General features: G+C 55.3%; 858 protein-coding genes, 11 tRNA genes, 2 other RNA genes, 23 pseudogenes, 1 riboswitch and 2 other annotated features (2 of these 897 only partly in view). Of the genes and pseudogenes, 558 read left to right on the top strand and 336 right to left on the bottom strand.

Annotated features, from left to right (window positions below; translation table 11 throughout):
- Nucleotides 1–792 carry the 3' portion of an o-succinylbenzoate synthase gene (gene menC / locus DVA44_RS07070; protein WP_114386057.1) on the top strand. The gene continues 174 nt to the left of window position 1, outside the view, so the window shows 792 of its 966 coding nt (coding positions 175–966); its start codon lies beyond the left edge, outside the window; it ends in the stop codon at nt 790–792.
- Nucleotides 789–2,150 carry an o-succinylbenzoate--CoA ligase gene (menE, locus tag DVA44_RS07075; protein ID WP_114314387.1) on the top strand — a complete coding sequence of 454 codons (1,362 nt, stop codon included), beginning with the start codon at nt 789–791 and terminating at the stop codon, nt 2,148–2,150. The genes menC and menE overlap by 4 nt, the downstream gene beginning before the upstream one ends.
- Here menE and DVA44_RS07080 read toward each other — a convergent pair whose 3' ends face one another.
- The 3 genes from DVA44_RS07080 to DVA44_RS07090 are packed head-to-tail and all read right to left on the bottom strand — an operon-like array spanning nt 2,151 to nt 5,100.
- Entirely contained in the window at nt 2,151–3,665 is a 1,515-nt protein-coding gene (locus DVA44_RS07080; RefSeq protein WP_114314388.1) for a tripartite tricarboxylate transporter permease, read from the bottom strand.
- 11 nt (nt 3,666–3,676) lie between these two features.
- On the bottom strand, nt 3,677–4,108 hold the full coding sequence (locus tag DVA44_RS07085; protein WP_103180436.1) for a tripartite tricarboxylate transporter TctB family protein: 432 nt from the start codon (nt 4,106–4,108) through the stop codon (nt 3,677–3,679).
- Between the two features lie 11 nt (nt 4,109–4,119).
- Nucleotides 4,120–5,100, bottom strand: a complete 981-nt coding sequence (locus DVA44_RS07090) for a tripartite tricarboxylate transporter substrate binding protein (protein ID WP_114314389.1) — start codon at nt 5,098–5,100, stop codon at nt 4,120–4,122.
- A gap of 149 nt (nt 5,101–5,249) precedes the next feature.
- On the opposite strand from DVA44_RS07090, the gene tctD reads away from it, so the two are divergent.
- The 4 genes from tctD (at nt 5,250) to DVA44_RS07110 (ending at nt 9,279) form a co-directional block, all read left to right on the top strand.
- Complete coding sequence (gene tctD / locus DVA44_RS07095) at nt 5,250–5,924, top strand: transcriptional regulator TctD (protein ID WP_103180432.1); 675 nt, start codon at nt 5,250–5,252, stop codon at nt 5,922–5,924.
- Nucleotides 5,911–7,320, top strand: coding sequence for a sensor histidine kinase (locus DVA44_RS07100; protein ID WP_114314390.1), 1,410 nt, complete (start codon nt 5,911–5,913; stop codon nt 7,318–7,320). The genes tctD and DVA44_RS07100 overlap by 14 nt, the downstream gene beginning before the upstream one ends.
- Nucleotides 7,321–7,448: 128 nt before the next feature.
- Entirely contained in the window at nt 7,449–7,988 is a 540-nt protein-coding gene (locus tag DVA44_RS07105) for a YfaZ family outer membrane protein (RefSeq protein ID WP_114386058.1), read from the top strand.
- A gap of 91 nt (nt 7,989–8,079) precedes the next feature.
- Nucleotides 8,080–9,279, top strand: a complete 1,200-nt coding sequence (locus DVA44_RS07110) for a nicotinamide mononucleotide deamidase-related protein YfaY (protein ID WP_114386059.1) — start codon at nt 8,080–8,082, stop codon at nt 9,277–9,279.
- A 32-nt stretch (nt 9,280–9,311) separates the two neighbouring features.
- Here the strand turns inward: DVA44_RS07110 and glpC are convergent, their stop codons facing one another.
- From glpC to glpA, 3 genes are read right to left on the bottom strand one after another with little or no spacing between them, the layout of a single operon-like run.
- Complete coding sequence (gene glpC, locus DVA44_RS07115; protein ID WP_114386060.1) at nt 9,312–10,502, bottom strand: anaerobic glycerol-3-phosphate dehydrogenase subunit GlpC; 1,191 nt, start codon at nt 10,500–10,502, stop codon at nt 9,312–9,314.
- Entirely contained in the window at nt 10,499–11,716 is a 1,218-nt protein-coding gene (glpB, locus tag DVA44_RS07120; RefSeq protein WP_114386061.1) for a glycerol-3-phosphate dehydrogenase subunit GlpB, read from the bottom strand. Before glpB ends, glpC begins: the two co-directional genes overlap by 4 nt.
- Nucleotides 11,706–13,334 carry an anaerobic glycerol-3-phosphate dehydrogenase subunit A gene (gene glpA / locus DVA44_RS07125; RefSeq protein ID WP_114386062.1) on the bottom strand — a complete coding sequence of 543 codons (1,629 nt, stop codon included), beginning with the start codon at nt 13,332–13,334 and terminating at the stop codon, nt 11,706–11,708. Before glpA ends, glpB begins: the two co-directional genes overlap by 11 nt.
- Before the next feature lie 250 nt (nt 13,335–13,584).
- Here glpA and glpT point away from each other — a divergent pair, with 250 nt between their 5' ends.
- Together glpT and glpQ are read left to right on the top strand one after the other, a co-directional pair.
- Nucleotides 13,585–14,937: a glycerol-3-phosphate transporter gene (glpT, locus tag DVA44_RS07130; RefSeq protein WP_103825121.1), complete on the top strand. Its 1,353-nt coding sequence runs from the start codon at nt 13,585–13,587 to the stop codon at nt 14,935–14,937.
- A gap of 11 nt (nt 14,938–14,948) precedes the next feature.
- Nucleotides 14,949–16,004, top strand: coding sequence for a glycerophosphodiester phosphodiesterase (gene glpQ, locus DVA44_RS07135; RefSeq protein ID WP_114386063.1), 1,056 nt, complete (start codon nt 14,949–14,951; stop codon nt 16,002–16,004).
- Between the two features lie 89 nt (nt 16,005–16,093).
- On the opposite strand, the gene yfaE is transcribed toward glpQ, so the two are convergent.
- From yfaE to ubiG, 4 genes are all read right to left on the bottom strand, one after another.
- Nucleotides 16,094–16,348 (bottom strand): class I ribonucleotide reductase maintenance protein YfaE, encoded by a 255-nt coding sequence (gene yfaE, locus DVA44_RS07140; protein WP_103180417.1) that lies wholly within the window; start codon nt 16,346–16,348, stop codon nt 16,094–16,096.
- The gene (nrdB, locus tag DVA44_RS07145) at nt 16,348–17,478 is read right to left on the bottom strand and encodes a class Ia ribonucleoside-diphosphate reductase subunit beta (protein WP_114386064.1); all 1,131 of its coding nucleotides are present in this window, start codon (nt 17,476–17,478) and stop codon (nt 16,348–16,350) included. Before nrdB ends, yfaE begins: the two co-directional genes overlap by 1 nt.
- Nucleotides 17,479–17,559: 81 nt before the next feature.
- On the bottom strand, nt 17,560–19,845 hold the full coding sequence (gene nrdA, locus DVA44_RS07150) for a class 1a ribonucleoside-diphosphate reductase subunit alpha (RefSeq protein ID WP_103825117.1): 2,286 nt from the start codon (nt 19,843–19,845) through the stop codon (nt 17,560–17,562).
- Nucleotides 19,846–20,172: 327 nt separating this feature from the next.
- Complete coding sequence (gene ubiG, locus DVA44_RS07155) at nt 20,173–20,907, bottom strand: bifunctional 2-polyprenyl-6-hydroxyphenol methylase/3-demethylubiquinol 3-O-methyltransferase UbiG (protein WP_103825116.1); 735 nt, start codon at nt 20,905–20,907, stop codon at nt 20,173–20,175.
- Between the two features lie 132 nt (nt 20,908–21,039).
- Here ubiG and gyrA point away from each other — a divergent pair, with 132 nt between their 5' ends.
- Both gyrA and rcsC read left to right on the top strand, forming a co-directional pair.
- On the top strand, nt 21,040–23,676 hold the full coding sequence (gene gyrA / locus DVA44_RS07160) for a DNA topoisomerase (ATP-hydrolyzing) subunit A (RefSeq protein ID WP_103825115.1): 2,637 nt from the start codon (nt 21,040–21,042) through the stop codon (nt 23,674–23,676).
- A 143-nt stretch (nt 23,677–23,819) separates the two neighbouring features.
- Nucleotides 23,820–26,666, top strand: a complete 2,847-nt coding sequence (gene rcsC / locus DVA44_RS07165; protein ID WP_114386065.1) for a two-component system sensor histidine kinase RcsC — start codon at nt 23,820–23,822, stop codon at nt 26,664–26,666.
- 111 nt (nt 26,667–26,777) lie between these two features.
- On the opposite strand, the gene rcsB is transcribed toward rcsC, so the two are convergent.
- Nucleotides 26,778–27,428 (bottom strand): response regulator transcription factor RcsB, encoded by a 651-nt coding sequence (rcsB, locus tag DVA44_RS07170; RefSeq protein ID WP_032612710.1) that lies wholly within the window; start codon nt 27,426–27,428, stop codon nt 26,778–26,780.
- A 16-nt stretch (nt 27,429–27,444) separates the two neighbouring features.
- Complete coding sequence (gene rcsD / locus DVA44_RS07175; RefSeq protein ID WP_114386066.1) at nt 27,445–30,117, bottom strand: phosphotransferase RcsD; 2,673 nt, start codon at nt 30,115–30,117, stop codon at nt 27,445–27,447.
- Nucleotides 30,118–30,856: 739 nt separating this feature from the next.
- Here rcsD and DVA44_RS07180 point away from each other — a divergent pair.
- The 6 genes from DVA44_RS07180 to mgtE all read left to right on the top strand — a co-directional run bounded on the left by DVA44_RS07180 (nt 30,857) and on the right by mgtE (nt 38,237).
- Nucleotides 30,857–31,963: a porin OmpC gene (locus tag DVA44_RS07180; protein ID WP_103825112.1), complete on the top strand. Its 1,107-nt coding sequence runs from the start codon at nt 30,857–30,859 to the stop codon at nt 31,961–31,963.
- A gap of 119 nt (nt 31,964–32,082) precedes the next feature.
- Nucleotides 32,083–33,138 (top strand): FAD:protein FMN transferase ApbE, encoded by a 1,056-nt coding sequence (gene apbE / locus DVA44_RS07185; protein ID WP_103825111.1) that lies wholly within the window; start codon nt 32,083–32,085, stop codon nt 33,136–33,138.
- A 72-nt stretch (nt 33,139–33,210) separates the two neighbouring features.
- Complete coding sequence (gene ada / locus DVA44_RS07190) at nt 33,211–34,275, top strand: bifunctional DNA-binding transcriptional regulator/O6-methylguanine-DNA methyltransferase Ada (protein WP_114386067.1); 1,065 nt, start codon at nt 33,211–33,213, stop codon at nt 34,273–34,275.
- A complete protein-coding gene (alkB, locus tag DVA44_RS07195; protein WP_103825109.1) occupies nt 34,275–34,925 on the top strand; it encodes a DNA oxidative demethylase AlkB in 651 nt (216 codons plus the stop codon). Before ada ends, alkB begins: the two co-directional genes overlap by 1 nt.
- A gap of 76 nt (nt 34,926–35,001) precedes the next feature.
- The gene (locus DVA44_RS07200; protein ID WP_114314404.1) at nt 35,002–36,645 is read left to right on the top strand and encodes a multidrug ABC transporter permease/ATP-binding protein; all 1,644 of its coding nucleotides are present in this window, start codon (nt 35,002–35,004) and stop codon (nt 36,643–36,645) included.
- Nucleotides 36,646–36,800: 155 nt separating this feature from the next.
- Complete coding sequence (gene mgtE, locus DVA44_RS07205) at nt 36,801–38,237, top strand: magnesium transporter (protein ID WP_114386068.1); 1,437 nt, start codon at nt 36,801–36,803, stop codon at nt 38,235–38,237.
- Here the strand turns inward: mgtE and DVA44_RS07210 are convergent.
- The gene (locus DVA44_RS07210) at nt 38,200–39,429 is read right to left on the bottom strand and encodes a SulP family inorganic anion transporter (RefSeq protein WP_246843604.1); all 1,230 of its coding nucleotides are present in this window, start codon (nt 39,427–39,429) and stop codon (nt 38,200–38,202) included. The two genes, mgtE and DVA44_RS07210, sit on opposite strands and share 38 nt — an antisense overlap.
- A 258-nt stretch (nt 39,430–39,687) precedes the next feature.
- Between DVA44_RS07210 and mqo the strand changes: the two genes are divergently transcribed.
- Nucleotides 39,688–41,343: a malate dehydrogenase (quinone) gene (mqo, locus tag DVA44_RS07215; RefSeq protein WP_114386070.1), complete on the top strand. Its 1,656-nt coding sequence runs from the start codon at nt 39,688–39,690 to the stop codon at nt 41,341–41,343.
- 36 nt (nt 41,344–41,379) lie between these two features.
- Here the strand turns inward: mqo and eco are convergent, their stop codons facing one another.
- Nucleotides 41,380–41,871, bottom strand: coding sequence for a serine protease inhibitor ecotin (gene eco, locus DVA44_RS07220; protein WP_114314407.1), 492 nt, complete (start codon nt 41,869–41,871; stop codon nt 41,380–41,382).
- A gap of 195 nt (nt 41,872–42,066) precedes the next feature.
- On the opposite strand from eco, the gene DVA44_RS07225 reads away from it, so the two are divergent.
- The 3 genes from DVA44_RS07225 to DVA44_RS07235 all read left to right on the top strand — a co-directional run bounded on the left by DVA44_RS07225 (nt 42,067) and on the right by DVA44_RS07235 (nt 45,088).
- Nucleotides 42,067–42,327: a DUF2534 family protein gene (locus DVA44_RS07225; protein WP_114314408.1), complete on the top strand. Its 261-nt coding sequence runs from the start codon at nt 42,067–42,069 to the stop codon at nt 42,325–42,327.
- A gap of 81 nt (nt 42,328–42,408) precedes the next feature.
- Nucleotides 42,409–43,593 carry an MFS transporter gene (locus DVA44_RS07230; RefSeq protein WP_114386071.1) on the top strand — a complete coding sequence of 395 codons (1,185 nt, stop codon included), beginning with the start codon at nt 42,409–42,411 and terminating at the stop codon, nt 43,591–43,593.
- A gap of 91 nt (nt 43,594–43,684) precedes the next feature.
- A complete protein-coding gene (locus DVA44_RS07235; protein WP_114386072.1) occupies nt 43,685–45,088 on the top strand; it encodes a DUF1996 domain-containing protein in 1,404 nt (467 codons plus the stop codon).
- A gap of 78 nt (nt 45,089–45,166) precedes the next feature.
- Here DVA44_RS07235 and DVA44_RS07240 read toward each other — a convergent pair whose 3' ends face one another.
- The 8 genes from DVA44_RS07240 to DVA44_RS07275 all read right to left on the bottom strand — a co-directional run bounded on the left by DVA44_RS07240 (nt 45,167) and on the right by DVA44_RS07275 (nt 54,204).
- On the bottom strand, nt 45,167–45,850 hold the full coding sequence (locus DVA44_RS07240; RefSeq protein ID WP_114388379.1) for a fimbria/pilus periplasmic chaperone: 684 nt from the start codon (nt 45,848–45,850) through the stop codon (nt 45,167–45,169).
- A 25-nt stretch (nt 45,851–45,875) separates the two neighbouring features.
- Nucleotides 45,876–47,498 carry a fimbrial protein gene (locus DVA44_RS07245; protein WP_168194461.1) on the bottom strand — a complete coding sequence of 541 codons (1,623 nt, stop codon included), beginning with the start codon at nt 47,496–47,498 and terminating at the stop codon, nt 45,876–45,878.
- Complete coding sequence (locus DVA44_RS07250) at nt 47,491–50,028, bottom strand: CS1-pili formation C-terminal domain-containing protein (RefSeq protein WP_114386073.1); 2,538 nt, start codon at nt 50,026–50,028, stop codon at nt 47,491–47,493. The genes DVA44_RS07245 and DVA44_RS07250 overlap by 8 nt, the downstream gene beginning before the upstream one ends.
- Before the next feature lie 8 nt (nt 50,029–50,036).
- A complete protein-coding gene (locus tag DVA44_RS07255) occupies nt 50,037–50,714 on the bottom strand; it encodes a hypothetical protein (RefSeq protein ID WP_103824987.1) in 678 nt (225 codons plus the stop codon).
- A gap of 76 nt (nt 50,715–50,790) precedes the next feature.
- Nucleotides 50,791–51,372: a common pilus major fimbrillin subunit EcpA gene (locus DVA44_RS07260; RefSeq protein WP_114386074.1), complete on the bottom strand. Its 582-nt coding sequence runs from the start codon at nt 51,370–51,372 to the stop codon at nt 50,791–50,793.
- A gap of 675 nt (nt 51,373–52,047) precedes the next feature.
- Nucleotides 52,048–52,124 (bottom strand) — tRNA-Pro (locus DVA44_RS07265).
- A gap of 72 nt (nt 52,125–52,196) precedes the next feature.
- Nucleotides 52,197–53,957 carry an LPS biosynthesis-modulating metalloenzyme YejM gene (gene yejM / locus DVA44_RS07270; protein WP_114386075.1) on the bottom strand — a complete coding sequence of 587 codons (1,761 nt, stop codon included), beginning with the start codon at nt 53,955–53,957 and terminating at the stop codon, nt 52,197–52,199.
- Between the two features lie 19 nt (nt 53,958–53,976).
- The gene (locus DVA44_RS07275) at nt 53,977–54,204 is read right to left on the bottom strand and encodes a YejL family protein (protein WP_032612681.1); all 228 of its coding nucleotides are present in this window, start codon (nt 54,202–54,204) and stop codon (nt 53,977–53,979) included.
- A gap of 134 nt (nt 54,205–54,338) precedes the next feature.
- On the opposite strand from DVA44_RS07275, the gene yejK reads away from it, so the two are divergent.
- Nucleotides 54,339–55,346, top strand: coding sequence for a nucleoid-associated protein YejK (gene yejK, locus DVA44_RS07280; RefSeq protein WP_114386076.1), 1,008 nt, complete (start codon nt 54,339–54,341; stop codon nt 55,344–55,346).
- Nucleotides 55,347–55,397: 51 nt separating this feature from the next.
- Here yejK and rplY read toward each other — a convergent pair whose 3' ends face one another.
- The gene (rplY, locus tag DVA44_RS07285; RefSeq protein WP_103180382.1) at nt 55,398–55,682 is read right to left on the bottom strand and encodes a 50S ribosomal protein L25; all 285 of its coding nucleotides are present in this window, start codon (nt 55,680–55,682) and stop codon (nt 55,398–55,400) included.
- Nucleotides 55,683–55,807: 125 nt separating this feature from the next.
- Nucleotides 55,808–57,568 (bottom strand): DEAD/DEAH box helicase, encoded by a 1,761-nt coding sequence (locus DVA44_RS07290; RefSeq protein ID WP_114386077.1) that lies wholly within the window; start codon nt 57,566–57,568, stop codon nt 55,808–55,810.
- A gap of 151 nt (nt 57,569–57,719) precedes the next feature.
- On the opposite strand from DVA44_RS07290, the gene rsuA reads away from it, so the two are divergent.
- The 3 genes from rsuA to DVA44_RS07310 all read left to right on the top strand — a co-directional run bounded on the left by rsuA (nt 57,720) and on the right by DVA44_RS07310 (nt 60,316).
- The gene (gene rsuA, locus DVA44_RS07295) at nt 57,720–58,427 is read left to right on the top strand and encodes a 16S rRNA pseudouridine(516) synthase RsuA (RefSeq protein WP_103824993.1); all 708 of its coding nucleotides are present in this window, start codon (nt 57,720–57,722) and stop codon (nt 58,425–58,427) included.
- 15 nt (nt 58,428–58,442) lie between these two features.
- The gene (locus DVA44_RS07300) at nt 58,443–59,639 is read left to right on the top strand and encodes a Bcr/CflA family multidrug efflux MFS transporter (protein WP_103824994.1); all 1,197 of its coding nucleotides are present in this window, start codon (nt 58,443–58,445) and stop codon (nt 59,637–59,639) included.
- A 332-nt stretch (nt 59,640–59,971) separates the two neighbouring features.
- Nucleotides 59,972–60,316, top strand: a complete 345-nt coding sequence (locus DVA44_RS07310) for a YejG family protein (protein WP_103180374.1) — start codon at nt 59,972–59,974, stop codon at nt 60,314–60,316.
- A gap of 3 nt (nt 60,317–60,319) precedes the next feature.
- Here the strand turns inward: DVA44_RS07310 and yejF are convergent, their stop codons facing one another.
- From yejF to DVA44_RS07355, 9 genes are all read right to left on the bottom strand, one after another.
- Nucleotides 60,320–61,909, bottom strand: coding sequence for a microcin C ABC transporter ATP-binding protein YejF (yejF, locus tag DVA44_RS07315; RefSeq protein ID WP_103824995.1), 1,590 nt, complete (start codon nt 61,907–61,909; stop codon nt 60,320–60,322).
- Between the two features lies 1 nt (nt 61,910).
- Complete coding sequence (locus tag DVA44_RS07320; protein ID WP_114386078.1) at nt 61,911–62,936, bottom strand: ABC transporter permease; 1,026 nt, start codon at nt 62,934–62,936, stop codon at nt 61,911–61,913.
- Complete coding sequence (locus tag DVA44_RS07325; RefSeq protein ID WP_103824997.1) at nt 62,936–64,030, bottom strand: microcin C ABC transporter permease YejB; 1,095 nt, start codon at nt 64,028–64,030, stop codon at nt 62,936–62,938. Before DVA44_RS07325 ends, DVA44_RS07320 begins: the two co-directional genes overlap by 1 nt.
- 9 nt (nt 64,031–64,039) lie before the next feature.
- Nucleotides 64,040–65,845: an extracellular solute-binding protein gene (locus DVA44_RS07330; protein ID WP_114386079.1), complete on the bottom strand. Its 1,806-nt coding sequence runs from the start codon at nt 65,843–65,845 to the stop codon at nt 64,040–64,042.
- A gap of 75 nt (nt 65,846–65,920) precedes the next feature.
- Complete coding sequence (locus DVA44_RS07335; protein ID WP_114386080.1) at nt 65,921–67,477, bottom strand: cyclic di-GMP phosphodiesterase; 1,557 nt, start codon at nt 67,475–67,477, stop codon at nt 65,921–65,923.
- A gap of 181 nt (nt 67,478–67,658) precedes the next feature.
- Nucleotides 67,659–68,228, bottom strand: a complete 570-nt coding sequence (gene mepS / locus DVA44_RS07340) for a bifunctional murein DD-endopeptidase/murein LD-carboxypeptidase (protein WP_103180364.1) — start codon at nt 68,226–68,228, stop codon at nt 67,659–67,661.
- 404 nt (nt 68,229–68,632) lie between these two features.
- Nucleotides 68,633–69,358: a phosphatase PAP2 family protein gene (locus DVA44_RS07345; RefSeq protein ID WP_114386081.1), complete on the bottom strand. Its 726-nt coding sequence runs from the start codon at nt 69,356–69,358 to the stop codon at nt 68,633–68,635.
- Nucleotides 69,359–69,391: 33 nt separating this feature from the next.
- Entirely contained in the window at nt 69,392–70,378 is a 987-nt protein-coding gene (locus DVA44_RS07350) for a GTP-binding protein (RefSeq protein ID WP_114386082.1), read from the bottom strand.
- 123 nt (nt 70,379–70,501) lie between these two features.
- Nucleotides 70,502–71,968, bottom strand: coding sequence for a mannitol dehydrogenase family protein (locus tag DVA44_RS07355; protein ID WP_114386083.1), 1,467 nt, complete (start codon nt 71,966–71,968; stop codon nt 70,502–70,504).
- Between the two features lie 205 nt (nt 71,969–72,173).
- On the opposite strand from DVA44_RS07355, the gene uxuA reads away from it, so the two are divergent.
- Nucleotides 72,174–73,364, top strand: a complete 1,191-nt coding sequence (gene uxuA / locus DVA44_RS07360; protein ID WP_114386084.1) for a mannonate dehydratase — start codon at nt 72,174–72,176, stop codon at nt 73,362–73,364.
- 126 nt (nt 73,365–73,490) lie between these two features.
- Here uxuA and yeiP read toward each other — a convergent pair whose 3' ends face one another.
- Nucleotides 73,491–74,063 carry an elongation factor P-like protein YeiP gene (yeiP, locus tag DVA44_RS07365; RefSeq protein WP_103825003.1) on the bottom strand — a complete coding sequence of 191 codons (573 nt, stop codon included), beginning with the start codon at nt 74,061–74,063 and terminating at the stop codon, nt 73,491–73,493.
- A gap of 163 nt (nt 74,064–74,226) precedes the next feature.
- Here yeiP and DVA44_RS07370 point away from each other — a divergent pair, with 163 nt between their 5' ends.
- Entirely contained in the window at nt 74,227–74,481 is a 255-nt protein-coding gene (locus tag DVA44_RS07370; protein ID WP_114386085.1) for a YkgJ family cysteine cluster protein, read from the top strand.
- On the opposite strand, the gene setB is transcribed toward DVA44_RS07370, so the two are convergent.
- Both setB and DVA44_RS25510 read right to left on the bottom strand, forming a co-directional pair.
- A complete protein-coding gene (gene setB / locus DVA44_RS07375; RefSeq protein WP_114386086.1) occupies nt 74,478–75,659 on the bottom strand; it encodes a sugar efflux transporter SetB in 1,182 nt (393 codons plus the stop codon). The genes DVA44_RS07370 and setB overlap by 4 nt on opposite strands.
- Nucleotides 75,660–75,705: 46 nt before the next feature.
- Entirely contained in the window at nt 75,706–75,975 is a 270-nt protein-coding gene (locus DVA44_RS25510; RefSeq protein WP_139157088.1) for a hypothetical protein, read from the bottom strand.
- A 42-nt stretch (nt 75,976–76,017) separates the two neighbouring features.
- On the opposite strand from DVA44_RS25510, the gene fruB reads away from it, so the two are divergent.
- The 6 genes from fruB (at nt 76,018) to DVA44_RS07405 (ending at nt 83,281) form a co-directional block, all read left to right on the top strand.
- Complete coding sequence (fruB, locus tag DVA44_RS07380; RefSeq protein ID WP_114386087.1) at nt 76,018–77,148, top strand: fused PTS fructose transporter subunit IIA/HPr protein; 1,131 nt, start codon at nt 76,018–76,020, stop codon at nt 77,146–77,148.
- Nucleotides 77,148–78,086, top strand: coding sequence for a 1-phosphofructokinase (gene fruK / locus DVA44_RS07385; protein WP_114314427.1), 939 nt, complete (start codon nt 77,148–77,150; stop codon nt 78,084–78,086). Before fruB ends, fruK begins: the two co-directional genes overlap by 1 nt.
- 16 nt (nt 78,087–78,102) lie before the next feature.
- Nucleotides 78,103–79,797, top strand: a complete 1,695-nt coding sequence (gene fruA, locus DVA44_RS07390) for a PTS fructose transporter subunit IIBC (RefSeq protein WP_114314428.1) — start codon at nt 78,103–78,105, stop codon at nt 79,795–79,797.
- Between the two features lie 276 nt (nt 79,798–80,073).
- Nucleotides 80,074–81,009 (top strand): pseudouridine kinase, encoded by a 936-nt coding sequence (locus DVA44_RS07395; RefSeq protein ID WP_114386088.1) that lies wholly within the window; start codon nt 80,074–80,076, stop codon nt 81,007–81,009.
- Nucleotides 81,002–81,937, top strand: coding sequence for a pseudouridine-5'-phosphate glycosidase (locus DVA44_RS07400; RefSeq protein WP_114386089.1), 936 nt, complete (start codon nt 81,002–81,004; stop codon nt 81,935–81,937). Before DVA44_RS07395 ends, DVA44_RS07400 begins: the two co-directional genes overlap by 8 nt.
- Before the next feature lie 90 nt (nt 81,938–82,027).
- Nucleotides 82,028–83,281 (top strand): NupC/NupG family nucleoside CNT transporter, encoded by a 1,254-nt coding sequence (locus DVA44_RS07405; RefSeq protein ID WP_114386090.1) that lies wholly within the window; start codon nt 82,028–82,030, stop codon nt 83,279–83,281.
- Between the two features lie 35 nt (nt 83,282–83,316).
- Here DVA44_RS07405 and DVA44_RS07410 read toward each other — a convergent pair whose 3' ends face one another.
- The 3 genes from DVA44_RS07410 to DVA44_RS07420 all read right to left on the bottom strand — a co-directional run bounded on the left by DVA44_RS07410 (nt 83,317) and on the right by DVA44_RS07420 (nt 86,365).
- Nucleotides 83,317–84,393 (bottom strand): sugar kinase, encoded by a 1,077-nt coding sequence (locus DVA44_RS07410; RefSeq protein ID WP_114388381.1) that lies wholly within the window; start codon nt 84,391–84,393, stop codon nt 83,317–83,319.
- Nucleotides 84,393–85,253: a deoxyribonuclease IV gene (gene nfo / locus DVA44_RS07415; protein WP_114386091.1), complete on the bottom strand. Its 861-nt coding sequence runs from the start codon at nt 85,251–85,253 to the stop codon at nt 84,393–84,395. Before nfo ends, DVA44_RS07410 begins: the two co-directional genes overlap by 1 nt.
- A 65-nt stretch (nt 85,254–85,318) precedes the next feature.
- Nucleotides 85,319–86,365, bottom strand: a complete 1,047-nt coding sequence (locus DVA44_RS07420) for a YeiH family protein (protein ID WP_114386092.1) — start codon at nt 86,363–86,365, stop codon at nt 85,319–85,321.
- A 123-nt stretch (nt 86,366–86,488) separates the two neighbouring features.
- Here DVA44_RS07420 and yieE point away from each other — a divergent pair, with 123 nt between their 5' ends.
- The 3 genes from yieE (at nt 86,489) to cirA (ending at nt 91,270) form a co-directional block, all read left to right on the top strand.
- Nucleotides 86,489–87,358: a DNA-binding transcriptional regulator YeiE gene (gene yieE / locus DVA44_RS07425; RefSeq protein ID WP_103180339.1), complete on the top strand. Its 870-nt coding sequence runs from the start codon at nt 86,489–86,491 to the stop codon at nt 87,356–87,358.
- A gap of 178 nt (nt 87,359–87,536) precedes the next feature.
- Nucleotides 87,537–89,006 (top strand): amino acid permease, encoded by a 1,470-nt coding sequence (locus DVA44_RS07430; RefSeq protein WP_103180338.1) that lies wholly within the window; start codon nt 87,537–87,539, stop codon nt 89,004–89,006.
- Between the two features lie 293 nt (nt 89,007–89,299).
- Nucleotides 89,300–91,270 (top strand): catecholate siderophore receptor CirA, encoded by a 1,971-nt coding sequence (gene cirA, locus DVA44_RS07440; RefSeq protein WP_114386093.1) that lies wholly within the window; start codon nt 89,300–89,302, stop codon nt 91,268–91,270.
- A 122-nt stretch (nt 91,271–91,392) separates the two neighbouring features.
- Here the strand turns inward: cirA and fghA are convergent, their stop codons facing one another.
- A complete protein-coding gene (gene fghA / locus DVA44_RS07445) occupies nt 91,393–92,229 on the bottom strand; it encodes an S-formylglutathione hydrolase (RefSeq protein ID WP_114386094.1) in 837 nt (278 codons plus the stop codon).
- A 140-nt stretch (nt 92,230–92,369) separates the two neighbouring features.
- Between fghA and DVA44_RS07450 the strand changes: the two genes are divergently transcribed.
- The 7 genes from DVA44_RS07450 (at nt 92,370) to mglC (ending at nt 100,550) form a co-directional block, all read left to right on the top strand.
- The gene (locus DVA44_RS07450) at nt 92,370–93,503 is read left to right on the top strand and encodes a YbfB/YjiJ family MFS transporter (protein ID WP_114386095.1); all 1,134 of its coding nucleotides are present in this window, start codon (nt 92,370–92,372) and stop codon (nt 93,501–93,503) included.
- A 117-nt stretch (nt 93,504–93,620) separates the two neighbouring features.
- The gene (gene folE / locus DVA44_RS07455) at nt 93,621–94,289 is read left to right on the top strand and encodes a GTP cyclohydrolase I FolE (RefSeq protein WP_103180331.1); all 669 of its coding nucleotides are present in this window, start codon (nt 93,621–93,623) and stop codon (nt 94,287–94,289) included.
- A 17-nt stretch (nt 94,290–94,306) separates the two neighbouring features.
- Nucleotides 94,307–95,464, top strand: a complete 1,158-nt coding sequence (yeiB, locus tag DVA44_RS07460) for a DUF418 domain-containing protein YeiB (protein ID WP_114386096.1) — start codon at nt 94,307–94,309, stop codon at nt 95,462–95,464.
- A gap of 155 nt (nt 95,465–95,619) precedes the next feature.
- The gene (galS, locus tag DVA44_RS07465) at nt 95,620–96,642 is read left to right on the top strand and encodes an HTH-type transcriptional regulator GalS (RefSeq protein ID WP_114314436.1); all 1,023 of its coding nucleotides are present in this window, start codon (nt 95,620–95,622) and stop codon (nt 96,640–96,642) included.
- Between the two features lie 291 nt (nt 96,643–96,933).
- A complete protein-coding gene (mglB, locus tag DVA44_RS07470; RefSeq protein WP_103825019.1) occupies nt 96,934–97,932 on the top strand; it encodes a galactose/glucose ABC transporter substrate-binding protein MglB in 999 nt (332 codons plus the stop codon).
- Nucleotides 97,933–98,003: 71 nt separating this feature from the next.
- On the top strand, nt 98,004–99,524 hold the full coding sequence (mglA, locus tag DVA44_RS07475; protein ID WP_103825020.1) for a galactose/methyl galactoside ABC transporter ATP-binding protein MglA: 1,521 nt from the start codon (nt 98,004–98,006) through the stop codon (nt 99,522–99,524).
- Between the two features lie 15 nt (nt 99,525–99,539).
- Nucleotides 99,540–100,550 (top strand): galactose/methyl galactoside ABC transporter permease MglC, encoded by a 1,011-nt coding sequence (gene mglC / locus DVA44_RS07480; RefSeq protein ID WP_103180322.1) that lies wholly within the window; start codon nt 99,540–99,542, stop codon nt 100,548–100,550.
- Nucleotides 100,551–100,994: 444 nt separating this feature from the next.
- On the opposite strand, the gene sanA is transcribed toward mglC, so the two are convergent.
- The 4 genes from sanA to DVA44_RS07505 form a co-directional block, all read right to left on the bottom strand.
- A complete protein-coding gene (gene sanA, locus DVA44_RS07490; protein WP_103180320.1) occupies nt 100,995–101,708 on the bottom strand; it encodes an outer membrane permeability protein SanA in 714 nt (237 codons plus the stop codon).
- Nucleotides 101,709–101,836: 128 nt separating this feature from the next.
- Entirely contained in the window at nt 101,837–102,721 is an 885-nt protein-coding gene (cdd, locus tag DVA44_RS07495) for a cytidine deaminase (protein WP_114386098.1), read from the bottom strand.
- A 128-nt stretch (nt 102,722–102,849) separates the two neighbouring features.
- Nucleotides 102,850–103,545 carry a CidB/LrgB family autolysis modulator gene (locus tag DVA44_RS07500; RefSeq protein WP_103825023.1) on the bottom strand — a complete coding sequence of 232 codons (696 nt, stop codon included), beginning with the start codon at nt 103,543–103,545 and terminating at the stop codon, nt 102,850–102,852.
- A complete protein-coding gene (locus tag DVA44_RS07505) occupies nt 103,542–103,940 on the bottom strand; it encodes a CidA/LrgA family protein (RefSeq protein ID WP_114386099.1) in 399 nt (132 codons plus the stop codon). The genes DVA44_RS07500 and DVA44_RS07505 overlap by 4 nt, the downstream gene beginning before the upstream one ends.
- Before the next feature lie 215 nt (nt 103,941–104,155).
- On the opposite strand from DVA44_RS07505, the pseudogene map reads away from it, so the two are divergent.
- From map to DVA44_RS07525, 4 genes and pseudogenes are all read left to right on the top strand, one after another.
- Nucleotides 104,156–104,954, top strand: a pseudogene (gene map, locus DVA44_RS07510) (type I methionyl aminopeptidase).
- A 59-nt stretch (nt 104,955–105,013) separates the two neighbouring features.
- Complete coding sequence (gene dusC, locus DVA44_RS07515; protein ID WP_114386100.1) at nt 105,014–105,946, top strand: tRNA dihydrouridine(16) synthase DusC; 933 nt, start codon at nt 105,014–105,016, stop codon at nt 105,944–105,946.
- A 197-nt stretch (nt 105,947–106,143) separates the two neighbouring features.
- Nucleotides 106,144–107,562: a multidrug resistance outer membrane protein MdtQ gene (mdtQ, locus tag DVA44_RS07520; RefSeq protein ID WP_103825098.1), complete on the top strand. Its 1,419-nt coding sequence runs from the start codon at nt 106,144–106,146 to the stop codon at nt 107,560–107,562.
- Nucleotides 107,563–107,614: 52 nt separating this feature from the next.
- Nucleotides 107,615–108,388 carry an SDR family oxidoreductase gene (locus tag DVA44_RS07525; protein ID WP_114386101.1) on the top strand — a complete coding sequence of 258 codons (774 nt, stop codon included), beginning with the start codon at nt 107,615–107,617 and terminating at the stop codon, nt 108,386–108,388.
- Nucleotides 108,389–108,391: 3 nt separating this feature from the next.
- On the opposite strand, the gene DVA44_RS07530 is transcribed toward DVA44_RS07525, so the two are convergent.
- A complete protein-coding gene (locus tag DVA44_RS07530; RefSeq protein WP_114386102.1) occupies nt 108,392–108,952 on the bottom strand; it encodes a DedA family protein in 561 nt (186 codons plus the stop codon).
- A 24-nt stretch (nt 108,953–108,976) separates the two neighbouring features.
- Entirely contained in the window at nt 108,977–109,243 is a 267-nt protein-coding gene (locus tag DVA44_RS07535) for a hypothetical protein (RefSeq protein ID WP_114386103.1), read from the bottom strand.
- A 150-nt stretch (nt 109,244–109,393) separates the two neighbouring features.
- On the opposite strand from DVA44_RS07535, the gene DVA44_RS07540 reads away from it, so the two are divergent.
- A complete protein-coding gene (locus DVA44_RS07540; protein WP_114386104.1) occupies nt 109,394–109,981 on the top strand; it encodes a Yip1 family protein in 588 nt (195 codons plus the stop codon).
- Between the two features lie 167 nt (nt 109,982–110,148).
- Nucleotides 110,149–111,069, top strand: a complete 921-nt coding sequence (gene pbpG / locus DVA44_RS07545) for a D-alanyl-D-alanine endopeptidase (protein ID WP_103825028.1) — start codon at nt 110,149–110,151, stop codon at nt 111,067–111,069.
- 58 nt (nt 111,070–111,127) lie between these two features.
- Here pbpG and DVA44_RS07550 read toward each other — a convergent pair whose 3' ends face one another.
- Nucleotides 111,128–111,682 (bottom strand): GNAT family N-acetyltransferase, encoded by a 555-nt coding sequence (locus tag DVA44_RS07550; RefSeq protein WP_103825029.1) that lies wholly within the window; start codon nt 111,680–111,682, stop codon nt 111,128–111,130.
- Between the two features lie 103 nt (nt 111,683–111,785).
- Nucleotides 111,786–113,543, bottom strand: coding sequence for a D-lactate dehydrogenase (dld, locus tag DVA44_RS07555; RefSeq protein ID WP_114386105.1), 1,758 nt, complete (start codon nt 113,541–113,543; stop codon nt 111,786–111,788).
- Between the two features lie 189 nt (nt 113,544–113,732).
- Here dld and bglX point away from each other — a divergent pair, with 189 nt between their 5' ends.
- The 8 genes from bglX (at nt 113,733) to DVA44_RS07595 (ending at nt 124,374) form a co-directional block, all read left to right on the top strand.
- Nucleotides 113,733–116,030 (top strand): beta-glucosidase BglX, encoded by a 2,298-nt coding sequence (gene bglX / locus DVA44_RS07560; protein WP_114386106.1) that lies wholly within the window; start codon nt 113,733–113,735, stop codon nt 116,028–116,030.
- A 322-nt stretch (nt 116,031–116,352) separates the two neighbouring features.
- Complete coding sequence (locus DVA44_RS07565; RefSeq protein ID WP_114386107.1) at nt 116,353–117,705, top strand: glycoside hydrolase family 28 protein; 1,353 nt, start codon at nt 116,353–116,355, stop codon at nt 117,703–117,705.
- Complete coding sequence (locus tag DVA44_RS07570) at nt 117,702–119,261, top strand: MFS transporter (protein WP_114386108.1); 1,560 nt, start codon at nt 117,702–117,704, stop codon at nt 119,259–119,261. Before DVA44_RS07565 ends, DVA44_RS07570 begins: the two co-directional genes overlap by 4 nt.
- 50 nt (nt 119,262–119,311) lie before the next feature.
- Nucleotides 119,312–120,547, top strand: coding sequence for an MFS transporter (locus tag DVA44_RS07575; RefSeq protein ID WP_114386109.1), 1,236 nt, complete (start codon nt 119,312–119,314; stop codon nt 120,545–120,547).
- Nucleotides 120,548–120,617: 70 nt separating this feature from the next.
- Nucleotides 120,618–121,535 carry an ABC transporter substrate-binding protein gene (locus DVA44_RS07580; protein ID WP_114386110.1) on the top strand — a complete coding sequence of 306 codons (918 nt, stop codon included), beginning with the start codon at nt 120,618–120,620 and terminating at the stop codon, nt 121,533–121,535.
- Nucleotides 121,536–121,554: 19 nt separating this feature from the next.
- The gene (locus DVA44_RS07585) at nt 121,555–122,712 is read left to right on the top strand and encodes an ABC transporter permease (RefSeq protein ID WP_103825036.1); all 1,158 of its coding nucleotides are present in this window, start codon (nt 121,555–121,557) and stop codon (nt 122,710–122,712) included.
- Nucleotides 122,705–123,640, top strand: a complete 936-nt coding sequence (locus DVA44_RS07590) for an ABC transporter ATP-binding protein (protein ID WP_103180286.1) — start codon at nt 122,705–122,707, stop codon at nt 123,638–123,640. The genes DVA44_RS07585 and DVA44_RS07590 overlap by 8 nt, the downstream gene beginning before the upstream one ends.
- Nucleotides 123,637–124,374, top strand: a complete 738-nt coding sequence (locus tag DVA44_RS07595) for an ABC transporter permease (protein ID WP_103825038.1) — start codon at nt 123,637–123,639, stop codon at nt 124,372–124,374. Before DVA44_RS07590 ends, DVA44_RS07595 begins: the two co-directional genes overlap by 4 nt.
- Here DVA44_RS07595 and DVA44_RS07600 read toward each other — a convergent pair.
- Nucleotides 124,349–124,462 (bottom strand): protein YohO, encoded by a 114-nt coding sequence (locus DVA44_RS07600; RefSeq protein ID WP_072036698.1) that lies wholly within the window; start codon nt 124,460–124,462, stop codon nt 124,349–124,351. The genes DVA44_RS07595 and DVA44_RS07600 overlap by 26 nt on opposite strands.
- Nucleotides 124,463–124,521: 59 nt before the next feature.
- The gene (gene mlrA, locus DVA44_RS07605; RefSeq protein ID WP_114386111.1) at nt 124,522–125,256 is read right to left on the bottom strand and encodes an HTH-type transcriptional regulator MlrA; all 735 of its coding nucleotides are present in this window, start codon (nt 125,254–125,256) and stop codon (nt 124,522–124,524) included.
- Between the two features lie 218 nt (nt 125,257–125,474).
- Here mlrA and DVA44_RS07610 point away from each other — a divergent pair, with 218 nt between their 5' ends.
- Genes DVA44_RS07610 through DVA44_RS07620 form a run of 3 tightly spaced genes read left to right on the top strand, consistent with a single transcriptional unit; the run spans nt 125,475 to nt 128,393 of the window.
- Nucleotides 125,475–127,163 (top strand): sensor histidine kinase, encoded by a 1,689-nt coding sequence (locus DVA44_RS07610; protein ID WP_103825040.1) that lies wholly within the window; start codon nt 125,475–125,477, stop codon nt 127,161–127,163.
- On the top strand, nt 127,157–127,876 hold the full coding sequence (gene btsR / locus DVA44_RS07615; RefSeq protein ID WP_103180279.1) for a two-component system response regulator BtsR: 720 nt from the start codon (nt 127,157–127,159) through the stop codon (nt 127,874–127,876). The genes DVA44_RS07610 and btsR overlap by 7 nt, the downstream gene beginning before the upstream one ends.
- Nucleotides 127,877–127,922: 46 nt before the next feature.
- Nucleotides 127,923–128,393: a DUF1456 family protein gene (locus DVA44_RS07620; RefSeq protein WP_114314452.1), complete on the top strand. Its 471-nt coding sequence runs from the start codon at nt 127,923–127,925 to the stop codon at nt 128,391–128,393.
- Nucleotides 128,394–128,511: 118 nt separating this feature from the next.
- Here DVA44_RS07620 and metG read toward each other — a convergent pair whose 3' ends face one another.
- On the bottom strand, nt 128,512–130,545 hold the full coding sequence (gene metG, locus DVA44_RS07625) for a methionine--tRNA ligase (RefSeq protein ID WP_114386112.1): 2,034 nt from the start codon (nt 130,543–130,545) through the stop codon (nt 128,512–128,514).
- 165 nt (nt 130,546–130,710) lie between these two features.
- Between metG and apbC the strand changes: the two genes are divergently transcribed.
- Entirely contained in the window at nt 130,711–131,820 is a 1,110-nt protein-coding gene (apbC, locus tag DVA44_RS07630) for an iron-sulfur cluster carrier protein ApbC (protein ID WP_114386113.1), read from the top strand.
- An 85-nt stretch (nt 131,821–131,905) separates the two neighbouring features.
- Here the strand turns inward: apbC and DVA44_RS07635 are convergent, their stop codons facing one another.
- The gene (locus tag DVA44_RS07635; RefSeq protein ID WP_114314454.1) at nt 131,906–132,238 is read right to left on the bottom strand and encodes an RcnB family protein; all 333 of its coding nucleotides are present in this window, start codon (nt 132,236–132,238) and stop codon (nt 131,906–131,908) included.
- A 497-nt stretch (nt 132,239–132,735) separates the two neighbouring features.
- Between DVA44_RS07635 and DVA44_RS07640 the strand changes: the two genes are divergently transcribed.
- The 3 genes from DVA44_RS07640 to DVA44_RS07650 are packed head-to-tail and all read left to right on the top strand — an operon-like array spanning nt 132,736 to nt 136,522.
- Complete coding sequence (locus DVA44_RS07640) at nt 132,736–133,875, top strand: polysaccharide export protein (RefSeq protein ID WP_114314455.1); 1,140 nt, start codon at nt 132,736–132,738, stop codon at nt 133,873–133,875.
- The gene (locus DVA44_RS07645; RefSeq protein ID WP_103825045.1) at nt 133,875–134,339 is read left to right on the top strand and encodes a protein tyrosine phosphatase; all 465 of its coding nucleotides are present in this window, start codon (nt 133,875–133,877) and stop codon (nt 134,337–134,339) included. Before DVA44_RS07640 ends, DVA44_RS07645 begins: the two co-directional genes overlap by 1 nt.
- Nucleotides 134,321–136,522 (top strand): polysaccharide biosynthesis tyrosine autokinase, encoded by a 2,202-nt coding sequence (locus DVA44_RS07650; protein WP_114386114.1) that lies wholly within the window; start codon nt 134,321–134,323, stop codon nt 136,520–136,522. The genes DVA44_RS07645 and DVA44_RS07650 overlap by 19 nt, the downstream gene beginning before the upstream one ends.
- A 41-nt stretch (nt 136,523–136,563) precedes the next feature.
- Here DVA44_RS07650 and DVA44_RS07655 read toward each other — a convergent pair whose 3' ends face one another.
- The 3 genes from DVA44_RS07655 to DVA44_RS07665 form a co-directional block, all read right to left on the bottom strand.
- Nucleotides 136,564–138,030, bottom strand: coding sequence for an aspartate aminotransferase family protein (locus tag DVA44_RS07655; RefSeq protein ID WP_114386115.1), 1,467 nt, complete (start codon nt 138,028–138,030; stop codon nt 136,564–136,566).
- Between the two features lie 18 nt (nt 138,031–138,048).
- Nucleotides 138,049–139,431 (bottom strand): diaminobutyrate--2-oxoglutarate transaminase, encoded by a 1,383-nt coding sequence (locus tag DVA44_RS07660; RefSeq protein WP_103825048.1) that lies wholly within the window; start codon nt 139,429–139,431, stop codon nt 138,049–138,051.
- A 242-nt stretch (nt 139,432–139,673) separates the two neighbouring features.
- Nucleotides 139,674–140,135: a hypothetical protein gene (locus tag DVA44_RS07665; RefSeq protein ID WP_114386116.1), complete on the bottom strand. Its 462-nt coding sequence runs from the start codon at nt 140,133–140,135 to the stop codon at nt 139,674–139,676.
- Nucleotides 140,136–140,471: 336 nt separating this feature from the next.
- Nucleotides 140,472–140,568: riboswitch (TPP riboswitch) on the top strand.
- A 35-nt stretch (nt 140,569–140,603) separates the two neighbouring features.
- Here DVA44_RS07665 and thiM point away from each other — a divergent pair.
- The 9 genes from thiM to DVA44_RS07710 all read left to right on the top strand — a co-directional run bounded on the left by thiM (nt 140,604) and on the right by DVA44_RS07710 (nt 150,013).
- Nucleotides 140,604–141,374, top strand: coding sequence for a hydroxyethylthiazole kinase (gene thiM, locus DVA44_RS07670; RefSeq protein WP_114386117.1), 771 nt, complete (start codon nt 140,604–140,606; stop codon nt 141,372–141,374).
- A complete protein-coding gene (gene thiD, locus DVA44_RS07675) occupies nt 141,371–142,171 on the top strand; it encodes a bifunctional hydroxymethylpyrimidine kinase/phosphomethylpyrimidine kinase (protein ID WP_114386118.1) in 801 nt (266 codons plus the stop codon). Before thiM ends, thiD begins: the two co-directional genes overlap by 4 nt.
- 118 nt (nt 142,172–142,289) lie before the next feature.
- Nucleotides 142,290–143,342 carry a class I fructose-bisphosphate aldolase gene (gene fbaB, locus DVA44_RS07680; RefSeq protein ID WP_103180254.1) on the top strand — a complete coding sequence of 351 codons (1,053 nt, stop codon included), beginning with the start codon at nt 142,290–142,292 and terminating at the stop codon, nt 143,340–143,342.
- Nucleotides 143,343–143,651: 309 nt separating this feature from the next.
- Complete coding sequence (locus tag DVA44_RS07685; RefSeq protein WP_103825053.1) at nt 143,652–144,806, top strand: mandelate racemase family protein; 1,155 nt, start codon at nt 143,652–143,654, stop codon at nt 144,804–144,806.
- A gap of 36 nt (nt 144,807–144,842) precedes the next feature.
- Nucleotides 144,843–146,459: an ABC transporter substrate-binding protein gene (locus DVA44_RS07690; protein ID WP_114386119.1), complete on the top strand. Its 1,617-nt coding sequence runs from the start codon at nt 144,843–144,845 to the stop codon at nt 146,457–146,459.
- Complete coding sequence (locus DVA44_RS07695) at nt 146,456–147,493, top strand: ABC transporter permease (protein WP_103180251.1); 1,038 nt, start codon at nt 146,456–146,458, stop codon at nt 147,491–147,493. Before DVA44_RS07690 ends, DVA44_RS07695 begins: the two co-directional genes overlap by 4 nt.
- Nucleotides 147,490–148,395: an ABC transporter permease gene (locus DVA44_RS07700; protein WP_103825056.1), complete on the top strand. Its 906-nt coding sequence runs from the start codon at nt 147,490–147,492 to the stop codon at nt 148,393–148,395. The genes DVA44_RS07695 and DVA44_RS07700 overlap by 4 nt, the downstream gene beginning before the upstream one ends.
- Nucleotides 148,367–149,230, top strand: coding sequence for an ABC transporter ATP-binding protein (locus DVA44_RS07705; RefSeq protein ID WP_114388382.1), 864 nt, complete (start codon nt 148,367–148,369; stop codon nt 149,228–149,230). The genes DVA44_RS07700 and DVA44_RS07705 overlap by 29 nt, the downstream gene beginning before the upstream one ends.
- Before the next feature lie 9 nt (nt 149,231–149,239).
- A complete protein-coding gene (locus tag DVA44_RS07710; protein ID WP_103825057.1) occupies nt 149,240–150,013 on the top strand; it encodes an ABC transporter ATP-binding protein in 774 nt (257 codons plus the stop codon).
- A 93-nt stretch (nt 150,014–150,106) separates the two neighbouring features.
- Here the strand turns inward: DVA44_RS07710 and yegS are convergent, their stop codons facing one another.
- From yegS to DVA44_RS07725, 3 genes are all read right to left on the bottom strand, one after another.
- Nucleotides 150,107–151,006 carry a lipid kinase YegS gene (gene yegS, locus DVA44_RS07715; protein WP_114386120.1) on the bottom strand — a complete coding sequence of 300 codons (900 nt, stop codon included), beginning with the start codon at nt 151,004–151,006 and terminating at the stop codon, nt 150,107–150,109.
- Nucleotides 151,007–151,832: 826 nt separating this feature from the next.
- Nucleotides 151,833–153,194, bottom strand: a complete 1,362-nt coding sequence (gene yegQ, locus DVA44_RS07720) for a tRNA 5-hydroxyuridine modification protein YegQ (RefSeq protein ID WP_114314490.1) — start codon at nt 153,192–153,194, stop codon at nt 151,833–151,835.
- 173 nt (nt 153,195–153,367) lie between these two features.
- Nucleotides 153,368–153,646, bottom strand: coding sequence for a biofilm development regulator YmgB/AriR family protein (locus DVA44_RS07725; protein WP_114386121.1), 279 nt, complete (start codon nt 153,644–153,646; stop codon nt 153,368–153,370).
- A 41-nt stretch (nt 153,647–153,687) separates the two neighbouring features.
- Here DVA44_RS07725 and DVA44_RS25655 point away from each other — a divergent pair, with 41 nt between their 5' ends.
- Entirely contained in the window at nt 153,688–153,882 is a 195-nt protein-coding gene (locus DVA44_RS25655) for a hypothetical protein (RefSeq protein ID WP_168194463.1), read from the top strand.
- Nucleotides 153,883–154,139: 257 nt separating this feature from the next.
- Here the strand turns inward: DVA44_RS25655 and ycgZ (DVA44_RS07735) are convergent, their stop codons facing one another.
- On the bottom strand, nt 154,140–154,379 hold the full coding sequence (ycgZ, locus tag DVA44_RS07735; RefSeq protein ID WP_103825062.1) for a regulatory protein YcgZ: 240 nt from the start codon (nt 154,377–154,379) through the stop codon (nt 154,140–154,142).
- A gap of 304 nt (nt 154,380–154,683) precedes the next feature.
- Between ycgZ (DVA44_RS07735) and DVA44_RS07740 the strand changes: the two genes are divergently transcribed.
- Together DVA44_RS07740 and DVA44_RS07745 are read left to right on the top strand one after the other, a co-directional pair.
- Nucleotides 154,684–155,904, top strand: coding sequence for a diguanylate phosphodiesterase (locus DVA44_RS07740; protein ID WP_114386123.1), 1,221 nt, complete (start codon nt 154,684–154,686; stop codon nt 155,902–155,904).
- A gap of 114 nt (nt 155,905–156,018) precedes the next feature.
- Complete coding sequence (locus tag DVA44_RS07745; protein WP_103825100.1) at nt 156,019–156,762, top strand: MerR family transcriptional regulator; 744 nt, start codon at nt 156,019–156,021, stop codon at nt 156,760–156,762.
- Nucleotides 156,763–156,799: 37 nt separating this feature from the next.
- On the opposite strand, the gene baeR is transcribed toward DVA44_RS07745, so the two are convergent.
- The 7 genes from baeR to yegD all read right to left on the bottom strand — a co-directional run bounded on the left by baeR (nt 156,800) and on the right by yegD (nt 169,320).
- The gene (gene baeR, locus DVA44_RS07750) at nt 156,800–157,525 is read right to left on the bottom strand and encodes a two-component system response regulator BaeR (RefSeq protein WP_114386124.1); all 726 of its coding nucleotides are present in this window, start codon (nt 157,523–157,525) and stop codon (nt 156,800–156,802) included.
- On the bottom strand, nt 157,522–158,925 hold the full coding sequence (baeS, locus tag DVA44_RS07755) for a two-component system sensor histidine kinase BaeS (RefSeq protein ID WP_103825065.1): 1,404 nt from the start codon (nt 158,923–158,925) through the stop codon (nt 157,522–157,524). Before baeS ends, baeR begins: the two co-directional genes overlap by 4 nt.
- Nucleotides 158,922–160,337 (bottom strand): MFS transporter, encoded by a 1,416-nt coding sequence (locus tag DVA44_RS07760; protein ID WP_114386125.1) that lies wholly within the window; start codon nt 160,335–160,337, stop codon nt 158,922–158,924. The genes baeS and DVA44_RS07760 overlap by 4 nt, the downstream gene beginning before the upstream one ends.
- Nucleotides 160,337–163,414, bottom strand: a complete 3,078-nt coding sequence (mdtC, locus tag DVA44_RS07765; RefSeq protein WP_114386126.1) for a multidrug efflux RND transporter permease subunit MdtC — start codon at nt 163,412–163,414, stop codon at nt 160,337–160,339. Before mdtC ends, DVA44_RS07760 begins: the two co-directional genes overlap by 1 nt.
- Nucleotides 163,415–166,540, bottom strand: coding sequence for an MdtB/MuxB family multidrug efflux RND transporter permease subunit (locus DVA44_RS07770; protein ID WP_114386127.1), 3,126 nt, complete (start codon nt 166,538–166,540; stop codon nt 163,415–163,417).
- On the bottom strand, nt 166,540–167,772 hold the full coding sequence (locus tag DVA44_RS07775) for an MdtA/MuxA family multidrug efflux RND transporter periplasmic adaptor subunit (protein WP_114386128.1): 1,233 nt from the start codon (nt 167,770–167,772) through the stop codon (nt 166,540–166,542). The genes DVA44_RS07770 and DVA44_RS07775 overlap by 1 nt, the downstream gene beginning before the upstream one ends.
- A 195-nt stretch (nt 167,773–167,967) precedes the next feature.
- A complete protein-coding gene (yegD, locus tag DVA44_RS07780; protein ID WP_114314498.1) occupies nt 167,968–169,320 on the bottom strand; it encodes a molecular chaperone in 1,353 nt (450 codons plus the stop codon).
- Nucleotides 169,321–169,453: 133 nt separating this feature from the next.
- On the opposite strand from yegD, the gene alkA reads away from it, so the two are divergent.
- Nucleotides 169,454–170,320, top strand: coding sequence for a DNA-3-methyladenine glycosylase 2 (alkA, locus tag DVA44_RS07790; RefSeq protein ID WP_114386129.1), 867 nt, complete (start codon nt 169,454–169,456; stop codon nt 170,318–170,320).
- Here alkA and DVA44_RS07795 read toward each other — a convergent pair.
- The gene (locus DVA44_RS07795; RefSeq protein ID WP_114388383.1) at nt 170,288–173,617 is read right to left on the bottom strand and encodes a diguanylate cyclase; all 3,330 of its coding nucleotides are present in this window, start codon (nt 173,615–173,617) and stop codon (nt 170,288–170,290) included. The two genes, alkA and DVA44_RS07795, sit on opposite strands and share 33 nt — an antisense overlap.
- A 343-nt stretch (nt 173,618–173,960) precedes the next feature.
- On the opposite strand from DVA44_RS07795, the gene udk reads away from it, so the two are divergent.
- From udk to asmA, 3 genes are all read left to right on the top strand, one after another.
- A complete protein-coding gene (gene udk, locus DVA44_RS07800) occupies nt 173,961–174,602 on the top strand; it encodes a uridine kinase (protein ID WP_032612454.1) in 642 nt (213 codons plus the stop codon).
- Nucleotides 174,603–174,691: 89 nt separating this feature from the next.
- Nucleotides 174,692–175,273 (top strand): dCTP deaminase, encoded by a 582-nt coding sequence (dcd, locus tag DVA44_RS07805; RefSeq protein ID WP_103825073.1) that lies wholly within the window; start codon nt 174,692–174,694, stop codon nt 175,271–175,273.
- Nucleotides 175,274–175,300: 27 nt separating this feature from the next.
- Nucleotides 175,301–177,154, top strand: a complete 1,854-nt coding sequence (asmA, locus tag DVA44_RS07810) for an outer membrane assembly protein AsmA (protein ID WP_114386130.1) — start codon at nt 175,301–175,303, stop codon at nt 177,152–177,154.
- A gap of 39 nt (nt 177,155–177,193) precedes the next feature.
- Here asmA and DVA44_RS07815 read toward each other — a convergent pair whose 3' ends face one another.
- Nucleotides 177,194–178,777, bottom strand: coding sequence for a TerC family protein (locus DVA44_RS07815; RefSeq protein ID WP_103180228.1), 1,584 nt, complete (start codon nt 178,775–178,777; stop codon nt 177,194–177,196).
- Nucleotides 178,778–179,468: 691 nt separating this feature from the next.
- On the opposite strand from DVA44_RS07815, the gene DVA44_RS07820 reads away from it, so the two are divergent.
- The 35 genes from DVA44_RS07820 to ugd all read left to right on the top strand — a co-directional run bounded on the left by DVA44_RS07820 (nt 179,469) and on the right by ugd (nt 217,828).
- Nucleotides 179,469–180,605, top strand: a complete 1,137-nt coding sequence (locus DVA44_RS07820; RefSeq protein WP_103825076.1) for a polysaccharide export protein — start codon at nt 179,469–179,471, stop codon at nt 180,603–180,605.
- 5 nt (nt 180,606–180,610) lie between these two features.
- Nucleotides 180,611–181,054 (top strand): low molecular weight protein-tyrosine-phosphatase Wzb, encoded by a 444-nt coding sequence (wzb, locus tag DVA44_RS07825; protein ID WP_103180226.1) that lies wholly within the window; start codon nt 180,611–180,613, stop codon nt 181,052–181,054.
- A gap of 2 nt (nt 181,055–181,056) precedes the next feature.
- Nucleotides 181,057–183,219 carry a tyrosine-protein kinase Wzc gene (wzc, locus tag DVA44_RS07830; RefSeq protein ID WP_114386131.1) on the top strand — a complete coding sequence of 721 codons (2,163 nt, stop codon included), beginning with the start codon at nt 181,057–181,059 and terminating at the stop codon, nt 183,217–183,219.
- Nucleotides 183,220–183,239: 20 nt separating this feature from the next.
- Nucleotides 183,240–184,079, top strand: a complete 840-nt coding sequence (gene wcaA, locus DVA44_RS07835; RefSeq protein ID WP_103825101.1) for a colanic acid biosynthesis glycosyltransferase WcaA — start codon at nt 183,240–183,242, stop codon at nt 184,077–184,079.
- Nucleotides 184,080–184,081: 2 nt separating this feature from the next.
- Nucleotides 184,082–184,570, top strand: a complete 489-nt coding sequence (gene wcaB / locus DVA44_RS07840; protein ID WP_103181109.1) for a colanic acid biosynthesis acetyltransferase WcaB — start codon at nt 184,082–184,084, stop codon at nt 184,568–184,570.
- Nucleotides 184,567–185,784 (top strand): colanic acid biosynthesis glycosyltransferase WcaC, encoded by a 1,218-nt coding sequence (gene wcaC / locus DVA44_RS07845; protein WP_114386132.1) that lies wholly within the window; start codon nt 184,567–184,569, stop codon nt 185,782–185,784. The genes wcaB and wcaC overlap by 4 nt, the downstream gene beginning before the upstream one ends.
- Nucleotides 185,759–186,979 (top strand): colanic acid polymerase WcaD, encoded by a 1,221-nt coding sequence (gene wcaD / locus DVA44_RS07850; RefSeq protein ID WP_114314505.1) that lies wholly within the window; start codon nt 185,759–185,761, stop codon nt 186,977–186,979. The genes wcaC and wcaD overlap by 26 nt, the downstream gene beginning before the upstream one ends.
- 11 nt (nt 186,980–186,990) lie before the next feature.
- Nucleotides 186,991–187,737 carry a colanic acid biosynthesis glycosyltransferase WcaE gene (gene wcaE, locus DVA44_RS07855; RefSeq protein ID WP_114386133.1) on the top strand — a complete coding sequence of 249 codons (747 nt, stop codon included), beginning with the start codon at nt 186,991–186,993 and terminating at the stop codon, nt 187,735–187,737.
- 15 nt (nt 187,738–187,752) lie between these two features.
- Entirely contained in the window at nt 187,753–188,301 is a 549-nt protein-coding gene (gene wcaF, locus DVA44_RS07860) for a colanic acid biosynthesis acetyltransferase WcaF (protein WP_114386134.1), read from the top strand.
- Between the two features lie 27 nt (nt 188,302–188,328).
- Nucleotides 188,329–189,450, top strand: coding sequence for a GDP-mannose 4,6-dehydratase (gene gmd, locus DVA44_RS07865; RefSeq protein WP_103180220.1), 1,122 nt, complete (start codon nt 188,329–188,331; stop codon nt 189,448–189,450).
- Nucleotides 189,451–189,452: 2 nt separating this feature from the next.
- Nucleotides 189,453–190,418 carry a GDP-L-fucose synthase gene (locus DVA44_RS07870; protein WP_114386136.1) on the top strand — a complete coding sequence of 322 codons (966 nt, stop codon included), beginning with the start codon at nt 189,453–189,455 and terminating at the stop codon, nt 190,416–190,418.
- Between the two features lie 2 nt (nt 190,419–190,420).
- Entirely contained in the window at nt 190,421–190,894 is a 474-nt protein-coding gene (locus DVA44_RS07875; protein WP_114386138.1) for a GDP-mannose mannosyl hydrolase, read from the top strand.
- The gene (gene wcaI, locus DVA44_RS07880; RefSeq protein ID WP_114386140.1) at nt 190,891–192,114 is read left to right on the top strand and encodes a colanic acid biosynthesis fucosyltransferase WcaI; all 1,224 of its coding nucleotides are present in this window, start codon (nt 190,891–190,893) and stop codon (nt 192,112–192,114) included. The genes DVA44_RS07875 and wcaI overlap by 4 nt, the downstream gene beginning before the upstream one ends.
- Nucleotides 192,115–192,117: 3 nt before the next feature.
- On the top strand, nt 192,118–193,554 hold the full coding sequence (cpsB, locus tag DVA44_RS07885; protein WP_103180216.1) for a mannose-1-phosphate guanyltransferase: 1,437 nt from the start codon (nt 192,118–192,120) through the stop codon (nt 193,552–193,554).
- Nucleotides 193,555–193,670: 116 nt separating this feature from the next.
- Nucleotides 193,671–195,041: a colanic acid biosynthesis phosphomannomutase CpsG gene (cpsG, locus tag DVA44_RS07890; RefSeq protein WP_114386142.1), complete on the top strand. Its 1,371-nt coding sequence runs from the start codon at nt 193,671–193,673 to the stop codon at nt 195,039–195,041.
- A gap of 49 nt (nt 195,042–195,090) precedes the next feature.
- The gene (wcaJ, locus tag DVA44_RS07895; protein ID WP_114386144.1) at nt 195,091–196,485 is read left to right on the top strand and encodes an undecaprenyl-phosphate glucose phosphotransferase; all 1,395 of its coding nucleotides are present in this window, start codon (nt 195,091–195,093) and stop codon (nt 196,483–196,485) included.
- Between the two features lies 1 nt (nt 196,486).
- Nucleotides 196,487–197,965 carry a colanic acid undecaprenyl disphosphate flippase WzxC gene (gene wzxC / locus DVA44_RS07900; protein ID WP_114386146.1) on the top strand — a complete coding sequence of 493 codons (1,479 nt, stop codon included), beginning with the start codon at nt 196,487–196,489 and terminating at the stop codon, nt 197,963–197,965.
- 49 nt (nt 197,966–198,014) lie between these two features.
- Complete coding sequence (gene wcaK / locus DVA44_RS07905) at nt 198,015–199,295, top strand: colanic acid biosynthesis pyruvyl transferase WcaK (RefSeq protein ID WP_114314513.1); 1,281 nt, start codon at nt 198,015–198,017, stop codon at nt 199,293–199,295.
- Nucleotides 199,292–200,512: a colanic acid biosynthesis glycosyltransferase WcaL gene (gene wcaL / locus DVA44_RS07910; RefSeq protein ID WP_114386148.1), complete on the top strand. Its 1,221-nt coding sequence runs from the start codon at nt 199,292–199,294 to the stop codon at nt 200,510–200,512. The genes wcaK and wcaL overlap by 4 nt, the downstream gene beginning before the upstream one ends.
- Nucleotides 200,513–200,525: 13 nt before the next feature.
- Entirely contained in the window at nt 200,526–201,911 is a 1,386-nt protein-coding gene (wcaM, locus tag DVA44_RS07915) for a colanic acid biosynthesis protein WcaM (protein WP_114386150.1), read from the top strand.
- A 178-nt stretch (nt 201,912–202,089) separates the two neighbouring features.
- The gene (galF, locus tag DVA44_RS07920) at nt 202,090–202,986 is read left to right on the top strand and encodes a GalU regulator GalF (RefSeq protein WP_103826470.1); all 897 of its coding nucleotides are present in this window, start codon (nt 202,090–202,092) and stop codon (nt 202,984–202,986) included.
- A 366-nt stretch (nt 202,987–203,352) separates the two neighbouring features.
- Nucleotides 203,353–204,426: a dTDP-glucose 4,6-dehydratase gene (rfbB, locus tag DVA44_RS07925; protein WP_114388384.1), complete on the top strand. Its 1,074-nt coding sequence runs from the start codon at nt 203,353–203,355 to the stop codon at nt 204,424–204,426.
- A 1-nt stretch (nt 204,427) separates the two neighbouring features.
- On the top strand, nt 204,428–205,303 hold the full coding sequence (gene rfbA / locus DVA44_RS07930; protein ID WP_114314516.1) for a glucose-1-phosphate thymidylyltransferase RfbA: 876 nt from the start codon (nt 204,428–204,430) through the stop codon (nt 205,301–205,303).
- Nucleotides 205,293–205,700 carry an FdtA/QdtA family cupin domain-containing protein gene (locus DVA44_RS07935; RefSeq protein ID WP_114314517.1) on the top strand — a complete coding sequence of 136 codons (408 nt, stop codon included), beginning with the start codon at nt 205,293–205,295 and terminating at the stop codon, nt 205,698–205,700. Before rfbA ends, DVA44_RS07935 begins: the two co-directional genes overlap by 11 nt.
- A complete protein-coding gene (locus DVA44_RS07940; RefSeq protein ID WP_114386152.1) occupies nt 205,687–206,142 on the top strand; it encodes an acyltransferase in 456 nt (151 codons plus the stop codon). The genes DVA44_RS07935 and DVA44_RS07940 overlap by 14 nt, the downstream gene beginning before the upstream one ends.
- 2 nt (nt 206,143–206,144) lie before the next feature.
- Nucleotides 206,145–207,254, top strand: coding sequence for a DegT/DnrJ/EryC1/StrS aminotransferase family protein (locus DVA44_RS07945; RefSeq protein ID WP_114386154.1), 1,110 nt, complete (start codon nt 206,145–206,147; stop codon nt 207,252–207,254).
- On the top strand, nt 207,242–208,525 hold the full coding sequence (locus DVA44_RS07950) for an O-antigen translocase (RefSeq protein WP_114386156.1): 1,284 nt from the start codon (nt 207,242–207,244) through the stop codon (nt 208,523–208,525). The genes DVA44_RS07945 and DVA44_RS07950 overlap by 13 nt, the downstream gene beginning before the upstream one ends.
- On the top strand, nt 208,512–209,498 hold the full coding sequence (locus tag DVA44_RS07955) for a glycosyltransferase family 2 protein (RefSeq protein WP_114386158.1): 987 nt from the start codon (nt 208,512–208,514) through the stop codon (nt 209,496–209,498). The genes DVA44_RS07950 and DVA44_RS07955 overlap by 14 nt, the downstream gene beginning before the upstream one ends.
- Nucleotide 209,499: 1 nt before the next feature.
- Nucleotides 209,500–210,387, top strand: a complete 888-nt coding sequence (locus DVA44_RS07960; RefSeq protein ID WP_114386160.1) for a glycosyltransferase — start codon at nt 209,500–209,502, stop codon at nt 210,385–210,387.
- Nucleotides 210,387–211,544 carry an EpsG family protein gene (locus DVA44_RS07965; RefSeq protein ID WP_114314523.1) on the top strand — a complete coding sequence of 386 codons (1,158 nt, stop codon included), beginning with the start codon at nt 210,387–210,389 and terminating at the stop codon, nt 211,542–211,544. Before DVA44_RS07960 ends, DVA44_RS07965 begins: the two co-directional genes overlap by 1 nt.
- Nucleotides 211,534–212,640: a glycosyltransferase gene (locus DVA44_RS07970; RefSeq protein ID WP_114386162.1), complete on the top strand. Its 1,107-nt coding sequence runs from the start codon at nt 211,534–211,536 to the stop codon at nt 212,638–212,640. Before DVA44_RS07965 ends, DVA44_RS07970 begins: the two co-directional genes overlap by 11 nt.
- Nucleotides 212,637–213,764, top strand: a complete 1,128-nt coding sequence (locus DVA44_RS07975) for a glycosyltransferase family 4 protein (RefSeq protein WP_114386164.1) — start codon at nt 212,637–212,639, stop codon at nt 213,762–213,764. Before DVA44_RS07970 ends, DVA44_RS07975 begins: the two co-directional genes overlap by 4 nt.
- A 97-nt stretch (nt 213,765–213,861) precedes the next feature.
- Nucleotides 213,862–214,881 carry a UDP-glucose 4-epimerase GalE gene (gene galE, locus DVA44_RS07980; protein WP_114386166.1) on the top strand — a complete coding sequence of 340 codons (1,020 nt, stop codon included), beginning with the start codon at nt 213,862–213,864 and terminating at the stop codon, nt 214,879–214,881.
- A gap of 121 nt (nt 214,882–215,002) precedes the next feature.
- On the top strand, nt 215,003–216,409 hold the full coding sequence (gene gndA / locus DVA44_RS07985; RefSeq protein ID WP_114386168.1) for an NADP-dependent phosphogluconate dehydrogenase: 1,407 nt from the start codon (nt 215,003–215,005) through the stop codon (nt 216,407–216,409).
- A 252-nt stretch (nt 216,410–216,661) separates the two neighbouring features.
- Nucleotides 216,662–217,828 carry a UDP-glucose 6-dehydrogenase gene (gene ugd, locus DVA44_RS07990; RefSeq protein WP_103822486.1) on the top strand — a complete coding sequence of 389 codons (1,167 nt, stop codon included), beginning with the start codon at nt 216,662–216,664 and terminating at the stop codon, nt 217,826–217,828.
- A gap of 45 nt (nt 217,829–217,873) precedes the next feature.
- Here the strand turns inward: ugd and DVA44_RS07995 are convergent, their stop codons facing one another.
- Nucleotides 217,874–218,878, bottom strand: coding sequence for an NAD-dependent epimerase (locus DVA44_RS07995; protein WP_114386170.1), 1,005 nt, complete (start codon nt 218,876–218,878; stop codon nt 217,874–217,876).
- A gap of 194 nt (nt 218,879–219,072) precedes the next feature.
- Between DVA44_RS07995 and wzzB the strand changes: the two genes are divergently transcribed.
- The gene (gene wzzB, locus DVA44_RS08000) at nt 219,073–220,053 is read left to right on the top strand and encodes an LPS O-antigen chain length determinant protein WzzB (RefSeq protein ID WP_114386172.1); all 981 of its coding nucleotides are present in this window, start codon (nt 219,073–219,075) and stop codon (nt 220,051–220,053) included.
- 43 nt (nt 220,054–220,096) lie between these two features.
- Here the strand turns inward: wzzB and hisIE are convergent, their stop codons facing one another.
- The 9 genes from hisIE to hisL form a co-directional block, all read right to left on the bottom strand.
- Entirely contained in the window at nt 220,097–220,708 is a 612-nt protein-coding gene (hisIE, locus tag DVA44_RS08005; protein WP_114314530.1) for a bifunctional phosphoribosyl-AMP cyclohydrolase/phosphoribosyl-ATP diphosphatase HisIE, read from the bottom strand.
- Nucleotides 220,702–221,478: an imidazole glycerol phosphate synthase subunit HisF gene (gene hisF / locus DVA44_RS08010; RefSeq protein ID WP_114386174.1), complete on the bottom strand. Its 777-nt coding sequence runs from the start codon at nt 221,476–221,478 to the stop codon at nt 220,702–220,704. Before hisF ends, hisIE begins: the two co-directional genes overlap by 7 nt.
- Nucleotides 221,460–222,197: a 1-(5-phosphoribosyl)-5-[(5-phosphoribosylamino)methylideneamino]imidazole-4-carboxamide isomerase gene (gene hisA, locus DVA44_RS08015; protein WP_114386176.1), complete on the bottom strand. Its 738-nt coding sequence runs from the start codon at nt 222,195–222,197 to the stop codon at nt 221,460–221,462. Before hisA ends, hisF begins: the two co-directional genes overlap by 19 nt.
- Nucleotides 222,197–222,787, bottom strand: coding sequence for an imidazole glycerol phosphate synthase subunit HisH (gene hisH, locus DVA44_RS08020; protein ID WP_103180193.1), 591 nt, complete (start codon nt 222,785–222,787; stop codon nt 222,197–222,199). Before hisH ends, hisA begins: the two co-directional genes overlap by 1 nt.
- A complete protein-coding gene (gene hisB, locus DVA44_RS08025; RefSeq protein ID WP_114314533.1) occupies nt 222,787–223,854 on the bottom strand; it encodes a bifunctional histidinol-phosphatase/imidazoleglycerol-phosphate dehydratase HisB in 1,068 nt (355 codons plus the stop codon). Before hisB ends, hisH begins: the two co-directional genes overlap by 1 nt.
- Nucleotides 223,851–224,912, bottom strand: a complete 1,062-nt coding sequence (gene hisC / locus DVA44_RS08030; RefSeq protein ID WP_114314534.1) for a histidinol-phosphate transaminase — start codon at nt 224,910–224,912, stop codon at nt 223,851–223,853. The genes hisB and hisC overlap by 4 nt, the downstream gene beginning before the upstream one ends.
- Nucleotides 224,909–226,213 carry a histidinol dehydrogenase gene (gene hisD / locus DVA44_RS08035; protein ID WP_114314535.1) on the bottom strand — a complete coding sequence of 435 codons (1,305 nt, stop codon included), beginning with the start codon at nt 226,211–226,213 and terminating at the stop codon, nt 224,909–224,911. The genes hisC and hisD overlap by 4 nt, the downstream gene beginning before the upstream one ends.
- A gap of 5 nt (nt 226,214–226,218) precedes the next feature.
- Nucleotides 226,219–227,118 (bottom strand): ATP phosphoribosyltransferase, encoded by a 900-nt coding sequence (hisG, locus tag DVA44_RS08040; RefSeq protein ID WP_103180189.1) that lies wholly within the window; start codon nt 227,116–227,118, stop codon nt 226,219–226,221.
- A 45-nt stretch (nt 227,119–227,163) separates the two neighbouring features.
- Nucleotides 227,164–227,287, bottom strand: a sequence feature (His leader region).
- Nucleotides 227,263–227,313, bottom strand: a complete 51-nt coding sequence (hisL, locus tag DVA44_RS08045) for a his operon leader peptide (RefSeq protein WP_001364200.1) — start codon at nt 227,311–227,313, stop codon at nt 227,263–227,265. (Overlaps the previous feature by 25 nt.)
- A gap of 174 nt (nt 227,314–227,487) precedes the next feature.
- On the opposite strand from hisL, the gene DVA44_RS08050 reads away from it, so the two are divergent.
- The 4 genes from DVA44_RS08050 (at nt 227,488) to DVA44_RS08065 (ending at nt 230,911) form a co-directional block, all read left to right on the top strand.
- Nucleotides 227,488–228,312, top strand: a complete 825-nt coding sequence (locus DVA44_RS08050; protein ID WP_114386178.1) for an SDR family oxidoreductase — start codon at nt 227,488–227,490, stop codon at nt 228,310–228,312.
- A gap of 40 nt (nt 228,313–228,352) precedes the next feature.
- The gene (locus DVA44_RS08055; RefSeq protein ID WP_114386180.1) at nt 228,353–229,267 is read left to right on the top strand and encodes a LysR family transcriptional regulator; all 915 of its coding nucleotides are present in this window, start codon (nt 228,353–228,355) and stop codon (nt 229,265–229,267) included.
- A 233-nt stretch (nt 229,268–229,500) separates the two neighbouring features.
- Complete coding sequence (yoeI, locus tag DVA44_RS26210) at nt 229,501–229,563, top strand: membrane protein YoeI (RefSeq protein ID WP_138370007.1); 63 nt, start codon at nt 229,501–229,503, stop codon at nt 229,561–229,563.
- The gene (locus DVA44_RS08065) at nt 229,553–230,911 is read left to right on the top strand and encodes an APC family permease (protein ID WP_168194464.1); all 1,359 of its coding nucleotides are present in this window, start codon (nt 229,553–229,555) and stop codon (nt 230,909–230,911) included. The genes yoeI and DVA44_RS08065 overlap by 11 nt, the downstream gene beginning before the upstream one ends.
- Before the next feature lie 87 nt (nt 230,912–230,998).
- On the opposite strand, the gene sbcB is transcribed toward DVA44_RS08065, so the two are convergent.
- Nucleotides 230,999–232,435 carry an exodeoxyribonuclease I gene (gene sbcB, locus DVA44_RS08070; RefSeq protein ID WP_371413845.1) on the bottom strand — a complete coding sequence of 479 codons (1,437 nt, stop codon included), beginning with the start codon at nt 232,433–232,435 and terminating at the stop codon, nt 230,999–231,001.
- Nucleotides 232,436–232,627: 192 nt separating this feature from the next.
- Between sbcB and dacD the strand changes: the two genes are divergently transcribed.
- From dacD to DVA44_RS08090, 4 genes are all read left to right on the top strand, one after another.
- Complete coding sequence (gene dacD, locus DVA44_RS08075) at nt 232,628–233,800, top strand: serine-type D-Ala-D-Ala carboxypeptidase DacD (RefSeq protein WP_114386182.1); 1,173 nt, start codon at nt 232,628–232,630, stop codon at nt 233,798–233,800.
- 121 nt (nt 233,801–233,921) lie between these two features.
- Nucleotides 233,922–234,395, top strand: coding sequence for a DNA gyrase inhibitor SbmC (gene sbmC, locus DVA44_RS08080; protein ID WP_103822474.1), 474 nt, complete (start codon nt 233,922–233,924; stop codon nt 234,393–234,395).
- 102 nt (nt 234,396–234,497) lie between these two features.
- Nucleotides 234,498–235,556: an FUSC family protein gene (locus DVA44_RS08085; protein WP_114386184.1), complete on the top strand. Its 1,059-nt coding sequence runs from the start codon at nt 234,498–234,500 to the stop codon at nt 235,554–235,556.
- A gap of 167 nt (nt 235,557–235,723) precedes the next feature.
- Nucleotides 235,724–236,059: a DUF496 family protein gene (locus DVA44_RS08090; protein ID WP_103180181.1), complete on the top strand. Its 336-nt coding sequence runs from the start codon at nt 235,724–235,726 to the stop codon at nt 236,057–236,059.
- 111 nt (nt 236,060–236,170) lie between these two features.
- Here the strand turns inward: DVA44_RS08090 and DVA44_RS08095 are convergent.
- Nucleotides 236,171–236,246 (bottom strand) — tRNA-Asn (locus DVA44_RS08095).
- Between the two features lie 226 nt (nt 236,247–236,472).
- Here DVA44_RS08095 and DVA44_RS08100 point away from each other — a divergent pair.
- Entirely contained in the window at nt 236,473–237,915 is a 1,443-nt protein-coding gene (locus DVA44_RS08100) for an EmmdR/YeeO family multidrug/toxin efflux MATE transporter (RefSeq protein WP_233210569.1), read from the top strand.
- Between the two features lie 80 nt (nt 237,916–237,995).
- Nucleotides 237,996–238,071 (top strand) — tRNA-Asn (locus tag DVA44_RS08105).
- An 81-nt stretch (nt 238,072–238,152) separates the two neighbouring features.
- Here the strand turns inward: DVA44_RS08105 and DVA44_RS08110 are convergent.
- The 3 genes from DVA44_RS08110 to shiA all read right to left on the bottom strand — a co-directional run bounded on the left by DVA44_RS08110 (nt 238,153) and on the right by shiA (nt 242,797).
- A complete protein-coding gene (locus DVA44_RS08110) occupies nt 238,153–239,940 on the bottom strand; it encodes an aminopeptidase P family protein (protein ID WP_114386186.1) in 1,788 nt (595 codons plus the stop codon).
- An 18-nt stretch (nt 239,941–239,958) separates the two neighbouring features.
- Nucleotides 239,959–241,413, bottom strand: a complete 1,455-nt coding sequence (locus DVA44_RS08115; protein WP_114314543.1) for an AMP nucleosidase — start codon at nt 241,411–241,413, stop codon at nt 239,959–239,961.
- Between the two features lie 73 nt (nt 241,414–241,486).
- Complete coding sequence (gene shiA, locus DVA44_RS08120) at nt 241,487–242,797, bottom strand: shikimate transporter (protein WP_114386188.1); 1,311 nt, start codon at nt 242,795–242,797, stop codon at nt 241,487–241,489.
- Nucleotides 242,798–243,036: 239 nt separating this feature from the next.
- On the opposite strand from shiA, the gene ldtA reads away from it, so the two are divergent.
- Complete coding sequence (gene ldtA, locus DVA44_RS08125; protein WP_114314541.1) at nt 243,037–243,984, top strand: L,D-transpeptidase; 948 nt, start codon at nt 243,037–243,039, stop codon at nt 243,982–243,984.
- 48 nt (nt 243,985–244,032) lie between these two features.
- On the opposite strand, the gene DVA44_RS08130 is transcribed toward ldtA, so the two are convergent.
- Nucleotides 244,033–244,108 (bottom strand) — tRNA-Asn (locus DVA44_RS08130).
- Between the two features lie 319 nt (nt 244,109–244,427).
- Here DVA44_RS08130 and nac point away from each other — a divergent pair.
- Both nac and cbl read left to right on the top strand, forming a co-directional pair.
- Entirely contained in the window at nt 244,428–245,345 is a 918-nt protein-coding gene (gene nac / locus DVA44_RS08135) for a nitrogen assimilation transcriptional regulator NAC (protein ID WP_103180170.1), read from the top strand.
- 96 nt (nt 245,346–245,441) lie between these two features.
- The gene (gene cbl / locus DVA44_RS08140) at nt 245,442–246,392 is read left to right on the top strand and encodes an HTH-type transcriptional regulator Cbl (protein ID WP_114386190.1); all 951 of its coding nucleotides are present in this window, start codon (nt 245,442–245,444) and stop codon (nt 246,390–246,392) included.
- Between the two features lie 85 nt (nt 246,393–246,477).
- Here the strand turns inward: cbl and DVA44_RS08145 are convergent.
- Both DVA44_RS08145 and mtfA read right to left on the bottom strand, forming a co-directional pair.
- Nucleotides 246,478–246,553 (bottom strand) — tRNA-Asn (locus DVA44_RS08145).
- A gap of 100 nt (nt 246,554–246,653) precedes the next feature.
- Nucleotides 246,654–247,451, bottom strand: a complete 798-nt coding sequence (gene mtfA / locus DVA44_RS08150) for a DgsA anti-repressor MtfA (protein ID WP_103822467.1) — start codon at nt 247,449–247,451, stop codon at nt 246,654–246,656.
- 92 nt (nt 247,452–247,543) lie between these two features.
- On the opposite strand from mtfA, the gene DVA44_RS08155 reads away from it, so the two are divergent.
- Nucleotides 247,544–247,633, top strand: a tRNA-Ser gene (locus tag DVA44_RS08155).
- 163 nt (nt 247,634–247,796) lie between these two features.
- Here DVA44_RS08155 and dcuR read toward each other — a convergent pair.
- The 3 genes from dcuR to DVA44_RS08170 form a co-directional block, all read right to left on the bottom strand.
- Nucleotides 247,797–248,522 (bottom strand): two-component system response regulator DcuR, encoded by a 726-nt coding sequence (gene dcuR / locus DVA44_RS08160; protein WP_114386192.1) that lies wholly within the window; start codon nt 248,520–248,522, stop codon nt 247,797–247,799.
- Nucleotides 248,519–250,132, bottom strand: coding sequence for a sensor histidine kinase (locus tag DVA44_RS08165; RefSeq protein ID WP_114386194.1), 1,614 nt, complete (start codon nt 250,130–250,132; stop codon nt 248,519–248,521). The genes dcuR and DVA44_RS08165 overlap by 4 nt, the downstream gene beginning before the upstream one ends.
- Nucleotides 250,133–250,266: 134 nt before the next feature.
- Nucleotides 250,267–251,340, bottom strand: coding sequence for a porin (locus DVA44_RS08170; protein ID WP_114386196.1), 1,074 nt, complete (start codon nt 251,338–251,340; stop codon nt 250,267–250,269).
- Between the two features lie 640 nt (nt 251,341–251,980).
- Between DVA44_RS08170 and drpB the strand changes: the two genes are divergently transcribed.
- The 4 genes from drpB to DVA44_RS08190 are packed head-to-tail and all read left to right on the top strand — an operon-like array spanning nt 251,981 to nt 254,945.
- Nucleotides 251,981–252,253, top strand: a complete 273-nt coding sequence (gene drpB, locus DVA44_RS08175; protein WP_103822463.1) for a cell division protein DrpB — start codon at nt 251,981–251,983, stop codon at nt 252,251–252,253.
- 41 nt (nt 252,254–252,294) lie between these two features.
- Nucleotides 252,295–252,990, top strand: a complete 696-nt coding sequence (locus DVA44_RS08180; RefSeq protein WP_114386198.1) for a phosphohydrolase — start codon at nt 252,295–252,297, stop codon at nt 252,988–252,990.
- 49 nt (nt 252,991–253,039) lie between these two features.
- Entirely contained in the window at nt 253,040–254,473 is a 1,434-nt protein-coding gene (locus tag DVA44_RS08185; RefSeq protein WP_168194465.1) for a DNA cytosine methyltransferase, read from the top strand.
- Nucleotides 254,454–254,945 carry a very short patch repair endonuclease gene (locus DVA44_RS08190; protein WP_114314549.1) on the top strand — a complete coding sequence of 164 codons (492 nt, stop codon included), beginning with the start codon at nt 254,454–254,456 and terminating at the stop codon, nt 254,943–254,945. The genes DVA44_RS08185 and DVA44_RS08190 overlap by 20 nt, the downstream gene beginning before the upstream one ends.
- Here DVA44_RS08190 and yedA read toward each other — a convergent pair.
- On the bottom strand, nt 254,917–255,831 hold the full coding sequence (gene yedA, locus DVA44_RS08195) for a drug/metabolite exporter YedA (protein ID WP_114386200.1): 915 nt from the start codon (nt 255,829–255,831) through the stop codon (nt 254,917–254,919). The genes DVA44_RS08190 and yedA overlap by 29 nt on opposite strands.
- A 177-nt stretch (nt 255,832–256,008) precedes the next feature.
- Here yedA and DVA44_RS08200 point away from each other — a divergent pair, with 177 nt between their 5' ends.
- The 3 genes from DVA44_RS08200 (at nt 256,009) to dgcQ (ending at nt 258,987) form a co-directional block, all read left to right on the top strand.
- Nucleotides 256,009–256,926, top strand: coding sequence for a DUF808 domain-containing protein (locus tag DVA44_RS08200; protein ID WP_103822459.1), 918 nt, complete (start codon nt 256,009–256,011; stop codon nt 256,924–256,926).
- Nucleotides 256,927–257,004: 78 nt separating this feature from the next.
- Nucleotides 257,005–257,187 carry a YodC family protein gene (locus DVA44_RS08205; RefSeq protein ID WP_103822458.1) on the top strand — a complete coding sequence of 61 codons (183 nt, stop codon included), beginning with the start codon at nt 257,005–257,007 and terminating at the stop codon, nt 257,185–257,187.
- A gap of 126 nt (nt 257,188–257,313) precedes the next feature.
- Nucleotides 257,314–258,987, top strand: a complete 1,674-nt coding sequence (dgcQ, locus tag DVA44_RS08210) for a cellulose biosynthesis regulator diguanylate cyclase DgcQ (RefSeq protein ID WP_246843606.1) — start codon at nt 257,314–257,316, stop codon at nt 258,985–258,987.
- Here dgcQ and DVA44_RS08215 read toward each other — a convergent pair.
- Nucleotides 258,969–259,781, bottom strand: a complete 813-nt coding sequence (locus DVA44_RS08215; RefSeq protein WP_114386204.1) for a mannosyl-3-phosphoglycerate phosphatase-related protein — start codon at nt 259,779–259,781, stop codon at nt 258,969–258,971. The two genes, dgcQ and DVA44_RS08215, sit on opposite strands and share 19 nt — an antisense overlap.
- Before the next feature lie 299 nt (nt 259,782–260,080).
- A complete protein-coding gene (yodD, locus tag DVA44_RS08220) occupies nt 260,081–260,308 on the bottom strand; it encodes a YodD family peroxide/acid resistance protein (RefSeq protein ID WP_103822455.1) in 228 nt (75 codons plus the stop codon).
- Between the two features lie 127 nt (nt 260,309–260,435).
- Here yodD and dsrB point away from each other — a divergent pair, with 127 nt between their 5' ends.
- Complete coding sequence (gene dsrB / locus DVA44_RS25870; RefSeq protein ID WP_197080098.1) at nt 260,436–260,624, top strand: protein DsrB; 189 nt, start codon at nt 260,436–260,438, stop codon at nt 260,622–260,624.
- A gap of 92 nt (nt 260,625–260,716) precedes the next feature.
- Here the strand turns inward: dsrB and rcsA are convergent, their stop codons facing one another.
- Complete coding sequence (gene rcsA, locus DVA44_RS08230; RefSeq protein WP_103822454.1) at nt 260,717–261,340, bottom strand: transcriptional regulator RcsA; 624 nt, start codon at nt 261,338–261,340, stop codon at nt 260,717–260,719.
- A gap of 367 nt (nt 261,341–261,707) precedes the next feature.
- Here rcsA and DVA44_RS08235 point away from each other — a divergent pair.
- Nucleotides 261,708–262,405, top strand: a protein-coding gene (locus tag DVA44_RS08235; RefSeq protein WP_094106546.1) for an IS1 family transposase whose coding sequence is annotated in 2 segments (ribosomal slippage) — nt 261,708–261,957 and nt 261,957–262,405 — 699 coding nt in all. Because the reading frame shifts where the segments join, the coding sequence is not laid out codon by codon here.
- Here DVA44_RS08235 and fliR read toward each other — a convergent pair.
- The 13 genes from fliR to fliF form a co-directional block, all read right to left on the bottom strand.
- Nucleotides 262,399–263,196: a flagellar biosynthetic protein FliR gene (fliR, locus tag DVA44_RS08240; RefSeq protein WP_114386205.1), complete on the bottom strand. Its 798-nt coding sequence runs from the start codon at nt 263,194–263,196 to the stop codon at nt 262,399–262,401. The two genes, DVA44_RS08235 and fliR, sit on opposite strands and share 7 nt — an antisense overlap.
- A gap of 2 nt (nt 263,197–263,198) precedes the next feature.
- Nucleotides 263,199–263,468, bottom strand: a complete 270-nt coding sequence (gene fliQ, locus DVA44_RS08245) for a flagellar biosynthesis protein FliQ (protein WP_032612271.1) — start codon at nt 263,466–263,468, stop codon at nt 263,199–263,201.
- Between the two features lie 10 nt (nt 263,469–263,478).
- The gene (fliP, locus tag DVA44_RS08250; RefSeq protein ID WP_103180152.1) at nt 263,479–264,216 is read right to left on the bottom strand and encodes a flagellar type III secretion system pore protein FliP; all 738 of its coding nucleotides are present in this window, start codon (nt 264,214–264,216) and stop codon (nt 263,479–263,481) included.
- On the bottom strand, nt 264,216–264,590 hold the full coding sequence (fliO, locus tag DVA44_RS08255; RefSeq protein ID WP_103180151.1) for a flagellar biosynthetic protein FliO: 375 nt from the start codon (nt 264,588–264,590) through the stop codon (nt 264,216–264,218). Before fliO ends, fliP begins: the two co-directional genes overlap by 1 nt.
- A gap of 2 nt (nt 264,591–264,592) precedes the next feature.
- Nucleotides 264,593–265,006 (bottom strand): flagellar motor switch protein FliN, encoded by a 414-nt coding sequence (gene fliN / locus DVA44_RS08260; RefSeq protein WP_103180150.1) that lies wholly within the window; start codon nt 265,004–265,006, stop codon nt 264,593–264,595.
- Nucleotides 265,003–266,007, bottom strand: coding sequence for a flagellar motor switch protein FliM (gene fliM, locus DVA44_RS08265; protein ID WP_103180149.1), 1,005 nt, complete (start codon nt 266,005–266,007; stop codon nt 265,003–265,005). Before fliM ends, fliN begins: the two co-directional genes overlap by 4 nt.
- A gap of 4 nt (nt 266,008–266,011) precedes the next feature.
- On the bottom strand, nt 266,012–266,479 hold the full coding sequence (gene fliL / locus DVA44_RS08270; RefSeq protein ID WP_103180148.1) for a flagellar basal body-associated protein FliL: 468 nt from the start codon (nt 266,477–266,479) through the stop codon (nt 266,012–266,014).
- Between the two features lie 111 nt (nt 266,480–266,590).
- Nucleotides 266,591–267,790, bottom strand: coding sequence for a flagellar hook length control protein FliK (gene fliK, locus DVA44_RS08275; RefSeq protein WP_114386207.1), 1,200 nt, complete (start codon nt 267,788–267,790; stop codon nt 266,591–266,593).
- Nucleotides 267,787–268,230, bottom strand: coding sequence for a flagellar export protein FliJ (gene fliJ, locus DVA44_RS08280; protein ID WP_114386209.1), 444 nt, complete (start codon nt 268,228–268,230; stop codon nt 267,787–267,789). The genes fliK and fliJ overlap by 4 nt, the downstream gene beginning before the upstream one ends.
- Nucleotides 268,231–268,250: 20 nt before the next feature.
- The gene (fliI, locus tag DVA44_RS08285; RefSeq protein ID WP_103822449.1) at nt 268,251–269,621 is read right to left on the bottom strand and encodes a flagellar protein export ATPase FliI; all 1,371 of its coding nucleotides are present in this window, start codon (nt 269,619–269,621) and stop codon (nt 268,251–268,253) included.
- Nucleotides 269,621–270,328, bottom strand: coding sequence for a flagellar assembly protein FliH (fliH, locus tag DVA44_RS08290; RefSeq protein WP_114386211.1), 708 nt, complete (start codon nt 270,326–270,328; stop codon nt 269,621–269,623). Before fliH ends, fliI begins: the two co-directional genes overlap by 1 nt.
- Complete coding sequence (gene fliG / locus DVA44_RS08295) at nt 270,321–271,316, bottom strand: flagellar motor switch protein FliG (protein ID WP_114386213.1); 996 nt, start codon at nt 271,314–271,316, stop codon at nt 270,321–270,323. The genes fliH and fliG overlap by 8 nt, the downstream gene beginning before the upstream one ends.
- Nucleotides 271,309–272,988, bottom strand: a complete 1,680-nt coding sequence (gene fliF, locus DVA44_RS08300; RefSeq protein ID WP_103822446.1) for a flagellar basal-body MS-ring/collar protein FliF — start codon at nt 272,986–272,988, stop codon at nt 271,309–271,311. The genes fliG and fliF overlap by 8 nt, the downstream gene beginning before the upstream one ends.
- 227 nt (nt 272,989–273,215) lie before the next feature.
- Here fliF and fliE point away from each other — a divergent pair, with 227 nt between their 5' ends.
- Nucleotides 273,216–273,530 (top strand): flagellar hook-basal body complex protein FliE, encoded by a 315-nt coding sequence (fliE, locus tag DVA44_RS08305; protein WP_103822445.1) that lies wholly within the window; start codon nt 273,216–273,218, stop codon nt 273,528–273,530.
- 288 nt (nt 273,531–273,818) lie between these two features.
- Here the strand turns inward: fliE and DVA44_RS25935 are convergent, their stop codons facing one another.
- Nucleotides 273,819–274,094, bottom strand: coding sequence for a hypothetical protein (locus DVA44_RS25935; protein WP_246843607.1), 276 nt, complete (start codon nt 274,092–274,094; stop codon nt 273,819–273,821).
- A 517-nt stretch (nt 274,095–274,611) separates the two neighbouring features.
- Nucleotides 274,612–274,875, bottom strand: coding sequence for an Arm DNA-binding domain-containing protein (locus tag DVA44_RS26215; protein WP_371413863.1), 264 nt, complete (start codon nt 274,873–274,875; stop codon nt 274,612–274,614).
- A gap of 1,258 nt (nt 274,876–276,133) precedes the next feature.
- On the opposite strand from DVA44_RS26215, the gene DVA44_RS08315 reads away from it, so the two are divergent.
- A protein-coding gene (locus DVA44_RS08315; RefSeq protein WP_094106546.1) for an IS1 family transposase occupies nt 276,134–276,831 on the top strand; the annotation gives its coding sequence in 2 pieces (ribosomal slippage) (nt 276,134–276,383 and nt 276,383–276,831; 699 coding nt in all).
- Between the two features lie 351 nt (nt 276,832–277,182).
- Here the strand turns inward: DVA44_RS08315 and DVA44_RS08320 are convergent.
- The 3 genes from DVA44_RS08320 to DVA44_RS08330 are packed head-to-tail and all read right to left on the bottom strand — an operon-like array spanning nt 277,183 to nt 279,919.
- Complete coding sequence (locus DVA44_RS08320; protein ID WP_114386215.1) at nt 277,183–278,643, bottom strand: glucosyltransferase domain-containing protein; 1,461 nt, start codon at nt 278,641–278,643, stop codon at nt 277,183–277,185.
- The gene (locus tag DVA44_RS08325) at nt 278,643–279,560 is read right to left on the bottom strand and encodes a glycosyltransferase family 2 protein (RefSeq protein WP_114386217.1); all 918 of its coding nucleotides are present in this window, start codon (nt 279,558–279,560) and stop codon (nt 278,643–278,645) included. Before DVA44_RS08325 ends, DVA44_RS08320 begins: the two co-directional genes overlap by 1 nt.
- On the bottom strand, nt 279,557–279,919 hold the full coding sequence (locus DVA44_RS08330) for a GtrA family protein (protein WP_114388386.1): 363 nt from the start codon (nt 279,917–279,919) through the stop codon (nt 279,557–279,559). Before DVA44_RS08330 ends, DVA44_RS08325 begins: the two co-directional genes overlap by 4 nt.
- A gap of 810 nt (nt 279,920–280,729) precedes the next feature.
- Between DVA44_RS08330 and yedD the strand changes: the two genes are divergently transcribed.
- Nucleotides 280,730–281,143: a lipoprotein YedD gene (gene yedD / locus DVA44_RS08340; protein ID WP_103822444.1), complete on the top strand. Its 414-nt coding sequence runs from the start codon at nt 280,730–280,732 to the stop codon at nt 281,141–281,143.
- A gap of 50 nt (nt 281,144–281,193) precedes the next feature.
- Here the strand turns inward: yedD and amyA are convergent, their stop codons facing one another.
- From amyA to fliD, 4 genes are all read right to left on the bottom strand, one after another.
- Entirely contained in the window at nt 281,194–282,678 is a 1,485-nt protein-coding gene (gene amyA / locus DVA44_RS08345) for an alpha-amylase (RefSeq protein WP_114386219.1), read from the bottom strand.
- Nucleotides 282,679–282,777: 99 nt separating this feature from the next.
- Nucleotides 282,778–283,143, bottom strand: a complete 366-nt coding sequence (gene fliT / locus DVA44_RS08350; RefSeq protein ID WP_114314563.1) for a flagella biosynthesis regulatory protein FliT — start codon at nt 283,141–283,143, stop codon at nt 282,778–282,780.
- Entirely contained in the window at nt 283,143–283,553 is a 411-nt protein-coding gene (gene fliS, locus DVA44_RS08355) for a flagellar export chaperone FliS (RefSeq protein WP_114386221.1), read from the bottom strand. Before fliS ends, fliT begins: the two co-directional genes overlap by 1 nt.
- A gap of 20 nt (nt 283,554–283,573) precedes the next feature.
- Nucleotides 283,574–284,983 (bottom strand): flagellar filament capping protein FliD, encoded by a 1,410-nt coding sequence (gene fliD / locus DVA44_RS08360; protein ID WP_114386222.1) that lies wholly within the window; start codon nt 284,981–284,983, stop codon nt 283,574–283,576.
- Nucleotides 284,984–285,249: 266 nt separating this feature from the next.
- Between fliD and DVA44_RS25945 the strand changes: the two are divergent.
- A pseudogene (locus tag DVA44_RS25945) lies at nt 285,250–285,324 on the top strand (hypothetical protein); the annotation flags it as partial.
- Nucleotides 285,325–285,342: 18 nt separating this feature from the next.
- Here DVA44_RS25945 and DVA44_RS08370 read toward each other — a convergent pair.
- A pseudogene (locus DVA44_RS08370) lies at nt 285,343–286,489 on the bottom strand (IS3 family transposase).
- Between the two features lie 625 nt (nt 286,490–287,114).
- Between DVA44_RS08370 and DVA44_RS08375 the strand changes: the two are divergent.
- The 8 genes and pseudogenes from DVA44_RS08375 to sdiA form a co-directional block, all read left to right on the top strand.
- Nucleotides 287,115–287,393 (top strand): annotated as a pseudogene (locus DVA44_RS08375) (flagellin); the annotation flags it as partial.
- A 161-nt stretch (nt 287,394–287,554) separates the two neighbouring features.
- Nucleotides 287,555–288,274: an RNA polymerase sigma factor FliA gene (gene fliA / locus DVA44_RS08380; protein WP_039030897.1), complete on the top strand. Its 720-nt coding sequence runs from the start codon at nt 287,555–287,557 to the stop codon at nt 288,272–288,274.
- A gap of 55 nt (nt 288,275–288,329) precedes the next feature.
- A complete protein-coding gene (gene fliZ, locus DVA44_RS08385) occupies nt 288,330–288,881 on the top strand; it encodes a flagella biosynthesis regulatory protein FliZ (RefSeq protein ID WP_103180129.1) in 552 nt (183 codons plus the stop codon).
- Nucleotides 288,882–288,969: 88 nt separating this feature from the next.
- The gene (gene tcyJ / locus DVA44_RS08390; RefSeq protein WP_114314567.1) at nt 288,970–289,770 is read left to right on the top strand and encodes a cystine ABC transporter substrate-binding protein; all 801 of its coding nucleotides are present in this window, start codon (nt 288,970–288,972) and stop codon (nt 289,768–289,770) included.
- Nucleotides 289,771–289,875: 105 nt separating this feature from the next.
- Complete coding sequence (dcyD, locus tag DVA44_RS08395; RefSeq protein ID WP_114386226.1) at nt 289,876–290,862, top strand: D-cysteine desulfhydrase; 987 nt, start codon at nt 289,876–289,878, stop codon at nt 290,860–290,862.
- A gap of 21 nt (nt 290,863–290,883) precedes the next feature.
- Nucleotides 290,884–291,552, top strand: coding sequence for a cystine ABC transporter permease (gene tcyL / locus DVA44_RS08400; protein ID WP_114386228.1), 669 nt, complete (start codon nt 290,884–290,886; stop codon nt 291,550–291,552).
- Entirely contained in the window at nt 291,549–292,301 is a 753-nt protein-coding gene (tcyN, locus tag DVA44_RS08405; RefSeq protein WP_103180125.1) for an L-cystine ABC transporter ATP-binding protein TcyN, read from the top strand. The genes tcyL and tcyN overlap by 4 nt, the downstream gene beginning before the upstream one ends.
- A 219-nt stretch (nt 292,302–292,520) precedes the next feature.
- A complete protein-coding gene (gene sdiA / locus DVA44_RS08410; protein ID WP_114386230.1) occupies nt 292,521–293,243 on the top strand; it encodes a transcriptional regulator SdiA in 723 nt (240 codons plus the stop codon).
- A 66-nt stretch (nt 293,244–293,309) separates the two neighbouring features.
- On the opposite strand, the gene DVA44_RS08415 is transcribed toward sdiA, so the two are convergent.
- Nucleotides 293,310–293,534 carry a DUF2594 family protein gene (locus DVA44_RS08415; RefSeq protein ID WP_103180123.1) on the bottom strand — a complete coding sequence of 75 codons (225 nt, stop codon included), beginning with the start codon at nt 293,532–293,534 and terminating at the stop codon, nt 293,310–293,312.
- 471 nt (nt 293,535–294,005) lie between these two features.
- Here DVA44_RS08415 and uvrY point away from each other — a divergent pair, with 471 nt between their 5' ends.
- From uvrY to DVA44_RS08450, 6 genes are all read left to right on the top strand, one after another.
- Entirely contained in the window at nt 294,006–294,662 is a 657-nt protein-coding gene (uvrY, locus tag DVA44_RS08425) for a UvrY/SirA/GacA family response regulator transcription factor (RefSeq protein WP_103180122.1), read from the top strand.
- Nucleotides 294,659–296,491: an excinuclease ABC subunit UvrC gene (gene uvrC, locus DVA44_RS08430; RefSeq protein WP_114386234.1), complete on the top strand. Its 1,833-nt coding sequence runs from the start codon at nt 294,659–294,661 to the stop codon at nt 296,489–296,491. The genes uvrY and uvrC overlap by 4 nt, the downstream gene beginning before the upstream one ends.
- Nucleotides 296,492–296,547: 56 nt before the next feature.
- Complete coding sequence (pgsA, locus tag DVA44_RS08435) at nt 296,548–297,096, top strand: CDP-diacylglycerol--glycerol-3-phosphate 3-phosphatidyltransferase (RefSeq protein WP_032612063.1); 549 nt, start codon at nt 296,548–296,550, stop codon at nt 297,094–297,096.
- Nucleotides 297,097–297,248: 152 nt separating this feature from the next.
- Nucleotides 297,249–297,324 (top strand) — tRNA-Gly (locus tag DVA44_RS08440).
- 51 nt (nt 297,325–297,375) lie between these two features.
- A tRNA-Cys gene (locus DVA44_RS08445) sits at nt 297,376–297,449 on the top strand.
- A 12-nt stretch (nt 297,450–297,461) separates the two neighbouring features.
- Nucleotides 297,462–297,548: transfer RNA gene (locus DVA44_RS08450), tRNA-Leu, on the top strand.
- Nucleotides 297,549–297,674: 126 nt separating this feature from the next.
- Here DVA44_RS08450 and DVA44_RS08455 read toward each other — a convergent pair.
- The 6 genes from DVA44_RS08455 to DVA44_RS25950 all read right to left on the bottom strand — a co-directional run bounded on the left by DVA44_RS08455 (nt 297,675) and on the right by DVA44_RS25950 (nt 301,770).
- On the bottom strand, nt 297,675–298,685 hold the full coding sequence (locus DVA44_RS08455) for a tyrosine-type recombinase/integrase (protein ID WP_114386236.1): 1,011 nt from the start codon (nt 298,683–298,685) through the stop codon (nt 297,675–297,677).
- Nucleotides 298,685–298,915, bottom strand: a complete 231-nt coding sequence (locus DVA44_RS08460; protein WP_114386238.1) for a DUF4224 domain-containing protein — start codon at nt 298,913–298,915, stop codon at nt 298,685–298,687. The genes DVA44_RS08455 and DVA44_RS08460 overlap by 1 nt, the downstream gene beginning before the upstream one ends.
- Nucleotides 298,916–298,954: 39 nt before the next feature.
- The gene (locus DVA44_RS08465) at nt 298,955–299,788 is read right to left on the bottom strand and encodes a hypothetical protein (protein WP_114386240.1); all 834 of its coding nucleotides are present in this window, start codon (nt 299,786–299,788) and stop codon (nt 298,955–298,957) included.
- Nucleotides 299,789–299,916: 128 nt separating this feature from the next.
- Nucleotides 299,917–300,144, bottom strand: coding sequence for a hypothetical protein (locus DVA44_RS08470; RefSeq protein WP_210405528.1), 228 nt, complete (start codon nt 300,142–300,144; stop codon nt 299,917–299,919).
- On the bottom strand, nt 300,131–301,156 hold the full coding sequence (locus DVA44_RS08475; RefSeq protein WP_180210735.1) for a chromosome partitioning protein ParB: 1,026 nt from the start codon (nt 301,154–301,156) through the stop codon (nt 300,131–300,133). The genes DVA44_RS08470 and DVA44_RS08475 overlap by 14 nt, the downstream gene beginning before the upstream one ends.
- Nucleotides 301,156–301,770, bottom strand: a complete 615-nt coding sequence (locus DVA44_RS25950; RefSeq protein WP_246843608.1) for a hypothetical protein — start codon at nt 301,768–301,770, stop codon at nt 301,156–301,158. Before DVA44_RS25950 ends, DVA44_RS08475 begins: the two co-directional genes overlap by 1 nt.
- Before the next feature lie 743 nt (nt 301,771–302,513).
- On the opposite strand from DVA44_RS25950, the gene DVA44_RS08485 reads away from it, so the two are divergent.
- Nucleotides 302,514–302,831 carry a hypothetical protein gene (locus tag DVA44_RS08485; protein WP_114386244.1) on the top strand — a complete coding sequence of 106 codons (318 nt, stop codon included), beginning with the start codon at nt 302,514–302,516 and terminating at the stop codon, nt 302,829–302,831.
- A 305-nt stretch (nt 302,832–303,136) separates the two neighbouring features.
- On the opposite strand, the gene DVA44_RS08490 is transcribed toward DVA44_RS08485, so the two are convergent.
- Nucleotides 303,137–303,796: a LexA family transcriptional regulator gene (locus DVA44_RS08490; RefSeq protein ID WP_114388387.1), complete on the bottom strand. Its 660-nt coding sequence runs from the start codon at nt 303,794–303,796 to the stop codon at nt 303,137–303,139.
- A gap of 108 nt (nt 303,797–303,904) precedes the next feature.
- On the opposite strand from DVA44_RS08490, the gene DVA44_RS08495 reads away from it, so the two are divergent.
- From DVA44_RS08495 to DVA44_RS08715, 45 genes and pseudogenes are all read left to right on the top strand, one after another.
- Nucleotides 303,905–304,129 (top strand): helix-turn-helix transcriptional regulator, encoded by a 225-nt coding sequence (locus DVA44_RS08495; protein ID WP_114386246.1) that lies wholly within the window; start codon nt 303,905–303,907, stop codon nt 304,127–304,129.
- 25 nt (nt 304,130–304,154) lie between these two features.
- Nucleotides 304,155–304,700 carry a YmfL family putative regulatory protein gene (locus tag DVA44_RS08500; protein WP_114386248.1) on the top strand — a complete coding sequence of 182 codons (546 nt, stop codon included), beginning with the start codon at nt 304,155–304,157 and terminating at the stop codon, nt 304,698–304,700.
- A 194-nt stretch (nt 304,701–304,894) separates the two neighbouring features.
- Entirely contained in the window at nt 304,895–305,107 is a 213-nt protein-coding gene (locus tag DVA44_RS08505) for a DUF4222 domain-containing protein (RefSeq protein WP_114386250.1), read from the top strand.
- Nucleotides 305,064–305,990 (top strand): conserved phage C-terminal domain-containing protein, encoded by a 927-nt coding sequence (locus tag DVA44_RS08510; protein ID WP_114386252.1) that lies wholly within the window; start codon nt 305,064–305,066, stop codon nt 305,988–305,990. The genes DVA44_RS08505 and DVA44_RS08510 overlap by 44 nt, the downstream gene beginning before the upstream one ends.
- Complete coding sequence (locus tag DVA44_RS08515) at nt 305,987–306,451, top strand: PerC family transcriptional regulator (protein ID WP_114386254.1); 465 nt, start codon at nt 305,987–305,989, stop codon at nt 306,449–306,451. Before DVA44_RS08510 ends, DVA44_RS08515 begins: the two co-directional genes overlap by 4 nt.
- Nucleotides 306,448–307,323, top strand: a complete 876-nt coding sequence (locus DVA44_RS08520; RefSeq protein WP_114386256.1) for a phage N-6-adenine-methyltransferase — start codon at nt 306,448–306,450, stop codon at nt 307,321–307,323. The genes DVA44_RS08515 and DVA44_RS08520 overlap by 4 nt, the downstream gene beginning before the upstream one ends.
- On the top strand, nt 307,320–309,188 hold the full coding sequence (locus DVA44_RS08525) for a DNA cytosine methyltransferase (RefSeq protein WP_114386258.1): 1,869 nt from the start codon (nt 307,320–307,322) through the stop codon (nt 309,186–309,188). Before DVA44_RS08520 ends, DVA44_RS08525 begins: the two co-directional genes overlap by 4 nt.
- A complete protein-coding gene (locus DVA44_RS08530) occupies nt 309,185–309,505 on the top strand; it encodes a LexA family transcriptional regulator (RefSeq protein ID WP_246843609.1) in 321 nt (106 codons plus the stop codon). The genes DVA44_RS08525 and DVA44_RS08530 overlap by 4 nt, the downstream gene beginning before the upstream one ends.
- Nucleotides 309,502–309,888, top strand: coding sequence for a RusA family crossover junction endodeoxyribonuclease (locus DVA44_RS08535; protein ID WP_114386260.1), 387 nt, complete (start codon nt 309,502–309,504; stop codon nt 309,886–309,888). The genes DVA44_RS08530 and DVA44_RS08535 overlap by 4 nt, the downstream gene beginning before the upstream one ends.
- Before the next feature lie 15 nt (nt 309,889–309,903).
- Entirely contained in the window at nt 309,904–310,590 is a 687-nt protein-coding gene (locus DVA44_RS08540; RefSeq protein WP_114386262.1) for a phage antirepressor KilAC domain-containing protein, read from the top strand.
- Entirely contained in the window at nt 310,587–311,576 is a 990-nt protein-coding gene (locus tag DVA44_RS08545; protein WP_114386264.1) for a DUF968 domain-containing protein, read from the top strand. Before DVA44_RS08540 ends, DVA44_RS08545 begins: the two co-directional genes overlap by 4 nt.
- A gap of 17 nt (nt 311,577–311,593) precedes the next feature.
- Entirely contained in the window at nt 311,594–312,415 is an 822-nt protein-coding gene (locus DVA44_RS08550) for an antitermination protein (protein ID WP_114386266.1), read from the top strand.
- 667 nt (nt 312,416–313,082) lie between these two features.
- Complete coding sequence (locus DVA44_RS08555) at nt 313,083–313,613, top strand: Panacea domain-containing protein (protein ID WP_210405529.1); 531 nt, start codon at nt 313,083–313,085, stop codon at nt 313,611–313,613.
- Nucleotides 313,610–314,035 (top strand): hypothetical protein, encoded by a 426-nt coding sequence (locus DVA44_RS08560; protein ID WP_114386270.1) that lies wholly within the window; start codon nt 313,610–313,612, stop codon nt 314,033–314,035. The genes DVA44_RS08555 and DVA44_RS08560 overlap by 4 nt, the downstream gene beginning before the upstream one ends.
- A gap of 207 nt (nt 314,036–314,242) precedes the next feature.
- The gene (locus DVA44_RS08565) at nt 314,243–314,473 is read left to right on the top strand and encodes a class II holin family protein (RefSeq protein ID WP_168194466.1); all 231 of its coding nucleotides are present in this window, start codon (nt 314,243–314,245) and stop codon (nt 314,471–314,473) included.
- Between the two features lie 6 nt (nt 314,474–314,479).
- Complete coding sequence (locus DVA44_RS08570; protein ID WP_168194509.1) at nt 314,480–314,977, top strand: lysozyme; 498 nt, start codon at nt 314,480–314,482, stop codon at nt 314,975–314,977.
- Nucleotides 314,967–315,332, top strand: a complete 366-nt coding sequence (locus DVA44_RS08575; protein ID WP_114386276.1) for a hypothetical protein — start codon at nt 314,967–314,969, stop codon at nt 315,330–315,332. The genes DVA44_RS08570 and DVA44_RS08575 overlap by 11 nt, the downstream gene beginning before the upstream one ends.
- A gap of 333 nt (nt 315,333–315,665) precedes the next feature.
- Entirely contained in the window at nt 315,666–316,025 is a 360-nt protein-coding gene (locus DVA44_RS08580) for a hypothetical protein (RefSeq protein ID WP_114386277.1), read from the top strand.
- Nucleotides 316,026–316,169: 144 nt separating this feature from the next.
- Nucleotides 316,170–316,520, top strand: a complete 351-nt coding sequence (locus DVA44_RS08585; RefSeq protein WP_114386279.1) for an HNH endonuclease — start codon at nt 316,170–316,172, stop codon at nt 316,518–316,520.
- Nucleotides 316,517–316,717, top strand: coding sequence for a hypothetical protein (locus DVA44_RS08590; protein ID WP_114386281.1), 201 nt, complete (start codon nt 316,517–316,519; stop codon nt 316,715–316,717). The genes DVA44_RS08585 and DVA44_RS08590 overlap by 4 nt, the downstream gene beginning before the upstream one ends.
- A 161-nt stretch (nt 316,718–316,878) precedes the next feature.
- The gene (locus DVA44_RS08595; protein ID WP_114386283.1) at nt 316,879–317,349 is read left to right on the top strand and encodes a phage terminase small subunit P27 family; all 471 of its coding nucleotides are present in this window, start codon (nt 316,879–316,881) and stop codon (nt 317,347–317,349) included.
- Nucleotides 317,346–319,076 (top strand): terminase large subunit, encoded by a 1,731-nt coding sequence (locus tag DVA44_RS08600; RefSeq protein WP_114386285.1) that lies wholly within the window; start codon nt 317,346–317,348, stop codon nt 319,074–319,076. The genes DVA44_RS08595 and DVA44_RS08600 overlap by 4 nt, the downstream gene beginning before the upstream one ends.
- Nucleotides 319,076–320,380: a phage portal protein gene (locus DVA44_RS08605; protein ID WP_114386287.1), complete on the top strand. Its 1,305-nt coding sequence runs from the start codon at nt 319,076–319,078 to the stop codon at nt 320,378–320,380. Before DVA44_RS08600 ends, DVA44_RS08605 begins: the two co-directional genes overlap by 1 nt.
- An 8-nt stretch (nt 320,381–320,388) precedes the next feature.
- Nucleotides 320,389–321,243, top strand: coding sequence for a head maturation protease, ClpP-related (locus DVA44_RS08610; RefSeq protein ID WP_114386288.1), 855 nt, complete (start codon nt 320,389–320,391; stop codon nt 321,241–321,243).
- A gap of 12 nt (nt 321,244–321,255) precedes the next feature.
- Nucleotides 321,256–322,476 (top strand): phage major capsid protein, encoded by a 1,221-nt coding sequence (locus DVA44_RS08615; protein ID WP_114386289.1) that lies wholly within the window; start codon nt 321,256–321,258, stop codon nt 322,474–322,476.
- 52 nt (nt 322,477–322,528) lie between these two features.
- Complete coding sequence (locus tag DVA44_RS08620) at nt 322,529–322,714, top strand: hypothetical protein (protein ID WP_114386290.1); 186 nt, start codon at nt 322,529–322,531, stop codon at nt 322,712–322,714.
- A gap of 9 nt (nt 322,715–322,723) precedes the next feature.
- A complete protein-coding gene (locus DVA44_RS08625; protein WP_114386291.1) occupies nt 322,724–323,050 on the top strand; it encodes a head-tail connector protein in 327 nt (108 codons plus the stop codon).
- A gap of 70 nt (nt 323,051–323,120) precedes the next feature.
- Nucleotides 323,121–323,300, top strand: a complete 180-nt coding sequence (locus DVA44_RS08630; protein WP_069597504.1) for a hypothetical protein — start codon at nt 323,121–323,123, stop codon at nt 323,298–323,300.
- A 2-nt stretch (nt 323,301–323,302) separates the two neighbouring features.
- On the top strand, nt 323,303–323,635 hold the full coding sequence (locus DVA44_RS08635) for a phage head closure protein (protein WP_114386292.1): 333 nt from the start codon (nt 323,303–323,305) through the stop codon (nt 323,633–323,635).
- Nucleotides 323,628–324,113 carry an HK97-gp10 family putative phage morphogenesis protein gene (locus tag DVA44_RS08640; protein WP_114386294.1) on the top strand — a complete coding sequence of 162 codons (486 nt, stop codon included), beginning with the start codon at nt 323,628–323,630 and terminating at the stop codon, nt 324,111–324,113. Before DVA44_RS08635 ends, DVA44_RS08640 begins: the two co-directional genes overlap by 8 nt.
- Nucleotides 324,110–324,475 carry a DUF3168 domain-containing protein gene (locus DVA44_RS08645; RefSeq protein WP_114386296.1) on the top strand — a complete coding sequence of 122 codons (366 nt, stop codon included), beginning with the start codon at nt 324,110–324,112 and terminating at the stop codon, nt 324,473–324,475. Before DVA44_RS08640 ends, DVA44_RS08645 begins: the two co-directional genes overlap by 4 nt.
- Before the next feature lie 50 nt (nt 324,476–324,525).
- On the top strand, nt 324,526–325,017 hold the full coding sequence (locus tag DVA44_RS08650) for a phage tail tube protein (protein ID WP_114386298.1): 492 nt from the start codon (nt 324,526–324,528) through the stop codon (nt 325,015–325,017).
- Entirely contained in the window at nt 325,017–325,424 is a 408-nt protein-coding gene (locus DVA44_RS08655; RefSeq protein WP_114386300.1) for a phage tail assembly chaperone family protein, TAC, read from the top strand. Before DVA44_RS08650 ends, DVA44_RS08655 begins: the two co-directional genes overlap by 1 nt.
- Nucleotides 325,425–325,507: 83 nt before the next feature.
- Entirely contained in the window at nt 325,508–325,675 is a 168-nt protein-coding gene (locus DVA44_RS25955) for a hypothetical protein (RefSeq protein ID WP_246843610.1), read from the top strand.
- Between the two features lie 17 nt (nt 325,676–325,692).
- The gene (locus DVA44_RS08665; RefSeq protein WP_114386304.1) at nt 325,693–328,122 is read left to right on the top strand and encodes a phage tail tape measure protein; all 2,430 of its coding nucleotides are present in this window, start codon (nt 325,693–325,695) and stop codon (nt 328,120–328,122) included.
- Nucleotides 328,122–328,460 (top strand): phage tail protein, encoded by a 339-nt coding sequence (locus DVA44_RS08670; RefSeq protein WP_114386306.1) that lies wholly within the window; start codon nt 328,122–328,124, stop codon nt 328,458–328,460. Before DVA44_RS08665 ends, DVA44_RS08670 begins: the two co-directional genes overlap by 1 nt.
- The gene (locus DVA44_RS08675; RefSeq protein WP_114386308.1) at nt 328,457–329,212 is read left to right on the top strand and encodes a phage minor tail protein L; all 756 of its coding nucleotides are present in this window, start codon (nt 328,457–328,459) and stop codon (nt 329,210–329,212) included. Before DVA44_RS08670 ends, DVA44_RS08675 begins: the two co-directional genes overlap by 4 nt.
- Nucleotide 329,213: 1 nt before the next feature.
- Nucleotides 329,214–329,924, top strand: coding sequence for a C40 family peptidase (locus tag DVA44_RS08680; protein ID WP_114386310.1), 711 nt, complete (start codon nt 329,214–329,216; stop codon nt 329,922–329,924).
- 29 nt (nt 329,925–329,953) lie between these two features.
- Nucleotides 329,954–330,367, top strand: a complete 414-nt coding sequence (locus DVA44_RS08685; RefSeq protein ID WP_059309125.1) for a hypothetical protein — start codon at nt 329,954–329,956, stop codon at nt 330,365–330,367.
- A 60-nt stretch (nt 330,368–330,427) separates the two neighbouring features.
- The gene (locus tag DVA44_RS08690) at nt 330,428–331,018 is read left to right on the top strand and encodes a tail assembly protein (protein ID WP_059308218.1); all 591 of its coding nucleotides are present in this window, start codon (nt 330,428–330,430) and stop codon (nt 331,016–331,018) included.
- A 53-nt stretch (nt 331,019–331,071) separates the two neighbouring features.
- Nucleotides 331,072–335,301, top strand: a pseudogene (locus DVA44_RS26220) (DUF1983 domain-containing protein); the annotation flags it as partial.
- Between the two features lie 735 nt (nt 335,302–336,036).
- Entirely contained in the window at nt 336,037–338,076 is a 2,040-nt protein-coding gene (locus tag DVA44_RS25970; protein WP_246843611.1) for a pyocin knob domain-containing protein, read from the top strand.
- Nucleotides 338,077–338,160: 84 nt separating this feature from the next.
- Entirely contained in the window at nt 338,161–338,580 is a 420-nt protein-coding gene (locus tag DVA44_RS08705; protein ID WP_114386314.1) for a translesion error-prone DNA polymerase V autoproteolytic subunit, read from the top strand.
- A gap of 1 nt (nt 338,581) precedes the next feature.
- Nucleotides 338,582–339,850 (top strand): Y-family DNA polymerase, encoded by a 1,269-nt coding sequence (locus tag DVA44_RS08710; protein ID WP_114386316.1) that lies wholly within the window; start codon nt 338,582–338,584, stop codon nt 339,848–339,850.
- A gap of 575 nt (nt 339,851–340,425) precedes the next feature.
- Nucleotides 340,426–341,250, top strand: a complete 825-nt coding sequence (locus DVA44_RS08715) for a hypothetical protein (RefSeq protein ID WP_139157089.1) — start codon at nt 340,426–340,428, stop codon at nt 341,248–341,250.
- A 470-nt stretch (nt 341,251–341,720) separates the two neighbouring features.
- Here the strand turns inward: DVA44_RS08715 and DVA44_RS08720 are convergent.
- Nucleotides 341,721–342,461: pseudogene (locus tag DVA44_RS08720) on the bottom strand (hypothetical protein).
- 80 nt (nt 342,462–342,541) lie between these two features.
- On the opposite strand from DVA44_RS08720, the gene DVA44_RS08725 reads away from it, so the two are divergent.
- From DVA44_RS08725 to DVA44_RS08760, 7 genes are all read left to right on the top strand, one after another.
- Entirely contained in the window at nt 342,542–343,744 is a 1,203-nt protein-coding gene (locus tag DVA44_RS08725) for a site-specific integrase (protein ID WP_114388389.1), read from the top strand.
- A 376-nt stretch (nt 343,745–344,120) separates the two neighbouring features.
- A complete protein-coding gene (locus DVA44_RS08735; RefSeq protein WP_246843612.1) occupies nt 344,121–344,492 on the top strand; it encodes a hypothetical protein in 372 nt (123 codons plus the stop codon).
- Between the two features lie 25 nt (nt 344,493–344,517).
- On the top strand, nt 344,518–345,027 hold the full coding sequence (locus DVA44_RS08740) for a hypothetical protein (RefSeq protein ID WP_114386322.1): 510 nt from the start codon (nt 344,518–344,520) through the stop codon (nt 345,025–345,027).
- A 93-nt stretch (nt 345,028–345,120) separates the two neighbouring features.
- Nucleotides 345,121–345,555: a DUF2787 family protein gene (locus DVA44_RS08745; RefSeq protein WP_063160138.1), complete on the top strand. Its 435-nt coding sequence runs from the start codon at nt 345,121–345,123 to the stop codon at nt 345,553–345,555.
- Nucleotides 345,556–345,853: 298 nt separating this feature from the next.
- Nucleotides 345,854–346,087, top strand: coding sequence for a DeoR family transcriptional regulator (locus DVA44_RS26225; protein WP_167350270.1), 234 nt, complete (start codon nt 345,854–345,856; stop codon nt 346,085–346,087).
- Nucleotides 346,088–346,172: 85 nt separating this feature from the next.
- Nucleotides 346,173–346,493: a hypothetical protein gene (locus DVA44_RS08755; protein ID WP_047741669.1), complete on the top strand. Its 321-nt coding sequence runs from the start codon at nt 346,173–346,175 to the stop codon at nt 346,491–346,493.
- A 42-nt stretch (nt 346,494–346,535) separates the two neighbouring features.
- Nucleotides 346,536–346,928 (top strand): hypothetical protein, encoded by a 393-nt coding sequence (locus DVA44_RS08760; RefSeq protein ID WP_139157090.1) that lies wholly within the window; start codon nt 346,536–346,538, stop codon nt 346,926–346,928.
- Nucleotides 346,929–346,977: 49 nt separating this feature from the next.
- Here DVA44_RS08760 and DVA44_RS08765 read toward each other — a convergent pair whose 3' ends face one another.
- The 8 genes from DVA44_RS08765 to DVA44_RS08800 form a co-directional block, all read right to left on the bottom strand.
- Complete coding sequence (locus DVA44_RS08765; RefSeq protein ID WP_246843613.1) at nt 346,978–347,868, bottom strand: GTPase family protein; 891 nt, start codon at nt 347,866–347,868, stop codon at nt 346,978–346,980.
- Entirely contained in the window at nt 347,858–348,265 is a 408-nt protein-coding gene (locus DVA44_RS08770; protein WP_114386324.1) for a hypothetical protein, read from the bottom strand. The genes DVA44_RS08765 and DVA44_RS08770 overlap by 11 nt, the downstream gene beginning before the upstream one ends.
- Complete coding sequence (locus DVA44_RS08775) at nt 348,258–349,184, bottom strand: YafY family protein (protein ID WP_114386327.1); 927 nt, start codon at nt 349,182–349,184, stop codon at nt 348,258–348,260. The genes DVA44_RS08770 and DVA44_RS08775 overlap by 8 nt, the downstream gene beginning before the upstream one ends.
- Nucleotides 349,185–349,447: 263 nt before the next feature.
- A complete protein-coding gene (locus DVA44_RS08780; RefSeq protein ID WP_371413847.1) occupies nt 349,448–352,054 on the bottom strand; it encodes a hypothetical protein in 2,607 nt (868 codons plus the stop codon).
- A gap of 58 nt (nt 352,055–352,112) precedes the next feature.
- Nucleotides 352,113–352,715, bottom strand: coding sequence for a hypothetical protein (locus DVA44_RS08785; protein ID WP_114386329.1), 603 nt, complete (start codon nt 352,713–352,715; stop codon nt 352,113–352,115).
- Between the two features lie 31 nt (nt 352,716–352,746).
- Complete coding sequence (locus DVA44_RS08790; protein WP_114386331.1) at nt 352,747–352,935, bottom strand: AlpA family transcriptional regulator; 189 nt, start codon at nt 352,933–352,935, stop codon at nt 352,747–352,749.
- Between the two features lie 136 nt (nt 352,936–353,071).
- On the bottom strand, nt 353,072–354,193 hold the full coding sequence (locus DVA44_RS08795; protein WP_114386333.1) for a site-specific integrase: 1,122 nt from the start codon (nt 354,191–354,193) through the stop codon (nt 353,072–353,074).
- 147 nt (nt 354,194–354,340) lie between these two features.
- A complete protein-coding gene (locus DVA44_RS08800) occupies nt 354,341–355,468 on the bottom strand; it encodes a hypothetical protein (protein WP_114386335.1) in 1,128 nt (375 codons plus the stop codon).
- 330 nt (nt 355,469–355,798) lie between these two features.
- Between DVA44_RS08800 and DVA44_RS08805 the strand changes: the two genes are divergently transcribed.
- From DVA44_RS08805 to DVA44_RS08840, 8 genes are all read left to right on the top strand, one after another.
- Nucleotides 355,799–357,322: a type I restriction-modification system subunit M gene (locus tag DVA44_RS08805; RefSeq protein ID WP_114386337.1), complete on the top strand. Its 1,524-nt coding sequence runs from the start codon at nt 355,799–355,801 to the stop codon at nt 357,320–357,322.
- Nucleotides 357,312–358,493: a restriction endonuclease subunit S gene (locus DVA44_RS08810; protein WP_114386339.1), complete on the top strand. Its 1,182-nt coding sequence runs from the start codon at nt 357,312–357,314 to the stop codon at nt 358,491–358,493. Before DVA44_RS08805 ends, DVA44_RS08810 begins: the two co-directional genes overlap by 11 nt.
- Nucleotides 358,490–359,173 (top strand): YecA family protein, encoded by a 684-nt coding sequence (locus tag DVA44_RS08815; protein WP_114386341.1) that lies wholly within the window; start codon nt 358,490–358,492, stop codon nt 359,171–359,173. Before DVA44_RS08810 ends, DVA44_RS08815 begins: the two co-directional genes overlap by 4 nt.
- Before the next feature lie 22 nt (nt 359,174–359,195).
- Nucleotides 359,196–360,980 carry a cold shock domain-containing protein gene (locus DVA44_RS08820; RefSeq protein WP_114386343.1) on the top strand — a complete coding sequence of 595 codons (1,785 nt, stop codon included), beginning with the start codon at nt 359,196–359,198 and terminating at the stop codon, nt 360,978–360,980.
- 69 nt (nt 360,981–361,049) lie between these two features.
- The gene (locus tag DVA44_RS08825; RefSeq protein WP_114386345.1) at nt 361,050–364,334 is read left to right on the top strand and encodes a type I restriction endonuclease subunit R; all 3,285 of its coding nucleotides are present in this window, start codon (nt 361,050–361,052) and stop codon (nt 364,332–364,334) included.
- The gene (locus DVA44_RS08830) at nt 364,331–365,086 is read left to right on the top strand and encodes a M48 family metallopeptidase (RefSeq protein WP_114386347.1); all 756 of its coding nucleotides are present in this window, start codon (nt 364,331–364,333) and stop codon (nt 365,084–365,086) included. Before DVA44_RS08825 ends, DVA44_RS08830 begins: the two co-directional genes overlap by 4 nt.
- 138 nt (nt 365,087–365,224) lie before the next feature.
- The gene (locus DVA44_RS08835; protein WP_114386349.1) at nt 365,225–366,982 is read left to right on the top strand and encodes a DUF262 domain-containing protein; all 1,758 of its coding nucleotides are present in this window, start codon (nt 365,225–365,227) and stop codon (nt 366,980–366,982) included.
- The gene (locus tag DVA44_RS08840) at nt 366,975–369,497 is read left to right on the top strand and encodes a DUF262 domain-containing protein (RefSeq protein ID WP_114386351.1); all 2,523 of its coding nucleotides are present in this window, start codon (nt 366,975–366,977) and stop codon (nt 369,495–369,497) included. The genes DVA44_RS08835 and DVA44_RS08840 overlap by 8 nt, the downstream gene beginning before the upstream one ends.
- A gap of 673 nt (nt 369,498–370,170) precedes the next feature.
- Here the strand turns inward: DVA44_RS08840 and DVA44_RS08845 are convergent.
- The 4 genes from DVA44_RS08845 to DVA44_RS08860 form a co-directional block, all read right to left on the bottom strand.
- Nucleotides 370,171–371,136, bottom strand: coding sequence for an ABC transporter permease (locus tag DVA44_RS08845; RefSeq protein ID WP_114386353.1), 966 nt, complete (start codon nt 371,134–371,136; stop codon nt 370,171–370,173).
- Nucleotides 371,133–372,113: an ABC transporter permease gene (locus DVA44_RS08850; RefSeq protein ID WP_103180118.1), complete on the bottom strand. Its 981-nt coding sequence runs from the start codon at nt 372,111–372,113 to the stop codon at nt 371,133–371,135. The genes DVA44_RS08845 and DVA44_RS08850 overlap by 4 nt, the downstream gene beginning before the upstream one ends.
- On the bottom strand, nt 372,106–373,587 hold the full coding sequence (locus DVA44_RS08855) for a sugar ABC transporter ATP-binding protein (protein WP_114386355.1): 1,482 nt from the start codon (nt 373,585–373,587) through the stop codon (nt 372,106–372,108). Before DVA44_RS08855 ends, DVA44_RS08850 begins: the two co-directional genes overlap by 8 nt.
- Nucleotides 373,588–373,659: 72 nt before the next feature.
- The gene (locus DVA44_RS08860; protein ID WP_114386357.1) at nt 373,660–374,643 is read right to left on the bottom strand and encodes an autoinducer 2 ABC transporter substrate-binding protein; all 984 of its coding nucleotides are present in this window, start codon (nt 374,641–374,643) and stop codon (nt 373,660–373,662) included.
- A 530-nt stretch (nt 374,644–375,173) separates the two neighbouring features.
- On the opposite strand from DVA44_RS08860, the gene DVA44_RS08865 reads away from it, so the two are divergent.
- The 4 genes from DVA44_RS08865 (at nt 375,174) to DVA44_RS08880 (ending at nt 378,775) form a co-directional block, all read left to right on the top strand.
- On the top strand, nt 375,174–376,319 hold the full coding sequence (locus DVA44_RS08865) for a transglutaminase-like domain-containing protein (RefSeq protein WP_114386359.1): 1,146 nt from the start codon (nt 375,174–375,176) through the stop codon (nt 376,317–376,319).
- Nucleotides 376,297–376,653, top strand: a complete 357-nt coding sequence (locus DVA44_RS08870; protein WP_114386361.1) for a mercuric transporter MerT family protein — start codon at nt 376,297–376,299, stop codon at nt 376,651–376,653. The genes DVA44_RS08865 and DVA44_RS08870 overlap by 23 nt, the downstream gene beginning before the upstream one ends.
- Complete coding sequence (locus DVA44_RS08875) at nt 376,650–376,931, top strand: heavy-metal-associated domain-containing protein (protein ID WP_103822426.1); 282 nt, start codon at nt 376,650–376,652, stop codon at nt 376,929–376,931. The genes DVA44_RS08870 and DVA44_RS08875 overlap by 4 nt, the downstream gene beginning before the upstream one ends.
- 272 nt (nt 376,932–377,203) lie before the next feature.
- On the top strand, nt 377,204–378,775 hold the full coding sequence (locus tag DVA44_RS08880; protein ID WP_114386363.1) for a sulfatase-like hydrolase/transferase: 1,572 nt from the start codon (nt 377,204–377,206) through the stop codon (nt 378,773–378,775).
- Nucleotides 378,776–378,813: 38 nt separating this feature from the next.
- Here the strand turns inward: DVA44_RS08880 and DVA44_RS08885 are convergent, their stop codons facing one another.
- From DVA44_RS08885 to DVA44_RS08905, 5 genes are all read right to left on the bottom strand, one after another.
- Complete coding sequence (locus tag DVA44_RS08885; RefSeq protein WP_114314580.1) at nt 378,814–379,530, bottom strand: ABC transporter ATP-binding protein; 717 nt, start codon at nt 379,528–379,530, stop codon at nt 378,814–378,816.
- Nucleotides 379,527–380,402, bottom strand: a complete 876-nt coding sequence (locus DVA44_RS08890; RefSeq protein ID WP_114386365.1) for an ATP-binding cassette domain-containing protein — start codon at nt 380,400–380,402, stop codon at nt 379,527–379,529. Before DVA44_RS08890 ends, DVA44_RS08885 begins: the two co-directional genes overlap by 4 nt.
- Nucleotides 380,399–381,700, bottom strand: a complete 1,302-nt coding sequence (gene livM / locus DVA44_RS08895) for a high-affinity branched-chain amino acid ABC transporter permease LivM (RefSeq protein ID WP_210405530.1) — start codon at nt 381,698–381,700, stop codon at nt 380,399–380,401. Before livM ends, DVA44_RS08890 begins: the two co-directional genes overlap by 4 nt.
- A gap of 10 nt (nt 381,701–381,710) precedes the next feature.
- Nucleotides 381,711–382,625 (bottom strand): branched-chain amino acid ABC transporter permease LivH, encoded by a 915-nt coding sequence (locus tag DVA44_RS08900; RefSeq protein ID WP_114317066.1) that lies wholly within the window; start codon nt 382,623–382,625, stop codon nt 381,711–381,713.
- 88 nt (nt 382,626–382,713) lie between these two features.
- Nucleotides 382,714–383,835, bottom strand: a complete 1,122-nt coding sequence (locus DVA44_RS08905; RefSeq protein ID WP_114314582.1) for a branched-chain amino acid ABC transporter substrate-binding protein — start codon at nt 383,833–383,835, stop codon at nt 382,714–382,716.
- 406 nt (nt 383,836–384,241) lie between these two features.
- Here DVA44_RS08905 and DVA44_RS08910 point away from each other — a divergent pair, with 406 nt between their 5' ends.
- The gene (locus DVA44_RS08910; protein ID WP_114314583.1) at nt 384,242–384,910 is read left to right on the top strand and encodes a YecA family protein; all 669 of its coding nucleotides are present in this window, start codon (nt 384,242–384,244) and stop codon (nt 384,908–384,910) included.
- A gap of 82 nt (nt 384,911–384,992) precedes the next feature.
- On the opposite strand, the gene tyrP is transcribed toward DVA44_RS08910, so the two are convergent.
- Entirely contained in the window at nt 384,993–386,204 is a 1,212-nt protein-coding gene (tyrP, locus tag DVA44_RS08915) for a tyrosine transporter TyrP (protein WP_114314584.1), read from the bottom strand.
- Nucleotides 386,205–386,453: 249 nt separating this feature from the next.
- Between tyrP and DVA44_RS08920 the strand changes: the two genes are divergently transcribed.
- Nucleotides 386,454–386,795, top strand: coding sequence for a hypothetical protein (locus DVA44_RS08920; RefSeq protein WP_114314585.1), 342 nt, complete (start codon nt 386,454–386,456; stop codon nt 386,793–386,795).
- A 67-nt stretch (nt 386,796–386,862) separates the two neighbouring features.
- On the top strand, nt 386,863–387,102 hold the full coding sequence (locus DVA44_RS08925; protein ID WP_114314586.1) for a YecH family metal-binding protein: 240 nt from the start codon (nt 386,863–386,865) through the stop codon (nt 387,100–387,102).
- A gap of 33 nt (nt 387,103–387,135) precedes the next feature.
- On the opposite strand, the gene ftnA is transcribed toward DVA44_RS08925, so the two are convergent.
- On the bottom strand, nt 387,136–387,633 hold the full coding sequence (gene ftnA / locus DVA44_RS08930; RefSeq protein ID WP_103822416.1) for a non-heme ferritin: 498 nt from the start codon (nt 387,631–387,633) through the stop codon (nt 387,136–387,138).
- Between the two features lie 206 nt (nt 387,634–387,839).
- On the bottom strand, nt 387,840–388,181 hold the full coding sequence (yecR, locus tag DVA44_RS08935) for a YecR family lipoprotein (RefSeq protein WP_103180106.1): 342 nt from the start codon (nt 388,179–388,181) through the stop codon (nt 387,840–387,842).
- A 292-nt stretch (nt 388,182–388,473) separates the two neighbouring features.
- On the opposite strand from yecR, the gene DVA44_RS08940 reads away from it, so the two are divergent.
- The gene (locus DVA44_RS08940) at nt 388,474–389,112 is read left to right on the top strand and encodes an RpiB/LacA/LacB family sugar-phosphate isomerase (protein WP_103180105.1); all 639 of its coding nucleotides are present in this window, start codon (nt 388,474–388,476) and stop codon (nt 389,110–389,112) included.
- Nucleotides 389,113–389,153: 41 nt separating this feature from the next.
- Here DVA44_RS08940 and DVA44_RS08945 read toward each other — a convergent pair whose 3' ends face one another.
- Complete coding sequence (locus tag DVA44_RS08945) at nt 389,154–390,575, bottom strand: MFS transporter (protein ID WP_114314587.1); 1,422 nt, start codon at nt 390,573–390,575, stop codon at nt 389,154–389,156.
- Between the two features lie 211 nt (nt 390,576–390,786).
- Here DVA44_RS08945 and azuC point away from each other — a divergent pair, with 211 nt between their 5' ends.
- On the top strand, nt 390,787–390,870 hold the full coding sequence (azuC, locus tag DVA44_RS08950; protein WP_098946254.1) for a stress response protein AzuC: 84 nt from the start codon (nt 390,787–390,789) through the stop codon (nt 390,868–390,870).
- Between the two features lie 96 nt (nt 390,871–390,966).
- Entirely contained in the window at nt 390,967–391,218 is a 252-nt protein-coding gene (locus tag DVA44_RS08955) for a DUF2766 family protein (protein ID WP_039030868.1), read from the top strand.
- A 167-nt stretch (nt 391,219–391,385) separates the two neighbouring features.
- Here DVA44_RS08955 and DVA44_RS08960 read toward each other — a convergent pair whose 3' ends face one another.
- Entirely contained in the window at nt 391,386–391,889 is a 504-nt protein-coding gene (locus DVA44_RS08960; protein WP_114317067.1) for a non-heme ferritin-like protein, read from the bottom strand.
- 544 nt (nt 391,890–392,433) lie between these two features.
- Between DVA44_RS08960 and DVA44_RS08965 the strand changes: the two genes are divergently transcribed.
- The 6 genes from DVA44_RS08965 to otsA all read left to right on the top strand — a co-directional run bounded on the left by DVA44_RS08965 (nt 392,434) and on the right by otsA (nt 399,246).
- The gene (locus DVA44_RS08965; protein WP_114386367.1) at nt 392,434–392,991 is read left to right on the top strand and encodes a DJ-1 family glyoxalase III; all 558 of its coding nucleotides are present in this window, start codon (nt 392,434–392,436) and stop codon (nt 392,989–392,991) included.
- A gap of 316 nt (nt 392,992–393,307) precedes the next feature.
- Nucleotides 393,308–394,297 (top strand): arabinose ABC transporter substrate-binding protein AraF, encoded by a 990-nt coding sequence (gene araF / locus DVA44_RS08975; protein WP_103822412.1) that lies wholly within the window; start codon nt 393,308–393,310, stop codon nt 394,295–394,297.
- A 68-nt stretch (nt 394,298–394,365) separates the two neighbouring features.
- Nucleotides 394,366–395,880: an L-arabinose ABC transporter ATP-binding protein AraG gene (gene araG, locus DVA44_RS08980; RefSeq protein ID WP_114386369.1), complete on the top strand. Its 1,515-nt coding sequence runs from the start codon at nt 394,366–394,368 to the stop codon at nt 395,878–395,880.
- Nucleotides 395,881–395,894: 14 nt separating this feature from the next.
- Nucleotides 395,895–396,875 (top strand): arabinose ABC transporter permease AraH, encoded by a 981-nt coding sequence (gene araH, locus DVA44_RS08985; RefSeq protein ID WP_103180100.1) that lies wholly within the window; start codon nt 395,895–395,897, stop codon nt 396,873–396,875.
- Nucleotides 396,876–397,040: 165 nt separating this feature from the next.
- Nucleotides 397,041–397,847 (top strand): trehalose-phosphatase, encoded by an 807-nt coding sequence (gene otsB / locus DVA44_RS08990; protein WP_103180099.1) that lies wholly within the window; start codon nt 397,041–397,043, stop codon nt 397,845–397,847.
- Nucleotides 397,822–399,246, top strand: coding sequence for an alpha,alpha-trehalose-phosphate synthase (otsA, locus tag DVA44_RS08995; protein WP_114386371.1), 1,425 nt, complete (start codon nt 397,822–397,824; stop codon nt 399,244–399,246). Before otsB ends, otsA begins: the two co-directional genes overlap by 26 nt.
- 20 nt (nt 399,247–399,266) lie before the next feature.
- Here the strand turns inward: otsA and uspC are convergent, their stop codons facing one another.
- Nucleotides 399,267–399,695 (bottom strand): universal stress protein UspC, encoded by a 429-nt coding sequence (gene uspC, locus DVA44_RS09000; RefSeq protein ID WP_103822409.1) that lies wholly within the window; start codon nt 399,693–399,695, stop codon nt 399,267–399,269.
- A 792-nt stretch (nt 399,696–400,487) separates the two neighbouring features.
- On the opposite strand from uspC, the gene flhD reads away from it, so the two are divergent.
- From flhD to DVA44_RS09120, 24 genes and pseudogenes are all read left to right on the top strand, one after another.
- Nucleotides 400,488–400,838: a flagellar transcriptional regulator FlhD gene (gene flhD / locus DVA44_RS09005; protein WP_103180096.1), complete on the top strand. Its 351-nt coding sequence runs from the start codon at nt 400,488–400,490 to the stop codon at nt 400,836–400,838.
- 2 nt (nt 400,839–400,840) lie between these two features.
- Complete coding sequence (gene flhC / locus DVA44_RS09010) at nt 400,841–401,419, top strand: flagellar transcriptional regulator FlhC (RefSeq protein WP_103180095.1); 579 nt, start codon at nt 400,841–400,843, stop codon at nt 401,417–401,419.
- A gap of 122 nt (nt 401,420–401,541) precedes the next feature.
- Nucleotides 401,542–402,429 (top strand): flagellar motor stator protein MotA, encoded by an 888-nt coding sequence (gene motA / locus DVA44_RS09015; protein WP_103180094.1) that lies wholly within the window; start codon nt 401,542–401,544, stop codon nt 402,427–402,429.
- A complete protein-coding gene (motB, locus tag DVA44_RS09020) occupies nt 402,426–403,355 on the top strand; it encodes a flagellar motor protein MotB (protein ID WP_103180093.1) in 930 nt (309 codons plus the stop codon). The genes motA and motB overlap by 4 nt, the downstream gene beginning before the upstream one ends.
- Nucleotides 403,356–403,359: 4 nt before the next feature.
- The gene (gene cheA, locus DVA44_RS09025) at nt 403,360–405,387 is read left to right on the top strand and encodes a chemotaxis protein CheA (protein WP_114386373.1); all 2,028 of its coding nucleotides are present in this window, start codon (nt 403,360–403,362) and stop codon (nt 405,385–405,387) included.
- A 21-nt stretch (nt 405,388–405,408) separates the two neighbouring features.
- On the top strand, nt 405,409–405,912 hold the full coding sequence (gene cheW / locus DVA44_RS09030; protein WP_032611989.1) for a chemotaxis protein CheW: 504 nt from the start codon (nt 405,409–405,411) through the stop codon (nt 405,910–405,912).
- A gap of 477 nt (nt 405,913–406,389) precedes the next feature.
- The gene (locus tag DVA44_RS09035) at nt 406,390–406,959 is read left to right on the top strand and encodes a spore coat protein U domain-containing protein (protein ID WP_103822407.1); all 570 of its coding nucleotides are present in this window, start codon (nt 406,390–406,392) and stop codon (nt 406,957–406,959) included.
- A 56-nt stretch (nt 406,960–407,015) separates the two neighbouring features.
- On the top strand, nt 407,016–407,519 hold the full coding sequence (locus tag DVA44_RS09040; protein ID WP_371413864.1) for a spore coat U domain-containing protein: 504 nt from the start codon (nt 407,016–407,018) through the stop codon (nt 407,517–407,519).
- A gap of 16 nt (nt 407,520–407,535) precedes the next feature.
- A complete protein-coding gene (locus tag DVA44_RS09045; protein WP_114386377.1) occupies nt 407,536–408,291 on the top strand; it encodes a molecular chaperone in 756 nt (251 codons plus the stop codon).
- Nucleotides 408,267–410,648 (top strand): annotated as a pseudogene (locus DVA44_RS09050) (fimbria/pilus outer membrane usher protein). Before DVA44_RS09045 ends, DVA44_RS09050 begins: the two are co-directional and overlap by 25 nt.
- Nucleotides 410,645–411,598: a spore coat U domain-containing protein gene (locus DVA44_RS09055; protein ID WP_114386379.1), complete on the top strand. Its 954-nt coding sequence runs from the start codon at nt 410,645–410,647 to the stop codon at nt 411,596–411,598. Before DVA44_RS09050 ends, DVA44_RS09055 begins: the two are co-directional and overlap by 4 nt.
- Nucleotides 411,599–411,681: 83 nt before the next feature.
- The gene (gene tar, locus DVA44_RS09060; RefSeq protein ID WP_114386381.1) at nt 411,682–413,337 is read left to right on the top strand and encodes a methyl-accepting chemotaxis protein II; all 1,656 of its coding nucleotides are present in this window, start codon (nt 411,682–411,684) and stop codon (nt 413,335–413,337) included.
- Between the two features lie 44 nt (nt 413,338–413,381).
- On the top strand, nt 413,382–414,983 hold the full coding sequence (tap, locus tag DVA44_RS09065) for a methyl-accepting chemotaxis protein IV (protein WP_114386383.1): 1,602 nt from the start codon (nt 413,382–413,384) through the stop codon (nt 414,981–414,983).
- Between the two features lie 19 nt (nt 414,984–415,002).
- A complete protein-coding gene (gene cheR, locus DVA44_RS09070) occupies nt 415,003–415,869 on the top strand; it encodes a protein-glutamate O-methyltransferase CheR (RefSeq protein WP_114314596.1) in 867 nt (288 codons plus the stop codon).
- The gene (locus DVA44_RS09075) at nt 415,866–416,915 is read left to right on the top strand and encodes a chemotaxis response regulator protein-glutamate methylesterase (protein ID WP_114314597.1); all 1,050 of its coding nucleotides are present in this window, start codon (nt 415,866–415,868) and stop codon (nt 416,913–416,915) included. The genes cheR and DVA44_RS09075 overlap by 4 nt, the downstream gene beginning before the upstream one ends.
- A gap of 16 nt (nt 416,916–416,931) precedes the next feature.
- Nucleotides 416,932–417,321 carry a chemotaxis response regulator CheY gene (gene cheY, locus DVA44_RS09080; protein ID WP_032611971.1) on the top strand — a complete coding sequence of 130 codons (390 nt, stop codon included), beginning with the start codon at nt 416,932–416,934 and terminating at the stop codon, nt 417,319–417,321.
- Nucleotides 417,322–417,331: 10 nt separating this feature from the next.
- Nucleotides 417,332–417,976 carry a protein phosphatase CheZ gene (gene cheZ, locus DVA44_RS09085; protein ID WP_103822399.1) on the top strand — a complete coding sequence of 215 codons (645 nt, stop codon included), beginning with the start codon at nt 417,332–417,334 and terminating at the stop codon, nt 417,974–417,976.
- A gap of 273 nt (nt 417,977–418,249) precedes the next feature.
- Nucleotides 418,250–419,398: a flagellar biosynthesis protein FlhB gene (flhB, locus tag DVA44_RS09090; protein WP_103822515.1), complete on the top strand. Its 1,149-nt coding sequence runs from the start codon at nt 418,250–418,252 to the stop codon at nt 419,396–419,398.
- Nucleotides 419,391–421,469: a flagellar biosynthesis protein FlhA gene (gene flhA, locus DVA44_RS09095; protein ID WP_114386385.1), complete on the top strand. Its 2,079-nt coding sequence runs from the start codon at nt 419,391–419,393 to the stop codon at nt 421,467–421,469. The genes flhB and flhA overlap by 8 nt, the downstream gene beginning before the upstream one ends.
- Nucleotides 421,469–421,861 carry a flagellar protein FlhE gene (locus DVA44_RS09100; protein ID WP_114386387.1) on the top strand — a complete coding sequence of 131 codons (393 nt, stop codon included), beginning with the start codon at nt 421,469–421,471 and terminating at the stop codon, nt 421,859–421,861. The genes flhA and DVA44_RS09100 overlap by 1 nt, the downstream gene beginning before the upstream one ends.
- A 197-nt stretch (nt 421,862–422,058) precedes the next feature.
- On the top strand, nt 422,059–422,508 hold the full coding sequence (locus DVA44_RS09105) for a hypothetical protein (RefSeq protein ID WP_114386389.1): 450 nt from the start codon (nt 422,059–422,061) through the stop codon (nt 422,506–422,508).
- Nucleotides 422,509–422,550: 42 nt separating this feature from the next.
- Nucleotides 422,551–423,063, top strand: coding sequence for a DUF805 domain-containing protein (locus DVA44_RS09110; RefSeq protein WP_114386391.1), 513 nt, complete (start codon nt 422,551–422,553; stop codon nt 423,061–423,063).
- A 259-nt stretch (nt 423,064–423,322) separates the two neighbouring features.
- Nucleotides 423,323–424,906, top strand: a complete 1,584-nt coding sequence (locus tag DVA44_RS09115; protein WP_114386393.1) for an MFS transporter — start codon at nt 423,323–423,325, stop codon at nt 424,904–424,906.
- Nucleotides 424,907–424,910: 4 nt separating this feature from the next.
- The gene (locus tag DVA44_RS09120; protein WP_114386395.1) at nt 424,911–426,050 is read left to right on the top strand and encodes a glycoside hydrolase family 105 protein; all 1,140 of its coding nucleotides are present in this window, start codon (nt 424,911–424,913) and stop codon (nt 426,048–426,050) included.
- A 142-nt stretch (nt 426,051–426,192) separates the two neighbouring features.
- Here DVA44_RS09120 and argS read toward each other — a convergent pair whose 3' ends face one another.
- Nucleotides 426,193–427,926, bottom strand: coding sequence for an arginine--tRNA ligase (gene argS / locus DVA44_RS09125; RefSeq protein WP_114386397.1), 1,734 nt, complete (start codon nt 427,924–427,926; stop codon nt 426,193–426,195).
- A 174-nt stretch (nt 427,927–428,100) separates the two neighbouring features.
- Here argS and DVA44_RS09130 point away from each other — a divergent pair, with 174 nt between their 5' ends.
- Both DVA44_RS09130 and cutC read left to right on the top strand, forming a co-directional pair.
- Nucleotides 428,101–428,661 carry a VOC family protein gene (locus DVA44_RS09130; protein WP_114317068.1) on the top strand — a complete coding sequence of 187 codons (561 nt, stop codon included), beginning with the start codon at nt 428,101–428,103 and terminating at the stop codon, nt 428,659–428,661.
- Between the two features lie 84 nt (nt 428,662–428,745).
- Nucleotides 428,746–429,489: a copper homeostasis protein CutC gene (cutC, locus tag DVA44_RS09135; protein ID WP_114386399.1), complete on the top strand. Its 744-nt coding sequence runs from the start codon at nt 428,746–428,748 to the stop codon at nt 429,487–429,489.
- A 520-nt stretch (nt 429,490–430,009) separates the two neighbouring features.
- Here cutC and cmoB read toward each other — a convergent pair.
- From cmoB to DVA44_RS09160, 5 genes are read right to left on the bottom strand one after another with little or no spacing between them, the layout of a single operon-like run.
- Nucleotides 430,010–430,981 carry a tRNA 5-methoxyuridine(34)/uridine 5-oxyacetic acid(34) synthase CmoB gene (gene cmoB, locus DVA44_RS09140; protein WP_103822389.1) on the bottom strand — a complete coding sequence of 324 codons (972 nt, stop codon included), beginning with the start codon at nt 430,979–430,981 and terminating at the stop codon, nt 430,010–430,012.
- Nucleotides 430,978–431,718, bottom strand: a complete 741-nt coding sequence (gene cmoA / locus DVA44_RS09145; RefSeq protein WP_103822388.1) for a carboxy-S-adenosyl-L-methionine synthase CmoA — start codon at nt 431,716–431,718, stop codon at nt 430,978–430,980. The genes cmoB and cmoA overlap by 4 nt, the downstream gene beginning before the upstream one ends.
- 40 nt (nt 431,719–431,758) lie before the next feature.
- Nucleotides 431,759–432,154: an MAPEG family protein gene (locus DVA44_RS09150; RefSeq protein WP_114314606.1), complete on the bottom strand. Its 396-nt coding sequence runs from the start codon at nt 432,152–432,154 to the stop codon at nt 431,759–431,761.
- Nucleotides 432,155–432,204: 50 nt separating this feature from the next.
- Entirely contained in the window at nt 432,205–433,023 is an 819-nt protein-coding gene (locus tag DVA44_RS09155) for a DUF72 domain-containing protein (protein WP_114386401.1), read from the bottom strand.
- The gene (locus tag DVA44_RS09160) at nt 433,020–433,586 is read right to left on the bottom strand and encodes a hydrolase (RefSeq protein WP_103822386.1); all 567 of its coding nucleotides are present in this window, start codon (nt 433,584–433,586) and stop codon (nt 433,020–433,022) included. The genes DVA44_RS09155 and DVA44_RS09160 overlap by 4 nt, the downstream gene beginning before the upstream one ends.
- 240 nt (nt 433,587–433,826) lie before the next feature.
- Between DVA44_RS09160 and aspS the strand changes: the two genes are divergently transcribed.
- The 6 genes from aspS (at nt 433,827) to ruvB (ending at nt 439,082) form a co-directional block, all read left to right on the top strand.
- Entirely contained in the window at nt 433,827–435,599 is a 1,773-nt protein-coding gene (gene aspS / locus DVA44_RS09165) for an aspartate--tRNA ligase (protein WP_114386403.1), read from the top strand.
- 1 nt (nt 435,600) lies between these two features.
- Complete coding sequence (gene nudB, locus DVA44_RS09170; RefSeq protein ID WP_103180066.1) at nt 435,601–436,044, top strand: dihydroneopterin triphosphate diphosphatase; 444 nt, start codon at nt 435,601–435,603, stop codon at nt 436,042–436,044.
- A 27-nt stretch (nt 436,045–436,071) separates the two neighbouring features.
- On the top strand, nt 436,072–436,812 hold the full coding sequence (locus tag DVA44_RS09175) for a YebC/PmpR family DNA-binding transcriptional regulator (RefSeq protein WP_103180065.1): 741 nt from the start codon (nt 436,072–436,074) through the stop codon (nt 436,810–436,812).
- A gap of 34 nt (nt 436,813–436,846) precedes the next feature.
- Nucleotides 436,847–437,368, top strand: a complete 522-nt coding sequence (gene ruvC / locus DVA44_RS09180) for a crossover junction endodeoxyribonuclease RuvC (RefSeq protein WP_103180064.1) — start codon at nt 436,847–436,849, stop codon at nt 437,366–437,368.
- Nucleotides 437,369–437,451: 83 nt separating this feature from the next.
- Nucleotides 437,452–438,063, top strand: coding sequence for a Holliday junction branch migration protein RuvA (ruvA, locus tag DVA44_RS09185; protein WP_103180063.1), 612 nt, complete (start codon nt 437,452–437,454; stop codon nt 438,061–438,063).
- 8 nt (nt 438,064–438,071) lie between these two features.
- The gene (gene ruvB, locus DVA44_RS09190; protein WP_103180062.1) at nt 438,072–439,082 is read left to right on the top strand and encodes a Holliday junction branch migration DNA helicase RuvB; all 1,011 of its coding nucleotides are present in this window, start codon (nt 438,072–438,074) and stop codon (nt 439,080–439,082) included.
- A 58-nt stretch (nt 439,083–439,140) separates the two neighbouring features.
- On the opposite strand, the gene znuB is transcribed toward ruvB, so the two are convergent.
- Together znuB and znuC are read right to left on the bottom strand one after the other, a co-directional pair.
- Nucleotides 439,141–439,926: a zinc ABC transporter permease subunit ZnuB gene (znuB, locus tag DVA44_RS09195; RefSeq protein WP_103822383.1), complete on the bottom strand. Its 786-nt coding sequence runs from the start codon at nt 439,924–439,926 to the stop codon at nt 439,141–439,143.
- On the bottom strand, nt 439,923–440,678 hold the full coding sequence (znuC, locus tag DVA44_RS09200; protein ID WP_103822382.1) for a zinc ABC transporter ATP-binding protein ZnuC: 756 nt from the start codon (nt 440,676–440,678) through the stop codon (nt 439,923–439,925). The genes znuB and znuC overlap by 4 nt, the downstream gene beginning before the upstream one ends.
- 77 nt (nt 440,679–440,755) lie before the next feature.
- Here znuC and znuA point away from each other — a divergent pair, with 77 nt between their 5' ends.
- The 3 genes from znuA to lpxM all read left to right on the top strand — a co-directional run bounded on the left by znuA (nt 440,756) and on the right by lpxM (nt 444,126).
- The gene (gene znuA / locus DVA44_RS09205) at nt 440,756–441,700 is read left to right on the top strand and encodes a zinc ABC transporter substrate-binding protein ZnuA (RefSeq protein ID WP_139157123.1); all 945 of its coding nucleotides are present in this window, start codon (nt 440,756–440,758) and stop codon (nt 441,698–441,700) included.
- A gap of 15 nt (nt 441,701–441,715) precedes the next feature.
- Nucleotides 441,716–443,038, top strand: a complete 1,323-nt coding sequence (gene mepM, locus DVA44_RS09210) for a murein DD-endopeptidase MepM (protein WP_114314610.1) — start codon at nt 441,716–441,718, stop codon at nt 443,036–443,038.
- A gap of 116 nt (nt 443,039–443,154) precedes the next feature.
- On the top strand, nt 443,155–444,126 hold the full coding sequence (gene lpxM / locus DVA44_RS09215; protein WP_114386405.1) for a lauroyl-Kdo(2)-lipid IV(A) myristoyltransferase: 972 nt from the start codon (nt 443,155–443,157) through the stop codon (nt 444,124–444,126).
- Nucleotides 444,127–444,237: 111 nt separating this feature from the next.
- Here the strand turns inward: lpxM and pyk are convergent, their stop codons facing one another.
- Nucleotides 444,238–445,680 carry a pyruvate kinase gene (pyk, locus tag DVA44_RS09220; protein ID WP_114314612.1) on the bottom strand — a complete coding sequence of 481 codons (1,443 nt, stop codon included), beginning with the start codon at nt 445,678–445,680 and terminating at the stop codon, nt 444,238–444,240.
- Between the two features lie 123 nt (nt 445,681–445,803).
- Nucleotides 445,804–446,709 (bottom strand): MurR/RpiR family transcriptional regulator, encoded by a 906-nt coding sequence (locus tag DVA44_RS09225; RefSeq protein ID WP_103180056.1) that lies wholly within the window; start codon nt 446,707–446,709, stop codon nt 445,804–445,806.
- Nucleotides 446,710–447,032: 323 nt separating this feature from the next.
- Between DVA44_RS09225 and zwf the strand changes: the two genes are divergently transcribed.
- The 3 genes from zwf (at nt 447,033) to DVA44_RS09240 (ending at nt 451,234) form a co-directional block, all read left to right on the top strand.
- Nucleotides 447,033–448,508 carry a glucose-6-phosphate dehydrogenase gene (zwf, locus tag DVA44_RS09230; protein WP_103180055.1) on the top strand — a complete coding sequence of 492 codons (1,476 nt, stop codon included), beginning with the start codon at nt 447,033–447,035 and terminating at the stop codon, nt 448,506–448,508.
- 234 nt (nt 448,509–448,742) lie between these two features.
- Nucleotides 448,743–450,554, top strand: a complete 1,812-nt coding sequence (edd, locus tag DVA44_RS09235) for a phosphogluconate dehydratase (RefSeq protein WP_114386407.1) — start codon at nt 448,743–448,745, stop codon at nt 450,552–450,554.
- Nucleotides 450,555–450,592: 38 nt separating this feature from the next.
- Entirely contained in the window at nt 450,593–451,234 is a 642-nt protein-coding gene (locus tag DVA44_RS09240) for a bifunctional 4-hydroxy-2-oxoglutarate aldolase/2-dehydro-3-deoxy-phosphogluconate aldolase (protein WP_103822376.1), read from the top strand.
- 105 nt (nt 451,235–451,339) lie between these two features.
- On the opposite strand, the gene purT is transcribed toward DVA44_RS09240, so the two are convergent.
- Nucleotides 451,340–452,518, bottom strand: a complete 1,179-nt coding sequence (gene purT / locus DVA44_RS09245; RefSeq protein WP_114386409.1) for a formate-dependent phosphoribosylglycinamide formyltransferase — start codon at nt 452,516–452,518, stop codon at nt 451,340–451,342.
- Nucleotides 452,519–452,666: 148 nt separating this feature from the next.
- Here purT and yebF point away from each other — a divergent pair, with 148 nt between their 5' ends.
- The 3 genes from yebF (at nt 452,667) to ptrB (ending at nt 455,924) form a co-directional block, all read left to right on the top strand.
- Nucleotides 452,667–453,014 carry a protein YebF gene (gene yebF, locus DVA44_RS09250; protein ID WP_103822374.1) on the top strand — a complete coding sequence of 116 codons (348 nt, stop codon included), beginning with the start codon at nt 452,667–452,669 and terminating at the stop codon, nt 453,012–453,014.
- Nucleotides 453,015–453,101: 87 nt separating this feature from the next.
- Complete coding sequence (locus DVA44_RS09255; RefSeq protein WP_114314615.1) at nt 453,102–453,752, top strand: tellurite resistance TerB family protein; 651 nt, start codon at nt 453,102–453,104, stop codon at nt 453,750–453,752.
- Nucleotides 453,753–453,842: 90 nt separating this feature from the next.
- Nucleotides 453,843–455,924 carry an oligopeptidase B gene (gene ptrB, locus DVA44_RS09260; RefSeq protein WP_114386411.1) on the top strand — a complete coding sequence of 694 codons (2,082 nt, stop codon included), beginning with the start codon at nt 453,843–453,845 and terminating at the stop codon, nt 455,922–455,924.
- Here the strand turns inward: ptrB and exoX are convergent.
- The 3 genes from exoX to DVA44_RS09275 all read right to left on the bottom strand — a co-directional run bounded on the left by exoX (nt 455,906) and on the right by DVA44_RS09275 (nt 457,587).
- Nucleotides 455,906–456,568, bottom strand: a complete 663-nt coding sequence (gene exoX / locus DVA44_RS09265; protein WP_103822371.1) for an exodeoxyribonuclease X — start codon at nt 456,566–456,568, stop codon at nt 455,906–455,908. The two genes, ptrB and exoX, sit on opposite strands and share 19 nt — an antisense overlap.
- Before the next feature lie 24 nt (nt 456,569–456,592).
- On the bottom strand, nt 456,593–457,249 hold the full coding sequence (locus DVA44_RS09270; RefSeq protein WP_114388393.1) for a nitrilase-related carbon-nitrogen hydrolase: 657 nt from the start codon (nt 457,247–457,249) through the stop codon (nt 456,593–456,595).
- 107 nt (nt 457,250–457,356) lie between these two features.
- Nucleotides 457,357–457,587 carry a DNA polymerase III subunit theta gene (locus DVA44_RS09275; RefSeq protein ID WP_103180048.1) on the bottom strand — a complete coding sequence of 77 codons (231 nt, stop codon included), beginning with the start codon at nt 457,585–457,587 and terminating at the stop codon, nt 457,357–457,359.
- A gap of 136 nt (nt 457,588–457,723) precedes the next feature.
- Here DVA44_RS09275 and yobA point away from each other — a divergent pair, with 136 nt between their 5' ends.
- From yobA to DVA44_RS09290, 3 genes are read left to right on the top strand one after another with little or no spacing between them, the layout of a single operon-like run.
- Nucleotides 457,724–458,089: a CopC domain-containing protein YobA gene (gene yobA / locus DVA44_RS09280; protein WP_114314616.1), complete on the top strand. Its 366-nt coding sequence runs from the start codon at nt 457,724–457,726 to the stop codon at nt 458,087–458,089.
- A gap of 1 nt (nt 458,090) precedes the next feature.
- On the top strand, nt 458,091–458,963 hold the full coding sequence (gene copD, locus DVA44_RS09285) for a copper homeostasis membrane protein CopD (protein ID WP_114386413.1): 873 nt from the start codon (nt 458,091–458,093) through the stop codon (nt 458,961–458,963).
- Between the two features lie 14 nt (nt 458,964–458,977).
- Entirely contained in the window at nt 458,978–459,316 is a 339-nt protein-coding gene (locus DVA44_RS09290; protein WP_103822368.1) for a YebY family protein, read from the top strand.
- Nucleotides 459,317–459,715: 399 nt separating this feature from the next.
- Here DVA44_RS09290 and DVA44_RS09295 read toward each other — a convergent pair whose 3' ends face one another.
- Nucleotides 459,716–460,663: a VirK/YbjX family protein gene (locus DVA44_RS09295; protein ID WP_246843615.1), complete on the bottom strand. Its 948-nt coding sequence runs from the start codon at nt 460,661–460,663 to the stop codon at nt 459,716–459,718.
- Nucleotides 460,664–460,840: 177 nt separating this feature from the next.
- On the opposite strand from DVA44_RS09295, the gene pphA reads away from it, so the two are divergent.
- A complete protein-coding gene (pphA, locus tag DVA44_RS09300) occupies nt 460,841–461,485 on the top strand; it encodes a protein-serine/threonine phosphatase (protein WP_114386415.1) in 645 nt (214 codons plus the stop codon).
- On the opposite strand, the gene DVA44_RS09305 is transcribed toward pphA, so the two are convergent.
- The 5 genes from DVA44_RS09305 to yebS form a co-directional block, all read right to left on the bottom strand.
- On the bottom strand, nt 461,486–461,677 hold the full coding sequence (locus DVA44_RS09305) for a YebW family protein (protein ID WP_039030805.1): 192 nt from the start codon (nt 461,675–461,677) through the stop codon (nt 461,486–461,488).
- A 104-nt stretch (nt 461,678–461,781) separates the two neighbouring features.
- The gene (locus tag DVA44_RS09310; protein WP_103181101.1) at nt 461,782–462,021 is read right to left on the bottom strand and encodes a YebV family protein; all 240 of its coding nucleotides are present in this window, start codon (nt 462,019–462,021) and stop codon (nt 461,782–461,784) included.
- Between the two features lie 103 nt (nt 462,022–462,124).
- Complete coding sequence (gene rsmF, locus DVA44_RS09315; RefSeq protein WP_114386417.1) at nt 462,125–463,567, bottom strand: 16S rRNA (cytosine(1407)-C(5))-methyltransferase RsmF; 1,443 nt, start codon at nt 463,565–463,567, stop codon at nt 462,125–462,127.
- Nucleotides 463,568–463,643: 76 nt separating this feature from the next.
- Nucleotides 463,644–466,277: a PqiB family protein gene (locus DVA44_RS09320; RefSeq protein WP_168194468.1), complete on the bottom strand. Its 2,634-nt coding sequence runs from the start codon at nt 466,275–466,277 to the stop codon at nt 463,644–463,646.
- The gene (yebS, locus tag DVA44_RS09325; RefSeq protein ID WP_103822364.1) at nt 466,246–467,529 is read right to left on the bottom strand and encodes a membrane integrity lipid transport subunit YebS; all 1,284 of its coding nucleotides are present in this window, start codon (nt 467,527–467,529) and stop codon (nt 466,246–466,248) included. The genes DVA44_RS09320 and yebS overlap by 32 nt, the downstream gene beginning before the upstream one ends.
- Nucleotides 467,530–467,660: 131 nt before the next feature.
- On the opposite strand from yebS, the gene DVA44_RS09330 reads away from it, so the two are divergent.
- From DVA44_RS09330 to htpX, 4 genes are all read left to right on the top strand, one after another.
- Nucleotides 467,661–468,158, top strand: a complete 498-nt coding sequence (locus tag DVA44_RS09330; protein WP_114314642.1) for a GAF domain-containing protein — start codon at nt 467,661–467,663, stop codon at nt 468,156–468,158.
- 97 nt (nt 468,159–468,255) lie between these two features.
- On the top strand, nt 468,256–468,942 hold the full coding sequence (proQ, locus tag DVA44_RS09335) for an RNA chaperone ProQ (protein ID WP_103822362.1): 687 nt from the start codon (nt 468,256–468,258) through the stop codon (nt 468,940–468,942).
- 19 nt (nt 468,943–468,961) lie between these two features.
- Entirely contained in the window at nt 468,962–471,010 is a 2,049-nt protein-coding gene (prc, locus tag DVA44_RS09340) for a carboxy terminal-processing peptidase (protein WP_114386421.1), read from the top strand.
- Nucleotides 471,011–471,205: 195 nt separating this feature from the next.
- A complete protein-coding gene (htpX, locus tag DVA44_RS09345) occupies nt 471,206–472,087 on the top strand; it encodes a protease HtpX (RefSeq protein ID WP_103180037.1) in 882 nt (293 codons plus the stop codon).
- Between the two features lie 46 nt (nt 472,088–472,133).
- Here the strand turns inward: htpX and DVA44_RS09350 are convergent, their stop codons facing one another.
- Nucleotides 472,134–473,507, bottom strand: a complete 1,374-nt coding sequence (locus DVA44_RS09350; protein ID WP_114314644.1) for an MFS transporter — start codon at nt 473,505–473,507, stop codon at nt 472,134–472,136.
- A gap of 178 nt (nt 473,508–473,685) precedes the next feature.
- Between DVA44_RS09350 and kdgR the strand changes: the two genes are divergently transcribed.
- On the top strand, nt 473,686–474,477 hold the full coding sequence (gene kdgR, locus DVA44_RS09355) for a DNA-binding transcriptional regulator KdgR (protein ID WP_039030796.1): 792 nt from the start codon (nt 473,686–473,688) through the stop codon (nt 474,475–474,477).
- 55 nt (nt 474,478–474,532) lie between these two features.
- On the opposite strand, the gene DVA44_RS09360 is transcribed toward kdgR, so the two are convergent.
- A complete protein-coding gene (locus tag DVA44_RS09360) occupies nt 474,533–474,772 on the bottom strand; it encodes a YobH family protein (protein WP_103822359.1) in 240 nt (79 codons plus the stop codon).
- 158 nt (nt 474,773–474,930) lie between these two features.
- On the opposite strand from DVA44_RS09360, the gene mgrB reads away from it, so the two are divergent.
- From mgrB to rlmA, 7 genes and pseudogenes are all read left to right on the top strand, one after another.
- The gene (mgrB, locus tag DVA44_RS09365) at nt 474,931–475,074 is read left to right on the top strand and encodes a PhoP/PhoQ regulator MgrB (RefSeq protein WP_103180034.1); all 144 of its coding nucleotides are present in this window, start codon (nt 474,931–474,933) and stop codon (nt 475,072–475,074) included.
- Nucleotides 475,075–475,147: 73 nt separating this feature from the next.
- The gene (locus tag DVA44_RS09370) at nt 475,148–475,438 is read left to right on the top strand and encodes a YebO family protein (protein WP_114386423.1); all 291 of its coding nucleotides are present in this window, start codon (nt 475,148–475,150) and stop codon (nt 475,436–475,438) included.
- 19 nt (nt 475,439–475,457) lie between these two features.
- A complete protein-coding gene (locus DVA44_RS09375; protein WP_114386425.1) occupies nt 475,458–476,447 on the top strand; it encodes an MBL fold metallo-hydrolase in 990 nt (329 codons plus the stop codon).
- A gap of 525 nt (nt 476,448–476,972) precedes the next feature.
- A pseudogene (locus tag DVA44_RS09380) lies at nt 476,973–477,117 on the top strand (DUF2627 domain-containing protein).
- Nucleotides 477,118–477,129: 12 nt separating this feature from the next.
- Entirely contained in the window at nt 477,130–477,339 is a 210-nt protein-coding gene (gene cspE / locus DVA44_RS09385; RefSeq protein WP_001062678.1) for a transcription antiterminator/RNA stability regulator CspE, read from the top strand.
- A 219-nt stretch (nt 477,340–477,558) separates the two neighbouring features.
- Nucleotides 477,559–479,277, top strand: a complete 1,719-nt coding sequence (gene ftsI / locus DVA44_RS09390; protein WP_114386427.1) for a peptidoglycan glycosyltransferase FtsI — start codon at nt 477,559–477,561, stop codon at nt 479,275–479,277.
- A gap of 66 nt (nt 479,278–479,343) precedes the next feature.
- Nucleotides 479,344–480,159 (top strand): 23S rRNA (guanine(745)-N(1))-methyltransferase, encoded by an 816-nt coding sequence (rlmA, locus tag DVA44_RS09395; RefSeq protein WP_114386429.1) that lies wholly within the window; start codon nt 479,344–479,346, stop codon nt 480,157–480,159.
- On the opposite strand, the gene mntP is transcribed toward rlmA, so the two are convergent.
- The 5 genes from mntP to manX form a co-directional block, all read right to left on the bottom strand.
- Entirely contained in the window at nt 480,156–480,719 is a 564-nt protein-coding gene (gene mntP / locus DVA44_RS09400) for a manganese efflux pump MntP (RefSeq protein WP_139156373.1), read from the bottom strand. The two genes, rlmA and mntP, sit on opposite strands and share 4 nt — an antisense overlap.
- Nucleotides 480,720–481,106: 387 nt before the next feature.
- On the bottom strand, nt 481,107–481,565 hold the full coding sequence (locus tag DVA44_RS09405; RefSeq protein WP_114314649.1) for a DUF986 family protein: 459 nt from the start codon (nt 481,563–481,565) through the stop codon (nt 481,107–481,109).
- Nucleotides 481,566–481,622: 57 nt separating this feature from the next.
- Nucleotides 481,623–482,474: a PTS mannose transporter subunit IID gene (locus DVA44_RS09410; RefSeq protein WP_114386431.1), complete on the bottom strand. Its 852-nt coding sequence runs from the start codon at nt 482,472–482,474 to the stop codon at nt 481,623–481,625.
- Between the two features lie 12 nt (nt 482,475–482,486).
- A complete protein-coding gene (locus DVA44_RS09415; RefSeq protein ID WP_103180025.1) occupies nt 482,487–483,284 on the bottom strand; it encodes a PTS mannose/fructose/sorbose transporter subunit IIC in 798 nt (265 codons plus the stop codon).
- Between the two features lie 58 nt (nt 483,285–483,342).
- Nucleotides 483,343–484,320 carry a PTS mannose transporter subunit IIAB gene (manX, locus tag DVA44_RS09420; protein ID WP_103822352.1) on the bottom strand — a complete coding sequence of 326 codons (978 nt, stop codon included), beginning with the start codon at nt 484,318–484,320 and terminating at the stop codon, nt 483,343–483,345.
- A 317-nt stretch (nt 484,321–484,637) separates the two neighbouring features.
- Between manX and DVA44_RS26230 the strand changes: the two genes are divergently transcribed.
- Both DVA44_RS26230 and yoaE read left to right on the top strand, forming a co-directional pair.
- On the top strand, nt 484,638–484,796 hold the full coding sequence (locus DVA44_RS26230) for a hypothetical protein (protein WP_371413849.1): 159 nt from the start codon (nt 484,638–484,640) through the stop codon (nt 484,794–484,796).
- Nucleotides 484,784–486,343: a CNNM family cation transport protein YoaE gene (yoaE, locus tag DVA44_RS09430; RefSeq protein ID WP_103180023.1), complete on the top strand. Its 1,560-nt coding sequence runs from the start codon at nt 484,784–484,786 to the stop codon at nt 486,341–486,343. Before DVA44_RS26230 ends, yoaE begins: the two co-directional genes overlap by 13 nt.
- Here yoaE and DVA44_RS09435 read toward each other — a convergent pair whose 3' ends face one another.
- The 4 genes from DVA44_RS09435 to pabB form a co-directional block, all read right to left on the bottom strand.
- Nucleotides 486,344–487,936 (bottom strand): EAL domain-containing protein, encoded by a 1,593-nt coding sequence (locus DVA44_RS09435; protein WP_114388395.1) that lies wholly within the window; start codon nt 487,934–487,936, stop codon nt 486,344–486,346.
- A gap of 164 nt (nt 487,937–488,100) precedes the next feature.
- Complete coding sequence (gene sdaA / locus DVA44_RS09440; protein ID WP_114386433.1) at nt 488,101–489,465, bottom strand: L-serine ammonia-lyase; 1,365 nt, start codon at nt 489,463–489,465, stop codon at nt 488,101–488,103.
- A 183-nt stretch (nt 489,466–489,648) separates the two neighbouring features.
- Nucleotides 489,649–490,227, bottom strand: coding sequence for a CoA pyrophosphatase (locus tag DVA44_RS09445; protein WP_114386435.1), 579 nt, complete (start codon nt 490,225–490,227; stop codon nt 489,649–489,651).
- Between the two features lie 3 nt (nt 490,228–490,230).
- Nucleotides 490,231–491,583: an aminodeoxychorismate synthase component 1 gene (gene pabB, locus DVA44_RS09450; protein WP_114386437.1), complete on the bottom strand. Its 1,353-nt coding sequence runs from the start codon at nt 491,581–491,583 to the stop codon at nt 490,231–490,233.
- 61 nt (nt 491,584–491,644) lie between these two features.
- Here pabB and DVA44_RS09455 point away from each other — a divergent pair, with 61 nt between their 5' ends.
- Nucleotides 491,645–491,827, top strand: a complete 183-nt coding sequence (locus DVA44_RS09455) for a YoaH family protein (protein ID WP_039030781.1) — start codon at nt 491,645–491,647, stop codon at nt 491,825–491,827.
- Between the two features lie 5 nt (nt 491,828–491,832).
- Here DVA44_RS09455 and DVA44_RS09460 read toward each other — a convergent pair whose 3' ends face one another.
- Nucleotides 491,833–492,177 (bottom strand): RidA family protein, encoded by a 345-nt coding sequence (locus DVA44_RS09460; protein ID WP_103180017.1) that lies wholly within the window; start codon nt 492,175–492,177, stop codon nt 491,833–491,835.
- A gap of 126 nt (nt 492,178–492,303) precedes the next feature.
- On the opposite strand from DVA44_RS09460, the gene DVA44_RS09465 reads away from it, so the two are divergent.
- From DVA44_RS09465 to rnd, 5 genes are all read left to right on the top strand, one after another.
- Complete coding sequence (locus tag DVA44_RS09465; RefSeq protein ID WP_114314654.1) at nt 492,304–494,214, top strand: ATP-dependent DNA helicase; 1,911 nt, start codon at nt 492,304–492,306, stop codon at nt 494,212–494,214.
- 66 nt (nt 494,215–494,280) lie between these two features.
- A complete protein-coding gene (gene tsaB / locus DVA44_RS09470) occupies nt 494,281–494,976 on the top strand; it encodes a tRNA (adenosine(37)-N6)-threonylcarbamoyltransferase complex dimerization subunit type 1 TsaB (protein WP_114386439.1) in 696 nt (231 codons plus the stop codon).
- Nucleotides 494,977–495,013: 37 nt separating this feature from the next.
- Complete coding sequence (locus DVA44_RS09475) at nt 495,014–495,601, top strand: Slp family lipoprotein (protein WP_114386441.1); 588 nt, start codon at nt 495,014–495,016, stop codon at nt 495,599–495,601.
- Nucleotides 495,602–495,805: 204 nt separating this feature from the next.
- Nucleotides 495,806–497,491, top strand: coding sequence for a long-chain-fatty-acid--CoA ligase FadD (gene fadD / locus DVA44_RS09480; RefSeq protein WP_139157091.1), 1,686 nt, complete (start codon nt 495,806–495,808; stop codon nt 497,489–497,491).
- Nucleotides 497,492–497,565: 74 nt separating this feature from the next.
- Nucleotides 497,566–498,693 carry a ribonuclease D gene (gene rnd / locus DVA44_RS09485; RefSeq protein ID WP_114317073.1) on the top strand — a complete coding sequence of 376 codons (1,128 nt, stop codon included), beginning with the start codon at nt 497,566–497,568 and terminating at the stop codon, nt 498,691–498,693.
- Nucleotides 498,694–498,791: 98 nt separating this feature from the next.
- Here the strand turns inward: rnd and minE are convergent, their stop codons facing one another.
- Genes minE through minC form a run of 3 tightly spaced genes read right to left on the bottom strand, consistent with a single transcriptional unit; the run spans nt 498,792 to nt 500,593 of the window.
- A complete protein-coding gene (minE, locus tag DVA44_RS09490) occupies nt 498,792–499,061 on the bottom strand; it encodes a cell division topological specificity factor MinE (RefSeq protein WP_103180012.1) in 270 nt (89 codons plus the stop codon).
- Nucleotides 499,062–499,064: 3 nt separating this feature from the next.
- Complete coding sequence (minD, locus tag DVA44_RS09495) at nt 499,065–499,877, bottom strand: septum site-determining protein MinD (protein ID WP_114314658.1); 813 nt, start codon at nt 499,875–499,877, stop codon at nt 499,065–499,067.
- A 23-nt stretch (nt 499,878–499,900) separates the two neighbouring features.
- Nucleotides 499,901–500,593, bottom strand: a complete 693-nt coding sequence (minC, locus tag DVA44_RS09500; RefSeq protein WP_114314659.1) for a septum site-determining protein MinC — start codon at nt 500,591–500,593, stop codon at nt 499,901–499,903.
- Between the two features lie 126 nt (nt 500,594–500,719).
- Between minC and DVA44_RS09505 the strand changes: the two genes are divergently transcribed.
- From DVA44_RS09505 to DVA44_RS09515, 3 genes are all read left to right on the top strand, one after another.
- A complete protein-coding gene (locus DVA44_RS09505) occupies nt 500,720–500,995 on the top strand; it encodes a YcgL domain-containing protein (protein WP_114314660.1) in 276 nt (91 codons plus the stop codon).
- Nucleotides 500,996–501,041: 46 nt separating this feature from the next.
- Complete coding sequence (locus tag DVA44_RS09510; protein ID WP_114386443.1) at nt 501,042–501,701, top strand: fumarylacetoacetate hydrolase family protein; 660 nt, start codon at nt 501,042–501,044, stop codon at nt 501,699–501,701.
- A 93-nt stretch (nt 501,702–501,794) separates the two neighbouring features.
- Nucleotides 501,795–502,235 (top strand): YcgN family cysteine cluster protein, encoded by a 441-nt coding sequence (locus DVA44_RS09515; protein ID WP_114386445.1) that lies wholly within the window; start codon nt 501,795–501,797, stop codon nt 502,233–502,235.
- Nucleotides 502,236–502,336: 101 nt separating this feature from the next.
- Here DVA44_RS09515 and dsbB read toward each other — a convergent pair whose 3' ends face one another.
- Together dsbB and nhaB are read right to left on the bottom strand one after the other, a co-directional pair.
- Nucleotides 502,337–502,867: a disulfide bond formation protein DsbB gene (gene dsbB, locus DVA44_RS09520; RefSeq protein ID WP_114314663.1), complete on the bottom strand. Its 531-nt coding sequence runs from the start codon at nt 502,865–502,867 to the stop codon at nt 502,337–502,339.
- Between the two features lie 141 nt (nt 502,868–503,008).
- The gene (gene nhaB, locus DVA44_RS09525; protein ID WP_114386447.1) at nt 503,009–504,547 is read right to left on the bottom strand and encodes a sodium/proton antiporter NhaB; all 1,539 of its coding nucleotides are present in this window, start codon (nt 504,545–504,547) and stop codon (nt 503,009–503,011) included.
- A 199-nt stretch (nt 504,548–504,746) separates the two neighbouring features.
- Between nhaB and fadR the strand changes: the two genes are divergently transcribed.
- A complete protein-coding gene (gene fadR, locus DVA44_RS09530) occupies nt 504,747–505,466 on the top strand; it encodes a fatty acid metabolism transcriptional regulator FadR (protein ID WP_103822336.1) in 720 nt (239 codons plus the stop codon).
- A gap of 83 nt (nt 505,467–505,549) precedes the next feature.
- Here fadR and DVA44_RS09535 read toward each other — a convergent pair whose 3' ends face one another.
- Nucleotides 505,550–507,082 (bottom strand): SpoVR family protein, encoded by a 1,533-nt coding sequence (locus DVA44_RS09535; protein WP_103180003.1) that lies wholly within the window; start codon nt 507,080–507,082, stop codon nt 505,550–505,552.
- A gap of 323 nt (nt 507,083–507,405) precedes the next feature.
- Between DVA44_RS09535 and DVA44_RS09540 the strand changes: the two genes are divergently transcribed.
- Together DVA44_RS09540 and dadX are read left to right on the top strand one after the other, a co-directional pair.
- Nucleotides 507,406–508,704: a D-amino acid dehydrogenase gene (locus DVA44_RS09540; RefSeq protein ID WP_114314665.1), complete on the top strand. Its 1,299-nt coding sequence runs from the start codon at nt 507,406–507,408 to the stop codon at nt 508,702–508,704.
- A 12-nt stretch (nt 508,705–508,716) separates the two neighbouring features.
- The gene (gene dadX / locus DVA44_RS09545; RefSeq protein WP_103180001.1) at nt 508,717–509,787 is read left to right on the top strand and encodes a catabolic alanine racemase DadX; all 1,071 of its coding nucleotides are present in this window, start codon (nt 508,717–508,719) and stop codon (nt 509,785–509,787) included.
- A gap of 81 nt (nt 509,788–509,868) precedes the next feature.
- Here dadX and DVA44_RS09550 read toward each other — a convergent pair whose 3' ends face one another.
- Both DVA44_RS09550 and ldcA read right to left on the bottom strand, forming a co-directional pair.
- On the bottom strand, nt 509,869–511,602 hold the full coding sequence (locus DVA44_RS09550) for a potassium/proton antiporter (RefSeq protein ID WP_114386449.1): 1,734 nt from the start codon (nt 511,600–511,602) through the stop codon (nt 509,869–509,871).
- 98 nt (nt 511,603–511,700) lie between these two features.
- Nucleotides 511,701–512,615: a muramoyltetrapeptide carboxypeptidase gene (ldcA, locus tag DVA44_RS09555; protein ID WP_114386451.1), complete on the bottom strand. Its 915-nt coding sequence runs from the start codon at nt 512,613–512,615 to the stop codon at nt 511,701–511,703.
- A 113-nt stretch (nt 512,616–512,728) separates the two neighbouring features.
- Here ldcA and emtA point away from each other — a divergent pair, with 113 nt between their 5' ends.
- Nucleotides 512,729–513,340, top strand: a complete 612-nt coding sequence (emtA, locus tag DVA44_RS09560; protein ID WP_103179998.1) for a membrane-bound lytic murein transglycosylase EmtA — start codon at nt 512,729–512,731, stop codon at nt 513,338–513,340.
- 36 nt (nt 513,341–513,376) lie between these two features.
- Here emtA and DVA44_RS09565 read toward each other — a convergent pair whose 3' ends face one another.
- Nucleotides 513,377–514,108: a flagellar brake protein gene (locus DVA44_RS09565; protein WP_114386453.1), complete on the bottom strand. Its 732-nt coding sequence runs from the start codon at nt 514,106–514,108 to the stop codon at nt 513,377–513,379.
- 206 nt (nt 514,109–514,314) lie between these two features.
- On the opposite strand from DVA44_RS09565, the gene DVA44_RS09570 reads away from it, so the two are divergent.
- Nucleotides 514,315–514,569, top strand: coding sequence for a GlsB/YeaQ/YmgE family stress response membrane protein (locus tag DVA44_RS09570; protein WP_103179996.1), 255 nt, complete (start codon nt 514,315–514,317; stop codon nt 514,567–514,569).
- Nucleotides 514,570–515,009: 440 nt separating this feature from the next.
- Here DVA44_RS09570 and DVA44_RS09575 read toward each other — a convergent pair.
- A pseudogene (locus DVA44_RS09575) lies at nt 515,010–516,653 on the bottom strand (alpha,alpha-trehalase); the annotation flags it as partial.
- A gap of 332 nt (nt 516,654–516,985) precedes the next feature.
- On the opposite strand from DVA44_RS09575, the gene DVA44_RS09580 reads away from it, so the two are divergent.
- The 5 genes from DVA44_RS09580 (at nt 516,986) to DVA44_RS09600 (ending at nt 522,343) form a co-directional block, all read left to right on the top strand.
- The gene (locus DVA44_RS09580) at nt 516,986–518,344 is read left to right on the top strand and encodes a glycoside-pentoside-hexuronide (GPH):cation symporter (RefSeq protein WP_114386455.1); all 1,359 of its coding nucleotides are present in this window, start codon (nt 516,986–516,988) and stop codon (nt 518,342–518,344) included.
- A gap of 41 nt (nt 518,345–518,385) precedes the next feature.
- A complete protein-coding gene (locus tag DVA44_RS09585) occupies nt 518,386–519,729 on the top strand; it encodes a carbohydrate porin (protein WP_114386457.1) in 1,344 nt (447 codons plus the stop codon).
- Between the two features lie 89 nt (nt 519,730–519,818).
- A complete protein-coding gene (locus DVA44_RS09590) occupies nt 519,819–520,616 on the top strand; it encodes an OBAP family protein (protein ID WP_114386459.1) in 798 nt (265 codons plus the stop codon).
- Between the two features lie 12 nt (nt 520,617–520,628).
- The gene (locus DVA44_RS09595; RefSeq protein WP_114386461.1) at nt 520,629–521,465 is read left to right on the top strand and encodes an MBL fold metallo-hydrolase; all 837 of its coding nucleotides are present in this window, start codon (nt 520,629–520,631) and stop codon (nt 521,463–521,465) included.
- 128 nt (nt 521,466–521,593) lie between these two features.
- On the top strand, nt 521,594–522,343 hold the full coding sequence (locus DVA44_RS09600) for a phage antirepressor KilAC domain-containing protein (protein ID WP_103822326.1): 750 nt from the start codon (nt 521,594–521,596) through the stop codon (nt 522,341–522,343).
- Between the two features lie 50 nt (nt 522,344–522,393).
- Here DVA44_RS09600 and DVA44_RS09605 read toward each other — a convergent pair.
- From DVA44_RS09605 to hpaX, 3 genes and pseudogenes are all read right to left on the bottom strand, one after another.
- Nucleotides 522,394–522,630 (bottom strand): annotated as a pseudogene (locus DVA44_RS09605) (helix-turn-helix domain-containing protein); the annotation flags it as partial.
- Nucleotides 522,631–522,768: 138 nt separating this feature from the next.
- On the bottom strand, nt 522,769–523,575 hold the full coding sequence (locus tag DVA44_RS09610) for a Zygote formation protein zyg1 (protein ID WP_114386463.1): 807 nt from the start codon (nt 523,573–523,575) through the stop codon (nt 522,769–522,771).
- A 328-nt stretch (nt 523,576–523,903) separates the two neighbouring features.
- Nucleotides 523,904–525,289, bottom strand: a complete 1,386-nt coding sequence (hpaX, locus tag DVA44_RS09615; RefSeq protein WP_103822324.1) for a 4-hydroxyphenylacetate permease — start codon at nt 525,287–525,289, stop codon at nt 523,904–523,906.
- 372 nt (nt 525,290–525,661) lie between these two features.
- Between hpaX and DVA44_RS09620 the strand changes: the two genes are divergently transcribed.
- The 17 genes from DVA44_RS09620 (at nt 525,662) to catA (ending at nt 539,580) form a co-directional block, all read left to right on the top strand.
- On the top strand, nt 525,662–526,126 hold the full coding sequence (locus DVA44_RS09620; protein WP_103822323.1) for a MarR family winged helix-turn-helix transcriptional regulator: 465 nt from the start codon (nt 525,662–525,664) through the stop codon (nt 526,124–526,126).
- A gap of 335 nt (nt 526,127–526,461) precedes the next feature.
- Nucleotides 526,462–527,586: an amidase gene (locus tag DVA44_RS09625; protein WP_114386465.1), complete on the top strand. Its 1,125-nt coding sequence runs from the start codon at nt 526,462–526,464 to the stop codon at nt 527,584–527,586.
- A 102-nt stretch (nt 527,587–527,688) separates the two neighbouring features.
- On the top strand, nt 527,689–528,816 hold the full coding sequence (locus DVA44_RS09630; protein ID WP_114386467.1) for an acyl-CoA dehydrogenase family protein: 1,128 nt from the start codon (nt 527,689–527,691) through the stop codon (nt 528,814–528,816).
- A gap of 21 nt (nt 528,817–528,837) precedes the next feature.
- Nucleotides 528,838–529,194, top strand: coding sequence for an IacB protein (locus tag DVA44_RS09635; RefSeq protein ID WP_103822320.1), 357 nt, complete (start codon nt 528,838–528,840; stop codon nt 529,192–529,194).
- Between the two features lie 11 nt (nt 529,195–529,205).
- Nucleotides 529,206–529,718, top strand: a complete 513-nt coding sequence (locus DVA44_RS09640) for a nuclear transport factor 2 family protein (protein ID WP_114386469.1) — start codon at nt 529,206–529,208, stop codon at nt 529,716–529,718.
- A gap of 28 nt (nt 529,719–529,746) precedes the next feature.
- A complete protein-coding gene (locus DVA44_RS09645) occupies nt 529,747–531,060 on the top strand; it encodes a Rieske 2Fe-2S domain-containing protein (protein ID WP_114386471.1) in 1,314 nt (437 codons plus the stop codon).
- A complete protein-coding gene (locus tag DVA44_RS09650; RefSeq protein ID WP_114388396.1) occupies nt 531,060–531,539 on the top strand; it encodes an aromatic-ring-hydroxylating dioxygenase subunit beta in 480 nt (159 codons plus the stop codon). The genes DVA44_RS09645 and DVA44_RS09650 overlap by 1 nt, the downstream gene beginning before the upstream one ends.
- 10 nt (nt 531,540–531,549) lie before the next feature.
- Complete coding sequence (locus DVA44_RS09655) at nt 531,550–532,290, top strand: SDR family NAD(P)-dependent oxidoreductase (RefSeq protein WP_114386473.1); 741 nt, start codon at nt 531,550–531,552, stop codon at nt 532,288–532,290.
- Nucleotides 532,291–532,299: 9 nt separating this feature from the next.
- Nucleotides 532,300–533,232, top strand: coding sequence for a PDR/VanB family oxidoreductase (locus DVA44_RS09660; RefSeq protein WP_114386475.1), 933 nt, complete (start codon nt 532,300–532,302; stop codon nt 533,230–533,232).
- A gap of 10 nt (nt 533,233–533,242) precedes the next feature.
- Nucleotides 533,243–533,737 carry a flavin reductase gene (locus DVA44_RS09665; protein WP_114386477.1) on the top strand — a complete coding sequence of 165 codons (495 nt, stop codon included), beginning with the start codon at nt 533,243–533,245 and terminating at the stop codon, nt 533,735–533,737.
- Nucleotides 533,738–533,823: 86 nt separating this feature from the next.
- Nucleotides 533,824–535,086, top strand: coding sequence for an MFS transporter (locus tag DVA44_RS09670; protein ID WP_168194511.1), 1,263 nt, complete (start codon nt 533,824–533,826; stop codon nt 535,084–535,086).
- Nucleotides 535,083–535,769 carry a 3-oxoacid CoA-transferase subunit A gene (locus DVA44_RS09675; protein ID WP_114386479.1) on the top strand — a complete coding sequence of 229 codons (687 nt, stop codon included), beginning with the start codon at nt 535,083–535,085 and terminating at the stop codon, nt 535,767–535,769. Before DVA44_RS09670 ends, DVA44_RS09675 begins: the two co-directional genes overlap by 4 nt.
- A gap of 9 nt (nt 535,770–535,778) precedes the next feature.
- Nucleotides 535,779–536,441 (top strand): 3-oxoacid CoA-transferase subunit B, encoded by a 663-nt coding sequence (locus tag DVA44_RS09680; protein WP_114386481.1) that lies wholly within the window; start codon nt 535,779–535,781, stop codon nt 536,439–536,441.
- Nucleotides 536,442–537,209 (top strand): 3-oxoadipate enol-lactonase, encoded by a 768-nt coding sequence (pcaD, locus tag DVA44_RS09685; protein ID WP_114386483.1) that lies wholly within the window; start codon nt 536,442–536,444, stop codon nt 537,207–537,209. It begins immediately after the preceding gene.
- On the top strand, nt 537,206–538,321 hold the full coding sequence (locus DVA44_RS09690) for a muconate/chloromuconate family cycloisomerase (RefSeq protein WP_114314684.1): 1,116 nt from the start codon (nt 537,206–537,208) through the stop codon (nt 538,319–538,321). Before pcaD ends, DVA44_RS09690 begins: the two co-directional genes overlap by 4 nt.
- 12 nt (nt 538,322–538,333) lie before the next feature.
- On the top strand, nt 538,334–538,621 hold the full coding sequence (catC, locus tag DVA44_RS09695) for a muconolactone Delta-isomerase (protein ID WP_103179973.1): 288 nt from the start codon (nt 538,334–538,336) through the stop codon (nt 538,619–538,621).
- Nucleotides 538,622–538,653: 32 nt separating this feature from the next.
- Nucleotides 538,654–539,580: a catechol 1,2-dioxygenase gene (catA, locus tag DVA44_RS09700; RefSeq protein WP_114386485.1), complete on the top strand. Its 927-nt coding sequence runs from the start codon at nt 538,654–538,656 to the stop codon at nt 539,578–539,580.
- 101 nt (nt 539,581–539,681) lie between these two features.
- Here the strand turns inward: catA and DVA44_RS09705 are convergent, their stop codons facing one another.
- On the bottom strand, nt 539,682–540,575 hold the full coding sequence (locus DVA44_RS09705; protein WP_114386487.1) for a LysR family transcriptional regulator: 894 nt from the start codon (nt 540,573–540,575) through the stop codon (nt 539,682–539,684).
- Between the two features lie 91 nt (nt 540,576–540,666).
- Between DVA44_RS09705 and DVA44_RS09710 the strand changes: the two genes are divergently transcribed.
- The 4 genes from DVA44_RS09710 to DVA44_RS09730 all read left to right on the top strand — a co-directional run bounded on the left by DVA44_RS09710 (nt 540,667) and on the right by DVA44_RS09730 (nt 544,373).
- On the top strand, nt 540,667–541,650 hold the full coding sequence (locus DVA44_RS09710) for an aldo/keto reductase (RefSeq protein WP_114314687.1): 984 nt from the start codon (nt 540,667–540,669) through the stop codon (nt 541,648–541,650).
- Nucleotides 541,651–541,711: 61 nt separating this feature from the next.
- The gene (locus DVA44_RS09715; RefSeq protein ID WP_114386489.1) at nt 541,712–542,911 is read left to right on the top strand and encodes an MFS transporter; all 1,200 of its coding nucleotides are present in this window, start codon (nt 541,712–541,714) and stop codon (nt 542,909–542,911) included.
- 402 nt (nt 542,912–543,313) lie between these two features.
- A complete protein-coding gene (locus DVA44_RS09725) occupies nt 543,314–544,048 on the top strand; it encodes an AzlC family ABC transporter permease (RefSeq protein ID WP_114386491.1) in 735 nt (244 codons plus the stop codon).
- A 1-nt stretch (nt 544,049) separates the two neighbouring features.
- Entirely contained in the window at nt 544,050–544,373 is a 324-nt protein-coding gene (locus DVA44_RS09730; protein WP_114386493.1) for an AzlD domain-containing protein, read from the top strand.
- Between the two features lie 60 nt (nt 544,374–544,433).
- Here DVA44_RS09730 and DVA44_RS25520 read toward each other — a convergent pair whose 3' ends face one another.
- The gene (locus tag DVA44_RS25520) at nt 544,434–544,688 is read right to left on the bottom strand and encodes a hypothetical protein (RefSeq protein WP_168194469.1); all 255 of its coding nucleotides are present in this window, start codon (nt 544,686–544,688) and stop codon (nt 544,434–544,436) included.
- 214 nt (nt 544,689–544,902) lie between these two features.
- Nucleotides 544,903–545,088 carry a hypothetical protein gene (locus tag DVA44_RS25975; protein WP_246843618.1) on the bottom strand — a complete coding sequence of 62 codons (186 nt, stop codon included), beginning with the start codon at nt 545,086–545,088 and terminating at the stop codon, nt 544,903–544,905.
- A 362-nt stretch (nt 545,089–545,450) separates the two neighbouring features.
- Here DVA44_RS25975 and DVA44_RS09740 point away from each other — a divergent pair, with 362 nt between their 5' ends.
- Nucleotides 545,451–545,852: an SgcJ/EcaC family oxidoreductase gene (locus DVA44_RS09740; RefSeq protein ID WP_103822301.1), complete on the top strand. Its 402-nt coding sequence runs from the start codon at nt 545,451–545,453 to the stop codon at nt 545,850–545,852.
- A gap of 90 nt (nt 545,853–545,942) precedes the next feature.
- Here the strand turns inward: DVA44_RS09740 and DVA44_RS09745 are convergent, their stop codons facing one another.
- Entirely contained in the window at nt 545,943–548,216 is a 2,274-nt protein-coding gene (locus DVA44_RS09745) for an FdhF/YdeP family oxidoreductase (RefSeq protein ID WP_114386495.1), read from the bottom strand.
- Between the two features lie 296 nt (nt 548,217–548,512).
- On the opposite strand from DVA44_RS09745, the gene DVA44_RS09750 reads away from it, so the two are divergent.
- Nucleotides 548,513–549,898, top strand: coding sequence for a cytosine permease (locus DVA44_RS09750; protein WP_168194512.1), 1,386 nt, complete (start codon nt 548,513–548,515; stop codon nt 549,896–549,898).
- 45 nt (nt 549,899–549,943) lie between these two features.
- Here the strand turns inward: DVA44_RS09750 and DVA44_RS09755 are convergent, their stop codons facing one another.
- Nucleotides 549,944–550,339, bottom strand: a complete 396-nt coding sequence (locus DVA44_RS09755) for a rhodanese-like domain-containing protein (protein WP_114386498.1) — start codon at nt 550,337–550,339, stop codon at nt 549,944–549,946.
- A gap of 108 nt (nt 550,340–550,447) precedes the next feature.
- On the opposite strand from DVA44_RS09755, the gene ftrA reads away from it, so the two are divergent.
- Nucleotides 550,448–551,410, top strand: coding sequence for a transcriptional regulator FtrA (gene ftrA / locus DVA44_RS09760; RefSeq protein WP_114388397.1), 963 nt, complete (start codon nt 550,448–550,450; stop codon nt 551,408–551,410).
- A 119-nt stretch (nt 551,411–551,529) separates the two neighbouring features.
- Here the strand turns inward: ftrA and ychF are convergent, their stop codons facing one another.
- Together ychF and pth are read right to left on the bottom strand one after the other, a co-directional pair.
- Nucleotides 551,530–552,624 carry a redox-regulated ATPase YchF gene (ychF, locus tag DVA44_RS09765; RefSeq protein WP_103822293.1) on the bottom strand — a complete coding sequence of 365 codons (1,095 nt, stop codon included), beginning with the start codon at nt 552,622–552,624 and terminating at the stop codon, nt 551,530–551,532.
- 126 nt (nt 552,625–552,750) lie between these two features.
- Entirely contained in the window at nt 552,751–553,335 is a 585-nt protein-coding gene (gene pth, locus DVA44_RS09770; RefSeq protein ID WP_114386500.1) for an aminoacyl-tRNA hydrolase, read from the bottom strand.
- A gap of 274 nt (nt 553,336–553,609) precedes the next feature.
- On the opposite strand from pth, the gene ychH reads away from it, so the two are divergent.
- Both ychH and DVA44_RS09780 read left to right on the top strand, forming a co-directional pair.
- A complete protein-coding gene (gene ychH / locus DVA44_RS09775) occupies nt 553,610–553,885 on the top strand; it encodes a stress-induced protein YchH (protein ID WP_103179956.1) in 276 nt (91 codons plus the stop codon).
- 116 nt (nt 553,886–554,001) lie between these two features.
- A complete protein-coding gene (locus tag DVA44_RS09780) occupies nt 554,002–555,045 on the top strand; it encodes a MerR family transcriptional regulator (RefSeq protein ID WP_114386501.1) in 1,044 nt (347 codons plus the stop codon).
- Here DVA44_RS09780 and dauA read toward each other — a convergent pair.
- The 4 genes from dauA to lolB form a co-directional block, all read right to left on the bottom strand.
- Complete coding sequence (gene dauA, locus DVA44_RS09785) at nt 555,031–556,707, bottom strand: C4-dicarboxylic acid transporter DauA (RefSeq protein ID WP_168194514.1); 1,677 nt, start codon at nt 556,705–556,707, stop codon at nt 555,031–555,033. The two genes, DVA44_RS09780 and dauA, sit on opposite strands and share 15 nt — an antisense overlap.
- Nucleotides 556,708–556,827: 120 nt before the next feature.
- Entirely contained in the window at nt 556,828–557,775 is a 948-nt protein-coding gene (gene prs / locus DVA44_RS09790; RefSeq protein ID WP_003856663.1) for a ribose-phosphate diphosphokinase, read from the bottom strand.
- 123 nt (nt 557,776–557,898) lie between these two features.
- Entirely contained in the window at nt 557,899–558,768 is an 870-nt protein-coding gene (gene ispE, locus DVA44_RS09795; protein ID WP_114314700.1) for a 4-(cytidine 5'-diphospho)-2-C-methyl-D-erythritol kinase, read from the bottom strand.
- Nucleotides 558,765–559,376: a lipoprotein insertase outer membrane protein LolB gene (gene lolB, locus DVA44_RS09800; RefSeq protein ID WP_114386502.1), complete on the bottom strand. Its 612-nt coding sequence runs from the start codon at nt 559,374–559,376 to the stop codon at nt 558,765–558,767. Before lolB ends, ispE begins: the two co-directional genes overlap by 4 nt.
- Before the next feature lie 268 nt (nt 559,377–559,644).
- Between lolB and hemA the strand changes: the two genes are divergently transcribed.
- The 6 genes from hemA to kdsA are packed head-to-tail and all read left to right on the top strand — an operon-like array spanning nt 559,645 to nt 564,948.
- Nucleotides 559,645–560,901 carry a glutamyl-tRNA reductase gene (gene hemA, locus DVA44_RS09805; RefSeq protein ID WP_114386503.1) on the top strand — a complete coding sequence of 419 codons (1,257 nt, stop codon included), beginning with the start codon at nt 559,645–559,647 and terminating at the stop codon, nt 560,899–560,901.
- A 42-nt stretch (nt 560,902–560,943) separates the two neighbouring features.
- Complete coding sequence (gene prfA, locus DVA44_RS09810; protein ID WP_103822290.1) at nt 560,944–562,026, top strand: peptide chain release factor 1; 1,083 nt, start codon at nt 560,944–560,946, stop codon at nt 562,024–562,026.
- The gene (gene prmC, locus DVA44_RS09815) at nt 562,026–562,859 is read left to right on the top strand and encodes a peptide chain release factor N(5)-glutamine methyltransferase (RefSeq protein WP_114314701.1); all 834 of its coding nucleotides are present in this window, start codon (nt 562,026–562,028) and stop codon (nt 562,857–562,859) included. The genes prfA and prmC overlap by 1 nt, the downstream gene beginning before the upstream one ends.
- Nucleotides 562,852–563,244: an invasion regulator SirB2 gene (sirB2, locus tag DVA44_RS09820; protein WP_103822288.1), complete on the top strand. Its 393-nt coding sequence runs from the start codon at nt 562,852–562,854 to the stop codon at nt 563,242–563,244. Before prmC ends, sirB2 begins: the two co-directional genes overlap by 8 nt.
- Before the next feature lie 3 nt (nt 563,245–563,247).
- A complete protein-coding gene (gene sirB1 / locus DVA44_RS09825; RefSeq protein ID WP_103179948.1) occupies nt 563,248–564,057 on the top strand; it encodes an invasion regulator SirB1 in 810 nt (269 codons plus the stop codon).
- Between the two features lie 36 nt (nt 564,058–564,093).
- Entirely contained in the window at nt 564,094–564,948 is an 855-nt protein-coding gene (gene kdsA / locus DVA44_RS09830; RefSeq protein WP_114386505.1) for a 3-deoxy-8-phosphooctulonate synthase, read from the top strand.
- A gap of 92 nt (nt 564,949–565,040) precedes the next feature.
- On the opposite strand, the gene chaA is transcribed toward kdsA, so the two are convergent.
- Nucleotides 565,041–566,141, bottom strand: a complete 1,101-nt coding sequence (chaA, locus tag DVA44_RS09835; protein ID WP_114386507.1) for a sodium-potassium/proton antiporter ChaA — start codon at nt 566,139–566,141, stop codon at nt 565,041–565,043.
- A 268-nt stretch (nt 566,142–566,409) separates the two neighbouring features.
- On the opposite strand from chaA, the gene chaB reads away from it, so the two are divergent.
- On the top strand, nt 566,410–566,640 hold the full coding sequence (chaB, locus tag DVA44_RS09840; protein ID WP_103179945.1) for a putative cation transport regulator ChaB: 231 nt from the start codon (nt 566,410–566,412) through the stop codon (nt 566,638–566,640).
- Nucleotides 566,641–566,832: 192 nt separating this feature from the next.
- A complete protein-coding gene (locus DVA44_RS09845) occupies nt 566,833–567,528 on the top strand; it encodes a gamma-glutamylcyclotransferase (RefSeq protein ID WP_103179944.1) in 696 nt (231 codons plus the stop codon).
- Nucleotides 567,529–567,568: 40 nt separating this feature from the next.
- Here DVA44_RS09845 and DVA44_RS09850 read toward each other — a convergent pair whose 3' ends face one another.
- The 3 genes from DVA44_RS09850 to ychN form a co-directional block, all read right to left on the bottom strand.
- Nucleotides 567,569–567,811 carry a DUF1883 domain-containing protein gene (locus tag DVA44_RS09850; RefSeq protein WP_103822284.1) on the bottom strand — a complete coding sequence of 81 codons (243 nt, stop codon included), beginning with the start codon at nt 567,809–567,811 and terminating at the stop codon, nt 567,569–567,571.
- Nucleotides 567,812–568,023: 212 nt separating this feature from the next.
- A complete protein-coding gene (locus DVA44_RS09855) occupies nt 568,024–569,808 on the bottom strand; it encodes a methyl-accepting chemotaxis protein (protein ID WP_114386509.1) in 1,785 nt (594 codons plus the stop codon).
- 107 nt (nt 569,809–569,915) lie between these two features.
- Complete coding sequence (gene ychN, locus DVA44_RS09860; protein ID WP_103179941.1) at nt 569,916–570,269, bottom strand: DsrE/F sulfur relay family protein YchN; 354 nt, start codon at nt 570,267–570,269, stop codon at nt 569,916–569,918.
- Nucleotides 570,270–570,342: 73 nt separating this feature from the next.
- Here ychN and nasR point away from each other — a divergent pair, with 73 nt between their 5' ends.
- The 7 genes from nasR (at nt 570,343) to DVA44_RS09900 (ending at nt 582,790) form a co-directional block, all read left to right on the top strand.
- Nucleotides 570,343–571,509: a nitrate regulatory protein NasR gene (gene nasR / locus DVA44_RS09865; RefSeq protein WP_114386511.1), complete on the top strand. Its 1,167-nt coding sequence runs from the start codon at nt 570,343–570,345 to the stop codon at nt 571,507–571,509.
- Nucleotides 571,510–571,737: 228 nt separating this feature from the next.
- Nucleotides 571,738–572,985 carry a CmpA/NrtA family ABC transporter substrate-binding protein gene (locus tag DVA44_RS09875; RefSeq protein ID WP_114386513.1) on the top strand — a complete coding sequence of 416 codons (1,248 nt, stop codon included), beginning with the start codon at nt 571,738–571,740 and terminating at the stop codon, nt 572,983–572,985.
- Nucleotide 572,986: 1 nt separating this feature from the next.
- The gene (gene ntrB, locus DVA44_RS09880) at nt 572,987–573,874 is read left to right on the top strand and encodes a nitrate ABC transporter permease (protein WP_103822279.1); all 888 of its coding nucleotides are present in this window, start codon (nt 572,987–572,989) and stop codon (nt 573,872–573,874) included.
- A gap of 10 nt (nt 573,875–573,884) precedes the next feature.
- Complete coding sequence (locus DVA44_RS09885; protein ID WP_114386515.1) at nt 573,885–574,673, top strand: ABC transporter ATP-binding protein; 789 nt, start codon at nt 573,885–573,887, stop codon at nt 574,671–574,673.
- Between the two features lie 11 nt (nt 574,674–574,684).
- The gene (gene nirB / locus DVA44_RS09890; protein WP_114386517.1) at nt 574,685–578,665 is read left to right on the top strand and encodes a nitrite reductase large subunit NirB; all 3,981 of its coding nucleotides are present in this window, start codon (nt 574,685–574,687) and stop codon (nt 578,663–578,665) included.
- Nucleotides 578,662–581,172 carry a nitrate reductase gene (locus DVA44_RS09895; protein ID WP_114386519.1) on the top strand — a complete coding sequence of 837 codons (2,511 nt, stop codon included), beginning with the start codon at nt 578,662–578,664 and terminating at the stop codon, nt 581,170–581,172. Before nirB ends, DVA44_RS09895 begins: the two co-directional genes overlap by 4 nt.
- Nucleotides 581,173–581,386: 214 nt before the next feature.
- The gene (locus DVA44_RS09900) at nt 581,387–582,790 is read left to right on the top strand and encodes a YchO/YchP family invasin (RefSeq protein WP_114386521.1); all 1,404 of its coding nucleotides are present in this window, start codon (nt 581,387–581,389) and stop codon (nt 582,788–582,790) included.
- Between the two features lie 2 nt (nt 582,791–582,792).
- On the opposite strand, the gene narL is transcribed toward DVA44_RS09900, so the two are convergent.
- A complete protein-coding gene (narL, locus tag DVA44_RS09905; protein WP_103822275.1) occupies nt 582,793–583,443 on the bottom strand; it encodes a two-component system response regulator NarL in 651 nt (216 codons plus the stop codon).
- A complete protein-coding gene (gene narX, locus DVA44_RS09910; protein ID WP_114314711.1) occupies nt 583,436–585,232 on the bottom strand; it encodes a nitrate/nitrite two-component system sensor histidine kinase NarX in 1,797 nt (598 codons plus the stop codon). The genes narL and narX overlap by 8 nt, the downstream gene beginning before the upstream one ends.
- 309 nt (nt 585,233–585,541) lie before the next feature.
- Here narX and DVA44_RS09915 point away from each other — a divergent pair, with 309 nt between their 5' ends.
- The 5 genes from DVA44_RS09915 (at nt 585,542) to narI (ending at nt 593,974) form a co-directional block, all read left to right on the top strand.
- Nucleotides 585,542–586,936, top strand: coding sequence for a NarK family nitrate/nitrite MFS transporter (locus tag DVA44_RS09915; protein ID WP_114386523.1), 1,395 nt, complete (start codon nt 585,542–585,544; stop codon nt 586,934–586,936).
- Nucleotides 586,937–587,314: 378 nt separating this feature from the next.
- The gene (locus DVA44_RS09920) at nt 587,315–591,058 is read left to right on the top strand and encodes a nitrate reductase subunit alpha (RefSeq protein WP_114386525.1); all 3,744 of its coding nucleotides are present in this window, start codon (nt 587,315–587,317) and stop codon (nt 591,056–591,058) included.
- A complete protein-coding gene (gene narH, locus DVA44_RS09925; RefSeq protein ID WP_103179930.1) occupies nt 591,055–592,590 on the top strand; it encodes a nitrate reductase subunit beta in 1,536 nt (511 codons plus the stop codon). The genes DVA44_RS09920 and narH overlap by 4 nt, the downstream gene beginning before the upstream one ends.
- Entirely contained in the window at nt 592,587–593,297 is a 711-nt protein-coding gene (gene narJ / locus DVA44_RS09930) for a nitrate reductase molybdenum cofactor assembly chaperone (protein WP_103179929.1), read from the top strand. Before narH ends, narJ begins: the two co-directional genes overlap by 4 nt.
- The gene (gene narI, locus DVA44_RS09935) at nt 593,297–593,974 is read left to right on the top strand and encodes a respiratory nitrate reductase subunit gamma (RefSeq protein WP_103179928.1); all 678 of its coding nucleotides are present in this window, start codon (nt 593,297–593,299) and stop codon (nt 593,972–593,974) included. Before narJ ends, narI begins: the two co-directional genes overlap by 1 nt.
- On the opposite strand, the gene DVA44_RS09940 is transcribed toward narI, so the two are convergent.
- Nucleotides 593,971–594,867 carry a DMT family transporter gene (locus DVA44_RS09940; protein ID WP_114386527.1) on the bottom strand — a complete coding sequence of 299 codons (897 nt, stop codon included), beginning with the start codon at nt 594,865–594,867 and terminating at the stop codon, nt 593,971–593,973. The two genes, narI and DVA44_RS09940, sit on opposite strands and share 4 nt — an antisense overlap.
- Before the next feature lie 107 nt (nt 594,868–594,974).
- Here DVA44_RS09940 and DVA44_RS09945 point away from each other — a divergent pair, with 107 nt between their 5' ends.
- Nucleotides 594,975–595,418, top strand: a complete 444-nt coding sequence (locus DVA44_RS09945; RefSeq protein WP_114386529.1) for an Lrp/AsnC family transcriptional regulator — start codon at nt 594,975–594,977, stop codon at nt 595,416–595,418.
- Nucleotides 595,419–595,723: 305 nt separating this feature from the next.
- On the opposite strand, the gene DVA44_RS09950 is transcribed toward DVA44_RS09945, so the two are convergent.
- The 6 genes from DVA44_RS09950 to DVA44_RS09975 form a co-directional block, all read right to left on the bottom strand.
- Nucleotides 595,724–595,850, bottom strand: a non-coding RNA gene (locus tag DVA44_RS09950) — RtT sRNA.
- Nucleotides 595,851–595,896: 46 nt separating this feature from the next.
- Nucleotides 595,897–595,980, bottom strand: a tRNA-Tyr gene (locus DVA44_RS09955).
- Between the two features lie 35 nt (nt 595,981–596,015).
- Nucleotides 596,016–596,147: non-coding RNA, RtT sRNA (locus tag DVA44_RS09960), on the bottom strand.
- A gap of 43 nt (nt 596,148–596,190) precedes the next feature.
- Nucleotides 596,191–596,275, bottom strand: a tRNA-Tyr gene (locus DVA44_RS09965).
- Between the two features lie 156 nt (nt 596,276–596,431).
- Nucleotides 596,432–597,274: a formyltetrahydrofolate deformylase gene (gene purU / locus DVA44_RS09970; RefSeq protein ID WP_103179925.1), complete on the bottom strand. Its 843-nt coding sequence runs from the start codon at nt 597,272–597,274 to the stop codon at nt 596,432–596,434.
- 45 nt (nt 597,275–597,319) lie between these two features.
- The gene (locus DVA44_RS09975) at nt 597,320–597,778 is read right to left on the bottom strand and encodes a YchJ family protein (RefSeq protein ID WP_114386531.1); all 459 of its coding nucleotides are present in this window, start codon (nt 597,776–597,778) and stop codon (nt 597,320–597,322) included.
- Between the two features lie 114 nt (nt 597,779–597,892).
- On the opposite strand from DVA44_RS09975, the gene rssA reads away from it, so the two are divergent.
- The 3 genes from rssA (at nt 597,893) to galU (ending at nt 601,008) form a co-directional block, all read left to right on the top strand.
- The gene (gene rssA / locus DVA44_RS09980; protein WP_114386533.1) at nt 597,893–598,792 is read left to right on the top strand and encodes a patatin-like phospholipase RssA; all 900 of its coding nucleotides are present in this window, start codon (nt 597,893–597,895) and stop codon (nt 598,790–598,792) included.
- Nucleotides 598,793–598,884: 92 nt separating this feature from the next.
- The gene (rssB, locus tag DVA44_RS09985; protein ID WP_114386535.1) at nt 598,885–599,898 is read left to right on the top strand and encodes a two-component system response regulator RssB; all 1,014 of its coding nucleotides are present in this window, start codon (nt 598,885–598,887) and stop codon (nt 599,896–599,898) included.
- Between the two features lie 201 nt (nt 599,899–600,099).
- Nucleotides 600,100–601,008 (top strand): UTP--glucose-1-phosphate uridylyltransferase GalU, encoded by a 909-nt coding sequence (galU, locus tag DVA44_RS09990; protein WP_114314719.1) that lies wholly within the window; start codon nt 600,100–600,102, stop codon nt 601,006–601,008.
- 203 nt (nt 601,009–601,211) lie between these two features.
- Here the strand turns inward: galU and hns are convergent, their stop codons facing one another.
- Nucleotides 601,212–601,625: a histone-like nucleoid-structuring protein H-NS gene (gene hns, locus DVA44_RS09995; protein ID WP_039030686.1), complete on the bottom strand. Its 414-nt coding sequence runs from the start codon at nt 601,623–601,625 to the stop codon at nt 601,212–601,214.
- A 548-nt stretch (nt 601,626–602,173) separates the two neighbouring features.
- Between hns and tdk the strand changes: the two genes are divergently transcribed.
- The gene (gene tdk / locus DVA44_RS10000) at nt 602,174–602,788 is read left to right on the top strand and encodes a thymidine kinase (protein ID WP_114386537.1); all 615 of its coding nucleotides are present in this window, start codon (nt 602,174–602,176) and stop codon (nt 602,786–602,788) included.
- Nucleotides 602,789–602,872: 84 nt separating this feature from the next.
- Here tdk and adhE read toward each other — a convergent pair whose 3' ends face one another.
- Nucleotides 602,873–605,551, bottom strand: a complete 2,679-nt coding sequence (adhE, locus tag DVA44_RS10005) for a bifunctional acetaldehyde-CoA/alcohol dehydrogenase (RefSeq protein WP_103822264.1) — start codon at nt 605,549–605,551, stop codon at nt 602,873–602,875.
- A gap of 476 nt (nt 605,552–606,027) precedes the next feature.
- Between adhE and DVA44_RS10010 the strand changes: the two genes are divergently transcribed.
- The 6 genes from DVA44_RS10010 (at nt 606,028) to oppF (ending at nt 613,033) form a co-directional block, all read left to right on the top strand.
- Complete coding sequence (locus DVA44_RS10010) at nt 606,028–606,675, top strand: YchE family NAAT transporter (protein WP_103179918.1); 648 nt, start codon at nt 606,028–606,030, stop codon at nt 606,673–606,675.
- Nucleotides 606,676–607,446: 771 nt separating this feature from the next.
- Nucleotides 607,447–609,078 (top strand): oligopeptide ABC transporter substrate-binding protein OppA, encoded by a 1,632-nt coding sequence (gene oppA / locus DVA44_RS10015; RefSeq protein WP_114314720.1) that lies wholly within the window; start codon nt 607,447–607,449, stop codon nt 609,076–609,078.
- An 85-nt stretch (nt 609,079–609,163) separates the two neighbouring features.
- Nucleotides 609,164–610,084: an oligopeptide ABC transporter permease OppB gene (gene oppB, locus DVA44_RS10020; protein WP_103179916.1), complete on the top strand. Its 921-nt coding sequence runs from the start codon at nt 609,164–609,166 to the stop codon at nt 610,082–610,084.
- Nucleotides 610,085–610,098: 14 nt separating this feature from the next.
- Nucleotides 610,099–611,007: an oligopeptide ABC transporter permease OppC gene (gene oppC / locus DVA44_RS10025; RefSeq protein ID WP_103179915.1), complete on the top strand. Its 909-nt coding sequence runs from the start codon at nt 610,099–610,101 to the stop codon at nt 611,005–611,007.
- A gap of 11 nt (nt 611,008–611,018) precedes the next feature.
- Nucleotides 611,019–612,032 carry an ABC transporter ATP-binding protein gene (locus DVA44_RS10030; RefSeq protein WP_103179914.1) on the top strand — a complete coding sequence of 338 codons (1,014 nt, stop codon included), beginning with the start codon at nt 611,019–611,021 and terminating at the stop codon, nt 612,030–612,032.
- Nucleotides 612,029–613,033: a murein tripeptide/oligopeptide ABC transporter ATP-binding protein OppF gene (oppF, locus tag DVA44_RS10035; RefSeq protein ID WP_103179913.1), complete on the top strand. Its 1,005-nt coding sequence runs from the start codon at nt 612,029–612,031 to the stop codon at nt 613,031–613,033. Before DVA44_RS10030 ends, oppF begins: the two co-directional genes overlap by 4 nt.
- Nucleotides 613,034–613,076: 43 nt before the next feature.
- On the opposite strand, the gene DVA44_RS10040 is transcribed toward oppF, so the two are convergent.
- Both DVA44_RS10040 and cls read right to left on the bottom strand, forming a co-directional pair.
- The gene (locus DVA44_RS10040) at nt 613,077–613,406 is read right to left on the bottom strand and encodes an HI1450 family dsDNA-mimic protein (RefSeq protein WP_032611249.1); all 330 of its coding nucleotides are present in this window, start codon (nt 613,404–613,406) and stop codon (nt 613,077–613,079) included.
- 33 nt (nt 613,407–613,439) lie between these two features.
- On the bottom strand, nt 613,440–614,900 hold the full coding sequence (gene cls / locus DVA44_RS10045; protein ID WP_114386539.1) for a cardiolipin synthase: 1,461 nt from the start codon (nt 614,898–614,900) through the stop codon (nt 613,440–613,442).
- Nucleotides 614,901–615,042: 142 nt separating this feature from the next.
- Here cls and DVA44_RS25525 point away from each other — a divergent pair, with 142 nt between their 5' ends.
- Complete coding sequence (locus DVA44_RS25525; RefSeq protein ID WP_139157093.1) at nt 615,043–615,216, top strand: YciY family protein; 174 nt, start codon at nt 615,043–615,045, stop codon at nt 615,214–615,216.
- A gap of 66 nt (nt 615,217–615,282) precedes the next feature.
- A complete protein-coding gene (leuE, locus tag DVA44_RS10050) occupies nt 615,283–615,918 on the top strand; it encodes a leucine efflux protein LeuE (protein ID WP_103822506.1) in 636 nt (211 codons plus the stop codon).
- A gap of 35 nt (nt 615,919–615,953) precedes the next feature.
- On the opposite strand, the gene DVA44_RS10055 is transcribed toward leuE, so the two are convergent.
- Nucleotides 615,954–616,250 carry a YciI family protein gene (locus DVA44_RS10055; RefSeq protein ID WP_032611245.1) on the bottom strand — a complete coding sequence of 99 codons (297 nt, stop codon included), beginning with the start codon at nt 616,248–616,250 and terminating at the stop codon, nt 615,954–615,956.
- 221 nt (nt 616,251–616,471) lie between these two features.
- Between DVA44_RS10055 and tonB the strand changes: the two genes are divergently transcribed.
- Nucleotides 616,472–617,203 carry a TonB system transport protein TonB gene (gene tonB / locus DVA44_RS10060; protein ID WP_114388398.1) on the top strand — a complete coding sequence of 244 codons (732 nt, stop codon included), beginning with the start codon at nt 616,472–616,474 and terminating at the stop codon, nt 617,201–617,203.
- A 31-nt stretch (nt 617,204–617,234) separates the two neighbouring features.
- On the opposite strand, the gene yciA is transcribed toward tonB, so the two are convergent.
- The 4 genes and pseudogenes from yciA to DVA44_RS10080 all read right to left on the bottom strand — a co-directional run.
- Nucleotides 617,235–617,630 (bottom strand): acyl-CoA thioester hydrolase YciA, encoded by a 396-nt coding sequence (gene yciA, locus DVA44_RS10065; RefSeq protein WP_103179910.1) that lies wholly within the window; start codon nt 617,628–617,630, stop codon nt 617,235–617,237.
- Nucleotides 617,631–617,735: 105 nt separating this feature from the next.
- The gene (locus DVA44_RS10070; protein ID WP_114386541.1) at nt 617,736–618,275 is read right to left on the bottom strand and encodes a septation protein A; all 540 of its coding nucleotides are present in this window, start codon (nt 618,273–618,275) and stop codon (nt 617,736–617,738) included.
- Nucleotides 618,276–618,332: 57 nt separating this feature from the next.
- Nucleotides 618,333–619,076 carry a YciC family protein gene (locus DVA44_RS10075; protein ID WP_103822262.1) on the bottom strand — a complete coding sequence of 248 codons (744 nt, stop codon included), beginning with the start codon at nt 619,074–619,076 and terminating at the stop codon, nt 618,333–618,335.
- A gap of 25 nt (nt 619,077–619,101) precedes the next feature.
- Nucleotides 619,102–619,191, bottom strand: a pseudogene (locus DVA44_RS10080) (YkgJ family cysteine cluster protein); the annotation flags it as partial.
- A gap of 225 nt (nt 619,192–619,416) precedes the next feature.
- Between DVA44_RS10080 and ompW the strand changes: the two are divergent.
- On the top strand, nt 619,417–620,049 hold the full coding sequence (gene ompW / locus DVA44_RS10085) for an outer membrane protein OmpW (RefSeq protein WP_114386543.1): 633 nt from the start codon (nt 619,417–619,419) through the stop codon (nt 620,047–620,049).
- A gap of 46 nt (nt 620,050–620,095) precedes the next feature.
- Here the strand turns inward: ompW and DVA44_RS10090 are convergent, their stop codons facing one another.
- The 7 genes from DVA44_RS10090 to DVA44_RS10115 form a co-directional block, all read right to left on the bottom strand.
- Nucleotides 620,096–621,223, bottom strand: coding sequence for a phage integrase Arm DNA-binding domain-containing protein (locus tag DVA44_RS10090; RefSeq protein WP_114386545.1), 1,128 nt, complete (start codon nt 621,221–621,223; stop codon nt 620,096–620,098).
- Complete coding sequence (locus tag DVA44_RS10095) at nt 621,201–621,449, bottom strand: excisionase (RefSeq protein WP_063160322.1); 249 nt, start codon at nt 621,447–621,449, stop codon at nt 621,201–621,203. Before DVA44_RS10095 ends, DVA44_RS10090 begins: the two co-directional genes overlap by 23 nt.
- Before the next feature lie 52 nt (nt 621,450–621,501).
- Nucleotides 621,502–624,210, bottom strand: a complete 2,709-nt coding sequence (locus DVA44_RS10100; protein ID WP_246843619.1) for an exonuclease — start codon at nt 624,208–624,210, stop codon at nt 621,502–621,504.
- Nucleotides 624,211–624,348: 138 nt separating this feature from the next.
- Entirely contained in the window at nt 624,349–624,690 is a 342-nt protein-coding gene (locus DVA44_RS10105) for an Rrf2 family transcriptional regulator (protein WP_174521484.1), read from the bottom strand.
- A 43-nt stretch (nt 624,691–624,733) separates the two neighbouring features.
- Nucleotides 624,734–624,916, bottom strand: coding sequence for a DUF1482 family protein (locus tag DVA44_RS10110; protein WP_114386547.1), 183 nt, complete (start codon nt 624,914–624,916; stop codon nt 624,734–624,736).
- Complete coding sequence (locus DVA44_RS25530) at nt 624,913–625,107, bottom strand: hypothetical protein (RefSeq protein WP_130588671.1); 195 nt, start codon at nt 625,105–625,107, stop codon at nt 624,913–624,915. Before DVA44_RS25530 ends, DVA44_RS10110 begins: the two co-directional genes overlap by 4 nt.
- 209 nt (nt 625,108–625,316) lie before the next feature.
- Entirely contained in the window at nt 625,317–625,745 is a 429-nt protein-coding gene (locus DVA44_RS10115) for a helix-turn-helix domain-containing protein (RefSeq protein ID WP_114386549.1), read from the bottom strand.
- 89 nt (nt 625,746–625,834) lie between these two features.
- On the opposite strand from DVA44_RS10115, the gene DVA44_RS10120 reads away from it, so the two are divergent.
- The 21 genes and pseudogenes from DVA44_RS10120 (at nt 625,835) to DVA44_RS10220 (ending at nt 637,388) form a co-directional block, all read left to right on the top strand.
- Nucleotides 625,835–626,065, top strand: coding sequence for a YdaS family helix-turn-helix protein (locus tag DVA44_RS10120; RefSeq protein WP_074132863.1), 231 nt, complete (start codon nt 625,835–625,837; stop codon nt 626,063–626,065).
- A 2-nt stretch (nt 626,066–626,067) separates the two neighbouring features.
- Nucleotides 626,068–626,622 carry a toxin YdaT family protein gene (locus DVA44_RS10125; protein ID WP_114386551.1) on the top strand — a complete coding sequence of 185 codons (555 nt, stop codon included), beginning with the start codon at nt 626,068–626,070 and terminating at the stop codon, nt 626,620–626,622.
- A gap of 54 nt (nt 626,623–626,676) precedes the next feature.
- Nucleotides 626,677–627,501, top strand: coding sequence for a DUF1376 domain-containing protein (locus DVA44_RS10130; protein WP_114386553.1), 825 nt, complete (start codon nt 626,677–626,679; stop codon nt 627,499–627,501).
- 2 nt (nt 627,502–627,503) lie between these two features.
- Nucleotides 627,504–628,244 carry an ATP-binding protein gene (locus DVA44_RS10135; RefSeq protein ID WP_114386555.1) on the top strand — a complete coding sequence of 247 codons (741 nt, stop codon included), beginning with the start codon at nt 627,504–627,506 and terminating at the stop codon, nt 628,242–628,244.
- Between the two features lie 18 nt (nt 628,245–628,262).
- A complete protein-coding gene (locus DVA44_RS10140; protein WP_114386557.1) occupies nt 628,263–628,682 on the top strand; it encodes a PerC family transcriptional regulator in 420 nt (139 codons plus the stop codon).
- Nucleotides 628,683–628,685: 3 nt separating this feature from the next.
- Nucleotides 628,686–628,925: pseudogene (locus tag DVA44_RS10145) on the top strand (DUF977 family protein); the annotation flags it as partial.
- A 16-nt stretch (nt 628,926–628,941) separates the two neighbouring features.
- Nucleotides 628,942–629,391: a hypothetical protein gene (locus DVA44_RS10150; RefSeq protein ID WP_114386561.1), complete on the top strand. Its 450-nt coding sequence runs from the start codon at nt 628,942–628,944 to the stop codon at nt 629,389–629,391.
- The gene (locus DVA44_RS10155; protein WP_114386563.1) at nt 629,388–629,732 is read left to right on the top strand and encodes a hypothetical protein; all 345 of its coding nucleotides are present in this window, start codon (nt 629,388–629,390) and stop codon (nt 629,730–629,732) included. The genes DVA44_RS10150 and DVA44_RS10155 overlap by 4 nt, the downstream gene beginning before the upstream one ends.
- Nucleotides 629,725–630,024: a hypothetical protein gene (locus DVA44_RS10160; RefSeq protein WP_114386565.1), complete on the top strand. Its 300-nt coding sequence runs from the start codon at nt 629,725–629,727 to the stop codon at nt 630,022–630,024. Before DVA44_RS10155 ends, DVA44_RS10160 begins: the two co-directional genes overlap by 8 nt.
- A 148-nt stretch (nt 630,025–630,172) precedes the next feature.
- The gene (locus DVA44_RS10165; RefSeq protein ID WP_114386567.1) at nt 630,173–630,691 is read left to right on the top strand and encodes a hypothetical protein; all 519 of its coding nucleotides are present in this window, start codon (nt 630,173–630,175) and stop codon (nt 630,689–630,691) included.
- Between the two features lie 627 nt (nt 630,692–631,318).
- Nucleotides 631,319–631,552, top strand: a complete 234-nt coding sequence (locus DVA44_RS10175; RefSeq protein WP_114386571.1) for a DinI-like family protein — start codon at nt 631,319–631,321, stop codon at nt 631,550–631,552.
- A 37-nt stretch (nt 631,553–631,589) separates the two neighbouring features.
- The gene (locus tag DVA44_RS10180; protein ID WP_114386572.1) at nt 631,590–631,835 is read left to right on the top strand and encodes a hypothetical protein; all 246 of its coding nucleotides are present in this window, start codon (nt 631,590–631,592) and stop codon (nt 631,833–631,835) included.
- A 142-nt stretch (nt 631,836–631,977) separates the two neighbouring features.
- Nucleotides 631,978–632,184: a hypothetical protein gene (locus DVA44_RS10185; RefSeq protein ID WP_114386573.1), complete on the top strand. Its 207-nt coding sequence runs from the start codon at nt 631,978–631,980 to the stop codon at nt 632,182–632,184.
- Nucleotides 632,181–632,663 carry an AsnC family protein gene (locus DVA44_RS25535; RefSeq protein ID WP_139157094.1) on the top strand — a complete coding sequence of 161 codons (483 nt, stop codon included), beginning with the start codon at nt 632,181–632,183 and terminating at the stop codon, nt 632,661–632,663. The genes DVA44_RS10185 and DVA44_RS25535 overlap by 4 nt, the downstream gene beginning before the upstream one ends.
- A complete protein-coding gene (locus DVA44_RS10190) occupies nt 632,654–633,013 on the top strand; it encodes a RusA family crossover junction endodeoxyribonuclease (protein ID WP_114386574.1) in 360 nt (119 codons plus the stop codon). Before DVA44_RS25535 ends, DVA44_RS10190 begins: the two co-directional genes overlap by 10 nt.
- Nucleotides 633,013–634,053: a DUF968 domain-containing protein gene (locus tag DVA44_RS10195; RefSeq protein WP_114386575.1), complete on the top strand. Its 1,041-nt coding sequence runs from the start codon at nt 633,013–633,015 to the stop codon at nt 634,051–634,053. The genes DVA44_RS10190 and DVA44_RS10195 overlap by 1 nt, the downstream gene beginning before the upstream one ends.
- A 13-nt stretch (nt 634,054–634,066) precedes the next feature.
- Nucleotides 634,067–634,681 carry a hypothetical protein gene (locus DVA44_RS10200; RefSeq protein ID WP_114386576.1) on the top strand — a complete coding sequence of 205 codons (615 nt, stop codon included), beginning with the start codon at nt 634,067–634,069 and terminating at the stop codon, nt 634,679–634,681.
- A 283-nt stretch (nt 634,682–634,964) separates the two neighbouring features.
- Nucleotides 634,965–635,300 (top strand): phage holin, lambda family, encoded by a 336-nt coding sequence (locus DVA44_RS10205; RefSeq protein ID WP_114386577.1) that lies wholly within the window; start codon nt 634,965–634,967, stop codon nt 635,298–635,300.
- An 8-nt stretch (nt 635,301–635,308) separates the two neighbouring features.
- Nucleotides 635,309–635,923, top strand: a complete 615-nt coding sequence (locus DVA44_RS10210) for a glycoside hydrolase family 19 protein (protein WP_114386578.1) — start codon at nt 635,309–635,311, stop codon at nt 635,921–635,923.
- The gene (locus DVA44_RS10215; RefSeq protein ID WP_114386579.1) at nt 635,920–636,270 is read left to right on the top strand and encodes a hypothetical protein; all 351 of its coding nucleotides are present in this window, start codon (nt 635,920–635,922) and stop codon (nt 636,268–636,270) included. The genes DVA44_RS10210 and DVA44_RS10215 overlap by 4 nt, the downstream gene beginning before the upstream one ends.
- Before the next feature lie 263 nt (nt 636,271–636,533).
- Entirely contained in the window at nt 636,534–637,388 is an 855-nt protein-coding gene (locus DVA44_RS10220; RefSeq protein ID WP_114386581.1) for a DUF6236 family protein, read from the top strand.
- Between the two features lie 290 nt (nt 637,389–637,678).
- On the opposite strand, the gene DVA44_RS10230 is transcribed toward DVA44_RS10220, so the two are convergent.
- Nucleotides 637,679–638,218: a YfbU family protein gene (locus DVA44_RS10230; protein ID WP_114386585.1), complete on the bottom strand. Its 540-nt coding sequence runs from the start codon at nt 638,216–638,218 to the stop codon at nt 637,679–637,681.
- 151 nt (nt 638,219–638,369) lie between these two features.
- Between DVA44_RS10230 and DVA44_RS10235 the strand changes: the two genes are divergently transcribed.
- The 23 genes and pseudogenes from DVA44_RS10235 to DVA44_RS10345 form a co-directional block, all read left to right on the top strand.
- Entirely contained in the window at nt 638,370–638,720 is a 351-nt protein-coding gene (locus tag DVA44_RS10235) for an HNH endonuclease (RefSeq protein WP_114386587.1), read from the top strand.
- A 130-nt stretch (nt 638,721–638,850) separates the two neighbouring features.
- Complete coding sequence (locus tag DVA44_RS10240; protein WP_139157095.1) at nt 638,851–639,345, top strand: phage terminase small subunit P27 family; 495 nt, start codon at nt 638,851–638,853, stop codon at nt 639,343–639,345.
- On the top strand, nt 639,342–641,075 hold the full coding sequence (locus DVA44_RS10245; protein ID WP_114386591.1) for a terminase large subunit: 1,734 nt from the start codon (nt 639,342–639,344) through the stop codon (nt 641,073–641,075). The genes DVA44_RS10240 and DVA44_RS10245 overlap by 4 nt, the downstream gene beginning before the upstream one ends.
- Nucleotides 641,072–641,233, top strand: a complete 162-nt coding sequence (locus DVA44_RS25665) for a hypothetical protein (RefSeq protein ID WP_165718220.1) — start codon at nt 641,072–641,074, stop codon at nt 641,231–641,233. Before DVA44_RS10245 ends, DVA44_RS25665 begins: the two co-directional genes overlap by 4 nt.
- Nucleotides 641,223–642,449 (top strand): phage portal protein, encoded by a 1,227-nt coding sequence (locus DVA44_RS10250; protein ID WP_114386593.1) that lies wholly within the window; start codon nt 641,223–641,225, stop codon nt 642,447–642,449. Before DVA44_RS25665 ends, DVA44_RS10250 begins: the two co-directional genes overlap by 11 nt.
- Nucleotides 642,442–643,041 carry an HK97 family phage prohead protease gene (locus DVA44_RS10255; RefSeq protein WP_114386596.1) on the top strand — a complete coding sequence of 200 codons (600 nt, stop codon included), beginning with the start codon at nt 642,442–642,444 and terminating at the stop codon, nt 643,039–643,041. Before DVA44_RS10250 ends, DVA44_RS10255 begins: the two co-directional genes overlap by 8 nt.
- Nucleotides 643,042–643,050: 9 nt before the next feature.
- Complete coding sequence (locus tag DVA44_RS10260) at nt 643,051–644,271, top strand: phage major capsid protein (protein ID WP_114386598.1); 1,221 nt, start codon at nt 643,051–643,053, stop codon at nt 644,269–644,271.
- 81 nt (nt 644,272–644,352) lie between these two features.
- Nucleotides 644,353–644,673, top strand: a complete 321-nt coding sequence (locus DVA44_RS10265; RefSeq protein ID WP_114388399.1) for a head-tail connector protein — start codon at nt 644,353–644,355, stop codon at nt 644,671–644,673.
- Nucleotides 644,674–644,681: 8 nt separating this feature from the next.
- Nucleotides 644,682–645,020 carry a phage head closure protein gene (locus DVA44_RS10270; RefSeq protein ID WP_114386600.1) on the top strand — a complete coding sequence of 113 codons (339 nt, stop codon included), beginning with the start codon at nt 644,682–644,684 and terminating at the stop codon, nt 645,018–645,020.
- Nucleotides 645,017–645,463 carry an HK97-gp10 family putative phage morphogenesis protein gene (locus DVA44_RS10275; RefSeq protein ID WP_114386602.1) on the top strand — a complete coding sequence of 149 codons (447 nt, stop codon included), beginning with the start codon at nt 645,017–645,019 and terminating at the stop codon, nt 645,461–645,463. Before DVA44_RS10270 ends, DVA44_RS10275 begins: the two co-directional genes overlap by 4 nt.
- The gene (locus DVA44_RS10280; protein WP_114386604.1) at nt 645,460–645,807 is read left to right on the top strand and encodes a DUF3168 domain-containing protein; all 348 of its coding nucleotides are present in this window, start codon (nt 645,460–645,462) and stop codon (nt 645,805–645,807) included. Before DVA44_RS10275 ends, DVA44_RS10280 begins: the two co-directional genes overlap by 4 nt.
- Nucleotides 645,808–645,864: 57 nt before the next feature.
- Nucleotides 645,865–646,578, top strand: a complete 714-nt coding sequence (locus DVA44_RS10285; RefSeq protein ID WP_114386606.1) for a phage tail tube protein — start codon at nt 645,865–645,867, stop codon at nt 646,576–646,578.
- A gap of 31 nt (nt 646,579–646,609) precedes the next feature.
- On the top strand, nt 646,610–646,975 hold the full coding sequence (locus tag DVA44_RS10290; RefSeq protein ID WP_114386608.1) for a phage tail assembly chaperone: 366 nt from the start codon (nt 646,610–646,612) through the stop codon (nt 646,973–646,975).
- A gap of 11 nt (nt 646,976–646,986) precedes the next feature.
- Complete coding sequence (locus tag DVA44_RS10295) at nt 646,987–647,280, top strand: DUF4035 domain-containing protein (protein WP_210405531.1); 294 nt, start codon at nt 646,987–646,989, stop codon at nt 647,278–647,280.
- A gap of 411 nt (nt 647,281–647,691) precedes the next feature.
- Complete coding sequence (locus tag DVA44_RS10305) at nt 647,692–650,946, top strand: phage tail tape measure protein (protein WP_114386612.1); 3,255 nt, start codon at nt 647,692–647,694, stop codon at nt 650,944–650,946.
- A complete protein-coding gene (locus tag DVA44_RS10310) occupies nt 650,946–651,413 on the top strand; it encodes a hypothetical protein (RefSeq protein WP_114386614.1) in 468 nt (155 codons plus the stop codon). Before DVA44_RS10305 ends, DVA44_RS10310 begins: the two co-directional genes overlap by 1 nt.
- Nucleotides 651,410–651,898 carry a DUF1833 family protein gene (locus DVA44_RS10315; protein ID WP_114386616.1) on the top strand — a complete coding sequence of 163 codons (489 nt, stop codon included), beginning with the start codon at nt 651,410–651,412 and terminating at the stop codon, nt 651,896–651,898. Before DVA44_RS10310 ends, DVA44_RS10315 begins: the two co-directional genes overlap by 4 nt.
- Nucleotides 651,899–651,907: 9 nt before the next feature.
- Nucleotides 651,908–652,288 carry a CHAP domain-containing protein gene (locus DVA44_RS10320; protein WP_114386618.1) on the top strand — a complete coding sequence of 127 codons (381 nt, stop codon included), beginning with the start codon at nt 651,908–651,910 and terminating at the stop codon, nt 652,286–652,288.
- Nucleotides 652,285–655,380, top strand: coding sequence for a host specificity factor TipJ family phage tail protein (locus DVA44_RS10325; RefSeq protein WP_114386620.1), 3,096 nt, complete (start codon nt 652,285–652,287; stop codon nt 655,378–655,380). Before DVA44_RS10320 ends, DVA44_RS10325 begins: the two co-directional genes overlap by 4 nt.
- A 55-nt stretch (nt 655,381–655,435) precedes the next feature.
- Entirely contained in the window at nt 655,436–657,541 is a 2,106-nt protein-coding gene (locus DVA44_RS10330; protein ID WP_114386622.1) for a hypothetical protein, read from the top strand.
- Nucleotides 657,542–657,632: 91 nt separating this feature from the next.
- Nucleotides 657,633–657,872 (top strand): DNA polymerase V, encoded by a 240-nt coding sequence (locus tag DVA44_RS10335; protein ID WP_114386624.1) that lies wholly within the window; start codon nt 657,633–657,635, stop codon nt 657,870–657,872.
- 1 nt (nt 657,873) lies between these two features.
- Entirely contained in the window at nt 657,874–658,194 is a 321-nt protein-coding gene (locus DVA44_RS10340) for a hypothetical protein (protein ID WP_114386626.1), read from the top strand.
- Nucleotides 658,195–658,353: 159 nt separating this feature from the next.
- Nucleotides 658,354–658,476: pseudogene (locus DVA44_RS10345) on the top strand (OmpW family outer membrane protein); the annotation flags it as partial.
- Nucleotides 658,477–658,509: 33 nt separating this feature from the next.
- Here the strand turns inward: DVA44_RS10345 and DVA44_RS10350 are convergent.
- From DVA44_RS10350 to DVA44_RS10385, 8 genes and pseudogenes are all read right to left on the bottom strand, one after another.
- Complete coding sequence (locus DVA44_RS10350; RefSeq protein ID WP_103179906.1) at nt 658,510–658,782, bottom strand: YqjD family protein; 273 nt, start codon at nt 658,780–658,782, stop codon at nt 658,510–658,512.
- A gap of 104 nt (nt 658,783–658,886) precedes the next feature.
- Entirely contained in the window at nt 658,887–659,120 is a 234-nt protein-coding gene (gene yedF / locus DVA44_RS10355) for a sulfurtransferase-like selenium metabolism protein YedF (protein WP_114386628.1), read from the bottom strand.
- A pseudogene (gene yedE / locus DVA44_RS10360) lies at nt 659,117–660,328 on the bottom strand (selenium metabolism membrane protein YedE/FdhT). Before yedE ends, yedF begins: the two are co-directional and overlap by 4 nt.
- Before the next feature lie 158 nt (nt 660,329–660,486).
- A complete protein-coding gene (trpA, locus tag DVA44_RS10365) occupies nt 660,487–661,296 on the bottom strand; it encodes a tryptophan synthase subunit alpha (RefSeq protein ID WP_114386630.1) in 810 nt (269 codons plus the stop codon).
- Complete coding sequence (gene trpB / locus DVA44_RS10370) at nt 661,296–662,489, bottom strand: tryptophan synthase subunit beta (protein WP_103179902.1); 1,194 nt, start codon at nt 662,487–662,489, stop codon at nt 661,296–661,298. The genes trpA and trpB overlap by 1 nt, the downstream gene beginning before the upstream one ends.
- Before the next feature lie 10 nt (nt 662,490–662,499).
- A complete protein-coding gene (trpCF, locus tag DVA44_RS10375) occupies nt 662,500–663,858 on the bottom strand; it encodes a bifunctional indole-3-glycerol-phosphate synthase TrpC/phosphoribosylanthranilate isomerase TrpF (RefSeq protein ID WP_114386632.1) in 1,359 nt (452 codons plus the stop codon).
- 3 nt (nt 663,859–663,861) lie between these two features.
- On the bottom strand, nt 663,862–665,457 hold the full coding sequence (trpD, locus tag DVA44_RS10380; protein ID WP_103179900.1) for a bifunctional anthranilate synthase glutamate amidotransferase component TrpG/anthranilate phosphoribosyltransferase TrpD: 1,596 nt from the start codon (nt 665,455–665,457) through the stop codon (nt 663,862–663,864).
- Complete coding sequence (locus DVA44_RS10385; protein WP_114386634.1) at nt 665,457–667,019, bottom strand: anthranilate synthase component 1; 1,563 nt, start codon at nt 667,017–667,019, stop codon at nt 665,457–665,459. Before DVA44_RS10385 ends, trpD begins: the two co-directional genes overlap by 1 nt.
- Before the next feature lie 24 nt (nt 667,020–667,043).
- Nucleotides 667,044–667,139, bottom strand: a sequence feature (Trp leader region).
- 159 nt (nt 667,140–667,298) lie between these two features.
- Between DVA44_RS10385 and rnm the strand changes: the two genes are divergently transcribed.
- The 4 genes from rnm (at nt 667,299) to rluB (ending at nt 670,632) form a co-directional block, all read left to right on the top strand.
- A complete protein-coding gene (gene rnm / locus DVA44_RS10390) occupies nt 667,299–668,180 on the top strand; it encodes an RNase AM (protein WP_114386636.1) in 882 nt (293 codons plus the stop codon).
- Nucleotides 668,177–668,797 (top strand): L-threonylcarbamoyladenylate synthase, encoded by a 621-nt coding sequence (locus DVA44_RS10395; protein WP_103179897.1) that lies wholly within the window; start codon nt 668,177–668,179, stop codon nt 668,795–668,797. Before rnm ends, DVA44_RS10395 begins: the two co-directional genes overlap by 4 nt.
- A gap of 304 nt (nt 668,798–669,101) precedes the next feature.
- A complete protein-coding gene (locus DVA44_RS10400; RefSeq protein WP_114386638.1) occupies nt 669,102–669,368 on the top strand; it encodes a hypothetical protein in 267 nt (88 codons plus the stop codon).
- Between the two features lie 385 nt (nt 669,369–669,753).
- The gene (rluB, locus tag DVA44_RS10405; protein WP_114386640.1) at nt 669,754–670,632 is read left to right on the top strand and encodes a 23S rRNA pseudouridine(2605) synthase RluB; all 879 of its coding nucleotides are present in this window, start codon (nt 669,754–669,756) and stop codon (nt 670,630–670,632) included.
- Between the two features lie 32 nt (nt 670,633–670,664).
- Here the strand turns inward: rluB and cobO are convergent, their stop codons facing one another.
- The gene (gene cobO, locus DVA44_RS10410; protein WP_114386642.1) at nt 670,665–671,255 is read right to left on the bottom strand and encodes a cob(I)yrinic acid a,c-diamide adenosyltransferase; all 591 of its coding nucleotides are present in this window, start codon (nt 671,253–671,255) and stop codon (nt 670,665–670,667) included.
- Nucleotides 671,252–672,013, bottom strand: a complete 762-nt coding sequence (locus DVA44_RS10415) for a YciK family oxidoreductase (RefSeq protein WP_114386644.1) — start codon at nt 672,011–672,013, stop codon at nt 671,252–671,254. Before DVA44_RS10415 ends, cobO begins: the two co-directional genes overlap by 4 nt.
- 249 nt (nt 672,014–672,262) lie before the next feature.
- Between DVA44_RS10415 and sohB the strand changes: the two genes are divergently transcribed.
- Nucleotides 672,263–673,309, top strand: coding sequence for a protease SohB (gene sohB, locus DVA44_RS10420; protein WP_114386646.1), 1,047 nt, complete (start codon nt 672,263–672,265; stop codon nt 673,307–673,309).
- A gap of 35 nt (nt 673,310–673,344) precedes the next feature.
- On the opposite strand, the gene DVA44_RS10425 is transcribed toward sohB, so the two are convergent.
- Complete coding sequence (locus DVA44_RS10425; RefSeq protein WP_103822247.1) at nt 673,345–673,596, bottom strand: YciN family protein; 252 nt, start codon at nt 673,594–673,596, stop codon at nt 673,345–673,347.
- Between the two features lie 396 nt (nt 673,597–673,992).
- Here DVA44_RS10425 and topA point away from each other — a divergent pair, with 396 nt between their 5' ends.
- From topA to acnA, 5 genes are all read left to right on the top strand, one after another.
- Complete coding sequence (gene topA, locus DVA44_RS10430; RefSeq protein WP_114314733.1) at nt 673,993–676,587, top strand: type I DNA topoisomerase; 2,595 nt, start codon at nt 673,993–673,995, stop codon at nt 676,585–676,587.
- Nucleotides 676,588–676,773: 186 nt separating this feature from the next.
- A complete protein-coding gene (gene cysB, locus DVA44_RS10440; protein WP_032611190.1) occupies nt 676,774–677,748 on the top strand; it encodes an HTH-type transcriptional regulator CysB in 975 nt (324 codons plus the stop codon).
- Nucleotides 677,749–678,082: 334 nt separating this feature from the next.
- Nucleotides 678,083–678,223, top strand: a complete 141-nt coding sequence (locus tag DVA44_RS10445; RefSeq protein ID WP_220436256.1) for a YmiA family putative membrane protein — start codon at nt 678,083–678,085, stop codon at nt 678,221–678,223.
- 298 nt (nt 678,224–678,521) lie between these two features.
- On the top strand, nt 678,522–678,623 hold the full coding sequence (ymiC, locus tag DVA44_RS25980) for a small membrane protein YmiC (RefSeq protein ID WP_231604113.1): 102 nt from the start codon (nt 678,522–678,524) through the stop codon (nt 678,621–678,623).
- 163 nt (nt 678,624–678,786) lie between these two features.
- Nucleotides 678,787–681,462, top strand: a complete 2,676-nt coding sequence (gene acnA / locus DVA44_RS10450; protein ID WP_114386648.1) for an aconitate hydratase AcnA — start codon at nt 678,787–678,789, stop codon at nt 681,460–681,462.
- 39 nt (nt 681,463–681,501) lie between these two features.
- Here the strand turns inward: acnA and ribA are convergent, their stop codons facing one another.
- On the bottom strand, nt 681,502–682,092 hold the full coding sequence (gene ribA / locus DVA44_RS10455) for a GTP cyclohydrolase II (RefSeq protein ID WP_168192025.1): 591 nt from the start codon (nt 682,090–682,092) through the stop codon (nt 681,502–681,504).
- A 197-nt stretch (nt 682,093–682,289) separates the two neighbouring features.
- Between ribA and pgpB the strand changes: the two genes are divergently transcribed.
- The 5 genes from pgpB to yciH all read left to right on the top strand — a co-directional run bounded on the left by pgpB (nt 682,290) and on the right by yciH (nt 685,936).
- Nucleotides 682,290–683,054 (top strand): phosphatidylglycerophosphatase B, encoded by a 765-nt coding sequence (pgpB, locus tag DVA44_RS10460; protein ID WP_114386650.1) that lies wholly within the window; start codon nt 682,290–682,292, stop codon nt 683,052–683,054.
- A 151-nt stretch (nt 683,055–683,205) separates the two neighbouring features.
- Entirely contained in the window at nt 683,206–683,514 is a 309-nt protein-coding gene (locus DVA44_RS10465) for a LapA family protein (protein WP_114386652.1), read from the top strand.
- Between the two features lie 6 nt (nt 683,515–683,520).
- Nucleotides 683,521–684,690, top strand: a complete 1,170-nt coding sequence (gene lapB, locus DVA44_RS10470) for a lipopolysaccharide assembly protein LapB (protein WP_114386654.1) — start codon at nt 683,521–683,523, stop codon at nt 684,688–684,690.
- 182 nt (nt 684,691–684,872) lie between these two features.
- Entirely contained in the window at nt 684,873–685,610 is a 738-nt protein-coding gene (gene pyrF / locus DVA44_RS10475; protein ID WP_114386656.1) for an orotidine-5'-phosphate decarboxylase, read from the top strand.
- Nucleotides 685,610–685,936, top strand: a complete 327-nt coding sequence (gene yciH / locus DVA44_RS10480) for a stress response translation initiation inhibitor YciH (protein ID WP_114386658.1) — start codon at nt 685,610–685,612, stop codon at nt 685,934–685,936. The genes pyrF and yciH overlap by 1 nt, the downstream gene beginning before the upstream one ends.
- 113 nt (nt 685,937–686,049) lie before the next feature.
- Here yciH and osmB read toward each other — a convergent pair whose 3' ends face one another.
- From osmB to DVA44_RS10495, 3 genes are all read right to left on the bottom strand, one after another.
- A complete protein-coding gene (osmB, locus tag DVA44_RS10485; RefSeq protein ID WP_103179879.1) occupies nt 686,050–686,265 on the bottom strand; it encodes an osmotically-inducible lipoprotein OsmB in 216 nt (71 codons plus the stop codon).
- 265 nt (nt 686,266–686,530) lie between these two features.
- A complete protein-coding gene (locus tag DVA44_RS10490; protein ID WP_114386660.1) occupies nt 686,531–687,286 on the bottom strand; it encodes a DNA-binding transcriptional regulator YciT in 756 nt (251 codons plus the stop codon).
- Nucleotides 687,287–687,354: 68 nt separating this feature from the next.
- Nucleotides 687,355–687,537, bottom strand: coding sequence for a hypothetical protein (locus DVA44_RS10495; RefSeq protein WP_103822238.1), 183 nt, complete (start codon nt 687,535–687,537; stop codon nt 687,355–687,357).
- Nucleotides 687,538–687,729: 192 nt separating this feature from the next.
- On the opposite strand from DVA44_RS10495, the gene DVA44_RS10500 reads away from it, so the two are divergent.
- Nucleotides 687,730–688,599 (top strand): crotonase/enoyl-CoA hydratase family protein, encoded by an 870-nt coding sequence (locus DVA44_RS10500; protein ID WP_114386662.1) that lies wholly within the window; start codon nt 687,730–687,732, stop codon nt 688,597–688,599.
- On the opposite strand, the gene pdeR is transcribed toward DVA44_RS10500, so the two are convergent.
- From pdeR to sapA, 9 genes are all read right to left on the bottom strand, one after another.
- Nucleotides 688,596–690,587, bottom strand: coding sequence for a cyclic di-GMP phosphodiesterase (gene pdeR, locus DVA44_RS10505; protein WP_114386664.1), 1,992 nt, complete (start codon nt 690,585–690,587; stop codon nt 688,596–688,598). The two genes, DVA44_RS10500 and pdeR, sit on opposite strands and share 4 nt — an antisense overlap.
- A gap of 320 nt (nt 690,588–690,907) precedes the next feature.
- The gene (locus DVA44_RS10510) at nt 690,908–692,842 is read right to left on the bottom strand and encodes an exoribonuclease II (RefSeq protein WP_114386666.1); all 1,935 of its coding nucleotides are present in this window, start codon (nt 692,840–692,842) and stop codon (nt 690,908–690,910) included.
- A gap of 88 nt (nt 692,843–692,930) precedes the next feature.
- Nucleotides 692,931–693,923: a CMD domain-containing protein gene (locus DVA44_RS10515; protein ID WP_114386668.1), complete on the bottom strand. Its 993-nt coding sequence runs from the start codon at nt 693,921–693,923 to the stop codon at nt 692,931–692,933.
- 159 nt (nt 693,924–694,082) lie between these two features.
- Nucleotides 694,083–694,871: an enoyl-ACP reductase FabI gene (gene fabI, locus DVA44_RS10520; RefSeq protein ID WP_114314744.1), complete on the bottom strand. Its 789-nt coding sequence runs from the start codon at nt 694,869–694,871 to the stop codon at nt 694,083–694,085.
- Between the two features lie 122 nt (nt 694,872–694,993).
- Nucleotides 694,994–695,800 carry a putrescine export ABC transporter ATP-binding protein SapF gene (gene sapF / locus DVA44_RS10525; RefSeq protein ID WP_103179872.1) on the bottom strand — a complete coding sequence of 269 codons (807 nt, stop codon included), beginning with the start codon at nt 695,798–695,800 and terminating at the stop codon, nt 694,994–694,996.
- Nucleotide 695,801: 1 nt separating this feature from the next.
- Nucleotides 695,802–696,794 (bottom strand): putrescine export ABC transporter ATP-binding protein SapD, encoded by a 993-nt coding sequence (gene sapD / locus DVA44_RS10530; RefSeq protein ID WP_114386670.1) that lies wholly within the window; start codon nt 696,792–696,794, stop codon nt 695,802–695,804.
- Entirely contained in the window at nt 696,794–697,684 is an 891-nt protein-coding gene (sapC, locus tag DVA44_RS10535; RefSeq protein WP_103822232.1) for a putrescine export ABC transporter permease SapC, read from the bottom strand. Before sapC ends, sapD begins: the two co-directional genes overlap by 1 nt.
- Nucleotides 697,671–698,636, bottom strand: a complete 966-nt coding sequence (sapB, locus tag DVA44_RS10540; protein ID WP_103822231.1) for a putrescine export ABC transporter permease SapB — start codon at nt 698,634–698,636, stop codon at nt 697,671–697,673. Before sapB ends, sapC begins: the two co-directional genes overlap by 14 nt.
- On the bottom strand, nt 698,633–700,273 hold the full coding sequence (gene sapA, locus DVA44_RS10545; RefSeq protein WP_114314745.1) for an ABC transporter substrate-binding protein SapA: 1,641 nt from the start codon (nt 700,271–700,273) through the stop codon (nt 698,633–698,635). Before sapA ends, sapB begins: the two co-directional genes overlap by 4 nt.
- A 383-nt stretch (nt 700,274–700,656) precedes the next feature.
- On the opposite strand from sapA, the gene DVA44_RS25540 reads away from it, so the two are divergent.
- Both DVA44_RS25540 and DVA44_RS10555 read left to right on the top strand, forming a co-directional pair.
- The gene (locus DVA44_RS25540) at nt 700,657–701,274 is read left to right on the top strand and encodes a hypothetical protein (RefSeq protein ID WP_139157096.1); all 618 of its coding nucleotides are present in this window, start codon (nt 700,657–700,659) and stop codon (nt 701,272–701,274) included.
- Nucleotides 701,267–701,755 carry an NUDIX hydrolase gene (locus DVA44_RS10555; RefSeq protein WP_114386674.1) on the top strand — a complete coding sequence of 163 codons (489 nt, stop codon included), beginning with the start codon at nt 701,267–701,269 and terminating at the stop codon, nt 701,753–701,755. The genes DVA44_RS25540 and DVA44_RS10555 overlap by 8 nt, the downstream gene beginning before the upstream one ends.
- A gap of 88 nt (nt 701,756–701,843) precedes the next feature.
- Here DVA44_RS10555 and pspF read toward each other — a convergent pair whose 3' ends face one another.
- The gene (pspF, locus tag DVA44_RS10560) at nt 701,844–702,821 is read right to left on the bottom strand and encodes a phage shock protein operon transcriptional activator (protein WP_114314748.1); all 978 of its coding nucleotides are present in this window, start codon (nt 702,819–702,821) and stop codon (nt 701,844–701,846) included.
- Nucleotides 702,822–702,988: 167 nt separating this feature from the next.
- On the opposite strand from pspF, the gene pspA reads away from it, so the two are divergent.
- From pspA to tyrR, 7 genes are all read left to right on the top strand, one after another.
- Nucleotides 702,989–703,657 (top strand): phage shock protein PspA, encoded by a 669-nt coding sequence (pspA, locus tag DVA44_RS10565; RefSeq protein ID WP_103822228.1) that lies wholly within the window; start codon nt 702,989–702,991, stop codon nt 703,655–703,657.
- 51 nt (nt 703,658–703,708) lie between these two features.
- Nucleotides 703,709–703,933, top strand: coding sequence for an envelope stress response membrane protein PspB (gene pspB, locus DVA44_RS10570; protein ID WP_103179865.1), 225 nt, complete (start codon nt 703,709–703,711; stop codon nt 703,931–703,933).
- The gene (gene pspC, locus DVA44_RS10575) at nt 703,933–704,289 is read left to right on the top strand and encodes an envelope stress response membrane protein PspC (RefSeq protein WP_114314749.1); all 357 of its coding nucleotides are present in this window, start codon (nt 703,933–703,935) and stop codon (nt 704,287–704,289) included. Before pspB ends, pspC begins: the two co-directional genes overlap by 1 nt.
- A gap of 14 nt (nt 704,290–704,303) precedes the next feature.
- Nucleotides 704,304–704,522, top strand: a complete 219-nt coding sequence (gene pspD, locus DVA44_RS10580; protein ID WP_114314750.1) for a phage shock protein PspD — start codon at nt 704,304–704,306, stop codon at nt 704,520–704,522.
- Between the two features lie 111 nt (nt 704,523–704,633).
- The gene (locus tag DVA44_RS10585; RefSeq protein WP_114314751.1) at nt 704,634–706,031 is read left to right on the top strand and encodes a YcjX family protein; all 1,398 of its coding nucleotides are present in this window, start codon (nt 704,634–704,636) and stop codon (nt 706,029–706,031) included.
- On the top strand, nt 706,028–707,077 hold the full coding sequence (locus DVA44_RS10590) for a YcjF family protein (RefSeq protein WP_114386676.1): 1,050 nt from the start codon (nt 706,028–706,030) through the stop codon (nt 707,075–707,077). The genes DVA44_RS10585 and DVA44_RS10590 overlap by 4 nt, the downstream gene beginning before the upstream one ends.
- Before the next feature lie 128 nt (nt 707,078–707,205).
- Nucleotides 707,206–708,747, top strand: coding sequence for a transcriptional regulator TyrR (gene tyrR, locus DVA44_RS10595; protein WP_114314753.1), 1,542 nt, complete (start codon nt 707,206–707,208; stop codon nt 708,745–708,747).
- A 53-nt stretch (nt 708,748–708,800) separates the two neighbouring features.
- Here the strand turns inward: tyrR and DVA44_RS26235 are convergent, their stop codons facing one another.
- Nucleotides 708,801–708,905 (bottom strand): hypothetical protein, encoded by a 105-nt coding sequence (locus DVA44_RS26235; RefSeq protein WP_371413852.1) that lies wholly within the window; start codon nt 708,903–708,905, stop codon nt 708,801–708,803.
- Nucleotides 708,905–711,538: a nucleoside hydrolase-like domain-containing protein gene (locus DVA44_RS25875; RefSeq protein WP_210405532.1), complete on the bottom strand. Its 2,634-nt coding sequence runs from the start codon at nt 711,536–711,538 to the stop codon at nt 708,905–708,907. The genes DVA44_RS26235 and DVA44_RS25875 overlap by 1 nt, the downstream gene beginning before the upstream one ends.
- A 211-nt stretch (nt 711,539–711,749) precedes the next feature.
- Between DVA44_RS25875 and DVA44_RS10610 the strand changes: the two genes are divergently transcribed.
- Nucleotides 711,750–712,955 carry a DNA-binding transcriptional regulator gene (locus DVA44_RS10610; RefSeq protein WP_210405533.1) on the top strand — a complete coding sequence of 402 codons (1,206 nt, stop codon included), beginning with the start codon at nt 711,750–711,752 and terminating at the stop codon, nt 712,953–712,955.
- Nucleotides 712,956–712,994: 39 nt separating this feature from the next.
- Here DVA44_RS10610 and tpx read toward each other — a convergent pair whose 3' ends face one another.
- Nucleotides 712,995–713,501 (bottom strand): thiol peroxidase, encoded by a 507-nt coding sequence (tpx, locus tag DVA44_RS10615; RefSeq protein ID WP_103179860.1) that lies wholly within the window; start codon nt 713,499–713,501, stop codon nt 712,995–712,997.
- Between the two features lie 105 nt (nt 713,502–713,606).
- On the opposite strand from tpx, the gene ycjG reads away from it, so the two are divergent.
- A complete protein-coding gene (gene ycjG / locus DVA44_RS10620; protein WP_114386678.1) occupies nt 713,607–714,572 on the top strand; it encodes an L-Ala-D/L-Glu epimerase in 966 nt (321 codons plus the stop codon).
- Here the strand turns inward: ycjG and mpaA are convergent.
- Nucleotides 714,563–715,276 carry a murein tripeptide amidase MpaA gene (mpaA, locus tag DVA44_RS10625; RefSeq protein ID WP_114386680.1) on the bottom strand — a complete coding sequence of 238 codons (714 nt, stop codon included), beginning with the start codon at nt 715,274–715,276 and terminating at the stop codon, nt 714,563–714,565. The genes ycjG and mpaA overlap by 10 nt on opposite strands.
- 183 nt (nt 715,277–715,459) lie before the next feature.
- Between mpaA and DVA44_RS10630 the strand changes: the two genes are divergently transcribed.
- The 22 genes from DVA44_RS10630 to DVA44_RS10735 all read left to right on the top strand — a co-directional run bounded on the left by DVA44_RS10630 (nt 715,460) and on the right by DVA44_RS10735 (nt 744,301).
- Nucleotides 715,460–717,076 (top strand): ABC transporter substrate-binding protein, encoded by a 1,617-nt coding sequence (locus DVA44_RS10630; RefSeq protein ID WP_114386682.1) that lies wholly within the window; start codon nt 715,460–715,462, stop codon nt 717,074–717,076.
- Nucleotides 717,077–717,543: 467 nt separating this feature from the next.
- Nucleotides 717,544–718,035 (top strand): type VI secretion system contractile sheath small subunit, encoded by a 492-nt coding sequence (tssB, locus tag DVA44_RS10635; RefSeq protein WP_114386684.1) that lies wholly within the window; start codon nt 717,544–717,546, stop codon nt 718,033–718,035.
- Nucleotides 718,036–718,077: 42 nt separating this feature from the next.
- Nucleotides 718,078–719,613, top strand: coding sequence for a type VI secretion system contractile sheath large subunit (gene tssC / locus DVA44_RS10640; protein ID WP_114388402.1), 1,536 nt, complete (start codon nt 718,078–718,080; stop codon nt 719,611–719,613).
- Between the two features lie 13 nt (nt 719,614–719,626).
- Nucleotides 719,627–720,967: a type VI secretion system baseplate subunit TssK gene (gene tssK / locus DVA44_RS10645; protein ID WP_114386686.1), complete on the top strand. Its 1,341-nt coding sequence runs from the start codon at nt 719,627–719,629 to the stop codon at nt 720,965–720,967.
- Entirely contained in the window at nt 720,964–721,617 is a 654-nt protein-coding gene (tssL, locus tag DVA44_RS10650) for a type VI secretion system protein TssL, short form (protein ID WP_114386688.1), read from the top strand. Before tssK ends, tssL begins: the two co-directional genes overlap by 4 nt.
- Nucleotides 721,618–721,620: 3 nt before the next feature.
- The gene (locus DVA44_RS10655) at nt 721,621–723,345 is read left to right on the top strand and encodes an OmpA family protein (protein ID WP_114386689.1); all 1,725 of its coding nucleotides are present in this window, start codon (nt 721,621–721,623) and stop codon (nt 723,343–723,345) included.
- A gap of 5 nt (nt 723,346–723,350) precedes the next feature.
- A complete protein-coding gene (hcp, locus tag DVA44_RS10660; RefSeq protein WP_114386690.1) occupies nt 723,351–723,842 on the top strand; it encodes a type VI secretion system effector Hcp in 492 nt (163 codons plus the stop codon).
- A gap of 168 nt (nt 723,843–724,010) precedes the next feature.
- On the top strand, nt 724,011–726,650 hold the full coding sequence (tssH, locus tag DVA44_RS10665; RefSeq protein WP_114386691.1) for a type VI secretion system ATPase TssH: 2,640 nt from the start codon (nt 724,011–724,013) through the stop codon (nt 726,648–726,650).
- Nucleotides 726,650–727,210, top strand: coding sequence for a type IV secretion protein Rhs (locus DVA44_RS10670; protein WP_114314762.1), 561 nt, complete (start codon nt 726,650–726,652; stop codon nt 727,208–727,210). The genes tssH and DVA44_RS10670 overlap by 1 nt, the downstream gene beginning before the upstream one ends.
- Nucleotides 727,204–727,728: a putative T6SS immunity periplasmic lipoprotein gene (locus tag DVA44_RS25880; RefSeq protein ID WP_210405534.1), complete on the top strand. Its 525-nt coding sequence runs from the start codon at nt 727,204–727,206 to the stop codon at nt 727,726–727,728. Before DVA44_RS10670 ends, DVA44_RS25880 begins: the two co-directional genes overlap by 7 nt.
- Nucleotides 727,729–727,746: 18 nt before the next feature.
- Complete coding sequence (locus DVA44_RS10680) at nt 727,747–730,269, top strand: type VI secretion system Vgr family protein (protein WP_114386693.1); 2,523 nt, start codon at nt 727,747–727,749, stop codon at nt 730,267–730,269.
- 20 nt (nt 730,270–730,289) lie between these two features.
- Complete coding sequence (locus DVA44_RS10685) at nt 730,290–731,930, top strand: ATPase (protein WP_168194470.1); 1,641 nt, start codon at nt 730,290–730,292, stop codon at nt 731,928–731,930.
- 33 nt (nt 731,931–731,963) lie between these two features.
- A protein-coding gene (locus DVA44_RS10690; protein ID WP_094106546.1) for an IS1 family transposase occupies nt 731,964–732,661 on the top strand; the annotation gives its coding sequence in 2 pieces (ribosomal slippage) (nt 731,964–732,213 and nt 732,213–732,661; 699 coding nt in all).
- Nucleotides 732,662–732,766: 105 nt separating this feature from the next.
- Complete coding sequence (locus DVA44_RS25545; protein ID WP_139157097.1) at nt 732,767–733,621, top strand: hypothetical protein; 855 nt, start codon at nt 732,767–732,769, stop codon at nt 733,619–733,621.
- 60 nt (nt 733,622–733,681) lie between these two features.
- Nucleotides 733,682–737,059: an ImcF-related family protein gene (locus DVA44_RS10700; protein ID WP_371413865.1), complete on the top strand. Its 3,378-nt coding sequence runs from the start codon at nt 733,682–733,684 to the stop codon at nt 737,057–737,059.
- The gene (gene tssA, locus DVA44_RS10705) at nt 737,059–738,636 is read left to right on the top strand and encodes a type VI secretion system protein TssA (protein ID WP_114314770.1); all 1,578 of its coding nucleotides are present in this window, start codon (nt 737,059–737,061) and stop codon (nt 738,634–738,636) included. The genes DVA44_RS10700 and tssA overlap by 1 nt, the downstream gene beginning before the upstream one ends.
- 24 nt (nt 738,637–738,660) lie before the next feature.
- Nucleotides 738,661–740,424, top strand: a complete 1,764-nt coding sequence (gene tssF, locus DVA44_RS10710) for a type VI secretion system baseplate subunit TssF (protein WP_114386701.1) — start codon at nt 738,661–738,663, stop codon at nt 740,422–740,424.
- Nucleotides 740,421–741,479, top strand: a complete 1,059-nt coding sequence (gene tssG / locus DVA44_RS10715) for a type VI secretion system baseplate subunit TssG (RefSeq protein WP_371413866.1) — start codon at nt 740,421–740,423, stop codon at nt 741,477–741,479. Before tssF ends, tssG begins: the two co-directional genes overlap by 4 nt.
- The gene (tssJ, locus tag DVA44_RS10720) at nt 741,460–741,996 is read left to right on the top strand and encodes a type VI secretion system lipoprotein TssJ (protein ID WP_114317078.1); all 537 of its coding nucleotides are present in this window, start codon (nt 741,460–741,462) and stop codon (nt 741,994–741,996) included. The genes tssG and tssJ overlap by 20 nt, the downstream gene beginning before the upstream one ends.
- 1 nt (nt 741,997) lies before the next feature.
- Nucleotides 741,998–742,441 carry a type VI secretion system baseplate subunit TssE gene (gene tssE / locus DVA44_RS10725; RefSeq protein WP_114386703.1) on the top strand — a complete coding sequence of 148 codons (444 nt, stop codon included), beginning with the start codon at nt 741,998–742,000 and terminating at the stop codon, nt 742,439–742,441.
- Nucleotides 742,442–742,463: 22 nt separating this feature from the next.
- Nucleotides 742,464–743,777, top strand: a complete 1,314-nt coding sequence (locus tag DVA44_RS10730) for a VasL domain-containing protein (RefSeq protein ID WP_114386705.1) — start codon at nt 742,464–742,466, stop codon at nt 743,775–743,777.
- A gap of 149 nt (nt 743,778–743,926) precedes the next feature.
- On the top strand, nt 743,927–744,301 hold the full coding sequence (locus DVA44_RS10735) for a hypothetical protein (protein ID WP_371413853.1): 375 nt from the start codon (nt 743,927–743,929) through the stop codon (nt 744,299–744,301).
- Between the two features lie 34 nt (nt 744,302–744,335).
- Here DVA44_RS10735 and DVA44_RS10740 read toward each other — a convergent pair whose 3' ends face one another.
- Nucleotides 744,336–744,902 carry a DJ-1/PfpI family protein gene (locus DVA44_RS10740; RefSeq protein ID WP_114317080.1) on the bottom strand — a complete coding sequence of 189 codons (567 nt, stop codon included), beginning with the start codon at nt 744,900–744,902 and terminating at the stop codon, nt 744,336–744,338.
- A gap of 53 nt (nt 744,903–744,955) precedes the next feature.
- Entirely contained in the window at nt 744,956–746,188 is a 1,233-nt protein-coding gene (locus tag DVA44_RS10745) for a sensor domain-containing diguanylate cyclase (RefSeq protein ID WP_114386710.1), read from the bottom strand.
- A gap of 533 nt (nt 746,189–746,721) precedes the next feature.
- Here DVA44_RS10745 and DVA44_RS10750 point away from each other — a divergent pair.
- The 4 genes from DVA44_RS10750 to dbpA all read left to right on the top strand — a co-directional run bounded on the left by DVA44_RS10750 (nt 746,722) and on the right by dbpA (nt 750,850).
- Nucleotides 746,722–747,849, top strand: a complete 1,128-nt coding sequence (locus DVA44_RS10750) for a methyl-accepting chemotaxis protein (RefSeq protein ID WP_168194473.1) — start codon at nt 746,722–746,724, stop codon at nt 747,847–747,849.
- A 156-nt stretch (nt 747,850–748,005) separates the two neighbouring features.
- Nucleotides 748,006–748,989: a zinc transporter ZntB gene (zntB, locus tag DVA44_RS10755; protein WP_103822182.1), complete on the top strand. Its 984-nt coding sequence runs from the start codon at nt 748,006–748,008 to the stop codon at nt 748,987–748,989.
- A 282-nt stretch (nt 748,990–749,271) separates the two neighbouring features.
- Entirely contained in the window at nt 749,272–749,448 is a 177-nt protein-coding gene (locus tag DVA44_RS26180; protein ID WP_269776161.1) for a hypothetical protein, read from the top strand.
- A 28-nt stretch (nt 749,449–749,476) separates the two neighbouring features.
- On the top strand, nt 749,477–750,850 hold the full coding sequence (gene dbpA / locus DVA44_RS10770; protein ID WP_114386716.1) for an ATP-dependent RNA helicase DbpA: 1,374 nt from the start codon (nt 749,477–749,479) through the stop codon (nt 750,848–750,850).
- 43 nt (nt 750,851–750,893) lie between these two features.
- Here the strand turns inward: dbpA and ttcA are convergent, their stop codons facing one another.
- The gene (gene ttcA, locus DVA44_RS10775) at nt 750,894–751,829 is read right to left on the bottom strand and encodes a tRNA 2-thiocytidine(32) synthetase TtcA (protein WP_114386718.1); all 936 of its coding nucleotides are present in this window, start codon (nt 751,827–751,829) and stop codon (nt 750,894–750,896) included.
- A gap of 247 nt (nt 751,830–752,076) precedes the next feature.
- Here ttcA and DVA44_RS25985 point away from each other — a divergent pair, with 247 nt between their 5' ends.
- The 3 genes from DVA44_RS25985 to DVA44_RS10790 all read left to right on the top strand — a co-directional run bounded on the left by DVA44_RS25985 (nt 752,077) and on the right by DVA44_RS10790 (nt 753,404).
- The gene (locus tag DVA44_RS25985; RefSeq protein ID WP_225759512.1) at nt 752,077–752,154 is read left to right on the top strand and encodes a hypothetical protein; all 78 of its coding nucleotides are present in this window, start codon (nt 752,077–752,079) and stop codon (nt 752,152–752,154) included.
- Nucleotides 752,155–752,392: 238 nt separating this feature from the next.
- Nucleotides 752,393–752,899 carry a hypothetical protein gene (locus DVA44_RS10785; protein ID WP_103822178.1) on the top strand — a complete coding sequence of 169 codons (507 nt, stop codon included), beginning with the start codon at nt 752,393–752,395 and terminating at the stop codon, nt 752,897–752,899.
- Between the two features lie 82 nt (nt 752,900–752,981).
- Nucleotides 752,982–753,404 carry a GFA family protein gene (locus tag DVA44_RS10790; protein ID WP_114386722.1) on the top strand — a complete coding sequence of 141 codons (423 nt, stop codon included), beginning with the start codon at nt 752,982–752,984 and terminating at the stop codon, nt 753,402–753,404.
- A 183-nt stretch (nt 753,405–753,587) separates the two neighbouring features.
- Here DVA44_RS10790 and ompC read toward each other — a convergent pair whose 3' ends face one another.
- A complete protein-coding gene (ompC, locus tag DVA44_RS10795) occupies nt 753,588–754,703 on the bottom strand; it encodes a porin OmpC (RefSeq protein ID WP_114386724.1) in 1,116 nt (371 codons plus the stop codon).
- 400 nt (nt 754,704–755,103) lie between these two features.
- Nucleotides 755,104–758,628, bottom strand: coding sequence for a pyruvate:ferredoxin (flavodoxin) oxidoreductase (nifJ, locus tag DVA44_RS10800; protein ID WP_114386726.1), 3,525 nt, complete (start codon nt 758,626–758,628; stop codon nt 755,104–755,106).
- A 267-nt stretch (nt 758,629–758,895) separates the two neighbouring features.
- Between nifJ and DVA44_RS10805 the strand changes: the two genes are divergently transcribed.
- Nucleotides 758,896–759,162 (top strand): DUF333 domain-containing protein, encoded by a 267-nt coding sequence (locus DVA44_RS10805; RefSeq protein ID WP_103179824.1) that lies wholly within the window; start codon nt 758,896–758,898, stop codon nt 759,160–759,162.
- Here DVA44_RS10805 and hslJ read toward each other — a convergent pair whose 3' ends face one another.
- Both hslJ and DVA44_RS10815 read right to left on the bottom strand, forming a co-directional pair.
- Nucleotides 759,163–759,576 (bottom strand): heat shock protein HslJ, encoded by a 414-nt coding sequence (gene hslJ / locus DVA44_RS10810; RefSeq protein ID WP_114314784.1) that lies wholly within the window; start codon nt 759,574–759,576, stop codon nt 759,163–759,165.
- A gap of 519 nt (nt 759,577–760,095) precedes the next feature.
- On the bottom strand, nt 760,096–761,085 hold the full coding sequence (locus tag DVA44_RS10815; RefSeq protein WP_114386728.1) for a 2-hydroxyacid dehydrogenase: 990 nt from the start codon (nt 761,083–761,085) through the stop codon (nt 760,096–760,098).
- A 209-nt stretch (nt 761,086–761,294) separates the two neighbouring features.
- Between DVA44_RS10815 and DVA44_RS10820 the strand changes: the two genes are divergently transcribed.
- The 3 genes from DVA44_RS10820 to DVA44_RS10830 are packed head-to-tail and all read left to right on the top strand — an operon-like array spanning nt 761,295 to nt 764,450.
- Nucleotides 761,295–763,934 (top strand): YdbH family protein, encoded by a 2,640-nt coding sequence (locus DVA44_RS10820; RefSeq protein ID WP_114386730.1) that lies wholly within the window; start codon nt 761,295–761,297, stop codon nt 763,932–763,934.
- Nucleotides 763,931–764,122: a YnbE family lipoprotein gene (locus tag DVA44_RS10825; protein ID WP_039028506.1), complete on the top strand. Its 192-nt coding sequence runs from the start codon at nt 763,931–763,933 to the stop codon at nt 764,120–764,122. The genes DVA44_RS10820 and DVA44_RS10825 overlap by 4 nt, the downstream gene beginning before the upstream one ends.
- Nucleotides 764,123–764,129: 7 nt before the next feature.
- A complete protein-coding gene (locus tag DVA44_RS10830; protein ID WP_114314787.1) occupies nt 764,130–764,450 on the top strand; it encodes a YdbL family protein in 321 nt (106 codons plus the stop codon).
- On the opposite strand, the gene feaR is transcribed toward DVA44_RS10830, so the two are convergent.
- Nucleotides 764,451–765,359 carry a transcriptional regulator FeaR gene (feaR, locus tag DVA44_RS10835; RefSeq protein ID WP_103822170.1) on the bottom strand — a complete coding sequence of 303 codons (909 nt, stop codon included), beginning with the start codon at nt 765,357–765,359 and terminating at the stop codon, nt 764,451–764,453.
- A 236-nt stretch (nt 765,360–765,595) separates the two neighbouring features.
- On the opposite strand from feaR, the gene DVA44_RS10840 reads away from it, so the two are divergent.
- Nucleotides 765,596–767,095, top strand: a complete 1,500-nt coding sequence (locus tag DVA44_RS10840; RefSeq protein ID WP_114386732.1) for an aldehyde dehydrogenase family protein — start codon at nt 765,596–765,598, stop codon at nt 767,093–767,095.
- A 173-nt stretch (nt 767,096–767,268) separates the two neighbouring features.
- Here DVA44_RS10840 and DVA44_RS10845 read toward each other — a convergent pair whose 3' ends face one another.
- The 4 genes from DVA44_RS10845 to paaZ form a co-directional block, all read right to left on the bottom strand.
- On the bottom strand, nt 767,269–768,318 hold the full coding sequence (locus DVA44_RS10845) for a GGDEF domain-containing protein (RefSeq protein ID WP_114386734.1): 1,050 nt from the start codon (nt 768,316–768,318) through the stop codon (nt 767,269–767,271).
- Between the two features lie 40 nt (nt 768,319–768,358).
- Nucleotides 768,359–770,335, bottom strand: a complete 1,977-nt coding sequence (locus DVA44_RS10850; protein WP_114386736.1) for an alkyl/aryl-sulfatase — start codon at nt 770,333–770,335, stop codon at nt 768,359–768,361.
- 243 nt (nt 770,336–770,578) lie between these two features.
- Nucleotides 770,579–772,846: a primary-amine oxidase gene (gene tynA / locus DVA44_RS10855; protein WP_114386738.1), complete on the bottom strand. Its 2,268-nt coding sequence runs from the start codon at nt 772,844–772,846 to the stop codon at nt 770,579–770,581.
- Between the two features lie 176 nt (nt 772,847–773,022).
- Complete coding sequence (gene paaZ / locus DVA44_RS10860) at nt 773,023–775,068, bottom strand: phenylacetic acid degradation bifunctional protein PaaZ (RefSeq protein WP_114386740.1); 2,046 nt, start codon at nt 775,066–775,068, stop codon at nt 773,023–773,025.
- A gap of 282 nt (nt 775,069–775,350) precedes the next feature.
- Here paaZ and paaA point away from each other — a divergent pair, with 282 nt between their 5' ends.
- The 13 genes from paaA (at nt 775,351) to paaY (ending at nt 786,539) form a co-directional block, all read left to right on the top strand.
- On the top strand, nt 775,351–776,280 hold the full coding sequence (gene paaA, locus DVA44_RS10865) for a 1,2-phenylacetyl-CoA epoxidase subunit PaaA (protein ID WP_114386742.1): 930 nt from the start codon (nt 775,351–775,353) through the stop codon (nt 776,278–776,280).
- An 11-nt stretch (nt 776,281–776,291) separates the two neighbouring features.
- On the top strand, nt 776,292–776,579 hold the full coding sequence (gene paaB / locus DVA44_RS10870) for a 1,2-phenylacetyl-CoA epoxidase subunit PaaB (RefSeq protein WP_103179812.1): 288 nt from the start codon (nt 776,292–776,294) through the stop codon (nt 776,577–776,579).
- Nucleotides 776,580–776,587: 8 nt separating this feature from the next.
- On the top strand, nt 776,588–777,334 hold the full coding sequence (gene paaC, locus DVA44_RS10875) for a 1,2-phenylacetyl-CoA epoxidase subunit PaaC (protein WP_114386744.1): 747 nt from the start codon (nt 776,588–776,590) through the stop codon (nt 777,332–777,334).
- Nucleotides 777,335–777,348: 14 nt separating this feature from the next.
- Nucleotides 777,349–777,846 carry a 1,2-phenylacetyl-CoA epoxidase subunit PaaD gene (gene paaD / locus DVA44_RS10880; RefSeq protein ID WP_114386746.1) on the top strand — a complete coding sequence of 166 codons (498 nt, stop codon included), beginning with the start codon at nt 777,349–777,351 and terminating at the stop codon, nt 777,844–777,846.
- A gap of 7 nt (nt 777,847–777,853) precedes the next feature.
- On the top strand, nt 777,854–778,924 hold the full coding sequence (gene paaE / locus DVA44_RS10885) for a 1,2-phenylacetyl-CoA epoxidase subunit PaaE (RefSeq protein WP_114386748.1): 1,071 nt from the start codon (nt 777,854–777,856) through the stop codon (nt 778,922–778,924).
- Entirely contained in the window at nt 778,921–779,688 is a 768-nt protein-coding gene (gene paaF / locus DVA44_RS10890) for a 2,3-dehydroadipyl-CoA hydratase PaaF (protein ID WP_114386750.1), read from the top strand. The genes paaE and paaF overlap by 4 nt, the downstream gene beginning before the upstream one ends.
- A 2-nt stretch (nt 779,689–779,690) precedes the next feature.
- A complete protein-coding gene (gene paaG, locus DVA44_RS10895; RefSeq protein ID WP_114386752.1) occupies nt 779,691–780,476 on the top strand; it encodes a 2-(1,2-epoxy-1,2-dihydrophenyl)acetyl-CoA isomerase PaaG in 786 nt (261 codons plus the stop codon).
- A 1-nt stretch (nt 780,477) separates the two neighbouring features.
- Nucleotides 780,478–781,902, top strand: coding sequence for a 3-hydroxyacyl-CoA dehydrogenase PaaH (gene paaH / locus DVA44_RS10900; RefSeq protein WP_114386754.1), 1,425 nt, complete (start codon nt 780,478–780,480; stop codon nt 781,900–781,902).
- A complete protein-coding gene (paaI, locus tag DVA44_RS10905) occupies nt 781,892–782,314 on the top strand; it encodes a hydroxyphenylacetyl-CoA thioesterase PaaI (protein WP_114386756.1) in 423 nt (140 codons plus the stop codon). Before paaH ends, paaI begins: the two co-directional genes overlap by 11 nt.
- A complete protein-coding gene (pcaF, locus tag DVA44_RS10910) occupies nt 782,314–783,519 on the top strand; it encodes a 3-oxoadipyl-CoA thiolase (protein WP_114386758.1) in 1,206 nt (401 codons plus the stop codon). Before paaI ends, pcaF begins: the two co-directional genes overlap by 1 nt.
- A 39-nt stretch (nt 783,520–783,558) precedes the next feature.
- Nucleotides 783,559–784,911, top strand: coding sequence for a phenylacetate--CoA ligase PaaK (gene paaK / locus DVA44_RS10915; RefSeq protein ID WP_114386760.1), 1,353 nt, complete (start codon nt 783,559–783,561; stop codon nt 784,909–784,911).
- Nucleotides 784,912–784,996: 85 nt separating this feature from the next.
- The gene (gene paaX, locus DVA44_RS10920) at nt 784,997–785,932 is read left to right on the top strand and encodes a phenylacetic acid degradation operon negative regulatory protein PaaX (RefSeq protein WP_103179802.1); all 936 of its coding nucleotides are present in this window, start codon (nt 784,997–784,999) and stop codon (nt 785,930–785,932) included.
- A 10-nt stretch (nt 785,933–785,942) separates the two neighbouring features.
- Entirely contained in the window at nt 785,943–786,539 is a 597-nt protein-coding gene (paaY, locus tag DVA44_RS10925; RefSeq protein ID WP_103822156.1) for a phenylacetic acid degradation protein PaaY, read from the top strand.
- A 161-nt stretch (nt 786,540–786,700) separates the two neighbouring features.
- On the opposite strand, the gene nadS is transcribed toward paaY, so the two are convergent.
- From nadS to DVA44_RS10970, 9 genes and pseudogenes are all read right to left on the bottom strand, one after another.
- Nucleotides 786,701–786,985: a NadS family protein gene (gene nadS, locus DVA44_RS10930; RefSeq protein WP_114386762.1), complete on the bottom strand. Its 285-nt coding sequence runs from the start codon at nt 786,983–786,985 to the stop codon at nt 786,701–786,703.
- Nucleotide 786,986: 1 nt separating this feature from the next.
- Nucleotides 786,987–787,319: a type II toxin-antitoxin system RelE/ParE family toxin gene (locus tag DVA44_RS10935; RefSeq protein ID WP_114386764.1), complete on the bottom strand. Its 333-nt coding sequence runs from the start codon at nt 787,317–787,319 to the stop codon at nt 786,987–786,989.
- 240 nt (nt 787,320–787,559) lie between these two features.
- Entirely contained in the window at nt 787,560–789,758 is a 2,199-nt protein-coding gene (locus DVA44_RS10940; protein WP_114386766.1) for a sugar-binding domain-containing protein, read from the bottom strand.
- Nucleotides 789,748–792,420 (bottom strand): annotated as a pseudogene (locus DVA44_RS10945) (response regulator). The gene DVA44_RS10940 and the pseudogene DVA44_RS10945 overlap by 11 nt, the downstream one beginning before the upstream one ends.
- 2 nt (nt 792,421–792,422) lie before the next feature.
- Nucleotides 792,423–792,857, bottom strand: coding sequence for a globin (locus tag DVA44_RS10950; protein WP_103179796.1), 435 nt, complete (start codon nt 792,855–792,857; stop codon nt 792,423–792,425).
- Entirely contained in the window at nt 792,854–794,248 is a 1,395-nt protein-coding gene (locus DVA44_RS10955; RefSeq protein WP_114386768.1) for a DUF3131 domain-containing protein, read from the bottom strand. Before DVA44_RS10955 ends, DVA44_RS10950 begins: the two co-directional genes overlap by 4 nt.
- The gene (locus DVA44_RS10960; protein WP_114386770.1) at nt 794,233–795,780 is read right to left on the bottom strand and encodes a DUF3131 domain-containing protein; all 1,548 of its coding nucleotides are present in this window, start codon (nt 795,778–795,780) and stop codon (nt 794,233–794,235) included. The genes DVA44_RS10955 and DVA44_RS10960 overlap by 16 nt, the downstream gene beginning before the upstream one ends.
- Nucleotides 795,777–797,108 carry a DUF3131 domain-containing protein gene (locus DVA44_RS10965; protein ID WP_114314810.1) on the bottom strand — a complete coding sequence of 444 codons (1,332 nt, stop codon included), beginning with the start codon at nt 797,106–797,108 and terminating at the stop codon, nt 795,777–795,779. The genes DVA44_RS10960 and DVA44_RS10965 overlap by 4 nt, the downstream gene beginning before the upstream one ends.
- Nucleotides 797,105–798,919: a glycosyltransferase gene (locus DVA44_RS10970; RefSeq protein ID WP_103822148.1), complete on the bottom strand. Its 1,815-nt coding sequence runs from the start codon at nt 798,917–798,919 to the stop codon at nt 797,105–797,107. Before DVA44_RS10970 ends, DVA44_RS10965 begins: the two co-directional genes overlap by 4 nt.
- A gap of 284 nt (nt 798,920–799,203) precedes the next feature.
- Here DVA44_RS10970 and opgC point away from each other — a divergent pair, with 284 nt between their 5' ends.
- From opgC to DVA44_RS10995, 5 genes are all read left to right on the top strand, one after another.
- The gene (opgC, locus tag DVA44_RS10975; RefSeq protein ID WP_114386772.1) at nt 799,204–800,421 is read left to right on the top strand and encodes an OpgC domain-containing protein; all 1,218 of its coding nucleotides are present in this window, start codon (nt 799,204–799,206) and stop codon (nt 800,419–800,421) included.
- 10 nt (nt 800,422–800,431) lie between these two features.
- Nucleotides 800,432–801,331, top strand: coding sequence for a hypothetical protein (locus DVA44_RS10980; protein ID WP_114386774.1), 900 nt, complete (start codon nt 800,432–800,434; stop codon nt 801,329–801,331).
- Nucleotides 801,332–801,400: 69 nt separating this feature from the next.
- Nucleotides 801,401–802,546 carry a PP2C family protein-serine/threonine phosphatase gene (locus DVA44_RS10985; RefSeq protein WP_246843632.1) on the top strand — a complete coding sequence of 382 codons (1,146 nt, stop codon included), beginning with the start codon at nt 801,401–801,403 and terminating at the stop codon, nt 802,544–802,546.
- Nucleotides 802,543–802,881: an STAS domain-containing protein gene (locus DVA44_RS10990; RefSeq protein ID WP_114386776.1), complete on the top strand. Its 339-nt coding sequence runs from the start codon at nt 802,543–802,545 to the stop codon at nt 802,879–802,881. The genes DVA44_RS10985 and DVA44_RS10990 overlap by 4 nt, the downstream gene beginning before the upstream one ends.
- 1 nt (nt 802,882) lies before the next feature.
- Nucleotides 802,883–803,299 (top strand): ATP-binding protein, encoded by a 417-nt coding sequence (locus DVA44_RS10995; protein ID WP_114386778.1) that lies wholly within the window; start codon nt 802,883–802,885, stop codon nt 803,297–803,299.
- A 45-nt stretch (nt 803,300–803,344) separates the two neighbouring features.
- Here the strand turns inward: DVA44_RS10995 and DVA44_RS11000 are convergent, their stop codons facing one another.
- Both DVA44_RS11000 and DVA44_RS11005 read right to left on the bottom strand, forming a co-directional pair.
- Nucleotides 803,345–803,899 carry a GNAT family N-acetyltransferase gene (locus DVA44_RS11000; RefSeq protein ID WP_114386780.1) on the bottom strand — a complete coding sequence of 185 codons (555 nt, stop codon included), beginning with the start codon at nt 803,897–803,899 and terminating at the stop codon, nt 803,345–803,347.
- Nucleotides 803,896–804,459: a helix-turn-helix transcriptional regulator gene (locus DVA44_RS11005; protein WP_114386782.1), complete on the bottom strand. Its 564-nt coding sequence runs from the start codon at nt 804,457–804,459 to the stop codon at nt 803,896–803,898. Before DVA44_RS11005 ends, DVA44_RS11000 begins: the two co-directional genes overlap by 4 nt.
- A gap of 240 nt (nt 804,460–804,699) precedes the next feature.
- Here DVA44_RS11005 and DVA44_RS11010 point away from each other — a divergent pair, with 240 nt between their 5' ends.
- Nucleotides 804,700–805,953, top strand: coding sequence for an MFS transporter (locus tag DVA44_RS11010; protein WP_114386784.1), 1,254 nt, complete (start codon nt 804,700–804,702; stop codon nt 805,951–805,953).
- Nucleotides 805,954–806,009: 56 nt separating this feature from the next.
- Here the strand turns inward: DVA44_RS11010 and azoR are convergent, their stop codons facing one another.
- Nucleotides 806,010–806,615 carry an FMN-dependent NADH-azoreductase gene (gene azoR, locus DVA44_RS11015; protein WP_114386786.1) on the bottom strand — a complete coding sequence of 202 codons (606 nt, stop codon included), beginning with the start codon at nt 806,613–806,615 and terminating at the stop codon, nt 806,010–806,012.
- A gap of 202 nt (nt 806,616–806,817) precedes the next feature.
- Here azoR and hrpA point away from each other — a divergent pair, with 202 nt between their 5' ends.
- Nucleotides 806,818–810,720, top strand: a complete 3,903-nt coding sequence (gene hrpA, locus DVA44_RS11020) for an ATP-dependent RNA helicase HrpA (RefSeq protein ID WP_114386788.1) — start codon at nt 806,818–806,820, stop codon at nt 810,718–810,720.
- Nucleotides 810,721–811,121: 401 nt separating this feature from the next.
- Here the strand turns inward: hrpA and DVA44_RS11030 are convergent, their stop codons facing one another.
- The 5 genes from DVA44_RS11030 to DVA44_RS11050 form a co-directional block, all read right to left on the bottom strand.
- Nucleotides 811,122–811,781, bottom strand: coding sequence for an O-methyltransferase (locus DVA44_RS11030; RefSeq protein WP_114386790.1), 660 nt, complete (start codon nt 811,779–811,781; stop codon nt 811,122–811,124).
- A 95-nt stretch (nt 811,782–811,876) separates the two neighbouring features.
- Nucleotides 811,877–813,256, bottom strand: coding sequence for an efflux transporter outer membrane subunit (locus tag DVA44_RS11035; RefSeq protein ID WP_114386792.1), 1,380 nt, complete (start codon nt 813,254–813,256; stop codon nt 811,877–811,879).
- Nucleotides 813,253–814,332 carry an HlyD family secretion protein gene (locus DVA44_RS11040; RefSeq protein WP_114386794.1) on the bottom strand — a complete coding sequence of 360 codons (1,080 nt, stop codon included), beginning with the start codon at nt 814,330–814,332 and terminating at the stop codon, nt 813,253–813,255. The genes DVA44_RS11035 and DVA44_RS11040 overlap by 4 nt, the downstream gene beginning before the upstream one ends.
- 43 nt (nt 814,333–814,375) lie before the next feature.
- Nucleotides 814,376–816,028, bottom strand: coding sequence for an MFS transporter (locus DVA44_RS11045; RefSeq protein WP_168194474.1), 1,653 nt, complete (start codon nt 816,026–816,028; stop codon nt 814,376–814,378).
- A 152-nt stretch (nt 816,029–816,180) separates the two neighbouring features.
- The gene (locus DVA44_RS11050) at nt 816,181–817,503 is read right to left on the bottom strand and encodes an MFS transporter (RefSeq protein WP_103179779.1); all 1,323 of its coding nucleotides are present in this window, start codon (nt 817,501–817,503) and stop codon (nt 816,181–816,183) included.
- 388 nt (nt 817,504–817,891) lie between these two features.
- Here DVA44_RS11050 and DVA44_RS11055 point away from each other — a divergent pair, with 388 nt between their 5' ends.
- Together DVA44_RS11055 and aldA are read left to right on the top strand one after the other, a co-directional pair.
- A complete protein-coding gene (locus tag DVA44_RS11055) occupies nt 817,892–818,695 on the top strand; it encodes a YdcF family protein (protein ID WP_114386796.1) in 804 nt (267 codons plus the stop codon).
- Nucleotides 818,696–818,892: 197 nt separating this feature from the next.
- Complete coding sequence (gene aldA, locus DVA44_RS11060; protein WP_114386798.1) at nt 818,893–820,332, top strand: aldehyde dehydrogenase; 1,440 nt, start codon at nt 818,893–818,895, stop codon at nt 820,330–820,332.
- A gap of 103 nt (nt 820,333–820,435) precedes the next feature.
- Here the strand turns inward: aldA and DVA44_RS11065 are convergent, their stop codons facing one another.
- Both DVA44_RS11065 and gap read right to left on the bottom strand, forming a co-directional pair.
- Complete coding sequence (locus DVA44_RS11065; RefSeq protein ID WP_114386800.1) at nt 820,436–821,362, bottom strand: alpha/beta hydrolase; 927 nt, start codon at nt 821,360–821,362, stop codon at nt 820,436–820,438.
- A gap of 103 nt (nt 821,363–821,465) precedes the next feature.
- Entirely contained in the window at nt 821,466–822,467 is a 1,002-nt protein-coding gene (gene gap / locus DVA44_RS11070) for a type I glyceraldehyde-3-phosphate dehydrogenase (RefSeq protein ID WP_114386801.1), read from the bottom strand.
- A 184-nt stretch (nt 822,468–822,651) separates the two neighbouring features.
- On the opposite strand from gap, the gene cybB reads away from it, so the two are divergent.
- Nucleotides 822,652–823,179 carry a cytochrome b561 gene (gene cybB, locus DVA44_RS11075; RefSeq protein ID WP_114386802.1) on the top strand — a complete coding sequence of 176 codons (528 nt, stop codon included), beginning with the start codon at nt 822,652–822,654 and terminating at the stop codon, nt 823,177–823,179.
- A gap of 9 nt (nt 823,180–823,188) precedes the next feature.
- Nucleotides 823,189–824,460, top strand: coding sequence for an MFS transporter (locus DVA44_RS11080; RefSeq protein ID WP_246843620.1), 1,272 nt, complete (start codon nt 823,189–823,191; stop codon nt 824,458–824,460).
- 67 nt (nt 824,461–824,527) lie between these two features.
- On the opposite strand, the gene DVA44_RS11085 is transcribed toward DVA44_RS11080, so the two are convergent.
- Nucleotides 824,528–824,746: a hypothetical protein gene (locus DVA44_RS11085; protein WP_103822130.1), complete on the bottom strand. Its 219-nt coding sequence runs from the start codon at nt 824,744–824,746 to the stop codon at nt 824,528–824,530.
- Between the two features lie 121 nt (nt 824,747–824,867).
- Nucleotides 824,868–825,050 (bottom strand): general stress protein, encoded by a 183-nt coding sequence (locus DVA44_RS11090; RefSeq protein ID WP_114386804.1) that lies wholly within the window; start codon nt 825,048–825,050, stop codon nt 824,868–824,870.
- Between the two features lie 311 nt (nt 825,051–825,361).
- Here DVA44_RS11090 and DVA44_RS25990 point away from each other — a divergent pair.
- The 3 genes and pseudogenes from DVA44_RS25990 to DVA44_RS11100 all read left to right on the top strand — a co-directional run.
- Nucleotides 825,362–825,596 (top strand): annotated as a pseudogene (locus tag DVA44_RS25990) (EamA/RhaT family transporter); the annotation flags it as partial.
- An 18-nt stretch (nt 825,597–825,614) separates the two neighbouring features.
- Nucleotides 825,615–826,499 carry a dihydrodipicolinate synthase family protein gene (locus DVA44_RS11095; RefSeq protein WP_114386806.1) on the top strand — a complete coding sequence of 295 codons (885 nt, stop codon included), beginning with the start codon at nt 825,615–825,617 and terminating at the stop codon, nt 826,497–826,499.
- A 161-nt stretch (nt 826,500–826,660) separates the two neighbouring features.
- A pseudogene (locus tag DVA44_RS11100) lies at nt 826,661–826,966 on the top strand (mechanosensitive ion channel protein MscS); the annotation flags it as partial.
- On the opposite strand, the gene DVA44_RS26240 reads toward DVA44_RS11100, so the two are convergent.
- Nucleotides 826,914–827,153, bottom strand: coding sequence for an SDR family NAD(P)-dependent oxidoreductase (locus DVA44_RS26240; RefSeq protein ID WP_114386808.1), 240 nt, complete (start codon nt 827,151–827,153; stop codon nt 826,914–826,916). The pseudogene DVA44_RS11100 and the gene DVA44_RS26240 overlap by 53 nt on opposite strands.
- 163 nt (nt 827,154–827,316) lie before the next feature.
- Here DVA44_RS26240 and DVA44_RS11110 point away from each other — a divergent pair, with 163 nt between their 5' ends.
- The 3 genes from DVA44_RS11110 to DVA44_RS11120 all read left to right on the top strand — a co-directional run bounded on the left by DVA44_RS11110 (nt 827,317) and on the right by DVA44_RS11120 (nt 829,466).
- Nucleotides 827,317–827,853 carry a LysR family transcriptional regulator gene (locus DVA44_RS11110; RefSeq protein WP_114386810.1) on the top strand — a complete coding sequence of 179 codons (537 nt, stop codon included), beginning with the start codon at nt 827,317–827,319 and terminating at the stop codon, nt 827,851–827,853.
- A gap of 44 nt (nt 827,854–827,897) precedes the next feature.
- Nucleotides 827,898–829,045 (top strand): IS3 family transposase gene (locus tag DVA44_RS11115; RefSeq protein WP_114386812.1). Its coding sequence is split into 2 segments (ribosomal slippage): nt 827,898–828,135 and nt 828,135–829,045, totalling 1,149 coding nucleotides; the frame shifts between segments, so codons are not numbered across the junction.
- Nucleotides 829,046–829,052: 7 nt separating this feature from the next.
- Nucleotides 829,053–829,466 (top strand): LysR substrate-binding domain-containing protein, encoded by a 414-nt coding sequence (locus DVA44_RS11120; protein WP_210405535.1) that lies wholly within the window; start codon nt 829,053–829,055, stop codon nt 829,464–829,466.
- Between the two features lie 361 nt (nt 829,467–829,827).
- On the opposite strand, the gene DVA44_RS11125 is transcribed toward DVA44_RS11120, so the two are convergent.
- The gene (locus DVA44_RS11125) at nt 829,828–830,886 is read right to left on the bottom strand and encodes a nitronate monooxygenase family protein (protein WP_114386816.1); all 1,059 of its coding nucleotides are present in this window, start codon (nt 830,884–830,886) and stop codon (nt 829,828–829,830) included.
- Nucleotides 830,887–830,979: 93 nt separating this feature from the next.
- Here DVA44_RS11125 and DVA44_RS11130 point away from each other — a divergent pair, with 93 nt between their 5' ends.
- Nucleotides 830,980–831,867 (top strand): LysR family transcriptional regulator, encoded by an 888-nt coding sequence (locus DVA44_RS11130; RefSeq protein WP_114386818.1) that lies wholly within the window; start codon nt 830,980–830,982, stop codon nt 831,865–831,867.
- A 456-nt stretch (nt 831,868–832,323) separates the two neighbouring features.
- Here DVA44_RS11130 and DVA44_RS11140 read toward each other — a convergent pair whose 3' ends face one another.
- Nucleotides 832,324–833,517, bottom strand: a complete 1,194-nt coding sequence (locus tag DVA44_RS11140; protein WP_168194515.1) for a YbfB/YjiJ family MFS transporter — start codon at nt 833,515–833,517, stop codon at nt 832,324–832,326.
- 71 nt (nt 833,518–833,588) lie between these two features.
- Nucleotides 833,589–833,753 carry a hypothetical protein gene (locus DVA44_RS25675; protein ID WP_168194475.1) on the bottom strand — a complete coding sequence of 55 codons (165 nt, stop codon included), beginning with the start codon at nt 833,751–833,753 and terminating at the stop codon, nt 833,589–833,591.
- Nucleotides 833,754–833,789: 36 nt separating this feature from the next.
- Between DVA44_RS25675 and DVA44_RS11145 the strand changes: the two genes are divergently transcribed.
- Complete coding sequence (locus tag DVA44_RS11145) at nt 833,790–834,446, top strand: TetR/AcrR family transcriptional regulator (protein WP_114386824.1); 657 nt, start codon at nt 833,790–833,792, stop codon at nt 834,444–834,446.
- A gap of 31 nt (nt 834,447–834,477) precedes the next feature.
- Here the strand turns inward: DVA44_RS11145 and DVA44_RS11150 are convergent, their stop codons facing one another.
- Nucleotides 834,478–835,461: an MDR family oxidoreductase gene (locus tag DVA44_RS11150; protein ID WP_114386826.1), complete on the bottom strand. Its 984-nt coding sequence runs from the start codon at nt 835,459–835,461 to the stop codon at nt 834,478–834,480.
- A gap of 428 nt (nt 835,462–835,889) precedes the next feature.
- Here DVA44_RS11150 and DVA44_RS11155 point away from each other — a divergent pair, with 428 nt between their 5' ends.
- Nucleotides 835,890–836,309 (top strand): translesion error-prone DNA polymerase V autoproteolytic subunit, encoded by a 420-nt coding sequence (locus tag DVA44_RS11155; protein WP_114386828.1) that lies wholly within the window; start codon nt 835,890–835,892, stop codon nt 836,307–836,309.
- Nucleotides 836,310–836,456: 147 nt separating this feature from the next.
- Here DVA44_RS11155 and DVA44_RS11160 read toward each other — a convergent pair whose 3' ends face one another.
- The 3 genes and pseudogenes from DVA44_RS11160 to DVA44_RS11170 form a co-directional block, all read right to left on the bottom strand.
- Nucleotides 836,457–837,266 (bottom strand): glycosyltransferase family 32 protein, encoded by an 810-nt coding sequence (locus tag DVA44_RS11160; RefSeq protein ID WP_168194476.1) that lies wholly within the window; start codon nt 837,264–837,266, stop codon nt 836,457–836,459.
- Nucleotides 837,267–837,607: 341 nt separating this feature from the next.
- A complete protein-coding gene (locus tag DVA44_RS11165; RefSeq protein WP_114386832.1) occupies nt 837,608–839,071 on the bottom strand; it encodes a DUF1254 domain-containing protein in 1,464 nt (487 codons plus the stop codon).
- 415 nt (nt 839,072–839,486) lie between these two features.
- Nucleotides 839,487–839,723 (bottom strand): annotated as a pseudogene (locus tag DVA44_RS11170) (SDR family oxidoreductase); the annotation flags it as partial.
- A gap of 2 nt (nt 839,724–839,725) precedes the next feature.
- Here DVA44_RS11170 and DVA44_RS11175 point away from each other — a divergent pair.
- Nucleotides 839,726–840,193, top strand: a pseudogene (locus DVA44_RS11175) (TetR/AcrR family transcriptional regulator); the annotation flags it as partial.
- Nucleotides 840,194–840,222: 29 nt separating this feature from the next.
- Here DVA44_RS11175 and DVA44_RS11180 read toward each other — a convergent pair.
- Entirely contained in the window at nt 840,223–840,978 is a 756-nt protein-coding gene (locus DVA44_RS11180; RefSeq protein ID WP_114386834.1) for an SDR family NAD(P)-dependent oxidoreductase, read from the bottom strand.
- 157 nt (nt 840,979–841,135) lie between these two features.
- On the opposite strand from DVA44_RS11180, the gene DVA44_RS11185 reads away from it, so the two are divergent.
- Nucleotides 841,136–842,014: an AraC family transcriptional regulator gene (locus DVA44_RS11185; RefSeq protein ID WP_114386836.1), complete on the top strand. Its 879-nt coding sequence runs from the start codon at nt 841,136–841,138 to the stop codon at nt 842,012–842,014.
- A 16-nt stretch (nt 842,015–842,030) separates the two neighbouring features.
- Here DVA44_RS11185 and DVA44_RS11190 read toward each other — a convergent pair.
- A pseudogene (locus DVA44_RS11190) lies at nt 842,031–842,159 on the bottom strand (aromatic alcohol reductase); the annotation flags it as partial.
- Nucleotides 842,160–842,164: 5 nt separating this feature from the next.
- Here DVA44_RS11190 and DVA44_RS25995 point away from each other — a divergent pair.
- Nucleotides 842,165–842,245 (top strand): annotated as a pseudogene (locus DVA44_RS25995) (hypothetical protein); the annotation flags it as partial.
- 6 nt (nt 842,246–842,251) lie between these two features.
- Here DVA44_RS25995 and DVA44_RS11200 read toward each other — a convergent pair.
- The gene (locus tag DVA44_RS11200; RefSeq protein WP_114388407.1) at nt 842,252–843,175 is read right to left on the bottom strand and encodes a LysR family transcriptional regulator; all 924 of its coding nucleotides are present in this window, start codon (nt 843,173–843,175) and stop codon (nt 842,252–842,254) included.
- 91 nt (nt 843,176–843,266) lie between these two features.
- Between DVA44_RS11200 and DVA44_RS11205 the strand changes: the two genes are divergently transcribed.
- Both DVA44_RS11205 and DVA44_RS11210 read left to right on the top strand, forming a co-directional pair.
- Complete coding sequence (locus tag DVA44_RS11205) at nt 843,267–844,067, top strand: MBL fold metallo-hydrolase (RefSeq protein WP_114386838.1); 801 nt, start codon at nt 843,267–843,269, stop codon at nt 844,065–844,067.
- A gap of 62 nt (nt 844,068–844,129) precedes the next feature.
- Nucleotides 844,130–845,041, top strand: coding sequence for an NmrA/HSCARG family protein (locus DVA44_RS11210; protein ID WP_114386840.1), 912 nt, complete (start codon nt 844,130–844,132; stop codon nt 845,039–845,041).
- Nucleotides 845,042–845,083: 42 nt separating this feature from the next.
- On the opposite strand, the gene DVA44_RS11215 is transcribed toward DVA44_RS11210, so the two are convergent.
- Entirely contained in the window at nt 845,084–845,989 is a 906-nt protein-coding gene (locus tag DVA44_RS11215; RefSeq protein ID WP_114386842.1) for an SDR family oxidoreductase, read from the bottom strand.
- Nucleotides 845,990–846,089: 100 nt separating this feature from the next.
- Between DVA44_RS11215 and DVA44_RS11220 the strand changes: the two genes are divergently transcribed.
- A complete protein-coding gene (locus DVA44_RS11220; protein ID WP_114386844.1) occupies nt 846,090–846,920 on the top strand; it encodes a helix-turn-helix transcriptional regulator in 831 nt (276 codons plus the stop codon).
- Here the strand turns inward: DVA44_RS11220 and DVA44_RS11225 are convergent.
- Nucleotides 846,917–847,846, bottom strand: coding sequence for an AraC family transcriptional regulator (locus tag DVA44_RS11225; protein ID WP_114386846.1), 930 nt, complete (start codon nt 847,844–847,846; stop codon nt 846,917–846,919). The two genes, DVA44_RS11220 and DVA44_RS11225, sit on opposite strands and share 4 nt — an antisense overlap.
- A gap of 98 nt (nt 847,847–847,944) precedes the next feature.
- Between DVA44_RS11225 and DVA44_RS11230 the strand changes: the two genes are divergently transcribed.
- The 13 genes from DVA44_RS11230 to dsbG all read left to right on the top strand — a co-directional run bounded on the left by DVA44_RS11230 (nt 847,945) and on the right by dsbG (nt 863,741).
- The gene (locus DVA44_RS11230; protein WP_114386848.1) at nt 847,945–848,691 is read left to right on the top strand and encodes an SDR family oxidoreductase; all 747 of its coding nucleotides are present in this window, start codon (nt 847,945–847,947) and stop codon (nt 848,689–848,691) included.
- Between the two features lie 71 nt (nt 848,692–848,762).
- Nucleotides 848,763–849,482 (top strand): DUF1571 domain-containing protein, encoded by a 720-nt coding sequence (locus DVA44_RS11235; RefSeq protein ID WP_246843621.1) that lies wholly within the window; start codon nt 848,763–848,765, stop codon nt 849,480–849,482.
- 15 nt (nt 849,483–849,497) lie between these two features.
- The gene (locus tag DVA44_RS11240) at nt 849,498–849,974 is read left to right on the top strand and encodes an SRPBCC family protein (protein ID WP_114314831.1); all 477 of its coding nucleotides are present in this window, start codon (nt 849,498–849,500) and stop codon (nt 849,972–849,974) included.
- Nucleotides 849,975–850,443: 469 nt separating this feature from the next.
- Complete coding sequence (locus DVA44_RS11245; RefSeq protein ID WP_114386852.1) at nt 850,444–850,995, top strand: GNAT family N-acetyltransferase; 552 nt, start codon at nt 850,444–850,446, stop codon at nt 850,993–850,995.
- A gap of 456 nt (nt 850,996–851,451) precedes the next feature.
- The gene (locus DVA44_RS11250) at nt 851,452–852,216 is read left to right on the top strand and encodes a Slam-dependent surface lipoprotein (RefSeq protein WP_114386854.1); all 765 of its coding nucleotides are present in this window, start codon (nt 851,452–851,454) and stop codon (nt 852,214–852,216) included.
- A 52-nt stretch (nt 852,217–852,268) separates the two neighbouring features.
- Nucleotides 852,269–853,684 carry a porin family protein gene (locus DVA44_RS11255; protein ID WP_168194477.1) on the top strand — a complete coding sequence of 472 codons (1,416 nt, stop codon included), beginning with the start codon at nt 852,269–852,271 and terminating at the stop codon, nt 853,682–853,684.
- Between the two features lie 323 nt (nt 853,685–854,007).
- Nucleotides 854,008–856,473, top strand: a complete 2,466-nt coding sequence (pgaA, locus tag DVA44_RS11260; protein ID WP_371413856.1) for a poly-beta-1,6 N-acetyl-D-glucosamine export porin PgaA — start codon at nt 854,008–854,010, stop codon at nt 856,471–856,473.
- A 9-nt stretch (nt 856,474–856,482) separates the two neighbouring features.
- A complete protein-coding gene (gene pgaB / locus DVA44_RS11265) occupies nt 856,483–858,498 on the top strand; it encodes a poly-beta-1,6-N-acetyl-D-glucosamine N-deacetylase PgaB (RefSeq protein WP_114386858.1) in 2,016 nt (671 codons plus the stop codon).
- The gene (gene pgaC, locus DVA44_RS11270) at nt 858,495–859,829 is read left to right on the top strand and encodes a poly-beta-1,6-N-acetyl-D-glucosamine synthase (RefSeq protein WP_114314836.1); all 1,335 of its coding nucleotides are present in this window, start codon (nt 858,495–858,497) and stop codon (nt 859,827–859,829) included. The genes pgaB and pgaC overlap by 4 nt, the downstream gene beginning before the upstream one ends.
- Nucleotides 859,826–860,263: a poly-beta-1,6-N-acetyl-D-glucosamine biosynthesis protein PgaD gene (gene pgaD / locus DVA44_RS11275; RefSeq protein ID WP_103822101.1), complete on the top strand. Its 438-nt coding sequence runs from the start codon at nt 859,826–859,828 to the stop codon at nt 860,261–860,263. Before pgaC ends, pgaD begins: the two co-directional genes overlap by 4 nt.
- A gap of 263 nt (nt 860,264–860,526) precedes the next feature.
- Nucleotides 860,527–860,916, top strand: coding sequence for a copper-binding protein (locus tag DVA44_RS11280; RefSeq protein WP_168194478.1), 390 nt, complete (start codon nt 860,527–860,529; stop codon nt 860,914–860,916).
- Nucleotides 860,917–860,961: 45 nt separating this feature from the next.
- The gene (locus DVA44_RS11285) at nt 860,962–862,986 is read left to right on the top strand and encodes a protein-disulfide reductase DsbD (protein WP_114386860.1); all 2,025 of its coding nucleotides are present in this window, start codon (nt 860,962–860,964) and stop codon (nt 862,984–862,986) included.
- Nucleotides 862,986–863,741 (top strand): thiol:disulfide interchange protein DsbG, encoded by a 756-nt coding sequence (dsbG, locus tag DVA44_RS11290; RefSeq protein ID WP_114386862.1) that lies wholly within the window; start codon nt 862,986–862,988, stop codon nt 863,739–863,741. The genes DVA44_RS11285 and dsbG overlap by 1 nt, the downstream gene beginning before the upstream one ends.
- Nucleotides 863,742–863,922: 181 nt before the next feature.
- On the opposite strand, the gene DVA44_RS11295 is transcribed toward dsbG, so the two are convergent.
- Together DVA44_RS11295 and DVA44_RS11300 are read right to left on the bottom strand one after the other, a co-directional pair.
- Nucleotides 863,923–865,188, bottom strand: coding sequence for a Y-family DNA polymerase (locus DVA44_RS11295; RefSeq protein WP_114386864.1), 1,266 nt, complete (start codon nt 865,186–865,188; stop codon nt 863,923–863,925).
- A gap of 224 nt (nt 865,189–865,412) precedes the next feature.
- A protein-coding gene (locus DVA44_RS11300; RefSeq protein ID WP_114386812.1) for an IS3 family transposase occupies nt 865,413–866,560 on the bottom strand; the annotation gives its coding sequence in 2 pieces (ribosomal slippage) (nt 865,413–866,323 and nt 866,323–866,560; 1,149 coding nt in all).
- 26 nt (nt 866,561–866,586) lie between these two features.
- Here DVA44_RS11300 and DVA44_RS11305 point away from each other — a divergent pair.
- From DVA44_RS11305 to umuC, 4 genes and pseudogenes are all read left to right on the top strand, one after another.
- A complete protein-coding gene (locus DVA44_RS11305; protein WP_139157099.1) occupies nt 866,587–868,794 on the top strand; it encodes a hypothetical protein in 2,208 nt (735 codons plus the stop codon).
- 50 nt (nt 868,795–868,844) lie between these two features.
- A protein-coding gene (locus DVA44_RS11310) for an IS1 family transposase (RefSeq protein WP_225321516.1) occupies nt 868,845–869,542 on the top strand; the annotation gives its coding sequence in 2 pieces (ribosomal slippage) (nt 868,845–869,094 and nt 869,094–869,542; 699 coding nt in all).
- A gap of 74 nt (nt 869,543–869,616) precedes the next feature.
- Nucleotides 869,617–870,282 (top strand): hypothetical protein, encoded by a 666-nt coding sequence (locus DVA44_RS11315; RefSeq protein WP_114386868.1) that lies wholly within the window; start codon nt 869,617–869,619, stop codon nt 870,280–870,282.
- A gap of 158 nt (nt 870,283–870,440) precedes the next feature.
- A pseudogene (umuC, locus tag DVA44_RS11320) lies at nt 870,441–871,409 on the top strand (translesion error-prone DNA polymerase V subunit UmuC); the annotation flags it as partial.
- A 417-nt stretch (nt 871,410–871,826) separates the two neighbouring features.
- On the opposite strand, the gene DVA44_RS11325 reads toward umuC, so the two are convergent.
- Nucleotides 871,827–872,504: an SOS response-associated peptidase gene (locus DVA44_RS11325; RefSeq protein ID WP_114314840.1), complete on the bottom strand. Its 678-nt coding sequence runs from the start codon at nt 872,502–872,504 to the stop codon at nt 871,827–871,829.
- Between the two features lie 561 nt (nt 872,505–873,065).
- On the opposite strand from DVA44_RS11325, the gene DVA44_RS11330 reads away from it, so the two are divergent.
- Nucleotides 873,066–873,548: a glutathione peroxidase gene (locus tag DVA44_RS11330; RefSeq protein WP_114386870.1), complete on the top strand. Its 483-nt coding sequence runs from the start codon at nt 873,066–873,068 to the stop codon at nt 873,546–873,548.
- A 69-nt stretch (nt 873,549–873,617) separates the two neighbouring features.
- Here DVA44_RS11330 and DVA44_RS11335 read toward each other — a convergent pair whose 3' ends face one another.
- The 4 genes from DVA44_RS11335 to DVA44_RS11350 all read right to left on the bottom strand — a co-directional run bounded on the left by DVA44_RS11335 (nt 873,618) and on the right by DVA44_RS11350 (nt 876,803).
- Complete coding sequence (locus DVA44_RS11335) at nt 873,618–874,649, bottom strand: methionine synthase (protein WP_103822095.1); 1,032 nt, start codon at nt 874,647–874,649, stop codon at nt 873,618–873,620.
- A 28-nt stretch (nt 874,650–874,677) separates the two neighbouring features.
- On the bottom strand, nt 874,678–875,661 hold the full coding sequence (locus DVA44_RS11340; RefSeq protein ID WP_114388409.1) for a DUF1852 domain-containing protein: 984 nt from the start codon (nt 875,659–875,661) through the stop codon (nt 874,678–874,680).
- Between the two features lie 172 nt (nt 875,662–875,833).
- Nucleotides 875,834–876,604, bottom strand: coding sequence for a hypothetical protein (locus DVA44_RS11345; RefSeq protein ID WP_114314841.1), 771 nt, complete (start codon nt 876,602–876,604; stop codon nt 875,834–875,836).
- A gap of 1 nt (nt 876,605) precedes the next feature.
- Nucleotides 876,606–876,803 carry a hypothetical protein gene (locus DVA44_RS11350; RefSeq protein WP_114386872.1) on the bottom strand — a complete coding sequence of 66 codons (198 nt, stop codon included), beginning with the start codon at nt 876,801–876,803 and terminating at the stop codon, nt 876,606–876,608.
- 476 nt (nt 876,804–877,279) lie between these two features.
- Between DVA44_RS11350 and ycgZ (DVA44_RS11355) the strand changes: the two genes are divergently transcribed.
- The 7 genes from ycgZ (DVA44_RS11355) to DVA44_RS11385 all read left to right on the top strand — a co-directional run bounded on the left by ycgZ (DVA44_RS11355) (nt 877,280) and on the right by DVA44_RS11385 (nt 882,413).
- Nucleotides 877,280–877,519: a regulatory protein YcgZ gene (gene ycgZ / locus DVA44_RS11355; RefSeq protein WP_103179748.1), complete on the top strand. Its 240-nt coding sequence runs from the start codon at nt 877,280–877,282 to the stop codon at nt 877,517–877,519.
- 137 nt (nt 877,520–877,656) lie between these two features.
- The gene (locus tag DVA44_RS11360) at nt 877,657–877,956 is read left to right on the top strand and encodes a hypothetical protein (protein WP_114314842.1); all 300 of its coding nucleotides are present in this window, start codon (nt 877,657–877,659) and stop codon (nt 877,954–877,956) included.
- 15 nt (nt 877,957–877,971) lie between these two features.
- Nucleotides 877,972–878,250 (top strand): biofilm development regulator YmgB/AriR family protein, encoded by a 279-nt coding sequence (locus DVA44_RS11365; RefSeq protein ID WP_103822091.1) that lies wholly within the window; start codon nt 877,972–877,974, stop codon nt 878,248–878,250.
- A 217-nt stretch (nt 878,251–878,467) separates the two neighbouring features.
- Entirely contained in the window at nt 878,468–878,743 is a 276-nt protein-coding gene (locus DVA44_RS11370) for a metal/formaldehyde-sensitive transcriptional repressor (RefSeq protein WP_103179747.1), read from the top strand.
- A gap of 29 nt (nt 878,744–878,772) precedes the next feature.
- Entirely contained in the window at nt 878,773–879,891 is a 1,119-nt protein-coding gene (locus DVA44_RS11375; protein WP_103179746.1) for an S-(hydroxymethyl)glutathione dehydrogenase/class III alcohol dehydrogenase, read from the top strand.
- Between the two features lie 175 nt (nt 879,892–880,066).
- Nucleotides 880,067–881,758, top strand: a complete 1,692-nt coding sequence (locus DVA44_RS11380) for a methyl-accepting chemotaxis protein (RefSeq protein WP_114386873.1) — start codon at nt 880,067–880,069, stop codon at nt 881,756–881,758.
- Between the two features lie 202 nt (nt 881,759–881,960).
- A complete protein-coding gene (locus DVA44_RS11385; protein WP_114386875.1) occupies nt 881,961–882,413 on the top strand; it encodes an energy transducer TonB in 453 nt (150 codons plus the stop codon).
- 49 nt (nt 882,414–882,462) lie between these two features.
- Here DVA44_RS11385 and DVA44_RS11390 read toward each other — a convergent pair whose 3' ends face one another.
- From DVA44_RS11390 to DVA44_RS11425, 8 genes and pseudogenes are all read right to left on the bottom strand, one after another.
- Nucleotides 882,463–884,841, bottom strand: coding sequence for a glucose/quinate/shikimate family membrane-bound PQQ-dependent dehydrogenase (locus DVA44_RS11390; protein WP_114386877.1), 2,379 nt, complete (start codon nt 884,839–884,841; stop codon nt 882,463–882,465).
- A gap of 281 nt (nt 884,842–885,122) precedes the next feature.
- Nucleotides 885,123–886,046, bottom strand: a complete 924-nt coding sequence (locus DVA44_RS11395) for a LysR substrate-binding domain-containing protein (RefSeq protein ID WP_114386879.1) — start codon at nt 886,044–886,046, stop codon at nt 885,123–885,125.
- A gap of 206 nt (nt 886,047–886,252) precedes the next feature.
- On the bottom strand, nt 886,253–887,068 hold the full coding sequence (locus DVA44_RS11400; protein ID WP_168194479.1) for a 4Fe-4S binding protein: 816 nt from the start codon (nt 887,066–887,068) through the stop codon (nt 886,253–886,255).
- Nucleotides 887,069–887,127: 59 nt separating this feature from the next.
- The gene (locus DVA44_RS11405; protein WP_114386883.1) at nt 887,128–887,961 is read right to left on the bottom strand and encodes a DmsC/YnfH family molybdoenzyme membrane anchor subunit; all 834 of its coding nucleotides are present in this window, start codon (nt 887,959–887,961) and stop codon (nt 887,128–887,130) included.
- Nucleotides 887,954–888,586 carry a DMSO/selenate family reductase complex B subunit gene (locus DVA44_RS11410; RefSeq protein WP_103822083.1) on the bottom strand — a complete coding sequence of 211 codons (633 nt, stop codon included), beginning with the start codon at nt 888,584–888,586 and terminating at the stop codon, nt 887,954–887,956. The genes DVA44_RS11405 and DVA44_RS11410 overlap by 8 nt, the downstream gene beginning before the upstream one ends.
- Nucleotides 888,570–889,502: a molybdopterin dinucleotide binding domain-containing protein gene (locus tag DVA44_RS11415; RefSeq protein WP_371413857.1), complete on the bottom strand. Its 933-nt coding sequence runs from the start codon at nt 889,500–889,502 to the stop codon at nt 888,570–888,572. The genes DVA44_RS11410 and DVA44_RS11415 overlap by 17 nt, the downstream gene beginning before the upstream one ends.
- 1 nt (nt 889,503) lies before the next feature.
- Nucleotides 889,504–890,201 (bottom strand): IS1 family transposase gene (locus DVA44_RS11420; RefSeq protein ID WP_225321516.1). Its coding sequence is split into 2 segments (ribosomal slippage): nt 889,504–889,952 and nt 889,952–890,201, totalling 699 coding nucleotides; the frame shifts between segments, so codons are not numbered across the junction.
- A 56-nt stretch (nt 890,202–890,257) separates the two neighbouring features.
- Nucleotides 890,258–891,745 (bottom strand): annotated as a pseudogene (locus DVA44_RS11425) (molybdopterin-dependent oxidoreductase); the annotation flags it as partial.
- A 435-nt stretch (nt 891,746–892,180) separates the two neighbouring features.
- Here DVA44_RS11425 and DVA44_RS11430 point away from each other — a divergent pair.
- Nucleotides 892,181–893,524, top strand: coding sequence for a VOC family protein (locus tag DVA44_RS11430; protein ID WP_114386884.1), 1,344 nt, complete (start codon nt 892,181–892,183; stop codon nt 893,522–893,524).
- A 42-nt stretch (nt 893,525–893,566) separates the two neighbouring features.
- Nucleotides 893,567–895,075 carry a carboxylesterase/lipase family protein gene (locus DVA44_RS11435; RefSeq protein ID WP_114386885.1) on the top strand — a complete coding sequence of 503 codons (1,509 nt, stop codon included), beginning with the start codon at nt 893,567–893,569 and terminating at the stop codon, nt 895,073–895,075.
- On the opposite strand, the gene DVA44_RS11440 is transcribed toward DVA44_RS11435, so the two are convergent.
- Nucleotides 895,062–895,904: a LysR family transcriptional regulator gene (locus DVA44_RS11440; RefSeq protein WP_114314851.1), complete on the bottom strand. Its 843-nt coding sequence runs from the start codon at nt 895,902–895,904 to the stop codon at nt 895,062–895,064. The two genes, DVA44_RS11435 and DVA44_RS11440, sit on opposite strands and share 14 nt — an antisense overlap.
- Nucleotides 895,905–896,014: 110 nt before the next feature.
- Here DVA44_RS11440 and DVA44_RS11445 point away from each other — a divergent pair, with 110 nt between their 5' ends.
- From DVA44_RS11445 to rimL, 4 genes are all read left to right on the top strand, one after another.
- Nucleotides 896,015–897,184, top strand: coding sequence for a pyridoxal phosphate-dependent aminotransferase (locus DVA44_RS11445; protein WP_114386886.1), 1,170 nt, complete (start codon nt 896,015–896,017; stop codon nt 897,182–897,184).
- 11 nt (nt 897,185–897,195) lie between these two features.
- On the top strand, nt 897,196–897,969 hold the full coding sequence (locus tag DVA44_RS11450; protein ID WP_114386888.1) for an ABC transporter substrate-binding protein: 774 nt from the start codon (nt 897,196–897,198) through the stop codon (nt 897,967–897,969).
- A gap of 248 nt (nt 897,970–898,217) precedes the next feature.
- The gene (locus DVA44_RS11455) at nt 898,218–899,873 is read left to right on the top strand and encodes a glucan biosynthesis protein D (RefSeq protein WP_114386890.1); all 1,656 of its coding nucleotides are present in this window, start codon (nt 898,218–898,220) and stop codon (nt 899,871–899,873) included.
- Nucleotides 899,874–899,922: 49 nt separating this feature from the next.
- Nucleotides 899,923–900,471: a 50S ribosomal protein L7/L12-serine acetyltransferase gene (rimL, locus tag DVA44_RS11460; RefSeq protein WP_114386892.1), complete on the top strand. Its 549-nt coding sequence runs from the start codon at nt 899,923–899,925 to the stop codon at nt 900,469–900,471.
- Here the strand turns inward: rimL and ydcK are convergent.
- Nucleotides 900,466–901,446, bottom strand: coding sequence for a YdcK family protein (gene ydcK / locus DVA44_RS11465; RefSeq protein ID WP_114386894.1), 981 nt, complete (start codon nt 901,444–901,446; stop codon nt 900,466–900,468). The genes rimL and ydcK overlap by 6 nt on opposite strands.
- A gap of 122 nt (nt 901,447–901,568) precedes the next feature.
- Between ydcK and tehA the strand changes: the two genes are divergently transcribed.
- Nucleotides 901,569–902,573, top strand: a complete 1,005-nt coding sequence (gene tehA, locus DVA44_RS11470) for a dicarboxylate transporter/tellurite-resistance protein TehA (protein WP_114386896.1) — start codon at nt 901,569–901,571, stop codon at nt 902,571–902,573.
- Entirely contained in the window at nt 902,570–903,166 is a 597-nt protein-coding gene (tehB, locus tag DVA44_RS11475; RefSeq protein ID WP_114386898.1) for a tellurite resistance methyltransferase TehB, read from the top strand. Before tehA ends, tehB begins: the two co-directional genes overlap by 4 nt.
- A gap of 180 nt (nt 903,167–903,346) precedes the next feature.
- Here tehB and pepT read toward each other — a convergent pair whose 3' ends face one another.
- Nucleotides 903,347–904,576 carry a peptidase T gene (pepT, locus tag DVA44_RS11480; RefSeq protein WP_114386900.1) on the bottom strand — a complete coding sequence of 410 codons (1,230 nt, stop codon included), beginning with the start codon at nt 904,574–904,576 and terminating at the stop codon, nt 903,347–903,349.
- A gap of 114 nt (nt 904,577–904,690) precedes the next feature.
- On the opposite strand from pepT, the gene DVA44_RS11485 reads away from it, so the two are divergent.
- Both DVA44_RS11485 and DVA44_RS11490 read left to right on the top strand, forming a co-directional pair.
- A complete protein-coding gene (locus tag DVA44_RS11485) occupies nt 904,691–906,283 on the top strand; it encodes an ABC transporter substrate-binding protein (RefSeq protein WP_114386902.1) in 1,593 nt (530 codons plus the stop codon).
- A gap of 139 nt (nt 906,284–906,422) precedes the next feature.
- Complete coding sequence (locus tag DVA44_RS11490) at nt 906,423–907,094, top strand: DUF3313 domain-containing protein (protein ID WP_114386904.1); 672 nt, start codon at nt 906,423–906,425, stop codon at nt 907,092–907,094.
- Between the two features lie 35 nt (nt 907,095–907,129).
- Here the strand turns inward: DVA44_RS11490 and DVA44_RS11495 are convergent, their stop codons facing one another.
- The gene (locus DVA44_RS11495; protein ID WP_114386906.1) at nt 907,130–908,026 is read right to left on the bottom strand and encodes a DMT family transporter; all 897 of its coding nucleotides are present in this window, start codon (nt 908,024–908,026) and stop codon (nt 907,130–907,132) included.
- A gap of 175 nt (nt 908,027–908,201) precedes the next feature.
- Between DVA44_RS11495 and DVA44_RS11500 the strand changes: the two genes are divergently transcribed.
- Nucleotides 908,202–909,074, top strand: a complete 873-nt coding sequence (locus DVA44_RS11500) for an AraC family transcriptional regulator (RefSeq protein WP_114386908.1) — start codon at nt 908,202–908,204, stop codon at nt 909,072–909,074.
- Here DVA44_RS11500 and DVA44_RS11505 read toward each other — a convergent pair.
- Nucleotides 909,054–910,220 carry a benzoate/H(+) symporter BenE family transporter gene (locus DVA44_RS11505; RefSeq protein WP_168194480.1) on the bottom strand — a complete coding sequence of 389 codons (1,167 nt, stop codon included), beginning with the start codon at nt 910,218–910,220 and terminating at the stop codon, nt 909,054–909,056. The genes DVA44_RS11500 and DVA44_RS11505 overlap by 21 nt on opposite strands.
- A gap of 89 nt (nt 910,221–910,309) precedes the next feature.
- Between DVA44_RS11505 and DVA44_RS11510 the strand changes: the two genes are divergently transcribed.
- On the top strand, nt 910,310–910,837 hold the full coding sequence (locus tag DVA44_RS11510; RefSeq protein WP_103179718.1) for a helix-turn-helix domain-containing protein: 528 nt from the start codon (nt 910,310–910,312) through the stop codon (nt 910,835–910,837).
- 80 nt (nt 910,838–910,917) lie between these two features.
- Nucleotides 910,918–912,882: a U32 family peptidase gene (locus DVA44_RS11515; protein WP_114314865.1), complete on the top strand. Its 1,965-nt coding sequence runs from the start codon at nt 910,918–910,920 to the stop codon at nt 912,880–912,882.
- On the opposite strand, the gene DVA44_RS11520 is transcribed toward DVA44_RS11515, so the two are convergent.
- The 7 genes from DVA44_RS11520 to DVA44_RS11555 form a co-directional block, all read right to left on the bottom strand.
- The gene (locus DVA44_RS11520) at nt 912,883–913,113 is read right to left on the bottom strand and encodes a DUF2554 family protein (RefSeq protein ID WP_114386912.1); all 231 of its coding nucleotides are present in this window, start codon (nt 913,111–913,113) and stop codon (nt 912,883–912,885) included. It lies immediately after the preceding gene.
- A 488-nt stretch (nt 913,114–913,601) separates the two neighbouring features.
- Nucleotides 913,602–913,730 (bottom strand): DUF2474 domain-containing protein, encoded by a 129-nt coding sequence (locus DVA44_RS11525; RefSeq protein WP_103822063.1) that lies wholly within the window; start codon nt 913,728–913,730, stop codon nt 913,602–913,604.
- On the bottom strand, nt 913,730–914,740 hold the full coding sequence (gene cydB / locus DVA44_RS11530) for a cytochrome d ubiquinol oxidase subunit II (protein WP_114386914.1): 1,011 nt from the start codon (nt 914,738–914,740) through the stop codon (nt 913,730–913,732). The genes DVA44_RS11525 and cydB overlap by 1 nt, the downstream gene beginning before the upstream one ends.
- Nucleotides 914,740–916,146 carry a cytochrome ubiquinol oxidase subunit I gene (locus tag DVA44_RS11535; protein ID WP_114386915.1) on the bottom strand — a complete coding sequence of 469 codons (1,407 nt, stop codon included), beginning with the start codon at nt 916,144–916,146 and terminating at the stop codon, nt 914,740–914,742. Before DVA44_RS11535 ends, cydB begins: the two co-directional genes overlap by 1 nt.
- A 477-nt stretch (nt 916,147–916,623) precedes the next feature.
- Nucleotides 916,624–917,103: a DUF2778 domain-containing protein gene (locus tag DVA44_RS11545; RefSeq protein WP_114314870.1), complete on the bottom strand. Its 480-nt coding sequence runs from the start codon at nt 917,101–917,103 to the stop codon at nt 916,624–916,626.
- Nucleotides 917,100–917,582, bottom strand: a complete 483-nt coding sequence (locus DVA44_RS11550) for an Hcp family type VI secretion system effector (RefSeq protein ID WP_114386919.1) — start codon at nt 917,580–917,582, stop codon at nt 917,100–917,102. The genes DVA44_RS11545 and DVA44_RS11550 overlap by 4 nt, the downstream gene beginning before the upstream one ends.
- Before the next feature lie 182 nt (nt 917,583–917,764).
- Nucleotides 917,765–918,793, bottom strand: coding sequence for an LLM class flavin-dependent oxidoreductase (locus DVA44_RS11555; RefSeq protein WP_114386921.1), 1,029 nt, complete (start codon nt 918,791–918,793; stop codon nt 917,765–917,767).
- Between the two features lie 360 nt (nt 918,794–919,153).
- Here DVA44_RS11555 and DVA44_RS11560 point away from each other — a divergent pair, with 360 nt between their 5' ends.
- From DVA44_RS11560 to DVA44_RS11575, 4 genes are all read left to right on the top strand, one after another.
- The gene (locus DVA44_RS11560) at nt 919,154–919,342 is read left to right on the top strand and encodes a hypothetical protein (RefSeq protein WP_039028652.1); all 189 of its coding nucleotides are present in this window, start codon (nt 919,154–919,156) and stop codon (nt 919,340–919,342) included.
- 111 nt (nt 919,343–919,453) lie between these two features.
- Nucleotides 919,454–920,872: a PLP-dependent aminotransferase family protein gene (locus DVA44_RS11565; protein ID WP_114386923.1), complete on the top strand. Its 1,419-nt coding sequence runs from the start codon at nt 919,454–919,456 to the stop codon at nt 920,870–920,872.
- Between the two features lie 291 nt (nt 920,873–921,163).
- Nucleotides 921,164–922,309: a putative ABC transporter substrate-binding protein YdcS gene (gene ydcS / locus DVA44_RS11570; RefSeq protein WP_114386925.1), complete on the top strand. Its 1,146-nt coding sequence runs from the start codon at nt 921,164–921,166 to the stop codon at nt 922,307–922,309.
- Nucleotides 922,310–922,325: 16 nt separating this feature from the next.
- A protein-coding gene (locus tag DVA44_RS11575; protein ID WP_114386927.1) for an ABC transporter ATP-binding protein crosses the window boundary here: on the top strand, nt 922,326–922,746 show its 5' portion. The gene runs 593 nt beyond the window's last position; the window shows 421 of its 1,014 coding nt (coding positions 1–421); its start codon is at nt 922,326–922,328; its stop codon lies off the right edge, out of view.

The raw sequence follows: 922,746 nt of genomic DNA on the forward strand, positions 1-922,746 counted from the left end.
GCCGAAACGGCAGTGCGGGCATGGTCTGGCGCGTGGCGCAACGGCGAGGCGCCGCTGTTGCCAGGTTTGCCTTCGGTAGACTTTGGCATCAGCTGTGCGCTGGCGGAACTGGACGGCAGCCTGCCGGAACAGGCGGACTATCGCGCCGCACCGCTCTGCACCGGCGATCCCGATGAGCTGTTTGCTGCACTGGCGGCGATGCCGGGCGAAAAAGTGGCGAAAATCAAGGTGGGTCTGTATGAAGCGGTGCGTGATGGCATGGTGGCGAACCTGCTGCTGGAGGCCATCCCGGACCTGCGTCTGCGTCTGGATGCTAACCGCGCCTGGACGCCGCTGAAGGCGCAGCAGTTCGCGAAGTACGTCAATCCGGCGTACCGCAGCCGCATCGCTTTTCTGGAAGAGCCGTGCAAAACCCGTGAGGATTCACGCGCCTTTGCCCACGAAACCGGCATAGCCATCGCCTGGGACGAAAGCCTACGCGAGGCGGACTTTGCCTTTACCGCCGAGCCGGGCGTCAGCGCCGTGGTCATAAAACCGACGCTAACGGGCAGTCTGGCGAAGGTGCGTGAACAGGTGACGGCAGCGCATAGCGCAGGACTGACCGCGGTGATCAGTTCCTCCATCGAATCCAGCCTTGGGCTGACGCAGCTGGCGCGTATTGCCGCCTGGTTAACGCCCGACACCATCCCGGGGCTGGATACGTTAAACCTGATGCAAACCCAGCTTATTCGCCCGTGGCCGGGTAGCGCCCTGCCGTGCGCGGGCGTTGAGGCGCTGGAGCCGTTGCAATGAGTTTTAGTGACTGGCCGTGGCGGCACTGGCGCGAGCAGCGTGCTGATAAACCAGCTCTGCGTCTCAACGACGAGGTGCTGAGCTGGCAACAGCTCTGCACCCGCATCGACAATCTGGCTGCAGGGTTTCATCAGCAGGGTGTGAAGGCGGGGGACGGTGTGCTGCTGCTTGCCCATAATCATCCGCAGACCCTGCTCGCATGGCTGGCGCTGCTCCAGTGCGGCGCGCGTATTCTTCCCGTTAACCCCCAGCTCCCGCGCCCGCTGCTGGAGGTATTGCTTCTGCAAATGACGCTGCGTTTTGCGCTGGTGCTGGACGGTCACTATGACGGACTCGCCGCGCTTAGCGTACATGCTCCGTCCGGCGAATACCGCGTGGTATGGCAGCCTGAGCGGCTGGCCTCAATGACGCTCACCTCCGGCTCTACCGGGCTGCCGAAAGCGGCCGTTCATACCTGCGGGGCGCATCTTGCCAGCGCTGAGGGTGTCCTCGCGCTGATGCCCTACGGCGAGGATGACGACTGGCTGCTTTCGCTGCCACTGTTTCATGTCTCCGGGCAGGGGATCTTATGGCGCTGGCTGCAGGCCGGCGCGCGCTTAACCGTGCGCGAGAAGCAGCCGCTGGAGCAGGCCTTGCAGGGGTGTACGCATGCCTCGCTGGTGCCAACCCAGCTCTGGCGTCTGCTCAATACACACCAGCACATCGCGCTGAAAGCGGTACTGCTGGGCGGGGCCGCCATCCCCGTTGAGTTGACGCAACAGGCGCGCGCGCAGGGTATTTCTACGTTTTGTGGCTACGGCCTGACGGAGTTTGCCTCTACCGTCTGCGCGAAAGAGGCAGACGGTGAGCCGGACGTGGGCTGCGCATTGCCGGGCAGGGAGGTGCAGGTCGTTAACGGCGAAGTGTGGATCAAGGCGCAAAGCATGGCCTCAGGCTACTGGCGCGACGGCGCGCTGCTGCCGCTCACGAATTCTGAGGGCTGGTTTGCCACCCGCGATCGCGGGGAGCTGCATGAGGGTCGCCTGACGATCCTCGGTCGGATGGATAACCTCTTTTTCAGCGGAGGAGAGGGCATTCAGCCGGAGAGCCTTGAGCGGATTATCGCGACCCATCCGCACATCAGCCAGGTCTTTATTGTCCCGCTGAATGACGCCGAATTTGGTCAGCGTCCGGTGGCGGTAGTGGAGTGTGAACCGGGAACGGATTTCACCCGCTTCCCGGAGTGGGTACAGGGCAAAATGGCGCGATTTGAGCAGCCCGTGCACTGGCTGGTGCTGCCAGCAGAACTAAAAAATGGCGGGATTAAGATCTCCCGCCAGGCGTTAACACAGTGGGTGAATGCCCAACTGTCAGGGTAATTAGCCGATATCGGGCTGCGGCTTACGCTGACGGCGGCGAAGCAGGCGCAGCACCGGCGGTACGACCACCACCACAATTGCCAGTGTCAGCAGGATCTTCGCCACGTTGCTGTCCCACAGGATGGAGACATTACCATTGCTAATGGACAGAGCGCGGCGCAGGTTCTGCTCCAGCATCTCACCCAGCACAAACCCTAAAATCAGCGGCGACATCGGGAAGTGCATTTTACGCAAGATGTAGCCGAACACCCCCAGCACCACCATCAGAATCAGGTCGAAGGTGGTGCTGTGTACCGCATACACCCCCACCGCCGAGACGGCCGCGATCGCGGGGACCAGGAACCACAGCGGAATGGTCAACATACGGGTGAACAGGCCAATCAGCGGGATGTTCATCACCAGCAGCATGACGTTGGCAATCAGCAGCGCCGCAATCAGACCCCAGACGATGTCAGGCTGTTCGGTAAACATCGCCGGTCCTGGGGTGATGTTGTAGAGCGTCAGCGCGCCCATCATCACTGCCGTGGTGCCGGAGCCGGGTACGCCGAGCGTCAGCATGGGAATAAACGAGCCGCAGGCCGAGGCATTGTTGGCCGCCTCAGGTGCAGCGACGCCGCGAATATCGCCTTTGCCAAAGCTGTCGCTGTTGCCGCTGAGCTTTTTCTCCGTCATGTAGGTGATGGCGCTGGCGATGGTTGCTCCGGCGCCCGGCAGAATGCCGACAAAGAAACCAATCACCCCTGAACGCAGCGTAGTACCGATACACTGCGCGCCCTCTTTGGCGTTAAAGAGCATCCGGCCGGTTTTACGCACCAGCGTCTGCCCGCTGCTGGTATGTTCCAGCATCAGTAAGATCTCAGAGACAGAGAACAGACCAATCACGACCACGATAAACTGTACGCCGTCGGAGAGGTGAACGCTGTCGAAGGTAAAGCGATAGACCCCGGTGTTGGCATCCACGCCTACGGTGGCTAACCCTAAGCCGATCAGCGCAGACAAAAACGATTTCAGTGGGTTTTGCGCCATCATGCTGCCGAGACAGGCAATGGCGAAGACCATCAGGGCAAAATACTCTGCCGGACCAAACGCCAGCGACCACTGGGCCAGCGCAGGCGCAAACAGAATGATGCCGCCAATGGCAATCAGCGAGCCAAAGAACGAACTGACGGCGGAGATAGAGAGCGCCACGCCGCCGCGTCCCTGCCGCGCCATCGGGTAACCATCCAGCGCGGTCATAATGGCCGCCGCATCCCCGGGCACGTTGAGCAGTATTGACGAGATACGGCCGCCATATTCACAGCCGATGTAGACTGTCGCCAGCAGGATCAGCGCCGATTCCGCAGGCAGATGCAGGGCAAACGCCAGCGGGAGCAAAATAGCGACCCCGTTGATGGGCCCAAGTCCGGGCAGCAGACCGACGATCGTCCCGACGAAGCAGCCGATCAGGGCGATCACCAGGTTTTCCGGGGTCATCGCCACGGCGAACCCCTGTGAGAGGTAAATCCAGGTATCCATAGCGTGCTCCGTTAATTAAGCCAGGCGCCAAGCGGCAGCGTCACATCCAGCAGGCGGTCAAAGGCGTACCACAGGAAAATGCCCATCACCACACCCGAGATCCCCGCCGCAGGGAGGCTGGCGTTAAACAGCATGCCGATCACCATCGTCAGGATGGCGGTCGCCACCGGGAAGCCGAGCCATTCAAAGCCCCAGGCATACATCAGCAGCACAATGACCATCACCAACAGCCGCTGCAAAATGCGTCTGGGCGGCCACTCTACGGTATCCGGATGGCGTAACAGCATAGCCACCGAGCAAAGCAGCATCAGGCCGACAATGCCCATTGGAAAGGGGCGTGGCCCCACGGGTTCATAGCTGTATTCGCTGTGGATCTGCCAGGCGACGAACATCCCGCCAATGCAGAGCAACAACCAGATCCCGGCAAAAATGCGATCGCTCATAGCGCCTCCGGTTATTTGGCCAGGCCAAACGCTTTTGCCTTCTCGCGGTAGTCATTCACCTGTTTTTTGACATACTCGTCCAGCTGCTTACCGTTCAGGTTGAACTCAAACAGCCCGCGCAGATCGCGCTGCTTTTTAAATTCGTCTGTCTGCTGCAGTTTGTTAAAGTTGTCGACCCACCACTGGTATTCGGCATCGGTCACTTTTGGCCCGACAAAGAAGCCGCGGATAATCGGCCAGACGAGGTCATAACCCTGCTCTTTTGCAGTCGGCACGTTTGCCAACTGTCCGGGCAGACGGTTTTCGGAGAAGACCGCCAGCACGCGGATTTTATCCCCGTTCAGGTAGGGCACCATTTCACTGAGGTCACCGGAAACTGCCTGCACGTGGTTGCCCATCAGCGCCGTCACTGGTTCACCGCCGCCCTCAAACGCCACGTAACGCATTTTGTGCGGATCCACTTTCGCCTGCTGCGCCAGCAGGGCGGCTTTCATCCAGTCCTGGCTGCCGATGGAGGCGCCTGCACCAATCACCACGCTGTTAGGGTCTTTTTCCATGGCGGTGAGCAAATCTTTCAGGGATTTCCACGGGGAATCTGCGCGCACGGCGATCATGCCGTAGTCGGTACCGACGGTGGCCAGCCAGCGCACGTCATCCACGCCGTAGCGGCCAAACTTGCCCTGGGAAAGGTTCAGCAGCGAGCCGCCGGAGAAGGCAACCACCGTGCCGGCTTCCGCCGGTCGTTGCGCGACGATCGCGTTATAGGCCACCGCGCCCACGCCACCTGGCATGTAGGTTACACGCATCGGTTTTTCAATGGCCTTCGTTTCCAGCAGGCTGACCTGAATCAGCTTGCAGGTGAGATCGAAACCGCCGCCCGGTTTGGCCGGGGCAATACATTCGGTGCGGGACGGGGCGTCCTGCGCCTGGACAACAGAGGCACTCAACATTAATACGCTTGCAGCAACCGTTGAAAGTAATTGTTTTTTCATCGTTTATCCTCACGCCGGCGATCCGGGGGTACGGGTACGGGTTTTTTTCTGATTATGTGAACCACCTTGTAGCGGTTCCGTTGCGTGATTGTTAAAACAATAACCTTTCATTTCCCTTTCAACGCGACACCAACTTTACAGGATGTGATATGCGTCTCTTACTGGCGGAAGATAATCGTGAGCTGGCTCACTGGCTGGAGAAAGCGCTGGTGCAGGAGGGCTTTGCCGTAGACTGCGTTTCTGACGGGCGCGCGGCCGATCATCTCCTGCAGGGGGAAAACTACGCGGTGGCGATACTGGACATCGGTATGCCCGGTTTTGACGGCCTGGAGGTGGTGCACCGTTTACGAAAACGCGGCCAGACCTTGCCGGTGCTGTTTCTCACCGCACGCAGCAACGTGGCGGATCGGGTGAAAGGCCTGAATGCCGGGGCGGATGATTATCTGCCAAAACCGTTTGAGCTGGAGGAGCTGGACGCCAGGCTTCGCGCCCTGCTGCGCCGAAGCGAGGGGCGAACCCAGGAACGCCAGCGTCTTGGGGAGCTTGAGTATGATGACGACGGTTTTTTCCTGCTGCGCGATGAGCCGCTCTCGCTCACCCCGCGTGAACTGTCACTGCTGAAGGTGCTGATGCATCGCCGCACCCGGCCCGTCTCCCGCCAGCAGTTGTTCGATCAGGTGTTTAGCCTGAATGACGACGTCAGCCCGGAGAGTCTCGATCTCTACATTCATCGCCTGCGCAAAAAACTGACTGGCAGCGGGGTGCGGATCACCACCCTGCGCGGGCTGGGCTATGTGCTGGAGTGCGGCGATGAAGTGGGTTAAACCTCAGTCGCTTTATCTGCAGCTGCTGCTTTTTCTTGGCCTGCCGCTGCTGTTGCTGTGGGGATTGTCGGCCTTTAACAGTTACGTTAGCGCCCTGCAGGCGGCGACCCAGGCGTACGACCGCACGCTGTTATCGTCGGCGCGTACCGTCTCTGAGCGGCTGGAGGTGCACAACGGCAAGCTGCTGGTCGATGTTCCCTGGGTGGTGCTCGACAGCTTCGAGCTGAACATGAACGATCGTCTCTATTACAAGGTAGTTGACCCGGAGGGGCGGGTGATCTCCGGCTATGACGATCTACCGAACATGCCCCGCTCCACGTCGCGCACCACGCACTATCCCGCGCTGGCCTGGTTTTATCATACTGAGTATCGCGGCCAGGCGATCCGCGTGGCGAAGCTGCTCCAGCCAATTAACGAAGACAATGTTTCCGGTATGGCGGAGATCTACGTCGCCGAAACCTTGCAGTCGCGGCGCTATCTGGCCACTCAGCTCCTGTTTTCATCGCTCGTTTCGCAGGGGCTGCTGGTGCTGCTGACGCTGGTCTTAACCGCCTGGCTGCTGCGCCGCGTGCTGCGCCCGATGCGTCAGCTCTCCTCGCTGATGGTGCGCCGTGAGCCAGGGCTGCTGGCCCCGCTGCCGGAGCTGCTGCCCTGGTCGGAAACGCGGCTGCTGATCGTGGCCTTTAACCGCTATATCGACAGATTACGCGGCGTGCTTTCCCGCCAGGAGCGCTTTAACGCCGATGCTTCTCATCAGCTCAAAACGCCGCTGGCGGTGCTCAAAACCCAGGTTTCCGTTGCCCTGACGCGAAACGATCCGGCCCTGTGGCAGGAGAGTTTACGCGCCATGAACGTGACGCTGGACAACACCATCGTCCTTACTGAACGGCTGTTGCAGTTCTCCACGGTGAAGCACAAAGAGCAGGGAGAGCGCCAGTTTGCCCCGGTGGATCTGGTTCAGGTGGTGCAGAACTGCTGCTTCTCCCGGCTGGCGCAGGCGCGCAGCAAGGGGATCGATTTAGGTTATGAGGGCATTCAGCAATCCGTCATGATTGAAGGTGATGAGGTGCTGCTGGGCGAACTGTGCGCCAACCTGCTGGAGAATGCGATCAAATACACCCCGCAGCAGGGCATCGTCACTGTGTCTCTGCACACGGTTAACGACGCTGTTGAGCTGAGCGTGGAGGACAGCGGACCGGGAATTGCTGAAGATCAGATTTCCCAGGCCATGCTGCCGTTTCATCGGCTGGATAATGTAGGAGATGCCGCCGGGTCCGGGATTGGGCTGGCGCTGGCCAACGATATCGCCCGCCTGCACCGCAGCCATCTTCAACTGATGGCCAGTGAAAATCTGGGCGGTCTGTGCGTCAAAATGCGCTTTTTATTGATGACGTAAATGTTGATATTATCAAATCGTTACAAACTAATTGTCCGACGCACACGGAGTCCATTGATCCCATAGCCAGTCAGGTTAAAATCTCGCGGTTTTGGATATCTGTGAACAAATTGTGCGGGATCACGACAATGAAAAAAGTGGCATTAATGGGCTTAGGCCTGATGTGTGTATCGGCAGCGGCCAACGCTATTTCCTTCAACGGCTCGGCGGGCGAGGATTATACCCACCTGGGCTTTGGTCTTGGCACGGATAGCGCAGGCCTGGCGATGACCGGCGGCTGGACGCATAACGACGACGATGGCGATGCGGCAAGCCTGGGCCTCGGTTTTAACGTTCCGCTTGGTCCATTCCTGGCGACCGTCGGCGGTAAAGGCATTTACACCAACCCGAACGACGGTGACGAAGGTTACGCGGCGGCAGTGGGCGGCGGACTGCAGTGGAAAATTGGCGACAGCTTTGGTCTGTTCGGCGAGTACTACTACTCTCCGGACTCCCTCTCCAGCGGTATCGACAGCTATGAAGAGGCGAATGCTGGTGCGCGCTGGACCATTATGCGTCCGATTACCATCGAAGCGGGTTATCGCTACCTGAACCTGGCGGGCAAAGAGGGCAACCGCGACAACGCCCTTGCTGATGGCCCGTACGTGGGCGTGAGCGCAGGCTTCTGATCCCCCGGCGCGGCCTCCTGCCGCGCCTGTTTCTCTTTCTCCCTCCGCCGATTGCGTTATAGTGTTTTCACCACCTAAGCGGGAGAACACAATGATAAACGTGGAGATGCTGTCCACTGGCGATGAAGTGCTGCATGGACAAATTACCGATACCAATGCGGCCTGGCTGGCTGATATTTTCTTTGAGCAGGGATTACCGTTAACGCGCCGTAATACGGTGGGCGATTCGCTGGACGCACTGGTCAATATTTTGCGCGAGCGCAGCGAACATGCGGATGTCCTGATTGTAAATGGCGGGCTTGGCCCAACCAGCGATGACCTGAGCGCGCTGGCAGCCGCCACGGCAAAAGGTGAAGAGCTGGTGCTGCACACCGAGTGGCTCAGCCATATGGAGCGTTTCTTCAGCGATCGCGGCAGGGTGATGGCTCCCAGCAACCGCAAGCAGGCGGAAATTCCGGCCAGCGCGGAATTGGTGGATAACCCGGTCGGCACCGCCTGTGGTTTTGCCATTCAACTTAATCGCTGCCTGATGTTTTTTACCCCCGGCGTCCCGTCCGAATTTAAGGTGATGGTCGAACAACAGATCCTGCCGCGTCTGCGCCAGCGTTTTACCTTGCCTGAACCCCCGATCTGTTTACGTCTCACCACCTTTGGCCGTTCGGAGAGTGACCTGGCGCAGAGCCTGGATCACCTGAGCTTACCGGCAGGTGTGACGATGGGGTATCGCTCTTCCATGCCGATTATCGAGCTGAAATTAACCGGCCCGGCCACGGAAAAAGCCGCGATGCTGGCGCTCTGGCCTGAGGTGCAGCGCGTGGCGGGCGAAAGCCTGATCTTTGAAGGCACCGAAGGGCTTCCGGCGCAGATCGCCCGCGATCTGCAGGCCCGTCAGTTGAGCCTGACCCTGAGCGAGCAGTTCACCGGTGGCCTGCTGGCGTTACAGCTCTCGCGAGTCAGCGCTCCGCTGCTGGCAAGCGAAGTGGTGCCTTCCCAGGAGGAGACCCTGGCACAAACTGCCCACTGGGTTGCCGAGCGGCGCGTAAAACACTTTGCCGGTCTGGCTCTGGCGGTGTCGGGTGTGGAAGAGGATCATCTTAACTTTGCCCTGGCTACCCCGGAAGGCACCCATGCCCTGCGCGTTAAGATGAGCGCGTCGCGCTACAGCCTGGCGGTGCGTCAGGAAGTCTGCGCCATGATGGCGCTAAACATGCTGCGTCGCTGGCTGGCAGGTAAAGAGGTGGCCAGCCAGCACGGCTGGATCAACGTGGTGGAATCGCTGTTCGTTGAGTAACCGGTTTGCCGGGGCTGCGGCCCCGGCGATAGCTAACCCAACGCCTTCGCCAGCAGCGTGATGGGATGTTCGCAGCGCTTGCGGGTGGACATCTCTATCTGCCACTTGCAGGTTTCGCAGTCGGTCACCACGATATCCGCGCCGCTCTCCTCAATCTGGCAGAACAGCGGCGCGCCAATCGCCTGTGATGTTTCGTAGTTTTCACGCTTAAAGCCGTACGTCCCCGCAATGCCGCAGCAGCGCGAATCCAGCACCGTCAGCGCCAGCCCCGGAATTAACCGCAACAGTTCCAGCGTGTAAAGCGACCAGCCCATTTTTTCCATATGGCACGGCGTGTGGTAGACCACTTTCAGGGGTAAATTTCTCAGGGGTAACGTCTGCCCGCTCTCCAGCTTGCGCCACAGGAAACGCGTTGCCAGCTCAATATGTTCGCGCAGGCCGGTATTGTCCACGTCCAGCAGGTGCGGATACTCATCGCGCAGCGTGAAGGTGCAGGTCGAGGAGGTGGCGAGCACCGGAATGCCTTTATCGACAATAGCCTCGCGCAGCGACGAGACGTTGCTTTCGGCCTGTTTGCGCGCTTTATCGGTAAACCCGTTGGCGATCAGCGGCACGCCGCAGCACTTCTCCTTGCTCAGCAACTGCACGCCTGTACCCATGGCGTTCAGCACTTTCAGCAGATCTTTACCCAGCTGCGGGTGGTTGTAATTTACATAGCAGCCATGGAAGAACGCCACCTGATCGGCGTACCGCGCCTGTTCTGCCGCTACGGATTTGTACCAGCGGCGGAAGGTGCCGTGGGAATATTTAGGCAGACTGCGGTGATGGTCTATCTTCAGCGTGGCATCCAGCAGCTGGCGCACCGGTTGCAGCGAGGTCGCGGCGTTCACCAGCGGGGCAAACGGCGTGGAGACGCTGCCCATCAGGTCGGTATGGCTGAGGATGGCATCGCGCAGCGACGGTTTTTGCGTACTGTAGCGCGCGCGGGCACGCTGAATAATATCGCCGATTTTCACATCAGACGGGCAGGCGACTTCACAGCGTTTGCAGTTGATGCAGTATTTCAGCGCGTCATCGTACAGCGCGCCGTCCTTCAGACGCAGGCGCTCGCCGTCCGGCCCGGCCTGTTTCGGTCCCGGATAGCGTGGGTTAACGCCGCTGACCGGGCAGACGGTGGTGCAGACCGTGCATTTGATGCAGCTTTCAAAGCGGGTGTCGTTCATGATTTTGCCTCCGTGCACTGGCAAATCTGCTCTGCCACAGAGAGTGCCGTTATGGCGCAGACGCCGCCGCCGCAGCCTTGGGTGATAGGATCGTATCCACCCAAAAGCGAGCCGATGGCGTAGAGATTTGGAACTGACTTTCCTGAAAGTTGCGGATGCAGCTGGTTATCCATGATTACGCCGAACTGCTGCCACGGCTGCGGGGCAAAGAAATCGCTCTGATACCAGTCCGAGCGAGAGGCGCTCTGGCGGACATCCAGCCCCATAATCGCCTCGCGAATGCCGTCCCGGCTGCTCAGCAGGCCGTTGCTGAAGAAACTGCCGCTTGCCAGCACCGCGTAACGCGTGCGAAGCGGAATGTCGTCGTGGTTGCGGGTCCAGATTTCGCTCACCGCGCCGTCAGTCAGGGTGATTTTTTTCACCTCATCGCCCGCCATCCACACGCCACCCTGGGCCACAAACTGGCGCTGAAGCTGGGTATGCAGGCGAATGCCGGGCACGGACGGAGGAAGCGTCGGCAGCAGGCCGAGCGAGCAGGGCAGGCGATCGGAGAGCCAGCGCCACAGAAGGTTGTTCTGTAAGCCAAAACAGGCGGGCATAAAGAGTGCATCGCATCCCTCTGCAAGCGGTTTGAGCGCCTCAAGCAGCTGAGGCCATTTCTCTTCGTTATCGAGAAAACGGGCAATATTTACCGCGCGAAACTCGCTGGGGTTATCGCGCAGGACATCCAGCTCAGGAAGGTCAATCTCTGCCGTTTCAGCGTTGATCCCCTGGCGGCTGAGCGAGGCCGCCGCCAGATGGGGCTGAAAATCCAGAAAACCGCTAATACCCACCACCCGCACACGCGTGGCATTGAACGGGGCAACGGGGACCTCTTCCGGGCTTAGCCAGGCGGAACGCAGGGTGCCGAGCGGCGTGACGCGCTGATGGTTTTGCCTGGCGCTGCCCTGCATCCGGGCGCCACACTCAGCCAGCAGCGATTCGGCTTCCTTAGCGAAGCGGTCAATGTGCTGCGCGCCGGCCAGGTGATAAGGATGCTCTGCTGGCAGTTTGTCACGGTAAGTTTCGTCCAGCAGATCCAGCGAGCCCGACGAGAAGTGCAGGGCGCTCTGGCCCCGGGTGATAATGGCGCAGCGCAGCCCCTGCTTCGTGAGTTTGATGCCACAGAGCAGACCCGCCAGCCCGCCGCCGACGATCACGGTGTCAAATTTCATCGCGTTGCTCCTTCTCCAGACCGCAAAGCCCCTGGTACACCCAACGGGTAAATTCGCTTTCACGCAGGGCATCGCCCCAGGCGACAGGCTGAATGCCTTTCCAGCGCTCGTTTAAAAAATCGCTGAGCTGATCGAGCGACTGGGTGGCGGTGGTGGTATGAAAACGCTGCAACAGCCCGGCGGCACGGCAGGCACACAGCTCCCCCTGGCAGGTACCCATCCCGACGCGGGTACGGCGGCGGAGATCGAGCAGGCTATTCACCGTCAGATTCTCCACCGCGTATTGCACTTCCCCGGCGGTAACGGCCTCACACTCGCATACCAGACTGCGGCTCAGCCGCCCTTCGCCGAGCCAAACCGGTGTTCTGTCGCCATGGCGATAGACGGCCGAACCGCGCAGGGGGGTGGGCAGGGAGATAATTTTTTGCAGCGTTTTCTCGGTGGACTGGCGCGAGCCGGGCAGGGGCTGGTCTGCGGTCACGCACGGTGCGGTATTGCCCAGTTTGCGGCAGACGGCATCCGTCGCCCATTCGGCCATCAGACGGTAGGTCATTAATTTACCGCCAGTGATGGTGATGAAGCCGTCCAGCCCGTCGCGCGCGGCATGGTCAAGCAGCACAATGCCGCGGCTGACATTGCGTCCGCTCGGGTCGTCATCGCTGGCGACAAGCGGACGCACGCCTGCGTAAGCGCGCAGAATACGCGTCTGGGCCATCACCGGCGCCAGTTTTTCCCCTTCGCGCAGCAGGATGTCCACCTCTTCTGCGGTGACCCGATTGTAATCAATCTCGCGGTAGTCCACCTGGGTGGAGGTGGTGCCGATTAACGAAATGGTATCGCCCGGTACGAGGATGTCGGCATCAGACGGTTTGCGGCAGCGGTTGATGACATGGTTGTTAATGCGGTGGTCGAGGATCAGCAGCGAGCCTTTGGCCGGAAACATGCGCACAGAGAGATCGGCGTATTCCGCGATGCGCTGCCCCCAGATCCCCGCCGCGTTGACTACCACGGCGGCATACAGCTCGCTCTGTTCATTGTACTGCGTGTCCAGGACCCGCACGCCTTTGATGCGATGCCCCTCACGGATAAGCCCGGTGACCTGATGGCCGGTCAGGATCCGCGCGCTATGCTCGCGGGCGTCCAGCATGTTGGCCGCCGTCAGGCGAAACGGATCCACGGTGCCGTCCGGGACTTTTACTGCACCCGTCAGTGCCGGATTAACCGAAGGTTCGATGCGGCGTGCTAGGGCCGGGTCAATGGCTTGCGCCTGAATGCCCGCGGCCTGGCAGGCGGTAATGAAGGTTGACTGAAAGGCAAGATCGTCTTCGGGAAGCGTAATAAAGAGCCCGTCGGTGGGCTCAATGCAGTGACGGGCAATGCGCCGGAGGATCTGGTTTTCGGCGATACATTCGCGTGCCGATTCGCCGTCGGTGACGGCGTAGCGGGCGCCGCTGTGCAGCAGACCATGATTGCGCCCGGTGGCGCCCGTTGCAATATCATGGCGCTCCAGAAGCGTGACGCTCAGCCCCCTGAGCGCACAGTCGCGGGCGATGCCAGCGCCGGTCGCGCCCCCGCCAATGATAATCACATCGCTATAGCGTGGATCGTGAATTGTCATTGCCAACCCTCTGTGTTCGTTTTATCTCATTTAGCCACATAAAAACTGTGGTTTGTTTGATATCGAACACAAACGAGCGAAATTCGAAAGTGAAACGTGATTTCATGCGCTTTTTTGCGCATTCTGTCATATTTCTGTAACAATCTGTGCGTTGATTCACAGTAACAATTACCGTGATTTCTTAACATCCCCGCCTCTCTGGCCGGGCGCGTGTTGTCCGGTCATTTTTTGAAAGGCCACGGAGGCTGTTATGCTCAGTATCTTTAAACCTGCGCCACATCGGGCGCGACTGCCAGAGGCAGAGATAGACCCTCTTTACCGCCGTCTGCGTTGGCAAATCTTCATGGGGATTTTCTTTGGCTATGCGGCGTACTATCTGGTACGTAAAAACTTCGCGCTCGCCATGCCGTACCTGGTGGAGCAGGGCTTCTCACGCGGCGATCTCGGTTTCGCGCTGTCGGGGATCTCTATCGCCTACGGTTTTTCGAAATTCATTATGGGGTCAGTGTCGGATCGCTCGAATCCGCGCGTGTTCCTGCCCGCCGGTCTGATCCTGGCGGCAGCGGTCATGCTGTTCATGGGCTTTGTGCCGTGGGCGACCTCCAGTATCGCCATTATGTTTGTGCTGCTGTTCCTCTGCGGCTGGTTCCAGGGGATGGGGTGGCCACCGTGCGGACGCACTATGGTGCACTGGTGGTCGCAGAAAGAGCGCGGCGGTATCGTGTCGGTATGGAACTGCGCCCACAACGTGGGCGGCGGGCTTCCACCGCTGCTGTTCCTGCTGGGGATGGCCTGGTTCAACGACTGGCACGCCGCGCTTTATATGCCAGCCTTTGGGGCAATCCTGGTGGCGATTATCGCCTTTGCGCTGATGCGCGACACGCCGCAGTCCTGCGGTCTGCCGCCGATTGAAGAGTACAAAAACGACTATCCGGATGATTACAGCGAAAAGCACGAAGAAGAGCTGACGGCAAAGCAGATCTTCATGAAGTACGTGTTGCCGAATAAACTGCTGTGGTACATCGCGGTGGCGAACGTGTTCGTCTACCTGCTGCGTTACGGCATCCTCGACTGGTCACCGACCTACCTGAAAGAGGTGAAGCACTTTGCGCTGGATAAATCCTCCTGGGCCTACTTCCTCTACGAATACGCCGGGATCCCGGGGACGCTGATTTGCGGCTGGATGTCGGACAAAGTGTTTAAGGGCAACCGTGGCGCGACGGGCGTCTTCTTTATGACCCTCGTGACCATTGCCACCGTCGTCTACTGGCTCAACCCGCCGGGCAATCCGGGCGTGGACATGGCCTGTATGATTGTCATCGGCTTCCTGATTTATGGCCCTGTTATGCTGATTGGTCTGCATGCCCTGGAACTGGCACCGAAAAAAGCGGCAGGCACGGCGGCAGGCTTTACCGGTCTGTTCGGCTACCTGGGCGGTTCGGTGGCGGCGAGCGCCATTGTGGGCTATACCGTTGACTTCTTCGGCTGGGACGGCGGCTTTATGGTGATGATCGGCGGCAGCGTGCTGGCGGTACTGCTGCTGATTGTGGTCATGATCGGTGAAAAACGTCACCACGCGGAAGTGCTGGCGCGTCGTCAATAAGGAGCACTGCTATGAAATTAACGCAAATCGCGACCGGTCTGCTGCTGGCGGGCCTGATGTCCGGCTCCGCCCTGGCGGCGGATAAAATCGTTATTGCCCATCGCGGCGCAAGCGGCTATCTGCCGGAGCATACGCTGCCGGCGAAAGCGATGGCCTATGCGCAAGGGGCCGATTATCTGGAGCAGGATCTGGTGATGACGAAGGACGACCAGCTGGTCGTCCTGCATGACCACTATCTTGACCGGGTGACCGATGTGGCGGATCGTTTCCCGTACCGTGCCCGAAAAGATGGCCGTTTTTACGCCATTGACTTCACTCTGGATGAAATCCGCTCTCTGAAGTTTACCGAGGGCTTTGAGATTGAAAACGGTAAGAAGGTGCAGGTTTACCCTGGACGTTTCCCGATGGGCAAATCGGACTTCCGCATCCATACCTTCCAGGAGGAGATTGAGTTTGTTCAGGGGCTGAACCACTCGACCGGCAAACATATCGGTATCTACCCGGAAATCAAAGCGCCGTGGTTCCACCATCAGGAAGGGAAGGATATCGCCGCGAAAACGCTGGAGGTGCTGAAACAGTACGGCTACACCAGCAAGAAGGATAAAGTCTACCTCCAGTGTTTTGACGCCGCGGAACTGAAGCGCATCAAAACCGAGCTGGAGCCAAAGATGGGGATGGATCTCAATCTGGTCCAGCTGATCGCTTATACCGACTGGAATGAAACCCAGGAGAAGCAGGCAGACGGCAAGTGGGTAAACTACAACTACGACTGGATGTTTAAGCCGGGCGCCATGAAGCAGATCGCGCAGTACGCCGACGGGATCGGACCGGATTACCATATGCTGGTGGCGGAAGGTTCAACCCCGGGCCACGTGAAGCTGACGGCGATGGTGAAAGAGGCGCACGCCAGCAAGATGCAGGTGCATCCGTATACGGTGCGTGCTGACCAGTTGCCGCCGTATGCCACGGATGTGAATCAGCTTTACGAGGTATTATATAAGCAGGCGGACGTAGACGGATTGTTTACGGATTTCCCGGATAAAGCGGTGAGCTTTTTGAAGGATTAACGCTGAAATTGCCGGGTGGCGGCTGCGCCTTACCCGACCTACGGACTGCGGTTTTGTAGGCCGGGTAAGCGAAGCTTCACCCGGCACAATCACATCTCGATCTCTATATCCCCTTTTGCCCGGCAGCAGCAGGGCAAAATTTCACCGTCGTTGATGAAGGCCAGCGGTTCGGTTATCCAGTCAACCTGACCGGTCACCAGGCGACAGCGGCAGGAGCCGCAATAGCCTTCGCGGCACTGGTATTCAACGGCAATCTGGTGGGATTCCAGCGCAATAAGCAGGGAGGGATGCTCTTCCTGGCACAGAAGCTCTGTGCCAGAAAGACGAAGCGTTACGCGGCTCATCAGAGCTGGAAGTCGCTCAAATCGTCGGTGTTGACTTCGGAGTCAATCTGACCGACCAGGTAGGAGCTCACTTCCACTTCCTGTGGGGCAACCTGCACGTTGTCAGAGACCAGCCAGGTGTTAATCCACGGGATTGGGTTGGAGCGGGTCTGGAACGGCAGATCCAGGCCGACCGCCTGCATGCGGATATTGGTGATGTACTCCACGTACTGGCAGAGAATATCTTTGTTCAGGCCGATCATGGAGCCGCCCTGGAACAGGTATTCCGCCCACTCTTTCTCCTGCTGTGCCGCCTGAACAAACAGGTCATAGCTCTCCTGCTTGCACTCTTCAGCAATCTCAGCCATCTCCGGATCGTCAGCGCCGCTGCGCAGCAGGTTCAGCATATGCTGGGTGCCGGTCAGATGCAGGGCTTCATCGCGGGCGATGAGGCGAATGATTTTGGCATTGCCTTCCATCAGCTCGCGTTCCGCGAAGGCGAAGGAGCAGGCGAAGCTGACGTAGAAGCGGATCGCTTCCAGCGCGTTCACGCTCATCAGGCACAGGTAGAGCTTTTTCTTCAGTTCACGCAGGTTCACGGTGACGGTTTTACCGTTTACGGTGTGCGTACCTTCGCCCAGCAGATGCCAGTAGCTGGTCATCTCGATCAGGTCGTCATAGAAGTGGGAGATGCCTTCCGCGCGCTTCAGGATCTGATCGTTGGTGACGATATCATCGAAGACAATCGCCGGATCGTTGACGATGTTACGGATGATGTGTGTATAGGAGCGGGAGTGGATCGTCTCGGAGAACGCCCACGTCTCGACCCAGGTCTCCAGCTCCGGAATGGAGATCAGCGGCAGCAGCGCCACGTTCGGGCTGCGCCCCTGGATGGAGTCCAGCAGCGTCTGATACTTCAGGTTGCTGAGGAAGATGTGCTTTTCGTGTTCCGGCAGCGCCTGGAAATCGATGCGGTCGCGTGAAACGTCAACTTCTTCCGGACGCCAGAAGAAAGAGAGTTGCTTTTCAATCAGCTTTTCGAAGATGTCATATTTTTGCTGATCGTAGCGCGCCACGTTGACCGGCTGGCCGAAGAACATCGGCTCTTTGAGCTGGTCGTTTTTCGTCTGTGAAAAGGTGGTGTATGCCATGAGTATGTCCTGTGAGAGATTTTGTAGATCGGGCAAACAAAATCGTAGGCCGGGTAAGCGTAGCGCCACCCGGCATTTACATTAAATCTTACATGCGCCGCTTTCGCAGCCATCATCCTGAATGGACGGGGCCAGATCGTCCTGCGCATCTTCCGCACCGTCGCGGGTGTTTTGATAGTACAGGGTCTTCACGCCAAATTTGTAGGCGGTAAGCAGGTCTTTCAGCAGCTGCTGCATCGGCACTTTCCCGGACGGGAAGCGTGACGGATCGTAGTTGGTGTTGGCAGAGATCGACTGGTCGATAAACTTCTGCATGATCCCTACCAGTTGCAGGTAGCCGTCGTTATTTGGCATCTCCCACAGCAGCTCGTAGTTGTTTTTCAGCAGCTCATAATCCGGCACCACCTGGCGCAGGATACCGTCTTTCGACGCTTTGATGCTGACATGACCGCGCGGCGGCTCAATACCGTTGGTGGCGTTGGAGATCTGCGAGGAGGTCTCGGACGGCATCAGGGCAGAGAGCGTGGAGTTACGCAGGCCGTGGGTCTTGATGGACTCGCGCAGGCCTTCCCAGTCAAGGTGCAGCGGCTCGTTGGCGATCGCATCCAGGTCTTTCTTATAGGTATCGATCGGCAAAATGCCTTTGGAATAGGTGGTTTCATTGAACCACGGGCAGGCGCCTTGCTCGATAGCCAGTTCGTTCGAGGCTTTCAGCAGGTAGTACTGAATGGCTTCGAAGGTCTGGTGCGTCAGGTTGTTGGCGCTGCCGTCGGAATAACGCTTGCCGTTTTTCGCCAGCCAGTAGGCGTAGTTAATGACGCCAATGCCCAGGGTACGACGACCCATCGCACCACGTTTTGCCGCCGGGATTGGGTAATCCTGGTAATCCAGCAGCGCATCCAGGGCGCGAACCGCCAGCACTGCCAGCTCTTCCAGTTCGTCCAGGCTGTTGATCGCACCCAGGTTGAACGCGGAGAGCGTACACAGGGCGATTTCGCCGTTTTCGTCGTTCACATCTTCCAGTGGTTTGGTCGGCAGGGCGATCTCCAGACACAGGTTGGACTGGCGCACTGGCGCAACGACCGGATCGAACGGGCTGTGGGTGTTGCAGTGGTCAACGTTCTGGATGTAGATACGGCCGGTAGAGGCGCGTTCCTGCATCATCAGGGAGAACAGTTCAACCGCTTTCACACGCTGTTTACGGATGCTGTCGTCTTTTTCATATTTGCTGTACAGACGCTCGAACTCATCCTGATCGGCAAAGAAGGCGTCATACAGACCCGGGACGTCGGACGGGCTGAAGAGGGTAATATCTTCACCTTTCAGCAGACGGGTATACATCAGCTTGTTGATCTGTACGCCGTAGTCCATGTGACGCACGCGGTTGCCTTCCACGCCACGGTTGTTTTTCAGCACCAGCAGGCTTTCTACTTCCAGATGCCACATTGGGTAGAAGAGGGTGGCTGCACCGCCACGCACGCCGCCCTGAGAGCAGGATTTTACCGCGGTCTGGAAGTGTTTGTAGAACGGGATACAGCCGGTGTGGAACGCTTCGCCGCCACGAATCGGGCTGCCCAGCGCACGAATGCGACCAGCGTTAATGCCGATACCGGCACGCTGGGAAACGTATTTCACAATGGCGCTGGAGGTCGCGTTGATGGAATCCAGGCTGTCGCCGCACTCGATCAGCACGCAGGAGCTGAACTGGCGGGTTGGGGTGCGAACGCCGGACATGATTGGCGTTGGCAGAGAAATTTTAAAGGTGGAAACCGCATCGTAGAAACGCTTCACATATTCCAGACGGGTTTCACGCGGGTAGTTCGAGAACAGGCAGGCCGCCACCAGAATGTAGAGGAACTGGGCGCTTTCGTAGATCTCGCCGGTCACGCGGTTCTGGACCAGGTATTTCCCTTCCAGCTGTTTCACCGCGGCGTAGGAGAAGTTCATATCACGCCAGTGATCGATAAACCCGTCCATCTGCTTGAACTCTTCTTCCGTATAGTCTTCCAGCAGATGCGTGTCGTACTTGCCAAGCTCGACCATCTTCACCACATGATCGAACAGCGCTGGCGGCTCAAACTGACCGTAGGCTTTTTTACGCAGGTGGAAAATCGCCAGACGGGCAGCGAGGTACTGATAATCCGGCGCGTCGCGGGAGATGAGATCCGCCGCGGCTTTGATAATGGTTTCGTGGATATCAGACGTTTTGATGCCGTCATAGAACTGGATATGGGAGCGCAGTTCAACCTGGGAGATCGATACGTTATTCAGCCCTTCTGCTGCCCAGTCGAGAACTCGATGGATTTTGTCCAGATTGATACGCTCGGTGGTACCGTCGCGCTTTGTCACCAGCAGACTCTGATTCATGTGGGTTTTTACCTGTCCGTGAAAATGAAAATATCCCCCGCTTATCCACAGCCTTCTGTGGATAAATACTACATATAGGGGTTTTACAATAAGGATAACGCAAGATGGTGAGTATTCTAGTAAGGATTCTTTTGAGTACAAGAGTTGATTTTGAGGTTAAATTGAGGTTGTTAAAGAGTAAAAAAGCGTAAGTCCTCGTACCGTAAGGCCTGGACGTGATGTCAATATTCCAGAAAAAAAAATGAAAATTTGATCGACTGCTGATTTCTTCAACGGGTGGTCAAAAATGCGCAACAAACTGCTGCGCATTCGTCAGAAAAAGAGTAATTACTCTTGCTCATTTTTGGCGGTGGTATGGAGCATGTAGTTAACATCCACGCCTGGCGCCAGTTTGAATTTGTCGGTCAGGGGATTGTAGTGCAGGCCGGTCATGTGCTGCTCTTTCAGGCTGGTGCCGTCGACCCAGCTCAGTAATTCCGCCGGCTTGATGAATTTTTTCACATCGTGCGTGCCTTTTGGCACCATCCGCAGCACATACTCCGCGCCGACCACCGCCATCAGCCAGGCCTTGCCGTTGCGGTTGATGGTAGAGAAGAACACCTGACCGCCCGGCTTCACCAGCGCGGCACAGGCTTTCACCACCGATTGCGGATCGGGAACATGCTCCAGCATCTCCATGCAGGTGACAACGTCGTACTGGTGGGCGTGCTCCGCCGCGTGGGCTTCAACCGTTTCCTGCACGTACTCCACCTGGATACCGCTCTCCAGCGCGTGCAGACGCGCCACCTGTAGTGGCTCGAAGCCCATATCCAGCCCGGTCACCGTGGCGCCTTCGCGCGCCATGCTCTCGGCCAGGATGCCGCCGCCGCACCCCACATCGAGCACCTTTTTACCAAACAGACCGCCGGAACGCTCCGCGATATAGCCCAGGCGCAGGGGGTTAATGCGGTGCAGCGGTTTGAACTCACCTTCAAGATCCCACCAGCGCGAGGCCACGGCTTCAAATTTGGCGATCTCTTCGTGGTCGACGTTGTCAGCCATCGGGGATTTTTCCGCATTCATGGACGCTTTTACTCCGTAATTTAAAGACGAGGAAGTATATCAGGATAACAAAGCAAATTAGTTTAAACCTAAGCGGGTGTGTTATAATTTCCGACCTTTGAATCCGGGATACAGTAGAGGGATAGCGGTTAGATGAGCGACCTTGCGAGAGAAATTACACCGGTTAACATCGAGGAAGAGCTGAAGAGCTCCTATCTGGATTATGCGATGTCGGTCATTGTTGGCCGTGCGCTGCCGGATGTCCGCGATGGACTTAAGCCGGTACACCGTCGCGTACTATACGCCATGAACGTATTGGGCAATGACTGGAATAAAGCGTACAAAAAATCTGCCCGTGTCGTTGGTGACGTAATCGGTAAATACCATCCTCATGGTGACTCCGCGGTGTACGACACCATCGTCCGTATGGCGCAGCCGTTCTCGCTGCGTTACATGCTGGTTGATGGTCAGGGTAACTTCGGTTCTATCGACGGCGACTCCGCTGCGGCAATGCGTTATACGGAAATCCGCCTGGCGAAGATTGCCCATGAGCTGATGGCCGATCTGGAAAAAGAGACGGTAGATTTTGTCGACAACTATGACGGCACGGAAAAAATTCCTGACGTTATGCCGACGAAGATCCCTAACCTGCTGGTAAACGGTTCGTCCGGTATCGCCGTAGGTATGGCGACCAACATTCCACCGCACAACATCACCGAAGTGATTAACGGCTGCCTGGCCTATATCGACGATGAAGAGATCAGCATTGAAGGGCTGATGGAACACATCCCGGGCCCGGACTTCCCGACCGCAGCGATTATTAATGGCCGTCGCGGTATCGAAGAAGCGTACCGTACCGGTCGCGGCAAGATCTATATTCGTGCCCGCGCCGAAGTGGAAGCGGATGCCAAATCTGGCCGTGAGACCATTATCGTCCACGAAATTCCGTATCAGGTGAACAAAGCGCGCCTGATCGAGAAGATTGCCGAGCTGGTTAAAGAGAAACGTATTGAAGGTATCAGCGCGCTGCGTGATGAGTCTGACAAAGACGGCATGCGTATCGTGATTGAAATCAAACGTGACGCGGTAGGGGAAGTGGTGCTTAACAACCTCTACTCCCTGACGCAGCTTCAGGTCTCCTTTGGCATCAACATGGTTGCGCTGCACCATGGTCAGCCGAAGATCATGAACCTGAAAGACATTCTGAGCGCGTTCGTGCGTCACCGCCGCGAAGTGGTGACCCGTCGTACCATTTTCGAACTGCGTAAAGCCCGCGATCGTGCGCACATCCTTGAAGCGCTGGCGGTTGCGCTGGCGAACATCGATCCGATCATCGAACTGATCCGTCGTGCGCCAACCCCTGCCGAAGCGAAAGCGGGCCTGATCGCGCAGCCGTGGGATCTGGGCAACGTCTCTGCGATGCTGGAACGTGCCGGTGACGATGCCGCGCGTCCTGAGTGGCTGGAGCCGCAGTACGGTATTCGCGAGGGCAAATACTGGCTGACCGAACAGCAGGCCCAGGCGATTCTGGATCTGCGTCTGCAGAAACTGACCGGCCTTGAGCATGAAAAACTGCTCGACGAGTACAAAGAGCTGCTGGAACAGATCGCTGAGCTGCTGCACATTCTGGGCAGCGCCGATCGTCTGATGGAAGTAATCCGCGAGGAGCTGGAGCTGGTCCGGGATCAGTTCGGTGACGAGCGTCGCACGGAAATCACCGCCAACTCCGCGGATATCAACATCGAAGACCTGATCAACCAGGAAGACGTTGTTGTTACCCTGTCTCACCAGGGCTACGTGAAGTACCAGCCGTTAACCGACTACGAAGCACAGCGTCGTGGCGGCAAAGGCAAGTCAGCGGCACGTATTAAAGAAGAAGACTTTATCGACCGCCTGCTGGTGGCTAACACCCACGACACCATCCTCTGCTTCTCCAGCCGGGGCCGTCTGTACTGGATGAAGGTTTATCAGCTGCCAGAAGCGAGCCGTGGCGCCCGTGGACGTCCAATCGTCAACCTGCTGCCGCTGGAACAAAACGAACGTATTACGGCGATCCTGCCGGTTCGCGAATACGCTGAAGGGGTGAACGTCTTTATGGCGACCGCCAGCGGCACGGTGAAGAAAACCGCTCTGACCGAGTTCAGCCGCCCACGTTCTGCCGGCATTATCGCCGTCAACCTGAACGAAGGCGATGAACTGATTGGCGTGGATCTGACTTCCGGCTCCGATGAAGTGATGCTCTTCTCTGCCGCCGGTAAAGTGGTGCGCTTCAAAGAGAACGCGGTGCGCGCCATGGGCCGTACGGCGACCGGTGTCCGCGGGATCAAACTGGCGGGCGAAGACAGCGTGGTCTCCCTGATTGTTCCACGTGGCGAAGGCGCAATCCTCACCGTCACCCAGAATGGTTACGGTAAGCGTACTGCCCAGGACGAATATCCAACCAAGTCCCGTGGCACCCAGGGCGTTATCTCGATCAAAGTCACCGAGCGCAACGGTTCCGTTGTTGGCGCGGTACAGGTCGATGATGCCGACCAGATCATGATGATCACCGATGCCGGTACGCTGGTGCGTACCCGCGTGTCGGAAATCAGCGTGGTGGGCCGTAACACCCAGGGCGTGATCCTCATCCGTACCGCGGAAGATGAAAACGTGGTGGGTCTGCAGCGTGTTGCTGAGCCAGTGGATGACGAAGAGCTCGACTCTATCGACGGTAGCGTGGCAGAAGGTGACGATGAAATCGCGCCGGAAGCGGAAATCGACGATGATGCGGCAGATGATGCCGAAGAGTAATCTCTTCTGATGACAAAGGGCCGGTTTCCGGCCCTTTTCTTTTGTCGCGGCGCTGAATTGCAGACAACCGAACGTTGCGACGGCGGCGATTTACCGCTACCTTAACCCATTCCTTGTGAACCTGACGGCGGAGCCTCGCCCCCTTGAAATACCTCGTCTCCTTTCGAACCACGCTGAAAGTTTCTCGCTATCTTTTTCGGGCGCTGGCGCTCCTGATTTGGGTGCTTATCGCGCTATTTTCGGTGTTTTACATCGTCAATGCGCTGCACCAGAAGGAGGCGGAGATCCGTCAGGAGTTTAGCCTCAGCTTCGATCAGTCCCAGCGCTATATTCAGCGCACCGCGGACGTCATGAAGGAGCTCAAATATATCGCCGAAAACCGTCTGACGGCGGAGAATGGTGTGCTGGCTATCCGCGGGCGCGACAGTAAGGCAGATGTCCCCAACTTTGAACCGCTTTTCCCCGACTCTGACTGCTCGGCGATGGGCTCAGCGTGGCGGGGATCGCTGGAGTCGCTGGCCTGGTTTATGCGCTACTGGCGCGATAACTTCTCGGCAGCCTATGACCTGAACCGCGTCTTCCTGATTGGCAGCGAAAATCTCTGTATGGCCGATTTTGGCCTGCGCGATGTGCCGGTGGACCGCGACAGCGCGCTGAAAAGCCTGCACGAGCGGATCATCAAATACCGTAACGCGCCGCAGGATGAGCGCGGTAATAATCTGTTCTGGATAAGCCAGGGTCCGCGTTCAGGAGTAGGGTACTTCTATGCCCTAACGCCGGTCTATCTGGGCAACCGTCTGCAGGCGATGCTCGGTATTGAGCAGACTATCCGCATGGAGAACTTTTTCACCCCAGGGAATCTGCCGATGGGTGTGACCATTCTCGATGAAAACGGTCACTCTCTCATTTCACTGGCCGGGCCGGAATCGCGGCTGAAGGTTGATCCTCGCTGGATGCAGGAGCGCTCATGGTTTGGCTACAGCGCCGGTTTTCGTGACCTGGTGTTGAAAAAAAGCCTGCCGCCTTCGTCGCTGAGCATTGTTTACTCCGTACCAGTGGATATGGTGCTGGAGCGTATTCGGATACTGATCCTCAACTCGGTACTGCTAAACGTGCTGGTGGGGATTGCGCTGTTTACCCTCGCGCGGATGTACGAGCGTAAAATCTTTATTCCGGCGGAGAACGATGCCCAGCGTCTTGAAGAGCATGAGCAGTTTAACCGCAAGATTGTTGCCTCTGCGCCGGTGGGGATCTGTATTTTACGCACCCTTGACGGGACCAACATCCTCAGTAACGAGCTGGCGCATAACTATCTCAATATGCTCACCCATGAGGACCGACAGCGGCTGACGCAGATTATCTGTGGGCAGCAGGTCAACTTCGTCGATGTCCTGACCAGTAACAATACCAACCTGCAGATAAGCTTTGTCCATTCGCGCTATCGCAATGAGAACGTGGCGATCTGCGTGCTGGTGGATGTCTCCGCCCGCGTCAAAATGGAAGAGTCTTTGCAGGACATGGCCCAGTCCGCCGAACAGGCCAGCCAGTCGAAATCGATGTTCCTTGCCACCGTCAGTCACGAACTGCGTACTCCGCTCTACGGGATTATCGGTAACCTCGATCTGCTGCAGACCAAAGAGCTGCCGCGCGGCGTTGACCGTCTGGTGACGGCGATGAACAACTCCTCCAGCCTGCTGCTGAAAATCATCAGCGACATTCTCGACTTCTCTAAAATCGAGTCCGAGCAGCTGAAAATTGAACCGCGCGAATTCTCGCCGCGCGAGGTGATGAACCATATCAGCGCCAACTACCTGCCGCTGGTGGTGCGTAAGCAGCTGGGGCTGTACTGCTTTATTGAGCCGGACGTGCCGCTAACGCTGCAGGGCGATCCGATGCGCCTGCAGCAGGTGATCTCCAACCTGCTCAGCAACGCCATTAAGTTCACTGACATGGGCTGCATTGTGATGCATGTCGCCAAAGCAGGGGACTACCTGAGCATTCGCGTGCGCGACACCGGGGTGGGAATTCCGGCCAAAGAGGTAGTCAAACTCTTCGACCCGTTCTTCCAGGTGGGAACGGGCGTTCAGCGTAACTTCCAGGGCACCGGGCTGGGGCTGGCGATCTGTGAAAAACTGATCAGCATGATGGACGGCGATATCTCGGTGGATACCGAACCGGGCATGGGCAGTCAGTTTACTATCCGTATTCCTCTTTATGCCGCGCAGTCTCCGGCTAACATGCTGATTGAGGGATTAAGCGATAAACGCTGCTGGCTGGCGGTCAATAATGCCTCGCTGTATGCCTACCTGGAATCCCTGCTGACCTCATACGGCATCCGGGTGGCGCGCTACGCCGGACAAACCCCGGACGCGGAAGATATGCTTCTCACCGACGATGAGCTGACGAAGCCGTGGCAGGGTAAAGCGGCGGTGATCTTCTGTCGACGCCATATCGGTATCGCCCTGGAGCGTGCGCACGGTGAGTGGGTGAACAGCGTGGCCTCGCCGCACGAGCTGATTACGCTGCTGGCGCGTATCTATCGTGTGGAAATGGACAGCGCGGACGGGACAACGTCGCTGCCGTCGCCGGAATCCGAGCAGTCATTGAATGAGGACATGATGATCCTCGTGGTGGACGACCATCCGATTAACCGCCGCCTGCTGGCCGATCAGCTCGGCTCGCTGGGCTATCAGTGTAAAACGGCGAATGACGGTGTGGATGCCCTCAATGTGCTGAGCAAAAACCATATCGACATTGTCCTGAGTGATGTGAACATGCCGAATATGGATGGCTATCGTCTGACTCAGCGCATCCGTCAGCTCGGTCTGACGCTGCCGGTGGTGGGCGTCACCGCTAACGCGCTGGCAGAGGAGAAGCAGCGTTGTCTGGAATCGGGGATGGATAGCTGTCTTTCCAAGCCGGTAACACTGGATGTCCTGAAACAGACGCTGTCGGTATATGCGGAGCGGGTGAGAAGAGCGCTGGGATAAAAAAAAGCCCAGAAATGGGCTTTTTTATTATTGCCGGGTGGCGCTGACGCTTACCCGGCCTACGCTACCTGTAGGCCCGTGCAAGCGAAGCGCCGCCGGGCATGTAGCTCATTACTCTTTATCCGCCGGACTCAGGGTCACGGAAGAGAGATAGTTCAGCAGGGCGATGTCGTTCTCCACGCCCAGCTTCATCATCGCCGATTTTTTCTGGCTACTGATGGTCTTGATGCTGCGGTTCAGCTTCTTGGCAATTTCGGTCACCAGGAAACCTTCGGCAAACAGACGCAGGACTTCACTCTCTTTTGGCGACAGGCGTTTGTCACCGTAACCGCCAGCGCTGATTTTTTCCAGCAGGCGAGAGACGCTTTCCGGCGTGAATTTTTTCCCTTTCTGCAGCGCGGCCAGCGCTTTCGGCAGATCGGTCGGCGCGCCCTGTTTCAGGACGATGCCTTCGATATCGAGATCCAGAACCGCGCTCAAAATCGCTGGGTTATTGTTCATGGTCAGCACGATGATCGAAATGCTTGGGAAATGGCGCTTGATGTATTTGATCAGCGTAATCCCGTCACCGTACTTATCTCCAGGCATGGAAAGGTCGGTGATGAGCACGTGCGCATCAAGCTTTGGCAGGTTATTAATCAGTGCTGTGGAATCTTCAAATTCACCGACTACATTCACCCACTCGATCTGTTCAAGTGATTTGCGAATACCGAACAGTACAATCGGATGGTCATCGGCAATAATTACGTTCATATTGTTCATGTATAGGGCTACCTTGCTACAGCAAGCTTTTGACGTAGGCGTCAATGTCGCTGATGTATTTTTCTATGCTGGCGGCATCTTTCTCACGAATAAGATGTTCCAGCGTTTCACATAATTGCTTGCCTGGAACCAGATTAAGCATGGCAAACACCCCTTTGAGCCGGTGTGCTGTCTGAGCCAGCGCCGCGAAGTCATTCACGGCCGATTCAGTATACAACCTCTTAACATCATCTGGAACTGTGTCTACAAAGAGCGAATAATATCCGCTGGCATGAAGTTCAGCATTTTCATTGCCGCCCAGTGGGGATTCCGGGATCGTTTCCTGCGCCAGTTGCTCTTCTATTAGTTGTAGTACAGCTTCCTGCATAGCATTGCTCATATTAAAGTTGACGCGCACCTGGCCGGGGCCAATTTTCCGCACGCCTGGCTCATCATCGCTTAAAAGCAAGCCCGAGGCAGTAAGATTAGACGGATTATCTGTTAAAAAGAGATCATATTCTTGACTTGCCAGCCGTTCGTCAGGGGATATACAGGTTGCACCCCAGTTTTCCAGCTGACGAACCACAATATTGCGGATCTCGTTTGAGGTCACGTCCACCATTATTACCACATCATCCAGCAGGCGTTCATCCTCCTCCGCATCCTGCGGACTTGCCGCCATTTTGACGTGCAGAGAGTAGCGGGTGCCCAGCGATTCACGCGCTTTGATATTCAGATGGCCGCCAAGCTTACGCGCCAGCTGATCGCAGAGCCAGAAGGTGAGGGCATTGGCTTTGCCATAGTTGTCGCCCTGGGTCTCGTTGAGGAACGGGAAGTGCAGATTATCAATTTCGCTGGCGGTAACCCCTTCGCCGGTATCCAGAATGCGGAAGGTGAGACGGTCTTCAGCCGATTCATCGCTGCTCACTTCAAGGGTAATTTTGCCGATCTGGGTAGTGGTGACTGCGTACTGGATCAGCATCAACAGAATGCGGCGCAGGGCGTCACGGTCGCCATGACGCTCATCGTTCGCGCGCAGCGGGTTGTTAATCAGCAGCTGCAGCCCTTTACGTTTGATGACCGGCAGCACTTCCGGCACCACTTCATCAATCAGATCCTGAATGGAAAACAGCGAGGCCGTGCTCTTCCAGGTGTCATTTTCCAGCATGTTGGCAAGCTGGATCTCATCCACCAGCCGTACCAGCGTATCGGCATGAGCGGAAAGCTGCATGCTCTCCGGGGTGGATAAATGGGCAGCTTCGCTGGCAAGCGCCTTCAGCGGCAGCTTGAACGCTTCGCCGATATTTTGCATAAACGCCGCGCGGCCCTGCTGGTTTTTCTCATACAGCCTTTGCGCCTGCTTGAGCTTTTTATTGACCAGCACCTCGCGATCCTGATCGCGAATAATGAAAATCTGCGTGCGCGATGCCACCTGGCTGCGGAACTGGCGGATCTCGTACAGCTCATTATTAATCGTGGCCTGAATCACCCCCTGGTGCTGATCCGCCATGCTGGTGATGTTTTGCAGATTCAGGTGGGGCAGCAGATGGTCGGCAATTTTGTTGCTGATCACCGTACGGTTAGCCTCCTGGTCGTGGACCAGCAGGCCGAGCGGCAGCACAGAGACAATCTCTTCATTCAGCGCGCGCAGGACACGCAGCTCGTTGTTGGTACCGGCTGCCACAGGAACATCGCTCTGGCGACCTGGCTGCGAACGGAAAGTACTGTAACCGAACAGCGCCAGCGCCAGCAGACCAATATTAAGCAGCAGCGGCAACAGGATGTTTTGCAGCGTATCCAGCAGCAGCGTACCGAAAGGCACCTGCCAGACCAGACGCATGCCGGTGGTGTTCAGGGTGGAAGCAATTTCGATTTTCGAACCATTAAAGGTGATAGAGACGCTGTCAGGGCTCTCTTTATCCGTCGGCGCGCGCAGGTTTTGCACTCCGTTGTCCTGCTCCAGGCGGAAGCTTTCCAGCGGCATATCCGGCGGGATCAGATCGTTGATGGGCAGATCGAAGGCTACCACCGTGGCCAGATGGCCTGGCTGATTGAATGTTGTACGCAGGGTGAAGTAGTGGCCATTTTGCCAGGCCAGTCGGCGCAGGGAGGAGAAACTTTCGCGCTCATCCAGGGCGTTAGCCTGCTGCAGCATCTCCGCGCGACGGGAATCGACAATATTACCCACCGTAGACTCTTTGAACCCGGAGGAGAGATCTTTAAGTGGCAGGGTGGAGATCAGGATCATGCTGTTGTCCTGACCGTTGAGATAGTACATCGACCAGGGAACGGTCTCCGCGCCCCACAGCGTATCCAGATAGGTCGACATGCGCTGGGTCATCTCCAGCGTAGCGCTGTCGTGGGAACCAAAAATCAGGGCTTCGGTTTTGCGTCGCGTTTTCTCAAGATAGTAAACGTCCTGCTTCAGGCGCGTCTCCTGCAAACCTTCAGCAGAGGAAGTGGTAGGGGTTGCCGCGATATTGTCGTAAATCTGCCAGGTGGCGTAGCGCCAGGTATCGATGCGCTTATGCAGCGCGTGGCTGATATCGACAATCTGATAGCTGCGGTCTTTGAGCCAGGTGTTCACGGCGCTTTGCACCATTACGCCCATGGTCACTAACAGCACAACGATCAATAGAAGAAAGAAACGAGTAATGCTGCCCGGAAGCAGGGAGAACTTGTTCGCGGCTGTGGTTTCAGACTGACTCATTGATGTGTTTAACCCGTTATGGCTGCGCTTCAGGCGAGTAGGGCAGTATAAAGCGTAATAATCGAATTTCCAGCCTCACGCCACGGGTGAGGCTGACTTTTTCACGTCGTTGCAGGACGAAAAAGAATTGTCTTAAATCTGTACGCCCAGGTAAAAATTGTACAAATAACTCACAATAGTTGGAAAAAATAGCACGAATAAACAAGAAATTAAATTCATCACGCAATTTATGAGCCTAAAAATAGCAAGCGAAGATTTAATTAATAGTCGTTATAGTTACAGGTGGGTAGCACAAATTATATAAAATTGCGTAAAGATGAGTAAAAAAAAACCGAATGCATTGCATTCGGTTCAATTCTGGATAAACAGACATTCAAATTTGAATGACGGTAATAAATAAAGTTAATGATGATAGCGAGAGATATTTTAGTAGCCGCTGCGGTTTTTGTTTTGTCAATCAGTGCTATAATTTATTTTTGTGTAAGTTGTTGATATTTATGATAAGTTTTTAAAATTTGATTTTTAGTGCGCTATTTTTTAACTAAATGTGCGGACAAAAAGTTCCCTGAAATTTACAATTTGAAACATCTATACGGCAATATGAAATATCTTAAAAGTTTTCGTATCATATTCTTATTGGATTATTCTGTATTTTTGAGGAGAATGAACTTGCCGACTGGTTAAGAGGGTTAATCAGTAAGCAGTGGTAATAAAAGACATATAACAGAGGGTTAAAATAATGAAAGTTAAAGTACTGTCCCTCCTGGTGCCAGCACTGCTGGTAGCAGGCGCAGCGAATGCGGCTGAAATTTATAACAAAGACGGCAACAAATTAGATCTCTACGGTAAAGTAGACGGTCTGCACTATTTCTCTGATGACGACGGCGCTGATGGCGATCAGACTTACATGCGTCTCGGCTTCAAAGGCGAAACTCAGGTTAACGATCAGATCACTGGCTACGGTCAGTGGGAATACCAGATTCAGGGCAACACCACCGAGAGCGACAACCAGTCCTGGACGCGTGTGGCCTTCGCAGGTCTGAAGTTCGCTGAAGCAGGTTCTTTCGACTACGGTCGTAACTACGGCGTAATCTACGACGTCACCTCCTGGACCGACGTTCTGCCAGAATTCGGCGGCGACACCTACGGTTCCGACAACTTCCTGCAATCCCGTGCTAACGGCGTTGCAACCTACCGTAACCAGGACTTCTTCGGTCTGGTTGACGGCCTGAACTTTGCTCTGCAGTACCAGGGTAAAAACGGCAGCGTCAGCGGCGAAAACGACACCGGTCGTAGCCTGCTGAAACAGAACGGCGACGGCTTCGGCGGCTCTCTGACTTACGATCTGGGCGAAGGCTTCAGCGTAGGTGCGGCAGCAGCCTCTTCTAAACGTACCGCAGACCAGAACGCTGCAGGCGTTTACGGCGACGGCGACCGTGCTGAAGTGTACAGCGGCGGCCTGAAATATGACGCGAACAACCTGTACCTGGCAGCGCAGTACTCCCAGACCTACAACGCCACCCGTTTCGGCAACTCTCAGAACGGCAGCGACATTTACGGCTTCGCTAACAAAGCACAGAACTTCGAAGTGGTTGCACAGTACCAGTTCGACTTCGGTCTGCGTCCATCCGTGGCTTACCTGCAGTCTAAAGGTAAGGACATTGATAACTACGGCGACCAGGATCTGCTGAAATATGTTGATGTTGGCACGACTTACTACTTCAACAAAAACATGTCCACCTACGTGGATTACAAAATCAACCTGCTGGATAATAACTCCTTCACCCGTCAGGCTGGCATCAGCACCGATGACATCGTAGCACTGGGTCTGGTTTACCAGTTCTAAGTCTTACGTACTATTGCGAAAGGGGCCAAAAGGCCCCTTTTTTTGTTTTACCATCAGGCCCTTACAAAGCCTGTTTTTTGGTGTACTCTTGCCGGTCTCAGGCTTGAGGATAATAACGAATGGAAATTACTTTTTTGCGTGTCGGCTTGTTGGCGACACTGTTTATGCTGGCTGCGTGTGACGCACCTGCTCCCTCTGCAAAGAGCGAAACCGCCGCCGCGACGGTGCTGGAAGGGAAAACGATGGGTACCTTCTGGCGCGTCAGCGCCATCGATCTCTCCGCTGCCCGGGCTGAAGAGCTGCGCGGGAAGATCCAGGCTCAGCTGGACGGCGATGACCAGCTAATGTCTACTTATAAAAACGACTCCGCGCTGATGCGCTTTAATCAGTCGAAGAGTACCTCACCCTGGCCGGTGAGCGAAGCGATGGCTGACATTGTCACCGAATCGCTGCGGGTGGGCTACAAAACGAACGGCGCGATGGACATTACCGTCGGCCCACTGGTTAACCTGTGGGGCTTTGGCCCGAATAAGCAGCCGGTGAAAACCCCCGATCAGGCGCAAATTGACGATGCCCGGGCGAAAACGGGGCTGCAGCATCTGTCCGTGATTAATCAGTCCGGCCAGCAGTATCTGCAAAAAGATATTCCCGATCTGTTTGTCGATCTCTCAACGGTGGGCGAAGGTTACGCCGCCGATCACCTGGCCCGGCTAATGGCCGAAGAGGGGATCTCGCGCTATCTGGTATCGGTAGGCGGGGCGCTGGTCAGCCGGGGCATGAACGCCAGCGATAAGCCCTGGCGCGTGGCGATCCAGAAGCCGACCGATGAGCAAAACGCCGTGCAGGCCATTCTCGATATCAATGGCCACGGTATCAGCACCTCCGGCAGCTACCGCAACTATTATGAGCTGGACGGAAAACGCATTTCGCACGTAATCGATCCACAGACCGGTCGTCCGATTACCCACAACCTGGTGTCGGTGACGGTGATCTCCCCGACGGCCCTGGAGGCCGATGCCTGGGATACCGGCCTGATGGTGCTGGGGACGGAAAAAGCCAAAGAGGTTGTGCGTCAGCAAGGGCTGGCTGTCTATATGATCACCCGCGAGGGGGAGGGCTTCAAAACCTGGATGTCCCCGCAGTTCGCCAGTTTCCTCGTTAACGGGAAGAATTAAAAAGCAAGGTTGCGGGTTTTTCTCGGCTGGCGCTCAGGCAGGCTATGAGTATGCTTACAGAAGGAGCCGATCATGAAAAAGCCGAACCTGAATAATGATGATGAACGCTGGCTGGCGGTGCTGGCCCGCGATGAGAGTGCCGATGGTCAGTTTGTTTTTGCCGTACAGACCACCGGCATCTTTTGCCGCCCCTCCTGCCGGGCGCGTCATGCCCTACGTGAAAACGTTCGCTTTTACCCCGATGCCCGCCAGGCGGCGCAGGCGGGTTTTCGTCCCTGCAAACGCTGCCGCCCGGATCAACAGGACCCGCAGGCGCAGCGCGTCGCCACCATCGAAAAAGCCTGCCGGCTACTTGAGCAGGAGCAGCCTTTAACCCTTGAGCAGCTGGCGGAAGCGGTGGCGATGAGCCCGTACCATCTTCATCGTCTGTTCAAAACCGCCACCGGGATGACCCCGAAAGCCTGGCAGCAGGCGGCCCGGGCGAAACGGCTGCGACACGCTCTGGCGCAGGGGGATAAAATTACTGACTCCGTGCTGGCGGCAGGTTTCCCCGACAGCAGCAGCTACTATCGCAACGCCGATGCTACGCTGGGGATGACCGCGAAGCAGTACCGCAACGGCGGGGAAGAGACCACCGTGCGCTACGCCCTGAGCGACTGTACGCTGGGGCGCTGCCTGGTGGCGGAAAGCGCGCGGGGGATCTGCGCCATTTTACCCGGCGATGACGACAGCACGCTGGTTGCCGAGCTGGCGACCCTTTTTCCGCACGCCCGGCGGGAACAGGCAGATGCCGCCTTTGCCGCCCGCGTCGCCCGGGTGATCGCCAGCGTGGATAACCACGCCGTGGCGCTCGCCCTGCCGCTGGATATTCGCGGCACCGCTTTTCAGCGCCAGGTCTGGCAGGCCTTGCGCGCCATTCCCGGCGGCGAAACGGCAAGCTATCAACAGGTGGCAAACGCCATTGGACATCCTGGCGCGGTGCGGGCGGTGGCCCGGGCCTGTGCCGCCAACAAACTGGCGGTTATCATCCCTTGTCACCGGGTGGTGCGAAGCGACGGCGGGATCTCGGGCTACCGCTGGGGCACGGCCCGTAAAGCGGCGCTGCTGCGTCGGGAAGCGAAAAAAGGGGAGGTGTGATGCTCGATCTCTTTGCAGATGAACAACCCTGGCAGGAGCCGCTGGCGCCCGGTGCGGTGATCCTGCGCCGCTTCGCCCGGGCTGGGGCGCCTGCATTAATGCAGGCAATCGAACAGGTGGCTACCGTCTCGCCGTTCCGCCAGATGGTCACCCCCGGGGGTTACACCATGTCGGTGGCAATGACCAACTGCGGCGGGCTGGGCTGGACCACCAATCAGCGGGGCTATCTCTACTCCCCGAAAGACCCGCTTACCGACGCCCTCTGGCCACCGATGCCGGAGGCGTTTGCCACCCTGTGCCACGATGCTGCCTGCGCGGCGGGCTACCCTGAGTTCCAGCCGGACGCCTGTCTCATCAACCGTTACGCGATTGGGGCTAAGCTCTCATTGCATCAGGATAAAGATGAAGCGGACCTGCGGGCGCCGATTGTCTCGGTCTCCCTCGGCCTGCCGGCGGTATTCCAGTTCGGCGGTTTACGCCGTAACGATCCGCTGAAACGCCTGCTGCTGGAGCATGGCGACGTAGTGGTCTGGGGCGGGCCATCCCGCCTGTTTTACCATGGCATTCAGCCCCTTAAGCCTGGTACGCATCCTCTTACCGGCGATTATCGCTACAACCTGACCTTCCGTCAGGCGGCGTACAGCGAATAAAAATAAGAATTATTCTTGATGTAAACGGCGAGCAGTTTACACTGCTGGCTGTTTTTTCTTGTCTGGATTGCTCTGCATGGAACTCCTGTTACTGGTCTGGCGCCAATACCGCTGGCCGTTTATCGCGGTGATGGCATTGAGCCTGCTCAGCGCCGCGCTGGGTATTGGGCTGATCGCCTTTATCAACCTGCGTTTGATTGAAACTGTTGATACCACCCTGATGGTGCTGCCGGAATTTCTCGGTCTGTTGGTCCTGCTGATGGCCGTCACGCTCGGCTCGCAGCTGGCGCTCACGACGCTCGGTCACCACTTTGTCTACCGCCTGCGCAGCGAGTTCATCAAGCGGATTCTGGATACCCAGGTTGAACGCGTCGAGCAACTGGGCAGCGCCTCGCTGCTGGCCGGGCTGACCAGTGATGTGCGCTCAATCACCATCGCCTTTGTGCGTCTGCCGGAGCTGGTACAGGGGATCATCCTGACCTTCGGATCGGCGGCCTATCTGGCCTGGCTCTCCACCAAAATGCTGGCGATCACCGCCCTGTGGATTGCGATCACCATCTGGGGCGGCTACCTGCTGGTGTCGCGGGTCTACAAACACATGGCGGTGCTGCGCGAAACCGAAGATAAGCTCTATAACGACTATCAGACGGTGCTGGAAGGGCGCAAAGAGCTGACCCTGAACCGCGAGCGTGCCGAGCATATCTTTAACAACCTCTATATTCCGGATGCCCGCGAATATCGCCATCACATCGTGCGGGCCGATACCTTCCACCTGAGCGCGGTCAACTGGTCGAATATCATGATGCTGGGGGCGATTGGCCTGGTCTTCTGGATGGCGAACAGCCTCGGCTGGGCGGATACTAACGTCGCCGCCACCTACTCGCTGACGCTGCTGTTCCTGCGCACGCCGCTGCTCTCGGCTGTCGGGGCGCTACCGACCCTGCTCAGCGCCCAGGTCGCCTTTAACAAGCTGCGTAAGTTTGCCCTCGCGCCGTACAAACCTGATTTCCCGCGTCCTGAGGCCTTCCCGAACTGGCAGACGCTGGAGCTGCGTAACGTCACCTTCCAGTACCAGGACAATGCATTTTCCGTCGGGCCGGTGAATTTAACCCTTAACCGCGGCGAGCTGCTGTTCCTGATTGGCGGTAACGGCAGCGGCAAATCGACGCTGGCGATGCTGCTGACCGGCCTGTATCAGCCCCAGTCAGGTGAGATCCTGCTGGACGGTAAACCGCTCAGTGCTGAAAAACCGGAAGACTACCGCAAGCTCTTCTCGGCGGTGTTTACCGACGTCTGGCTGTTCGATCAGCTGCTGGGGCCGGAAGGCAAGCAGGCCGATCCGGCGCTGGTGGAGAAGTGGCTGACGCATCTGCAAATGTCCCACAAGCTGGAGCTGCAGGATGGCAAAATCCTCAACCTCAAGCTGTCAAAAGGGCAGAAGAAGCGCGTGGCGCTGCTGCTGGCGCTGGCGGAAGAGCGTGACATTATTCTGCTGGATGAGTGGGCTGCCGATCAGGACCCGCATTTCCGTCGCGAGTTTTACCAGGTCCTGCTGCCGCTGATGCAGCAGATGGGCAAAACCATCTTCGCCATCAGCCATGACGACCATTACTTTATCCATGCTGACCGTCTGCTTGAGATGCGCAGCGGCCAGCTGATGGAACTGACCGGCGCGGAGCGCGATGCCGCGTCGCGTGATGCGGTAGCCCGTACCGCCTGAGCGTAACTGTGCCGGGTGGCGGCTTCGCCTCACCCGGCCTGCGATTTTGTTTTTCCCGTCTGCTGCTTTTTTGACCTCTCCTCTCATCCGTTTATTAAAATTTACACAACCCCACGCTATGCTTAATGCCAACTTATTTAATGGATTGATATTTAATGTCTGTATTAAGCAAAAACAGCGCACGGCTGCGCGATGAAGAGCGTGCGCGCCTGATCTGGCTGATGACCACCGACAAAGCGCTCACCTCCACCCTGCTGGGTAAACTGACCCTGGCTGAGCAATATGATGTCGGGACGTTAGCCGACGATATTGCTGAGGTAGGGGCGCTGGTAGCCCATTTACCGCCGCCGGATCTCGCCGACACCCTCGAAGCGCTGCCCTCGGAAGAGCGCCACGCTTTGTGGCGGCTGGTAGAGGATCACGAGCGCGGTCAGGTACTGCTGGAAGCCTCCGAAAACGTCTGGGACGATCTGATCGACGAGATGAGCGACCAGGCCATTCTCGACGCGGTACGCACCCTGGATATCGACGACCAGCTCTACATGGTCCAGCACCTGCCGCGTAACCTGACCGGACAGTTGCTGGCGTCGCTGCCGCCTCAGGATCGTGCCCGGGTCCAACAGGTGATGCACTATGAGCAGGACCGCGTCGGTGCGATCCTCGAGTTCAGCGTCATTACGGTGCGCCCTGACGTCACGCTGGGTGCGGTCCAGCGCTACCTGCGACGTCTGGGCAAAATGCCAAAGAACACCGATAAGCTGTTTGTGACCTCCCGGGATAAAACCCTGCTCGGCGAGCTTGATCTACAGACCATTCTGCTTAACAGCACCCAGACCCTCGTCAGCGAGGTGATGGAAACGCAGCCGATGCTCTTTTCCCCGGAAGATGACGCCGAAAAAGCCGCCCGCACCTTTGAACGTGACAACCTGCTCAGCGCGGGCGTAGTAGACCCGGAGGGCAAACTATTGGGGCGCCTGACCATCGATGAGATCGTCGACGTGGTCTACAAAGAGACCGACAACGATATGCGCGCCCTCGGCGGGTTAAGTGCCGAAGAGGATGTCTATGCCCCGGTGAGTAAGGCGGTGAAAACCCGCTGGGCATGGCTGGCGATCAACCTCTGCACCGCCTTCATCGCCTCACGTGTCATTGACGGATTTGAACACACGATCTCCCAGCTGGTGGCGCTGGCCTCGCTGATGCCCATCGTGGCCGGCATTGGCGGCAATACCGGTAATCAGACCATCACCATGATCGTGCGCGCCCTGGCGCTTCAGCATATTCAGCCGGGCAACTTTACCTTCCTGATCCTGCGTGAGCTCGGCGTGGCGCTGATTAATGGCCTGGTGTGGGGCGGCATCATGGGGGGCGTGACCTGGTGGCTGTACGGCGATATGGCGCTGGGTGGGGTAATGACTCTGGCGATGGTGCTGAACCTGCTGGTGGCGGCGACGATGGGCGTCCTTATCCCGATGATCATGACCCGCCTCGGGCGCGACCCCGCAGTGGGGTCGAGCGTGATGATCACCGCCATTACCGATACTGGCGGCTTCTTTATTTTTCTTGGGCTGGCGACGCTGTTTCTGCTGTAACGGCGTGTTTGCGTCGCAGGCGGGCAGGGAGGATCGCCATCATGATAATCCCGCCTACCACACCAATTGCCAGGTTGCCGGTTGAAACGGTGGCCCCGACGGTCACCAGCATCACCAGCGTTTCCGCAACCGGCGCCCCTTTCACCGTGGCAGGGCGAATGCTCTGCCAGTTGAAGGTTTTAATGGCGACAATCGCCATGATCCCCGCCAGCACCGCCATCGGAATTTTTGCCATCACTTCGCTCAGGGCAGTGACCAGCACCAGCAGTACCAGCCCGGCGGCAAAGGTGGAGACGCGGCTGCGGCCTTTACCCATTTCGACGTTAACAATGGTCTGACCGATCATCGCGCAACCGGCGATCCCGCCAAAGAAGCCCGCCATGATATTGGCCACGCCCAGCCCCATGCTTTCGCGGCGCTTGCTGGACGGGGTCGCCGTCAGCTCATCCACCAGCTTCGCGGTCAGGAGCGACTCCATCAGGCCGACAAAGGCGATACTCAGGGCGCAGGGCCAGATAATACTCAGGGTTTGCAGATTCAACGGCACCAGCATCTGGGTGAGCCCCGGCAGTCCGCCGCCAATTGATCCTTCATCCCCCACGGTCGGCAGCAGCTGGCCGCTGGTGACGGTATAGAGTGTCAGCACCACGATGGCAATCAACGGGGAGGGCACGCTTTTAATGTAGCGGGGCGCCCAGAGCACAATCAGCAGGGTGAGCACAAACAGGCCGACGATCAGCGGGCTTCTGCTCCAGAAATGCGGTACCTGGGCAAAGAAAATCAGGATCCCCAGGGCGTTAACAAACCCGGTCATTACTGCCTGGGGAATAAAACGCATCAGACGCGCCATTCCCAGCGCGCCGAACAGGATCTGGATCACGCCAGCCAGCAGCACTGCCGGCAGGATGTATTGCGCGCCATGCTGATGGACCATCGGCCCGATCACCAGCGCCACGGAGCCCGCGGCGGCCGTCACCATCGCCGGGCGACCGCCCATCACCGACAGCCCCAGGCAGAGGACCACCGAGGCAAACAGGCTCACCTTCGGATCAACCCCCGCGACGACGGAGAACGAGATCACTTCCGGAATCAACGCCAGGGCGGTGATAACACCGGCAAGGGTTTCACGCATAAACAGCGATGGAGAGCGCAGGATAGAGAGCGCAGAAGGAGAAGCGTGTACTGAAGACATAGTTTTTCGCAGGTCAGGAGAATGAGTGCAGCCCAGAGGCATCTGTGCGCGCGATCACAAAGCGCTGCATAGTAGCGGGAAATGGCGCACTTTTCCAGCACCGGATTAGCCATACCCCTACAAATGCAGCGACATTTATTATCATAATTACAATAATTATTTAACCTTTAAACAATATTTAATTATTGCTACCGTGGCGCCGCACTCGACTTCATCTGCATAAATAGCGAACAAACGCGTATTACGAAGGCATTAATTATGAAAAAAATGACTGCCCTGCTGCTGGCTGCGGCGGCAAGCCTTAGTGCTGTCTCCATGGCGGCGAAGGCTCAGGCATCGCAAGAGCAGGAAACGGACGTTCTGTTAATTGGTGGCGGGATCATGAGCGCCACGCTGGGAACCTATTTGCAGGAGCTTCAGCCGGACTGGTCCATGACCATGGTTGAACGCCTGGACGGCGTAGCGCAGGAGAGCTCTAACGGCTGGAACAACGCCGGGACCGGCCACTCCGCGTTAATGGAGCTGAACTACACCCCACAGAAGAAAGATGGCTCTATCAGCATTGAGAAAGCGGTGGAGATCAACGAAGCGTTTCAGATCTCCCGTCAGTTCTGGTCTCACCAGGTGAACAGCGGTGTGCTGCACGATCCACACAGTTTCATTAACACTGTCCCGCACATGAGCTTTGTCTGGGGGGACGACAATGTGAACTTCCTGCGCGGACGTTATGCTGCTCTGCAGCAAAGCTCGCTGTTCCGCGGCATGAAGTACTCCGAAGATCACGCCCAGATCAAAGCGTGGGCGCCGCTGGTGATGGAAGGGCGCGACCCGAACCAGAAGGTGGCGGCCACCCGCACGGAAATCGGTACCGACGTTAACTACGGTGAAATCACCCGTCAGCTGGTGGGCTCTCTGCAGAAAAAAGAGAACTTCAACCTGTCGCTGAATACCGAAGTGCGTGGCTTTAAGCGTAACGCGGACAACTCCTGGAGCGTGACCGTCGCCGATTTGAAGCACAATGAAGAAGAGCACGTTATTAAGGCGAAGTTTGTCTTTATCGGTGCGGGCGGCGCGGCGCTGAAGCTGCTGCAGGAGACCGGTATTCCTGAAGCCGAGAATTACGCGGGCTTCCCGGTTGGCGGCCAGTTCCTGGTGTCGGAAAACCCGGAAGTGGTAAATCGCCATCTGGCGAAGGTCTATGGCCAGGCGTCCGTGGGCGCACCGCCGATGTCGGTGCCGCATATCGACACTCGTGTTCTCGACGGTAAGCGCGTGGTGCTGTTCGGGCCGTTCGCGACTTTCTCAACCAAATTCCTGAAGAACGGTTCGCTGTGGGATCTGCTCAGCTCCACCACCACTTCAAACGTGGGACCGATGGTTGATGTTGGTCTGGATAACTTCGATCTGGTGAAATACCTGATTAGCCAGGTGATGCTCTCCGATGACGATCGTTTTGAGGCGCTGAAAGAGTACTATCCGGAAGCGAAGAAAGCGGACTGGCGTCTATGGCAGGCGGGCCAGCGCGTGCAGATCATCAAGCGTGATGAGGAAAAAGGCGGCGTGCTGCGTCTGGGCACTGAAGTGGTCAGCGATAAAGAAGGTACTGTCGCCGCGCTGCTGGGAGCATCCCCGGGCGCCTCCACCGCGGCACCGATTATGCTGCACCTGATGGAAAAAGTGTTCAAAGACAAAGTCGCCAGCCCGGAGTGGCAGGCGAAGCTGAAGACCATTATTCCTTCATACGGTACGGCGCTGAACGGCAACGTTGAGGCCACCGAGCAGGAGCTGGAGTACACCAGCCGCGTGCTGCAGCTGAAGTATGAAAAACCGCAGGCACCGGATGCGGCGCCTCAGCCTGAGGCGCAGGCGACCTCCCAGCCGGAAAGCAAACCGGTTGCGGATATCGCACTCTGATATAAAAAAGCCGGGTGATTTACCCGGCTTTTTTTATTAACGCGTGACGGCGCTTTCTACCTTCTCATCAGCCTGCCAGATACGGTATCTCACCTCGATATTCGCAGGCGTATAAACCACAATCGGCAGCTTGCTGTTGTAGCGCAGCAGGCTATGCTCGCCGAGATTCGCGGTCACAAATTTTGTTGTCTTTTTCCCGTCCGGACAGGCCATCATGGTGGAAACCGGCGAAGTGACCTTATCAAAGATATAATAGTCATATCCCCAGCCTTCCAGCGTCTTGCTGGTTAACTTACCGCCGAGGCGGTGCACGTTGCAGTCCACCTCCAGCGTCTGGCCGATCAGCAGTTCCACCTTGTAATTCGCTTCATCCTTCTGCTCTGGCAGGTCGATAACCTGGCGCTTCATCCCCTGTTCCGCCTGCGGGTAGGGGGCCGTTTTACTGAGCGGCTGGTCAGCAGGGGTGGCGTATGCGCTGGCGCAGGTCAGAGCCAGCAGAGTGATGAGACTTTTAGCGGCGTTTTTCACAGTGATTCCTTTTTATGTCAAACGGTGGCCATACACTACCATGAATGGTGTTTTTTACCTTAATTTTATTTCTAACTGGTTTATATAACTAGTAAGGGCCTTGTGATTTGGTTTTAAATTCTGCATTGGCCCCGGAGGGACGATCGTGGTAGGGTGAGCTGCAATCATTGTTATCTATCTGTGAAGGAAACACGCATGGTACGTAATAAACTCAGCACCCCGGCGGGGAAGAAATTTCTGCTGGCGCTACTGACGGTTTTTCTGATCGCGGTGATGGGGGTAGGCCGTGTGACTATCATTGGCGTGGTTGAGCAGTACAACATTCCGCTGACGGAGTGGACCACCAGCATGTATGTGCTGCAATCGGCGATGGTGCTGGTCTACAGCACGGTCTTTACCGTGCTGCTGGCTATCCCGCTGGGTATATTTTTCCTCGGCGGGAGCGATAAACACTGAGTCGCCAACGCGATGAATGCCTGTTTCACTCCTGTGCCGTTTCGGGTTAAATGGTTTTTTCCCCGTTAACAGGAGTGGAGCATGGTCTCCCGGTTTTCCACGCTGAGCCGGATCCCAAAAGGGGTCTGGGTCGTTGGCGGCGTCAGCATGTTGATGGATATCTCCTCGGAGATCATCCATAGCTTATTACCGCTCTTTATGGTGACCACCCTGGGCGCCAGCGTCATTTTTATTGGCCTGATTGAAGGGCTGGCGGAAGCCACGGCGCTGATCATCAAGGTCTTCTCCGGCGTCATCAGCGACTATCTGGGGAAACGCAAAGGGCTGGCGCTGCTGGGCTACGGGCTGGGGGCCGCCAGTAAGCCGCTATTTGCGATCGCCTCGTCGTCGGGGATGATCCTCGGGGCACGTCTGATTGATCGCGTAGGGAAGGGGATCCGTGGTGCCCCCCGCGACGCGCTGGTGGCTGACGTCACGCCGCCGGAACTGCGCGGGGCGGCATACGGGCTGCGTCAGTCGATGGATACCATTGGCGCCTTTCTCGGCCCGCTGCTGGCGGTCGGCATGATGCTGCTGTGGAACGATGATTTCCGCACCATCTTCTGGATCGCCGTCATCCCCGGCGTGCTGGCCGTCTTACTGCTCTTTGTGGGCCTGCATGAGCCCGCCACGCCTGTTGCCCATAAACGGTCCAATCCCATCAAAAAAGAGAACCTGAAACGCCTCGGCGCCAGCTGCTGGTGGGTGATTGGCCTCGGCGCCGTCTTTACTCTCGCCCGTTTTAGTGAGGCATTTCTGGTGTTGCGAGCCCAGCAGGCGGACATTCCGCTGGCGCTGATCCCGCTGGTGATGGTCGCCATGAATCTGCTTTACGCGTTTTCGGCCTATCCGTTTGGCAAACTCTCCGATGCCATGAGCCATACCCGTCTGCTGCAGTGGGGGCTGGCGGTGTTGATCGCCGCCGATATCGTGCTGGCGCTGAGCACCCACTGGATGGCGATTATTGTCGGCGTGGCGCTGTGGGGTATCCATATGGGGATGACTCAGGGGCTGCTGACCGCGATGATTGCGAAGACGGCACCCCCCGACCTGCGGGGTACAGCGTTTGGCCTGTTCAGTATGGTAAGCGGCGTAGCGCTGCTGATTGCCAGCCTGGGGGCAGGCATCATCTGGGAAATGTGGGGGGCGGAATATACCTTTTATGCCGGGGCGATGATCTGCCTGCTGACGCTGGGGTATCTGCGCAAACGCCCGGCGGCGTTGTAAAGCGCGTAAGAGTAGAAAAATATTGCGCAAATAATTCGAAGCGTGAGTGCCGTTTTGTTACCAATGTGGTCCTTTCTATCAGGAGATACTTATGAAAAGGACCGCACTTTATACCGCGATGGCGTCAGCTCTGCTGCTGCCGTCACTTTATGCCCATGCAGGCCCGCAGGCGCACGTCGTCTGCGCTTATAACCATACCCTGGGCGATGACGCCATAATGATGTTTGGCAAAACCAACCAGGCGATGTGGCACGACTTTTTCGGCAACACCCATACGGACGCCCATTCGACCTATCAATCACTGCGTAAGCAGTCAGAAACCACCTGCGATAACAAAGCCGACAGCTCAGCTTACTGGGCGCCGTCGCTGCGCCTGCCGGACGGGACGGTGGTTCAACCCGCCTACCAAAAGACCTATTACCAGGCGTCTAACGTCGAACAGTTCCCGCTCAGTCCGTTCCCGGCCGGGCTGGCGCTGCTGGCGGGCGATCACCACGGCACCAAGCCTAACTCCCGCATTACCTTCTTATGCGCTAACGGCAAAGGTTACAGCAATAAAGTCGGTGAAGTGTGTGGGCTGAGAAAAGCCAAAGATGCGGTGCAGTTTAATATCGGGATCCAGTTCCCTAACTGCTGGGATGGTATCCATCTGCAGCCGCACCATGGCATGGCGAATGCGACCTACGATGTGAAAGGGCAGTGCCCGTCCGGTTATCCGGTGAAAATCCCGACGGTAAATATGAACGTGGCCTATGTGCTGCACGGGATCACTTCCCTGGATACCGCGAAAGCCCAGCTGTCGCTCGATCCCACCATGAATGGCGATGTGCGTGAAGAACACTGGGGCAGCCTCTATACCGCCCACGCCGACTTTATGAATGGCTGGACTGAAGACGGCGCGCGCTTTATGACCGAGATGTGCATGAATCAGGGCATGGACTGCGGCACTAACGTCCCCTACGGCTATTCAAAGGCGCTGGCAAACGTCTGGGTGAGTAGCGAGACCCCAACCACCCCGGTACCTGGGGCGCAGACCTTGCTGGTTCAGGATAACTGGAAAAACGGCGGTCGCACCCGTAACAGCGAAACGATGAGTCTGGTTAAGTTTAAGATCCCTGCGCTGCCTGAGGGCCAGGATCCGTCCCTGTTCAAATACCGGGTGCGGATCTATGGTGGAAAAGTCGAGGCCAACGGCGCGGATCAGATCTTCTTCTATCCGGCAAGCAACGACTGGGATCCCGCCACCGTCACCTGGAAAAATCGTCCGGCCTGCAATTACTCGTCAGATGCGCTGCTGTATCTCAACAACAAGCGTGAATATCGCATGGTCGATGTTGATAAGGCGGTGCGCAAAGCGCTGGCGGCGGGCAAGACGGAAATCTCCTGGTACATTGGTGGCGACCGTCAGGGCAACCACTACCAGTTCAGCCCCGCCTCTTCTAAAGAGAGCCTGATACTGATGCTGACGGGGTATAAACACACCCCGGAGACATAAGGTAGAGTGGATTTACAAAAGACAGAAGCCGGTTAGTTAACCGGCTTCTGTTCAGAGGGACTTATGGTTTACCAATCGCTAATTATGGAAGCATCCATTACCTAATTTAATGTATTTCTCCTGCGCCACGATAAATTTTCTATTCGTCACGCTGACGCTTTTATCCTGATACTTTTCCCCCGGCAACATATAAAACTGCGTTGAACTTTCATCATCGCCCTCGCAACCTTTCTGGATAATCACCCTGAAAAAGGTATTGCCGGTATTTTCGATAATGCCTTTTTGCTCATCGACTTTATAAGCCAGTTTAATTTTACGCGGACGAACGACGAGTATGGTACTCATCGAGGTCACCGGCAGTACGTTTAAATTACTGCCGGTTTTCTGCAGCGGGTAGAGACGAAGCGGGATCTCCTTAAACACGACCCGGAAATAACGTTCTTTATCATCCTTTGGGCCGCGATAATAGAGTTTAAAATAGTCTGTTTGCAGGGGCGCGAGCGAAAACTTCAGCGGTGCCCAGAGGATCTCCAGGTCCTGGTCGCTTATTTTGTTTTCACCGCCATTGCCAGGCCTGTCAATTTTCCAGGCGCTGATGTTATACAGATTTGTTCGGTCGGTATCGTTATAGATTGGCCGGGAGACGAAATCTTTGTCTGCCGGCATATCGTAGATAAGCGCGCTAAACCAGACGGCATGTGCCGTGTTAATGGATAGCAGCGCTGCCAATAACGTCGGGATTGTGAAACCCGCTTTTCTCATAAACATAGACCTTTGCGCACCAGGCTTAAGATGAACGATCGACGCCCACCCAGGTTGCCGTCGCCTTGATCTCCCCGCTGGCGCTCACGGTGCCCATCCAGTCCTGACCAGAAAGCGTAAATTGCGAGCGAGAGTCATTCATAGGGAAGATCAGCTTAATATTTGCTCTGTAATAAAATGAATCATCGAGATTGGCGTTCCACGCCGTTTGTACCCAATTGGCACGAGTAATATTGATCGGCGCGTCCGAGCAGCTGTTTCGCTTCGTAATGGTGGCTCCCGTATTACTGGTGAACGAGATATAGGCCGGAACCGGCACCTTCAACGTTTCATCGGCAGAGGTAAACACGCAGTACGGGATGCGTTGAATGGTCGCGCTCTCGCCGACGACCTGGACGGTAATGCTGTCGGCCTGACGCGGGGCCGATGTGGTAATACGGTACTCAAACTCAATGGGCTTATCACTGTCAATTTTGCCAGACTGTTTAGGATTCGCCTTTTCATCTGCTGAAACAATGCTAATACCATACTCTTTGGGAACGATATTCAGCGTCGTCGAGGTCGTGAATTGATAGTAACCCGACTCGGGTGTGTTGGTGTTATTAAAATTCAGAGTAAAAATATTGTCATTGGCACTAATACTTGTCCCCGCCTTAACCATTTTTTGGAAAAAGCTATCCGAGATAAAGGCATAGACGTAATCACCACCAGTGGTGAAAACGTTGCTGTAAGCGGTAGTGTTACTGAAGTTATACCATTTGCTGGCGTCGCCACTATATTTTACGTCTGACGCGTATGGGCTAAAACCGAGCTTCGAGTTATCAATGATCATCTTAAAGTTAAGTGAATTGATCTTTTGAGTTTCTTGCAGGGAGTAAGCGGCCATCTTACAAATCAGCCCTCTGACGTTGCTGACCACCCCCACCTGGCAATATTCAGAACCAATGTTTACGCTCGGTGTGCCGTCGCTGGCGATCCAGACTTCCGCCAGGGCGCCCGTGCTCTGGAGCCTGAGATGGCCTAGCTTTGTGACGTTAAATATACGCTTGTGCCAGTAGCCGGTGCTGAGGGTATTACAACGCTCGCCGGCAGCGTAGTCGTAGTCCGTGTCACTGTAGCAGTAGTTCAGGTCAAAGCTATCCTGCGTTCCAACCGGCTGATCCTTAAAGTAATTATACGCTGCTGGGCTAAATGAGGCAAAACCATACGAGCCGTTATATAAGCTATTACCGGCACGGGCGTGATAAAAGCCGCTGTTGTCCCTGGCGCCCGCCTCGAGATAGCCTGTAGAGGGACATGTCCCTCCGTTCTGGAGACGGCAGCGGAGCCCCATTAAGGGACCATTAATGGGGGAATTATCAATCCACATATCCACCCAGGTATTGGTTTTATGCCAGCCAACGACGCCCATGTATCCCATACTATCCTGGTTGGTTTTATACCGGGTCCAGGTATTTGCGCCCGTAAAGCGGGGATCGAGGGACGATGAAGTCAGAAAATATTCATTATCGACGTTGTTTTCAATAAACAAATAGGAGTTAGAGACAGCTGCCTCATTATACATATGTACTGCGTACGCGGCCCTGGAATTTAAAAAGGTAATAGCAAGGCTGAAAATAATAAGTGCTAACGTCTGTCTGTTAAACATTAGGCTGCGCTCCTTTATTAGATGCTGACTGAACCTGTGGATGGCACGGAATATCACCCATCCATACGGCGCCACGCGCTTTGGTCAGTTCCAGGTCGGCTTCACAAACGCCGCCCTGCTGGTCAATTAACGTGATGACCGGGTAGCGCTTGTCTACATCCATAGCAAACTCGCCCTGATCGTTGGTTTTCGTTTTGCCAATGTGGTTACGAATATTGACGTTGGAAAAAGCTTTGCCGTTAAGGTTTTTCATACGGCCAAATACGGTGACCAGCTGCTTGACTTCAGGCGTAATTACGCTGACGTTACCTGGATACAGCACGACATTACTGCGACGCCCGCGGACGATCTCTACGCTATCCATAGAGTTTTTGTCGTTCATTAGCTCAACTTTATATTCAGCGTAAGCGGGGAGGCTGATGTAATTACTTTTACCGGTGAGAGGGTAATTGTGGCCATTAATTTGCGCCGTCATCTGACCTTCTTCCGCGAAGTTAGTGTTGATAATAATACCGGAATTATCCGTACCTTTACCGAGGTTAACACCCTCTTTCGTCCACGCAACGCTACCCTGAGAGTTGAGGGTCAGGTTGGTGTTATTATCTGAAGAGCGCGTTGCCGAAACGGTTCCGGTATTGTATTTCGTATCATAAGAGGCATAACCGTTGATGGCGAAATCGTCAGACTGATAGCTATTGCTATCACTCTCGTCACCGCCGCTAATACGCTTCGACACTGATGCCCCAACCTGAGTAATTGGGCTGTTGTCAAAACTTTTACGGAGCGTTGCGTTCGCCAGCGTAGCGCCATTTTCACTCGACATGCCGGTACTTAACCAGGTTGAAAGCGGTAAGCTTAAATCCAGGTTAATGTATTTATCGCTGACGTTACCGTTATCACGATATGAATAGCGCTGGATACCGGTGCGCATCGTTAGCGTGGCCCAACGGTTATTATAAAGCGACTGGCTGTAATCTACGTTAGTGTAATCATTGTTGTTGTATTTATCCTTTGAGTAGCTAACGGAGAGACTCCCTAACCCCGGAATAAATGTGTTCAGATTGGTGCTGGCGCCAATAGTTGTATAGTCACTTTTGTACATCGGCAGTTTATCGCCTATATGGCTGAACTGGCGCGATGCCCAGATATTGCCGTAACCGCCCGGAAGAGCAAAGTTCAGCGTACTGACACTCTGCCAGCTGCTGTCTGTTGCCAGCAGCAGTTGCTGGTTGGCGCTGAAGAGATCGTTAAATTCGACGTTAATTTCCGACTCATTGACGCCATTGTTGTCAAAACCATAAAGGGTGGATTTAATATTTACGCCGGATAATATAGGTAGCCGAGTTCCCAACGCTGCGCCGGCGACCCAGGTATCTTTTTCACCATAATCGATGTTGTCATGGTCACGATAATCCATCTTATTGTATTTAAGCATGCCAGAAAACAGCTGCCAGTCGATAAGACCCGTAACGCTTGATTCGCGCGCAAACGTCTTGTTGATTTGCGTGGTTCGGTAGCTAACCTCTTTGCCGTTCACTATCACAGACACGTCAACATTGTAGACACCAAACGGTAGCTTAGAGGTGTCAACCTCATAGCTGCCCATTGAAAATTGTTGAATGCTGAGCAGCTTACCATTACGCGTAATATGTACCTCGCCTGCGGCAGGTAAAAATACGGTAATAGGGACCAGCGTTAAGGTATTATCTTCAATTCGGGTGCTGCTTTTATTGCCAAGGCTAACCCCGTAAATGCGGCTGGAATTCAGCGCGCTCATGCTGGCTATCGACTGCAGGTTCCACGTATCCACCATCCCTGCGGCAACACGCATCCCCTGATAGTCGCGCTCATACATTGCGCGATACAGCTCGCTTTTATTATCTTTGGTACCAACACCATAAACAGAACCATTAAGATTTACATGGTGCTCGCGCAGCGAGGTAGAGTTATCCAGAGTGATATAACTGCTGCCGTTGTTATCCTCGTCGTACTGACTGTAATAGCTCCCAACCGTGTAGTTAAGGATGTTAGAAAGCTGATCTGAAGATGATTCGCCCAGTATATTGGTGCGCGGTATTATTGCCGCGTCCATCGCCTCTCTGCTGACCAGCAGTTCAAGATAAAACGAACGGGTATCCAGAATGATAGAGGCGTCATTATTGAGCTGGATTCGATTCCCATCGTTAAATTTGGCGTCCTTCAACTCACTGATAACGGTTTTAAGCTGAGAAGCCAGCTCCGTTCTGTTTGGCAGGTCAGAAAGCGTGATCTGATTGATAACAAAAACACCATCGCTAACTGAGATGATTGCATCAGCGATTTTTTGACGACTGGGGGCTACTGCCTTTTCACCATCATATCGTATAAAAACGGGGATCGTCATGCCCTGCTGAAGAGCATAGGCGAAAGCAGCAGGGATGACTTGATTATTAACCTGAAGAGGTACGGCAGAATTTGCTGGTAAAGCAACAACAGCGGTCAACATGAGCCCGCAGAATACAGATCCCTTATTTAAATCCGACTTATCCATAATAGTCTCTATTTTGCGTGAATTAACTGCTCACCATGCCAGATGCCAATACGGGTCATTTTATTGTTGAGATCGGTATGTTTTATTTTTACGCTGAGCCCAGGCATTAAATTATATCTTTCACGGCAGCCCTTTCCGTCATCCTTCTTTTTATCTTTACAAGGGCCATAGGAAATAACACGGAAAGAAACGTTGCCTGTGTTAGTTATCTCGCCACCCTGGCGCTTATAGTCGAAGTGCTCTTTACGTGGTGCAACAACCAGAATGGTACCAATGACTGCTGAGGTGGTCGCCTGACCGAGCTTGCTTTCTTTGGTGCCGTCAAATTCTGAGATGGGTTCATCAGTCCATGACAGGCGATAATAGCGCTCTTTATCATCGGCTGGTCCGTTATAAATGAAACGGAAGTTTTCTTTGGCATAGCCGGGTAATATTAAACTTGCTGGTGTTGAAAGTAATTCGGACCGGTCTGCCATTGGAATGATTTTGCCATCAGCCATCGGGGAGGATAGTCTTTCAACTTTAACGGTAACGAATCGCGCAGCCTCGGTGTTATTCTCAATTTCTTTTGCCAGGCTATTATTTTTTGAGGTAATTATTGAGGTGACATCCCCAACGTTAATTGCCTGGGCAGGAAACACAATTGCCAGAGATAACGCAGCCGCGCAAAGATAACTTAATTTCATGGGGTATCCTTACATTAAAAGGAGACTAATAGTCTCCTTGTCTCTTTCCATTAGAGGGGTACTGCGGGGGTAATAATTAAGCGGTAGTCCACACTGCGTTGAACTGTACCTTAACGTCGCCGCTCCAGTAGCCGTCGTTCAGATCGGCGAACTCAACTTTGCTGGTGCCGTCGCTGGTTGCAGAGTCGATACCAAAGGTGAAGTTACCCTGAGTAGAAGTACGATCTTTACCTGCGTAAGCAGTGCTTACAGCCAGTGCGTCCAGACCTGCAGAGACGTTATTAGCAGTATCGATCAGTTTTAAAGCTTCGGTTTTGCTCAGAGCCTGGCCATTCCATTTAATACCTACGTCCAGCGTAGAGGTATCAGTAGCGCGGCTCAGGGTGTTGGTCACGATCTGAGAGGTCAGCAGGAAGTCGGTAGCACCAGACTGGCCTTTAATAGTGATGTCGAAAGCGCCATTCTGGGTGTTAAACGCCTGAATGCCTTCTTCATACTGGAAAGAGAGAGATTTGAGTGGGGTCACAACCAGTGCGCTGGTAGTATCTTTAGTTGCGCTTGCATCCCAGGTAGCGGTAGCGGAAGCAGTCACATCTGCCATAGCGTTAGAGCAAACAAAAGCGGCAGCGATGCAACCAGCTAACATTAATTTTTTCATCTTTTATTCCTTTAGTGTATTAATCCGTTATGGTGGAGCAGTCTTATTCACCTGGCGTAATAAGTCGTCAGCAATCTTATATATTAAGTGAATATTCGCAGTGAACTGGGAATATTATATTGCCGGGAGTTTCCGTTTAGTGAATTACATTCAAACGTCTCATGTTTCGAATGTGAGGCTAGTTTAATGAGTAGGTATTTGTTTGTACAGGCGATTAATTGAATTCAATTTTAAATTAAAATGACTGCCATACCAGTGTTTATTAAACCATTAGCACAGCGAATGTATTATAGGTTCGCTTAATAAATTCCATGAATGAATTTATCCAATACATATTTTATTATTATCTATCACAGGAAGGTATATCGTAAGTGTTTAAGTAAAAAGGGTGTTGATTACGGACTTTTATTACAGATTTTCTTAACTGTTTATTTTTTCTGGCTTAAAAGGCGTGCTTTAATCGGCTCGGGTTATAATTGTTTTTTGTGATTTAAGTAGATTTACTGCCACTCGCCTGCATTTTTTTGTTGATTAGACACTTTTAGCTCTCAAATTCAACCGAAGGTGGTTAAAAAACAGGCAAGTCAGGTATGACGCACCTGCCTGGCAGGATGCTCCCGGGTGTGCGACACAAAAAAAAACCAACCGCGAAGGTTGGTTTTTTTGAGGAATTTTTGGTCGGCACGAGAGGATTTGAACCTCCGACCCCTGACACCCCATGACAGTGCGCTACCAGGCTGCGCTACGTGCCGACACGTGAAATTCATACTACCTATTTCCGCATTTATTGCAAGGGTGGTGCAGGCTAACTGATTAATATTAAATCAGTTAGCAATAAACCGTTTCTCATCCGTCAGCACCTGTAGCAGCAGGCTTAACTGCGGCGTCTGGTCGTTGAGTTTCTCACCCTGCGGATTATAGGTTTTGTAATTACCGTTGCTGTTCAGCACCAGCGTCAGGGTTGGCGTTGTGACGGCCAGCGTGTTGTTGCTGGCAGCCGTCACCCAGTTATGACGACGCGTTGCGCTGAACAGGTCTTGACCCTGGGAATACTCATTAGCTGGCGTGCTGACGTGGAGCAGACGCTGCATCAGGGTGGTCATCACATCTTTATGATCGGTCAGCATGTTAATGCGCTGCGACGGCGTACCAGGCCAGTGGATCACCAGCGGAACATGCAGGCGAGGGCGCGCCCAGTCGACATCGTTGCGCTCGCTGCCCAGCGGTACGCCATGACCAGCGGTGATCACCACCACGGTATTCTCCAGCTTGCCGGATTCACGCAGCGCGTCCAGCACCCGGGCAATCTGGGTATCGACATTGCCTGCGGCCTGCGCGTAGCGGCGGTTGAAGGTTTTCTGGTTACTGTCATCCAGCGTCGTGCCGTTCAGGGCAACCCAGGAGAACCAGCGGTTGTCGTCCTGCGCATAACGGTGCAGCCAGCTGATCCACTGCCCTGCGGTCTGTTCGTCGGACTGGCTCTGCGTGGTCGGCAGTGAGAAGTCGGACAGCAGCGCCTGGCGATAGAGCGGACTGCTGAAACCATCTGAAGAGAACAGCCCCAGCTGATAGCCCTGCTGGTTGAGCCCGGTAATGAGCGCGGCAGGGATACGCGATGACAGCACGCCGTCCATATAACCTGGTGAAATGCCGTAGAACAGGCCAAAGATCCCGGCATCGGTCGAGTTACCGGAGCTCATATGCTGGGTAAAGCTGATGTTCTTCTCGGCGAACTCTGCCAGCGTCGGCATCTGTTTCTCAAAGCGGGAGTAGTTCAGACCGTCGACGGTGATCAGCAGAACGTTTTGTCCCTGACCCATGTCACGGTAGCGCAGATCGCTGAGCGGATACTGCACCGATACCGCTTCAGGATCCCCTTGTTCAATCAGGCGGCGCTGATACTCCTGGGCATCCAGCAGACCGTGTTTCTCCAGGAAGCGACGGGCGGTCATCGGATAGGAGAGCGGCAGGTTCGCGCGCTGCATGGTGATGGGGCGGTAGAAGTTGGCGTCTGCCCAGATATACATAAAGTGCGAGCCAATAAAGGCCACAAAAAAGAGGGCGGCCACCGGTTTGGCGTAGCGACGGCGCCGCGTCAGGCTGCGCAGTTTTTGCCAGCTCCAGGTGGCAAACAGCATCTCAATCAGCAGGATAATCGGCACGCTGATGAACATCAGCTGCCAGTCGCGCGCCGTTTCGTTCTGGTCGGGATTGATCACCAGTTCCCAGACGACGGGATTAAGATGCAGGTGAAAACGGGTAAAGACTTCGCTGTCGATCAGCAGCAGCGTCATGCCTGCGGTGGCGAGGATAGCGGAGATAAACCGCATCAGCCGCTGCGACATGACGATGAACGTCAGCGGGAAGAGGATCAGTAAATAGGTGGAGAAGACCAGAAAGCTGAAATGGCCAATGACGCTTATCCAGGAGAAGACCCTTCCGGCAAGCGTCGTCGGCCAGTCGGCGACAAACAGATAACGACTGCCAAGCACCATCGCCAGCAGAATGTTAAACAGGGCAAACCAGTGCCCCCAGCTAACCATCTGGGAGACTTTTTCACGGTAGCGCTGACGATTCGTCACCATAAACTGTCGTTCGTTTCCCTTAGTGCGCCTGGTCGTCGTTAACCGAGGACTGTAAGGCCTGAGCGAAAGATTTCGCGATCGCCTGGCGCTGGGCCGGCGCAACGCTGGTATTGATAAGGTTAGTCACCATATTTCCCAGAACCATCAGGGAAAGGTCTGTCGGTGCCTTATGTTTTTCCAGTACGTTGAGCAGCTCACTGAGCATTTGTTCAACGTGTTCATCACTGTAGCGGGAGAGTTGTGGCATAAATCTAAATCTGTTTGTGGAGGAAAGGGCAACATATTACCGTAGCAACAGCTTTTTTTCCCCTTTTTTATCTTCGGTTGCATACATGACTGGGGGGTGGTTGAATACGGCCCGGTCTAAAAGGAGAGTTTAACATGAGTCTGGATATCAACCAGATTGCTCTGCACCAGCTTATCAAGCGTGATGAGCAAACCCTTGAGCTGGTGCTGCGCGATTCTTTACTGGAACCGTCGCCTACCGTTGTTGACATGATGGCGGAGCTGCATCGGGTTTACAGTGCCAAAAACAAAGCCTACGGCCTGTTCAGCGAAGAGAGCGAACTGGCGCAGGCGCTGCGCCAGCAGCGTCAGGGTGAAGACGATTTTCTCGCGTTCAGCCGGGCCGCCACCGGCCGCCTGCGCGATGAGCTGGCAAAATACCCCTTTGCCGATGGTGGCATCGTCCTGTTCTGCCACTATCGTTACCTGGCTGTCGAGTACCTGCTGGTGGCGGTGCTGAACAACTTAAGCAGCATGCGCGTCAACGAGCAGCTGGATATCAGCTCGACCCACTATCTGGACATCAACCACGCGGATATTGTGGCGCGTATCGATTTGACCGAATGGGAAACCAATCCTGAATCCACCCGCTATCTGACCTTCCTGAAAGGCCGGGTAGGGCGTAAGGTGGCCGACTTCTTTATGGATTTCCTCGGCGCCAGCGAAGGGCTGAATGCCAAAGCGCAGAATAAAGGCCTGCTGCAGGCGGTAGATGACTTCACCGCAGAAGCCGAGCTGGACAAAGCGGAACGCCAGAACGTGCGCCAGCAGGTTTATGCCTACTGCAACGAACAACTGCAGGCGGGCGAAGAGATTGAACTGGAATCGCTCTCCAAAGAGCTGGCGGGCGTCAGCGAAGTGAGCTTCCAGGAATTCACGGCAGAGAAAGGCTACGAGCTGGAAGAGAGCTTCCCGGCAGATCGCAGTACCCTGCGTCAGCTCACCAAATTTGCCGGTAGCGGCGGCGGATTAACCATCAACTTTGATGCCATGTTGCTCGGCGAGCGCATTTTCTGGGATCCGGCGACCGACACGCTGACCATTAAAGGCACGCCGCCAAATCTGCGGGATCAGCTGCAGCGTCGCACCTCTGGCGGCAAATAACGGCCATAAAAAAACCCCGCAATGCGGGGTTTTTTTTCGACAAGTTTGCGATTACGCGCGAACGAAGTCGATGTGAGTCAGTTTTGGCTTGAAAGCGTGACGCTGTACTGCCTGAGCTTTAACTTTCTCTTCTTTACCGTCAACAACCAGAGTCAGCACTTCGCTGTAGAATTCAGCGTTGTTCTGCATGTTCCACACTTTGTCGTGGTCCAGTTCGATTGCGACAGGAGCAGCTTCGCCGCCATAGATGATGGCCGGGAATTTGTTAGCTGCGCGCAGGCGGCGGCTCGCACCCTTACCCTGCTCTTTACGTACTTCTGCATTGATAGTGAACATTGATTTCTCTCTGTATAAAAAATCCTGTTACAGGCGACCCAGCAACAGGTGAGTGTTCTGCCTCACGGATGTGAAGCGGGCGGCATTTTATACTCAAATGGCTTTCACATCAATGAAAAGTCCCGCTATCCCCGCAATTCATTGGCACGGCGGAAGCGGCCCTCATAATCAAACACTTTTTCTCGCACCTGCCAGAACTGCCCTTTTTTCCGCGCCACCACAAAATCCGGGTGACGCAGTAGCGGCTGTTGATGAACGATATCCGCCGCGGTGATCCAGCGCAGCGGTACACCGGGCGTACGGGTATGCGGGCGGATAAACAGTTGTTCAAAGGCGGTGCGCTGGGCGGGCGTGTGCAGACGGAAGCGCTCACTTACATCGGCACCATCTTCATCGTAATAGGTGATTTTCAGCCATTCGCCTTTATCATCGGCACCGTGTGCCAGCGCCATTCCACTGCAGCGGAGCACCAGGGCGTCCTTCAGCTTCAGGGCCGCTTTCAGCATATCGTCGGGATCGACCAGCACCGCATCGCATGTGCGGCAGCGACGGGCGGCGATATCGTTCTCGGCGTTGCACTGGGGGCAGTTTTTAAAGCGGAAGCGATAGTCACACTGTTCGCGATGGCCCTCGTCATCTTCAAACCAGCCCTGGCAGCTACGGCCAAAGTGTTCGATTAGCGTGCCGTCGGCGGTGGTTTTACCCCAGAAGGTATTGGCAAAGCCGCAGGCGGGGCAAAACACCTGTACCGGCACGTTGTCACTTTTGCCTTTTGGCGCACCCACTTCCGGGGCATACAGGTCATGGGGATTCCCGGCATAATCCAGGATCAGGCAGTCGGTTTTACCGGGGGCCAGGCGCAGGCCGCGGCCCACGATCTGTTGATAAAGGCTGACGGATTCGGTCGGACGCAGAATGGCGATCAGATCCACGTGCGGGGCATCAAAGCCGGTAGTAAGCACTGACACATTGACCAGATAGCGGAACTGCTGCGCCTTGAAATCCTCAATCAGCCGGTCGCGCTCGCTGCCCGGCGTTTCGCCGGTGATAAGCCTGGCCTCGCTGGCGGGGAGCAGGCCGGTGATCTCCCGGGCGTGCTCCACGGTGGCGGCAAAAATCATCACCCCTTTACGTTCGGCGGCAAACTCCATGATCTGGCTGATGATATGGGGAGTGATACGATCCTGCTTTTTCAGCTCGCGGTTGAGATCCGCCTCGCTGAACAGGCCGTTGCTCTGCACCCGCAACCGGCTGAAATCATACTGCACCACCGGCATATCCAGCCGCTCCGGTGGGGTCAGGTAGCCGTGTTTGATCATGTAGCGCAGCGGCAGCTCGTAAATGCAGTCGCGGAACAGCGCCTTTTCATTGCCGCGCACCATGCCGTGGTAATGGAAGCGGTAAATCCAGCCTTTGCCGAGGCGGAACGGCGTGGCGGTGAGCCCCAGCAGGCGGATCTGCGGATTTACGCTCTTCAGGTGAGTTAAAATCTGCTGATACTGGCTGTCGTCGTCATCGCTGATACGGTGGCATTCGTCCACGATCAGCAGCGAGAATTCGCTCTGAAACTTGTCCAGGTTGCGCGCCACCGACTGCACGCTGCCGAAGACCACTTTGCCGTGGCTCTCTTTACGCTGTAGACCGGCGGCAAAAATATCAGCCTCCAGACCCAGCGCCAGATATTTGGCATGGTTCTGCGCCACCAGCTCTTTGACGTGCGCCAGCACCAACACGCGGCCCCGGGCCAGGCGCGCCAGCTCGGCGATCACCAGGCTTTTGCCCGCGCCGGTGGGCAGGACAATGGCCGCCGGTTCTTTATGCTGACGAAAGTGGGCGAGGGTAGCGTCCACGGCTTCTTGCTGGTAAGGGCGAAGTGTAAAGGTCATGGGGTCTCGGTTTGGTTATCTCGCTCATATTATGCCACGAAACTTTTTCCCTTGAGTGGCGCACAGAGCCCGTTATACTTGGCTGTTCCTGACTGCTTCTTTTCCGGACGCGTTGTCCGGCTCCTGGCACCTTTAAGGCTTAAAATATTTCATGCGACTTGATAAGTTTATCGCTCAGCAACTCGGCGTAAGCCGCGCTATTGCCGGGCGTCTGATCCGCGCCAACCACGTTACCGTGGAGGGTGATATTGTGCGAGACAGCGCGTTCAAACTCCAGCCTGACCATCAGGTTGAGTACGAAGGCAATTCGCTGACGCAGCAGAATGGCCCGCGCTACTTCATGCTCAATAAACCGCAAGGCTATGTCTGCTCTACCGACGATCCCGACCATCCCACCGTGCTCTATTTTCTCGATGAGCCGGTCGCCCACAAACTGCACGCCGCCGGGCGTCTGGATATCGATACCACCGGCCTGGTGCTGATGACCGACGACGGTCAGTGGTCACACCGGATCACCTCGCCGCGCCACCATTGTGAAAAGACCTATCTGGTGACGCTGGAAAATCCGGTGAGCGACAGTACGGCAGAGCAGTTCGCCCACGGCGTTCAGCTGCATAATGAAAAAGATCTGACCAAACCTGCCGTGCTGGAAGTCATTACCCCAACCGAGGTGCGTCTGACCATCAGCGAAGGGCGTTATCATCAGGTGAAGCGCATGTTTGCTGCCGTGGGAAATCACGTGGTCGGTCTGCATCGCGAACGGATCGGGGCTATCGCTCTCGACCCGGACCTTGAGCCAGGCGAATACCGCCCGTTAACGGAAGAAGAAATTGCCAGCGTTGGCCTCTCTTCACGCTAATTTCAGGAGTTAATTGTGACCACCAGGCCACACTCGTCGTTCAGCATTGTCTTTATTCTTGGCCTGCTGGCCATGCTGATGCCGCTGTCCATCGACATGTATCTGCCTGCACTGCCGGTGATCGCCGAGCAGTTTGGCGTGCCGGCAGGCAGCGTACAAATGACCCTCAGCAGCTATATTCTCGGTTTTGCCCTCGGTCAGCTGCTTTACGGGCCAATGGCCGACAGCCTGGGGCGCAAACCGGTGGTGCTGGGGGGCACGCTGGTGTTCGCCGGCGCGGCGATGGCCTGTGCGATGGCGCAGTCCGTCGATCACCTTATTGTGATGCGTTTCTTCCACGGCCTGGCGGCTGCGGCGGCAAGCGTGGTCATCAATGCCCTGATGCGCGATATCTACCCGAAGGAGGAGTTCTCCCGCATGATGTCATTCGTCATGCTGGTGACCACCGTCGCGCCGCTGGTGGCGCCAATGGTCGGGGGGGCGGTGCTGGTCTGGTTTAGCTGGCACGCTATTTTCTGGATCCTGGCGCTGGCGGCCCTGCTGGCCTCGGCAATGATCTTCTTCTTTATTAAAGAGACCCTGCCTGCACAACACCGGCAGAAGTTTCATATTCGCACCACGCTTGGCAACTTTGCCTCGCTGTTTCGCCATAAGCGCGTGCTGAGCTACATGCTGGCCAGCGGTTTCAGCTTTGCCGGGATGTTCTCATTCCTCAGCGCCGGGCCGTTTGTCTACATTGAGCTTAACCATGTCTCACCGCAGCAATTTGGCTACTATTTCGCGCTGAACGTGGTATTCATCTTCGTGCTGACGATGATCAACAGCCGCTTCGTGCGCCGGGTAGGGGCACTGAATATGTTCCGCATCGGGCTGTGGATCCAGTTCGTGATGGCGGTGTGGATGGTGGTGACCGCTTACTTTGATGTCGGATTCTGGGCGCTGGTGATCGGTATTGCGGCGTTTGTTGGCTGTATATCGATGGTCTCGTCCAACGCAATGGCGGTCATCCTCGACGAATTTCCACATATGGCCGGTACCGCCTCTTCACTGGCGGGGACTTTCCGCTTTGGTATTGGCGCCATTGTCGGCGCGCTGCTTTCACTCGCGACGTTTAACAGCGCCTGGCCGATGCTCTGGTCAATTGCGCTGTGCGCCACTGGCTCAATTCTTTTCTGCCTTTACGCGAGTCGGCCAAGAAAATCGGTGAACTGATGCACAAAAAAGGGCTCTGACGGAGCCCTTTTTTGATACAGGTCAACCAGGATGCGGTTCACTCACCTCATGTTTGTTTCTTTTATGTAAAATCTATTTGTGTAAATAGTCACAGCTTTGTAGTTAAAAAGGTTGTGTTAGATCACAGAAACGGGTACATATAGCGCCGCTACAACCCTGAAACACCGCCAGAAAGCCCTGAAAAACAAGACGTCTGAACCCATAAATCCTGGATGTAAGCGTTTTCTCACTAAAAACAGAGCAGGCGGTTAATGTTGTGTTACTATAAATGTAAATAGATTGTGAAGTAAATTTGCTTCCGGGGAATAAACGTGAATACATTACAGCTCTCAATTGTGCATCGCTTGCCGCAGAGCTATCGCTGGTCGGCGGGTTTTGCAGGCTCGAAAGTTGAACCGATTCCGCAAAGCGGAACAACCCCTGATAATTGTCTGGTGGCGCTCAAACTGCTGAGCCCGGAAGAGGGCAACGCATGGCCGCTGATGGAAAAGCTGAGCCAGGCGCTGACGGACATTGAGCTTTACAGCTCGGTACTGGAGTGCGAAGGCGAGCCGTGCCTGTTCGTGAAAAGCCAGGATGAGTTTGCGGCAACCTGTCGCCTGAAAAACGTCGGCGTGGCTATCGCCGAGCCTTTCTCTGGCCAGAATCCTTTCTGAGCGTCAGCGTAACGCTAACAGCTGACGCGTATACTCCTGCGTCGGCGCGGCAAAGACGCGCTGACAGTCTCCCTGCTCGACCACCTCTCCCTGACGTAACACAATCACCTGGTGACATAGCGCACGTACCACCTGCAAATCGTGGCTGATGAAAATATAGGCCAGACGGTGTTTTCGCTGTAAATCTTTCAACAGCGCCAGGATCTGCGCCTGAACGGTTTTATCGAGGGATGAGGTCGGCTCATCCAGAATTATCAGCTCCGGGCGCAAAATCAGCGCGCGGGCAATGGCGATCCGCTGCCGCTGGCCGCCGGAAAAGGCGGCGGGGTAACGATGCCGGGTCTGTGGGTCGAGTCCCACTTCGCCCATTACCCGAATGACCTCCTCTTCACGCGCCTGCAGGCTAAGATTGGGCTGATGCACCCGCAGCCCCTCCTCAATGATCTGCTGCACGTTGAGGCGCGGGTTAAGAGACGAGTTAGGATCCTGAAAAACCACCTGCATCCGGTGGCGGACGGGCAACATCTGGCGGCGATCCCACTCATGCAGGGGCTTGTCGTCAAACAGGATCTCCCCCTTTGATGCGATCAGGCGTAACAGCGCCAGCCCGGTGGTGCTCTTGCCGGAGCCGGACTCACCCACCAGCCCCAGGGTCTCACCCGGGCGCAGGGTAAAGCTGACGTTGTTCAGCACCTGCTTGTTATCCACCACCCGGCGCAGGATGCCTTTACGTAGCGGAAACGCCACCGAGAGATCCTTCACCCGCAGCAGCGGCTGAACATCTTGCGGCAGTGGGATGGGATCCCCTGCGGGCTCGCTGTTGAGCAGGCGTTGGGTGTAGGAGTGCTGCGGTGCGGCAAGCAGCGGCGCGGCGCGGTTCTGCTCCACGCAGCGACCGTTCTGCATCACCGCCACCTGGTCGGCCAGCTTTCTCACAATGCTGAGATTGTGGGTAATAAACAGCAGGCTCATGTTCAGCTCGTCGCGCAGCTCGCGTAGCAGCTGCAGGATCTGCGCCTGCACCGTAACATCCAGCGCGGTGGTGGGCTCATCGGCGATGAGCAGCTCCGGACGGGTCAGCAGCGCCATGGCAATCATCACCCGCTGGCGCTCACCGCCCGAAAGCTGGTGCGGGTAATCGGCTAGCCGTTTTGCGGCGTTGCGGATCCCGGTGCGTTCGAGGCAGTCCAGCATCTCTCCGCGAGCCGCCTCTTTACGCATCCCGCGATGCAGGGAGAGCACCTCGTAGAGCTGTTTTTCAAGAGTATGGAGCGGATTCAGCGACACCATCGGCTCCTGAAAGATCATGGCGATCTTATTGCCGCGCACCCCGCGCAGTGTGCGCTCGTCAGCATGCAGCAAAGACTGGCCGTGAAACAGGATATCGCCCTGGGGATAGACCACCGGCGGGGCGGGGAGCAGACGCAGGATCGACAGGGCGGTGACGCTCTTCCCGGAACCCGACTCGCCAACCAGCGCCAGCGTCTCGCCGGCGTCAATTTTCAGGGAGATATCATTCACCACGGTGCGTAGCTCGTCCTGCTGGCGAAAAGCAACGGAGAGCGCGTCGATGTGAAGTAAAGGCTGCGTCATCTTAAACCGCCTTATTTGGATCAAAGGCATCGCGTACCGCTTCGCCAATAAAAATCAGCAAGGAGAGCAGTACAGCAACGGAGAGGAAAGCGGTGATCCCAAGCCACGGCGCCTGCAGGTTATTTTTACCCTGCAACAGCAACTCCCCCAAGGAAGGCGAGCCCAGCGGCAGGCCGAAGCCGAGAAAATCGAGCGAGGTGAGGGTAGTAATAGAGCTGCACAGAATAAACGGCAGGAAGGTGAGGGTGGCGACCATCGCATTAGGCAACATGTGGCGGAGAATGATCCCGCGATCGCTCACCCCCAGCGCCTGGGCGGCGCGAATGTAGTCGAAGTTGCGGGTACGCAGGAACTCCGCCCGCACCACGCCTACCAGGGCCATCCAGCCAAACAGCACTGTGATAGCCAGCAGCCACCAGAAGTTAGGCTGCACCACGCTTGAGAGCAAAATAATTAAAAACAGTGTTGGCATGCCGGACCAGACTTCGATAAACCGCTGTCCCCAGAGATCAATTTTGCCGCCGTAATAGCCCTGGATCGCCCCGGCCAGCACCCCCATGACGCTGGAAAACAGGGTCAGCAGCAGGCCAAACAGTATGGAGATGCGGGTACCGTACAGAATACGCGCCAGCACATCGCCGCCGTTGGCATCGGTACCCAGCCAGTTTTGTGCCGAGGGTGGCGACGGGAACGGTGTGGTAGTGGCAAAGTTAATGCTGTTAGCGCCAAAGCGGACCGGCGTCCAGAGCACCCAGCCGTGCTCATTTAATTGCGCCTGTAGCCACGGATCCTGATAATCCGCCGCGGTAGCAAAGGGGCCGCCAAAGTCGCTCTCGCTGTAATCCTTGAAAACCGGCACGTACCAGCGATCGTTAAAGTGCACCAGCAGAGGTTTGTCATTGGCAATGATCTCCGAACAGAGGCTCAGCGCAAAAAAGAGGGCGAAGATCCACAGCGACCAGTAGCCGCGGCGGTTGTGACGAAAGCGAGCCCAGCGGGCCTGGTTGACGGGGCTTAAGCGCGGCATCAGCGACCCTCAAAATCAATACGCGGATCGACCAGCGTATAGCAGATATCACTCAGGATATTCAGCAGCAGGCCAATCAGGGTGAAAATATAGAGCGTGCCAAACATCACCGGATAATCCCGCGAAACGGTGGCCTCGTAGCCCAGCAGACCCAGGCCGTTGAGGGAGAACATCACCTCAATTAACAGGGAGCCGGTAAAGAACATGCTGATAAAGGTGGCCGGAAAACCGGCGATCACCAGCAGCATGGCATTACGAAAAATATGTTTCCACAGGATGCGTCGCTCACTCACCCCCTTCGCGCGGGCGGTGACCACGTACTGCTTGCGGATCTCATCGAGAAAGGCGTTTTTGGTCAGCATAGTCAGGGCCGCAAAGCCGCCTATCACCGTCGCCAGCACCGGCAGGGTAATGTGCCACAGGTAGTCGGTTATCTTTTTGTACCACGGCAGGCTGCTGAAATCGGTCGAGACCAGCCCGCGCAGCGGGAAGAGATCGAAGTAGCTTCCACCGGCGAAAAAGACAATCAGCAGGACGGCAAACAGGAACGCCGGGATGGCATAGCCAATAATAATGAAGGTGCTGCTCCAGATATCGAACCGGCTGCCGTTATCCATCGCCTTACGAATACCTAACGGAATGGAGACCAGATAGATGATCAGCGTCCCCCATAGCCCCAGAGTAATGGAGACCGGCAGGCTCTCTTTAATCAGATGCAGCACCGAGGCGCTGCGAAACAGGCTGTCGCCAAAATCGAAGCGCAGATAGTCGCCCAGCATTTTGAAGTAGCGTTCATGGATCGGTTTGTCGAAGCCGTATCGCTGGGTGATCTCGGCGATCACCTCCGGATCGAGCCCGCGCCCGCCGCGATAGTGGCTCTCATTGATATTGCCGACCCCGGTGCGGGCATGGCTGGCACGCATGCCCGCATCGCCTCCGCCAGGAATCGTCCCGCTGTTACCGAACTCGATGGCGGCAATCGCCTGATCCACCGGGCCGCCCGGAGCAATCTGCACGATAAAAAAGTTGATGGTGATGATCGCCCACAGAGTGGGGATCACCAGCAGTAAACGACGAAGTAAATATGCGCCCATTGCGATCCCTTAACGCCGTTCGGCGGGTAATTTCGCCGCTTTGTTAACGTCATACCACCAGGTATCAAACCCGAGAGAATAAACCGGGCGCTGGGCGGGAAGGGCGAACTTATCCCAGCGGGCGACCCTGTCTTCCCCCATAAACCACATTGGCAGCATGTAATAGTTCCAGGTCAGTACCCGATCCAGCGCCCGGCCAAGCGGTACCAGTCTGGCTTTATCCCCCTGCGCGGCGACGATTTGCGCAATCAGGTTGTCCACCGCCGGATTTTTCACCCCCGGTGAATTGTAGGTGGAATCAATGTACTGAGAGGCCCAGGAGATTTGCAGATCGCTGCTCGGCCACGGCATGGCCCGCCACAGGCGAGGCATCATATCGTAATCGCGGTTGCGCATCCGGTTGGTGAGCTGTGAATTATCCACCTGACGGATATTCAGGGTAATGCCCAGCCGCGCCAGGTTGTGCTGGAACGGCAGTACCCACTGATTGTTGCCGCCGGAGGCCAACAGCAGTTCAAAACTGAGCGGTTTGCCGGTTTGCTTATTGACCCGCTGCTTATTTCGGATGACCCAACCCGCCTCGTCCAGCAGCTGGCTGGCTTTCAGGAGATTGTTACGATCAAAGCCGTCGCCTTTCGAGACGGGGGGCTGAAAGCGAGTCGTAAACACTTCCGGGGGAACTGCATTTTTTAACGGGCCGAGGAGCGTCAGCTCCTCGGCATCCGGGTAGCCCTGGGCGGCATACTCGGTATTCTGGAAATAGCTGTTGGCACGGCTGTAGGCACCATAAAAGAGCGCCTTGTTCATCCACTCAAAATCGAAGGCGAGGGTAATGGCCTGGCGCACGCGGCGATCGGTAAATACCGGGCGCTGAATATTAAATGCCAGCCAGCGCGTGTCCTGCGCGGAATCATTTTTCAGCGCCTCTTTCACGATAAAGCCGCGATCAAAGTTTTTTCCGCTGTAGCGTGTGGCCCAGTTTTTGGCGCTGCTCTCGACCCGCATATCAAAGGCACCCGCTTTAAAGGCTTCGAAGGCCACGTTGTCATCCAGATAGTAGTCGTAGCGCAGGGTGTCGAAATTCCAGCGGCCCCGGTTTACCGGCAGGTTTGCCGCCCAGTAATCTTTTACCCGGGAATAAATCACATATTGCCCCATCCGCCAGCTGGTGATGCGATACGGCCCGCCAGCCAGCGGTGGGGTGGAGAGCGGGTCGCTGAGCTTATGATCTTTCCAGAACTTTTCCGGCATTACCGGCAAGGTGAGCAGGCTCAGCATGTCCTCTTTATTAGGACTGGCAAGGGTAATGCGCACCGTCAGCGGCGCGATGGCGGTCACCGTCGCCCCTTTGTAGACCAGCCGGAACTGAGGAACGCCCTCGGTCATAAATTTATGGAAGGTGAAGGCGACATCGCTGGCTTTGACCGGCGTACCGTCATGAAACCGCGCCAGCGGGTTGATGGTCAGCTCCATCCAGGAGAAATCATCTCCATAGCGGGCGGTTTCAGCCACCAGCGGATAATAGCTGCCGGGCTCGTCGTCTGACGTGGTAAAGAGGGTGTCGTAGAGGGCGTCGGTTCTTTCTGCCGCCACGCCGCGCAGGGCATAGCGGTTGAAATTATCGAAGGTGCCATTTGCCGCCAGGGTCACAGCGCCCCCTTTTGGCGCGGCGGGATTGACGTAATCGTAGTGATCGAAATTGCTGGCATATTTTGGCTCGCCAATAACCGCGAAGGCGTAGCTCTCTTTAATGGTTTGCGCCTGACTGAACCCGCTCATTAACGCCACCATCAGCATCACAATGCGCACTATCATTACGCTACGTTTTCCTTATCTGTTCTGCCCGGGCAAGATACCAGAATAATAAGTGACGTAGCGGTGGTTGGGCAATTATTCGCTATCAAGGTGAATATCAGGTTGCCAGTTCAGGAACTGCTCCAGGGGCAGGGGCCGGCTTATCCAGTAGCCCTGCAGCAGATTGACGTCGTGATCGCGCAGCCATTTCGCCTGCTCGGGAGTTTCGACACCTTCGGCGACGGTCACCATATTCAGCCGCCGGGCCAGGGTCAGCACCGCATCCAGTACCGGGGAGGTGACAGTTTCCATCCCGATAGCATTCACGAAACCCCGGTCGATTTTGAGGTAGTCCATGGTAAAACGCTCAAGGTAGATCAGGGCGCTATGTCCGGTGCCAAAATCATCCACGGCGATTTCAAAACCTTCCAGATGCAGCCACTCAAACAGCTTTGTCGCTTCCCGTTGATTGAGCATGTCGCGCTCGGTAATTTCGAGCACAATCTGGAAATGATCCGGTGGCAGCGAGGCGGCAAACTTGCGCATGTCATCTTTAAAGCTCTCGGCGTGCAGGTGGCCTGGCGAAATATTAATGCCCAGCTTGGAGCCTGGTGGCAGCCGTTTCGCTAACGCCGGTGCATCGCGCAGGATCAGGTCGAAAAGGTGCAGCGTCAGCGGCACAATCAGTTGCTGGGCCTCTGCAAAGTTAATAAAGGCATCCGGCGGGATCGCCCCCGCGCCGGGATGCTGCCAGCGCATCAACACCTCCACGCCCCGCATCTGCAAATCGCTGGCACCTACCACTGGCTGGTAGACCACATGAAACTGATTCTGCTTAATGCCGGTGAGGATCTCTTTCCGCGGGTTGGCGCGCATCATTAGCCAGTAGAAGCAGAGCACCCCGACGCTGGAGCCGCACAACAGACCAAACAGCAGCGCGAAGACCAGATCTTCCATCGTCCAGCTTTCGGCGTAGAGATTAACGGTGAGCGGCAGTCCTTCAATTTTGCTTGAGCGCGCAGGGCGCTCTTTCAGCTCCGAAACGTGGGTGATGCGGTTTGAATAGGTGGAAAAAACCGTATTGCCAATGATCAGGGAAATACCGGCAAACTCATCCTGGCGAGCGGTATAAAGCAAATAAGGGGTCAGGTTGAGGTTAATAGAGGTAAATATCCCGCCATCTTTCATCAGCAGATTACGATGCCACAACACAATGGCCGGTTTTTTCGGCATCATTGGCGTACCCGGCAGCAGGGCCATATCTACCGCTTTAGTTGCGTCAATTTCCGGCACCAGTTCGCTGAGCGCGACATGCATCGGCCCGGTTGCTGATGAGCAGAAGGCCATTTTATCTTTCACCAGCAGAAAGGCGCGGACGTTCAGGCTGAATGACGCGCGGGAGGTGAGTTCAGAGCGTACATCCTGGCACTCGCTGAGCGTCAGCGGTTGTAATTCATCAACAGAAACGCGCAGCTCTTTAAAATAACTTTCCATGTAGTCATGGAGGTCTTTAATCAGGTTATCGTATTTTACTTCGCGTTTATGGTAGCTGAAAAAAAACTGCATACCGCCGCAGAGCAGGGCGACGATAAGAGCTGAAAGTACGCTGAGCATCAGCACCTTTCGGCGGGAAGATAAATGGCGGGTAAACATAAATGTTATGGGATCCTGATTTGCCGCCCGCATTATCATGACGGCTAAACTCACGCAACAACAAAACTATAGCCTGGAACGAGCCGTCCAGACTTATCGCGTCCTGCGATAAAAAAAAAGCACTGCCATAGCAGTGCTTTTTTCCATGCTGTCAGTCAAGGGAAACGGACAGCACAGGCGGTTAACTGCGAGTCAGTACACGACGCGCTTCATTGTAGCGCTTCTTCCAGTATGGCTCGTTCATACTGGAGATCGTCACACCACTGCTGGTGGACGCGTGAACAAACTGGTCGTTACCAATATAGATGCCGACATGACGGCCGGTTGAACCCGCACGGAACAGAACTAAATCGCCGGTACGTAAGCTATTACGTGAAATCGATTTGCCCATTTCCTGTTGTTCATAGGTTGAACGCGGAAGTTCTAAACCAAACTGTTCGCGGAAGGTACGCTGTACGAAACCGGAACAATCAATGCCTTTACGTGTTTCGCCGCCCAGGCGATAGCGCACGCCCTTCCAGCTGGCATACTGGTCCATTAATCGGGATTTGATATCCAGATTGCTGACCATTTTTTCAAATTCATCCTGAGAAGCTTGCAGTGAAGAGGCGTCTTCTGACCCCACAACACGCGTCTCAGGATGCATATTCTTTGCGGTGTTCGATGCGCTACAAGCTGAAAGCAGAACCGCGACTGCAATCGCCGGGATTACCCGTGAGAAGTATCTCAAGATCGGTTGAGATTTGACCATGTTGTTTATTTTCCCTTGAAGTCCTTAACGACAAATATCGTTATAAAAAATGCCAAGCGAGACGAGACTAAATACCTGCGCACTATCAGACAATTCTTTATGGTCAAATCTGTGGCGAATCGCACAAATTTATTTACAACGATAATAATTGTGGCGCTGAGGTAAAACGAGTCTGAGATTACCTGATTGAGACAGGTATTGCGAGTAAAAATACTCAATTTTTTTATAAGGAAATATGATAGTAAAAGTAACTTGACGGGAACGTGGTCAGACAGGGTGATTTAGGTTAAGTAATGTACAACGCGTTAATTTCTAACGTTATTAATGTGACAGGAAGATGACAAAGACGCTGAAATCGAGGGAAAAATCTATCAGGGATCGGTTATGATCCCTGATGGTTATTGTTAATTTCGGTTAGTAACTTGTTTCGATTTTGTTGTATTGCCGGGCAGGTAACGATTAAAGAAGGCGATTAAACGCTCACTCAATGGCGTCATCAGGCACCACGGAAGCCCAATCAACGCCACAGAAAGGGATCCAACGGCAATATCAGTGAGCCAATGCGCACCGATCATTACTCGAGGGAATGCGAAAACCACAAAAATAATCAGGGCTAATACGAAAGTCTTATGGCCGAAATAACGCCACATAAAAGCGCTGAAAATAAGCAGCATCATTCCGTGATCGCCTGGGAAACTGTCTTTAGAGGCATCTTTTGTCGAAATATGCAGCAATTCACTGACGCGGTAAATATCCGGGAAAAATAGCGTCGGACTTGAGCGTTTCACCGGTATTAAGGCCTGCGCCAGCTGGTTCAGCACCACCGCGGTCAGTAGCATCACCAGGCCAATCATCAGAATACGTCGACGCCCGGCGGGACTCTCTTTTCGCCAGAACGTCAGCATCAGATAACCCATCGCCAGCAGCGAGCAGCCGTCAAAGGCACGGTTATTGGTAATTGCTACCAGCCACAGGAAGGCGCGACTCTCTCCCAGTTGCCGGTTAAAGAAGTGGAATATCCCGCTATCCAGCGGGAACCAGAAACCGTGGTTGACCGGCAGATACCAGGATAAAAAGAGCGCCACACCGGCGACATTAAGCAATAAAATGGGGAAAAGTCGGGTTTTCATCATTACGCCGTAAGTAGTTCAATCAGGGCAACGTTAGTTCCCCGAACTTAAACGAAGCTTCAACAAGCTCGACTGTAAGGCATTCCAGTCGGTGTTAACCGCACTAATTAACTCTATTCGGCTGTCTGGCGGCGCTACACCCTGCGTTTCGATGAAGAAATCTTCCCCCTGACGATTAATCCGTACCAGCCCATCGGGGGTACGCATTACCCCTTTCACCCGTTCAACCGGCGCAAGCCGCGCCCACTCCAGTAAACCGATGGTATCGAAGCAGGTGTCGGCGTCGAAGACCCAACCACAGGCCTGATGCCCCTGGCCGCTGTTCAGGCTGCGACGCCAGCGCTGGTGCGCAGGCAGACTCAGTGCCGCCAGACCCTGTTTTTCGCCGTGGCTGTGGGAATGGGCTGCGCTGGCGGGCAGTTCAGCAAGATTACGCCGCGGCAGGTCGAGCAGGGCATTATCCACATTCCCCTGGGTGGTATGCGCAAGCTGACGCTCGCCGCCGAAGTGCTGCCACCAGAGTTCCAGCGCGGCGCGGCTTTCCGGGGTGGCGCGGTCCTCTTTATTGGCAATGATGATGTCGGCGGCCGCCAGCTGGTCGCGGAAATTCTCGTTCTGGACAAACTTTTCGTCCAGCAGCTGACGGGGATCAAGCAGGCACAGGGTGGCGCGTAAATCGATCCACGGCTCATAGACCGGAGCGGTCAGCAGGTCGAGGATCTGCTTCGGATGACCGAGCCCGGTAGGTTCAATCAAGAGCCGGTCGGGCTTGCCCTGTCGCAGCAGAGTATTCAGCCCCACCTGCATCGGCAGGCCGTTCACGCAGCACATGCATCCCCCTGGGATCTCCTTTATCAGCGCCCCGTTATCGGCCATCAACGCGCCATCAATGCCGATCTCGCCAAATTCATTGACCAGCACGGCCCATTTTTCGTCAGGATCTTTATTGGCCAGCAGGTGCAGTATCGACGTGGTTTTCCCGCTGCCGAGAAAACCGGTAATGAGGTTGGTTTTAGTCACAGGTGCTCCAGGGTGATAAATGTAATGCTATAACAATTATCAATAATCCTGGCGGAAAAGAACAGCATTGGAAAGGGGAAGGGCGAACGGGAGACTCCCCGCTCGCCTTAAGCGCAATAAAGGTTAAAGCGACAGCGTGTCGATAATCGCCTGGCGCGCGCCCGACTGGCTGATACGCTGGTAAGCCTGGGTGATGGCCTCCACGAACTGAGGATCCTGAGGCAGGTCGTGGCCAAAAATTTCATTCAGCGCCAGCAGGGCGGTCACGCGCTCCTCCTCGCTGCTGGTCTCAATGATGGCGCGAATTTTATCGCTCAGCGGATCGCGCACGTCAATGGCATTGCCCGCATCATCCACGCCGCTGACGTAGCGCATCCATCCGGCGACTCCCAGCGCCAGCAGTGGCCAGGCGGTGTCGCGCTGCAGGTGGAGGCGGATACTCTCCAGCATTCGCTGCGGCAGTTTCTGGCTGCCGTCCATCGCAATCTGCCAGGTGCGGTGTTGCAGTGCCGGGTTGGCGAAGCGGTCAATCAGGCTGTCGGCGTAGGTGATCAGATCCACCCCGGTGATGCGCAGCGTCGTCGCCTGTTCGTTAAGCATCAGACGACGGGCGGCGTCACGCAGCGCGCTGTCGGCCATGCAGTCGTTAATATGGGCGAAACCGGCCAGATAGCCGAGATAGGCGAGGAAAGAGTGGCTGCCGTTGAGCATGCGTAGCTTCATCTGCTCCCAGGGGAGGACATCCTGCACCATCTGTACTCCGGCCACTTCCCACTCCGGGCGACCGGCAACAAAGTTATCTTCGATCACCCACTGAATAAACGGCTCGCAGCTAATGGCGCACGGATCCTCAACCCCCACTTCGCGGGCGATTTCCGCAAGGGAGTCGTCGGTGGCGGCGGGAACGATCCTGTCCACCATCGTGCCCGGGAAGCTGACGTTGGCGCCGATCCACTCCGCCAGCTCTGGCGAGCGCTTGTGGGCCATCCCCAGCACCGCATTTTTCACCACGTGGCCGTTGTCCGGAATGTTATCGCAGGAGAGCACGCTGAACGGTGCCAGGCCGCGCTCGCGGCGGCGATGCAGAGCTTCGACCAGGATACCCGGCGCCGAGTGCGGCATTTCAGGGTACTCCAGATCGTGAATAATACGTTCGTTGCGGGTATCCAGCTTGCCGGTGGCCGGATCGATACAGTAACCCTTTTCCGTGATGGTCAGAGAGACGATCGCCACCTGCGGCTCGCAAAACTTCTCAATAATGGCCGCCAGCGAATCGAGTTTAGCGTTCAGGCATTCATGTACCGCCCCGACGATAATCGGCTGATTTCCGTCGGCGCCTTTTTCCAGCACCGTAAAGAGATGATCCTGCGCGCGCAGCTGGCTCATCAGCGTATCGCCGCTAAACAGGCTAATCTCACAGATCCCCCAGTCGCCGCCTTTGGCATTCAGCACCCGGTCGGTCAGGAGCGCCTGATGGGCGCGATGAAAGGCGCCAAAGCCGAAATGGACGATACGGGAGCGTAACGCCTGACGATCGTACTGCGGCTGCAACACGTGAGCGGGGAGCGCGGTGGAGGCAATTGTCTTCATGAAATAAACACCTGATTAACCATTAATTAACAAGGTGAGTGTAAAGTTATATGACAACAAATTGAATTGGTAAGCCGTAAATATCCGGGATCTGTGAGATGGATCAATCAATATTGCGAGGCGAGTTGACCTGTTTCCGCATGCATGTATGGTAGTCGTCATCACATGACGAAATATTGGTATAACAACTTTTGAGGGTGAATCGATGGAACAAACCTGGCGTTGGTACGGACCCAAAGATCCTGTTTATCTTGATGACGTGCGTCAGGCTGGCGCAACGGGCGTTGTCACCGCGCTACACCATATTCCTAACGGTCAGGTGTGGCCGGTAGAAGAGATCAAAGCGCGTCAGGCGCTGCTGGCCGAAAAAGGACTCACCTGGTCGGTGGTGGAGAGTATTCCGGTTCACGAGGAGATTAAAACCCACTCCGGCGACTATCAGACCTGGATCGCCAACTACCAGCAGAGCATTCGCAACCTCGCGGCCTGCGGCATTGACACCGTATGCTACAACTTTATGCCGATCCTCGACTGGACGCGTACCGACCTCGAATATCAGCTGCCGGATGGTTCAAAGGCGCTGCGTTTTGACCAGATCGCCTTTGCCGCGTTCGAGCTGCACATCCTGAAGCGTGAAGGCGCAGCGGCTGACTATACTGCAGAAGAGCAGCAGCAGGCGCAGGCGTGGTTCGATGCGGCAAGCGAAGCGGATATCGAAAAGCTGACCCGCAATATCATCGCCGGCCTGCCGGGGGCGGAAGAGGGCTACACCCTCGACCAGTTCCGCGCGCGCCTGGCGGAGTATGGCAACATCGACAAAGCCCAGCTGCGGGAAAATATGGCCGTCTTCCTGCGCGCTATCGTGCCGGTGGCGGAAGAGGTGGGCGTGCGTCTGGCGGTTCACCCGGACGATCCACCGCGTCCTATCCTGGGCCTGCCGCGTATCGTCTCCACCATTGAGGATATGCAGTGGCTGAAAGAGACGGTCGACAGCATCAGCAACGGCTTCACCATGTGTACCGGCTCCTACGGCGTGCGGGCCGACAACGACCTGGTGCAGATGATTGAAACCTTCGGCGACCGCATTCACTTTACCCACCTGCGGGCAACCTGCCGGGAAGAGAATCCGAAGACCTTCCACGAAGCGGCGCACCTCGGCGGCGACGTGAATATGGTGGCGGTCGTGGATGCCATTCTGCGTGAAGAGAAACGCCGTAAGCAGGCGGGGGATCTGCGTCCTATTCCGTTCCGTCCGGATCACGGGCACCAGATGCTGGACGATCTGCGTAAGAAAACCAACCCAGGTTATTCGGCCATTGGCCGTCTGAAAGGGATGGCGGAAGTGCGCGGCGTGGAGCTGGCGCTGAAGATGACCAAATATCCTGAGCTTCTTTAAGCCTTGATGCCCGGTGGCGCTGCGCTTACCGGGCCGACAAAAAAACCGGCCAATGAGCCGGTTTTTTTATGTGTGCTTTTGTAGGCCGGGTAAGGCGAAGTCGCCACCCGGCAAAACAGCCCGCACTTAGTCAGCACGACCCATATAGCGTTTTTCTTCGATATGGATGCGGATTTTCTCGCCTGCGGAGAGGTATTCCGGCACCTGCACGACCAGACCGGTGGTCAGGGTTGCAGGTTTGTTACGTGCAGACGCGGATGCGCCTTTAATGCCCGGCGCCGTATCCACGATCTCCAGATCAACGGTCTGCGGCAGCTCCAGCGCCAGCAGAACGCCATCCCAGGTCAGAACCTGCATATCCGGCATGCCGCCTTCAGGAATAAACAGCAGCTCTTCTTCGATCTGATCTTTGGTGAAGATGTATGGCGTGTAGTCTTCTTTATCCATAAAGACATATTCGTTGCCGTCAACATATGAGAAATCGACATAGCGACGGGTCAGGGTAACGGTATCCACGATATCGTCGCCTTTGAAACGTTCTTCAACTTTCAGACCGGTACGTACATCGGCGAAACGCATTTTGTACAGCGTTGCTGCGCCACGGGCGCTGGGTGCCTGAATATCGATGTCTTTTACAATCAGCAGTTTGCCGTTGTAATTCAGCACCATACCTTTCTTAATTTCGTTCGCTCTTGGCATTGTAGTAATCCTGTTAACGGGAAGGTCAAAAATATCGCGTCAAAGTACTCGCGCGCGGCATTTCAGGCAAGCGGATTTCGCGGCTTTTGCTATCAATACGCAAAAGGTGTTACTGTGCCCGTCACGCCCGCGGGAGCGGCTTTCTTTCAGGTAAAGTACGAATATGGATTGCCGTCCGGACTGCGGAGCATGTTGCACCGCCCCCTCCATCACCAGCCCCATTCCCGGGATGCCCAACGGCAAGCCTGCCAATACCCCCTGCGTGCAGTTGGACGCGCAACAGCGCTGCAAAATTTTCGGCTTGAGCTCGCGGCCCAAAGTGTGTGCTGGCCTGCAGCCGTCGCGGGAGATGTGCGGCGATACGCGCGGCCAGGCCATGACCTGGCTGCTCGAACTCGAGGCGCTTACCGCGCCTTAAATGTCCTTTATACGCGTCAGACAGATCGTCGTAGCGATGCACATCCCCAGCGCAATCCAGAATACCGCGTGATAGCTCCAGATCTCGGCCACGACGCCCGCCACGGAGCCTGCGATGATCCAGCCGACGCGAGTAGTGTTGGTATAAAGCGTGGTGGCCGCGCCCGCCTGACCTGGCATCAGATCCTGGAAATAGAGCATGCCGATCCCGGCGAGAATGCCAATATAGATGGCGTTCAGCAGCTGTAACCCGAGCAACACTACCGGCGTGTGCGCGGTGAGCATCCCGACGTAAAACAGCAAACCGGCAACGGCGGCAACGCGCATCAGGAAGCGCTTACCGAAGCGTTTTGCGTAGTAGCCCGCAATCAGCATCGTCGGGATCTCCAGCCCGGCAGCGGTTCCCATCATTACTCCCGCCAGCTTCTCGGAGAGATGCAGCTCATTAATGATAAACAGCGGCATATTGATGATATAGAGGCTGTTGGTGCCCCACATTAAGGTGCAGATGGTAAACAGCAGCAGGGCGTCGCGACGGTTGCGGCGCGGCGACTCCAGCACCCCGGTTGCCAGCTTCGGCTCCTTGCGCATCGTCGGCAGGAAAAACCAGACCATCGCGCCACAGACAACAAACGCCACGGCGGCGCTGATATACATCACTGGGAAGCCAAAGCCCATCGCCAGCGCATAGGCTACCGGCGGCCCCACGACCCAGGCCAGCGACACCTGGGCACGCAGGATCGAGCTGAACATCACCGCCTCGCGACCGGTATGGTCGGCATGTTCGCGGGCGAGGGCAAACAGCTGCGGGTTGGCGGTAGAGCCAAAGCTGCTAAGGAATACGCCGACAAACAGCAACACAAAGTAGTTACGGTTCCATGCGAAGAGCAGGCAGGCCAGGACACCCAGCAGACAGCAGAAGACGATTAAGGATTTGCGATCGCCCCGCTTGTCTGAACGACCGGCCAGGAACTGGCTGACCAGGATGCCGATAATGGCGCTACCGGTAAAGAAGAAGCCGACCATGGCCGGGCGGGCATGCACCTCGTTGGTAAGGAACAGGCTCAGCGTCGGGGTTTGTAGCGCGCCGGCAATGCCGGTAAGGAAAGCAACAATTAAAAACGCCGATGAGGTCAAATCAAATGACTTCGGTGAGGCGGCTGCGGGCGTGGTGTGCATGTTTCTGTATCAGTGATATGAAGAGACGCGGAGTTTACGCCGCTTGTCATAAAATAAACAGATACCCTCGCCAATTACCCCACAAAAAATCAAAACAGCTTTTTATTCCGCCGCTGCGCTTGCTGAAGTTGCTGAAGCCGAGCGGCTGTACGCCCCCGGAAGGCAGCGGCCTGCAGCAAAAATGTGCTGTAACTCTAAATTCTGCATGCTGAAATGCGGCTTTACTTGCAAGGAAGCCTGTAAAGCGCAAGACTTCTTGAAACGTTTCAGCGCTAATTGGTTTACCTAACTCAAACGGATTGGCGCCTTTTTTCACATTTAAGCTGAAACGATTCAATTTCAGCAGGAGTGGAGAACCATGTTCCAGTTATCCGTGCAGGACATTCATCCCGGCGAACAGGCCGGTACTAAAGAAGAGGCTATTCGGCAGATCGCCGCCGCGCTGGTGCAGGCGGGCAACGTCGCCAACGGCTACGTTGACGGCATGCTGGCGCGTGAGCAGCAGACCTCTACTTTCCTTGGCAATGGCATCGCCATTCCGCATGGCACCACCGATACCCGCGATCAGGTGCTGAAAACCGGCGTTCAGGTCTATCAGTTCCCGCAGGGCGTGCTCTGGGGTGAAGGGCAGGTGGCCTATGTTGCCATCGGCATTGCCGCCAGCAGCGATGAACACCTCGGTCTGCTGCGTCAGCTGACGTACGTCCTGAGCGACGACGCCGTGGCTGAACAGCTGAAATCCGCCACCACCGCCGAAGAGCTGCGCGCCCTGCTGATGGGTGAAAAGCAGAGCGAAGCCCTGAAGCTGGATAACGAGACACTGACGCTCGACGTAGCCGCCTCCGATCTGGTGACCTTACAGGCGCTGAACGCCGGTCGCCTGAAAGAGGCTGGTGCAGTGGATACCGCCTTTGTAGCTCATGCCATTAACGACAAACCGCTGAATCTCGGTCAGGGCGTCTGGCTGAACGACTGTGCTGAAGGCAACCTGCGCAGCGCGATCGCCGTCAGCCGTGCGGCAACCGCATTCGATACCGCCGGTGAAAACACGGCGATGCTGGTGACCGTCGCCATGGCCGATGAACAGCCGGTTGAGGTGCTGAAGCGCCTTGGCGATCTGCTGCTGAACAAAAAAGCTGAACAACTGCTGAAAGCGGATGCCGCAACCCTGCTGGCGCTACTGACCAGCGATGATGTGAACACCGATGAACTGCTGAGCGCCGAGTTTGTGGTGCGCAACGAACATGGCTTGCATGCCCGTCCTGGCACCATGCTGGTCAATACCATTAAACAGTTCAACAGCGACGTGACCGTGACCAACCTCGACGGCAGCGGTAAACCGGCCAACGGCCGCAGCCTGATGAAAGTCGTGGCGCTGGGCGTGAAGAAAGGGCATCGCCTGCGCTTCACCGCGCAGGGTGCGGATGCTGAACAGGCGCTGAAAGCGATTGGCGAAGCCATCGCGGCGGGTCTGGGGGAGGGCGCATAATGAGCAGACGTGTTGCCACTATTACGCTGAACCCGGCTTACGACCTCGTGGGCTTTTGCCCGGAAATTGAACGCGGCGAAGTCAACCTCGTGCGTACCACTGGCCTGCACGCGGCAGGTAAAGGGATTAACGTTGCCAAAGTGCTGAAGGATCTGGGCATCGACGTCACCGTCGGCGGTTTCCTCGGCAAAGACAACCAGGATGGTTTCCAGCAGCTGTTCAGCGAGCTGGGGATCGCCAACCGTTTCCAGGTGGTGCAGGGGCGTACCCGCATCAACGTGAAGCTGACCGAGAAAGATGGCGAAGTTACCGACCTGAACTTCTCCGGTTTTGAAGTGACCCAGGCCGACTGGGAGCGTTTTGTGAATGACTCCCTGACCTGGCTGGGTCAGTTCGACATGGTCTGCGTCAGCGGCAGTCTGCCGTCCGGCGTCAGCCCGGAAGCCTTTACCGACTGGATGACGCGTCTGCGAAGCCAGTGCCCATGCATCATCTTTGACAGCAGCCGCGATGCGCTGGTGGCGGGTCTGAAAGCCGCACCGTGGCTGGTGAAACCTAATCGTCGCGAACTTGAGATCTGGGCAGGCCGTAAGCTGCCAGAATTAAAGGATGTGATTGAAGCCGCCCATGCGCTGCGTGAGCAGGGTATCGCTCATGTGGTCATCTCTCTGGGGGCAGAGGGTGCGCTGTGGGTTAACGCCTCCGGCGAATGGATCGCCAAACCACCGTCGATGGAAGTGGTCAGCACCGTCGGTGCCGGCGACTCGATGGTGGGCGGGCTGATTTATGGCCTGCTGATGCGCGAATCCAGTGAACATACTTTACGTCTTGCCACCGCCGTTGCAGCCCTGGCTGTCAGCCAGAGCAATGTCGGTATTACCGATCGTACCCAGTTGGCCGCGATGATGGCGCGCGTTGACTTAAAACCCTTTAACTGACAGCAGGAGAGGCATAATGAAAACGCTGCTGATTATTGACTCTGCACTCGGACAGGCGCGCGCCTATATGGCGAAAACCCTGCTGAGTTCGGCGGGACATAAAGCACACCTTGATTTCATCGACAACCCGGGCGATGCCGAACTGGTTATCGTCCTGGGCGACAAAATCCCGGCGGACAGCTCGCTGAACGGTAAAAAAGTGTGGCTGGGCGATATCAACCGCGCCGTTGCACACCCGGAACTGTTCCTGAGCGAAGCGAAAGGTCATGCGGCACTCTATACCGCACCTGTCGCGGCGGCGGAAACGGCTGTTGCTGCGGGGCCGAAACGCGTGGTGGCGGTTACCGCCTGCCCGACCGGCGTAGCGCACACCTTTATGGCGGCGGAAGCCATTGAAACCGAAGCCAAAAAACGCGGCTGGTGGGTAAAAGTTGAAACCCGCGGTTCCGTGGGCGCAGGTAATGCGATCACCCCGGAAGAGGTGGCGGCTGCGGATCTGGTGATTGTGGCGGCAGATATCGAAGTGGATCTGGCGAAGTTTGCCGGTAAACCGATGTACCGCACCTCCACCGGTCTGGCGCTGAAGAAAACCGCGCAAGAGCTGGACAAAGCCCAGGCTGAAGCGAAACCGTTCCAGCCTGCGGGCAACACCGCGGCTGCGGCTTCTGAAGGCAAAAAAGAGTCTGCTGGCGCGTATCGTCACCTGCTGACGGGCGTCTCCTATATGCTGCCGATGGTGGTGGCGGGCGGTCTCTGTATCGCGCTCTCCTTCGCCTTTGGTATCGAAGCCTTTAAAGAGCCGGGTACTCTGGCGGCGGCGCTGATGCAGATTGGCGGCGGCTCGGCGTTCGCGCTGATGGTGCCGGTCCTGGCGGGTTACATTGCGTTCTCTATTGCTGACCGTCCGGGCCTGACTCCGGGTCTGATCGGCGGTATGCTGGCCGTGAGCACCGGCTCTGGCTTTATCGGCGGGATCATCGCAGGCTTCCTCGCAGGCTACATGGCGAAGCTGATTAGCTCGAAGCTGAAACTGCCGCAGAGCATGGAAGCGCTGAAACCGATCCTGATCATTCCGCTGATCTCCAGCCTGGTGGTTGGCCTGGCGATGATCTACCTGATCGGTAAGCCGGTTGCGAGTATCCTCGAAGGCCTGACCCACTGGCTGCAAACCATGGGCACCGCCAATGCGGTCCTGCTGGGTGCAATCCTCGGTGCGATGATGTGTACCGATATGGGGGGTCCGGTGAACAAAGCATCTTACGCCTTCGGTGTCGGCCTGCTGAGTACCCAGACCTATGCGCCAATGGCGGCCATTATGGCGGCGGGTATGGTGCCACCGCTGGCGCTGGGCCTGGCAACTATTGTTGCCCGTCGTAAGTTCGACAAGGCGCAGCAGGAAGGCGGTAAAGCGGCGCTGGTACTGGGCCTGTGCTTTATCACCGAAGGGGCGATTCCGTTCGCTGCCCGTGACCCGATGCGCGTGCTGCCATGCTGTATCGTCGGTGGCGCGGTAACCGGTGCTATCTCTATGGCGATTGGCGCGAAACTGATGGCGCCGCACGGCGGTCTGTTTGTTCTGTTAATCCCAGGCGCTATTACGCCAGTGCTGGGTTACCTGTTTGCGATTATCGCCGGTACCCTGGTGGCAGGCCTCTCTTACGCGGTGCTGAAACGCCCGGAAGCTGAAGCGGTTGCCGCGAAAGCAGCATAATCTCTCACCATCCGAAAAGGGCAGAGGCGACTCTGCCTTTTTTTTGCTTTTAATCGTGCTGCTGCTCGCAGTTTTTTGGAGACAAGAAAAAGTTATCTACAAAAAATTGTGATTATGTTCATAACCCTTTTACACCCTCTTTCCCACCGCTTTACTTTCCCCTTCTTACGCATACTATGAACACGTGTTCACATATAAACATATGCTCTAATAGAAATTAAAATCACTCCCTCGCTTAATTATCATTGCGATGGCCTGCGTGCCAGAGGATGTTCTATGCGTGAAAAGGATTATATTGCTGTTATTGGTTCTGCGAATATGGATGTTGCGGGGTATTCAAACGCCTCGCTTAATTATGCGGACTCTAACCCAGGGAAAATTAAATTTACCCCCGGCGGTGTTGGGCGGAATATTGCGCAAAACCTTGCATTGCTGGGAAAAAATGTCTGGCTACTTTCTGCTGTCGGCGATGATTTTTACGGTCAGTCGCTGCTATCACAAACCCAGGCCGCTGGCGTACAGGTGGAAAAATGCCAGGTGATCGCGGGCGAAGGCACCTCCAGTTATTTATCCTTGCTGGATAATACCGGCGAAATGCTGGTAGCCATTAATGATATGGCTATTTCTGACTACATCAATCCGGACTATCTGGCCCACCACCTGGCCTTTCTGCGTGCGGCAAACGCGGTGGTGGTCGACTGCAATCTCAGTGAATCTGCGCTGGGCTGGATATTTGAAAATGCAGGCCAGGCACCGGTGTTCGTTGACCCCGTCTCGGCCTGGAAATGCAACAAAGTGCGCGACTGGCTGGGCCATATCCACACGCTGAAGCCCAACCGGATTGAAGCCGAAACCCTGAGTGGCATCCCGCTCTCCTGCGCGGCGGATGCCCCGAAAGTTGCGGCCTGGTTTCACCAGCATGGCCTGTTCCGGCTGGTATTGAGCATGGGCGGCGACGGCGTTTATTACAGCGAGAAAGGGGGCGAAAGCGGCTGGTCAGCCCCGTTTAAAACCCAGGTGGTCAACGTCACCGGCGCGGGCGATGCGATGATGGCGGGGCTCGCTTTCTGCTGGCTGGAAGGGGCCGCATTTAAAGATTCCGTTCGTTTTGCCCAAGGCTGCTCGTCGCTGGCGCTGGCTTCCGTATATACCAATAACCCGGATTTATCGTCTGAAAACGTTAACGCATTAATGGAGAGAGAACATGTCTGAATTAAAATTATCTGCTGAGTTCCTGCAAATTTCTCCTGAGGTTCAGGACGCTTTAAATAATAACAAACCGATTGTAGCGCTTGAATCTACCATTATTTCTCACGGCATGCCTTTCCCGCAAAATGCCCAGACGGCGCTGGAAGTTGAAGATGCGATCCGCCAGCAGGGGGTTATTCCGGCCACCATTGCGATTATTCGTGGCGTAATGAAAGTGGGGCTCAGCAAAGAAGAAATTGAACTGTTAGGCCGTGAAGGCCACGCCGTGACCAAAGTCAGCCGCCGGGATTTACCTTTTGTGGTTGCCGCCGGAATAAATGGCGCGACGACGGTTGCCTCAACCATGATTATTGCGGCGATGGCCGGGATTAAGGTTTTTGCTACCGGCGGAATTGGCGGCGTACACCGCGGTGCGGAACACACGTTTGATATTTCTGCCGATTTACAGGAGCTGGCGAAAACCAATGTTGCTGTGGTATGCGCCGGGGCAAAATCTATTCTCGACCTCGGGTTAACCACCGAATATCTGGAAACCAACGGCGTACCGTTGATTGGCTATCAGACCCAGTCCCTGCCTGCCTTTTTCTGTCGCACCAGTCCGTTTGAGGTCAGCATCCGTCTCGACAGCGCTGAAGCCATCGCGCGCGCAATGGCGGTGAAATGGCAGACCGGCCTGAACGGTGGCCTGGTGGTGGCGAATCCCATCCCGGAACAGTTTGCGATGCCTGAAGAGACCATCAACGCCGCTATCGACCAGGCGGTGAAAGAAGCGGAAGAGCAGGGCGTGATCGGCAAGGCCAGCACGCCGTTCCTGCTGGCCCGCGTGGCGGAACTGACCGGCGGCGACAGCCTGAAATCCAATATTCAGCTGGTCTTTAACAACGCCCGCCTGGCCTGCGATATCGCGAAGGCGTACCAGCGCATCGCGTAACCTTTTCACAGGCAGTTTGCCGTCGCCTGTCTTCACAGTGGAATAACGGATACCCGGCCAGTCGCCGGGTTTTCAGGTAAGGAAATCATTATGGACGTAATGAGAAGTCTGCTGGGTATGGCGGTTCTGTTGGCGATAGCCTTCCTCCTGTCGGTCAATAAACGCCGTATCAGCCTGCGTACCGTTGGCGCCGCTTTCATTTTGCAGGTGGCAATTGGCGGCATCATGCTCTATTTCCCACCCGGCAAATGGCTGGTGGAGCAGGCCGCCATCGGGGTCAGTAAAGTCATGTCCTACAGCGATGCCGGCAGCGCCTTTATCTTTGGCGCGCTGGTGGGGCCCAAAATGGACACCCTGTTTGACGGCGCCGGGTTCGTCTTTGCCTTCCGGGTGCTGCCCGCGATCATCTTTGTCACCGCGTTGATCAGCCTGCTCTACTACATCGGGGTGATGGGGTTGCTGATCCGCGTGCTGGGTGGCATTTTCCAGAAAGCGTTGCGTATCAGTAAAATTGAATCCTTCGTGGCGGTGACCACCATCTTCCTCGGCCAGAACGAGATCCCGGCGATCGTGAAACCCTTCGTCGATAAGCTGAACCGCAACGAGCTTTTTACCGCTATCTGCAGCGGGATGGCGTCAATTGCCGGTTCGATGCTGATTGGCTACGCCGGGATGGGGGTGCCGATTGATTACCTGCTCGCCGCCTCGTTAATGGCCATTCCAGGCGGGATTTTGTTTGCCCGTCTGCTTAGCCCGGCCACGGAGGCGTCACAGGTCACCTTCGATAACCTGTCGTTCAGCGACACGCCGCCGAAAAGCATTATCGAAGCCGCGGCGACCGGGGCGATGACCGGGTTGAAAATCGCCGCCGGGGTTGCGACGGTGGTAATGGCCTTTGTGGCGATCATCGCCCTGCTGAACGGTATGCTGGGCGGCATTGGCGGCTGGTTGGGTATTGAAAGCCTGAGCCTGGAGGGGCTATTTGGTTACGCGCTGGCGCCGCTGGCGTGGATCATGGGGGTCGAATGGCAGGATGCGACGCTCGCAGGCAGCCTGATTGGACAGAAGCTGGCGATTAATGAATTCGTTGCCTATCTCAACTTCTCGCCATATCTGCAAACCGCCGGGCAGCTGGATGTGAAAACCATCGCCATTATCTCGTTTGCCTTGTGCGGTTTTGCTAACTTCGGCTCAATTGGGGTGGTGGTAGGGGCCTTTTCTGCGGTATCGCCCCAGCGCGCCCCGGAGATTGCCCAGCTGGGCGTACGGGCGCTGGTGGCGGCCACGCTCTCTAACCTGATGAGCGCCACCATTGCGGGCTTCTTTATTGGTTTAGCAGGCTAGTGACGCAGGCCGGGTAGGGCAACTACCCGGCCTGTTTACCGCTGGCTGTCCAGCAGCGACAGGACGTTATCTACCGACAGCGTCGGGTTATTGATACTTTCACTGGCGCGGGAGAGCGCCGCGCAGGCACCCGCGAATCGGGCACTCTCCGTAAAATCGCTTCCGTCGAGGAAGGCATAAATCAACCCCGCCATAAAGGCGTCATCGGCCCCAAAGCGGTCAACCACCGGGTGGGTGGGGGGCGTCAGCAGAAGCGGCTCCGCACCCTGTTCGCTGCACAGCACCGAATCATCTTCCAGACAGACCACAATCCGCTGCACCCCTTTCTCATGCAGGGCGGCGAGGGCGCTCTTGCGATCCTCGCACTCCGCCAGGATCTGCAACTCCTTCAGCGTCGGCTTCAGGGTATGGATGCGCGACAGCCAGGGTTTGATCCTCTCGGCTTTAAATTCTGAAACCGTGTCGACAAACACCGGCACATCCCCGGCGAGGGTAAAGACCCACTCCAGCGCTTCTGCGGTAAGGTTACAGTCGGCCAGCACCACGCCCGCATGGGCCAGCAGCTCGCGCGACTGGTTCAGTAGCTGCGGCGTCAGCCCCTGCAGGATATGGGTGTCATTGATCGCCAGCACAGTGTCGTCCTGCGGACTGGCAATCGACAGATAGGTTGCGGTGCTTTGCCCGTGCAGGCGGATGGTGCTCTGCACGTTAACCCCCGCCTGGCGGGTCTGCTCCAGCAGGGTTTCGCCATAAAAATCGCTGCCCACGGCAGAGATCAGGTGCACCTCGCGCCCCAGCAGCGCGAGGTTATGCGCGATGTTACGCGCCACGCCGCCCGCCGCGCACTGAATGGCCCCCGGATGGGAGGAGGGTTCAGGAAAACGAATATCGGCCACCCCGCGAATATCCATATTGATGGCGCCGAGTGCCACGCAATAATCCTGTTCGGTGAGGATATAGCCTTTGCCCTTGATCGCCCCCTTGCGCATCAAATCCATAATGTGCGCAGCGACGCGGGAGCGGCTGATATCGAGGATCTGGGCGATTTCATGCTGCTGAATAAGGGGGTTGCGCCGCAGGATCTTCAGGATCTGCTTTTCCCTTTCGTTCATCATTCTGCGGTGGCCTCGGCATGCTGTTGCGCTTTCAGCCAGGCGATCTCCTCCGCCCAGATATCCGGGTTGATGGTTTCCAGCACCAGCGGAATGTTGTCGAAACGCGGATCCTGCATGATAAAGCGGAACGCATCATGGCCGATGTTGCCTTCCCCCAGGCTGTGGTGACGGTCAACGCGGCTGCCGAAGGTGCTTTTCGCATCGTTAAGGTGCATACCGCGCAGGTACTCAAAGCCCACGACGCGCTCGAACTCGGCGAAGGTTTTCGCACACGCTTCCGCGCTGCGCAGGTCGTAACCGGCGGCAAAGGCGTGGCAGGTATCAATGCAGACGCCGATGCGGGATTTATCTTCTACGGCGTCGATGATGGCCGCCAGATGCTCAAAGCGAAAACCGAGGTTGCTGCCCTGTCCGGCGGTATTTTCAATCACCGCCGTCACTCCCTGGGTCTGTGCCAGCACGATATTGATCGACTCGGCGATCCGCGCCAGGCATTCATCTTCGTCGATTTGTGCCAGATGGCTGCCGGGATGGAAGTTCAGCAACGTCAGGCCGAGCTGCTCGCAGCGCTGTACCTCATCAAGGAAGGCTGCGCGGGATTTGTCCAGCGCCTCCTGTACCGGGTGACCGAGGTTAATCAGGAAGCTGTCGTGGGGCAGGATCTGGCCGGGGGAGAAATGGTATTTTTCGCAGGCCGCTTTGAACTCATCAATCACCTGAGCGGTTAACGGCGCGGCGCGCCACTGGCGCTGATTTTTGGTGAACAGGGCGAAAGCGGTCGCCTCGATTTCGGCGGCGCGAATAGCGGCATTTGCCAGACCGCCAGCAGCGCTGACGTGCGCTCCAACATATTTCATAAAGGGACTCCTGTTAACCCGCAAACGCATATGATAGCGGGTTAACAGGATAAGGCTACAGCGGTTTATGCCATCAGGCTATGCACCGCCAGGTTAATGGCGCCCCCGCCGACAATCAGCCAGACAAAGAGCAGCAGCGCCATCAGCAGCGGTTTCGCCCCGGCTTTTTTCAGAGCGCTGACGTGGGTGGTTAAGCCCAGCGCCGCCATCGCCATCGCCAGCAGGATGGTATCCAGCGTCACCAGCATATCCACGACCGCTTTGGGCAGCAGATGGAACGAGTTAAACACCGCGACCACAATAAACAGGATCGCAAACCACGGGATGGTGATTTTGCTCTTCTCGCCGTTGCCCGCTGGCGCAAGCTGTTTCACCCTTGCGGCCAGAATCAGCAGGAACGGCGCCAGCATCATCACCCGCAGCATTTTGGCGATCACCGCGGCGTTCTCCGCATCCGGGCTGATGGCGTGACCGGCCGCCACGACCTGGGCCACTTCATGCATCGTCGAGCCAATATAGATGCCGTAGTTTTCCGGGCTAAACCAGTGGGCTACCAGCGGATACATGGCCGGATAGAGGAAGATCGCCAGCGTACCGAAAATCACCACCGTCGCCACCGCCACGGTCACCTTGCTGGACTCGGCCTTTACCACCGGCTCGGTGGCCAGCACCGCCGCGGCGCCGCAGATGCTGCTGCCCGCACCAATCAGCCAGCTGGTCTGTTTGTCGAGCCCGAACACCTTCTGACCGATAAAGCAGGCCAGTAAAAAGGTGCTCGAGAGGGTTAAAATATCAATCGCAATACCGCTTACCCCGACGTCGGCAATTTGCGCGAAGGTCAGACGAAAGCCATACAAGATGATCCCGAGTCGCAGTAGGTGCTGCTTGGCGAAGATAACGCCGCCGTCGCACGGCTTGTAGATCTGCGGATAAACCGTATTTCCGACGACCATCCCCAGCAGGATAGCCAGGGTCAGGGCGCTGAATCCGGCGCCTGCAACTGCCGGGATGCTGCCGCCCCATAATGCGACACCGGTGACCAGCGCGCTCAGCGCCAGGCCCGGAATGTAATGCCACACGGTACGATGATGCTGTAGGGTGAGTGTTGTCATAACCGTCTCCTTTTCTATGGCTAAAAGGTTACGGCGCGCTGGCTTAAAAATAAAATTGATTATATATTTATAATTAATCTTTATAAGTGGTAAGCAGGGTGCTTACCCTACCGGATAGCGACTATGCACATTACCTTACGCCAGCTTGAAGTCTTCGCCGAAGTACTGAAAAGCGGATCGACCACCCAGGCCTCTCAGATGCTGGCGCTCTCTCAGTCTGCCGTCAGCGCTGCGCTCACCGATCTCGAAGGTCAACTGGGGGTTCAGCTCTTTGACCGGGTAGGGAAGCGGCTGGTGGTGAACGAGCATGGACGTTTGCTCTACCCGCGCGCGCTGGCGTTGCTGGAGCAGACCGTCGAAATCGAACAGCTCTTTCGCGAGGATAACGGCGCCATTCGTGTCTACGCCAGCAGCACCATTGGCAACTATATCCTGCCTGAAGTGATTGCCCGCTATCGCCGGGATTTCCCGACCCTGCCGCTGGAGATGAGCGTCGGTAACAGCCAGGATGTCATCACCGCGGTGATCGATTTTCGGGTGGATATCGGCCTCATCGAAGGGCCATGCCACAACGCCGACATTATTGCTGAGCCCTGGCTGGAGGATGAGCTGGTGGTCTTCGCCTCGCCGGCCTCTTCTTTATTACAGCAGGAGGTGACCCTGGAGCGGCTGGCGCAGGCGCCGTGGATTTTACGCGAGCAGGGCTCAGGTACGCGTGAGATCGTCGATTATCTGCTGCTCTCCCATCTGCCGCAGTTCCATATGGGCATGGAGCTCGGCAATTCAGAGGCCATCAAACATGCGGTGCGCCACGGTCTTGGCATCAGCTGCCTGTCGCGGCGGGTGATTGCCGAACAGCTGGAGAGTGGAACGCTGGTGGAGATCCCCGTGCCGTTGCCCAATAAGCTGGTGCGCACCCTGTGGCGCATCCATCACCGTCAGAAGCACCTCTCTAATTCCCTCCAGCGTTTTCTGCGTTACTGCGAAATGTAATCCTGCCCGGCGGCGTTTTGTCCGCCGGTAGTCATTACTCGCATCAATACTATTCTCTGCTTTACTTATAATCCTGGACCGGTCATGAAGCTCTCTTATAACAGGGCATTTGTGCCGGAAGAGCCGGCGATCGTCTGCTACAATCGCGCCTCATTTTTTGAATGGACAGCATTTTCACATGGTTTCCGAAACTAAAACCACAGAAGCGCCCGCGCTACGTCGCGAACTCAAGGCGCGTCACCTGACGATGATCGCCATTGGCGGCTCTATCGGTACAGGCCTCTTTGTCGCCTCTGGCGCGACGATTTCAGCAGCGGGTCCTGGCGGCGCGCTCTTTTCCTATATCCTGATCGGTCTGATGGTCTACTTCCTGATGACCAGCCTGGGTGAACTGGCGGCGTACATGCCGGTATCCGGTTCTTTTTCTACCTACGGTCAGAAATACGTTGAAGAAGGCTTTGGCTTCGCGCTGGGCTGGAACTACTGGTACAACTGGGCGGTGACCATCGCCGTGGACCTGGTGGCGGCACAGCTGGTCATGACCTGGTGGTTCCCGGACACGCCGGGCTGGATCTGGAGCGCGCTCTTCCTGGCGGTGATCTTCCTGCTCAACTACATCTCCGTGCGCGGCTTTGGTGAGGCCGAATACTGGTTCTCCCTGATCAAAGTGGCGACCGTGATCATCTTTATTATCGTCGGCCTGGCGATGATCGTCGGTATCTTCCAGGGCAGCGAGCCTGCGGGCTGGAGCAACTGGACGGTTGGCGATGCACCTTTTGCGGGTGGTTTATCGGCGATGATTGGCGTGGCGATGATTGTCGGCTTCTCCTTCCAGGGGACCGAACTGATCGGTATCGCGGCGGGTGAATCCGAAAACCCGGAGAAGAACATCCCGCGCGCGGTGCGTCAGGTCTTCTGGCGTATCCTGCTGTTCTATGTGTTCGCCATCCTGATTATCAGCCTGATCATTCCGTACACCGATCCGAGCCTGCTGCGTAACGATGTGAAAGACATCAGCGTCAGCCCGTTCACCCTGGTGTTCCAGCATGCTGGTCTGCTCTCTGCGGCGGCGGTAATGAACGCGGTGATCCTGACGGCGGTGCTGTCGGCAGGTAACTCCGGGATGTACGCCTCTACCCGTATGCTCTACTCCCTGGCCTGCGATGGCAAAGCGCCGCGTATTTTCGCGAAGCTCTCCCGGGGCGGCGTGCCGCGTAACGCGCTCTACGCCACCACCGTGATTGCCTGCCTGTGCTTCCTGACCTCGATGTTCGGCAACCAGACCGTCTACCTGTGGCTGCTGAATACCTCCGGGATGACGGGCTTCATCGCCTGGCTGGGCATCGCCATCAGCCATTACCGTTTCCGTCGCGGCTACGTGAAGCAGGGTTACGATATTAACAACCTGCCATACCGCTCCGGCTTCTTCCCGCTGGGTCCGATCTTCGCCTTTGTGCTCTGTCTGATCATCACCCTCGGCCAGAACTACGAAGCCTTCCTGGCCGACACCATCGACTGGGGCGGCGTAGCGGCCACCTATATCGGTATTCCGCTGTTCCTGATCATCTGGTTTGGTTACAAGCTGGCGAAGGGAACGAAGTTTGTGCGTTACAGCGAAATGGAATTCCCGAATAGCTTTAAAAAATAAGCGCACCACCTCTCTCTAACCCGCTCAGCCGAGCGGGTTTTTTATTTCTCCACAGTATGCTCTCTTGACATAACTTTTAACAATTGAATTGATAATGGTTATCGTTTGCTTTATCATTAGCAAAGTAATCAAAAGGATGAAGGAGTCAACTTTCTCGCCCTGGTCAGGGGAGGGGTTGCGGCCACACCTGCAAAGAATTACCAGACCGACCCGCCCAAAGAAGCGGGCGGCATGCAATGCAATGTGAGCAGTACATATTTGATTTTGCTGTGTTTACCTCATGGAGAAATGGAATGTTTAGGTTGAATCCCTTCGTTCGGGGAGGGCTGTGCGCGTCTGCTCTTTCCTTGGCCCTGCCGGTTGCGGCGGTGGAATCTGGCGACACGATGGTCGTTACCGCCTCGGCCAACGAGCAAAACCTGAAAGATGCCCCCGCCAGTATCAGCGTCATCACCCAGCAGGATCTGCAGCGTAAGCCGGGGCAGAACCTGAAAGATGTGTTACAGGACGTGCCGGGCGTGCAGTTAACTAACGAAGGGGACAACCGCAAGGGCGTCAGTATCCGCGGGCTGGACAGCAGCTATACGCTGATCCTGATCGACGGCAAACGCGTCAACTCGCGCAACGCCGTGTTCCGCCATAACGACTTCGATCTCAACTGGGTGCCGGTGGACGCCATCGAGCGCATCGAAGTGGTGCGCGGGCCAATGTCCTCCCTCTACGGCTCCGATGCTCTGGGCGGCGTGGTCAATATCATCACCAAAAAGATCGGCCAGAAATGGACCGGCACCCTCACTGCCGACACCACCATTCAGGAACATCGCGATCGCGGTGACACCTACGGCGGCCAGTTCTATACCAGCGGCCCGCTGGTGGATGGCGTTCTCGGCCTGAAAGCCTTCGGCAGCGTCTCCCAGCGTGATAAAGACGATCCGCAGTCCTCTTCCACCAGCGCTACAGGCGAAACCCCGCGTATCGAAGGCTTCACCAGCCGTGATGCCAACGTGGAATTTGCCTGGACCCCGAACGAAAACCACGATTTCACCGCCGGGTATGGTTTTGACCGTCAGGATCGGGATTCCGACTCGCTGGACAAAAACCGTCTGGAGCGCCAGAACTACTCCCTGAGCCACAATGGCCGCTGGGGGCTGGGCAACAGCGAGCTGAAATTCTACGGCGAGAAGGTGGACAACAAAAATCCGGGCAACAGCAGCGCGATCACCTCCGAAAGCAACTCCATCGACGGTAAATATGTCCTGCCGTTGGGGGAGATTAACCAGCTGGTGACCTTTGGCGGAGAGTGGCGTCACGATAAGCTGAAAGATCCGGTCAACCTTACCGGCGGCAACAGCAGTAATACATCGGCCAGCCAGTATGCGCTGTTCCTGGAAGATGAATGGCGGATCTTTGAGCCGCTGGCGCTCACCACCGGCGTGCGCATGGATGACCATGAAACCTACGGCGACCACTGGAGCCCGCGTGCTTACCTGGTTTATAACGCCACCGATACTCTAACGGTGAAAGGCGGCTGGGCAACGGCATTCAAGGCGCCGTCACTGTTGCAGCTGAGTCCGGACTGGACCACCGGATCCTGCCGCGGTGCATGTGAAATCGTCGGTAGCCCGGACCTGAAACCAGAAACCAGTGAAAGTTTTGAGCTGGGGCTGTACTACAGCGGGGAAGAGGGTTGGTTAGAAGGCGTTCAGGGGAGCATCACCGCTTTCCAGAATGACGTTGATGACCGGATCAGCATCAGCCGTACCGCCAACGTCGGCCAGGCGCAGAGCTACCCTAACTATGTCGGGCTGAATGCCGACGGCGAGCCGGTGTTCCGCTATTACAACGTCAATAAGGCGCGTATCCGTGGCCTGGAGACGGAGATTAAGTTCCCGATTGCCGAAGAGTGGCGAATGACGCTGAATTACACCTATAACGACGGGCGTGATATCAGCAACGGCGGCAACAAGCCGCTCTCCGAGCTGCCGTTCCATACCGCAAACGGTACGCTGGACTGGCAGGCGACCCAGGCGTGGTCTTTCTACGTGCAGGGGAATTACACGGGTGAGAAACGCGCGATTACCGATGGCGCGGCAACGCCGGGTGGCTATGTGGTGTGGAACACCGGTGGTGCATGGCAGGCAACCAAAAACGTTAAGCTGCGTGCGGGCGTCATGAACCTGCTGGATAAAGATCTCAGCCGCGACGACTACACCTATACCGAAGAAGGACGCCGTTACTTTATGGCGGTGGATTACCAGTTCTGATCGAGGGATCGCCGGAGCGGTGCGGTCTGTTTGCCGGGCGGCGCTGCGCTTGCCCGGCCTACGGGCTGATGTGGGTTTTGTAGGCCCGGTAAGCGAAGCGCCACCGGGCATGAGGCTGGCACTTACTTCAACAGCTGCTGCGCATGGAAGCGCAGATGATCTTCAATAAACGACGCAATGAAATAATAGCTGTGATCGTACCCCGGCTGGATACGTAACGTCAGCGGCCAGGCCTTCTGACGCGCGGCTTCCGCCAGCACCGCCGGTTGTAGCTGGCTTGCCAGGAACTGATCGGCATCGCCCTGATCGATAAGCGTCGGGATCGCCTGTTCCGGCTGGCTGTTCAGCATCAGGGCGCAGCTGTCCCACGCCTGCCAGTTTGCAGCATCTTCACCCAGATAGTGGCTAAAGGCTTTCTGCCCCCACGGCACCTGCGTCGGATTGACGATAGGCGCAAACGCCGAGACGCTGACATATTTACCGGGGTTTTTCAGCGCCATCACCAGCGCACCGTGACCGCCCATCGAATGGCCGCTGATGGCACAGCGATCGGCTACTGCAAACTCCGCCTGGATCAGCGCCGGCAGCTCGTCGCGCAGATAATCATACATCCGGTAATGACGCGCCCACGGCTCCTGAGTGGCGTTCAGGTAGAACCCGGCGCCTTTGCCCAGGTCGTACCCGGCATCGTCCGCCACGTCGTCGCCGCGCGGGCTGGTATCCGGCATCACCAGGGCGATCCCCAGTTCGGCCGCTACGCGCTGGGCGCCCGCTTTGGTGGTGAAGTTCTCATCATTGCAGGTCAGGCCGGAGAGCCAGTAGAGCACCGGCGGTTTCGCCCCGCCGGTTGCCGGAGGAAGAAAAATGCTGAACGTCATCGCGCAGTTCAGCACCGTGGAGTCGTGACGCCAGCGCTGCTGTCGACCTTCAAAACAGTGGTGCTCTTCGAGCAGTTCCATGCAGGGCTCCTTCAGGAAGGTGAGATCGGGATTGAAAGCCATAATACAGATTATTCAGTAACGTGTGAGCAACTTTCACTTCCGCATTTGCTTCATATCCTGCATCATGAATTTACGAAACTTTAACAATCGGGGTGGTCATGGCGCTGCGTATCGCGCTCAGCGGATTTGTGGTTCTGGTGGTGGCGATGGGAATAGGGCGCTTTGCCTTTACTCCTCAGGTGCCGCTGATGATTTCGGCGGGCGAGCTCACCCTGACCAGCGCCGGGCTGGTGGCGGCGATGAACTATCTCGGCTATCTGGCGGGAGCGTGGGATGCCATGCGCGCGCACCGGTTTGTCGAGGGCCGTCTGTGGCTGGGGATCGTTGGCGCGGTGGCGCTCACCCTGCTCTCCGCCGTGGCGGATAATGCGGTGATCCACGGGCTGCTGCGCTTTGTGATTGGTTGCATGAGCGGCTGGTCGATGGTGCTGATTGCCGCCTGGACCAACGAACGGCTGGCCCATTTTGGCAAGCCGGGCCTGAGTGCCGCGGTGTTTGCCGGGCCGGGGGCCGGGATCGCCTTAAGCGGCCTGCTGGCGGTCTGGATCCAGGCGCAGGCGCTCTCCGCCAGCGCCGCCTGGCAAATCTACGGCCTGCTGGCGCTGGTGCTCGTCGCGCTGGTGGCCCGCTACCTGCCCCGTGCCGGGCAGTTGCATCGTCCGGGCACCACGCCGGAGCCGCTGACGCTAACCCGCGATCTGCGTCGTCTGGTCTGGAGCTACAGCCTCGCCGGGTTTGGCTACATCCTCCCGGCGACGTTTCTGTCGCAGATGGCGGCGCTGCGCTTTCCCGGCAGCGCCTTTGCCCAGTTTGTCTGGCCGGTTTTTGGTGTCGCCTCGATGGTGGGGATTGCCCTCAGTATCGCCCTGCGCCACGTCGCGTCGACCCATCGTCGGCTGGCGATCGTGCTCTGGTTGCAGGCGGTAGGGGTGATTGCCGCCTGGCTGATGCCGGGGATGGCCGGTCTGGTGACCGGTGCGCTGCTGGTCGGTGGCGGATTTTTATGTGCGGTGCAGCTCTCGTTGCTCTATGGGCGTGAACTGGCACCGAATCATACGCGTTACATGGCCGGGTTACTGACGACCGGCTATGCCATCGGGCAGCTAATTGGCCCGATGACCTCGGCACTGTCGAGCTGGCTTACCCATCAGCTTGAGCCTGCGCTGGGCCTTGCCGGTATCGCATTGTTTGTTGCGGGCGGACTGGTCTGGCAGCGTCAGGTTGAAAGGTAACGACAATTAGAATAATTATCGCGGTGAATACTGGATTATGCTCGCCGCCTCGCGCACAATGAGTGCACATTTTGCCCCACGGAGGGCAGAAGAGCGCCACACCTGCAGGAGAAAAGAATGTCATCAATGAGTAAAGAAGCTGCCCTCGTCCATGAAGCGCTGGTAGCACACGGCCTTGAAACGCCGCTGCGCCCACCGGTTCAGGAGATGGACAACGAAACACGTAAAAGTCTTATTTCCGGGCACATGACCGAAATCATGCAGCTGCTCAATCTCGATTTGAGTGATGACAGTCTGATGGAGACACCGCGTCGCATCGCCAAAATGTATGTCGATGAGATTTTCTCCGGGCTTGATTACGCTAATTTCCCGAAAATTACCGTCATTGAAAACAAAATGAAGGTCGATGAGATGGTGACGGTGCGCGATATCACCCTGACCAGCACCTGCGAACATCACTTTGTGACCATCGACGGTAAAGCGACCGTGGCTTATATCCCGAAAGATGCGGTGATTGGCCTGTCCAAAATCAACCGTATCGTGCAGTTCTTTGCCCAGCGTCCGCAGGTGCAGGAGCGTTTAACCCAGCAGATCCTCATCGCGCTGCAAACGCTGCTTGGCACCAACAACGTGGCGGTATCAATTGATGCGGTACACTACTGCGTGAAAGCGCGCGGCATTCGTGATGCGACCAGCGCCACCACCACCACCTCGCTGGGCGGCCTGTTCAAATCGAGCCAGAATACCCGCCAGGAGTTCCTGCGCGCCGTCCGTCACGTTAGCTAATCGTCAGGGCAGGGTACATGGAAAGAAATGTCACGCTGGATTTCGTTCGTGGCGTCGCTATTCTGGGTATTCTGCTTCTGAATATAAGCGCCTTCGGTTTGCCGAAGGCCGCTTACCTCAATCCCGCCTGGTATGGCGATATCACTCTCCGCGACGCCTGGACATGGGCGGTGCTGGATCTCTTTGCCCAGGTCAAATTCCTTACCCTGTTTGCGCTGCTGTTTGGCGCAGGTCTTCAGCTGTTACTGAAACGCGGTAAACGCTGGATTCAGGCCCGGCTCTCTCTGCTGGTGCTGTTCGGATTTATTCATGGGCTGCTGTTCTGGGATGGCGATATTCTGCTGGCCTATGGGCTGGTAGGGCTGATCTGCTGGCGCATCATTCGCGATGCACATGATGTCAAAAATCTCTTCAATACCGGCGTGGTGCTGTTTCTTATCGGCGTGGCTATATTGCTGCTGCTGGGGGTTATCTCCGGCGGCTCGACCAACCGCTCCTGGGTACCGGATGCGGCGAACCTGCAATATGAGCAGTACTGGAAGTTGGGCGGCGGACTAGAAGCCATCAGCAACCGGGCGGATATGATTGGCAACAGTTTACTGGCGCTGGGCGCACAGTATGGCTGGCAGCTGGCGGGGATGATGCTGATCGGCGCCGCGCTGATGCGTACCGGCTGGCTGAAGGGCGAGTTCAGCCCGCGCCACTATCGCCGTACCGGGATGTGGCTGGTGCTGGTGGGGCTGGCGGTTAATCTTCCGGCGGTGATCGCCCAGTGGTATCTGCACTGGGATTATCGCTGGTGTGCATTCCTGTTGCAGGCGCCGCGCGAGCTGAGCGCGCCGTTTCAGACGATTGGCTATGCCGCGCTCATCTACGGTTACTGGCCGCAGCTCTGCCGTTTCAGGCTGGTGACGGCGGTGGCCTGCGTGGGACGCATGGCGCTCAGCAACTATATTTTACAGACGCTGCTCTGTACCACCCTGTTCTATCAGCTTGGCTTATTTATGAAGTTCGACCGGCTACAGCTGCTGGGCATTGTCCTGCCGGTGTGGCTGGTTAATATTCTTTTCTCTGTCCTCTGGATGCGCCATTTCCGTCAGGGACCGCTGGAATGGGTATGGCGACAATTGACCATACGTGCGTCAGGCGTTTCATCAAGCCATACATCCGGATAACGATCTGGATCACAATCATTAACAAAACGGATGTAACCGTTTTCATCCTTGTGACCTTCTTCACGTAGTCCTCGCCTTGTCGCTGCCAGAATAGACACCTTGCTAAACACAGGGGGTGTCTGTGAGTCGCTGCAATCTAAATAAGGGTGGTGAATATGATCACCATTCGTGACGTCGCGCGTCAGGCGGGCGTTTCTGTCGCCACCGTTTCCCGGGTTCTCAACAATAGCGCATTGGTCAGCCCGGAGACGCGGGAGTGCGTGATGAAAGCCGTCACGGCGCTGGGCTACCGGCCTAATGCGAACGCCCAGGCGCTGGCGACCCAGGTCAGCGATACCATCGGCGTGGTGGTGATGGACGTGTCAGATGCCTTCTTCGGTGCCCTGGTAAAAGCCGTCGATATGGTGGCCCAGGAGCACCAGAAAAACGTGCTGATCGGCAACAGCTATCACGAGGCGGAAAAAGAGCGTAACGCCATTGAGGTGTTGATTCGCCAGCGCTGTAACGCCCTGATCGTGCATTCAAAAGCCCTGAGCGACGAGGAGCTTTCTGCCCTGATGGAGCAGATCCCCGGCATGGTGCTCATTAACCGCATCGTTCCCGGCTACGCCCACCGCTGCGTCTGCCTCGATAACGTCAGCGGAGCGATGATGGCGACGCGGATGCTGATGAACAACGGGCATCAGCGCATCGGCTATCTGGCCTCCAGCCACCGCATTGAGGACGATGATATGCGCCGGGAAGGCTGGCAGAAAGCGTTGCTTGAACAGGGTATTACCGGATCAGACAGCTGGATCGGCACCGGTGCGCCGGACATGCAGGGTGGGGAAGCGGCCATGGTGGAGCTGCTCGGGCGCAACCTGCAGCTGACCGCGGTCTTTGCCTACAACGACAGTATGGCGGCGGGCGCACTCACGGCGCTGAAAGACAATGGCATTGCGGTGCCACAGCATCTGTCATTGATTGGTTTTGATGATATCCCGATTGCCCGTTACACGGACCCGCAGCTGACCACAGTCCGCTACCCCATCGCCTCCATGGCCCGGCTGGCCACGGAGCTGGCGTTACAGGGGGCCGCCGGGAAGCTGGATATGAATGCAACACACTGTTTCATGCCAACTTTAGTGCGCCGCCACTCCGTTGCCATTCGGCAAACTGTGGTGCCGATCACTAACTAATAATTCGCCGTGATGTAACCGTTTTCAATTTGTGAGTAAATTCACAGTAACTTAACAATGCGCTGTCTATGATGTCAGCGTTTTAGCAACTGAAACGCTATGTAACGGTGATTAATCACTTTGGCTATAGCTAAGGTTCGTTAAACATCCAAAAAAACGCATTCTGGAGCGTTACCGACCAAGGAAGATAGAAATTTTATAAGTGGACTTCGGCCGGCAGTAACGTTTCTTTAACATGTGCCCGCCGAGCCTTATTCACACGAACTACCCTGCATAAAAATCGGAGATATCATGAATAAGAAGGTGTTGACTCTGTCTGCTGTTATGGCAAGCATGCTTTTCGGTGCCGCCGCGCACGCTGCAGATAGCCGTATTGGTGTGACTATCTATAAGTATGACGACAACTTCATGTCCGTTGTGCGTAAGGCAATCGAGAAAGAGGGTACTGGCGCACCAGACGTACAGCTGCTGATGAACGACTCCCAGAATGACCAGTCCAAACAGAACGACCAGATCGACGTTCTGCTGGCGAAAGGCGTAAAAGCTCTGGCAATCAACCTGGTTGACCCGGCAGCAGCAGGCACCGTTATTGAAAAAGCACGCGGTCAGAACGTGCCGATTGTGTTCTTCAACAAAGAACCTTCCCGCAAAGCGCTGGATAGCTACGACAAAGCCTTCTACGTCGGTACCGACTCCAAAGAATCCGGCATTATTCAGGGCGACCTGATTGCCAAACACTGGGCCGCTAACCCGAACTGGGATCTGAACAAAGATGGTCAGGTACAGTTCGTACTGCTGAAAGGCGAGCCAGGCCACCCGGACGCTGAAGCACGTACCACCTACGTTATCAAAGAGCTGAACGACAAGGGTCTGAAAACCCAGCAGCTGGCTTTAGATACCGCAATGTGGGATACCGCTCAGGCGAAAGACAAGATGGACGCATGGCTGTCCGGCCCGAACGCGAACAAAATTGAAGTGGTTATCGCGAACAACGACGCGATGGCAATGGGTGCGGTAGAAGCTCTGAAAGCACACAACAAATCCTCTATCCCGGTATTTGGTGTTGATGCCCTGCCAGAAGCGCTGGCACTGGTTAAATCTGGCGCAATGGCCGGTACCGTGCTGAACGATGCCAACAACCAGGCGAAAGCCACCTTCGATCTGGCGAAAAACCTGGCAGAAGGTAAAGGCGCTGCTGACGGTACTAACTGGAAAATTGACAACAAAGTTGTTCGTGTACCGTATGTTGGTGTAGATCAGGAAAACCTGGCGCAGTTCACCGGTAAATAAGTTATAGCATTCCACTGGGCGCAGTTTCTGCGCCCTTTTATCACGCGACGCGAGGCCGAGAAGGTATAATTATGGTCAGCACAACGACTCAGTCGTCCGGTGAATACTTGTTGGAAATGAGCGGTATCAACAAGTCTTTTCCCGGTGTTAAAGCACTGGATAATGTTAATTTAAAAGTACGGCCTCACTCCATTCACGCCTTAATGGGTGAAAACGGTGCGGGTAAATCAACATTATTGAAATGCTTATTTGGGATCTATCAAAAAGATTCTGGCAGCATTCTTTTTCAGGGAAAAGAGATCGATTTCCATTCCGCCAAAGAGGCACTGGAAAACGGTATTTCGATGGTTCACCAGGAACTAAACCTGGTACTTCAGCGTTCTGTTATGGACAATATGTGGCTGGGTCGTTATCCGACCAAAGGCGTATTTGTCGATCAGGACAAAATGTATCGCGACACCAAAGCTATTTTTGATGAACTGGATATTGATATCGATCCGCGTGCGCGCGTCGGTACGTTGTCTGTTTCACAAATGCAGATGATTGAAATCGCCAAGGCCTTCTCCTATAACGCTAAAATCGTGATTATGGACGAGCCTACCTCTTCATTAACGGAGAAAGAGGTGAACCATCTGTTCACCATTATCCGTAAACTGAAAGAGCGCGGTTGCGGCATCGTTTATATCTCTCACAAAATGGAAGAGATCTTCCAGCTGTGTGATGAAATCACCGTGCTTCGCGACGGGCAGTGGATCGCCACCCAGTCGCTGGAAGGGCTGGACATGGATAAGATCATCGCCATGATGGTTGGCCGTTCCCTGAACCAGCGCTTCCCGAACAAAGAGAACAAGCCGGGCGAAGTGATTCTGGAAGTGCGCAACCTGACTTCACTGCGTCAGCCTTCCATTCGCGATGTCTCCTTCGATCTGCATAAAGGGGAGATCCTCGGTATTGCCGGTCTGGTGGGGGCCAAGCGTACCGATATCGTCGAAACGCTGTTTGGCATCCGCGAGAAATCTGGCGGCACCATCACTCTCCACGGTAAAAAGATTAATAACCATAACGCCAACGAAGCCATTAACCACGGTTTTGCGCTGGTGACCGAAGAGCGTCGCTCGACCGGTATTTACGCCTATCTGGATATTAACTTTAACTCCTTAATTTCAAATATTCATAATTATAAAAATAAAATCGGTTTGTTGGATAATTCCCGCATGAAGAGCGATACCCAGTGGGTTATTGACTCCATGCGCGTAAAAACCCCAGGACACCGCACGCAAATTGGCTCGCTTTCCGGTGGTAACCAGCAAAAGGTTATTATTGGACGCTGGTTGTTAACCCAGCCAGAAATTCTGATGCTGGATGAACCAACCCGCGGTATCGACGTTGGTGCAAAATTTGAAATTTATCAGCTGATTGCTGAATTAGCTAAGAAAGATAAAGGGATTATTATTATTTCTTCCGAAATGCCGGAATTGTTAGGGATCACAGATCGTATTCTGGTTATGAGCAATGGTCTCGTTGCCGGAATTGTTGACACCAAAACGACAACGCAAAACGAAATTTTGCGTCTTGCGTCTTTGCACCTTTAAGATCAGGGGCTCCTCATGAGTGCGTTAAATAAGAAAAGTTTTCTTACTTATCTGAAAGAAGGCGGTATTTACGTTGTTCTTTTAGTCTTACTGGCCATTATTATTTTCCAGGATCCGACTTTCTTAAGTCTGCTGAACTTAAGTAACATTCTGACCCAGTCTTCGGTGCGTATTATTATCGCCCTCGGCGTGGCTGGTCTTATTGTCACCCAGGGTACTGACCTGTCAGCTGGCCGTCAGGTTGGTCTGGCGGCGGTTGTTGCGGCAACGCTTCTGCAGTCGATGGAAAACGCCAACAAGGTCTTCCCGGAAATGGCAACCATGCCCATTTTCCTGGTGATCCTGATTGTCTGTGCTATTGGCGCGGTCATCGGTCTGATTAACGGCATCATCATTGCGTACCTGAACGTAACGCCGTTTATCACCACCCTGGGTACAATGATCATCGTTTACGGTATCAACTCCCTGTACTACGACTTTGTGGGCGCATCACCGATTTCCGGTTTCGACAGTGGATTCTCGACCTTTACGCAGGGCTTTATCGCGATGGGCAGTTTCCGCCTCTCCTACATCACCTTCTACGCGCTGATTGCCGTGGCGTTCGTCTGGGTGCTGTGGAACAAAACCCGCTTCGGTAAGAACATCTTTGCTATCGGGGGTAACCCGGAAGCGGCGAAAGTCTCTGGTGTTAACGTGGCGCTGAACCTGTTGGTTATCTATGCCCTGTCCGGCGTGTTCTATGCGTTCGGTGGTTTGCTGGAAGCGGGCCGTATCGGCTCTGCCACCAACAACCTCGGCTTTATGTATGAGCTGGATGCGATTGCCGCGTGCGTTGTGGGTGGCGTGTCGTTTAGTGGTGGTGTGGGTACCGTGCTGGGTGTGGTCACCGGTGTGATCATCTTCACCGTTATCAACTACGGTCTGACCTATATCGGCGTCAACCCGTACTGGCAGTACATTATCAAGGGTGCGATCATTATCTTCGCCGTTGCGCTGGACTCCCTGAAGTACGCGCGTAAGAAGTAAGATAGCTGCTAATAAAAAACCCGCCTTGTGCGGGTTTTTTTATGTCCCTCTCACTGAGGGAGAGAGGTAAGGAGAACATGCGGCGGCTATGGGTATTCCGTTCACCTTGCGTTCGCTGCTTCTCTGTTCAACGCGTCACCGGTGAACGTGTTAAGGGGGCTATCGCCGCCCCCTTAACAATCCCGGCTCCCGGCAAGAAAATCGCCGCTTCGCGGTGCCCTCAGCTTATTCCTTCAGGCTTTCGGGTCGGGCACCAGCCTGCATCCCTGCAGGCTATGCCCTCTCGGCGCGTCCATGCGCCTCGCCCCGGCCTTCCGGAAACGCTTCGGCGATTTTCAGCCGGACCAGGCAGCCGCTGTAAGGCCTTTGCTTTTTTGTTATTTCTTCATCGCTGTTTTTTTGTTTTGTAGGCCGGGTAAGGCGAAGCCGCCACCGGGCGGGGGGTTACTTCTTCTTCTGCATCTCAAGCAGCTGTTCTGGCGTGACCGCCGGATAACCCTGGGCATCGGCCGGGACTTCCGTCATTGTCGGGATTGGCACCAGCGGGCCTAAGAAGCGTGGTTCGCGTTTAAAGATGTAAAGATCCGCCAGCGCCCCCAGACGTGCGCCAAACTCGCGTACCCGCACGGTGAGCATATCTTTTGGTGACGGGACGGCATAACACTGGGCCTGAATGCCCATATGCAGGGCGATAAACAGCGCGCGCTCGCAGTGGAAGCGCTGGGTAATGATGATGAAATCGTTGGTATCAAACACCTTACGGGTGCGAACTATCGAATCGAGGGTTCTGAAACCGGCATAATCAAGCACGATATCGGCCGGATCAACCCCTGCGGCAATCAAATCCTTACGCATGGTGACCGGCTCGTTATAGCTCTGCAGCGCATTGTCACCACTCAGCAGCAGGTAGTTGACCTTGCCACTGTTATAGGCGTTGAGCGCTCCCTGAATGCGGTAACGGTAATACTGGTTGATCACCCCGGTGCGGTAATACTTGGCGGTGCCCAGCACCACGCCGACCTGCCGGTAGGGCAGATCCTGAAGGTCATCAAAGATATAAGGAGCCGTTTTCCAGCTCATCCAGCGGTCGAGGCCCAGCGCAGTCAACAGCACGATGCCGATCAGGACAACCAGGCTGTAAAACACGCGCTTTAACATATAGATGACTCTTACCAAAGGTGAAATTTCACTCAGGCTACTTTACCCGTCTGGTAAGCGCAAGAAAGGGCGATTTAATTGAGGGGATTTTCATCAGTTGTGCGGGCATGGCTGCCCGCATCATACGCTTAGCCCAGCAGGACACGATCAATGTTGCTACAACCCAGCGCACGCAGCGTGGCCGCAGTGGCATCCCACTGGATCAGCGGCGCATCGGCCTTTTCCGCCAGAATGGCGCGCTGGATATCCGGGTAGTCGTAACCGTTAAGGCTGAGCAGGTTCAGCGCACCCTGTAACGGCGGCAGCGTCGGGTTAAAGGCAGCGTTTTCAGCATAGCTGCCGGTAAAGATTCGCCCGTCACGACACTCCAGCGCCACGCCGCTTGGCGCGTTGCTGTATGGCGCATGTGCTTTATTGGCGGCAAGAATAGCAGCCTGGGTTAGTTCATCGCCGCTCACGGCATAACCGTGGTCCTGCTCGTCCATCAGCAGCGATTTGATCTCAAGATCTTTCGGTCCGAACGCATCCGGCAGGTAATCCCCCAGCGTATGCTGGGCGCGGCCCGGCAGGTTGATGCGCAGCTGTAAACCACTGTTAAGCTCGTTCATAAACTGACGGCAGTGGCCGCACGGGGTGTAGTTGACGGTAATCGCCTGCAGGGATTTTTCACCACGCAGCCAGGCGTGGCTGATGGCGCTCTGTTCCGCATGCACGGTCTGCTGCATGGTCGCCCCGAGAAACTCCATATTGCCACCGAAGTACCAGGTGCCGCTCACGCCGCGGGCAATGGCACCGACGTTGAAATGTGACAGGTCGGCGCGGGCGCAGGCCGCCGCCAGCGGCAGAAGCGCAAAGGCCAGCGCGTCATCATCAAGATCCGTGGCATGTTTCAGTGCGGCGACCTGTTCAGCCGTCAGCAGGGCGGGGAAGTGTGCATCCGCCAGAACCGGGGCCAGGGCTGACTGCAAATTCTCTGCTAGCTCGGCAAAAGCTGATTGAAAACGTGGATGCATGGCGTTGCCTCATAAAGGTTAATGGATCGGTAGTGTACGGAGCCGCTGGGGCTTTATATGTGACTTAGATCTCATTATGTGTGCAACTTATGAAGCTCAGATTAAAAATGCGCGACGCGTCGCAAATTTTAGCCCACCACCGCCAGAATGATCGGGAACAGGAAAGGGGCGATGAGCGAGGTCAAAATCCCGCAGATCACCAGCGCCAGCGAACTGAAGGCACCTTCCTGGTAATCCAGCTCCGCACAGCGGGCGGTGCCGAGGGCGTGTGAGGCGGTGCCCATCGCCAGACCACGGGCAGATTTGGTGCGAATGCGCATGGCGTTCAGCAGCGTATGGCCTAATACCGCACCCAGAATACCGACATAAATGACGCACACGGCGCTGATCGCCGGGATACCGCCGAGGCTGCCGCCCACCGCCATGGCAATCGGGGTGGTGACCGATTTAGGCAGAATGGAGGCGGCAATTTCCGGTGTTGCCCCCATCAGCAACGCCACCGAGGTGCCGGTGATCATCGCCACCACGCTACCCACCAGGCAGATGGTAATGATCGACTTCCAGCGGGCGCGGATCTGGTGCAGTTGTTCATACAGCGGAAACGCCAGCGCGACCACCGCAGGTTGCAGCAGATCGTTGAGGACTTTGCTGCCCTGGAAATAGTGATCGTAAGGGATGCCGGTTAACAGCAGGAAAGGGATGATCACGACCATCGCCACCAGCAGAGGGTTAAGCAGCGGGAACTTCAGGCGTACCGCCAGCTTGCGGGCGGCGAAGAAGACTGCCACGGTGAGCGGCAACGACCACCAGATATTAGCCATCATTTTTTCTGTCCTTTCTGTCCAATCACTTTACGCTCCCCATGCGCCAGATGGGTGCTCCAGCTCACCACTAAAAACACCACCAGCGTACTGATGGTGCAGGAGACGAAGATCGGGCCAAACTGCGCGCTCAGCAGATCGTAATACTGCATCACGCCCACGCCGATGGGGACGAACAGAAGGGCCATATAGCGGATCAGGACCGAGCAGCCTGGCTTGACCCAGTTTGCCGGAAGGATTTGCAGCGCAAGCAGCACAAACAGGATCAGCATGCCAATAATACTGCCGGGAATGGTGATCGGCAGCAGGGAGGCGAGAAAGATACCTGCATAGAGGCAGGCATAAATAAGGATGAAGGCGCGCAAGTATTGCCAGACAACGATCAGTGTTTTATTCATGGTGGAAACCCTTAATGGAACGCATTCATCATACAATTAAAACCGGAAACGTGCTACGGATCACATCATGACTTTTGAGCATACCAGACATTACTTTCTGGAACGTTGGGCATTTCCCCAAACCACAGGAGACAATGCGGCGCAGACAATATACGATCGGCAGATAAAGATAATGATGCTGAAATCCGGCCCTGAACGTTTACTGGAGGTAAACAATGCCATCCATTCTCATTAAAACCGCTGATGAGCTGGCTCGCCAGCGACATGCGGGCGAACTGCTGGCCTCGGTGTTTACCATGCTGGACGAGTTTATTAAGCCTGGCGTATCCACTATGGAGATCAACAATCGCGCGGAGGCGTTTATCGTCGAACAACTTCAGTCCCGCCCGGCCAGCAAAGGACAGTATGGTTACCCCTACGTGCTGAATACCTCGGTGAACGAAGTGGTCTGCCACGGGATCCCGAAAGAGTCAGAACACCTTAAATCGGGTGCCATCGTGAATGTCGACATCACTCTCGAAAACGCGGGCATGATCGCCGACTCCAGTAAAATGTATCTCATTGGCGACGTTTCGCCCCTGGCACGCAGGCTGGTGAAAGCCACCTATGAGGGAATGTGGAGAGGAATTAAGGCCGTCAAACCGGGCGCTACGCTTGGGGATATCGGTCACGCTATTCAGTCATACGTTGAAGGCCAGGGCTACAGCGTGGTGCGTGAGTATTGCGGGCACGGCATTGGTAAAGAGATGCATGAAGAGCCGCAGATCCTCCACTACGGCAAACCTGGCGAAGGCCCGGTGTTGCAGGAGGGGATGGTCTTTACCATCGAACCGATGATCAATCAGGGTGACAGCCGGATCAAAACGAAGAAAGACGGCTGGACGGTGGTCACCCGTGACAAAAAGCTCTCTGCGCAATGGGAACACACCATCGCCGTGACCGCGGACGGTTTTGAAGTGCTGACGCTGCGTCCTGAAGAGACAATCCCGGATTAAGACCGCACCCCACGAGTGACGCTTCCCACCTTTGGCGGGAGCGGCTACTATAGCGCCTCTTTTTTTACGGATACTGATATGCGTGTATTACTGGCACCGATGGAAGGCGTGCTCGATTCGCTGGTGCGCGAGCTGCTGACTGACGTTAACGATTATGATCTCTGCATCACCGAATTCCTGCGGGTGGTGGATATGTTGTTGCCGGTAAAATCGTTTTACAGACTCTGTCCGGAGCTGCATCGCCAGAGCCGCACCCCCTCCGGTACGCTGGTGCGCGTCCAGCTACTGGGACAATACCCCGAGTGGCTAGCAGAAAACGCCGCGCGTGCCGTCGAGCTGGGCTCCTGGGGGGTGGATCTGAACTGCGGCTGTCCCTCGAAAATGGTCAACGGCAGCGGCGGCGGTGCCACACTCCTGAAGGATCCCGAGCTTATCTACCGTGGCGCAAAAGCGATGCGCGAGGCAGTGCCTTCGCATCTGCCGGTGACGGTGAAGGTACGCCTCGGCTGGGACAGCGGCGACAGGCAGTTTGAAATTGCCGACGCCGTACAGCAGGCGGGGGCGACCGAGCTGGTGGTTCACGGACGCACCAAAGAAGATGGTTACAAAGCCGAACGCATTAACTGGCAGGCCATCGGCGAGATCCGTAAACGGCTGACCATCCCGGTGGTCGCTAACGGTGAAATCTGGGATCGCGAGAGCGCGCTGGCCTGCATGGCCGCAACCGGCTGCGATGCCATCATGATTGGGCGCGGGGCGCTCAACGTCCCTAATCTCAGCCGGGTGATTAAATATGACGAGCCGCGCATGCCGTGGGCGGATGTCGTCACGCTGCTGAAGAAATATTCCCGCCTCGAAAAGCAGGGCGACACCGGCCTGTATCACGTGGCGCGTATCAAGCAGTGGCTAAGCTATCTGCGCAAAGAGTATGACGAAGCCCTGGCGCTGTTTCAGGAGATCCGTACTCTGCAAACCTCGGCGGATATCGCCCGGGTGATTCAGGCGAAATAGCAGTACGGTCAGCATCACGTTTTTGCGGCGCGCATTGTGGCGCTGAACGACACGGTCAACGTGTGCAAACGGGATGCGTATCCGGGTTTTTACTGGATATGTAAAGGTATGACAAATTGTGGATTGCCACCGATTCCTAAACAAAGGAGGCGAAGCGGGCGTATTTTTCCCCCCTTCTTTTTTTGGTGAATAACGTCATGAATCGTTCGATTTTTTATTTCTGCTGCTTGCCTCTCTCCCTGCTTCTTGTTGCCTGCGCCCCGGGCCACGATACCGCAACCTCGCTGAATCAACAGATCCCCGCCGCGAAAATCGATACCGGCCTGGCTGCCGGAGAGTGGCCAAAAGAGAGCTGGTGGGAAGATTTTCACGATCCAGAATTAAATACGCTGATTACCAAAGCCCTGGCCGATGCGCCGGATATGACCCTTGCCCGTCAGCGCATCGCCCTTGCCGAAGCGCAGGCCAAAATGGCAATGGCTGCCGATGGCCCGGAGGTTAATTTCTCTGCCGACGCAGAGCGGCAGAAAATGTCAGCCGAAGGGCTGATGGGCCCCTTCGCGATAACCGATCCGGCGGCCGGAACCACCGGCCCCTGGTACACTAACGGCACTTTTGGCCTGACCGCCGGCTGGGATCTGGATTTGTGGGGTAAAAACCGCGCCCAGGTTGAAGCCCGCATCGGGAAGGTCAACGCACAACAGGCGGAGCTGCAGCAGACCCGTCAACTGCTTGCCAGCAGCGTGGCGCGTCTTTACTGGGACTGGCAAACCCAGGCGGCCATTGGGCATCTCTTAGCCGCCATCAAACAGGAGCAGCTCAATATTATCGGTACCGACCGGGAGCTGTACCAGCATGGCATCACTTCTTCTGTGGAAGGGGTGGAAACCGACATTAACGCCAGTAAAACCGATGAGCACCTGGCGGAGGTGAAGGGAAAAATGAAAGCCATTGAGGCGCGTCTGGCGGCGCTTACCAACTCCCCAACGGTGACGCTGACCCCGCACGCCTTGCCCGCTGTCGAGAGTAAAATGCCTTCCACTCTGGGCTATGAATTACTCGCCCGCCGCCCTGATTTGCAGGAGGCGCACTGGTATATCGAAGCCTCCCTGCATGAGGTGGATGCGGCGAAAGCGGCCTTCTATCCTGACGTGAACCTGATGGCCTTCCTGCAACAGGATGCACTGCACTTAAGCGATCTATTCCGCTCCTCGGCGCAGCAGATGGGCGTTACCGCCGGGCTGACCCTGCCGATTTTCGACAGTGGGCGCCTGAATGCCAACCTTGATATCGCCCAGGCGCAAAATAATCTGTCGATCGCGAACTACAACAAAGCGGTAGTGGAGGCTGTCAACCAGGTCGCCCGGACGGCAAGCGAAGTCGAAACGTTAATGACGAAAAATAAGCATCAGCAACGCGTTGAAGCCGATGCCGCACGGGTAGTCGCGCTGGCACAGGCGCGCTTTAATGCCGGGATTGTCGCAGGCTCACGGGTCAGCGAGGCTCGGATCCCCGCTCTGCAGGAACAACTGGCCGGGCTGACGCTGCAGGGACAGTACATCGATGCCACCCTGCAACTCACCTCCGCGCTGGGTGGCGGCTATAAGCACGGGTGAAAAGTGAGAAGTCACTATACTTACTTCTTTGTCTTCTTTTCTGGAGGTGAGTATGGGTTCAACCAATCGTGTGGCTATTGTAACGGCATCAGATTCGGGGATCGGCAAAACTACAGCGCTGATGCTGGCGGAGCGTGGGTTTGATATTGGCGTGACCTGGCACTCGGATGAAGAAGGGGCGATGAAAACCTGTCGCGAGATCGAGGCGCGCGGACAGCGGGCAGAGGCCATCCATCTGGATCTCAGCCAGTTGCCCGAAGGTGCGAAAGCCATCGAGACGCTGATTGAACGTTTTGGCCGACTTGACGTGCTGGTCAATAACGCCGGGGCGATGACCAAAGCGCCGTTTCTTGAGATGGAATATGACCAGTGGCGATCCATTTTTAGCGTCGATGTGGATGGGGCATTTCTCTGTTCGCAGATCGCCGCCCGGCAGATGGTAAAGCAGGGGGAGGGGGGACGTATCGTCAATATCACCTCGGTGCATGAACATACGCCGCTGCCGGAGGCCAGCGCTTACACCTCAGCCAAACACGCCCTCGGCGGCCTGACCAAGTCGATGGCGATGGAGCTGGTGCATCACAATATTCTGGTCAATGCCGTCGCACCCGGTGCCATCGCCACGCCGATGAATGACATGGATGACAGCGAAGTGAAGCCCGGCTCCATGCCCAACATTCCACTGGCAAGGCCGGGGCATACCAAAGAGATCGCCAGCCTGGTCGCCTGGCTATGTGACACCGACGCCAGCTACGCCACCGGACAATCCTTTATCGTCGACGGCGGCTTTATGCTGGGCAATCCGCAGTTTAAACCGGAGCAGTAACCCTTAGCTGCGATCCCGGCGTTTCAGCCACCAGCGCACCACGAAAACCAGCACCAGCACCACTATCAGCCAGATCCAGTGGCGCAGGTGCTGGTCCAGCGCGTGCAGCCAGGGCTCCAGCACTTCACCGCCCACATAGCCTAAGGTAGTGAAAATCAGCGCCCAAATGATGGCGCCCACAATGTTCAGCGGCAGGAAAATTTTTGGCGGCAGGCGACTGGCACCTATCAGCAGTGGGCCGATGATACGAAAACCGTACATAAAGCGGGTGCCGATCACGAAAAGGTAAGGGTGGCGCTGAATCAGCTGCTGGGCGCGGTTGATTTTCTTCTGATGACGGGAAAAACGCCGCAGGATCGCCGGACCAAACCGGACGCCAAGCAGATAGAGCAGCTGATCGCCGATCATGCCCCCCAGCGCTACCGCGGCCACGACCAGCGGAAAACGCAGCAGCCCCTGATGCGCCGCCACACCCCCCAGCAGAGTGATAGTTTCCCCTTCCGCTATGCTGCCAACGACCAGCGCGGCATAGCCATAATGTGCAATCAAAGTATTAATATCCATACGCTAAGCGTAGCGCAGGAAACGTTAACGCATGAACAACCAGCTGATGAAACCTAAAACAGGAACGATCAGACCAAAAAACAGGGCACCTGTCGCCCAGGCAAACGGCGCTACCTCTTCTTCTTTTTTGATATCGGCAAAGCGTGCCAGCGCCTGCTGGCCGTCAGGGGCAGTCACCTCTTCAAACTGCTTTTTATACCCCTGTTCAACCAGCATTTTTGCACCCTGCAGGTCGGACTTATCCAGCGCAGCGATTTGCTTTCCTTTCTGGAAAAAAATGAATTCTGCCATCAGCGATTCTCTCCCGTAAGCTGCTGTTTAGCAGGGAGTAATATACCAGACGCCCAAACCTGCCGCTGCATTTTTATACTGTACAAAAAATAATCTCAGGCCTGCATTATACTTGAGTTATCGCTAGCGGGCCGACAACAAGGGGGCGTTATGAACCATGTCTGGGGACTCTTTTCCCATCCCGATCGTGAAATGCACGTGATCAGAGGCGAAAACGAAACGGTCAGTCATCACTATACCCACCATGTGTTGCTGATGGCCGCCGTACCGGTGATTTGCGCGTTCATCGGTACCACGCAAATTGGCTGGGATTTTGACGACGGCAACATTGTAAAACTTTCGTGGACAACCGGCCTGGCGCTGGCAGTGGTCTTTTACGCCCTGATGCTGGCCGGGGTGGCAGTGATGGGGCGGGTGATTTACTGGATGGCGCGCCGCTATCCGCAGCGTCCTTCCCTGACGCGCTGTATGGTGTTTGCCGGTTATGTGGCGACGCCGCTGTTCCTGAGCGGGATTGTGGCACTCTACCCGATAGTCTGGCTGTGCGCGCTGGTGGGGACGCTGGCGCTCTTTTATACCGGCTATTTGCTCTATATCGGTATTCCTACCTTCCTGAATATCAACAAAGAAGAGGGCCGCAGCTTTTCCGGTTCGACCCTCGCCATCGGCGTGCTGTTGCTGGAAGTGCTACTGGCGCTGACGGTTATTCTTTGGGGTTATGGATATCGTCTCTTCTGACGACACTGCATTGCTGGCGTAATTGCCAGCAATGCAGCATCTGTTCACGATTAACTACTGGTAGCAAGGCATCCGGACGGCTATGATGCCTTAGCCAGCCCGTGTTCTCGCTTCGGCCCGGGCGGCGTACGTTATTACGTGCGTGAATAATTATCCGAAATCTCACCATGCTGAAATTCCGCGTTTCTTTACTGAGTCTTGCACTGTTGCTGGCCGTGCCAGTGGCGACCCCCGCAATCGCCAAAACTGCCGCTGTGGCTACGGCGACACAGCCGGAGATTGCTTCCGGCAGCGCTATGATCGTCGATCTGAATACCAACAAAGTGATCTATTCCAGCCACCCGAATCTGGTGCGCCCGATCGCGTCGATTACCAAATTAATGACCGCGATGGTGGTGCTGGATGCACGACTGCCGTTGGATGAAAAACTGCGCGTCGACATCAGCCATACGCCAGAGATGAAAGGGATTTACTCCCGCGTGCGTCTGAACAGCGAAATCAGCCGTAAAAATATGCTGCTGCTGGCGCTGATGTCCTCGGAAAACCGCGCCGCGGCAAGCCTGGCACACCACTATCCGGGCGGCTACGACGCCTTTATCCGGGCGATGAATGCCAAAGCGAAGGCGCTGGGGATGGTTCAGACGCGCTTTGTTGAGCCAACCGGTCTGTCGATTCATAACGTCTCGACGGCGCAGGATCTGACGAGGTTACTGATCGCCACTAAGCAGTATCCGCTGCTCGGCCAGCTCAGCACCACCCGGGAAGAGATGGCGACCTTCTCGCATCCGGCCTATACCCTGCCGTTTCGTAACACCAACCATCTGGTTTACCGCGATAACTGGAATATTCAGTTGACCAAAACCGGCTTTACCAACGCCGCGGGCCACTGTCTGGTGATGCGTACGGTCTTTAATGGCAAGCCGGTGGCGCTGGTGGTGATGGACGCCTTTGGCAAATATACCCACTTTGCCGACGCCAGCCGTCTGCGGACCTGGATTGAAACCGGAAAAGTCACCCCGGTTCCCGCCGCAGCTCTGAGCTACAAAAAGCAAAAAGCCGCCCAGATGGCGACGGCGCAGAACGATTGAGCCGTCTGTAATCGCCGGGTAAGCGCAGCGCCACCCGGCAATACCGCGTTGAAATAGATTACTCCGGCAGCGTCCAGTCACCGTCGTTGAGGGGGCGCTGCAAAATCAGCGTATCGCGCCAGTCGCCTTTCTTGTATCCCACGCTTCTCAGCTGTCCTGCCACTTCAAAACCGTGCTTTTTATGCAGGCGTAACGACCCGGCGTTGTTCGGCCCATCGCCCACCACGGCGATCATCTGGCGCCACGGACCCTCTTCGCTGCGGGCAATCAGGGCGCTCAGCAGCGCGCTGCCAAAGCCGCGTCCGGGGGTGCTGGCCTCGACGTAAATCGACTCTTCAAGGGTGTAACGGTAGGCGGGGCGCGCGCGATAATGGGTGGCGTAACAGAAGCCCACCACAATCCCACGATAGAGCGCCACCAGCCACGGCAGCCCCTGGCTGGTCACCGCGTGTATACGCTCGCGCATCTCGTCAACGGTAGGGGGAACTTCTTCAAAAGATGCACGCCCGTTAAGGACGTGCCAGGCATAGATGGCGGCGATGGCATGAGCGTCCTCCGCCTCTGCATCGCGAACCTGAACGTCAGTTTCGGAGAAAGTTTCAACAGCCGACATAATATGTCCGCTCCTCATCAAAAAAAGCCAGAGAAACGTTTCTCTGGCGACCCGAGGCTACTCTAGTACGATTTGTACAGGCTTAACAGCGGGCCCATTCTGGCTAACTGGTTTGATCAGTGGCTTGCGGGCTATGAATTGCTGTTTCAGGCTGCTCTTGCCAGTTTTTATGCTTGGTTGTTTTACCAATCCCCGGATTCATACTGTTAGTTGGGTCATTAGCCCGATAAAACTGTTTTAATGAGTCCGGTGCTTCGTAAATGTGACCGACATTGTGTTCCGCCGGATATTGCGCGCCGCGCGCCTTCAGCAGAGCCAGCATTTGCGCCTTCAGGGCGTGGGCATCGACCCCTTTTTTAACGATGTAATCCTGGTGGAAGACGTAACACATAAAGTGGCCGTAATAGAGCTTATGCACCAGCTGGCTGTCGATCTCCGGCGGCAGTTTTTCGAACCATTCGGTATCGTTGCGGCGCAGGGCGATATCCAGCGCCAGAATATCCTCCACCTCGTCTGCGTGAACCGCTTGATAGCGGATCGCGGCGCCAGCGGCGGCAAAGCGGTGTAAAAAGGCCTTGCTGCCCTCTTCAGGGGTGCAGGCAAAGAAATCCCCCTCCGCGGTTTTGAAGAATTCGCTCAGCCAGCTCTGCGCTTCGGCAATGCCGTCGCCCGCCATCTTCAGCAGCAGGTGATGTTCGTACTTATCACGCCAGCTTTTCATCCGCGGCGGCAGGTGCGCCGGGAAGGCGTTGCCCAGCTTTTGCATAAAGCGGTCGGTAAAGTTGGGCTTAAACAGCGATACCTTCTCCAGCATCGCATCGGTGCGCCCCTTCATGGTGAAGAAGAAGGGCATCTTGTCGGTGCCGAGCTTGTCGATCATCAGGAAGGTGTCTTTGCCGTAGCGTTCGGCGATATCGTAAATATCCCGGTGCATATACTCGCCGGCGACCGGCAGATGGGTAAATTCCCCGAGAATGTGGCGACGGATAGTGGTCAGCACCTCCGGCTGGTTGGTGCCGATATAGAACACCTGCTGGCGTTTCTCGGCCGGGAAGGTGTCCAGGCGTACGGCAAAGACCGCCAGCTTGCCGGCACAGCCAGAGGATTCAAACAGACGATCCGGGTCGGCGTTATAGCGCGCCGGGGTGTCGGCATCAATTTCACGCACCCGGCTGATGTAATCATGGTCGTGAGCGTGGCGTCCGTCATGCAGTACATCGCTGTCTTTCACGCGGTCGTCATCCAGCTTGCTGAGGATCTGCTCCGGCGTGACCCCTAAATCGATACCCAGATGGTTCACCAGTGTCAGCTTGCCCTGCTCATCGATGCGGGCAAAGAGTGACATTTCGGTATAGGCCGGGCCGCGCTGTACCAGCGATCCGCCAGAGTTATTGCAGATCCCGCCGATCACCGAGGCGCCGATACAGGAGGAACCAATCACCGAGTGCGGCTCACGGCCCAGCGGCTTGAGCGCCTTTTCCAGGGAGTAGAGCGTGGTGCCCGGATAGGCCAGCACCTGCTCGCCTTTATCCAGCAGATGCAGCTTGTCGAGGCGCAGGGTGCTGATAATCACAATGTCGCGATCGTAATCATTGCCGTTCGGCGTGGAGCCTTCGGTCAGGCCGGTATTGGCCGCCTGCATCAGAATAATTTTGTCTGCTGCGACGCAGGCATTGAGCACCCGCCACAGCTCCAGCAGCGTGCCCGGGAACACCACCGCCAGCGCGTCCCCTTGTCCGGAGCGAAAGCCCTTGCGGTAGCGGGCGGTTTTCGCGGCGTCAGTAAGCAGGTGCGCCTGGCCTACCAGGCGTGATAGCTCGTTAATGAAACTGGTGTTATCGTGCAGTCGTTCAGAAGACATCGTCCACCCCTTGTGGTTATTCAAATGCGTCGTCCAAAATCATAGCGCGATTAATGTTTAAGCGAACCAGTATTCACCAGAAAAATCAGAGAATAAACCCTGCAAGGTTCAGAGGGTTTATGGCACACTGCGCTTTTCGTACGGTCTGGCCGCGACTATCCGGCGGTTATTGATGAGAGAGTAAACGAGATGAAATGGCTCTGTTCTGTAGGTGTGGCTGTAAGTCTGGCGCTGCAACCCGCGCTGGCTGACGACCTGTTTGGCAATCATCCGCTAACGCCGGAAGCCCGGGACGCATTTGTAACCGACCTGCTCGCGAAGATGTCGGTTGATGAGAAAATCGGCCAGCTGCGCCTCATCAGCGTCGGACCGGATAATCCGAAAGAAGCCATTCGCGAAATGATTAAAAACGGGCAGGTAGGGGCGATTTTCAACACCGTCACCCGCCAGGATATCCGCAAAATGCAGGATCAGGTGATGGAGCTCAGCCACCTGAAAATCCCACTTTTCTTCGCCTTTGACGTGCTTCACGGCCAGCGTACCGTCTTCCCGATTACCCTCGGCCTGGCCTCCTCCTTTAACCTTGAGGCGGTGAAAACCGTGGGCCGCGTGTCGGCATACGAAGCAGCGGATGACGGCCTCAACATGACCTGGGCGCCGATGGTGGACGTCTCCCGCGATCCGCGCTGGGGCCGCGCCTCGGAAGGCTTCGGGGAGGATACTTATCTCACCGCGACGATGGGTAAAACCATGGTCGAAGCGATGCAGGGCAAAAGCCCGGCGGATCGCTACTCGGTGATGACCAGCGTCAAACACTTCGCCGCCTATGGCGCAGTGGAGGGCGGTAAAGAGTACAACACCGTCGACATGAGCCCGCAGCGCCTGTTCAACGACTATATGCCGCCGTACAAAGCGGGTCTGGATGCTGGCAGCGGCGCGGTGATGGTGGCCCTGAACTCCCTGAACGGCACGCCAGCCACCTCCGACAGCTGGCTGCTGAAAGAGGTCCTGCGCGACCAGTGGGGCTTCAAAGGCATCACCGTCTCCGATCACGGGGCGATCAAGGAGCTGATCAAACACGGCACGGCCGCCGATCCGGAAGATGCGGTGCGGGTAGCGCTGAAGTCCGGCATCAACATGAGCATGAGCGACGAGTATTACAGCAAGTACCTGCCGGGTCTGGTGAAGAGCGGTAAGGTCACCATGGCGGAGCTGGACGACGCCACGCGCCACGTTCTGAACGTCAAATATGATATGGGGCTGTTTAACGATCCGTACAGCCACCTGGGGCCAAAAGAGTCTGACCCGGTAGACACCAACGCCGAAAGCCGCCTGCATCGTAAAGAGGCGCGTGAAGTGGCGCGTGAGAGCCTGGTGCTGCTGAAAAACCGTCTCGAGACCCTGCCGCTGGCGAAATCCGGCACCGTGGCGGTGGTGGGCCCGCTGGCCGACAGCAAACGCGACGTGATGGGCAGCTGGTCTGCGGCAGGCGTGGCGGATCAGTCCGTCACGGTGCTGACGGGCATTAAAGACGCGCTGGGCGACAAGGGCAAAGTGATTTACGCCAAAGGGGCCAACGTCACCAACGATAAAGATATCGTCACCTTCCTCAACCAGTATGAAGAGGCGGTGAAAGTCGATCCGCGCTCCGCCCAGGAGATGATTGACGAAGCGGTGAATGCCGCCAAGCAGTCTGATGTGGTAGTGGCCGTGGTGGGTGAAGCCCAGGGGATGGCGCATGAAGCCTCGAGCCGTACCGATATCACCCTGCCGCAAAGCCAGCGCGATCTGATTACCGCGCTGAAAGCCACCGGCAAGCCATTGGTGCTGGTGTTGATGAATGGCCGTCCGCTGGCGCTGGTGAAAGAAGATCAGCAGGCTGACGCGATTCTGGAAACCTGGTTCGCCGGTACCGAGGGCGGTAACGCCATTGCCGACGTGCTGTTTGGGGACTACAACCCGTCGGGTAAACTGCCGATGTCCTTCCCGCGCTCGGTGGGGCAGATCCCGGTCTATTACAGCCACCTGAATACTGGCCGACCTTACAACGCCGACAAGCCGAACAAGTACACCTCGCGCTACTTTGACGAAGCCAATGGTCCGCTCTATCCGTTTGGTTATGGCCTGAGCTACACCACCTTTAAGGTTTCTGAGGTGAAAATGTCGGCCCCGACCATGAAGGCGGATGGCACGGTGACCGCCAGCGTGGATGTCACCAACACCGGTAAACGTGAAGGGGAGACGGTAGTTCAGATGTACGTTCAGGATATTACTGCCTCCATGAGCCGCCCGGTGAAACAGCTGCGTGGCTTTGAGAAGGTCAACCTGAAACCGGGTGAAACGAAGACCATCAGCTTCCCAATCGACGTGGATGCGCTGAAGTTCTGGAATCAGCAGATGAAATATGACGCTGAGCCAGGCAAATTCAACGTCTTCATCGGTACGGATTCTGCCCGCGTAAACAAGGGTGAGTTCGAGCTGCTGTAAAAAAAGCCCGGCGGTGCCGGGCAATATCCAGACGGGGCCGCCTCACCTGATTCGTGATCGGCCCCGCAATTTTTTTCCCGTCCCGCCTGAAACCGACCTGAATCCCTCTTTTTTATCCCTTCCTGGCAGGTGATTTGTGATGATTTTCACACTTCATTTTTGCCGCCCCTGAGAAAACGTGAACCCCATCAAAAGCGCTTTCTACCGCCTTATTCTGGCGTGACGATCTTCACTCTTCGCTCAAAATCCCCAAATACGGCCCGCGAGCGGGGGGATAAAACGGCGTTAAATGCCTGTCACTTAACAGCTGACAGGTATCAACATGAAGCTCTCGTTAGAAAATGTCGTTCTCGACCGCAGCGGCCTGACTCCCGTCACCGATCTCCTCCAGGGGCTGATTACGACCCTCGCTCAGGCTGGTGGCGGTACGCTGGTGATCACGCCGGGTACCTACCTGACGGGCACGCTGGTATTACCGTCAAACTTCACCCTGCATCTGGAAGCCGGTGCGCGTCTGCTGGCGAGCCCCCATGAGGCGGACTACCAGGCCTGCGAAACCCAAAGCATGGCCGAGCTTTCAAGGATGGCGCTCCTCTATGCGCGTGATGCCCATCACCTGACCCTGAGCGGTCCAGGCTGTATCGACGGTAATGCCAGCGCCTGGTTTGCGCCCACGCCAGACGCCCAGGGCTACCGTCAGCCGAAAACCCATCGTCCACGCCTGCTGGTGCTGGAAGGGTGCGAGCAGGTGCGGATCGCCGATATCACGCTGTATGACGCGCCCATGTGGACCGCGCACCTGGTCAGTTGCAGACATGTTTTCATCAAACAGATCACCATCGATAACGATCTGGCGCTCTCCAATACCGATGCGCTGGATCTCGACAGCTGCCAGCACGTTCACCTCAGCGACAGCTATTTCAGCGCCGCCGACGACGGCATCTGCCTGAAGACCACCGCCAAAAGCGCAGCGTTGCAGCAGCCGATGGAGAACGTCACGGTCAATAACTGCATCATTCGCTCAAAAAGTTGCGCCATCAAAGTGGGTACCGAGACCTTTGCCGATATCCGCAACCTGGTGGTCAGCAACTGCGTCATTTTCGAATCCAACCGCGCCATCGGCCTGGTCTCCCGCGACGGCGGACGGTTCAGCCAGATGCTGTTCAGCAATATCGTCTTTGATTGCCGGCACGGCGATCCCTGCCACTGGGGAAAAGCCGATCCGGTCTTTGTCTCCGTCCGCCACCGCGCGCCCGACGTCACGCCGGGCGAAATAAGCCAGGTCACTTTCTTAAGCCTCAACGGAAGCGGGGAAGGGGCCATCAACCTGCACAGCGACGTGCCGGGCGCCATTCACGACATCACCTTTAACGGGCTGAGCTTCTCTCAGCGCCTGAGCGCCAGCGACGAGCAGGGCTGCTATGACGTGCGCCCTCCCTGCAACCCCGCGCGCCCGACAGGGATGGGGCTGGATAACGCCTATCTCGTCAACCCGCAAACGGGGCGCGCCCATGGCGTAGAACGTTATCCGCAGGGACTGCCCGCGCTCTATGCCGCAGGTGTTGAGGGATTACAGCTGCACGCCATCCAGATTACCCGTCCGCTGCCGTTACCTGCGGGCTGGGATGAAGAGAGCATCCGAACTTACCCGGCGAATACAGGGAATAGAAAATGATAAAAAAAGTGCGAGAAATAAAACTGCGTAACTATGTCTGTTACGGGCTGGCAGATGTGATTGGCTCCGGTGCCTTCACCCTGGTCAGCGCCTGGCTGCTGTTTTTCTTAACCACCTTCTGCGGATTGACACCGATTCAGGCGGGCTCGCTGTTTGCGGTGGCGCGTATTGTCGATGTGATCATGTGTCCGGTCATCGGCTACATTTCCGATAACTTCCACAAGACGGCGCTGGGCCGCCGCTTTGGCCGTCGCCGCTTCTTCCTGCTGGCCAGCATTCCGCTGGTGTCGGTCTACAGCCTGCTGTGGGTGGAGGGCTTTAACTACTGGATGTACCTGCTGTTCTACATCCTGTTTGAGATTGTCTACACCATGATCATCATCCCTTATGACACCCTGTCGGCAGAGATGACCTCCGACTTCAAAAAGCGCTCTAAACTCACCAGCGCCCGAATGTACATCGCCCAGCTGGCCGGTTTTGCCGCCGCCTTCCTGCCGGGACGGCTGGTGGCATACTTCGGCCCGGAAACCTCGGCGTCGTTTTTCTACACCGGTGCCATCTTTACCGTCTCCTTTATGATAGTGCTCTTCTTTGTCTACTTCGGCACCTGGGAACGTTCGCTGGAGGAGATCCAGCAGAGCGAAGCCCACGCCGACGAGGAGGAGAAAGCACCGCTGGCGACCCGGGCGTACCAAATCTATTACGATTTTGTCTCTACGCTGAAAATCAAGACGTTCAGATCGCACCTTGGGATGTATCTGGGCGGTTCAGTGGCGCAGGATATCTTCAACTCCGTCTTTACCTACTTCGTGGTCTTCGCCCTGATGACCTCGTCGGTGATGGCCTCTAACCTGCTCGGCGTGATCAACGCTCTGCAGTTCTTTGGCGTCGGGATCGCCACCTGGCTGACCCTGCGTTACTCCCCGTCCCGGGCCTTTGCCACCCAAGCCTCAATGGCGCTGGTGGCCTTTGCCCTGCTGGTGTCAGCATACTTCCACCAGACCGGCGGGATGGTGCTGCTGTATGCCGGGGCGGCGATTGCTGGCCTGGCGCGCGGCGGGATCTACGCCATTCCATGGAATAACTACACCTTCGTGGCGGATGTGGACGAGATCCTCACCTGTCAGCGTCGGGAGGGGATCTTTGCCGGCTTTATGAGCCTGCTGCGTAAGGCCTCTCAGGCGATGTCAATTTTCCTCGTCGGTGTGGCATTGCAGATGTCGGGCTTTGTCTCCGGGCAGTCCGCGCAGCCGCAGTCGGCCATCCATATGATCATGGTGATCATGATTGTCCTGCCGGTGATCCTCACCGTGTGGGGGATCTGGTCGGCCTTCCAGTTCCGCGTTAACAGCCGCACGCACGCCATTCTGAACGAAGAGGTGGCACGCCTGAAGCAGGGGGGTAGCAAGGCGACCGTCAGCGCGGAAAACCGTGCGGTTATCGAAAGCCTGACCGGTATGCCGTATGAGCACTGCTGGGGCGAGAATAGTGTTGGCTATCTCAATCGCAAACGAATGATGGCGCGACAGACCTCCCCGCAATTTAATAACGCCTGATCTTCCTATTCTGACCGGGCCTGTGCGCCTGGTCTTTCAGGACGAAGCACATGACAGAACATAGCGTATATATTCAGCAAGGGATCTGGGCCAGACTGGGTCTGCCCCGGGAACTGAGCTGGGGCTTTATCGGCCTTTTCCTGTTTATTACCGGCGCCACCATCGAGCAAAGCTGGCTGGCCTCGATGCTGCAAAACCGCGGCTATGACGCGTTTCACATCAGCCTGCTCTCATCGGTGTTCGGCCTGTGCGTGGCGGTGATCTCCTGGTTCTCGGGGATTGGCGCGGGGGTACTGGGCCTGCGTCGCCTGATGTGGGGTGCCACGGCGGTCTATTTTCTCGGTTCGATCCCCTTTATCGGCTATGCCCTGCCGCAGGGGAATTATCCCCTGATGGTCGCCAGCTACGCCCTGCGCGGCATGGCTTACCCGCTGTTTGCCTACTCGTTTCTGGTCTGGATCAACCAGCGCTGCGAGCCGCGTATCCTGGGGCGGGCGGTTTCCTGGTTCTGGATCGCCTTTGGCGTGGGGATGACGATCGTCGGGCCGTGGTACGCCAGCCTGATGCTGCCGCGGATCGGCGAAACCGCGACCCTGCTGAGCGGCTTTATCTTTGTGGTGCTGGGGGCGTTCTGCGCGCTGGTGCTCAACCGCGATCGGCTGCAGACGGCTCAGGGCGGCAGCCTGGGGGCGGCACTCACTGAAGGGATCATGGTGCTGGTGCGGGAGCCAAAAATGCGTTTCGCGGTGATCGTCAAAACCATCAACGACATCGGTAAATTTTCGCTGGTGATCCTGATGCCGGTCTACCTGCCGCGCTTTGGCTTCAGCATCGCGGCGTGGCTCACCATCTGGGGGCTGGTGAACGTGGTTAATATTTTTGCCAGCTACTTCTTTGGCTGGCTGGGGGACACCATCGGATGGCGCAACACGGTGGTCTGGTTCTCCGGCACTCTGTGCGGGCTGGCGATGGTGGCGGTATGCTACGCGCCGGTGCTGTTTGGTGACAGCGAGCCCGCGCTGTTCTGCGCCTTAGCGCTCTATGCCATTGGGCTCGGGGCATTTGGGCCGCTCAGCGCGCTGATCCCCTCCCTGCTTCCTGATAACAAAGGCGCGGCGATCTCCTGCCTCAATCTGGGTTCCGGCCTGAGTAACTTTGTCGGGCCGTTGATTGTCACCCTCTGCGTGGCCCCGCTCGGCGTGGAGGGGACGCTGTGGGTGATCGCCATACTCTACTTTGCCGCCAGCGTGCTTACCCTGCCGTTAAAACTGCCTGAGACGCGCTAAAACGCCACTTATCGACTACGCTTTTCTCTCAAGCCTCTGAAAAAGGCGGCAAAATCATGAGGAAAGCGGAATGACTATTTTAAAGGGGATTGTTAGCTCAACGGCGCTGCTGGCGGCGTTGAGCCTGCCATTACAGGCGGCGGAGCCGGTAAAGGTCGGGTCGAAAATTGATACGGAAGGGGCGCTGCTGGGCAACATTATTTTGCAGGTGCTGGAGAGCCACGGCGTCAAAACCGTCAATAAAGTGCAGCTTGGCACTACCCCGGTAGTGCGTGGCGCCATCACCTCCGGCGAACTGGATATCTACCCGGAATACACCGGCAACGGGGCCTTCTTCTTTAAAGACGAAAACGACCCGGCGTGGAAAAATGCAAAGGATGGCTACGAGAAAGTGAAAAAACTCGATGCCGAACAGAACAAGCTAATCTGGCTGACCCCGGCTCCGGCGAATAACACCTGGACCATCGCGGTACGCAAGGATGTGGCGGAGAAAGGCAAACTCACTTCCCTTGAGGATCTCAGCCGCTATCTGAAAGAGAAGGGTGATTTTAAACTCGCCGCCTCAGCCGAGTTTATCGAACGCCCGGATGCCCTGCCTGCCTTTGAAAAAGCCTATGACTTCAAGCTCGATCAGAGCCAGCTGCTGTCGCTGGCGGGGGGTGATACTGCCGTCACCATCAAAGCGGCTGCCCAGCAAACCTCGGGCGTGAATGCGGCGATGGCCTACGGTACCGACGGCCCGGTAGCGGCGCTGGGCCTGCAAACCCTGACCGATCCGAAAGGTGTTCAGCCGATCTATGCCCCGACGCCGGTGGTGCGTGAAGCGGTGCTGAAGGCCTACCCGGAGCTGGACGCCTGGCTGAAGCCGGTATTTGAAACGCTGGATGAGAAAACCCTGCAACAGCTGAACGCCAGCATTGCAGTCGAAGGGCTGGATGCCAAAAAAGTGGCGGCAGATTACCTGAAGCAAAAAGGGCTGGTGAAATAACCCGCCGCAGGACTGTGCTGTGCCGATAAGATGTCATAACCGCGTGCTGCTGCTGATGGCTCTCATTGCCCTCGCAGCAGGAGCGCTACCCTTTGTGAATTTCGCCCCGAACCGGCTGGTGTCCGGGGAAGGGCGCGCCGTCTGGCAGGTATGGGCGTTCTCGCCTGCGCTGCTGCTTATTGTGCCGGGCCTGTTGCTGGGACTCTCGCTGATGCGTGGGCGCTGGGCAGTGGTGGCGACGCTGGTGGTGTGCGAGCTGCTGTTCGCCGCGCTGGTCTGGAGCGCGGGGCTTGCCGCCACGCATCTTGCCAGCAGCGAAAGTCCGCTGGCGCGCACTGCCGTGGGCAGCGGCCTGTGGCTCTGGCTGGCGCTCTGCCTGCTCGCCTGCAGCGATGCCATTCGTCGGCTTAGTCTGTCGCCGCTCTGGCGCTGGCTGCTACAGGCGCAAATCTGGATCCTGCCGTTGCTGCTGCTGTTCAGCGGCGAACTCAACGCCCTCTCGCTGATGAAAGAGTACGCCAACCGGCAGGATGTCTTTAACGATGCCGGGCAGCAGCACCTCACGCTGCTGCTGGGTACTCTCATCCCGGCCCTGCTCATTGGCGTGCCGCTGGGGCTGCTTTGTTATCGCCGTCCGGCCTCCCAGGGGCCGGTGTTTGCGGTGCTCAATATCATTCAGACCATCCCCTCAGTCGCATTGTTCGGCCTGCTGATTGCCCCCCTTGCCGGGCTGACCCGCGCCTGGCCGTGGCTGTCGTCGCTGGGCATTGCCGGAACCGGCATGACGCCCGCGCTGATCGCCCTGGTGCTCTATGCCCTGTTGCCGCTGGCGCGCGGGGTGCTGGCGGGGCTCAGCCAGGTGCCCGCCGAGGTGCTGGAGAGCGCCGACGCGATGGGGATGAACAGCCGCCAGCGCTTCTGGCAGATCCAGCTCCCGCTGGCCCTGCCGGTGCTGCTGCGCGGCCTCCGCGTAGTGGCGGTGCAGACCGTGGGGATGGCGGTGATAGCGGCCTTAATTGGCGCCGGAGGATTCGGCGCGCTGGTGTTCCAGGGGCTGCTGAGCAGCGCCCTGGATCTGGTGCTGCTGGGCGTTATACCCACCATCGTGCTGGCGGTGGTGGTGGATGCGCTGTTTGCGCTGTGGATCGCCCTGCTGCAAAGGAGAACCGATGATTGAATTTGATGATGTAAGTAAAACCTTTGCCGGCGAGCCCGCGGTCAGCAATCTGGATCTGACCTTTGCCGAAGGGGCCTTCACGGTGCTGGTGGGCACCTCGGGCTCGGGCAAATCGACCACCCTGAAGATGATCAACCGTCTGGTGGAGCACGACAGCGGTCTGATCCGCTTTGCCGGGCAGGAGATCCGCAGCCTGCCGGTGCTGGAGCTGCGTCGGCGGATGGGGTATGCCATTCAGTCCATCGGTCTCTTCCCGCACTGGACGGTGGCGCGCAATATCGCCACCGTGCCGCAGCTGCAAAAATGGCCGCGGCAACAGATTGACGATCGGGTGGATGAACTGATGGCGCTGCTGGGGCTGGATCCCGCCCTGCGTGAACGCTATCCGCACCAGCTCTCCGGCGGGCAGCAGCAGCGGGTCGGTGTGGCGCGGGCCCTGGCCGCTAACCCGGAGGTGCTGCTGATGGATGAACCTTTTGGTGCTCTCGACCCGGTCACCCGTAGCGCGTTGCAGCTGGAGATGACCCGCATCCATCGCATTCTGGGGCGGACCATTGTTCTGGTAACGCACGATATCGACGAGGCGCTCCGGCTGGCAGACCATCTGGTGCTGATGGACAGCGGTAGGGTAGTGCAGCAGGGGACGCCGCTAGCGCTGCTGACCCGACCGGCGAATGGTTTTGTGCGCGAGTTTTTTGGCCGCAGCGAACTGGGCGTACGCCTGCTGTCGCTGCGCACGGTCGGCGAGTCGATGCGCCCGGAAATCACCTCGGGCGAGTCCAGCCCGCTGCGGGCCTCCATGAGCCTGCGGGATGCGCTCTCGGCGTTTGTCAGTCAGGGTTGTGAACGTCTGCCGGTGGTGGACGACCAGGAAAGGCCGTGCGGTACGCTCTGGTTTCGCGATCTGCTGGCCCGGGAGGCGTCGTGAGGCTATTACGCGATCCACTTCTGTGGCTGGTGGCGCTGTTTGTGGCGCTCCTGTTCCTGATGCCCTACAGCGCGCCGCTCTTCAGCGCGCTGTTCCCGGAGCTGCCGCGCCCGGTCTACCAGCAGGAGAGCTTCGTTAGCCTGACGCTCGCCCACTTCTGGCTGGTCGGCATCTCCAGTATTTTTGCCATCGTGGTGGGTGCAGGCGCCGGGATTGCCGTAACGCGACCGGCGGGCCGGGAGTTTCGCCCGCTGGTGGAGACCATCGCCGCCGTCGGGCAGACCTTCCCGCCCGTGGCGGTGCTGGCTATTGCGGTACCGGTGATGGGCTTTGGCCAGCAGCCGGCGATTATCGCGCTGATCCTTTATGGGGTGCTGCCGATTTTACAGGCGACGCTGGCGGGGCTGGCGGCAGTGCCCGCGGCGGCCATCAGCGTAGCCGAAGGAATGGGGATGAGTGGCTGGCAGCGCCTGCGCAACGTCGAGCTGCCGCTGGCCGCGCCGGTAATGCTGGCGGGGATCCGCACCTCGGTGATTGTGAATATCGGTACCGCGGCCATCGCCTCAACGGTGGGGGCAAATACGCTGGGGACGCCGATTATTATCGGCTTAAGCGGCTTTAACACCGCCTATATTATCCAGGGTGCGCTGCTGGTGGCGCTGGCGGCGATTGTGGTCGATCGCGCCTTTGAACGGCTGGCGCGAAGCCTCAGCCGACACCACCACGGACAATAAACGAATAACCTGCCAGCATCACGCCCCCAATACCGCTGACGGCCATGAGAAAGAAGAGGGTGATAACCGCGACTTTGGTTGCCTTCATAATGTGCTCCTGATGTTAACAGGGCGATTATACGGTGAAGCGCGGGTGTTAATGAACCATTAATTGCCTTTCAGCGGGAAGACGGGATAGCCGTGCGCCTGCCACTGGGTCAGCTGCTGCTCCTGTGCCGCCGTCGGTGACTCTCCGCACCAGACCAGCAGGGTCTGTCCGTCAAACAGCTCCGGGCGAAGCTGTGGCAGCGAATGCGCCAGCACATCGACGCGCCAGCCCTGCTGCGCCGCAATCCACGCCTCCAGCCACAGGCGTGTGGTATCGTGCACGTTCCAGCCTACTACCAGCGCATCCTTGCTGTTCTTCTTTCGCGCCGTAGCCAGACAAATGCAGATGTAGTTGATAAGCACCCCGTCCAGCGCGCTCAGCAGCGCCTGGAGCGTAGGCTGCTGGGATTGCAGACGCCTGCGTAACGGGATGAACAGTTGGTTAATTAAGGTTTGCGCAGGGTATTCACTGCCTTGCTCCTTGATCCATATACGCAGGCGGTGCAAATGGCCGCACTGCAGATAACGCAGCAGCACCTCCTGCTGTTCGCGCCAGATATCCTGCACCTCCTGACCTTCCGGGCTCAATAGCGTTTTGACCTTCCCGACCTGCACGCCGTTATCGATCCAGCCTTTGATCTCACGGATGCGGTCGATATCCGCATCCGTAAACAGCCGGTGGCCGCCGTCGGTTCGCTGCGGTTTCAGTAATCCATATCGTCGTTGCCATGCCCGTAACGTCACAGGATTGATATCACACAGGAGTGCCACTTCTCCTATCGTGTAGAGCGCCATGTTTTCCCCCGGCTTGCGGATGCCCAGATTAACTGTAGACGGAGAATCCCGAACCAGGAAGTTTCGCTCTTTTTTTGCACAAATAATGCGAATATCAGATTATGTTCGGCTAAAGGTGTGATGGCTAACACGAAAACACATTTTCGTCCTTTGACTGCAAAGAAAGTTATTGCGCTTCGGTGTATGTTACGCGCTTTCAGAATTTGCGGTTTGTGGGTATGTACGAATTTAATCTGGTGTTGCTGCTGCTTCAGCAGATGTGTGTGTTTCTGGTCATCGCGTGGTTGATGAGTAAAACACGCCTGTTCATCCCCCTGATGCAGGTCACCGTTCGTCTGCCGCACAAGCTGCTCTGCTACGTTACCTTCTCTATCTTCTGCATTCTCGGCACCTATCTGGGCCTGCATATCGAAGACTCTATTGCCAACACCCGTGCGATTGGCGCGGTGATGGGCGGCCTGCTCGGCGGCCCGGTTGTCGGCGGACTGGTGGGGCTGACCGGGGGGCTGCACCGCTACTCAATGGGCGGCATGACGGCGCTGAGCTGTATGATTTCGACCATTGTCGAAGGGCTGCTTGGCGGCCTCGTCCACAGCGTGATGATCCGCCGCGGTCGCCCGGATAAAGTCTTCAGCCCCCTTACTGCAGGCGCGATAACCCTGGTGGCCGAGCTGGTGCAGATGCTGATCATTTTGCTGATTGCCCGTCCCTTCGAAGATGCCCTGCATCTGGTGGGCAGCATTGCCGCGCCGATGATGGTCACCAACACCGTAGGCGCTGCACTGTTTATGCGCATTCTGCTCGATAAGCGGGCCATGTTTGAAAAGTACACCTCGGCCTTTTCGGCAACGGCGCTCAATGTCGCGGCCTCGACGGAGGGGATCCTGCGTCAGGGCTTTAACGAAGAGAACAGCATGAAGGTGGCGCAGGTGCTCCATCAGGCGCTGGATATCAGCGCGGTCGCCATTACCGATCGCGAAAAGCTGCTGGCCTTTACCGGCACCGGGGACGACCACCACCTGCCAGGCAGACCGATTTCGTCCGCATATACGCTTCGCGCCATCGAGACCGGTGAGGTAGTCTACGCCGACGGAAACGAAGTGCCGTATCGCTGCTCGCTGCATCCGCAGTGCAAGCTGGGCTCGACGCTGGTGATCCCGCTGCGCGGCGAAAACCAGCGGGTGATGGGCACCATTAAACTGTATGAAGCGAAAAACCGCCTGTTCAGCTCCATCAACCGTACATTGGGGGAGGGGATCGCCCAACTGCTCTCGGCGCAGATCCTCGCCGGGCAGTATGAGAGGCAGAAGGCGTTACTGACCCAGTCGGAGATCAAGCTCCTGCATGCGCAGGTGAACCCGCATTTTCTGTTTAATGCCCTCAACACCCTGAAGGCAGTGATCCGTCGGGACAGCGAGCAGGCAACGCAGCTGGTGCAATTTCTCTCGACCTTTTTCCGTAAGAATCTGAAGCGGCCGTCGGAAATTGTCACCCTCGCGGATGAAATAGAGCATGTGAATGCCTATCTGCAAATCGAGCAGGCCCGGTTCCAGTCGCGTCTGCAGGTGACCCTGTCGGTGCCGGATGAGCTGGCCTGGCAGCAGCTGCCAGCCTTTACCCTGCAGCCGATTGTGGAAAACGCTATCAAGCATGGCACCTCCCAGCTGCTGGGTATCGGTGAGATAACCATCACTGCCAGCCGCTTTAACCGCTATCTGGTGCTGAATATAGAAGACAACGCCGGGCTCTACAGCGGTGCAAAAGAGGGGGGAGGCCTGGGAATGGGGTTGGTGGACAAACGCCTGCGCGCCCATTTTGGCGAGAACTGCGGCATTACCGTTACCTGTGAGCCCGATAGCTTTACCCGTATAACCTTACGACTGCCTCTGGAGGAACACGCATGTTGAATGTGCTGATTGTCGATGACGAGCCTTTAGCGCGAGAAAACCTGCGATTTTTGCTGCAGGAGCACAGCGATATTGAGATTGTCGGCGAGTGCGCTAACGCCATTGAAGCCATTAGTGCCGTGCACAAGCTGCGTCCCGATGTGCTGTTTCTGGATATCCAGATGCCGCGCATCAGCGGCCTGGAGATGGTGGGCATGCTCGACCCGGAACATCGTCCCTACATTGTCTTTCTCACCGCCTTTGATGAGTACGCGGTAAAAGCGTTCGAAGAGCACGCCTTTGACTATCTGCTGAAACCCATCGAAGAGCCGCGGCTGGAAAAAACCCTCAACCGTCTGCGCCAGGAGCGCAACGTGCAGGACGTATCGCTGCTGGCGGAACACCAGCAGCCGCTGAAGTTTATCCCCTGTACCGGCCACAGCCGGATCTATCTGCTGCAGATGGAGGATGTGGCCTTTGTCAGTAGCCGGATGAGCGGGGTGTTTGTCACCAGCCACGAAGGCAAAGAGGGCTTTACCGAGCTGACGCTGCGCACCCTGGAGAGCCGTACGCCGCTGCTGCGCTGTCATCGCCAGTACCTGGTGAATATGGCCCATCTGAAAGAGATCCGCCTTGAAGAGAACGGCCAGGCGGAACTGGTGCTGCGCGCTGGACAGACGGTGCCGGTCAGCCGTCGTTACCTGAAAAGTTTGAAAGAGGCGATAGGGCTGTAAAACTGCTACACTGCGCGCCATTGCATCATCGACACTCGAAGGCTCTATGCTCAGTAATGATATTCTTCGTAGCCTGCGCTACACCCTGAAAGCCAATAACAACGACATGGTGCGCATTCTTGCGCTTGCCGACATGGAATCCACCTCCGCCGGGTTCGACACCTGGATGACCAAAGAGGACGAGGAGGGTTTTGTTCGCTGCCCGGACATCATCCTCTCCGGTTTTCTGAACGGCCTTATCTACCACAAGCGTGGCAAAGATGAATCTGCGCCTGAGCTCTCGCTGGAGCGTCGGGTGAATAACAACACGGTGCTGAAGAAACTGCGCATCGCCTTTTCGCTGAAAACCGACGATATTCTGGCCATTATGACCGAACAGAAGTTCCGCGTCTCAATGCCGGAAATCACCGCCATGATGCGCGCGCCGGACCATAAAAATTACCGCGAGTGTGGGGATCAGTTCCTGCGCTATTTCCTGCGTGGGCTCACCAACCGGGTGCATGCCGCGAAGCCGTAATGTTGCCCGGCGGCGCTGCGCTTGCGCGGGCCTACGGGTTATATAGGCCGGGTAAGGCGAAGCCGCCACCCGGCAAAAGGGCATAAAAAAAGCCGGAGATTAACTCCGGCTTTTTTATTTATTTCACCTGATGACCAGGCAGCGCACCGCTGTCCGGGCTTAACAGGAAGATATCTTTCCCGCCAGGACCTGCGGCCATCACCATCCCCTCAGAGATGCCGAAGCGCATTTTGCGCGGTGCGAGGTTCGCCACCATCACCGTGTGGCGGCCAATCAGCACCTGCGGATCTGGATAGGCGGAACGAATACCGGAGAAGACGTTGCGCTTCTCGCCGCCCAGATCGAGGGTCAGGCGCAGCAACTTATCGGAGCCTTCCACAAATTCCGCGTTTTCAATCAGCGCCACGCGCATATCGACTTTGGCGAAATCATCGAAACTGATGGTCTCCTGAATCGGATCGTCCGCCAGCGGGCCGGTAACCGGCGCGGCGGCGGCTTTCACCTCTTCTTTCGAGGCTTCAACCAGGGCTTCAACCTGCTTCATCTCGATGCGGTTGTAGAGCGCCTTGAAGGCGTTCAGCTTATGGCCGAGCAGCGGTTGATTGATGCTGTCCCAGCTCAGTTCGGTGTTCAGGAACGCTTCAGTACGCGCGGCCAGCTGCGGCAGAACCGGCTTGAGGTAAGACATCAGCACGCGGAACAGGTTGATCCCCATGGAGCAGATCGCCTGCAGGTCAGCGTCGCGGCCTTCCTGTTTGGCAACTACCCACGGTGCCTGCTCGTCAACGTAGCGGTTAGCGAGGTCGGCCAGGGCCATGATTTCACGCACCGCTTTACCAAACTCGCGGCTCTCCCACGCTTCGCCAATTACGGCAGCCGCGTCGGTGAAGGTTTTGTACAGCTCAGGATCCGCCAGTTCCGCCGCCATCACGCCGTCGAAACGCTTGGCGATAAAGCCGGCGTTACGGGAAGCCAGGTTGACCACTTTGTTCACGATGTCAGCATTAACGCGCTGGACGAAATCTTCCAGGTTCAGGTCGATATCGTCGATACGGGAAGAGAGCTTCGCTGCGTAGTAGTAGCGCAGGCTGTCGGCATCAAAGTGGTTCAGCCAGGTGCTGGCCTTAATGAAGGTGCCGCGCGATTTGGACATCTTCGCGCCGTTCACGGTTACATAGCCGTGGACAAACAGGTTGGTTGGCTTGCGGAAACCGCTGCCTTCCAGCATGGCAGGCCAGAACAGGCTGTGGAAGTAAACGATGTCTTTGCCGATGAAGTGATACAGCTCGGCGGTGGAATCTTTCTTCCAGTATTCGTCGAAGCTGGTGGTATCGCCGCGCTTGTCGCACAGGTTCTTGAAGGAGCCCATGTAGCCGATAGGCGCATCCAGCCAGACGTAGAAGTATTTGCCCGGTGCGTTCGGGATTTCGAAGCCGAAGTATGGCGCATCGCGGGAGATATCCCACTGCTGCAGGCCGGATTCAAACCACTCCTGCATCTTGTTCGCCACCTGTTCCTGCAGCGCGCCGCTGCGGGTCCACGCCTGCAGCATTTCGCTGAACGACGGCAGGTCGAAGAAGAAGTGTTCGGAATCACGCATCTCTGGCGTCGCGCCGGAAACCACGGACTTTGGCTCAATCAGCTCGGTTGGGCTGTAGGTTGCGCCGCACACTTCGCAGTTATCGCCATACTGGTCCGGAGATTTACATTTCGGGCAGGTGCCTTTCACGAAACGGTCCGGCAGGAACATGCCTTTTTCTGGATCGTAGAGCTGAGAGATGGTGCGGTTTTTGATAAAACCATTCTCTTTCAGACGGGTATAGATCAGCTCCGACAGCTCACGGTTTTCGTCGCTGTGCGTGGAATGATAGTTGTCATAGCTGATGTCGAAGCCAGCAAAATCGGTCTGATGCTCCTGACTCATTTCGGCAATCATCTGCTCCGGGGAGATACCCAGCTGCTGCGCTTTCAGCATGATTGGCGTGCCGTGCGCGTCGTCTGCACAGATGAAGTTTACCTCGTGGCCGCGCATTCGCTGGTAACGGACCCAGACATCAGCCTGGATATGCTCCAGCATGTGGCCGAGGTGGATGGAGCCGTTAGCGTACGGCAGAGCGCACGTTACCAGAATTTTTTTCGCGACTTGAGTCATAGTAGGTATTACTTCTTTTAGCTGTGAAAAGGGTTTTTGATGTTACCCGAAAGGGAATAACTACGCCAAGTGATAAGGGCATTAATCCATAAATGAATAATTGTTACCTCTGGGGTAAACTTGGTAATTACATCTCTTTTTCAGAACAACTACAAAGGAGTCGGGATGAGTTCTCAATCCCAGGCCAAATCACCGGAAGCCTTGCGCGCAATGGTTGCCGGGACGCTGGCTAATTTTCAGCACCCCACCCTGAAGCACAATCTCACCACGCTGAAAGCGTTACATCACGTGGCGTGGCTGGATGATACCCTGTATGTCGAACTGCATATGCCGTTCGTCTGGAGCCATGCGTTCGAGACGCTGAAGGAGCAAACCAGCGCCGAACTGCTGCGCATCACCGGGGCGAAGGCCATCGACTGGAAATTGACCCATACCATCGCCACGCTGAAACGGGTGAAGAACCATCCGGGCATCAATGGTGTGAAAAACATCATCGCGATCAGCTCCGGCAAGGGCGGGGTGGGTAAATCCTCTACTGCCGTGAACCTGGCGCTGGCGCTGGCCGCCGAAGGGGCGAAGGTCGGTATCCTGGATGCTGATATCTATGGTCCGTCAATTCCTAACATGCTGGGCGCGGAAAATCAGCGTCCGACCTCCCCGGATGGCACCCACATGGCGCCAATTATGGCTTACGGTCTGGCGACCAACTCCATTGGCTATCTGGTCACCGACGATAACGCCATGGTGTGGCGCGGGCCGATGGCCAGCAAAGCGCTGATGCAGATGTTGCAGGAGACCATGTGGCCGGATCTCGATTATCTGGTACTCGATATGCCGCCGGGCACCGGTGACATTCAGCTGACCCTGGCGCAGAACATCCCGGTTACCGGTGCGGTGGTTGTCACCACCCCGCAGGACATCGCGCTGATTGATGCCAAAAAAGGCATTGTGATGTTCGAGAAGGTAGAGGTGCCGGTGCTGGGTATCGTTGAAAACATGAGCATGCATATCTGCAGCAACTGCGGTCACCATGAAGCCATCTTCGGTACCGGCGGGGCAGAAAAACTGGCTGCGCAGTATCACACCCAGCTGCTGGGGCAGATGCCGCTGCACATTACGCTGCGTGAAGATCTGGATAGCGGCAAGCCGACCGTCGTCAACCGTCCTGAAAGTGAGTTTGCTGAGATGTATCGTCAGCTGGCAAACCGCGTTGCCGCACAGCTTTACTGGCAGGGTGAGGTGATCCCGGGCGATATCGCGTTCCGCGCGGTGTAAGGCTTTGTCGGGGGCGCTTTGCTTGCGCGGGCCTACAAGTTAGGGTAGGCCGGGTAAGCGAAGCGTCACCCGGCGCAATAAGCGATTAACGGTGGTAGAAGATATCGCCGTTATACGCTTTGTAGATCTTACCGTCAGTATCGCCTACCAGCACGTAGTTCTCGCCCATGTAAGTCCAGTGGGTTCCCGCATCCGGTTCAGGCAGGTTACGCAGCTTATACTGCTTGATGGTGTACTCAGGTGTCAGGTACTGCGCCGGGGCGAAATCACCAATCTTGTATTTCGTAAAATCGGCTACAAATTCCTGTTCCTCATAGGCCTGGATGCCAGAGGGGGCCGCTGTGGCTTGTGGCGCAGCAAATGCCGTGCTCGCCAGTGACATCAATACGCCCAGAAGTAGAATTTTACCTTTAGTCATTTTATCTCCAGATTTACCGTGGCCATTACTCTTGTTCTGCCGTTTCGTGGCTGAGCAACAGATAGTCTATTTTATGTTTTGCCGGTTGGCTAAGTGCGTTAAAAATGTAACAAATCAACACATCCTTAAGTTGCTCTGGCCAGACTCAATTATTTATATAGTGAATTTATTTCCTAATTTAAATTTATATTATTTATTTTTGTATTTATAAATTCCGAAAATGACGCGTTCGGACATAATAGCCGTTAATGTACTATGTTAATTTTTTTGTGAAGTGTTTATGATGCTTTTTAATTAATTTGTGTTGTTTTGGTTTTCCTCTTTTCAAAGATATCACCAGACAATCTCCAGTACAGCTAGTGTTTTTTTATTAGGTTGTTTCCTTGTAACTCTTTGATCGCAAGTAAAATTTTAAGTTAAGTGATGTGGCAAATTTAATGGGAGCTACAGGGAAATTGATGGGCATTTAACGGAATATATTAGAGTATCTCTTATTAATGACAACACCACTCCGCTCCAGTGTAAGTATTTTTTGCGCATTATTATTAACAGGCTGCACCATTACGCCCGGTCAACATATAAACACTTCTGGGAAAAATAATATTGCAGTTAGCGACAATCCATATGATTTAAATAAGAAAATGGATGTCTGGCCATTAACGCCTTCAGTGATTGAACAGCTTCGAACAAGCCAGGTGAAATCTCAGGCAAATCCGAGTCTGGATGAACAATTAAAGCGCTGGGAGTACCGTATAGGCCCCGGAGATGTGTTGATGATCACCGTCTGGGATCACCCCGAGCTCACTACCCCTGCCGGGCAATACCGTAGCGCAAGCGACACCGGAAACTGGGTCGGCGCAGACGGAACGCTCTTTTATCCCTACGTCGGCAAGCTACACGTTGCCGGAAAAACGCTCGCCCAGGTGCGCGAAGAGATCACCGCCCGACTGGACAGGGTGATTGAAAGCCCGCAGGTCGATGTCAGTATCGCGGCGTTTCGTTCGCAAAAAGCCTATGTCACTGGCGAAGTGGTGAAATCAGGGCAGCAGCCAATTACCAATATCCCGCTGACCATTATGGATGCGATCAACGCGGCGGGTGGCCTCTCGACGGATGCAGACTGGCGAAATGTCGTGTTGACGCATAAGGGTAAGGATACCCGGATTTCTCTCTATGCCCTGATGCAGCACGGAGACCTGACGCAAAACAGGCTGCTGTGGCCGGGCGATATTCTGTTCGTACCACGCAATGATGCCCTGAAAGTTTTTGTCATGGGTGAAGTGGTGAAACAGAGCACCCTCAAGATGGATCGCAGCGGCATGACGCTGGCAGAAGCCCTGGCGAACGCGGGTGGCCTGAACCAGAGCATGGCCGATGCCACCGGCATCTTCGTCATACGCTCCAACGGCAAGAACAGCCAGGACGGCAAAATCGCGCGTATCTATCAACTCAATGCCCGCGACGCGTCTGCGATGGTGCTCGGCACTGAATTTCAGCTTCAGCCCTACGATATTGTCTATGTCACCACCGCGCCTGTTTCACGCTGGAACAGAGTATTGACGCAGCTGGTGCCGACGATCAGCGGTGTGCATGATCTGACCGAAACTGTGCGCTTTATTAAATCGTGGCCTGAATAATGATCCGATCCATTCTGGTGATTTGTACGGGAAATGTTTGCCGCTCCCCGATTGGAGAGCGTCTGTTACAGCAACAGTTACCCTCGTTAACCATCGCATCAGCAGGTATTCGCGGTCTTGCCGGGTACCCGGCGGATCGTTATGCGCAAAAAGTCGCTGCCATGCATGGCCTGTCCCTGGCGGATCATGTGGCCCGCCCGCTGACGGCAGCGATGATGCGTGAATACGATCTGCTCCTTGCCATGGAGTCACAGCAAATAAACCGGATCTCGCTTATCGCGCCTGAGGCGCGTGGCAAAGCCTTGCTGTTTGGGCAATGGCTGAGGGAACAAGAGATCCCCGATCCGTACGGCAAAAGCATGGAAGCTTTTGAATATGTTTTTCGCCTGCTTGGCGAAGCAAGCCAGGAATGGGCCAACCGACTTACCGTTAAGGGATTACGTACATGCCGTCGAACATTGTAAATACCCAGGGTCATGCTGACAGTCATCATGAACTTGATCTGGCGCGTCTTCTGGGAGAGTTAATCGATCATCGCGTTGCTATTCTCGGCATTACGCTAATTTTTGTGCTTCTGGGAACGTTTTATGCACTCTTTGCATCACCGGTCTATCTCGCCGATGCGATGGTGCAAATAGAAGATAAGCAGCAGAACAGCATTCTTAAAACCCTGGATCAGCTGACACCGACGCTTTCATCAGATTCCAGCGCCGAAATTCAGATACTGAAATCGCGAATGATCCTGGGTAAAACGGTGGAGGCGCTGCGCTTACGCGATGAAATAACCCAGGTTCGCCTGCCGCTGATAGGCAAAGCATGGGCGAAGCTTATCGGTCAGCCCGCCGCTACGCTGATTCTGGATAATTTGACGATCCCTGAAATTCCAGGCAAGCCGATGATACTGACCCTGACCGCCGAAGATAACGGACGTTTTCTGCTGGAAGGAGAGGGCATCAGCGCGCACGGCACGGTAGGTCCCCCCGTGCAACATGCCGGGGTGAGCATTACCGTTCGCGAATTGTCGGCGCCGCCCGGCACACAATTCAAGGTTCGGCAACGTGGGCAACTGGAGGTGATCAATGCCCTGAGCCGTCAGTTTAGCGTGACCGAGCAGGGTAAAGAGAGCGGGATCCTGATGCTGAGTCTGACTGGCCACGATCCTGTGCAGATCAAAAGCACGCTCAATCATATTATGCACAACTATCTGCAGCAGAATATTGCCCGCCAGGCCGCCCAGGATTCGCAGAGCCTCGACTTTCTGCAACGCCAGCTACCGCTGGTGCAGCAAGAGCTGGAGCAGGCCGAGGAGCGTCTCAATGTCTATCGTAAACAGCGTGACTCGGTGGATTTAACCCTGGAAGCCAAGTCAGTGCTGGAACAGATTGTTAACGTTGACAATCAGCTCAACGAGCTCACTTTCCGCGAGGCGGAGGTCTCTCAGCACTTTAAAAAGGACCATCCAACCTATCGGGCGCTGCGTGAAAAGCGGCAGACTTTAGAAAGCGAACGTGAACGACTGAACAAACGCGTGGAAACGATGCCGTCTACGCAGCAGCAGGTTTTGCGCCTGAGCCGCGACGTGGATACCAATCGGGCGGTTTATCTTCAGCTTCTGACGCGTCAGCAGGAGCTCAATATCTCCCGTTCCAGCACGATTGGCAATGCGCGCATTATCGACTCGGCAGCCACGCACCCTGAGCCTATCAAGCCGCGCAAGGCGACAATTGTGGCTTTCATGACCCTGTTCGGATTCTTCCTCTCGTCAGGGTGCGTGCTGGCGAAAGCGGCGCTACGACGCGGCATAAACGCTCCGGAACAGCTTGAAAAAGAGGGCATTAACGTTTATGCCACCTTGCCCCATTCGGTCTGGCTGCATAATAAAACCCGGGCGGGCGGCCGCTACTTCTTCAACTACTCCAGGCGGCATAAAATCAAAGATGTGCCATTCTTACCCGTCGACAGGCCGCTGGATAATTTTGTCGAAGCAGTGCGCGGGTTACGCACCAGCCTGCACTTTGCGATGATGGATGCCGCAAATAATATTCTCATGTTCAGCGGCCCGACTCAGGACTGCGGTAAAACACTGGTCAGTACCTCACTGGCGGCGCTGGTGACGCAGGTCGATAAACGGGTGCTGTTTATCGATGCTGATATGCGTAAAGGCTACGTGCATAACATCTTTGGGTTGCGCAATGACGCCGGTTTATCGGATGTGCTGTCAGGCAAAGTGACCTTCCAGGCGGCGATTCAGACTTACACCAGCGGACAGTTTGATGTTGTGACCTGCGGGCAGTATCCGCCTAATCCCGCTGAGCTGCTATCGCACGATCGTCTTCGTGAATTTATGGCCTGGGCCAGCGAACGGTACGACATAGTGATTGTCGACGCGCCGCCGGTACTGGCGGTCACCGATGCTGCGTTGGTAGGTCAGATCGCCGCCTCTACCCTGCTGGTGGCCCGGTTTAACGTGACCAGCGTTCGCGAGATGGAGGTTAGCCAGCATCGTTTACAGCAGATGGGGGTCAACATCAAAGGGGCGATTCTGAACGACGTCGTGAAATCGGCAGCCAGCTATTATGCTTCCGGTTATGATGCTTATGGCTATTCTGCCGGGCAGCACGGAAACGAGAAGAGTAAAGCGAGATAACAAAAGGGAGAGACCCGGCAGCGAGCGCTGCCGGGGACAACTTACTTAGCCAGCAGCTCGTTCGCCGTGCGTTCCACCAGTGACAGCAGGACTTTAACATCCTCCAGGGTCACAATTGGGTTCAGCAGGGTCAGCTTCAGGCAGGTGACACCGTTATGCTCGGTAACACCTACGTTAGCGCGGCCTGATTCCAGCAGGGCATCGCCAATCTTCTGGTTGAGCAGCGCGATGGCCGCGTCATCCAGCTGATGCTCCGGACGGAAACGGAACAGAACGCTCGCCAGCTGCGGCGGCATGACCAGTTCCAGTCGCGGCTGGTCAGTGACATACGCCGCAACCTGTTGGGCCATGGTGACACCGTGATCGATGATCTCAGCGTATTTCTTCTCGCCCAACGCTTCCAGGCTCATCCACAGCTTCAGCGCGTCAAAACGACGGGTGGTCTGCAGGGATTTGGACACCAGGTTTGGTACGCCAGCCTCTTCGTCGAACTCAGAGTTCAGGTACGCCGCCTGATAGCGCATCAGCTCATAGTGACGCGCCTCTTTCAGCAGGAACGCGCCGCAGCTGATGGTCTGGAAGAATTGCTTGTGGAAGTCCAGAGTAACGGAATCCACCAGCTCGATGCCGTCGAGGTAATCGCGATACTTCTCGGACATCAGCAGCGCGCCGCCCCATGCCGCATCGACGTGAACCCAGATATTCTGCTTCGCCGCCAGCTCTGCAATGGCACGCAGCGGATCGATAGCGCCCGCATCGGTGGTGCCTGCGGTGGCAACGATCGCCAGAATCTGTTCGCCGTTGGCATTGCACTGCTCGATTTTCGCCGCCAGATCGGTCAGATCCATGCGCGAACATTCGTCAGTTTTAACCTGAATAACGGACTGGTAGCCGAGGCCCATCAGCGCCATGTTCTTCTGCACGGAGAAGTGCGCGCTCTCGGAGCACAGCACCCGGATCTTACGCAGATCGCCCACCAGACCATCCTGCTGGACGGAGTGGCCCTGACGCGCAAAGAAGGCATCGCGCGCCAGCATCAGACCCATCATGTTGCTCTGGGTGCCGCCGCTGGTGAAGACCCCAGCGTCGCCCGCCTGATAACCCAGGCGGGTACGCAGCCACTCGATCAGTTTTATCTCGATAATGGTCGCGGACGGGCTCTGATCCCAGGAGTCCATGCTCTGGTTAGTGGCGTTGATCATCACTTCCGCCGCCTGGCTTACCACTAGGCTCGGGCAGTGGAGATGCGCCACACACTGCGGATGATGCACCGCCAGGCTGTCTTTCAGGAAATATTCAACGGCACGCTCAATAGCGGTTTCGTTGCCCAGCCCTTCCGGACTGAATTCCAGGTTGATACGCTCGCGCAGTTCGGCGACCGTTTTACCCTGGTACATTTCCGGCTGTTTCAGCCACTGCATGACCGCCTGGGTGCTCTGCTCGATCGCCTGCTGGTAGGCTTCGATGCTTTGCGCCGAGGACGACAAAATCGGGTTTAAATCTGACATTCTATCCATTGTCTCCGGTTAAACTGGGCGAACGCCCGCAGCAAGCAGCGCCTGCTCAAATTTGTCCAGGAACACATTCAGCTCCTGATCGCTGATCAGCAGGGAAGGCAGCAGACGCACAACGTTACCGTTACGGCCGCCACGCTCCAGAATCAGGCCCGCTTCGAAGCACTTCTTCTGGATCAGCGCAGAGAGCTCGCCGTCGCCCGGGAAGCAGCCCATATGGTCGGCAGCTTCGTGCGGTTTGACGATCTCAATACCGATCATCATGCCCAGACCGCGCACATGACCGATAACCGGATAGCGTTTCTGCAGCTCAACCAGCTTCGCTTTCAGCCACTCGCCCTGGGCGGCAACTTTATCGGCGATGTTCTGCTCTTTGAGGATCTGCAGGGTGGTGAGGCCGGTAGCCATCGCCAGCTGGTTGCCACGGAAAGTACCGGTATGGTGACCCGGAGACCAGGCATCGAACTGCTTTTTGATACCCAGAACGGCCAGCGGCAGACCGCCGCCTACAGCTTTGGACATCACCACGATGTCTGGCTGAATACCTGCGTGTTCGAAGGCGAAGAATTTACCGGTACGGGCAAAACCAGCCTGAACTTCGTCGAGGATCAGCAGAATGCCGTGCTCTTCGGTCACTTTACGGATGCGCTGCAGCCATTCAACCGGCGCCGGGTTCACACCGCCTTCGCCCTGGACAGCTTCCAGGATCACGGCAGCAGGTTTACGCACGCCGCTTTCCACGTCGTTGATCAGGTTTTCGAAGTAGTAAGCCAGCGCTTTCACGCCCGCTTCACCACCGATACCCAGCGGGCAGCGGTACTGGTGTGGGTAAGGCATGAACTGGACTTCAGGCATCATGCCGTCAACCGCTTCTTTCGGAGAGAGGTTGCCGGTCACGGACAGTGCGCCGTGGGTCATGCCGTGATAAGCACCGGAGAAGCTGATAATGCCGCTACGGCCAGTCACTTTTTTCGCCAGCTTCAGCGCGGCTTCAACGGCGTCTGCACCGGATGGGCCGGTAAACTGCAGGCAGTACTCTTTACCCTGACCTGGCAGCAAGGAGAGCAGGTATTCTGAGAACGCATCTTTTAACGGCGTCGTCAGATCCAGGGTATGTAACGGCAAGCCGCTGGTAATGACACTTTGAATGCTTTTCAGCACATCAGGATGGTTATGACCCAGCGCCAGCGTTCCCGCACCGGCCAGGCAATCAAGATACTCTTTATTATCCGCATCGGTGATCCACACCCCTTCCGCCTTAGTAATAGCTAAAGGCAGTTTGCGCGGATAACTCCTGACATTGGATTCCATTTCGGCCTGACGGGCCAGATAGGTTTCGTTGGTTTTGAAAGAAGAAGCATTCAAAGTATCAATACGGACTTTATCCGTCATCATATCACTCCTACAACCGCAGCTCAGCACGTGGCTCCGATTGAATAATTAATGAAAAAAATGAGAAGGGCCTCAAAAAACGCGGCCAATATAGAGCCTTTTTGCCCGGGGCTCAATGGTTAATTGTTTATCGTTTTGTAACGCGCATTGAATCAACGCGCGTAAGGCGTAACCCCGCATGGTAGCTGAGGTTTTGTGGGGGGCGCTTCGTGTAAAAAAGAGGGGCGTTTTAGAATACTTTTGGACTACTTTTGAACGACGCTCAGAATGCCGTTGTCGCGGCCATGGGTTTTATTCCACGAGGCATCGGTCACGCCGTTCGCATCCAGCGAGATCGACAGGACGTAGCCTGCGCCTCTGACTTCGTAGAAGTTAGCATTAAAGCGTTTCACCGTGGCTTTTTTGCCGTTAATGGTCGCCTGGGTAAAGCCATTATTGACGCTGGCTTTGATACCGTTGGCGCTAAATGACGCTTCACGCAGCGGGTCGGCAACGTGTGCCGCCTGACTGTGTTGTACGGCTTCGTGCGCATTCTCAAGGGCCTGTTTTTCCGCCGCGGCATTGATGGCGGCCTGACGGTTCTGATCGGCAACGTAGCAGGCGTCGCGGCTTACGCCTTTGGCCTGACACTGCGCTAAGCGCTGCTCTTCTGAGACGCAGCCCGCAAGAAGCGTAGCCACCATCCCTACTAACAGAATCTTTTTCATACATTAACCTTAAATAGGTTGAGGAACCGATATTCCTCGGGGTTGATAAGCTCATTATTGTTGGTCTGGCCATTCTATGCGTGCGTCTATAGTAGAAACGCAGCGATGGCTCGCGGTGACTATCGCGGAAGAGGTGCGTTATCAGGTTGATGAAGATCACATTTAGCACGAATAGCTAAAAACTTGAGAGTTATCCTGGCTGACGGTTATCCAGAGGTCAGAAAATGGTTTTGCAGATGTAAGCCGGGTGGTGACGTGAATGTGATAAAGGGGGCGTGCCAGAAAGGATCTTGCTATTGCCAGACGCATCCTCTACGCTGCCTCCATTACAGTATGTAATTTGACTCGGGGTGCCTTTCTTTGTGAAGGCTGAGAAATACCCGTACCACCTGATCTGGATAATGCCAGCGTAGGGAAGTCAGATGCCCTCCGGGCTATCGCTTCTTCGCGCAAGGCAGGAGCGATACCATGCAGCCTGACCTGCTTAATCTACACGCCTTACACCATTTCCGAACCCGTTCTCCGCTGACCCACTGCATGACCAACGACGTGGTGCAGACCTTTACCGCCAATGTTCTGCTGGCCCTTGGTGCATCACCGGCGATGGTGATTGAAGCCGAAGAGGCCGAACAATTCTCCGCGCTGGCCGATGCGCTGCTGATCAACGTCGGCACCCTGACCGCACCGCGCGCCCAGGCGATGCGCCGGGCGATTGAAAGCGCGGTGGCGGCGGACAAGCCCTGGACGCTCGATCCGGTAGCCGTTGGCGCGCTGGCCTACCGGACCCGTTTTTGCCAGCAAATTCTCACCCTGAAACCGGCGGCCATTCGCGGCAATGCCTCGGAAATTCTCGCGCTCGCCGGAATGAGCGCGGGCGGACGCGGCGTGGACACCACCGATACGGCAGCCAGCGCGCTGCCCGCCGCCCAGGCGCTGGCGCGGCAAACCAATGCGATTGTGGTGGTAACGGGGGAGGTGGATTACGTCACTGACGGGCTGCGCACCCAGACCCTGACGGGGGGCGACCCGATGATGACCCGGGTGGTGGGCACCGGCTGCGCGCTGTCGGCGGTGGTGGCGTCCAGCTGTTCGCTGCCGGGCGACCGGCTGGATAACATCGCGGCGGCCTGCGGCTGGATGAAACGGGCCGGTACCCTTGCGGCTGCCCAAAGCCGCGGGCCGGGCAGTTTTGCGGCAGCGTTTCTTGATGCCCTGTGGACACTGGAGGCACAACGATGAAACGCATTAATGCCCTGACCATTGCCGGCACAGACCCCAGCGGCGGGGCCGGGATCCAGGCCGACCTGAAAACCTTCTCCGCGCTCGGCGCATACGGCTGCTCGGTGATCACCGCCCTGGTAGCCCAGAACACCCGCGGGGTGCAGTCGGTCTATCGCATTGAGCCTGATTTCGTGGCGGCGCAGCTGGAGTCGGTGTTCAGCGATGTGCGCATCGACACCACCAAAATTGGCATGCTGGCGGAGGCCGATATTGTCGAGGCCGTCGCGGAACAGCTCCTGCGTCATCAGGTTAAAAACGTAGTGCTGGATACGGTGATGCTGGCGAAAAGTGGCGATCCGCTCCTTTCACCTTCCGCCGTCGATACGCTGCGTAAGAAACTGCTGCCGCAGGTGGCGCTCATTACCCCTAATTTACCCGAGGCGGCGGCGTTGCTGGATGCGCCCCATGCCCGCAATGAGCAGGAGATGAAAGCCCAGGGCTATGCCCTGCTGGCGATGGGGTGTGAAGCGGTGCTGATGAAAGGCGGGCATCTGGACGATCCTGAAAGCCCCGACTGGCTGTTCACCCAGGATGGAACCCTGCGTTTTACCGCCCCGCGCATCAATACCAAAAACACCCACGGCACCGGCTGTACGCTCTCGGCCGCGCTGGCGGCGCTGCGCCCGCGGCATGATAGCTGGGCGGATACGGTGCGCGAAGCCAAAGCCTGGCTCTCCTGCGCGCTGGCAGAGGCGGACACGCTGGAAGTGGGGCAGGGCATTGGTCCAGTCCATCATTTCCATGCGTGGTGGTGAAGGTTAGCGCTTATCGCTGGAAAAATCGCCACCCACGGACCAGGCTTAGGGAGCTCGCAATCCTGTGAGCCTGGAGAAAACATGCCGACAGCCCGTCGGCACTAAGGGGAGCAAACCTATGACTGATATTGCGCAGTTGCTTGGCAAAGATGCCGAAAGCCTGTTACAGCATCGTTGTATGACCATTCCAGCCGACCAGCTCTATCTGCCTGGCCACGACTACGTCGACCGCGTGATGGTCGATAATAACCGCCCGCCAGCGGTACTGCGAAACATGCAGACCCTGTATAACACCGGGCGTCTGGGGGGAACCGGCTATCTGTCGATCCTGCCGGTGGACCAGGGGGTAGAACACTCGGCCGGGGCGTCGTTTGCCGCTAACCCGCTCTATTTCGATCCGAAGAATATTGTCGAGCTGGCAATCGAGGCCGGCTGTAACTGCGTGGCCTCCACCTATGGCGTGCTGGCCTCGGTCTCGCGACGTTATGCCCACCGCATCCCGTTCCTCGTCAAGCTTAACCACAACGAAACCCTGAGCTACCCTACCGAATATGACCAGACCCTGTATGCCAGCGTCGAGCAGGCGTTCAACATGGGTGCGGTAGCGGTAGGGGCGACCATCTATTTCGGCTCGGAGCAGTCGCGCCGCCAGATAGAAGAGATCTCCGCCGCCTTTGAGCGTGCCCATGAGCTGGGCATGGTGACGGTGCTGTGGGCCTATCTGCGTAACCCGGCCTTCAATAAAGACGGTACGGATTACCACGTCTCTGCCGATTTAACCGGGCAGGCCAACCATCTGGCAGCCACCATCGGGGCGGATATCGTTAAGCAGAAAATGGCCGAGAACAACGGCGGCTATACGGCGGTCAAGTTTGGCTATACCGACGATCGGGTCTACAGCAAACTGACCAGCGATAACCCCATCGACCTGGTACGCTACCAGCTGGCGAACTGCTATATGGGCCGCGCGGGGCTGATCAACTCCGGTGGCGCTGCAGGCGGCGAGACCGATCTCACCGATGCGGTGCGCACGGCGGTGATCAATAAACGCGCGGGCGGCATGGGGCTGATCCTGGGCCGTAAGGCGTTTAAAAAATCGATGGCCGACGGCGTGAAGCTGATTAACGCCGTGCAGGACGTCTATCTCGATAAAAAAGTCACTATCGCCTAGCCATTCTGCCCCTCTTCCGTTGGAAGCGGGGCAGATGCCGGGCAACACTTCGTTTGCCCGGCCTACAGCGACGAGAACTACTAACGAAACCTTGTTTCATTTCATTCAAATCACCCTTCCGATCCACTTCACATTTCCCCTCTCTTTTGTGAAAAGTGTCACTTCTGCCCGTGCAAATGCACAAAAAATGGTCAGCGCTTAGCGGAATTTGTCTAAGGAAGTGGATGAATTTTGCGCTTAAAGTTAGTTTCGAAACAGCTTTTCAAAATGAAAGAACACGCTGAACCTACGCCGTTTTAAGGATAAAAAATGAAAATCGAATCTGTAAACGTCACCGTCTTTCAGTATCCCACCCGCCGGGTCTCTGACAGCGCCGGACATTCCCATCCGGGACCGGAAAGCCTGGCAAAAATGGCGATGCTGACCATTACCGCAGACGATGGCACCAAAGGGTACGCCTTTGCACCGCCGGAAGTGGTGCGCCCCTTTGTGGTCAACACCTTCTTTCGTAAAGTGCTGGTCGGCCAGGATGCGTTTAATCGCGAAAAAATTTGGCAGGAGCTGGCTCACTGGCAGCGCGGCAGCGCTCATCAGCTGACCGAGCGCGCGCTGGGCTTTGTTGAGCAGGCGCTGTGGGATCTGATTGGCCGCAAACTCAATATGCCGGTGTGGAAACTCCTCGGCGGCTACCGCGACAAAGTCCCTGCCTACGGCAGCACCATGTGCGGCGATGACCTGCCGGGCGGCCTCTCTACCCCGGAAGAGTACGCCAGCTTTGCCGAAAAGCTGGTCGCCCGCGGCTATAAGGCGATCAAGCTCCACACCTGGATGCCGCCAGTCTCTTTCGCTCCTAACCCAAAAATGGATATCAAAGCCTGCGCCGCGGTGCGTGAAGCGGTCGGGCCGGATATCGACCTGATGATCGACGGCTACCACTGGTACAGCCGCGCGGAAGCGCTGTGGATCGGTAAGGAGCTGGAAAAACTCAATTTCGCCTGGTTTGAAGAGCCGATGGAAGAGGAGAGCATGGCCTCTTATGCCTGGCTGGCCGAAAACCTCTCCATTCCGATTATCGGGCCGGAAAGCCTGGGCGGTAAGCATCACAGCCGCGCCGACTGGGTGAAGGCGGGGGCCTGCGACATCCTGCGCGCCGGTGCCAATGGCGTGGGCGGTATTTCGCCAACCCTGAAAGTGGCCAACCTGGCCGAATCGTTTGGTATGGACTGCGAAGTACACGGCAACGGCGCGGCGAGCCTGGCGGTAATTGGCGCGATCAAGAACTGCCGCTGGTATGAGCGCGGACTGCTGCACCCGTTCCTCGATTACGATGAGCCAGCTGCGTACCTGCACAGCCTGATCGACCCAATGGATGAAAACGGCATGGTCAGCCTGCCGACGCGCCCGGGACTGGGCGAAGAGATTAATTTTGCGTATATCGAAGCCAATACCGTCAGCCACGACTGATAAATAAAACTTCTACCCTACAAACGGTATACACAGATGAACAAAAACTCCCTCACGAGGGCGTGTTTACTCGCGCTCTCGCTGATGATGGGGAGCGGTGCGGCGTACGCGAAAACGCCGCCCGATCAGCTCATCATCGGTATGAACATGAACAACCTGCTGACTCTCGATCCGGCCGCGATGACCGGTAACGAGGTGGTGAGCATTGTGGTCAACCTCTACGATTCGCTGGTGGAACTGGACCCCAACACTCTCACTAACGTCAAACCGGCGCTGGCGAAATCCTGGGATATCTCGCCGGACGGCAAAACCCTGACCTTCCACCTGCGCGATAACGTCACTTTCCATTCCGGTAACCCGCTGACCGCCGAAGACGTGGTGTGGTCCATGCGCCGCCTGCTGCATCTCAACCTCGCTCAGGCCTCGGTATGGAAATCTTACGGTTTCAGCAAGAAGAATATCGATCAGCAGATTAAGGCCCTGGATGACTACACCGTGCAGCTTACCCTGCCGAAGGCCAACGACCCACAGCTGGTGATCTACTCCCTCGGCGCGCTGGGCAACCTTGGCGTGCTGGATCGTAAAACGGTGCTTAGCCACGAGGTGAACAACGACTGGGGCAACCGCTGGCTCACCACCAACGAAGCCGGTTCCGGGCCGTTTATGCTGGAGACCTGGCAGGCGAAAGACGTGCTGCGCATGCAGCGCAACCCGAAATACTGGCGTGAAGAGCCGAAGATGAACCGCGTGGTGCTGCGCCACTTCCAGGAGTCGCAGACCCTGCGCCTGATGGTGGAGAAAGGCGATCTGGATATCGCCAGCAACATGGCGGTGGCTGACATCAACGCCCTGCGCAAGGATCCGCAGCTTACCGTCGAAGCCGTGCAGAAGGGCACGGTCTACTACGTGGCGATGAGCATGAAGGAGAAACACTTCGCTAACCCGAAAGTGCGCGAGGCGGTGCGCTATCTCATTGACTATCAAGGTATTAACAAGGCGCTGATGCCGGGCTACGGCGTACTGCACCAGCGGCCCATCAAAGCGGGCATGCCGTCGACGCTGCCGGATCCGGGCTACAAACTCGATATTCCGCGCGCCAAAAAGCTGCTGGCGGAGGCGGGCTACCCGGAAGGTTTTGACACCACCCTGCGGGTGCTGGCGGATCAGCCGTTCCTCAATATCGCCATCGCCGTACAGTCCACCCTGATGCAGGCGGGCATCAACGCCAAAATCATTACCGGCACCGGGAATCAGATCTACGGCGCGATGCGCGAGCGTAAGTTCGACATGCTGGTGGGGCGCGGCGGCAGCGGCGTGGAACCGCATCCGCACTCCAGCCTGCGCGCGCTGGTCTATAACCCGGACAACAGCGATGCAGCCCGGTTAACCAACTTCCAGGGCTGGCGCACCAGTTTTTACGACAAAAAGCTGAATGAGATGATCGATAAAGCGCTGCTGGAGCGCGATCCGCAAAAACAGATCGTCGACTATCAGCAGATTCAGGTGCGTTACGACCAGCTGATCCCGGCCCTGATCCCGCTCTCCCAGATGGTCGATTCGGTGGTGGTGCGTAACGAGGTGAAAAACTTCCAGTCGCATCCCTCCGCCACCACCTTCCTGCGGGAAGTCTACAAAACCGGAGGTGAAAAATGAGTGTTGCGATCCTCGCTCCAGGCTCCCGCACCCGGCGTTTTTCAAAACGCTTGACCCAGGTGCTGGTGACCCTGTTCGGCCTGCTGGTGCTGACCTTTTTCATTGGACGCGTGATGCCGGTGGATCCGGTGCTGGCGATTGTCGGCCCGGATGCCGACCACAGCACCTATCAGCAGGTCTATCAGCAGCTGGGGTTTGATAAATCCCTGCTGACCCAGTTCGGTATCTACCTGAACAACCTGCTGCACGGCGATTTTGGCAATGCCCTGCTGACTGGCAAACCGGTGCTGGATGACATTCTGCGCGTCTTCCCGGCCACCCTGGAGCTGGCGACGATGGCGATTATTGTCGGTGCCGGTTTAGGCATCCCGCTGGGGGTGCTGGCCGCCGCGCGCCGTAACAGCGTTTCGGATTATGTGGTACGCATCATCAGCCTGGCCGGGTACTCCACGCCAATCTTCTGGGTGGGGATGATGGGGCTGCTGCTGTTCTACGCCTGGCTTGGCTGGGTAGGCGGTGCCGGACGGCTGGATTTAGGGCTGGATGGCCTGGTGCCACGCCGCACCGGGCTGATGACCGTCGATGCCCTGCTGGCGGGTAACAGCGCAGTCTTCTGGAACGCCATTAACCACCTGGTGCTGCCCGCCTCGCTGCTGGGCTTCCACTCCCTGGCTTACATTAGCCGCATGACCCGCAGCTTTATGCTGGCCCAGCTGTCGCAGGAGTTCATCATCACCGCCCGGGTGAAGGGCCTGACCGAGCGCCAGGTGATCTGGAACCACGCGTTTCGCAATATCCTGGTGCAGCTGCTGACGGTAGTGGCGCTGGCCTACGGCTCGCTGCTGGAAGGGGCGGTGCTGATTGAAACCGTCTTCTCCTGGCCGGGCTTTGGCTCCTATCTCACCGGCAGCCTGCTGCTGGGGGATATGAATGCGGTGATGGGCTGCGTGCTGCTGGTGGGGATGATCTTCGTGATGCTCAATCTACTCTCCGACATGCTGTATCAACTCTTTGACCCGAGGACGAAATCATGACCGTTTCTCTGGATACACCGCTGCGCGCTTCCCGCAGCGAAGGACGCCAGCGCCTGGCGCGGATGGCCCGCCGTACCTTTGGCTTTGCCGGGCAGATGGCGCGTAACCCGCTGACGGCCATTGGCGGCGGCATCATTCTGCTGCTGTTGATCGTGGCGGCCTTCGCGCCCTGGATCGCGCCGTACAACCCGCTGGTGCAGGATCTCAATAACGCCCTGGTGGCGCCGAACGCGCAGCACTGGTTCGGCACCGACGAGTTTGGCCGGGATATCTTCAGCCGCCTGGTCTACGGCTCGCGGATCACGCTCTATATCGTACTGCTGGTGTCGGTCACCGTCGGCCCGCTGGGGCTGCTGTTGGGGGTTACCGCCGGTTACTTTGGCGGCAAGGTGGATGCAGTGCTGATGCGCGTCACCGATATCTTTATCTCTTTCCCGAGCCTGGTGCTGGCGCTGGCGTTTGTCGCAGCGCTCGGCCCGGGGCTGGAACATGTCGTGATCGCCATTACGCTCACCGCCTGGCCGCCGATTGCCCGTCTGGCCCGCGCTGAAACCCTGTCGTTACGCCAGGCCGACTTTATCTCCGCCGTGCGTTTACAGGGGGCCTCCCCGGTGCGGGTGCTGTGGCGTCACATAGTGCCGCTGTGCCTGCCGTCGGTGATTATCCGTATCACCATGAATATGGCCGGGATCATCCTGACCGCCGCCGGGCTGGGCTTCCTCGGCCTTGGCGCACAGCCGCCGGAGCCGGAGTGGGGGGCGATGATCTCCAGTGGCCGTACCTACATGATGGAGTGCTGGTGGGTAGTGACTATTCCGGGGCTGGCGATCCTGATTAACAGCCTGGCGTTCAACTTCTTAGGAGATGGCTTACGTGACATCCTCGATCCTCGCAGCAACTGATGTGCCGCTGCTCGATGTGCGCGATCTGCACGTCGACTTTATCAACGGACGCGCGGTCACCAACGCGGTGCGCGGCGTCTCCTTTCAGCTCGGGCGCGAGAAGCTGGCGATTGTCGGTGAGTCGGGCTCCGGGAAATCCACCGTCGGACGGGCGCTGCTGCGTCTGCACCCGGCAAAGGCGCGGATCACCGCCACCCGGATGCAGTTTGGCGATGTCGATTTACGCAGCGTCAGCGAGGCGCAGATGCGCGGTATTCGCGGCAAGCGTATTTCGATGATCATGCAGGATCCGAAGTACTCCCTGAACCCGGTTGTCTGCGTCGGGGATCAGATTGCCGAGGCCTGGCTGACCCACCATCCGGGACGCAAGGCCGAGGCGAAAGCCAAAGTGCTGGAGATGCTCGACGTGGTGCGCATTCGCCAGCCGGAGCGGGTCTATCAGCTCTATCCGCATGAGATTTCCGGCGGGCAGGGGCAGCGCATCATGATCGCCATGATGCTGATCACCGACCCGGAGCTGGTGATCGCCGATGAACCGACCTCGGCGCTGGACGTCTCGGTGCGGCTGCAGGTGCTGGGCCTGCTGGACGATTTAGTCCAGTCCCGCGGGCTGGGGCTGATCTTTATCAGTCACGACATCAACCTGGTGCGCAGCTTCTGCGACCGGGTGCTGGTGATGTATGCCGGGCGGGTGGTGGAGTCCATCGCCGCCTGCGATCTGCACAACGCGCAGCACCCTTATACGCAGGGGTTAATCAACGCCCTGCCGGAGATGAATCACCGCCGTCCGGTGCTGCCGGTGTTGCAGCGCCAGGCCAGCTGGCTGACCGAATAAGGAGCGAAGATGATCGAGGTAAAAAACCTGAATCTGGCGTTCGGCGAAGGCGAGAAACGCAACCAGGTATTGTATGACGTCAATATTAACGTGCAGCCAGGGGAGATTTACGGCCTGGTGGGGGAGTCGGGCTCCGGCAAAACCACGGTGCTGAAGTGCTTGGCCGGGTTATTCACCCACTGGGAGGGGGCGCTGGCGATTAACGGCCAGGCGCTGGAGCGGCGCATCAGCCCCCAGCGCTGCCGGCTGGTACAGATGGTGTTTCAGGACCCGTACGGTTCGCTGCACCCCCGGCATACCATCGGCGATATTCTGGAGGAGCCGCTGCAAATCCACGGTATCAACGACCGGGACCGGCGTATTCACGGCTTGCTGGATAAAGTTGGCCTCAACCGCGCCTTCCGTGACCGCTACCCGCATCAGCTCTCCGGCGGCCAGCGTCAGCGTGTGGCCATCGCCCGGGCGCTGATCCTGGAACCGCAGGTGCTGTTGCTGGATGAGCCCACCTCTGCGCTGGATGTCTCGGTGCAGGCGGAGATATTAAACCTGCTGGCGGAGCTGCAGCGCGAGTCGAAGCTCACCTACCTGATGGTTACCCACGACCTGGGGGTGATCGCCCATCTGTGCCAGAAGGTGGCGGTGATGCAGTACGGGAAAATCCTGGAAACGTTGACGGTGGACGACCTGGTGGCGGGGCAGGCCAAAACTGATTACACCCGGATGCTGGTTAACGCCAGCCAGCAGTACTCCCGCGAGATGGCCCGGGAGGTGGCGGTCTATTAGTGTGTATAGTGCGGGCTGTTGCCGGGTGGCGGCTTCGCCTTACCCGGCCTACAAAACCCGTAGGCCCGCGCAAGCGCAGCGCCGCCGGGCAAATCAGCGCAGAAGCGGACAATCCGGCGGCAACCGGCACTGGATCGCCCCAGGCAAAAGGGCGATGTGGAAATGGTCGCCGCTCAGCGGTTCGCCATCCAGGTTAAAGGTCATGCCGTGCGGCGCCTGGATTTCGAACCACGCCGACTCGCCATCCACCAGATGCGGGCTGTCTTCCGCTTTGGTCAGAGTAGTGAGCAGGGCAGGCAGCAGCTCATCCCCGGTAATGATACGCACCCCGAGCAGTCCGTCGTTGATTAGCGCCTCCGGGCAAAGCTGCTGGCCGCCGCCCGCCTGACGGCCATTGCCGATGCCAATCACCAGGGCGTTACCCTGCCAGTGAAAGTTTTCGCCGCGGATTTCACATTGATCGGGTTTCAGAGTATCTAACCGCGCCAGACCGTGGAGCAGGTACGAAACGCCACCCAGCGCAGCTTTAAGTTTTTCCGGGGTTTCGCTGGTAATGCGAGTGCCAAAACCGCCCGTCGCCATATTGATAAAGCAGGTTTCGTCATTCACTCGGGCGATATCCACCGCCGTGGCTTTTCCGGCGATAGCCAACTGCAGGGCCTTATCGAGCGCCTCCGGGATCCCGGCGCTGGTGGCAAAATCGTTGGCGGTGCCGAGGGGTAAAATGCCCAGCGCCGGACGCTGCGCGGCGGGCAGGTCAATCAGCGCCGTCGCCACTTCGTTTATGGTGCCGTCGCCGCCGCCTGCAATGACGGTCTCCACACCGAGGTCGCAGGCTTCCTTGATATAACGAGCTGCATCACCTTTCTCCCATGTTACGCGAACATGGATCACCACCCCTTCTTCACGAAGAAGCGTCACGGCTTCACGCAACAGATCGTTGCCTGTCCCTTTGCCGTTCAGAATTAATAAACTTGCTGGATAGGTCGCCATCCACGTTGCTCCTGTGCTGATCTTCCAGAAGTGTATCGCAGCGCGGGGAAAAGCGGGTAAGAAGAGGACGAAAGGCGAAAATTAAATGAGTGGCGAGCCAAAGTGAACGCCACTCGTGCAGGCCTGGTCAGGCGGTTATCGCCCCATACGGGCATAAAGCGAAAACACATTTCTGACGATGTGCACAGCGGGTAATCAGCCCCTCTTCATTGCCAGGGCAGCCTGAATTCTCAAGAAATGATGACCAGAACGAAGGTGTATAGGGAAATGTTCGAAGGATGTGTAGTGTTCTGAGTTTGCCGTCAACGGCGATACCGAAGGGACTTGTGACAAGAACGGATCCGATGCTGATAAAATAATCTCCTTTATACCAAATTATCAGCCTGAGGTTTTTAACGGTGAGTACGTGTATAAAAATTGTTCCAGTACGAGGGCAAACCATCCTGTTTTCAACCACCCAGTACATATACTGCCTCCTTGCTCCTTAAGTGAAATTTCATTCGAAAAAAGAATAGCATTGGTTGCGTGAATATATAACCTAACTTTAATATATTTATAAATTCACGTACTTTTGGTTATAGGCTGAAATAAATTTACATTAGTGTTTTTTGCAGGGCGAAGAGGCGTCAGGAAAGGGGGAAGGAGGATTTCAGACAAAAAAATTAGCCTGCGTAAGGGAGATTACTCAGGCTAAGGAGGTGGTTCCTGGTACAGCTAGCATTTATGGGTTATGTTTTTCAGCGTTGATAATAATACCCTCATCAAACGCAGCGGTATGTGATCGAATTCTAAGAATCATCTCATACCAAAAAATAACCCGCTTTCATTATTTCGCGTGCGGCGCCTGAGTATTCTCGCCGTCAAAATTACGCATCAGCAACGCGTAATCCAGGCCAATCTCTTCCGGAACAGGCAGCCAGACGGTATGACCGTCTCCTGGCGCTACGGAGACCGACTCGCCTTTGCCATTCACCATATGTTCCAGGGTGAAGTTAATATTGCCCTGCGGGGTCATCAACTCCAGGCTGTTGCCCACCAGAAACTTATTTTTGACCGCCACCGCCGCGAGGTTGCCCTTGCGCTCACCGGTGAACTCGCCGACAAACTGCTGGCGTTCGGAAACCGAGTGGCCATATTCATAGTTCTGGTAGTCGTCATGGGTATGGCGACGCAGAAAACCTTCGGTATAGCCACGGTGCGCCAGCCCTTCCAGCGTTTGCAGCAGGGTGCTGTCGAACGGTTTGCCTGCAGCCGCGTCGTCGATCGCCTGGCGATAGACCTGAGCGGTACGCGCACAGTAGTAATAGGACTTGGTGCGGCCTTCGATTTTCAGGGAGTGCACCCCCATCTGGGTCAGGCGCTCAACGTGGGCGATGGCACGCAGATCTTTAGAGTTCATGATGTAAGTACCGTGCTCGTCTTCGAACGCGGTCATATATTCACCCGGGCGCTGGGCCTCTTCGATCATAAACACGCTGTCGGTTGGCGCCCCGATACCCAGTGTCGGCTCAATATTCTGTACCGGAATAGGCTCATGCTTATGCACAATATTGCCTACCTCATCCTGCTTACCTTCCTGGACCTTATATTCCCAGCGGCAGGCGTTAGTGCAGGTGCCCTGGTTCGGGTCGCGCTTGTTGATATAACCAGAGAGCAGGCAGCGGCCAGAGTAGGCCATGCACAGGGCGCCATGCACGAAAATTTCCAGCTCCATGTCCGGCACCTGAGTGCGGATCTCTTCAATCTCTTCCAGCGACAGCTCGCGGGACAAAATCACGCGGGTCAGCCCCATCTGCTTCCAGAATTTCACCGTCGCCCAGTTCACGGCGTTGGCCTGTACAGAGAGATGAATGTCCATCTCAGGGAAGTGCTCCCGCACCAGCATGATTAAACCCGGGTCCGACATAATCAGCGCGTCTGGCCCCATCTCCACCACCGGCTTCAGGTCACGGATAAAGGTTTTCAGCTTGGCGTTATGCGGCGCGATATTGACCACCACGTAGAATTTTTTACCCTGCGCGTGGGCTTCGTTGATGCCGAGCTGCAGGTTCTCGTGGTTGAATTCATTATTACGCACGCGCAGGGAGTAGCGCGGCTGGCCCGCATAAACGGCATCGGCGCCGTAGGCGAAGGCGTAACGCATATTTTTCAGCGTTCCCGCCGGGGAGAGGAGTTCCGGTTTAAACATGTTAGTTCTCGTTCTGATGACAGGTCAGATGCGCACACCAGGTGGGCGCCGGGAGGAGATCCCATACATTAAGGGCGGGCATTGTAGCGCTGCGGGAAGGGGAGGTAAACCATTGAGTGAGTAAACGCCGACGGCAGGACAGTACCGTCGGTGTTTGGCTCAGGCGTGGGTAATCAGAGGTCGTCCTGGGTGTGATCGACAATAATTTCCAGGGTCTTACGAATGATATCGGCGCGGACAACGTCGCGCGTAGATTCGATTTCGCGAATCAAACGTAAAATAATCGCTTTGTTAGTCAGCGGTTCCTTCGCATCCAGAATGGCGCCTGTCACAGTCTGAAGCAACGCCCACTCTTCGGCCAGCGTAGCGCCAGCGCTGCGAAAATAGTTAGACAATGCAGCATTGGGCAGTTCTTCATAAAAGTCAGTTGTCTGGAGCATAGCCTGGCTCATAGTGTCACACCGGTTCAGTTAATAAGTAAGTGGTGCAGTTAATGCTTATTCCTGTTGGCTTGCGGGCTATTGCCAAACAGGGGATACACATTGCTGCTGCTGTGTCGACCATCCGTATCCCAATCCTGCCGTTCACTTTTGGTATTACGCCGGGTACTATCCTTCCCATCGTTGGAAATTTCCAAAATGATTTGGGAAAGAACGTGCCGACGCTGCCCGTCCTGCTCTACCGATAACATCTGCTGTAGCCTCTCCAGCAATAGCTTCATGCTGATGGGGCCGTTATCTTTCAGTAGAGAAAAGGTGGCTTCACCAATAAGTTCATCAGTCAGTCGTTCATGGTCACTTCTGTTCATAACTACGTCTCTGTCGCCGCATCTTCCTGCAGGAAGAGATGCGGCATAAAGTCAGTCTGTAGCGACAGTATAAAAAATCTGTCTCAAAGAAAAAACTGACTCAAAAAACAGGGTAATTAGCCGCTGTAACGTATCGCTTAACGATCAAACAGCAGGCCAACCAGAGTCTGATAGCGACTCTCCTCTTCGCGATCCGATGCTTGTTCCATTCGATAAAGCAGGCGGGTGCAAATCGCTTTTCGATTAAGGATTTTTCCTTCCCGTAAAATTTCCACCACAATCTGTCCGAGCGTCTCCTGCTGGGAAGGTTGATTTGCTTTGTTAAAATAATGGGCAATGGCATTGGCTGTGTTCGGTGTGTACCCGTTCTCGCGCATATGTCACTCCTGAAATCCGCTGCATTAAAGAGGTTAATATCTTGTTAAGCTGTAAATACTGTACATACTAATTGTACAAGTTAACAAATATATTTTGATCATTATGTGCTAAGTATTAATATTCAATGCGTTGCATAGAATTTATTTTGTAAAATAAGCTTAAAACGTTGTACATTGCCGACCATTAACGGCGTTATTGCGAGTACAGGTGACGGGTACCGCTCCGTCCGGGCAGGATTATAAGACGTAAAGCCAACCATCTGATACTGTGGACATTCATTCACCTCCTCTTATTGGAAACCCTATGCTCACTACCATCATTTACCGTAGTCACCTTCGTGACGACGTACCGGTTACTATGCTGGAAGACATGGTTGTTGCAGCAAATGTAAAAAACAGAGAAGCCGGCGTTAGCGGGATTCTTCTGTTTACTGGCAAGCTCTTTTTTCAGCTGCTCGAAGGACCTGAGGAGAATGTAAGAGCCATTTACGGCGCGATTTGTGAGGATCCGCGTCACCACAACGTGGTGGAACTGTTGTGCGATTACTCCCCCGCCCGACGTTTCGGTAAATACGGCATGGAACTGTTTGATTTAAGGCACTATGACCGCCACGAGGTGCTGCAAAATGTCCTGGATAAGGGCACCACAAAGTACCAGATGACCTATAACGACAGGGCACTGCACTTCTTCAGAACCTTCGTCGAAGAGAGTGAGAAAGAGAACTACTTTGAGCTACCCTCAGGGGATCACTGGGTCTTTGTCCCGGACACTGAGGCGCCCAGCGTACGTGCTCTGTCGGGGCGTTACAGTGACTCATGCAACTTCGCGTTCCAGCCGATTATCGATCCGCTGGCTCGTGAAATTGTCTCCCTTGAAGCTCTGGTCCGCACCCCGGAAGGGGGCTCTACCCAGCACTGGTTTGCGGGGCTGGAGGAAGATGCCATCTACGAAGCTGATCTTAAAAGCAAAAGCGTCGCCTTTGCGATGGCAAGCGCACTCGGGCTGGGGGAACAGAGCCTGTCAGTGAACCTTTTACCGATGACGCTGGTCAATATCCCCAACGCCGTCAGCTATCTCATTCAGGAGATAGAGGCTCATGAGCTGGTGCCCGAGCAGATTGTGGTGGAGTTTACCGAGCATGAAGTCATCTCCCGTCTGGATGCGTTTACCGGTGCGGTGCGGGAGTTAAAAGCGGCGGGCATCGGCGTGGCGATCGACCACTTCGGTGGAGGGTTTGCCGGCCTGTTGCTGCTGGCGCAGTTCCAGCCAGACCGGATTAAGATCAACCGGGACCTGATCCGCGACGTGCACAAGAGTGGTCCACGGCAGGCGATCGTGCTCGCGATTATCAAATGTTGTACAGCTTTGGAAATATTGATCTCCGCGGTGGGTGTGGAGCTGCCAGAAGAGTGGATGTGGCTCGAATCTGCCGGCGTTTCGCAGTTCCAGGGGCATCTGTTTGCTCACCCTGAACTGGCCGGCATCCCGCCAGTTTCGTGGCCTGAGCCGCGCGAGGAGATTTAGCGCTAGCCTTCACCGGGCAATGATACAATTCTGTTGTACAATATAACGAGTTGTACAGCCCGGTGAGATTCGTTACCTTGAACAATGAATATATCGATCATGTATGAGGAAGCGATGGCCTTTTACAGTATAGGCGATGTCGCAGAACGCTGCGGCATCAACCCCGTCACCCTGCGGGCATGGCAGCGCCGGTATGGCCTGCTCAAACCGCAGCGCAGTGAAGGCGGACATCGTCAATTTGATGACGACGATCTACAGCGCATTGAGGAGATCAAGCGCTGGATTGAACGTGGCGTACCGGTTGGTAAGGTCAAAGCCCTCCTTGATGGGGATAAACCCGCCGAGCCGGGAGACTGGCGTGTTCTGCAGGAAGAGATGATTGGCACGCTGCGCCAGGTCAGCCCGGCAAAATCACGCGCGCAGATCGCGGTATTTTGTCAGCACCACTCAGTAGATGCATTGGTCGATCATGTGTTTATCCCCGTGCGGGAAACGCTCAGTCTTGATCACGCCACCGCGCGCGCCATGGGCAGCCTGTTGGACGGTATCCTGATTGAGCAGGCGGTGAGCAGCCTGACCGAATCGCGCACCAAAGCGGGCAGGGATGCGTTACTGATTGGCTGGGGTGTGGAGGATCGTACCCGTTTGTGGCTGGAGGCGTGGCGCCTTTCGCAACGGGGTTGGCGCATCAACGTCTTTGCTGAACCTCTTGAGTTACCTCACCCGGAGTTCTTCCCCGGACAACATATCCTCGTCTGGGCGGGTAAAACCTTATCGGACGCACAGCGCCAGCAGCTGGAACACTGGCAAAAGCAGGGTTATATCATTACGGCACATGGGGCAGCTGAGGCTGTCTGATGCCATTACCCGCCGCAGCGGGTAACATTTTTCCCCTTCATCCGCCAATCCGGCACGCATCCGCTTCCCAGCGATAACCCACGCCATACACTGCGCGAATAAATGGCTGGTCGGCATCCAGCGCTTCGAGCTTGCGGCGCAGATTTTTGATATGGCTGTCGATAGTGCGGTCCGTCACTACCCGGTAATCATCATACAGGTGGTTCAGCAGCTGCTCGCGGGAGAACACTTTGCCCGGCTCGTGCGACAGGGTTTTCAGCAGACGAAACTCGGCGGGCGTCAGATCCAGCATCTTGCTGCGCCAGCTGGCCTGGAAACGGCCTTCGTCGATGATTAACGGGCTTTCGGCATCCAGCGCCTGCAGCTCGCGCTGCGGTTTGCAGCGGCGCAGAATGGTTTTCACCCGGGCCACCACTTCGCGCGGGCTGTAGGGCTTGCAGATGTAATCATCCGCGCCAATCTCCAGCCCCAGCAGGCGGTCAATCTCTTCGATTTTGGCGGTCACCATCACAATCGGCACTTCAGAGAAGCGGCGGATTTCGCGGCACAGGGTCAGGCCGTCGGTGCCTGGCAGCATCAGGTCGAGCAGGATCAGATCCGGCGGGGTCTGGCGTACATACGGCAGGACCTGATCGCCGTGGCTGATAAGCGACGGGGCATAGCTCGCCGCCCGCAGATAGTCGATTAATAACTGCCCAAGTTTAGGCTCATCCTCCACAATCAGGATGCGGGGTGTGTTTTCGTCAATGGGTAATTCAGTCATACTTCTCTCGATAAATCGCGTTCCAGCGGTAGCTCTACTGTAATGCTAACCCCGCCAAAAGGCGAATGGGCGGCGCGGAGGGTGCCGCCGTGGGCTTCAACAATGTTCACGCAGATCGCCAGCCCCAGCCCGGATCCGCCGCTGGCGCGGTTGCGGGAACCTTCGGTGCGATAAAAGCGTTCAAACAGCTTGTTGAGCTGGTCGTCAGAGACGCCGGGCGCGGTGTCGGCGAAGGTCAGCGCAAAGCGGTGATCTTCACATTTGCCGGAAATACGCAGCGCGCCGCCCGCATCGGTATAGCGCAGGCTGTTTTCCAGCAGGTTGTTGAACAGTTGCATCAGCCGGTCGCGATCGCCAAACACCACCGCGTTCTCCGGCAGCGACAGCTCAATGCGCAGGTCGCGGCTGGCAAAGCGTTCCCGGAAGGCGCCGCTGGCGACTTCCAGAATGTTGATCACATCCACCGGCGCTTTCTGGTAGGCCAGCGCCCCTTCGTCGGACATCGACAGCTGATGCAGATCCTCTACCAGTTTAGTGAGGGTGCCCACTTCCGCCTGTAAAGAGGCGACGGACTCAGGCGTGAACTTGCGTACGCCATCCTGAATCGCCTCAAGTTCGCCGCGCAGCACCGCCAGCGGGGTGCGTAGCTCGTGGGAGATATCAGCCATAAAATCCCGGCGCATCTGCTGGTTCTTCTCAAGCGTACTGGCGAGCTGGTTAAAGTCCTGCGCCAGCTTGCCCAGCTCGTCCTGGCTGCGGGTATCGACGCGGGTGGAAAAATTCCCCGCAGCCAGCTGGTGGGTACCGTCCACCAGCCGTTTAACCGGGGCCAGCAGGCCGCGCGCCAGCGGGAAGGTCGCCAGCGCCGCCAGCAGGGTGGAAAGCGCCACTATCAGCCAGCTGGTCTGGCGCTGCTGTCGATCAAAATTGATGTCGGTATTGCGCGTCAGCCGCTCGACCGGGGAGGCGATCACCCAGCCAACAGCCGCGCCGTTGACGGTGATGGCCCGCTTCGTGCCGTCCGGCGGCACCGGAGCCCGCGGGCCGACCAGCACCCGCATCTCCTGGTCGATCACCCAGAACTGGGTACGCCAGCCGTGGGGCGGCATGCCGGGACCGGGACGATCGTCGTCAGTGTCGTGCTCCAGCGAGCGCAGGATCTGAAAGACAAAGCGGTCATTGTTGCGTAAAAAACGCCAGTTGCCGTGCAGGGCGTACTGCTCGGCCAGGGCATCGCTCAAACCCTGCAGACGCTGCTCGTTACCGTGTTTGATGTAGTCAATAAAGCCGCGCTCAAAGCTGACCCGCACCGCCCAGTGCATGGTGATCAGCAGGACCATACAGGTGGCGAAAATAGCCAGAAATAGCTTGCCGGTGATACCCGGTCGCCAGAACTTCATCGTTCACTCCTTTTGCGCCGCCTGATGACGACATTTTTGCTGGTATCATCCGGAACCCGGGCGAAAATAAAGGCCGGCAGGGCGATAATCAACGCCATGCTCAGGTAGGTATAGAGGAACACCTGATGGACGACGGCGCTGTCGGCGGTGAGCTGATGCTGCCCGTACATGCCCAGCAGCAGCCCGGCAATCGTCACGCCTACGCTCATCGACAGCTGCATGATCATCGACAGCAGGCTGTTGCCGCTGCTCGCCTGCTCATCGGGCAGATCTTTCAGGGTCAGGGTGTTCATGGAGGAGAAGCGGATGGAGTTGATCATCCCCTGGCAGAACAGCACCAGCGGCAGAACGTAGTACCAGCCCAGCAGCGCAACGCCCATAAACAGCAGGCTCACCAGCGCCAGTCCCAGGGTGGAGGCGACCAGCACCCGGCGATAACCGAAGTAGTTCACCACCTGCACGACAATGCGCTTCATCCCCATGCTGCCGAGCACCATCGGGATCATCATCAGCCCGGCGTGGAACGGCGAAAAGCCGAGGCCAATCTGTAAAAAGACCGGGGTCATAAACGGCAGCATGCCGCTGCCGATGCGTCCGGCCAGGCTGCCGAGCAGCCCCAACCGGTAGGTGGTGTTCTGAAACAGCGTCAGGCTGAATAACGCCCGGTCGTTACCCCGGGCGTGCCACAGATACCAGAGAATCGACACCACCCCGATGGTCACCAGCCCGGCGAGGGCCAGGGAGGAGATCCCAAGCCCCTTTTGCCCGTCCAGCGCCAGGGTCAGGGTCGCCATCCCCGCCGCCAGCAGGAAAAAGCCCCCCAGATCGAAACGCCGGGTCTGCATTTTGTAGTTCGGCATTAACATCAGGGTGGCAATCGCCCCGATAATGCCCACCGGCAGGTTGATGAGAAAGATCCAGTGCCAGGAGGCGTACTCCACCAGCACCCCGCCAAGGGCCGGGCCCAGCAGCGGCCCGACCTGGCCGGGGAGGGTGACGAAGGTCATCGCCGCCATGTACTGCTCGCGCGGGACGATCTTCATCACCGTCAGCCTGCCCACCGGCACCATCATCGCGCCGCCGACGCCCTGTAGCACCCGGGCCATCACCAGCTCGTTGAGCGTCTCCGCCCGGGCGCAGAACAGGGAGCCTGCGGTAAAGAGCACGATGGCGGTAAAGAAGATATTGCGCACCCCCACTTTGTCCGCCAGCCAGCCGCTGGCGGGCAGCATCACGGCCACCGTCAGCACGTAGGCGACAATCACCATATGCATATGCAGCGGGCTCTCCCCCAGGCTTTTCGCCATTGAGGGGAGGGCAGTGTTGACGATCGTCGTATCCAGCGACTGCATAAAGAAGCCGAAGGCGACAATCCATAGCTGCCAGCGAACGTTAGCGGGGAGATCCGTCATTAGCCGTTTACCGTCTCTTTCTGTTTACGTGAAAAACGCACCCGTAAGCGATCAAAGAACAGATAGACCACCGGGGTGGTGTAGAGCGTCAGCAGCTGGCTCATCACCAGCCCGCCGACAATGGTGATCCCCAGCGGCTGGCGCAGCTCCGCGCCATCCCCGCTGGAGATCACCAGCGGCAGAGCGCCGAACAGCGCCGCCAGGGTGGTCATCATAATCGGGCGAAAACGCAGCAGACAGGCCTGGAAGATCGCCTCCTGCGGCGTCATGTTGCCGTTGCGCTGCGCCTCCAGGGCAAAGTCGACCATCATGATGGCGTTTTTCTTCACGATGCCGATTAACAGCATAATACCGATCAACGCAATCAGGCTGAACGGGGCGCCGAACAGCTCCAGCGCCAGCAACGCGCCCACGCCCGCCGAGGGGAGGGTGGAGAGAATGGTCAGCGGATGGACGTAGCTCTCATAGAGCACCCCAAGCACGATATAGACCGTGGCGATCGCCGCCAGAATCAGGATCACCTGCGAGTTCATGGTCTCCTGGAACACCTGGGCGGTGCCGGCAAAGCTGCCGCGCACGGTGGACGGCACGCCAAGCTGGGTCATGGCGCGGTTGATGGCGTCGCTGGCTTCCGAGAGGGATTTCCCGGTCGGCAGGTTAAACGACACGGTAGAGGCCGCCGACAGCCCCTGATGGTTGACCGACAGCGGCGCGTTCGAAGGCTGCCAGCGGGCAAAGTAGGAGAGCGGGATCGCCTTGCCGTCGTTATTAATCACAAACATCTTATCCAGGGCGCTGATATCCTGGGTATAGCGGGGATCGACCTCCATCACCACCTTGTACTGGTTCATCGGCTGATAGATGGTGGAGATCTGCCGCTGGCCGAAGGCGTTGTTCAGCAGGCTGTTGGCGGCGCTGACGTCAATCCCCAGCCGGGAAATGGTTTCGCGATCGTAGATCAGAGCCATCTCCGCGCCGTTGTCCTGCTGGTCGGAGTTAACGTCCGCCAGCTCCGGCAGCGCTGCCAGCGCCTTGCGGATCTTCGGCTCCCACTCTCTGAGGGCCGCGAGATCGTCCGACAGCAGGGTGTACTGATAGCTGGCATTCGACTGACGACCGCCCACGCGGATATCCTGCACCGCCACCAGGAACATATTCGCTCCCGGCTCTTTCGAAAGCGCGCCCCTGAGGCGGTCGATCACCTGCTGCGCGGTTTCATTACGTTCGTCACGGGGCTTGAGGGTAATAAACATCATCCCGCTGTTGACCCGCGAGCCGCCGGTAAAGCCGGTGACGTTATCCACGGCTTTGTCTTCGCGGATGATCTTCATGAAATCCTGTAACTTGCCGCGTATCGCCTGGAAGGAGATGCTCTGGTCGGCCTGGATGCCCCCCATCAGCACCCCGGTATCCTGCTCCGGGAAGAAAGTTTTTGGAATGGTGATATACATCCATACGTTCAGCGCGATAGTGCCGATCAGCACCAGCCCGACGATCCGGGTGTGGTTCAGCACCCACTGCAGCGATTTACCGTAGCCCGACTGCAATGCCATCAGCATCCGGCCAAAGCCCCGTTTGCGCGGCTGCGACGTCGGTGGGCTGCGTTTCAGCATCCAGCCGCACATCATCGGCGTGAGCGTCAGCGACACCAGCAGCGATATACCGATCGCCACCGACAGCGTGACCGCGAACTCCCGTAACAGACGCCCCGGCAGCCCGTCCATCAGCAGCAGGGGCAGGAATACCGCCACCAGGGAGAGGCTCATGGAGAGCACCGTAAAGCCCACCTCACGCGAGCCCTGCAACGCCGCCTGCAGCGGCTTCATCCCCGCTTCGAGGTGGCGGGAGATGTTCTCCAGCACCACGATGGCGTCATCCACCACAAAGCCGGTGGCGATGGTCAGGGCCATCAGAGACAAATTGTTGAGGCTAAAGCCGCACAGGTACATGGCGGCGAAGGTGCCAATCAGCGACACCGGGACCGCCACCGCCGGGATCAGCGTGGCGCGCCCGGAGCGCAGGAAGAGAAATACCACCAGGATCACCAGAGCCACCGAGATAATCAGCGTTTGCTCCACCTCTTCGAGCGAGGCGCGAATGGTAGGGGAGCGATCCTGGGCAATCTGCAGATCGATGGCCGCCGGAATGGTCTCCTGCAGCTCCGGCAGACGGGCGCGAATGCTGTTCACCGTCTCGATGATGTTGGCTTCCGGCAGCTTGCGGATCATCAGCAAAATGGCGGGCTTAGCGTTGGTCATCCCGGCGTTGCGCACGTCCTGCACCGAGTCGGTGATGCTCGCCACGTCGCTTAAGCGCACCGCCGCGCCGTTGTTGTAGTGGATGATTAAGGGCTGATATTCCGCCGCGGTCTTCAGTTCGTCGTTGGTCTGGATCTGCCAGCGGCGGCTGCCATCCTCCACCGACCCTTGCGGCCTGCGCACGTTGGCGTTGCTGATGGCGCTGCGCACGTCGTCCAGCGAGACGCCCTGGTTAAACAGCGCCTGCGGGTTCAGCCCTACGCGCACCGCGGGCAGGGAGCTGCCGCCGACGTCCACATCGCCCACGCCCTCAATCTGGGCGATGGTCTGCGCCAGCTGGGTGGAGGCGAAGTCGTACAGCTGCCCCTGGGAGTAGGTGTCCGAGGTGAGCGTAAGGATCATGATCGGCGCATCGGACGGGTTGGCTTTGCGGTAGGTCGGACGGCTCGGCATGCCGCTCGGGAGCAGGCTTTGCGCGGCGTTGATCGCTGCCTGCACGTCACGCGCCGCGCCGTTGATGTCGCGGTTAAAGTTAAACTCCAGAATGATGCGCGTACTGCCGAGGGAGCTGCTGGAGGTCATCTCGTTGACCCCGGCGATGCGCCCGAGCGAGCGCTCCAGCGGCGTTGCCACCGACGAGGCCATCGTTTCCGGGGAGGCACCGGGGAGCGAGGCGCTGACCATGATCACCGGGAAATCCACCTGCGGCAGCGGGGCCACCGGCAGCAGCCGGAAGCCGAGCACGCCGCAGAGGGTGATGGCGAGAGAGATTAAAATCGTCGCCACCGGGCGGTAAATGAAGAGGGCGAAAAACTTCACTTACGCCTCCTCTTCTTCACGTTTCGGGAAGCGGCTTTTGCTCCACAGCGCCAGGCGGTCAAAGAGCAGGTAGATCACCGGCGTGGTAAACAGGGTTAACACCTGGCTCACCAGCAGACCGCCCACCATGCCAATCCCTAACGGACGGCGCAGTTCGGCCCCGACCCCGGTGCTGAGCATCAGCGGCAGGGCACCAAGCAGCGCGGCGAGGGTGGTCATCAGGATCGGACGGAAACGCAGCAGACAGGCCTGATAGATCGCCTCCCGCGGCGGCATGCCCTGCTCGCGCTCGGCGGCGAGGGCAAAGTCGATCATCATGATGGCGTTCTTCTTGACGATGCCGATCAGCAGGATGATGCCGATAATGGCAATCACATCCAGCTCGCTGCCCGCCAGCATCAGCGCCAGCAACGCACCCACGCCCGCGGTGGGCAGGGTCGAGAGGATGGTGATGGGGTGAATAAAGCTCTCATACAGCACCCCCAGCACGATGTACATCGCCACCACCGCGGCCACGATCAGCCAGATGGTACTCCCGAGTGCCGCCTGGAACGCCAGCGTACTGCCCTGGAAGTGGGTCTGGATATCGGTCGGGAAGCTGAGACGTTTTTCCGTATCGGTAATGGCCTGAATTGCTTCGCCCAGCGAGTAATCGTCCGGCACGTTAAACGAGATGGTGGTGGAGGGGAACTGATCCAGATGGTTCACCGCCAGCGGCGTAAAGCGCTCTTCCACTTTGGCAATTGCATTCAGGGGCACAATCCCGCCATCTTTACTGGTCAGGCGCACCGAATCCAGCCCTGCCAGACCCGGCGTCTGCTGGCTATCGTGCTCCAGCACCACCCGGTACTGGTTAGCCTGGGTATAGATGGTGGAGATCAGGCGCTGGCCGAAGGCGTTGTACAGGGCGTTATCCACATCCGCCATGCTAATGCCCAGCCGGCTGGCGCTGTCGCGATCGACGTTGATATATGCCGCCAGGCCTTTGTCCTGCCAGTCGCTGCTCACATCCGAGAGCTGCGGCAGCTGCTGGAGCTCATCCACCAGCTGCGGCACCCAGGTGCTGAGGGCATCGAGGCTGGTGGCCTGTAGAGTGAACTGATACTGGGTGCGGCTTACCGTGGTGTCGATGGTCAGATCCTGCGTCGGCTGCAGGTAGAGCTCCACGCCCGGCACTTTCGCCACCGCGCGCTGCAATCGCTCAATCACCGTATTGACCCGGTCGTCACGATCGTCCAGCGGCTTGAGGTTGATCTGCAGGCGGGCGCTGTTGAGGGATGGGTTGGTGCCATCGACGCCGACAAATGCGGTCAGGCTCTCTACCGCCGGATCTTTCATGATCACGTCGGAAACCGCCTGCTGGCGCTGGGCCATGCTGGCGAACGACACCGACTGCGGGGCCTGCAATGTACCCTGAATGATGCCGTTATCCTGGATTGGGAAGAAGCCTTTCGGGATCATCACCCACAGCAGTACGCTCAGGGCCAGAGTACCCAGCGCCACGCCGAGGGTCGCCCACGGATGGTTCAGCACTTTGGCCAGCAGGCGTCCGTACGCGGCAATAACGCGCTCGAACATCCGCTCCGAGGCGCGGGAGAAACGGTTCTGCTTGCGCAGAGATTCATGGCTCAGCATGCGGGCGCACATCATCGGCGTCAGGGTGAGCGACACCACCGCCGAGATTAAAATCGCCACCGCCAGGGTCACCGCAAACTCGCGGAACAGGCGTCCGACGATATCGCCCATAAACAGCAGCGGGATCAGCACCGCAATCAGCGAGAAGGTGAGGGAGATAATGGTGAAGCCGATCTCACCGGCCCCTTTCAGCGCCGCCGCCAGCGGTTTTTCGCCCTTTTCGATGTAGCGGGAGATGTTCTCGATCACCACGATAGCGTCGTCCACCACAAAGCCGGTAGCGATGGTCAGGGCCATCAGCGTCAGGTTGTTGATCGAGAAGTCGAGGAACACCATGACGGCGAAAGTACCCACCAGCGACAGCGGCACTGCCACGGCGGGAATGATGGTCGCCGGAACTTTGCGCAGGAACAGGTAGATGATCATCACCACCAGCGCAATCGCCAGCATCAGCTCAAACTGGGTATCACTCACCGAGGCGCGAATGTTGGTGGTGCGATCAGACAGCACCTTAACGCTCACCGATTTTGGCAGGCTGTCGATAAGGGTGGGCAGCATGGCGCGAATGCTGTCCGCGGTATCAATAATATTCGCCCCCGGCTGGCGCTGGACGTTCATCACAATCGCCTGCTGTTTGTTGGCCCACGCCCCGAGCCAGCTGTTTTCTGCCCCCTGCTCGACGGTCGCCACGTCGCCAAGCCGGATCGCCGCCCCGTTCTGGTAGGCGACAATCAGCTGGCGATACTCATCCGCGGACTGCATCTGGTCGTTGGCGGAGAGGGTCACCGCCCGGGTCGGGCCATCGAGGGAGCCTTTCGCCGAGTTGACGTTGGCGTTGCTGATGGCGGTGCGGATGGTTTCGCTGGTCAGCCCGAGGGAGGCGATCGCCTGGGCGTTGAGCTTCACGCGAACTGCCGGGCGCTGGCCACCGGAGAGGGTCACCAGCCCGACGCCGGAGACCTGGGAGATCTTCTGCGCCACGCGGGTTTCCACCATATCTTCCACCTGGGTCATCGGCATGGCGGAGGAGGTGACGGCGAGGGTCATGATCGGCGGATCCGCCGGATTCACCTTGCTGTAGACCGGCGGGTTAGGCAGGTCGGACGGCAGCAGGTTGGTGGCGGCGTTGATCGCGGCCTGCACCTCCTGCTCGGCGACATCCAGCGACAGGCTGAGCTGGAACTGTAACGTCACCACCGACGCGCCGCCGGAGCTTTGGGAGGACATCTGCTTCAGGCCCGACATCTGCCCAAACTGGCGCTCCAGCGGGGCGGTAATGGCCGAGGTCACGACATCCGGGCTGGCACCAGGGTAGAGCGTCACCACCTGAATGGTGGGGTAATCCACTTCCGGCAGGGCGGAGACCGGCAGGAAGCGGTAGCCAATGATCCCCGCCAGCAGGATCGCCACCATCAGCAGGGTGGTGGCGACAGGGCGCAGAATAAACAGACGCGACGGCCCGCCTGTAGAGCTCGGGGGCATCACCTGCATCAGGCGTTCTCTCCCTGTTTTTTATGTTCGTGTTTGGCTGGCTGGGCAGGGGTGTCGGCGTGGGCTTCAACCACTTCCACTTTGGCCCCTTCGGTCAGACGGTCGATGCCGTCGGTCACCACGCGGTCGCCTGCCGACAGTCCGGCGGCAATCACTACGTTCTGGCTGTCCTGAATGCCCGGTTTCACCAGGTGCTTGCTGACCTTATTGTCGCTGTTCAGCACCCAGACGAAGTTACCTTCGTTACCCATCTGCAACGCTGCCGTCGGGATCACCACCGCGTTCTCTTCTGTCGCGACCAGCATACGGGCGTTAACAAACTGGTTTGGGAACAGAGCGTCGTCCTCGTTGTTAAACCGCGCTTTCAGCTTGATGGTGCCGGTGGTGGTGTCGATCTGGTTATCGAGGCTCAGCAGGGTGCCGTCGCTGAGCTTCTGCTTGTTGGCGCGATCCCAGGCCTCCACGGTTAAGCTTTTACCCGCTTTCTGCGCCTGGATCACGGTGGCGATATCGCTCTCCGGCAGGGTGAAGACCAGATCGATAGGGTGGGTCTGAGTCAGCACCACGATCCCGGTGGTATCGCCGCTGGAGATCTGGTTGCCGATATCCACCTGTTTTAACCCCACCCGCCCGTCGATAGGGGCGGTGATGCGGCTCCAGTCGAGCTGGAGCTGCGCGCTGGCGACGGCGGCCTGGTCTGCCTTAATGGTCCCCATGCTTTCGCTCACCAGCGCCTGCTGGGCGTCGAGCTCCTGGCGGGAGACGAGGTTGGTTTTCACCAGCTGCTGATAACGGGCCAGATCCCGGCGGGCATTAGCGAGAGTGGCCTGATCTTTAGCCAGCTGTCCCTGGGCCTGGGCCAGCGCAACTTTGAACTGGCTGGGATCGACTTCGGCCAGCAGATCGCCAGCCTTCACCTGTTGACCTTCCTGGAAGTGCAGGGCGATAAGCTGCCCGTCGACGCGGCTGCGCACGGTGACGGTGTTGGCGGCGGTAATGGTGCCGAGCCCGGAAAGATAACGCGGCACGGATTTACTGACCGCTGTGGCGGCCTGAACCGGGGCCAGCGCGCCGCCGCGCATCCCGTGGCGTCCACCGCCCGCCGGGCGCTGCGCCTGGCTGGATGCACCGGCAGGAGCCGAAGCGTGTTGATGCCAGTACCACGCGGCGGCAAGGGCCACCACAATGATGCCAGCGGCGATTACCCAGCGGGATTTATTGCGGCCTTTCATCGTTATATGTTCTCGTCCTGAAACAGTGCGGAAAATAATACTAGTTTAGTGAGGCAATTGAGCGGAAAAATGGAGGAAATATGAAAGACAGTCTGGAATTGTCCGAATGGCGCGGGGCAAGGCCGGTGCGGTCTGCGTGCCGGGTGGCGGCTGCGCCTTACCCGGCCTACACAAACGACACCCGGCATTCCCACCCTAGCTGAAGACCACCTGCGCCCAGCGCGCCAGCCCGGCGGTGACGGAGCCGAAATCATCGCCCCCGGCAATCGGGATGCCCGGCAATTGCTGCGCCAGCGCTTTTTTGATCAGCGGCGAACGGGCACTACCCCCGGTGAGATAGATCACGTCCGGCTTTTCATTGCCGTTATCCAGCGCCAGCTGCACCTGCTCGAGGATGCGCTGTAACGGCTGCGCCAGCGCCGCCTCCAGCCCCTGCTGGCTGATGGCTGTCGCCAGCTCATCGCTGATGAACGGCAGCGTTACGGCGTGTTCTGCGGCCTCGGAGAGGGCAATTTTGCTCTCTTCCGCGCTACGTACCACCCGGTAGCTCAGACGCTGACGCCACACTTTATGCAGCAGCGCCACTTTGTCGCCATCCTGCGCGTCACGGATCAGATCGTTAAGGAAACGGCCATTGGCGACGCTGTAGAAATCGCTTTGCGCTGGCACATCGTTAATCGCTACCGCGTTCCACCACGGCAGAATCGGCAGGGCGGTGCCTTTTTCGGTCTGGCCGCCCATGCCGAGCAGCGGCATCAGGCTCTTAAAGGCCAGGGCGATGTCGAGGTCGTTACCGCCGATACGACAGCCGCTGTGCCCCAGCAGGCTGCTCTCGCGATCCTGGCGCTGGTGCCACTGCGGGCCCATCAGCAGCAGAGAGCAGTCGGTGGTCCCGCCGCCGATATCCACGACTAGTACCCGTTTTTCACTGTTCAGGGTCGCTTCAAAATCGAGACCGGCGGCAACCGGCTCATACTGGAACACCACGTCGCGGAACCCGGCACGCTGCGCAGCGCGTTCCAGAATCCCCTGCGCCTGCTGGTTCGCTTCATCGCCCCCCAGCCCCTGGAAGTTAATCGGCCGACCAATCACCGCCTGGGTGATCGTATCCGTCAGCTGAGTCTGGGCCTGCTGGCGAATATGCAGCATCATGGCGCAGACCAGATCTTCAAACAGCGCTACCTGCTGCGGCTTCAGGCCGCTGGCACCGAGGAAGGATTTTGGTGACTTCACGAAGTAGACCTCTTCCGGATCCTCAATGTAGTGACCCAGGGAAGAGAGGCCAAACTGTACACTGGCCGGGGTGACGTCGATATCTTCTTCGCGGTTAAAGCTCACCGCACGACGCAGCAGCGCCTGGGTTTCCGTGCCGGTAGCCGGCACCTGATGATGGCGGTACAGCCACTCGCTCACCGCCTCGCGGGTCGGCGCGCAGAGCATCGACGGCAGCAGCGTGCTGTTGTTTTCCATTTTCAGCAGCTGCGGCTGCCCGTTTTGCATCACCGCAACTGAACAGTTGGCGGTTCCATAGTCAAATCCGATAAACACGTCAGCGTCCCCATGCCATTGAGAAGGGGCGAGACTGTAGCGAAATGTCAGGCTGGCGACAACTGGAATATGAAAGCAAGGCGCAGGTGGCGATCTCCGTTTATGCTGTGACAGAACAAAAAAAGGAGCGACGATGTTTACCCTCACCTGGCAGCCGCCCTATGACTGGCAATGGATGTTGAAATTTCTTGGCGATCGTGCGGTCGCCGGGATTGAAATCGTGACCCCCACCGACTATACCCGCAGCTTTGCCTGCCAGGGACATCAGGGGCTGATCCACGTCACCCCGCAGTCCGGGGGCACGCTGGAGGTGGTACTCAGCGACGGGCTGTTGCCGGTGGCCGATCTCTGCCTGGCACGCATCACCCGCCTGTTCGATCTGCACTGCGATCCGCAGCAGATCGCCCAGGCGCTGGGCTCGCTCGGCGCCGCGCGGCCTGGCCTGCGCCTGCCGGGCTCGATGGATACCTGGGAGCAGGGCGTGCGCGCCATCCTCGGCCAACTGGTCAGCGTGGCGATGGCCGCGAAGCTCACCGCAAAGCTGGTGGCGCTCTGTGGTGAACCCCTGCCGGAGGCGCCGGGCTATCGCTGTTTCCCGACGCCTGCCGCGGTAGCACAAACCGATCCGCTGGCGCTGAAAGCGCTGGGCATGCCGCTGAAACGCGCAGAGTCGTTGATTCATCTGGCCCGGTCAGTCATGGCGGGGGATTTCCCGACAGAGGCCCCGGCCGATATTGAGAGCGCGATTAAAGCGCTACAGACCCGGCCCGGAATTGGCCGCTGGACGGCGAACTACTTCGCCCTGCGCGGCTGGCAGGCAAAAGATGTCTTTCTGGCGGATGATTATCTGATTAAGCAGCGCTTTGCCGGGATGACCCCGGCGCAAATCCGCCGCTATGCGGAACGCTGGCAGCCGTGGCGCTCGTACGCCCTGCTGCACATCTGGTACACCGACGGCTGGACGCCGTCAGTTGATGCCGAAGTAGCTGGTATTCAGTAGCAGCTCCAGCGGCTGCGGCTCGTCAATGGTATTGCCGTAGATATAGTCGATGCCAATGCCGGAGAGGGTATCCATCATAATCGGTTGGTTGCTCGGCCCAGCGATTGTTTTGATGCCCAGCCGCTGGGCGTGGCCCTGGATAATGGTCACCAGCATCTCATCCATCAGATTTCCGTGAACGTTCGCCACCAGCTCGGGGTCGAGGAGCAGATAATCGGCCATCTGCGCGCTCAGGTGGTTGAACACCTCCATATCGCGGCCTACATGGCTCAGGATGATACGGCATCCGGCTTCACGCAGCTTCTGCAGATTGTAGTGGGTATTGTCATCCTCCTGCGTCAGGACGCTGACGTTAACGATCAGATGCAGCAGGCGCGGCTGCAGCGGACAGGCGCGCAGCATCTCCAGCAGTTCATCCACCAGCGTGGCGCTGGCAAGACCGGCCATGGAGAGCGGCAGGGCGACCCCGGTGCCTTTGTTGGTCAATGGGGTGGCGAAGTTGCGGAAAAACTCCTGCAAAATACGTCTGTCCAGGGCGTGGATTAACTCCGGCTCCGCCAGCCCCGCCCGGAAAGCCTGCTCTTCGAGCATCTCGCCGTCGTTGGTCCACAGGCGCAGGGCAAGCATCCAGAAGGTACTGCTTTCAGGGATGCGCGGCGAGGCGACGCTGCGGGCGATCATCAGCAGATGATTGTCTTTGATCATGTGCCACTGCTCGTCCAGCGAGATAGCGCCCGGCGCGTTCAGCATCCGCTCCTGCTGCGGTTCATACACCGTCACCACGCCACGGCCACTGTTCTTCGACGAGTAGCAGGCGATATCAGCCTGCGACATCACCTCTGAGGCCTGGTTATTGCTCTCGTCGATCTGGGTGATCCCGGCGCTGGCGCCGATGCGGTGCAGGCGGCCCTCCCACATAAAGTGATACCCGTTGATGGCGTCGATGATGCGACCGGCAATATAACGCGCGCTTTCCGTATTGCAGTCCGGCAGCAGCAGGCCAAACTCATCCCCGCCCAGACGGGCCAGCATATCGGTGGAACGCAGCATGCTCAGCATCAGGGAGGAGAGCTCCCGCAGCAGCGCATCCCCCGCCGCGTGGCCTGCGGTGTCGTTGACCGCTTTGAAACGGTCCAGATCGATAAACACCAGCGCATGACGCTGGCGCGTCTCCTGCACGGTGTGCAACATCCGCTTAAGGGAAGCCTCAAAACTGACGCGGTTCGCCAGGTGGGTGAGGGCATCATGAGAGGCGTTATAGCTCAGCTCGCGCAGCATTTTGCGCGATTCGGTAACGTCCTGGATAACCAGCACCGAGCCGATATTCTGCCCGTCGAGGGTGCTTAGCGGGGTAATGCTGTAGTGAATATCGTAGCTGCCGCCGTTGCGGCTGTGCAGTACCACATCCTGTTCGATGTCGCTGCGGGACATATCTCCGCTGTGGATGTTCTCCATCAGCGGGCCGTTATCGCCGAAGGTGATATGCAGGACCGAGAGGATCGGCTGGGACAGCGCCTCTTCCTGCAGCCAGCCGCTCATCTTCTCCGCCACCGGGTTCATAAAGGTGACGTTCATATTCACGTCGGTACAGAGCACCGCTTCGCCGATGGAGTCGAGAGTAATATGCAGGCGCTCTTTTTCCTGGAACAGCGCCTCGTTCAGCTCTTTGACTTCGGTCATATCCATATTGATACCAAGCAGGCGTTCCACTTCGCCCTGTTTATTCAGCACCCGGTTCGCCAGAGCGCGAATGTGCCGGATACCGTCTTTCACCCGGATACGGAACTCCAGCTTGAATGGAACGCGGGCCGCCAGCGAATCCCGTACCACCTGTTCCGCCATGGCGCGATCTTCCGGCAGCATGCACTCATGCCAGAGCTGCCAGGTGGGCTTAACGTGGGGAGGCACTTCATACAGCTCGAACATGCGCTTATCCCAGCTGATGACGTTGGGTTTGACATCCCACTCCCAGATGCCAATCCCGCCTGCCTCGTTGGCAAGCGTAATACGCTCCATCAGGCGCTTATTCACCCATTCGGTATGCTTGAGGTCGTTAATATCTTCAACCTGGGCAATAAAGTAGAGCGGGGTACCATCGGCGTGACGCACCAGGGAGACCGCCAGCAGCGCCCAGACCACCTCGCCGCTGCGGGTGTAGTAGCGCTTTTCCAGCGAGTAGCTGTTGATTTTGCCTTGCAGCAGTTGGTCCAGTTGCTCCAGATCGCTCTCTAAATCTTCCGGCCAGGTGAGTTGCTGGAAGCTAAGGGAACGTAGCTCGGCCTGGGAGTAACCGAGGAACTGGCACAGCGCTTTGTTCGCCTGCAACCACTGTCCGTCGGTGCTGACCAGCGCCATACCGATAACGGAATACTCCATCGCGTTGCGAAAACGCTCTTCGCTTTCGGTAATGTGCTTACGCTCGGCGCGAAACGCATACATCACCATGGTCATTACGTTGGCGGGGAGCAGCATCATCAGGAAGGGCAGCCACGGAGCGTTAGTCATCGCACCAACATTTTGCGTGGTCAGCGGGACCGGATTTTTGGCAATCATCAACGACACCATCATTACCGTCACCAGGAAGACCAGGAAGGCTTCAAGACGCGGCAGACGCACGGCGCTCCACATCAGCAGGACAATGATGGCCGTAAAGGGCCAGGGCAAAAAATGCAAGGCGATCCAGCTGAGCAGCAGCGTCACCACCATAGTCAGCAGGGTTTCAAACAGCAGGCGGGGGTTGCGATGGCGCAGCAGATAGTGCGGCTTAAACAGCAGCCCTAATGGCACCAGCGCCAGCGCGCCGACAGATTCTGACAGCACCCAGACCATAAAGCTGCGCAGCGGCTCGTCGCTCGGGACCAGCAGCCAGACCAGCACGCCACCCAGCAGGGGCGGGATCAGCGCGCTGCCGATCGCCAGACGGATCCAGTCCCCGAGATTCTGCAAAGGGTTGTAGCCGGGGAGCAGTTTGCGCAGCAATAACGCGCCGACAAATGCCTCTACAATGTTGATGCCCGTGTACCACAGGTTGATGGCATCCCAGGAGAAGATAAGCCAGGTGGCGAAGATATTACCGACGCTACAGGCGAGGGCGATGCCGGGCCACATCTTTCCGGCATGGCGGTAGAACGCCACCATCATAATAGAGGTGGGGAACCATAAAGGCGCTAAAAAAGTGCCGAAACGCGTTAATTCGAGCGAGAAAAGTGTGAATATAAAGGTAACCAGTCCAAGACTGACAAGCCGTAGTAGAGGATGTGGCGTAGTGACCAAAACGCGCTGGTATTTTTTATTCATTACCGCTTTATCCGAAGACGCCATGCCGCCAGGAGTCTGCTCCGGACGAGTTCATTTTTTAATTTTCTTCATGCTAGTACAAACAATTTACAATTTATATGGTATGCGCTCATAAATTGACATCACAGCATTATTAAATACTTATCCTGCAAAAAATTCATCTTTGGCGCTGGAAAAGTAGCCGAAAAAATTTGTATCAGGAATAATCTGCACTGTCTTTGAACGCGTCTCGCATAACATTTCTATTCGGCTGGTATCAGGCCGATGAAATCCCTATAATTGCCGCGTTTGACGCTCAGGCGTCGTCCTTCCTTACATCCAGGTTACTCAGGTCGCAAAATTTATGACTGATAAGTCTCATCAGTGCGTCATTATAGGCATCGCCGGCGCATCGGCTTCAGGTAAAAGTCTCATTGCCAGTACGCTTTACCGTGAATTACGTGAACAGGTCGGTGATGAGCACATCGGCGTTATTCCAGAAGACAGCTATTACAAAGATCAAAGCCATCTGTCGATGGAAGAGCGTGTCAAGACCAACTATGACCATCCCAGCGCGATGGATCACAGCTTGTTATTCCAGCATCTTCAGGCTCTGAAGAATGGCACCGCCATCGAGCTGCCCGTCTATAGCTATGTTGAACATACCCGTCTGCAGGAAACGGTGCGCATTGCGCCGAAAAAGGTCATTATCCTCGAAGGGATCCTGCTGCTCACCGACGCCCGTCTGCGCGAATCCATGAACTTCTCGATTTTTGTCGACACCCCGCTCGATATCTGCCTGATGCGCCGTATCAAACGCGACGTGAACGAACGCGGCCGCTCCATGGATTCGGTGATGGCGCAATACCAGAAAACGGTTCGCCCAATGTTCCTGCAGTTTATTGAACCGTCCAAACAGTACGCCGATATCATCGTGCCGCGCGGAGGTAAAAACCGCATCGCTATTGATATTCTGAAAGCGAAAATCAGCCAGTTTTTTGAATAACACGCGCGAATTGTGTACCGTTCAAAGATAACCGGGCTCGCCCTCCGGCTCTGGTGGCCTGAGGGCGCGCTGCACGAAAGGAGAAAGTGATGCGTCTTTGTGATCGAGATATTGAAGCCTGGCTGGACGAAGGACGTCTGAGCATTACCCCGCGCCCGCCGGTCGAGCGCATTAACGGCGTGACTGTCGATGTCCGTCTGGGGAATAAGTTTCGTACCTTTAGCGGCCATACCGCGCCCTTTATCGACCTCAGCGGGCCGAAAGATGAAGTCAGCGCCGCACTCGATCGGGTGATGAGCGACGAAATCGTGCTGGACGACGGCGACGCGTTCTATTTACATCCGGGTGAACTGGCGCTGGCTGTCACCTTTGAATCTATCACCCTGCCTGCGGATCTGGTCGGCTGGCTCGACGGGCGTTCGTCGCTGGCGCGTCTGGGGCTGATGGTACACGTGACCGCGCACCGTATCGATCCGGGCTGGTCAGGGCGTATTGTGCTGGAGTTTTTCAACGCCGGTAAACTGCCCCTGGCGCTGCGTCCGGGCATGATGATTGGCGCGTTGAGTTTCGAGCCGTTAACCGGCCCGGCGGCACGTCCGTACAACCGCCGCCAGGATGCTAAATATCGCGATCAGCAGGGTGCTGTCGCCAGCCGTATTGATAAAGATTGAGCTTAAATCCGGTCCATTGAGGAAGCCATGAGAAGAGTTCTGACAACGCTGATGATTTTGCTGGTGGTGCTGATTGCAGGCCTGTCAGCGTTGGTTCTGCTGGTCAATCCCAATGACTTTCGCGCCTACATGGTGCGTCAGGTGGAGGCGCGCAGCGGCTATGTCCTGAAGCTGGATGGCCCGCTGCGCTGGCACGTCTGGCCGCAGCTTAGCATCCTGTCCGGGCGCATGTCGCTCACCGCGCCAGGGGCCACCGAGCCGCTGGTGACTGCCGACAATATGCGCCTTGACGTGGCGTTAATGCCGCTGCTGTCGCATCAGCTACAGGTCAACCAGGTGATGCTTAAAGGGGCGGTGATCCAGCTGACCCCGCAGACCGAAGCGGTTCGTAATGCCGATGCCCCGGTGGCACCGCGGGAAAATACCCTTCCCGATAAAGCGGAAGATGCAGGCTGGTCATTTGACATTGGCCGTCTGAAGGTGGCCGACAGTGTACTGGTATTCCAGCACGAGGGTGATGAGCAGGTCACGGTTCGCAATCTCAACCTGCAGATGGAGCAGGATGAACATCACAAAGGCAAAATCGATTTTAGCGCCCGTGTGAACCGCAATCAGCGCGATCTGAACCTCGCGTTTAGCGCTAACGTCAACGCTTCTGACTATCCGCATCTGCTGAGCGCTGACATTCAGCAGCTCACCTGGCAACTGACCGGCGTCGATCTGCCGGCGCAGGGCATCAGCGGGCAGGGCACGTTACAGGTTCAGTGGCGCGAGGAGCAGAAACAGCTCGCGCTCAATCAACTCAATTTGCAGGCCAATGACAGTGCCCTCACCGGGCAGGCCAGCGTGATCCTGGGTACCGACCCGCAGTGGAACATGAACCTGCAGTTCGACAGGCTCAATCTGGAAAATCTGCTCCCGGCGCAGGCGACCGCAGCGGCAAATAACCAGGCGGTACAGCAGGGGCAAAATCAGGCCAGAGCCCAGCGTCCGGTCATCGCCTCCAGTCTGGACGATCCCGATTACAATGGCCTGCGCGGCTTCAGTGCCGATATCCAGCTCAAAGCCAACAACATTCGCTGGCGCGGGATGGACTTCACCCAGGTCAGCAGCCAGATGAGCAACAAGAACGGGCTTCTGACCATTGCGGAACTGAGCGGTAAATTGGGGGAAGGGCAGCTCTCCTTGCCTGGTACGCTCGATGTGCGTAAAGCCACCGCCCAGACCACCTTCCAGCCGCGTCTCGATAACATTGAGATCGGCACCATCCTGAAGGCCTTTAATTATCCGATTGCGCTGACCGGCAGCCTGAACCTGGCCGGGGATTTCTCCGGCAGCAAGATTGACGCGGAAGCCTTCCGCCACAACTGGCAGGGTAAGGCGCATCTGGAAATGCACAATACCCGCATGGAAGGGCTTAACTTCCAGCAGCTGGTGCAGCAGGCGGTGGAGCGCAGCAGTAACGTGAAGGTCAAAGACAACTTTGACAATGCGACCCGTCTGGACAGCTTTGTCACCGATCTGACCCTCAATAAGGGGCAGGTGACGCTTGAGGGGATGCAGGGCGAATCACCAATGCTGATGCTCGAAGGCAATGGCACGTTGGATCTGGTTAAGGAGACCGCCGACACCCGCTTCAAAGTTCGCGTGCTGGAGGGCTGGCTTGGCGAAGGCAAGCTGGTCGATTTCCTGAAAACGACGCCGATCCCGCTGAACGTATACGGCAAATGGCAGGCGCTGAACTACAGCCTGCAGGTGGACCAGCTGCTGCGTAAGCATCTCCAGGATGAAGCGAAACGTCGTCTGAGCGACTGGGCGGAGAAGAATAAAGAGTCGAAGAACGGGAAAGATGTGAAGAAGTTGCTGGATAAGCTTCAGTAGCGCTATTTCCCCTCACCCGAGAGGGTGAGGGGAACCGCATCACACCTCGTAATCCACATCATCCTCCGTGATCAGCGGGATCAGCTGCACCTTCTGCACCCGGTGGTTCTCCACCTCCAGCGTTTTCAGCGCGTAATCACCCACCTGCACCTCTTCGCCCGGCTGGGGGATTCGCTGCAGGTTCTCCATCAGCAGCCCGGCGATGGTGTGATATTCGCGCTTATCATCCAGCGGCAGCGGCACATACTGCACCAGGTCTTCCAGCGGCATATGGCCGTTAGCGGTCCAGCTGCCGTCGGCATTTTTCTGGATATCATGCCGGGCGTCAATCTCTTCCACTTCGTTCGGCAGGTTACCCGCGATGGTCTCCATCACGTCGCTGAGGGTGACAATCCCCTCCACGGAACCAAACTCATCCACCACAAAAGCAAAGTGGGTGCGCGCGTTACGGAACTGCTCCAGGGCCTGCAGCAGCGGCAGCACTTCCGGGAAGACCAGCGGCTGGCGGATCAGCACCCGCAGGTTTAACGGCTCGCCACGCAGTTGCTGATTGAGCAAGTCAATCACGTGAACCACACCCAGCAACTCCTCTTCCCGGTCGCTACCGGTGACCACAATGCGGGTGTGCTGGTTTTTATCCAGCAGCGCACGGATCGTCGCCTCCGGGGCATTGAGGTCGATGTGCTCGATATCATGGCGCGAGGTCATGATGCTGCTGACCGAGCGCTGGTTCAGGTGGAGCACCCGTTCAATCATCCGCCGCTCCTGAGGGGCGAAGATCGGGCTGTTGTCATGGTCGGCAAGCAGGGAGGCGGACTGGGCATCCAGCTCGGCATCCTCTTTTTTACCGCTCAGCAGGCGTATCACCGTCTCGGCGGTGCGCTGGCGCAGCGTCTGATTGGCAGAGAGAAAGCGACGGCGGTTGAAGATCGCCAGCTGGTTCAGCGCCTCGATAATCACCGAGAAGCCGATTGCGGCGTAGAGATACCCCTTCGGTATATGGAAACCAAAACCGTCCGCCACGAGGCTGAAGCCGATCATCAGCAGGAAGCTCAGGCAGAGAATGACAATGGTCGGGTGGTCGTTAACAAAGCGCGTCAGCGCCTTGCTGGCCATCACCATCAGTGCAATGGCAATAATGACGGCGGCCATCATAACGGGCAGATGATCGACCATCCCCACGGCGGTGATGACGGAATCCAGCGAGAAGACGGCGTCCAGCACCACGATTTGTGCCACCACCGCCCAGAACTTCGCCCCGCGGCGCTGGGTGGGGTTCTCGCTGTCCTTACCTTCAAGCCTTTCGTTGAGTTCGACAGTGGCTTTGAAGATCAGGAAAAAACCACCAAACAGCATGATCAGATCGCGGGCGCTGAAGCCAAAGCCGTGGACGGTAAACAGCGGGCGGGTGAGGGTCACCAGCCAGGAGATAGAGGCCAACAGCAGCAGGCGCATAACCATCGCCATTAACAGACCGGTGATGCGGGCGCGGTCGCGCTGAGCAGGGGGCAGTTTTTCGGCGAGAATGGCGATAAAGACCAGGTTATCGATACCGAGCACAAGTTCCAGCACCACCAGGGTGACCAGACCGGCCCATATTGATGGATCTGCTATCCATTCCATAGTGAGAGTAATACCTTTCGTTATATGACAATTGTCACATTTCGATCATGGATACTGCGCCAGAAAAATGCAATGCCGACCTGGCATTTATCTGCATAGATTTTCCTTATCTGGCCGGTAATAAACCCTGCACTCTGTACGTTAATATCGGAATAATTCCGAATAAATTAAAATAAGAAATATCGCAGGTTCTCTGGCGTTATTTAATAATGTCAATATAAAGCTATTCCTAAAAACACGGAAATGCGACCGTTAATATTATTCTTAAAAGCCACGCCTTCGTTGATGATTCCTTGCCTGCTTTTCGGATAGCTGCAACAATTCTTTCAGCATCAAGTAGCGGTCGTTTTTGGTGCTATTTCTGTGTCGGTTTAATGACCTGATAAATGTATATCGTGTTCGGATTAATCCTGCCCGTTATATTTTTTCATTAAACCCTGTCAAAGAGGGTGCTTGCCCCTAACTAGCTGTTTAAACAGTAGATTGGTAACTGAAAGCCAAGGGCGGTAGCGTGCCTGAAAGCGTGTTAATCAGCCTCGATTATTCTGTCAATAGCCTGAGAGCGAATAAGCTTCTTTTAGGACTGATGCCAGTTATATTTCTCTTTTATTGACTGCATGCTAAAAGTAATACGCCTTCGCACTTATTTAAATGCACAGGATAATTACTCTGCCATAGTGATAAATAATCAATGATGAAATCCAAAATGAAATTGATGCCATTATTGGTCTCTGTGACCTTGATGAGTGGTTGTACGATCTTCCCCGGCAGCAATATCTCAACTTCCGGTAAGGATGTGATTAAACAGCAGGATGCTGATTTTGACATCAACCGCATGGTTAACGTTTATCCCATGACCCCGCAGCTGGTTGAACAATTACGCCCTCGCCCGATTGTCGCACGGCCGAATGTCGATCTCGACCAGGAGATCGCCAACTACCAGTACCGCGTCGGGCCCGGGGACGTGATTAACGTCACCGTCTGGGATCACCCGGAGCTGACCACCCCGGCGGGGCAGTATCGTAGCTCCAGCGATACCGGCAACTGGGTCCAGGCGGATGGCACCATGTTCTATCCCTATGTCGGCAAACTTCGCGTGGCGGGCAAAACGCTCGCACAAATCCGTAGTGATATTACCGGCCGTTTAGCGCAGTACATCGCTGACCCGCAGGTGGACGTTAATATCGCCGCATTCCGTTCGCAGAAAGTCTATGTCTCCGGCCAGGTGAATAAATCCGGCCAACAGCCGATCACCAACGTGCCGCTGACGGTGCTTGACGCCATCAACTCCGCGGGCGGGCTTACTGATGGCGCCGACTGGCGCAATGTGGTGCTGACCCATAAAGGCAAAGAGGAGCGTATCTCCCTGCAGGCGCTGATGCAGAACGGCGATCTGAGCCAGAACCGTCTGCTCTATCCGGGCGACATCCTGTTTGTGCCGCGCAATGACGACCTGAAAGTGTTCGTGATGGGTGAAGTGAAGAAACAGAGCACCCTCAAGATGGACCTGAGCGGTATGACCCTGACCGAAGCGCTGGGCAACGCGGAAGGGCTGGATATGAGCACCTCCGATGCCAGCGGTATCTTCGTGATCCGTCCGATTACAGGAAACAATGCGAACGGCAAGATTGCCAACGTTTACCAGCTGGATATGTCTGATGCCACCTCACTGGTGATGGCGACCGGCTTCCGCCTCCAGCCGTATGACGTGGTCTATGTCACCACCGCGCCGATAACGCGCTGGAACCGTGTGATGAACCAGCTGATGCCGACCATCAACAATATCCATACCATGACCGACACGGTACATCAGTACCACAACTGGTGATAACGATGTTTAACAAAATTCTGGTGGTTTGTGTGGGGAATATCTGCCGTTCCCCTACCGCTGAGCGGCTACTTAAGCAGTACCAACCGCAGCTCACCGTGGCGTCAGCCGGGTTGGGTGCGCTGGTGGGCAAAGGGGCCGATGAGCGTGCAAGTCAGGTTGCGGCGGAGCATCAGCTTTCACTCGACGGGCATTGCGCCCGTCAGGTGACGGCCAGCCTCTGCCGTGACTACGACCTGATCCTCGCGATGGAAAAACGCCACATTCATGCCCTGTGCGATATCGCACCGGAGATGCGCGGCAAAGTGATGCTGTTTGGTCACTGGGACAACGAGCGTGAGATCCCCGATCCGTACCGCAAAAGCCATGAAGCGTTTGAGGCGGTTTACACCTTACTCGACCAGTCTGCCCGCCAGTGGGCAGAGGCACTGAACGTTCAGCAGGGATAATAATGACAGCAAACGTAAAACCTTCTGCCGCCCCGAGCGCGGGCAGTGATGAAATTGATATTGGTCGTCTGATCGGGACCGTGGTCGAGGCGCGCTGGTGGGTGATTGGCATCACCGCGCTCTTTGCCGTTGCGGCGGTGATTTACACCTTTTTTGCCACCCCGATTTACAGCGCCGACGCGCTGGTACAAATAGAGCAAAACACCGGCAATTCCCTGGTGCAGGACATTGGATCGGCGCTGGCAAATAAGCCGCCCGCCTCGCAGGCGGAAATTGAGTTGATCCAGTCCCGCCTTGTGCTGGGAAAAACCGTGGACGATCTGGACCTCGATATCGGCGTCACTAAAAACACCTTCCCGGTGTTTGGTGCGGGCTGGGACCGGTTAATGGGCCGTCAGAATGATACGGTTAAAGTGACCACCTTCCAGCTTCCTGCCGGCGGCGCCAGCCAGGAGTTTACCCTTGAGGTACTGGGGAAAGACCAGTATCAGCTCACCAGTGACGCCGGGTTTAGCGCCCGCGGCAAGGTGGGGGAGATGCTGAATAAAGATGGCGTCAGCATGATGGTCAGCGACATTCATGCCCAGAGCGGCAGCGAGTTCACCGTCAGCAAATTCTCAATGCTCGGGATGATCAATAACCTGCAGGGCAACCTGTCGGTCACCGAAACCGGAAAGGATACCGGGGTGCTGAGACTGACCTTTACCGGCGAGGATAAGGACAAGATCCGCGACATTCTCAACAGCATTACCCGCAACTACCAGGCGCAGAACGTGAAGCGTAAGTCGGAAGAGGCGTCAAAAAGCCTCGACTTCCTCGCGAAACAGCTCCCGGAAGTGCGCGCCCATCTGGATCAGGCCGAGAACAAGCTCAACGCTTTCCGTCAGGATAAAGACTCCGTCGACCTGCCGCTCGAAGCGAAGTCGGTGCTGGATTCGATGGTCAATATCGACGCCCAGCTCAACGAGCTGACCTTTAAAGAGGCGGAAATTTCCAAACTCTACACCAAACGCCATCCGGCCTACCGCACGCTGCTGGAAAAACGCCAGACGCTGGAAGAGGAAAAAGCCAAGCTCAATAACCGCGTCACCGCGATGCCAAAGACTCAGCAGGAGATCCTGCGTCTGACCCGCGACGTGGAGTCTGGCCAGCAGGTCTATATGCAGCTGCTGAACAAACAGCAGGAGCTGAAGATCACCGAGGCGAGCACCGTTGGCGATGTGCGGATTGTCGACCCGGCCATCACCCAGCCGGGCGTGCTGAAGCCGAAGAAGGCGCTGATTATTCTCGGCAGCATTATTCTCGGCCTGATGCTCTCCATCGTCGGCGTGCTGCTGCGCTCCCTGTTTAACCGTGGGATCGAAAGCCCGCAGGTGCTGGAGGAGCACGGCATCAACGTCTACGCCAGCATCCCGCTGTCGGAGTGGCAGAAGTCGCGCGACAGCGTCAAAACCACCAATGGCGTCAAACGCTACAAACAGAGCCAGCTGCTGGCAGTCGGTAACCCGACGGATCTGGCTATCGAAGCTATCCGCAGCCTGCGCACCAGTTTGCACTTCGCCATGATGCAGGCCAGCAACAACGTACTGATGCTTACCGGGGTCAGCCCGTCTATCGGTAAAACCTTTGTCTGCGCCAACCTGGCGGCGGTAGTCAGCCAGACCAACAAGCGCGTGCTGCTGATCGACTGCGATATGCGTAAGGGCTACACCCACGAGCTGCTCGGCACAAACAACGTTAACGGTCTGTCGGACATTCTGCTGGGCAAGGGCGATATCAGCCAGTGCGCGAAGCCGACCTCCATCCCTAACTTTGACCTGGTCACGCGCGGACAGGTGCCGCCGAACCCGTCGGAACTGCTGATGAGCGAACGCTTTACCCAGCTGGTGAAGTGGGCGAGTGAAAACTATGACCTGGTGCTGATCGACACCCCGCCAATCCTCGCAGTAACGGATGCGGCAATTGTTGGTCGCCATGCGGGCACCACGCTGATGGTAGCGCGCTACGCGGTGAATACCCTGAAAGAGGTGGAAACCAGCCTCAGCCGCTTCGAGCAGAACGGCATTCCGGTGAAAGGGGTGATCCTCAACTCCATCTTCCGCCGCGCCACCGGGTATCAGGATTACGGGTATTACGAGTACGAATATAAGTCGGACAGCAAGTAATGAGCCATTCGGGGAACACCATGACACCACGTCCTTTGATTTCCATTTATATGCCGACATGGAACCGTCAGCAGCTGGCGATCCGTGCGATAAAATCGGTATTGCGCCAGGATTATGACCACTGGGAATTGATCATCGTTGATGACTGCTCCTCCTCGTACGAGCAGCTCCAGAAGTTTGTCGCTGACCTGGACGACCCGCGGGTGATCTACACCCATAACCCTATTAACTCCGGCGCCTGCGCGGTCCGCAATCAGGCTATTCTGCAGGCCTCCGGTCAGTATCTGACCGGTATTGACGATGACGACGAGTGGACGCCAAACCGGCTGTCGACCTTCCTGGCGCATCAGCACCACCTGGTGACCCACGCCTTTTTGTACGCCAACGACTACGTTTGTGAGGGGGAGGTCTACTCTCAGCCCGCCAGCCTGCCGTTGTACCCAAAATCGCCGTACTCCCGCCAGCTGTTCTACAAGCGCAACATCATCGGCAATCAGGTCTTTACCTGGGCGTGGCGCTTTAAGGAGTGCCTGTTCGATACGTCGCTTGCCGCCGCCCAGGATTACGACATCTTCCTGCGGATGGTGGTGGAGTATGGCGAGCCGTGGAAGGTAGAAGAAGCCACCCAGATCCTGCACATCAATCATGGTGAAATGCAGATCACCTCGTCGCCGAAAAAATTCTCCGGCTACTTCCACTTCTACCGCAAGCACCGGGACAAGTTCGACCGCGCCAGCCGGAAGTATCAGCTCTTTACGCTGTATCAGATCCGCAATAAGCGGATGAACTGGCGCACCCTGTTGACGCTGATTTCGGTCCGTAACGGTAAGCGTCTGGCCGACGGACTGCGGGGGAAATAATGGTGCTGGAAGATTGTCGCGCAAACAGCTGGAGCCTGCGCCCCTGCTGCATGGTGCTGGCTTATCGGGTGGCTCATTTTTGCTCGGTGTGGCGCAAAAAAAACGTCCTCAACAATCTGTGGGCGGCGCCGGTTCTGGTGCTTTACCGCCTCATCACCGAGTGCATCTTCGGCTACGAGATCCAGGCTGCGGCCACCATCGGCCGCCGCTTCACCATTCACCACGGCTATGCCGTGGTGATCAATAAATTCGTGGTCGCCGGGGATGATTTTACCATCCGCCATGGGGTGACCCTCGGTAACCGCGGCCCGGACAGCCTGGCCTGTCCGGTCATCGGCAATAACGTTGAGCTGGGCGCCAACGTGGTGATGATCGGTGATATCACCGTCGGTAATAACGTCACCGTGGGGGCGGGAAGCGTAGTGCTGGACAGCATCCCCGACAACGCGCTGGTGGTGGGCGAGAAGGCCCGCGTGAAGGTGATCAAATGAACATTCTGCAATTTAACGTTCGTCTCGCCGAAGGCGGGGCGGCAGGGGTGGCGCTGGATCTGCACCAGCGCGCGATGCAAAAAGGACTTCAGTCGCGCTTTATCTACGGCTACGGCAAGGGCGGTAAGAAAAGCGTCAGCCACGATCGCTATCCACAGGTGGTGAAACACACCCCGCGCCTGACCTCAGTGGCCAATATTGCCCTGTTCCGTCTGTTTAACCGCGATCTGTTCGGCAACCTCAACAGCCTGTATCGCACCGTGACCCGCACGCCGGGCCCGGTAGTGCTCCATTTTCACGTCCTGCACAGCTATTGGCTGAAACTGGAAGAGGTCGTGGCGTTTTGCCAGAAGGTGCAGGCGCACAAACCCGACACCACGTTCGTCTGGACCCTGCACGATCACTGGAGCGTTACTGGCCGCTGCGCCTTTACCGACGGCTGCGAAGGGTGGAAAACAAACTGCCAGAAATGCCCGACGCTCAGCAACTATCCGCCGGTGAAGGTGGATCGCGCCCATAAGCTGGTGGATGGCAAGCGTCAGCTGTTCCGTGACATGCTGGCGCTCGGCTGTCAGTTCATCTCTCCCAGCCAGCATGTGGCCGATGCCTTTAACAGCCTGTACGGGGCAGGGCGCTGCCGGATCATCAATAACGGTATCGACGTGGCGACAGAGGCCATTCTGGCAGAGTTGACCCCGGTCGCCGTTACCGCCGGCAAGCCGAAAATTGCCGTGGTCGCGCACGATCTGCGCTACGACGGCAAAACCAACCAGCAGCTGGTGCGCAACATGATGGCGCTCGGCGACAAGATCGAGCTGCACACCTTCGGCAAATTCTCGCCGTTTGAAGGGCCGAACGTGGTGAATCACGGCTTCGAAACCGACAAACGCAAACTTATGAGCGCCCTGAACGGGATGGATGCGCTGGTGTTCAGCTCCCGGGTGGATAACTACCCGCTGATCCTGTGCGAAGCGCTCTCCATCGGGGTGCCAGTGATCGCCACCCACAGCGACGCCGCGCGGGAAGTGCTGGAAAAATCGGGGGGCAAAACCTTCAGCGAAGAGGAAGTGCTGCCTCTGGTGCAGCTGGCGAAAGCGGATATCGCCCAGGCGGTATTTGGTACCAGCCTTGAGGCATTCCGCACCCGCAGCCGCCAGGCCTACAGTGGACAACAGATGCTGGAGGAGTATGTCTCGTTCTATCAGAATCTGTAGCTATCTGCTGCTGCCGCTCATCTACCTGCTGGTCAACGTCAAAATTGCCCAGCTGGGAGAGAGCTTCCCCATTACCATCGTGACCTTTTTACCGCTACTGCTGTTGCTGTTTGTCGACAAAATCAGCGTGAAAAAGCTGATGATAGCGCTGGGGCTGGGGGCGGGGCTGACGGCCTTCAACTACATTTTTGGTCAGTCGCTGGATGCCAGTAAATACGTCACCTCCACCATGCTGTTTGTCTATATCGTCATCATTATTGGCATGGTGTGGAGTATTCGCTTTAAAACGGTCTCGCCGCACAATTATCGGAAGATCCTCAGGTTCTTTTATCTGGTCATTGGAATCATTGTCACCCTCGCCGCACTGGAGATGGCGCAAATTATTCTGACCGGCGGCAGTAGCCTGATGGAAATAATTTCGAAATATCTTATTTACAGTAATAGCTATGTACTGAATTTCATTAAATTTGGCGGCAAGCGTACCACAGCGCTCTATTTTGAACCGGCATTCTTCGCTCTGGCGTTAATCTCAATTTGGCTCAGCATCAAACAGTTTGGTATCAAAACGCCCAAGAGCGATGCTATGATTCTTGCAGGAATTGTTCTGTCAGGATCGTTCTCCGGGGTGATGACATTTATTCTGTTTTACCTTCTGGAGTGGGCGTTCCAGTATCTGAATAAAGAGGCGATCAAGAAAAAGTTACCTTTAGCGATCATTTCATTGTCCGTCTTTTTAGTCGGGGTGGTATTTGCCTTCCCGTATATTTCCGAACGTCTGGGTGATTTGGGCACCGAAGGGTCATCCTCTTATTACCGTATTATCGGTCCGCTGGTGATGGTGGGGTACTCTTTAACCCATATTGACGGTGTAGTCAGATTTGGCTCACTTTATGAATATGTCGCATCATTCGGAATCTTTAACGGTGCGGACGTCGGAAAAACAATAGACAATGGCTTGTATCTGCTGATTATTTATTTTTCATGGTTCGCAGTATTATTAACGGCGTGGTATCTGTTTAAAGTTTTCAAAATGATGATCAGCGCCTTTGGTGATAATCAGAATTTTCGCGTACAGCTTTATCTCTTTACGCCAGTATCGCTGTTTTTTACCGGGTCAATATTTAGCCCAGAGTATGCATTTTTGATTGTATGCCCGTTTATTTTGCGCAAAGCGCTTAATATTACGCATTCATAACGAGGTGGTTCATGTTACTAAGCGTTATTACTGTCGCCTTTCGTAACTACGAGGGCGTGGTAAAAACCTGGCGGTCGCTGCGCAATCTGGCAGGCGATCCCAGCCTCAACTTTGAATGGATTGTGGTGGATGGTGGTTCGAACGACGGCACCGCAGAATTCCTCGAAAAACTGAATGGTGAGTATAACTTACGCTACATCAGCGAGAAAGATCGCGGTATCTACGATGCCATGAATAAAGGTATCGATATGGCGCAGGGGCGCTATGCCATCTTCCTTAATTCCGGCGATATTTTTCATAACGACGTAGCGCAGTTTGTCCGTCAACTCGTTCGAGTCCAGGATAACGCTATGTATATGGGCGATGCGTTACTTGATTTCGGTGATGGAAATAAAGTGCGCCGTACGGCGAAACCGGGCTGGTATATTTACCACAGCCTGCCGGCCAGCCATCAGGCGATTTTCTTTCCGCTGAGCGGGTTAAAAACGTACCCGTACGATCTGCAGTACCGCGTTTCGTCGGATTACGCTCTGGCCGCTCGGCTGTATAAAGCCGGATATCCTTTTAAACGTCTGCCAGGTCTGGTTTCTGAATTTTCGATGGGCGGCGTGTCAACGTCGAATAATCTGGAATTATGCCAGGATGCCCGCAAGGTGCAACGCGACATATTACGCGTACCGGGCGTATGGGCGGAATTATCTTATTTATTACGTCTTAAAACCACGGGTAAAACCAAAGCCTTATATAACAAAGTCTGAATATAAGGAAAAAGTATGCAGGAATTAAGCGGCTTCTCTGTGCCAAAAGGATCTCGTGGCGCAGGGGGGATTAAAGTGCAGTTATGGTGGGCGGTACAGGCGACATTATTTGCCTGGTCCCCACAAATTATGTATCGCTGGCGCGCATTTTTATTACGCAGCTTCGGTGCAAAAATCGGAAAAAACGTAGTGATTCGCCCGTCGGTAAAAATTACTTACCCATGGAAATTAACCCTTGGGGATAACGCCTGGGTTGGTGACGACGCGGTGTTATATACGCTGGGTGAAATTTCGATTGGCGCGAATGCAGTGGTATCTCAGAAATGCTACCTCTGTACCGGCAGCCACGATTATATGAGTCAACATTTTGATATTAATGCGCAGCCAATCACCATTGGCGAGAAATGCTGGCTGGCGACCGACGTATTTGTCGCCCCCGGCGTCTCCATTGGCAATGGCACCGTTATTGGTGCGCGCAGCAGTGTTTTTAAGTCGCTACCGGCAAACAGGCTTTGCCGTGGCAATCCCGCAGTGGTGATACGCGAACGCGTTGAAACTGAATAACTTCTGATAAGTCTGGAGAAAATAAACATGTCTAAAGTCGCTCTCATCACCGGCGTAACCGGACAGGATGGTTCTTATCTGGCGGAACTCCTGCTGGAAAAAGGCTACGAAGTGCACGGAATCAAACGTCGTGCCTCCTCTTTTAACACCGAGCGCGTGGATCATATCTATCAGGATCCACACGCGGCGAACCCGAAATTCCATCTGCACTACGGCGATCTGACCGATACCTCCAACCTGACCCGTATTTTGCAGGAAGTCCAGCCGGATGAAGTCTATAACCTGGGCGCGATGAGCCACGTGGCCGTCTCCTTCGAATCCCCGGAATATACCGCTGACGTGGATGCCATCGGCACCTTGCGTCTGCTGGAAGCGATTCGTTTCCTCGGTCTTGAGAAGAAGACCCGTTTCTATCAGGCCTCCACCTCCGAGCTCTACGGCCTGGTGCAGGAGATCCCGCAGAAAGAGACGACGCCGTTCTACCCGCGCTCCCCGTATGCAGTGGCAAAAATGTACGCCTACTGGATCACCGTTAACTACCGTGAATCCTACGGCATGTACGCCTGCAACGGCATCCTGTTCAACCACGAGTCTCCGCGCCGTGGCGAGACCTTCGTGACCCGTAAGATCACCCGCGCGATTGCTAACATCGCTCAGGGTCTGGAGAAGAAGCTGCACCTCGGCAACATGGACTCCCTGCGCGACTGGGGCCATGCCAAAGACTACGTAAAAATGCAGTGGATGATGCTGCAGCAGGAAAAACCGGAAGACTTCGTTATCGCCACCGGCGTGCAGTACTCCGTGCGTCAGTTCGTTGAGATGGCTGCTGCCCAGCTGGGCATCAAGCTGCGCTTCGAAGGCACCGGCGTGGACGAGAAAGGGATTGTGGTCTCCGTAACCGGCCACGACGCACCGGGCGTACAGCCGGGCGACGTGATTGTGGAAGTTGACCCGCGCTACTTCCGTCCTGCCGAGGTAGAAACCCTGCTGGGCGACCCGACCAAAGCGCACGAAAAACTGGGCTGGAAACCAGAAACCACGCTGCAGGAGATGGTCTCCGAGATGGTGGCAAAAGATCTCGAAGCGGCGAAAAAACACTCCTTGCTTAAATCCCACGGCTACGAGGTTGCCATCGCGCTGGAGTCCTGAGAATGACCAAACAACGTATTTTTGTTGCCGGACATCGCGGGATGGTGGGTTCGGCGATTGTTCGCCAGCTGGAGCAGCGCGGCAACGTCGAGCTGGTGCTGCGCACCCGCGACGAGCTTAATCTGCTGGATGCGCAAGCAGTCGAGGCTTTCTTTGCTGAACAGCGCATCGACCAGGTCTATCTAGCGGCGGCGAAAGTGGGGGGGATTGTCGCCAACAATACCTACCCGGCGGATTTCATCTACGAGAACATGATGATCGAGAGCAACATCATTCACGCGGCGCACCTGCACAACGTGAACAAGCTGCTGTTCCTCGGCTCATCCTGTATCTACCCGAAGATGGCGAAGCAGCCTATTGCCGAGAGCGAGCTGCTGCAGGGTACGCTCGAGGCAACTAACGAGCCCTACGCGATTGCCAAGATTGCCGGGATCAAGCTGTGCGAGTCCTACAACCGCCAGTACGGTCGCGACTATCGTTCGGTGATGCCGACCAACCTGTACGGCCCGAACGATAACTTCCACCCGAGCAACTCCCATGTGATCCCGGCGCTGCTGCGCCGGTTCCATGAAGCCACCGTCAGCAACGCACCGGAAGTGGTGGTGTGGGGCAGCGGCACGCCGATGCGCGAATTCCTCCACGTGGATGATATGGCTGCTGCCAGCATTCATGTGATGGAGCTGGCCCGTGAGGTGTGGCAGGAGAACACCGAGCCGATGCTGTCGCACATCAACGTCGGCACCGGGGTGGACTGCACCATCCGCGAACTGGCTGAAACCATCGCTGAGGTGGTGGGGTACAAAGGCCGCGTGGCCTTCGATGCCACTAAACCCGACGGCACCCCACGCAAGCTGCTGGACGTAACCCGTCTGCACCAGCTGGGCTGGTTCCACGAGGTGACGCTGGCTCAGGGGCTGGCCAGCACCTACCAGTGGTTCCTGGAAAATCAGCACCGCTCCCGGGGGTAACTATGTTTTTAAGTCAGGAAGATTTTGCCACGGTAGTGCGTTCCACGCCGCTTATCTCCATCGATCTGATTGTGGAGAACGAGCGTGGCGAGTTCCTGCTCGGACAGCGCACCAATCGTCCGGCACAGGGCTACTGGTTCGTGCCAGGTGGGCGGGTGCAGAAAGATGAGACGCTGGAAAATGCCTTTGCGCGTCTGACGCAGGCGGAGCTGGGGCTCCGTCTGCTGATGACGGCAGGGCAGTTCTACGGGGTCTGGCAGCACTTCTATGACGACAACTTTTCCGGCACCGATTTCACCACCCACTATGTGGTGCTCGGTTTCCGCCTGAAGGTGAACCAGGCAGAGCTGCATCTGCCTGATGCGCAGCATGACGACTATCGCTGGCTGACGCCCGACGCGCTGCTGGCAAGCGATAACGTCCATGACAACAGCCGGGCCTATTTTCTGAAGCAGGCCGGAGTGCCGGGCTTATGAAAATTCTCGTATACGGCATTAACTACTCGCCGGAGCTGACCGGCATCGGTAAGTACACCGGCGAGATGGTGGAGTGGATGGCCCGTCAGGGCCATGAGGTGCGGGTCATTACCGCACCGCCTTATTATCCGGAGTGGCAGGTGGACGAGGACTATTCCAGCTGGCGCTACCGCCGCGAAGAGGGGGCCGCGACCGTCTGGCGCTGTCCGCTTTACGTGCCAAAGCAGCCCTCGACCTTAAAGCGGTTGATTCATCTGGGCAGCTTTGCCCTGAGCAGTTTCTTCCCGCTGATGGCGCAACGTCGCTGGAAGCCGGATCGCATTATCGGCGTGGTGCCGACCCTGTTTTGCACCCCAGGTATGCGCCTGCTGGGCAAGCTCTCAGGCGCCCGCACCCTGCTGCACATTCAGGATTACGAAGTGGACGCCATGCTGGGCCTGGGAATGGCCGGGAAAGGCAAGGGCGGCAAAGTGGCGAAACTGGCCAGCGCCTTCGAGCGCAGTAGCCTGCATAACGTCGATTACGTCTCGACCATCTCCCGCTCGATGATGAACAAAGCGCAGGAGAAGGGAGTAGCAGCGGAAAAGGTGATCTTCTTTCCAAACTGGTCGGAAGTGGCCCGTTTTCGCGACGTGACTGCTGTTGAGGCCGCGGCCCTGCGCGAGCAGCTGGGTCTGCCAGACGCCAAAAAAATCATTCTTTATTCGGGCAACATCGGTGAGAAGCAGGGGCTTGAGAACGTTATTGATGCCGCTGAAAAGCTCCGCGACCAGCCCTGGCAGTTTATGATTGTCGGCCAGGGCGGTGGCAAAGCGAGGCTGCAAAAGTTGGCCCAGGAGCGCGGCCTGCAGAACATCACTTTCCTGCCGCTGCAGCCCTACGAGGCCTTACCGGCGCTGCTGAAGATGGCCGATTGCCATCTGGTCGTGCAAAAGCGCGGCGCGGCGGATGCCGTTCTGCCCTCCAAGCTGACCAACATTCTGGCGGTGGGCGGAAATGCGGTGATCACCGCCGAAGCCCATACCGAGCTGGGCCAGCTGTGCGACACCCAGCCAGGGATCGCGGTGTGCGTCGAGCCGGAGTCGGTACCCGCCCTTGTGGTCGGGATCGAACAGGCGCTGAATATGCCCAAAGAGAACGCGATCGCGCGTGACTATGCCGAACGCACGCTCGAGAAAGAGAACGTGCTGAACCAGTTTATTGCAGATATTCGGGGATAAATCATGAATAAGAATACGTTGTACCCGGTTGTGATGGCGGGTGGCTCAGGTAGCCGGTTATGGCCACTCTCCCGCGTGCTCTATCCAAAACAGTTCCTCTGCCTGAAAGGGGAGCTCACCATGCTGCAGACCACGGTAAACCGCCTTAATGGCGTAGATTGCGAAAGCCCGGTGGTGATCTGTAATGAACAGCACCGCTTTATCGTCGCCGAGCAGCTGCGACAGCTGAACAAGCTGACCGAAAACATCATTCTTGAACCGGCCGGACGCAATACCGCCCCGGCCATCGCCCTCGCCGCGCTGGCGGCGAAGCGCAGCAGCCCGGATTGCGATCCGCTGATGCTGGTGCTGGCAGCGGATCACGTCATCCAGCAGGAAGAGGCGTTCCGCGATGCGGTGCGTGCCGCCATCCCTTATGCCGAAAGCGGCAAGCTGGTGACTTTCGGCATCGTGCCGGACCTGCCGGAGACCGGCTATGGCTATATCCGTCGCGGCAACGTCACGCCGGGGGAGGGCGACAGCCTGGCCTTTGACGTCGCGCAGTTCGTTGAGAAGCCGAATCTGGAAACCGCTCAGGCCTACGTCGCCAGCGGCGAGTACTACTGGAACAGCGGTATGTTCCTGTTCCGCGCCGGACGCTATCTGGAAGAGCTGCAAAAGTATCGCCCGGACATCCTGGAAGCCTGCGAACGCGCAATGGCGACCGTCGACCCGGATCTGGACTTTATCCGCGTGGACGAAGCCGCGTTCCTGGCCTGCCCGGAGGAGTCGGTGGATTACGCGGTAATGGAACGTACCGCCGATGCGGTGGTGGTGCCAATGGATGCGGGCTGGAGCGACGTCGGCTCCTGGTCATCCCTGTGGGAGATCAGCGCCCACACGCCGGAAGGTAACGTCCATCACGGGGATGTGATCAGCCATAAAACCGAGAACAGCTATGTCTATGCCGAATCGGGCCTGGTGACCACCGTCGGCGTTAAAGATCTGGTTGTGGTACAGACCAAAGACGCGGTGCTGATTGCCGATCGCAATGCGGTGCAGGACGTCAAAAAAGTGGTGGAGCAGATCAAGGCCGATGGCCGCCATGAGCACCACATTCACCGCGAAGTCTATCGTCCATGGGGCAAATATGACTCCATCGACGAAGGCGACCGTTATCAGGTGAAACGTATCACCGTTAAACCGGGCGAGGGGCTGTCGGTGCAGATGCATCACCACCGGGCGGAACACTGGGTAGTGGTGGCAGGTACCGCCAAAGTCACTATCGACAATGTTGAGACCCTGCTCGGTGAGAACGAATCGATTTATATCCCGCTGGGGGCGACGCACTGCCTGGAAAACCCAGGGAAAATCCCTCTCGATCTGATTGAAGTGCGCTCCGGATCGTATCTGGAAGAGGACGATATCGTCCGATTTGAAGACCGTTACGGGCGCGTATAGCGCGGCCTGAAATGCCGGATGGCGCTTCGCTTACCCGGCCTACGAAATAGACGAAATAAAAAATTAAATTGGCCCTCTCCGGGTCGGGCCAACTGTTGCCTGAAAAAGGGGTAATGATGCAAAAGTTAACTTGTTTTAAAGCCTACGACATTCGCGGCAAGCTGGGTGAAGAGCTGAATGAGGACATTGCGTGGCGCATTGGCCGCGCGTACGGCGAATATTTAAAGCCGAAAACCATCGTGCTGGGCGGCGACGTGCGTTTGACCAGCGAAGCGTTAAAGCTGGCGCTGGCAAAAGGGTTGCAGGACGCGGGCGTGGATGTGCTGGATATCGGCCTTTCCGGTACCGAAGAGATCTATTTTGCCACCTTCCATTTAGGCGTCGACGGCGGGATCGAAGTGACCGCCAGCCATAACCCGATGGACTACAACGGCATGAAGCTGGTGCGCGAGGGTGCGCGCCCGATCAGCGGCGATACCGGCCTGCGCGACGTACAGCGTCTGGCGGAAGCCAACGACTTCCCGCCGGTAAACGAGTCAACGCGCGGTAGCTATAAGAAAATCGATCTGCGTGATGCCTACATCGATCACCTGCTGGGCTACATCAATGTGGCGAACCTCAAACCGCTGAAGCTGGTCATCAACTCCGGCAACGGCGCCGCAGGCCCGGTGGTGGATGCCCTGGAAGCGCGCTTTAAAGAACTGAACGTGCCGGTTACTTTCGTCAAAGTGCACAACACCCCGGACGGCACCTTCCCGAACGGTATTCCTAACCCGCTGCTGCCGGAGTGCCGCGACGATACCCGCAACGCGGTGATCGAACACGGTGCCGATATGGGCATCGCCTTTGACGGCGACTTCGACCGCTGCTTCCTGTTCGACGAAAAAGGGCAGTTTATCGAGGGCTACTACATTGTCGGCCTGCTGGCGGAAGCCTTCCTCGAGAAAAATCCCGGCTCACGCATCATTCATGATCCGCGCCTCTCCTGGAATACGGTGGATGTGGTCTCCGCGGCAGGCGGCACGCCGGTAATGTCCAAAACCGGTCATGCCTTTATCAAAGAGCGGATGCGCGAAGAAGACGCGATTTATGGCGGCGAGATGAGTGCCCACCACTACTTCCGCGATTTTGCCTACTGCGACAGCGGGATGATCCCGTGGCTGCTGGTGACCGAGCTGCTGTGCCTGAAGGGCCAGTCGCTGGGGGAACTGGTGCGCGACCGCATGGCGGCCTTCCCGGCGAGCGGGGAGATCAACAGCACGCTGGAGGCACCTGCCGAGGCGATTGCCCGCGTGGAGCACCACTTTGCCCTGCACGCGCTGGAGATCGACCGTACCGACGGCATCAGCATGACATTCCCGCAGTGGCGCTTCAACCTGCGCTCATCCAACACCGAGCCGGTGGTGCGCCTGAACGTGGAATCCCGTGCCGATGCGGCGCTGATGGCGGCGCGAACACAGGACATTATGGCGCTGTTGAATCAGTAACCTTTCCCCCTCTCTCGCTGGGGGAGGGGGCCCTGAAACAGGAACAACGATGACAAATCTAAAAAAGCGCGAGCGAGCCAAAACGAATGCATCGTTAATCTCTATGGTGCAGCGTTTTTCTGATATCACCATCATGTTCGGTGGGTTGTGGATGGTGTGTAAAATCAGCGGGCTGCCGTTCCTCTACATGCACCTGCTGATGGCGCTGATCGCGCTGGTAGTCTTCCAGATGATCGGCGGGATGACCGATTTCTACCGCTCATGGCGGGGCGTCAAGATCGCCACCGAGCTACTGCTGCTGTTGCAGAACTGGACCTTAAGCCTGGTCTTCAGCTTCGGGCTGGTGGCTTTCAATAATGACTTTGATAATCGCTTTGCCACCTATTTCGCCTGGTATCTGTTAACCAGCGTGGGGATGGTAGTCTGCCGCTCGCTTATCCGTTTTGGTGCGGGCTGGCTGCGTAACCGGGGTTACAACACCCGCCGGGTGGCGGTGGCCGGGAGCCTGCCGGCCGGGCTGGCACTGCTTGACGGTTTTCGTAAAGAGCCATGGCTGGGCTTTGACGTGGTGGGCGTTTATCACGACGCGCAGCCTGGCGGCGTATCCGCTGACTGGGCCGGGAACTATTCTCAACTGATTGACGATGCCAAAGCGGGCAAAATTCATAACGTCTATATCGCCATGCCGATGAGCGACGAGGCCCGCATCAAAACCCTGATGCGTAAGCTGGCAGACACCACCTGTTCGGTGATCCTCATCCCGGACGTGTTCACCTTTAACATCCTGCATTCCCGTATCGAAGAGGTGAACGGCGTGCCGGTAGTGCCCCTGTATGACACGCCGCTCTCTGGCCTCAACCGGGTGCTGAAGCGCGTGGAGGACATCGTGCTGTCATCCCTGATCCTGCTGCTGATCTCCCCGGTGCTGTGCGCCATTGCGCTGGCGGTGAAGCTCACCTCAAAGGGGCCGGTGATCTTCCGCCAGACCCGCTACGGTATGGACGGTAAGCCGATCATGGTGTGGAAATTCCGCTCCATGAAGGTGATGGAAAACGACAACGTGGTGACCCAGGCGACGCAAAACGACCCGCGCGTCACCCGCGTGGGTAACTTCCTGCGCCGCACCTCGCTTGATGAACTGCCGCAGTTTATCAATGTGTTTACCGGTGGGATGTCCATTGTCGGCCCACGCCCGCATGCGGTAGCGCATAACGAGCAGTATCGTCAGCTTATCGAAGGTTACATGCTGCGCCACAAGGTGAAGCCGGGGATCACCGGCTGGGCGCAGATCAACGGCTGGCGCGGCGAAACTGACACCCTGGAGAAAATGGAAAAACGCATTGAGTTCGACCTCGAGTACATCCGCGAGTGGAGCCTCTGGTTCGATATCAAGATCGTCTTTCTGACCATCTTCAAGGGCTTTGTGAACAAAGCGGCGTACTGACATGAGCTTACGTGAAAAAACCCTCAGCGGGGCAAAGTGGTCGGCTATCGCCACGGTGATCATCATCGGCCTTGGGCTGGTGCAGATGACGGTGCTGGCGCGCATTATCGATAACCACCAGTTTGGCCTGTTGACCGTCTCGCTGGTGATCATTGCCCTCGCCGATACGCTGTCAGATTTCGGCATCGCCAACTCCATTATCCAGCGTAAAGAGATTAGCCAGCTGGAGCTGACCACCCTCTACTGGCTGAACGTCGGCCTCGGCATCCTGGTGTTCGTGGCGCTGTTCCTGCTGAGCGATGCCATTGCCCTGGCGCTGAACAACCCGGAGCTGGCGCCGCTGATGCGTACGCTGTCGTTCGCGTTTGTGGTGATCCCCCACGGGCAGCAGTTCCGCGCGCTGATGCAAAAGGAGCTCGAATTCAGCAAGATCGGCATGATCGAGACCAGCTCGGTGCTGGCCGGATTTACCTTTACCGTGATCAGCGCCCATTTCTGGCCGTGGGCGTTAACCGCCATCCTCGGGTATCTGGTTAACTCTGCCGTGCGCACGCTGCTGTTTGGCTACTTCGGGCGCAAAATCTACCGTCCGGGCTTCCACTTCTCACTCGCATCGGTGTCATCCAACCTGCGCTTCGGCGCGTGGCTGACTGCCGACAGCATCATCAACTACGTCAATACCAACCTCTCCACTCTGGTACTGGCGCGCATTCTCGGCGCCAGCGTGGCGGGTGGCTATAACCTGGCGTACAACGTGGCGGTCGTTCCGCCGATGAAGCTCAACCCGATTATCACCCGCGTGCTGTTCCCGGCATTCGCCAAAATTCAGGACGATACCGACAAGCTCAGGCTCAACTTCTACAAGCTGCTGTCGGTGGTGGGGATCATTAACTTCCCGACCCTGCTGGGGCTGATGGTGGTCTCCGGCAATCTGGTGCCCCTGATATTCGGTGAGAAGTGGCTGAGCATTGTACCGATCCTGCAACTGCTGTGTGTGGTGGGGCTGTTGCGCTCCGTTGGCAACCCGATCGGTTCGCTGCTGATGGCCAAAGCCCGCGTCGATATCAGCTTCAAATTTAACGTCTTCAAGACATTCCTGTTTATTCCGGCGATTGTCATTGGCGGCCATCTGGCCGGCGCGATGGGGGTCACGCTGGGCTTCCTGCTGGTGCAGATCGTCAACACCATCCTGAGCTACTTCGTGATGATTAAGCCGGTGCTGGGCTCCAGCTATCGTCAGTACATCCTGAGCCTGTGGCTGCCGTTTTACCTGTCGCTGCCGACGCTGGCGGTGAGCTATGGCTTAGGGCTGGCCCTGAAAGGCCATCTGCCGCTGGCGGCGCTGCTGGCAGTGCAGGTCGCCGCGGGCGCACTGGCCTTCGCGGTGATGATTGTGCTGTCGCGGAACGCGCTGGTGGTGGAGATCAAGCGCCAGTTCTGCCGCAACGAAAAGATGAAAACGCTGCTTCGCGCAGGTTAATTATTTCCTCCCCCTCTCCGCTGGGAGGGGAATTTTTTAAGAGGTTATTATGAAATTATTGATTCTGGGCAACCATACCTGTGGCAACCGTGGTGACAGCGCCATTCTGCGCGGCCTGCTTGATGCGATTTATGCCCTGTCTCCGGAGACAGAAGTGGATGTGATGAGCCGTTACCCGGTCAGCTCCTCCTGGCTGCTGAACCGCCCGGTGATGGGCGATCCGCTCTACAGCCAGATGAAGCAGCATAACAGCGCCGCGGGCATGATGGGCCGCGTGAAAAAGGTGCTGCGCCGCCGCTATCAGCACCAGGTCCTGCTGTCACGGGTGACCGACACCGGCAAGCTGCGTAATATTGCCATTGCCCAGGGCTTTACCGATTTTGTCCGTCTGCTCTCCGGCTACGATGCCATCATCCAGGTGGGGGGCTCCTTCTTCGTTGACCTCTACGGCGTGCCGCAGTTCGAGCATGCGCTCTGCACCTTTATGGCGAAAAAGCCGCTGTTTATGGTCGGGCACAGCGTCGGCCCGTTCCAGGATCCCCAGTTCAACCAGCTGGCGAACTACGTATTTGGTCACTGTGACGCGCTGATCCTGCGCGAGTCGGTGAGCCTGAATCTGATGCAGCGCAGCGAGATCGACACAAGCAAGGTAGAGCAGGGAGTGGATACCGCCTGGCTGGTGGATCATCAGGAGGCGAATTTTACCCCCAGCTATGCCGTGCAGCACTGGCTGAATGTGGCGGCGCAGCAGAAGACTGTCGCCATCACTCTGCGTGAGCTGGCGCCGTTTGATAAGCGTCTGGGTACCACCCAGGCGGCCTATGAAAAGGCCTTTGCCGAGGTGGTTAACCGGGTGCTGGATAGCGGCTATCAGGTGCTGGCGCTCTCCACCTGTACCGGGATCGACAGCTACAACAAAGATGATCGTATGGTGGCGCTCAATCTGCGCCAGCACGTCAGCGATCCGTCCCGCTACCACGTAGTGATGGACGAACTTAACGATCTGGAGATGGGCAAGCTGCTGGGTGCCTGCGATCTGACTGTAGGCACACGTCTGCATTCGGCCATTATCTCTATGAACTTCGGCACCCCGGCCATCGCGATTAACTACGAACACAAGTCTGCCGGGATCATGCAGCAGCTGGGCATGCCGGAGATGGCGGTGGATATTCGTCATCTGCTGGACGGCTCCCTGGGGGCAATGGTCGGCGATACTCTCGGCCAGCTGCCAGCCATCAACGAACGCCTGGCGGTAGCGGTGAAAGCCGAACGTGAAAACGGCATCAAAATGGTGAAATCGGTGCTGGATCGGGTCGGGGAGGGCAAATGAAGGTTGGTTTCTTCTTACTGAAATTCCCGCTCTCGTCCGAAACCTTTGTGCTGAACCAGATCACCGCGTTTATTGATATGGGTTATGACGTGGAGATCGTCGCCCTGCAAAAGGGCGACACGCAAAATACCCACGCCGCATGGACGCAGTACGACCTGGCCAGCAAAACCCGCTGGTTACAGGATGAGCCCCAGGGCCGGCTTGCGAAACTGCGCTACCGCGCCCGCCAGACCCTGCGCGGGCTGCACCGTCCCGGCACATGGAAGGCGTTGAACGTCTCCCGCTATGGTGCCGAGTCGCGCAACCTGATCCTCTCCGCCATTTGCGGCCAGACGGTGCGGCCCTGGCGTGCAGATGTGTTTATCGCCCACTTCGGCCCGGCAGGCGTCACGGCGGCCAAGCTGCGCGAGTTGGGGGTTATCGAGGGGAAAATCGCTACCGTCTTTCACGGGATCGACATCTCCAGCCGGGAGGTATTGGCGCACTATACCCCTGAGTATCAACGCCTGTTTCAGCGCGGCGATATGATGCTGCCGATAAGCGACCTGTGGGCCGGACGCCTTAAAAATATGGGCTGCCCGCCCGAGAAAATTACCGTCTCACGCATGGGCGTGGATATGCAGCGCTTTACCCAACGGCCGGTTAAAACGCCGGGAAGCCCACTGCAAATCATCTCTGTTGCACGTCTGACCGAGAAAAAAGGGCTGCACGTGGCGATCGAAGCCTGCCGCCAGCTGAAAGCGCGCGGGGTGGATTTTCACTATCGCATTCTCGGTATTGGCCCCTGGGAACGTCGTCTGCGTACCCTGATCGAACAGTATGAGCTGGAGGCGTATGTCGAAATGCCGGGGTTCAAGCCCAGCCATGAGGTTAAAGCCATGCTGGATGCTGCCGACCTCTTTTTGCTCCCGTCAGTCACCGGCACGGATGGCGATATGGAGGGGATCCCGGTGGCGCTGATGGAAGCTATGGCAGTAGGCATACCGGTCGTTTCCACGGTGCATAGCGGTATTCCGGAACTGATCGAACCAGGCCATTCCGGCTGGCTGGTGGAGGAGAATAACCCGGAGGCACTGGCTAATCAGCTGGAGCAGTTTGCCGCGATTGCCCATCAGGAGCTTTCGCCTGTGCTGCACAATGCGCGCAAAAAGGTGGAGACCGATTTCAATCAACACCTTATCAATCGACAGTTAGCCACTCTGCTACAGACGCTTTAAAAAGGGAGGCGATATGCCGAAAGAGATAACGCGACGCGCGTTTGTCACCGCCTGTTCCGTGCTGGCGGCCGCGCCGCTGGTCGGCGTTCGGGCCGCCAAAAACGCTGTCACGGTAGAGATCAGCCAGTATGACCTTCGTGACGGCATTGCCGCATTTAAGAAGGCCTTTACCGAGGGTGATACCGTCGTGGTGCCTGCGGACGTCACCTGCGAGAACATCAACGCCGCCATTTTTATTCCCGAGGGCAAAACCCTGCGCATTCTCGGTTCGATGACCGGCAATGGCCGCGGGCGGCTGGTATTGCAGGATGGCAGCAAGGTAATCGGGGAAGGGAAGGGGCGTAGCGAAAACATCACCCTCGACGTGCGCGGTTCTGACTGCGTGATCCAGGGCCTGACGATGAGCGGCTATGGCCCGGTGACCCAGATTTACATTGGCGGTAAACAAAAGCGGGTGATGCGTAATCTGCTGATCGACAACCTGCGGGTCACTAAAGCCAACTATGCGATCCTGCGCCAGGGGTTTCATAACCAGATGGATGGCGTAAAGATTACCAACTGTCATTTCAGCTACCTGCAGGGTGACGCCATCGAGTGGAACGTGGCGATTAATGACAAAAACATCCTCATCTCAGACCACGTGATCGACCATATCGACTGCACCAACGGGAAAATTAACTGGGGTATCGGCATCGGTCTGGCGGGTAGTACCTACGACAACAACTACCCTGAAGACCAGACGGTAAAGAACTTCGTGGTGGCCAATATTACCGGGAGCAATTGTCGCCAGCTGGTGCACGTTGAAAACGGCAAACACTTTATCATTCGTAATGTTAAGACCCGCAATATCACCCCGGACTTCAGTAAGAAAGCGGGTATTGATAACGCAACGGTTGCGATATATGGCTGCGATAATTTTGTCATCGATAATGTTGAGATGACCGATAGCGCCGGGATGTTAATTGGCTACGGCGTGATTAAAGGCGACTATTTATCGATACCGCAGAATTTTCGCCTCAACAATATTCATCTGGATAACCAGAAACTTGCACGAAAGTTGCGCGGAATACAGATCTCCTCCGGCAATAAAACCTCGTTCGTGGCCCTCACCAACCTTGAAATGAAGCGCGCCTCTCTGGAGTTCCATAATAAACCTCAGCATCTTTTTATGCGCAATATCAACGTGATGCAGGATGCAGACAGGGGCCCAGCCCTGAAGCTGAATTTCGATCTGCGTAAAGATGTGCGCGGGAAGTTTATGGCGCGAGACGAGACGCTGCTTTCGCTGGCGAACATTAACGCGGTTAATGAAAAAGGACAAAGTTCGGTCGATATCGACCGAATTGACCATCATACGATCAATACGGAACGGCTGAATTTTAACCTGCCGAAGCGCTAAATATTAACCAGACGGCATTTTGCGAGGATTCCTGGAATTAAAGGGCGAGTATTCGGATTGCATCTGCTGGAATTTACGCTGTAATTGCGTAACATCATCTCCAGATTTGTAGCAATTCGTGCTGGCGAAACCAAGCTAAAGGGCTATAATTCGGCAACCATTTTAAGGTGGAAGAAATATGATTAATTTGAAAGCAGTCATTCCGGTAGCCGGTCTGGGCATGCATATGCTCCCGGCCACAAAAGCCATTCCTAAAGAGATGCTGCCGATCGTTGACAAGCCGATGATTCAGTATATCGTCGACGAGATTGTTGCTGCAGGGATCAAAGAAATCGTTCTGGTTACGCACTCCTCCAAGAATGCGGTAGAAAACCACTTCGACACCTCCTACGAACTTGAAGCCCTTCTGGAGCAGCGCGTTAAGCGTCAGCTGCTGGCGGAAGTGCAGTCCATCTGCCCACCGGGCGTGACCATTATGAACGTTCGCCAGGCGCAGCCGCTGGGGCTGGGCCACTCTATTCTGTGCGCGCGTCCTGTAGTGGGAGATAACCCGTTCGTGGTCGTACTGCCAGACATCATTCTGGACAACGCCTCTGCCGATCCGCTGCGCTACAACCTGGCGGCAATGGTGGCGCGTTTCAACGAGACGGGCCGTAGCCAGGTGCTGGCGAAGCGCATGAAAGGCGACCTGTCTGAATACTCGGTTATTCAGACCAAAGAGCCATTGGATACTGAGGGTAAAGTCAGCCGTATCGTTGAATTTATCGAGAAGCCGGATCAACCGCAGACGCTTGATTCCGATCTGATGGCCGTGGGTCGCTATGTGCTCAACGCAGAAATCTGGGCTGAACTGGAGCGTACCGAGCCAGGCGCTTGGGATCGTATTCAGCTGACGGATGCTATCGCTGAGCTGGCGAAAAAGCAGTCTGTGGACGCTATGCTGATGACCGGCGACAGCTACGACTGCGGTAAGAAACTGGGATACATGCAAGCCTTTGTTCAGTATGGCCTGCGCAACCTGAAAGAAGGACAAAAGTTCCGCGAAAGCATGACGAAGCTCTTAAATAACAATTAACCGTTGTTTGTCGTTGTCTGAACGGCAGTGGATCATTCCGGGCTTTCATAGGCCATGTGAATGACACTGCCGTTTCTTTTTTTAAATAAACTCCTAATTTTCAGTGAGTTAACTGCTGGATTTTTGTTTCATTAGCCCTATTTTTCCCTTGTTTCTGCCTGCATTTAAGACGACAATTATTAATTGATTTGTGCGCTACCCTGTTGCCATTATGCTGGGGTCTGGCGGCAAAATACCTCTTAATGACCACGTTCAGTGCACTGGTAGCTGTTAAGCCAGGGGCGGTAGCGTGTCTGATTTCTATTCAGGCTGTAATAGCAGCTACAGAATGTGACCATCCTGATATCAATTAACGGAAAAGAACGCGTGAAAATTCTTGTTACTGGCGGTGCGGGTTTTATCGGCTCTGCGGTTGTACGACATATTATTCAAAATACCCAGGATTCAGTGGTTAATGTCGATAAATTGACCTACGCCGGTAACCTGGAATCTCTTGCTGACGTGAGCAACAACCCACGTTACGCTTTTGAGCATGCGGACATTTGCGATAAAACGGCGATGGATCGTATTTTTGCCGAGCATAAGCCTGATGCGGTGATGCATCTGGCGGCAGAAAGCCACGTTGATCGCTCCATTACCGGACCGGCTGCGTTTATCGAGACCAATATTGTCGGTACCTACGTGCTGCTGGAGGCGGGCCGTGCATACTGGTCTACGCTTGGCGAAGAGGCGAAAAAAGCCTTCCGCTTCCATCACATCTCCACAGATGAAGTTTACGGCGATCTGCCGCACCCGGACGAGCATCCAGCCTCGACAGCACTGCCGCTATTCACTGAAACGACGGCATACGCACCGAGCAGCCCTTATTCGGCTTCTAAGGCATCCAGCGATCACCTCGTTCGCGCATGGTTACGTACCTACGGTTTCCCGACTATTGTGACCAACTGCTCCAATAATTACGGTCCTTATCACTTCCCGGAAAAACTGATCCCGCTAGTGATCCTCAACGCGCTGGAGGGGAAAGCGCTGCCGATATATGGCAAGGGCGATCAGATCCGCGACTGGCTCTATGTTGAAGATCACGCTCGCGCGCTTTACACCGTGGTGACCCAGGGTAAACCGGGCGAAACGTACAATATCGGCGGTCACAACGAGAAGCAGAACCTGGATGTGGTGCATACCATCTGCGATCTGCTGGACGAGATTGTGCCGAAAGAGGGCTCGTATCGTCACCAGATTACATATGTCGCTGACCGTCCGGGTCATGACCGTCGTTATGCCATCGATGCCGATAAGATTAGCCAGACGTTGGGCTGGAAGCCGCAAGAGACCTTTGAGAGCGGGATCCGTAAAACGGTAGAGTGGTATTTAAATAATACTGAATGGTGTCGTCGTGTGCAGGACGGTAGCTATCAACGTGAACGTTTAGGACTGGAATAAGATGAAAGGTATCATTCTTGCAGGTGGGTCAGGTACAAGACTTTATCCTATCACGATGGGAATATCTAAACAGTTACTACCTGTTTATGACAAACCGATGATTTACTACCCGTTATCAGTTCTGATGCTTGCGGGCATAAGAGATATTTTAATTATTACCACCCCCGAAGATCAGCAAGGATTTGTCAGACTACTAGGAGATGGCAGCCAGTTCGGCATTAACTTATCTTTTGCCGTTCAACCATCTCCTGATGGGCTGGCACAAGCTTTTATTATTGGGGAGAAATTCATTGGCAATGATTCAGTCTGCCTGGTGTTAGGAGATAACATCTTCTTTGGTCAAGGTTTTACACCGAAATTACGAAGTGCTGCTGAGCGGACCTCGGGGGCAACCGTTTTTGGGTACCAGGTCATGGATCCTGAACGCTTTGGTGTGGTTGAGTTTGACTGTAACTTTAAAGCGTTAAGTATTGAAGAAAAACCAGTTCACCCTAAATCCAACTGGGCTGTGACAGGTTTATATTTCTATGATAATAGCGTTGTAGATATTGCGAAAACGATAAAACCTTCCGCCCGGGGGGAAATTGAAATTACGTCGGTCAATGAAGTCTACCTCAGAAGCAACTTGTTAACCGTTGAATTATTAGGTCGAGGATTTGCATGGCTTGATACGGGCACGCACGACAGTTTAATTGAAGCTGGCAGCTTTGTAGAAACAGTGCAAAAGCGACAGGGAATGATGGTTGCTTGCCCTGAAGAAATTGCCTGGAGGAATGGTTGGTTAACAAATAATGATGTGTTTTCTCTCGGAAAAAAAATAGAAAAAAACAGTTACGGGCAATACCTTATTAATTTAGTGAAAAAATATGAAAATTGAAATTTTACCGTTCCAGAAGCATGGTGATGAGCGTGGTATGCTTGTTGCCCTTGAACAGATCAAAAACGTACCGTTTGAAATTAAACGGGTCTATTACATGTTTGGAACTAAAGAAAATGTGCGAAGAGGTTTTCATGCACATAAAGAACTAAGACAGCTTGCGATAGTGGTCAGAGGCTCTTGCTATTTTCATTTAGATGATGGTGTTGAGAAAGTTGATGTTCTTTTAAATGATCCTGCGCAAGGATTACTTATTGAGCCCGCAATTTGGCACGAAATGTACAACTACTCTGACGACTGCATCCTTCTGGTTCTCGCCAGCGATGTATATGATGAAAGCGACTATATCAGAAACTATGACGCATTTCTGGAGTCATTAAAGCATGAATCTGCATAAACTGAGTGATGTACAATCTAGCAACATTGGCGAAAATACTAATGTCTGGCAATTTTCGGTAATACTGCCAGGCGCTGTTATTGGCGATGATTGTAATATTTGTGCACATACTTTTATTGAGAATGATGTGCTAATAGGAAATCGCGTAACAGTAAAATCTGGTGTATATATCTGGGATGGAGTTACGCTTGAAGATGATGTGTTTATCGGTCCATGTGTTGCGTTTACAAATGATAAAAAACCAAGGTCGAAAGTTTATCCAGAGCAATTTTCGCGAATCGTTGTGAAAAAAGGTGCTTCAATTGGCGCAAATGCAACAATTCTTCCTGGTGTAGTTATTGGGGAAGGGGCAATGGTAGGTGCAGGCGCTGTAGTAACTAAGGATGTGCCAGCAAATACAACAGTCGTAGGCAATCCAGCAAGAATTTTAGGGGAGAAGTAATAATGGTTGACTTTCTGAATTTAAAAAAAATTAATAATTGTTATGAAAGAGAGCTAAAAGAAGCATGTGCGCGAGTTATCGACTCCGGTTGGTACATCATGGGTTCTGAACTTCAAAATTTTGAAAAAGAATATGCAAAATGGTGTGGAGTAAAACATGCGATTGGCGTAGCAAATGGCTTGGATGCGCTGATATTAGTGCTTCGCGCCTGGAAAGAGATGGGTAAACTAAAGGCTGGTGATGAGGTTATCGTTCCTGCGAATACTTATATTGCATCAATTTTAGCAATCACCCAGAATGATTTAACCCCTGTACTAGTTGAGCCTGATCCTGCGACATTCAATTTGAGTGTTGAGGGAATTAAAAAAGCGATCACCTCTAAAACCAAAGCTATTTTACCTGTACATTTGTATGGGCGAATCACACCAATGAAAGAGGTTATGAAGATTGCCTCAGCAAATGATTTGTTGGTGCTTGAAGATTGCGCTCAGTCTCATGGCGCGGAAATTGATAGTAAAAAATGTGGCTCATGGGGGGATGCTGCTGGTTTTAGTTTCTATCCCGGCAAGAATCTGGGTGCTCTTGGCGATGCGGGTGCGATAACAACAAATGACGACGAGTTAGCTCAGGTGCTGTTAGCGCTCAGAAATTATGGTTCACACGTTAAATATCAGAATAAATATAAAGGGATTAATAGCCGTCTTGACGAAATTCAGGCTGCTATGCTCTCTGTGAAGTTAAAGTACTTGGATAAAGAAACATCACGGCGCCGTGAAATTGCACGTAAGTACCTGACAACTATCAATAATTCGCTTATAACTCTTCCAGAAATTAGTGAAGAACAGAATCTAGAACATGTGTGGCACCTTTTTGTTATCAAAACGAGCCAGAGACAAGCTTTGAAAGACTATCTAGATAAAAATCAGGTTCAAACCCTTATTCATTATCCTATTCCACCACATCTGCAAATGGCATATGAAGAAATGAAGCATTTAACTTTGCCAATTTCTGAAACACTGCATAGCAGTGTACTATCCATCCCTATGGATCCAACCATGACCGATTCCGATGTTGATCATGTTATTAGTATAATTAATGGATGGGTACTTTGAGTTTTGCAAAAGTAACAATACTGAGTGGGATTATTACCTGTTTTAGACTAGCATGTGGGCTTCTTATTTCTAAAGTTGTTGCAATTTATACGGGCCCTGCGGGAATATCTAACTTGGGGCAATTACAGAATTTTGTAACCTTTATTAATGGTTTTATCTCATCACAAGTTTCACAGGGAGTTAACCGCTACTCAGCTGAGCACAAAGATAATTATGAGAAGGCTCAGCCATACTGGCGAGCCGCTATAAAGCTATCAACAGTTGCTTGCTGTTTCATTATGTGCCTGGGGATCCTCTCTTCAGGCTTTTTGGCTGAATACCTTTTTCATAATAGAGAATTCTACTGGCTGATAATATTGGCGTTAATGGTTTTGCCACTAAATATTATTAATAGTATATTCTTAGGAGTATTGAACGGGTTAAGTGATTATAATCGTTTTTTTCTGGCGAATATTTTGGCAATTGCCTCATCTGTGATCTCTATGACAGGTCTGGTATATTTTTTAGGACTAAAAGGTGCTTTGATTGCTGCTGCTTTAAATAATGCCATTGCCGGGTTTTGGCTTATCATAATTATACTAAAAAAACCGTGGTTTCAGTTTAAATACTGGTATGGCACAGCGCCAAAACAGCAAGTCAGTGAAATGAGTAAATATTTCGCTATGGGAATTATCGGCGCTTTAACAGGGCCTATTTCTCTAATTATTGTGCGAACTATATTAACAAATGATTTCTCTCTGGAATACTCAGGGTACTGGCAGGCAGTTAGTAAAATATCGGAAGCCTACCTTGCAGTGTTAACTACTGCGATGACGGTTTACTATTTTCCCAAAACAGCAGCAGCTAAAACAGTTTCTGAGCATTTAAGTATTTTAAAAACGGGTGCTCGATTAGTCGTGCCTTTATCGCTTATAATGGCATTGACAATTTTTTATTTAAAAGATTTTATTATCAGTTTCCTATTTACAAAGGATTTCCAGCGTGCGAGTGGGCTTTTTTTCTATCAAAACATAGGGGACTTTTTCAGAATCTGTAGTTGGTTATTTGCAACAATTTTACTAGCGAAAGGTTACTTTGCAATCAACGCAACTTTAGAAATATCTTTCTCAATTCTCTATCCTCTCTTGACCAAGCTATTTATTATAAATAATGGTTTTGAAGGAGTAAGTATGGCTTATTGTTCAACATATTTAATTTATCTTGTTGCAACTGCTGCCATCTATTTTTGGCATGTGAAATATAAAGTGGATTTCAATAATGAGGATAGATAGTGAAGATTTGAGCGTCATTATACCGGCGTATAATGAAGAAAAAAATATCCTTACCATTTTAAATAAGCTCGATGAACAGTCGCTTAACGGTTTTCGTGTAATAGTAGTAGATGATGGTTCAGTCGATAATACAGCAGCGCTAGTTGCCTCATACAAGCCAAAGCAATTCATATTACATTTGCTTAGGCAAGAGAACAAAGGGGCGGCTCGGGCTCGTGAAAATGCTATCCGTGTTAGTCGATCGAAATTTATTGCCGTAATCGATAGCGATGACAGATTGGCCAATGATTCCCTGGAAAATGCCTTTACTCCAATCATTAATGACCCTACTATTGATATTTCCTTATTTCATTTGAACTATGTCAATCCGGATGATAATGAAATTACTGGGAGTTTTGTCTGTTATACAGCGAACAAAAAGTTAAAGGGAAAAGATGTTTTTGCAAATTGCATTAGAGCATGGGGAGTACATGCTTTTGGTATTTATAACAGAGAAATGTTTTTACGGGCTTACGAAACTTACAACGATATCAATAAAGATGGCATGAATTATCTTAACAATGATGAGGTTATTTCACGTATCTCCTTTGATTTAGCTGATAAAATATATCTTTCTGATGGGAACTATTACTTCGTAAATAACGTAAATTCTACAACACGAAGAATAAATCACAATTATTATAAAGTTTTGCATAATGCCTTCTATATATTGGACTATATTGAGAAGAATAAGGATGCCCCTAATTATAATTTATTAATAAATGATGCGTATGCTTTGATTATCAGTACCATGTGGGGCGTCTCAGTTCGCTATTTTAAATGGCGTAAGTTGTTATCTGATAGAGACCGTGGGCAATGGCATTCCTTGCTTCATAAGTCGATAAGTCGCTTGTCTAAAGATAAAAAAAGCAGAACTGTCCTGCTCTCAAAGAAAAGCAAATTACAATTAACTTTATTGAGTATTATGTTCTAATATGGATAATATTTTAGTTACTATTATCGTTGCGAGTTACAACGCAGAAAAATATATTGAAGAAACTTTAGAGTCGTGTATTAATCAAAGTTATAAATTTATCCAAATAATAATTGCTGATGATTGTTCAAAAGATAATAGCGTTGAAATAATCGAAAGCTGGCTTAATGATAAAAAAGAAACTCACCCAGATATTGAGTGTGTTTTCGTGAGGAGCCAAGAGAATAGAGGAATACCTGCTAATTTTAATAATGGACTTAAGCATGCTAAAGGCAAATGGATTAAATGTATTGGTTCTGACGATATATTATTAAATGATGCTGTGGAAAAATTCATTCAAGAATTAAATGGCATTCCGTCGGGTCAGAATTATGGTGCGTTCTTTACCTATTTTGAAACTTTTGGAAACGATATCGTATTATCCAGTAAATACCCATTGTCGTGGACTAGAGATATTAGCAAAATGCGCCCATCTAAATTCAAACAGGGTTTAGCGAATATCCATTTCAATAATATGGCCCCCGGAGCTTTTATTAATCGTAAATATTTTACTGAATTTGATGAGCGTTATCGTTTGCTTGAAGATCTTCCACATTGGTTAAAACTTATTGATAATAATATCAAAACTGATTTTTTAGATTTTACAAGTGTTCTTTATCGAGTACACAATGCGCAAGCTACCTCACGAAATTCCAACATAAACGTGTATTTGTATAAGGATTTAGTTTTCCTGAATGAAATGAGGCTAAGCGATAAACACTATGTTGCATATTTACATAATAAATTGAATTTATATTTATCATTTAATAATATTCGTTATTTTAAATATCTAAAAGTATTAAATCCGATGAATGTCATCATTGCTCTCTATGAGAGGGTTCGTAGATAATGTTTATACTTATTAACGTTATCCCATTATTATTGTTTTCATTGATCTGGGGACGATTTAACACAGGATCAAAACAAGTCATCAGGTCAACCATTTGGGGCGTGCTGATAATTTCTTTTACAGCTTTTTACATCAATGGAGTGGACTGGAGTATTTATTACAGCAGGTTTTTGAATGATGATGATTTATATTTAGCCTTTGAACCTGGGTTTGTGATCTTCTTTAAATTATTGTTGTTTCTTTCAGGGAATAACTTTGGTATTGCGATATTGTTATTTTATATGTTCGTATTTACCATGTTGGGTTATAACCTGACGAAGGTTAAAATTAACGAACCACTTTTTATTTCTGCCTTATTAATGGTATTCGGTTACACATTAATATTAGAGCAACTGCGTCAATTTATTGCCTGCGTAATAATATTCGCAATAATAATAAACTATTGCAAGTCACATTCCTTGCCACGGCTTATTATTGGTACAATAATCGCGGCCTCAATGCACGTATCAGCGCTCATAATTATACCTGCCATATTATTATGTAAAATCAAGAATAGGAAAATATTTATCGCTGTTACTGTTTCATCAATATCATTGTTCGCTTTCTTATTGATTTTTGGAGCCGGTTTAGTTGCTTTTCTTGCTCAGTTCAATTTTGCCTTTAAAAAAATTCTCTTCTATATCGAGCAAAACCCTATTTCCATCCAATTTGGTTGGCTAAATATTTTGACTTTTTTATATGTTGTTTTTTATATTTACTATTCTTACCAGATTGAAAAAAAGCAAGAGCTACTATTGCTCAACCGCATTATTTTTGTTGGAGCCGTGATTTATTTGTATAGCGGAGCTATAACTTTCCTGGCAAGGGTAACATTTTACTTCATCTTTATCGCTATTTTTGTTTTTACTCTTTATGCCAAAGAATCCTACAGGCGTATATTTGAAGTCAAAAGTTACAACACTTTATTTCTTAATTTATATTTCTTTACCTTTTTAGTGTTCTGTTTCTTCTCCTATTTCCGCAATACCTCAGCTCCGGTTTCATTTATTAATCTAAATTATTATACTGCGGCAGTTTTTGATGAGCGAGAAATAGGGAGAATAGCGAATGTGGTACTGGATAAGGCGCTAGGCGGAGAATCAAACAATGTTCAATAAAAGGTTGCTCTTTGTAATCACTGGATTGGGGCTCGGTGGTGCTGAAAGACAATTATGCATTCTTGCTGATAAATTTTATCAACGCGGCTACGAAGTTATGATCTTAACTCTTAGCGGGGAAATCGTAGTACGGCCCGAAGAGAAAAATATCAAAGTTATTAATCTGAACTTGAATAAAACGCCTCTTTCTTTTTTTAAAACACTTTTTAAATGCCGTAATATAATCAAGGATTATCAGCCATCAATAGTGCATAGCCATATGTTTCATGCAAATATTTTAATGAGAATGGTTGGGTTACTGTTCAAAAAAAATTATAAACTCATTTGCACTGCGCACAGTAAAAATGAAGGCGGAGCATTACGCATGCTAATATACCGCCTTACTGATAAATTATCCGATATTAGTACGAATGTTAGCAAAGAAGCACTTGAAGCTTTCATTCAAAAAAAAGCCTTTTCAAAACTTAATTCAGATGTAGTCTATAACGGTATTGATATTGACAAATTTAATTTTAACAGCGAGAATAGAGTTACTTTCAGACATCAGCTTAATATTAAAGAAAATGAAAAAGTAATTCTTGCAGTTGGCCGATTAACCGAAGCTAAAGATTACCCCAATCTCATTACTGCATTTCATCAATTGCCTGATTATTTCAAAATGGTTATTATCGGTGAAGGTGATCAGCGTAATAATATTGAAAAACTTATAACTAGTCTAAATTTAAGTTCGCGCGTAACGCTCTTGGGAAGTATTAATTCTGTCAGTGATTATTATTCAGCGTGCGACCTGTTTGTATTATCTTCACGGTGGGAAGGTTTTGGATTAGTTGTTGCAGAAGCTATGGCCTGTAAATCTATTGCTGTATGTACAGATGCCGGTGGAGTTAAAGAAGTTGTTGGCGACGCTAAGTATGTTGTACCGATTTCTGATTCTCAAGCTTTAGCAACTAAAATACTTGAAATGAGCGCGTTAAGCGAAGCGCAAAAGAATATTATCGGAAATCAAAACCGCGACCATATCATCAAAAATTTCTCTATCACTTCGGTAGTGGATCGCTGGTTGAGCATTTACAAATCAATACAGGTAGTTAAATGAAAATATTGCTCATTGGCAACCAAGCTAGCACCATTATTCTTTTCCGAAAAAAATTGATAGAACAACTAGTATCAAAGGATATCAGTGTTCATATTCTTACCATGGATAATGACAGAGAAAAGTTCTTACAAATTTCCCAGCTCGGCGCTACACCAGAGCAATATATTTTTTCACGTTCAGGCATGAATCCCCTGTCTGATATGGTTAATACCGTCTCACTATCCAAAAAAATAAAGGAAATCAATCCTGACGTTGTTTTTTGTTTTTTCCCAAAGCCAGTGATTTTTGGTACGCTTGCAGCCAAATTGGCTGGTGTTAAGTATGTTTATAATTTGCTAGAAGGCCTAGGTTTTTGTTATACTGCTCATAAGAAAAAAGATTCTTTTAAAAAGCGAATCTTAAAACATATCCAGACGTTTCTCTATAAATTGACTTTACCTCGATCCAAAAAGGTACTTTTTCTTAATCCTGACGATTATCGTGACTTAATCATACATAATAAGATTGCAATATCGGATTTCGAAATTATTGGTGGTATTGGTGTCAATCTCAACGAGTACTCTTACAGCTTGCCTGATAAAACTTCCCTTCATTTTGGAATGGTATCACGTCTTTTAGTTGAAAAGGGCGTGCGAGAGTTTGTTGAGGCAGCAAAAATCGTTAAAGAAAAATATCCAGAAGTTAAATTCAGCATCGCTGGTGCAATCGATGATAACCCGGGAGGCATTACCCGGGAACAACTTAACATCTGGAAAAAAGAAGGTCATGTTGATTTTTTAGGACAAATATCTGATGTGAAAGGGTATTTGAATGAATTAAGTGTTTTTGTTCTGCCTTCTTATCGTGAAGGTATTCCTCGTAGTACGCAGGAAGCAATGTCTATTGGTCGGCCTATTATTACTACTGATGTCCCGGGCTGCCGGGAAACTATAAATCATGGCTTAAATGGTTTTATGATTCCACCCTGGAACGTTGAATTGCTGGCAGAAGCAATGATAAATTTCATCGTGAATCCGCAACAGGTCATATCGATGGGTAAAGAAAGCCGACGTATGGCTGAAGAAAAATTTGATGAAAACGTAGCAACCGATAAGTTGATAAGTATTTTATTGAGTAATAATTGATGTTGCTTCACTAGATTACTACTGTATATGAAATATCGCGCATATGAAATTATTTCAACTGATAATTATACCATCATGAGATAAGGTTAAGAATTATATGGCTATTCTTGTTACAGGTGGACTGGGTTACATAGGGTCGCACACAGTTGTTGCTCTCCTTGAAAAAGGAGAAGAGGTTATCATTATTGATGATTTATCAAACTCTTCTCCTGAATCATTAAAAAGAATAAAATTAATCACTGGTATTGAACCTTTATTTTATCAAGGTGATATATTAGATAGAGCATTGCTGCAAAAGATATTTTCCGAGAATGACATCACTGACGTGATCCATTTTGCTGGTTTAAAATCAGTTGGTGAATCTGTCTCAAAACCACTTAAATATTATCAGGTCAATATTGCAGGCAGCTTATGCTTATTTGATGAAATGATAAATGCTGGCGTTAACCATTTAATTTTCAGTTCATCCGCAACGGTTTACGGAGAGCCAGAGACTATCCCTTTAACCGAATCTTGCCGAACCGGAGGAACAACAAATCCTTACGGTACGTCCAAATTAATGGTCGAAAAAATACTTTCTGATTTATCTTTTGCATGTGCGGGTTTAAATATTACCGTGCTGCGCTATTTCAATCCTGTTGGTGCACATCCTTCAGGGGAAATGGGTGAAGATCCTAATGGCATTCCCAATAACCTGATGCCTTATATTTGCCAGGTCGCGATAGGTAAACGTGATCATCTTTCTGTTTACGGAAGTGATTATCCGACAAAAGACGGTACCGGTGTACGTGACTTTATCCATGTTATGGATCTTGCTGAAGGACATGTTGCTGCATTAAAACGCCGTCCCGGAGCGCCTAATTTCAATGTTTATAATCTTGGAACAGGAAAAGGATATTCTGTACTCGAACTCCTGGAAGCCTTCAGGCATGCCACCTCCGTATCAGTACCCTATGTGTTGAGTGACAGGCGTCCGGGTGACATTGCTGAATGTTGGTCAGATCCCTCAAAAGCGCGAGTGGAGCTTGGCTGGGAAGCGAAGCGGGATCTGCCTGAAATGATGAGAGACGCGTGGAACTGGCAGAAGAAGAATCCGAACGGTTTCAAAAGCAACTGATAATAAAAGAGCATCTTACGACACCAGTAAATATTATTGGATTTCTGCATCCTGAGTTAACATAAGTCCAACATTGAACTGCGTTATGATTCGCAGATACCACACCTGACAGGAGTATGTAATGTCCAAACAACAGATCGGCGTCGTCGGTATGGCAGTGATGGGGCGCAACCTGGCGCTGAACATCGAAAGCCGTGGTTATACCGTCTCCGTTTTCAACCGCTCCCGTGATAAAACTGAAGAAGTGATTGCCGAGAACCCAGGCAAAAAACTCGTTCCGTTCTATACGGTTCAGGAGTTTGTTGAATCCCTGGAAACGCCTCGTCGTATCCTGTTAATGGTGAAAGCTGGCGCTGGCACTGATGCTGCCATCGACTCCCTGAAACCGTATCTGGAAAAAGGCGACATCATCATTGATGGCGGCAACACCTTCTTCCACGACACTATTCGTCGTAACCGTGAGCTCTCTGCTGAAGGCTTCAACTTCATCGGTACCGGTGTATCCGGCGGTGAAGAGGGCGCGTTGAAGGGCCCATCTATCATGCCTGGCGGTCAGAAAGATGCTTACGAGCTGGTTGCACCAATCCTGACTAAGATTGCTGCCGTTGCCGAAGATGGTGAGCCGTGTGTGACATACATCGGTCCGGATGGCGCGGGTCATTACGTAAAAATGGTTCACAATGGTATCGAATACGGCGATATGCAGCTGATTGCTGAAGCCTATTCTCTGCTGAAAGGCGGTCTGAATCTCACTAACGACGAGCTGGCGCAAACCTTCACCGACTGGAACAACGGTGAACTGAGCAGCTACCTGATCGACATCACCAAAGACATTTTCACCAAGAAAGATGAAGACGGTAAATACCTCGTCGATGTGATCCTTGATGAAGCGGCAAACAAAGGTACCGGTAAATGGACCAGCCAGAGCTCCCTGGATCTGGGCGAGCCGCTGTCCCTGATCACTGAATCGGTCTTCGCACGTTATATCTCTTCTCTGAAAGAGCAGCGTGTAGCGGCATCTAAAGTGCTGACCGGTCCGCAGCCGAAACTTGCTGGTGATAAAGCGGAATTTATTGAGAAAGTCCGCCGTGCGCTGTACCTGGGTAAAATTGTCTCTTACGCTCAGGGCTTCTCTCAGCTGCGCGCTGCGTCTGACGAGAACAACTGGGATCTGAACTACGGCGAAATCGCGAAGATCTTCCGTGCCGGTTGCATCATCCGTGCTCAGTTCCTGCAGAAAATTACCGATGCTTACGCTGAAAACGCGAACATCGCTAACCTGCTGTTGGCACCATATTTCAAGCAGATCGCCGATGATTACCAGCAGGCGCTGCGTGATGTCGTCGCTTATGCGGTACAGAACGGTATTCCGGTTCCAACTTTCTCTGCAGCCGTTGCTTATTACGATAGCTATCGTGCCGCCGTGCTGCCTGCCAACCTGATTCAGGCGCAACGTGACTACTTCGGTGCACACACCTATAAACGCACTGATAAAGAAGGTGTATTCCACACCGAGTGGCTGGATTAATCTGATTTAACTCAATCATGTAGCGAAGCCCGGTGAACATTACCGGGCTTTTTTTATGCGTAATACCCTGCATTGCCTCGTCTGATTCAACCGACATGCCAGACTGCAGCATAAACCACTGTATTTATGCCTTTCTGTAGCCAGCCATTCGCCTTGACATCAACTCGACATACGCGGTAAAAACCCCAAAAGTTGCTTATTGCGGTGGGGCGGTAGTCGCTCCCGGACACTTAATCTAAAGAAGTTAACTCGATGAAAATAACAATCTCCGGAACAGGTTATGTGGGTCTCTCAAACGGGATCCTGATCGCGCAACACCATGAAGTGGTCGCACTGGATATCGTGCAGGCCAAAGTTGATATGCTGAACCAGAAGATCTCCCCAATCGTAGATAAAGAGATCCAGGAGTACCTGACCAACAAGCCGTTAAACTTCCGGGCCACTACGGACAAAGTTGATGCCTACAGCGGGGCCGATTTTGTCATCATTGCCACGCCAACCGACTACGATCCGAAGACGAACTACTTTAATACTTCAAGTGTTGAGGCGGTGATCAAGGATGTGACGGCAATCAATCCGAATGCCGTGATGATCATCAAATCGACTATTCCTGTTGGTTTCACTCAGTCGATCAAAGAAGAGCTGGGTATCGATAATGTCATTTTCTCACCAGAGTTTCTGCGTGAGGGCAGGGCATTGTACGATAACCTGCACCCGTCCCGTATCGTCATTGGTGAGCGCTCAGAGCGTGCGGAACGTTTTGCTGCGCTGCTGCAGGAAGGCGCAATTAAAAAGAACATTGACGTTCTGTTCACGGACGCGACAGAAGCGGAAGCCATTAAACTCTTTGCTAATACCTATCTGGCAATGCGTGTTGCCTATTTTAACGAGCTGGACAGCTACGCAGAGAGCCTCGGGCTGAACACCCGTCAGATCATCGAAGGTGTGTGCCTCGACCCGCGTATCGGCAACCATTATAACAACCCGTCCTTTGGTTATGGCGGCTATTGCCTGCCGAAAGATACCAAGCAGCTGCTGGCTAACTATCAATCCGTGCCGAACAATCTAATCTCTGCCATTGTGGATGCCAACCGGACGCGTAAAGACTTTATCGCCGACTCCATTCTGGCGCGTCACCCGAAAGTGGTGGGCGTGTACCGTCTGATCATGAAAAGCGGCTCGGATAACTTCCGTGCCTCCTCCATCCAGGGGATCATGAAGCGTATTAAGGCTAAGGGCGTACAGGTTATTATTTATGAACCAGTGATGAAAGAGGATGAATTCTTCCATTCACGTGTGGTTCGTGACCTGGATGCTTTCAAGAAAGAAGCGGATGTGATCATCTCTAACCGGATGGCTGAAGAGCTCTCTGACGTGGCGGATAAGGTCTATACCCGCGATCTGTTTGGTAGCGACTGATACTGCGGTTAAAGAAAAAGCCCGGCATTATCGCCGGGCTTTTTATTACACCTTGTAAAACTCGCGGTACCAATCAACGAAGTTTTTCACGCCATCTTTCACCGACGTTTGCGGTTTGAAGCCGATCACCTCGTACAGGGCGGTGGTATCCGCACTGGTTTCCAGCACGTCGCCCGGCTGTATCGGCATCATGTTTTTGTCAGCTTCAATGCCTAAGGCCTCTTCCAGCGCTGTAATGTAATCCATCAGCTCAACGGGCGAGCTGTTACCGATGTTATAAACGCGATACGGCGCCGAACTGGTTGCCGGAGAACCAGACTCAACCGTCCATTCACTGTCTGCCTGAGGGATCACATCCTGCAGGCGAACAATCGCCTCGGCGATATCGTCAATGTAGGTAAAGTCACGCTTCATCTTACCGAAGTTGTACACGTCGATACTCTTGCCTTCCACCATGGCTTTGGTGAACTTAAACAGCGCCATGTCCGGACGACCCCATGGCCCATAAACGGTGAAGAAGCGCAGACCGGTAGTCGGCAACCCGTAAAGATGGGAGTAGGTGTGCGACATCAATTCGTTGGCTTTTTTGGTCGCGGCATACAGCGAAACCGGGTGATCTACGGAGTCGTCGGTAGAGAACGGCATCTTACGATTCAGTCCGTAAACGGAGCTGGAAGATGCGTAAAGTAAGTGCTGTACTTTATTGTGACGGCAGCCTTCAAGCACGTTGAGGTGGCCTACCAGATTGGCTTCGGCATAAGCATGGGGGTTCTCCAGGGAGTAACGAACACCCGCCTGGGCGGCCAGATGGATCACTCGATCAAATTTTTCATCGGCGAACAGGGTAGCCATACCTTCGCGGTCAGCCAAATCGAGCTTATGGAAGGTGAAGTTCGCGGACGTGAGAAGATCAAGACGCGCCTGCTTCAGGTTCACATCGTAATAGTCATTGAGGTTGTCGATACCTACAACCTGATGCCCGGCATCCAGAAGCCGCTTGCTGACATGTGCGCCGATAAAGCCTGCTGCGCCAGTGACCAGAAATTTCATAACTGTCCTCATCTGTTACTTATCGTGCCCGGTGCGTTAAGTACCGGATTTGAGGTATGATAACGCGATGCGCAGGGTTACCAAACATCATATTTTCGATATGCCTCATCGGATTCCTATAGATAATCCGAAAACAATCGATAAACTATATCCCAGACTTTATACTTTGCGCTTATTTGCATTCTAAGGACTATATGACTAACAACAACAATAACGTGGTCACACGAAGCAGTGACTCAGAGCAGATTGATTTGATTGATCTGTTCGTTCAGTTATGGCGGGGAAAATGGATCATTGCTGTTTTTATCGCCATCGCAATTGTTATTGCTGGTATCTATCTGGTTTTTGCTAAAGAGAAGTGGACCTCTACTGCGATTATTACCCAGCCGGATGCGGCTCAAATTGGCAGCTACAGCAATGCATTGAATATCCTGTATGGTGTAAATGCCCCTAAATTAACCGATATCCAGGAAAGCGTTATCAGCCGCTATAACGCCTCGTTTTCAGCATTGTCTCAGACCTTGAAAAACAAGCTCGTTCCTGAAAAATTGACAATTGAACAGACAGTAAAAGGGCAGCCTCTGCCCTTAAGCATCAGCTACGTAAATGGTTCAGCAGAAACTGCGCAAAAGCAGGTGGCACAGTATATCCAACAGATTGATGAGCAGATTCAAAAAGAGATCGAAGTTGACCTAAACGACAACATCAAACAGCAGATTGTCACCCTTAAGGATGTGCTGAGTAACCAAGAGACGATTGCTCAGGAGCAAAAAGACCTGCGAATCCGACAGATTAATGAAGCGCTGAAATACGCCGAGGCTGCGAACATTACCACCCCAAAAATTCAGCAGACTCAGGATGTCACGCAGGAAACCATGTTCTTGCTAGGTACCGAAGCGCTACAATCCATGATTGCGCATGAATCTTCGCGTCCACTTACGCTATCCGACAGCTACTACCAGAACAAGCAAAAATTGCTGGATATTCAGAAGCTGAAAATCGATCCGACGTCTATCCATGCTTATCGCTACGTGATGAAGCCAGACTTGCCTGTTTATCGCGATAGCCCGAAACGTTCAATCGTACTGGTTCTTGCGGTGCTGCTGGGCGGGATTATTGGCTCCGGCGTTGTCTTAGGCCGCAACGCGCTGCGTAACTATAACGCCAGAGCCTGATACAGATTCAACAGCTAAAAAAACCGGGTTTCCCCGGTTTTTTTTATTTGTGTCGCTGGCGCAGATTTTCAATCACTGTCGTTAAGTCCAGATCCTGATCCTGGAGCAGCACCAGCAGGTGATACATCAGATCAGAGGCTTCATTGGTCAGCTCAGCCCGGTCGTTCACGGTGGCGGCCAGGGCCGTTTCAACGCCTTCTTCACCCACTTTCTGCGCGATGCGCTTGGTGCCGCTGGCATAGAGCTTCGCGGTATAGGAGCTTTGCGGGTCGGCCGTTTTGCGTGCAGCCAATAGCTGTTCCAGCTGATAGAGGAATAGCCACTGGTGGCTGGCGTCGCCAAAGCAGCTGCTGGTGCCCAGGTGGCACGTAGGCCCGATAGGGTTAACCAGCACCAGCAGGGTATCGTTATCGCAGTCTGGGGTGATACTGACCACATTCAGGAAATGACCGGACGTTTCGCCTTTGGTCCACAGGCGCTGTTTGGTGCGTGAGAAGAAAGTCACTTTGCCGCTGTCGAGGGTCTTCGCCAGGGCGTCCTGATTCATATAGCCCAGCATCAGTACTTCACCGGACACCGCGTGCTGCACCACCACCGGCATCAGGCCGTCGGTTTTTTCCCAGTCTAGCTGCGCACGTTGTTGCTCTGTTAACATACCCTAATCTCCACGCCCTGATTCGCCAGGAACGTTTTTAACTCACCAATATTGATAATCTGCTTGTGGAACACCGAGGCCGCCAGCGCGCCGTCAACGTCGGCATCGCGGAAGGCTTCCAGGAAGTGCTCCATCGTGCCTGCGCCACCCGAGGCAATCAGCGGGACATGGCATACCTCGCGTACTTTTTTCAGTTGCGCCAGGTCGTAGCCGTTGCGCACGCCGTCCTGGTTCATCATGTTCAGTACGATCTCCCCCGCGCCGCGCTTCTGCACTTCCTGCACCCAGTCCAAAGTCTCCCACTGGGTAATGCGGGTACGGCTCTCATCACCGGTGTACTGGTTAACGTGGTATTTGCCGGTGGCTTCATCAAACCAGGTGTCGATGCCGACTACGATGCACTGCACGCCAAAACGATCCGCCAGACGGGTAATCAGTTCGGGATCGGCCAGGGCAGGGGAGTTAATGGAGATCTTATCGGCGCCAAAGGAGAGAATTTTGGCCGCATCGTCCGCCGATTTAATCCCACCTGCCACGCAGAAAGGAATGTCGATCACTTCTGCCACGCGCGCCACCCAGCTTTTATCCACCACGCGGCCATCACTGGAGGCGGTAATATCGTAAAAGACCAGCTCGTCAGCCCCTTCTTCCGCATAGCGTTTTGCCAGGGGGACGATATCACCGATGATCTCGTGGTTGCGGAACTGCACGCCTTTCACGACCTGACCATCACGCACGTCGAGACAAGGAATTATCCGTTTTGCCAGCATTGAATCGCCTCCGTCACAGTAAATTTTTCTTCCAGCAGGGCGCGACCAACGATAACCCCACGAACACCCGTACCGCGCAGAGCCGCGATATCATTCAAATCACCAATGCCGCCCGAAGACTGGAACGCCACCTGCGGATAACGGGCGCAGACCTCTTCATACAGCGACACGTTAGAGCCCGCCAGGGTGCCGTCGCGGGAGATATCGGTGCAAAGAACATGCTTCAGGCCCACCGGCAGATAAAGATCGACCAGCGCTTCCAGCGTCACGCCAGAGTTCTCCTGCCAGCCGCTGACCGCAACCTGTTTCTGACCCTGTTCATCAATACGCACATCCAGCGCCAGCACCAGCGCGTCGGCGCCAAAGCGTCTGAACCAGCCTTTTACCGTCTCGGAATCTTTCACCGCGGTGGAGCCTACCACCACGCGCGCCACGCCCGCGTCAAGCAGCGCCGCCACGTCTTCTTCTGTACGCACACCGCCGCCAACCTGCACCGGGACGTTAACGCCCGCGACCAGTTTTTTCAGCAGGGGGATCTGCCGTTTGGCCGGATCTTTCGCCCCGGTGAGGTCAACCAGGTGCAGAACCTCAGCGCCCTGCGCGGCATAGTCCTGAAGGCGTGGCAACGGATCTTTACCGTAGTCGCGCTGCTGGCCGTAATCGCCCTGGTGAAGACGGACAACCGTGCCGTCAATCAAATCTAAAGCAGGAATAATCATCACATCTCCAGGAAGTTTTTCAGCAACTGCGCGCCTGCGGCCCCGGAACGCTCCGGGTGGAATTGCACGCCGTAGAAATTATCTTTCTGCACCGCGGCGGTGAAAGGCTCACCGTAATGACACTGAGCGATAGTGTGTGTGTTCACCGGCATTGCGTAGCTGTGCACGAAATAGAAGTACGCCCCGTCCTCAATACCACGGAACAGACGATCGCCCGCTTTCGGATAGACGCGGTTCCAGCCCATGTGCGGCAGAGGTAAACCATGATCGGTCATTTTCGGCACATCTTCGTCGATGATGCCGAGCAGATCCACGCCATTAGACTCTTCGCTGCGGCGGCCCAGCAGCTGCATGCCCAGACAGATACCCAGCACCGGCTGGGTACAGGCTTTGATCAGTTCAACCAGTTCACGCTGGTGGATCTGATCCATCGCCGCCTGTGCCGTACCGACGCCCGGTAAAAAAAGTTTGCTTGCGCGCAGCACCACATCCGGATCACGGCTGACCAGCGGCTCGTAGCCGTGGCGGGCAATGGCTGATTTTACGGAGTTAAGGTTGGCGCAACCGGTATCGAGGATCACCACATTCATTACAGCACTCCTTTCGACGACGGCAGGGTATCGCCTTCCACGCGAATGGCCTGGCGGAGGGTGCGGCCAAAGGCCTTAAAGAGGCTCTCCACGCGGTGGTGATCGTTCTTACCTTTGGTTTTCAGATGCAGCGTCAGGCCCATGGCATAGGAGAGGGAGCGGAAGAAGTGCTCAACCATCTCGGTGCTCAGGTCGCCTACACGCTGGTAGGTAAAGTCAGCTTTATATTCCAGGTGCGGACGGCCAGAGATATCCAGCGCGCAGCGCGCCAGGCACTCATCCATTGGCAGCACAAAGCCGAAACGGTTAATCCCGCGCTTGTCACCCAGCGCCAGCTTTAGCGCTTCGCCCAGCGCCAGTCCGGTATCTTCCACAGTGTGGTGATCGTCAATATAGAGATCGCCTTTCACGCCGATCTCCATACGGAATCCGCCGTGGGTAGCGATCTGATCCAGCATATGATCGAAAAAGCCCACACCGGTGTGGATCTTGCTGCCGCCTTCGCGATCCAGCCACACCTTCACGTCGATCTGCGTCTCTTTGGTATTACGCTCAACGTGAGAGAAGCGGTCGCGTTTGGTCAGCTGCTCGCCAATCGTCGCCCAGCTCAGGGTGTCACGGTGATAGCGCAGGCCCGTAATGCCCATGTTAGCAGCCAGTTCGATGTCGGTAGCGCGATCGCCAATCACGTAGCTGTTGGCTTTATCCAGCGCCGCTTCGGCCAGATACTGCTCGACCAGCTTCACTTTCGGCTTACGGCAGTCGCAATTATCAGCGGGTAAATGCGGGCAAATCAGCACTTCATCAAAGGCGACGCCCTGTGAGGTCAGGATCTGCATCATCAGATCGTGCGGGCCGTCAAAATCGGCCTGCGGGAAGCTGTCGGTGCCCAGACCGTCCTGGTTGGTGATCATTACCAGCTTAAAACCGGCTTTTTGCAGCTTAAGCAGCACCGGAATGACATCGGCTTCAAACGCCAACTTGTCGAAACGATCGACCTGAAAATCCGAGGGTGGTTCTGAAATAATGGTGCCGTCACGATCGATAAAGAGGTACTTCTGGCTCATACTTTCTCCGCATTCAGGGCGTCGATAACGCGCTGGCTCTCTTCACGGGTACCCACGGTAATGCGTAAGCAGCCACTCAAAGAGGGTTGTTTGTTCTGGTCTCTAAGGATAATGCCCTGATCCCACAAAGATTTAAATACTGCACTTGAGGCGGTGAAGCGCGCCAGAATATAGTTGGTTTCCGAATCGAAAACCTGTTCAACGCAGGGGATCTTTTTCAGGGCGCTGACAAGATACTCGCGCTCGGCAATAATCTGCGCCACGCGACCACGCATAGCGGTAATACCCGCCGGGGTAAGCGCCTGGGCGGCGATATCGGCCACCGGGGTCGAGAGCGGATAAGGCGCAATCACCTTCATCAGCAGATCGATCACCTCTTTATTTGCCAGCGTAAAGCCGCAGCGCAGCCCGGCCAGAGCAAACGCTTTTGAGAGGGTTCGCAGGATCACCAGGTGCGGATACTCTGCCAGCCAGCCGGCGAGCGTCGCCTGTGGGCAAAACTCGATATAGGCTTCATCGGCGACCACCAGGGCTTTGCCGCGGGTCATCTCCAGCAGCGCACGGATATCCTGCGGGTTAATCAGCTGGCCGGTGGGGTTATTCGGGCTGCAGACAAACACCACCTTCACGCCGTCGAGATTATCGGCAATGCCCTGCAAATCAAGCTGCCAGTTTTCCAGTGTTGGCACTTTACGCAGCTCAACGTTGAAGGTTTCTGCGCTGACGCTGTACATGCCGTAGGTCGGCGGGCAGTAGAGCACTGCGTCTTTACCCGGCTCGCAGAAGGCGCGGATCAGCAGTTCGATGCCTTCATCCGCACCGCGGCTCACCAGCACCTGCTCCGGTTTTACACCAGCGTAGGCCGCATAGTTTTCAATCACCGCTTTCGGCTGACACTCCGGGTAGCGGTTTAGCGTCTGCTGGGTCAGCTCAAAGGCGACAGGCGTCGGAAATTCATTGGCATTCAACCAGACATCGCCATTGCCCCCCAGGCGGCGGGCAGACTGATACGGGGTCAGGGCGCGAACGTTGTCGCGGGCTAACTCTTCAATACTCATGCTTGCTCCTTCAGGGCGGCAACGCGCAGCGTCACGGCATTTTTGTGGGCGGTCAGGCGTTCAGCGGCGGCCAGCGTTTCGATGGTCGCGGCGAGGGAGGCAAAGCCCTCGCGGGAGAGTTCCTGTACAGTCATGCGCTTCTGGAAATCCGCCAGCCCCAGGCTGGAGCAGGTAGCGGTATAACCGTATGTCGGCAGCACGTGGTTCGTTCCGGAAGCGTAATCCCCTGCGGATTCCGGGGACCAGTCGCCAAGAAATACCGAACCGGCGCTGGTGATGCTGTCGACCAGCTCACGGGCGTTGCGGGTCTGAATGATCAGGTGCTCCGGGCCATAGAGATTAGAAATGGCGATGCACTGGTCCAGATCCCGGGCGACAATCAGACGGCTGGCGGAGAGCGCCTGGCGGGCAGTCTCTGCCCGGGGCAGATCCGCAAGCTGACGTTCAACGGCTTCACCCACGCGTTTTGCCATATCTGCATCCGGCGTCAGCAGGATCACCTGCGAATCCGGGCCGTGCTCGGCCTGGGAGAGCAGATCGGAAGCGACAAAATCCGGGGTCGCGCCGCTGTCGGCAATCACCAATACCTCCGACGGACCGGCCGGCATGTCGATGGCTGCGCCGTCCAGCCGCTGGCTGACCTGACGCTTGGCTTCGGTGACAAAGGCGTTGCCCGGCCCGAAGATTTTATCCACGCGCGGAACGGACTCCGTCCCCAGCGCCAGCGCCGCGATAGCTTGCGCCCCGCCGACGTTGAAAATCTCCTGCACGCCGCACAGCTGCGCGGCATAAAGAATTTCATCGGCAATCGGTGGCGGAGAGCAGAGCACCACTTTACGACAACCGGCGATACGGGCAGGGGTCGCCAGCATCAACACGGTAGAAAAGAGCGGGGCAGAGCCACCCGGAATATACAAGCCCACCGAGTCGACCGGACGGGTCACCTGCTGGCAGCGCACGCCGGGTAAGGTTTCCACATCGACAGTTTGCAGCTTTTGCGCCGCGTGGAAGGTATCAATGTTCTGCACTGCGACAGCCATCGCCTGCTTTAACTCATCGCTCAGACGCGCTGCGGCCTCGGTAATCTCCTGCTCGCTGACCTTCAGCGCGCTCACCTCGGTTTTATCGAATTTCGCGCTGTACTCCCGCAGGGCATCGTCGCCACGGGTTTTCACATTGTCCAGAATCTCCGCCACGGTGCGGGTAATGCTCTCTGACGCGGAGATGGCCGGGCGCATCAGCAGGTCGCGCTGCTGTTCTGCGCTACAGGTGTTCCAGTCGATCACGGTGTTAAAGCTCATGGTTGTTACTCCATCATCTTCTCAATCGGCAACACCAGGATTGAACTGGCGCCCAGCGCTTTCAGTTTTTCCATGGTTTCCCAGAACAGGGTTTCGCTGCTGACCATATGCATCGCCACGCGCTGCTGATCCCCTGCCAGCGGCAGAATGGTTGGACGTTCAGCGCCTGGCAGCAGGGCAATCACTTCATCCAGGCGTTCAGTAGGTGCATGCATCATGATGTACTTGGATTCACGGGCCTGGATCACCCCCTGAATACGGGTCAGCAGGCGGTCAATCAGTTGCTGCTTGGCTTCAGGCATTTCGCCGTCGCGCTGGATAAGACAGGCTTTGGAGCGGTAGATCACTTCAACTTCGCGCAGGCCGTTCGCTTCCAGGGTGGCGCCGGTAGAGACCAGGTCGCAAATCGCGTCAGCCAGACCGGCACGCGGTGCTACTTCGACAGAGCCGTTCAGCAGGCAGGATTTAAACTGCACGCCCTTCTGATCGAGGTAACGCTTCAGCAGGTGCGGGTAAGAGGTGGCGATACGCTTGCCGTTCAGGGAAGCCGGGCCGTCCCAGGGTTCGTCAGCCGCGGTCGCCAGCGACAGGCGGCAGCCGCCAAAGTCCAGACGACGCAGGGTGAAGTAGCGCGGGTCTTCGCCCTGCGCGCGGCGAGTCAGGAGTTCTTCTTCCAGCACGTTTTCGCCAATAATGCCCAGATCTACCACGCCGTCCATCACCAGGCCCGGAATGTCATCGTCACGCACGCGCAGAATATCAATCGGCATATTCTCTGCCAGCGCAATCAAACGCTGCGTGTGCAGGTTAATTTTAATGCCGCAGCGCGCCAGCAGTTCGCGTGAATCGTCGCTAAGACGACCTGATTTCTGCATAGCTATGCGTAAACGTGAATTATCTAACATTGTCGGTTCCTCATGATCCTGTTGTAACTTGCCTGAATACGGTCCAAAAAAAAGCCCCCGGAAGATGATCTTCCGGGGGCTTTTTCTTGCGTTCATGCACCACTGGAAGATCTAACTGTCTTCCAGCACACATCGCCTGAAAGACTAGTCAGGATGATGGTGATGATGGTGGTGTTTAAATTGAACGCGTGTCATAAAATTCTCGATGAATGCTTATTCATGTGATGTCGTTTAACCTAAACCACTTGCGCTATATAAAGCAAGGGCTTTTTTTAATCATTAAATGATTTCATATTAGCGCTATCAATTGTCAGTTCAGCGTGGCTGGCGTAGCCTTACAGCAGAGGCGTAATAGTCAGGAGAAAACGCATGAAAAAGGTCGCAATTGTCGGTCTGGGATGGCTTGGAATGCCGCTGGCTATGTCGTTACAGGCGCGGGGCTGGCACGTCACTGGCAGCAAAACCACCGCAGATGGCGTCGAGGCGGCGCGGATGTGCGGTATTGAGAGCGTTGAGTTGCGCCTTGAGCCGGAACTGGTATGCGACGCCGATGACCTGGACGCTCTGATGAATGTGGATGCGCTGGTATTAACGCTGCCGGCACGTCGCACCGGTCCGGGTGAAACCTATTATCTGCAAGCGGTGCAGGAAATTGTCGACAGCGCGCTGGCACACCATATTTCGCGTATTATTTTCACCAGCTCAACCTCGGTATATGGCGATGTCGAAGGCGCCGTCAAAGAAAATATGCCGCGCCAGCCGGTAACCTCCAGCGGGCGTGTTTTAAAAGAGCTGGAGGACTGGCTGCATAATTTACCCGGCACTCAGGTGGATATATTACGCCTTGCAGGGTTAGTCGGGCCTGGCCGTCATCCGGGGCGTTTTTTTGCCGGTAAATCAGCGCCGGACGGGCAACATGGCGTCAATCTGGTGCATCTTGAAGACGTGATCGGTGCAATTACCCTGTTATTACAGGCCCCGAAGGGCGGGCACATCTATAATATATGTGCGCCCTCTCATCCAACACGCAGTACATTCTATCCGGCGATGGCCCGTCAGCTTGGCCTGGCGCCACCGCACTTTCACGATGCCCCCGGAGAGGGGAAGGGCAAATTGATTGATGGGAACCGCATCTGTCATGAACTGGGATTTGAGTATCTCTTTCCCGATCCGCTGGTTATGCCAATGGAGTAACGCCGCTGGCGGAGCGTAAGCGCACCACAAGGGGGTGAGCATGAAACCGCTGCTGGATGTCCTTATAATCCTTGATGCACTGGAAAAAGAGGGGAGCTTTGCTGCGGCGTCGGCGAAGCTCTTTAAAACGCCCTCCGCCCTCAGCTATACCGTTCACAAGCTGGAAAGCGACCTTAATATTCAAATCCTTGACCGTACCGGCCACCGGGCGCGCTTTACCCGCACCGGAAAAATGCTGCTGGAAAAGGGGCGGGAAGTACTGCATTCAGTACGCGAGCTGGAAAAGCAGGCCGTCAAACTGCATCAGGGTTGGGAAAATGAGCTGATAATCAGCGTAGACGATACGTTTCCCTTTTCACTGCTGTCGCCGCTGATTGAAGCCTTCTATCAGCGACACAGCGTCACCCGGCTTAAGTTTATCAACGGCGTCCTTGCGGGCTCATGGGAGGCGCTGGTGCAGGGGCGGGCGGATATTGTCGTCGGCGCATTACATGAGCCGCCCCAGCTCAGCGAATTTGGTTTTGCCTGCCTGGGACAGCTCGAACAGGTCTTCGTTATTGCCCCGCACCATCCTTTAGCCCAGGAGCCCGAGCCGATTAACCGTCGGGTCATTAAAAGCTACCGTGCCATTGTAGTGGGCGATAGCGCTCTGCTTGGCTGCACCGCGTCATCGCAACTGCTCGACGATCAGGAAGCCATTACCGTTTTCGATTTTAAAACCAAACTGGAACTGCAAATTAGCGGCTTAGGCTGCGGGTACCTTCCGCGTTATTTAGCTCAGCGTTTTATCGAAAGCGGGGCGTTAATTGAGAAGCAGGTGATGGCGCAATCCAGTTATGATTCCGTGTGGATAGGCTGGAATGAACAGACTGCCGGCCTCGCCAGCGCCTGGTGGCGCCAGGAAATTTTAGCAAATAGTGCTATTGCTGCCGTTTACGCCCAAAGCGAAGCCTAGAAATCAAGCGATTAGTGTGAATTTTTTGTGTCAGATAGCCTTTGCACTCTTGCCTTTTCGTCCCAAACCAGGGCAAAATGCGCCGCTGCAAACATATAAATAATCGACGATATAAAAGGCGTCGGTTATTTTTTTTTGCATGTAAGAAAATCATTTAAATCCAAGAGGCCGGGCTTCGTACCGGATAGATACTTACTAAAATCCGACAGTTGTTGTCGCTGAGGAAGAAAGAAATGGGGCAATCATTCGCTTACGTGGCGGTATTCACCGTAAAGGAGAATAACTATGTCGCATAATGCAACTCCAAAAACCTCTCGCGTGGAATTACGTAAAACGCTTACGTTGATTCCGGTTGTTATGATGGGCCTTGCCTATATGCAGCCGATGACGCTGTTTGATACATTCGGTATCGTATCAGGCCTCACTGACGGTCACGTTGCAACGGCGTATGCCTTTGCGCTGGTCGCAATCCTCTTTACCGCGCTGAGCTACGGTAAGCTGGTTCGCCGCTTCCCGTCTGCAGGCTCTGCGTACACCTATGCTCAGAAATCCATTAGCCCTGCTGTTGGCTTTATGGTGGGCTGGTCATCTCTGCTGGACTACCTGTTCATGCCGATGATCAACATTCTGCTGGCAAAAATTTACTTCGAAGCGCTGGTGCCTTCCGTGCCGTCGTGGATCTTCGTTGTGGCGCTGGTGGCCTTCATGACCATCTCTAACCTGCGCAGCATCAAGACCGTGGCTAACTTCAACACCCTGATCGTTATCCTGCAGATGGGTATTGTTGCGGTAATCGTCGGTCTGATCATCTACGGTGTTTCTCACGGTGAAGGTGCGGGTACGCTGGTAAGCTCACGTCCGTTCTGGTCTGAAGGCGCGCACGTTGTGCCAATGATCACCGGTGCGACGATCCTCTGCTTCTCGTTCCTGGGCTTCGACGGTATCTCTTCTCTGTCTGAAGAGACAAAAGACGCAGAGCGTGTCATCCCGCGTGCTATCTTCCTGACAGCGCTGCTGGGCGGCATCATCTTTATCGGTGCGTCTTACTTCCTGCAGCTGTACTTCCCGGATATCTCTCGCTTCAAAGATCCGGATGCGTCACAGCCAGAAATCATGCTGTATGTTGCGGGTAAAACCTTCCAGTGGGGCGTGCTGATCTTCTCCAGCGTTACCGTACTGGCATCCGGCATGGCGGCGCACGCAGGCGTTTCTCGTCTGATGTATGTCATGGGCCGCGACGGCGTATTCCCGACGCGCTTCTTCGGTTATGTTCATCCGAAATGGCGTACCCCGGCATGGAACGTGCTGCTGGTCGGTGCGATTGCGCTGCTGGCGATTAACTTCGACCTGGTTACCGCGACTGCCCTGATTAACTTCGGTGCGTTGGTGGCCTTTACCTTTGTTAACCTCTCCGTGATCTCGCAGTTTTGGATCCGTGAGAAGCGCAACAAAACGCTGAAAGACCACTTCAACTACCTGCTGCTGCCGGTATGTGGCGCGCTGACCGTGGGTGCGCTGTGGATCAACCTGGAAGAGAGCTCCATGATTCTGGGTCTGATCTGGGGTGGTATCGGCCTGGTTTACCTGGCATGCGTGACTAAAAGCTTCCGCAACCCTGTACCGCAGTACGAAGACGTCGCGTAACAACTTCCAGGCCCGGCAAGCGTAACGCTGCCGGGCAAAGCAAAAAAAACCGGAGTACATCGCCTCCGGTTTTTTTATGCCCTGAACTTACACAATCTCCTGCGCATACTGGTACAGCGCTTTCAACAGTGCCTGCTTCTCCGCATTGCCTTCGTACTCACCGTAGAGCATCTCCAGCTCCTGGGCATAAGCCTGTAAATATTCCGGCGTAAAGACGTTGCGGCGATGCTGCAACCAGCGCTCCTGCTCGGCCTCATCCAGCGTGCCGGGGAAGTTACGCGCGCGATAGTTAAACATCAGCTTCCGGATGCGCTCATCCACAAAGGTAATATCCAGTGCGGGCAGGTTGCGGGGATCGGTCTGCAAAACGATATTCATGGCATTGCGGTCCGCATCGCTGAAAAAGCCGTTATAGAGCTGGGCATCGACGTTCTCAGAAGGAATAAACGGCTCCGCTTCGGCGAAAATCGCCACCGCTTTTTCGCGCACCTGCGGGTTTTCCCGCAGCAGCTTCAGGTTAGCCAGGCAGTGTTGACGATCGATTCCCAGCCGCTCGGCATCGATCGGGCGCAGGGTGTTGGCAGGCGCCAGCACCGGACACTTATTGATATGCACCAGCTTCAGCGGTACGGCGGCATCGTCGCCCAGCGCCTCTTTCGGCGTGTACAGCCGCTCGCGAAGCTGATCGCTGTCAAGCGTCAGCAGCGGGGTAATATCGCCTGCCAGGTCCACCATAATCACCGCGTTGCGGTTTTCCGGATGCCAGGCCAGCGGGGCGACCCAACTGGTGTTCCCTCGCCAGGCGCCAAACATCCCGGAGATGTGCATCAGTGGTTTCATCTGCGGCACATCAATCAGAGTGGTGAGCTTTTGCTTACTGCGATGGCTGAGCAGGTACTCAAACAGCTTCGGCTGTCGGGTCTTAACCAGCTTCGCCATCGCAATGGTAGCGTACACATCCGCCATGGCATCATGGGCGTTACTGTGTTCAATGCCGTTCGCGCGGGTCAGATGTTCCAGGCGGAAGCTGGGCAGCCCGTCGTCGTTTTCCGGCCAGTTAATCCCCTCCGGACGCAGGGCGTAGCAGGCGCGCATCACGTCGAGCAGATCCCAGCGCGAATTACGGTTTTGCCAGCTCCAGGCGTAAGGATCGTAGAAGTTACGGTAAAAAATATGGCGGGTCACTTCGTCATCGAAGCGCACGTTGTTGTAGCCCACCACGCAGGTGTTGGGCACGGTGAACAGGTCGTGAATGCGACGGGCAAACTCTGCCTCATTTACCCCTTTCTCCCGGGCTTCCTGCGGGGTAATGCCGGTGACCATCACTGCGCCGGGCTGGGGTAAATAGTCATCGGCCGGTTTGCAATAAAACACCTCCGGCTCGCCGATAACGTTGAAATCTGCATCGGTGCGGATGGCAGCAAACTGAGCGGGGCGATCCAGCGACGGGCTGGTGCCGAAGGTTTCGTAATCGTGGAATAAAAATGTAGGGCGCGCGGCGGAGTCAGACACCAGTAATACCATCCTGTTTATGAGTGACACTGCTATGGTAAACCATCCGGCCAGGCACGCCGAAGAAAAAGCGCTGTCCACCTGCAAATTTGCGACCTGGCATCCGGGAAAAACCTGCGTGCTGTCACATTTTTTTGCAATTATTCCAGGTATCCAGCGGGAAACTTCCGTAAAAAGGGCAACGATTTTAAATGACCTGAGGATATACCGTTGAAACGCCGTCTGTTTATTGCTGTTTCTTTACTCACTTTGAGCATTTCATCCGCGCTGGCTGCCGACCCGATTAATTATGCGCCGCAGCCGCCAGCTATCCAGGCGGGTTCCTGGGTGCTGATGGACTATACGACGGGGCAAATTTTAACGGCGGGCAACGAACATCAGCAGCGTAATCCGGCCAGCCTGACCAAGCTGATGACCGGCTATGTGGTCGATCGCGCGATCGACAGCCATCGCATCACCCCGGACGATATGGTCACGGTCGGTCAGGATGCCTGGGCCAAGGGCAATCCGGTTTTTGACGGCTCCTCGCTGATGTTCCTGAAAGCGGGTGAACGAGTCTCCGTGCGCCACCTCAGCCGTGGCCTGATTGTCGATTCCGGGAACGACGCCTGCGTGGCGCTGGCTGATTACGTGGCGGGTGGGCAGCCACAGTTCGTCAATATGATGAATAATTACGTCAAAAAGCTGAATTTGCGCGACACCCATTTTGAAACGGTACACGGTCTTGATGCGCCGGGCCAGCACAGCTCCGCTTACGATCTGGCGGTGCTCTCCCGCGCCATCATCCACGGTGAGCCGGCGTTTTATCATATGTACAGTGAAAAGAGCCTGACCTGGAACGGTATCACTCAAAAGAACCGTAACGGTCTGCTGTGGGATAAGTCGCTCAATGTGGATGGTCTGAAAACCGGACACACCTCCGGCGCCGGTTTTAACCTGATCGCCTCTGCTGTCGACGGCGAGCGCCGTCTGATTGCCGTCGTCATGGGAGCTGAAAGTCCAAAAGGTCGCGAGGATCAGGCGCGCAAACTGCTCCAGTGGGGCCAACAGAATTTCGATACCGTGCAGATCCTGCGTAACGGTAAGCAGGTGGGCAACGAGCGCATCTGGTACGGTGATAAGGAGCGTATTTCGTTAGGCACCGATCAGGACTTCTGGCTGGCGCTGCCTAAGGCTGAGCTGCCGAACATCAAGGCGAAGTATGTCCTGGATAAGAAAGAGCTCGAAGCACCGATTGCCGCCCATCAGCGGGTCGGGGAGATCGAACTGTACGATCGCGATAGAGTGGTAGCCCATTGGCCGCTGGTGACGCTGGAGAGCGTCGGTAAAGGCGGGATGTTCTCGCGGCTAAGCGACTATCTGCACCATAAGGCGTAGCGCATGGAGGAGCAGGCTGGCGACTGTGCGAGCCTGCTCGCATAATAGACAGGTCATTATTGTTAAACCGCTTTTTTCTGCATTACAGTGTATGTATATACAGTAAACAATCGGAGGCAGCATGGACTACAGCATCACGCACCAGAACAAACGCAAAATTGCCGGTTTTCATATGGTTGGCCCGTGGGAGCAAACCGTTAAGCAGGGTTTTGAACAACTGATGATGTGGGTGCAGGGGCGTCAGATCCAGCCGCTGGAGTGGGTGGCGGTCTATTATGATAACCCTGACGAAGTGCCTGCCGAAAAATTACGCTGCGACACGGTCATCACCGTGCCGGACGATTTTGTTATTCCTCCCAACAGTGAAGGGGTGATCCTCACCGAAGTGGCTGCAGGCGACTACGCGGTGGCGACGGCCCGCGTAGAAAACCATGATTTCGCCACGCCCTGGAACCTGTTTTTCGACAGTCTGCTTGAGGATGTCGATTACCAGATCGCGCCAAAAGCCTGCTTTGAACGTTATCTGAATGACGGTAACGCCGACGGTTACTGGGATATCGAGATGTTTATTCCGGTACAGAGCCGTATTGCGTAACGGTCCACTAATGCCCACTTTTAACAGGGTTTTTCTGCCGGGGAGCACTACTCCGGCAGAAAACGCAGTACAATCAGGGTTTGCCGTAAAGCTGGAGAGCGTGTGCGCCCCGACAAATCTCTAACGCCTTTTGAAATTCGACTGTATCGTCATTACCGCATCGTACATGGATGCCGTATCGCGCTGGCGTTTATCCTCACTTTTTTACTGGTGCGTCTGCTGGCCGTGCCGGAAGGGACATGGCCGCTGATCACCCTAGTGGTCATCATGGGGCCGATCTCCTTCTGGGGGAACGTCGTTCCGCGCGCGTATGAGCGCATTGGCGGCACCATTCTGGGCTCGGCGCTGGGGTTAATTGCCCTGAAGCTGGAGCTAATCTCTCTGCCGCTGATGCTGGTGTGGTGCGCGGCGGCCATGTTTCTCTGCGGCTGGCTGGCACTGGGCAAACGCCCCTATCAGGCGCTGCTGATCGGCATCACCCTCGCGGTGGTAATTGGCGCGCCGACCGGGGACATGCAGACTGCCCTGTGGCGAAGCGGTGATGTGATCCTGGGCTCGCTGCTGGCGATGCTCTTTACCGGCATCTGGCCGCAGCGGGCCTTTTTGCACTGGCGTATCCAGATGGCGAACTACGTTACCGCCTTTAACCGGGTCTATCAGGCGGGCTTTTCCCCCAACCTGGTGGAACGACCACGGCTGGAAAAACACCTGCAAACCATCCTCAATGACGTGGTAAAAATGCGCGGTCTGATCACCCCGGCCAGCAAAGAGACCCACATTCAGAAAGCGATTTTTGAAGCGATCCAGACCGTGAGCCGCAACCTGGTCTGCATGCTCGAGCTACAGATCAACGCCCACTGGTCCTCCCGGGCCAGCCATTTTGTGATGCTGAATGCCCGGACCTTAAAAGAGACGCAGCAGATGACGCAGCAAACGCTGCTCACCATTGCCCATGCGCTTTATGAAGGCAATCCGCAGCCCATCCTGGCGAACACCGAGCGGCTGAACGAAATCGTTGCCGAGCTGCGTCAGCTGATCAACGATCATCACAATGAAAACGTGGCGGAAACGCCCATACACGGCTATGTATGGTTGAGCATGGAACTTGCTCGCCAGCTGGAATTATTGTCGCATCTTATCTGCCGGGCATTGCGCAAATAAAAAGCGGCTATGCAGGGTTCTGTTGTCTGCTGCTTCGATTCAGCAGAAATTGAGGTTATGATAGGGACAAAGGAAAAATTATTGTCATCAGCAATCGCTGTCAGTAAGGTTAATGCTATCGCGGTTGTTTAAACGAATCCGAATCTCACATTATCAGGGGTGTAAAAATGGAAACAACTAAGCCTTCGTTCCAGGATGTTCTGGAGTTCGTCCGCCTGTTCCGCCGCAAGAACAAACTGCAACGTGAAATCCAGGACGTTGAGAAGAAGATCCGTGACAACCAGAAGCGCGTTCTGCTGCTGGACAACCTGAGCGATTACATCAAGCCAGGCATGAGCGTTGAAGCTATCCAGGGCATCATTGCCAGCATGAAAAGCGACTACGAAGACCGCGTAGACGACTACATCATCAAAAATGCCGAGATCTCTAAAGAGCGTCGCGAAATCTCCAAAAAACTGAAAGTGATGGGCGAGATGAAGCACGCGGAAGCCAAAGGCGAGTAATCACCGCCTAACAGCTAAGCCCTCCGACTAGTCGGGGGGCTTTTTTTTGGCTCCGGTTTTTACCGGCATCAGAAAAGCAAAAAGCCTGCTCGAAAGCAGGCTTTTTAAATCTGGCTCCTCTGACTGGACTCGAACCAGTGACATACGGATTAACAGTCCGCCGTTCTACCGACTGAACTACAGAGGAATCGTTGTGGAGCGTTATCTTAGCGGCGAAAAAACTTTTGTCAAACCTGATCTTAGTCCGATTCGATCAACTGCTGATTCTGTCACCAGTTTGTCGTAATTACCTACATATTTTTGTGGGAAATACTTTGCAGGATCTGCATTTCTCCCTCATTATTTGAAATGTAGTTTCAACTTTCTCTCTAAGGTCCATTTTGAACGTCACCTCCGCTTTACGCCAGGCCGTGATGCGCACGCGCTGGTATAGCAAACGTAAGAGCTACAAAGTTCTCTTCTGGCGCGAAATCACCCCCCTTGCCGTGCCTATCTTTCTGGAAAATACCTGTGTACTGCTGATGGGCGTGCTTAGCACCTTCCTGGTCAGCTGGCTCGGTAAAGAGGCGATGGCGGGCGTGGGGCTGGCCGACAGCTTCAATATGGTCATTATCTCTTTCTTCGCGGCGATAGACCTGGGTACCACGGTGGTGGTGGCCTTTAGCCTGGGTAAGCGCGATCCGCGCCGGGCCAGGGCTGCCGCCAGGCAGTCGCTGGTGATCATGACCCTGTTCTCCATTGTGCTGGCAGCGGTGATCCACTATTTCGGCGAAGAGATTATCGATGTGGTGGCCGGCGATGCCACCGGAGAGGTGAAAGCCCTGGCGCTGTCGTATCTCGAAATGACGGTGCTCAGCTACCCGGCCGCGGCGATTGCGCTGATTGGTAGCGGGGCGCTGCGTGGGGCAGGGAATACCAAAATTCCGCTGCTGATAAACGGCGGAATGAACATTCTCAACATTTTAATCAGCAGCGTGCTGATTTACGGGCTTTTTTCCTGGGACGGGCTCGGTTTTATCGGAGCCGGTCTGGGTCTGACCATCTCCCGCTACATTGGCGCCATCGCCATTATTGTGGTGCTGGCGGTTGGTTTTAACCCGTCGTTGCGCATCAGCCTCAAAAGTTATTTCAAACCGCTTAACTTCGCCATTATCTGGGAAGTGATGGGGATCGGCGTACCCGCCAGCATTGAATCGGTGTTGTTCAACGGCGGTAAGCTGTTGACCCAGATGTTCGTGGCCGGAATGGGTACCGACGTGATCGCCGGTAACTTTATCGCCTTCTCCATTGCCGCATTGATCAACCTGCCGGGTAACGCGCTGGGCTCTGCCTCCACCATCATCACCGGTAAACGGCTCGGGAAAGGGCAGATAGGTCAGGCGGAGCGCCAGCTGCGCCATGTTTTCTGGCTCTCGACAATCGGGCTCACGGCCATTGCCTGGGGCACGGCGCCGTTCGCCAGCCTGATGGCGTCGTTCTATACCCATGAACAGGATGTAAAAGATGTGGTGGTGATCCTCATCTGGCTGAACGCCGCCTTTATGCCGATCTGGGCGGCGTCGTGGGTGCTGCCTGCCGGGCTGAAAGGGGCACGGGATGCCCGCTTCGCCATGTGGGTTTCTATGCTCGGGATGTGGGGCTGCCGCGTGGTAGCGGGTTATACCCTGGGGATCATGCTGGGAATGGGCGTGGTAGGTGTCTGGCTGGGGATGTTCCTCGACTGGACAGTACGTGGCGCACTGTTCTACTGGCGAATGGTCAGCGGACGCTGGCTGTGGAAATATCCGCGGCCTGTGCGTGAAAATGTGGCGGCGATCCCCGCAGAACGGATAGTGAATGCGCAAAGTGGGGAATAAATCGGCAAACGATGCAAAATCTGCAATCTGCCTTTGACAACGCCAGGTGGCATCGCTAATATTCGCCCCGTTCACACGATTCCTCTGTAGTTCAGTCGGTAGAACGGCGGACTGTTAATCCGTATGTCACTGGTTCGAGTCCAGTCAGAGGAGCCAAATTTAAAAAGCCTGCTTTTAAAGCAGGCTTTTTGCTTTTCCGGGACAGTCCAAAAAATGGCAACCCGAAGGCTGCCGTCATTACTTAATGAGCCCTTGGCGGTGTACGCGCACCGGCGCCGTGGCCGAGATCAGCCATGGACGCGCCTCACTGTTAACGTGCGGCGAGAGCGCCTCACGCACCTGCTGGTGGTACTCATCCAGCCATTTAATCTCTTTTTCGCTCAGCAGATGCAGATCCACCTGACTCAGGTCGATAGGGACCAGAGTCAGCGACGCAAAGCGGCAGAAGCCCGGTACGCTCTCCACCACCTCCACCTGGTTTTCGATACGAATACCATACGCATCCGCCATATAGTAGCCCGGCTCGATGGTGATGATATTTCCCGCCACCAGCGGCCAGGAGTTAACCTTCTTCGCAATACGCTGCGGATTTTCATGGATCAGCAGCTGATGCCCCACGCCGTGCCCGGTGCCGTGATCAAAATCGAGCCCCAGCTCCCACAGCTCACGCCGCGCAAAGGCATCGATCTGATGCCCGCAGGTTCCGGACGGGAATTGCAGGGAAATAAGCGATAAAAAGCCTTTCAGCACGGCGGTATAGTGCAGACGACACTGAGCGCTCAGTGGACCGAAAGCGAGCGTGCGCGTGGCGTCGGTAGTGCCGTTGTGATACTGCCCGCCGGAATCGTTCAGATAAAAGTGGTCGCGGGTAATGGCCGCATTCGTCTGTTCGCTGGAGTGGTAATGGCACATCGCCGCATTGCTACCAGAGGCGGAGATAGTGGCAAAACTCTGCTCGATAAAGCCTGGCCGCTGCTCACGGAAGAGAAGCTGCTGCGCCTGGGCTTCCAGCTCGGTAATAGGTTGACCAGAGGCTTCGCGACGGGGCACTTCGTGCGCCAGCCAGGCAAGAAAGTTGACCCATGCCACCCCGTCCTGATGGTGGCTGTCGCGGTAGCCCGCCAGCTCAATCGGGTTTTTGTGCGCTTTCATTGCGGTGATCGGGTCAGCGTGCCAGACGATCTCTCCCTGCGGCTCAACGGCAAAGCGCAGGGCGACAGGGGCGGAATCGGCATCCACCATCACGCGCTTACCGACGCACAGCTGCTGGCTTTGCGATAGAAAATCAGATTCAGGCGCCAGCGTCAGGCTCTCCAGCAGCAGGGCCGAAAGCGCGCGGGTTTTTTCAGGCGTGACAAACCACGTCACCGCACCGTCGCGGCTCAGCAGGGCAAACGAGTTCGGTACCGGGCTCGTCGGGATATCGCTGCCGCGTACGTTCAACAGCCAGGCGATGTTATCCGGCTGGGTGATGGCCAGATAATCGGCGTGCTGTTCTGCCAGAATGGCGGCCACGCGCTGGCGCTTGTCGGCACTGCTTTCACCGCTGATCTCCACCGGCATTTCGCGGATGGCCCCGACAGGCGGGGCCGGACGATCCTGCCAGAGGGTATCAAACGGCGATGCATTCAGGGCGGCAAGCTCACAGTGACTGGCATTGAGTGCTTCATACTGGGTTTGGGTCATCAGCATCGCTTCAAAGGCGATACGCGCCCCGGGTTTCATGTTCTGCTGCAACCAGTCTGCCAGCGGATCGTTGTGCAGATGCAGGATCTCAATCTCAGCCAGATTAACCTGTTCACGAGCCTGAACCTGATAACGCCCATCGACAAACAGCAGGGCGCGATCGCGCAGGATCAGGGCATGCCCCGCTGAGCCATCAAAGCCGGTCAGCCAGGCGAGAATATCGTCATGAGGATGGCAATATTCGCTCTGAAAGGCATCGGCGCGGGGGACGATAATGCCATCCAGCGCCTGGGTTTCCAGCCACTGGCGCAGGGTGAATAGCGGTGAGGTGGTTTGCATAACTTTCCTTTTTTATGATCAGCGGAACGGCGGCTCGTTAAAGGTACGCAGTTTACGCGAGTGCAATTTATCCCCTTCGGCGCGCAGCAGGTCGATAGCGCGAATGCCAATCTGCAGATGCTCGGAGATCGCCCCCTCGTAAAAACGGTTTGCCTGGCCAGGAAGTTTAATTTCCCCATGCAGCGGCTTATCGGAAACGCACAGCAGGGTGCCGTAAGGCACACGGAAGCGGTAACCCTGGGCGGCGATGGTGGCACTCTCCATATCAATCGCCACCGCGCGGCTCAGGTTAAAGCGCAGGGCCGAGGCCGAGTAGCGCAGCTCCCAGTTCCGGTCGTCGGTAGTAACGACCGTGCCGGTGCGCAACCGCTGCTTAACTTCTTCTCCCGGCATACCGCTCACCTCTTTGGTGGCGTCGTACAGCGCCCGCTGCACTTCGGCGATGCTTGGGATCGGAATATCCGGCGGCAACACCGCATCCAGCACATGGTCGTCACGCAGGTAGGCGTGGGCCAGCACATAATCGCCAATCAGCTGGCTTTCACGCAGGCCGCCACAGTGACCAATCATCAGCCAGACGTCCGGGCGCAGCACCGCGAGGTGGTCGCAGATGGTTTTGGCGTTCGACGGGCCCACCCCAATGTTAATCAGAGTGATGCCCTGACCCTCGGCGGTGACCAGGTGCCAGGCGGGCATCTGGTGTTTTTTCCACGCCAGGTCAGAAATGGCCTGCTCCGGGGCTTCGGTTTCGGCGGTGATCCAGATCCCGCCCGCGCAGGAGAGGGCAATGTACGGGCTGTCGGGATCGAGGATCTGGCTGCAGCCCCAGCGGACAAACTCATCCACATAGCGGGTGTAGTTGGTGAACAGGACAAACGGCTGGAAATGTTCTGCCGGGGTACCGGTGTAGTGACGCAGACGCGCCAGCGAAAAATCGACCCGGCGGGCATCAAAGTGCGACAGTGGGGAAAACTCTGCCGGGTGGTAGATCCCGTCGGCGGTCTCATCGCCGATCTGCGAAAGCTCGGTGGTCGGGAAATGGCGCGTTAAGCCCGCGCTCATGGAGCGGTCCAGGGTCAGCTCTGAGCCATCGATAACGTACGGGTAGGGGATCTCATGGCGCGAGGGCTCCACGGTGATGTGGGCGCCGTAATCCTGATACAGCAGCGTCAGCTGCTCCTCCAGGTAAGGGCGGAACAGCGTTGGACGGGTAACAGTGGTGGAGTAGCAGCCAGCGTGGGTGAATCGCGCATAGGCGCGGGTCTTCGGCGTATTGGTGGCGCTGCCATCCCAGGTCACGGAAAGTGACGGATAAACAAAGAGGCCATTCATTCTGGCCTCTGCATCGGGGAGCGTTCCGTCTTTGATATAGTCGCTGATGGCGCTGCGCAGGGCGTTAACCGCCTGGTCGTACAGCGCATCCAGCATGTCCAGTGCCTGAGCCGGGGTCAGGCTGGAGTCCTTATTATTCATCTCTGTCTCCTTGTTCCACAGGTGTACGGCGTTACCCGATAGTATGTCACCTGTATGTGAAACAAAAGTGAGATCAGGTAGCGGCCGGTTTCATCACCAGGCAGGTGGCGGCGGAGAGCAGGCACCCGGCCAGCAGGTAGATCGCCACGCTGTGCCAGTCACCGCCGGAGAAAGTTACCAGCGCGGCGGCAATAAACGGCGTAAAACCGCCCCCTACCACGCTCGCCACCTGATAGCCAACCCCAGCGCCACTGTAGCGGTAACTCGCGCCAAACATCTCAGTAAACATCGGCTGCTGGACACACACCACCATGTCATGGGCGATATTCGCCAGCAAAATGGCGAACACCACAATCCAGAAAACGGACTGGGCTTCGAGGGCCATAAAGAACGGGAAGGTGCTCAATGCGCCCGTTAACGCCCCGGTGATATAGACCCGACGGCGGCCAAACCGATCCGCCAGCCAGGCGAAGCAGGGAATAGTGAGACAACTGATGCCGCCCACCAGCAGGCCGATATTTAAAAACAGCTCCCGGGGCAGGCCGAGGTTTTGGGTGGAGTAACTCAGCGCAAAAGCCGTGACGATATACATGGTCAGCAGCTCGCACAGGCGCAGGGCGATAATTTTCAAAAACGCCCCCGGATGACGGATCAGCGCGTCCATCACCGGCAGGCGACGCTTCTCTGCAGGTTGTTGCCGCTGCTGCTCGAACTCGGCAGACTCATCCATCCTGTTACGCACCCACAGTGCCCCCAGCACCAGCACAATGCTGAACAGGAACGGGATACGCCAGCCCCAGCTCAGGAACTGTTCGTCGGTGGTCAGCGTGCTGATCAGCGATACCAGCCCGGTAGAGAGCAACAGACCTACGCCATAACCCACCTGTACGCCGCTGCTATAGAAGGCTTTTTTCCGCGCCGGGGCATTTTCAACAGACAGCAGCGCCGCGCCGCCCCATTCGCCGCCGACGGCAAAGCCCTGCACAGCGCGCAGGGTCACCAGCAGAACCGGCGCCCACCAGCCAATAACGGCAAAAGAGGGGAGGAGACCAATCAGCGCCGTGGCGATGCCCATCATCCAGACCGTCAGCATCAGCATTCGCTTACGGCCCAGCTTGTCGCCGAAATGACCGAAGATCACCCCGCCCAAAGGACGGAATAAAAAACCGACGCCAAAGGTGGCAAAGGCGGCGAGCGTGCCCATCGCCGGACTAATCTGCGGGAAAAATTCACGGTTAAAAACCAGCGCGGCGGTAATGCCGTAGAGCAAAAAATCGTACCAGTCGACTACCGCACCGGCAAAACTGCCGAGGGCCGCGCGGCGCGCGCGATGCAGCGATGGTATAGCCCCGTCGGGGGACGAGGAGGCGAGGGTGGTATCCATAGTGATCCTGTCTGACGTTATTTTTTTATAGGTATTAGAAAGAATATCGCTCACGTTGCGGTCGCCCTGAAAACGGCGACGGATATGAGACTACCGCGACAGCGGACGGGTGAAAACGATTTTATCCCCGCGTGAGGTAAACGGTTGATATTCATAGAAATGATGGTTTGTTAACTGGCTATAAACGCAGCAACAAGGCTATGCTTGTCAGATACGCGGAGCGACAGAGGAAGGGAATAATGCGTCGTATGATGAAGTTAGGCTTTATTGCTGCTTTATTGGTCAGTCAGAGTGCGCTGGCGGTGAGTTATCCGTTGCCGCCTGAAGGGAGTCGTCTGGTGGGGGCCTCGCAGGTGATCACCGTTCCACATGACAACAAACTGCCGCTGGAGGCGTTTGCGGCCCAGTACGGGCAGGGGCTCAGTAATATGCTGGAGGCGAATCCGGGCGTTGATCCGTTTTTGCCTCAACCCGGAACACAGCTGGTAGTGCCGCAACAGCTGATCCTCCCCGCAACCGTGCGTGAGGGGATTGTGGTTAACGTGGCGGAGATGCGCCTCTATTATTACCCGCCAGGGGGCAGCACCGTTGAGATCTTCCCCATCGGTATCGGCGAAGCCGGGCGCGAGACGCCGCGTAACTGGGTAACCGCCGTCGAGCGCAAGCAGGACGGGCCCACCTGGACGCCAACCCCAAACACCCGTCGGGCCTACGCCAAAGAAGGCAAGACTCTGCCCGCGTTTGTGCCCGCCGGGCCGGACAACCCGATGGGGCTGTATGCGCTCTATATCGGCAGGCTGTACGCAATTCATGGCACCAATTCAAACTTTGGTATCGGGCTGCGCGTGAGCCAGGGCTGCATTCGTCTGCGCAACGACGATATCAAATACCTCTTCGACAATGTCCCGGTCGGAACGCGCGTGCAGCTTATCGATCAGCCGGTTAAAGTCACCACCGAGCCGGACGGCAGTCGTTGGGTCGAAGTGCATGAGCCGCTGTCGCGTAATCGCGCGGAATTTGAGTCTACCAACAGAGTCCCGCTGCCCATGACGGCAGGACTGCGCGCGCAGCTCAACGGTGCGGATGTGGATGCCGTGAAGGTTGACGGGGCGCTGGAGCGTCGGTCGGGGATGCCGGTGAACGTGAGCGGAGCGGTGCATACGCCGCTGGTGACTATTTCTCAGTAACGACTCAGAAAAGCAAAAAGCCTGCTTTTAAAGCAGGCTTTTTAAATTTGGCTCCTCTGACTGGACTCGAACCAGTGACATACGGATTAACAGTCCGCCGTTCTACCGACTGAACTACAGAGGAATCGTGTGAACGGGGCGCATATTATCGACGTGGGTCACCGTTGTCAAAGGGTGATCTTCTCTCTTTGACTCGTTTGCTGACAAAATCAGCAAAGTGATGTTTTCCCCAGCGGATTGCACGTTTTTGGTGCGGATATACCCCGAATGGGGCAGATCATAAACCGCTGTTTCACTTTAAAAAGCGACGGCAGCAATTGGATTTCCTTATTTTCAGCCGCTTAGCGGACATATCGGACCTCTTTTCAAAACTGGCAAGCATCTTGCAAAACCCTCTGTACATTCGCGCCGGAACCGGCAACGCATTTCGTACAGGGGGCAACATGAACTTAAGACGACTGAAATACTTCGTAAAAATCGTCGATATCGGCAGCCTGACCCAGGCCGCTGAAGTGTTACACATCGCACAGCCGGCACTGAGCCAGCAGGTGGCCACTCTGGAAGGTGAACTCGATCAGCAACTGTTGATCCGCACGAAACGCGGCGTGACTCCTACCGAAGCAGGCAAGATCCTTTATACCCATGCACGCACTATTTTGCGCCAGTGTGAACAGGCGCAGCTGGCGGTGGGCAATGTCGGGCAGACGTTGACCGGCCAGGTTTCGATTGGCCTGGCACCGGGTACGGCGGCCTCGTCTGTAACCATGCCGTTATTACAGGCGGTGCGCGCAGAGCTGCCGGAAGTACTGGTCTACCTGCATGAAAACAGCGGCGCGGCGCTGAACGACAAATTACTCAGCGGACAGCTGGATATGGCGGTGCTCTACGATCGTTCTCCTGTGGCGGGGATCACCAGCCAGCCGGTGCTGAAAGAAGATCTCTATCTGGTAGGGACGCGGGATTGCCCGGGTCAGAGCGTCGATTTAACGGCGGTGGCCGAGATGAATCTGTTCTTACCGCGTGATTATAGCGCCGTGCGTTTGCGCGTCGATGAAGCCTTCTCGCTGCGCCGTCTGACGGCGAAAATCATTGGCGAGATCGACTCCATCTCAACCCTGACCGCGGCCATTGCCAGCGGAATGGGGGTGACGGTATTGCCGGAATCGGCTGCGCGATCGCTCTCCAGTGCCGCTAACGGCTGGATGGCGAGAATCAGCTCGCCGTCCATGAGCCTGCCGTTATCGCTTAACGTCTCGGCCCGCGGCTCGCTGTCACCGCAGGCGCAGGCGGTGAAAGAGATCCTGATGTCGCTGGTGAGCCGCCCGTCGCTGGAGAATCGCGAGCTGCAGCTGGTCAGCTAATATTCCATAAAAGCATAAGTTGCGGATTTTTATTATTTGTTTACACGGCGGACGCACTTTAACAATAGCGTCATGTCAGTTTCGCCGGAGTGAACCGTGAATTTCCAGCAGCTTAAAATTATCCGTGAGGCGGCCCGTCGGGATTACAACCTGACCGAGGTCGCCAACATGCTCTATACCTCTCAGTCGGGCGTCAGTCGCCATATCCGCGAGCTGGAAGAGGAGCTGGGCATTGAGATCTTCATTCGTCGCGGCAAACGTCTGCTGGGAATGACCGAGCCCGGCAAAGCGCTGTTGACCATCGCCGAACGTATTCTCAATGAAGCCAGCAACGTGCGCCGTCTGGCAGATCTCTTTACCAATGACGCCACCGGCGTGTTGACTATCGCGACCACCCACACTCAGGCCCGCTACAGCCTGCCGCCGGTGATCAAGGCGTTTCGGGAGCTGTTCCCGGATGTGCGCCTGGAGCTGATTCAGGGTACGCCCCAGGAGATTGAGGTGCTGTTGCAAAACGGCGGGGCGGATATTGGCATCGCCAGCGAACGCTTAAGCAACGATCCGCTGCTGGCGGCGTTCCCGTGGTTTCGCTGGCATCACAGCCTGCTGCTGCCGCCCGATCATCCGCTGACGCAGGTCTCTCCGTTGACACTTGAGGCTATCGCAAAATGGCCCTTAATCACCTATCGCCAGGGTATCACCGGGCGGTCACGCATTGATGAGGCATTCAACCGTAAAGGGCTGACGCCGGATGTGGTGCTCAGCGCCCAGGACTCCGACGTGATTAAGACCTACGTCGAGCTCGGGCTGGGTATCGGGCTGGTGGCGGAACAGTCCGGCGGCGAGCACGAACAGGGGAGCCTGGTGCGTCTTGATACCCGTCATCTTTTCGATGCCAACACCGTGTGGCTCGGGCTTAAGCGAGGGCAGTTGCAGCGCAACTATGTCTGGCGCTTTATCGAACTCTGCAACGCCGGGCTGTCGGTAGAGGAGATCAAACGTCAGGTCATGGAGCCGGAAGAGGTGGCGATTGACTACCAGATATAGCCAGATTAACCCTGCGATGCGGGGTTTTAACGGTGAGAAATAGCAAAAAGCCCGCTTAAGTTTCCTTAAGCGGGCTTCTTAAATTTGGCTCCTCTGACTGGACTCGAACCAGTGACATACGGATTAACAGTCCGCCGTTCTACCGACTGAACTACAGAGGAATCGTTTGAACGAGGCGCATATTAATGGCCTCGCTATTTTGTGTCAACACTAAATTCAACGCACTGATTCAATTGATTAATTATGACACAACCTGCTGTTTTAGTGTACTTGCACGGCGGAATCTTCGCCAGGTCCTTCATTTTCACGTAAACGCTGTAGCGGGTCCTGCTGGTAAAAGTGGCAAAAACGCTGCCACAGGGCCGGGAAGCGTGGAGCGAAAAGTTCGGGTGCGCTGAAGAAATATTCCGACAATACCGCAAAGCACTCGGCGGGATCGGTGGCAGCATAGGCGTCGATACTGGCCGCGCTTTCGCCCACCAGATCGATCTCATCCTGAATATTGTTCATGGCGGCGTGCAGGTCGTGCTCCCAGCCTGCCACTTCACGCAGGGGAATAAAGGGAACGCCGCTGGCGCGATCGCCGTTACGGGTATCCAGTTTGTGGGCCACTTCATGAATGATGAGGTTGAAACCGGACGCATCGAACGAGTCCTGAATATCCAGCCAGTTGAGGATAATCGGCCCTTGCTGCCAGCTTTGACCGGACTGCACCATCCGCTGATTGTGCACCAGCCCGATCTCATCCTCCCATTCGTCATCCACTACAAAAGGTGCCGGATAGATCAGAACTTCATGAAAACCGTCCAGCCACTCGATACCCAGCTGCAGTACCGGCAGGCAAAAGAGCAGGGCAATGCGGGTGCTCTTGCGATCGTCGAGCTCAAAACCCTGCAAGGGAACCAGGCGTTTTTGCTGTAAGAACCGTATGGCAAGCTGTACCAGACGCGATTTATCCTCATCTGATAAAGTAGACAGGACGGGGATCGCCAGGGCCTCTTCCCACGGCAGCGCCGCGCTTCGGGCGGATTCATTCGATTTCCAGGGCCACTTAATCATCGCTTTGCTCGCAAACTCGTCACTTGAACAAAATTGAACGGTTATGGTCTGTTAAAATGCCAAATTACCCGGCATGATGGCAACATCAAAACGGAGAGATGCCGGAGCGGCTGAACGGACCGGTCTCGAAAACCGGAGTAGGGGTAACTCTACCGGGGGTTCAAATCCCCCTCTCTCCGCCACGCAGCCTCTTCCGTCACATTTTCCGCACGTTTTCTCGTCAGAGATCTTTTACGCTGGCTACCTTATCATTCCACTTATGTGGAGTAATAGCCCTTTACTGCCTCAAGACAATATATGTGAGCTAAATCAGGATGTTTATCCGAAGAGGTTGAAGTGCATGTATTACTCCTGGTGGCAATACTGTCTGAGCAGGGCAATCTGCTCGGGCCGCAAGCGATAGCGATAGACCGGCCGACCGGTCGCGCCGTAGTGAATGCTGGTATGCAAAATATTGACCTGCGCCAGCCAAATCAGGTATTTGCGGCAGGATACCCGCGAGATATTAACTGCGCCAGCCAGTTCGTCGGTGGAGAACTCCGTTTCCGGATGCGCATCAATCCAGAGGCAAAGCGTACGCAGCGTCTGCGGAGTTAACCCTTTCGGCAGGCGACGGCTGTCTGCCAGCGCCGGTGCACCGCCACGCAGAAGCCGGTCAACATCAGCCTGGTCATAATACTGATGCGCTTCCATCAGCTGCTTTTTTTCACGCCAGCCCTTTAGTGCCTCTTCGAAACGCGGGAACTGAAACGGTTTGATCAGGTAGTCCACCACGCCATAGTGCATGGCCATCTGAATGGTGGCACCATCAGAGGCCGAGGTGATCATAATGACGTCGGTTTTGCGCCCGGATGCCCGGATAACCGGCAGCAGGCTCAGGCCATTGTCGTGCTGCATGTAAACATCCAGCAGGATCAGGTCAATCTGCCGGGCAGGGGAGTGAAGTATGGCCCCGGCTTCTGCCAGGGAAGTGGCTACGCCGCAGCAGCAAAAACCCTCAACCCGGTTGACGTACTGGCGGTTAAGATCGGCCACCATGGCATCGTCATCAACAATTAAAACATGTATCACGCGCTATTCCTTTCACTCTCCCAGGGGAGTTGCACAAAAAACTGGGTAAATACGCCCGGTTCCGATTCAACGGCGATCTCTCCGCCCAGATTCTCGATCTGCTGACGGGCCAGGTATAACCCCACCCCTCGGTTTTCCCCTTTAGTCGAAAACCCTTTGCTAAAAATGGCGTGCAGATGTTCCGGGGCGATACCCGGACCATCGTCGCTCACCTCGGCGCTAAGCCAGCCCTGCTGATAGTGCAGCAGCAGACCGATTTCGCCCTCGGGCTGGCCAGTCATAGCATCAAGCGCATTTTCAATCAGATTACCCAGCACGGTAATCAGCCCAGCGACCTGCTGCGCATTGGGATTATCCGGTACCTGACTGGCATCGGAGAGCGTCAGGCGAAACCCCAGCTCTCTGGCACGATTGATTTTACCCAGCAAAAATCCTGCCACCACCGGCGATTTGATGTTGCGCTGTAGCGTGCCGACATCGGTCTGCCAGGCGTTGGCGGTCGACAGGACATACTCTTCCAGTCTGGCATAGTGCTTCATATGCAGCAGCCCAAGTATCACATGCAGCTTGTTCATAAACTCATGGGAGTGGCTGCGCAGCGCATCCAGATAGTTCACCATACCGTCCAGCCGTTGCAGGAGCTGGCTAATCTCCGTCTTATCACGAAACGTGGTGATGGCACCCATCAGCTGATTATCGCTCCTGACGGGCAAGGTATTGCAGAGCAATAACCTGCCGTGGCAGTTGAGCTCCTGGTCCTGGCGAGCCATGCCGCTACGCAACACCTCGCGCAGGTTTGCCAGCAGCGGTTCCTCGTGCAGGGCTTTGCTGCTGGCGCTGATATTCAGGATCTGCCGGGCGGCATGGTTGACCATTGTTACACGCCCCTGCTGATCTACGGCGATCACCCCTTCGCGCAGGGAGTGCAGCATCGCCTGACGTTGCTCCAGCAGGGCTGAGATTTGATAGGGCTCCAGCCCAAACAGAATGCGCTTAAGCATCCGCACCAGCCCCCAGGCGCCGAGCGCCCCCAGCAGCGCGCTGAACAGCACCAGCCAGATGGCATCCCAGCGATTGCGGGCGATCTGCTGCTCCACTTTATTCAGTGAGATCCCCACGGCAACGACACCAATTTGCTGATGATGTGCGTTATAAACAGGCGTAAATACGCGCAGCGCCTCGTCGAGCACGCCATGATTGATGGCGACATTCTCTTTATCCTTCAGCGCAGGCCGCAGATCGGCCCCAATAAAGGCTTTACCGAGCAGGGCACTGTTGGGATGAGAATAGCGGATCCCCTGCATATTGGTGACGACGGCAAACAGCAGATTATTACGCTGCATCACTGCCATGGCGACAGGCTGAATAATGTTGCTCTCCGGCGGGAGGGATAAGCCGCGGATCACCTCCGGGCTGTCGGCCAGGGTTCTGGCGACGGCGAGGGCGGTATCCCGCACGCCATCACGGGTGGCGCGGGTGATTTGTGCAAAATAGAGAACAAAAATCACCAGTAATATTGCACCCGTTACACCGTACACCATCAGCGTGACCAGCGTGTTCAGTTTCATTGGGCGCTTGTGCGTGAGGGGAAGGGGCGGCAAATCGCGCATTGAAACTCCGGCAAAGAGAGAAAGGGGGGCATTATCGCTGATGGGCGGGATTTGTAAAAGCGATGTAAATCTGGCGGCGACAGAAAGCAAAAAGCCCGCTTTGCAGCGGGCTTAAGAGCGTTTGGCGATCTCAATCAGAACTGGTAAACGATACCCAGTGCGAACTGGTCGTCAGCATGTGCGCCAGTAATGCCTGCTTCATCTTCATCCAGCAGGTTGAATTTGTATGCAGTATAAACGTTCATGTTTTTGTTGAAGTAGTACCAGGTACCCAGTTCAACATAGTTCACCAGATCGGCATCTACGCCGCCATGGCCGTTACGTGCATACAGGTCTTTACCCTGGGAGTAGACGTAGCCCAGAGAAGGACGCAGGCCGAAATCGAACTGGTACTGCACCACGGCTTCGACGTTGCGGGTTTTGTTAGCGAAACCGGCATCTCCCGCCCAGGTCATGTTACGGGTTTCACCGTACATCACCGCAGCATAGAGGTTGTTAGCATCATACTTCGCTGCCAGTGACCAGATTTCTGCGGTATCGCCGTAGCCGTCAGCAGCCTGCCTGTTGGTACGGTCAGACTTACCGTATACACCTACGAAGCCGAAGCCATCGAAGTTGTAGGCCAGCGAAGTGCTGTAGCCGTCACCGTTGGATTTTTTCATATCACGATCGTTGTTTTTACCCTGGTACTGCAGGGCAAAATCCAGACCCTCAACGGCGCCGAAGAAGTCGGTGTTGCGATAGGTCGCCACGCCGGTGGTACGCTGAGTCATAAAGTTATCGGTGTGAACCCAGGAGTCACCGCCCCATTCCACCAGCATATCGGTGTACGCACCTGCATCGTACGCTACGCCGTAGTTACGGCCATAGTCGAACGAACCATAGTCACCGAATTTCAGGCCTGCGAACGCCAGACGGGTGCTCTCATCCTGCTCGCCTTCCGGGGTGCTGGCGTTCAGGTTGTATTCAAACTGTCCGTAACCGGTCAGCTGGTTGCTAATCTGCGTTTCGCCTTTGATACCAAAACGGGCATAGGAGGTATCGGCATTCTCGCTGTTGCTATCATCGGTCTTGTCCCAGATACGCTCGCCGACCATTTTTCCGTACAGGTCGAATTTATTGCCGTCCTTGTTGTAGATCTCTGCCGCATTAGCCGCGCCAGCGCATAATAAAACAGGGACAAGAACTGCCAGAACTTTTCTTTTCATTATATATTCCTTTGTATGTATTTTCTTCATGAATATACGTAACCCCCTCCGGGTTACAGGGGTAATACTATTTCAGGGCGGGTTTTTGCCGTTTAAAAATAAATGTAATTAAATTATTTAGATTATTTCAAAATATTAATATGAATGTCTTTATATGTTTATTTTATTAATTTTAAATAAATATAGGCGATGATTATTGATATTTATATCAGTGAGTTATTGGTTGTATAAACTTATTGGGTTGATTTATGTTTGCGCGGAGGAGAGAAGGGGATAAAAAAAGCCCGATAATATTATCGGGCTAAGATAAGGGTAATTTAAGGGTGTTTAATCATGAAACGACAAAAAAGCTCATAACGTCGTTATGATTGCACAATTATAAGCGTGAGAAAACAGGTTTATCTGGATAAAGAGAGTGAAAAAATAGCGCAATATAATTGCTTTCCTGCTTCCTCTCATTCGCGCATAAGCGAAGCAGCGCAATAAACAGGCACGCTTAAAAATTGCGTAAGATCAACTTAACGCAAATTAACAGCATAAAATCTGTGCAGAAGAGTGCATTACATAGAAAAATGTGATTTATTTCACATTTTATATTATTGGTGTGAATGTAGTGGTGTTGCTGCGCTGAGAGGACAACATGGCAAAGAAAAACGTTCGCAGCCTGGGAGGCAAACTTGCACTGTGGGTCTTTTATGCCTTTTGCGGCTACTTCCTCTGGGCGATGGCGCGCTATGTGTGGGTCGTCAGTAAAGTCAGTTCAGTATCAGGTTCGATGATTCAATGCGATCCCGGCTCAACAGCCGGCAAGTGGCTGGGAGGCCTGTGCGGCTTTCTGGTGCTGAGTGTTGTGGGGGCGATCCTCGGTAGCATTGCCTGGTATACCCGGCCGCGTGAAATGTCAGATCGGTAAAGAATTGCTATTGTACAGCTTTTCACTTTATGGAAAGCGCTATGGAACTTGTGCAGTGGCAGCAACGCTTTGAAAACTGGCTGACGGCGCATCACGCCAGCGATGATACTGCCCATGATATCTCCCATTTCCGTCGTGTCTGGAACACCGCAAAACGGCTGATGGCAGACCAGCCGGTCGATGCGCTGGCGATCCTGGCCGCCTGTTATTTTCACGATATTGTCAGCCTGCCGAAAAATCATCCGCAGCGAGGCCGCTCGTCGCAGCTGGCAGCGGACAAAACGATCGCCATCCTGCATGAAGACTTTGCCGATTTTCCTGCCGCGCGTTACGCCGCCGTTCAACATGCTATCGAAGCGCACAGCTTCAGTGCCGGCATTGCGCCGCGCACGCTGGAAGCGAAAATCGTGCAGGATGCTGACAGGCTGGAAGCCCTGGGTGCGATTGGCCTGGCACGTGTGTTTGCCGTCTCTGGCGCGCTGGGTGTGCCTCTTTTCGACCCGGAAGATCCCTTTGCCGATGAGCGCGAGCTGAACGACCGCGCCTTTGCGCTTGACCATTTTCAGACCAAATTGCTTCGTCTGCCGCAGACGATGCAAACCGCCGCAGGGCGTGCGCTGGCGCGGCAGAGCGCTGACTTTTTAATCCAGTTTATGGCCCGGCTGAGTGCCGAACTACGCGGTGATTACGAAGGCACCGACGGTGCGGTGTTACAGCGTTTCCGGGAAAGTCTGTAAAGTCTTTCTGTGTTACTCTCTGTTAACCCCTTTTGGTCCGGTTAAATGTATGCAGGAAAATGTATCAGTGATGGAGTCCGCGCTTTTGCTGGCAGAAAAATCAACGGCGTCAGTTCAGGCGTTATTGTGCCAGCTGCTGGAAATTTACGATGCCAGAACGCTGGCACATCTGCTGAATGCTCAGGGCGAGAGTCACTGGAGCCCGGCAATCATTAAACGGCTGGTGACCAGTGAGCGGGCAGGGCGGCGTTTCAGCGACGGCGAATATAGCGTATTGCGAAACCTGCTGCCTCGTCCGCCAGCCTGTCATCCTCACTATGCTTTCCGCTTTGTCGATCTCTTCGCCGGTATCGGCGGTATTCGCCACGGCTTTGAGGCGATTGGCGGACAGTGCGTGTTTACCAGCGAATGGAACAAACACGCGGTGCGTACCTATAAAGCCAACTGGTATTGCGATCCTGACGCGCATCAGTTCAACGAAGATATTCGCGAAGTAACGCTTAGCAACCAGAGCGGTGTGACGGACGAAGAGGCGGCGCAGCACATTCGTGACAACATTCCCGCCCATGACGTCCTGCTCGCGGGCTTCCCGTGCCAGCCGTTTTCTCTGGCGGGGGTGTCGAAAAAGAACGCGCTGGGCCGTGCGCACGGTTTTGCCTGCGATACCCAGGGAACGCTCTTCTTCGATGTGGCGCGCATTATCGATGCCCGCCGCCCGGCCATCTTCGTGCTGGAAAATGTCAAAAACCTGAAGAGCCACGACGGGGGCAAAACGTTCCGCATCATTATGCAGACCCTGGATGAGCTGGGGTATGACGTGGCAGATGCCGCTGACAGCGGTCCGGACGATCCTAAGATCGTTGACGGTAAACATTTTCTGCCGCAGCACCGCGAGCGCATAGTGCTGGTGGGCTTTCGTCGCGATCTCAACCTGCGCGGTAATTTTACGCTGCGGGATCTCCCGGGGCTGTGGCCGACCCGCCGCCCGACCATTGCCGATCTGCTTGAGCCCGTGGTGGACGCCAAATTCATTCTCACCCCGGTGCTGTGGAAGTATCTATATCGCTATGCCAAAAAGCATCAGGCGAAGGGCAACGGTTTTGGTTTTGGCATGGTCGATCCCACCAACCCGCACAGCGTCGCCCGCACGCTGTCGGCACGCTATTACAAAGATGGCGCCGAGATCCTGATTGACCGTGGCTGGGATAAGGCCCTTGGCGAGCGCGATTTCGATGATGCCGAAAACCAGCGCCACCGTCCGCGCCGTTTGACGCCGCGGGAGTGCGCGCGACTGATGGGATTTGAAACCCCGCAGGGCTACGGCTTCCGCATTCCGGTATCGGATACTCAGGCCTATCGCCAGTTTGGTAATTCGGTGGTCGTGCCAGCTTTTGCAGCCGTTGCCCGGTTGCTGGAGTCACGCATTTTGCAGGCAGTTGAGAAACGCAAGGCTGAGGCCGCGAATGGCGGACGTTCACAATAAGGCCACCCGCAGTAAAAATATGCGCGCCATCGGCACGCGGGATACGGCTATCGAAAAACGGCTGGCCGGCCTGCTTACGGAGGTCGGTTTTGAGTTTCGCGTGCAGGATGCCGCCCTTGCCGGACGGCCTGATTTTGTCATCGACAGCCATAAGTGTGTGATCTTTACCCACGGCTGTTTCTGGCATCGTCACGACTGCTATCTGTTTAAAGTCCCGGCGACCCGCACCGATTTCTGGCTGGACAAAATTGGTAAAAACGTCGTGCGCGACGCGCGGGATATCACCCTGTTGCAGGAGCAGGGCTGGCGGGTACTGGTGGTGTGGGAGTGCGCGCTGCGCGGCAGAATGAAGCTCGATGACAGGGCGCTCACGGAGCGGCTGGAAGAGTGGATCTGCAGCGGCGGTAACACCGCGCAGATCGACACGCAGGGCATTCGCCCGCTTACGGTTTCTCCGCCTGACAAGAGGTAACCACCGGTTTTGCTGGCAGCAGGTACTTGCCGAGCGTCACCAGCACCACCGCCATAATAATAATCCCCAGCGCCAGCCACTCTATTGCCGAGAGCGATTCCCCGCCAAGACCCGTGCCCAACAGGACGGCCACCACCGGATTCACATAGGCATAGCTGGTGGCGACCGCCGGTGAGACATTGCGGATCAGGAACATATAGGCGTTAATCGCGATCACCGAGCCGAAAATCGCCAGATAGCCCACCGCCAGCCACCCTGAGAGGTCGGGCAGGGCGGTCACTTTCTCCCCCGACAGCAGGGATGCCGCCAGCAGCACGAGCCCGGCGGTAACCATCTCAATGGCGCCGGCCATCATCCCGGAGGGCAGTTCAATACGCGAGCCGTAGACCGAACCAAACGCCCAGCTCATCGAGCCAATCAGGATCAACACCGCTCCCCAGGGATTGCCGCTGAGATTACCGCCGCTGTTGAGCAGAATAATGCCCGCCATCCCGATGGCGATCCCCAGCCACTCCAGCTTGCGCGTTTTGATGCCAAAAAGACGGCTGAAGCAGAGGGTGAACAGCGGAACGGTGGCCACCACCACCGCGGCGATACCGGATGGCACATTCTGATGCTCGGCGACGGTGACAAAGCCATTACCCACCGCCAACAACAGGATGCCAATCAGGGCGGCATTGAGCAACGGACGCAGCGGCGGCAGTTTATGGCCGCGCAGGAGAAGAAACGCCAGCAGCAGCGCTCCCGCAGAGAGGAAACGCACCCCCGCCATCAACAGGGGCGGCCAGCTTTCCACCCCAATGCGGATGACGAAATAGGTGGAGCCCCAGATGATATAGAGCGCAAACAGGGCGCCCGCTAATGGTAAGACTTGCCTGAAACGCATACTCCCTCACGGCGTATTAAAAAGGTGGCATATAGTTAACGTGAAAACTATCACGCTGGCGAGTCCTTTAATTGTGTCGATGATGTGAAGAATTTGTTGACATATACGGGGTGGTTTCGAGGTTGGCGGTTTTACTCCATACTGTTGTGGTAATTAACAAAAAGAAGGAACCTTATTTTGGCGGGAAGTAGCTTATTAACACTGCTGGATGATATCGCCACGCTGCTGGACGATATTTCACTGATGGGAAAACTGGCGGCGAAAAAAACCGCAGGCGTGCTGGGTGACGATTTGTCGTTAAACGCTCAGCAGGTGACGGGCGTGCGTGCCAACCGGGAGCTGCCCGTGGTCTGGGCCGTGGCGAAGGGATCGTTACTCAATAAAGTGATCCTCGTGCCGCTGGCGCTGCTGATCAGCGCCTTTATCCCGTGGGCCATTACGCCGCTGCTGATGATCGGCGGGGCGTTTCTCTGTTTTGAAGGGGCAGAGAAAATCCTTCACTCTATCGAATCGCGTAAAGATAAGGAGAAGGAGTCCCCGGCCGCGCGGCAGCAGCGCCTGGAAGCGCTGGCTGCAAAGGATCCCGTTGCGTTTGAGCGCGATAAGGTGAAGGGGGCTATTCGTACTGACTTTATTCTGTCGGCGGAAATTGTCGCCATCACCCTGGGTATCGTGGCGGATGCGCCGCTGCTGAATCAGGTGCTGGTGCTCTCCGGGATCGCCGTTCTGGTGACCATTGGGGTTTACGGTCTGGTAGGGCTTATCGTCAAACTGGACGATATCGGCTACTGGCTGAACGAAAAGGGTAATGCGCTGGCGAAGACGACCGGCAAAGCGCTGCTGGTGATAGCGCCCTGGCTGATGAAGTCATTGTCGGTGATTGGCACCCTGGCGATGTTCCTGGTCGGCGGCGGGATTGTGGTGCACGGTATTGCGCCGCTGCATCATGCCATTGAACACTTTGCTGAGGCGCAAGGAGCTGTTATCGCAGCCATTTTACCGACATTACTCAATCTGGTTCTCGGCTTTATCATTGGCCTCATCGTCGTCGGAGTGGTAAAAGTTGTGGAAAAAATGCGAGGTCGCTCGCATTAATAAATTGCAGCTATACCAGGCGTAACTGCTATTCCTCGTCTAAATTGATACAGTTTCACACTGATAAAGGAGGCGGTTATGGTCTTTCTGGTCAGCGATGAAGTTAAGCCTAAAAATGGCGGTCCAAGTATGGTCGTCACCGGCTATGCAAGCGGAATGGTAGAGTGTCGCTGGTACGACGGTTACGGCATCAAGCAGGAAGCGTTTCGTGAAGATGAGCTTCAGCATGGTGATGGCACCCGGCGACAGGACAAGGCTTAAGTCACGCTACGCCCGGCACTGCCGGGCGTTTTTGTAGGTTATAATCGCGCCAACAGCAGTAACATAGCAAAATCAGTCAGGCTTTGACGTCATACGGATGGCAAAGGTAGCTTTCGCGGAGTGTGTGTGAAGCACGACATCGTTTCAGGAAAAGAGGCTTTTACGGCACAACATCGCTTTCATCCGGGCCGGGTTGTTAACATCTGCTTTATTGTCGTCCTCATCTTCTCCACGCTGTTGACTTGGCGTGAAGCCGTGGTGCTGGAGGATGCGTACGCCGCCAGCCAGAAAAACCATCTGGAGACGGTGGCCAATTCACTGGATCGCCAGCTTGAGTTCAGCGTGGAAAAGCTGTTGTTCTTTCGCAACGGCATGGACGATGCTCTGGAAGCCCCTCTCGCCTCGACGCTGTTGCGTAATTCCGTCGCCCATTTTAAAGATCTGCAGGAACAAACGTTCTGGCAGCTGACCTTCGACGCGCGGCGCACCTTACCCATAAACGGCGTGTCTGATGCCTTTGTGGAGCAAACCACCAGCCTGAGACGCGACGAGGAGCGGCTCGCAAAGGAGCTGAGCGCCACCTTTGAAATGGGCTATTTGCTGCGTATTAATTCTCCAGCGGCACACGCGAAGCGCGTGGTCTATGTCTCCCGCGCCGGGTTTTACGTCTCGACCGATCCCGCCGACTGGGCCGCGGATGTGGTATCCCGCTACTATCAGCTGGTGACCAGCCCCTGGTACACCGGGCAATCGGAGCGTGAGAACCGGACCCGCAGCGTGCGCTGGTTTACCCATGATGCGGACGAACGCACCGTTACCGTCAGCGTGCCGGTTGATTATCAACACTACTGGTACGGCGCGCTGGCGTTAGACTTTACCCTCCCCGGGCTGAATAAACTGCTGCAGGATGCGGTAGACGGCAACGGTGAAGGAGAGTTCCAGCTCTATGATAAAGGCTTTAACCTGCTTGCCACGTCGGAGAGTGTTGCTGACAACGTGAACCATTTCGACGAGCGCGAGCGGGCGCAAATTGCCGCTGCTCTGGAAAAGGATACCGAAGGGGATATCCGTCTGGGGAGCCGCTACGTCAACTGGCATCATCTGGATCATTTTAATGGTCTTGTGCTGCGCATCCACACCCTGAGAGAAGGGGCGAATGGCGATTTCGGCAGCATTACTATCGCGCTGGCGCTGCTGTGGCTGCTTTTCACCGCCATGCTGGTTGGCTCGTGGTTTGTCATCCGCCGGATGGTCAGCAATATGTACCGCCTGCAACACTCGCTGCAGTGGCAGGCCTGGCACGATCCGCTGACCCGCATAAATAACCGTGGCGCGCTCTTTGAGCGGGCTAAAGTGCTGGCGAAGCGGTGTGAACAGCAAAAGCAGCCTTACTCGGTAATGCAGATGGACCTTGACCATTTCAAACGGATTAACGACAGATTTGGTCACCAGGCGGGGGATAAAGTGCTGACGCATACGGCCGGATTGATCACCCGTACGATACGGGAGACAGACGTTGCCGGGCGGCCCGGGGGAGAAGAGTTCTGCGTTGTGTTACCGGACACCGGGCCGGAGCAGGCGATGGCGATTGCCGAGCGGATCCGCGAGCGCATCAATCGCCGGGAGATCCTGGTGAAAAAGAGCCAGACGACGCGGGTTAGCGTGTCGATTGGCGTCAGCAGTGCGCAGGAAAACGGCCATTACGATTTTGAACAGCTGCAGTCCATCGCCGACGCCCGGCTTTACCAGGCGAAGCAGCGAGGACGCAATCAGGTTGTGGGTCAGGATGAGAAGAAGTGATCCAGCGCTTCACGCCAGCCTGCAGGGCCAGGCTGGTGAGTATGGTAGACCCGTGCCGGGTTGTCGTTTTTGAGCGTGATACCCTGGCGATTAATGCCTTTAACTACCACCGCAAAATCGACGCTATCCAGCAGCGGGGCGTCGTTTGGCCCGTCACCCAAGCCGAGGGTAGTGGGAAGCGCGCCTTCGCGATCCAGGTACTGCTCGTTGAGCCAGTTAATCGCCTGATCTTTGCCGCCGCGCTCATCCAGGACGTGCCAGAACCGCGCGCCCTGAACAAATTTCAGCCCCAGCCCGGCCAGCGCCTCCTCAAACGCGACCATTCTTTCATCGCTGTCGCGCCAGATGAGCGTTACCGAGGCTTCATGCAGTTTCGCCAGCCCCGCGCGCGCATTATTAAGCCCGGTCCATTCGCCAATGACCCGCTCGTCCACATCATCAAAAGTGGTGAATTTATAACCTTCCCGGGTGCGGAGCTGATTGAGGATGTTAACGATATCGGCATGGGAAGCGCCATTGATTAACCGTGGGGCGTTGGGATGGTTATCCCAGCGGACATCCAGCTGGATCACCGCGCCGTTTTCGGCAATAAAGGGCAACCCCTCCAGCCCCAGATCGCTCTGGATCTCCAGCATCTCCGCCGCGGTTTTGCTGCTGCAAAGAATCACCGGGATCTGATGGTCCTGTAAGGTCTCCAGCCAGCCAAGTGCGGGCTGCCAGTCATAGGTGTGAATATCCAGCAATGTGCCGTCCAGATCGCTATAGATGAGCAACGGATCATCAAGTGAAGGCATAGCATCTCCCGTAACAGATAAAGGTCCTTGATAGGATTTTTCTTAAAAGCCAGACCTGTAAAACGATGTTCTTATGGAACCGATCCCGCGCACCCCGCGGCCCACGCCAGTTGGGGAACCATAACCAATATTTTAATTTCAGCTGGCGACTATAAATGTGAAGAATATTTCCTTGTCTTACAAAAAATTTGCAGATAATGTTTACCCGACATCAGATTTCCTGGTGTAACGAATTTACAAGTGCTTCTTGCATACGCAAGCTTCATCCCGGTCACCCCATGACCGGGATTTTTTTCGCCTCAGCGATTTACTTCCGTTACGCTGAAATCATGGATATCCAGCTCAAAGGCTTCTGCCAGTTCGCGCCAGGTGTGGTAATCCCGGTCGTTCACTCTCACCCTTGTGGGGTCATCCTCTATGCGCTGTACTTCGCTCTCGCTGATTTCATTGATCGCGGCGAGCAAGGCATCCACATCAACATTCACTTCCCGTTTAGCCGTTTCGCTGTACTCTTTTTCGGTCTTCATTGCGTACTCCTCGTTTACCCTTAACAGCTTTAAGTATAGACCGCCGATAAAAGCGGCAATCGCGCAGCAGCACGCTGCCAGTTTTCACGTTTTGTTCTACACTGGCTCAAAACCAGAGGAGGATTTTATGAACGTCAACGATCGGGTTACAGTGAAAACCGACGGCGGGCCGCGTCGCCCGGGGGTGGTACTGGCAGTTGAGCAGTTTAATGAAGGCACGATGTATCTGGTCTCGCTGGAAGACTACCCGCTCGGGATCTGGTTCTTTAACGAGTACGGCCACCCTGACGGCATTTTCGTTGAGAGCGTCGAGTAACATGCGTGTCGGCTGGCGTGAGCTGGCGCGGCCAAAATGAAAAATCTCTGGCATAGCCAGAGATCGGATTGCGTAGCAAAAAAGGGAAGGGGTTAACGCAGATTAACGTAAATTCCGTTGGTCACATTGTCGGTCAGACGAACGACATGATAGATCACTTGCTTATTATGCGTTTTTATCTTCCTTTTAATATTTCCTTTATGTGACGATACGGTTTTCGCCTTGATATTCATCTGGTCTGAAATCTGGATCGTTCCTTGTCCGGCCATCCACATTCGTAGCATGCTGGATTCAGTTCGGCTTAATGATAAAGTGGGAAAATTAAATTCGGCTACACTCTTTATCTCTTTGTTTAAATAATCCCCGATCAGTTCATCCAGCGATTCCGGTTTAATAGATTTCGAACTAATCAGAAGATTCTGACGCACCCGCAAATATTCATCGAAATGGATATTGGCTATAGCCATAAAAACAATAAACAGGGTGCCGGGATGCTGATTAATGATCTGCTTTATTTGCTGACTGTTGGCGGGATCGTGAATGAAACAGTCCTCATTAATAAACACCACACCTGGCGTAAAGGTGTCACATGCGGCGGCAAGCTCGTCTACCGTATGTACGTCGTTGATCTCTTTTTTCTTTACTCCTCTGCTGGCCAGATACCCGGTTAACCCTAGCCGGGTGTAACTGCATAAATCCATAATGATCGTTGACATGGCATACCCTCACTCAATGCATAACGATAATTAACCACCTGCCTGAGAGCTCTATAACAGCCAAACGGGATGGAAAAATAAATTACCTGTGAGCATTACATGGACTTTCAGGCAAACTCACTATCCCGTAAAGTTACGTATAATTTGCCAGGAAACATCTTAAAGTAAAGTAAATGTTGAATAATGTGAGGAGTATAAAAGCATTAAACCCGCTCCAGATATATCCTGGCAGATGTTTCTCGTTTTCTTTTTTAGGAATATCCTCAGAAAGACAATATAAAAAACAGGGGTTATTACTTCACAGAAAATTCGGGTAATGCTGCCAACTTACTGATTTAGTGTATGATGGTGATTTTAAGGTGCTTGCGTGGCTTCCATTTCCATCAGATGTCCTTCCTGCTCCGCTACTGAAGGCGTGGTGCGTAACGGCAAAAGCACTGCCGGACATCAGCGCTATCTCTGCTCTCATTGCCGTAAAACATGGCAACTACAGTTCACTTACACCGCCTCTCAGCCCGGTACGCACCAGAAAATCATTGATATGGCCATGAATGGCGTCGGATGTCGCGCCAGTGCACGCATTATGGGCGTTGGCCTCAACACGGTTTTACGTCACTTAAAAAACTCAGGCCGCAGTCGGTAACCTCGCGCATACAACCGGGCAGTGATGTGATTGTCTGCGCTGAAATGGACGAACAGTGGGGCTACGTCGGTGCTAAATCACGTCAGCGCTGGCTGTTTTACGCGTATGACAGGATACGGAGGACGGTTGTGGCGCACGTCTTCGGTGAACGCACTCTGGCCACACTGGAGCGTCTTCTGAGCCTGCTGTCGGCCTTTGAGGTCGTGGTATGGATGACGGATGGCTGGCCGCTGTACGAATCACGCCTGAAGGGAAAGCTGCACGTTATCAGCAAGCGTTACACTCAGCGCATTGAGCGACATAACCTGAATCTGAGACAACATCTGGCAAGGCTGGGACGGAAGTCACTGTCGTTCTCAAAATCGGTGGAGCTTCATGACAAGGTCATCGGGCATTATCTGAACATAAAACACTATCAGTAAGTTGGAGTCATTACCGAAAATTCGCGCACAATATTGGCCAGCAGATTAAATATTTCACTGAATAAATGTTCGCAGAATGGCGCAATAAGCGGCATTAAGAGGCCGATAAGCAGAAGGCCAATGGTAAGGGTGATTGGGAAACCAATGACAAACACCGACAACTGCGGCGCCATACGATTGAGTAAACCCAACGCCAGGTTGACGATCAGGAGCAGGGTAATCAGCGGCAGCGCCAGCATCAGCCCGTTGAGGAAAATCAGCCCGGCCGCGCGGGTCAGGGCCATAAAGGCGTTACTGTTTACCGGTTCACCGCCAATCGGCAGGGTGTGGAAAGTATCCACCAGCATCGAAATCAGCCACAGATGCCCGTCGAAGGCCATAAACAGCAGCATCGCCAGCAGGTCGATGATACGGGCGATGATCGGCATGTTCAGCCGGCTGCCCGGGTCAAAGAAGGTGGCGAAGGAGAGACCCATCTGCAGGCCAATCAGCTCCCCGGCGGTACGCACGGCGGCAAAGGCAAACTGCATCGTAAAGCCAATGGCAACGCCAATCAGGATCTGCTGGAGCGCGACCCACAGCGCCGGCGCGGAGAAAATCGGGACATTTACCGGCGGCAGCGTCGGGGCCACGATGATAGTGATAAGAATAGCCAGGCCAATCTTGACCCGCTTGGGGATCGCCCGCTCGCTCAGGATCGGCGCGGTAGAGATCAGCGCCAGGATGCGCAGGAGCGGCCAGAAGTAGAGGCCGAGCCACTCAAGCCATTGGATGCTGGTAACCTGCAGCATGCCTAGCCGATGATATAGGGCAGGTTGGTGAACAGATTGCGCATGTAATCCAGCAGCAGGTTCAGCATCCACGGCCCGGCGATGATGATCGCCACAAACACGGCGATGATTTTCGGGATAAATGACAGCGTCATCTCGTTAATCTGCGTGGCGGCCTGCAGGATACTGATAATCAGACCGGTGACCAGCGCCACCAGCAGCAGGGGAGCGGCAACGGAAATGGCGACTTTCATCGCTTCCGTGCCCATCATCATGACCGATTCTGGCGTCACCGGGCGCTCCTTAACTGTAGAAACTTTGTGCCAGCGACCCCACCAGCAGCTGCCAGCCGTCCACCAGGACAAAGAGCATCAGCTTGAAGGGCAGGGCGATGGTTGCAGGCGGCACCATCATCATCCCCAGCGCCATCAGGACGCTGGCGATCACCAGATCGATAATCAAAAACGGAATGAAGATCGTAAAACCAATCTGGAAGGCGGTTTTCAGCTCGCTGGTAACGTAAGCGGGCAGCAGAATGCGCATCGGCACCGCCTCCGGCCCCTGGATCGGCCCGGCGTTCGCCAGACGGGCAAACAGCGCCAGGTCAGCTTCGCGGGTCTGACGCAGCATAAATTCCCGCAGCGGTTGCGCCCCTTTTTCCAGCGCCTCCTGCATGGAGATCTTCTCTTCGCTGAATGGCTGATAGGCGTCGGTATAAATCTTGTCGATCACCGGCGACATAATGAAAAAGGTCAAAAACAGGGAGAGACCGAGCAGCACCTGGTTAGGCGGCGCGGAGGGGGTACCCAGGGCGTTTCGCAGCAGACCGAAGACGATGATGATGCGGGTGAAGCTGGTCATCATCAGCAGAATCGCCGGGATAAAGGTCAGCGAGGTGATAAACACCAGCGTCTGAACCGGCAGAGACCAGCTCTGACCGCCATTGGCCATTGGCGTGGAGATCAGGCCAGGCAGCTGGGCATACACGGCGGGAGCGAACAGGCCAACCCCGGCAAGCGTAAGGGATAACAAACGGCGCATCACGATCTCCCGGAACGCTTAAGCAAACTCTTCATCACGGACTGAAAATCCTGTGGAACCTCTGTGCGACTCTCCTCAGAGACCGGCGCAGGCGGCAATTTATGCAGAATATTAATGTTTGAGGCGGTCACACCCAACACCAGCCGGGCGTCTTCCACTTCAACGATCACCACGCGCTCACGCGGGCCCAGCGAGGTGCTGGCAGCCAGCTTCAGCCCGCGGGCACCGGCGGTTTTGCCCGCCAGTCCCACGCGTTTAGCCAGCCAGGCTGCAACGAGAATAAAGGCAATAATACCCAGCAGCGCGCCGCTGACCTGAAGCAGCGGCGAACCTGGCACCGCAGAGGGCTGAGAGACGACTGCCTGGGTCTTCATGCTTAACGGCTCAGACGACGCATACGTTCAGACGGGGTAATGATGTCGGTGATACGCACGCCGTACTTATCGGCGACAACCACAACTTCACCCTGGGCGATCAGGTAGCCGTTGATCAGAATATCCAGCGGCTCACCGGCCAGGCCATCCAGCGCCACGACGGAACCCTGCGTCAGGCGCAGCAGCTCTTTGATGGTCATGCGGGTACGGCCCAGCTCCACGGTCAGCTTGACCGGGATATCCATAATCAGATCGATATCCTGCAGCGTACCGCTGACGTCGCCGCCACCCAGCTGCTGGAATACCGAGTCGGCAACGCTTTTGCTGGCCGGTGCTTTTTGTTCGTTTAACGCCTCAGCCCACAGATCGTCCAGTGCTCCGGTGTTGTCATCGGACGGATTGTTCATATCACTCATTTGGGCTGTTCCTCATTCAGAGAATTCAAAATCGGGTTGATCAGGTGCTCAACGCGTAACGCGTACTGATTATTCACGGTGCCATACTGGCTGGTCAGCACGGGCACGCCATCCACATGCGCAATGATGCGGTCGGGTTTTTCTATCGGCAGAACATCGCCGGGTTTTAATTTTAAGATCTGCGACAAACGCAGCGGCACGTCGGCAAAATTGGCCACCAGCTCTAACTGGGAGTGCTGAACCTGGCGCACCAGGTTCTCACGCCAGTTCTGATCTTCATGGCGGGAGTTTTCCAGCGGCGGGTTCACCAGCACTTCGCGCAGCGGCTCAATCATGCTGAACGGCAGGCAGATGTTGAATTCGCCGGTCAGGTTGCCGATCTCCACGTGGAACGGGGTGTTAACCACGATGTCGTTTGGCGAGGTGGTGATGTTGGTGAACTTCACCTGCATCTCGGAACGGACATACTCCACGTCCAGCGGGTGGATCGCCTTCCATGCGTCGCTGTAACCCTCAAGGGCCAGCTTCAGCATGCGGTTGATGACGCGCTGTTCGGTGTGGGTGAACTCACGCCCTTCCACTTTCGTCGGGAACCGTCCGTCGCCGCCGAAGAGGTTATCCACGGCGATAAACACCAGGCTTGGCGAGAAGACGAACAGACCCGTGCCGCGCAGCGGTTTCAGATGGATCAGGTTGAGGTTCGTCGGCACCGGCAGGTTACGGGCGAACTCATGATACGGCTGAATGCGGATCGCGCCGACGGTAATATCCGGGCTACGACGCAGCAGGTTAAAGAGCCCCATACGGAACTGACGGGCAAAACGTTCGTTGATGATCTCCAGCGCCTGCAGACGCTCGCGCACCACGCGACGCTGGGTATTGGGATCGTAGGGGCGAATATCACTTTCGCCCGCCAGGCCCGCTTTTGGTTCGTCGGCTTTATCGCTGTCGCCGTTGAGCAGCGCATCGATTTCCGCCTGAGAAAGAATACTGTCGCCCATGTCGTTACCGCAGAATGAAAGCTGTATACAGAACGTCGGTGACTTCCTGCTTAGGTTGACCGCTGATCAGAGGCGCGGCCAGCGTTTGCTTAATGGCTTCCACCAGCTTCTGCTTACCTTCATCGGTAGAGAGCTGGGTGGCATCCTGACGAGAAAACAGCAGTAGCAGACGGCTACGCACTTCCGGCAGGTATTCACTCAGACGCGCGCGCGTGGCTTCGTCTTTCAGACGCAGCGTAATGCCCACGTAAAAGACATGATCGGCGTCGCCCAGGTTAACGGTGAAGGTATCCAGCGCGAAAAAGACAGGTGCCGCCGGTGGTGGTGGCTCCACTTTGGCTTCGGCTGAAGGGGCTTTATTCATACGCCAGTAGCTGTAACCTGCGGTGGCGCAGGCGGCGAGCGTAATTAACACCAACAGCGGGATCCAGATGGAACGCTTACTTTTTTTGGTGATGGCGGAGTCAGTCATCTGTTGCGTGCTTCCTGTTTCGGGACTGCTAATGTGGTGATTATCCCGTGTCCTGTCGCCGTCAAAGGGTCGAAAAGACGGGGATAATCACGCTACCTCTGGCGTTTAGGTTTAGGCGAAGATATCGACAGCACTATTTCCACGTGCTGCAGACTGCAGGGAGGCCGGTGCCGCCAGCAGCTCATCGCTCTCTTCATCAAATCCGCCAGCATTGCCGGCGCGGGATGCCTGCTGCTGATGCTGAGAAGAGGATTGCTGTTGGCCGTTAAAGTTTTCACTGCTAATGCTGCTTTGCGTAAGCTGAATACCGTTTTCCGCCAGCTGAGTACGCAGCACCGGCAGCGCCGCTTCCAGCGCCGCGCGAACGTGGCTGTGGCCAGACACCATCTGCAGCTGCGCCTGGTTATCATCCAGCTTAAGCGTGATTTGCACCTGGCCCAGATCTTCCGGGTGCAGACGCAGCTCGGCGCTCTGCTGACCCTGACGGGTGAACAGCGTGATGTGCTGGCTGATGGTCTGCTGCCATTCATTGCTGCCCAGTTGGGCGCTGACCACCGGTGCGGCGGCCATCGTCGGCTGAGCAGAGGTAAGATTGCTGACAATCGGCCCCATCGTGGCGGTTGGCCCGGTCGGGGATGGCGTGTTCTCTGCGCCCTGTTTGGTCGTTGCCGCGGCGACGGCTGGCGTCAGTTGGTTATCGGAAGCAAGCTCCGCACCTTTATCCTGGGCCACGGTTTTTGCGGTGCGCAGCGCATCGGTATCCAGCGCTGGCTGACGACCACGATCGCCGTTCAGCGACGCCTTCACATCCAGACTCCCGGCGCTCACTGACTGAGGCGTAGCCGCAGTTGCGGTCTGCTGGTGGGGCAGCATCGCCATTAAGGCGCTTAATCCCGCCAGCTCTTCCTCGCTGAGCTCCGTTTTGCTGTCAGCCTCTTTAGCGGCCTGGGTCAGCGATTTCAGCACCTCGCTTTTGGCGACCGGCAGCAGGCCGTGCGCCAGCCCCGGCTGGCTGGCATCTTCATCGGATAGCGTCAGATCCTGACGCGCCAGCAGCTCGGCAAGCTTGCCGGCATCGGCGTCAACGTCGCTATCAGCGGCGCCGGTTTGCAGCGCCGTTTTGGCGAACTTGCCGCCCGATGTCTGGAGATCGTTTAGCGTCAGGCCGACATCTTTGCCCTGACCTTTAGCATCGCTTAACGCGCCCGCCAGCAGGGCAAGAAAATCCTGCGCGCCGTCGGCCGCTTTTCCGCCCCGCGTGCCAGCCGTAAGATCGCTGTCGCTCGAAAGCAATTGTTGAAGGGTGATCATTCCGGGGTCCTCATTGTTGCCCGCTGGGCAAATTCATCCATTTTTTTCTGATCGAGACGGCTTTCCGCCAGGGTTGCGGCGGCAATCTGGCGATCCTGCAGCGTCTGCCAGGCCTGTAAACGCTGTTTTTTCTCTCGCCAGGCCGTCAGCGCAAGGTCGACTTTATTGCTCCACTGAACCACCTGCTGACGATGCTGTTCGATCGCTTTCTCCAGGGTCTGGATGAACTGTTGATAGTTGATCCAGCGCTGGCTGCCGATGCCCTGTGTCATATCGGTATTGAGGTTGGTGCGATACTCATGCTGGTAGTCAATCAACATCTTCAGCTGCTCTTCCGCCTGTTGTTGTCCGCGACGCATCACCCCAAGGTGCTGCGCGGCATGATCAACGTCTTTCTCGGCCAGATCTTTCAGCGTGGTTAATGCGCCGTGTTGTGCCATGACATTCGCCCTCTACCCTGTTACACCTGCGGGAAGATCATCTCCAGAGCCTGGATTGAGCTTTCCCAGTCGGCCTTCTCAAAAATACCCTGCTGCAGATACGCCTCCAGATGCGGCCACAGGGCAATCGCCTTGTCGAGCATCGGATCGCTGCCTTTGGCATACGCCCCTACGCTGACCAGATCGCGGTTGCGCTGGAAGCTGGAGAGCAGCTGTTTGAAGTTACGCACCCGGGCGTAATGCTTCTCGGTAATCAGTGCCGTCATTGCACGGCTGATGGAGGCTTCGATATCGATGGCCGGATAGTGGCCCGCCTCAGCCAGACGGCGCGACAGGACGATATGGCCGTCGAGGATCGCACGTGCCGAGTCGGCAATCGGATCCTGCTGGTCGTCGCCTTCGGTCAGCACCGTGTAAAAGGCGGTAATGGAGCCCCCACCGTTGATGCCGTTCCCGGCGCGCTCAACCAGCGCCGGGAGTTTGGCAAACACCGAAGGCGGGTAGCCTTTGGTGGCGGGTGGCTCGCCAATCGCCAGGGCGATCTCACGCTGGGCCATCGCATAACGGGTCAGGGAGTCCATGATCAGCAGCACGTGCTGACCGCGGTCGCGAAAATCTTCGGCGATACGGGTGGCATAGGCGGCCCCCTGCATACGCAGCAGGGGAGAGACGTCTGCCGGGGCGGCAATCACCACCGAGCGGGCACGCCCCTCCGCACCGAGGATGTTCTCGATAAAATCTTTAACTTCACGGCCACGCTCGCCAATCAGCCCCACCACGATAACGTCGGCTTGGGTGTAGCGGGCCATCATGCCGAGCAGCACCGATTTCCCGACGCCGGAGCCAGCAAAGAGGCCCATGCGCTGGCCGCGACCGACGGTCAGCAGGGCGTTGATCGGGCGAACGCCGGTATCCAGCACGTGCTCGATCGGCGTGCGTTGTAAGGGGTTGAAAGGCGGCGTAACCAGCGCCCCGGTTTCGGTGGTGTCGGGGGCGGGCAGGCCATCCAGCGGCTTACCGGCGCCGTCCAGCACCCGTCCGAGCAGCGCCGGGCCGAGCGGCAGTTGCTTGCCGCTGTGCAGTCCGTCGCTGGAGAAATTTTTGGCATAGACCCGCGCGCCGGGCAGCACGCCTTCGACCTCTTCCAGCGGCATTAAGAACAGACGCTGGCCGTTAAAGCCGACCACTTCACTCTCGACTTCGTGGATCTCGTTGCCGTCTTGCCGTTCGATAATGCAGGTGGCCCCTAGCGGCAGTTGCAGACCCGTCGCCTCCAGTACCAGACCGGTGGCGCGGGTTAAACGGCCATAACGACGAACGGGGGGCAGCTGCGCCATCTTCGCTTCAAAGTTGTCGAGGGTGGTGAGCCAGCGGGTGAGGCGAGCGGTCATCAGATGACTCCCGGTGCCGCCAGGCGGCACAGTTCCTGCCAGCGGGTTGCCACGCTGGCATCCAGATCCCCTTCATCGGCAGAGACTTTGCAGCCGCCGTGATGCAGGGTCGGATCGCCGCGCAGACGCCAGCCGTGCAGGCTCAGGGTCGCGCCGAGCATCTCTTCCACGCGCTGCAGATCGTCCGGGTGGACGCGCAGCTGAGGTTTGCCGCTGAATAAGGGCTTCTGCTGTAGCAGACTCTGGATCTGTTTGATCAGCGATGAATTATCCACCGGCGGGGTGTGGCCGATGACCTGGCGTGCCGCCTCGAGCGCCATCTGCATCAGGCGCGAAGCGATAACGCTGTCCAGCGCGTCCAGCGTATTCTGGAACTCGCTCACCAGCTGTTGCATCCGGGCATGGATCGGCGCCTGCTGGGTACGCGCCTGCTCTAAACCCTGGGCCAGCCCCTGAGCCAGACCTTCCTGATAGCCCTGCTCCTGGCCCTTCTGCCGACCTTCGTTCAGCCCGGCCGCGTAGCCTTGATCGTGCGCCTGCATCTGGATCTGCGCCAGCTGCTGCGCGCGCTGCTCCTCTTCGCTCAGCTCTGGCTCGTCCTCCTCCTCACCCAGCCCGGCAGTGTCGACCGTCGCAGGGACAAATTCCGCGCGGGGAGGGGAGAGGTCGTCCGGGGTCCAGACCTTCCACGGCAGTTCATCAGACATAGGTATCCTCGCCGCTGCCTACGACCATCTCGCCGGTTTCTGCCAGACGACGCACAATAAGCAGGATCGCTTTCTGTTCGTTTTCCACCTGAGACAGACGCACCGGACCACGGTTGGCAAGGTCGTCGCGCAGGATATCCGCCGCACGCTGGGACATGTTGCGCAGGAACTTCTCGCGCAGCGGCTGTTCGGCGCCTTTGAGGGCGATAAGCAGCGATTCGGAGTCCACTTCCTGCAGCAGGCGCTGGATACTGCGGTCGTCCACGTCGACCAGGTTTTCGAACAGGAACATCTCGTCGATAATTTTCTGCGCCAGTTCGCCGTCGAATTCGCGCACTGCAGTAATAACCGCCTCTTCCTGCTGCGTTTTCATCAGGTTGATAATTTCGGCCGCCGTTCTCACGCCGCCCATTTTGCTGCGCTTGAGGTTCTGGCCGTCGAGCAGGCCATTCAGCACCTCGGTCAGTTCCGCCAGCGCCGCCGGCTGGACGCCGCCGAAGGTGGCGATACGCAGCATTACATCGTGACGCAGGCGCTCGTCGAACAGCGCCAGAATATCCGCCGCCTGACCACGCTTGAGGTGGACCAGGATGGTGGCGATGATCTGCGGATGCTCGTCGCGAATAAGATCGGCTGCGGTCTGCGGCTCCATAAAGTTGAGCGTTTCGATGCCGCTGGCGGTATCGCGGGTCTCGAGAATATCTTCCAGCAGGCTGGCCGCGCGCTCTTCGCCGAGAGCTTTGACCAGCACCGAACGCAGGTATTCGTTGGCATTGACGTTGAGCGCCGCAAACTGTTCCGCTTCCTGCTCAAACTCCGACAGCACGTCAGTCAGCTGTTTGTTGGAGATCTGACGCACGTTGGCCATTGCCGCACTGAGAACCTGCACTTCGCGCCGGGAGAGGTGTTTGAACACCTCTGCCGCCCGGTCCTCGCCAATGGTCATCAGCAGAATGACGCTTTTATCCGTTCCGGTAAGGTTACTCATTTTCGTTACTCATCCACTGGCGAATGACCAGCGCCACGACGCGCGGATCGTTATCTGACATTTCGCGAATACGCTGGCTCATCACTTCAGCGCCCATGCGCTGGTTAGCACGGCGCTGCTGCAGCTGCTCGTCTTTGCTGAGACGGACTTCCACCGCTTCTTCTGTTTCCTGACGCAGCGTGGTCTGCTCCTTCAGCGCTTTCGCCTCTTCGGCGCGGCGTACCAGCTGCGGACGTACCGCTTTACGCCACAGCAGCCAGGCGACAATCACCACCAGCAGCCAGCGACCGGCATCCATCATCTGCGCGATAAAGGACTGGGTTTTCCAGAACGGCAGCTCACCGCTGTTATCGTCAACCGCGCTGAACGGCGAGTTCACGACGTTTAAGGTATCGCCACGCTTCTCTGAGTAACCCATCGCTTCACGGGTCAGGTTTTCGATCTGTTTCATCTGCTCGGCGGTCAGCGGTAGCGGCTTACCGTCCGGCAGGGTTTTGTAGTTGACAACCACCGCTACGGAGAGGCGCTGCACATCACCGGTGTTCATTTTGGTGTGGCGAATAGTGCGATCGACTTCGTAGTTAGTGGTTTCGTTGCGGCTGCTGGTGCGCGGGCCGGAATTGGCCGCAGCCGTCGTTTGCTGCTGATTCGCCTGCTGACCGTTCTGCTGATTCTGCGCTGGCGCATTAATCGGCGCCGTGTTGGCCGGGGCAGGTTGGTTAGAGAGCGCACCCGGTACGCCGCCTGGGAAGGGGCCGCCCACCTGCAGGTTTTCGTTTACCTGACGCGAACGCATCACCGCCTGGGCGGCATCGCCGTTCGGACGATACTGCTCTTCGGTCTGCTCTTTATCGGAGAAATCGATCTGCGCGGTGACCTGGGCATGAACGTTGGTTGTTCCTACAATCGGCCCGAGAATGGCTTCGATGCGGCTCTGAATGCGATTTTCCACATCAGTGGCATATTTCAGCTGCGCGTCATTGAGATCGCGATCGCCGGTATTGGATTTGGTTAACAGGCGACCCGTCTGGTCCACCAGGGTCACATTACCCGGCGGTAAACCCGCCACGGCGCTGGAGACCAGATGCACCACCGCGCTGATCTGCCCTTCGTCCAGCGCGCGGCCTGGCTGCAGATTAACGGTGACGGATGCCGAAGGGGCTTTTTGCTCCCGGACAAACAGGGTCGGTTTCGGCATGGCCAGGTGAACACGGGCGCTTTTCAGCGGACCCAGCGTTTCGATGGTACGGGCCAGTTCGCCTTCCAGCGCGCGCTGATAGTTCACCTGTTCGCTGAACTGGCTGATGCCAAATTTTTCCTGATCCAGCAGTTCAAAGCCTACTGCCCCGCCTTTCGGCAGACCTTGCTGGGCAAGACGTAAGCGGAGTTCATGAACTTTATCGGCGGGGACTTCCAGCGCGCCGCCGTTATCCGCGAAGCGGTAAGGGACGTTCATCTGGGTGAGCTGGGTGACGATAGCGCCGCCATCCTGATCGGAAAGGTTGCTGAAGAGCGTGCGGTAGTCTGGTTGTTTGGCCCATAAGACCATAGCGACAACAATCGCGATGGCGGCAGCGCCTGCCACGATCAACGGCACTTTAGGGTTCGCGCGCAAGCGGCTCATCCATTCGAGAGATTTAGTTTGAGGGCTTGTTGTTGCTGACGCACTCATAGCGCACCTCGCGACTCATCGTGGATTTCATTATTAGTGTGGAGAAACAAAACAGACTCCCGGGTCGGCAAACACACAAAAAATTCCATAATCATGGCTGTGCCATTATTTGTTGAAACGGGAATTTCTATGCGTCAAATAACCTGGTTTTTTAACGCTATTTAGCGCCTTTATCTCATTGACAGACTGCTACTCTTGAGCGCGTAGAAAACCATCAGGGGAAAGTCATGGCAATACAGGGCATTGAAAGCGTCATCAGCCAGCTGCAGGCAACGGCGATGTCTGCGCGTAATCAGAACGTGGCTGATGTGCAGTCGACGGTCAGCTTCGCGGGCCAGCTGCATGCGGCGCTGGACCGGATCAGCGACACGCAAACCGCGGCGCGCGTGCAGGGCGAAAAATTCACCCTCGGCGTACCGGGCATTGGTCTGAACGATGTGATGGCCGATATGCAAAAAGCATCGGTGTCGATGCAGATGGGTATTCAGGTGCGTAATAAACTGATGCAGGCGTATCAGGACGTCATGTCTATGCAGGTTTAGGTTTCCTAACATAATGTAATTTATCCGCTTTATACATCAGATCCTATTGCGTGGGGCACTGATAGACAAAGTCAGATAATTTCAGGTTCAGAATGATCACTTGGTCCTGGTTGTTTTCGGCCATCCAGGATCCATATACGCGATAAACCATCTGGGCATCCGAGTGACTTATTTGCTTGGTTATAAAATTGGGGGGCCCTGCAGTCCATAACCAGCATGCGTAAGTGTGGCAGGATTGATATGGTTGCGGTAGCGAATCCCGGCGCGACGCATTGCGCCTTCCCAGATCTAGTTTACGGAGCCTACCGGATAATGAGGCCCTGTCCGATCATTACGCATGGCAATTTGTGGGTTGAACACGAAAGTGTATGGATGCTTTTCTGACCTTCCATATTCGCGCAACTGTATCTCGATTTCATACTGCTTTTCGAGGCGGGTCATATCCGCCTGATTTTTTAGTATAGCTATCGCAGGTTGGAGCAGATTAATCACTCCGTTCGTTTTGGACTCAATTTTAGTAAACATAAACTTTTCTGTCAGAGCATAGTTCAGGCGGCTTGTCATGATGCTCGCAATAGAATCGATATCTTTCCAGACTAACGAAACGAGTTCACCGTAAAGAATCTCAGAGTAAACCGCAAGGGGCCATATGTTTTTTAGCTGCTTATGCCTGCACGCATCAATCAGTCTGATGAACCTATCCCGGATTAACGCTCAGATTCGGTGCGTGATGTTTTAAGCGGAGATATACCATGAAAATGGGTTAAATTTAATATAGCCGCTGTCCGTTGCGATCAGGTACATAACTGTAGTTATACTCATATAGTTATTCACTGTAGGTATAGCTCGTCCTTTTTCCGTAGCCTTGGGTCCCTTTTAAAAACCTGATTCGCGATCAGCAAATCTTTTCTAATAAATAGCAGGTCTTCCCGGAATATCGACCATGCCAGGCTATCTCACCTCTTCGCGGCCACATGTTGCGAATGATGGAATGGTAACGACCAAGCGCGTTTGTGCTGATCTCCATTTTCTTGAACCCAAATCATTTCCGCGCCAACTCAGTGACAGTTATTTCCTTACTTTAAACACCAAACCTCCTGAAGTTAGATGATTTTATGAACTGAGCAGCATAATTAAAACTCCCCATTTTTATTGAAAAGCAGACTGATGCGTACAATTGACCAGCTATTTTCCTGTTCTTTGCAGTAATCGGAACGCCAAGACTTTTCCTTGCCCTGACGCTTTTAGAGCTACGGTCAACTACACTACGGGTACCCCATTCATCAGCGTCTAGATTGATAATGTTTATTTTGTTTTGCGCGATGATCGGCCATGCGTTACTGATAAGGTGTTATGTTTGAGGCGGTGAGCGAAAAGGACAGCGTTAGGCTGAAGCTTTTTAATCTCTACAGCGGTGGTAATAATGTCAGCCATTATATGCGTTCCAGCCGACACAAGGTTCCGTCAGAGCCTGATGATTTAGCTCGGTTGACATTGCCAAGTCGCCAGGGAGAGTAGTACAGAGTGACGTTTATTTTAGTATCCCGTCCAACGTATTGCCAGCTTCCATCTCGCTTATATGGCTGTGCAGCAGCATAATCAAATGGTCGTGAAGAGTGAAAAATGCATCGTAACTATCACTCTTCCCGGTCCAATAATCTGATGAATCCCAAAGGGGACATTCGTCGTGATAAATCGTCCCGTGACGACCGTCAAATCCCTATACTATAGGATGAAATCCTCACGGTTAATCCATCTTAGCCTTATATGAATAAGTTGCTCCATAGCCAATTTGCTGAACAGCTTTACATTCGAGCTCTGTGGTTTGTGAACTTGTAGTGTGCCATTGATACTGCTCCCTGAACTGTCGATTAATTAATTTAAAGCTGAACGCCATCAATAAAAAAGGCCTCGATAGCGACCAGCTGATTCGACTGGGTAGTTTCATGCGCCTCTCTTCGAGCGAGAAACTTCGCCTCGAAAGCCAACAATTCATTTTTTCCCACCGTTGCGAAGTGTCAGTTCGTATACGGGTAAGGTACTATATTGTCGATGGGGTTAACTATCTTACACAGCAAGTGAAGCAGTCGTTTAAATATGTACCTTGCCTGGAGTTATTTTACAACTGGCGCAACCGTTTCGGATCCAGATGGGGTGCCGTTTAAGACAACTGATAATATCTATTACACGCAGGATGCACTTGATTCATTTAATTAGGGTAATACAGAATTTACCGACTTCGATAAAGTTGGGTGTCTTCTGAACCTTAGCGACTTGCGCTCACATTTTCCTTCTTCCGCAGGCCAGACCGTGTAAGTTGCATTAACAGCCAGCGCTACGGCATCGGTAAAAAACTATGGAGAAGCAATCTAACAATTGATAGAAAACGCGCGGGGCTTTTCTGACGATGGCGATTAAACTATTCTGCCTACTTCTGGCAATGTGATTTGGTGTTGAGTCATTAATGGTGATGTTTGGGCCGAATATCCTGCGCAAAGAGAAAGTTGCGCATCAGATAAAGCTGAGGCAATATAATTAGCAATGGCCAGGTAATGCTGCCAACTTACTGATTTAGTGTATGATGGTGATTTTAAGGTGCTTGCGTGGCTTCCATTTCCATCAGATGTCCTTCCTGCTCCGCTACTGAAGGCGTGGTGCGTAACGGCAAAAGCACTGCCGGACATCAGCGCTATCTCTGCTCTCATTGCCGTAAAACATGGCAACTACAGTTCACTTACACCGCCTCTCAGCCCGGTACGCACCAGAAAATCATTGATATGGCCATGAATGGCGTCGGATGTCGCGCCAGTGCACGCATTATGGGCGTTGGCCTCAACACGGTTTTACGTCACTTAAAAAACTCAGGCCGCAGTCGGTAACCTCGCGCATACAACCGGGCAGTGATGTGATTGTCTGCGCTGAAATGGACGAACAGTGGGGCTACGTCGGTGCTAAATCACGTCAGCGCTGGCTGTTTTACGCGTATGACAGGATACGGAGGACGGTTGTGGCGCACGTCTTCGGTGAACGCACTCTGGCCACACTGGAGCGTCTTCTGAGCCTGCTGTCGGCCTTTGAGGTCGTGGTATGGATGACGGATGGCTGGCCGCTGTACGAATCACGCCTGAAGGGAAAGCTGCACGTTATCAGCAAGCGTTACACTCAGCGCATTGAGCGACATAACCTGAATCTGAGACAACATCTGGCAAGGCTGGGACGGAAGTCACTGTCGTTCTCAAAATCGGTGGAGCTTCATGACAAGGTCATCGGGCATTATCTGAACATAAAACACTATCAGTAAGTTGGAGTCATTACCCAATGGCCAAGGGCACTCAAACGGCTCCCCAATAAATTTATTAACGGCCGCGCATCTAGGTTCGGAGACGAGAATTGTCAGATTCTGACCTGGAGTTGTTGGGAGGTAATGAAGGGAGGCAGAAAATAATTGATCGATAAATATTAACTCTGCTGAATGTAGCTTTAGAGGAGATGTTAATGCATCACTTAACCAAGTTGTTGGGTATGTAAAGGGTGAGTCTGGTGTGCCAATAAATATTAGACTCATTGCATATTCTAGAGAGGCTTCAATTATTTACGGTATGGTGATGTAAGGTTTTTAATAGATTTCCGCCCACATTGCGGGCGGAAAATACTAATTGCAAGTGTTTTTTTGAAAATCTACCATCACATTATCTGCGTCCTTGTAGATTTTGATACTCGAAGATGAGTAAATTACCTCTGAATTACAGTAACCTGAGATGAAAGCAGTGGTGCTTTCGCTAGAAAAATCAGGATAATCTTGTTTCACTCCATTCAATTTCATATAAGTATATGCGCCAAACCAATTATAAAAGTAATTAAGAACTATTGTTTTTAGCAAGGGATAGTTTTTTTCTGAGTTTATTAAAACTGGCGATTTGGGAGCGTCTCCGTTGAACAATATCTTCACACTATTGTCAGGTGTTTCTTTAAGGGCTTGCTTTATTACCTCTACCACATGCATGTTGGTAACATTTTGCATGCGTAATGCATTACCGTAAGAGAAAGAAAATGAAGCTATGTACATTGCTGGAATAAAAAGAATATAATTTGATAAGCGAGTTGATTTTAAAGTCAAAAAAATTAATGTAAATATAAATAGAACTAAGCCATTAATTCCAATATATACTCTGGCGAAAGTGACTAACGGATTTTCAAGAAGCAATAATGTTATCATCGAGGCGATAAAAGTCAATGGAGTGGCGATTATGCCGATTATGGATACGATGATATCCATCTTGCCTTTGTTAACCCTATAATACGTTATGCATATTACCATGGATAGTGCGATTGAAACTATCAGTGAGCTTAACAATAATGTTTTTCCATAATTCAGGACAACATTATCACAAAAGAATTGGTAGTATGCCGAGGCATTACTCAGTGTGCGTGCAAAGATATTATCTGAAATGCCCGGATGATTACTTGTGTTATCTCCTGAATGAGTTAAGGGTAGGACTACTTTCATATATATTACAGAGCCAATAATAAGAGAAAATAATTTCACTACCAATGATTTTAATATGTAACTCGCATGTTTCTGGAACTTCATGTTAATGAAAAGTTCCACGGATATTAAGGTGAGTACAATATTAATAGACGGCTGATAGAATGAAAAAACGGATACAATAAAGCCTGTTTTCAACAAGAAGGAAACTATCTTGTTTTTTGTTTCAATGCTAATAAAGGCAAACGCAAAGAATATTGATGCCGAGATTGTTAGACTGTCAAATCTATAAGAAAGCGGTTCAATAATGAATGGGCTAATCAGAAAAGAGATAGGTAAAAATATATATCTTTTATCGGCGTTAAGTGTGTTTTTAAAAAAGATACTAAGCGCAAGGGCGAGAATAGTTACGGCAAGTAACAGGGGAAGCGGTGCCGTATCAGATAAATGACTATTAAAATTGAGTATTGTCATTAAATTATCTGATAAAGGTCGTCCATCTATACCCCACATAGTATAGCCATTAATTGATCTGTTTATATCATCGCTATAGTAAACGTTAGCAATTATAATTGGGAGTACTAGCACCAAAGTACTAAGGAAATACAACTGGTAACTTTTTTTCATTATTTTTTACCCTTAATTAGATACTTAGGTCTTTGCTTGGTTTCCACATAGATTCTTCCTATATACTCTCCAAGCACACCTATTCCAATAAGCTGTACTCCACCAAGGAAAAGTATAGACACTAATAAAGATGGATAGCCTCGAACCGGGTTCCCAAATGCCAGCGTGTCTATGATCATCCATGCGCCATATATGAATGACACACTTGCAACACCTAACCCTATATAAGACCACACACGAAGAGGGAAGGTAGAGAAACTTGTTATCCCCTCCAGCGCCAGGTTCCACAACTTCCATCCATTGAATTTAGTACTACCAGCTACGCGCTCTGCGCGGACGTATTCAACAACATCAGTACGGCCGCCAACCCAGCTCAGTACGCCTTTCATGAATAGATTGCGCTCTGGCATTAATTTGATATTTTCCACAACCTCACGGGACATCAGGCGGAAATCACCAACGTTTTCTTCAATCTGTGGGTAGCTTATTTTATTGTGTAGCTTATAGAACCACTCAGCAGTCTTGCGTTTCAGTCTGCCATCGGTGGAACGGTCTGAGCGTTTAGCGAGAACCATGTCTGCACCCGATTGCCATCTCTCAATAAGGTGAGGAATTACCTCAATCGGGTCCTGCAGGTCAACGTCTATCGGGATAACCGCGTCGCCCGTGGCGTTATCTAGTCCAGCAAATAATGCAGGCTCTTTCCCGAAGTTACGGGTGAATGACAGAGGCTTAACTAGCGGATCGGAAACCGCAAGCGCATTAATTATTGATTCTGTCGCATCTTTACTTCCGTCATTAATGAAAACTATTTCAACTTCATGTTGTTTTAGTTCTTCAAGCTCACGAACCGCTTTGTAGAAAAGAGGTATGGCGTCTTCTTCATTGAAGACCGGCACGATTAGAGAAATTTTCATTTCGCATCCCTAAAGACAATGAATTTCGAGTAGATGAAACCGCACACTAGACTGATGGCGGAGAATGCGATCAGGGTAACAATTGGCGCCATCCCGCATCTATCTGCAGCCCAGCCAATAGCTGCGCTCAACGTACCCATGAAGCCAACATAAAGCATATAACGCAGGGCGGTTGTCTTGGCTTCGAATGTGAATCTGGCATTCGCAAAGAAGCTGAAACTGACAGCAACTACGAAACCTGCAAAATTTGCCAGGGCCTGATTGGAACGGAACATATAGATACATATGGCGAATACTACCCAATGTATTAGCGTATTGATAACACCTATCGATGTGTACTTGGCGAATAGCTTTAGCATATATAAATCAGTAAATTCTGAGAGATGCGGGAGTTTAGCATTCATCGGCGACATGATCGACAGTCATAACTGGAGGTGCTGCGTATGTATACAGTGGTTGACATGTGCCCACAATCGCCTGTTGATCATCTATAACCCGAACAGAGGGCTCTGACAGGTATTTGCATCTCCAGCCACCGACTACATAAATAGCCAGCCTGCTCAATCTTCATAACATGCTTACCACTTCAGACTGGCTCATCATCAAGAAGGCCGACGGTTATGCCGTTATAGAGCCAGAACTGAAATTAACCGCAGGCGAAGTGCTGCTTATACTTTTTGACGGGCAAACTCAGTTCGCTAGGCTTCAGGGCAAGTCTCTGATATGAATGACGGTGAAGCAATAAAAAGCGAGGCCCTGGAAGGGGACGAAGGGATGGGGCGGGAGTAGTCCTTTATCCAACGAACGCTGAATGATGATCTGCTGGTGTAAGAAGCGGTTCATACTTGAAGTCTTACAAACGGATTGGCTGAGATAGTGCTGCAGACGCTTAAACCTTTAAACAAGTAGAGTTGATTTGAGAAAGAGGTTACTCAAATTTGTCTGTGGGGCATGTATGGTACAGGAAACACCAATCGCTCTAGCCGAACTTAGAAGACTGGTGTTTACAAAGTATTTAACCCACTGTTGTTTAGCCCGCTCTTAGGCGATCTTCGTAGTTTATAAAAATTGCACAGTCATATTGTGCCGTTGCAGCTTTAGTCCTCGTAGTGCTGGCGACGTGACCGCTTTAATGCCACACTATTTTTTTCGACATAGACGGAATCATGATGAAAAAAATAGCAATTATAGCGGGGCTGCTGGCCTTAACCGGCTGTGTGCAGGTCGACAGATATCAGGATGTGATCAAACATCCTGTCCCGGCTGAACTGGCGGGTTACTGGCAGTCGAAAGGGCCGCAGAGCAGCATGGTCAGCCCGGAAGCGATCGCGACGCTGGTCGTGACACAAGAGGGGGATACCCTCGATTGCCGACAGTGGCAGCGCGTGGTGGCCGTGCCGGGGAAAATCATGCTGCGTTCTGACGATTATTACAACGTCACCCGCAAGCTGGATATCTACCCGCTGGAGCGGGAAGGCTCCGCTATTGAGTACGATGGCATGATCCTGCAGCGCGTCGACAAACCTACCGTCGAGTGTGCAAATTACCTGAGTAAAAATCCGCTTGAGAGCAAGCTGCCTTAAGGGATTTGCAGGCCGGGCAGGGGCAACGCCGCCCGGCTATCAACGCACGACTATTCCGCTTCTATAACCCACACGCTGACGCTGCCGCCGTTGCAGGTAAAGACGCCGGTACCGGTTTCGTCGGTCATTACCACTTCCTCGCGGTTACCGAGAAAATCTTTCCAGCTTTTATTGCCGTAGTTTTCCCCAAGCGTAATGGTTTTTTCACCTTCGTCACCGTTAGAGAGCACCACCACGCAGCCGGGATTATCGTCAGTGCCGCTGCGGCTGAAGGCGATGCAGTTAGGGTGATCGAACCACAGGGTCTGAATGCCGTGAGCAAAGCGCTGTCGGGCGAGGATCAGCTGATCGAGCTGCTCAATCACCGGCATATCGATGTGGTACATCTCGCCGTCACCACCGGTATCGTCATAGCTGGCGCCGTACAGGTCGGGGTAGAAGACGCTGGGAACGCCATTTTCGCGCAGTAAAATCAGGGCATAGGCCAACGGCTTAAACCAGGCTTCGACCGGGGCTTCAAGCGCCTGTAGCGGCTGGGTGTCGTGGTTAGCGACCAGGGTCACCGCATGGAACGGAGCGGCCTCCACCAGGGTGCCGGTAAAGATCTGGCTCATGTCATAATCACGCCCCTGTAGCGAGGCTTCGTGAAACTTCATGTGCAGCGGGGCGTCAAATAGCATGGTTTTCCCCTCCACCTGATCGATATATTGTCGCAGTTTATCAACATCTGGCGACCAGTATTCCGCCACGATAAACAGCGGTTTCGGCGCCACTTCCTGGACATGTTCGATCCACTCTTTATAGAACCAGGCCGGAATATGTTTTACCGCATCCAGACGGAAGCCGTCGCAATGGGTTTGCTCCATCAGCCAGCGCGCCCAGTATTTGATCTCCTCGGTTACCGCACGGTTACGAAAATCGATGTTTTCGCCCATCAGGTAGTCAAAGTTCCCCATCTCGTTATCGACCTGATCGTTCCAGCCATCACCGGTGTAATCATTGACGATCTTGAAGATGCCATTTTCATCAGGGTTTTCGATATGGTCGATGCCGCTGAAGCATTTGTAATCCCAGATGAAATTTGAATACTTTCCGGCGCGAACCGGGAAGGTGTAGCGGGTCCAGGCTTCACACTCGATAATCTCGTCATCGATCTGATTGCGATCGTCGGCGTTAACCCGCTGAACGCGGATAGCCTCTTTCTCATCGGCGCCCATCTTGTGGTTCACGACTACGTCCATCAGAACCGCGATATTGTTGCGTTTCAGCGCGTCGATAGCGGCAAGCAGCTGGGTTTTGTCACCATATTTGGTGGGAATAGATCCTTTTTGATCGAACTCGCCGAGATCGAAAAGATCGTAGCAGTCATAGCCGACAGAGTAGCCGCCGGTCGCGCCTTTATACGCTGGGGGCAGCCAGACCATGTTGATACCGATATCATTTAAGCCATCGGCGCGCTCGGCCACTTCCGGCCAGAGTTGACTGCCTTCAGGGTAATACCAGTGGAAGAACTGCAAGAGGGTGGGGTTTTTCATCTTCCGTGCTCCAGGAGATCAAGGATCTCTAGTATGGAATACGGTTTGCAGAAATGCCTGACGTACGAAGCGAAACCTTTTCGCACGTCAGGGTAATCGCTATTCCTGATGCGCCTGGGGGACCAGAACATGCCCACCCTGTTTGCCGTAAGCGGAGAGCACCGATTTTTGAATGGATGTTTGCCCCACCATTTTCGACAGTTCATCCATCCGGCTCTGCAACAGCACTTTGACCTGGCTTTCGTTGTCCAGAATCCTACGCAGAGTAGGTTTTAGCTGCTCCTGTAACGGCAGAGGAAGTTCAGATTCCTGAGTGACACGTGCCAGCGTATGCACCGCATTAACATAATCTGTTTCACAGGCGATCAGTTCATCCCATAAACCATTACTGGCGAGCCGCAGCATCAACTTGCTGTGATCAAGTAACTGCTGATAAAGGGTGTAGATTTGCGGTGCAGTGGTCATTAGACGGCGTCCTGAATCAAATGTGGCGAGCCAGCCGCTTCCTTCCAGCCGTCAGCGATATTACGCAGCAGATTTTCCACCTCTTCGATGGCGTTGACATCATTGCGCACGTTCGCCTGCAGAAGACGGCGGACCATATAGGCATAAAGGCCGATCAGGTTTTGTGTTAACTCATCACCATTATCTTCATCCAGGCCCAATTTCAGCCCATTTTCGATAATATTAATGGCTTTTGAAAGCGCTTGGCCTTTTGCAGGGATGTTACCGTCCTGCAGGAACAGACGCGCACGGACCAGCGCGCTGAGAGCACCATCAAATAGCATGATAATCAGCTGCTGCTGGCTGGCACTCATCACCGCGCTTTCAACCTCAATTTTTGCGTAGGCCTGCGTGCCTTTTGCGCCGTACATGTTAATCCCCTTGGTTCAGATTAATTTTTACTGCTGGTATTTTCGAACTGCTGAGTCAGATAGCTACTGGTGGAGTTCAGCGAGTTCATCATCACGTCAAGCTGAGTAAACTGCTCTTTGTAGCGTGCGACCATCGAATCAATTCGCGCACTGGCCGCGTTATACTGAGTCGTTAAGTTATTCAGCGTCTTGCTGACGCCATCCTTCGCGGCCTGAATAATGCCGGTACTGGAGATCCAGCTGGTGGTGCTTTTGCCAATAGTGGTGGTAATACCGGTTGTTTTACCATCACCAATCAGCAGATCTTTAATCCCTGAAGCGCTGGTTTTCATCGCCGCATTCAGTTTGTCGTCATTTACTTCAAGTTTGCCGCTATCCGGATCGGTTGTGATCCCCACCTGCGACAGCGTTTTAATGGTGGAGCCGCCCACAGAGCTGCTCAGCAGGCTCTTTAACTGAGTCTGGATGGTTCGTAACGTGGTATCACCCAGCAGGGCGCCATTGCTGCTGCTCTGGGCATCGGCCCCCGCATCCACAGCGGTATATTTGGTCAGGCTGCTGAACGTATCCTGTAGTGCGTTATAGGCCGTCACCCAGTCTTTAATCGCCTTCGTGGCTTTGGTGTTGTCAGTAGTTATGGTTAAAGTCTGGTTACCGGTGGTGACGTCGCTCAGGTTCAGGGTGATATCTTCCAGCGCATCGCTGATAGTGTTGCTGCTGTTTTCGATATCAACGTTATTGACCTTCAGCAGGGCGTTCAGAGCGGTCACGCTCTCTTCCATACCGTTACTGCTGTCGCCTTTGGTGCCGTTGTAGCCCATGAAGGATTGCAGCGCGGTGTCGCCACTTACGCTAATCGTCATCGCATTGTCTTCACCGGTCTCTTTCGAGGTGATAGACAGGCGATATTCACCGTTCCCAACGTTGATGATACTGGCGCTGACACCCGCATCGGCTTTGTTGATCGCGTCGCGGATCCCGGTCAGCGAGGAGTTTGCCGCGCTGATATCAATGGTGACCGGTTTTTTATCGCCGCCTTGCTGAATCGTGATCTTACTGTCGCTGGTGGCGATGGCCGCTTTATTGTCTTTCTGTACGCCGCTTGTCAGGGTTTGTGCCTTGGCAAGCTGCGTGACTTCAATGGTGTATTTCCCGGCCAGCGCACTGCCTGTAGTGGTCGCGCTGAATGCGGTGGTACTGCTGGTCGTCGTGGTGGCCGTAAACAGGTCGGCTTTACCTAATGCGGTATTGGCGGTCTGGAAAGATTCCAAGGCGCTTTTCAGCGTGCCGTAAGCGCTCAGTTTTGCCGTATAGGAAGATTGCTGATTAGAGATCGGCGTCAACTGCGCTTTTTGTGCGGCGGTAAGACTGTCCAGAATATCCCCTAACTGCAGACCTGAACCGACTCCCAACGTAGAAATACTTGCCATTTTAGTTCCTTAAAGTAACGACACGTAAAACGAATAAATGGGTTATCGGCCTTTATAGGACAAAGTTTACGATTAATTTCTTTTTTTAATGGCAAGAAAAGCGGGAGTAGAGAGGAGTATTTCTGTGGCTAAAAAAAATCATGAGATCCGTAAAAAAATTCTAAAGGTTGTTTTGGACCAGACGATAACACTCATGACGGCGAAGAAGCCGAAGGGTGGAAACCCAAATCTAACTCAAGATTTGATGAACAACAGGAAACGAAATCATGGCACAAGTCATTAATACCAACAGCCTCTCGCTGATCACTCAGAACAACATCAACAAGAACCAGTCTTCAATGTGAATCGCCACAGATAATCTAGACACTTCCGAGCCGCTGATAATATTGGTTTTCGTATTCAGTTGGTGGCATATGATCACTCGAACCATGCCGACGCTTACTGTTATAAAACATTTCGATGTAATCAAAAATATCACCGCGGGCTTCTTCTCGCGTTCCGTAGATCTTTTTCTTTATCCGTTCACGTTTCAGTAGCTGGAAAAAACTTTCTGCGACTGCGTTGTCATGACAGTTACCGCGACGGCTCATACTGCCCTCCAGCCCGTATGATTTCAGGAACGACTGCCACTCATAGCTTGTGTACTGACTGCCTTGATCAGAATGAACCAGCACCTGCTTTTGAGGATTACGTCGCCACACGGCCATCAGAAGTGCATTCAGGACAATATCCTTTGTCATCCGGGCTGCATTGACCAGCCAATAACTTTGCGCGAGAACAGGTCAACAACCACAGCCAGATACAGCCAGCCTTCGTGAGTCCGGATGTAAGTGATGTCCGTTACCCAACGCTCATCCGGTGCTTCCGGGTTGAACTGCCGCTGGAGCCTGTTGGGCGTCACGATGCTGGTTTCACCCTTACGTGCCCGTGGGCTACGGTACCCGACCTGAGCCCTTATCCCGGCTCGCTTCATCAGTCGCCAGACACGGTTAACTCCGCACTGTTGTCCGGTATCCCGCAGGTCGAGGTGGATCTTGCGATAACCATAAACGCAACCCGACTCCAGCCAGAACTGCTTTATCAGCCCCGTCAGCCTCAGGTCAGCATGATGCCGCCGTGAATCCGGCTGCTGAAGCCAGGCGTAAAAACCACTCGGATGCACATCCAGCACCCGACAAAGCAGTCGGACAGGCCAGCAATGGGTGTTGTCACGGATAAAGGCGTACCTCAGTCGGACAGCTTTGCGAAGTACGCCGCGGCTTTTTTTAATATGTCCCGTTCGTCGGTAACCCGCTTCAGCTCTTTCTGGAGGCGTCGGATCTCGGCCTGAGCGTCTGACTGGACTTTATTGGTTGAGGAATCCGGGCCATATGCCTTTATCCAGGCATAAAGACTGTGGGTGGTGATACCGAGACGTGTTGCCACGCTGGAAACAGAATGGCCGCGATCAACAACCTGTTTTACCGCTTCAATTTTAAACTCTTCGGGATAACGCTTACCGCTCATGGGCACCTCTCTTTAAGTCATCTTAAATGACTCTGAGGTGTCTGTTAAACCCGTGGCGATTCATCCAGACAAACTGCTGGTGTCCAGCGATGGTACAACCTTCTACGACGCGACCTACGACAAAGATACCAACTCTCTGAAGTTCGACAGCTCATCTGCATCTTCGATTACTACTGCTACTGCAGCAGCTGGTAAAGATATCAACGTCGGCAACGGCCAGATGATGAAGGCTGACGACATCACCGGTCGTACTGATTCTAACGTTGCAGCTAAACCGGAAATGTTCTTGGATCAGAATGGTAACTATCTGGTTTCTTCTGATGGTACTAACTACGCTACTGCTACCGTTGATGCCGCGACTGGTAAAGTATCCTTCGATTCCAGCACCGCAGCTGCTCTGGGTGCAGGCGTTAACGTAGGTAGCGCACTGACTGAAATCGGCAAACCAGGCGCAGCGGTAAACGTTGACTTGTCTGGCGTAAGCAACGTTACCAATGCACAACTGTTTGCTCTGAAAGACGGTAGCGGCTACGTTGTTAAAGGCGCAAACGCTGACGGCAAAGAAGTAATGTACAAAGCTACTCTGGACACTACCACGGGTAAAGTGACTCAGGGTGATCAGGTTACTGAAGATCCGCTGGCTTCTATCGACGACGCTATCTCTACTGTAGATACCTTCCGTTCTTCTCTTGGTGCTATTCAGAACCGTCTGGATTCCGCTATCACTAACCTGAGCAACACCACCACCAACCTGTCTGAAGCGCAGTCCCGTATTCAGGACGCTGACTATGCGACCGAAGTGTCAAATATGTCTAAAGCGCAGATTATCCAGCAGGCGGGTAACTCCGTGTTGGCGAAAGCTAACCAGGTTCCTCAGCAGGTTCTGTCTCTGCTGCAGGGCTAATCACCTGACGATGCTCAAACCCCGCTCCGGCGGGGTTTTTACTTTCCATAAATGCAATAATCCCCAAATAACCCCCCATTCCCCCCCCTATTCACACGATTAAAACCCCTCCAGAATCGGATAATCATGCCGATAACTCAACTAACGCAGGGCTGTTTATCGTGAATTCACTCTATACCGCTGAAGGTGTAATGGATAAACACTCGCTGTGGCAGCGTTATGTTCCGCTGGTGCGTCATGAAGCATTGCGGCTTCAGGTACGTCTGCCGGCGAGTGTGGAACTGGACGATCTGCTACAAGCGGGCGGGATCGGGTTACTGAATGCAGTTGACCGATACGACGCTCTGCAAGGAACGGCATTTACGACTTACGCAGTACAGCGTATTCGTGGTGCGATGCTGGATGAACTGCGCAGCCGGGATTGGGTGCCGCGCAGCGTCCGCCGCAATGCACGCGAAGTAGCGCAAGCGATGGGGCAGCTGGAACAGGAGCTTGGACGTAACGCGACGGAAACCGAAGTTGCGGATCGTCTGGGGATCACTACTGCCGACTACCGTCAGATGTTGCTCGATACCAACAACAGCCAGCTCTTCTCTTATGACGAGTGGCGCGAAGAGCATGGCGATAGCATTGAACTGGTGACGGACGATCATCAGCAGGAAAACCCGTTGCACCAGTTAATGGAAGGCAACGTACGCCAGCGCGTAATGGAAGCTATTGAAGCTTTACCGGAACGCGAACAACTGGTGCTGACCCTTTATTACCAGGAAGAGCTCAATCTCAAGGAGATTGGCGCCGTGCTGGAAGTAGGGGAGTCGCGGGTTAGCCAGCTGCACAGCCAGGCCATTAAACGCTTACGTACCAAGCTGGGTAAGTTATAGGTGATCCTTGTCACCCGTTAAGTGCCGCACAACGTATTGACAACCAGGAGTTATCATGACGGTGCAGCAATCTAAAAGACGGCCATTAAGCCGCTACCTGAAAGACTTTAAACACAGCCAGACGCATTGCGCCCATTGCCATAAACTGCTTGACCGCATCACGCTGGTCCGTCGTGGAGAGATCGTCAATAAAATCGCGATCTCCCGTCTCGATACCCTGCTGGATGAAGCCGGCTGGCAGCAAGAGCAGCAGGAGTGGGTGGCGTTATGTCGTTTTTGTGGCGACCTGCACTGCAAAGAGCAGAGCGACTTTTTCGATATTATTGGCTTCAAGCAGTTCCTGTTTGAACAGACAGAGATGAGTCACGGAACGGTGCGCGAGTACGTTGTGCGTCTGCGTCGTCTTGGCCAGCATCTGACCTCGCTGAATATTTCCCGTGAGCTTCTGACCGACGGTTATCTGGATGAAAATCTGGAGCCGTGGCTGCCTGCGACCAGCACCAACAACTACCGGATCGCGCTGCGCAAATATGCGCAATACAGGTCGCAAATGCCGATGGCGGTGAAGCAGAAAGTCCACCGTGAAACAACTTCTGATATATATTAAAAATGAATAACATGTAGCGCAGTCGTGTTTGACCTTGTGGTTGAACGCCCTACACTACAACCAAAATTCCAATCATATCGGGGTATGTATGAAATTTGCACTTCTGGGTCGTCAGGCGCTGATGGGTGTAATGGCCGTTGCGCTGGTTGCGGGTATGAGCGTCAAGACCTTCGCCGCAGAGGGTCTTTTAAACAAAGTTAAAGAGCGCGGCACGCTGCTGGTTGGGCTGGAAGGGACCTACCCTCCGTTCAGCTTCCAGGGTGACGACGGTAAACTGACCGGTTTTGAGGTGGAGTTTGCCGAAGAGCTGGCAAAACACCTCGGTGTGAAAGCCTCGCTGAAGCCGACCAAATGGGACGGCATGCTGGCGTCGCTGGACTCAAAACGTATTGATGTGGTGATTAACCAGGTCACCATCTCTGACGAACGTAAGAAAAAGTATGACTTCTCCACCCCGTATACCGTCTCCGGTATCCAGGCGCTGGTGAAAAAAGGTAACGAAGGCTCCATTAAATCTGCTGCCGACCTGAAAGATAAAAAAGTGGGCGTCGGTCTGGGGACCAACTACGAAGAGTGGCTGCGCCAGAACGTGCAGGGTGTTGATATCCGCACCTATGATGACGACCCGACCAAATACCAGGATCTGCGCGTAGGCCGTATTGATGCCATTCTGGTTGACCGCCTGGCGGCGCTGGATCTGGTGAAGAAAACCAACAACACCCTGGCCGTTGCCGGTGATGCCTTCTCCCGTCAGGAAGCGGGCGTTGCGATCCGCAAAGGCAACGAGGATCTGGTCAAAGCAGTTGACGGCGCCATTGCCGAGATGCAGAAAGACGGCAGCCTGAAGGCGCTCTCCGAAAAATGGTTCGGGGCAGACGTCACAAAGTAAGCAGTTGACTGAAAAAAAAGGCGCTTTGATAAGCGCCTTTTTTATTTCCTCGCCATCAACGTGCATAATAAAAAATTAGACTTAGACAGGGTTATGGAGGTTTTCATGTCATTACAGAACCTGACGCGTTTTCCGCGCCTGGAATTTATCGGCGCGCCGACGCCGCTGGAGTATTTGCCGCGCTTATCGGATTACCTGGGGCGCGACATCCTTATCAAACGTGATGACGTGACGCCCATAGCAATGGGGGGCAACAAACTGCGCAAGCTGGAGTTCCTCGCGGCAGATGCCCTGCGTGAAGGCGCCGACACGCTGATCACCGCAGGCGCCATCCAGTCCAACCATGTTCGTCAGACCGCGGCCGTGGCGGCTAAGCTGGGCCTGCACTGCATCGCCCTGCTGGAAAACCCGATTGGCACAAAGGCAGAAAACTACCTCAGCAACGGTAACCGCCTGCTGCTGGATCTGTTCAACGTGCAGATAGAGATGTGCGATGCGCTGACCGATCCCGTGGCGCAGCTGAATGAGCTGGCGACCCGCGTTGAAGCCCAGGGTTTTCGCCCGTATGTGATCCCGGTTGGCGGTTCGAATGCGCTGGGTGCGTTGGGCTACGTCGAAAGCGCCCTGGAAATTGCCCAGCAGTGCGAAGGCACGATCGGCCTCTCCTCGGTGGTGGTCGCCTCCGGTAGCGCAGGCACCCATGCCGGGCTGGCGGTCGGGCTGGAGCAGCTGATGCCGGAGGTTGAGCTGATTGGCGTTACCGTATCACGCAGCGTAGCCGATCAAAAACCGAAGGTAGTGTCGCTGCAACAGGCGGTGGCACAGCAGCTGGAGGTGAGCGCAAAGGCGGATATCGTGCTGTGGGATGACTATTTCGCGCCGGGCTACGGCACGCCAAATGACGAAGGCACCGAGGCGGTGAAACTGTTGGCACGTCTCGAAGGGATTTTGCTGGATCCGGTCTATACCGGCAAAGCCATGGCCGGACTTATTGACGGGATCGAACAGAAACGCTTCAAAGATGAAGGGCCGATTCTGTTTATTCATACTGGCGGGGCGCCGGCTCTCTTTGCCTACCATCCTCACGTTTAAATCACAGGCAGAAAAATCATAATGCAAGAAAGTATTCAACTGGTGATTGATTCGTTGCCCTACCTGCTGAAAGGCGCAGTATTTACGCTGCAGCTGAGTATTGGCGGGATGTTTTTCGGTCTGGTGCTGGGTTTTGTGCTAGCGTTGATGCGCATGTCGCCTCTGCTGCCCGTGCGCTGGCTGGCGCGTTTTTATATTTCCATCTTCCGCGGCACGCCGCTGATTGCCCAGCTGTTCATGATTTACTACGGCCTGCCGCAGTTTGGTATTGAGCTGGATCCCATCCCGGCGGCAATGATCGGTCTGTCGCTTAATACTGCTGCCTATGCGGCGGAAACCCTGCGCGCAGCTATCTCCTCCATCGACAAAGGCCAGTGGGAAGCCGCAGCCAGTATCGGGATGACGCCGTGGCAGACCCTGCGCCGGGCCATCCTGCCTCAGGCTGCGCGCGTGGCGCTGCCACCGCTCAGCAATAGCTTCATTAGCCTGGTAAAAGACACCTCGCTGGCGGCCACCATTCAGGTGCCGGAGCTGTTCCGTCAGGCGCAGTTGATCACCTCGCGCACGCTGGAGGTCTTTACCATGTATCTGGCCGCCTCGCTGATCTACTGGATCATGGCAACCGTGCTGTCCGCGCTGCAAAACTATTTTGAAAACCAGCTTAACCGCCAGGAGCGTGATCCGAAATGAGTGCTATCGACGTTAAAAACCTGGTGAAGAAATTTCACGGCCAGACGGTGCTGCACGGCATCGACCTGGAGGTGCAGGAGGGCGAAGTGGTGGCGATTATCGGGCCCAGCGGGTCCGGTAAAACCACGCTACTGCGCAGTATCAACCTGCTGGAGCATCCGGAAGCTGGCACCATTCGCGTGGGTGACATCACCATTGATACCGGTAAGTCGCTGGGTCAGCAAAAAGGGCTGATTCGTCGTCTGCGTCAGCATGTCGGCTTTGTCTTCCAGAGCTTTAATCTGTTTCCTCACCGCACGGTGCTGGAAAACATCATTGAAGGCCCGGTAATTGTCAAAGGCGAACCCAAAGAGGAGGCGACAGCCCGCGCCCGGGAGTTACTGGCAAAAGTGGGGCTTTCCGGGAAAGAGGGCAGTTACCCGCGCCGTCTCTCCGGTGGACAGCAGCAGCGTGTGGCAATTGCCCGCGCCCTGGCGATGCGACCTGACGTGATCCTGTTTGATGAACCTACCTCTGCGCTGGATCCGGAGCTGGTGGGGGAGGTGCTGAATGCCATTCGCCAGCTGGCACAGGAGAAACGTACTATGGTCATTGTCACCCATGAGATGAGCTTTGCCCGCGACGTGGCAGACAGGGCGATTTTTATGGATCAGGGGCGTATTGTGGAGCAGGGGCCGGCGAAAGCGCTGTTTGCCGATCCTCAGCAGCCCCGTACCCGGCAATTCCTTGAGAAATTCCTGATGCAGTAGCATATTTGCTTTTAATTGCTCCGGAATTAATCTCCGGAGCAAAATATTCATCCCTGAAATGAATGGTCCCGCGATTTTATCCCGCCACAAACCCCTAAGTGCATAAAATCTGTAGATAATTACCTCAGGGTCGATATTTTATACATATAAATAAGATTTATGTGTTAATTTAAGAAATCATAATAATGATTATCTTTACAGGGGCTTCATTCACTTGGTATGAAGGATTTAGACTTTTTTACATGGCGACGGGAGTGCTATCTCCGTTTTCAGGGGATGACATCCGCCAGCGAGGTATATCCCGAACTTCAGCGTCAAACTCAGAACCTGGGTTATGAGTATTTCGCTCTCTGCGTCCGTCATCCGGTACCGTTTACCCGACCGAAAGTCTCGGTGCACTCAACCTATCCGCAACAGTGGATGGCGCACTATCAGGCGGAAAATTATTTCATCATCGATCCTGTGCTGAAACCCGAGAATTTCGTCCACGGGCACTTACCCTGGAACGACGCCTTATTTGCCGATGCGCAGTCCTTATGGGACGGCGCGCGCGACCACGGTCTGCGCAAAGGGATCACTCAGTGTCTGATGCTGCCTAATCATGCGATGGGGTTCCTGTCGGTCTCCAGCACCAGCCTGTCGGTCAATATGATGGCGAATGAAGTGGTTGAGTTGCGTCTGCAAATGCTGGTGCAAATGGCCTTGACCACGCTGCTACGCCTGGAGCATGAAATGGTGATGCCACCCGAGATGAAGTTCAGTAAGCGCGAGAAGGAGATCCTGAAATGGACAGCGGAAGGCAAAACCTCGGCAGAAATAGCAATTATTCTCTCTATCTCTGAGAATACGGTGAACTTCCACCAGAAGAATATGCAGAAGAAATTCAATGCGCCGAATAAAACGCAAATAGGCTGCTATGCGGCAGCGACGGGAATTATCTGACTACACTTCAGTTCTGCGTGGCAGGCGAGTAAACGGCTGAATGCATTGCTTTCAGCCGTTTTTGTTTTATTGACGGTAAGCTTGTTTGATTTGCTTAACGGTGCTGGAAAATACCTCAGCCTGAGCCTGGTCTTCCATCTGGGCAATCTGGCGTTCCATCTTAATGATCACACGACCGGCATCCGCCTGGCCCATCGCCTGCAGCATCAGGGTCAACAGAGATTTCAGACAGGAGACTTCCTGTGCCAGTTCTTGATTATTCTCAGCAGTGGCAAAATCAGGTGTGCTCATTTATTTTCCTCATGATAAAAACGGCGCTTGAGCGCATAGTTCAAAGTTCAAGGCGGCGGAGTATACCACAAGCCTTAAAAAAAAACGCAGTGCTTGTTTTTTGTACTTTCAGCCGTTTTGTTTATTTAATTGAACGACCATTCACCCTACACTTTTAAGACGTTAAGCGGAGGGTATTGTTTAGCTAAGGTAGTTAGCAGGTTAATTATTGTTACTAAATTACGTGAGGTATTTTAACAATAAAAAAATAGCCCCTAAAATTTGTAAATTTTTGAAAACATCAACCTGAAAAAAGGCGCCTGAGCCGCATGGCGCAAGGCTTCCGTTTCCAGTTGATGTACAAGTTAATTTCCAAAAAAGAGAGTTATAACGAAGGCCTGCATTTTTTAACGTTTTCAGTTTGCGATAAAAAACGTTAATATGAGCCGAATTAACTGTCTGTAGCGTTATCCCTATTCTGGAGAATTTCCTTTGATCAACGTCCTTCTTGTTGATGACCACGAACTGGTGCGCGCAGGGATACGACGCATTCTTGAAGATATTAAAGGTATAAAAGTTGCTGGCGAGGCCTGCTGCGGTGAAGATGCCGTAAAATGGTGCCGGACGAATAGTGCAGATGTTGTCCTGATGGACATGAACATGCCCGGTATTGGCGGCCTGGAAGCAACGCGTAAAATCGCGCGCGCCTGGGTTGATACCAAAGTGATCATGCTGACGGTTCACACTGAAAATCCTCTTCCTGCAAAAGTGATGCAGGCGGGCGCCGCGGGCTACCTGAGCAAGGGCGCAGCCCCTCAGGAAGTTGTTAACGCTATCCGTTCTGTCTATTCCGGGCAGCGCTATATCGCTTCTGATATCGCGCAACAAATGGCGCTCAGCCAGATTGAACCAGAAAAGACCGAATCACCGTTTGCCAGTTTGTCTGAGCGCGAATTGCAGATTATGCTGATGATTACCAAAGGCCAGAAGGTGAATGAGATCTCTGAGCAGCTTAATCTCAGCCCGAAAACGGTGAACAGCTACCGCTACCGTATGTTCAGTAAGCTGAACATTCATGGCGATGTCGAACTCACTCACCTGGCCATCCGTCATGGTCTGTGCAATGCCGAGACCCTAATTAGTCAGTGAGTGAAGTGTTTGATTCCAGTGCTTTCCTGAAAACCGTCACCAGCCAGCCAGGCGTCTACCGGATGTATGACGCAGGCGGGACGGTTATTTACGTCGGTAAAGCGAAAGATCTTAAGAAGCGTCTTTCCAGCTATTTCCGCAGCAATCTTGCCTCCCGCAAAACTGAAGCGCTGGTCGCTCAGATCCAGCAGATTGACGTCACTGTGACCCACACAGAGACCGAAGCGCTGTTGCTGGAGCATAACTACATCAAGCTCTACCAGCCGCGTTATAACGTGCTGCTGCGTGACGACAAATCCTACCCGTTTATTTTTCTCAGCAGCGATACCCATCCGCGTCTGGCTACCCATCGCGGTGCCAAACATGCGAAAGGCGAATATTTCGGCCCGTTCCCCAACGGCTATGCCGTGCGGGAGACGCTGGCCCTGCTGCAAAAGATTTTCCCGATTCGGCAGTGCGAAAACAGCGTCTATCGCAACCGCTCCCGTCCCTGTCTGCAGTACCAGATAGGCCGTTGCCTTGGACCCTGCGTGGAAGGGTTGGTCAGCGAAGAGGAGTATGCCCAGCAGGTGGAATATGTGCGCCTGTTCCTGGCCGGTAAAGACGATCAGGTGCTGAACCAGCTTATTGCCCGCATGGAGAAGGCCAGCCAGGCGCTGAACTTTGAAGAGGCGGCGCGGATCCGCGATCAGATCCAGGCGGTACGACGAGTCACGGAAAAACAGTTTGTCTCTAATACCGGCGATGACCTGGACGTGATTGGCGTGTCGTTCGATGCGGGCATGGCCTGCGTACATGTACTCTTTATCCGCCAGGGTAAGGTGCTGGGCAGCCGCAGCTATTTCCCGAAAGTGCCGGGCGGTACCGAACTGGGTGAAGTGGTCGAGACCTTTGTTGGCCAGTTCTATTTGCAGGGCAGCCAGATGCGAACCCTGCCGTCGGAAATTTTGCTCGATTTTAATCTCAGCGATAAAACGCTGCTGTCAGATTCGCTGTCGGAGCTGGCGGGACGCCGGGTTAACGTCCAGACCAAACCGCGCGGCGATCGTGCCCGCTACCTCAAGCTGGCGCGCACCAATGCGGCAACGGCGTTGACCACCAAACTGTCGCAGCAGTCGACCGTTCATCAGCGTCTTATCGCGCTGGCAACCGTGCTTAAGCTGCCGGAAGTGAAACGGATGGAGTGTTTCGACATCAGTCATACGATGGGGGAGCAGACGGTGGCCTCCTGCGTGGTATTTGATGCTAACGGACCGCTACGGGCGGAGTACCGGCGCTACAACATTACGGATATCACTCCCGGTGACGATTACGCGGCCATGAACCAGGTGCTGTGCCGTCGCTATGGCAAAGCTATTGAAGAGAGTAAGATCCCGGACGTTATCCTGATTGACGGTGGTAAAGGCCAACTTGCACAGGCAAAATCCGTTTTTGCTGAGCTGGACGTAAGCTGGGATAAGCATCATCCGCTGCTGCTGGGCGTGGCGAAAGGCACCGATCGTAAAGCCGGGCTGGAGACGCTGTTCCTTGAGCCGGAAGGGGAGGGCTTTAGCCTGCCGCCGGACTCACCTGCGCTCCATGTGATCCAGCATATTCGCGATGAGTCGCACGCTCATGCCATTAGCGGTCACCGTAAAAAACGGGCAAAGGTAAAAAATACCAGCACCCTGGAAACGATCGAAGGGGTCGGGCCAAAACGTCGCCAGATGTTGCTGAAATATATGGGCGGTTTGCAAGGATTACTCAACGCCAGCGTAGAGGAAATTGCAAAAGTGCCAGGTATTTCGCAAGGGCTGGCAGAAAAGATCTACTACTCGTTGAAACATTGAGGGCTCTGTAGCAACATAGGGCTAATAATTACTGACAACAAACAGTTACCGTCACTATGCGATTAAATATCCCTACATTGCTGACGCTTTTCCGCGTCGTTCTCATTCCTTTCTTCGTACTGGCGTTTTATCTGCCATTTGTCTGGGCGCCTTTCGCATGTGCACTTATCTTTTTTGTTGCGGCAGTCACTGACTGGTTCGACGGCTACCTGGCGCGTCGCTGGAATCAAAGCACCCGTTTCGGCGCGTTCCTCGATCCGGTGGCTGACAAGGTGATGGTGGCCATCGCCATGGTACTGGTGGTTGAGCACTATCACAGCTGGTGGGTCACACTGCCTGCGGCGACCATGATTGCCCGTGAAATTATTATCTCTGCCCTGCGCGAGTGGATGGCGGAACTGGGTAAACGCAGCAGCGTGGCGGTCTCCTGGATCGGTAAGGTGAAAACCACCGCGCAGATGGCGGCACTGGTATGGATGCTGTGGCGTCCAAACGAGTGGGTAGAGTGGGCAGGTATTGGCCTGTTTATGGTCGCGGCGGTGCTGACCCTGTGGTCAATGTTGCAATATTTGAACGCCGCGCGCGGCGATTTGCTTGATCAGTGATCGTTTCGGCGCAATTTTCAGCAAACGATCTATCCTTGCGAAAATTAACGTTGACTCAAAACGTCAGGTAAGTAGAATGCAACGCATCGAACGACGGCACGGCCCGTTAGTCGATAGCAAAATCAAGTGATTAGCATAATGACTTGATGAATGCGGGAATAGCTCAGTTGGTAGAGCACGACCTTGCCAAGGTCGGGGTCGCGAGTTCGAGTCTCGTTTCCCGCTCCAAATTTAAGACATGCGCAATAGCGGGTGTCAGTCGCAAGACAAAAGATTTAAGGCGCGTTAGCAAAGCGGTTATGTAGCGGATTGCAAATCCGTCTAGTCCGGTTCGACTCCGGAACGCGCCTCCACTTTCTTCCCGAGGCCGGATGGTGGAATCGGTAGACACAAGGGATTTAAAATCCCTCGGCGTTCGCGCTGTGTGGGTTCAAGTCCCACTCCGGCTACCATGGGAAAAGAAGAATAAAATCAATGATAAGCAGTGTCGTATAAACCACCGAAAGGTGGTTTTTTATTACCTAAATTTCGCCATTCGCCATTGTTTCGCCATTCGCTTTCGCCATATGAAGAGGGCATTACTGCCCCCCGACTACCGGAACGATAGGTATTTTTCTGTCATAGCGTGCAGTCTGTGACGCATTTTTATGGCCAGCTATTCCCTGTTTATCATTCAGCGTTCCTTCAAGATCCGATATCCCTTTCGCTTTCAAATCGTGGAAAGTAAATTTGAAATCAAGCTCCGGGAATTTTTCAGCTGCAAGTGCTTTAGCTTTAGTCCACTGAGCATTGAACGCATCTCTGGTATACCTTAAGCCAGACGGCTGGTGGAGCAGGAAAATACTCACCATGCCGGGATTTAGGGGGAGAGATTCAGCAAGCCTCACTGCTTTATCAAGGCGTTCTGTCCATGCTTTAATTTGGTGGACTGCGGTTTTGCTCTGCTGGATCATGATGCCTTCACGGAGGATCTGGCTTTTCTTCAGGTCCAGGATATCCCCCTGCCTGGCGCAGCATAAATAAGCAAGTTCCATAGCCACTTTCACTGGGGTGTGAGCAACGCTTAATAGAGCCTCGTACTCCCTGTCAGTGACATAGCGAGTTCTGGCTTTTTCCTTAAACTGCTTCACCCCCTGGCAAGGATTCATCTTCACTTTGCCTCGTTCATATGCCCACCTGAATACACGAGAAATAAAAGCTTTTTCCCGGTTCGCCTGGACACGGCTTTTTACGCCTCGCTTGTCCATATACTTACGGATATGCTCTGGCTTGATGTTGTCTGGTTTCATCTTGCCAAACACAACAGTCACCTTTGCGCCGTATTTTCTGTAGTCCTTACGAGTTTCGGTAGCCAGCTCGTGGAAATCCCCGGAATTAAAGAACTCCTCACACAGAGCATTAAAATTAGTGCGCACCTTGGTGTCATTTATAAAATTCTCATAAGCCGACCAGACCTGTGCTTTGGTGAAATCGGCATTGCACAGCCTGACTGTTCCGCCTTCTGGCGTACGAAATTCATAGGCAGACTTGCCCCGGCGAACGCGGGGCGGCATCCAGTTATCTTCTGGATTTTTACGAGCTCTGGGCATTAGCACATGTCCTTGAAGTTTGGTTCTTCTTCCTCAGGATTGCTTACTACCAGCTTAAGTCCAGCAGGGTTGGAAACATGATCCCAGGTAGTCCCGGGTCTTCCATCCTTACGTGGAACAAAAAATACACCGCTCTCTTTCAGCGCCTTGCACTGAAGGGAAGGGCGGCGATAACCAGTAAGCTGATATAGATCATCTGGAGTTAGAAAACGTTGGCTTTGTCCGTTCATAGTATTTTCTCCACTAAACCGGCTGCACCCGGCAACATATCAATTGGTTTTCAAAACGCTAAATGCCATGAATACTTCAAGAGTGAACCTTCTATAAAATTTGACGAACCCACAATAAAAAATATATGTCATCAAAAGCATAGCTAATGTTGATATAAGATTGAAATGGGAGTTGTTTCCTGACCATATATTAATCGAAAGGGTAAAAAGAGCCACCCAAAAAAAGATTAAAAAGACCAAGCAAACGTTCCTGCAAAATCCATATAAAGCCACGTAATTTTGTATTTTTGGTTGGTGGTTGGAGGAGTGGTCATAAGAATAATGATAGGCAAGTCTAAATAGATCCCCTTGCAAAGCAAAATTATTTTTCAATTGGTTTAAATCAACTGAGAAAAAATATTGATAGGATTTGGCTAGCATTTTCCATAGAGGAGTGGCTAATTCCTTAGTAAGCTCTCTAGAGTAAAGTTTATTAAAAGTAATTAAGTCAAGGAACCAGATTGGGCATAGAATTGTTTTAATAATTATATACTTAAATCTTCTCCCCCAATTTTTCTTTACTACATCTTTGAAATGATTATTTAACTCCCAGAAAAGATAAATTGAAGGGTACTGTAATGTATCATTCATGTACTTTTCCACTAAAAAAGCAGAGCAAATTGCTATCGCATGGCCAATGATATATGCGAGTATTACAATTGAAGAATATCCTAGCAAACTGAGAGAAGACTCCTGTTCAATTGCTGCTTTCTTTAGCTGGATAATTACGTCCCAGTCAAGAGTGATTCCGCAAAAGTATAGAAGATATAGAAACAATCCTCCTGGTATAAGGTAACCGAGGAAATCATATATTGAAAATGGGTTCTGGTTCATATTCTCTCACTTGAAAAGTTGTAATTTATAGAGTGCAATATTATAAACGATCTCTCTTACGGAGTTTATCTACTATTTTTTTCTTTTAGATTGCGTTGTAAACATCCAGTTGATTTTTCCAAAACTATTCATGCCCAAGGGTTAGAGGTCATTGCGTGTTTAAGCACTGCATTCTCCGCAGTCAGCGCCACAAAATCAGTTTGAACCTTACCAAGTTCATGAACAGCAACCTGAACTGCATAAGCGAAGTTGGCAGAAGGGAAGTCACGAGCAACTTCAGCATCGCGTTGCATACGAACTGCAACGGCCATCAGTTCATCCAATTGCTCGCCGGTCATTGGTTTATTGGTTGTCATGATTCGCTTCCTGCTGAAGTTTGTGCTGCTTAACGAAGTGGGCCACAGCCTTTGACTGGCTGGTAACGACACCATTGAGGCTCACGTTCTTGCCGCGATAGATAGGGGCCGACCCGATCTCTTCGCCATCGAGTGACACGTAAAGGATTTTCCCGCGCACCTCAGCCGAAGGGATTGGCTGAGACAGGCGATAGGTTTCACGCGCTTCAGCAATCGCTTTGTGTTCGTCGATGATGGACAGAGCTTCAGCCAGCGCAGCACCCTGGATGGTGAACACCCCTTCGTCACTGATCTCAGCCTGGGCCATCAGTTCCACGAAACGACGCGCATTCTTGATGCTGAGTTCTGGAGCGATAGCGCTGCGGGTAACTTTCGTTTTACCCTGGGCAGCCGCAACTGCTTTATCGTGCTGCAGCACCTCGCCAGCCTTTTCGCCGTACTCTTTTACGCGATCAACAGCAACATCAACGGATACGGCCCCGGATTTAACTTCCTGCTGAACGTCATAATTCGCGGTGCTGAGTGTCAGTAACTTTTCAACGGTACCGACTGACTTATTGACCAGCTTCGCAATCTCGCTGGTGGTCTGGTTAAATGCGTTGTGCAACTCCTGAATAACCGCAGCCTGCTCAATATCGGAAAGGGGCAACTGGTTATTGCTGGTCATGATCCGCGCCAGGCGCTGCACATCGTTACCGTTAAACGGCATGATGTGAATGCGGTCTACTGGCTTACCGGCTGCACGGCAGCGCTCATAGCAGCGGCGACGGCGGTGGCCTTCAACGACCCAGACACCACCTTCATCACGCGCGATAACTTCCAGTGGAGGAACCGAACCACCGTTCATCAGATAGGTAAACAGCTCATCGTCTGCCTGGATGGTGCGTTCATCGTCGTCATGACGCTTGTTGAATCCTGCGCGAACATGGATATCGTCGAGGCTGATGAACATGCCGGTATCAGTGCGCTTGATAGTCCCGTCGCGGGACATCTGCTTGAATGAGTTAGCCATCAGAATGATCCCTTACCGACGATATCTTTGAACTCATGGATAGTTACTGACCCTTCATCCGGGTAATCAGCGTTCGCGATATTGAGACCGTATTTGATTACACCATCGTTGCTCAGCTCGCCTACCCAGAGAATGCCATCAGTGAAATCCCCGTATCGCTCATCACCGTTGCCGCAGCTGTCACAAATAGACTCAATGTCAGACGCGTCCAGATACATTTTCTCCGGAACGAGCTTCCATCCATCAGGAATAGTGCTTTGCCTAATTTCAGCAAGAACAACGTCCGTTGCCGGTGCTAATTCACGAAGTTCTTTCTGGGCTTCCAGCAGATGCATATTGGTGCGCTTCTTGGTGTGACGCTCGACAATACGATCACACTCTTTAGCCCAGCAGGTAACATCATCACGAAGTACAGTGTTCTCGATAGCGAGAACGGAGCGCTGTTGCATGGCCTCGCAAAGCGCCACGCTAGTGATATCAAGGCGGTTAGCCAGTTCGGTCATGATCCCGCGATAAGCCGGGGGAAGGAGTGCGGCCGCTTTACGGGCAGCGTCGATCAACTGCTCTCTGGTCATGCGTGGTTGTAAATCGGTGACGGTCTGTGCGTTCGTCATGGTTAGTTTCTCCGTTATATAAGCGTCCTGCACGACGCTGAATTTTGGTTGCACGAATCCCGCGCCTTACGGCGAGAGAAAATGATTTTGGTTCGCTTTAATAAGCACCCAGGGTAGGGCGCTTAATGAAGCGGGCGACTGCCATCGCCGGTTAGTTCTCCACACAACTGGAAGCGCACTCCAACGTTTCACACCTGTCACCCATAACTGATGGATTAAGGAATGCGCTTTCAGCTGTGAAAATGGGCGGTCGGCATTAAGGACATTCACAACTACCGACCGCCAAGACTACACACAGCTTTCGTTACTACGGGTTACCACGCTGGCTACGTGATTTGGTTGTGGCCGGTAACCAGCCGGAGATTTCCAGCTTCTTCTTCGCTTCAGGTACCAAGCTGAAAATCTACTTCCACAACGCTGAGAGCACTGATACGGTTGGCTGATGCCTCCGGATCGTCTTGCGGCTTGTATGATGGCCCGCTCATCGCCAATGCTCTCATCGTTGCACCCTCGTCTCTTCCGAGGTGTCACACCTAACCGCCACGCTGGTGAAACGTCTCTGACTGTCGTTCGTGCCTGGCTTGCACATTCCGGCTACCCGGCATGGAAAGTAGCATAGAGGAACCCTGCCGGACCGCTGCGACACATGTGCCATATGCCGTACTGCAAAAGTGCCTGTCTTTTCACCACGTCAGGCTCGGTGGTATTCTTGGAGTTCTCACACAACCAAGAAATTGAAAAACATGAACAATCCGTTATCCAATCTTCAGTTGGATGTTTGGTACAAGGTGTTGATCGTCATTTGCACGGTCGTATTCCTCTCTACTGCTGGCGGACTACTACCAAAACTTCCTACCAACTCCGCGCTTCTTATTTCTCTTGGCGGCGTATTTTTTTGCTGTGGAGAATGGAAAAACCATCCACGATACACAGTTGTTGAAGAGGCTATGGGCCAGAGATTTCTTGGCACTGGCTTCAAGCGCGCATTCAGTATCACCGGTACGATTCTTTGCTTGATTGGCGCTTACCTGATCTACAAAGGAATCATGCCACTTCTCTAAATCACAACCGCACTTAGGGCACTTGCTATAAACAGGACTGAACTTCATCCCATCTGGGAGAGTAATCATCTTTCTGTTTGCGCTTGTGCTCATTCTTTTTGCTCACAGGAATGTTGTTGATGAATTGAATATACAAAACGTATCCATGTTAGTCAATACGATTTGTATACAAAAAATGAGAGGCAACGTTATGTATCTTTATGGGTAAAAGAGAGGGGTAATGTCATTTCGGCATTCAGATATTCGGGCAGGTTTTCGAATACGATTTTCTGAACCCAACCAGAAAGTTGGGTTGTAAGGAGTCTTTAGATGAGACGTAGCTTGGTTTCAACACCAACGCCTATAATTCTACAGTTGCCGTTGATTGGCACAAGAGGCCACTGAGGGTTAAGTCCCTTCAAATATTTTTGACCACCATCAATGATTAATTTTTTGAAGGTGGCTTCGTTTGTATCTGATAGTTTTGCAACAACCAAACTTCCGTTTACTGGTTCTCTTCCCGTGTCAAACAAAACAAACGTACCCTCAGGAACGCTCAGCCCGGCTGGCGCGGTCATAGAATCACCTTCCACTTCTAGCCAAAAGGCATCTCCCTGAATATGAGCATCTGACTCAAGCCATTGGTCAATATCTTTCAGGGTATAAGCTTCGACGGCTTCACCCCAGGCTCCTGCCTTGACGCTACTTAATACGGGATATTTCTTGCCAGGTTTATAGCGTCCCACATACTCAACATCCCCTTTAAGGTTCTCGTCCATGATTAAGCCACCCGCTCCAACGGAAAAATTTTTCTTACCTAGAAACTCAAGGATTCGTGCGATCTCCCCCAGGCTGGGCTCACGCCGGGCGTTTAGCCAATGGCTTACTGCACCTTTGGTGATACCAAGGTGTTCAGCAAGCTGCTCTTGAGTTATCCCCTGAGTTTTCATCAGGGTTTTAGCCAAGTCGTACCATTTCATAGTCATACCCAAATAATACAACTTGTATACTTTTAATCGAGGCACAAAACGTATATCTTACTTGCGAATTAAAGATACAAAATGTATATTTCTTATTGTGAACAGGAGAGTGAAATGAATAACCTTCGAGCAATTAGAACCAAGCTAGGCATCACTCAAGGGCACTTAGCAAATGTCCTTGGAGTGACCAAAGGCGCTGTTTGTCATTACGAAAACAGCAAGAGAAAAATGAACATCGATCAGTGCCGCGCCATCGTTTCTGCCCTCAATCATTTTGGCGCAAATGTAAGTATCGATGATGTTTTCCCACCGCTGCAATCTACCGAATCAGCGGCCTAAAAATAACTACCAAAGGAAAAACAAAATGGTAGACAGCATAAACACAGCGATTCGTCTGATGTGTAAGGCACATAAAAATGGTCGTGTCGGTATGGCAGCCGAACTTGGTATGACCATCGATCAGTTTCACAACCATATGTACCAGAAGTGCAGCAGCCGGTTTTTCACCCTGGCTGAACTGGAAAAGATGCAGTCAATTTCTAATACCGCTCACCTGGCTGAGTACTTTGCAGCGCAATGCGGAAAACTGCTGGTGGATATTCCGGCTCCGGGTAGCCTGGACAACGTTGATCTCTATGAACTCGATATGAAAGTGACGGCTGCAGCTGGCGAACTGGCATCAGCAAAGATGGCTGCAGCAGCAGATGGTGTGATTGACCGTAAGGAACGTAAGACCCTTTCGGATTTATTCAACAACAAGCTTCGTCACCAGATTCACGGGTTTCTGGGCTTCATGGCGCTTTATGGAGTGGGCGTATCGGATCAGGCAGTAGATGTTTTTATTTCAACCGGCAGAAAAGGTGACGCCCCGAGTGTGCAGCTCGAGGCGTCGGGCGCGCCGGTTCTTTAGTGGAGAAACTAACGCATGAACAGTTTAAACCGATTCAGGCCAGCGAAGCAATTCAGATGCCTGCCGCTGGTTGGGAAAGAATCCCCGTTCGGCTATGTGGGAATAGTATCCGGCGATAGCGGAGACAACAACTACCAGCCATGTGCAGAAATGGTAGCCGCATTTGCTCTGATGAACGAGAAGGGGCGCGAAGAATGGCTGAAGTTGACCGGAGGTTCCGAGACCACCGAGGCATCCTTGTTCGGGTTATCCGATGGGAGCCAGATACACGACGCGTTATATACCTTCGCGAAGGGTACGGTCATGAGTGCTTCAGCCCTCTTGAGCAATTCCAGCGCAAATTTACAGAGTTAAAGGACTGCCATGAGCCTGTTAATGCCATCCCGGCCAATAGTGATAAACCCTGACCTTGCGTACAGCATTGGTCTCAATGAGGCGATTGCGTTGCAGCAGGTGAACTACTGGCTGAAAGAGACAAACTCCGGCCTGGAGCGCGACGGCGTGCGCTGGATCTATAACACCAACGAGCAGTGGCTGGAGCAGTTCCCGTTCTGGTCTGAGTCAACCCTGAAGCGCACCTTCACCCGCCTGAAGACTCTCGGCGTGCTCAAAATTGAGCAGCTGAACAAGTCCCAGCGCGACATGACGAACTACTACACGATCAACTACGAAAGCGAGCTTTTAGATGAAGTCAAAGTGACTAAATCCAGGAGTTCAAATTGCGCTCGTCCATCAGGTCAAAATGAACCGATGGAACAGGTCATTGTGAAACGCTCCATCGGGTCAAAACGAACCGCTGTCATCAGGTCAAATTGCACTGATGTTCTTACAGAGAATACAACAGAGAATACAACAGAGAGTACTACAGAGAATAAAACCCCTTCTTGTCCGGTTGCGTCGCAACCCGACCCTGCCGTGGTGATTACTGATCAGGCAAAACAGGTTTTATCTCACCTGAACCAGACAACCGGATCACGGTACCAGGTCTGCAAGTCGTCTCTGGAGAACATTCGCGGCCGCCTGACCGAAGGATTTACGCTTGATGAGCTGATGCTGGTGGTTGATTACAGCGTCGAGAAGTGGGGCGACGATCTGAAAATGGCAGAGTATCTGCGCCCGACAACCCTGTTCCTGCCCTCCAAGTTCCCTGGCTACCTGCAATCGGCGAATAAGTGGGACTCCGCCGGGCGCCCGGCACGCGAAACATGGGGCCAGCGTAAAGCGGATCCGATGAAGTTCGGTCCTGTTGATAAAAAAATTCCTGAGGGATTCAGGGGGGCAACATCATGAGCATCGAATCCGAAGTTTTGCAGTTCGCGCTGGATAACCCTGGCTGCAGCACCCGTCAGGTTGCCAATGTTCTGACCCATAGCTCGTTTCGCACGATCAGCCGCTGCCTGTTCCGTTTTCACAACGAGGGGAAGCTCAAGCGCGAGATTCATAACGACACGACGATTGTGTATTACCCCTGCGAAGGCTTCGTCAAAACAGAAGCCGCAGCAGCTGCTGCTTCCTACGCAGAAACAGTGAAGACCCTGACTGATTTAGAAAAATACGCCGTAGAACTGGAGGAAAGGGGGCTTTACCTGCGCGCTGCGACGGTATGGCTTCAGGCTTTCGACCTGACATCTGTGAATAAGGATCGGGAGCGTTACGTCAAACGACGTGCGTCATGCCTCAAACAGGCCAAGAAACGCAGCGTAACAGACGCGTGCTTGCTGGCAGGCCATTACATCGGAGAAGACCAATGACCAATAAATACTGCCGGGACCTGGCCGAACTGCGCAGCCAGCCGCTGCACGAACTGAAGGAAGTCGGCGACCAGTGGCGCACGCCGGATAACATTTTCTGGGGTATCAACTCCATGTTTGGCCCGTTCGTTCTGGACTTGTTTACCGACGGCGAGAACAGCAAATGCGAAGCGTATTACACCGCTGAGCACAACGCGCTGGTGCAGGACTGGTCCGCCCGGGTGTCAGAACTCAACGGCGCCGCGTTCGGGAACCCGCCATACAGCCGCGCCAGCATGCATGAAGATGATTACATCACCGGTATGCGTTACATCATGCAGCACGCCAGCGCGATGCGTGACAAGGGCGGTCGCTTTGTCTTCCTGATCAAGGCTGCAACCAGCGAGGTGTGGTGGCCTGAAGATGCCGATCACGTTGCGTTTATCCGCGGCAGAATTGGTTTCGATCTGCCGATGTGGTTTGTGCCAAAAGACGAAAAGCAGGTGCCGTCCGGAGCGTTCTTCGCTGGTGCAGTAGTCGTATTCGACAAGACCTGGCGCGGCCAGGCGATGAGCTATATCAGCCGCAAGGATCTGGAGGCGCGAGGGGATGCATTCATGGCGCAGATCCGCCGCGAAGCTGAGCGCCTGATTAAGCAGGATCATCCGCAGCAGCATAATCAAGATTCTGTCACGCCCGAGCACTTACCTGATATCTGGCCTGCCGAGGTGGCTCTAATTTGCAAGCAGGTAGAGGAGATCTCTGGGCTAAAAGAAAACGAACAGCGCAAGGTTAAGCATCACATCAACCGCATGTGGCTGGAGAAAATGCCGGTACCGGCAATCGTCACCGCGGCCCGGTCGCTGGCCGTCGCCATGGAGGAATATGCGTGAGAGAAATTATCGTTGATAACTTTGCCGGCGGCGGCGGGGCGAGTACGGGAATTGAGCTGGCGATCGGCCGCAGCGTGGACATTGCCATCAACCACGACGAGAACGCCGTGGCAATGCATACCACCAACCACCCGGATACGCTGCACTACTGCGAATCCGTTTTTGATGTCGATCCTGTCGCTGCGACCGCTGGCCGCCAGGTGGGGCTGGCGTGGTTCTCCCCGGACTGCCGCCACTTCTCGAAGGCCAAAGGCTCAAAGCCGGTGGAGAAAGAGATTCGCGGTCTGGCGTGGATCGTCATTCGTTGGGCGCTGGCGGTTCGTCCGCGCGTGATGATGCTGGAGAACGTGGAGGAGTTCAAAACGTGGGGACCGCTAATTGCATCCGATGATGGCGGGCAGCGCCCGGATCCGGCCCGTGCTGGAGAAACTTTCGAGGCATTCTGCGGCATGCTGTCCGGCGGGATATCTGCCGGGCATCCGGCGCTGGTGGAGTGCTGCGAATTTCTGGGTATTGACGCCGACGGTGTGCAGGCGCAACAGCTGGTAGCCGGGCTGGGTTATGCCGTTGACCACCGAGAACTGCGCGCGTGCGACTTTGGCGCGCCGACCATTCGGAAGCGGTTTTTCATGGTGATGCGTTGCGACGGCGTGCCGGTGACCTGGCCAGCGCCGACCCACGGCGACCCGAAAACGCCAGCAGTGCAGGGTGGCAAGCTGGCGCCATGGCGTACCGCGGCGGAATGTATCGACTGGTCAATTCCGGCGCAGTCCATCTTCGACCGCAAAAAGCCGCTGGCGGAGAACACGCTCAAGCGCATCGCTCGCGGTATCCAGCGCTTCGTGATTGATAGCGCCTCGCCGTTTATCGTGAAGTGCAACCACACTACGACGAAAGGGAAATACGACTGCTTTCGTGGGCAGGCGCTGGCGGAGCCGCTGCAGACCATCACCAAAACACATGGCTATGCGATCGCGGTACCGACGGTAACGCCATTCCTGGCCGGTAATGGCGGCAGTGAGTACCAGGCGAAGCCGCGCCCACTGGATAAGCCAATGCACACGATCCTGAAAGAGTCCAGGGCTTGTGTTGTCGCGCCGGTGATCGCCCGGCAGTTCGGCGCCAGCATCGGGCACCGGGCCGATGAGCCGAGCGCCACGATTACTGCTGGTGGTGGCGGTAAATCGCAGCTGGTGTCCACGACACTGATTCAGATGGGTTACGGCGAACGCCCGGGGCAGGAGCCGCGCGTGCCGGGCCTGCATAAGCCTCTGGGCACTGTCGTTGCTGGCGGTGGTAAGTTCGGGCTGGTGGCGGCGAATCTGGTTAAGCACTTCGGCGGGAACTACCAGGGCGCTGGCGTAGCGCTGGACGAACCGGCACACACGGTCACCACCACCGATCACCATGGCCTGGTCACATCGCATCTGGTGATGCTACGTGGCACCTGCCGGGATGGTCGGGTGGTTGAAGCGCCAGCGCCGGGGTTAACTGCGGGCGGCTTGCATGTCGGGAACGTAGAGACCAGCCTGGCGACCGAAGGTTATGACGGGCAGCGCGCGGCGCAGGCGCTGACGTTCCTGCAGCAGTATTGCGGTGCGGATTCTGACGGGATGGTGACTGTTGATGGCGTGGTCTATCGCATCGTGGATATCGGCATGCGCATGCTGCAACCTGCCGAACTGTACCGCGCCCAGGGTTTCCCGGAGTGGTACATCATCGACCAGGACTACCGAGGCGTGAAGTACGCGAAGGATAAGCAGGTAGCTCGCTGCGGTAACGCTGTGCCGCCGCCGTTCGCCGAGGCGTTGGTGCGCGCAAACTTGCCTGATATGTGCACGAGCAAAGAGGAGAAGGCCGCGTGAAAACACTGAGCATGCGCCAGCAGGAGGTCTTAGACCTGCTGGTCGATTACCAGAAAGAACACGGGTTCCCTCCAACCGTTGCTGAACTGGCCGGGTTAATGGGCTGCCGCTCGCATAACTCGGCGCGGGACGCTTTGCTCATCCTCCAGCGAAAAGGGGCCATCACGATCACCCCGGACGTTTCCCGCGGGATCTCTATTACAGGGCAGCAATCCGAAGATGAAGCCATTGCGATAATTCGTGCGCTGCTGCTCGGCGATGAAAGTGCGCGGGAGCAGGCGCTCACATTTCTGGAGATCCGCGGGGTCGAGCTATGAAGCTAACCCTGCCATTCCCGCCGAGCGTCAATGCCTACTGGCGATCCCCAAACAGCGGCCCGTTGAAAGGTCGCACTCTCGTTAGCGCAAAGGGGCGGGCATTCCAGAGTGAGGCATGCGCGGCGATCATCGAGCAGTTGCGCCGATTACCGAAGCCCAGCAGTGCGCCGGCGGCGGTGGAGATCGTTCTTTTCCCGCCGGACGCCCGCCGTCGCGACATCGACAACTACAACAAAGCGCTGTTCGACGCGCTGACTCACGCGGGTATCTGGGAGGACGACAGTCAGATTAAGCGAATGCTGGTGGAGTGGGGACCAGTAACGCAGAAAGGAAAGGTCGAAATCACGATCAGTAAGTACGAACCGGCGGGTGCAGCCGCTTGATAAGTGGAGAATCGCATGAATCAGTTAATCGTTAATGGTGCAGTGACAATGTCCAGCCGGGAAATTGCGGAGCTGGTACAGAGCAAACATAGTGACGTTAAACGCTCAGCGGAGCGCCTCGTTGCTGGTGGCGTTTTAACCGCGCCATTGGCGCAGTTCGATTTCGAGCACAATGGCAACATTTATCAGGAGTACCGGTTCAACAAACGTGACTCGCTGGTCGTGGTCGCCCGGCTGTCGCCGGAATTTACCGCCGCGGTTGTCGATCGCTGGCAGGAACTGGAGGAGGGACGGAGTATCAGCGTGCCCCGATCTTTACCTGAGGCGCTGCGCCTGGCGGCAGATTTGGCCGAGCAAAAAGAGCAGCTGACGCTCCAGCTCGCAGCAGCTGCGCCGAAGGTTGAATTTGTCGATCGCTACTGCAGCGCCAGCGGCTCACTCTCATTCCGCCAGGTGGCAAAACTGCTTAAAGCCAAAGAAACTGAGTTCCGCCTTTTCCTGATCGAGAACGACATCATGTATCGGCTCGGCGGGGCGCTGACGCCGCGGCACCAGCATATCGATGCAGGGCGCTTTGAGGTTAAAACGGGGACTTCGACCACTTCAAACCACGCTTTCAGCCAGGCGCGCTTTACGGCTAAAGGAGTGAGGTGGATCGGCGGATTGTGGGCAGAGCATATCGCTAAAGGGAAGGCTGCGTGAGAGCGTTATTAACTCCTGTCGTCGTAAAAGAGTTCGGGATCGTGGCTTTCCGGCCTGGTCCTGAGCTTATGCCGCATTTCCAACGTGGCCGCATTCTTCTGGAGAACGAGCCGGAGCGCCTGGCGGGTGTTCCAACCGGGGAGATCCCGGCGGCGCGGCAGCCGCTGGCGGAGGACCCGGCAATGGTACCCGTGTTTGAGCATGCCGATGTGATTAAGCGGGCTGGTGGCCTCTCATGTCTGGAAGCCTGGCTGATGCGGGAATCCGGCTGCCAGTACCAGCACAGCGACTATCACCACCATGAAATGGTCACCATGCGGCATGCCCCCGGCGTGCTGCGGCTGTGCTGGGCCTGCGATATCCTGGTGCGGGAGCAATTTACTAACGAACTGGCGGGCATTGCGCGGGAGAACCTGGTAGCCTGGCTACTGTCGGTTGTTCGCGCCGGGCTGGGTTTCGATGATTCGCACGTCGTGACCCTGCCAGAACTGTGCTGGTGGCTGACGCTCAACAAGCTGGCGCACGCCATCCCTGAGACGGTGGCGCGCAAGGTCCTGCGTATTCCGGCAGAGAAAGCGCTATCGGTGACGCGTGAGGCTGACATTGTGCCGTCGGTACCGCCCACCAGCATTGTAGAGGAGGCGGCTAAAAAGGTGCTGGCGCTGCAGGTGGATCCGGAGACGCCCGAATCCTTCATGTTGAGGCCAAAGCGCCGACGCTGGCAAAACGAGAAATACACCCGCTGGGTAAAGGCGCAGCAGTGCGCATGTTGCCAGAACCCGGCAGACGACCCCCACCACCTGATCGGCCACGGCATGGGTGGCATGGGAACCAAAGCGCATGATTTGTTCGTGATACCGCTGTGCAGGGCGCATCACGACGAATTGCACGCTGACGCTGTGGCATTTGAAGCGAAATACGGCACGCAGCCGGAGCTGCTGTTGAAAACATTAGACCGGGCGCTAGCCATCGGCGCACTGGCGTAGACGGAGTGGAGAACGCTATGAATCTGGACGGAGTTTTAAAGTTTTTTGCACCGAAAGGGATGCACATCTCTGATAGCGTGCGCGCAACCGCGGGCGATCAGTTAACGGTAACCGACATCATGGCTGCGCTGGGCATGACTCAGGCCGACGCCGGGATCGGTCTTGCCATGTATCTGGGGAAGGCTGGCATCAGTCCACAGGATAAAGAAGCCGCTATCAACTGGCTGACGGAGTACGCCAAGCAGCACGCACCAATGGCGGTACGCAAAGCAGCTGGTAAAAAGTTTCCTCTCTGTATGCGGATCCTCGCCAGATTCGCATTCAAGGATTACGCCTCATCAGCTGCTGACAGTACCGATTGCCAGAAATGCCGGGGCAAGGGCTTCATTACCAGGACCAGCGTGATCACCAAAAGCCATTACACGATGCGCCTACCTCAATTCGCCAAGGATCAGGGCCAGTCTCCATCTGATTTTGAAGTCTTCCGCGAGGTAAAGGATGTGGACCACCAGCTGTGTGGCAAGTGCAACGGAACCGGTCAGCTCAGTAAGCGCTGCCAGTGTGGCGGATCTGGTCAAACCCTCGACCGAAAGCAAACTGAGTTGCAGGGCGCGCCGGTTTATAAGGAGTGCAAACGCTGTGAGGGGCGAGGATACAGCAGGCCGAAATCATCAGTAGCGTATCGCGGCGTTCTGGCCGAACTGGACAGCCTTCCTGATCGTACCTGGCGATACAGCTGGAAGCCGTTTTATGAAAGTCTGGTGACGAAATGCTTTCAGGAGGAGAGCAACGCAGATACCGAACTCAAGAAAGTAACTAGCGTGCAAATTTTGCTCTAAATCTCATATTTTCGGTTCACGTTACTTGCAATGTTGCCGTTTTTGTGTAAATTTAACGTTAACGATGGGCATTGTATGTTCACAGTTAAAAAGCCCGCCCTGAGCGGGTTTTTTTATTTGGTAAATAACAGTACATCTTAAAAATCCCTTCCTCTGATTTTTAGAGAAAAGTTACTTTTCCTCGCTTATGAATTATTAGAACGCAAAGGATTTAAGAAATTGTGAGCTAAATTTTTGCAACATTTATCAATAGGCAAAACCGAACAAAAATTCTTTTAGCCCAAAATTGTGCATATGTGTATAAGTAAGGTGTGTTTATGCACAGCTTTTCCCCTTGAGTTGTTGGTGGTTTTGTTTTTAGTGCTGCCCTCTGTGGATATCTCGAGTTTCTGTGGATAAGGATCGACGCTTGTTCAAATGGTTATCCACAGAGGCCTGTGGATTAAACGTGTATGATTGTGGTACAAAGACGCTCGTTAGTAATGCAACGTGTATTGACAATCGTCAAAGCTAGGCCAGACAAGAGCTTGGAGAGAGTCAAGAGAAATTTTGCATTCGGCGTAATTTGGAAAACAGAAAATTAAGTTGAAGACTATACTGCTGATAGTAGTAGTGATCGTTTATGAGTAGGGGGGCTAATATGTTTTGCGAAGAAAGAGTGGCTCAGATGGCCGCCTATCTACTGTCGAAAGGCGGTGGACGCATGCCATACCTTAAGCTCATGAAATTGATGTACCTCTCTGATAGAGAATCAATGGACCGTTTCGGTGAGCCTATCACAGGTGACCGCATGGTGGCCATGCCGCATGGTCCAGTCTTATCTCGTTCTTTAGACCTCATGAATGGTACAGAAACGGGCGAAGAAGGTTGGAAAAATTGGATTTCTGATGCTGACAATTATGAGCTTAAGCTTTTATGTGACAGCTTAAGTCGTGATGATTTAGATGAACTCAGTGAGGCTGAGATTTCAATTCTAGATGCCGTCTATGCAAGCTTCGGTAAGATGAGTAAATGGGAGATCAGGGATTATACCCATTCAAAATGTCCTGAATGGACCGATCCACGTGGCGGTGCGTTTACAATCAATCCTGAAAATGTGTTCCGGGCGCTTGGAAAACCTGAAGAACTTGTTAGACATTTATCTGACAGGATGAGAGAATTCTCCGAACTAGATTCAATTGCTTACGGATTGAAATGACAGCGGACTTCAGCCCAGTACAAAAAGGCACGATTATGCTCCTTTCTGGTTCGAAGGAGCATTTGTTCTTCATTTGTAACGACCCCGTATTTTATCCCAAACTTGCAAAAGAATCTTTCCTTGCCGTTAATTTAACCTCTATAGCTGACGGAATCGAACCCGACTCTTCTTGTCTGTTGAATGTTGGTGATCATCCTTTTGTTCGGCATCCAAGTTATGTCTTTTATAGGCGAGCAGAAATTTTTGGTGCTGATTCGGTTATCCAGCGAGTCAGTGCTGGGGACATACGAATTCATGATCCTTGCAGCGAAGGAACGTTTCAACGCATCCTGGGTGGGTTCAATCTTTCACCTCATGTTAGGCCAGTAATAAAAAATTATTACCAAAAGTACTGCGTTCCAACTGTTTCCTCTGCAGCTTAGCTGAATATAAATCTCAAATACTGATCTTCAAGCCTTGGCATCTGCCAGGGCTTTTTTGCATTTAGCATTCACTGCAAAAGTTTGAAGCCAGAGCAACGATGACCCGCAGTGTGGTTAAAGTTTTTGCTATCAGTTTCTGTAACAACCTTTTCTTCAATCACTTCACAAAGCGCCCCGACATAATCGGAGGTGAGGTACATGTCTCTTATGAGCAAACTCGTAACCGGTGTCGCGTTAGGCACTTCCGGCGGCACCATCTTGAACGGTGTTCTGACAAAACTAAGTCCTGATGAGTGGAGCGCCGTCGGTGTGCTGGCTGGCATTGCCGGGATAATCGTTACCGGGCTCATTAACTGGTATTTCAAACGCAAGGTCGCCAATGCACAGGTAAAGGCGCTTGAGAAGTATGGCCCAGCAGTCAAAGTCGGAGATGAATAAATGCCAATGACCAGTAGCCTGCGTAACAAACTCATCGCCGCTGCTGGTGGTGGTGCAATGCTGATTGCCTCACTATTTCTTGGTGGGCAGGATGGCGTAGAAGGGCGGAAATACGAAGCATATAAAGACGTCGCCGGGGTGTGGACTGTCTGCGACGGCCATACGGGCCGGGATATCGTGAGAGGGAAGAAGTATACCGATCGCGAATGTGACCAGTTGCTGTGGAAAGACCTCCAGCCAGCAAAGCGAACGGTAGACAGTCTGGTAAAAGTGCCGCTGGGCGAATATCAGCGCGCCGCGCTTTACAGCTTTGTCTTTAACGTTGGTTCTGATGCGTTCTCGAAGTCCACTTTGCTGCGTAAGCTGAACAAAGGTGATCACGACGGCGCGTGTGAAGAGATGCGGCGCTGGGTTTACGCTGGTGGCATGAAATGGAAAGGCTTACAGAACCGGCGAGAGATGGAGCGCTCGATGTGCCTGGCGGAGAGCAAACATGACATTTAGCCTTCGAACGATTCTACTGATCGCTCTCGTGGCTGTCCTGCTGGCAGTTGGCTATGGCGAGCTACGTTACCTGAATGGCTGGTACGCCCACGCTGACCATATCAACGCCCTGGCCGCCGATAATCGCGCCAAAGCAGAGAAGGCAATTCAGCCTATTGAGCAGAAGGCCGCGCAGGCCAGCGACGAAGGCCGGATCATCTACCGAACCATAACCCGCGACGTGGTGAAATATGTCCAGAAGCCGAATCGTACCGTTTGTGCTTTTGATGATGAGTCTGTCCGGCTGCGGCAACAGGCTATCGACGCTGCCAACTCCATCAGCGGATTTGATGCAGGACCCGTGCAAGGGAAGTGATGCTGGCGCCAACAGCGATGAAGATCTGCAAGCTGATGTTGAAACCGCCCAATGCCTTCGCCAGCTGCGGCTCAATACGTATCGATGGCAGGCCTGGTACAATGCTGTGAAATGAGGACGGATTCTGGTAATAGAGGGCTTTTAAATGGTTACAAAATTAAAATCATAACACCTTTGGTTAGGACCGCAGGGCAAATCAAATGCCTCTCAGAGCTTGCATGAGAGGATTACCTGACTGGGTACGCCGCATTTGCGTGCGCCCCTGATCCAGATTAATAAGTTTATTTTCCAAATTGCCGATACTAACTCTTCATTCCAATGGAGAAATAGTGAATGTCAAAAAAAGCCACAATCTCATATTATGTGATGGTCACTTTCGATATCACAGTTGGTGATAAATCGAACATCTATGGTGAGGTTTCAGACTTACTAGAAACGAACGGTCTTACTAAAGATTTTGATGGAAATGAACTTCCTGAAAACGTGTACTTTGGAACCAGAGCCGCTGAGATCACGTACGAAGGTGAGGTGCTTACTCAAGAAGATATTAAAGCCAGAGGAGCACAAATAACAAAGCGTTATTATAAAATGCTTAGTGACTTCTTCATCGAGAAAAAAATTAAATACAAGATATTTATTACAGCAAGCCGTAAAACGACTACGGCTATCAGATATACAATCACAAAGAAATAAAACGAACCGCCTTCGGGCGGTTTTTTTTGCCATCAGCATGGGTAGACACATCGTAATGGCTGTAGAGGATAAATCGCATATATCCCCTACAGGGTGTAAAACACAACCTCGCTCACACGGGGCTTTTTTATTGGAGCCAACAATATGCCAGCAGCTATCCCGCGCGCCTGCCGTAAACGCGGGTGCTCCGGCACCACCACAGATCGTTCCGGCTACTGCGATGCGCACCGTAACGAAGGGTGGCAGCAGCATCAGCGAGGACTGAGCCGCCACCAGCGTGGCTACGGCAGTAAGTGGGATATCATCCGCCCCCGCATCCTGACGCGTGATCGACATCTATGTCAGGAGTGCCTGAGGAATGGAAAGCCCGTTCCGGCATCGACAGTGGACCATATCAAACCCAAAGCTCACGGCGGCACAGACGACGACAGCAATCTCGAATCGCTGTGCTGGCCATGCCATAAGCGCAAGACTGCAACGGAGAGAACCCGATGAGCTATACGCGCTGCACCTACTGCGGCTCGACGCTGCACACCGTAGCGAACTGCCCAAAGACATGGGGAGGCTCAGCCCGCCGTGCGTACCTGCGCTGCGGTTACTGCGGTCAGTCAGGCCATAACTCCAGCGCCTGTCCGCACAATGCCAGCAGCGCGCGGCGCCGCAACCTCAGTGATGACTTCCATCTCGACTGATGGAAAAAGAAATGATTTCAAATGCAATCATTTTAACGTGAATGATATCGATTCTCATCGGAGGGGAGGGCGGGTCAAAAGTTCAGGGGCTTGGCCCTAAAGGACCGCCGCCTCAGTCAGATTTTTACACCCGCGAAATATAAAATTTAACTGGAGCGTCTATGGCTGGAGCGACGGGCCGATCCGGACGCCGCGCCAAGCCGACCGCCCGGAAGTTGCTGGCAGGTAATCCGGGTAAGCGCGCCCTCAATAAAGAAGAGCCTTCCTTCACGCCCATAACTGGCGTTGACCCGCCCGAGTGGCTCAGCGAATCCGCTGCAACAATGTGGAGAATGGTTTCAAAAGAGCTGTGTGCGCAGGAGGTTTTGTGCGCCACGGATTTACACAACCTCGAAATGTTTTGTGTGGCCTATGCCAACGCCCGTGCTGCGCAGGTGGACGTTGCTAAAAATGGAATCACCGTAACCGGCGCAATGGGCGGGGTGATCAAAAACCCGGCGCTGACCGTGCTGAACGAAGCAATGCGGCAGATGGCCTCCTTCGGAGGCATGCTCGGGCTGGACCCCAGCAGCAGGCAGCGCCTGATTGGTGGGAACAAAAAACAGTCGGACAATCCCTTTAAAAATCTATGACACGCAAAGCTTACCCCAACGTGAACGCCGCAAATCAGTATGCCCGCGACATCGTCCGGGGAAAGACTGTGGCGTGCCGCTACGTCATTGATGCGTGCCAGCGGCACCTGGATGATCTGGCGAAAGAGAAAACGAAAAAGTTTCAGTACCGGTTTGATAAAGACCTGGCGGAAAAGGCGGCTAAGTTCATTCAGCTCCTGCCGCATACCAAAGGTGAGTGGGCCTTCAAACGCATGCCCATCACCCTGGAGCCCTGGCAGCTTTTTATCGTCTGCTCGGCGTTCGGCTGGGTGCGGAAGGGGACAAAGCTGCGGCGCTTCCGTGAGGTCTATACCGAGATCCCCCGTAAGAATGGAAAGTCGGCAATCTCTGCCGGGGTGGCGCTCTTCTGCTTCACCTGTGACGACGAGTTTGGCGCGGAAGTTTACTCCGGCGCCACGACGGAAAAGCAGGCCTGGGAGGTGTTCCGCCCGGCGCGCCTGATGTGTAAGCGTACCCCTGCGCTATGTGATGCCTTTGGCGTGGAGGTGAACGCCTCCAACATGAACCGGCCGGAAGACGGCGCGCGTCTTGAACCCCTGATCGGCAACCCCGGCGATGGCGCGTCTCCGAGCTGCGCGATAGTGGATGAATACCACGAACACGATACCGACGCGCTCTACACCACCATGCTGACAGGTATGGGCGCCCGGCGTCAGCCGCTAATGTGGGCCATCACCACCGCTGGCTACAACATTGAGGGGCCGTGCTACGACAAGCGCCGGGAAGTTATTGAAATGCTGAACGGCACGGTGCCTAACGATGAGCTCTTCGGTGTGATTTACACGGTTGACGAGGGTGACGACTGGACCGATCCGGCGGTGCTGCGCAAGGCGAACCCCAACATGGGTATTTCGGTCTACAGCGATTTCCTGCTGAGCCAGCAGAAACGGGCCATGAACAATGCCCGCCAGGCCAACGTCTTCAAAACCAAGCATCTGAACATCTGGGTATCAGCCCGGGCGGCTTACTTCAACTTGGTCAGCTGGCGCAACTGCGAGGATGAGACGCTGACAATCGAGCAGTTCGAGGGTCAGCCTTGCTACCTCTCGTTCGACCTGGCGCGAAAGCTCGATATGAACAGCATGGTGCGGATCTTCACCCGTGATATTGATGGCAGGCGGCACTATTACTGTATAGCGCCTAAGTTCTGGGTGCCCTATGACACGGTATACAGCACCGACACCGATCATCAGCGTACTGCTGAACGCTTCCAGAAGTGGGTGAACTCCGGCCATCTGGAGGTAACCGAAGGTGCAGAGATCGACTACCGCGTCATCCTGGAGGAAGCGAAGGCGGTCAACCGGCAGAACCCGGTAGAGGAATCGGCCATTGACCCCCACGGAGCCACTAACCTGTCCCACCATCTGGCCGATGAGGGGCTCAGCCCGATAACCATCGTCCAGAACTACACCAACATGTCGGACCCGATGAAGGAGCTTGAGGCGGCGATAGAAGCCGGGCGGTTCCACCATGACGGCCATCCCATACTGACGTGGTGTATTTCTAACGTGGTGGGCAAGCACCTGCCCGGTAACGATGACGTTGTGCGACCCATCAAAGAGCACAGCGAGAACAAAATTGACGGGGCCACCGCCCTGATCATGGATATCGGCCGGGCCATGCTGCCGGAGACGCGGCAGAGTCTGAAAGGCTTCTTTGAAAACCCCATCATGGTAGGTTTCTGATGAATAAAAATAAGCAGCCGGGCAAGGTGAAAAGCGCCTTGCTCAACTGGCTGGGCGTGCCCATCAGCCTGACTACCGGGACGTTCTGGCAGGAATGGTACGGCATGAGCAGCAGCGGCAAAGCGGTTACAGCAGATAAAGCGATACGGCTTTCAGCGGTCTGGTCCTGCGTCCGGCTCCTGAGCGAGTCGGTTTCTACATTGCCAGTCAAGATCTACACCCGACAGGCTGACGGCTCGCGCAAGCTGGCGCAGGATCATCCTGTGTATCAGGTTCTATGCCGCCGTCCGAACCTCGAAATGACGCCATCCCGATTTATGTTGATGGTTGTGGCGAGCATCTGCCTGCGCGGCAACGCATTCGTTGAAAAGCTTTTTATCGGCAGCAAGCTGGTGTCTCTGGTGCCGCTTCTTCCCCAGAATATGGTGGTGAAGCGGCTGGAGACCGGCCGACTTGAGTACACCTACACCGAAGACGGCAAAAAGCGCAGTATCCCGGAAAAAAACCTGATGCATATTCGCGGGTTCGGCCTTGATGGTGTCTGCGGCATGATGCCCATGATGGCGGGCCGGGATGTGATCGGCGCGGCGATGGCAGTTGAAGAGTCAGCGGCAAAGATTTTTGAGAATGGACTGCAAAGCTCAGGATTTCTTTCAGCTGATGAAGCGCTAAATGACGAACAGCGCGAGCGGCTTCGCGGTTATATGCAGGCTTTTGCTGGCTCCCGGAATGCCGGGAAAATTATGGTCCTTGAGGGCGGGCTGAAATACCAGAACGTCACAATGAACCCCGAGGCTGCGCAGATGCTTGAGTCCCGCTCCTTCAGTATTGAGGAAATCTGCCGCTGGTTCCGCGTGCCGCCGTTTATGGTCGGGCATACCTCAAAGCAAAGCAGCTGGGCGTCGAGCCTCGAGGGTATGAACCTCCAGTTCCTGACGCATACGCTGCGCCCGCTGCTGGTGAATATTGAGCAGGAGATCTCCCGCTGTCTGCTGAACGGTGAAGAGGACCTCTTTGCCGAGTTCTCAGTAGAAGGGCTGCTGCGCGCAGACAGCGCTGGCCGGGCGGCGTACTACACCAGTGCGCTGCAGAACGGCTGGATGTCCCGCAATGACGTACGCCGACTGGAGAATATGCCGCCTATCGAGGGGGGCGATATTTACACAGTGCAGCTCAACCTGACGCCGCTCGATGATCTTAAGCAGAACAGCCAAGCCGCACAGGCATTCGCGCTGCGGCAGGTCCATAACCACGTATTCCCCGATATTCCCTTCGAACAGTCACCGCTGAAACAGGCGGCTTAGGAGCATCCATGACGATTAAAAGCCTTCCGGCTGCGCCGGAGGGGCGACCTTTTGCGCGAGAAAAACCTGATCTGCCGGCTGCGGCAATGGAGCGCTGGAACGGAGGCATCCGCGCCGCCCGGGACGGTGACAACAGCATTTCTATCTTCGACGTGATCGGCGCTGATTACTGGGGGGAGGGGGTGACGGCCAGCCGCATAGCTGGCGTGCTTCGCTCGCTCGGCGGCGCTGACGTTACGGTTAACATCAACAGCCCAGGCGGAGACATGTTCGAAGGCCTAGCGATTTACAACCTGCTGCGTGAGTACGAAGGCAGAGTCACCGTTAAGGTTCTCGGCCTGGCAGCGTCTGCTGCGTCGGTTATCGCGATGGCCGGTGACGATGTGCAGATCGGCCGCGGCGCGTTCCTGATGATCCATAACTGCTGGGTATATGCGATGGGTAACCGTCACGACCTGGCGCAGATCGCCGCGGATATGGAGCCGTTTGATAAAGCGATGAGCGATATCTACCAGGCGCGTAGCGGTCTCGATGCCGATACCGTCGATGCGATGATGGACGGCGAAACCTATATCGGCGGCAGTGAAGCAGTGGAGAAGGGCTTTGCTGACAGCCTTCTTTCAGCTGATGAAATTGCCGACGACGACGACAGCCCGGCAGCTGCGCTGCGCAAGCTTGATGCCCTGCTGGCCAAAACAAATACGCCGCGATCTGAGCGTCGAAAACTTCTTAAAGCCTTATCCGGCAGCAAGCCAGGCGCTGCTGCCACCCCTGAAGGTACGCCGAGCGCTACCACTATCGAAAACGAAACTATTGACCGACTGGAAGCCGCACTCAGCGGCCTGAAAGCGGCTGCCCAGTAAAACGGAGATGTTATGTCTGATGTAAATGAAATCCTGAAAAAAGTTAGCGCCAGCATTGAAGAGGCGACCGGCAAATTCAATGCCAAGGCAGAAGAAGCCCTGAAAGAAGCAAAGAAAAACGGCGAGCTGTCAGCGGAAACCAAAGATACTGTCGACAAAATGGCAGTGGAATTTAATGCCCTGAAAGATGCTGAGAAAACGCTTAAGGCGGCGCTCGGCGAACTTGAGCAGCAGGTTGCTCAGATGCCGCTGGCGAATGCTGCAAAGGTGATCGAGACTGTTGGCCAGACCGTTATCAGCAGTGACGCGCTGAAAGCGTTCGCGGCAAGCGTTGAGGGCGGGAAGCGCGTCAGCGTTCCGGTGAATGCCGCGCTGATCTCCACAGATGTGGCAACCGGTGTGGTTGAACCTCAGCGCCTGCCGGGTATTGATACCGCGCCGAAGCAGCGTCTCTTCATTCGTGATCTGATTGCGCCAGGCCGCACCTCTGCGCCGGCCATCTTCTGGGTGCAGCAGACTGGCTTCACTAATGCCGCGAAGGTTGTGCCTGAAGGTACCGCCAAGCCGTACAGCGATATTCAGTTCGCCACGCAGATCACGCCGGTCACTACCATCGCGCACATGTTCAAGGCGTCCAAACAGATCCTGGACGATTTCGCGCAGCTGCAGTCCACTATCGATGCCGAGATGCGTTACGGCCTGAAGTATGTGGAAGAGCAGGAAATTCTCTTTGGCGATGGTACCGGCGCGCATCTGAAAGGCATCGTCCCGCAGGCTTCGGCGTACGACGCTGCGTTCACCGTTGAACAGCAGAACGGCATCGATGATCTGCGTCTCGCAATGCTGCAGGCACAGTTGGCGCGCTTCCCGGCTTCCGGCCACGTCCTGCACTTCATTGACTGGGCAAAGATTGAGCTCACCAAGGACACGCTGGGTCGCTACATTCTGGCGAACCCGGCGGCGCTGACCGGTCCTACTCTCTGGGGCCTGCCGGTTGTGGCCACTGAGGCCGCAGCATTCCAGGGCAAGTTCCTGACCGGTGCGTTTAACGCCGCGGCGCAGCTGTTCGATCGTGAAGATGCCAACGTTGTGATCTCCACCGAGAACGCCGACGACTTCGAGAAGAACATGATCTCAATTCGTTGCGAAGAGCGCCTGGCGCTGGCCGTGAAACGTCCGGAAGCGTTTATCTACGGCTCCTTTACCGCACCTGCTGCTGGTGGCGGCGCGTAAATCTTAATGGCGGCCTGAGGGCCGCTTTTCTTTTTCCTTAAAGGAGACAGCCATGAAGCTGATCGCTATCAAGCCCATCTACTTTAAAGGCAACGTGCTTACTGAAGGTACCGAGTTTGAGACGCTGGAACAACACGGTCGCGACCTTCTAGCCAGCGGTTACGCTAAGGAGCCTGGCGAGAAGAAGCCGGATCCTGATAAAGAGCAAAAGCCGAAAGGGAATGGCAAGGCCAAATAAGGAGCGGGCATGCTGACCATAGAGCAGGTTAAAACACACTGCCGGATCGATGCCGACAGCACTGAAGAAGATGCCTGGATCGAAATCAGCATCAAAGGGGCGGCCCGGTACGTTCAGAACTGGACCCGCCGCCGGCTTTACGAAAATGCAGCGGATCCACTGTACCTGCTTGACCCTGAAGCACTGCTTTATGGTGAAGATATCGAGATGGCCATGCTGATGCTTATTGCTCACTGGTACGCAAACCGGGAAGCAGTAATCACCAGCGGTACCTCTTCAACCGTTGATCTGGCCGTAGAATCGTTGCTTCAACCGTACCGTATTTATGGTGTCTGAGGGGAATTTATGGCCTGCAGTGGATGCGCCGCCCGGCGCGAGTGGCTAAAAAACTGGATGAAAATCGCCTATGAACGAGCAACAGGTAAGCCAGCTGCTGGCAGCAATGGCAGCCCAGACAGCAGCGATGAACCGACTGGCGGAGTCAAACGAGGCTCTGACGGCGGTGATCTACCAGTCAATGGTAGTGGAAGAGAGTGATGCTGAACTTCCACAGCACACTTACCTCAGCGGCAATCCCAGGGGGTGATCATGCAGGCGGGGAAGCTCAATAAACGAATCACGCTTCAGAAGCCTGTTAAAACGCAGAGTCCGGTTACCGGCGCGGTGGTTAATGGGTGGGCTGACCAGGTCGAGCTGTGGGCTAACGTTACCGATTTATCTGCGCGCGACTTTGTGACCGCGCAGGCGGGACAGAGCGAGGTAACCACACGGATCACTATCCGCTGGCGTGATGATGTCACGGATAAGCACCGTATTCGTTACCGTGGACGCATTTACGATATTCAGGGCGTACTCGAAGACGATAAAAGCGGCCGGGAATATCTCACTTTGCCATGTGCCCGGGGGGTAAACGATGGCTGATGGTATCAATGTTCAGATCACCGGCATTGAGTCACTGAAGCAGAAGCTCAACGAGGTGAACGACGATCTGAAGCGAAAAGGCGGCCGTGCGGCGCTGCGCAAAGCAGGTAACGTCATTGTGAACCAGATTAAGGCCAATGCCCTGCGTCTGGACGATCCGCAGACGGCCCGCAGTATTGCTGATAATGCGGCGCAGCGCTGGAACGGAAGGCTGTTTAAGCAAACCGGTAATCTCGGCTTCCGGATCGGCATTCTGCAGGGGGCGAAGCTTAAAAAAGATCCCAGCCTTGCCGCGGATGCGCCCACCCCGCACTGGCGACTGCTCGAGTTTGGTACGGAAAAAATGGCGCCGAAACCTCTTGTGCGCGCAGCGGCAACCTCCCGCGTTCAGGAGGTGATCGCCACGTTCACCATCGAGTATGAAAAAAGCATCGACCGGGCGCTGCGGCGTGCACAACGAAAAGGAGGCGGAACGTGATTGCCCCCCTGTTTTCCGTCTGCGCGGCCAGTCCCGCAGTGCGGGCGCTGATTGGCGATTCGCCCGTGCGGCTTTACCCGTTCGGGCAACAGGACGATAACGTGATTTACCCCTATGTCGTCTGGCAGAACGTGAACGGCGCACCTGAGAACTATCTCGGACAGCGTCCGGATGCAGATACCTGGTCCCTACAGGTTGACGCCTGGGCGGATAGTCCGGATGAGGTGATCGCGGTGGCCGCCGCGCTGCGCGATGCCATTGAGCCCCACGCACATATAACCCGCTGGGGCGGACAGGAACGGAACCCCGAAACAAAGCGCTATCGCTATTCCTTCGATGTTAACTGGATAGTGAAGCGATAACCCCACAATACACCGGCCCGGCGCCGGTTTTTTTATGCACGGAGAAAACCATGTCTGTACTGACGCAAGGTACTCAGTTTTTTGTGCTCGCCCAGGGCGCGGTAAGTGAAATCGAATGTATCACCAGTTTTTCACCCGGTGGCAACCCGGCAGATCAGATTGAAGATACCTGTCTTTCTGAGCGAAACAGTCGCACATATAAGGTTGGTCTGCGCACGCCCGGCCAGGCGACGGTGGGCCTGAACGCTGACCCGGAAAACGCCAGTCACGTGATGCTGCACAATCTGGCAAACTCCGACGATCACGAAGAGCTGACGTTTGCGGTGGGCTGGTCTGACGGTACTGCGAAGCCGACGGCAGCAGCGCAGGGCGCGGCCGGCTCTGTTGATGGCCTGACGCTACCGGACAGCCGCACCTGGTTTATTTTTCGCGGTTATGTCTCTGACTTCCCCTTTGATTTCTCCGCCAACACGGTGGTGACCACTTCAGCAACTATCCAGCGTTCTGGCGGGTCGGTCTGGGTACCTAAGGCGGGTGACTGATGAAACTGACACTCGATGCACTGAAACAGGCAGGGGCATTCACGGGGCGCCCGGTTGAAAAGCCAATCACCTGGCGCCAGGGTGAGGAGGAATTTAAAGCCACAGTCTTTATCCGCCCGCTGGGCTACCACTCGGCCATGACGGATGTGATGGCCGCGAATGGCCGTGTGGATGGTGTGGCGGGCCGGATCGCTGCGTCTGTCTGCGACGAGAATGGCAAGCCCGTGTTCACGCCTGCGGACATTACCGGTGAGGCTGATCCGGAGCGCGGCGCGCTGGACGGCGCGCTGACCATCGCCCTGCTGGTGGCGATCCAGGAGGTTAACGATCTGGGAAAGATGAGCTCAGCGCCAACGATGAATTCTGGTGCGAACTCGTCCTCAATGGGATCGGTGGAAAAACCATAGCGGAGGCTCAGGAAACCCTGAGCTTCAGGGAGTTTCAGATCTGGGTGAAATATCGCGAGCGTTACGGGAGCCTGAATCCGTTGTTGCGCACTGAGTGGGCCGCCGGGATGATCTCCAGCACTATCGCCAACGTGAACCGTGGCAAAGACACAGCCCCTTTCAGCGTCACTGATTTTACCCTTCACTTCACCAAAACAACGACCACCACAGACCCCGTCACGCTTGATGAGGCTAAGCGTACCTGGTCGTAAACACTCACGGAGACGGTATGGCAGCCAGATCGCTTGGAACCCTGACCATTGACCTGATTGCCAATATCGGTGGCTTTGCGGCGGGCCTTAACCGGGCTGAGCGGCAGTCTCAAAAATGGCGCCGGCAGGTACAGGAAGATGTCCGTCTTGCCGGCGCTGCACTGGGGTCGATGGCAACTATCGCGGCAGCGGCAGCGGTATCTGCAGGCGTGGCAGGGATCAACCTGTTAAAAACCACATCAAAGCAGATCGCTGAAACTGACAGGCTCGCCAAATCCCTGCGTATGTCCACACAGGACTTACTGGGCTGGCAGTACGCCTCGCAAAAAGCTGGCGTGTCAGGCGAGCAGATGGCCGATATCTTCAAGGATATCGGCGATAAGATTGGTGATGCGGTACTTAACCAGTCGGGTGAGGCCGTCGATGCGCTGAATGCTCTCGGCCTGTCAGCGAAGAAGTTGTCCACGGAAACGCCCGACAGACAACTACTGGCAATCGCCGGGGCGCTTGAAAAGGTGGGCACCAACGCCGAAAAGATCACGATACTCGAAAGCCTGGGTAATGACCTTTCAAAACTGCTGCCGCTTTTTGATAACAACAGCCAGAAGCTCCAGCAGTTCCTGAAGCTTTCGCGCGATTACGGCGTTGCGCCTGATCCGCAGTCCATTGATGATCTGGTCAAAGTAAACTCCCTTTTTGAGGATATGGAGACGCAGGCGCAGGGGTTAAAACTCGAAATAGCCACAGGTCTGGCGCGCGTGGACCTTTCACCGTTACAGGCCGGACTGGGTGATCTACGGGCAGTATTCACCGATCCAAAAGTCCTGCAGGGACTGGCGGATATGGTAGGAGGAATCGCTTCCCTTGTCGGCTGGCTGGGAAAAGCAGCGTCATCGCTGGGTAGCCTTATTGATAATTACCAGGGCGGGCAAAAATTATCAGCTAACGCCTCATTGTTTGAGGTTGAGCGGAGGATCAGAAATCTTGAAGCTGATCTGAACGACGAAGGTTTCCTGGCGGGTGTTAACCGCCTCGGCATGGATACGGAAGGAAAGCAGAAGGAACTGAACGAACTACTGGCACAGCGTACGCGCCTTAAGTCGATTGCTGCAGCCGCGCCTGTTATTTCCTCCGCAACATCTTCTGTTACCGCCTCAGGTGATTACACCCTCGCACCAGGCGAATCCAACGGAAAAGTGACCCCTGACACCAGTGCCAAAAAGCTGGAAAGCGCCTTTAAATCTATGGAGCTGGGTTATCTGCGTCAGATTGCACTGATCGACACCACCGGCCGGAAAACAGCAGAGGTGACCGAGCAGCAGAAACTTCAGTTTGATCTGGCGGAGGGAAAGCTCACCGATATTAACGATGCGCAAAAAGTCCGGCTGCAGCAGCTGGCTCAGGAAGTGGACCGTCTGAACCTGCTGAAAAAAGCCAACGAAGAAAACGCGAAGGTAGCAGCGTTTGTTGCTGGCCTGCAGGCGCAGAATGATAACGCCCGCGGGGATCTGAGTGTGGATATTCAGGGAGCCGGGCTCGGCAATAAGCAGCGTGAGCGGCTGAGGGAACGGCTGGGTATTGAGCGTGAATACCTCGACCAGCAACGTGATCTGCAAAAGCAGTATCAGGCCGGTGATATCAGCCAGACAGTTTATGACCGTGAAACCCAGGCTTTAAAAGATGCCCAGGCTCAAAGGCTGGAAATTCAGGAGGATTATTACAGCCAGATTGATGCGTTGCAGGCTGACTGGGTAACCGGTGCGCGGGACGGGCTTGCTGACTGGGTGGATGATTCCACTAACTATGCAACGCTGGCGGCTGATGCGATGCAAAGCGCGCTATCAGGTATCAGCAGCAACATCGTTGATATGCTCAACGGCAACAAAGCGAGCTGGAAAGACTGGGGCATCAGCGTCATGAAAGTCATTGAACAGGTAATGGTGAACATGATGATCGCCAACGCGGCCAGCTCCATCGGTTCGCTGTTTGGCGGCGCTGCCTCGTCTTCCGCAGGCAGCGGCACCGCGCTTCAGTCATACGGGGCAAATCTGCAGTTCAACGCCAAAGGTGGTGTTTACTCTTCAGCAGATCTGAGCCAGTACAGTAATTCTGTCGTGAGTTCCCCCACAATGTTTGCGTTTGCCAAAGGTGCCGGACTGATGGGGGAGGCAGGGCCGGAAGCCATCATGCCGCTTACCCGCGCTGCCGATGGCTCCCTGGGTGTACGCGCTGTCGGAAATGGCGGCATTACGCCGGGCGGCGGTGGCGCGCCGCAGGTCAATATCCGTATTGATGGCAACGGCAACACCCAGACGCAGGCGAGCGGGGGTTATGAGCAGTTCGGGCGTGAAGTGGGCAACTTTGTCGATCGGCGTTACCGCGAGCTGATTGGCCGTGATATGTCCCCGGGTGGCGCGCTCTGGAATCTGGCAAAAGGAGGTCGCTGATGGCTCTTGAAACGTTCAGCTGGTGTCCACGAATCAATGCGGAACAGGAGGTAAATTTTCGCCGTCGTACCGCGCAGTTTGGTGACGGATACCAGCAGGTGTCTGGGGACGGGATTAATCCCCGGTCGCAAAAGTGGAATCTTCAGTTCACCGGTACCGAAGCGTACATCGCGGCGATTAAAGCCTTTCTCGATCGCCATCAGGGTGTGAAGGCATTTCAGTGGCACCCGCCACTTGAGCCAGTGGGGTTATATCGTTGCGACACCTACACTCCGACTTCGCTGGGCGCCGGACTCTTCAACCTTTCTGCAACTTTTGAGCAGGCTTATAAACCATGAGCTTAAACAGTGATTACCAGAAACTTGAGCCGGGCAATGAGGTCCGGCTTTTTTCTGTAGATGGCACGGCGTTCGGTACCGGAGAAGTGCTGCGTTTCCACAGCTACAACGTTCCGCATACAGAAGCAGAGATTGTGACCGCTGGTGGTGATGAATCGAAACTACCCGCCAAAAGCATCTGGTGGCAGGGTCAGGAATATAAAGCATGGCCGTGCCAGATTGAAGGGGTCGAAGCGTCAACCAGCGGCAGCAGCGCACAACCGAAATTATCGGTCGCTAACCTGGACGGCTCTGTCACCGCACTATGCCTGGCGTATGACGACCTGCTTCAGGCTAAAGTGACGATTCACGACACACTGGCCCAGTACCTTGATGCACGTAATTTCGCCGGAGGAAACCCGGCGGCAGACGCCACGCAGGAAAAGCTGCAGGTCTGGTATATCGACGCAAAAACGTCTGAAACAAACGATGTGGTGGAGTTCGCGTTATCCAGCCCGATGGATCTGCAGGGCCTGATGATACCGACGCGCCAGCTCCATTCTCTTTGCACCTGGTGCATTCGTAATAAATACCGTACTGGTGATGGTTGCGATTACGCCGGGTCCCGCTATTTCGATAAAAACAACAATCCGGTCAGTGATCCTTCTCTGGACGAATGCAACGGCACTCTGTCTGCCTGCAAACTTCGGTTCGGTGAAAATAACGAACTCTCATTCGGCGGTTTCCCGGGCACCTCATTGATCAGGAGTTAACATGCGTAAAAAGACTGTCACGGCCATCATGGCCCACGCTGCGGAAGAGTATCCGCGCGAGTGCTGCGGCGTGGTAGCGCAGAAGAGCCGGGTAGAGCGATATTTTCCCTGCCGTAATCTGGCCACGAACCCGGAGGACAATTTTGTCCTTTGCCCGGAAGACTACGCCGCCGCCGAAGAATGGGGAGCGGTGACCGCCATCGTTCACAGCCACCCCGATGCAACCACCCAGCCTAGCGAAATGGATAAGGCACAGTGTGATCTCAACGGGCTACCCTGGCACATCGTCAGCTGGCCGGAAGGTGACTTACGTACCATCTTACCGCGGGGAGAGATCCCCCTCATCGAGCGGCCTTTCGTACTGGGCGTGTACGATTGCTGGGGGCTGGTAATGAGTTACTTCCGGCAGACGCACGGGATCGAGCTGCATGACTACCGGGTGGATTATCCCTGGTGGGAGGATGAGTACCCGGATAATTTCTATCAGGAATGCTGGTACGAATGCGGGTTCCGTGAGTTCGACGGCGCGCCGCAGCCTGGCGATATGGTGATCATGCAGGTACAGTCGAATAAGTGGAATCACGCGGGGATTCTGCTGGAAGGTAATATGCTATTGCACCATTTGTATGGACACCTGAGCCAGCGAGTACCGTATGGTGGATACTGGCAGGACAGAACGATGAAGGTTCTACGCTACAAATCTCTATGCTAGTCTTTCGGAAAACGAAAGGGGATAGGGATATGAAAAGAATATTAGTTGTAGCCTCCATATTAATGGTTGCTGGGTGTGCGACTAAGCCGGTAACAAATGAGCAAGCACAAGATGTTCCAGCAAAACAGGTTATCAACAATACACTGTTAGTTAAAAAAGAAGGGTCTGGAAAGGTAATAATCAAACGGGACTCTGGTTTTATGGGCAGCGCATGCATGACCCGAGTGTATGTTGATGGAAAGGAGGTCGCCGACTTAGACACGGCTCAAAAGGTAACGGTCTATCCAAAAATTGGAGATCATATCTTTAGCGCTTGGCCCAAAGGTATGTGTGGCGGAGGCATGAGCGAGCAGTCAGGTAGGGTGACAGAAGGCGATGTATTGATGTTTAGGGTTGGGTACGGAACTAATGGTGATTTTGGTATTTACCCCACAGCTTTTTGATTGAAAGAAATGTTTTTACTACCTCGCTCCGGCGGGGTTTTTTATTTTTGAGAGGTTAAAATGGCTGAAGTAATGACGCAAATTGAGCTTGGTGGTGCGCCGGGGAAAATATTTGGAAAAACTCACCGACGGCTAATCAGTAAAGTATCGGAAGCAGGGACGGCCCTAGCGAAAACGATTCCCGGGTTTGAAAGTTATATGATAAATAGTCAGCGCCGTGGGTTAACTTTTGCTGTTTTTAAAGGGAAGAAAAACATTGGCGTAGATGATTTAGGATTTCCTGTCACCGGCGAAGTGATCAGAATTGTACCTGTAATCATTGGAAGTAAAAAAGCTGGGCTGCTTCAAACAATATTAGGCGCTGTTATTGTGGCAGTCGGGGCTATTGCAACTTTCGGGTTCGCCCAAACCTGGGGTGTAAACTTAATGATGGCCGGAGGTGCAATGATGGTAGGCGGCGTGGTACAGATGCTATCTCCTCAGCCTACAGGGTTGGCCAGTAAGCAGGATGCCGATAACCGGGCCTCATATGCGTTCGGCGGCGTAACGAACACCGCAGCGCAGGGTTATCCGGTTCCTCTGCTTTACGGACGTCGGCGCATCGGCGGCGCGATCATCTCCGCAGGCATTTACGTCGAAGATCAGCAGTAAAAATAATCCTTTCATTCAGGCCACCTCAGGGTGGCTTTTTTTATGGGCGCAATATGGTAAACGCAACCGCTATCAGGGGCCGCAAAGGCGGTGGCTCTAAATCACGCACACCCACCGAACAACCCGATGATCTCCAGTCTGTAGCGAAGGCCAAAATTCTGATAGCTCTGGGAGAGGGAGAGTTCTTTGGCCAGCTCACCGGTAAAAATATTTATCTGGATGGTACCGCGCTGGAGAACGCAGACGGATCGCCAAACTTTAGCGGGGTGGTGTGGGAGTTTCGCCCGGGTAACCAGGCACAGAGCTATATCCAGGGGATACCGGGTACAGAAAACGAAATCACCGTCGGTACCGAAGTATCAAGTGCCACAGCCTGGACGCGCACGTTTACCAATGCCCAGCTCTCGGCTGTTCGTCTTCGCCTGAAATGGCCCTCGCTGTTCAAACAGGAGAACGACGGCGATCTGGTCGGTAACTCTGTTAACTATGCGATTGACCTGCAGACCGACGGCGGAGCCTGGCAGACGGTGCTGAATACCAGCGTGACCGGTAAAACCACATCCGGCTATGAGCGCAGCCACCGTATCGATCTGCCTCAGGCGGGCAGCACCTGGACTATTCGCCTGCGCAAGCTGACCGCTGATGCAAACAGCGCGAAGATCGGCGACACAATGACCCTTCAGAGCTTCACTGAAGTGATCGACGCCAAACTGCGCTACCCGAACACAGCCCTGCTGTATATCGAATTCGATTCAAGCCAGTTTAACGGCTCTATCCCGCAGATCTCCTGCGAGCCGCGCGGGCGCGTGATCCGCGTACCTGACACCTACAACCCGGAAACCCGCACCTACACCGGCACCTGGACCGGTTTGTTTAAGTGGGCGTGGACCGATAACCCGGCGTGGATTTTTTACGACCTTGTTGTTTCCGATCGGTTCGGCCTGGGCCACCGGCTCACGGCGGCGAATATCGACAAATGGATGCTGTACCAGGTGGCCCAGTATTGCGATCAGCCGGTACCGGACGGTAAGGGCGGTAGAGGTACCGAGCCGCGGTACATCTGCAACGTATACATTCAGGACCGGAACGACGCCTATACCGTTCTTCGTGACTTTGCGGCCATATTCCGGGGCATGACGTACTGGGGCGGCGATCAGATCGTGGCCCTGGCAGATATGCCCCGGGATGTGGATTACAGCTACACCCGCGCCAACGTCATTGAAGGCCGCTTTACCTACGCCAGCAGCACCACGAAAACGCGCTATACCACAGCGCTGGTGTCCTGGTCCGATCCCGCTAACGCCTACGCTGACGCGATGGAACCTGTGTTTGAGCAGGCGCTGGTGGCGCGCTACGGATTTAATCAGCTGGAAATGACGGCCATCGGCTGCACCCGGCAGTCAGAGGCGAACCGTAAAGGCCGCTGGGGCATTCTCACCAACAACAAGGATCGCATCGTATCGTTTGACGTTGGTCTGGATGGAAACATACCTCAGCCCGGGTACATCATCGCCGTCGCTGATGAAATGCTGTCAGGCAAGGTCACCGGCGGGCGAATCAGCGCGGTGAATGGCCGGGTTATCACACTGGACCGTGCACCGGATGCCACTGCAGGGAATCGCCTGATTCTGAACCTGCCTTCCGGGGCATCCCAGAGCCGTACCATTCAGGCGGTAAACGGCAAGGCCGTAACGGTCAGCACGGCATACAGCGAAACGCCGCAGGCCGAAAGCGTCTGGGTAGTGGAATCTGACGAACTCTACGCCCAGCAGTACCGGGTTATAAGCGTCAAAGATAATAACGATGGCACATTCTCGATTGCCGGAACATGGCATGATCCAGACAAGTATGCACGCATTGATACTGGCGCCATCATTGACCAGCGTCCGGTAAGCATGATCCCTCCCGGTAACCAGTTCGCTCCGGGAAACATTGTCATCAGCTCCTACTCGATGGTGAATCAGGGGATCAGCATCGAAACCATGCGCGCCAGCTGGGACCCGGCACCGAACGCCATTGCCTATGAGGCTCAGTGGCGCCGCAATGACGGAAACTGGGTAAACGTACCGCGCAGTTCCACCACCTCGTTTGAGGTGGCTGCCATTTATGCCGGTCGCTATCTGGTGCGCGTCCGGGCCATCAATGCAGCTGAGATTTCCTCGAGCTGGGCCACATCGCTGGAAGTCACATTAACAGGTAAAACAGGAGCGCCACCGGTACCCGTTAACTTTCGGACCACGCCATTACTCTGGGGTGTACAGCTGGACTGGGATTTTCCTGCAAATACAGCGGATACCCTGCAGACGGAGATTCAGTATTCCACGGATGCAGCTGGCACGAATGCGATGTTGCTTACGGATGTGCCTTATCCGCAGCACATGTATCAGCAGCTGGGCCTGAAAGCCGGGGTGGGGTTCTGGTACCGGGCGCGGCTTGTTGATCGCACCGGGAATCAGTCGGCATGGACTGACTTCATTCAGGGCAGCAGCAGCTCGGTTGCCGCCGATTACCTGGTGGATATCGATAACCAGATCAAACAGACCGACGCCTATAAGAACCTGGTTTCGGAAATCACGGATCTAGGTGACGATCTCAAGTCTGCGCATGACGACATCAAAACGGTTACGACGGAATCGGCGACGACGAAAGCGGGCCTGGCTCAGGAGGTCATGGACCGTAAGAAAGCCATCTCCGACGAGGCCGCCGCGCGCGGGCAGGCGCTGCTGACCGAGAAGAACGAGCGTCTGGCGGATATCAGCAACGTCAACCAGACGATTCAGACCAGCACCGAATCGCTGGCGCAGCAGATTGCACAGGTGTCTGCAGGTACTGGATCCCAGTTCGACCCGGCCAAAATCTGGTACTTCGATTCGACGGCAGAAGGCTGGACCGGTAACGGCACGCCGACAATCGTTGACGGCTGGCTGCGTCCGGCAAACCATGCGTCTGACCCGTACGTAACGTCTCCAGGGGCGCTGGCCATTACAGCGAGTGCATATCGTTTCCTGAAGCTGCGTATCAAAAAAGTGGGATCGCCTGCATGGGCGGGAGAAATTCGCTGGCGCAATGCTACTGCATTCAGCGACACCAATAAGTTTGCGGTGGCCGAACCTGCTTATAACTCCGACGGCATCGCCACTCTTGAATGCGACAATATCCCGTGGCTGGCTGATACCACGATTAACCAGATTCGTCTGGACCTGTCCAGCAAACAGGACGCAACAAACTACCTCCTGATTGACTGGGTAGCTATAGGGCGGCCGACACCCGGCGCCGGTATGGCGGCGCTGCAGCAGGAAACGGCGGCGCGGGTATCAGGTGACCAGGCGGAAGCCACGGCGCGCGAGACGCTGGCGACGCAGATCCGGGGCGGCTATACCGGTGACGACCCGTCAAAACTGGCATCGGGCCTGCTGTACACCGAACGCCAGGCGCGCATTACGGCGCAGGAAGCGGAGGTGACAGAGCGGAAGAAGCTGGAATCGACCGTAAACGACAACCATGCCGCTGTGACCCAGGAACTGGCAACGCTGACAACTGAGCAGGAGGCTCAGGCCACCACGCTTTCGGGCCTGCAGACTACCGTCGGCAAAAACTCCGGCGCTATTACGCGCATCGATAAAGCCGTTGCTGATAACGACAAGGCGCAGACCACCGCGCTGGCGGCGGTTAAGGCTACGACTGACCAGAACACAGCAGACATCAGCACTGAAACCACGGCCCGCACGGATGGTGACAGCGCGCTTGGCCGCCGCATCGACAGTCTGAAAGTTGATGTTGACGGCAACACGGCCAGCAGGGATGCCGGTATTGTCGGCAACGTCACCAATGCGCTCGCCAACTTCATGGCATTCTCGGATCAGCGCGTCACGTTTGCCGTTGCCGATACGAAAGCAATGGCCGAGATAACCGACGTGCGGAAAACATCAGCGGATGCCACCAGTGCCCTGGCGGAGCAGGTCACCACGCTTAAAGCGACTGTTGAAACCAATGGCCAGACCAACGCGGCTGCGATCACCCGCATCGATCGGACGGTTGCGGATCTGGAGAGCGCCACAGCGACCAGCATTCAGCAGGTGACGGCGTCGATTGGGCAAACCAACGCCAATGTCCAGACTACCAGCCAGGCTGTTGCTGATATCAACGGCAAGTTGAGTGCGCAGTGGGGTGTTAAAGTCCAGGTGGAGGCGAACGGCATCAAACGCATCGCGGGTATTCAGCTGGGCATTGATGCCACTGGCTCCTCTAACTTCCTCGTCAGCGCTGATACGTTCGCAGTTTATAACCCGACGACGACCGGGCAGGAACTGGTGTTTGCGGCGACCGGCGGGCAGATGTTTTTGCGATCGGTGTTTATCCAAGATGGCTCGATTGATAACACCAAAATCGGCAATTACATCCAGTCCAGTACGTGGGATGGAACCGGCAATGTCGGATGGCATATCAACAAATCCGGGTATGCAGTGTTTAACAACGTGACCGTGCGAGGGACGGTTTATGCAACCGATGGAAGTTTTAAAGGAAGAGTTGAGGCGACAAGCGGGAGCTTCAAAGGGGCGGTGGAAGCTACGTCATTCGTCGGAGACGTTGCCAATCTGGGGGTTGCTGCTGATGTTACTGCATCAGGCGCCGCCAACGCATATAGTGCGATTGCCTTTACTGATTCCTCATCTTCGGCACTGACTAAGTCGGCACTGCTTGAGGCGCTTATTTATATTTCCTCCTCCACCGCCACCACTGTAAATATTGCTCTCAACATCAACAATAATGTCCGTGATTTTGGCTCTGTCAGCGTTCCTTCCGGGACGGGAGGGCTATGGATGCCTGTGCGCCACGCTGTGCGAGGCATTACTGACAATGTCGTTGTGGCAACTATTACGGTGATTGGCACTGGCACGGTAAGTAAGCGTATTTCCGCTCCGACATTAACCATAACCCGCGGTACCGGTTCCTTCTCTTTCTAACTCAAATCCTCATACCCCGCCGAGCCGGGGTTTTTCATTTTAAGGACATCACGAATGGCCACGATTGATGACAATTTAGCAAAAGCCGTTACGGAAGCATTGCGCCAGGCGCAAATCGATATATCCAATCAGGATAAATTACTGGTGGGCCCGGGCGATGTGACCCTTACGCGGGCAGACGGTACTACAGCCACCGGCCCGTCATGGCCGAAGATGTCATCAGTCGTTAATGCGGCGGTGCAGTGGCGTGGGGCGTTACCATCAGGAGCAAACCTCAACAATTATGGTCCTACATCAGCTTATTCTGGCTCATGGGGTCAGGGTTCATCAACAGGCGCAACAATTGCCAATGGATTCCCAGAAGATAGTGCTGTCGGGGTGCTGGAAGTAATTCAAGGTGGTCAGTTTGGCTGCACTCAGCGCTACACTGTTAGATCTGGAAATATTTACATCCGGTCGCTTACTGGATCATGGAACGGCACAGATGGGCCATGGGGCGCATGGTTGCCAGTGGGGTTCAGTTCGATGCCAGGCTATTTCACTGGCGATATGAATGTGCTGGTAACTCCTGGGATCTGGTCGATTACATCCGCTGTCACCAATGGGCCGATCCCTGACGGGCAAACAGCAACGCCTACTGGAATTTGCACCGTTGAACTACGGTCAAGCACAAACTCAGTGGTTCAGACATTCAAATCAGTTGTCACCAATGCAGCCTTTATTAACCGGACGTGGACGCGCACCCTCTCAGGCACTACATGGTCGAACTGGGATCTGCAAGGCAAAGGGGCGCTGGCTGATGTGGGTATCGGTTCGCCAATAGCCATGCTTCCCGCTCTGGACTGGCAGACGTTTAACTTTGTTCCTGGCGCTCAACATGTTTGCCTGCCATCTAACCAAACCAATATTCCATCAGGCCTGGCTTATGCTGGCACATCATCGCCTACCAATATCAATGTTCTTGGCGGTCGTGCCGGCACTACAGCGCTGGTGATGCTGGTTACTCAATTCACGCAATCGGCATCAGGAAAAAGTTATTTCATTGTTATGTCCGGCGTAGCAGGTAGCCGCACATTTGCTGTTTATGAAAACTTCACATCCGCCAGCGTAATTCCGGTGGCTAATGGCGGTACAGGCGGGAATACGCAGGCCACAGCCCGCACTGGCCTCGGCCTCAAATCAGCTGCGATCTATGATGTTTACGACAGCAACATGGTTTTCCAGAGTGAGCGCAAGGTAGCGATGCAGGCGATCAGCGATTATCGCGGAATAACCGCCTATGCTGGCATTCTTAATTTTCCTCAGGGCCTCAGCGGCGGTGTCTCGCTTGGCGGGCATCTGCCGCAATCCGGGCTTGGAGCTTCGGATCTTGTCGGACAGCTTGTCTGCGTTCCGTGGGTAGATGCTTCAGGTAACAACGGCGCATTCAAGATTTCCGCGCGCGGCAATAAAGTATGGTTCACGGGCACGGACACAAATGACTTCTTTTCCAGAGCATATGCCTTCAGGACGGAAGCAAACACCGCTGTTGACGGTAACGGGTTTATAAAAACAGCATCGCCAATTGTGAATGTTTATGGTGATGGTTCGGTCGTTACAAATGATGAGTCAGAAGGCTGCACAGTGACCCGCATTGCTGTCGGGCAGTACCTGATTGAAGGGTGTCTTGGCCTCAATTCAGATGCGGCCTGGGGAGGTATCGATGGTGGATTTGAGATACCGCTGGATCGCAATAAGCAGCCGAAGGTATGGCTTGATTATGAGGTTAACCCTGACGGATCGGTGATGGTTAAAACCTATCACCGGGAGCATGCCGGCGCGCCTAAATTTGCACGGAACATTATTGAGGGTGTGGCAGATGGCGATCCTGTAGATATCCCGGCGGGCCAGTTTATCTCTGTTCGTGTTGAGATGCCGATGGACAGCATCTGGAACCAGCAGCAGGAGAAAGCAAGGATTCGCAGCGAGGAGGCGCTGGCCCAGGCAGTGCTGGAAGCAAAATTGAAGGCGGAGGCAGAAGCTGAGGCCGAAAGGCTGAAAGCAGAGGAAGAGGAGCCGGATGATCCAGCAGAACAGCCAGATGTTCAGCCGTAATTATTGATAGGCGCCGCCGCATTGATCTGCAACCCCTTTAAAACTACTGTATATAAAAACAGTATAAATCAGGAGTGGTTGTTTATGGAATTTTACACGCCAGCAGAATTGCGCGGCATTGTCGCGCTCCCCCTTTACGCGAGCCTTGTTCAGTGTGGGTTTCCATCCCCAGCGGCGGATTATGTTGAGCAGCGCATCGATTTAAACGAACTGATGATCCAGCATCCCAGTGCAACATATTTCGTTAAAGCAGCGGGTGACTCCATGATCGAGGCGGGCATTAGTGACGGTGATCTGCTGGTAGTTGACAGTTCCAGAACGGCTGAACACGGCGATATTGTCATTGCAGCGGTAGGGGGCGAATTTACCGTTAAAGTCCTGCAACTGCGCCCCACGGTGCAGCTGAATCCCATGAATATTGCCTACTCACCGATCATAGTGGGCAGCGAGGAAACCCTGGATGTCTTCGGGGTGGTGACGTACATCGTTAAATCAACAAGCTGATATGTTTGCCCTGGTGGATGTGAACAGCTTTTATGCTTCGTGCGAAACGGTGTTCAGACCCGACTTAAAGGGAAGGCCTGTTGTCGCCCTTTCGAATAATGACGGGTGCGTTATTGCACGCAGTGCTGAGGCCAAGCAGATTGGGATAAAAATGGGCGAACCGTTCTTTAAGCAGAGGGATTTGTTCCGGCGTTATAACGTTGCCACCTTTTCCAGCAATTATGAGCTGTACGCTGATATGTCGAACCGGGTGATGACTACGCTTGAGCTCATGTGCCCCCGCGTGGAAATTTACAGTATCGACGAGGCATTTTGTGACCTGACAGGCGTAAGGAACTGCCGGAACCTGGAGGATTTTGGTCGGGAGATCCGCGCCACGGTTTTGCAGAATACGCATCTCACCGTCGGTGTCGGCATTGCTCAGACCAAAACCCTGGCGAAGCTGGCGAACCATGCTGCGAAGAAGTGGCAGCGGCAGACGGGTGGCGTGGTCGATTTATCAAATATCGATCGCCAGCGCCGGTTAATGTCTCTCGTTCCTGTCGAGGACGTCTGGGGCGTAGGACGCCGTATCAGCAAAAAACTCAATGCCATGGGTATCAATACTGCTCTCGATCTCTCAGAACAAAGCACTTGGGTTATCCGGAAGCACTTCAATGTGGTACTTGAGCGAACCGTGCGCGAGCTACGCGGAGAACCCTGCCTCGAAATGGAAGAGTTCGCACCGGCCAAGCAGGAAATCGTCTGCTCGCGATCGTTCGGGGAACGAGTAATGGAATACGAGCAAATGCACCAGGCGATCTGCAGCCATGCAGCGCGCGCCGCGGAGAAACTGCGCGGTGAGCACCAGTACTGCAGGTATATTTCCGCTTTCGTGAAAACCTCACCATTTGCGCTCACTGAACCGTACTACGGGAATAGCGTGTCCGTGAAACTGCTGACGCCAACACAGGACACTCGCGACATCATCAAGGCCGCAGTACGCTGCCTGGATAACATCTGGCGTGAAGGCCACCGGTATCAGAAAGCGGGCGTAATGCTCGGAGACTTTTTCAGCCAGGGTGTTGCGCAGCTGAATCTGTTCGACGACGCTGCACCACGGCATAACAGCGAGAAACTGATGGAGATTCTTGATCGTCTCAACGCGAAGGACGGAAAGGGGACTCTGTTTTTTGCCGGGCAGGGAATACAGCAGCAGTGGCAGATGAAGCGTGAAATGTTGTCACCTCGCTACACGACCAGATTTTCTGATCTGCTGGTTGTGCGCTGAAAGAGAGTGACCTGTGGTACTTTCTTAATCAGCAGCGCAGACGCGGATGATAGGTCGGTGTAAAAGGAGCCCATAAAAAAAGCCCGCATTAGCGGGCTTCTTATCACTCGGGAGCCGCGGCTCCTTTGCGTATCCTTTTTTGTCCCCTCACCGTCTGGTCGGTGTACTGCTGAGACTGCTAACTTCCTGTTATTGCTAGTGATGTCCTATCACCGTCCAATCATGATTGGTGGAGCTGGCGGGAGTTGAACCCGCGTCCTCGAAACCTCGTCAGGATAAACGGTGATCGAACCGGCCAAAGGGTTGGCGCAGGGACGGGTGTTGCTGATCCTTTCGGGCGTCCATTAAAGCTAATAACCGACAGGCGTTTTGCCATCTATTTACCATCGCTTAATCGAATGCATAAAACCAGCCGTAACAGGCTGGTTTTCTTTGGGATTCTTGGTTGGTTCGAGAGGATTTGAACCTCCGAACTCTGACACCCCATGCTAATACCCAATATTTACAGTAGAAGTCATATTGGAAAGAGGTATAAAATATTTTCAGATATCTATTTATGGTTTTAAGAGGGATATATGAGTTATAACTTTAAGCATCATTTAGATAAAGCTACTGAATTATACGCAACGAAAGAATTATCGTCTCTAAGATACTGCGCGTTAGAATTAAGGTTAGCCATTGAAGCTCATGTATATAATCAATTAAAAGCTAGTTTAGGTAGTATTCCAGAAAAAGTCGTAAACACTTGGCAACCTCCACAAGCAATTCGTATGCTATGCATGTTTGATGAAGTATCGGATATGGACTTATACGTCACTATATCAGGTGAGGATATGGAGGCAATAAATGTAAATTACAATAATATTAAATATAAAGATTTGCAGAAATGGTATAACACATTGGGAAGTTACCTGCATCAGCCAACTATAAAGAAAATTGATGATTTTAAAATGGACTCAGATAAATTAGGGGAGGTTATTGAGAGACTTCAGCGGTTGTTGCAAGGAAATCTTATTACCTTTAATAGAGGATATTCAAAAATACAATGTGAAAAATGTTTGAAAGACATTCTATTCACTGAACAATACCTCAATAACAATGAGAAGTTAGAGTGTCAAAACCCAGGTTGTAAAAATTATGTGATAATCCGAAAAGCAGAAGATGGTGTAAATAAATTATTTCAGAAAGCTAATGTGCCATGCATTTCTTGCGGTGAAAAACATAGTCTTTACTTATGCGATATTGATGCTCAAATCGGATTTACATGTAAAAAGTGCGGCAATGTGCATCAGATAGCATCTTTTATCCATTCTCAACATAAATTCGTGCCAGTGCCATCATTTTCCTTTACTACCAAAGAGTTAAATCTTGAATCTCCAGAGGATGATAGTAAGAGTTAAATGTTAAATAACCATCAACGTCATAACGCGCCAATGGGATGATTAATCCTTTATAAACTTTCGCCATTGTAATTGTTTGAAAGACGTAACGTATTGATTATGCAAGTCTAAAAATATTCACCCAATGGCGAAAAAATTAGGTATGTCATTGATAATCATAATTAATACGCATGATTTAAAATCCCTCGGCGTTCGCGCTGTGTGGGTTCAAGTCCCACTCCGGCTACCATGGGAAAAAGCAGAATAATCAAAGCAATAAGCAGTGTCGTGAAACCACCTACGGGTGGTTTTTTTGTGCCTGAAATTCACGCCCTGTGCATATCCTGTGCTCACGGGGTGCAATGAGCTGCAATCTCCAGCCTGGCAATGCCGAATCGAACGTGTCGCCTACAGCATAGAGAACCAGGCCGCTTTGCCTGTTTTCCGGTACTCTTCCGGGAAGGGGGGCCTGCTGAGCAAGCTGTAATGCTCTAGCCGCCCTTGGTACAGAGTTGCTTAATTCGTGCAATCACCTCATCTCTGTACTTCTGGTGTCCGCGCATAGCCCTTGGATGGGCAATTCTGAAACAGATTGTATTACCTGTTTTGAACTCCCACAGCTTCCCCGGAATAACTGAAGAAGTCTCATAGCCGCCTGGCTCAGTAAGCACCTGTTTTATGATGTAGTCTGTTCTCCGGGCTCCGGATGCAAAGATGATGAAATTAGGCTCAAGGTGTTTAATTTGTACCGCCAGCAGCTTCAGCGAGGCTAATATGACTTCCTGCACTTCATTTTGAGGGCGATTGAGAGGGGGCAGTCCGTCGTAATCCCACGCCAGTAGATTGGCATACACGATTGCCTGGGGAGGAATATTAAGCTCCCGGGCCAGCCTGAAATGATATTGCGTGAAGCGGCTACGTGATTTGAGGTTGGTGGTGCCATAATTTTGTATCAGAAGATGTTTCCTGTAACGATCTACAGCTTCTTCAACCACCTGCCCGATGGTGACGTCAGGTATAAGTCCCAACACCCGTGATATCGTATTCTTACCATTCAGCGTATTCCAGCCTGCGGTTTCACGTCCAACCAGCATGATTTTTACCGGTGAATGCAAGTATTCTTCAAAGGGTACAGGTAAAAAGACGCCTGAGTATTTATCCTCACTCAGGTTAAATTACCGGGCGTCAACCTCCTGTAATATTCGTTTGTACGCGTCTAATAGCTTTTCCATTCTCCAATCACGCCCCGTAATAAATACACCTTCAGATATATATTATTTTCATGATATCAGTAAGATACATGAGGATAATCATGCAGAAATCCTTCCGATTCACCAATTCATCCATCAAAGCCCTTCCGGCAAACACAGATACCCGATCTACAGAGCTTGAGGTATCTGATACCGAAGTCATCGGCCTTAAGTGTCTCTCAGGCCGAACAGGTAACAAACGTTTCCTCCTGCGCTACACATTCCACGGTACCAAAAAAAGTATCAGTATTGGCAGATTCCCTGAAATTGATGTGGGGACAGCTCGCCAGATAGCTCGCCGTCATAAGGAGGCGATTGCACTGGGAAATGACCCCAAGGCAGAGCGCGATAATTATCGTGCGATGCCAACGCTTAGTGAGTTTTTTCACCAGACCTATGTTCCGTTCATCAAGCGCCATAAAAAGTCCTGGCATAAGGATGTTCAGCGTTTCACGCAATACATTGAACCTCGTCTGGGGAAGATTCGTTACTGTGACCTTCGGGCCCGGGAAATCCAGCAGGTGCTTTTCGACATGCTTGAAGGTCGTATTCACGGCCAGCAGTATGCACCGTCTACCTGTAACAGGGCACTGGCTATTCTGAAAACTATGGGGCGTTATGCGCTACGACAGGATGTCCTGGAGAAGAATGAAGCCGATAAGATCCCTTTGCTGAAGGAGAATAATCAGCGGACGCGCTTTTTTGACGCCGATGAGATCAGAAGGATCCTCGACGCTGCGGTACGATACCCCAATAAGGCAGCCGGGGGACTGATAGCCATGCTGCTGTTAACCGGTACACGCAAATCAGAAATGCTGAACGTCATGCACAAACATATTGATCGGGATAACAGGTCGTTATTCATTCCTTATACTAAGAATGGTCGCAGCAGAACTGTGTATCTCAGTGATGTTGCATTATCCATTATTGATTCGATCCCACGGGCTGGCAGCAACCCCTATCTGTTTGCCGTAAAAGATAATGGAAAACCGATATCAGAACCCCGGTGGGCCTATGAAAAAATACTGACAGAGTGCGGGATAGATAAAAGTGAAGTCTGTTTCCACACTACGCGCCATTCCGTCGCATCATTACTTGTCTCCAGTGGTCAGTACAGTTTGTATGACGTTAAAGCCCAACTGGCCCATGCCAGCATTCAGAGTACTGAACGCTACGCAAAATTGACACCAGAGCGTATGCGTCAGACCGGGCAGGGCGTTACCGACCTTCTTTTGAACACCGTTACAACCGGTAAAGAACATTGATTTTAGCATCCCTAAAACGTGGAGAATGATTATGTCGTTAAAATGTCCTAAGTGCGGTAGCCGAAACACAGTGACAGAAACAGCCGGAAAGATAGCTGAGTTGACTCGCGATGATCGGTTCCTGACAACGTCTGCTGGTTATATCAGCCCGGAGCAATTATGTGAATTGCTCAAAAACATCATCACGGCAATAAAACGCCTCTTTGGATTTCTGGAGCAACGAGAAAGAAATAATGCACCAGTGCTGATCTGTAAATCGTGTGGATATTATGAAAGAATATAGATGACCTCGGAAGGAAATTTAAGATTCTTAACCCTGTCTATATAACCCCGATACTTAAGACGTATCGGGGTTTTTGTTTATGAGGATTATTCAATGAAATTTGTCTCGAGCTGGAAAGACCTGCCATCGCTCCTTCTTCCCGATTCGGTTATGACTGTCCTGAGAAAAGAACTGATACTTCCATTTGATGATGAATTCTCCGCAAGGAATTTCTGGGGTGAGGTTGGCGTAACATTAATGTACATTGAACCTCATGATGTTCGCGAAGATTTTAAACGGCACGTATTAGATGTAATTCATCATTTAATTGCAAACCCTGAGTTCGTGGTCCGTCTGACAGATGAATATTATTTGATGCTATCCATTACAGAAGATAACGGGAATGGTATTTATTTGTTATTTCACCCCAATTGTTCTCTTGTTGGGATTGATACATTAATGTCTATGGCGCATTTGCGTCTGTAAATCAGATTAAAATCAGGAGAAGAAAATGAGAAAATCAAAGGCAGTGAAAAACAATAATGAACACGATGAGCTGGCGTTAAATAATGATTTAAGTGATGTTGAAAAAGGTATCACTGAAGATGAGCGAATATTACCTGAAGAGAGTTATAAGCTGCTCATTGAATCAGGACAGGCGGAAAAAATTAGTCCTAAATCCAGTGGTATGCTGACATGGCAACTGGCAATGTCTGAAACGGATAATGAACTTTACCTGCGTCTCATGGCAAATGGTAGCGGAGGATTGTTCTCTAAAGACTGGATCGCACTTTCTAAGATTGAAAGTGTACTCGAAGTGCAACCGACAACGGGCTTCACATCTGGCGTATTCAGACCATTATTTAAAGGGGCTAGTGCCAATAATGCTGGTTTTCTGGCTGCTGTTCTGCGCTCGCCAGATATATGCCTGCTGGAGGCGCATCCGGAGAAATTATTTACGCATGTTTTATATGCCGACTGGCGGGTGCGCCTGAAAACACTCAGCAAAGTTGGGGATTGAGAAAACAACGCGGACGATTAATTCTTTACCAGTACGTTCATACAACCAGAAACGGCTACTCACCACTACTCATCTTCTTCAGGAAAATTCATTATGCAAACCCAGTATGTCTTAAAACAGGCAGGATTAACGCTGCCTGTTACCAAATTATTTCAGCAGCACATCGCTACGCTTCTGGCAGAACAATCTCAGCAAACATCGGTCAGGGCAGTGGTCATTAATTTTCGTGACCCGGACTACAGTGCAGAATCCGGGGGATTTCATCCGGTTGAAATGCGTTTCATCCGTCAGGATAACGAATGGTATTTCGATTATGTCACAGACTTTAGTTATATGGGGCGAGTTTACCCGGAACTGGAAAAGGAAATAGACTTTTGCTGGTCGGGTCATTACGTCTTCCATTATCTGGCGGGAGATATTGCACTGACAGCAGAGATGAATGAGCTCTGGTCTTTGTGGGAGGGTAATTTTATTGAATATCTGGCAATGGGGGTTTACCGGGTAACGGTAACTGAGGAAAGTTGTTGACCCTTTATGAACCGGAAGAAAGCGGGCGGCTTTGTAATCTTCCGCATGCGGCGTGCAACACAGCATGGTGATGATGTCTCTTTTTCCTGGCTGTTCGCATAAACATGTGCAGACACGGGGGATCTCAGATCCCTCGTGGTTCAGGCCCAAATGGCGCATTCCTCAGTGACAGGGTGATAACGAAGAGTTCATTACCCCAACGGCTGTTTTACACCGCATAAATAACATCGATATTACAGTGTGTTAGAGCCAATTTTGGCCGATGGACTGTTAAAACAAAACTAGACAGGTACCCATGATGCGTCAGTCACGAGGCGAGAAGATCGCTGAAAGACTGGGGTGGATATTGCTCCAGCTCTATACTGGCAATTCTCTGTCGGTTAATGATATTTGCCAGCAGTTTTCTGTTTCCCGTCGGACAGGACGACGGGACTTATTGAGGGTGGAAACAGTAACGGAGGTTATTTCTCCCGGGAAAGTGCGGTTGGCTCCTCTGATAAGAGAGCGAGTCAGGCAAGGAATATTCAAATAATTTTCTCTACATGGACATAACCTGTCCTCGCATTGCATTAGGCTCTGCAATGAACCAAAAAAATCACCTTAATGAAGGATGTAAGATGAAAAGAATGATAATAGCAGCTCTGTTATTCACGGGTTTTTTGTCACAGGCGCATGCCGGGCTTGTTCAGGTAAATAACCGTGTAGCCTGTTACCTTGCGATGGACAGTATAAACAGGCAACTCATGGAGACAGATAAAAAGGTCACTGCTGAAATTTACAAATATCTGGAGGGAGAACTACAACGTTATGGCGTTGACGAAGAATCGATTAATGAAAACACCACCGCCCTGGATAATGAACTTCCTCGGGCATACCAGCAGGCAGCATTTGCAGATAAGTGTGTGACATTTTACCGCAAATCATCGAACAGACAGTAGTAAGAACAGATAATCTTTCTCACCCAATTGGATAATAATGATATGAAAAAGATAATTACTGCATGTATCGTGGCCATCGTGCCTGTCACCTCAATAGCCGCTTCTGTTTCGCTTGATACAGCAGGACGATGTTATGAAGCAACTCGTCAGTCGACTCAAATGGCGATGTTACTGGATCCAAACGCAGCAGAATACAAAAATCTTAACAGTAATGCCAAAGAACTATTTGGCACACTCTCCGGTGGCGTCGGCGAAAAGGACTCAAAGAAAATTCGGGATGCCTGGAAGGCCATTCTGGATAATGCCGGAATGGAAGGCCGCATGGCTAAATCTGATGGTTATCGGGAAATGAACAGATATCCCCAGGACGTCATTATGCAGGAGGCCAATAAATGTGTCCGTCTGGCAATTAAATCAGGGCTGGTGAAATTATAATGATTAATGGGATATGAATATTACGGGAGCAGTTGCTCCCGTTATTTTTTTATCCAAAGATCCAGTTCCAGGCTTTTTTCAGCCCATTGACTACAGCTTTTTTGGCAGCTTTCACCACCACGCGCAAAGGTGCTGGCAGGGTATTATCAATAATATCATCAAGAACGCGATCAACGGTATCACCAAATCCTTCCGTTGCCTCTTCTGTAACTGTACGGGTTTTGTGCTCGTCTCTCACCTGAGAAGCAACGCCGCTTTGAGCGTGCTTTGGGAGCGCACGGACCATTGCCTCCACCAAATGGGTCACATTGTATCCCTCACTGGCGGCGACAGCGATCACCGGATGGTCAGTAAACCCAAATCGCTGTGTGATATATGCTTTTTTATCGAGGATATTTTGCATCTGGGATGGAGAAGGCCGGGCGTTGACAACATCCCATTCACGGAATGGCTCAATTTTGTCGACCTGATTAAGCACAAACAGTGTTTTAGCCTCACCGCCAGCAGGGGCCAGCACATTTTTGTAGAAATGTTCATCCGCAGAAAAGGCGCGGTCATCGCCTTTAATCACCCAGAGAACCAGATCCAGTTGTGGTAACAGGTCACGATAAAGTTGTTCATATTCAGCGTCACGCTCAGCATTTTCTCCCACACCCGGAATATCAATCAACCGCACTGAGCGTTTGCCAAACTGGATGCGCATTTCCTGCGTTTCACGGGTACAGGCGGCGACATCGCTGACTGCACAAATATCACCCTTAAAAATCGCATTACATAAGCTGGACTTCCCGGCTCCGGTCTTTCCCATAATGCCAATGACCGGCTCATAACTGATAACGTCATTGATGCGTCGGGCAATACTTTCCCTGATATTTTCAGGTAATATTTCAAGAGCATCCTTCACAGGATTTCGATTTTTAGTTTCTGTATTATTCATCATGAGCACCATTCTCCATTTTCGCTTTAATTAACGCACACTCGTAATAAGAAATAATTACTTTTAGCAAGGCATTCACTTTTTCCAGATCACGGGGTGCCGCGTAACCGACGATCCCTTTTTTCATAGGGCTGAAGCGCTCCTTGCGGGAAAGATTCATTGCGGCCAGTTGATCATCAATACCGTGCATTAACAAATGACCGTTTTCACCGGCACTGAAGTGATTGCAAATCATCTCGGCATGCTGGAGAAGGCGTTCGGGAACCACATTGAATGGCGCGTCAAGCCAGGCTTTGAGATGCGCATTCTCTTCATTATCATTGGCGTCAAGAAGGCCGCTGAGTAAATCCGTTGCTATGGTTTCGAAAAAATTCTCGAGCGCTTTTTCATCTTTATTCATTAGAGGTATCTCCGGTTGATTCCGTACTTTCATTCTGTTCGTATAGTTCCAGAGCAAGGCGTATGTCTTGCGTAACCTGATTACGAATCGATGCTGGTTTTAGAACTTCAACCTCGGGCATCCAGTATTTGATGAGTGGGATAATTTGGCCGAAGTGAGCCACCCGTGAAATTACGAGCAAATCACCGCTTGCGGAAGTGTGAATAATTTCCTGACCGGGCAACAGAGCGCGGCGCAAGAACCACGGGGCTATACGTGCAGAAACTGACATCAGTACTTCAGTAAGCTCTGCGCCATACCAGATACTTTCCGCATTCTCGATTTGCAGATGAATCTCCGTCGACATGGTAAACGACACGTTACTGGGGAGAACCTTTTTCATCTCTGAAATGACGAAACTCTTCAGCACTCCTCCCTCAATCGCAGCGAGATACCAGATCCCTCTGTCACTGACGAGACGGTAGGGCTCAATGGCGCCGTAGCTTTTCGCTTTATATATGAAGCTTATTTTTTTACTGCCGCGAATTGCATCTGACAATGTATTCAACGTAGACATAAAAATCCCACAATCTTCGTGTGGACGTTGTTTGATCAGAAAAGGATTATTTTCAGCATTGCCCAGCAATATGCCTAACAGTCTGTCATCCCAGCGTGGAAATAACCCGTCAATACCCAGAATCCGCGTAAAACGGCGTAAGTCAGTATTGCTGCGCTGTCCCAGAACGCCAACGGGAAGGTAATATTTCTTACCACTGCGAAGAAGGTTGAGATAAGCCAGTCGCTGCGTTAGGTCACGCCGGATGGTCTTATCACAGACATTAAATTCTTCAGCGAGCCCACTCACCGTGACCGATTCACCGTTGTTAAGGCGAGTCAGTATCAATCCAAGGCGATACCCAAGTTTGTCATGCTTATCCATTCAGGCATCCAATCAATTGAAGCTGGAAGGATATTTTCAGCAGGGTGCTGGACAAGATGAGTCCAGGCTGAAGCAGGATTTCTAAAAAATAAAAACCATAAAATTCAGTTATATATTTTCATCATGGTTTTTGTGGACTCAACCTGTCCATGTTGTGGTGGTTGCGGGAAGCAGCTTTATTACCGGAGCTTCATTATCTACCAAACAGTAAAGCCCACGACTGGGAGCGTGGGCTTAGCAAACAGGTATTCAGCGTGAAGGATTTACAAAATTACCGAGGGCAATGCGAAGCCAGGATATTTCAGCATTATATGGTCCATCAGGCGAGTCATTCGGGAAGTCAGAGAACCAAAGATAATGGGTGGGAGCTTAGCCCGACCTGCATTTTTAACATCACTGGATGTCACAGAGTAGCCTGCTTCGACCAGCCATGCAGCTATCTCAACACTGGTTTGTCGCTTTCTGTCGTCCGGCGTGAGCCCCCATTGATGTTGAGCCAGGGCCCGCAGGAAAAGGCGAACAAGGACATCATCGCTTCGATTTTGTCCTACTTTTAGTTTCAGTGGGGTAAAAACGTTTCTGCAATAGAGAAAATCACACCAGTCTTCCCAGTCGGCTTCATCTTTCAGGCAGTGTGCCTGCCGCCAGTCATCGAAGAGTTGGCGTTGCTTAAGTGCCTGCGCTATATCATTCCACGGAAGGGAATACATCAACAAATGTCCATCATTCATGGTGGGGGCGATCAGTTGGCGCTTAAAGTCGAACTCCAGATTTAACCGGATATCCGATTCAACGGCGACAAGGTCGCTTTCATTCAACCACATATCACGGGTTGAAATGAGAGACCCCCTGCGAAGTTTCTGACCCGGAGCCCTGTTCATATAGAGGCCTAGCATATAGTGGTTATAGTCGTCGCGGGGAATATCAGCAGGGGGTTTAACACCTGCGCGAGCATGGACGATTGGGAAGCCTTCTGATTCCTTATAGGTCAACTGCCCCCGGGTTTTCATGGCGACAAGTTGTCGGACCTGATGTTTACAGGTCAGCATAGACGAGCCCGGATCCGCAATGTCACATAACGCCTGAAAACGTGACGATAACGGACCAGACATATCGATATTCTCGGTAGAGGCATCCGTCAGAAAACCATCTGTAGTCACACTGACCACGGTTGTATTCGGGGGAAGTGCATTCATCAACTCGCCCACCACCGCGCGGACAAATCCCGTGACATGTGCAGCAAAGAATGGCTGGGTGACTGACGAAGGCGGCAGAGGGCTGTTCAGCCCACGGGCGGTATCAAATGCAGTCTTTGCGTGAAGACCCTGAGCGAGTTTTCCGTACAGTGAATTTCCGATCTCTTTCCAGAACTTCTCCTCCAGAGACCCTTTATCATGGCGGTTACGGTTTTCACGGACTTGCTGAACAAAAGGTAAAAATAAAGAAGGTTGTTGTGCTTGAGGGTATGCGGCTTCAGTATCGTTCGGTTCGGATTTTCGCCACGGTACGATAATGCCATTCTGAATCTCGATTTCCGCACCCAGGAACAGCGCGAGGGCAATTTCAGGCGCTGTTGCCCACGACTCACCCATTAGGGGAAAAAACAAACCATACTGGTCTGTTCGGACGGGCAGACAGGGATAGCGTACCGTGTCGGGGAATCGAAAACTGACCAGCGCAAATCCCATGACATGACCGCAATAATCTTCAGGATTGCGGCTATGGAAAATATTATCGTAATCAGGCTGCAAAATATCCAACAGCCCAGTCGTGTAAGCACCTGCTAAATCGTAGTCATACCATTCCCTTTCCGGGGTAATGCCCATCATGTAGCATTCGTTACGACCGCCGTGATAACAGTTTATGGGGAAGGTTTCGTAGAGTTCTCTAGCTGGTATGCTCTGCCTTGTCTTCACCGTTCTGAACCCCTGGGTTTCGGGATTCCAGCACTGTTTCGATACCGTTCGGGTGCCCATGCAAATTTCAGAAGATATGCCGCTTTCATCAATGGTTTTGAGAAACCGGGAAACAGCCATCGCACCAATCGTGGTGGGGACACGCTCAATCATCAGACTTTCAGTGCAGAACGATTTCACCTGTAAGGCATAGCGCACGGCAATTTCGGCATCACGAACTGCATAAGCTTCGAAACCGCGTCGATCGCCTTTTAAATACTGGCGCATATCGCTGATTGAATAAGGGGCTGGAATGGTTAGTTTCGGCAGACCAAGTAATTGGCCACATTCCGCCAGCCCCATCCCACCCGGAGTGATCAACAACGTATCGGTGAACGTCACATTGCTACAACGGGGCGGGCTGGTCCGTTTATCAAACGTGATGAGGCTATTTTTTTCACGACGATTTTCGACTTCATCAAAATCAATACCGTAGCGGTTTTTAAAACTGCTAACTGTACTGCGAATTCCTTTCAGCAATATTTTGTGATCGCTCCAGAAATCGGAAAACGAGGCAACATCAGCCCGCAGGAAATGAGCATACAGCGTCATCGAACCCGGCCATTCGGTAATCTGCTCATTCTTCAATAGCGGCGTCAGAGTTTGCGCGAGAAAGTTTTTCAGCGACAGGCGATCTTTTTTGTGGGCGCTGGCGGGGTACAGGATTCCGGGAACACCCGTTCCATCAGGCAGCACGACATAGCTCTGATAAGACAGAATGTCGTTTTGCTTTGTATGTGGGTTATAGACATATTCAGTATCAAAGCCGATATCAAGATGTAGCTCGCTGCTGACGTCCAGTCGATTTTTTGATTTTTGCGGTATTAACGGAAAGTTATCAAGTGTTTTAGCAGAGCGGGCGACAGGTTGCGTCACTCCCGCCGCATCTGCGAGCAGTGCATTCATGTCAAACATAAGTGTTTTCTTATTCTGGTGAGCGGTGTCAATATCGACACCGCTAATTAAGGGGAAATCAGGCAAGGGCTGCACGAATCTCAGCAAACAGTTGCTCTTTTAGAGCATCGTCTTTCGTTGCCAGGAAAGATACGAACTTATCGTTGACTTTAATGACGACGCCGTTGGGGGTTTTTTCAACCATTGGGAGGAGTCGCGATGAAAGCAGGCAATTGGCATGTAACCAGCGAAAGTGCATCACTTCAAATTCGCGACCACCAAGAGTGGTAGCCAGTTCCTGAAATGCTTCATCAAGAGTGTCAGGTTTCGCTGATTCACTGATGAGTGTTCCGCCATAACGGTTAGTGAGCATGAGGATAGCCTGCTCGTCGTTCTGGAACAGGCTGATGCCGTAGACGAACTTGAGTCGGGCAATACAGTTATTACCCCGGTAGACAGCCTCTTCAGACAGGTTACTTTCGAAGATGCGGGCATAGGTGTTAAAAGCAGTTTTCGCTGTGTCATCCGTATCAAAAGACTCGGTGTGCAGCAGGCGGCACGCCCGACTAATAAAATTCAGGCGGTTTTCAACGAGACTGATGCTGATGACATCAGAGACCGGGATGATCTTATCGCTTGAGTTCACCAGGTAATCAGAGCTGAGTGTTGTTGCGGTTGTCATGATTTCTTCGCCTTATCAGAAATTAATGTGATTAACGTGGAATTTGGATGTTCGTGAGTTGCTGCTTTTCCCAGGCTTCCACCTCAGCCACTGGAAAACGGATCGCACGTCCCAGCCGGATGAACGGAGGGAGCTTGGCCGGGTTACGGGTGATATCGCTGGCAATGGTGCTGGGTGAAACGCCCCAGCGGAGAGCAATCTGTTTGCTATTTATGTACATATCAGGGCTCCTCTGAGCTAAAAGTCGTTAGGGTTTTATCAGTCACTGCCGGGCCCTGCAGTGGTGTGCTCTAACCATACGAGCCGCGCAGTTTGATGACACGCCAAAAAACTCACAGCTCATTCCGTCAGTTTTTTTATTTATATGCATCAACAACTTGTGATACGACCGCCTGAGAGTCCGCTGCATTATGAAATGCATAGCGGCGGGTCGCAGTGAGTGAATGGTGATTCAGTAAACGGGAAGCCATGGCGATATCGCTGGTTGCCTGTAGCACACGGGTGGCAAACGTCCGGCGAAGGTCATGCATGCGCAGGTTTTCTATATGAGCGTCCCGACAGATACGGGCAAAGGTTCCACGCGGATAGCTCAACTGACGAGTGGTGTCGGTCAGGCGAGGAAAAATCCAGGTCGTGCTGAGTGCCAGTTGTGCCTGTCGCTGAATAATGGTCACTGCGGGATTTGCAAGCGGACAGGTGAATGGGTGCCCTGATTTCGTATCCGGGAGAAGTAACTGCTGTACATCGGGATGCCAGTAATCCCATTTCAGCGTACAAACTTCACCAATACGCATACCGGTATAGAGTGCGAGCAATATGGCATCAGCAGCGGGCGTATTCAGGGCTTCAGCGGCAGCAATAAATAATGGAATTTCAGTGGCAGAAAGTGTGCGATACCGGACGTTACTCTCTTTCAGATAACGAACGTGGGTCATCGGAGAATGATTTATCCATTCAGCACGTACAGCCAGAGAGCATATCTTTGAGAGCAGTGCCAGAAGGCGGTTTATGGTTGCCGGGCGTAATGTTGAACGCAGGTCAGCCGCGAATTTTTCGATTTCACCGGCAGTAATATCGCGCAGGTGACGCTGTCCCCAGAAGGGGCGGATATAGCGATTGAGTTTTGAGAGCTCAGACTGTGGGCTTTTTTTATATAACCGCATGTCAGGTAGCCACAAGTCGTTGATAGCCTGTTCGACGGTATATCGGCGGGATTGTATGGCAAGGCGTTTTTTATTGCCAAGAAGAATCATGGTGTGCAGGCGGGCATCTTCCACACCGAGAAGTGGAAAAGAGCCCAGTGTTTCATAAATGCGCTGATTGTTGATGGTCGCCCGAAACGCAAGCGTGATTTGATTGGGATAGACCAGCGCCCTCAGATGGGGGCAGTGAATATCACGGTATTCCTGACAACCAGTCGTCGGATGCGGCAGTTGCTGAAGTGATTTAGTGCTGAAACGCAGATCAATAATGGACATCGTAGTTCTCCTGTGAATGTGTGCCAGGAAAAATACGATGTCAGGTGAGCTAATTACGAGTTGACGTTTTCACAGTTCATCATTTCAATTTAAAACTGAGCTTTTTATCTACAGAGGCTATTCTCTGTGGATTGTGACGCTATGGGTTCATTTAGTCTGAGCAAGTGATAGTAATCGGATGACATATTCCTCTTTGCTGAGACGGCCTACATCGTTAATCTGTGAACTTAGTCCCAGTGCTGTCGATTTTAGATCTAACAATCCCTTAACAGTTTTACTCTTACCTTCAAGGAAAAGGATGATTTCTTTGGCTGTGGGTTTCCATTTGGGAAATAAAAGTAGTGCAATGTAAATATAGGTCTTGTGTAAAATCTGGTTTATGTTTTTTTGTATTCCTGTCATGTTTTCTTTGTTGCGGGGAATGGTTTCATCAATAACAAATCGGTCGGGGCTGGTTAATGTAATTGCATCGTCTTTTTCATTAATAAAGTGTTGCATGACCTCATGGGGTAACATTGCAAGAGTAATCAATTGAAACATGGCGGGGTGGTTGAGGTAATTATCTTTGATAAGCCCGGAGTTTTTCATCTTGTCTAATATTTGCAATAAAAAGTGAAAATAAAATTCATCACAAAATCTTGCAAAGAAAAGGAGGGCGGTGTCCTGGGCTTCCAGATTTGAAACTTTCGGGAGTGAATTAGTGAAATCCGATGATTTGATATAGGTTATGATTCTTCTGTGGGCAATTTTGAGTGCTGTATTATGAATGGATATTGAAAACTTACCATTCCGGATGTAGGGTTTGTTATTTTGATATGTATTTTCATCCGCAAGTGTATCAAGAATATTTAGTAATGTGAGAATCGGATGTGTCGGGTCTTTGGATGCCTTATCAATAAATACCTCCAGGAATTCGTCAATTTCCTTTAGGGTTTTAGCTGGGATTTTATTTTGTTTAATCGATTTACGGCCATAGATATTAATAGCCAATGTCTCGAACTCCTTGCGTTGTAGCGCACACCATTTCTCAAGGTAATCGGTATGCTGAAAAAAATTAATCTGATTGGACATTAATGCGGATGGCGAGAATATCTCGATAGAGGATAATGACGGGCGCATCTTACGCGTTCCATCCGGTTGTTCTTGTGTCATCAGGTGTAGTAAATCATCCTCAGTGAAAATATCGGATAATTTATCAATGTCATTCTGATATTTAGCGAGAAGGTTAGCGTTTTTTTGTTCTCGTTTAGGGTGTTCAAGATAGTTTTCAAACATAATGTGCCTCGTTTATTTAGGGCTGATACCCTTTACTGATGGAGGTTTGCAAGGTAATGCTTTGATTACAAGAGCATGAGTAGGGTATTTACCCCAACGGCAGTTTTACACCATAGCTTACATTGAGTCTATCCTGCTAATATCATTAGAATTTACAAGCTTGTAAGTATAAGGGCATCCGTAAGTCATCTGTCGGTATCAGGTTGACAATTCCCGTAAAGATACTGTGATTCAGGTGTGTCCAGGGGTGTTTCTTGAGGTATCATTTACCACAATTTTTTACGATGCAAAGCCCTGCATCGCTAGCTTTTCTTCATACCAGGATGACTCATGAACGACAAAATCAGTCAGGATACAATCAACAGAGCCCTGTGGGCCGCGTGTGATACCTTCCGTGGCACCATCAATGCTGGTACGTACCAGGATTTTCTCCTTACTATGCTGTTCCTCAAGTACATTTCGGATGTCTGGCAGGATCATTACGATGAATATAAAAAACAGTATGGTGATGCACCAGAACTCATTGAAGCCATGATGGCGAATGAACGTTTCGTATTGCCGAAAAGCGCCAGTTTCTATGCGCTGTATGAACGTCGTCATGAACCGGGCAATGGTGAGCGCATCGACCAGGCTCTGCATGCGATTGAAGAAGTTAATGGCACCAAACTGAAAGACGCCGGGAAAAGCGTGTTCCAGGATATTTCGTTTAACACCGATCGCCTAGGTGAAGAAAAACAGAAGAACACCATCCTGCGCCAGCTGCTGGAAGACTTTGCGGGTGAAGATCTTGACTTGAAGCCGAGTCGTGTAGGTACGCTGGATGTCATCGGTAATGCTTACGAATATCTGATTAAAAACTTTGCCGCCAGCGGTGGGCAGAAAGCGGGGGAATTCTATACCCCGCCGGAAGTCTCAGACCTGATTGCTGAACTGCTCGATCCGCAGCCCGGAGATACCATCTGCGATCCGGCCTGTGGTTCCGGTTCGTTGTTGATGAAGTGCGGACGTAAAATTGTCTCCGGGCATGACAGCCGTAACTATGCCTTGTTCGGTCAGGAAGCGATTGGATCTACATGGTCGCTAGCGAAAATGAATATGTTCCTTCACGGCGAAGATAACCACAAAATCGAGTGGGGCGATACCATTCGTAACCCGAAGCTGCTCGATAAAAATGGCGACCTGATGCTGTTTGATATCGTGACCGCAAACCCACCGTTCAGCCTGGACAAGTGGGGCCATGATGAGGCTGAAAACGATAAGTTTGGTCGTTTCCGTCGCGGTGTACCGCCGAAGACTAAAGGAGATTACGCCTTTATCTCGCATATGATAGAAACCCTGAAACCGGGAACGGGTCGGATGGGCGTGGTGGTACCACACGGTGTGCTGTTCCGTGGCTCCAGCGAAGGCAAAATTCGCCAGAAACTGATTGATGAAAATCTGCTGGATGCGGTGATTGGTCTGCCTGAAAAACTGTTCTATGGTACGGGGATTCCGGCTGCGATTCTGATTTTTAAGAAGCAGAAAGTTGATGACAAGGTTCTGTTCATCGATGCCAGCCGTGAATATAAGGCGGGCAAAAACCAGAACCAGCTCAGCGCAGAAAACATTGAGAAGATCGTTAACACCTATCGTGAAGGCGATAACGTCGAGAAATACGCCTATCTCGCCAGCCTGAGGGAGATTCAGGACAACGACTATAACCTCAATATCCCGCGCTATGTCGATACCTTCGAGGAAGAAGACGAGATTGATTTGCTGGCCGTGCGTGCTGAGCGTGAGCAACTGAAAGAGGAACTGGCGAAATTGGAAACGCAGATGGCGGGTTATCTGGAGGAGTTGGGTTATGGTGCCTAAGGGTTGGAAAACTGTTACCTTAAAAGACTTACTTGATGGACAGATTAAAAACGGTTATTCGCCTAATGCAACCGATTCGGAAACTGGCTATTGGGTATTAAGTTTGGGAGCATTAGCGGACGAAGGTATTAATTCTTCGGGAATAAAACCCGTTTTACCAGAAGAAAAAGTTTTGCAAAATCTTCTCAAAAAAGATGATTTTTTAGTAAGTAGATCTAACACACCAGACAAGGTAGGGCGTTCGATTCGCTTTAAAAATGAAATTGAGAATTGTTCTTACCCTGATTTGATGATGCGCTTTCGTATAGATGATACTAAAGCCGATAAGGAGTTTATTGAACAACAATTAAAAAGCTCTACAGTACGGGCATATTTCAAAAATTGTGCCGCTGGTAGTAGTAGCACAATGGTAAAGATCAACAAAGGCATTCTTGAGAAGACTCCAATTGTCGTACCTCCGATTAAGGAACAAAAGAAAATTGCTCAAGTTTTATTTGCTTGGGATAAGGCTATAGCGTGGACAGAAAAGCTTATTATTAATAGTCAGCAACAGAAAAAAGCTCTGATGCAGCAATTGCTTACCGGGGAAAAACGCTTGCTGGATGAGAATGGGGTGAGTTTTAGTGGTAAATGGGAGAAAAAACTTCTTTCAGATGTAGCTGATGTTTATCAACCAAAAACAATATCCCAGTCTATGATGTCTGATTCGGGGTATCCAGTTTATGGCGCAAATGGAGTTATTGGATTTTATCAAGAGTTTAACCACGAAACTGAACAAATAGCCGTAACTTGCCGGGGTAGCACATGCGGCATAGTCAATTGGACTCAAGCAAAATCGTGGATTACCGGAAATGCAATGGTTATCAATACGGATAACTATTCCTACGTGAGTAAAAAATTTCTATTCTATACTCTGAATGGCAGTGATCTGAAGTATTTAATATCCGGTTCCGGTCAACCACAAATAACCGGAAACATTAAAACGCATATCATTAATTTGCCCTGTATCGAAGAGCAACAAAAGATCGCCACCGTGCTGTCCGCAGCCGACGCCGAAATCTACACACTTGAGAAAAAACTCGCCTGCCTGAGAGATGAGAAAAAAGCCCTGATGCAGCAGTTACTGACCGGAAAACGTCGGGTGAAAATCGATGAGGCTGTTGCTGCATGAAACTGACGAAAAGTGGTCCAGTGACTGACCGTGAAATCGACTGGCTGGAAGAGATGTTGCTGAAATACGGCAATGATGACTCTGTGCTCTGTTTCTCTGAGCTGGATGGCTTCCTGACGGCGGTTGTCTCTGGCCCGAATATGATCCCCGCTAATACCTGGCTCAGCGCCCTCTGGGGTCGTGGTGACTACCACCCTCACTGGACCACCGAAAAAGAGATGACGCGTTTTGTGGGGCTGTGTTTTCAGCATATGAACGATATTGCGGGCTGCTTGTATGAGGCCCCTGAACAGTTTGAACCGATTTTCAATGGACGTGAGGTGAAGGGGAAGACATATACCATCGTCGAAGAGTGGTGTTTCGGGTATATGAAAGGCCGGTCTCTGGATGACTGGTCAGCCTTGCCAGAGGCCTTACGTCCCTCGCTGGAGGCGATAGCCCTTCATGGTATCGAAAAGAACTTCCCAGTGGTTGAGAAAATGTCACCTGTTCAATTTGAACAGAGTATTACTCTCATTCAGCCTGCGGCACTGGCGCTTTACCAGCACTGGTTGTCGGTGAGAATGTCAGAGGCATCATCCCGGCCTGTTCCCGTGAAGGGGGCAGAAAAACTGCCCGGTCGTAATGACCCGTGTCAGTGTGGCAGTGGTAAAAAATTTAAAAAGTGCTGCCTGCACTGACAAAGCGGAAGGGGGCTTGCTCATGGCAGTGAACAATCTGGATCGTTCCCGGTGGTACATGGGAAATGTTCTCTGGTTCGGAGGCTACAACAGCAAAACGGATCGGGAGAATAACTTTGGCTTTCTCTTATCAGAGAATGGTAATGAGCTGTTTTTTCATAAGAATGAGATAAGCCGAAACTATACACCCGCTGACAATACACCGGTGCTGTTCAGGGAAGGTATAGGTAAAAATGGTAAGCCTACGGCTTTTAACGTTCACATTCTTGATAAAACAGATGAGGAGACGGCTGAGCTCCTCATTGAATATCTCCGGGCTATTATTGAGGAGGGCGTTGATTTCGCTCGTTGGCGTTATCGTGACTGCGTTATTAATTTCCTCACTCAGTCCTTTGGCGAAAGGGCTATAATTCGGTTAGTTACCAGTGATATAGCTGTTACAAAAGTCTTACCGCTATTTTTAAAATCACGTAACTACGATAACCAGTTTGCACTTTTCGCCTCTGATAAGAATTTTGATGATTTGACCGCACAACAAATATCTCCTGCGGTCATGCCTTCGTCATTTATCGATAATAACATTGATCAATTCGCTGTTTGGGTGAAAAGATGTTCTGCGGCTACGGATTGCCAGGGGGCTTCAACATCGGACATCATCAATGAATTACTCAGCCATATATCTATAAGTGCTATTCTCTACCTGGCTTTTTACGATTGTATAAGTAGCGAGCGGATTCTTGAGCATCGGCATGATGATATAGAGAATTTTGTTCGACGTAGTTTCACGAAAAATAAAATGGATATACAACCATTTGTCCGTGATGCCTATCAGCAGAAATTCTCATCGAGAGAGCAATTTTATAAACATTCCGTGATTAGTCCTTTTATCAATACGTATTTGATTAAACAGAAGATGTTCAGAAAAGATTTCAGTTTTGTTAATGATGTCGAGTCGAATACTGAAATTGCTTCTGATCCTGAATACTTCATTCTGAGTAAATTGTTACCGTTGCTTGGGCGCAACGATGAACAGTCCGTTCTGAGTATTATTCTGCATGAGATATGGCACGGAGTCTTGTCGGGTAAAATTCCGGTAAATCATCCTTCTGTTTTCAAATTGTTCCCACAATGTAGTTCATTACAAATTCGTTTCCCAAGTTTAGAATTATCCTGTGAGGCGTTTCACTGGAATGCAAAACAACCTGACGGAACGATAGAGAAAAAATTCCTTTGTCGTTCGAAAGTCTGCCATGATCCGCAGGTGCTACCCGACCTCAGTCGGGATTACATCGACTTCACTATTTATGACTGGCTTGCCCACTACGGTATGACCTATCTGATTGCAGGCGAACCTTCTAAGCGGGATTTCCCAATTAAACTGGCTGGGTATTTCAACCGTATCAGAGAATTACATTCCCGCTTGCATTGCCGCAGTTGTGGGGTGCTGATGGTTCCGGATATGAAATATGCTCGTATCGAGGCCAGTGTCTGGGATGCGAAGTCGAAAGGATTTGTGAAAAAACCTTTCCAGGCCGCGTATCGCCTGACCGTTTTTAAATGTGCCAGTCATTCCTGCGAACAGTTTGGTATCGGGCATTACATTAATCACTGTATTGGTTACAAATGCAGCGAAATAATTGACGGCAGAGATTTACATGAAAAATGTTCAGAAGGACGATTTATTTGTGCATCCTGTGGTTCCTGCTGTACGACGCATCAGGAGAAATTTGGTAATGTAAACAAGGGCGAAACAGAACAGGTCAAGTACAATCGCCTTTATCGGGACTCGCCGTTCTTTTCATCATAAGTCTTCGTTCATTTTGAGTATGTCCGTAAGGACATACAGTTTCACCTCTTAGCCAAGAAGGATTACCGGGTGGATAAGCACTACCAACCTAAATTCCAGGAAGAATACAGCGCCAAAATTCCGGCACTGACGTTACTGACCAGCCTCGGCTGGACGTTTTTATCTCCGAAACAGATTATGGATTACCGGGGCTATAAACAGGATGAGGTGGTGCTGCGTCCGGTTCTGCGTGAAGAGCTGTCGAAGCGTTCCTTTATGGGGGGTGGCAAAACCTGCCAGTTATCGGAAAAAGCACTGGATAACCTGATATCACAGGTCTGTTCTCCGGCGCTGAATGAAGGGCTGCTGAAAGCCAATGAGCGGATGTATAACCATCTGCTTTACGGGATCGCCGTTACGGAGTTTGTCGATGGCAAAAAGGTGAACCCCACCATTGCGCTGATTGACTGGGAACATCCGGAAAATAACCAGTTCCACTTTACTGAAGAATTTACGGTATTGCGGTCAGGCGGTGTTGAAACCCGCAGACCGGATATTGTCTGTTTTGTTAATGGTATCCCACTGGCTGTTATTGAGGCTAAAAGCCCGGCTGGTCATGGCAAGAAAGGGCCAACCATTGACGAAGGGATATCCCAGAGTATCCGCAACCAGTTCAACGATGAAATCCCGCAGCTCTTTACCTATAGCCAGTTATTACTTTCAATTAACGGGCATGACGGACGCTATGGTACCTGTCATACACCAATGAAATTCTGGGCGGCATGGCGCGAAGAGGATATTACCGATGCGCAGATGTATGCCCTGCGCAACCATCCGTTATCGACTGAACAAATTGATGCGTTATTTGAGCATCGTCCTGCTGGCGATCTCAACTGGTATCAGCAGTTAATCGCCGGGGGGGAACTGGCTGTCAGCGGGCAGGATAAGCTGCTTATCAGTCTACTTTCGCCGGAACGTCTGCTGGAGATGACCCGCTTCTTCACCCTGTTTGATAAAAAGACCGGAAAAATTGTTGCCCGCTATCAGCAGGTGTTCGGGATAAAAAGACTGATGGAACGCATCAGTACCCGCAGACCCGATGGGGGTAGGGAAGGTGGGGTGATCTGGCATACCACGGGTTCTGGTAAATCATACACCATGGTGTTCCTCAGCAAAGCGCTGATTCTTCATGACAGCCTGAAGCTGTGTCGTATTGTGGTGGTGACGGACCGTGTGGACCTTGAAGGGCAGCTCAGCGGCACTTTTGCCTCAGGTGGCGAACTGGCAGGAAAGGATGATAAGGCCAAAGCGATGGCGACCTCAGGTCAGAAACTGGCGCAGCAGATTGGCTCTGGTAAAGAACGTATAATCTTTACCCTTATCCAGAAATTTAACTCAGCGACAAAACTTCCTGAATGCGTCAATACCAGCCCCGACATCATCGTTCTGATTGATGAAGGACACCGCAGCCAGGGTGGCGAGAACCATGTGCGAATGAAACTGGCGCTGCCGAATGCCGCCTTTGTGGCATTTACCGGTACGCCATTGCTGAAAGAAGATAAGACCACCAATAAATTCGGACCGATTGTCCACGCTTATACCATGCAGCGAGCGGTAGAAGATAAAGCCGTTACACCTTTGCTGTATGAAGAACGTATTCCCGACCTTGAGGTTAACGATCGGGCAATAGATGCCTGGTTTGATCGTATTACCGATGGGTTAAGCGAAGCGCAAAAAGCCGACCTTAAGCGTAAATATGCCCGTAAAGGTGAGGTTTACAGTGCAGATGACCGCATCCGCCTGATCGCGCTCGATATTGCCACTCACTTCTCGAAAAACATTGATGAGGGGCTGAAAGGGCAACTTGCCTGCGACAGCAAGATTTCCGCCATCAAATATAAAAAGTACCTTGATGAAGCAGGGTTGTTTGAGTCAGCTGTAGTTATCAGCCCGCCGGATACCCGGGAAGGGAATACCGAGGTGGATGAAAGCAAACTGCCGGAAGTGACGAAATGGTGGAAGGATAATGTCGGCACGCAGGATGAGTCTGTGTATACCCGTAATGTCATCAGTCGTTTCGATACCGATGAGAAGCTTAAATTGCTGATAGTCGTTGATAAACTGCTCACCGGGTTTGATGAACCGAAAAATACCGTGCTGTATATCGACAAGCCGCTTAAGTCCCACAACCTTATCCAGGCGATTGCCCGGGTAAACCGTCTGCATCCACTGAAAAAGTTTGGCCTGCTGATTGATTATCGCGGCATTCTGGCTGAACTGGACACCACTATCGGTAAATATCAGGATCTCGCCTCCCGAACCCAGGGAGGATACGACATCAAGGATATTGACGGGTTGTACAGCGCCATGAGCTCTGAATATAAACGTCTGCCGCATCTGTATAACCAGCTGTGGGCCATATTTGCCGGTGTCAAAAACAAGAATGATACTGAGCAATTACGTGCAGTACTGGTGCCTAAAATGGAAGAACGTGATGGAGAGATGGTCGATATCCATCAGAAAACCCGTGATGATTTCTTCGAGGCGTTAACGGCCTTTGCCGGATGCCTGAAAGTGGCACTGCAGTCCGCTACCTTCTTCACCGACAAGAGCTTTACGGAACAAGACCGAAATCTCTATAAAGAAACCGTAAAACAGATGTCCAGCCTTCGCCAGTGGGCAATGCAGGTAAGTGGAGAGCAGGTCAATTATGACGACTACGCCGAGCAGGTGAAAAAACTGCTGGATAAGCATGTCACTGGCGTTGAGGTTCGTGAACCGGATGGCGTGTATGAAGTCGGTAAAATGGGCAAGAGCGAAAAGCCCGAAGAGTGGGACAACAATAAAACCCGCAATGAAACCGACATTATTAAAACCCGTGTGACGAAGATGATTGAGCAGGAGCTGCTTGATGATCCGTATGCTCAGGAGGCCTTTTCCAAACTCCTGCGCATGGCTATCGAAGAAGCAGAAAAACTGTTCGATCACCCACTGAAACAGTATCTCTTATTCCGAGAGTTTGAAGAAAAAGTTGAAGCCCGTAAGCTCAGTGATATCCCGGATGCGCTGGCGGTAAACAAGCATGCTCAGGCGTATTACGGTGTCTTTAAAAAAGAGCTACCTGAGGTTTTTGCGGTAAACGATGTTCAGGTGCAGGAGAAGTGGACAAAGCTGGCCTTTGAAGTGGACAGCATTATCGTTAGAGCGGTGGAAGAAAACTCCCTGAACCCTCAGGATATTGAGAAAGCCGTTAAGACTAATCTGTTACCGCTGCTGTTTACGGCCTGCCGGGAGATTGGTGCCGGAATGAATCAGGTAAACCGTATCGTGGAAACTATCATCCAGATCCTGCGCGTTGGTTTGATGAAATCATGAGAGAAAAAGAGTCGCCAGCAATGAAAGCGTTACGCATTGTTTATGGTGATGAGGTCATCGTTGTACAGTGTGTTACGCGTCAGGTCGTAAAGGGCAGGGTACTCATCAAGGTGCATCCGGACTGCCGGGTAGTGGCCTCTGTACCACCAGAAACACCTGAACACGAGGTATTGTCTGCGCTGAAAAAACGAGGGCGCTGGATCTATCAGCAACTGCGTGATTTCAGGGAGCAGCAGACACACATTGTTCCGCGTCAGTATGTCAGCGGAGAAAGCCATTACTATCTTGGCAAGCAATATCAGTTGAAAGTGACAGAAGACGCTATTGTGCCGCAACGAGTGAAAATGTTGCGTGGGCGTCTGGAAGTGACTGTCAGACATAAATCGGCAGAAAAGGTAAAAGCGTTGCTGGCCGAATGGTATCGGGAACGCGCCAGAGATGTCTTTCAACGCAGGCTTGATTTATTGATACCGCAGACCCTTTGGGTTAGTGAACGTCCGCCGATACGTCTGCGGGCGATGCAAACGCAATGGGGAAACTGTTCTGCGAAAGGCTGTCTGACCCTGAATCCATGGCTGGTTAAGGCATCCTCAGAATGTATCGACTATGTCTTATTGCATGAGCTATGCCATGTGGCTGAGCACAACCACAGCGAAGAGTTTTACCGTCTGATGGGGCAGGTTATGCCGGGCTGGGAAAAGGTTAAGAAGCGACTGGATGGTATGGCTGGGATGTTGTTGGCAGATATGTAGTTTCTAACTTATTCCAATGGGCTCATTTGTCTAGGGGAATCAGGAACGAGTTAATTAGATTTTCCAAGTTCAAGTCTAAAATACAAATTTGATAGCATCAAATCCTTCGATAGTGACAACACGGGAAGTTGAACAACGATGAATACAGCTCATTCAATAGAAAAGCTTTATCTTAGAAATATCTATGAACTTTTGGGAGAAAATTTTTACATACCTGCTTATCAGCGGGGATATCGCTGGGGGGCGATCCAAGTAAAAGAACTACTGGATGATATCTGGGAGTTCAGTCAACCGCATGGTGGTAATGATTCTTCATTTTACTGTCTTCAGCCTGTTGTTGTGGTTCGAGGGGAAGATTGTTGGCAGGTCGTGGATGGGCAGCAAAGGCTAACCACGTTACGTCTTATCCTGCACTTTTTGGAGCAAGAGCACCTGCAGAGACCCTTAGAGGAGGCATACAAAAAAAGCGTGTATATGTTGAAGTATGAAACCCGGCCGGGATGTGAAGCATTTTTGCAGGGGATTCATAAAGAATCCAACACTGACAATATTGACTTCTTTCATATGGTCCAAGCGTATAACGCTATTAGAAATTGGTTCTCCGATAAAGATTATAATGATAATAATAAACTCTTGGCGACGTTACTGGCTAAGTCTACTGAAGAACGCTCTGTAAAGGTTATTTGGTATGATTTAAGTGACGAATGCCTTAACAACGATTATGCTATTGATGTTTTTTCCCGTATCAATATTGGTAAAATACCTCTGACCAATGCTGAGTTGGTTAAGGCTTTGTTTTTACAGCGAAGTCATTTTCACAATGATCAAGCAAGATTGAAGCAGTTACAGATTGCGACGGAATGGGATATTATTGAAAAGCGGTTGCAGGAACCAGCATTCTGGTATTTCATAAGTAATTCAAGTAAACACTACTCAACACGAATTGAATACATCTTCGATTTAATGAAAGGGAAAAAGTCTAATGACGAGACATTTTTCACTTTCCATAAGTTTCATGAAGATTTCAAGTCTGGTACGGCTAATATTGAGCATCTGTGGCAAGGGATAAAGCGTTATTTCCTGAGCTTTGATGAATGGTTCCAGGACAGAGAACTATACCATTTGATAGGCTTTTTGGTTGATTGCGGTGAGAAAGTTGCGGAGTTAAAAGCTGAGTCGGAGCGAGAGAATTCAACGAAAACAGAGTTCAAAAAATATTTGAAAGATCGTATTCGTCTCCAGGTCAGGTGCCAGTTAGATGAGCTTTACTATGATGAGCCTGTCATTAAAAAATTGCTTCTGCTGTTCAATATCCAAACTTTATTGTCAACGAGGGAAGCTGATATACGTTTTCCTTTTGACCGCTATAAGCAAGAAAAATGGGATATTGAGCACATTCGGTCCCAGACAGATTCTGCCCCTGTTGGGGGTGCCCGCAGGGTGTGGTTAAAGGACATTGAGGTTTACTTCAGTGGTAGTCGGTTTAAAGGGGATTCTTTAGAAAGAGAACAAGAATTTGCTGCCAGAGCCACTGAACTCTTGATCTTGGAACATATCGATAATGAATTTGACAGGTTTTATAATGAGGTAGTTAGTTACTTTGGCCAAGATGAAGTGTCATGGGGAGATGAGCTAGGAAACTTGGCACTACTGGACTCTTCAACCAACCGCAGTTACAAAAATGCCTTGTTTCCAATTAAACGCGCCCGGATTATAGACAATGATAAGCGCGGAGTTTTTGTCCCCATTTGTACCAAGAACGTCTTTTTAAAATATTATAGCCAGTCTGTAACTGAACTTGTTCATTGGTCAGAATCTGATGCTAAATATTATCAGGAAGCAATAGGTCAAACGTTGAAAGACTATTTGCCTGACCAAGGAGAGAAGAGTGAGTAATATAAAAATCGATTCGCGTTCGGGTGAACGACTCAGTTTTTTTCAGTTGTTTGAACAAAGATATATGCAGGTGGAAATCCCTATAATTCAACGGGATTATGCCCAAGGCCGGATAGAAGTTGCAGAGGTTAGAGATACCTTTTTACAGGCATTACATGGCTATTTGGAAAAAGGTCTGCCTTTTCAGGATTTGGACTTCGTTTATGGTAGCGTGATTAGCAATGATACTGGACGGCATCGGTTCATCCCATTGGATGGTCAGCAACGATTGACCACCTTGTTCTTACTACACTGGTATCTTGCTCAAATTGCAGATCAGCAAGAATCCTTTCGACGGGTATTAAGTACGGACGGGAATTCCCATTTTACCTATGAAACTCGCAGCAGTTCGAGAGAGTTTTGCAATGCATTGGTTGCCAATGATATAAATTTTTGTGCTTTGTTGCTGGAGTCTGGTACTGAGTGTCTGAGTAAGACGATTAAAGACAGGTCATGGTTCTATTTATCGTGGGAGAGTGATTCTACTATTAGTTCAATGCTGACGATGCTGGATGCGATTCATCTCCAATTTTCTGGAAATGTAGATTACTTTGATAAGCTTACCGACAAAGACAAACCGGTAATTACATTTAGATTTCTTAACCTTGCTGAATTCAACCTCACGGATGATTTGTATATCAAAATGAATGCCCGAGGCAAGCCGCTGACAGAATTTGAAAATTTTAAGGCAAGGCTGGAAAAAAACATAAAATCATTCACCGGAGATTGGCCGGAATATAGACTAAGTTTCAAAGATACGCCTGTGTCTGGCTATGAATATTTCATTCATAAAATTGATACGGATTGGGCTGATCTGTTCTGGTGCTATCGAAATGTTGTAACCAAAGATAATTCTTTTGATGATGAGTTAATGAACTATATTGCCATATGTGCAGCCAACTTTCTGTTACTGCAAGAAGCAGAGGATAGTTATAGCTTACAAAAGCAACTGTTTGGTTCGGGTGGTAAAGTTAACTCATTATCCTTTATGGAGTATGAACAGTATGGATATTTATCACAACCGCTAATAGCTGAATTGATTATGCAACTGGATCTGTTACGTGGTCATGCTAGTTCATGCTCGGGTTTGTCCATATATCTGGACAATAACAGATATTATGATGAAGAATCTATTTTCAAAAAAATCATTACCAATAACTCAAGTTTTTCGGAAAAGGTGAGGTTTCATGCTTTTTACGCTGGTGTAGCGAATGGCAAGATAGGGGAGGAGTTAGCATCCTGGATGCGAGTTGTATTCAACCTCACGGAAAACACTATTTTCAATACTATAGATGATTATCATAAAGCATTGCTGTCTATCAATGAATTGTCCCAACGTGATGACACTGTGCTGAATTTACTCATCCAGGATGTAATGATAAAAGGTTTTCTCGCGGTTCAAGTATCTGAAGAAAAAATGAAAGCTCATCTTTTGATAAAATCTTCTGAGTGGAAGGAGGCTATTCTTGCACTTGAAAACCACGAATATTTCAGGGGGCAAATAGGTTTCGCATTGAAGTTCAGCGGTATTGTTGACTACTTTAACAGTCACGGAAACGTTGATTGGGATGATGTGAAGGAAAACTATTTTACACGATTCAAACACTATGCAGATACTAGTTCGGCAGTATTTAGTGCAATAGGTGAAAGCTCGGAAGTATTAGATTTTGCATGGGAGCGTGCTGTGCTTTCAAAAGGTGACTATCTTACCTCGACAACAGCGGATAGATTCAACCTTCTCAGTTCACGTACAAATAAGAATAACGTCGACCGCGATCATTCCTGGCGTCGTCTATTGCGGCAAGACTCAAATATTCTTTGGAATGCACGGCAACAACATGTTAAAGCCGTGTTAGATGATCCTGATTTTGATATGGCTGATTTAAGGGGTGGATTAGAGAGGATTTGTGCTAAGGCATTAAGTGAGCAGCCATTTAACTGGCGTACTATCTTGATTAAGAAGTCAGAGTTATTTAACCTTTCTAATCAGGGGTTTATTGTATTGAATACTCACGAGAGCGTATTGTTACATGAGTCTCAGCGAAATCACTATCAAAGTGAACTTTATTCCAAGTACTTAGAGTTGGAATTAAAAGATAGAAAACTGAATACAGAACCTTTCAAGCACAAGTTTTACAATAGTGTACGTAGCGGGGAAGATATATCATTTCTACATTTAAGTGGTTTTTCCCTTCATGGTCAACAGGTTGAGTTGGAAATATTCTTCAGAGACAACCAATATAACATCTTGTTCTACCGAAATGATGAGACAGTACCATTCTCAGATGAACTGCAGAGTGCTATGGAATCTTGTGGATTTATTGTTCTAGCTGATTCGAAGGATTACAATCCTGAAGACTGGCAATGTAGTGATGATAATTATGTGTACTACTGTGAAGAGCCTGATCGCGCATTAGCCATAATATCTGACCTTTGCACTTGGCTAAGAGATCTAGCCCGCGAGCAATTGTCATAGCATTAAGTGAGGTTGCTGTATGTGAATACATGCAGTAACCCGAAACCACCGTGTGGTCAGATACAACGTGACACACGGTGAGTTTCAGCTATGTGCTGATTCTGTGCTCAGCGTTATCCAAGTCTATCTATTTACTGCTAATTACAGTAAAGTAGTGGAACAATTGCAGCAAAGTTTCGCAATGCACTGCTATGTAACACATTGATCCTGCGTAGAATTTAAAATCCCTCGGCGTTCGCGCTGTGTGGGTTCAAGTCCCACTCCGGCTACCATGGGAAAGACAAGAATAATCAAAGCAATAAGCAGTGTTGTGAAACCACCGAAAGGTGGTTTTTTTGTGCCTGAAATTCATCGCCCTCTCAAACTTTCCTCGTATTCACCGGAATTAATCACCTTTCTTTACGACCAGCTTCGCGTTACGGATAACTATTCTGTAAAAAGGTAGGACTCGCTAATAACGACAACTTCGCGAGGGGTTCAAAATGAACAAACTGACCTTGATTACCGCGTTAGTGACATTCGCTGCATCATGCGCCTGGGCTGCGGGCGATGACGATATCATCTATGACAGCCAGGGCCATCCCATCCGTCATGATAGGCAGGATGATGATCCAGGCAGCCAACAGCGCAGTGACGACACACCAACCGGCGCAGCGAGCAGAATTAGCGGCGATCAGGGTTTACCAAACAGACGCGAAAGCTGCGCCCCTTTCAGGAAAATAAACGCTAACAGCAAGCCGCCCCACAGAGCCATGGTGACGTAGCTGCTCACGCCCAGAATATTGAGGCCGCTCTCCAGCATCTGGAGCAGGATCAGCGCCATCACCATGCCAAAGACTTTACCGAAGCCTCCGTCCGGATTTACCCCGCCCAGCACAGCCGCCAGAATCGACACCAGCAGATAAGATTCACCGTAAGAGGCCTTGGCTGAATTGAGTTTCGACATCATCAGCAGGGCGGCAATCACGCACAGTACTGAGGAGAGCACATAAACCCAGATAAGGGTTTTACGGGTATTAATCCCGGAGTAGTGGGTCGCCTGCTCGTTAGAGCCGATCAGGTAGAGGGTGCGCCCGAAGGCGGATTTTTCGAGGATCACCCACAGTACGACCACCACCGCCAGAAAAACCAGCAGCGGCAGCGGGATGCCGAAAATATTGGTGCTGTTAATCACCAGAATATAGTCCGGGAAGTTAGAGATCGCCGAACCTTTGGAAATGAGGATATTAATGCCTTTCAGCAGGGTCATGATCCCAAGGGTGGCTAAAATCGGCGAGACCCGCACCACGGCGACCAAAAATCCAATCACCGAACCGATCGCCAGAGCCATGACTAACCCGGCGGCAATCACCAGCAGCATGCTGCTGAAGGTTGGGGGATAATGGGTAGCGACCCAGGCCATCACCAGACCGCAGGCGTTCATGGTGGCGATGATAGACAGGTTGATCCCCCCGGTGAGGATCGTCACCGCCATCGCGAGGGCCAGCACGCCGAGGATCGGCATTTGCGAGGCAATGGACTGGAAGTTAGCGGCTGACCAGAAGACCGAGGGTATCAGGAAGCTGAACGCGATCACCACCACCGCGATTAACACGCTCAGGTAAATCTCGACGCGATCCCGGGTTTTATTGGCGCTCATACTATGACTCCCTGACCTTTACGCTGACTCCATGCCGTCATGCTGATACTGGTGACAATCACCACCCCGGTAACGACCGTATGCCAGTACGAAGAGATCCCTAACAGGTTAAGACCGTTCTGCAACACGGCGAGTAAAATCACCCCTAACAGGGTGCCGAGTAAGGTGCCGCGCCCACCGACGATACTGGTTCCGCCTAACACCACGGCAGCGAGCACCGTCAGTTCGTAGCCCAGCAGAGAGTCGGGCGCGACGGTTAAGACGGTCGCGGATTGCACCACGCCTGCCACCCCGGACATCAGCCCCATGTAGCCATAGACAAACAGCTGCATTTTAAAGATGCCAAATCCCATGCGGGAGGCCGCCTCCCGGTTGCCGCCCATGGCATAAATCATTCGCCCGACGCTGGTTTTATTCATGATGAAGCCGGTTAACGCCACCACCGCCAGCAGGGTGAGGATCGGCAGGCTTAAGCCATAATCGTAGCCATCTGCGGCGGTGAATTTGAATAGCATCACCCCTTCTTCAAACCACTCAGGATAGCTGTAGAGCCAGACGCCTTTGGTCAGGTAGAGCAGCAGGCCGTAAAAAATATTCAGGGTTGAGATGGTGATAATGATGGAAGGCACGTTGAGACGGTTGACCAGCGTGGCGTTGATCAACCCGAGCAGCAATCCCAGCCCCCCGGCCAGCGCAAACGCGAGAGCAAAGTTTCCGGTGGTACCCTGAATCAGCGTCACCATCACGTACTGTGAAATGATGGTCATGGCCGGAAAGGAGATATCGATCCCGCCGGAAATCAGCACAATAAACAAGCCGCAGGCCAGAATGGTGAGCATGGCGTAGTTATTGATCAGATCATAGATATTGCCGAGCGTCAGAAAGTCGCTGCTGGCAAACGACAGGTAGCCGCCAATCACCAGTATGGTCAGACCTAAAAACAGCTCGTGGGTTTTGATCCCGAATTTATTAACCATTGACCACCTCCGCCAGCGCGGCTTCCGAGGTCTTTTCCGGGAGGAGTTCCGCGACGATCTCACCCTTGCGCATGACTAAAATACGATGGCTATTGAAGTAGGCTTCATCGATCTCATCGGTGATCATCAGCACCGCGATCCCCTGGCGCGACAGGGCGGAGATGATTTGATAGATCCCCGCTTTATTGGCAATGTCCACCCCGACGGTGGGGGAGTCGAGGATCAGCACCCTGGGATTGATCGCCAGCCATTTGGCTATCGCTACACGCTGGGCATTGCCCCCGGAGAGGGTATTGACCGGCAGGTTGACGCTGCCAATTTTAATGCTCAGCTGCTCGACTAAATCGGCGACGACGCGGTCCGCTTTGACTCTGTCTAACAATTTAAAGGGCGTTTTAAGCCGTCGAAGCACGGTAGAGATAATGTTGTCGTTGATGGACTGTTCCATCACCAGGCCGGTACTCATCCGGTCTTCGGAGACATAGCCAATCCCGGCATTGATCGCATCCCGGTTGCTGGCGAAGCGTACCGCTTTGCCTGCCAGCACGATCTCCCCGGAATCAGGCTGTGTGAGCCCAAACAGGCTCAGGCAAAGCTCTGTTCTTCCCGCACCGAGTAATCCGGTAATGGCGAGGATCTCACCCTGATGCACCTGAAATGAGATGTTCGTGTATTGATGATGCTTAGTGAGGTTCTTAACGCTCAGCGCTACGTCGCCAAGTTTTTCTACCGGGGGTAATAGCGCATACGAAAACTCTTTACCGGTCATCAGAAAAGCGAGTTTTTTATTATTGATGTCGCTGGCAGGCCAGGTGCCAACCAGGGCGCCATTTTTGAGCACGCTGATACGGTCGGAAATAGAGATCACTTCATCCAGACGGTGGCTGACAAACACGACGCAAATGTTCCTTTTCTTTAAATCGCCAATCACCCGCAGCAGTCCTTTTACCTCCTGCATGGTGAGGGAGGCGGTGGGCTCATCCATAATAATCAGCCTGGCTTCCTGGGCCAGCGCCCGGCAGATCGCCACAATCTGGCGCTGGGCAATGGGCAGAGACTCCACATTGGCATCCAGATCCAGCTCCGCCTCAATGCTTTTCACGGTGCGCGCGGCGATGCGATGGATCTCCCCCTTATTCACCAGCAGGTTATGGTGATGCTGGTGGATAGCGATGTTTTCCGCCACGGTGAGGTTCGGGAACAGAGAGAGATCCTGATAAATAACCTGAATCCCGGCTTTCACCGAGTCGATGGGGGAGAGGTGGGAGCGGGGCTTGCCGTCAATGACGATCTGAAAGCCGGGATCGGGTTTATAGACGCCAGAAATAATTTTAATCAGCGTCGATTTGCCGCAGCCGTTCTGCCCGGCCAGACAGTGGACCTCCCCGGGAAATAGCGTCAGGTCGATGTTATCCAGCGCCTTCACACCATAGAACGTTTTGCTGATATGACCCAGTGAAATAAACGGCTCCATTATTACCTCTCAGGGGCTCACACAGCACGCCCTTATTGCGATCATCGCAGCAGGGCGTGCAGAACCAATGGATTAATACAGGCTGTCGATATTTTCTTTCGTCACGCGCAGGACTTTGTGGAATCTGATGATGCGTTTTTCAGTATCCACATCCGCTTTACCGAGGTTAGGGATCTCAAGACCCTGGGTAATCTCTTCTCCCTTCAGAACCTTGTCGGCCACGGCGGTAATGGCGTAACCCGCAGAGGCCGGGTCGTAGGTGATGCCCATGGCGATATCACCGCTCTTAATCAGGGAAGCGGCCTGAGAGGGGATCATCATGCCGTAAACAAACACTTTGCCTTTCGCCCGTTTCTCTTTCACCGCGCGGCCCGCACCAATTGGCCCTTGAGAGCCAAAGGAGACAATCCCTTTCAGGTCGGGGTGAGCTTTCATCAGGTCGATGGTGGTCCGGCGGGCATCGTCAATATTCTCGGCCACCGGCATACGGCTGGTGACTTCATGCATATCCGGGTAGTGCTCTTTCTGATATTTAACGAACAAATCCGCCCACAGGTTATGTTGCGGCACGGTCAGACTGCCGACATAAATAACATAACCTCCTTTACCGCCCATGGCTTTGGCCATCTCTTCGACGTTATCGGCGGCAAATTTTTCGTTATCAATAATTTCAACGTCCCAGTTGGCGCTCGGTTGCCCCGGGGATTCGTTGGTTAATACCACGATGCCAGCATCCCGCGCCTTTTTAAATACCGGCTCGAGCACATCGGCATCGTTGGGGACAATCCCGATCGCCGATACTTTTTTCGCGATTAAGTCCTCAATAATTTTCACCTGCTGCGGGGCATCGGTGCTGGAAGGGCCTACCTGGGAGGCTTTAATACCGAGGTCACTGCCAGCTTTGGTGACACCTTCCCCCATACGATTAAACCAGGGCATGCCATCTATTTTTGAAATATTTACCACTTCAATTTCTTTCGCCATTGCGGAAGTGGAAAATACCATCAATCCGAGCAAACCAGCCGACAGTAATTTTGTTAAGCACATTTTACTCATCTCATACCTCTGAATGGTGGTGAAAATAAATGATAGTGATAACGTTGTTTCGCTGTTTGACCTACCCGTGTTCATTTTTAATATTAGGTGATAATAATCCTTCCCTCGCAGACTTTATCCCGGATAAAGTCAGGGGAAATAGCGAGTTAGCTCCGCAGGATTAAAGAATTAACAGTAGGGTTTTCATATTTATAATGTTATGGAACTACTGGCTCATCGCATGGACTATTATGCCAATACTCTGTTTTGGGATTTCCGTCACTTATCAGGCTTCCTGCGCCATCCGCCGGGCGAAGCAACGGTATGGCGCGTTTCAGGGAAACTGCCGCTTTTTTTGACCTCAAGCCTGTACAACCGACGCTGAAAAGCGCCTAATACCGTCTCCAAAATTTCTATCATTCACAGTTAACAGGTCTGTTATTGATGAATAAATCCCATCGCTTCGCGCCAGCGCCTGTCTGCTGTGATGATCCTCTGTGCTGTCGGCCCGTTTTGCCGTCGCCAGACTCATTTTCAAGGGACAGATAGCCATGCAGCGTCGACAATTTCTTAAAAATAGCGTTCTTCTTTCTGCCGCAGGCCTGGTGGGCCCGGCCGTTGCCAGCAAGACGGTAGTGCAAAACAACGCTCCGCTTGCCGCTCCGGTGATGCGCCGCCGCTTTGTCTTGTCGCAAACCTATAAACTGGCGCCACCGCAGGGCTCCAGCGGCGTCGTTAAGCTGTGGATCCCGCTCCCGGTGGATACTGCCTTTCAGCAGATGACCGGCATGGCGTTTACCGGCAACTATCAGCAGGCCTATGTCACCACCAACAACGCTTATGGCGCGAAAACCCTGTTCGCAACCTGGCCAAAAAGTGAAGGCGATCTGCTGCTTCAGCTCGATCTTGAGATCGAAACGGCAGACTGGGAGCCGCTGAAACACGACGCGCTGAAAAACTGGCAGGCACCGGAACAGATTGTTTATCCGCTGGCGGTGAAGCCATACCTGCAGCCAACAACGCACACACCGGTTGATGGCCTGGTGCGCGAAACGGCGCAAAAAATTATCGGCGGCGAAACCGATCCACTGAAGAAAGCGCGCCTCATTTACGAATGGGTCAGCAGCCATATGGAGCGCGATAACGACGTGATTGGCTGTGGCACCGGCGACGTGGCGACCATTCTGCAAAGCGGCAAGCTCAGCGGCAAATGCACCGACATCAGCTCGGTGTTTGTTGCCCTGGCGCGCGCCAGCGGCATCCCGGCGCGGGAACTGTTCGGTATCCGTCTGGGCAGAGCCAACAAGCTGGAGCGCTACTCCGCCAGCGCCTTCGGCAAGGCCGATAGCGCGGGGGTGGCGGACGTCAGCGGCGGACAGCACTGCCGGGCGGAGTTTTATCTGGCGGGCTACGGCTGGCTGCCGTGTGACCCGGCGGACGTCACCAAAATGCGTCTGGCGGAGAAAAAAGCCCATCAGGATCCCGATGTGCAGGCGGTGAATGCTTACCTGTTTGGCAACTGGGAGATGAACTGGGTGGGCTTCAACTACGGGCGCGATTTCGAGCTGTACCCGGCGGCGGAGCAGGGGGCAGTAAATAACTTTGGCTATCCCTATGCCGAGGTGGACGGCGATCCGATCAATTTTTACGATCCAAAGGTGTTCACTTACCACTATGTCTCAACTGAACAACGCTAAGGGGGCAGGCCTTACCCTGCTGACGGCAGCCGCGGCTGCCGTTACCGCCGGGCTCTGCTGCGTCGGACCGCTGCTCTACCTGCTTTTTGGCATCTCAGCGGCGGGGTTTGCCGGGCTCAGCCAGTTTGAATTTCTGCGCCTGCCGATGATTGCGCTCTCCCTCGGGCTGATGCTGCGGGTGTTCTGGCGGCTCTATTTTTCTAAAAGGCTGTGGTGTACCGGGCGTTTAACCCTGGGGCAGATGCGTTTACTGTTCTGGCTTACGCTGCCGGTACTGCTGCTGGTGCTGTTCTACCCCACGGTGGTGGCCTGGGTTTATGAGGTGATGGAATGAAACGACTGTTAATAAGCGCCTGTCTGCTGCTTCCGCTGTTTGCCCAGGCCGCGAATGAAAAAGTGGTGCTGGATGTGCAGGGCATGACCTGTTCGCTGTGCGTGATTTCGGTTAACCAGGCCCTGCGTGAAACGGAAGGGGTAGTGAAAGCGAAAGCGTCGTTGAAGACGCGCCAAACTGACGTCATCGTCCCGGAAGGTTTCCCGACGGAGACATTATTACAAGCGGTGGCGAAAACGGGATATACGGCAACCGTGAACCGTATTGAAAAACCGTAAATATAATAATTACGCATTATGGCTTAATTATTGTTGTCGTACTGGCGCCTTTCTGAAATATCAGGAAAGGCGCCCTATCACACAAATATTGATGAATTATGATGATATTACTTCAGTTTGATAAATATTACGTTACAAAACGTTGATCTTCCTGCCCGCGCGCTCTATCTTAGGAGAAGTTTCTCCATAAATTGCTCCATTTTTATCCCTGTATCGCTTTTTATGGCGATGGGTTATTCCCTCGCTGCGGCTTATTGTGGATTACGGTCAATATGAATATAACCGCGAGTAAATATACCCTCTGGATGCGCGATGTTTCCCTTAATCCGTGGGCCGCTTTTTATTTCCTGCAATCCGTACTGATTAATTATTCGTTTGGATATTCATTCAGCCTGCTCTATTCAGTGGCATTTAGCTGCGTGCTTTTTGTCCTGTGGCGGATCGCGCCTCGCGTGCAGAAAGGGTTTATTGCCCTGTGTAGCCTGCTGGCGGCCATCTACTTCCCGTTTGAGCAGGCCTATGGCGCACCGAACTTTAATACCCTGCTGGCGCTGCACTCCACCAACTTCAGTGAGTCCGTCGAGATCCTGACAATATTCCCGTGGCACAGCTATCTGGTCTCATTGATCATTCTGGCGCTGGGCGGGGTGGCGCTCCGGCGTAAAAGTACGCCAAAACTGCCGTGGCGCCGCGTGGATATGCTCTGTCTGGCCTTCAGCGTCGCCTGTTTCTTTATGACGCCGATGAAAAATCTGGTCCACTGGGGAAACTTCACCCTGCTGGATGTGGGCTATCCGGTGTTCCGCTTCGTGAAAGACGTGGTGATCAACAACCACGAAGTGGTGCAGGAAAAAGCGCACATGCTGGAGCTGGCTAAACTGAAGGACAACTGGACCGTGCTGGCGGTGAAGCCCCGCTACCACAACTACGTGGTGGTGATCGGTGAAAGTGCGCGTCGGGATGCCTTAGGCGCTTTTGGCGGGCAGTGGAATAACACCCCCTTTGCCAGCACGGTTAAGGGCACGTTGTTTACGGATTATGTCTCCTCCAGTGCCTCCACCCAAACCTCGCTGGGCCTCTCCATGACCCGGGTGAGCGGGGGAAATCCGGAGTATCAGAATAACTTCGTCACGCTGGCAAACCGCGCCGGATTCCAGACCTGGTGGTTCTCCAATCAGGGACAAATTGGTGAAAACGATACCGCTGTCGCCAGTATTGCGAAGCGTGCGAATAACGTGAAGTTTTTACGCAAAGGCTATTATGAAGATGAAAATAATCCCCGGGATGAAACCTTATTACAGATGACGCAGCAGGTGCTTTCTACCCGCCACAGCCAAACGCAGCTGATCGTCCTGCATTTAATGGGATCACACCCCCAGGCCTGTGAGCGCACCCAGGGAAAATATGGTGAATTTGTGCAGTCGAAAGAGACCTCCTGCTACATCTACAGCATCACCCAGACCGACAACCTGTTAAAACAGCTTTATCAGCAGCTACAAAATAGCGGCGACAGCTTCTCGATGGTCTATTTCTCCGATCACGGTCTGACCTATAAATCCCGTCTGACCGGGGGGCAGTATATGGGGCATGGTGATGCCTTCCAGCAAAACTATCAGGTGCCCTTTATGATCATGTCGAGCGACGACAAAGAGCATCGCCTGATTAAAGCCCGCCGCTCTGCCAATGATTTTCTCGATTTCTTCTCCGTCTGGACCGGGATCGAGGCGAAAGAGTTAAGCCCGAAATACGCCTTTGTCTCGGAGCAGGATGTGGGCTCTCCCACGGTGACCAACTTTAAGCAGCAGAAAGTGAATTACGCGCAGCTGCCTGACGATCTTCATTGATAACGCCAGTCAGGGAGACCTGACTGGCGGGCTTCCGCTCAGACACCGCCCAGATAAGCCTTTCTGACCTCCTGATTGCCGAGCAGCTCTTCGCCGCTGCCGCTCAGGCGGATCTGTCCGTTGACCATCACATACCCCCGGTCGGAGAGCTTCAGCGCGTGGTGCGCGTTCTGCTCTACCAGGAAAATGGTCATCCCGTTGCGCGCCAGCTCCCGCAGGGTCTGGAAGATCTGCTTCACCACAATCGGCGCTAAACCCAGGCTCGGCTCATCCAGCAGTAACAGTTTAGGGCGGCTCATCAGGGCGCGGGCGATGGCCAGCATCTGCTGTTCGCCGCCGGACATGGTCATCGCCCGCTGTTTGCGCCGCTCCTTCAGGCGCGGAAAGAGGTCAAACATGCTCTGCAGATCGCCGGCCGCATACTGGTTGCCAATGGGGATGGTCCCCATCAGCAGGTTCTCTTCTACCGTCATATCCGGGAAGATACGCCGTCCTTCCGGGGCCTGGGCGATGCCGCCCGATGCGACATAGTGGGTCGATTTATGGCTAATATCTTCTCCGCAAAACAGAATTTGCCCGTCGCGCACCCGGGGCTGGCCGAAAATCGACATCAGCAGGGTCGATTTTCCCGCCCCGTTAGCGCCGATCAGCGCCACGGTTTCGCCGGGATTCACCTGCAATGAAACCTGCTTCAGCGCCTGGATCACCCCGTAATAGACATCCACCTGACGAAACTCCAGCATCGCCTCACTCATACGCTGACCTCGCTCTCATCGGTGCCCAGATAGGCGGCAATGACTTTTTCATCGTGCTGGATCTGTTCGGGTTTACCCTGGGCGATCACATCTCCGTGGTCGAGGACGATGATGTGATCGGAAATCTCCATCACCATGCCCATATCGTGCTCGATCAGCAGGACGGTGATGTCATGGCGATCGCGCAGGAAGCGGATGATGTTACTCAGCGTGTGGGTCTCCACCGGGTTAAGCCCGGCGGCCGGTTCATCAAGACAGATCATCTCCGGCCCGGTACACATGGCGCGGGCAATTTCGAGCCGCCGCTGCTGGCCGTAGGAGATCTCGCCCGCCAGACGGTTGGCGCAATCCACCAGGTTCACCACCTCCAGCCAGTAGAAGGCCCGATCCAGGGCGTCGCTTTCCGCTCGCCGGTAGGCGGGGGTGTTAAGCACCCCGGCCAGCAGGTTGCGGTTCACCTGCATGTGCTGGGCCACCAGCAGGTTCTCCACTACCGACATCTCGCGGAACAGGCGGATATTCTGGAAGGTGCGCGCCAGCCCGGCGCGGTTGACCATATGGGTGCCGCCAAACATCTTGTAGTAGAGACGCTGGCCGAACTGCGCCGGGTTGATCCAGTCTCCCGGCTGGAATTTCTGCCCCAGGACCTGGATCACGTTGGTGGTTTTGCTGCGGGTATTGAACAGAATATTGCCGCCGGAGGCTTTATAAAACCCGGTCAGACAGTTGAAGACCGTGGTTTTCCCCGCGCCGTTCGGCCCGATCAGGGCGGTGATAGAGCCGCGCTGCACCTCCAGATTGACGTCGTTTAGCGCCTTGATGCCGCCAAAATGCATCATCAGATGCTCCACGCTCAGGATAGTCCCGTTCATGGCGCCACTCCCTTACGCACCGCGAAGCCGGTACGGTTGATGCGGATAAGTCCGCGCGGTCGCCAGATCATCATTACCACCATCAGGATGCCAAACAGCAGCACCCGGTACTCCGCGAAGGTGCGCAACAGCTCCGGTGTCACGGTGAGCACGAAGGCCGCCAGCACCACCCCGAGGGTTGAGCCCATGCCACCTAATACCACGATGGCGAGGATCAGCGCCGACTCAAAAAAGGTGAACGAGGTGGGGTTAACGAACCCCTGATAGGTGGCGAAGAACACCCCGGCGATCCCCGCGGTCGACGCCCCCAGGGTAAAGGCCGATAGTTTCACCAGCACATGGTTGAGGCCCATAGAGCGGCAGGCAATTTCGTCTTCGCGCAGCGCTTCCCAGGCGCGGCCAATGGGCATTCGCGTCAGGCGATGCTTAATGTAGAGCACCAGCAACACCACCAGCAGCAGCACGGCGTAGATGAAAATGAACTTCAGATTGGGGTTAAAGGTCAGGTTAAAAAACTCGTGGAACGGGACGCCGCCATCTTTGGCCCGCCGACCAAACTCCAGACCGAAAAAGGTCGGAGGCGGGGCGGAGACGCCGTTCGGCCCGCCGGTAAAGGTCAGCCAGTTGTTGAGCACCAGACGGATGATCTCCCCGAAGCCGAGAGTCACAATCGCCAGATAGTCACCGTGCATCCGCAGCACCGGGAAGCCGAGCAGGGCGCCTGCGGCAGCGGCCATGAGTGCCGCCAGGGGGAGCATGGTCCAGAAGCCGAGCCCCAGATACTGATAGCCCAGCGCCAGGCCGTAGGCACCGATAGCGTAAAAGGCGACATAGCCAAGATCCAGCAGCCCCGCGAGCCCCACCACGATGTTCAGCCCGAGGCCGAGCAGGACGTAGATCAGGCCGAGGATCGCCACCGTCAGCACGTATTTGGTGGCGACGAAAGGAAAACAGACCGCCAGAGCGATTATCAGCGGCAGGATCCAGCGCATCCGGCTTTTGTACTCCGGCGGGCGCACGTAAACCCCGGCGCTGTCGCTCTCGAAACGCGCGGAGAGACGCCTGCCCGGCGCGGTCATTAAAAAGGCGCTAAGTAAAAAACGTCCTGTCATTACCGTGGCGATGATCCACGCCAGGCGCCGCCCTTCGAAGTTAAAGCTGTAGCCATCCAGCACCACACCCGCCACCGGACCGAAAATAATCAGCGCGACCATGCCCGCAAAAATGGCGTCGAGGAGGCAGCGTTTGAGTGAAAAGCCGTCGTGAGCAACGGGCTGTGAAACGATCTGAGACGTCATGTTGTTTCTCTCACACTTTGGCCACGACGGGACGGCCAAGCAGTCCCTGAGGACGGAAAATAAGGATCACCACCAGCAACCCAAAGGAGAAGACATCTTTATAATCGGTGTTGACCATGCCCGAGAACTGCGCCTCGGCGATGCCGAGGATTAACCCGCCTAACATGGCGCCAGGCAGAGAGCCGATCCCCCCGAGCACGGCGGCGGTAAAGGCTTTAATCCCGATGATAAACCCGGCGTAAAAATCAAAGGTGCCGTAGTTCATGGTGATCAGCACGCCCGCCAGCCCGGCCATCGCCGCGCCAATCACGAACACCAGGGAGATAATCCGGTCGGTATTGATGCCGAGAATCGACGCCATCTTGCGATCCTGCTGCACGGCGCGACACATCCGCCCTAGACGGGTGTTGCTGATGATCCAGGTCAGCACCAGCATCCCGGTGAACGAGGCGATCAGAATGAAGACTTTGGTGTAGGTGATCTGCACAAAGCCTTCGCCAATGTGAAAGCGAAGCACACCATCGAGCATGGTGGGCACCCCTTGCTGGCGTGGGCCCTGACTAAGCTGAGCGTAGTTTTGCAGGATCAACGACATGCCGATGGCGGAAATCAGCGGGGCTAAACGGGTGGAGTTACGCAGCGGTTTATAGGCGATCCGCTCGATGGTCCAGCCATAGACGCCCGTTACCACGATGGTAAAGACCAGCGTGCCGAGGATCAGCAGCGGAAAAGATTCCAGCCCGAAGAAGGAGAGGAGCGCCAGGCCGATGGCGCAGAGATAGGCGGAGATCATATAGACTTCGCCGTGGGCGAAGTTAATCATGCCGATAATGCCGTAGACCATGGTGTAGCCGATGGCGATCAATCCGTAGACCGACCCCAGTGTTAAGCCATTGATTAGCTGCTGCAGAAAGAAAGTTTCCATCATCGCGCGCTCGTGTTACAGGCCGCAGGTTGCGCTGCGGCCCGATGGTTATAGTGCGTCGGTATGTCGCCATACCGACGTTGAGCGGTTACTGCACTTCCTTATATTTGCCCTTGTCGTCCCACTCGTACACCACGTAGTCGGAGATTTTCAGGTCGCCTTTGCTGTCCCAGGATTTTTTGCCCATCACGGTATCCACCGAATTGGCTTTCAGCCATTCGCTGGCTTTGGCCGGATCGGCCCCGCCCGCAGCTTTAAATGCCGCAGCAATGGCCTGCACAGAGGCGTAGGCGTAGAGGGTATAGCCTTCCGGCTCGAATTTACTGGCGCGGAATTTGTCGATTACCGCTTTGCCTTCCGTGATCAGGCGCGGATCTTTACCGAAGGTCATGTAGATGCCGTTGGTGTACTGCGCCCCCCCGGCAGCGGTGACCATCTCTTCGTTGACGATGCAGTCCCCGGAGAAGAATTTCGCCTGCACGCCCTGCTCACGCATCTGGCGCACCAGCGGGCCCGCTTCCGGATGGCAGCCGCCAAAGAAGACCACGTCTGGCTTCTGGGCGCCGATTTTGGTCACCAGCGCGTTAAAGTCTTTCTCGCCGCGGGACAGCCCTTCATACATCACGTTCTGCACGCCACGTTTCGCCAGCGCCGCTTTGGTAGCATCCGCCAGACCCTGTCCGTAGGTGTCCTTGTCGTGAATAATCGCCACCCGTTTGGCTTTCAGCTTGTCGATAATGAAATCGCTGGCGATCTGGCCCTGCTGATCATCGCGCCCGCACATGCGGAACATGTCGCTCATGCCGCGCTCGGTGATCTGCGGGTTGGTAGAGCCGGGGGTAATGGCCAGCACGCCGGCGTCGTTATAGACCTCAGAGGCAGGCATGGTGGAAGAGGAGCAGAAGTGGCCGACCACGGCTTTGACTTTATCCTGATCCACCAGACGGTTAGCTACCGATACGGCCTGCTTCGGTTCGCAGGCGTCATCGCCCTGCACCAGTTTGATCTTTTCACCATTAATGCCGCCCGCGGCGTTGATATCTTCCGCAGCCTGCGTTGCGCCATGCCAGTACTGATCCCCGTACGTGGCGTTCGGCCCGGTAAAGGGACCCGCCACACCAATCACGATATCAGCCTGGGCGGAAAACGCCGTGACCAGGCAGCCTGCCAGAACAAGAGAAAGAGGACTTCTGATGAATTTCAGCGACATTATGATCTACCTTTTCTGAGTGATTTTTGCACAACCGTGTGTAGTCGAACGCCTGAAGGCGTACCCAATCCAAAATGCATTGCACTAAACGGACGACAAACTGCAGAAACAGGCGAGGGTGTCTGACGCATTTCCTCGACAGAACAACATTAAGCAAAATGGTTGCCAGAACGGGCAGCGTAGGGCCTTGTTTCGACAATTTTCAGTATAGAGCGCCGTTTTACGCCGCCCGGCGGCACGAAGTGAAATTACAGCGGGGATCACATCTCATTAACAACGAAGCACATAAGTTGTGCAGCGGTCACGATTTAAGCGTTTTTGCACCAGCAAAGACCGTGGATCAACAGGGAAGAGAACCGTTTCTGTGTTACCCTGCACACCATTCTATTCTGCAGGAGATCTACCCATGACTGAAGGCCCGTTAAACGAAACCGAAATGGAGTGGCTGGAAGAGACCTTAATGACCTACGGTCATGATGACGAGTCCGTTATGGATGTCTCAGAACTCGACGGTATGCTGACCGCGGTGCTGTCCGGCCCCGTGGTGGTGGAACCAGATCGCTGGCTGGTGGCGGTGTGGGGCGGCGAAAAGAACATTCCGCGCTGGAAGAACGAGCGTGAGATGAACCGCTTCATCGATCTCTGCTTCAAGCATATGAACGATATCGCCGAACGCCTGAGCGACTACCCGGATCAGTTTGAACCGATGTTCGGCATGAACGACGTCGACGGTCAAACCTATACCGTGGTGGAAGAGTGGTGCTTCGGCTATATGCGCGGCGTGGCGCTGACCGACTGGTCATCCCTGCCGGAGTCACTGCGTGCCGATCTGGATTTAATTGCCCTGCACGGTTCTGAAGAGAACTTTGAGCGTCTGGATTCCTTCAGTGAAGAGGCGTTCCAGCAGAGCATCGAGGGCATTCGTCCGGCAGCGCTGCGTCTGTATAACTACTGGATTGCCAACCCGCAAGAGCCGGTTACTCAGCAGCCGGTGATCAACGGCACCAAAGTGGGGCGCAACGATCCCTGTCCGTGCGGCAGCGGCAAGAAATTCAAGAACTGCTGTCTGCATTAACAGCGCCCGGCGGCGCTTCGCTTGCGCGGGCCTTAATATCCGTAGGCCGGGTAAGCGCAGCGCCACCCGGCATCATTGCACGTTATCCCACCTCTGGCAGCAACCCCGCCGTAATCCCGAACTGCACCAGGATTATCGCGATCCCGCAGGCAAAGACCAGACAGAGCGCAGGCTTACCGCCTGGTACCCGGTAGTTCCCTTCTGGATGATGCTTACGGCTTTGCCAGACCAGCAGCGAGGGCAGCAGCAGCGCCAGCACCGCCAGCGCCACGCCCGCGTAACCCAGCGCCATCACAAAACCCCGTGGGTAGAACAGCGCGAAGGCCAGCGGCGGCAGAAAGGTGATCGCCCCGGTCTGGATACGTCCGCTGACCGTGCGGCTGCGCTGGAACAGGTCGGCGAGGTAGTCGAACAGGCCCAGCGCCACCCCCAGGAACGAGGTCGCCAGGGCGAGATCGGCAAACAGATGCACCGCCAGCTCAACGTGCGGCGACGCAACCACTTCGCGTACGGCCTGCAACAGCCCGTTCAGCCCACTATGGTTTGCCAGCATCCCCATGAAGCTCGACGAGTTGATACTGCCGAGGGTGACCAGCTGCCAGAAGATGTATGCCACCAGCGGAATGGCGCTGCCGGTGATAAAGATCCAGCGCAGCTTGCGCACGTTGCCATTCATATAGCTGACAATGCTCGGCACGCTGCCGTGGAAACCAAACGAGGTAAAAATGACCGGGATAGCCGAAAGTGCCAGCCCTTTCTCCAGCGGCAGCGTCAGTAAGTTGATCTTATGAATGTGCGGGGCCAGCAGGGCCAGCATCACCACCAGGAAGACTATTTTTGCCGAGAACAGGAGGCGGTTGAACAGATCCACCAGCGACGTGCCCACGCAGACCACGCCCCCACCAATCAGGGTAAATAAGAGCACCCCGGTGGCGGGGGAGATATCAGCGTTGAACCCGTCATTGACGCTGGAGGCGATCAACTCCCCGGCGCCGCTGATGTAGGCTGCCGTCAGGGCATACATCAGGAACATCATGCTAAAGCCTGTGATCCACTGGCCAAATCGCCCCAGATAACGCCCGGCCAGCGATCCCAGCCCGGTATCGGCAGGAACGTGTTGATACACTTCGAGCAGCAACAGGGCGGTGTAACACATCAGTGCCCACAGTACGCCCAGTAACACCAGCGTAACGCCAAAACCGACACCTGCCGCCGCCAGCGGCATCGCCAGCATCCCGGCGCCAATCGTCGTTCCGGCGACGATAAAAATACTACCCAGCGTTCTGTTCTTCACGTTTTCCTCTAAAACCTTACGGCACAACGACAAAATCTGCGGCGCAGAGTAAGGGAAAAGGACGGGCTCGTCAAACCGGCGTTACAACCGCTGTAATGGAATATTTACGCTATCTAACTTAAGCGTCGCTCTGGTCATATGCCCGTAAAAATGAGGAGGTTTGCCTACTTCATAAGAGCAATGTTTTCGCTCGATAATCAGGCGTAACGTAAACGTTTCTTATAAATATTCAAAAAAAGTGAGACGGCGATGGCGGTCAGTAATCCCTTCTGTGCGAAATGGAGTCGTTCAGGCAATTTATTGTGTCACGGGCACTGGATAATCAGCTGGCAGGGCCATGCGCTAACCTTACCGGAGGCGAGGCAGGAAAAGGATATGGGGACCTGGGCCATCTATTCGATCATCGATCCCGAAGATGAGACCTTTGCCCAGGGGTTGCAGGAAGATGAGTGGATTATTGAAAACGTCGAATGGTTGACCGATCTCTTTTTCGACCACGGCATTCCGCTGGAGACCGCCAGCTATCGCCAGTTTTATCAGGCGGTCAATAAACAGGACTGGCGCTGCACCAGCTGTGCGGGTTGCATGTAAACCTGCGCCAGCGCAAAACGTTGCGGGGAGGAAAGGGTTAGGCTGCGCCTTTTCTTCTGGAGGGTTTATGGCATCCATTCATGGGCACGAAGTGCTGACGATGATGATCGAGTCCGGTGAGCAATACAGCGAAGAGAGTCTGATTGCTGCGATTACGGCGCGTTTTGGTGACGAGGCGCGTTTTCATACCTGTTCAGCCGCGGACATGACGGCGGCGGAGCTGGTGACATTTCTGGCGGCGCGCGGTAAATTCATTCCGCAGGCGTCGGGTTTTTCAACTCATGAAAGTAAAATCTGCCGCCATTAAAAATTTGCGGCGCCAGATGGCGCCGCATGAATATTAATTTTGGGCATCGAGCGTCGACAGCTCTTTATCAATAAAGTACAACCCTTCACCCGATTTTCCGGCCAGTGAAAGTTTATCGAGAACCGATTTAAACAGCTTCTCTTCTTCATGCTGTTCTGCCACATACCATTGCAGGAAATTAAAGGTAGGATAATCCTGGCTGGTCATTGCTGCGTGTACCAGTTCATTAATTTTTTGCGTGATCAGCTGTTCATGCTCGTAGGTAGCGCGGAACAGTTCATCTAATGAGGCATATTCTGCAAACGGCGATGCCACCGGGTTGATGCGCGGCAGGCTGCCAGTATCCGTAAGATAATCAAAGAGACGCTGCATGTGTGTCATCTCTTCCTGGGCGTGACGACGCATAAACGCCGCCGCGCCTTCAAAACTGTGATAGCTACACCAGGCACTCATCTGTTGATAGAGCAGGGAGGAGTAAAGCTCCAGATTCATTTGCTCATTGAGCTTGTCGATCATTTCACTTTTAAGCATGGTGTGGCTCCGTTTTATTATTAACTGGTCAACGTGAGCGTCACTATAATTTGTTATTTATTTATTTGCAAAAAGTAAAATAAATATTTAAGCGATCATAATGCGAATGGGAATAAAACGCATTGCGCGTAGCTTAAATATATTAATGAGAATTATTCTGTTTCGTGTTCAGAATATTATTGCCAGCAGAAGCGCTGGCAACGAAATTAGTAATAAGCCGATGTTGTAACGGCAGGGGCGGGGGCGTAACCGTGGCACTGATACTGGATAGTGACGGTTTTGTTCAGACACAGCGAGCCGCTGATCACGCTGCAGGTTTCGATCGGCTGACCGTAGGCCTGGGCCGTGCTGTATCCCATGGCCTGACATTCGCGGGTGGCAGTGCCACTTGTTACATAGGCATCATCATAAGAGGTCTGGAATAGTGGCTGACCATAATCAAGCCTGACGACCCCCGAGGTGACATCGACGCTGCTCACTTCAGCCTTGCGGGTGATGCCGCAACCTGCCAGTAACAGCACCAGACCGACCGTGCATAATCTCTTCATAGAACACTCTGAATGCGTTGAAATAACCTATACTAACGCCAGACGTAAAGCGCAATGCCAGGAATAACCACCTGTTCTCTCTTTTCTCTTCGCCACGACCATCCGGCTCCTTCAATCATAAGCCATCCTTTTGCGAACCGGTGTTCACATCTCTCTTCATCGAAATTGTGAGCGCATCTTTGTTTTTTGAAACTATTTTTCACTTAATTTGAAAGTACGTTTGCTTAGTAGTAAGGTGAGTCAGGTAAGCTATTCACAGCGGGTGCCCCGCATCGCATTCAGGAGACGAAGTATGAAAATTGCACTGATGATGGAAAACAGCCAGGCGCAAAAAAACGCCATCATCCTCAAGGAATTGAACGCCGTTGCTGAAGAGAAAGGTTTCCCGGTTTATAACGTTGGGATGAGCGACGAAAACGATCACCACCTGACCTATATTCACCTGGGGATCATGGCGAGCATTCTGCTGAACTCTAAAGCGGTTGATTTCGTGGTGACCGGTTGCGGTACCGGCCAGGGTGCGCTGATGTCCCTGAACATCCACCCGGGCGTGGTGTGTGGCTACTGCATCGATCCTGCTGACGCCTTCCTGTTTGCACAGATCAACAATGGTAACGCACTCGCCCTGCCATTTGCCAAAGGCTTCGGCTGGGGCGCAGAGCTGAACGTGCGCTTTATCTTTGAAAAAGCCTTCACTGGCCGTAAAGGCGAAGGTTATCCGCCAGAGCGTAAAGAGCCTCAGGTTCGCAACGCGGGCATCCTGAACCAGGTGAAAGCGGCTGTGGTGAAAGAGAACTATCTCGACACCCTGCGCGCCATCGATCCAGAGCTGGTTAAAACTGCGGTTACCGGTCAGCGTTTCCAGCAGTGCTTCTTCGAGAACTGCCAGGATAAAGAGATCGAAGCCTTTGTCCGCGGTATTATCGGCTAAGTTGCTAACACTGATAAAAAGCCAGCTTGCGCTGGCTTTTTTTATGCCTGTTTTCTGGATACCGCACTGCCGGCATCTTTTACCAGCCGCAGGGTATCGACCATCCCCAGCAGACAGACCAGCGCAATGGCTACAAACGCCAGCCGGAAGCTGATGCCCGGTAGCGACGCCATCCCCAGCCATTCGCTACACACTTCGCCGATGCGGATCCCGATGGCGCCGAGGGTGATCCCCAGCCCCACTGCCAGCTGGGTGGCGGTGGAAAATAGGGTGTTGGCATAGCTCATCTGCGGCGAAGGCACATCCGCAAAAGCAAGGGTACTGATGGCGGTAAACTGAATGGAACGGAACACGCCGCCCAGATAAAGGATCAGCATAATGAGCCACACCGGGGTTTGTGGAGTCAGGAAAGCGCAGGCCAGCAGAGCCAGCACGTTCAGCGCGCCGTTGATTAGAAGTAGCTTCTTAAACCCCAGCCCGCGAATCAGTGGCGTGGTTGCCGGTTTGATGGTCAGGTTGCCGACAAAGACGGCCAGCACCAGCAAACCGGAGTGGAACGCATCCATGCCGAATCCTACCTGAAAGAGCAGCGGCAGCAAAAACGGCACGGCGCTGATGGAGGCGCGAAACAGCGACCCGCCGTACATCGTCACCCGAAAGGTGGGTACCTGCAAGGCGTCGAGGCGGATCATCGGCCACTCGGCGCGCCGGAAATGGCGCAGGGCATAAATCATGGTCACCATCCCTGTTGCCAGCAGCGCAAGGGTCATGCCTGTATTCATCTCCTGCGCCCCCATCATCTCCATGGCATAGACCAGACTCACCATCGCCACCGAGGTGGCGATAAAGCCCGGCGTATCGAACGGGCGACGGGCCTCTTCATAGATATCGGGAATAATGCGCAGCGCCAGCACGATAGCTATCAGCCCTAACGGCACGTTAATAAAGAAGATCCAGCGCCAGTTGGCATAGCTGGTAATAAAGCCTCCCAGCGGCGGGCCGATGATGGGTGCCACCAGCGCGGGCCAGGTGAGGGTGGCGATGGCGGTAATCAACAGGTGCTTAGGCGTGGTGCGCAATACGGCAAGGCGGCCTACCGGCACCATTAATGCACCGCCCATTCCCTGCAGTATGCGCATGGCGATGAACTGATCCACGCTGGTGGCGAGACCGCACAGCACCGAGGCGAGAGTGAAGATCGCCAGGGCAAGGGTGAACACCTTACGCGCGCCAAAGCGATCGGCGATCCAGCCGCTGGCCGGAATAAGCACCGCCAGGGTGATGAGGTAGGCGCTGATCCCGAGATTAAGATCGACCGCCTGCACGCCAAAGCTTTTCGCCATATCGGGTAACGCCGTGGCGATCACCGTGCCGTCAAGAAACTCCATAAAGAACGCGCCGGCTACCAGCAGCGCGGCGGGAGAGATCCCGCTGGCCGCTTTGCCGGAGTGATTTTCGGTCATTTTTCTCTGCCACTTAAAAATTTTTTTAAAAATTTACGGGAACACGTTGTGCGTTAATACACTGAATTATATTCATTTTTAATCGGAACATCGTTTTGTTTTAAATAAACTGCCGTGATGAATATCACAAAAACATTGATTTTTGTGATGGAGGTCATATTATAGCCGCATCAACAATAACACCTGCATAACACTTAGCCGGAGCATACCGATGAAATTGCGCAAGATCCTGAAAAGCATGTTCGAATCCTACTGCAAGACCTTTAAGGACGTACCGCCAGGCGCGATGTTCTGATAAGAAAAACCTGCTCCGGCAGGTTTTTTTGTGCCTGTACGCCGCATCAGGGCTGACGTTTTGCTACTATGACGGCCTTTCAAACAGGAGAAGCCTATGTCTCAAAACCTGAGTGCCGATCAGGAACTGATCTCTGACGTCGTTGCATGCCAGCTGGTCATCAAACAAATCCTTGATGTGATTGAAATCATTGCGCCCGCAGAAGTCCGCGAGAAAATGTCCAGTCAGCTGAAAAACATCGATTTCGCCAGCAATCCTGCGTCGGCCGACCCTGTTACGCTGCGCGCCGTACAGAAAGCCATTGCGCTGATCGAACTGAAGTTCACGCCGCAGGGCGAGTCTCACTAAAATAAACCGGTGTTTTGAATTTACAAACGGTTTTGTGAGAATAATGTGAACGGGCGACCCTGGGTCGCCCGGAACGAGAATTACATGAAGGTCTGCACCAGTAGGGTGGTAACGCTTTTGCAAAAAATTACCCGGCACAGGCCGGGTAATTTAGTTAACGCGCAGAATCAGTGATGCTGACGGCTGACGACGTTAAGCAACTGGCGATCGGTCTGTTCCAGACCCATGCCGGTGCGACGCGCCTGGCGAACTTCATCAAGGATGGTTTTGAGTAATACCCCATCCTGCTGCTGTTCTTTTTCAATATCATGCAGGAAGTTGAGCGTAGAAATATCTTTCATTTTCCGCGCTTCATCCGTTAATTGATTCAGCGTCTGACAGCGCTGCTCATACTCTTCCAGTGTGCGCTGGAAAACCGCTTCCAGGCAATTGCACTCTTCGTCAGTCATATCCACGGGTTTCAGAACCGGCATTGCGCCTGATGCTTTTAAAAAATCGAAAACGCGCATCATTTGCGTGACGTTGCTCTGCGCCTGGAGGCGCAGGAAGGTCGCGGAACCGGTTAGCTGATGTTCTGAACACCACTCGCTGAGGTGCAAAGAGAGATTTGACGCATGAAACTCGAGGTTCATCTGCGTGTTGAGCCTGGTGATCATATCCGAGACAGCCATATCCATTCCCTTTTCTTCGTTTATGTAACCAAAAAAATAATCATCATTAACGATAGTTCACTACAGAATAAAAGCATTCTGTTTTCCCTGTATGTGATCCCAAATTCATTTCAGGCATCAGGTAGAATTCATAATAACAGCGAATCCTTTATAAGAAAATCCTTATAAATATATTCTTACTAAACCTTACCCACCATCAGGAATTAAAAAAAATGAAGAATTTCGAGAAGAAAAGGGTGAGGATTTTCGTCAATAACTTATTGTAATATATAAATTTGTATGAATTTAATACTGCTCGAACAATGAAATTACTTTATGTCTTTCTCCGTCGCGGTGAAATAGGCGCTTAGCAAAAAAAATGATAATTATTCCTGCCAGGTGGAATACAGAAAATTCTGGTTTTTAATAGATTTTTACAGTTGGTGAAAATTGCGCCAGATCATTTTTGCTGAAAATAGTGCGATATGTGATCCCGCTGGAAGTTTTCCGCCCTGTACGCGGTGAAAATGAAACATTGTTTTATGTTTCACTAACGGAGTTCATTATGGCAAAAGTAGCGGTGCTGCTGGCACCCGGATTTGAAGAGGCGGAAGCGATTATCACTATTGATATCTTGCGCCGTCTCCACATTGAGGTAGAAACCCTGGCCTGCGCCGAGTCGCGCGCGGTGGTGAGCTACCATAATATCCCGATGGTGGCGGACAGCACCCTCAGCGAAAAACTCGACAGTTACTACGACGCGGTCGTTTTACCCGGCGGCCCACAGGGCAGCGTGAATCTGGCGGCCAGTGCCGATGTGGTGCGTTTTGTCGCCGCGCATGACGAAGCGGGCAAATTTATTGCCCCAATTTGTTCGGCTGCGGCACGCGTGCTGGGCGGCAATGGCCTGTTAAAAGGGCGTCGCTATGTCTGCTCGGGAGAACTCTGGCAGGCAATTCAGGACGGCGAATATGTCGATGCGCCAGTGGTGGAAGATGGCAACCTCATCAGCGGCAAGGGGCTGGGCCATGCCTTTGACTTTGCGCTGACGCTCTCAGCACGTCTGCTGGGTGATGAAGCACCGGTACGCGATCACGCCGAGCATATCTATTATCCCTGGTAATACGATGCCGGGCGCCAGCGCGCCCGGATCACAAGGATTTCTTAGCTAATCTTATGGACTAATCTGCTTTCCCCCCTTTCTATTTGTCAGACAAATACCTGCATATTTATGTCTTTTTCCGCTGAATCTATGTACGCAATTACTGTAATTCTGCGGTGTGATGGCGCTCTCTTATGGATGATTAATTTCCCGCTAAAACTATCTCAAGCAAATGCGCTTAATACACCCCTGGCGCTAATGCCTTGTTTTAAGTCCGATTAAAAACATTTTAGTTGTTATTCCCCTACAAATTAAAACGCTAAAGCTGGAGTTAACCATGCACAAATTTACTAAAGCGCTGGCGGCCATCGGTCTGGCTGCCGTTATGTCACAATCCGCTATGGCGGAGAACCTGAAGCTCGGTTTCCTGGTGAAGCAACCGGAAGAGCCATGGTTCCAGACAGAGTGGAAATTTGCCGATAAAGCCGGGAAAGATTTGGGTTTTGAAGTCATTAAAATTGCTGTGCCGGATGGTGAAAAAACGCTGAACGCTATCGACAGCCTGGCAGCCAGCGGCGCGAAAGGGTTTGTCATCTGTACTCCGGATCCCAAACTGGGCTCGGCTATCGTGGCGAAAGCGCGTGGCTACGACATGAAAGTTATCGCCGTGGACGACCAGTTCGTGAACGCCAAAGGCAAGCCGATGGATACCGTGCCGCTGGTGATGATGGCGGCGACCAAAATCGGTGAGCGTCAGGGCCAGGAGCTCTATAAAGAGATGCAAAAACGCGGCTGGGATGTGAAGGATACCGCGGTTATGGCGATCACTGCCGATGAACTGGATACCGCACGCCGTCGCACCACCGGCTCTATGGAAGCCCTGAAAGCGGCCGGCTTCCCGGAAAAACAGATCTACAAAGTGCCAACCAAATCTAACGATATCCCGGGCGCCTTCGATGCGGCCAACTCCATGCTGGTGCAACACCCTGAAGTGAAACACTGGCTGGTAGTGGGGATGAACGACAACACCGTACTGGGCGGCGTGCGCGCCACCGAAGGCCAGGGCTTCAAAGCGGCAGATGTTATCGGCATCGGCATCAACGGCGTTGATGCGGTGAGCGAGCTCTCTAAAGCGCAGGCCACCGGCTTCTACGGTTCTCTGCTGCCAAGCCCGGACGTACATGGCTATAAATCCAGCGAAATGCTCTACAACTGGGTCACCAAAGGTGCCGAGCCAGCGAAATTCACTGAAGTTACCGACGTGGTGCTGATCACCCGTGACAACTTCAAAGCAGAGCTGGAGAAAAAGGGACTGGGCGGTAAGTAATTCACTGTGATTGCGCCCCCCGTACCATCGGGGGGCCAGACGTTCACTACTCGATCCTCGGAGACGTTATGCAACAGTCTGAACCGTATCTCTCTTTTCGCGGCATCGGCAAAACCTTTCCCGGTGTCAACGCGCTGACCGACATCAGCTTTGACTGCTATGCGGGTCAGGTTCATGCCCTGATGGGTGAGAACGGCGCCGGAAAATCCACGCTGTTGAAGATCCTCAGCGGTAACTACACCCCCACGACAGGCACGCTCGCCATCCAGGGCAAAGAGGTCGCCTTCGCGGACACCACCGCCGCGCTGAATGCCGGTGTCGCCATCATCTACCAGGAACTGCATCTGGTGCCGGAGATGACCGTGGCGGAGAACATCTATCTTGGGCAGCTTCCGCATAAGGGCGGTTTCGTTAACCGTTCGCTGCTCAACTATGAGGCCGGATTACAGCTTAAGCACCTTGGGCTGGATATTGATCCCCAGACCCCGCTTAAATATCTCTCCATCGGCCAGTGGCAGATGGTGGAGATTGCCAAGGCGCTGGCGCGCAATGCCAAAATTATCGCCTTTGACGAACCCACCAGCTCGCTGTCAGCGCGTGAAATCGAGAACCTGTTCCGGGTGATCCGCGAGCTGCGCAAAGAGGGGCGCATCATTCTCTACGTGTCGCACCGTATGGAAGAGATCTTTGCCCTCAGCGACGCTATTACCGTGTTTAAAGATGGTCGCTATGTCCGCACCTTCAGCGACATGCAGCAGGTCAACCACGACCTGCTGGTGCAGGCGATGGTAGGGCGCGAACTGGGTGATATCTATCACTGGGAACCGCGCCAGTACGGCGGCGAACTGCTGCGCCTCGAAGAGGTAAAAGCCCCGGGCGTACGCACCCCGGTAAGCCTGACGGTGCGCAGCGGTGAAATTGTTGGCTTGTTCGGACTGGTAGGGGCAGGGCGCAGCGAGCTGATGAAAGGACTGTTTGGCGGCACCCGCATCACTGGCGGGCAGGTGTTTATCGACGGCCAGCCTGTCGATATTCAGAAACCGGCCCATGCCATTCGCGCAGGGATGATGCTCTGCCCGGAAGACCGTAAAGCCGAAGGGATCATCCCGGTGCACTCGGTGCGGGACAACATCAATATCTCGGCCCGCCGGAAAACCATTCGTGCCGGATGCCTGATTAACGACACGTGGGAAGTCAGCAACGCCGATCACCACATTCGATCGCTCAACATCAAAACCCCGGGCGCGGAACAGCTGATTATGAATCTCTCCGGTGGCAACCAGCAAAAGGCCATTCTGGGCCGCTGGCTGTCGGAAGAGATGAAGGTGATCCTGCTGGATGAACCGACGCGCGGTATCGACGTGGGCGCCAAGCACGAAATCTATAACGTCATTTATACCCTGGCAAAACGTGGCGTGGCGGTGCTCTTCGCCTCCAGCGATCTGCCGGAAGTACTGGGCGTGGCCGACCGTATCGTGGTGATGCGTGAAGGGGCCATTGCCGGTGAATTGCTACATGAACAGGCGAATGAACAGCAGGCGTTAAGCCTCGCCATGCCTAAAGTCAGTCAGGCTGTCGCCTGAGTAAGGAGAATAAGATGTCCTCTGTCACTACATCCGGAGCGCCGAAATCGGCCTTCAGCTTTGGGCGGATCTGGGATCAATACGGCATGCTGGTCGTGTTTGCCGTACTGTTCCTCGGCTGCGCCATCTTTGTGCCTAACTTCGCCACCTTCATTAACATGAAAGGGCTGGGCCTTGCCATCTCCATGTCGGGCATGGTGGCCTGCGGGATGCTGTTCTGTCTGGCATCCGGCGACTTCGACCTGTCGGTCGCCTCGGTTATCGCCTGCGCGGGGGTAACCACCGCAGTGGTCATTAACATGACCGAAAGCCTGTGGATTGGTGTGGCGGCTGGGCTGCTGCTCGGGGTGCTCAGCGGGCTGGTAAACGGCTTCGTGATTGCGCGCCTGAAAATCAACGCCCTGATCACCACGCTCGCCACCATGCAGATTGTGCGTGGGCTGGCCTACATCATCTCTGACGGTAAAGCGGTGGGGATTGAAGATGAGCGCTTCTTTACCCTCGGCTACGCCAACTGGCTCGGTCTGCCAGCCCCTATCTGGCTGACGGTCGGCTGCCTGATCATTTTTGGTTTCCTGCTGAACAGAACCACCTTTGGCCGTAATACCCTGGCGATTGGTGGTAATGAAGAGGCGGCGCGTCTGGCGGGTGTACCGGTAGTACGGACCAAGATCATCATCTTCGTGCTTTCCGGTCTGGTGTCGGCGGCGGCGGGGATTATTCTGGCTTCACGTATGACCAGCGGCCAGCCAATGACCTCTATCGGCTATGAGCTGATCGTCATCTCAGCCTGCGTTTTAGGTGGCGTATCGCTGAAGGGCGGCATCGGAAAAATCTCATATGTGGTGGCCGGGATACTGATTCTCGGGACGGTTGAGAACGCCATGAATCTGCTGAACATCTCCCCGTTCTCGCAGTATGTGGTACGTGGCCTGATCCTGCTTGCGGCGGTGATTTTCGACCGTTACAAGCAAAAAGCAAAGCGCACCGTTTAACCCTTTTTTCCACCCCCTCCCGACTTAACTTTTAAGTGTAGCCCCCCTTCCCAGCCGCAGCGGGAAGGGGGATGTCAAATGGCGAGCCCCGTCACACTGTCTATACTTACATGGCTACTGAGATGTTTGCCGTTTTTCATCTCGCCAACTGTAAGGAGGATCAGGGTGGCCGATACGTTAACTTCACCGCCTTTACTATCAGAAAACTTTGCGTACTTTTTCGACCTCGACGGGACCCTTGCTACCATCAAGCCACACCCCGATGAGGTAGTTGTTCCCGCAGAAGTATTACAGGCACTGAATCAGCTGGCACAGCTGAATGAGGGGGCACTGGCATTGATATCAGGGCGTTCAATGGCCGAGCTGGACCAGCTCGCCAGACCCTACCGTTTCCCGCTTGCCGGTGTACACGGGGCGGAGCGCCGCGACATCCATGGTCATTCGCAATCCGTTTCCCTTCCCCCGGATCTGATCCAGACGCTGCATGCGCAGCTTACAACGGCGCTTTTATATCTGCCTGGCACCGAACTTGAAGCCAAAGGGATGGCATTTGCAATCCACTACCGTCAGGCTCAGGAATATGAGAAGAATATTTTCGCCCTGGCGGAACAGATCGTGCACGACAATCCGCAGCTGTCACTCCAGCCAGGTAAATGTGTAGTTGAAATCAAACCGAGAGGGATCCATAAAGGCGAGGCTATCTCAGCCTTTATGCATGAAGCGCCTTTCCTCGGGAGAACGCCGGTTTTCTTTGGTGATGACCTCACCGATGAGCATGGCTTTGAAGTGGTGAATCAGCTCAAAGGGGTATCAGTGAAAGTCGGCGCAGGTGAGACCAAAGCTAGCTGGCGGCTGGCTACGGTACCTGATGTCTGGCAATGGGTAATAAAAGCCGCTAACCATCAACAAGAACAAGAAATAGCGCAAATTAACAGGAGAAAACCTTATGGGTCGCTTGATCGTAGTTTCTAATCGCATCGCTCCCCCGGATGATAAAAAAGCCAGCGCAGGTGGCCTGGCAGTTGGGGTGCTGGGGGCGTTAAAAAGTACGGGGGGGCTCTGGTTTGGCTGGAGTGGAGAGATTGGTAATGAGGACAAACCGCTAAAAAAGGTGACGCGCGGGAATATCACCTGGGCTTCATTTAATCTCAGTGAACAGAATTACGATGAGTACTACAGCCAGTTCTCCAATGCCGTGCTGTGGCCAGCCTTCCACTATCGCCTCGACCTGGTAAAGTTTAAGCGCGAGGCCTGGGAAGGGTACACGCGGGTCAATAGTCTGCTGGCCGATAAGCTGCTGCCGTTAGTCCAGCAGGACGACGTGCTATGGATACACGATTATCATCTGCTGCCGTTTGCCAGCGAGCTGCGCAAGCGCGGCGTCAACAACCGGATTGGCTTCTTCCTGCATATTCCGTTCCCGACCCCGGAGATCTTCAACGCGCTGCCGCCGAGCGACGAGCTGCTTGAACAGCTCTGCGATTACGATCTGCTGGGCTTCCAGACCGAAAATGACCGCCTGGCCTTCCTCGACAGCGTGGCCAGCAAAACGCGCCTGACGGCACATGACGATGACACGCACTCCGCCTGGGGCAAGCGCTTCCGCACTGAGGTCTATCCGATTGGTATTGAGCCGGACGAGATTATCGAGCAGGCTTCCGGGCCGCTGCCGCCTAAGCTGGCGCAGCTGAAAGAAGAGCTGAAGCACGTAAAAAACATCTTCTCTGTTGAGCGTCTCGATTACTCCAAAGGGCTGCCGGAGCGTTTTCAGGCCTATGAGACTCTGTTGGAGAATTTTCCTGAGCACCACGGTAAGATCCGCTATACCCAAATCGCACCGACCTCGCGCGGCGAGGTGCAGGCCTATCAGGACATCCGACATCAGCTTGAGAACGAAGCCGGTCGCATTAACGGCCGCTACGGCCAGTTGGGCTGGACGCCACTGTTCTATCTCAACCAGCATTTTGAGCGCAAAATCCTGATGAAGGTGTTCCGCTATGCCGATGTCGGCCTGGTCACGCCGCTGCGTGACGGGATGAACCTGGTGGCGAAAGAGTATGTCGCCGCGCAGGATCCGGCCGACCCGGGCGTGCTGGTACTGTCGCAGTTTGCCGGTGCCGCTAACGAGCTTACCTCGGCGCTGATCGTTAACCCGTACGATCGGGACGATGTTGCCAATGCTCTGCACCGTGCGCTGAATATGCCCCTCACGGAGCGTATTTCACGCCATGCCGATATGATGAAAGTGATCCGCGAAAATGATATTGACCGCTGGCAGGCGCGCTTCACTGAGGATCTGAAGCAGATTACTCCCCGCAGCGTGGAGAGCAATCTGCAAAAAAAGGTCGCAACGTTCCCTAAACTTGCCTGATAAATATTCCGCTCAGGGCATTAAACTGCCCTGAGTGGAATTAACAGCACATCCACTTTACTGTTGTTAACGATTGTTTTTGCGGAACAAGCTGCACGTGAAAAAAAGCTGTGGTTATGATTTCCGCATATCACCAGGTCAACACGTTGTTTGTGACATATATCAAGTATCCTCTCGCTTAATTCTCCCGTTGCACAAAGCGTTTGTGCAATGGGATATTCTGCACGCGCAATGAGATCATCCAGAAATTGCTGGGTTTCCTCCTGAAGAACGCCACGAATATCTTCCAGCATCGGTGCGGCCAGTTGATTGTACATTTCAGGATCGGCGGAAAGGGTGACCAGAGTGATGCGTGCCTGAGTCGGTCGGGCGATAGCGACCGCTTTGGCAACCAGTTGATGGCTTTCGGGGGAAACTGAAACAGAAACAAGGATATGGGAGTAACTCATGGTACCCTCCGGACGTATCTGTACATTAGCTATTCCTCAGCTTTAGCGCGATTTTTTAGCCTTCGCAAGGGGTGAAGGTGACATTCATGTGATACTTATCATAATTATTCATTAAATATTCTTATGTAATGAATAGCGCTAAACCCTCATAAGAGGGTTAAAGCCGCTATCTTAACGTAAATCATACAAATATATTCCCTGCAAAAACAAGGGGATTTACCTCTTCGCAACACCCATTCAGCCATAAACGTAATAAAATACTTACGTTTTGACTCTGACATTAATTCTTTAATTTCAATTGCTTACTATATTGTTTCTATCTTAGATATGGTGGGCTGTTTTGCAAATTTGTTACTTGTCAACCCCAAGCAAGTAACGTGCCTGGTTTCTTCATACTTCTGCATGAATATTCGGCGATACAGAATATATCTTTGCTTTATTTGTTCAAAAAAACAGACAAATTAGAAGTGACGCTGATGGGTTTTTGGTTCACATTCACCTAAATTATGTGACGTAGATCACATTTATTTTAAATTTCAGGCGAGGCCGCATTGTATGTCCTACAGTGGACGGGTAAAGTTGCCGCGAATTAGGAAAAGTCTTAGTTAATTGTAAGAAGCGATAAATGTGTAAGAGACAAAATTTGTTTTTCTTAACGTGATTCATCGATACAAAACTTAATTCAACTATGCGTTTTAGCCTTTTCTTTTTTTTTACCGGGGTTTTCCCGGCGACATCACGGGGTGCGGGTCGACCGCACAAGAAATTAAAGTGTTATTCGGGAAGGGATAAATGAACACATCCGAATTGCTAAAACACATTTATGACATCAACCTGTCATATTTATTGCTTGCACAACGTTTGATTAGCCAGGATAAAGCCTCCGCAATGTTCCGTCTGGGCATTCAGGAAGAAATGGCCACCACGCTTGGCGGTTTAACGTTGCCGCAGATGGTGAAACTGGCCGAAACAAACCAACTGGTTTGCCAGTTCCGCTTTGATAATCACCAGACCGTCACGCAACTGACTCAGGAATCCCGCGTGGATGACCTGCAACAGGTTCACACCGGCATTCTGCTTTCTACCCGTTTGCTTAACGAAATCAGCCAGCCTGATGACGTAGCCCGTAAGAAAAGGGCTTAAAAATGAGTGAGAAGAGCATTGTTCAGGAAGCGCGTGATATTCAACTGGCCATGGAACTGATTACGCTAGGTGCTCGTTTGCAAATGCTTGAAAGCGAAACCCAGCTGAGCCGTGGTCGTCTTATCAAACTGTACAAAGAATTACGTGGCAGCCCACCACCAAAAGGGATGCTGCCATTCTCTACCGACTGGTTTATGACCTGGGAGCAGAATATTCATGCTTCCATGTTCTGTAATGCCTGGCAGTACCTGCTCAAGACCGGCTTATGCAGCGGCGTTGATGCGGTCATTAAAGCGTACAAACTTTACCTCGAGCAGTGCCCGCAGCCTGAAGAAGGCCCTTTGCTGGCCCTGACCCGCGCATGGACATTGGTGCGTTTTGTTGAGAGCGGATTGCTGGAACTCTCCCGCTGCAACTGCTGTAGCGGCAACTTTATCACCCATGCACATCAGCCCGCAGGCAGCTTCGCCTGTAGTTTGTGCCAACCACCGTCTCGTGCGGTAAAAAGACGTAAACTTTCCCGGGATGCTGCCGATAGTAATCCACAACTGCTGGATGAACAGATCGAACAGGCTGTTTAACCCGAACGTGTGGGCAAGGATCCAGCAGCGGTAAGAGATTACCGCTGCTTTTTTTTGCCCCGCAGAAGGATAAACCCCGACCTGCGCATCCTGGCTACAGTCACTAGCGGAAGGATGATGTCGTGCTTATCGTATTAGGTTACCTGGTAGTTCTCGGTACAGTTTTCGGCGGTTACATGATGACCGGCGGGCACCTTGGGGCACTCTATCAACCGGCCGAACTGATTATTATCGGTGGTGCAGGGGTGGGGGCGTTTATCGTTGGCAACAACGGCAAGGCGATCAAGGGAACGTTAAAAGCGTTGCCGTTACTGTTCCGTCGTTCGAAATACACCAAAAGTATGTATATGGACCTTCTGGCGCTGCTCTATCGCCTGATGGCCAAGTCGCGTCAACAGGGAATGTTCTCCCTGGAGCGCGATATTGAGAATCCGAAAGAGAGCGAGATCTTTGCCAGCTACCCGCGCATTATCGCCGATAAGATGATGCTTGAGTTCATTGTCGACTATCTGCGTCTCATCATCAGCGGCAACATGAACACCTTCGAAATCGAAGCGTTGATGGACGAAGAGATCGAAACGCATGAAAGCGAAGCTGAAGTCCCGGCTAACAGCCTGGCGATGGTGGGTGACTCCCTGCCTGCATTCGGTATCGTTGCGGCGGTCATGGGGGTGGTACACGCCCTGGCCTCGGCGGATCGTCCGGCCGCTGAACTGGGCGCCTTGATCGCGCACGCCATGGTGGGAACCTTCCTCGGCATCCTGCTGGCGTACGGATTTATCTCTCCGCTGGCGACCGTATTGCGTCAGAAGAGCGCTGAAACCACCAAAATGATGCAGTGCGTCAAAATCACGCTGCTCTCGAATCTTAACGGTTATGCCCCGCCGATCGCGGTAGAGTTTGGCCGTAAAACCCTGTACTCCAGCGAGCGTCCGTCGTTTATTGAGCTTGAAGAGCACGTGCGCGCTGTAAAGAACCCAAACCAGCAGACGAGCACTGAGGACGCATGAAAAACCAGTCCCATCCCATCGTCATAGTCAAAAAGCGCAAGCATAAAGGGCATGGAGGCCATCATGGTGGCTCGTGGAAAATCGCCTACGCCGATTTCATGACCGCGATGATGGCGTTTTTCCTGGTGATGTGGCTGATCTCAATCTCCAGCCCGAAAGAGCTGATTCAGATCGCAGAGTATTTCCGTACCCCACTGGCGACGGCGGTGTCGGGGGGGCCGCGCATCTCCAACAGCGACAGTCCGATCCCGGGCGGTGGAGATGACTACACGCAAAAGCAGGGTGAGGTGAAGCGCGAGCCGAACATCGACGAGCTGAAAAGACGCATGGAGCAGAGCCGCCTGAAAAAATTGCGCGGCGATCTGGACCAGCTGATCGAAGCGGATCCGAAGCTGCGCGCCCTGCGTCCGCACCTGAAAATCGATCTTGTTCAGGAAGGGCTGCGCATTCAGATTATCGACAGCCAGAACCGTCCCATGTTTAAAACCGGCAGCGCCGATGTGGAGCCCTATATGCGCGACATCCTGCGCGCCATTGCGCCAGTGCTGAATGGGATCCCTAACCGAATCAGTCTTTCCGGTCACACCGATGACTTCCCTTACGCCGGTGGCGAAAAAGGGTACAGCAACTGGGAGCTCTCTGCGGATCGTGCAAACGCATCCCGTCGTGAGCTAGTGATCGGCGGGCTGGACGATGGCAAAGTGCTGCGCGTCGTCGGCATGGCCGCCACCATGCGCGTGACCGACCGCGGCCCGGACGACGCCATCAACCGCCGTATTAGTCTCTTAGTGCTCAACAAACAGGCAGAGCAGGCCATCCTGCACGAAAACGCCGAAAGTCAGAATGAGTCACTGGATGATTTAAAACAGCCAGGCCCTGCGCCTTCGGCTGCCGTTCCAACATCGCCACCAGCCAATCCGAGGTGATAGCGTGAGCATGGATATTAGCGATTTTTACCAGACGTTTTTTGATGAAGCCGACGAGTTGTTGGCGGATATGGAGCAACACCTGCTGGACCTGGTGCCCGAGGCGCCGGATTCAGAGCAGCTCAACGCCATATTTCGCGCAGCTCACTCCATTAAAGGAGGCGCCGGTACGTTTGGCTTTACCATTTTGCAGGAAACCACCCATCTGATGGAGAACCTGCTCGATGAGGCCCGACGCGGTGAGATGCAGCTCAATACCGACATTATTAACCTGTTTTTGGAAACGAAAGACATTATGCAGGAACAGCTCGATGCCTACAAAAGCTCGCAAGAGCCGGACGCTGCCAGCTTTGAATATATCTGCAACGCGCTGCGTCAGTTAGCGCTGGAAGCCAAAGGCGAGACGGCAGCCGTTGCCGTCAGCCCGGCCAAACTGAGCGTTGTTGAGCCCGCTCCGGCGGCCGCGCCTGCCGCTGACGACCGTCTGCGCGTGGTGCTGTCCGGCCTGAAAGAGAGCGAAGTTAACCTTCTGGAAGAAGAGCTGAGCAATCTCGCTACCCTGAGCAACGTGGTGAAGGGTAAGGACACGCTGGCAGCTAACCTCGACGGCGGTATTAGCAAAGATGACGTCATCGCCGTGCTCTGTTTTGTCATTGAACCCGAGCAGATCGACTTTGAGACCGTGACCGATGCACCGGTTGCAGAGACGGCGGAAGTAGCTGAAGTCGCGGCTGCACCTGCGGTACCGGCTGTGGCCCCTGCCGCACCTGCGCTGAAACCCGTTCCGGGCGAATCCGCTGCGCCAAATCGCGGCGAGCGTGAAAAACCGGCCGCCCGCTCCAGCGAATCGACCAGTATTCGTGTCGCTGTAGAAAAAGTGGATCAGCTGATCAACCTGGTGGGCGAGCTGGTGATCACCCAGTCAATGCTGGCCCAGCGCTCCAACGAGCTGGACCCGGTCAACCACGGCGATCTCATCACCAGCATGGGCCAGTTACAACGTAACGCCCGCGATCTGCAGGAATCGGTGATGTCCATCCGTATGATGCCGATGGAGTATGTCTTCAGCCGCTTCCCGCGTCTGGTGCGCGACCTGGCGGGCAAGCTCAATAAGCAAATCGAACTGACGCTGATGGGCAGCTCCACCGAGCTGGATAAGAGCCTGATTGAGCGCATTATCGACCCGTTAACGCACCTGGTGCGTAACAGCCTTGACCACGGGATCGAATTGCCGAAAAACCGTGTTGCCGCAGGGAAATCCCCGGTCGGTAACCTGATTTTGTCTGCGGAACACCAGGGCGGGAACATCTGCATCGAAGTGACCGATGACGGCGCAGGCCTGAATCGCGAGCGTATCCTGGCGAAAGCGATGTCTCAGGGGATGGCGGTCAGCGAAAACATGACCGACGAAGAGGTGGGCATGCTGATCTTCGCCCCAGGCTTCTCCACCGCGGAGCAGGTCACAGACGTCTCCGGGCGCGGCGTGGGTATGGACGTGGTGAAACGTAACATCCAGGAGATGGGCGGCCACGTTGAGATCAAGTCGAAGCAGGGCTCAGGTACCACTATCCGCATTCTGCTGCCGCTGACGCTGGCGATCCTCGACGGCATGTCGGTCAAAGTGGCGGACGAAGTGTTCATCCTGCCGCTGAACGCGGTGATGGAATCGCTGCAGCCGCGTGAAGAAGATCTGCACCCGCTGGCAGGCGGTGAGCGCGTGCTGGAAGTGCGTGGCGAATACCTGCCGCTGGTGGAACTGTGGAAAGTGTTCGACGTGGACGGCGCCAAAACTGAAGCCACGCAGGGGATTGTGGTCATTCTGCAAAGCGCAGGCCGCCGTTACGCCCTGCTGGTCGATCAGCTGATTGGTCAGCATCAGGTGGTGGTGAAGAACCTCGAGAGCAACTATCGCAAAGTACCTGGCATTTCAGCCGCCACCATCCTCGGCGATGGCAGTGTGGCGCTGATCGTCGATGTTTCGGCGCTTCAGGGATTAAATCGTGAACAACGTATGGCGCACACAGCCGCCTGATTCAGTTAAGAAGGTAAAAAAATGACCGGTATGAGTAATGTAACTAAGCTGGCCGGCGAGCCATCAGGGCAGGAATTCCTGGTTTTCACCTTAGGTGACGAAGAATACGGTATCGATATTCTGAAGGTGCAGGAGATCCGTGGCTATGATCAGGTGACCCGCATCGCCAACACGCCAGATTTCATCAAAGGCGTGACCAACCTGCGTGGCGTTATCGTGCCAATCGTCGACCTGCGCGTGAAGTTCAGCCAGGGCGACGTCGAGTATGATGACAACACGGTCGTGATCGTGCTCAATCTGGGCCAGCGCGTGGTCGGGATTGTGGTTGATGGGGTTTCCGATGTCCTCTCCCTGACCGCCGAGCAGATCCGCCCGGCGCCGGAATTCGCGGTTACGCTGTCCACCGAATACCTGACCGGTCTGGGGGCGCTCGGTGACCGTATGCTGATTCTGGTGAATATCGAGAAGCTGCTGAACAGTGATGAGATGGCGCTGCTGGATGTGGCGGCAAGTCACGTAGCCTGAGGCCATCACCGCTGCGGCGGCCAGGACAACACTTCAAGGGGACCATGCTGGTCCCCTTATTTATTTCTCCCGTTATTCGCCGACCAGCTCTTATTTTCTTTCCGTTATTTATTCAAGTTGTGAATATATTCATAACCAAAATTCAGGTAATAGTTTCTCTGGCTTAACTGTTATTTAACCGCCATTAAAATTGGCAATGAAAACAAGAAGATATATTGTGATCTATGTCACATTATTCCTATTCTTTATCTCGCCTGGTCTCAATATTCAGGCGTTTTAAAAATTTATCCAATTGTTATTTAAAGATAATTTATGTCAATACGCCATTTGTCTTAGCCGTCCGGCTAAAGTGGTTGTTCGCGATACCTTAATCTAAATTAATTTTAACCACCTATTAACAATAGTAATAGGTGCTAACAACTTGAGCGTTATCAAAAATAGAGGATAACGACGGCGACATTTTCTGGAGGGTGGAAAATGAACAGAAAACTTTTGGTGTTATTGGCGGGATCGGCTCTGGCGATGGCGACAGTTCCGGCACAGGCGGTAACCAGCAGCGGGACCATTGGCGCAACCCTGACCTTGACCAACGGTTGCCTGATCAACGGCTCGCCAAACCAGAACGGCATTAACTTCGGTACCCTGGATTTCGGTACCCATCCGGCAACCTTCTCGACGCTCACCACCCAGCTCACCGGGGCCAACGGCGGCAATACCTTTACCATCCAGTGCACCACCGACAGCTACACGGTCGCCATCACCGGCAATACCAACTCCACCGCGCCGGGAACGGTTGTGGGTACGCCCGGCACGCCAGCGCGCTATCTGGTCAACACCGCGAATACCGCTCAGGGTGTGGCATACAGCCTGTTCAGCGACAGCAGCTTTAACAACGTGATCGCCAATAACGCGCCGATCCCGGTGGCCTCTACCGCAGGCGGGGTTAATAGCTACACGCTCTATGGCCGTATCACCGGTGGTGGCAACAGCGTCACCGTGGTACCCGGCACCTACACCGACACCATAAACGTCAGCGTCACTTACTAGCCGCGCGATTGATGAAGCGCGTGACCGTATCACTCCTGCCGCGGAGTGAGGGGAGGCTGCACGCCGTTTTTGGCCTGGTCGCCCTGATATTGACGTCGACAGGCGCCCGGGCGGTGACCAGCCAGTCGTTTCAGGTGAATGCCACCATAACCCCCGGCTGCTCGGTGACCTCCGGCACCGGCGGGGTCCTGGGGGCGCTCAATTTTGGCAGCTACAGCGGGGTGCAGAGCGGCCAGGTCAGCACCAGCTTTGTGCCTAATGGTTCGCTAAGTATCGCCTGCACGCCGGGGGTGGCGCTGAGCATGAGCATCGACGGCGGGCAGAATTACGCTTCGGTGCGCAATATGCAGCGCGCCGGTGGCACCCAGCGGGTTGCCTATCGGCTCTACAGCAGCAGTTCGCTGGGGGCAAACAGCGAAATCGGCGTTAACCAGGCCATACCCGTAACCTATACCAATAGCAATAACATCGCCCTGCCGCTGTTTGGCGTGGCGCTTCTGACGGGCTTTAGCCCGGCCGGGAACTATTCAGATCAACTCACCGTGACCTTGTCCTGGTGATACAGGGAGAACGACCATGAAGGCATTTGCAAGCGGCCCGCTGGCGCTGATGGTGGCGCTGGGGATAACGGCGCACGCCGCCCAGGGCGCGGCATCCATTCTGCTATGGCCCATCGATCCCTGGCTGTCGGCCGATACCAAAGCGACCGAGCTGTGGGTGCAAAACCAGGGCAACAGCGCCACCACCATGCAGGTGCGCATTGTGCGCTGGCGCCAGGAGGGCGGCCTTGAGCGCTACACCGCCCAGCAGGAGGTGGTCGCCAGCCCGCCGATTGTCACTATTGCCAAAGGCAGCAAGCAGCTTATTCGCCTGATAAAGCAGGGCGGGGTGCCGCTGGGGGTTGAACAGGCCTACCGCATTATCGTCGACGAAATTCCCCAGCCTCAGGACAACACCACGCCGCAGATCGGCCTTAAGCTGCAGATGCGCTACTCCATTCCGCTGTTTGTTTACGGGCAGGGGATCGAAACCATCAAAGAGGGGGAACATCATGCCTTTGCCGAGCCGCGCAACCTGAGCTGGCGGGTTATCCGCGAAAACGGCCAGCCCGCGTTGCAGGTACGTAACCGGGGTGATGTGCATGTTCGGCTCAGTCAGGTCTCCCTGACCCAGGGCGGGCAGAAAAGGAGCATGGCGGACGGTCTGCTGGGGTATGTTTTGCCGGGCAGCGAACGCAGCTGGCCTCTCCCCTCAGGCATCACCCAGCCGGGCCAGATGAGTGCGCAAATTAATGCCAGGGATACCGAATGGCAGTCGGCTCCCGTCAACTGAAACCCACGATGATGATCCTGCTTTGCGTCTCCACGGCAGGCTGGGCCAACACCGGCGACGATGCACTACCGCCGCCGGCTGCGCCCCAGTCCCTGAACGACGAAGCGGTCTTTCAGCTGGCGCTGATCGTCAACCACTACGATACCGGGCTGGTGGTGCCTGTCACCCGGCGCAATGGCGATTATCTGGTCTCCAGCGCTGACCTGCTGCGCGCAGGCCTGCCGCCGGAAAATGTCCCGCCGGGGGAGGTCAATCTGACGACCCTCGCCGATGTGCGCAGCGAGTATGACAGCGCCGGGCAGCGCCTGCTGTTGAGCGTACCCCGGGAGTGGATCGCCGCCCGGGTTACCCCCTTTGGCGGCGAGCTGACCCAGAGCACGCCCCACTACGGCAGAGGGGCGCTACTCAACTATGACTTCTATACCAGCAAGACCGATCATGCGGGCGGGCAGGCCTCGCTCTGGCATGAGTTCCGCTATTTTGACGAGCGGGGGTCTCTATCCTCCACCGGCTTTGTGCGCAAAAACCTCTCCGGCGGCGGCATGCAGGAGGGATACGTGCGTTACGACACCACGCTGCTGGTCACCAATGAAGATAATGCCACCACCTGGACTGCCGGGGATGTCATCAGCGATGCCGTCAGCTGGAGCAGCAGCGTGCGTATGGGGGGCATCAGCTATGGCCGCGACTTTTCGCTCCGCCCGGATCTGGTCACCTGGCCGCTGCCGGAATTTTCCGGCGAGGCGGCGGTGCCCACCTCGGTAGACCTGTTCGTCAACGGCTATCGCGCAGGATCCACCCGCCTGCAGCCGGGACCGTTTACCCTCACCAATCTGCCCTATATCAACGGCGCCGGAGATGCGGTCCTGGTCACCACCGATGCGCTGGGTCGCCAGGTGAGCACCACGCTGCCGTTTTATGTCACCAGCGAACTGCTGAAGGCGGGGCTGAGCGACGGAGCGGTGTCCCTCGGCAGCCTGCGCCGCAACTACGGTATTGAAAGTTTTGATTACGGCCCGGCGGCGGGGAGCGGCTCTTACCGCTACGGGCTGACCGACTGGCTGACCCTCGAAGGACATGGGGAAGGGGCCGAAGAGCTGGCGCTGGGCGGTTTGGGCACGGTGGTAAAAATGGGGCGTTTCGGCGTGGTCAATACGGCGTATACCCGCAGCCGGATGCGCGGTGAAGAGGGCGGGCAGGTGAACTGGGGCTACCAGTACAGCACCAGCGAATTCAGCATTGCTACCCAGCACAGCCGTCGGGATCGCGGCTTTGGCAACCTGGCCCTCTACGACCAGCCGACGGTATACGACGAATTCAACCAGCCCATCGCCAGCCTTAGCCGCAATACGGACCAGTACTCCCTGAGCCTTAATCTTGGCGATTATGGCAATATCGGTGCCGCCTGGATTGGGGTGGAGAGTTTCGACAGTGATAAAACCGAGCTGCTCAACCTCTCCTGGAGCCGCAACCTGTGGCGCAGCAGCAGTATCTACCTTGCCGCCAGCCGGGACCAGCAGCGGGGCGACTGGACGGTCGCCCTGTCGCTGCAAATACCTCTCGGCGAACGCGACAGCGCCGCCGTTACCCTGGAAAACACTCCGGACGCGGGCAGCACCCAGCGCATCAACTACAACCACGCCATGCCCACCGACGGCGGCTTTAGCTGGAACATGGCCCTGGCGAACCAGTCCCGCTCCCGCAGCTACCAGCAGGCCTCGCTGGGTTGGCGTAACAACAATATTGAAGTGCAGGGCGGCACCTACGGCGAGCGCGACATGATGACCTAGTGGGGCGAGGCGCTGGGCTCGTTGGTGCTGATGGACGGCGAACTCTTTGCCGCCAATAAGATCAACGACGCCTTCGTGGTCATCAGCACCGACGGCAAGCCCGACGTGCCGGTGAGCTACGAAAACCAGCCGGTGGGGAAAACCAACCAAAACGGCTACCTGCTGGTGAGCGGCGTATCCGCCTACTATCCGGCGAGCTACAGCATCAACACCCTGAACCTGCCCGCCGATACCCGGCTAAAAGAGACCGAGCGGCGGGTGGCGCTGCGCCGCAACAGTGGCTATCTGGTGGACTTCCCGATGGAGGAGGAGCGGGTCGCCAGCGTGATCCTGCACGACGGCGAGGGCCAGGATATTCCGCTCGGCAGCCAGGTGCGCCGCGCCTCCCGCGCCCCGGCCACCGTGGGCTATGACGGCATCGCCTGGCTGGAGAACCTGAACGATGTTAACCCGCTGGAGGTACGCACCCCGGAGGGCAAATACTGCCATGTGACCCTGACTCTTGCCCCTAATCCGGACCATAAGCTGCAAACATACGGTCCGCTGACCTGCAGGCTGGCACCATGAGGCGCCTGCTGCTGTTACTGCTGCTGTTGGTCTCCGGTACCGGCTGGGGGGCCTGTACCGTCAGTACCGTCAATGCCAGCTTTGGCAGCGTGACCTCCTTCGCCCTGAGCGGCAACAACGAGGTGCAGACCACCGGCACCCTGGTGGTAAGCTGCGATGCGGTGCTTAACCTGTTGACCAACGACTCCATCACCCTCAACTACACCGGCGCCACCGTCAGCGCCGCCAACCTGAAACGCACCGATAACGCCACCATCACCGATGTTATTCCTACCCGACTGTGCGGTGCGTCGGGCTGCACCGGCACCAGCGAAGTGCAGATCGCCCGCTCCTATACCTGGAGCGGTAGCACGCTGCTGGGGCTGCTGGGTTCCAGGCAGTACAATATTCCGCTCTATTTCCGCACCGTTGCCGGGCAGAACGTCAGCGCCGGGCCCTATCAGGTGACGCTTAACTTCAGCGTTAATTACAACGTCTGCCAGGTAGGGGCCGTGGGCCTCTGCCTGACCCCCCAGACCGGTACGGCGGTGACCAGCATCACCCTCAATATGAACGTCACCAATGACTGCAGCGCCATGACCACCCCGAATATCAACTTTAACAGCGCGCCGCTGGTACAGAATTTCCCCACCATCTCTCAGTCCATCGCCGTCACCTGCACCAAGGGCAGCGCCTATACCATCGGCATCAATAACGGCCTCAACGCCCTGAATAATGTCCGGCGCATGGCCAGCGGTAACAACCGCATGAGCTATGAGATCTATAAAGAGGCCACCGCCAACCGCTGGGGCGTCAGCGGCACCGAGCGCTGGTCGAGCGGAGCCTCATCCCAGGTAAGTACCGACGGCCTGCTGCGCACCTATAACTACACCGCCCGCATCCTCCCCAACCAGACCACGCCCCCCGCCGGCAACTACAGCGATACCCTCGTGGTAGACGTCGCGTTCTGAACCGCGCTTTTCCCTTTCGCAAATGTAAAGTTCCTCTCAGTTGTGCCGATAACACCGAGAACAAAACAATGAGAAGGTGTTGTATGTTGAACCGTATGCGCGTTGTGACAATGCTGATGTTGGTGCTGGCTGTTTTCGCTCTGTTGCAGCTCGTCTCCGGCAGTCTCTTTTTCTCTTCCATTAAAGCCAACCAGGACAGTTTTGCGGTTTCGAACGAATTCCGGGTTCAACAAAGTGAAATCACCTCCACCTGGGATTACCTGCTGCAAACGCGCATCAACCTGAGCCGCGCCTCCGCACGTATGGTGACCGATCCCGCTAAGCCGCAAACGGAACTGATGAACAGCGCCCGCACTACGCTTGCGGAAGCGGATAAACACTTCAAGGCTTACAGCGCCATCCCTCCACAGCCGTCGATGGAGCAGGTGAGCCAGACCATCAATGAGACATACCGGGACTATGCTGCGGCGCTCACTGAACTGATCCAGTTCCTTGATAACGGCAACATGGAGGCCTATTTCGCCCAGGCAACCCAGTCAAAACAGAACGCGCTGGGGACCGCTCTGCGGGATTACGTTACCGCATCCGACGCGCGTAACCAGGCGGCGTTTAATGCCAGCGTGAAGGATTACTCCTTCGCCAAATGGCAGATGGCGATCCTGGCGCTCGCCCTGGCGATCGTGCTGGTGGGGGTCTGGTACGGCATTCGCCATACCCTGCTTAACCCGTTAAACCGTGTCATCGACCATATCCGTCACATTGCCAGCGGCGATCTGACCCACTCCCTGACTATCACCGGGCGCAGTGAAATCACCCAGCTGGCCATCAGCGTTGACCACATGCAGCGCTCCCTGAGCGAGACGGTGGCGAACGTGCGTCAGGGCTCGGAGGCCATCTACACCGGCACCAGCGAAATCGCGCTGGGTAACAACGACCTCTCCTCCCGCACCGAGCAACAGGCGTCGGCGCTGGAAGAGACCGCGGCAAGCATGGAGCAGCTCACCGCCACCGTGAAGCAGAATGCCGACAACGCCCGCCAGGCCTCACAGCTGGCGAACAGCGCCTCGGAAACCGCCCAGCGCGGCGGCAAGGTGGTGGATGGCGTGGTGAAAACCATGCACGACATCGCCGGAAGCTCGAAGAAGATCGCCGACATTATCAGCGTCATCGACGGTATCGCCTTCCAGACCAATATCCTGGCGCTGAACGCCGCGGTGGAAGCGGCGCGTGCCGGTGAGCAGGGGCGTGGCTTTGCGGTGGTCGCCGGTGAAGTGCGTAACCTCGCCAGCCGCAGCGCCAACGCGGCCAAAGAGATTAAAGCCCTGATTGAAGACTCTGTCGCACGCGTCGACACCGGCTCGGTGCTGGTGGAGAGCGCGGGCGAAACCATGAATGACATCGTGAATGCCGTTACCCGCGTCACGGACATTATGGGGGAAATCGCCTCCGCTTCCGATGAGCAGAGCCGTAGTATCGACCAGGTCGCTCTGGCGGTATCGGAAATGGATCGCGTCACACAACAAAACGCCTCGCTGGTTCAGGAGTCCGCAGCCGCTGCGGCGCAACTGGAAGAGCAGGCGAGCCGTCTGAAGATGGCCGTCTCGGCGTTTCGTCTTAACTCTGGACCTGCAAGCACGGTTTCATCGCGCGTCAGCCCGCAACCGGCCTCGCCGGTTAACGCACCGGCATATGTACGCGCAGTGGCAACTGGGAAAGATGAGAACTGGGAAACATTTTGATTGTACGTTAAATCGCGGCTGCTGGCCGCTAAATGGGAGCGTGGATGTTAAATCGTATTCGTATCTCGACCACCCTGTTTTTGATTTTGATTCTCTGTGGGGTGTTGCAGGTTGGCAGTAATGGCTTGTCATTTTGGGCTTTTCGCGATGGTTATCAAAATTTACAGGAGATGCAGGGCAGTAATCAGCAGCGCGAGCTGCTTACCCAGAGTCGGGCAGTCTTGTTGCAGGCCAGCACGGCGCTGAATAAAGCGGGCACCTTAACCGCCCTGAGCTATCCGCCCGATGACATTAAGGCGCTGATGGTGACCGCGCGCGGTAGCCTGAAGCAGGCTGATGGCCTGTTCAAAACCTTTAGCGGCCAGGCGGCGATTAGCGCGAAGGACGCAGAGCTGAAAAAAGCGATGCAGGGTGCGTTCAGCCAGTGGTATGGCGATCTGGAGCATCAGGCGACGTGGCTTGAGAACAACCAGCTGTCAGATTTTCTGACCGCGCCGGTGCAGGAATCGCAGGCGGCATTTGACGCCAGCACCGACGCCTGGCAGCAGGAGATCAACAACTTTGTGCAGGCCGCGGGGAATGACAGCCGCAACAGCTACCACATGTCCGGCGTGATTTTCGCCACCATGATTGTGCTGGCGGTGGTACTGACCAGCGCCGCGCTGTTCTGGTCGCGCAAGATGATTGTCCAGCCGCTGGCGATTATCAGCAGCCATTTCGACAGCATTGCCAAAGGCGATCTGGCGCGGCCGGTGGCGGTATACGGCAAAAATGAAATTTCGGCCATTTTCGCCAGCCTGAAGGCGATGCAGGGCTCGCTGCGTGAAACGGTATCCGAGGTGCGTCAGGGCAGTTACGCCATGCACACCGGGATCGCCGAAATTGCCGAGGGCAATAACGATCTCTCTTCGCGTACCGAGCAGCAGGCGGCATCGCTGGCGCAAACGGCCGCCAGCATGGAGCAGTTGACCGCCACCGTCGGGCAGAACGCCGACAACGCCCGTCAGGCTTCTGGTCTGGCGAAGAGCGCGGCGCAGACGGCGAAGAAGGGGGGCGAACAGGCGTCCCACGTGGCGAACACCATGAATGAGATCGCCGCCAGTTCGCAAAAGATTGGCGACATCATCAGCGTGATCGACGGCATCGCGTTCCAGACCAATATTCTGGCGCTGAACGCCGCGGTCGAAGCCGCCCGCGCGGGCGAGCAGGGTCGTGGCTTTGCGGTGGTGGCCGGCGAGGTGCGTAACCTGGCGAGCCGCAGCGCCAACGCGGCGAAAGAGATTAAGGTGCTGATTGAAGAGTCGGTGTCCCGCGTTCAGCAGGGTTCGGAGCTGGTGGATACGGCGGCGAAAACCATGACCGAGATCGTCAGCTCGGTCACCCGGGTTAACGACATTATGGGCGAAATCGCCTCCGCATCCGATGAACAGCGCCGCGGTATTGAGCAGGTGGCGCAGGCGGTAAGTCAGATGGATCAGGTGACTCAGCAGAACGCCGCGCTGGTGGAAGAGGCCGCGGCAGCCACCGATCAGTTAGCGGGCCAGGCGGATCACCTTACCTCGCTGGTGGCTGTATTTAATGTCAATGAACGTGTTGAAGCAGTAACAGAAGTCGGGCGGTCGCAGACCGTACCAGTCGGAACCTGAATGTGATTAAGAAGGCGCTATGACATCACCACTGCCCTCAGGGCAATCGTCATTATTGTTACAGATGACACAGCGCCTTGCGCTGTCCGATGCGCATTTCCGTCGGATATGTCAGTTAATCTACCAGCGCGCGGGGATTGTGCTGGCCGATCACAAGCGGGACATGGTCTACAACCGCCTTGTGCGTCGCCTGCGCACGCTCGGACTGGATGATTTTGGTCGCTATCTGGGGATGCTGGAAGCCAACCCAAACAGCGCGGAATGGCAGGCGTTTATTAACTCCCTGACCACCAACCTGACCGCCTTTTTCCGGGAAGCACACCACTTCCCGGTGCTGGCGGAGCATGCCCGCCGCCGCAGCGGTGAGTATCGCGTCTGGAGCGCGGCGGCGTCGACCGGGGAAGAGCCTTACTCGCTCGCCATCACCCTGGCCGACACGCTGGGTACCGCCCCGGGCCGCTGGAAGGTGATCGCCAGCGATATAGATACCGAGGTGCTGCAAAAAGCGCAGAGCGGGATCTATCGTCAGGAGGAGCTAAAAACGCTGTCACCCCAGCAGCTTCAGCGCTACTTCATGCGCGGCACCGGTCCGCACGAAGGGCTGGTGCGGGTGCGTAGCGAACTGGCAAATGCGGTGGAGTTCTCCATGGTCAACCTGCTGGAGAAGCAGTACAACGTGGCGGGGCCCTTTGACGCCATTTTCTGTCGTAACGTGATGATCTATTTCGACAAAACGACGCAGCAGGAGATCCTGCGCCGCTTTGTTCCGTTGCTCAAACCTGACGGTTTACTGTTTGCCGGGCACTCGGAGAACTTCAGCAATCTTGTGCGCGAGTTTAGCCTGCGTGGCCAGACGGTATATGCGCTGAGTAAGGATAAAGCATGAGTAAAATCAGGGTCTTGTCAGTTGATGATTCAGCGCTGATGCGCCAGATCATGACTGAGATTATCAACAGCCACAGCGACATGGAGATGGTGGCGACGGCCCCCGATCCGTTGGTAGCCCGGGATTTAATTAAAAAATATAACCCTGACGTGCTGACGCTGGATGTCGAAATGCCGCGCATGGACGGCATCGACTTCCTCGAAAAGTTAATGCGTCTGCGGCCGATGCCGGTGGTGATGGTCTCTTCGCTGACCGGCAAAGGGTCCGAAATCACCCTGCGGGCGCTGGAGTTGGGGGCGGTGGATTTCGTCACCAAACCGCAGCTCGGCATTCGCGAGGGGATGCTGGCGTACAGCGAGATGATCGCGGAAAAAATTCGTACCGCGGCCAGGGCGCGGGTTGCCACGCATAAGCCGCTGGCGGCCCCGACCACCCTGAAAGCTGGTCCGCTGCTGAGCTCGGAAAAGCTGCTGGTTATCGGCGCCTCTACCGGCGGAACAGAGGCAATTCGTCATGTACTCCAGCCATTGCCGCTCTCAAGCCCCGGTATTCTGATCACTCAGCATATGCCGCCAGGCTTTACCCGCTCGTTTGCGGAGCGTCTGAACAAGCTGTGTCAGATCAGCGTGAAAGAGGCGGAAGATGGCGAACGCGTTCTGCCGGGGCATGCCTATATCGCTCCGGGCGACAAGCATATGGAGCTGGCGCGCAGCGGCGCTAACTATCAAATCAAAATTCATGACGGGCCGCCGGTTAACCGGCACCGTCCGTCGGTGGATGTGCTGTTTCATTCGGTGGCGAAACACGCGGGGCGCAACGCCGTTGGGGTGATCCTGACGGGGATGGGCAACGATGGCGCCGCCGGAATGCTGGCGATGCACCAGGCTGGCGCCTGGACCATCGCGCAGAATGAAGCAAGTTGTGTGGTGTTCGGCATGCCGCGCGAGGCCATCAATATGGGTGGCGTCAGCGAAGTGGTCGATCTTAGTCAGGTTAGTCAGCAGATGCTGGCGAAAATCAGTGCCGGACAGGCAATACGTATTTAACGAGGAGTGTAGTTTTATGGCGGACAAAGAGCTCAAGTTTTTGGTTGTGGATGACTTTTCCACCATGCGTCGCATTGTGCGCAACCTGCTGAAAGAGCTGGGTTTTAATAACGTAGAAGAAGCGGAAGACGGCGTTGATGCGCTGAACAAACTGAATGCCGGCGGCTTTGGTTTTGTTATTTCTGACTGGAACATGCCGAACATGGATGGTCTGGAACTGCTGAAAACCATTCGTGCGAATGCTGCGATGGCCTCTATGCCTGTGTTGATGGTGACGGCTGAAGCGAAGAAAGAGAACATCATTGCTGCGGCACAGGCTGGCGCAAGCGGATATGTGGTGAAGCCATTCACCGCGGCAACCCTGGAAGAAAAACTCGGTAAGATCTTCGAGAAACTCGGCATGTGAGGTACGGGAGATGATGCAGCCTTCGATTAAACCTACGGATGAGCATTCACCCGGCGACATAATTGCCCGCATCGGCAGCCTGACGCGTATGCTGCGCGACAGCCTGCGTGAGCTGGGCCTGGATCAGGCGATTGCGGAAGCGGCGGAAGCGATTCCCGATGCCCGCGACCGTCTGGATTATGTTGTACAGATGACTGCCCAGGCGGCAGAGCGTGCGCTGAACAGTGTTGAAGCGTCGCAGCCGCATCAGGACGAGATGGAAAAGGGCGCAAAAGCGCTGACCAAACGCTGGGACGACTGGTTCGAAAATCCGATCGAACTCTCCGACGCCCGCGAACTGGTGACCGATACTCGTCACTACCTGAAAGCGGTGCCGGACCATACCAGCTTCACTAACGCCCAGCTGCTGGACATCATGATGGCGCAGGATTTCCAGGACCTTACCGGTCAGGTGATCAAGCGCATGATGGACGTGATCCAGGAGATTGAGCGTCAGCTGTTAATGGTGCTGCTGGAGAACATGCCGGAACCTTCCGCACGTCCACAACGCGAAAATGAAAGCCTGCTGAATGGCCCCCAGCTCGACACCACCAAAGCCGGTGTCGTGGCAAGCCAGGATCAGGTGGACGACCTGCTGGACAGCTTAGGGTTCTGATAACCTGCGTTTTGCTGGCATTGCCGGGTGGCGCTGCGCTTACCCGGCCTACAAAACCTGCAATATCATCATATTGTGCGGTCCTGGTAGGCCTGTGCAAGCGAAGCGCCCCCAGGCAAAAACGCCACCTGTAAAGGTGGCGTTTTTTTCCCTGGTTTTCCCTGTCGCAACCGAAAGCCCTAAATCAGCCCTTTTCACGCTCCTAATTAACGCATTGGTCAGGCGCGGCTTTGGCATCATATCGTCCAGACCTCTACCTGCGAGATGCTTGCCGTGGCAGAAGACAGCGACGACAAAACAGAAGCCCCCACACCCCACCGACTTGAAAAAGCGCGTGAGGACGGGCAAATACCCCGATCCCGAGAACTCACCTCGCTGCTGATTTTATTGGTTGGCGTGTGCATTATCTGGATAGGCGGGGAGTCCCTTGCCCGCAGACTGGCTGGTATGCTCTCGGCCGGGCTGCGCTTCGATCACAGCATGGTCAACGACCCTAACCTGATCCTCAGCCAGATTATCCTGCTGATCAAAAGCGCGATGGTCGCGCTGCTGCCGTTAATCACCGGCGTGGTGCTGGTGGCTATCGTATCGCCGGTGATGCTGGGCGGGCTGGTGTTCAGCGGGAAATCGCTGCAGTTCAAATTCTCCAAGCTGAACCCCTTGCCCGGCATCGCGAGAATGTTCTCCGCGCAGACCGCCGCCGAACTGCTGAAAGCGTTGATGAAAGCGACGCTGATGGGCAGCGTGGCGGGATTTTTTATCTGGCATAACTGGCCGGAGATGATGCGCCTGATCAGCGAGTCGCCGTTTACCGCCATGCGCAACGCGCTCAATCTGGTGGGGCTCTGTTCGCTGCTGGTGGTGCTCTCGATTATCCCGATGGTTGGATTTGACGTCTTCTTCCAGATCTACAGCCACATTAAAAAACTGCGCATGTCCCGCCAGGATATCCGGGATGAACATAAGCAGATGGAAGGTGACCCGCACGTTAAAGGGCGTATCCGCCAGATGCAGCGTGCTGCCGCCCGTCGCAGAATGATGGAAGATGTGCCGAGAGCGGATGTGATTGTCACCAACCCGACCCACTACTCCGTTGCGCTGCAATATGACGAAGACAAAATGAGCGCGCCTAAAGTGGTGGCGAAAGGGGCGGGGCTTATCGCGCTGCGCATCCGTGAAATTGGTAATGAAAACCGTATCCCGATGCTGGAAGCGCCGCCACTGGCACGTGCGCTCTACCGGCATGCGGAAATAGGACAGCAGATCCCGGGCCAGCTCTATGCCGCAGTCGCGGAAGTGCTGGCGTGGGTATGGCAATTGAAACGCTGGCGTCTGGCCGGTGGTCAACGGCCTGTTAAACCTGAGAATCTCCCGGTGCCTGCCGCGCTGGATTTTATGAACGAGAAGGACTCTGATGGCTAATCTGGTGGCAATGTTGCGCCTCCCCGGCAACCTGAAATCGACTCAATGGCAGATCCTTGCCGGGCCGATCCTCATCCTGCTAATCCTGTCGATGATGGTGTTGCCGCTGCCGGCATTCATCCTCGACCTGCTTTTCACATTCAACATTGCGCTCTCCATTATGGTGCTGCTGGTGGCGATGTTCACCCAGCGCACCCTGGAGTTCGCCGCGTTTCCGACCATCCTGCTCTTCACCACGCTGCTGCGTCTGGCGCTGAACGTGGCCTCCACCCGTATCATTCTGATGGAAGGGCATACCGGCGGCGCGGCGGCAGGTAAGGTGGTTGAGGCCTTTGGCCACTTCCTGGTCGGTGGCAACTTCGCCATCGGGATCGTGGTGTTTATCATCCTCGTGATCATCAATTTCATGGTTATCACCAAAGGTGCGGGGCGTATCGCAGAAGTGGGCGCGCGTTTCGTCCTGGACGGGATGCCGGGTAAACAGATGGCGATTGACGCCGATCTGAACGCCGGTCTGATTGGCGAAGATGAAGCGAAAAAACGCCGTGCCGAAGTGACCCAGGAGGCTGACTTCTACGGTTCGATGGACGGTGCGAGTAAGTTCGTTCGCGGCGATGCCATCGCCGGTATTCTGATCATGGTCATCAACGTGATCGGCGGCCTGCTGGTGGGCGTGCTGCAACATGGAATGGCCATGGGCCAGGCAGCAGAGAGCTACACGCTGCTGACCATTGGTGACGGTCTGGTCGCCCAGATCCCGGCGCTGGTGATCTCCACCGCAGCCGGCGTGATCGTAACCCGCGTTGCCACCGATCAGGATGTCGGCGAGCAGATGGTGGGCCAGCTGTTCAACAACCCGAACGTGCTGATGCTCTCTGCCGCGGTACTTGGCCTGTTGGGCCTGGTGCCGGGCATGCCGAACTTCGTCTTCCTGCTGTTCACCGCCGCACTGCTGGGGCTGGCCTGGTGGCTGCGCGGGCGTGAATCTAAACCGAAGGCTGAACCTGCACCCGTTAAAATGCCGGAAAACACCCAGGCAGTGGAAGCCACCTGGAACGACGTCCAGCTGGAAGATTCGCTGGGGATGGAAGTCGGCTACCGCCTGATCCCGATGGTCGATTTCCAGCAGGATGGCGAACTGCTGGGACGTATCCGCAGTATCCGTAAAAAATTCGCCCAGGACATGGGCTTCCTGCCGCCGGTGGTGCATATCCGCGACAACATGGATCTGCCTCCTGCGCGCTATCGCATTCTGATGAAAGGGGTGGAGATCGGCAGCGGAGACGCCTATCCGGGGCGCTGGCTGGCCATTAACCCTGGCACCGCGGCGGGTACGCTGCCGGGTGAACAAACTATCGACCCAGCCTTTGGCCTGGCCGCTATCTGGATCGAAAGTGCCCTGAAAGAGCAGGCGCAGATCCAGGGCTATACCGTGGTGGAAGCCAGTACCGTCGTGGCAACTCACCTTAACCACCTGATTGGTCAGTTCTCCGCAGAGCTGTTCGGCCGCCAGGAGGCGCAGCAGCTGCTGGATCGCGTCACTCAGGAGATGCCGAAGCTCACCGAAGATCTGGTGCCGGGTGTCCTGACCCTGACCACGCTGCACAAGGTGCTGCAGAACTTGCTCGACGAGAAGGTGCCGATCCGCGATATGCGTACCATTCTGGAAACCCTGGCCGAGCATGCACCGCTGCAGAACGATCCGCACGAGCTGACGGCGGTGGTGCGCGTGGCGTTAGGCCGCGCCATCACTCAGCAGTGGTTCCCGGGTACCGGCGAAGTGCAGGTGATTGGACTCGACACGCCGCTTGAGCGTCTGCTGCTGCAGGCGCTCCAGGGCGGCGGCGGGCTGGAGCCGGGGCTGGCGGATCGTCTGCTGGCGCAAACCCAGGAGGCGTTGCAGCGTCAGGAGATGCTGGGAGCACCGCCGGTGCTGCTGGTGAATCATGCCCTGCGTCCGCTGCTCTCGCGCTTCCTGCGCCGCAGCCTGTCGCAGCTGGTCGTGCTGTCGAATATGGAGCTGTCGGACAACCGCCATATCCGCATGACCGCCACCATCGGAGGCCAATAATGCGTAAATTACTCTGGTTACTGGCCCTGCCGCTGATGGCGCAGGCCGCAGGGGAGGGGGCATGGCAGGCCAGCAGTATCGGCCTGACCCTTACCCACCGTGGCGTGGCGGCTTCGTCACGCCCGCTGTCGGCGCAGCAGCCGGTATCGGGCCTGATGACTCTGGTGGCCTGGCGCTATGAGCTCAACGGCCCGATCCCCGCCGGGCTGCGGGTGCGGCTCTGTTCCCAGACGCGCTGTACCGAACTGGACGGGGCCAGCGGCACGACCCATGCGTTCAACAACGTGCCCGCCGTTGAGCCGCTGCGCTTTATCTGGGAAGTCCCCGGCGGTGGTCGCCTTATCCCGGCCCTGAAGGTCCAGCGTAACGAAGTGATTGTGAACTACCGCTAACCCTCTGACTCCATTCCGTTCGTCCGAACGGAATGGAGGTGTCGTTCAGCAGGCTTCGTTATTTTTCCTGCTGTTCTTGCCTGTTAATTTTTCCCTCGCTCTTTTCATTAAGAGAATATCTCTGGAAGTCAATAACCGGAGAATATACTCTACGCGCTGAGATAATGTGATATACATATCAATGATGGAACGCAATAATGCAAAAGGGAGCAGGTGTGAAATTGAGCTTTCGGCAAGTATGCCTGTTTTGGGGGGTTATGGATGTTTTATATCTGGCAACCTATGTCTGGAAGAGTAGTACCCAGGGGCGTATCCCTTTCGTTGATGATATTATCAATTTTAGCGCGCTTTATTCAGAACAGGGTGGCAGCTACTGGCTCCTTATTCTCTTTGTTTTGTCAATGATAACAACCCTGTCCATTATTTTTTCTGCCCTGTTTCTCCTTACCGCATGGAATAAGGTCGGCTACCTGGTAGCTGCGCAGACCCCCTTGCGCCTGCTGGTGGTTGTGCCGTCTCTTACCTTTTTACCCTGGATTATGAAATGGATTACTCCGGGGAACGTCGCGGTGGCGCTATTTTTATTGCTGGTTTCAGAGGCGCTAAAGGTCAGTTCGGTAATCATCTCAGGAAAATTAAATAAGTAATGCCTTAATCACTCAGGGATAGTGTTTTAAAAGGATGAAGGTATGCATAAAAGTATTAAGGATTGTTATTTCGACGGCTGGAAAAAGGCGTTCGTCTATAAGGGGCGAGCGACAAGAAGAGAGTTTTGGTTATTTATCGTCATTAATATAGCGATTGTTCTCGTTATTGCCGCACTGAGTTATTTCTTTCTCATAGCATTGATTGCCGATCGTACCGGTCGCGGGGGAATGATACTGGTGTGGGCCTGGTTTGTCTGGCTTCCGCTCAGGGCGCTTGCCCCGGTAATCTTGCTCGTACCAGTCGTCTCGCTGGGTATCCGCCGAATGCACGATGCAGGAAAATCGGGGTGGTGGTTTGGCGGGGCGCTACTCTTCATTCTGCTGATCCTGTCGCTCATTCTGACGGGTATTCATCAGGTTATGCTTATCCCGGTAGATAATCACTCTGCAGAGCTGGTGACAGCGTTCATCACTATTACGCTAAATGTATTAGCGGCTATCTCTATTCTCTGGCTTTGCTGCTTACCGACACAACCGTCTGAACAGACCGTTTAGTGATCGCTTTTTCGCCAGTTATCAGGCCATTCTGATGACTGGCTCGCAAAACTGACCCCTCCTTTTGAAGCAAAAGAAACGCTGTTTTATAAAACAGTGACACGCGTAGTAATTCTCTTTGCATTTTTGCCAGTTGCCGCCTGGCGGTGGCAGAAACAGAAAGGTATCCCGTAAGCGATACTCTTACTGTAACCGTCTAGTCACTCCCGTTGGCGTCGCGTTAACCGGGAGTCATCTAAAACTTACAGGGTCGACGGTAATGAAAACACGTAAAATTGGACTCGCGAACTATCTTGCTTACGGATCGGGTGATTTTCTCGGGGCAGGGACCACAGCGCTGACCGCTGCCTGGCTATTGTATTTCTACACCACCTTCTGTGGCCTCACGCCGATTGAGGCCACCTTCATCTTTGCGGCGGCAAGGGTTCTGGATGCCGTCGTCAGTCCGCTGATGGGCTTCCTGACCGATAACTTTGGCACCACCTGGCTTGGCAAACGCTTTGGCCGCCGCAAGTTCTTTATTCTGCTCGGCATTCCCTGCGTCTTCAGCTACTCGCTGATGTGGGTCGGCGATATGGGCTTCTGGTACTACCTGCTGACCTATCTGCTCTTCGATATCGTCTACACCATGATCCTGGTCCCGTACGAAACGCTGGTGCCGGAGATGACCGACGATTTCAAACAGAAAACCAAATTCTCCGGCGCGCGTATCTCCATGGCGCAGATGTCAGCGATTCTGGCCTCGTTCCTGCCGGGTATTCTGTTAACCCACTTCGGTAAAGACAATGCCATCTCCTTCTTCTATGCCAGCCTGGTCTTCTCGGTGCTGTGCGCCCTGATGCTGACCTTCGTCTGGTTCTTCACCTGGGAACGTCCGCGTGAAGAGTGGAGCGAAGCCGCGCTGCGTGCCGAAGAGGAGAAGAAAAAACTGACCCTCGGCCAGAGCCTGAACCGTCTGTTCGTTGAGCTGAGCTCTACCCTGCGGATCAAAATCTTCCGCCAGCACCTGGGGATGTACCTTGGGGGCTACATCGCCCAGGACGTATTCAACGCCGTCTTTACCTACTACGTGGTCTTTGTGCTGATGCAGGAAGCCTCTATGGCCTCGAATCTGCTGGGCACCATGGCTATCTTCCAGTTCCTGGCCGTTATCGCGATGATTCCGCTCTGCATCCGTTTTGGACCGGCACCGTCGTACCGCATGGTGGTGGTGCTGTTCGGTCTGGCGTCGCTCTCCTATGCCGGTTTGTATTACGCCGGTATGAGCGACATCTACGCACTGCTGCTGTTGGTCTCTGCTCTGGCGGGTCTGGGTCGCGGTGGGATCAACTATGTGCCGTGGAACACCTACACCTATATCGCTGACGTGGATGAAGTCATCACCGGCCAGCGCCGCGAAGGGATCTTCGCCGGGATCATGACGCTGACCCGTAAAGCGTCCCAGGCGGGAGCCATCATGCTGGTGGGTATCGTCATGCAGATGTCTGGCTTTGTCAGCGGCCAGAAGGTGCAGCCGGAAGGGGTAAGCCACACCATTCTGATGATCCTGAGCGTGGGCACTATTCTGGTGCTGACCTGCGGCTTCCTGGTGTCGCTGCGCTTTAAGCTGAATTTACAGACGCACAGTACGCTGCGTGAAGAGACGGCCAAAATGCGTGAATCTGGCCGCGCGATGCCGGAGGCCGCCACGCCGCAGGCCCGCGCCACGGTTGAGATGCTGGCCGGTATGCCTTACGACTGCCTGTGGGGAAACAACAACATCGGCTATCTGAACCGCAATAAACCCGCTGCACCGTCCCTGAAAGAACGTGCTCCACTGAATTCGACATACAACAGAGGTTAAGATTATGAAGGTTTGGCCTGTCAAACATAGCCCGTTACTGCGTCAGCCAGAGCGTTTTATCGCCAGAGATGAACTGAAAACGCTGATCCAAAACGTGACGCATAACCTGGTGAACATTCACGATAAAACCGGCGAGTTTTTACTGCGGCTGGACGACGGGCGGGTAATCGACACCAAAGGCTGGGCGGGCTGGGAGTGGACCCACGGCGTTGGTCTCTACGGTATCTGGCAATATTACTGCCAGACCGGGGATGAAGCGATGCGCGATATCATCGACAGCTGGTTTGCCGAGCGTTTTGCCGAAGGGGCCACCACCAAAAACGTCAACACCATGTCGCCGTTTTTGACCCTCGCATATCGCTATGAAGAGACGCGCAACCCGGCCTGGCTGCCGTGGCTGGAGAGCTGGGCGGAGTGGGCGATGAACGAGATGCCGCGCACCGATCACGGCGGTATGCAGCACATCACCCTGGCGGAGGAGAACCACCAGCAGATGTGGGACGACACCCTGATGATGACCGTCCTGCCGCTGGCGAAGATTGGTAAACTGCTCAATAAACCCGAATATGTGGAGGAGGCGGTCTATCAGTTCCTGCTGCACGTGCAGAATCTGATGGATCGGGAGACCGGGCTCTGGTTCCACGGCTGGAACTACGACGGCCACCACAACTTTGCCAACGCCCGCTGGGCGCGCGGCAACAGCTGGCTGACGATCGTTATTCCTGATTTCCTTGAGCTGGTGGATCTGCCGGAGAACAACGCCGTGCGCCGCTATCTGGTGCAAGTGCTGAACGCGCAGATTGCCGCCCTGGCGAAGTGTCAGGATGAGAGCGGCCTGTGGCATACGTTGCTCGACGATCCCAACTCCTATCTGGAGGCCTCGGCCACCGCCGGGTTCAGCTACGGGATCCTGAAGGCGGTACGCAAGCGCTATGTAGGGGCCGAATATGCGGAAGTGGCGGAGAGAGCCATTCGCGGGATCGTGAAGAACATCTCCCCGGAAGGCGAACTGCTGCAAACCTCGTTCGGTACCGGAATGGGCAGCGATCTGGAGTTCTATCGCCAGATCCCGTTGACCTCAATGCCGTATGGTCAGGCGATGGCAATCCTCTGTCTGACGGAGTATCTGCGCAAGTATTTTTGACCACTGCACTCCCCGGTGGCGCTACGCTTACCGGGGCTACAAACACAAAACCCGGCTTGCGCCGGGTTTTGTGTTATTGCGATAACCGGTTTTTGTAGGCCTGATAAGCGAAGCGTCATCAGGCATTAACCGGGCACCGATGTTACATACGTTCTACGGTTTCGATACCCAGGGTATCCAGACCCAGCTTCAGGGTCTTCGCCGTCAGCTGCGCCAGCTTCAGGCGGCTGTTGCGTACCGCTTCGCTCTCGGCAGAGAGGATAGGGCAGTGCTCGTAGAAGCCGGAGAACAGGCCCGCCAGATCGTACAGGTAGGCACACATCACGTGCGGGGTGCCGTCGCGGGCGACCACGGAGAGCGTCTCTTCGAACTGCAGCAGACGCGCCGCCAGCTGCGCTTCACGATCTTCAGTGATGGTCACCTGCGTCCGGGCCAGCACGCTTTCATCGATCTCAGCCTTACGGAAGACAGACAGCACACGGGTGTAGGCATACTGCATGTACGGTGCGGTGTTACCTTCGAACGCCAGCATGTTATCCCAGTCGAAAACGTAGTCGGTGGTCCGGTTCTTGGAGAGATCCGCATATTTCACCGCACCGATACCGACGGCGTTGGCCAGTTTTTCCAGCTCATCGGCAGGCATATCCGGGTTTTTCTCCGCGACCAGACGACGGGCACGCTCCAGCGCCTCGTCCAGCAGATCCGCCAGCTTCACGGTACCGCCCGCACGGGTTTTGAACGGCTTGCCATCTTTACCCAGCATCATGCCGAACATGTGGTGCTCCAGCGGTACGGAATCCGGTACATAGCCCGCTTTACGCACGATGGTCCACGCCTGCATCAGGTGCTGGTGCTGACGGGAGTCGATGTAATAGAGGACGCGATCCGCATGCAGGGTTTCATAGCGGTATTTCGCGCAGGCGATATCGGTGGTGGTGTAGAGGAAGCCGCCATCCTTTTTCTGGATGATGACGCCCATCGGTTCGCCTTCCTTGTTTTTGTACTCGTCAAGGAACACCACCGTCGCGCCTTCGCTTTCGACCGCCAGGCCTTTGGCCTTCAGATCGGCCACGATACCGGCCAGCATTGGGTTATAGAGGCTTTCACCCATCACGTCCTTACGGGTCAGGGTGACGTTCAGGCGGTCATAGGTGATCTGGTTCTGGGACATGGTGATGTCCACCAGCTTGCGCCACATCTCAAGGAAGTAGGCATCGCCGCCCTGCAGTTTCACTACGTAGCTACGGGCGCGCTCGGCAAAGGCTTCATCTTCGTCGTAGTGCTTTTTCGCATCGCGGTAGAAGCCTTCGAGGTCCGCCAGGGCCATTTCACCGGCATTTTCCTGCTGCTGCTTTTCCAGCCAGGCGATCAGCATCCCGAACTGGGTGCCCCAGTCGCCGACGTGGTTCGCGCGGATCACGTTGTGGCCAAGAAACTCCAGGGTGCGCACCGCGGCATCACCGATGATGGTGGAGCGCAGATGGCCGACGTGCATCTCTTTCGCCACGTTCGGGGCAGAGTAGTCAACGACGATGGTCTGAGGCTGCGGCTGCGCCACACCCAGACGATCGGACTGCAACGCGGCATCAACGTTCTGCGCCAGGAAGGCAGGATCGAGGAAAATGTTGATAAAGCCCGGTCCGGCGATTTCGGTTTTGCTGGCAATACCGCTGAGATCCAGATGGGACAGAACCTGCTCTGCGAGTTGTCGTGGCGCCATGCCCAGTTTTTTCGCTACGGCCATCACGCCATTGGCCTGATAGTCGCCAAACTGTACTTTCGCGGACTGACGAACCTGCGGTTCACAGTCTGCAGGTGCGCCTGCAGCAATCAGTGCCTGACTGACTTTTTCTGAGAGAAGAGCCTGAATATTCACCGGGATACCTTACATTTTTGACGCGCGCATCACGTTGCCGCGCCCGTTAACGAATTTAGGCCGGGAGTATACTGCAATTGCCCGTTGCCGTCAGCACTGGCTCAAAACAGCGGTTGGTCGCAGGCCAGCAACAGAGTAAATTAACGCTTTTGCATGACGATAAGAGTACTGATGATGGCGAACTGGCAATCTATTGACGACCTGCAGGATATTGCAGCCGATTTACCGCGTTTTACTGACGCCTTTGCGGCGCTTTCCGCTCGCCTGGGTCTGGATATCGCACCGCTCGCGGCGGACCACATCTCCCTGCGCTGCCATCAGAATGCCACGGCGGAGCGCTGGCGGCGCGGGTTTGAGCAGTGCGGCGAACTGCTCTCGGAAAACATCATCAATGGTCGTCCTATCTGTCTCTTTAAGCTGCATGAACCCGTCTGCGTCGCCCACTGGCGCTTTACGGTGGTTGAACTGCCGTGGCCGGGTGAAAAACGCTACCCCCACGAAGGCTGGGAGCATATCGAGATTGTCCTGCCCGGCGACCCGGAAACCCTGAATGCCCGCGCCCTGGCGCTGCTCTCTGATGAGGGCTTAAGTCAGCCGGGCATTTTTGTGAAAACCAGCTCGCCAAAAGGGGAGCGCGAGCGCCTGCCAAATCCGACCCTGGCGGTTACCGACGGCAGCGTGACGGTGAAGTTTCACCCCTGGACAATCGAAGAGATTGTCGCCAGTGAACAATAAAGCGAAAGAGTTGTGAGGTGACGCTGTGTCGCGGGGAAGGCGGCATGGCATGATGCAAAACCCAACAGGCTATAAGGAGGCTTCGTGGCATTGCTGGAGATCTGTTGTTACAGCATGGAGTGCGCCGTGACCGCGCAGGCGCATGGCGCCGATCGCATTGAACTCTGTGCCGCCCCGAAAGAGGGCGGGCTGACCCCCTCTTATGGGGTGCTGAAATCGGTGCGTCAGGCGGTGAGCATTCCGGTTCACCCGATTATTCGACCCCGTGGCGGGGACTTTTGCTACAGCAGCGGTGAATTTAACGCCATGCTTGAAGATATCGCCCTGGTGCGTGAGCTGGGGTATCCGGGGCTGGTGACCGGCCTGCTCGATGAGGATGGCCATATCGATATGCCGCGCATGCGCCAGATTATGGCCGCCGCAGAGGGGATGGCGGTAACTTTTAATCGCGCCTTCGATATGTGTGTAAATCCGCGGCAAGCCTTTGAAAACCTCGCGGAACTGGGGGTTGCGCGTGTGCTGACTTCGGGTCAACACGCCTCCGCCGAAAAAGGTATTTCATTAATTAAGGAACTAAAAGCGCAATCAGGTGTTCCAATAATAATGGCGGGTGCTGGCGTTCGCGCCGCCAATCTGGAGACGTTTTTACAGGCAGGGGTGGAAGAGTTACACAGCTCGGCAGGCAAGTGGTTGCCGTCACCCATGCGCTATCGCAACACAGGCTTGTCGATGTCCACGGATGCCGATGCGGATGAATATTCCCGCTACGGCGTCGAGGGAGAGTCGGTTGCAGAGATGAAGGCGATAATTGAAAAGTATTGTCGCTAAACCAGTTTTTACCGCGCATCATGTCGCCCAATATGATGCTTGTTTGTACCAGGCCCCTGCAATTTCAACAGGGGTCTTTTTTTGTCTCATTTTTGAGAACGCAGAACCGTTCCTGATACTATTTATGTTCTTAAAGCTATGAAGAAAAATAATAGAATAAAGGGCTTACAGCGGCTACCCGATCCGGCTGAAAATCGCCGAAGCGTTTCCGGAAGGCCGGGGCGAGGCGCAGGGATGCGCCGAGAGGGCATAGCCTGCAGGGATGCAGGCTGGTGCCCGACCCGAAAGCCTGAAGGAATAAGCTGAGGGTCACCGCGAAGCGGCGATTTTCTTTGCCGGGAGCCGGGATTGTGAAGGGGGCGGCGGCGAGCCCCCTTCACACGTTCACGGGTGACGCTGTTGACAGAGAAGCGCAGAACGTAAGGTGAACGGAACCACCACCTCAGTCGCATGTTTCCCCTTACTCCAGCCCTCTCCTTCAAGGGAGAGGGAGCAAATCATGTAGGGCTGGGAAGGAAAATCAGGGCTTAGTGGCAATCAACACCGCGCGGACCGGGGCTGGATAACCCTCAATCGTTTTGCTGCTGTCATTCGGATCGAGGAACTCGGCCAGAGATTCGGTGGTCATCCACTCGGTGCGGCGCTGTTCGTCGGTAGTGGTAGGGCAGACATCCGCGATGCGGATATCGACAAAACCGCACTTCGCCAGCCAGTTTTTCAGCGCCAGCGCCGACGGAATAAAGTAGACGTTACGCATCTGGGCATAGCGATCCCCAGGCACCAGCACGGTGTTCTCATCCCCTTCAACCACCAGCGTCTCCAGCACCAGCTCACCGCCGTTGACCAGCTGATCTTTCAGCTGCCAGAGGTGTTCCAGCGGGGAGCGGCGATGGTAGAGCACGCCCATGGAGAAGACGGTGTCGAACGCCGCCAGCGCCGGGAGTTGCTCAATCCCCAGCGGCAGCAGGTGCGCACGCTGGTCGTTGCCCAGCAGTTTGCGCACCGCTTCGAACTGGCAGAGGAAGAGCTGGGTCGGGTCGATGCCTACCGCCAGATGGGCGCCTGCGCCAATCATACGCCACATGTGATAGCCGCTGCCGCAGCCGACATCCAGAATGGTGCGTCCGGTTAAATCAGAGAGGTGCGGCAGCACGCGCTCCCACTTCCAGTCTGAACGCCATTCGGTGTCGATCTGCATGCCGTAGAGGGAAAACGGCCCTTTGCGCCATGGCATCAGGTTGCGCATCAGGTTTTCGAGACGCAGCATCTGGCCTTCGCTCAGCGGCTGTTCGCTCTCGGCGGTAACGCTGTGCAGCAGGTCGAGCTTATAGGGCGTCATCTCCGGCAGAAATTCCACCGCATTTTTCCACTGCTTAAACTGGCCGTGCAGGGATTCACGCTGCCAGGCGGCAATCTGAGCGGGCAGGGTTTCCAGCCAGTGGGAGAGGTGGTTTTTGGCAATCAGCTGATAAAAGTTACCGAAATCAATCATGCGTTACCGCCTTTCAGCGCCACCAGTGAGCCAAAGTTGAAGCACTGGAACCACAGCTCGCTGTGCGCGAATCCGGCCTTGTGCAGTCGGGCTTTGTGGGTCTCAACCGAATCGGTCAGCATCACATTTTCCAGCATGCTGCGCTTCTGGCTAATCTCCAGCTCGCTGTAGCCGTTGGCACGTTTGAAATCGTGGTGCATGTTGAACAGCAGTTCGCCGACGGTGGCATCTTCGAAACTGAATTTTTCCGACAGCACCAGGGCGCCGCCAGGGTTAAGCCCCTGATAAATTTTGTCCAGCAACAGCTGACGGTCTTCGGGCACCAGGAATTGCAGGGTAAAATTCAGCACCACCATCGAGGCGTTTTTAATCTCGATATGGCGGATATCGCCTTCGACCACTTCTACCGGCGTCGGGGCTTTCCAGGCGTCGATATGGCGGCGGCAGCGTTCAACCATGGCCGGTGAGTTGTCCACAGCGATAATTTTGCAACCGTCGTGCTTAATATTACGACGAACCGACAGCGTGGCTGCGCCCAGCGAACATCCCAGATCGTAGACCTGCGTGTCCGGCTGAACAAAACGTTCCGCCAGCATGCCAATCATGGAGATGATATTAGAGTAGCCGGGGACCGAGCGCTGGATCATATCCGGGAAGACTTCAGCCACCCGTTCATCAAAGGTCCAGTCGCCCAGACTGGCGATAGGCGCAGAAAAAAGCGTGTCGCGATCTGACATAACGTAAAAATCCGGGATAAATAAAGGGGCGTATTGTGCGCTAATGCAGGGAGAAAACCAACTCCCAGGGCATATACCACAGGTTAGCCAGCACCATTAGCACAAGCGAACACCAGGTCGCGCTCATGCCGGAGCGGCGCCAGCGGAACAGGCGCTGATGGAGACCATAGTAGTGCATCAGGCGCCCAAGGATCAGCAGCAGGCCGCAGACATGCACCATCCAGGTCTCCGCGCCATTCATTTCCATAAATAACAGCAAGATCAGTGCTGTCGGGAGATACTCCACCGCATTGCCATGAATGCGGATTGCGGTTTGCAACTCAGAGAAACCTCCGTCGCCATAAGAGACGCGGTACAACATCCGCAGGCGCGCAATATCGAACGAAAACTTGATTAACAGTAACGCACCCAGTACCGCATACAGCGCGCAAACCATACAAACTCCCTGTTTTTTGGCAGATGGCACTTCTATGATAGGGGGTGAGCTCAGAAAAGAGAAGATTGTTGCGGGATCGTGGGAGCGTCGCCAATGGACGGCGCCACGGCCTGCAAGGCGTGCCAGAGAGCATCGACCAGTTGCGGCACCTGGGCGATATCAGGGGTATGCAAAAAAAGATACGGCGTGGCGGTCTGTTCCCACTTCGCCAGGGTCTGTAACCAGACAGCAAACAGCGCCTGGTTTTGCGGCATGTTGTCGCTGCCGATAAAACGCACCATTGGATTGCTGGCGGTCATTACCGCATGAACCGGTACCTTCGGTTTTTTACGCTGGGCATCGATGATGGCCTCGTTGTGCGGCACGGCGGCGTGAACCGGGCGGCTGTCGAGAATGGTGCGATTGATGCCCCGCTCATGCAGACCGCGGTTAAGCGCTTTCTCCGCCTCGCCTTTCATGAAGAACTCAGGATGACGAACCTCAACGCCATAAGTGAACTCCCGGGGCAGGGCATCAAGAAACTGCCATAGCGCGGGCAGATCGCGTGGGCCAAAGGTGGCGGGGAGCTGCACCCAGTACTGGCCGATGCGGTTGGCCAGCGGCGACAGGCGGGTAAAAAATTCTGCGGTTAAATCGTCACAGTTACGCAGCGCAGCCTGATGGGAGATGGTGGCCGGGAATTTAAAGCAGAAACGAAAGTCGTCGCTGGTCTGCTCTCGCCAGCGCGCCACCACTTCAGGTTTAGGCAGGGCATAGAGCGTGGTGTTACCCTCCACACAATTAAAGTGGCGGGCGTACTCTTCAAGACCCGTTATGCCCAGCCGCACCCATTTCGGGTGCGACCATTGGGGTAACCCCAGATAGATCATAGTGCGTTGATTATCTCTTCGGTGCTGCGTACCCGGCCAATACGCGGGAAGATATTCGTCATACTGCCGAGGTGCTGCTCGGCCGAGGCTGCGCTGCAGGCATCTTCGGCGATCACCAGGTTAAAGCCCAGCTCCCAGGCGTTGCGGGCGGTGGATTCGACGCCAATATTGGTGGAGATCCCACACAGAATGATCGTATCGATGCCGCGACGACGCAGCTGTAACTCAAGATCGGTGCCGTAAAACGCGCCCCACTGGCGCTTGGTCACTTCGATATCGCTCTCTTGCTTACCCAGTGACAGCGGGTAGTCCCACCAATTTTCCGGCAGAGCATGGGCAGGGGCTTGTGCATCTACCGGCTGCTTCAGCGCCTCGGCGAAATCAGCGGACCAGCCCACGCGGACCATCACCACCGGCGAGCCGCTGGTGCGGCATTTTTCCGCCAGACGTGCGCTGCGGCTGACCACATCCTGAGCGGTATGCGGGCCACCGGCAAAGGGCAGGATCCCTTCCTGTAAATCAATCACCACAAGGGCGGTACGGGCAGCGTCGAGTGTGAACATGGTTTTTCCTGTTAAATAGTGAGCCATGCTAATACCTTACGCTGAGCCAGCCTGTCCCAGGTCTGATATTTTTGTTAAATTTTGTGAGAATATGCAAGATGCGAGCAGCAAACGCGCGCATGGCGCGCTTCTCTCTTATCGTCTGGCGGAATTTCCAGTATAATAGCCGCCTTTTTTCATCCAGTTTGACATACAAAAAGCTGCGACATAGTAGCCTGCGGCTAAGTTAAGGGATATCTCATGCGTACAGAATATTGCGGGCAGCTGCGTCAGTCCCACGTCGGACAGCAGGTGACCTTGTGTGGTTGGGTCAACCGTCGTCGTGATCTTGGCAGCCTTATCTTTATCGATATGCGCGACCGTGAAGGCATCGTGCAGGTGTTTTTCGATCCAGACCGCGCCGATGCGTTAAAGCTGGCAGCTGAACTGCGTAACGAGTTCTGCATCCAGGTGACCGGTACCGTGCGTGCGCGTGACGAGAAAAACATCAACAGCGACATGGCGACCGGCGAAATCGAAGTGCTGGCGACCGATCTGACCATCATCAACCGTTCAGAATCGCTGCCGCTGGATTTCAACCACGTCAATACCGAAGAAGCGCGTCTGAAATATCGCTACCTCGATCTGCGTCGCCCGGAAATGGCCGAACGCCTGAAAACCCGCGCGAAAATCACCAGCCTGGTGCGCCGCTTTATGGACGATCACGGTTTCCTCGATATCGAAACCCCGATGCTGACCAAAGCGACCCCGGAAGGCGCACGCGACTACCTCGTGCCATCCCGCGTCCATAAAGGCAAATTCTACGCGCTGCCACAGTCTCCTCAGCTGTTCAAACAGCTGCTGATGATGTCCGGTTTCGACCGCTACTATCAGATCGTCAAATGCTTCCGTGACGAAGACCTGCGCGCTGACCGTCAGCCAGAATTTACCCAGATCGACGTCGAGACCTCCTTCATGACTGCCGAGCAGGTGCGTGAAGTGATGGAAGCGCTGGTGCGCAGCCTGTGGCTGGACGTGAAGGGTGTGGATCTGGGCGAATTCCCGATCATGACCTTCGCCGAAGCAGAACGCCGTTACGGCTCCGACAAGCCAGACCTGCGTAACCCGATGGAGCTGGTGGACGTTGCCGACCTGGTGAAAGGCGTAGAGTTTGCGGTCTTCTCCGGCCCGGCTAACGATCCGAAAGGCCGCGTGGCTGCCCTGCGCGTACCGGGCGGTGCGAGCCTGAGCCGTAAGCAGATCGACGACTACGGTAACTTCATCAAGATTTATGGCGCGAAAGGCCTGGCTTACATCAAAGTCACCGAGCGCGCGAAAGGCATCGAAGGCATCACCAGCCCGGTGGCGAAATTCCTGAATGCTGAGATCGTCGAATCCATCCTGGCGCGCACCGAAGCCCAGGACGGCGACATGATCTTCTTCGGGGCAGACAACAAGAAAGTGGTTGCCGATTCAATGGGCGCACTGCGTCTGAAGTTGGGTAAAGATCTGAACCTGACCGACGAAGCCAAATGGGCACCGCTGTGGGTTATCGACTTCCCAATGTTTGAAGACGACGGCGAAGGCGGCCTGACCGCTATGCACCACCCGTTCACCTCGCCGAAAGATATGAGCGCGGCAGAGCTGAAAGCGGCGCCGGAAGATGCCGTGGCGAATGCCTACGATATGGTCATCAACGGCTACGAAGTGGGTGGCGGTTCCGTGCGTATTCACAGCGGTGAAATGCAGCAGACCGTGTTTGGTATTCTGGGCATTAACGAACAAGAGCAGCGCGAGAAGTTTGGCTTCCTGCTGGATGCCCTGAAGTACGGCACGCCTCCGCACGCGGGCCTGGCCTTTGGTCTGGATCGCCTGACCATGCTGCTGACCGGTACCGACAACATTCGTGATGTTATCGCCTTCCCGAAAACCACCGCCGCGGCCTGTCTGATGACCGAAGCGCCAAGCTTTGCTAACCCAACCGCCCTGAGCGAGCTGGGTATCGAAGTGGTGAAAAAGGAAGAGAAAAACTGATATGGCATATAAGCTTCCCGTTTCCGTGTTAGTGATCATTTATGCAGAAGACACGAAGCGGGTGCTGATGTTGCAGCGACGCGACGATCCCGCCTTCTGGCAGTCGGTAACCGGCAGCCTGGAGGAGGGAGAAACCGCGTTGCAGGCCGCCGCGCGTGAAGTAAAGGAAGAGGTCACCATTGATGTTGCTCGCGAGCAACTGACCCTGAAGGACTGTCAGCGCACGGTGGAGTTTGAAATTTTTAGTCATTTACGTCATCGCTATGCGCCGGGGACTGAACGCAATACAGAATCATGGTTCTGCCTTGCGCTTCCCCACGAACGGGAGATCGTGTTCACCGAACATTTGACCTACCGCTGGGTTAATGCGACCGAAGCTGCGGCGTTAACCAAGTCGTGGAGCAACCGGCAGGCGATTGAAGAATTTGTAATTAACGCCGCCTGAAAGGGCGCGCTCTTTGAGGATATTTTTATGGCAGGTCATAGTAAGTGGGCCAACACCAAACACCGCAAAGCGGCACAGGATGCCAAACGCGGTAAGATCTTTACCAAAATCATTCGCGAGCTGGTCACCGCAGCCCGTCTGGGTGGCGGCGATGCCGGTTCCAACCCGCGTCTGCGCGCAGCGATCGATAAAGCGCTGAGCAACAACATGACCCGCGACACCCTGAACCGTGCTATCGCCCGTGGCGTAGGCGGCGATGAAGACGCGAACATGGAAACCATTATTTATGAAGGTTACGGTCCTGGCGGTACAGCGGTCATGGTTGAATGTCTGTCCGACAACCGTAACCGTACCGTGGCGGAAGTGCGTCATGCCTTCAGCAAAACCGGTGGCAACCTGGGTACCGACGGTTCCGTTGCCTACCTGTTCAGCAAAAAAGGCGTCATCTCCTTCGAGAAAGGCGACGAAGATGTGATCATGGAAGCGGCGCTGGAAGCCGGTGCTGAAGATGTGGTGACCTATGACGACGGCGCGATTGACGTCTATACCGCATGGGAAGAGATGGGCGCGGTGCGTGATGCACTGGAAGCGGCGGGCCTGAAAGCCGACGCGGCTGAAGTCTCCATGATCCCGTCCACCAAAGCGGATATGGATGCGGAAACCGCACCAAAACTGCTGCGTCTGATCGATATGCTCGAAGATTGCGACGATGTGCAGGAAGTCTACCACAACGGTGAAATCTCCGACGAGGTTGCGGCTACGCTGTAATGGCCCAACGTAAACCAATAACCGGAGCGGCGTGATGGCAATTATTCTCGGTATTGACCCGGGCTCACGCATCACCGGTTATGGCGTTATCCGTCAGGTCGGGCGACAGTTGACCTACCTGGGCAGTGGGTGTATCCGTACCAAAGTGGACGATCTGCCGTCGCGCCTGAAGCTGATCTATGCGGGCGTGACGGAGATCATCACCCAGTTTCAGCCGGACTATTTCGCCATTGAACAGGTATTTATGGCGAAAAACGCCGACTCGGCGCTGAAGCTTGGCCAGGCGCGCGGCGTGGCGATTGTCGCGGCGGTGAATCAGGATCTGCCGGTGTTTGAATACGCCGCACGGCAGGTTAAGCAGACCGTGGTGGGAATTGGCAGTGCGGAAAAAAGCCAGGTGCAGCACATGGTGCGTACCCTGCTTAAACTGCCCGCCAATCCGCAGGCGGATGCTGCCGATGCCCTGGCGATCGCCATTACCCATTGCCACATCAGCCAGAATGCGGTGCAGATGAGCGAATCGCGGCTCAATCTGGCGCGCGGTCGATTGCGCTAAATGTAAAAATCAGGCTGGATGTTTATCCAGCCTTTTTTTATTATGGCAGCGGTAACTTTTAGCCCTTAACGCAGGAGCGTCACGTGATAGGCAGACTCAGAGGCATCATTCTAGAAAAACAACCCCCGATAGTGCTGCTTGAGACCGGAGGCGTGGGCTACGAAGTCCATATGCCGATGACCTGTTTCTATGAATTGCCGGACGCGGGCAAGGAAGCGATTGTCTTTACCCACTTTGTGGTGCGTGAAGATGCCCAGCTGCTGTATGGCTTTAACAACAAGCAGGAACGCACCCTGTTTAAAGAGCTGATTAAAACCAACGGCGTGGGGCCAAAACTGGCGCTGGCGATCCTCTCCGGGATGTCGGCTCCGCAGTTTGTTAACGCCGTAGAGCGTGAAGATCCCGCTGCCCTGGTTAAGCTCCCTGGCATCGGTAAGAAAACGGCCGAGCGCCTGATTGTCGAGATGAAAGATCGCTTTAAAGGTCTGCATGGCGATCTGTTTACCCCTGCCGCCGACCTGGTGCTGACCTCACCGGCTGGCCCGGCAACAGACGATGCGGAACAGGAAGCGGTTGCCGCGCTGGTGGCGCTGGGCTATAAACCTCAGGAAGCGAGCCGGATGATTAGCAAAGTGGCTAAACCGGACGCCACCAGTGAAACCCTGATTCGTGAAGCGCTGCGCGCCGCATTGTGAGGTAAAGGATGATTGAAGCAGACCGTCTGGTCTCGGCAGGCAGTGTTCAGACAGAAGATCTGGTGGACAGGGCGATCCGCCCGAAACTGCTTGATGAGTATATTGGCCAGCCGCAGGTGCGTTCGCAGATGGAGATCTTTATCCAGGCGGCGAAACTTCGTGGCGATGCCCTCGATCACCTGTTGATTTTCGGCCCGCCGGGGCTCGGGAAAACGACCCTCGCAAATATCGTCGCCAATGAGATGGGCGTGAACCTGCGCACCACCTCCGGCCCGGTGCTGGAAAAGGCAGGGGATCTGGCGGCGATGCTGACCAACCTTGAACCCCACGACGTGCTGTTTATCGATGAGATCCACCGCCTGTCACCGGTGGTGGAAGAGGTGCTCTATCCGGCGATGGAAGATTACCAGCTGGATATCATGATTGGCGAAGGTCCGGCAGCGCGTTCGATTAAAATTGATCTGCCGCCTTTCACGCTGATTGGCGCCACCACCCGCGCGGGGTCGTTAACCTCACCGCTGCGCGATCGTTTCGGCATTGTGCAGCGTCTTGAGTTTTATCAGGTGCCCGATCTCCAGCATATCGTCAGCCGCAGCGCGCGCTTTATGGGGTTGGATATGAGCGAAGAGGGGGCCTTTGAAGTGGCGAAGCGTTCCCGCGGGACGCCACGTATTGCCAACCGGCTGCTGCGCAGGGTGCGTGATTTTGCCGAGGTGAAGCACGACGGCACTATTTCGCATGAGATCGCCGCCCAGGCGCTGGATATGCTTAATGTCGATGCCGAAGGATTTGACTATATGGACCGCAAGCTGCTGCTGGCGGTGCTGGATAAATTCTTTGGCGGGCCGGTCGGGCTGGATAACCTGGCGGCAGCGATTGGCGAAGAGCGTGAGACGATTGAAGATGTGCTGGAGCCCTATCTGATCCAGCAGGGCTTTTTGCAGCGTACGCCGCGCGGGCGCATGGCGACGGTGCGGGCCTGGGATCACTTTGGCATTACGCCGCCGGAGATGCCGTAACTGGCGGTTGGTTTTAAGTAGGCCCGGTAAGCGTAGCGCCACCGGGCAATTAATGACCTTAGCTGGCCGGTTTCTTCATCATGCTGAAGATAAACAGCATTGCCGCGCACAGCACCACCGACGGTCCGGCAGGGGTGTCGTAAAACGCCGAGAAGGTCAGTCCGCCGGTCACGGCAATCATCCCCACCCCCACGGCCACACCGGCCATCTGTTCCGGCGTACGGGCAAAACGACGTGCGGTGGCGGCTGGGATAATCAGCAGCGAAGTGATGATCAGCGCCCCGACAAACTTCATCGCCACGCCAATGGTCAGGGCAGTGACCAGCATCAGCAGCAGTTTCACGCGCTGGAGTTTCACGCCATCTACAAAGGCTAAATCCGGGCTGATGGTCATCGCCAGCAGGTTACGCCACTGCCACAGCAGGATTGCGAGGACAATTACCACCCCGATGGCAATGGCGATCAGATCGTCAGGCGTCACCGCCAGCAGATCGCCAAACAGATAGGCCATCAGATCCACGCGAATATTGGACATCAGGCTGACCACCACCAGACCCAGAGACAGGGCGCTGTGGGCCATGATCCCAAGCAGCGTATCCACCGCCAGATGCGGGCGCTTCTCCAGCCAGACCAGACCGGCGGCCAGCAGCAGCGTCACCACAATCACCGCGTAGAATGGATTCACATCCAGCAGCAAACCAAACGCCACCCCCAGCAGGGAAGCATGCGCCAGCGTATCGCCAAAGTAGGACATCCGGCGCCAGACAACAAACGAGCCCAGTGGACCCGCCGCGCAGGCGAGCATCATCCCGGCCAGCCAGCCGGGCAGTAAGAGTTCAATCATGAGTTACCGTTTCCCCGGCGAAGGACAATGCGTCCCTGCAAATCATGGCGGTGGTTGTGATGGTGGCGATAAATGCCCAGCTGTTCGGCACCGCGAGGACCAAACATCGAGATAAACTCCGGATGCATGGAGACCACTTCCGGCGTGCCGGAGCAACAGATGTGATGGTTCAGACAGAGCACTTCGTCCGTTTTCGCCATAACCAGATGCAGGTCGTGCGACACCATCAGCACGGCGCAGTCCAGCTCTTTACGCAGTTGATCGATGAGGTCATACAGGGCAACCTGACCGTTGACATCCACACCCTGAGTCGGCTCGTCGAGCACCAGCAGCTGCGGCTTATTCAGCAGGGCGCGGGCCAGCAGCACACGCTGGGTTTCGCCGCCGGAGAGCTTTTGCAGAGGTGCGTCGATAAGATGCCCGGCCTGCACCCGCTTGAGCGCCGGAAGAATATCCTCTTTACGCGTATCGGGACGCAGACGCAAGAAACGGCTGACCGTCAGCGGCAGCGTGGCGTCCAGATGCAGTTTCTGAGGGACATAGCCAATACGTAGCTGCCGGTCACGCTTGATCAGGCCTGCATCGGGTGCTACCAGGCCGAGTACAACCCGCACCAGCGTTGATTTACCCGCGCCGTTGGGGCCGAGCAATGTCAGAATTTTGCCAGGCTTCAGATCCAGCGAAACGTCAGAGAGGACGCGGCGCTGACCAAATGAAACCGAAATATTTTCGAGAGAAACCAAAGTCGTCATATCAATTTATGCTTGCAGAAGTCATCGAATGTTATAATATCACATTCCACATGTTCATTACGATGATTAGTCGCATTATGTTACAGAAAAATACGCTTCTTTTCGCTGGATTATCCGCCGCCCTTTGGGGTACCGCAGTACAAGATGTTAACGCCGCCGTTGTCGCTTCGCTTAAACCGCTCGGTTTTATCGCTTCCGCTATCGCAGATGGCGTCACAGAAACCCAGGTTTTATTGCCTGATGGTGCGTCAGAGCATGATTACTCCCTGCGCCCATCGGACGTAAAACGTTTACAAAACGCGGACTTAGTTGTATGGATTGGCCCGGAGATGGAAGCCTTCATGCAAAAGTCAGCGAGTCAGTTGCCTGACGCTAAACAGGTTAACATCTCTGGCCTTGCAGGTGTGAAACCGCTTCTCATGAAAGGGGCGGATGATGACGATCACGACCATGATCATGGCCATGGTGCAGAGGAAAAAGGTGACGAGCATCACCATCACGGTGACTACAATATGCACCTTTGGCTTTCACCAGAAATAGCGCGGCTGTCAGCGGTTGCAATCCATGAAAAATTAGTGGAACTTATGCCGCAAAGTCGAGCCAAACTAGACGCCAACCTGAAGGATTTTGAGGCACAACTTGCCGCAACCGACAAGCAGGTGGGTACCGAGCTCGCACCATTGAAAGGTAAGGGATATTTCGTTTTTCATGATGCCTATGGCTACTACGAAAAACACTACGGTCTTACGCCGCTTGGCCACTTCACCGTGAATCCAGAAATTCAACCTGGTGCGCAGCGTTTACATGAAATCAGAACACAGTTGGTTGAGCAAAAAGCGACCTGCGTTTTTGCTGAGCCACAGTTCAGGCCAGCGGTCGTTGAAGCCGTGGCAAGGGGAACGTCCGTACGTATGGGCACCCTTGATCCACTGGGAACCTCTATCCAGTTGAGCAAAGCGAGCTATTCGCAGTTCCTCAGCCAACTGGCGAACCAGTATGCGAGCTGCCTGAAAGGAGATTAACGAGGAAGTGATTACGTGCAACAGATAGCCCGCTCTGTCGCCCTGGCATTTAACAATCTGCCCCGGCCCCACCGCGTCATGCTGGGGTCGCTTACAGTTCTCACCTTAGCGGTCGCCGTCTGGCGGCCCTATATTTACCACCCAAATTCCGCGCCAGTTATCAGAACCATTGAGCTGGAAAAGAGTGAAATTCGCTCCCTGCTGCCGGAAGCCAGTGAACCTATCGACCAGGCCCCGCAGGAAGAAGAAGCTATTCCGCAGGATGAGCTTGATGAAAAAACCGAAGCCGAAGTGGGCGTACACGAATATGTCGTGTCAACGGGCGATACATTAAGCAGCGTTCTGAACCAGTACGGCATTGAAATGGGTGAAATCAGCCAGCTTGCTGCGTCTGATAAAGATCTGCGAAACCTGAAAATCGGTCAACAGCTCTCCTGGACCCTCACCGACAACGGTGACTTGCAGCGCCTGACCTGGGAAGTCTCCCGTCGTGAAACCCGTACTTACGATCGTACTGAAAACGGTTTCAAGATGAGCAGCGAAATGCAGCAGGGTGACTGGGTCAACAGCGCCATCAAAGGCACCTTAAGCGGCGGTAGTTTTGTTGCCAGCGCCCGTGATGCGGGGCTGACCAGCGGTGAAATCAGCTCGGTGATCAAAGCCATGCAGTGGCAGATGGACTTCCGTAAGCTGAAAAAAGGCGATTCGTTTTCGGTGCTGATGTCCCGCGAAATGCTGGACGGCAAGCGCGAACAGAGCCAGCTGCTGGGCGTCCGTCTACGCACGGATGGTAAAGACTATTACGCCATCCGCGCCGAAGACGGTAAATTCTACGATCGTAACGGTACGGGTCTGGCGAAAGGCTTTTTACGCTTCCCGACCTCGAAACAGTTCCGCGTCTCTTCGAACTTTAACCCGCGTCGTCTGAACCCGGTCACTGGCCGTGTTGCGCCGCACCGTGGGGTGGATTTCGCCATGCCGCAGGGTACGCCTGTTCTGGCAGTCGGTGACGGCGAAGTGGTCATGGCAAAACGCAGTGGCGCGGCGGGTTATTATGTCGCCATACGTCACGGGCGCACCTACACCACGCGTTATATGCACCTGCGTAAGCTGTTGGTGAAGCCCGGCCAGAAAGTCAAACGTGGCGACCGTATTGCGCTGTCGGGCAATACCGGACGTTCTACCGGCCCGCATCTGCACTATGAAGTATGGATCAACCAGCAGGCGGTCAACCCGTTAACGGCGAAGCTGCCGCGCACCGAAGGGCTGACCGGTAAAGACCGCAGCGATTATCTGGCACAGGTCAAAGAAGTTATTCCGCAGCTGACCCTGAATTAATTCAGCAGCGATAAAAGCCGGTGCACTCCTGCACCGGCTTTTTCTTTTGTGCGTTGCAGATGGCCTCGCTAAACTATCTCATCATTATTTAAAGCATCACCCGCCCTGGAAAAAGCATGGAAACCAAAAAGAACAATAGTGAATACATTCCTGAATTTGAGAAATCATTTCGTCATCCGCGCTTCTGGGGCGCCTGGCTGGGTGTCTATGCGTTTGCAGGTATTGCGATGCTGCCTCCCTCCATGCGCGATCCGCTGCTCGGCAAAGTGGGGCGCCTGGCGGGCAAACTGGGCAAAAGCGCCCGACGTCGCGCCCAGATAAACCTTTTTTACTGCTTCCCGGAGAAGAGCGAGGCAGAACGCGAAGCCATCATTGATGAGATGTTCACGACCGCGCCGCAGGCGATGGCGATGATGGCTGAGCTGGCCTTACGCGGGCCGGAAAAAATGACCAGCCGGGTCGACTGGAAAGGGCTGGAGATCATCGAAGAGATGCGTCGCAACGACGAAAAGGTGATCTTCCTGGTGCCGCACGGCTGGGGCGTGGATATTCCGGCGATGTTGATGGCCTCGCAGGGGCAAAAAATGGCGGCCATGTTCCACAATCAGGGAAATAAGGTCTTTGATTATGTCTGGAATACCGTGCGTCGTCGCTTCGGCGGACGCCTGCATGCCCGTAACGACGGGATTAAGCCGTTTATTCAGTCCGTACGTCAGGGCTACTGGGGATACTATCTCCCGGATCAGGATCACGGTGCGGAACACAGCGAGTTTGTTGATTTCTTTGCCACCTATAAAGCGACGTTACCCGCCATTGGCCGCTTGATGAAGGTATGCCGGGCACGGGTGATCCCGCTCTTCCCCATTTATGACGGCAAAACCCATCGACTGACGATTGAAGTGCGCCCGCCGATGGATGACCTGCTGACGGCGGACGACAACACCATTGCACGCCGGATGAACGAAGAGGTGGAAATTCTGGTGGGGCCCCACGCGGAGCAGTACACCTGGATCCTGAAGCTGCTGAAGACGCGCAAGCCGGGCGAGAAAGAGCCGTACAAGCGCAAAGAGCTCTATCCGAAGAAATAAAAAATCCCCCGGAAACGGGGGATTTTTTTATTGCCCGGCGACGCTGCGCTTGCACGGGCCTACGGACCTGTAGGCCGGGTAAGCGCAGCGCCACCCGGCGAAACCGTCGGATTATTCGACGGTCATCACGCGGGTGGTGTTGGTCGAGCCGATGGTGCTCATCACATCGCCCTGGGTGACGATAACGATATCCCCGGAGACGAGATAGCCTTTGTCGCGCAGCAGGTTCACGGCGTCGTTCGCCGCGGCCACACCGTCGTTATTGCTGTCGAAGAACACCGGCGTCACGCCGCGATAGAGCGCGGTCAGGTTGAGGGTGCGCTCATGACGGGACATGGCGAAGATCGGCAGACCGGAGCTGATACGGGAGGTCATCAGCGCGGTACGGCCCGATTCGGTCATGGTGATGATCGCCGTCACGCCTTTCAGGTGGTTTGCCGCGTACATGGCGGACATCGCAATCGCCTCTTCCACGTTGTCGAACTGAATGTCCAGACGGTGTTTAGAGACGTTGATGCTTGGGATCTTCTCTGCACCCAGGCAGACACGCGCCATTGCGGCCACGGTCTCCGCCGGGTACTGACCGGCAGCGGTTTCCGCAGAAAGCATCACCGCATCGGTGCCGTCGAGGACGGCGTTCGCCACGTCCATCACTTCCGCACGGGTCGGCATCGGGTTGGTGATCATCGACTCCATCATCTGGGTTGCGGTGATCACGGAGCGGTTAAGCTGACGCGCACGGCGGATCAGCGCTTTCTGGATCCCCACCAGTTCCGGGTCGCCAATCTCAACGCCCAGGTCACCGCGGGCAACCATCACCACATCAGACGCCAGGATGATATCGTCCATCGCATCCTGGCTGCAGACCGCTTCAGCACGTTCTACTTTCGCCACGATTTTGGCATCGCAGCCTGCCTCGCGCGCCAGACGGCGGGCATAGTTTAGATCTTCGCCACAGCGCGGGAAGGAGACGGCCAGATAATCCACGCCGATATCCGCGGCGGTGATGATGTCGGCTTTGTCTTTTTCGGTCAGAGCTTCAGCAGAGAGACCGCCGCCCAGCTTGTTGATGCCTTTGTTGTTGGAGAGCGGGCCACCAACGGTCACTTCGGTAAAGACTTTCATGCCCTGAACGTCGAGCACCTTCAGCTGAACGCGACCATCGTCGAGCAGCAGGATATCGCCCGGTACCACGTCAGCAGGCAGGCCTTTGTAGTCGATGCCCACTTTCTCTTTATCGCCTTCGCCTTTGCTCAGGTTGGCATCCAGCAGGAACTTATCCCCGATATTGAGGAAAACTTTGCCTTCTTTGAAGGTGGAGACACGGATTTTTGGACCCTGCAGATCACCGAGGATAGCGACATGACGTCCCAGTTTTGCCGCGATCTCACGGACCTTGTCTGCACGTAATTTATGATCTTCTGGCGTACCGTGAGAGAAGTTCATACGCACGACGTTGGCACCTGCGGCGATAATTTTCTCAAGGTTATTATCGCGGTCAGTAGCCGGGCCTAAGGTGGTAACGATCTTGGTTCTGCGAAGCCTTCTGGACATGTAATACTCCGTTGTCTAAAACAAGCTGGTGTTGCGTGAACGATGATTCGGCACGTTGTCCGTCTTTAATAGCAACAGCAAACTTACCGAATGCCGAAAAAAGTAACAACTTTGTAATTGAAATCAGGGAATGTCACCCTTGATGAACAATTCTTTATCAAAACGCGATTCCTTGAGTGCTTCTTTGACACGCTTCAAGTTATCTCTGAATTTCGCCCCGCGGCGCAGGGTAAAACCGGTCGCCAGGACATCGATGACGGTGAGCTGCGCCAGACGGGACACCATCGGCATGTAGATATCGGTGTCTTCCGGCACGTCGAGCGTGATCGCCAGCGTCGCTTCACGCGCCAGCGGCGTCCCGGTGGAGGTAAGGGCGATGACCATGGCATCGTTTTCACGCGCCAGCTGGGCCAGTTCGACCAGACTTTTGGTGCGGCCAGTATGCGATATCAGCACCACCACGTCATCTTCGTTACAATTCATACAGCTCATGCGTTGCAGCACGATGTCGTCGGAATAGATAACCGGGACGTTAAAGCGAAAAAATTTATTCATCGCATCGTGAGCGACAGCGGCGGAGGAACCGAGGCCAAAGAAAGCAATTTTCTTCGCCTGGGTCAGCAGATCGACAGCGCGGTTAACCGAGGTCATATCCAGCGACTGGCGAACCTGATCCAGCGTCGCCATGGCCGACTCGAAAATCTTGCCCGTATAGGCTTCCACGCTGTCATCTTCATCGACATTGCGGTTCACATAGGGGGTACCGTTCGCCAGACTTTGCGCCAGATGCAGTTTAAAATCGGGGAATCCACGCGTCTCCATGCTGCGGCAGAACCGATTGACGGTCGGTTCACTGACCCCGGACTCCTGTGCCAGGGCGGCAATGCTGGAATGAATGGCCTGAGCGGGCGCGGCGAGAATTACTTCAGCCACTTTTCGCTCGGATTTGCTAAGGTGTTCCAGTTGAAACTGGATTTTTTCCAGCATGTTCATTATTAACACAGCGCTCATCGGTGGAAGCGATTTCATAAATGGGTGAAATCGCGATTCGAATTAGCAAGAATATACGCCTGTGATAGTCCGAAAAGGACAAACCATGGAAAAAATGTTGTTGTTTTTTTTCATTACTTGATCGCTGTCGGATTTTAGCAACAGCCTGACTGAGCAAAGTTTCACCAGTTTCATCGCCATTACCTTCGCTGCTGCGCGCTCCGGGCGAAATATCGCCGTATCGCACGGGAGGATAAGCGCAAATGGTTTCGGGAATGACGTAAAAGCAGTAGAGTGCATTGTAATAAAATTACAACGATATTCTGGCAAAAGCACCAGGATATCCAACTGAGGAGAATGACATGGCGGTAACGCAAACAGCCCAGGCATGTGACCTGGTCATTTTCGGCGCGAAAGGCGATCTTGCACGCCGTAAATTGCTGCCTTCCCTGTATCAACTGGAAAAAGCGGGTCAAATCCACCCGGAGACCCGCATCCTGGGCGTGGGCCGTGCGGACTGGGATAAAGACGCGTATACCAAAGTCGTGCGCGAAGCCCTGGAAACTTTCATGAAAGAGAAAATCGATGAAAGTTTGTGGGACAAGCTGAGCGGACGTCTCGATTTCTGCAACCTCGACGTTAACGACACGTCGGCATTTGCCAATCTGAGCGCAATGCTCGATCAAAAAAATCGCGTCACCATTAACTACTTTGCCATGCCGCCAAGCACCTTCGGCGCCATCTGCAAAGGGCTGGGTGAAGCGAACCTCAACGCCAAACCTGCGCGCGTGGTGATGGAAAAACCGCTGGGCACCTCTCTTGCCACCTCTCGCGAAATCAACGACCAGGTCGGCGAATACTTTGAAGAGTGCCAGGTTTACCGTATCGACCACTACCTCGGTAAAGAGACGGTGCTGAACCTGCTGGCGCTGCGCTTTGCGAACTCCCTGTTTGTGAATAACTGGGACAACCGCACCATCGATCACGTTGAGATCACCGTGGCAGAAGAGGTCGGGATTGAAGGGCGCTGGGGTTACTTCGACCAGGCCGGGCAGATGCGCGACATGATCCAGAACCACCTCCTGCAGGTGCTCTGTATGATCGCCATGTCTCCGCCGTCGGATCTCACCGCGGACAGCATCCGCGACGCGAAAGTGAAAGTATTGAAGTCACTGCGCCGTATCGACCGCTCCAACGTGCGTGAGAAGACGGTACGCGGCCAGTACACCGCCGGATTTGCGCAGGGCAAAAAAGTGCCAGGCTACCTGGAAGAAGAGGGCGCGAACAAATCCAGCAACACCGAGACGTTTGTGGCGATCCGCGTGGATATTGATGACTGGCGCTGGGCGGGGGTTCCGTTCTACCTGCGTACCGGTAAACGTCTGCCCGCTAAATGCTCTGAAGTGGTTGTCTATTTCAAAAATCCGGAGCTGAACCTGTTCAAAGAGTCCTGGCAGGAGCTGCCGCAGAACAAACTGACCATCCGTCTGCAGCCGGACGAGGGCGTGGACATTCAGGTGCTGAACAAAGTGCCGGGCCTGGACCACAAACACAACCTGCAGACCACCAAGCTGGATCTGAGCTACTCCGAAACCTTCAACCAGACCCATCTGGCGGATGCGTACGAACGTCTGCTGCTGGAAACCATGCGCGGTATCCAGGCGCTGTTCGTCCGTCGTGACGAAGTGGAAGAGGCGTGGAAGTGGGTCGACTCCATCACCGAAGCGTGGGCAGCGGATCAGGATGCACCGAAACCTTATCAGGCGGGCACCTGGGGACCGGTTGCCTCGGTGGCGATGATCACCCGTGATGGCCGTTCCTGGAACGAGTTTGAGTAAGGCTGACCGCTAATCCCTACGGGGTATTTTACCGGTAACATGATCTGGCTCAGGCCAGCGTGCAATATTTAATCATTTAAGCCCCGGGTGGATTTCCACCCGGGGCTTTTTTTATTACACTGCCAGCAGCGATTTTGCCCCAGAGCTCCGGCAATCAAGCGTTTCAGCGATGTTATCGCCTGCTAAACACTTTGTTAATTCCAGAGCGCGGACAGATAAATGACAGGAGCTTCTATGAATTCGATTTTGTTACGGGTAACACAGCGCATTATTGAGCGTTCGAAACAGACCCGTTCTGCCTACCTCGCGCGCATCCAGCAGGCGAAGTCCGACACGGTCCATCGATCGCAGCTGGCTTGCGGCAACCTGGCGCACGGTTTTGCCGCCTGTAAGCCAGAAGATAAAGCCTCGCTGAAAAGTATGCTGCGTAACAATATCGCGATCATCACCTCCTATAACGACATGCTCTCGGCGCACCAGCCTTATGAGACCTACCCGGATATCATCCGCAAGGCGTTGCACCAGGCCAATGCGGTAGGCCAGGTGGCGGGCGGGGTGCCCGCCATGTGCGATGGCGTGACCCAGGGGCAGGATGGCATGGAGCTGTCGCTGCTGAGCCGCGAAGTGATCGCCATGTCCACGGCGGTCGGTCTGTCGCATAACATGTTTGACGGCGCGCTCTACCTCGGCGTGTGCGACAAGATTGTTCCGGGCCTGACCATGGCGGCGCTGTCGTTTGGTCATCTGCCTGCGCTGTTTGTGCCGTCAGGCCCAATGGCCAGTGGCCTCGCCAATAAAGAGAAGGTGCGTATTCGTCAGCTTTATGCCGAAGGCAAAGTTGACCGCATGGCGCTGCTGGAATCCGAGGCTGCCTCCTACCATGCACCGGGCACCTGTACCTTCTACGGCACCGCCAACACTAACCAGATGGTGGTGGAGTTTATGGGGATGCAGCTGCCGGGCTCGTCGTTTGTCCATCCGGATGCCCCGCTGCGCGAAGCGCTGACCGCGGCCGCTGCCCGTCAGGTGACCCGCCTGACCGGTAACGGCAACGAGTGGATGCCGCTCGGTAAAATGGTGGATGAAAAAGTGGTGGTGAACGGTATCGTGGCCCTGCTGGCGACGGGCGGTTCCACTAACCACACCATGCATATGGTGGCGATGGCGCGTGCCGCCGGGATCCAGATCAACTGGGATGATTTCTCCGATCTGTCTGAAGTGGTTCCGCTGTTGACCCGTCTTTACCCGAATGGTCCGGCCGATATCAACCACTTCCAGGCGGCGGGCGGTGTACCGGTGCTGATGCGCGAGCTGCTGAAGGGCGGCCTGCTGCATGAAGATGTCAACACTGTGGCCGGTTTCGGCCTGCAGCGTTACACCCTGGAGCCGTGGCTGAACGAGGGTGAGCTGGACTGGCGTGAAGGGGCCCAGGCCTCGCTGGATGACAGCGTGATCGCCACCTTCGACAAGCCTTTCTCCCACCACGGCGGCACCAAAGTGCTGACCGGTAACCTGGGCCGTGCGGTGATGAAAACCTCCGCGGTGCCGGTGGAAAACCAGATCATTGAAGCCCCGGCAGTGGTTTTCGAAAGCCAGCATGATGTTCTGCCGGCATTTGAAGCTGGTCTGCTGGACAAAGATTGCGTCGTTGTTGTCCGTCATCAGGGACCAAAAGCGAACGGAATGCCAGAATTACATAAACTAATGCCGCCACTTGGTGTATTATTGGACCGCCGTTTCAAAATTGCATTAGTTACCGATGGACGCCTCTCCGGTGCATCGGGTAAAGTGCCTTCCGCCATCCACGTCACCCCGGAAGCCTACGACGGTGGACTGCTGGCGAAAGTGTACGATGGCGACATCATCCGCGTTAATGGTCAGACTGGCGAATTGACCTTACTGGTGGATGAGGCGGTCCTGGCCGCACGTAAGCCGCATATTCCTGACCTGAGCGCATCGCGCGTGGGAACGGGACGCGAAATGTTCAGCGCGTTACGCGAGAACCTCTCGGGTGCAGAACAGGGCGCGACCTGTATTACGTTTTAAGACGACAAGAATTATCGATCTGGCGAGAGAAAACTCTGATGAAAAACTGGAATACAAGTGCAGAAGCAATCCTGAAAACTGGCCCGGTAGTGCCGGTTATCGTGATTAATAAGCTGGAACACGCAGTCCCGATGGCGAAAGCGCTGGTTGCGGGCGGTGTACGCGTACTGGAAGTCACTCTGCGTACTGCCTGTGCAATGGATGCTATTCGCGCCATCGCCAAAGAAGTGCCGGAAGCGATCATCGGTGCGGGTACCGTACTGAACCCGCAGCAGCTGGCTGAAGTTACCGAAGCCGGTGCGCAGTTCGCCATCAGCCCGGGCCTGACCGAGCCTCTGCTGAAAGCTGCAACCGAAGGCTCCATTCCTCTAATCCCGGGCATCAGCACCGTGTCTGAACTGATGCTGGGTATGGACTACGGTCTGAAAGAGTTCAAATTCTTCCCGGCGGAAGCGAACGGCGGCACCAAAGCGCTGCAGGCTATCGCAGGTCCGTTCGCGAACGTCCGTTTCTGCCCAACTGGCGGTATCTCTCCGGCGAACTACCGTGACTACCTGGCGCTGAAAAGCGTGCTGTGCATCGGTGGCTCCTGGCTGGTGCCGGCGGATGCCATGGAAGCGGGCGACTGGGATCGCATCACTAAGCTGGCGCGCGAAGCGGTAGAAGGCGCGCAGCAGTAAGATCCAGGTATTGTGCGCGTTTTTTGCCGGGTGGCGGCTTCGCCTTACCCGGCCTACGATAAACGTCAAATGCCATACAAAAACGGGCCAATCGGCCCGTTTTTTTTATCCTGCTACCTGCACGCTGGCGGCCGCGTTTTTCGCCCGCTCAACGGCCTCTTCCACGCTGTCGCCCGTCGCCAGCGCCACACCTAAGCGACGCGAGCCGTCAATTTCTGGCTTACCAAACAGACGCAGCTGCAGGCCAGCGCCCACCGCGGCATCGACATTATCGAAGGTGACGTTCTGGCTGGTCAGCTGCGGCAGGATCACCGCCGAGGCCGCCGGGCCGTACTGACGCACACCGCCAACCGGCAGGCCGAGGAAGGCGCGAACGTGCAGAGCAAACTCGGAGAGATCCTGCGAAATTAAGGTCACCATACCGGTGTCGTGCGGGCGAGGGGAGACCTCGCTGAAGATGACTTCGTCGCCGCAAACGAACAGCTCCACGCCAAACAGCCCATGGCCGCCCAGCGCCAGCACCACTTTACGGGAGATCTCTTCGGCGCGCGCCCGGGCCAGCGGGCTCATCTGCTGCGGCTGCCAGGATTCACGGTAGTCGCCATCTTCCTGGCGATGACCAATCGGCTCGCAGAAGTGGACCCCATCAACGGCGCTGACGGTCAGCAGGGTGATCTCAAAATCAAACTGCACGACGCCTTCGACGATTACGCGTCCGGCGCCTGCGCGGCCACCCTGCTGGGCGTAATCCCAGGCCGTGTCCAGCTGTTCGGCGCTGCGCACAAAGCTCTGTCCTTTACCGGAGGAGCTCATTACCGGTTTAATGATGCACGGGTAGCCAATTTCAGCCACGGCCTGCAAAAAATCATCTTTGCTGTCGGCGAAACGATAGCGTGAGGTGGGCAGGGAGAGCTCTTCCGCCGCCAGACGACGAATGCCTTCCCGGTTCATGGTCAGCTTTGCGGCGCGGGCGCAGGGCACCACGCGCTGGCCTTCGGCTTCCAGCGCCAGCAGGGTATCGGTGGCGATGGCTTCAATTTCCGGCACCACGAAGTGCGGTTTTTCTTCATTGATCAGGGCGCGAAGGGCGTCACCGTCGAGCATATTAATGACGTGGGCACGGTGCGCAACGTGCATCGCTGGCGCATCGGCATAACGGTCGACGGCGATCACTTCGATACCTAAACGCTGGCACTCAATAGCCACCTCTTTACCCAGCTCACCTGAGCCCAGCAGCATCACACGCGTTGCTGCCGGACGCAGCGCAGTTCCTAAACGAGTCATAATGATTCCCCTGAAAAAGTTGCGCGCAGTATAAAAGAAAACGTTTGCGTCTGTCTTGTGTTGCGAAAATCTGTCGGGCTGACGGAGGGTTATTTGCATCGCGGCGTTTTTCGACCATGCTTTTGTTGAACCAAAACAGGAGAGCATGATGAACAAAACAGGGGTAGCAATAGCGCTGCTGGCCGCCAGCCTGACCGCCCAGGCCGCAGAGGAGAAAACCGTGAAATTTCCCACCTGCGAAGGGCAGAATGCCGAAGGTATTGCCGCCAGCGTGAAGCGGGATTATCTGCAAAACCGCATCGTGCGCTGGGCGGACGATCAAAAAACCCTGGGACAGGCCGATCCGGTAGCCTGGATTAACCCTAAGCAGGTGAAAGGCGAGAATGATCGCTGGACGGTACCGCTGACAGTACGAGGCAAAAACACCGATATCCATTATCAGGTGAAGATCGACTGTAAAGCGGGTAGCGCGCAGTATCAGTCGTCGAAGAGGTGAATTTTCGCTTCTTTTGTCGCCATAGACATTTCCTGACATCCCCTCGCTTACGCTGTGAAATTCATCCACCGTTAAGTGAGGGTAAATATGTCAAACTGGCTGAATCAATTACAGTCTCTGCTCGGGCAGAAAGGGTCATCGTCATCCGGCGAAGGCCTGAGCAAACTGCTGACGCCGGGGGCGCTTGGCGGCCTGGCCGGATTACTGGTAGCGAATAAATCCTCGCGTAAATTACTGAGCAAATATGGCACCGGCGCGCTGCTTGCCGGGGGCGGTGCCGTTGCCGGTACTGTGCTGTGGAACAAGTACAAAGAGAGAATTCGCAGCGCGCATCAGGGCGAGCCGCAGTTTGGTCAGCAGGCGTCGCCGCTGGACGAGCGCAGCGAAAGGCTGATCCTGGCGCTGGTGTTTGCCGCAAAGAGTGATGGCCACATTGACGATAAAGAGCGGGCTGCCATCGAACAACAGTTGCGCGAAGCGGGCGTGGAAGAACAGGGCAGGGCGCTGGTGGCACGTGCTATTGAGGAACCGCTCGATCCTGCGCGTCTGGCCAAAGGGATCCAGAATGAAGAGGAGGCCCTCGAACTGTACTTCCTGAGCTGTGCGGCAATCGACATCGATCACTTTATGGAGCGCAGCTATCTTAATGCGCTGGGCGATGCGCTGAAAATCCCGGCAGACGTACGGGAAGGGATCGAGCAGGATATTCGCCAGCAAAAACAAGCGCTCCCCGGCTAGTTTTTTACGCCTCGCGGAGCCGTTTCGCTTGCATCGTGCGCATGTTTTGCCAACCTTATAGGGTGTTAAACGTAGAAGAATCATAACGCCATGCCACCTAAAGCCCAACGCATACCGCACGCTCTCACCATGCACGGTGACACGCGTATCGACAACTATTACTGGTTGCGCGACGATACCCGCTCAAAGCCGGAGGTGCTGGACTACCTCCACGAGGAGAATGACTATGGCCGAAGGGTCATGGCGACGCAGCAGGCGCTGCAGGATCGTCTGCTCAGCGAAATGGTTGAGCGCGTCCCGCAGCGTGACGTCTCGGCCCCCTGGAGTCGAAATGGCTATCGTTACCGGCACGTTTATGAGCCCGGTAACGAATATGCCATCTACCAGCGCCAGTCGGTTCTTTGCGCCGAGTGGGAAGAGTGGGAGACCCTGCTGGATGCCAACCAGCGTGCGGCGCACAGCGAGTTTTATACCCTGGGCGGCATGGCGGTATCGCCGGATAACGCCATCATGGCGCTGGCCGAAGATTACCTCTCCCGACGGCAGTATGGTTTGCGTTTCCGCAATCTGGAGAGCGGGAACTGGTACCCGGAGATGCTCGATAACGTTTCACCCGACTTTATCTGGGCCAACGACTCTGAAACCATCTACTACATCAAAAAGCACGCCACGACCCTGCATCCTTATCAGGTCTGGCGGCATACGGTCGGCACTTCATCGAGAAGTGATGAACTGGTTTATGAAGAGAAAGACGAGACCTTTTACGTCAGCCTGCATAAAACCACCTCCAAACACTATGTGATTATCTTTCTTGCCAGCGCCACCACCACCGAGGTGTTGCTGCTGGATGCCGAGCTGCCGGATGCTCAGCCGCTGTGCTTTATGCCGCGTCGCAAGGATCATGAGTACAGCCTCGATCACTTCCAGCACACCTTCTATTTGCGCTCCAACCGGGAGGGGAAAAACTTTGGCCTCTACAAGACCAAGGTACGTGATGAACGCAAATGGGAAGTGCTGATCCCGCCGCGGGATCAGGTGATGCTGGAAGGCTTCACCCTCTTTACCGACTGGCTGGTGGTTGAAGAGCGCCAGCGCGGGCTCACCAGCCTGCGGCAAATCAACCGTAAAACCCGCGAAGTGATCGGTATCGCCTTCGACGATCCCGCCTATGTCACCTGGATTGGCTATAACCCCGAGCCGGAAACATCGCGCCTGCGTTACGGCTACTCTTCCATGACCACCCCGGATACCCTGTTTGAACTGGACATGGACACCGGACAGCGCCGGGTGCTGAAGCAGGCTGAGGTGAAAGGGTTTAACGCCGATCTTTATCGCAGCGAGCACGTATGGATTGTCGCCCGCGACGGTACCGAAGTACCCGTCTCGCTGGTCTATCACAAGCACCATTTTCGCAAAGGTAAAAACCCGATCCTCATCTACGGCTATGGCTCGTATGGCTCCAGTATTGACGCGGATTTCAGCGGCAGCCGCCTGAGCCTGCTCGACCGTGGGTTTGTCTTCGCCATTGCCCATATCCGCGGCGGCGGCGAGCTGGGGCAAAAATGGTACGAAGATGGCAAATTCCTGAAAAAGAAAAACACCTTTAATGACTACCTGGATGTCTGCGAGGGTTTGCTGGGGCTAGGCTATGGCGATCGCAAACAGTGCTTTGCCATGGGCGGCAGCGCGGGCGGCATGCTGATGGGCACCGTGATTAACGAGCGCCCGGGACTCTTTAAAGGGGTGATAGCGCAGGTGCCGTTTGTGGATGTTCTGACCACCATGCTGGACGAGTCTATCCCGCTGACCATTGGCGAATATGAAGAGTGGGGCAATCCGCAGGATGAGACCTACTATCGCTATATGAAAGCCTACAGCCCCTACGATAACGTTGGCGAGAAAGCCTATCCTCACATGTTGGTTACCACCGGTTTACATGACTCCCAGGTTCAGTACTGGGAGCCCGCGAAGTGGGTGGCGAAGCTGCGGGAAATGAAGACCGACAATAATTTACTGCTACTCTGCACCGATATGGATGCCGGGCACGGCGGGAAATCCGGGCGCTTCAAATCCTACGAAGGGGTGGCCCTGGAGTATGCATTTCTGGTTGGCCTGGCTCAGGAGACGTTAACCAGCCAGGCGGCAGAGATCGATCAGGATCCGCCCAGATAGTGCTTCAGCGTCAGACGCAGCTCCGGGCTCATTCTGTCGAGGTTATTGTACAGCCAACGGAGATAGCCCGGATCCTTGTCTGCCACTTCCGCCACCGCTTTGCCGCGGTATTTGCCGAAGGTAAAGGTGGTCAGCAGCGCTGGACGTCCGGTGATGTCGGCCATCTCATCCGGCGTCCAGCCGGTGGTGTTCATGATATCGATCAGCAACGCGGCGGTGATGTAGCAGTCGTACAGGGCCCGGTGGTGGTGCAACCCTTCCGGCGTCCGGACGCTCAGTTTGCGCGATTTATAGAGCGCCATATTGCTGTATTTAATGCCCGGCCATAAGCGCCGCGCCAGCTTCATGGTGCAGATCCACTCCCCGGGCATCTCGGGCAGTACACGGCGATCGAAGCTGGCGTTGTGCGCCACATACCAGGGGCTACCGTGATAATGTGGGATCACCTCTTCAATCCAGGGTTTGTCGGCGACCATCGCCTCGGTGATGCGGTGGATAGCCATCGCCTGCGGGCTGATGGGGCGATCCGGACGTACCAGATGGCTGCGTGGATTGACGATCTGCCCGTTCACAACGTCGACAGATGCCACTTCCACAATCCCCCCCTGCAGGTCACAGGTTTCGGTGTCGATGACACGTAGCATGGCTCTCTCCTGGCCGTAAAAGGCCTAGCGTAATGGAATGATCTCACCTTGCCAACCCTGCTCAACAAAGCGCCCGGTCAATAATAGTTCACCCCGATCGGCGCGGACGATTAATTGCCCACGGGCATCCCAGAGCGCGCTCCCGCCGTCACGGTTCGCCATCAGTACGGCGATGGCATAGCGGTGGGCAAAACGCTGGAGCTGGGAAAAGGTGGCAGACCAGCCCGTTTCACTCACCGCCATGCCGCGGGTAAACAGAGCAGCATCAGGCGCAATATTGGGCTGATCGGAGTGAGGATCAACAATGCTCAGGCCGCCATGTCTGTTCTCCAGACAGGCGCCTGCGCCATGTGGATAAAGAATGGCGTTGGGCTGGCTCGGGGAAAACCAGGCCAGTCCGGGCTGGCGCTGGCCTCTCTCTTCCACCGTGATCCCGGCAATCACCGAGACGTCAGCTGATTTTGCCGCATCCAGAAGCGGAGCCAACTGCTGGTGGTCGGGGGGAGCGGGAAGCCGACCATCGGGCAGGGCCGGGCCGGTTAACGACAGCTCAGGGAAGAGGACAACATTGCACTGCTGGCGGGCAGCGGCGGTGATGAAACGCAGGTGATGCGTGATGTGTTCATCAACGCAGTGATGGCTCGCGCGGTACTGTGCGGCGGCAATATTCCATTGGGACATCGTGATTTCCTTATACACGGAGTCGCAGAGATTCATAAAGCCCATGAATGTATCAGGGGCTTTAATCCTGGCATAAACAGTGTAAGGAACTGTAACCGCGGGTAAGTTTATTTAACTTTCGGTTCCCACGGCAGGCGAGAGAGGTTAACGGAGTTGAGTCGATGGGCAATCAGGCGCTCGCGAAACCAGTCACGCAGGTGCGACGGTTGCTCACGCTCCACCACTTCGGCGATCACCGGCATGTTATAGCGCTCTTTGAATGCCACACCTGCGGCCGCCAAATCAACATTCACTTTGTCCATCTCCTCCTGGGGGAGGGTGGCGAGATTAATATGCATTACCGTCTCCTTCATTTGCGGGCCAACGTTACCCAAACGGCGGCGCGTTGACAAGCCCGGGCAGGATGATCCTCGACTGGACCATTATACAGCGTTATCCTCTGGTAATCAGGCATAACAAAAAGGAATATATGTGATGACAAAACTCGTTACCCGCACCCTGACGCTGCTGCTGGCAACGCTCGCAGCACCGGTTGTTTTTGCTCACGCTCATTTACAGCATCAATATCCCGCCGCAGACGCTGCCGTAGACGCGGCGCCGCAGGCATTGACTCTGAACTTCTCCGAAGGGATCGAACCCCGTTTTAGCGGCGTGACCCTCACCGATGATAAACAGCAGCCCGTCGCACTCGGGGCGGTAAAACGCAACGAGAAGGACCCGACCCAGCTGATCGTACCGATGACCGCTGCGCTGACGGCGGGTACCTATCAGGTGAAGTGGCACGTGGTTTCCGTAGATGGTCATAAGACCGAGGGCAGCTACCGTTTTAGCGTGAAGTAAGATGCTGGCGTTCTGCTACGTTACGCTGCGCTTCGCGCATTTTGCTGCCCTGATGGTGCTGTTTGGCAATGCCCTGTACGGTGCATGGCTGGCGCCTGTTGCGCTGCGGCGGCTAATGGCGCGTCGCTTTCGGGGGCAGCAAAAAAAGGTCGCGTTTATCAGCCTGCTCGCCGCGCTGATGATGCTGGCGCTACAGGGCGGCATGATGGGTAACGGCTGGCCGGATGTGGTCAGCCTATCCATCTGGCAGGCGGTGCTCACGACCCAGTTTGGGCGGATCTGGTTATGGCAGATGATCCTGGCCCTGATTACATTCTGGGTCGCCTGGATGCAGCCGGGGAAAACCATGCCGCTAATGCTGTTCTTTACCGCTGCGCAGTTTTTCCTGCTGGCAGGAACCGGGCATGCGGCGCTGCATGATGGGATAACGGGCCTGGCGCAGCGCAGCAACCATGGCCTGCATCTTTTATGTGCCGCGGGCTGGCTGGGGGGCCTGATGCCGCTGCTGTTTTGCCTGCGCCTGTCCCATGGACGCTGGCGGCGAGCCGCCGTTCACACCATGATGCGCTTCTCGCGCTACGGACATCTGGCGGTGGCGGGGGTGATCCTCACCGGAATGGTAAATATTGTGCTGATCCAGGGGTGGGTACTGCCCTGGCACTCGGCCTGGGGGCAATTACTGTTGGTGAAATGTGCGCTGGTGGCAATGATGGTGGTAATTGCCCTGGTGAATCGGTATGTTCTGGTGCCGCGGTTTCGTTCTGGCGACGGACGCGAGCAACGCTATTTTATCAGGATGACGCAGAGTGAGGTTGTGCTGGGGGCGCTGGTTCTGGCGGCAGTCAGCCTGTTCGCGACCTGGGAACCCTTCTGACGAGGTGGAATACAATGAAAAAAACAGTACTTTCTTTCTTATTGCTGGCCTGCTCCGGCGCGGCACTGGCAGCCCCGCAGGTGATCACCGTCAGCCGGTTCGAGGTGGGTAAAGACAAATGGGCCTTTAACCGTGAAGAGGTGATGCTGACCTGCCGTCCGGGCCATGCGCTCTATGCCATTAACCCCAGCACCCTGGTGCAGTATCCCCTGAACGACGTGGCGCAGCAGCAGGTGGACAGCGGTAAAAGCAACGGCCAGCCCATCTCGGTTATTCAGATTGACGATCCGGCAAACCCAGGGCAGAAGATGAGCCTGGCGCCGTTTATCGAGCGCGCGAATACGCTCTGCTAGCTTACCGCTTCCAATAAAAAAACCGCAGGCTTCTCTTCGGAAGCATTGCGGTTTTTATGTTTAAGAACAGACTCACGCTTTTTTTCAGGCCACTTTTGCTGCGGACTGGAAAACCTGGCGTCGTCATCTATTCTTAAAGTGCAAGGCGACTTAGCCTGCATTAATGCCAACTTTTAGCGCACGGCTCTCTCCCAAGAGCCATTTCCCTGGACCGAATACAGGAATCGTATTCGGTCTCTTTTTATCTGTTGAAAGTAAACGCCTTTTCCCGTTGCGGACTTTAACAGATGGGCAACATTTTCTGTTCTTCGTTAAACCATACCACACTACGCCCGGCGGAAGTCCAGTGCTTTTTAGCGGTTTTGTTAAATTTTTAACTGTTACCGATGAAAGCAGATATTAGCGGCAAAAGCGCGCGCTGATGCCGCGTTCTATCTCATCAAGCAGTTGAAAACGCCGGCGGTATTCCGCGCGTTTTTTACTGGCAATGCTGTCGATCGCTTTGCGCTCCATACCTGCTGGCAGGGCCCAGCGAAATGCGCCGCACGGCTTAGCGCCTAGCGATTGCCAGAATTCGTCATAGCTGGCATGCAAATGACGACCTTTACTCAGGCGATAGCGCAGGGCGCGAAAAACGTGGCCTTCATCGCTCACACCGTAAATGGCGCTGATACCCGACTGCTTCGCCAGATTGAAGATCGCTTCCAGCAGGATACGTTTTGGAAACAGGCCATAACAGGCGCGGGTGGCATTTTTGATCGTCTCCCGCCCTACGTCCTTACGCGGTCCCTGCAGACCGCCAATCACCAGCGCACTTTGGCCCTTTTCCTCAACGACGCTGAAGGTCAGACTCGCCAGCAGGGTGTTATCCCCGGCCCGCAGCCAGAGCGTGGTTTCGCCCTCGCGTTCGGCCTTCACCGCGCTGCTGGCGTCGATGGTATAGCTCGCATCGTCTTTAGTGGCAAAATGCAGCAGCGAAAGCGGAGTCGGGCTGCTAAAGCTCCGCGCCAGGCTGGCGTCCGGCAGCGCATCAAGCCAGGCGTAATGGTGCAGGATGGCGTTGGCCCGCTCACCGGCATGTAACCCGCGAGTGAGATACTGACGCTGGGTTTTCACCGGCAGCGTAGTTTGTGCTTTTAACAACAGCGGAAAATCATCGCGACGGGAGAGCGTCTCCAGCATGCGGGTGGTAGAGGACCAGAACAGCAGGGAGCGCAGGAAAAATTTCAGCCGGTAGTCGCGTTTATGCCACAGCGGGCCGGGCATAAAATCGCCTTTCGCCAGTGCGAAGATAACAGAAGAACGGTGCGTTAAAGACACCTCAGCAGGCAGGATGGTATTTGACACGATGAAGACCTCTTTATATTTCTGCAATTATCTTAAAGGCCATCGGATAATCATTTAAGCATTGCTAAACCTTTATTTCCGCTTTGTTTAATGTCGATTGAGGTTATTCCGAACCCCTGTTTGCCGCTCATCTTATAGTCAGCATCCCAGGGGCTATACTGATCATGAGGAGGCGCTATGTATCTCAATCTTGATGGTCACAACTGGCGACACGTCTGGGTGGTAAGCGATCTTCACGGTTGTTATCAAATGCTTATGGCAGATCTGCGGCAGCGGCATTTTAACCCGTATGAGGATTTACTTATTTGCGTCGGCGATTTAATCGATCGCGGACCGGATAGCGTGAAATGCCTGCAGTTATTAAATGAAGCGTGGTTTTATGCCGTGCGGGGCAACCATGAGCAGATGGCGCTGGACGCGCTGCAGAATAATGATTTTGGTCTGTGGATGATGAATGGCGGCAATTGGTTAGCACAATTAAAGGGTGAACAGCAGGCGCAGGCGCTGGCATTGCTCAGGCGCAGTGAGACCCTGCCGTGGATTATCGAAATTGCCTGTACCAACGGCGTGAATGTTATAGCTCATGCCAATTACCCGTCCTCCTACTATGTGCGGGACAAGCCGGTCAACAAGCAGAGTATCCTCTGGGACAGGGAGCGCCTGCGGGAACTGATGAACGGCAACGAGGCGGGGATCGCCGGGGCGGATCACTTCTGGTTCGGGCATACGCCGCTCAAAGCGCGTTATGACTGTCAGAACCTGCACTATATCGACACCGGGGCGGTGTTTGGCGGCGCGTTAACTCTGGCGCAGCTACAGTGATTACAGGTCGGAATACTCCTGCGCCGGACGCCAGAATCCGTCGATAAAGTCTTCAACCGGATAACAGCCGCCGTGACGAATACGCTGATCGTCCATCGAGGCCTCACACTGCGGTTCGGTGCGATACACATCCACCACCAGATCTTCACAGCCTGCGTCCAGATAACAGATAAATAATACCAGTGCGTACATCATGCCCCTCAGCATTTACTACCATATTGATATTGTAGGGGATGATTCAGGGAAGAGGAGATTATGAGAATAAATAACCCGCCTGCGGGCGGGTTCTCTTTGAATCAGGCAAGGCGCATGATCCAGGCATCGGAACTTTGATCGTAATGCTCACGGTAAAGGACTGAGTGTTCGCCATCGAGGATTGCCGGGACGCTAGTGTCTGCATCCCATGCATCGAGCTGCATGCAAAGGTCGGGATCGGACTTGCAGGGGATGGTTAACGTTCGTTCGCCCTGCGTATCGCCGCTTAACTCGGCATCATCGATTTCGAATGCGCCAATGCGCACATTGGTTTTCGTCATAATGCTCTCCATGATCACGCTGTGTTCTGGTACGACCAGTATAGTCGCCCACTTTTCAGCCTGGTCAATGAAGAGCAAAAGCGCCAGTAAAAAAGTGCTTTTTTTAGCGCGCTTCACCGTTACCGGTAAACAAGCGGCCATCGCGAACCAGCTCGCGCGGATAGCTGTTTTTCAATCGCGTGCCCACTTTTTTTGCCATGCCTATCGGGAAGCCCTGCCAGGTTACTACAGCATCATCCCCGGACGGGGTCTCCTGCGGCCAGACATCGCGTCCGCGATACCACTCTTCCGCTTCTGCCTGGGTTAAGGCAAAGGTGTTGTGCTGGCCTGCCAGTGCGATCACCGCTTCATGCTGCCAGCGATAGCCTTTGTTGTGCGTTTCCGCCAGGCGCAGGCCAAGACGGGAGAAGCGCACTTTGCCGATCAGCGGCTCAATCTCTGTCGGGAATAACCACACCTCTTTATCTCGCTGCCACAGACGCAGGTTGTCGTCCCAGTACAGGCCCGCCTGGTTAGCGGCGGCAGTAATCTGTTGGGCTTCGCGGGTTTTAAGGGGCGTGAACGGGAAGTTTCCGACCTTATATTTGGGTGCGGGCAGCGGTGCAACGGCGGCCTTTTTACGCAGGCGCGCCACGAAAAAGCCTTCGCAGTCGTAAATGTGCGGGAAGACGTGCAGGAAGCCTTCAGGCGTAACGCAGTCCCCGGCACTGGCGAACAGGTCGTTAAGCGGCAGGAATTCAACGGCATCCGGGTACTGCTCTTTCAGCCACAGACAAACGGCTTCGTTTTCATCGCGGTTCAGGGTGCAGGTGGAGTAGACCAGCGTGCCGCCCGGACGCAGGGCGTGGAAGGCGCTGTCGATAAGCTCGCGCTGGGTGGCGGCGATCTCCAGGTTGCTGGCAACGGACCAGTTCTTCAGCGCATCGGGATCTTTTCGCACCACCCCTTCGCCGGAGCAGGGGGCGTCCAGCAGGATCGCATCAAAGGCTTCCGGCAGGGCGGCGCCAAACACGCGGCCATCGAAATGGGTGAGCGCCACGTTGCTGATCCCGCAGCGGCTGATGTTCGCGTGCAGCACCTTAACGCGGCTGGCAGAAAACTCATTGGCGAGGATTGCGCCCTGGTTGTTCATCCGCGCGGCGATCTGGGTGGTTTTGGAGCCGGGGGCGGCCGCCACGTCCATCACCCGGGCGGGCATATTGCCATCGGCAAACAGCGCAGCAACCGGCAGCATGGAGCTGGCTTCCTGAATATAAAAGAGCCCGCTCAGATGTTCTGCGGTACTGCCCAGCGGCAACGCCTCTTCGTCGTCACGCTCGATCCAGAATCCCTCTTCGCACCACGGCACAGGGGTGAGCTGCCAGCCGTAGGGGGCGACAAGCGTAAGGAAATCGGCCACGCTGATTTTCAGGGTGTTGACGCGCAGGCTGCGGCGCAGCGGGCGCTGGCAGGCAGCGATAAACGCATCAAGAGAGAGAGGGTCAGGCAGAGCCTGGCGCATTTGTGCCAGAAATTCTTCTGGCAGATAGACGGAACGTTGAGACACGAGCGCACCACAGGGAGTCAAAGAGGCGCGCAGTGTACCACAAACGCTCCGGTGGGTTGACACCGGAGCGTAGGGGTTATCGTGGCAGGGCCGTTCCCCAGGTGCGCCACTCTTTCGGCTCGCTCTCCTGCAGCAGGAAGTGCTTGCCAGGCTGAGATTTCGGCGCCAGCGGGGTGCCCGGCGGCGTCGCAAAGGCGATACCGCCGCGGATAAACTGATTAAAGGTCCCGGTTTTCACCACCCCGCCGGTCAGGCCGAAGTCGAGCGAGTAGCCGGAGGCCAGCCAGAAGACGGAGTTGTTACGTACCAGGTGCTGGTAGCGATCGCTGATGCGCAGGGCTACCATCACCCGATCCGAGAGCGTCCCCAGCGACAGGCCGGTGACCGTACCCACTTCCATACCGCGGAACAGCACCGGCGTACCGATATCAAGGGACGCTGCATCCGGGACCTCCACCACAATGCTCAGGCCATCGAGATAGCGTGAATCGGTGATGGTCGCCTCCTGCAGCTCGAAGTCGCGGCGCGATTTACCCTGTCCAGGCTCGACGTTGATATAAGGCTGGAGAATAGTATCGAGATGCTCAACGCCCGCCGCGGAAATCTGCGGGGTGATCACCGAGAAGCGCGTCCCGGAGCGGGCGAAGTTGTCGACATATTCCGGGTAGAGCACCGCCGTGGCCTGTACTTCATTGCGGGCGGTGATCAGCTTCAGGCTCTGGACCTGCCCGATATCGATCCCCAGATAGCGTATCGGCATCCCTTCGGAGAGCTTGCCCGCGTCAAAGGCATGCAGGGTAATCTGACTGCCGACTGCACGCGCTGCGGTCTCAGACGGGTAGAGGATCCGCTTGTCGCCTTTACGCTGGCTGGCGCTGGCCCCGCTCAGGTTGTCGAAGCTGATGGCCCCACGCAGGGCACGGGAGAGCGGAGAGGCCTGCACCGTCAGGCCGCTGCCGTTAAGCTGCACTTTGGCCCCGCCTTCAGCCCAGAACACGCTGTTGCTGGTCAACAGCTTGCGGTATTCCGGTTTGATATGCAGTTCGATATCAAAGGCATTCGCGCGCGGGCGCACCAGGATCACTTCACCCACTTCGAATTTACGATACAGCACTACCGAGCCCGCCTGCACGTCCGGCAGCGTGTCGGCCACCAGCGTCAGGGTGGTGGTCGGCAGATCGCTCAGGCTGTTTTCCAGGGCTTTATCGAGGTTGGCATACAGCGGATAGCTGTCGCGCATGGCACCTTTCTCACCCGGCAGGATACGGATCCCGCCGCTGATCCACTCGCTGGCGCTGGCCGCCAGGAACTCGACGCCGTCGAGCCCGACTTTCACGTCTACCCGGCTGTTGACCACGAATTTACTGTCGCCATGCACCAGCTCGCGGTACTGCGGATCAATCGCCACCGCAAAGGTGACGCCTTTGCTGGTTAAGTTGCGCTCAAGCACCTGGCCAATCTGCACCCCGTGCAGAATCAGCGGCTGACCGGCGTCGATGCCGTAGCTTTCCGGCGCGTTGAGAGTCACGGTCAGCACGCCGGGTTTTTGCAGCAGCGCCTTATCGGCCGGGGCAATGACAAACTGGTTAACCGGTTCGCCGCCGCCGGGAATGAGCTCAAACGTACTGCCGGTCAGCAAGCTGCTGACGCTGGGGTTGCTGAGGGAGAGTTTCGGCGTACGCAATTCTATGCGGGTGTTTTTACGCAGCAGATCGACCACGCTGGGGTCAACGGTCATCTCACCGGTCACCAGGCCGCCAGGGTTGAGCGTCATTTTGGTGAGCTGCCCGACCTGTAACCCCTGGTACATCAGCGGGGTGGACTCCTCCTTCAGGCCATCCGCGGAGGGGAGGGTGAGCTTCACAATCACGCCGCGCTGGCTGTGGGCCAGATCTTTATACAGGCCGAAATCATCTTCCTGGGTAGCGGGCTCAGAACCTTCCGGTGAATCGAAGGCGATTGCGCCGTTCACCAGCGCCGCCAGGCTCTCGAGCTTCACTTTGGCCCCGCTCAGGCTCAGGTCGGCATCCACGCCGGAGACATTCCAGAACCGGCTGCCTTTTTTCACCAGCGAGGTAAAGCGTCGCTCAATCAGCACATCGATAACCACCCCCTGCTTGTTGGGGGTGATGGCGTAGTCATAGACGCGGCCAACGGGGATCTTACGGAAATAGACCACCGAGCCGCTGTTTAAGGAGCCCAGGTCCGCCGCATGCAGATGGATCATCAGATCGCCATTGTTAAGCCGGTATTTCGGCTGCGTGTCGAGGGCGGTAAAGTGATCTTTTGGCTCACCTTTGCCCGGCATCATGCCGATATAGTTACCCCCGACCAGCGCATCCAGCCCGGAGACGCCCGCCAGCGAGGCTTTAGGCGTCACCAGCCAGAACTGGGTCTCATCGCGCAGGGCATCTTTCATATCAGATTTGATGCTGGCGCGAACCTCGATTTTATTCAGGTTCTTGTCCAGGGAAACATCCTGGACGGTGCCCACCTCAACCCCCTGAAAACGGACGGGCGTTCGGCCTGCAACGATGCCGTCGGCGCTCTGGAAGTCAATGGTGATGGTATTGCCGCGATCCTCGTAGCTGGTCCAGATTAACCAACCCGCGATCATCAGTGCGATAACCGGCAATAACCAGAATGGCGAAATACGACGTTTTGTTTTAACTCGCGCTTCAGTCGGCGAAGCTGGCGTTTCCTGACTCATGTGCATCCCAAAGTAAGCGGCTATCCAGCCATTCCACTGCAAGAATAGTCAAAATCACCGCAGAGCCGAAATAGAACGCTGCGGGTCCCATAGTAAAAGCAAGGAGCTGATCGCGATTGATCAGCGACATCATCAACGAAATAACAAACAGATCCAGCATTGACCAGCGGCCAATCCAGGTCACGAAACGCAACAACAGTATGCGGGTTCGCAGCCCCTGCTCACATTTGAAATGAATGCTCACGAGCAGAGTAAACATCACCACCACTTTGGTAAAGGGCACCAGAATACTGGCGATAAACACGATCGCAGCCACGGCGATGTTGCTGTGGGCCAGCGAGACGATACCCGACATGATGGTGTCCTCCTGCCGCGCGCCGTTGACATAAATCACCGAAATCGGCAGCAGGTTAGCTGGCAGCAGAAATATCATCGAGGCGATCAGCGCCGCCCAGCATTTCTGCAGGCTGTTATGCCGCCGCAGGCGCAGGGGAATATGGCAGCGCGGACAGCGGCCCCGCGCGTCGGGCAGGCCGGTATAGTGACAACCCAGGCAGACCCGCAGTGCCGGATCGTAGCGGGTGGCGGGGCGCTGGGGATAAAAACGCTCCCAAAGCTGCTCCACGTTGAGGTGAATCAGGGTCAGGACGCTCAATATCACCAGCGCGATAAAGGCGAACAGGCCGCCGCCCGGCTGCAGATAAGCGTAGTCCTGCACTTTGATTGAGGCCACGACAATCCCCACCAGGTAGATATCCAGCATTACCCACTCCTTGAGCTTCTCCAGCATCAGGAGCACCGGGCGCAGGTTCATCCCCAGAATATTACCGAACCACAGATAGGCTATTGCCGCCACCAGCACCACCGGCGCGCCGACGGTACAGAAGAGCACCATGGAGGCCGTCAGGGGATCGCCCTGGCGGGTCATCTGCCAGATCCCCTGCAACAGGTTCGCGTCGATGCGTACGCCCAGCAGGTGCAACTGAAGCAGGGGCTCGCTCCAGGCGAAGGGCATCAGCAGCATCATGGTCACGGCCATCGCCGCCAGCCGGGTCAGTGACCAGTCGCGGCCATCGCGGATTTTTGCGTTGCAGCGCGGGCAGAAAGCACTTTGGTATGATTTCATCTTTGGCAACGTAAAAAGCGTATCGCATTGCGGACAACGCTGATAATGTGCACGAGGCAGCGCATCGCCAACCGCATGCACAGTGATCTTTTTCGTCGGCGTTATTTTCGGTGATTTAAGAGCCATCGGTCGCGCTAAAAAGGGATAGTTAATAGTTATCTTAACTCATGAATTGATTCATCTTGAGCATGAACGCAAATAATGCGTATTTTAATAGGCTATGCTGTAATTTTGTAAGACAACCAAGTGATTGAATAATGAACAAAACAGAATTCTACGCGGATTTAAACCGCGATTTCCAGGCATTGATGGCAGGTGAAACCAGTTTCCTGGCCACCCTGGCGAACACCAGCGCGTTACTTTTTGAGCGTCTGTCCGATGTGAACTGGGCCGGTTTTTATCTGCTGGAAGGCGACACGCTGGTGCTGGGGCCGTTCCAGGGCAAACTGGCCTGCGTCCGTATCCCGGTTGGGCGCGGTGTTTGCGGTACGGCGGTGGCGCAAAACCAGGTGCAGCGCGTGGATGACGTTCATGCGTTCGACGGGCATATCGCCTGCGACAGCGCCAGCAACGCTGAAATCGTGCTGCCACTGACAGTGGAAAATCAGATTATTGGTGTTCTGGACATCGACAGCACGGTCTTTAATCGCTTTACCCCCGAGGATGAACAGGGGCTGCGCGAGCTGGTAGGGAATCTGGAACAGGTTCTCGCCGCGACCGATTATCATAAATTCTTTGCGAGCGTCGCAGGATAATCAACGGATAACGTAGCATTTACGGATGGCGTCATTATAATGACGCCTGTTCATGCCTGCGGCTTGTCGGCAACGTCCGTTGTAATCAGGAAATTTCATGGAAAATCAACCTAAGTTGAATAGCAGTAAAGAAGTTATCGCGTTTCTGGCCGAACGTTTTCCTCAATGTTTTAGTGCCGAGGGCGAAGCTCGTCCCCTGAAAATTGGTATTTTTCAGGATCTGGTAGAGCGTGTTGAAGGTGAGATGAACCTCAGCAAAACCCAACTCCGCTCCGCCTTACGTCTTTATACTTCGAGCTGGCGTTACCTTTACGGTATCAAAGCGGGCGCAACGCGTGTTGACCTCGACGGCAACCCGTGCGGTGTGCTGGACGAGCAGCACGTAGAGCATGCGCGTAAGCAGCTTGAAGAAGCCAAAGCGCGCGTTCAGGCTCAGCGTGCTGAACAGCAGGCGAAAAAACGCGAAGCAGCCGCGGCCAATGGCCAGGAAGAAGCGCCTCGCCGTGAGCGCAAGCCACGTCCTGCACCACGTCGCAAAGAAAATACCGAGCGTAAGCCTCGTGCTGAGCAACCAGCGGCAAAAGCCCCGCGTGCGCCTCGTGAAGAGCCGCGCCACACTCCGGTTTCTGACATTAACGCTCTGAGCGTCGGTCAGTCTCTGAAGGTCAAAGCGGGTAACAATGCTATGGATGCCACCGTACAGGAAATCACCAAAGATGGCGTTCGTGTACAGCTGACTTCTGGTCTGTCAATGATTGTACGCGCAGAACACTTGTTGTTCTAAAACGGAGGCCAAGCCCGGCATGAACACATTTTTTAAGCTCACCGCGCTGGCTGGCCTGTTTGCGATAACAGGCCACGCTTTCGCTGTGGACGAGATTACGCGTGTCGATCAGATTCCGGTTCTGAAGGAAGAGACTCAGCACGCGACGGTCAGTGAGCGCGTCACGTCGCGCTTCACCCGTTCGCACTATCGTCAGTTCGATCTCGACGAGGCTTTTTCGACAAAAATTTTCGACCGCTATCTGAACCTGCTGGACTACAGCCATAACGTCCTGCTGGCGAGCGATGTCGAACAATTTGCCAAAAAGCAGACTCAGGTCGGGGATGAGTTACGCAGCGGCAAGCTGGACCTGTTCTACGACCTGTATAACCTGTCGCAGAAACGCCGTTTTGAGCGCTATCAATACGCGCTTAAGGTGCTTGAACGTCCAATGGACTTCACGGGTAACGACACCTTTAATCTTGACCGCAGTAAATCGCCGTGGCCAAAAGATGAAGCCGAGCTGAATCAGCTGTGGGACAGCAAAGTTAAGTACGACGAGCTGAGCCTCAAACTCACCGGTAAGGATGAGAAAGAGATCCGCGAAACGCTGACCCGCCGCTACAAATTTGCCATTCGTCGCCTGGCGCAGACCAACAGTGAAGATGTTTTCTCGCTGGCGATGACCGCCTTCGCGCACGAAATCGATCCGCATACCAACTATCTCTCTCCGCGCAACACCGAGCAGTTTAACACCGAGATGAGCCTCTCCCTTGAAGGGATCGGCGCGGTGCTGCAGATGGACGACGATTACACCGTCATTAACTCCATGGTTGCCGGCGGTCCGGCTGCTAAAAGCAAGGCGATAAACGTAGGCGATCGCATTGTGGGTGTCGGTCAGGTTGGTCAGAGCATGGTCGATGTCATCGGCTGGCGTCTGGATGATGTGGTTGCCCTGATCAAAGGGCCGAAAGGCAGTAAAGTCCGTCTGGAAATTCTGCCAGCGGGCAAAGGCACCAAGACCCGTATCGTTACCCTGACCCGCGAGCGCATCCGTCTGGAAGATCGCGCGGTGAAAATGTCGGTGAAAACCGTAGGTAAAGATAAGGTTGGCGTGCTGGATATTCCTGGTTTCTATGTGGGCCTGACGGACGACGTCAAAGTGCAACTGCAGAAGCTGGAAAAACAGAACGTTAAGAGCGTTATTATCGATCTGCGTACCAACGGCGGCGGTGCCCTGACCGAGGCAGTTTCGCTTTCGGGTCTGTTTATCCCGTCTGGTCCGGTGGTACAGGTTCGCGACAATAACGGTAAAGTGCGTGAAGACGCCGATACCGATGGCGTCGTCTACTACAAAGGGCCGCTGGTAGTGCTGGTCGATCGCTTCAGTGCTTCGGCATCGGAGATCTTTGCTGCCGCCATGCAGGATTATGGCCGCGCGCTGATTGTTGGCGAACCAACCTTCGGTAAGGGCACCGTACAGCAGTACCGCTCTCTGAACCGCATTTACGATCAGATGCTGCGTCCGGAATGGCCAGCGCTGGGCTCGGTGCAGTACACCATTCAGAAGTTCTACCGCGTGAATGGCGGCAGTACCCAGCGTAAAGGCGTGACCCCGGATATCATCATGCCGACGGGAACCGAAGAGACTGAAACAGGTGAGAAGTTTGAAGATAACGCGTTGCCGTGGGATAGCGTGAACGCTGCCACCTTCGTGAAATCGGGCGATATGACTCCGTTTGGTCCGGCGCTGCTGAAGCAGCACGACGATCGCATCGCCAAAGATCCTGAGTTCCAGTACATCATCAAAGATATTGCCCGCTTCAACGCCCTGAAGGCGAAACGCAATATCGTCTCTCTGAATTACGCGCAGCGTCTGAAAGAGAATGAAGAGGATGATGCAACACGTCTGGCGCGGATCAACGACCGCTTCAAACGTGAAGGAAAGCCAGCCCTCAAAAAACTGGACGACCTGCCGAAGGATTATCAGGAGCCGGATCCTTATCTTGATGAGACGGTGAAAATCGCTATCGATCTGGCGAAACTGGAAAAAGAGAAGCCAGCCGGGAATCCCGCTCCGGCTAAATAATCTCCCCTGACAGGCACAAGAAATTGTGCCTGTTTTTTTGTTAACCGCATCCTGCCGTCAGGCATTCCTTTTATTGTGTAAAGTTGTGTCTTTCTGGTGACTTACGCCGCTGCAATCCTTGAAAATATACGGAATACCCATACGATGTGGGTAATCGCATAGTGCGTTTTGTTAAACTGAGGTTAAAAGAATATTATGATGCGAATCGCGCTCTTCCTGCTCACCAACCTGGCGGTCATGGTGGTCTTCGGGCTGGTGCTCAGCCTGACAGGAATTCAGTCGAGCAGCGTTCAGGGTTTGTTAATTATGGCGCTGCTGTTTGGTTTTGGTGGCTCCTTTATCTCACTGCTGATGTCCAAGTGGATGGCACTGAAGTCCGTTGGCGGTGAGGTTATTGAGCAACCGCGTAACGATATGGAACAGTGGTTGATGACCACCGTTGCCAACCAGTCCCGTCAGGCGGGTATCGCCATGCCGCAGGTGGCGATCTATCACGCGCCGGATATCAACGCCTTTGCCACCGGCGCGCGTCGCGACGCCTCTCTGGTTGCAGTGAGTACCGGCCTGTTGCAGAACATGAGCCGTGATGAAGCCGAAGCGGTTATCGCCCACGAGATCAGCCACATTGCTAACGGCGATATGGTGACCATGACCCTGATTCAGGGTGTAGTGAACACCTTCGTAATCTTTATCTCGCGTATTATTGCCCAGATTGCCGCAGGCTTTATGGGTGGCGATCGTGAGGAAGGCGAATCGAGTAACGGTAACCCGCTGATCTACTTCGCGGTCTCTATGGTGCTGGAACTGGTATTTGGTATTCTGGCGAGCATTATCACCATGTGGTTCTCCCGTCACCGTGAATTCCACGCGGATGCGGGTTCAGCCAAACTGGTGGGGCGCGAGAAGATGATTGCTGCGCTGCAGCGTCTGAAAACCAGCTATGAACCGCAGGAAGCCTCAAGCATGATGGCATTCTGCATCAACGGTAAATCAAAATCGCTGAGCGAGCTGTTCATGTCTCACCCGCCGCTGGATAAGCGTATTGCAGCGCTGCGTAACGGTGAATACCTGAAATAACGGCTGGGTTTGCTAATAAAAAAGCGCGTCTGAAGACGCGCTTTTTTTATGCCTGCGAACGAGGCTGGCTCACCCGCAATCCGCTGATGATGGCCGCGACGATAGCCAGCGTGCCGGCGGTCAGCAGCGCCAGATGCGTGCCGCTTTGTCCGGCCAGGTTGAACATCAACGCCACCAGCGCCGCGCCGGTACTCTGTCCCAGCAGGCGGGCGGTGCCCAGCATCCCACTGGCGCCGCCGCTGCGATGGCGGGGGGCTGAGGTAATAATGGTATGGTTATTCGGTGACTGGAACAGACCAAAGCCCGCCCCGCATAGCACCATCCGCCAGATAATATCCAGATCGTGAGGTGCCGCAGGCAGCAGGGCGAGAGCGAAAAGACCTGTCGCCATCACCACCAGACCCAGTGCCCCCAGTAACCCCGCATGCACCCGTTCAATCAGATAGCCCGCCAGCGGCGCCATCACCATCGTTGCCAGCGGCCAGGGGGTTAGCAGCAGGCCCGTTTCCACTTCCGAGCGGCCAATCACGCTCTGCAGGAAGAAGGGCAGAGAGACCATCGCCAGCATCTGCGCGCAGAAGGAGCAGATGGAGGTGCAGATGGAGAGGGAGAAGAGCGGAATACGCAGCAGATCTACCGGCAGTAACGGCACCGGCAGTGCCAGCTGACGCCGCACGAAGAAGAAGCCTACCACCAGCAGCGCCACGACCTCGCCCGCAATCAGCGTCAGCGACTGTCCCTGGGCGAAGCCGCTCAGGGCGGTGATCAGCAGGCCAAAGGTGAGGGCGTTCATGACCGCGCTCGGGAGATCGAATTTTGGCATACTGCTTTTCGGTCCGTTGGCGGGTAAATAGCGCAGGGCGAACAGCAACGCCACGATCCCAAGTGGAACGTTGATTAAAAATAGCCACTGCCAGGAAGCGACCGAGAGGATCGCTGCGGCGATGGTCGGACCCGCCGCCGAGGAGACGGCCACAATAAAGGAGTTAATGCCCATCCCCCGGCCCAGATGCCGCTGTGGGTAGATGAGACGAATCAGCGCAGTATTAACGCTCATCAGCGCCGCCCCGCCGAACCCCTGCATGATACGCGCCAGCGTCAGCATGTGCAGCGTATCTGAAAGGGCGCAGAAGAGGGATGTCAGCGTAAATACCGCCAGCCCGCACTGATAAACCCGGCGGTAGCCAAACATATCCCCGAGAAACGAGAACGAGAGCAGCGAGATAACAATGGCTATCTGGTAGGCGTTAACGATCCAGATTGAGCTGGCCGGGGAGGCATTCAGGTCGCTGGCAATGGTTGGCAGGGCGACGTTGGCGATAGCGCCATCCAGTACAGCCATTGAAATACCGATGATAATGGTGGCAATAGCGCCATAGCGTTGCGGCAGCGGCAGGCCATCTTTTAGGGGTGTAGTCATGAAAATTAATTAGCAGTGGAGGTTATTATTAACAGGGTAACGATATTATCACTGTTATTTCGGCTGTATGTCGCAGATTTGTAACCAGGTAAAGCAGGATTGATTGCAGCAATGCATGAGCGAATTTATAATAAAAACCGGTTCTGAATTTTATAAAACACTTGCGTTGAGGTGATTAATGGCAATCGCGGATTTGGATAAACAGCCAGATTCTGTTTCATCCGTGTTAAAGGTGTTCGGCATCCTGCAGGCGCTAGGTGAAGAGCGCGAAATCGGTATTACTGAGCTGTCCCAGCGTGTGATGATGTCAAAAAGCACCGTTTATCGCTTTTTACAGACCATGAAATCACTGGGTTATGTTGCACAGGAAGGCGAGTCTGAAAAGTACTCCCTGACCCTGAAGTTATTTGAATTGGGCGCGCGTGCGCTGCAGAACGTCGATCTGATCCGTAGCGCGGATATTCAGATGCGCGAACTTTCCCGTCTGACGAAAGAGACGGTGCACCTGGGGGCGCTGGATGAAGACAGTATCGTCTATATCCATAAAATTGACTCCATGTATAACCTGCGTATGTACTCACGCATTGGCCGCCGCAACCCGCTCTACAGTACCGCTATAGGTAAAGTTCTGCTGGCATGGCGCGACCGCGATGAAGTGAAGCAGATCCTTGAGAACGTGGAGTACAAACGCAGCACTGAGCGTACCATTACCACCACTGAAGAGCTGTTGCAGGTGCTGGATAAAGTTCGTGAGCAGGGTTATGGCGAAGATAACCAGGAGCAGGAAGAGGGTCTGCGCTGCATCGGCGTTCCGGTATTCGACCGTTTCGGTGTCGTTATTGCCGGCCTGAGTATCTCCTTCCCGACGCTGCGTTTCTCTGAAGAGCATCTGCACGAGTACGTTGAAATGCTGCACACGGCGGCGCGTAAGATTTCTGAACAGATGGGTTACAACGACTATCCGTTCTGATTGAAAACGCCATAAAAAAACGCGGCCAGATGGCGGCGTTTTTTTATGCATTGGATCAGCCGTTATCGATCACTGTCTCGCTCTTTCGCAGGAGCGGGCAGCGGGAGAGTCCGATAATACCGCTGTCTGAATGAATATACTGCGCCGTGCTGACGCCGCGGGCGGTGAGATACTTGCACTGGATCCCGAGCCCGCCTGCATTCTCTTTACTGCCGATCAAGACGCCGTAACCCGCGAGCAGTACACCTGTCCAGACCAGTGCTATAACAATCAATGTGCGAATAAAAAAGCGCATCATTACCTCATTTTTTGAATAACTGCCGCTTAGCGTAATCGATACACTTACTTTAACAAGTCTATGATTCCGAAAGCATCGCCTTCGCGTTACAGTTAGGCATGGTTTAAGTTGCGCATGATAACCTGGCATCAGGCAGTTACGGTACGGAGAGTGGAGTGAAGAAAATACGCTGGGTTATTCTGGTCTTAGTGTTAGTGGCCTGTGTTTTGCTTTGGACGCAGACCATCAATGTGATGTGCGACCAGGATGTACAGTTCTTTAGCGGTATTTGTTCTATTAATAAGTTTATCCCCTGGTAGTTGTCATTTTTATCGCAAGTGATTTCCTTCCTTAACGCGAGTGGTAAAATAGGCGCTTTTATGGGGGAGTGAAATGGGTGAGTTAGTCAATTCCGGGATGTTCAGCGTGGCATCTCTGGCGATTTCGGTCGTACTGCTGGTTGCGGGCCTGGTGCTGTGGTTTTTTGTCAATCGCGCGAGCTCCCGTACCAACGAGCAGATCGAACTGCTGGAGAAGTTAGTCGACCTGCAGAAACGACAGAATGTCTTGCTGCGTCGGCTGTGCGAAGCTAATGAACCGGAAGAGAAAGAGGTACCAAAAGCGCCAGAAGAGACGGCTAAGAGCCAGGACGATGACTTTATTCGTCTGGTAGCCGAACGCTAATCGGTCAGGGGAGGTGAGTATGGCCTGGCGTAATCCCTGGTATAACCCCTCCCTTGCGCATCATACCCCGCAGGGTTTCCGCAATCTGGATGCCCCTGTCCGTCAACCCGGCGATGTGGAACGCTGGCGCAAGGCGCGTAAAGCCGCCGGGTTGCCCAAACCGCCTTCAGAAGGCTATGACGCCTTTATCCGCCAGTGGTGGCAACCCGTTACGCTCAACACCCTTGAAGAAGATGGCGTCTGGTGGCTGGGCCACGCCAGCCTGCTGCTACGTCTGAACGGAAAGTACATCCTCACCGATCCGGTCTTTTCCCGGCGCGCCTCGCCGGTGTCGTTTGCCGGGCCGATAAGAAAAACGCCCCCGGTGATGAGTGTCGCGGCGCTTCCGCCACTTGATGCCGTTGTCATTTCCCATAACCATTTTGATCACCTGGACTCCGCCACGGTGCGCCAGCTTCTGCGACGCTTTCCGCAGTTGACCTTTTTTGTGCCTTTAGGACTAGCGGAGTGGTGTCGTCGCCGTGGGGCGAAACAGGTTATCGAACTGGACTGGTGGCAGAGCTACGTTTTCGAAGGGCTGGTGTTTACCGCCGTACCGGCGCAACACTGGAGCATGCGTAGCCTCTGGGATCGCGATCGCTCGTTATGGTGTGGCTGGGTCTTTGAGAGTGAGCAGCAGCGCTTCTGGTTTAGCGGCGATACCGGTTTTACCCCGGAGCTGTTAACCATTCCGGAACGATTGGGAAAACTGGATGCCGCCGCCATACCTGTCGGAGCCTATGCACCACGTTGGTTCATGTCGATTCATCATATGGATCCGCAGGCGGCGGTGAACCTCTGGCAACAGCTGGGTATGCCGCTGGCGATCCCGATCCACTGGGGTGTCTTTGAACTGGCAGATGAATCACTGGATGAGCCCGTCAGAGAGCTCGCGCAGGCACTGGCAGAGTTATCCCCGCGCAGCGATAACTTTCATCCTCTGCGCATTGGTCAATATTTATCCTTGTAAACTGTTACTGGTTCAATTAGCGAATATTCTTTATTAAACCGACAGGCGTCATATTTTATTTTAATCGAAACGTTTTGATTGCCTTTTTTTGAGGCAGGTTCATAAAAATATCATTATTTTGGTGCATAGCGAATAACCGGTTTAGGTGTATATAACTTAAACAAGCGAAGCGATATACAATGTTTTTTTCCTGCAACAATCCCTTGTCGTTACGATCAATTCAGCATAACTTTTCACGAAAAGTTCTAAATGAAATAGCGATTACAGAAATTCTGGCGCGCTTGCTGGACGATATGAAGTTATTGAGCTAATGTAAAAAAGTCTTTGATAACAGCGCTTATCCTGACAGCGACTGGGCAGGCAACATTTTGGTCTGGTATACACTGAACGTGCATTACTGTGCAGATTGTGGCAAGTCAGTCTCGGAATTTGTGCGGCTGATCGAGACACGTTTAAAAATGGCTTGCCATTATTTAAGTTGTATGTGATAACACGGTTTGGGTCAAACGAGGTACAGTTCTGTTTATGTGTGGCATTTTCAGTAAAGAAGTCCTGAGTAAACACGTTGTCGTTGAATACCGCTTCTCTGCCGAACCTTATATTAGTGCCTCATGCAGTAATGTCTCAGTTTTATCTCAGTTAATGCCCGCGGGCTAAGAAAACATTCTAAGGAATTTTGCAAATGGCAAAGATCAAAGGTCAAGTTAAGTGGTTCAACGAGTCTAAAGGTTTTGGTTTCATTACTCCTGCTGACGGCAGCAAAGATGTATTCGTACATTTCTCTGCAATCCAGGGTAACGGCTTCAAAACTCTGGCTGAAGGCCAGAACGTTGAGTTCGAAATTCAGGACGGCCAGAAAGGTCCGGCTGCTGTTAACGTAACCGCTATCTGATCGAACCCCTGCCTGATCTGAAGCGTCATAACGTTTCAGTTGCAGAGATATAAAGCCTCGCCTGTGCGGGGCTTTTTAATGGAGATTTTTCAAAGTATTACCACATGCGTCGCTGTTAGCAGTTTGTTTCAAAGCTGCGAGAGTATTAGCATTGTTTTCACCCTCGCGGCTCAAATTTGCCGTTAAATCAGGGCGTTGTTACTCAGCCCTGGAGCCCTGGTGAAAAAGAAACCCGTCAATCCCGCAGCAAACTTCACCCCGTTACGTTTTGCTCTCCTCTGTCTGGTGATTTTAGGCAGTCTTTTCTTTCTTCTTGGTCGTGTCGCCTGGTTGCAGATCGTTAAACCCGATCCGCTGGTTAAGCAGGAGGATATGCGCTCCCTGCGCGAGGTCGCCATCAATGCCCCCAGAGGGATGATCATGGACAGGGAGGGGAGACCGCTGGCCGTAAGTGTGCCGGTGCGGGCGGTGTGGGCGGATCCGAAAACGGTGCTGGCAAAAGGGGGAGTGGGCTTTGACGCGCGCTGGCAGGCATTAGCCAGTGCGCTACATCTGTCGCTCCCCACGCTTGCGGCGCGCATCAACAGCAATCCACATGGCCGTTTTATCTATCTGGCCCGCCAGGTGGATCCCGCTCAGGCCCAGTGGATCGCTAAACTCCGGCTGCCTGGTATCAGCCTGCGTGATGAGTCGCGCCGTTTTTACCCGGCCGGACACGTAGCGGCTAACCTGATCGGCTTTACCAATATCGACGGCCAGGGCATCGAAGGGATCGAGAAAAGTTTTAATGCACAGCTCACCGGCAAACCCGGCCTGCGCCGCGTGCGTGAGGATCGCTTCGGACGCGTAATCGAAAATATTACCGAAGTGCCGCCCGTTCCGGCGCATAACATCCAGTTGAGCATTGATGAGCGGCTGCAGACCATCACGGAAGATGCGCTGGACAATGCTGTCGCCTGGAATAAAGCGGAGTCGGGGGCAGCGGTGCTGATCAACATCCAGACTGGCGAGATCCTGGCGATGGCCAACTACCCGGATTTCAATCCCAACAACCGCGAGGGTGCCACGCTGAACGATTTTCGTAATCGCGCCATCAGCGACACCTTTGAACCCGGCTCTACCGTCAAGCCGCTGGTGCTGATGACCGCCCTGCAGCAGGGGCTGGTGCAGCCAGACAGCGTGATCGACACCCATCCCTACACCCTGGCCGGACACCGCATTCGCGACGTCGGTTACTACCCGGAGCTGACGCTGACCGGCATACTGCAAAAATCGAGCGACACGGGTGTGTCGCGCCTGTCGCTGGCGATGCCGATCCAGCGGCTACTGGATACTTACCACGGGTTTGGTTTTGGTCGTTCCACCGGTCTCGGATTAACGGGAGAGAGCAGCGGCCTGCTGCCGGAGCGTAAATTCTGGAGCCAGCTCGATCGCGCCACCTTTGCCTTCGGCTACGGCCTGATGGTCACGCCATTACAGCTCGCCCACGTCTACGCCACTATCGGCAGCTATGGCCTGGAGCGTCCACTCTCTATCACCCGCATCGACCCGCCGGTTATGGGTACCCAGGTGATGCCCGCGTCGATTGTGAAGGAGGTGGAACATATGATGGAAAGCGTAGCCCTGCCGGGTGGGGGCGGCATCAAAGCCGCGGTGCGTGACTACCGGGTGGCGGTGAAAACCGGCACCGCGAAGAAAATCGACGATGGCGGTAATTATGTCGACAAATATGTGGCCTATACCGCCGGCGTCGCACCGGCCAGCCGCCCTGTATTTGCCCTGGCGGTGGTGATTAACGATCCGCAAAACGGTGCCTATTACGGCGGGGCGGTTTCGGCACCAGTCTTCAGCCAGATTATGGGCGACGTGCTGCGCATCGAAAACATCAAGCCGGATGGACTCCCGGCCGATTCCAGCCATCTTATCGTCATGCGTTAAGCAAGGCGTTTTATAGCGAGGCGATTAGCGGTACACTTTCGCCCTTTATGATTGCCCGGAGTTCCCATGACATTCTGCTGTCCTCTTTGCCACGCGCCGCTCGCCCATGCGGATAAAAGTTACGCCTGCCCACAGGGGCATCGGTTCGATATGGCGAAAGAGGGCTATGTCAATCTGCTGCCGGTCCAGCACAAGCGGTCGCGCGATCCGGGCGACAGTGCAGAGATGATGCAGGCGCGCAGGGCCTTCCTCGATGCCGGGCACTATCAGCCCCTGCGTGACGCGGTAGCCGGTAAGCTGGCGGCCTTACTGCCGGAGGGTACGACGTCACTTCTCGATATTGGCTGTGGCGAAGGCTATTACACGGCTGCCTTTGCCCAAACTGCGCAGGAAAAGGGCGCGGCCACCTTTGGTCTGGATGTCTCGAAATCTGCCATCCGCGCAGCGGCTAAACGCTATTCAGAGGTGACGTTCTGTGTGGCCTCCAGCCATCGTCTGCCTTTTGAAGAGAACAGTATGGATGCGGTCGTTCGCATCTACGCCCCCTGCAAAGGCGAGGAGCTGGCGCGCGTGGTAAAAGAGGGCGGCTGGGTGATCACCGTGACGCCAGGACCGCGTCACCTGATGGAGCTGAAAGGGCTGATTTACAGTGAAGTTCTGCTGCATGCACCGCATTCGGAGCAGCTGGAGGGCTTTGTACTGAAAGAGGCGCTGTCGCTGGCCTATAACATGTCACTGACTGGAAAAGAGGCGGTAGCGCTGCTGCAGATGACGCCGTTTGCGTGGCGGGCAAAGCCGGAGGTGTGGGAGGCGCTGGCAAAACAGGCGCATTTCAGCTGCCAGACAGATTTTAGTATCCACTGCTGGCAGCGAGTCAGTTAACCGGCGAAGTGGCTCCACATAATCTGTGCGCCAATGCCGATCAAGACGATACCGCCGAGGATCTCGGCGCGTTTCCCTAACAGCGGGCCAATAAAACGGCCAATCATCATGCCCAGGGTAGACATAATAAAGGTCGCGCAGCCGATCGCCAGCGCGGTGGCAATGATGTTGACCTGCAGGAAAGCCAGGCCGACGCCGACGGCCATCGCATCCAGACTGGTAGCAATAGCGGTTGTCACCAGTAGCCAGAAGCCGTGACGCTGAATCGGCTCATCGTCCTCGACATCATTCCGAATACCTTCGATAACCATACGTCCGCCGAGGAAGGTCAGAAGAATAAAGGCGATCCAGTGGTTCCACTCCAGCACGAACTGGCTGGCGAGCATCCCCAGCCCCCAGCCAATCAGCGGGGTCAGGGTTTCGATAGCACCAAAAATAAGACCGGTACGCAGGGCTTCAGAGAACTTAGGTTTATGCAGCGTGGCGCCTTTGCCCATGGAAGCGGCGAATGCATCCATCGACATGCCAAAGGCCAGAAGAAGTGTTGCAGAGAGGTTCATCAGCGCGTCCAGACCGGGGATATCCATATGACACATCACTGCCCCCAGTAAACAGCAGTCGATGCGTCTATGGTCTCGCCTGATCCTTTTGCTGTGCAGAAAAATCCGTACGTGCCACGTTTTGCAACGAGTATGTTGACACGTACATTTCCGGTAAACCGGAAATCGGCTACTCCCCAACGACGGGCGCAACCTTAACATATTTTGAGAATATAAAACAACTACAGGGAAGTATTATTCAGATTAGTTTTTGATAACGATTTTCATTTAGAGGTTGATGTGAAAATAACGTTAATAATAGCCCGTAAATGTCGCGAAATAATATAGCTTTGGCTATATAACACTGTGAAAAGCATAGCGAAATATAGCCAGTGCTATTTTTGTATCTTATTGAGTTTTAATCAGTAATTTGTATATCTTCTCCAGATCGTCAATATTTCTTACCCGGATAAGCAAACGTCGCTGCTCTAATTGCATCACCAGCACGCCGTCTTCTGATAAATTCATCTCTTTAATGCGGTTATATTCTATCCAGACATTGGCGAAAAAGAATCCAGTAGATTTGAAGATTATTTTCGGCGCCCGGATCCAGAACAGGTAAAACCCCATTAATGCCAGGGCAGATAATAACCATGTGGTCAGTAATGCCCCCTGGCTCATCACGTTGTTATAGATAAGGATCAGCAGCAGACCGGTAAAGATGATGGCATCAACGCGACCGCGGCGCAGAAGGGGGATTGAGAGCAACGTCGCGCCGTTGCGGCGGGGCATGATCAATTCGTCGTAGAGGGCATACGCCAGAAGGGCAACAATAAAGACAACCAGTACGATGTCCGTGACCGTCATTCATCCTCCGGATAAAAAAACGGGGGCGTTCATGCCCCCGGTGTATTCACTAAAAAATTACAGACCCAGCAGACCGATAGCGTAACCGACGATACCGATAACGAAGAAGCCGACGATGATCCACAGCGCATTGACCTTTTTACGCAGCAGCCACATACAGGCGAAGGTCAGCAGCAGCGGCACCAGGCCCGGCATCAGCTGGTCAAGAATGGTTTGCACGGTGGTCACACGGGTCTGACCATCCTGACCGGTGATGGTTGACACCACCAGCGGGATGTTAACGTGCGTCCACTTGTTAACCAGCGCCCCCATGACAAACAGGCCGAGGATTGACGCCCCCTCAGTCAGTTTCTGCAGGAAGCCGCCGCCCATATCTTGGACGATATCCACGCCCTTACGGTAGCCATAGGCCACACCGTAGTAACGGGTTGCCAGACGTACCACGTTAAACAGGATAAAGAAGAGTAGAGGACCCAGCAGGCTACCGCTCATGGCGATACCCGCACCGAGCGCGGCGAAGACCGGACGCACGGTACCCCAGAAGATCGGGTCACCTACGCCCGCCAGCGGCCCCATCAGACCCACTTTGATACCGTTGATGGCACCATCGTCAATCTCTGCGCCGTTAGCACGCTGCTCTTCCATCGCCAGCGTTACGCCCAGAACCGGCGCCGCAACGTATGGATGGGTGTTGAAGAATTCCAGGTGACGCTTAATCGCCTGACGACGCGCTTCGTTGTTTTCCGGGTACAGGCGTTTGATCGCCGGTACCATTGAGAAGCAGAAGCCCAGCGCCTGCATACGTTCGAAGTTCCATGAACCCTGGAACAGGTTTGAACGGATGAACACGCCACGAATATCACCCGAAGTCAGTTTTTTCTGAGGGGTATTTTTAGTCATATCAACCATTTCGCTCACCTGCTAGTCCAGTTCGTTATCGAGATCGTTATTACCAGCAACCTGTGCGCTACCGGCTACGCGGTTATATTTCGGGCTGAGCTGGATGTAGAGGATAGCCATTACCGCACCAATCACACCCAGTGCCACCAGGTTGAAGTTGGTAAATGCCGCGGTAACGAAGCCAAGATAGAAGAACGGCATCAGATAGCCTGCGCGCATCATGTTGATGACCATCGCATAACCGACTACCACGATCATGCCGCCTGCAATGTTCAGACCGCTGGTGACCACTTCAGGAATGGCGTTCAGCATGCCCTGGACTTCGCTGGTACCGACGGAGATTGCCACGATCACCGCCGGGATAGCGATACGCATGGCTTGCAGGAACAGGGACGAGACGTGGATCCACGACAGCGCCGTCAGGTTGCCATTCTCCGCCGCCTTATCTGCCGCATGCTGGAATGCAACGGTGATAGTACGCACGATGATGGTCAGTACCTGGCCTGCTGCAGCCAGTGGGATAGCCAGCGCGATACCGGCGCCGATATTTTGATGGCCGGCAATGACCAGCACGGTAGAGATGATGGAGGCGAGAGCCGCATCCGGCGCAACGGCCGCACCGATGTTCATCCAGCCCAGGGCGATCATTTCCAGGGTACCACCGATGATGATACCGGTTTTCATATCCCCGAGAACGGCGCCAATTAACGTACAGGCGACCAGCGGACGGTGAAACTGAAATTCATCTAGTACGGATTCCATACCCGCTATACACGCGACGATGAACACCAGCACAATCTGAAGAGTGGTAATCTCCATTGTACTTCTCCTATAGCTTTAACAGACTTAAGTGTGAAATTTGTCAACCAGCGCCGGCTTATTTCGCCACTTTGCTGATCAGATCCATCATTTTCAGTTTCGGGTCGGTAGAGACTTTACGGACTTCAAGCTCGATTCCGCGATCGTTGAGTTTCCTGAACGCTTCGATATCTTTTTCGTCCACCGACACCGCATTGTTCACCTGCGTTTTGCCCTGACGGTAAGCCATACCACCGATGTTCACGGAGGTGATTTTTACCCCTTCCTCAACAATACGTTCGACGTCTGTTGGGTTGGTAAACAGCAGCATCACGCGCTCACCCGCATATTTCGGGTTGTTATAAACGCGGATCATCTTGGCGACATCCACCACGTGCGCGGTGACGCCCGGCGGAGCCACTTGGGTAAGGAGGGTTTTACGAACCGTATCAGCGGCGACTTCATCGCTGACCACAATGATGCGCTGGACGTTGGTCTCTTTGGTCCAGCGGGTAGCCACCTGGCCGTGAATCAGACGGTCGTCGATACGCGCCAGGCCAATCTGCATGTAATCGTTCGGGCCCATCGGCTTAAGCGGGGCGGCGGCTTTCGGGGCCGCAGCCGGGGCAGGGGCAGCCGCCGGAGCGACGTTTTCTCTAGGTTTCGCTTTCAGCGCTTTCACGCCTTCACGACCGGTTTCGACAGCCAGGGCAACCAGCTCGTCAAAGCTCGGGTTGTCATCACGGGCCATCAGCGTCTCGACCAGCATGGGGATGTTAACCCCGGCAACCACTTCATGCTGCTCTTTATCAACCACAATGCGGCTTGCTGCGTTAAACGGACTGCCGCCCCAGGTATCAACAAGAAACAGCACGCCGCTGCTGGTATCCAGATTTGCCAGTTGAGCGGTATATTTTTCTATCAGCGTCTCAGCATTTTCACCGGGAACGAAATCGATCCAACCGACGTTTTCCTGTTCGCCTAAAAGCATTTCTGCGGTTTTAAGTAACTGCTCTGCAGCCCAACCATGTGTGCCTATAACAATAGCAATAGTCACTTGCTACCTCCTTTTATTATCGTTAATGCCCCCGGGTGAGAGGAGCATTAGAGATCATCTTCGAAAGAACGAATCGATTCAGATAAGGGTTAGAGTTCAATTAACTAAGACTTACGCGATTTATTTTAGACATCGAAAAAATAATTTATGTGATGAAGATCCGTAATTTAGCCTAAGCCAATGAGATATTTCTGTGATCAAAAAAAGCACGGAAACATCTTTTTGCAAAGGAAAGTAAATCTTTGCCAAAAAGCTCAGGTCTCTGATATGTTTACCATCCGTTTAATTGTCAGGAGTATGGGGCAGTAGCCCACTGTATGGACCGTCACCGACGCCAGTCACACACCCGGCCAGCTCTGGCCAGCCTTATCGGCGATTCGCGCCACTCACTGTTTACGTTCTTTACCGCTTCGCCCGACCTTTTCGCGGCGCCGTTTTGCCATTCCTTTAGCAGGAGCTTGTCATGGAATTCTTAATGGACCCGCAAATCTGGGTAGGATTGCTCACGCTGGTGGTACTTGAGATTGTTCTCGGTATCGATAACCTCGTGTTTATCGCGATCCTTGCGGATAAACTTCCACCTAAACAACGTGATAAAGCACGTTTAATCGGTCTGTCGCTGGCGCTGATTATGCGTCTTGCGCTGCTGTCGGTGATCTCATGGATGGTTACGCTTACGCAACCGCTGTTCACCGCCTTCAACTTCACCTTCTCAGGGCGCGACCTGATCATGCTGCTGGGGGGGATATTCCTGCTCTTCAAAGCCACAACCGAGCTCCATGAACGGCTGGAAAACCGCCAGCACGACGACGGACACGGTAAAGGCTATGCCAGCTTCTGGGTAGTGGTACTGCAAATCGTGGTACTGGACGCGGTCTTCTCCCTCGACGCGGTCATTACCGCTGTCGGTATGGTTAACCACCTGCCGGTGATGATGGCGGCCGTGATCATCGCGATGGCGGTGATGCTACTCGCTTCGAAGCCGTTGACGCGATTCGTTAACCAGCATCCGACCGTGGTGGTGCTCTGTCTGAGCTTCCTGCTGATGATCGGTCTGAGCCTGGTGGCAGAAGGTTTCGGCTTCCATATTCCGAAAGGCTATCTGTACGCCGCCATTGGTTTCTCCATCATTATAGAGCTGTTTAACCAGATTGCCCGTCGCAACTTTATTCGTCAGCAGTCGAACCAGCCGCTGCGAGCCCGTACCGCTGATGCGATTCTGCGTCTGATGGGCGGCCGCCGCGAAGCCAAAGCACAGCAGGACAGCGATAACCATGTCCCGGTGCCGGTTCCGGAAGGCGCCTTTGTCGAAGAAGAGCGCTATATGATCAACGGCGTGCTGTCGCTGGCCTCGCGTTCCCTGCGTGGCATCATGACCCCACGCGGTGAAATCAGCTGGGTCGATGCCAGACTGAGCGTGACGGAAATCCGCCAGCAGTTGCTCTCCTCCCCGCACAGCCTGTTCCCGGTGTGTCGCGGCGAGCTGGATGAGATCATCGGCGTGGTTCGTGCCAAAGAGATGCTGGTGGCGCTGGAAGAGGGCGTGGACGTTGAGGCTATCGCCGCCGCGTCGCCTGCTATCGTGGTGCCGGAAACGCTCGACCCGATCAACCTGCTTGGCGTGCTGCGCCGTGCCCGGGGTAGCTTTGTCATCGTGACTAACGAGTTTGGCGTGGTGCAGGGCCTGGTAACGCCGCTGGATGTTCTGGAAGCGATTGCCGGTGAGTTCCCGGATGCCGACGAAACGCCGGAAATCGTTAACGATAATGATGGCTGGCTGGTCAAAGGCACCACGGATCTGCACGCCCTGCAACATACGCTGGGGCTGGAACACCTGACCAACCACGATGAAGATATCGCAACGGTGGCCGGTCTGGTGATTGCCGTGAATGGTCAAATTCCGCGAGCCGGTGATGTGCTTGAGCTGCCGCCGCTGAAGATAACCATCGTGACCGCCAACGATTACCGCGTTGATCTGGTGCGCATTGTTAAAGAACAGTCCGCCCACGACGAAGAAGAGTAATTACGGAGTCGACGGCATCATATCGCCGTTATGAGAGGCTGGCGGAGGTGAACTCTCCGCCAGCCACTGCGGGAAATCCCGCAGTGGCATTGGCCGCGCATACAAAAATCCCTGAAGGATATCCACACCGTGCAGGCGCAGATGGCTCGCCTGGTCGCTGGTTTCCACCCCTTCAGCCACCAGTTCAATATTCAGACGCTGGGCCAGGGCGATGATAATGTCTGTCACCGTTGAGTTGACGGCATCCGTGCCGATGGCGGCGGTAAAGGATTTATCAATTTTCAGCACTTCCGGATTGAGTTTCTCCAGCCACGAAAGCGAACTGCTCCCGGTACCAAAATCGTCAATCGCCAGCTTCACCCCTTTCTGATGTAACGCCTCTACCATGTTGTAATCCATCTCCAGCAGGGTATCGCGCTCGGTTAATTCAATCACCAGCTGCTGCGCGGGCTCGGCACTGAACCAGACGCGATTCAGATCGTGAAGCAGAGTACCGTCACGGAAATGGCTGGCCGCGACGTTGATCCCAATATGAAAGCCCGGCGCGGGCGGAAATATGGCCAGATGGCGGACGGTTTCGATAAGCACGTAGCGGGTGAGGGGGACAATCAGGTTATGCTCCTCCGCCAGCGGAATAAAAATATCCGGGGCGATCCACCCCTGCCGCGGATTGTTCCAGCGCAGAAGAATTTCCACGCCGACGCAATCCTGTTTTTTGGCATCGATCAGCGGCTGGCAAAAGAGCTCAAACTCGCCGGAGGCCAGGCCAAAGTTGATCTCCCGGGTAAAGCTCATGCGACTGGCGGTGGCAAGCCAGGCGATATACCCCACCAGCATGCTGAATATCACCGCCAGCGGCAGCTGCGACGGCAGACTTTTCAGCGCCAGCGCGGTCAGCCCCGGGCCGTTGACGGTGATGATGAAAGGAAAGTTGAGGGAAGCCTGCTGGTAAACGTTGTCGCCAGCGTCTGCTATCAGCCTGTCCGAAAGCTGGCGCTCATGGTTCAGGTACTTACCGCCAACGCTGAGGTTAACGTCGCTGATGATCGGCAACTGGGGCTCCAGCAGCATCCGGGCGATAAGGTCGATATTCACAATCTCCATGATGCCATCCTCACTCTGGCCGGGCGCCGGATACCACTGGATCAGCACCGGGCTGCCTTTCATCAGCGGCTGGTCTGTGGTCAGGAGCAGTAAGGGCTGCGCGGCGGGTAGCTGGGGCTCAAACTGGCTGATGGGGATATCGCGGTTACCGAACATGCTTGAGCAATAGAGAATGCCGTTTTTAATCAGGCCGATTGAGCGCACGGTTTGCAGGGAGGCGGCGTGCTTGCGCAGTAAAAAGTTGACCTCCACGCAGGGCAGGCCGATAAGCGGTTGTACCACCTCGCGTCCCGTCTCCAGCGGTTGCAGGATCTTATCCAGCGTATCGACAGCATGAGAGACAAAGGCCACGGCGGTCTGCTGATTTAAATTGCGCTGTGAAATAAAGCCGATAATTAGCGTGCAAACGAGAGTGGAAAGGGACAGCACGAGGCAGACGATTACCCGTTTGCGGCGATAATTTTTAATTATCCTGTGCGTTGTTTGCATGCCACGGTCACCCGAAGAGCCACTGGCGCAGATGCCCATGGCAACCTGGCTAGTGTAGTCGGCATTATTTCAGGTAACGAGGAAAGTGGATGAAATTCGCCCATCCTTATCAGATGGGCGTTTAGAGCATGAAAGACGAAAGTCGCAGAAGCGCTTTCAGCGTCTTAGTCGCACTGTACCTTGATGGCCAGACCGCCGCGGGACGTTTCGCGGTATTTGGCGTTCATGTCTTTGCCGGTTTCGTACATGGTTTCGATCACCTTATCCAGCGAAACGCGTGGTTCGCTGGTACGGCGCATCGCCATACGGGAGGCGTTGATCGCTTTCACAGAGGCAATCGCGTTACGCTCAATACACGGCACCTGCACCTGACCGGCCACCGGATCGCAGGTCAGACCGAGGTTATGTTCCATACCGATCTCGGCGGCCACGCATACCTGCTCCGGGCTGGCGCCCAGCAACTCAGCCAGACCGGCTGCCGCCATGGAACAGGCCACGCCCACTTCACCCTGACAGCCAACCTCAGCGCCGGAAATGGAAGCGTTCATCTTATACAGCGCGCCTACCGCGCCCGCGGCGAGGAAGTAGCGAATATAGATATCCGGGCTGACCGATTCGATAAAGTGATCGTAGTAGGCCAGCACTGCCGGAACGATCCCGCAGGCACCGTTCGTCGGTGCGGTCACCACACGGCCACCGGCGGCGTTCTCTTCGTTCACCGCGAGGGCAAACATGTTGACCCAGTCCACCACGTTCATCGGATCGTTGGAGTACTTATCCGTCGTGACCAGCATCCGGCGCAGGGCAGAGGCACGACGCGGCACGCGCAGCGGGCCAGGCAGTACCCCTTCGGTATTCATACCGCGATCGATACAGGCGCGCATGGTCTGCCAGACGTTGGCGAAATAGTCTTCAATCTCTTTCTTGCTGTGCAGCGCCAGCTCGTTCTGCATCACCATGCCGGAGAGGGACAAGCCAGTCTCCTTGCAGTAATTCAGCATCTCTGTCGCCGATTTGAACGGGTAAGGCACCTTTACGTCGCCCGTGACGTCCTGGCCGAAATGCTCTTCATCGACGATAAAGCCGCCGCCGATGGAGTAGTAGGTCTTGCTGTAGACCACTTTCTCGCCGTTGAAGGCGTGGATCTGCATCCCGTTTTCATGCAGGGAGAGGTTGTCGCTGCGAAAACGCATGCCGTCGTCCTGCGGGAAGTCCACTTCATGCTGGCCATTCGCCAGCAGCAGACGACCGCGCGTTTCCACGTCGCGAATAAACGCCGGAATGGCGTCAATATCTACGGTGTCCGGCATATTTCCGGCCAGACCCATAATAATGGCGATATCGGTGTGGTGGCCTTTACCCGTAAGCGACAGTGAACCGTAAACGTCTACAGCCACGCGGGTAACGCTATCCAGTAATCCTTTTTCGACCAGGTCATCGACGAACTGTTTACCGGCCTTCATCGGCCCGACAGTGTGGGAAGAAGAGGGACCAATCCCCACTTTGAACATGTCGAATATACTAATCACTTTAACACTCCTGACAGGGTTACCGGGTTTCCAGTAACGATGTAATAACTTCGCATAGTGTAAGAGGGAACCCTGTCGTCAGCTCAACTATTCACATGAATTAAACTAATGATTAACGCCTGATAAACTAATAGCGGGAGGCGGATCGCAAAGGCGCAAAAAAGAGGCGAATGTAAAGTATAGTCAAGGTTTCAGGCCGATCTGCAGCGCCAGCTCACGAATTATTCCCGCCGTCATGCCCCAGACAAAATAATGCTCATACCAGGAGAGCCACACCCGATGATCGTGGCCACGGCGATGAATATTGAGCGGATGATAACGGCCCAGACGCAGGGCTTCGGCCAGCGGCATTTCGAACACCGACTCCACTTCGTCCTCGCTGGCGTGATAGTGCAGATCCGGCGGAATAATCCCCACCACCGGCGTAACCTGAAAACCGGTGACGCTGTCCACCGGCGGCAGGACGCCAATCACCTCGACCTTGTGCGGCGGGATCGCCACCTCTTCCTCGGCTTCACGCAGGGCAGCGGCAATTAACGAGGCATCGGTGCTGTCCACCGCGCCGCCGGGAAAGGCCACCTGACCGGCATGTTTACGCAGCTTCGCCGAGCGCCGGGTCAACAGCAGGCCCGGCTGCTCCCGGCGCACCACCGGGATCAACACCGCCGCCTGACGCTGGTTCAGCGACGTGCTGTTCACCTGCGGGCGCAACAGCTGAAAACGCGATAAAAAATGGTCGAGGGTCAGGTCGTGGGTATTCACCAGTTAGCACTCCAGTTGTTGCAGAATACGATTTACTTTATCAAAGGTTTCCTGATATTCCGCCCCGGCCTGGCTGTCAGCCACAATGCCACCGCCTGCGGAACAGTAGATCTGCCCCTCCACCGCCGTCAGGGTGCGAATGGTGATGCTGGTATCCATGCCGCCGCAGAGGCTGATATAGCCGATGCTGCCGCACCAGGCGTTGCGTCGATGCGGCTCCAGCTCGTCGATGATCTCCATCGCCCGCACTTTGGGCGCGCCGGTGATCGACCCGCCGGGGAAGGCGGCGCGCAGCAGATCGCACGCGGTCTGCGTTTGCGGCAGGCGGGCGGTGATGGTGCTCACCAGATGATGCACGGCGGGGAAGGGCTCCACCACGAACAGTTCCGGCACCCGCACGCTTCCCGGCTCCGCCACCCGGCCAATGTCATTGCGCATCAGATCGACGATCATCAGGTTTTCCGCCCGGTCTTTCGGCGAGGCGGCGAGCTTCTCAGCCTGCTGGCGATCCGCCTCGGCATCCGCCAGCCGCGGCAGGGTGCCTTTAATGGGACGGGTCTGGATGGTGCCTTCCGCTAGGTGGATAAAACGCTCCGGGGAGAGGCTCAGGATCGCCCCCTCTTCAAGACGTAAAAAGGCGCTGAAGGGGGCGCGGTTGTTGGCGTTCAGCCGGGTAAACGCCTGCCATTCGTCGCCCTCGTAGCGAGCCTGGAAACGCTGGGCCAGATTCACCTGATAGCAGTCGCCGCTGTGCAGGAAGGCCTGCACTTGATCGAATTTTTCCTGGTACTCCGCCGCGGTCATATTGGCCTGCCAGCCGGAGGTCAGCCGGAATGCAGGTACATTCTCAGGGGAGCGCTGTGCTTCAAGCCAGGCCAGCCGCGCCTGTGCATCGCCATGACAGACCAGCGACACCCGCTGTTTGTGGTGATCAACGATTATCGCCCAGTCATACAGGCCCACCGCCATATCCGCCAGGGTGATATCACGCAAGGCCCGTTCCGGCAGCTTTTCGAAGCGGCGGCCAAGGTCATAGCCGAACAGCCCCAGCGCACCGCCCTGGAAGGGGAGATCCCGGTCAGGCGTGCAGGGCAGGCCCATTTCATCAAGGGCCTGCTGCAACAAACTCAGCGGGCAGGCGTCAGAATGAACCCCGTCGATCAGCGTATCCGCCCCGTGGGTCACCAGCGTGGTGCGCGGGTCGGCCACCAGAATATCAAAGCGACTGTAGGGGTGATCCGCATGGCCCGAGTGCAGCAGCATGGCCCACGGCAGATGGCTGAGCGGAGCAAACCAGAATTCTGCGGCGTCAGGACGCCACGGCAATGTCATAACAGCGGGGGATAACGAGTTCATGGGTGGTAAACAACCGGGCAGCGTGAAATAATTAGCGCCAATAATTTAGCAGGAGTTGACGATGTTTGCAGGTTTACCTTCACTGAGCCACGAGCAGCAGCAAAAGGCCGTCGAGCGCATACAGGAGCTGATGTCCCAGGGGATGAGCAGCGGGCAGGCAATTTCTCAGGTGGCAGAAGAGCTTCGCGCCACCCATACCGGCGAGCGGATCGTGGCGCGTTTTGAGGATGATGAAGAGGAGTAACGCCCTTACACCGCAGCGATAATCTTAATCTCAACCTTATACTGCGGCTTCATCAGCGTCGCCTGTACCGTGCAGCGTACAGGCGCGTGACCCGCCACTACCCACTCATCCCAGGCTTTGTTCATCGCCGCAAAATCCTCTTTACTGGCAAGGAAAATGGTCGCATCCAGAATGCGGGATTTGTCGCTGCCCTGTTTTTCCAGCACTGCGTCAATCTGCGCCAGGGTATTGGCGGTCTGTTCATAGGCGTCAGCATCCAGATTTTCCGGTACGCCGGTGTAGTAGAGGGTCTGGTTGTGGATCACTACATCTGACCAGCGGGCTTCGGCATCAATGCGCACAATTGTCATACACGTTTCCTCGTTATGGTGACTTTCTGCGGGCAAGACTGCCATATTGTTTTGCCTGCGTCACTCTCGACTGGCGCCAGGACGATCGGCCTGACATAATCCCTGTGCAAAATTACAGGGGGCAGAGTGGCAGACGATTTCGCAGCAGACGGACAGTTAGCAAAGGCAATTCCCGGCTTCAAGCCGCGCGAACCGCAGCGTCAGATGGCGCACGCGGTAGCCGAGGCGATCGACAGCGCCCAGCCGCTGGTGGTAGAGGCGGGTACCGGCACCGGTAAAACGTACGCCTATCTGGCGCCGGCGCTGCGCACGAAGAAGAAGGTGATCATCTCCACCGGTTCGAAAGCATTGCAGGATCAGCTCTACAGCCGCGATCTGCCCACCGTCGCCAAAGCCCTGAAATACAAAGGGCGTCTGGCTCTGCTGAAAGGGCGCTCCAACTATCTCTGCATTGAGCGGCTCGAACAGCAGGCGCTGGCGGGGGGCGATCTGCCGGTACAGACCCTCAGCGATGTGATCATCCTGCGCAGCTGGGCTAACCAGACCCAGGATGGCGATATCAGTACCTGCGCCAGCGTCGCCGAAGACTCACCCGCCTGGCCGCTGGTCACCAGCACCAACGACAACTGTCTGGGCAGCGACTGCCCGCTCTATAAAGACTGTTTTGTGGTCAAAGCGCGTAAAACGGCGATGGAAGCCGACGTGGTGGTGGTGAACCACCACCTCTTCCTGGCGGATATGGTGGTGAAAGAGAGCGGTTTTGGCGAGCTGATCCCCGAAGCCGAAGTGCTGATCTTCGACGAAGCCCACCAGCTCCCCGATATCGCCAGCCAGTATTTCGGCCAGTCGCTCTCCAGCCGCCAGCTGCTGGATCTGGCGAAAGATTTTACCATCGCCTACCGCACCGAACTGAAAGACACCCAGCAGCTGCAGAAGTGCGCCGACCGCCTGGCACAGAGTACGCAGGATTTTCGCATGCAGCTTGGCGATCCGGGTTTTCGTGGCAACCTGCGCGAACTGCTGGCCGATCAGCATATTCAGCGCGCGTTGCTGCTGCTCGATGACGCCCTGGAGCTCTGCTACGACGTGGCGAAGCTTTCCCTCGGCCGCTCGGCGCTGCTGGATGCCGCCTTTGAACGCGCCACGCTCTATCGCGCCCGCCTGAAACGGTTGAAAGAATTTAACCAGCCCGGCTACAGCTACTGGTACGAATGCAACTCCCGCCATTTCACTCTCGCGCTGACGCCGCTCACCGTGGCCGATAAGTTCCAGGATGTGATGGCGCAGAAGCCGGGCAGCTGGATCTTTACCTCCGCCACCCTGTCGGTTAACGACGACCTGCACCATTTCACCGAACGTCTCGGCATCGCAGAGGCCAAATCCCTGCTGCTGCCGAGCCCGTTTGATTACGCCACCCAGGCGCTGCTCTGCGTGCCGCGCAACCTGCCGTTGCCCAATCAGCCCGGCGCCGCCCGCCATCTGGCGGCGATGCTTAAGCCGATGATTGAGGCCAACAATGGCCGCTGCTTTATGCTCTGCACCTCCCACGCGATGATGCGCGACCTGGCCGAGCAGTTCCGCGCCACCATGACGCTGCCGGTGCTGTTGCAGGGTGAAACCAGCAAAGGCCAGCTGCTGCAGCAGTTTGTCAGCCACGGCAATGCCCTGCTGGTGGCCACGAGCAGCTTCTGGGAAGGGGTCGACGTGCGCGGCGATACCCTGTCGCTGGTGATCATCGACAAATTGCCCTTTACCTCGCCGGACGATCCGTTGCTGAAGGCGCGGATGGAAGATTGCCGCCTGCGGGGAGGCGATCCGTTTGATGAGGTGCAGCTTCCGGATGCGGTCATTACCCTTAAGCAGGGGGTGGGGCGCCTGATCCGTGACGTGGACGATCGCGGGGTGCTGGTGATCTGCGATAACCGCCTGGTAATGCGTCCTTACGGTGCCACCTTTATCGCCAGCCTGCCGCCGGCGCCACGTACCCGGGATATCGATCGCGCCGTGCGTTTCCTTGCCGCGTCGCAGGCGCAGTAATTTGCTGACGGGTGTGCTAAAATGCGCCCCTTTTTGTGACTGACCACTGCGAGAGCGCGACAATACATGCGAATTCTGGCTATCGATACCGCCACAGAGGCCTGCTCCGTTGCCCTGTGGAATGACGGTACTTCCTTTGCTCATTTCGAAGAGTGCCCCCGGGAACACACCCAACGTATCCTGCCTCTGGTGAAGATGATCCTCACCGAGGGCAATACCTCTCTCATCGACCTCGATGCGCTGGCCTATGGCCGTGGTCCAGGCAGCTTTACCGGCGTTCGCATCGGTATCGGCATTGCCCAGGGACTGGCGCTGGGCGCCGAACTGCCAATGATTGGCGTCTCGACCCTGGCCACCATGGCGCAGGGGGCATGGCGCAGCACCGGTGCGACCCGCGTACTGGCGGCTATCGATGCCCGCATGGGCGAAGTCTACTGGGCGGAATATACCCGTGACGAGCAGGGCGTCTGGCATGGGGAAGAGAGTGAAGCGGTGCTCACGCCGGAAGCGGCAGGTGAGCGCATGAAGCAGCTTTCTGGTGAGTGGGCAACCGTCGGGACCGGCTGGCCAGCCTGGCCTGACATGGCAAAGGAGAGCGGTCTGACGCTGGTGGATGGCAAAGTGCTGCTGCCTGCCGCAGAAGATATGCTGCCCATCGCTTGTCAGATGCTGAAGGCAGGGCAAACCGTGCCGGTGGAGAAAGCCGAGCCGGTTTATTTGCGAAACACCGTAGCGTGGAAGAAACTTCCGGGCCGGGAGTGAATCTCAGTATAAGAGCCTGAGAAAAAGGAGTCGCATCATGGCGGTTCAAAAATATGTCGTTCGTCTGCTGACCGTCGGGGCGCTGGCCCTGGCGTTAACGGGATGTGTCTCCGTGCCTGATGCCATACAGGGCAACAGCCCGACGCCGCAGCAGGATCTGGTCCGGGTGATGAACGCCCCGGAACTCTACGTAGGTCAGGAAGCGCGTTTCGGCGGCAAAGTCGTGGAGGTGCTCAACCAGCAGGGGAAAACCCGTCTGGAGATTGCCACCGTACCCCTCGACAGCGGCGCGCGTCCGGTGCTGGGTGAAGCCTCACGAGGCCGTATCTACGCCGATGTTAACGGCTTCCTCGATCCGGTGGATTTCCGCGGGCAACTGATCACCGTAGTGGGACCGATCACCGGCGCAGAGCAGGGTAAAGTCGGCAACACGCCTTATAAATTCATGACTATGCAGGCCAACGGCTATAAACGCTGGCGGGTGCAGCAGCAGGTGATGATGCCGCCACCCGATCCCTGGTACTGGGGACCGCATCCATGGCGTTATGGCTATGGTTACGGCTACGGCGGATGGCCAGGCTATGGCCCCGGTCCGGCTCAGGTCCGAACGATAGTAACAGAGTAAGTCACTGTTATTCTTAATTAAGAAACAGCGGCCCGTCCGCTGTTTTGTTTTTTCCACGGTAATAAGAAAAATAAATAGTGACGCGCTTCGCAACCTTAAATCCGGACAATAAATAAACTGGTACGCTGAGTTAATATTATGTTAACGACTTGTTTATTAACCGGGGTTGTGATGACGACGAACACGCATTTCAGAGGTGATGTAGTGAAGAAGGTTTGGCTTAACCGATATCCTGCGGATGTTCCCGCAGAGATAAATCCTGACCGTTATCAATCCCTGGTTGAACTGTTTGAAAACTCCGTAACGCGTTACGCCGATCAGCCTGCGTTTGTGAACATGGGCGAGGTGATGACCTTCCGTAAACTGGAAGAGCGCAGCCGGGCCTTTGCCGCCTATCTGCAACAGGGCTTAGGCCTGCAGAAGGGCGATCGCGTGGCGCTGATGATGCCCAACCTGCTGCAGTATCCGGTGGCGCTGTTCGGCATTCTGCGCGCCGGGATGATCGTGGTTAACGTCAACCCGCTCTATACTCCACGTGAGCTGGAACATCAGTTGAATGACAGCGGTGCCGCGGCGATTGTGATTGTCTCCAACTTCGCCCATACGCTGGAAAAAGTGGTTGATAAGACCCAGGTCAAACACGTCATCCTGACGCGGATGGGCGACCAGCTCTCCACCGCCAAAGGGACGCTGGTTAACTTCGTCGTCAAATATGTCAAACGTCTGGTGCCGAAATATCACCTGCCGGATGCCATCTCTTTTCGCCAGGCGCTGCACACCGGCTACCGGATGCAGTACGTTAAGCCTGAGATCGCCTCGCAGGATCTGGCCTTCCTGCAATATACCGGCGGTACAACCGGCGTGGCGAAAGGGGCGATGCTCACCCACCGCAACATGCTGGCGAACCTCGAACAGGTCAATGCCACCTACGGGCCGCTGCTGCATCGCGGCAAAGAGTTGGTCATTACCGCGCTGCCGCTGTATCACATTTTTGCTCTGACCATGAACTGCCTGCTGTTTATCGAACTCGGCGGACAGAACGTGCTGATCACCAACCCGCGTGACATTCCGGGGCTGGTGAAAGAGCTGGCGAAATATCCGTTTACCGCCATGACCGGGGTAAACACCCTGTTTAACGCGCTGCTCAATAATAAAGAGTTCCAGCAGCTCGATTTCTCCACCCTGCATCTGTCGGCGGGCGGCGGGATGCCGGTACAGCAGGCGGTGGCCGAGCGCTGGGTCAAGCTCACCGGGCAGTACCTGCTTGAAGGCTATGGCCTGACCGAGTGCGCCCCGCTGGTGAGCGTTAACCCGCACGATATCGACTATCACAGCGGCAGCATTGGTCTGCCGGTGCCCTCCACCGAAGCCAAACTGGTGGATGACGACGATAACGAAGTGCCGCATGGCGAGCCTGGCGAGCTGTGCGTAAGAGGGCCGCAGGTGATGCTGGGGTACTGGCAACGCCCGGACGCCACCGACGAAATCATCAAGGATGGCTGGTTGCACACCGGCGACATCGCGGTGATGGATGATGAAGGTTTCTTACGTATCGTCGATCGTAAGAAAGATATGATCCTGGTCTCCGGGTTCAACGTCTATCCCAACGAGATCGAAGAGGTAGTGATGCAGCACAACGGCGTGCTGGAAGTGGCCGCAGTAGGGGTACCAGGAGGCAGCAGCGGCGAAACGGTAAAAATCTTTGTGGTGAAAAAAGATCCTGCCCTGAGCGAAGACGCGCTGATCACCTTCTGCCGTCGCCATCTTACCGGCTACAAAGTGCCGAAGCTGGTGGAGTTCCGCGACGAACTGCCAAAATCGAACGTCGGGAAGATATTACGACGAGAATTACGTGACGAAGCGCGCGCCAAAGTAGACAATAAAGGCTGAGCTTCGTGTTAGTCGCCCAGAAACGCTGGCCTGGCCAGCGTTTTTTTATGGGCGCAAACCATAGAGAAAATGATTTGAATTACCAGATGATCACCACCAACGACGAACTGGCTTCGCTGTGCGATCTCACCCGCGATGCTTCCGCCATTGCGCTGGACACCGAGTTTGTTCGTACCCGCACTTACTACCCGCAACTGGGTCTGATCCAACTGTATGACGGCAAACGGGTATCGCTTATCGATCCGCTGGGGATCACCGACTGGACGCCGATGCGTGAGCTGCTGCTGGACACCGCCATCACCAAATATCTGCATGCCGGCAGTGAAGATCTGGAAGTTTTCCTCAACACTTTCGGCATCATGCCGCAGCCGCTGATTGATACCCAGATCCTCGCCGCGTTTGCGGGTCGTCCACTGTCATGGGGCTTTGCCGCCATGGTGGAAGAGTACACCGGCCTTGTCATCGACAAGAGCGAATCCCGCACCGACTGGCTGGCGCGTCCGCTGACCGAACGCCAGCTCGACTACGCGGCGGCGGATGTGTTCTATCTTCTCCCCATCGCCGGTCAGTTGATGAAAGAGGCCGAAGCCTCCGGCTGGCTGCCTGCGGCGCTGAATGAGTGCCAGATGACGCAGCAGCGTCGTCAGGAGATCGCCGACCCGAAAGAGGCGTGGCGCGACATCACCAACGCCTGGCAACTGCGCACCCGTCAGCTGGCCTGTCTGCAACTGCTGGCCGACTGGCGTCTGCGTAAGGCGCGCGAGCGTGACCTGGCGGTGAACTTTGTGGTGCGTGAGGAGCATCTCTGGGCCGTGGCGCGGTACATGCCGGGCAGCCTGGGCGAGCTGGACAGCATCGGGCTTTCGGGTTCGGAGATCCGTTTCCACGGGAAAACGCTGCTGGCGCTGGTGGCGAAAGCTCAGCAACTGCCGGATGAGGCGCTGCCGGAGCCGCTGCTGAATCTGATGGATATGCCGGGGTATCGCAAAGCATTTAAGGCCATCAAGGCCCTGGTGCAGGAGGTGGCGGCAGAGAGTAAAGTCAGCGCCGAGCTGCTGGCCTCACGCCGTCAGATCAACCAGCTGCTGAACGCGCACTGGAAGCTGAAACCGCAAAACGGCACGCCGGAACTGATTGCCGGATGGCGCGGGGAACTGATGGCCGATCGCCTGAATGCGTTACTGGAAGCGTATCCGCAGTAAGCGCGATCTGTAACCCCCGGCGGCGCTACGCTTGCCGGGGCTACAAAACGACAAACCGTAGGCCGGGCAAACGCAGTGCCGCCCGGCAAAACGCACGTTTATGAACGCGACTCTTCCGCTTCCGGCAGAGTGACGTTGAGCTCCAGAATCGAGATATCCCCATCCTTTTGCTCCAGCTGCACGGTGACCATTTCCGGGTCGATCTGCACGTATTTACAGATCACTTCCAGGATGTCTTTGCGCAGCTGCGGCAGGTAGTGCGGTTCAGCGTCGCTGCGGCGGCGTTCCGCCACGATGATCTGCAGTCGTTCTTTAGCGATGTTGGCGGTGTTTTTTTTCCGCGAGAGAAAAAAGTCCAGTAATGCCATAACTTATCCTCCGAACAGGCGTTTGAGGAAACCTTTCTTCTCTTCTTCAATGAAGCGGAAAGGACGTTCTTCTCCGAGCAGACGATCCACAGTGTCCGCATACGCTTTACCCGCGTCTGCGTTGGTGTCGAGGATAACCGGTTCACCCTGGTTAGAGGCGCGCAGCACGGATTGATCTTCCGGGATAACGCCAACCAGTTTGATGCGCAGGATCTCCAGCACGTCTTCCATACTCAGCATATCACCTTTGCTGACACGACCCGGATTATAGCGGGTCAGCAGCAGGTGCTCTTTGATCGGTTCTTCGCCATTTTCCGCACGACGGGATTTTGAGGCAAGAATACCTAAAATACGGTCCGAGTCGCGCACGGATGAGACTTCCGGGTTGGTGGTGATGATCGCTTCATCGGCGAAGTAGAGCGCCATCAGCGCACCGGTTTCGATGCCCGCAGGTGAATCGCAGATCACGAAATCGAAGTCCATCTTGTTCAGCTCATCGAGCACTTTTTCCACGCCTTCACGGGTCAGCGCATCTTTGTCGCGCGTCTGGGAAGCGGGAAGAATATAGAGATTGTCGGTACGCTTATCTTTAATCATTGCCTGATTCAGCGTGGCATCACCCTGAATCACGTTCACAAAGTCGTAAACCACGCGGCGTTCACAACCCATAATCAGGTCAAGGTTACGCAGGCCGATATCAAAGTCGATAACGACAGTTTTCTTTCCCTTCTGGGCCAAACCAGTAGCGATGGCCGCGCTGGAGGTGGTCTTGCCAACGCCTCCTTTACCCGAAGTAACAACAATAATGCGTGCCATAGAAATTCCTTGTTAAAAAGGGATCAATTCAACGGTTGAACGGTCAAAGCGTTGTCTGCCAGACGCAAACGCGCTGCTTTGCCAGAAAATTCGGCCGGGATGTTATCGCTCAGCCAGTAAACACCTGCGATGGAAACCAGCTCCGCCTCCAGGTGGGTACAAAAAATTTGCGCATCGCGATCGCCACTGGCACCTGCCAGCGCGCGGCCTCGCATTGAGCCATAGATATGAATATTGCCATCGGCGATCAGCTCCGCACCTGCGCTGACGTGGTTTGTTACAATAAGGTCACAATTTGGCGCATAAATACGCTGTCCGGAACGCACCGGCAGGTCGATCAAGCGCGTTTTTGTGGCGGGTGTAACAGGGAGTTCAGGCGGGGCAGGGGGCTCTGCGCGCGGGGCTTTATCTTTGCCTTCGGTGAGCAGCGGAAGACCCGCCTCGTCGATTTCGGCTTTCAGTTCAGGATCTTTACAGCCGCTGATGCCGACAATCCGCAGCCCGGTGGCTAAGACCGCCTGCTGCAGCAGCTGCCAGTTAATCGGCGCTTCAAGATCGCTGACATTAATGACGACGGGCGCATGTTTCAGGAATGCGGGCGCCTGCGCGATTTTGTCTTCTAACGCCTGACGAATAACCTCGGGTTTTGCTTCATGCAAATGAACCACTGATAAGGTGAAGCTACTGCCTTTAAGCTCGATTGGCGTGTTTGACATCCTGGCCTTACTCAATTTGCTTTTTACCACGGCGTGTGCGTCGTGATATTCCGAAGAGTATCAGGCATGTTATAGTCACAATTATATTGAGGCAAGTCACCCTCCCCGTTAATTCTGAGTAAATATATGTTTTGTGTGATCTACAGAAGTACCCAGCGCGACCAGACCTATCTTTATGTCGAAAAAAAGGACGATTTTTCCCGTGTGCCTGAGGCGCTGATGAAGAGCTTCGGTAAGCCGCAGATGGTGATGCTCATGCCGCTTGACGGGCGTAAGCAGCTGAAGAACGCCGATCTGGAAAAAGTAAAAAGCGCGTTAGCCGAACAGGGCTATTATTTACAACTCCCTCCGCCGCAAGAGAATTTACTCAAACAGCATCTTGAGGCGCTGGGAAAAAAATAGTTTGAGATTAATCTGTCAGGGTTACATTAACCTTTAGGGGCTCATTATGTATCAGCATCATAACTGGCAAGGCGCCTTGCTGGATTATCCGGTCAGTAAAGTCGTCTGTGTGGGCAGTAATTACGCAAAGCATATTCAGGAAATGGGCAGTGCGGTTCCGGACGAGCCGGTGCTGTTTATTAAACCCGAAACCGCACTCTGCGATATCCGCCAGCCGCTGGTGATCCCGCAGGGGCTGGGATCGGTGCACCACGAAGTGGAACTGGTGGTGCTGATTGGCGCCACGCTGCGCCAGGCCTCTGAAGATCATGTGCAGAAGGCGATTGCCGGTTATGGTGTAGCGCTGGATCTGACCCTGCGCGAGGTGCAGGGCAAAATGAAAAAAGCGGGCCAGCCGTGGGAGAAAGCCAAAGGCTTTGATAATTCTTGTCCTATCTCCGGGTTCGTACCGGCGGCGGAGTTCCAGGACGATCCGCAGAACACGACCCTGAGCCTGAAAATTAACGGCGACGTGCGTCAGCAGGGTTCTACCTCTGACATGATCCATAAAATTGTGCCGCTGATTGCCTATATGAGCCGTTACTTCACCCTGAAACCGGGCGATGTGATCCTCACCGGCACCCCGGAAGGGGTGGGGCCGCTGAACAGCGGCGATGAGCTGGAGCTGGCCGTCAACGGCCTGTCACTGAAAACCCGCGTGCTGTAACCCTCTCTTGCCGCCCTTTTCGGGCGGCAAAACTTGCATCGAGGTGCCAGACTGGTTATAAGGTGCGCTTTATTTTGACGTGTGGACATCCTTATGAGCGAAATCCCTTTCTGGCAAAGCAAAACTCTCGACAACATGACAGACGCCGAGTGGGAATCGCTGTGCGATGGCTGCGGGCAGTGCTGCCTGCATAAGCTGATGGATGAAGACTCGGACGAAATCTATTTCACCAATGTCGCCTGTAATCAGCTGAATATCAAAACCTGCCAGTGCCGCAACTACGAGCGGCGTTTCGAGCTGGAGCCGGACTGCATCAAGTTGACCCGGGATAACCTGCCGACCTTCGAATGGCTGCCGCCGACCTGCGCCTACCGCCTGCTGGCGGAAGGCAAGGATCTGCCGACGTGGCACCCGCTGCTGACCGGTTCCAAAGCGGCGATGCATGGCGAGCGGATCTCCGTGCGTCATATCGCGGTGAAAGAGTCCGAGGTGCGCGACTGGGAAGACCATATTCTGAATCATCCCAACCGCTGATAATAAAAAACCCGCCGAGGCGGGTTTTTTAATGTGCGGCTTTTTTGCCGGGTGGCGCTGCGCTTACCCGTAGGCCCGTGCAAGCGAAGCGCTGCCGGGCATTAACGGCCAAACAGATCGCGTTTTTTCGCTTTAAATGGCTGGGCAATCAGCACCAGCAGCGCCACGATCAGGTAAGCGGCAAAAATGCCCACCAACCACTGCGGCATCTCCAGGGTCAGGAATTCCCACTGACGCACGGCGCAGTCACCGGTAGCCACAAAGACCTGTGGCAGCCACTTGTCCAGCGGTAACCAGCTCGGGAAGCTGGCGGCAAAGTCACAGGTCTGGAACGGCGACGGGTGCAGCTGGATCATGGTGTGCTCCCAGGCCAGTTGCAGGCCTTTACCGGCGCTGTAAAGCCAGATGGCAATGGCACCATAGCGCAGCGGGCTTTTCGGCGCGATGGCGCCCACCAGACCCGCGCCCATTACGCCAAACAGCGCGCAGCGTTCATAGATACAGAGTACGCACGGTTTCAGCATCATCACGTGCTGGAACCATAATGCCACCATTTCTAACACGAAGGCGGTCAGGGCCAACAACAACCACGCCCCGCGACCGCGCGAGCACTGGTTCAAAAATTTCAACATAATCATTTCCCTGGAGCAGGTATAGAAAGCGCAGTGTAAACGAAATCACTTTGCGCACCAGCCTCAGCGCGCAAATATAACGTAATCGGACATTTATCATCCATAAGTGCAGCCGGGCGTTTTACCGCCCGGCCGACTCATTTAATGCGTCGCCAGTATACCTGCCTGCAGCATCCATTGGGTAAAAGGAATGAGGGTAATTTTGACGCACAGCAAACCCACTGCGGTTAACACCAGGCTATAAGGCAGCGCCATCCATACCATCCGGCCATAAGAGAGGCGGATAAGTGGGGCGAGGGTGGAGGTCAGTAAGAACAGGAAGGCCGCCTGACCGTTTGGCGTGGCCACGGAAGGGAGGTTGGTGCCGGTGTTGATCGCCACCGCCAGCAGTTCAAACTGCTTCCGGTCGATGATACCACTCTCCATCGCCGCTTTCGCTTCGTTGATATAGACCGAGCCGACAAACACGTTATCGGAGATGGCCGACAGCAGGCCGTTAAACAGATAAAACAGCGTCAGTTGGGCATCCGGCGCGGCCTGCAGCACGAAGTTAATGATCGGCCCAAACAGGTGCTGATCGACAATCACCGCCACTACCGCGAAAAAGACCGCCAGCAGTGCGGTAAACGGCAGCGCTTCGGTAAAGGCTTTGCCGATGGCATGTTCATCCGTCACGCCGGAGAAGGTGGTCGCCAGGATAATGACCGACAGACCAATCAGCCCTACTTCCGCCAGATGAAACGCCAGGGCGATAATCAGCCAGACGCCAATGATGCCCTGGGAAATCAGCGCCAGCCGCTGCTGACGGGTACGCTGGCTGCGGCTCTCTTCGTCGAAGCGTTGCAGCACATCACGCACCTGCTTCGGCAGCAGGGTGCCGTAACCAAACCACCTGAACTTCTCCACCAGCCAGCAGGTAAGCAGGCCGCACACCAGCACCGGCACGCTGACCGGGGCAACGCGCAGGAAAAATTCGACGAAGTTCCAGTCCGCGGCTTTGGCGATAATCAGGTTTTGCGGCTCGCCGACCATGGTCATGACCCCGCCCAGCGCAGTACCCACGCCCGCGTGCATCATCAGGCTGCGGAGAAACGCGCGGAACTGCTCCAGCACGTCGCGCTGGTGGGCATCAACCTGGCTGTCATCCTGCATGCCCGATGCCGGCTGGGAAGAGGCCACCCGGTGATAAATCCCGTAAAAGCCGACGGCGACGCTGATCACCACCGCCACCACGGTCAGGGCATCGAGGAAGGCGGATAAAAAAGCGGCCGCCAGACAGAAGGCCAGCGACAGCAGCGTTTTCGAGGGGATGCTCAACAGCAGGCGGGTAAAAATGAACAGCAGCAGCTGCTTCATAAAGTAGATCCCGGCCACCATAAACATCAGCAGCAGGAGCACTTCCAGGTTGGACGCCAGCTCTTCTCTCACGTGCTCCGCACTGGTCATCCCTATTGCTACTGCCTCGAAAGCCAGCAGGCCGCCCGGCAGCAGGGGATAACACTTCAGCGCCATGGCCAGGGTAAAGATGAACTCTGCCACCAGCAACCAGCCTGCGGCAAAAGGACTCACCATAAAGATAAGCGGGTTAATTACCAGAAAGATAACCAGAGCCAGTTTGTACCAGTCGGGGGACTGACCTAAAAAATTGCGCCACAGGGCGCGACGATACGACATTTCCACAACAGATTTCCTTGCCCGTCACATAATTACGCACTAAGTATACGCAAATGGCGCCGGGGAAGGAGTGCAGGCCGCGTTTTTTTAAATGATAAAAATAAAACGGCGATCCCTTTTTTCTCGCGTCGCTGCGCTATCTGCCTCTGTCTGCCTCTGGTATGATGAGTGAATTTTGTAAAAAGCAGTTAATGGAAAATTCACTATGGTCATAAAGGCGCAAAGCCCGGCGGGTTTCGCGGAAGAGTACATTATCGAAAGCATCTGGAACAATCGTTTCCCCCCAGGCTCGATTCTTCCCGCAGAACGCGAACTCTCTGAACTGATTGGCGTCACACGTACCACCTTACGTGAAGTGTTGCAGCGACTGGCACGCGACGGCTGGCTGACGATCCAACACGGCAAACCGACCAAAGTGAATAACTTCTGGGAAACGTCGGGTCTGAATATTCTTGAAACACTCGCGCGCCTCGATCACGAGAGCGTGCCGCAGCTGATCGACAATCTGCTCTCCGTGCGCACCAACATCGCCACCATCTTTATCCGTACGGCGTTTCGCCAGCACCCGGATAAGGCGCAGGAGGTGCTCGCCCGCGCCACGGCGGTTGAAGATCATGCCGACGCCTTTGCGCTGCTGGATTACAACGTCTTCCGCGGGCTGGCGTTTGCCTCCGGCAACCCAATCTATGGCCTGATCCTTAACGGCATGAAAGGGCTCTATACCCGCATCGGTCGTCACTACTTCGCCAATCCGGAAGCCCGCAGCCTCGCGCTCGGCTTCTATCACAAGCTGAGTGAACTCTGCGCCGAAGGTCAGCACGATCAGGTGTATGACACCGTGCGTCGCTACGGTCGCGACAGCGGCGAGATCTGGCACCGGATGCAGAAGACTCTGCCGGGCGATCTCTCCATCCACGGTCGATAAAATAAAAAACCTCTCGCTTGAGAGGTTTTTTTATATGTAGGCCGGGTAAGCGAAGCGCCACCCGGCAAACAGGCGATACCGACCTACAGGATATTGCCCTTAGGTGGGCAGCGCTCCAGCAATTCCACGCTGCCATCTTCGTTTTGCTGTTCAAGCAGAATGTCAAAGCCCCACAGACGGTGTACGTGCTTCAGCACCTCTTTGCGCCCTTTATCCAGCGGTGCGCGGTTATGCGGGATATAGCGCAGCGTCAGGGAGCGATCCCCGCGCAGATCCACATTCCAGACCTGAATATTCGGCTCCAGATTGCTTAAGTTGTACTGGGCCGAAAGGCGGGAGCGGATCTCACGGTACCCCTCCTCATTGTGGATCGCCGAAATCTCCAGATAGTTATTGTGATCGTCATCCAGCACCGTAAACAGGCGGAAATCTCGCATCACCTTCGGCGACAGGAACTGGCTGATAAAGCTTTCATCCTTGAAGTCGCGCATCGCGAAATGGAGCGTCTCCAGCCAGTCGGAACCGGCGATATCCGGGAACCAGTATTTATCCTCGTCCGTCGGGTTCTGGCAGATACGCTTGATGTCCTGGAACATGGCAAAGCCCAGCGCATAGGGGTTAATGCCGCTGTACCACGGGCTGTTGTAAGGCGGCTGGAACACCACGTTGGTGTGGCTGTGCAGGAACTCCAGCATAAAGCGTTCGGTCACTTTGCCTTCGTCATAGAGGTGATTGAGGATGGTGTAGTGCCAGAAGGTGGCCCAACCTTCGTTCATCACCTGAGTCTGTTTTTGCGGGTAGAAGTACTGGCTCACCTTGCGCACGATGCGCAGGATCTCACGCTGCCACGGCTCCAGCAGCGGGGCGTTCTTCTCCATGAAGTAAAGCAGGTTCTCCTGCGGCTCAGAAGGATAACGGCGTGCTTCGGGGACCGCTTTTTCCTCTTCGCGCTTCGGCAGGGTGCGCCACAGCGTATTCACCTGGCTTTGCAGATACTCTTCGCGGCTTTTCTGCCGGGCTTTCTCCTCCTGTAAGGAGATCTTCTGCGGACGTTTGTAGCGATCCACGCCGTAGTTCATCAGCGCGTGGCAGGAGTCCAGTAGCTTCTCGACCTCTTCCACCCCGTAGCGCTCTTCGCATTCGGTGATGTAGTTTCGGGCGAAGATCAGGTAGTCGACAATTGAACTGGCATCGGTCCAGCTGCGGAACAGGTAGTTATTTTTGAAAAATGAGTTGTGCCCGTAGCAGGCGTGCGCCATCACCAACGCCTGCATGGTGATGGTGTTCTCTTCCATCAGGTAAGCGATACAGGGGTTAGAGTTAATGACGATCTCATAGGCCAGCCCCTGCTGACCGTGTTTGTAGAGCCGTTCGGTCTCAATGAATTTTTTACCAAACGACCAGTGGGTATAGTTAATGGGCATCCCGACGCTGGAGTAAGCGTCCATCATCTGTTCGGAGGTGATCACTTCGATTTGATGGGGATAGGCGTCCAGACGGTAGAGTTTTGCCACCCGGTCAATTTCCGCCAGATAGGTGTCCAGCAGCTCGAATGTCCAGTCGGGTCCATCGCTCAGACGAGTGGTGTCCTTATTCATGGAATCAATAGTAGCCATTAGCGCGCCCTCGTTGTTGGTAGCTCTCTCTGTCTGGAGAACCTCTTTTCAAGCATAGAACACGCCATTCAAAAGCGTGCTGGTGCGCTATTTTTTTCTTTGCGATTTCCCGTCGCGGGCATGACGAAAAGGGGGTGGGTAGCAGCATAATCTGCTGGTTAAAAATGCCGCGCAGCAGGAGATGCCAAATACGCCACAGCCCCGTCATAGGGGGAAGGTGTGAGGTAAGTCACCATAAAAAATGCCTATGTTGAATAATATTTTCATCTGGGTTATCAATATGTAACCAGAAGATTGTTCTTTTGCTTATAAATGGAGTGGCTATGCGTGTTGTCATACTGGGAAGTGGCGTCGTTGGTGTTACCAGCGCCTGGTATTTAAGTCAGGCCGGGCATGATGTAACCGTCATTGATCGGGAACCGGGTCCGGCGTTGGAGACCAGCGCGGCGAACGCCGGACAAATCTCTCCGGGCTACGCGGCGCCGTGGGCGGCACCGGGCGTACCGCTGAAGGCGATTAAGTGGATGTTCCAGCGCCATGCGCCGCTGGCGATCAGTCTCGACGGCACCCAGTTCCAGCTGAAGTGGATGTGGCAGATGCTGCGCAACTGCGACACCTCGCACTACATGGAAAACAAAGGGCGTATGGTACGTCTGGCGGAGTACAGCCGCGACTGCCTGAAAGCGCTGCGTGCCGCCACCGGTATCCAGTATGAAGGCCGTCAGGGAGGAACCCTGCAGCTGTTCCGTACCGCTCAGCAGTACGAAAACGCCACCCGTGATATCGCTGTACTCGAGGACGCGGGCGTCCCGTATCAGTTGCTGGAAGCGAGCCAGCTGGCGCAGGTGGAACCGGCCCTCGCTGAGGTCGCGCATAAGCTGACCGGCGGTCTGCGTCTGCCTAATGACGAGACCGGCGATTGCCAGCTCTTCACGCAGAATCTGGCGCAGATGGCGGAACAGGCGGGGGTAAAATTCCGCTACAACACTTCAGTGGATAAGCTTCTGTACGAAGGGGAGAATATCTACGGCGTACTCTGCGGCGATGAGGTGGTGAAAGCCGACGCCTACGTGATGGCCTTTGGCTCTTACTCCACCGCCATGCTGAAGGGCATTGTGGACATTCCGGTCTACCCGCTGAAAGGTTATTCGCTCACCATCCCGGTAAAAGAGGAGAGTGGTGCCCCGGTTTCAACTATCCTTGATGAAACCTACAAAATCGCGATCACCCGTTTTGACAACCGGATCCGCGTGGGAGGAATGGCGGAAATCGTCGGCTTTAACACTGAACTGCTGAAACCGCGTCGGGAAACGCTGGAGATGGTCGTTGGCGATCTCTTCCCCCGCGGCGGCTTTATCGAACAGGCGACCTTCTGGACCGGGCTGCGTCCAATGACGCCGGACGGCACCCCGGTGGTCGGGCGGACACCGTTTAAAAACCTGTGGCTAAACACCGGACACGGTACGCTGGGCTGGACAATGGCCTGCGGTTCAGGGCAGCTACTCAGTGATTTGATCTCCGGGCGCACACCCGCTATTCCGTTTGATGATTTAAGCGTCGCGCGCTACCGTCCGGGTTTCACGCCGTCACGTCCACAACATTTACACGGCGCGCATAACTAACAAGGAGTCGTCATGTCCCGTCCTGTTCTGGCTCAGATGGACCTGCAGGCCCTGAAGGATAATCTGCAAATTGTCCGTCGCGCTGCGCCCGCTTCACGCGTCTGGACCGTGGTCAAAGCTAACGCTTACGGCCACGGTCTGGACCGCATCTGGAGCGCGTTAAGCGCAACGGATGGTTTTGCGCTGCTCAACCTTGAAGAGGCGATCCTGCTGCGCGAGCGCGGCTGGAAAGGGCCGATTTTGATGCTCGAAGGCTTCTTCCACAGCGATGAACTGCCGCTGTTTGATAAGTACCGCCTGACCACCAGCGTGCACAGCAACTGGCAGGTCAAGGCGCTACAGAATGCGAAGCTGCATGCTCCGCTCGATATCTACCTGAAAATGAACAGCGGGATGAACCGGCTCGGTTTCCAGCCGGAGCGCGTGCACAGCGTCTGGCAACAGCTGCGGGCGCTGAAGAACGTCGGCGAAATGACCCTGATGGCCCATTTTGCCGATGCGGAAAAGACGGAGGGCATTGTCGAACCGATGAAGCGCATCGAGCAGGCAGCGGAAGGTCTGGCCTGTCCGCGTTCGCTTTCCAACTCGGCGGCGACGCTCTGGCATCCGGAGGCGCATTTTGACTGGGTGCGTCCGGGGATCATCCTCTACGGCGCCTCGCCGTCGGGTCAGTGGCAGGATATCGCCAACAGCGGCCTGAAGCCGGTGATGACCCTGCGCAGTGAGATCATTGGCGTCCAGACGCTGAAAGCGGGGGATACCGTGGGTTACGGCAGCCGCTATCGTGCGTCGGGGGAACAGCGGATCGGCATCGTCGCCGGAGGATATGCCGACGGCTATCCGCGCGTTGCCCCTTCCGGTACCCCGGTATGGGTGGACGGCGTGCGCACCGGCACGGTCGGCACGGTGTCAATGGATATGCTGGCGATTGACCTGACGCCGTGTCCGCATGCGGGGATCGGTACGCCGGTTGAGCTGTGGGGCAACGAGGTGAAAGTGGACGATGTCGCCGCCGCCGCGGGCACCGTCGGATATGAGTTGTTAACGGCGTTAGCGCCACGGGTACCGATCGTCGTTGTGTAACATCGCCCGGTGGCGCTACGCTTGCCGGGCCTACAAAACCCGTAGGCCGGGTAAGGCGTAGCCGCCACCCGGCAAACCGGCCTACTCTTCGGCATCCTCCGCCACGCGCACGCCCACCCTCAGCACCGCGTTATCCTCTTTCTCTGCCACCGTCCAGATCATACCGGCAAACTCCACCTGGTCACCCACGACCGGCGCGGCGCCGAGCTGCTTCTGCACGATCTCGCCCAGAGTCTGCTGGTTATCGCGATACTCCAGCCCAACGTCCAGACCGTAGATCATCGCCACGTCGGCAAATTTGGCGCTGGCTTCCAGAATAAAGTCGCCGAAGAAGCGCTGATCCAGCGCCACCGGCGGCGACTGGCTGAAGAGTTTGCCGAGGGCAGGGAGGTCATGCTCGCGGCCAATTACGCAGAGGATATCCCCCTCGCGCAGCCGGGTGCTGCCGGTCGGGTGCAAGAGGGCATTATCCCGGAAGAGGGCGGCAATGCGCGTTTCGGCGGGCATATGCAGATCCCGCAGCGAGGCGCCCACGCACCACTTATCGGCGCTGAGCTGGTAAACAAACTGCTCCCAGGGATTCTCAGGGTGAAGATCCAGCCCCACGCGGGAGACCGGCCAGCCCACCGGTGGGATCACCACCTTCGCCTTTTTCGCCGCCCACGACAGCGACGTACCCTGGAACAGCAGCGACACCAGCACCACGAAGAACGCCACGTTGAAGAAGAGACGGGAGTTATCCAGCCCGGCCATCATCGGGAATACTGCGAGGATGATCGGCACCGCACCGCGCAGCCCCACCCAGCTGATAAACACCCGCTCGCGCAGGTTAAAACCTCTGAAAGGCAGCAGCCCGGCGAAGACCGACAGCGGACGGGCAAAGAAGATCATCCACAGTGACAGCATCAGCGCCGGAACGGCAATCGGCAGCAGATCCGACGGCGTCACCAGCAGCCCCAGCACCAGGAACATGCCAATCTGTGCCAGCCAGGCCAGGCCATCGAAGTTTTGCAGAATGCCAAAGCGGTTGCGGATTGGACGGTTGCCGAGCAGGAAACCGCAGAGATAGACCGCCAGAATACCGCTGCCGTCCAGCGCCGTGGTGAGGGCGAAAATCAAAATCCCGCCACTCAGCGCCAGCAGCGGATAGAGCCCGCCTGGGAGCGAGATGCGGTTGATCATCTGTTGCAGCAGATAGCCGCCGCCTAGGCCAAAGAGGATACCCAGACCAAACTGTTGAATGATGTGCCAGGCGAACATCCAGCTCAGGCCGGTTTCATGCTGCTGGATCATCTCAATCAGGGTGATGGTGAGAAACACTGCCATCGGATCGTTACTGCCGGATTCAATCTCCAGCGTCGAGCCGACACGTTCGTTCAGCCCTTTGCCGCCCAGCAGGGAGAAGACCGCCGCGGCATCGGTAGAGCCGACAATCGCGCCAATCAGTAACCCTTCCATCAGATCAAGGTGGAACAGCCACGCCGCCATCATCCCGGTGAGGCCGGAGGTGATCAGCACCCCGACCGTCGCCAGCGACAGGGCCGGGCCCAGCGCCACGCGAAACGAACTGGCCTGGGTGCGCATGCCGCCATCCAGCAGGATCACCGCCAGGGCGAGGTTACTGATCATGTACGCAAACGGGTAGTTGTCGAAGGGAATACCCCCGACGCCATCAACCCCCGCCAGCATGCCGATGGCGAGGAAAATAACCAGAATGGGGATGCCGAGACGTGACGAAAACGAACTCAATAAAATACTACAGGTTACAAGAACTGAACCCAGGATAAAAAGACTGATTATTGCTGCGGCATCCAATGTGTGCGTACTCCCTGCCTGACGCGATGACTGTTAGTAAAACCCTACCATATTAACGCCCCTTGCAGGGCGGAAATCCGGTACTTCCGGGGCTTTTTTTACGCCCGAAGCACCGGATGCCCGCTCAGGGTTAAACGACTGCTGCCCGCCGCATGAACCAGCGTCGCCTGCGCACCGAGCGGCAGGGTAACGGTTCGTTGCTCATGGCCGAAGTCGAGCCCGCTGATAACCGGCACCGATACCCGGGAACGCAGGTAATCGACCATGGTCGCCAGATCGTATCCGGCATCGTAATCGTTAGGGGTCGCGCCGCTGAAGCTACCGAGCACAATCGCCTGCTGACGGTCGAGAATGCCCGCGTGATGCAACTGGAGGAGCATACGTTCGACGCGGAACGGATGCTCATTGATATCCTCCAGCACCAGGATGCCTTTCTCAATGGCGGGCAGCCAGCGGGTGCCGATGAGTGACACGACCATCGCCAGATTGCCACCCCACAGCTGGCCTTCGCACACGCACGACGGGCCATCGCCCTGCCACTCAACGGAGTAGGTACTGTTGCCGAGCGCCCGCCAGAAATGGTCTACCGTAAAGGCGTTCAGCTCCGGGGCGCCAAAATTGCCCGCCAGCATCGGGCCGCTAAAGGTGATGACGTTGTGCAGCGCCAGCAGGCCGAGCTGGATCACGGTGAAATCACTGTGGCCGCAAATCAGCAACGGATCCTGCTGCTGGCGTTTCGCCAGTCCCTGCCAGTCAATCTGTTCCAGCAGGCGGCTGGCGCCGTATCCGCCGCGCACCGGCAGCACTATCTGGTCGGCGCCCGGCAGGTGGGCAAGAGCGTTGATATCATTCAGGCGCTCTGCCTCGGTGCCGGCAAATCGCTGCTGGCGGCGGGGTATAATCGTCTGATTTTTTACCTGATGGCCGTCGTCCAGTAACCGCGCCACGCCCCGCTGCGCCGCTTCCTGATTAATGCAGTACCCTGATGGTGCAATGAGATGAAACTGAGACATGGCATTTCCTTGCTGACTTATAAACTTAAATATATATATCATGCCGCCTGAGCGCGTCCTTCATCAAGCGGAGGATAGAGTAACAGCGATGAATGACCATAAGGACAGATGACGTGAAATTGAGATGGTTTGCTTTTTTGATTGTGTTACTTGCAGGCTGTAGTTCAAAGCAGGATTACCAGAAACCGGAATGGAACCCGGAAGTCCCGGTTAAACGGGCGATGCAGTGGATGCCGATCAGTGAAAAAGCCGGTGAGGCTTGGGGAGTCAGCCCGCGGCTCATCACCGCCATCATTGCGGTGGAGTCGGGCGGGAACCCGAACCTGGTGAGTAAATCGAACGCGGTGGGTCTGATGCAGCTGAAAGCCTCCACCGCCGGGCGTGAGGTCTACCGACACATGGGCTGGAGCGGGCAACCCTCTACCAGCGAGCTGAAGAATCCGGAACGCAACATCTCGATGGGTACCGCCTACCTGAGCATTCTGGAACACGGGATCCTGAACGGCATTGAGGATCCGGAGGTGATGCAGTATGCGCTGGTGGTTTCATACGTGAACGGCGCGGGCGCGCTGTTGCGCACCTTCTCGTCGGATCGCAAAAAAGCGATCGCCGAAATCAATGACATGGATAAAGACGAATTCTTTGATCATGTCGTCAATAACCATCCCGCCCCGCAGGCTCCGCGCTATATCTGGAAAGTACAGAAAGCGATGGACGCTATGTAATCTGTTGCCGGGCAGCCACGTGCTGCCCGGTGGCGATTAACGCACTTTGTTGGCACGTTCCCGCGCTTCACGCTCCAGCGAGTAGATAATTTTCTGCAGTTCACGTTCAGGACCCGGCCCGACGTTGAGAAAACGGAAGCTCAGACGCGGCGTGGTGATGGTTTCGTTTTTGCTGTCTACCACTTTACGTTCGCTCACGGTTATCAGCTGCGCATCGAAAAAGAAGCGGCCCCAGCCGCCCATATCCAGCTCGATCTGCGAAAAACGCATCCCCTCCACCAGGCCTTCGGGTTTGGCGGTATCCATCAGCGCGCCCATGCCGCCCAGCGACAGATCGTGCAGACGGAAACGAATGACGCTCTTATCAGGCATTCTGGCTTTGCAGAAGTAGGCCGGATGCAGCGGGGCATTGATGCGGAAATATTCCCGGCGCTGAATGCACCATACGGAGGCCGGCAGCGGCGAGATAAAAGCAGGCAGCGTCTGGTAGTCACCCTGTTCCACCTTCGGCAGGTCGAACTCGACTTTGGCCCCCTGGGTATCGGCGGCCACGGTGATATTCTCCGCGCGTAACACCGAGCGGTTTTCAAACTCCTGACTGCCAAAATCCATGATCAGCCGTTCCGGGGTAGCATCCAGGATTTTGCTGATGAACTGGTTGTTCCCCCAGCTGATACGGACGGGAACGTCATTTTTTTGCAGATCGCGTAATACACCCAATACAGCCAGCGGATTAGTTTTCAGGAACTGCTCACTGTAATTACTCACGCCCCAGGGCTCCTCGATAGATGACAGTCTGTGGATGCGTTATCGGCAGCGGGCCGCGGAACTTAATACAAACCGGCAATTATTTTTTCGCCTGAATCGCAATTAAGTCGGTGTAGTAAAACTGATTTCCGGCGATTGCCTATACTTACTATTACCTGCGCGGGCGGGTGTCCTGCGCAAGCTTAACTCTGCAAGAGGGCAACACTATGGGTATCATCGCCTGGATTGTATTTGGTCTGATTGCTGGCGTTATCGCAAAGTTCATCATGCCGGGACGTGATGGCGGCGGCTTTATTGTGACCTGTATCCTTGGGATCATCGGTGCGGTTGTCGGCGGCTGGCTGGCAACCATGTTTGGCATCGGCGGCAGTGTATCCGGATTTAACCTGCAAAGTTTTCTGGTGGCTGTGGTGGGTGCCATTCTGGTACTACTTATCTACAGGATGGTACGACGCGCCTGAAACCGATAAAACGGCTCTTTTACAAGAGCCGTTTTTTTATGGGCAGAGCCTGGACAGTATGCCGGGTGGCGGATACGCCTTACCCGGCCTGGAGGTTACTGCTGGCTGACACTTTTCTGCGTTTCTGTCGGATCATCGTTAGCCGCTGGCTGGTCGGTGGTTGCCGGTGGCGTAGTGGTGGTCGACGAGTTATTTGAGGCCGGTGGCGTCGTGGTGGTCGACGTACCATTGGAGGCCGGTGGCGTTGTGGTGGTCGACGTGTCATTGGAAGCCGGTGGCGTCGTGGTTGTCGACGTGTCATTAGAAGCCGGTGGCGTTGTGGTCGTTGACGGGTTAGTTGTCGACGGGGTGCTTGTCGCCGCTGGCTGGTCGCTGGTGGTGGATGTGCCATTCGCCGCAGGTTGTGCGCCGGTAGTCGATGGGGTGGTGGTTACCGAACCCTCATTGGCCGCGGGTCGCGTGGCGGGTACTTTGTCGCATGGGTTCGCCTGCGGACAGACCAGATCCAACATTTTCAGCGTCACGCCGTTGGTCCAGCCGAAGCCGTCCTGCAGCGGATATTCACCGCCGCCGCCGCCAGTGCCGGTGGTGGAGACATCATATTTCTCCACCAGCTTCTGCTCGCGATCGTAGGTGTGCTGTACGTTGGTGAGGAAGCGCCACGTCACGTCCATCGCCACTTTATCCTGCCCGTAGTTCTGCAATCCTTCGGTGGCGACCCACTGCAACGGCGCCCAGCCGTTAGGGGCATCCCACTGTTGGCCGCTGTTAACGGTGGTGGTCGAAATGCCCCCTGCTTTCAGCAACTGGGCTTCGGCAGCAGAGGCGGTTTTGTCCGCACGTTCCTGCGAGGCGGCCTTGACGTAGAGCGGGAACAGCGCCGCGGCGGTCAGCTGATTACGTACCTGTTTGGTTTTCAGATCGTAATCGGCGTACCAGCCCTCTTTGTCGTTCCACAGATAGCGCTCCATCGCTTTCTGACGATCGGAGGCCAGGCCCTCGTAACGGCTGGCTGCGGCGCTGTCACCGCCGTCCTGGCTGGCCTTCGCCAGCAGTTTTTCCATCTTGAACATCAGGGCGTTCAGATCCACCGGCACGATACTGGTGGTGCGGATCGTCCCCAGCTGCTGCGGATCGTCCATCCAGCGTGAGCTGAAGTCCCAGCCGGAGGCGGCGGCGGAGCGCAGATCCCGGTAGATCTCGGTTGCCGGACGGCTGGGGTATTTTTTCGCGGTGTTGATGTCATCCAGCCACGATTCCGGGCGCGGCGTATCGCGATCGTCCCAGTAACGGTTAAGCACGGCGCCATCGTCGAGCTTCACCACCCGCTGGCTGGCCTGGCCCGGCTGAAGGGCATCTACCCCCTCCATCCAGTAGGCGTACTCTTTTTCCATCTGCGGACGGTATTTTTTCAGCGCCTCTTTATCGTGCGTCGCCAGCAGTTCCACCATCAGGGCAAAGAACGGCGGCTGGGAGCGGCTCAGGTAGTAGCTGCGGTTACCGTTGGGGATATGACCCCAGCTGTCCAGTTCGTAGGCGAAGTTGTCCACCATACTGGAGACTTTGTCCCAGTGGCCGCTCTCCGCCAACCCCAGCATGGTGAAGTAGCTGTCCCAGTAGTAGATCTCGCGAAAACGTCCGCCCGGCACAACGTAAGGCTTCGGCAGCGGCAGCAGGGAATCCCACTTTCCGGCGCTGGAGGTAGTGCGCGTCAGCACCGGCCACAGACCGTCAATGTGCGCCCGCAGGCTCTGCCCGGCAGGTGGCACATATTTTTCTTTCTCGGTCGGCAGGGTGAAGTTCACCTCTACAAAGTGGCGCAGATCAAAGCCGGACTGTTTGCGCTGCATATGGTAGTCGGCAAGGATCGTCTGGGGATCGTTTTTCGGTACCGCATCGGCGAAGGTCTTTTGATCCGGGAAGAGTTTGGCGGTTTGCACATCGTTAAACAGCGGGCCAAACAGAATGTCTGGTGGTTGTTTCCGGGCGCCGGACGGTTCTTCCGCATAGCTAAAGGCAGTTATCCCAAGCAGGATGCCGCCAATCGCCAGCCGCAATGCTGTTTGCTGCTGAGGTCTCATCATGGTTGTTCTCCTGGGTTCTTTGGGCAGCGCGACCGCTGCCATCAATCACCTGAAAACCTTAGTCGAATATTTGTCACTTCGCGTGTCGGAGGTAACACTTTGCACAAAACCAGACTATTTACCGTTGCGTATTCAGGAGGCGGAATTCACGCGAAAAATATATAAGCGGTGCGATCTATTTATCGCGTAAATAACCATTAAACACGCGGATCACATAAAGCGAAAATCATAACTTCTTAGCGAGAAAACATAATAGATTGCTTTGGAAGGGATATGGAAATTATGTCGGCAGCAACATCAAACTGACTGAAAAATACAGGGAGAGACCTGAAATGTCGGCAACGGAAAAATTAACGGTAAAAGAGAAAATAGGCTACAGCCTCGGCGATGCGGCCAGCCATATCGTCTTTGACTCCTCCGTGGCGATCCTCGCCTATTTCTATACGGATATCTACGGGCTGCCGCCCGCAGTGATGGGGACAATGTTTTTACTGGTCAGGCTGCTGGATGCCATCACCGACCCGATAATGGGGGCGATTGCAGATGCTACCTCCTCACGCTGGGGACGCTTTCGTCCGTGGCTGCTGGCGATCTGCGGCCCGTTCGCGGTCAGCTGCGTACTGGTCTATACCATCCCGTCCTTTTCTGACAGCGGTAAAGTGGTCTATGCCGTGGCGGCCTATATCTTTATGACCCTGATGTATACCGCCATCAATATTCCTTACTGCTCGCTGGGCGCGGCACTTACTTCCGATCCGCGGGAAAACCTCTCTTTGCAATCCTGGCGTTTTGCCATCACCCCCTTGGGCGGCGCGCTGGGCACCGCCTGCATTCTGCCGCTGGCGGATTATCTCTATCCTCAGGATCGCGCGAGCGGCATTCAGATGGCGATGGCCATTTTCGGGGTGATTGGCTGCCTGATGTTTATCATCTGTTTCGCCACCACCAAAGAGCGCGTCCAGCCCATCAAAGAAGAAAATCTGAATGTCGTCCGTGACGTCAAAATTCTGTTTCGCAATGAGCAGTGGCGCATTCTGTCCATTTACAACTTCATGATGCTGGTGGCGGTGGTGATCCGCGGCGGCGCGGTGGTCTATTACGTCAATACCGTGCTGCGTCAGGGCTCCACTATTATCTCGCTGTTTATGCTGGGCGGGATGATCGCCTCAATGCTGGGCTCGGCGCTGGCGCAGCCGCTGGGTTCCCGGTTCTGCAAAATCAAACTCTCATTCTGGATAAACCTGCTCAACGCCGGGCTGGGCATCGTCTGCTTCTGGTTGCCGGTGCAATACTGGCTGATTCCGCTGGTGGCCCATTTTCTTATCCAGACGGTGCAGGGCGGAAACGGCGCGCTGCAGTGGTCCATGATCACCGACGCCAATAATTACGGCGAGTGGAAAACCCAGCGGCGAATTACCGGCATGAATGTCGCGGCCAATATTTTTGTCATTAAATTAGGCGTGGCTGTCGGCGGCGCTATTCTGGGCTGGGTTCTGGCCGGGTTTGAATATCAAGCCAGCGCAGCGGTGCAATCCCCTCAGGCGGTGCAGGGGGTTGTCTGGTTATTTACCCTTATCCCCTCGCTCTTTTATCTGTTGACCGCGCTGGCAATTAAATTCTACCGCCTCGATGAACAGGTAATGAATACCGTGGTGACTGATCTAAATAACGGAAAATTTGCAAAACCCTAACGTAACAGTGGAATCAACAATAAACTCACAGGATGGAATCTATGCGTATTCATTATATTGCGCTGCTGGTCGGCGCCTGTATTCCGGCGACCACGCTGGCGGCCACCCAAACGAACAGCATGGAGGAGAAAATTGCCCGGCTGGAAGCCAGTCTGGCAAAAGCCGAAGCCCAGATTGCGCGCTTAGAGCAGGCGCAACAGGCTCCGGCGGTAAATGTGGTCTCAGCTGAACCCCAGACGTCGCCAGCGCCGAAGTTAACCCTGTCAGGCTATGGCGATCTGCGCTTCTATGGCGATGTGGAGTTTAATATGGACGCCGCCAGCCGCAGCGGCAGCCTGACATCCATGCGCACCAGCGCCAATAAGGACTGGGCGCCGTCAAATAACGAGCGCTGGGATATCAATGGCCGTCTCCTGCTGGGGTTTGACGGCTATCGGCGAATGGACAACGGCCAGTTTGCCGGTTTCTCGGTGCAGCCGCTGGCGGATCTTACCGGCAAGATGAATCTGGATGACGCGGTCTTCTTCTTCGGCCAGGAGAACGACTGGAAAATCAAAGTCGGGCGCTTCGAAGCCTACGACATGTTTCCTCTTAACCAGGACACCTTTATCGAGTACTCCGGCAACACGGCGAACGATCTCTACAGTGACGGTTATGGCTACATCTACATGATGAAAGAGGGGCGCGGGCGCAGCGACAGCGGCGGTAACTTCCTGCTGAGTAAAAACCTCGGTAATTGGTATTTTGAGGTCAACACCCTGCTGGAAAACGGCAGCTCGCTCTTTGTCGATAAGCAGTACCATGGCATGGATCTGGATAACGATAAAAACGTGGCCTATGTGCGCCCGGTTATCGCCTGGTCAGAGGGGCGCTTCACCACGGCGCTGGCCATGGAGAGCAACCTGGTGAACAACGCTTACGGTTATCGGGATGCAGAAGGCCACTGGATCGATCAGTCCGATCGCACCGGCTATGGCCTGACGATGAACTGGAACGGGCAAAAAACCGACCCGGATAACGGCGTAGTGGTCAACCTCAACACCGCCTACATGGACGCCAGCGACGAAACTGATTTCACCGCCGGGGTGAATGGTCTGTGGAAGAACATTGAGCTGGGCTATATCTACGCCCATAACGAGATTGACAGATTTAACGCTGCCGGGCTGAATGATGACTGCGACGGCGACTGCTGGATCACCCATCCGGGCGATTACGACATCCACACGCTTCACGCGTCGTATCTGTTCCCTAACGTAATGAAAATGAAAAATTTCAACGTTTATCTCGGGGCTTATGCGTCGTGGATAGATGCCCAGCCGAAAGAGGGTAACAGCGACACCGACGCCCGCTACGGTGGCCGCCTCCGCTTTAAATACTACTTCTGATCGAATGCCAGCCAGACCTCCGGCACGGTCTGGCTGGCTTGCCACATCTGCACTACCTTCATAACGGGTTATAATGAAAGGGAGTGCCAATGAAATCATTACCTCAGATCCTGCCAGCCATTGTGCTGCTTGTCGGCTGCGGGGCGAATAACACCCCGCCTCAGGCACCTGTTCCCGGTAAAAGTACCTCCGCCACCCTGAGCACCCTGGAGACGGGCGCCCAGGTGATCCAGTCCCGTCCGCCGATAGATGCCATCAGCGCCTATCTTGACGGTTTTCATTTTTACAGTGGAGATAAAAACGGGCAGATGGAGGCGCATCACTACGTGACTGTACTCAATGAAGAGGTCATGCAGGCGGTCATTTATGACGGCAATACAAAGGATGCCCGGCTGATGGGGGTGGAGTACATCATCAGCGAACGCCTGTTTAACAGCCTGCCGCCGGAGGAGAAAAAGCTCTGGCACAGCCACCAGTATGAAGTGAAATCGGGCAGCCTGGTGGCGCCCGGCTTGCCTGCGGTCGCTGACAAAGCGCTGATGAATAAAATCGTCAACACCTACGGCAAAACCTGGCATACCTGGCATACGGACAGGGACAAGACCCTGCCGCTCGGCATACCTGCGCTGATGATGGGCTTTACCGGCGAGGGACAGCTCGATCCCCGGCTGCTGGCGGATCGCGATCGTCGTCTGGGGATCGATACGCAGCAGATCAAAGCCCAGCGTACCGACATTGTGGCCCATCCGGTAGCGGAAGGGGCAAATGCCTGGCAGCGCGGCGAGGTCATTCAGCTTAAACGTGTGCAGGGTAGCGGTGAACACGGGCATGGGGACACCACCCATTTCGGCACGTCCGAGCAGAGTCAGCAGAAACACACACCCTGATGAGGAGACGATATGAAGATTCATCATCTTAACTGTGGTTGTATGTGCCCGCTGGGCGGCGCGTTGTTCGACGGTTTCAGCAAGGGGTTACATGCGCACCTGGTCTGCCACTGCCTGCTTATCGAAACCGACCGCGACGGGCTGGTGCTGGTGGATACCGGTTTTGGGCAAGGGGATGTACGTGAACCCTCCAGGCTGTCGGGCTTTTTCCGGGCGCTGAACAATATCCAGCGTCGGGAGTCGCTTACGGCGCGCGCTCGCGTCGAGGCGCTGGGCTTTAGCGCGGCGGATGTCCGCCATATCGTGCTTACACACCTGGATTTCGACCACGCGGGTGGGCTGAGCGATTTCCCTCACGCACGCATCCATTTGATGCAGCAGGAGATCGACACGGCGCAACGGCGCCATAGCTGGCTGCAACGGGAGCGTTATCGTCCCGGGCAGTGGAGCGGCACCTCTGGCTGGCAGGGCTATCAGGTGCAGGGCGAGCGCTGGTTTGGCTTCGACGCGGTGACGGCGCTGAACGGATTGCCGCCGGAAATTTTGCTGGTGCCGCTGGCCGGGCACACGCCGGGGCATGCAGGGATCGCCATCAGCCAGCCGTCGGGGTGGTTGCTGCACGGTGGCGACGCCTGGTTCTATCGGGATGAGATGCGCCAGCCGCAGCGTCATTGCACACCGGGGCTGCGGTTTTACCAGTGGATGATGGCGATGGATAACGGTACCCGGCGACACAACCAACAGCGGCTACGGGAGCTCTCCTGCGCGCACTCGCACGACATCACTTTTTTCTGTAGCCATGACGCACGGGAACTGGAGAGCCTGGCGACAGAGTCAAAACAGCTCTAATTACCACAACTTAGGCGTGGCCTGCTTTGGGAGAAGATCGTTTAAAAATTATACTGGATATTTGAACAGGTATTTGTATACTATTAGAGCAAATTACCCGAGTAATGTATGAGTGAGGGGTGAAACCTATGGTAATTCCTGTTGAAACTTTCCAGTCCAGTGGCCAGCTTGCCACCATCAGCAGCCGCGAAATCGCGAAGCTGACCGGTATTGCTCATACCGAGGTGAAGCGCATGGTAAAAAGCCTGGAAACGGCGCAGCGTCTTTCGCAGCCGGTAACGGCCAGCCTGTATGAGCGCGAAGGTGAAATGCGGCAGGAGTTTTTGCTGAACAAACGGGACTCCCTGCTGACGGTTTCACGTATCTCCCCGGGCTTTACTGCCGCCATGCTCGATCGCTGGCAGGAGCAGGAGAGAAACGTCAATATCCCGGACTTCACCAACCCGGCGGCGGCGGCGCGCGCCTGGGCCGAGCAGTATGAAAAACGCCAGCGTGCTGAGGAGCAGCTAGCCCTCTGGGCACCAAAGGCGGCGTTCTTTGATCAGTTTGTTCAGGTCAAGGAGTCGCTGGGCTTCCGTCAGCTCTGTAAGATCCTCAAAGCGAAAGAGCCCCAGTTCCGGGAGTTCCTGCTTGAGCGGAATATCATGCAGCGCGTCGGCGGGAACCTGGTTCCGCCGCAGCACCACATCGATGCGGGCTATTTTACTCTGCACAGCGGGGTGGGCGAAAACGAGCGCACCTGGTCTCAGGCACGCTTTACTGCCCGCGGCGTGAAATGGGTGGCTGACCTGTGGGCTAAACACCTGTCAACGCTGGCAATTGAAATGCCTCGCACGGAGCGCACAGAAGGTGCACCTGTCCAGCAGAGCTGGCTTTAATCTCTCCTGTAAAGCGAACCGGTCAGATCTCCTCTGGGGTCTGACTGGCTTCACGCAATGCCCCGAGACTGGCCGACAACACGCTTAAACGCCTGGCTGCATGCTGCCAGCGAACTGTAGCCGAGACGCAACGCCACGGTTTCAATCGCCTGTTTTTCCTGCCCGATATACTGGATCGCCAGCCGCATCCGCAGTTCGCTCAGAGAGTTTGCCGGCGTGCTGGCTCTGCTGTGGGGTTTTGCCTTTGGTTTGGTGCCAGTGGCCGCGGAGGCATAATCGAAAAACAAAATGGCTAGCCGCAGAGGGTATCTGGGTTAGCCAGATTAATGTTAATGGACACCTGTTTTAAGATAGCCGTGCCGCTTCAGCACTTTCGTATAATAGTGGACAAAATGAGGCTGGCTTAATTCAGCAGGAGAACGGGATTAGTCTTTGGCTGTAATTAACTCGTTAAGATGCTCAATCAGATTCCTATACTCCTCAGGTTGATCTGTAAAGAGATTCGCATATTCAGATATCGTATCGGGTGAAGCAAACAGAAAAGTATGCGCGTTCTGTAATTGCTCAAACGTAGAGGTAGCCGACGTGTGGCAAGGTGCCTGAATGATGGCGCGGTGAGATTTTGGGGATGCATAGAACAGACGAATCGTTATGCTCGGTACCCCGTAGAGCTCTTCACAGATGAAAAGAAGGTGACCCACATTAGCCTCTTCATCGCGTTCAGTTGCCTGTAATTCGCCATGGATCGTACTTAACACCCCTTTGGCTATCGCCATTGCGCTGTCAGTACTCAGGCCTGGGATGAGCTGTTGAATGATTTGGATATTAACGGCGACGTCACTCTTTTTAATCAGCAGCATGCTGCTGGTTTTCTCCACTTCAATAAAAAAACCAGACTTGTCCACCAGTGACAACCAGGCCTCATAGTCAAAAAGTGATTTACCCGCCTGATCCATTGCGCTGGTCATCGCTGCGAACAACATCGCCACGCTAGCAAATAATTTTTTGGTTCGTATGGTCAATTCAGGAGATGTCGAGACATAGAACATGTTTCCTGTTTGATTCATCCAGAACAGCGCATCTTTTTCAGTATCATCCGCCTTGTCTAACGCCATCAGGCCCTGATGTTTTTCTTCCAACTCAGGCGAGATAAATTTATATTGCTCTAAGAACATTCTCCCCGCATCAACCATTGTATTCAGAACCGATTCCTTAATCAGTTCAGCGCTCATAAACTAACCCTCTTAATAAAATCTACAAAAATAACAATACGCGCGAATAACGTTCACTTTTGCAGTGAATTATATTTTTTTAAGCAAATTCTTATGGTGCTAAATATGCACTTAATTAAAGAAAGAAAACGTGATGAATATCATTATTCTGGCTTTTATATAATTAAAAGTGATCAATAATCCGTTTTTAATAGTTTTTATCAATAATAAAGTGGCAATGTATCACTCAGAATGATCTTTTTCAGGCAGGGCTTATGCGAGGCAGGGCGAGGATATCGACAAAAAAGCCCGGCACAGGGCTGCTGCGCCGGGCTGGTAAGGGGAAGAACTATCGCTGTGGTTCAGCCTGTTTCATTGGAATCAATGCAATCACCACCGCACCCAGCACCAGGAAACCGGCCACCATAAAGATCCCGGCGTTGAAATTACCGGTGACATCCTTCATCCAGCCCATCAGCAGCGGCCCCAGCGCGGCGCCGGTCATCCCGGTGGCGTTGATCACCGCAATACCCAACGCACGGGCACGCAGGGAGATGGAACGATCCGGGGTGGTCCAGAAGATCACCATGGCGGCAAAGGCACCGGCCGAGGCCATCACGATACCGGTGAACTGCAGCACCGGATCGGTGCTGGTGGCGGTGAGGATCCAGCCTGCAGCGGCAAACAGGTACGGCAGCAGGGTGTGGACTTTACGCTCGTTGCGCTTGTCGGAACGTTTACTCCACCAGACCATTGCCACAATGGTACAGACCTGCGGAATGGCGCTCAGGATACCGATGGTTACGTTACTGCTCTCCTCGCTGATGCTGCGCAGGATCAGCGGCGTCCAGACGCTCAGGGCGCTCAGGGTGTTGGTCAGGCAGAAATAGGCTAGGGTGTAGAGCATGATGGTGGGCGTGAACAGCTCGCGCACCAGGCTACGCTGCTGTGGCGCCAGCGCGGCCTGCTCCCGCAGCTGGTTACTCTGGGCGTTGAGACGATCCGCTTCCAGCATCTCCTTCAGGCAGGCCTTGTCATCCTGGGTCAGCCAGCGCGCTTTATCCGGACTGTCATCCAGCCAGAACCAAACCACAAAGCCCAGAATGACCGACGGGAAGCCTTCCAGCAGGAACAGCCACTGCCAGCCCTTCAGGTTCATCACCCCATCGAGGTTCAGAATATACCCGGATGCCAGCGAACCCAGCGCCATGGTCACCGGCATGGCAATCATAAACAGCGCATTGGCGCGAGCGCGGTAGTGCGCCGGGAACCAGAACGTTAAATACAATAACAGCCCTGGCAGGAAGCCCGCTTCGGCAATTCCCACCAGCATTCGCAGCACGTACAGGCTGTTAGGGCCGGTAGCGAACATCGTGGCGGTGGAGGCGATCCCCCACACCACCATCAGAATCGCGATCCAGCGACGGGCACCCACGATGCTCAGCATCACGTTGCTGGGAATCCCACAGATGACATACATCACGTAAAACAGCGTGGTCGCCAGTCCGAACATGGTGCTGGTGAGGCCCAGATCTTTGCCCATCGTCAGGCCGGCAAAGCCGATGTTGATGCGATCCAGATACGAAAAGACGAACAAAATGAACAAAAAAGTGATCAATCGCCGGAATAGTTTCTTGATCACCCGCTGTTGACGCGGATCGAGCGTGTCGTCAGCAGACGCAGGCGGAGCCAGCACGCTAGCACGTGTTTGCTCCATCGATGGGCTGTCGTTCATGAAATGCTCCACATAACGGTTAGAGGTAATGTAATCCCCGTTTTAGTCGGGGGTGTTTTTATAATTAATTGATAAGCAGGTAAATTTTTAAAAAAAAGCCGATAGCTAGCGGGCAAGAGGATTACCCGGTGCACGCGATGCAAACACGTGCGCTAACGTATAGGAAACCGCAGGCATGGACGTCAATGTTCTGTTTAAAAAATGATACGTAATTGTTAATCTCGTAGCGTTTTCGAATCATAATGCGATGTCGATCGGCTTTTGCGGCGCAGCGAATTGTTAACAGCAGGAGGCAGGGTGCGATCGGGCTATAGCGGGGGATAAATAGCGGGTATAATTGCGGTCAATGCATTACTTCTGGAACGTCATTTCATGAGTCATACGAACACATCGTCAGACAGCGGCCCCACTTTTCACCGCGAAGAGTTCCCGTTCTACTGGATAGTTAACGTCTACGCGCGTTATACGCAAGTGATGGAAATCACACTGAAAAAGGTGCAGCTTGATGTGTCCCGCTTTCGGGTGCTGATGATTACCGAGCAGTACGGTAAGGCCAGCATTTCGCAGATCGCCGAATACGCCATGGCCAAAATGCCCACCGTCACCAAAATCGTTGGCCGCCTGCGGGACGATGGCCTGGTGACCACCGCCAGCAGCGTGCAGGATGCCAGGGTGACCGAAGTGATGCTCACCGATGCCGGACGCGAAAAAGTAGCCGAGGCACACCGTCTTACCAGCAAGGTTTTCGAGAAGGGTTTTAAGGGTATGACCGCGGCCCAGCGGGAAAAAATGAACCTCTCGCTGTCGAAAGTACTCGACAACCTCAACGAGCTTTGAATAGTTCCCGCAGAGAATTACGGATTTGTGACAGCCTTAAAAATTCAAGATAAGTCACTGTAAAGTATAACATTATAAAAGAGCCGTTCTGATGACCAGAGCGGCTCTTTTTTCATTTCTGCGCCACGTTTATTGTTATTTATCATCATCCTAAGCCTCTCTCGATGAATTGTTATAAAAATGTATCAGTGTTATTTTTTCGTAAAAATAACGTGAAATATTACTTGAATATTCATCTAAATCTTCCATGATTGACCAGAACAAACGTGGGTCGAACCGCAGCGAAGAGTGCGTCACCCAAATATGATTCGTTTTTTATGGTTAAGGTGCAAATTATGCAGCCTGTTACTGAGAGCAATGGTTTTGTCACCCGATGTACCCTCGGCGAAGGCGATCTCCGCTTCGCGGTAAAAGACACCCTCGACATCGCAGGCTTTCCCACCCGTGCAGGCTGCCCGGCGCTGGCCGCAAACCCGGCGGTGGAACAGCATGCCGACGTGGTCGCAACCCTTCTCGGGCAGAAGTGCATCCTGACCGGTAAAACCACCCTGCACGAGCTGGCGTTTGGCGTCACCGGGATCAACCCCTGGGGCGGCACGCCGGTTAACCCGCTGTTTCCTGACCTGATCCCCGGCGGCTCCTCCAGCGGCTCTGCCGCAGTGGTGGCTGCTGGTGAGGTGGATTTTGCGCTCGGCACCGATACCGGTGGATCGGTGCGTATGCCCGCCGCCTGCTGCGGCATCCTCGGCTTAAAACCCACTTACGGTGCCTTGAGCCGGGCAGGGGTGATGCCCGCGCAAAGCTCCCTGGACTGCGTGGGGATCTTCGCCCGCGAGCCGGACGTTCTGCGTAACGTGCTGACCCGTCTGGCGCTGCCGGTTGATGCGCCGCTGCACAGAATGCCCGCCATCGGCTTTATCCCGTCGGCGCTCATCAGCATCGACTCCCTGCTGTTGAACTTCCTCGCCCAGGCTGACCTGCAACCGCGTCAGGCTGAATTGCCGCTGCTGGGGGATGCCCATCGCGCCGGGTTGACCCTCATCAGCCATGAAAACTGGCAGGCTTTTAAAACGCTACTGAGTGACGACAGGGTCTCTGCCGACGTCGCCACCCGCATCCGTGCCGGAGCCGGGATCGATGCCCGTGCTCTTGAGGCCGCAGAAGCGATCCGCCGCACATTTACCGCCCAGGTGGATGACCAGCTGGCGAAAACCCCGCTGCTGGCGCTGGCAACCCTGCCGGAGCTGCCGCCCACGCTGGAAGAGGCACAAGATCCGCTCAGCGTGGTGAACCTCACCCGACTGGTGCGCCCGTTCAACCTCAGCGGCCACCCGGCGCTGACCCTGCCCGCGGGCACGCTTGATGGGCGTCCGGTGGCGCTGCAACTCGTTGCCGCCAAAGGGCACGAGGGGCTGCTGGTGCAGGCGGCAGAATGGCTCTCTGAGCGACGACGCCGCTAACCATCCCGCTTTACCGACAGTTTCAACACTAACTCAGTGAGTACCACTCATTGCGGCAGCACTCGTCTCTCTGCGGGCCGCACACTCTTTTGGGAGGAAGCTATGTCTGCCGTTCATGTTCGTGAGGAGCTCGTTCCACTGCTGAATGAAGTCGCCACCCGCAGCGCCGATTTTGAGCAACAGCGTCATATCTCAGACGACATCATCGCCCGCTTTAAGCAGGTGGGCGTCTACCGTGCGTTAGTCCCCAAAATCTACGGCGGCGAGGAGTGCTCCCCGGCACAGTTCTGTGAGCTGATCGAGCAGATTGCCACCGCCGATGGCTCCGCAGGCTGGGTCGCCAGCTTCGGCATGAGCCCGTTCTATCTTGGGGCGCTGCCGCCGGACACCTTAAAAGAACTCTACCGTGACGGCCCGGACGTGGTCTTCGCCGGCGGCATCTTCCCGCCGCAAAAAGCGGTGCTGGCGGATGGCGGTTACCGCGTCTCGGGCCGTTGGGGCTTTGCCAGCGGCAGCATGGGCGCCTCGGTCTTTGGCGTCGGCATCCTGCCGGAGAGCGGCGAAGCGCTGCCGCGCATGGCGGTGCTGCCCCGCGACAGCGTGCAGATCGATCCGGTCTGGAACACCGTCGGCCTGGCCGGAACCGGCAGCCACGATCTGGTGGTCAACGATGCCTTTGTGCCGCAGGAGTGGACCTTTGTGCGCGGCGGCGCGCTTAACCTGGAGGGGGCGCTCTATCGCTATCCGGTGCTCTCCCTTGCCACCCAGGTGCTCTCGGTGGTGGCGCTCGGCGTCGCCCGCGCCGCCCTGAATGAAATCTATGCCATTGCCCATCGCCAGCAGTCGGTGACCGGCGCGCCGCGCCTGGCCGACCGTCCGCAGGCGCAGATGCAGATAGCCCGCTGCGAAGCGGAACTGCGCTCCGCCCGGGCCTGGTTCTATGAGGCCATCGACGAGGTGTGGCAGTGCATCCTTGCCGGGGATGATCCTGCCTGCGCGCAGATCAACGCCCTGCGGCTCTCCTCCACCCACGCCACCCGCGTGGCCGCTGAAGTTACCCGCCAGGCGCTGGCGCTGAACGGCATGGGCGGCATCACCCTGAAAAGTCCGCTGCAACGCTATGTCCGCGACACCCTGGTGATCACCCAGCACGCCTTTATGGGCGACCTCTCTTATCTCAACGCCGGTACGGTCTATTTCGGTGGCCAGCCTCTGCCGGGTTATTTGTAATTTTCACCAAAGGAGCAACAGATGAGCCAGACAACAACCTTACGCGTGCTGTTTTGCATCGGCGTGAACCAGAACTTTTTTGATGCCACCCCGGCAGAAGCCAAACAGGTGTGGGGCGCGTTCGGCGTGATGATGAAAGGTATCGACGAAACCCAGGGCATCCGCGTCATCGGCAATATGGACGATGACCGCCTGATGGTCGGGCCGTCCACCACCTCGCCCTGGACCACCTACGTGCTGGCCGATGCCGACAGCCTCGACAGCGTGGTGGCTGCCTGCAACCTGTTCCGTACCACCCCGGTGGGCGACGGCGAGTACAAGCTGTGGAAGTACTGCAAGATCGAAGCCCGCGTCGGTCGCGAACTGATCATTCAGTAACGGAGCACACCATGAGCCCACAGGATGCGCTGCGTTTAAAGCAGCTTGAGGATCAGCAGGCCGCCCGGGTCTGTATCAGCACCTACATGCGGCTGTGCGATCGCCTCGACAGCATGGAGACGGTACAGGCCATCGGCGCGCTGTTCAGCGCAGACGCCTGCTGGGAAGGGCTGGGTGAACCCTACGCCACCCGGCTGGGCAGGCATCAGGGGCGCGAGGCGATTGAAGCGATGATGGCGGGCTACGTCCGCACGCCCGCGCACTTCGCCCTGAATGGCCACTTTTTATGTTCCGAGGCGCTCTGGCAAGATGCCGACGGCGAGCTGCATGGCCGCTGGCAGATGCTGCAAACCTCCACCTTTACCGCCGGTGGCGCGCACCTGAATGCTGCCGAGCTGCAGATTATTTTCCGTCGCGAAGCCGGGGAGATGACCATGCACCATTTTACCACCCGCAACCTGTTCAGCAGGCCGGTAAGCCACTGGCATGCGGCGGATGCGCTACCGGTACCTGACAACAATTAGAACCTCGACGACGAGCAGGAGACAGATTATGCAGTGTGACCAGATCATCAACGTTAAGAATATCGATACCACGACGCCGACGGCCCCGAGCCGGGAAGCGATTGCGGCTCTGGTGAAGGCGGACCGCGTTCACACCTCGCTCTACACCTCTGACGAGCTGTTCCAGCTGGAGCTGGAGCGTATTTTCAGCAAAACCTGGGTCTGGGTGGCACATGTCAGCGAGATCCCGGAGACCGGCAGCTTCAAAACCACCGAGATCGGCACTCAGCCGGTGATCGTGGTGCGTGACCGCAAGGGCGCCATCCACACCCTGCTGAACCGCTGCCGCCATCGCGCGGCCACCGTCTGCGAACACCGCAGCGGCAAAACCAACAGCTTCGTCTGCCCCTACCACGGCTGGGGCTACGCCCTGGACGGCAGCCTGCGCGGCGTGCCGCACCCGGAAAGCTATGCCGACCAACTGGAGAAGAACGAACTGGGGCTGGTGTCGCTGCGTACCGAGCAGTATGCGGGCATGGTGTTTGCCACCTTTAACGAGCAGATCGAACCGCTGGAGGATTTCCTCGGCGCGGCGAAGAAGTGGATGGATCTCTTTATGAAGCAGGGGGCGGGCTACCCGATCAAAACCGGGCCTGCGCACCGCTTCCGTTTCCCGGGCAACTGGAAGATCCAGCTGGAGAACACCACCGACGGCTATCACTTCCCGGTGGTGCACCGCTCCTTCCTGAGTTCGGTCGATAAGCAGACCGAAGAGATGCTCAACTTCGTGGACGGCAGCGGCTATGTCGAAGATCTCGGCAACGGCCACAGCGTCATGGTGATGATCCCTGAACTGGTGGATCTGGAAGCCAACCTTGATGCGCCAATCCCGGAGCGCTTTGTCGAGCTGGCGGACGCACTGCGTAAAGAGCATGACGAAGAGCAGGTCAGGCGCATCGTGCGCGCGGTGGGCGGCTCCGGCTTCAACCTCAACCTGTTCCCGAACATCGCCTGTTCAATGGCCTTCTTCCGCGTCCTGCAACCCATCTCAGTGATGGAAACCGAAATTCATCACGCGGTGATCACCATGCACGGCGGACCGGAGATCGCGAACCAGGCGCGCCTGCGTCTGCACGAGCACTTCCAGGGGCCGATGGGCTTTGGCACGCCGGACGACTCCGAGGCCTGGGAGCGCGTCCAGCGCGGGGCCACCGCGGGGGATGAGCTGTGGATCATGCTCAACCGCGGCCTGGCCGGGGAGTATCGCACCGACGACGGCCTGCGCAGCGACGTCAGCGCCGAAACCGGGATGCGCGCGGCCTATCAGCAGTGGAAAAAATTGATGACGGAGAGCGAAAAATGATGACGCCAGATTCTGTGCTGTTTGCGGCGATGTCCGTAATCAACCTCGAAGGCGATCTGCTGGACCAGGGCGAGTTCAACGCCTGGCTGGATCTCTGGCAGCGCGACGGCCTGTACGTGGTGCCCATCGACCCGAACGAAACCGATTTTAAAAACACCCTTAATTACGCCTGCGACGATCACCACATGCGGGAGAAGAGGGTGAAGCGCCTCTACAGCGGGGAGTCCATCTCCACCACGCCGCGCGCCAGAACGCTGCGCACCCTGTCGCGCTTCCGCCTGCTGGAGTCCAGTGAGGATCTGATTGTGGTGCGCGGGGCGCAATCACTGTGGGAGCACCGCAAAGGCCACAGCCGCCACTACGCCGCGGACATCACCTGGCACCTGAAACCGCAGGAGGGCAGATTGCTGATTACCCGGAAGGTGATCCGCCTGGTCAACAGCGACGATGTGCTGCACAGCATCGGCTACATCCTCTGAGGACCCCCCCATGACGCAAACCGTATTAGTGACCGGCGCGGCCGCCGGTCTGGGCAACGTGATTGCCACTCACCTGCTGGCGCAGGGGTATCAGGTGGTGCTGACCGACGTTGATGTGGCCCGCGCCCGGGAAGCCGCGGATCGTCTCGATGACGGCCAGGGCAGGGTGCTGGCGCTGGGGCTGGATATCTGCCAGCCGCAGGATTTTGTGCAGGCACTGGACGCAACCATTGAACGCTTCGGCAGCCTGGAGGTGCTGGTCAACAACGCCGCCCTGACCCTCGCCACCCCGGTGATGGAAATTACGGTGGAGGAGTTTGACCGGGTGATCGCCACCAACCTGCGCGGCACCTTCGTCGGCTGCCAGACCCTGGGGCGGTACTTCGCAAGTACAGGCTACGGCCGCATCATCAACCTGGCCTCGTTAGCCGGGCAGAACGGCGGCACCGCCTCCGGCGCCCACTATGCGGCCTCGAAGGGCGGGATCCTGACCCTGACCAAAATCTTTGCCCGCGAGCTCGGCAAATCCGGCGTGACGGTAAACGCCATCGCCCCGGGCCCGCTGGATCTGCCGATGGTTCACGCCCTGGTGCCGGAAGAGAAGATGGCCGGGCTGTTGCAGATGATCCCGGTCGGCCAGTTAGGCGAAGCCGGGTTTGTCGCCCAGGCGGTGGCTTTGCTGGCATCAGAGCAGGCGTCGTTTGTCACCGGGGCGACCTGGGACATCAACGGCGGTCTGTTTATGCGTTAAGGAGTCAACATGCTGACATTACAGGTTATCAGACGGGAGTTGCAGGGCGATGTGCTCCTGCTGACGCTGGCCCATGCTGACGGTATCGACCTCCCGGTCTTCAACGCGGGGGCACATATCGATCTGCATCTGGCAGACGGCCTGGTGCGTCCGTACTCCCTCTGCGGCGACCCGCAGGATCGCCGCCACTACCAGCTCGGCATTCTGAAAGACAAAAAGTCTCAGGGGGGCTCTCTTGCCGCTCATGCGCTGAATGTTGGGGATTTCATCCAGGTCAGCGATCCGCGCAACCTCTTTGCGCTGGAGGAGACCGCCAGCCATTGCCTGCTGATTGGCGGCGGGATCGGTATCACTCCGATGCTGGCGATGGCCGCCGAACTGCATGCCAGCGGCCGCTCCTTCAGCCTGCACTACTGCGCCCGCACCCGGACCGGGGCGGCGTTTATTGCCCGGCTCGAGCAGGCGGCCTGGGCCGACCGCGTGCATCTGCACTTCAGCGATACGCAACGCCTGAATCTGAAGGCGGTGCTGAGCGACGTCCCGGCCAATACCCACGTCTACACCTGCGGCCCGACCCGCCTGATGGATGCGGTCACCGACGAGGCGAGCCGCCTCGGTTATCGCCCGGAGCAGGTGCATCAGGAGTGCTTCAGCGCCGAAGTTGTCACCGGTGGTGCGGCCTTTGAGGTGGTCGCCGCCGCAAGCGGCATTACCGTCCAGGTGCTGGAGAACCAGACCATCGTCGAGGCGCTGGCCCAGGCCGGGCTGAAGGTGTGCGTCTCCTGCAAACAGGGGATCTGCGGCAGCTGCCTGACCGACGTGCTTGAAGGGGAGCCGGACCATCGCGACAGCTACCTGACCGACGAAGAGAAAGCCGACGGCGACCAGATGTTGTTGTGCTGCTCCCGGGCGAAAAGCGCCCGTTTAGTCATCGATCTGTGAGGAAACCCTTATGACACTGCAAACCGAATTTCGTAACGCGATGGCACAGCTGGGGAGTGCGGTCTCGGTGATCACCACCGACGGCCCGGCGGGTAAATTTGGCTTTACCGCCTCTGCCGTGTGCAGCGTCACGGACTCGCCGCCGACGCTGCTGGTCTGTATGAACCGCAACTCCTATGCCAACGCGCACTTCAAGCAGAACGGGGCGCTGTGCGTCAACGTCCTCTCCAGCGACCACCAGGATCTCTCCGGGGTGTTCGCCAACGCCAGCCTGCGTTCCGAGCAGCGTTTTGCGTATGACTCCTGGCAGGTGATGGCCAGTGGCGCGCCGGTGCTCAGTTCGTCGGTCGCCAGCTTCGACTGCCTGATCGACACCTGTCATGAAGTGGGTAGCCACACCGTTTTCTACTGCCAGGTGCAGGCGATACGCATCAGCGAAGCGCCGCGCGGGCTGGTTTACTTTAACCGTCGCTACCATGCCATCGGGCATGATGTGGAAGCGTAAAACCAACTATAAGGGTAACGCTGATGAGCAATGTCGTGACTGAAAACCGCAACGCTGCGGCTGCTGTTCCACACGATGCCGGGCAAATGCGCAAGCTGGTGTTCGCCTCGGTACTGGGTAATGCCCTGGAATGGTATGACTTCTTCCTCTACGGCACCGCCGCGGCGCTGGTGTTTGGCCCGCTCTTCTTCCCGGTGGGCGGCGACCCGATGCAGGGCACGCTGTTGGCCTTCTCGGGCTTTGCGGTGGGCTTCCTCGCCCGTCCGCTGGGCGGGATCGTCTTTGGTCATCTCGGGGATCGCTACAGTCGTAAGATGACGCTGATCATGACCCTGACCCTGATGGGGGCCACCACCTTTGTCATCGGCCTACTGCCGACCTACGCGCAGATCGGCATCTGGGCGCCGCTCTCTCTGATCACGCTGCGCTTTTTACAAGGCGTGGCATCGGGCGGCGAGTGGGGCGGTGGGGTGCTGATGCTGAGCGAGAACGCCCCCGCGTCCCGTCGCGGCTACTTTACCGCCTGGAGCCAGATGGGGGTCTCCGGTGGGTTTGTCCTCTCTGCCTTCGCCTTTTACCTGGTGCAGAAGCTGCCGGAAGCGGAGCTGATGAGCTGGGGCTGGCGCGTGCCCTTTCTGCTGAGCATCGTCATCTTCCTGGTCGGGGTCTATATCCGCAAAAACATCCGCGAGAGCAAAGCCTTTACCCAGGCCAAACCGGAAGAAAAACACGAGAAGATCCCGCTGATGGTGCTGGTGCGCGAGCACCCGAAAGCGCTGATGCAGGCCATCGCCCTGCGCCTGCCGGAGAACGGCGCATCTTATATCTTCTTCACCTTCTCGGTGGTCTACGCCAAACACATCGGCATCGGCACCGGGGAGATCATCAGCGCCGTGACTCTGGCGATGCTGGTGGAGTTCTTCTCCATTCTCTTCTGGGGCGCGCTCTCGGATCGCATCGGCCTGAAGCCGGTCTACTACATCGGCGTCATCGGCCTGCTGGTGATGGCTTTTCCGTTCTTCTGGCTGCTCTCTACCGGCGACTACGGCTGGATCATGCTGGCGATGCTGCTCGGCCTGCCGTTCTGCCACGGGGCGATGATCGGCACCCAGCCCTGCATCATGAGCGACCTGTTCCCGGTGCGTGTGCGCTACTCCGGCCTGGCGCTGGGGCATGAGGTGGGCTCGATCTTCTCCGGCGGCCTAGGGCCGATGCTGGCGGTGGCGCTGCTGATGCATTTCGACGCCTCCTGGCCGATCTCCCTGCTGCTGATGGCCTATGCGCTGCTGGCGTGGATCGCTCTGCGCAGCCTGCCGTCCTCCCATAAAAATAACGAGGTAAGCGAATGATTGATAAACGGATTGCCGCCACCGACGGTGCCGTGGCGGACATTTTTGACGGCGCGGTGGTGATGGTGGGCGGATTTGGCGCCGCCGGACAGCCCGCCGAACTGCTCGATGCCCTGATCCGCCGTCAGCCGCGGGATCTGACCCTGATCAGCAACAACGCCGGCAACGGTGACTACGGTCTGGCGGCGTTGCTGAAAGCTGGCTGCGTGAAGAAGGTGATCTGCTCCTTCCCACGCCAGACCGACTCCTGGGTCTTTGACGATCTCTACCGCCGCGGCGAAGTCGAGCTGGAGCTGGTCCCGCAGGGCAATCTCGCGGCACGTATTCAGGCGGGCGGCTCCGGGCTGGGGGCGATCTTCACCCCCACCGGGTTTGGCACCGAGCTGGCGGCGGGCAAAGAGACCCGCCATATCGACGGCAAAGATTATGTCCTTGAGTACCCGTTAAAAGCCGATTTCGCCCTGATCAAAGCCCTGAAGGCCGACCGCTGGGGCAACCTGGTCTACGACAAAACCGGGCGTAATTTCGGACCGATCATGGCTGCCGCCGCCAGCTGCACCATTGCCCAGGTGAGCGAGATTGTCGCCCTCGGCGAGCTTGACGCGGAAGCGGTGGTGACGCCGGGGATTTTTGTCCAGCGCGTGGTGACGATCGCGCCGCAATGTCTGCCGCAGAGCGCATAAGGAGAGCCCGTGAATAAACTGACCCATCAACAGCTGGCCGAACGCATTGCCCGGGACATCCCCGAGGGGGCCTACGTCAACCTTGGCATCGGCCTGCCGACCCGGATTGCCAACTATCTCCCCGCCGATCGCGAGATCTTCCTGCACAGCGAAAACGGCATTCTCGGTATGGGGCCAGCGCCGGAACCGGGCTGTGAAGATCCGGAGCTGATTAACGCCGGAAAACAGCCGGTGACGCTGCTGGCGGGCGGCTGCTATTTCCATCACGGCGACTCGTTCACCATGATGCGCGGCGGCCACCTGGATATCTGCGTGCTGGGGGCTTATCAGGTCTCCGAGCGCGGCGATCTGGCGAACTGGAGCACCGGCGAGCCCGCTTCGATTCCCGCTGTCGGCGGGGCGATGGACCTGGCGATTGGCGCGAAGCGCGTCTATGTGATGACCGAACATCTGACCCGCCAGGGCGACTGCAAAATCGTCAAAGCCTGCACCTATCCGCTGACCGGCATGGCCTGCATCGACCGGATCTACACCGACATGGCGGTGATGGACATCACAGCCGAAGGCATTGTGGTGCGCGAGCTGTTCGGCGACGTGACGGCGGAATATCTCCAGTCCGTCACCCCGGTGGCGCTGACTTTTGCCCTTAACGCCGAAACCGAGGAGGCGTGAATGGATCTCGAATATCGCCTCGACGGCCCGGAAGCGGCCCCGCTGCTGGTGCTCTCCAACTCGCTCGGCACCACCTGGGAGATGTGGCAGGGACAGATGACCGACTTTACCCGCCATTTTCGCGTGCTGCGCTACAACACGCGCGGGCATGGCCGCTCCCCGGTTTCGGCTGGGGGAATCACTCTCGACTCGCTGGGGCAGGACGTGATTGCCCTGCTCGATCATCTGGATATTGAACGCGCCTTTTTCTGCGGCATCTCGCTGGGCGGCATGACCGGGATGTGGCTCAACCGCCACGCCCCGTCGCGTTTTGATCGCATCGTGGTGGCAAACACCGCGGCAAAAATCGGCGAAGCGAAAGGCTGGCTGCAGCGCGCCGCAACGGTGCGTCAGCAGGGGATGGCCCCGGTCGCCAGCACCGCGGCGGCGCGCTGGTTCACTCCGGCATATCGCCAAAGCAATCCCGGGATGGTGAAGCTGCTGGTTGACGGTCTGGCCGACACCCCAGCCGAAGGTTACGCCGCCTGCTGCGAAGCGCTGGCAACGGCGGATCTCCGCGATGAGGTGGCTGCCATGCTGCGCCCAATGCTGGCTATCGCAGGGGAGGAAGATCCGGTCACCACCGTGTCGGACGCCAAGTGGATCGCGGCTCAGGCGAAGCAGACAGAGTATGTGGCGTTACCCGCCTCGCACCTGTCGAACGTCGCCTGCCCGGAAGCCTTTAATCAGCAGGTGCTGGCCTTTTTAACCCGCAGGAGCATGACATGACCCTCACTATAGAATCCCTGGCCTGCTGGCTGGTGGATATCCCGACCATCCGCCCGCACAAGCTGTCGATGGCGACCATGGGTTGCCAGACGCTCACCATCGTCCGGATGCAATGCGCAAACGGCATTATCGGCTGGGGCGAAGCCACCACCATCGGCGGCATGAGCTACGGCCCGGAAAGCCCGGAGGCGATCAAATCCGCCATTGAAACCTATCTCGCCCCGCTGCTGTGCGGACAGTCGTTTACTGGCGTGGCGGCGCTGGCCGACAAGATGAACGCCAGCGTGAAGGGCAACACCTTTGCCAAATCCGCCCTCGAAACCGCGTTCCTCGATGCCCAGGGCAAGGCGCTGGGGCTGCCGGTGAGTTCACTCCTGGGCGGGGCGTTGACTCAGCGCCTGCCGGTACTCTGGACCCTGGCGAGCGGCGACACGCAGAAAGACATTGAAGAGGGCAAACGCCTGCTGGCGGAAGGCCGTCACAACACCTTCAAGCTGAAAATCGGCGCTCGCAGGCTGGAGGAGGACGTTCGTCACGCCCTGGCGATCAAGGCCGCGCTGGGCGACGAGGTGAGCGTGCGGGTGGATGTCAACCAGGCCTGGGATCTGATCACCGCCATTAAAGGGATGACGCAACTACAGGCGGGCGGGATCGACCTGGTGGAACAGCCGATCCCGCTGTGGGATCGGCAAGGGCTTATCGCCCTCAGCCAGCGCTTTGCGGTGCCGATCCTCGCCGACGAAGCGGTGGCGACCAGCCACGACGGCTACGCCCTGGCGAGCGGCGGCTTTACCGGGGCGTATGCCCTGAAGATCGCCAAAGCGGGCGGCCCGGCGCAGGCCCTGAAGCTGGCGCATGTGGCCCAGGCGGCGGGCGTGGCGCTGTACGGCGGCACCATGCTGGAAGGGACGCTCGGCACCGTCGCCTCGCTGCACGCCTGGTCGACGGTGAAGATGCAGTGGGGCACCGAGATGTTCGGCCCGCTGTTGCTGAAGGATGACATCGTGGTACGACCGCTGGAATTCAGCCAGGGAGAGGTGACGTTACCGCAGGGGCCGGGGTTAGGCGTTGAAATCGATGAAGACAAGCTGCGCCATTACACACGTCAATAAAAGGAAAACGCGATGCTTTTTAAAGTGGAAATGACCGTCAACATCCCGTCGTCGCTGCCTGCGGCAGAAGTTGAAGCGATCAAGGCGAAAGAGAAAGCCTACTCCCAACGCTTACAGCGCGAAGGCAAGTGGCCGCACATCTGGCGCGTGGTCGGGCAGTACGCCAACGTCAGCATTTTTGACGTGGCGGACAACCAGGAGCTGCACGACATCCTGACCGCGCTGCCGCTCTACCCGTGGATGGAGATCAGCGTGCAGCCTCTGTGTACGCATCCCTCATCCATTCATCACTCGCAATAACAACAAACGTACCCTACAAAGAGGAATATGCAATGTCTGTGAATCCTGCGCATCAAACCGAACTGGAATCCTTACTCGCGATCAGCAGCGGCTTAAATTCCACCGGCGGTAACGATCGTTTAAAGAACATCATGCACCAGCTGCTGAGCGACCTGTGCAAGACTATCAAGCAGTTCGACGTCACGGATGAAGAGTTCTGGATTGCGGTGAACTACCTTAACGAGCTGGGCGGACGCCAGGAAGCGGCGCTGCTGGCGGCGGGACTGGGTCTGGAGCACTATCTGGATATGCGTGCCGACGAGAAGGAAGCCGCATCCGGCAATGACGTGGGCACTCCGCGCACCATTGAAGGGCCGCTATATGTCGCCAACGCCCCGCTGAGCGAAGGCTTTGCCCGTATGGACGACGGGAAAGAGCAGGGCGAAGTCATGTGGTTGCAGGGCCAGGTGACCGATCTGAACGGTAAGCTGGTGGCGGGCGCGATTGTGGATATCTGGCATGCCAACACCCTCGGCGGCTATTCGTTCTTCGACCAGTCCCAGAGCGAATACAACCTGCGCCGCCGCGTGCGCACCGGGGAAGATGGCCGCTACGCCGTGCGCAGCATCGTGCCGTGCGGCTACGGCTGCCCACCGGATGGCCCGACCCAGAAGCTGCTGACTGCGCTTGGCCGCCACGGCAACCGCCCGGCCCACGTGCACTTCTTTGTATCCGCGCCGGGGTACAAGCACCTGACCACCCAGATCAACCTCAACGGGGATGAGTATCTCTGGGATGATTTTGCCTTCGCGACCCGCGCGGAGCTGATTGCGGACCCGGTGAAGGTGACGGACGCGGCTGTGGCGCAGGCGCGCGATCTCGCAGGGGAGCATACGGAGGTGAACTTTAGCTTTACGCTGGTGGAAGCGGCGGAGAGTGGGGAAGAGGAGAGAGGAAAGCGGGCGCGGGTGATGGAGTAGGTTCGAAAGGTTAGAGGGCCGGGCCGCACTAAGCGGGCCCGGTTTCTGTATATGTTCAGGGAAAAGACTTGCGCTCTTCCTGAGATATACAGTGCACAAGGTCAGGGCATCGCGAGACGATCGTTCATCTCTTCAAATAACGCTATCAAGTGATCTGCAACGACTCTGACTCGCCGGGAGTGTGCCAGATCTGAGTGCATAACTAACCATAATGTCTGATCCACACCAATATCTGAATTAACGCAGTGCAGCGCGTTTTCCCTCGCCATAAAGTGCGGCAAAATCCCAAGCCCCAGACCCGCTGAAACGGCCGATAATTGTGCTGCCAGCGTATTCGCTTCTACCCGACAGGGCCTGCCCCGCAGCATCCGTGTTATCCACCGCGCAGCGGGCAGGTGCTGATGAGATTCCGACCAGCCAATATACTGCCCATGACTGAGCAGTAACTCAGTGGCCTTACCTTGCCATTTTTTTAAGTATGTCCGGTCGGCGTAAAGCCCGAATCCCACGGTGCCAAGCCGCTTCAGCGTCAGATTTCCGCTGTCAGGTTTAACCATACGTATCGCTAAATCGGCATCCCTGCGATGCAGATTGACCGACGACACGCCGCTGAGTACTTCAACCCGCAGATCGGGGTAGCTATCCAGCAACCCTGTCAGCGAAGGAAGAATAAAATGCGTGGCCAGGTTGTCGGATGTTGCCAGCCGAACAAGCCCGGCGACGTTAACCTGTAATTTTGCAGACTCCCTGAAGGCAAGCCCTGCACTTTCAAGCGCCTCCGCCCGCTCCAGAAGCGCCTCCCCGTCATCCGTTAACCGATAGCCGCTCTGATGTCTGCTGAATAGCGGTACTGCCAGCGAGCTTTCAAGCCGATCCAGTCTTCTTGAGAGCGTGGCAATACCCATATTCATGGCCTCCGCTGCGCCACTCAGCGTCCCCGCGCGGGCAATGGCCAGAAATACCCGCGTATCGTCCCAGTTAAAATCAGCTTTCATATTTTCCGATTATGGAAAACGGCTCTCCGTTTTCAGCTCTGTTTTATCACTTATCGCAGGATGATACTGCAATCCTCACAAGGAGATAAACATGCAAAAACGTAATCTGACTTCCTCCCTCACGGTCTCTGCGCTTGGTCTGGGTTGTATGGGTATGAGCGAGTTCTACGGGCCACGTGACGACGAGGCATCCTTGGCAGTACTGGATAAGGCACTGGATTTGGGGATGAATTTTCTCGACACGTCTGATACCTACGGCCCCTGGCATAACGAGGAATTACTGGGAAAATTCATTAAAACACGTCAGCCCGCCCTGAAGCTGGCAACAAAATTTGGCATTGTGCGACAGCCCGGCGAATACAAAAGAGAGCTCTGCAACAGACCTGACTACGCGCGCAAAAGCTGCGAAGCGTCGCTTAAACGCCTTGGGGTGGAGCATATTGATCTCTACTACGTGCACCGTATTGACAGCAAAACCGCGATTGAAGAGACGATGGCCGGGCTGGCGGAGCTGGTTAAGGAGGGGAAAATTGGCCACATCGGATTATGTGAGGTCAGTGCTGAGACGCTCCGGCGCGCTCACGCGGTTCATCCTGTCGCGGCGGTTCAGACAGAGTATTCCCTCTGGAGTCGTGAGGCCGAGGCCAGTGTCATTCCACTGTGTAAAACGCTTGGGATAGGATTTGTGGCCTATTCGCCCCTTGGACGAGGCTTTCTGACGGGCAGATTTCAGCATGAGCCGGTACCTCAGAATGGCGATTTTCGCAGTACGCTTCCTCGCTTCCAGGCAGAGAACCTGGCAAAAAATCACTCCCTGGTGGAGGTGATAACAGCCCTTGCCGTCAGTAAAGGCTGCACACCCTCACAGATTGCGCTGGCCTGGTTACTTGCGCAGGGAGACAACATTGTGCCCATCCCGGGCACCTGCAATCTCCACCATCTTAGCGAAAACGCCGCAGCGCTTGATCTCCAGCTCAGCGGTGACGAGCTGTACGCGTTGCGGATCGCGCTATCCACTCTCCCGGTTGCCGGAGAACGCTACACGCCAGAAGGGATGAAAGGTGTAGGAGCCTGATTCTGTCCCTCCCCGCACCGCTTCAAATATTTCCCCGCTTTCTTTGAAGAGTATTTATGAGATGAACGATACCGTATTACAGGTAAATCCGGTGCCAGCGCGCACCTGGTTAGCAGTTGCTGCGCTCGGGATCAGCGCGTTTTCGATTGTCACCAGTGAACTTGCACCAGTAGGGATGCTCAGCGCGCTGGCGGAGGATTTTAATCAGCCTGAATCCGGGGCGGGGCTTGCGGTGACGGCTTATGGCTGGGTTGCCGCACTGGCCGCCTTGTTGTCCGGCGCGATGCCGTCACGCATATCGCGTAAGGCTCTGCTCGTAGGACTGATGCTATTTCTGGCGCTCTCTTGCCTGGCCGTGACCCAGGTTCACACGATGAGTCTGTTTATGACGGCACGTATGGCGGGGGCGCTGGCCCACGGTGTTTTCTGGGCGTTGATCGGCGCAGTGGCTGTACAGCTTGTTCCGCAAGAGAGGCTTGGTCTGGCTACCTCCGTGATATTTGGCGGCGTTTCGGCGGCCAGCGTGATGGGCGTACCATTGGCCAGTTTTGTTGCAAACATGACCGGTTGGCGCCATGCATTTACGGTAATTTCCGTGCTGTCATTGGCTGCCGCCTCTCTCTTATTCTGGACGCTCCCGACAATAAAGGCGCCCCAACCACTGAGGCTGGATGTGTATCATGGGCTGGTTAAAAATCCGGTACTTCTCACTCTCTATGGCGCGACTGCCTCTATTATTTCGGCGCACTTTGCGGCATTCACCTATCTTGAGCCTCTGCTGACCCAAACCCGGAATGTCCCGATGGCTTCCGTTTCTGGACTGTTACTGATTTCAGGCCTCTCCGGACTGCTGGGGAATGTTGTTGCCGGTAAACTTATCGATCGACACATTAAATTGCTGATTTTGATCGCTTTGCTCCTCAGTGCAGGTGCGTTGGGGATGCTTGGTATGAAGAGTGTTGCCGCACCTTCGCTCTGGCTTACAGGCATGCTCCTGGCCATCTGGGGCGCCGCTATGGCAATTGTGTTCGTTGGGTTGCAGACCTGGCTGCTCCGTTGCGCGAAAGAGGCCGCCCAGCCTGCATCAGCCATCTATGTTGCCATTTTCAATGCAGCCATCGGTACGGGGGCACTTGCCGGTGGGCAGGTATCGGCAAGGGTTGGTCTTCAGGAGATGGTGTTACTGGCTGCGGTTGTTATCCTGGGCAGCATAGCACTGGTTGTAATGTTAAAAAGTTCAGAAAGAGAACCTTCATTCTGAAGCCGCGTTATCGGGTTTGAACCCAAGGAGAGACGCGTCAGAGGACGCGTCGATAATCTGAAGTAAAGGTGCGCATAGAATAGAATTCACCTGCGCAATCTCCTTTATGGTCAGGGCTTGGGCAAAGTGGCAGTGTAAAAAATCTATTGCCTGAGAGATATCGGCCCGCAAAAAGAGTTGATGCGAGCCTTTCACGGTGCGCTCGCCGTAATGCACCAACCGGTGCGGGCTTCACCGGGAGCAATAATCATCACCGAGCTGCGGCAGCAATGCCGTTTTGTCGTGCCACCTTCGCGTCTCCCACAACCTGAAGAAATTTCACGGCTAAGCGGGATTTTACTATAGCGTTTGCTGTTGATTCTTAAGATAGTTATTGAGCTAAGTAATATAAGGGAAGAAACGATGTTGACGAAGATAAATACCGGACACCCCGCGTCCGCCACGGACGAATTTCGGGCCGGTATTGCTGCCTGTCTCCCCACCATTGCAGGCTACTGGAGCATTGGCTTTGCGGCGGGGGCGATCGGCACACTCTCCGGGTTTACCACCGGGCAAATCGCGCTGTTGGCGAGCGCCCTCTACGCCGGTTCGGCGCAGTTCCTGTTTTACTCACTCTGGGCCGCAGGGGCGGAAATGGCCTCCGTGGTGCTAAGCGTGTTGCTGGTCAACCTGCGCTACCTGCTGATGAGCTCCTCCATGAGCGTTTTTTTTCGTGACTACACCACCCTGCAGAAAGTGGTGAGCGGGCTGTTGCTGACGGACGAAACCTTTGGCGTGGCGGTTCAGCGCGCCAGCCCGCAGGGCAAAATCAGCTACCCCTGGATGCTGGGGCTGAATATTACCGCCTGGCTGAACTGGATCATCGCCTGTGTGGCCGGAGCATGGCTGGCAACCACGCTGCCCGCCTCGCTGATGGAGGGGCTGGGCTTTAGCCTGGTGTCGATGTTTATCGGCCTGATCCTGATGATGTGGTTTGCCAGCCGCAGGAAGATCCTCGAAACCATCAATATTGTCGTCGCGGTGGCGATCACACTGCTGACTGCCGGGAGTAGCTCGCTCAGTCTGGTGGTCATTTTGGCTGCATCCCTGGCCGCCACGCTGGCGACGCTGCTGTTACGCGCCCGGAAAGGAAAATAAGATGGAAAGAAATATTCTGCTGGCGATCCTCGCCTCGGCGCTCGTCACCGCCCTGATGCGCACCGTGCCGGTCTTGCTGTTATCCCGCTTTCGGCTGCCGGAGATGTTGCTGCAGTGGCTGAGCTTTATCCCCACCGCCATCATGGCCGCCCTGGTTGCCGCCGAACTGATGAGTAAACCCGCAATGACCGATTCGGGGATCAGCATCTCGCTGCTGGCGGCGGCGTTTGCCACTCTGGTGGGCATTCTTACCCGCGGATTATTTGCCACGGTGATCGCGGGAGTGGTGGCGTTTTGCGCGGCGGGATACTTTTTAGGCGCTTAATCTGCAAAAATAAGGCCCGATTGTTGGGCCTGTTGTTGGAAGCTACGCTCAGATGTCGGGTTATTCTCGCCCAGATGATGCATTTAGTTTTTTGCGAAGCAGGGTGGCAGAAGATCGTTTTTTAACTGCAGCCAGTTCGGCTTTAAGATCGTGAATATATGCCTCTGCACTGATGCCGTGAGTTTGCAACTCCGCAGATGCTAATGCCTGAAATACTCTCTTTTCCCTGTCACCAAGGGCAAGAAGCGCGGAATGTTCATGCTTATTGCAATACGACATAGCAGGCTCTCCCTTCTGTAACTCTCTTGTAGGCATGGAAATCTCCCTATATCAGCGGTCGCGGCGTTCTTTTTGGCAACTCTGTGTGCGGATTGTAGCGCGGTACATTTTTTAACCCAAGCAGAACGTCATAGATCTCTTCCAGAGAAGTGCGGCGCCCCTTATCCACCACGCCTCCAGAAGCCGCCTGAAAAACAAATCCCCCGATGTGAAGTTTCTCTGCGTGAGCGATTAGGGCCAGGGAAACTGATTACAAAACAACAGCGCTGCCTAATCCTTTGAATTTAATATGACGAAAATCAGCCAAGCCCCCCATACCGTCGAAAGTATCAAAACAGACTTCTGCCGTTCCATTGATCGGGAATGGAATGGCTGACGGCATTTCATATCCGATCCGAGTAAATGTCGCTTCAACTAACAGACTGCCCACAATCACGGTATATACCTCGTGACCAGCAACAAAGACGTAGCTGTGATGAACCCGATGATCGTAGACGAATCTTTTTCTCCTCATACCATAATCGTCAAGAAAAACCTCTTCTTCTATACGCGCTTATTGCTCCCTGCATACAACGCCTGATAGTTCCCTGGCACAATGGCAAATGTGCCGCAATGCGGTCACTTTATGACCGTGATTGAAGTATGAAAACCCACAATCGGGTATTACATGGATTTACTTTTGGCTTTGCGAGACCTCTTCCAGAAAGGCCTGCCGGGCACTTTCGCTTGCCCGGCCTACACATTGCGCCGGCTGGTGATACAGTGAATAGAGGCAATCACTGAACAGGGAATATGCATATGTACGAACACCCGCTTCGCAATATCATTAAGGCGTGTGACAGGGCTATCTCAGCCAAAGATTTCGACTCGCTGATGGAGCACTACGCCGACGACGCCGCGCTGGTGATTAAGCCCGGTATGATCGTTAAAGGTAAAGACAATATCCGCAGCGCCTTTATTTCCATCTCTGATTATTTTCAGGATCAGCTCGTCGTGAAGCAGGGCGATATCCAGATCATTGAAGGCGGAGGCGATGCGCTGGTGATCATGGAATCCCAGCTTTTTTACCCGGATGACCAGGGCGTTACAACAGAGATAACCCGGCGTGCAACCTATGTATTCCGTCTGGAAAATGACCGCTGGCTGTGCACCATCGACAATTCCTACGGAACGTCAGTGTTAGATGCTGAACCCACCTGACCTTTTTATTTGCTGACCGGCGTCAAATTGAACAGAGAGAGCATCACCGATCCGGGCAACACACTGGATCGGTGACGGCGCGAGAAGAGATTAGAGGGCGCGGATCTCTTTTGAGCGCAGACTCAGGCGGACGGGCACCGATTTGTACGACGGCGTACCGCTCTCTTTATCGAGATAATCCAGCGGAACCAGCACGTTTGCTTCCGGGTAGTAGCCAGCAACCGTGCCAGGGGCAATGCTGTAAGCCACCACGGTGATGTCGTCCAGACGCTGGTGTGAGCCGGGCAGGGCGGTATGAATATCTACCCGATCGCCATGCTCCAGCCCCAACTGCTGCATATCCTCTTCGTTCATGAACAGCACGTCGCGCCGACCGAACACCCCGCGATAGCGGTCATCCATGGCATAGATGGTAGTGTTGTACTGGTCGTGACTACGCAATGTAACCAGACGCAGCACGCGCTCGCCTTCGCCCGGGCTGTTCTCACTCACGCCCTCAAACAGCGAAAACATCGCCTTGCCGCTGGCAGTGGGCCAGACGCGCTCCGTGGGCGGCAGCGGCATACGGAATCCGCCCGGCACCCGGATGCGGGCGTTGAATTTCTCAAAGCCCGGCAGCGTCTGTTCGATACAGTCGCGAATGCGGTCGTAATCCTCCACCAGGCCCAGCCAGTCGGTTTTGCTGTGGGGCAGGGTGGCGTGGGCGATCCCGGCGACAATGGCGGGCTCCGAGCGTAGCCAGGGAGAGGCCGGTTTGAGCTTGCCGCGGGAGGCATGCACCATCGACATCGAGTCTTCCACGGTGATCGACTGCTGGCCGCTCTGCTGCATATCCAGTTCGGTGCGCCCCAGGCAGGGGAGAAGATATGTCTCTTTCCCAACCAGCAGATGGGTGCGGTTCAGCTTGGTGGCGACATGTACGCTGAGATCGAGACGTTTCAGCGCCGCAAACGCCCTGTCGTGATCGGGCATCGCCACCGCAAAATTTCCCCCGAGGCAGAGGAGCGCTTTGGCCTCGCCGTTGATCATCGCCTGCGCCGCCTGTACCGCATCGTGGCCGTGGGTGGCTGGTGGGGTAAAGCCGAACACCGTGCCCAGCCGGTCCAGAAAGGCCGCGGTCGGTTTTTCGGTGATCCCCACGGTGCGGTTGCCCTGCACGTTGGAGTGGCCGCGTAACGGACAGATGCCCGCGCCGGGTTTGCCAAAATTGCCGCGCAGCAGCAGGAGATCGGCGATCAAACGCACATTGGCGGTACCCTTGTTGTGCTGGGTGATTCCCATCCCGTAGGTGATGATGGTGGCGCTGGACTTAGCGTAGAGGCGCGCCACGTTCTCCAGATCGGCGCGCTTCAGGCCAGACTCGCGCTCGATGGCCTCCCATTTCGTGGCGGCGATATCGGCGGCAAAGTCGGCAAACCCCTGCGTGTGGGTGGTGATAAAGTCGTGATCCAGCGCATCCAGAACCAGCAGATGTTTTGCGATACCTTTTAACGCCGCGGCATCGCCCCCGGCTTTCACCTGATAGTACGTCGAGGCGATATTGGTGGCGCTGTATGTCGCCATCTCTTTGACATTTTGCGGATCGGCGAAGCGCTCCAGCGCCGTTTCGCGCAGCGGGTTAAAAACGATAATCGGTACGCCCCGGCGGGAGAGCTCGTGCAGGGTGCCCATCATCCGTGGATGGTTGGTGCCCGGGTTATGGCCGATGGAGATCACCAGCTCAGTATGGTCGAAATCTTCCAGCGACACGGTGCCTTTGCCAATCCCGATGGAGCGGGGCAGGCCGACGCTGGTGGCCTGGTGGCACATGTTAGAGCAGTCGGGAAAATTATTGGTGCCCAACTGACGGGCAAACAGCTGATACAGGAACGCGGCTTCGTTTGACGCGCGCCCGGAGGTGTAAAACTCCACCTCATCAGGGGCCAGCCCGCGCAGCACTTCGCCGATACGGGCAAAGGCTTCGTCCCACGCCACCGGGCGAAAGGTGTCGCTCTGTGGATCGTATTTCATGGGATGGGTCAGGCGTCCATAGCCTTCCAGCTCAAAATCGCTTTTTGACCACAGGGTACTGACGGTGTGCTCAGCGAAAAATTCCGGGGTGACACGCTTTGTGGTCGCTTCCCAGGTCACCGCCTTGGCGCCGTTCTCGCAAAACTGAAAGGTGGATTTGTGTTCTTTGTCGGGCCAGGCGCAGCCCGGGCAGTCGAAGCCATCGGGCTGGTTGGTGCGCAGCAGCGTGGCGGGGGCGTCGAAGGTGTCCATCTGCGTACGCACGGCAATCGCCGTGGCTTTTAAGGCGCCCCAGCCGCCCGCAGGACCGGCGTAATGGCGAATGCCGGGTACCGCTCGTCTGTTGTTGCTCATCTGCACTCCTGTTTTAAGCGGGTATTTATGATGGCGATGCCTGATTTGACTGTCGATCGAAACCCATCTCAATCACATATAGTTTTCATCTTAATTACAAATTATTCACAGTTCAGTTCACAAATCCATCATCAGATGCGTGTGGGTGGATGTCAATGGTTGTATATACATGTTCTGTCATATGGCGTTGCATGGGTATAGCAGGGTCTCTGACGGGCATTAATCATCCACTCAGAGAGGAAACTATGTCGTCTTTTTCATCTTCAGAAGCGCAGTCAAAGCGCGGCGGGACGCGAATTTCGGAAACACGATCCATCGATTACATCCCGGATAATGAACGGCACGGCCACCCCTTCAGCCAGTTTACGCTGTGGTTTGGCGGCAATCTGCAGATCACCGCCATCGTGACCGGGGCGCTGGCAGTGGTGCTGGGCGGGGATGTGGTGTGGTCCATTATTGGCCTGCTGGTGGGGCAGGTGCTGGGCGCGGTGGTGATGTCATTTCATGCCCTGCAGGGTCCGCGCCTCGGGCTGCCGCAGATGATCATCAGTCGCGCCCAGTTTGGTGTGCTGGGCGCGGTGATCCCGCTGGCGCTGGTATGCGTGATGTATGTCGGCTTCTCCGCCAGCGGGACAGTGCTGGCAGGACAGGCGATGGCCAGGCTGCTGTCGGTCTCGAACGTGGCCGGTATGATCCTGTTCAGCGCGATCATTATCGTGATTGCGGTGCTGGGATATAAGGTGATCCACAAGCTCGGCAAGGTAGCGAGCGTGGTGGGGGTGCTGGCGTTTGTCTATCTGTTTATCGCTCTGCTGATCGCCAGCGATATGGGCGCTGTGATGCAGAATAACCACTTCTCGATGCCGATGTTCCTGCTGGCGGTGTCGCTCTCCTCCTCATGGCAGATCGCCTTTTGTCCCTACGTCTCCGACTATTCCCGCTACCTGCCGCGCGACGTCTCAGGGGTGAAGACCTTCCTCTCCGTCTTCAGCGGTACGGTGCTGGGCACCCAGGCGTCCATGACGCTCGGGGTGATTACCGCGGCAATCGCCGGCAGCGCCTTCAAGGGGCATGAGGTGAGTTACATTGTCGGGCTGGGTAAAAGCGAGGCGATGGCGATGGTGATCTACTTTGCGATCTGTTTTGGCAAAATCACCTTTACCACCCTCAACGCCTACGGCAGTTTTATGTCGTTGACCACCATTGTCTCGGGTTTTCGTCAACAAACGACGCTGAGCCAGAAAAGCCGCGTCACCTTTGTGGTCCTGATGGTGACCCTCTCCTGCGTGATTGCGCTGCTGAGCGAACCGGCATTCCTGAAGCATTTCACCCATTTCCTGCTGTTCCTGTTAGCCTTTTTCGTACCGTGGAGCGCCATCAGCCTGACCGATTACTTTATTATCTCCCGTAAAGCGGTAGATATTCCGGCGCTGTTCGATTCCCGTGGTCGCTACGGGCACTGGAACATGTTTGCCATCAGCGTCTATGTTGTTGGCGTGTTGATCCAGCTACCGTTTATTGAAAACCCGCTCTACCACGGCTCACTGACCTGGCTGTTTGCCGACAACGATGTCTCGTGGGTGATTGGCTGGTTCTGCACCGCAGCGCTCTATTATGGCTTGCGGCGTTTTGATCGGCGGGTGCTGCCGACAAAGACGATCTATCCGGCCTCGGGCAGGTGAAAGAGGTGTCAGCGATCCCGCAGGTCAAACGGGATCGCGGCTCTTTTACCGGGAGTTAAAAGCAAAACCTTCGTCGGCCCAGCCGGTCATTCCACCTATCATAATTTTCACCGGGCGGCCCATCTGCGCCAGCTTCAGCGCGGCGCGATCCGCACCGTTGCAGTGCGGCCCGGCGCAATAGACCACAAACACTGTATCGGAGGGCCACTCCGCCATTCTTTGCTCGGTCATATCGCGATGTCGCAGGTGCAGCGCCCCAGGAATATGACGGCGGGCGAATGCCTCCGGACTGCCGACCACATGCAGCAACACAAAATCGACATCCCCCTCTTTAAACGCGGTATGCACATCGTCGCAGTCTGTTTCCACGCTCAGTCGCTGTAAAAAATGGTTTGCTGCGACATCTGGCGACGCAGCAGGATAATCAGTTACATAGCTCATAAACACCTCCAGGAATGAGTCTTTACTCTACGGTGGAGTCGCGGCTTTGACAGCTGGCAGAAATGCCAGATAACATCAAGATCATGACAAAACGCATTGAGCGCGGTGATGAATAATCCTCTGGTGGTTGTGCTGGCCTATGACGGACTCTGTACCTTTGAATTCGGTATTGCTGTCGAAATTTTCGCGCTGCCCCGCCCCGAGATGGGCCAGGAGTGGTATCGCTTTGCGGTGGCGGGTGTTGATCCGGGTGAGTTACGCGCAACGGGTGGCTTCAGACTGGTGGTGGATGGCGGGCTGGAGCTGCTGAGTGAGGCCGGAACGATCATCGTGCCCGGCTGGCGAGGGGCGGATGTTCCGGTGCCCGCCGCGCTGTGCGAGCAGCTTGTCGCGGCACATCGACGCGGGGCGAGGATCCTCTCTATCTGTTCCGGAGTCTTTGTGCTGGCCGCCGCAGGGTTACTCGACAACCGGCAGGCGACCACCCACTGGCGTTATACCGACCTGCTGCAACAGCGTTATCCCGCCATTCAGGTCACGCCTGACGTGCTCTATATCGATAACGGTGATGTGTTGACCTCCGCAGGCAGCGCGGCGGGTATCGATCTTTGTCTGCACCTGGTGCGCCGGGATTATGGCAGCGTGGCGGCCAACCGCGTCGCGCGTCGGCTGGTGGTGTCGCCGCATCGCGACGGCGGCCAGGCCCAGTTTATTCAGCAGGCGGTGCCTGTCGCTTATGAAGGCCATCGCCTTGGGGCACTCTTCGACTACCTGCATGCCAGGCTTGCCGAGCCACATACCGTCGAGTCGCTGGCAAAATTTGTCGGGATGAGCCCGCGTACCTTTTTGCGCCGTTTCACCGCCACCACCGGCAAGACGCCCGCCCAGTGGTTGCTCCATGCCCGCCTGAGCCGCAGCCAGGATCTGCTGGAGAACAGCCAGCTGTCGATTGAGCGTATCGCGGAGGAGGTGGGGTTTGGCAGCGTGGCGACGATGCGTCATCATTTCAAAAATCAGCTGTCGACGACGCCTGCGGCATACAGGAGAGGGTTTTATTCTTCAGCAGAGTAATAATGGACGATGTTGTTTAATGATTCTACAGGCGAGACAGCGAGCCTTTGATAAAAAAAATCCACGCCATAGCGTGGATTTTTTTCAGATCAGTTAACGCATCCGCAGATGCATGACCTTTAAACGTTAAACAGGAAGTTCATCACATCGCCATCTTTAACGATGTAGTCTTTCCCTTCTGCACGCATCTTACCGGCTTCTTTCGCGCCTTGCTCACCCTTGTAGGTGATAAAGTCTTCAAAGGCGATGGTCTGGGCACGGATAAAGCCTTTCTCGAAGTCGGTGTGGATTTTACCCGCCGCCTGTGGTGCCGTCGCGCCGACAGGGATAGTCCAGGCGCGTACTTCTTTCACGCCAGCGGTGAAGTAGGTCTGCAGGTTCAGCAGCTGGTAACCGGCGCGGATCACGCGGTTCAGACCTGGCTCTTCCAGACCCATCTCAGCCATGAACTCTTCACGGTCGGCATCGTCCAGCTCGGCGATATCAGACTCGACAGCCGCACACACGGCCACGACCACAGAACCTTCCGCCGCTGCGATTTCACGCACTTTGTCCAGGTATGGGTTGTTTTCAAAACCGTCTTCATTGACGTTGGCAATGTACATGGTCGGCTTCAGGGTCAGGAAGCTCAGGTATTTGATCGCCGCTTTGTCTTCGTCAGTCAGGTTTTTCAGCGCGCGCAGCATGCCCGCGTTTTCGAGCTGTGGCAGACATTTTTCCAGCGCAGCCTGTTCCGCTTTCGCGTCTTTGTCGCCGCCTTTGGCTTTCTTCTGCACGCGCTGCAGGGCGCGCTCGCAGGTATCCAGGTCCGCCAGTGCCAGCTCGGTGTTGATGACCTCGATATCATCCGCCGGGTCCACTTTGTTGTTCACGTGGATGATGTTGTCGTTCTCAAAGCAACGCACAACGTGGCCGATCGCTTCGGTTTCACGGATGTTGGTCAGGAACTGGTTACCCAGGCCTTCACCTTTCGATGCGCCTTTTACCAGGCCTGCGATATCCACGAACTCCATAGTGGTTGGCAGAATGCGCTGCGGCTTTACGATCTCCGCAAGCTGATCGAGACGCGGATCGGGCATGGGTACGACACCGGTGTTTGGCTCGATGGTACAGAACGGGAAGTTAGCCGCTTCGATGCCCGCTTTAGTCAGCGCGTTAAACAGGGTGGATTTGCCAACGTTAGGCAGACCAACGATACCGCATTTGAATCCCATTTCTGAATCACCTTAATGTCTTGATATTCAACACGTTAACATTAACGAGTCGAAGAAAAGTAAATAACTACGCCTATTATACACGTAACCCGCAGCCTGCGGGGCAAAAAAGCCGTTTCGCGCCGCTTATTGCGCTTTGAAAGCGTGAAGACGGTTGGTGGCTTTAGTTAAACCATCCTGCAACCAGATTTCGGTGCAACGCGCCGCTTCGTCTACCGCCTCGTCGATCAGTTTCTGCTCGGAAACCGGTGGCTTACCGAGAACAAAACCAACAACTTTGTTTTTATCGCCCGGATGGCCAATCCCCACGCGTAAGCGATGGAAGTTAGGGTTATTGCCCAGTTTGCTGATGATGTCTTTTAAGCCGTTGTGCCCGCCGTGACCGCCACCGAGTTTGAATTTCGCCACGCCCGGCGGCAGATCCAGTTCGTCGTGCGCCACCAGGATCTCATCCGGATTGATGCGATAAAAGGTCGCCATCGCGGCCACCGCTTTACCGCTTAAATTCATAAACGTCGTAGGCACCAGCAGACGCACATCGGCGCCAGCCAGGTTAACGCGAGAGGTAAACCCGTAGAATTTAGGCTCTTCACGCAGAGGGGAGCGTAACCGCTCGGCCAGCAGATCAATATACCAGGCGCCAGCATTATGGCGGGTGGCAGCATATTCCGCGCCAGGGTTAGCCAGGCCGACAATCAGTTTAATCGTCACGTTTTTGTTCCTGAAAGTGCTAAGTCTGGCGCGTAGTGTACTGTCTGCCGCGTCGGTTGACAAAATTCTGCTAAGCGACACGTAGAAACTGAATAATCCCGGAGCTGAACCATTAGAATTTCATGCTACTCAAAGGCTTATTTGTAAAGTTTTGTTGCACCGAAGTACGTATTTGTGATCGTTGACGCAATCCGCAAAACGGGTGGTGTCTATACTTTACACACAAGGAATAGGGAGATTATTCCCTTACAACCCAAAGTTCCGGAGGTGCTATATGAAACGCAAAAACGCTTCGCTACTCGGTAACGTGTTGATGGGGTTGGGATTAGTCGTCATGGTTGTCGGCGTCGGTTATTCCATTTTAAACCAGCTTCCGCAACTTGACCTGCCACAATACTTCGCCCATGGCGCAGTGCTGAGCATCTTCCTGGGTGCGGTACTTTGGCTGGCCGGGGCTCGCGTCAGTGGCCACGAACAGGTCTGTGACCGCTACTGGTGGGTGCGCCATTACGATAAACGCTGCCGTCGCGAACAGCATAAGCACAGCTAACCAGTGACAGCGCGAAAAACGGTTTCTTCGGAAGCCGTTTTTTTTGCCTTTTTTCTTGACCCTCACGTAACGTAAGGCACCAGAGTGACCGCGATGGCAAGATAAAAGGAGCAGCGATGTTAATTCAGGTTGGCCTGTTGGCGAAGCGAGCGGGGATCACCGTTCGGACATTACACCATTATGAGCAAACCGGCTTGCTGCTGCCCTCTGCCAGAAGTGCGGCAGGTTACCGTCTTTATACCCTCGCGGATGTACAGCGGCTACACCGTATCCAGGTGTTAGCCAAAGCGGGGCTGGAGCTTGCCGAAATTAAAGAGGTTCTCGATCGGGATCCGCGCTCCATGGTGGATCTCCTGGACGCGCAAATCGCGCTGCTGGATAAACAGATGCGCAGCATTCAGACGCTGCGCGAGCAGCTCGTGAGTTTGCATAGCGCGCTGGCCGCAGGCACCGAGCCCGATCTGGAATCCTGGTTACAGACGCTGGAGTTAATGACGATGTACGATCGCTGGTTCAGTAAAGAAGAGTTACAGGCATTACCGTTTGCGCAGCAGAGTGACACCCTGGCAGAGATCTGGGCAGGGCTGGTGGCTGAAGCCCGGCGCATGCTGGCGGAGAAGGTGGATGTTGCCGACCCACGCGCTACCGGGCTGGCTACGCGCTGGATGACGCAACTTGAGCAGGATACCGCGGGCAACCCCGACTTCCTGACCCGCCTGAATGAGATGCACAGCGTGGAGCCGCAAATGCGTGAGCAGACAGGAATCGACGCTGACATCCTCGATTTCATCACGCGTGCCTTCGCCGAGAGCAAGCTGGCTATCTGGCAGCGCTACCTGACCCCCGAGGAGATGGCGTTTACCCGTGCGCACTATTTTGATCGCATGATGGAGTGGCCTGCACTGGTGGCAAAACTGCATCAGGCAAGCCGGGAAGGGGTGCAGGCAGATAGCCCGGAAGCACAGCGGCTGGCGGAAAACTGGCTGGCGCTGTTCCAGTCTTACGCAGGGGATAATCCTGCAACTCAGCAAAAATTCCGCGAGGCGATGCAGCAGGAGCCGCATCTGATGAAAGGGACCTGGATGACGCCTGCTGTGCTCGAGTGGCTTCAGCAGGCGATCGGCATCATGATGCAGCGGCGGATGTCACAGATCCGCTAACGCCGCCTCACGGTCAGGATAGAACGCCAGACGGCCCGAAATGGGCTGAACCCCTGCGCGCGCCATCGTGCGCAGGGGCTGGAATTCGAGATTGGTCACCCGCAGTTCACAGCCTTCCGGCAGACGTTGTACAAAACGCTGGAAGGCGTCCAGCCCGCCGGCATCCAGCACCGGGACCGCATCCCATTTCAGCACCACGACACGTTTCCCGACAATGCGCGACTCCAGTTCGCTGAACAATCCTTCCGCGGCGGCAAAAAACAGCGGGCCGATGACTCGCAGCACCAGCACGTCTTCCGGCGTGGAGACATTGACGCTGGCCAGGCGGGTCATACGGGCAATGCGACGCATAAACAGTAATGATGCCAGCACAATCCCGACGCTTATCGCAATGACCATGTCAAACAGCACCGTCAGCGACATGCAGATCAGCATTACGATGATGTCGTCTTTGGGGGCGCGGCGCAGCAGGTTGATGACTTTATGTGCCTCGCTCATGTTCCATGCCACCATCAGCAGCAGGGCGGCCATGGCCGAGAGCGGCAGCCAGGAGAGCAAGGGCGCCAGCACCAGCAGGGCGAGGATCACCAGCACCGAATGGACCACCGCCGAGACCGGGGACGTGGCGCCCGCGCGCACGTTGGCCGCGGAACGGGCGATGGCCGCTGTGGCGGTAATGCCGCCGAAGAACGGGGCGATAATATTCCCCAGTCCCTGGCCGACCAGCTCGCTGTTGGCTTTATGTTTGGTGCCGGTCATGCCGTCCAGCACCACGGCGCAGAGCAGCGACTCAATCGCCCCCAACATCGCCATCGAAAATGCGGCTGGCAGCAGGGCGCGCAGGGAGTCCCAGCTTAAGGTAAAGCTGGAGCCGGGCAGATCCCACGGCAGCACCAGCTGGGGCAGAAGCTGCGGAATACCGTTACCCTGGGAGCCATCCGCCAACACATAGTGGAACTGCGAGCCGATAGTGGCGACGTGGCCGCCCAGCAGATTGACTATCCCCATCACCGCGCAGCCCAGCAGCAGGGCGGGCAGGTGTCCTGGCAGGCGGATGCCCAGCCGTGGCCAGAGGATCAGCGTGCCCAGGGTCACCACGCCAATCGCCGCATCGCCCAGGTTTGTCGTCGGCAGCGCCATCGCCAGCGCCCCCACTTTTTGCAGGTAATGCTCCGGCACGTGGGCCATCTGTAAGCCAAGGAAATCCTTAATCTGCATGGTGCCGATGGTGATGCCGATCCCGGAGGTAAAGCCCAGGGTCACGGAAAGTGGAATGTACTCAATCAGCCTGCCAAAGCGCGCCAGACCGAACAAAATCAAAAATACCCCGGACATCAGGGTCGCCACCAGCAATCCGCCCAGACCAAACTGCTGAGAAACCGGATAGAGGATCACCACAAAGGCCGCGGTCGGCCCGGAGACGCTGAAGCGCGACCCACCGGTCAGGGCAATCACAATCCCGGCGACGGCGGCAGTGTAGAGGCCATACTGCGGCGCTACGCCGCTGCCAATGGCCAGCGCCATCGCCAGCGGAATGGCAATGATACCGACGGTGATCCCGGCGATCAGGTCACGAGTGAAGCGTGACAGGGTATATTTCTCTTTCCAGCAGGCGTCGATGAGGGCGCGGAAGGGAAGAACATGAGAGGAAGCGTTTTTCACAATCATCATCCATGTGCGCATCATCTGTCATATCAATGGCAGGTGAAGGAGGCATTAATCATACAAATAAATACTACAGACAAAAAAACCCGCCGTAGCGGGTTTTCTGACTGCGTCCGATTAGTGTTCGAACATTGCAGAGATAGATTCTTCGTTGCTGATACGACGAATCGCTTCTGCCAGCATCCCGGACAGGGTCAAAGTACGCACGTTTGGCAGCGCTTTGATCTCGTCGCTCAGTGGGATGGTGTCGCACACCACAACTTCATCAATGACGGAGTTGCGCAGGTTGTTCACGGCATTGCCGGAGAAGATCGGGTGAGTCGCGTAAGCGAATACGCGTTTAGCACCACGCTCTTTCAGCGCTTCGGCGGCTTTGCACAGAGTGCCGCCGGTGTCGATCATGTCGTCAACCAGCACGCAGTCACGGCCAGCAACGTCACCGATGATGTGCATCACCTGAGAAACATTAGCGCGCGGACGACGTTTGTCGATGATCGCCATGTCGGTGTCATTCAGCAGCTTGGCGATAGCGCGAGCGCGAACCACGCCGCCGATGTCTGGAGAAACCACAATCGGGTTGTCCAGGTTCAGCTGCAGCATATCTTCCAGCAGGATTGGGCTGCCGAATACGTTATCAACCGGAACATCAAAGAAGCCCTGGATCTGCTCGGCATGCAGGTCAACCGTCAGAACACGGTCAACGCCAACACTGGAGAGGAAGTCAGCAACAACTTTTGCGGTAATTGGCACACGTGCGGAACGGACGCGACGGTCCTGACGGGCATAGCCAAAGTAAGGGATGACAGCAGTGATACGGCCAGCGGAAGCACGGCGCAGGGCATCGACCATAACAACCAGTTCCATCAGGTTGTCGTTAGTTGGAGCACAGGTGGACTGGATGATGAAAATATCACCACCGCGTACATTTTCGTTAATTTGTACGCTGACTTCGCCATCGCTAAAGCGACCTACGGCGGCGTCGCCAAGAGAAGTGTACAGGCGGTTGGCAATACGTTGTGCTAGTTCCGGGGTGGCGTTACCAGCAAAAAGCTTCATATCAGGCACGAGAAGAACCTCAGGCATGCGTCCAGTGGTGGATAGTTCGCCGTAAACTGTGCGGGCCAGGCGAATGCTATCCAGGCGGTGTATTAAAGAGCGCGATGCAACGTCTGGAACAAGGTGACGTTGTCACCGAAACTCAGATTGCGCCAGAATGGCCTGCTGTAGCGGGGAGATATTCATACCGCGCGCCACGAAACCATGCAGCCATTCTGGAGCCAGCTCGAGCACCTGACGTGCAGCGGATTCCGTATCAAATTCAGCAAAGACACAGGCTCCTGTGCCAGTCAGGCGCGACGGCGCGTATTCTAACAGCCAGGAAAGCGCTTCATCAACCTCGCGAAAACGTTTTCTTGCGATATCCTCGCAATCGTTGCTGAATTCACATTTTAATAACGTTTCTATTGACCGGACGGGCGTATCGCGTGGAAGGTCCGGATCTTTAAAGATAACCGGGGTGGGAATGCTGACGCCCGGGTGGGCGACCAGGTACCATTTTTCCGCGGGTTCGGCCGGGGAGAGGATCTCGCCCACCCCTTCGGCAAAGGCCGCATGCCCGCGGACAAAGACCGGCACGTCGGCCCCGAGCGTTAACCCGAGCGCGGCCAGTTCATCCACCGTGAGATCGCAGCCCCACAGGTGATTGAGTACCACCAGCACGGTGGCGGCATTTGACGAGCCACCGCCGAGCCCGCCGCCCATCGGCAGCCGTTTCTCCACGCGGATATCCGCGCCGCTGCCCGCTGGCAGACGTCCGCTTTGCTGCGCCGCCGCCATCAGCAGCCGGGCAGCCCGCACGATCAGGTTATCTTCATCGGCCACACCCTCCACCGGAGTGAGCAGACGAAGCTGCCCATCCTGACGCGGCTCAATCGAAATGGTGTCGCCGTAGTCGATAAATTGAAACAGCGTCTGCAGGGTGTGATAGCCGTCCGCACGCTGGCCGGTGATGTATAAAAACAGGTTAAGTTTTGCGGGTGAAGGCCAGTGGGTCATCATTTGACAATCCAGTTATCCATCTTCAGCTTGATGCGCTGGCCGCCTTCGGTCAGTTCCAGGCTGGTTGGCAGGACCGGTTTGGTGTTGCTGTCGTAGCCGCCGTAGACCACGTGCCAGTTTTTACCGTTCTGGCTGTAGTTCACTTCACTCAGACGGTACTGATCGTCGAGTTTGTAGTCGGTGGCGTCGCCCGGCAGACCAAGGATCCACTGGCGCAGGCTGGTAATCGGAATTGGCATTCCGGTCAGCTTGCCGATCATCTCTTCGGCATCGGTGCCGGTATATTTCTGCCCTTTGTTATCGGTGATTTGCGCGCTGCCTGGCTGGGCAATCAGCTCCATCTCGGTGCTCCCCACCGGGTTGAGCAACAGCAGGCGATAGCGATCCTGGCCGGTCTGCTGCCAGAAGAAGCGGGCATACACTTTCTGCTGATCCGACAGATACGCAAAGGCACCGCGGGTCTGGTACTGGCTTAAACCACGCACCTCCTGCTGGTGCTGACGCCACTGCGGTGAGTCAGGGCTTTTGCCTGGCCCTTTGGGCGGCGTAATGGAACATGCGGTAAGTACCAGCGCGGCGAGGGGCAGGAGGCGAATCAGTCTGGTCATAATAATGACAAATCCTTGAGATACGTGGCGGTTATAGTTCTTAATGCTAGCGCCCGTATGCGGCAGCGTCTACGCTCAAGTTATCCTAAATCATAGAATTAACCATGCTACTTCAGGTTCAGAGGCGTTGGCTGCATCGCGAACTTTTTTGGTTAATATGAACTGGTAACCTATTACTCCGAAAGGGGGCAGTCTCTTTTATTGATCTCGCGCATCCTGTATGATGCGCCCTGCTAACCTTATTAACGCTGGTACTACTCCCGCTCATATGACCCTTTTAGCACTCGGTATTAACCACAAAACAGCCCCGGTATCACTGCGAGAACGTGTGACGTTTTCGCCAGACACGCTCGACCAGGCGCTGGAAAGTCTGCTTGCCCAGCCGATGGTGCAGGGGGGCGTGGTGTTGTCTACGTGCAACCGTACTGAGCTCTATCTCAGCGTGGAAGAGCAGGATAACCTGCATGAAGCGCTTGTCCGCTGGTTATGCGAATACCACAACCTGAACGAAGAAGAGCTGCGCAACAGTCTTTACTGGCATCAGGATAACGATGCGGTCAGCCATCTGATGCGCGTGGCCAGCGGCCTTGATTCGCTGGTACTCGGCGAGCCGCAAATTCTCGGGCAGGTGAAAAAAGCCTTTGCCGATTCGCAAAAAGGCCACCTTAAGGCCAGCGAGCTGGAGCGTATGTTCCAGAAATCCTTCTCTGTCGCCAAGCGAGTGCGAACCGAAACCGACATTGGCGCCAGTGCCGTTTCCGTTGCGTTTGCCGCCTGTACGCTGGCGCGCCAGATCTTTGAATCCCTCTCGACGGTCTCTGTGCTGCTGGTCGGCGCAGGCGAAACCATTGAGCTGGTCGCGCGTCATCTGCGCGAGCACAAAGTGAAGAAGATGATTATCGCCAACCGCACCCGTGAGCGCGCCCAGGCGCTGGCGGATGAGGTCGGCGCGGAAGTGATTGCCCTCAGCGACATCGACGCCCGTCTGAACGAGGCGGATATCATCATCAGCTCCACCGCCAGCCCGCTGCCGATTATCGGCAAAGGCATGGTAGAGCGCGCCCTTAAGTCCCGCCGCAATCAGCCGATGCTGCTGGTGGACATTGCCGTTCCGCGTGATGTCGAACCGGAAGTGGGCAAGCTGGCGAACGCCTATCTCTACAGCGTGGACGATCTGCAAAGCATCATTTCCCACAACCTCGCCCAGCGTAAAGCGGCGGCGGTGCAGGCCGAAACGATTGTCGAGCAGGAAACCAGCGAATTTATGGCCTGGCTGCGCGCGCAAAGCGTCAGCGAGACGATTCGCGAATACCGCGGTCAGGCGGAACAGGTACGTAATGAACTGACTGCCAAAGCGATGGCGGCCCTGGAGCAGGGCGGCGATCCGCAGGTCATCATGCAGGAACTGGCATGGAAACTGACCAACCGTTTGATCCATGCCCCAACCAAATCACTTCAACAGGCTGCCCGTGACGGGGACGACGAACGCCTGAATATTCTGCGCGACAGCCTCGGGCTGGAATAGCGCGCCATACCCATTTTATAATTAAAAGGTGCACTTACGCCTATGAAGCCCTCTATTGTCGCCAAACTGGAAGCGCTGCACGAGCGCCATGAAGAAGTTCAGGCGCTGCTCGGCGATGCCGCGACCATTGCCGACCAGGAACGTTTCCGCGCCCTGTCGCGCGAATATGCACAATTAAGTGACGTTGCGCGCTGCTTTACCGCCTGGCAACAGGTTCAGGAAGATATTGAAACCGCGCAGATGATGCTCGACGACCCGGAAATGCGCGAGATGGCGCAGGAAGAGTTGCAGGAAGCGAAAGTCCGCTCCGAAGAGATGGAACAGCAGCTGCAGGTGCTTCTGCTGCCAAAAGATCCGGACGATGAGCGCAACGCCTTTGTAGAAGTGCGCGCCGGAACCGGCGGGGATGAGGCGGCCCTGTTTGCCGGGGATCTGTTCCGCATGTACAGCCGCTACGCCGAGTCGCGTCGCTGGCGTGTGGAGATCATGAGCGCCAACGAAGGCGAACATGGTGGCTATAAAGAAGTGATCGCCAAAATCAGCGGCGAGGGCGTATACGGTCGCCTGAAGTTTGAGTCCGGCGGCCATCGCGTCCAGCGCGTCCCGGCCACCGAATCCCAGGGGCGTATCCATACCTCCGCCTGCACCGTGGCGGTCATGCCTGAGCTGCCGGAAGCTGAGCTGCCGGATATCAACCCGGCGGATCTGCGTATCGATACCTTCCGCTCCTCTGGCGCTGGCGGTCAGCACGTTAACACCACCGATTCCGCGATCCGTATTACCCACCTGCCAACCGGCATCGTGGTGGAATGTCAGGACGAACGTTCCCAGCACAAAAACAAAGCCAAAGCGCTCTCGGTGCTCGGCGCGCGTATTCACGCCGCAGAGATGGCGAAACGCCAGCAGGCGGAAGCCTCAACCCGTCGTAACCTGCTGGGCAGCGGCGATCGCAGCGATCGCAACCGCACCTATAACTTCCCGCAGGGTCGTGTGACCGATCACCGCATCAACCTGACCCTCTATCGTCTGGATGAGACGATGGAAGGCAAACTGGATCTGCTGATCGAACCTATCGTGCAGGAATACCAGGCCGACCAGCTGGCAGCGCTGGCAGAGCAGGATTAATGGATTTTCAGCACTGGCTACAGCAGGCGATAAGCACGCTGGCGGGGGGCGAAAGCCCCCGTCGCGATGCGGAGATCCTGCTGGAGCATGTGACGGGTAAAGCACGCACTTATCTTCTCGCCTTTGGCGAAACGCAGCTGACTGCTGACCAGCAGGCTCAGCTTGATGCACTTCTGGCGCGGCGCAAAACCGGCGAGCCGGTGGCGCACCTGGTGGGCGAGCGTGAGTTCTGGTCGCTGCCGCTCTATGTCTCTGCGGCAACGTTAATTCCCCGTCCCGATACCGAATGCCTGGTGGAGCAGGCGCTGGCGAGATTGCCCGCCACCCCCGCGCGCATTCTGGATCTCGGCACCGGCACCGGGGCCATCGCCCTGGCGCTGGCCAGCGAGCGTCCGGACTGTCAGGTGACGGCGGTAGATCTCATGCCCGATGCGGTGGCGCTGGCTCAGCGTAACCTTGAGCGCCTGGCGTTAGAGAACGTGACGGTGCAGCAGAGCAGCTGGTTTACCGCCCTTGCTGACCAGCAGTTCGAGATGATCGTCAGTAACCCGCCCTATATCGATGAGTGCGATCCGCATCTCGGCGAAGGGGATGTGCGCTTTGAACCGCGCAGCGCGCTGGTTGCGGCGGATCACGGACTGGCAGATCTCAGCCATATTATTATCCAGTCTCGCCAACACCTGGTCAGCAATGGCTGGCTGCTGCTGGAGCATGGCTGGACGCAGGGCGAAGCGGTGCGCAATCTCTTCCTGCAGGCCGGTTTTGCCCAGGTCGAAACCTGTCGTGACTATGGCGGCAACGAGCGCCTGACCGTGGGCAAATGGCATGAATAGCTTCTCTGTACTGATCGCCCTGCACCTGACGGCAGTCGTCCTGACCGTCAGTTTTTTTGCGCTGCGTTACTGGTGGCGTTACAGCAATAACGCCCTTATCAACGCGCGCTGGGTGCGGGTGCTGCCGCACTGCATCGACACCGTGCTGTTTCTTTCCGGGGCGGGGTTGATGTGGGTGACCGGTTATCTGCCGTTTACAGATGAAGGGTCATGGCTGACTGAAAAGCTGTTTGGCGTTATCATCTACATCGTTTTGGGTTTTATTGCGCTGGGACGTCACCGTCCGCGCAGCCAGCAGGCGGGGTTTGTTGCCTTTCTGCTGGGGCTGGTGGTGCTGTACATCATCATTAAACTCGCCACCACAAGAATACCGATACTGGGGTAAGTCATGGAGTCCTTGGCCGATTTCGAATTTAACAAAGTGCCGCTGTGCGATGGAATGATTAAGGTATCAGAGATGATCCGCGATGATTTCATTTCACAATACGTCTACGATGAACTGGAGAAACTGGTGAGTCTGGCGCGTGAAGAGATTAATCAGGCGCGCCCTCAGGACTGGCAACTGGAGAAACTGATTGAGCTTTTTTATGGCGAGTGGGGCTTTTGCGATACGCGTGGCGTGTATCGGCTCTCCGACGCGCTGTGGCTCGATCAGGTACTGAAAAACCGTCAGGGCAGCGCTGTCTCCCTGGGGGCGATTTTATTATGGGTAGCGCACCGTCTTGATATTCCGCTGGTGCCGGTCATCTTCCCAACGCAGATGCTGCTGCGCGCCGAGTGGCTGGACGGCGAGATGTGGTTAATCAATCCCTTCAATGGCGACACGCTCGACGATCATACGCTTGATGTCTGGCTGAAGGGCAACATCAGCCCGATGGCGGAGCTCTACAACGAAGATCTGGACGAAGCGGATAACGCCGAGGTGGTCCGCAAGCTGCTGGATACGCTGAAGTCAGCGCTGATGGAAGAGCGGCAGATGGAGCTGGCCTTGCGTGCCAGTGAGGTGCTGCTGCAGTTTAACCCGGAAGATCCGTACGAGATCCGCGACCGCGGCCTTATCTACGTGCAGCTTGAGTGTGACCACGTTGCACTGAATGATTTGAGTTATTTTGTTGAGCAGTGTCCGGAAGATCCGATCAGCGAAATGATCCGCGCGCAGATTAATTCCATCGCGCACAAACAGATTACACTGCATTAATCTTAATTCCGATTCACACCTGAATAAGGCGATCCTATGAAACAAAAAGTGGTTAGCATTGGCGATATCAACGTGGCGAACGACCTGCCGTTCGTGCTGTTCGGCGGCATGAACGTACTGGAATCCCGCGACCTCGCGATGCGTATCTGCGAACACTACGTCACCGTGACCCAGAAGCTGGGTATCCCGTATGTGTTTAAGGCCTCTTTTGACAAAGCCAACCGCTCCTCTATTCGCTCTTACCGTGGCCCGGGCCTGGAAGAGGGGATGAAAATTTTCCAGGAGCTGAAGCAGACCTTTGGCGTAAAAGTGATCACCGACGTCCATGAAGCAAGCCAGGCGCAGCCTGTGGCAGACGTGGTTGACGTGATCCAGCTGCCCGCGTTCCTTGCCCGTCAGACCGATCTGGTCGAAGCGATGGCGAAAACCGGCGCTGTTATCAACGTGAAAAAACCGCAGTTCGTCAGCCCAGGCCAGATGGGGAACATCGTCGATAAGTTTATCGAAGGCGGTAACGACCAGGTGATCCTGTGCGACCGTGGTTCCAACTTCGGTTATGACAACCTGGTGGTCGACATGCTGGGCTTCAGCGTGATGAAAAATGTCTCTAACCAGTCGCCGATCATCTTCGACGTGACCCACTCCCTGCAGTGCCGCGACCCGTTTGGCGCAGCCTCAGGCGGCCGTCGTGCACAGGTTACCGAACTGGCGCGCGCCGGTATGGCGACCGGTCTGGCGGGTCTGTTTATTGAAGCCCACCCGGATCCAGCCAACGCGAAATGCGACGGCCCATCCGCGCTGCCGCTGGATAAGCTGGAGCCGTTCCTGAAGCAGATCAAGGCGATTGACGATCTGGTCAAGAGCTTTGAAGAGCTGGATACGTCCAACTAATTTGATGAAAGAAAAAACCCGCCGAGGCGGGTTTTTTTATGCCCGGCGGCGCTGCGCTTGCGCGGGCCTCCGGGTTCGGTGGTAATACTGCGTCACGCAAATATCGTCATCAGATAGGCCGCAAACAATGCCATGTGCGCCGCACCGTTGAGCACATTGGTGCGCCCGGTGGAAAACGAAATCTGGCACAGCAGCAGCGACGCCACCATCACAATCATCTCTGGTGCCCCCAGGCTGAACTGCAGCTCGTTACCGGTGAGGAAGGCGATCAGCGTCACCACCGGCACGGTCAGGGAGATGGTCGCCAGCACCGAGCCAAAGAAGAGGTTCATGGCACGCTGCACCTGGTTGTTCAGCACGGCACGTAATGCTCCCAGCCCTTCCGGGGAGAGGATCAGCAGCGCCACCAGGAAGCCGGTAAAGGCCACCGGCGCGTTCATCGTCGTCAACAGCGTCTCCAGCGGTGCGGCATTCATCTTGGTAACCGCAATGACCGCAATCAGATGCACCACCAGCCAGACCGTATGCCACAGGCTGCTGTGCGCGGACGGCTTGCCGTGGTGCGGGTCATCGTCGTCGCTCTCATCTTCATGCTCATACACGAACAGACTCTGGTGTGTTTTGGTCTGGATCAGCAGAAACACGCCGTACATCGCCGCAGAAATCAGTGCCACAAGCAGGGCCTGACCGGTAGTGAAATTGGCCCCCGGCAACGCCATCGGGAATACCAGCACGATAATCGCCAGCGGGAAGAGGGCGATCAGGTACTGCTTAATACCAAACAGGTTCAGATATTGCGTCGCGAATTTGCGCCCGCCCAGCAGCAGCGAGAAGCCGACCAGCCCGCCGGTGACAATCATAATGATGGAGTAGAGCGTATCGCGCATCAGGGTAGGCGCCGCATCACCGGTCGCCATCAGGGCGGAAATAAGGCTCACTTCGAGAATAACGACGGAAAGACTTAAAATCAGGGAACCGTAGGGTTCGCCCAGGCGGTGGGCCAGCACGTCGGCATGGCGTACAACACTAAAAGCACTGCTCAGAATACCCACGAGGGCCAGAATATTAATCCCGATGACCACTGGCAGTGACTGCGCGCTTCCCCAGAAGAGCAGCACGGCCAGGGCCAGCACCGGGAAAATGAGAGACGTCTCCTTATGACGGGTTTTCACCGTCTCGTGTGCGGTTGTCATGTATTTCTCCGTTTTGGCAGGTGCTTGTAATTATAGATAGAAAAAGAGGAGGTTAAATTAACAGATCCCTTTTAATTTCTGAGTATCTTTTACTTAATTTTACGGTACAGGTGAATTATTCCACGAGAGCGTCATAATAATATATTTTTGTTAAATAGGGTCTTAATAACAGTGCATTAAGAAAATGAAACTCAGAATTATAGATTCGACTGGAAGCCTGCGGCATTGTCGACCACACTTATTAAGTGAATAAAAAGAGGGGGTTGCTATGCCATACAAATCGAAAACTGATTTACCGGATAACGTTAAGAACGTACTGCCTGCCCACGCGCAGGATATCTACAAAGAAGCCTTTAACAGTGCCTGGGATCAGTACAAAGATAAAGAGGACCGCCGGGGCGATGACAGTCGTGAGGAGACCGCTCACAAGGTGGCCTGGGCGGCGGTGAAGCAGGACTACGAAAAGGGAGACGATGATAAGTGGCATAAGAAGAAATAGTCATTGCTTAGTTAGCTGTGCTTAATAGTTTGCACCGTCGGCTTTGACTTTTAAGGCGGTCGGCCTCGCGCTCTGTTGCACCCGGCGAGATTATTGCATATCGTCACCGTACTGCTTTCTAATTGAGCAGTAAAAGGACCCGGAAGGTTCATAAAGTGAGGGCAGGGATGCAGGCAGTGGCGGAGGTGCAATATGTTAACGCGTGATTTTCTTATGAAGGCCGACTGCAGAACGGCCTTTGGTGCGATCGAAGAATCGCTTCTGTGGTCAGCCGAGCAGCGCGCAGCGTCGCTGGCTGCGACCCTGGCCTGCCGTCCGGACAACGGTCCGGTATGGCTCTTCGGCTATGGTTCCCTGATGTGGAACCCGGCGCTGGAGTATGTTGAATCGGCAACCGGGACGCTTCCGGGCTGGCATCGTGCCTTCTGTTTGCGCCTGACCGCCGGACGCGGCAGCGCCTGCCAGCCAGGCCGTATGCTTGCACTAAAAGAGGGCGGACGCACCACCGGCGTGGCCTACCGTCTGCCGGATGCGACCCTGGAAGAGGAACTGGCGCTGCTGTGGAAGCGTGAGATGATCACGGGCTGCTATATGCCGAGCTGGTGTCGGCTGGAGCTGGATGATGGACGCACCGTTAACGCCCTGGTCTTTATTATGGATCCGCGCCATCCGCTGTTTGAGGCCGACACGCGCGCGCAGGTCATCGCCCCGCTGATCGCCGCCGCCAGCGGCCCGCTTGGCACCAACGCACAATATCTCTTCTCGCTCGATCAGGAGCTGACGCGTCTCGGCATGCAGGATGATTGTCTTAACGAGCTGGTGTCGCGGGTGCGGGCACTGCTGGATAACGAATCGCCGGAAAGCCAGCTGCGCCCCGGCTTTGCCTGAAAAAAAGCCCGGTGACAGTGCGCCACCGGGCGAAGAATGATCAGGCTGCGACGTAGCTGATGGAGTGCTCAAGCGACTGGCTGTGGCTGTCGATGAGCACCTCCCAGGTTCCGGTATAAGGCACCGTGAGCCAGGCGCTGTCCCTGTTCTGTACGCTTAAAATATCTGCCTGCGTTTTACGTGGCGCTTTGTTACTCATCAGATGAATATGACAACGCTCTGAGCAGCGCACCACTACCGTATCCCCGCCAAACAACTTCAGACTTGCTTTTACCAGTGCCATTTTTTTACCCCGTATCCGGAAACAACGCTCTCCTTGCGGCTAATCCTGAGCGTGATGTTGTTCACAATTCACTCATGGCATAACACCAAAGGGAAGGGGTCGGAGTGCTGATTTTGATCAAAAAATGGCATAAGCCTTAAACAAAAATGACAAAATGCCTGAAAGCACGCAGCGGACATCGCTTTACGCGGCTTTCAGGCAGCGGATTAACATTAAATGCGGAAATGACCGGCGGTTTCAGCGAGGTCGCCTGCCTGACCCTGCAGGGCGCTGGCGGCGGCAGCCGACTGCACCACCAGTTCGGCGTTCTGCTGCACCATGCTGTCCAGATTGAGCACCGCGCGGTTAATCTCCTGAATGCCTTTCATCTGCTCGCTGGTTGCCACGGTGATCTCCCGCATAATCCCCGACATGCTGCCAATGCTGGTGACGATCTCATTCATGCTCTGCCCGGCAAGATGCACATAGCGCGACCCGGTCGCCACGCTGTCGGTGGTGGAGTCGATCAGGCTTTTGATCTCTTTTGCCGCCTGGGCGCTGCGGCTGGCGAGATTGCGCACTTCGCCCGCCACCACGGCAAAGCCGCGCCCTTGCTCACCGGCACGCGCCGCTTCAACTGAGGCGTTCAGCGCCAGAATATTGGTCTGGAAAGCAATGCCGTCAATCACGCTGGTGATGTCGCCAATTTTGGTCGAGGCGGCTTCGATGGATTGCATGGTGGTGATCGCCTGCGACACCACGTTGCCGCCCCGCGTCGCGGCCTCGGCAGCTTTGCCCGCCTGCGCGTTCGCCACGGCGGCAGATTCGGTGGACTGCGCCACGGAGGCGGTGATCTGCTCCACGGCGCTGGCGGTTTCACGCAGGCTGGAGGCGGCCCGCTCGGTGCGGCCAGAGAGATCCTGGTTCCCGGCGGCAATCTCCTGGGCGGCGTTCTTCACCGAGGCGCTGGCGTCGCGCAACTGCACCATCACCACCGCGAGTTTATCGCTGAAGGCGTTAAAAGCATGGGCGATCTGCGCCACTTCATCGTCACCTTTCTCCGGCAGACGCTGGGAGAGATCGTTGGTGCCGTTGGCAATGGCGTGCATCGCATCGCGAATATCCGACAGGCGCTTCAGCAGGCGGGCTATCACGAAATGCACAACCACCGCGCTGAGCAGCACCAGCACAACCAGCGACAGGGAGGAGGCTTTCAGCAGGGTGCGCATACCTGTCGTCGCATCATCGCTGTCAAGCGCGACAATCAGCTGCCACTGGGTACCGGCAATCGGGGTTGCGGAGAAGGTTTTCGCCACGCCGTTGTACTCCCCCTCGGCGCTGTTGCCATTCTTCAGCGCAGCCAGATCGACGCCGCTGATGACCGCTTTAAAAGGCTTTAAGGTCAGCTCGGGATCGCTGGCGGCGATGACCGAACCCTCGCTGTCAACCAGCAGCCCGCTGCTGGCTGGTGTCGGATGGATGCCGCGCACGTTGGCGATCACGCTGTCCATCGCCACATCGCCCGCCAGCACCGCTTTCAGTTCGCCGTTCTCTTTCACCGGCACGGCGAAAGTGACCACCAGCTTTTTGGTGCCGGTATCCACATACGGGGCGGTGACGACGGCGCGATCCTCTCTCACCGCCTGCTGATACCACGGACGCACCGTTGGATCGTAGTCGGCAGGTACCCCTTCAGGATTGGAAAACTTCGCGGTTTTGCTGGCGTAGCCGGCATAGACGTTGATAAACCCGCCCGCCTGCGCCAGCTGTTTAAACATTGGTACCGGATCGTCGCTCAGGACGACGTTCTGCAGGGAGTTGATCACCAGCGTCTTGCTGCTGACCCAGTCGGCAATCGCCATGCTGTGGCTGGCGCTGGTGCTGGCCAGTATCGAACGTTGGGACTGTTGATTATCCTGACGCGTGACCTGGAAATTAATCACGGTATTCAGTAAAAGCGCGGCGATCAGACATCCGACCGTCGCCGCAATAATACGAGCGCGAATTGACCTGAACATAATAGTTATACCTGCTGTGTTGTTGTAAAAAGCCTATCGGCATCGGGCAGGCAAACTTGAAGCTGGAACCGCGCTCATAAGAAAAAAATATTTTTTCTAATGGATTATTAGAAAGTTAATAGTTTATCCGCGGATAGCGTCCACTGCGCCAGCTCCACCAGGGTACCAATCTCCACCCCGTCGATCAGCGGCAGGGCGCTGATACCGCGGCCATCGGCGCAGGTTTTGCACAGCTTCACCGGCACGTTTTGCGCCGTCAGGATCTCCAGCATCTGCTGGATGTTATAGCCCTCCGCCGGTTTTTGCCCACGCAGTCCGGCAGTCACCGCGTCGGACATCAAAAACAGGCGCAGATCCAGGTCACTCTCCTGCTCGCGTAAGGCAATCGCCAGTCGCAGGCTGTTGAACAGCGATTCGCTGCCATAGGCCGCACCGTTAGCGACAATCACAATCTTCTGCATGTTGACTCCTGAATAATGAAAAGGCATGAAAATTGCTTCTCTCTTCGGCAGACACTGACCCGGGAGAGTAAGCATGACGATAAACACAGGCCGTCCACCCGGCGCCACGGAATGGTTCCAGCAGGCCAGGTTGCTGCGTAAACAGCAGCTGTGCAAGCTGGCACAGCTGGGTACGCTGGTGAGCCGGATCAGCCATCTTGCGCACATGCTACAGTGCGAGCGGGGCGCCTCCAACATCTGGCTCTGTTCCGAAGGGGCGCTCTATGCCCTGGAGTGTAAAGCCAGCCGCGCGCTGGTCGACGAGCATGTGCAGGCGCTGCACCAGACGCTCGGCTCGCCGATGATGGCCAGTGGTGCTCTGTGCGAGCGGGTGGCCAACGCCCTGCAAAGTCTGGAGCAGCTTCCCGCGCTGCGTGAGACGATTACGGCTTGCGCGCTGCCCGCTACGGCGGCGATGGAGCGTTATAGCCGTATGCTGCGAAACCTGCTCAGTATTGTGCCGCAACTCAATGACAGCATTGATGACCCGCAAATCGCGGGCAGATTTGTCGCGCTCTACAGCCTGATGCAGGGCAAAGAGCTGGTGGGGCAGGAGCGGGCGCTGGGGGCGATAGGCTTTACCCAGGGCTTTTTCAGCGATGAGATGCGCCAGACGCTGGTAGACAGAATCGACGGCCAGCAAACCTGTTTCGAGGTCTTTCTCTCCCTGACCCCTCCCAGCCTGCACGATCCTTTCAATCTCAGCGTACCGGGGGCGGAGGTCGAACAGTTGCGGCGGCTGGCCTGCACCCGGCAACCCGCCGCGGATCAGGGAGTGCTGGCGCTGCACTGGTTCTCGCTGCAAACCGAACGCCTCGAACATCTGCGCACCCTGGAAGAGATGCAGATTGCCGATCTGATGCTGGCGGTGGAGGCGCTGATTAGCCGGGCTGACGACGAGCCGCGTGCAGAGCCGCAGACGGAAGAGCCGCTGGCCCTCTATCCACAAAAACCGCTGCTGCCGCTGGTGCGCCAGCAGGCGCAGGAGATTGAGCAGCTCTCCCGCCAGCTGGCCTCGATGCGCGACACGCTGGAGGAGCGCAAGGTGATCGACAAGGCCAAAAGCGTGTTAATGACCCATCAGCAGATGAGTGAGGAGCAGGCCTGGTGCCAGCTGCGCAAGATGGCGATGGATAAAAATCAACGGATGGTAGATATCGCCCGCGCGTTGCTGACGGTCAAAGCCCTGTGGCAGCCGTAAATGCACCCCGGATGGGCAACGCCTGCATGGTTGAGGTGCGTTCTCGCTGTCGGAATGCAGAAAAGCCCCGTCCTTTAAGCACTTAAAACCTGGCATCACCCTTGCATTAATCAACATAACAATTTTAACGACGCGCCAACGGCGGTGTGTCGTTCTTGAGGATAAAGGCGTCCTGCGGTGCTTCGGCACTGCCGGGCGCTTTTTTTTGCCATTTTTTCAGGAGTGAGCATGGTGGAATGGACAAGACGGCGTTTTTTACAGGCCAGTGCGCTGGCGGGCGGGGCGCTGATGTTGCCGGGATTGATGCAGGGCGCATGGGCCGCGGGCTCCGATAAACCGGAGCTGGACACGGTGCGCGTCGGCTTTATCCCCCTGACCGACTGCGCGCCGCTGGCGATCGCGGCCTGGAAAGGGTTCGATAAGAAATATGGCTTCACCCTGGTGCCGAGCAAAGAGGCGAGCTGGGCGGCGGTACGCGACAAGCTGGTGGCTGGGGAGCTGGACGCGGCGCATATTCTCTATGGCCTGCTGTACGGCCTGGAGCTGGGGATCGCCGGTAAAGCCAAACCGATGGCCAACCTGATGACCCTCAACCGGAACGGGCAGGCGATCACCCTGTCGAGCGATCTGGCTCAGCAGGGCGTGCGTGACGTCGAGGGGCTGAAGAAGCTCATCGCCCGGGAGGCACCGGGCACCTACACCTTCGCCCACACCTTTCCCACCGGCACCCATGCCATGTGGCTCTACTACTGGCTGGCGAGCGCGGGAATCAATCCCTTCGACGACGTGCGCACCGTGGTGGTGCCGCCGCCGCAGATGGTGATGAACATGCGCATCGGCAATATGGTCGGCTTCTGCGTCGGCGAGCCGTGGAACGCCCGCGCCATTAACGATCGCATCGGCTTTACCGCTGCCACCTCCCAGTCCATCTGGCCGGAACACCCGGAAAAAGTGCTCGGCACCCGCCACGAGTGGGTAGAGCAATACCCGAACACTGCCCGGGCGCTGGTCAGCGCGCTACTGGAGGCCCAGCGCTGGATCGACGCCTCACCGCAGAACAAAGAGGAGACCGCGCAGCTGCTGGCCCGGCGCGCCTGGCTCAACACCAAAGAGCAGTACCTCACGGGCCGGATGCTGGGCGAATACGACAGCGGAACCGGCAACCGCTGGCAGGATGCCAACCCGATCCGCTTCTTTGAGGAGGGGGCGGTGAGCTACCCGTGGCACTCCGACGGAATGTGGTTCCTGACCCAGTTCCGCCGCTGGGGACTACTGAAAACCGACCCGGATTACGCCGCTATCGCCCAGCGCATCAACCGCACCGACATCTGGCAGGATGCCGCCACTGCCGTGGGCGGGATTCGCGCACCTTCATCGCCGCTGCGCACCAGCACCTTAATGGACGGCACCGTCTGGGACGGCACCGATCCGAAGGGTTACGCCAACCGTTTCGCCATTCACCGTACAGGGGCCTGATATGAAAAACGTCAACATTAAAGCCGCACCCGCCGTACCCGCCGAGCCGGTCAGCGGAGAAGTGATTACCCTGCCGCCGGTGCAGGTTCGCCGCCGCACTCCGGGATTTGCCCGCCGGACCAACGATCTGCTCCAGCGCATCATTCCGGCGCTGCTTGGTCTGGGGTTACTGGTGATCGCCTGGCAGCTGGCGGCAATCAACAGCAAAGGGTTCCCGACGCCGCTCAGCACCCTGGACTCGGCCATCACGCTGTTTGCCGATCCGTTCTACCGCGATGGCCCCAATGACATGGGGGTGGGCTGGAACGTGCTGGCCTCGTTGCAGCGTGTCGCTATCGGCTTTGGCCTGGCAGCCATCGTCGGCATTCCGCTGGGCTTTATGATTGGCCGGTTTACCTTTATGTCCCGCATGTTCACCCCGCTGATTGCGCTGCTGCGTCCGGTCAGCCCGCTGGCCTGGCTGCCCATCGGCCTGCTGCTGTTCCAGAAGGCGGAACCTGCCTCCAGCTGGACCATTTTTATCTGCTCGATCTGGCCGATGGTCATCAACACCGCCGAAGGGGTGCGCCGCATTCCGGAAGATTACCTCAACGTGGCGCGGGTGCTGCAGCTCTCTGAGTGGACGGTGATGCGCCGAATTCTCTTCCCGGCCGTGCTGCCCGCTGTCCTGACCGGGGTGCGGCTCTCCATTGGCATCGCCTGGCTGGTGATTGTCGCCGCCGAGATGCTCACCGGGGGCTTAGGGATCGGCTTCTGGATCTGGAACGAGTGGAACAACCTCAACGTTGAAAACATTCTCATCGCCATCGTCATTATCGGCGTGGTGGGTTTGCTGCTGGAGCAGGGGCTGATGCTGATCGCCCGCCGTTTCAGCTGGCAGGAAAAATAAGGAGCACATGATGAAACCTCTCATTCAGGTCCAGGCCGTCAGCCAGCGTTTTTCCACCGCCAGCGGCGAGTTTCTGGCGTTGCAGAACGTCTCTTTTGATATTCACGAAGGGGAGACCATCAGCCTGATCGGTCACTCCGGCTGCGGCAAATCGACGCTGCTGAATCTCATCGCCGGCATCACGTTGCCGACAGAAGGCGGGCTTCTCTGCGATAACCGCGAGATCGCCGGGCCAGGGCCGGAGCGGGCGGTGGTGTTCCAGAACCACTCCCTGCTGCCGTGGCTCACCTGCTTCGACAACGTGGCGCTGGCGGTGGATCAGGTGTTCCGCCGCAGCATGAGCAAAGCCGAGCGGCGGGAGTGGATCGAACACAACCTCGAGCGGGTGCAGATGGGGCACGCCATCCACAAACGTCCGGGGGAGATCTCCGGCGGTATGAAGCAGCGGGTGGGCATTGCCCGCGCCCTGGCGATGAAGCCAAAAGTGCTGCTGATGGATGAGCCGTTCGGCGCGCTGGATGCGCTGACCCGCGCCCATCTCCAGGACTCGGTGATGCACATTCAGCAGGAGCTGAACACCACCATCGTGCTGATCACCCACGATGTGGACGAAGCGGTGCTGCTCTCGGATCGGGTGCTGATGATGACCAACGGCCCGGCGGCAACGGTAGGGGAGATTTTGCGCGTCGACCTGCCGCGCCCGCGCAACCGGGTGCTGCTGGCAGAGGATAGCCGCTATCACCATATGCGCCAGCAGATCCTGCACTTCCTCTATGAAAAACAGCCGAAAGCGGCCTGAGGAGCATAACCATGCGCCTGGTCATCATTGGAAACGGACTGGCGGCAACGCGGCTGGTTGAGTCATTGACCGAGCGCGCGCCTGGCCGCTTTGAGATCACCCTCATCGGCGAGGAGCGCGTACACGCCTACAACCGCATACAGCTTTCGCCGGTGCTGGGGGGCGAGAAAGAGGCGGCGGCGACACAGCTTCACGATGAGAACTGGTATCGGACGCGCGGCATCACCGTGGTGTGCGGCGAGCGGGTGCGGGCAGTGGATATCAGCACCCGAACGCTGCGTACCGACAGCCGACAGCTCGTATGGGATGAACTGGTCTTTGCCACCGGTTCCCAGCCGTTCGTGCCGCCCATCCCTGGCAGCCATCTGCCCCACGTCTTTACCTTTCGCACTCTGGAGGATGTGGCCGCTATTCTGGCGACGCCCGGCCCGGCGGTGGTGCTGGGGGGCGGCGTACTCGGCGTGGAAGCCGCCGCAGCGTTAAGACAGCATGGTGACAACGTCACGTTAGTCCATCGCGGTCCGTGGCTGATGGAGCAGCAGCTCGATCAGCAGGCGGGTCTGCTGCTGGAGCAGGCGCTTTGCGAGCGGGGTATCGGCTGTGAGCTGAACGCCGGGTTGACGCAGATCGCCCCCGACAGCGTCACCCTCAGCGACGGACGCATCCTGGCCGCTACCCGGGTGGTACTGGCGACGGGCGTGTTGCCCAATATCGCCCTGGCGCAGGCAAGCCGCGTGCCGTGCGGACGGGGGATCCTGGTGGATAACCAGATGCACACTGACATTACGGGCATCAGCGCCATCGGCGAGTGCTGTGAATTAAACGGCGAGACCTGGGGGCTGGTGGCGCCGTGCCTCGCCCAGGCGGAGATCCTCGCCGCCCGTCTCGCCGGGGAGTGCGTCGCCCCCTTTATCCCCACGCAAAACGGCATGCGCCTGAAGGTGACCGGTATTGAGCTGTTCAGCGCGGGCGAGGTTATCGCGCAGGAAAAAGATGCGGTGTGGACCAGCTGGGACCCGCTGACCCGCCACTATCGCCGTCTACTGGTTCGCAACGGCACGCTGGCAGGCGTGCTGCTGATGGGGGAGTGTCGCAGCGCGGCCACCCTCACCGATTTACTGGCAACGTCAGAACCCGCTCAGGCGGACTGGCTGTTCGATCGATTCACTACGCAGCCGCAGGTTGCAGGACAGAACGCTATGACAAAACCTACTCTGGTTGTGGTTGGGCACGGTATGGTCGGCCACCATTTTCTTGAAGACTGCGTCAATCGCGGTTTGCATCAGCAGTATCAGATTGTGGTCTTCGGTGAAGAGCGCTATGCCGCCTACGATCGCGTCCATCTGTCGGAATATTTTGCCGGACGCAGCGCCGACTCGCTGTCGATGGTGGCCGGAGATTTCTTTGCCGATAACGGCATTGAGCTGCGCCTCTCCCAGCCGGTGGTCGCCATCGATCGCGACGCCCGGGTGATTCGCACGGGAGCAGGGCATGAAACCCACTGGGACAAGCTGGTGCTGGCGACCGGTTCGTACCCGTTTGTGCCGCCGGTGCCAGGCCGGGATCTGCCGGGCTGTTTTGTCTACCGTACTCTCGACGACCTGGATAACATCGCCGCCCATGCAAAAAATTCGCGCACCGGGGTGGTGATTGGCGGCGGCCTGCTGGGGCTGGAGGCCGCCAACGCCCTGAAACAGCTTGGGCTGGATACGCACGTGGTGGAGTTTGCCCCGAACCTGATGGCGGTGCAGCTCGATAACGACGGCGCCGCGATGTTGCGCCGTAAAATTGAAGCCCTCGGCGTGGGGGTGCATACCAGTAAGGCCACCACCGAAATCGCAGAAACCGACAGCGGGATGGTACTGCGCTTTGCCGACGGCAGCGAGCTGGCGACCGATATGGTGGTCTTCTCCGCCGGGATCCGCCCGCAGGATGCGCTGGCCCGGAGCTGCGGCCTGGTGCTGGGCGAACGCGGGGGGATTGCCATCGACAACCAGTGCCGCACCTCGGACAGCGATGTTTTTGCTATCGGCGAATGCGCCCTCTGGGAGGGCAAAATCTACGGTCTGGTGGCGCCCGGCTACCAGATGGCGCGGGTGGCCTCCGCCGCGCTGGCGGGAGAAGAGAACGCGTTTATGGGTGCGGATATGAGCACCAAGCTGAAACTGTTAGGCGTAGATGTCGCGTCGTTCGGCGATGCCCATGGCCGCACCGCAGGGGCGCAGAGCTACCAGTGGACCCACGGCCCGCAGCAGATCTACAAGAAGATCGTGGTCAGTGCCGACAATAAAACCCTGCTTGGCGGGGTGCTGGTGGGGGATGCCAGCGAATATGCCACCCTGGTGCAGATGATGCTTAACGACATCCGCCTGCCCAACGATCCGGAAACGCTGATCCTGCCTGCGGTGGCGGGCAGCGCCCCGAAAGCGCTGGGCGTGGCGGCTCTGCCGGAGAGCGCGCAGATCTGCTCCTGCCACAACGTCAGCAAAGGCGATATCTGCCAGGCGGTGAGCAACGGTGCCACCGACATCGGGGCGGTAAAACAGTGCACCAAAGCGGCCACCGGCTGCGGCGGCTGCAGCGCCCTGGTGAAACAGGTGATGGAGTTCCAGCTGGCAGCTCAGGGCGTGGAGGTGAAAAAGGACATCTGCGAGCACTTCGCGTACTCGCGTCAGGAGATCTACCACCTGGTGCGCGTCAACCGCATCCACACCTTTGATCAGCTTATCAGCCGCTACGGCCAGGGGCATGGGTGTGAGATCTGTAAGCCGCTGGTGGGCTCGGTGCTGGCCTCCTGCTGGAACGAATATCTGCTGAAACCGGCCCATCTGCCGCTGCAGGACACCAACGACCGCTACTTTGCCAACATCCAGAAAGATGGTACCTACTCCATTGTGCCGCGCATGGCCGCTGGGGAGGTCACTGCCGACGGGCTGATCGCCATCGGCCAGATCGCCAAACGCTACCAACTCTACAGCAAAATTACCGGCGGGCAGCGTATCGACCTGTTTGGTGCCCGGCTGGAGCAGTTGCCGGAGATCTGGCAGCAGCTGATCGACGCCGGGTTTGAAACCGGGCATGCCTACGGCAAATCCCTGCGCACGGTGAAATCCTGCGTCGGATCTACCTGGTGCCGCTACGGGGTGCAGGACTCGACCGGGCTGGCGGTGACGCTGGAGAACCGTTACAAGGGGCTGCGCGCCCCGCACAAAATCAAGATGGCCGTTTCCGGCTGCACCCGCGAGTGCGCCGAAGCCCAGAGCAAGGATGTGGGGGTGATCGCCACTGACAAGGGGTGGAACCTCTATCTCTGCGGCAACGGCGGGATGAAGCCGCGCCACGCGGATCTGTTTGCCAGCGATCTCGATGAGGCGACGCTCCTGCGCTACGTCGACCGCTTCCTGATGTTCTATATCCGCACCGCCGACCGCCTGCAGCGCACCAGCACCTGGCGGGATAACCTCGAGGGCGGGCTGGAATACCTGCGCGAGGTGATCATCGACGACAGCCTGGGCATTGCCGCCGAGCTGGAGCAGGAGATGCAGCGGGTGGTGGATACCTATCAGTGCGAATGGCAGACCACTTTGCAGGACCCGGGCCGTCTGGCGCAGTTCCGCACCCTCGACGCCGCGCCAACATCCGCAAAACGCTGGCAGGATATCTGTACTCTGGACGAGATCCCGGAACAGGCGGGCATTGGTGCCCGTCTGGGTACGCAGCCCATTGCGCTGTTCCGCTTTGGCAAGGCGATTTATGCCCTTGAGGATCGCGAGCCGGGCGGCAGCGCCAGCGTGCTGTCGCGCGGGATTCTCGGCGATGCCGGGGGCGAGCCGGTGGTGATCTCGCCTCTGTATAAAACCCGGATCCGCCTGCGCGACGGGCGCCATGTTGAAACCGGGGAAGTGGCGGTACGCGCCTGGCCAGTCAGAGTCGATGGCGACCGGGTGCAGGTGGGCAGTGAAGAGCTGGTGATGCGCGCGGAGGCCTCATGACGGAAACCCAAACGACCTGTCCTTACTGCGGCGTGGGCTGCGGCGTGATCGCCCGCGTCGAAAACGGCGAGGTGAGCGTGCGCGGCGACGACAGCCATCCGGCCAACTTCGGTCGGCTGTGCGTCAAAGGCTCGGCGTTGGGGGAGACCATCGGTTTAGCGGGTCGCCTGCTGCACCCGGAGGTGGACAACCAGCCGGTGAGCTGGGAGCAGGCGCTGGATATCGCGGGTGCGCGGCTGCGGGAGATTATTGAAAAACATGGGCCGCAGGCGGTGGCCTTTTATGCCTCCGGCCAGCTGCTGACCGAGGATTACTACGCCGCCAACAAGCTGATGAAGGGCTTTATTGGTGCGGCCAATATCGACACCAACTCCCGGCTCTGCATGTCCTCGGCGGTGGTGGGCTACAAGCGCGCCTTTGGCGAAGACGTTGTCCCGTGCAGCTACGAAGACATTGAGCAAACCGACCTGGTGGTGCTGGTGGGATCTAACGCCGCCTGGACGCACCCGGTGCTCTATCAGCGCCTGGTGCAGGCGAAAATCGACAATCCGGCGATGAAGGTGGTGGTGATCGATCCGCGACGCACCGCGACCTGTGATATTGCCGATCTGCATCTGGCCCTGACGCCGGGCAGCGACGCCGGGCTGTTCGTGGGGCTGCTCAACGCGGTCGACCCCGGCCAGGCCAACGACTGGCCGCCTGAGCGGGTGGCCGAATTTTGCGGCCTGCCGCCCGACGATGTTGCCACTTTTTACGCCTGGTTTAATGCGGCTCCGCGTGCGGTGACGCTCTACACCATGGGGATCAACCAGTCCACCAGCGGCAGCGACAAGTGCAATGCCATTATCAACGTCCATCTGGCGAGCGGAAAAATTGGGCGTGAAGGCTGCGGACCCTTTTCGCTGACCGGTCAGCCCAATGCGATGGGCGGGCGCGAGGTGGGCGGGCTGGCCAATCAGCTGGCGGCGCACATGAATTTCACGCCGGACGATTTAAGCCGCGTGGCGCGCTTCTGGGGGACGGAGCGGCTGGCGCAGACGCCGGGACTGATGGCGGTGGAGCTGTTTGAGGCCATCGCCCGCGGTGAAGTGAAGGCGGTGTGGATCATGGGTACTAACCCGGCAGTATCACTTCCGGACAGCCATGCGGTCTGCCAGGCGCTGGCGGTCTGTCCGCTGGTGATGGTCTCCGAAGTGATGCGCAACACCGACACCAGCCGCTTCGCCCATATCCGTTTTCCGGCGCTCGGCTGGGGAGAGAAAGAGGGGACGGTGACCAACTCCGAACGGCGCATCTCCCGCCAGCGCGCCTTTCTGTCCGCGCCCGGCGAGGCGAAGCCCGACTGGTGGATCATCGCCCGTATTGCTGAGAAACTGGGCCATGGCGCGGCCTTCGCCTGGGATCATCCTCACGCCATCTTTGCCGAACACGCCGCCCTGACGGCCTTTGAAAACGATGGCGAACGGATGCTCAATCTCGCGGCGCTGGCACCGCTGACCCGGGAAGAGTGGGATGGGCTGACGCCCTGGCAGTGGCCGATCAACCGGGAAGCACTCACCCGTGCGCAGCAGGTGCCAGTCAACCCGCGGCCGCATGGCGCTACGCCGAATCTGCTTTATCCCTTTACCCTCAACAGCGGACGACTCCGCGACCAGTGGCACACCATGACCCGCACCGGCTACGTGCCGCGCCTGATGCAGCACCGCGATGAACCGACGGTGGAGATCTCGCCGCAGGATGCCGCCCGGCTGGGGATGCAGGATGGACAACTGGCACGCATCAGCGCCCCGCGCGGGCTGATGGTGGCCCGGGCGCGGATAAACGACGGGCAGCGCCCCGGGGAGCTGTTTGTCCCGATGCACTGGAACAGCTGTTTTTCGCGCCAGGGCAAAGTAAATGCCTTGGTTGAAGGGCGCTGCGATCCCCACTCCGGCCAGCCGGAGAGCAAACAGACCGCAGTGCGGCTGATGCCGTGGCAGCCCGCCTGGCAGGGGGAGCTTTACAACCGGGAGGAACTGGCCCTGCCGACGCACGTCCACTGGTGGCGCAAAGCGGCAAAGGGGGTGTCGCGCCTGACTCTGGCGGGAGACAAGCCACTGCTGGAGTGGCTGCTGACACACTGCGCCGGACAGGGCTGGCAGCTGCAAATCGCGCAGACGGGCGAGCGAAGCAGCCTCCTGGCCTGGCATGACGGGGCATTGATGCTGGGATTCTGGCAAGGCACCGGCGTACCGGCGCTGGCGCACAACGTTATCGAAGCCGCGTTTCACGCCGCGCCGGTCGCGCTGGCGGAGCGTCACGCCCTGCTGAACGGGCAGCACCCCGGCGAGCGCGTTGAGCCCGGGCGCATTATCTGTAGCTGTTTCAGCATTGGCGAAAACGCTATCCGCGAGGCCATTGCGGGGGGATGCGACTCGGCGGCAGCGCTGGGGGTAAAACTTCGCTGCGGCACCAACTGCGGCTCCTGTGTGCCGGAGCTGAAGGCGATGCTTTCTGTGAGGGTGTAAACGCCTGATGGCGCTGCGCTTATCAGGCCTACGGTTTCTGTGCGGGGGTAAACGGCTTATCAGGCCTACAGGAAGCGTAGGCCGGGTAAGCGCAGCGCCACCCGGCAATCTTCAGGATATTCCTGAAATTTACCTTAGGGCTGAAATTTTTTCTCAGGCGCGCTAAGGTGTTAACTCCGTTTTCTCTCAACACAGGCACCCTTACACGACGGTGATGGTTGTTTCCCCCCGTATTCGTTCGCTGTTTCTTCTCCTCTGTTATGCCGGAGCCGTTCACGCTGCCCCGAATTCGTTTATCCATCAGGCGCAAAATCCGTTCGATAATAATGGCGACAGCCTGCCGGACTTAGGCATGGCGACCCCGACGGGGGAGGGTGAAAAGCATCTGGCGGAGATGGCAAAAGCGTTCGGCGAAGCCAGCATGACCGACAACGGCCTGACCACCGAGGAGCAGGCCCGGCAGTTTGCCCTGGGCAAGGTGCGGGACGCCGTCAGCCAGGAGGTGAACCAGCACATTGAGTCCTGGCTTTCGCCGTGGGGCAATGCCAGCGTCGATCTGCTGGTCAATGAAGAGGGGCGCTTCACCGGCAGCAAGGGGAGCTGGTTTATACCCTGGCAGGATAACAACCACTACCTCACCTGGAGTCAGCTCGGCCTGACCCAGCAGGAGGACGGCCTGGTGAGCAATGCGGGCATCGGCCAGCGCTGGGTGGCGGGCAAGTGGCTGCTCGGTTACAACACCTTTTATGACAATCTGCTCGATGAGAACCTGCAACGCGCCGGGCTGGGAGCGGAAGCCTGGGGCGAATACCTGCGCCTGTCGGCCAACTACTATCAGCCGTTTGCCAGCTGGCGTGACAGCTCGGAGGTGCAGGAGCAGCGCATGGCGCGCGGGTACGATATCAGCGCCAACGCCAGGCTGCCCTTTTATCATCACCTCAACACCAGCATCAGCTTTGAACAATATTTTGGCGACAGCGTGGATCTGTTTCACACCGGCACCGGGTATCACAATCCGCTGGCGGTCAACCTCGGGCTGAACTACACCCCGGTGCCGCTGGTGACCCTTTCCGCCGGGCATAAGCAGGGGGAGAGCGGAGTGAGCCAGAACAACCTCGGCCTGAAACTCAACTACCGCTTCGGGGTGCCGCTGAAAAAACAGCTCTCCGCCAGCGAAGTGGCCGAAAGCCGCTCCCTGCGGGGAAGCCGCTACGATCCGCCTGAGCGTCAGAACCTGCCGGTGCTGGAGTTCCGCCAGCGTAAAACGCTCTCGGTATGGCTGGCGACGCCGCCGTGGGATCTCAAGCCGGGCGAAACGGTCATGCTGAAGCTGGATATTCGCAGCCGTAACGGGGTGCGTTCCCTGCACTGGCAGGGCGATACGCAGGCGCTGAGTCTGACCTCACCGGCGAAGGCCAGTGACAGCGAAGGCTGGAGCATTATCCTGCCGGCGTGGGATAGCAGTGAGGGGGCAAGCAACCGCTGGCGGCTGTCGGTGGTGGTGGAAGATGAAGCGGGGCAGCGTGTCTCTTCCAATGAGATCACGCTTGCCCTGACGGAGCCGCTACTGGCGATGCCAGAGGAAGATCCGCGCTGGACGCTGCTGCCGGACGAGTAAACTCAGAAAATGCGCTCCTGGTGTACCCAGACCGCCGCTTCCACCCGTGACTTCAGCTTCATCTTCTTCAGCATATGCTTCACATGGACTTTGACCGTGCTTTCGGTGATGTCCAGACGGCGGGCGATCATCTTGTTTGGCAACCCCTGGGCAATCAGCTTGAGGATATCGCGCTCGCGCGGGGTCAACTGGCTGACGTCGCGATCGGAAGTCGCACGGTTGGCGCGCAGGCTGGCCGCCAGTACCGGGGTTAACGCTTCGCTTAACACCATGTCGCCAGCCGCCGCCTGTTGCAGCGATTTCAGCAGATCTTCCGGCTCCATGTCTTTCAGCAGGTAGCCATCGGCGCCGCGTTTCAGGGCGGTGACCACATCCTCTTCATGGTTGGAGACGCTGAAGACCACCACGCGACCGGAGAGCGTTTTCTCGCGCAGCTTATCGAGGGTTTCGAGGCCGTTCATGCCGGGCATATTCAGGTCGAGCAGGATCAAATCAGGATCGAGCGCTTCGGCCAGTTCAATACCCTGTTCCCCGTTGCTGGCTTCGCCCACGACGGTGATATCCGACGCCATGCTGATAAGTTGTTTAACACCGGTGCGCAGCATCGGATGGTCGTCGATCAACAGGATTGTAGCGGGCTCCTGATTAGACATGGTGTTCTCCTTGAGCAGTGAAAAGAGGCTTTTCGGGAATAAAGGTGACGATAACGTCAGTTCCGCCCGATTCGCTCCGGCGGACCTGACAATCTCCACGCAGGCTTTGTGCGCGGTCTCGCATAATAATCAGACCATAGTGGTTACTGCGTTCGGCGTTTTCCGGGATCCCGCAGCCGTTGTCACGCACCACCAGTCTGACCTGGTTTTCGTGCTGGCTCACGGTGAGCGAGACCGCCGTCGCCCCGGCGTGTTTCAGCGCGTTGCTTAACGCCTCCCGGGCGATCTGCAGCAAATGAATGGCCTGATGAGAGGGTACGAAACGGGGCGGCAGCTGATAGTCCAGCGAGACGGTAAAGCCGAGCCGGGCGCTAAACTCCTGACAGCTGGCCTCCAGCGCAGGCCGCAGGCCGGGCTCCGTCAATTGCAGGCGGAAGGTGGTCAGCAGTTCACGCAATTGTATCCAGGAGGTGTTCAGCTCGTTGCGGATCTGGCTCAGCAGCTGCTTGCTGCTCTCCGGCAGATCCGTGTCCTGCATCTGCAGACAGCTGACCTGCATCTTCATGCAGGAGAGCGACTGGGCGATGGAATCATGCAATTCGCGGGCAATGGTGGCGCGCTCTTCCATCACAATCAGCTGCTGCTGTTTTTCCTGATGACGGTCGAGGGCCAGGGTCGCGGTCAGCTGCTCCACCAGCGTATCGACCAGCTGCTGCTGATCGTGGCTGAGATGACGTCCGGCGGGCAGCGTCGCCAGTAAAATGCCGTACTGCGTCAGGTTATCCGCCAGGCGCCACTTCAGGGTGGTCCCGCTGGTGGTCAGCGGCGGCAGGCCGCGCGGGCAGAGGCGACAGCCAATTTCATCGCAGCTGGCATCCGACTGGCAGGTAAATTCCTGATGATTCTCTTCATCTTCCAGATCGTATACGCGCAATTCGATGTCGTGCAACTGGGTCAGATTCTGCAGGCCGTTAAGCACCGGCGAGAGGCGCTCGCACAGCGGCACCTGGGAGTGCAGGCGGCGGTTGGCCTGCCAGAGGAAGGAGAGGATCTCGTTTTTCTGCTCCAGCCCGGCAGTTTTTTCGCGCACGCGCTGTTCCAGCACCGCATAACTCTCAGCCAGCTCGCCGGACATGGTGTTCAGCGCCTCGCCGAGCATCGCCATCTCATTGCGTCCGTTGATGTGGGCGCGCTGGGTAAAATCACGCTGGGTCACGGCGCGGGCCATCGCCAGCAGCTGGCGCCAGGGGTGCAGAAGCCGGGCGCGCAGCCAGAGGATGGTGAAGACCAGCAGCAGCCCCATAAAGACCGCCATCACCTGCTGCAGCAGTACCACCCTGCCGATACGCAGCTCGGTGCTGTGATCGAACGCCGAAACCAGAGTATCCAGACGGCTGACAAAGCCGGAGACATCCTGGGCTACCGCATCCGGATTACGCGCCTGTCGCAGCCCGGGCATTAACTGGGTATGCCAGTATGTCTGCAGGGCCTTCAGCTGCGCCTGCTGACGATCGCGGCGGGCAGCGATTTCCAGTTCGGGGCTGAACGCCGTCGCTTCCATTTCATCGAGTAACGCCTGGTCTTTGGCTTCCAGGGGGATGGCCGCCAGCAGGCGGTAGCTCTGCATACGCAGTGAACCGGCCTTATTAATGGCGTGTGCGCTGCCTTGAACGCCCTGAACCAGCCAGCCGGAGATCGCCATCCCTGTCACCCCGATCCCGGTAGACAGCATGACAATCAGCACCAGTTGGTTAACCAGCGTGAGTGGTGAAAAACAGCGTTTAAACATAGGGCAGTCTGGCTCCTGACAATGCCTGGACTCGGCAAGGGCTCTATTCTCAGGCAACCCCTGGAGTATACCCATACCTCAAAAGGATTACCTACTAATTGCCATTGGAGAGGTGAATGGGAGGAGAGGGGTAAGCGGGGGAAGCAGTACCGTGAAAAACCACACCTTTTTCACTGATAAGCGCTACTCACTTTGGGGGATAGCGATTTTCAGGCCATAAAATTGCCCACCTTCCCATTGATTTATATCAACTTCCTGTCGGCTTAAAACCCTGATCTTTGTGGCAACTTTTAAGAATCAGAGGTGTCTATGAGTCACTCTACTACCCCCGAAAGGGATTCTGGCGCAGTCATTACCGAGTGGCGTCCGGAAGATCCGGCGTTCTGGCAACAGCGCGGCCAACGTGTAGCAAGTCGTAATCTGTGGATTTCCGTTCCCTGTCTGCTGCTGGCGTTCTGCGTCTGGATGTTGTTCAGCGCCGTCGCTGTTAACCTGCCGAAAGTGGGCTTCAAGTTTACCACCGACCAGCTGTTTATGTTAACCGCGCTACCTGCGCTCTCCGGCGCACTGCTGCGTGTCCCTTATGCCTTTATGGTACCGGTGTTCGGCGGACGCCGCTGGACCGCGTTCAGTACCGGCATCATGATCATCCCGTGCGTCTGGCTGGGCTTTGCGGTACAGGATACCTCTACACCGTTTAGCACCTTCGTAATCATCTCTCTGCTGTGCGGCTTTGCAGGGGCAAACTTTGCCTCCAGCATGGCGAACATCAGCTTCTTCTTCCCGAAACAGAAGCAGGGCGGGGCGCTGGGGATCAACGGCGGCCTGGGCAACATGGGCGTCAGCGTAATGCAGCTGATTGCGCCGCTGGCGATCTCGGTCTCTATTTTCGCCGCGTTTGGTGGCGCTGGCGTTGAACAGGCCGACGGCTCGCTGCTGTTCCTGCAGAACGCCGCGTGGATCTGGGTGCCGTTCCTGGTGGTCTTTACCCTGGCGGCATGGTTTGGCATGAACGACCTGGCGGCATCGAAAGCGTCGCTCAGCGAACAGCTGCCGGTGCTGAAGCGCGCTCACCTGTGGATCATGGCGCTGCTCTATCTGGCAACGTTCGGCTCGTTTATCGGCTTCTCTGCCGGGTTTGCTATGTTGTCCAAAACCCAGTTCCCGGATGTGCAGATCCTGCACTACGCCTTCTTCGGGCCGTTTATTGGTGCCCTGGCACGCTCTACCGGCGGGATGATCTCTGACCGTCTGGGCGGTACCCGCGTGACGCTGGTGAACTTTGTGGTGATGGCTCTCTTCTGTGCCCTGCTGTTTATGACCCTGCCGGTGAACGGTGTGGGCGGCAACTTCGGCGCCTTCTTCGCGGTCTTTATGGTGCTGTTCCTGACCGCCGGGCTGGGGAGTGCTTCCACCTTCCAGATGATCTCGGTGATCTTCCGTAAACTGACGATGGATCGCGTTAAAGCGCAGGGCGGCAGTGAGCAGCAGGCGATGCGTGAGGCGGCTACCGACACCGCAGCCGCGCTGGGCTTTATCTCTGCAATCGGCGCGATTGGCGGGTTCTTTATTCCTAAAGCCTTTGGTATCTCGCTGGATCTGACCGGCTCGCCGGCGGGTGCGATGAAGGTGTTCCTGATTTTCTATATCGTCTGCGTGTTTGTCACCTGGCTGGTATACGGACGGAATTCTAATAAAAAGTAAGTTTGATTATCCGTTTGCGCGGCCTGGTGCCGCGCTTTTTTTGCCCTGCAATTAGTTACAACATACTAAAAGCGTAAGCCGCTGTTAGCATGCGGCCACTGTGATCGCCATCGCTAATCAGGCTTACCTACCCCTTAATACCGCTGGGGTTAAATGTTACGCGCGCTTTTGTAGGATAAATAAATAATGACCATATAAAACAGTAAGTTACATTATTGTATTCTGTACCGCTTTGGTGGTAGTCGAAAATTTCCCCTTCTGAACATCCCCAACTCCCCTTGATCGTTATCAATTCTCCTCCTCTTTCAGAGCGTTACCTTCGCTGCAAATCAGCAATGTCGATTTAGAGAGCCACAGGCTCCATACAGGAGATACCCGATGAGCAAATTTTTGGACCGGTTTCGCTACTTCAAACAGAAGGGTGAAACTTTTGCCGATGGGCACGGCCAGGTTCTGGAGACTAACCGGGACTGGGAAGACGGTTACCGTCAGCGCTGGCAACATGACAAAGTCGTACGTTCGACCCACGGCGTAAACTGCACCGGCTCCTGTAGCTGGAAGATTTTCGTCAAAAATGGTCTGGTGACCTGGGAAATGCAGCAGACCGACTACCCGCGCACCCGCCCGGATATGCCAAACCACGAACCGCGCGGCTGCCCGCGTGGTGCCAGCTACTCCTGGTATCTCTACAGCGCTAACCGCCTGAAATACCCGCTGATGCGTAAACGCCTGATGAAAATGTGGCGTGAAGCGAAAGCGCAGCACAGCGATCCGGTTCTGGCCTGGACCTCTATTATCGAAGATGCCGACAAAGCGAAGAGCTTCAAACAGGCTCGCGGTCGCGGCGGCTTTGTACGTTCCTCCTGGCAGGAAGTGAATGAGCTGATTGCCGCTTCCAACGTCTATACCGTGAAAACCTACGGCCCGGACCGCGTGGCAGGCTTCTCGCCAATCCCGGCGATGTCGATGGTCTCCTACGCCTCTGGCGCGCGTTATCTGTCGCTGATCGGCGGCACCTGCCTGAGCTTCTACGACTGGTACTGCGACCTGCCGCCTGCCTCTCCGCAGACCTGGGGTGAGCAGACCGACGTTCCGGAATCCGCCGACTGGTACAACTCCAGCTACATCATCGCCTGGGGCTCTAACGTGCCGCAGACCCGTACCCCGGACGCCCACTTCTTTACCGAAGTGCGTTACAAAGGCACCAAAACCGTAGCCGTGACCCCGGACTATGCCGAAATTGCCAAGCTCTGCGATCTGTGGCTGGCGCCGAAGCAGGGTACCGATGCGGCCATGGCGCTGGCAATGGGCCACGTCATGCTGCGTGAGTTCCACGTCGACAAGCCAAGCCAGTACTTTACCGACTACGTGCGTCGTTACACCGACATGCCGATGCTGGTCATGCTCGAAGAGCGTGACGGCTACTATGCCGCAGGCCGCATGCTGCGTGCCGCCGATCTGGTGGATGCGCTGGGCCAGGAAAACAATCCGGAGTGGAAAACCGTTGCCTGTAACAGCAATGGCGAGCTGGTTGCACCGAACGGTTCAATTGGTTTCCGCTGGGGCGAGAAGGGCAAATGGAACCTCGAGCAGCGTAACGGCACGACGGGCGAAGAGACCGAACTGCGCCTCAGCATGCTGGGCAGCCAAGACGAGATCGCCGATGTTGGCTTCCCGTACTTCGGCGGCGAAGGCTCCGAGCACTTCAACAAGGTGGAGCTGCAGAACGTCCTGATGCACAAACTGCCGGTGAAACGCCTGCAGCTCGCCGACGGCTCAACCGCACTGGTGACCACCGTTTACGACCTGACTCTGGCCAACTACGGTCTGGAGCGCGGTCTCGGTGATGAAAACTGCGCCACCAGCTATGACGACGTAAAAGCCTACACCCCGGCTTGGGCGGAGCAGATCACCGGCGTTCCACGGGCGCAGATTATCCGTACCGCACGTGAGTTTGCCGATAACGCCGATAAGACCCACGGTCGTTCAATGATCATCGTCGGTGCCGGTCTGAACCACTGGTATCACCTCGATATGAACTATCGCGGTTTGATCAACATGCTGATCTTCTGCGGCTGCGTGGGTCAGAGCGGCGGCGGCTGGGCACACTATGTGGGCCAGGAAAAACTGCGTCCGCAAACCGGCTGGCAGCCGCTGGCGTTTGCCCTTGACTGGCAGCGTCCGGCGCGTCACATGAACAGCACCTCCTACTTCTATAACCACTCCAGCCAGTGGCGTTACGAGACGGTTACCGCGCAGGAGCTGCTGTCGCCGATGGCGGATAAATCCCGCTACAGCGGTCACCTGATCGACTTCAACGTCCGCGCTGAACGCATGGGCTGGCTGCCCTCTGCGCCACAGCTGGGAACCAACCCGCTGCGCATTGCAGAAGCGGCGAAGAAAGCGGGCATGACCCCGGTGGATTACACCGTCAAATCCCTGAAAGAGGGTTCCATCCGTTTCGCGGCAGAACAGCCGGAAAACGGTAAAAACCATCCGCGTAACCTGTTCATCTGGCGCTCCAACCTGCTGGGCTCGTCCGGTAAAGGGCACGAGTACATGCTGAAATACCTGCTCGGTACCGAAAACGGCATTCAGGGCAAAGATCTCGGCAAGCAGGGCGGCGTGAAGCCGGAAGAGGTGGAGTGGAAAGACAACGGTCTCGACGGCAAGCTGGATCTGGTGGTGACCCTCGACTTCCGTCTCTCCAGCACCTGTCTCTACTCCGACATCGTGCTGCCAACCGCCACCTGGTACGAAAAAGACGACATGAATACCTCGGATATGCATCCGTTTATTCATCCGCTCTCTGCGGCCGTTGACCCGGCGTGGGAATCGAAAAGCGACTGGGATATCTACAAGGACATTGCGAAGAAATTCTCTGAAGTCTGCGTGGGGCACCTCGGCAAAGAGACCGACGTGGTGACGCTGCCAATCCAGCACGATTCCGCTGCCGAACTGGCGCAGCCGCTGGACGTGAAGGACTGGAAAAAAGGCGAATGCGACCTGATCCCGGGCGTGACCGCGCCGCACATCATTCCGGTTGAACGTGACTACCCGGCGACCTATGAGCGCTTCACCTCTATCGGCCCGCTGATGGAGAAAATCGGTAACGGCGGGAAAGGGATCGCCTGGAACACCCAGAGCGAAATGGATCTGCTGCGCAAGCTCAACTACACCAAAGCGGACGGCCCGGCGAAAGGCCAGCCAATGCTGAATACGGCGATTGATGCGGCAGAAATGATTCTGACCCTGGCGCCGGAAACCAACGGCCAGGTTGCCGTGAAGGCCTGGGAAGCGCTGAGTGAATTCACCGGTCGCGACCATACCCATCTGGCGCTGAACAAAGAAGACGAGAAAATTCGCTTCCGCGATATCCAGGCGCAGCCGCGCAAGATTATCTCCAGCCCGACCTGGTCTGGCCTCGAAGATGAGCATGTCTCTTACAACGCCGGCTACACCAACGTTCACGAGCTGATCCCATGGCGTACCCTGTCCGGTCGTCAGTCGCTGTATCAGGATCACCAGTGGATGCGCGACTTCGGTGAAAGCCTGCTGGTGTACCGTCCGCCAATCGACACCCGCTCGGTGAAGGCCGTGATGGGCGCGAAATCGAACGGCAACCCGGAAAAGGCGCTGAACTTCCTGACGCCGCACCAGAAGTGGGGTATCCACTCCACCTACAGCGACAACCTGCTGATGCTGACTCTGTCACGCGGTGGCCCGATTGTCTGGATGAGCGAAGCGGACGCCAAAGATCTGGGTATCGAAGATAACGACTGGATCGAAGTGTTCAACAGCAACGGTGCCCTGACGGCGCGTGCGGTGGTGAGCCAGCGCGTACCGGCCGGGATGACCATGATGTACCACGCGCAGGAACGCATCGTGAACCTGCCGGGGTCCGAGATCACCGAGCAGCGCGGCGGGATCCACAACTCCGTGACCCGTATTACGCCGAAGCCGACCCACATGATCGGTGGCTATGCGCAGCTGGCCTACGGCTTTAACTACTACGGCACCGTAGGATCGAACCGCGATGAGTTCGTGGTGGTACGTAAGATGAAGAATATTAACTGGTTAGACGGCGAAGGTAATGACCAGGTACAGGAGAGCGTAAAATGAAAATTCGTTCACAAGTCGGCATGGTGCTGAATCTGGATAAATGCATCGGCTGTCACACCTGCTCGGTCACCTGTAAAAATGTCTGGACCAGCCGGGAAGGGATGGAGTACGCCTGGTTCAACAACGTTGAAAGCAAGCCGGGCACCGGCTTCCCGACCGACTGGGAAAACCAGGAGAAGTGGAAGGGCGGCTGGATCCGTAAAATCAACGGCAAGCTGCAGCCGCGCATGGGTAACCGCGCGCTGCTGCTGGGTAAAATCTTCGCTAACCCGCATCTGCCGGGCATCGATGATTACTACGAGCCGTTTGATTTTGACTACCAGAACCTGCACAACGCGCCGGAGAGCAAACATCAGCCGATCGCCCGTCCACGCTCGCTGATCACCGGTCAGCGCATGGACAAGATCACCAGCGGGCCAAACTGGGAAGAGATTCTGGGCGGCGAGTTCGAAAAACGCGCCAAAGACCAGAACTTCGAGAACATGCAGAAGGCGATGTACGGCCAGTTCGAAAACACCTTCATGATGTACCTGCCGCGCCTGTGCGAACACTGCCTCAACCCGGCGTGTGTCGCCACCTGCCCGAGCGGTGCTATCTACAAGCGTGAAGAAGATGGCATCGTGCTGATCGACCAGGACAAGTGCCGCGGCTGGCGTATGTGCATCACCGGTTGCCCGTACAAAAAGATCTACTTCAACTGGAAGAGCGGTAAGTCTGAGAAGTGCATTTTCTGCTACCCGCGCATCGAAGCCGGGATGCCAACCGTCTGCTCCGAAAGCTGCGTAGGCCGTATTCGCTACCTCGGCGTATTGCTCTATGACGCGGACGCGATTGAAAATGCCGCGAGCACCGAAAACGAGAAAGATCTCTATCAGCGTCAGCTGGATGTATTCCTCGATCCGAACGATCCGAAGGTGATCGCCCAGGCGCTGAAGGACGGTATTCCGCAGAGCGTGATCGACGCCGCGCAGCAGTCGCCGGTCTACAAAATGGCGATGGACTGGAAGCTGGCTCTGCCGCTGCATCCGGAATACCGTACATTGCCGATGGTCTGGTACGTGCCGCCTCTGTCGCCAATTCAGTCCGCAGCGGATGCCGGCGAGCTGGGCAGCAACGGTATCCTGCCGGACGTCGAAAGCCTGCGTATCCCGGTTCAGTACCTGGCGAACCTGCTCACCGCAGGGGATACCCAGCCGGTGCTGCTGGCCCTGAAACGTATGCTGGCGATGCGCCACTTCAAACGCGCGGAAACCGTTGACGGCGTCATCGATACCCGCGCGCTGGAAGAGGTGGGCTTAAGTGAAGCCCAGGCCCAGGAGATGTACCGTTATCTGGCGATTGCCAACTACGAAGACCGTTTCGTGGTGCCGAGCAGCCACCGTGAGCTGGCCCGTGAAGCCTTCCCGGAGAAAAGCGGGTGTGGCTTTACCTTCGGCGACGGTTGCCACGGGTCAGACAACAAATTCAACCTGTTCAACAGCCGCCGCATCGATGCGATGGATGTGACCAGCAAAACGGAGCCGCACCAATGATTGAACTCGTCATTGTTTCGCGTCTGCTCGAGTACCCGGATGCTGCGCTGGCGCAGCATCAACAGGAACTCTTCGATGCACTCGCGTCATCGGAAAACCTGGATAAAGAGGATGCCCAGAAACTGGGCGTTTTCCTCCGCGATCTGTTAGCGCGCGATCTGCTGGATGCGCAGTCTGACTACAGCCAGCTGTTCGATCGGGGCCGCGCCACCTCGCTGCTGCTGTTTGAACACGTTCACGGCGAGTCCCGCGATCGCGGTCAGGCGATGGTGGACTTAATGGCCCAGTATGAGCAGCACGGCCTGCATCTCGACAGCCGCGAGCTGCCGGATCATCTGCCGCTCTACCTGGAGTATCTGGCGCAGCTGCCAAAAGAAGAGGCGCTGGGCGGCCTGCAGGATATCGCCCCGATTCTGGCCTTGCTGAGCGCGCGTCTGCAACAGCGTGAAAGCCGCTATGCGGTGCTGTTCGAACTGCTGGTGAAGCTGGCTAACGCCTCGGTCGACAGTGAAAAAGTGGCGGAGAAAATCGCCGATGAAGCGCGCGACGACACCCCACAGGCGCTGGATGCGGTCTGGGAAGAGGAACAGGTGAAGTTCTTTGCTGACCAGAGCTGCGGCGAGTCGGAAATCTCTGCTCACCAGCGTCGTTTTGCCGGTGCCGTTGCCCCGCAATATTTGAATATCTCTAACGGAGGACAGCAATAATGCACTTCCTGAATATGTTCTTCTTCGATATCTATCCGTACATTGCGGGTTCGGTATTTCTGATTGGTAGCTGGCTGCGTTACGACTACGGCCAGTACACCTGGCGCGCCGCCTCCAGCCAGATGCTGGATCGCAAAGGGATGAACATGGCATCCAACCTGTTCCACTTCGGGATCCTGGGGATTTTTGCCGGTCACTTCCTCGGAATGCTGACCCCGCACTGGATGTATGAATCCTTCCTGCCGATGGACGTGAAGCAGAAGATGGCGATGATTGCCGGCGGTGCCTGCGGCCTGATGACCCTGGTGGGCGGCCTGATGCTGTTGAAGCGTCGTCTGTTCAGCCCGCGCGTACGTGCTACCACCACCGGGGCGGATATCCTGATCCTCACCCTGCTGATGGTGCAGTGCGCGCTGGGTCTGCTGACCATTCCGTTCTCGGCTCAGCATATGGACGGCAGCGAAATGCTGAAGCTGGTGGGGTGGGCACAGTCGGTAGTGACCTTCCATGGCGGTGCGTCTGAGCATCTTGACGGCGTGGCGTTTATCTTCCGCGTGCACCTGGTGCTGGGCATGACGCTGTTCCTGCTGTTTCCGTTCTCCCGTCTGGTGCATATCTGGAGCGCGCCGGTGGAGTACATGACGCGCAAATACCAGATTGTGCGCGCCCGTCGCTAATCCGCCGTTTTCATCTCAACCCCGCTCTGGCGGGGTTTTTTTTCGCCCCAGCCGAGGTTATTACCCGCCGCGGCAAACAGAATCAGCGCTCCGCCAGCCAGCTGGGTGAGGCTGAGCGCGTGCCCGAACACCAGGTTGTCGACAATCAGCGCGACGACCGGATAGATAAATGACAGCGAGCCGATGATGGGGGTAGGGAGCTTCTGAATGGCGCTGTATAACAGTTGATACATTACCCCCGTGTGCACGATGCCCAGCGTCAGCAGAATCGCCCAAGGAAAATCGCTGGATAAAGCCGGCATATGCGCCAGCGGCAGTAGCATCATCACGCCGGTTAACACCTGGATAAAGGCGATGTGCTGCGGTGCAATGGTCTGTAATTTGCGTGTGATAATGGCAGTGAGGGCATAAAAGAAAGCGGCACCCAGCGCGAGGCCGATTCCCGAAAGCCATTGTGCGCTGTGTCCGCCGGTCAGCTCGCTGGAGAGCAAAATCACCACCCCGCCAAAGGCGAGGAACAGCCAGCCCCATTTCACCAGACTCACCCGCTCGCCCATCAGCATGCCCATCAACACCAGCATAAAGGGCTGGGTGTTATAGACCACCGTCGAAAGTCCGATGGAGATACGTTCGAACGCGGCAAAGAGCAGCAGCCAGTTAATGACCAGCGCAATGCCGCCAAGAATGGCCAGGCCAAGGGTTACTTTGGTTAACGGGCTAAAAGGGCGTTTACTCAAACGAATAAAAAGAAACAGCGCAATGGCGCCGATCAGACAGCGCCAGAAAACCACGTCAGTAACCGGCAAGCCGGAAAGCAAAACAAAAGCACCAATAGAGCCGGATATCAGCATCGCCAGGCTCATCTGCCAGACGCCTTGTTGAATGTCGCGCATCGTACACCTCCTGATTATTGCCTCTATTGTTAAAAAACTGTGTCCGGTTTAACAGCGCTGAATTAAGGTAAAAGGAGAGATTTGCTTTTATAAATTAGGTGAATGTTATGGAGTACCTTATCGATGAGATCGACCGCCATATTCTGCGCTGTCTGGTAGAGGATGCGCGTATGTCGCTGAAGGTGTTAAGCGCCCGGGTTGGGCTCACGTCACCGAGTACGGCAGAGCGTTTAAAAAGGCTGGAAGAGCGGGGCATCATTCAGGGGTATGGCGCGCGGGTAAACCTGGCCGCACTGGGTTACACGCTGCAGGCGCTGGTGCGCGTGCGACCGCTACCGGGGTTATTGCATAAAGTAGATAAATACATCCAGCAGATGCCGGAGTGTATTGAAAGCGACAAAGTGACCGGCGAAGACTGTTTCGTTATCCGGCTGGTGGTGCGCTCCATCGAGCAACTGGATACGTTGCTGGATGGACTGGCAGAACATGCGCAGTGCAATACGTCGATTGTGAAGAGTTCACCGGTGACCCGTCGGCTGCCCCCGTTGTAAGGGATTTCGCCGGGTGGCGGCTACGCCTTACCCGGCCTACGGGTATGGTGCGGTTATCTTGCCGGGTGGCGGCTACGCCTTACCCGGCCTACGGGTATGGTGCGGTTATCTTGCCGGGTGGTGGCTGCGCCTTACCCGGCCTACGGGTATGGTGCGGATATCTTGCCGGGTGGCGGCTGCGCCTTACCCAGCCTACGGGTATGGTGCGGTTTTGTAGCCCCGGTAAGCGCAGCGCCACCGGGGAAAAGGTGCACGGAATCCGAAGAATGTGTTTTTATTTTGAATCGATTTTTTCGGAGAAGTGATGGTGGTGGGGGAAGGATAACTCGGCTACGCCTCGCCCTTCGGGTCGTTGCCTGCGGCAACGCTTTCTCGCTACGCTCGAATCGAACCTTGGTCGAAGCTTCTCATCCTTCCCTGCATTGGAAGAATATAGAACATCGTGCGGAGTAAGAGGTTTGAAACTATCTGGAAGTGATGGTGGTGGGGAAGGATTCGAACCTTCGAAGTCGATGACGGCAGATTTACAGTCTGCTCCCTTTGGCCGCTCGGGAACCCCACCAGGGGTAATTCAGATTTTGAGGTGAAACTTGAAGATGGTGGTGGGGGAAGGATTATTCGTCGCTTCGCTCCTCACCCTTCGGGCCGTTGCCTTTGGCAACGTTGTCTCGCTTTCGCTCGACTCGAACCTTCATCGAAGGTTCTCACCCTTCCCGATAAGTGCAAACATCGCTACATCTCATCGGTATTACCACATCGCTGTGGTGAATAATGGTGGTGGGGGAAGGATTCGAACCTTCGAAGTCGATGACGGCAGATTTACAGTCTGCTCCCTTTGGCCGCTCGGGAACCCCACCACGGGGTAATGCTTTTACTGGCCTGCTTCCTTGTGGGAAGCGGGGCGCATCATATCAAATGACGCGCCCCTGTAAAGACTTCCTTTGCATAAATGAATCGTTTGCCTGATTTTTACACATAAAGACGCAAAGCTAATCAATTCATTTTATAAAGGATTAAAGAATAATCGTTCTGTTACCGTAGACAAAGACGCGCTGCGCCAGCACCTGATACAGCGCACGGCTTAAGACATTTTTTTCAACGTCGCGGCCGGCACGCATCATATCTTCCGCCGTGTAGGTGTGATCGACATGAATCACGTCCTGCATGATGATTGGACCTTCATCCAGATTGTCATTCACGTAGTGTGCCGTTGCGCCGATGATTTTCACGCCGCGTTCGTACGCCTGGTGATAAGGACGCGCGCCGATAAAGGCCGGCAGGAACGAGTGGTGAATGTTGATAATCTTATTCGGGAAGCGGGCAACAAATGACGGCGTCAGGACGCGCATATATTTCGCCAGCACCACATAATCCGGGTTATGCGCTTCGATGGCCTGCGCCATTAAATTGTCATGCTCTTCGCGAGTATGGCCTTCATGGCTGACCAGCTCAAACGGAATATCAAAACGCTCAACCAGCGTACGCAGCGTCTCGTGGTTACCAATGACCGCGGCGATCTCAACATCCAGCCCGCCATAGTTGGCTTTCATCAGCAGGTCGCCAAGGCAGTGAGCCTCTTTGGTAACCAGGATCACCACCCGGCGGCGACCGGCAGGGTTCAGTTCACGCACGGAACCTTCCGGGAGCGCGCCGTCCAGATCGGCAAGCAACGTCGCGTCATTGAAGATCCCTTCCAGCTCGGTACGCATAAAGAAGCGGCCGGTACGGTGATCAACAAACTCGTTGTTCTGCACGATATTCAGTTCATGTTTGTAGCAAATATTGGTGATACGGGCGATCAGCCCTTTCTGGTCGGGACAAATGGTGCGCAGCACTTTACGTTGTGTTGATTGCATTGCCGGAAAATCCTTACGTGTTTGCTTGAACCGTGTTGTCAGGCCTTATTGCCCGCAACACTTTTTAAATTTTTTGCCTGAACCACAAGGGCAGGGGTCATTACGACCAAACTGTGGACGCGTGCCGTCAATATAGTACCACTCTCCGCCCTCCTTTAAGAAACGCGAGCGTTCGATGATCGCGCCCGCTCTTCCTTGCTCGGTAAAGCGCGCAACAAAACTGACGAACCCCTCGTTTTCATCCCGGCCTGCTGCCGTTTCGTACTGAGTGAGGCCGAGCCACTGCGTATTTGCAAATCCGGCCTCGATCTCCTGACGAAAATCAGTAGCATGGCAGGATGGATGCCAGGTCTTGATCAGGTAGGCTGCGTCCCGCGTCACAAAAGCGGCATATCGGGAGCGCATAAGTGATGCCGGGTCCGGTGCAACCTGCTCACCGTTAAGATATCGTTGGCAACATAGGCTATACTCGAGTGCGCTACCGCAGGGACAGAGTTGAGACACGATTCTCTTCCTGAAATTAAAAAATGAATGGCGTATAACGCCAGGGTGGCACTATGTTAACTGAGCGGTCGCAATGACGCTATGCAGGAATCCAGGGGACGCTAAACAGGGCTAATGAGAAAAGTAAAAATTGGACTGGCATTGGGCTCAGGTGCAGCCCGGGGCTGGTCGCATATTGGTGTGATCAACGCCTTACAACGTTTGGGTATCGAAATTGATATTGTTGCAGGCTGTTCAATAGGTTCACTGGTGGGAGCCGCTTACTCGTGTGGCAAGCTTCCCGAGCTGGAAACCTGGGTACGATCGTTTAGCTACTGGGACGTCCTGCGCCTGATGGATCTCTCCTGGCAACGTGGCGGGTTATTACGCGGAGAGCGCGTCTTTAACCGTTTTCGCCAGGTGATGCCCCTGACCGAATTCTCCAGCTGTCAGATGCCTTTCGGTGCGGTTGCAACCAACCTCAGCACCGGCAGAGAGATCTGGTTTACCGAAGGCGATATTCATCTTGCCGTCCGTGCCTCCTGCAGTATGCCGGGTCTTATGGCGCCGGTTCCGCACAACGGTTACTGGCTGGTTGACGGCGGCGTTGTGAATCCTGTCCCCATTTCACTGACCCGTGCGATGGGGGCCGATATCGTGATTGCCGTCGATCTCCAACATGATGCCCACCTGATGCAGCAGGATCTGATGCCGGTCAACACCCAGTCGGATGAGTCCGCTCTGGAGGATCTCGCGTGGCATAAACGCCTGCGAGGACGTTTCACGCGAACCACCCGCAAGCTGGTGGCTGCGCCAACCGCCATGGAAATCATGACGACGTCGATTCAGGTGTTGGAAAATCGCCTGAAGCGTAATCGAATGGCGGGTGACCCGCCGGATATATTGATTCAACCTTTTTGTCCACAAATTTCAACGCTCGATTTCCATCGTGCTGAAGCGGCCATTACCGCAGGCGCGCAGGCAGTCGAAAAGAAAATGGACGAATTATTACCTTTAGTGCGGGCAACAGCCTGAGCACCCTTTTTTTGATTACTTCAGCAAAATCTGACAGGCGATAGTGCCGATAGCATGCCACTATTTATCTATTGTCAGCGCCGGGAGAGACCATGACACAGCCATTAGCCGGGAAACAAATTCTGATAGTTGAAGACGAGCCTGTTTTCCGCTCCTTACTGGATTCATGGCTATCATCGCTGGGGGCGACGACTGCACTTGCAGGTGATGGGATCGACGCCCTGGAAAAAATGGTGGGCATTAAGCCCGATTTGATGATTTGCGACATCGCCATGCCGCGGATGAATGGCCTGAAGCTGGTGGAGCATTTACGTAATGCCGGTGACCAGATCCCCATTCTGGTCATTTCTGCGACCGAAAATATGGCCAATATCGCAAAAGCGTTACGCCTGGGTGTCCAGGACGTATTGCTTAAGCCAGTTAAAGATCTGAATCGCTTGCGTGAAACCGTTCTCGCCTGCCTCTATCCCAATATGTTTAATTCGCGTGTTGAAGAGGAAGAGCGGCTTTTTCAGGACTGGGATGCGCTGGTGAATAACCCCTCTGCGGCGGCGAAACTGTTACAGGAGCTTCAGCCGCCGGTTCAGCAGACATTTTCCGGGTGCAAAGTTAATTACCGCCAGCTGATGGCTGCCGATCAACCGGGTCTGGTGCTGGATATCGCACCATTATCCGATAACGATCTGGCGTTTTATTGTCTGGATGTTACCCGGGCGGGCGATAATGGCGTGCTGGCGGCATTATTATTGCGGGCATTATTTAATGGTTTGCTTCAGGAACAACTTTCTCATCAGGGTCAGCGCCTGCCTGAGTTAGGCAGCCTGCTGAAACAGGTTAACCAGTTGCTGCGCCAGGCCAGTTTGCCAGGACAATTCCCATTACTGGTCGGTTATTACCATAGCGGCCTGAAAAATTTGATTTTAGTCTCCGCCGGACTTAATGCCACGCTTAATACGGGTGAGCATCATATTCAGGTCAGCAACGGCGTTCCGTTAGGAACCTTAGGAAATACTTATCTGAATCAAATAAGCCATCGCTGCACCTCATGGCAATGCCAAATTTGGGGTACAGGGGGGCGGTTGCGCTTAATGTTGTCCACAGAATAGTCAGTTGGAATTTAAACGGTAGATAGCTTTACCGTCGTTTTACGGGCAATGCTACTATCGGTGCCTGTTTTTATTCGTATTTATCCTAATTAAGCGGTAGCGCGTCCTTTTCAGACCCGGACATCCTCCACAGGCTGATATACTAAACGCGTTATTAATGCAGACTAAAGTTCAAAACATGAACAGTTCAGGAGAGTTTCAATGGCTGCCGTAAATTCGAAAGTGAGAAAGGCCGTTATCCCGGTTGCCGGGTTGGGAACCAGGATGCTGCCAGCAACGAAGGCAATTCCAAAAGAGATGCTGCCACTCGTTGATAAGCCATTAATCCAGTATGTGGTTAACGAATGTATTGCTGCAGGCATTACTGAAATTGTGCTGGTAACACATTCATCCAAAAACTCTATCGAAAACCATTTCGATACCAGTTTTGAACTTGAAGCCATGCTGGAAAAACGCGTGAAGCGTCAGCTTCTTCAGGAAGTGCAGTCTATTTGCCCGCCGCACGTGACTATTATGCAGGTCCGTCAGGGGCTGGCAAAAGGTCTGGGTCATGCAGTCCTGTGTGCTCATCCGGTAGTCGGTAACGAGCCGGTAGCGGTTATTTTACCAGACGTTATTCTCGACGAGTTTGAATCCGATCTTTCCCAGGATAACCTGGCTGAAATGATTAAACGTTTCGACGAAACGGGCAGCAGCCAGATCATGGTTGAGCCGGTTGAAGACGTGACCGCATACGGCGTTGTGGACTGCAAAGGCGTGGCGATGAACCCGGGCGACAGCGTGCCAATGGTTGGCGTGGTTGAGAAGCCAAAAGCTGACGTAGCGCCGTCTAACCTCGCTGTAGTAGGGCGTTATGTTCTGAGCGCAGAGATTTGGCCGCTGCTGGCGAAAACGCCTCCAGGTGCCGGAGATGAAATCCAGCTGACCGACGCCATCGACATGCTGATCGAAAAAGAGACCGTAGAGGCTTACCACATGAAAGGGAAGAGCCACGACTGCGGTAATAAACTCGGTTACATGCAGGCCTTCGTTGAATATGGTGTCCGTCACCAGTCCCTGGGCGAAGAATTTAAGGGCTGGCTGAAAGAGACGCTGGGCATTAAAAACTAATACGGCGTTAACGCCCTAAGCAAAACCGGTGATAGCCATGCTACACCGGTTTTTTTATAACCTTTTAAGGGTGTCACTCACGTAGGGTAGGGTAATAGTGTGATGTAATCGTTATATGAGCACGTGTAACAGAATGTCACACGAGATAAAATAAAGGCATAAAAAATCCCGCATTAAGCGGGATTTTTCGGATATTTACTGACTTATTCCTGAATCAGGAAGTCGTCCAGTTGTTTACCTTGCTCATCCATTGCTTTTTTGATAACAGCTGGAGTACGACCCTGGCCGGTCCAGGTTTTAGATTCGCCGTTCTCATCGATGTAGCTATATTTAGCCGGACGCGCAGCACGTTTAGCTTTAGTACCGGTTTTAGCGGCAGCCATGCTGTTCAGCAATTCGTTAGGATCAATACCATCAGCGATCAGCATTTCACGATATTGCTGCAGTTTACGTGTACGTTCTTCGATTTCAGCAGCAGCGGCGTTTTCTTCTTCACGACGCTCATTAACAACGACTTCTAATTTCTCCAGCATTTCTTCAAGCGTTTCCAGAGTACATTCTCTCGCCTGGGCACGGAGAGTGCGGATGTTGTTCAGAATTTTAAGTGCTTCGCTCATTGTAGTAATCTCAAACTTATAATGTGGGGGTTTGTTGAGGTAATAATAGAGGCATAAATTGATATGTGCAATAGGCCAGAATGTAAGGAATTCAAAAATACCTAATATTCGGGACTATTATTAATTATCAGAACTTAAATTTGGTGAGGTGAAAGGGGGGCGGCGTTATCAAAAGATGCGTTGTAAACCTGACGGTGAACTCTTTTTTTGCAGACAATTTTCATAGGGGTTTTTGTTTTTCCGGATAAATATCAACCTTTCGTATTAGTACTCAAAACACGGTTGCCCAAGGGGATTTTTAATTACATCTGAATCATTTCAAGCCACGTATCGACATTAAAATAACAGATTTTTCCAGAACTTAGCGTTTATAAAACCATGAGTTTTTACGTCCTTTTCATCTGCTCCCTCGTAAGTTGTCCTATATCCTGGCGAAGGATGAAATCTCTCGTAACGCGGGTCTTCCGCGCTGCAGCACGGAAGACCCGACAAAATATGGTACAATCCCGTATCGGTAATAATACACATTGATTAGGGTTTAACGGCCAATGGCACAACTGTATTTCTACTATTCAGCAATGAACGCAGGTAAGTCGACCGCGTTACTGCAATCCTCCTACAATTACCAGGAGCGTGGGATGCGTACGGTGGTTTATACCGCTGAAATCGATGACCGTTTTGGTGCCGGAAAAGTGAGCTCCCGAATTGGCCTCTCTTCTCCGGCCAGGTTATTTAACCCACAAACCAATCTGCTGGATGAAATTCGTGCAGAGGCCGCTGACCAGGCAGTCCATTGCGTACTGGTGGATGAGAGCCAGTTTTTAACGCGTCAGCAGGTTCATGAGCTTTCTGAAGTGGTTGATGAGCTGGATATTCCGGTACTTTGCTATGGGCTGCGAACGGATTTTCGCGGCGAGCTGTTTGTCGGCAGCCAGTATTTGCTGGCCTGGTCAGACAAACTGGTGGAATTAAAAACCATCTGCTTCTGCGGGCGTAAAGCGAGTATGGTGCTGCGTCTTGATCAGGCAGGAAAACCCTATGCAGAAGGCGAACAGGTGGTGATTGGCGGCAATGAGCGCTATGTATCCGTATGTCGTAAGCATTATAAAGAGGCGCTGCTGGTAGGCTCTCTGACAGCGATTCAGGAAGCCAGTCGTCGTTAACGGTCCAGTAGGGTCTGTTGCTATTTACGCTAGAAAAGAGACATAAAAAAACCCGCCGAAGCGGGTTTTTTATTGAGCGATTAATTAAGCGCTTTTCTTCGCTTTCTTATCCGCTTTTACCAGGGTTTCTACAGCTGCAGGTGCAGCAACCACACCTTCAGTGTATTCGCGGCCATAGTAGGTATCCAGCAGGATCTGTTTCAGCTCTGCGATCAGTGGGTAGCGCGGGTTCGCACCAGTACACTGGTCATCAAAGGCATCTTCAGACAGCTTGTCTACGTGTGCCAGGAAGTCAGCTTCCTGAACGCCAGCTTCACGGATAGACTTAGGAATACCCAGCTCTGCTTTCAGGCTTTCCAGCCATGCCAGCAGTTTCTCGATCTTCGCAGCAGTGCGGTCACCAGGAGCGCTCAGGCCCAGGTGGTCAGCGATTTCTGCGTAGCGACGACGAGCCTGCGGACGGTCGTACTGGCTGAATGCAGTCTGCTTGGTCGGGTTGTCGTTAGCGTTGTAACGGATAACGTTAGAGATCAGCAGGGCGTTCGCCAGACCGTGAGGAATGTGGAACTGAGAGCCCAGCTTGTGCGCCATGGAGTGACACACACCCAGGAAGGCGTTAGCAAACGCGATACCGGCGATGGTGGCAGCACTGTGCACACGCTCACGGGCAACCGGGTTTTTAGAGCCTTCGTTATAAGAGGCTGGCAGGTTCTCTTTCAACAGTTTCAGTGCCTGCAGAGCCTGACCGTCAGAGAACTCAGACGCCAGTACAGAAACATAAGCTTCCAGGGCGTGAGTTACCGCATCCAGACCACCGAATGCACAGAGTGATTTCGGCATGTCCATGACCAGGTTGGCGTCAACAATCGCCATGTCCGGGGTCAGAGCGTAGTCTGCCAGTGGGTATTTCTGACCTGTTGCATCGTCGGTAACAACAGCAAACGGCGTCACTTCAGAACCGGTACCGGAAGTGGTGGTGACGGCGATCATTTTCGCTTTCACGCCCATTTTCGGGAACTTGTAGATACGTTTACGGATATCCATAAAGCGCAGCGCCAGCTCTTCGAAGTGCGTTTCTGGGTGCTCGTACATTACCCACATAATTTTGGCTGCGTCCATTGGGGAGCCGCCGCCCAGCGCGATGATCACGTCTGGTTTGAAGGAGTTTGCCAGCTCTGCGCCTTTGCGAACAACAGACAGGGTTGGGTCAGCTTCAACTTCGAAGAACACTTCAGTTTCCACGCCAGCCGCTTTCAGAACAGAGGTGATCTGGTCTGCGTAGCCATTGTTGAACAGGAAACGGTCAGTCACGATGAGCGCACGTTTGTGGCCATCAGTAATCACTTCATCCAGCGCGATTGGCAGGGAGCCACGGCGGAAGTAGATAGATTTCGGAAGTTTATGCCACAACATGTTTTCAGCTCGCTTAGCAACGGTTTTCTTGTTGATCAGGTGCTTAGGACCAACGTTCTCAGAGATGGAGTTACCACCCCATGAACCACAACCCAGAGTCAGGGAAGGCGCGAGTTTGAAGTTATACAGGTCACCGATACCACCCTGAGAAGCAGGGGTGTTGATCAGGATACGTGCAGTTTTCATCATCTGACCGAAGTAGGCCACACGTTCAGGCTGGTTATCCTGGTCAGTGTAGAGACAGGAGGTATGGCCGATACCGCCCATCGCTACCAGTTTCTCTGCTTTATCAACCGCATCTTCGAAATCTTTCGCGCGGTACATTGCCAGCGTCGGAGAGAGTTTTTCGTGTGCAAACGGCTCGCTTTCGTCAACGATATTCACTTCGCCAATCAGGATCTTGGTGCTGGCTGGGACGGTGAAACCTGCCAGTTCAGCAATTTTATACGCTGGCTGACCTACGATGGCGGCGTTCAGTGCGCCATTTTTCAGGATGATGTCCTGAACCGCTTTCAGCTCTTTGCCCTGCAGCAGGTAGCCGCCGTGGCTGGCGAAACGTTCGCGAACGGCATCGTATACGGAATCAACAACAACAACGGACTGCTCGGAAGCACAGATTACGCCGTTATCGAAGGTTTTAGACATCAATACAGAAGCAACAGCACGTTTAATATCGGCAGTTTCGTCGATAACAACTGGGGTGTTACCCGCACCTACGCCGATAGCTGGTTTACCGGAGCTATAGGCCGCTTTAACCATGCCTGGGCCACCAGTTGCCAGAATCAGGTTGATGTCCGGGTGGTGCATCAGAGCGTTAGACAGTTCCACGGAAGGCTGATCGATCCAGCCGATCAGATCTTTCGGTGCACCCGCAGCGATCGCCGCTTGCAGAACGATATCTGCAGCTTTGTTGGTTGCATCTTTAGCACGTGGGTGTGGAGAGAAAATGATTGCGTTACGTGTCTTCAGGCTGATCAGCGATTTGAAGATAGCAGTAGAAGTTGGGTTGGTGGTTGGAACGATACCGCAGATGATGCCGATTGGCTCAGCAATGGTGATGGTACCGAACGTGTCATCTTCAGACAGAACGCCACAAGTCTTCTCATCTTTATAGGCGTTGTAGATATACTCAGAAGCAAAGTGGTTTTTAATCACTTTATCTTCAACGATACCCATACCGGATTCGGCAACGGCCATTTTAGCGAGAGGGATTCGAGCATCTGCAGCAGCCAGAGCGGCGGCGCGGAAGATTTTATCAACCTGTTCTTGGGTGAAATTGGCATATTCACGCTGGGCTTTTTTTACGCGCTCTACAAGTGCGTTAAGTTCAGCGACATTAGTAACAGCCATAATGCTCTCCTGATAATGTTAAACTCTTTTAGTAAATCAGCTGCTCGACACGAAAACAGTATAGTCAGCGTCATTGCCACTTGCTTAACTTACGTAAAAACAAGATGTTAACGTCTTTATCGTTCCCCTGATTTACTAAAAGAGCCTTCCATCAGTAGCCTACGTTCAGACTCTGAGTCTCCCTGGTGGCGTAATCAAGATTACTCACTTCTGAGTACCGAAAACATGATCTGTATCAATTTATCCATAAGCTGATACCTTTCAGCAGGGGTATTTTAGGGCATTTCATCGATTGTTAAATAATTGCAAAACTAATTGAACCATAACAACGCATAAAGTACACAAATATTTTACAGCGTAACATCACCATATTTAGCATTATTGTGATGAAGTAGAGGCATAAAAGGCGTATCGTCTGCCGGGTTATTGTGGATGCCACATTTTATATTAAGACTTGCTAATCAGCGGAGCTAACAGTGAGCCTATCGCTCTTTGATTTCCCAACGTATTTTAAGTTCTTTATTGGTCTGTTCGCGCTGGTGAACCCGGTGGGCATTATTCCCGTCTTCATCAGTATGACCAGCTATCAAACCGCCCTTGCCAGGAATAAAACCAACCTGACGGCAAATTTGTCCGTGGCGATCATCCTGCTGACGTCGCTCTATCTTGGCGATTCAATATTGCAGATTTTTGGCATCTCGATCGATTCGTTCAGAATAGCCGGCGGGATCCTTGTGGTCACCATTGCCATGTCAATGATCAGCGGCAAGCTGGGTGAGGACAAACAGAACAAGCAGGAGAAATCAGAAACCGCCATCCGAGAGAGCATCGGCGTGGTGCCGCTGGCATTGCCCTTGATGGCAGGGCCAGGGGCGATCAGTTCTACCATTGTATGGGGAACGCGTTACCATAACCTGATGCATCTGATTGGCTTCTCGATAGCTATTGCCCTGTTTGCCTTCTGTTGCTGGGGGGTATTCCGTATTGCGCCGTGGCTGGTACGCCTGCTGGGCCAGACAGGCATTAACGTTATCACCCGTATTATGGGTCTGCTGCTGATGGCGCTGGGGATTGAATTTATTGTTACCGGTCTGAAATCAATTTTTCCGGGGTTATTAGGGTAATCCTTCAAATGAAAAAGCGGAGCACTGGGCTCCGCTTTTTTTGTCATTATCAGCAAATCATATAATGAAAGTTGAAAATCGCTTTAACTATAATAAATTTTATTAATAATTTTGTTTTGTTAACTTTCAATAAGTTGCCTTTCGACATACCGTTCATCTGGTCATAAACCGCGCAAAGCGTCTGTTATTTTACTCACACAATACTCTGGGGCTTGCTGCAAGATTACTGAGATGATATTAGTAATTTGCTGAATGATTTAGATGAATGTGCTAAATAATAGACAGTTGTTAATTTTTTGTACAAAAACAGATCGCTTCTGGCATCGCGGTACGCTCATCGACAACACTTTCTTCATCTCATTGAATAGCAGGCACTTTTTTCGCATTCGATGCGCGGCATGGCAGCCCACGGCGTAACGGTCTCTTCCGTAAAAGAGAATTGGTTAACAAATTTGCAAAATGTATTGGCGCCTAAGTAACTCATTTGGTACTTTCCGGCCATTCCATTTGAGCGTACTTCTTATAGATGAGAATCTTTTTCATTAACGATTCTGACCTATAAGAATTAATACATGCCTCGGCAGGGGAGGCATGTCACAAATCGACGCAAGGTGGCCAGACGAGCCGCCAGTAATAGTAAAGTCGGTGATAGCGAGAAGTAAAAAACGCCTGACGGCAGCATAAACTCCTACGTTGTCAGGGAACCCCTGAAAAGGGGAATTAAACAGGCTGGTAAAAACCAGTAATTATAAAGAGTGGAGTATCAACACAATGTCCATCATCACAAAAAAAAGTCTGGTAGCTGCGGGGATTTTAACTGCGCTAATCGCAGGCAACGTTGCAATGGCTGCTGACGTCCCTGCTGGAGTACAACTGGCGGAGAAGCAAACGCTGGTACGTAACAATGGTGCTGAGGTTCAGTCACTGGATCCGCACAAAATTGAAGGTGTACCGGAGTCTAACGTTAACCGCGATCTGTTCGAAGGTCTGCTGGTCACTGACGTAAACGGCCACCCGGTTGCGGGTGTAGCTGAAAAATGGGAAAACAAAGACTTTAAAGTCTGGACCTTCCACCTGCGTAAAGACGCGAAATGGTCCGATGGTTCCCCGGTTACCGCCCACGATTTCGTTTATAGCTGGCAGCGTCTGGCAGATCCTAATACTGCCTCTCCGTATGCGAGCTATCTGCAGTATGGCCACATCGCCAATATCGATGACATCATCACCGGTAAAAAACCGATTACCGATCTCGGCGTAAAAGCGATCGATGACAATACGTTCGAAGTTACCCTGAGCGAGCCGGTTCCTTATTTCTATAAGCTGCTGGTTCACCCGTCCGTCTCCCCGGTTCCAAAAGCCGCGGTTGAAAAATTTGGCGATAAGTGGACTCAGCCCGCCAATATCGTGACCAACGGCGCCTACAAGCTGAAAGCCTGGGTCGTTAACGAACGTATCGACCTGGAGCGTAATACCAACTACTGGGATAACGCGAAAACCGTCATTAATCAGGTCACCTACCTGCCAATCTCTTCTGAAGTGACTGACGTTAACCGCTACCGCAGCGGCGAAATCGACATGACCTATAACAACATGCCGATTGAACTCTTCCAGAAGCTGAAGAAAGAGATCCCTGCTGAAGTACACGTTGACCCGTACCTCTGCACCTATTATTACGAAATCAACAACCAGAAAGCGCCATTCACTGACGTTCGCGTTCGTACCGCCCTGAAGCTGGCGCTGGATCGCGATATCATCGTCAACAAGGTGAAAAACCAGGGCGACCTGCCAGCGTACAGCTACACGCCACCGTACACCGATGGTGCGAAGCTGACCGAGCCAGAATGGTTCAAAATGACCCAGGAACAGCGTAATGCAGAAGCGAAGAAACTGCTGGCCGAAGCGGGTTATACCGCAGACAAGCCGCTGACCTTCAGCCTGCTGTATAACACCTCCGATCTGCATAAGAAACTGGCTATCGCAGTCTCTTCCATCTGGAAGAAAAACCTGGGTGTGAACGTGAAGCTGGAAAACCAGGAGTGGAAAACCTTCCTGGATAGCCGCCATCAGGGCACCTTTGATGTGGCCCGTGCCGGCTGGTGTGCGGACTATAACGAGCCGACCTCTTTCCTGAACACCATGCTGAGCGACAGTTCGAACAACACCGCGCACTATAAGAGCGCAGAGTTCGATAAGCTGATCGGCGATACCCTGAAAGTGACTGACGAAGCGCAGCGCGCCGATCTGTACGCGAAAGCGGAACAGCAGCTCGACAAAGATTCTGCGATCGTACCGGTTTACTACTACGTGAACGCCCGTCTGGTGAAACCGTGGGTAGGTGGATATACCGGGAAAGACCCGATGGATAATATCTACGTTAAAAACTTGTATATTATCAAGCATTAATGGCAATGAGTGGGGCGGGCGCTGTCTGCCCCACGGTGTCTACTCATCGTAATATTATATAGGCACACGCCAGAAGGTACGGGCAATGTTGAAATTTATCCTACGTCGCTGTCTTGAAGCGATCCCAACGCTATTTATTCTTATCACGATCTCCTTCTTTATGATGCGTCTCGCGCCGGGAAGTCCATTTACCGGTGAACGTACGCTGCCGCCAGAAGTTATGGCGAATATCGAAGCGAAATATCATTTAAACGATCCTATCTCCACCCAGTATTTCAACTATCTGAAACAGCTGGCCCACGGTGATTTTGGTCCGTCGTTTAAATATAAAGATTATTCCGTAAACGATCTGGTGGCGTCCAGCTTCCCCGTTTCGGCGAAATTAGGCGCCGCGGCCTTTTTACTGGCCGTTATTCTTGGCGTCACGGCGGGCGTTATTGCTGCGCTTAATCAGAACACGAAATGGGATTACACCGTTATGGGGGTGGCAATGACCGGTGTCGTCATACCGAGTTTTGTCGTGGCCCCCTTGCTGGTCATGATATTTGCCATCACCCTGAAATGGCTGCCCGGCGGCGGCTGGAATGGCGGGGCGCTGAAATTTATGATCCTGCCGATGGTCGCGTTGTCTCTCGCCTATATCGCCAGTATTTCGCGTATCACCCGTGGTTCAATGATTGAAGTGCTGCACTCGAACTTCATCCGTACTGCCCGGGCCAAAGGGCTGCCGATGCGCCGCATCATCTTCCGTCATGCGTTAAAACCTGCGCTGCTGCCGGTGCTCTCTTATCTGGGCCCTGCGTTCGTCGGGATTATCACCGGGTCAATGGTTATCGAAACCATCTATGGTCTGCCGGGTATCGGCCAGCTGTTCGTTAACGGCGCCCTTAACCGCGACTATTCACTGGTACTGAGTCTGACCATTCTCGTTGGCGCGCTCACCATCTTCTTTAACGCGATCGTCGACGTGCTCTATGCCGTTATCGATCCGAAAATCCGCTACTGACACTGGAGCTCGCCATGATGTTAAGTAAGAAAAACAGCGAGGCGCTGGAAAACTTCAGTGAAAAACTGGAAGTGGAGGGGCGCAGCCTCTGGCAGGATGCACGCCGTCGCTTCATGCATAACCGTGCTGCGGTTGCCAGCCTGATTGTCCTGGTCCTTATCGCCCTGTTTGTGACGCTGGCGCCGATGCTGTCGCAGTTCACCTACTTCGATACCGACTGGGGCATGATGTCCAGCGCGCCAGATACCGAATCGGGCCACTACTTTGGTACCGACTCTTCCGGGCGTGACCTGCTGGTCCGTGTGGCCATCGGTGGACGCATTTCGTTGATGGTAGGGATCGCAGCAGCCTTTGTTGCGGTGATTCTGGGGACCCTCTACGGATCGCTCTCCGGCTATCTCGGCGGCAAGGTCGATTCGGTGATGATGCGTATTCTGGAGATCCTCAATTCCTTCCCGTTCATGTTCTTCGTCATCCTGCTGGTGACCTTCTTTGGCCAGAACATTTTGCTGATCTTCGTGGCTATCGGCATGGTCTCCTGGCTCGATATGGCGCGTATCGTGCGCGGCCAGACCCTGAGCCTGAAGCGCAAAGAGTTTATCGAAGCGGCGCAGGTGGGCGGGGTTTCAACCGGTAATATCGTGGTCCGTCATATCGTGCCAAACGTGCTGGGTGTGGTGGTGGTGTATGCCTCCCTGCTGGTTCCGAGCATGATCCTGTTTGAATCTTTCCTGAGCTTCCTCGGCCTGGGTACCCAGGAGCCGCTGAGCAGCTGGGGTGCGCTGCTGAGCGATGGCGCCAACTCTATGGAAGTTTCACCGTGGCTGCTGCTGTTCCCGGCGGGTTTCCTGGTGGTGACACTGTTTTGTTTCAACTTTATCGGCGATGGCCTGCGTGATGCCCTCGATCCGAAAGACCGTTAAGGAGTGCCGCCATGACTATTATTGAAACGGCATCGGCCCCACAAGCGCATCAGCAGGGTAATCTCCTGCTGGATGTGAAAGATCTGCGCGTCACCTTTAAAACGCCTGATGGCGATGTGACCGCGGTAAACGATCTTAACTTCAGCCTGCGTGCTGGCGAAACGCTGGGTATCGTGGGTGAATCCGGTTCCGGTAAATCCCAGACGGCGTTCGCGCTGATGGGGCTGCTGGCACAAAACGGCGTTATCGGCGGCTCTGCCACCTTTAACGGTAAGCAGATCCTTAACCTGCCGGAGAACGAGCTTAACAAGCTGCGTGCCGAGCAGATATCCATGATTTTCCAAGATCCGATGACCTCCCTGAACCCGTACATGCGTGTGGGCGAGCAGCTGATGGAAGTGCTGATGCTGCACAAAGGGATGGGCAAAGCCGAAGCGTTTGAAGAGTCGGTTAAGATGCTGGATGCGGTAAAAATGCCGGAAGCGCGCAAGCGTATGCGCATGTTCCCGCACGAGTTTTCCGGCGGGATGCGCCAGCGCGTGATGATCGCGATGGCGCTGCTTTGTCGGCCAAAACTGCTCATTGCCGATGAACCGACCACCGCCCTGGACGTGACCGTTCAGGCGCAGATCATGACCCTGCTGAACGAGCTGAAGCGCGAGTTTAATACCGCGATCATCATGATTACCCACGATCTGGGCGTCGTGGCCGGGATTTGCGACAAGGTGCTGGTGATGTATGCCGGGCGTACCATGGAGTACGGTAAAGCGCGTGATGTCTTCTACCATCCGGCGCACCCGTACTCGATTGGCCTGCTGAATGCGGTACCGCGTCTTGATGCGGAAGGGGAGTCGCTGCTGACCATTCCTGGCAACCCGCCCAACCTGCTGCGTCTGCCGAAAGGCTGCCCGTTCCAGCCGCGCTGTCCGCACGCGATGGAAATCTGCAACAGCGCGCCGCCGCTGGAAGAGTTTGCACCAGGCCGTCTGCGTGCCTGCTTTAAGCCGTACGAGGAGCTGGTATGACAGCAATTGACGAAAAAAGAAATGTTCTGCTTGAAATCGCCGATCTGAAAGTGCACTTCGACATCAAAGACGGCAAGCAGTGGTTCTGGCAGCCGGCGAAAACCCTGAAAGCGGTTGACGGCGTCACCCTGCGTCTCTATGAGGGGGAAACCCTTGGCGTAGTGGGGGAGTCGGGCTGCGGCAAATCCACCTTTGCCCGTGCGATCATCGGCTTGGTGAAAGCCACTGGCGGCAAGGTCGCCTGGCTGGGTAAAGATCTGCTGGGGATGAAACCGGAAGAGTGGCGCGAGGTCCGAAGCGACATTCAGATGATTTTCCAGGATCCGCTGGCATCACTGAACCCGCGTATGACCATTGGCGAGATCATCGCTGAGCCGCTGCGTACCTACCATCCGAAGATGCCGCGTACGGAAGTGCGCGACCGCGTCAAGGCGATGATGATGAAGGTAGGTCTGCTGCCGAACCTTATCAACCGCTATCCGCACGAGTTCTCGGGTGGCCAGTGTCAGCGTATCGGTATTGCCCGCGCGCTGATCCTGGAGCCGAAGCTGATTATCTGTGACGAACCGGTCTCGGCGCTGGACGTGTCGATTCAGGCGCAGGTGGTTAACCTGCTGCAAAAACTGCAGCGTGAGATGGGGCTGTCGCTGATCTTTATCGCCCACGACCTGGCGGTGGTGAAGCACATCTCCGATCGCGTACTGGTGATGTATCTCGGCCATGCGGTGGAGTTGGGCACCTATGACGAGGTGTATCATAATCCGTTACACCCTTACACCAGAGCGCTGATGTCTGCCGTGCCGGTGCCGGATCCTGACCTGGAGCAGAATAAAACCATTCAGCTGCTGGAAGGGGAACTGCCGTCGCCCATCAACCCGCCGTCTGGCTGCGTGTTCCGTACCCGCTGCCCGATTGCCGGGCCGGAGTGCGCGAAAACGCGTCCGGTACTGGAGGGCAGCTTCCGCCATGCGGTCTCCTGCCTGAAGGTTGACCCGCTCTGATCGGGTAAAAGGCAATAAAAAAGGCTGCAATCGCAGCCTTTTTTTATTCGCGCCAGAGTATGTGGCACAGCTTGTGGTCTTTCTCACGACACAGCAGAACGCGGGCAAAGATATCATTGATCTCTCCGCCGTCGGTATCCGCCAGGCCAATCACCACCTCGGCGAAGAAGTCCGGGTTCAGGTCGTAATCGACATGTTCAGCCCAGTCTTCAGACGGATCGAACAGCTCGGCGCCGCCACGCTCTTCAAATTGCAAATTAAAGAGAATCACGTCAGCCGGGTCGAGATTATCGACGGCCAGTTCCAGAAAGATATCGTAGGCCTGCTCGAGCGTTTCGTCTTCGGTCAGGCGATTGTTCAGATCCATTTCCATGATGACTACCTGTTTAACATCGTTGGGCACGTTTTACAGCAACGGACTAAAGAAGTAAAACAGTCGTTCGGCAATTCGCTGCCATAGCGGCCTTTTCATCCACAAACGGGCATCCAGCAGGCGGGAGCGCGAGATATAATCATCCTGCACGGCTGCCAGATCGCCCCCAAAACCGGTATCGTCGATCACCAGCGTGATCTCAAAATTGAGCCACAAACTGCGCATATCGAGGTTCACTGTTCCCACCAGGCTAAGCTCACCGTCCACCAGCACGCTCTTGGTGTGCAGCAGCCCACCTTCAAACTGGTAAATCTTCACCCCGGCTGCCAGCAGTTCGCTGAAAAAGGCCCGGCTGGCCCAGCCCACCAACATCGAATCGTTCTTGCGCGGCAGGATAATACTGACATCGACCCCGCGCTGGGCGGCGGTGCAGATAGCGTGGAGCAGATCGTCACTCGGCACGAAATAGGGGGTGGTCATGATCAGGTATTCACGGGCGGAATAGGCGGCGGTCAATAACGCCTGATGGATCAGATCTTCCGGGAAGCCCGGTCCGGAGGCGATAGTATGGATAGTGTGCCCGCTGGCCTGTTCAAACGGCATGATATTGGCATCCGGCGGCGGGGGCAGAATGCGTTTGCCGGTTTCAATCTCCCAGTCACAGGAGTAGACGATCCCCATCGCGGTGGCGACCGGACCCTCCATACGCGCCATCAGATCGATCCACTGACCCACACCGGCATCCTGTTTAAAAAAGCGCGGATCGACCATGTTCATGCTGCCGGTATAGGCGATGTAGTTGTCGATGAGCACCATTTTGCGATGCTGGCGCAGATCCATCCTGCGCAGAAACACACGCATCAGGTTAACCTTTAACGCTTCGACCACTTCCACACCGGCATTGCGCATCATGGATGCCCAGTTGCTGCGGAAAAAATTCACGCTACCGGCGGAGTCGAGCATCAGACGGCAGTGGATCCCCCGGCGTGCCGCGGCCATCAGGGATTCAGCTACCTGATCGGCCATGCCACCGGGCTGCCAGATATAGAACACCATCTCGATATTATGCCGCGCCAGCTGAATATCGCGGATCAGCGCATTCATAACGTCATCGGAGGTGGTCATCAATTGCAGCTGGTTGCCTTTCACCCCGGCAATCCCCTGGCGGCGTTCACACAGCTTAAATAACGACGCGGCGACGTCACTGTTCTCTTCGGCAAAAATATGTTTGCAGGATTTCAGATCGTTCAGCCATTTCGCCGTGGAGGGCCACATCGCCCGGGCACGCTCGGCCCGACGTTTACCGAGGTGCAGCTCACCGAAGGATAAATACGCAATGATGCCGACCAGCGGCAGGATATAAATAATCAACAGCCATGCCATGGCAGAGGGAACAGCTCTGCGCTTCATCAGGATGCGTAACGTCACCCCTGCGATCAACAGCCAGTATCCCAGAATGAGCAGCCAACTCACCACGGTGTAGAAGGTTGTCATAATAAAAAATCCTTTTGAAAGCGTATTGTTAAGAGTTTACGCGTCAGGATTTTTCTGGCAAATAAAAACGCCAGATAAAAGCGCTGGTCTGCCGCAGGCAAGGGACTATAATGAACGCTCTGTTTTGTGAAGAGTTGGTAACATGAAGCGCAGTAGAACAGAAGTAGGGCGCTGGCGCATGTTGCGACAGACAAGTCGTCGCAAAGCGCGTTGGCTGGAAGCTCAATCCCGCCGTAATATGCGTATCCACGCCATCAGAAAATGCAGTATGAACCGTCATCGCAATGCGTTGCTGTTCGCCATTCAGGATTACTGAATGACACAAGGGCACCCACAGAGGTGCCCGATGTTTTTTATTCGCTACGTCAAAAAGGAGGATGAGGTGTTTGCGGATTTGGGTGTACTGAATTTCTGGACCTATGTTGTCGGGGCTATTTTTATTGTTCTGGTTCCTGGACCTAATACCTTATTCGTTTTAAAAACCGGTATTGGTCACGGTGTGAAAAAGGGCTATCTTGCCGCCAGTGGCGTATTTATTGGCGATGCGGTACTGATGTTTCTGGCATGGGCGGGGGTTGCGGCGCTGATCCAGACCACGCCGATGCTGTTTAATATTGTGCGCTATCTCGGGGCGTTCTATCTGTTATGGCTGGGCGGCAAAATGCTCTGGTCGGTAATAAGGCATACACAGCAGGGCGATGCTGGCGGTCTCGAACCGGCTAAAACCATAATGAAACGCTCGCTGGTGCTGAGTATGACCAACCCGAAGGCGATTTTGTTTTATGTCTCATTCTTTGTGCAGTTTATTGACGTTCACGCGAAGCACACCGGCGTCGCTTTTATGATCCTCGCGGTCACGCTGGAAATCATCAGTTTTATCTATATGAGCTTCCTGATCTTCTCCGGCGCGTTTGTTACGCGCTATTTGAAAACCAAAAAGAAACTGGCGAAGCTGGGAAATGGTTTAATAGGATTACTGTTTGTTGGCTTTGCGGCGCGGCTGGCATCCCTGAACTAATAAAAAAGGCTCCTGGTACGGAGCCTTTTTTTATCTTAGAAAACTTTTTTAAACGGCTTCACCACGACGTTATCATACACGCCTGCCGCCACATACGGGTCGTCCTGCGCCCAGGCCTGTGCCGCTTCGAGGGATTCAAATTCGGCAATCACCGTTGAGCCGGTAAATCCCGCCGCACCCGGATCGTTGCTGTCGACGGCAGGCATTGGCCCTGCGGTCAGTAATCTGCCTTCGTCATGCAGCAGCTGTAAGCGCGCAAGGTGGGCAGGGCGTACGGAGAGACGTTTTTCCAGAGAATCAGCGACATCTGCAGCAAAAATCACGTAAAGCACAGCGGAGCTCCTTAACCGATAAAAGTGGGAATTACGTTATGTGAAAGTGCAGGTGACTGCAATGTAAAGATGGCAACATTGTTAAAACCTTGCGCCTGATGTGCCTTTTATCGCCAGATGGACGGTAAAATCGGGCGAAGTTTAACTGGCTTATTGAATATGATTGCTATTTGCATTTAAAATCAGGGCCTGGCTTTTTAACTGAAACGATTATGACTTCAATGACCCTCGATTTACCTCGCCGCTTTCCCTGGCCGACACTGTTGTCCGTCGGAATTCACGGAGCCGTGGTGGCGGGTCTGCTTTACACATCGGTACATCAGGTTATTGAAATGCCAGCGCCCGCGCAGCCGATTTCGGTGACCATGGTAACGCCTGCGGAGCTGGAGCCCGTGCAGGTCGCGCCTCCACCGGAGCCTGTTGCAGAGCCCGAACCCGAGCCGGAACCAGAACCTGAAGTTGTTCCTGAGCCGCCAAAAGAAGCGCCTGTGGTGATCCACAAACCGGAGCCCAAGCCAAAACCGAAGCCTAAACCGAAGCCGGTGAAAAAGGTGGAAGAGCGTCCGAAGCGTCAAGAGCGCCCGGTTGAGCCTCGTACCACCCAGCCCGTTGAGCGTGCGGCTCCGGCTCGCCCGGTCATGAACTCCGCGCCAGTTACCGCTAAGCCGGTTCCGGCGGCGCCGCCGGGTCCACGTGCGTTGAGCCGTAACCAGCCGCAATATCCATCGCGCGCTCAGGCTCTGCGTATTGAAGGGCGTGTACGGGTGAAATTTGACGTCACCGCCGACGGACGTGTGGATAATATCCAGATCCTCTCCGCGCAGCCGTCAAACATGTTCGAGCGTGATGTGAAAAACGCGATGCGTAAGTGGCGCTACGAAGCCGGTAAGCCAGGCAGTGGGCTCATCGTCAATATCGTTTTCCGCCTCAACGGCGGGGCACAGATGGAATAATAAAAAAAGCCTCCCAACTGGGAGGCTTTTTTTATGCCTGAGGTAATGCGCGCGGTTTGCCTTCGCTATCCACCGCCACGTAAATAAAGAGCGCTTCGGTGGCCTTATAGCGCTGGCCGATCGGTTCCGAAGAGACCTTCTTCACCCACACTTCGATATTGATCGACACCGAGGTATTTCCCCGTTTCACGCAACGCGCGTAACAGCAGACCACATCACCCACCGCGACAGGCCGCAGAAAGGTCATACCATCAACCCGGACCGTCACCACGCGACCATGGGCAATCTCTTTAGCGAGGATCGCCCCGCCCATATCCATCTGCGACATTAACCAGCCGCCAAAAATATCGCCGTTCGCATTGGTGTCGGCGGGCATTGCAAGTGTGCGTAAAACCAGTTCGCCCTGCGGGGCGTTCGTTGTTGTCATTATGAACTCTACTTATTACGGAGGACTTCAGGCGGGATGCTACTATGATTTGCTGCCGGAGAGAACAGAAGAAAAACGCCAGGCTTATTAAGCCTGGCGGAAGGATTACTGCTTGTCGTCCTGCGGCATGTGGCGATAGATGTAGATGCCGCTCAGGAGGGTGAAAATCAGCGTTAAGGCGGTCAGACCAAAGACTTTAAAGTTGACCCAGATGTTCTGCGGCAGCCAGAAAGCGATATAGATATTCGCCAGACCACAAAGAATAAAGAACACCGCCCAGGCGATATTCAGGCGCGACCAGACCGCCTGCGGCAGCGCCAGCTCTTTACCCAGCATGCGCTGGATAAGCGGCTTTTTCATCACCCACTGGCTGAACAGCAGGGCACCGGCAAACAGCACGTAAATGACGGTCACTTTCCACTTGATGAACTCATCGTTGTGGAAAAAGACGGTCAGCCCGCCAAAGAAGGCCACCAGCACAAAGGTGATCAGGGCCATTTTTTCAACCTTGCGGTAGCGCACCCAGCTGTAAATCAGCACGACTGCGGTGGCGACGATCAGAGCAGTGGTCGCGGCGTAAATGTCATACAGCTTATAGAAAGCAAAAAAGACAACCAGGGGTAAAAAATCAAGAAACTGCTTCATTCTTCGATTCCATCTATCAGCGATGGCCTGTACGTTCTGAACAGGCCGTCAGAAAAATTACTGGCGAATTAACGTGTACAGGCGGAACAAATAAACGAGCAAGACAGCGGAGATGAGGTTGCTCAGGGTATTTGCCACAACAGCACCGACGTTAGGCGTCAGAACGGCAAGATTGGGTGCAAACAGCAGCAGCAGAGTTTTCGCCAGCAACCAGCTCATTACCGCTGGCGCGACCAGACGCATATTAGACCATGCCAGCCGGATACTGCTACGCATGGCAACAAAAATGCCCATGCGGTCCTGCACCATCATCACGGGGGCGAAGGCGAGCACAATCGCCAACAGCACGCCCGGCACCACAACCAGCATAATCCCTAATTGCACCAGCATGGTGGTTAAAAAGATCAGAATAAACAGCTTGGGCAGCAGCGGCGCGCTGGCACCAATCGCCCGCAGCGCGCTGACGCGTTGCCCGGCAGAGACCAGCTGGATCATCAGCAGCACGCCGCCAGCCAGAATGGCATTGCCGATAAGACCGGAAAAGGTCGAGGCCGCAGAAGCCCGCAACAGGATCTGCTGCTGTTCCGGAGTCATGTTCTGCACCATCTCAAACAGACCAACGCTGCTGGCGATTTGATCGCCTTCGCTCAGGCTGGCAATTTGCTCCTCACTCGGCGAAAAAGCATGACCAAGTACCACCGTGATAAATGCGCACAACAAGGCGATCAGTAAAAAGGTAACGAACTGATTGCGGAAAAAATTCCCCGTGTCACGGTAGACAGACTTCGCCGTGATAGACATGCACTCTCCTTGAGTATTGCAGGTGTTAATTAGCGGGCAATTGTACCCTGGATAACTGCCCGGTGGCAGTATCAAGGCTTGTATGAAAAAGCATATCTTTGTAAAGCGCCCGTAATGCGTCGCTGCCATTTTGCGCGGTTGTGGGCAAGCGGGGCGTTTTGTGTCCGAAACGGCAAAATTGATCCAGACCCTGCCTACCAATTTTTGCCAGTTGTGAAAAAAATTAATTTAGATCAATGAATGTTAAATCACTGAATTTAGTGTGATTAATGCAAGATCACTTATTAATCATTTGTAGGTATATTCCGTTCCTCAATAAAACCATAACGAGGGAATGGATATGAAAAAAGCAGCGGTGGCAGCACTGATTCTGAGTACGCTTTCCGGCGGCGCAATGGCCCACGAAGCAGGTGAGTTCTTTTTCCGTCTCGGGACGGCAACGGTACGTCCTACGGAAGGCTCGGACAATGTGCTCGGTTTGGGCGGTTTTAACGTCAGTAACAATACCCAGGCGGGGATGACCTTTACCTGGATGGCGACCGACAACGTCGGCGTTGAACTGCTGGCGGCCACGCCGTTTCGCCACAGAGTAGGTACGGGCCCAACCGGGGACATCGCCACGGTTCACCATCTGCCGCCGACGCTGATGGCCCAGTGGTATTTCGGTGATGCAGGCAGCAAGGTTCGCCCCTACGTTGGCGCCGGGGTCAACTACACCACCTTCTTTGATGAGAAGTTTAACGACACCGGTAAAGCGGCTGGCCTTTCCGATCTGAGCCTGAAAGATTCATGGGGTATGGCGGGGCAGGTGGGGCTGGATTACCTCATCAACCGTGACTGGCTGATTAATATGTCGGTCTGGTACATGGATATCGATACCGAAGTAAAATTCAAAGCGGCGGGCGAGCAGCAAAATATCAGTACCCGTCTGGATCCGTGGGTGTTTATGTTCTCGGCCGGCTACCGCTTCTAAACCTCTTCTGCAAAACTCCTGCAAAACCCTTCTGCAAAACTGGTCGTTAAATGACCAGTTTTTTATACTCTTTTCCTCGAGTGTCATTATATTTATTCGTCATGATTACACTGGAGTGCCCAAGTAAAACTTGAGTATCTATACCTTGCTCGCGATAAAGCCGCTCCGATAAAGATCGCTGTTCGTGGAAGCTCGGTGCCGTGCCGTTTTTCTCCCACTCGTACGCGACGCTATCTCTCGCTTTGCTAAATGCGACAGTTAAGGTTGCCGGTTTAACCATGCCGCCCCGCTTGGCTTTCCCTTTAGCGTGGTGATGATGCAACAAGTAAGGGCTCAGAACCTTGTCGCGGCACGAGGAGATCACCTCACCGAGCGAGATGCCAAGTGCGTTACAGCGTAACTCTAAAGGAATGGCCAGCTTGTATCCGGTCTTGCTTTGCTCGATACACAAACAACCTTCCTGGATGTCAGTAAACTTCATGTTGCATATATCAGACAGGCGCTGCCCGGTGATAATGGCCAGCTGCATACCGCGTTGAAGGAAATAATTATCTTTTTCTGCCGCGTTGAAGATAAGCATCCACTCCTCGAAAGTAAGCCTTTGCCGACTGATCTTTACGTGGGGCTTCTTGCTGGAAAGCGCCGGGTTGAATCCAGGCGGGACTTCTCCGACTTGCTGCGCTTCCTTAAACACATCGATCGTAACCTTCCTGAAAATCTGCCCCATCCTGTTATGTCCCTTCTCTTTATAATCTTCCAGAATCGACACAATATCCTTTACGGTAATTTCATCCAGCTGGCGTGGCCCCAAAGATTCCTCAAGAACCTTTAACGGTGAGGCCTTTTGCTTGAATGTATTTAGCTTAATCTCGCCTTGTTGCAGCCGCTCTTCCTGAAGCCTTCTGTACCGTACCAAATACTCGCTGATCGTTGCGGCTCCGCCCAGGCGCTTGTTGATGTCATTTTTAGCGCGGATCAGATGCCTCATTTTTTGTTCGGCTAAACGGCTGTTAGCTTCAATGGCAATTTCTTTGGCGGTACTTTCATCGGTGCCGAGGCCGTGAAATTTCCCAGTAACAGGATGCTTATACCGCCAGTAAACTTTTTTGGTGCGCGAGTCCAGAAAACAGGAAAGGCCTGGTATAGATACGTTATGTTTCCGAGGTCGCGCCATCTTCTAAAATCCTCCTCAGGAGCGGGTGATCCTGTTTCTTTATCTCTGGTTCTGCTGATAAGCCAACGAACCGGGCCGTGACCTCGACGCGCCAGCTTTTTCCCACTTTGCATGGGGGCGGTGAAATCATGCCGTTCTTGGCGTATTTGCAAAGGGTGGATGTTCCGGGCACCGGCTCTCCAAATTCGCGCTTTGCCCATTCAGATAATAGAACTAACCTGGACATTATCTTCTCCAGATAATGGCCCTTTGCAGGGCCAAAAGGTGAATAAAAGAAATCAGATTGCTGTCAGGCGTTGCCAGATAGCCGATACGTATTTGACCTGGTGGCGGGCGTCGGCCAGGGCGTTATGCTGATCGCCTTCAAAAGGGATGTCGTAGCGAGCATTTAGCCCAACCGCTTTACCCAGCTCAACGACGGTTCGCACGTCACGGTAATTCCAGTGCGGGATCGGGAAGGGCGTGTCGGCCAGCTCAAATGCTGCTTCCAGAAGAGAGCAATCAAACGAACTACCATTTCCCCAGAGCTGCACATTCTTAGAACCGTTGGCTGCGTTTTCAGCGATGAAGTCGAGAAGCTGCTCAAGCGCTTCTACCAGGCCGACCGTATCATCCACCACGATTGCAGATCGTGCTTCAGGCGATTGTTTCAGCCACCATAGAATAGTGCTGGCGTCTGGCCTTGCCCCGAATGACATCGACGATTCCAGATTAATCACCTGATAATATTCAGCACCGGTCAAACCGCTGGCCGGGTCAAAGAATACGGCCCCCACTGAAACGATCGGGGCACCCGGTTTTTTGCCCATGGTTTCGAGATCCACCATCAGGTGCGTGAACATGGTTTCCGAGTTTGAGGTATCAGCCCCTAGCGCCTCCAGTTCCTCTTTCAGACCCGCTTCCATCACCGCATAGGTTGCATCGCCAACCGCGGCGCCACAGTCAGGGCAACCGCCGCCACCTTCGGTACCACAGCTAGCGCAGATGGTTCCCGCTACGGCATCTGTTTGCGCAGCAGTTGCATCAGCGCTTTCGCCTGGTGGAACCGCGCCAACACTTTCTCCTTTCGCCGGGTTAGTCTCTTCCATCTGCACATCGCTGGTGGTCTCCGTTACTGTTTCCGTTTTTTCGACTGCGTTTGAGAGGGTATTGATGACCGGGTCATTATTTGTACCCATTAGGCCATCGATAGAGAACACGCCGCCGCCGAGGTTCGCGACCTGCGTCTGGCTGTCGGCAATGGTCGCCTCATTTTTTTCCGCGTGGAGCTTTTCATCAGCAGCGCGTTGACGCATCTGATCCACAATAGAAAGTGCACGTTCAGGGCATTTTTGTTCGCTTGGGTTATATGCGGAATGAAGCTCTTCCAGCGTTTCATCAACCTCCTGCCATGCTTCATCGACCATTTCTTTGGTAACGGCTTCCTGCGGCTGTGCATTGTTGGCATGAATAGGCATCAGCTCAGTCGCTTCATTGAAATTTGTCGTCATAGTTCGGTTAACGAACTCGAGGTGTGCAGCTGGAGTCAGGTGGATATTCTCTGGTGCGATGCGCACCAGGTTAAAAATAGCCGTGCGGTTCACTGCCAGAACACCAGGCTGATTGCGCAGAATTTTGCTCCATGATTTCCAGGGTTCTTCTTTGTTCGCGACAATCTCTTTGGCGCGGCGCAAAACACTGGAAGGGATTTCAAAATGGTGGAAATCCATCGGCAGCAGGGCGCAGGCGATCTCCAGATCGAGGGTGTCCAGTGTGTGATGCGCATCTGCGCCGCGGTCAGTTACATACCCGCCGTCGGCATTGGTGCCTGCATCTGTGCGCTGCACGTGACTGATGCGGTTACCTGCTGCCCATTCACGCGTCAGGATCCCTCGGTCGATATATGGGGTGACTACCCAGGCTTTAGTGAACTGCAGCAGCAGAGCCAGCTCATGGCGCTTATCCATGCTGAACACTGTTCGAATAGCATTCGTATAGCGCCACAGGTCCTTGGTGTCATAAGCCTTAACTTCTGAAGAATTCTCTGCGGCCAGAAGCAGGTTCTGGACATATCCGTTATCGGTGTCCATTTCCATTAAGTGAAGATCCGCGTGTTCTTTGCGGCTGATGTGATGGCGCAGTTGGTCAGCTGTCAACTGAGCCAGGAGCTGTTTACGGAATGGCATTTTGCAGACGGGATAATGAGCGCCCCCGTCATCATGTTTACTGATCCTCAGGCCATGCTCAATTAAGTCCTCAGGTTCTTCTTTGGCTGGAAGCTTTCCACTCTTCCAGTCGTCAACCAGCTGATTGCGCTCGTCAGCTTCGGCTTTAATCCAGCTCGACATGAAGATGGCCAGCAGTGCAGGATTGTGTTCTTTGTCTTGCGGGAAAATGTCTTTGATGACCTGGACCAGTTTCCACTCGGCATGCAGGCTGAGAGCGCCAATATCAGCAACGTCATTTTTGGCCTGCAGCAGGTTCTGGAAATAGCTATTTTCGTCGTCCATCGACAGGGTCATGGCATCAATCATTTGCTCATTAGTGATGTGGGTCTGATATTTATCGCCGAGCAGGTGAACGGCAAAGCGCCCTGCAACAGAGCGGTTTTCAACCGGGACGGTGCTGCCCACATCTGCGGTATCAGTGGCGGTTACCGCCGCGACCGGCTGATTCTCATCGCTGGTGACGCTGTCCGGGACGATGGTGGTTTCGCTCTGAGGCGCGGCGCCAGGTATCACTATCCAGGTGCGCAGGTCATCGGCCAGCTGATAGCGCTCGCACCAGGTGTAATCGATGGTGCTTTCTTCCGGCAGATCATTGAAAACCGGGAAATCGGTGCGGACAGGCTTCAGGTATTCTTTGCCGCGGCCGGTTTCGATGCCAGCGTCCTCCAGCTCGACATCCAGTTGTAGCGCTGCGCGCGATTCGGTTTTGGCTGTAAACCACAGAACGCCGTCAGGTTTTCCAGATTTCTGGGTAGCCTTAATATGATAAAAAAATTCCATCTTGGAGCCTCATTTGGGTGTAAGATACCCAACAGCTGATGATCGCCGCCTTGGGTAGTGGTCATTGGTCAAAACTCGATTCCGGAAAGCTTTGGTCGGCTGACCGGGTACTTAACCCGCCTTGCGCGGGTTTTGTGCTTATTGGACGCTGGTTTTTTTCGCCAGCTGGGAGACAAGTACGCCATCAAGCGCATCCAGCACAGGGTCGAACGTGGTGTTCGACGGGATCTTGCTTACTGCGCGGATTACTGCTGAAACTGAAATATCTCCTTCACGCAGGCTGTAACCACCTCCGGGCCCTCTGTGCGAGGTGACCAGGTTGCCGCTGCGCAACCGCTTGAAAATTTGCTCCAGATAAGAAACCGAGAGCTTCATTTCTTTACTCAGTGTGGCGAGCGGTACAGGCGTTCCGCGGTAGATTCTTTCCAGCACTGCAACGGCCTGGACAGATGCCATCACTCGTTTCATTCCAAATTCCATAGTGGATCCCTTCGGGCCAGTCAGGCCATTGGTCAAAACTCGATTAAAAATGTAACGCTGGCTGTTGGTCGTCAGCCGGTTTGTACGGGTAACACTGTCCTTTCACGTGCTGCTCTGCGGCAGCTGCTTCACAAATCGCTTCGGTTTTATAGAGACCGAGCATGATGTCTGAGCATTCCCCGGTGAGGGCGCAGACGGTAACGATTAAGGCGAAGAGCGAGTTCATGCGTTGAGCTCTGGATTACCTTTCTGCGCCATGAAGTAGCAGAACTTACGGATCAGAACTTCAACGATGTTGAGGCGAATAGCCTGCTGTTTTACGGGGTTACGTGCATAGTCGATCATGGTTATCTCCTTATTGCCATTTACGTCTGGCCGACGGAACGGTAAAGCCTGCTGCGCGATTGCTTTTGTCATCTCATCCGGTGTTTCGTATGCCGCCGGCAGCTACTTCGTGGGCGTCCTGCCTGGATGACTGAATTTGTGAAATCAGACTACAAATAAACATACCAGCAGTCAATGAATATCTGATAATAAATATACCAATGCGTTTTTAATACGTGGGCTTGCTGTTGTATAGCTACAAAAAAAGCCGCTATTAAGCGGCTTCTAATATGAGAAAGGGGTTAACTCTGGGGATCGATTCTTCTTTTGCGCAGGAACTCAGCCATAAAAGCATCAAGCTCCTCCAGTCGTGTCTTTGCCAGCGAAACGAAGCGGTCCTGTTCTGACTCAGGGAGCTGATCAAAAATATCCAGTAAAGCTGCTTGTTTTGGATTGAGAATTGTCTTGCTGGCGGTTACTGAATTCAGGTGCTCTTCTTCTTCGTCCGTCATAAAGAACCAATAAAGCGGCTTACCAAGCGCCTCGGGCAACAGAGCCAGTTTTTCTTTCCTTGGAAAGCTACCCGCATTGCACCAATGACTCACCGTTTGGGAATTAACGTCAATGCGCCTACCCAATTCAGATTGAGATATATCAGCCTCTTCAAGGGCCCTCATCAGCCGTTCTTCAAAGTTCATATTCATATCCAAATCAAACCAGTGGTTAAGCATACAAAGTTTCTTTTCAGATGTGTTTAGTTAAATTCCTTGACACTGATAAGAAAATTATCAAGTATGTGGTACGTAAATCAGGAGGAACCATGAACGAAGCCATTCAACAAAAAATTATTTCTTTGTGTGGAAGTCAGTCTGAATTAGCTCGCCGCTTGGGTAAGAACTCGCAGACAGTATCAGTCTGGTTTCGTACTCAAGTTGCCAGCACTGAAGTTCTTAATGCCTGTCGGGTTCTGGATTGGCAGGTAACTCCACATGAGTTACGACCTGATCTCTACCCAAATCCCACTGATGGTTTGCCTCAAAAGGAAGCCTAATCATGCAATCAATAACGTATGAACATCTTAATCAGCATAATGCCGCTCCGCTGAAAAACCGAAATCAGATTGAGCATCGTCGCCGGGACTCAACACGCCATCGCGCGATCCTGTCTGCCGTACGTGAATGGGAGGCAACTATCCCGGGTCAGGCGCAGGACGTTGTTACACAGCTGGTGGCCGAACAGTGGGCAAAGGAGGGCGGAAGAGGGATCACTGTGAACAAACAGAACCTTTTTCGCTACCTGAAAAACGAAACCAACTCCGGCAAATACACGGCCTATGTCATGCAGCTCGCGACCGCGATCGGTACCGCCATGCCGATTGAGATCGCCAGAAAACACGGTCTCCGTCAGGGTAAAACCGATATCGAGTTGGTGGCTGAGGCGATTAAAGAGACCGGCGAGCACCACCAGGCAAAATTGTTGGGTCTCCCGAGCAAGAAGCAAGCGAAGGAGGGATTTGAGAACCTCCTGGCTAACGCAGCACTTTTACCCGGTGAGCTTGCCGGGGTGATGATTGCTCATCTCCAGGCACTAGCACCACTTTTTACGTAATCGAGTTTTGACCAATGACCACACGTCCCGGTGCGCCGGGCAACAGGAGTAAACATGGCAGCGCTGCCCTATATGCAACTCTACATTGCTGATTACCTGGCGGACACCATGCATCTGTCTACTGAAGAGCACGGCGCTTACCTGCTGCTGATGTTCAATTACTGGCAGACAGGAAGACCCATTCCTAAAAACCGGCTGGCAAAAATCGCACGGTTGAGTAACGACCGTTGGAACGCCGTTGAGCCTTCGTTAAAAGAGTTTTTCAACGATAACGGTAGCGAATGGTCGCAAGAGCGAATTGAGCGAGATCTGGAGGCTGTAAAAACCTCACTCAGTCAGAAGTCCGCAGCAGGTAAAGCATCGGCACAGGCAAGAAAAGCCAAAAAAGAAACGAAAGAGCAACGGAGTGACAACGGGTGTTCAACGGGTGTTGATGCTCCGTTGCAACAGGAGGACAACGGAAACCCAACTAATAAAGATACAGATACAGATACAGATACAGATACAGATACAGATACAGATCTAAAAGAAAACCCAGAGAGAGAGGAGCGCGAGCAAAACGAATTTTTGCCACCGTTTGGAAAATTCCCGATCACCAACGACTGGACCCCAGGAGCTGATTTCGTAGGACAAGCTGCGCTATGGGGCATCAACCTTGGCGAGCGTCCGGGTTATACCGCTGTAGAGCTGCAGCAGTTTCGTGATTACTGGCAATGCGAAGGGAAAGTTAAACACCACATTCAGTGGGAGCAGACCTTTGCATCCAGTCTGCAAACATCTCGTGCTAAAGCGGCAGCTCAGGCGAAAGGCCAGCGTCGCCAGCCAGCCCTGACAGTATCGACACCTGATACTGAAATACCACCGGGATTTAGAGGGTAACGATGAAAACAACGAATGACGTTCTGGGCCGCCTTCAGCGACTGATCCCCGATGGCATTCAGCCAAAGTTCACCAACGCCAAGGAGTTGATGGCCTGGCAACAGGAGGAGGGGCGAAAGAGAGCTGCGGAGCTGGAAAAAGAAAATCAGCGCGCACGCTCAGAGAAGATTTTTGGCCGGTCCGGTATTTGCAATCTGCACCGCAATTGCACCTTCGGGAATTACCAGGTGAGCAACGAGGGGCAAAAGAACGCGCTGACCCTGGCAAAGAGCTATGCCCAGAACTTCGGCAGTGGGTTTGCAAGCTTTGTGTTCAGTGGCGGCTGCGGTACCGGGAAGAATCATCTCGCGGCGGCAATAGGCAATTTCCTGCTGCAGCGTGAGCACTCTGTTCTGGTGGTGACCGTTCCTGACCTGATGCTGCGCGCGCGGAAATGCTATGACGAAGGCCAGTCTGAATCTGAGTTGCTGGACGACCTTTGCAAAGTGAGTCTGCTGGTGCTGGATGAGGTCGGGGTACAGCGCGAGACACGTAACGAGTGGGTGCTGCTTAATCAGATTATCGATCGCCGCCTGGCGGCAATGAAACCAGTGGGGGTACTGACAAACCTGAATTTTGATGAGTTATCGAAAACCCTGGGTGAGCGGGTAATGGACCGCCTGACCATGGATAACGGGATCTGGGTGAATTTCGCCTGGGGAAGTTATCGCAAAAATGTTAGCCATTTGCGGCTTGTGAAATAACTAAACGAGTTTTGACCAATGACCAAACAATTAACCCAGAAAGACCAGGTGGCGATTTTTGTGCGCTACCAGCCGAACTGCGCCGTCGGCGACGTTTCCGAAGCGCTGGATATGTCAGGCGCTACAGCAGGCAAACTGCTGCGCGAGCTGAGCGACGATGGAGTGATAACCCGATCCCGTAACAGTGTCCAGTACACCTATACGGCGTTACCACACGCCAATATTCCGGATGTGATCCTTCCGTGCATGGAGGAGAAAAGCGACCCGGTGAAGATGCAGGCGGCTGAGCAGAAAGCGAAGGCGCTGGAAGAAAAGGGACTGTGGCGCCGCGCCGCAGCGGTGTATTCGGATATGTTCGGGATCGCCTGCAGTGCTGTCGAAGTTGCCCGGATCGCCAAACGGCGTAAAGAGTGCCTGCGCCAGGCGGGGAGGGCTTGACTGATGCCGAGACCAAAAACGCATAGCGAGCGCACCCTGTTCATCGCCTGGATTATTGAGCTGGTGAAAAAGCATGGCCGCGCAACGACCAGAGATGTCGCCGCCATGTTCGGCCTGTACCGCACCACCGCCGAGAAATACATCCGGGCTGCCGTGGAGCAGGGGAAACTTATACGTCACGGGCGCTGCGGCGTCTTCCGCGACCAGCGGGCAGTTATCGATTTTGACATGGAACGTTACACGCACCGAGGAGCATCACATGAGTGATTCACTGAACAACAAAGAGCTGGTGGCCGTTGGTCATCAATTTGCGAAGGCTATGAGCAGCGACACGGCGATCATGGACATCGCGAAGATTGTTTCCCGTCTGGCCGAACGGCTGGACTGCGCCACCCTGGCACTGCGGGACGCGATGGCTGCTGAGAATGCGGGGCTGAAAGAGTGCACCGTTAATCATGCGCACGCAGTAGAACATTGGAATTCATGGGCAGATGCAGAAGATAAAATCCCGCCCGCGCCAGAAACCCCGGCCACCGACGCCTATCTGGCAGAAGTTCGGGCGCAGGGTGCTGATGCCGTTGCTGACCAGCACAGGAGAAAATATGAAGAACTCAAGCCAATAAACGTATTTTTCGCGAAAGACCACAAAGAAGCGCAGAGGGTTGCCGAATTTGTCGCCGCCCAACTTCGCCAGGGAGACGCCAAATGAGCAAATCATTAAACGCACGATGTATGCGCCGCTGGGAAGTTGAGTTCAAAATCCGTTGCGACTCGAAATATAGCCCATGGTGGCGCAAGCACCATCTGCGCGGATACATCCGAGAGTGCGGCCTGATTACTGCCGACTGCATGGTTGAGCGTATGGCCGAAGATAACGCGTTTGTTGATTATCAGTGTAACAGAGGCGGATGGTCGCCAGAGTTTCCCGCCTGGTACGACGAACGCCGTGAAGCCTACCTGAAAGAAGCGCGGCGCTGCCTCGACAAGACCGCCACCAATGACGAAATCGACGAAGAGATTCAGAACGAGCTGGAGGCGTGGAATGACTGAATTAACCAAAAAGCAGCTGATCACTCGCGCCAAAATGCGCCTTGCAATGGTTGCCGGGTTTCCAGAGAGCCAGCTGGCGCAAATGGATAAATGCCTGGCAGAAATTGCGCTGGAAAGACTGATGGCCCCGGTTGAACCGGTAGTGCCTGATGGTTATGCACTGGTGCCGATTGAGCCGACAATGGCAGTGTTGGACGAGTTCGATTCAATTATCGACCATGGGGCAGAAGACTCAAAAGATGCCTGGAGTAGGCTGCTCGCAGCAGCAGCGCAGCAGGAGGTAAATCCATAAGCGTAATTGTATGGTGATCTGATAATTACCAATGCCCTGTATAAATTTATTATTTTTGTGCAGGGCGTTATTTCATTGACCTTGTAGTGTCGTGGCCTGTGCACTTATTCTTAAGGAAACCTGATGATATTCATGCTATTGGGGCCATATGAAATTCAAAAATAATTATCTGTTACTAGCTCTCATGGGTGCGGCAGGCGTGGCGCAAGCAGATAGCTTCGGTCGTATTATTGAGAACTTAGATCGCCCATATGCTGTAACCGTAAACAAGGATTACGACATAAGGTGTATCTGGACTAAAGACGACAACGGATACCTGCAGAGTGAGAACACTGCGAATGAGGGTACAGGGATATGCTGGGATAAAAAGGCGGTAGATGAGGCTGAAAAACTCAACGAGTCAGGGAAGCTAAAATGGATAACACCTGTCCCTATCGCTGAATTTTATACAGATTTGCATAACGCTTGTTTCTACGGATATATGGGAAAGCATACAGGGAATTGGGAAACCTATCTTGCCGATAAATATGCAAAGATGGTCAGTAAATATCGTGTGCAACCAGAGAAAGTGGGAAAGATCGGAAAGTCTTTCGACTTTGGTAAAGATGTCGCCTCAACAACAAATGATTGCTCGTTCATTGCAAAAAAAATGTTCACGGGAGAATAGTTGTTTTTGATTTTCCATGAACAACCAGCCATAATTACTTCACCAGAGCCTGAACAACTCTGGTGACCTCGCGCCTGGGAGGGGACTTCTAGGCCATGCATTATCTTGCTAAATCAGTAACTTATACATTTTGCTTAAGCATTTTCACCTTCTTTGTCATATGCATTATGCTCGGGATGGAGAAAATTGACATGAGTGACATTGCTATAAGTACACTAGGAGGCGTAATTATTGCACTGATTAATTTGATGAAGGTTTTGATCAAGCAACTCAGTCATGGTACGCCTCGCAATAATTAAAAGCCTCCCCAACAGGGAGGTTTTTTTCGTTCTGAAATACATCCATAAGCCACAATGCCGTCCCGCAGTCTGCTGAGGCGCTGGTACGTGCAAACCTGCCGGAGATGTGCGGAGAGCGGGAACAGGCCACATAACCTACCATACAAGCGATATGGGAATCCCCATATCGACAGCCAGGGCCTCTTTGGAGGCCTTTTTCATGAGCGCACTGTGACGCTGTACTTTCTTTTTTTTCAAATTCGACAGGCATTTTGTGCGCTTAAAACATTGATCAAATTAGCTCACAGGTATACTGTATGAATATACAGTTGATGCAGCGGAGGCAATTATGAAAGTTGAGTTAACCATTGATCGTACTAAAGAACTTCCTAAGGGCGCGGTTCCGGCACTGGAAAAAGAACTATTAAAACGACTCCAGAACCAGTTCGATGATTGCAGTCTGGTGATACGTCGCGCAGGCTCGGATGGGTTAAGTGTTTATGGTAGTGAGAAAGAGGTTAAAAAGACGGTTGAAGAAATCCTTCAGCAGACCTGGGAAAGCGCAGACGACTGGTTTTATTAATACAGCATGCAATTAGTTTCCCGGGTGGAGGGGTGCGGTGAAAGAAACAGAAGAATTACCAAAAAAGGGCTATGCGGTCATCAGATGTCACGATGGGGTTATCGTTGCACGACTGCACACATTTCCGGAATGCGAGCGAGCGTTAATGTACAGACGTGGTAACGAAGTATCGTTTATGCCGCTCCAGCCCGATGAAATTGTAGGAACGCCGACACTCTTCACGCTGATGCTGGAGCGGGCTGGTTATCGCGTTTCGCAGAATTCTGTTACACTCCCGTCATAGGCCTGAACAACCTATACCTGCTGCGCCACTGGAGAGAGACCATGGCGCAAAAACCAATCAAACAGACACTTAAGCAAACACTTAAACTGACCTCTTCCGGGGCCAGCGATTTCTTTTTGCCTGCGCGCTACCAGGTGGCGGCATGAAGAAAACCAGCTTCATTCACACGCAACTCACCTTGAAAGAAGTGGACGAACTCGAGGCCCGCTATCGCGCCAATGACGTGCGCACTGCGCGAAGCCTTGATGTCGATCTTATCCACTGGACGCTCACCGCTTATCTGCCGGAGGCCAATAATGCCCCGCGGCAGGATAAGACCTTCCAGCAAAAGCTCTGGAGGGATGCGTGAAAATCGACAAGCGAGGACGCACTCTATCGGATCTTGCCCTATCAAACATGGGCGTTGGGGGACGTTTTATTCCCAAGCATGGGATGAAAAACACTCCGGAATATCGCGCATGGATCGATATGAAAAATAGATGCCGCAACCCAAATGTTAGCTCCTATCCAAATTATGGCGGTCGCGGGATTTCTGTATGCCAGGAATGGCTCGATAGTTTTTTAGCTTTCTTTGAACATGTTGGTAGCCGGCCTGAAGGCTTTAGTCTCGATAGGATTGACTGTGAAGGTAATTACGAGCCTGGAAACGTTAGATGGGTATCCAGTATCAAGCAGCAAAACAACAAACGGAATAATGTGTTTGTCCTGTATAGAGGTGAAAAGATAACCGCAACCGAATATGCAAGGGCTGTGGGGATTAAGCCTGATACGGTTCATGCTCGTATTCGTCGAGGTGCAAAATTAGAAGGAGCTGTCGTATGCAAATGATTTACGACATTACTCCTGTTGCGAAGCCTCGACAAACGCGCGCCGATAAGTGGAAAAAGCGCCCGGAGGTTCTCCGGTACCGAGCGTTCTGCGATCACGTTCGGCTGCTGGGTGTCGAATTGCCGGAAGCTGGCGCTCACGTTACGTTCATCCTGCCGATGCCACCGAGCTGGAGCAAGAAGAAGCGCCAGGCAATGGCGGGCAAACCCCACCAGCAGAAACCAGACAAAGACAACCTGGAAAAAGCCCTGATGGACGCCATCTATGCGGATGACGCCCATATCTGGGATTCTCGCGTGACGAAGCGCTGGGGTGAAGTAGGGCAGATCATCATCGGGGAGATCGCCTGATGCGCGCCTTACTGAAACCAGTTATCGCTAAGGAGCTGGGCGTTGTGCTGTTGAAGCCCGGCAGCGAGCTGATGCCGATGTTCATTTCAGGGCGCGTGCTGGTGGAGAGCCAGCCTGCCAGCATGAGCAGCTTTGAGACAGGGCGGGTGCCTGATCTGCGTCAGCCGCTGGCGGTTGACCCGGCGCTGCGGCCGTTCTTCCTCCATCAAAAGGTGATCACCGCTGCTGGTGGGCTGGCTGGCCTGGAATACTGGCTCCTGCGCCATGGGGGCGGGGCTTGCCAGTACCAGCTCAGCGATTACCACTATCACGAACTGACCACCATGCGGCACGAGCCCGGCGCGATCCTTCTTTGCGGCCACTGCGACAACCGGCTGCGCGAGCAGTACACCGAACGGCTGGCGGAGCTGGCGCGTCAGAACGTCATCGACTGGGTGCTGGACATTGCCCGGGTGGCGCTGGCGCTCGACAAAACCCGTGAACTATCTCTGGCTGAATTGTGCTGGTGGGCTGTTCGTACCGGCGTCACCGATGCGCTGCCTGAATCCGTTGCCCGCGATGCATTGCGCCTGCCGGCGGAGAAACAAACGTACCGCGAGAGCGAGATCGTACCGTCGGTACCGGCCAGCAGCATCATCGCCGACAAGGCCCGCGCGCTACCTGCAGCACCTGCAACACCTGCAGGTGCGCCACCAGCCATTAAGCCAGTTGTGGGCGTGCTTGTGGATCCCGAATCACCGCAGACCCTGATGAAGCGGCCAAAGCGGACCCGTTGGGAGAACGCAAAGTATCTGGCATGGGTTAAGACGCAGCCCTGTGAATGCTGCGGCCGGCCGTCAGATGATCCACACCATCTCATCGGCTGGGGTCAGGGAGGCATGGCAACGAAGGCGCACGACAGTCTCGTGATCCCCCTGTGCCGCCAGCACCATACCGAACTACATAACGATCCGGTGAAATTCGAGCGTAAGCACGGTACTCAGCCGGAAATGATAATCAGAGTGCTGGACCGGGCCTTTGCGCTCGGCGTTCTGGCTTAAGGAGCAGTACAGGATGACACCACGTCAACGCCGCATTCATATCGAAGGTTTAGGTAAAGCAGCATCTGCACCGCGCAAAAGCTGGCTCGGCAAGTTCACACCCTTAACGTGCGTTCAGTCAGCCTGGATTAAATCCTTGCTGACGGTCTGGGGCGAATGCGTCGGCGGTAAAACCCGCGCGCAATACCGCCTGGAGAATTGCAGCCAGTTCTGGTCTGAGGTAAAGCAATCGGAGTGGTCGGACACTCAGCTGTCGCGCATCACTGAGGCACTGGGGCAGGCGAGGGAGGAGGGGTTCCGTGGCGTACAGGCGGCGTTGCGTGCCCGGTCAATTCTGTGGCCGGTGACCCTGTCAGCGTTAATCGAAGAGAGCGAGCGCCGCGATGATGCTGACTTTATTGAACAGATTATGCTGAATACCTTCGACCTGCACGACCCGGTGTATCTGGTTGGCCTGCAGTTCTACACCTCCCGCAAGAAGATATCCGACATCACGCGAGACTTACAGCAGGTCGCGCCTTGGCTGTCCGTTGACGAAGCCCGTAAGCGTGTGCGCTGGTGCCTTGAAATCTTTCGCGCGAAGGTGTTTCTGGCCGTCCGCCGGCAGATGCAAACTGAGCAAAAGTGAGATGTGTGTTAAATAATTTTAAAATGGAGTTGAAAACGGGCCAGAAAAATGAATAATCCATTCATGCTTGGCAGAGCTGCGCCACGATGGCAGCGTCGAAAAGCCCTTATCAAACATATCCTGAAACCTCGCTTCGGCGGGGTTTTTTCTTTTCTGAGGTCACCGTTTGGTGGCCTTTTCTAATTCAGGCTCCCGGAACCCCCATCACTCGTCTTGTCGTTAATTCATCCGGAGAGCCTGATCCTTTCCCACATAACACCCGCGAACCAGCGAGGTGAGAGAAATGAAAATGCATAATGACCCTCACTCCTGGACGGAGTTAATTGATCTGCTCCATAGCTGGTGGCGTGGTGAAACACCCATTGGCGCTGTGCTGCTGTCGGTTGTAATGGCAGTGCTGAGAATTGCCTACGGCGGCGGTGGCTGGAAAAAGATGCTGCTGGAAGGACTGATGTGCGGTGCCATGACGTTAACTGCTGTATCCGCTCTGGATTACGTCAACCTTCCGCAAACTCTCTCCATTGCAATCGGCGGGGCGCTGGGCTTTGTAGGCGTCGAACAGGTCCGTTCGGTGGCAAACCGAGTTATCAACGTCCGCTTTGGTGGCGACACCAAGTAAGGAACCCTATGAATCAGGCACAATTTCAAAAGGCGGCTGGTATCAGCGCCGAATTAGCTGCGCGCTGGTATCCGCATATCGACGCAGCAATGAAAGAGTTCGGCATCACCGCAGTTAACGATCAGGCCATGTTCATCGCGCAGCTGGGCCACGAGTCGGCAGGCTTTACCTCGCTGGTGGAGAACTTCAACTATTCGGTAGACGGCCTGAAGAGAACCTTCGGTAAACGCCTGACGCCGTATCAGTGCGAGATGCTGGGCCGGATCGACAATAAGCAGACCGCCCACCAGCCGCAGATCGCCAACCTGGTTTACGGTGGCCGCATGGGCAACACAGCTGAGGGCGACGGCTGGAAATATCGTGGCCGTGGCCTGCTGCAGATCACCGGGCGTGAGAACTACACTAAATGCGGTGCGGCCCTGAAACTGGATCTGGTAAGCGCGCCGGAACTGCTGGTGCAGGAGCGTCACGCAGCACGCTCGGCGGCCTGGTTCTTCGCATTACGCGGTTGCCTGATGTATTCCGGCGATATCGTACGGGTCACCCAGATCATCAACGGTGGGCAGAATGGGGTGGCTGACCGGAAGGTGCGTTACAGCCGGGCGCTGGCGGCGCTGTCATGAAGCTGCGATACGTTCTGCTGGCGCTGGTGGTCGCTATCTCGTTAACTGGGGCGATGGCCTGGCGTTCTGGCTGGAGCGCACATGCTGACCATATCAACGCGCTAGCGGCAAAGAAGAAAGAGAACGCCGAGAAAGCCATTCAGCCGGTAGAAGAGAAAGCCGCCGCGGCCACCGCCGAGGGCAAAGTGATTTACCGAACCATTACCCGCGACGTGGTGAAATATGTTCAGTCTCCGGATCGTACTGTGTGCCAGTTTGACGATGATGCTGTGCAGCTGCGCCAGCGTGCCATCGACGCTGCCAACTCCATCAGCGGATTTGATGCAGGAGCCGTGCAGAGGAAGTAATGCTGGCACCAATAGCGATGACGATCTGCAGGCTGATATCGAAACTGCGGAATGCCTGCGCCAGTTGCGCCTCAATATGTATCGCTGGCAGTCCTGGTATGTCGCGATAAAATGAAAATAGAATATCGCAATAGTTCCCTCTGTGGTTGAGTAACAAATGTCAACGCTGTCATAAAATGAATATTTGAAACTTAAATAATATTGTGTAGCTGTGGCTGTGATGGTAATTTCAAAGCCTTTGAACAAATGATTCTGAGGTTGGCATGGGAAGAGGTGTTGTAGCATTGCCTTTTGAGGTTCAGCAATGCGAAGATGGCTTTATAATTGGTGAAGCACTTTCTGCATTACAACTTAATTATTTTGCGCTGTATTGGGATAAAATAGCGGTACCAAAAAACAGATTCATAGGTCATGGTCTCTTCGACGGTAAAGAATTTATAGAATGCGGTTTACTTACCAGGCCTGTAATCGAATGGCGTTCTTTTGGGGCTGAAGAATTTCCTAGATTGCACTTACAATCACAGGTACAAGTTACAGATCACTTAAGGGGTACTGATAAGACAACGGCTTGGAGCATTCACCAGACTGGGGATAACTCTTTATTACTGGCTGATGCTTCAGTTTCAAAGGAAACTGTACGATTAGAGTTAGAAAATCTTTTACCTGTACCTGATGCAGGTGTTCCTCTGCATGAAATATTGGAATTCAAACATCGAAGAAAAGATGAACTGCAAGCGCTACACGCATATTGTGATGAGTTGTACTTCGAGATAATTAATTCAGGTGATCCTACTCTTCAGGCTGCAAAGACTTTCACAAAGCTTAAGCAGGCAATTTCTGACTTAGAAAAACTAAATGCTGAAGGGTGGCGAAGTCCTATAAAATTTGATCTTGATATATCACCAGAATTTGATTTATCAAATATTCGAGCTGGAATCGCGACAATATTGGGTGCTTTTAGCTCCCCACACATTCTTGAGACAGTAAGTGCAGGGGCGGTGATTGCGGTTCTGGAAGGGTTTGTAAAAATTAAACCTCGCCTTCAAAGCATGAGAAATGGTGCGAATACAAATCTCGCCTACATCTCTAAGGCTCGTGTCGAGGGTTTTTATAAGTGAGGTGAGCATGCCCATATCTTGGTATGGAAAAAAAATGGGATCCGCCTACTTACTCATAACTATAGGATCATTCATACAGTTCTGGTTTCCTAACGCGACATGGGTGCTGATTCCCCTTGTAGCCTTGCTCTTCGGTTTTGCCCGAGAAAAAAACTGAATGCTTATTTCCAATATCAGATTGAAAAACATAACCGCCTCTGGGCGGTTTTTTAGCATTACAGCAGGCATTCACTGAGTGCCTGTGATAATGCCAAATGAATAGAGGCGGGAATCATTTCCCGCCTGAATTGTTAAAAGCTGCGAGGAGCGGTGGATAGCACAGCTGAAATTTCGTCTTTCGATAAATTCCAGCTACGGTTCACGGCGTCAATTTTTTTATATTCATTGAGCATTGCGCTATATAGATGCTCGGTATGTGAGTGTGTATCGGCGATTGGTTGTTGTTGCTCAGAGTAGCGATTGAATTTCTGATACGCCTCAATGATGCTGAAGTAATCGCTTTCATTATTGCCATCAAAGCCGGGAATCTGGATGTCCCCATCATGGATTTTAAGGTGATGATCTTTCGTCAATGCTATCTGCTCATCTTCATTAAGCTTTCTAAATGCATTAGAAAGGCCACGATACATGTCCAAAACGGATGTTACGAAATCACGGTCCTCTTTACTGGGTTCATCGCTGTCCAGCCACGAGTGGTGGGCTTGCAATACCCACGTATTGCCTGACGAAACAGCATACTTAACTATCTCTGGATCAATATCAGTTTTGATACCCAGGTGAATGGCAATATCGCACAACATGATGGTGTTGATTTTATCTTTAAAATCCATGAAGTAACCCTCTGAAGTAAAAGGATAATATCAGCACATCTTTGCTCGTTAAGTCTATAGATCTAGCTCACATCAACATCAAATACCTGCATGAACATTCGTGGGACGATTCTGTGTGCAAACCCATCACGAGGTGTAAGGAGGGGTCATTATGCCGCCACGCACACCAAAGGCCTGTCGCGTTCGCGGCTGCCGCTCGACAACAACAGACCCATCAGGCTTCTGCGAGGGGCACAAGGGCGAGGGCTGGAAGCAGTATAAGCCCGGTCAGACACGACACCAGCGCGGCTACGGCACGAAATGGGAGATCATACGCGCGCGGATCCTGAAGCGTGACAAAGGGCTGTGCCAGGAGCATCTGAAGCAGGGGGTTGCCAAGTCTGCGTCATGCGTTGACCACATCACACCTAAGGCGCACGGCGGCACTGACGCCGATGCGAACCTGCAGAGCCTGTGCTGGTCCTGTCATGCCAAGAAGACCGCGCGCGACCGCATTAAGTGAGAGTGATTCTCGATTGCATCGAGCCGGGGGAGGGGGTGGTCAAATCCCTGAGGCCGACCGCCTTCCGGACTGCCCGCCTCCTCGTTTTTTTATACCCGCGAAAAATCAAATTTAACCAGGAGTGTCGCTTATGGCTGGAACGGCGGGGCGTTCCGGGCGCCGCCCAAAGCCAACGGCGCGCAAGGAGCTGGCCGGAAACCCCGGTAAGCGAGCCCTGAATAAAGAAGAGCCGGTGTTCACCCCCATCAAGGGCGTGGCGCCGCCGGACTGGTTTGAAGAAGAGAATCTGCCGCTCGCGGCGATCATGTGGGAGCTGACCACAAAAGAATTATGCGGGCAGGGCCTGATCTGTGTCACCGATCTCGCGGTGCTCGAGCGCTGGTGTGTCGCGTACGAGTTCTGGCGCCGGGCGGTAAAGAATATCGCTGTGGAAGGTCTGTCCATAACCGGTGCGATGGGCGGCAAGATAAAGAACCCTGAGCTGACTGCGAAGAAAGAACAGGAATCGGAGATGAGTTCTACCGGTTCAATGCTGGGCCTCGACCCTAGCAGTCGCCAGCGTCTGGTCGGGCTTGCCGGTCAGAAGAAAACCTCCAACCCATTCCTGAAGATGATCAGCTCATGAGCCGGAAATCGTATCCCAACGTTAACGCCGCGAATCAGTATGCCCGCAACGTTGTGCGGGGGAAGATCCCGGCGTGCCAGTATGTCATTCAGGCCTGCCAGCGCCATATCGACGATATGGCTCAGGAGAAAAGCCGAAAATTCCGGTACCGCTTTGACAAAGACATTGCGGAGAAGGCCGCGAAGTTTATCCAGCTGCTGCCGCACACCAAAGGGGAGTGGGCATTCAAGCGGATGCCGATCACCCTGGAACCCTGGCAGCTCTTTATCATCTGCTGTGCCTTTGGCTGGGTGCAGAAGGGGACAAGGCTTCGCCGTTTCCGGGAGGTTTATACCGAGATCCCCCGCAAGAATGGCAAGTCGGCGATCTCTGCTGGCGTGGCGCTCTACTGCTTCACCTGTGACAACGAGTTCGGTGCTGAGGTCTATTCTGGCGCCACAACAGAAAAGCAGGCGTGGGAAGTATTCCGCCCTGCGCGCCTGATGTGCAAACGCACCCCACTGTTAGTGGAGGCGTTCGGCATCGAGGTCAACGCTTCAAACCTGAACCGGCCGGAGGACGGCGCCCGCTTCGAGCCGCTGATCGGCAACCCCGGCGACGGGGCCTCGCCACACTGCGCGATAGTCGATGAATATCACGAGCACCCGACCGATGCGCTCTACACCACGATGCTAACGGGTATGGGTGCCCGTCGGCAGCCGCTAATGTGGGCAATCACCACGGCGGGCTACAACATCGAGGGGCCCTGCTACGACAAGCGGCGAGAAGTGATTGAAATGCTGAACGGCTCGGTGCCCAACGAGGAGCTGTTCGGCGTGGTTTATACAGTCGATGAAGGTGACGACTGGACCGACCCGAAGGTACTGGAGAAGGCAAACCCGAATATGGGGGTGTCGGTCTACCGCGACTTCCTGCTGAGCCAGCAACAGCGCGCTATCAATAATGCCCGCCAGGCGGGTGTGTTCAAAACGAAGCACCTCAATATCTGGGTCGCTGCCCGGGCCGCGTTCTTCAACCTGGTATCCTGGCAGAACTGCGAAGACAAGACGCTGACGCTGGAACAGTTCGAGGGGCAACCCTGCGTGCTGGCCTTCGACCTGGCGCGCAAACTGGACATGAACAGCATGCCGCGACTGTTTACCCGGGAGATTGACGGGAAAACACATTATTACTGCGTGGCGCCGCGGTTCTGGGTGCCGTATGACACGGTGTACAGCGTCGAAAAAAACGAAGATCGCCGGACTGCTGAGCGATTTCAAAAATGGGTAGAGATGGGGTTACTGACGGTAACTGACGGGGCGGAGGTGGATTACCGCTACATCCTTGAAGAGGCGAAGGCGGCGAATAAGCTGAACCCGGTCAGTGAGTCACCGATTGATCCATTTGGCGCAACCGGCCTTTCACACGATCTGGCCGATGAAGGGCTAAACCCTGTAACCATCATCCAGAACTACACCAACATGTCTGACCCGATGAAGGAGCTGGAAGCCGCCATTGAGTCGGGGCGTTTTCATCACGACGGCAACCCGATCATGAGCTGGTGTATCAGTAACGTCGTCGGCAAGTATCTGCCTGGTAACGACGATGTGGTTAAACCCATCAAAGAGCAGAACGAAAACAAAATCGACGGCGCGGTTGCGCTGATTATGGCGATCGGGCGGGCAATGCTCAAAGAGCCTGGTGATTTCCTTTCATCTCTCGATTCAGACGAAGAGTTCTTAATTCTATGAAATCACTTATCACCGATGTAATCGGGCTGGCCGGTTACGGCCTGCTCACGTCCGGATTTTACCTGCAGTTCGGGTTGGCTCCGGCACTGATGTTCTCCGGCGGACTCCTGCTGGTGGCGGCACTGGTTATGGCCAGAAGGGGGAAGCGTGCTGCTTGATTCTCTGTTCAGAAGTGAGTCGCTCGAAAATCCCGGTACGCCAATAACCGGTGATGCAGTTGATATGGAGGGATTATTCAGGGCGGATGTATACGTAAGCCCTGAAACGGCGATGAAGCTGGCGGCGGTGTATGCCTGTATTTACGTTCTGTCATCAAACCTCGCGCAGATGCCGCTGCATGTCATGCGAAAGCACAACGGCAGGGTCGAGCCAGCGCGGGATCATCCGGCGTTTTATTTGGTTCACGATGAGCCGAACACCTGGCAGACCAGCTATAAGTGGCGCGAACTGAAGCAACGTCACATCCTCGGCTGGGGCAATGGGTACACCTGGGTTAAGCGCAGCCGCCGCGGTGAAGTGACCTCCCTCGATTGCTGCATGCCGTGGGAAACGAACCTGATTAATACCGGCGGGCGCTACACCTACGGGCTCTACAACGAAGAGGGGGCTTTTGCCATCAGCCCCGACGACATGATCCACATCCGGGCGCTGGGAAATAACCAGAAAATGGGCCTCAGTCCGGTGATGCAGCACGCCGAAACAATTGGCATGGGCATGAGCGGGCAGAAGTATACGGAAAGCTTCTTCAGCGGAAATGCCCGCCCGGCCGGGATCGTGTCCGTTAAAAGCGCGCTCAACAAAGATAGCTGGGGCTGGCTTAAAGAACAGTGGCAGAAGGCGTCGCAGGCATTACGCAGCCAGGAAAACAAAACCATGCTCTTGCCTGCGGATCTGGATTACAAGGCGCTGACTGTGTCGCCGATTGACGCCCAGATCATCGACATGTCAAAGCTCAACCGCTCGATGATTGCCGGGATCTTTAACGTGCCGGCGCACATGATCAACGACCTGGAAAAAGCCTCATTCAGCAACATCACGCAGCAGGCCATTCAGTTTGTCCGCTACTCAATGATGCCTTGGGTGACGAACTGGGAGCAGGAGCTTAACCGCCGCCTGTTTACCCGTGCCGAACTGGCCGCCGGGTATTACGTCCGGTTTAACCTTACTGGCCTGTTACGCGGCACCCCGCAGGAACGCGCGCAGTTCTACCACTTTGCGATCACCGATGGCTGGATGAGCCGCAACGAAGCCCGCGCTTTCGAGGATATGAACCCGGTCGACGGCCTGGACGAAATGCTCGTCAGCGTAAACGCCGCCAACCCGGCGGACGATTTCAAAACCACCAAAACCGAAAAGGAAAAAACCGATGAGTGATCGCGAGACTCGCTGTTACAGCGGTGAGGTCCGAGCCGAACAGCTGGGGGAACAGCCCACGCGCATTATCGGTTACGGATCGGTGTTTAACAGCCGCTCCGAACCCCTCTGGGGATTCCGCGAGATTATTAAACCCGGCGCTTTCGATGACGTGCTGGGTGACGATATCCGCGGGCTGTTTAACCATGACCCGAACTTTATTCTCGGGCGCAGCGCTTCCGGTACGTTGAGCGTCAGTGTCGATGATAAAGGGCTTCGCTACGACATCGCGGCCCCTGACACTCAGACCATCCGTGATCTGGTGCTGGCACCGATGATGCGCGGCGATATCACTCAGTCGTCTTTCGCATTCAGGATCGCCCACGATGGCGAGCACTGGTATCAGGACGATGAGGGCATCGTCATTCGCGAGATTAACCGCTTTTCCCGGCTCTTTGATGTAAGCCCGGTGACCTATCCGGCCTATCAGGATGCCGATTCCGGAGTTCGCTCCATGAAAGCCTGGCAGGAGGCGCGCGACAGCGGCGCGCTGGCGCAAGCCATTAACCAACGAACGGCGCGCGAGCGCATGCTGACTCTTCTTAACGCGTAAGGAAAAACCATGAAATTGCATGAACTGAAGCAAAAACGTAACACCATTGCCCGCGAGATGCGTGCTCTGCATGAGGGGATCCCTGAAAATACCACCTGGACTGAAGAGCAGCGCACTCAGTGGAATAAAGCAAAACACGAGCTGGATGCTCTCGATGAACAAATCGGCCGCGAAGAAGAGCTGCGCCGTCACGATCAGAGCTACATTGACGAGCAGGAGCCGGAGCAGCGTCAGCGCCAGATTAACCCGGAGAAGCAGGCAGACGAGCGCCGCGCCGCGGCATTTGATCGCCTTCTCCGCCATGGCTTCGGTGAACTCACCGCCGAAGAGCGCCAGGCCGTTAAAGAGCTGCGCGCGCAGGGTACGTCTCCTGATGACAAAGGCGGCTATACCGTCCCTACCCAGATGCGTAACACCATCATTGATGCGATGAAGGCTTACGGCGGGATCGCGAGCGTTGCCCAGATTCTTAATACCTCGAACGGTCAGGATATTACCTGGTCCACTTCTGACGGGACCGCTGAAGAAGGCGAGCTGCTCGCTGAAAACACTGCGGCCAGTGAAGGTGATGTGACCTTCGGTACGGCGATCCTGGGTGCCAAAAAGCTGTCATCCAAAATCATCCGCGTCTCTAACGAACTGCTGCAGGACAGCGGCGTAGATATTGAAGCATACCTGGCGGGGCGTATTGCACAGCGTATTGGCCGAGGCGAAGCTAAGTACCTGGTCCAGGGTACGGGTGCAGGCACACCGCTGCAGCCAAAGGGACTCGCGGCTTCAGTAACCGGGACAGTGTCTGCAGCGGCGGCAGCAACCTTCACCTGGCAGGAAATGAACAACCTGAAACACGCGATTGATCCGGCATACCGCAGCGGACCTAAATTCCGTTGGGCATTTAATGACGGCACTCTTCAGGTCATTGAAGAGATGGTTGATGATCAGAAACGCCCGCTGTGGCTGCCGGATGTTGTTGGCGGTTCCCCGGCGACCGTTCTGGGTATTCCGTATGTGATCGATCAGGCAATTGATGCGGCGGCGGCGAGTAAGAAATTTATTTTCCTGGGTGATTTTAATCGCTTCATCGTTCGCCGCGTTTCCTATATGACCCTCAAGCGCCTGGTTGAACGTTACGCCGAATATGATCAGACCGCGTTCCTGGCGTTCCACCGCTTCGACTGTGTGTTGGAAGATACCGCAGCCATTAAAGCACTGGTGGGTAAAGCGCCGTAATTTATAGAACTGCGATAACGAATGCCGCGAAAGCGGTTTTTTTATGCCCGCAATCTGATGGTTGCGGGCTGGAGAAAGGCCATGGCACTAACCATTGACGAGTGCAAAGTGCAATGCCGTATTGATGGCGACGATCCTGGGGATAAACAGCTTCTGGAGATCTACATCGGTGCGGCGCGTCGTAAGGCTGAGAGCTACACGAATCGCCAGCTCTATGATGATGCGCTTCCAACAAATGATCCGGATGGGTTGGTTATCAAAGATGACGTCAAACTGGCGCTTATGCTGCTGGTGGGGCACTGGTACGAAAACAGAGAGCCAGTGAACATCGGCAATATCGTGTCGACGCTGCCATTTGGCTTTGAGTCTCTTCTTGAACCTTACCGATTCATTGCGCTGTAGGAGGTGATATGCAGGCAGGCAGGCTGCGGCACCGCGTCATCATTCAGAATTATGTAACCATCCGATCCCCCTCCGGTCAGCCCGTTGAGCAATGGTCTGATGGTGAAACGGTATGGGGTGAAGTTCTGGCGGTCAGTGGCCGCGAGCAGCTTTCCGCCGGCGCTGAGTCGCCTGAGGCAACAGTCAGGGTATGGATGCGTTTTCGTAAGGACATATCGGCCGCTTCACGGCTAAAGATACTAACGGGACCGCTTGCCGGCGCGCTGCTTAACGTTGTTGGCCAACCAATTCCTGACAGGAAGGGCGCTCGCCTGGAAATTCTTTGCAAGAGAGGTACTGAAAAGTGATCGATCTAAATCTGGACTTCTCAGGGCTTGAGGATATCGCCCGCGACCTTACCCGGCTGAGCAAAGCTGAGAACAACAAAGTGCTTCGTGATGCCACTCGGGCTGGCGCTGGCATATTGCGTGAGGAGGTTATTGGCCGGGCTCCGGTGGATACCGGAAAACTACGACGAAATGTAGTGGTGGTAACACAGCGTGGCCGAAGCGGAGAAATCACGTCTGGGGTCCATATCAGAGGCGTTAACCCCCGAACTGGCGGAAGCGACAATACGATGAAGGCATCCAACCCACGCAACGCTTTTTACTGGCGCTTTGTGGAACTCGGCACGTCCAAACTGGCACCTCATCCATTCGTCAGGCCCGCTTATGATGCCCGTGAGGATGAAGCTTATGCAGCTGCGGTTCAGCGCATGAATCAGGCGATCGATAAGGTGCTGAGCAAATGACTGAAGCTGATCTTTATCTGCCGCTTTCCAGCCTGGCTGGCGGACAGGTTTACCCATACGTCGCACCTTTATCGCCGGATGGGAATGTCTCGATCTCACCTCCCTGGCTGGTCTTCTCACTGCCGCAGGAAAATTCTGCTGATGTGTTCTGTGGCGCCGCAGAGTCAATGACCACCATTCAGATCGATGTTTATGCGTTAACTGTGGACGGCGCGCGAGAACTCCGTCGCCTTGCCATTGAAGCGCTTACTCCTCTCGGCATCACCGAGATCCGTAAATATCAGGATTACGAACCGGACTCCCAACTTTATCGCTCCACATTTGAGGCCAGCGTAACCTGGTAAGCCGACAACTTTACAATCACCCGCTCCGGCGGGTTTCTTATTTTCAGGAGACAGCCAATGAGCTCTCAGTATGAGAAATCGCAGGGTACGAAGATAGAGATCACTTCGGTACCCGCCACACCCGTTACGGTAGATACCGCCACCTTCCTGCCGCTGAATTGCACACTTAAAGAGGCGCAGTTCACCGCGGGGCAGAAGCAGGATATTGACGTTACAACCCTGTGCTCTGACGAGCAGGAAAATATCAATGGCCTGGCTGCTGCCTCTGAGATGTCTCTTTCTGGGAACTTCAAAGAAAACCCAGGGCAGGCAGCGCTGCGTGATGCTTACGACAATGACACCGTGTACGGCTTCCGCATCACTTTCCCATCCGGTGTAGGTTTCCAGTTTTTTGCTGAAGTACGCCAGCACACGTGGTCATCAGGTACAAACGGCGTTGTCGCCGCTACGTTCGCGCTACGCCTGAAAGGTAAGCCAACCCGCATCGTGGCGCCGCCAGCAGTTGCCCTGGCATTCACCACCGATCTGCCAGCAACCAAAGTTGCTGCGGTTGGCGATGACTTTTCGCTTGGCGTAGTGGTTACCGGCGGTACACCGCCATACCGTTATGACTGGTATAAAAACGGCGCTCATTCCGGCCTGAGTAATGCTACAACCACTATTGATTTTGATAATGCACAGGCGACAGCAAGCGGTCACCGGCAGGTGATCGTTACTGACTCCGTGGGCACCACCATTGTCTCCACTGTTTGTGACGTCGAAATCAGCTAACCGGAGCGCCGGGTAACCGGCGAAAAAAGTTATGGGTAAAAATATTCGCGAACTGGCGCTGGCCAGACTGTCTGGGTTCCGGAACAAAACTGAATCCGTAAAAGAGTGGGGTGGCGCCAGGGTGATCCTGCGCGAGCCATCAGCAGAAGCCTGGCTCCGCTGGCAAGAGATCGTTAAAGAGAGCGATGAAGAGCTTTCCGTCTCCGAGAAGGCCATGCGTAACCTGCGTGCCGACGTGACGCTGTTTATCGATGTGGTCTGTGACGAAAATCAGGAGCCCGTTTTTACGCCTGAAGATGCCGAAGAGGTGCAGGGCGTATACGGCCCGGTTCACTCCCGACTGCTGAAGCAGGCTCTGGATCTGATAACCAGCAGCGACGACGCCAAAAAAAAGTAGCCACGCCGGGCATGAAGTTTCTGATGGCGCTAGCTCTGCGGATGGGGCGTACCCTGGCGGAGCTGCGCCAAACCATGGCCCCCAGTGAATTACTTATGTGGGCTGAATACGATCGTATCAGCCCGGTCGGGGATGTCCGGGCCGATATTCATAATGCCCAGCTTGTTTCGGCAATCTATGGGGCGCAGGGCTTTAAAGTGCCTATAGACGAAGCAGTCATTCAGTGGGCGGGTGATGCGGAAGGGGCCAGCCAAAAGGATCCATTCGCAGGATTGGAAGCCGCATTTACTGTCGCTGCACAGTGACAAATAAATTATAAAACAATAGGATCGGCTCCTATTTTTTATGCTTTGGTAAGAAAAATGAAGAAGATAGTACTGTGTTTAATGATTTTGGGTTTCAGCTGTACATCAAACGCCACACAAACTCTGAATCCATTGGAGCCAAGCGAGTTGCAGACCTATGCCTCTACAATTTGCGCTGAGCACGCCAACCCAGAGCTTTGCAAAAGGGCATTTTTTAAATTTATGGGTTACGTCAAAACAAACGATGACTATTACTCTTTTTGTCAGAAGCAAAAAGAGTCAGGCATGACCGTTAATCTTGAATCATGTAATAAGTCTCGAGCCCTAAGAGATTTCATAGACAAAGTTTCCGATTAATTTATAACCTTAAAAAACCTGCTCAGCAGGTTTTTTTTCGCCTGGAGAATAGTAATGGCAACATTACGTGAGTTGATTATTAAAATATCCGCCAATTCGCAATCATTCCAGACGGAAATATCTCGAGCCTCCCGCATGGGGGCTGATTACTACAAAACCATGCAGAACGGTGGACGGCAGGCTGCGGCCGCTTCACGCGAAACCCGCACAGCCCTGGCTGAAGTGTCGGCTCAACTTAATGAAACAAAATCTGCAGCAATGGGCTTGGGTGGGGCTTTTGCTGGTGCGTTCGCAACCCAACAGCTGATCAACTATGCCGATACCTGGACGCAGCTCAATAGTCGCCTGAAACTTGCCTCGGGCAGCGCTGAAGAGTTCACTCAGAACCAGCGTGTACTGATGGATATTAGCCAGCGCACAGGAACTAGTGTTGAGGCAAATACCAATATGTTTTCGCGCATGTCGTCGTCGCTTAAGCAGTTGGGTTATACAGCCTCCGATACAGCAAAGATTACGGAGCTGGTGGCCACGACACTCAGACTTTCTGGTGCCGGTGCGAGCGAAGCCTCTGCGGTGATCACCCAGTTCGGTCAGTCGATGGCGTCGGGCGTGCTGCGCGGGGATGAGTTTAACTCAATTATGGAGAACGGCGGGCGGTTCGCCCAGGCGCTGGCTGATGGCCTTGGCGTTAACGTCGGGCAGTTGCGCGCAATGGCGGAGGCAGGGCAACTTACGGCAAACACTGTGATGCCGGCTTTGCTTGGCCAGCTGTCTAGGGTACGAGCTGAGGGTGCCCAGATGGGCGCTACCGTCGCGGCATCCGCGCAGCGTGTGGAAAACGCCTTTATGGCCTGGGTCGGTGGTGCCAATGAGGCGAGCGGTGCAACCAGTTCCCTGGCCGGCGGACTCGACTCCCTCGCCGAAAATATTGATTCAGTGGCAACAGCTGCAGGTGCACTGGTTGCCGTCGGGCTGGCGAGATATCTTGGTGGCATTGTATCAGGTACCGCATCAGCGACCGCTGGCGTGTTGAATGCCGCTAAAAGCGAGGTCGCCCTGGCCGAAGCCCAAGTGAGAGGAACGCAGATAAGCACGGCGCGTTCTCGCGCAGCTGTCTATCGCGCCCAGCAGGCGCTGGTGGCCGCACGTGGTACAGACGCTCAGGCGGCGGCAGAAAAACGTCTTTCAGCTACCCAGCAGTCATTGAGCCGCAACATTGCCGCCAGGACGGCCGCGCAGAGCGCGCTGAATAACGTGACAGCCGTTGGTTCCAGATTAATGGGGGGCGCGCTGGGGCTTATAGGTGGAGTGCCCGGCCTGGTGATGCTGGGTGCTGGCGCATGGTACACAATGTACCTTAACCAGGAGGAAGCGCGGCGATCTGCTCAGGAATATGCCAGTCAAATTGATCAGATCAGGGCCAAGACCGCACAGATGTCTTTGTCCGAGACGGACACAAATCGCAGTAAAACGGTGGATGCCCTTGTTGAGCAAAACCGACTAATCTCCGAGCAGGCCGAAAAAGTCAAATCAGTAACGTCCCAGATTAATGATTTGAACTCTGCGCGCGGTAAGCCGGGGATAACCAGCGAGAACGAGCAGAATATTTTGAAGGCCATTGCCATCGCTACAAGTCAGTTAAGCGTTGAAGAGGGCCGGCTGAATGAATTGCGCGGGAAATCTCAGGGTATACAACAAACTCTGGAAGAAATTGAGCGGCGCCGTAATGACTTAATTCGTGAGCAGGCATGGCAGCAAAATGCTGTTTATCAATCGCTCATCATGATGAATGGTCAGCATACAGAATTTAACCGCCTTCTGGGTCTTGGTAACAGTCTGCTGGCAGCACGACAGGGTTTGGCCGTAACGCCGATGCGAATTCCACAAGCTGAAATTAGCGGAAAACAGGCGGATGCGTTAGAGAAGGCAAGGCAGGACCTTGAGCTGTCAAAACTCAAAGGCGAAGCGCGCGAGCGAGCGCGTCTTGGTTTTTCTGCTGATGCTCTTGGCCTCACCAGCGATCCCGAATTCCAGACTGCCCGACAGAATTACATTGGCACAAGTCTGGAAGCCTGGCGCAATAACGAGGCCAGCAAACCTGAGAAAAAAACGCCCAAGTCTGACGAGCAAAAAGCATCAGAGAAGCTGGAAGAAACCTATAAGCGGCTTATCAGTCAGCAACAGGAGCAGATCGCTCTATCCGGTCAAAGCACTGATCTCGCCAAAACAAAATACCAGGTTACCCGAGGTGAATTGGCCGCTTTAACTGAAAGCCAAAAGGCCGAACTGCTGCGTAATTCCGCTGCGCTTGATCACCTCAATGCAGTTGAACGTCTGAAATCTCTGAATGAGGAATTACTGAAGCCAGAGGAGGCGCTGCTAAACACTACCAAGGAACGTATCAAGTTGCTGCGGGAGGCCGCACCTGCGACTGAAGAATACCGTAAAACCATGGAGCGCATCTCCAAGGCGTCGGTTCAGGAAGCGCCCAAGTTCGGTGGTATCGATGCGTCTGTCGGCGGCGCGAGTGGCGAACTCATCCGGGTTGCGGAGGCGCAAAAAGAACTGGATAAATGGCACTCTACTCAACTTGAAATGCAGAAAAAATTGCTCGATGAGAAAGAGATCAACGAGCAAACCTATGCCGACCGTGTTGCTGAAATTAATAAGACGAACGCCACACGGCTTGAGGATATTCAGGCCGGTTACACATCAGCCAGCCTTTCCATGTTCTCAGATCTCGCTGGCCAGTCGGCGCAACTGCTGCAGAGCATCGGTCAGGAAGGCAGTCTCGCTTACAAAACATTGTTCATTGCCAGCAAGGCCGCTGCTATGGCCCAGGCCGTGATCAACACCGAGCTGGCAGCAACTAAAGCTATGGCTGAAGGCGGCATGATTATGGGGATCCCGGCGGCAACCGCGATTCGCGCAGTAGGCTACGCCTCAGTGGCCATGATTGCCGGGCAGACACTCGCAGGCATGGCGCACGACGGGATTGACCGGGTGCCGGAAACAGGCACGTGGTTACTGCAAAAGGGAGAACGCGTGGTCACGGCCAGCACGTCGGCCAAGCTTGACGCGACCCTGGAGAGGGTGCAGCAGTCACGGCAGGCTTCTGCAGGCGGCACCTTCCATATTCAAAATTCATTCACCGGCAAACCCGACGACGCGACGTTAATGGCTATCGACCAGCGGAACCGGCAATTAGCCGTTTCGCTCCGTAAAGAACTGGCCTCCCAGGTTGTCAAACCTGACGGGGACTTTGGCCGGGCGCTGCAGTCCGTTTACCCGAACCGGAGACGAGGATAATGGCAGATATTGTCTACCCACATGATTACCTGCCAATGCCGCTGCAGGATGGATATGGCTTCAAACCTGTCAGCCCCCTAAAGCGAACTGAAACCACATCCGGCCGCGCCCGGCAGCGGCGAAAATATACGTCAACACCGACCATTGCCAACGTGAACTGGATTTTCACGAAGCATAATCAGGCACAGCTTTTTGAAGCCTGGTTTCGTGATGCGCTAACAGATGGGGCCGCATGGTTTCTGATGAGACTGCAAACCCCGCTGGGCTGCCAGCAAACGTACAAATGCCGTTTCACCGACATTTATGAGGGGCCAACGCTGGTTTCTCCAAAATATTGGCGTTACAGCGCTCAGCTTGAATTATGGGAACGTCCTTTGCTTCCGCCAGGTTGGGGGCTTTTCCCTGAACTGGTGGCGGGATCCGATATTATCGATCTGGCTTTGAATAAGGAGTGGCCAGAAGCATGACCAGCGCAGTTCTCAACCGGCTTTATGCATCCGGCGGCGATGAGGTGATTCTGGACACGCTGCAAATCACCGTTGGTGGTCAGGATTACTGGCTGACCCGCGGTTGGAACGACATAACCGTTACCCTGGAAACGGGCAGCGAGGCGACATTCACCGGTTCTGCCATTGATGTGGCGCTGCCAGCGCGCAACGCCGACGGCACGCAGGATCTTAAATTCGCCATCAGCAATATCGACGGCATTGTATCAACGGCGATCCGTAATGCGCTCGACAATTTGAGCAATGCATCACTGACCTTTCGACGGTATGTTTCCACTGATTTGTCGGCTCCCGCGTCACCGCCGTTCACCCTGGCGATCAAAGAGGGTTCTTGGACTGCAACAGAGGTGCAGATCACCGCTGGCTACATGAATATTCTCGATACATCGTGGCCGCGCTACCGTTACACACTGACGGACTTCCCGGGCCTTCGTTACCTCCAGTAGGACATCACTATGTTCAATCCTGACAAATACCGTTCAGTTACCTGGCTGAAAGGCGGGCGCGCTTTCCCTGCGCTCGACTGCTTTGGCATCGTTAACGAAATTCGGCGCGATCTGGGCCTGAAGCCCTGGCCTGAATTCACGGGGGTCACAAAAGACGATAACGGCCTCGACCGGGAGGCGCGCGGGCTGATGACCGACCTGCAACGTTGCGATCCTGCGCCGGGCGCGGGCATTGCCTGTTACTCCGGCTCTGTGGTTACGCATGTCGCGATCGTCGTGGAGATTGACGGCATGCTGCATGCTGCCGAGTGCAATCCCCGCACTAACGTGACCTTCCTGCCGCTGGCGCGGTTTGCGCGCCGCTTTGTCTGCCTGGAGTACTATCAGTGACGATACGAATCTTTCCTTCCCGGCTGCCTGGCGAGCCACTGGAAACCCACCTTCATGAAACGCTGACAATCAGCGCCTGGTTGGCACAGAACGTTAAGGGATGGACGCCAGAGCAGCAGCACCCAATAGCGGTGGAAATTGCCGGTGTTCCTGTTCCGCCAGTTGAGTGGCCACTGTGCACTATTCGCCCTGACAGTGATGTCAGGATGTATCCGGTGCCTTACGGCACCGGTGTGGAAATTGCGCTATGGGCCGCTGTTGCTGTTGCGGTAGCTTCTGCGGCGTACTCACTTTACATGATGAGTACTATGCAGACGGGGGCCGCCAGCCAGCCAGGCAGCGGTGACCAGCTCGATCTCAACCCGGCGAAAGCCAACATGGCAAAACTCGGTGACCCGATTCGGGAAATCTTTGGCCGGTACCGCGTCTGGCCTGACTATGTCATGCAGCCGGTCAGCCGCTTCGTTGGCGAAACCAGCTTCGTTACCAGCATGTTCGTCGCTGTTGGCGTTGGAAATGTTTCTTTGCCTAAATCGGATATCAGAATAGGTAACACACCAATTTCTGCCTTCGGTGATGATGTGACTTACACCCTCTATCCCCCCGGCGCGGACGTTTCTTCCGACAGCCGGACAGAGAACTGGTACAACTCCGGCGAAGTTGGCAACACCACATCAGGTACCGCTGGCCTGGATCTGGGCTCGAGCGGACCACAAACTGTCGGTATTAGCGCGGACGCGGTACTGGTCAGTGGCAACACCGTTACGCTCATATCAACGGGTAGCAGCGATGAAGATTCGGACGTACCGGAATCATGGGCTGCAGGCACAATTATTACTATTGAGGCCCCTGCCTCATGGAGTGTCTCGAACTCGGGCGGTTACAACGTTATTTACGGTGAAATGGACGAGCTGTCCCCGGTGGTGGGCATGCCAGTTAATCTGGGCTTCAACAATACTGATTATGATCTCGTGATAGCAAGTTACATCCCAGGGGTTGCTGCTGTTCCAGGCGTTGGCGGATCTGCGGCAAGTGTTCTGGCCAGCGCAGCCCCTTCGGTTTACGATTACTCCACAGCGCCGGTGACGTTCAATATTACGTGGCAGGGAACAACGTGGCCGGTGTCGCTGCTGACAAACTATGTGACCATGAGCGGGCTGGTTTCAACAATAACATCTCAGCTGACAGGCTCCGGGTTGATCGCGCGCGACAACTCGGGTCGAATCGAAATTACTGAATCTTCCAGTCCCTTCTCAGGCGATACAATTACTCACAGTACCCTGCCACAATCTGCGTTTGGGAATACGCCAGTCAGCACACCGGGCGTTAAATCTTCTGGCGGAACACCTGAAGTTCGCGCCCATATTACGCTCGCCTACAACAGCGCTACCGGCAAGCCGTTCACAGGGATCCCGGCGGGTACACAGCGCATCTCAATTGGCTACGCCGACAACAAGTACCGGATTACTGACGTGGACAGCCAGACCATTACTGTCGAGCGCGTTTTAATTTCCCAGGTACAGCAGGGGATCCCACCTGCCACAGTTGAAGTAGTGACCGTTGACAGCACATGGCCCGGATTTACTGACCGTACTTTACTGGATGCCAGTATTACCGGGGTAAATGATGACTATGACTGGGTAGGCCCGTTCCTCGTTTGTCCTGATGGTGAAACCACAACCCGGTTTGAAGTGAACCTCAATTTTCAGAACGGGCTGGTTAAGTACAGCGATAAAGGGAACAAGAAGAATAAGACCGTTGAGATCATCATCCAGTATCGGGATGCGACTACTGCTGGTGAATGGACTGAACAGGTGTTGAGCTGGAGGAGGAAAACCGAAAATCAGATAGGGTTTACCCGGGCATTCGCCGTTCCTGCAGGACAGTATGAAATCCGCATGAGAAGAAAGGAGCCGGTAGCCGGCGGCAGTACGCGCGATCAGGTTTTCTGGCAGGCGCTTCGCTCCAGGTTGTCGTCGCGCCCGCGTCGCTATCCAGGTATCACGACAATGGCTCTGACTGTCAGGACCGGTAACCGCCTGGCTGCGCAGTCAGACCGGCGTATAAACGTCACTCCCACCCGACTTTATGACGGGCATGCCTCACGCACGATCAGCGGGGCGCTGTACCACGTTCTCGAATCACTCGGCTTTAAGCCGGAACAGATTGACCATGCAGCGATCGATTCGCTGGAGCAGAACTACTGGACGCCCCGCGGTGAGACGTTCGACTGGGCAACCGGTGATAGTAAATCAGCACTGGAAGTGCTGAAGATCATCGCCGGGGCGGGGATGGGCTACGTCCTGCTGTCAGATGGCCTGGTGTCCGCCGGGCGTGAAGGGGTGAAAAACTGGACGGGGATGATCACCCCGCAGGAAACTACCGAAGAACTGCAGACCGCGTTTAAGGCGCCGAGTCAGGATGATTACGGCGGGGTCGATGTCACCTATATCAATGGCACTACGTGGGCTGAAGAAACTGTTCAGTGCCGGTTGCCCGGAAACCCGACTCCCGTCAAGGTGGAAGATTACAAACTGGAAGGGGTAGTAGACAGGGATCGGGCATATCGGATCGGCATGCGTCGGTTGCTGGGTTATCGGCTGCAGCGCCTGCAGCACACCACAACCACTGAAATGGATGCGCTATGCTACCAGTTTATGGATCGCATCATCCTTGCTGATGACATTCCTGGCAGTCAGACCCTAAGCTGCCTAATTACAGATATGAATTGGGACAGCACAGCGATCACGCTGACGCTCAGCGAGCCACCGGACTGGAGCTTTCCAAATCCACGCGTGGTGATCCGTCACCAGGACGGCCGGGCATCGGCGTTGCTGGTTCCTACGCGCATTGATGATTACACGCTACGTATTCCGTACAGTGCCGCGCTGGCGCCAGAGGATTGGGAGATGGACAGTCCATATATTGAGCCGCCGCGCCTCCTGTTCTGTTCAACATCCCGCGTGGGATATGACGCCCTGCTTGGGGAGATTGCCCCGGGCAGCGACGGCACCAGTAGCGTTACTGCTATTCAGTACCATCCCGGCAAATATCAATACGACGACGCCAGTTATCCCGGTGACGCCACGTAAACATCAAAATAACTGATAACCCGCTTCGGCGGGTTTTTTTATGCCCGGAGCGAGCATGACAATCTATTTCACGAAAAATCCATTGGGTTCTTCCAGTCCGTACGATCTCTTCGATAATTCGCAGAACTTTGACACAGCAGTTAACAGCATTACTGCGGCTATATGGCAGGATCGCTTTGGGAAAAATCGCCTGACTTGGTATGGTATCGAATCTCTCGCAATGCAATCGATGCTTAATTATGGCTATATCACGGCGAAATCTTTTGAGCAGGGTTATACCCTCCACACTCCTAACACTGTTCTGCAGCTCGAAAGCAATGGCGAATACTACCGCTGGGATGGAGACTGGTCGCAGCCCAAAGTTGTCCCGCCTGGTTCCACTCCGGAAAGCGCGGGCGGAATCGGGCCGGGAAAATGGGTTGGGGTTGGAGATGCTTCGTTAAGGGCGGATTTAAAAAAGCAGACCGGGGCGGCTCTGATTGGCATTGACAACGGGCGAACCCAGCAGGATAAAAACCAGGAGTTCAGAACGATACTGGACTATCCAGGGGCATCATCTCTTGAACGAGCTACCGCGATGATTGCGGGGGTAGGGTATGTACGACTGGCAAACGGTGAGCATGAGTTTACCACTGGCACCCTGGATGCGCCTCTGTATTTCGATTATGGCGCCTATATCACTATACCTGCTGGCAATACGCTGACAATCACCGGAAATATTGAGTCGCCCAAGCAATACATATTTCGTGGTGATGGCTCTGTTTTATTGCGTAATGATGAGGACAGCGGTGAAGATTCACATGATGTCCACGCCTCCTGGTTTGGTGTTGTGCCTGTTAATGACGCCGGTGTAGATCAGGCACCGGCACTCGCAAAGCTGTTTGCATCGCTGGACAATTCACGCGAAGGCTCCGTCGATTTCGATAGCGGTCGTTATCCGATAGGTTTCGGACTGATAGTGCCGCGGGCAACATGGATACGCTGCCTGGGATCGCGTCGTACTATTTTCGAGGCGCTGGGTAATGGTTATGATTTATTTACCGCCCAGGCTAATGGCGTACGCTTCTCTGGCATGCAATTTGAGCTTTCCGATAATTTCCCTACGATCTTCCGCAGTTCGGGTTGGTTTATCAACTCTAACCAGCAACTGGTTGAGCTGGATGATGTATGGGTGGGGAAGGCCTCAAACAGCATCCTTCTCTCCGGAGGGAAATCCACTGCCAAACAGATCCGGGCCACATTTGATGAAGGTGTTGATGTAGGTGCGAACTCATGCGTTATCTGCGTTGAAGGCTCTGATGCCCTCGTTGAAGATGTGATGGTGGTTGGTGACGGCCTTGGGCCAGCGGCAATTGTCAGCGTCGGCGGTCAGGGGGTTAACAATATTACCTCAGCAACCGTGACCGGTGTTCGCAGCAACTGCAAGTCCATTCCCGTCAGCATTACGGCTAAATCAAAGCAGATCAGCGGCGTGAAGGTCAATGATATTAACTGCAGGGGATTATCTGGTTTCGAGGCGCCTGCCGTCGTGAGCATTGAAACCACAGGGACAGGCTCTGTAGATGGCGTGTCGATCGACGGGGTTATGGCTAATGATAAGGTTATCAACGGGATCAGCATCAAGCAGGGTGGTACGGGGGCTACCCGGAGGATATCAGTCTGCAATACTAAGGTTCTCGGTGGTACCGGCGTCGGTGTAAGGCTCGAGCGTGTCGCTGGAACACTTGATGGCATCATAGTAGATCAAACCGTCGATGTGCTGGGGGTTGCCACGCCATTCCAGCGTATTGGCACCATGAACAACGTATCCTTGTCTCCTGGCGCAATCAAGGATACCAATTTCCCTATCAGTTACGATGCAACCGTTGCCGATGATGCAGTATTTTCAGTTTTCATGCCTGCTTCTGCGTTTACCGGATTTTTGATGGTAAGCATAGGCCCGGCAGAATACCTCATCGCCATCGCGCGAGCTGTTTCGGTGGCGCAAATCACCTCAGTAAGCAAATCATCTGGTGTTGATGTGAGCACGCTCGTTCTGACGGGCACAACCGGCACGGACGGAAAGATTACCGTAAGCTCAACTGCCGGGGCAATCTACGTCGAGAACAGATCCGGAACTTCACAGCGCATCAGCGTAACACTGATGTATGGAGCTAAGTAATTCCTAAGATATAGAACCGCTCACTTAATCTTGATCTGCACCCTCTTTAAAACTACTGTATAAATACACAGTAAAATAAAAAGGAGGGTTTATGCCACGCAGAATCGATATTGAGGGTGCTTTTCGCACAGCCATTAAAGACGAGCCCAGCGGGCGCCGCACGGTGACTACTGAGGATTTCGTGAAGCACCTGGCCCGCGCTAACTGGAACTGGTCGCTTAAAGAGGCGAACGACTGGATCGAGAGCCACGTTTCGACCTTTAAAGACATTTCGCCTAACGAGGGTCAGGCGCGCACCTTCATGCTCTACAACCCTAACGGAGGGCTGTGACATGGGCTTCCCTTCACCAGCTGCTGATTACGTAGCACCACGTTTATCTCCGGAAATTATCTGCGGTGTCGGCAACGATACTCGCATCTTGGAAACGTCTTCCGGGTTTGCTGTTATCGAACCTGTTACCCGACTGGTGCAGGGACAGATTCTGCTGATCCTCAGTGGGGGGCAGACACAATTCGCACGTTTTCTGGGAAAAGCGTTAATCACGGAGGACGGCGAGGCGATAGAAGGCGACGCAGCGGAAGAAGTCGAGGTCATGGGCAGGGTGACTTTCTTCATCAATAGTACAGACACAGATGACGTACCCACCATCTGAAGTATTGGAGGTCATCAAATCCAATAAATTATGTTCTGCAAAACTATTTTTTAATATCCAAAAATCAATAGCTTAAATAGGTGATATTTATCGGTAATTTCCGAAATGAATTTCAAGGAAATTTCTTATTTATCAGCCTGATAATTTAATATCAGAATGCTACCGGTCTGGTACATGGATATCGACACCGAAGTGCGCTTTAAGGCGGGGGATCAGCAGCAAAATATCAATACCCGTCTGGACCCGTGGGTGTTTATGTTCTCGGCGGGATACCGCTTCTGACAAATAAGAAGGCCCCGAGGGGCCTTTTTTTATTTACTTACGCCCTAACAGCAGGCCAAGAACAATACCCACCGCACCCGCGGCAATCAGGCCGGTAAGGGGGTTATTTTTCACCGCGTCGGTCACATCAGTAACAACGTCGCTTGCCTGTGCAGCATATTTGCGCCCGGCACCCTTCAGCTGATGTTTTGGCGAATCAACGGCCTCGCCAAACTGCTGCTGTGCAGCACCGGCGAATTCATCCAGTTTGTTCTTCGCTTTTTCACCTGCATATTGTGCATCATTATCAAGATTTTGGTCTGACATAACGTTCTCCTTTTGTAGTCAATGTAAAGCATAGACTCAACAGGGATATCCTGGAGAAAATGGGATTAATACTTAAGAAAGGGTGGCCTGGCGCCACCCTCTTATTATTTTTGGATGAGATAGCGGATGGTGGGCCCATCCTGTTGGATATCCAGTACCGTATAGCCGTGGTTTCTGGCGTCCACGGGAATATTGTTGATGGATTGAGGGCAGTCGCTCACCACCTCCAGGATCTCGCCCTTTTTCAGTTGCGGCATCGCCTCAAGCGTGGCAACCGCCGGGTAGGGGCAAGGTTCGCCCAGCATATCGAGGCGGTAGTCGGGAACGATCGCTTTCATGCGGCTTCCTCACGAATGTCAGTTTTCATGGCAGCGCGGCGGAAGAAGCGTTTCTCCTGCGCCAGCACCAACAAAAAGGCGACCAGCAGCAAAATGTAGGTCACCAGCAATCCACCCAGCGGGCCAAAGGTGTTGAGAAGATTAACCTTGTCCCAGTTGGTCGCCAGCGCGGGGGATAAATCATCCCACCAGTAAGCCAGCAGGGTCGAGCCAATCACATTACCCAGACCAACCCACCAGTAGTGCACCTGGCCTTCCACCGCGCGGTACATCCACCCGGTCTCGCACCCGCCCGCCAGCACAATCCCAAAGCCAAACAGTAGCCCGCCGATCACGGCGTTCGGCCCGGCCCACATGATTTTAGGCGCGACACCCAGCTGGACGTAGCTGAAGATCCCGATGGCGCTCACCGCCATCCCGGCGATAATCGCCTTCGCCATCATGGTGCGTCCGGTGATCCACATATCGCGAAACGCGGAGGTAAAGCAGATCTGCGCCCGCTCGTTAAGCAGACCAAATCCGACACCGAACAGCATCGCCAGCCCGAGCTTCGGCTGGTTTAGCGCGGTACAGAGCGCTCAAGCCAGCATGCCGAAGAAGACCAGCATCCCGAGACGAAAGCGACGACGGGCCTGATCCGGCTTCTGCGTTAACGGCGAGGCCGCGCTCACTTTTTGCATTTTGACCGGAATACGGAACAGGGGCAGCAAGGTAAAGCGCGCGCCAAAGTACGAGCCGACGGCGGTGGCGAGCGCAAAAAACCAGGCGTGGAGGGAGAACTGCGGGATCCCGGTAAAGAAAGCCGCGAGGTTACAGCCCATCGCCAGGCGCGCACCAAACCCGGCGATGATACCGCCAACCACCGCCTGGGCGATGCGGATCCGGCTGTGCGGCATGCGCAGCTTGACGTTGTTGGCCCAGAGTGCGGCAGCGAAACAGCCGCCGAACATACCGATGATCATCATGCCGTCGATGCGTGTCAGTGGGGAGCCATCAAGGTGAATGAGTTTGAAGTAACCCCACGCTTCGGTGTGAACACCTGCCAGTTGCAGCAACTGTCCGCCCCAACGGGTAAATTCACCCGTAACCGCCCAGAAAGTGCCGGTGATGCCAAAATAGTAGGTGGAGAGGATCCCGGCAGCGATAACGGCAGGAACAGGTGACCAGAACTTAATTAAATAAGTCTGCTTAAAATATTGCCATGACATAGTTAAGCCTCTGAACTCAGAAGGTTTAAGGAGGAAGTGTTATAAAACGTGAGGATGATACGCCGGGAAACGCGATTGAAAAGGATTAACTGCGTTAAAGATCGAAGGGATCAATTTATGCGTGAAGCCGCCTGGTAAAAAACCAGACGGCGACTCTTTTACTGCGGACGGGTTGCGGCTTTCATGGCGCTGACAAAGGCTTTCAGCTCGCTCAACATCTGTTCAGGCTTATCGACATTGTTCTCAATAATTTTGACGATTGCTGAGCCGGAAATCGCCCCGGTCGCCCCGGCGCCCAGCGCCGCGGTCACCTGCTCAGGCGCTGAAATGCCAAAGCCCTGCAGTGGCGGTGCGGCATTGTACTCCGTCAGTTTTTCCACCAGATGGTGCAGCGGCAGGGCGGCTTTGTTCTCCGCACCCGTCACCCCGGCGCGGGACAGCAGGTAGGTATAGCCGCGACCGTGGGAGGCGATCTGGCGCAGCAGGTTATCATCGGCATTCGGTGGGCAGATAAAGATCGGCGCAACGTTGTGCCGCATCGCCGCCTGGCGGAACGGAGCCGACTCCTCGACCGGGACATCGGCGACCAGCACGGAATCCACGCCCACGCGCGCGCACTCGGCGTAGAACTCATCGATACCGCGGTTAAAGACCAGGTTGGCATACATCAGCAGCCCGATGGGAATGGTCGGGTATTTCTGACGAACCGTCGCCAGCATCTCAAAGCATTGGGTCGGGGTCACCCCTGCGGCGAAAGCGCGCAGGGTAGCGGCCTGGATGGTTGGGCCGTCGGCCAACGGATCGGAGAAGGGGATGCCCAGCTCCAGCGCGTCTGCGCCCGCTTCAACCAGGGCGTCGATGATTTTCAGCGACTGCTCAGGAGAGGGGTCGCCCAGCGTGACGAAGGGAACAAACGCGCCTTCCTTGCGGGCCTTAAGTTCAGCAAACACGTTATCGTAACGTTCCATCAGATTTCCCCTCGTGCTTTCAGAATATCGTGAACGGTGAAGATGTCTTTATCACCGCGACCGGAAAGGTTGACCACCAGCAGCTGCTCTTTTTCCGGGTTCTCTTTGATCATTTTCAGGGCATGGGCGAGGGCGTGGGAAGACTCCAGTGCCGGGATAATCCCCTCCTTACGGCACAGGGTCTTGAACGCCTCCAGCGCTTCGTCATCGGTAATCGAGACATACTCGGCGCGACCGATGCTGTTCAGGTGTGCGTGCTGCGGCCCCACGGACGGGAAGTCCAGCCCGGCAGAGATGGAGTACGACTCTTCAATCTGGCCTTCGTCGGTCTGCATCATCGGCGCTTTCATGCCGAAGTAGATGCCTACGCGGCCATGCTTCAGAGGCGCGCCGTGTTCACCGGTTTCAATCCCGTGACCAGCAGGTTCAACGCCGATCAGCCCCACACGGGTATCGTCGATGAAGTCAGCAAACATGCCGATGGCGTTTGAGCCGCCGCCCACGCAGGCGATCACCGCATCCGGCAGGCGACCCTCTTTTTCGAGGATCTGCGCTTTGGTCTCTTCGCCGATCATGCGCTGGAATTCACGCACGATGGTCGGGAACGGGTGTGGGCCCGCGGCGGTACCGAGCATATAGTGGGCGTTTTCATAGTTACCGGACCAGTCGCGCAGCGCCTCGTTACAGGCATCTTTCAGGGTGGCCGAGCCACTGTGCACCGGGATCACTTCCGCACCCATCAGACGCATACGGAAGACGTTCGGCGACTGACGCTCAACATCTTTTGCCCCCATGTAGATACGGCATTTCAGGCCGAGCAGGGCGCTGGCCAGCGCCGACGCCACGCCGTGCTGACCGGCCCCGGTTTCGGCAATGATTTCGGTTTTACCCATCCGTTTTGCCAGCAGCGCCTGCCCCAGCACCTGGTTGGTTTTATGTGCGCCGCCGTGGAGCAGATCTTCACGCTTCAGATACAGGGTGGTATTCGTCCCCTCTGTCAGGTTGCGGCATTTGGTCAGGGCCGTAGGGCGTCCGGCGTAGTTTTTCAGCAGGTCGGTGAACTCAGCCTGGAAGAGCGGATCTTTTTGCGCACTCACGAACGCCTCTTCAAGCTGGCGCAGGGCGGGCATCAGGATTTGCGGCACATACATGCCGCCAAACTCACCAAAATAGGGATTTAATAATGTGGTCATCTTCTCTTCCTTAATATGCACGCAGCGTTTTGAACACCGAAGCCAGTTTGCTGGCATCTTTTATGCCCGGCTGCGACTCAACGCCTGAATTAAAATCGAGACCTGCGCAGCCCGCTTTGGCGGCTTCAACGCAGTTATCGGGGCTTAAGCCCCCGGCGAGCAGGACGTTATCCAGCTTCTCGCCGTTGAGCAGTGACCAGTCAAAACGCTGCCCGGTTCCGCCCTGGCCGTTATCCAGTACATACTTATCAACATGTCGCAGTGTGCGAGGCGGCAAGTTTTCGGCCACGCTCAGCGCTTTCCAGATTTGCACCTGCGGTTTTAGCCTTTCACGCAGGACATCGATATACGCCTGGTCTTCGCTGCCGTGCAGCTGAACGGCGGCGAGGGAAAGCGACTCTGCCGTGGCCGCCACCTGTTCGATGGCACCATTGCGGAAGACGCCCACATACTGTAACGGGGCGGCGGCGATCACTTCGCGCGCCTGCGTTTCGCTGACGTTACGCGGGGAGGCGTCAACAAAGATCAGCCCGCCGTAAATGGCGCCCGCTTCATAAGCGGCGGCAGCATCCTGTGGACGCGTCAGGCCGCAGACCTTGTTCTCCCCCAGCAGCACGCGACGTACCGCGGCGCTGAGATCGTCCTGCTCCATCATCGCCGACCCAATCAGGAAGCCGTTGGCGAAGTGGCTCAGCTCGCGAACCTGGGCATAACTGTTGATGCCGGACTCGCTAATCACCGTTACGCCTGCGCCCAGACGCGGCGCCAGTTGGCGGGTGCGGTTCAGGTCGATGGAGAGATCGCGCAGGTCGCGGTTATTGATCCCGACCACTTTTGCCTCGAGGGCGATAGCGCGCTCCAGCTCCTCTTCGTTGCTCACTTCGGTCAGCACACCCATGTTCAGGCTGTGCGCGACCGCGGCAAGCTGGCGGTACTGTTCATCGTCCAGGACCGAGAGCATCAGCAGGCAGGCGTCGGCCTGATAAAAACGCGCCAGCCAGATTTGATACGGGTCGATGATAAAGTCTTTGCACAAAATCGGCTGCGGCGCGATGCCGCTGACGATGGGCAGAAAATCAAAACTTCCCTGAAAATATTTCTCATCGGTCAGCACCGAAATAGCCGAAGCGTGGTGCTTATAGATGGCGGCGATCTTCGCCGGGTCGAAATCGTCGCGGATCACCCCTTTCGACGGGGAGGCCTTTTTGCACTCCAGGATAAATGCGGTGCGCGCGCCCTGCAGGGCCTCATAAAAACGACGGCTGCTCGGTACCACGTCATTCTGGAAACTGGCGAGCGGCTGCTGCTGTTTCCGCGCTTCAACCCAGATGGCCTTATCGGCAACGATTTTCGCTAATACGGTCTGCATTGTTTACCCTCTTGCCGCAAGTGCGGTCACTCGGTCATAGGCTGCGCCGGAGCGCAGCACATCAATCACTTTTTGCGCGTTGACCTGTAAATCCTCTTCGCCGTGCAGACGCATCAGCATGGCGACGTTAGCGGCGACAGCGGCCTCATGCGCTGGCTCACCTTTACCTTGTAACAGGCGGGTCAGAATGTCACGGTTTTCTTCCGGGGTGCCGCCCGCAAGTTGTTCCTGGTGATACGGGGTTAAACCAAAGTCTGCTGCGTCAAGCTGATAGTTTTTGATTTCACCGTTGTGCAGTTCGGCCACCAGCGTTGGCGCATGGAGCGAGACTTCGTCCATCCCGCCGCTGTGAACCACCGCTGCACGCTGATAACCGAGCACCCGCAGGGTTTCGGCGATCGGCAGCACCAGCTCCGGGCTGTAGACGCCAATCAGTGCCAGCGGCGGGTGCGCCGGGTTGATCAGCGGCCCGAGCACATTAAACAGGGTGCGGGTCTTCAGCTGCTGACGCACCGGCATGGCATGGCGGAAGCCGGTGTGATACTTCGGCGCGAACAGGAAGCAGACGCCCAGCTCATCCAGCGCATCGCGGGATTTCTCCGCGTTCATGTCCAGATTAATACCGAAGGCGGCCAGCAGATCCGACGAGCCGGAACGGCTGGAGACGCTGCGGTTGCCGTGCTTCGCCACCTTCAGCCCACAGGCAGCAGCGACAAAGGCGCTGGCGGTGGAGATGTTGATGCTGTTACTGCCGTCACCGCCGGTACCGACGATATCAGCGAAGAGGTAGTCCGGGCGCGGGAACGGGGCGGCGTTTTCCAGCAATGCGGTGGCGGCACCGGCAATCTCCTGCGGCTGTTCACCGCGCACTTTCATGCTCACCAGCGCGGCGGCCAGCTGCTCCGGCTTCAGCTCGCCGCGTACCACGGCGGAGAAGAGCTGGTGGCTCTCCTGCTGGCTCAGGGTCTGCGCCTGATAGAGTTTTTCCAGAATCGGCTGCAGGGTGTTGGTCTGCTCCAGTTTCTGCAGCGCCCAGTTCAGGGTCTGCTCCAGCAGGCGCGCACCCTGGGAGGTCAGAATGGATTCCGGGTGGAACTGCATCCCGCAAACCCGGTCCGCGTCGTGACGCACCGCCATCACCATCCCGTTGTAATGGGCGTTAATGGTCAGGCCCGCCGGGATATTGCTGCCCACCAGCGAGTGATAACGCGCCACTGGCAGCGGGTTCATCAGCCCGGCAAACATCGCCTGGCCGTCGTGTTCAATGCTGGAGGCTTTCCCGTGCAGGATCTCACCGGCCTGGCCGACGTAGCCGCCATAAGCCTCTACAATCGCCTGATGGCCCAGGCAGATACCGATGATCGGCAGCTTGCCGCGCAGGCGGGTCAGCAGCTCCGGCATACAGCCTGCTTCGCTCGGCGCGCCAGGCCCCGGGGAGAGCATCAGCACCGGGTTTTGCATGGTGGCCAGACGGTCGATTAAGGTCTGGGCCGGGACATGGTTACGGTAAATCACCACGTTGTGACCGTTAGCACGCAGCTGATCCGCCAGGTTATAGGTAAAGGAGTCGATATTATCGAGCAGCAGAATGTCAGCCATCAGAAAATCTCCTGTGCGTGATGGGCAGTCGCAATGGCGCGCAGTACCGCGCGGGCCTTGTTACGGGTTTCGTCAGCTTCAGACTGCGGAACGGAGTCGAGAACGATGCCCGCGCCCGCCTGGACGGTGGCAATGCCTTCTTCAACGTAGGCGGAGCGGATCACGATACAGGTATCCAGATCGCCATGAGCGGTGAAGTAGCCCACCGCGCCGCCGTAGCTGCCGCGACGACGGCCTTCGGCCTCGGCAATCAGCTGCATGGCGCGGACTTTCGGCGCGCCGCTCAGGGTGCCCATGTTCATGCAGGCGCGGTAGGCGTGCAGCACGTCCAGATCCTGACGCAGCTCGCCCACCACGCGGGAGACCAGATGCATCACGAAAGAGTAACGGTCCACTTTGGTTAAGTCGGCGACGTAACGGCTGCCCGGAGTGCAGATACGCGCCAGGTCGTTACGGGCCAGGTCCACCAGCATCAGGTGTTCGGACATCTCTTTCTGGTCGGTACGCATCTCCAGTTCAATGCGGCTGTCGAGGTCGCGATCCAGGGAACCGTCGGCACGACGACCGCGCGGACGGGTACCGGCAATGGGATAGATTTCAATCTGACGGTTGGTGGCGTCGTACTTCAGGGAGCTCTCCGGCGAGGCGCCGAACAGGGTGAAATCATTGTCCTGCATAAAGAACATGTACGGGCTGGGGTTGCTCTTTTTCAGCACGTCGTAGGCCGCCAGCGGCGACGGGCAGGGCAGGGAGAAACGGCGGGACGGCACCACCTGGAAGATCTCGCCTGCGCGAATGGCTTTCTGCATCTGGCGCACCACCGCGCCGTACTCGTCGTCCGTCTGGCTGACGTCGCAACGCATCTGCTCTACGTGCTGCACCGGCAGTTCCGGCGGGGCTTCATTCATCTGCTCCTGCAGCTGGGCGATGCGCTGTTCCAGGCGCTGCTTCTCCGCCAGTAACGGGGTAAACAGGCTGGCCTGAATGCGGGTGTATTTTTTCTGGTGGTCGATCACCAGTAAGGTTTCTGCCAGATAGAAGCAGTAGTCCGGACAGCGGTTGCCCTGCTCCAGCTCGGGCAGCTCTTCGAAACCGGCCACCAGATCGTAGGCAAACAGCCCGCCAAAGAACATCGCTTCGCGCTCGCTTTCCGGCACGTTCACCAGGTTTTGCAGCAGGCGGAAGGCATCAAACACTGACAGAGAACAGAGGCGGGCATCTTCATCCAGCAGTTGGCTCACCGGCGGGAAGTGCAGGATCCGCTGGTCCGGGCGATGTTCGTTCTCAATGCCCGCGGGCAGGACATCGTCCAGCAGCGACAGCAGGGCCGCACCGTTTTCAGAAAGTGCCTTCAGGGTGACGGTGTTGCCCAGAGCGGTGATGCGCAGGGCGCTGTCAACCAGCAGCAGGCTTTTCAGATCGTCTTTACTGTCGATATCCGCCGACTCCAGCAGCAGCGTGGCAGGACGCGCGCCGCACACCTGATGGAACAGGGCTGTGGGATTATGGCGATACGCCGCCTCACGGGTCAGCAGTTCAAGGTTCGGTTTGGCTGTTTGCATTATGTTGTTCTCTTTATTCTGTTCATAAAAAAGCCCGCTCAGTGGCGGGCCAGGTATCTGTATGCATGACGCAGACGTACGACACTGCCCGACAATTCAGGAGGTGCGCCACCAGCTATGCAGAGAAAAATGTGCGGTCATTTCCAGATACCTCGTTGAGTGAACTTGCGTACTAGTTAACTAGTTCGATGGCTTATTGTCAACCCCCCGATTTCAGAATTTCACCACATGCCGTTATGATGGCGGCGCAGATATTGACGAGCAGTGACGGGAGCCGCTTTGAGCGACACGAATTACGCAGTGATTTATGATTTACACAGCCATACTCAGGCCTCCGATGGCCTGCTTACGCCTGAAGAGCTTGTCCATCGTGCCCATGAGATGCGCGTGGGTACGCTGGCCATTACCGATCACGACACCACCGAGGCCATTGCGGCCGCGCGGGCGGAAATTGCCCGCAGCGGATTGCCTCTGACCTTAATCACCGGCGTGGAGATTTCCACCGTCTGGGAAAATCACGAGATCCATATCGTCGGGTTAAATATCGATATTGAGAACCCGACCCTCTGTGCGTTCCTGGATGAACAAAAGATGCGGCGTGTACAGCGGGCAGAGATGATCGCCGAACGTCTGGAGAAAGCGCATATTCCCGGCGCGTGGGAAGGGGCCCTGCGTCTGGCGAATGGCGGGGCGGTGACCCGCGCCCACTTTGCCCGTTTTCTGATTGAAGCCGGGAAAGCAAATAACATTGCAGATGTGTTTAAAAAATATCTCGCCCGCGGGAAAACCGGATACGTTCCTCCCCAGTGGTGTACAATAGAACAAGCTATTGATGTCATTCATCATTCTGGTGGTAAGGCGGTACTGGCCCATCCGGGGCGGTATAACCTTTCCGCCAAATGGCTGAAACGTCTGCTGGCTTACTTTGCCGAACACGGCGGAGAGGCGATGGAAGTCGCTCAGTGTCAGCAGGCACCCAACGAGCGCAGTCAGCTGGCTGAATATGCCCGCCAGTATGGACTCCTTGCCTCCCAGGGCTCTGATTTTCATCAGCCTTGTCCCTGGATAGAGCTGGGACGCAAGCTCTGGTTACCCGCTGGCGTCGAGCCGGTGTGGCACCTCTGGGAGCAGCCAACGCCAATTGAAGAGAGGGTAGTATGAGCCAATTTTTTTATATCCATCCTGACAATCCGCAGCCGCGTTTGATTAATCAGGCCGTGGAGATCGTGCGTAAGGGTGGCGTTATTGTCTATCCAACTGACTCAGGCTATGCGCTGGGCTGTAAGATCGAAGACAAAAACGCGATGGAGCGTATCTGCCGGATCCGCAACCTGCCTAATGGGCATAACTTCACCCTGATGTGTCGCGATCTCTCTGAGTTATCGACCTACTCCTACGTGGATAACGTGGCGTTTCGGTTGATCAAAAATAACACGCCGGGTAATTACACCTTTATCCTCAAGGGGACGAAAGAGGTGCCGCGTCGCCTGCTGCAGGAAAAACGCAAAACCATCGGGATGCGCGTGCCGTCAAACCCGATTGCTCAGGCGCTGCTGGAGACGCTCGGCGAGCCGATGCTCTCCACCTCGCTGATGCTGCCGGGCAGCGACTTTACGGAATCCGATCCCGATGAGATCAAAGACCGCCTGGAGAAACAGGTTGAGCTGGTGATTCACGGCGGCTATCTCGGCCAACAGCCGACCACGGTGATCGATTTAACGGAAGATGCCCCGGTTGTGTTGCGTGAAGGGGTGGGGGATGTAAAACCTTTCTTGTAATCGCCTTCTGAAGGGGCCATTGAATTCGCATTATTTTTGCTGCTTTAATGGCCCTGATATTTCTGCTCCGTCTATTTCGTTACGCCTTCCTTTAAGAAGCTTCTTGCTATTATCTGAAAATCCGTCTCTTGCTGGATGAATCTTACCCCTGCCTGAAAATGTTGATGTAGGATAAATGAATATTCGTATGGGTATGGCTATGTCGCTATCGGCGTTAAGGTTTATCGCACTCTGACACAACCCAAAGACAGAGCACACCTGCATGCGGTTGTCGCTGGTGTGGGCACAATGGATAAGGCTTGTTATGGCAATAATCAAATTGCTGGCGCTTAAGATAAGTAAGATTGTTTACTTCCTGATATTGATAGTGCTCACGGGACATCTGCTGCCAGAGCCAGAATCATATATTAATTACGATCTGGCAGTGGATATTGCTTTGTTTATGCACGGCAATGAAAGCGCTGACTCCATGTTTGACGCTTATACCGGTATAGATTTATCTATAATACTTTTCATTGTTGTTTTTTGTTACCTTTCAACCATGAAGGTAATTACAAATCCAAAAAAATAGAATGCTTATCCCTACGCCTGGATAACTAAAAGTGTATGGCTGCATCTTTCAAAAGAGAGATAAGTTGTCATATGCCTGGAATGAGTGCACCCGGCATAGCGCAATCTGACCGTCCGCTCTGTACGAGGGCTCATCACAGCCGGATTCAATTCATGTTCCTTTAGGTTATGAGCACCAGAACTTCGCCATTCAAAACTTGTTGAATCATTTAGTCTAAAATTCATGTAGTATGTGCGGCCATGAATCACTGGGCGAGACGTATTGTCTGCCATTATGTGTGCTGTGAAAGATTTACAGATCATTGAGTTAAGGCCGAATTGCCCTTAACTCCTTGTTTTCGAATGTATACCAGACGCCTGTGAAGGCGACACCTGAAGGAAGCTCAATGAGCGAGAAATTACAGAAAGTGCTGGCCCGCGCCGGCCACGGTTCACGCCGTGAAATCGAAACCATTATCGAAGCAGGACGTGTCAGTGTGGACGGTAAAATCGCCACGCTGGGCGACCGTGTGGAAATCGTACCAGGCCTGAAAATCCGTATCGATGGTCACCTGATCTCGGTGAAAGAGTCTGCCGAGCAAATCTGCCGCGTACTGGCTTACTACAAGCCGGAAGGCGAGCTCTGCACCCGCAACGATCCAGAAGGTCGCCCAACCGTATTCGACCGCCTGCCAAAGCTGCGCGGTGCGCGCTGGATCGCTGTAGGTCGTCTGGATGTTAACACCTGTGGCCTGCTGCTCTTCACTACCGACGGTGAACTGGCAAACCGTCTGATGCACCCAAGCCGTGAAGTAGAGCGTGAGTACGCGGTTCGCGTGTTTGGTGAAGTTGACGACAATAAGATCCGTGAACTCTCCCGGGGCGTGCAGCTCGAAGATGGCCCGGCAGCGTTTAAAACCATCAAGTTTACCGGTGGTGAAGGTATTAACCAGTGGTACAACGTCACCCTGACCGAAGGCCGTAACCGCGAGGTGCGTCGCCTGTGGGAAGCCGTTGGCGTGCAGGTTAGCCGCCTGATCCGCGTTCGCTACGGTGACATTCTTCTGCCGAAGGGGCTGCCACGTGGCGGCTATACCGAGCTGGATTTAACCCAGACCAACTATCTGCGTGAGCTGGTGCAGCTGGCGCCGGAAACCTCCTCGAAAGTGGCGGTAGAAAAAGATCGTCGCCGTATGAAAGCGAACCAGATCCGCCGGGCGGTCAAACGTCACAGCCAGGTCAGCGGCAATAATCGCCGCTCTGGCCGCCGTAACAACAACGGCTAAAAAAACAAAACCCGGCCTGGCCGGGTTTTTTGTTAATAGTCGATGCCGATTTGCGCTTTAACGCCTGCATCAAAGGCGTGTTTCACCGGGCGTAACTCGCTGACCGTATCTGCCATCTCCATAAGATCCCGATGACAGCCGCGCCCGGTAATAATCACCGTCTGGTGCGCCGGTCGGTTGTTCAGCGCATCAACCACTTCCTGTAACGGTAAATAGTCGTAGGCCACCATATAGGTGATCTCATCGAGCAGAACCATATTCAACGTGGTATCCGCCAGCATGCGCTTTGCATGCTCCCAGACCGCCAGGCAGGCCGCGGTGTCAGTGTCGCGGTTTTGCGTGTCCCAGGTAAAGCCGGTCGCCATAACCTGAAACTCTACACCCTGCGGCTCCAGCAGATTACGCTCGCCGTTAGGCCACTCGCCTTTAATGAACTGGATCACACCCACCTTTTGTCCATGCCCGACGGCACGAGTGGCGGTACCAAAAGCGGCAGTGGTTTTACCTTTGCCGTTGCCGGTAAAGACAATAATAATTCCGCGCTCATCCGTCGCTGCGGCAACGCGGGCATCGACCTGCTCTTTCAGGCGCTGCTGGCGCTGCTGATGACGTTCATCACTCATTGCGATATTCCTGGTTTACGGCCGGGTTGGGCATCAAAGGTCATGCCGGTTTTCCGGCGGCTGTCGTCGCCCATCAGCCATAGATAGAGCGGCATGATATCGGCAGGGGTTTTCAGTTTCAGCGGATCTTCTGTCGGGAACGCGCTGGCGCGCATGCTGGTGCGTGTCCCGCCGGGGTTGATACAGTTTACGCGCAGATGGCGGCTCTGATATTCCTCGGCCAGGACCTGCATCATCCCTTCGGTGGCAAATTTCGAGGCGGCATAGGCGCCCCAGTTAGCCCGACCCTGACGCCCGACGCTGGATGAGGTAAACACCAGCGAGCCGGAATCGGACTTCAGTAATAAAGGAAGCAGTGCCTGGGTAAGGAAGAAGGTGCCGTTAACGTTGACCTGCATCACCTGCTGCCAAATCTCTGGGGTTTGCTCCTCCATGGGCCGCACTTCGCCAAGGAAGCCCGCATTATGCAGCACCCCGTCCAGACGTGGATACTCAGCGGCAATGTGCTCAGCAAGTTCCCGGCAGCTCTGTGGGGTACAGGTTAACAGGTCGAGAACATATTCGCGGGTCGGCGCGCAGCCTTCACTGGCGATCGCCTGCGCGACGTCGCGCAATTTATCTTCATTACGTCCCAGCAGAATCAGGCGCGCACCGTGGCGGGCGTAGGTCAGCGCCGCTTCGCGGCCAATGCCGTCGCTGGCTCCCGTGACCAGAATAATACGGTTTTGCAGTAGATCTTTTTTCGGTTGATAGTGCAAGGTCACTCCTCTGGCGCGCGTTGGCGCGGCCCATGCTGTGCGGTCTCTTTTCGGCTTTATGCCCGAAAGCGTGGCTGATTACAATCAGTCTACCGGAGAGTTCGCTGTAAAATTAACAATTTGCAAATATTTCATCCATAAATAAACATTTCTGAAGAGGGCTCGCAAGGGTATCGTCAGGTAAGAGACGCCTGGTGAAGGCTGTTGTACACTGGGTGTGAAAACAAGTGGTTAAACCAAGGTGGACGCGTGGAATTACTTTCTGAGTACGGTTTATTTCTGGCCAAAATTGCGACGGTGGTGATTGCCATTGCGGTGATCGCCGTTCTGATTGTTAACCTGACGCAGCGCAAACGTCAGCGCGGTGAGTTGCGCATTACCCGCTTAAGCGAGCAGTACACTGAGATGAAGGAAGAGATGTCAGTGGCGCTGCTTGATGCGCATCAGCAAAAGCAGTGGCACAAAGCGCAGAAGAAAAAGCACAAACTTGACGCGAAAGCGGCAAAGCAGAAAGCAAAACAGGAACTCCATCCGGAGGTGGCAAAGCCGCGGGTCTATGTGCTGGACTTTAAAGGCAGCATGGACGCCCATGAAGTCTCCTCCCTGCGCGAGGAGATCACCGCGGTGCTGGCGGTGGCAAGGGCCGAAGATCAGGTGGTGCTGCGTCTCGAAAGCCCGGGTGGGGTGGTGCATGGTTACGGGCTGGCCTCTTCACAGCTGCAACGTTTGCGTGACAAACATATCCCGCTGACGGTGGCGGTGGATAAGGTCGCTGCCAGCGGCGGTTATATGATGGCTTGCGTGGCCGACAAAATTGTCGCGGCGCCTTTCTCTATTATTGGTTCGATTGGCGTGGTGGCGCAGATCCCTAACTTCAATCGTTTCCTGAAAAATAAAGACATCGATGTCGAGCTTCACACGGCGGGCCAGTACAAGCGCACGCTGACCCTGCTGGGTGAAAACACCGAAGAGGGGCGACAGAAATTCCTTGAAGATCTCAATGACACCCATCAGCTCTTCAAAGGGTTTGTGAAGCAGATGCGACCCACGCTGAATATCGACGAGGTCGCCACCGGCGAGCACTGGTACGGTACTCAGGCGCTGGAAAAGGGGCTGGTCGATGAGGTGGGAACCAGCGACGATCTGCTGCTGTCGCTGATGGAGGGCCGCGAGCTGGTGGGCGTGCGCTATACGCGCCGTAAAAAGCTGATGGACCGCTTTACTAACAGCGCCGCAGAGAGCGCGGATCGTCTGCTGCTGCGCTGGCTACAGCGAGGGCAGAAACCGCTGCTGTGAATAAAAACGCGAGGCATTTGCCTCGCGTTTTTGCATCAATCGACCAGGTGGTACTTCTCAGATAAGACATGGGCGAGGTATTTAAACATATTAAATACCGCCGTGCTGCGCGGGGTCGGTAATCCCTGCTCATCAAGAAAGTACTCTCCGCTGAACACCAGCACACCATTGCGCTGTTCAACGCCAGTGGCTTCGATCCCTGCCATGGTGTCGTCATGTTCACGAATGAGTTTATTTGCTTCAGCAAGCAACGTTTCACGGTCAATAGGTTGGGTATTTTGCTGCATTATCCACTCCTTAAACAGTGATATTAGTCTACGCCGCCGCGGTCCCGGGAGCAAATTTTCCCCGTTTTGCCCCCTCCAGGGCAAGAGGTACAGCGCTGGCGTGATTTGCTTTTGCATGCTAATAAAGTTGCGTAACGGATTTTATCAGGTAGAGTGTGCGCTTTCGTCATTCTGGCAACAGATTTGCTTGACATTCGACCTAAATCTCGTCGTGTGGTTATACTGGAGCGAGAAAAATCGCGTCAACTCAACTGCTTATGTGATGTCGATTTTATGACTGAACGGCAAACGGGGTTGATATCCACTCGTGGCGTCGTTATATAAATGTCTCGTCGCCAGTGGAAGGTGAACTCACGCGACGTATTCCTGGAAGAAACAAATTAGGTAAAGGTGAATATGGGTAAAGCTCTCGTTATCGTTGAGTCCCCGGCAAAAGCCAAAACGATCAATAAGTATTTGGGTAGTGACTACGTGGTTAAGTCCAGCGTCGGTCATATCCGCGATCTGCCGACCAGTGGCTCAGCCAAGAAGAGCGCCGACTCTACCTCCACCAAAGGGGCCAAAAAGCCTAAAAAGGATGAACGTAGCGCGCTCGTAAATCGCATGGGAGTTAACCCATGGGATAACTGGCAGGCACAGTACGAAGTACTGCCGGGTAAAGAGAAAGTCGTCTCCGAGCTGAAACAGCTGGCGGAAAAAGCCGACCACATCTATCTCGCAACCGACCTTGACCGCGAAGGGGAGGCCATTGCATGGCATCTGCGGGAGGTGATCGGGGGCGATGACACACGCTATAGCCGCGTAGTGTTTAACGAAATTACAAAAAACGCGATCCGCCAGGCGTTTGAAAAGCCGGGTGAGCTGAATATCGACCGCGTCAACGCTCAGCAGGCACGCCGCTTTATGGACCGCGTCGTGGGTTACATGGTTTCTCCACTGCTGTGGAAAAAGATTGCGCGTGGACTTTCCGCAGGCCGCGTACAGTCTGTTGCCGTGCGTCTGGTGGTTGAACGGGAACGCGAAATCAAAGCGTTCGTGCCAGAAGAGTTCTGGGAAGTTGACGCCAGCGTGACCACGCCGGGCGGCGACACCTTGCCGCTGGAAGTTTCGCACCAGAACGATAAGCCGTTCCGTCCTGAAAATCGCGAACAGACCATGGCCGCGGTAGCGCTGCTGGAAAAAGCGCGCTATCAGGTACTGGATCGTGAAGACAAACCGACCAGCAGCAAACCTGGCGCACCGTTTATCACCTCCACATTGCAGCAGGCGGCCAGCACCCGTCTGGGCTATGGCGTGAAAAAAACCATGATGATGGCGCAGCGTCTGTATGAAGCGGGTCACATCACCTATATGCGTACTGACTCTACCAACCTGAGCCAGGACGCCGTCAACATGGTGCGTGATTACATTGGCGACAATTTTGGTAAGAAATACCTGCCGGAAAGCGCCAATCAGTACAACAGCAAAGAGAACTCCCAGGAAGCGCACGAAGCGATTCGTCCTTCTGACGTCTCTGTGCTGGCGGAATCCCTTAAGGATATGGAAGCCGATGCGCAAAAACTGTATCAGCTGATCTGGCGCCAGTTTGTTGCCTGTCAGATGACCCCTGCGCAGTATGACTCCACCACGCTGACCGTCGGCGCGGGCGATTTCCGCCTCAAGGCGCGTGGCCGTATCCTGCGTTTCGATGGCTGGACCAAAGTGATGCCTGCGCTGCGTAAGGGTGATGAAGATAAAACCCTGCCAGCGGTCAACGCCGGGGATGAACTTACCCTGGTTGAACTGACCCCGGCCCAGCACTTTACCAAGCCGCCGGCACGCTTCAGCGAAGCCTCGCTGGTGAAAGAGCTGGAAAAACGTGGTATCGGTCGTCCGTCGACCTATGCGTCGATCATCTCGACCATTCAGGATCGTGGCTATGTGCGCGCGGAAAACCGCCGTTTCTATGCGGAGAAAATGGGTGAAATTGTCACCGATCGCCTGGAAGATAACTTCCGCGAGCTGATGAACTACGATTTTACCGCGCAGATGGAAAATAGCCTGGACCAGGTGGCTAACCATGAAGCCGAGTGGAAGAAGGTGCTGGACAGCTTCTTCAGCGACTTCACCAAGCAGCTGGATAAAGCGGAAAAAGACCCGGAAGAAGGCGGTATGCAGCCGAACCAGATGGTGCTGACCAGCATCGACTGTCCGACCTGCGGCCGTAAGATGGGGATTCGTACCGCCACGACCGGTGTCTTCCTCGGCTGCTCAGGCTATGCGTTGTCCCCGAAGGAGCGCTGCAAAACCACCATCAACCTGGTGCCGGAAAACGAAGTGCTGAACGTGCTGGAAGGCGACGATGCGGAAACCAACGCATTACGCGCCAAACGCCGCTGCAATAAGTGCGGCACAGCGATGGACAGCTACCTCATCGATCCGAAACGTAAGCTGCATGTCTGTGGTAACAACCCGACCTGCGACGGTTACGAGATTGAAGAGGGTGAGTTCCGCATCAAGGGTTATGACGGTCCGATTGTGGAATGCGAGAAGTGTGGTTCTGAAATGCACCTGAAAATGGGGCGTTTTGGTAAGTACATGGCCTGCACCAATGACGACTGCAAAAACACGCGTAAGATCCTGCGTAACGGTGAAGTGGCACCGCCGAAGGAAGATCCGGTGCCGTTGCCGGAGCTGCCGTGTGAAAAATCCGATGCGTACTTTGTACTGCGTGACGGTGCTGCGGGCGTCTTCCTGGCGGCGAACACCTTCCCGAAATCGCGTGAAACGCGTGCGCCGCTGGTTGAAGAGCTTTACCGCTTCCGCGATCGCCTGCCAGAAAAACTGCGTTATCTGGCCGATGCACCGCAGCAGGATGCAGAAGGTAATAAGACCGTTGTGCGTTTTAGCCGTAAAACCAAGCAGCAATATGTCGCTGCTGAGAAAGAGGGTAAAGCCACCGGCTGGTCAGCATTTTATGTTGACGGCAAATGGGTTGAAGGCAAGAAATAGCCTTAATTTACGCTAAGTTACCTCAAAAGGGCCGGTATTCCGGCCCTTTTTTATTGCCGGGTTATTATTTTTTGTTCCGGGCTATACAGCAAAGATATAAGTGATATAGTGGTTATAGTTAACCCTTTCTTTATTATCAAATCGTCTTAAGCGATTGCCCGTGTGCGCTAAATCGGATGGTCTGGCATGAAACTACAGCAGCTCCGCTATATCGTTGAGGTGGTCAACCACAACCTTAACGTCTCCTCCACCGCAGAAGGTCTTTACACTTCGCAACCCGGCATCAGTAAGCAGGTACGCATGCTCGAAGATGAGCTGGGGATCCAGATTTTCGCCCGCAGTGGCAAGCACCTTACCCAGGTGACGCCAGCAGGTCAGGAGATTATCCGCATCGCCCGCGAAGTGCTGTCGAAGGTCGATGCCATTAAATCCGTTGCCGGAGAGCACACCTGGCCGGATAAAGGCTCGTTATATATCGCCACCACCCACACACAGGCGCGCTACGCGTTGCCAGGGGTGATCAAAGGCTTTATCGAGCGCTATCCTCGCGTCTCGTTGCATATGCATCAGGGCTCGCCGACGCAAATTGCCGAAGCGGTCTCCAAGGGTAATGCGGACTTTGCCATCGCCACCGAAGCGCTGCACCTGTATGACGATCTGGTGATGCTGCCGTGCTATCACTGGAACCGTTCGATTGTGGTGACGCCGGAACATCCGCTGGCGGCAAAAACGTCGGTGTCCATTGAAGAGCTGGCGCAGTACCCGCTGGTGACATACACCTTCGGCTTTACGGGCCGCTCGGAACTCGATACCGCCTTTAATCGCGCGGGGCTTACGCCGCGGATCGTCTTTACCGCCACCGATGCCGATGTCATCAAAACCTACGTGCGGCTGGGTCTTGGCGTCGGGGTTATTGCCAGCATGGCGGTGGATCCTGTTGCCGATCCGGATTTAGTGCGTCTGGATACCCAGGGCGTATTCGGCCACAGCACGACCAAAATTGGTTTCCGCCGTAGCACCTTCCTGCGTAGTTATATGTATGATTTTATTCAACGATTTGCGCCACATCTGACCCGTGACGTGGTGGATACGGCGGTGGCGCTGCGCTCTAACGAAGATATCGAAGCGATGTTCAAAGATATCAAGCTGCCAGAAAAATAATAACCTCCGGTATCTTTCCTTCGGGAGAGATACCGTTATTTCTCTTAAGACCTGAATTAAATCCCTCCGATCTGCTTTCATTTCTCACAATAACCATAACGTTACGGCGTTTTTTAATGAGTCAGTTGTAAAAATGTGACAAAAATAGAAAATATTTTGCCGCTATGCAAATCCCACGTTTCATTTATATATTTCCGCTCAAAAGATTAACTATTTCACACCAGACGATTCGTAAATTCACTGGATCTTCGACTAAAGTTTCTTTAGGATTTATCTCAACTACGATTACTTATAGCAATTGTTTGGTATTCAAATGATAAGCGAAATCGATTGTATGGGGTTAGCAATGCCGTCAGGACGTCACGAGCCGCAAAGGGACCCAGGACTTAAGCGCAAAGCCTGGCTGGCGGTGTTTCTCGGTTCCACCCTGTTTTGGGTAGTGGTGGCTTTACTTATCTGGAAATTCTGGGGTTAAGCATGGCGGTTCAGGGGCGTAGTGAAGCAGTGAAGACTGTATGTCAGCAGCGTGACACGCGTCGCAAAGTCCGTAATGGATCTGCAGATAACGTCCCGGCATCCTGGAAGCTGTCGCCTGTACAACAAGCCTTCATTGATCTCTTCGCAGAAGACGAAGACAAAAAACAATAATTCTTATTATCAGCGCTGAGCGATAATAATCCGATGCGCTTTTGTACTCTTTAATAAATACACATCAGCAATACCGAACTGAGACAAACTCAGCGAGCAATAAATTAATAAAGCGTGGTGCCGCAATGATGAATAATATATCCGGAGCTAAATACTGGTCGTGGATGGCCGCCTTTTCCCTCTCGATCCTCTTCTGGTGCCAGCTAATCTGGCTCACCCTACACTGAACGATGAAAGCCTCGCGCCCGCGGGGCTTTTTTATGCCTTCTTTACACACTGAATTTGTCCATTTGAGTTGTTATCAAATCGTTACGATGATGATGTGTTATCTTTAATTACGGCCCTGATAAAAGTCAGGGCATCGCAATCCCGGTAATTAAGGAGGAGCTTATGTCGTTAACCCTACGCGAAGCCAGTAAGGACACATTGCAGGCTGAGAACAAAACCTATCACTACTACAGCCTGCCACTGGCCGCAAAGGAACTTGGGGATATTGCGCGCTTACCCAAGTCACTTAAAGTGTTACTGGAAAACCTCCTGCGCTGGCAGGATGACCTCTCCGTTACGGCTGAGGATATTCACGCCCTGGCCGGATGGTTGCAGAACGCCCACGCCGACCGGGAGATCGCCTATCGTCCGGCCAGGGTGCTGATGCAGGATTTCACCGGCGTCCCGGCGGTGGTTGATCTGGCGGCAATGCGTGAAGCGGTAAAACGCCTGGGGGGCGATACCGCAAAAGTGAACCCGCTCTCCCCGGTTGACCTGGTTATTGACCACTCGGTGACCGTGGACCATTTTGGCGATGATGATGCGTTTGAAGAGAACGTGCGTCTGGAGATGGAGCGTAACCACGAACGTTATGTGTTTCTGAAGTGGGGCCAGCAGGCGTTCAGTCGCTTCAGCGTCGTCCCACCTGGCACCGGTATCTGCCACCAGGTCAATCTGGAGTATCTCGGCAAAGCGGTGTGGAGTGAACTGCAGGATAAGGAGTGGGTGGCCTACCCGGATACGCTGGTCGGCACGGACTCCCACACCACCATGATCAACGGCCTCGGCGTGCTGGGCTGGGGGGTAGGGGGGATCGAAGCCGAGGCCGCCATGCTCGGCCAGCCGGTCTCGATGCTGATCCCGGATGTGGTCGGTTTTAAGCTGACCGGCAAGTTGCGCGAGGGCATCACCGCCACCGACCTGGTGCTCACCGTCACCCAGATGCTGCGTAAGCACGGTGTGGTGGGTAAATTTGTAGAATTCTATGGTGACGGCCTCGACTCTCTGCCGCTGGCAGACCGGGCCACTATCGCCAATATGGCGCCTGAATATGGCGCGACCTGCGGTTTCTTCCCCATTGACGGCGTGACGCTGGAGTATATGCGCCTCAGCGGGCGCAGCAGCGAGCAGGTCGCGCTGGTGGAAGCCTACGCTAAAGCACAGGGGATGTGGCGTAATCCGGGCGATGAACCGGTGTTCACTAGCACCCTGGCGCTGGATATGGGCGAGGTTGAAGCCAGCGTCGCCGGGCCGAAACGTCCCCAGGACCGGGTGGCTTTGCCGGATGTGCCTAAGGCGTTTGCCGCCAGCACTGAACTGGAGGTCAACACCGCACAGAAGGATCGCCGTCCTATTGATTACGTCATGAACGGCCAGCAGTACCAGCTTCCGGACGGCGCGGTTGCGATCGCGGCTATCACCTCCTGCACCAACACCTCGAACCCCAGCGTGCTGATGGCGGCGGGACTGCTGGCGAAAAAAGCCGTTACCCTCGGCCTGAAACGCCAGCCGTGGGTCAAAGCCTCGCTGGCACCTGGCTCGAAAGTGGTCTCCGATTACCTGGCGCAGGCCCGCCTGACGCCATATCTCGATGAGCTGGGCTTTAACCTGGTAGGGTACGGGTGTACCACCTGTATCGGTAACTCCGGGCCGCTGCCGGAACCTATCGAGACAGCAATCAAGCAGGGCGATTTGACGGTAGGGGCGGTGCTCTCGGGCAACCGTAACTTTGAAGGTCGTATCCATCCGCTGATTAAAACCAACTGGCTGGCCTCTCCGCCGCTGGTGGTGGCTTATGCCCTGGCGGGCAATATGAATATCAATCTGGCAACCGATCCGCTGGGATACGATCGCAAAGGGGATCCGGTTTATCTGAAAGATATCTGGCCGTCGGCACAGGAAATTGCTCTTGCGGTTGAAAAAGTGTCCACCGACATGTTCCGCAAAGAGTACGCCGAAGTGTTTGAAGGCACGCCTGAGTGGAAAACCATTGAGGTGGCGCGTTCAGATACCTACAGCTGGCAGGATGACTCCACCTACATCCGTCTGTCGCCTTTCTTTGACGAGATGCTGGCGGAACCCAAACCGCTGGAAGATATCCACGGTGCGCGCGTACTGGCCATCCTCGGTGATTCGGTGACCACCGACCATATCTCCCCGGCAGGCAGTATCAAGGCGGATAGCCCGGCAGGGCGTTATCTCCAGAGTCGTGGCGTAGAGCGGCGTGACTTCAACTCCTACGGTTCGCGTCGCGGCAACCATGAAGTGATGATGCGTGGCACCTTCGCCAATATTCGTATCCGCAACGAGATGGTGCCTGGCGTGGAAGGCGGAATGACGCGCCATCTGCCCGGAACCGAAGTGATCTCAATCTATGATGCGGCGATGAAATATCAGCAGGAGGGCACGCCTCTGGCGGTGATAGCCGGGAAAGAGTACGGCTCCGGCTCAAGCCGCGACTGGGCAGCAAAAGGACCCAGATTGCTTGGTGTTCGCGTCGTTATCGCCGAATCGTTTGAGCGTATCCACCGTTCAAACCTGATCGGGATGGGGATTTTACCCCTGGAGTTCCCGCAGGGGGTATCGCGTAAAACGCTGGGGCTGACGGGTGAGGAGCGCATTGACATTGCGGATCTGCAGAACCTGACGCCTGGCGCCACCGTGCCGGTCAAACTGACGCGTGCCGATGGGCAAACCGAGGTGGTGAACTGCCGCTGTCGTATTGATACTGCGACGGAGCTCACCTACTACCAGAACGACGGCATATTGCACTATGTCATTCGTAATATGCTGAACTAAAAGAAAATCAGCCCGGCATAAATTGCCGGGCTGTTGTTTTTACTTGTTAAGCAGATGACCTAGCTTGGCCGCTTTGGTATCCAGATAGTGTTCGTTTTTCGGGTTACGCCCCACAATCAGCGGCACACGTTCAACGATATTGATCCCGGCTTCGGTCAGGATCTCCACCTTACGCGGGTTATTGGTTAGCAGACGTACTTCATCGACGCCCAGCAGCTTGAACATATCCGCGCACAGGGTGAAATCACGTTCATCGGCAGCAAAGCCCAACTGGTGATTAGCTTCAACGGTATCGTAGCCTTGATCCTGCAACGCATAGGCGCGGATCTTATTCAGCAGACCGATGTTGCGGCCCTCCTGACGGTGATACAGCAGAATGCCGCGGCCCTCTTCGGCGATGCGCGACAGGGCAGCTTCAAGTTGAAAACCACAATCGCAGCGCAGGCTAAACAGGGCATCACCCGTGAGACACTCGGAATGAACGCGAGCCAGAACCGGCGTCTGCCCGGACGTATCGCCGAAGACTAACGCGACATGATCCTGCCCGGTTGCCAGTTCTTCAAAGCCCACCATCAGGAAATCGCCCCATGGGGTTGGCAGATTGGCTTCTGCCACACGTTTAAGCTGCATGTGATTCTCCAGAAAATGCTGACACGCCTTGTGTCTGTTGCCTGTTTGGCTGTCGGTATGTTCTTATTTTGCCACAAGCTGCACGGGTTCACCTAATCACTGCCGGCTTAACGAACGTTAAACGCACAATCCGACATTTTTACGCAGCTCTGATTTTTCGGTTATGATTGTGAGGCTTATCGAAAAAAGGAGACGACATGCTTTCAATAGCCCGCCGTACGGCGGTTGGTGCAGGGATATTGCTTGTAATGCCTGTGGCGGTGTGGATATCAGGCTGGGAGTGGCAGCCTGGTACGAACAGCGCATGGTTGAAGGCGCTGTTCTGGGTAACCGAGACGGTTACTCAACCCTGGGGCATTATTACGCATACGCTATTGTGCGGCTGGTTTTTGTGGTGCCTGCGTTTTCGTTTGCGGGCCGCCATTATGCTGTTTGCCATTCTCGCCGGCGTGATCCTGATCGGCCAGGGGCTCAAATCCTGGGTGAAAGATCGGGTTCAGGAGCCGCGTCCATTTGTCGTCTGGCTGGAAAAAACTCACCATGTTCCGGTCGACGACTTCTACAATTTAAAGCGTAAGGAACGCGGTGAGTTGGTGAAAGAACAGCTTAGTGAACAACAGTCTGTCCCGACATTCTTACGCAAGCACTGGCAAAAAGAGACCGGATTTGCCTTTCCGTCCGGACACACCATGTTCGCCGCAAGTTGGGCGTTGCTGGGGGTAGGGCTGCTGTGGCCGCGTCGACGCACGTTGACCATCGCCGTTCTGCTGGTCTGGGCGACGGGCGTGATGGGAAGCCGCCTGCTGCTCGGTATGCACTGGCCGCGGGACCTGGTGGTAGCCACCCTGATGTCGTGGCTGCTGATTACCTGTGCCACCTGGCTTGCCCAGCGCGTCTGCGGTCCGCTCACGCCGCCGGTAGAAGAGAAGCGGGAAATTGCCGACAGAGAGCAAGAAAGCTGACTGAGGTTGAAATTATTATATTAAGCCGCAGATCAGAACGTGGCGCGACGCTTTTTCCGTTTCGCGCCCGTCCTGAAAATGGTAGTTTATAAGGCTGGTTACGCTATGGTGAACGCTCTTTATTCGCTTAAACCACATAACGGGAAGTAATGTGAAATATTTACTCATTTTCTTACTGGTGTTGGCGATTTTTGTCATTTCCGTCACATTGGGTGCGCAAAACGATCAACAGGTAACGTTTAATTATCTGCTGGCGCAAGGCGAATATCGGATATCCAGCCTCCTGGCGGTTCTGTTTGCTGCAGGGTTTGTTATCGGCTGGCTGATTTGCGGTCTGTTCTGGCTTAAAGTTCGGGTATCACTCGCCCGGGCGGAACGAAAAATTAAACGTCTTGAAAACCAAATTGCGCCTCCGGCCGACTTTCCGGTAAGTTCAGGTGTGCCGGTAGCGAAGGAATAATCTAAGATGCTGGAGTTGTTGTTTCTGCTTTTGCCTGTAGCCGCAGCCTATGGCTGGTATATGGGCCGCAGAAGTGCGCAACAAACAAAGCAGGATGAGGCGAACCGTCTTTCACGCGACTACGTCGCCGGGGTTAACTTCCTTCTGAGCAACCAACAGGATAAAGCGGTCGATCTGTTCCTTGAGATGTTAAAAGAGGATACCGGGACCGTTGAAGCCCACCTTACGCTCGGTAATTTGTTCCGCTCCCGCGGTGAAGTCGACCGCGCCATCCGCATCCACCAGACCTTAATGGAGAGCGCCTCATTAACCTATGAGCAGCGTTTGCTGGCGGTACAACAGCTGGGCCGTGACTATATGGCGGCCGGTCTCTACGATCGCGCCGAAGAGATGTTCAAGCAGCTGGTGGATGAAACCGATTTTCGCATCAGCGCCCTGCAGCAGTTGCTGCAGATTTATCAGGCCACCAGTGAATGGCAGAAAGCGATCGACGTTGCTGAACGTCTGGTGAAGCTTGGTAAAGATAAACAGCGCGTTGAAATTGGCCACTTCTACTGCGAACTCGCCCTGCAGCAGATGGGCAGCGAAGATATGGACAAAGCCATGGCGCTTCTTCGCAAGGGCGCCGCCGCGGATCGCAGCAGCGCGCGCGTCTCCATCATGATGGGGCGCGTCTATATGGCGAAAGGGGATTACCAGAAGGCGGTGGAGAGCCTGCTCCGGGTTATCGATCAGGATAAAGAGCTGGTCAGCGAAACCCTGGAGATGTTGCAAACCTGCTATCAGCAGCTGGACATGACCTCAGAGTGGGTGGCTTTCCTGCGCCGTTGCGTGGAAGAGAACACCGGGGCGACAGCGGAGCTGATGCTGGCGGATGTGGTTCAGGAACACGAAGGCAGTGATACGGCGCAGGTCTACATTACCCGTCAGCTGCAGCGCCATCCCACCATGCGTGTCTTCCATAAGCTGATGGATTATCACCTGAACGATGCGGAAGAGGGGCGCGCCAAAGAGAGCCTGATGGTGCTGCGGGACATGGTAGGCGAACAGGTGCGCAGCAAGCCGCGCTACCGCTGCCAGAAGTGTGGTTTTACGGCCTATACCCTGTACTGGCACTGTCCGTCATGCCGCGCCTGGTCCACCATTAAGCCAATTCGCGGCCTCGATGGGCAGTAATTTTTAAAAAGCCTTATTTTAGTTACAACATACTAATTAAGGTTTGACACAATGGGTCCGTGCGCGCTGTGGTCTGGCAGGAATAAAAATGTAACCTGTTAATTTTTGTGGTGCGCAGGTAGAATGCTCGCCGTTTAACATTCCCGCGCCGATGCGGCGCCCATCGACGAGAAGGTCCGGTCATGACGTCTGTAGCTTCATCTTCCTCCCGCGTAGTTACTGCATCTCCTGTTGTTGTCGCTCTGGATTACAACAATCGCGACAATGCCCTGGCGTTCGTTGATCGTATTGATCCGCAAGACTGCCGCCTGAAAATCGGTAAAGAGATGTTCACGCTTTTTGGACCACAAATTGTTCGGGATATGCAGCAGCGCGGATTTGATGTTTTTCTGGATCTGAAATTCCACGATATTCCTAACACCACGGCCCATGCGGTAGCCGCAGCGGCTGAGCTTGGAGTCTGGATGGTGAACGTTCACGCCTCCGGCGGGGCGCGTATGATGACCGCCGCTCGCGAAGCGCTGTTACCCTTTGGTAAAGATGCCCCATTGCTGATTGCCGTTACCGTGCTGACCAGCATGGAAGCCAGCGATCTGCTGGACCTTGGCGTGACGTTGTCACCGGCAGAGCATGCCGAACGTCTGGCTCGCCTGACGCACTCCTGCGGCCTTGATGGCGTCGTCTGCTCTGCTCAGGAAGCCGTTCGCTTCAAAAGTGTTATCGGACAGGATTTCAAGCTGGTCACGCCGGGCATCCGTCCCCAGGGGAGCGATGCAGGCGATCAGCGCCGCATTATGACCCCGGAACAGGCGCTGGCGGCGGGCGTGGACTATATGGTTATTGGTCGGCCGGTCACCCAGTCAGCCGATCCGGCACAAACCCTGAAAGCTATTAACGCATCACTTCAGAAGGGGGCGTAATGCGCGACACTAACAGCCGCCTGGTCTATTCGACAGAAACCGGGCGCATTGATGAGCCAAAAGAGATCGCTGAGCGACCAAAAGGTGATGGCATTGTACGGATTCAACGCCAGACCAGCGGACGTAAAGGGAAGGGCGTATCGCTGATCACCGGAATTGATGCCGACGATGCCACTCTGGCGCAGATTGCCGCAGAATTGAAGAAAAAGTGCGGATGCGGCGGGTCAGTTAAAGATGGCATTATTGAGATTCAGGGCGACAAACGGGATCTTATTAAATCCCTGCTGGAGGCCAAAGGGATGAAAGTGAAATTAGCGGGCGGTTAACGCACCGTCAAAACAAATAAGCCACGGTCGAAACCGTGGCTTACTGTTTTTATTTTGAGATAGCGCCAGAAACAACAGAGCGTTATCAAATGACTGCGGTGGCAATCGGTAGGTTATTTAACCTGGTGACCGATGATCCCACCCACTGCAGCACCACCCAGGGTACCCAGCGTGCTACCGTCAGTTAAGACGGAACCACCGATTGCGCCAGCACCCGCACCAATCGCGGTATTACGGTCTTGTCTGCTCATGCCGGAGCACGCGCTCAGGGATAATGCCAGCGTAACGGCCAGCATAGCAGCGGATAATTTTTTGCTGTTAAAGGTCATAATTCATTCTCCTGAAGTATTGATCCACGGAAATCATTTCGCTTAAATGGCTATGAATCCCCTCAAGCGCGTTATTCCATGAAACTTGATTGCGCAGGCGTTACAAGATCACGCAGGTGATAGTTACTTCCTGTTATATCGCTAACAATAATTTTACGTCTTTATTACTGATCCGACAGGTAAATAGTCTTAAACGGGGGGTCAGAAAAGTCTCAGAGCGAAGGGGCAGAAAAATGACGCCCGATATTCGGGCGTTAGAGTAGGGTCAGGCGGGTTTTTTAACGATATCGACGGTTAAGCCGTCTTGCTGCAGAGTGGCGACATGGGCTTGTTTAATGCCCTCGTCGGTAATCACCCGGCTAAAGCGGGAGACCGGGCCCATTGTATAAGGGTGAACCGCGCCGAATTTAGAGCTGTCGGTGAGCACAATGGTTTCGCCGCCTTTCTCCAGCACCGCGTTTACCACATCCGAGCGCATCATGTCCCGTCCGGTAAAGCCGGTATCAGGCAACCAGCCATCAATGCCGATAAATGCCTTGTTGAAATGGACCTGCTGCACATACTGACGCGTAAGCGGGCCAACCATGCTTTCGCTTTTTTTCTGGTAAATGCCGCCGAGCAAAATCACTTCGCTGCGCGTCTCCTTCAGAAGATGCGCTATATAGCTGCTCACCGTCACGATGGTAACCTCTTCTTTCTGGTCGGCCAGCGTGCGTGCGAGCAGGGCATTGCAGCTACCGTTCTCGATAAACACCGTTTCGCCATTATTCACCAGCGATGCCGCAAACTCCGCCAGCTCGCGTTTCAGCGCATAGTTGTTCATCATGCGCGTTTCAACATCTTCGCTGTCCAGCGGGACGGCGTAACCGTGCGCGCGACGGAGGTAGCTCATTTTTTCCAGAAGATTGAGATCCTGGCGGATGGTGACTTCTGACACGCCGGTTGCTTTTGCCAGATCAACGACACTCACTCGCCCTGTGTCGATCACCATCTGTAATATTATTTGTTGTCGGGAGTTCATAGCATCCATATTAAAACGGCATGGCCGTTAGTTGAAAACTGACTTAAACACGAGAGGTGGATCGAGCCTTAAACTTCCCATGGGGATTTAGGCGACACTGCACCCGGGTTTTTCTGCTCGCCCGCCAGGGTCAGTAATTCTGATTTTAATATCTCGAGATTACGAAGAGCAGAGTTCACATCGCCTGCGACCAGAATATCCAGCACAGTATCAATACGTTGCGCCACTTTCAGTGCATCGATATCAGACATAATCTCATCCCTAAATGAAAAGTGAATAAATTCAATGATGCAGAAATTGAAGGCAAAAGAGAAGGGAAAAAGTGAGCTAACGAAAGCCCATTAATGGTAGTGATATTTTGATGCTTCTTTATACGTAGGAATTTTGTAGTGGATTAGTCTAACTCTGCGCGCAAGGCGCTTTTTTCTATGAGGAATTAGACTATGACAATTATCAATCAGGCTACCTGTAAACTGTTCACTGATTCTGCACGATTCACCCAGCTCGCCGGCTATTACGAGGAGGAGAGACGTACCGTGTGGATGATGTTACGGGCCCAGCCGCGTCCCTGCTTCAATCATGCGCTTATAGAGGAGATTATGAACCTGTCGTGGCTGGTACGGCAGTCCGGGTTTGAGGTTGATTTCTGGGTGACCGGTTCGCTAGTGCCCGATATGTATAATACGGGTGGCGATTTACGCTTCTTTGTCGAGTGCATTGAGAACGGTCGTCGGGAAGCGCTTCGGGCCTATGCCCGCGCCTGCGTGGACTGTGTCCACGCCGCATCGCGGGGATTTGATACCGGGGCGATCACCCTGTCGATGGTAGAGGGCAGTGCCCTTGGGGGTGGCTTTGAAGCGGCGCTCGCGCACCACTTTTTACTGGCGCAACGGGATGCCCGCTTAGGGTTTCCTGAAATCGCCTTTAACCTGTTCCCCGGGATGGGAGGCTACTCGCTTGTCGCCCGCCGCTCTGGTATGAAACTGGCAGAAGAGCTGATCTATAAAGGGGAGTCGCACACTGCGGAATGGTATGAGCAGCAGGGTCTGGTGGATGTGCTGTTCGAACCCGGTCAGGGCTACGTGGCGACGCGGACCTTCATCGACACGTTACAACCCAAGATGAATAGCGTCAGAGCGATGCTGCGCGCCCGCCAGCGGGTATTGCAGCTGCCGCGCAGTGAGCTGATGGACATCACGGAAGATTGGGTAGACGCCGCATTCTGCCTGCAACCTAAGGACGTGGCCTATATGCAGCGGCTGGTGCTGTTGCAGGACCGCCACACGGCATCGGGGCTGCGTAAAGCCAGCTAGCGCGCATTCCGTGACTGATAACGTTTAAACCATCGCTCGAAAGCGACAGCGGGCATGGGTTTAGCAAACAGAAATCCCTGTCGTTCATTGACGCCGTTCTTCGTCAGAAAGGCGTCTTCTTTCGCACTCTCGACCCCTTCGGCAATCACCTGTAAATTCAGCGCCTGAGCGACTGCAACGATTGCGCGCACCAGCGATTGCGACACCGACTGCTTGTGAATATCCCGGACAAATGCCTGGTCGAGCTTAATGGCATCGATGGGAAAACGCGCCAGTTGCGACAGCGAGGAATAACCGGTTCCGAAATCATCAAGGTGGATCTGCGCCCCCAGCTGGCTGAACTGCTGGATCACCGACAGCGCCAGCTCTTCGTTTTCAATCAGACAGCTTTCGGTCAGCTCGACATCAATAGGGCAGTATTCAAAATTGAGATCCTTCAGCGCCTGTTTCAGATCGCTGAAAATCGTCTGGTCTGCCAGCTGGCGGGCCGAAACGTTGACCGCCACGCGTAAATTGATGCCTTTATCGCGCCATTTGGCCACCTGGCGTACTACATCCAGCATTACCCAACGCCCGAGCGGAACAATCAGTCCGGACTCTTCGGCGTAGGAGATAAACTCCAGCGGTGGGATCAGTCCGCGCTCCGGAGACTGCCAACGCACCAGCGCTTCGAGGGTTCTCACCTCGCCACGCCAGGTAATTTTGGGCTGGTAGTGGATCACCAGCTGGTCATTGTCCAGCGCCTTGCGCAGGTTGGTGTCCAGCCACAGATATTCAAAAACGCGCTGATTCATTTCCGGCGAGAAAACGCAGAACTTGCCGCGGCCATTCTCTTTCGCGGTATACATGGCGGTATCGGCGTTGCGTATCACGCTTTCCCGATCGGTGCCGTGCTGGGGGGCGAGGGAGATCCCCAGCGAACAGCCGGTGTAGACTTCAATTAAACCAATCCGGAAAGGCTGACGCAGGCGGGTGAGGATCCGCGAAGCCATAGCTTCGAGCGCACCCTGTGACGTACCGGTTGCCAGCACGATAAACTCGTCGCCACCCAGACGCGCAAGGACCTGCCCGTCCTCCAGACAACTGAGGATAGCCAGCGCCACCGCCTGCAGCAGCTGATCGCCAAACATATGCCCGTAGGCATCATTCACTTTTTTGAAATTATCGAGGTCAAGATAGACCACGCCCACCTGACCATCGCCACGGGTTTCTATCGCTTCGCTGATCAGATCGTGGATAGCGTTGCGGTTTGGCAGGCCAGTAATGGTGTCGGTATTGGCAAGTACACGAAGACGTTCCTGGGCACGGCGTTCTTCAGTAATATCCGTACCGGAACAGATAAGGAATATTTCATTTTTTCCGCTGCCGCTGTGCACGAATTTATTCCGGAATAAAAACAAACGCTGCCCTTTACGGGTTTTAATCCAGCGTTCCACTTCATAGGAGCTGCCGTCCCGAAAAAAAACGCTGATATTACGCCGGGAAGCCGCTGCCTCGCTGCGGCTCATAAACAGTTTAAAGACGTTCTGACCGATAACCTCGTGCTCTTTCATCCCGGTATATTCTTCGCTCAGGCGGTTGAAGCGTTGAATATTGCCGTGCCGGTCGAGAATAACGATGACCGAGTTGGCCTCTGAAACCACCTGCTCGGCAAAGGATAACCCCTGCGCCAGATCGCGGGCGACGGAAGGGGTGTCGTTCCAGGCGGAGGCGGTACCGGTCCACTCTTTTTTATTGATCTTACGTCCCACCAGGTGCACTGGCACCTCGGTTCCGTAGAGGGAGAGCGTCATGGTAATGCTGGAGGTAATAACCGTCATCTGGCGAATGCTGTTGGCCTGCTCGTCATTCAGCGCCACAACCTGTGTGGTATCGGCGCTTTCGCTGGCCGCAAGATGGAGCGCGTTACTGTCCGCCGTCAGCCGCCACCAGGGACTGTGGGTGCCCATGTAACGAAACAGCAAATTTTGCTCCAGATCGTCAATCATGCTCTCTCCCAGGCGCACTCAATTGCACACACTGTGCATTTTCAGTCGGTTTTACCGTACTTAAATAGCGGTAAACCCGAACTAAACTTATTGTTTTTTCCCAGTATTCTTATATTAGAACGAGATTAGCAAAAAAGGATACAGGCGAATGAATATTCTGGTGACACGTTAAAGCATTCACCAGACTGTCATGAATAAGTGTGATCGCTTTTCGCAATTTAGGGGAGAAAAAGATAAGTAAAAATGATGAATTTGACGTTAACGCAAAAAAAAAGCCGGTTCCCTCAAATGAGGTGAACCGACTTTTAGGCAATCAACAATCAGACGGCAGGGCGGGCAATAATGCTGCGTGTTTCCATGCGCACTTCAGCAATAGTGACATCGATAACTTCAGTCACTTTATAGGCCACTTCGCCTTTGATTTGCACGGTGCCATTTTCCTGGCTGCAGACCAGCTCGTCACGTACGGCGTGCAGGAATGGCGCAGGAATAAAGGCCACGGCGCCATTATCCACCAGACGGACACGCATGCCGCCACGGCTGACATCGATGATCTCCGCCGCGAAACGGGTATCCGTTCCGGCTTTGTCTTTCAGGAACCTGGCGTAGAGCCAGTCACCAACGTCGCGTTCCGCCATGCGGTTAAGGCGACGGCGCTCGGCCATCTGCACCGTGGCTTCGTCCTGTGGACGGGCAATGGTTTCGCCTTTAACGATCGCTTTCAGCAGGCGGTGGTTAATCATATCGCCATACTTACGAATCGGTGAAGTCCAGGTGGCGTAGGCTTCCAGCCCCAGGCCAAAGTGCGGGCCAGGTTCGGTGCTGATCTCAGCGAAAGACTGGAAGCGACGAATGCGGCTGTCCAGGAAACCAGATGGCTGGGCATCCAGTTCACGGCGCAGCTTGCAGAAGCCATTCAGGGTCAGAACTTCCTGCGGATCCACATGCACGTCATGGGTCTTCAGCAGGGCAGCCAGCGCTTCGCTGTTAGCCGGATCAAACCCGGTATGCACGTTATAGATACCGAAACCGAGTTTGTCGCGCAGTACGCGGGCTGCGCAGATGTTCGCCGCAATCATCGACTCTTCAACGATGCGGTTAGCAATGCGACGCGGCTCCGCCACGATATCCAGCACTTCGCCTTTTTCACCGAGAATGAAACGGTAGTCAGGGCGATCTTTAAAGACCAGCGCATGGGTCTTACGCCATTCGCTACGGCTCAGGCAGACGCGATGCAGCAGGCGGATCTGATCGGCAATGGCCTCATTCTCTGGCTGCCAGCTACCGCTGTTTTCCAGCCAGTCAGAGACCTCGTCGTACACCAGCTTGGCTTTAGACTCAATCAGCGCAGCGAAGAACTCAATGTTCTCTTCGATAGTGCCATCGGCAGCGATGGACATGCGGCAGGCCAGTACCGGGCGCACTTCGTTGGCGCGCAGGGAGCAGAGATTATCCGACAGTTCACGCGGCAGCATCGGGATGTTGAAGCCCGGCAGATAGTTGGTAAAGGCACGGATTTTCGCCGCGTCATCCAGCGGGGTGCCTTCTGCGATCCAGGCCGTAGGATCGGCAATCGCTACGGTTAGCAGCAGTTTACCGTCAGCCTGCTCTTCAACATACAGCGCATCGTCCATATCTTCGGTGCTGGCGCTGTCGATGGTGACAAAATTCAGGGCAGTCAGGTCGCGACGCTCAAGACCTTCGTCCAGCATGTCAGTCGCTGCGCCTTCTGGCGCCTCTTTTTCCAGATTATGGCGGGCAAGGGTGACCCACCACGGTACGAAATGGTCTTCGCCGAAGGTGATAAACTGGGTCAGTTCGGCATAAAAACCGCGATCGCCCTTCAGAGGGTGACGGCGCATTTCTGCTACGGCCCAGTCACCTTCTTTAAAATCATGCGTCACGCCACGCTCAGCGCGGCAGGGGATGGCGTCTTTCAGCAGAGGATGGTCCGGAATGATGGACAGACGGTCATCTTTTCTCAGCACCTTACCCACAAAACGGGTCAGGAACGGTTCAATTAATTCTTCAGGCTCGGCTGATTCACGATCCTTTTCGCTATGGATCACGGCCGTAATGCGATCGCCGTGCATCACTTTCTTCATCTGCGGAGGCGGAATGAAGTAACTTTTCTGCGCATCGACTTCAAGGAAGCCAAAGCCTTTTTCCGTGGCTTTTACGACCCCTTCAGCACGTGGCGTCTGGGAATGCAGTTGCTGTTTAAGCTGCGCTAGCAGCGGGTTGTCCTGGAGCATAGTGATCTATTTTCGTAGCCATTGAGCGGCTGACAGTTTTACGCGAATCTCACTGCTACAGCAAGCGCTCTTTCGGTCGTTAGTGTGGTTATTCGCTTCTGCCAATGGCGATTTTCAGACGGTTCAGCCAGCCGCAAAAAGCGCTCCAGGTGAGCAGGTTGATGGCCTGTACGGGCGACTGGCCATCATCTGTCAGCGGGGTAAACTGCGCGGCGCTGAACTGATCCGGCGATCGCGCCAGCTGTTCTACCGCACGCCTTACCGCCTCATCCTCTTTATACACCGTGTTAATGCCACTGATAAGAATTTCACCCGTTTGATCGAGGATCAACGGTTCATGACAGAGCACCGGCGCAAGAGGCTGCAATAACGGCTCCTCCTGCCAGCGTTCAAGCGAGGCCAGCTGTTGCGGGCTGGCCTGACAACGCTCAACACCAGGGATGGCAGGCTGCCACATATTCAGGTCGTTATCGTCCGGCAGGGCGTGAGGCGGGATATGGTGCCCCGGCAGCCAGCGCACCGGGTGGCCGAGCAGGGCCTGAAACACCGCCACCACACGCGCCTGAAAGCCCACAAAGCCGATAATCTGATTGATGGTCACGATGTCATACACCGTCAGGCCCACCTCATCGAGCCCCTGCTGCGCTTTGCTGTCGATCACATCCGGCGAGCTGGCAAGCTGGCGGGCATACTGGGTGATCTGGGCGAGACGGCGATTGCTTTCACGGGAGGAGTCGGGGCCGGGGAGCGGGGCGAGAAGGGCGGCGTAGTGATTACACAGGCGCTGCACGCCGCACACCTGGGCGACAGTCAGAGCAGTACTGAAACGATCGTAGGCGCTCAGCGTACGCAGCCGGGTAACCGCGACGGTCCGCGGGAAAAAAAGGTCGCATAGCGCCCGGGCCGGGGTTAACCAGCGTTCACAGGCTGCCAGCAACGTTGCCGGTAGCGCGATATTCAGCAAAAAGCGATCGGCGACATGCGCGGCTTCGGGAACCAAAGGCAGGACTTCCGTCGGGCTGCTACTGGACTGGGTCTCATGATACCAGTGGCCTTTGCCAGAAATACGGCGTTGTTCCATGTGCGTTCCTTGATCTCAAAATGGCGATCAATATCCTGGCGGAAGGCGGATAAGCGGAAAAATATTGTTAAGTGATAACAAATAGCGGAACGGAATAACGGGGGGAGAGAAGGCTGAACGGTGGGCAAACCTTCCCGCCGGAGCGGGAAGGTAACGAACTTATTTGAGTTCCAGCTCGTTCATTGCAGCGATGCTGAAACCGCCGTCAACGTGAACCACTTCGCCGGAGATGCCAGCAGAGAGGTCAGAGCAGAGGAAGGCTGCGGAGTTACCCACATCTTCGATGGTCACGGTGCGACGGATCGGGGTAACCGCTTCGCAATGCGCCAGCATTTTACGGAAGTCTTTGATGCCGGAAGCCGCCAGAGTACGGATTGGACCGGCAGAGATGCCGTTTACGCGCACGCCTTCCGGACCCATTGCGTTCGCCATGTAGCGCACGTTGGCTTCCAGAGAGGCTTTTGCCAGACCCATTACATTGTAGTTCGGGATAGCGCGCTCAGCGCCCAGGTAGGAGAGGGTCAGCAGCGCTGCGCCCGGGTTAAGCATGGAGCGGCAGGATTTCGCCATCGCCACAAAGCTGTAGGAGCTGATGTCGTGTGCGATTTTGAAGCCTTCACGGGTGACCGCGTTTACATAGTCGCCATCCAGCTGGTCGCCCGGTGCAAAACCGATGGAGTGAACGAAACCGTCAAATTTCGACCAGGTTTTTGCCAGCTCGGCGAACATGCCATCGATGCTTTCATCTTTAGCAACGTCGCATTCCAGAACAATGCTGGAATCCAGCTGCGCGGCAAACTCTTCTACGCGGCCTTTCAGCTTGTCGTTCTGGTAGGTGAATGCCAGCTCAGCGCCTTCGCGATGCATAGCCTGTGCGATGCCGTATGCGATGGACAGTTTGCTGGCAACGCCAGTGACCAGAATACGCTTACCGGAAAGAAAACCCATAGCTCTTAATCCTTATATTCATTGTTGTGGCGGCTGTCATTTTTGGACAACCGTCGTTAAAACGCGGCGATAATAGCATGTGTCGCGTACAGTGTTAATCCGACCACTCCATACGGGGCAGGTCAGCGATCTTTTCGCCAGGCATCGGCGGTTAAGGCTTCGCCAAAATGCCCGGCAATTAAACGTTTAGTCAGATCGTGGAGCGGGGCGGCCAGCACCGAGGCGGTACTGCCGCGCTCCACCACTGAGCCTTCGTGCATCACCAGCACCTGATCGCTGATGTGCTTCATCATCCCCAGATGCTGGGTGACGTAGATATACGAGATACCCTGTTTCTCCTGCAACTCCAGCATCAGGTTGATAAGTTGTGAACGCATCGACATATCCAGCGAGGCCAGCGCTTCGTCAGCGATGATCACTTTCGGGCGCAGGATCAGCGCGCGGGCAAGACCCAGACGCTGCTTCTGCCCCGGCGCCAGCATGTGCGGATAATAGCTGACGTGATCCGGCAGCAGTCCGACCATGCGCAGGGTATCGATGATCTGCTTACGTCGCGCTTCAGGTTCCAGATCGGTATTGAGCCGCAGCGGGAAATCGAGGATCTGTGAGATACGCTGGCGCGGGTTCAGCGAGGTGGAGGGATCCTGAAAAATCATCCTGATCCGCTGGCTGCGGAACGAGTAATCGCCAAATTTCAGCAGATGGTCGTCAATCAGGACTTCTCCGTCCGAGGGTTCAATCATCCCGGCCAGCATCTTCGCCAGCGTCGATTTGCCCGAACCGTTCTCACCGATGATCGCCAGGGTCTGCTTTTCACGCAGGGTGAAACTCAGCGGTTTTACCGCTTCAACGGTTTGACGGCGAAATAAGCCGGTGCGGTAGCGAAAGGTCTTACTCAGGTTGCGCACTTCCAGCAGGGTTTCGACCATGTCACTCTTTCTCCATGTTCAGCGGGAAATGGCAGGCAAACAGATGGTTCTTCGGCCCGGCCAGGCGCGGCGTTTCAATGCACTTACGCTGGGCATAAGGACAGCGTGGCCCCAAGCGACAGCCAATCGGCAGGTGCTCCAGCAGCGGGATAGCCCCCGGCAGGGTATTCAGGCGACTTTTATGCGGCATAGGGCTGCCAAAATCCGGTATCGCACGGATCAGCGCCTGGGTGTACGGATGATGCGGCGTGGTGATCAGATCCTCGCTGCCAGCGGTCTCCACGGTCTGACCGCAGTACATCACATCAATCTTATCCGCCCATTTACTCAGCATCTGCAGGTCATGGCTGATCAGCAAAATAGTGGTGTTGTTGTTCTGATTAAGCCGGGTCAGCAGGCGGAAGATTTGCGCCTGGGTGGTCGGCTCCATCGCGTTGGTCGGTTCATCCGCAATCAACAGGCGTGGCTGGTTAGCCAGCGCGATGGCAATCATCACTTTCTGACACTCACCGTCCGTCAGCTCATAGGGGAAGCTGCGCATGGCGTCTTTATGATCTTTGATCCCAACCCGGTGCAGCAGCTCAATGGCCCGGCGTTTACGCCAGCCAAAACGCTGCCACCAGCGGCCTTTATAGGTCCAGGCTGGAATGTTTTGCATCAGCTGTTTGCCTACCCGCTCCGAGGGATCGAGACAGGATTGCGGCTCCTGAAAGATCATCGACACGTTGTGGCCCACCAGCTTGCGTCGTTCGCGGACGGAGAGGCGCAGCAGGTCGATATCATCAAAGCGCATACGGTCAGCGGTGACGCGCCAGTTATCCTTCGCCACACCGCAAATCGCTTTGGCAATCAGGCTTTTGCCTGAGCCCGATTCCCCTACCAGTCCGCGAATTTCGCCTTCGCTCAGGGTAATACTGACGCGATCGACCGCTTTGACCCAGCCTTCGCTGGTTTTAAGTTCAATCGTCAGATTGCGAATATCCAGTAACGGCATTATTCCACCCCCGCCACAATGGCGCGACGGATCCCGTCGCCAAGCAGGTTCACCAGTAATACGCTAACCATAATTGCAGCACCTGGCAGCATCACTGTCCAGGGGGCCACATAGATCAGTTCAAGCGCGTCGCCCAGCATCGCGCCCCATTCCGGGGAGGGCAGTTGAGCGCCCAGATCGAGAAAACCGAGCGCGGCGATATCCAGGATCGCCATCGACAGGGCACGGGTAATTTCCGTAACCATGCCCGAGGCGATATTGGGCAGGACCGCAAACCACAGAATATTCATGGTGGTGGCGCCATCGAGACGGGCGGCCACCACATACTCTTTTTCCAGCTCATCATGCACCAGGCTGTAGACCGAACGTACCATGCGCGGCAGTAGCGCCAGCCAGACAGCAAACATGGCATGCGTCAGGTGCGGACCGGCGAAGGCCACCACAATAATCGCCAGCAGCAGCGACGGGATCGATAGCAGCGTATCGAGAATATGGTTCATCACCGCCGAGCGCAGGCCGTGAGTAGCCCCGGCGACAATACCCAGTACCAGACCGCACAACGTGGCGGCCAGGGTGACCACAAAGGCGCCGCCTACCGTCGGCGCGGCGCCGCTCAACAGACGGCTTAACACATCGCGCCCGAGGTCGTCGGTGCCCAGGAAGAAGGAGACTTCACCGTAGCGGGACCAGGATGGCGGTAACAGCTGATAGCCGAGAAACTGCTGATCGATGCCATACGGCGCAAACCAGGAGCCCAGGATACACAGCAGCACCAGGCCGCCGCAGCCGTACAGGCCGATCATCGCCATGGCGTCGCCGTAGAAATTTCGCCACACGGTGCGTAACGCACCGGGCGTGCGCTTTTCACTGTATACGCTATCGTAAGGCATACCATTCCTTATGTTTCAGTGGGTTAGCCATAGCGCCCAAAATATCAGATAACACGTTCACAATAATCACCAGCGCGCCAATCACCATCACGCCTGCAGAGATAGCGGCGTAATCCTGCTGGCGAATGGCGTTAATCAGCCAGCGCCCGAGGCCTGGCCAGCTAAAGACCATTTCGGTGATCATGGCCAGCGTCAGCATGGTTGAGAACTGCAGTCCGAGACGCGGGATCACCGGCGGTAGCGCATTATGCAGCACATGGCGACGTAAAATCGTCAGCCGTGACAACCCGCGTGTGGCGGCCGCTTTAACATAGTTCTGGTCAAACACCTCGCTGGTGCTGATGCGCATCAGGCGAATCACCTCCGTGGTCGGTGCCACGGCCAGGGCCAGCACCGGCAACACCATGTGGCGCACGGCGCTGATGATCATCTCATGCCGCCAGACCGAATCTGAGAGCCAGGCGTCAATAATGGCGAATCCGGTGACGGTTTTTACCGCATAGAGCAGGTCAAAACGTCCGGAGACCGGCAGCCAGCCGAGCGTCAGCGAGAAAAAGAGCGTCAACAACAGCGCCAGCCAGAAGACGGGAACCGAAAACCCGAGCAGGGCGATCGCGCTGATCAGCTTGTCCTGCCATTTACTGCGGGTTATCCCGGCGAGCATCCCGACCGGGATTCCCACCATCAGCGCAAAACCGAACGCCAGGATGCAGAGCTCCATGGTGGCGGGGAAGACCTCTTTCAGTTGCTCGGCGATGGGCTGGCCGTTAATGCTGGAGACGCCAAAGTCCCAGTGCAGCACGCCTTCAAACCAGAACCACCACGCATTCCACAGCGACGCACCCTGTAGCGGCGCGTGCGGGGTAAAATAGCTCAGGCTAAAACCCACTAAGGTCAGAAAGAAGAGGGTGATCAGCAGCAACAGCAACCGACGTAAGGTAAAAATAATCACGGTTTTTTCACCTCTTCTTGTTTCTCGCGGGAGACGCCCGCAAACGACGCATTTCCAAACGGGCTGAGCACCAGGCCTTTGATATCGTAACGGTACGCCTGCAGACGCAGGGAGGAGGCCAGGGGCAGCACCGGCAGCTCTTTGGCCAGAATAATCTGCGCTTCATCATAGGCATCGATACGTGCCGCCAGCTGCTGGGTCGACAGCGCCTTGCGCAGAATGCTGTCAAACTCGCGGTTGCACCAGTGGGCATAGTTGGTCTGCGAATCAATGGCCGCACAGCTCAGGAGCGGACGGAAGAAGCTGTCCGGGTCGTTACTGTCTGTCGCCCAGCCTGACAGGGTGAGATCGTGGTTCATGTCCATCAGGCGCGCCTCCTGAAAACGACCTTCTACCGGAACAATCACCACCTTGACCCCCACCTGGGCCAGGTCAGCCTGGAGCAGCTCTGCGGTTTTTAACGGGCTAGGGTTCCAGGCTTGGGAGCTGGTGGGCACCCACAGTTGCAGGGTGAGGTTTTCTGCCCCCAGCGCTTTGAGCTGTTCGCGTGATTTTTCCGGGTTGTATTCGGTAATTTTAGCCTCGCTATCGTAGGCCCACGAGGCGCGGGGCAAGATTGAGGCGGCCGTTTCCGCAGTACCGTAATAAATGGACTGCATCAGACGCTGGTTATTGATCGCCAGCGCCAGGGCATGGCGTACCGCCGGGTTGTCCAGCGGCGGCTTGTTGGTGTTAAAGGCCAGATAAGCGATATTCATGCCCGGGCGCAGGGTCAGGCGCAGACGCGGGTCGTCACGCAGGATGGTCAGCTGGCTGGCGGCGGGCCATGCCAGAACATCACATTCGCCGGTGAGCAGTTTCGACAGCCGCCCGGTACCGCCGGAACCTAAATCGACCACTACCTGCGGCATCAGCGGCGTGCCGCGCCAGAATTTCTCATGGCGCTGCAGGCGCACGTACTGCCCGGCCCGGTACTCTTCAACCTGAAACGGTCCGGTTCCTACGGGCTGGCGGTCCATCAACTCCATTTTGTCCTTCAGGGTGAGCTGTGTGGCATATTCCGCGGACATCACCGAGGCATAGTGCGTCGCCAGATGCCACAGGAAGGAGGCATCCGGCCGCGCCAGGGTGAACTCTACCGTACGGCTATCCAGCTTGCGGACATTCTTCACCGTATCGGCAAATTGCAGACTGTCGAAGTAGGGGAAATTACCGCCGTTGATGTAGTGCCACGGATGGTTGCGGTTAAAAATGCGCTGGAAGGTAAAGACCACGTCATCCGCATTGAGTTTACGGGTAGGTTTAAACCACGGCGTGCTCTGGAAGTTCACATCGTCGCGCAGGCGAAAACGGTAGGTGGCCCCGTTGTCCAGCACTTGCCAGCTCTCGGCCAGTTCAGGCACCAGGCGATAGGTATAGGGATCCACATCCAGCAGGCGGTCATAGAGCTGAGCGGCGAGGGTATCGACGATCAGGCCGCTGCTGGCCTTTTGCGGGTTGAAGGTGTTGACCTGCCCACTTACACAGTAGACAAAGCCGCTGTCGCGAATATCCGCGCGCTCTGCCAGCTCAGGCGCGGCAAACGCCTGGCTGCTTAACAGACCGAACGCAATCAGGGACGAGAAAACCAGTCGCATAATTTTTAAGGAATTGAGTATAATTACGTTATCTTACTAATAGTAAATGACATTTGCCATGAACGTTTGCGTTTTGAGGTAGGATGAGGTGGCATGCTTGACGATCATTGTTGCGTTCTCGTACCTGCTCAAAACGTGAACCTGCCACCTGCTTCGACTAAATCTCATCATTCATCTTAGCATTTTAAGGGCCCGCTTGACTCATATAAAACAAGGGATTCTCTTCCGAGGGTTGCCACCAGCATGGCGACATATCAAGGATTGATGAATGGAGAATAGACAAATCAATTTGTAAAATGGACGTTAACATTTTATGCAGCCTCGAGCCTTGCTGTTATAGAATGGATTAGTATCAACGTAATTCTTTGAACATAGAGGTTTTAATGTCAGTCTCAAAAGATTTTTTACTTTCGGTGTATGAACGATGCAATGAGCACTTAAGAGAGCAATCGACAAAGCGGGATCAGACAATAGCTTTTTATCTGGTTGTTATATCATTTTATTTTGGATCGTACTCGGCAATTAGCAAATTAATGGTGAGTGCATATTCTCCGGTGTTTTTTAATGTGGTGATATGCCTGATCAGCGGAATGACTATCAGAACTTTATCTGGGCTACGTTCCTGGCATATGCAATATGCTAACGCTGCTCTCGCGTTAAATAAGGTTATCGCTAAAGATATCTTTGAATTGAATGGCGTTAATGCTGAGATTAAATCTTTTTTTGAGGCTAGAAAGAAAAAATATAATAAAATGAGAATTGTCGAAATGTTTTCTGGTGTTGAGAATAGGGTTATTTTTGGCATGGTGCTGATTTCGGGTTTTCCGATAGTCATGTTGGTAAAGGAAGTGTTTTCTGTATTAAAAATCAATGATAAGGATTTAATCATTTTTTGTGAGATATTATTTTACCTGGGCTACGTTGCATATTACTTATATAATACTATGCTAATCTTAAAGCGCTCGGCGGACCAAACGACCTGGATTGTGAATTTTGAATAGTAATATCTTTGAAAATAGTTACTTAAAGGTTTTTCTTGACGAGTTGGGGCACCTGAGAATCTCCCAAAAGCATGGTGGGGTTGTTGTCATCCCCGAATGCAGTGGGAAATACGCTTTAATTCAGCATTCAAGGAATGGAAATGTTCTCATTGAGTTTCCTAGAGGATTTATTGAAAAAGGCGAATCTCATGTAGAAGGTGGAGAGCGCGAGTTAAAAGAAGAGCTAAGTCTTAACTCACTTAACAGCTATGTATTAGGTGAATTAGTTACTGACTCAGGATTAATAGCAGATAATATTCAAGCAATTGTCTGCAAAGTGGAGGAGCCTTTTCAACTATCTTTACAGTCAAGTGAAGGTATCCGGGGATGTTGTTTTTACACTTACGACGAAATTATTTCGCTTATAAAAGAAGATAAAATAAAGGATAATTTTACTTTGGCATCCTTAATGCTGCTTCAAGCAAGAAATAAAAATCTTTAAAAAAGATTAAGATTAAACAAGCCTAAATAATCTTTACTCGTAGTGTAAACAGCAAAACTACGAGTCATTAACTGCAAGTGATTTACGATCAGCGCATCTGATGCTTTTTGAGCAATGCCCTTAACTGATGGTAGGTCAGCCCCAGCAGTTCAGCCGCGCGTTTCTGATTAAATTGTGCCTCGCGCAGGCTCTGCTCCAGCAACAGCTTCTCCTGCTCCAGCTGGAACAGACGCAAATCGAGGGGCAGGGTAGGTATACCCGTGGTAAGCGGTTTGCTGACAGAGGGCTGTGCGGGACGCTGAAAGGGATCGATCACAATTTCATCCAGCTCTGTCTCGCTGCTACCGTGGCGGTAGACGGAGCGCTCCACCACGTTTTTCAGTTCGCGGACATTGCCCGGCCAGCGGTAATCCAGCAGCGTTTCGCGAGCGTGCTGACTGAAGCCGGGAAAAAGGGGCAGCCCAAGCTCACGACACATCTGAATGGCAAACTGCTCCGCCAGCAGCATGATATCGCTGCGTCGCTCGCGCAACGGCGGCAGGTTAACGACATCAAACGCCAGCCGATCCAGCAGGTCGGCGCGAAACTTCTCCTGCTCGACCATCTCCGGCAGATTGGCGTTAGTGGCGCACACCAGCCGCACGTTGACCTGTAAAGGCTGGCTGCCGCCCACGCGCTCCAGCTCGCCATACTCAATGACGCGCAGCAGTTTTTCCTGCACCAGCATCGGCGCGGTCGCCAGCTCATCAAGAAACAACGTGCCGCCATCGGCGCGCTCGAAGCGACCGGGATGGCGACGCTGCGCCCCGGTAAAGGCGCCCGCCTCATGACCAAACAGTTCCGTATCCAGCAGATTTTCGTTCAGCGCGGCGCAGTTCAGGGAGATAAACGGTCCATCCCAGCGACCGGAGAGGTAGTGTAGCCGGTTGGCAATCAGCTCCTTGCCGGTGCCGCGCTCGCCGATAATCAGCACCGGTTTATTCAGCGGTGCCAGCCTGGATACCTGCTCCAGCACTTCGAGAAAGCTGTTAGCCTCCCCGAGTAACGTATCTTTAAATTCAGCCATGATGTAATTGACCACTTATTGGTGTAATTCACTAAGTGAGAGTAGGGCGTAGCGGGCAAAAAAGCAATCACCATGTGTTAAATCAATGAGATATAAAACTGGCACGGGAATTGTATTAACTATGCAGCAGGGCTCAGCCCGATAACAGAAAATATGAGGATTCAATTATGGGTATTTTTTCTCGTTTTGCCGACATCGTGAACGCCAACATCAACTCACTGCTGGAGAAAGCAGAGGATCCACAGAAGCTGGTTCGTCTGATGATTCAGGAGATGGAAGATACGCTGGTGGAAGTGCGCTCTAACTCCGCCCGTGCGCTGGCTGAGAAAAAGCAGCTTTCCCGCCGTATTGAACAGGCGACCGCCCAGCAGGCCGAATGGCAGGAAAAAGCGGAGCTGGCGCTGCGCAAAGATAAAGAGGACCTCGCCCGTTCTGCGCTGATTGAAAAGCAGAAACTGACCGATATTGTCGCTACCCTGGAGCAGGAAGTCACCCTGGTGGATGAAACCCTTGCCCGCATGAAAAAAGAGATTGCGGAGCTGGAGAACAAGCTGAGCGAAACCCGCGCCCGCCAACAGGCTCTGACACTGCGTCACCAGGCAGCAAGCTCGTCCCGTGACGTGCGCCGTCAGCTCGACAGCGGCAAGATTGACGAAGCCATGGCCCGTTTCGAGTCGTTTGAGCGTCGTATCGATCAGATGGAAGCGGAAGCGGAAAGCCACAGCTTTGGCAAACAGAAAACGCTGGATCAGCAGTTTGCCGATCTGAAAGCGGATGATGAAATCAGCGAGCAACTGGCCGCGCTGAAGGCCAAAATGAAACAAGACAATCAATAATAACGACTGCGGCGCCCGTCGGCGCCGCCACTCATAAGACAAGGAGTAGACATGAGCGCGCTTTTTCTTGCCATTCCGCTGACCATTTTCGTGCTGTTTGTTCTGCCGATCTGGTTGTGGCTGCACTACAGTAACCGTTCTTCAAGGGGAGAGCTGTCGCAAAGCGAACAACAGCGCCTGGCGCAATTAACTCAGGACGCAAATAAAATGCGCGAACGTATCCAGGCGCTGGAGGCGATCCTGGATGCGGAACATCCTAACTGGAGGGATCGCTAATGGCACTGAATCTGAATAAAAAATTGTGGCGTATCCCTCAGCAGGGGATGTTGCGCGGCGTCTGCGCCGGACTGGCGCACTACCTCGACGTGCCGGTGAAACTGGTGCGTGTGGTAACGGTACTCTCCATTTTCTTTGGTCTGGCGTTTATTACCCTGGTGGCCTATATCATTTTGTCCTTCGTGCTGGATCCGATGCCGGACGGTGCGATGGGCGATGAGAATGCACCCACCAGCAGTGAATTACTGGATGCGGTGGATGCTGAGCTGTCGGCAGGCGAAAAACGTCTGCGCGAAATGGAGCGGTATGTCACCTCGGATACCTTCACGCTGCGAAGCCGTTTTCGTCAGCTTTAACTGAGAGAATTGATATGAATCAACGCTGGCAACAGGCCGGACATCGCGTCAAGCCGGGCCTGAAAATCGCAGGGAAGCTGGTATTACTGACTGCACTGCGTTACGGCCCGGCAGGCGTGGCGGGTTGGGCGATTAAATCGGTCGCCCGTAAACCCATGCGGATGCTGCTGGCGGTGGCGCTGGAGCCGATGCTGAAAAAGCTCGCCACCCGGCTTTCCGGTAAATTGAAATAGACCGCAACGGCACAGCGCTGGACGTGCCGTTGCGGCGCTTTTATTCCTTTCTCCTTATCCCCATGTCATATTTCTCATAACAATAATTCCTTCAGGCAGAAAAGGACGGCGATGAAGCGACTTAAAAATGAACTTAATTCTCTGGTGAATCGTGGGGTTGACCGTCATCTGCGCCTGGCGGTCACCGGACTGAGCCGCAGCGGCAAAACCGCCTTTATCACGGCGATGGTGAATCAACTCCTTAACCTGCATGCCGGGGCGCGCTTGCCGCTGTTGAGCGCGGTGCGCGAAGAGCGCCTGCTTGGCGTAAAGCGCGTTCCTCAGCGTGATTTTGGTATTCCCCGTTTCACCTACGACGAAGGGCTGGCCCAGCTTTACGGCACGCCGCCAACCTGGCCAACGCCCACCCGCGGGGTGAGTGAAATCCGCCTGGCGTTACGGTACCGCTCCAACGACTCGCTGCTTCGTCACTTTAAAGAGACCTCCACCCTCTATCTGGAGATTGTCGACTATCCCGGCGAATGGCTGCTCGACCTGCCGATGCTGACCCAGGACTATCTCAGCTGGTCGCGGCAGATGACGGGCCTGTTACAGGGGCCCCGCGCGGCGTGGTCCGCCCGCTGGCGCTCCCTGTGTGAGGGGCTGGATCCACTGGCACCCGCCGATGAAAACCGGCTGGCGGCCATTTCAGAAGCCTGGACCGATTATCTGCATCAATGTAAGAAAGAGGGGCTGCACTTTATCCAGCCGGGTCGCTTTGTGCTGCCGGGAGATATGGCGGGTGCCCCGGCGCTGCAATTTTTCCCGTGGCCGGACGTGGAGGCTTTTGGTGAATCGAAGCTTGCCCAGGCGGACAAACATACCAACGCCGGGATGTTGCGCGAGCGTTTCAACTACTACTGCGAAAAAGTGGTGAAGGGGTTTTACACCAACCACTTTTTACGCTTCGACCGCCAGATTGTGCTGGTGGATTGCCTCCAGCCGCTCAACAGCGGCCCTCAGGCTTTCAACGACATGCGCCTCGCGCTCACCCAACTGATGCAGAGCTTCCACTACGGGCAGCGCACGCTGTTCCGGCGTCTCTTCTCCCCGGTGATCGACAAACTGTTGTTTGCCGCCACCAAGGCGGATCACGTGACGGTGGATCAGCATGCCAATATGGTGTCGCTCCTCCAGCAGCTGGTGCAAGATGCCTGGCAGAACGCCGCCTTCGAGGGGATTAGCATGGACTGCCTGGGGCTGGCCTCGGTACAGGCTACCCAGAGCGGCCTGATTGACGTTAATGGCGAGAAGATCCCGGCGCTGCGCGGCCACCGTCTGAGCGATGGCACCCCGCTGACGGTCTACCCTGGCGAGGTTCCCGCCCGGCTGCCGGGCCAGGCATTCTGGCAAAAGCAGGGGTTTCAGTTTGAAGCCTTCCGCCCGCAGACGATGAATGTAGACCAGCCGCTGCCGCATATTCGCCTGGATGCCGCGCTGGAGTTTTTAATCGGAGATAAATTGCGATGACCGAACCCTTAAAACCGCGAATGGATTTTACCGGCACTCTGGAAGAGGAGGATCGCGAGGCCTTCAAAGCGGCACAAACGTTTGATGACGCTCAGGCCGGAAACTTCGCGCCGGTGATGACCGATATGCTCCCCGCCGAAGAAGGACAAGCCGAAGCCGTCGTCGAGGCCGCTTTGCGACCTAAACGTAGCCTGTGGCGCAAAATGGTCAGCGCGGGCCTGATGCTGGCGGGCGCTGCGGTAGTAGGGCAAGGCGTGCAGTGGGCAATCAACGCCTGGCAAACCCAGGACTGGGTGGCGCTGGGGGGATGCGCGGCAGGTGCGCTTATCGTTGGCGCGGGCGTGGGCTCTGTTGCCACCGAATGGCGCCGTTTATGGCGACTGCGCCAGCGTGCTCACGAGCGTGATGAAGCCCGGGATCTGCTGCACAGCCACGGCACCGGTAACGGACGGGCGTTTTGTGAAAAACTGGCGAAACAGGCCGGGCTCGATCAGTCTCATCCGGCGCTGCAGCGCTGGTACGCCGCCATTCACGAAACGCAAAACGACCGCGAAGTAGTGTCGCTGTATGCCCACCTCGTTCAGCCGGTGCTGGACAGCCAGGCCCGGAGGGAGATCAGCCGCTCGGCAGCCGAATCAACGCTGATGATTGCCGTCAGCCCGCTGGCGCTGGTTGATATGGCTTTTATAGCCTGGCGAAACCTGCGACTGATTAACCGCATCGCCACCCTGTACGGCATTGAACTGGGCTATTACAGCCGCTTGCGCCTGTTCCGCCTGGTGCTGCTGAACATAGCTTTCGCCGGGGCCAGTGAGCTGGTGCGCGAGGTGGGGATGGACTGGATGTCGCAGGATCTGGCCGCTCGCCTTTCGGCCCGTGCGGCGCAGGGAATTGGTGCAGGATTGCTCACCGCGCGGCTGGGGATCAAAGCGATGGAATTGTGCCGTCCACTGCCGTGGACAGCGGATGATAAACCCCGGCTGGGGGATTTCCGTCGGGAATTAATCGGCCAGTTGAAAGATACCCTCAATAAAAAACCGCAGTAAGCTCGCTTCCTCGCACAAAATTCCGTCACTATGCTCACAGGCTGTCAATATTTGTTGACAGCCATCTTCCCGATTGCAGATATCTGGCTTATCATTTCAGAGTTAATGGCTTATAGAGTGATTTTCCCATGCGTCTGGAAGTGTTTTGTAAGGACCGTCTCGGCCTGACTCGCGAGCTGCTCGATCTCCTTGTTTTGCGGAGTATTGACCTGCGCGGAATTGAGATTGACCCAATCGGGAAGATTTACCTGAATTTTGCTGAAATTGCCTTTGAAACATTCAGCAGCTTAATGGCTGAAATCCGCCGTATCGCTGGCGTTACGGATGTGCGTACCGTGCCGTGGATGCCCTCCGAGCGCGAGCACCTGGCCCTTAGCGCGCTACTCGAAGCGATGCCCGAACCCTTTTTATCCCTGGATCTGAAAGGCAAAATCGATCGGGCTAATCAGGCGAGCTGCCAGCTGTTTGCGCTGGAGCCGGAGAAACTGAGTAACCACAACGCCGCCCAGCTGATCCCCGGCTTCAATTTCCAGCGCTGGCTGGAGAGCAATCCGCGCTCGACCCACAGCGAGCATGTGATTATTAACGGGCAAAACTTCCTGATGGAGCTCACCCCGGTCTATCTGCAGGGTGACAACGACGACAGAACCCTGACCGGTTCAGTGATCATGCTGCGCTCAACGGTCCGTATGGGGCGTCAACTGCAAAACCTGTCGAGCCAGGATACGGGCGCCTTCAGCCAGATTATTGCCGTCAGCCCGAAAATGCGTCACGTGGTGGAGCAGGCGCGTAAGCTGGCGAACCTTGCCGCGCCGCTGCTGATCACCGGCGACACCGGCACCGGCAAAGATCTGCTGGCCCATGCGGTACATCAGGCGGGGCCGCGGGCGAGCAAACCTTACCTGGCGTTGAACTGCGCCTCTATCCCTGAAGATGCCGTCGAAAGCGAGCTGTTTGGCCACGCGCCGGAAGGCAAAAAAGGCTTCTTTGAGCAGGCCAACGGCGGCTCGGTGCTGCTGGATGAGATTGGCGAAATGTCACCGCGGATGCAGGCCAAACTGCTGCGTTTCCTCAATGACGGCACCTTCCGCCGGGTAGGGGAAGATCATGAGGTGCATGTGGACGTGCGCGTCATCTGCGCCACCCAGAAGAACCTGGTGGAGCTGGTGCAGAAGGGGATGTTCCGGGAAGATCTCTATTATCGTCTCAACGTGCTGACCCTCAATATTCCGCCGCTGCGCGATTGCCCCCAGGACATCATGCCGTTGACCGAGCTGTTTGTGGCGCGCTTTGCCGATGAGCAGGGTATCCCAAGACCGAAGTTCTCAGCCGATCTGAATACGGTTCTTACCCGTTACGGCTGGCCGGGGAATATTCGTCAGCTGAAAAATGCGATCTATCGTGCCCTGACCCAGCTTGAAGGCTATGAGCTGCGGCCGCAGGATATCTTATTGCCGGACTACGACGCCGGAACGGTGGCGGTAGGGGAAGAGGCGATGGAAGGATCGCTGGATGACATTACCAGCCGCTTTGAACGCTCGGTGCTGACACAGCTGTATCGTAACTATCCCAGCACCCGCAAGCTGGCGAAACGGTTAGGCGTGTCTCACACCGCTATCGCCAACAAGCTGCGCGAATATGGTCTGAGCCAGAAGAAAGGTGACGAGTAGCGCCTGTCAGTACATAAGTGAAGCGGCAGGCATTCGGCCCGCCGCTTGAGGGGTTATGGCACCACGTTGACAATCACGCGCTTGTAGCGGGTTAAGCGCGGCGTGCCATGATCGGTCACGGCCAGAATGATATGCATCGTACCTGTTCCCGGTGGCATCACCCGGGCATCGGTGACATCGAACCAGGCCTTTGGCTGGTAGCGTTTTTAATGTCTAACATGACCCCGGTGGCCGCATTTGATAATACGCGCGTTCCCGCCTCTGCATAGACAAACCATTCATAGGAGAGGGCATCACCGTCGGGATCGGAGGAGCCCATTGCGCTGAGCTCCACCCGCTGCCCTTTTTTCACCGTCAGGGTGGCAGGGTGATCGAGTTTTGGTACCGGGGGATGATTGGCCTCACTGTAGGGCTTGATGGTCCAGTCCATTCGGGCGGCAAAGTCATTTTGATAAGCCCCACGCCAGCGCCAGATTGTCGCATGGTTAGTGGTGTGCCAGCGATTATCAAAGCCCAGCACTTCATCCTGCGCATTGGTCCAAATCGGTCGCGTCTCCTGGGCCATAAACCAACGCTCTTTATGCGGCGTATAGAGCTCGTAACGACCGCCCCAGCCACCCCAGTCAGGATGTTCAGGATCGGACAAGCCATTATGAATGAGATTCAAAAATGATGGCGTGTCCCCCTCCATCATAAACTTCCAGCGCGGGTACTCTGCCCCTAAGGGGCCTTTGCTGCGCACATTTTTATCCAGCCATTCGTTGGTTACCAGCTGATAATCCGCCCCGGCGAAACGGCCATGGAAATAGTCACCGCCGATGCCAATCCAGGTGGCGTGGTGAAAACCGCCCCCGGCGTTTTGCCCTGGGGAGACGATGCAAAACAGTGACGGGAACATTTTGCGGATCCAGGGACCGCTGTCGTCCTGATCGGAGATGGCGTAGACGCGAAGTCTGGAAACAAACTTTTCAAGCTCTTCAGGCGTACGGGTATGACGTACTTTCCATAGCGCCTGCGCAAGCACATTCGGGCCACCCCAGACCGTCACCCATAGTGGCCGATCGTCCTGACGGTCTACGGCCTTAATGAGCAGTTCCGATCCTGTCGAGTCTTTGCCTTCACCCACTGCGGCCATATTGTGGACTGGCAAGCCCTGAGCCACCACCTTAAGCAGATCGTCCGCAAGCGGAAAACCGGGCTCATGTTTTTCAAGGTTGTCGCGAACTAATCCGTAACCTTTGATGATATCGATGATGCGTTGTGGTTCTACCTGGTCTTTATTTTTGCCGGTAGAGGTGGCGACAAGGCCTTCAATGTTCACCTGGTTAGCGTAGGTCATCAGACGCACCATTGACATCTGGTCATCGGGATCGTCACCGATATCGGTTAACACGAACAGACGTTGTTTGCTCTCTTTTACATCAGGTGTTGATGGCTTCAGCCGTTCGATACGAGACGCAAAGTCAGCCAGATAGATCGCCCGCCACTGATTGATGGTTTTGATACCCTGCTGCGGGCCAAAAGGCGGTACGTCCTCGCTTAACGCGGGATCAGGATTGTCGGTCCACCAGTTTGGATAGCGGCCAGAGGGCTGCGTGGCCCGTAAAGCCGCAGGGGACGCTGAGGTAAAGCTGCCGCCAACCGGGTCTTGCAGACCGGCCCAGTTAGATTCAATGGTGTACTTCCACGTCTGGGATGCTTTCGGGACGAAACGGAAGTGCCACGTCCCGTCAGCTGCTGCGAAGCCCGGGAAACGATCGCTTTTGTTCCCGGAGGCTGGCACGACCAGATTTGCGGTAGTCCCCGCCGGCGCCTGCCCTTTGGGATGAACGATCAGCTCAACCAGGCCATAGGTTTCCACCACGTCGGAGGCGGTTGGCCTGCCTTTGAAGGTGTACAGAGGGCGATCCCATGCCCGCACAAACCGTCCACCGCCTTTGCTTTCTTGTTGAGGATCGTCGGGATTGGGCCCAAGGATATAAGCCACCGACGGCGTATCGCCCATCTTTAATTGACCCTCTCCGTAAGAATTAAAGAAATCGCCCAGCGCGCCGTGGCCTTTTAAATGCGTAGCCACAAAGGTCGCGCCGTCGAGACCGTTGGTTTGATCACCTCCCGTGAACCAGCCCCGATAGGTGGAATTGTTTTCAATGATGTGCAGATCCGGGTGATGGCGAACAATATAATTGTATGCGGACGTCGACCACTTCTTGTTCGGGCCACCGATATAGTAGACGCGGATTTTTTGCTTGATGGTTGGGTCGTCATGAAGCGCCTGCGCCAGGTCGTCAATCCCTCCCCAGATCAGGATCCACAGCGGCCGGGGATCGGGGCGTTTTGCCGCTTCAATGATCAGTTTTGAGGCATCAGTGGGCTGACTAAAGCCTTCGGGCGGCGCGGAATCCATCCCGCCTTGTCGGGTAATGGAACGCAGGTAATCCGGGGTCGGGTAATCACTGGACCAGCTTTTCAGATTCGGATAATCCTGTTCATACCGATCGATAGTCTTCAGAATTTCCGTCGCACGGTTTCGTACCGGCCCCCACGGCGAGGAGAGCAGGCCTTCGAGCTGCATCGCATCTGCGTACAGCAGCAGGTGGACCAGCGACTGGTAATCGTCAAAATCGGTCCCGCCGATGTCCGTTGAGACAATCACCCGCGGTTTAGCGGCCACAATGTTATTTTCCGGGCTGACTGCTGCGCGGACCTGGTTGAACGATTCATGCGCGACAACCAGTAAGAGCAACGTCAGCGACAGGAAAAGAGTTTTTCCGTTTATTTGCAATTTCATAGCAGAGACATTTCCTCCAGAGGTTTTTATTTTTTTGCACTTCAGGAACGGAAAACAGCCTGGCATAACTCTGCTGCAAAATCGGTTTATGATTTTTCTAAATGGTTAAATTACTCTTTAATAACATTAAGTTAAGGGCAGTAATATCTTTACAGCCATCGTTCGGCTTATGATAGGGTGATATTTCCTCTCTATATTCAGGGATCACGATATGGCGTCGCGAAAGCATGACATGTTTCGGGTGGCACTGATGCTGAAGGCCAAAGGGCGCTATGGCAGGAGCATCATTGAAGGAATATGCGAGTACATGAAATCGACCCGCATCCACTGGGATTTCCTGCTGGAAGAGGATTTCCGCTCATCCCCGGCCAGCCTGCTCGAATGGAAAGGGGATGGCGTCATTGCGGATTTCGACGATCCTCTGTTGACATCGCTACTGACGAAGGTAGAGATGCCGGTGGTGGGAATTGGCGGCTCCTGGCAGTTGAGCAGCCCAACGATCCGCTCTCTTCCTTACGTGGCGTCGGATAACGTTGAGCTGGTGAGGCAGGCGTATCAACATCTCATCGACATGGGCCTTCCGCGCTTTGCCTGTTACTCCATTGAGCCGACAATTATGAACCCCTGGGCGGTGGAACGGGCAAACGCCTTTCGCCAGTTTGTAGAGGCGGACGGGCATCAGGCCGAGATCTTTGAAGGCATTCCGACACACGCTTTGGTGTGGCATAACATCCTTGAGGATCTGGCCCGGTGGTTGGGTACGCTTCCTAAGCCTGTTGGTATCATCGCAGTAACGGATTCTCGCGCCAGACAAGTGCTGCAGGCGTGTTCCATTGCGGGTTATGCCGTGCCGGAAGAGATCGCTATTATCGGCATAGATGATGATCCGTTGTTGCGCAGCCTCAGTCGCATCGCAATCAGTTCGGTTGCGCAGGGTACTCATCAGATGGGACGCACCGCCGCGGAGATGCTGCACCGGCAGCTGACGGGTACACCGCTGCGTGAAAAACATGTCATGGTCGGGCCTGAAGGCGTGAATGCCCAGGCGTCTACCCGACACAGCGTTATAATGAATACCTATATTTTGCGCGCCCGCTACTTCATCCGCCAGTTCGGAACCCAGGGGATCAAGGCCGCCCAGGTTGCAGAGCACGTAGGCTGTTCCCGCGCGACCCTGGACATGCACTTTATGCGTACCCTCGGAAAGACGTTGCATGACGAATTACTGAGCTTCAGACTCGAGCGCTCAAAAAATTTGCTGCGGGAGACGCAACTGAGTTATGCCGATGTGGCTATGCAGAGCGGATTTACGTCACTTCAGTATATGTATTCTGTCTATCGTCGGGAGATGGGGTGTACGCCGGTAGAGTATCGAAAGGAAGGTGACGAGGTATATGAGAACTTGTCAAATGAATGACATGAGCCGATGCTGTACAGGCTCATGTCATTTTTGCCGTTACGCCTTCAGCGATTCCAGCGCAGCAGCATAGTCTGGCTCGGTGGTGATTTCATTCACCAGGTGGCTGAATACGACGGTGTCATTTTCGTCGATCACCACAACTGCACGTGCAGCCAGGCCTTTCAGTGCGCCTTCAGAGATGCCCACGCCATACTGCTCCAGGAATTCCGGGTTGCGCAGGGTAGACAGAGTGATAACGTTGCTCAGACCTTCAGCACCGCAGAAACGGGACTGAGCGAACGGCAGGTCGGCAGAGATGCACAGCACAACGGTGTTGTCCACTTCGGTCGCCAGCTGGTTGAATTTACGTACAGACGCGGCGCACACGCCGGTATCAATGCTTGGGAAAATGTTTAGCACTTTACGCTTGCCGGCAAACTGGCTCAGCACGACGTCAGACAGATCTTTTGCCACGAGCGTAAACGCCTGCGCTTTGCTGCCTTTCTGAGGAATGGATCCTGCAACAGAAACCGGGTTGCCCTGGAAATGAACGAGTTGTGACATAGTTATCTTCCTGTTTACATATAGTTAACGTCGCCGTTAGTGTATGTCATCAGCCGATAGCACAGCAAACCCTATTTGCGCGAAGCCGCTATACAGGAGTGAGTGATGAGAACCCTCAAGGTTTACGAAGAAGCCTGGCCACTGCATACGCCGTTTGTGATCTCCCGCGGAACCCGGAGCGAGGCCTGTGTAGTGGTGGTTGAGATAGAGGAAGAGGGTGTCAAAGGGGTGGGGGAGTGCACGCCTTATCCCCGGTATGGCGAAAGCATCGCCTCGGTAATGGCGCAGATCACGGCGCTGGCGCCTGAACTGGAGCGCGGCCTTACCCGGGAAGCGCTACAGACGTTATTGCCTGCCGGTGCCGCACGCAACGCGGTGGACAGCGCCCTGTGGGATTTAGCCGCCCGTCAACAGGGGATCTCTCTGGCGGCGCTGGCGGGCGTGACGCTGCCGCAGACGCTGGTCACCGCGCAAACGGTGGTCATCGGTGAGCCCGCGCAGATGGCCGCCAGTGCCAAAGCGCTCTATGACGCCGGGGCGCGCCTGCTGAAGGTGAAGCTGGATGATCGTCTGATCAGCGAGCGGATGGTCGCCATTCGCGGGGCCGTGCCGCAGGCGACGCTTATCGTCGACGCCAACGAATCCTGGCACAGCGAAGGACTGGCTGCCCGCTGCCAGCTGCTGGCGGATCTGGATGTCGCCATGCTCGAACAACCTTTGCCCGCGGGTGAGGACGCCGCACTGGCGAACTTTATTCATCCGCTGCCCATCTGCGCCGATGAGAGCTGCCACACCCGGGAGAGCCTGGCGGATCTGCAAGGGCGTTACGATATGGTCAATATTAAGCTGGATAAAACCGGCGGCATCACCGAAGCGCTCTCCCTTGCCGCCGAGGCGCGTCAAAGTGGTTTTTCACTGATGCTCGGCTGTATGCTCTGCACCTCGCGAGCGATCGGTGCCGCACTGCCGCTGGCAAATGAGGTGAAGTTTGCCGATCTCGATGGTCCTACCTGGCTCGCCGTGGATGTCTCTCCGGCGCTGCAATACAGCACCGGCGTGGTTCATCTCTGAGGTTCCCAGCGCAACAGATCGGTCATCGCTTTCAGGTATTTCTCGCTGGCCTCGTCGGAGGAGATCGGCGGGAATTCAGCGGTGATGCAGTGCAGGCTCAAATCGGCACACCAGCTGCCGAATGAGCCTGGCGTCTCATAGCCGACGCTGGTGACCAGCGGCAGTGAAAAGGCATCTGCCAGCCAGCGCCCAAGGGCCGTGTGGGCGGGATCTTCAATGCAGGCCAGCGGATCGTGAAACGAGACAACCCAGGCCGGATGCAGTTTGTGGATCAGATGACACAGTGCCTGGGTTTCCGGCTCTGAACCGGGCTTGTCCCCCGTCAGCAACACCACGTCCCGATCTTCGGCGGAGCTGTTCCAGCGGTAGACCGTCTCCCCTTCCCGCCAGTTGGCCGCCGGGAAGTTACGGTTTAAATCCACGCCACGGGCATTGGCGCGTAATCCCAACTGGCAGCCGTCCGGGTTAACGGTTAATACCACATGGTGGCGGCGCAGCGCCGGGGACAGGGTACGCAGGGCGCATGATAGGGTCACAATCGAAGAATTTTCATCTCCGTGGGTTCCGGCAATGATCAGGCCGCTGTTGCGATCGGCCTGCGGGGCAGGGAACCAGATTAAGGGGGCGCCGAGGTATGAGCGGCCATAATGTTCGGTCCCGGGCGGGAAAGCGCCACGTTCCGTTCTTGGGCGGGTAAGTGACATAGACGTTCCTGAATCAGATTGTATTACTGGCAGTGTTGTGCAAAAAACACGGTTAATCAAATAGTTTCACACAGGGGATAAAACCGGCAGATATCAACTTTCCAATGGAAGTTGTTTGCATTTCACTGTTCTGAAACAAATAATTACCCATCTGCTCGTACCCATCATTTCAAAGGGGATCTCATGAAGCATCCGGTTTCGTTGATCTGTTCTGCCTTATTGTTGTGTGGCCTCTCTTCTTACGCCTTCGCGGCGGATGTTCCCCCCGGGACAACCCTGGCATCCAAACAGGAGCTGGTGCGTCATATCAAAGATGAACCTGCCTCGCTTGATCCCGCTAAAGCGGTTGGCTTGCCTGAAATTCAGGTGATACGCGATCTGTTCGAGGGGCTCGTGAATCAAAACGAAAAGGGCGAACTGGTGCCAGGCGTAGCGACCCGTTGGCAGAGTAATGATAACCGCGTCTGGACTTTCACCCTGCGCGAAAACGCGCAATGGTCTGACGGCACCCCCGTCACTGCCCAGGATTTTGTCTACAGCTGGCAGCGTCTGGTGGATCCCAAAACGACCTCGCCTTTCGCCTGGTTTGCGGCCCTCGCCGGAATCGTTAACGCGCAGGCGATCATCGACGGTAAGGCAACGCCGGATAAACTGGGCGTAACGGCAGTGGATAGCCGAACCCTGCGCGTGCAGCTCGATAAACCCCTGCCGTGGTTTGCCAATCTGACGGCGAGCTTCGCCTTCTATCCGGTACAAAAAGCGAATGTGGAGAGCAGCCCGGAGTGGACTCGTCCTGGGGCGCTGGTAGGTAACGGTGCGTATATCCTGAAAGACCGGGTGGTCAACGAGAAGCTGGTGGTTGAGCGAAACAGCCATTACTGGGATAACGACAAAACCGTTCTGCAGAAAGTGACTTTTATCCCGATCAACCAGGAGTCGTCTGCCACCAAGCGCTATCTGGCGAACGATATCGACATCACCGAGTCATTCCCGAAAAATCTTTATCAGAAACTGATGAAGGACATTCCGGGGCAGGTCTATACTCCGCCGCAGCTGGGTACTTATTATTACGCCTTTAACACCCAGAAAGGCCCGACCGCGGATGCGAGAGTGCGTCTGGCGCTCAGCATGACCATCGACCGGCGCATCATGGCTGAAAAAGTACTGGGTACCGGCGAAAAACCCGCATGGCACTTCACGCCGGACGTGACCGCAGGTTTTACCCCTGAGCCATCGCCGTTTGAGCAGATGAGCCAGGAAGAGATGAATGCGCAGGCCAAAACGCTGTTGCAGGCGGCAGGCTACAATGCGCAGAAACCGCTGAAGCTGACGCTGCTGTATAACACCTCAGAGAACCACCAGAAGATTGCTATCGCGGTGGCGTCTATGTGGAAAAAGAACCTGGGAGTGGATGTGAAGCTGCAGAACCAGGAGTGGAAAACCTATATCGACAGCCGAAACACCGGTAATTTCGATGTGATCCGCGCCTCGTGGGTAGGTGACTACAATGAGCCGTCAACCTTCCTCTCCCTGCTGACCTCAACGCATACTGGCAACATCTCGCGTTTCAACGATCCGGCGTATGACAAGGTGATTAACCAGGCATCCCTGGAGACCACCGAGCAGGCCCGCAATGCGGATTACAATACCGCTGAAAAAATCATTGCGGAAAAAGCCCCGATTGCGCCGATCTACCAGTACACCAACGGGCGGTTAATCAAGCCGTGGGTGAAAGGCTATCCGATTAACAACCCGGAAGATGTGGCGTACAGCCGCACGATGTATATCGTGAAGCACTAAGCGGTACCGTACGATAGTGCTCTCTCAGTAAATGGCGCGACATCAGGCGCCATTTTTTTTGCCCGCAATTTCATATTCTGCCTGCCTCTGTCTCAGTTTTATTCATTATGATTATTTCTGATATTGATGGATATATAAAGCCATATAGAAATGACTGCCTGCTATTCTTATAAAACGGCGGGATTCATAATTCTCGTTGATTTGCTAAAAAAGAATAATGGAATATAAATATAATATACAATCCTCTTAGGGGATGGTTTTTATTTATTGGCTGGCGGCAAGTCTTGTTTTTAATATACCGTGGTCAGATAATGGTACTTGCAATTAGCGGTACCTGTAATTCTGTAGATAAACGCTAATTTTGGAGTAATAGTTAGTTGATCCATTGTAATTATTTGTTCTACTATCTCACTCGCGAATAAACATGATTTAACTCTATAACTATTCCTTAAGGAAAAGGGACCGCTATGGCTGATTCTTTCCAGAATGAAGTGCCGAAGGCACGAATAAATTTAAAATTGGCTCTCCACACCGGTGGCGCACAGAAGAAAGTTGAATTACCCCTTAAGATTCTGACGGTTGGGGATTTCAGTAACGGTAAAGAAACCCGTGTGTTATCTGAACGTGAAAAAATTAACGTCAATAAAAGCAACTTTGACAGCGTACTTTCGGAATTTAACCCGGAGATTAATCTCTCCGTACAAAATACGCTCACTGTCGACGGTGAAGAAGAAAATATCCGCCTGCAGTTTTCCTGCATGAAAGACTTCGAACCTGAACAGGTTGCCCGTCAGATCCCTCAACTCCGCGCTATGCTGGCCATGCGTAATTTATTACGCGATCTCAAATCCAATCTGCTGGATAACGCCACTTTCAGAAAAGAACTCGAGAAAATTCTTAAGGATCCGGCGCTGACTCAGGAATTACGTAACGAAATGAGTGCGCTTGCCCCGAAATAATGTGTGGATGTCTCTTTTAATGGATTAACCGGGAATATGCTGATGTCTTTAAATACTGAAAATGGCTCTGCTCAGGGGCAAACTACTGTACTGGAAAAAGAGGGTGTGTATGCCTCTCTGTTTGAAAAAATCAATCTGACTCCGGCTTCCAGCCTGGGCGATATTAATGCGTTTCTGGATGATGCCGCGCTGGCTGATGCGTCAGCAGGTGAACGTCTGACTGCGGCGATGCAGGTGTTTATGGACTGCATCCGCCGTTCCGGACAACAGGTGGAAAAGCTCGACAAAACGCTGATTGACCACCATATCGCTGAACTCGATTTTCAGATCAGCCGCCAGCTCGATGCGGTGATGCACCATAAAGAGTTCCAGAAAGTGGAATCCCTGTGGCGTGGCCTGAAACAGCTGGTGGATAACACAGACTATCGCCAGAATGTGAAAACCGAAATTCTGGATGTTTCAAAAGACGCTCTGCGCCAGGACTTTGAAGACGCGCCGGAGCTCATTCAGAGCGGGCTTTACTGGCACACCTATACCGCCGAATACGACACCCCGGGCGGTGAACCGATTGGCTCGGTGATATCGGCTTATGAGTTTGACGCCAGCCCGCAGGACGTGGCGCTGTTACGCAACATCTCCAAAGTGTCTGCCGCGGCGCATATGCCGTTTATCGGCTCCGTCGGCCCGAAGTTCTTCCTGAAAGAGTCGATGGAAGAGGTTGCTGCGATCAAAGATATCGGCAACTACTTCGACCGCGCCGAGTACATCAAGTGGAAATCGTTCCGCGACACCGACGATGCCCGCTATATCGGCCTGGTAATGCCGCGGGTGCTGGGGCGTCTGCCGTATGGTCCGGACACCGTGCCGGTGCGCAGTTTCAACTATGTTGAGCAGGTGAAAGGCCCGGATCACGAGAAATACCTCTGGACCAGCGCGTCATTCTCCTTCGCCTCCAATATGGTGAAAAGCTTCATCAACAACGGCTGGTGCGTACAGATCCGTGGCCCACAGGCGGGCGGGGCGGTGAAAGATCTGCCGATCCACCTGTACGATCTCGGCACCGGCAACCAGGTGAAAATCCCGTCTGAGGTGATGATCCCGGAGACCCGCGAATTTGAGTTTGCGAATCTCGGTTTCATCCCACTGTCGTATTACAAAAACCGCGACTACGCCTGCTTCTTCTCGGCGAACTCCACCCAGAAACCAGCCCTGTACGACACCGCCGATGCGACCGCCAACAGCCGCATCAACGCACGGCTGCCCTATATCTTCCTGTTGTCACGCATTGCTCACTACCTGAAGCTGATTCAGCGCGAAAACATCGGTACGACGAAAGATCGCCGTCTGCTTGAGCTGGAACTCAACACCTGGGTACGCGGTCTGGTAACAGAAATGACCGATCCTGGCGACGAGCTTCAGGCATCGCATCCGCTGCGCGACGCGAAGGTAGTGGTGGAAGACATCGAGGACAACCCGGGCTTCTTCCGCGAGCGGTTGTACGCCGTGCCACACTTCCAGGTGGAAGGCATGGACGTGAATCTGTCGCTGGTGAGCCAGATGCCGAAAGCGAAAGCATAAGGCGGGAGCAGGGATGAAAATTTATCGTCCGTTATGGAGCGACGGGGCTTTTCTGGCCCCTCAACAGTTTCAGCAGCAGGCCCGTTGGGATGCGCACGTTGCTGATACTGTTGCACGGATGGCGCTGGCGCACCCTTGGGGTGTGCTGTGCGCTGAGTTTGACGACAGCGCACTGGCGCTTTCCCGGCTCAATGCTACCCGTCTGGCAGTACGCTTTGCCGATGGAACATTGGTAGATACTGATCTGGCGGATAATCTTCCGCCGGTTTGTGATTTATCCGTGTTGGGCCATGAGAGTGTTGAGGTGTTTTTATGCCTGCCATTGCTCAACGCTAACGGCGGTAATCTGGATGACGGGAGCGACAGCGCCCGTCCGCGCCGCTGGCAGGCGGAGCGGGTGACGGTTCAGGAACTGGCTGGCCATGAGCGTAGCGATTTGGCTGTACTACGCCATTCGCTGACGCTGCGTCTGTCCACTCAGGAAAACAGTGCTTACCTGACCTGCCCGGTTGCAAGGTTGAACCGTAACCCTCAAGGACAGTGGGTTCGGGAAACAAGCTTTATTCCACCGCTGCTGTCGCTGGCTGCAAGTCCTGTGCTGATCGGTGAATTAAAGGATCTTTTGCACCGCCTGGCGGCACGGCGTAAGCGGTTAATGTCGATGAGACGTGAAAGCAATGAGCGGATGGCGGATTTTGCTGTGGCGGATGTTTCCTTGTTCTGGCTGCTCAATGCACTGAACAGTGCCGAACCTGTGCTGGCAGAACTACATCAGACACCGTCACGTCATCCTGAACTGCTTTACCGTGAACTGGCAAGGCTTACTGGCAGTCTTTTGACTTTCTCCCTTGAACACAATGCCGACGATATTCCTGCTTATCAGCATGACAGGCCGGAACAGGTGTTTCCACCTCTATTTACCCTGCTGGATCAGCTTCTGGAAGCCAGCCTACCTTCGCGGGTTATCGCCATTGCCCTGGAGCAAGGCGAAGACCGGGAAATTTGGCGCGGAAGACTGCACGATGGGCGGCTACGCGAAGGGGCGGATTTCTATCTCTCCGTGCGCTCTTCCATGCCAAACCACGAATTGCAAACACGTTTTCCGCAGCTTTGTAAAGCTGGTAGCCATGATGATGTTTCCGAGGTGGTAAACATCGCCCTTAGCGGGATGGTGATTAAACCGTTGAGTCATGTCCCTGCTGCAATACCGCTTCGTCTGGAGAACCAGTATTTTGCACTAGACCTGTCCACAAATGCAGCCCGCGCCATGCTAGAGGCCGGGAACTGCACCTTCTACACCCCGGAATCGCTTGGGGAAGTGAAACTAGAACTGTTTGCGGTGCTGCGTTCATGAATACCTCTGATACTGACCTGATAAACAAAACTTTTTATCCGGGCTGGCTGATGGTCAGCCAGTTGCGCAATGGGCAGGAAATCAAGGACGGGGAGGCGCTTTACCGCCGCGCTTGCCGGTGGGTAAATGTTGCGCGTGAGTCGCTTGTTCAGGCCGGTTTCAGCGAGTTGAGCTGTGATCGGATGCTGTATGCGTATTGTGCTCTACTGGATGAAAGCGTTCTGAACCGGGACAGTCAGGATGATGGCTATCGCAAATGGCGGAAGGACCCGTTGCAGGCCCGTTTTTTCAGTACTCTGAATGCCGGGGAAGAGCTATGGGAGCAAATTCGTACAATTTTGCGCGAGCCTGCGCCGGATGTGGCGGTCCTGACTTGCCTGTACCGGACCCTACAACTTGGCTTTGTTGGCCAGTACCGTGCTCAGGACGATGAACGTCGTGAGGATGTGGTACGCGCCCTCAGTGAGCGGGTACCGCCATTCACCTTGGCTCAGGACGCACCGGTGGTAGTCAGAGCATCTCGCCTGAGTAACGGACGTCGGATGTACTGGCTGGGCTGGGTGGCTGGTTTTGTAGTGCTGACGGCACTGTGGTTCACCTTCTCCTCTTTATTATCGCAGATGGTCGAGCAGATAGCAGGGCGGGGATAAGAGATGCGTGATTACACACGTTGTTTTCTCACGATACTTGCCACAGTTCTTGCCCTGTGGCTGGTATTGAGTTTCTGGTCTGTATCTGCCGGGAATCGTTTTATTCTCAGCTTATGCGTCTTGCTTATTTGCGGCGCGCTACTCTGGCGTCAACGTCGGCAGTTCCGCTTTCGTCAGTCGTCCGTTGGACAAATAAAAGAAAATAGCCTGCCACCAGAGGATTTTCAGGGCGCAATAGTGCTGGTCTGCGGCGATACCGCACAGCTATTTTCTGCTGATACAGGGCACCGTGAATCCCGTCAGGGTTGGTATCTGAGGGCAGAGAATGCCGAACAACTGTCATTGCTGGCGCAGCAGCTGGCTACCGTGCGTCCGGCGCTGGTGTCACAGATTTCTGTAATGCTTTCTGTACTTCCGGAACAGCAAACGAGCGAGGAAGCTTTGGCACAGTCGCTTCGCGGATGGCGATGCAGCATTATGCAGTGTCGAACCTGGCTCAATGGCCTGCCGCCAGTCTGGAACGTGGCTTGGGTTACCCCTCCTGATTACGGGCATCAACATGAAGAGGGTGCCTGTTGGTTTACTCTCACGCCCGATTTGCAAGGTGTCAGAATAAGGCAGAATGGCCATGTTGCCCTGCTGGTTACCGACTGGCAGAAGGAGATCGGCAGCCATGCCTCACGTCTGTACCATGCGCTCTGGTTGGACAGCGCTCTGGCTCTGACAGAAAGGTGTCTTTCACGGCCACTCAGTTCCCGTCAAGGAGAGCTTCTCCCACTGAAACTTTGTGCAACGGGTATATGTCTGACGCCGGTCGCTGCAGTTGAAGGGAATCTCTGGCAGCAGCAAATAGCCAGTGTGACCACGCTTCGCCCCGACGCTATTCTCGCGTCCGAGATGCTGCCCCTTCCGGATATTCTGCTTCCGTATCTGCCGCGTTGCCACGGTGTTAGCCAGCGGATGAAAGATGCGCGTCTGGCTGGTGGCGTTTGTTTTCTCTTCCTTGTGCTGGCGATGCTGGCTTCTTTTATTAACAACCAGCGCCTGATTCGCAGCGTCGGTGACCATCTTGCGGTGTATCACCGTCTAAGCGGTACGCCGCCGGCGCCAAAAATGCAAGCACAGCAGCGACTTCGAGCTGATAGCCGCCAGCTTGATGACTGGTTGCAAAAGGGAGAGCCACTGCGTTATGGGGTAGGACTGTATCAGGGGATGCGTCTGATTCCCCCTGTAGAAGCAGCTATCAACGACTGGGCACCACCGTCGCCACCTCGTGCTGTGATTAACAAAATCGTCCAGGGTCCACAGACTGTCCGCCTCGACAGCATGTCTCTGTTTGACACTGGCAAATGGGCGCTGAAACCCGGCTCTACCAGGCTACTAGTGAACTCGCTGGTCGGTATTAAGGCGAAGCCCGGCTGGCTGATCGTGGTGGCTGGCCATACCGACAGCGTGGGCGATGAAAAATCCAATCAGGCGCTTTCAATGAAACGCGCCGAATCTGTTCGCGACTGGATGCGCGACACCGGCGACGTGCCGGAAAGCTGTTTTGCGGTGCAGGGCTACGGCGAAAGCCGACCCGTCGCCACCAACGACACTACGGAAGGCCGCGCGCTTAACCGCCGTGTCGAAATCAGTCTGGTGCCGCAGGCGAATGCCTGTCAGTTACCGGGCAATACCCCCGCGTCATCTCAGGATGATGACGTATCAAAAAATGAAATGGAGTAATTAACATGGCAATTCCTGTTTATCTGTGGCTGAAGGATGACGGCGGCGCGGACATTAAAGGTTCTGTGGACGTTCAGGATCGTGAAGGCAGCATCGAAGTTGTTGCTCAGGAGCACAACCTGTACATCCCGACCGATAACAACACCGGCAAGCTGACCGGCACGCGTATCCACACCCCGTTCCTGTTCACCAAGGAAATCGACTCCTCCAGCCCGTACCTGTACAAGGCGGTGACCACCGGTCAGACCCTGAAGTCTGCGGAATTCAAGTGGTACAAAATCAACGATGCGGGTCAGGAAGTGGAGTACTTCAACACGAAACTTGAGAACGTGAAGGTGGTGAAGGTCAACCCGCTGATGCATGACATCAAGGATCCCTCCAAAGAGAAGCACAACCATCTGGAACAGATTGAGCTGCGCTACGAAAAAATCACCTGGACCTATAAAGACGGCAACATCATTCATTCCGATTCCTGGAATGAACGCGCTACCGCCTGATTCCCTGAGCAGACGGTTATCCGTCTGCTTTTTTTGCTGAATACCTGGCCCTCCGGGTATTCAGCAAAAAAACACAATCTGCCTGCCTGACCTTATGCGCTTTGGGTTCCTTAAATGAGGAAAAGCGACGGGCGGTAGCGTGTCCGGAACTGATAAAGAGAGAATCTCATGGAAAATCCAGCCATCCTGTTACGCCGTCTTAATCCTTATTGTGCCCGTGCGATGGAGGGCGCTGCCTCCCTGTGCCAGACGCGCGCGCACGCAGAAATCCTGCCGGAGCACTGGCTGCTGAAACTGCTGGAGCAGGGCGAGGGCGACCTGACGGTACTGGCGCGGCGCTATGAATGGGATATGGACGCCATCTGGCAGGATTTGCTGGGGTTCATGGATTCACTGCCGCGCTCAGTGCGCAGCCGTCCGCAGCTTTCGGACGCGGTGCAGTCGTTAATGCAGGATGCCTGGCTGCGCGCCTCGCTGGCAGGGGAAGAGCACATACGCAGCATTCACCTGCTGATGGCGCTGGTGGAAAAACAGAGCCTGGCCCGCTGCGATGGTCTGTGGCCGCTGTTAACGCTGGCCCAGAGCCAGCTGGAGCGTTTACGTCCGTTGCTGGATGCGCAGTCGGACGAGCGTCCAGAGGTGCAGCAGGAGGCTGAGATGACGCAGGGCGGTGAGGTGAAATTTGTCGGCCGGCCGGTTGATGCCGGTGTAAAAGAAGGGGAACTGAATCCGGCCCTGCAGAACGCGCTGGATAAGTTCACCCTCGACGTCACCGCCCGCGCTCGCGAGGGTAAAATCGACCCGGTATTTGGCCGGGATAATGAAATCCGCCAGATGGTGGACATTCTCTCAAGACGCCGCAAGAACAACCCGATTCTGGTGGGCGAGCCGGGTGTCGGGAAGACCGCGCTGGTGGAGGGGCTGGCGCTGCGCATTGCGGAAGGCAACGTGCCGGACAGCCTGAAGCCGGTGAGCGTGCGCACCCTTGACCTTGGCCTGCTGCAGGCGGGGGCAGGTGGGAAGGGTGAGTTCGAACAGCGTCTGAAAAACATCATAGACGCGGTGCAGCAGTCGCCACTGCCGGTTCTCCTTTTCATTGACGAGGCCCACACCATTATCGGCGCAGGCAATCAGGCGGGCGGGGCGGATGCAGCCAACCTACTGAAACCGGCGATGGCCCGCGGTGAACTGCGCACCATCGCCGCCACCACCTGGAGCGAGTACAAGCAGTACTTCGAGCGCGACGCTGCACTGGAGCGCCGCTTCCAGATGGTTAAGGTTGACGAGCCGGACGACGACACCGCCTGCCTGATGCTCCGGGGGCTAAAATCCCGCTATGCACAGCACCACGGGGTGCACATTACGGATGAGGCGGTGAAGGCTGCCGTCACTCTCTCCAGTCGTTACCTCACCGGCCGTCAACTGCCGGACAAGGCGGTGGACCTGCTGGACACCGCCTCGGCGCGTATTCGCATGAGTCTTGACACCGTGCCGGAACCGCTAACCTGGATGAAGGCGCAGCTCACGGCCCTGGCGATGGAAAAGCAGGCGCTGCTGGAGGATATGGCGGTGGGTAACGCCACCCACGGAGAGCGCCTGGCCGCCATAGAACAGGACGAAATCAATATTATCCTGCAGCTCGACGCGCTGGAAACGCAGTACGGCCAGGAGCTGAAACTTACAGAAGAACTGCTCGCCTGCCGCGCGGATATCTCCCGTCAGGCGGAGATTGCAGACCTGCAGAAACAGCTTGGCGCCGTGCAGCAGAATAACCCGTTGCTGGGGCTGGACGTGGACACGCGTACTGTCGCCACGGTGATTGCCGACTGGACCGGCGTGCCGCTCTCATCATTAATGAAGGATGAGCAGACGGAACTGCTGAGTCTGGAAACCAGTTTGAGCAAACGTGTGGTGGGCCAGGATGCGGCGCTGAACGCTATTGCGCAGCGCCTGCGTGCCTCAAAAACAGGCCTTGCGCCGGAGAACGGCCCGCAGGGCGTATTCCTGCTGACTGGCCCGAGCGGCACCGGCAAGACCGAAACCGCTTTAGCACTTGCCGATGAACTGTTCGGCGGCGAGAAATCCCTTATCACCATTAATCTCTCAGAGTACCAGGAGCCGCACACTGTCTCCCAGCTCAAGGGATCGCCTCCGGGCTACGTCGGCTACGGCCAGGGCGGCATCCTCACCGAAGCGGTACGCAAGCGCCCATACAGCGTGGTGTTGCTGGATGAAGTGGAAAAGGCGCACCGGGATGTGATGAACCTGTTCTACCAGGTGTTCGACCGCGGCTTTATGCGCGACGGAGAGGGGCGGGAAATCGACTTCCGTAACACGGTGATTTTGATGACTTCCAACCTCGGCAGCGACCATATCATGCAGATGCTGGACGAACAGCCGGAAGCCACCGAAGGTGACCTGCACGAACTGCTGCGCCCGTTGCTGCGCGACCACTTCCAGCCCGCATTGCTGGCGCGTATCCAGACCGTGATTTACCGTCCGCTGGCACAGGAGGCCATGCGCAGGATCGTCGGGATGAAACTCGGCCAGGTGAGCTGGCGTCTGGCGCGTCACTACGGTATGACGACCACCATTGATGAATCTTTGTACGATACACTCACCGCCGCCTGCCTGCTGCCGGATACCGGGGCGCGCAATATCGACAGCCTGCTGAACCAGCAGATTTTGCCAGTACTGAGCCAGCAGTTGCTCAACCATATGGCGGCGGGGCAGAATCCACAGCATCTCACTCTGGGTTGGGATGAAGATGAGGGGGTTGTGATTGAGCTGCGGCAGGAGGGTGAGTGATGACTATCCATGATAAAAAAAAGAAAGCTGAGCAAAAAGAAGAGAAAGAAGGAACGCTGCGGTTACTGACTTCAGGTGAGATTGCGCTGGCGAAGTCGGTATTCAGATCGACGATCCCATACCATAAGGTCTGGATCCACCATGACAGCTATCTTCCCTTTGGCCTTCAGAATAAAAATACGGCTATGGCACCAAATGGGGAAATTTATTTCCGTGAGCATTACCGGGAAGATTATTCGCTCAGTGTTCCTTTCTATAAACATATGTTCATTCATGAAATGGTTCATGTCTGGCAACGGGAAAAGGGAATGAATGTCATCTGTCGGGGACTAGTGAGCTGGGCGGTGAGTTACCGTTATGTTCTGGATGGACGACTGTTAAGTGAATATCCTATGGAACAGCAGGCACAGATTATCTCTGACCATTTTATTCTGCTTGCTGAGGGGTACATAAAATGGTGCGGGCTCCGGGATCTTAATGTTATTACACTTGATGGGAATATCAGTGAGCCGGTTATTGAGAAACAGTATGCAAATGCGTTGCGAGGGTTTCCATGGTAAACATGATCCGGCAACATTATTTTTCAGCCTTTCTTTTATTATTCTGCCTCCCTGTGCTTACTGGTTGTCCTGGGGACCGATGGCGATTCGACGAAGAGGCAACAGCCAGTACAAGAGGAGATAATATCTGTTTTGCTATACCGGATGCGGAGGATTATCAACCGGTAAATATTGCTATTAATCCGCGCGGGACGCTACCAGGGGAGGAGAAAATTATCTTTTTCCCTCCCATCAGGGTAGAAAAGGGGCTGTTATGCCTTTCTCCCTCTTTCTATCATTTTCCGGATAAAGGGCAATTCATCATTTCTTATGTACTGCAATCAAAAAGCCATAAAGACACACCACGAAGAATGGTTTCTGGAGTAGAAATTAGCCGGGGGTGCATTTTCAATATTCCTCTGACGGATATGGAAATAGTGCGCCCCTATAGCGAAATGAAAAATATAGATATTACGCCTGTTCAGGGCAACCATGCTGGATCCTGTGAATACCCCTATACCTCAGATCCTCTTAATTAAATTCATGGAATGAAAATAATGACTTTAAAAGACTCTCTGCAAAACGCTCTTGCGACGCCGGGAACCCTGAACCGTTATCGCCTTGATATTCCCTCCTGTCCCTGGTCGCTGGATGTTGAAGAGTTCAGTGGTATGGAAGGGATGAGCCGGATATACGCCTATGACATCATATTTACCAGCACCAACAGGCAGCTTGACGCCAGCGAGTTCTTACGCAAACCCGCAACCCTGACGATGGGGGCCGGACTGCCGGAGGCGTTGCCTGAGCAGAAAAAGGTACACGGGATTGTCACTGATTTCAGGCGGATATCCGGCTCTGCCGACCAGACGCTGTACCGCATCACCCTGAAACCTTTTATATCCTTGCTGGACAGGCAGTTCCGCTCTCACCGTTTCTTTGTCAATAAATCAGTGCCGGACGTGGTGGAGCTGATACTGCAGGAGCACGGTCTGCACGGCTGGGAATATGAATTTAATCTTAAACAAAACTACCCGAAGCGTGAGCAGATAAACCAGTACCAGGAGAGCGATCTGGCTTTCATCCAGCGTCTGCTGGCTGAGGTGGGAATTTTTTATTTCTTCACTTTGCAGGAAGACGCACAGAGCGAAGTGGTGCATTTTGCCGATGCGCAGCGGTCGCTGATGTTTGGCAAAACCCTGCCGGTGAACAGTCCGTCCGGGATGAGTGACAGCGGGGCTGATTCCATATGGGGGCTTAACGTCACGCACAATGTGGTGGAAGCAAACGTCACCGCCCGGGATTACAACCACCGTGACGCGCAGAGCGTACTGCAGTCTGCTCCGGCTGATATGACCCGGGGGGATGGCGAAGGCAATACCTATGGTGAGGTGTATCACTATAAGCTGCGCCATCTGGAGCGCGGAGAAAAAATCGACCCGCAGGCAGAGACCGCCAACTTTTATGCCCGCCTTGACCACGAGCGCTTTCTGGCAGACCAGACGCGGATTACGGGTGTCAGCAACGATGCGACTCTTGCAGCTGCACAGGTGCTGGCCATCACCGACAGCCTGCCGCCGACGCTGCCTGCGCCACTGCAGGCTCCGGTCTTGATTACCGGACTGAATTTTACCGCCAGCCGTCAGGCTGCCCTGAGGGTGAGCATTCAGGCCGTACCGTACAGCGAAACGGTGTGCTGGCGTCCGCCGCTGCTGCCGCGCCCGAAAGTGACGGGCACTATGACGGCACGCGTTACGAGCGCCAAAGCCAATGATATCTACGCATGGCAGGATGCATCCGGCATGTATCGCGTGAGGTTTGATGCTGACCGGGACGGTAAGGCGCAGGGGCAGGAAAGTATGCCGGTGCGTCTCGCCAAACCTTACGGCGGGGATGTGTACGGCTTCCACTTCCCTCTGATCCAAGGAACGGAGGTGGCGATCGCATTCCATGAGGGCGACCCTGACAGGCCGTATATCGCCCATGCGTTGCATGATTCACGCCATGTTGATCATGTGACGGAGAGGAACAGCACGCGCAATGTGATCCGCACGCCGACGAATAACAAGTTGCGGATGGAGGACAAGCGCGGGGAGGAGCATATCAAGCTCAGCACGGAGTACGGCGGCAAGACTCAACTGAACCTGGGGCATAATGTGGATGCGTCGAGGGGATTACGAGGAGAAGGCGCTGAGCTGCGCACCGATGACTGGGTGACAATAAGAGGGGGGAAAGGGATCTTTCTCAGTGCCGATGCTCAGCCGAAAGCACAGGGACAGATGCTGGATATGAACGCTGCGATCGCTCAGTTACAGGGTGCGTTGCAACTGGTGACAGCGCTAGCGCAGAGTGCGAGTGTATCAGGTGCGCTGGAAGCCGATACAGCTTCTCAACAGCAGCTTGGCAATATGCTTGCACAGTTAAAAGATGCGGGGCTACTGGCTTCCGCTCCGGCGGGTATTGGTCTGGTTACACCGAAAACTATTCAGCTTTCCGCAGGCCATACTCTGACCGCGACAGCGGGTAGGAATGCGGATATAAGTATAATAAAGAAGTTTACAGTTGCGGCAGGTGAAGCTATCAGTTTGTTTGCCCAGAAAATGGGAATGAAGTTATTTGCCGCCAAAGGTAAGGTGGATATTCAGGCACAGACCGGTGCTCTGCGTCTTCAATCTAATAAGACAATGAACATTAATAGTGTCAGTAGTGAAATTATACTGAACGCTGCTCAGGGTATTACGCTGACCAGTAAAGGTGGGGCGTATATCAAAATCAAAGATGGCTCGGTAGAAATTGGTGCACCAGGAAAAATAGATCTAAAAAGTGCAAATATTTTATGGGGAGGTAGTGCTTCATTAGAACAGGCACTTTCTCCAGTATCGGTTAGCGATCCTGAATTTCATAATCCGATGAATGGGGGGTTCAGGATTCTGGGTGCATCCACTAAACAGCCAAAGCCTTATGTACCTTATCGCATTGAAACCGCAGACGGAAAAATTATCCGGGGAGTTACGGATGAAAATGGTTTAACACAATCTCATTATGGACTTGATTCGGATGAAATTAATTTGTTTTTTGAGTAAAGGGACTGACAGAAATGAACATGCAAAATATGCCAGTTGCACAAAATACACTGAGCAAGAAAGACGGCAATGCAGTGGATGTATACCACACCTCTGCCATTGTATATTTCAGACCGGACACTGAAGAGTTAATTATACTTGCTGAAGATGTCTGCGATGATTTTGACCGTCACTGGGGGGAGTTGCTGGCAGCGGTTAATGATGTGCATGAGGCCGGCGAGGCATATTCTTCAGCAGTTGAAAGTTATGGCAACATATTCAGTACTCCTTCCGAAAATACCAGCGAAGCAGAGCTTGAGAACAAGGCAACCACGTTACAGAAAACACTTGATGAGAAAAAAAAGTTACTGCAGGATAAACTGGGCGATTTCACTCCGGATGGTTATGAATCAGTTATTGAGTTAATACCCGTTGTTACAAACAAGAAGCATGGACGTCGTTCTGGACCCGGCAGTAAGTATGTGTACGTCAAAAAGGGATACTATGACCAGTTGGGGGCAGGAAAGAAACATACAGTTTCACTCAAAGCAAAAGACAATGAAAATTCTGCTGAAAGTATTTTTATCTATGACAAAAACGGTAACAGGAAAGGAATTGATACCAAAAAGTTAAAAGAGCAACTCACGAAGGCCGAATTCCCAAAACCTGATACCAGTGTCGAATTATTCAGTCTGGATAAAGATGATATTGGTGAAATTAATAAAACTCTGACGGGATGGGCTGCCAGCTGGAATAACAGCCTGATTATGGACGGGAAAGAAATTGGTAATAATATTGATATATCCGCCGGGGCACAATTCATGCGTTTTACCGCCAACGCCGGTGCCAGCGGAGAATGGGATGCCAGAGATGGAAAAATATCTTTAAAAGGAGAAGTCTCCGCAGCTCTCTCTCTTGCACAGGGTTACGCCAGCGCTACTTTTTACCTTCCTGATCGGGTGGGTTGGCCATTAGCATATACCCCGGAAGGGGCTCCTCCGCTTAATATGGGAATGCTATGGGTATATTTAGAAACTCAGCTGGCAGGATTTGCGGGGGCGTCTGCCAAGATAGAATGCCAGTTACAGGTTACCACCATTGGAGCTAAACAGGTACTGATGGGTAAACGGGATAATGAAAATACACTTCCCCGTTTCAATGAGCGTCGTGTTTCCGGCAAGACATTCCATAAAGAGATGGAATCTGGGGATGAAGGTATCACCAGCAGCGCCGAACTGTTTGCTGGTGCAAAAGCTGAAGCAGGCCTGAAGGGCGGGATTCAGTGGCTGCAGCCGGTTGCCGCGACAAAATATCAGGGAAAAACAGGAGATGAAGCGGAAGCTGCTGCTGAATTCGTAGATTTTTGTACGATAGGTACCAGCATTACGGGTATGGCTGGACTGGGGGCTGGAGCAACCTTTTATTGTACATTCTTGAACGGTAAGTTTTGCTTTAAAATCGCAGCCAGCTTGTGTTGTGGTCTTGGAGCCAAAGGGGCTTTTTTATGCGAGGTGGGTTACGAAAAGCTGGCAGATTTCGGTGCCTGGCTGGCCTATCAGCTATATGGGCTGGATTATCATTTCTTTGAATTGATTGTCGAGGATGCATTTAAAGCGTATAGCAAAATATGTGTCATGCTGATTTCTGATATGAAGGATAAGGTAATGCTGCCAACTTACTGATTTAGTGTATGATGGTGATTTTAAGGTGCTTGCGTGGCTTCCATTTCCATCAGATGTCCTTCCTGCTCCGCTACTGAAGGCGTGGTGCGTAACGGCAAAAGCACTGCCGGACATCAGCGCTATCTCTGCTCTCATTGCCGTAAAACATGGCAACTACAGTTCACTTACACCGCCTCTCAGCCCGGTACGCACCAGAAAATCATTGATATGGCCATGAATGGCGTCGGATGTCGCGCCAGTGCACGCATTATGGGCGTTGGCCTCAACACGGTTTTACGTCACTTAAAAAACTCAGGCCGCAGTCGGTAACCTCGCGCATACAACCGGGCAGTGATGTGATTGTCTGCGCTGAAATGGACGAACAGTGGGGCTACGTCGGTGCTAAATCACGTCAGCGCTGGCTGTTTTACGCGTATGACAGGATACGGAGGACGGTTGTGGCGCACGTCTTCGGTGAACGCACTCTGGCCACACTGGAGCGTCTTCTGAGCCTGCTGTCGGCCTTTGAGGTCGTGGTATGGATGACGGATGGCTGGCCGCTGTACGAATCACGCCTGAAGGGAAAGCTGCACGTTATCAGCAAGCGTTACACTCAGCGCATTGAGCGACATAACCTGAATCTGAGACAACATCTGGCAAGGCTGGGACGGAAGTCACTGTCGTTCTCAAAATCGGTGGAGCTTCATGACAAGGTCATCGGGCATTATCTGAACATAAAACACTATCAGTAAGTTGGAGTCATTACCCGCGATCGCATACTTTGGTGGAATCATTTACATCAGAACCAGTATGACGAGCAAATTATTCTGGGTCAACGAGCTGTTGGCGTACTGGGGATGAGCTATGTTACACCGATTGCCAGTAACAAACTTGTTGTAGCGCTTTTACGAGGTGGGACAGCCCTTCAGACACAGTATTCTCTGACCCACCAGTCTGTGCTGACTACGGCCTCACTTTCTCCTCCATTAACAATATTCAGTGAAACAGGATATCAGTCACGGCTTGAGTCGGTACTTAAACATGTTGTCAGCCAACTGAATACTGAGTTGCTTCAGTTTACCGGTAATCTTTCTGTCCGCCTTCTTCATGATGGCACGCTGGACAATGAACATATTCTCGATATCTGGCAAAAGATATTTCCGGCATCAGTTACTGTACATGGAGTCAATATTGTTAAGCATAACGATGGAGTGATGTGGATAGATGAATGGCTTGACAGGAAAGATGCATCGCTTGTTCTTTCCATTGAGATCAATTTGTTTCTCCAGCCCCGCAATCAACAAGCGGAATCAGTATCTGCCCTGTTGCTGGCATCTCCCTCATGGCTGGAGCGGCAGCACACAAAGCCGCAAATTTGGATACATCGTCCGGTTGTTGTTGAGAGAACTGACGAATCTGTTACCGATGTGGCTTGCTGGGGAAAGATGACCCCCGATTCACCCTGGTATTTCTGGCGCTCGCGGGTAAAAGGCGATGTGCTGGTTAACCTTCTTCAATCAATGGATAAGCAGGGCTATTTGAAAGGAAAGAAAGGAGAAATGATTTTGGATGATGTTTTTGGCAAACCGGGGACGGCTGTAGGCAACATCATGTTAATTTGCGCTTGTGAGCACGCTACTGTTTCAGGGTTGGCTCAATGGCTGATAGCTGACGATAAAACCACACAAATGGTGATTGTCCGTCCCGCTTAATCTTACGCAAAGGAAAGCGATGTGAAAAAGAAAAAGCGCCTCAGTTCATGGTTAATTATCCTGCTGATTGTGGTCGTCGGTGGCTTTCTTATCTGGATTGAAAACCCTCTCGTTCATCTTATTACTACAGAGGAAAAACTGGCTTTATCGCTGGCTGTAGCTGGTGCTTGTTTATTTATTCTGTTCTTTGACGATGTATTTGCCCGGCTGTGGCAGTGGTTCATCTTACAGAGCTTTATCCAGCAACTTCGGAAATTGTCAGGCAAAAGACCTCATCGGGACGAGTTATTGTCTGCTCACGTGGACAAATACAATGAGGAGCTCAAGAGTATTCGTCTGTATCTTCGTCATATTTACGGTCGCTCTTGGCCACGTAAAATTCGTATTTTGCTCGTTACCGGAAGCGTGGCTGATGTTGAGCGGCTCACCCCAAAACTCACTCAGGAACTCTGGCAGGAAGATCAGGGCACACTGTTGCTGTGGGGTGGCGATCCGGCGACCCATCTGGATTCCGACTGGCTGATTGCTCTAAGTAAACTGCGCCGTCGCCCCGCGGACGGTATGGTTTGGGTGACGTCAGGTCTGGACAGACTGCCAGATATAGAGGGCAGCGCGAGACCCGCACTCTCACTGGACACCATAGATTTACTATCCCATGCCCTGAGCCGCCGCTATGTAGTCCTGGGCTGGAAACTGCCCCTGTATGTCTGGTCGCTGCACTCCTGTTCCGGTGACCAGCCGGGACGCATCACTCAGCCAGTGGGCTGCCTGTTGCCCGCAAAATGCTCTCCGCAGACGCTCGCCGGACAACTGGCCGTATTGATACCGCACCTGACCGGGCAGGGGATACAGCAGGCATGCGCTGACCCACAATATCATTTCCTGCTCAGCCTGGCCGACCAGCTTACCCGTAAACCGGAAACGGTAGCGGAGCCGTTATCAGTGCTGGTTAATCCGTACCGTCCGCTACCGCTGGCCGGCGTGGTCTTCAGCCCGGCGACTCTCGGCGGTGAACGCAGCGTGAAACATCACTGGGGACGTGATAACCGCTGGGATATCATTCAGGATTCTATTCTTTCTTTACCCGCCGGACTAAAGGCGCAGAAAACGGGGTTTTCCTGGACAAAGGCATGTGCCCTCACCGCTGCTGTTCTGCTCGTCCTTTGGGGGGCGTCGATGGCTGTCTCGTTTATTGCCAACCGCAGTCTGGTGGCAACTGCGCATGAGCAACTGCAGAAGGCGTCGGCAGAAAAGCAGCCACAGGTAGCACGTTTGCAGGCCCTGACTGAACTGCAGAAAACTCTTGCCCGGCTGGAATACCGCTCACGGCACGGCGTACCCTGGTACACCCGTGGCGGCCTAAGCCAGAACAATGCCCTGCTGTCAGCACTTTATCCGCGCTACGGGGAAGTGGCGCAGCCGCTATTGCGCGATGCGGCTGCAAAGCATCTTCGCCAGGAGCTGTATGCATTCGTGCAACTCCCGCCAGAAAGCCCCCTGCGTGAAAGGCTGGCAAAATCCGCTTACGATCAGTTAAAGCTGTACCTGATGCTCGCACGTCCGGAAAAAATGGACGCCGCGTGGTTCTCCGCCACGCTGATGCGTAACTGGCCGCAGCCTGCAGGCTCAACCAGCAGTATCTGGCAGGGCAGTGGGCCATCGTTGCTGGAATTTTACGGTGCCAGCCTTGCGTCACATCCTCAGTGGCGTTTGCATGCCGACGATATGCTAGTGAGCCAGGCTCGCACTCTGTTAATAGGCCAGATGGGGAGGCGCAACAGCGAGTCCACGCTCTACCAGAAGATGCTCGCGCAGGTGGCGAACCAGTATGCCGATATGCGTCTGGCGGACATGACCGGTGACACAGACGCTGAGCGTCTGTTCACCACCGATGAGGTGGTACCGGGGATGTTCACTCGGCAGGCCTGGGACGAAACGGTACAGGCCGCCATCGATAAGGTGGTGAAGGAGCGCCGGGAAGAAATGGACTGGGTGCTGAGTGATAGCCAGCAACGCACCCCGCAGCAGGTCTCGCCGGAGGCGTTGAAACAGCGACTGACGGCACGCTATTTTGCAGATTATAGCGGTGCATGGCTAGATTTTCTCAACAGCCTGCGGCTTCGAAAAGCAGCCACCCTGTCAGATGCTATTGATCAACTCACCCTGATGGCAGATGTCCGTCAGTCTCCACTGGTGGCGCTGATGAACACTCTTAACGTTCAGGGACGCGCCGGCGAGACCGGTGAAGCGATAGCGGATTCACTTGTGAAATCCGCTAAAAACCTTTTGGGTAGTGAAAAACGACCTGCTATTGATCAGAGCGGGGGTATACACGGCCCGCTGGATGCAACTTTCGGCCCCGTGCTGGCATTGATGGTTAGCCGGGATGGTGGAACGCAAACCAGTAACCTGAATCTACAGACTTTCCTCACCCGCGTTACCCAGGTTCGCCTGCGTCTTCAGCAGGTGACCAATGCTGCTGACCCGCAGGCGATGACCCAGGCACTAGCGCAGACGGTGTTTCAGGGTAAGGCGGTTGATTTAACCGAAACCCGCGATTATGGCAGTCTGGTGGCGGCGGGGCTCGGCCAGGAGTGGAGCGGTTTCGGGCAGACGGTATTTGTGCGTCCAATGGAGCAAGCCTGGCAACAGGTACTGACGCCTGCAGCAGAAAGCCTTAACTCGCAGTGGCAAAGTGCGGTGGTAAATGACTGGAATACAGCTTTTGAGGGGCGATATCCGTTTAAAGATGCGAGTAGCGAGGTGTCGCTGCCCCTGTTGGCGAAATACCTTAATGCCGATTCCGGGCGTATTACCCGCTTTTTGCAGACCCGACTTAATGGCGTGCTCCATAAAGAGGGGAGTCACTGGGTACCCGACAGCATCAACGCTCAGGGCCTGACCTTTAATCCTGAATTCTTACAGGCAGTGGATACCCTGAGCCACATTTCTGATGTGGTGTTTACTCGAGGAGAGGCCGGGCTGTCGTTTGAGCTTCGCCCCGGTACGGCCGATGGCATTATGCAAACCACGCTGGTGATCGACAGCCAGAAGCTCACCTATATGAACCAGATGCCCACCTGGAAACGGATTAACTGGCCAGCAGATACAGAGGCTCCAGGAGCGGCCCTCAGCTGGGTAAGCACCCAGGCCGGAACACGGCAGTACGCTGACATGTCCGGCGTCTGGGGTTGGATTCGCCTGCTTGATCAGGCCACCGTAAGTCGTTATGCCGGATCGGGTAGCAGTTGGAATCTGAGCTGGCGAGCACACGACGGCAGGCCTTTGAACTATACCCTGCGAACTGAGGCTGGCGAAGGGCCGTTGGCGCTGCTGAAGTTACGTAATTTTATTCTTCCGAAAACTATATTCAGCATCAGAGCATCTGCAATTGATCTTCAGGCAAAGGATGGTGACAACACAGAGGAGATGTACTGATGGCCACTGTACAAACGTTGATTAGCGTATGTCAGATTAATCCAGATGAAGTGGCTACACGGACAAAACTGCGTTTGGCGTTATGGGAAAACTGGTTGCAACCGTTGTCAGCCAATTATCCGACGGGTGAAGACCCCGGTTACAATGACGATTTTCAGCAAATGCGTGAGGAGGTGAACAAACTCTCCGGCGCAGATACAGATCTGGTATGTCAGCTTGCCGAAAAGCTCTTGACCACCGTAACGAAAGATATCCGCGTGGCATCGTATTACGTCTGGGCACGCCTGCATCGGGATGGAGAGGCGGGACTGGCGGATGGTCTCGAGCTGATGGCAGGATTAATGCTTCGTTTTAATACGCAACTGCATCCGCAACGGGAGCGCAGTCGCCAGGGGGCGCTGGAGTGGCTTGCCAGTTCCAGGATGCTTGACAGCTTGTCACGGTATCCGGAAGTCAACAATGCCGATACCGTGCGTATTGCTGGTGCCTTGTTGATGATTGAGCAGGATGCTGAAACCGTTTTACCGGCTGCCCTTTATAGCGCGCTGGAAATGCGACTGCAAAAATCTGGCGGCCCGGACGCGGTGGTGCCACAGAATGTTAGCGATATCGGGCAAGCAACTGCTCAGGACCCCAGCATACCGTCTCTCGGTGGCATTGCTTCAGGTCAGGAGCTTCTGGCACAGGCGCGGGTGTTAGCCGATTATCTGAGGAACCAGCCGGACGGCTGGCTGTCTGCCCACCGGCTGATAAAAAATCTCCGTCACGACACACTGCACCAGCTACCCTCGCTCCAGACAGATGGCAAGACCCGCATCGAGCCACCGAAAGCGGACCAACGGGCACTGTTAAAAAGACTTTACCTGCAACAAAGCTGGCGCGAATTGATGGAGGAAGCAGACAGCCTGCTCTCGCGGGGTGCTAACCATCTTTGGCTGGATGTGCAGTGGTATCTGCATCAGGCGCTGATGAAATCTGGTTATGAAAATGAGGCGGCCATTATTCAGTCCGATCTGAAAGGACTACTCGCACGTCTGAAAGGCCTGGAGACGTTGGCTTTCAACGATGGCACCCCATTTGCCGATGAAGTGACGCTGAACTGGATCCAGCAGCAGGTGCTGGAGAGCCCGGTGGGCTGGGAAGTCGAGCATTCTCTTTGTTCTTCGGGCGCAGCGGGCAATGACGAAATTCTGCAACTGGAGCCGGAAGCATTGGCACTTGCTGACAGCGAAGGGACAGAGGTTGCGCTGACGTGGTTACAAAATCGCCCTGGCATCACATCGATCCGGTACCACTGGCTGCTGCGCCTGCTGATGGCGCGAATAGCTGAGCAAACGGGAAAAAATGAACTGGCACTGCACCTGCTGGATGAGCTGGACGGCAGTGCTGCTGGCATTACGCTCCCTCAATGGGAACCCGGCCTAATTTTTGAAGTTAAAGCTCGCCAACTAAAACTGCTGCGCATGAAGGCCGGGCGCAGCGAAACTGACAAAATGCGGCTGCATCCGAAAATGGAACAGTTATTGGCCGGGCTGGTTGTGATTGACCCGGTAAAAGCCGCAGTGCTTTGTGGCTGACCTTGTTTGAACACTGAGAACATAATGGAAGATTTAACCCTGCGTTATTTTGATGCCGAGATGCGCTATCTGCGCGAGGCGGCAAAGGAGTTTGCACAGACCCACCCAGATCGGGCAGCGATGCTGGATTTGGACAAAGCCGGTACGCCAGACCCGTACGTTGAGCGTCTGTTTGAAGGCTTTGCCTTTTGCGTTGGCCGCTTGCGTGAAAAAATTGATGACGACCTGCCAGAACTGACCGAAGGGCTGGTTAGCATGTCGTGGCCGCATTACATGCGTACCATTCCGTCGCTGTCGGTAGTGGCGTTCACCCCTGACGTTTCGTCGATGAAAATGGGCGAGGTAGTGCCTGCAGGGCTGGAGGTCTCTTCCCGTCCTGTTGGACCGAAAAATACCGTTTGCCGCTACCGCACTACCCGTGATGTGACATTGAGCCCATTGTTGATATCAAATGTGGTCATGACGACAGAGCCGGATGGACGCTCTAGCCTACGGATAAGGTTTACCTGCAGCGGTCAGGCTGATTGGTCGCAAGTGAACCTGAGCCGTCTTCCGTTGTACCTGGGAGAAGAAATCGTGACGGGGAGTGAATTGCACTTGTGGCTGACCAAACGACAGGCGGCACTCTACTTGCGTCTGCCTGGGCAAACAGACCGGATAAGGCTTAACGGTTACTTTTCTCCAGGCGGATTTTCTGAAGATGACCTTTTGTGGCCAAAGGGAGAAAGCGCCTTCAGCGGTTATCAACTGTTGCTGGAGTATTTCACCTTTCGTGAAAAATTCATGTTTGTGCAGTTAAATGGTCTGGAAACCATCACGCTCCCGGCAGGAACAGTGAATTTTGATATTGAGGTCGTGTTCAGCCATGTATGGCAGAGCGATTTACCCTTAACGGATAGTTCCCTGCGTCTCCACTGTGTGCCAGTTATTAACCTTTTTACCCTTGAAGCTGACCCACTGACCATTAGCGGGCTGGAAAGTGAATATCTGCTGCGGCCAAAGCGCCTGCAGGACGGGCACACTGAGATTTACTCTGTCGATAGCGTCACCGGCTCCGGGCGTACCGGGAACGCGCCCTATGTGCCGTTCACCAGCTTCCGCCATCAGGGCGGAATGATGCGCCGCAACGCGCCTGAGCGCTACTTCCACACCCGTGTGAAGCGGGGCGTCACCGGTATGCACGACACCTGGCTAATACTGGGCGGCGGGCAGTGGGAGGCTGATCGGGAGATTGCGCGAGAAACCGTCTCGCTGCGTATCACCGGCACCAATGGTCAGTTACCACGCCGGGCGTTGCAAAGCACACTGTTGGATCGCTGTGAGCAGGTCTCCGGAACGCCGCTTACCGTGCGCAATCTATGTAAGCCGACGCTTCCGGTGTACCCACCAGTGGAGGATCGTTTCCACTGGCGGGTGATGAGCCATCTGGGCACCCGTTTCCTGAATATGATGAGCAGCGCAGACGTGTTGCGCGGTACGCTGTCGCTCTATAACTGGCGGGACGATGAGCTGAACAACCGTCGCCTTGGCGCCATTCTGGACGTCAGACATCACCGTATTCAGCGTTTTGAAGAGGGGTTTTTACTGCGCGGTCTGGATGTGGAAGTGACACTCGACAGTAATGGTTTTACGGGTGAAGGAGACATTCATCTTTTTGGTGAAATGCTAAACCGCTTTTTTGCACTGTATGCCGACATGAATCAGTTTAACCAGCTTACGCTGATTGTTCAGCCAGAAGGGAAGTGTATCCGGTGGAAAGAGAATCACAGTCCGCGCCTGCCAGGATGATAGAAACAGTACGACACCAGTTGCCGTACATGAATTTTTACCGTTTTTGCCGATTGCTTGAGCAGAGTCAGCCCGATGCGCCGGTACCCGGTAGCGACTGGCAGGTCGGTCTTGAACCGGTGCGCTTTCGTCCGCATGCGGGGATGGGCTTTCCGGCCGGTGAAATACGGGGGGTGACGGATCCGGAGCCGGAATATGCTCACCTACGTCCGTCGGTTGATATCACTTTTTTTGGACTATACGGCGTCGAATCGCCGTTGCCTACGCACTTTGTCGATGATATTGCGCAAAAACGAGAAGGCTGGGAGGCCACTCGAGATTTCCTTGATATCTTTAACCACCGAATAATTAGCCAGTATTACCGTATCTGGCGCAAATATTCTTACCCGGCGACCTTCGCCCCTGGTGGGGCGGATAATACCTCGCAATATCTTCTGGGTCTGGCAGGGCTGGGTATTCCTGGGTGTGCGGCTACGGCTGGTACGCCACTGTCACGTTTTCTGGCTCTGCTGCCAGTGATGCTGCTGCCTGGTCGCACGGCGGAGGGGGCAGCGGCACTGGTTCAGCTCCTTGCGCCAGATACTCGCGCCGATTTATATCACCATGACCGCTGTCGTATCCCCCTGAAAAACCCGGTTGTCTTGAGCTCACGGCACCCGGTCAGCCTGAAACACCGTCCTGTCATGGGGACCTACGGGACGGATGTTAATGGTCAGGCCTTGCTTCAACTGACGACCGACAATCCCAATGAGACCCACGGCTGGCTGCCGGGCGGGGAGCTGTACTCCGATCTGATGGCGCTACTGCACGTTTATCTGGGCTCTCACCTGGATGTGCGGTTGCAGTTGTGCGTGGCGAGACATCTGCTGCCTGATGCGCAGCTGGTGTGCAGTGGAAATCATGCTGTTCAACTCGGGCGCACAGCGGTACTGCGGCCACTTACTACCCAACAGAAAAAAAATGACATTATCACTATTCATCTGGGGCGTTATCAGCGCGTCCGGGAAAATATTCACCGAAGGGAGAGCGATGAAGATGGCGACTACCGCTGGTAAAACCACCGCCACGCTGCTGGCATTGATGCTAACCACGATCTTAACCGGCTGTGGTCTGACGCAGACAGTGAAAGACGGAGCTGTATCAGTTACAAAATCCATTTTTTATAAGCAGGTGAAAATACTTCATCTGGATATTCAGGGACGGGAAGGGGTCAATAACAATGCGAAAGGCGCATCTCTGGCAACAGTGGTGCGTATTTACCAGCTTAAGGATCGTAAGGCATTCGACAACACCGATTACCCATCCCTGTTTGCAAACGATAGCCAGGCCATAAAAGCTGATCTGGTGGCAGAAAAAGATATCTGGCTGCGTCCTGGAGAGTCGGTAACGCTCGATGTGCCGCTGGAGGAGGTTACTCAATTTGTGGCGGTAGCTGGGATGTTTATGGCGCCAGATCAAGCGAAAAATACCTGGCGTTTGGTCCTCACCCGCGATGACCTCGACCCAGACAAGCCCCGCATCATCGAAGCCAGCAATAACCGGCTGACGCTGCAACCGATTAAGGAGGACTAATATGCCCCGTTCCTCCCTGTACGAATTGTTATACGGCAATTTCTCCGGTGGCCTGAGCCTGCACCAGGTCAGTGAGCAGAACCAGGTCATTCTGTCGGTACTCGATAATATGCAGCGTATTCTCAACTGTCGCGCCGGTACGCTGGCGCATCTGCCGGACTATGGCCTGCCAGACATGACGAAAATCCTCCAGGGGATGCCGGGTTCGGCGCATCAGCTGATCACAACGCTGTCGGCGGTACTGCTGAAGTATGAACCGCGCCTGAGCAGAATTACGGTGGTGATGCTGGCGCAGACGCAGCCTGGCGAACTGCGTTACGCCATCGATGCGGAACTTAAAGGCATCGGCCTTGTGCGCTACGGCACTGAATTTATGCCCGAAGGTCGGGTGTTTATCCGTCACCTGAAACAGCAGCAGTACCTGGACGCCCGTTCCGCGATTTAGTTTTAATTCTGGCTGAACCCTCATGACAATACTCTCTGAATGCCACCATAAAACCGGCGGCGACCCGCGCACGCTCGCAGATTATGTCGCTCTGCGTAATGAAATGAACAAACTCATTCATCCGGCACGTCCGGATGTGAAATGGCAACAGGCGGAAAAATTTTGCCTGTCGCTTTTTGAACAAAACGGCACGGAACTCCAGACTGCCGCCTGGTACACTCTTGCTCGCACACATCTGTCCGGGCTGACGGGCCTGAACGAGGGACTGTCGCTCATGAACTCGCTGGTCACCCGGCACTGGGGCAATCTGTGGCCGCAACAGGTGCCTGTCCGGATGGAAATCCTCGCTACGCTCAGCAAACGGCTGAAACAGGCTCTACGATCCTGGCCCCTGACGTCTGCCGATCTCAGCCAACTGAACCAGGCCCGGGAACACCTGCTCGTTCTGGACGAGACGTTAAGACGTCTGGAATTAACGCCTGTCAGCCAACTCGACACGTTGCGCAGCCATATCAATAGCGCGACGGTGCGGCTGGGTAATAGCGATAAAATTGGTGAGAAGCCGGTTACCGCAACAGCTGAAGCGGAAACCCCTGCAAGCGGCAATCCCAGTGAGGCAGCCGGGGGCGTAAAAAGGGCGCATGAGCCTGAGCCGCTTCTGGAGACAGTGAAGGGCTCCCCACCGCCCTTGAATCCCTGGAAGCCTTTCGCCGGCGGTATGGCGACCATGTTGCTGCTGGCCGGGATCCTGGCAGGGGGATGGCTGGCGATGCACCAATCTGACCCGGCGCAGGAGCCGGTTGCTGTAACTCTTTCTCCCTTGCCAGCAACGCATTCTGTCGATCGGCGGCTCCACCCAACATCTGAAACAGATATTCGCCAGACACAGCAGCAGTTAGAGCAGTTATTGCAGTTAAAGCCAGACTGGACTCTCAGCTATGGCGATAGCCTGGTGCAGCAGGCACTCAGGCTATCGCCCGAAGAGGGCAAAGCTCTGGCGCATCAATGGCAACAGCAGAAGGATGCTTCTGCCCTGGCGCCAGAAAGCCTGACCGGCTGGCATCAAGGCGTGACGCAGCTTGAGCAACTGGCGAAGCGGCTTAACGCCCTGGATGAGCAGAAGGGTAAGTATATGACGGTCAGCGAACTGAAATCGGCGATTTTCGCAATCACGCAGTCGCTTAATCGTACCGTTCCGGTTGAGGAGCAGTTGCGCCAGCTCTCCGTTACCCCCGCAGAGCAAAGCAGTAATGCCGTCCGGCAGCGTCAGGTGGAACAGCATCTGCAGCAGTTGATTGCCTCTTATGCGGCGCTGAAACAAACCCCGGCTGAATAAACCGGGCAGCAAACCGCGCGTAAAAAGATAACAGGAACCACAACGTGTCAGCCAGAGAACGTTTTTTCAGGAAAGTGCAGCTCAAAAACGACAGACAATCATCCGATATAAAATCCGCTGACGCTGAGGTCAGGGCATTCTGCTCACGAATGGATCTCCTTGCGCAGCAAATAAGCCAGTGGTTTGCAGGTTCCGGTATTGAGGTGACGTTAACCACCAAACATATCCACGACCTGAGCACGGTGGGCTACAGCCTGAACAGCGGCATATACCGTTATGACATCACCGCCATCCGGTTGCAGAATGGTGATCGTAGCGTCTCTATTCTTCCCGAGCAGCTCTGGAATGGCGCTGAGACGGGCATTGTGGCCCTGCATGTGGAGGCGCCTGGGTTCCGGGAGGTGTTTTATCTGAGCATGGCGCCGGAAACGGGCTGGTTAATCCGACGTGAATATCAGAGCGCGAAAGATAACGTGCTAATGACCGAAGAGCGCTTTTTTGAAGCGGTTGACAGGCTGGCCTGAAACCACCGAGCCTGTCCCGTCTTTCTTTAACCGCTTACTGCTGCAATACCTCAGCAAATTTCGCCAGCCACTGCGGATGGGCAGGCCAGGCGGGCGCGGTAACCAGATTGCCGTCGACGTGCGCCTGGTCGATGCCAATATCGGCATACTCGCCACCGCTGAGGCGGACCTCCGGCGCGCAAGCCGGGTAGGCGCTACAGGTTCGTCCTTTCAGGACGCCAGCGGCGGCCAGCAGCTGTGGGCCGTGGCAAACGGCGGCAATCGGCTTACCTGCCTTGTCAAAGGCCCGCACCAGTTCGAGTACTTGCTCATTCAGGCGCAGATATTCCGGCGCACGCCCGCCGGGAATTAACAGGGCATCGTAATCCGCCTCTTTCGCCGCAGTAAAATCGGCGTTGAGAACAAAGCGGTGGCCAGGCTTTTCGCTATAGGTCTGGGCACCGTCAAAATCATGGATCGCCGTCATGATAAAATCACCTTTAGCTTTGTCAGGGCAGACCGCATCAACCTGATGGCCAATCATCTGCAAAGCCTGAAAGGGGACCATGGTTTCATAATCTTCCGCGTAATCGCCGACCAGCATCAGGATCTTCTTGCTCATCATCACCACTCCTCAAAAATAAAGTGAAAAACAGAGGACGCCAGCAGGCGCAGCTACGCTGCCAGCACTTTGTTACGACCATCATTTTTGGCGCGATACAGCGCATCGTCCACGCGCTTAAACAGATCGTCGATACTCTCATCCGGGTTATGCCGCGCAACGCCAATACTTACAGTAAAGCGGGGTAGACCGGGAATGGCAATGCGGGCGATTGCCGTGCGCAGGGTCTCTGCGATCTGCATGGCCGCATCCAGTGACGTGCGGGGCAGCAGCAGGACAAACTCCTCGCCGCCCCAACGGAACACGTAATCATCTTTACGGCTACCGCTTTCCAGCATCCGCGCGAGGGCAATCAACACCTCATCGCCTTTCTGATGCCCAAACAGATCGTTGATACGCTTAAAATGGTCGGTATCCACCAGCAACAGACTGAACTCCTGCTGTGCCGGAAGATGGTTGGGTGAGGTTTGATCGGTGAGGTGATAAAACTGGCGGCGGTTGAGCAGCCCGGTAAGCGAGTCGCGCAGCGCGGCGTGTTCAAGCTCCTGCTCAAGCCGTTTTTGCTCGGTGATATCATGAATAATGCAGAGCATCAGTTTATCACCGTAGATCTCAATGGGGCCGGCATAGGTTTGTACGTGCCGGGTCGTGCCGTCGGCAAGACGATGGATAAAGTTAAGCGGTTTATGGCCGCCGGGCAGGCGCGCGATCTCCATCATCACCGGCATAATATTGCGTCCCAGCGTGTTGATCTCCCAGGTGTGCTTGCTGCACATCTCCTCGTGGCTATAGCCATAAAAATTCAGAGCCGCCAGATTGGCATCCACAATCAGGCCGTCGCGGGCAGGGTCGATTAACAGCATCGGGGCGCTGTTGGTCTGAAAAAAGCGGGCGTAGAAGCCCTGTTTCTTGCGCTGATAGGTGCCTGAACGGGTGGCTTTAAGACCCATTACTGCCTGTCGGGCGATGCCTTCAAAGACAATCACTTCACCGATCGTGTCAAAAACGGCCAGCGAGAGGCGACAGGTGAGGCTGGTCTGCTGATCATCGACCCGCACGCTCCAGACTTCCACGATCTCCTGACGGGCTTTTAAATCGGGGACATACATCGCAAGCGTCGCCTGGGCATGGGCCGAGCAGATGCCTTTGCGCAGAATGTCCAGCGTTGCATCCTGCATGAGCATTTTGGCTGCCGTATTGGCGAACAGCACATCCTCCGTTACCGGGGATACCAACCATACGGGCGTTCTAAGCATATCCAGTGCATCAAACCCTGAGGGCGACATAGGTCAGTCTCATTTATTGCGCGTCAAATACCGGAGGGCCACGACGGCGCAGTACGCGTGGGCTTATCTGAAACATACTCTAGTTCATCCGATCGGACAGGATTTTTTTGTGATATGCGTATGAATTTCGTATTAATTTTACCAACTGGTAAGTTTTTATTCGTCGCTGTCGCCTGAAACTAACTATTTAATTCAGTATCGGATCGCTGCTGTGAAAACATTAATCCTATTTTCGTTTCCTACACTGCTTAATTGAAGCATGGCTAAATATGCGCCAATGAAACTGGTTTGTGGCTTAAATTTAAGGATTGAAATAGCTATGCCAATCATTTATAGCGTCAGTGGTCAAGGTAGCTCGCTGATTTTGAAAGAGTATTTGTTTCATGTTAAAACACATGGAATTAATATCTTCCCTAACGCAAATTACGAAATGTTAAATATTAAAAGTTTATCTCTACGAAATCAGAGTGAAAAAATAAAAACTGAATGCTATATAGTGGTTACCTTCTGAAAATACCGTTGTAGGATCTATTATGCTTAGAAATATAAGTGTGAGGACTTTTATTCTGAGTTATCTGCTAGTTGTGTTTCTTGTCATTGATGGCTTGGTTATATTTTTAGCACCGCAAACATCGTTGTTAATATTGCTAAACTCTCTGTTTCTCGTCGCGTGGGTATTTCTGTGGGTTTACATGACGCAATATCTGGTCGCGCCAATCAATACCGTCAAGAGGAGTATCGAAGAGGTTATTTCGGGCAATCTGGGGGTGAGCATCCCTGAATTTGGTAATAATTGTGCAGGCCGGTTAATCCCGGGAATCAATACGTTGTCCAGCAATCTCGCTACGCTGGTGCGCGAGATCCGCTCTTCTTCTCATACCGCAATGACCCTGTCGGAACAGCTCGCCGCCCGCAGCACGGCGCTGGCCTCTAAAACCGAGCTACAGTCGGCGTCCCTGATTCAAACCTCCGCCAGCATGGAACAGATGGCCGTCACCACCAAAAATACAGCGGATAACACCCGTCTGGCCATTGAGAAGGCCAGTGCCGCCACGCTTCAGGCAACAAAAGGCGGCGAGCTGATGGGGCAGGTTGCCAACAACATGCGCTCCATTACTGAGTGTGCCCAGCAGATGACGGAGATCATCTCGCTGATTGATGGCATCGCCTTCCAGACCAATATTCTGGCGCTGAATGCTGCGGTTGAAGCCGCCCGCGCGGGCGATCATGGTAAAGGCTTCTCCGTCGTGGCGGGTGAGGTTCGTAGCCTGGCCCATCGCAGCGCCGAAGCAGCGAAAAATATCAAGTCACTCATCGATGTCACCAGCAGCAATGTCAGTCAGGGGGCGATGGTCGTCGCAGAGGCTGAAAAGAATATGCACGACATCGTCAGCGGTTCCGGGCAGGTCAGTAAGCTGATGGATGAGATCTCCACCTCTACCGACGAGCAGGAGAGGGGGATCGCCCAGATCACCCAGGCGTTGAGTGACCTGGAGCAGGTGACCCAGAGTAACGTGGTGATGGTTGAAGAGCTGTCAGGTTCATCAGCGGTACTGAAAAATCAGGTCGTTGAACTGCAAACCCGTACCCGTAACTTCCGTCTGGAGCCGGCATCCACTGCGCCTCTGTACGACGGTGTAACCTTACCCGCACGTGCCTGATAATTAAGCCTGGCTCGCCAGGCTTTATCATGGGAGCAAACGGTACCGGATTAATCTCTTTTATGAATAAATTCAGCGCGATGCCGGGAGAAAATGTTGCTTAAGCTGGCAGGGTGGCTAGACTGACAGCAAAGAACAGCTACTGGCGGAGGCGCTGTGGAAGGCATAAAAGGATCGGAAGTTAACGTTCCTGACGCAGTATTTGCGTGGTTACTGGATGGTAAAGGCGGGGCACGGCCCCTCACCGACGACGATACTATCGATCAGCAGCATCCCTGTTGGCTGCACCTGAACTATACCCACCCGGAGAGCGCCCACTGGCTGGCCTCGACGCCCTTATTACCCAATAACGTGCGTGACGCCCTGGCCGGTGAGAGCCTGCGCCCTCGCGTCACCCGCATGGGCGAGGGGACGCTGATTACGCTGCGCTGCATTAACGGCAGCACCGATGAACGCCCGGACCAGCTGGTGGCGATGCGCCTATACATGGACGAGCGGCTTATTGTCTCGACCCGGCAGCGCAAAGTCCTGGCGCTGGATGATGTCGTCGGCGATTTAAAAGAGGGCAGCGGTCCGCAAGATTGCGGGGGCTGGCTGGTGGACGTCTGCGACGCGCTGACCGATCACGCCAGCGAGTTTATCGAAGAGTTGCACGATAAGATTATCGATCTGGAAGATAATCTCATCGACCAGCAAATCCCACCCCGCGGTTTTCTGGCGTTACTAAGAAAGCAGCTGATTGTGATGCGCCGCTATATGGCGCCTCAGCGGGATGTCTATGCCCGGCTGGCGAGCGAACGGTTCCCCTGGATGAGTGACGATCATCGCCGCAGAATGCAGGATATCGCCGAGCGCCTGGGACGCGGGCTGGATGAAATTGATGCCTGCATCGCACGAACGGGGGTCATGACCGATGAAATTTCCCAGGTGATGCAGGAGTCGCTCTCCCGCAGAACCTACACCATGTCACTGATGGCGATGGTCTTTTTGCCCAGCACCTTCCTGACAGGTCTGTTTGGCGTCAACCTGGGAGGGATCCCCGGCGGCGATTTCCGCTTCGGCTTCTCACTGTTTTGCATCATGTTAGTCGTTTTGATTGGTGGTGTTGCATGGTGGTTGCATCGTAGTAAATGGTTGTAAATTTACATTTTTTCGTCGCCATGAATTTCTTAAAACGCCATTTTAATTGAGCGAAGTCAAAAAACGATTTACCCATAAGGTGCAATATCTCTCCCGCAGGTGAATGCAACGTCAAGCGATGGGCGTTGCGCTCCATATTGTCTTACTTCCTTTTTTGAATTACTGCATAGCAAAATTGATTCGTACGACGCCGACTTAAATAAGTCGGCTTTTTTTTGCCTACAACTCAGCAGCGTCTACCCTAAAAGAGAGATTCCCGTTCTTCTGGAGGGTTATATGGCCATGCTTTTATCACTGCTGCTGCAACCCCTGCGGCAATCGGACCCGGTGCCTACTGATCCGGTGCCGGTTCCCGATCCGATTCCACGCCCACAGCCGATGCCGGATCCGCCACCGGATGAAGTGCCGATTAAAATGTCGCATCAGAGGCGGAGATCTGCGAGGATACGCGCCTGCTGACTGTGAGTCTTTTACCGCGAGAATAACTGTGACTGCTTTTTCAACGCTGAACGTACTGCCTGCCGCCCAACTCGATAACCTGAACGAGTTGGGTTATCTGACCATGACCCCTGTACAAGCTGCGGCGCTGCCAGCGATCCTGGAAGGACGCGACGTCCGTGTGCAGGCCAAAACCGGCAGTGGTAAAACGGCTGCCTTCGGTCTTGGGCTGTTACAGCAGATTGATGCCATACTGTTTCAAACGCAGTCTCTGGTTCTTTGCCCGACGCGCGAGCTGGCGGATCAGGTCGCAGGAGAGTTACGTCGTCTGGCGCGTTTTCTGCCAAACACCAAAATTTTGACCCTCTGCGGCGGACAGCCCTTCGGCGCCCAGCGTGACTCTTTGCAGCATGCCCCGCATATCATCGTCGCTACGCCGGGCCGTTTGCTCGACCATCTGCAGAAAGGCACCGTCTCGCTTGAGGCGCTGCAAACCCTGGTGCTGGATGAAGCCGACCGGATGCTGGACATGGGCTTTAGCGACGCCATTGATGAAGTAACCCGCTTTGCGCCGCCAACGCGCCAGACGCTGCTCTTCTCCGCCACCTGGCCGGAGGCGATCGCCGCCATCAGCGGACGCGTGCAGCAAAACCCGCTCGCCATCGAAATCGACACCGTTGACGCGCTGCCCGCCATCGAACAGCAGTTCTTCGATACCACCCAGCGGGGCAAAATCCCGCTGCTGCAAAAACTGCTCAGCATCCACCAGCCTGCTTCCTGCGTGGTGTTCTGTAACACCAAAAAGGATTGCCAGGCAGTCTGCGATGCGCTGGCCGAGGCCGGACAGAGCGCCCTGGCGCTGCATGGCGATCTGGAGCAGCGCGATCGTGACCAGACCCTGGTACGTTTTGCCAACGGTAGCGCCCGCGTGCTGGTCGCCACCGACGTCGCCGCCCGCGGCCTGGACATTAAATCCCTGGAGCTGGTGGTGAACTTTGAGCTGGCCTGGGATCCGGAGGTGCATGTTCACCGTATTGGCCGTACCGCGCGAGCCGGTAATAGTGGCCTGGCGATCAGCTTCTGCGCGCCAGAGGAGGCACAGCGTGCCAACATCCTGGCTGAGATGCTGCAAATCAAACTGAACTGGGTTGATGCCCCGGCAAACGTCACCATTACGCCGCTGGCGGCAGAGATGGCAACGCTCTGTATCGACGGCGGTAAAAAAGCCAAAATGCGTCCCGGCGATGTACTGGGGGCGCTGACCGGAGATATCGGCCTGGACGGAGCAGACATTGGTAAAATCGTGGTGCACCCGGCGCATGTGTATGTGGCGGTGCGTCAGTCTGTCGCGCAGAAAGCGTGGAAACAGCTGCAAAACGGCAAGATCAAAGGCAAAAGCTGCCGGGTTCGTCTGCTGAAATAAGCGGGCGGGAGCGTCTCAGCACGCATGCTGAGACGCTTAAAAATCATTTCACTTCGATAACGTTCAGACGCATCTCATCGAGCTGGGTATCATCCTCTTCTGGCTGCCATCCCGCCGGTTTCATCGGGATCTCTTCGCGGTCAAACGCCAGATCGCCGCCGTTTACCACTTCAGAACCGTGCTGAATTCCTTTGAAATCAAACAGGTTGATATCGCAGAGGTGCGAAGGCACCACGTTCTGCATCGCGCTGAACATGGTTTCGATCCGGCCTGGATAGCGCTTATCCCAGTCACGCAGCATGTTGGCAATCACCTGACGCTGCAGGTTTGGCTGTGAGCCGCACAGGTTGCATGGAATGATCGGGAAGGCTTTGGCCTCGGCAAAACGTTCGATATCTTTTTCGCGGCAGTAGGCGAGCGGGCGGATCACAATGTGCTTCCCGTCGTCGCTCATCAGCTTCGGTGGCATACCCTTCATTTTGCCGCCGTAGAACATGTTCAGGAACAGCGTCTGTAAAATGTCATCGCGGTGGTGACCCAGGGCAATCTTGGTTGCACCCAGCTCGGTCGCGGTACGGTAAAGAATGCCGCGGCGCAGGCGGGAGCAGAGCGAGCAGGTGGTTTTCCCTTCCGGGATCTTCTCTTTAACGATGCCGTAGGTATTCTCTTCGACAATCTTGTACTCGACGCCCAGCTTCTCCAGATACTCCGGCAGGATATGCTCCGGGAAGCCCGGCTGCTTCTGATCCAGGTTGACGGCCACTAACGAGAAATTGACCGGCGCGCTTTGCTGAAGATTGCGCAAAATTTCGAGCAAGGTGTAGCTGTCTTTGCCGCCAGACAGGCAGACCATGATGCGGTCGCCTTCTTCAATCATGTTGTAATCGGCAATGGCTTCACCCACATTGCGGCGAAGACGCTTCTGAAGTTTGTTGAGGTTATACTGTTCTTTCTTGGTAATATCTTGATTTTGCGACATTTAATAGTGGCTCAATTCGTTTGTGGCTAAAGCAGCTCAGGCGGCTCACCCATTAAGAAGGGGGGCAGCAGGTCAACATGAAAAAGTATGGCGTGTATGGTACGGATTACGGCGATGAATGTCAGCACGTTTTACAGCGCGTAATCACGCTGTTCCACACGGTTGGGTTTTTTGCCGTTTGCCGCTTGGCTCTATTTTGATAATCAACGCTATAGTAGTAGTCCATCCACAACAACGGGAGGTACTCATGCAGTATGTTGAAAAAGATGACCCGCGCGAGGCGCCGGAATCAGGTGATAAAAAACCTCAACCCGTCAAAAAATAGCTGACCGTGAGTTGTACCCGCGCCACCAGTATTAACTGGTGGCTTTTTTATCGCTTCTCCCCGCCACATACCTCCACGACGTTGTCTCTGTGTAGCTCAGTAACTCGTACTGTATCTGTACCGCTCACTCACCATAAAGACGCATAGGCCATTAATAATTGTCCCTGTACGATTGAGAAGTGGCAGGTAACAGAGACGATGGTGAGTAAAAACAGACTAATACGATGAGGTGATAACGATGGGCAAACAGTGGCAACTGATCGTGGGTATATTCATTTTGATCGCAGTGTCTTCATTCGCCCGGGCGAACACCACCGCAATGGGGCTGACGTTAGGCAAAACCACGCTACAGCAATTCATTAAAGCCTATCCCTCGTCCCTGCATGAAGGGCGCAGTAAGTGGAGCGACGGCGACATATTCTCTATTCCGAACCGGGAGCTGGGTCTGGAGGGAGTGAAAAACAACGCGGTGATCTTCAATAAGGGCGGCAAAATTACCGCCATTATGCTTGAGCTGGATAAGAGCCGTTTTGATGAAATCGAGAGTATGCTGGCGCATAAGTATGTGGTGGTGAAAAAACAGATCTCCTTCGCCGGTGATAAATACGCCAAATACCAGAATGATGAAGATTTAATCGAACTCGACGCCCCCTATTTATCATCCGTCATGAAGCTCACCTATTCAGAACAGATTTTTCAGGAGGCATATCTGAAAAAAAGCGCGGAGGAATATATCCGGCGCTGACGGGGAGCCTGGCGTACACTTAGCCAGTACGCGGCGTGCCGTCACGCCGCCTGTGAGGCATGGTTAACGCAAGGAGCCTGTAATGGCGAATAGAGTTTCTGCTCAGTGTCACTGCGGCGCGGTCCGGTTCACCGTCGAGCTCGCTGACGGGTTCAACACCATCCGGCGCTGCAACTGCTCATACTGCCGGATGCGTGGGGCGATTGCGGTTTCCGCGCCATTATCTGGCATCACTATTATTCAGGGCGAGTCGCTGCTGACCGAGTACCGGTTTAACACCCAGACGGCGGCGCACTATTTCTGTTCGGTCTGTGGGATTTACACCTTCCACCAGCGGCGCTCAAATCCAAATCAGTATGGCGTCAACGTAGCCTGCATTGAAGGCGTCTCGCCGTTTGATTTCCCGGAAGTGTTGGTAATGGAGGGGCGCGTTCACCCTAACGATGGTGGAGGAGGCGTTGCCGGCGTGCTGAGCTATCGCGAAAGGGGTACAGCAGAAAAGTAATCGCTGCCAGGTTCAGAAGGGCATACACAACTATTCTTGTCTCACTTGTCTGAGCAGTGCAACAAAGCAGGTAAAGACGTCATAGCAAATCAGAATATTGGAACGCCAGACAGGAATAATAAAAAGGCTGGGAGTTTTGCCAATATAAATAGTTAGCCCGCGTTGTAACGCGGGCTAATTTCATCAGAACTGATAAACCAGACCTAATGCTACGATGTCATCGGTGCCGATGCCATTGTCTTTGTAGAACTGATCGTCTTCGTCCAACAGGTTAATTTTATAATCAACGTAGGTAGACATATTTTTGTTGAAGTAGTAAGTCGCACCCACTTCAGCATATTTAACCAGATCCTGATCGCCCTGACCGTTATCAAGATCTTTACCTTTAGACTGCAGGTAAGAGACTACCGGACGCAGGCCAGAATCGAACTGGTACTGAGCGGTAACTTCAAAGTTCTGGGTTTTGTCGGCTACAGTGTTTGCTTTTTTACCGTCACCATAAGGCGTCATGTTGCGGGTTTCAGAATACATTGCCGCCAGGTAGATGTTGTTGGCGTCATATTTCAGGCCGGTAGTCCAGGCATCCGCTTTGTCGCCGTGCGCAGTGGTATTGCTAACCTGGTCGTTGGTACGGTCAGAAGAGGCGTAGGCCGCTGCTGCGCTGAATCCCATGCCGAAGTCGTAAGAGGTAGAGATACCGAAGCCGTCACCGTTCTCATAACGCACGTCACGACCGTTGTTGGTGCCTTCGTTACCGTTACCGGCATCTTCGTTGTTGCCCTGGTACTGCAGGGCGAAGTCCAGACCTTCAACCATGCCGAAGAAATCGTTATTACGGTAGGTCGCCACGCCGTTCGCACGGCCGGTCATGAAGTTGTCGGCTTTAGAGTAGGAGTCGCCGCCGAACTCTGGCAGCATATCGGTCCAGCCTTCCACGTCGTACAGCACGCCGTAGTTACGACCATAGTCAAATGAACCGTAATCACCGAATTTCAGACCGGCAAACGCCAGACGGGTCCAGGACTGATTTTCAGAGCCTTCGGTATTATTGGCCTGGATATTATATTCCCACTGGCCGTAGCCGGTGAGCATATCGTTAATCTGCGTTTCGCCTTTAAAGCCCAGACGGACATAGGTCTGGTCGCCGTCCGCACTGCTGTCGTCAGAGAAATAATGCAGGCCGTCCACTTTACCGTACAGATCTAATTTATTGCCGTCTTTATTATAAATCTCTGCTGCATTTGCTGCGCCAGCCATCAAAAGAGCTGGGATTATCAGAGCCAGTACTTTTCTTTGCATTGTGCCTAATCCTTACGCTGTGTTTTTATTTGAATGTTTTTAACTTTCCGCTGAACTTCCTACGCTGGAAAGATGTCTCATGCTAAATCACTCTCTCTTTTAGCGATAAAACATAATTGTTACCAGGTAAGTAAAATCTAAAGGAATTACTGCCAGAGAAATGATGATAAATATGGTGAATGTATTTAATTAACCCATATAAAAGTAAAATTACTCTTTCTTCCCTAAAATCAGTACACTCGGCGGCGTTATATGCCTGTAGTTATTTTTCCGTTTATAGCATAAATAACTTTTTAATATTTAAACTGTTATTTATTGCTGAACAGGAGCCGCCCGCCAGACACTTTCTGGCGGGCTTTTTTTATAGGTAAAGAAAAGCCCGGACATGCCGGGCTTCGGGTTATTCGCTGGCCGACTTTTCGGCTTTCCCGGCAAGTTGCGCCAGGAAGTCATAGCGTTTTTGCAGATCGGCGGCGGCATCTTTCCACAGCTGCTCAGCCACCTCGGGCTGCTGAGCGTTGAGGCGACGGAACCGCTGTTCCTGCCTCAGCGTCTCTGCCAGCGCGTCTGACGGTGGGCGGGAGTCCAGCGCCAGCGGCAGTTTGCCCTCGTCGGCACGACGCGGATCAAAGCGGTAGAGCGGCCAGAAGCCGGTCGCGGTCAACTGGCGCATCTGATCGTGGCTCAGCGCCAGATCGTATCCGTGCTCTTCGCAAGGGCTGTAGGCAATAATCAGCGACGGGCCAGGATAGGCCTCCGCCTCCTGGATCGCTTTCACCGTCTGGTTCAGCTGCGCCCCCAGCGAGATCTGCGCCACATAAACATGACCGTACATCATCATGCTGACGCCCAGGTCTTTACGCGCCTTGCGTTTGCCATGCTCGCCAAACTTGGTCACTGCCCCCAGAGGCGTCGCCTTCGACGCCTGGCCGCCGGTATTGGAGTAACACTGGGTATCCAGCACCAGTATGTTCACGTTTTCGGTCAGGCTGAGAACGTGATCGAGGCCGCCAAAACCAATGTCATAGGCCCAGCCGTCACCGCCAATCAGCCAGATCGATTTCTCGACCAGCGCATCGGCATCGGTTAACAGCTCTTCTGCACCTTCCACGCCCGCCAGCGCCTGACGCAGCTCGGCCACCTGCTGACGACGTACATCAGGCGTTGCCTCGCTGTGCAGGGCGCTGTTCAGCTCCGCCGGGATCGCATCGGCGAACTGTTCCAGCAGACGCATCACCCGCACACGGTGTTGATCCACCGTCAGGCGGAAGCCGAGGCCAAACTCGGCGTTATCTTCGAACAGCGAGTTCGCCCACGCCGGGCCGCGCCCGTTGGCATCGGTGGTGTACGGCGTTGACGGCAGGTTGCCGCCATAGATCGATGAACAACCGGTGGCGTTGGCGATCAGCATCCGGTCGCCATACAGCTGGGTCAGCAGCTTGATGTACGGTGTCTCGCCGCAGCCGGAGCAGGCGCCGGAGTACTCGAAGAGCGGGGTGATCAGCTGCGAGGTACGAATATCGATGCGCTCGAGGCTGTTGCGATCGATCTCCGGCAGGTCGAGGAAGTAGTCGTAATTCACTTTCTCCTCTTCCACATGTTCAAGGCGCGACATCATGTTGATGGCCTTGATCTCCGGGTTCTGCCTGTCTTTCGCCGGGCAGACCTCCACGCAGAGGTTACAGCCGGTGCAGTCTTCCGGGGCCACCTGCAGAACATATTTCTGGCCGCGCATATCGCGGGATTTTACATCCAGCGAGTGCAGGCTGGCCGGGGCAGCTTCCATGGCTTCAGGGGAGACCACTTTGGCGCGGATGGCGGAGTGCGGGCAGGCCGCCACGCAGTGGTTACACTGAGTGCACAGCTCCTCTTTCCAGATTGGGATCGCTTCCGCGATATTGCGTTTTTCCCAGCGGGTGGTTCCCATCGGCCAGGTGCCGTCCGGCGGCAGGGCGGAGACGGGGAGGGCATCGCCCAGACCGGCCAGCATCGCGGCGGTGACGGTTTTCACAAAGTCTGGTGCGGCGTCCGACACCACCGGCGGACGGTTCGGGCTGTGGGCGTTGACCGGCTGCAGTGGCACTTCCGCCAGCGACTCCCGCGCCAGCGCCAGCGCCTGCCAGTTGCGCTCCACCAGCTCCTGACCTTTACTGCTGTAGCTTTTGGCGATGGCCCCCTGCAGCTCTATCAGGGCGCTGTCGCCGGGCAGGATGTGGGTCAGATGGAAAAAGGCCATCTGCATCACGGTGTTGATACGTGCGGCCAGGCCGCATTCGCGGGCGATTTTCGCCGCGTTAACGATCCAGAACTTCGCTTTTTTCTGGTTCAGCACCGCCTGCACTTCCTGCGGCAGGCGCGCCCAGACCTCATCGGCGCTGTACGGGGTATTGAGCAGGAAAATCCCGCCCGGTTTGAGGCGCTCGGCCATCTGGTATTTGTCGATAAACTGCAGCTGGTGGCACCCGACGAAATCGGCCTGCGACACCAGATACGCCGAACGGATCGGCTGTTCGCTGACGCGCAGGTGGGATACCGTCAGCCCCCCGGCTTTTTTCGAGTCATAGACGAAATAGCCCTGGGCATACCACGGTGTGGAGTTACCGATGATCTTGATGTTGTTCTTGGTCGCCGACACGCTGCCGTCGCTGCCCAGACCGTAAAAGAGGGCTTCCAGCTTCGCGGTTGACGGCAGGGTATTTTCCGGTAACGACAGCGACAGATTGGTCACATCGTCATAGATGCCAACGGTAAAGCGCGGCTTCGGCTTCGCGGCGCTCAGCTCGTTAAAAATGGCCAGCACGCAATCCGGGCCAAACTCTTTCGACGACAGCCCGTAGCGTCCGCCAATTACCCGCGGCAACGTCTCGCGCTCGCCGCCATTAAAGGCTTCCGCCAGGGCGGTCATCACGTCCAGATAGAGCGGTTCGGCCTGCGCGCCTGGCTCTTTGGTGCGGTCCAGCACCGCCACAGATCGCGCGCTTTCCGGCAGCACCGCCAGCAGCTGTTTCGCAGAGAACGGACGGTAGAGACGCACCTTCAGCACGCCCACTTTTTCACCGCGGCGAAGCAGTTCATCCACCACCTCTTCACAGGTGCCGATGGCAGAACCCATGATAACGATGACGCGCTCTGCCTGCGGGTGGCCGTAATACTCAAACGGCTTGTACTCGCGCCCGGTGGCGGCGGCGAAGTCGGCCATCGCCTGGTCCACATGGTCATACACCGCGTCATACCACGGGTTGGTCGCCTCGCGGGACTGGAAGTAAGTATCCGGGTTAGCGGAGGTGCCGCGGATCACCGGGTGCTCCGGGTTCAGCGCCCGGGCGCGGTGGGCATCGATCTCCGCCTGCGGAAGGAGGGTGCGGATCGTCTCATCCGAAAGCGAGACAATTTTATTGATCTCGTGGGAGGTGCGGAAGCCGTCGAAAAAGTGGATAAACGGCACGCGGCTTTTCAGGGTCGCCATGTGTGAAATCAGCGCCAGATCCTGCGCCTCCTGCACGCTGCCGGAGCAGAGCAGGGCGCAACCGGTCTGGCGAACGGCCATGACGTCGGAGTGATCGCCAAAAATCGACAGGGCATGGGTGGCGATAGTGCGCGCCGCGACATGCAGCACGAACGGCGTGAGTTGTCCCGCCAGCTTGTAGAGCGTCGGGATCATCAGCAGCAGACCCTGCGACGACGTAAACGAGGTGGAGAGCGCGCCGGTCTGCAGTGCGCCGTGAACGGTGGCAATCGCCCCGGCCTCCGACTGCATCTCAACCACGCGAGGGGTATCACCCCAGACGTTTTTCAGCCCGTTACCGGCCCAGGCATCAGCCTGTTCCGCCATGGTCGAGCTGGGTGTAATGGGGTAGATGGCGATCACTTCACTGGTGCGAAACGCGACGGACGCGACTGCGCCATTGCCGTCAATAGTTTGCATATGACACCCTTACATTGCGCAAAGAAAGAGGGACCCGTAACGCATCGGCGGGTCCTGTAATTATCTTGTGAGTTTAGCAAAGGGGCGCTGAAACGATTTTCGCTTTTGTGTCCTGCTTATTGACGCTACCAATGGCTCGATCAAACTTTTGCGTAAAAATAGCGAACAAAACGTTTTACAACACGGAAAATCGTGGTTTCGCTCTCGACGGACGCGGACGGGGTGCCTATTATGCATAGGTTTTGCAATTCAACGAGGGGAGAGATTATGCGCGCAGCATTTTGGGTTGGGTGTGCCGCTTTGTTACTGTCGGCCTGCAGCAATGAACCTGTTCAGCAGGCAACCGCCGCGCACGTCGCGCCGGGGATGAAGGCGGCGATGTCCAGTTCCGGCCAGGCGAATTGCGCCATGATTGGCGGTTCGCTGTCCGTTGCGCGTCAGCTGGATGGCTCCGCCATCGGCATGTGTGCGCTGCCTAACGGCAAACGCTGCAGTGAACAGTCGCTTGCCGTGGGATCGTGCGGCAGTTACTGATTATTCTGCGCGTTTGAAGACCAGCGTCGTCTCGGCCGTCGCCAGGGTTAATACATCTTCCGTCAGATCCACCTCTGTGCCGCTGCGCAGCATCGTTCCGATGGCGTGATCCAGTTCATTGAGCTGGGGTTCGGTGCAGAGCTTACGCGTCATGGCGAGATCGTTGACCTTCAGCTCGCCATCGGAGAGTTTGCCCTGGCCGCTGAAGCGGTTGCACATCACCCCTGAGACCGCCATTTTTTCGCCAAAGGTGATTTCCGGCGGCGTGGTGACCGGGGCGACGGCGGCGCCGTTGATGCTTTGCAGCACAAAGCGGTGCTGCTGGAGCTGTTCTTCCTGGACAGAGGCTTTCCCTGGGTTAACACAGCCTGTCAGCGCCATGCTGAGGAGTGTTACTGCGACGAGCGTTTTCATGTTTCTTCTCAATATATTCACTTCGTAAATAGCTAATGGATAGTGTATTGCGGGGGATGGGATTGTCTTGCGGGTTAATCTGAAATGTGGGGAGATGGGTTTGGGGTTTGGGGTTTGGGGTTTGGGGTTTGGGGTTTGGGGTTTGGTTTTTGTAGGCCTGTGCAAGCGAAGCGCCGCCGGGCAATGCAGGGAATAACATGTTGCGGTGGAGATGGTTCCGTTCACCTTGCGTTCGCTGCTTCTCTGTAAACCACGTCACCGGTGAACGTGTTAAGGGGGCTATCGCCGCCCCCTTAACAATCCCGGCTCCCGGCAAGAAAATCGCCGCTTCGCGGTCCCTTCGGCTTATTCCCTCCGGCTATCGGGTCGGGCGCGATCCTACATCCCTGTAGGTCACGCCCTCTCGGCGCATCCCTGCGCCTCGCCCCGGCCTGCGGTCAACGCCTCAGCGATTTTCAGCCGGACCAGGGAGCAGCTGTCAGATTTCTCTTTCCTTAAGCATCTTTATTGCTTTAAGAATTAAAAGAGCGCGTTGGGGCTCTTTTCGCCTTTCTCCAGCTGACTCAGGTTACCCAGCGTCGTCTCCGAAATACTGATCAGCGCCTCGGCGGTCAGGAACGCCTGGTGGCCGGTAAATAGCACGTTGTGGCAGGCGGAAAGGCGGCGGAAGACATCATCCTGAATCACATCGTTGGATTTGTCTTCAAAGAAGAGATCGCGTTCGTTCTCGTAGACGTCCATCCCCAGCGCGCCGATTTTTTGCGTTTTCAGGGCTTCGATGGCGGCCTGAGAGTCAATCAGCCCACCGCGACTGGTGTTGATAATCATCACGCCATCTTTCATCTGGTCGAAGGCGCTCTGGTTCAGCAGATGGTAGTTGTCAGCGGTTAACGGGCAGTGCAGGGAGATCACGTCGGACTCTGCGTACAAAGTTGACAGGTCGACATACTCCACCCCCAGATCCAGCGCGGCGGCGCTTGGGTACGGGTCAAACGCCAGCAGGCGCATACCAAATCCTTTCAGGATCCGCAGGGCCGCTACGCCAATTTTACCGGTGCCGAGCACCCCGGCGGTTTTGCCGTACATGGTAAACCCGGTCAGCCCTTCCAGGGAGAAGTTCGCATCACGGGTGCGTTGATAAGCACGGTGAATACGGCGGTTTAAGGACATCATCATGCCGATGGCGTGTTCAGCTACCGCTTCCGGGGAGTAGGCCGGAACGCGCACCACCTGCAGACCCAGCTCTTTTGCCGCATCCAGATCCACGTTATTAAAGCCCGCGCAGCGCAGGGCGATGTACTTCACACCCTGTTTTTTCAGCTCTTCCAGCACCGGACGACTGCCGTCATCGTTAACGAAAATACAGACCGCGTCACACCCATGGGCGGTTTTGGCTGTTTTTTCATTAAGCAGAAAGTCGAAAAATTCAAGTTCGAAGCCATACTCCTCGTTAACGTGCTGCAGATACTTTTTGTCGTATTGCTTTGTACTGTATACCGCGAGTTTCATAAGACTTTCTCCAGTGTGTTTTCAATTACGGTAGCATGATTAAAATAATCTTACAATTTATAAAATTTTATTGAATTCAATAAGTTCTATGGATAATTATGTAGCAACTATCCTTAAAAGTGGCGTTCGCTTCAACTGATCGGCTAAACATGCCACAATATTCGATACTGTCGGCTAATTTTTTTGCTAAATCAGGATATTAACTGCCCATGAGGGGTACATACAAAGCCGCGATCGCGCTACTGCTTCTGATCGTTCTTTTGCCGCTGACGCTACTACTGACGCTGGCGCAGTGGGTGCCTACGCTTGCCGGGATCTGGCTCCCCGCCGGGACCCGCATCGCCTTTGAAGAAAGCCCACGCCTGACCCGCAGCGCTCTGGTCATCCCCGATCTGCGCTATCTGGTGGAGGAGTGCGAAATCGCCCGCGTCAAAGACGCCACTCTCAGCCACCCAAGCCGCTGGAAAATCAACATCGGCGCGCTGGATCTCAACAGCGCCTGCCTGAGCAAAATCCCCGCCAGCGAGCCCACGCCCGCCGCGCCGCGCACCCTGGCCGAATGGCAAGCCCTGCTACCCAACACGTGGCTTAACATCGACCGCCTGACGCTCTCCCCCTGGCAGGGGTGGGAGGGGAAATTAACCGCCTCGTTAACACCGACTCTGCAAGAAATTGTCTACCACGGGGATAAGTTTAGCCTGCGGGGAAAACTACGCGGGCGCTCGCTGACCGTAACCGATGTCACGCTTCACCTTCCTGATAATCCCCAGCCGGTAGAACTGGTGGGGGAATTTACCCTGCCGCTGGTGCCGGATGGCCTGCCGGTGCAGGGGCACACGGTGGCAACCTTTACCTTGCCGCAGATCTCAACTCTTGTGGATGCCGAGCTTGAGTGGCAGGACAATCAGGGCCAACTGGTGATGATTGATCGGGAGAGCGGCGAGCCGCTGCTGGATCTCCCCTGGCAGATCACCCCGCAACAGTTCACCATCAGCGACGGACGCTGGCGCTGGGTTCAGGCTGGTATTCCCCTGAGCGGACGACTGGGGCTTAAGATCGACAACTGGCAGCAGGGCACAGAGAAGGCTATCGTCAGCGGGCGAATGAACGTGCTGACCCAGGGCGATGCCGGGAAGGGCAACGCGGTGCTCACCTTTGGCCCCGGCAAGCTGAGCATGGACAACAGCGCCATGCCGATGCAGCTCACCGGCATTGCCAAACAGAACGACCTGACGCTGTATGCGAAGCTGCCCGCCACGCTGACCGGCAGCCTTGCCGATCCCCGGCTGGCATTTGCGCCGGGGGCGCTGCTGCGCTCCCGGGGGCGGATCATCGACTCCCTGAATATCGACGAGGTGCGCTGGCCGCTGGCTGGCGTAGCGCTCACCCTTAACGGCATCGACGGTCGCCTGCAGGCCATCTTACGCGCCCATGAACAGGAGATGGGGGATTTCACCCTGCGCCTGGATGGCCGGGCGAGCAATTTCCTGCCGGACAACGGATTGTGGCAATGGCGCTACTGGGGCGAGGGCAACTTTACCCCGATGCAGGCCCGCTGGGACGTGGCGGGCAGGGGAGAGTGGCGTGACAGCGTGATTGAGCTGAGCGAGCTTTCCACCGGCTTCGATCGGCTGAAATATGGCACCCTGCATGCCAGCGCACCGCGCATGGTGCTTGAGCGCCCAATCCGCTGGCAGCGCGACCCTGCCGATCCGCACTTCAGCGGCGCGCTCTCCTTCGATGCCGGAAAGACCACCTTTACCGGTGGTAGCGTGTTACCCCCCTCAACGATCAAATTCAGTGTGGAAGGTCGCGATCCGACATTTTTCCAGTACAAAGGCACCCTTAACGCCAGAGCCATCGGCCCGGTGCAGCTGAACGGGCGCTGGGACGGGGAGCGTCTGCGCGGCCAGGCCTGGTGGCCGAAGCAATCCCTGACCGTCTTTCAGCCGCTGATCCCACCGGACTGGAAGATGACCCTCAGAGAGGGGGAGCTTTATGCCCAGGTGGCTTATTCCGCAGCGGCGGATCAGGGCTTTGAGGCCGGGGGCCACGGGGTGCTGAAGAGCGGTAGCGTCTGGATGCCGGACAACAAAATCAACGGGGTCGACTTTGTCCTGCCGTTCCGCTTCAGCCAGGGCACCTGGTCGCTAGGGACCCGCGGCCCGGTGACGCTGCGCATTGGCGAGGTGAAAAACCAGGTCACGGCGCGCAACATCACCGCCGATCTCCAGGGCGATTACCCCTGGAGCGAAGCCAATCCGCTGCTGCTGAGCGACGTCAGTGTGGATCTGTTGGGCGGCAAAGTGACCCTGCAGCAGCTGCGCATGCCCCAGCACGATGCGGCCCTGCTGCGGGTGCAGAATCTCTCCGCCAGCGAGCTTATCAGTGCGATAAATCCCAAACAGTTTGCCCTGTCCGGGCCGTTCAGCGGGGCGCTGCCCTTGTGGCTGGACAACGACAAGTGGATCATCAAAGATGGCTGGCTGACCAACGCGGGTCCGATGACGTTGCGTCTCGATAAAGAGACTGCCGATGCGCTGGTGAAAGAGAACGGGGCGGCAGGCGGCGCGATTAACTGGCTTCGCTATATGGAAATTTCGCAGTCGTGGACGAAACTCAATTTAGATAACCTGGGTGAATTAACCCTGGCGTCGACCTTGCGTGGCGCCAGCCGCGTGGAGGGCCAGACACAGGCCGTCAACCTCAACTATACCCATCAGGAGAACGTGTTTACCCTCTGGCGCAGCCTGCGTTTTGGCGACAATCTGCAGACGTGGCTGGAGGAGCACGCGGCACTACCGGATAACCGCTGTCCGACAGGCAAGGAATGTAAGGAACAACCATGAAAAAGCTGGCCGGTGGCTTCACCGCGATTGTGATACTGACGCTGACAGGCTGCACGCCGAGGATAGAAGTGGCGGCGTCGAAGGAGCCCATCACCATCAACATGAACGTCAAAATTGAACATGAAATCCACATCAAAGTGGATAAAGATGTGGAATCGCTGCTGAAATCGCGCAGCGATCTCTTCTGAGGCCGCCATGAGAAAATACTTCACGCTCATTCTGCTGACGCTGGGGCTCTGTGCGCCCGCGTTCGCCCTGACCCTCAACGAAGCCCGCACCGAGGGGCGCGTGGGGGAAACGCTGAGCGGGTATATCGCCCCGCGCAGTCAGGATCGCGAAACCCTGGCGCTGGTGGAGCAGATCAACAAGGCCCGCGCTGAGAGTTATCAGCGGCTTGCCGACAGCAATAACCTTCCGGTCGATGAGGTGGCGAAAATGGCGGGAAACAAACTGGTTGCCCGCGCCCGCCCCGGCGAGTATGTCCAGGGCGTTAACGGGAGATGGTTACAGAAGTGATTAGCGGTGGCGTTTGCGGTATTCGCCAGGGGAGATCCCAAAGCGCTGCTTAAACGCCGTGGAGAAGTGGCTATGGTCGGTAAAGCCCCAGCTGTAGCCAATGCCCGCCAGCTTCTCGTCGTCCCGGGCGCCGCGCAGCATCTGCGCACAGAGATCCAGCCGACGGTTCTTGATGTACTGCGCCACCACCAGCCCTTTCTCGGCAAACATCCGGTAGAGGCTACGCACCGACATCCCGCACTCCGCGGCAATCCACTCCGGTCGCAAATGTTCCGCCTGAATATGATCGTCGATGAGCGTCAGAACGTGGTTGAACTGGCGCGCCTTGCGCGGCTGAACGCTTTCCCGCTGCTGCAATACCGGGCGCAGCAGACAGACCATCGCCTCCAGCGCGGCTTCGCTCTCGGTTTCACTCAATCGCGGATTGTTCATGCTCTCCTGCAGCAGACGATAGCTGAGCTGGACGGTAGGCAGGCTGTGGGAGAGTTTTTGCGCGCAGCTCACTTCCTGAAAACGAAAGTGCTGCTCAAGGATCTGGCGCGGGAGCAGCAATGAGATCTGCCGGGATTTTTCCGGCCAGTAGATCGAGCAGGGGCGGGAGGCGTCGATCAGGGTGATATCTCCCGCGTTGAGCATAATTTGCCGGTCGTCCTGCTCCAGTCCCGCTTCCCCTTCCAGCTGAAAGACAGTGTAGAACCAGGCATCGTTGCTGGTCTTAATCTCCTGGCGGGTACGAAACAGGTTCACGCCGCCAGCGGTGACGGTGCTGAGCTTCAGATTGCCGGTCCAGGTGGAGTCCAGCTCGCCGTAAAACTCGCCGCTCATGGGCCGGGCCGCAAAACTTCCGCAAGCCTGATTAATCTGCGCCAGCCACTGCTGATAATTGTCCGTTTCCTTTGCACTCGCCATCGTCTGACCTGCTACGTCGTGAATGTTTAAACATTGTTGCATTTATGTTTCTAATTACCCGTGACATGGGGCGAAATATAGGCAAGAACCTCGCGGTGGAACAGAGCGAAACGGCGTTATTGTCGCGTTTTGCGGAGCCTGTCACAGCCGACAAAGCGAATGTCACAGAGATAAAAGCGCACTGCGCAAACCCATCTTAGACTGCGATGACACCCTGCGAATAATAAGGAATCGCTATGTCTGATACACAGGTCGCAGTACTGCACAGCGTGCAGCAATTTCTGGATCGCCAACATGGCCTCTGGATCGAGGGACAACCGTCCGCCTCCGACAGCGAAAAGCGTCTGGATATCTTTAACCCGGCAACCGGGCAGGTGATTGCCTCGACCGCCGATGCCAGCGCGCAGGATGTCGAACGCGCGGTGATGTCCGGCTGGCGCGCCTTTGTCGCCCGCAGCTGGTCCGGCAAACTGCCGGCGGAGCGCGAACGTATTCTGCTGCGCTTCGCCGATCTGGTGGAGCAGCACACCGAGGAGCTGGCCCAGCTCGAAACTCTGGAGCAGGGTAAATCCATTAACATCTCCCGCGCCTTTGAAGTGGGCTGCACCCTGAACTGGATGCGCTACACCGCGGGGCTGACCACCAAAATCGCCGGTAAGACGCTGGATCTCTCCATTCCGATGCCGCAGGGAGCGCGCTACCAGGCGTGGACGCGCAAAGAGCCGATTGGCGTGGTGGCCGGGATTGTGCCGTGGAACTTCCCGCTGCTAATTGGCATGTGGAAAGTGATGCCCGCCCTGGCGGCCGGCTGCTCTATCGTGATCAAACCGTCCGAAACCACGCCCCTGACCCTGCTACGCGTGGCGGAACTGGCAACCGAGGCCGGGGTCCCGGACGGCGTCTTTAACGTAGTGACCGGCAGTGGGGCGGTGTGTGGCGCTGCGCTCACCAACCATCCGCATATCGCCAAGGTGAGCTTTACCGGTTCTACCGCCACCGGGAAACAGATTGCGCGCGCCGCCGCCGATCGCCTGATGGGGGTGACGCTGGAGCTGGGCGGTAAAAACCCGGCAATTGTTCTGAAAGATGCCGATCCGGCATGGGTGATCGAAGGCCTCATGACCGGCAGCTTCCTGAACCAGGGCCAGGTGTGCGCCGCCAGCTCGCGTATTTACATTGAAGCGCCGCTGTTTGATACCGTGGTGAGCGGTTTTGAGCAGGCGGTGAAATCCCTGAGCGTCGGGCCGGGGATGTCCCAGGAGGCGCACATCAACCCGCTGGTTTCCCGCGCCCACTGCGACAAAGTGCAGACCTTCCTCGACGAAGCGCAGTCGTGCCAGTCGGAGCTAATCACCGGCAACCGCGGCCCGAACGATCAGGGTTACTACGTGTCGCCGACGCTGGTGGTGAATCCGGACGCCAGCCTGCGCCTGACCCGCGAAGAGGTGTTTGGTCCGGTGGTAAACCTGGTGCGCGTCGCTGACGGCGAAGAGGCGCTGCGCCTGGCGAACGATACCGAATATGGCCTGACCGCCAGCGTCTGGACGCAAAACATCAGTAAAGCGCTGGAGTACACCGACCGCCTGCAGGCGGGCACCGTGTGGGTGAACAGCCATACCCTGATCGACGCCAACCTGCCCTTTGGGGGGATGAAGCAGTCCGGCACAGGCCGCGATTTCGGTCCGGACTGGCTGGATGGCTGGTGTGAAACCAAATCGGTGTGCGTGCGCTACTGACGCCCGGCGGCGCTGCGCTTGCACGGGCCTACGGTCTGGTCGGTTTACCGCACCGTACCGTAGGTCGGGTAAGGCAGAGCCGCCACCCGACACAGGCCGCACCGTACCGTAGGTCGGGTAAGGCGCAGCCGCCACCCGACATCAGACCGCACCGTGCCAACAAAACCGCACCCTTAGCAGGACCAGCGATTTCGTCCTGCATTTTTTGCCCGGTAGAGCGCGGCGTCGGCCTGGGCAATCACCTCGCTGGCCGTTTGACCGACGGTCATTAAGGCGATCCCCATGCTGACCGTGACGCTGTCGCTGACCGTTGAGGCAACATGCGGAATGGCCGCAGCGCGCAGGCGCTCCTGAATGCGCGCCGCCACCTGTTCCGCCACTTTTTCCGTCGCATCAAACAGGATCAGCAGAAACTCCTCGCCACCGTAGCGTGAGACCAAATCGTCCGGGCTGCGCACCACCTGTTTCAGCGCCTGCGCCACCGCCGCCAGACACTCATCCCCGGCCTGGTGTCCGTAACGATCGTTGTAGCGTTTGAACTCATCGACATCGAGCATAATCAGCGCAAAATCGTTCCCCTGTTTGACCGCGTTTTCCAGCACTGTCTCCATCGCCCGGCGATTAGCGGTGTCGGTGAGCGGATCCTTGTGCGCAAGGGCATCCAGCCGGGCAATCAGCGCCTGATTCTGTTGCTGACGCAGCCAGGCCTCATCAAACCAACGCACTAAAATAAACCGCCCGTAAACCAGCACCACCGTAAAGATAAGCCATACCACGACGAAACGCAGGCTGACACCCTGGTTCAGCGCCAGGCTGGCAACCGGCATCGCCGCCCACAGCGGCAGCGCATAGCTCATCAGCCCAACCGGGAAAAAATAGAGCCCTGCCAGCGCCGTCAGGAGCAGGGTGGTACAGAGCGGCCAGGCGAAGGGCAGTTTCAGGTGGGCGATAAACCCGACGGCACAGCAGGACCAGATCAGGCCTGCCAGCAGCAACAGCAGGCTCAGGCCGCGTTTTTTTTGCCAGACCAGCAGCAGGGAGAGGCTGAACAGAACGATGACCGCCAGCATCAGCCAATCGATCATCCTGGCGCTGAAGGCGTTCACCTGATACAGCGCGTCAATGCCGTCGAACAGCCCGTTACGCAATAACACCATCAGCGCAAAGCCGATGTTGACGAGCGCCAGCCACGGCATGCTGAGAGTCAGCCCGCGGGTGACCATATCCCTGCGGGCGAAAGGCTCCGCCCGCAGGCTGGTGGGTTTACGGTGTAACAATGTTGAACCAGAACTCAAATTTATCCATATAGCTCAGCATGGTATCAAGTTTTGCTCCGTCACCGGTAACCTTCACCGCGCCGCTCTCCTCAGCCTGTTTCAGGGTGGTCTCCTTGAGGATGATTTTATTCAGCGTGTCGCGGCTCAGGGTGATAGTGGCGTCGGCGTCGGTCGCTTCGGCATTGGCGGTGTGGTTCAGCACCCCGTTTTCCAGCTCGAGCTTGTACTTGCCGCCATCGCTGCCGAGGTCGATGTTAAACACCGATTTCGCGGTCCCGGCTTTTTCACCGTTGATGTGCACCGCCAGATAGTCGAAGAACATTTCCGGGGTCATCGCCCGCACCGTATCCGGACTGGCGGTGTTCGGGGTCGGCCCTTTCACCACGCCGTTACGCAGCTCCTGCGCGCCGGTAAGATAGAAGTTACGCCATGGGCCCGATTCCGCCTGATAGCCTAACTGCTCAAGCGCGTCCGCTTCCAGATTACGGGCCGCCTGGTTGTTCGGATCGGCAAACACCACCTTGCTCACCACCTGCGCCACCCAGCGATAGTTACCCTGGTCGAAGTCAGTTTTGGCCTTCTGTAGAATGGCGTCGGCACCGCCCATGTAGTCTACATATTTCTTCGCAGCCTCTTCCGGCGGCAGCTCATCCAGGGTCGCCGGGTTGCCGTCGAACCAGCCGAGATAGAGCACGTAGGTGGCCTTCACGTCGTGACTTACCGACCCGTAGTAGCCCCGGTTGGCCCAGGTGTGCGCCAGCGAATCCGGCAGCTTGAAGTTCGCCGCAATTTCATCCCGGGTCATGCCCTGGTTCGCCATGCGCAGGGTCTGGTCATTGATGTAGCGATACAGGTCTCGCTGACTTTTCAGCAGTTTATTGACGTTTTCATTACCCCAGGTCGGCCAGTGGTGCTGAGCCATCAGCACTTCGGCTTTATCACCCCAGCGCACAATGGCTTCGTTGATATATTTTGACCACGGCAGCGGCTCGCGGATCTTCGCCCCGCGCAGGGAGTAGGTGTTATGCAGGGTGTGGGTGACATCCTCGGCGGATTCGATCAGTTTTTTCTCTTCGATGTACCAGAGCATTTCTGACGGCGCTTCTGAGCCCGGCGCCAGCATAAAGTCATAGGTCAGGCCGTCGATGGTCTCCTTCTGTCCATCTTTTTCGATTATATTGGTCGGCGCAAGCAGGGTTACGGTCCCGGCGGAGGTCGTGGTGCCGAGCCCGGCGCCCACCTGGCCTTTAGGATCCGGTTTCAGCAGGTTGCCGTACATATAGCTGGCGCGGCGACTCATCACGTTCCCGGCCATAATATTTTCTGCCACGGCGGCTTCCATAAAGCCGGCCGGGGCGTAGATTTTGACTTTCCCGGCTTTGACATCAGCCTCATCCACCACGCCGCGCACGCCGCCGTAGTGGTCAACGTGGCTGTGGGTGTAGATCACCGCCACCACCGGTTTCTGACCGCGGTTTTTGTAGTAGAGATCCATCCCGACTTTTGCCGTTTCAGCAGAGACCAGCGGGTCGACCACGGTGATACCGGTCGCTCCTTCGATAATGGTCATGTTCGACAGATCGAGGTTACGGATTTGATAGACCCCATCTGTGACCTCAAACAGGCCGCTAATATTAATCAGCTGCGCCTGACGCCACAGGCTGGGGTTGACGGTATCCGGCGCTTTATCGCCCTCTTTAATAAAGGCGTACTGCTGCGGATCCCAGACCACATTGCCCTGTTCGCCTCTGATCACCTCGGTGGGAAGCGCGGCGATAAAGCCTCTATGGGCATCGGTGAAATCGGCATTGTCGGAGAAGGGCAGCTGGCTGAAGAGGGCATTATTGGCTTGCTGAGTGGCGGCGGCGGCCTCTTTTGGCGCTTCTGCGGCAAATGCAGGGGTGCCAGCAGAAATAAAAACGCCTGCAAGCGCAAGACTTCTTGCTATCAAGTTGAATCTCATCCTAAAAACCTCTCAATGTTCATACAACGACGTAAGGGAGAACTTCGCGTGATGTCCATAAAAAACATTTTAAGAAAGGCAACCCGGACGGCATGGGTATGATTAACTATAAGCAAGGAAAGCTGTTCAGAAAATAAACTACTTAAACTAAATTCAATGGCGGTGTAGGTCGGGTAAGCGCAGCGCCACCCGACATCAAACCGCACCGACAAGAAAAAGCCGGGCAATATGCCCGGCTGTTTATTACTGCCCCTCTTTCTTCTTGCCCAGCGACGGCGTCTCGTCGAAGAAGTTCCACGGTTTGAGCAGGGCATGCACCCACTCGGTTGGCATGATCGGCCACTCTTCGGCGCGGGCCACGTGGGTGGTACCGGTGGTGATCCACACCACGTTATCCTGGTTATTCAGCGACTCGTTATCCTTGCTGAACTGGCCCAGCCCCTGGTCATGGGAGGAACGGTTCGGGAATTTGCCCTCCGGGTACATCTCGTTCGGATGGTAGCGGGTCACCCACAGCTGTTTATCCATAAAGCTCAGGCGGTGATAGATCCACTCATCCGGAGCAAATTTCGCGCCGGTCGCCACCGGGTGCGTACCGCCCGCATAAGGGATGATCTGGTAAGAGACCGGGTTGCCCATGCGGTTCTCTTTGCTGGTGTTGCTCAGCAGACGAATGGTGCCCGGGTCAAATTTCTGTGCCGCCTGCTGCTCGCTGTCGATGTTGTACTGATTAACCTGCATGGTACTGGTGCGCGGGCCGCCTGCGGTGTTCGGCTTCACCTCCGGATCCATCGCCACCAGGCTGTTGTTGGTGCCATCCACATCCAGATCCAGGCGGAAGTTATAGATGTGCTGGTGGGTGGTGCCGACAATGTTGTGGTCAATCAGGGTGCCGTACTTCGTATCCTCTTTCGCGCTCGGGTCATGCATGGTTTTCGCCATCACCCCTTTTACCGCTTCGATACCGGTCGCCCCGGCATCGATGCCGATGGTGCCGTTTTCGTGGAAGATCCAGTCGAAGATGTAGTCATAGTTGCCCACGGTGCTGATCCAGCGCACCACCAGCTCGCGGCGTTCGGTGCTGACGTTCGGCTGATTCATCTCCTGGTGCTTATACTCCGGCCCGGCGTAGCGTTCAAAAATCGCCATCGCCCGCGGGATCTCCATTGGCGCACCGGTGTAGTCCGGGATGGTCTGATTCAGCAGCACAGCGTTGGAGGGCACATCTTTACCGCGCACCAGCGGCGAGGTGAGGGTGCCCATGCCGTAGTCGCCGGAATCCAGATAGGCTTTGAAGTACCAGCCCACGTCCGGGTCGCCGTAAGGAACGATCATCCCGCCCAGCGATCCCTCGTACATCACCTGGCGTTTTTTGCCGTTGTCGTTAAAGGTGACGGTGGAGATGATCGGCCCGACGCGGGAGTCGAGGCTCAGGTGGAAATCCCAGTTCTGCCAGTGGATCATATTGCCGGTAATGGTGTAGTTCTTGCCTTCCGGCTCCACAATCTCCAGCGGTTTGTGCACCACCGGTTCGCGGTCGCGGCCATCATAGGGGCGGGACTGCATCGGTACTGGCACGACGGCGCCTTCTTCAATTTTGACGATCTTCTTCTCGATCAGGTCGACCACTGCCACCAGGTTTTCAATCGGGTGAGCCCAGTAGTTGCCGTCGCCGGTATCCAGGTAGCTCACCACTTTCAGCAGGCGATCTTCCTGCTTCAGACCATCCTTACCGTCAAAGTAGCCGACCGTCAGCGGGGTGGTCATCACCTTTGCCGGGTCGTTGATGCCGCGTTTTTTCAGCGCCTCGGCATACTCCGGGCTGCCGGTGACGATCTTCTGCACCGACATAAAGTCATCCAGCAGCACCATGCCGTGGGCGTCTTTGATCGGCTCCCAGTGCAGGATTTTTTTGTCCTGCAGATCTACCAGCGCTTCAACGATAAATTTGCCGTCCAGCAGGGTGATATTGGCCTGACGCGGCGCATCCACCGCCGTGCTATTCAGCACGAAATCCCACACTTTGGCTTTGTCCGGCTCGGCCAGCGCGATCTGCGTGAAGCGGGTATTCGGTTTAAAGTCCGGCGAGGTTTTCACAATCTCGACGGCCTCTTTGATCTCATCCGCGGAGAGGGCATTCAGTGGGTGCGGGGTCTTCTCGACCTGGAAGGTCTGGTCAAGGCCGGACTGGAACACATCGTTAACAAAGGTATCGGCGATCCAGGCCTTATTGTCTTTCATCACCACCGGCGCCTGTAGGGTCAGCGGTTTGCCGTTGACCATAGCGGTTGTGGCGCCCGGCTTCACTTTGATGAAGGCCCCGTCTTTGCTGATGGTGAACATCTGGGCGTAGTCGTCCCATTTCACATCAGCGCCAAACTCGGTCAGGGTTTTATCCATTTCGACCATATGTGCTGCACCACCGTGCGCCAGCACCTGGCCGGAAAAGAGACAGGCAACGGCCAACGCCAGCGCCGTTTTACGTGGAGAAAAAATGGAGGAGCTTCCCATGATTAACCTCTGTTGTTTGTGTTGTTATCCACTCGGGACCGCTGTTCTGCGCGCGGTTTATTCATTGCCAACATAGCAATAACGCGTTAAGTACCGTTTGCCTGCATTTGCCAGATGTTTTGTCAGATGTGCCAGAAGCCGGGTAACGTGCGCGACGTTACCCGGATGGAGGGGGATCAGGCGTCAAAATCTCCGCGCTGACGGGAGACGAGGGTCAGGATCGAGTAGAGCGCCACCGGCTGCTGGTGCTGGTTGAAAATCTCAACCGCCCATTCCACCACGCCGGTCGGTTTCTCTTCCGCCGTGCGCTGTTTCTTCAGCGTCTTGCGCTTACAGGTCAGCCGCACCTGGATGGTGTCGCCCGGCTTCACCGGCTCGATAAAGCGCAGGTTCTCCATACCGTAGTTGGCAATCACCGGCCCGACGCCCGCATCGACGAACAGACCCGCCGCCGCGGAGATCAGGAAGTAGCCATGCACCACGCGTTCGCCAAAAATCGACTCCGCCGCACCAATCTTGTCCATGTGGGCGTAGAAATGATCCCCGCTCAGGCAGGCAAAGTTAACGATGTCGGTCTCGGTCAGGGTGCGGCGTGGGGTCAGCAGGCTGTCGCCAGGCTGTAACTCCTCGAAGTATTTGCGGAACGGATGAATGCGATCCTCCTGCACCTGCGCGCCGCGCACCCACTGCTGGCTGATGGCGGCCAGCATGCTCGGGCTGCCCTGGATGGCGGTGCGTTGCAGGTAGTGTTTCACCGCCCGCAGGCCGCCCAGCTCCTCACCACCCCCGGCGCGGCCCGGGCCGCCGTGCACCAGCTGCGGCAGCGGGGAGCCGTGGCCGGTGGACTCTTTGGCCGACTCTTCGTTGAGGATCTGGATACGGCCGTGGGCGCGGGCGGCGCCGGCGATAAACTGACGCGCAAGGCGCAGATCGGCAGTGACCAGCGTCCCGGCGAGACTGCCTTCCCCGGCGCGGGCAAGGGCCATGGCGTGCTCGCGATCCTGATACGGCATCAGGGTGGCGACCGGGCCAAAGGCTTCGGTGGCGTGTACGGCAGGGGTTTCATCCGGCTGCGGGCAGAACAGCAGCGTCGGTGGGAAGAAGGCCCCGGCAGCGTTCAGGTCGGCTTTCCCGCCCAGACGAATCTGGCAGCCTGCCGTGACTAAAGCATCCACTTTCTCCTGCACGTCAGCGCGCTGATCGGCGTTGACCAGCGAGCCCATTTTGATCCCTTCCTGAGCCGGGTCGCCGACAGCCACTTTTTCCAGCCGGGCGATCAGTGCCTGGCTGACAGCTTCCACCTGCGCCTGCGGAACGATGATGCGGCGGATCGCGGTACATTTCTGCCCGGCTTTCGCGGTCATCTCCAGCACCACTTCGCGGATAAACAGCGCAAACTCCGGCTGCTCCGGGGTGACGTCATCCCCCAGCACGCAGCAGTTCAGGGAGTCCGCTTCCATGGTGAAGGGAATCGATTTTGCCACGATGTTCGGATGGACGCGCAGCTTCTGGCCAGTGTCGGCGGAGCCGGTAAAGGTCACCACGTCCTGGCTGTCGAGCTGGTCGAGCAGATCCCCCGCGCCGCCGCAGATCAGGCTGATGGCGCCCTCCGGCACCAGGCCGCTGTCGACGATCGCTTTTACCATCGCCTGAGTCACCTGGGCGGTGGCGGTGGCCGGTTTAATAATAGCAGGCATCCCAGCCAGCCAGGTCGGGGCCAGCTTTTCCAGCATTCCCCAGCAGGGGAAGTTGAACGCATTGATGTGCACGGCCACGCCGGACTTCGAGGTTAGGACGTGACGTGCGGCAAATCCGCCCTCTTTTGAGAGCGGGATCAGCTCATCTTCCGGCCACAGGGTATCGTCCGGCAGTTCGCGGCTGCCCAGGCTGGCGAAGGTAAAGAGGGTGCCGATCCCGCCCTCGATATCCACCCAGCTGTCGGCGCGGGTCGCCCCGGTCTGTGCCGACAGCGCATAAAAGGTCTCTTTCTGGCTCAGCAGATGTTTCGCCACCGCTTTCAGCATGGCGGCACGTTCGATAAAGGTCATGGCATGAAGCGCTTCACCGCCTTTCTCAATGGCGTAGCGACGTGCGGCGGCCATATCCAGCCCTTCGCTGGTAACGGACCAGAGGGTTTCACCGCTGATGGCGTGTTGAATGGTGCGCTCACGGCCCCGGCCAGACTGCCAGGTACCGGACAAGAAGCTGGCTAACTGCTGCATCTTTCTCTCCAGATGGTTCGTGATTTCACTATAAATAGTTCGTTTGTGAATCATAAAAAGCAAGCGGCTTGTTAATGTTTTATTAACATTGTGATCTCGCTTAATCTTCTTAACTCCCGCAGACCGCGTCGTATCTGGGGTGTGGAAATCTCTTGCGAGCCTCATCACAAAACGAATAAACGATTCTTGGGTTATTCATTAACCTTTGTGTAACTTTTATAAAACAAAGTGATTCATCATTGAATGATATTTAGCGGTTAAACGAATCAAAAAGGTGATGACGTGACGGAAGAACAACGCTTTGAGCAGCGCATCGCGCAAGAGACGGCCATCGAGCCGCAGGACTGGATGCCTGACGCGTACCGTAAAACGCTGATCCGCCAGATTGGTCAGCATGCGCACTCCGAAATTGTCGGCATGCTGCCGGAAGGGAACTGGATCACCCGTGCCCCGACGCTGCGCCGTAAGGCCATCCTGCTGGCGAAAGTGCAGGACGAAGCCGGGCACGGGCTCTACCTCTATAGCGCGGCGGAAACGCTGGGCTGCGCCCGGGAAGACATCTACCAGAAGATGCTCGACGGCAAGATGAAATACTCCTCCATCTTCAACTATCCGACCCTGAGCTGGGCGGATATCGGCGTGATCGGCTGGCTGGTGGATGGCGCGGCCATCGTTAACCAGGTGGCGCTGTGCCGGACCTCTTACGGCCCCTATGCCCGGGCGATGGTGAAAATCTGTAAAGAAGAGAGCTTCCACCAGCGTCAGGGCTTTGAGGCCTGCATGGCCCTGGCCCAGGGTAGCGAAGCCCAGCGCCAGATGTTGCAGGACGCCATCAACCGCTTCTGGTGGCCAGCGCTGATGATGTTTGGCCCGAACGACGACAACTCGCCGAACAGTGCCCGCAGCCTGGCCTGGAAGATCAAACGTTTTGGCAATGACGAGCTGCGCCAGCGCTTTGTCGACAACACCGTGCCGCAGGTGGAGATGCTGGGCATGACCGTCCCGGATGCGGATCTGCAGTTCGATGCCGAAAGCGGTCACTACCGTTTTGGCGAGATCGACTGGCAGGAGTTTGACGAGGTGATTAACGGCCGCGGCATCTGCAATCACGAACGTCTGGCTGCAAAAAACAGAGCTTGGGAAGAGGGGGCGTGGGTGCGCGAAGCCGCACTGGCGCATGCCGAAAAACAACACGCCCGCAAGGTCGCATAAGGGGAATCACCATGAGCAAAACATACTGGCCGCTATACGAAGTTTTTGTCCGCAGCAAGCAGGGGTTATCCCACCGTCACGTGGGCAGCCTGCATGCCGCCGATGACCGTATGGCGCTGGAAAACGCGCGCGACGCCTACACCCGCCGTAATGAAGGCTGCTCCATCTGGGTGGTGAAGGCGAGCGAAATTGTCGCCTCGCAACCCGAAGAGCGCGGTGAGTTTTTCGACCCGGCGGAGAGCAAGGTCTACCGCCATCCGACCTTCTACACCATCCCTGATGGCATTGAGCACATGTGAGGCAAGGGATGAAAACGTTAACGCAATATGTTCTGCGCCTGGGTGATAACGGGCTGGTGCTCTCCCAGCGTCTGGGAGCGTGGTGTGGTCACGCCCCGGAGCTGGAGATTGACCTCGCGCTGGCCAATATCGGTCTCGACCTGCTGGGCCAGGCGCGCAACTTCTTAACCTACGCCGCCGAGCTGGAAGGCGAGGGCGACGAAGACACGCTGGCCTTCCAGCGCGACGAGCGCCAGTTCAGCAACCTGCTGCTGGTGGAGCAGCCCAACGGCAACTTCGCCGACACCATTGCCCGTCAGTACTTTATCGACGCCTGGCATTTGGCGCTCTTTACCCGTCTGACCCAGAGCCGCGACGGGCAGCTTGCCGCCATCGCCGCCAAATCCATCAAAGAAGCCCGCTACCACCTGCGCTTCAGCCGCGGCTGGCTGGAACGCCTGGGCAACGGCACGGAGATCTCTGCGCAAAAAATGCAGCAGGCGGTCAATGACCTGTGGCGTTTCACCGCCGAGCTGTTCGAGGCCGACGAGATTGACCTGACGTTGGCTGCCGAAGGTATCGCCGTCGATCCGCGCAGCCTGCGCGACGCGTGGGAAGCGGAAGTCTTCGCCGGGCTGAACGAGGCGACGCTGAGCGTGCCGGGCGAGTCCGCCTACCGCACCGGTGGCCGTAAAGGGCTGCACACCGAACATCTGGGACCGATGCTGGCAGAGATGCAATATCTGCAGCGCGTCTATCCCGGCCAGCAGTGGTAACCCAGGAGAGCGCCATGCAACACGCCGTCGAACTCACCCCCGCCGCCGTCCCGCAGATCTGGTCTCTGTTAAGCCAGATCCCGGACCCGGAGATCCCGGTGTTGACCATTACCGACTTAGGGATGGTGCGCAGCGTGACCCCGCAGGATGAGGGCTGGGCTATCGGCTTCACGCCGACCTATTCCGGCTGTCCGGCTACCGACCATCTGATGGGGGCGATCCGCGACACGCTGACCGCCCACGGCTATGGCCCGGTGCAGATTGCGATCCAGCTCGACCCGGCATGGACCACCGACTGGATGACCCCGGACGCCCGGGAGCGCCTGCGCCAGTACGGCATTAGCCCACCGGCCGGGCACAGCTGCCATGCGCATCTGCCGGCTGAAGTGACCTGTCCGCGCTGCGCCAGCACCCGCACTACGCTTATCAGTGAATTTGGTTCCACGGCCTGTAAAGCGCTCTGGCGCTGCGACAGCTGCCGCGAACCCTTCGATTATTTCAAATGTATCTGAGGTCGCCATGACAACGTTTCATTCCTTAACGGTGGCAAAGGTGGAACCTGAAACCCGCGATGCGGTGACCATCACCTTCGCGGTTCCCCAGCCTTTGCAGGAGGCCTATCGCTTCCGTCCGGGACAGCATCTGACCCTGAAAGCCCATTTAGCGGGCGAAGAGTTGCGCCGCTGCTACTCCATCTGCCGCAGCGTTCAGCCGGGCGAAATCAGCGTGGCGGTAAAAGCCATCGACGGCGGGCGCTTCTCGCGCTATGCCCGGGATGAAATCAAGCAGGGGATGGCGCTGGAGGTGATGGTGCCGCAGGGGCATTTTGGCTATCAGCCGCTGGCCGAACGGGAAGGCTGCTACCTGGCGATTGCCGCCGGTTCCGGCATCACCCCGATGCTGGCGATCATCTCCAGCACCCTGAAAACCGAACCGAACAGCCAGTTCACCCTGATTTACGGTAACCGCAGCAGCCAGAGCATGATGTTCCGCCAGGCGCTGGCCGATCTGAAAGACAGCTATCCGACCCGCCTGCAGGTGGTCAACATCTTCAGCCAGGAGACCCTGGACAGCGAGCTGCTGCACGGGCGCATCGACGGCGAAAAACTGCAGGCGCTGGCCAAACACCTCATCGACTTCAGCCAGTTTGATGAAGCCTTTATCTGCGGCCCGGCGGCGATGATGGACCAGGCCGAACAGACCCTTAAGGCGCTGGGGATGCCGGAAAAATCGCTGCATCTTGAACGCTTCAACACGCCGGGCACAACCATCAAACGCACCCATACGGTACAGACCGGGGGGCAAAAAGTGACGGTGCGCCAGGATGGGCGCGACCGCGAGATCACCCTCACCGCTGAAGACGAAAGCATTCTCGATGCCGCGCTGCGCCAGGGGGCGGACCTGCCTTACGCCTGTAAAGGCGGGGTCTGCGCCACCTGCAAATGCAAAGTGGTGCGCGGCAAGGTGGATATGGTTACCAACTACAGCCTGGAGCCGGATGAACTGGCGGCAGGCTACGTGCTGAGCTGCCAGGCCCTGCCGCTGACCAGCGACGTGGTGGTGGACTTTGATGCGAAGGGGATGGCATGAGCGACCTGATTGTCACCCGTCACGGTCGGGTATTGCTCCTGACCCTTAACCGCCCGGCGGCCCGCAACGCCCTGAACAATGGCCTGCTGAGCGAACTGGCGTCCACCCTGGAAGCTGCCGCCGCAGACAGCGAGATTTCGGTGTGCGTGATTACCGGCAACGAACGTTTCTTTGCCGCCGGAGCCGATCTGAACGAGATGGCGGAAAAAGATCTGGCCGCCACCCTTAACGACATACGCCCGCAGCTGTGGGCGCGGATCAATGCCTTCAGCAAACCGCTGATTGCCGCCGTCAATGGCTATGCGCTGGGCGCAGGGTGTGAGCTGGCGCTGCTCTGCGATGTGGCGATCGCCGGGGAAAACGCCCGCTTCGGCCTGCCGGAAATCACCTTAGGCATTATGCCGGGCGCGGGCGGCACACAACGGCTGATCCGCAGCGTCGGCAAATCCCTCGCCAGCAAAATGGTGCTGACCGGGGAAAGCATTACCGCCCGTCAGGCGCTGGCGGCCGGGCTGGTGAGCGATGTACATCCCGAGGCCCTGACCCTGGAATATGCTCTCAAGCAGGCGACACTGATGGCGCGTCACTCCCCGCTGGCGTTGCAGGCGGCGAAGCAGGCGCTACGCCAGTCCCAGGAGGTGGCCCTCACCGCCGGGCTGGCCCAGGAGCGTCAGCTCTTCACCCTGCTGGCCGCCACCGAGGATCGCCGGGAAGGGATCGACGCCTTCCTGCAAAAACGCACCCCTGAATTTAAAGGACGCTAACCATGGATTTTATTCTGAGTCACGTTGAGCAGGGGGTCATGACCCTTACCCTGAACCGCCCGGATCGGCTCAACAGCTTCAATGAGGAGATGCATCAGCAGCTGGCGGCATGTCTGACCCAGGCGGAGCGCGACGACAGCGTGCGTTGTCTGCTGATTACCGGTGCCGGACGCGGTTTTTGTGCCGGGCAGGATCTCAACGACCGTAACGTCGACCCGAACAGCCCGGCGCCGGATCTCGGCATGTCGGTGGAGAAATTTTACAACCCGCTGGTACGCCGTCTGGCAAAACTGCCCAAGCCGGTGATCTGCGCGGTGAACGGCGTGGCCGCCGGAGCGGGGGCGACCCTGGCGCTGGGCTGCGACATCGTTATCGCCGCCCGTTCGGTGAACTTTGTCATGGCCTTCAGCAAGCTCGGTCTGGTGCCGGATTCCGGCGGCACCTGGCTGCTGCCGCGTCTGACCGGGCGCGCCCGGGCGATGGGCCTGGCGCTGCTGGGGGAGAAGATCAGCGCTGAGCAGGCCTATGCCTGGGGGATGATCTGGCAGGTCGTGGATGACGCCGAACTGACCGATACCGCCCGCCAGCTGGCCGTGCATCTCGCCTCCCAGCCGACCTTTGGCCTGGGGCTGATCAAGCAGGCGATCAACGCCGCCGAAACCAACACCCTTGATGCCCAGCTGGATCTGGAGCGCGACTATCAGCGCCTGGCCGGGCGCAGCGCCGACTACCGGGAAGGGGTCAGCGCCTTCCTTAACAAACGCGCGCCGCAGTTTACGGGGAAATAAGATGACGACAATTCATACCGTGGCGGTGATCGGCAGCGGCATCATGGGAGCCGGGATCGCCGAAGTGGCGGCGAGCCACGGCCATCCGGTGCTGGTGTATGACATCAATGCCGACGCCATCTCCCGCGCCATTGACGCCATTCGCAGCCGTCTCGAATCCCGCGTGGCGCGCGGCAAGCTCGCCCCGCATGACGCCGAACAGACGCTCCAGCGCCTGGTGCCCGTTACCGAAATCCACGCGCTGGCGAAGGCCGACCTGGTGATTGAAGCTGCCTCTGAGCAAATGGCCGTTAAAAAGGCGCTCTTCGCCCAACTGGCGGAGATTTGCCCGGCTAATACGCTGTTGACCAGCAACACATCCTCAATTTCTATTACCGCGATTGCCGCCGACCTGCGTCATCCCGAGCGCGTGGCGGGGCTGCACTTCTTTAACCCGGCCCCGGTGATGAAGCTGGTGGAAGTGGTGAGCGGGCTGGCGACTTCCGGGGAAGTGGTCGAACAGCTGAGCGAGCTGGCGACGCGCTGGGGGAAACAGCCGGTGCGCTGCCAGTCCACGCCGGGCTTTATCGTTAACCGCGTGGCGCGTCCGTACTATGCCGAAGCCTGGCGGGCGCTGGAAGAGCAGGTGGCCGCCCCGGAAGTCATCGACGCGGCGCTGCGTGAAGGCGCGGGCTTCCCGATGGGGCCGCTGGAGCTGACCGACATGATCGGCCAGGACGTCAACTTCGCCGTGACCTGTTCGGTATTCAACGCCTTCTGGCAGGAGCGCCGTTTCCTGCCGTCGCTAGTGCAGCAGGAGCTGGTGCTGGGTGGGCGTCTCGGCAAGAAGAGCGGGCAGGGGGTCTACAACTGGCGTAACGAAAAGCCAGCGGTGAGCTGGCTGGCAGAGGTAAGTGATAGTTACAGTGTCACGCATCAGCAGAAAAAAAGTGACGGTGTCACTGAAATCGACGGCGTACTGCTGATTGAAACCCAGGGCGAGACCGCCCAGGCGCTGGCGAACCGTTACGGCCAGCCAGTGGTGGTGTTCGACAGACAGGAGAGCGACGTGGCGGTGATTGCCGCAGCGGCCAGCAACCCGACAGCCGCGACACTGAAAGTGGTGCGCCACTTCCAGCAGCAGGGCAAGCGCGTATTGCAGGTGGCGGATTATCCCGGCCTGCTCATCTGGCGCACGGTGGCGATGATTATCAACGAAGCCCTCGACGCCCTGCAAAAAGGGGTCGCCAGCGAACAGGATATCGATACCGCCATGCGCCTCGGGGTGAACTATCCGCGCGGCCCGCTGGCCTGGGGAGAACAGCTTGGCTGGCAGCGTCTGCTGTGCCTTCTGGAAAACCTGCAACGCCATTACGGCGAAGAGCGTTACCGTCCTTCATCCCTGCTGCGCCAGCGCGCGCTTCTGGAGAGTAGCTATGAGTCATAACGCCTGGCGCAACGCCCGCGCCATGTATGAAAACGATGCCTGCGCCCAGGCCTATGGCATCGACATTATTGAGATGGATGAGGGCATGGCAGTACTGACCATGACCGTCACGCCGCAGATGCTTAATGGTCACAAGAGCTGCCACGGCGGACAGCTGTTTACCCTCGCCGATACCGCTTTCGCCTACGCCTGCAACAGTCAGGGGCTGGCGGCGGTGGCCTCGGGCTGCACCATCGATTTTGTCCGTCCGGCGTTTGCCCACGATAAGCTTACCGCCACGGCGCAGGTGCGTCATCAGGGGAACCTGACCGGCGTATATGACATTGAAATCGTTAATCAACAACAGAAAACGGTTGCCCTGTTCCGTGGGAAATCCCACCGCATCGGCGGCACTGTGACAGGAGAAGCATGATGCGTGACGCCTTTATCTGTGACGGGATCAGAACCCCAATCGGTCGCTATGCCGGTGCGCTGTCCGGTGTGCGCGCGGACGACCTGGGCGCCATCCCGCTGCGCGAGCTGCTGGCGCGTAACCCGGGTCTGGATGCGGAGCGCATCGACGATGTGATCTTTGGCTGCGCCAACCAGGCGGGGGAAGACAACCGTAACGTGGCGCGCATGTCCCTGCTGCTGGCCGGGCTGCCGCAGACGGTATCCGGCACCACCCTGAACCGCCTTTGTGGTTCCGGTCTGGATGCGCTGGGCTTTGCCGCCCGCGCCATCCGCGCCGGTGATGGCGACCTGATGATTGCCGGGGGTGTGGAGTCGATGTCTCGCGCGCCGTTCGTAATGGGCAAAGCCACCAGCGCCTTCCAGCGCCAGAATGAAATTTTCGATACCACTATCGGCTGGCGTTTTGTGAACCCGCTCATGGCGCAGCAATTTGGTTCTGACAGCATGCCGGAAACGGCAGAGAATGTAGCGGAATTGTTAAAGATTTCCCGTGAGGATCAGGATGCCTTCGCCCTGCGCAGCCAGCAGCGTACCGCTAAGGCCCAGGCCAGCTGCATTCTGGCCCAGGAGATCGTGCCGGTCGTCATTAAAGGCAAAAAAGGGGCGGTCACCGAAGTGGTGCATGACGAGCATCTGCGCCCGGACACCACCCTCGAAATGCTGGCCGGGCTGAAAGCGCCTTTCCGGGCGGGCGGCGTGGTCACCGCCGGCAACGCTTCCGGCGTGAACGATGGCGCTGCGGCGCTGATTGTCGCCAGCGAGAAGATGGCGGCAGCCCAGGGCCTGACCCCGCGTACCCGCATCGTGGCGATGGCGACCGCTGGCGTTGAGCCGCGTCTGATGGGGCTGGGCCCGGTGCCTGCCACCCGTCGTGTGCTGGAGCGTGCGGGCCTGAGCATCAACGACATGGACGTGATCGAACTGAATGAAGCCTTTGCTTCGCAGGCGCTGGGCGTGCTGCGCGAGCTGGGGCTGCCGGATGATGCGCCGCACGTTAACCCCAACGGCGGGGCAATTGCCTTAGGCCATCCGCTGGGTATGAGCGGGGCCCGCCTGGCGCTGGCCGCCAGCAACGAGCTGCATCGTCGTAAAGGGCGTTATGCGCTTTGTACGATGTGCATTGGTGTCGGTCAGGGCATTGCCATGATCCTTGAGCGTGTCTGAACAATTATAAAAAGTGGGTACCCTACAATGACAATCACAATGACAAATACAGCGACAACCGCAACGTCAACTGCAACCTCGACGGCAACGCATCTTGACCCCATCGAAACCGCCTCCCTTGATGAGCTGCAGGCCCTGCAAACCGAGCGCATGAAGTGGACCTTAAAACACGCCTATGAAAATGTGCCGATGTACAAACGCAAGTTTGATGATGCAGGCGTACATCCTGACGATTTCAAAGAGTTAGCGGATATCCGCAAGTTCCCCTGCACCACCAAGCAGGATCTGCGCGATAACTATCCGTTCGACACCTTTGCGGTGCCGATGGAGCAGGTGGTGCGTATTCATGCCTCCTCTGGCACCACCGGTAAACCCACCGTGGTCGGCTACACGCAGAACGACATTGATAACTGGGCCAACATCGTGGCCCGCTCGCTGCGCGCCGCGGGGGGCAGTGCCAGGGACAAAATTCATGTCGCCTACGGCTATGGCCTGTTTACCGGCGGGCTGGGCGCCCACTACGGCGCCGAGCGTTTAGGCGCCACGGTGATTCCGATGTCCGGCGGCCAGACCGAGAAACAGGCCCAGCTGATCCGCGATTTCCAGCCGGACATGATCATGGTGACGCCTTCTTACTGCCTCAACCTGATCGAAGAGCTTGAGCGCCAGATGGGTGGCGATGCCAGCCAGTGCTCCCTGCGCGTGGGCGTTTTTGGCGCCGAGCCCTGGACCCTGGCGATGCGTCGCGAAATTGAAAAACGCCTCGGTATTACCGCCCTGGATATCTATGGCCTCTCCGAAGTGATGGGCCCGGGTGTGGCGATGGAGTGCATCGAAACCGCCGACGGCCCGACCATCTGGGAAGATCACTTCTACCCGGAGATCGTCAACCCGAACGACGGCACGCCGCTGGCCGATGGCGAGCAGGGGGAACTGCTCTTCACTACCCTCACCAAAGAGGCGCTGCCGGTGATCCGCTACCGCACCCGCGACCTGACCCGCCTGCTGCCGGGCACCGCCCGCACTATGCGCCGCATGGACAGGATCAGCGGCCGCAGCGACGATATGCTGATTATCCGCGGCGTCAACGTCTTCCCGTCCCAGCTGGAAGAGGAGATCGTCAAGTTTGAGCATCTGTCACCGCACTATCAGCTGGAGGTGAACCGCCGTGGTCATCTTGATTCACTTTCGGTGAAGGTGGAGCTGAAAGAGAGCAGCCTGTCGCTGACCCACGAGCAGCGCTGCAACGTCTGCCACCAGCTGCGCCACCGCATTAAGTCGATGGTGGGGATCTCTACCGACGTGACGATCGTCAACTGCGGCAGCATTCCGCGTTCCGAAGGCAAAGCCTGTCGCGTCTTCGATCTGCGTAAGGCCGCAGCCAACAGCTAAGGCCGTCCGCGACCCTCTGCGTATTAGGGAGGGTCGCGCTTTTAGCGCTATGCTATGATTCATCCGCGAAAATAATCACAACAGAATGAATCACATGAGTAAACTCGACGCCTTTATCCAGCACGCTGTCAGCTCCGTTCCCGTCAGCGGCACCTCGCTGATCTCCTCCCTGTACGGTGATGCCCTGTCCCATCGCGGTGGTGAAGTCTGGCTGGGAAGCCTGGCGGCCCTGCTGGAGGGGATGGGATTTGGCGAGCGCTTCGTGCGTACCGCGCTGTTCCGTCTTAATAAAGAGGGCTGGCTGGATGTGGTTCGCATCGGCAGGCGCAGCTTCTACCGCCTGAGCGATAAAGGGCTGCGTTTAACCCGCCGGGCCGAAACCAAAATTTATCGCGCAGAGCTACCGGCCTGGGACGGCAAATGGCTGCTGCTGCTCTCTGAAGGGATGGACAAAACCACGCTGGCGGATGTGAAAAAGCAGCTGATCTGGCAGGGCTTCGGCACCCTGGCACCGAGCCTGATGGCCTCGCCGTCGCAACAGCTGGCAGACGTACAGACCCTGTTGCATGAAGCGGGCGTGGCGGAAAACGTCATCTGCTTTGAGGCGCATTCGCCGCTGGCACTCTCCCGCGCCGCGCTGCGCGCCCGGGTGGAGGAGTGCTGGCAGCTCAGCGAGCAGAACCTGATGTATGAAACCTTTATCGACTCGTTCCGGCCCCTGCTGCCCCTGCTGCGGGAGGCCACGCCGGAGGAGCTGACGCCGGCGCGCTGTTTCCATATCCAGCTCTTGCTGATCCATTTTTATCGCCGGGTGGTGCTTAAGGATCCGCTCCTGCCGGAAGAGTTACTCCCGTCGCACTGGGCAGGCCAGACGGCCCGCCAGCTGTGCATTAACATTTATCAGCGCGTCGCGCCGGGTGCGCTGGCGTTTGTCAGTGAGAAAGGGGAGACCTCGGTCGGCGAACTGCCGTCGCCCGGCTCCTCCTACTGGCAGCGCTTCGGCGGCCTGACGCCCGCGTAACGGAGGTTATGTGCCTGTATATCAAATTGATGGTCTGACACCGGTTGTTCCACAGGAGAGTTATGTCCACCCGACAGCGGTCCTGATTGGCGACGTGATCCTCGGTAAGGGCGTCTACGTGGGCCCCAACGCCAGCCTGCGCGGAGATTTTGGCCGTATCGTGGTGAAAGACGGGGCCAATATTCAGGATAACTGCATCATGCACGGCTTCCCCGAGCAGGACACGGTGGTGGAAGAAGAGGGACATATCGGGCACGGCGCCATTCTGCACGGCTGCGTGATCCGCCGTAATGCGCTGGTGGGGATGAATGCGGTGATCATGGATGGCGCTGTGATTGGCGAGAACAGCATCGTCGGCGCGGCGGCATTTGTGAAAGCGAAAGCGGAAATGCCTGCCGACCATCTGATTATCGGCAGCCCGGCCAAAGCGATCCGCGTGTTGAGCGAGCAGGAGATGGCGTGGAAAAAGCAGGGCACCCGCGAGTACCAGACGCTGGTGGAGCGCTGCAAACAGACGATGCATCAAGTGGAGCCGTTGCACGAGGTGGAACCGGATCGCAAGCGGCTGGTGTTTGACGAGAACCTGCGGCCGAAGTCGGCCCGCTGAGCGGCAAACCCCTTAATCCTGCGTGAGGCCATCTTTGTGTAGATTGAAGGATGTTAAGGATTAATTTAGTGGCACCCTAAAAGCCCCGGCACGCTGTCGCTGGGGCTTTGTTTCTGCGTTTTTATTTTACCTGTCGCTATTGGCATCCCCAATACGACCTATTAATGCGCAGCCAGTTCGTAAAAGAATGCCGGGTTCGCCTGGATCGTGGCCAGCACTTTGGCTGCCAGGCCGGTGGGGTTACGTCTTCTGGATTCCCAGCTTTTGATGGTATCCACGCTGGTGCCCAGCGCTTTTGCCATTTCTGACTGGGAGACGTTGAGCTGCTCTCTGATCGCTTTGACATCGGCAATCTCATAGCGGGTAACGCGGGAAGGGGCTTTGTTCCCGTTTTTGATGTCGACCGCCTCTTCCAGGGACGTTTTGAGTTCGTCAAAAAAATGCATTTCACACCTCGTTTTTCAGTAAGGTTGTCAGTTTTTTTAGTTCAGCCTTTTCCGCATCAGTGAGATTCTCTTTGGCGCTTTTCGGATAAGCGAGCAACAGCCAGATAATCTCCCGTGTTGCCAGAAGGTAAATCACCCTGGCGCTACCGCTTTTACCCTGAGTCCCCGTTGCCATCCGGACTTTTCGCAGCCCGCCGGTATTCTGAATAACATCACCTTTGTCCGGAAAGGCAATGAGCTCTCTTTGTAACGTCAGGAGTTCATCATCAGTCGCGATCTGTTTGATTTGCCGCGTAAACAGTGACGTCTCGATAAATTCTATCGCATGGCACACGATTCTCTCTCCATGTAAGGTACCATGTACACCTTCAGGTGTACATAGTACAGATCCAGAATTATTTTGCTGCCAGAGAACGCATGAACTGAAATGCGCGCTGGCACTGGTCGGCATTGTAAGGAGCATGGCGAGAGTGTGCTGAACAGCGTGCTGACGCTACGAGGCGTCTCGTAAAATTGCAGGGTATATCAGAAGATAAACCCTCTCAGAGGAGAGGGTTATCAGGAAATTTATGCTTTACTTCCCGGCGGACGACGCCTCGACAGACTCTTCCCGTCGGTTTTTGCCCACCGTTTCTCGCGCGTTATTCTCAATGCGATACTCAATGGTCACTCGCTCAACGCTGGTCGGCGTGACGGTAATCTCCTTTACCCTGGTACCCGAGTCGGGCGGCAGGGTCATGATCGTCTCGCCTTTAGCAAGCCATTTTCCGCTCTGCTTCACCTGCCACGTCAGGCGGCAATCTTCGCAGGCTGACCAGGTGTCGTTAATCGCCCACAGGCGCACCGTCGCTTCGCGTCCCTGACGCCAGACGTCGGTTACGGGTTCGATGGAGGGGAGGATCGGCTGGTAGGCGCGCTTCAGGGCGTAGTAACCCGCCTTCGGTTTGCGCAGGTAATCCACCACCCCCCAGTTAATCGAGGGCCAGGTTTCGACAAACATAAAGTGGAAGAGGGCCGTCACCGGCTGATAGCGCTGTCGGCGATAGCTCTCCGCCGCCGTCGCCACCAGCTGCGCCTGATACGCCTGGGTATTGGCAATCATCTCCTGGATAGTATTGCCCCGGGGAATATTGGCGAACTTAAAGGTCTGGAAGGGCTGGAAGTTATGGTACTTCCAGTGCGTCCAGCCGGGATCGTCCGCCGCCGTGCTCTTCGGCCACATCAGGCTCTCAGGGATGAAGGTTTTCAGGGTGGAGAGCCGCGGCAGCGCCTGGGCGCCAAACTCGGTGATAATCCCGGTTTTGGCGGGCGCCAGCAGATCGCGTATCGTGCCGAAGTACCAGCCCGCCCAGTAGTGCTCCTCCACGGCGGAAAAACGGTGCACGATGCGGGAGCTATCTTCCGCGAGCGTGTCGCCCACCCGTTTCGTCAGGGACTGGTTTAAGCTTTTGTTCCAGTCCGGGAAGCGTTTTTCCATCCACGGTGAGTTCCAGGGCGGCTCGTTGTGCCCGCCCCAAACGATGATGGCCGGCGAGTTACCGAACTGCTCAACCATCTGGCGGGTCTGGCGAACCGCGTTATCGGCAAAGGCGACGCTGTCATCATAGCCCCACTGGAGGGGCACATCCTGCCAGATCATCAGCCCCATCTCATCCGCTACATCATAGAGCGCGCGGCCTGCCACATGCCCGTGGACGCGAATGGCGTTGGCGTTCATCGACTCCACCAGTTCGAAATCCCGGCGGTATTTTGCCCGCGTCATGGTGCCGAGCCAGGGGGAGCCAATATAGTTACTGCCCTTGATGAACAGCCGACGGTCGTTGATGAGCCAGCCTTTATTGTCCGGCTGCTCCTCCAGCTTGCGTAACCCGGTTCGGGTGAGGGCGGTATCCATCAGCCCCTGGTCATCCCGCAGCGAGGCTCGCACCCGGTAGAGGTTCGGCTTGCCGACGCCCACCGGCCACCAGAGCCTGGCGGAGCGCATTGGTAGCGAGACGTTCAGGGTGCCGGCGGCGCTCTTGAGCGTGACCGGGAAGTCCTGCTGAAAGTCCGGGCCGCTGAAATTGTCCGGCGCGGCAGAGAGGCGCAGGGTGGCGGGCCCATCCGCCAGCGCCCGGTAGCGAATCTCGGCGCGCAAGAGGGGGTTTTGCAGCCCCTCGCGCCAGTCCGGGCGCAGGATCACCTCGTCAATCGTCACGCCGCGGCTCATGTGCAGCTTCACCGGCGCCCAGATGCCACCGGAGTTGGCATCCTGGCCATGCTCGGACCAGGCGCCACCGGGGCGGGTGTCGTGCTGGTTAAGCACCCCTTTGACCAGGGTTTTGTGCAGCGGCCAGATGGTTTTCGGATCTTCGTACGGGCTCTCCACCCGAACGGCGAGCCGGTTATGGCGGCGCAGGGCGTCGCTTACGTCCACCGGGAAGCGCTGGAAATAGCCCTCGTGGCGGGCAAGCGCCTTGCCGTTGAGCGTCACGTCGGCGAAATAATCCACGCCGTCAAACACCAGGGTGGCCATGGTATCCGGCGTGCGCTCCGGCAGGGTAAATTCATGACGGTACCAGAGCGCGCCCTGATGATCGTATCCGGCGCTGTACCAGTTGGCGGGCACCCGGAGCGTGCGCCAGCCGCTGTCAGGAGCGCTGGCCCCGTTAAAAGTGTCATCGTTGGCATCATGCACGCGCCACTGCCCGGCCAGCGACCAGGTGACCGGCACAGGCGCCGCTTGCGCCAGCGGAAGCCAGACGACCAGCGGCAGAATAAGTTTAGGGATCATGATTCATCTCCTGCGCCCGGTGGTGCAGCCAGGCGGCACCGCGTCCGGCCTCGTTGAGGAGCTCGCCGCGCAGCGCCTTAAGCCCGGCCGGGTCCAGCGTTGTCGCCTGGCTCTCTAACTGCTGGAGCCGTTCTGCCAATCCGGTAAAGCCGAGGGTGGCGGCTTCGCCGCGAAGCCGGTGCGCCGCCCGGCCCAGAGCCTCGCGGTCGTCGCGGTCGATCGCCCGGGCGATTGTTGCTACCGCCTCGTCGAGCCCCTCGCCGAACAGATCCAGCAGCTCCTGTACCAGAGCGGGATCGTCCGCGCACTGTTTTAATAGCCGGGCTTCGTCCGGCAGCCCTTTATCACTCTGCGGGTTATGACTCTCCGGGCCGACGCGCGCAATCTCTTGCTGCAATGCCTCCTGGCTCACCGGCTTGGCAATATAGCCGTCGAACCCCATCGCCAGGCAGCGTTCTTTATCTCCCTGCATGGCGTGGGCGGTCATGGCGATGGCGGGCTGGTGGGTGCCCCCCCTGGCCTGCGTCTCTTCCCGCAGCAGGCGGATAGCGGTTTCGCCGTCCATCTCCGGCATTTGCAGGTCGATCAACAGAATGTCCTAGGCGTGTTCCCGCCAGCGCTCCAGCGCCTCGCGCCCGTTATTGACCACTTCGCACCGGTGGCCGAGCCGCTCCAGCAGGCGGCGGGCGACTTTCTGGTTCACCAGATTATCCTCGGCCAGCAGAATGCGTAGCCCGGCCTGCGGCACGGCGGGCGCCGTCGCGGGGGCCGGAGTCAGGACTGGGGTGGGTTCAAGCACGCTGGCAATCACCTGATGCAGCTCGCGCTGGGCAATGGGTTTATGCAGATAGTGGGCGATGCCGATGCGCTTAAGCATGTTGGCGTCAAAATGGCGGCTCATGGAGCTGAGCATAATGATATGGCTTTGCTCGGTCTGGGGCAGCACGGAGAGTTCGAGCGCCAGCGAAACGCCGTCCATATCCGGCATTTGCGCGTCCAGCAGGATCAGCGCCCATCGCCTCTCTTCGGCTGCGCGTCGCAGCGCCTCGGCGGCGTTGTTAACGCAGGTTGGCGCCAGCCCCATCTGGTGAAGCATGGTATCAAGCAGGCGCAGGTTGGTGCTGTTGTCATCCACCACCAGCACCTGTTCGCCATTGAAGCGCCCTACAGGCGCGGCGGCCTGCTGGCTCTCCAGCGGCAGGGTGAAGGCAAATTCGCTCCCCACGCCGGGGTGGCTCTCAACCGTCAGCTCGCCACCCATCAGGCTCACCAGCCGGGCCGAGATGGTCAGCCCCAGTCCGGTGCCGCCGTAACGGCGGGTGGTGGAGCTGTCGGCCTGGCTGAAGGCCTCGAAGATCGCTTTTTGCTTATCCGCCGGAATGCCGATGCCGCTGTCGCGGATGCGAAAACGCCACCGACCTTCATCGTCAGCGGGCGCTATCGCCAGCAGCACTTCGCCCTGGTGGGTAAACTTCAGGGCGTTGCCCAGCAGGTTGGTAAGGATCTGGCGCAGCCGGGGACCGTCCGCTACCAGCACCTCCGGCAGCTCGGGGGCAATATCCACCAGCAGCTCAATGCCTTTTTCGCTGGCGGCGGGCATGTGGGGGCGGATCAGCGACTGAATAAAGGGGCGGATCTCCAGCGGCTCCACATCCACCGACATCTTGCCCGACTCGATGCGGGAGAAGTCGAGAATGTCATTGATAATATGCAGTAGCGACTGGGCCGAACTCATGACCAGCGAAAGATACTCCCGTTGCTCCGGGTTAAGAGGGGTGTCCAGACAGAGCTGGGTCATGCCCAGAATGCCGTTCATCGGGGTGCGAATTTCGTGGCTCATGTTGGCGAGGAAGGCGCTTTTCGCCTCGTTGGCCTCCCGGGCCACCTTCGCCGCCTCTATGGCCAGCAGTTCCGCCTCTTTACGACGGGTAATATCCTGCAGGGTGCCGATCACCCGTTCGGCCTGCTGCTGCATGTTGAGAGTCACAACCTGGCCCGAAATCAACATCCAGCGCCAGCCCCGGGCGGCGTGCTGGACGCGAATTTCGCATTCGAATACCGGCATATGCGCCTGGCGCGAGGCGATCATCGCCTGGCGCAGGGTGGCGCGATCCTCCTCGTGCACCAGGTTAAGCAAAAAGCGCAGCGGATAGAGCAACTGCGTGCGTGACTCGCCCACCATCGCCAGCAGAGTATCGTTCACCTGCAGGCTGTCGTGGGAGACCTGCCAGTCCCAGATGCCGATCTGGATCGACTCCGCGGTAAGTAAAAAATCGTCGTGCAGCTGGTGGCGCGAGCGCTGGGCCTCGTCCAGCTCGGTGATGTCCGTATGCAGGCTGATAATGCCGCCGTCGGCCAGCCGCTGATGCTGAACGTAGAGCCGCCGCTGACCAGACTGCCGCACTTCGCGATGGCTCGGCTGACGGCAGTTGCGGATAATCGCTTCGCGCAGGGTCTGGCGGCGGCCAGGATCGATGTTATAGCCCGCATCGATAAATTTTTCCGCCAGGCTCTCCAGGGTGGCGCCGACGGCCAGCCAGGGGGTGATGACCGGGTAAAAGCGCGTCACCGGGTCGTTCCAGGCCAGCAGGCGCTCCGCCGGATCGTAGATCATTACCCCCATGGGCAGCGCGTTAAGATCGAAATAGGATCGCTCTTGCATGGTTATTCGCCTCCCGCCTGATAGTGCAGCTCCGCCTGGCGGCGCAGGTACTCCAGCCCGGGCGCGATCGCCATTGCCCAGGCGGTGAGGATCTCCTCGTCGCAGAGGGGATCGCAGGCGCGAACGGTTCTGAGCATCGCTTCCCGCCAGAGGGCGAAAAACCGCGGCGGCAGGCGCAGCCCTTCATGGCTCTGCTCCCGCGCCAGCCGCTCCAGAAAGTCCGGCACGAAGAGCGCACCATCGACGGCCAGCATGGCGAAAAAGCTCTTAAAGAGCATCTGCTGGCCCTCCGCCTCCGGATGCCGGGCGAAGTGCTGCTCCGTTTCAGGAGACATATGGATAAATGTCTCCCGGAAGGCCTCAAAAAAGCGCTTTTTGTCGTTCTCCGGCAAGACGCGGTTCAGGCTTGCCTCAAAGAGATCGCGATAAAACTTCATGGTGCACCCCTCGTGGCCCGTTCGCCGGGCAGACAGAGGCCGGGCGGGTTAAATTCATCCGTCGTGCGGCGGGAGAAATAGCTGTTCTCATCCGCAAGGCCGTTTTCAAACAGCGGCCCGGCGTTGTGTTTGTAATAGAGGGCTTCCAGCACCATGGCGTTGGTGGAGAGGGTCAGGGTCGGGTTGATATCGCCGGTCGCCTCAACGCGTCCCTCAAACCAGCCCTGCTGCGGGTTGTTAAGATGGCGGGTGACCGCCATCAGGGCATCGGTATAGTCGGTTTTCCACAGCGCCCAGAGTAGGAAGACCGCTTTGGTAGAGACCTGCGCCAGCCGGGGGTAGTATTTGCCATCGTCCCCCAGGGTGTTCCAGGCATAGCCGTTTCCCCAGACGGTGTCCTCAACGTGCCAGGGCGCCTGGGAGAGATAAAAATCGGCCCGCGCGGTGAGCACTTTGTCCTGCTCCCAACGTGATTTCTGAGTGAGCCATATCCCTTCTGCCCTGGCGCGCAGCGCTTTTTGCACATTGGACGGTACGCCGGGCGGCTGCCAGCCGAACTCCACTCCGGGCAGCATCGCGGGGAGGGTGGTCAGCAGAGAGGGTTGCCATGTGGTGCGCGGATCCCGGGCATCTACGTTGAGGCTGCGCTGATAGAGGATCACATTACGCGAAGGGGGAGTGAACGCCTTTCCTGCCGGGAATCCCCACAGGCGAAACGCGCTGGCGGCGTACTCACTCTCACCCAGACGCAGCTCCTCGCGCAGCACCGGCTGGCCGTTCTGAACGGAGGCGGACCACAGTTCCCCCTCGTTATCCATCACCCGGCAGAAGTTCCAGCGCAGAATGATCTTATCCAGATACTCGCGATACTGGGGGGCGCGTTCGGCAGTAAGCCGCAGGGCCAGCATCAGTCGGGCCATATCCTTTGCCGACCAGCCGCTCTTTGCCGGTTTACCGGTAAAGTCGATGGGGGTCGCCGTCCGGCTGGAGTAAAGCCTGCCCGGCGTGCGGGTTTCGGTCAGGGTCAGCCGGTTAAGCGTGCCGAGCAGGCGCGTCAGGCGGGCGTCAAACTCAGGCTCCTGCACCAGCCCCAGATCCCGGGCGGCGAGCAGGGCGATGAGGGTGTCGCCCATTTGCCAGAGGGTTACCCGCGGCTGTTTGTCGCTGCCGTTCACCAGCCCGGTCTGCGGCTGGGTGTTATTTTCGAAATAGCGCCAGGCGATGCGGGCCCACGCCTGCTCCTGCGGCGTCAGGCTGTCGATGCGCGCGGTGGTGTGCCAGCCGCCCTTCGTCAGCCAGCGCCACCCTGCGCCCTCCCGGCTGAAGAGGGCGAGGGCAATAAGCAGCAGGAGGAGGGCGACCGCCAGCCAGCGGGCTACGGTTTTAAGCATTGCGCGGTCACCGGCGGCAGTTTAACAGGCTCGTCTGCACTACAGGCGGCGCACTGGCATGCCTGGCAGGCGGGTTTCGTGCGCTGGGTGGTCCCGGTCTGTTCACACCAGCTCTTAACCGCCGGGGTGCTACTCAGGAAGGGGCGGTTGCGCGGGGTGTTATTGGGCTCGAACAGATCCACCAGCTTTTTGTCCCAGAGCGAAGGGGCGAGATCGCGGTTTTTCGGGTTGTCGGTATTAAACCGCAGCAGCTTGCCCTCTTTCTTGAACAGCAGCGCCTCCAGCATGATGCCGTTGTTATTGGCAGTGAACTCTTTAATCGGGCCGTCGCCGTTTTCGTAAAGCCCCTCGTAGTAGCCTTTGCCCTCTTCGTTGGCGTTTTCAATGGTGTCCAGCAGGCGGTCGGTGTAGGGCGAGTTCCACAGTACCCACATCCCCAGTGCCGCCTTCAGGGATACGGCGGCGGTGTTGGGGACATACTGGCCTTTGTCGGTGATGGTGTTCCAGTTAAAGCCGTCGCTAAAGACGGTGTCATACACAAAGTAGGGCGACTTATCCAGCTGGTGCTCGGAGCGGGCGGACAATATCCCGGTAATGGCGTAGCGGTTCTCCTGAGCCTGATAGACCCGGTCGGCAAAGTTTTTCATCCACGGGTGGGAGTAGTCGCGCGGGCTGTTATTCCGGTCGAGCGGATTGTCATACCCGAACTCCATGCCGTACAGCACGTAGGATTCGGTCACTACATAGTTATGCTGGCTGGTTTGACGCGGATCGCGCGAGTCGTAGGGCACCAGCACGCAGTAGATCTCTGCCAGCTCGTAAGGCTGCGGGCGGCTGGCCTGACAGGTGCTAAATCCCCAGAGCTGGAAACCTGCCGCGCCATACTCTTCATAGCCCAGCCGTCCTTCCTGCACATATTTCGGCTGGCCGTTCTCCAGGTAGGCGCCGTACATCATGCCGCAGGGATCGATAACGTGGCTGAAGTCCCACCCCAGCACCACGTTATCGATGCTGTTGGCATACTCCGGGTAACGCTCTTTGATCACTTTTAGCCAGATCAGCATCCTGCCGATATCCAGCGCCGAGAAGCCAATCTCCCCCGGTTTATTCTGGTAGTTCACCTTCTGGCCGGTAATGGTGTTGTAGGCTTTGTTGGGCAGCTCGTTGCGGAACAGATCCAGCTTGTTCAGGGTGGCGAGCAATTTCAGCATCCGGCGGTCAAACTCGGCTTTATCAATGATCCCCAGCTCCCGCGCCGCCGTCATGGCGGCCATATAGGAGGCGCTGTCCCACATGGTGGTGGAGGGGTATTTGTTTACCGCATTGACCAGCCCGGTGGTGGGTTGGAAGTTGGCGACAAAATATTGCCAGGCGTTTTTGGCGATAGCCATCTCCCTGGGGGTAAGCTCGCCGCTGCGCGGTTCGTACTCCGAGGCCGGCAGCACGGTGGCGGCCTGTGCAGCGGAAAGCGTGAGCCAGCACGCCAGAAGCCCGGCCAGAAGAGGAAAAAAGAGGAGAAATTTCAGCTTCATGGCGTAGCTCCTGCTGAAGAAGTAGGGGAAGTCGTCAGGCTCAGACAGGCCAGACAGAGCATCTGGCCGTGGGCAATATAGGCCAGGCTTTCGAGCACGATGGCATTGGTATCAGCGTCAATCACATCATTCACGCTGCTGTTCAGGTTAAGTCCGCGCTGCCACCCCTTGCCGGGCACCTGCAGCGTCTGAACCTGCTGGCGCAGCGCTTCGCTCCAGCCGTTGCGGAACAGGGCGTACCAGGCGAAGGCGGAGCGGGTGGAGGTGATCGCAGTCTGTTCCGGGGTGGCATCGCGCAGGGCGCTGGTTTGTAGCGGCTGGCGATCGGGCAGATCGTTTACGTAATCCGGCGCGGGCTCGGCATAGTCGGTGCTGATGGGCGGCTTGCTCACCCGCAGCCCGTGACGGCGCTGCTGGATCTGCATAATGCGCCAGGCGATCTCCGCGCTCTGGGCGTCGAAGCCCAGCTCCAGGCCGGTTAACAGGTAGGGGAGACTGATAAGCGATGGCTGTCGGCCCCAAGGGGTACGTAGCCCCTCGTCGGGCACCATAATACCGTCGATATCGATCATCTGCTGCCCCTCCGGCGGGTTGGTCACCGCCAGCCCCGCCGCGCTGTCGATCAGCCGAAGCGTATGGCTGGCATACAGACGATAACCGAAGCTGTTTCTGGGCTCGTCCGCCGCCAGTGCCCAGTGGTGGAGCGGCGCTGCGGCCTGGGTTGCGGGGTTACTTGCGATCAGGGCCCCAACCTTCCACTGGTTAAAGAGGTCGCGCACGGCGGCGGCATGCTGGGGATAGCGCCACAGCAGGGTTTGAAGGGCATTGAGCAGGCGGCCCATGCCAATAGCGGAGGAGTCTGGCTTGCCCAGCATTTGCAGCGTGTCCGCATGATAATAAGCGGCGGGTAGCCCTTCGGGATTCAGCGGGAGCTGCCCCAGCGTAAACAGCGCCGCGGTGATGCGCTCATCAAATTCGTCTGTCGTCAGGATATTGAGCTGTTTGGCGGCCACCAGCGCAAAGAGATAGCTGCCGGTGCTCCACAGGCTGAGCCAGGGCTCGCCATCGTGGGCGTTGGCCAGGCCGTTCGGCTGGGTATTATTGACATAATATTGCCAGGCCACCCGCGCCCAGATCGCCTCGTCGAAGGTTAGCTCGCGCGAGGCGGGCAGGGGTGGGAAATCCTTACTCAGGGTCATGCCCGCGCTGCTCTCCACGCGCGAAGGCATCTGTTTCTCCACCCAAACGACGATGGCGAAGCCCAGGAGGAAACCGATCAGAATAGTGAGGTAGCTGCGGGCCGACAGCAGCGCATCGCGTTTTCTCATTGGCTCGCCTCCTCTTCGGCCGGGGTCCAGACGGCGGCCAGAATCAGCGGCAGCATGGCGGCAATATTCACCGCACCCCAGAAAATATTGATGACGTAGCCGGAAGGGTCGTCAACCTGGCCGCGGGCTACCTGTATTCCGCCCCAGATGAGGCCCGCCAGGGTGAGCACGACGATAGCGATCTGCGGCTTCACCAGGTAGAGAAAACGCCCTGTCTGCCGCTCTTTGGGGGTGACGTGAAATTTTATCTGCTCGCCGCGCAGCACCGTATCGAGCGCCCGCAGATTCATGGAGAAAAACGAGAGATACGATGCCCTGCCATCCCAGGCTGATATTCCCCAGGTGCCGAACATAAACGCCAGTTCGGAGACGATGAAAAAGGGCAAAAAGTGGAGATAAAAGGGCTCAGACCAGGCCGACACAGGGGGAATACCGGTAAAGAGATAGATAATCGGCGAGACCAGGAAAATGGTATTCCATACGCAGGCCATGTAGGACCAGAAGGTGGTGGCATACATCAGCGTTTGCGGCAGAGAGAGCTTAAAGCGGCGGCGGCTGAAGATATTGTCGTGAAACAGAATATCCAGCGAGCCGGCGGCATATTTAAAACGCTGGATCATCCAGGTCAGCATATCCTGCGGGGAGAGCATCTTGGATTCAATGCGCGGGTGCATGACCGAGCGCCAGCGGCGCGCGGCATCGCCGTGCAGCAGGATAGAGGTGTAAATATCCTCGGAAACGTGGAATTTATATGGGGTCAGCTCCGTATCGAAGGCCACGTGGGGACGCATTGCCTCCTGCAGGGTTTCGCGCATCGCCGGATCGCGTATGTCCCGGGTATGGCGGTCGATCTCCTCTTCGACGGTCCAGACGTAGCTGCGCAGCGCCGCCTGCATCACCGCCTCGCGTCGATGCACCGAGGCCGCGCCGCAGCAGAAGGCGGCATTAGCCCAGTTGCGGCGGCGTAAAATCACGTCGTAGAACATGCGCGGATCGTTGAAAAAGGGATCCCGGCCAAGGGTCACCGGGCCGATAAATTTCTGGGCGAGCCAGCCGAGACCGTATCCCGCTTTACCCGCCCTGCGCCCGAGCCAGTGCGCCAGATTTTCCCCTTCCGGCAGGTCGAAGAACCACTGGGGTGTTTGCACCCAGGCGACGTCCGGATCGCGGAAATAGCCCAGCGTATGGCTGAGCAGCGTGGGGAAAACGCGGGTATCGGCGTCGCAGATGATCAGGAAATCGCCGTCGGTCTGCTCAAGTCCGTTGCGCAGGTTGCCCGCCTTAAAGCCGATATTGGTCTGGCGGGTAATGTAGTTGGCGCCTTCCTCTTCGCATACGGCTTTCATCTCCGGACGCCGACCATCATCCAGCACATGAACCTTGTAATCCAGCGGGACAGGGTAGGCCATTTTCATGGCGTCGCGGATGGAGAGCCGCACCAGCTCCACATCTTCGGAGTAGGTGGCGATAAAGAGATCGACCTTTATCGGCCTGGACTCCTCGGCATCTTCCGGCCGCAGGCAGTCGTTGATCTCAGACGGCGGGGGCGTTTGCGGCGGATCCTCTTCCTTCCACAAGTTAATGGTGAACAGCACCGTGCCGATCCAGGCCAGGGTTTCCGCCAGCACCAGCGGAATGGCGTACCAGAGCGCGTCGGTATTTAAAGAGGCCGTCCAGCGCCAGTAAATATAGTTGGCACCAAGAATAAGCGCGGCCACCGCTAATACCTGCCAGGTCATCATGACCCAGCGCGGCGTTTTAAGCGGTTCAGGCGGACGACGATGTTCAAAACGGGAAAAATAAAAATCCATAGCGAAGGATATCCTGATTCCACGATGACAATAAATTAATAGCCTGTTACCGACAGGGAGAACGCCATGGAAATAACGCTCACAAAAACATAATTTAAGGTAAGTGTAGAACGCGGATAAAAATAATCCAGCAGGTTAAATTGCAACAGTTTAGGGGCGCTTAAATAAAAGTTAATTATTAATAAGGTTTTTTCCTGCGTACCGCAATAATTGCCAGATGAAGGCATTTACGCTATCTAAATTATTAGCACGATGCTTTTTCAGGATCATTAACAGGACTCCCTATGAGCCAGATTGCGCCTGCAATACCGCAAGAAGAAAACATAAAATCAAGGGCATGGCGCTATTCTCTTGCCGGGAATCGCGAGCTGCGTATTGATTTTATGCGCGGAATTGCACTGGTAATGATGGTGGTGGCGCATACAGAGGTGATGTCGATATTTAATATATTTACCTGGGAGCGTTTTGGTCTGACGACCGGTGCGGAAGGATTTGTCATTCTTTCCGGATTTATGCTGGGGATGTTAAATCGTGCCAGATTACAAAAAGTTGTCTTGCTCACTATTTCCTGGGGGCTTTACCTCAGGGCGTGGAAAATATACCGGGTAAATATTATTATCATTTTATCCTTTCTGTTGCTGGGGTATTTGCCTTTTATAAACGTTTTTGAAGTGACCCATTTTACCGACCGTTTTTCGGGAACCACCTGGTCCCTTTATCCGGTGACGCCGCAGATAAAAGAGACCTGGTTTAACATTGTTCTCTATCTGCAAATTGGTCCTCACCAGACGCAAATTTTAGGGCTCTATATCTTTCTCCTGCTGTTAAGCCCTTTGTTTTTAGGCATGTTGCAAAGGGATAAAGTGTACTGGCTGCTGGGCCTTTCGCTGCTGGTTTACTGCTGCTGGCAGCGCTGGCCGGTACGGATAACCCCGTCGCAGTTTGAGTTCGCCTTTCCGCTGCTGGCGTGGCAGTTTATTTTTGTGCTGGGAATGAGTTGCGGCTGGTATAAAGAGGAGCTGCTCTCTTTCGCTCGCACTCCCGCTGGCAAAGTGGTGGTCGCGGCGCTGGTGGTGATTGCACTGGCCCTCGGCTTTGTCGCCCAGAATCATACCAACCCCTTTATGCCGCCCGCGCTCCTGATGCATACCATCCCTGCGGCGGACTTCAACGCGTTTTACCATACCTGGGCGGCAAAAAACGGGCTGGGCCCGGTGAGGGTGCTGAACGATATCTGCCTGATGGTGACGGTCTATCTCCTCCTGACCTGGTGCTGGCAACCTCTTTACCGGCTGGCAGGCTGGTTTCTTATCCCGCTCGGCCAGCGCTCGCTTTATACCTTTATTTTGCACGTCTACGTCGTGCTCGCGGTAAGCCAGTTTGTGACCTTCGATCTGTGGCGTCAGGACTGGGTAGTAAACACCGTTGTACATGCAGCGGCGCTTGGTGTGCTGTGGCTACTGGCGAAATATAACGTCGCCGCACGCTGGATACCTAACTAAGGAAGGGGAGATGCGGGAGAGATATTTGCTGGCCTGCGCACTCTTGTGCATTGCCATCGGCGCAGAGGCGGCGCCGAAGGAGGATGCCGGGACACTGCGCGACAACAACGGCGAGCCGGTGCAGGCGGGGGTATTTACCAGCCGCTGGGGGCGGCTTTTCTCAGGCAATGAGGATGTTTTTTCCGGCGCGCTGAGCTTTAGCTCGGGCCTGAAAGAGCAGTGGATGACTATCCCCAACAGCTCAGACAGCGCGGAGCAGAAGCGAAAATATAACCAGACGCTGAACCTGAGTCTGCAATATTCCCCTTACAGCTACTGGTTTGCCAACGTCACGTCGCGTCTACCGGTCACCGACACCAGCCGCTATACCGCTGACTTTCGCTACAGCTTCGGCTACGACGACTGGCACGCCAATACCCTTAGCCTGGTGTACAGCAATTACGGGGATAACCGCTTCTGGACCTCGGGCAGCGGTCGTCACACTTACTTCGAGCAGGGGGCAGTAACCCTGGCCTACAAATTCTCGCTGCCGAAACCGGTGGAGAATACGCTGTTGATCAACAAAGGCGACGCCATTATCTGCCAGGTGGGCTACAGCTGGGTACCGCGCTACTACGATCTGGAGAGCAACGATATCCGCAAAAACAAAAACGTGATGCTGGGCGGATGCGGTTACACCTTCAGACAACATTTCTTTGTGCGCGCCACGGCGTTCTGGTTCCCGGACAGCAGCCAGCAACAGCCCTGGAACGGCGATTACAGCTACAGCTTCGGCTATGCAGGCTATACGCCAGGCTCATTCTCCGTTCAGTATGCCAACTATTCCGGCACCCGTTATCCCGGCCACCAGAGCGGCAACGGTAAGTTTCGTGAAGGAACGGTTAGCCTTATCTGGTTCTTACCGCTTTAGGGGGCGAGAGTGGCGCAGCATGTACTGATTGTGGAAGATTCGCTGGTCTATCGTCGGCTGCTGAGCCGGATGCTGGCGCAGTGGGGCTATAAGGTCAGCGAGGCGGAAAACGGCCTCGCCGCGCTGCAGATCCTCGAAAGCCAGCCGGTCAGTCTGGTCATCAGCGACTGGGAAATGCCGGAGATGGATGGCCTGACGCTGTGCCGGGAGATCCGCAGCCGCCAGATTGGTCACTATATCTATGTCATTCTCCTTACCGGCCGTGAAAATCCAGACGATCTGACGCTGGGGTTTGACGCTGGCGCGGATGACTTTCTCAGCAAGCCTGTCGAGCAGAGCGAACTGCGGGCGCGGCTGCATGCGGGGGCGCGTATTCTCTCCCTGGAGGCGACCCTCGCCGCCCGCAACGCCCGCCTTAGTGAGGCTCTGCGCCAGATTGAACAAGATCTCGAGGTGGCGGCACGTATCCAACAGTCGGTGCTGCCCGCGCACCAGCAATGCTACCGGGACTACTTTTCCGACTGGCTCTTTCTGCCCTCGGCCTGGGTTTCCGGGGATATCTTTAACGTCTTCCCGCTGGATAACCATCTGGGCTTTTACTGTGTGGACGTCTCCGGCCACGGCGTAGGGGCGGCAATGATGTCCCTCGCAGTGGCCCGCCAGTTTTTGCACGGTAGGGCGGTAGAGCGCTTTCTCTTTACCGACGACGACGAGGTGGCGTCGCCCGCCGAGGTGGTGCGCATCCTCAACGGCCGTTTTTGCAGCGATGAGGTAGAGATAGTCAGCTATTTCACCATGATTTACGGCGTCATCGATCTTGATACCGGCGAGGGGAAACTGTGCCAGGCCGGTCACCCGACCCCCTTTATCGTCAACCCGGACGGAGAGGTCAGAGCCGTCGGCAGCGGCGGAGCGCCGGTAGGATTGATGCCCGATCTCAGCTGGACGGATGTCGACTTCACGCTGGCGGCAGGCGAGCGGCTCTGCCTGTTCAGCGACGGCATTACCGAATGTGAAAACCTCGCCGGGGAACAGTTTGGCCCGCAGCGGCTGCAGGAGGCGCTGCGGCAAGGGGCCGCCCTCGGACTGAACGATCTCCTGGCGCAGTTTGCCCGGCACCTTATTCACTGGCGTAGCGGGGAAAACCAGGAGCAATCATCGATGGCCGATGATGTTTCACTCTTAGTGATTGAGCGTAAAGGAGAAGAGCAATGAATATTGATACAGAGCGGCAGCCCGATGTGAACATTATGATCCCGGCGGTGCGTCGGCTGGATGCCTCGGTGGCGGCGGCGTTTAAGGAGGCGATTACCCGCGAGATCGGTGAAGATCGCAAAGCCCTGATCGTCGACTTCAGCAAAATCGATTTTATCGACAGTAGCGGTCTGGGAACCCTGGTTTCCCTGCTGAAAATGATGAACGGTAAAGGCGATATGGTGCTCTGCGCGCTGAACCCCGGCATCCGCAACATGTTTACCCTGACCCGGATGGATCGCATTTTCCGCATCTGCCCGGACCGCGCCGCGGCGCTGGCGCAGCTGAATCAATAATATGGCCGTGGCTCACGAGATTGCGCTTCCGGCCGCGTTAAGCTCGCTCTCGCCGCTGGCGGAGTGGCTGGCGCAGCAGATGGCCTCGCTGCCCGTGGACGAAACCTGGCGCTTTGCGCTGGATCTCGCCGCCTGCGAGACGGCGACCAATATCATCCGCTATGCGCTGCACGAGGATCAACGCCAGCTTTTTAACGTGACCTTTATCGCCGCCGACGCTGGCGTGACCCTGCGCTTTACCGATGCAGGGACGCCTTTTCCCGCTGAACGCCTGGCCGAGGCGCGTAAGGCGTTTGATGACGACACGCTGCTCGCAGAAAGTGGCCGGGGGCTCAGACTGATCCTGCTGTCGGTAGACAGTTTTGACCTCGAACGCCGGGACGGAAAGAATATTGCGGTGCTGGAAAAAGGGTGGTGAGGGCTGAAAAGCAAAACCTCCCACCGGGCGGTGAGAGGGGCAAACTTACGCGATCGCCGGGCTGGCGATAGCGGCTTTTGCATTTTCGTTAACTTTGTACATGTATGTGGTCGAATCCAGCGTGTTTTCAACCGACTGCGCATAAAACGGAATCGACCCCGCGGTCTGCCAGCCAAGCGAGCGGTAGAGATTGCTGGCCACGTCGCCACTGCGTGTATCCAGCACCAGCAAAACGAGTCCCTTTTCCCAAGCCAACTGTTCTGCCTGCATCATCAGCGCGCTTGCAATACCCTGGCGACGTGATTGAGGGTGAACAAGCAGCTTGGTAATTTCTGCCCGGTGGCGGCCATTAGGCGTGGCGCAATAGTTAACCATGACGGTACCGGCTGCCGTGCCGTTATCCAGGGCGATGAAAAGATCGCAATCGCGGCGCGCAAGGCTATCTATTTTTTCCTGCCAGAAACGATCGATGGCAGGACGGTCGGTGGGATCAATAAAACCGACACTCGCGCCATCTTTTACGCACGCCTGCAAAACATCACCTAATTCAGAGAAGCGTTGACGTGCCTCTTCAGCAGTAAGACATTTATATTCAATCATGATTTACATACCACCAGAATATAGTGGGCGCCAAGATTTTCATGTGCCCTGAATGATGAGGTTCCCGATAAATGAAAACGTAAACTGTCACCTTTTTTCAGATGCCAGGTTTCCGCATTCATGGTAATAATCAACTCCCCTGCATGTAACCAGATATATTGCTCAAGCCCCTGAACCGGTGGCTGAAGATATTCAATAAAAGCACCCGGACGTAATTTCCCGTCAATCATTTCGCAGCGGAAAGCGTTAGACGGCGGTATTAACAGACGCCGCTCAAACCCGCTGTGCTCATCATGCCACAGGCTCTGCTCCCCGGCCCGGAACAGGTTATCAGCGACCTGCTCAACCTCGCTGATCAGCCGGGACATGGTCATGCCGTATACGCTGCAGAGCTGGTTGAGCACTTCCGCGGTGGGGCTGACTTCACCCCGTTCAATGCGTGACAGTGAGGCTCTGCTTATTCCCGACGCCGCGGAAAGATCCTCCAGCGAACGGTTATGCTGCAGGCGTAGCGCGGCCAGACGTGCCGCCAGCTTTTCCCTGTAGTCCTGATTGTTCATACCCGCTTCCCGTATGTGAGACAAAATTCTCTAATGAGAGATAATACTGCACGCTGAACGCGAGTCAAGCACCGCTGAAAAAAATCCTGCAAAAGAAAAATTCACAATTTCAAGATAAAAAAACCTATTAAATTTTTGTTAAATTTTTTATTGCACCTGCGGGTAATTAAATTTATTACTAGTTAGCCAGGTATATTTCGTGACCAACAGAACAATTTAAAATAACCAACAGGACAACCTATGACAACCAAACCCGCCGCTGAAATCTGCGCGGCACCGGGGCTTTTTCAGACGCTAAAAACATTTCCTGCAACCGTACACGCGCTGCTCTTTTTTACCTTCGTCATACGGTTTAGCTATTTTATGGCATGGCCCTTTATCGCCGTGATCATGACCCAGAATTACCATATGTCTCCCATCGCCATTGGCGTAGCGATGACCAGCAGCGCCCTGATCTCGGTGGTGCTCGGCATGTACGGCGGGCAGATTTCGGACCGCATGGGGCGGCGGGTAATCCTTCTGTTGGGGTGCGGGTTCTCTGCCGTGGGTTATATCACGCTGGCGCAGGCGAGCGGGATGGGGCTGTTTATCACCGGCCTGATGATCATCGGGGTGTGCTTTGCCTGGGTCGATCCCCCGGTGCGCGCGCTGATGAGCGATCTGCTGGGTGACCGTCGTCGCCGGGCGCTGGCCCTGCAAATGCGCTACTACCTGATCAACGTCGCGGCGGTGTTTGGCCCGCTGGTGGGGCTGGTCTTTGGCCTGACATCCCAGAAGGGGACTTTCCTGATCACGGGCTTAACCTATCTGCCATTTTTCGTCTATGTACTGCTGTTTATCCCGGCGGGGAAACTGGTGGGTGAGCCACAGTCCGGCAGCGCGCCAGCCATCAGGCTGCATCAGATGATGGGGATTATCGCCAAAGACCGAATCTATGTTGCGGCGCTGCTGTGTAGCATCTTGTGCAGTATCGTTTTTATCCATTATGAAGCCGTCCTGCCGCAGTATCTGATACTACTTGATGGCAACGGGGCGGTGAAGCTCATCACCCTGATTCTGGTTACCAATGCCTGCACCGTGCTGGTGTTTCAAAGCCTGATTGTGCGGTTTATGGCGCAGATTAACCTGCCGAAACGGATACTTCTGGGCGGCGCCATTTTCGCCTTATCGCAGCTCTGCTTTTTTGCCACCCGTTCAACGGAGGTGTGGATCTGGCTGATCTTTACCGCCGTCTTCAGTATGGGGGAGGCGATTCTGATGCCAAACCTGAATATTTTGCTCGATCAGCTGGCGCCGGCGGAGCACCGGGGTGCCTATCTTGGGGCTTCAACGTTATCGACGCTGGGGGTTGCGGTCGGGCCGTTAATCGGCGGGGTGATGCTCGCCATGACCGGGGCGGGGGTATTTATCTGCACGGCCTTGCTCAGTCTACTGCTGTGCGCGATTATTTGTCTCAGCAGGGCACGGATGCTGGCACGTTTGCAGGAGACATAAAAGCGCCGGGGAGTGATGCGTGCACCACTCCCCGGCGAGATTTTCAGCGTTGGATCTTACGCCGCGACCAGGCTGTCGATAGCCGCTTTCGCGTCGTTCTGCGCTTTGGCCGCCACTTCCGGACCGTAAGCGATACCTTCAGCAAAGACGAAGTTCACGTCGGTGATGCCGATGAAGCCCAGGAACAGGGTCAGATACGGCGCTACCAGGTCAGTTGGGGTATCTTTGTGAATACCGCCACGGCTTGAAAGCACAATCGCACGTTTACCGGTGACCAGACCTTCTGGCCCTTTCTCGGTGTAGCGGAAGGTGACGCCCGCACGCGCTACCAGGTCGAAGTAGTTCTTCAGCTGGGTCGGGATGTTGAAGTTATACATCGGCGCGTTAATCACGATCACGTCGTGGGCTTTCAGCTCGGCAATCAGCTCATCGGAGAGCGCCAGCGCTTCCTGCTGACGTGGCGTCAGCGGCGCATCGCTCGGACGCAGGGCACCCACCAGCTCACCATCCAGTACCGGGATTGGCTGAGCGGCCAGATCGCGGACGGTGATTTCGTCACCGCTGTGCTGTTCACGCCACTGTTCAACGAAATAATCAGACAGCTGACCAGACTGAGAGTACCCTGCCAGAATACTGGATTTAAGAACTAATACTTTGCTCATGGGTGATTCCTTTGTTGTATTTGATGAGGGGGTTGCCCCGTTGCTTGCTGACACTCTATTCACAATCCTGTCGCAGGGATAGCGCAATATATCGAAGTCTATGTTCGAATTTTTTGAATAAGGCGCAAAAACCCGCGATGTGGTACTCTGTAGCAATCATTACAAAGAGATTTTATCCGGCAGTGCACTGCCCGTTAACGCTATGACAGAACAACAGAAATTAACCTTCCCGATGCTTATGCAACAGCTGGATCCGCTGATGTTGCGTGACAAACAGCGCTTTGCCCGCCGCCTGCATGGGGTAAAGAAGGTTAAAAATCCTGATGCACAACAGGCCATTTTCCAGGAGATGGCGAAAGAGATTGAACAGGCGGCGGGCAAGGTTGTGCTGCGCGAAGCCGCGCGCCCGGCCATTACCTATCCGGAAAACCTGCCCGTCAGCCAGAAAAAACAGGCGATCCTCGAAGCCGTGCGCGATCACCAGGTGGTGATTGTGGCGGGGGAGACCGGTTCGGGCAAAACCACCCAGCTGCCAAAAATTTGTATGGAGCTGGGGCGCGGGATCAAGGGCCTGATCGGCCACACCCAGCCGCGGCGTCTGGCGGCGCGAACGGTGGCGAACCGTATTGCCGAAGAGCTGCAAACCGAGCCGGGCGGCTGTATCGGCTATAAGGTGCGCTTCAGCGATCACGTCAGCGACAACACCATGGTCAAGCTGATGACCGACGGCATTCTGCTGGCGGAGATCCAGCAGGACCGGCTGCTGATGCAGTATGACACCATCATCATCGATGAAGCGCACGAGCGCAGCCTGAACATCGACTTCCTGCTGGGCTACCTGCGGGAGTTGCTGCCGCGTCGCCCGGATCTGAAAGTCATCATCACCTCGGCGACCATCGACCCGGAACGTTTTTCGCGTCATTTCAACAATGCGCCGATTATCGAAGTCTCGGGGCGCACCTATCCGGTTGAGGTCCGCTATCGTCCGATGGTGGAAGACGCCGACGACACCGAGCGCGACCAGCTCCAGGCCATTTTCGATGCGGTGGATGAGCTGGGGAATGAAAGCCCGGGCGATATCCTGATCTTTATGAGCGGCGAGCGCGAAATCCGCGACACCGCCGACGCGCTGAGCAAACGCGACCTGCGCCATACCGAGATCCTGCCGCTGTATGCGCGTCTCTCTAACAGCGAGCAGAACCGCGTCTTCCAGGCCCACAGCGGTCGCCGGATCGTGCTGGCGACCAACGTGGCGGAAACGTCCCTTACCGTGCCGGGCATTAAATATGTGATTGACCCCGGCACGGCGCGTATCAGCCGCTACAGCTACCGCACCAAGGTGCAGCGACTGCCGATCGAGCCGATTTCTCAGGCCTCCGCCAACCAGCGTAAGGGCCGCTGCGGACGTGTATCCGAAGGGATCTGTATCCGTCTCTATTCGGAAGACGATTTCCTCTCACGCCCGGAGTTTACCGACCCGGAAATTCTGCGTACCAACCTGGCGTCGGTTATTCTGCAAATGACTGCCCTCGGGCTGGGCGATATCGCCGCCTTCCCGTTTGTGGAAGCGCCGGACAAGCGCAACATCCAGGACGGCGTGCGCCTGCTGGAGGAACTGGGGGCAATCACCACCGACGAGCAGGCCACTGTCTACAAGCTGACCCCCATGGGCCGCCAGCTCAGCCAGCTGCCTGTTGACCCGCGCCTGGCGCGGATGGTGCTGGAGGCGCAAAAACATGGCTGCGTGCGCGAGGCGATGATCATCACTTCGGCGCTCTCCATCCAGGATCCGCGCGAGCGTCCGATGGACAAACAGCAGGCCTCCGACGAGAAGCATCGTCGCTTCCACGATAAAGAGTCCGACTTCCTCGCCTTTGTGAACCTGTGGAACTACATCGGCGAGCAGCAGAAAGCGCTGTCCTCAAACCAGTTCCGCCGCCAGTGCCGGGTCGATTTCCTTAACTACCTGCGGGTGCGCGAGTGGCAGGATATCTATACCCAGTTGCGCCAGGTGGTAAAAGAGTTGGGCATCCCGGTGAACAGCGAACCGGCGGAGTACCGCGAAATTCACATCGCGCTGCTGACCGGTCTGCTGTCGCATATCGGCATGAAGGATGCCGATAAACAGGAGTTTACCGGGGCGCGTAACGCCCGCTTCGCCATCTTCCCCGGTTCTGGCTTGTTCAAGAAGCCGCCGAAGTGGACGATGGTCGCCGAGCTGGTGGAGACCAGCCGCCTGTGGGGCCGCATTGCCGCGCGCATCGATCCGGAGTGGGTCGAACCGGTGGCGCAGCATCTGCTGAAGCGCTCATACAGTGAGCCGCACTGGGAGCGGGCGCAGGGGGCGGTAATGGCCACCGAGAAGGTCACCGTCTACGGTCTGCCGGTGGTGGCGGCGCGTAAGGTCAACTACAGCCAGATCGACCCGGCGCTCAGCCGCGAACTGTTTATCCGCCACGCGCTGGTGGAGGGGGACTGGCAGACGCGCCACGCCTTCTTCCGGGAAAATCTCAAGCTGCGCAGCGAAGTGGAAGAGCTGGAGCACAAAACCCGTCGCCGCGACATCCTGGTGGATGACGAGACGCTGTTTGAGTTTTACGACCAGCGCATCAGCCACGACGTGATTTCTGCCCGCCACTTTGACAGCTGGTGGAAAAAGGTCAGCCGCGAGACCCCGGACCTGCTCAACTTTGAAAAGAGCATGTTGATCAAAGAGGGGGCGGAGCAGGTCAGCAAGCTCGACTACCCGAACTTCTGGCACCAGGGCAACCTCAAGCTGCGCCTGAGCTACCAATTTGAACCGGGCACCGATGCCGACGGCGTGACCGTGCATATCCCGCTGCCGCTGCTCAACCAGGTGGAGGAGAGCGGGTTTGAGTGGCAGATCCCCGGCCTGCGCCGCGAGTTGGTTATCGCCCTGATTAAATCGCTGCCTAAACCGGTGCGCCGCAACTTTGTGCCTGCGCCGAACTACGCCGAGGCGTTTTTAGGCCGCGCCACGCCGCTGGAGCTGCCGCTGCTGGATTCGCTGGAGCGCGAGCTGCGTCGCATGACGGGCGTCACCATCGACCGCGAAGACTGGCACTGGGATCAGGTGCCCGATCACCTGAAAATCAGCTTCCGGGTGGTGGATGATAAAAACAGAAAGCTGCAGGAAGGCCGTTCCCTGACCGAGCTGAAAGAGGCCTTAAAAGGCAAGGTGCAGGAGACTCTCTCTGCCGTGGCCGACGACGGTATCGAACAGAGCGGGCTGCATATCTGGAGCTTTGGTCAGCTACCGGAAAGCTACGAGCAGAAGCGCGGCAACTACAAGGTCAAAGCCTGGCCCGCGCTGGTGGACGAGCGCGACAGCGTGGCGATCAAGCTGTTCGATAATCCGCAGGAGCAGCAGCAGGCGATGTGGCGCGGGCTGCGCCGTCTGTTGCTGTTGAACATCCCGTCGCCGATCAAATATCTGCACGAGAAGCTGCCGAACAAGGCCAAGCTGGGGCTCTACTTTAACCCGTACGGCAAGGTGCTGGATCTGATCGACGACTGCATCTCCTGCGGCGTGGACCAGTTGATCAACGCTGCGGGCGGCCCGGTCTGGACCGAAGAGGGGTTTGCGCAACTGCACGAAAAAGTGCGCGCTGAGCTCAACGAGACGGTGGTCAACATTGCGAAGCAGGTCGAGCAGATCCTGACCGCGGTGTTCAATATCAACAAGCGCCTGAAAGGGCGGGTGGATATGACCATGGCGCTGGGGCTGTCGGACGTGAAGGCCCAGATGGCGGGGCTGGTCTATCGCGGGTTTGTGACCGGCAACGGGTACAAGCGTTTAGGCGATACGCTGCGCTATCTGCAGGCGATTGAAAAACGTCTGGAGAAGATGGCGATCGATCCGCACCGCGACCGGGCGCAGATGTTGAAGGTGGAAGCGGTGCAGCAGCGCTGGCAGCAGTGGCTGAACAAGCTGCCACCGGCCCGCCGCGATGACGAAGATGTACAGGAGATCCGCTGGATGATTGAAGAGCTGCGTGTGAGCTTCTTTGCCCAGCAGCTGGGGACGCCATACCCCATCTCCGATAAGCGGATTTTGCAGGCGATGGAGCAGATCTCGGCTTAAAATCGCCGGGCGGCGCATGCGCTTGCCCGGCCTACAATATTGCATGGAAGCAATGGAGTCGTTTCGGTTAATAAAAGGCTAACAGCGGCTCCCTGGTCCGGCTGAAAATCGCCGAAGCGTTTCCGGAAGGCCGGGGCGAGGCGCATGGACGCGCCGAGAGGGCATAGCCTGCATGGATGCAGGCTGGTGCCCGACCCGAAAGCCTGAAGGAATAAGCTGAGGGGACCGCGAAGCGGCGATTTTCTTGCCGGGAGCCCGGGTCGCCAGGGCGGTGGCGATTGAGCCGCCCTGGCACGTTCACCGGTTCGGATGTATCAGAGAAGCAAGGAACGTGAGGTGAACGGAACCACCACCGGTGCCGCATGTAACAGCACCCCTCCCGCAGGGCCGGTAAGCGGTGTTTACCCGTTCACCATCGCCAGCGTAAACCCATCCCATCCCTTCACACCCACCGTCTGTAACGCGGTGGCGGTCAGGCGCGGGTTATCGCCGATCATCTCGATAAACCGCCGCACGCCATGCACCCGGGCGTCATCGCTTTGGCCGTTAACTACTTCTCCGTCCCGCACCACGTTATCGCCGATAATCACCGTTCCCGGCCGGGAGTAGTGCAGCGCCCACTCCAGATAGCCCGGGTTATTGGGTTTATCGGCATCAATAAAGATCAGATCGAAGGGCGGGATAGTATCGAAGCGCTCAAGGGAGAGCAGAGCCGGGCCTTCGATAAGCTCAATACGCTGCTCCAGTCCCGCCAGATGAATGTTCTGCCGTGCGACCTTAGCGTGAACCGGGTCGGCCTCGAGGGTGATCAGCTTCCCGTCCGGCGGCAGGGCGCGCGCCATCCAGATACTGCTGTAAGCCCCGAGGGTGCCAATCTCCAGAATGCGCCTCGCCTGGGTCATGCGGACAAACAGCGCCAGTAACTGCCCCTGATTGGCGGCGACGTCGTACGCCGGTAACCCAGCGCGCTGGTTATTATCAAGGACCTTTTGCAGCACCTCATCCTGAGGAATAAGCTCGGAAATCATGTAATTATCTACGTCAGACCACAGCTGTTGCATAGATTGACTCCTTAGTGCGTATATTGCCCGGCGGCGCTACGCTTGCACGGGCCTACGAAACCTGTAGGCCGGGCAAGCGTAGCGCCGCCCGGCGTTTACGATGCCGACCAGCCGCCGCCCAGCGCCTTATACAGATCGATCTGCGCCAGCAGCAGGTTATTTTTCGCCTGCACCACGCTGGTCTGCACCGAGAACAGCGTGCGCTGGGCGTCCAGCACGTCCAGATAGGATGAATAGCCGTTGCGATAGCGGTTCTGGGCGATCCGCAGCGTCTCCTGGGCGACCGCCTGCTGCGCCACCAGTTCGGTCAGCTGCTCGCCATAGCGGGCGATGGCATCCAGGCTGTCGTTCACCTCTTTAAAGGCGTTACGCACGGTTTTTTCATAGCTATAGAGCGCCTGGTTGCGCTGCGACTGGCCGATATCCACCTGGGCATTCAGCGCCTGACGGTTCAGCAGCGGGGCCAGAATACTGCCGCCGATGCTCCACAGCTCCAGCGGGTTGTCCAGCAGGCCGGGCAGGGTACGATCTTGGATCGATCCGCTCGCGGTCAGGTTGATCGACGGCAGCAGGCTGGCGCGCGAGGCCGCAAGCGAGGCATCGGCGGCAATAAGCTGGCGTTCCGCCTGCACAATATCCGGGCGACGATTGAGCAGCGACGAAGGGAGCTGCGACGGGATACGCAGCGGCGTCAGGGCATCGAAATCCGCGCTGCGGGCGATACTCCCCGGGTTGCTGCCCAGCAGCAGGCTGAGCGCATTCTCCTGACGGGCAATCTGGTTCTGCACCTGCGGGATCTGCGCCCGCGTCGAGCGCAGCTCGGAGTCGGACTGCATCAGCTCCAGGCGCGAACTGTAGCCGGTCTGATACTGCCGCTGTGCCAGATTAAAGGCCTCTTCCCGCGCTTTCAGGGTCGACTGCGTGACCTTAAGCTGCTCATCCAGCGCCAGCAGGGTGACGTAACCCGAGGCCACCGAGGAGGCCACCGTCAGATCTGCCGCGGCGGCGGCGGCTTTTTGCGCCTCGAGGCTCGCCCGGGCGGCGTCGGTGGTGCGGCGGTTCGCCCCCCAGATGTCCACGTCATAGCTGGCAGTCAGGCTGCCTTTGTAGAGCGCCCCGTAGGTGGGCAAACCGGTCGCCGCCGACTGGGAACGGGCGCGACCCGCATTCAGATCGGCATCCAGGGTCGGAAACAGACTGCCTTCGCTGGCGTAGACCCGGGCCTGATACTCGTTGATTCGCTCCCGGGCAATCAGCACATCACTGTTGTTGCGCAGGGCCTGGTCAACGTAAGCGTTGAGCTGGCTGTCGTGAAAATTGCGCCACCACACCTGTTCCGCCGGGCTGGTGGGGCCGGTAGCGGCGCGCCACTGGGCGGGGATTTGTAGCGTTGGCTTCGCTGGCTCAACATCCACCGACTGACAGCCGCTCAGCACGGCGGCCACCATCAGGGCAACAAGCGGGCGGCGGTTCATTCTGCCTCCCGGGTATCAATAGTCACCTGCACCGACATGCCCGGGCGCAGCCGCGCGGCGTCTTCTGCCTTACCCAGCACCTCAATGCGTACCGGAATACGCTGGGCGATCTTGACGAAGTTGCCCGTGGCGTTATCCGGCGTAATGGCGCTGAACTCCACCCCGGTGGCGGGGGAGATGCTCTGCACCCGGCCCTCATAGGCTTTGTCGTTCAGGGCGTCGACGGTGAATTTCACCGGCTGGCCGACGCGCAGGTTCGCCAGTTGGGTCTCTTTGATATTGGCGATCACCCAGTGCTGCGGCGGCACCAGGGTCGTGAGGTGGGTTCCGGCGGTCACATAGGCGCCCAGGCGGACGGCAATCTGCCCGAGCTGACCGTCGCGCGGCGCCACGATGCGGGTGTTTTGCAGGTCGATCTGCGCCAGCTCGAGGGCCGCCTTCGCGTTTTCGACGTCAGCCTCCAGCGCGGCGCGGTTAACGATGGCGGTTTGCAGATCCTGGCGCGACATCTCCAGCGTGGCTTTTGCCTGGTCGATGTTGGCGCTGCCCTGGGCGGCACTCGCCAGCGCCGCATCCCGCTCACGGATCGACAGCGAGCCATCGGCGGTGAGATCTTTTACGCGCTTGAGGTCAGCCTGGGTTTTCTGGCTCTGCGCGCGGGCGTTTTTCAGTGCCGCCTCGTTACGCTGGATCACCGCTTCGGCGCTTTTACGCTGTTGCAGGTTGTTGTTCAGCGCGGCTATTTTCATCGCCAGCTGGGCTTCAGCCTGGTGTACCCGCTGGCGGTAGATACGATCGTCAATCTGCAGCAGCAGGTCGCCTTTCTTTACCTGCTCAAAATCCTGCACCCTGACCTCGGTGATGTAGCCGTTCACCTGCGGGCTGATAAAGGTGGTCTGGCCGCGCACGTAGGCGTTATCGGTAAACTGGGTATGGCGGGTAAACGGCGGTAACTGCCAGGCGTAGAGGATCACCAACACGCCAACGATGCCGATGGCGGCAGCGGCGAACACTGACACCACGCGCAGATTATTACGGGTACTGGCCTGCTCTTTAGCGGCATCCTGCTGACTCATAACCACTCCTGGGAACGCACAATCATCATTATTGTATAAACCATTATTTACTGCCGGTGGCCTTTCTCAGCGCCAGACGGGCAGTGATACGCAGGCGCAACAAGCGCCATAAGATCCAGACCAGCGTGGCGGTGGCAATGCCAGCCGTCAGAAGATAAGTATCGTTGTAAGCGAGAATATTTGCCTGCAGCGTGCTGGCGTTCTGTAGTTGCAACGCCGACTGGGTGCTCAGCAGGGCGCTGTCGCCAATCAGGCTCCGGTACATCTGGCTGTAGATCTGCAGGCGCTCGTTCACCAGCGGATTAAGGCTGGTGAGCTGTTCCGCCAGCAGGCTGGAGTGGTACTTCTCACGCCAGGTCTGAAAGGTGCCGAGAATGGCGGAACCCAACAGCCCGCCGATGTTCTGGCTCATGCCGAACAGCACCGAAAAACTGACCAGGTTTCGCGGATCGGCAATCACCCCGCCAATCCCGGCCAGCATCGCCGGGGCAAGGAAGAAGGCGCTGCCGAAGCCAAGCAGGAACTGGCTCAGCATTAGCTGATCCGGGCGGGTGAGGCTGCTGGACTGGCTGTCGAGCAGCGAGGCGATAATCATCAGCACCAGCGAGGTGACAATCGGCCAGGCGAGCTTTGTCGGTTTGATGGTCAGGCAGCTGGCGGCGATGCCGCAGAGGATGCCGGCAAAAATCGCCCAGGCCAGGTGGGTCATCTGCTCGTTCTGCAACCCGACATACTGCAACCAGCCGATCACCCCGGTGTTCTGCTCCGCCAGCACGATGCGGATCAGCAGCATAATCAGCCCCAGGCGCAGGATGCTGCCGCTGGAGAGCCAGCGGGTATTCAGCAGCGGGTTGCTGCGGTTATGCTCAAAGACAATAGCTGAGACAATCAGCACCAGCGAACCTGCCAGCGCCCAGCCGATCCACGGCGTTTCAAACCACCACTCCAGCCGCCCAAGGGAGAGCACCGCGCAGAGCAGCGCCATCCCCGGAGCCAGCAGGATAAAGGTGATGAAATCTTTCTTCTCGAACACCTTGCGCCGATCCCCCGGGGGCAGCTTGAGGGCGATGACGCAGCCCAGCGAGATCAGCGCCAGACCCAGCTCAAAGAGATAGAGCCCGCGCCACTCGTCCAGTTGCAGCAGTTCAGTGGAGAAGAGCCGCGCAATGGGGATCGCCAGCGACGAACCGGTGATGCCGATAGTCAGAGCCTTCAGGCGATGTTTTGCCGGCCAGGCCTGGATCTGATAGTAGATCCCGAGCGAGCTGAGCGCCGCGGCCACCATACCGTGGGCGGCGCGCACCATCAGAGCCGAGCTGAGATCGTTGACGAAGAGGTGAAAGAAGGTCACCAGCACATAGAGCACCAGAAACCCTTCGGTGAAGGCGCGCAGGCCAAACTGCTGGCGAAACTTCACCAGCAGCAGGTTAATCGACACGTTGGTCATTACGTACACTGCGGGCAGCCAGGCGATCTCGGTGGACCAGGCGGCAAAGGTGCCCTGCAGATTTTGCAGGTTGGCCGAAACCATGGCATTGCCCAGCGCGCCGGTAAGGCATACCAGCAGTCCTACCACACCGTAAGCTACCCGTTTGGGCGTGCTGTGGATCGGAGTGGAGGGGGAGCCTAACAGCATTGGCTTTTCGTGAGGCTGCCACTCGCGAGGAGCATAAGGGTCGCGTTGGGGCAGTCGCATAGCGTTTATTACCTGTCGCATTGATGATAGTTAGTGGGCTAATGATTCTACGTCTGACGCAAAGTCTGTTTCAAGTGAATATGATAATAGCGGGTTAATCAAATGTGAGCGGTAAGTATGACAGCGGCCAGCAAGTGCTGGCCGCCCGGGGATCAGAGTTCGTGGGTTTGTGCGTTGATGACCGGGGCGCGTTTAACCCGGCTGGCACAGAAGATCGCAATCAGGGAGATGGTCACCGTGACCGCCAGATACCAGGCCACCGGCACCCAGTCGCCGTTATATTTCGCCAGCAGGCCGGTGGCAATCAGCGGCGCGGTGCCGCCCGCCAGGGCTGCGCCCAACTGATAGCCGAGGGTGATGCCGGTGTAGCGCACGTTGGCGGTGAAAATTTCTGAACAGAGGGTGCCGAGTACCGCGGTGACCGGTGCCCACAGCACGCCGAAAGCGATGACGGTAGCCAGCACGATGCCCCAGGTGGTGCCGGTGTTGAGCAGCATAAACCACGGCACGATAAACAGGCCGAGGACAAAGACGCTGACGGCATACATTCGCTGGCGACCGACCTTATCCGACAGCAACCCCATCAGCGGGATCATGATGGTGGCGACCAGCGCCCCGAGGGTCACGGCCTCCAGCGCCTGCGATTTCTGATAGCTGAGCGTGGTGGTGGCGTAGCTGACCACAAAGGTGGAGAAGATGTAGAAGGGCGCGGTCTCAACCACTTTCAGCCCGGCGGCGATCAGCACTTCGCGCCAGTGGTATTTCAGCGTATCGCGCAGCGGGGCTTTGGCCACCTTGCCGGAGGATTTCACCTTTTTAAACTCCGGCGTTTCGTCGATATCCTTACGGATCCACAGGCCGAGCAGCACCAGCACCGAACTCAGCAGGAACGGAATACGCCAGCCCCAGGAGAGGAAATCCTCTTCGCTGAATAGCGTCATCAGCGAGACGATAAAGGTCGCCATCAGCATGCCGATGGTCACCCCCGCCTGCGGAATACTGCCGAAGAAACCTTTACGCTTCTCCGGCGCGTACTCATAGGCCAGCAGCAGGGCGCCGCCCCATTCGCCGCCAATTCCCATTCCCTGAATAATGCGCATCAGGATCAGCAGGGCCGGGGCCCAGAGGCCAATCTGCTCATAGGTAGGTAACAGCCCAATCATCACGGTTGCACCCCCCATCAACGACAGGGTTAACACCAGCGTTTTTTTACGCCCGATACGATCCCCGATGTGGGCGAATATCACGCCACCGATGGGGCGGATAAAGAAAGTTAACGAGAACGAGAGATAGGACAAAATCAGGCCGATGACCGGGTCGACCATCGGGAAGAAGATCTTGTTGAACACCAGCGCCGCGGCTGTGCCGTAAAGAAAATAATCAAACCATTCAATGGCGCTGCCGGTGAGGCTGGCGACCAGCACCTTTTTATTTTTGCGTAAAACTGCGGTACTGCTTTCGTGTTGTTGTGTCATACCGTGATCCCGCCCAGTGGATGATGAAGCGGGTGACACCCGGCGCGCTTCGGGTGCAACCCAGAAAGTAAAAGGTTGTCGAATTGTTAAGCAACTTAGGGAGAGCTGTTACTTTTGGCAAGCAGGGCGAGGTGAAAACTGGTCAGATCACGCTGAAATAAGCAGCAATCACTGCTTTTAATGGCGATATTTCTGGCGCTTAATTTTTTTAATGGCCTAAGTTACAGCATATAATGCAGGTGCAACCGCCTGATTTTTGGACGTTTCTGGTTATTTCAGTTTAATGACTATTCTTATAAGGTAACTGCCGATTTCGCTTTCAGAGGGATCCTCTGTTAACCGACGGCCCGCGCGTTACCCTTAACTTACTTGCTGGAAGGAGGTAACGATGAGTCTCACAATCTTCCCGTCTCTGCCGGATAAAACGCTGGCCGCGGTCAATACCGTCGGGGCCTGGCTCGCTGAAGACAATCTGCCTTACAATCCGCCCGCGCTACAGCCGGATCTGGTGGTGCTGGCCGGTAATGCGGTGATCCCCTCCATCGACGCAGCCTGCCGTCTGGCGTCGGAGCTTGCCGTGCCGCTGCTGATCAGCGGCGGGATAGGCCATTCCACCACCTTCTTATACGCCGCCATCGCGCAGCATCCGCGTTATAACAAGGTGCGCACCACCGGCAAAGCCGAGGCCGCCATTCTGGCGGAGATCGCCCGGGAGTTCTGGCATATTCCGCCGGCGCGTCTGCTGGTGGAAGATCAATCCACCAACTGCGGTGAAAATGCCCGCTTCAGCGCCGCGACGATCCTCCATCATCAGCTAAGGGTGACGCGCGGGATAGTGGTCCAAGACCCGACCATGCAGCGGCGGACCATGGCGACCTTTGCCCGCGTCTGGCGCGATAAGCCAGATGCCCCGTCGTGGACCAGCCATCCTGGCATTGTGCCGCAGCTGCAAAACAGTGATGAGGGCCTGGTGTTCCGCGGCGGCGGCGAGGGGCTGTGGCCCGTCGAGCGCTATCTGTCGCTGGTGCTGGGCGAGCTGCCGCGCCTGCGGGATGACATCAATGGCTACGGTCCGCTTGGGCGCGATTTTATCATGCATGTGGATATTCCGGCCGAGGTGGAGGCGGCCTGGCAGATCCTGCGTCATGACGCCGTTCTCACCGAGGCGCTGGCGAGCCGCTCCCTGCTGTAACCTTGCCCGTTTGCGTGAAACTCATCGCAAACGGGCAACCTGATGTTGTCGGGATGAAATGATTTACGCCTGCTGACCCGTTTCTTTTATGAGATATCTCACAAAAACAGCGCGATAGGCTGGGATTGCGGATCGGGAACTGTAGTTTTTAACAATAATTTTACTTGTTAAAAACAGTGTAATTACAGGAGCGAGTCATGACAGTACCCGTACAACATCCTATGTATATCGATGGACAGTTTGTAGCCTGGCAGGGTGATGCCTGGATTGATGTCATCAATCCAGCCACCGAAGAGGTCATTTCCCGTATTCCCGACGGCAGCGCCGAAGATGCCCGCAAGGCGATTGACGCCGCCGAACGCGCCCAGGAGGCCTGGGAGGCACTGCCTGCCATCCAGCGCGCAGGTTGGCTACGTAAAATCGCGGCAGGCATTCGCGAGCGCGCCAGTGAAATTAGCGCCCTGATTGTGGCCGAAGGCGGCAAGATCCAGCAGCTCGCGGAGGTTGAGGTCTCCTTCACCGCCGACTATCTCGACTACATGGCGGAGTGGGCCCGCCGCTACGAGGGCGAAATTATCCAGAGCGATCGTCCGGGCGAAAACATTCTGCTGTTCAAACGTGCCCTGGGCGTCACCACTGGTATCCTGCCGTGGAACTTCCCGTTCTTCCTGATTGCCCGCAAGCTGGCACCTGCGCTGGTGACCGGCAACACCATCGTGATTAAGCCGAGCGAGTTCACCCCAAATAACGCCATCGCCTTCGCCAAAATCGTCGACGAGATCGGCCTGCCGAAAGGGGTCTTTAACCTGGTGCTGGGACGCGGGGAAACCGTGGGCCAGGAGCTGGCGGGCAATCCGAAAGTGGCGATGGTCAGCATGACCGGCAGCGTGGCCGCAGGTGAGAAAATCATGGCCGCCGCCGCGAAGAACATCACCAAAGTATGCCTGGAGCTGGGCGGTAAAGCCCCGGCTATCGTGATGGACGACGCAGATCTTGAGCTGGCGGTGAAGGCGATTGTCGACTCGCGGGTGATCAACACCGGACAGGTCTGTAACTGCGCCGAGCGCGTCTATGTGCAGAAGGGCATCTACGACCGCTTTGCAAACCGTCTGGGCGAGGCGATGAAAGCGGTGCAGTTTGGCAACCCGGCCGAGCGTAACGACATCGCCATGGGCCCGCTGATCAACGCCGCGGCGCTGGAGCGTGTTGAGCAGAAGGTGGCGCTGGCGGTAGAGCAGGGGGCGAAAGTGGTGCTGGGCGGCAAAGCGGTGGAAGGCAAGGGCTACTTCTATCCGCCGACGCTGCTGCTGGACGTGCGTCAGGAGATGAGCATCATGCACGAAGAGACCTTCGGGCCGGTGCTGCCGGTGGTGGTGTTTGACACCTTAGAAGAGGCGCTGAAGATGGCCAACGACAGCGACTATGGCCTGACATCCTCGATTTATACCCGGGATCTGAACGTGGCGATGAAGGCCATTAAAGGGCTGAAGTTCGGCGAAACCTACATCAACCGCGAGAACTTTGAAGCGATGCAGGGCTTCCATGCGGGCTGGCGTAAATCGGGGATCGGCGGAGCGGATGGTAAACACGGCCTGCACGAGTATTTGCAGACCCAGGTAGTCTATTTGCAGTCGTGATAAACACGCCGGGTGGCGCTGCGCTTACCCGGCCTACAAAACCGGCAAACAGCATCATACACGTAGGCCGGGTAAGGCGAAGCCGCCACCCGGCACCCCAGGCTTACACCTTCGTCGCAATCCAGTTCATCATCAGTTCCGGCCAGAGGGCCACCGGCAGCCCCTGGGCATCGCGGATGCCAAATCCATGCTTCCCGCGCTCGAACAGATGCATCTCAACCGGCACCCCAACACGGCGCAGGGCGCTGAACATCGCCAGGCTGTTCTCAACCTTCACCGCCGGGTCGTCGGCGGCATGCAGCAGGAAGGTCGGCGGGGCGTCGCGGGTGACGCGCTCTTCCAGCGAGTAGCGATGGATCAAATCCTCGCCAGGGTTGTCGCCCATCAACTCATGGCGCGAGCCCGAATGATGGTGCTCGTCACGCATGGTGATCACCGGATACACCAGCGCCATAAAGGCCGGACGGGCAGGGTACTCGTCGACGGCGTCCAGCGGGGCGTATACCGTTTCGTCATGGCGTGTGCCGAGGCTCGCCGCCACGTGCCCGCCTGCCGAGAAGCCCAGTATCCCAATACGGGCCGGATCCAGCTTCCACTCCCCGGCACTGGCGCGAATCACCCGCATCGCCCGCTGAACGTCCGCCAGCGGCGCGTCGGCACCCTCCTCATGACCATCCCCCGGCATGCGGTAGGTCATCACAAACAGGGTATAGCCGCGGGCATTAAAGAAGGAGGCCAGCGCGCTGCCCTCTTTATCCAGCACCACGCGGCGGTATGAGCCGCCCGGCGTCACCAGGATGCCCACCCCGTTAGGTTTGCTCGGGGCATAGACGGTTATCTCCGGGGCGCGGATGCCGGTGACGGCGCGATCAAAGTGGGAGGTACCGGTATGGTGGGGTTCCGGGGTAAAGACGGCATCGCTGGTACGTGCGCCCGGGGCTTCATTATCGGGCCAAATGGTAAAGGTGACCGAACGGCTGACGGCGTGGGCCATATTCTGTTCGAGTGTCTCGCGGCTGAGTGCTTCCATGTTAACGCTCCCTCTCTGGAAAGCGTTTGTTATAGCAGGGTTAACGGAATGAAAACCTGAACAGTTTCACAGGTTGCGGACAGCTGGGCTGTCCGCAGGGGAATTACAGCGCAGCGAACTTATCCAGGGTTCGCACCAGCTGGGTGACAAAGCCGTATTCGTTGTCGTACCAGGCGACGGTTTTCACCAGCTGGACATCGCCCGCCTCGGTGACTTCCGTCTGGGTGGCATCGAATATCGACCCAAAGTGGGTGCCGATCACATCGGACGAGACAATCTCCTCGTCGGTATAGCCGAAGGATTCGTTGCCCTCGGTGGCCTTTTTCAGCGCCTGATGGATCTCATCGACGCTCACTTTTTTCTCCAGAATCGAGACCAGCTCGGTCACGGAGCCGGTTTTGACCGGCACGCGCTGGGCATGGCCCTTCAGCTTGCCGCTCAGGGCGGGGATCACCAGCCCAATCGCCTTCGCCGCGCCGGTGGTGTGCGGGATGATGTTTTCTGCTGCGGCACGAGAGGCGCGCAGATCCTTGCCGCGCGGCCCATCCACCAGCGCCTGGGTGCCGGTATAGGCGTGGATGGTGGTCATGGTGCCCGCCTTGATGCCAAAGGAATCCTGCAGCACTTTTGCCAGCGGGGCCAGGCAGTTGGTGGTGCAGGAGGCGACAGAGATAATGGTGTCGCTGGCCTCGATCGTGTCGTCGTTAACGTTAAAGACGATGGTTTTCATCTCACCGGCTGGGGCGGAGATCAGCACTTTTTTGGCGCCCGCGTCCAGGTGGGCCTGGGATTTCTCCTGCGAGGTGTAGAACCCGGTGCACTCCACCACCAGCTCCACGCCCGCGGCTTTCCACGGAATGTGTTTCGCCTCTTTTTCGGCATACACCGAAATGGACTTGCCGTCGACGATCAGCGAGTCTTCTGTGAAGTCGACGCTCCAGGGGAAGGGGCCATAGTTAGAGTCATGTTTTAACAGGTAGGCCAGCACTTTCGGCGACGTCAAATCATTAATCGCCACCACGCTATTACTGTCCTGCGTTTCCAGCAACCGACGGAGAACCAGTCGGCCAATACGACCAAAACCGTTAATGCCAATTTTACTCATGATCTTCTCCTGTGTGATGTACGGGACGATGAACTCATCCAGGATTAGACCATGAAGCCCAGCGAGGCAATTGAAGATGGCTCATCTGCACGGAAGTTTTTGAAAAATAGGGGACAATAATTAATGAATTTTTAGCTGAAGCTGGGTTATTTTACGTTTTTTAGCCTTCTGTTCAGGAAAGACTATGCGCAATAAATACACCGGCCTGCAAATCACGATCCACTGGCTGGTTTTTCTGCTGGTGATCGTGGCCTACTGTGCCATGGAGTTTCGCGGCTTTTTCCCGCGCAGCGACCGCCCGCTAATCAACATGATCCACGTCTCCTGCGGGATCTCTGTTCTGGTGCTGATGGTCGCGCGTCTGCTGGTGCGTCTTAAGTATCCCGCACCGCCAATCGTGCCTAAGCCAAAACCGATGTATACCCGCTTATCCCATCTGGGGCACCTCGCCATCTATCTGCTGTTTATTGCCCTGCCGCTGATTGGGTTGGTGATGATGTATAACCGGGGTAATACCTGGTTTGCGTTCGGGCTGGGGATGCCGCACGCTGCCGAGTCCAATTTTGACCTCGTGGACACGCTGAAAGCCTGGCACGTCACCCTGGCGAAGCTGGGCTATTTCGTTATCGGGATCCACGCCTTTGCCGCGCTGCTTCACCACTACTACTGGAAAGACAACACCCTCCTGCGCATGATGCCGAAAAAACGCTAAGGGGATCCTGTGTCCCGTAAGCTGCGCAAAGTGCTGTTTGCTACCGGCATCGGCCATTTTGTCGAATGGTTTGATTTCGGGCTTTACGGCACGCTGGCCGCGTTTATTGGCCTGCATTTTTTCCAGGCTGAAGATCCGGCGCTGGCTTTACTGTCGTCGTTCGCGGTGTTTGGCGCCGGGTTTGTGATGCGTCCGCTGGGCGGGCTGTGGTTTGGCTCCCTCGGGGATCGCATCGGACGCCGCAAGGTACTGACGACCGTGATCATTTTGACCTCGGGCGCCACCTTTCTGATCGGACTGCTGCCCACCTATTCGCAGGTGGGGCTTCTCGCCACGGTGCTGCTGGTGCTGGTGCGGCTGATTCAGGGATTTGCCGCCGGGGGCGAAAGCGCAGGGGCCACCACCTTTCTGGCCGAGTATGCCCCCGCCCATCGCCGGGGCTATTTTACCTGCTGGATCGATAACTTCGGCTTTCTGGCCTTTGTTGCCGCCTCTGGCCTGGTGTTGCTGCTCACCACGGTGCTGGGAGAGGCGGTGATGAATGAGTGGGGCTGGCGCATTCCGTTTTTGCTCGCCGGGCCGCTGGGCTGGATTGGCCTCTACCTGCGCACCCAACTTCAAGACCCCCCCGAGTTCCTGGCCTTAAAGAGAAGCAATAATACGGAGGCCGCCCCGCTGTACACGGCGGTCACCACCGAGCGACGCGCGCTGGGCTTCTGCATCGGTTTTGTGGTGATCAAGGCGGTGGGACACTGGATGTTACAGGCTTTTATTCCCGCCTACCTGACGACGGAGCTGCGCTTTCAGACGACGCAGGCGTACATTATTACCACGTTCGGGCTCCTGGCTGTCGCGGTGATGGTGCCCTTTATGGGATATCTGTCGGACAGGTTTGGCCGCAGGCCGCTGATGCTGGCGGGTTGCGTGGGGTTTATCTTCCTGAGCTGGCCTGCCATGGGATTGATGGCGCAGGGCGATATCGTCTACGCGCTACTGGCGATGCTGCTGCTGGGGATCTGCATTGCCGCCTTTGACGGGGCCAGTTGCGCGGCTATCGCGGAGCTGTTTCCTACCCGCATTCGTTTTGGCAGTATCGCCATCGCCTATAACCTGGCGGTGGCGTTCTTTGGCGGCATCACGCCGTGGTTTTCGACCTGGCTGGTTATAAAGAGCGGCAATCCGCTCTCACCCGCGCTGTTTGTCATGGCGGCCGCCTTGATCACCTTCCTGACAGTATTACGGGCGAAAGAGACCGCCGGTCTGCCGCTGCGTACGGCATAAAAAAACCCGGCGGGGAAGGCCGGGCAAATAACAAAGCACAACAAATGTTGCATCACTTAACAGCTGATTACTTCAGATCGCGGTGCGCCATGGCGTTGACCAGGTACGACTGACGCTGACTGAGCCTCACTTCACTGTCAGCGTCACGACCCCTGATGATATTGAGCGCCGGGCCGCCGCTATCCGGTGAACGGGTACACTCCGCATCCTCCGGAATTATCCAGCCGACATCATCACGGGTGCGATGATTATTGCGTGCGTTACGAACTCTGCGTCTTAAATGCATACTCTAACCTCCGTATAATTTATCGGGCTGCGTTTGCATAGTGTGGCAAAATTGCCGCTCGGTACGTCCATGAATATATTGTCTGACATATCGCGGTTAGCGGAAAATATATCGCAGCGGATTACGCTGCGGGTTTGCGTCCGCCACCACGACTATTTTGTCCGCCTTTTTTCCCCGCTTCGGATGCCCGCTGCGGGTCGTTCTTGAAGTTACCGCCGCTACTCTGTCCGCCTTTACGGCCCGCCTGGTATGCACGCTCCCGGTCTTCTGCGAAATTGCCGGAACCGCCTCGATGATTAGCCATAACTTGTCTCCAGTTTTCGTTGAGAATACTTTAAGGAAAACTAACTTCCTCAAATGCGTGCACAAATAAATGTAGACAGAACGGAACAAACGTCAATAAGCCTCCCGATGCGTTTTTTGCTTGCTCATGGCTAACAAATTTTAATTTTTTACCGGCTCCAGGAAATATATCCTCGCTAATAAATAAGTTAGCCTCCCTTATATATCTGCCGAATAATTTTCGGTTGATGAAAGGTGTTTACAGATTCATAAAATAATTCCCACTCTGAGGAAATTTGAGATAAGTCTTAACGGCTCTGCTCAAGCTCAATGGCCGCGCTGACCCGTAAATCGGGTGGCTGGCAGGTGATCAGCTGGGCGCTGATTATCGCACTACCTTTCATGGTGGTTGCCGCTCTGCTGACAATGCCTGCATCATTGCATGGGGCAGGCTTTTCGGGCTGGGGCTCCCGCCACGCTGTTACATGAGAGGGTGAGCCCGTTGATGGTGTTTATCATCTTTGGCGTGATTCTTTGTGTCGTGGGATCACGAAAATTTTGCCGCTAATTTTATAAGGGATTCAGGATGTTTACAGGTCTGAGCGCATTTCCTCTCACGCCGTTGGTGAAGGGTGAGATTGATGAAAACGCCTTTGTTGCGCTGATTGAGGCGCTTGCAGCGGCAGAGGTGAATTCCATCGGCGCGCTGGGCTCTACGGGGAGTTACGCCTACTTAACCCGGGAGCAGCGTTTCGCCGCCACAAGGCTGGCGGTGAGCGCCGCCGCGGGCGTGCCGGTGATGACCAGTATCGGCAGCGTCAACGCAGAAGAGATCGTGAGACTGGCAGAGGATGCGCAAAAGGCCGGGGTGAGCGGTCTGCTGCTGGCCCCGCTCTGTTACCAGAAACTGACGGCGGAAGAGGTGTTCCGCCTCTACGAGCGCGTCTGCGGTGAAATTTCCGTTCCGCTCTGTATCTACGACAATCCGGCGACCAGCGGCTTTGAATTTAATGATGAACTGCTGGTGGCGCTGTCGTTTTTACCCAACATGGGCTCCATCAAGCTCGGCGATCTGCCAGCCGATCTGGCTGGCGCGGCAGCCCGTGTGGCGGCGCTGAAAAGCCAGGTGGCAAAGGGTGTCACGATTGGCATCAGCGGTGATGCGCAGTCTGCGAAGGGGCTGCTGGCGGGGTGTGACGTCTGGTACTCGGTGCTGGGCGGCCTTTTCCCGGATTATTGCCTGCGGTTGACGCAGGCGGCGCTGCGGGGGGATGTGGAGGAGACCCGGCGGCTTAACGGCGCACTGGAGCCGTTATGGGAATTCTTCCGTCGATACGGGAGCTTGCGGGTGATTGCGACAGTGGCGGAGTTGCGTGGGAGAGTTGCGGCGCCGTGTTTGCCTTTTCCGTTGCAGACGCTGGCGGGGGCGGAGCGGGATGCGTTGCAGGAGGTGGCAGAGCGGGTTTTGTAGGCCCGTGCAAGCGAAGCGCCGCCGGGCAATGCGCGGGCGGCCTGGCGATATCACCGAACTGATGGCAGATACGAAACGCTGGTCTAAGCTCAAGAAGGCACAGACCAGCGGTGTAGTGGGTCGTTAACAATAACGATAATTGCGCGTTTCGGGTGGTGGAAATGAACAGGATCCTGCTCGTCTTCTTAACGTGTTTTCTCTCTGGTTTTGTTTTTATCTCACAGGCCGCGGAGCCCCGCCAGGCCCCTACCGAGCAGGAGCGCGCCCGCACCCTCTATGTTTTTCATCAGCCCATTGTCATGCTGCAGGCGAAATTCGGCCTGACCACGCCCGAAGAGCGCGTGTTGCGTATCCGTAATACGCTGCGCAACTTTACCGAGGCGGACGTGCGGGAGCCGCTCAACATCGTGCCGGTCACGCGCTATAACCAGCAGGGAAGGTTGATTGTGATGAACGGTAAACCGGTATACGGTCAGCTGTACCTAGCTCAGAAATATCACCGTTTACTGTCAGAATATTTTCATCAATAGACGGTTTAATGGAGCGAGATGTTGCTATAATTTTATATCCCGCTTCGCGGTAAGCTTTTACGAGATCGGCACCCATTCCTTGTGATGCGCCTGTGATGATTGCAACTTTAGTGGAATTGTTCATAATTTAAATCTCTTTTCAATTGTAAGTGTAACGCCAGTACGACGGCGCGTTTGTTTGTGTACAAAACGGTTGGTAGTAATCTGAAACAGACTATATTTTATTAATGTCTACTGAAAAATAGGCTTATTTGAAAATGAATTTATACATGGTGTAATCAATCGATATGAAAAGACAATTTGATGACATTTTGCTGGGGAGCATCGAACTTTTTTGTCTGGCAGCAGAATGTGGAAGCTTTACTCTGGCCGCGCAGGAAGCAGGTATCACGCCCGCTGCTGTGAGCCGCTCAGTATCCCGCCTTGAGGAACGTTTAGGAGTGAGGTTGTTTACAAGGACAACGCGGAACATCAATCTGACTGAAGCTGGAAAAAATTATTTTCAGCAGAGTAATCAAGCTCTCCTCCAGTTAAAAGAAGCAGAGCGGGATGTGATGGGGAAACAAAATGATCCTTCGGGCACGTTAAGAATCAGTGTGCCTACTACATATGGTCATTACCGTATACTTCCTCTTTTACCCCAGTTTCGGGCACAGTATCCTAAGGTTAAGGTTGATATCCATCTGAGCAACCGAAATGTTGATTTTGTTAGTGAAGGGTATGACATCGCAATTCGCGTCAGGTCACAACCCGATTCAACCCTCATTGCCCGTACGCTTGAAGATGCACATTTAGTCGTGGTGGCTGAATCGCCACGGGTTTAACAGACACCTCAGAGTCATTTAAGATGACTTAAAGAGAGGTGCCCATGAGCGGTAAGCGTTATCCCGAAGAGTTTAAAATTGAAGCGGTAAAACAGGTTGTTGATCGCGGCCATTCTGTTTCCAGCGTGGCAACACGTCTCGGTATCACCACCCACAGTCTTTATGCCTGGATAAAGGCATATGGCCCGGATTCCTCAACCAATAAAGTCCAGTCAGACGCTCAGGCCGAGATCCGACGCCTCCAGAAAGAGCTGAAGCGGGTTACCGACGAACGGGACATATTAAAAAAAGCCGCGGCGTACTTCGCAAAGCTGTCCGACTGAGGTACGCCTTTATCCGTGACAACACCCATTGCTGGCCTGTCCGACTGCTTTGTCGGGTGCTGGATGTGCATCCGAGTGGTTTTTACGCCTGGCTTCAGCAGCCGGATTCACGGCGGCATCATGCTGACCTGAGGCTGACGGGGCTGATAAAGCAGTTCTGGCTGGAGTCGGGTTGCGTTTATGGTTATCGCAAGATCCACCTCGACCTGCGGGATACCGGACAACAGTGCGGAGTTAACCGTGTCTGGCGACTGATGAAGCGAGCCGGGATAAGGGCTCAGGTCGGGTACCGTAGCCCACGGGCACGTAAGGGTGAAACCAGCATCGTGACGCCCAACAGGCTCCAGCGGCAGTTCAACCCGGAAGCACCGGATGAGCGTTGGGTAACGGACATCACTTACATCCGGACTCACGAAGGCTGGCTGTATCTGGCTGTGGTTGTTGACCTGTTCTCGCGCAAAGTTATTGGCTGGTCAATGCAGCCCCGGATGACAAAGGATATTGTCCTGAATGCACTTCTGATGGCCGTGTGGCGACGTAATCCTCAAAAGCAGGTGCTGGTTCATTCTGATCAAGGCAGTCAGTACACAAGCTATGAGTGGCAGTCGTTCCTGAAATCATACGGGCTGGAGGGCAGTATGAGCCGTCGCGGTAACTGTCATGACAACGCAGTCGCAGAAAGTTTTTTCCAGCTACTGAAACGTGAACGGATAAAGAAAAAGATCTACGGAACGCGAGAAGAAGCCCGCGGTGATATTTTTGATTACATCGAAATGTTTTATAACAGTAAGCGTCGGCATGGTTCGAGTGATCATATGCCACCAACTGAATACGAAAACCAATATTATCAGCGGCTCGGAAGTGTCTAGATTATCTGTGGCGATTCAGGCCTCGCCAGCTTATCTGGCAAACAAACATGCGCCGCAAACACTCGAAGAACTTTCTGAGCATGAATGTATTCAATTTGAACTACCCAGTAGCGGCCGTAAAATTTCGTGGCTCTTTTATGATGAACGTAAGGAGCGCGAAATAATGACGGCGGGTAGCTATTGTTGCTCAGATGATGTCCTGGGTGGGGTAACGCTTGCAATAAATGGGGCAGGGCTATTCCAGACCTATGCCTTTGTTGCGGAACGCTATTTAGCCGACGGCAGCCTCACAGAAGTCCTGACCCAATACCGGGGACGCTCTCGGCCATATACTCTTTTATACCCACTTAATCGCCATCTTCCACTTCGTGTCAGAGTTTTCATCGATTTCCTTATGGAGCACCGGCAAAAATGGAAGTAAATGCCAAATAGCTGCACCTGACAGGGAGTAGTCGGGTGAACGGACTTTTTGTTCTCTACGCCTTTTTTGAACAGATTTATCTCTATCACCAGCGTTTACACGCCGTTTTCCCTGCTCGTTGTGTAACCGGATAAACTAAATGTGATACGGCTAAGATGATAATTTAAACGCAATAGCCACTGGCGTTAAATCAATTACTTACCGGCTAAGCATGATTGCATAGTGCGCTAAACGTACATTCTGTCTCGCAAGAAAAGGGGCATCAAGCCGGCCACCAGGCATGCCGGGGGCAGGCTCATTTCTGGACAACCGGCCCTTATCCGTTCTGACTGAATTACGGTATAAAAGGCGCAGAAGTAAATCACGCCTCCTGCCACTCCGTCACGAGAGTTTGTATCAGTTTCCCGGCGGGCAGCTCCCGGGCCAGGGTCATGCCCTGGCCTGCCCATTGAGCGCCAAAACCGTGGGCACCCTTTGCGGCCGCAGCAGCTGCAAGTATTTTGCCAAGAGCATAGGTCAGGGGATAGGGAGGAATAGACTCTTTCGGGAGTTCCCGGGTGAGTTTGCAAAAATCATTGCTGATACACCTTGCCGGCCGACCGGAAATCGCGGACGTCATCACGGTACCGACCGCCTGTTCATTTTTCAGCGCCTGACGGTAAGCCTCATTGGCCGCCGATTCCGGACACAGGACAAAAGCCGTTCCCATCTGCACGCCGATGGCACCCAGTTTCATCATGGCCGCTATGCCGGCACCATCCATAATACCCCCGGCACCGATCACCGGTAACGCGCATCTCTTTCTCAGGGCCTGAACGAGGGTGAAAGTGCTGAGCTGTTCATCTTCTGCCCAGGGTTCAAAAATACCCCTGTGCCCACCGGCTTCCGCGCCCTGCGCCACCACAAAATCTATCCCGGCAGATTCAATCTGCCTCGCTTCACCTACGCTTGTCGCGGTGGCGATGGTGATTATCCCCCGGCTTTTAAACTCGCGGACAAGCCGTTCCGGCGGTACGCCAAAATGGAAGCTGACAACGGCAGGAGCGCTATCCAGGAGCATCTCCGCCATCGTCTCATTTTGATGAAAGGTCGTGTATATCTCCTGGAGCGCGGCCGGGAGTACGGCGTCGTAACGTTCAAACACATCCCGGAAGCGTTCGATCCAGGCTTTTTCCTGCGCTTCATTACGCTCAGCCCGGGCGTGACAGAACACGTTTACGTTGAACGGCCCGGCGGTCAAATTACGGGTTTTTTTTATCATCTCTTCAGCCTGCGCAGGCGTGGATGCGCCCACGCTGATGGAGCCCAGCGCACCGGCATTCGTGACGGCGGCTGCCATTTCGGGGGTTGATACCCCTGCCATGGGAGCCTGGATGATGGGGTAAGCAATGTTCAGCTTTTCGCACAGTAAGTTATTCATCTTAATTACCTGCTTGAAGTGGTACAGAAGGAAGACATAAAATCTCTATACGAGACAGATAAGTCAATATCGTTTTCAAAATGAGAATACACAATGAACCATACTTCGCTCGAGATTTTTCAGGTTGTCGCAGAGGAGATGAGCGTCGTGAAAGCGGCCAGGCGTCTGGGGCGGGTACAGTCAAATGTTACGACCCGGATCCAGCAGCTTGAGGAGGAGCTCAATGCGCAGTTGTTCATCCGGGAAAACAAAAAAATAAGGCTCTCACCTCAGGGAAAAAAATTCCTGGTCTACGCGAAAAAAATCCTCAGTCTTGCTGAGGAGGCCCGTCAGAGCCTCCACCCCGGCGAACCGAGCGGCGTACTAACGCTGGGCTCGATGGAGTCTACGGCGGCCAGCCGGCTTCCTGAACCGCTTGCCGCGTTCAGCCGGGCCTGTCCCGGGGTCCGGCTCAGGCTCACTACAGGCCCGACCCGGCAGTTGACTGATAAAGTATTAATGTCTGAGCTGGACTGCGCACTGGTCTCGTTGCCCCGCGGTGAAAACGGAGAAATACTCTGTCCTGAGAACCTCAACTATCATCCGCTTTATGTCGAAAATCTGCGCCTGATCCTGCCGGTAGCTATGGCAGGGGTAAAAACGATCGGGGATATCCAGGAAGGCCATCTGGCTACGTTTGCAAAAGGCTGCACTTACCGGGAGATAGCGATCGGGCTGTTAAGCCAGACGTCCGGCAGCGGGGAAAGCATTCAGATTCAGGAAGTGAATTCCTATCATGCCATGTTTGCCTGTGTGGCATCCGGTACGGCCATGTGCGTACTTCCGCAGAGTGTCCTGGATCTACTGCCGTTGCCGGAGGGGCTGACCATCCTGCCAGCCGGAACGGCGCTTACACAGCTTGTATGGCGTCAGGACTTCAGCTCGCCAGGCTTCGATAAGCTGCTCTCTGTTCTGCAGGGCGCATCAGATATCACCCCTTAGGAAGGCTCCCGGCGGACCGGGAGTCACCGTGGCCTCAGCGCGTCAGCGTCTGACGGTACCAGGCTGCGGCCCCGTAGAGCCGGGGAGTGGCATTGCGGATGAGGTAAACGGAGAACGCGGAAGCATGAGGCGCATGCTGTCGGTAACATTTTTCAAACTCGGCCGAAGAGCTGTTTGCTTCCGGACAGGATCTTCTGGGTATTTTCCGGGAACCGCATCCGCGGATTATGAAAGGGGATTACCCGCTCCTCTACCTGAGCGCATCGCAGATAACACAGCAGGTATCGACAGTATCATGCCGCGGACGTCCAGAATGTTCGGCCAGTATCGCGCCCGTGCCCCTGTACTCCATTATGGGATAGTGTTCAGTATAGACGGGACGGCAGTCTTCCCGGTCAAATTCAGCAATGACCACGCTGTCATGACTGATATCAACGATAAGCAGATTCGTCACCATCAGACGCTCTCCTCAGACAGGGCGCGGGGTCCGGCAGGAAATAAAACCAGCAGACCGGCGGCAAGCAGGCACACTGCCGCGGCGATAAGGGAGGGGTTAAACGAGCCGGTCAGGGAATAAAGCTCTCCGGCAATCAGCGGGCCTGCTATCTGCCCGACGCCATATACGGCTGTCATGGCAGCGATTATGTTAAAGCTGACGGCACCGGCCAGACGTCTGGCTTCGGGCAGGGCAATAGTGACGGTTCCCATAAAGGTAAAACCGACCAGCAGCGCGCTGGCGAGGCAGAAGGCCAGACCGTGGCTGATAACGGGCAGCAGAACCCCGATGGCCTGCAGTACAAGGTTCAGCCAGAAGCTGCGGCGGTAGCCGTAACGCTGCGCCCGTTGATGCCAGAAAAAGCATGAAGGTACAGCGGCGAGCCCAAATACGGCCCAGACCTGCATTGGATCGAGTCCTGCATGTGAACTGGTGAGAAATAACGGCAGGTAGGTGGCTGTGATGATATAGCCGAATCCCGCCAGGCCATATACTGCGAGTAAAGTCAGGGCGGCAGTCCGTGTGCTCGCTCCGCCGCTCACCGCGACCGCGGCGGGCTTATGGTAATCGATCAGGGTATCAGGCGAACTGTTGAGAAGGCGAAACACGATCGTGTACAGCAGTCCGGCGCTGAGGGTACAGACCATCCATATTGTCTGGCTGGAAAGGCTAAGATACTTGCCCAGGGCAATGCATTCGGCAGAAATAAAAATTCCCAGCCCGACGCCGGCATACATTAGCGGTGCACCGTCAGGATGCTTCATGTGCTGCAGTAACCAGAGTGACGCAGATATCAGGCTCACGGCACTGCCTGTGCCGGCCAATCCTCTCACCACGATAATGCCGGTGGGTGAGCGCAGCCATGCCAGCGCGGCAAAACAGACAAGCGTCATCAGTACCGATCCTGCACAAAGATACCTGGGGTCAGATGGGCGCGCTTTTGCAAGCATCAGCGCCCCGGCCAGGTAGCCTGCATAATTGGCGGAGGCGGCAATATTCCCCTCGTTCAGACTGAGCAGATGCTCCTGCAGCATGACAGGAAAGATCCCCGTAAAGGCAAACCTGCCGAATCCCATACCGATAACCAGAACCACACACGCGGCCGCAGAAAGTAAGAATGCTTTCGCTTCCGGCCGGTGACGCCACGCTGAAATCATGTTGTCTCCTGATTGCATAAAGAAATATCAATAAATCTCAAAAAGAGAATGATATTTATATATGATTCTCATAACAGGATTGCATGCAACCCAAGATAAAGCAACAGGCTGGCGCCGAACATTAAACACGTTTCGCCATCGCGGATATCAGGGCAGGGAATGCCACTGTTGGCAGAAGCGAACTCTTCATCACCGCCGGGGATAAACTGATTGAAGCTCTGACGCGAAATCACTTATTCTTTTCCGTCAAAAAATGCAGGAGATGAGTCATGAGCGGTGAAACTCGCGGACGGGGAAGGCCACGAAAAACAGTAAGTACCTATGCAGATACTCGTAATGACCTGATCCGCAGCGGACTTGAACTGCTGACGCAGAATGGTTTTCTTTCGACGGGAGTCGATGCCATTGTCAAAAATGCCAGTGTCCCTAAAGGCTCATTTTATTATTACTTCAAGAGTAAAGAAGAATATGCTCAGACCGTTCTGAATGCCTATGACAGCTTCTTCGAGCACAAACTTAAAAAACATCTGCATGAATCATCCTGTGCACCCATGGTACGTCTGGAAAATTTCATCGATGATGCCTGCGAAGGGATTAAAAAGTACAATTTCACCCGGGGCTGCCTGGTTGGAAATATGATGCAGGAGAGCCCCGGACTTCCGCCATCCTTTATTAAACAGCTACAGGATATTCTTGAGCGCTGGCAGGCGCTTGTAGCAGCCTGCCTGTCCGACGCGTTATCGTCAGGCGAAATATGCTCAGATATGAATGATACGCAACTGGCGGCCATTTTCTGGAGTGGCTGGGAAGGTGCCGTAATGCGTGCCAAACTTTATTGTTCAACCCAGCCGGTTTACGATTTCTGGAATTATTTCAAAACTTCAGTGCGTTATCAGCCCTCGCAGGAAGCGGGGGCTGAACAGTAGAAGAGGGGCCAGTACTGGCCCCTTAATCTAATTAGCTACATTGAATGACTGCCCGGCCGCGAATGCCGCCACTCAGAAGTTTTTCGGCTGCATTGATGGCTTCACTGAGCGGATAAACGGTGGTCAGGCTATCCAGTCTGGACTCGGGTAAATGCTGTAACGCCTGCTGCCAGATCGCCTCTCTTTTCTCTTTCGCGAACATGACACTGTCAATCCCTTTCAGCGTGACGCCACGAAGGATAAACGGAGCCACATTACCCATCAACTCCATACCCTGTGCCATACCGCAGGCCGCAACAATGCTGCCATAACGCACTCCGGCGCAGGCATTGCAGAGCGTGTGGCTGCCAACTGTATCAATGGCGGCAGCCCAGCGTTCTTTCTGTAACGGTTTGCCCGGGCAGGAAAGCTCGGAACGATTAATAATGTCGTCCACCCCGATAATTTTATATAGCCACGCGGCTTCTTCCGGACGACCAGTAGACGCGGTCACACGGTAACCCATTGACGCAAGGATCATGGCCGCAATACTCCCTACGCCTCCGCTGGCACCGGTAACAAGTACCGGACCATCTTCAGGTTTAACACCATGGTTTAATAGCGCGTCGACACACAGCATCGCGGTAAAGCCAGCAGTTCCGATTGCCATTACGTGTTTGCTGCTTGCGCCAGCCGGGAGCGGCGTCAGCCAGTCCCCTTTTACCCGTGCTTTTTCGGACAACCCGCCCCAGTGTTTTTCTCCTGCCCCCCAGCCGGTCAGAAGGACCTTATCACCGGCCTGATATTCCGGATGTGAACTGGCGGACACCGTACCGGCAAAATCAATGCCTGGCACCATGGGGAAATGCCGGACGACAGGACCCCGACCGGTAATGGCCAGTGCGTCTTTGTAATTAATGGATGAATATTCGACGTTGATCTCCACATCCCCCTGCGGCAACTCACTTTCTGAGATTTCAGCAAGTTGCGTATCGTAATGCTCGTCTATCCTATTGATTAATAATGATTTAAACATGTTTGCCTCGTTTGTCTGGTGGTATGCCGTTCAGTTATTGAATAATGTTTAAATAATATTGACCGATCGTCTAATAATCAACATTACTATCCATTGTCGTATCAACAATCAAGAATTATTATTCTTTTCATTAAGTTAAAACTGTCGTTTTTGATCAACATCAAGCTGGATTTTGTTTTACCTGATGCAGAGAGGCAAAGTCAGCGGCCCTGGAAGATGCCCGGTTAATGCAGGTCCGGCTGCGGCCGGGCGAAAAAGGATAACGGCGCGCGCTATGCCAGAAAACATTTACAAAACAAATATATCTAGCAACAATAATCACTTATAAGCGAAGCGGTTAAGCAGTAAACAGCCGTTAACGGCCCGCCACTTGCCTCTGTTCTTTGCTACGACTACTGTATATAAAAACAGTATTCGAGGAACGGATCATGGTGTTTTATCAACTTTCAGCATTGCGCGAGGTGATTGCGCTACCCCTTTTCAGCGATATGGTGCAGTGCGGCTTTCCCAGTCCGGCCCAGGACTACGTTGAACAGCGTATCGATCTCAATAAACTGTTCGTTCAGCATCCTAACTCGACCTATTTCGTGAAGGCGGCCGGGGATTCGATGATTGACGCCGGCATCGGCGACGGCGATCTGCTGATTGTCGACAGCGCCAGAACGGCGCAGCATGGGGATATTGTTATCGCCGCGGTGGAGGGAGAATTTACGGTAAAACGCCTCCAGCTCAGGCCCCGGGTGCAGCTTAATCCGATGAACAGCGCCTATTCTCCGATCCTGGTGGGCCGTGAAGATTCGCTCGATATCTTTGGCGTGGTGACCTATATCATTAAGTCGGCGAAGTAGCTAAATCCTGGCACAAGCCATCAGCAAAAGATAATCTGACGTCCACAATATACTGAAGGGGCAGTAATATGCCCCAGAGATCATAGATGTTATTATTTACCGGCCTGAACGCTTATTACCGGGTGCAAAAGCGGTATACGACACAGATTAATGGACCCCGGGCATTCCTTTAACGAGCTTGTTTTTTATTCGTTTAAACGTGTCTGCGACGAAGAAGGAATACTTAATTATTACCCTGTAGTGAAATTTTGTTTTTACGATGGGCTCATGCAGTTTTGAATAGTGACGTTTAGTTACGCGTTGCGGGAAGTTGATGTCATCCCGGTATAAAATACCATTGGTTTCATTGTTACCAGCCATTCTGACATTGTCGTCAGCCAGGATTGAGTTGGTAAAGGGGATGGGCCCGGTGGTTCTCAATACGCCCATGCGGCCTACACTATGTTTGATAAGTGAGTAGTCTTCGATGTTCCTGGTGACCGTCTCGATAACCTGCTCAAGATGTATATTGTTGGGTGCTGAAACGATATTCCATTGCTGGTACTCGCATCTGTTATCTGTAATGTCATTATGGATCCCATAGCCATTATAGAGGCCTCTGGGATTGTCTTCCCATGAGAACACAACAAATTTATCATTAGGGCTAATAATGTGCTCAAGCGGTTTTGTAATAATACTTTTTGTATCGAGGTATACTCCGCCGATCTTATTGATCAATAAATATCTGAAGTAATCAGCCTGAGCAGCGCCATACACAGGGTTTATTTTATTAAAGGCATCCATGTATCTTTTTTCATAGTGCTCATAAATAAATTCTTTCATTTTATTTAGATCGTAAAAATAATACTCCCAGGCTGGATTGTTCTTCCGCGTTACGGTGATGGCACGGATTTCTTCTTCTGTTAAATGCCTCTCACCCTTTGTATGGCATTGGTGTATTTTTTTTGGTATTAACATTAAAGTGACATCCATTCATAGTATTTGGTTTTCTTCTCCCGGCACGTCAGCACCTGGCACTGGATAGGGGTTAACTACTATGATCCCGCTGTCTGTCTCACCAATCTTTTTTCTCGTCATGTCCTCTTGTTGCAAACGAAGGCACCCCGGTACATTAATCAGAGTAGCGGGTAGATGTTGCAATTAGCTGACAGGAAAAAGATTTTATCAGGCCTTTTATTTCTACACGTAAACTTGTGCTCTGTAAACGAAAAAGCGCCCGGACGGGCGGTCCAGGCGTTGTCGCCCTGAATTAAAGTGCCTGGCGCCGCACGGGGATAACGGCGTGCGGCGCCTCGCGGTTACTTCACGGTTTCAATTTTAGGCGGCTGCCAGGTGCCGTCCAGAATCGATTGTTCACCCCAGTAAGCACGAATATAGAGCGACAGGTTGCCATCAGGGGCTGGCAGCCAGTTATTCATTTTATCGTCGGCAGGGCGAGTTTTGCTGACGTAGAGGGTCAGGGAGCCGTCATCGTTGTACTTCAGGTCTTTATTTTTGGTGCCCAGTGAGAAGCGATTCAGTTCATTGGGGCTGAACAGATGCTTGCTGTTATAGAGCGTTAACGACCAGAACCCTTTCACCGGTGGCAGTTCACCCTTCGCAAAGGTCACCGTGTAGTCGTGGTCGCCGGAAAGTTGGTTACCCGCAGCATCATTATCGGTGTAGAAGTACTGGGTTTCGTTCGGTTTATTATCGAACATATTCGATTTAGACGTGCCGGTACGGTTGTAGTAATCCACCCCAAATTCGGCATTATTTTTCGAGCGGTTCCAGCCGTTACCTGCCGGTACGCCGTTGTGTTTCCATTTAAAGAAATCCGCGATGACGGTTTGATCCGTCTCTATGGCAGCGGCATCCATCCATTTGCGAATTTCCGGGTTTTTCTTCCCGGCCTCTACCAGATGACGGTACTGGGCATACATCGCCTCTTCGCCAGGCAGCGGCGGGACTTTTTCCAGAACATTGGCGAACTGATCGAAGAATTTTTCCGGGACGACCCAGCGCGTCTCGCCTGCGCTGGCATCTGGTTTATCGCCGATGGCCGGAATTTTTGAGTATTCAAAAGATTTCATTTTGCCGTCAAACTGGCTCAACGGATAGGTCATCACCTCTTTGATCGGAGCCTGAATCGCCGCCCGATCTTCCGGAGTGTCATCCATCTGGATGCGCGGGATGACGTTTGCCATTTCGGTAGAGGACTGAATCACACCGTTGAAGCCTTGCGGTGTTTCCCCTTTCCAGTTAGGCCCGACCAGCAGATAAAAACCGGGTTTGGTGGCGTAGGGTTTACCAACATTGCCAATCTGATTGGTACGGGCGTCATAAATAGCGTAGACCCAGAATCGTTCGCCGAAATCGGGAACCTGGAGCACGACAGGCTCTTTATCCAGCTCAAAAAAGCCCAACCCGTATGCCACATCCTGGTTTGGACAGGTGACGAAGGTCTCCTCCGGTTTGATGTAATCCGTCAGCATACTGAGCTGCCCCATTGGCGCGACCGGCACCATGCCGCCGTTCAGTGCCGGGTAGGGCGCTTTAGTGATGGTTTCCCGACGGTTAAATTGATTCACCATTGGCCAGCCCCAGATATAGGCCTGCTGTGCGATAGCTTTAACGTAGCTCTCTGGCATGGTGACATCGGCGGAAGGCTGAGTGAGCTGATCGAAGTGCGCCGCCTGCGCAATGGTCAGCGGTTCGGTTTGGGCGAATGCACCCGGGCTAAGCACCAGTGCTGTAAACAGCGCAAGATATCGTTTTTTCATCACGTCAGTTACCGTTATTCAGCTGCTTCATTAAAGGGGAGAGAGGGGCGTCGGCGGCAAATATGGGCGGAGCTAAGATAAGAGAAAGCAAAATGGCGGAGGTGACTATTCTAAGTTTCATAGCAATATCCCGATGAGAGTATAAAAAACGACATGAATGGTTTACATACGATCGGTGATGGCGTGCTGCTGAAAAAAAGGCCGGATATTCTTAGAAAGCATAGTTGATTTTGAAAAATGAGTGTTTATAGCTATTTATTTGAATTTAACGAAGCGGGGCGTTACGGCTGCCTCAGCCTGCGAGACAGATAAAAAAGGCAGAGAGCGATCTGCCTTTTTTGTTTTTCCATGATGATGCTTAGCGGCATAACGCTCCCTTGTCCGCCCGTCGCTATCCGCCCTGCATGTGTGCTGGTTATGCCCCAAACGCGCCGTCAATGGTGTGCATGGCCCCTGTCACGAAGGACGCCTCCGGGCCCGCCAGCCAGGCGACCATGCCGGCCACTTCCTCTGGACGCCCGTGTCGTTTGATCGCCATAAAGCTGTGCATCAGCTCCTTCATGGGACCACTTTCCGGATTCGCATCGGTGTCGATGGGGCCAGGCTGTACGACATTGACCGTTATTCCGCGTGGGCCAACGTCACGCGCCAGGGACGCAGGCATTCGGCATCAATCCACCCAGCTTCTATGCCGCATTTGGCAGTAAGCTTGGACTTTATACCCGCATGCTGGATCGCTATAGCCATACGGGCGCAATCCCCTTTGCAGAACTATTGCGTCACGATCGGCCGGTGGCGCAGTGCCTGATGGATGTCCTGAATGAAGCGGCAAGACGCTATGTTGCCGATCCGACGGCGGCCGGCTGCATGGTGCTGGAAGGGATCCATTGCAACGATCGGCCCGCGCGCGAGGCGGCAAGCGAACTGCACACCGCCGCGGAAGAGAGCATCCGGGCCTATATTGCCCAATACTATCCGCACGAAGCTGTTCGGCTGACTGACTTTATCAGTACATTAATGGCGGGCCTGTCGGCGAAAGCCCGGGCGGGGGATAGCCTGGCGCGTCTTCAGGAGACCGTGCGGCTGGCGGGTCTGGCACTGCAGCCGTTACTGCCTCGCTGAGGCCAGACCCTGTTCTTATTGCGTTGGGATCAGATAGTCTGACCGCCCGACACTTCGATACGCTGTGCGGTCACCCACCGGTTATCGTCTCGCAGCAGGCTGGCGATCATCGGCCCGATATCATCGGGCACGCCCACCCGTCCGAGCGCGGTCATGGCGGCGAACTGTGCGTTAACGTCGGCGTTGTCGCGTACCAGCCCGCCGCCGAAATCGGTCTCAATGGCGCCAGGCGCGACGGTATTGACGGTGATACCGCGCCCGCCCAGCTCACGGGCCATATAGACGCTCAGCATCTCAACCGCCGCTTTTGCTGCGGCATAGGCCGAGAATCCCGGGTAGGAAACCCGGGTCAAGCCGGATGAGAAGTTGATGATCCGTCCGCCGTCAGCCAGTACCGGCAAAAGCGCCTGTACCAGGAAAAACACGCCCTTGACATGGACATTGAACAGCCCGTCGAACTGCGCTTCGGTCGTCCCGGCAACGGTGGCAAATTCGCCGTGACCGGCGTTGTTTGCCAGGTGATCGAAGGTGTCGCGCGCCCAGACCTCGGCCAGTTGCGCGCGCATTGTTTCGGCAAATGTCGGGAAGCTCGCCGTCCGGGCCATATCAAGCTGGAGGGCAACAGCCTTACGTCCAAGCGTGCGGATCTCCGCCACAACCGCTTCAGCCTGATCGGTGTTCTCTCTGTAAGCGACAATGACATCGCCTCCCTGTTGCGCAATAGAGAGCGCGGTATGACGACCGAGGCCACGGTTGGCACCGGTGACGAGTGCGATTTTACTCATGATGGATCCTTTCTGTTGGGGGAGCCCTTACAATAGGAGATGCCCATCCGCCGGTATTGCCCGATCCTTGTTATTTTTTGCTCATTTCTCTTTCAGGGGTATGTTTTGTCGCCAGTTAACGCATACTATCGCTTAAAAACTTGCCTGAAAGGATCCCATGCATACTGCACTGTTCGAGTTTTGTCGCCGTTATGCCGATACTCACGCCGACCGTAGCGGGGTGGCCGTTACGCCGGTTCCGGGATTAACGGTTATCCGGGCTTTGCATCCCGGCGACCTGCAGGCGGCCATCAACAGACCGCTGATTGCGATGCTGTTGCAGGGGCGCAAATGCGTCACCACCGGTACTGAACGCTTTGAATATGGACCGGGTGAGGCGATGGTGATCGCCGCAGATGTACCGACAACCAGCCAGATTACCCAGGCCAGCCTTCGCCATCCCTACTATTCCCTGGTGTTTGAGCTGGATACCGCCATCCTGCGTGAGCTTCAGGATGCGGTGCCGGCAGACCAGGGGGACGGGCCCTGCGTCGGTATTGAACCGATGAATGCGGATGTGACGGACACGGCTTGTCGTCTGGCAAGACTGTTTGAGCATCCGCACGCCCTGACCGTCCTGGGGGAGGGATTACGCAGGGAACTGCATTACTGGCTGCTGCGCAGCGTGCATGGGGCGGCTATCCGGGCCCTTGGCGCGGTGAAGAGTTATTCCGGACGAATCAGCCGGGCGGTCGCGGTTTTGCGTAAGGATTTTAAGCGCACTATAAGCGTTGAAGAGCTTGCCGGCGTGGCAGGAATGAGCGTTTCGGTGTTTCATCAGCATTTCCGGGCGATTACCACCACATCGCCTTTACAGTTTCAGAAGCAGCTGCGCCTGATCCACGCCCGTCGTCTGATGCTGGCAGAGGGGACAGGCATCGCCCAGGCGGCCTTTGCGGTAGGCTATGCCAGCGTGTCGCAGTTCACGCGGGAATATGCCCGGATGTATGGCGTGCCGCCAGGGCGTGACCGGCGGCTGGCTAAAGCCAGCGCTTAAGGCCGGAGGACAAACGTTAAATGGCCGTTTTGAGCCAGGAGGCAATATCCTGCGTGGGCAGATTGTTCCGCGCATTCCTGGTTTCACTCATCGGCCACCACACTCCCTCTCGCCGGGCAAAGGCGACACGATAGCGCAGCACAGGAGATGCCGCAGACGCTGGTCTGTCCGCAAAACAGGTATTTACCGCCTTCGGTGCGCGCCTTTTATGACTGGAGCCGCGCCCTGTGAGGGGGCTTAAACGCGCTGTATGGCTCTTTTTAACTGCTCCACCAGCCAGTTCAGCGCCGGATCCTGCGCCCGGCGCTTGTGGCGCAACAGGCACAACGTAAACGAGGGATAATTCACGGGCGTGGCGCTGGTGCGTAAAGCAAAATGCTGCTGCCATCGTCGGGCCAGTCCGTCGGGAACCGTGGCGAAAACGGGCATCGTGGTTAACAGCAGAGGAAAGGTGGAAAAATTGGCCGTCACGTAACGCACGCGCCGCTGTAACCCCTGGCTGGCAAGTTGCCGGTCAATTTCACTGTGGCTTGATTCGCGATACGACACCATAACATGCTCATAAGCGATAAAGTCGTTTACCGACAAGGGCCCTTCACAGGGGATCAGCTCTGCTGACCAGAGCGTCGAAACGCCCATTGTCATGACGGGCTCGCTCACGATCTCTCCCGTGCTCTGTTTGTTCAGCGAAACGGCAATATCAATGGCATCCTCCTCCAGCAATCGACGCACCTGAAAGGGATCGGCGGGGAGACTATGCAGCGCCACGCCAGGTGCCTGATGGGCGATGGCGGGCAGGAGATCCGGCATTAGCCAGTGCTCGCTCCAGTCGCTTATGCCCAGGCGAAAGGTCTGCTTTGCCGTGGCGGGAGAGAAGTCCTGAGCGCCAAAGATGACGGAATGCAGATTTTCCATCAGCGGCTGCATATGAACCATCAGGGCTTCGGCGCGCGGTGTCGGCAGCATCCCCCTGGCCGCGCGAACGAACAGCGGATCATCAAACATCTCCCGCAGTCTTTTCAACGCCCCGCTGATGGCCGGTTGCCCAAGGTGCAGCACCTCTGCGGTACGGGTGACGCTCGCTTCCCGGTATAACACCAGAAACACCGTCAGGAGATTCAAATCTATCCGGCTAAAATCATTTTCAATGATTTTCTTCATCATATTAATCAATTTGAATGTTATTTATCCCAGCAGCATAGTGAATCTCAACCTGGTAAATCAACTATGCCGAGAACAGGCGGAGGGCGTTATGCAATCTTACCGGATAGGCGACACGGTTATTTTTAAGATCCTGGAGCGAGAAATTAAAATACCAACAGCGGATTTATATCCTGATTATCTCCGGCCCGCAGACGCAGAATGGGCCCGTCAGAGCGTGCCGCTGTCGATCCACAGCTGGGTCATACGTACCCCCGACGATATTATTGTGATTGATACCGGCACCGGTAATGGTCGCGAACGCGGTGGTAATCCGTTCTACCATCAATTGCACACCGGCTACCTGGAGAATTTTCTGGCCTCGGGTATTAAGCCGGAAGAGGTGACCCTGGTATTACTGACTCACCTGCACACCGATCATGTTGGCTGGAATACCCTATGGCGGGATAACCGCTGGGTGCCGATGTTTCCCAACGCGCGTTATATCTGCTCTGAGAAAGAGCTTATTCGGGTACAAAACAGTGACCGCTACCGGAATTTATGGCTCGACAGCCTGTTGCCGGTGATTGACGCGGGCCTGCTGGAAACCGTTGATGTGGCCGCGCAGCCGGTATTTAGCGGCGGGATTTCTTATACCCCCATGCCCGGACACAGCCCCGATCATGCGGCATTGATCCTCTCCGCGGGCGGTGAATATGCCTTCTTTGCCGGGGATATTGCACATTCACCGTGGCAGTTTAGCCACCCGGAATGGAATTCGGTGTTTTGCGGCGATCATCACGAGGCGGAAAAGTCACGGCGCCGGGCGATGGCGTGGTGTGCGGAACATAACGCCCTGTGGTGTAGCGCCCATTTCGCTGGCTCCTCCTGCGGCTGGCTGAGCGTTGATTAACATGAGCACTATCGCTGGACTGAGGCGAGTGACACGCCAACCGTTTTCGGGAGTACGCAACAATGAACAACGCTTCTGTGATTCTGGTTTTTGGCGCAACGGGCCAGCAGGGCGGCTCGGTCGCGAATGCGCTGCTTAACAACGGCTGGTCTGTGCGCGTCATGGTGCGCAACCCGTCTTCAGTGGCCTCACTCGCCCTGCGGGACGCCGGGGCTGAAATCGTGACCGGTACCTTCGATGATTTAGATGCCATGAGAAGGGCGATGACAGGGGCATACGGCGTGTTCAGCGTGCAACCCAGTTCGCCCGGCGGGACGGTGACCGACGACGATGAGGTCCGCTATGGCAAAACCGTCGCCAGCCTTGCCGTTGAGTGCGGCGTCCAGCACCTGGTCTATTCTTCAGGCAACGCGGCAGGCAGTAAACCTACAGGCGTGGCGCACTTTGACACCAAGGCGGAAATCGAACGGCATATCCGGTTATTGCCTCTCGTTGCGACCATCGTGCGGCCAGCCGCATTTATGGAGCTGCTGGTGATGCCCGGATTCGGGCTGGATGAGGGACACTTTCACTTCTTCATGCCGCCCGAAGGTTCCATGCAGGTGATCGCGGTGGAAGACATCGGCAAAATCGTCGCCGCGATCTTCGCCGGGCCGGAGCGGTTTGCAGGCAAAACCTTTGAGATCGCCAGCGATGCCATAACCGGCCTGCGGCTTCAGGCGCTCTTCTCCAGCGCGGCGGGGCGGCCGGTTCCCTATTCCCGTTTTCCCGACGAGGTACTGGCCGCGAACCCTTTCCTGCAAAAGTTGGCGGCGCTGGTGGATGACGGACGGCTGGCAGGGCATGCCGATCTGCAGGCGATGCGACAGCTGAATCCGCAGCTGCAATCCTTTGAGTCCTGGCTGGCGGGGAGCGGGCGGGCTGCTTTCGAGAGGGCGCTGGCAAGCTCCGCCGATTGGGCGTACAACCGCTAAACCCCTTAACCCGGCTCCGGCAAAGGGAGCCGGGTTAAGGAACTATCGGGACGATAACAGCGGCGCGTAATCCATGTTCTCCAGATCCTCGAGCAGGCCGGGGCCGGTGGGATGCCAGCCCAACTGCTGACGCGTCCAGGCCGATGATGCGCGCAGGTTCATGGCGGCAAAAATGGCGAACCAGCCAAAATGCGCTTCAGCCTCTGAAGGCGGAAGGGATATCAGCGGCAGACTGAGCTTACGGGCAAGGGTTTCCGCGATCTGGCGGAGGAGGATCCCTTCTTCGGCAACGGCATGGTAGCGCTTCCCGCGTTCACCATGCTCCAGCACCCGGCGGTAGAGCGCAGCGGCATCGCTGACGTGCACTGCCGACCAGCGGTTCTCGGCCTCACCGATGCAGGCCACAACGCCTTTCTCAACCGCGTGCTGAATGTACCAGGTGATGAGGCCCTGACGCCGGGTGTCATGCACCTGTGGCAGCCGCACGACCTGGAGATTAACCCCTTCCGCGAGCAGCGTGTTGCCCTCAATTTCGGTTGCCACCCGGGGATTATGATTGCTGGCTTTAAACTGATTTTCCTGGGCAATGGTCGTGGCACCGTCATCGCCGATGCCGGTGCCTGAGGTAACGATCAACGGACGATCGCTGCCTTTCAGTGCCTGGCCCATCGCGTGGATCACCCGCCGGTCCTTTTCGCAGTTCTCGGCGAAACGGTGAAAATGATGGTCAAAAGCCGTATGGATCACCGCATCAGCGCCGTGTGCGCCTGCGGCTAAGGTATCGGGATCGTCCAGCGTCCCGCGATGCACCTCTGCACCCGCAGCGATGAGTGCCTGGGCGCTGCTCTCCGAGCGGGCGAGACCGGTAACCTGATGTCCGGCCATCAGCAGTTCAGTCAGGATCCGGGAGCCAATAAAGCCACTTGCGCCGGTAAGAAAAACTCGCATAACACACCTCCAGAGTAGGGTTCCGGAACAGAGTAGCGCTATAGTCAGACGAGAAAAGTAGAGACATTATCAGGGTATAAACCTTAACAGGATGACGACGATGCACACTGCTATGCAGTCACTGGGCGATTTTCTGCGGGCGCGACGTTTGCGCCTCGATCCGGCTACCTTTGGCTTTAGCCCGGGCAGGCGACGCACGCCTGGATTGCGCCGTGAAGAGGTTGCTCAGCTCGCCAGTATCAGCCCGGTCTGGTACACCTGGCTTGAACAGGGACGCGGCGGTGCGCCGTCGCGGGAGGTACTTAACCGTATCGCCAGCGGGCTACGCCTGACCTCACCCGAGCGCGAGCACCTGTTTATTCTGGCTTGCGGCCATCCACCCGACAGGCAATTCACTGTTTCTGCCGATATCACGCCACGATTACAGCGGGTTCTGGATGCATTGAGCATCCCTGCGATCGTCAAAACCGTCACCTGGGACGTCATTGCCTGGAATCGCGCCGCCGCATGCGTTTTAACCGATTATGCGCGGCTGCCCGCGACAGAGCGTAACGTTCTGCGCCGCCTGTTCACCGATCCGGCAGTACGCCGGGCGCAGGATGACTGGCAGGCGGTGGCGCGGTTGGTGGTTTACGCGTTTCGTGCTGACGTGGCGCGCGCGGGAACATCGCCGGAAACCGCCAGCCTGATTGCCGAACTTTCCCGTCAGAGCCCTGAATTTGCTGCCTGGTGGCAGAGCAACGATGTCGCCAGTCACGGTGAGGGGGTGAAGCGTATCTATCATCCCCAGGCCGGCGCGATAGAGCTTGAATTCTCAACCTTTGCGGTGGAGGGGCGGCCGGATCTGGCGATGCTGGTGTTTAACCCGGCGACCGAGGAGAGCCGCCTGAAAATTGATGCCCAGCTCAGACAATCCCCGCTCTGTGGTTAACCGATGTCGGCGAGTCCGACATGTTTAACCGCCGCGCGATGCTGCGCATATTTCCCCGGCGGCATACCGACATAGCGGATAAACGCCATGCTGAAGGCACTGGCGGAGCCGTAACCCGTGCGCTCTGCCACTTCGGCGACCGTGACGCCGGTATCGCACAGCAGTTGCATGGCGAGGGTCATGCGCCAGGAGAGCAGGTATCCCATCGGCGTGACGCCCGTCATCTCCGTAAAGCGCTCAAACAGCATCGAGCGGGAGAGGGCGCAGCGACTGGCCAGCGCCTGCACCGTCCATTTTCTGGCAGGCTCCTCATGTATCAGCCGTATCGCCTGGGCGATACGGGGATCGGCCAGACCACGCACTAATCCGGGCGTGGCGAGGGATGTGCCAGAGCGGATAGCCTCGATAAAGAGCAGTTCCAGCATGCGCGCCAGCATGAACGCTTTTCCGGAACGCTGCGCCTGGGCTTCATCCTTTAACAATCCGACCAGCAGCGAAAGACGCTTTTCATTACGCACAAACACAAGCCCGGGCAACAGTGAAACCAACAAGCTCGCATCGGGTGATTCAGATATGCAGTGACCGACCAACGCCAGCATTTCAGGGTCAGCATGGGGATCGCCAAGCCTGAAATGTCTTTCTGCCACTTCGATGGGAGTAGTGTTGACGCTTGGCGAGGCTGGGGGGACGAGGCTCGTCAACCCAAAGTTGTAGGCTGCGGGTATTAAAACAAAATCACCCGCATGCAGTGTGAGGGGCTCATCGCCTTCGCGCTCAAGGCGGCACGCCCCTTCAAGCACAGCGCAGTAGAAGGACAACCCCTCATCCGAGCGGCGAACCCGCCAGGCGCCCGCAGCGGTCACCGTTTTTGTCAGCACCGCTTTGAGCTTTAACATAGCGATGGCTTCGGCTAACGGATCGCTCATTTCCGGACTCCTGCTAAAGAATGATGGACTTTTGACTATATATCGTCCGGTCAGGGGTGTCTATTATTTGCTCAGACACAACACAAGCAGGAGTCAATATGAAAACGGTTATGATTACTGGCTGTTCATCCGGTTTTGGTCTGGAAACCGCACGGTATTTTCTTGCGCAGGGCTGGAACGTGATTGCGACGATGCGCACACCGCAGGAGGGGCTTCTTCCTCATAGCGATCGTTTGCGCCTCTTAAGCCTCGATGTCACCTCACAGCAGAGCATCGAGCAGGCTGTCTCAGACGCTGGCGATATCGATGTTCTGGTAAACAATGCCGGGGTAGGGATGTTAAACGCGCTTGAAGGCGTCTCCCCGGAGGCGGTGAGGGAGATTTTTGAAACCAACACGCTTGGCACGCTCGCCATGACCCGGGCCGTACTCCCACAGTTCAGACAACGTCGTTCAGGCGTGATTGTGAATGTCACTTCTGCGGTCACCCTTAAACCGCTACCGCTGCTTGCGGTCTACACCGCCAGTAAGGCGGCGGTTAATGCGTTCACCGAATCTCTGGCAATTGAGCTTGCGCCGTTTAATATCCGCGTGGGTCTGGTCCTGCCCGGACGTTCACCCGCAACCCGGTTCGGCGAAAATGCGCAACGGATCATGGGCGAAATCCCCGCGGAGTATGCCGCATGGAGCCAGCAACTCTTTCAGGGCATGCAGGATGCGCGTGCAAAAGTGACCCGTCCCGAGGATGTGGCACACGCCATCTGGCAGATGGCAAACGATCCAGATACGCCTGTCCGTTTGCCAGCCGGAGAGGATGCTCGGGAGATGGCCGCTCAATTGATGTAAGTTTCCTGCAAAACCCACTCAGCAGGTTCAGCGGTTATCCGACATACTGATACCTGTTCCCGGCCATTTTATTGCAGGAGACCATTATCGGCGGCTTCCTCTCTGTGGCGGTAATGCTGACGACATTACTGCTCTTTAGCGTTCACGAGCCTGCGCACGCCGCGGACAGGCTGGTGGTGGCCGCGGCCTTTTTGCAGGGCTCTGCTCCCTCCGATCCCGTTGCGCGCGCCCTGCAACGTTTTACCCAAATCGCCTCTTACCAGGTGATGGTGCGCTCCGTCTCCTCGCAGGACGAAACCAAAGTCATCCGTTATAGCTACCGTAAACCGGGTTATGTGCGGATGGATTTTTCCACGCCTCATGCCGGGGCGGTGATCATCTATAACCCAGCCAGGGGCAACGTCAAGCTGTGGCCCTTCGGCGCGAGGACATTTCCGGTGCTGAACCTGTCGCCTACGGATTCATTGATAACGGATGAAAATGGTCACCGGGTGGATCAATCCGACATTGGCGTGTTGCTGAATAATATTCGCCGTCTGCAACAAGGCGGCACAACCACTCTCTCCGGTGAAGAGACCGTTGCCGGGAAAGCGGCGGTGCATCTCTCGGTGGTCGGCCCCGAAGGAAAGACCGGCGCTGCGGTTCATCGCTATGAGGTGTGGTTTGATAAGCACTCCGGATTGCCCATCAAAGTGGTCAGCTACGGGCTGGGGGGTAAGTTACTGGAAACCGTGATGATGGAGGCCATGACCATCAACGTGCGTTTCCCTCCAGATTTCTTCGCACCCTGACGGGAGTCGTGCGCTATGGCTGACTATCAGTTTTCCACCGTCTGGCGGGTTGAGGCTTCTGTACAGGAGGTCTGGGAGATCCTCTGCCATCCAGATTTGTGGCCGGAATGGTGGGAAAGTCTGGAACAGATTATCGAGTTAAAGAAAGGAGATGTCCGGGGAATTGGCGCCCTGCATCGCTATACCTGGAAGGGGGCGCTCCCGTATCGCCTCACCTTTGATATCCATGTATTAACGATTCAACCTTTATGCCTGTTGGAAGGGGAAGCCAGCGGCGAGGTGGAAGGGCGTGGCGTGTGGTCTTTGACCGAACGGGGGAGGGAGACGATCGTCAGGTATGACTGGGATATCCGCACTAACGCCCGCTGGATGAACGTGCTTGCGCCGCTGGCGGGTCCCATTTTTCGCTGGAACCATGACAGGGTGATGCGCGACGGCGCAAAGGGTTTAGCCCGGCGATTAGGCAGGCGTGTCGAGGTATCTGTGGGTTAAAAGAGCTCAACCCTGCACGCCCGGAACCTGGCTTAGTGCTCATCCTTAACGGTACCGGCTCGCTGAGGTGTTTTGCGCAGACTTTTTTGTTGCCGATCACGATGGTTTATTTACAGGAACAGAAGGCATTAACGCCGCCATCAACAAAGTGCAGACGCAGCACCCCGGTTTCATCTTCACTCCGATAAATCCCTCTTAAACCGAAATCCCTGATATTGATATCCGGATTCAGCCACTGATGATAGTAGCTTGCCGCAGTTACACATAGTCCTCACGATTGAGTTGAATTGCTCAGAAAATATCCTGTAACACGAAGCGACAGATGCCCAAGGGCAAGGCTTCTGCTATGAGCGAGAAGCGGACATAGCGGACAATGTATTCGCCAGCTACTCCCACGTAAAGTGTGCTTAAATCAAAAGGATCCATCTTAATAAAGTATAGTGAAGGCATGATACATTAGGGGATAAAGTTGCGAGTTCAAACAAATCGATTGTACCTTCGGCCTGTAATCTCATCAGACGTAAACGATCTATTCAAAATTTACGGTGATCCCGCTACGAACACTTTTAATCCTGCGGGACCATATCCGGACATTGATCATGCAAAAATGGTTATGAATCGCTGGCTCGACCATTGGCAAACTCATGGGTTTGGAAACTGGGCAATTTCGCTTCTTACTAACCCTGAAAAAATCATCGGTTTTGGCGGGCTGGGAATTCGTAATTATGATGATATCGTTATCAATAATCTTGGATATCGCTTATCTACAGAGGCATGGGGGAAAGGCCTGGCCACAGAATTTGCCATATACGCGATAAAATTTGGATTTGATGATATTAAGTTAACCGAAATTTCAGCTGTTGTTCGAGAGAATCATCTGGCGTCACAGAAAGTGCTTCAGAAGTCGGGGTTAAGATATGTCAAAGAGATTCATGATGTTAAAGATGCACCTCCAAGCCTTCTGTATTCGATATCAGTGAATGAGTGGTTAAGAAATTTAGAAGTGAACGCATCCGTTTAAAATTCCCTTTCAAGTCCATTAGAGGATTTAACATACTTATCTGGACAACGTCCGCTTCTGGCACAAAGCGGACCCTTACTGAGTTAAGATTTAGTCCAGATACGTATCCTCTGCTTTAGCCGTCAAGGGCTAAATAAACCCATGGGTAACTACTATGCGCAATATTACTTTCAGCTATAACCCGAACATAATCTGTAATAAGCAGGAGAGAGGATGAATAAGGGCGCCTAATAGAAAAAGCGTGAAAAAGGCGCTAATTAATCGCCTTAAGTCAAATTAACGCCGGTTAACAGATCCCCAGGCGCAACGTTGTGTAAGTGGTTGTTAAGATTAATCTTAGAATGAGCGGCAATAAGAACTAATCATTAGAGAAGCTAAATGTTTTGACGTAAATTCATTCGCAAAAATTATGTTACAAATCATGCGAATTTATTCACAACCAAGGACGTTTAGCTTATGGGGATCTTAAAACCTGGTTTATTACTGACCGCTTTTGTACTGACTGCATGTGGCGGCGGAGGCGGAGGCGGTGGTGGTGGCGGTGACAGTACGCCCCCGGTAACCACTGCGCCTGTGGAAACGGATAACGGCAACACGGGTACCACCCCGGAAACGCCTGCCACCACACCGGAAACCCCTGCCACGGCACCGGTCAGCCTGACTACCGGCGGTACCCTTTCTGGTTGGACTTACACCACCCCTGAGGGCCGTGAATATATGATGCGCGGCACCGGGATCTCTGCGGGCCTGGTGCAAACCCAACGGCTCACCCGTGACGACCATTCCCCGGTCTCCTCAACCTCATGGTGCTGTGGCCGTATGAGTTACACCACGTTCGGTACCTGGACACAGTATGAAAAAGGTCAGCATGAGGTCTTCTACACCGGGGATGCCACGCTCGCAGCTAACGTGCCAACCCAGGGAACGGCGACCTATGTGGGTCACGGTATGCGTGAAAATATCCTGAGCGATGCCAGCTTTAACATTGATTTCGCGGCGAAAACCATCAACGGCACCATTGCTGGAAATGATACCTTTGGTAGCGAAATTGCGATGCAGGGCAACATTGCCAACGGTGGTTTCACCGGTAATGCGCAATCCGGCGGGCAGGCGGGGACCTTCACCGGACATTTCAATGGTCCCACGGCTGAAGAGTTAGGTGGTCTGGCGCAGTTTGCAGACACGACTAAAAACGCATCCTTTGGCGCGACACGTCAATAAATCGTTTTCCGGTCAGCCCAGCTGACCGGACCTTCAGATGGTAAGCCTTTCTATGAATATTTTGCGTACTGGCGCACTGAGTTTGCTCTGCCCGCTCAGCGTTGCGTTTGCTGCGCCGCCGGAAACTGACTCAATTCCTGCAGCTACCCACTTTGAACGACTGACCACGCCGGAAAAGCGCACCGGGCCTGGCGATAAGACGCTGCATGTTACTAATGCGCAACTGGCGGAACAGCCAGAGCTGGCGATGGCGCTGCTCGATCAGGCCATTCAAGAAGAAAAGTGGCCGATGGTTCGTGCCATTTTACCTGTCTATGCGGCGTCACCCAATCCGGATTCAACCCTGATTCATTTTGCAAAAGCCGGTCTGGCGCGCAGTCAGGGGCATTATGCAGAGGCGATCGAACACTATCGCGCTATTCTGAGTCAGCATCCTGACTATGCTGCGGTGCGTCTGGATTTAGCGCGTGCCATGTTTGAAAATCGGCAGTTTGACGCGGCTGATTATCAGTTTCGACGTGTGTTACAAAGCAATCCGCCTGAGAATATTCAACAGGTCATTGCACAATATCTTGAGCGCATTCAGAAAGGCAGCGCATTAACGGGTTCATTCAGCGTAAGCTATCTGAATGACAGCAATGTGAATAATGCGTCATCAGGTAAAACCATTCGGGTTGGCGATCGTCTGTTTATTCGTAATAAAGATAGTTTCCCTCAGCGCGGGGAAGGTTTCTGGTTCAATGGGGCATTACAAAAAGATGTTCAACTCTACGATCAGCATGGCTTGCGATTTCTGGGTACGGTAAACGGTAAGAGCTACTGGAATAATCATGATTTTGATGATATTACCACCCGTGCTTATGCTGGCTATCAATGGCGTAATTTCCGGCAACAATTCGCGCTGTTACCTTTTTATGAAAAAAGATGGTATGGCACCGAGGCCTATTCTTCTGGGCCTGGCGTCCGCGCCGAATACAGTTATTTACTTACGCCCACCTGGCAGGTGAGTCAGGCGCTGGAATATCAGAAACTGGATTATGATAATGAAGATTATCGATTCCTGCGCGGGCAAAATCGTTACTCTTCCACAACCCTTTCCCATGCCTTCAGTAACCGGGTGTCAGGATTTGCCGGCTTCGATCTGCTCGATCAGCAGACCTTCACGCGCAGTGAATCTAACCATCGGGTAGGTTTGCGCAGCGGGGTGCAGGTAGATATGCCCTGGCAGCTCTCTTTTGCCGCCACCACGGCCATTGCCAGACGCAATTACCAGGCCGACAGTGATATCTTCTCGACGCGACGGAAAGATAACGAACAGATCTATAACTTCTCGCTCTGGCATCGCGACCTCTATTTCTTTGGGGTTATGCCGAAACTGAATTTCACTTATAAGCAGGTCGATAGCAATATTGATTTTTATGATTATCGACAGAGGAATGTCACGCTTTCTCTGGATAAGAATTTTTAACAGACGTTTGCCAGGCCATTTTACTGAGTATGCAGAACACGTCTGATACGAAAGGGTGAAATTAACATGAAAAGCACGCTTCGGCGTGTTTTTTATTTTATAGGTTGGTAAAAGTTCACCGTGGATGCTAACTTTTTTGAGCGGCATTCAGGTGTTTTTTTAAAACAAGTAGTCTTTGATTGAATAATGATAAATAAGAAGGAAGTATGAGATTTTAAATTTGTCTATACTTTTTTGTTTATTTTTTAGCTATCGCATTTTCGTCATCTTTTAGCCACGGATAAATGCAAAGCTCACGTTAAAACAGAGATAAAGGGATAGCTATGCTCAGAGTTTCCTGCCCCTCTTGCGTTATTAATCCCTTGCGTTCGGGACGATATTTATTAATGGTGAGCATGTTATTCCCGACATGGGTATACGCCGGGATGTCGACCTACGACGAACTTATAATTCAGGCACGGGAGGGCGACCGCCAGCCTTTATTGCAATACCTTGCTGTCCGGGAAAAGCAGACACAGTTAACGGCGGGAGAGATTGCTGACTGGCTTCAGGTTTCCTCATGGGCCAATAATGACGCTGAGACGCTGGCGGTATGGGAGCGTTATCGCCAACACATGGCCATCCCTGCCAGAGGGCAGGTCGCTGCCGCCCGCGCGCTGCGTAACCAAAAGCAGTGGAATGCCTCGCTGGCCGTCTGGGAAAGCGTTCTGCAAGATGAACCCGGCAATAGCGACGCCCGCACCGGCTGGATAATGACGCTCGCAGATGCCCATCGCAACGAGCAGGCCGTCACCGAAGCCCGGCGCTGGGCAGACGAGGAGCCGGGGCCAGAGAGAGAGGCCCTGCTGGCTTATGTTTATCATGCTCAGGGGAAAAACTGGGATTCAGTACTGGCAGCCAGCCACCTCGATACCGATTCAGACCGCAACAAAAATGTGGTGCCCACGCTGTTGGCTGCCATGTCGGCCAGCCGCATTGCCGGCCCTGCGCTGACCCTTTCAGAGCGCTTCCCGCAGCCTGATGCCATTACACGTCAACTTGAACTGGATGCGGCGGCGCAAACCGTCCGCGCTGCGTTCACGCCCACCCGCAATGAAGATGAACGTTTCTTGGTGGCAGATAAAGCACTGGCTCGCTATGACGCGCTGATTGCCGCATGGGAACAACATCCCGAGGCGCAAGCTGATGTGCGACGCGCCAGAATTGACCGGCTGGGGGCGCTGGTTATCCGTAAACGCATGGCTGAAGCAATCGCCGAATTTGAATCGCTTGAGGCGAACGGAACGCCCGTACCTGACTACGCCAGAAGATGGGTCGCATCTGCCTATCTTGCGCAGAAGCAGCCGGACAAAGCCGAGTCGCTGCTTGAAAGCATCTATTTTCCGCGTGGCTCGACCCTGGCATCCACGCCGCTGACCATGGACGATCAACAGGAACTGCTCTATGCCCGTCTCGATAACAACCATTTCGACGAAGCGAAGCAGCAACTGGATGACTACAGCAAAGAGAGCCCTTATCTGCGAAAGATATATGGTTCTCCCACACCGCAGCCCAATGACAACTGGCTGCTGGCCAGAACCTTACAAACCGAATATCTGGTGGCCGTGAATGATTTGCCCGCAGCCGAGAAGCATGCGGAGCGGTTGGCGCGCACAGGATCGGGTAACCAGGCACTGCGTATTGCCTATGCCTCAGTGCTGCTGGCGAGAGGATTACCGCGTGCCGCAGAGCGCGAACTTAAGCTTGCCGAAGTCATTGAACCCAGCAACCTGACCCTGGAAAGGCAACAGGCATGGACGGTCATGGAGCTACAGGAGTGGCAACAGGCCGAGGAACTCACAAAAGATGTGGTCAGCCGCAGCCCGGATGATGCCGCCACGTTGCAGCTTGAGCGGCTGATGGCGGTGCATAACAAAGCGGAACTGCGGATAGCCGGATCTCAGGGCATCTCATCCGACAACCCGGTCAGTGGCAAAGATGATTTCACCCTCAACACTGCGCTTTATAGCCCGCCTGTTAACCAGAACTGGCGACTGTTTACCGGATACAACTTTGCCCGCGGCGAGTTTGAGGAGGGGAAGGGAATAAGCCGGGACCTGCTGGCGGGGGCGGAATGGACGTCACGGGATCTCTGGGCCGAAATGGAGATCTCCGGGCGCAACGATAACACCGATCAGAAAATCGGCGGACGCCTCTCCGGTTGGTACGATTTCAGCGACAACTGGCGGGTCGGAGGCTCGGCGGAGCGGTTATCCCGTAACACGCCGCTGCGTGCCCTGCGCAATGGGGTAAACGCTAACGGTGGCGATCTGTGGTTACGCTGGTATCAGAACGAACGACGCGAATATCAACTTTCACTTTCCGGCGCCCATTTCACCGACGGCAACGATCGACTGGAGTACGGCATCAGCGGTAAAGAGCGCCTCTGGACGTCGCCACGTTTTACGCTGGATTTTATCCCTGGCATCGGCGGTAGCCATAACAGCAAAGAAGATGTGCCTTATTACAACCCCAAACGTGATCTTTCGGCGGTGGCAGGGCTGCGCGCCGAACAGGTGCTGTATCGCCATTACGACACGGTCTGGAAGCAGCAGTTTGAAGCGGGAGCGGGTGGTTACTGGCAAAAAGGGCACAGCGCTGGGGCCATCAATCAGTTTGGTTACGGGCAACGTATTCAATGGAATAACGTAGTGGATGCCGGGGTGAAACTGACCTGGGATAAGCGTCCTTACGACGGGAAGCGGGAGCGCAATATTGCCCTCGCATTTGATCTGAATGTCAGGTTTTAAGGGCGCATCATGATGAAACGATGGCTTCTCGCCGCGAGGGTAATCGTCGGGTGGATGATGATGAGCATGTGTGCACTGGCCGCGGCACCACGTTATCTTCCTCCTGCCGAACGGCCGGCGCTCTATGCGGACCAGCCCTGGCCCAAAAACAGCTTTCTTGTGCTGGCCTGGCACGACGTGGAGGACGGCGCCGCCGATCAGCGCTATCTCTCCGTGCGCACCAGCGCCCTGAACGACCAGTTTGCCTGGCTGCATGATAACGGCTACCAGCCGATTAGCGTACAGCAGGTGCTGGATGCCCATGCAGGAAAAAGCACCTTGCCCGAAAAGGCGGTGATGCTGACCTTTGATGATGGATACAGTAGCTTCTCGACGCGCGTTCTGCCGCTGCTTCGGTTGTTCAAATGGCCTGCTTTGTGGGCGCCTGTCGGCAGTTGGGTGGATGCACCGGAACATTCGCTGGTGGATTTTGGCGGACTAAAGACGCCGCGGGAAAAATTTGCCACCTGGAAGATGGTACGCGAGGCCAGCGAGTCGGGGCTCGTGGAAGTGGGTGCGCACACCTGGGCATCCCATTACGGTCATCAGGCCAATCCACAAGGCAGTCAGGAGCCCGCAGCCGCTAACCGTTTCTACGATAAAACCAGCGGGCAGTACGAAACGGATGCGCAGTTTGAAAAGCGTATAAATGCCGACCTGGCGCGCATTTCAGGCAAAATCAAAGAGGTCACCGGGAAAGCACCGCGAGCCTGGGTCTGGCCCTACGGTGCGGCGAGCGGGACAACGCTGAAGCTCACGCATCAACAGGGCTACCAGATGGCTTTCACCCTGAACCAGGGGCTGGCGAATACCGCTAATCTGGAAGATATTCCCCGGGTGCTGATTTCCAATAACCCTTCGCTGCGTAGCTTCGCCAGCCAGATAGCTCAGGTCAGAGAACCTGAAAACATGCGGGTTATGCATATCGATCTCGACTATGTCTACGACAAAAATCAGGCTCAACAACGTAAAAATATCGATCTGCTGATCCAGCGTGTTTTCGATATGAAGATCACCCATGTCTTCTTACAGGCCTATGCCGATCCGAAAGGGGACGGCAACGTCAATGCGCTCTATTTCCGCAGTCGCTGGCTACCGATGCGGGCGGATCTGTTTAACTTCGTTTCCTGGCAGTTGCAGACCCGTGCCGGGGTGAAGGTTTACGCCTGGATGCCGGTACTGGCGTTTGGGTTAGACCCCTCGGTGCCTCGCGTGGCGGCGTGGTCGCCAGACAACGGACGGATTGCGCCAGATAACCGCCATTATTTGCGCTTATCACCCTGGAATGCGGTTGCCCGGCAGAGAATCAACGACATCTACGAGGACCTGGCGCGCCATGCCAACTTCAGCGGCATTCTTTTCCATGATGACGCTTTTCTGACCGACTTTGAGGATGCCTCCCCGGATGCACTCAAAGCCTATCGTGCAGCAGGCTTCCCGGACAACCTCGCGGAGATACGCGCCAATCCGCAACTGCTGGCGCGCTGGACGCGCTTTAAAAGTCGCACCCTGATTGATTTTACCCGACAGCTCACGCAAACCGTGCGTGCCGTGCGCGGCCCGCAGATCAAAACTGCCCGCAACATTTACGCCATGCCGGTACTGGATCCGCAGAGCGAAACCTGGTTTGCGCAGAATCTGAATGATTTTCTCAGCACCTACGACTGGACAGCGCCGATGGCGATGCCGCTGATGGAAAATGTCCCGGTCAACGAGGGCAATGCCTGGCTGGACAGACTCGTCGGGCGGGTCGCCCGTTTCCCTGGCGCACTGGATAAAACGGTTTTTGAACTTCAGGCCCGGGACTGGCGTAAGGGGGCAGGGCAGGACGCTATTAGCGGTGAAATGCTTAACGGGTGGATGCGGCAGCTCAAGCTGAGCGGTGCCGGAAACTATGGCTACTACCCGGACGATTTCATTAACGATCAACCCCGGATGGCAGAGATCCGTTCTGCTTTTTCCTCCTACTGGTATCCGCAAAAATGACCGATCGCCTCATCGCCTTCCTGATCCTTTGCCTGATGTTCAGTTTTCCGCTCGGCGTGGCGGTGATTTTTACCGGTGAAGTGATCCTTAATTTCGTCTTTTTCTGGCCGCTGTTTATGTCGGCTCTCTGGATAAGCGGTGGGCTTTATTTCTGGCTTCACCGCGAGCGCCACTGGCCATGGGGGCCGGGCACACCGCCACCTACGCTTGCAGGCAATCCGCTGATTTCCATTCTTGTGCCGTGCTTTAACGAAGGGCTGAATGCACGTGAGACTATCGAAGCGGCGCTGGCGCAACGTTATGAAAATATAGAAGTGATTGCTATCAATGACGGTTCTATAGACAACACTGCAACCGTACTGGACCAGTTAGCGAGTAAATATTCGCGGCTGCGGGTGATTCATCTGGCGGAAAATCAGGGCAAAGCGGTCGCCCTGCAGGCAGGTGCCGCGGCGGCGCGCAGCGACTTTCTGGTGTGTATTGATGGGGATGCGCTGCTGGACAGAGATGCGGCGGTGTATATGGTCGCACCGCTGCTTAATCACCCTCGCGTGGGGGCCGTGACCGGTAATCCGCGTATCCGTACCCGTTCAACGCTGATTGGGCGAGTCCAGGTGGGGGAATTTTCATCTATCATCGGCCTCATCAAGCGTACCCAGCGCGTCTATGGTCAGGTCTTTACCGTTTCCGGTGTCATTGCCGCTTTTCGCCGTCGCGCCCTGGCAGAGGTGGGGTACTGGAGCCCGGATATGATCACGGAAGATATTGATATCAGCTGGAAGTTACAACTGCGCCATTGGTCAATTTTCTTCGAACCTCGTGCGCTGTGTTGGATTTTGATGCCCGAGACGCTGAAAGGGCTCTGGAAGCAGCGTCTGCGCTGGGCGCAAGGGGGCGCGGAGGTGTTTATTGTCAACATGCGTCGCTTGTGGAGCTGGGAGTACCGGCGCATGTGGCCGCTGTTTCTTGAGTTTTGTATGTCAACCGCATGGGCCTTTGCCTATGCCGTCAGCATTCTGCTGTTTCTCATCGGGCTGCTTATTCCGATGCCCGAGTCTTTATATGTTCAGCACCTTTTCCCACCGGCTTTTACTGGCCTGATGCTGGGCGTGGTCTGTCTGTTGCAGTTCGCGGTCAGTCTGTTTATTGAGAGACGCTACGAGAAAGGTATTGCGGCGTCACTGTTCTGGGTTATCTGGTTTCCGGTGGTGTACTGGATGTTGAGCCTGTTCACTACGCTTGTGGCTTTCCCGAAAGTCATGCTGCGCCGCAAACGCAGCAGAGCTCGTTGGGTGAGTCCCGATCGCGGTATTGGGAGATTAAAACCATGATCCAACCATTAATTTTTACTGAACAACGGCTGTTTCCACGCGCGCTGGATCTGCTGTTAACTATCGTTGCCTGGCTGGGGTTTAGCTGGCTCATTTACAGAGGTCTGATAAGCGCGATTGAACATGATCCCTTTCTGGGGACGAGGCCGTTCTACACCACGCTCAGCACGTTGAGTATCTACCTGCTGGTGGCCTGTCTTATCGATCTGGCGCTGATCGGTTGGGCAAAATACAACCAGCTGCGCTTTCGTGTCGAACGCCGTAAGCGTCGGCCTGGACTTGAGCGTCATGAAGTGGCGGCAAGTTTCAATATCACCCCCGAACTGGCGCTAATGATGAATCAGGCCCAGGTTTTTACTCTCGCCCATTATGATACGGGGGCAATTGACCGCGTGTGGATGGCGAAAATCCTCGCTGACGTGCGGAGCGAGTAACGCAAAACCTGCCGGTCATTCTGGATGTTTACTGGCAGGTTTTTATGGATTGCCTGCGGCTCGCTGACGAAGTTAAGTTGTATTAGCGCAAAAAAGGCAGCCCGGAAATGCCAGGTGGCTTAAGATTGAAAAGGGTGTATCGCGGGATACACTTTATTTTTGCAAGTTGCGGTCAGGCTGGCCCTTGCCGAAACGCTCGGGCTGGCATTACTTTACAAATTGCCGCTTGCCCGCTGGCGGCTCGCTCACTATCCTCATTGCCCATGACTATCTTGACCGGTCCGACTCAACATAAAAAAAGGCAACTGAGAGCCATCGCGCTGCTTTTCGTTGCCTGCGTTGTCATGCTGATCTGTCTGACCCAGCGGGCCGCTATCCTGCATCACATGCAGGTCAAAGCCGCCACGCTCTCGTTGAGTGCTGAACATAGCTCGCAGGAACTTTCCTCCCCAGGGTTGTCACCCTGCGAATTGAGCGCCCACTCGCTGCTCTCCGCTCAACCCCTTCATTTTGATAACCTTCTGCTGTTACCCGGTCTGCTGGTTCTCGTTTTAGCGGTGCTGATCAAAATCAGCGTCCTGCCGAGGCCAGTGATCCTGTTCCGTCCTCCGCTCCTTCGAATACATCTCAAAAACTGCGTTTTCCGTGAATGACTGACATGGCTGTACCTGTTTAGTCAATTTTTCACGGAGAAAACTATGAAAACGCTTTTCAGGAGCCTGTGGTTCCTGTTGTTCAGCCTGTCCGCGGCCTGCGCTGCGGTACCGGGCTGGCCGATGACGCCTGACAAAGCCCATGCTCAGGTGCATGTCTGGCACGATGCGCCAGCAGACGGCAAAATTCGCCTGCTGCTGGATGTTACCCCTGATGAAGGGTGGAAAACCTACTGGCGAACCCCCGGCGACGGCGGCTTTCGGCCGGTAATAGAGTGGGCGTCGCAGGCCACTACCCAGTGGCACTGGCCGCGTCCCGTGCGCTTTACTTCCGCTGGCTTTAGCTCGGTCGGCTACGACCGTCGGGTGGTGTTTCCGCTGGAAATCACCACCGACGAGGTGCAGCGTTTGCGCGGGAAACTGACGCTTTCGCTGTGCAGTAACCTCTGCGTGGTTAACACATTCCCGCTGGATATCAATCTTGCCGCCGGTCCGTCGGCGGACTTTGCCAGCGCCTGGGATGAGGCGATGCGGGCGGTTCCTGCGACACACGGCGCGATAGCGGTTAAATCCGTCGCCACGGATCGCGACACCCTGACGGTGAAACTGACCTCGCCGCAAGGCTGGTCCCGGCCCGAGCTCTTCACCGATAACCCGACGGAGGCGACGCTTGCCCCGCTTCAGACAGCGGTTCAGGGTGACACCCTGACCGCACGGTTTAGCGTCAGCAACAGCCAGGGAGAGCCGCTGGCGGCCAACGGTTTGCAACAGATCGCGCTGCTGGTCAGCGACGGCGCGCAGAGCCAGCAGCTTACGGTTGAGCTCAGCCCCGGTCCCTCCACCACGCTCTGGCAGATCCTGGCCGTGGCGCTGGCGGGTGGTCTGATCCTCAACCTGATGCCCTGTGTGCTGCCGGTACTCGGAATCAAACTCGCTTCGCTGATGACCCTGGCAGAGAGCACGCGACGCCAGACACGGCTGCGTTTTCTGGCGACGGCGGCCGGGATCATCTTCTCGTTTCTGGTGCTGGCGGCGGTCGTTACCGGCCTGCGGCTATCCGGGGCCTGGATTGGCTGGGGCTTTCAGTTCCAGAATCCGTGGTTTATTGGCGCGATGGTGCTGGTGACGTGGATCTTTTGTTTCAGCCTTGCGGGCCTGCTGGAAATCCGCCTGCCTTCCACGCTTACCACCCGGCTGGCTACCGCCGGCGGGAACGGCATCGGCGGGAGTTTCCTGGAAGGCGCGTTTGCAACCCTGCTCGCCACGCCCTGTACGGCACCTTTCCTCGGTACTGCCGTGACCTTCGCGTTAGCGGCGCCTGTCCATCAACTGTGGCTGGTCTTTTTGGTGCTGGGTATCGGGATGAGCCTTCCCTGGCTGGCGATCGCCATGGCCCCCGGCGTGGCGCGCTGGCTGCCGAAGCCCGGCCCCTGGATGGGCAAACTGCGTCTGGTGCTGGTGCTCCTGATGCTGGGCTCCTGCATCTGGCTGATGACACTGCTGGTCAAAGAGTGGGGCGCGCGATATGTGTTGATTGGCGGCGGCCTGATGGTGGCGTTGTTCCTCTACCGCTGCGCAAAGGCCATGCCGCATCACAGAGAGAATCTGCGCAGCCTGGCGTTTGGCGTGCTTTTTGGCGCCGGGCTGTATGCGTTTCTGGCCCCGCAACCCCAGGGGAAGGAGGATTCTCCCCTCAACTGGCAGCCGCTGAGTGAGGCCGCGCTCAGCGAGGCGCTGGCTGCCAGAAAGCGCGTGCTGGTGGATATCACCGCTGACTGGTGTCTGAACTGCCGGGTTAATGAGGTTATGGTGCTTCATCGCCCTGAAGTGGTGGCGGCTTTAAACCGCGACGACGTGGTCCTGCTGCAAGGTAACTGGAGCCAGCCCTCGGCGGAAATCGAGCAGTTCCTGCGCCGCTACGGCGCCAGCGGTATCCCGTTTAACGCCATTTTTGGTCCTTCACGTCCGCAGGGACATGTTCTGCCCTCCCTGCTGAGCAAAGAGGCCTTACTGACCGCGCTGGCGAAGGCCGAGGCGGCTACACCATCTGATTTTACTGAGGAAAAATAATGAAGAAGATCCTGTCCCTGTTGATTCTGACGTTCAGCGCCGCCACGCAGGCGCAGCCCGCTGATTTACCCGAACCTGTTAAGCAAATCCAGAAGCAGGGCATCGAAATCATCAAGCCGTTCAGCGCGCCCGGCGGCGTAGAAGGCTGGCTGGGCAAATATCAGGACATGGGCGTCACGCTCTATCTCACACCGGATAAAAAACATGTTGTTTCAGGCTATATGTATGATGCCCAGGGCAATAACCTGAGCGAGAAGCTCATCAACGAGGAGATCTATATTCCCGCCGGGCGCGAAATGTGGAAACAGCTCACCGCCGCGCCGGGGATCAAAGAGGGCAGCGCGGACGCGAAATGTCAGGTGGTGGTGTTCGCCGATCCTTTCTGCCCCTACTGCAATAAGTTCTGGCATCAGGCGCAGCCCTTTATCAAGGATAAAAGCATCAGCACCACAACCCTGCTGGTGGGCGTGATCCGCCCGGACAGCGCACAGTATGCGGCGGCCATCCTCTCCGCGAAGGATCCGGCTAAAGTCTGGTATGACATGGAGAGCAGCAACGGCAAAACCAAACCGGCGCTGACGAGTAATACCCCACCTGCGGTGTTTAAGCAGATAGAGCATAACCAGCAGTTGATGACGCAGCTCGGCGCCAGCGGTACGCCTGCCATCTATTACCTGAATAAAGATCGCACCCTGCAGCAGATCGTCGGCTTGCCGGATGCTAAGCAGATGGCCGATCTGGTGGCCTGTAAATAAGCGACGCCTGCTTTAACCCTCTCCGCGTCCTGCAAAAGGTCGCGGAGAGACGCTGGCGTGTGATACTGGTACAGGGAATACTTGTTCAACAGCAGCCGTGTTCGTGCCGCAACGGCTGCTGTTTTTTATCTGTGTTTGATTGTTAACGCGGCGGGGCAGCTTTGATACAGAGCTGCCCTTATCATTTAGCAATGGGAAGGTCAGCATATCGGGTGGTGTATCGCGGGGATAGCATTTCTCGCTTCATCTGCCATTGTTGCTGGATCCCTTGTCCGGCAAAATAAAGCGTCCCATGACCGTTTTCAGCATTCAGGTGATCCAAGATATTCATCAGCTTTTGGCTATTTTTCCGGGGTGGATTCTCGTCAAACAGATTAAGTTGTGCGACGCCCTGGCTATAAAAATCTCCCAGCATGACGCCTGCTTTCTGATACCGATGTCCATTTTTCCAGATTGCGTCTAAACAGCGGATAGCCGCGCCGATGATATCTCTACTGTCCTGAGTCGGAGTGAGCAACGTGACTGATGCATTATTACTGTAGTAAGGCTCGTTCAGCGTAAACGGTGAGGTTTTCACAAAGACCGAAATAAAACGGCAGTACTGGTGTTCGGCGCGCAATTTCTCGGCGGCGCGTACGGCATAGCTACAGATGGCCTGACGCATCTCTTCATATTCAGAAATGCGGCTACCGAATGAACGAGAACAGATAATCTCCTGCTTTACGGATGGGAACTCTTCCAGCTCAAGGCAGGGTTGACCGCGTAATTCGCGGACCGTTCTCTCAAGCACGACGCTGAAGTGTTTTCTGATGAACCCTATATCGGTATCTGCCAGCTGTAATACTGTTTTGATGCCCATACTTTCAAGCTTTTTTGTCAGACGTCGACCCACACCCCACACTTCTTCGACGGGTAGAGCGGCCATCAGTTTTCTCTGGCGATCCACATCAGACAAGTCAACCACGCCTCCGGTCTGCCGCTGCCATCGTTTTGCCGCATGATTTGCCAGCTTTGCCAGGGTTTTAGTCTGTGCAATTCCTACCCCAACGGTCAGATGCGTGCGCTGTAAAACAGTGGCTCTGATTTCGCGTCCAAACTCCGAAAGATCGCGACAGTTACGCACGCCGGTAAGGTCACAAAAAAGCTCGTCAATGGAGTATCTTTCGCAGCGGGGAGACATCTCTTCAAGCGTCGCCATCACCCGGTTGGACATATCTGCATAGAGTTCATAATTGCTACTGAAGCAAACCACCCCATGCTGCCTAAAAAGATCTTTTTGTTTGAAGTACGGCTCACCCATTTTCACAAAGGGTTTTGCTTCCGCAGAACGTGCGATAACACACCCGTCGTTATTTGATAAAACGACGACTGGCTGGCCCTTCAGGTCGGGGCGAAAAACGGTTTCGCAGGAAGCATAAAAAGAGTTCACATCGCAGAGTGCAAACATGATCAGCTCCCGAATTTCACGACAATGTTCTGTGCGGGGCCTGGTAAAGCACAGGGAATAAAAGCACTGAGCATAGGGAATGCCACGATCTGGTGTAACCTGGTAGATGTGAAAAGCAGCATTATGATTATCGCTAAATTTACTGTGTTTATATACAGTATTGTATGTCGGTAGCAAAGATCAAGGGATGGGAACCTTCTGGACACTGAATCGCCACAGATAATCTAGACACTTCCGAGCCGCTGATAATATTGGTTTTCGTATTCAGTTGGTGGCATATGATCACTCGAACCATGCCGACGCTTACTGTTATAAAACATTTCGATGTAATCAAAAATATCACCGCGGGCTTCTTCTCGCGTTCCGTAGATCTTTTTCTTTATCCGTTCACGTTTCAGTAGCTGGAAAAAACTTTCTGCGACTGCGTTGTCATGACAGTTACCGCGACGGCTCATACTGCCCTCCAGCCCGTATGATTTCAGGAACGACTGCCACTCATAGCTTGTGTACTGACTGCCTTGATCAGAATGAACCAGCACCTGCTTTTGAGGATTACGTCGCCACACGGCCATCAGAAGTGCATTCAGGACAATATCCTTTGTCATCCGGGGCTGCATTGACCAGCCAATAACTTTGCGCGAGAACAGGTCAACAACCACAGCCAGATACAGCCAGCCTTCGTGAGTCCGGATGTAAGTGATGTCCGTTACCCAACGCTCATCCGGTGCTTCCGGGTTGAACTGCCGCTGGAGCCTGTTGGGCGTCACGATGCTGGTTTCACCCTTACGTGCCCGTGGGCTACGGTACCCGACCTGAGCCCTTATCCCGGCTCGCTTCATCAGTCGCCAGACACGGTTAACTCCGCACTGTTGTCCGGTATCCCGCAGGTCGAGGTGGATCTTGCGATAACCATAAACGCAACCCGACTCCAGCCAGAACTGCTTTATCAGCCCCGTCAGCCTCAGGTCAGCATGATGCCGCCGTGAATCCGGCTGCTGAAGCCAGGCGTAAAAACCACTCGGATGCACATCCAGCACCCGACAAAGCAGTCGGACAGGCCAGCAATGGGTGTTGTCACGGATAAAGGCGTACCTCAGTCGGACAGCTTTGCGAAGTACGCCGCGGCTTTTTTTAATATGTCCCGTTCGTCGGTAACCCGCTTCAGCTCTTTCTGGAGGCGTCGGATCTCGGCCTGAGCGTCTGACTGGACTTTATTGGTTGAGGAATCCGGGCCATATGCCTTTATCCAGGCATAAAGACTGTGGGTGGTGATACCGAGACGTGTTGCCACGCTGGAAACAGAATGGCCGCGATCAACAACCTGTTTTACCGCTTCAATTTTAAACTCTTCGGGATAACGCTTACCGCTCATGGGCACCTCTCTTTAAGTCATCTTAAATGACTCTGAGGTGTCTGTTAAACCCGTGGCGATTCACATTAAATGAATTCATAAAAGACTTACCACCGGTTCCTTTTGTACGACCAAGCATCCGAAGTTTTATCGCTCAGTTGGCGATAGGTGAGCGCCGTGAGTTCAGAAAACAACTCAGGACGGTATTAACGGGCGATACGGCCTTTCATATCCGACGCCTCGCAGCAGAATCTTTCGCTGAGCAAACACCACAGAATGACGACTGGCCTTTAATACGTGATTTACGCGAACATTTACGTGATGTTTTTCAGGTGATTTATACTGCTGGTAGAACGGTTGAGTGGCATCATTTCTGGCTCAGATATCTGGTTCCCTATTTCAAAATAATTCAAGATAACGAAGGAATAAGAATGCATGTTCATCGTATTGCTCAATGGGGTAATACTGATACGTCTGGAGCAATAACTTTCTGGATGGAAGTGCTAGACTTGAATTGGTTTGATGGTAATGAAATTGCAGATCAATTGGCAATGCATCTATCCAGAATAAAACCAGATAACGTAGCCTTAATCGTACCTTTGGTTAAACGCCTGCTTAAAATGCCACGATCTGAGCATAGTTCCTTAGGCAAGATCGTGGCTATCTGTGTAACTGCAGGAGCAATAGGTGATGATTTACTCTGGCAGTATATAACAGAAGAAATTAGAGAGGAAGATATATTAGGTTATCGATTTAATCACAGTTTACGTTGCCAATCACATGAGTTTGATAATGAAAGATTTCTGCATCACCATATGGAGAAATCAAATGATTTATTAGACTTGGCTTTAAATGCAATCGAATGTTGGAGCAAAAAACGTTCATCACGTTATGGTAACATTTGTTTAGGTTATGGGCATGGTTTTCTGAGTGAAACGTCTTTCGCGGTCACTCATAGTAAACGGGGTGTACACCATAAATATGGTGTTGAAATTCTTTTTGATGCAGTTGAGGCTGCTATTTTCCATCAAGCAGAAATACATTCAAATTGGTGGCAAATAAATTGCGAGCGTATTTGCTTCAATCAGGAAGGGGCTTTTGTTTATTTTGGAATACTGGCGTGTGCTGCGTCACCTGGTTCCAATATTGATATAATAGGCCGCATGCTGAATGACCGGAATATGTTGGAGTTTGAGCTTTCGTATGAATTGGGAAAATTGATACAATCAGCATTTAGTTTGCTTTCCTGGCAAATACAAGATGCGGTAATGGCGTGTATTTTGTCTGTGCGAAGTGAATATACTTCAGATGATAGCAATCTATGGAGATTGAAAGCACAAGCAGAGTATATCGCATCGATCCCTTGCCATCTGCGTTCCGCTCACTTGCAAACAGTCTTCGATGAATATGAAAGAATAGCTGGTACAATCATCTTGCGGCCTCATACTTATTCCCAAAGTGGCTGGGTTAGCGCTCCTTTCTCTTATGATGTTTTTCTAAATATCACCAATAGTGGAGTATTGAAGCTATTATCTCATTATGAAGGATACAATCGTTGGGATTGGAATGATTTTCTTGTTGGAGGAGAGGAACAGGTTGGTAGGCAGTTAAGCGAAGCAGCCTCTCGACAACCATCAAGATTTATTATGTTTTTGCATGATTACTGGTTAGATATACCGTCAAAGTTCCGTGATGATGTTTTGGATGGCGTCATTACTTATCTTGCCCATCGTTATGGAAATTTAAGCACTAACGGTACATGGGAAGCAATCGAAGAGCCTGATGCAAACTTTCTGGCAGAACAGATCCTTGATGAATTGGAAAGACACCCTACGCAATGGCGGCGTAAACGTATATCAGCCAAAGCTATTGAAGCTTGTGCCAATGTTATACAAGATCTAAAAGTTGTAGAACGCTTGATTTTTTTGGCTATAGATTTCGCAGGTCTTATTGAGGAGGACTCCATCGAAGGTGACAATATTGATTTAATTAATAGAGGTATCAATATGGCAAAAGGTGATGTTGCAGATGCCCTGATGATTCTAACTAATCGTATTTTGGAACGAGATGAGCAACTTCCCGCTTTGCTACCACCTACGTTGCGACGCTTTGCTAACGATGAGCATCCAGCTATTCGTGCATTAATATTACAACGTTTGCCATTCTTGCAAAGCAAGGTTTTTGATTTGGGTTGGAATTTATTTGAGATTGCTATAAAAGAGAGCGCAGGGCTTTGGACTATTGCCGAGCGGTAATGCTGCCAACTTACTGATTTAGTGTATGATGGTGATTTTAAGGTGCTTGCGTGGCTTCCATTTCCATCAGATGTCCTTCCTGCTCCGCTACTGAAGGCGTGGTGCGTAACGGCAAAAGCACTGCCGGACATCAGCGCTATCTCTGCTCTCATTGCCGTAAAACATGGCAACTACAGTTCACTTACACCGCCTCTCAGCCCGGTACGCACCAGAAAATCATTGATATGGCCATGAATGGCGTCGGATGTCGCGCCAGTGCACGCATTATGGGCATTGGCCTCAACACGGTTTTACGTCACTTAAAAAACTCAGGCCGCAGTCGGTAACCTCGCGCATACAACCGGGCAGTGATGTGATTGTCTGCGCTGAAATGGACGAACAGTGGGGCTACGTCGGTGCTAAATCACGTCAGCGCTGGCTGTTTTACGCGTATGACAGGATACGGAGGACGGTTGTGGCGCACGTCTTCGGTGAACGCACTCTGGCCACACTGGAGCGTCTTCTGAGCCTGCTGTCGGCTTTTGAGGTCGTGGTATGGATGACGGATGGCTGGCCGCTGTACGAATCACGCCTGAAGGGAAAGCTGCACGTTATCAGCAAGCGTTACACTCAGCGCATTGAGCGACATAACCTGAATCTGAGACAACATCTGGCAAGGCTGGGACGGAAGTCACTGTCGTTCTCAAAATCGGTGGAGCTGCATGACAAGGTCATCGGGCATTATCTGAACATAAAACACTATCAGTAAGTTGGAGTCATTACCTTGCCGAGCAATGTCTTTATTATGCTTACCACAATCATTATGAAAAAGTAAAACCTCTATTGCTTCGTCTTCGTAGTGAGGGTATTGATAAAGATCTTGAAACATGGGGGCGCATTTCAGCTTTAGCTAACATTACTGGATATATAGACTTTAACGAATTTATCGCAGATTTGAGGATTCTGAATTCAACCGAAGCTTGGCTTGGTGCAGCTACTGTCTGGACAAATATTGAGAATCTTCAACAACATCGGGATAAGTGTCTGGCAGGAATCGACGCAGGTTTAAAAACGCAAAATAAGAATGCGCTTGAAGTGGCAGGGCAGTTAGCACTTATTTTTGACGATAATAACAAATTAGTTTTTTTATCAATCGAGCTTTTTTCTTGCTGCTTTTCAGTCTTGAAAAAATATAATCGTGATGAGAATAAATATCATCTATTTTTCAGGGTTCATGAATGGCTAAATGCCATTTCGCAACAGGACCCGGCACAAGCTTTGGCTTTGGTAGAAATTTATTTGGACTATATTTACTATAGTAAGCACTATCTATATGACCATAATGACAGTCTTTCTCAGTTAATGACTCGCCTATTTGCGGAGGCCGAAGAAAGAGAAGAGTTTGACTCTGGAGAAATGTTAAAACGCGTGGTGGCAATACAAGACATGTTGCTTTCTATGGGAGTTGAAGGCGTTGCGGATTGGTTAAAGGCAGCGGAGCGCCCATAAGTGAATTGATCGACTCGAGCTGCAAAATACTGAACCCATGGACATATTAGGGCCAAAAAACACTAAAAAGGTATTTTTCTATGGACATTTTGTTTGAAGGTAACTAGCTCACTTAACTGAAAAAATTTCATGTCCATAATCGATCATCTTTCCTTTAAATTGATGAGGCGTTTTGCGATCTTACCGGGGTCAGCAACTGTTACAATCTGGACGCCTTTGGCCGCGAAATCCGCCGAACGGTACTACAACATACACACCTCACCGTCGGGGTAGGGATTGCGCCCACCAAAACCCTCGCCAAACTGGCGAACTTTGCGGCAAAAAAATGGCAGCGGCAGACCGGCGGCGTGGTCGATTTATCCGGCGTTGAGCGTCAGCGCAAGCTGATGGCGGCGCTGCCCGTCGAAGAGGTATGGGGCGTCGGGCGACGGTTGAGTAAAAAGCTCAATGCGATGGGCATTCATACCGTGCTGGATCTGGCGAACACTCCCACCGACCTGATTCGCAAGCATTTCAGCGTGGTGCTGGAGCGTACCGTCCGCGAGCTGCGCGGCGAGTCCTGCCTGGGGTTTGAAGAGTTTGCCCCGCACAAGCAGGAGATCATCTGCTCCCGCTCGTTCGGCGAGCGGATCTCAGACTATGAGGCGATGCGCCAGGCCATCTGTAGCTATGCTGCCCGCGCCGCCGAGAAGCTGCGGGCCGAGCACCAGTACTGCCGGTTTATTTCGGCTTTCGTGAAGACCTCGCCGTTTGCGCTGAACGAGCCTTACTACGGCAATAGCGCCTCCGTCAAACTGCTGACGCCAACCGAAGACAGCCGGGACATCATTAACGCGGCGACGCGCTGTCTGGATCTCATCTGGCGAGAGGGGCTACGCTATCAAAAAGCGGGCGTCATGCTGGGGGATTTTTTCAGCTCTGGCGTCGCGCAGCTTAATTTATTTGATGAAAATCCGCCGCGCCGCAATAGCGAAAAGCTGATGGCTCTCGTCGACAAATTAAATGAGCAAGGGCGCGGAACAATCTGGTTTGCGGGGCAGGGAATAGAGCAGCAGTGGCAAATGAAAAGGGAGATGTTGTCTCCGCGATATACCACACGTTTTTCGGATTTACTGCGCGTCAAATAAATGGCTTTCACTAAAATAGTGCAAAGCCTGAAAGTAAATATTTGTCGAAAAGGAAAGATATATCCCTGGACGATCAATAATTGCGCTATGGTGGTGGTTCTACACACCTGCCCGGAGGGGCTATTCCCAACATAAAATTTGAGTGCCCGGTTTGCAAGAGCAAGCGGTTTCGTTTTACCTCTTTTAGCCCTACGCAAACCCAACCTCATGGTGCTGTATGTTCCGTCTGCGGAACCCGACTCACCGCACATTCATGCGTGCCAATGCCAAAACGAAGACGCTGGCCAAAACAGGTGGTTTAGGTGTTAAAAGGGGGGGCTAATGCTGGCCCTCCCGATAAATGATTTTGCCGCTACGCTGACGACATTTTATATTAACTGCCGTTTCGTTATTCCTGAAAAATAGCCAGCTTTATTTTTACGGCTCGCTTATTTTATTAATTAATTCTGGCCCCTGGTTTTTTACGTTTCCCACCGCCCGGGTGACAGGATGCCAGTGGAAATCATCTGCGGGAACGGCGCCGCTCTGCGCAATCTCTTCTGCTTCTTTACCGCTTACCGTCTCGCGGAGCCATTCACGTGCCGCCTGCGGCGTCAGTACCAGCGGTCGTCGATCGTGAATATCCACCAGCCCTTTATCCGCTGCCGCGGTCACAATCAGGAATCCTTCCGCTTCATCCCCGCGTGCGAACGGCGTACTGCCGATCGCGGCCATAAAGAGGGGCTGTCCATCGGCACGGTAGATGAAGTAGGGCTGTTTTTTCTCTCCCTCTTTTTTCCACTCGAACCAGCCGTCGGCAAAGACAATCGCCCGGCCATGGTTCCATAGCGGTTTAAACATCCGGCTGGTGGCGGCGGTTTCGTGCCGGGCATTGATCAGCGGGGCTTTATCCCACCAGCCAGGGGCGTAACCCCAGAATACCGGGTCGAGATGTAACAGGTCGTCGCGCTCGCTGAGCAGCAGCACTTTGGTGCCGGGCGCAACGTTATAGCGCCCGATGGGTTCCGGGTCGTAGGGGATGTCGCAGTCTGCTTCATCCGCCAGAAAAGCAAGATACTCTTCCCGGGTCTGGGCCTGGGCGAAACGTCCGCACATAGTTACCTCCGGTGGTTTTTCTTAAGTATAGAGGGTGAATTTCCCGGAACTGTAACCTCAGCGGCGGACGGTTGTGCTAAAAGCGATTAACGCGTCACCACCACATCGGTAAAGGTAAAGCGTTTTGGTTGCCCGTCGGCGTGATAGCCGATGCGCAGCGTGCTGGCCGGTAACCGAAAAACGGGTAGATGGAATAACACCAGAATCAGGCGTATTGATGGGAATATCTACCGGGATGATGCTGCGTCAAGCATCGGGCATCTCAGGCGGGTTTAAGACCCCTCCGGATGACAAAATCCATCGACTAACTGCTTCAGAAGGCAAATAAGCCCGGCCAAAATCAGCAGAAAGGCCAGCGCGGTGAATAAAACAATCGTCATCCTCGACTCCATGTTCTCAGTTTTGTTTGGTAAAAATCTTAGATCGCATTTTTCATTTGTCATTATCTTCCGGGTATTTTTCTTATTGCTGGCAGATTCGATGCCGGTCAGAGGCGGACATATCCAGGATGAGGCCCTATAATCCTCCACGCCTGAAAACCTTCTGCTCTGAGGATCCCAGATGACGACCTTTTATCAACTTACGGCCACCAGCCTGCGCGGTCAGCCCATTTCTATGGCCGACTATGCGGGGAAGGTTGTGCTGGTGGTGAACACTGCCAGCCAGTGTGGCTTTACACCCCAGTACGCTGGTCTTGAAAAACTCTACAAAAAGTATGCCGACCAGGGGCTGATAGTGCTGGGTTTCCCCTGCAATCAGTTCGGTAAGCAGGAGCCTGGCGGCGCGGACGACATTGCCCAGACCTGTCACGTCAATTACGGCGTCAGCTTCCCGATGTTCGGGAAAGTGGAGGTCAATGGCGCAACAGCGCATCCTCTGTTTCGTTATCTGAAAGAGGCGTTGCCCGGCGTACTGGGGGGACGAATCAAGTGGAATTTCACCAAGTTCCTTATCGGACGCGACGGCAAACCGCTCAAACGTTTTGCACCGATGACCACTCCGGAGAAAATGGAAGCCGCTATCGTCGCTGCACTTGAACGCTGATTAATGCAGGCGAACCAGAGAGATGAGAGGGGAAAAGCCGGGCGCGCTGCGCTTGCCCGGCCTGAAGACTTATCGCGCCGCCAGCTCCCGGCGGATAATCTCTGCTCCTGCGCTTAACGCATTGAGCTTGCCGTTAGCCACCTGACGGGACAGCGGGGCCATTCCGCAGTTGGTCGACGGGTAGAGCTTGTCGGCATCCACAAACTGCAGCGCTTTGCGCAGCGTAGCGGCCACTTCCTCTGGCGTCTCGATGGTGTTGGTTGCCACATCAATGGCGCCGACCATCACCTTTTTACCGCGGATTAGCTCCAGCAGATCCATCGGCACGCGCGAGTTGTGGCACTCCAGCGAGATGATATCGATATTCGAGGTCTGCAGTTTGGGGAACGCCTCTTCGTACTGGCGCCACTCTGAACCCAGCGTTTTCTTCCAGTCGGTGTTGGCTTTGATGCCATAGCCGTAGCAGATGTGGACAGCGGTTTCGCACTTCAGCCCTTCAATGGCGCGCTCCAGAGCGGCGATCCCCCAGTCATTCACCTCATCAAAAAAGACGTTAAAGGCGGGTTCGTCGAACTGGATAATATCAACCCCGGCCGCTTCCAGCTCTTTGGCCTCCTGGTTGAGAATTTTTGCAAACTCCCAGGCCAGTTTTTCCCGGCTTTTGTAGTGGTTGTCATAGAGCGTGTCGATCATGGTCATCGGGCCCGGCAGCGCCCATTTGATCGGCTGGGTGGTGAGCTGGCGTAAATATTTCGCATCATCAACGAACACCGGCTTCTGACGGGCCACGGCGCCGACCACGGTCGGCACGCTCGCATCATAGCGGTTACGGATTTTAACCACTTCGCGTTTCTCAAAATCGACGCCGCTGAGGTGCTCGATAAAGGTGGTGACAAAGTGCTGGCGCGTTTGCTCACCGTCGCTGACGATGTCAATGCCAGCCCGCAGCTGATCGTCGAGGGACAAACGCAGCGCATCTTGTTTACCGGCGAGCAGTTCTTCGTTCTGCAATTTCCACGGCGACCAGAGGGTCTCCGGCTGCGCCAGCCAGGAGGGTTTCGGCAGGCTGCCGGCAGTGGAGGTGGGGAGCAATGTTTTCATAACAGGTGACCTTATTGTTTTAATTGAATCAACGCGCGTACTGAGCAGACCATTGCTCAAGAAGAGTTTTGTACGGTTTGATAAAGTGTTTCTCGGTAAATTTTCCCTGCTCAATGGCCAGCTGGCTACGCTCTTCGCGGTCGTAAACAATTTTGGTCAGGGAGTGATCCTCGTTAGTCAGGCTGGGCTGGTAACAGTGCCCGGCGACCGAATTCGCGTTGTAAATCTCAGGGCGATAAATCTTCTGGAATGTCTCCATCGTACTGATGGTGCCGATAAGCTCCAGGAAGGTGTAATCGCTCAGCAAATCGCCGGTGAAGAAAAACGCCAGCGGCGCGGCGCTGTGTGGCGGCATAAAGTAGCGCACCTGCAGGCCCATCTTTTTGAAGTACGCTTCTGTTAACGAAGAGCCCTGTTGCTGGTACTCAATGCCTAAAACAGGATGGGCATTACCGATGCGGTGATAGACATTTTTATTGGAGACGCTGAGGCAGATAACCGGCGGCTTGCTGAAATTGGCCTTATATTCATCGGAATTAACGAAGTGCTTAAAGATATTGCCGTGCAGTTCGCCAAAATTAGCCGGAATAGTGAAGGTCGTCTGCTGTTTATTATGATCCGGCAGAAGAACGCTAAAATCGTAATCCCGGACATAAGAGGAGAAGTTATTCCCGACGATCCCTTCAATGCGCTCGTTGGTTTTTTTATCAATGATGTTGGTTTTTAAGATCTCAATCGCCGGGAAGGTGGCGTGATTGTTTTCTCCCGCGATATTCATCTCTACGGAGATGATGTCCAGCTCTACGGAATAACGATCGCCGTTCGGGTTGTCCCAGTGCGCTAACGCATTGAAGCGATTGTCAATCATCACTAACGTATTGCGCAGGTTCTGCTGACGGCTTTCCCCGCGGGCGAGGTTGGCAAAGTTGGTGGTGATCCGCGTGTTTTCGGATGGGTTGTAATTTTCATCGAAACGACTGTGGGTAATCGTGAAGGTGAAAGCGTTATTCATGGTGATGTTTCCCGGCTCTGACATAAAGACTGAAATCCCCTCGCGGTTACAGAAGTCAGTCTGTATGTTGCTAATACGTTAATATGGCTTAAGTTATGCCAGAGCCGGGGAGGGAGTGAAAGCGACTAAATTTCATTGCAACATGAGTCATCTTCATGATGGTGAAAAAATTTCACTCTGCACTCTCCGTATGCCGTTCCAGATCCAGCGCACTGGCGCTGGCGGGGTCGAAAAGTGAAAGACTTTCAATTTGATCCAGCATGATGACCTTGCGAAACGCCATGGCGCTTTTGGGCTGTGAATCGAGCGTAATATCGTGGTCGGCATACCATTTACTGTAGTTATGCTCAATGCGCAGGCTCAGCGTCTCGCCGTCGCGGTAGCCGCTCAGCATCGGGATCAGCACGATGTTGGCGGTCTTTTCATATTCCAGGGTTGCGGTATGGATCATCCCGATATAAATCCGCCGCGATTTCAGCGTCACCAGCGCCAGTTCGCCTTCCTCCATGCACTGATAAAGCAACTGCTCAATGCCGCTGGCTTGCGACAGACGCTTGTAAAGCTGCTTGCGGCCTTCGCCGTCCAGCCTGGCGCTGCCCGCCCAGTTCGAGCGATAGAGACAAAACAGAATGGCAAAAGCCAGCATCACCACCACCGGCGCCTGGATGCCCAGAAAGCTCCAGTTCATAAAATCCACTTGCCAGTTAGCGTTGTCCTGCGCGGTTAAGTGGAAGGTATTGGCAGTGTAAGAGAGCCCGAGCAACAACAGCCAAAGCAGGCCGGTGGCGATCACGCCCTGCAAAACGAAGATACAGCCGTACAGCGCGACCAGAAAATAGACATCCCAGCCAAAGGAGCGCTTAATTTTAAACCGGGTGGAGAGGTCACGGCTGGTGTACCAGTATCCGCTCACCATCAGCACCATAAATATCGCTGTTCCCATATCAGGCCCTCTTCAGCGCGTTAACATGGCGCAGGAAGTCCTGTCGCACCTCTTTGCTTTTATAGTTGACCGAGGCGTTACCATCCTGATCGATAATAATGCGGTCTCCGTCCTCCACGGCCTCAATAATCTCCTGCTGACTCATCACCTGTAAAAGCGACTCAGGGCTGGAGAAAATGGAGGTAAGCAGGCGTCTCATAGCGTGGGCTCCTTATAGACAAAAAGCCTAAGCATGGTAGGGAATTGAGAATATTGCCTTAAGGTTATGCTGAAAAGCGCCAGGTTACGTTCAGCCTTTTGACCCTCCACGCCACCGGAATCATGTTAATCATTAATGTGTCATTGACGTGGCCAAAGTTGTACAGCCTGGGTGTGGAACTGAGAGGTCAGTAGGGCAGTTTATGATGCGCTGGCAGCTCTGTTTTCAGGTAGGGTTCCATAATTGATGGGGGATAGTTAAGTCTTGTTAATTAATCACTTATGGGGAATAGTTTTTGTGAATTTTGAACCCGAGATAATTTTTAGTGCTTTTTAAGGCGTTGTTATTTTTGAAAATAACCTACGCTGCTATTTAAAATCTCAAAAAGTTGTACAGTTAGTATGTACAACTATGGCGGTTTGGTATATTTTTAACATCACTTTAACCCCTAACCTAAATGTCAATCCGGAGTACCTATGCGAGGTAACAGTTCGCGCCAAAGTTCAGCTGAGGCAATCACCGCCTATTTTAATAAAGCCAGTCTGCGTAGCCAGCAGGAGACGCTGGGGCTCATTGTCGGTGAAATTCTGAATGAGGGACGTAATCTGAGCCGTCTGGCTATCTGTACCAGGCTATTACGACGGGTAGAAGAGACGGAAGATGAAGCAGAAATTGCCCACTATAATGAGCTTATCGCACTGTTTTTTGAACGATAGAGAGTGTTAGCGCTTCTGTGGCTTAAAGCAGTCGATATAGGAGTTTGCGCAAAGAGGGTAAAGCACCTTACGCAAAATAGTATATTGATAGTGCGATGAGAGGTAGCCCGGCTACGTTCAGTCGCGTGAGAACAGTTATGCATAGAACGAAATCTGAAAAACTGAGGGACGATCTTATTGGCGAAGCTGTGTTGTTAATTTTAAAAGACAACGGTCCTATAAATTTTAAGACGCTGGCCGTTAAACTGAAAATTATGGCCAGCATAGAGCGTGATGTTGAAAGACGAAGTGCGCTGTCGGCGGCAGCATTAGAGGTTGAGCAAAAGGTTAAATCCAGTAGTGGCGTACAGACAGAAGTCAGAAGTCATTGTTATGTCAACAGAATGCACCATTTTATGGTGACTGATACTCAGCATAAATACGATAAAAAACATTAACCTTGAGTGGATAATATGGAACCTAATATTTCTCAGCACACACCGCATTTCAATGCCCTTCAGGATCAGGCGCTGGCATCCTACTTCCGTTCAGCCGGAGGTGCCTTGTCCGTTGAGTCAGCCATATTAGGTTCAGCGATAAGATGTATTATTCTCAGTGGTGATAACCTCACCAATAAGCAAATTATTCTTCAGTTAATTTACGCGCTTGAACAAACATCGGATGAAGAGGCTGCCGATGTCATACGCAATACGCTCGAAATTGTTGTGGGTTTCACGCAGGATGATATTTAAGCATCCCTTACGCCTGCGGAACCCGCGTACTAAAGGTCGTGTAAAATAGCCGACGCCAACTGCCCTTAACCAGGGCAGGAATATATCCTGAACTATCATCACACCTGTCCCAGCCTGATTTCCCCGTCCCACCGCGACACCTCTCTGCACATTCCCGTTTACAGCACTCTGTAAAATAAAATAGTATACCCCCCTACAGTATCCAGGAGCCTCTCTCATGCCACATTCACCTGAAGACAAAAAACGTGTCCTGACGCGCGTGCGCCGCATACGCGGACAGGTCGATGCCCTGGAGCGGGCGCTTGAGTCCGGCGAACCTTGCCTTGCTATCCTGCAGCAAATCGCCGCGGTGCGCGGCGCCGCAAACGGGTTGATGGGCGAGATGGTCGAAATTCACCTCAAAGATGAGCTGGTGACGGGCGATACCACCGCCGATCAGCGGGCTGTAAGAATGGCGGAAGTCGGCCATTTGCTGCGCTCTTATCTAAAATAAACACCTGACATCACTAAAAGGAAAGCAAGATGAAATCACGTGCTGCTGTTGCATTTGGCCCTGGCCAGCCGTTGAAAATCGTTGAAATTGATGTGGCGCCACCCAAGAAGGGTGAAGTGCTGGTCAAAATCACCCACACCGGCGTGTGCCACACCGACGCGTTTACCCTGTCGGGTGACGATCCGGAAGGCGTTTTCCCGGCGGTGCTCGGCCATGAGGGCGGCGGCGTGGTGGTGGAAGTCGGCGAGGGCGTCACCAGCCTGCAACCGGGCGATCATGTCATCCCGCTGTACACCGCAGAGTGTCGCGAGTGTAAGTTCTGTAAATCCGGCAAAACCAACCTCTGCCAGGCGGTGCGCGCCACCCAGGGTAAAGGGCTGATGCCGGACGGCACCACCCGTTTCTCATACAACGGTGAGCCGATCTATCACTACATGGGCACCAGCACCTTCAGCGAATACACCGTCTGCGCCGAAATCTCGCTGGCAAAAGTGAACCCGCAGGCGCCGCTGGATAAGGTCTGTCTGCTGGGCTGCGGCGTCACCACCGGTATTGGTGCCGTCCACAACACCGCCAAAGTGAAAGAGGGCGATACCGTTGCGGTATTCGGTCTGGGCGGCATCGGTCTGGCGGTGATCCAGGGCGCGGTACAGGCGAAAGCCGGACGCATTCTGGCGGTGGACACCAACCCGGAAAAATTCAAGCTGGCCGGTGAGATGGGCGCGACCGACTTCATCAACCCGAACGACTACGACAAGCCCGTTCAGGACGTCATCGTTGAACTCACCGACGGCGGCGTCGACTTTAGCTTTGAGTGCATTGGTAACGTCAACGTCATGCGCGCGGCGCTGGAGTGCTGCCACAAGGGCTGGGGCGAAAGCGTGATTATCGGCGTGGCCGGTGCCGGTCAGGAGATCAAAACCCGTCCGTTCCAGCTGGTGACTGGCCGCGTATGGCGTGGCTCCGCCTTTGGCGGCGTGAAAGGGCGTACCCAGCTGCCGGGTATGGTAGAGGACGCGATGGCGGGCAAAATTCAGCTCGATCCGTTCATTACCCACCGCCTGCCGCTGGATCAGATCAACGAGGCATTCGACCTCATGCACGAAGGGAAATCCATCCGTACCGTTATCCATTTCGGCGATAACTGATAAACCTTCTCTCTCCCGCTGCGCCTTTATGGGCAGCGGGACGACATCTCTTTAAAAATCATTGCGAAAGTGTGACCAGTGTTGCGATTTTAGCCGTAATCAAATTCTCGGTAGTGCCGATGACTATTTTACAGGCGTGTTTCCACGCATCTTACCTATGAGAGAGTCAACGGCTATGGACACAACAACAACAGTTCGGGCGCAACATAAGCTGGGCTTCCTGCATCACATCAGGCTGCTTCCGCTTTTCTCCTCGATTTTGGGTGGCATTATTTTGCTGTTTGCCCTGAGCGCCGGGCTGGCAGGTTATTTTTTATTGCAGGCCGATAAGGATCTGCGAGATGTGACCGCTGAAATTCAGGTGCGTACCGGGTTATCAAACAGTTCAAACCATCTGCGCACAGCGCGTATCAACATGATCCATGCGGGCGCTGCCAGCCGTATCGCCGAAATGGATGAGATGAAAAAGAACATCGCGGAAGCGGAACAGCGGCTCAAACAGTCGCAGGACGGTTTTGCCGCCTACATGAGCCGTGGCGTTCGTACCCCTGCGGACGAAGCGCTGGATGGCGATCTGAAGACCAACTACCAGGCCTACATTGATGGCATGCAGCCGATGCTGAAGTATGCCAAAAACGGCATGTTTGAAGCCATTATCAACCACGAAAACGAGACGGCGCGTCCGCTGGATGATGCCTATAACGCGGTGCTGCTGAAGGCGATCAAGATCCGTACCGAGCGCGCGAATATGCTCACTGAACAGGCGCATACCCGCACCCAGTTGGGGCTGATGTTTATGGTCGGCGCCTTTGGTCTGGCCCTGGTGCTGACGGTGATCACCTTTATCGTGCTGCGTCGCACGGTGATCAACCCGCTGCAACGTGCAGCTAACCGCATTGAACATATCGCCAAGGGCGATCTGACGCTGCCAGAAGAGCAGACCGGGCGCAGCGAAATTGGCCGTCTGACCCACGACCTGCAAACCATGCAGCGCTCGCTGGTGGGTACCGTGGGCACCGTGCGTCAGGGTGCGGAAGAGATCTATCGCGGCACCAGCGAAATCTCCGCCGGCAACACCGATCTCTCATCCCGTACCGAACAGCAGGCCGCCGCTATCGAGCAGACCGCAGCCAGCATGGAACAGCTGACCGCGACCGTGAAGCAGAACGCCGATAACGCGCACCACGCCAGTAAACTGGCGGAAGATGCCTCCGGTAAAGCCAGCCGCGGCGGCCAGATGGTCTCCGGGGTGGTGAAAACCATGGGCAACATCTCCAGTAGCTCGAAGAAAATCTCTGAAATCACCGCGGTGATCAACAGCATCGCCTTCCAGACCAACATCCTGGCGCTGAACGCCGCGGTGGAAGCCGCCCGTGCCGGTGAGCAGGGCCGTGGATTTGCGGTGGTCGCCAGCGAAGTCCGCACCCTGGCCAGCCGCAGCGCCAACGCTGCTAAAGAGATTGAAGGGCTGATCAGCGAGTCGGTTTCGCTCATCGATCAGGGCTCCGGGGAAGTGGTTGCCGCAGGCAACACCATGAGCGAAATCGTGGAAGCGGTTAAACGCGTCACCGATATTATGCTGGAGATCGCAGCCGCTTCCGACGAGCAGAGCCGGGGCATTGTACAGGTCAGCCAGGCGATCTCGGAGATGGATAAAGTGACCCAGCAGAACGCCTCGCTGGTGGAGGAAGCCTCTGCCGCCGCGGCCTCGCTGGAAGATCAGGCTGCCCGTCTGACTGAAGCGGTAGGCGCTTTCCGCCTGCAGGGTATTGGCCAGGCCCGCAGCAGCAGTAAAGCGGCGCCAGTCGCGCCAGCCGCACCGCTGCGTCCGGCAACCGTCGATGGCGATAACTGGGAGACGTTCTAACCCCCGTGCGCAATTTGCCCGGTGGCGGCTGCGCCTTACCGGGCCTACGGGTTCGGCACGACATGTAGGCCGGGTAAGCGTAGCGCCACCCGGCAATAACGGTGCACCATTGCCACCCGGCAAAAAAGGGTTCATGTTTCGACATGAACCCTTTTTTTATTCCCCGCTATGATGGATGTAAGGGCTCAAGAGGAACAGGACGATGAAACGATTTACGCAGGTGGTTTGCACAGCGTGGTTACTGGCCGGGTGTGCCTCTGGCGGCAGCGTGGGGGTTGGCGGCATCGGGATCGGCGGCGGCGGGGGGAGCAGCGGAGTGGGTGTCGGGTTATCCTTCCCGGTGGGCGGCAGCACATCGACCGTCGATAACGGACAGGCGGACTGCGACGGCGACGTGTACCGGGTGCAGCCGCGCTATCCTGAGCAGGCTGCGGCGCAGAACTATTCCGGCAGGGTGACGGTCTCGTTTAACGTCAAGCTCAATGGCCGCGCGACGGATTACCAGGCCGCAGGGGATAAACCCTTCTTCGAGGAGACAAAACGCGCCGTCTTACGCAGCTGCTGGCCAGCTGGCGTCCATCAAAACCTGGTGGTCAGTTACCAGAACGGCACAACGGCGACCTGGATCGAAAATTCCCTCTCCGCTAAGCCGTAGAAATAAAAAAGCCGGCCACAAGGGTGGCCGGCTCGACGGTTAAACGCGATTACTGTTTATCAGGCAGGGCATAGGCGATGATGTAATCCCCACGGTCCGGAGACTGACGCGCACCACCCGCATTGATGATGATGTACTGCTTGCCGGTTTTCGGCGAGACGTAGGTCATCGGCCCGGACTGACTGCCCACCGGCAGACGGTCCTTCCAGATCTCTTTCCCGTTAGCGGTATCGAACGCGCGCAGGTAGAAATCCTGCGTACCGGCGAAGAACAGCAGGCCGGACTGCGTGGAGAGCGAGGCGCCCAGCGTCGGCATACCGATCGGAATTGGCATATGCATACGGATCCCCAGCGGACCGGTATCTTCCACGGTACCTACCGGTACCTGCCACACCAGCTTGCCGGACTTCAGATCCACGGCAGACAGGGTGCCGAACGGCGGTTTCTGGCATGGAATGCCCAGCGGAGAGAGGAAACGCTCGCGCATCGCACCAAACGGCGTACCGTCCATCGGTACAATCCCCATTTCAATACCGCTGGCGTTTTTGGCTACATTGGCGCGTGGCACCATGTAGTTCGCCAGCCCCAGACGCATATCGTTGACGAACATCAGGCTGTTGTTCGGATCCACCGAGACGCTGCCCCAGTTCATCCCACCCAGTGAGCCCGGGAACTGCAGGGAGCGATCCAGACCCGGCGGGGTAAAGACGCCCTGATGACGCATCTCTTTAAACTGAATGCGGCACAGCAGCAGGTCAACCGGTGTGGCACCCCACATGTCCGATTCGGTCAAAGTCTGATTGCCGATCATCGGCATGCCGACGGAGTATGGCTGGGTCGGGGAGTAACGCTCGCCTTCAACGTTTCCGGCAGGCACTGGACGCTCTTCCACCTTCGCGACCGGCTCGCCGGTTTCACGGTTGAGCATAAAGATCATGCCCTGCTTGCTGGTCTGCACCAGCACCGGGGTGGTGCCGCCTTTACCGTCCGGCAGATCGTACAGGAGTGGCTGCGATGGCAGGTCAAAGTCCCACAGATCGTGGTGGGTGGTCTGGAAATGCCAGCGCACCTGACCGGTTGTGGCATCCACCGCCACAATGGAGGAGCTGTATTTGTCATCCATTTCGGTACGCTGACCAGCCCAGAAGTCCGGGGTAGCGTTACCGGTCGGGAGGTAGATCAGGTTCAGCTTCGCGTCATAGGACATGGCTGACCAGACGTTCGGTGTTCCGCGGGTATAGGTTTGGCCTTCCGGCGGCAGGCCGGTGATGTTCGGGTTGCCTGGATCCCAGGCCCAGGCCAGCTTACCGCTGTGCACGTCATAGGCGCGCACCACGCCCGGCGGCTCATCGGTGGAGAAGTTATCCGCCACACGACCACCTACAACCACCACATTGCCCGCCACCAGCGGGGTGGAGGTTTGCTGATAGTAGCCCGGCTTCACTTCACCCATGCCAACGCTCAGGTCAACCACGCCATGCTCGCCGAAGTCTTCACACAGCTTGCCGTTGTCGGCGTTGATGGCGATAAGACGGGCATCGGTGGTCGGCAGGAACAGACGACGCGGACAGGCGGCAGGCTGGGTTTCTGTCTGTGACGTTGTCACATTTGGAGTCTCTTCAAAGAAGCCCAGACCACGGCAGCGCTGCCAGTTTGGCGCGGTGGCTTTGGAATCATAGCGCCACTTCTCTTTGCCGGAGTCCACGTCCAGCGCCAGCACCTTGCTGTACGGCGTACAGACGTAGAGCGTATCGCCAATCTGCAGCGGAGTGTTCTGATCTTCCGCGCCGGAGCCGTTGCTCTGGGGAATGTCGCCGGTATGGGCAACCCAGGCTACTTTCAGATCGTTAACGTTCTGTTTGTTAATCTGATCGAGGGCGGCGAAACGGTCGCCGTGGGTGGTGTTACCCCAGTGTTCCCAGTTTTTCTGCTGCTGCCCCGCGGGCACCGGTTTTACCGGTACAGGTTCGTTAGCCGCGACCAGGGTTTGCGGCTTAAACATCCAGCCGAAGCTCACCAGCATGGCGACGGCCAGCACGGCAGCAACGCCGAATGCCGGAGCTTTGTTAACCGGTCGATCCGTGCCGCGCAGGAACGGCCAGACGATGGCGGCGAGGAACGCCAGCACCGCAAAGGTGAACAGGCGCGAGAAGAGCGACCAGAAATCCCAGCCTGCGTCGCTCACGGCCCAGATCAGCGAGGCGATAAACGCCACCGCGTAAAGGAGAATACCGCTGGTGCGCCCGCGCGCGATCAGGAATGCGGCGATCAGCATCACCACGCCCATGATCAGGAAGTACCAGCTTCCCCCTACGGTGGCGAGCTTAAAGCCCAGACCACCGACGGCCAGTCCGATGATCGCCATCAGACCAACCAGTAGCCACTGCAGGAACCGGGGGAACCCACGTAGCGAATTACCTATAGCCATTTCTGTCTCCTGAAATAATCTTCTCTTCACTGGACAGGGCAGACTCAGCCCTGAACCAAATGGATAACAGAAGAGAAAATCCATGATGAAAAAGTCTAGCCTGACGCCGTTAAAGCGCCAGTGAGCTCACCGCTGCGTTATTTGAATGAACCATTTGGTGAAATCGGCGGGTATGATAAATCTGTTAAATTGTTTAGTGCAATTGTTAATGAATGATTTCGCATTATTTGAGTAATGGAAACAAAAAGCCCGTCATCACGACGGGCTGGAGAGAAGTGGGATTAGACGGGCATCGATTTACGTATCGCGCTCAGCAGCGTCTGGGTGGCGGCGGAGAGCGGGGCATCCACGCGGGTTAATACCCCAATGGGTTCGCCGGGGCCGGGTGTGGTCACCGGCAACGCCACCAGCGTGCCCTGACGCAGATCCTCTTTCACCGCCCCGGACGGGACAAACCAGACATAGTCATAATCGACCGTCAGCTGACGCGACAGCGAGGCCGACAGGGTTTCAATGCAGCCTGGTGGCAGTTTGCATCCCTGGGTTTGCAGCAAGGTTTCGGCATTCTGGCGCGGCACGGTGCCTTTCGGCGACACCACCACCGGCCACTCCATCACCCGGCTGAGGGTCACGGTATCGTTGAGGATCGGATGGCGCGGACGTACCACCAGCTTCAGGGATTCCAGGAAGAGCAGCTCATAGTTCAGGCCGCTCATCAGCTCCGGGTCCGACATTCTGCCGATCCCCAGATCCAGTTCGCCCGACTTCAGGCCCGCCAGCAGCATGGTGTTATTCATGGTGGCGACCTGCAGGGTGATGTTGCGCTGCTGCTTGTGGAACTGGCCGATGACCGCCGGCAAAATGCCCAACGCCGCGGTGGGCAGGGCACCAATGCGCACCACATCGGGCACCACATCGTTACGCCGCGTCAGCGACTGGCCTGCGGTATTCAGGGCATCCAGGACTTTGACTGCGTGGGTCAGGAACTGCTCCCCCACCAGCGTCAGTTGTGCGCCCAGACGCCCGCGTTCGAACAGCCGGGTGCCGGTGAGTTGCTCCAGCTCGTTCAGCGTTTTTGAAAGCGCAGGCTGGCTGAGGTTAAGGGTTTCAGCCGCGCGCCCAAGCGTACCCTGCTGAGCGACGGCCACAAAAGTGTGCAAATGGCGCAGACGAATGCGCTGAGAAAACAAACCATTTTTTTCCATAAGCGATGTTAAAAACAGAGCCTTCAACGTGACAAGGAAAGTTATTTAATTTTGATAACTTGATAGCAAAATATCGTTAACATTTCATCAGGTTTAGTAAAGCATTGAATAAAATCTGTCGCTTACATGCGCTATCAAGGGCGGCCAGGGAGGAAGTTATGAGAAAGAAAGCCATTTTGCATAACAAAATGGCAACATCAGACGGGCTATGCTTCCCGCATTGCATAGGCGTGGCGCTGGCAAATATGACAACGATCCGCCTCAGAGGAGAAGGTGTAGAAGGTGTGATGGCAGCTGCGACAGGTTTTTGCCGCAAACGGATAGCGTTGTGGCGTTGCGGCATGTATCTGATGCGCAATGCGGATCGCATCGGAAAAACAGACTGCGGTACAACTGTTACACCCCGTACAGCGGGCAGGATCCCACTCCAGCGCCGTCTCAGTGAGCTGAAGCGCGTTTTCAGGGCAGGCTCTGGCGCAGGCGCCGCAGGCCACACACCGGGATAACGACAAGGAGAGTTGGTACTCGCTGAAGGTCGATAAGAGCGCTCTGCGGGCGCGGCGACCGACGCGGACCCGGCCTGACTGGACGTTCTCCTCGGGGATGCGTAACCAGTGGCGACGTAGCGGGTTAACGGCGCGGGGCGTCGGCGGAAAGATTTGCCACTCCGGCTCCCGGAGCTGCCGCAGGGTAAGATTTAATTCGGCGACGGCCCGGACCCACACCGGATGGGCCGCGCTCTCCAGTTCCACGCCCCGGATAGCGTACTGGAAATGCCACATCAGCAATTCATCGGCGGTTATGCAGGCTGAAAACGGCGCGACTAAGCGATCGGCCTGATAGTTCCTGAGCGCAGGTGACAGATTTTCTGGCGCGTCGGTGGGGCACGGAAACAGGCAGTTACCGCAGCGCAGACAGCTCGCGTCATCGATCGTCTGCCCGGCGGCGGAAAGGGTAATGGCCGCCACCGGGCACGCGTCTGCACAGGCGCGGCAGGGGTGGCGAGGGAAGGTGTTACGCAAACAAGAAGCCCCCACGCCGGGGGGCGCAGGGGGCTTAGTGTTAAGGCGAAAAATAGCCATCAGTGAATGTTAAAGAAAACAAAGCGGAACGCGATCTCCGCCAGCACCAGCAGCCCGCCACCGACCAGGAGCCCGGTTCTGCGGTTGCGCCAGCCACTGACGGCAAAGAGAACCGCTCCGAGGACGGAGGCTATCCAGCTGACCAGGCGCAGCCCTTCGAGCCGGGCAAATGCCTCCAGCGGCTGATGAGGCAGCGTCACCACGTTTTTCAGCGGCGCGTTGGCAAGATAATCCATGTACGCAGGCTGAGCCAGCAGGCGGATCGCGACAATACTCACCACGAACACCACCGCCAGGCGCATCAGGGTGCGACGCGTCTGCATCACCGCATCGGTGTTCAGAACGGGCAGCCAGGCCATCGCCACCGCGCCGAGGATGCCCACTGCGCCATAGAACATCAGCCAGGTGTTGAAATGCATCCAGGTGATGATGGTGCTGTTGGCGTAGATGGCACTCATGCACCAGACGTCAATCAGCCCCAGCACTGCCGCAACGGGTAACAGGAAGCTGACGAGTCTCTTTTTCACCAGCAGGATCAGCGTACACAGCCCCAGCACAGCCAGATAGAAGCTGGCAAAGACGATTTCACGGCTTAACCACGAGCTGGCGACGTGGCGCAGCGCGTTAAAGGCATTGAGCGGATAGCCCAGGTGCAGGGTGGAGGCGATTAACCCCAGGCCGCCCATCACGCAGGCTATCAGCAATACCGGCAGCAGCTGACGCGTTGCCTGCGGTACAGGTTTTGCCGCCCCTGCGCCGAATGTGAGGAACAGCGTGATGCCAACGGAACCCTGTACCAGAAGGGTAAATATCAGTAATGGCAACTCATGCATGCGGTTGCTCCTCTTTCTCTGCCCCCTGGTGCGGCTTGATCACCAGGTTAGGATGCGTGATGGATGAATCCGGCAGTCCCTGCACATCGCAGATGCTGCCGTAGCGGGCGCGCAGCTCGTCAATCGGGCCGAACTTGATAGCACCCAGCGGGCAGGTGGCGACACAGACGGGCTGCTCTCCTTTGGCCTGTAGATCGACGCAAAAATCGCATTTGGACATCTGGCCCGTCTCTTCATTCATCTGCGGCGCGCCATAAGGACACGACCAGGCGCAGTAGCCGCAGCCCACACACTTGCGGGTATCAACCCGCACGATGCCGTCGCCGGGCCGCTTGTGCATGGCCGTTGTCGGGCAGTTTTTGGTGCAGATCGGATCTGCGCAGTGGTTGCAGGAGATCGACAGGGTATAGGCGAAGACGTTCTGCGCCATGCCGCCCTGGCCGGTCGGGATAAACCCGCCGCCTTTCACCTCGTAAACGCGGCGGAAGCGACGCCCCACCTCGAGATTATGTTTATCCTTGCAGGCCACCTGGCAGGCTTTACAGCCTGAGCAGCGGGACGAATCGATAAAGAACCCCAGCTGTTTATCGCTGACGGGAGGAAAATCATTAAACTGCTGCGTCATACTTTGCGACCTCCACAAGCATGGTTTGATGAGCATTACCTTTAGCAAGCGGAGTGATACGCGCCGAGCTAAGAACGTTTGGACAACCGCCGAGATCGACGCCGTTGGCGTCCGGTTGCCACCAGGCGCCAGCCTGCATGGCGACGACGCCAGGCATGATCCGGACGGTCACTTCTGCCGGCACCTGGCAGATGCCGCGCTGGTTATGAATACGGACCGTGTCTCCCTGGCGAATGCCGCGTTTCTCCGCATCCAGCGGGTTGATCCACAGCTTCTGGACCTGCACCTCCTGCAGCCACGGGTTGGCGTACTGGGTGGAGTTAGCGCGGTTTTTTCCCTTCCAGGTGATGAGCTGCAGCGGGAACTGTTTCGTCAGCTCATCTTCAGGGCCTTCCTGGGCTGGAACGTAGTGCGACAGGGCAGGGATGTCCGGGTTATGCATGTCATAGAGCCGCTTTGAGAAGATCTCAATTTTGCCCGACGGCGTCGGGAACGGGTTATTCTCCGGGTCGCGGATGTTCGCTTCGAAGGCGATAAGCGGTTTGCTTTTGAACAGATGCTGACGCTGTTGCTGTAACTCGCTAAAGGTAGGCAGATGTTCATCTGGCATGGAGAGGCGCGTCTGCTCCCAGATGTGTTCAATCCACTCTTTCTCACTGCGGCCTTCGCTAAACTGCGCTTCGATACCCAGCTTCGCCGCCACCTCGCGCTGCCAGTCATAGTCAGAGCGGCGTTCGAACTCAGGCTCAACGATCTTTTCGGACAGAATCAGGTAGCTGCCTGTTCCCCATGTCTCGCCGATGTTCCAGCGCTCCATAAAGCTGGTTTCCGGCAGCAGGAGATCCGCATAGCGGGCGCTAGGCGTCAGGTAGAGATCGCTTGCGACAATAAACTCAATTTTGGGTAATGACTCCAACTTACTGATAGTGTTTTATGTTCAGATAATGCCCGATGACCTTGTCATGCAGCTCCACCGATTTTGAGAACGACAGTGACTTCCGTCCCAGCCTTGCCAGATGTTGTCTCAGATTCAGGTTATGTCGCTCAATGCGCTGAGTGTAACGCTTGCTGATAACGTGCAGCTTTCCCTTCAGGCGTGATTCGTACAGCGGCCAGCCATCCGTCATCCATACCACGACCTCAAAAGCCGACAGCAGGCTCAGAAGACGCTCCAGTGTGGCCAGAGTGCGTTCACCGAAGACGTGCGCCACAACCGTCCTCCGTATCCTGTCATACGCGTAAAACAGCCAGCGCTGACGTGATTTAGCACCGACGTAGCCCCACTGTTCGTCCATTTCAGCGCAGACAATCACATCACTGCCCGGTTGTATGCGCGAGGTTACCGACTGCGGCCTGAGTTTTTTAAGTGACGTAAAACCGTGTTGAGGCCAATGCCCATAATGCGTGCACTGGCGCGACATCCGACGCCATTCATGGCCATATCAATGATTTTCTGGTGCGTACCGGGCTGAGAGGCGGTGTAAGTGAACTGTAGTTGCCATGTTTTACGGCAATGAGAGCAGAGATAGCGCTGATGTCCGGCAGTGCTTTTGCCGTTACGCACCACGCCTTCAGTAGCGGAGCAGGAAGGACATCTGATGGAAATGGAAGCCACGCAAGCACCTTAAAATCACCATCATACACTAAATCAGTAAGTTGGCAGCATTACCCAATTTTGGATTCATCTTCCAGGACTTTTACCGCCTGATGAATATCCGGGTTCTGGTTGGCGAGGTAGTTGCCCGCCAGCGAGAACAGGAGCCGAATATTGCTCTTCAGCTGCGTTGCCCCTGTCAGGCCATCTTCCGGCGTCACCTTGCTGGCGTCATCGGCGGCTTGCACCCAGTTCATGATCGAGATTTTTTCTTTCACCGGGTTGTCAGGCATCTCCGGGCCAGTGGCAAACTTACGGTTGCCGATGCCGCCGTAGCCCGCTGCCCAGCCGCCTTTTACGCCGACGTTACCGGTGATGGTCGCCAGCAGCGTGGAGCCACGGGCGGTGCGCTCGCCGCAGATATGGCGCTGCGGCCCCCATCCCTGGATCAGCGCCGCAGGTTTGGTGGTAGCGTAGTCGCGGGCGAGCTGGCGAATGGTCTGGGCCGGGACGTGAGTGATTTTTTCCGCCCATTCCGGCGTTTTCACCACACCATCTTTTTTGCCCATCAGATAGGCCACCAGCGACTCGTTAGCAGGTACCCCTTCCGGCATGTTCTCCTCATCGAACCCCAGGGTATAGCGATCGATAAAGGCTTTATCGTGCAGGTTTTCGCTGACGATGACGTACATCATCGCATCCATCAACGCGTTATCTGTTGATGGTAAAAGCGGAACCCACTCATCGGCCAGCGACGACACGGTATCGGAGTAGCGCGGGTCGACGACAATAAAGCGGGTGCCGTTCTGCTTCATCTGCTGAAAATAGTGGTTGGTATGGCCGAAAATGGTTTCCGTCGGGTTATGCCCCCAGAGGATAACCAGGCGCGTATCCTGCAACGTATCAAGGGAATTGCCGGTAGCGACCGTGCCGTAGGTATAAGGTGTGGCGGCGGCGGTATTGCCCATACTGACGGAGTGGTAATATTCCAGATGCCCGCCGGTCAGGTTCAATAAGCGGCGCATCATTTTATCGCCGGAAAAAGTGCCGCCGCTCACTGCGGTATTATTGTGCACGAAGCGGGATTCAGGTCCGTATTTATTCGTAATGCGGGTAATATTATCCGCGATAAGGGTTGTCGCCTCATCCCAGGATATGCGTTCAAATTTACCTTCGCCACGTTTACCCACCCGTTTCATTGGATATTTCAGACGATCGGGATGATAAACAAATTTACGATAGCTACGACCGCGCACGCAGGCTCGCATCACCGGCATATCGGGATCGAGTGCGGCATCCGGCCGGGTCGTAATCTGGGTAACCACGCCATCGGCAATATGCGCACGAATATCGCACTTACCGCCGCAGTCAAAGGTACTGCAGGTTTGCACCACCCGTGCGGCAGGCGTCGTACCCACCGCAGGGGCCTCTGCGCCAGGCGTGGAGGCGCTTGCACGCCCGGAGGTCAAAAAAGGCAAAGCGATGGCGGCGGAACCCGCCTTCAGGAAACTTCTGCGCGACACCCCGGATGGGAAGTCATCTTCATTGTTTTCAGGTACAGACATATTATTCCCTCATAAAAAATAGCCTTATTTTCCCTGATGCTTTAAAAGGGGTAGTTGATATTTATCAAAGAGGGTAATTAACCAGGATTAACGGCGGAAAATTCAGACTATTGCGATAATAATTATCATTTATTCTTAGTGCGGAAATTGAACAAATAAATCGGCCATAGAGTTAACGGCAACGAGAATATCAATAAATAATCAGAATAATAAAAGTTAAAATATGTACAGTGCTGCCCCTGTTAATAATGCAGGATATAAATGTTTGTTAGGGGATATTTTCGTTTCACTTAAGACCGGGTGTTTTATCCTCCTTGAACAGCGAAGCATGAAAAACAGGCAGCTAACCACTCAGATCACAATTCGTAAATTCTTCCAAACAGCAGCAACGGCCTTCTCTACACTCCAGGTAATATTCACTGGAGGCATGACATCATGGCGAACACCATCACGGCTGATGATATTCGGGAAAACTTTTCGCAGGCTATGTCGGCGATGTACCAGCAGGAAGTTCCGCAGTACGGCACCTTGCTGGAGCTGGTAGCGGATGTGAATCTGGCGGTACTGGAAAACAACCCGAAGCTGCACGAACAACTGGCCAACGCGGATGAACTCGCCCGCCTCAACCTCGAACGCCACGGGGCGATCCGTGTTGGTACGGCCCTGGAGCTGGCGACCCTGCGACGTATGTTCGCCATTATGGGGATGTTCCCGGTCAGCTATTACGATCTCTCCCAGGCCGGGGTGCCGGTCCACTCCACCGCCTTTCGCCCGGTAGACGATGCCGCGCTATGCCGTAACCCGTTTCGTATCTTTACCTCGCTGCTGCGCCTTGAACTGATCGACAATCTTGCCCTGCGCGAGAAAGCGGCAAAGATCCTCGCCCGTCGCAACATCTTTACTCCCCGCTGCCTGGCGCTGATTGAACTGCACGAGGCGGAAGGGGCGTTCACCCCGGCGCAGGCCGACGAATTTGTCCAGGAGGCGCTGGAGACCTTCCGCTGGCATCGTCACGCCACGGTCGATCATGAGACATACCTGGCGCTGCACAACGAACACCGGCTGATTGCCGACGTGGTCTGCTTCCCGGGCTGCCATATCAACCACCTGACGCCGCGCACGCTGGATATCGACCGGGTGCAGGCGTTAATGCCGGAATATGGCATCGAGCCGAAGATGCTCATCGAGGGGCCGCCGCGCCGGGAGATGCCGCTTCTGCTGCGCCAGACCAGCTTTAAGGCGCTGGAGGAGCCGGTACTGTTTGCCGGAGAAGAGCGTGGAACCCATACCGCGCGTTTTGGCGAAATTGAACAGCGCGGCGTGGCGTTAACCCCGAAAGGGCGCGAGCTCTACGATCGCCTGCTGGCGGAGGCCGGGACCGGCAAGGATAATCTGACTCACCAGCTGCATCTGCAGGAGGTTTTCCAGGCCTTTCCCGACAGCGATATCTTCCTGCGCCGCCAGGGGCTGGCGTGGTTCCGCTATCGCCTGACCCCGGCAGGAGAGGCGCACCGCCACGCCTTTGGCCCCGGCGACGATCCGCAGCCGCTCATTGAGCGCGGCTGGGTGGTCGCCCAGCCCATCACCTATGAAGATTTCCTGCCGGTGAGTGCCGCCGGGATTTTCCAGTCCAACCTTGGTAACGAGACTCAGGCCCGCACCCGCGGCAATGCCAGCCGTGATGCCTTTGAAGAGGCGCTGGGCTGCCCGGTGCTGGACGAGTTCACCCTCTATCAGGAAGCGGAAGAGCGCAGCAAGCGACGTTGCGGTTTGCTTTAAAAACGGTACTCTGCGGGGATGTGATAGCAACTGAAGGTCGATATGGAAAACGTCTCTTCCCCGATAGTGACCACGTGCCAGGGCGATATCTGCGGCATAACCGATGGCGATGTACAGGTCTGGCGCGCCGTTCCCTATGCCGCGCCGCCGGTGGGCGCATTACGCTGGCGTTCGCCGCAGCCGGTGGCAAGCTGGCAGGGCGTGCGTCAGGCTACCGCCTTTTCGCCGTCAAGCTGGCAAAGCAGTGAGTACTGCCAGCAGTTGGGTGGGGGCGATCCGGGCCGTTTCTCGGAGGATTGCCTCTATCTGAACGTCTGGTCGCCGATGGAACGTGCCTCGCCGCTGCCGGTAATGGTCTGGCTACACGGCGGCGGCTTTACCATTGGCGCAGGCGGGCTGCCGCCCTACGACGGTAAAGCGCTGGCCCAGCGCGGGGTCGTGGTGGTAACGCTCAACTACCGGCTCGGCCATCTGGGCTTTTTTGCCCATCCGGCGCTGGCGGAAGAAGAGGAGCGGGTGGTACATAACTTTGCCCTGCTCGATCAGATCGCGGCCCTGGAGTGGGTGCGCGACAACATTGCTGCCTTTGGCGGTGATCCGGCGAACATCACCCTGTTTGGTGAATCTGCCGGGGCGCGCAGCGTGCTGTCATTGCTCGCCTCGCCGCTGGCAAAGGGGCTGTTTCATAAGGCGATAATCCAGAGCGGTTACACCCTGCCGGACACGCCCCGGGAGCAGGCGCTTAAAAAAGGCGAGGCGTTGGCGGCCCATTTTGGGCTGGAAAACGCCACCGCAGAGCAGCTGCGGGCGATCCCGCCTGAGGCGTTCTGGCCGCTGACGGCACCACTCAACATAGCCCCCGCGCCGATCCATGGGGATTGTGTGTTGCCGGAGCCGATGCTGGAGGTCTTTTTTGCCGCCCGCCACCATCCGGTGCCGATCATGGTCGGCTCCAACAGCGATGAAGCCAGCGTGATGGGGGTGTTTGGCATCGATCTCGCCGGGCAGATCCAGAAGCTGCGCCGGGAGCGGCGGCTGGGACTGGGGCTTATCAAGCTGCTCTATCCCGGCGTCAAAGACGATACCGAACTGGGGCGTCAGGTATGCCGCGATATGGCCTTCACCACCCTGGGGTTTGTGGTGATGCAGGCCCAGCAGCGGGTAGGGGAGCCGTGCTGGCGCTACTGGTTCGATTATGTTGCAGAAGCCGAACATGCCACCTACATCAACGGGGCCTGGCATGGCAACGAGGTGCCGTATGTGTTTGATACGCTCACCCTCGCCGAGCCTGCCCGACAGTATGTTAATGCCAACGACCTGGCCTTTGCCGCCCAGGTTGCCGACTACTGGGTCAACTTTGCCCGCCATGCCAGCCGGGAGTGCGACACGCTGAATGGCCCGACGCGCTGGCCTGCGTGTCACCGCAGGCGGGACGTTTTGCTACGTATCGGAGTGAATAAACATGCGGGTTTTAAGCTTGAAAACCGATTTATGCGCGCCCGCATGGTGCTGTTTAAACGGGTGATGAAGCACCACGTCAGCCTGGATTAAGCAGACACGCGCGAAAGGCGGCCAGCCCCGCCGCTTTGCCGCGCGACTCCCGCAGCACCAGCCGGTAGCTGGCGCCGGTTCTTACGCTGCTGGCATAGGGCCGCACCAGCCGCCCGGCGCGGATATCCTCCGCCACCAGCGTCTCGTCGGCAATGGCGACACCCAGCCCCTGAATGGCGGCAGTGATCGCCAGATCCATGGTGTCGAAGTGTTGATTTTTGTGCATGGCAGGCGGCTGTACGGCCTGTTTCTCCAGCCACAGCGACCAGTCGGTTTTATCCCGCGTCGGGTGCAGATAGGTAAGCGACTCCACCGCTGTGCCCTGGCGCAGGGGGCTTAATACCGGCGTTAATGCCTCTTCAAACAGCAGATCACCCGCGCTCAGATGGGTGCCAAAAACAATGGCGGCATCATAGGATTCGGTTTTGAAATTGACGCTGTGATCGTTGGTGGTGGTCAGGGCAATCTGCAATTCAGGCTGCTCGCGCTCCACCTGCAAGAGCCGCGGCACCAGCCAGCGCATGGCGCAGGTGGGCACCTTCAGGCGCACCACGGTTTGTTGCGCCCGGGCCTGGTCCGCCACCGTGAGAAAATGTTCATACGACGCGCGCAGATCCGGCAGCAGGGCGCTGCCCTGAGAGGAGAGACGCAGCCCGCGGGCGTGGCGCTCAAACAGCGGAAAACCAAACCAGCTTTCAAGGGCGGCGATCTTACGGCTCACCGCCCCCTGGGTCAGGCAGAGCTCTTTTGCCGCATGGGTCAGATTCAGGTGTCGGGCGGTAATAATAAATGCCTCAACGGCAGTGAGCGGGAATGCGCGATGCGACACAGAACCTCCAGGTATGATTTTTTATCATGGCTATTATGACAACAATTCGATTGTCGCCACAATAGCGTTCAGGTTGAATAGTTATGCATTATTCACCAGAGGAAATTCCGATGACGCTGCGTACTCCGATACAACCCCGTTCCAAACTGCCGGACGTTGGCACCACGATTTTTACCGTTATCGGTCAGCTCTCCGCTGAACACAATGCCATCAACCTTTCTCAGGGTGCGCCGAATTTCGACTGCGATCCCGCCCTGGTGGCGGGCGTTCACCGCGCCATGCAGGCGGGCCACAACCAGTACGCCTCCATGACCGGGCTGGCGTCGCTCAAGGAACGCATCGCCGATAAGATCGCCTACCTCTACGGCACGCAGTACGATCCCGCCAGCGAAGTGTTAGTTACCGCCAGCGCCAGCGAAGGGCTCTACTCGGCCATCAGCGGGCTGGTGCATGCTGGTGATGAGGTGATCTACTTTGAGCCGTCGTTCGACAGCTACGCGCCGATTGTCCGTCTGCAGGGCGCTACGCCGGTGGCGATTAAGCTGACGGTGCCGGATTTTGCCGTTAACTGGGATGAAGTGCGTGCCGCCATTACTTCGCGCACCCGGATGATTATCGTCAACACGCCGCATAACCCGAGCGGGCAGGTCTTCTCGGCGGAGGATCTGGCGCAGCTTGCGGCGATCACCCGCAACACCGACATTATTATTCTCTCTGACGAAGTGTACGAGCACGTGGTCTTTGACGACGTGCCGCATCACGGCATGGCCACTCATCCGGGGCTGGCGGAGCGCAGCGTGATCGTCTCGTCGTTTGGCAAAACCTACCACGTCACCGGCTGGCGCGTCGGCTACTGTGTCGCCCCGGCGCAGTTGATGGATGAGATCTGCAAAATCCATCAGTTTTTGATGTTCTCTGCCGATACCCCTATGCAGTACGCGTTTGCTGAACATATGGCCGATCCGCAAACCTGGCTGTCGCTGGCGGCGTTCTACCAGCGCAAACGCGATCTGCTGGTCAACCTGCTGGCCGATTCACCGTTCCGTCTGCTGCCGAGCGCAGGCTCCTTCTTCCTGTTGGCGGATTACAGCCACTTCAGCGATGAACGCGACAGCGAGATGGTGAAACGGCTGATTGTTGATTACGGTGTTGCCACGATCCCGCTCTCGGCGTTCTATACCGACGGGACAGATAACAAATTAATCCGTCTCTCTTTTGCCAAAGATGAGGCGACATTACGGGCAGGTGCGCAGGCCCTGTGTCAGGTAAAACCACGCTAAGGAGTTCAGTCATGAAAGTAAAAGCCTTCGTTGTCGGCCTGGGGTTGCTGTGTTCGTTTTCCTCACTTGCTGCAACCGAATTACGTTACGGCGTAGAAGCTGAGTATCCGCCTTTTGAGAGCCGTAACGCCTCGGGTGATTTGGAAGGGTTTGATATTGAGCTGGGCAATGCGATTTGCGCGGCGGCGGCCCTGAAGTGCAGTTGGGTTGAAACCTCGTTTGACGCGCTGATCCCGGGGCTGGTGGCGAAGAAATTTGACGCCATCAACTCGGCGATGAACATCACCGACCAGCGTCGCCAGAGCATCGACTTTACCCAGCCGATCTACCGTATTCCGTCTCAACTGGTGGGCAAGACCGGTAGCGCGGTGGACGCCACCCCGGAAGGGCTGAAGGGCAAAACCGTTGGCGTGTTGCAGGGCTCCATTCAGGAAACCTACGCCAAGGAGCACTGGGAAAAACAGGGTGTCACCGTGGTGTCGTATAAAGATCAGAACATGGCCTGGGGCGATCTGATGAATGGCCGTATTGACGCCTCGCTGGTGATGTCTGCCGCCGGACAGGCGGGTTTCCTCAGCAAGCCGCAGGGAAAAGGCTTTGGCTTTATCGGTAAGCCGGTCGCCGATGACACCATCCTCGGCAGCGGGATCGGCTATGGCCTGCGTAAAGGCGATGAGGCCACCAAAAAGCAGCTTGATGCCGCTATTGATAAAGTCCGTGCTGACGGCACCATCGACAAACTCGCGCAGAAGTACTTCCCGGGCATTGATGTCAGCGTGAAATAATCATCTTACCCTTAGCCTCCGACGATGCTCTCCGTCGGGGGCTGTTTTAAACATAACTTTACCTCCGTTTCAGGCAATTCCCCTCGACAGAAAATTCTTTCGCGCTTTGTTCATATTCTCGCCTGCCAACAATTGGATTCTTAACCGTTTTTGTTTAGGCTGTGCCCTTTTAATGATGTTCTTTCTTGCCGTTGTTTCGCCTTAAGCGAAACCCACCACCCCACGACCATAAGGACGTTTTTCCAGGCATGAATCGCAGACGTTTTTTAAAAGGATCTCTGGCCGTAGCCGCAGTGAGCGGGACTTCCGGTTTCGCCGCACTCTTTTCCCAGGCGGCCAGTGCAGCTGAATCGGATATTGCGGACGGCACTAGCCGCCGTTTCGACTTTTCTGTGCTGCAATCCATGGCTCACGACCTGGCGCAAACACCGTGGGGTGGTGCGCCGCGTCCGCTGCCGGATACGCTCGCCACATTGACGCCGCAGGCTTACAACAGCATCCAGTACGATCCAAAGCAGTCGCTGTGGAACAACATCGAAAACCGCCAGCTTGATGTGCAGTTCTTCCATGTCGGGATGGGCTTCCGCCGTCGGGTGCGCATGTTCTCCCTGGATAACCAGACCGCCCAGGCACGAGAGATCCACTTCCGCCCGGAACTCTTCAACTACCACGACGCAGGGGTCGATACAAAGCAGCTGGAAGGGCAGAGCGACTTAGGCTTCGCCGGTTTCCGCGCCTTTAAATCGCCCGAGCTGGCGCGCCGCGATATCGTCTCTTTCCTCGGCGCAAGCTACTTCCGCGCGGTGGACGACACCTATCAGTATGGGCTCTCCGCCCGCGGCCTGGCGCTGAACACCTACGCCGACAGCACCGAGGAGTTCCCGGACTTCACCGCCTTCTGGTTCGAAACCGTTAAACCCGGGGCGACCACTTTCACGGTCTACACCCTGCTCGACAGCCCGAGCATCACCGGGGCCTATAAATTTGTGATCCACTGCGAGAAGACGCAGGTGATCATGGATGTCGAAAACCATCTCTATGCCCGTAAAGAGATCCAGCAGCTGGGTATTGCCCCGATGACCAGCATGTTCGCCTGCGGCAACAACGAGCGCCGCGTCTGCGACACCATCCATCCGCAGATCCACGACTCCGATCGTCTGGCGATGTGGCGCGGCAACGGTGAGTGGGTTTGCCGTCCGCTGAATAACCCGCAAAAGCTGCAATACAACGCCTATACCGATAAAAACCCGAAAGGTTTTGGTCTGCTCCAGCTTGACCGCGACTTCTCCCACTATCAGGACATCATGGGCTGGTACAACAAGCGCCCAAGCCTGTGGGTTGAGCCGCGTAACCAGTGGGGCAAAGGCACCGTCGGGCTGATGGAGATCCCGACCACCGGCGAAACCCTGGATAACGTGGTCTGCTTCTGGCAGCCGGAAAAACCGGTGAAGGCGGGGGATAAACTGAACTTCCAGTACCGTCTCTACTGGAGCGCCAAGCCGCCGGTCCGTTCTCCGCTGGCAAACGTGCTGGCTACCCGCACCGGCATGGGCGGCTTCCCGGAAGGCTGGGCCCCTGGCGAGCACTACCCGAAAGTGTGGGCGCGCCGTTTTGCGGTCGATTTTGTCGGCGGCGATCTGAAAGCGGCCGCGCCAAAAGGGATCGAGCCGGTGATCACCCTCTCCAGTGGCGAAGCGAAGCAGATTGAGATCCTCTACGTGGAGCCGTTCGATGGCTATCGCATCCAGTTTGACTGGTACCCGACCAGCGATTCGACCGATACGGTGGATATACGGATGTTCCTGCGCTGCCAGGGCGAAGCGATCAGCGAAACCTGGCTGTATCACTATTTCCCGCCCGCGCCGGATAAACGTCAGTATGTAGACGACCGCGTAATGCGTTAAGCCTTTGTCGGGTGGCGGCTGCGCCGCCCGGCGTTGCAGAGGAAGCACGATGACCACACCAACTGAAGAGATCATTCCCGTCAATGCGCATATCGAACTGCGTGCCGCCGACGAGCGTTACACCACCGAGCTGCATAATCTGGTGATCAAAAACCGGGCGTGGTTGCAGGACTACCTTAACTGGCCGCAGTATGTCGGCACCGAAGAGGACACCCGCCAGAACATTCAGAGCAACCAGATGCTGCATCAGCGCGGTTACGCCAAAATGTTCCTGATTTTTCACGATAACGCGCTGGTGGGGGTGCTGTCGTTTAACGCCATCGAGCCGCTGAATAAAACTGGCTATATCGGCTACTGGCTGGATGAAGCCCATCAGGGGCAGGGTATTTTGTCCCAGGCGCTGGAAGCGTTTATCCGCCACTATGCCGGACGCGGAGAGATCCGCCGTTTCGTCATCAAGTGCCGCGTTGACAACGCCGCCAGCAATCAGGTGGCGCTGCGCAACGGCTTTGTGCTGGAAGGGTGTCTGAAAGAGGCGGAATTCCTCAACGGACGCTATGACGACCAGAACATCTACGCCCGGATCTGCACCTCATAATGCGCCAAGCAGCGGCGTGCGGGTGATATGCTGCGCGCCGTTAATCACCTTAGCACCACGCAGGTGGATCATCTCGCCTTCCGCCGCCTCGATCACCGCGTCATCGGTAATCTCAATATGATGTTCGATCAGCACTTCCCCGCGAATGCGCGCCCGGCCCTGAATCACCACTTTGTCATCTATCAGAATCGGCCCGCCGCGTAGCCAGGCTTCGCCGCCAATCAGTACATGGTGTTTGATGACGCAGTTGCCCTCAACCAGGGCATTTTCCGCCACCTGGGAGCTATAGCGCAGGGTAGGGATGGCATCCTCCTCCAGCCCCGCAAGCAGGCGCGCGTTGCCGTAGACTTTGGCGCAGTCGCATACCCAGACGTTATTCTCTTCGTTGCCTTCGAGCAGCGCGTTGTCAAAGATTTCAGCGCGATGCTCAACAAAGGCGTAGCTGACAATGGCGTTGCCGTAGATCTGCGCCTGATGCACCACCCGCGACTGGCTGACGGTCGCCTCGCCGAAGATGCGCAGAATCTGCTCATTGTCCGGGGTTAACCCTTTGGCGGCGATCACCATGCTGTTGTGCAGAATACGGGCGTTTCCAAAAAGATGGCATTCGCCGCGCACCACCGAAGACTGAACGGTGACGTTGTCACTTAGGCGCGCCCCATGGCTGATCTCGGCTCCGTCCACCCAGGCGTTATCGCCGACAGACGCCTGATGACTAATTACGCAGGGCCGGGTAATACGCGCGTTACCGCTCACTTGTGCCCCGGCAAAGACCACGCTGTTCTCGTCGTAGATCCAGCAGTCATCTTCGTGCGAGAGCGCCGATTCGTCGTCGATCCAGCCGCCCCGGGTGCCGCTTTTCACATCGCTGAAATCACGCGCGGCGATAATCTGGCGCACCTTTACCGCTGTTTTGGTCTCGCCATCCTGCCAGTGGTGCAGACGGCTTTCCTCGCTAAGTCGATATTTTTTCATCACTGTGCCCGCAGTTGTCCTCTTTACTAAACGTAGCAAACTTTAGCTTGATCGAAACACTGGCATCGGTAAATGAAACTCCTTAAACTAGCATTTCAAATATAATTTATAGATTAAAAAATATGTATAAAACGCAAGCAACTGAACGCGTTCTTAATTTGCCAGCTGGTTACTACGGTATAGTGCTGGGGACCATCGGTATGGGCTTCGCCTGGCGCTACGCCAGCACCATCTGGCCGGTGCCGCACTGGCCGGGAGAGATGCTGGTATCGCTGGCGATGGCGATCTGGCTGCTGTTGACCGTGGCGTTTATCACTCGCGCGGTGCGGTTTCCCGGCAGCGTACTGGCGGAGATGCGTCATCCGGTAATGAGCAGCTTTGTGAGTCTGTTCCCGGCCACCACCATGCTGGTGGCGATTGGCTTTGTGCCCTGGTATCGCCCCCTGGCATTGGCTCTGTTTAGCGTGGGCGTGGTGGTGCAGCTGGGCTATGCGGCGTGGCAGTCCGCCGGGCTGTGGCGCGGCAAACATCCGGAGGAGGCGACCACTCCCGGGCTCTACCTGCCGACGGTGGCCAACAACTTTATCAGCGCCATGGCCTGCGGCGCGCTTGGGTTTCACGATGCCGGGATGGTGTTTCTCGGCGCGGGAGTCTTCTCCTGGCTGAGCCTGGAGCCGGTGATCCTGCAACGGTTGCGCAGCGCGGGGGAACTGCCTGCGCCGATGCGCTCATCTCTCGGTATTCAGCTGGCCCCTGCGCTGGTGGCCTGCAGCGCGTGGCTCAGCGTCAACGGCGGCGAGGCGGATACCTTTGCCAAAATGCTGTTCGGCTACGGCCTGCTGCAATTACTCTTTACCCTGCGGCTGATGCCCTGGTATCTGTCGCAGCCCTTTAATGCTTCATTCTGGAGCTTTTCGTTCGGCGTCTCGGCGCTGGCCACCACCGGTTTGCATCTGGGGCAGAGCAGCCCGTCCGGTTTCTTTCACGCCATCGCCATTCCGCTCTTTATTTTTACCAATGCCATCATTGCGCTATTACTGGTGCGTACGTTTATCCTGTTGATGCAGGGGAAACTGTTGGTTCGTGCAGACAAAGCAACGCTTATGCAAGCTGAGGAAAAAGAATGACTGTGTTTGATGAGAACTACTTTACCGAAAAATATGGCCTGACCCGTACCCACTCCGAAGTGCTGTACAGCGCCGGAATTGTTAAGCCGGGCAAGACGCTGGATCTCGGCTGCGGCAACGGGCGAAACAGCCTCTACCTTGCGGCGAACGGCTTTGACGTCACCGCATGGGATAAAAATCCGATGGGCATCGAGAATATCGAGAGCATCAAGGCGAAAGAGGGCATCACTAACCTGCAGACGGCGGTTCAGGATCTCAACATCCTGCGCTTTGACGGCGAATACGATTTTATTCTCTCCACCGTGGTGATGATGTTCCTGCAGGCGGAAACCATCCCCAATCTTGTCGACAACATGCAGCGCTGCACGAAACCGGGCGGGTATAACCTGATTGTGGCGGCAATGGATACCGACGATTATCCGTGCAACGTCGGCTTCCCGTTCGCGTTTAAAACCGGCGAGTTAAGCGACTACTATGCAGGCTGGGAACTGCTGAAATATAACGAGGATGTGGGCGAGCTGCACCGCACCGACGCCCAGGGGAACCGCATTAAGCTGCGCTTTGCCACGATGCTGGCGCGTAAACCGGCGTAACCGTTCTTGCCCGGCGGCGCTGCGCTTGCACGGGCCTACAAGACCGTAGGCCGGGTAAGGCGAAGCCGCCACCCGGCGTATCCGTGCTTGCCCGACGGCGCTGCGCTTGCACGGGCCTGCAAGACCGTAGGCCGGGTAAGGCGCAGCCGCCACCCGGCGTATTCGTGCTTGCCAACCCGCTTAACGCGCCGCCAGCAGACAGAGCTGCAGCGCCGTGTTGTACGACGCCTCGAACGATTTCAACGGTAAAAACTCAAACTTCGAGTGGAAGTTATGGGCGCCGGTGAAGAAGTTTGGCGTCAACAGTCCCTTCGCCGAAAGCGCTGCACCGTCGGTGCCGCCGCGCATCGGGGTCGGTTTTGGCGTGATGCCTAAACTTTCCATCGCCTCGAACATCAGGTCGATTGCCCGGCGATCGTCACCCACCGCATTGCTGATGTTGCTGTAGGTATCTTCGATGTGCCAGCTCACCTGCGCGGTGGGGTGTTGAGCGGCAATCTTCTCCGCCACTTCGCCAATTTGCGCCTTACGGGCGGCAAAGCTCTCACGGTCGAAATCACGAATGCTCGCCTTCAGCAGCGCCTCGTTCTGTCCGGCCTGAATGCCGTTAAACCAGATATAACCTTCCCGGCCCTCGGTATGCTCCGGGGTTTGCAGACGATCGAAATGGCTGATGTAGTCGGTCGCCATTAGCAGCGGGTTCACCAGCACGCCCTTCGCCGACATCGGGTGCGCCGTCACGCCGGTAAAGCGAATCTCCGCCGCCGCCGCGTTGAAGTTCTCGTAAACAATCTCCCCCAGCTCGCAGCAGTCGATGGTCCAGGCGAAATCGACATCAAATCGGGCCAGATCCAGCGCTTTCGCCCCGCACAGGCCAATTTCTTCGTCCGGCACAAAGGCCACCACGATATCGCCATGCTGATGCTCAGCGGTGAGGTTCTCCAGCAGTGTCATCACCACCGTCACCGCCGATTTGTTATCGGCACCCAGTACGCTGGTACCGTCGCTGAAAATGATCTCTTCATTGGGGTAAGCGAGGATTTCAGGGTGTTCGCTGACCCGCAGCCAGATATCTTTTTCGGCATTCAGGCAGAGATCATCACCGGTAAAGGTGAGGATCTGTGGATGAATATCCGGTGACAAACCGACGTCAACGGTATCGATATGAGTGATAAAACCGATTCGCGGCGCGCCGGGTACATTGCCCTTTTTTACCGCGGTGACGGTGGCAAATTCGTCGATCACGATCTCCGACAAACCCAGCGTTTGCAGCTCTGCGGCCAGCATCCGTGCCATCTCATGCTGGCCGGGTGTGGAGGGCAGGGTTTTAACCTTTGGGTCGCTCTGGCTGGTGACGGCCAGGTAGCGAAAGAAGCGTTGGGTTAATTGTCTGGCGAGCGCAGAAGCCATGGTGGATCCTTCTTTATTTGAGTTATCAGGTGTTTGCAAAATCACTTTAATGATATTTATGGTTTGACACGACAAAAATTCATTAGCCGTCAAATTAAAAGACAGGAAAACGCGATGAAAAGCAACCTCACAAAACTGGCGCTAACCGTCGCCGCGCTGACGGTCAGTTCCACCGTTGCCGCTAAAACGCTGGTCTATTGTTCCGAAGGATCGCCTGAAAACTTTAACCCGCAACTCTATACCTCGGGCACCAGCGTGGATGCCAGCGCGGTACCGGTATATAACCGGCTGGTGGATTTTACGCCTGGCACTACCAATCTGCTGCCGAGCCTGGCCGAAAGCTGGGAGGTGAGCGAAGACGGCAAGGTCTACACCTTCCATCTGCGCAAGGGGGTGAAGTTCCAGAGCAACAAGCTGTTCACCCCAACGCGAGACTTTAACGCCGATGATGTAATCTTCTCGTTTATGCGGCAGAAAGATCCGAAGCATCCCTATCACAACGTCTCTAACGGTAACTATTCGAATTTTGAAAGCCTGGAGTTTGGCAAGCTGATTACCGCCATTGATAAAGTGGACGATCACACGGTGCGCTTCACCCTCGCTCATCCGGAAGCACCCTTTGTCGCGGACTTAGCGTGGTACTTTGCCTCGATCCTCTCCGCCGAGTATGCGGATGCGATGATGAAAGCCGGCACGCCAGAGAAGGTGGATATGGAGCCGATTGGCACCGGGCCGTTTAAGCTGGCGAAATACCAGAAGGACTCGCGCATCCTGTTCACCGCCTTCCCGGAGTACTGGCAGGGTAAAGCAAAGCTGGATCGTCTGGTATTCACCATCGTCCCGGACGCCTCGGTGCGCTTCGCCAAGCTGGAGAAAAACGAATGTCAGGTGATGCCATTCCCGAACCCCGCCGACCTGCCGCGGATGAAGGCCAATAAAGATCTTAACCTGATGAGCAAGGCCGGGCTGAATACGGGTTTCCTGTCGTTTAACACCCAGAAACCGCCGCTGGATAATGTCAAAGTGCGTCAGGCGCTGGCGATGGCTATCAACAAACCGGCCATTATTGAGGCCGTCTTCCAGGGTACCGGCACTGCTGCCAAAAACCTGCTGCCGCCGGGCGTCTGGAGCGCAGACAGCGAGCTGAAGGATTACGATTACGATCCGGAAAAAGCCAAAGCCCTGCTGAAAGAGGCCGGGTTTGCCAACGGGATGACCATCGACCTGTGGGCGATGCCGGTACAGCGTCCGTACAACCCGAATGCCAAACGGATGGCCGAGATGATTCAGGCCGACTGGGCAAAAGTTGGCGTGCAGACCAAAGTCGTCACCTACGAGTGGGGTGAATACCTGAAGCGGGTGAAGGGCGGCGAGCATCAGGCGGCGCTGATGGGCTGGACAACCGCAACGGGCGACCCGGATAATTTCTTTGGTCCGCTCTTTACCTGTACCTCGGCCAACGGCGGTTCTAATTCCGCGAAATGGTGTTATCCGCCATTTGATAAAATTATTGCCGAGGCTAAATCCATTACCGATCACGATAAAAGGGTGGCGTTATATAAACAGGCGCAGCAAATGATGCATGAACAAATGCCTGCGGTAATGATTGCGCACTCAACTATTTTCGAACCCGTCCGTAAAGAAGTCACGGGCTATGAAATAGACCCGTTCGGTAAACATTTATTCTGGCAAGTGGATGTAAAATAATCATTTATCACTGCCCGTTATCGTTACGGGCAATTTTTTTCAATTTGTGCTCTCTTCCTCATTTTTTGTCACTTTTTTTCCTGCCAACTTTTGCTATAACTTCAATTGCATATTTGCACTTCACAGGGATACACCCATTATGCGTACTAACACTTTATTTAAAGTTGCCGCGCTCTCCGGCATGTTGCTTCTCGCTGGCTGTGCGTCAAAAGTGGCCGCGCCTGATCAATATTCAGGTTTTTTAAAAGACTACTCAGGGCTTAAAGAAACGACTTCCGCTTCGGGCAAACCAACGCTGCGCTGGGTTGATCCGTCTTATAACGAAGCGAATTACGACAGCATTATCTGGAACAATATCACCTATTATCCGGCACCAAAGCCAACGACTCAGATCGGCCAGCGTACGCTGGATGAACTGTTAAACTACACCAACACCAAAATGAAGAGTGCTATCGGCCAGCGTAAGCCGATTGTGACGACGCCAGGTTCACGTAGCCTGATCTTCCGCGGTGCCATTACTGGCGTGAGCTCGCAGAAAGAAGGTCTGCAGTTCTATGAAGTTGTCCCTGTTGCGTTGGTCGTGGCGGGTACACAGATGGCAACCGGCCACCGTACCATGGATACCCACCTCTTCTTTGAAGGCGAGTTGATTGACGCGAAGACCAACAAGCCGGTTATCAAAGTCGTGCGTAAAGGGGAAGGTAAAGAGCTGAGTAATGAAAATACGCCAATGACCTTCGCGACCCTTAAGCAGGTTGTGGATGACATGGCGACCGATGCCACCATGTTTGATGTGCATAAAACCCAATAATATCAGGCCGGCCTGCCGCGTGCAGGCCGGTTTTTTTACGCCGTTCGCAACCGTCTGAACCAGTTCTCCGGACGGGCAAACATCACCAGATTCCCCGTTAAGATCAGCAGCAGCCCGGCAATGGCGTTGCTGTGCCAGACATAGCCTTCGTACACCGTCGAAAATGAGAGCGCGACCAGGGGGAACAGCAGGGTGCTGTAAGCCGCCTTGCCTGCGCCAATTCTTCCTACCAGCGTGAAGTAGGCCCCAAAGGCAATCACCGAGCCAAAGAGTGCCAGATAGAGCAGGGCACCCATGTAGCTTACCGACCAGACCGGCGTAAAGTCATCCCCGCGGATCAGCGTAATTGCCCCCATCACCAGCGTACCGTAGAGCATCGCCCAGGCGTTGGTGGTCATGGTCTCCAGACCGTTGCGTTGGTGGCGCAGGCTGATCATATTGCCCAGCGAAAAACCGTAGGTGCCCAGCGCCGAGAGGGCAATGCCGAACAGCAGACCGGCACTCCAGCCGCTGGCCAGCAGATCGTTCCAGAAGAGCGTAATAATGCCGAGCAGCCCCAGCGCCGCCGCCAGATAAAAACGCGCGGGCGGACGCTGACCAAAAAAGAGAAAACTGTTCAGGGCGTTATAGAGCACCGCCATGGAGAAAATTACCGACTCCAGCCCGGTATTGATATACGCCGCCGCGGTGTAAAAACACCAGAAATTAAAGCAAAAGACGCAGCATCCTTGCAGGCCGCAAAACAGATGGTCGCGCAAGGCCAGCGGACGCAGGCGGCGCAGAATCAGCAGCACCGCCATGATGGTGGCGGTGGCGACGGCAAAGCGCCAGAAAATAGAGACCGGCGCGGGGACCGGCCCCTGTTGTAGATAGATAGCAATCCAGGTGGTTCCCCAGATAATCACGACCAGAGCGTACAAAAATGCGTTCATCTTATTTCTCTTATCAGCAAAGTCTGGGGTCAGTATGGCGGCAGGGAGAGCGACCTTCTTTCACAGACTTGCGGCGGACTTGCATATTCTTGCGCTTTTTTCCTGACCCGGGGTGGTACTGAAGGGCAGTTCTTTTTAGACTTGTTAACTCTTATTAACAACGGTGTGAGTGGTTATGGCTGAGACCTACGGTGCCTTTGAAAATCTGCGCAAACATAAAGCGGTATTGCACAATGCCGTGGCGCTGAATTCAGGGATCCAGCTGGCGGCCTGGTCAAACAAGCGCGACACCATCACCCAGTATTGTGATCACCATACGCTCAGTCTCTATATTGCCGACGGCTACGAGAGCTATCACAAAACCACCGCCGGCTGGAAAAACGGCGGCGGGCCGGACCGTTTCTGCCTGATGCCGAAAGAGAGCGAGTCCACCTGGGATATTCGCGACGATCTGTCGTTTGTTCATCTCTACTGTACCGATGACCACCTGCGTAACGTGGGAGAGCAGGTGTGGGACAAAAGCCCCTACAGCTTTACCCTGGACGAAAATCTGTTTGGTGACGACGCCAGCATTACCGCCCTGTATCGCCATTTTATCCTCGGCTGCGACTGGCAGCAGTCTGCCAATCAGCTCACGCTGAGTACCGCTTCGACCTTGCTTCTGACCCATCTGGTGCAGCACTACAGCAACGTTCAGTGGTCGCTGCCGACCATCACCGGCGGCCTGTCGCCGTTCGTCCTGCGTAATGTGCTGGCGTTTATCGAAGAGAATCTGGCCCAGCCGCTGACCCTGGCGGATCTGGCGGCCCAGGCCAGCTTAAGCGAGTTTCATTTTGCCCGTATGTTCCGTCAGTCGATGCAGATGGCGCCGCACCAGTACATGATGCAGCGGCGGATGGAGAAGGCCAAAACCCTGGTGCGGACCACCCGCCAGCCGCTCACCAACATTGCCCTGGCCTGCGGATTCAGCTCCGCCAGCCATTTCAGCAACCGCTTTCGCGCCGCCACCGGGCTTACGCCGTCCCAGCTACGTGCGGCGAGTGCGTAGCAGCAGGGCGTAGCAGACGCCGCCCGCCACCAGCCCCCAGAACGCCGAGCCAATCCCCGCAAGGGTTGCGCCGCTGGCGGTCAGCAGAAATGTCACGATGGCGGCATCGCGTTCCGCCTCATTATGCAGCGCCTGATGCAGACTGCCGCTGATGGTGCCCAGCAGCGCCAGGCCTGCCAGCGTCTGGATCCAGCTTAGCGGCAGAGCCGCCATCAGCCCGCTTATTGAGCCGCCAAAAATGCCGGCCAGCAAGTAAAAAACTCCCGCCGCAGCCGCAGCCAGCCAGCGTTTACCGGCATCCGGGTGCGCATCCGGGCTCTGGCAGATGGCGGCGGTGATCGCCGCAATACAGATGGAGTAGACGCCAAACGGCGACAGCAGCAGCGCCATGCCGCCGGTGACAACGATGAGCGGCGAGACGGCCACCGGATAGCCGGAGGCTTTCATCGTGGCGAACCCCGGCGCATTCTGTGACGCCATGGTGACTAAAAAGAAGGGCAGGCCGATGCTGATAAGGGTGGTGAGATTAAAGGTGGGAGCGATAAACTCCGGCATCACCAGCGCGAAAGTCAGCTTTTCCGTGACAACGTCACCTTTCAGCGCCGCGACTAATCCGCCCACCAGCAGGGTGGCGACGATGGCGTAGCGCGGAGCAAAGGCTTTGGTCAGCAGCCAGGCCAGCAGCATACTGCCACACAGCAGCAGATGCCCCTCCAGATTGCTGAAGGCTTGTAGCCCAAAGCGCAGCAGCACCCCGGCAAGCATCGCCGCCGCCAGCGAATGGGGGATGATCTTCATCAGCCGGGCAAACAGGCCGCTCACGCCACAGATAACGATCAGGGCATTGGCAAAAATAAAAATGCCGATGGTTTCTGAAAGCGTGACCCCTTGCAGGCTGGTCGCCAGCAGAGCGGCACCCGGAGTCGACCAGGCGGTGAGCACCGGTGCTTTATACCACCACGACAGCCCCAGCGTGCTGATCCCCATCCCCAGACCCAGGGCGGTCATCCAGCCTGCAATTTGCGGGGCCGTTGCGCCTGCCGCCGCTGCCGCTTGCCAGATAATGGCGGCAGAGCTGGCGTAGCCCACCAGGACGGCAACGAAACCGGATAAGACGGTTGGAAAGGTGAGCGAGGATGCGCGCATGAGAGCTCCGTTGTGCGTTATAACAGCCGTGAATGTAGCACTGTGCGTTATAGCATACAAGTGGTACACTCGCGGCAAGAGGAGGGGCTATGGACATTACGCAACATCTTGCAATTACGCTGAAAACGCTGCGCCAGGCGCGCGGCTGGAGCCTGTCGAAGCTGGCTGAAGAGACCGGAGTGTCGAAAGCGATGCTCGGCCAGGTGGAGCGGAACGAATCCAGCCCGACGGTTTCGACGCTGTGGAAAATCGCCACCGGGCTGAACGTGCCGTTCTCCACCTTTATCACCCCCGAAGCGGAAAACCCGCCGGTATTCGATCCCCAGCAGCAGGCGATGGTGGTGAAACCCCTCTTTCCCTGGGATGAGGCGCTGAAATACGATCATTTCTCGATTACCCTCGCGCCGGGCGCCCTTAGCGAATCCACCCCGCACGAGGCCGGTGTAATTGAGCATGTGGTGGTGATAAGCGGTGAGCTGGAGATGCAGATCGACGGCGTCTGGCAAACGCTTTTGCCCGATACCGGCCTGCGTTTTGCCGGAGATAAACCGCACGCCTACCGCAACAGCAGCGGCCAGACGGTGCACTTTCACTCACTCATCCATTATCCCCGATAAAGACACGCAAAACTGTTTCACTGGCCCATACTTCTGACTACAATAGCCGCCATTTTGACCATAACGGATAACGACGAAGTATGCGCCTGCCATCCCATCATCTTGAACTTTTAAGCCCGGCTCGTGACGCCGCCATTGCCCGTGAAGCGATCCTTCATGGTGCCGATGCGGTCTATATCGGCGGCCCTGGTTTTGGCGCCCGCCATAATGCCAGCAACAGCCTGCGCGATATCGCCGACCTGGTGCCGTTCGCCCACCGTTTTGGGGCGAAAGTGTTCGTGACCCTGAACACCATTCTTCATGATGATGAACTGGAGCCGGCGCAGCGTCTGATTACCGACCTGTATCAGACCGGCGTTGATGCGCTGATCGTCCAGGATATGGGTGTCCTTGAGATGGATATCCCGCCGATCGAGCTGCACGCCAGTACCCAGTGCGATATCCGCACCGTGGAAAAAGCGAAGTTTCTCTCGGATGCCGGTTTTACCCAGATCGTGCTGGCCCGTGAACTGAACCTCAATCAGATCCGCGATATCCACCAGGCGACCGACGCCACCATTGAGTTCTTTATCCACGGCGCGCTGTGCGTGGCCTATTCCGGGCAGTGTAATATCTCCCACGCCCAGACCGGACGCAGCGCCAACCGCGGCGACTGCTCCCAGGCGTGTCGTCTCCCCTATACCCTGAAAGACGATCAGGGCCGGGTGGTGGCGTTTGAAAAGCACCTCCTGTCGATGAAAGATAACGATCAGACCGCCAACCTGGGCGCGCTGATCGATGCGGGTGTGCGCTCCTTCAAGATTGAAGGGCGTTACAAAGACATGAGCTATGTGAAGAACATCACCGCCCATTACCGCCAGATGCTCGATGCCATTATTGAAGATCGCGGCGATCTGGCCCGCAGTTCCGCCGGCCGTACAGAGCACTTCTTTATTCCGTCTACCGACAAAACCTTCCATCGCGGCAGTACCGACTACTTTGTGAATGCGCGCAAAGGGGATATCGGCGCATTCGATTCGCCGAAATTTATCGGCCTGCCGGTGGGTGAAGTGCTGAAGGTCTCCAGAGAGCATCTGGATGTGGAAGTGACCGAACCGCTGGCGAATGGTGATGGCCTGAACGTGATGATCAAACGTGAAGTGGTCGGTTTCCGCGCCAACACGGTGGAGAAAACCGGTGAAAATCGCTACCGCGTCTGGCCAAACGAAATGCCTGCCGACCTGCATAAAGTGCGGCCGCATACCCCTCTGAACCGTAACCTGGACCATAACTGGCAGCAGGCGCTGTTGAAAACCTCCAGCGAGCGCCGCGTTGCGGTGGACATCGAGCTGGGCGGCTGGGAAGAGCAGCTGATCCTGACTATGACCAGCGAAGACGGTACCAGCGTGACCCATACCCTGGACGGGCAGTTTGAGGTAGCGAACAACGCCGAAAAAGCGCTGAACAACCTGAAGGATGGCGTCGCTAAGCTGGGTCAGACTATCTATTACGCCCGGGATATTCAGGTCAACCTGCCTGGCGCGCTCTTTGTGCCGAACAGCCTGTTGAACCAGTTCCGTCGTGAAACGGCCGAGATGCTGGACGCCGCGCGCCTGGCAAACTACCCGCGTGGCAGCCGCAAAGCGGTCTCTGTACCGCCGCCGGTCTACCCGGAAACGCATCTCTCATTCCTGGCGAACGTCTACAACCACAAGGCGCGGGCGTTCTATCAGCGCTATGGCGTGGAGCTGATTGATGCCGCGTATGAAGCCCACGAAGAGAAGGGCGACGTACCGGTGATGATCACCAAGCACTGCCTGCGCTTCGCCTTTAACCTCTGTCCGAAACAGGCCAAAGGCAATATCAAGAGCTGGAAGGCGACGCCGATGCAGCTGGTGAATGGTGATGAGGTGTTAACTCTGAAATTTGACTGCCGTCCATGCGAGATGCACGTCATCGGCAAGATGAAAAATCACATCCTTAAAATGCCTCAGCCGGGCAGCGTGGTGGCTTCCGTCAGCCCTGACGATCTGCTCAAAACGCTGCCGAAGCGTAAAAGCGTTTAATTAACGAAAATGTGTATCCGGTTTGCGCGACTTCTGCCAGTGGTGATGTTCGCGCAAGCCGTCTGCCGACTCTTCTGCCACCACCCGTAACTCATCGCTGTCCGCCTCGTGGCGCAGCTGCTGCTCGACGTTCTTCACCCAAAAAAATTCATGTCCTTTATGGCTGGCCATCAGTTGACCGGAGAATAGGGCGCAGGTGAGCATTATTGCTGATAACGTTTTTTTAAACATCTTGCCACCGGTTGATTACGTTTGCGGAGTATGATGCCGGTAGTTTCGTGATGTTATTATTCAGTTTTTTAAAGTCGGGAAAGGATTTGTTGGGATTTGTAGGGAATGATGACACGAATTGTTGGGGTGAGGTAGCAACAACGTTTTTTTATTTTATAGCGATAAAAGAGTTCAAGGTAATAAATTACTTACAGCGACGCCCATGTCCGGCTGAAAATCGCTGAGGCGTTGACCGCAGGCCGGGGCGAGGCGCATGGACGCGCCGAGAGGGCATAGCCTGCATGGATGCAGGCTGGTGCCCGACCCGATAGCCGGAGGGAATAAGCCGAAGGGACCGCGAAGCGGCGATTTTCTTGCCGGGAGCCGGGATTGTTAAGGGGGCGGCGATAGCCCCCTTAACACGTTCACAGGTGACGTTGTTTTAAGAGAAACTGAGAACGTATAGTGAACGGAACGACCTCTTCAGTCGCATGTTCCCCTTCACAGCATCAATGTGACTTAAACCCCGCCGCCGTCATCAGCACCCGGAAGAAAAACCCCACCAGCGCCAGCGCCAGCACGCTGCCGCCCCAGATAATCACCATCCACATCAGACGTTTCCAGACAGGTTGATTCATCAATGATAGCCCTCCCCAGGCTGGACTTTTCCACGAAATACGTAGTAACTCCAGAAAGTGTAGACAAGGATGATCGGGATAATAAACAACGCTCCCACCAGCATAAAGCCCTGGCTCTGCGCAGGCGCAGCGGCCTGCCAGAGGGTGATGGCTGGCGGAATGATATGCGGCCAGATGCTGATCCCAAGCCCGCTAAAGCCAAGAAAGATTAACCCGAGAGTCAGCACGAACGGCAGATGGTGGCTATGCGGGTTATTCAGGCTACGCCATTGCCACAGGCCCAGCAGCGCCACCAGTAGCGGAACCGGCAGCAGGAAGAACAGGTTCGGCAGGCTAAACCAGCGATCGGCTATGGCCGGGTGCGCCAGCGGTGTCCAGAGGCTGATCGCCGCAATGATAACCAACAACGCCAGCAGCAGGCGCTTCGATATCTTACGCATCCGACCCTGGAGCGGGTTTTCACTTTTCATCACCAGCCAGGTGGCGCCCAGCAGGGCGTAAGCCACCACCAGCCCCAAGCCGCAGAACAGGCTGAACGGAGTAAACCAGTCGAACGGCCCCCCGGCAAAAGCGCGGCCGCTAACCGGGAAGCCGGTGATCACCGCTCCCACGACCATCCCCTGGGTAAAGGTGGCGAGCAGTGAACCGCCAATAAACGCCTTATCCCAGAAGGGACGGTGTGCGGGCGTCGCCTTAAAGCGGAACTCGAACGCCACTCCGCGGAAAATCAGCCCGATCAGCATTAAGGTCAGCGGAATGGTCAGGGCATCAATAATCACCGCATAGGCCAGCGGAAAGGCGCCGAACAGCGCGGCTCCGCCCAGCACCAGCCAGGTTTCGTTCCCGTCCCATACCGGGGCGACGCTGTTGACCATCACGTCCCGGTCATCCGCGTCCTTGATGGCGGGAAACAGAATACCGATACCGAGATCGAAGCCGTCCATCACGATGTACATCAGGGTGGCAAAGACAATAATCACAAACCAGATCAGGGAGAGATCAATGCCCATTATGGTGTCTCCTTGTGAGTGAATTCAGCGCTCGCGGCCGAGAGCGGGCGCGCCGGGCGGCCATCGTTTTCGGTCGGGAAGCGCTCTTCTTCCTGCGGCCCTTTTTTGATCAGGCGCACCATGTAGCTATAACCAACGCCAAACACCGAGGTGTAGACCACGATAAAGGCCAGCAGGCTGACGCTCATGTGCAGATCGCCATGGGCCGATACAGCATCTCTGGTGCGCTGGAGTCCGTAGACCACCCAGGGCTGACGGCCCACTTCAGTGGTCACCCACCCGGCGAGAATCGCAATTAAGCCCGACGGTCCCATCAGCAGGGCAAACCACAGGAATGGCCGGGAGTAATAGAGCCGCTGCCTGTAGCGCATCCACAGGGCGATCGCGCCCAGGAGCAGCATCAGCAGGCCCAGCCCGACCATAATGCGGAACGACCAGAAGACGATGGTTGAGTTGGGCCGATCCGCTTTCGGGAACTCTTTCAACGCCGGAACCTGCTTATCCAGGCTGTGGGTGAGGATCAGGCTGCCGAGCGCCGGGATCTCAAGGCCGTAGCGGGTGCGCTCCTGCTCCATATCCGGCCAGCCAAAGAGCAGCAGCGGCGTCGGCTCGCCGGGCGGGTTCTCCCAGTGGCCCTCAATGGCGGCAATTTTGGCCGGCTGATGCTTCAGGGTATTAAGGCCATGCATATCCCCGACCAGCGCCTGAATGGGGGCGACGATCAGCGTCATCCAGAGCGCCATGGAGAACATGCGGCGAATGGCGGGGGTATTGTTCCCGCGCAGCAGATGCCAGGCCGCCGAGGCCGCGACAAACAGCGCGCTGCTGAGAAACGCGGCAATTGACATATGCAGCAGGCGATAGGGGAAGGAGGGGTTGAACACCACCGCCAACCAGTCCACCGGCACCACCTGGCCGTTGACGATCTCATACCCCTGCGGAGTCTGCATCCAGCTGTTTGAGGCGAGGATCCAGAAGGTGGAGATAATCGTGCCCAGCGCCACCATGCAGGTGGCAAAGAAGTGCAGCCCCGGCCCCACTTTGTTCCAGCCGAAGAGCATCACCCCCAGGAAACCCGCTTCGAGGAAGAAGGCGGTGAGCACTTCATAGGTCAGCAGCGGGCCGGTAATGCTGCCCGCAAACTGGGAAAAACCGCTCCAGTTGGTGCCAAACTGGTAGGCCATCACCAGCCCGGAGACCACGCCCATGCCAAAGTTGACGGCGAAGATCTTCGACCAGAAATGGTACAGCGAGCGCCAGACGGGGTTTTTACTTTTTAGCCATAGCCCCTCCAGCACCGCCAGATAGCTGGCGAGGCCAATGGTGATCGCCGGGAAAATAATGTGGAAGGAGACAGTAAAAGCAAACTGGATCCTCGCAAGAACAAACGCATCTAAACCAAACATGCACAACCTCAAGGTCAATCGGTGTGACTGTTATGGTAAATCAGCACAAAAATCAGTATCAGAGACAGAAAAGTGGAATTTTTGTATAACAGTTTTAAAAAGCAGGGCGTTATCCGGGAGTGTTATAGTCAGTTGCCACCACGCCCGGCGGCGCTTCGCCTGCGCGGGCCTACGGGCAGAGTTTTTGTAGGCCGGGCAAGGCGATAAAGGGGCGAGAGCCCCTTTACGGTTAGTGGGCCTTACGTTTTTGCATATGACGGGAGATCAGCCAGATTAAAAGCGTGGTTAAAAGCAGCGCTAACAGAGACAACGCGAAAATGTAGCGGTCGTACCATTCGGCCTCGGTCAGAAAACCAAATTTATCCGTATAAAGGTCATATAGCCAGATATCGGGCATAACGATACAAATTAACGAATAAACCAGACACAGAAGAGCTAACTCCATCAACCATATTATTACAGTAGTACTGGGTTTCATTAATATACCTGTATGGTGCCAAATGCTTTAAGCTCGGCCGTAATGGGTAAAGAACCTGCGCTTAACAATGCGTGATGGAGGATTTGATAGTGGGAATGATTTGGCAATGTTATGCATCCTTCGCTAATTCCAGAACTGCCTGCGGGATGCAGGCGAAAAGCTCCGCGCTCTACGTTGTCTATAAAAGTTGAATCATCGATAGCCCCGTCGTCCCGGTATAATGCAAACCAAAAGTCCCGGTTTGAACCGCTCTCGAGTTCTTTAAGCATATCGTGCCAGCGGGATCGAAGCCCTCCCCGGGAACGCGTAACAATGAAATATTTTCCAGGCGGCAATGGCCCTTTCTTTTTCATAGCAATAGAATCTGGATTATTTCGGTTGGCACCGGCGTGTCCAGAATAAGCCGGAAAGAAACCAACGCCAGGACAACTTAGAGTAGACATCTGCCCACCATTTAAATGAAATGTACAACGAATCATCTCTCATTCCACGCATCAGAAAAAATAATATTTCCATCGCAATGTTTCCAGGTGATTTTTTCATAGCGCAGGGAGATTGATTCAAGATGATTATGTTTTTCCGTCGAAGGGTTTTTTATATCATGCATGAGAGGGCAAACAGACACGACTTTTACCCCTTCAAGAAACATATTAAAGTACTCTTCTTCCTGCCCGGCATGATTGATCCGGTACCATTTAAACTCGGCGGATTTTAGCGTTTGCCCTCTGGCAACAGCTTTATAAAGATAAGGACTGGAAGAGTCGAACTCTTTCTCAAACACAAGTGCGCTATGGACGCGTGTACCGGTTATCTTTCCAGTATTACTATCCGTAGGTAAATGCAGACCGTGACCAAATCCGAGTATTTCTATACTGCCTTCACGATCGCGGATATCCACAGACCCGCAGATATCCGCTCCTCCGTCGTCCTTTAACCACAAATACGCAGGAATTGCCATCTCAAACTCCTTTTGTCAGCCAGCTTAAAAACAGCCATTACTTAACATCGGATGTTTAATAAAGACCAGGCATATCGTGCCATAGTTATGGCAAATATATTTTGCAGTTATACAAATTAAATCAATTTAAAGGTGTGAGTAAACGTCCCGTGTATTATCTATTTCACGGGACCTCTATTATTTTACGCGTCCCGCCACCCCATCGCGGGTGCCACATGCTTAAGAATCGACTCGATCACATGCACGTTATACTCCACACCCAGCTGGTTCGGCACGGTCAGTAACAGCGTATCCGCCTCGGCGATCGCTTCGTCCTGTTTCAACTGGGCAATCAGCTTGTCCGGCTCGGCGGCATAGCTGCGCCCGAAGATGGCGCGGGTTTTCTCATCCAGATAGCCCACGCTGTCGCTTTCGTTACGGCTGGAGCCGAAGTACATCCGGTCGCGATCGTCCATCAGGGCGAAAATGCTGCGGCTGACCGAGACGCGCGGGGTGCGGGTATGGCCCGCTTCGGCCCAGGCGGCACGGTAGGCGCGGATCTGTTTTGCCTGTTGGATATGGAACGGCTCGCCGGTTTCGTCGTCTTTCAGGGTAGAGCTTTGCAGGTTCATCCCGAGCTTCGCGGCCCACACGGCGGTGGCGTTAGAGCCTGCGCCCCACCAGATGCGATCCCGCAGCCCTTCGGCGTGCGGCTCCAGGCGCAGCAGGCCCGGCGGGTTAGGGAACATCGGCTGTGGGTTGGGTTTAGCAAACCCTTCGCCGCGCAGCACGTCCAGCAGCACTTCGGTGTGATGGCGCGCCATGTCCGACTCGTTTTCGCCCTCCGCGGGCACATAGCCAAAGTAACGCCAGCCATCGATCACCTGTTCCGGCGAGCCGCGGCTGATCCCCAGCTGTAAGCGTCCACCAGAGATCAAATCGGCTGAGCCCGCATCTTCCGCCATATAGAGCGGGTTTTCATAGCGCATATCGATTACGCCGGTGCCGATCTCAATCCGGCTGGTTTTTGCGCCAATGGCGGCCAGCAGCGGGAAGGGGGAGGCGAGCTGGCGGGCAAAATGGTGCACCCGGAAGTAAGCGCCATCCGCGCCCAGCTCTTCGGCGGCGACCGCCAGATCGATAGACTGCAGCAGCGCATCAGCGGCGCTGCGGGTGCCGGACTGCGGTGACGGCGTCCAGTGACCAAACGATAAAAAACCGATCTTTTTCATTCCGGGGTTTCCTGATTTTTGAGAAACAACATAACCCTTACTTTACGGATTACCCGGCGAGAAGAAATGGCGTTTATTTCACAGATGAGGTCAAAAAATTTGAATGAATTCAGCGGCTCTGCCTGTTTTATGGAATGTTAGCGTAAATACCGCTTGCATCCTTCCATCATTAATGCGTTAATGCTCTTTCGGTTTGAAATCCAAAAAATATCTGAAGCAGTTTCTAAAGCAATCTCATCACGTTGTGCCTCTCCACAGTCGCTCCTGGGTTTTATCTTTACGCTCTGATTAGTTTTGTCTCAGACCCTTATTGCCTTTAAGGCCCATTAGTTTTTACGTGTATACGTACAGGAGATTTACATGAGTTCTACTATCCATTTTCGTTGCCCATGCTGTCATGGTTCGCAGTTCCGTACTTCTATTTTCGACGTGTCTGAAAAAAATCCACACGGTGCAAAGTGCATTTTCTGCAAATCTTCCATGATCACCCTCGACCATTTAGCGGCCTCCCGTCATGCCCGCCAGGTCCCGTTTGAGCTGCGTAAGTAATTCAGTCAGGCGCCGTCACGCCTGCTGATATCCTCTCACACCTATAACAGTTTATTAATTCTGCCTTTTTTCTCCTGCTGATATACTATGTAACGCAGCAAGGAGAACCCGATGAAAAAATACCAGCGCCTGGCGCAGCAAATCATTTCGCAGATCGATCTGGGCGTCTGGCAGCCCGGCGATAAGCTGCCCTCCCTGCGTGAGCAGGTGACCAGCAGCGGGTTGAGCTTTATGACCGTCGGCCATGCGTATCAGATGCTGGAGAGCCAGGGGCATATTGTGGCGCGCCCGCAGTCGGGTTATTACGTCGCCGCGCGACCCAGCGGAGAGCAGCCGATGCCGCCCGCGCAGGTGATGCGCGACGAGTCGGTGGATATCAATACCTATATCTTCGATGTGCTGCAGGCCAGCCGCGATCCCGCGGTGGTGCCCTTTGCCTCGGCCTTTCCCGATCCGCGTCTCTTTCCCTTACAGCAGCTGAACCGCTCCCTGGCGAACGTCAGTAAAACCGCCACCGCCATGAGCGTGATCGAGAACCTGCCGCCGGGCAACGTCGATCTGCGCCACGCCATCGCCCGCCGCTATGCGCAACAGGGGATGAACATCTCCCCGGATGAAATTGTGATTACCGCGGGCGCGCTGGAAGCCCTGAACCTCAGCCTGCAGGCGGTCACCGAACCGGGCGACTGGGTGATTGTGGAGAATCCCTGCTTCTACGGCGCGCTGCAGGCGCTGGAGAGGCTGAAGCTGAAGGCGCTGTCGGTGGCGACCGACGTGCGCGACGGTATCGATCTCAACGCCCTGGCGCAGGCGCTGAACGACTACCCGGTAAAAGCCTGCTGGCTGATGACCAACGCGCAAAACCCGCTGGGCTTTACCCTCAGCGCCGATAAAAAAGCGCAGCTTGTCGAATTACTCGCCCGGCACAACGTCACCCTGATTGAAGATGATGTTTACAGCGAGCTCTATTATGGCCGCGAAAAGCCGCTCCCGGCGAAAGCCTGGGATCGCAGCGAAATGACCCTGCACTGCTCCTCCTTCTCCAAATGTCTGGTGGCCGGGTTTCGCATTGGCTGGGTCGCCGCCGGGAAACATGCTCGCCGCATCCAGCAGCTTCAACTGATGAGCACCTTGTCCACCAGTTCGCCCATGCAGCTGGCGCTGGTGGATTATCTCGCCACCAAACGTTACGACGCTCATCTCAGACGCCTACGCCGCACGCTGGCAGAGCGTAAACAGCAGGCGTGGCAGGCGCTGCTGCGCCATCTGCCCAATGAGGTGAAAATTCACCACAGCGACAGCGGCTATTTTTTATGGCTGGAGCTGCCCGCACCGCTGGATGCCGGGGAGCTCAGCGCCCGGGCGCTGAAGCACCACATCAGCATCGCGCCGGGCAAAATGTTCTCAACCTCCGATACCTGGACGCCGTTTTTCCGCTTTAATACCTCGTGGGCCTGGGGAGAGCGGGAGGAGCAGGCGGTGATCCAGTTAGGGCAAATAATTAGCGGGATGTTAAAAACGCAAAAATAAGTTTTTCTCGCTATTGATCGCAGCCGCTAAATAATCATTTCTTATCCCGTTAATCACGCCGCAATTAATTTGCGGCGTTTTTTATTATCGCTCATAGGAAATATGCATAACCACTTCGCCTGCTAACCCCTTGTCTATAATCCAGTTACCGGGGAATGCGCCCCCGGTCACAACCTGGCGAAATTTCTCAGGCCTGCCGGGTGCGCTGCAATGGCGCGGTCTACGTTTAATTAAGGAGATATTCTACCGGCACGGCTGCCTTCTGATTTCATTACGACAGGAGTAATACTTATGAGCAAAACATTTGCCCGTAGCAGCCTGTGCGCGCTCGGCATGACTATTTTGACTGCGCAGGCGGCAGAGCCGCCAAAAGAGATCGGCAAAGGCGAAGGACGTCTGGATATCATTGCCTGGCCGGGTTATATCGAACGGGGCGAGACCGATAAAAACTACGACTGGGTCACCCAGTTTGAAAAAGAGACCGGCTGTAAAGTGAACGTCAAAACCGCCGCGACATCCGATGAGATGGTGAGCCTGATGGCGAAGGGCGGATACGATCTGGTGACCGCCTCCGGCGACGCCTCCCTGCGCCTGATCATGGGCAAACGCGTTCAGCCCATCAACCCGGACCTGATCCCCAACTGGAAAACCCTCGACCCCAGGATCGTCAAAGGGGAGTGGTTTAACGTTGACGGTAAGGCCTATGGTACTCCCTATCAGTGGGGACCAAACCTGCTGATGTACAACACCAAAACCTTCCCGACCCCGCCTGACACCTGGGGTGTGGTGTTTAAAGAACAGACCCTGCCGGACGGCAAATCCAACAAAGGGCGCGTGCAGGCCTACGATGGGCCGATCTACATCGCCGATGCGGCGCTGTACGTCAAAGCCACCCAGCCGGATCTGGGCATCACCGATCCCTACCAGTTGACGGAAGCGCAATACACGGCGGTGTTAAATTTGTTGAAAGATCAGCATGCGCTGGTCCACCGCTACTGGCACGACACGACGGTGCAAATGAGTGACTTCAAAAACGAAGGGGTGGTGGCCTCCAGCGCCTGGCCCTATCAGGCCAACGCCCTGAAAGGGGAGAATCAGCCGATAGGCACCGTCTTCCCGAAAGAGGGGGTGACGGGTTGGGCGGATACCACCATGCTGCACGCCGATGCCAAACACCCGATGTGCGCCTATAAGTGGATGAACTGGTCCCTGACGCCAAAAGTGCAGGGCGATCTGGCGGCGTGGTTCGGCTCCCTGCCAGTGGTGGCAGAAGGCTGTAAAGCCAGCACTCTGCTGGGCGATAAAGGCTGTGAAACCAACGGCTACACCTATTTCGACAAGATCCTGTTCTGGAAAACCCCTGTCGCCAACGGCGGCAAATTTGTCCCTTACAGCCGCTGGGTTCAGGACTACATCGCCATCATGGGCGGTCGTTAAGCGCAGGGAGCGGATTATGACCTACGCAGTAGAGTTTAACGATGTCTCCCGCCTGTATGGTGACGTGCGTGCGGTGGATGGAGTAACGATCCGGATCCGTGACGGGGAGTTTTTCTCCATGCTGGGGCCTTCGGGCTCCGGCAAAACCACCTGCCTGCGCCTGATTGCCGGTTTCGAACAGCTGAGCGGCGGCGCTATATCTATCTTTGGCAAAGACGCCAGTGAACTCCCTCCGTGGGAGCGCGACGTCAATACCGTCTTTCAGGACTATGCCCTGTTTCCCCATATGTCGATCCTCGAGAACGTGGCCTACGGGCTGATGGTGAAGGGGATCAACAAGTCCACCCGCCAGGCCCAGGCCCGCGAGGCGCTGGAGAAGGTCGGGCTCAGTTTTGCCGAAGCGCGCAAGCCATCCCAGCTCTCCGGCGGCCAGCGTC

The organism is Leclercia sp. W17 (assembly GCF_003336325.1).
Lineage (GTDB): Bacteria > Pseudomonadota > Gammaproteobacteria > Enterobacterales > Enterobacteriaceae > Enterobacter.

Coding starts and splice junctions, on each gene's coding strand:
- menE (WP_114314387.1), top strand. CDS start 789: ATGAGTTTTAGTGACTGGCCGTGGCGGCACTGGCGCGAGCAGCGTGCT.
- DVA44_RS07080 (WP_114314388.1), bottom strand. CDS start 3,665: ATGGATACCTGGATTTACCTCTCACAGGGGTTCGCCGTGGCGATGACC.
- DVA44_RS07085 (WP_103180436.1), bottom strand. CDS start 4,108: ATGAGCGATCGCATTTTTGCCGGGATCTGGTTGTTGCTCTGCATTGGC.
- DVA44_RS07090 (WP_114314389.1), bottom strand. CDS start 5,100: ATGAAAAAACAATTACTTTCAACGGTTGCTGCAAGCGTATTAATGTTG.
- tctD (WP_103180432.1), top strand. CDS start 5,250: ATGCGTCTCTTACTGGCGGAAGATAATCGTGAGCTGGCTCACTGGCTG.
- DVA44_RS07100 (WP_114314390.1), top strand. CDS start 5,911: ATGAAGTGGGTTAAACCTCAGTCGCTTTATCTGCAGCTGCTGCTTTTT.
- DVA44_RS07105 (WP_114386058.1), top strand. CDS start 7,449: ATGAAAAAAGTGGCATTAATGGGCTTAGGCCTGATGTGTGTATCGGCA.
- DVA44_RS07110 (WP_114386059.1), top strand. CDS start 8,080: ATGATAAACGTGGAGATGCTGTCCACTGGCGATGAAGTGCTGCATGGA.
- glpC (WP_114386060.1), bottom strand. CDS start 10,502: ATGAACGACACCCGCTTTGAAAGCTGCATCAAATGCACGGTCTGCACC.
- glpB (WP_114386061.1), bottom strand. CDS start 11,716: ATGAAATTTGACACCGTGATCGTCGGCGGCGGGCTGGCGGGTCTGCTC.
- glpA (WP_114386062.1), bottom strand. CDS start 13,334: ATGACAATTCACGATCCACGCTATAGCGATGTGATTATCATTGGCGGG.
- glpT (WP_103825121.1), top strand. CDS start 13,585: ATGCTCAGTATCTTTAAACCTGCGCCACATCGGGCGCGACTGCCAGAG.
- glpQ (WP_114386063.1), top strand. CDS start 14,949: ATGAAATTAACGCAAATCGCGACCGGTCTGCTGCTGGCGGGCCTGATG.
- yfaE (WP_103180417.1), bottom strand. CDS start 16,348: ATGAGCCGCGTAACGCTTCGTCTTTCTGGCACAGAGCTTCTGTGCCAG.
- nrdB (WP_114386064.1), bottom strand. CDS start 17,478: ATGGCATACACCACCTTTTCACAGACGAAAAACGACCAGCTCAAAGAG.
- nrdA (WP_103825117.1), bottom strand. CDS start 19,845: ATGAATCAGAGTCTGCTGGTGACAAAGCGCGACGGTACCACCGAGCGT.
- ubiG (WP_103825116.1), bottom strand. CDS start 20,907: ATGAATGCGGAAAAATCCCCGATGGCTGACAACGTCGACCACGAAGAG.
- gyrA (WP_103825115.1), top strand. CDS start 21,040: ATGAGCGACCTTGCGAGAGAAATTACACCGGTTAACATCGAGGAAGAG.
- rcsB (WP_032612710.1), bottom strand. CDS start 27,428: ATGAACAATATGAACGTAATTATTGCCGATGACCATCCGATTGTACTG.
- rcsD (WP_114386066.1), bottom strand. CDS start 30,117: ATGAGTCAGTCTGAAACCACAGCCGCGAACAAGTTCTCCCTGCTTCCG.
- DVA44_RS07180 (WP_103825112.1), top strand. CDS start 30,857: ATGAAAGTTAAAGTACTGTCCCTCCTGGTGCCAGCACTGCTGGTAGCA.
- apbE (WP_103825111.1), top strand. CDS start 32,083: ATGGAAATTACTTTTTTGCGTGTCGGCTTGTTGGCGACACTGTTTATG.
- ada (WP_114386067.1), top strand. CDS start 33,211: ATGAAAAAGCCGAACCTGAATAATGATGATGAACGCTGGCTGGCGGTG.
- alkB (WP_103825109.1), top strand. CDS start 34,275: ATGCTCGATCTCTTTGCAGATGAACAACCCTGGCAGGAGCCGCTGGCG.
- DVA44_RS07200 (WP_114314404.1), top strand. CDS start 35,002: ATGGAACTCCTGTTACTGGTCTGGCGCCAATACCGCTGGCCGTTTATC.
- mgtE (WP_114386068.1), top strand. CDS start 36,801: ATGTCTGTATTAAGCAAAAACAGCGCACGGCTGCGCGATGAAGAGCGT.
- DVA44_RS07210 (WP_246843604.1), bottom strand. CDS start 39,429: ATGTCTTCAGTACACGCTTCTCCTTCTGCGCTCTCTATCCTGCGCTCT.
- mqo (WP_114386070.1), top strand. CDS start 39,688: ATGAAAAAAATGACTGCCCTGCTGCTGGCTGCGGCGGCAAGCCTTAGT.
- DVA44_RS07225 (WP_114314408.1), top strand. CDS start 42,067: ATGGTACGTAATAAACTCAGCACCCCGGCGGGGAAGAAATTTCTGCTG.
- DVA44_RS07230 (WP_114386071.1), top strand. CDS start 42,409: ATGGTCTCCCGGTTTTCCACGCTGAGCCGGATCCCAAAAGGGGTCTGG.
- DVA44_RS07235 (WP_114386072.1), top strand. CDS start 43,685: ATGAAAAGGACCGCACTTTATACCGCGATGGCGTCAGCTCTGCTGCTG.
- DVA44_RS07240 (WP_114388379.1), bottom strand. CDS start 45,850: ATGAGAAAAGCGGGTTTCACAATCCCGACGTTATTGGCAGCGCTGCTA.
- DVA44_RS07245 (WP_168194461.1), bottom strand. CDS start 47,498: ATGTTTAACAGACAGACGTTAGCACTTATTATTTTCAGCCTTGCTATT.
- DVA44_RS07250 (WP_114386073.1), bottom strand. CDS start 50,028: ATGGATAAGTCGGATTTAAATAAGGGATCTGTATTCTGCGGGCTCATG.
- DVA44_RS07255 (WP_103824987.1), bottom strand. CDS start 50,714: ATGAAATTAAGTTATCTTTGCGCGGCTGCGTTATCTCTGGCAATTGTG.
- DVA44_RS07260 (WP_114386074.1), bottom strand. CDS start 51,372: ATGAAAAAATTAATGTTAGCTGGTTGCATCGCTGCCGCTTTTGTTTGC.
- yejM (WP_114386075.1), bottom strand. CDS start 53,957: ATGGTGACGAATCGTCAGCGCTACCGTGAAAAAGTCTCCCAGATGGTT.
- DVA44_RS07275 (WP_032612681.1), bottom strand. CDS start 54,204: ATGCCACAACTCTCCCGCTACAGTGATGAACACGTTGAACAAATGCTC.
- yejK (WP_114386076.1), top strand. CDS start 54,339: ATGAGTCTGGATATCAACCAGATTGCTCTGCACCAGCTTATCAAGCGT.
- rplY (WP_103180382.1), bottom strand. CDS start 55,682: ATGTTCACTATCAATGCAGAAGTACGTAAAGAGCAGGGTAAGGGTGCG.
- DVA44_RS07290 (WP_114386077.1), bottom strand. CDS start 57,568: ATGACCTTTACACTTCGCCCTTACCAGCAAGAAGCCGTGGACGCTACC.
- rsuA (WP_103824993.1), top strand. CDS start 57,720: ATGCGACTTGATAAGTTTATCGCTCAGCAACTCGGCGTAAGCCGCGCT.
- yejF (WP_103824995.1), bottom strand. CDS start 61,909: ATGACGCAGCCTTTACTTCACATCGACGCGCTCTCCGTTGCTTTTCGC.
- DVA44_RS07320 (WP_114386078.1), bottom strand. CDS start 62,936: ATGCCGCGCTTAAGCCCCGTCAACCAGGCCCGCTGGGCTCGCTTTCGT.
- DVA44_RS07325 (WP_103824997.1), bottom strand. CDS start 64,030: ATGGGCGCATATTTACTTCGTCGTTTACTGCTGGTGATCCCCACTCTG.
- DVA44_RS07330 (WP_114386079.1), bottom strand. CDS start 65,845: ATGATAGTGCGCATTGTGATGCTGATGGTGGCGTTAATGAGCGGGTTC.
- DVA44_RS07335 (WP_114386080.1), bottom strand. CDS start 67,477: ATGTTTACCCGCCATTTATCTTCCCGCCGAAAGGTGCTGATGCTCAGC.
- mepS (WP_103180364.1), bottom strand. CDS start 68,228: ATGGTCAAATCTCAACCGATCTTGAGATACTTCTCACGGGTAATCCCG.
- DVA44_RS07345 (WP_114386081.1), bottom strand. CDS start 69,358: ATGAAAACCCGACTTTTCCCCATTTTATTGCTTAATGTCGCCGGTGTG.
- DVA44_RS07355 (WP_114386083.1), bottom strand. CDS start 71,968: ATGAAGACAATTGCCTCCACCGCGCTCCCCGCTCACGTGTTGCAGCCG.
- uxuA (WP_114386084.1), top strand. CDS start 72,174: ATGGAACAAACCTGGCGTTGGTACGGACCCAAAGATCCTGTTTATCTT.
- yeiP (WP_103825003.1), bottom strand. CDS start 74,063: ATGCCAAGAGCGAACGAAATTAAGAAAGGTATGGTGCTGAATTACAAC.
- DVA44_RS07370 (WP_114386085.1), top strand. CDS start 74,227: ATGGATTGCCGTCCGGACTGCGGAGCATGTTGCACCGCCCCCTCCATC.
- setB (WP_114386086.1), bottom strand. CDS start 75,659: ATGCACACCACGCCCGCAGCCGCCTCACCGAAGTCATTTGATTTGACC.
- fruB (WP_114386087.1), top strand. CDS start 76,018: ATGTTCCAGTTATCCGTGCAGGACATTCATCCCGGCGAACAGGCCGGT.
- fruK (WP_114314427.1), top strand. CDS start 77,148: ATGAGCAGACGTGTTGCCACTATTACGCTGAACCCGGCTTACGACCTC.
- fruA (WP_114314428.1), top strand. CDS start 78,103: ATGAAAACGCTGCTGATTATTGACTCTGCACTCGGACAGGCGCGCGCC.
- DVA44_RS07395 (WP_114386088.1), top strand. CDS start 80,074: ATGCGTGAAAAGGATTATATTGCTGTTATTGGTTCTGCGAATATGGAT.
- DVA44_RS07400 (WP_114386089.1), top strand. CDS start 81,002: ATGTCTGAATTAAAATTATCTGCTGAGTTCCTGCAAATTTCTCCTGAG.
- DVA44_RS07405 (WP_114386090.1), top strand. CDS start 82,028: ATGGACGTAATGAGAAGTCTGCTGGGTATGGCGGTTCTGTTGGCGATA.
- DVA44_RS07410 (WP_114388381.1), bottom strand. CDS start 84,393: ATGAACGAAAGGGAAAAGCAGATCCTGAAGATCCTGCGGCGCAACCCC.
- nfo (WP_114386091.1), bottom strand. CDS start 85,253: ATGAAATATGTTGGAGCGCACGTCAGCGCTGCTGGCGGTCTGGCAAAT.
- DVA44_RS07420 (WP_114386092.1), bottom strand. CDS start 86,365: ATGACAACACTCACCCTACAGCATCATCGTACCGTGTGGCATTACATT.
- yieE (WP_103180339.1), top strand. CDS start 86,489: ATGCACATTACCTTACGCCAGCTTGAAGTCTTCGCCGAAGTACTGAAA.
- DVA44_RS07430 (WP_103180338.1), top strand. CDS start 87,537: ATGGTTTCCGAAACTAAAACCACAGAAGCGCCCGCGCTACGTCGCGAA.
- cirA (WP_114386093.1), top strand. CDS start 89,300: ATGTTTAGGTTGAATCCCTTCGTTCGGGGAGGGCTGTGCGCGTCTGCT.
- fghA (WP_114386094.1), bottom strand. CDS start 92,229: ATGGAACTGCTCGAAGAGCACCACTGTTTTGAAGGTCGACAGCAGCGC.
- DVA44_RS07450 (WP_114386095.1), top strand. CDS start 92,370: ATGGCGCTGCGTATCGCGCTCAGCGGATTTGTGGTTCTGGTGGTGGCG.
- folE (WP_103180331.1), top strand. CDS start 93,621: ATGTCATCAATGAGTAAAGAAGCTGCCCTCGTCCATGAAGCGCTGGTA.
- yeiB (WP_114386096.1), top strand. CDS start 94,307: ATGGAAAGAAATGTCACGCTGGATTTCGTTCGTGGCGTCGCTATTCTG.
- galS (WP_114314436.1), top strand. CDS start 95,620: ATGATCACCATTCGTGACGTCGCGCGTCAGGCGGGCGTTTCTGTCGCC.
- mglB (WP_103825019.1), top strand. CDS start 96,934: ATGAATAAGAAGGTGTTGACTCTGTCTGCTGTTATGGCAAGCATGCTT.
- mglA (WP_103825020.1), top strand. CDS start 98,004: ATGGTCAGCACAACGACTCAGTCGTCCGGTGAATACTTGTTGGAAATG.
- mglC (WP_103180322.1), top strand. CDS start 99,540: ATGAGTGCGTTAAATAAGAAAAGTTTTCTTACTTATCTGAAAGAAGGC.
- sanA (WP_103180320.1), bottom strand. CDS start 101,708: ATGTTAAAGCGCGTGTTTTACAGCCTGGTTGTCCTGATCGGCATCGTG.
- cdd (WP_114386098.1), bottom strand. CDS start 102,721: ATGCATCCACGTTTTCAATCAGCTTTTGCCGAGCTAGCAGAGAATTTG.
- DVA44_RS07500 (WP_103825023.1), bottom strand. CDS start 103,545: ATGATGGCTAATATCTGGTGGTCGTTGCCGCTCACCGTGGCAGTCTTC.
- DVA44_RS07505 (WP_114386099.1), bottom strand. CDS start 103,940: ATGAATAAAACACTGATCGTTGTCTGGCAATACTTGCGCGCCTTCATC.
- dusC (WP_114386100.1), top strand. CDS start 105,014: ATGCGTGTATTACTGGCACCGATGGAAGGCGTGCTCGATTCGCTGGTG.
- mdtQ (WP_103825098.1), top strand. CDS start 106,144: ATGAATCGTTCGATTTTTTATTTCTGCTGCTTGCCTCTCTCCCTGCTT.
- DVA44_RS07525 (WP_114386101.1), top strand. CDS start 107,615: ATGGGTTCAACCAATCGTGTGGCTATTGTAACGGCATCAGATTCGGGG.
- DVA44_RS07530 (WP_114386102.1), bottom strand. CDS start 108,952: ATGGATATTAATACTTTGATTGCACATTATGGCTATGCCGCGCTGGTC.
- DVA44_RS07535 (WP_114386103.1), bottom strand. CDS start 109,243: ATGGCAGAATTCATTTTTTTCCAGAAAGGAAAGCAAATCGCTGCGCTG.
- DVA44_RS07540 (WP_114386104.1), top strand. CDS start 109,394: ATGAACCATGTCTGGGGACTCTTTTCCCATCCCGATCGTGAAATGCAC.
- pbpG (WP_103825028.1), top strand. CDS start 110,149: ATGCTGAAATTCCGCGTTTCTTTACTGAGTCTTGCACTGTTGCTGGCC.
- DVA44_RS07550 (WP_103825029.1), bottom strand. CDS start 111,682: ATGTCGGCTGTTGAAACTTTCTCCGAAACTGACGTTCAGGTTCGCGAT.
- dld (WP_114386105.1), bottom strand. CDS start 113,543: ATGTCTTCTGAACGACTGCACGATAACACCAGTTTCATTAACGAGCTA.
- bglX (WP_114386106.1), top strand. CDS start 113,733: ATGAAATGGCTCTGTTCTGTAGGTGTGGCTGTAAGTCTGGCGCTGCAA.
- DVA44_RS07565 (WP_114386107.1), top strand. CDS start 116,353: ATGAAGCTCTCGTTAGAAAATGTCGTTCTCGACCGCAGCGGCCTGACT.
- DVA44_RS07570 (WP_114386108.1), top strand. CDS start 117,702: ATGATAAAAAAAGTGCGAGAAATAAAACTGCGTAACTATGTCTGTTAC.
- DVA44_RS07575 (WP_114386109.1), top strand. CDS start 119,312: ATGACAGAACATAGCGTATATATTCAGCAAGGGATCTGGGCCAGACTG.
- DVA44_RS07580 (WP_114386110.1), top strand. CDS start 120,618: ATGACTATTTTAAAGGGGATTGTTAGCTCAACGGCGCTGCTGGCGGCG.
- DVA44_RS07590 (WP_103180286.1), top strand. CDS start 122,705: ATGATTGAATTTGATGATGTAAGTAAAACCTTTGCCGGCGAGCCCGCG.
- DVA44_RS07600 (WP_072036698.1), bottom strand. CDS start 124,462: ATGAAGGCAACCAAAGTCGCGGTTATCACCCTCTTCTTTCTCATGGCC.
- mlrA (WP_114386111.1), bottom strand. CDS start 125,256: ATGGCGCTCTACACGATAGGAGAAGTGGCACTCCTGTGTGATATCAAT.
- DVA44_RS07610 (WP_103825040.1), top strand. CDS start 125,475: ATGTACGAATTTAATCTGGTGTTGCTGCTGCTTCAGCAGATGTGTGTG.
- btsR (WP_103180279.1), top strand. CDS start 127,157: ATGTTGAATGTGCTGATTGTCGATGACGAGCCTTTAGCGCGAGAAAAC.
- DVA44_RS07620 (WP_114314452.1), top strand. CDS start 127,923: ATGCTCAGTAATGATATTCTTCGTAGCCTGCGCTACACCCTGAAAGCC.
- metG (WP_114386112.1), bottom strand. CDS start 130,545: ATGACTCAAGTCGCGAAAAAAATTCTGGTAACGTGCGCTCTGCCGTAC.
- apbC (WP_114386113.1), top strand. CDS start 130,711: ATGAGTTCTCAATCCCAGGCCAAATCACCGGAAGCCTTGCGCGCAATG.
- DVA44_RS07635 (WP_114314454.1), bottom strand. CDS start 132,238: ATGACTAAAGGTAAAATTCTACTTCTGGGCGTATTGATGTCACTGGCG.
- DVA44_RS07640 (WP_114314455.1), top strand. CDS start 132,736: ATGACAACACCACTCCGCTCCAGTGTAAGTATTTTTTGCGCATTATTA.
- DVA44_RS07645 (WP_103825045.1), top strand. CDS start 133,875: ATGATCCGATCCATTCTGGTGATTTGTACGGGAAATGTTTGCCGCTCC.
- DVA44_RS07650 (WP_114386114.1), top strand. CDS start 134,321: ATGCCGTCGAACATTGTAAATACCCAGGGTCATGCTGACAGTCATCAT.
- DVA44_RS07655 (WP_114386115.1), bottom strand. CDS start 138,030: ATGTCAGATTTAAACCCGATTTTGTCGTCCTCGGCGCAAAGCATCGAA.
- DVA44_RS07660 (WP_103825048.1), bottom strand. CDS start 139,431: ATGATGACGGATAAAGTCCGTATTGATACTTTGAATGCTTCTTCTTTC.
- DVA44_RS07665 (WP_114386116.1), bottom strand. CDS start 140,135: ATGAAAAAGATTCTGTTAGTAGGGATGGTGGCTACGCTTCTTGCGGGC.
- thiM (WP_114386117.1), top strand. CDS start 140,604: ATGCAGCCTGACCTGCTTAATCTACACGCCTTACACCATTTCCGAACC.
- thiD (WP_114386118.1), top strand. CDS start 141,371: ATGAAACGCATTAATGCCCTGACCATTGCCGGCACAGACCCCAGCGGC.
- fbaB (WP_103180254.1), top strand. CDS start 142,290: ATGACTGATATTGCGCAGTTGCTTGGCAAAGATGCCGAAAGCCTGTTA.
- DVA44_RS07685 (WP_103825053.1), top strand. CDS start 143,652: ATGAAAATCGAATCTGTAAACGTCACCGTCTTTCAGTATCCCACCCGC.
- DVA44_RS07690 (WP_114386119.1), top strand. CDS start 144,843: ATGAACAAAAACTCCCTCACGAGGGCGTGTTTACTCGCGCTCTCGCTG.
- DVA44_RS07695 (WP_103180251.1), top strand. CDS start 146,456: ATGAGTGTTGCGATCCTCGCTCCAGGCTCCCGCACCCGGCGTTTTTCA.
- DVA44_RS07700 (WP_103825056.1), top strand. CDS start 147,490: ATGACCGTTTCTCTGGATACACCGCTGCGCGCTTCCCGCAGCGAAGGA.
- DVA44_RS07710 (WP_103825057.1), top strand. CDS start 149,240: ATGATCGAGGTAAAAAACCTGAATCTGGCGTTCGGCGAAGGCGAGAAA.
- yegS (WP_114386120.1), bottom strand. CDS start 151,006: ATGGCGACCTATCCAGCAAGTTTATTAATTCTGAACGGCAAAGGGACA.
- yegQ (WP_114314490.1), bottom strand. CDS start 153,194: ATGTTTAAACCGGAACTCCTCTCCCCGGCGGGAACGCTGAAAAATATG.
- DVA44_RS07725 (WP_114386121.1), bottom strand. CDS start 153,646: ATGAGCCAGGCTATGCTCCAGACAACTGACTTTTATGAAGAACTGCCC.
- DVA44_RS25655 (WP_168194463.1), top strand. CDS start 153,688: ATGCTTATTCCTGTTGGCTTGCGGGCTATTGCCAAACAGGGGATACAC.
- ycgZ (WP_103825062.1), bottom strand. CDS start 154,379: ATGCGCGAGAACGGGTACACACCGAACACAGCCAATGCCATTGCCCAT.
- DVA44_RS07740 (WP_114386123.1), top strand. CDS start 154,684: ATGCTCACTACCATCATTTACCGTAGTCACCTTCGTGACGACGTACCG.
- DVA44_RS07745 (WP_103825100.1), top strand. CDS start 156,019: ATGGCCTTTTACAGTATAGGCGATGTCGCAGAACGCTGCGGCATCAAC.
- baeR (WP_114386124.1), bottom strand. CDS start 157,525: ATGACTGAATTACCCATTGACGAAAACACACCCCGCATCCTGATTGTG.
- baeS (WP_103825065.1), bottom strand. CDS start 158,925: ATGAAGTTCTGGCGACCGGGTATCACCGGCAAGCTATTTCTGGCTATT.
- DVA44_RS07760 (WP_114386125.1), bottom strand. CDS start 160,337: ATGACGGATCTCCCCGCTAACGTTCGCTGGCAGCTATGGATTGTCGCC.
- DVA44_RS07770 (WP_114386127.1), bottom strand. CDS start 166,540: ATGCAGGTGATGCCCCCGAGCTCTACAGGCGGGCCGTCGCGTCTGTTT.
- DVA44_RS07775 (WP_114386128.1), bottom strand. CDS start 167,772: ATGAAAGGCCGCAATAAATCCCGCTGGGTAATCGCCGCTGGCATCATT.
- alkA (WP_114386129.1), top strand. CDS start 169,454: ATGTTTACCCTCACCTGGCAGCCGCCCTATGACTGGCAATGGATGTTG.
- DVA44_RS07795 (WP_114388383.1), bottom strand. CDS start 173,617: ATGAATAAAAAATACCAGCGCGTTTTGGTCACTACGCCACATCCTCTA.
- udk (WP_032612454.1), top strand. CDS start 173,961: ATGACTGATAAGTCTCATCAGTGCGTCATTATAGGCATCGCCGGCGCA.
- dcd (WP_103825073.1), top strand. CDS start 174,692: ATGCGTCTTTGTGATCGAGATATTGAAGCCTGGCTGGACGAAGGACGT.
- asmA (WP_114386130.1), top strand. CDS start 175,301: ATGAGAAGAGTTCTGACAACGCTGATGATTTTGCTGGTGGTGCTGATT.
- DVA44_RS07815 (WP_103180228.1), bottom strand. CDS start 178,777: ATGGAATGGATAGCAGATCCATCAATATGGGCCGGTCTGGTCACCCTG.
- DVA44_RS07820 (WP_103825076.1), top strand. CDS start 179,469: ATGATGAAATCCAAAATGAAATTGATGCCATTATTGGTCTCTGTGACC.
- wzb (WP_103180226.1), top strand. CDS start 180,611: ATGTTTAACAAAATTCTGGTGGTTTGTGTGGGGAATATCTGCCGTTCC.
- wzc (WP_114386131.1), top strand. CDS start 181,057: ATGACAGCAAACGTAAAACCTTCTGCCGCCCCGAGCGCGGGCAGTGAT.
- wcaA (WP_103825101.1), top strand. CDS start 183,240: ATGACACCACGTCCTTTGATTTCCATTTATATGCCGACATGGAACCGT.
- wcaC (WP_114386132.1), top strand. CDS start 184,567: ATGAACATTCTGCAATTTAACGTTCGTCTCGCCGAAGGCGGGGCGGCA.
- wcaD (WP_114314505.1), top strand. CDS start 185,759: ATGTCTCGTTCTATCAGAATCTGTAGCTATCTGCTGCTGCCGCTCATC.
- wcaE (WP_114386133.1), top strand. CDS start 186,991: ATGTTACTAAGCGTTATTACTGTCGCCTTTCGTAACTACGAGGGCGTG.
- wcaF (WP_114386134.1), top strand. CDS start 187,753: ATGCAGGAATTAAGCGGCTTCTCTGTGCCAAAAGGATCTCGTGGCGCA.
- gmd (WP_103180220.1), top strand. CDS start 188,329: ATGTCTAAAGTCGCTCTCATCACCGGCGTAACCGGACAGGATGGTTCT.
- DVA44_RS07870 (WP_114386136.1), top strand. CDS start 189,453: ATGACCAAACAACGTATTTTTGTTGCCGGACATCGCGGGATGGTGGGT.
- DVA44_RS07875 (WP_114386138.1), top strand. CDS start 190,421: ATGTTTTTAAGTCAGGAAGATTTTGCCACGGTAGTGCGTTCCACGCCG.
- wcaI (WP_114386140.1), top strand. CDS start 190,891: ATGAAAATTCTCGTATACGGCATTAACTACTCGCCGGAGCTGACCGGC.
- cpsB (WP_103180216.1), top strand. CDS start 192,118: ATGAATAAGAATACGTTGTACCCGGTTGTGATGGCGGGTGGCTCAGGT.
- cpsG (WP_114386142.1), top strand. CDS start 193,671: ATGCAAAAGTTAACTTGTTTTAAAGCCTACGACATTCGCGGCAAGCTG.
- wcaJ (WP_114386144.1), top strand. CDS start 195,091: ATGACAAATCTAAAAAAGCGCGAGCGAGCCAAAACGAATGCATCGTTA.
- wzxC (WP_114386146.1), top strand. CDS start 196,487: ATGAGCTTACGTGAAAAAACCCTCAGCGGGGCAAAGTGGTCGGCTATC.
- wcaK (WP_114314513.1), top strand. CDS start 198,015: ATGAAATTATTGATTCTGGGCAACCATACCTGTGGCAACCGTGGTGAC.
- wcaL (WP_114386148.1), top strand. CDS start 199,292: ATGAAGGTTGGTTTCTTCTTACTGAAATTCCCGCTCTCGTCCGAAACC.
- wcaM (WP_114386150.1), top strand. CDS start 200,526: ATGCCGAAAGAGATAACGCGACGCGCGTTTGTCACCGCCTGTTCCGTG.
- galF (WP_103826470.1), top strand. CDS start 202,090: ATGATTAATTTGAAAGCAGTCATTCCGGTAGCCGGTCTGGGCATGCAT.
- rfbA (WP_114314516.1), top strand. CDS start 204,428: ATGAAAGGTATCATTCTTGCAGGTGGGTCAGGTACAAGACTTTATCCT.
- DVA44_RS07935 (WP_114314517.1), top strand. CDS start 205,293: ATGAAAATTGAAATTTTACCGTTCCAGAAGCATGGTGATGAGCGTGGT.
- DVA44_RS07940 (WP_114386152.1), top strand. CDS start 205,687: ATGAATCTGCATAAACTGAGTGATGTACAATCTAGCAACATTGGCGAA.
- DVA44_RS07945 (WP_114386154.1), top strand. CDS start 206,145: ATGGTTGACTTTCTGAATTTAAAAAAAATTAATAATTGTTATGAAAGA.
- DVA44_RS07950 (WP_114386156.1), top strand. CDS start 207,242: ATGGGTACTTTGAGTTTTGCAAAAGTAACAATACTGAGTGGGATTATT.
- DVA44_RS07955 (WP_114386158.1), top strand. CDS start 208,512: ATGAGGATAGATAGTGAAGATTTGAGCGTCATTATACCGGCGTATAAT.
- DVA44_RS07960 (WP_114386160.1), top strand. CDS start 209,500: ATGGATAATATTTTAGTTACTATTATCGTTGCGAGTTACAACGCAGAA.
- DVA44_RS07965 (WP_114314523.1), top strand. CDS start 210,387: ATGTTTATACTTATTAACGTTATCCCATTATTATTGTTTTCATTGATC.
- DVA44_RS07970 (WP_114386162.1), top strand. CDS start 211,534: ATGTTCAATAAAAGGTTGCTCTTTGTAATCACTGGATTGGGGCTCGGT.
- DVA44_RS07975 (WP_114386164.1), top strand. CDS start 212,637: ATGAAAATATTGCTCATTGGCAACCAAGCTAGCACCATTATTCTTTTC.
- galE (WP_114386166.1), top strand. CDS start 213,862: ATGGCTATTCTTGTTACAGGTGGACTGGGTTACATAGGGTCGCACACA.
- gndA (WP_114386168.1), top strand. CDS start 215,003: ATGTCCAAACAACAGATCGGCGTCGTCGGTATGGCAGTGATGGGGCGC.
- ugd (WP_103822486.1), top strand. CDS start 216,662: ATGAAAATAACAATCTCCGGAACAGGTTATGTGGGTCTCTCAAACGGG.
- DVA44_RS07995 (WP_114386170.1), bottom strand. CDS start 218,878: ATGAAATTTCTGGTCACTGGCGCAGCAGGCTTTATCGGCGCACATGTC.
- wzzB (WP_114386172.1), top strand. CDS start 219,073: ATGACTAACAACAACAATAACGTGGTCACACGAAGCAGTGACTCAGAG.
- hisIE (WP_114314530.1), bottom strand. CDS start 220,708: ATGTTAACAGAGCAACAACGTGCGCAGCTAGACTGGGAAAAAACCGAC.
- hisF (WP_114386174.1), bottom strand. CDS start 221,478: ATGCTGGCAAAACGGATAATTCCTTGTCTCGACGTGCGTGATGGTCAG.
- hisA (WP_114386176.1), bottom strand. CDS start 222,197: ATGATTATTCCTGCTTTAGATTTGATTGACGGCACGGTTGTCCGTCTT.
- hisH (WP_103180193.1), bottom strand. CDS start 222,787: ATGAATGTGGTGATCCTCGATACCGGTTGCGCCAACCTTAACTCCGTA.
- hisB (WP_114314533.1), bottom strand. CDS start 223,854: ATGAGCCAGAAGTACCTCTTTATCGATCGTGACGGCACCATTATTTCA.
- hisC (WP_114314534.1), bottom strand. CDS start 224,912: ATGAGTATTGAAGAGTTAGCCCGCGACAACGTTCGCGCCCTGACCCCG.
- hisD (WP_114314535.1), bottom strand. CDS start 226,213: ATGAGCTTTAACACCGTGATCGACTGGAACACCTGTAGCGCAGAACAG.
- hisG (WP_103180189.1), bottom strand. CDS start 227,118: ATGTTAGATAATTCACGTTTACGCATAGCTATGCAGAAATCAGGTCGT.
- DVA44_RS08050 (WP_114386178.1), top strand. CDS start 227,488: ATGAAAAAGGTCGCAATTGTCGGTCTGGGATGGCTTGGAATGCCGCTG.
- DVA44_RS08055 (WP_114386180.1), top strand. CDS start 228,353: ATGAAACCGCTGCTGGATGTCCTTATAATCCTTGATGCACTGGAAAAA.
- DVA44_RS08065 (WP_168194464.1), top strand. CDS start 229,553: ATGTCGCATAATGCAACTCCAAAAACCTCTCGCGTGGAATTACGTAAA.
- sbcB (WP_371413845.1), bottom strand. CDS start 232,435: ATGGTATTACTGGTGTCTGACTCCGCCGCGCGCCCTACATTTTTATTC.
- sbmC (WP_103822474.1), top strand. CDS start 233,922: ATGGACTACAGCATCACGCACCAGAACAAACGCAAAATTGCCGGTTTT.
- DVA44_RS08090 (WP_103180181.1), top strand. CDS start 235,724: ATGGAAACAACTAAGCCTTCGTTCCAGGATGTTCTGGAGTTCGTCCGC.
- DVA44_RS08100 (WP_233210569.1), top strand. CDS start 236,473: ATGCGCACGCGCTGGTATAGCAAACGTAAGAGCTACAAAGTTCTCTTC.
- DVA44_RS08110 (WP_114386186.1), bottom strand. CDS start 239,940: ATGCAAACCACCTCACCGCTATTCACCCTGCGCCAGTGGCTGGAAACC.
- DVA44_RS08115 (WP_114314543.1), bottom strand. CDS start 241,413: ATGAATAATAAGGACTCCAGCCTGACCCCGGCTCAGGCACTGGACATG.
- shiA (WP_114386188.1), bottom strand. CDS start 242,797: ATGGATACCACCCTCGCCTCCTCGTCCCCCGACGGGGCTATACCATCG.
- ldtA (WP_114314541.1), top strand. CDS start 243,037: ATGCGTCGTATGATGAAGTTAGGCTTTATTGCTGCTTTATTGGTCAGT.
- nac (WP_103180170.1), top strand. CDS start 244,428: ATGAACTTAAGACGACTGAAATACTTCGTAAAAATCGTCGATATCGGC.
- mtfA (WP_103822467.1), bottom strand. CDS start 247,451: ATGATTAAGTGGCCCTGGAAATCGAATGAATCCGCCCGAAGCGCGGCG.
- DVA44_RS08165 (WP_114386194.1), bottom strand. CDS start 250,132: ATGCGCGATTTGCCGCCCCTTCCCCTCACGCACAAGCGCCCAATGAAA.
- DVA44_RS08170 (WP_114386196.1), bottom strand. CDS start 251,340: ATGAAAAGAAAAGTTCTGGCAGTTCTTGTCCCTGTTTTATTATGCGCT.
- drpB (WP_103822463.1), top strand. CDS start 251,981: ATGGCAAAGAAAAACGTTCGCAGCCTGGGAGGCAAACTTGCACTGTGG.
- DVA44_RS08180 (WP_114386198.1), top strand. CDS start 252,295: ATGGAACTTGTGCAGTGGCAGCAACGCTTTGAAAACTGGCTGACGGCG.
- DVA44_RS08185 (WP_168194465.1), top strand. CDS start 253,040: ATGCAGGAAAATGTATCAGTGATGGAGTCCGCGCTTTTGCTGGCAGAA.
- DVA44_RS08190 (WP_114314549.1), top strand. CDS start 254,454: ATGGCGGACGTTCACAATAAGGCCACCCGCAGTAAAAATATGCGCGCC.
- yedA (WP_114386200.1), bottom strand. CDS start 255,831: ATGCGTTTCAGGCAAGTCTTACCATTAGCGGGCGCCCTGTTTGCGCTC.
- DVA44_RS08205 (WP_103822458.1), top strand. CDS start 257,005: ATGGTCTTTCTGGTCAGCGATGAAGTTAAGCCTAAAAATGGCGGTCCA.
- DVA44_RS08215 (WP_114386204.1), bottom strand. CDS start 259,781: ATGCCTTCACTTGATGATCCGTTGCTCATCTATAGCGATCTGGACGGC.
- yodD (WP_103822455.1), bottom strand. CDS start 260,308: ATGAAGACCGAAAAAGAGTACAGCGAAACGGCTAAACGGGAAGTGAAT.
- dsrB (WP_197080098.1), top strand. CDS start 260,436: ATGAACGTCAACGATCGGGTTACAGTGAAAACCGACGGCGGGCCGCGT.
- rcsA (WP_103822454.1), bottom strand. CDS start 261,340: ATGTCAACGATCATTATGGATTTATGCAGTTACACCCGGCTAGGGTTA.
- fliR (WP_114386205.1), bottom strand. CDS start 263,196: ATGCTGCAGGTTACCAGCATCCAATGGCTTGAGTGGCTCGGCCTCTAC.
- fliP (WP_103180152.1), bottom strand. CDS start 264,216: ATGCGCCGTTTGTTATCCCTTACGCTTGCCGGGGTTGGCCTGTTCGCT.
- fliO (WP_103180151.1), bottom strand. CDS start 264,590: ATGAAGACCCAGGCAGTCGTCTCTCAGCCCTCTGCGGTGCCAGGTTCG.
- fliN (WP_103180150.1), bottom strand. CDS start 265,006: ATGAGTGATATGAACAATCCGTCCGATGACAACACCGGAGCACTGGAC.
- fliM (WP_103180149.1), bottom strand. CDS start 266,007: ATGGGCGACAGTATTCTTTCTCAGGCGGAAATCGATGCGCTGCTCAAC.
- fliL (WP_103180148.1), bottom strand. CDS start 266,479: ATGACTGACTCCGCCATCACCAAAAAAAGTAAGCGTTCCATCTGGATC.
- fliK (WP_114386207.1), bottom strand. CDS start 267,790: ATGATCACCCTTCAACAATTGCTTTCGAGCGACAGCGATCTTACGGCT.
- fliJ (WP_114386209.1), bottom strand. CDS start 268,230: ATGGCACAACACGGCGCATTAACCACGCTGAAAGATCTGGCCGAGAAA.
- fliI (WP_103822449.1), bottom strand. CDS start 269,621: ATGACCGCTCGCCTCACCCGCTGGCTCACCACCCTCGACAACTTTGAA.
- fliH (WP_114386211.1), bottom strand. CDS start 270,328: ATGTCTGATGAACTGCCGTGGAAGGTCTGGACCCCGGACGACCTCTCC.
- fliG (WP_114386213.1), bottom strand. CDS start 271,316: ATGAGTAACCTTACCGGAACGGATAAAAGCGTCATTCTGCTGATGACC.
- fliF (WP_103822446.1), bottom strand. CDS start 272,988: ATGAGTGCGTCAGCAACAACAAGCCCTCAAACTAAATCTCTCGAATGG.
- fliE (WP_103822445.1), top strand. CDS start 273,216: ATGGCAATACAGGGCATTGAAAGCGTCATCAGCCAGCTGCAGGCAACG.
- DVA44_RS25935 (WP_246843607.1), bottom strand. CDS start 274,094: ATGACAAGCCGCCTGAACTATGCTCTGACAGAAAAGTTTATGTTTACT.
- DVA44_RS08320 (WP_114386215.1), bottom strand. CDS start 278,643: ATGAAAAAAAGTTACCAGTTGTATTTCCTTAGTACTTTGGTGCTAGTA.
- DVA44_RS08325 (WP_114386217.1), bottom strand. CDS start 279,560: ATGAAAATTTCTCTAATCGTGCCGGTCTTCAATGAAGAAGACGCCATA.
- DVA44_RS08330 (WP_114388386.1), bottom strand. CDS start 279,919: ATGCTAAAGCTATTCGCCAAGTACACATCGATAGGTGTTATCAATACG.
- yedD (WP_103822444.1), top strand. CDS start 280,730: ATGAAAAAAATAGCAATTATAGCGGGGCTGCTGGCCTTAACCGGCTGT.
- amyA (WP_114386219.1), bottom strand. CDS start 282,678: ATGAAAAACCCCACCCTCTTGCAGTTCTTCCACTGGTATTACCCTGAA.
- fliT (WP_114314563.1), bottom strand. CDS start 283,143: ATGACCACTGCACCGCAAATCTACACCCTTTATCAGCAGTTACTTGAT.
- fliS (WP_114386221.1), bottom strand. CDS start 283,553: ATGTACGGCGCAAAAGGCACGCAGGCCTACGCAAAAATTGAGGTTGAA.
- fliD (WP_114386222.1), bottom strand. CDS start 284,983: ATGGCAAGTATTTCTACGTTGGGAGTCGGTTCAGGTCTGCAGTTAGGG.
- fliZ (WP_103180129.1), top strand. CDS start 288,330: ATGACGGTGCAGCAATCTAAAAGACGGCCATTAAGCCGCTACCTGAAA.
- tcyJ (WP_114314567.1), top strand. CDS start 288,970: ATGAAATTTGCACTTCTGGGTCGTCAGGCGCTGATGGGTGTAATGGCC.
- dcyD (WP_114386226.1), top strand. CDS start 289,876: ATGTCATTACAGAACCTGACGCGTTTTCCGCGCCTGGAATTTATCGGC.
- tcyL (WP_114386228.1), top strand. CDS start 290,884: ATGCAAGAAAGTATTCAACTGGTGATTGATTCGTTGCCCTACCTGCTG.
- tcyN (WP_103180125.1), top strand. CDS start 291,549: ATGAGTGCTATCGACGTTAAAAACCTGGTGAAGAAATTTCACGGCCAG.
- sdiA (WP_114386230.1), top strand. CDS start 292,521: ATGAAGGATTTAGACTTTTTTACATGGCGACGGGAGTGCTATCTCCGT.
- DVA44_RS08415 (WP_103180123.1), bottom strand. CDS start 293,534: ATGAGCACACCTGATTTTGCCACTGCTGAGAATAATCAAGAACTGGCA.
- pgsA (WP_032612063.1), top strand. CDS start 296,548: ATGCGATTAAATATCCCTACATTGCTGACGCTTTTCCGCGTCGTTCTC.
- DVA44_RS08455 (WP_114386236.1), bottom strand. CDS start 298,685: ATGCCCAGAGCTCGTAAAAATCCAGAAGATAACTGGATGCCGCCCCGC.
- DVA44_RS08460 (WP_114386238.1), bottom strand. CDS start 298,915: ATGAACGGACAAAGCCAACGTTTTCTAACTCCAGATGATCTATATCAG.
- DVA44_RS08465 (WP_114386240.1), bottom strand. CDS start 299,788: ATGAACCAGAACCCATTTTCAATATATGATTTCCTCGGTTACCTTATA.
- DVA44_RS08470 (WP_210405528.1), bottom strand. CDS start 300,144: ATGACAACCAATAAACCAATGACCGGCGAGCAATTGGATGAACTGATG.
- DVA44_RS08475 (WP_180210735.1), bottom strand. CDS start 301,156: ATGGCTAACTCATTCAAGCAGATGTCCCGCGACGGGACTATCAAGCGC.
- DVA44_RS25950 (WP_246843608.1), bottom strand. CDS start 301,770: ATGACGAACGCACAGACCGTCACCGATTTACAACCACGCATGACCAGA.
- DVA44_RS08485 (WP_114386244.1), top strand. CDS start 302,514: ATGAACAATCCGTTATCCAATCTTCAGTTGGATGTTTGGTACAAGGTG.
- DVA44_RS08490 (WP_114388387.1), bottom strand. CDS start 303,796: ATGACTATGAAATGGTACGACTTGGCTAAAACCCTGATGAAAACTCAG.
- DVA44_RS08495 (WP_114386246.1), top strand. CDS start 303,905: ATGAATAACCTTCGAGCAATTAGAACCAAGCTAGGCATCACTCAAGGG.
- DVA44_RS08500 (WP_114386248.1), top strand. CDS start 304,155: ATGGTAGACAGCATAAACACAGCGATTCGTCTGATGTGTAAGGCACAT.
- DVA44_RS08505 (WP_114386250.1), top strand. CDS start 304,895: ATGGCTGAAGTTGACCGGAGGTTCCGAGACCACCGAGGCATCCTTGTT.
- DVA44_RS08510 (WP_114386252.1), top strand. CDS start 305,064: ATGAGCCTGTTAATGCCATCCCGGCCAATAGTGATAAACCCTGACCTT.
- DVA44_RS08515 (WP_114386254.1), top strand. CDS start 305,987: ATGAGCATCGAATCCGAAGTTTTGCAGTTCGCGCTGGATAACCCTGGC.
- DVA44_RS08520 (WP_114386256.1), top strand. CDS start 306,448: ATGACCAATAAATACTGCCGGGACCTGGCCGAACTGCGCAGCCAGCCG.
- DVA44_RS08535 (WP_114386260.1), top strand. CDS start 309,502: ATGAAGCTAACCCTGCCATTCCCGCCGAGCGTCAATGCCTACTGGCGA.
- DVA44_RS08540 (WP_114386262.1), top strand. CDS start 309,904: ATGAATCAGTTAATCGTTAATGGTGCAGTGACAATGTCCAGCCGGGAA.
- DVA44_RS08550 (WP_114386266.1), top strand. CDS start 311,594: ATGAATCTGGACGGAGTTTTAAAGTTTTTTGCACCGAAAGGGATGCAC.
- DVA44_RS08555 (WP_210405529.1), top strand. CDS start 313,083: ATGGCCGCCTATCTACTGTCGAAAGGCGGTGGACGCATGCCATACCTT.
- DVA44_RS08560 (WP_114386270.1), top strand. CDS start 313,610: ATGACAGCGGACTTCAGCCCAGTACAAAAAGGCACGATTATGCTCCTT.
- DVA44_RS08565 (WP_168194466.1), top strand. CDS start 314,243: ATGAGCAAACTCGTAACCGGTGTCGCGTTAGGCACTTCCGGCGGCACC.
- DVA44_RS08570 (WP_168194509.1), top strand. CDS start 314,480: ATGACCAGTAGCCTGCGTAACAAACTCATCGCCGCTGCTGGTGGTGGT.
- DVA44_RS08575 (WP_114386276.1), top strand. CDS start 314,967: ATGACATTTAGCCTTCGAACGATTCTACTGATCGCTCTCGTGGCTGTC.
- DVA44_RS08580 (WP_114386277.1), top strand. CDS start 315,666: ATGTCAAAAAAAGCCACAATCTCATATTATGTGATGGTCACTTTCGAT.
- DVA44_RS08585 (WP_114386279.1), top strand. CDS start 316,170: ATGCCAGCAGCTATCCCGCGCGCCTGCCGTAAACGCGGGTGCTCCGGC.
- DVA44_RS08590 (WP_114386281.1), top strand. CDS start 316,517: ATGAGCTATACGCGCTGCACCTACTGCGGCTCGACGCTGCACACCGTA.
- DVA44_RS08595 (WP_114386283.1), top strand. CDS start 316,879: ATGGCTGGAGCGACGGGCCGATCCGGACGCCGCGCCAAGCCGACCGCC.
- DVA44_RS08600 (WP_114386285.1), top strand. CDS start 317,346: ATGACACGCAAAGCTTACCCCAACGTGAACGCCGCAAATCAGTATGCC.
- DVA44_RS08605 (WP_114386287.1), top strand. CDS start 319,076: ATGAATAAAAATAAGCAGCCGGGCAAGGTGAAAAGCGCCTTGCTCAAC.
- DVA44_RS08610 (WP_114386288.1), top strand. CDS start 320,389: ATGACGATTAAAAGCCTTCCGGCTGCGCCGGAGGGGCGACCTTTTGCG.
- DVA44_RS08615 (WP_114386289.1), top strand. CDS start 321,256: ATGTCTGATGTAAATGAAATCCTGAAAAAAGTTAGCGCCAGCATTGAA.
- DVA44_RS08620 (WP_114386290.1), top strand. CDS start 322,529: ATGAAGCTGATCGCTATCAAGCCCATCTACTTTAAAGGCAACGTGCTT.
- DVA44_RS08625 (WP_114386291.1), top strand. CDS start 322,724: ATGCTGACCATAGAGCAGGTTAAAACACACTGCCGGATCGATGCCGAC.
- DVA44_RS08630 (WP_069597504.1), top strand. CDS start 323,121: ATGAACGAGCAACAGGTAAGCCAGCTGCTGGCAGCAATGGCAGCCCAG.
- DVA44_RS08635 (WP_114386292.1), top strand. CDS start 323,303: ATGCAGGCGGGGAAGCTCAATAAACGAATCACGCTTCAGAAGCCTGTT.
- DVA44_RS08640 (WP_114386294.1), top strand. CDS start 323,628: ATGGCTGATGGTATCAATGTTCAGATCACCGGCATTGAGTCACTGAAG.
- DVA44_RS08650 (WP_114386298.1), top strand. CDS start 324,526: ATGTCTGTACTGACGCAAGGTACTCAGTTTTTTGTGCTCGCCCAGGGC.
- DVA44_RS08655 (WP_114386300.1), top strand. CDS start 325,017: ATGAAACTGACACTCGATGCACTGAAACAGGCAGGGGCATTCACGGGG.
- DVA44_RS08665 (WP_114386304.1), top strand. CDS start 325,693: ATGGCAGCCAGATCGCTTGGAACCCTGACCATTGACCTGATTGCCAAT.
- DVA44_RS08670 (WP_114386306.1), top strand. CDS start 328,122: ATGGCTCTTGAAACGTTCAGCTGGTGTCCACGAATCAATGCGGAACAG.
- DVA44_RS08675 (WP_114386308.1), top strand. CDS start 328,457: ATGAGCTTAAACAGTGATTACCAGAAACTTGAGCCGGGCAATGAGGTC.
- DVA44_RS08680 (WP_114386310.1), top strand. CDS start 329,214: ATGCGTAAAAAGACTGTCACGGCCATCATGGCCCACGCTGCGGAAGAG.
- DVA44_RS08685 (WP_059309125.1), top strand. CDS start 329,954: ATGAAAAGAATATTAGTTGTAGCCTCCATATTAATGGTTGCTGGGTGT.
- DVA44_RS08690 (WP_059308218.1), top strand. CDS start 330,428: ATGGCTGAAGTAATGACGCAAATTGAGCTTGGTGGTGCGCCGGGGAAA.
- DVA44_RS25970 (WP_246843611.1), top strand. CDS start 336,037: ATGGCCACGATTGATGACAATTTAGCAAAAGCCGTTACGGAAGCATTG.
- DVA44_RS08705 (WP_114386314.1), top strand. CDS start 338,161: ATGGAATTTTACACGCCAGCAGAATTGCGCGGCATTGTCGCGCTCCCC.
- DVA44_RS08710 (WP_114386316.1), top strand. CDS start 338,582: ATGTTTGCCCTGGTGGATGTGAACAGCTTTTATGCTTCGTGCGAAACG.
- DVA44_RS08715 (WP_139157089.1), top strand. CDS start 340,426: ATGAGTTATAACTTTAAGCATCATTTAGATAAAGCTACTGAATTATAC.
- DVA44_RS08725 (WP_114388389.1), top strand. CDS start 342,542: ATGCAGAAATCCTTCCGATTCACCAATTCATCCATCAAAGCCCTTCCG.
- DVA44_RS08735 (WP_246843612.1), top strand. CDS start 344,121: ATGAAATTTGTCTCGAGCTGGAAAGACCTGCCATCGCTCCTTCTTCCC.
- DVA44_RS08740 (WP_114386322.1), top strand. CDS start 344,518: ATGAGAAAATCAAAGGCAGTGAAAAACAATAATGAACACGATGAGCTG.
- DVA44_RS08745 (WP_063160138.1), top strand. CDS start 345,121: ATGCAAACCCAGTATGTCTTAAAACAGGCAGGATTAACGCTGCCTGTT.
- DVA44_RS26225 (WP_167350270.1), top strand. CDS start 345,854: ATGCGTCAGTCACGAGGCGAGAAGATCGCTGAAAGACTGGGGTGGATA.
- DVA44_RS08755 (WP_047741669.1), top strand. CDS start 346,173: ATGAAAAGAATGATAATAGCAGCTCTGTTATTCACGGGTTTTTTGTCA.
- DVA44_RS08760 (WP_139157090.1), top strand. CDS start 346,536: ATGAAAAAGATAATTACTGCATGTATCGTGGCCATCGTGCCTGTCACC.
- DVA44_RS08765 (WP_246843613.1), bottom strand. CDS start 347,868: ATGATGAATAATACAGAAACTAAAAATCGAAATCCTGTGAAGGATGCT.
- DVA44_RS08770 (WP_114386324.1), bottom strand. CDS start 348,265: ATGAATAAAGATGAAAAAGCGCTCGAGAATTTTTTCGAAACCATAGCA.
- DVA44_RS08775 (WP_114386327.1), bottom strand. CDS start 349,184: ATGGATAAGCATGACAAACTTGGGTATCGCCTTGGATTGATACTGACT.
- DVA44_RS08780 (WP_371413847.1), bottom strand. CDS start 352,054: ATGTTTGACATGAATGCACTGCTCGCAGATGCGGCGGGAGTGACGCAA.
- DVA44_RS08785 (WP_114386329.1), bottom strand. CDS start 352,715: ATGACAACCGCAACAACACTCAGCTCTGATTACCTGGTGAACTCAAGC.
- DVA44_RS08790 (WP_114386331.1), bottom strand. CDS start 352,935: ATGTACATAAATAGCAAACAGATTGCTCTCCGCTGGGGCGTTTCACCC.
- DVA44_RS08795 (WP_114386333.1), bottom strand. CDS start 354,193: ATGTCCATTATTGATCTGCGTTTCAGCACTAAATCACTTCAGCAACTG.
- DVA44_RS08800 (WP_114386335.1), bottom strand. CDS start 355,468: ATGTTTGAAAACTATCTTGAACACCCTAAACGAGAACAAAAAAACGCT.
- DVA44_RS08805 (WP_114386337.1), top strand. CDS start 355,799: ATGAACGACAAAATCAGTCAGGATACAATCAACAGAGCCCTGTGGGCC.
- DVA44_RS08810 (WP_114386339.1), top strand. CDS start 357,312: ATGGTGCCTAAGGGTTGGAAAACTGTTACCTTAAAAGACTTACTTGAT.
- DVA44_RS08815 (WP_114386341.1), top strand. CDS start 358,490: ATGAAACTGACGAAAAGTGGTCCAGTGACTGACCGTGAAATCGACTGG.
- DVA44_RS08820 (WP_114386343.1), top strand. CDS start 359,196: ATGGCAGTGAACAATCTGGATCGTTCCCGGTGGTACATGGGAAATGTT.
- DVA44_RS08830 (WP_114386347.1), top strand. CDS start 364,331: ATGAGAGAAAAAGAGTCGCCAGCAATGAAAGCGTTACGCATTGTTTAT.
- DVA44_RS08835 (WP_114386349.1), top strand. CDS start 365,225: ATGAATACAGCTCATTCAATAGAAAAGCTTTATCTTAGAAATATCTAT.
- DVA44_RS08845 (WP_114386353.1), bottom strand. CDS start 371,136: ATGAGCGCCAATAAAACCCGGGATCGCGTCGAGATTTACCTGAGCGTG.
- DVA44_RS08850 (WP_103180118.1), bottom strand. CDS start 372,113: ATGGTTAATAAATTCGGGATCAAAACCCACGAGCTGTTTTTAGGTCTG.
- DVA44_RS08855 (WP_114386355.1), bottom strand. CDS start 373,587: ATGGAGCCGTTTATTTCACTGGGTCATATCAGCAAAACGTTCTATGGT.
- DVA44_RS08860 (WP_114386357.1), bottom strand. CDS start 374,643: ATGAGTAAAATGTGCTTAACAAAATTACTGTCGGCTGGTTTGCTCGGA.
- DVA44_RS08865 (WP_114386359.1), top strand. CDS start 375,174: ATGCAGCGTCGACAATTTCTTAAAAATAGCGTTCTTCTTTCTGCCGCA.
- DVA44_RS08870 (WP_114386361.1), top strand. CDS start 376,297: ATGTCTCAACTGAACAACGCTAAGGGGGCAGGCCTTACCCTGCTGACG.
- DVA44_RS08875 (WP_103822426.1), top strand. CDS start 376,650: ATGAAACGACTGTTAATAAGCGCCTGTCTGCTGCTTCCGCTGTTTGCC.
- DVA44_RS08880 (WP_114386363.1), top strand. CDS start 377,204: ATGAATATAACCGCGAGTAAATATACCCTCTGGATGCGCGATGTTTCC.
- DVA44_RS08885 (WP_114314580.1), bottom strand. CDS start 379,530: ATGAGTGAGGCGATGCTGGAGTTTCGTCAGGTGGATGTCTATTACGGG.
- DVA44_RS08890 (WP_114386365.1), bottom strand. CDS start 380,402: ATGAACGGGACTATCCTGAGCGTGGAGCATCTGATGATGCATTTTGGC.
- livM (WP_210405530.1), bottom strand. CDS start 381,700: ATGACGTCTCAGATCGTTTCACAGCCCGTTGCTCACGACGGCTTTTCA.
- DVA44_RS08900 (WP_114317066.1), bottom strand. CDS start 382,625: ATGGAAACTTTCTTTCTGCAGCAGCTAATCAATGGCTTAACACTGGGG.
- DVA44_RS08905 (WP_114314582.1), bottom strand. CDS start 383,835: ATGTCGCTGAAATTCATCAGAAGTCCTCTTTCTCTTGTTCTGGCAGGC.
- DVA44_RS08910 (WP_114314583.1), top strand. CDS start 384,242: ATGACTGAAGGCCCGTTAAACGAAACCGAAATGGAGTGGCTGGAAGAG.
- DVA44_RS08920 (WP_114314585.1), top strand. CDS start 386,454: ATGGCGGTCAGTAATCCCTTCTGTGCGAAATGGAGTCGTTCAGGCAAT.
- DVA44_RS08925 (WP_114314586.1), top strand. CDS start 386,863: ATGGCATCCATTCATGGGCACGAAGTGCTGACGATGATGATCGAGTCC.
- ftnA (WP_103822416.1), bottom strand. CDS start 387,633: ATGCTTAAAAGTGAAATGATCGACAAGCTCAATGAGCAAATGAATCTG.
- yecR (WP_103180106.1), bottom strand. CDS start 388,181: ATGAAGAGATTATGCACGGTCGGTCTGGTGCTGTTACTGGCAGGTTGC.
- DVA44_RS08940 (WP_103180105.1), top strand. CDS start 388,474: ATGAAAATTGCACTGATGATGGAAAACAGCCAGGCGCAAAAAAACGCC.
- DVA44_RS08945 (WP_114314587.1), bottom strand. CDS start 390,575: ATGACCGAAAATCACTCCGGCAAAGCGGCCAGCGGGATCTCTCCCGCC.
- azuC (WP_098946254.1), top strand. CDS start 390,787: ATGAAATTGCGCAAGATCCTGAAAAGCATGTTCGAATCCTACTGCAAG.
- DVA44_RS08955 (WP_039030868.1), top strand. CDS start 390,967: ATGTCTCAAAACCTGAGTGCCGATCAGGAACTGATCTCTGACGTCGTT.
- DVA44_RS08960 (WP_114317067.1), bottom strand. CDS start 391,889: ATGGCTGTCTCGGATATGATCACCAGGCTCAACACGCAGATGAACCTC.
- DVA44_RS08965 (WP_114386367.1), top strand. CDS start 392,434: ATGGCAAAAGTAGCGGTGCTGCTGGCACCCGGATTTGAAGAGGCGGAA.
- araF (WP_103822412.1), top strand. CDS start 393,308: ATGCACAAATTTACTAAAGCGCTGGCGGCCATCGGTCTGGCTGCCGTT.
- araG (WP_114386369.1), top strand. CDS start 394,366: ATGCAACAGTCTGAACCGTATCTCTCTTTTCGCGGCATCGGCAAAACC.
- araH (WP_103180100.1), top strand. CDS start 395,895: ATGTCCTCTGTCACTACATCCGGAGCGCCGAAATCGGCCTTCAGCTTT.
- otsA (WP_114386371.1), top strand. CDS start 397,822: ATGGGTCGCTTGATCGTAGTTTCTAATCGCATCGCTCCCCCGGATGAT.
- uspC (WP_103822409.1), bottom strand. CDS start 399,695: ATGAGTTACTCCCATATCCTTGTTTCTGTTTCAGTTTCCCCCGAAAGC.
- flhD (WP_103180096.1), top strand. CDS start 400,488: ATGAACACATCCGAATTGCTAAAACACATTTATGACATCAACCTGTCA.
- flhC (WP_103180095.1), top strand. CDS start 400,841: ATGAGTGAGAAGAGCATTGTTCAGGAAGCGCGTGATATTCAACTGGCC.
- motB (WP_103180093.1), top strand. CDS start 402,426: ATGAAAAACCAGTCCCATCCCATCGTCATAGTCAAAAAGCGCAAGCAT.
- cheW (WP_032611989.1), top strand. CDS start 405,409: ATGACCGGTATGAGTAATGTAACTAAGCTGGCCGGCGAGCCATCAGGG.
- DVA44_RS09035 (WP_103822407.1), top strand. CDS start 406,390: ATGAACAGAAAACTTTTGGTGTTATTGGCGGGATCGGCTCTGGCGATG.
- DVA44_RS09045 (WP_114386377.1), top strand. CDS start 407,536: ATGAAGGCATTTGCAAGCGGCCCGCTGGCGCTGATGGTGGCGCTGGGG.
- DVA44_RS09055 (WP_114386379.1), top strand. CDS start 410,645: ATGAGGCGCCTGCTGCTGTTACTGCTGCTGTTGGTCTCCGGTACCGGC.
- tar (WP_114386381.1), top strand. CDS start 411,682: ATGTTGAACCGTATGCGCGTTGTGACAATGCTGATGTTGGTGCTGGCT.
- tap (WP_114386383.1), top strand. CDS start 413,382: ATGTTAAATCGTATTCGTATCTCGACCACCCTGTTTTTGATTTTGATT.
- cheR (WP_114314596.1), top strand. CDS start 415,003: ATGACATCACCACTGCCCTCAGGGCAATCGTCATTATTGTTACAGATG.
- DVA44_RS09075 (WP_114314597.1), top strand. CDS start 415,866: ATGAGTAAAATCAGGGTCTTGTCAGTTGATGATTCAGCGCTGATGCGC.
- cheY (WP_032611971.1), top strand. CDS start 416,932: ATGGCGGACAAAGAGCTCAAGTTTTTGGTTGTGGATGACTTTTCCACC.
- cheZ (WP_103822399.1), top strand. CDS start 417,332: ATGATGCAGCCTTCGATTAAACCTACGGATGAGCATTCACCCGGCGAC.
- flhA (WP_114386385.1), top strand. CDS start 419,391: ATGGCTAATCTGGTGGCAATGTTGCGCCTCCCCGGCAACCTGAAATCG.
- DVA44_RS09100 (WP_114386387.1), top strand. CDS start 421,469: ATGCGTAAATTACTCTGGTTACTGGCCCTGCCGCTGATGGCGCAGGCC.
- DVA44_RS09105 (WP_114386389.1), top strand. CDS start 422,059: ATGCAAAAGGGAGCAGGTGTGAAATTGAGCTTTCGGCAAGTATGCCTG.
- DVA44_RS09110 (WP_114386391.1), top strand. CDS start 422,551: ATGCATAAAAGTATTAAGGATTGTTATTTCGACGGCTGGAAAAAGGCG.
- DVA44_RS09115 (WP_114386393.1), top strand. CDS start 423,323: ATGAAAACACGTAAAATTGGACTCGCGAACTATCTTGCTTACGGATCG.
- DVA44_RS09120 (WP_114386395.1), top strand. CDS start 424,911: ATGAAGGTTTGGCCTGTCAAACATAGCCCGTTACTGCGTCAGCCAGAG.
- DVA44_RS09130 (WP_114317068.1), top strand. CDS start 428,101: ATGGCGAACTGGCAATCTATTGACGACCTGCAGGATATTGCAGCCGAT.
- cmoB (WP_103822389.1), bottom strand. CDS start 430,981: ATGATTGATTTCGGTAACTTTTATCAGCTGATTGCCAAAAACCACCTC.
- cmoA (WP_103822388.1), bottom strand. CDS start 431,718: ATGTCAGATCGCGACACGCTTTTTTCTGCGCCTATCGCCAGTCTGGGC.
- DVA44_RS09150 (WP_114314606.1), bottom strand. CDS start 432,154: ATGGTTTGCGCGCTGTATGCGGTACTGGGTGCGTTACTGTTAATCAAG.
- DVA44_RS09155 (WP_114386401.1), bottom strand. CDS start 433,023: ATGATCTATCTGGGGTTACCCCAATGGTCGCACCCGAAATGGGTGCGG.
- DVA44_RS09160 (WP_103822386.1), bottom strand. CDS start 433,586: ATGTTCACACTCGACGCTGCCCGTACCGCCCTTGTGGTGATTGATTTA.
- aspS (WP_114386403.1), top strand. CDS start 433,827: ATGCGTACAGAATATTGCGGGCAGCTGCGTCAGTCCCACGTCGGACAG.
- nudB (WP_103180066.1), top strand. CDS start 435,601: ATGGCATATAAGCTTCCCGTTTCCGTGTTAGTGATCATTTATGCAGAA.
- DVA44_RS09175 (WP_103180065.1), top strand. CDS start 436,072: ATGGCAGGTCATAGTAAGTGGGCCAACACCAAACACCGCAAAGCGGCA.
- ruvC (WP_103180064.1), top strand. CDS start 436,847: ATGGCAATTATTCTCGGTATTGACCCGGGCTCACGCATCACCGGTTAT.
- ruvB (WP_103180062.1), top strand. CDS start 438,072: ATGATTGAAGCAGACCGTCTGGTCTCGGCAGGCAGTGTTCAGACAGAA.
- znuB (WP_103822383.1), bottom strand. CDS start 439,926: ATGATTGAACTCTTACTGCCCGGCTGGCTGGCCGGGATGATGCTCGCC.
- znuC (WP_103822382.1), bottom strand. CDS start 440,678: ATGACGACTTTGGTTTCTCTCGAAAATATTTCGGTTTCATTTGGTCAG.
- znuA (WP_139157123.1), top strand. CDS start 440,756: ATGTTACAGAAAAATACGCTTCTTTTCGCTGGATTATCCGCCGCCCTT.
- lpxM (WP_114386405.1), top strand. CDS start 443,155: ATGGAAACCAAAAAGAACAATAGTGAATACATTCCTGAATTTGAGAAA.
- pyk (WP_114314612.1), bottom strand. CDS start 445,680: ATGTCCAGAAGGCTTCGCAGAACCAAGATCGTTACCACCTTAGGCCCG.
- DVA44_RS09225 (WP_103180056.1), bottom strand. CDS start 446,709: ATGAAATCGCTTCCACCGATGAGCGCTGTGTTAATAATGAACATGCTG.
- zwf (WP_103180055.1), top strand. CDS start 447,033: ATGGCGGTAACGCAAACAGCCCAGGCATGTGACCTGGTCATTTTCGGC.
- edd (WP_114386407.1), top strand. CDS start 448,743: ATGAATTCGATTTTGTTACGGGTAACACAGCGCATTATTGAGCGTTCG.
- DVA44_RS09240 (WP_103822376.1), top strand. CDS start 450,593: ATGAAAAACTGGAATACAAGTGCAGAAGCAATCCTGAAAACTGGCCCG.
- purT (WP_114386409.1), bottom strand. CDS start 452,518: ATGACTCGTTTAGGAACTGCGCTGCGTCCGGCAGCAACGCGTGTGATG.
- yebF (WP_103822374.1), top strand. CDS start 452,667: ATGAACAAAACAGGGGTAGCAATAGCGCTGCTGGCCGCCAGCCTGACC.
- DVA44_RS09255 (WP_114314615.1), top strand. CDS start 453,102: ATGTCAAACTGGCTGAATCAATTACAGTCTCTGCTCGGGCAGAAAGGG.
- ptrB (WP_114386411.1), top strand. CDS start 453,843: ATGCCACCTAAAGCCCAACGCATACCGCACGCTCTCACCATGCACGGT.
- exoX (WP_103822371.1), bottom strand. CDS start 456,568: ATGCTACGTGTCATCGACACCGAAACCTGTGACCTGCAGGGGGGGATT.
- DVA44_RS09270 (WP_114388393.1), bottom strand. CDS start 457,249: ATGTCCCAATGGAATATTGCCGCCGCACAGTACCGCGCGAGCCATCAC.
- DVA44_RS09275 (WP_103180048.1), bottom strand. CDS start 457,587: ATGCATATTAATCTCGCCACCCTCCCCCAGGAGGAGATGGACAAAGTG.
- yobA (WP_114314616.1), top strand. CDS start 457,724: ATGACAAAACTCGTTACCCGCACCCTGACGCTGCTGCTGGCAACGCTC.
- copD (WP_114386413.1), top strand. CDS start 458,091: ATGCTGGCGTTCTGCTACGTTACGCTGCGCTTCGCGCATTTTGCTGCC.
- DVA44_RS09290 (WP_103822368.1), top strand. CDS start 458,978: ATGAAAAAAACAGTACTTTCTTTCTTATTGCTGGCCTGCTCCGGCGCG.
- pphA (WP_114386415.1), top strand. CDS start 460,841: ATGTATCTCAATCTTGATGGTCACAACTGGCGACACGTCTGGGTGGTA.
- DVA44_RS09305 (WP_039030805.1), bottom strand. CDS start 461,677: ATGTACGCACTGGTATTATTTATCTGTTATCTGGACGCAGGCTGTGAA.
- DVA44_RS09310 (WP_103181101.1), bottom strand. CDS start 462,021: ATGACGAAAACCAATGTGCGCATTGGCGCATTCGAAATCGATGATGCC.
- DVA44_RS09320 (WP_168194468.1), bottom strand. CDS start 466,277: ATGAGTCAGGAAACGCCAGCTTCGCCGACTGAAGCGCGAGTTAAAACA.
- yebS (WP_103822364.1), bottom strand. CDS start 467,529: ATGGCTCTTAAATCACCGAAAATAACGCCGACGAAAAAGATCACTGTG.
- DVA44_RS09330 (WP_114314642.1), top strand. CDS start 467,661: ATGAACAAAACAGAATTCTACGCGGATTTAAACCGCGATTTCCAGGCA.
- proQ (WP_103822362.1), top strand. CDS start 468,256: ATGGAAAATCAACCTAAGTTGAATAGCAGTAAAGAAGTTATCGCGTTT.
- prc (WP_114386421.1), top strand. CDS start 468,962: ATGAACACATTTTTTAAGCTCACCGCGCTGGCTGGCCTGTTTGCGATA.
- htpX (WP_103180037.1), top strand. CDS start 471,206: ATGATGCGAATCGCGCTCTTCCTGCTCACCAACCTGGCGGTCATGGTG.
- DVA44_RS09350 (WP_114314644.1), bottom strand. CDS start 473,507: ATGACTACACCCCTAAAAGATGGCCTGCCGCTGCCGCAACGCTATGGC.
- kdgR (WP_039030796.1), top strand. CDS start 473,686: ATGGCAATCGCGGATTTGGATAAACAGCCAGATTCTGTTTCATCCGTG.
- DVA44_RS09360 (WP_103822359.1), bottom strand. CDS start 474,772: ATGCGCTTTTTTATTCGCACATTGATTGTTATAGCACTGGTCTGGACA.
- DVA44_RS09370 (WP_114386423.1), top strand. CDS start 475,148: ATGGGTGAGTTAGTCAATTCCGGGATGTTCAGCGTGGCATCTCTGGCG.
- DVA44_RS09375 (WP_114386425.1), top strand. CDS start 475,458: ATGGCCTGGCGTAATCCCTGGTATAACCCCTCCCTTGCGCATCATACC.
- cspE (WP_001062678.1), top strand. CDS start 477,130: ATGGCAAAGATCAAAGGTCAAGTTAAGTGGTTCAACGAGTCTAAAGGT.
- rlmA (WP_114386429.1), top strand. CDS start 479,344: ATGACATTCTGCTGTCCTCTTTGCCACGCGCCGCTCGCCCATGCGGAT.
- mntP (WP_139156373.1), bottom strand. CDS start 480,719: ATGAACCTCTCTGCAACACTTCTTCTGGCCTTTGGCATGTCGATGGAT.
- DVA44_RS09405 (WP_114314649.1), bottom strand. CDS start 481,565: ATGACGGTCACGGACATCGTACTGGTTGTCTTTATTGTTGCCCTTCTG.
- DVA44_RS09410 (WP_114386431.1), bottom strand. CDS start 482,474: ATGGTTGATATGACTAAAAATACCCCTCAGAAAAAACTGACTTCGGGT.
- DVA44_RS09415 (WP_103180025.1), bottom strand. CDS start 483,284: ATGGAGATTACCACTCTTCAGATTGTGCTGGTGTTCATCGTCGCGTGT.
- DVA44_RS26230 (WP_371413849.1), top strand. CDS start 484,638: ATGGACCGTCACCGACGCCAGTCACACACCCGGCCAGCTCTGGCCAGC.
- yoaE (WP_103180023.1), top strand. CDS start 484,784: ATGGAATTCTTAATGGACCCGCAAATCTGGGTAGGATTGCTCACGCTG.
- DVA44_RS09435 (WP_114388395.1), bottom strand. CDS start 487,936: ATGCAAACAACGCACAGGATAATTAAAAATTATCGCCGCAAACGGGTA.
- pabB (WP_114386437.1), bottom strand. CDS start 491,583: ATGAACTCGTTATCCCCCGCTGTTATGACATTGCCGTGGCGTCCTGAC.
- DVA44_RS09455 (WP_039030781.1), top strand. CDS start 491,645: ATGTTTGCAGGTTTACCTTCACTGAGCCACGAGCAGCAGCAAAAGGCC.
- DVA44_RS09460 (WP_103180017.1), bottom strand. CDS start 492,177: ATGACAATTGTGCGCATTGATGCCGAAGCCCGCTGGTCAGATGTAGTG.
- tsaB (WP_114386439.1), top strand. CDS start 494,281: ATGCGAATTCTGGCTATCGATACCGCCACAGAGGCCTGCTCCGTTGCC.
- DVA44_RS09475 (WP_114386441.1), top strand. CDS start 495,014: ATGGCGGTTCAAAAATATGTCGTTCGTCTGCTGACCGTCGGGGCGCTG.
- minE (WP_103180012.1), bottom strand. CDS start 499,061: ATGGCATTACTGGACTTTTTTCTCTCGCGGAAAAAAAACACCGCCAAC.
- minD (WP_114314658.1), bottom strand. CDS start 499,877: ATGGCACGCATTATTGTTGTTACTTCGGGTAAAGGAGGCGTTGGCAAG.
- minC (WP_114314659.1), bottom strand. CDS start 500,593: ATGTCAAACACGCCAATCGAGCTTAAAGGCAGTAGCTTCACCTTATCA.
- DVA44_RS09505 (WP_114314660.1), top strand. CDS start 500,720: ATGTTTTGTGTGATCTACAGAAGTACCCAGCGCGACCAGACCTATCTT.
- DVA44_RS09510 (WP_114386443.1), top strand. CDS start 501,042: ATGTATCAGCATCATAACTGGCAAGGCGCCTTGCTGGATTATCCGGTC.
- DVA44_RS09515 (WP_114386445.1), top strand. CDS start 501,795: ATGAGCGAAATCCCTTTCTGGCAAAGCAAAACTCTCGACAACATGACA.
- dsbB (WP_114314663.1), bottom strand. CDS start 502,867: ATGTTGAAATTTTTGAACCAGTGCTCGCGCGGTCGCGGGGCGTGGTTG.
- fadR (WP_103822336.1), top strand. CDS start 504,747: ATGGTCATAAAGGCGCAAAGCCCGGCGGGTTTCGCGGAAGAGTACATT.
- DVA44_RS09535 (WP_103180003.1), bottom strand. CDS start 507,082: ATGGCTACTATTGATTCCATGAATAAGGACACCACTCGTCTGAGCGAT.
- DVA44_RS09540 (WP_114314665.1), top strand. CDS start 507,406: ATGCGTGTTGTCATACTGGGAAGTGGCGTCGTTGGTGTTACCAGCGCC.
- dadX (WP_103180001.1), top strand. CDS start 508,717: ATGTCCCGTCCTGTTCTGGCTCAGATGGACCTGCAGGCCCTGAAGGAT.
- ldcA (WP_114386451.1), bottom strand. CDS start 512,615: ATGTCTCAGTTTCATCTCATTGCACCATCAGGGTACTGCATTAATCAG.
- DVA44_RS09570 (WP_103179996.1), top strand. CDS start 514,315: ATGGGTATCATCGCCTGGATTGTATTTGGTCTGATTGCTGGCGTTATC.
- DVA44_RS09580 (WP_114386455.1), top strand. CDS start 516,986: ATGTCGGCAACGGAAAAATTAACGGTAAAAGAGAAAATAGGCTACAGC.
- DVA44_RS09585 (WP_114386457.1), top strand. CDS start 518,386: ATGCGTATTCATTATATTGCGCTGCTGGTCGGCGCCTGTATTCCGGCG.
- DVA44_RS09590 (WP_114386459.1), top strand. CDS start 519,819: ATGAAATCATTACCTCAGATCCTGCCAGCCATTGTGCTGCTTGTCGGC.
- DVA44_RS09595 (WP_114386461.1), top strand. CDS start 520,629: ATGAAGATTCATCATCTTAACTGTGGTTGTATGTGCCCGCTGGGCGGC.
- DVA44_RS09600 (WP_103822326.1), top strand. CDS start 521,594: ATGGTAATTCCTGTTGAAACTTTCCAGTCCAGTGGCCAGCTTGCCACC.
- DVA44_RS09610 (WP_114386463.1), bottom strand. CDS start 523,575: ATGAGCGCTGAACTGATTAAGGAATCGGTTCTGAATACAATGGTTGAT.
- hpaX (WP_103822324.1), bottom strand. CDS start 525,289: ATGAACGACAGCCCATCGATGGAGCAAACACGTGCTAGCGTGCTGGCT.
- DVA44_RS09620 (WP_103822323.1), top strand. CDS start 525,662: ATGAGTCATACGAACACATCGTCAGACAGCGGCCCCACTTTTCACCGC.
- DVA44_RS09625 (WP_114386465.1), top strand. CDS start 526,462: ATGCAGCCTGTTACTGAGAGCAATGGTTTTGTCACCCGATGTACCCTC.
- DVA44_RS09630 (WP_114386467.1), top strand. CDS start 527,689: ATGTCTGCCGTTCATGTTCGTGAGGAGCTCGTTCCACTGCTGAATGAA.
- DVA44_RS09635 (WP_103822320.1), top strand. CDS start 528,838: ATGAGCCAGACAACAACCTTACGCGTGCTGTTTTGCATCGGCGTGAAC.
- DVA44_RS09640 (WP_114386469.1), top strand. CDS start 529,206: ATGAGCCCACAGGATGCGCTGCGTTTAAAGCAGCTTGAGGATCAGCAG.
- DVA44_RS09645 (WP_114386471.1), top strand. CDS start 529,747: ATGCAGTGTGACCAGATCATCAACGTTAAGAATATCGATACCACGACG.
- DVA44_RS09650 (WP_114388396.1), top strand. CDS start 531,060: ATGACGCCAGATTCTGTGCTGTTTGCGGCGATGTCCGTAATCAACCTC.
- DVA44_RS09655 (WP_114386473.1), top strand. CDS start 531,550: ATGACGCAAACCGTATTAGTGACCGGCGCGGCCGCCGGTCTGGGCAAC.
- DVA44_RS09660 (WP_114386475.1), top strand. CDS start 532,300: ATGCTGACATTACAGGTTATCAGACGGGAGTTGCAGGGCGATGTGCTC.
- DVA44_RS09665 (WP_114386477.1), top strand. CDS start 533,243: ATGACACTGCAAACCGAATTTCGTAACGCGATGGCACAGCTGGGGAGT.
- DVA44_RS09670 (WP_168194511.1), top strand. CDS start 533,824: ATGCGCAAGCTGGTGTTCGCCTCGGTACTGGGTAATGCCCTGGAATGG.
- DVA44_RS09675 (WP_114386479.1), top strand. CDS start 535,083: ATGATTGATAAACGGATTGCCGCCACCGACGGTGCCGTGGCGGACATT.
- pcaD (WP_114386483.1), top strand. CDS start 536,442: ATGGATCTCGAATATCGCCTCGACGGCCCGGAAGCGGCCCCGCTGCTG.
- DVA44_RS09690 (WP_114314684.1), top strand. CDS start 537,206: ATGACCCTCACTATAGAATCCCTGGCCTGCTGGCTGGTGGATATCCCG.
- catC (WP_103179973.1), top strand. CDS start 538,334: ATGCTTTTTAAAGTGGAAATGACCGTCAACATCCCGTCGTCGCTGCCT.
- catA (WP_114386485.1), top strand. CDS start 538,654: ATGTCTGTGAATCCTGCGCATCAAACCGAACTGGAATCCTTACTCGCG.
- DVA44_RS09705 (WP_114386487.1), bottom strand. CDS start 540,575: ATGAAAGCTGATTTTAACTGGGACGATACGCGGGTATTTCTGGCCATT.
- DVA44_RS09710 (WP_114314687.1), top strand. CDS start 540,667: ATGCAAAAACGTAATCTGACTTCCTCCCTCACGGTCTCTGCGCTTGGT.
- DVA44_RS09715 (WP_114386489.1), top strand. CDS start 541,712: ATGAACGATACCGTATTACAGGTAAATCCGGTGCCAGCGCGCACCTGG.
- DVA44_RS09725 (WP_114386491.1), top strand. CDS start 543,314: ATGTTGACGAAGATAAATACCGGACACCCCGCGTCCGCCACGGACGAA.
- DVA44_RS09730 (WP_114386493.1), top strand. CDS start 544,050: ATGGAAAGAAATATTCTGCTGGCGATCCTCGCCTCGGCGCTCGTCACC.
- DVA44_RS25520 (WP_168194469.1), bottom strand. CDS start 544,688: ATGCCTACAAGAGAGTTACAGAAGGGAGAGCCTGCTATGTCGTATTGC.
- DVA44_RS09740 (WP_103822301.1), top strand. CDS start 545,451: ATGTACGAACACCCGCTTCGCAATATCATTAAGGCGTGTGACAGGGCT.
- DVA44_RS09745 (WP_114386495.1), bottom strand. CDS start 548,216: ATGAGCAACAACAGACGAGCGGTACCCGGCATTCGCCATTACGCCGGT.
- DVA44_RS09755 (WP_114386498.1), bottom strand. CDS start 550,339: ATGAGCTATGTAACTGATTATCCTGCTGCGTCGCCAGATGTCGCAGCA.
- ftrA (WP_114388397.1), top strand. CDS start 550,448: ATGAATAATCCTCTGGTGGTTGTGCTGGCCTATGACGGACTCTGTACC.
- ychF (WP_103822293.1), bottom strand. CDS start 552,624: ATGGGATTCAAATGCGGTATCGTTGGTCTGCCTAACGTTGGCAAATCC.
- ychH (WP_103179956.1), top strand. CDS start 553,610: ATGAAACGCAAAAACGCTTCGCTACTCGGTAACGTGTTGATGGGGTTG.
- DVA44_RS09780 (WP_114386501.1), top strand. CDS start 554,002: ATGTTAATTCAGGTTGGCCTGTTGGCGAAGCGAGCGGGGATCACCGTT.
- ispE (WP_114314700.1), bottom strand. CDS start 558,768: ATGATGACCCACTGGCCTTCACCCGCAAAACTTAACCTGTTTTTATAC.
- lolB (WP_114386502.1), bottom strand. CDS start 559,376: ATGACCAGACTGATTCGCCTCCTGCCCCTCGCCGCGCTGGTACTTACC.
- hemA (WP_114386503.1), top strand. CDS start 559,645: ATGACCCTTTTAGCACTCGGTATTAACCACAAAACAGCCCCGGTATCA.
- prfA (WP_103822290.1), top strand. CDS start 560,944: ATGAAGCCCTCTATTGTCGCCAAACTGGAAGCGCTGCACGAGCGCCAT.
- prmC (WP_114314701.1), top strand. CDS start 562,026: ATGGATTTTCAGCACTGGCTACAGCAGGCGATAAGCACGCTGGCGGGG.
- sirB2 (WP_103822288.1), top strand. CDS start 562,852: ATGAATAGCTTCTCTGTACTGATCGCCCTGCACCTGACGGCAGTCGTC.
- sirB1 (WP_103179948.1), top strand. CDS start 563,248: ATGGAGTCCTTGGCCGATTTCGAATTTAACAAAGTGCCGCTGTGCGAT.
- kdsA (WP_114386505.1), top strand. CDS start 564,094: ATGAAACAAAAAGTGGTTAGCATTGGCGATATCAACGTGGCGAACGAC.
- chaA (WP_114386507.1), bottom strand. CDS start 566,141: ATGACAACCGCACACGAGACGGTGAAAACCCGTCATAAGGAGACGTCT.
- chaB (WP_103179945.1), top strand. CDS start 566,410: ATGCCATACAAATCGAAAACTGATTTACCGGATAACGTTAAGAACGTA.
- DVA44_RS09845 (WP_103179944.1), top strand. CDS start 566,833: ATGTTAACGCGTGATTTTCTTATGAAGGCCGACTGCAGAACGGCCTTT.
- DVA44_RS09850 (WP_103822284.1), bottom strand. CDS start 567,811: ATGGCACTGGTAAAAGCAAGTCTGAAGTTGTTTGGCGGGGATACGGTA.
- DVA44_RS09855 (WP_114386509.1), bottom strand. CDS start 569,808: ATGTTCAGGTCAATTCGCGCTCGTATTATTGCGGCGACGGTCGGATGT.
- ychN (WP_103179941.1), bottom strand. CDS start 570,269: ATGCAGAAGATTGTGATTGTCGCTAACGGTGCGGCCTATGGCAGCGAA.
- nasR (WP_114386511.1), top strand. CDS start 570,343: ATGACGATAAACACAGGCCGTCCACCCGGCGCCACGGAATGGTTCCAG.
- DVA44_RS09875 (WP_114386513.1), top strand. CDS start 571,738: ATGGTGGAATGGACAAGACGGCGTTTTTTACAGGCCAGTGCGCTGGCG.
- ntrB (WP_103822279.1), top strand. CDS start 572,987: ATGAAAAACGTCAACATTAAAGCCGCACCCGCCGTACCCGCCGAGCCG.
- DVA44_RS09885 (WP_114386515.1), top strand. CDS start 573,885: ATGAAACCTCTCATTCAGGTCCAGGCCGTCAGCCAGCGTTTTTCCACC.
- nirB (WP_114386517.1), top strand. CDS start 574,685: ATGCGCCTGGTCATCATTGGAAACGGACTGGCGGCAACGCGGCTGGTT.
- DVA44_RS09895 (WP_114386519.1), top strand. CDS start 578,662: ATGACGGAAACCCAAACGACCTGTCCTTACTGCGGCGTGGGCTGCGGC.
- DVA44_RS09900 (WP_114386521.1), top strand. CDS start 581,387: ATGGTTGTTTCCCCCCGTATTCGTTCGCTGTTTCTTCTCCTCTGTTAT.
- narL (WP_103822275.1), bottom strand. CDS start 583,443: ATGTCTAATCAGGAGCCCGCTACAATCCTGTTGATCGACGACCATCCG.
- narX (WP_114314711.1), bottom strand. CDS start 585,232: ATGTTTAAACGCTGTTTTTCACCACTCACGCTGGTTAACCAACTGGTG.
- DVA44_RS09915 (WP_114386523.1), top strand. CDS start 585,542: ATGAGTCACTCTACTACCCCCGAAAGGGATTCTGGCGCAGTCATTACC.
- DVA44_RS09920 (WP_114386525.1), top strand. CDS start 587,315: ATGAGCAAATTTTTGGACCGGTTTCGCTACTTCAAACAGAAGGGTGAA.
- narH (WP_103179930.1), top strand. CDS start 591,055: ATGAAAATTCGTTCACAAGTCGGCATGGTGCTGAATCTGGATAAATGC.
- narJ (WP_103179929.1), top strand. CDS start 592,587: ATGATTGAACTCGTCATTGTTTCGCGTCTGCTCGAGTACCCGGATGCT.
- narI (WP_103179928.1), top strand. CDS start 593,297: ATGCACTTCCTGAATATGTTCTTCTTCGATATCTATCCGTACATTGCG.
- DVA44_RS09940 (WP_114386527.1), bottom strand. CDS start 594,867: ATGCGCGACATTCAACAAGGCGTCTGGCAGATGAGCCTGGCGATGCTG.
- DVA44_RS09945 (WP_114386529.1), top strand. CDS start 594,975: ATGGAGTACCTTATCGATGAGATCGACCGCCATATTCTGCGCTGTCTG.
- purU (WP_103179925.1), bottom strand. CDS start 597,274: ATGCAATCAACACAACGTAAAGTGCTGCGCACCATTTGTCCCGACCAG.
- rssA (WP_114386533.1), top strand. CDS start 597,893: ATGAGAAAAGTAAAAATTGGACTGGCATTGGGCTCAGGTGCAGCCCGG.
- rssB (WP_114386535.1), top strand. CDS start 598,885: ATGACACAGCCATTAGCCGGGAAACAAATTCTGATAGTTGAAGACGAG.
- galU (WP_114314719.1), top strand. CDS start 600,100: ATGGCTGCCGTAAATTCGAAAGTGAGAAAGGCCGTTATCCCGGTTGCC.
- hns (WP_039030686.1), bottom strand. CDS start 601,625: ATGAGCGAAGCACTTAAAATTCTGAACAACATCCGCACTCTCCGTGCC.
- tdk (WP_114386537.1), top strand. CDS start 602,174: ATGGCACAACTGTATTTCTACTATTCAGCAATGAACGCAGGTAAGTCG.
- adhE (WP_103822264.1), bottom strand. CDS start 605,551: ATGGCTGTTACTAATGTCGCTGAACTTAACGCACTTGTAGAGCGCGTA.
- oppA (WP_114314720.1), top strand. CDS start 607,447: ATGTCCATCATCACAAAAAAAAGTCTGGTAGCTGCGGGGATTTTAACT.
- oppB (WP_103179916.1), top strand. CDS start 609,164: ATGTTGAAATTTATCCTACGTCGCTGTCTTGAAGCGATCCCAACGCTA.
- oppC (WP_103179915.1), top strand. CDS start 610,099: ATGATGTTAAGTAAGAAAAACAGCGAGGCGCTGGAAAACTTCAGTGAA.
- DVA44_RS10030 (WP_103179914.1), top strand. CDS start 611,019: ATGACTATTATTGAAACGGCATCGGCCCCACAAGCGCATCAGCAGGGT.
- oppF (WP_103179913.1), top strand. CDS start 612,029: ATGACAGCAATTGACGAAAAAAGAAATGTTCTGCTTGAAATCGCCGAT.
- DVA44_RS10040 (WP_032611249.1), bottom strand. CDS start 613,406: ATGGAAATGGATCTGAACAATCGCCTGACCGAAGACGAAACGCTCGAG.
- cls (WP_114386539.1), bottom strand. CDS start 614,900: ATGACAACCTTCTACACCGTGGTGAGTTGGCTGCTCATTCTGGGATAC.
- DVA44_RS25525 (WP_139157093.1), top strand. CDS start 615,043: ATGAAGCGCAGTAGAACAGAAGTAGGGCGCTGGCGCATGTTGCGACAG.
- tonB (WP_114388398.1), top strand. CDS start 616,472: ATGACCCTCGATTTACCTCGCCGCTTTCCCTGGCCGACACTGTTGTCC.
- yciA (WP_103179910.1), bottom strand. CDS start 617,630: ATGACAACAACGAACGCCCCGCAGGGCGAACTGGTTTTACGCACACTT.
- DVA44_RS10070 (WP_114386541.1), bottom strand. CDS start 618,275: ATGAAGCAGTTTCTTGATTTTTTACCCCTGGTTGTCTTTTTTGCTTTC.
- DVA44_RS10075 (WP_103822262.1), bottom strand. CDS start 619,076: ATGTCTATCACGGCGAAGTCTGTCTACCGTGACACGGGGAATTTTTTC.
- ompW (WP_114386543.1), top strand. CDS start 619,417: ATGAAAAAAGCAGCGGTGGCAGCACTGATTCTGAGTACGCTTTCCGGC.
- DVA44_RS10090 (WP_114386545.1), bottom strand. CDS start 621,223: ATGGCGCGACCTCGGAAACATAACGTATCTATACCAGGCCTTTCCTGT.
- DVA44_RS10095 (WP_063160322.1), bottom strand. CDS start 621,449: ATGTCCAGGTTAGTTCTATTATCTGAATGGGCAAAGCGCGAATTTGGA.
- DVA44_RS10100 (WP_246843619.1), bottom strand. CDS start 624,210: ATGGAATTTTTTTATCATATTAAGGCTACCCAGAAATCTGGAAAACCT.
- DVA44_RS10105 (WP_174521484.1), bottom strand. CDS start 624,690: ATGGAATTTGGAATGAAACGAGTGATGGCATCTGTCCAGGCCGTTGCA.
- DVA44_RS10110 (WP_114386547.1), bottom strand. CDS start 624,916: ATGAACTCGCTCTTCGCCTTAATCGTTACCGTCTGCGCCCTCACCGGG.
- DVA44_RS25530 (WP_130588671.1), bottom strand. CDS start 625,107: ATGACAAAAGCAATCGCGCAGCAGGCTTTACCGTTCCGTCGGCCAGAC.
- DVA44_RS10115 (WP_114386549.1), bottom strand. CDS start 625,745: ATGCTTAACCACTGGTTTGATTTGGATATGAATATGAACTTTGAAGAA.
- DVA44_RS10120 (WP_074132863.1), top strand. CDS start 625,835: ATGAACGAAGCCATTCAACAAAAAATTATTTCTTTGTGTGGAAGTCAG.
- DVA44_RS10125 (WP_114386551.1), top strand. CDS start 626,068: ATGCAATCAATAACGTATGAACATCTTAATCAGCATAATGCCGCTCCG.
- DVA44_RS10130 (WP_114386553.1), top strand. CDS start 626,677: ATGGCAGCGCTGCCCTATATGCAACTCTACATTGCTGATTACCTGGCG.
- DVA44_RS10135 (WP_114386555.1), top strand. CDS start 627,504: ATGAAAACAACGAATGACGTTCTGGGCCGCCTTCAGCGACTGATCCCC.
- DVA44_RS10140 (WP_114386557.1), top strand. CDS start 628,263: ATGACCAAACAATTAACCCAGAAAGACCAGGTGGCGATTTTTGTGCGC.
- DVA44_RS10150 (WP_114386561.1), top strand. CDS start 628,942: ATGAGTGATTCACTGAACAACAAAGAGCTGGTGGCCGTTGGTCATCAA.
- DVA44_RS10155 (WP_114386563.1), top strand. CDS start 629,388: ATGAGCAAATCATTAAACGCACGATGTATGCGCCGCTGGGAAGTTGAG.
- DVA44_RS10160 (WP_114386565.1), top strand. CDS start 629,725: ATGACTGAATTAACCAAAAAGCAGCTGATCACTCGCGCCAAAATGCGC.
- DVA44_RS10165 (WP_114386567.1), top strand. CDS start 630,173: ATGAAATTCAAAAATAATTATCTGTTACTAGCTCTCATGGGTGCGGCA.
- DVA44_RS10175 (WP_114386571.1), top strand. CDS start 631,319: ATGAAAGTTGAGTTAACCATTGATCGTACTAAAGAACTTCCTAAGGGC.
- DVA44_RS10185 (WP_114386573.1), top strand. CDS start 631,978: ATGAAGAAAACCAGCTTCATTCACACGCAACTCACCTTGAAAGAAGTG.
- DVA44_RS10190 (WP_114386574.1), top strand. CDS start 632,654: ATGCAAATGATTTACGACATTACTCCTGTTGCGAAGCCTCGACAAACG.
- DVA44_RS10195 (WP_114386575.1), top strand. CDS start 633,013: ATGCGCGCCTTACTGAAACCAGTTATCGCTAAGGAGCTGGGCGTTGTG.
- DVA44_RS10200 (WP_114386576.1), top strand. CDS start 634,067: ATGACACCACGTCAACGCCGCATTCATATCGAAGGTTTAGGTAAAGCA.
- DVA44_RS10205 (WP_114386577.1), top strand. CDS start 634,965: ATGAAAATGCATAATGACCCTCACTCCTGGACGGAGTTAATTGATCTG.
- DVA44_RS10210 (WP_114386578.1), top strand. CDS start 635,309: ATGAATCAGGCACAATTTCAAAAGGCGGCTGGTATCAGCGCCGAATTA.
- DVA44_RS10215 (WP_114386579.1), top strand. CDS start 635,920: ATGAAGCTGCGATACGTTCTGCTGGCGCTGGTGGTCGCTATCTCGTTA.
- DVA44_RS10220 (WP_114386581.1), top strand. CDS start 636,534: ATGGGAAGAGGTGTTGTAGCATTGCCTTTTGAGGTTCAGCAATGCGAA.
- DVA44_RS10230 (WP_114386585.1), bottom strand. CDS start 638,218: ATGGATTTTAAAGATAAAATCAACACCATCATGTTGTGCGATATTGCC.
- DVA44_RS10235 (WP_114386587.1), top strand. CDS start 638,370: ATGCCGCCACGCACACCAAAGGCCTGTCGCGTTCGCGGCTGCCGCTCG.
- DVA44_RS10240 (WP_139157095.1), top strand. CDS start 638,851: ATGGCTGGAACGGCGGGGCGTTCCGGGCGCCGCCCAAAGCCAACGGCG.
- DVA44_RS10245 (WP_114386591.1), top strand. CDS start 639,342: ATGAGCCGGAAATCGTATCCCAACGTTAACGCCGCGAATCAGTATGCC.
- DVA44_RS25665 (WP_165718220.1), top strand. CDS start 641,072: ATGAAATCACTTATCACCGATGTAATCGGGCTGGCCGGTTACGGCCTG.
- DVA44_RS10255 (WP_114386596.1), top strand. CDS start 642,442: ATGAGTGATCGCGAGACTCGCTGTTACAGCGGTGAGGTCCGAGCCGAA.
- DVA44_RS10260 (WP_114386598.1), top strand. CDS start 643,051: ATGAAATTGCATGAACTGAAGCAAAAACGTAACACCATTGCCCGCGAG.
- DVA44_RS10265 (WP_114388399.1), top strand. CDS start 644,353: ATGGCACTAACCATTGACGAGTGCAAAGTGCAATGCCGTATTGATGGC.
- DVA44_RS10270 (WP_114386600.1), top strand. CDS start 644,682: ATGCAGGCAGGCAGGCTGCGGCACCGCGTCATCATTCAGAATTATGTA.
- DVA44_RS10280 (WP_114386604.1), top strand. CDS start 645,460: ATGACTGAAGCTGATCTTTATCTGCCGCTTTCCAGCCTGGCTGGCGGA.
- DVA44_RS10285 (WP_114386606.1), top strand. CDS start 645,865: ATGAGCTCTCAGTATGAGAAATCGCAGGGTACGAAGATAGAGATCACT.
- DVA44_RS10290 (WP_114386608.1), top strand. CDS start 646,610: ATGGGTAAAAATATTCGCGAACTGGCGCTGGCCAGACTGTCTGGGTTC.
- DVA44_RS10295 (WP_210405531.1), top strand. CDS start 646,987: ATGAAGTTTCTGATGGCGCTAGCTCTGCGGATGGGGCGTACCCTGGCG.
- DVA44_RS10305 (WP_114386612.1), top strand. CDS start 647,692: ATGGCAACATTACGTGAGTTGATTATTAAAATATCCGCCAATTCGCAA.
- DVA44_RS10310 (WP_114386614.1), top strand. CDS start 650,946: ATGGCAGATATTGTCTACCCACATGATTACCTGCCAATGCCGCTGCAG.
- DVA44_RS10315 (WP_114386616.1), top strand. CDS start 651,410: ATGACCAGCGCAGTTCTCAACCGGCTTTATGCATCCGGCGGCGATGAG.
- DVA44_RS10320 (WP_114386618.1), top strand. CDS start 651,908: ATGTTCAATCCTGACAAATACCGTTCAGTTACCTGGCTGAAAGGCGGG.
- DVA44_RS10330 (WP_114386622.1), top strand. CDS start 655,436: ATGACAATCTATTTCACGAAAAATCCATTGGGTTCTTCCAGTCCGTAC.
- DVA44_RS10335 (WP_114386624.1), top strand. CDS start 657,633: ATGCCACGCAGAATCGATATTGAGGGTGCTTTTCGCACAGCCATTAAA.
- DVA44_RS10340 (WP_114386626.1), top strand. CDS start 657,874: ATGGGCTTCCCTTCACCAGCTGCTGATTACGTAGCACCACGTTTATCT.
- DVA44_RS10350 (WP_103179906.1), bottom strand. CDS start 658,782: ATGTCAGACCAAAATCTTGATAATGATGCACAATATGCAGGTGAAAAA.
- yedF (WP_114386628.1), bottom strand. CDS start 659,120: ATGAAAGCGATCGTTCCCGACTACCGCCTCGATATGCTGGGCGAACCT.
- trpA (WP_114386630.1), bottom strand. CDS start 661,296: ATGGAACGTTACGATAACGTGTTTGCTGAACTTAAGGCCCGCAAGGAA.
- trpB (WP_103179902.1), bottom strand. CDS start 662,489: ATGACCACATTATTAAATCCCTATTTTGGTGAGTTTGGCGGCATGTAT.
- trpCF (WP_114386632.1), bottom strand. CDS start 663,858: ATGCAGACCGTATTAGCGAAAATCGTTGCCGATAAGGCCATCTGGGTT.
- trpD (WP_103179900.1), bottom strand. CDS start 665,457: ATGGCTGACATTCTGCTGCTCGATAATATCGACTCCTTTACCTATAAC.
- DVA44_RS10385 (WP_114386634.1), bottom strand. CDS start 667,019: ATGCAAACAGCCAAACCGAACCTTGAACTGCTGACCCGTGAGGCGGCG.
- DVA44_RS10395 (WP_103179897.1), top strand. CDS start 668,177: ATGAGCCAATTTTTTTATATCCATCCTGACAATCCGCAGCCGCGTTTG.
- DVA44_RS10400 (WP_114386638.1), top strand. CDS start 669,102: ATGGCAATAATCAAATTGCTGGCGCTTAAGATAAGTAAGATTGTTTAC.
- rluB (WP_114386640.1), top strand. CDS start 669,754: ATGAGCGAGAAATTACAGAAAGTGCTGGCCCGCGCCGGCCACGGTTCA.
- cobO (WP_114386642.1), bottom strand. CDS start 671,255: ATGAGTGATGAACGTCATCAGCAGCGCCAGCAGCGCCTGAAAGAGCAG.
- DVA44_RS10425 (WP_103822247.1), bottom strand. CDS start 673,596: ATGCAGCAAAATACCCAACCTATTGACCGTGAAACGTTGCTTGCTGAA.
- topA (WP_114314733.1), top strand. CDS start 673,993: ATGGGTAAAGCTCTCGTTATCGTTGAGTCCCCGGCAAAAGCCAAAACG.
- cysB (WP_032611190.1), top strand. CDS start 676,774: ATGAAACTACAGCAGCTCCGCTATATCGTTGAGGTGGTCAACCACAAC.
- DVA44_RS10445 (WP_220436256.1), top strand. CDS start 678,083: ATGGGGTTAGCAATGCCGTCAGGACGTCACGAGCCGCAAAGGGACCCA.
- ymiC (WP_231604113.1), top strand. CDS start 678,522: ATGATGAATAATATATCCGGAGCTAAATACTGGTCGTGGATGGCCGCC.
- acnA (WP_114386648.1), top strand. CDS start 678,787: ATGTCGTTAACCCTACGCGAAGCCAGTAAGGACACATTGCAGGCTGAG.
- ribA (WP_168192025.1), bottom strand. CDS start 682,092: ATGCAGCTTAAACGTGTGGCAGAAGCCAATCTGCCAACCCCATGGGGC.
- pgpB (WP_114386650.1), top strand. CDS start 682,290: ATGCTTTCAATAGCCCGCCGTACGGCGGTTGGTGCAGGGATATTGCTT.
- lapB (WP_114386654.1), top strand. CDS start 683,521: ATGCTGGAGTTGTTGTTTCTGCTTTTGCCTGTAGCCGCAGCCTATGGC.
- pyrF (WP_114386656.1), top strand. CDS start 684,873: ATGACGTCTGTAGCTTCATCTTCCTCCCGCGTAGTTACTGCATCTCCT.
- yciH (WP_114386658.1), top strand. CDS start 685,610: ATGCGCGACACTAACAGCCGCCTGGTCTATTCGACAGAAACCGGGCGC.
- osmB (WP_103179879.1), bottom strand. CDS start 686,265: ATGACCTTTAACAGCAAAAAATTATCCGCTGCTATGCTGGCCGTTACG.
- DVA44_RS10490 (WP_114386660.1), bottom strand. CDS start 687,286: ATGAACTCCCGACAACAAATAATATTACAGATGGTGATCGACACAGGG.
- DVA44_RS10495 (WP_103822238.1), bottom strand. CDS start 687,537: ATGTCTGATATCGATGCACTGAAAGTGGCGCAACGTATTGATACTGTG.
- DVA44_RS10500 (WP_114386662.1), top strand. CDS start 687,730: ATGACAATTATCAATCAGGCTACCTGTAAACTGTTCACTGATTCTGCA.
- pdeR (WP_114386664.1), bottom strand. CDS start 690,587: ATGATTGACGATCTGGAGCAAAATTTGCTGTTTCGTTACATGGGCACC.
- DVA44_RS10510 (WP_114386666.1), bottom strand. CDS start 692,842: ATGCTCCAGGACAACCCGCTGCTAGCGCAGCTTAAACAGCAACTGCAT.
- DVA44_RS10515 (WP_114386668.1), bottom strand. CDS start 693,923: ATGGAACAACGCCGTATTTCTGGCAAAGGCCACTGGTATCATGAGACC.
- fabI (WP_114314744.1), bottom strand. CDS start 694,871: ATGGGTTTTCTTTCCGGTAAGCGTATTCTGGTCACTGGCGTTGCCAGC.
- sapF (WP_103179872.1), bottom strand. CDS start 695,800: ATGGTCGAAACCCTGCTGGAAGTGCGCAACCTGAGTAAGACCTTTCGC.
- sapD (WP_114386670.1), bottom strand. CDS start 696,794: ATGCCGTTACTGGATATTCGCAATCTGACGATTGAACTTAAAACCAGC.
- sapC (WP_103822232.1), bottom strand. CDS start 697,684: ATGCCTTACGATAGCGTATACAGTGAAAAGCGCACGCCCGGTGCGTTA.
- sapA (WP_114314745.1), bottom strand. CDS start 700,273: ATGCGACTGGTTTTCTCGTCCCTGATTGCGTTCGGTCTGTTAAGCAGC.
- DVA44_RS25540 (WP_139157096.1), top strand. CDS start 700,657: ATGTCAGTCTCAAAAGATTTTTTACTTTCGGTGTATGAACGATGCAAT.
- pspF (WP_114314748.1), bottom strand. CDS start 702,821: ATGGCTGAATTTAAAGATACGTTACTCGGGGAGGCTAACAGCTTTCTC.
- pspA (WP_103822228.1), top strand. CDS start 702,989: ATGGGTATTTTTTCTCGTTTTGCCGACATCGTGAACGCCAACATCAAC.
- pspB (WP_103179865.1), top strand. CDS start 703,709: ATGAGCGCGCTTTTTCTTGCCATTCCGCTGACCATTTTCGTGCTGTTT.
- pspC (WP_114314749.1), top strand. CDS start 703,933: ATGGCACTGAATCTGAATAAAAAATTGTGGCGTATCCCTCAGCAGGGG.
- pspD (WP_114314750.1), top strand. CDS start 704,304: ATGAATCAACGCTGGCAACAGGCCGGACATCGCGTCAAGCCGGGCCTG.
- DVA44_RS10585 (WP_114314751.1), top strand. CDS start 704,634: ATGAAGCGACTTAAAAATGAACTTAATTCTCTGGTGAATCGTGGGGTT.
- DVA44_RS10590 (WP_114386676.1), top strand. CDS start 706,028: ATGACCGAACCCTTAAAACCGCGAATGGATTTTACCGGCACTCTGGAA.
- tyrR (WP_114314753.1), top strand. CDS start 707,206: ATGCGTCTGGAAGTGTTTTGTAAGGACCGTCTCGGCCTGACTCGCGAG.
- DVA44_RS26235 (WP_371413852.1), bottom strand. CDS start 708,905: ATGCCACCGGGAACAGGTACGATGCATATCATTCTGGCCGTGACCGAT.
- DVA44_RS25875 (WP_210405532.1), bottom strand. CDS start 711,538: ATGAAATTGCAAATAAACGGAAAAACTCTTTTCCTGTCGCTGACGTTG.
- DVA44_RS10610 (WP_210405533.1), top strand. CDS start 711,750: ATGGCGTCGCGAAAGCATGACATGTTTCGGGTGGCACTGATGCTGAAG.
- tpx (WP_103179860.1), bottom strand. CDS start 713,501: ATGTCACAACTCGTTCATTTCCAGGGCAACCCGGTTTCTGTTGCAGGA.
- ycjG (WP_114386678.1), top strand. CDS start 713,607: ATGAGAACCCTCAAGGTTTACGAAGAAGCCTGGCCACTGCATACGCCG.
- mpaA (WP_114386680.1), bottom strand. CDS start 715,276: ATGTCACTTACCCGCCCAAGAACGGAACGTGGCGCTTTCCCGCCCGGG.
- DVA44_RS10630 (WP_114386682.1), top strand. CDS start 715,460: ATGAAGCATCCGGTTTCGTTGATCTGTTCTGCCTTATTGTTGTGTGGC.
- tssB (WP_114386684.1), top strand. CDS start 717,544: ATGGCTGATTCTTTCCAGAATGAAGTGCCGAAGGCACGAATAAATTTA.
- tssC (WP_114388402.1), top strand. CDS start 718,078: ATGTCTTTAAATACTGAAAATGGCTCTGCTCAGGGGCAAACTACTGTA.
- tssK (WP_114386686.1), top strand. CDS start 719,627: ATGAAAATTTATCGTCCGTTATGGAGCGACGGGGCTTTTCTGGCCCCT.
- tssL (WP_114386688.1), top strand. CDS start 720,964: ATGAATACCTCTGATACTGACCTGATAAACAAAACTTTTTATCCGGGC.
- DVA44_RS10655 (WP_114386689.1), top strand. CDS start 721,621: ATGCGTGATTACACACGTTGTTTTCTCACGATACTTGCCACAGTTCTT.
- hcp (WP_114386690.1), top strand. CDS start 723,351: ATGGCAATTCCTGTTTATCTGTGGCTGAAGGATGACGGCGGCGCGGAC.
- tssH (WP_114386691.1), top strand. CDS start 724,011: ATGGAAAATCCAGCCATCCTGTTACGCCGTCTTAATCCTTATTGTGCC.
- DVA44_RS10670 (WP_114314762.1), top strand. CDS start 726,650: ATGACTATCCATGATAAAAAAAAGAAAGCTGAGCAAAAAGAAGAGAAA.
- DVA44_RS25880 (WP_210405534.1), top strand. CDS start 727,204: ATGGTAAACATGATCCGGCAACATTATTTTTCAGCCTTTCTTTTATTA.
- DVA44_RS10680 (WP_114386693.1), top strand. CDS start 727,747: ATGACTTTAAAAGACTCTCTGCAAAACGCTCTTGCGACGCCGGGAACC.
- DVA44_RS10685 (WP_168194470.1), top strand. CDS start 730,290: ATGCAAAATATGCCAGTTGCACAAAATACACTGAGCAAGAAAGACGGC.
- DVA44_RS25545 (WP_139157097.1), top strand. CDS start 732,767: ATGAGCTATGTTACACCGATTGCCAGTAACAAACTTGTTGTAGCGCTT.
- tssA (WP_114314770.1), top strand. CDS start 737,059: ATGGCCACTGTACAAACGTTGATTAGCGTATGTCAGATTAATCCAGAT.
- tssF (WP_114386701.1), top strand. CDS start 738,661: ATGGAAGATTTAACCCTGCGTTATTTTGATGCCGAGATGCGCTATCTG.
- tssG (WP_371413866.1), top strand. CDS start 740,421: ATGATAGAAACAGTACGACACCAGTTGCCGTACATGAATTTTTACCGT.
- tssJ (WP_114317078.1), top strand. CDS start 741,460: ATGGCGACTACCGCTGGTAAAACCACCGCCACGCTGCTGGCATTGATG.
- tssE (WP_114386703.1), top strand. CDS start 741,998: ATGCCCCGTTCCTCCCTGTACGAATTGTTATACGGCAATTTCTCCGGT.
- DVA44_RS10730 (WP_114386705.1), top strand. CDS start 742,464: ATGACAATACTCTCTGAATGCCACCATAAAACCGGCGGCGACCCGCGC.
- DVA44_RS10735 (WP_371413853.1), top strand. CDS start 743,927: ATGGATCTCCTTGCGCAGCAAATAAGCCAGTGGTTTGCAGGTTCCGGT.
- DVA44_RS10740 (WP_114317080.1), bottom strand. CDS start 744,902: ATGAGCAAGAAGATCCTGATGCTGGTCGGCGATTACGCGGAAGATTAT.
- DVA44_RS10745 (WP_114386710.1), bottom strand. CDS start 746,188: ATGTCGCCCTCAGGGTTTGATGCACTGGATATGCTTAGAACGCCCGTA.
- DVA44_RS10750 (WP_168194473.1), top strand. CDS start 746,722: ATGCTTAGAAATATAAGTGTGAGGACTTTTATTCTGAGTTATCTGCTA.
- DVA44_RS26180 (WP_269776161.1), top strand. CDS start 749,272: ATGCTTTTATCACTGCTGCTGCAACCCCTGCGGCAATCGGACCCGGTG.
- ttcA (WP_114386718.1), bottom strand. CDS start 751,829: ATGTCGCAAAATCAAGATATTACCAAGAAAGAACAGTATAACCTCAAC.
- DVA44_RS25985 (WP_225759512.1), top strand. CDS start 752,077: ATGCAGTATGTTGAAAAAGATGACCCGCGCGAGGCGCCGGAATCAGGT.
- DVA44_RS10785 (WP_103822178.1), top strand. CDS start 752,393: ATGGGCAAACAGTGGCAACTGATCGTGGGTATATTCATTTTGATCGCA.
- DVA44_RS10790 (WP_114386722.1), top strand. CDS start 752,982: ATGGCGAATAGAGTTTCTGCTCAGTGTCACTGCGGCGCGGTCCGGTTC.
- ompC (WP_114386724.1), bottom strand. CDS start 754,703: ATGCAAAGAAAAGTACTGGCTCTGATAATCCCAGCTCTTTTGATGGCT.
- nifJ (WP_114386726.1), bottom strand. CDS start 758,628: ATGCAAACTATTGACGGCAATGGCGCAGTCGCGTCCGTCGCGTTTCGC.
- DVA44_RS10805 (WP_103179824.1), top strand. CDS start 758,896: ATGCGCGCAGCATTTTGGGTTGGGTGTGCCGCTTTGTTACTGTCGGCC.
- hslJ (WP_114314784.1), bottom strand. CDS start 759,576: ATGAAAACGCTCGTCGCAGTAACACTCCTCAGCATGGCGCTGACAGGC.
- DVA44_RS10815 (WP_114386728.1), bottom strand. CDS start 761,085: ATGAAACTCGCGGTATACAGTACAAAGCAATACGACAAAAAGTATCTG.
- DVA44_RS10820 (WP_114386730.1), top strand. CDS start 761,295: ATGAGGGGTACATACAAAGCCGCGATCGCGCTACTGCTTCTGATCGTT.
- DVA44_RS10825 (WP_039028506.1), top strand. CDS start 763,931: ATGAAAAAGCTGGCCGGTGGCTTCACCGCGATTGTGATACTGACGCTG.
- DVA44_RS10830 (WP_114314787.1), top strand. CDS start 764,130: ATGAGAAAATACTTCACGCTCATTCTGCTGACGCTGGGGCTCTGTGCG.
- feaR (WP_103822170.1), bottom strand. CDS start 765,359: ATGGCGAGTGCAAAGGAAACGGACAATTATCAGCAGTGGCTGGCGCAG.
- DVA44_RS10840 (WP_114386732.1), top strand. CDS start 765,596: ATGTCTGATACACAGGTCGCAGTACTGCACAGCGTGCAGCAATTTCTG.
- DVA44_RS10845 (WP_114386734.1), bottom strand. CDS start 768,318: ATGGTCACCCGCGGGCTGACTCTCAGCATGCCGTGGCTGGCGCTCGTC.
- DVA44_RS10850 (WP_114386736.1), bottom strand. CDS start 770,335: ATGAGATTCAACTTGATAGCAAGAAGTCTTGCGCTTGCAGGCGTTTTT.
- tynA (WP_114386738.1), bottom strand. CDS start 772,846: ATGGGAAGCTCCTCCATTTTTTCTCCACGTAAAACGGCGCTGGCGTTG.
- paaZ (WP_114386740.1), bottom strand. CDS start 775,068: ATGCAGCAGTTAGCCAGCTTCTTGTCCGGTACCTGGCAGTCTGGCCGG.
- paaB (WP_103179812.1), top strand. CDS start 776,292: ATGAGCAAAACATACTGGCCGCTATACGAAGTTTTTGTCCGCAGCAAG.
- paaC (WP_114386744.1), top strand. CDS start 776,588: ATGAAAACGTTAACGCAATATGTTCTGCGCCTGGGTGATAACGGGCTG.
- paaD (WP_114386746.1), top strand. CDS start 777,349: ATGCAACACGCCGTCGAACTCACCCCCGCCGCCGTCCCGCAGATCTGG.
- paaE (WP_114386748.1), top strand. CDS start 777,854: ATGACAACGTTTCATTCCTTAACGGTGGCAAAGGTGGAACCTGAAACC.
- paaF (WP_114386750.1), top strand. CDS start 778,921: ATGAGCGACCTGATTGTCACCCGTCACGGTCGGGTATTGCTCCTGACC.
- paaG (WP_114386752.1), top strand. CDS start 779,691: ATGGATTTTATTCTGAGTCACGTTGAGCAGGGGGTCATGACCCTTACC.
- paaH (WP_114386754.1), top strand. CDS start 780,478: ATGACGACAATTCATACCGTGGCGGTGATCGGCAGCGGCATCATGGGA.
- paaI (WP_114386756.1), top strand. CDS start 781,892: ATGAGTCATAACGCCTGGCGCAACGCCCGCGCCATGTATGAAAACGAT.
- pcaF (WP_114386758.1), top strand. CDS start 782,314: ATGCGTGACGCCTTTATCTGTGACGGGATCAGAACCCCAATCGGTCGC.
- paaK (WP_114386760.1), top strand. CDS start 783,559: ATGACAAATACAGCGACAACCGCAACGTCAACTGCAACCTCGACGGCA.
- paaX (WP_103179802.1), top strand. CDS start 784,997: ATGAATCACATGAGTAAACTCGACGCCTTTATCCAGCACGCTGTCAGC.
- nadS (WP_114386762.1), bottom strand. CDS start 786,985: ATGCATTTTTTTGACGAACTCAAAACGTCCCTGGAAGAGGCGGTCGAC.
- DVA44_RS10940 (WP_114386766.1), bottom strand. CDS start 789,758: ATGATCCCTAAACTTATTCTGCCGCTGGTCGTCTGGCTTCCGCTGGCG.
- DVA44_RS10950 (WP_103179796.1), bottom strand. CDS start 792,857: ATGAAGTTTTATCGCGATCTCTTTGAGGCAAGCCTGAACCGCGTCTTG.
- DVA44_RS10955 (WP_114386768.1), bottom strand. CDS start 794,248: ATGCTTAAAACCGTAGCCCGCTGGCTGGCGGTCGCCCTCCTCCTGCTG.
- DVA44_RS10960 (WP_114386770.1), bottom strand. CDS start 795,780: ATGAAGCTGAAATTTCTCCTCTTTTTTCCTCTTCTGGCCGGGCTTCTG.
- DVA44_RS10965 (WP_114314810.1), bottom strand. CDS start 797,108: ATGAGAAAACGCGATGCGCTGCTGTCGGCCCGCAGCTACCTCACTATT.
- DVA44_RS10970 (WP_103822148.1), bottom strand. CDS start 798,919: ATGGATTTTTATTTTTCCCGTTTTGAACATCGTCGTCCGCCTGAACCG.
- opgC (WP_114386772.1), top strand. CDS start 799,204: ATGAGCCAGATTGCGCCTGCAATACCGCAAGAAGAAAACATAAAATCA.
- DVA44_RS10980 (WP_114386774.1), top strand. CDS start 800,432: ATGCGGGAGAGATATTTGCTGGCCTGCGCACTCTTGTGCATTGCCATC.
- DVA44_RS10985 (WP_246843632.1), top strand. CDS start 801,401: ATGCTGGCGCAGTGGGGCTATAAGGTCAGCGAGGCGGAAAACGGCCTC.
- DVA44_RS10990 (WP_114386776.1), top strand. CDS start 802,543: ATGAATATTGATACAGAGCGGCAGCCCGATGTGAACATTATGATCCCG.
- DVA44_RS10995 (WP_114386778.1), top strand. CDS start 802,883: ATGGCCGTGGCTCACGAGATTGCGCTTCCGGCCGCGTTAAGCTCGCTC.
- DVA44_RS11000 (WP_114386780.1), bottom strand. CDS start 803,899: ATGATTGAATATAAATGTCTTACTGCTGAAGAGGCACGTCAACGCTTC.
- DVA44_RS11005 (WP_114386782.1), bottom strand. CDS start 804,459: ATGAACAATCAGGACTACAGGGAAAAGCTGGCGGCACGTCTGGCCGCG.
- DVA44_RS11010 (WP_114386784.1), top strand. CDS start 804,700: ATGACAACCAAACCCGCCGCTGAAATCTGCGCGGCACCGGGGCTTTTT.
- azoR (WP_114386786.1), bottom strand. CDS start 806,615: ATGAGCAAAGTATTAGTTCTTAAATCCAGTATTCTGGCAGGGTACTCT.
- hrpA (WP_114386788.1), top strand. CDS start 806,818: ATGACAGAACAACAGAAATTAACCTTCCCGATGCTTATGCAACAGCTG.
- DVA44_RS11030 (WP_114386790.1), bottom strand. CDS start 811,781: ATGCAACAGCTGTGGTCTGACGTAGATAATTACATGATTTCCGAGCTT.
- DVA44_RS11035 (WP_114386792.1), bottom strand. CDS start 813,256: ATGAACCGCCGCCCGCTTGTTGCCCTGATGGTGGCCGCCGTGCTGAGC.
- DVA44_RS11040 (WP_114386794.1), bottom strand. CDS start 814,332: ATGAGTCAGCAGGATGCCGCTAAAGAGCAGGCCAGTACCCGTAATAAT.
- DVA44_RS11045 (WP_168194474.1), bottom strand. CDS start 816,028: ATGCGACTGCCCCAACGCGACCCTTATGCTCCTCGCGAGTGGCAGCCT.
- DVA44_RS11050 (WP_103179779.1), bottom strand. CDS start 817,503: ATGACACAACAACACGAAAGCAGTACCGCAGTTTTACGCAAAAATAAA.
- DVA44_RS11055 (WP_114386796.1), top strand. CDS start 817,892: ATGAGTCTCACAATCTTCCCGTCTCTGCCGGATAAAACGCTGGCCGCG.
- aldA (WP_114386798.1), top strand. CDS start 818,893: ATGACAGTACCCGTACAACATCCTATGTATATCGATGGACAGTTTGTA.
- DVA44_RS11065 (WP_114386800.1), bottom strand. CDS start 821,362: ATGGAAGCACTCAGCCGCGAGACACTCGAACAGAATATGGCCCACGCC.
- gap (WP_114386801.1), bottom strand. CDS start 822,467: ATGAGTAAAATTGGCATTAACGGTTTTGGTCGTATTGGCCGACTGGTT.
- cybB (WP_114386802.1), top strand. CDS start 822,652: ATGCGCAATAAATACACCGGCCTGCAAATCACGATCCACTGGCTGGTT.
- DVA44_RS11085 (WP_103822130.1), bottom strand. CDS start 824,746: ATGCATTTAAGACGCAGAGTTCGTAACGCACGCAATAATCATCGCACC.
- DVA44_RS11090 (WP_114386804.1), bottom strand. CDS start 825,050: ATGGCTAATCATCGAGGCGGTTCCGGCAATTTCGCAGAAGACCGGGAG.
- DVA44_RS11095 (WP_114386806.1), top strand. CDS start 825,615: ATGTTTACAGGTCTGAGCGCATTTCCTCTCACGCCGTTGGTGAAGGGT.
- DVA44_RS26240 (WP_114386808.1), bottom strand. CDS start 827,153: ATGAACAATTCCACTAAAGTTGCAATCATCACAGGCGCATCACAAGGA.
- DVA44_RS11110 (WP_114386810.1), top strand. CDS start 827,317: ATGAAAAGACAATTTGATGACATTTTGCTGGGGAGCATCGAACTTTTT.
- DVA44_RS11125 (WP_114386816.1), bottom strand. CDS start 830,886: ATGAATAACTTACTGTGCGAAAAGCTGAACATTGCTTACCCCATCATC.
- DVA44_RS11130 (WP_114386818.1), top strand. CDS start 830,980: ATGAACCATACTTCGCTCGAGATTTTTCAGGTTGTCGCAGAGGAGATG.
- DVA44_RS11145 (WP_114386824.1), top strand. CDS start 833,790: ATGAGCGGTGAAACTCGCGGACGGGGAAGGCCACGAAAAACAGTAAGT.
- DVA44_RS11150 (WP_114386826.1), bottom strand. CDS start 835,461: ATGTTTAAATCATTATTAATCAATAGGATAGACGAGCATTACGATACG.
- DVA44_RS11155 (WP_114386828.1), top strand. CDS start 835,890: ATGGTGTTTTATCAACTTTCAGCATTGCGCGAGGTGATTGCGCTACCC.
- DVA44_RS11160 (WP_168194476.1), bottom strand. CDS start 837,266: ATGTTAATACCAAAAAAAATACACCAATGCCATACAAAGGGTGAGAGG.
- DVA44_RS11165 (WP_114386832.1), bottom strand. CDS start 839,071: ATGAAAAAACGATATCTTGCGCTGTTTACAGCACTGGTGCTTAGCCCG.
- DVA44_RS11180 (WP_114386834.1), bottom strand. CDS start 840,978: ATGAGTAAAATCGCACTCGTCACCGGTGCCAACCGTGGCCTCGGTCGT.
- DVA44_RS11185 (WP_114386836.1), top strand. CDS start 841,136: ATGCATACTGCACTGTTCGAGTTTTGTCGCCGTTATGCCGATACTCAC.
- DVA44_RS11200 (WP_114388407.1), bottom strand. CDS start 843,175: ATGAAGAAAATCATTGAAAATGATTTTAGCCGGATAGATTTGAATCTC.
- DVA44_RS11205 (WP_114386838.1), top strand. CDS start 843,267: ATGCAATCTTACCGGATAGGCGACACGGTTATTTTTAAGATCCTGGAG.
- DVA44_RS11210 (WP_114386840.1), top strand. CDS start 844,130: ATGAACAACGCTTCTGTGATTCTGGTTTTTGGCGCAACGGGCCAGCAG.
- DVA44_RS11215 (WP_114386842.1), bottom strand. CDS start 845,989: ATGCGAGTTTTTCTTACCGGCGCAAGTGGCTTTATTGGCTCCCGGATC.
- DVA44_RS11220 (WP_114386844.1), top strand. CDS start 846,090: ATGCACACTGCTATGCAGTCACTGGGCGATTTTCTGCGGGCGCGACGT.
- DVA44_RS11225 (WP_114386846.1), bottom strand. CDS start 847,846: ATGAGCGATCCGTTAGCCGAAGCCATCGCTATGTTAAAGCTCAAAGCG.
- DVA44_RS11230 (WP_114386848.1), top strand. CDS start 847,945: ATGAAAACGGTTATGATTACTGGCTGTTCATCCGGTTTTGGTCTGGAA.
- DVA44_RS11240 (WP_114314831.1), top strand. CDS start 849,498: ATGGCTGACTATCAGTTTTCCACCGTCTGGCGGGTTGAGGCTTCTGTA.
- DVA44_RS11250 (WP_114386854.1), top strand. CDS start 851,452: ATGGGGATCTTAAAACCTGGTTTATTACTGACCGCTTTTGTACTGACT.
- DVA44_RS11255 (WP_168194477.1), top strand. CDS start 852,269: ATGAATATTTTGCGTACTGGCGCACTGAGTTTGCTCTGCCCGCTCAGC.
- pgaA (WP_371413856.1), top strand. CDS start 854,008: ATGCTCAGAGTTTCCTGCCCCTCTTGCGTTATTAATCCCTTGCGTTCG.
- pgaB (WP_114386858.1), top strand. CDS start 856,483: ATGATGAAACGATGGCTTCTCGCCGCGAGGGTAATCGTCGGGTGGATG.
- pgaC (WP_114314836.1), top strand. CDS start 858,495: ATGACCGATCGCCTCATCGCCTTCCTGATCCTTTGCCTGATGTTCAGT.
- pgaD (WP_103822101.1), top strand. CDS start 859,826: ATGATCCAACCATTAATTTTTACTGAACAACGGCTGTTTCCACGCGCG.
- DVA44_RS11280 (WP_168194478.1), top strand. CDS start 860,527: ATGACTATCTTGACCGGTCCGACTCAACATAAAAAAAGGCAACTGAGA.
- DVA44_RS11285 (WP_114386860.1), top strand. CDS start 860,962: ATGAAAACGCTTTTCAGGAGCCTGTGGTTCCTGTTGTTCAGCCTGTCC.
- dsbG (WP_114386862.1), top strand. CDS start 862,986: ATGAAGAAGATCCTGTCCCTGTTGATTCTGACGTTCAGCGCCGCCACG.
- DVA44_RS11295 (WP_114386864.1), bottom strand. CDS start 865,188: ATGTTTGCACTCTGCGATGTGAACTCTTTTTATGCTTCCTGCGAAACC.
- DVA44_RS11305 (WP_139157099.1), top strand. CDS start 866,587: ATGACTCTGAGGTGTCTGTTAAACCCGTGGCGATTCACATTAAATGAA.
- DVA44_RS11325 (WP_114314840.1), bottom strand. CDS start 872,504: ATGTGCGGACGTTTCGCCCAGGCCCAGACCCGGGAAGAGTATCTTGCT.
- DVA44_RS11330 (WP_114386870.1), top strand. CDS start 873,066: ATGACGACCTTTTATCAACTTACGGCCACCAGCCTGCGCGGTCAGCCC.
- DVA44_RS11335 (WP_103822095.1), bottom strand. CDS start 874,649: ATGAAAACATTGCTCCCCACCTCCACTGCCGGCAGCCTGCCGAAACCC.
- DVA44_RS11340 (WP_114388409.1), bottom strand. CDS start 875,661: ATGAATAACGCTTTCACCTTCACGATTACCCACAGTCGTTTCGATGAA.
- DVA44_RS11345 (WP_114314841.1), bottom strand. CDS start 876,604: ATGGGAACAGCGATATTTATGGTGCTGATGGTGAGCGGATACTGGTAC.
- DVA44_RS11350 (WP_114386872.1), bottom strand. CDS start 876,803: ATGAGACGCCTGCTTACCTCCATTTTCTCCAGCCCTGAGTCGCTTTTA.
- ycgZ (WP_103179748.1), top strand. CDS start 877,280: ATGCGAGGTAACAGTTCGCGCCAAAGTTCAGCTGAGGCAATCACCGCC.
- DVA44_RS11360 (WP_114314842.1), top strand. CDS start 877,657: ATGCATAGAACGAAATCTGAAAAACTGAGGGACGATCTTATTGGCGAA.
- DVA44_RS11365 (WP_103822091.1), top strand. CDS start 877,972: ATGGAACCTAATATTTCTCAGCACACACCGCATTTCAATGCCCTTCAG.
- DVA44_RS11370 (WP_103179747.1), top strand. CDS start 878,468: ATGCCACATTCACCTGAAGACAAAAAACGTGTCCTGACGCGCGTGCGC.
- DVA44_RS11375 (WP_103179746.1), top strand. CDS start 878,773: ATGAAATCACGTGCTGCTGTTGCATTTGGCCCTGGCCAGCCGTTGAAA.
- DVA44_RS11380 (WP_114386873.1), top strand. CDS start 880,067: ATGGACACAACAACAACAGTTCGGGCGCAACATAAGCTGGGCTTCCTG.
- DVA44_RS11385 (WP_114386875.1), top strand. CDS start 881,961: ATGAAACGATTTACGCAGGTGGTTTGCACAGCGTGGTTACTGGCCGGG.
- DVA44_RS11390 (WP_114386877.1), bottom strand. CDS start 884,841: ATGGCTATAGGTAATTCGCTACGTGGGTTCCCCCGGTTCCTGCAGTGG.
- DVA44_RS11395 (WP_114386879.1), bottom strand. CDS start 886,046: ATGGAAAAAAATGGTTTGTTTTCTCAGCGCATTCGTCTGCGCCATTTG.
- DVA44_RS11405 (WP_114386883.1), bottom strand. CDS start 887,961: ATGCATGAGTTGCCATTACTGATATTTACCCTTCTGGTACAGGGTTCC.
- DVA44_RS11410 (WP_103822083.1), bottom strand. CDS start 888,586: ATGACGCAGCAGTTTAATGATTTTCCTCCCGTCAGCGATAAACAGCTG.
- DVA44_RS11430 (WP_114386884.1), top strand. CDS start 892,181: ATGGCGAACACCATCACGGCTGATGATATTCGGGAAAACTTTTCGCAG.
- DVA44_RS11435 (WP_114386885.1), top strand. CDS start 893,567: ATGGAAAACGTCTCTTCCCCGATAGTGACCACGTGCCAGGGCGATATC.
- DVA44_RS11445 (WP_114386886.1), top strand. CDS start 896,015: ATGACGCTGCGTACTCCGATACAACCCCGTTCCAAACTGCCGGACGTT.
- DVA44_RS11450 (WP_114386888.1), top strand. CDS start 897,196: ATGAAAGTAAAAGCCTTCGTTGTCGGCCTGGGGTTGCTGTGTTCGTTT.
- DVA44_RS11455 (WP_114386890.1), top strand. CDS start 898,218: ATGAATCGCAGACGTTTTTTAAAAGGATCTCTGGCCGTAGCCGCAGTG.
- rimL (WP_114386892.1), top strand. CDS start 899,923: ATGACCACACCAACTGAAGAGATCATTCCCGTCAATGCGCATATCGAA.
- ydcK (WP_114386894.1), bottom strand. CDS start 901,446: ATGAAAAAATATCGACTTAGCGAGGAAAGCCGTCTGCACCACTGGCAG.
- tehA (WP_114386896.1), top strand. CDS start 901,569: ATGTATAAAACGCAAGCAACTGAACGCGTTCTTAATTTGCCAGCTGGT.
- tehB (WP_114386898.1), top strand. CDS start 902,570: ATGACTGTGTTTGATGAGAACTACTTTACCGAAAAATATGGCCTGACC.
- pepT (WP_114386900.1), bottom strand. CDS start 904,576: ATGGCTTCTGCGCTCGCCAGACAATTAACCCAACGCTTCTTTCGCTAC.
- DVA44_RS11485 (WP_114386902.1), top strand. CDS start 904,691: ATGAAAAGCAACCTCACAAAACTGGCGCTAACCGTCGCCGCGCTGACG.
- DVA44_RS11490 (WP_114386904.1), top strand. CDS start 906,423: ATGCGTACTAACACTTTATTTAAAGTTGCCGCGCTCTCCGGCATGTTG.
- DVA44_RS11495 (WP_114386906.1), bottom strand. CDS start 908,026: ATGAACGCATTTTTGTACGCTCTGGTCGTGATTATCTGGGGAACCACC.
- DVA44_RS11500 (WP_114386908.1), top strand. CDS start 908,202: ATGGCTGAGACCTACGGTGCCTTTGAAAATCTGCGCAAACATAAAGCG.
- DVA44_RS11505 (WP_168194480.1), bottom strand. CDS start 910,220: ATGCGCGCATCCTCGCTCACCTTTCCAACCGTCTTATCCGGTTTCGTT.
- DVA44_RS11510 (WP_103179718.1), top strand. CDS start 910,310: ATGGACATTACGCAACATCTTGCAATTACGCTGAAAACGCTGCGCCAG.
- DVA44_RS11515 (WP_114314865.1), top strand. CDS start 910,918: ATGCGCCTGCCATCCCATCATCTTGAACTTTTAAGCCCGGCTCGTGAC.
- DVA44_RS11520 (WP_114386912.1), bottom strand. CDS start 913,113: ATGTTTAAAAAAACGTTATCAGCAATAATGCTCACCTGCGCCCTATTC.
- DVA44_RS11525 (WP_103822063.1), bottom strand. CDS start 913,730: ATGAATCAACCTGTCTGGAAACGTCTGATGTGGATGGTGATTATCTGG.
- cydB (WP_114386914.1), bottom strand. CDS start 914,740: ATGGGCATTGATCTCTCCCTGATCTGGTTTGTGATTATTGTCTTTGCC.
- DVA44_RS11535 (WP_114386915.1), bottom strand. CDS start 916,146: ATGTTTGGTTTAGATGCGTTTGTTCTTGCGAGGATCCAGTTTGCTTTT.
- DVA44_RS11545 (WP_114314870.1), bottom strand. CDS start 917,103: ATGATTCGTTGTACATTTCATTTAAATGGTGGGCAGATGTCTACTCTA.
- DVA44_RS11550 (WP_114386919.1), bottom strand. CDS start 917,582: ATGGCAATTCCTGCGTATTTGTGGTTAAAGGACGACGGAGGAGCGGAT.
- DVA44_RS11555 (WP_114386921.1), bottom strand. CDS start 918,793: ATGAAAAAGATCGGTTTTTTATCGTTTGGTCACTGGACGCCGTCACCG.
- DVA44_RS11560 (WP_039028652.1), top strand. CDS start 919,154: ATGAGTTCTACTATCCATTTTCGTTGCCCATGCTGTCATGGTTCGCAG.
- DVA44_RS11565 (WP_114386923.1), top strand. CDS start 919,454: ATGAAAAAATACCAGCGCCTGGCGCAGCAAATCATTTCGCAGATCGAT.
- ydcS (WP_114386925.1), top strand. CDS start 921,164: ATGAGCAAAACATTTGCCCGTAGCAGCCTGTGCGCGCTCGGCATGACT.